Raw genomic sequence first — 922746 nt, 5'->3', positions numbered from 1 at the left:
CGTGATGTTCGAAGCCTGGGCACCCTTGGGGCCCTGGGTCACGTCATAACTGACGCGCTGGCCTTCCTGCAGGCTGCGGAAGCCCTTGGAGTTGATCGCGGAGAAGTGCGCGAAGACATCGGCGCTGCCGTCCTCCGGTGAGATGAAGCCAAATCCCTTGGCGTCGTTGAACCACTTGACGGTACCGTTCGGCATGGTGATGCGAGACCTTTGCAATAATTAATGGGTGGTGTACGGCGATGCGTACGCGCCGAGTATGCAAAGCTTATGCCCTGATGACAATCACCCGCGTGCAAGTTCGCCGATCAGCTCCGGCAATCCGGACGAGGCGGCATCGACGTTGGCCAACACCTCCGCCATGGTGATTTCCTGCGCGTCGCCACAGCCGGCCGCCCAGTTGGCCACGATCGCCAAACATGCATATTCCAGGCCTTTTTCGCGTGCAAGAGCCGCTTCGGGCATGCCGGTCATGCCGACCAGATCGCAGCCGTCGCGACGCATGCGAGCGATCTCTGCAATCGTTTCCAGTCGTGGTCCCTGGGTTGCGCCGTAACATCCGCCGGCGACCATCGTGACGCCGGTCACCTTGGCGGCGGCGATGACCTTGCTGCGGAACATCGGCGAATACGGATGGCCGAAATCCACGTGCTGCACCTCGCTGCCCGGCTCTTCGCAGAAGGTGGACACGCGGCCCCAGGTGTAATCGATCAGCTGATCCGGGCACGCCAGCACGCGCGGGCCGAACTGCTCGGTGATGCCGCCGACGGTGTTGAGCGCCAGCACCCGCGCAGCACCGATTTGCTGCAGCGCAGCGATGTTTGCGCGGTAATTCACCTTGTGCGGCGGCAGCGAATGGCCTTCGCCATGGCGCGCCAGGAATGCCACGCGGTGGCCCAGCAACATGCCCACGCGAATCGGGCCGGAGGGCGCGCCATACGGCGTTTCGATATCGTGCGTCTGCACCTGATCCAGCTGTGCGAGCTTGTAGACGCCGGTGCCGCCGATGACGGCCAATGCGATGGAAGTGGAGGACACAAGCAACCTCTGCAACGAAAGACAGGATGGTGACGCGCAGGCCTGCGCGCCGGGCTGCCCGCAGCGACGCGGGCAAACTGCGGCAGTTACTGCTTCATCGCGTAGATGGCGGGAATGCCGCGCAGCTGCTCGTTGACGTCCATGCCGAAGCCGAACACGTAACGGTCGGCCACTTCCACGCCGACATAGTCGGCGGCCACGCCAGGCACGCAGCGGTCGTGACGCTTGACGGTCAACACCGCCACGCGCACGTCGGTGGCGCCCTGCTCCAGGCACCACTGGCGCACGCCCTGCAGCGTGTAGCCCTCGTCGAGGATGTCGTCGACCAGGATCACTCGGCGACCGAACAGCGCAGTGGCCGGACGGTGCTTCCACACCAGCTCGCCGCCGGTGGTTTCGCCGCGGTAACGGGTGGCATGCAGGTAATCGAACTGCAGGTCCTGGCCGCGCGCGCCCAGCTCCAGCGCCAGTTGGCCGGAGAACGGCAACGCGCCATGCATGATGGTGAGATATACCGGCACTTCGCCGGCATAGTCGCGCGCGATCGCGTCGGCAATGCTGGCGACCGCCGCATCGATGGCGGGGCGGTCGACCAGCAGATCGGCTTGGGCCAGGGCCTGGGAAATGGTGAGCGTGGACATCAGGCAGTTGTTCCGAAAGAGGCGGAAAGGGGAGTAGTGAATGAGGCGTCGGAGCCGGCGAGCAGGCCATCCCAGCCCAGCTCGCCGCGGCCGATCAGACCGATCAATGCTGCGGTATTGAGGCTGCGGCCCTGCACGGCCTGCAGCGATTCGTCGACCAGTTCCGGGTGGCAGACCAGCACCACGTCGCAGCCGGCATCCAGGTGCGCATGCACCCGGCCGGCCACGCCGCCGGCGCTGAACGAGGCAGCCATGCCGATGTCGTCGGAGAACACAACGCCGCGAAAGCCCAGTTGCCCGCGCAGGATCTGCTCGATCCAGCGCTGCGAATAACCGGCCGGTTCCGGGGCGACCTGCGGGTAGACCACGTGCGCCATCATCACCGCGTCGGCACCGGCCTCGATGCCGGCCATAAACGGCAGCAGATCTTCGGCCAGCAGGACCTCCAGCGGGCGCGGGTCGCTGGCATGGTCGACGTGGGTGTCTTCCAGCACGGTGCCGTGGCCGGGGAAATGCTTGAGCGTGGCGGCCATGCCGGCACCGTGCAGCGCCTGCACATAGGCGCGGGTGAAGCTGGCCACGATCTGCGGATCATCGCTGAAGGCACGATCGCCGATGGCGCGGTTGCCACGGCCCAGATCCACCACCGGTGCGAAGCTCAGGTCCACGCCGCTGGCGCGCACTTCGCTGGCCATCAGCTGCGCATGCGCGCGCGCTGCGGCGAGCGCGGCCTCGGGGTCCTGCACGTATTGCGCGCCGAAGCTCTGCAGCGGCGCCAGGGCGCTGTAGCCGTCGCGAAAGCGCTGTACGCGCCCGCCTTCCTGGTCCACGCAGATCAGCACCGGGCGCGGTGCGGCCGCGCGGATGGACGCAGACAACTCGGCCACCTGCGTGCGCGAGGCGAAGTTGCGCTTGAACAGCACCACGCCGGCGACCGCGTCGTGCTGTAGCCAGTCGCGTTCCTGTGCGCTGAGTTCGGTACCGGCAACGCCGATCAGAAGCATGTTGGGGGACTCCCGGGCCAGGCGCCACGTTGGCGCAGCGCGGCATTGTCGCAGATGCGCGTTGCAGCGTCAGATCGCGCATTCAGGCAGGCCTATGTTTCAGGCCGTCTCGGCCCCGCCGCTGCGCTTCGGGTGCAGCTCAAAGCACCTCCAGATTCGCCCGCCAATGCGCGGCCTGCGCCTGCACCTGCTCCAGCACCTCCGGTGCCATGGCGTCGAGCTGCCGGTAGGGCAGCGCCAGGCGCTCGTTGGCGCCCAGCAGCGTGCGCTGCCGCGCCAGGAAATCCCAGTACAGCGCGTTGTACGGACAGGCCTGCGGGCCCACCCGCACCTTGCGCTGGTAGCGGCAGCCACCGCAGTAATCGCTCATGCGGTCGATATAGGCCGCGCCGCTGATATACGGCTTGCTGCCGAGCAGGCCGCCGTCGGCGAACTGGCTCATGCCGACCGTATTGGGCAGCTCCACCCACTCGAACGCATCGATGTAGATGCCCAGATACCAGCGGTGCAGGGCCTGCGGATCCAGGCCTGCCAGCAGCGCGAAATTGCCGATCACCATCAGCCGCTGGATATGGTGCGCATGCGCGTTGGCCAGCGAATTGCCGATCGCATCGGCCAGGCAGCGCATGCCGATCTGCCCGTCCCAGAACCAGTGCGGCAGTGGCGCATGCTGGTCGAGTCGATTGGACTGCGCATAGCCGGGCATCTGCGACCAATACACGCCGCGCACGTATTCGCGCCAACCCAGGATCTGGCGAATGAAGCCTTCCACCGATGCCAGCGGCGCATGCCCGTCATGCAGGGCCGCCTCCGCGCGCGCAATCACCTCGCGCGGATGCAGCAGCTTGATATTGAGCGCGAACGACAACAGCGAATGGAACAGCCGCGGGCTGCGCGTGCTCATCGCATCTTCGTAGCGACCAAAGTGCGGCAACGCATGCGTAACGAAGGCATCCAGGTGCCGCAAGGCTTCGTCGCGGTCCAGCGGCCACGGCAGTGCGTCGGCATTCGGCGCACCGAAGCTGCGCACCCCAGCCGCCTCGATGACACTCCACAGCGCGCGATGATCGTGCGCGGCGCGCCACTCCTGCGGTGCGGGCGGATTGCCAGGCCATGGCGCACGGTTGTCGTGATCGAAATTCCAGCGCCCGCCTTCCGGCTCGCCTGTGGCATCGAGCAGGATCCGGTGGCGACGGCGCATCTTTCGATAGAACACTTCCATGCGCCATTGGCCGCCAGCACGAAAACACCCGGCCACCTCATCGCGCTCGGTCAGGAAATGTTCGCTGTCGACCATGCGCGTGGCGAACGGCTGCCGCGCGCACCACTGCTGCAATGCTTCGTCCAGCCGCCACTCGTCCGGCGCCTGATACTCCAGCTGGCTGGCGCGGTAATGCGCGATCAGCGCGTCCAGATTGGCGGGAATCGATTGCCGATTGCTGGGATTCTCGATGGCCACGTAACGCACCCGATGACTGGCCTGCCGCAGACGCGCGGCAAACGCGCGCATCGCTGCGAAGATCGCCAGGATCTTCTGCGCGTGGTGCAACACGTAGTCGGTTTCCTCGCGCACTTCCATCAGCACGTAGACCACGTCCGCATCGGTGGCATCGAACCAGCTGTGTTGCGGATTGAGTTGATCGCCCAGGACCAGGCGCAGCGTGCGCGCAGCTGGCTGCGGGTGACGCTCGCCTGCGGTCGCGTCAAGATTGCTCATCTATGCCGGACGCGTGCACGCGCACAAAGCGTCGCAACGATCGAGGTCGCACGCGCGCGCGCACTGCATAGCGGCACATGGTCTGTCATGCCTGCGCGGCCCGTTTGCGTTGGCGAACGGCCTGGCGTGCAGACGCGCTCTGCATCGACACGCCAGCGCATATCTCCCGCCGCGCATGCCACCGCATCACTCCTGCCCGCTGCAGGCGGCATCGCCGGCACACACACGCGCAGCCAAGGCCACACCGCTTTGCCAGGCCCCTTCGACCTTGCCACCGGCCAACCAGTCGCCGCAGATGCCGATGCTCAGCGGCGCATCCCAGGCACAGCCGATCTGCAAGGCAGGCTCAGTGCTGGCCACCGTCCAGCGATAGGCATCGCAGGACTGCGGCAGGGGCAGGCCAAGCGCGGCCAAGGCGGGCAACACGCTGGCAATCACCGTTTCAGGCGTTGCGTCCAGATGCGCCCCACTCCAGTCGGCAGTGGCATGCAGCAGCCAGGTTTCCACGCCATCCCTGCCCGGCTTGCTGGCGTTGCGTGCCACCCAGCGCAACGGACCGGTGTTGACGAACAAGGCGTCGTACCCGGGGTCGACCGGCCTGTCGAAACGCAGCACCACCGCCCAGGCCGGTAGCATCCGTGCGTTGGCGGCCGTCGTCGCCAGCGTGGGCGCGCTGTCCGCCAGCAATGCAGCTGCAAGCGGTGCCGGTACCGCCAGCAATACGGTGTCGAAGCAGCAGTTGCGTGTCGTTCCGTCTTCTGCCACCTCCAGTTGCCAGGTGTCGCCACTGCGCTGCAGCGATCGCACAGAGGCGCCCAACCGAACATTCAGGGCCGCCGCCAGCGCACGCGCTGGTGCGGCCATGTCCGGCACCCCGACAAAGCGCGTCAACCCGCCCTGCGACGCACGCATGTCGGCACCATCCCAACTGGCGACGCGCGCAGGCCAGACCGCCGCAACGCCGCGCGCGATCCATGCCTCCACCACTGCGACAAACGCCGGGTCGCGGGCGGTGAAATACTGCGCGCCGTGATCGCACTGCCAGCCAGCGCCGCCACAGCTGCGCATACGTCCGCCGGGCATGTCACCCTGCTCGAACAACGTCACGGTCAATCCCGAAGCCTGCAGCCGTTGCGCGCAGGCAAGTCCTGCCAGCCCGGCGCCGATCACCGCAACCGTCCTCGATGGAGTGGGCCGCGTCATCTCGTCAGCGGCAGGCCGTTGCAACACGCCGCCGGCCGTTCACACCGCGCAGCCGTCCGGCCCGCAGGCATCGGGACCACCGATTGGCGCCGATTCGGCGGCCAGCTGCAACAGTGCCTGCGCAAAGCTCTCCGGCGGCTGCGCACCCTGGATCAGGCTGCGTCCATCGATGACGAAACTGGGCACCGCACGGATTCCCAGCGCAGCGGCCTGCGCCAGTTGCGCCTCGACGGCAACGACGCCTTCGTCGGAGTCCAGCAGCGCGCGCACGCGGGCCTCGTCCAGACCGCCAGCGGACCCGGCAGCCACCAGCGTTTCGGTGGCGCCAACGTTTTGGCCTTCGGCAAAATGCGCATGGAACAGCGCTTCGATCACGGCCTGGACATCGCCCTCGCGGCTGGCCAGCCAGATCAGCCGATGCGCGCGCAATGTGCTGACCTGCACCTGCCCACGCCCGAAATCGAACGGCAGGCCTTCGGCGCGCGCAGTGGCCTGGGTCTGCGTCAGCATCTGTTCCACGCGCGCAGCACCGCCGAACTTTTGCGCCAGCGCATCACGCAGCGGGGTCGGCTCCAGGCCAGCATCTGGGTCCAGCTGGAAGGCGTGGTAATGGATGTCCAGCGCCGGTGCCTGCACACCGAGCGCGGCCACCGCCTGCTCGAAACGGCGCTTGCCGATCCAGCACCAGGGGCAGACCACGTCAGACCAGATATCGATGCGCATGAGCGGGGATTGGAGATTCGTCATTGGGGATTCGCAAAGCATAAACCCAATACCAAGGCAGGGATTGGGGGGGGGCGCAACGCAATCAGCCCAGCTCCGACGCATCGCGTTAGCTTTTACGAATCCCGAATGCCCAATCCCGAATCCCGACCTACAAATCCCCGCTCCAGTGCTTGAACGGGTGCGAGGCCAGCGCCAGGTTGTAGTAGCGCACATCGTCGGTGACTTCGGCGCCGATCCAGTCGGGTTTGGCAAAGGCCTCGTCGGCATCGCCGAGTTCGATTTCGGCCACCACCAGCCCGGCGTTGTCGCCGAGGAATTCGTCCACTTCCCACACATGCCCCTGGTACTGGACCAGATGCCGACGCTTGTCGATCAGACCCCCGACACACAGCGCCAGCAGCGCACGCGCCTCGACCACAGGAATCGGATATTCGAACTCCTGCCGGGTATGCCCCACCTCACGTGATTTCAGATTGAGAAACGCGCTCTCGCCCTGGATGCGCACCCGCACCGATGCGTTCTGCGCACCGCTGCGCAGCGCCGCCTGGTCGTTGATATAGCCCTGCGCCATCGGGATCACCGCATGCGCGGCGCTGCGCCAACCGTCGCCAGTCACGAGAAATTTACGTTCGATTTCAATGCCCATGTCCACAAGTATGGCGGGACCTGCTGAAAAATGCTGGCCGACGCAGCCTCGCGACCTCTACACTCCGCCCCCCTCTCATTCAAGGACAGAACGCCATGACAGGCAGCCGATACTCCACCATGCATATTGCGGCGCTCACTGCCGCATTGGTGTGCGCAACTGCCACAGCCGGCGCTGCTGCAGCCACGGTCTCGCTAGCCCAGGCGCAACAAGCGCTGGATGCGGCCATCGCCGATGACATGGCAGCCGACCCGCAGACGCAGGGCGACGAGCTCATGTCCGCCATGTTTCGTCCGCGCTTGACCGCATTGACCGGCTGCCTGCCGGCTGTCGACGCCAAACCGGAGACGCTCGATTGCATCGTCACCGGCCAGGCCGGGCCCAGCGAAAGACACATGACGCTGCGGTTTGTCCCGAAAGGGAACGCGTGGGCGTTGCAGCACAGCGAGAAGGAAATGGAAGTCGCCGCGCCGGTACCCCCGCAGGATCGCGTGCAGGTGCTCCTGCGCGATGTCATCAGCCAGTTGCTTGTGCAGGAGAACGACGCGGCGATGCGCACGCGCATTCAAGACGCCGCGCGTACGGCGCAAGTCTCCGGTATCGAGCACTGCAAACTGGGCAGGGAGGCGCCAGTGGTCGAGTGCGACGTCATCGTTGAGGCCGAAGGCAAACGCGGCACGCGGCCGATGGCCTTCGCGTTGGTCGACGGGCAGTGGCAGAACGCCGTCGAAAAGAAAGACTAACAGCGGCTGACAAATTACTGCGCAATCGCGAAGCGGGCGACGGGTAACCGACGCCCGGAACATAAAGGCCTAGCGCTCAAACACCGCGATGCTTTCCACATGCGCAGTATGCGGAAACATATCCATCGCGCCGGCGGCCTTGAGCGTGAAGCCCTGCTCGTTGACCAGGTAGCCGGCGTCGCGTGCCAGCGAGCCGGGGTGGCAGCTCACATAGACGATGCGCTCGAATTTTTTCAGCGGCAACTGCTGCAGCACTTCCAGCGCGCCCGAGCGCGGCGGGTCCAGCAGCAGCTTGTCGAAGCCCTGCCGCATCCACGCCGCGTTGCGCTGGTCCTGGGTCAGGTCGGCCGCATGGAACTGCGCATTGGCCAGACCGTTGCGCTGCGCGTTGTCCCTGGCGCGCGCCACCAGCCCGGCATCGCCCTCCACGCCGACCACTTCGCGCACACCGCGCGCCAGCGGCAGGGTGAAATTGCCCAGCCCGCAGAACAGATCCAGCACGCGGTCGTCCGGCCCGGCGTCGAGTAGTGCCAGCGCATGCGCGATCATCTTCTGGTTGAGCGAGGCATTGACCTGGATGAAATCCAGCGGCCGGAATGCTAGCTCCACATCCCACTGCGGCAGGCGGAACGACAGCGGCACCTCCCGCGGCCATAGCGGATGCACGCTCTCCACGCCACCGGGCTGCAGGAAGATCGCAAAGCCCTGCGCCTGCGCGAACGCGGTCAGCGCCTGCAGGTCGCGCTCGCTGAGCGGCTGCAGATGGCGGATGGTCAACACCACCGCATCGTCGCCGGCAATGAATTCGATCTGCGGGATGTCGCGCTTGCCGTCCAGGCCTTCGACCAACGCCGCCAGCTGCGGAATCTTCTCGCCGATCTGCGGGATCACCGTGTGACAGACCGACAGATCGGCCACGAAACGCGGATCCAGCTCGCGAAAGCCCACCAGGGTCTTGTCCTTCTTTTCAACGCGACGGACCGAAAAGCGTCCCTTGCGCCGATAGCCCCAGTTATCGCCGACCAGTGCCGGCAGCACCGCCTGCGGTGTGACGTGGCCGATGCGCTCCAGGTTGTCCATCAGCACGCGCTGCTTGGCCACGATCTGCTGCGACTCGTCCAGATGCTGCAGCACGCAGCCGGCGCAGACGCCGAAATGCGGGCAGCGCGGGGTCACCCGCTGCGGCGATGCCTCCAGCACCTCCACCGTCCTGGCCTCGTCGAAATGCCGGCTGCGCGCGGTGGGTTCGGCCCGCACCAGCTCACCGGGCAAGGCGCCACTGATGAAGGTGACTTTGCCGCCCTCGCCGTCGCGGCGGGCCACGCCGCGCCCGTCGTGGCTGAGGTCGGTGATCGCGGTCTGGAACGGAGTACGGTCGAAGCGGTTTCGGGTTCTGGCCACGTGGCGACGAGCTGCGGGCAAAAAGGGTGCGTATTGTCGCAGATGCGATCGATCGCGACCGCTTCGCGCGATGGAACAATTGTCGCGCCCCGCAAACACAGGCACACTTCCGCTGCACGCGGCTGCTAGGACGCGGCATCGCTGACAAGGAGGCAGCATGAACATGGCGACACGCCAGGAACCCCAACCACGCCTCTTGCTGGTAGAGGACGACCCGATCAGCCGTGGCTTTCTGCAGGCGGTGCTAGAAGGTCTTCCCGCCCATGTGGATTGCGCAGACTCGCTGTCTTCGGCACTGGACCGCGCGCGCGCACGTCGCCACGACCTGTGGCTGATCGACGTCAATCTTCCCGATGGCACCGGCAGCGGCCTGCTGCGCGCTTTGCGCCTGCTGCACCCGGACGTGCCTGCGCTGGCCCACACCGCGGACACCAATATGGCGATGCAACGCAGCCTGCAGTCCGATGGCTTTCTGGAAATGCTGGTGAAGCCACTGACCTCCGAGCGGCTGCTGCAGGCGGTGCGTCGCGGACTGGCGCGCGGCCGCTACAGCGTGGCGCCGGTGGGCGTGGTCGACATCGCCGCCAGCGATTGGGACGAAGCGGCCGCGCTCAGCGCGCTCAACGGCCAGCAACACCATCTCAACGCGCTGCGTGAATTGTTCCTGGCCGAGTTGCCGGGCACCCGCGACGCGGTGGATTCGGCCTTGCAGGTCAGCGACGATCAGGCACTGCGCGGCCATCTGCATCGGCTGCAGGCCAGTTGCGGTTTTGTCGGCGCGGCGCGGCTTGCCGGCGCAGTGCGCCTGCTGCGCGGCGACCCGCATTCCAGCACGGCGCAGACCCAGTTCCATGCGGCGGTGGCTGCACTGCTGCACTGAAGGAGGACTTCAGCGATGTCCCTTGGCCCGGCGCAGCGTTGGCGATCGGAACAGGCGACATTGAGCGCCACGCATGATGATGGGTCCGCATGGAGCCCGACGCGCACCTGGCCACCGCTGCAAGACTAGTTGACCCGCCTTGCGACCCTCAACGCCGCCGCGCCAGATCTTCGAGCATCTCCCAGGATTTTAGCCCGCGCCCACTCAGATGATGCAGCAGCACGCTCCGCATGCTGCGACGCAGGCCCGGCATGTCGTCGGCTGCGGGCATGACATCCTGGCCCAACGCCAGTAGCGCCGCACCGGTGACGGTGTCGCGCCGGTCCTGTGCCATCGCCTCGCTCAGTACGCGCAGCGCGCCCTCCTGCGGATCGAGCCGGTAACGCGCCGCCGGGTCGATCGGCTGGCCGTCGCGGTCGTGCTGCAGATCGAACGCAAAGCCCAGGCCATCGAGCACATCGCGCTCGAACTGGCGCAGCCCCCAGGCCAGCGGCAGGCCGGATGCCAGATGCGCACGCGCCTGTGCATAGCAATCGAACAACTCGGGCACCGGGTCGTTACGCGGCGCCAGACGCAGCAGCAGTTCACTGATATAGAAACCGGCCAGCATTGATTCGCCCGCCAGGCGGGGGGCGGTATCCAGCGCCTCGACCTGACGCAGCTGAGCCAGTTCGCCGCGTTGCACAGCTGTGAACTGGATCAGTTGCAGTGGCTGCAGCGCGGCCCGCAAGGCCTGCTTGCGTGGCCCGTGCACCCCGCGCGCCAATAGCCCGACCCGACCATGCTGCTCGGTCAACACTTCCACCAGCAGGCTGGTCTCGCGCCAGGCCCGCACATGCAGGATGAAACCGCGTTCGTGTTCGATCAGCATGGTCTGTTATGCGGCAGGGGGCGCGATTGCAGGACACAAAGAGCGGCTACCGGCGATGACCGCCGTGAACCACTGCCGGCAGCGCACATGATCACAGCCGTCAATGGCAGCGGCCGCGATGGCCAGGCGCGATCCAGTCCATGGAGACATCGCTTGCATCGCAGCTCCACGCCGTTGCCGGTTTAGACGATCGCATCGACAGGCTGCCAGCACGCCAGCAGCGCTGCGCCGCCCCCGGCATCGACCAGGGCCTCACTCGTACCCGAACGCCTTCAACGCCGCTTCGTCGTCCGACCAGCCTTCGCGCACGCGCACCCAGGTCTCCAGGAATACCTTGGCACCGAACAGGCGCTCCATCTGCAGCCGCGCCTTGCCGCCGATGTCCTTCAGGCGGGTACCGCCCTTGCCGATCACGATCGCCTTCTGACCTTCGCGTTCGACCCAGATCACCGCGCCGATGCGCAGCAGCGCGCCATCTTCGGCAAAGCGTTCGATCTCCACCGTGGTGGCATACGGCAGTTCTTCGCCGAGCTGACGCATCAACTGCTCACGCACCAGTTCCCCGGCCAGAAAACGCTGGCTGCGATCGGTGATCTCGTCCTCGCCGAACATCGCTTCGGCCTCCGGTACCAGCTTGAGCAGGTCGCCGACCAGCGCCTCCAGACCCTTGCGCTTGAGCGCCGACACCGGATGCACCGCAGCGAACGTGCGCCCCTCGCTGACCTGGGCCAGGAACGGAAACAACGCGGTCTTGTCCTTGAGCCGGTCGACCTTGTTGACCACCAGCACCACCGGCACTCCGGCGTCGCTCAGGACCTTGAAGGCCAGGGTGTCTTCGTCGTCCCAGCGGCCGGCTTCGATCACCAGCACTGCCGCGTCCACGCCTTCCAGCGAGCCGCGCGCGGCGCGGTTCATCACCCGGTTCATGGCGCGCTTCTGCTCGCGATGCAGTCCGGGCGTGTCGACCAGCACCAGCTGCCCCTCGGGGAAAGTGGCAATGCCCAGCAACCGATGGCGCGTGGTCTGCGGCCGGTTGGACACGATGCTGACCTTGGCGCCGACCAGGGCATTGGTCAGGGTGGACTTGCCGACATTGGGCCGGCCGATCACCGCAACGCTGCCGCTACGGTGGGGGGAAGAGGTTTCGCTCACGTGTTGGAATCCAGTTGTGCGATGACAAGGGTGGCCGCCTGTTGCTCGGCGAGGCGACGCGAGCTGCCCTGGCCTTCGGCGCGGGCGACGGGCTGTTCCAGGATGCAGGCAACATGAAACCGCTTGGCATGTTCGTCGCCGCTTTCGCTGATCAGCGCGTAGGTGGGCAACGGCAGCTGCCGTGCCTGCAGCCATTCCTGCAGCCGGGTCTTGGGGTCTTTCTCTGCCTTGCCCACCGGCAGCGCCGCCAGCGAGGGCTCGAACCACGGCAGCACCACCGCGCGGCAGCTTTCGAAACCGCAGTCCAGATAGATCGCCGCGACGATCGCCTCGACCGCGTCGGCCAGGATCGAATCGCGTCGATGACCGCCGGATTTCAGTTCGCCCGGCCCCAGCGTCAGCCGCTCGCCCAGATTGAGGGTGCGGCCGATCACTGCCAATGCCCCTTCGCGTACGAGTTCGGCACGCGCGCGGGTCAATGCACCTTCGTCGGCCTTGGGCCAGCGCTGATACAGGGCCTCGGCGACCAGCAGGTTGACGATGCCGTCGCCGAGAAATTCCAGTCGTTCGTTATGCGGTGTCCCGGCGCTGCGGTGCCGCAGCGCCTGGGCGAGCAATCCCGGATCGGCAAACGCATGCCCGATCGGATCGCCGCGCTGGAAAGTCCTATTCGCCACCACGTCCCGTCATGTCCTGGGACGTCTCGAATTTACCGACGACATCCAGATTGCCGATCAATTCGCGGCGAACTTCGTAGTTGACCTTCATGCGCCAGCCACCGTCGACGCGTTCGAACTTGACGTCCTCTTTCTTGACGTTTTCCGAGTAGTTGATGTACAGCCGACGAAAGAACAGATCCTGCAACTTGGAGGGATCCATGTTGGCGCTGTCGGGTTCCTTGGCCAGGCCTTTCATGGCCGTACGCACCGAATAGTATTCCTGGTACATCGGAAACAGCTTCATTCCGATATACAGCGCGAACCCCACCACCGCCAGCACCACCACGAACGACGTCAACGTCATACCGCTTTGCTTGCGCTTCATTGTGCTTCCCCCGGCACGCTGTGCGTGCATTACTGGATTCCGGTCCCGATCCGCGACGGATCGAAACTCCCCTTGCAGAACCACCCTTCGCAATTGAGCCAGATCAGGAACGCCTTGCCGCGCAGGTTGGCTTCCGGCAGGAAGTGCGTCTGGGTCCAGAACCGGCTGTCTTCGCTGTTGTCGCGATTATCCCCCATCACGAAATAGCTGTCCGCCGGCACGGTCCAGTCGCCCTGCCCGGCCGGCATGTTGCGATCGACCCACTCCAGCACCGTGTGGGTGCGGCCCGGCAAATCCTCGACCAGCAGCGTGGTGCCGGTCATCTCGGCGCCCTTGCCCTTGCCGATGTATTCGCCCTTGACCGTGTAGCGCATCGGCTTGTCGTTGATGTACAGCGTATCGCCGTGGAAGCCGATCTTGTCGCCCGGCAGACCCACCACGCGCTTGATCCAGTTCTGGTCCGGCGCATGCGGCGGCTTGAACACCACCACGTCACCGCGCTTGGGCTCGCCGGTCGGGATGAACTTGGTATTGGTGATCGGCAGACGGAAACCGTAAGCGAACTTGTTGACCAGGATGAAATCGCCGATCAGCAGATTGGGCATCATCGAACTGGACGGAATCTTGTACGGCTCGGCCACAAAGCTGCGCAGGATCAACACCACTGCCAGCACCGGAAAGAAGGCGCGCGAGTAGTCGATGATGGCCGGCTCGCTGTCCAGCAGACCGGCGCGTGCCGCGCGGCGCTTGGCCAGGAACAGCTTGTCCAGCAGCCAGATGAAGCCGGTGCCCAGCGTCAACACAACCAGGGCAATTTCAAACCATTTCATTGATGTTCCTTTCGGAAAGGGAATCGAGAATCGAGAATGGGGAATCGGAACAGCAGGAGCGCTTGCGCCCTTACGATTCCCGATTCCCGATTTACCATTCCCAGCTACTTATCCATCTGCAAGACAGCCAGGAAGGCCTCCTGCGGAATCTCCACGCGGCCGACCTGCTTCATGCGCTTCTTGCCTTCCTTCTGCTTTTCGAGCAGCTTCTTCTTGCGCGAAACGTCGCCACCATAGCACTTGGCCAACACGTTCTTGCGCATCGCCTTGACCGTGGAGCGCGAGATGATTTGCGAGCCCACGGCGGCCTGGATCGCCACGTCGAACATCTGCCGCGGGATCAGATCCTTCATCTTTTCGCACAGTTCGCGGCCGCGCCGGTCGGCGTAGCTGCGGTGCACGATGATCGACAGCGCATCGACCTTGTCGCCATTGATCAGCGTATCCACACGCACGAACGGGCCGGCATCGAAACGCAGGAAGTGGTAATCCAGCGAGGCATAACCACGCGAGACCGACTTGAGCTTATCGAAGAAATCCAGCACCACTTCGGCCATCGGCAACTCGTAGCTGATCTGCACCTGGCTGCCCAGGTAGTTGATGCCGATCTGGGTGCCGCGCTTTTCCTCGCACAAGGTGATGATGTTGCCGACGTAATCGGGCGGGGTGAGGATGTTGGCGCGGATGATCGGCTCGCGGATCTCTTCCACGTTGTTGAGCGGCGGCAGCTTGGATGGATTGTCCATCGGGATGATGCTGCCGTCGGTCTTGAGCACCTCGTAGACCACGGTCGGCGCGGTCGAGATCAGGTTGAGGTTGTACTCGCGCTCCAGCCGCTCCTGCACGATCTCCATGTGCAGCATGCCCAGGAAGCCGCAGCGGAAGCCGAAGCCCATCGCTTCGGAGCTTTCCGGCTCGAAGCGCAGCGCCGCATCGTTCAGGCGCAGCTTGTCCAGCGCCTCGCGCAGATCCGGGTAATCCTCGGCATCGACCGGAAACAGGCCGGCGAACACGCGCGGCTGCATTTCCTGGAAACCGGGCAGCGCATGCGGCGCCGGGTCGGCCGCCAGGGTCAGCGTGTCGCCGACCGGTGCGCCATGCACGTCCTTGATCGAGGCGTTGATCCAGCCCACTTCGCCGGCGCCCAGCGCGGCGAGCTCCTTGCGCTTGGGCGTGAACACGCCGACCTTGTCGACCAGATGAGTACGGCCGGTGGACATCACCAGGATCTTGCTGCCCGGCTTGATCTCGCCCTGCATCACGCGCACCAGCGAGACCACGCCCAGGTAGTTGTCGAACCAGGAGTCGATGATCAGCGCCTGCAGCTTGTCGGTGTCGCGGGGCTTGGGCGGCGGAATCCGCTGCACGATCGCTTCCAGCACCAGATCGATGTTCAGACCGGTCTTGGCGCTGACCGCCACCGCGTCTTCGGCGTCAATGCCGATCACCGCTTCGATCTCGGCCTTGGCCCGCTCGATGTCGGCGGTCGGCAGGTCGATCTTGTTGAGCACCGGCACCACTTCCAGGCCCTGCTCCACCGCGGTGTAGCAGTTGGCGACCGACTGCGCTTCCACGCCCTGGGCCGCATCCACCACCAGTAGCGCGCCTTCGCAGGCGGCCAGTGAGCGGCTGACCTCGTAGGAGAAGTCCACATGCCCGGGGGTGTCGATGAAGTTCAGGTGGTAGACCTGCCCGTCCTTGGCCGTATACGGCAAGGACACCGACTGCGCCTTGATGGTGATGCCGCGTTCGCGCTCGATCGGGTTGGAGTCCAGGACCTGGGCCTCCATCTCGCGCGCCTGCAGGCCGCCGCACAGCTGGATGATCCGGTCGGCCAGGGTGGATTTACCGTGGTCGACGTGGGCGATGATGGAGAAGTTGCGGATATTCCGCATTGAATCAGAGGACATTGAGGTGGGCGCCGGCGGTGCCGTCGTCAGGGTAACGCAGCATTATCGCACGGTCGGCCCCTTTGGGGCCGGGGATTGGGGAATCGGGATTCGGGAATCGCAAAAGCCAGGCGGGCTATCGCCTCGCAGAGCCGCTCTTGCCATTCCCGATTCCCGATTCTCCATTCCCTCCGTTAGCCGCCGGCCTTCAGGGCCACATAGCTGGTCGCCTTGCCGTCGGTGACCAGCAGCATGACCACGTCGCCCTTCTTGTAGCTGGACAGGGCGCGGTTGAGGTCGGCGACGCTGCCGACCTTGGTGCGGCCGACGCGGGCGATGACCAGGCCCGGCGACAGCGGCGGTTGGGTGCTGCGTGCGGCCGCGCCGGTCACCGAGGCGATGCGCACGCCCTCGCCGGCTTCCAGGCCCAGGCGGCTGCGCTCGGCAGCGGTGAGATCGGCGACCTGCAGGCCGAGCAGTTCCACGCTGGCCGGAGCGCTGGGCTTGGCGTCATCGGCCGCGGTACGCGGGGCGGCGTTGCCGGCGGGGTTGTCCAGCGTCGTCAGGGTGACGGCCACCTTGCGCGGCTTGCCATCACGCAACACGTCCAGGTTGACCTTGGTGCCCGGCGCCATCAGGCCGATCATCGGCGGCAGATCGCTGGCGACATCGATCGGCTTGCCGTTGACGGCGCGGATCACATCGCCCACCTCGATTCCGGCCTTGGCGGCAGGGCTGCCGGGCGGAATGTCGTTGACCAGCGCGCCGCGCGTATCCGGCAGGCCCAGGCCCTGCGCCTTGAGCGAGTCGATCGGGCCGACCGCCACGCCCAGCATGCCGCGGCTCACATGGCCGGTGGCCTTGATCTGCTCGGCAGCGCTGAAGGCCAGGTCGATCGGGATCGCAAAACTGATCCCCATGTAGCCGCCCGAGGCGGAGAAGATCTGCGAATTGATGCCGACCACCTCGCCGCGCGTGTTGAGCAAGGGGCCGCCGGAGTTGCCCTGGTTGATCGCCACGTCGGTCTGGATGAAGGGCACGTAGCGCTGATCCGCATACGGATTGCTGCGCCCGGTGGCACTGACGATGCCGGCGGTGACAGAGTGATCCAGACCGAACGGCGAGCCGATCGCCACCACCCACTGGCCCGGCTTGAGCGTGTTGGAATCGCCCAGGCGTACCGTCGGCAGGCCCTTGGCCTCGATCTTGAGCAGCGCCACGTCGAACTGCTCGTCGCTGCCGACCACCTTGGCCTTGAACTCGCGGCGGTCGGTCAGCTTGACGGTGACCTCGCTGGCACCATCGACCACATGGTGATTGGTCAGCACATAGCCGTCGGCGGAAATGATGAAGCCCGAGCCCATCGACTTGCCGGCGATGCCGCCATCGTCATCGCCGCCCTGGCCCGGCCCCTGCCGCGGCCCGCCCGGCATCTGGAAATCCGGCCCGAAGAAGCGGCGGAAGAATTCCGGCATCTGCTCGTCGCCGGGCATCGCGCCGCCGTCCTGCCCACCCGGACCACCACGCCGCTGGCGCGCCATGGCGTCCTTGCGGGTGATGGTGGTTTCGATATTGACCACACCCGGGCCGACCTGCTCGACCAGATTGGTGAAGTCCGGCAAGCCGGCCACCAGCTGCGGAGCCGGGGTGGCGCTGCGGTTGGCGGCAATCGGGGCAACATCCTTGGCCGCGGGCGCGGACTGCTGCGCGCAGGCGGCCAGCGGCAGGGTCATGGCGATCAGGCCGAACATCTGGGTACGAATGCGGTGGTTCATCAGGTTGCCTCCGATGGCAGGGCGACAGGGGCCAAAGCCCCTGCCTCTGCAGGGGTCCGGCACGATAACGGGAGGGAGGGCGCCGAACGGATGAAGATCGGCGGCGGCATCAATCCTGCGGCGGCTGCACCGGCAGCGGCCGGTTGGGCGCAGGGCTGGCAACGCCCTGCGGCGCAGGCTCGAATGGATAGAACGCGGTGCCCTGTCCGCCTTGGCGGAAGCTGGCATTAAGCGGACTCTCACCGGCGCCGGACAGCGCCGCGCGCGGCCATGGGCGTGCCTGCAGGGTGGTATCCGGATGCGTGAACGGATTCGATGGCGCCGCCGCACTGGCCGTGGCCGTCGTCGCAGCGGGAGCAGCGGACGCCAGCATGCGGGTTGGCGCCTGCTGCTGACGCGAAGCGACGCTGCGGGCGACCTGCTGGTTGCGTGTGGCCGCGCCACGGCGCGTGGATGCCAGCGCGGCGGCCGGCACCGCTGCGGCCAGCGCAGCCACCTCGTCGGGAGCGGCCGGGCCGGGCTGGGCCGGAGCCTTCGGTGCTGCGGGCGTGGCTGGGGCCGCCTGCGTGGCCGCCGGCAGCTGCGCCGTCGTGGCGAACACCGGGACCTGCGCAGACGGCGGCACCGTTTCGGGCAGGCGCTCGCGCGCCATGAACAGGGCGATCGCCGCGACCGAAGCCGCGATCGCTGCGCCACCACCCCAGCGCCAGCGCGTGGCCGCGCGCGTGACTGGCTGCGCCTGCGGCACGGGCTCGTCGGCAATGGCGCTGCGCACGCGCGCGGCAAAATCCAGCGGTGCCGGCGCGCTGGCCGCGCCGCGCAGCACATCACCGCACAGCTGCCAACGCTCGTGGCAGCCGGCCAGTTCCTCGTCGTGGGCCAGGCGGCGCAGCAGGAAGCGCGACTCGTCGGCGCTCAATTCGCCATCCACCAGCGCAGACAGCTGCTGACGGTAGTGACGCTCGAACTTGTCGGTGGTGGACATGGCAGGGTTATGACTCATACACGGTGTCGCTCACGGGTAGCGCTTTCGGTCTCCAACAGAGGCCGCAGCTCGATGTCGATGGCCTCGCGCGCCCGGAAGATGCGCGAGCGCACCGTTCCGATCGGGCAATCCATCTTTCGCGCGATTTCGTCGTAGCTCAGCCCTTCCACCTCGCGCAGGGTGATGGCTGACCGAAGTTCTTCCGGCAGGGCTTGGACCGCACGCATCACCGTTTGTTCCAGTTCCTGTCGCATCAATTCGCGCTCCGGGGTGTCGGTATCGCGCAGGCGGGTGGCACCATCGAACTGTTCGGCATCGCTGATCTCGATATCGTCGGTGGGCGGACGGCGGTTGTGCGCAACCAGATGGTTCTTGGCAGTGTTGACGGCAATGCGGTGCAACCAGGTATAGAACTGCGAGTCGCCGCGGAAACTGTTGATCGCGCGGTAGGCGCGCACAAACGTATCCTGGGCCACGTCCTGGCACTCGCTCCAGTCGGCGATGTAGCGCCCGATCAACGCAACGATGCGGTGCTGGTATTTGCGCACCAGCACATCGAACGCTGCGCTCTCGCCGCGCTGCACGCGCCGGACCAGTTCCAGGTCCAGCTCCTGAGGTGTATCGACTTCGGCCATGTCGGGCCGCACTCCTGTCAGCCCACCGAAGTCGGGCAATGAGACAACCATTGAAAAGAAAAGTTCATACCGATCCGTACGATCGTCACGCATCAGACTAGCTGCACCGATGCGCCACTGGCGACGCCTCGCACGAGGCGCGCGCCGCCCTGCCGACAGGTATGGGTATTTGACGTGAAGGAAACAACCTCTGGATGATAACGACCTTTCCTTATATCTCCGGACGGCCAGACGCATGCTTCCAGGTTTCGACGGGCTCCGATTCAGCCATTGGCAGGCCGACCTGCGCGAGGACGGCGTGGTCGTGCTCAGCCTTGATCGCCAGGGCGCACCGGTCAACGCGTTTTCGCAGGAGGTGCTGCTCGAACTGGGCGCGCTGGTCGAACGCCTGGCGCTGGACCCGCCCAGGGGCGTGGTGCTGCGCTCGGGCAAGCCCAACGGCTTCATCGCCGGCGCCGACCTGAAGGAATTTCAGGAGTTCGACCGCAAGGGCACCGTCAACGATGCGATCCATCGCGGCCAGAGCGTCTTCCAGAAGCTGGCCGAACTGCCCTGCCCCACGGTCGCGGCGATCCATGGCTTCTGCATGGGCGGCGGCACCGAGATTGCGCTGGCGTGCCGGTATCGCGTGGCCTCCGACGATGCCAGCACCCGCATCGGCCTGCCGGAAACCAAGCTCGGCATCTTCCCCGGCTGGGGCGGCAGCGCCCGCTTGCCGCGCCTGATCGGTGCGCCGGCGGCGATGGACCTGATGCTGACCGGCCGCACCGTCGCGGCCAAGGCCGCACGCGCGATGGGCCTGGTCGACAAGGTCGCCGCGCCCGCGGTGCTGGTCGATGTCGCCGCCGCGCTGGCGCTTACCGGCAGCAAACGCCCGTTCAAGCAGCGCGCTACCGCGTGGGCCACCAATACCCTGCTCGCGCGCAAGCTGCTGGCGCCACAGATGCGCAAGCAGGTCGCACGCAAGGCGCGCAAGGAGCATTACCCGGCGCCCTACGCCTTGATCAACGTGTGGGAACGCGCCGGCGGCAGCGGCATCCAGGCGCGCCTGGCGGCAGAGCGCAAGGCGGTAGTCAAGCTCGCCAGCACGCCGACCGCACGCAACCTGATCCGCATCTTCTTTCTCACCGAGCGCCTCAAGGCGCTGGGCGGCAAGGATGCCGGCGCTGCGGCGCTGGCTCCGATCCGCCATGTGCATGTGGTCGGCGCCGGCGTGATGGGCGGCGATATCGCGGCCTGGGCGGCGTACAAGGGCTTCGAGGTGACGCTGCAGGATCGCGAGCAGCGCTTCATCGATACGGCGCTGGGCCGCGGCGGCGAGTTGTTCGCCAAGCGCGTCAAGGACGAGGCCAAGCGGCCGGCGGTGGCGGCGCGCCTGCGTGGCGACCTGGCCGGCGCGGGCGTGGCGCAGGCGGACCTGGTGATCGAAGCGATCATCGAGAACCCGCAGGCCAAGCGCGAGCTGTATCAGTCCATCGAGCCGCAGCTCAAGCCCGATGCATTGCTGACCACCAACACCTCGTCGATTCCGTTGACCGAGCTCCGCGGGCATATCCAGCGCCCGGCACAGTTTGCCGGCCTGCACTACTTCAATCCGGTCTCGATGATGCCGCTGGTGGAAATCGTGCAGCACGACGGGCTGGATCCGGCCAACGTCGCGCGCCTGGCGGCATTCTGCAAGGCGCTGGACAAGTTCCCGGTACCGGTGGCCGGCACGCCCGGCTTCCTGGTCAATCGCGTGCTGTTCCCGTACCTGCTCGAAGCGGCAACCGCCTATGCCGAAGGCGTACCGGGCCCGGTGCTGGACAAGACCGCAGTGAAGTTCGGCATGCCGATGGGGCCGATCGAACTGATCGACACGGTGGGGCTGGACGTTGCCGCCGGCGTGGGCGCGGAGCTCGCACCGTTTCTGCACCTGCCGATTCCGGCGGCGCTGGCCACCGTGGAGCCGGGCAAGCGCGGCAAGAAGGACGGCCAGGGCATGTACAAGTGGGAGAACGGGCGCGCGGTCAAGCCCGAGATCGCCAGCGGCTACGAGGCGCCGGCAGACCTGGAAGATCGCCTGATCCTGCCGCTGCTCAACGAAGCGGTCGCCTGCCTGCACGACGGCGTGGTGGCCGATGCGGACCTGCTCGACGCCGGCGTGATCTTCGGCACTGGCTTTGCCCCGTTCCGCGGCGGCCCGATCCAGCACATCCGCAGTGTCGGCGCCGACGCCTTGCTGGCACGTCTGCAGGCACTGCAGGCGCGCTATGGCGAGCGTTTCGCACCGCGCCCGGGCTGGGAGTCGCCGTTGCTGCGTGAACCGGTGGCGTGAGCGGTCGACGCTGTCTTCGACGTCGATCAGCCACGCAAGCGAGGGGCGATCGGCGACTGGGGTGATCTGCAGGTTGCAGCGCGGCGAGCCATCGACACACGCTTTCACAGGCAACAAAGAACAACGGCGAGCCAAGGCTCGCCGTTGTTTTTACCAACTTGCAACGTGCCTCAGAAACGCAGACCCACACTGGTAAAGAAGTAACGACCCGCTTGGTCGTAACCAGCGAGCGAGTTGCCGTTGAAGGTCAGGCTGCCGCCCACCAGCGGCGGCTCCTTGTCGGCGATGTTGTTGATGCCCAACGTCCAGGTGACGTAATCGCCCAACTGCATCGAACCGGACAGGTCGAAGTAGTTGTATGCCGACACCTTGTTGTCCTGGTTCACTAGGCGTACGTCGGTTGTGCCACGGGTGCCGTCGGTGTTCTGGTAATCCAGCTCACCGTTATAACGCCAGCGCAGACCGACGGTGTAGCGATCGAAGCTGTAGCGCGTGCTCAGCACATGCCGCCATTCGGCACTGTTGCAGGCCACGTTGACCACGCCCGCGCAGTCGTAGGTCACTTCCTGCACACCCGGAACCGGCTCGTACTCTTGCTTGATGGCGTAGCTGCCCATCATCGAGGCGGTCAGGCGCCCGGGGCCGACGCTCCAGGCATACGATGCGGTCAGATCCACGCCCTGGAAATGCAACGAACCAAAATTATCCTGGGAATTGAGGATCAGACCGGACACGTCCGGATCACTACCGCGGAACAGATCGCCCGTCGTGGCATTGCGGCGCACGCGGCTGCAGATATCCGCATTACCGGTCACGCCGCATGCGGTGAGGATGTTGGACGAGCCGATGCTGCGGATCGCGTCGTCGATCTTGATGTCGTAGTAATCCACGCTCAGATCGAGCCCCTTGATCGGGCTGGCAGCAAAACCGACGGTCCAGGTGTTGGCCGTTTCCGGCTGCAATGTCGTATTGCCGCCGCCGATTTCGTTGTACTGGCCGGCCGGGTTGGCTGCAACGCGGCCGTATTGCGCCGCAGTTACACCGGTGTTGGCGCACTGGGCCTGGGTAAAGACCGGATTGGCACCGGCACACGGATCGCTACCGCTCCACAGTCCGATCGTATTTTCGTTATACAGCTCGGTCACGTTCGGAGCGCGGATCGCACGGTTCCAGCCCGCGCGCAGGTGGTACTTGCCATCGACGAATGTTGCACCCAGACCGGCCTTGTAGGTACTCACGCCACCGGAGGTGTCGTAGTCCGAATAGCGATAGCCAAGCTGCATGTCGAGGTGATCCAGGCTACCGGCCTGCGCCACCAGCGGCACCGCGCCTTCGAGGAACAGTTCCTTGACGCCGATGTCGCCGGACACATTGGAGGTCGGTCCACCCAGGCCGGTGAAGTTGCCGGTCTGCATGTTGCTGTCGGCCACCCGCTTGAAGGTTTCGGTACGGGTCTCGACACCGCCGACCAGACTGATCGGGTTATCGCCGGCCCACGGCAGGCTGTAGCCGAAATTGCCGGTCACATAGGCGTTGAACACGCGCATGGAGGTTTCGTAGTTGACGATACCCACGCCCTGCAACGCCTCTGCCTCTGCTGCGGTGACACTGTCGGTCCACACGCTGTAGGGCACGCAACCATCGAACGAACCAGGCTGGCAGCCCAGTAGTGCATCGCGTACGCGCGTGGTCACGAAGTCGTTCCTGTTTTCCGACTTGGTGGTGCTGCGGTTGTAGGTGAACGAGGCGTCGTACGACCAGTTGTCGTTGATGTCGCCCTGGGCGCCGGTGGTGATGCTGAAACTGTTGGTATCCGAGTCGGTGATGCGCGGGCCGCCTTCGACGTTGCGCTTGGCTACGTAGACGGTGAACTCGTCGTCGGTGATGCCCACATCGTTGCACAGGCTACCGATCACCGAGGTGGCGCAGTTGACGTTGAGGTCGGTGAAAAACGCGCCCGACGGCGCGATCTGGGTCGAACTCTTGCGGTTGACGAACAGAGTTTCGAGATAGGGCTTGAAGTGCTCGTTGACCTCGTACTTGATGTTGGTGCCGGCCGTGTAGCGCGTATCCGGACGCTGGTAGTAATTCAACGGCGCGAAGTTGTAGAGATTCGGGGATGCGACCTGCGACCAGGTGCCGCCAGCTGAAGGCTGCACGTAGAACGCGCCAGCCGACGGAGCGACGACATAGAAGTTGGCCGGATCTGCGGTGGCAGAGCCGCCGCACGCCGTGCCGCGGTTGCTCAACGCGCATGCGGAGTAATCGCGCTGGCCCTGCAGCAGTGGATCGTTTTCGCGCCAGGTGGCCCATGCGGTGGCATGCCCCGCCTCACCGAAGCTGCCGCCGATGGCCAGGTCCACATTGCGCGAGATGCCGTCGAAACCGGAGTTTCCAGTCGGATAATCGTAACCGGCGTCGTCCATCAGGCCGCGCATCAAGGTGTTGCCGTTGTCGTGCTGGTAGGCGTTGTAGCCCATGTCGACACTGACACCTTCGAACTCGTCGTCGAGCACGAAATTGACCACGCCGGCGACGGCATCGGAGCCGTACACCGCCGAGGCGCCGCCGGTGAGGATATCCACGCGGCGCACCAGCGCTGCCGGAATGATGCTGATGTCCGGACTCTCGCCGATGCCTTTGGGAATGCGCCTGCCGTTGACCAGGGTCAAGGTGCGCTGCGCGCCCAATCCACGCAGATCGACGGTCGCATACCCCTGCGAGCCATTGTTGGCGAAGTTGTCGAAGCTCGCCGAGAGCTGCGGGTACTGGTTGATCAGATCTTCGACCTTGGTCGAGCCGGTGTACTGGAATTCTTCCTTGTTGATCTCTGCCACCGGACTGGAGGCAGTCATCGTCTGGCTCTTGATGCGCGTACCGGTGACACTGATCGCGTCCAGGCTCTTGAGTTCCGTCGAGGGCTGCTCCTGCGCGCTCACGGTTCCCGACAGGGCCAACGCCGCAGCGCCAACCGTGAGCGATACCCGGATGGCGTCGCGCAGCTTGGTGGTCTTCAATCTCATCTCTCTCTCCGAGAAGTTCGAACGGGTAAGCGCAACGCACCGCATCGGCATCTGAGGCAATGCCGGCACGTGCTGCGACGTCGTTGGCAAGCGCATCAAACTGCGCTTCCACACTGGCGAACGGCCGGACGAAAGAGCGCCCGAAAAAACGTTGCCAACCCGATGTTAAGACCACGTTGAGGAGAATTAAAGCGCCATTCAGAAATGCTCCGAATCGGTGCGGCGAATCCCCAAAAGAGTGCGGATGTCCCGGAAAAAGCGGCCCGATGGCGCTCTTTTCTCTCGTGGAGCCCGATTCCGCCTTTTTCGTTCGTTGGTCGCGAGCCAACCGCTCGCTCAGTTGCAAGAACTATTGGTCGGCCAGCGAAAAACTCTTACAACGCTTCGACGCCGGGCACGATCACGCCAGCTGCCTGAAGTCGCGTCAACACTGGCAGCAGTCCGTCCAGATGACGCCGAGAGCTATGCACCGAGCGTTGGTGGACATCGCCGCGCACCTGCGCTGCGCTCGCAGTCACGAACGGCACATGCTCCAGTTCGGTGATGGTGTCACTGCGCGTCAGCCCGCACCAGCTCAGCACCCGGGTGATCTGCTGGTCGGTATCGCGCACCAACTCCTCGTAGTGCACGTCAAGAATGCTGCCGGGCAGCACCGCATGCCAGTGCCGCATGGTCTGCTGGTAGGCCAGGTAATAATCCGCGAGCTCATCGAGCGCATACGAGAACGGATAGGCGTTGTAGAACAAGGTCTTGTACATCGCATAACAGGTGTCTAGCGGATCGCGCACCAGATGAATGATGCGTGCACGCGGCAGCGCGGCGGCAATCATGCCGCAATACAGGTAATTGACCGGCAGCTTGTCGATGAACACCGGATGGTCGTGCACCAGCTCACGGGCGCCGCGCAGATACTCCTGCCCAAGCGCCGCGAAATCGATCTGCAGCGATGCCTGGGCGGCGGTCAGTTCGGGATTGGTCGACAGTACGCCGGAGGTCGCACTGCCGAGCAACGCACCGAAATCCATCAGCTCCCCGGCCGAGCGTGCACCGCCGCGCTGGATCAGCAGGCGCTCCAGCAAGGTGGTGCCGGAGCGTGGCAAACCGACGATGAAGATCGCCCCCTCGCCCGCATGACCAGGTTGCAGTGCGCGCAAGGAAGCCGGGTCGTACGCCTCGCGCACCTGAGCGATATGCGCACACTCGGCAGCAACGTCGTATTGCATTGTCTTGCGCTTGCAGGCCGCTGCGGTGGTCAATGTCTCGAACGACTCCGCATGCTGGCCCAGGTCCTCTAGCTCCTTGCTCAAGGCGTACAGACCGGCCGCTCGGGCGGATGGTTCCGATAGCGTGGTCAAGCGGTGACGCAGATCGTCCAGATGGTTGTGCTGCCCGGTCTGGCGCCGGAGCGTGGCGCGCAGGTACAAGGCATCGCCCGTGCCGGGTGCCAGTTGCAATAGCCGCTCCAGGGTGCGCTCAGCCGCATCGAATTCACCGCCAAAGAACTGCATGGTGGCAAGGTCGTACAGCAAGCCGGGCTGTTCTCCCAGCAATGTCATCGCATGCCGATACGCGTCGCGGGCGGCCGCCACCTCGTGGCAGCCACTGTACAGCGCACCGATCCGCCACCATGCAGCGCCGTCGGCGGCCGCCAACGCCTGCGCCTGGCCGGCGACAAGCCGGGCCTCGCGTCGGCGACGCAGCTGCAGCAGCAAGCTACCGTACTTGATCAATAGCGGGAGCGATGACGTTGCAACCGCCGCGGCCTGTGCGATGCGGTCGGCTGCGGCCTGCGGATCGCCGTTGGCCAGCCGGGCTTCACTGGCAAGCTCCAGCAGATGCGCATTGCCAGGCTGCTCTGCGCAGGCGCGGTCCGCAAACACGGCTGCCTCGGCATAACGTCCCTGACGCAGCAGTTGATACCCGTTGTGCAACAGTGCGCGCAGCTGTCTCTCAGTCATTCGTTCTCTTCTGTTTGTTGCGATGCCGTCTGTGGCCTGGCTAGTCGATACGGCGGGCGCGTAGCGCCACACCGGCAGCGGTGACCAGCATGTAGCTTCCCATTGCGGCCTTGCGGATCACCACGACCTCGCCATCGGCCAGCGGCCCGCGGCTGGTCGCTTCCGTCAGCGCCCAACGCTGGCGACTGTCCAGCGACACGATGCGCGTACCGTCTGGCTGATACGCCACCGCGAGCACCTTCGCGGTGAGTTGCGCAGGTACTGATTGCTGCGCACCTGTCGCTGCCGAGGCCTGTTGGCTGCTGCGGCCGAATGCCCTGACTGCCCTGTCCGCCTCCGCCGCCCGCACCGCCTGCGTTGGCGGGAAGCTGGCGTCGTAGCAGGCCAGCCGCGGCAAGGGATCAAGCACTTCGGCGCAGCGATGCGTCGGCACGTCCTGCGCCGATGCCGCACAGGCGCAGCTCAACACCGTCAGCCCCCACACCACTCGCTTGTGCATGCGCGCATCTTCACTCGTCGATTGCAGCAGAGCATACAAGGCAAGCGGCGAACGCAGGAAAGACTGCTCATCACCGTCCGGCCACGGGGCGATTGAACGCACCGCTGGCGCCGCCTAAGCTGCAGGTCTCCCGCCCGCTGCAAGAATGCCTGGAAAACGCCTTGGACCCGTCCTTGCAGCACGCCGCACGCTTACTGCAACAAGGCCATCTGGCGCAGGCAATCGCCGCCTATCGCCGCATCCTGCAGGCGCAGCCCCGCTGCGCCGATGCCTGGTACAACCTGGGATATCTGCTGCGCCAGACCGGCGAGGCATCCGCCGCACTGGACGCTTATGCGCAGGCATTGCAGCACGGTGCCGCGCTGCCGGAACAGATCCACCTCAATCGCGCCGCGCTGCTGAGCGACCATCTACATCAGGAGGCGGCAGCGCTGAAGGAACTCGACCTGGCACTGCAGTGCCGGCCGGACTACGCCCCTGCCTTGCTCAATCTGGGTAACCTGCAGGAAGAGCTGGGCGCACGCGACCAGGCGGTCGCCGCCTATCGTCGGCTGCTCGCCAATCCTCCTGTCGATGCCCAGACACGGGCGCTGCAGCTGCAAGCCACCGCACGCCTGCTGCACCTGGATCCTCCAACCCATGCGCAGGACACACGCTTGCTCGCACTTGCGCAGGCAGGCTCGGCCACGGGGCAGGATCCTGCGTTGACGGCCACGCTGCTGCATGCAGTGGCCCATGCCTATGACCGCCTCGGCCTGCACAGCCAGGCATTCGCTGCGGCCAGTGCCGCCAACCGGCATGGCCATGCACATGCGCGGCGCTACGACCCGATCCGCACACAACAGCAGTTCGACAGCATCGCTGCGGTATTTGCCGATGCAAGCGACGCGCGCCCGTCACAGCCCATGGCCGCTGTCGACGACGCGGTACCGCCACTGTTTATCTGCGGCATGTTCCGCTCCGGCTCCACCTTGATCGAACAGGCCTTGTCGCGCCACTCGTGCATTGCCGCCGGGGGCGAACTGGATGCGCTGCCGCGACTGGTTGCACAGTCGCTGTCGCCATTCCCGCAAGCCGCGCAGCATCTGTCCTCGCACACGCTGGCGCAGCTGGCCGCGGCCTATCGTCAACGCGTGGCTGCGGCCGTCCCCCATCACGCGCAACTGCGCTACATCACCGACAAGCGCCCCGACAACTTTCTACTGATCGGGCTGATCAAGCAGCTGTTTCCGGCGGCCAGGATCGTGCACACACGTCGTCACCCGCTGGACAACGGGCTGTCGATCTTCATGCAGCAGCTCAATCCACAACGGTTTGACTATGCGGGCCGGCTGGAGGACATCGGGCATTTCTATGCCGCCTACCAGCGACTGATGGCGCATTGGCTGTCGCTGTATCCGGACGGTATCCACACGTTCGACTACGACGCCTTTGTCGCCGCGCCGGAGCCCAGCCTGCGCGCACTGCTGGACTTTTTGCAGTTGCCCTGGGAACCGGATTGCCTGGATTTCCACAAGGCGCCTGGAGCCGTCAGGACAGCCAGCTACTGGCAGGTGCGCCAGCCCCTGCATGGCGATGCGTCCGGACGCTGGAAGCCCTACGCGACCCAGCTCGCTCCGCTGCGCGACACACTTGCCCGGTTCGGCATCATGCCTGCGGACTGAAGCGGCCGACTACCGGCAAAACCTCATCCCGCACGGTGGTGCGCAATCGCCGTCTCCATGGCATTGACCATCTGCCGCTCCTCCTGGCTCAGCAACGGGTTCCAGACATCGAAGATCAGCACCGCACGCAGCTGCGCGCTCGCGTTGCGCGCCTCATGCTCGATCGAGTCGTCGAACACCAGCACCTTGCCGACCTCCCACTGCCGCCAGTCGTAACCGACCCGGAAGCTGCAGCCCTCGGGCACGATCAACGCAAGATGCGCCACCAGACGTGCGTTGGTCTCACCATGGTGCGGCGGAATGACCGTCTGCGGCGCAAGCACCGAAAACATCGCGTTGGGGCACACGCCGTCGATCTGCGCCGCATCGACCAATGCCAACGCGGCGGCGGTTGCTGGGCACTGCCGCAGATGTTCATCCACCGGCTGTCCATGTGCCCACAGCGGATAGGAACTCCATGCCGGCGAATGGTTGAGCTCCTTCCACTGATTGACCGGCTGGTCCTGCGCGTAGGCGATATACGGTGCAAAGCCGCCCTTGTCCTCGCGCATGACGGCGCGCAGTTCCTGCGCGATCGCCTCGGTCTGACGCTGTACTGCAGCGATCCAGGGGAACGCGTCCGGCGGGTGAAACGGCAGGGCTGGCAGTCGCGGGATGTACAAGCGGTTGGATTGGGAATGGAACGGGCGACTGCGCCCGCATGCGATCGCGGCCGCTTCCTCCCAGCGTCCTGCGAGCGCGGCGTTCACGGCGATGCCAGGAGCGTCCAGGACGGCGCGCAATTGCGCCTCCAGCTCAAGCGTGTCCTGCTCCACTGCCTGCGTGGCCAGGGCCAGCTTGCGACGCAACACCGCAGGCCACTGCGGCTCCGGCGGCGCGACCTTCAGCGCATCGCGATAGACACCGGCGGCGGCGCGCGGACGGCCACGCGCCTGCAGGAATGCGGCCTTTGCCAGCAGCCCGGGCAGGAAGTACGCATCCAGCGCCAACGCCGCGCTGATGGCCTGCCATTCGCCATCCACATCGCCTTGCGCCTGCTTCACCACCGCAATGGTCAGCACGATCATCGGATCGCCCGGGCTGCTTGCGCGTGCGCCTGCCAGGTACTCCAGCGCCGCCGTTGCATCGCCGCGCTGGTAGGCGTGCACGCCCAGGCTGTACAAGGCCTGCGGGTGCGTCGGTGCCAACTGGCGCACCTGTGTCCACAATTGCTCGGCCTGTTGCCATTGCCCGGCCGATGCTGCCGCGCCCGCCTCGGCGATCAGCGCGGCAATGCGTTCGTTGCGTTGTTCGATCTGTACCGCCATCGCGCCGCCGGCCTCGCAGTCTTCCCCGGCTCGATCATACGACCTGGGCGGCAGCTCGGCAGCAGGATGGCTCTCCCCTCGATCGGACACGCTGGCCTGGCTGGGTCCTGCTCCAGGCAATGCCATTCGACCGCCGATCAGACGGCGTGGTCCGCGTCAGTGCGAATGGCCGCCGTGCGAGTGCGCGTGACCACGGTGATCGTCATGCGCGGAGCCTTGCGCGGCCGGCGCCGCGCCACACGGCTCGGTGCCGCAGTCGCCACTCTCTACCTGCAAGGTGACGTGGGTGATCTCGAAACGCGCGTGCAGCAGCTCGGTGAGGGCGTCGCGCAGGCGGTCGCGGTCGGTGGTTTCGCTGACCACCACGTGGGCGGTGAGCGCGGGCGTGCTGGAGGCCAATGCCCAGACATGCAGGTCGTGCACGTCTTCGACGCCGGGGTAGCTGGTCAGCGCCTGCTGCACCTGCGGCAGATCGATGCCCTTGGGCACGCCTTCCAGCAGCACGTTGATCGCCTCGCGCAGCAGCACCCAGGTGCGCGGCAGCACCCACAGGCCGATCAGCACGGCCAGCACCGGGTCGATCCACTGCCAGCCGGTCCAGCGGATCAGCAACGCGCCGATGATTACCGCCACCGAGCCAAGCATGTCGCTCCAGACCTCCAGATAGGCCCCCTTGACGTTGAGGCTCTCGCCGCTGCCGGCGTGCAGCAGCTTCATGGCGATCAGATTGATCACCAGGCCGAAACCGGCGATCAGCAGCATGCCGCTGGAGGAAATATCTTGCGGTGCGCGGAAGCGCTGCGCGGCCTCCCAGAGAATGTAGGCGCCGACTGCGAACAACAGCGCGCCGTTCGCCAGCGCGCCGAGCGCTTCCAGCCGCACGTAACCATAGGTGCGGCGCGCATCGGCAGGACGACGGCTCAGGCGCACGGCAAGCAGGGCGATCATCAGGCCGACGGTGTCGGTGGCCATATGTGCGGCATCGGACAGCAGCGCCAGGCTGTTGGTGATGAACGCACCGATGACTTCCGCCAGCAGGAACGTGGCGGTGAGTCCCAGCGCCCACCACAGCGGTGTCTCGTGGCGGATGTCGCTGGGTGCGTGGTTGTGGTCGTGTCCCATGGATGCGGTGGCCTCGTGCAATGCGCGCACCTTAGGCGCACGCGATGGCGGAGACTATTACACCCGGGCGTGATGACATCACATCACGCGAGCGCGGCGCTGCACCTTGTTGCCCAGGCCGGATAGCGACTTGGAGCGGCCAACAGAACCTCTCAAACGCCGCAGCGATAGCGGCAACGTGTCGGCCACCCTCGCTTTCGTTCGCGGGTGGAGTGATGTCGTATTGGCAGTGACACTGCTCGGATAGAAAGAAGCTGATCAAACCCCACTTCATCGGACGGCTGCGCTGCATGCCCTGCTTGCCCCCTGCTTGCAACCATGCGTACCGACCATCGTGACTGGTCCTTGCCCGCCCACCGTCGCGGGACCTTACGCGGCATGGATGCCGCGTAAGAGCCTACACGGACGTACTTGCGGCATGTCCTGCGATGGTGGGCGGGCAAGGGGGCTCTGCAGCAAAACCACAGCGTCGAGTGCGCGGTGCCCTCACCGCTCGCGGGACACGCCGTGAATCCATCCGTGGAGGCTCGGTGGCGGCATCCATGCCGCCACACGGTCCCGCAATCGGCGAGGACCCCCGCACCAGACAGTTTGCTGGCTGTCTTACTGAAAACCATGCACACCGATCAACTCGACAGGTCCTTGCCCGCCCACCGTCGCGGGACCTTACGCGGCATGGATGCCGCGTAAGAGCCTACAAGGACGTACTTGCGGCGTGTCCTGCGAGGGTGGGCGGGCAAGGGCCCTGCAGCAAAACCACAGCGTCGAGTGCGCGGTGCCCTCACCGCATCAGACAGTTTGCTAGCTGTGTTATTGAAAAAAACATGCACACCGATCAACTCGACTGGTCCTTGCCCGCCCACCGTCGCGGGACCTTACGCGGCATGGATGCCGCGTAAGAGCCTACAGGGACGTACTTGCGGCGTGTCCTGCGAGGGTGGGCGGGCAAGGGCCTCGCAGCCAAGCCGCAGATCATCCGCTCTACAGTCAACATCCCCAGTTCGATCAACTCTCCAGACGGATGCGAAATGCCACTCCGGCTACGCCTCCTTGACGGTGGGCCTAAACGCTTTGTTAGCCGCTCTCAAACCTTGGCCACCAGCTTGATCACGCTGGAGAAATCCAGCGCACCGTTGCCGGCCTGGCTGTTGATCGCGTACAGATTGCGTGCCAGCTCGCCGAGCGGAATCGACACGCCCGCCTGCACTGCGGATTCGGCGACCAGCCCCAGGTCCTTGAGCATCAGATCGTTGCCGAAGCCGCCGCTGTAACCGCGCGATGCCGGCGCGCTGGGCAACACGCCCGGCCACGGATTGCACACTTCGGTGGCCCAGCTGCGCCCGGTGCTGACCGCCATCATCTGCGACAGCACCGCCGGGTCCAGCCCCTGCGCAACGCCGAGCGCCAGCGCCTCGCCGGTGGCGGCCATGATCACGCCCAGCGCCATGTTGTTGCACAGTTTGGCGACCTGGCCGGCGCCGTTGTCGCCGACGTGGAAGATGTTCTTGCCCATTGCCTGCAACACCGGCCGCGCGCGCTCCAATACCTGCGCGGCGCCGCCGACGATAAACGTCAGGCTGCCTGCCGCCGCACCCGCCGTCCCACCGGAGACCGGCGCATCCAGTATCGCCAGGCCACGCGCCTGGGCCTCGGCGGCGAGCTTGCGTGCGCTGGCGGGTGCGATGGTGCTGCAGTCGATCACCAGGGCACCTTCGGGAATCTGCGCCAGGATCCCGGCCTCGCCGAGGTACAGCGCTTCGACATGACGGCTGGCCGGCAGCATCGAGATCACGATCTCGGCGTTGGCTAGGGTGTCGTGTGCGGAGCTGGCGGCATGCGCGCCGGCAGCGACTGCCGCGTCCAGCGCAGCGGGTACCAGATCGAACACCCGCAGCTGGTGCCCGGCCTTGCTCAGGTTGGCGGCCATCGGCCCGCCCATATTGCCCAGGCCGATAAAAGCGATCTTGCTCATGGTGTGGTTTTCCAGGGTTGGGCGGCCATCACCGACTGGCGCGGCCGTTGAATGGTGTGCCCGGCCGCAGCGCAGCGCGGCAAACGGGCGCAGTGGCGTCCCTCGGTCCTGCAATGCAGATGCGGCTCATTGTCCGCATCCGCCAAGACCGTTCGCAGCGGCGTGTCAGCGACTCAACCTGCGCCAAGATCGGCAAGCGGATGCCGTGCAGGCGGCCAGGGCAATTGCAGGAATGCAGCCGCCCATTGCGCATCGGCCTGTTCGAGCGCGGCAGGCTGCCACTGCGGCGTGCGGTCCTTGTCGATCAACAGCGCGCGAATGCCTTCGGCGAAGTCGCCATGCGCGGCGGCATGCAGCGCCACCACGTACTCGGTGCGAAAGGTGTCTGCCAGCGTGCCGGTGCCCGGGTGACGTTGCAGCTCCCAGGCCAGGCGCGCCGAGCCGGGGGCGCCGGCTGCCAGCGTGGCACGCGCGGCCTGCAGCCAGGCATCTTCGCTTTGCAGTGCCAGGATTGCGGCGACCACCTCCTGCAGCGTCTGGCCTGCCACCAATTGCGCGATCAGCGCCGCATGCACCTGCAGCGGGCCCGGCTCCAGCGGTTGCGCAATCCCGTGCAGGAACGCACCGAGCTGGGCGCGATCCTCATCGGCATCGCCTGTCCAGGCATGCGCGTCCAGGGCGTCCAGCACTGCCGCGTACTGCGCATGTTCCAGGCGGACATCCGCAAGCCCGGCATAGATGGCATCGCTGGCATCCAGCGGCGCGCCGGTCAGTGCCAGAAACAATCCGGCGCCGTGCGGCACGCGGCGCAACAACCAACTGCCACCCACGTCGGGAAACAGGCCGACACTGATCTCCGGCATCGCCAGCCGCGAGCGCTCGGTGACCACACGATGGCTGGCGCCGGACATCAAGCCGATGCCGCCGCCCATGACGATGCCGTGGCCCCAGCACAGCAGCGGCTTCGGGTAGGTGTGGATGCGATGATCGAGCCGATATTCCTCTTCGAAGAACGCAGCGGCGTGCGCATTGCCCTGCGGTTGCGCGCGACGTTGCTGCGCATCCGGCACCGCCTCGCGATGCGCGCGCATGCTCTGGTACAGACCATGCAGATCGCCACCCGCGCAAAACGCCTTCTCGCCGGCACCACGCAGCACCACGCAGACAATCCGCGCATCTTCGGCCCAGATGCGCAGCTGTGCATCCAGCAGGCGCGTCATCTGCAAGGACAGGCCGTTGAGCGTCCTGGGCGAATTCAAGGTGGCGATACCGATGCGATGCCCGTCGGCGCAATCGCGTTGTTCGAACAGCACCGGGGCTTCTTCGGGGAGGCTCACATCCAGCATCAGCCATTGCTCCACTGCGGTGCGCGCTTCTCGAGAAAGGCCGCCACTCCCTCGGCCTGATCGGCCTGCTCGAACAGGTCGACGAAGGCTTCGCGCTCTGCCACCAGCGCGGCGGCATGCGTGCCGTGGCGGGTGGACTGCACCAGGCGCTTGCACGCTGCGACGCTGGCCGGACTTTGCTTGCCGGCGCGCTGTGCCCAGGCGATGGCCAGCGCGCGCGACTCGCCCGTGCCCACCACCTCTTCCACCAGGCCGATGCGGTGCGCGGTGGCGGCATCCAGACGCTCACCGAGCAGGATCATGCGCTTGGCCCAGCCCTCGCCGACCAGGCGCGGCAGGTTCTGGGTGCCGCCGGCGCACGGCAACAAGCCGACGCTGGCTTCCGGCAAGGCCAGTTGTGCGTGTTGTTCGGCAATGCGCAGGTCGCAGGCCAGCGCGCACTCCAGACCGCCGCCCATCGCATAGCCATTGATGGCGGCGATCGACACGCCGCGAAACGCACTCAAGGCCTCGAAGGCTTCGCCGAAGCGACGCGCAGCCTCCCGTGCAGCAGCCTTGTCGCCGTCGGCAAACTGCTTGAGATCGGCGCCGGCACTGAAGAACTTCTCGCCGTCGCCAGTGATCACCAGCGCGTAGATGCTGCGGTCCGCATCCAGCGCGCGGACCAGATCGCGCAAGGCCGCAAGGCTGTGCACGGTCCAGGTGTTGGCCGGCGGATTGCGCAGGGTGACGATGGCGACATGGCCGTCGCGTTCGACATGTAAACCGGTATGTGTGCGTGTTGCCCAATCGCTCATCGCAATTCCTCCTCGCCGTTGAGCAGGTGGCGCGCAATGATCATGCGCATCACTTCGTTGGTGCCTTCCAGGATGCGGTGCACGCGGCTATCGCGCAGCAGGCGCTCGATCGGATATTCGCGGATATAGCCGTAGCCGCCGTGGATCTGCAAGGCATCGTCGCAGATCGCAAAGCCGGCGTCGGTGGCGAAGCGCTTGGCCATCGCGCACCACACGGTGGCATCGTGGCTGCCGGCATCGAGCTTGCGCGCAGCTGTGTGCACCATCTGCCGCGCGGCCACCAGTTGCGTGGCCATGTCAGCCAGTTTGAACTGCAGCGCCTGGAAATCGGCCAGCTTCTTGCCGAACTGCCGGCGCTCGCCCATGTAGCGACGCGCGGCATCCAGCGCGCCTTGTGCCGCTCCCAACGAGCAGGCGGCAATATTGATGCGGCCGCCGTCCAGCGCCTTCATCGCCATCTTGAAACCTTCGCCCTCCTTGCCCAGCAGATTGCCGGCCGGTATGCGCACGTTCTCGAAGCTCACCCCGCGCGTGGGCTGGCTGTTCCAGCCCATCTTCTCTTCCTTGCGGCCGTAGCTGATGCCGGGCGCATCGGCGGGTACCACGAAGGCGCTGATGCCGCGCGCGCCATCGTCGCCGGTGCGGGCCATCACCACCAGCACATCGGTGGCGCCCGCGCCGGAAATGAAGGCCTTGCTGCCGTTGAGCAGGTAGCTGTCGCCGTCGCGCTGTGCACGCGTCTTGAGCGAGGCCGCGTCCGAGCCGGCACCCGGCTCGGTGAGGCAGTACGAACCCAGCTTGGCGCCGCTGGTCATCGCCTCGCCCCACTGCGCGCGCACCGCGTCGTTGCCGTAGCTGGCGATCAACCAGGTGGCCATGTTGTGGATGCTGATGAACGCCGAGGTGGATGGATCGACCGTGGCGAGTTCCTCGAACACCACCGCGGCATCGAGCCGGCGCATGCCCAGGCCGCCCACGCCCTCATCGGTGTACAGCCCGCAGAACCCCAGTTCGGCCGCCTTGGCGATCGCCTCGCGCGGGAAGTGGCTTTCCGCATCCCAATGCGCGGCGTGCGGTGCGAGTTCCTTGTCGGCAAAGTCGCGCGCCGCAGCGCGGAACGCCTCCTGCTCGTCATTCAAATCGGCCGTATTGGCGTGTAGCTGGATGGCTGCATTCATGGCGATCGTGTCACTTGAGGGAGATGGTGGTGTTGACGCCGTGGCCCAGCGTTTCGTCGTCGAACCAGCGCGCGGTCACGGTCTTGGTCTGGGTGTAGAACATCACCACCTGCTTGCCGTACGGGCCCAGGTCGCCGAGCTTGGAGGCCCGCGATCCGGTGAACGAGAACAGCGGCACCGGCACCGGGATCGGCACGTTGATGCCGACCTGGCCCACGTCGATGTCTTCCTGAAAACGCCGCGCCGCCGCACCGGACTGGGTGAACAAGGCGGTGCCATTGCCATTGGGGTTGGCATTGACCAGGGCGATGGCCTCGTCCAGCGTGGCCGCCTCCAGGATCACCAGCACCGGACCGAAGATTTCCTCGTCGTAGATGCGCATGCCCGGCCTCACGCCGGAGAAGATCGTCGGGCCGACGAAGTTGCCCTGCTCGAAGCCTGGCACGCTGGGCGCGCGCCCATCCAGTTCCAGTGTGGCGCCCTGTTCGACACCGGAGGCGATCAAGCCTTCCACACGCTCGCGCGCCGCGCAGGAGATCAGCGGCCCGACCTCGGTGCCCGGCGCAGTGCCCGCGCCCAGGGTCAGGCCCTTGGCCTTGGCCACCAGCGCCGGAATCCATTGCCGCGCCTCACCCACCAGCACCAGCGTGGATGCCGCCATGCAGCGCTGGCCGGCCGCACCGAAGGCGGCGCCGACCATCGCATTGAGCGTCTGCTCCTGATTGGCGTCCGGCAGCACCACGGCATGATTTTTCGCACCCATCATGCATTGCACGCGCTTGCCGGCCAGCGAGGCGCGCCGATAGACGTGCGTGCCGACCCTGGTCGACCCGACAAACGACAGCGCCTTGATGTCCGGGTGGTCGCACAACGCGTTGACCACGTCTTCGCCGCCGTGCACGACATTGAGCACGCCCTTGGGAATGCCCGCCTCCAGCGCCAGTTCCACCAGCCGCATGGTCACCATCGGGTCCTGCTCGGACGGCTTGAGCACGAAGGTGTTGCCGGTGGCGATGGCCATCGGAAACATCCACAACGGAATCATCGCCGGGAAGTTGAACGGGGTGATGCCCGCGCACACGCCCAGCGGCTGCAGCAGGCTATAGGTGTCCACACCGTTGGCGACGTTGTTGGCCAGCTCGCCCAGCTGCAGGTTGCCGATCGCCGCAGCGTGTTCCACCACCTCCAGCCCGCGGAACACATCGCCTTCGGCATCGGCCAGGGTCTTGCCCTGCTCGGCGCTGAGCAGCGCGGCCAGCTCGGGCATGTGCTCGCGGATCAGCTGCTGGTACTTGAGGAAGATGCGCGCACGCGTGCCGATCGGGGTCTTGCGCCAGCTCACGAAGGCCTGGCTGGCAGCCGCCACCGCCGCGGCCACTTCGCCGGTGGTGGCGAACGGCACCTGTGCCAGCACCGACTGATCGGCCGGGTTGACCACGTCCTGCCAATGGGTGCTGGCGGAGGTGACGAACTGGCCGTCGATCAACAGGGAAACGCGCGGGACGGAATCACTCATTGCAGGGTCGCTCGCAGTAGGTCGCTACAGATGCTTCGCATTGTTCGCACCGCGACTTGGCATTCCCAGCCCAATACTGCTTAATCACGCTAAGCTGCCGCCACTATTTTGCGAATCTTGCAAATGCCCCAGTCGCCCCTCCCGCTCCGTCACCAGCTCGGCCTGCGCCTGCAGCGACTGCGCCAGCGCCACGGCCTGACCCAGGCGGAGCTGGCGCGCCGGCTCGGGCTGTCGCCGAGCTACCTCAACCAGATCGAGCGCAACCAGCGCCCCCTGACCCTGGCAATCCAGCAGCGGCTCAAGGCCGCGCTGGGCGATCTGGACGGCCTGCTCGACCTGGACGACCCCGCCGCGCTGGTCGAGCCGCTGGACGAATCGCTGCGCAGCCTGGGCCACAGCCTCTCGGCCGCCGAGCTGCGCGTGCTCACCGGCAACCTGCCGCAGGTGGCCCAGGCCTTGCTGGACCTGCACCGCGCTCACCAGCACCTGCTCGAGCGCACCGCCGCACTGGAAATACAGATCGGCGCCGACCACGCCGCACTGCCCTCGCTGTCGCCGGGCGAGCAGGTGCGCGATTACTTCAACCGCGCACACAACTATCTGCCGGAACTGGATGAGCGCGCCGAGGCGCTGTATGCCGAACTCGGCCTGACCTCGGACAACCTGCCGCTGCGGCTGCGCCAACGCCTGGCCGATCGCCACGGCCTGCTGGTGCAGGATGCGCCCGAGCTGCACAGCGACAAGCGCAGCGTGGATACGCAGGCGCGCGTGCTGTGGCTGCCCGCGCATCTGCGCCCTGGCCAGCAGGCCTTCCAGATGGCCGCGCAACTGGCCTTGCTGGAATGCGCGCCCTTGCTCGACGCACGCATCGCCGATGCCGGCTTCGAAGATGCCGAGCGTATCGCGTTGTCACGGATCGGGCTGTCGAACTATTTCGCCGGCGCGCTGGTGATGCCGTATGGCCAATTCCTGCGCAGCGCCCAGCGCTCGCGCTACGACATCGAATGGCTGGCCGATCGCTTCGGCGTCGGCTTCGAGGCGGTCTGCCACCGGCTCAGCACCTTGCAGCGGCGCGGTGCGGCCGGGCTGCCGATCTTCTTCATGCGGGTCGATCGTGCCGGCAACGTGTCCAAACGCCACTCGGCCACCGACTTCCACTTCTCGCATGTCGGCGGCGCCTGCCCGCTGTGGATCGTCTACGAAGCCTTCAACCAGCCCGACCGCATCCTGACCCAGATCGCACGCATGCCCGATGGCCGGCGCTACTTCTGGCTGGCGCGCCAGGTCAGCAGCGGCGCGCCGGGCTATGGCCGCCCGCGCAAGACCTTTGCGTTGGCGATGGGCTGTGACCTGCGCCATGCCGATCAACTGGTGTATGCGCGCGGCTGGGACCTGGACGCAGTGGACGATGCGGTGCCGATCGGCCCCGGCTGCCTGACTTGCGAACGCAACGACTGCGTGCAGCGCGCCTTTCCGGCACTGCCCCGATTATCTGCCAACTCGCGCTAGGCCGAGGCCCGGGTCCTTCGCATCGACCAGGCAACCGTGGTCCGCGGTACAGGCGACCCACGCCGCAACTGTGACCAGGCAGACGGTACCGCTGCACTGCAGCATTCCAACGCGAGATAGCTCCCGCAAAATGCTTCATTGGAATGGAATGGCTTGCGCTTCTACCCTGAAGCGGACACATGCAGGACAGGGGGACGTCAAGGCGATCGACCATCGTCGCAGCGTCACGCAAACGATCAACCAGCTCCACACCGCAGCAACCGCCATGCCCGCGTTGGACACGCCAACGCGCAGCCGCGCCACAGCGCCGCACCAGCGGCCACTATTTCATTCGGTAACTTTGTCCTGGGAGGGATCAAACGATGCCCGTTCACCACACCGGCCACCCGGCCAGCCGGCGCCTGCGCCGCACGCCCGTGCGCGACGTCCTCTGCACCACCATCGCCTGCGTGCTGGCCACCGCGTTCAGTGCGCAGGCACAGGACAGCGCGCCTGCCGCGCCGCCGGCCACTGACGCCACCACCAGTGCTGCGCCGCCGGTCACGCTCGACAACATCACCGTGATCGGCCAGCGCGCCAGCCTGAACCAGGCGGTGCAGGCCAAACAGATGTCCGATCACGTCATGGAAGTGATCTCTGCCGACAACATGGGGCAGATGCCCAACGTCACCGTCGCCGAAGCGCTGGTGCGCCTGCCCGGCGTCAACGGCACCCGCGACCGCGGCAACGAGAGCCTGGCCACCGTGCGCGGCCTTGGCCCGCGCATGACCATGGGCACCGTCAACGGGCGCGAAATCGCCTCCTCCGAGCCCAATCGTGCAGTGCGTTGGGAAGTGTTTCCCACCGAGATCGTCTCCACCGTCAAGGTCTACAAGACCCAGTCGGCGGACTTGGTCGCCGGCGGCCTTGCCGCGACGGTGGACATCTCCACCATCAGCCCGCTGGACTACACCGGCCCGGGCTTTGTCGGCACCGCCGGCCCGGTGTTCTACGACCACGCCAAGGACGTGGACGGCTATTCCCCGTGGGGCAGCCGCTTCGGTGCCAGCTGGGTGCACCACATCAACGACAACCTCGCGGTTGCGCTGGGTGCCACCTACCAGAAGCAGAAGAACTCCAACTCCTCGATCGGCAGCTGGGGCTATACCGATGCCACCACCTCGCGCGATGTGGATGGCGACGGCCGCGTGGACCCGACCCCGTTCGGCGCGGCCGACCAGCTCAAGCTCACCGAGCAGACCCGCACCGGTGCGATGGGCACGGTGCAATGGCGATCGGGCAACTTCGAATTGAAGTTCGACGGCCTGTATTCGCGTATCGAAATCGACGAGGACCAGTTGCAGAACTGGTTCAACGGCCTGGCCTACAGCACCTTCTCGACCGGCGCCAATCCATACACCACGCCGGGCTCGTCCTACACCATCGTCGATGGCGACGTGGTGGCCGGCACGCTGGCCAACTCGAACCTGCAGGTCGACCATGTGGTCAGCCACTACAACGAGGTCAAGACGCTCACCGCCGGCGGCCTCAACGCCAAGTGGAGCGGCGATGTGTGGACGCTGGGCAGCGACCTGTCGTTCTCGCAGGCCAAGCGTGACAACACCTGGCAGGCGGTGCGCTTCGGCAGCAACCCGGACACCGTCTCGTTCGATTTCCGCCGCAGCGTCACCCCCACCATCAGCACCAGCTCGGACACGCCCGAGTGGGGCATTGCCGGCCAGACCGAGCCGCAGGGGCTGCGCGACAAGATCGCCGCGCTGGCGCTCAACGCCAGCCGCCCGGTCGATGCCGCGGCGTTCACCTCACTGGAATTCGGCGCACGCGCCGCGCGCCGCGAGAAGCAGAACCGCCGCTTCATCAGCAACCAGTCCGGCTACGACCAGCCGATCTCGGCGTACCAGGGCCTGATCTATCCGGTCACCATGCCGGACTTGAACGTGCCCACGCTGACCGGCGGCAACATGGATGCCATCGCCCAGATCGGCTTCGGCGGATTCGACCCGGCCACGCTCGACGAACAGTTGCTCGACCACTGGAACGTCAAGGAAGACGTGCGCGAAGCCTTCGCCAAAGCGGTGTTCAGCTCGCAGCTGTTCGGCACCGATGTCACCGGCAATATCGGCGTGCGCCTGGTCAAGACCAAGACCACCAGCGACGGCTTCGATTCGGTCGGCACCACCGTGCAGGCCAGCAGCGACGGCAAGGACTACACCGACGTATTGCCCAGCGCCACCGTCAACTTCCTGATCGACGATCAACGCATCCTGCGTTTTGCGGTGGCCAAGGTCATCGCACGTCCGCCGCTGGACGAGTTGCGCACCGGCCGGCGCCTGGATGACCCCAACGTCACCGTCGGCCAGCTCACCGGCAGCGGCGGCAACCCGCAACTGGATCCGTTCAAGGCCACCCAGGTCGACCTGTCCTACGAGTGGTACTTCCACAAGGAAGCGCTGGCGGCGATTGCGGTGTATCGCAAGGAAGTGGATTCCAGCATCGGCTACCGCACCGACCGTGAGGTGATCAACGGCCTGGATTACCTGGTCAGCGCGCCGTTCAATGGCGGCGGTGGGCATATCAACGGAGTGGAACTCACCTTCCAGACGCCGTTCTACTTCATCCCGCACATGGAAAACTTCGGCGTCTACTCCAACTTCTCGCTGGTCGATTCCAACCTCAAGGAATTCTCGCCGGAAGACAACCCGCTGCCGCTGAGCGGGCTGGCACGCAAGACCGGCACCTTCGACCTGTGGTACAGCAACGGCAGCTTCGAAGCGCGCGTGGGTTACAAGTACCACAGCCCCTACACCGTGGTGTACGGCTGGAATGCGGCGCGGCTGGCACGGCTGCAGAGCGAAGGCACGGTGGATCTGAGCCTGAACTGGCAGTACAGCAAGCAGCTCGGTTTCCGCTTCCAGGCCGGCAACCTTACCAACGAACCGCTGCGCGCCTACACCGACAACAAGCCTAACCGTCTAGCCAATCAGGACGACGGCGGCTATCAGGTGTTCGGCCGTCGCTACTCGCTGGAAGCGACCTACAAGTTCTAAAGCACCGCTGACACCGCTGCTGCACGCCTGCTCCACCACTGCGGGCGGTGTGCGCAATCGCCTACGTCACTGACGTTGTGATTGCGCGCATCGCCCGCACGATGGCACCGCCGCATGCGACGGGCTGTCACCCGCTCCGCGTTTCATTTGTCGAGGAATTGCATGCGCTCCACACGCCGCCTCTGGACGCCCGCGCTGCTCGCGCTGGCCATCTCCACCTTCGCACACGCCGCCCCGGCCCCCGCCACGCTGTATCTGGGCGCGGACCTGTCCTACGTCAACGAGATGGAGGAATGCGGCGTGCAATACCGCGAGAACGGCGTAGTCAAGGACCCGTTCGAACTGTTCCATGCGCATGGCGCCAATCTGGTGCGCGTGCGGTTGTGGAACGATGCCCGCTGGACCCGCTACAGCGACCTGTCCGACGTCAAGAAGACCATCGCACGCGCACGCGCGCAAGGCATGCAGGTGCTGCTGGACCTGCACTATTCCGACGACTGGGCCGACGGCGAAAAACAGCTGATTCCCAAGGCCTGGGCCAGCATCACCGATACCGATGAACTGGCACGCACGCTGTACGGCTTCACCTATGACACGCTCAGCGCGCTCGACCGTGCCGGCCTGATGCCGGAGCTGGTGCAGGTCGGCAACGAAAGCAATTCCGATCTGATGGACAGCAAGCCGTGGGACAAAAAGCGCCCCATCGACTGGCAGCGCAACGCCAAGCTGTTCAACGCCGGCATCAAGGCGGTACGCGACATCGGCGCACGCTCTACGATCAAGCCGCGGGTGATGCTGCATATCGCCCAGCCGGAGAATGTGGAACCGTGGTTTGCCGACGCGACCAAGGCCGGCGTCACCGACTACGATCTGATCGGCATCAGCTACTACCGCAAGTGGTCGACCCAATCGATGGCCGAGCTGGGCAAGACCATCAAGCGCCTGCGCGGCCGCTTTGATGCCGATGTGGTGGTGGTGGAAACCGCCTATCCGTGGACGCTGGACTCCGGCGACACCTCGCACAATCTGCTCGGCCAAGACTCGCTGATTCCCGGCTACCCGGCCACGCCGCAGGGTCAGTTCCGCTACATGGTCGATCTCACCCAGCTGGTGATCGATACCGGCGGCGCCGGCGTCGTGTACTGGGAGCCGGCGTGGACCAGCAGCAGTTGCAAGACCCGCTGGGGTACCGGCTCGTCGTGGGAAAACGCCAGCTTCTTCGACTTCAAGCACGCCAATGAAGTGCTGCCGGCGATCGACTTCATGCGCCACCCGTATACCGGCGTACCTGCAACGACAAGCAAGCCTGCTGCGGGCACACAAGGCAACGCTGCGGATACCGACAAGAGGACCCAGCCATGACCGGCATCAATCGCCGCGAACTGCTGCGCGGCATGCTCGCCAGCGGTGTGAGCGCCGCACTTCCGGTCGGTACGGCCGGTGCGTTGCTGCCCAGCATTGCCGCTGCAGCACCAGCTGCAGGTAATACCGCCACGCCGCTTGTCGCGCTCGGCGATGCAGCCCTGGCACCACGCGAACGGCTGCTGTTCGACTTCGGCTGGCGCTTCCATCTGGGCCATGCCAGCGACCCGTCGCGCGACTTCGAGTTCGGCACCTTCCAGCGCAGCTTCGCCAAGGCCGGCAAGGACACCGCCACCGCCACGCAACTCGGCTTCGACGACAGTGGCTGGGAACTGCTGGATCTGCCGCACGACTGGGCCGTCACCCTGCCCTTCCGGCAGGAACCGATCTCGGCCACCATCACTGAGGAAGATCCGGCCGCCGCGCACGGCTACAAGCCACTGGGCACGAGCTTTCCGGAGACCAGCGTGGGCTGGTATCGCCGCGTGCTGCAGATTCCCGCAGGCGATCTGGGCAAGCGCATCAGCCTGGTGTTCGACGGCGTGTTCCGCGACTGCATCGTGTTCTGCAATGGCCACATCGTCGGGCGTAATGCCAGCGGCTATTGCGGGTTCGAGGTCGACCTCAGCGACGTGCTCGACTACGGCAAGCCCAACCTGATCGCGGTGCGCGTGGATGCCACGCTGGGCGAAGGCTGGTTCTACGAAGGCGCCGGCATCTATCGCCATCTGTGGTTGCACAAGACCGACCCGCTGCATCTGCCGCAGGACGGCGTGTTCGTGCGCAGCACGCTGCAAGGCACCACCGCCACCGCGCAGCTGTCCACCGAGGTGCGCAACGACAGCAGCACCCCGCGCCAGTGCACGGTGCAGGCGCGCGTGACCGCGCCGGATGGACGCGTCGTCGCACAGGCAGCCAGCGCCGCGGTCACTGTTGCACCCGGCCAGGTGCACCTCGTCGAACAGACCCTGCCGCTCGGCGAAGCGGCGCTATGGTCGATCGACACCCCGCAGCTCTACCGCCTGACCACCAGCGTGCACAGCGACGGCAAGGCGGTCGATGCGCTGGTCACGCCGTTCGGCGTGCGCACGGCCGTCTTCGATGCACAACGCGGCTTCCTGTTGAACGGCACGCCGCTCAAGCTGCACGGCACCAACAATCACCAGGACCACGCCGGCGTCGGCACCGCCATCCCCGACAGCCTGCACGAATGGCGCCTGCGCCAGCTCAAGTCGATGGGCTGCAACGCGTACCGCAGCTCGCACAATCCGGCCACGCCCGAACTGCTCGCGCTGTGCGATCGGCTCGGCATGTTCGTGATCGAGGAAACCCGCCGCATGTCCACCGACCCCGAAGCCATGGGTGAACTGGAGACGATGGTGCGGCGCGGGCGCAATCATCCCAGCGTGATCCTGTGGTCGCTCGGCAACGAAGAACCGCAGCAAGTCACCGAGCGCGGCGCGCGCATCGTCAGCCGCATGCAGCAACGCGTGCGCCAGCTCGATCCCACCCGCCCCACCACCTTCGCCATGGACAAGGGCTTTGGCGATGGCGTTGGCCAGGTCGTGGATGTGGTTGGTTTCAACTACCGCACCAGCCAGATGGACGGCTTCCACGCGCAATATCCGCACATTCCGATCTACGGCAGCGAAACCGGCAGCACCGTGTCGGTGCGCGGCAACTACCGGCGCGACGACGCGCGCGGCTACACCCGCGCCTACGACACCGACCACCCATGGTGGGCCAGCACCGCCGAAGCCTGGTGGAGCTATGTCGCGCAGCGCCCGTATATCGCTGGCGGCTTCATCTGGACTGGCTTCGATTACCGCGGCGAACCCACGCCCTACAACCGCTGGCCGAATGTCGCCTCGCAGTTCGGCGTGCTCGACAGCTGCGGGTTTCCCAAGGACAACTACTGGTACTACCGCGCGCAATGGACCAGCGAACCGGTGCTGCATCTGTTCCCGCACTGGAACTGGGACGGCCTGCTGCAGCCCGATGACAAGGGCCGCATCCAGGTCTGGTGCCACAGCAATCTCGAAGCGGTGGAACTGCTGGTCAACGGCGTCAGCCAGGGCCTGCAGCAGGTGCCGGCCTACGGCCATGTCGAATGGCGCGTGGCCTACGCACCGGGCGTGATCGAGGCACGCGGCTATCGCGGCGGCAACTTGGTGCTCAGCGAACGCCGCGAGACGGCCGGCAAGCCGGCAGCGATCCGCCTGAGCTGCGACCGCAATGCAGTGCGCGCGGATGCCGAAGACGTGGCGGTGGTCAAGGTGGAGATCGTCGATGCGCAGGGCCGCCTGGTACCGACCGCCGACAGCCTGGTGCAGTTCGCGCTGCGCGGGCCTGCGCGGTTGATCGGCGTGGGCAACGGCGACCCCGCCAGCCATGAGGACGACAAGGCGCCGCAACGCAAGGCCTTCAATGGACTGTGTGCGGCCCTACTGCAGAGCACGCGCAGCGCCGGCAGCATCGTCTTGCAGGCCACCGCACCCGGCCTCGCCGCTGCCACCCTGCGCCTGGATGCCGACAAGGCCAAACCGCGCGCATCGGTGGCCTGACGCAGGCCGTAGCAGCGGCTGCAGTGATTATCAGGAACCATGTCAGCACCAACCCACCGCAGGGCTGGGAGCCATGACTGGCTCCCGGCACAGTCAGTCGCCTGCGCCCGCGTGCGCAGGCGACATGCAGTGGCGACACCCGCCCGGCCCACCGCCGCTAGGTCGCGCGACTGGATTGCTGGCGGGCCGGTTCACGCATCCGTGCTCCCTGCATCCGGCGCACGCGGAAAGTAGCGGCTGAGCTTTTCTTCCCACGCCTGGAACTGCTCAAGCGTGTAGGCATCCATCGGCCGCGGATCGGTGGCGACCGCCTTTTTCTGTGCCACATACGCGATGCGCTGGGACGACAGCTCGTCCCACGCCTTGCGCAGCATCACCGGATCGGGATGCGAGACCATCATCGCTTCCAGCAGCGTGGCCTGCGCCACGCGTGCGGCCAGCAGGTCGCTGAGCGCCTCGGTCACGGCCTGCATCCACTCTTGCTGTTTCTGTTCCATACCCAACCGAATCGCTTGCCTCGTGCGCCGCCACCATAGCGCGCCATCCGGAACGGCAGTGTGCAAGCACGGTTCAAGATTCAGGTCACCGCGTGATGCGAACACCTGATTGCTCTCTCGATCGCTTCGCCTGAGCCATCTCATGCCCGCGACACTGCATCACCGCAACGATGTGCTCCCGCGCGGCGCGTGGCGGCGCGGGAGCGCAAGCCTCATCGCAAGCGCGAGAACGCACCGATACCCGCGATCGCCAACCGGTCGGCGGGCACCGCCGTCTCCGCGAACGACAGCCGCAGGTAGCGGATCTGGCGGACCTCGGGGAAATTCAGGCGCTGGGTCGAGAGCGCATAGGCGATATTGGACAGCTCGCCAGCACCAGCCGGCTGCCAGTGCTGACCATCTTCGCTGGTTTCAGCGCGATAGCCTTTAGGCGGCGCCGCACCGTTCATCACCGTGCGCGAGGGCGTGAGGCTGAAACCGGCAACCTGACGCAGCGCACCGAGGTCGATGGTCGCCTGTACGGGATGGCCCGGCGTGGGAGCGGGCGTGATCCAGATCGTGCTGGCATCGTCGTCGAGCAACGTGTCCGCCCCTGGCGCGCTGGCCTCGACGATTCGCCAGCCGGCGGTGGACAGCACGTCTGGCGCGTTCGCGATCGGCCGCGCGACCGGCACGGGCGCAACGGCGCGGAACAGCGCGAATTCGCTGATCGCCGGGCACACCGGCGCCTCCAGCACGACCAGGCGCACCCGGCGTGCGGCGACCGGGCGCTCCAGCCGCACGATGCGCTGTGCACCGATGCACTGCGCTTCGGCCAGCCGCCGCCATTGCCCATCGACCTCGGCTTCGACCGCGAAGCGGGTGACGCGCACACCCAGCGGCAGATACTCGCGCAGCCGGATCAGGTCGAAGCTGTGCACCGCCGACAACTCCAGCGTCAGCGTCGGCGTGGTGACCTCGTTCGGCGTGGACCAGTAGCTGTCCGGCTGGCGGTCGAGGACGCGCGCCGGCTCGAACCCGGGGCCACGCGATGCGCTGGCACTGGCCCTGGCACCCTTGGCCAGATCGATGGCGAAGCTTGCGCGGATCGCGTCGCCAAAACTCTGCAGCACCGCCACATCGTGGTCGGGGATGCGGCCGCGTCGGTCGGGCGGAAGATTGAGGTTCATGTTGGTGCCGCGCGCGACCGAGGTGTCGAAATAGCGCACCAGGTTCTCCGGGCTGCGCACCTTGCCGTCTTCATCGGCATGGTAAAACCAACCAGGGCGGATCGAGGTGTTGGTTTCGGCCGGCCACCACAGCGCCCCGCCGCGCACACCGGAATTGCCGTTTTCCTGGGTATACGGGGCATTGGGCATGGTTGGCCAGCTCGGATCACCGGCGATACCGTCCTCGTTGCCGCCCCAGCGGATATCGGCGCCGAGCGGGTCGAAGGTGCAGGCCATCGGCTGGTGCCGATGCACCAGCTCGATCATCCGTGGCCAGTTGTAGTAAGCGGGCGCATCGATCTTGCGCGATTCGCGCGCTCCACCGTAGTAGCCGTCGCCGCCATTGGCGCCGTCGAACCAGAACTCGAACAGGTCGCCATAGCCTGTACAGAGTTCGACGATCTGCTTGCGGAAATAGTCGAGATAGCCGGGACGCCCATACTCGGCATGATTGCGATCCCACGGGGACAGGTAGATGCCGAACGCCAGGCCAGCGCGTCGACACGCCGCTGCCATTTCGCCGACGATGTCACCGTTGCCGTTCTTGTAGGGCGAGTTCCGGATGCAATGCTCGGTCAAGCGCGTCGGCCAAAGACAAAACCCATCGTGATGCTTGGCCGTGAAAATGAGCCCTTTCAGATTGCCGGCCTTGGCAGCAGCAACAATTTGATCGGCTGAAAAATCGCTGGGATCGAATTTGCGCGGATCCTCGTCGCCGTAGCCCCATTCCTTGTCGGTGAAGGTGTTCATCGCAAAATGCACGAAGGCGTATTGCTCCCACCGATGCCAGCGCAGCTGTCGCGCACTGGGCACCGCACCCCACGGCGCGGGGCTGCTGGCGCGTGGCGTTTGCGCGATGCGAGCTGCCGAGGCACTGAAGCTGGCGGCGGCCAGCACACCCGTGGCAAGAAAGGTACGACGATCGATCATTAGCGCCTCCGACTTTGCACAAGTTTCGATCTTAGCTTTTCCCAAGGCGAAAGAGTCCCAAAACAACAGGCGGTTGGTGCAATGCACCGCACACACGCGGGCCTTTGCGCGGCGAGCGCCGAACAGCGTGTCAAGCAAGCCGGGCATGCGTCGTTTGACAGCTGATGGCCGCGCCGCACGCTGCGTTGTTGGGGCTCGCATGGCTGCATCTTGCGTACGCGAAGCGCGTTCCGCGAACAGAACGGACAATGGCTGGCCGACGACAACCAACAAGCACCGCACGACAGCGTCGGCGTGCCAACACCTGCCAAGTTTTGGCATCAACATTGACCGTAGAGGTCTCATCTTGGCTGGTACTGACTTGCGGCAAGTCCACAGGTCATGACGTAGCGGCACGTGCTCGGGCTGACCGAGCCACACGCTCAGGGATCAGGACACCCAGCCGGCAGCCGTGCGCACTAGCGACGCTGTCGCGGAGTCATCTGCGACAGCGGCGGTATGCGTTGAGCGATCCGGCAATGGACGTTTGAAGGCCCCGGCCCGATGGCCAATCGCCCACTTGGACCCAGGGCCGGCACGCTCTCGACCGCCAGCGCAAGGATTTGTCGGTGGGTGGGCTTAAACTTGAGCCTGCGCCGACGTGAGGCGGCTCCTGGTTCCGTCGCAACATCCTGCGCCATTCCAACGCTTCGTCCGTTTCGTCGCAACATCGATTGATCTCGTTTGGAGGGTCGTCGCAACAGCCTCGCAACAAATCACCGTTACTCGCCGCTGGCGACCCTGATTGACCGCCACATCCCGGAAGAACATTTCTTGCAAAGCACTGACACAAAAGAAAAAACCAAGAACACCAACGGGGCTGTAGAGCACACCCCGCTGATGAAGCAATTCTTCGCCGCCAAGTCGGACTACCCCGACCTGCTGCTGTTCTTCCGCATGGGCGATTTCTACGAGCTGTTCTACGACGATGCGCGCAAGGCTGCGCGGCTGCTCGACATCACCCTGACCCAGCGCGGCAGCTCCGGCGGTGCGCCGATCCCCATGGCCGGCGTGCCGGTGCATGCCTACGAGGGCTATCTGGCGCGGCTGGTGGCGTTGGGCGAGTCGGTGGCGATCTGCGAGCAGATCGGCGACCCGGCGCTGGCCAAGGGCCTGGTCGAGCGCAAGGTGGTGCGCGTCGTCACCCCCGGCACGGTCACCGACGAGGCGCTGCTGGACGAGCGCCGCGACACCTTGCTGATGGCGATCTCGCGCAGCAAGCAAGGCTACGGCCTGGCCTGGGCCGATCTGGCCGGCGGGCGTTTTCTGGTCAACGAAGTGGACAGCGTGGACGCGCTGGAAGCGGAGATCGCACGCCTGGAACCGGCCGAGCTGCTGGTGCCCGACGAAGACAACTGGCCGGAGTTCCTGCGCGGCCGCGTCGGCGTGCGGCGGCGGCCACCGTGGTTGTTCGACGCCGACAGCGGCCGGCGCCAGCTGCTGGCGTTTTTCAAGTTGCACGACCTGTCCGGCTTCGGCATCGACGACAAGCCCTGCGCTACCGCCGCCGCTGGCGCGCTGCTGGGCTATGTCGAAGAGACCCAGAAACAGCGGCTGCCGCATCTGACCTCCATCGCGATGGAAGTGGCCAGCGAGGCGATCTCGATGAACGCGGCCACGCGCCGGCATCTGGAGCTGGACACGCGCGTCGATGGCGACACCCGCAACACCTTGCTCGGGGTGCTGGACAGCACGGTCACGCCGATGGGCGGGCGCCTGCTGCGGCGTTGGCTGCACCGCCCGCTGCGCCTGCGCGAGGTGCTGGTGCAGCGCCACCACGCGGTCGGCACCCTGATCGACAGCGGCGCCGATGCCGACGTGCGCGAGGCCTTCCGCGCGCTGGGCGATCTGGAACGCATCCTCACCCGCGTGGCGCTGCGCTCGGCGCGCCCGCGCGATTTTTCCACCTTGCGCGATGGCCTGGCGCTGTTGCCGAAGGTACGTACGATCCTCGCACCACTGGATTCGCCGCGCCTGCAGACGCTGCATGCCGAACTCGGCGAGCACGATGCCACCGCGCACCTGTTGATCAGCGCGGTGGCGGAACAACCGCCGCTCAAGCTCAGCGACGGTGGCGTGATCGCCACCGGCTACGACGCCGATCTGGATGAGTTGCGCCGCCTGTCCACCAATGCCGATCAATTCCTGATCGACCTGGAACAGCGCGAACGCGCCAGCAGCGGCATCGCCACGCTCAAGGTCGGCTACAACCGCGTGCATGGCTATTACATCGAGATCAGCAAGGGCCAGGCCGAGAAGGCCCCGCTGCACTACAGCCGCCGGCAGACCCTGACCAACGCCGAGCGCTACATCACCGAAGAACTCAAGAGCTTCGAGGACAAGGTGCTGTCGGCGCGCGAGCGCTCGTTGTCGCGGGAAAAACTACTGTACGAAGGCCTGCTCGATGCACTCGGCAGCGAGCTGGAAGGTCTCAAGCGTTGCGCGAGTGCATTGAGCGAACTGGATGTGCTGGCCGCCTTCGCCGAGCGCGCGCAGGCGCTGGACTGGGCGCAGCCGGAACTGGACAGCGCCCCCTGCCTGCGCATCGAACGCGGCCGCCACCCGGTGGTGGAAGCGGTGCGCGACCAGCCATTCGAACCCAACGATCTGGAGCTGCATGCCGACCGCCGCATGCTGGTCATCACCGGCCCGAACATGGGCGGCAAATCGACCTACATGCGCCAGAACGCCCTGATCGTGCTGCTGGCGCATATCGGCAGCTATGTGCCGGCCAGCCGCGCGGTGATCGGACCGATCGACCGCATCCTCACCCGCATCGGCGCGGGCGACGATCTGGCGCGCGGGCAATCCACCTTCATGGTGGAAATGGCCGAGACCAGCTACATCCTGCATCACGCCACGCCGCAATCGCTGGTGCTGATGGACGAGATCGGCCGCGGCACCTCCACCTACGACGGCCTGGCACTGGCCGACGCCGTCGCACGCCATCTGGCGCATACCAACCGCTGCTACACGCTGTTTGCCACGCATTACTTCGAGCTCACCGCACTGGCCGACGAGTCGCATGCCGGCGGTGCCAGCGGCATCGCCAACGTGCATCTGGACGCGGTCGAACACGGCGAGCGCCTGGTGTTCATGCATGCGGTCAAGGACGGCCCGGCCAATCGCAGCTTCGGCCTGCAGGTCGCCGCACTCGCCGGATTGCCCAAGGCCGCGGTGACCCAGGCGCGTCATCGTCTGGCCGAACTGGAACAACGCGGCGGCGAAAGCCATGTCGCACAGATGGCGCCGGCCGCATTGGACGCCCCGCAACAGTTCGGCCTGTTCACCGCGCCCTCGTCCGCTGCGCAGGAAGCGCTGCAGGCGCTGGACCCGGACGAACTCACGCCCAAGCAGGCGCTGGAAGCCTTGTATCGGTTGAAGGCGTTGCTTTGAGTGCGGGGATTCGGGATTCGGGATTCGGGATTCGGGAATCGGGAATCGGGAATCGGGAATCGTAAGAGCGTAGTTGCCTGGCTCTAATGCTTTGCGGGGTTGGTCAACCCGTTGCCGTGCTGTTGTCGGATGAAGTGGCTTGACTGCCACTGTGCGGCATCGCTGCCCTCGTCCTGCAGTGCGACGCGTGCCGTGTTGCTCTGCTGGCGCGACGGGCGCACGCTGCGGCAACGTTTTGTCGAACCGGAGACACCCATGACCACGTCCGCCTCGTTGACCGATCAACTCGCCGCGCAGTTGCAAGGCCCGCAGTTGCAGCAGCTCGCCAGCCGGCTCGGCATTGCGCCCGAGCAGGCGCAATCGGCGGTGCAGACCGCGCTGCCGCTGTTGATGGGCGCCCTGGGCCGTAACAGCCAGCAGGCCGGCGGCACCGATGCGTTGCTGGGTGCCTTGCAGCGCGATCATGCCGGCAGCCCGGACATCGGCAGCCTGTTCGGTGCGCTGCTGGGCGGCTCGGCCAGCGGTGCGCAAGGCAATGGCGCTGGTATCGTGGGGCATCTTTTCGGCGACAGGGCGCCGCAGGCTGCCGCTGGTCTGGGCCAGGCCACCGGGCTGGAAACCGGCAAGGCCAATCAACTGCTGCAGTTGCTGGCACCCATCGTGATGGCGTATCTGGCCAAGCGCTTCCTCGGCGGCAATGCCGCTGCCAGCAGCCAGCTCGGCCCGGCCCTGGCGCAGGAACAGCAGCGCGCCAGCAGCGACACCGGGATCAACGGCTTGCTGGGCAGCGTGCTGGATCAGGACGGCGACGGAAAGCTTGGACTGGGCGATGTCATGAAGCTCGGCGGCAGCCTGTTCGGCAAGCGCTGAGATCGCAGGCACAGGTCGGTTCGGCACCGGCGTGCCGTCCATAGCGTCTCGCTATCGATATGGTTGAATAATTCGAATTCCCCAACCGATCGATGCTGCTTATCGTGTGCGCACGCCACCACGATGAGTCCGCCTGATGCGTCTGTCTGCCAGTCACAGTCTGCATATCGACCTATACCGGCGCCTGCAGGCAGGCGCTAGCATCGGCACACCCGGCGACCATTCTCGATAACCCCATGGCCGCATCTGCGCCTTCGATCGATGACCACCGCTGACGCATTGCCCACCTTTTCGATTCCACCAGCACGTGTCCGCAGTTTCGGCACACAGCTCCCCAAGTGCTCACGCACACAGGTATTGCCATGACAACCGAAGCAAAGTGCCCTTTCAATCACGCCGTCGTCGGTACCGGAACCACCAACCGCGATTGGTGGCCCAAGCAGTTGCGCGTGGACCTGCTCAGCCAGCATTCGAGCAAGTCCAACCCGCTGGGCCAGACCTTCAATTATGCCGAGGCGTTCAAGCGCATCGATCTGGCCGCGCTCAAGCAGGAACTGCGTGCGCTGATGACCGACTCGCAGGACTGGTGGCCGGCCGACTTCGGCCATTACGGTCCGCTGTTCGTGCGCATGGCCTGGCATAGCGCCGGCACCTACCGCATCGGCGACGGGCGTGGCGGCGGCGGTCGCGGTCAGCAGCGCTTCGCACCGCTCAACAGCTGGCCGGACAATGTCAGCCTGGACAAGGCGCGCCGCCTGCTGTGGCCGATCAAGCAGAAGTACGGCCAGGCGATCTCCTGGGCCGACCTGATGATCCTCACCGGCAACGTCGCGCTGGAAAGCATGGGCTTCAAGACCTTCGGCTTTGCCGGTGGCCGCGAAGATACCTGGGAACCGGATCAGGAGCTGTACTGGGGCCGCGAAACCAAGTGGCTGGGTGGCGACGAGCGCTATTCGCGTGGTTCGCCCGGCGTGGACGAAGCGCACGGCGTGCTGGTGAAGGACGACGACAGCGAAGTGCCGCACACCCGCGATCTGGAGAACCCGCTGGCCGCCGTGCAGATGGGCCTGATCTACGTCAATCCGGAAGGCCCGGACGGCAAGCCCGACCCGGTCGCCGCCGCGCGCGACATCCGCGACACCTTCGCACGCATGGCGATGAACGACGAAGAGACCGTGGCGCTGATCGCCGGCGGCCACACCTTCGGCAAGACCCACGGCGCCGGCCCGGCCGACAACGTCGGTGCCGAGCCGGAAGCCGGCGAGCTGGAAAGCCAGGGCCTGGGTTGGCACAACCGCTACGGCAGCGGCAAGGGCGCCGACACCATCACCAGCGGCCTCGAAGTCACCTGGACCACCACTCCGGCGCAGTGGAGCAATGACTTCTTCGACCATCTGTTCAAGTTCGAGTGGGAACTGAGCAAGAGCCCGGCCGGCGCGCACCAGTGGGTGGCCAAGAATGCCGACGCCATCATTCCCGACGCCCACGATGCAGCGAAGAAGCATCGGCCGACCATGCTGACCACCGATCTGGCGCTGCGTTTCGACCCAGCCTATGAGGCCATCTCGCGTCGCTTCCACGAACACCCCGACCAGTTCGCCGACGCCTTCGCCCGCGCCTGGTTCAAGCTCACCCATCGCGACATGGGCCCGCGCTCGCGTTACCTGGGAACCGAAGTGCCGAGCGAAGAATTGCTGTGGCAGGACCCGGTGCCGGCCGTCGACCACCCGCTGGTCGATGCGCAGGACGCCGCCGCCCTCAAGCAGACCATCCTCGATTCCGGCCTGAGCGTGGCGCAGCTGGTGTCCACCGCGTGGGCGTCGGCATCGACCTTCCGCGGCTCGGACAAGCGTGGCGGCGCCAACGGCGCACGTATCCGTCTGGCACCGCAGAAGGATTGGCAGGCCAACCAGCCCGAACAGCTTGCACAGGTGCTGGGCACGCTGGAGCGCATCCGGGCCGACTTCAACGGCGCGCAGTCGGGCGGCAAGCAGATCTCGCTGGCCGACCTGATCGTGCTGGCCGGTAATGCCGCGGTCGAACATGCCGCACAGGCCGCTGGTCACAGCGTCACCGTGCCGTTCGCACCCGGCCGCACCGATGCATCGCAGGAGCAGACCGATGTCGAATCGTTCGCCGTGCTGGAATCGGTGGCCGATGGCTTCCGCAACTACGCCAAGCAACGCTACGCAGTGCCCGCGGAGGCATTGCTGATCGACAAGGCACAGCTGCTGACGCTGACCGCGCCCGAGTTGACCGTGCTGGTCGGCGGCCTGCGCGTGCTCGGCGCCAATGTCGGCGACTCCAGCCATGGCGTATTCACCGCCCGCCCCGGCGTGCTGAGCAATGACTTCTTCGCCAACCTGCTCGACATGCGCACCGAGTGGAAAGCCACCTCCGAATCGAAGGAGGTCTACGAAGGCCGCGACCGCAGCACCGGTGAAGCCAAGTGGACCGGCACGCGCGTGGATCTGGTGTTCGGCTCCAACTCGATCCTGCGTGCGGTGGCCGAGGTCTATGCCAGTGCCGATGCACAGGAGAAGTTCGTCCAGGACTTCGTCGCCGCCTGGACCAAGGTGATGCAGCTGGATCGTTTCGATCTGGCGTGAGTTGCAAGGCGCACGCCCTCGTACGTGCGCTTCCAACTCTCTGTTGAACTGCACGTAAGAGATCGACTCGGCACTGAAGACGTCAGTGGAGCGGCGGGTCTGCGGTTTGGCTGCAAGGCCCTTGCCCGCCCACCATCGCGGGACACGCCGCAAGTACGTCCATGTAGGCTCTTACGCGGCATCCATGCCGCGTAAGGTCCCGCGACGGTGGGCGGGCAAGGACCCGTCGAGATGGTCGGTGTGCTTGGTTAAGAGCAGAGCATGACGTGCGCTGGTTGGATACTGTGCGGCTTGCACCAACACCGCCACCACTCGACCGCTAGCCAGCCGGCCAGGTCTTATGAGCGGTTCTCAAGCTTCCGATCGATGGTTCTGCACCGGCTACATCGCGCACCACAACAGAAAACGGCGCTTCCCCCGCGATGGAGAAGCGCCGTTTTTATTGATTGAATAACATGACGGTTGCCAAGGCGTTTCTTGTTTCCGTCAGTCGATTCGCAGCGAATAGCCCGCGCAGTGCTACAACGCGTCGATATCGCCCAGCGCGTTGATCAGCCGGCGTGCGCGCTTGTCAGGCTTGCCCTCGGGTGCGCGATAGCCGGTACGTTCGGCGGCGCGCTGCAGCCGCCATTGCGCCCGCGCTTCGCGTGAGGCATCGCTTTCCACGTACAGCGTCTGTGCGACCGGTGCCGGGCCGCGCACATCGCTCAGCGCGGCAACGGTGATTTCGAAGATCTCGCCGCCACGGTCGATGCGCAGCTGCTCGCCGCTGCGCAGCGTGCGCGAGGGCTTGGGCCGTTGGCCGGCGACGTCCACCTTGCCGTTGTCCACCGCCGTTTTGGCCAGGCTGCGCGTCTTGAAGAAGCGCGCCGCCCACAGCCAGACATCCAGCCTGACCGTCGTCGCTTGTTCCACCAGTTGAGTCATCGCGTTGTGCTTGCCGTCGGATCCAATGGGCTGCTGGCCGCTGCCGTGATCGCCGCTGCATCGGCGCGTCGCAACGGGCTGCGTTGAGCGGGAAATATCTGGGCAAGCTCGCCGGAACTCAAGCGTCGCTGCGGACCGAACCTGGCCTGCCGAGCGCGTCCTGGCTGAGCGGTACAGGCAGATCTGCACAGCTTGTGCCGTGCCTGGTGTCATCGCAACGCCTGACCGCCGCACGCCTCACACCTGCCAATGCTAGTGTTCGCAGCTTCCGCACCACGGCGCGCCTGCGATGCCCAAATCCGCTGTCCTGACCGAAGGCCCGATCGGCAAGAATCTGCTGCTGTTTGCGATGCCGATCCTTGCCGGGAACATCGCGCAATCGCTCAATGGCTCGATCAATGCGATCTGGGTGGGCCGCTACCTCGGCGAGGCGGCGCTGACTGCGGCGGCCAATGCCAACAGCATCATGTTCTTCCTGATCGGCTCGGTGTTCGGCATCGGCATGGCCTCGACCATCCTGATCGGCCAGGCGATGGGTGCGCGCGATATCGCGCAGGCGCGCAAGGTCATGGGCACCAGTGCCAGCTTCTTCGGCGGGCTGTCGGCGCTGATCGCGGTGCTGGGCTGGTTTCTGGCCCCGCATCTGTTGACCGCCATGGGCACGCCGCCTGCATCGCAGACATTGGCAGAGGAGTACCTGCGGGTGATCTTCCTGGCGATGCCGCTGATCTATGTGTTTGCGTTCCTGTCGGCGGCATTGCGCGGCACCGGCGATGCGCGCACGCCGTTCCGCTTCTTGCTGGTGTCGGTGGTGCTGGACATCGTGTTCAACCCGCTGCTGATCTTCGGCCTGGGTCCATTCCCGGCGCTGGGCATCGCCGGCGCGGCCTGGGCCACCTTGCTGGCGCAGGCGGTGGCACTGGGCGGTTTGCTGCTGTATCTGCGCAGCAAACGCCATGTGCTGTGGCTGGGCCGCGCCGATCTGCACCTGTTCCGCATCGCGCCGACCATCCTGCGCGCGCTCATCGTCAAAGGCGTGCCGATGGGCCTGCAGATGGTGCTGATTTCGCTGGCCATGATCGCGATGATGACGCTGGTCAACGGCTTCGGTACCGACACCGCAGCCGCCTACGGCGCCGCGTTGCAGCTGTGGACCTATGTGCAGATGCCGGCGATGGCGCTGGGCGCAGCGTGTTCAACGATGGCCGCGCAGAACGTGGGCGCGGGATTGTGGACACGCGTGGATGCGACCGCACGCACCGGCATCGCTGCCAACTTCCTGATGACCGGCGTGCTGATCGGGCTGCTGATCGTGTTCGATCGCTGGACACTGGCGCTGTTCCTGCCGACCGACAGCCCGACGCTGGAGGTTGCGCGGCATCTCAACCACATCGGGATCTGGTCGTTCCTGCTGTTCGGCGTGAGCTTTGTGGTTTCCGGCGTGGTGCGGGCCACCGGTGCGGTGATCCCGCCGCTGCTGATCCTGGCCTTCGGTCTGTGGGGCGTGCGCGTGCCGCTGGCAAACGCCTTGATTCCGCATCTGGGAGCCGACGGCATCTGGTGGAGCCTTCCGATCAGCTCGCTGTGTTCGATGCTGCTGTCGCTGGCGTATTACCGCTGGGGCGGCTGGCGCAAGGCACGCATGCTGACCACGCCAGCGCATCCTGCCGAACTGGCCGCGGCTGCCGAAGTGCCGGCGCATCCGGCCTCGCCAGTCGCTGATACCGCGCCAATCGCGGGCGCGCCGCAGCCCCGCCAGCGCTGACGTCTGCTGGCACCAGGCGGCACGCTGCCACACCGGCCGACATCACGCGCGAAAGCAGGATCCGGACGCTGCATTGAGTGATCGATACAGCGCGCAGGGATTTCTTGAGTGATCGCCCAGCCGACCGACGCCACCGCTCGCCGAGTCGCGACGAAAAGACATCCCGCCCCAATGAGCAGCAACCGCTTCCCTCACGTGCAAACCTATGAGCATCGCGCACGCACAACCGGCGAATCCCTAATCCCGATTCCCCAATCCCGATTCCCACAACGCAAACGGCCGCCCGAAGGCGGCCGTCTGGCAACAGCAGGACCAGCCTGCCAGTGACTTACTCAGCCTTGGCAGCAGCCTGGCGAGCGGCCTTGGCCTGTGCAGCGGCGGCCAGATCTTCCTTGATGCGGGCAGCCTTGCCTTCCAGACCACGCAGGTAGTACAGCTTGCCGGCGCGCACCTTACCGCGACGCTTCACTTCGACCGAGTCGATGATGGCGCTGTGGGTCTGGAACACGCGCTCGACGCCGAAGCCGTGCGAGATCTTGCGCACGGTGAACGCGGAGTTCAGGCCGGCGTTCTTGGTACCGATCACGACGCCCTCATAGGCCTGCACGCGCTCGCGGTTGCCTTCCTTCACCTTGACGTTCACCACGACGGTGTCGCCCTGGTTGAACTCGGGAAGCTTGCGCTGAATCTGGGCGGCTTCGAAGTCAGCCAGGATGGTCTTGTTGAGTTTGCTCATGATGGGCACCGCGTGTCTGGTGATATTGGACCGGCAGTCGCCGCACGGCGATTGCTCGAGGTTCGTAGGAGGGCCAGACGCAAGGCTGGCCAGCAAGCCGCGTATTGTACCCCAATCGATAATGCAAGAGCTAGGGGTGGAGCCCTTATTTCTTGTCGCCCGGGGCGAGTTCGCGGCGAAACTCGTCCAGCAGACGGCGATCGTTCTTGTCCAACCCGGCCTCATCGAGCAGGTCCGGGCGACGCAACCAGGTCCGGCCCAGCGACTGCTGCCGACGCCAGCGCGCAATTGCAGCGTGATTGCCCGAGCGCAAGACTTCCGGCACATCGCCCCAGTCATGGGTCGATGGATGGCTGTAGTGCGGGCAGTCGAGCAGGCCTTGCGGGCCTTCGAAACTGTCCTGCGCTGCGGATTCGGCGTCGTTCAACACGCCCTCCTGCAACCGCGTCACCACATCCACCAGCACCGCCGCGCCAAGCTCGCCACCGGACAACACGTAGTCGCCGATGGAGATTTCCATATCCACCGCCTGCGCCAGAAAGCGCTCGTCCACGCCTTCGTAGCGCCCGCACAGCAACACCATGCGTGGCAACTGCGCCAGCTCGCGAGCGAGCGGCTGGGTGAGCGGCCGCCCCTGCGGGCTGAGATAGATCACCGGCGCCGGACGCGCGTCTGCCGCTTGCACCGCATCCAGGCAGGCCCGCAACGGCTCGATCAACATCACCATGCCGGGCCCGCCACCGAACGGACGATCGTCCACCCGGCGGTAATTGCCCTGCGCATGCTCACGCGGATTCCAGCCCTGCAATTCCAGCAAGCCACGCTCCTGCGCCCGCCCGACCACGCCGAACGCCGCGCATTGCGCGATGAACTCGGGGAACAGGCTGATGACGTCGATGCGCACTGGGGAATCGGGAATCGGAAGTGGAGAATGGGTAACGCAAGAGCGGAGCGGCGCGATGCGCCATTCCGGTCAGAAATCCGGATCCCAGTCCACCACGATCAGGTTGGCTTCGAAGTCGACCGACTTGACGAAATCCGGCAGCACGAACGGCACCAGCCGCTCGCGATCGCCGCGCACCACCATCACGTCGTTGGAGCCGGTGGAGAACAGGTGCGACACCGTGCCGAGCTTGACGCCCTCGACGGTTTCCACCCGCAACTCTTCCAGATCCACCCAATAATATTCATCGGGCTTGGGCGGCGGCAGCACGCTGCGCGCGACGTAAATCTCGGTTCCGTGCATGGCTTCGACGGTGTCGCGGTCAGTGACGTCGGGGAACACCGCAATCAGATTCTTGCCCTGATCGCGCCCACGTACGCCGCTCACGACCGATTCCTGCCCCGAGGGCGTCCGCACGATCCACGGCTGATACCGGAAGATCGCACTACGCGGCTCGGTCCAGGATTCGAGCTTGAGCTCGCCCTTGACACCAAAAGCGCCGACAATCCTGCCTAACAGGATGCGGCGCTCGGTCGGCTTCATCTGCGTCGACTCTGGGCCAGGCGCTGGCGCCCGGCCCTCCAGGATCAGGCCGCAGCGGCCTGGGACTTGGATGCTTCACGATACAGGTTGCGCACCTTGTCGGTCAGCTGAGCGCCCTGGCCGACCCAATGGTCGACGCGAGCAACGTCCAGCACGACGCGCGGTTCTGCGCCCTGCGCAACCGGGTTGTAGTAACCCAGACGCTCGATGTTGCGGCCGTCGCGCGCGCTGCGCACGTCGGTCACGATGATGTGGTAGAACGGACGCTTCTTGGCGCCGCCGCGGGTCAGTCGAATCTTGACCATGGTGTCGTTTTCCTGAGTTGCCCAGTCGCCAGAATGGCGCGGTAAGCCGGCGATTATAGCGGGCTCCGGCGGCGAAGCCAAGTCACCCCGGAATCGCTCAGATCCCCTGCCAGGCCTGGGTCTGCAGGGCTTGTTCCAGCAATGGCAGCTGCGCGGCCTGCGCCGGCCACGACGCCGCGCCGGCTTGCACGATCGCCTGCTGGCCGCGCGCGTTGCAGCTGAAGGCGCCATCGAAGCTGCCCAGCTCGCTCAGCACGACCGGGCGAAACTCCTGCTGGATACCGAGCGTCTGCAGGCCGGCCTGCAGCAGACGCTGCTGGGTGCCGGGCAGCGCCGGCCCTTGCGGCCACACCACCCTGCCCTGCTGCCACACGCCCAGATTCCAGAAGGCGCCCTCCAGCAGATGCGCCTGCGCGTCGATCAGCAATGCATCGTCGTAACCGGCCGCCATGGCCTGGCGACGCAGATGCAGCAGCGCGAAGGTGCCGACATGCTTGTGCCGGGGTTGCTCGCGCACATGACGGACCGGCTGCACGCGCAACGCGGTAGCTGGCATCCGGGCTGCGGGCGCGATGGAGATCAGCACATCGAGCGCAACCTGGCGCAATGGATCGCGCAGGTCGAAATCTTGCGCAAACACGGTGATGCGCACGCTGGCGTCTTCGCAGTTCGCAGCCGACAACGCAGCGCGCAACTGGACGCGCAGGGATGCCTCCTCGATCGATGCACCGAACAGCGCAGCGCCGTCGTGTTGCAGTCGTTGCAGATGCAGGTCCAGCCCGCGTACCGCACCGCCGCGCACCTGCAGGGTGGTGAAGTGGCCGTAATTGACCAATGCAGCCGCGCCCAACTGCTGCGCTGTCGCCACTGCGCCGTTGCAGAAGATCAGCGGCACAACAACGCCTGTGCTTCAGCCCACCACTGGGTTAGCAATTGCGCGGCAGGCTGGGCAGGTGCCATCCAGGCCGATTGCCCGGCCCAGGCCTGCATGGCGTCCAGGCGGTTGTCGCGCGCGGCGGCCTGACGCATCGGTGCGGTCAGCGCGCGCTGCACCGGATACGGCGCCGGCACCGGCGCCTCGGCCGCAATGGCAGCACGCACATAGGGCGTGGCGAGCGCACGCCCCAGCCGGCCGGAAAATGCACGGGTCGGCTGGGTCTGTTCCGGCTCGGCCTGGGCCAGGGCGTCGGCCCAGGCGCTCGGCAGCGCCGCCTCGGGCGTGCGCAGCAGGCCGGTACCGATCTGCACGGCGCTCGCGCCCAGCGTCAGCGCTGCGGCAATGCCGCGCGCATCGGCGATGCCGCCTGCGGCGATCACCGGAAGATCCAGGTGATCGACCAATCGTGGCAACAAGGCGAACAACCCTGTCATCTGCCGCTCGGCGCGACCGGCATCGAATGCACCGCGATGCCCACCGGCCTCGGCGCCCTGCGCAACCACCGCATCGGCACCGGCCGCCTGGGCCGCACGCGCTTCGTCCAGCGTGGTGGCGCAGGCAAACCAGGCGATGCCAGCGCTTTTCAGCCGCGCAACCTGATCGGGCCGAAACACACCCATGATCGATGAGGCGACGGCGGGCCGTGCGGCGAGCAAGGCGTCGAACTGGGCATCGAAGTCGGCCGGTGTTGCGTCGCCCGCATCCTCAGGAACCGGCGGCCCCCACTGCGACACAAACGCACGCACGCGCGCCTCTGCCGCGGCGTCGCGCACAGGGGCCGGATCGGGAATCCACAGATTGACCTGGGCGGGCCCGGCGCTCGCGCCGCGAAACGCCGCCATCCACGCCACGATGTCCTGCGGTTGCGACAACACCGCACCCATCGCGCCCATGCCGCCAGCCTCAGCAACCGCCGCCGACAACGGCACCGGGCAGGCACCGGCCATGGGGCTGAGCAGGATGGGAAGGCCTAAACCAAAACGCTGCTGGAAGGCGTCGATCTGCGAAAACGAACCCATCGTGCACGGCCTGAAGTGATGACGCGTTATGCGCGAGTTCAACGCCACGCGTGCCTGTCGAAGGACTTACCGCGCGCGTCGCCGATTGAAACTCAACGGAACGGCATGCCGCCGCGGCCGCCCATGGCGCCCATCATGCCTTTCATGTTGCGCATCAGGCCCTTCATGCCACCGCCGGCCAGCTTGCCCATCATCTTTTCCATCTGCTGATACTGCTTCATCAGCTTGTTGACGTCGGCCGGCTGCATGCCGGAGCCGCGGGCGATGCGGGCGCGGCGCGAGCCGTTGAGCAGGGCCGGGTTGCGGCGCTCCTTCTTGGTCATCGAGTTGATGATCGCGATCATGCGCGGCACTTCCTTGCCGGTGACCTGCTGCTTGACGTTGTCCGGGATCTGGCCCATGCCCGGCAGCTTGTCCATCAGCCCATGGATGCCGCCCATGTTCTGCATCTGCTCGAGCTGTTCCTTCATGTCGTTGAGGTCGAACTTCTTGCCCTTGGCGACCTTGGCGGCGAGCTTGGCGGCCTTTTCCTGGTCGACGCTGTGCTCGACCTGTTCCACCAGCGACAGCACGTCGCCCATGTCCAGGATGCGGCTGGCGACGCGGTCGGGATGGAACACGTCCAGGCCGTCGGTCTTTTCGCCGGTACCGACGAACTTGATCGGCTTGCCGGTGATGTAGCGCACGCTCAGCGCTGCGCCGCCACGGGCGTCGCCGTCGGTCTTGGTCAGCACCACGCCGGTCAGCGGCAGCGCCTCACCGAAGGCCTTGGCGGTGTTGGCCGCGTCCTGGCCGGTCATCGCATCGACCACGAACAGGGTTTCGGTCGGGTTGACCGCGGCGTGCAGCGCCTTGATCTCCTCCATCATCGCCGCATCGATGGCCAGGCGGCCGGCGGTATCGACCAGCAGCACGTCGGCGAACGACTTGCGCGCATCGCTGATGGCGGCGCGCACGATGTCGACCGGCTTCTGCGAGGCGTCGGACGGGAAGAACAGCACGCCGACCTGCTCGGCCAGGGTCTTGAGCTGCTCGATCGCGGCCGGACGGTAGACGTCGGCCGAGACCACCATGACCTTCTTCTTGCGCTTTTCCTTCAGGTGCTTGGCGAGCTTGCCGACCGTGGTGGTCTTGCCCGCGCCCTGCAGGCCGGCCATCAGGATGATCGCCGGCGCCGGCACGTTGAGGTTGAGGTCGGTGGCGGCCGCGCCCATCACGGCGGTCAGCTCGTCGCGGACGATCTTGATCAGCGCCTGACCCGGGGTCAGCGACTTGAGCACTTCCTGACCGACCGCGCGCACCTTGATGCGCTCGATCAGTGCCTGCACCACCGGCAGCGCCACGTCGGCTTCGAGCAACGCGATGCGCACTTCACGGGTGGCTTCGCGGATGTTCTCCTCGGTCAGGCGGCCGCGGCCGCGCAGGCGCTCCATGGTGCCGGAGAGACGTTGGGTAAGGGACTCGAACATGCGCAAGGGACCGCGTGAGGGGAAACGGGCGTCGATTATAGCGGCACCGGCCAGCCGGCCGCCCCAGCGGCCGCCCACGGCCCTACCGGCGAAGCCAACCCGCAAGCAGCCTCACCAACGCGCAGCAATGCGCACGGCCAAAGCACGACAGCGCAGCAGCGCCAGGAACGGCGCCTGCAGTGCCAGCAGGTAGCCCCCCGCCCGCTCGCGCTCCGCTCCCAGCACGCCAGCCCACCTCCAGCCCCGCAGCTCGCAACTGCTTTTCCCGATTCCCGATTCCCGATTCCCAGCCCCCAATATGCGAAACTTCCACGATGACAATCGTTCTCATCGCGTTCGCCTTGTATCTGCTGGCCACGGCACTGCTCACCCGCTCGGTGCTGCGCGATGGCAACCAGGCGCCTGCCCGCTGGCTGATCCCGGCACTGGCGGCCGTGGCGCTGCACGCCGGGTACCACGTGCTGGTGGCGCTGCGCACCGCCGGCGGGCCGGACATGCATTTCTTCGCGGCGCTATCGCTATGCGGCCTGGGCATGGCCGCGCTGACGGCAGTGTTCGGCGCGCGCGGGCGCATGGCGGCGGTGGGCGTGGTGGTGTTCCCGCTTTCGGCAATCCTGCTGGCCTGCTATCACGCTTACGGCCACGAACCGAGCTCGGACCTGGGCTGGCGGCTGGAACTGCACGCGTGGATGGCACTGCTGGCCTATGCCACGTTGGGCATCGCCGCGTTGCTGGCGATCATGCTGTGGCTGCAGGAGCGCGCCCTGCGCCGCCGCGACTTCCACACCTGGCTACGCGCGCTGCCGCCGCTGACCGAGCTGGAGACGCTGCTGTTCCGCACGATCACCGTCGGCTTCGTGCTGTTGAGCCTGACCCTGCTGACCGGCCTGCTGTTCGTGCAGGACTTCCTGGCGCAGCGGCTGCTGCACAAGACCGTACTCAGCATCCTGTCGTGGATCGTGTTCGGTGCGCTGCTGATCGGCCGCTGGCGCAATGGCTGGCGCGGCACCAAGGCGGTGCACTGGACGCTGACCGCGATGGCGCTGCTGGTGTTGTCGTTCTTCGGCAGCAAGTTCGTGATCGAGCTGGTGTTGGGGCCGCGCTGATCGCGTTGGCTGCAGGCCCGTCCCGGCCCCACTGTCGTTGCGATACCCGCGCTCAGGCGTCCAGCGCAGCGCTCACCGCCGCCCACGGCTGATCCGGCCCCGGGCTGGCGAAGTGATAGGCGATGCGGCGGCGATACACCTGCCCGGGCCGCAGGATCGTCGACGGGAAGTTGGGGTGGTTGGGCGCGTCCGGGTAGTCCTGCGGCTCCAGGCAGACGCCGCGGCCGAGTCCGGGATGGTGGTCGTCCAGATGCTGGCCCTCGTAGAGTTGCACCGCCGGCGCGTCGCTGCTGATGCGCAGCGCCACGCCACTGTGCGGCGAGTACAACTCGGCAACGCAATCGGCTCCGGCGGCCAGCACCAGGCATTGGTCGTAGCCCTTGCCGAGTACCACCTGCGGGTGCGACGGATCGATCGTGTCGGCCAACGCCGCAGCATGGCGGAAATCGAACGGCGTGCCGGCGACGGAGGCGATCTCGCCGGTCGGGATCGATTCGGCATCCACCGGCAGATAGCGATCTGCCGGCACCCGCAGCACCTGCAGCGCGGCGCGCCGATGCGGGTCGCCGGATAGGTTGAAGTACGGGTGATGGGTGAGGTTCAACGCGGTGGCGGCATCGCAGTGCGCCTCGAAGTCCAGCTGCAGGCTGCGTCCGCGCAATTGCAGCCGCGCACGCACCTGCAGATTGCCGGGATAGCCTTCTTCGCCATCGGGCGAGTCGTAACCGAGCAGCACCTGGTCCGGCGCCTGCTCCAGCACGCTCCACACGCGCCGACCGAAGCCGCGCAGGCCGCCGTGCAACTGGTTGCGCCCTTCGTTGGCCGCCAGCGTGTGGGTGACCCCATCCAGCGTGTAGCGCGCGCCGGCGATGCGGTTGCCGAAGCGGCCGACCAGGATGTTGAGGCTGTCGCCATCGGCGGCGTAGGCCGGCAGATCCGGCAATGCCAGCAGCAGCGGCACCACTCCGTGCTCGGTGGTCAGCCGCAGCGCATGCAGGATGCCGCCGTAGGTGAGCACCTCCGCCTCCAGGCCGTCATCGCTGCGCAGCGTGAGCGCGTGGACTTCGACACCGTCTGGCAACTGCCCGAACACTCGCTGCATGGATCGTCCTGCCGATACTGGAAGCTGGCGAGCATAGCGGGGGAGCGCGGTCGCCGACCATGCCCCGGCGCACATCCTGGCGTGCGACGTGATGACCATGTCGGCGAGACCTGCGCCAGCCTCTGGCTGATTGATCGCGATGCAGCGACAAGCAGACATCGCAGGCACTAGGCTAGCGACGCGCCCGCCCCGCAGCGGCGTGCGCCCCCCTCGATCGATCAGCACAGGAGCGCCAAGCCGATGCAGTGGATTTCCCCCACTTTGCGAATCTCACCCGGACGGCTGTTGCAGGCTGTCGTTGCCGCGGCCCTGCTCGCCAGTGCGTTTGCCGCCCCTGCGGCCGAGGTCAAGGTGACCGGCACGCTGCGCGTTGACCAGCCCGGTGCGCAGGTGTCGCGGCAACTGTTTGGCCAGTTCGCCGAGCATCTGGGCACCGGCATCTACGGCGGGGTGTGGGTCGGCGAAGACTCGGCGATTCCCAATACGCGCGGCTATCGCAACGATGTGCTGGCCGCGTTGAAGGCGATTGCGGTGCCCAACATCCGCTGGCCCGGCGGCTGTTTTGCCGACGAATACCATTGGCGCGATGGCGTCGGTGCGCCGGCCAAGCGCCCGGTCAGCGTCAACACGCACTGGGGCGGCGTGGAAGAGTCCAACCGCTTCGGCACGCACGAGTTCATGGACTTCACCGAACTGCTCGGCACCCAGGCCTACATTGCCGGCAATGTGGGCAATGCGGCGCCGGACGAGATCGCGCAGTGGGCCGAATACATGACGGCGCCGACCCGCTCGAGCCTGGCCAACGAACGCCGCGCCAATGGCCGCGATGCACCGTGGCAGGTGCCTTACTTCGGCGTGGGCAACGAGCTGTGGGGCTGCGGCGGCAACATGCGCGTGGAATACGCGGCCGACGTCTATCGGCGCTACCAGACCTTCGTCAAGGCGCCGGCCAATCAGAAGATCCTCAAGATCGCGCCCGGCCCCAACAACGACGATTACCACTGGACCGAGGTGATGATGCGCGAGGCCGGCACGCTGATGGACGGCCTGAGCCTGCACTACTACACCGTGCCAGGTGGCTGGCCACCGCGCGCCTCCTCCACCGACTTCGACGAAGCCGCCTGGATCGACACGCTGTCGCGCACGCTGGTGATGGACGATCTGATCCGCAAACACAGCGCGATCATGGACCGCTACGACCCGGGCAGGAAGGTCGCGCTGGTGGTGGACGAATGGGGCACCTGGTACGCCGGTCTGCCGGATGCGAACCCGGGCTTCCTGCATCAACAGAACACGCTGCGCGATGCACTGGTGGCGTCGTTGAACATCGACATCTTCAGCGCGCATGCCGAGCGCGTGCGCATGGCCAATATCGCGCAGATGGTCAACGTGCTGCAGGCGATGATCCTCACCGACGGCGACAAGATGGTGCTGACGCCCACCTACCACGTGTTCGCGCTGTACAAGCCCTACCACGACGCCACCCAGCTGCCGTTGCAACTAAGTACACCCGAGTATCGCCATGGCGACGTCCACGTGCCCGCAGTGCACGGCTCGGCGGTCAAGGCCAGGGATGGACACGTCTATATCGCCCTGACCAATCTGGATGCGACGTCGGCCGCGAGCGTCAATGTGCAGGTGGATGGCCTGACGGCGCGCGGGGTGACCGGGCAGATTCTGACCGGGCCGGCGATCACTGCGCACAATACCTTTACGCAGCCGCGCACGGTGGAACCCAAAGCGTTCAAGGGGGCACGCATGCAAGGCAACGCAGTGACTATCGCGCTGCCGGCGCGCTCGGTTGTGATGCTCAAGCTGGAGTGAGCGATGGCGGCGGCAGCATCAACTGCCGCCTTAGTCGTTGGTCGAGAACGACGACTGCGCAAACTGCGTCTTCAGCGTCGTTCGCTCTCAAGCAACCCGGCGTCCATCAGGCATCAGCACGTCACGCCCGCGTGCGCCCTGTCGAACAGAGCACGGAACCAGGCGCCCTCCAGATGTCGAATACTGGCTACACCCCGGTTGCTGCGTGAGCCGGTGCCAGTGCAGGCTCGGCAGTACGCCATTGCATTGGAAGGCGTTCGAGCACGTGTTCCATGAAGGCGCGCACCTTCGGGGTGAAGTCGCGGCGATCGGCGACGCAGAGGTAGATCCGTAGCGGCTCCGGCAATGCCTGGGCGGTGCTGCCGAGATCGGAGACAAACAGCGGCTGCAGCTCGCCGCGCTGCAGGTAAGGCTGCACGACATAGGCGGCCAGCCGCGCGATGCCGCCGCCGGCCGCGGCCATGGTGGCGAGCGCGTCGATGTCGTCGCTGACCATCGCCTTGCCCAGCTCCGGCTGGAAGCGCACGCCATTGCGCACGAAATTCCACGGCAGGCAGCGCCCGTCGACCGGGTAACGCAGCAGCAGGCAATCGTGATACTTCAAGTCGTCCGCACCCTGCGGCGTCCCGCAGCGCGCCAGATACTCGGGCGCTGCGCAGACCACCAGCGGCACCTGGGCGATGCAGCGTGCGACCAGGCCATCTTCCAGCTGCGCCTCGATGCGCAGGCTGACATCCACGCTTTCCTGCGCGTGCTGCACCGCCCGGTCGGTGCACAGCAGCTCGATCTCCAGCTGCGAGTACTGCTGGCGCAGGGCCGGCAGCATCGGGGCGAGCACGTGCCGCGCAAAGGCTGCGGTGCTGGCCACCCGCAAGCGCCCCGCCGGCGCCTGCTGCGGCCCGACCACTGATTGGCGCGCGCGCTCCAGGTCGCGCTCCAGCTGCCGCACCTGCTCGAAGTACAGCGTGCCGCGCTCGGTCAGCGCCAGGCTGCGCGTGGTCCGGTGCAGCAGACGCACGCCCAGGTGCTGCTCCAGTCGCGCGATGTTCTGGCTGACCGCAGCCGCACTGATCCCCAGCAACTTGGCGCCTCCGGCAATGCTGCCGGCATCGACAGTGCTGACAAAGCTACGGATGGACTGAAGAATGTTCATTGGCTAGGCAAGTATTACCAAACGATTCGTAAGTTTTTCTTACGTAAGCCGCAAGGCTACGCGATCTACCCCGCCCGCGGTGGCGTCTCTACAGTGCTGCCCATCACGCCGATCCGCGGCAACCGAGGCCACTGCATGTCGTCATCTCCCCCCTCCTCCTCATTGCTGCGCCCGCGCTGGAAACTCGGCGTGCGCACCACCCCGTTTGTGTTCGCGTTCTATATGGCCACGATCATGGCCTTGCTGATGTGCTTGGTGATCACCGGCGCCAACACCGGCCTTGCCCCCGGCTACCTGTGGCGCGTGCTGGACGCTTACCGCATTGCGATGCCCACCGCGTTCTGCTGCGTGCTGGTGGTGCGACCGCTGGTGATACGGCTGGTGGCCTGGACGGTGCACGCCGGGCATTAAGTCAGGCGTATGCGGCATGCGCGAAACGCTGCCGCGGGCAATCGTGCCGATGCATCCGCAAGGCCATCGATGTGCCGCAGCACCTGGCTTGCCTGCCACGGTGGCATTCCGATGGCATTCCCAGCGCCGTAGCCACTCCAGAGCCTGCCAATGCGTGCATGCGTTGGCGCTCGAAGCATCTGTCGGCTTGAACGCATTGAGCTGGACGCCGCAGATGCGGTCGCGCCCGCAACGAAACATCCGCAGCCAGCTGCTGCCACGCAGCATCCGGCGCATGTAGTCTGCGACCGCCGTCATGCCAATGCTGGATGATTCCGGAATGAACACCACGGAACTGAAACGCGCCACACAATTGCTTTGACACTGAAGTAGCCGCTGCGCAGCGTCACTTCTACATGGACGTCGGTCCACTTTTTGGAGACGCACGCAATGAACACGCTACGCAGTGTCGCTGTGCAGTTCGCCCTGCTGTGCGCAGTGGCGATGACACCAGTCGCGCACGCGCAAACCCTGGTCTGGGAAGACAACTTCAATGGCCCCGGCATCGATGGCAACAAATGGACCTATGACGTCGGCAACGGCTGCCAGATCGGCCTGTGCGGCTGGGGCAACGGCGAGATGCAGTACTACACCAGCCGCGCCGAAAACGCGCGTATCGATAACGGCCGGCTGGTGATCGAAGCGCGACGCGAAGCGTTCCAGGGCATGCCGTTTACCTCGGCGCGTCTCAAGACCGAAGGCCGCATGCATTTCAAGTACGGCACGCTGGAGGCGCGCATCAAGACGCCGGTGGTGGGCAACGGGCTGTGGCCGGCGTACTGGATGCTGGGCACCATCGGCGTGTGGCCAGGTCGCGGCGAGATCGACCTGCTGGAAGCCGGCATGGCCGCGGCGATCGCCAATGGCACCGCCAATCGCCGTATCGGTGCCGCGGTGCACTGGGACTACAACGGCCAGCAGGCCGACTACGACACCAGCTACACCAGCCCGGTGGATCTGCATGCCGACTTCCATGTGTACCGCATGACCTGGGACCCGCAGTTCATCCGCGTGTCGATCGACGGCCAGCAATACTTCGAGTTTGCGATCTCCAATATCGAAGGCGCCTCGCTGCACGAATTCCATCAGCAGCAGTATCTGCTGCTCAATCTCGCCGTGGGCGGCACCTATACCGGCATCACCTCGCCTGCGGCGGTGACCGCGCCGTTGCCGGGCAGGATGGAGATCGATTACATCCGCCTGTATCAAAACCCCGGTTCGCAACTGTACGTGGGCGCGCAACACGCAGCGCCTGCGGGGCGATTCGGCGTGTTCACCGAGCAGGCCGATACCAGCGGGCGACTCAACTTCGGCCAGGATGCCGAGCTGTATCTGTGGAACAACCTCACCCCGATTGCGCAGGCGCCGTTCGAAGGCAGCAACGTGATGGCCTACCGCGCCAACGCCGGTGCCTGGTATGGCCTGGGCATCCAGACCGACTATCGCAACATGGCTGCCTATGCCGGCGGCGCGCTGAAGCTGCATCTGAAAACCACCACGCCATCGACCTTCAAGATCGGCATCAACACCAGCTTTGGCGACAGCTGGGTGGATTTTGCCGCGGGCGGCAATCAGTACGGCCTGGTGCGCGATGGCGCCTGGCACGAGGTGAGCATTCCCTTCAGTGCGTTCTACGACCTGGATCTGCAGGCGGTCAAACAGATGTTCATGCTGGTGGCCGATCCGCCGGCTACGCCAGTGGAGATTGCCATCGACAAGGTGTATTACCAGAGCCGTTGAGCGGCGCAGCCGCAGGATACTCGGTCACGGCCCGCGCGATTGCAGGCACGGCTTTCTGCAGCGCAGGACACATGCAGCCAACGCTCAGGCGTTGGTTGCCACGCCTTTCAACACATCGATCAGCTGACGCAGGCGATACGGCTTGGGCAGAAAATCCACCTGCGCCGGCAGCGGCGGTAATTGCGCCTTTGCAAACCCCGAGGCCAGGATCACCCGCGCCTGCGGTAGCAACTGCGCCACGTGTTCGCTCAGTTCGATGCCCGACATGCCGTTGGGCATGCGGATGTCGCTGAAGACCACATCATAGGGGCCGTTCTCGCGCAGCATGCGCAAGGCGCTATGGCCGTCGTCGGCGGTTTCGACGGTGATGCCTGCATCGCGCAGCGCCTCGCCGATCAGTTCGCGCAATTCCTGCTGATCTTCCACCATCAACAGACGCAGGGATTCAGTCATGCTCAGCCTCCTCGATGGCCGGGAGAAACAGGGTAAAGGTGGTGCCGCGGCCGGGAGCAGTATCCAACTCGACGAAACCACCGGATTGGGACGCAAAGCCGTATACCTGGCTCAATCCCAGGCCCGAGCCCTTGCCCACGTCCTTGGTGGTGAAAAATGGCTCACTGGCGCATTGCGCCACGTGTGCAGACATGCCGGGGCCATCATCGCGCACGGCAATGCTGACGTAATTGCGCGGCCGGCCATGCGGATCGGACGGCGCAACACGCTGCTGCACGGCCGTTTCCAGCACGATATTGCCGCCGCCAGGCATGGCATCGCAGCTGTTGAACACCAGATTGAGCAAGGCCGCTTCCAGTTGGCCGGGGTCCACGCGGATATCGGGCAGTTGCTCGGCAAACTCGAGCGACAAGGCAAGGCCGGCCGGGCAGGCACGCCGCAGCAGTTCCAGCGAGCGCGTCACCACCGCGTTGGCGCCATGGCGTTCGGGAATCAGCCGCTGCCCGCGAGCAAAGGCGAGCAGCTGGCGCGTCAGCAAGGTGCCGCGATCGACTGCCGTCTGCGCCGCTTCCACCAGCATGCGCGTGCGCGCATCGTCGCCGGCACGCAGCGCGATCAGGTCCAGGCTGGTCACCATCACGGTCAGCAGGTTATTGAAATCGTGCGCCATGCCGAGCGTGAGGCGGCCCAGCGCATCCACCTTCTGCGACTGCATCAGGGCGTGCTGCGCGTGCTGCAACAGCTGCTGCGCCTGGTGCCGCTGGTCGATGTCGCAGGTGACCTTGGCAAAGCCGACCAGCACGCCGAATTCCAGCACCGGCTCGATCGCCACGCTCGCCCAGAAACGGCTGCCGTCCTTGCGCACCCGCCAGCCTTCGGTGGCAAAGCGCCCCTCGCGTCCGGCGGTGTCCAGATTGCGGGCCGGCTCGCCGCCCTGCGCATCCTCTGGCAGATAGAAACGCGAAAAGTGCGAGCCAATGATCTCGGCGGCGGTGTAACCCTTGATGCGCTCGCCGCCGGGATTCCAGCTGCACACGTGGCCGCCCGTATCGAGCATGTAGATCGCATAATCGGACACGCTCTGCACCAACAGCTGGCACTGCCGGCTGTCGTGAGAAAGCGGCCCCGCACTGTCGACGGCCGTTTCCGCATCCATCACGCAACTTTCCCCCGAGAAAGCGCGCGACCATAGTGACGAGTGCGTGAAGGCTGCGTGCAAGCCGACCCGGCTGCAGAGCGTCAAAATCCCGGCGATTTGCGCGTGAAACTTATCGGCTACCATGACCGCCCTCCCCGTCCGGTCCGCGCCTTTATGCAGAACATCTCGACCACACGCGACCGCTGGGTGTGGGTGATCGCGGGGGCCCTGATGGCGGGAACGCTCGGCGTGGAATTGGTCACGCCGCTCGGCTATGCGGTGTGGCTGACCTATTTCGTCGCGGTGGGCGTGACGGTTTTCCAGAATCGCGTGCAGGTGCCTCTGGTGGTCGCCGCGCTCTCGTGCGTGCTGCTGGCCGTCGGTTTTCAGCTGGCGCCATCCAGTACCAGTTCCAGTTTTTCCTCGATCAACCGCAGCATCGGCGGGGTGTCGTTCCTGGCGATGGCGCTGGTGGTGATGCAGGCGATCCGCGCGCGCCGCCAGGCCGAACTGGCGCTGTGGCTGCAGCAGGCCGAAAACACCGTCGAAGCCAGTTTGCGCGGTGATCACAGCCCGGACGATCTGGCCAATGCCGCCGTGCGCGCGCTGTGCGACACGCTGGATGCGCAGGTCGGCGCGCTGTATCGCATCGAGGGCGAGCGCCTGCGTCTGACCGGCGGCGCCGCGCTGCCGGCCGATGCGTCCAAGACATTGCCGACCGATGCCGGCCAACTCGGCGAGGCCTTGCGTAGCGGCACGGTGCGCCGGGTGCGCGGTGTGGAGGCCGGACATCTGCAGATCGCCTCGGGCCTGGGCCGCAGCGCCTGCCAGGAACTGCTGCTGGCACCGGTCATCGCCGATGGGCGGGTGATCGGCATCCTGGAGCTGGGCCGCGCCGCTGCGCAGGGCACTGCCCGCACGCGCGAGGAAGAGCTCCTTACGCGCTGCGGCGAAAACATCGGCCTGGCCTTGCGCACGGCATTGCTGCGCGCGCAGCTGGTGGCCCTGCTGGAAGAAACCCAGCGCCAAAGCGAGGAACTGCAGACCCAGCAGGAAGAGCTGCGCGTGGCCAACGAGGAGCTGGAGGAACAAAGCCGCAGCCTGCAGCAATCGCAGAGCGATCTGGAACTGCAGCAAGCCGAGCTGGAACAGACCAATGTGCAGCTGGAAGAGCGCACCCAGGCGCTGGAAGCGCAGAAGCAGGCCTTGCTGATCGCGCAGAACCAGCTGGTGCGCAACAGCAACGAGCTGTCCACCGCCTCGCGCTACAAATCCGAGTTCCTGGCCAACATGTCGCACGAGCTGCGCACACCGCTCAACAGCGCGTTGATCCTGGCCAAGCTGCTGTCGGACAACAAGGACGGCACGCTCAGCCCCGAGCAGGTGAAATACGCGCAGGCGATTCTGTCGTCCAACAACGATCTGCTGGCGTTGATCAACGACATTCTCGACCTGTCCAAGATCGAAGCCGGGCATGTGGAACTGGCCGACGAGACCGTCGCCACCAGCTCGGTGCTGCAGCGCCTGCGCGAGACCTTCGAACCGCTGGCGCGCCAGAAAGGCCTGGCGTTGCAGCTGGCTGCCGAATCGGACGCACCGACGCAACTGGTCGTCGATAGCCAACGCCTGCAGCAGATTCTCAAGAACCTGCTGGCCAACGCGATCAAGTTCACCGAGCACGGCAGCGTCAGCCTGTCGATCCAGGCGCACACGCCGGGCCGGGTGCTGTTCAAGGTCAACGACACCGGCATCGGCATCGCGCACGAACAGACCGAGATCATCTTCGAAGCGTTCCGCCAGGCCGATGGCAGCACGCGCCGTCGCTATGGCGGCACCGGTTTGGGGCTGTCGATCTCGCGCGACCTGGCCCAGCGCATGGGCGGCAGCATCCGCGTGGACAGCCAGCCCGGACGCGGCAGCTGTTTCACGCTGGAATTGCCGATCGACGGCGCGCCGGCCGAGCTGGTCACCGCAGCACAGGCCAACGCGGGTGCGCTGGCGATCGGCGCCACGCCGTCGTCGCAATCCGCCAGTGGCACGGCCATGGCCTCGCGCCTTGATGGGCGCGCAACGGTTGCGTCCACGGGGATGCCGCTGCCGATTCCGGCAGCCGCCGCCCCGCCGCTGCAGCGCGCCGACGATGATCGCGACCAACGCACTCGTCCCGGCCGGCTGATCCTGGCGGTGGAAGACGAAGCACGCTTTGCGCAGGCGCTGGTCGACCTGGCGCACGAGCTGGACTTCGATTGCGTGGTGGCGCCCAGCGCCGAAGAAGCGCTGCGTCTGGCCGCCGAACTGCGTCCCAGCGGCATCCTGCTCGACATCGGCCTGCCGGATGCGTCCGGCCTGAGCGTGCTCGAACGCCTCAAGCGCGATCCGGCCACGCGCCATATTCCGGTGCATGTGGTGTCCGCGCTGGAGCGCAGCCAGATTGCGCTGGAACTGGGCGCGGTGGGCTATCTGATCAAGCCAGCCACGCGCGAGCTGCTGGCGGGCGCGATCCGTCAACTGGAAGACACCAATGCACGTGCGGTGCGCCGCCTGCTGATCGTCGAAGACGACAGTGCGCTGCGCGCGAATCTGCAATTGCTGCTGGCGCGCGATCAACTGGAGATCATCGCGGTGGGCAGCATTGCCGAGGCGATGCAGCAGCTGGCCGGCTCGACCTTCGACTGCATGGTCACCGATCTGGCGCTACCCGACGGCAGCGGCTACGACCTGCTCGAGCGCATGGCCGGCAACGACGCAGTCGCGTTTCCGCCGGTCATCGTCTACACCGGGCGCGCGCTCACCCGCGACGAGGAACAACGCCTGCGCCGCTATTCCAAGAGCATCATCATCAAGGGCGTGCGCTCACCCGAACGCCTGCTCGATGAGGTGACGCTGTTCCTGCACAGTGTGGAAGCCTCGCTGCCCAGCGACCAGCAACGCCTGCTGCGCGAAGCGCGCCGCCGCGACGCGGTGCTGGACGGCGCCACCGTGCTGCTGGCCGAGGACGACGTGCGCAACATCTTTGCGCTCTCCAGCGTGCTCGAGCCGCTCGGCGTGACGCTGCAGATCGCCCGCAACGGCCGCGAGGCGCTGGAACATCTGGCCAAGCATGAGGTGGACCTGGTGCTGATGGACATCATGATGCCGGAGATGGATGGCCTGACCGCGATGCGCCAGATCCGCGCCAACCGCCAGTGGCAGGATCTGCCGATCATCGCGCTGACCGCCAAGGCCATGGCCGACGATCGCGAACGTTGTCTGGAGGCCGGCGCCAACGACTACATCGCCAAGCCCATCGACGTGGACAAGCTGGTGTCGCTGTGCCGGGTGTGGTGCTCGCGGCAATGAACGCGGTGGAGCTGTTCGACCTGGAGCTGCGGGTGCTGCTGGAAGCGGTCTACCAGCGCTACCACTACGACTTCCGCGATTACGCGGTGTCGTCGCTGCGCCGGCGCATGCGCCACGCGATGGCACGCCTGGAGTGCACCCGCGTGGCCGATCTGCAGCACCGCCTGCTGCACGAACCGGACACCTTTGCGCAGGCGATGCAGTTCTTCACCGTGCAGGTGTCGGAGATGTTCCGCGACCCGGCCTACTTCCGCGTACTGCGCGAGCATGCGGTGCCGGTCTTGCGCACCTATCCATCGATCAAGCTGTGGGTGGCCGGCTGCAGCACCGGCGAGGAAGTCTGGTCGCTGGCGATCCTGCTGCACGAAGAAGGCCTGCTGGAAAAGGCGGTGATCTACGCCACCGACATCAATCCCGAAGCACTGGGCATGGCCGAGGCCGGCGCCTTCGGCATCGACCGCATCGCGCAGTTCAGCCGCAATTACCTGGATGCCGGCGGCCGCGGCTCGCTCTCGGATTACTACACCACCGCCTACGATGGCGCGGTGTTCGATCGCCGGTTGAAGCGCAATATCGTCTTCGCCGACCACAGCCTGGCCACCGATACGGTGTTCTCCGAAGTGCATCTGGTGTCGTGCCGCAATGTGCTGATCTATTTCAATCGCAGCCTGCAGGACCGTGCCGTGGGCCTGTTCCACGATGCATTGGTGCACCGCGGGTTCCTGGGCCTGGGCAGCAAGGAGTCGCTGCAGTTCGGTGCGCATGCGCAGGCGTTCGAAACCGTGGCGCGCGAGCAGCGCCTGTTCCGCAAGGCAGCGGCATGAACGAGATGCACGCGGAGGCCGCGCAGTTCGACGCGATGGTGATCGGTGCCTCGGCCGGCGGCGTCATGGCCTTGCAGGCGCTGTTGTCCAGCCTGCCTGCGGACTTGCCGATGCCGGTGCTGGTGGTATTGCACCTGCCGCGCGACCGCACCAGCCATCTTGCCGAGCTGATGGATGCACGCTGCGCCTTGCCGGTGCGCGAGGCCGAAGACAAGCAGCCGCTGCTTGCCGGCAGCGTGACCATCGCCCCGCCCGACTACCATCTGCTGGTGGAAACGCGCGACAGCCTGGCGTTGTCGATGGATGCACCGGTGCTGTTCTCGCGCCCGGCGATCGACCCGTTGTTCGAATCGGCGGCCGACGTCTTCGGGCAGCGCCTGCTGGCGATCCTGCTCACCGGCGCCAGCAGTGACGGCAGCGCCGGCGTGGCAGCCTTGCGCGCGGTCGGTGGCACTGCCTGGATCCAGCGCCCCGACGATGCCGCCTCACCGCTGATGCCCGCCTCCGCTCTCGCCTATGCTGGCGCCGATGCGGTGCTCACCCTGCAAGCGATCTGCAGCCGACTGGAAGCCTTTCACCCATGAATCTCACCGCGACCGGCCTGGCTGCGCACGGCAACGGCGACGAACCCGCCAAGCTGCTGATCGTCGACGACGTGCCGCAGAACCTGGTGGCGATGGAAGCGCTGCTGCAGCGTGACGGCCTCCAGGTGCTGTGCGCCGCGTCCGGCGCGCAGGCGCTGGAGCTGCTGCTCGAACACGATGTGGCGCTGGCGCTGCTGGATGTGCACATGCCGGAAATGGACGGCTTTTCGCTGGCCGAACTGATGCGCGGCTCGCAGCGCAGCCGGCACGTGCCGATCATTTTCCTGACCGCATCGCCGAACGATCCGATGCGCGCCTTCCAGGGCTACGAAACCGGCGCGGTGGATTTCCTGCACAAGCCGATCGAGCCGCACGTGATCCTGAGCAAGGTCAATGTGTTCATCGAGTTGTACCAGCAGCGGCGCCTGCTCAAGGCGCGCAACGCCTCGCTGGAACGCGCGCTCACGCTCAACGAAACCATGATGGCCGTGCTCACCCACGACCTGCGTACGCCGCTGTCGGTGATCCTGCTATGCGCCGACAAGCTCAGCCTGGATGTGGAGGCCGATGGCTCGGCCGCACGCACGCTTGATCACCTGGAAAACAGCGCGCGGCGGATGGCGCGGATGGTCGAGCAGCTGCTGGATTTCTCGCGCCTGCGCAGTGACGGGCTGTCGATGCAGTTCGGCCCCTGCAATCTGGGCGAAGTCACCCACAGTGTGGTCGGCGAAGTGGCGCAGGCCAATCCGCACACGCCGATCGACCTGCGGACCGAAGGCGATCTGGACGGCGATGGTGATGGCGATCGGCTGGCCCAGGTCGTGTCCAACCTGGTCGGCAACGCGGTGCTGCATGGCGGCAGCCAGCCGGTGCGGGTGCATCTGGACGGACGCGAACGCGACACGCTGCGGCTGTCGGTGCGCAATGTCGGGCGCATCCCGGACAGCCTGATGCCGCGCCTGTTCGAGCCGTTCAAGGCCAGCTTCCATACCAGCCAGGGCCTGGGGCTGGGCCTGTTCATCGCCGACCAATTCGTCAAGGCGCATGGCGGCACGCTGCAGGCACGCAACGAAAACGGCGACGTGGTGTTTGAAGCCGTGCTGCGGCGACACAATCTGGCCGCGTAATCGCGGCCAATAGGGCGACGAACATCACGCCGGGCGTTCGCCGCGGCGCCCGGCAAGGCGTGATGTTTGATCGAAGCCCATGCAATACCGATGCTGACGGCCTGTCGTAAGCCCAGCCCATCGCCACAACACAATCCCTCTGACGAACTCATCCAGGACGCGTCACGCAGATTGCCACGCATGCGATCCGACAAGGAAACCGGGCACGACAACGGTGTGCATCGTCATGCGAGCGCGACCAGTGCTCGCCATCCGGATGCACCGTATGCTCGCACTCCACGCGCGGGCGACATCCATCGCGGCGCCGCATTCCAGCTTGTTTCGGTCGCACCAGCATCTGTTCGTCATCATCAGGCGCACGCCGTGCGCCATGTCTGAGGAGGTGGTCATGTCGTATGTGGATGGGTTTGCGCTCGCGGTGCCCACGGCCAACAAGGCCGCGTTTCTGGAACATGCCCGCATGGGCGATGCCATCATCATCGAGTACGGCGCGCTGCGCGTGGTGGAGTGCTGGGGCGATGACGTCCAGCATGGACAACTGACCGACTTCCATCGCGCGGTCGATGCCGGCGACGACGAAACCGTGGTGTTTTCGTGGATCGAATGGCCGGACAAGGCGACCCGCGATGCGGGCATGCGCAAGATGATGGACGACCCGCGCATGGACCCGTCGGTCAACCCGATGCCGTTCGATGGCAAGCGCCTGATCTACGGCGGCTTCGTTCCGATCCTGAGCCTGGGGCAATCGGGCTGAGCACTGCAGCGCGCGTGCGCCAGCTTGTGGCATGAGCGCCGCACACCCGGTGTTGCGGAAGTGGCCGACGGCACCGGGTTTTTTGGCATCGGCCGTTACACTGGCCGCATGCAGCCGCGCTCGCCGCCCATGATGCGCGAGCGCAGCGACTGCATTGCCTGCCACCGGAGACCACCGCATGACCGACGCACCGCTCCTGATCGCCTGCCCGAGCTGCGCTGCGATGAACCGTGTCGCAGCTGCGCGTCTGCGCGATGCCCCCAACTGCGGCAGTTGCCACAAGCCCTTGTTCCTGGGCACGCCGGTGGCGCTGTCGGGCACCGATTTCGACAAGCATGCGCTGCGCAGCGCGCTGCCATTGGTGGTGGATTTCTGGGCGCCGTGGTGCGGGCCGTGCCTGAGCATGGCGCCACAGTTTGCCGCAGCCGCGGCAATGCTCGAACCGCAGGTCCGGCTGGCGAAGGTCGATACCGATCTGCATCCGGCGCTGGGCACGCGCTTCGGCATCCGCAGCATCCCGACCTTGCTGGTCATCCGCGGCGGCAGTGAGCTGGGCCGTCACTCCGGCGCGGTGAGCAGCGCGCAGATCGTCAGCTGGGTGCAGTCGGTGTTGCGCAGCCGTTGACACAAAAAAACCCGCTGCATGATGCACGCAGCGGGTCTGTTCTACGTTCTACGGTCGGCATCACTGCGGCACACGCGCAGTGATGCAGTCGATCGATCAAGCACCGGGAGCGGCTGACCAGAGCACCGTGCAGCCGCCCGCTACTTTTCAGTCGCTCTTACTGCCAGTTGACGTTGACCGACACACCCACCACGCGCGGCTCGTTGTACACCGCCGCCATGTAGTTTTCGATCACGCCCTTGACGTTCTTCTCGTTGGTGATGTTGCGTGCAAACGCCGCTACTTCCCACGCGCCATAGCCGCCGGTGTAGCCAAGCTTGAGGCCGCCTTCGAAATTGCCGTTGGCGCGGAACTCGGTGGAGTCGTACAGCACGAAGCTGGTTTCGCCCTGCTTGTTCCAGTCGGTGGAGACAAAGAAGGCGCCATCGTTGCCCACCGGGATGTCGTAGCGCGCGGCCAGGTTGAGGTTGTACTTGGGCGCGTTGGGCAACGGGTTTCCGTCGATCTGCGCAAAGGTGTTGGCACCGACGCGGATGGTCGGGTCGTTGACCGTGCACACCACCACGCCGTTGAGCGCACAGGCCTGCGCGTAGACGCGATCGTCGTGGATTTCGCTGTGCAGCAGGCTCAGGCCTGCGGTCAGCGACAGGTTGGAGATCGGGCGCCAGTCCAGATCCGCCTCCAGGCCGTAGGCCTTGGCCTTGTCGGCATTGAACAGCACGCCGTTGCCGTCCGAGTCGTTGCCGTTGAGCTGGATGTCGTCCACCGTATAGGTGAAGCCGCTGACGTTCAGACGCAGGCGGTTGTCGAACAGGCTGCTCTTGATGCCGGCTTCCCACGACAGGATGGTTTCCGAATCGGCGGTGGTGAAATCCGAATTGAACACCGCGCTGCGGCCCTGGATGGTCGGGCCGCGGAAACCGCGTGCCACGCGCGCATAGACGCTTAGCTCGGGATTGATTTCATACATCGCGCTGAGATCCCAGCTGGGCTGGGTGTCGGACATGCGCACGTCGCGACGGCCGCGATAGGTCACCGCACCGGCGGCGGTATCGGCGGTCTTGAGCAGGCGGGTCTCCTTGCTGTCCTTGGTCTGGCGCAGACCGGCAGTTAAGGTGAGTGCATCGGTAGCCTTATAGCTGAGCTGCCCGAACCCGGCCCAGGAGGTGTTGGTGTTGCGCAGGCGCACCCAGTTGTTGGGGTTGCGCGCGGCGGTCTGCAGGAAATACGCACGCTGATAGAAATCGGTGGTGTCGCGCCCGTCGAAGTAGAACGCGCCCACCTGCCATTGCAGTGCGTCGTCGCCTTCGCTGGCCAGACGCAGTTCCTGGGTGTACTGATCCAGGTCGCGGATCTGCCCCATCGACTGGCCGAAGCCGTTCGGCACGCCGTTGACCGGGTAGTTGGCCGCTGCGCCGCCATCGGTGTCGCCACGGCTATAGCCGGAGGTGGTTTCGTAGGCGGTGATGGAGGTCAGCGACACGCCGCCGAAATCGTAGATCGCCTTGATCGAGCCACCGTCGGTCTGATACGCCTGCGGGTTGTCGTGCGCCTCGTCGTAGGCCACGCGATCGCGCGGCACGTCGACCTTGTCGCTGCCGCGCGTGACCGCATTGCGCAGGAACAACGTGGAGGTGCCGTCGTAGTCACGCGTATGCACCGAGCCCAGCAGCGAGAACGCGTCGTTGGGCTTGAGCAGCAGCTGCAGGCGCGCATTGCGGTCGTTGTAGCCGCCCATCGCATCCTTGCGCGGCGTGCGCGTGCCATCGGCACTGCTGCCGGCGAAGGTGTTGTCCACCCAGTCGTCGCGGTGCTGGTACAGGGCCGACACGCGGAACGACAGCACGTCGTTGATCGGGCCGCCGAAGCCGCCGTCCAGCGACACCGTGTTGTAGCTGCCGTAACTGGCATCGACGCGGCCGGTATAGGTATCGCCGGGTTTGATGGTGTCGAACTTGACGATGCCGGCGGTGGTGTTGCGGCCGAACAAGGTGCCCTGCGGGCCGCGCAGCACTTCGACCTGGTCCACGTCATAGACCGGGTTGGACTTGAGCACCACGTGTTCCAGCACCACGTCGTCCTGGATGATGGACACCGGCTGCGAAGCGCCGAGGTAGAAGTCGATATTGCCCAGGCCACGGATATAGAAGCGCGGGAAGATGCGCCCGGTGGTGGTCTCGGCATAGAAGCCCGGCACGCGGCCGGACAGCGCCAGCAGCGTGTCGTCGCCACCGGCGGTGAACTCGCGCATCGCCGCGCCCTGCACCACGCCCACCGACACCGGCACTTCCTGCAGGTTCTGCTCGCGGTGTTCGGCAGTGACGGTGACCGTATCCAGCGCGGTCGGGCTGCCCTCGCCCTCGCCTTGGCGCGTCGGCGCCTGCTGCGCAGAGGCAGCGGCGGCCAGCGAGGCAAGCAGCAGGCCGGCGCAGGCACGCGCCAGCGGCGTGCGCTGCAAGGCGGCGCGACGGCGTGCGGGTGCGTGCGTGGTGGCGGACGTCAGGGACGCGGAAACAGACGAGTACAACGACATGCGAGATGATCCTTGGGTAGGTGACGCGAGGGGTGACACGGAGGCAAACGCGGCGATCAACATGATTGCGCGGCGATCAGGCGGGCACGGCCGGTACTTGGAATCGGCACGTCGCACTCGTACACGCCGGTTCCTCCCCCACCGTCCGCTCCCACCTGACAACCGCTCGCCACGTTTTGTTGACCATTCCAGCGTCCGTCGGCACCGGGCATGCCGGCCGACGACGCAAGGTGGCGCCGCGCGCACGATATGTCAGCAATGTTGCAGCTCTATGGCAAGCGTGCCGTTGCGCACATGGCCGCCGTTGCAGAGCCATGCCTCGGCGCACGCCAGGCATTTCGAAACGGCATGCCTGCGCTGGCTGCGTGCTGTCATGCTGGCGCCATGCGGACGCGCTCAGCGGAGAGGAACAGAGCTTGAAACGACTTGGATGGATGGCGGGCGTACTGGCCGCGGTGAGTTGTCAGCTGGCGCAGGCCGGCAGCGCGGTGATCAGCCGGATCGACTACCAGGGCGATGACGGCGGCCCGGTACCGACTGCCGCGCAGTACCGCAACCCGGTCGTGGCCGGGTTCCATCCGGACCCGTCGGCGATTCGCGTCGGCGACGACTTCTATCTGGTCAACTCCAGCTTCGGCTATTTCCCCGGCCTGCCGGTGTTCAAGAGCCGCGATCTGGTGAACTGGACGCAGATCGCCAACGCGATCGATCGCCCCGATCAAATCAAATACGGCAACGACGAACTCACCCGCGGCCTGTTCGCCGCCAGCATCAGTCACCACGACGGCACCTTCTACATCGCCAACACCTGTTTCTACTGCGATGGCGGCAATTTCCTGATCACCGCCAAGGACCCGGCCGGGCCCTGGTCGGACCCGATCTGGCTGGATGCCAAGGGCATCGACCCATCGCTGTTCTTCGACGACGACGGCAGCGCCTGGCTGGTCAACAACGATGTGCCCGCCGGCAAGCTGCGTTACGACGGACACCGCGCGATCTGGCTGCAGCGGCTGGATCTGACCAGCATGAAACTGGTCGGCACGCGCCAGGTGCTGGTGGATGCGGGCTTCCAGCCGGCCAGCAACCCCGAGCATATCGAAGGCCCGCACCTGTTCCGTCGCGATGGCTATTACTACCTGACCGCAGCCGAGGGCGGCACCGGCGAGCAGCATGCACAGATGATCTACCGCAGCCGCCAGATCGCCGGGCCCTACCAGCCCTGGAGCGGCAATCCGGTGCTGACCCAGCGCGATCTGGACCCCAGCCGCAGCGCGCCGATCACCTCCGCCGGCCACGCGCAACTGGTCGAATTGCAGGACGGCTCCTGGTGGGCGGTATTCCTGGCCACCCGCCCGTATCAAGGCAACCACTACACCCTGGGTCGCGAAACCTTCCTGCTGCCGGTGCAATGGCGCGACGGCTGGCCGGTGATACTGCCGCACGGCACGGCTGTGCCTGCGGTCGCCACGCGCCCGCCGCTGCCGGCAGGCACGCAGGACTCACCCACCAGCGGGCCGATGCAGTGGAGCGAGCATTTCCAGGACGCACGCGTGCCGATGCAATGGATGACCATCCATCCGCCAACGACGCCGTGGTATGTCACCGGCCCGCAGGGTCTGCGCATCACGCCCTCGAGCGTGGCGCTGGGCGATATCGGCCGCGGGCAGCCGGCGTATCTGGGCCACCGTCTGCAGCATCACCACGCCACGCTGGCGGCGACCGTCGATGGCAGCACGCTGGCAGCGGGCGAACAGGCCGGGCTGGCAATCGTCGCCAGGGAAACGCATTACCTGGCCGCACTGCTGGTGCGCGAGGATGCCGGCATGTCGGTGCTGCTGTCGCGCCGCGCCGGGACGCAGGAGCCAGGCAGCGGCACCGTGCTGGCGCGCGCGCCGCTGGCCGATGCAACCCAACCGGTCACGCTGCGCTTCGCCCTGGATGGCGCACGCGTGCATGTGGATTACGCGGTCGGCAGCGGTCAGTGGCAGACGCTGCTGGAACAGGGCGATGCCCGCTTGCTCAGCACCGACAGCGCCGGCGGTTTTCTGGGTGCCACGTTCGGCCCCTACGCGTACGCGCAGTGAGCGCACGCCCGCCAACGACACGCCGGCGCTGCCGGCTCACCGGACAGGCATCCAATGCAGCCAGGCGCGCGCAACACGGCGTGTTAGGCACAGGCGGCGCACACCTGAAACACACGTAGCTCGACATTGGACTGGACGCGGTCAACACCTGAGGCGTCGTCGCGGCACATCGTCATCGTCGCGCGGCAGACGCAGGCACCGACAGCTGGCGCCTATGCGCGTAAACCGTGTCAGGCGCGGGCGGCGATCACGCTGCTATCGAGCATCTGCCCGACCATGTTGAGCAGGTCGTTGAGGCTGAAAGGTTTGGGCAGCAGCGCCATGCCGTCGGCCAGGAATTCCTGGCGGGTGGCGGCGTTTTCGGCGTAGCCGGTGATGAACAGGATCGGCAGGCCGGGCCGCAGCGCGCGCGCAACGTCGGCCATGTCGCGCCCGTTCATGCCGGGCAGGCCGACGTCGGACACCACCAGATCGATCTCCACGCCGGCACGCAACTGATCCAGCGCGCCGTTGGCATCTTCGGCTTCGACCACGTGGTAGCCGGCATCGCTGAGCACCTCGCTCACCATCATGCGCACCACGTCGGTGTCGTCCACCAGCAGGATGCGCTCGCTACGTGTACGGGGCGAACTCGGTGCCGGTGCCGGCGGCACTGCGCTGGCGGTAAGCCCGCGCGGCAGCAGCAGGGCCACCGTGGTCCCGCGGCCCACGGTGCTGGTGATGCGGGCGGTGCCGCCCGACTGGCGCGCAAAGCCATAGGTCATCGACAAGCCCAGGCCGGTGCCCTCGCCGATCGGCTTGGTGGTGAAGAACGGCTCGAAGACCTGATTGAGGATGGCCGGCTCGATGCCGCTGCCGTTGTCGATCACGTTCACCGCCACGTAATCGCCATCGTCCAGTTCCGGATCGCCTTGCGCGGTATAGGCCGCGCTCTGGATGCGGATGGTGCCCCGGCCCTTCAACGCGTCGCGTGCGTTGATCACCAGGTTAAGCACCACGTTTTCGAGCTGATTGGCATCGGCCACCGCCACCAGCGGCGTGTCCGCCAGCTCCAGTTCCAGCACGATGTTCTCGCCGATCGAGCGGTGCAGCATGTCTTCCAGCGAACGCACGCGTGCATTGATGTCGAAGGCCTGCGCATCCAGCGATTGCTTGCGTGCAAAGGCCAGCATGCGCTGGGTCAGCGCGGCGGCGCGATGCGCCGAGCCGGTGGCGATCTCGGCCAGCCGCGGCACCCGCTCGATGCGGTTGGACTCGACCGCCAGCTGGATCATGTCCAGGCCGGAAATGATGCTGGTCAGCAGATTGTTGAAGTCGTGCGCGATGCCGCCGGTGAGCTTGCCCAGCGCTTCCATCTTCTGCGCCTGCAGCAACTGGATTTCGGTGCGCTGGCGCTCGGCGATCTGGTGGGCCAGCTCGGTGGTGGCGGTATCCAGTTCCTGGCGCTGCTCACGCTCGCGCAGGCGCTGTTCGGTGACATCCTCGACCAGCAGCAGGCCCAGATCTGGCTCGCGATACGGCGACACGCGCCACTCGGTTTCGCACACCTTGCCCTCGCGCAGGATCGACAAGGCGCCGCTCCAGCGCTCGCGCTGCGCAAGCGCGTCGGTCAGCGCCTGCACGGTGGCGGCCTGGTCCACGCCGGGCACGGCAAGCGCCTCGCCGGGCGTGACGGTGCCGATCAGGCGCTGAAACGCCGCATTGGCCTCATGCGTGTGCAGCCTGGCATCGACCACCGCAATCGGTGCGCTGATGTGCTCGAAGATCTCGCGGAAGCGTGCCTCGCTGATACGCAAGGCGTCTTCGGCCTGGCGCGCGCGCAACAGGGTGCGCAGCGTGGCGACCAGCACGCTGGGGTCGACCGGGTGAATCAGGTAGGCGTCGGCACCGGCCTCCAGGCCGGTGATCATGTCGCCGGTGGCGATCGATGCCGCCGACACGTGCACCACCGGCAGCAACGCGGTGCGCGGCTCGGCGCGTAGCGTGCGCACGATGTCAAAGCCGCTCATGTCCGGCAGATTGACGTCCAGCACCACCGCAGAGAATGCCTGCTCGGCCAGTTTGGCCAGGCCGTCGGTGCCGGTGCCGGCTTCGTCGACCACGAACTGGTGGTGTTCGAGCACGCGGCGTACCGAATAACGCGTCACCGCGTTGTCGTCGACCACCAGAATGTGCGGCTTACTGCCCAAGTGCATCCTCCGCTGCCAGCGTGACCGGCAGCACCACGAAAAATTCCGAGCCCTGCCCGACCACGCTGTTGATCCCCACCGTGCCGCCCAGCAACTCGGCGAACCGCTTGCAGATCGACAGCCCCAGACCGGTGCCGGTGAGGCGTTTCTGCAACGGCGAATCCACCTGTACAAAATCCTCGAACAAGGCGTCGTGAAGCTCGGCCGGAATGCCGATGCCGGTGTCCTGCACGCCGAAGCGCACATGGGTCTCGCCTTCCAGCTGCGCGAACACACGCACATGGCCTTGCGGGGTGAACTTGAGCGCGTTGGAAATGAAGTTGCGCAGGATCTGCGCCAGCTTCTTGTCGTCGGTGTACAGCATCGGAAGCACCGGCGGATCTTCGAAGATCAAGGTGGTGCTGCCGGCATCGGTGAGCGGGCGGAACATGCCGCGCAAGGCCGCAAACAGGTCCATCAGGTCGAACCAGCCCGGCGAGATGGTGATGCGCCCGGCCTCGATCTTGGCCAGATCCAGCAGGTCGTCGACCATCTCGGTGAGCTCGCGTGCCGAGGCGCTGACAAAGCGCACCTGCTTGGACTGCTCGGTAGTCAGCGGCCCGTCCATGCCGTCTTCCAGCAGCCGCGTAATGCTCAGGATCGAGCTGAGCGGGGTGCGGAACTCGTGGCTCATGTACGACAGGAAGCGGCTCTTGAGCTCGGACACGTCGCGCAGCTGTTCGGCCTGCTGATCCAGCTCGGCATACAGCGCCAGCACACCCTGGTTGGTCTCTTCCAGCTCTTCGCGCAGGGCCTGGTTCTGCCGCCGCAGCGCATCGAGTTCGGCCAGCGGATCGAGCGGCGGTGTCTCACCGGAAGCATTCATTGCAGGCCTCCCAGCCGCATGACAAATACGCCGCAATCGTCGCGGCCACGCGTGTAATCGCGCAACAGCACCGCCGCAATCAGACGCGGATGGCGCGACAGCAGTCCCGGGTGATCGCGCAGGTTCCAGCGCGATTGCAGGCCATCGCTGTGCATGACCAGCAGCTTGCCGGCGGCGTCCGGAAAATCGAACGGCTGCGCCTTGCGGAACTGCACCCCGACGATGCCCGGATGCGACGGCATGCCACGCACACCGTCCCCATCGCACAACGAGGCGACGATATTGCCGACACCGGCAAAGCGCACCCGGCCGGTGCTGCTGTCGAACTGCATCACCGCGGCTGCGCCGCCGCGGGTGCCGGACATGCCGGCATGCAGCTGCGCGATGCGCTCGCCGGGCTCGCCGCGGGCCGTGGCTGCAGCGCGCGTCCCGGCATCGGCAGCATCGGCGGCGCCCGGGCCGTGGCCCAGGCCATCGATCACGGTGACGGTCGCCCGCTGCTCGCCAATCGCCAGATGCCAGGCATCGCCGCACACCGTTTCGCTGTGCAGCGGCAGGCGGATGGCGCCGTACGGCAGGTCCAGCTCGGCGCGTTGCTGCGCAAACAGCCGTGCCATCACCACCGCGCCCTTGGCATCGGAATACGCGTCCAGCACCTGCGCCTGGCGCTGGATCGCGCCCAGCCCGGTGCCCGGCGTGCCGGCGGTGGAATAGCCATCGCGCAGGCCGTCCACGAGTGCGAACCCGGGGCCGCCGTCGATGGCACAGATCTCCACGCCCATGCCCTGGCGTGCGGCCACCGTGGACAACTGCAGCCAGCCGCCACGTCCATGCTTGACCATGTTGGTGGCAAGCTCGGTGGCCACCAGCGCCACGCGCCCGCCGGCAGCCTCATCGAACCCCAGCGTCTGTGCCAGCGCCGCCGCCTCGCGCCGTGCCTGCCCGACCTGGCTGGTTTCGTCGACGCGAAACGCGCGCGTGACCTCGCCGGCGAGCATCACTTCCATTTGGTGATGGTGATGCGCGTGCCCTTGCCGGCTGCAGTGTCCAGCACGAAATCATCCACCAGCCGACGGCTGCCGGACAGGCCCAGTCCCAGTCCGCTGCCGGAGGTCCAGCCATCGGTGAGCGCCAGATCCAGGTCAGGAATGCCGGGGCCTTCGTCGCGGAAGGTCAGCTGCACGCCCTTGCGGATGCCACTTTCCACCAGGGCCCAATCCATATCGCCGCCACCGCCGTAGATCACGGTGTTGCGGGCCAGCTCGCTGGCTGCGGTGACCAGCTTGGTCTGGTCGACCAGACGCAGGCCGCACTGCACCACCAGCTTGCGCACCGTCTGCCGGGCCAGCACCACATCCTGTTCGGTGCGCACCGGTTGCGAACCGGTGGTCATGAATCGCGATCGGGTTGCTGCAACAGGCGCATGCCGCGTTCGACATTGAGCGCGGTGCGCACCGATGGCAGGGTCAGGCCCAGCTCGACCAGCGTGATCGCCACGGCCGGCTGCATGCCGACCACCACGGTCCTGGCATCCATGATCGCCGCCAGCCCGGAGATGGTGCTGATCATGCGGCCGATGAAGGAGTCGACGATGTCCAGTGCGGAAATGTCGATCAGCACGCCGCGCGCGGAGGTGGCGCTGATCTTTTCCGACAGGTCTTCCTGCAGCGTCATCGCCAGTTGGTCATGCATGTCCACCTGGATGGTGACCAGCAGCAGGTCGCCCATCCGCAGGATCGGGATGCGCTCCATGTCAGCCTGCCTTGCTGACGGTCACGCCGATGCGCTTGAGCGCCAGCGCCAGTGCGTCGGACAGGTTGGCCTTGGTGACGATGCCCTGCAGGTCCAGCCCCAGGTGCACGATGGTCTGCGCGATCTGCGGGCGCACCCCGCTGATGATGGCGTCGGCGCCCATCAGGCGGATCGCAGTGACGGTCTTGAGCAGGTGCTGCGCGACCAGCGTGTCCACGGTGGGCACGCCGGTGATGTCGATGATGGCGATTTCCGAGCCGGTATCGACGATGCGCTGCAGCAGCGACTCCATCACCACCTGGGTGCGCTGCGAATCCAGCGTGCCGATCATCGGCAGTGCCAGCACGCCATCCCACAGTTTCACCACCGGGGTGGACAGCTCCAGCATTTCTTCCTGCTGGCGCACGATGATGTCTTCGCGGGTCTTCTGAAACGCCTTGACGGTGTACAGGCCCAGACGGTCAAGCAGCTCGGACAGCGCCCACAGCTGCTGGCCCAGTTCCTCAGGCGTATCGGCATACTCGCGCTGCACCAGCGCAAACAGCACCCGCTTGAGCGAGAAGATGAAGTTGGCGGTTTCCTGCGAATCGAAGCCACGGGTAGCGCGGTCGCGCGAGAGGTTTTCCAGGAAGCGACGCACCTCGCTCCAGTCGGCGCTATCCAGGCTGCTGCCGCCGTCCTTCAGGGAAGCGACCAACAGATGCAAAAAGTCCGCACTCTGGGTTTCGATGTCCTGCCGGGAAATCCGTCCATCGCTGCCCAGGCTGGAGCCCAGCCATGCAGCCAACAATGCACTTTCCTGGCCACGAATCGCATCGATCGAGCGCTGCTGCAATGCCACCATGAGATCACCCGCCGAGAGTAGAAGAGAGAAGGCTGGGCATGCGGGACGATGGCGCCCCCTATCTGGCGCGGCGCCCCCACGCCGAAGCGCAGCAGAATAAAGCAATTCAGTTTCGGCAACCAGCGACGAACCTGTAGCGGTCAGAGGAACGTGCAGACAGAGTTTGACATTGCGGCGCACGCGGTGAACGTGAGCGCGACCACGCCTGGAAAGATGCGATGACTGCCGTCCCGTTCCCTTGCCACGGGCGCGACGATTGCAGGCGCGACGGCAGCCGGTTGGCGTCCGCCGCCGGCTCGGCCGTGCATGCTGCGGCCGACCGCTGCGCAACGGTGGTCATGTGCTTTGCGGGCAGAACGCGCCTGACGCCGCACCATATCTGTCGGAACCGCGCATCCCATGGCAGCGGACGCGCCCGCTGCGCCGGCTGGCCCGCTCGTCCACAACCGGCACCGCATGCAACGCGCTGTGCCACCGGCAGGGTGTCTGCGCGGCGGCCGGGCGTGGTCTGATCGCAGCCTGCTTTTTCTCAGGTGGTCGCTCTCCATGTCATCGCTGTTCTCTCCGTATCAACTCAAGGACGTCACGCTGCGCAACCGCATCGCGGTTCCGCCCATGTGCCAGTACACCGCCGTCGACGGCCTCAGCAACGCGTGGCATCAGGTGCACTACGCTGGCATGGCGCGCGGCGGTGCGGGCCTGGTCATCGTCGAAGCCACCGGCGTATCACCGGAAGGACGCATCACCCCCGGGTGCCTGGGCCTGTGGAACGACGCCCAGGCCGAGGGACTGGCGCGCATCGCGGCATCGATCAGCGCTGCCGGCGCCGTGCCGGGCATCCAGATCGGCCACGCCGGCCGCAAGGCCAGTGCCAACCTGCCGTGGGAAGGCGACGACCACATCGCCGACGGCGACCCGCGCGGCTGGGACACCATCTCGCCCTCGGCCATCGCCTTCGGCGGCGGCCTGCCCAAAGTGCCGCGTGAGATGACGCTGGACGACATCGCCCGCGTGCGCGGCGATTTTGTCGCTGCCGCACAGCGCGCGCGCGATGCCGGCTTCCAGTGGCTGGAGCTGCATTTCGCCCACGGCTATCTGGCGCAGAGCTTCTTCTCGGTACACGCCAATCAACGCCAGGATCACTACGGCGGCACTGCCGACAACCGCGCGCGCTTCCTGCTGGAAACGCTGCAGGCTGTGCGTGCAGTCTGGCCGGAACAGCTGCCGCTTACCGCACGCTTTGGCGTGATCGAATTCGATGGCCGCGACGAAGAAACCCTGCAGGAAGCCATCGCACTGACGCGCAATTTCAAGCAAGGCGGCCTGGATCTGCTCAACGTCAGCATCGGCTTCAGCACTCCGACTGCGCAGATTCCGTGGGGACCGGCCTTGCTGGCGCCTTACGCCGAACGCGTCAGCCGCGAGGCGCAGCTGCCGGTTGCCTCGTCCTGGAACATCGACGATCCACTGGAAGCCGACCGCGTCGTCGCCGCCGGACAAATGGAGCTGGTGATGGTCGGCCGCGCGCACCTGGCCAACCCGCACTGGCCGTATGACGCCGCACTGGCCTTGGGCGAAGAACGCCCGTCGTGGGTGCTGCCGCCCTCGTACGCGCACTGGCTGGAGCGTTACGGCAAGCGCAGCTGATCAGACAGTCGCGATGCACTGTGAGATAGCTGTACATGCGAATGCTTAGGTCTGCTGCGAGCGCTTACACCGGGTTTCCAGGGATGGATTCACGGCGTGTCCCGACACTGGATGCGGCGCCGCGCCGCCGACCGACCCCGCACACCGATCGATCTTGCGCACGACATCTGGCGTTTCCACGCGAATGCTTCGGTCTGCTGCGGGCGCTTGCACGCGTACCGGCGTGGGACACGCCGCAAGTACGTCCTTGTAGGCTCTGGCGCGGCATCCATGCCGCTCAAGGTCCCACGCCGGCACCCGCGCAAGCACCACCGGTTGTTGTCGGTTGCTGAAAGAAATGCGGAGGGCCTGTTGGGCCGTAGGTGCTTCGGCATGTCGCCATCGCTGACGATGTGGCAGCGGATAGATGGCTTGCCGATTTGCATTGGCCACGGACTGCGCAGGCATCCGCACGTGCTTTGAAAGCATTGCTTGCCGGTCAGCGGCGGCAATGTTGGGAGCGCGGTGCCGCGTCCGGGGGCGGGACCGTGTGGCGACATGGATGTCGCCACCGAGCCTCCAGGGACGGATTCACGGCGTGTCCCGACACTGGACGCGGCGCCGCGCTGCCGACCGACTCCGCACACCGATCAATCTTGCGCACGACATCCACCGGTTCTAGGCGAATGCTTCGGTCTGCCGAGGGCGCTTGCCCGCGTACCGGCGTAGGACACGCCGCCAGTACGTCCATGTAGGCTCTGGCGCGGCATCCATGCCGCTCAAGGTCCCACGCCGGCACCCACGCAAGCACCACCGGTTGTTGTCGGTTGCGGAAAGAAATGCAAACAGCCAGATGGGCTGCACGTTCTTCCGAGCGTCACCATTCCTGACGACATACCAGCAGTTGGCATGCAACCACGCATGCCAATCCCGAATGCCCAATCCCCAATCCCGGCGGCGGCCGCGTCAGCAGCTAATGCGCGACGAGCTTGATCGCCGCCTACAGCCCGTAACGCTCCACTGCGTCCAAATGCGGGCGCGGGTCCTGATCGCAGGCCTCGGCCAGGCGCAGCCAGCACATCGGGTGTGCCCACTGCGCGGTTGTGGCCAGCAGGACGCGATGCAGTTCCAGCGGTGCCGCCGCTTCCGGCAGCGCCACGGTGAACAGCACGCCCGGCAGACCCGTGCTCGCATCTTCCGGGTCGAATGCCTCCGCGTGTTCCGGATCGACCACGCGATAGTCGTCGCGGCTATGCAGCCACAATTTCCAGCCACGCGCTTCGATGTCCTCGCGCAAGGCGTCGATCGCCTGCTCGCCGGGATGCACGCCATCCACCAGCCAGCTGCTGCCGTAACCACCCGCCTCCAGCACATGCACCTGCGCATAGGTCGGCACGAAACGCTCGCGCTCGGCCTCGTCGTCCGGCGGCGGGTACAGCAACTCCGCATCGAACACCACCCAGTCGCCGACATGCTGGCGCCGATGTGCCGGTGCATTTTCGACGATACGCGCGGTGACCGGGCCGGTGCGCCGCGCGTAGTACTCGGCAGCCTCGCCATCATCCACGCAACGCACGATCACCCAACCCCAGGTTTCTTCGACCACGCCGCTGGTGCTGCTCAGCTCCATGCCGAGCGCCAGCGCCGAGGTACGCACCGCGTCCCACTGCTGCGCCGCACTGGCCGCGGTCATGTGATCCCAATGCGCGGAGCGCGGTTCTTCCATCAACTCGGTCAGCTGTCGATACACCTCAGTGGCATCGGCGAAGCGGCCGGTATTGAGATACATGCGCCCCAGCAAGCCGCGCGCACCGTGCGAGCCGGGCGACAGTTCCAGCAACGCGGTGCAGGCCTGCTCCAGTGCCGGCCAATCGGCCAGCCGCTGGGCCAGCTGCGCCTCGCACCACAGCGCCGCCACCGGCACCAGCGGGCGATACAGCTGCGCCAGCCGGCGCAGGCCGGCCTCGTCGCCACGGCCCAGCAGCAAATTCATCAGCCGGAAGGTCGGGCTGGTTTCGCGATCGGCGTGCCGCTGCACGAAGGCCCACAGCAGCGCGATCGCCTCGTCGTCGGCCGCACACGCGCTCAATGCCGACGCCGTGGTGTCCACCAACTCGGCATCGTCGGGTCGCTCGGCCACTGCCTGCAGCAACCACTGAGCCTCGCGCTCGGGGTTACGCGCCACGTCTTCGCCCTGCGCATCCAGCCATGCCAGCAACTGCTCGGCGGGGACCGGCGCCGGCTCGCCCGCCGGTGCGGTTTCGATGCGCACGGCCAGACCGTCCAGCAGTTGCGTGGCGCCACGGTCCTGGCGCAACTTGGGCACGTGCGCTCGCCCAAGCGCCAGGTGCCGACGCGCAGTCCACACCGCGCCACGCTGCAAGGCCAGCCCGATCGCCATCTCGGCCGCCTCGATCAGGATGCGATGCGCACCCACCTGCGCGTAATGATCGAGCATCACCTGCAGGCGGCTGCCCAGATCCCAGGTGTTGCGCTCGGGCTGGCGCGACACCAGCACCACCACCGCACGTAACCAGTGCAGGCGATAACGCGGCGCGACCTCGCGCCACGGCAGAAACGCCTCCAGTGCCTCGTCGTCGCGATTCAACATCGCCAGGGCGCGGGCTTTCTGCAAACGCCGCGGCTGACTGCAGTTGGCCCACTCCGCCCCTTCGCGTGCGGCCTCGCGCTCGCGCTGCTCGATCAGTGCCAACGCATCTTCTGCGCGGCCCAGCGAGAGCAGGATCGAGATGCGCATGTCCGGCACGCCGTCGTAGATCTGCCCGCCATGCGCAACAATGGTCTGCGACTGCTGCTCCAGATAACTCAGCGCCGCCTCGCCGCGTCCGTCGTCGAGCAAGGCATCGGCTTTTTCGCAGCTCAGGCACTGGTAGCACGACCAGCTTGGATCGATGCGGCCCAGCGTTTCCTCGCAGACCTCGATGCGCTCTTCCACCCAGCCCGGACCATCGATGTTGGCGTAGCACGCGGCCAGATCCTGGGTCACGCACACCGACTGCGGGCACTCCACCGCATCGGGGCGGTGCGCGCGCTCGAACAGCGTCACCGCATCGCTCAGCGCACGCTCGCCTTCGCACAGGTTGCCGACCCGGTTGCGCATTTCCCAATGCCCGACGAACACCTCCAGCCACGGATTGGCCAGCGTCTTGCCCAGCGCACGCGCCTCGGGCAACAGCGCTTCGGCGCGCTCGATCTGCAAGTCGCAGATATGGTCGGTCAGGCGCGTCAGCAGCTGCGCATTCTGCGGCTGCCCGGCTTCGCCCAGATCGTCCTGCAGCTTCTCCACCCAGTTCCAGATTTCCATCGTGTTGCTCCTTCGATGCGGCGCTCAGCGTGCCAGCAATTGGGTCACGGCCTCGGCAAGATCGCCGAAGGCCCGGTTCAAATCCGATCCGCCCGATGCGTTGGCACCGGGCTGCGGCTGGGTGCGCCCCTGCGCCGACACGATCACCTTCAGTGAGCGCAGCAGCCGTGCCGCCACCGCCGCCTGCGGATTGCCGGCGCGTTGCGCCGCCAGCAGCGCCTGCAACGCCGGGTTGTCGAGATTCAGGTAGAGCCGCTGGGTCTGTCGTGCTTCGATCCCGGCCGTGAACTGCCGGGCCAGCCGCAGCGCAGCGGTGGACACGCGCTTGTCGTTCTCGTCCTGCTCCAGCCGGCGTTTCAGTTCGGCCTCGCGGTCGGGCACCACCACCAACGGCAATGCCTCGGGGCTGAAACGCGCCGGCACCAGCGCTTCGCCATCGCCCAGATGCTGTTCCAGCCAGGCCAGTTCGTCGGCCGGCAGCGTGTCCAGCTGGAACAACTGCCGGTTACCCTGCTCGGTGCCCAGCTCGACCAGGCGCACGCCCTTGGCCTGCGCCCAGCGGCGCAGGAACGGCACCACCGCATAGCGGTTTCCGTAGGCCACCGGCACGCCCATCGCGCGGAACAGCATTTCTTCGAAGCCGCTGTCGCTGTCCAGGATCACGTGCACCGCACCCCGCGCCGGCAACTGCTGCGCCGGCAGGTCGCCCTGCGAGGTCGGCACCCGCACGTGTTCCATCAGCAACTCGAACAGACGCTCGTCGCACAGCGCCGCGCCCAGCAACGCCTCGTTATGCCGCAACAGGATGCGCCGCCAGGCTTCCGGCTGCTGACGCGCCACATCGGCCAGGCCCTGCACCAGCGCCTCGGACAGTGCGTGCTGCACGGCCGCGTAGGTGGCATCGCGCTGCAGGTCTTCGCGGCTGGCGGTGGGCGTCAAGCGATTGGATTCGATCACGCCCCCGATAAAGCCCGCCCACGGCGGCAGCAGTTCGCGCGCGTTGTCGTCCAGCAGCATGCCGCGCAGGAACACCGACAGATTGCGATTGTCGCTGGTGCCATAGGTGGCCCCGTCCTGCACCCACAGCAGGCCGACCGCATCGCTGCCCTCCTCCGCGCGCACCGGCATGCAGCACAAGGGTTCGAAGTTGCGCTCGAAACGTGCGGCAAACTCGCGTTGGCGCCGCCAGGCCTGCACCGGATGCAACGGCACCGCGTCGTGCACGCGCCACGGTGGCGGCTCGGGGTTGATCGCCTGGGTGTCGGAGCCAATCCAGATCGGCTCGCGCAACAGCGCGCAATAGCGCGACAGGATCTCGCGCAGCCGTGCTTCCTGGGCCAACGACAGATAGTCCTGGTGCAGTTCCAGCACCACTTCCGTCCCGACCTGCGCACGCGCCGGGACCGGGCTCACCGTGTATTGCTCGGCATTGCTGGAGATATAGCAATGCCCCAGCGTCGGGCTCTGGTAGGAGGTGGTGCGCACGGTGACGCGGCGCGCCAGCACGAAGGCCGACAGAAAGCCCAGCCCGAACATGCCGATCAGGCCGCTGTCCTCATGCCCGCCCTGACGCAGGCCACGCGTATACCCCACGCCGACCGTGGCCAGGTAATCGTGGATTTCCTGCTGGGTCAGCCCGGCGCCGGTGTCGATGATGCGCACGATGCCCTGGGCAGCGTCGGCATGCACTTCGATGCGCGATTCGCCTTGCCAGTCGGGTTGTTCCAACCGGCGACGCAGGATCGAGTCGTGCGCGTTCTGCACCAGCTCGCGCAGCGCGACCACCGGTGTGGAATACAGATGCTTGCTGAGGACGGACATCAGCCCGTTGAGATCGACGCCTGCACGGCGGATCTGGGAGGCGTCCGTCGCCTCGGAGGTGTGATCTTGCATGATCGTTCGTCGTTTCCTTGGCGGCCACGCCCATCCTCGGACGCGCCTTCCTGGGTGGCAGTGCGAGCCGAACAGGATAGCCGCAAGCCACGCCATACGCACGCGCGTCACACTATGACTGCCTTCAGCGCCTGGCCAGCCGTTCGGTCGCCACTGCAGCACACCCTTTGGAAACGACGCGCCACGGCCTGCATCGACGCCCGGCCGTGGCGCGCAACGGCTTAGCGCTGCAGGGTTTCCATCGGCGCCTCATTGAAATGCTGGCGATAGCCCTTGGCCAGCGCCGAGCGGCTGCCCACGCCCCAGCGGCTGGCCGCCTGCAGCACGCTGCCGCAGCCGCCTTCGGCCAGCAGTTCGTCGCGAATGCTCTGCATCCGGTAACGACGCAGCACCTGGGTCGGCGACAGCCCGGTGGCGGACTTGAAGGCCTGCTGCAAGGCGCGCCCGGTGACACCGATCTGCGCAGCCACCTCGTTGATCGACAGATCCGAGCGGTGCGCATTGGTGATCATGTAGGCGTAGGCGCGCCGGTATTTGGCCGGCAGCCGCGCGGAGATGTCGTCGCTGACATGCGCCGGCGTGCCGCTTTCCAGCAGCCGCGGCGCCTGCACCTCGCTGCGCAGGCACTGCACCGCGCCCAGCGCATAGCGGTTGTACAGCAGCAATGCCTGCTCGGTCTTGCCCAACGCCTGGCTGATCTTGGCCTGGCAATACTCGAACTCCAGATTCCAGCGCGGCGCGTGGTGCCGGCCGGCACCGGCCAGGGCACGCTCTGCCAGATCGGCGCGCCCCACCGCCAATGCGGCAAGCGCCAGCTCCACCTGCGCATCCTGCCGGGCGCAGGGCGGGCAACCGGTGGCGGCGGCCGGCAGCGCATCGATCTGCGCATCGAAACCGAAGGTGTCGCCACCGGCGATGCGCAGCAGATTGCGCACGTGGCGCATGCGCTGTGCGAGCACCGGCATGCTCTCGGCCAGGTCGGCGATGCAGGCGCGCAGCTCGTTGGGCTCGAACGCGTGCGCCGCTTCCTCCTGGCGCAGCGTGGCCTGCCAGAACACGTGGTCGCTCATCCGGTCGGCGCGCCGGATGCGCAACTGCGCAATCATGTCCAGGCGCAGCGCATTGGCGATGCGCAGCCACTCGGTTGCGCCGCTGTCCAGGTCCGCCAGCACGTCGTTGGCACGCTCAAGGGTCTGCAGCGCCAGCGTGCTCTGGCCCAAGTGGAAGTGGGTCAGCGCCTTGCCCAGCAGACTCTCACCGCACAGGCAGGCCGGCGTCTCGCGGTCCATCGCCAGCTGTGCAAAGCAGTTCAATGCAGCGCTCAGGCGGCGCTGGCTCAGCATCAACCAGGCGGTATTGCGGCAGGACAGCAACCGCAGTTGGCGCTGATGTCCGCGCATCGCCTTCAAGGCGTGGCGGTAGGCATCTTCGGCCTCCTCCTGATATTCGAGGATCAACAAGGCATCGCCGCTGGCGCCGAGCAGGCCGACTTCATCGTCGGCGCCATCCGCGGCGGCCTGGCCATCACGGCGTTGTTGAAGATGTTGCAGACCTTGCGGCCAGGCACCAACCAGCATCCTGCTTGTATAGGTAGGAAGACGGTCTGCGTACGACAACGCAGAGATCGCCGCGAAGTAGGTTGAAAGGATCATGCCGGGCTCTCTCATAGGGGGATGAGCAAAAACAACAATGCGCCGGTCTGGCTGGCGCAACCGATTGTATGCAGCGGATCCAATGGAATTTCTCACTCGAAGGCACTAAGAAAATCAAAAAACCTCACTCTGTCTCCTGGCAACCCAGTTATGCGGCATGCAGATAAAGGGCACTTTTTGCATACCGCCGGCGCTGTCATGCATAGGACATTGCACGCCATGCGAAACCGTATTGAAGACAGGACTTCTGCCGGAGAGAATTCGCAAGGCAATCCAGAGGCCAAGCCTTGCATTGGCTTGACCGCTGTCCTGGCATGACGTGGCAATGGCTGCTGGCGCGGCGCTTCAGTAAATGAAAGATGCGCTTCAAACGATTGCCGCGCGGTTCCGTTGCATCGACGGATTGGCGACATATTCCATGTGCGCTGCAAGCGCATGCAAATCGCAATACCGTGGTATAGACCTGGACATGCGATGGAATGAACTCGGCGATCGCGCCTGTTGTTTCGCCGGATCGCCTGGCCTGCGCATTGCCCGATGTCGGAATTTTGTTAGTTACTCACGACGCATGCCCTGGATGTAAGAGCTGTGTTGCGCCTAAATGAGCGTACGTTAAAGCCGGCCTACCCAAAGCCGAAGAAAAGTACGCAGCAGTGAAACTTTCTGCCTCGGCAATGGTACATACCATTCGTCCGACCCCAGGTCGGATCCCCTGGCAGCCAAAGGCGATGGCGATGCACTTATCTATACACGTGGGTTTTGTATTGGCGCCTGCTGTCCGCAACAGGCATCCGACGTACGACTGGTACGTGTGCAGACACGGGAAGGCCGGCTGATGCACGGCAACCTTCCCGGCAAGCAAGGATCGGCTTTCCTGTTGACGCAGGACGCGCGTCTGGCATCGCAGGTCAACGCGAGCCTCGCACCGCTCGCCCCGAGTTTTGCGGTGTTTTCCGACGAACTCGAACTTCTGCGCTCGCTGCGGCATTCCCCTTGCGAGCTGTTGATCTTCGATGCAACCTGCGTTGCATCGGACGACAGCTCATTGCTGGCCTGGCAACGCTGCCACAGCGGCCATCCCACGCCGTTGATCGTGCTGGGGCGTTTTGACTGTGCCCACGACATCCTGGCCTGGTACCGCGCCGGCGCACACGATGTACTCGCCCTTCCCTTCAATTCCCACGAACTGCATGTGCGCGCAGCATTGGCGCTGTCGCCGGTGGCCGAGGCGTGCCCCGAGAGCCAGCAGCTGAGTGTGGGCCCCTACCAGCTGATCCGCGACGAAAATACCGTGTATCTGCACGGCAAGCCGATCGTGTTGACCGCACGCGAGTTCTCGATCGCTTGGCTGCTGTTTTCCAGCCCCGGTGTGTGTTTCCGCCGCTGCCAGTTGGCCAAGGCGGTGTGGGGTAGCCACACCGAGTTCACCGACCGCACGATGGAGCAGCACATCTACAAGCTGCGCAAGAAGCTGCAGCTGTGTAATCACAGCGGCGTGGTGCGCATCAGAACCGTGTATTCGCATGGGTACAAGCTGGAACTTGCCCTGCAGGACAAGGACGCACCGACGCCAGGCAAGGCCGTCAGCCCCAGCACCGCCCATCATGCTGCGGCTTGTTGAGCGATGCGGGCCTGCAGGAGCGAAGCGCAGCGATCGGCGGAGGCCTGCGCTTGCTACCTGCTATCGACGCCTGCATTGCAGTGCCTCGGCCGCTGCCATGCGTTGATCTGGCCAGGCATTAACTGACAGAGCTTGTTCGCTGGCGCCACGTTGAGTGGAAACGCACCCAATTAATAGTTCAATAATGTATTGAACATACGAATAGAGCCTTGGCGCATTGCCGGTCGACTGCTTCCTACACCCTGGCAGGACGTCCAAGTTTTTGCCGGCAGTTGAAGAACGCATCAATCGAGCCGAATCCGGCACTCAAACGCACGCGTGTTGTTGGTGAGCCTGCGCCAACCGTACATCTCCAGAAACGACAATGGCGCGGAGGAGACTCCGCGCCATTGTTCGATCAGGCCTTGCACCCGGTTACTGCTTGGGATTCTCGCCGTACTCGTTCGGGCCGGGCGTGCCTTCCAGGCACATGAAGACCAGCACGATGAAGCCGCCGACGTACGGCACCAGGCTGATCAGATAGAACCAGCCCGACTTGCCCTGGTCGTGCAAGCGACGCACGGTCACTGCAATGCTCGGCACAATCAATGCCAGCACCACGATCCCCATGACGGCAGCAACCAGCCATGCCAGTGCACCAGGACCGTTCTCGCCGCCCATCAGTGCAGCCGCAATGCCGAACAGGCCGCCCAACACCAGCAGGACGATCGCCTGCAGCAGCATGAACATCCAATATTCCTTGCGGCGCGAGCGGCCATTGAAGTCGGCGTAGCGCTTGAGTGGCAACAACATCCATTCCATCGTGTTTCTCCTGATAACGCGCAGTGAGCGCTGTCCGTGATCCGGTGCACAGTGCAACGGGCCGCGCATGTTGCCATAGCCGCCCTGCGCTGAAAACGTTTTCTTATCGGCTAATGGCAGATAGCGACCTGCTGGCCGACGGACGGTCAGCGGAGCTGGCGGCGGCCAGCCCGAAACTTCATTGATGTCATTCCGGCATGGCGCAGGCGGCCATACCGCCCACTGCGCGGGGGTGCGGGATCAGCTCATCGCGTGCAGAGCGACGCCTGTGCCGACGGTCGCTCCGCTACCGCGTCGGCATCACTCGGCCGCCGCTTCCAGTGCCTGGCTCAGCCGCTCCACCGCAACGATCTCCATGCCCTTGATGCTGGTGGTCTTGGGCGCGTTGGCCTTGGGCACGATCGCACGCTTGAAGCCGTGGGTTGCGGCCTCTTTCAGACGGTCCTCGCCGTTGGGCACCGGCCGGATCTCGCCGGACAGGCCCACTTCGCCAAAGGCGATGGTCTTCTCGGACAGCGGCCGGTCGCGCAGCGAGGACAACACCGCCAGCAGCACCGGCAGATCGGCGGCGGTTTCCTGCACACGGATGCCGCCGACCACGTTGACAAACACGTCCTGGTCGCCCACCACGATGCCGCCATGGCGGTGCAGCACCGCCAGCAGCATCGCCAGCCGGTTCTGCTCCAGACCCACCGCCACGCGCCGTGGATTGGACAGCGGCGAGGCGTCCACCAGCGCCTGCACCTCCACCATCAGCGGCCGGGTGCCTTCGCGGGTGACCATCACGCAGCTGCCCGGCTGCTGGGTGCTACCGCCGGACAGGAAGATCGCCGACGGGTTGGAGACCTCCTTAAGGCCCTTCTCGCCCATCGCAAACACGCCCAGCTCGTTGACCGCACCGAAGCGGTTCTTGAACGCGCGCAACAGCCGGAACCGGCTGCCGCTCTCGCCTTCGAAGTACAGCACCGCATCGACCATATGCTCGAGCACGCGCGGGCCGGCGATGCCGCCTTCCTTGGTCACATGGCCGACCAGGAACACGGCGGTGCCGGTCTCCTTGGCATAACGCACCAGCCGCGCCGCGCTCTCGCGTACCTGGCTGACCGAGCCCGGCGCCGCGGTCAGCGATTCGGTCCACAGCGTCTGTACCGAGTCGGCCACGATCAGCTTCGGCCGCGCCACGCTGGCATGCTGCAAGATGTTTTCGATGCCGGTTTCGGCCAGCGCGTTCAGGCCCTCCAACGGCAAATCCAGCCGCACTGCGCGCCCGGCCACCTGTGCCAGCGATTCCTCACCGGTGACGTACAGCACCGGCAGCGTGCTGGCCATGCTCGCCAGCGCCTGCAGCAACAGCGTCGACTTGCCAATGCCGGGGTCGCCACCGATCAACACCACCGCGCCTTCGACCAGGCCCCCGCCCAGCACCCGATCGAACTCGCCGATGCCGGTGGACACACGCGCCTGCTCGGACTGCTGCACGTCCTTGAGCGCGGTGATCTTGGGCGCCTCGGCCTTGCCGGCCCAGCCGCTACGCCGCGATGCCGCAGGCGAGGCCTTGCCGCCGGGCGTGGCACTTTCGAGCACGATCTCGCTGAGCGTGTTCCACACCCCGCACTCGGTGCATTGCCCCTGCCACTTGTTGTATTCGGCGCCGCACTCGCCGCAGACATAGGCCGTTTTCGCCTTCGCCATCGTCAGTTAACCAATCGCTTCTGGAGCGACAGGATAGTCGGCGTCGGTCTCAGGATGCGCGACGCTGGCTCGGGAATCGGGAATCGGGAATCGGGAATCGGGAATCGGGAATCGGCCAGGCTGCGGCGTTGCTGGAATGGATGCAACCGCGCATTCCTCCTGCTGCTGCGTTTTCACTCGGACATCGATGGCGCCGAGCGTTTGCCTGGCGCGATGTCTTTTGATCGGTCGGCATCGGTACCGACCAGAAACAGCGTCTGGAGCTGCATGATCGATCGCAATCGGCCATGCAGCCCCAAGGTCTTGCCATTGCCCGCTTCAACGGCTGCGAGCGGGCGGCTGCCACTCAGCGCGGCTTGTACAACTCGCTCAGGCGATCCGGCTTGCCGGGGATGCGTTCCAGATGCGGATACAGCAGGCCGCCGTGGTAATCGATGCGCACGGTGTCGTAGCGGTCAAGGCGCTTGACCAGCAGTTCGATCGGCGCGGTGGTGCCCTTGGCCGCCTTGATCGCGTCCTTGATCACCTCACTGCTGAAGGCGCGGCCGTTGACCGCCACGATGGTGTTGCCGGCGATCAGGCCGGCATTGAAGGCCGGGCCGTCCCACAGCACATCGCCGATATCGCCAGAGGCTTTCAGGGACACGCCAAGCGAATAGGTCAGGCTGGCGTCCTTGTCGTCGCTCTCGTCGGCCTTGGTGGCCAAGTTCGGCTCCTCGTTGTAGACCAGCTTCCAGCCGTTGGCTTCGATGCCACCGTTCAAGGAACCATGCCCGTCCATGCGGCTGCGCAACAGGCTCGCCCAGTCGTAGGGAGCCACGCCATTGAGCGTGGCAACGATGTCGTCGAAGGTGTACGGATTGACGTCCCAATCGCCGTTCTTCATGCCGAAGAAGGCCTTGCCGAAATCGTCGATGGAACGCTTGTTGTTGGTCAGCGCGCGCAGCTTGCTGTCCACTTCCAGCCACATCATCTGGCCGCCGGAGTAATAGTCTTCGGCCATCTGATAGCTACGGTAGGCCTTGGGCCGGCGCATCGACATGGTCGGGTCATTGGTGGTGTCCTGCACGGTGCGCCAGGCCATGCCGGGGCGACCGCGCTCGTAGTTCGCCGCCACGCCGGCCAGCATCTCGCGCGCCTGGTCCTGCGTCCACAGGCCCGAACGCGCAGCCATCACTTCGCCCCAGAACTGGGTCTGGCCTTCGTACAGCCACAGCAGGCTGTCGCCCATCGGCACGTTGAAGTTGGGCGTGGCCAGGTCGGCGCCACGGCGGTACTTGCCGTTCCAGGAATGGTTGAACTCGTGCGCGAGCAGATCGCGGCCGGTCCAGCTCTTGTCCCACTCGGTGAAGTAGGTCGGCACGCCGCTGTTTTCGCTGGAGCGATGGTGCTCCAGCCCGATGCCACCCAACTTCTTGGTCAGCGCCAGCAGGAATTCGTAGTGGTCGAAATGCCGCGCGCCGTAGAGCTTGTCCATCTGCTGCACCAGCGACGCATGCGCCTTGATCTGCTCGGGCTTGGCCTCCAGCGACTTGGCTTCGTCGGCGAACACGTTGAGGTAGACCGGCTGCTTGCCGCCGCTCAGCTCCACGCGCTTGTAGTACTTGCCGGCGAACATCGGCGAGTCGACCAGATCGTCGAAGTCGATCGGCTTGAAGGTCACCGTGTCGCCAACCCGGCGGTCGGTCTCCAGCGCCGTGGCATAGCTCCAGCCGGCTGGCAAGGTGACGCTGGCCTGGGCCTTGATGTTGCGTGCGAAGACGCCGGCCGGATACAGCGCCGTGGTGTTCCACTGCAGGTTGAGCATCTCCGGGGTCATCATCACCCGGCCCTGGTTGGGGGCTTGCGGCGAGAGGAACTTGAACTCGGCCACCAGCTCGCTGGCGCCCTGCGGCACGTCCACGGTGAAGGCATACACATCGAACTGGTCGCGCTTCCACGGCACCACCTTGCCATCGACCTTGATCACCAGACCGGCGAGCTTGTCGATCGGCCCGGTCGGCGAGTGATTGCCGGGAATCCACTGCGGATACAGCAGCGTCATCGGGCCCGGCCGGGCCGGCATGGTGGTTTTGACCTTGAAGATGCGATGGGCCAGATCGGTGGCATCGACGTCGATCTTCAAGGTGCCGTCGAACGGCACGTCCTGCGGCGCGGCAGTTTGTGCGGCCGCAGGCAACGACAGTGCCGCCAGCAACGACACGGACAACAAGGTGGGGATCTTCATCGCAACTCCGCAGGGACCTGGAACAGGCAAGCCCACGATGCTAAGCGCCTGCCCGCGCTTCCCCGTATGCCATAGGTCATGCTGCGCAGCGATTCACACACAAAAAAACCGCCGGTAACCCGGCGGCTTTTTGTCCAGCATGCTTCGATCCGGCGTGCCGTGATCCGGCACAGCGCCGCCTCAATGCATCATGTTGACGTTCATGTTGTGCAGCACCCACAGCGAACCGACGATCACGATGCCGATGATCAGCAGCGAGAACAGGCCCACCTGCACGTTGGAGCGCTGCTCGGGCGAGCGATCCATGTGCAGGAAGTACACCATGTGCACCAGCATCTGCACTGCGGCCATCAGCGAGATCACGATGACGGTGACGCCCTTGGAGAACGCCCCGCTCATCACCATCGCAAACGGGATGACGGTGAGGATCACGGCCATCACAAAGCCGATCAGGTAGGACTTCAGGCCGCCGGCATGTGCATCGGCAGCGGTTTCATGCGCGTGGTGATTGGCCATTACAGCGCTCCCAGCAGGTAGACGACGGTGAACACACCGATCCAGATGATGTCCAGGAAATGCCAGAACAGGCTCAGGCAGGCCAGACGCGTGCTGTTGCGCGGGGTCAGACCATTCTTGGAGATCTGGATCACCAGCACTGCCATCCACAACAGGCCAGAGGCCACGTGCAGGCCGTGCGTGCCCACCAGGGTGAAGAAGGCCGACAGGAACGCGCTGCGCCCCGGACCCGCCCCTTCATGGATCAGGTGGTTGAACTCCCACACTTCCATGCACAGGAAGCCGATACCCAGCAGTGCGGTGACGCCCAGCCAGGCGTACAGCCCGGTCATGCTGCGCTTGTGCGCGGAGATCATCGCAACGCCGAAGCTCAAGCTGCTGAACAACAGCAGGAAGGTTTCCACCAGCACGAACTTCAGGTCGAACAGCTCCTTGGCGGTCGGTCCGTCCACCGTGGCGCCCGAGAGCACCGCATAGGTGGCGAACAGGCCGGCGAACAACAGGCAGTCGCTCATCAGGTAGACCCAGAACCCGAAGACGGTGTTGCCACCGGCGTCGTGATGTTCGTGGTCGTCGTGGCCGCCCGCGTGGGCGGCGTGGTCAAGCGTGGTCGAGGAAGACATGGTCATACCACCTTCGCGGCCTGCGCCGCATGTTGCTGTTCGAGCAGGGCAAAGCGCGCGTTTTCGATGCGCTCCACTTCGTCGGCCGGCACCCAGTAATCGATGTCGTCATCGAAGGTGCGCGCAATGAAGCTGCCGATCATGCCGACCAGGCCGATGATGGCCAACCACCAGATGTGCCAGATCAGACCGAAGCCCATCAGCACACTGAAGGCACCGATATACACGCCTGCCCCGGTATTGCGCGGCATGTGGATCGCTTCGTACTTGGACGGACGCACCCAGCCCTTGCCGTTCTGCTTGTCGGCCCAGAACTGATCGCGGTCGTCGATGTGCGGCAGCACGGCGAAGTTGTAGAACGGCGGCGGCGAGGAGGTGGCCCACTCCAGCGTACGGCCATCCCACGGATCGCCCGTGTAGTCCATGTGCTCCTTGCGCTTCCACACGCTGTAACCGATCTGCACCAGGTTCAGGAAAATACCCAGGCCGATGATCGCAGCACCGGCCGCAGCGACGTACAGCCACGGCGCCCACTCGGGGTGGTTGTAGGTATTCATGCGACGGGTCATGCCCATGAAGCCGAGCACGTACAGCGGCATGAAGGCCACGAAGAAGCCGATGATCCAGCACCAGAACGAGGCCTTGCCGATCTTCTCGTTGAGCTTGAAGCCGAACGCCTTCGGAAACCAGTAGGTCAGGCCGGCCAGGTAGCCGAACACCACGCCGCCGATGATCACGTTATGGAAGTGCGCGATCAGGAACAGGCTGTTGTGCAGCACGAAGTCCACGGCCGGGATCGCCAGCATCACGCCGGTCATGCCGCCGATGGTGAAGGTGATGATGAAGCCGATCGTCCACAGCACCGGCGAGGTCATGTGCACACGACCGCGGAACATGGTGAACAGCCAGTTGAAGATCTTCACGCCGGTCGGGATCGAGATGATCATCGTCGTGATGCCGAAGAAGGCATTGACGTTGGCACCCGAGCCCATGGTGAAGAAGTGATGCAACCACACCACGAACGACAGCACGCCGATGCACGAGGTGGCGTAGACCATCGAGGTGTAGCCGAACAGGCGCTTGCGGCTGTAGGTCGCGATCAGCTCGGAGAAGATGCCGAACGCCGGCAGGATCAGGATATAGACTTCCGGGTGACCCCAGATCCAGATCAGGTTGACGTACATCATGGCGTTGCCGCCACCGTCGTTGGTGAAGAAATGCGTGCCCAGGTAACGGTCGGCACCCAGCAGCGCCAGCGCCACGGTCAGGATCGGGAATGCGGCGATGATCAGAATGTTGGTGATCAGCGCGGTCCAGGTGAAGATCGGCATGCGCATCAGAGTCATGCCCGGTGCGCGCATCCGCATGATCGTCACGAAGAAGTTGATGCCGGTCAACAGGGTGCCCAGGCCTGAGACCTGCAACGCCCAGATGTAGTAGTCGACACCTACGCCCGGACTGTATTCCAGCCCCGACAACGGCGGGTAGGCCAGCCAGCCGGTCTGCGCGAATTCGCCGACACCCAGCGAGATGTTGATCAGCGCCGCACCGGCCACGAACAGCCAGAAGCTCAGCGAGTTCAGGAACGGGAACGCCACGTCGCGTGCGCCGATCTGCAGCGGCACGATCAGGTTCAACAGGCCAGTCATGAACGGCATGGCCATGAAGAAGATCATGATCACGCCGTGCGCGGTGAAGATCTGGTCGTAGTGGTGCGGCGGCAGCACACCTTCGCCGCCGTTACCCGCCAGCGCCTGCTGGGTGCGCATCATCGCCGCATCGGCGAAGCCGCGCAGCAACATGACCAGCGCCACGATGATGTACATCACACCGATGCGCTTGTGATCCACCGAGGTGAACCACTCGTTCCACAGGTAGCCCCACAGCTTGTACTTGGTGATGGCGCCCGCGATGAGCAGGCCGAGCAGGCCGGCACCACCGAGTGCGACCATGATGATCGGCTCGTGGTACGGAACCGCCTCGATCGTAAGTTTGCCTAGCATCACTTGTCTCCAGAAGTGCACATGGCAACCGGCTCTGCAGCCGCTGCCTGATGGTCGCCATGGCCTTTGTTATGGCCCGGACCATTCATGTATTTGTCGACGAGCGAGCGGAACATGCCGTCCTGCACCGACGAGTAGTAGGTGACCGGATACTGTTCCTTGTCGTTGCGGTTGGCGGCCAGCACCTGGTACTCGGCAGCGTTCAACGCGGTCGGCGATGCCTTGACCTTGGCCACCCACGCATCGAAGCCGGCCTGATCGACCGCATGCGCCTTGAAGCTCATCTTCGAGAAGCCGTGACCGCTGTAGTTGGTCGACAGGCCGAAGTATTCGCCCGGCTCGTTGGCCACCAGGTGCAGCTTGGTTTCCATGCCGGCCATCGCGTAGATCATCGTGCCCAGGTGCGGGATGAAGAACGAGTTCATCACCGTATCGGAGGTGATCTTGAAGTTCAGCGGCGTATGCACCGGGAACGCGATCTCGTTGACCGTGGCGATGTTCTGGTCCGGGTAGATGAACATCCACTTCCAGTCCAGCGACACCGCTTCGATGGTGATCGGCTTGACGTCCGAATCCAGCGGCCGGTACGGGTCCAGCGCGTGCGAGGAGCGCCAGGTCAGCACCGCCAGCACCAGGATGATCACGCAGGGGATCGACCACACCACCACTTCGATGGCGGTGGAGTGCGACCAATCCGGCTCGTAGCGCGCCTTCGTGTTGGACGCGCGATATTTCCACGCGAACGCAATCGTCATCACGATCACCGGGATGACCACGATCAGCATCAGCACGACCGAGGTGATCAGCAGCTGCTTCTCGTCGTGGCCGATCTGGCCTTTCGGATTGAGAATGGCCGAGTTGCAGCCTGCCAACAGCAGGAACGGCAGCATCAGGCCTGGACGAAGTACACGCCCGAGATGTTTCAACGGAATCATCGGTCGATCCAAGTGCGAAGGAACGCCAGCCTCGTTCGTCGTATCCATGTGGACTCGTCCTGACGGCGCGCTTCCCGGGGGAAGGCGGCCACGCAGACCGAAGACACGAGTTAGCTCCCTGATTTTAGACTTTGCTGCACCTGCACGAAACCCATCGGCAATGATCTGTCGCAATTAATGCGCGCAAAACTGTGCGACATGTTGTCGCAGCGCTGCGCGGGGCGGCAAAGATGCGGTTGCGGCCATCGATTGCGGCCGGCGCGATGTGCCGCGTATATGGCGGCGCAGCGCCGGGCTGTACGTGCATCGGCCCAAAACGCAACTGGGCCGACCAATGGTCGACCCAGTACTGAAGCGATGGTGCCGGAAATAGGAATCGAACCTACGACCTACGCATTACGAATGCGCCGCTCTACCAACTGAGCTATTCCGGCGAGCCGTGAATTGTAGGAGCGGAGCCGGTGCCCGGTCAATCGCCGCCAGGCGGCGGACTATGCATCCGGGCCTCGAGCCCGGGGCCGAGGCCTTCGAACGATGGCCACCTGCAACTGCGAAACGCCCGGACCTGCCGCATGCACTCGACGCTGACTCAGCGGCCTGGAGCACCCACCATCAGCTGACCAGACGCAACCGCAGTTCCTTGGGCAGCGCGAACACCATCGATTCCGGCTCGCCTTCCAGCTCGGACACACCCTCGGCGCCCAGCTCGCGCAACCGCGCCAGCACGCCATCGACCAGCACCTGCGGTGCGGAGGCGCCGGCGGTCAGGCCGATGTGCTGCTTGCCGACGATCCAGGCCGGGTCGATCTCGCCGGCGTTGTCGATCAGGTAGGACTCCACCCCGTCGCGCCGGGCCAGCTCGCTGAGGCGATTGGAATTGGAGCTGTTGGGCGAACCGACCACCAGCACCAGATCGCATTGGCGCGCCAGATCGCGCACCGCATCCTGGCGGTTCTGGGTGGCGTAGCAGATGTCGTCGTGGCGCGGCCCCTGCATCGCCGGGTAGCGCGCACGCAGGGCCTCGATGATGCCCATGGTGTCGTCCACCGACAGCGTGGTCTGGGTGGTGTAGGCAAGGTTCTCCGGCTGGCGGATCTGCAGCGTGGCGACCTGTTCGATATCCTCGACCAGATAGATCGTGCCCGGGCCGCGTTCGCGGCTCCACTGCCCCATCGTGCCTTCCACTTCCGGATGCCCGGCGTGGCCGATCAGCACCACGTCGCGGCCGGCCCGGCAATGCCGCGCCACCTCGAAATGCACCTTGGTCACCAGCGGACAGGTCGCGTCGAACACCTTGAGCCCGCGGCGCTCGGCTTCCTGACGCACCGCCTGCGAGACGCCGTGCGCGCTGAAGATCACCGTGGCATTGTCGGGCACCTCGTCCAGTTCCTCGACGAAGACCGCGCCGCGCTGCTTGAGGTCGTCGACCACAAAACGGTTGTGCACCACTTCATGGCGCACATAGATCGGCGCGCCCAGCGTTTCGATCGCACGCTTGACGATCTCGATCGCGCGGTCGACACCGGCACAGAAACCACGGGGATTGGCGAGCAGGACATCCATGGCGAGCATTCTACGGGAATGGGGAATGGAGGATGGGACCGGGCGGCGCCGGTGCGCCACGACTTCAGCGTCGATTCCTACTTCCGAATCCCCGACTCGCGCTTGCCGGACTTGTCGAACAGACCGAATACCGCGATCCCGATGGCGCCGCCGACGATCGCCGAGTCGGCGATGTTGAACGACGGCCAGGTGTGGCTGCCGATGTACCACTGGATGAAATCGACCACGTGGCCGTGCATCAGGCGGTCGATCACGTTGCCGATCGCCCCGCCGATCACCAGCGCATACGGCAGCGCGCTGCGCCATTCGCTGCGTGCGGTGCGCGACAGCCAGAACGCCAGTAGCCCGCTGATGCCCATCGCCAGCGCGGTGAAGAACCACAACTGCCAGCCGCCGGCATCGCTCAGGAAGCTGAAGGCCGCGCCGGTATTGTAGGTGCGGTACCAGTTCCAGAAACCGTCGATCACCGGCACCGGGGTGTATTCGGGCAGGCTGGACAGCACCCAGGCCTTGCTCCACTGGTCCAGCCCGATCACGAGTGCCGACAGCAGCAACCAGATCAGGGCAGAGGGTTTGGGGCGTTGACTCATGTCGAAAGGTCGCAGTTGGTGGTGACTTCTCCGACGTCGGAGAAGATGCCTGGATGGCGATAAGTAAGGGCGGTGGCAGATGAAGCTGACGAAAGCTGGATGACAGGCAGGCAAGGATGGCATGGGCACCGGAGCCGGCTCCCCTGCCCCGCCGTGCCGCATGCGCCACGCTTCAGCAAGGGACTGCATGCAGCGCCGGGGCACTCGTCATCCGGCACCAGCGCCTGCCCATGATGCCGCGACAGAGGCACACGCCAGCCCGTACGGGGCCTCAATAACGCGCGGCAGGACCTGCCCGCCGCGCGCCTTCACGCAACCCCGTCAGAACCAGCGGCGTTGCTCGCCGGGGCCTTCGATATTGCTGACGCAGCGGCTGCACAGTTCCGGGTGACGCGGATCGCTGCCCACGCTGGCCTGGTGGTGCCAGCAACGCACGCACTTGGCCTTGCTGGTCGGCTGCGCGCTGACGAAGATGTCGTCGGTGCTGGCCGCAGTCACGGTCACGTCGCCACTGATGAACAGGAAGCGCAGTTCCTCGGCCAGCGGCTGCCAGCGCGCGGCGGTTTGCGCATCGGCGGCCACGGTGATCTCCGCTTCCAGCGCCGCGCCGATCGCCCCGTTGGCACGCATCGGCTCCAGCACCTTGGCCACCTGCTCGCGCAAGGCCAGCAGCCTGTCGACATCGGCACTGCTCAGCGCAGCATCGGCCGGCAACGGCGCCAGGCCGTCGTACCAGGTGGCGAACAACACGTTGTCGACCCGCTTGCCCGGCAGGTAGCCCCACAGTTCCTCGGCGGTAAAGCTCAGCACCGGCGCGATCCAGCGCACGAACGCCTCGGCCACGTGATACATCGCGCTCTGCGCCGAACGGCGGCCGCGTGCATCCTCGGCCATCGTGTACAGGCGGTCCTTGGTCACGTCCAGATACAGCGAGCCCAGGTCGACGCTGCAGAAATTCAGCAGGGCCTGCACGATTTCGGCAAAGTCGTAGCGCGCATACGCGGCAGCGATCTTTTCCTGCAATTCGTGCGCGCGGTGCACGATCCAGCGGTCCAGCAGCACCATGTCGTCCAGTGCCACCAGGTGCTGCAGCGGATCAAAGCCATGCAGGTTGCCGAGCAGGAAGCGCGCGGTATTGCGCAGGCGGCGATACGCATCGGCGTTGCGCTTGAGGATCTCCTGCGACAGCGACATCTCATTGCTGTAATCGGCCGAGGCGATCCACAGGCGCAGGATGTCCGCGCCCAGGGTCTTCATGATGTCCTGCGGCTCGATGCCGTTGCCCAGCGACTTGGACATCTTGCGCCCGTGCTCGTCCACGGTGAAGCCGTGGGTCAGGCACTGCTTGTACGGCGCCGCCTTGTCCATCGCCACGCCGGTCAGCAGCGAGGACTGGAACCAGCCACGGTGCTGGTCGGAGCCCTCCAGGTACAGGTCGGCCGGCTTGGGCAGGCCGCGGTCCACCAGCACCGCCTCGTGGGTCACGCCGGAGTCGAACCACACATCCAGGATGTCGGTGATCTTGTCGTAATCGGCGGTCTCATCGCCCAGCAGTTCGGCCGCATCCAGCGTGTACCACACGTCCACGCCGCCCAGTTCCACCCGGTCGGCGACCTGGCGCAGCAACTCGGTGCTGCGCGGATGCGGCTCGCCGGTTTCGCGATGCACGAACAAGGCGATCGGCACGCCCCAGGTGCGCTGGCGCGAGATGGTCCAGTCCGGACGTCCATCGACCATGCCGGCGATACGCGCCTGGCCCCAGGATGGATACCAGTGCACGTTGTCGATGGCCTTGAGCGCATCGGCGCGCAGGTTGGCCTGCTCCATCGAGATGAACCACTGCGGCGTGGCACGGAACGCGATCGGCGTCTTGTGGCGCCAGCAATGCGGATAGCTGTGCTCCATCTTGCTGGCCGCCAGCAACACGCCGGTGTCGCGCAGCGCTTCGATGATGATGTCGTTGGCCTTCCAGATGTGCAGCCCGGCCAGCACGGTGTCGCCCAGCGGCGGCGTCGACGGCAGGTACACGCCGCGCCCGTCCACCGGGTTGATCTGCGCAGCGCCGTAACGCTCGAGCAGGCCGTACTGCTTGGAGACCTGGTAGTCCTCCTGGCCATGGCCCGGTGCGGTATGCACCGCGCCGGTACCGTCCTCGGCCGACACATGGTCGCCCAGCAGCAGCGGAATCTCGCGCTCGGCATAGAACGGGTGGTTCAGCAGCATCTGCTCCAGCGCCGCGCCCTTGGCTTGGCCGTGCACGACCACCGTGTCCACGCCATAGCGCGACAGCGCCTTGCCGGCCAGAGCCTCGGCGATCACCAACCAGCGCGGCTGGCCGCGATCGGCCGGGCCTTCGACCAGCACGTAGTCCAGTTCCGCGCCCAGGCTCACCGCCAGCGACGCCGGCAGCGTCCACGGCGTGGTGGTCCAGATCGGTACCGCCACGCCCACGCCCGCCGGCAGGCTGGCGCCGAATGCGGCAGCAACAGCCGCCGGATCACGCGCCGGATAGGCGATGTCCACCGTCGGCGACACCTTGTCGGCGTATTCGATCTCGGCCTCGGCCAGCGCCGAGCCGCAATCGAAGCACCAGTGCACCGGCTTCACGCCACGGGTCAGGTGGCCATTGTCGACAACCTTGGCCAGCGCGCGGATCTCGTTGGCTTCGAAGCGGAAATCCAGCGTCTTGTACGGGTTGTCCCAATCGCCGATCACGCCCAGGCGCTTGAAATCGCGGCGCTGCAGATCGATCTGCTCGGTGGCGTATTCGCGGCACTTCTGGCGGAACTGCGCTGCGTCGAGCTTGACGCCGACCTTGCCGTACTTTTTCTCGATCGCGATCTCGATCGGCAGGCCGTGGCAATCCCAGCCCGGGATGTAGGGCGCATCGAAGCCAGCCAGGTACTTCGACTTGACGATGATGTCCTTGAGGATCTTGTTGACCGCATGGCCCAGATGGATCTGGCCATTGGCATACGGCGGGCCGTCGTGCAGCACGAACAGCGGGCGCCCTGCCGCATTGGCGCGCAGTTGCGCGTACAGCCCCTCGCGCTCCCAGCGGTCCAGCATCGCCGGCTCGCGCTTGGGCAGGTCGCCACGCATCGGGAATTCCGTCGCGGGCAGATGGAGAGTGGCTTTGTAGTCTTGGGTCACAGGTCTCTACCGTTGCGCTGGATTTTTTGATAAGTCCGCACATGGATGTGCGGGCTCTTGCGAGGGACTCGCATCATAGGCGGGCTGTTGCGAGGAACTCGCATGTGTTGCAGAAACTGCGTGCCTGTCCAGCACCGCACGCGCCTGCTCGGCATCACGATGCATCTGCACCGTCAGCGCGTCCAGGCCATCGAACTTCTCTTCGTCGCGCAGCTTGGCGACGAATTCGACCTCGATATGCCGGCCATACAGGTCGCCCTGGAAATCGAACAGATGCGCTTCCAGCAGCGGCTCCACGCCGGCCACGGTCGGGCGCGTGCCAAAGCTCGAGACCGACGGCCACGGTCGCTCGGCCACGCCATGCACCCAGGTCGCGTAAATGCCCGACAGCGCCGGCGTGCGCGGGAAACGCAGATTGGCAGTGGGGTAGCCCAGGGTGCGGCCAAGCTGTTTGCCGCGCACCACCCGCCCGCCGATGGCATACGGACGGCCAAGCAATTGCCCGGCGTGCGCGAACTCGCCCACGCCCAGCAGTTCGCGGATGCGCGTGGCCGAGATGCGCTCGCCGTGCAGGTGCACCGGCGCGATTTCGCCCGCTGCAAAGCCGTAGTGGTCACCAAGCGAGCGCAGCAGGCCGATATCGCCGCCACGCCGATGGCCGAAACGGAACTCCGGGCCGATCCAGACCTCTCTGGCACACAGCCGGCCAACCAGGGCCAGGCGCACGAAGTCTTCGGCACTCATCGCCGACAGGCGACCATCGAAACGGATCATGCCCACGCTGTCGGCACCGAAGCCGTGCAACCCTTCAATCTTGGCGCGGGCCAGGGTCAGCCGCGGTGGCGGCGCGGCCGGGGCGAAAAACTCGCGCGGCAGCGGCTCGAAGCTCACCGCCACCGCCGGCACCCCCAGCGCGCGCGCGCGCGCGACTGCGTGCTGCACCAATGCCCGATGCCCCAGGTGCAGGCCATCGAAGGCGCCGATGCAGACCACGCTTCCGTGCGGGAACAGCGTCCCGCCCTCGACGTCTCTAAACAGCCTGCTCATTCCTCGATCCAAACAGATGCCGGCCTGCCGGCCGACCCTCGTTGATGCATAACCCGCAAGTATAGCCGTGCCTGTCAATCCGCATGGGTGCGGCCCCCGGGCCTGTGCCGCCGCGTTCCGGAAGCGGGCACACGATTGCGCGCCTTCCCGGCCAGGGATTGGCCCCGCCCACCGTGCATGACGGCTGGCTCCGCACTTGCTCGGCCAGCTCGGCGGACGACTAGCCCTCGCGCAGATGCCGCGGCCGCAATCCCAGCGCCACTTGCGCCACCAGGTAGGTCGCCCCACCGCTGCCGACCAGCACCGCCAGCCAGCCGATGCGATCCCACTTATCCATCACGGTGAACGATGGCAGCCACCACAGCAGGCTCAACAGCACCGCCACCATCGCCGCGCATGCCAGCAGCAGGCGCAGCGCATAGCCAGCCCAACCCGGCCGGCGCTGGTACACGCCGGACTTGCCCAGCCAGTACCACAGCAAAGCCAGGTTGAGATAACTGGACAGCGCGCTGGCAATGCCCAGCGCCAGATGCAGGCCCGGCTGTTTGCCCAGCGCCTGCATCACGCCCTGCGCCTTGAGCTCGGGCGGCACCATGATCTGGTAGACCACTGCCAGCAACGCGAAGTTGAACACCATGTTGGCGATCAACGCCGCCACGCCGGCACGCACCGGGGTACGGGTGTCCTGGCGGGCGTAGAAGGCCGGCAGCAGCACCTTGAGCATGGCGTACGCCGGCAGGCCGAAGCTCAGGCCGTAGACCGACATCGCGGTCATGCGCGTATCGAAGGCGGTGAACTGGCGGTACTGGAACAAGGTCGCCACCAGCGGCTCGGCCAGCAGCAGCAAGCCGAGCATCGCCGGCATCGCGATCAGCAGCGTGGTGCGGAACCCCCAGTCCAGCGCGCCGGAGAACGCGCTGCGGTCGGTCTTGACGTGATGGCGCGCCAGCGCCGGCAGGATCACCGTGCCCAGCGCCACCCCGAACACGCCCAGCGGCAGTTCCAGGAACCGGTCGGCCAGCGACAGCCACGACTGCGAGCCGTCGGCCAGCCGCGCGGCGATCACCGTGTCCAGCATCAGGTTGATCTGCGCGATCGACGAACCGAACAGGGTCGGAATCATCAGGGTCAGCACCTTGCGCACATCCGGGTGCGTCCAGCCCCAGCGCGGCAGCGTCAGCAGGTCGATGCCCTTCAGGGCCGGCAGCTGAAACAGCAACTGCAGCGCCCCGGCCACCAGCACCGCCCAGCCCAGCGCCAGGATCGGCACGTTCAGCCGCGGCGCCAGCCACAGCGCGCCGGCGATCATGCACAGATTGAGGATCACCGGCGTCAGCGCCGGAATCGCAAACCGCTGGAAGCTGTTGAGCGCCCCGCCCGCCAGCGCGGTCAACGAGACGAATAACAGAAACGGAAACGTCAGCCGCAACAAGTCCACCAGCAAGCCGTATTTATCCGGATCGGTGGCCGCGCCATCGGAAAACACAGACGCCAGCTGCGGGGTGAAGATCAGCCCCAGCGCGGTGATCAGCAGCAGCATGCCACCGAGCGTGCCGGATACCCGCGACATCAGCTCGCGCAGGTCCGAGTGCGGACGGGTCTCCTTGACCTCGGTGAACACCGGCACGAAGGCGGTGGCGAACGAGCCCTCGGCGAACAGCCGACGCAGGAAATTGGGGATCCGGAACGCCACCCAGAACGCGTCGGTGACCGCATTGGCGCCGAAGGTGGTGGAGATCGCCTGGTCGCGGATCAGGCCCAACACCCGCGACACCATGGTCATACTGCTGAATGAGAGCAGGCCTCTCAACATGCCGGGCTTGCTCACGCTGCATCCCTCTTGACAACTGACTTGACGTACATAACTAAGCCCATCATACTTTCCCGCTTGCTTTTTCCACTACACCGATTTTTCAGGAACCCACCACCGTGGCCAATATCAAGTCCGCCAAGAAGCGCGCCAAGCAGACCGTCGTGCGCAATGAGCGCAACACGGGCCAGCGTTCGATGCTGCGCACCGCCGTCAAGAAGGTGATCAAGGCCCTTGACGCCAACGATGCTGCAGGCGCCGAAGCTGCTTTCGCCGTTGCTCAGCCCATTCTCGACCGTTTCAGCGCCCGTGGCCTGATTCACAAGAACAAGGCTGCGCGTCACAAGAGCCGTCTGACCGCTCGCATCAAGGCCATCAAGGCCGCGTAAGCGAGCCGTGTTGGCATCACCGCAGGCCTGGCTTGCGGTGGCATAGAAAAACCCGGCCTTGGCCGGGTTTTTTGTGTGCCTGCGCATGCGCTCAGCCGGCATTGCGTGCCTCGAGCTCGTCCTCGCGCTGCCGGTCGAAGAACGCCATGATGTCCTTCATGATCGGGAAGGTGCCATCGCGGCCCAGCGCCGAGACCAGATACCACGGCGCGGTCCAGCCAAGCTCGGCCACGATCGTCTCGGCCGCAGCGCGCGCCTCGTCCTCGAACATCAGGTCGGCCTTGTTGAGCACCAGCCAGCGCGGCTTCTTCAGCAACTCGGGATCGTGGCGCTCCAGCTCGCGCTCGATGGTGCGCACCTGATCCACCGGCGACGCCTCCACCCCACCATCCATCGGCGAAATGTCCACCAGATGCAGCAGCAGACGGGTGCGCTGCAGATGGCGCAGGAACTGCGTGCCCAGCCCGGCACCGTCGGCCGCGCCCTCGATCAGGCCCGGCACGTCGGCGATGACGAAGCTGCGATACGCCTCGACGCTGACCACGCCCAGATTCGGGTACAGGGTGGTGAACGGGTAATCGGCCACCTTCGGGGTTGCCGAGGACACCGCGCGGATCAGGGTGCTCTTGCCCGCATTGGGAAAGCCCAGCAGGCCAACATCGGCCAGCAGCTTCAGCTCCAGCTTGAGCAACCGCTCCTCGCCCTCTTCACCGGTGGTGGACTGGCGCGGCGCACGGTTGACCGAGCTCTTGAAATGCATGTTGCCCAGGCCGCCCTTGCCGCCCTTGGCCACCAGCAGGCGATCGCCATGCTGGGTCAGGTCGCCGATGACTTCGTCGGTCTGCACATTCATCACCACGGTGCCGACCGGCACCACGATGATGCGGTCTTCGCCGCCCTTGCCGTAGGCCTGGCGACCCATGCCGTTCTCGCCGCGCTGCGCCTTGAAGGTACGCTCATGCCGGAAGTCGACCAGCGTATTGACGTTCTCGTCGGCCACGATCCACACGCTGCCGCCATTACCGCCGTCGCCACCATCGGGCCCACCGAGCGGGATGAACTTCTCGCGGCGAAAGCCGACACAGCCATTGCCGCCATTGCCGGCACTGACCAGGATTTCTGCTTCGTCGACTAACTTCATGAGCTTGCAACCGGGAATTGGGAATGGGGAATAGGGAATCGGCCAAAGAAACCAGCCTGACCCTTGCCGGCGAGCGCACTCACCAGCAAGACAGCAAAGAGCGAGAAGAAACCAGGAGCCGGCTTTTCCGATTCCCGATTCCCTATTCCCCACTCCCGGCCGTCAAACGAAAAACCCCGCAAAAGCGGGGCTTTCCGTCTCGTCCGCCAGGCATGGATGCCTGACGGACTGGCCTGCATGGAGCGGGCGATTACGCCTCGGCAACCACGCTGACGGTACGACGCTTCTTCGCACCCTTGACCGAGAACTCCACCTTGCCGTCGACCAGCGCGAACAGGGTGTGGTCACGGCCGAGGCCGACGCCGGCGCCCGGATGGAACTGGGTGCCGCGCTGACGCACGATGATGTTGCCGGCATCGATGGCCTGGCCACCGAAGATCTTCACACCCAGGTACTTCGGGTTGGAATCGCGACCGTTGCGCGAGGAACCTACGCCTTTTTTATGTGCCATGACTGGTTCTCCTTACTTCTTATCGCCACCGGCGATGCCGGTGATCTCGATTTCGGTGTAGTACTGACGGTGTCCCTGACGCTTCATGTGGTGCTTGCGGCGACGGAACTTGATGATGCGCACCTTGTCGGCGCGGCCATGGGCCACGACCTTGGCGGTGACCGAGGCGCCCTTCAGCGCATCGCCCAGCTTGATGCCATCGCTATCGCCCAACATCAGGACGGTGTCGAACTTGATCTCGTTGCCAGCTTCGACTTCGAGCTTTTCCACGCGGAGCGTTTCGCCCTGCGCGACGCGGTATTGCTTACCGCCGGTTACCAGAACTGCGTACATGACCAGGTTTTCCTCTGTAGTTATTATGGTCGCACTGACGTGCCCTAGGGCAGACAGGAGCGGGATTGTACGGGCTGGCGGGGCTTGGGGTCAACCTGCCGGCCGCCGGAGCGCGGCCATGCCCGATCCACCCATGCAACGCATCATCCGGCCGCCACAGGCGCCCGGTCAGACTGGCATTTGGGGCAATTGCCCTCACCTAGGTCGGCGGGTAGGCTGATCGACTGCCACTCATTCCTGCTGAGCACGCTCGCACCACTGCCGGTTCGCCGGCCCGACATCGGATCCCCCATGGCGATGGATTTCATCCGCATCCGCGGCGCGCGGACGCACAACCTCAAGAACATCGACCTCGACCTGCCTCGCGACAAACTGATCGTGATCACCGGCCTGTCCGGCTCGGGCAAGTCGTCGTTGGCGTTCGACACCATCTATGCAGAAGGCCAGCGCCGCTACGTCGAGTCGCTGTCGGCGTATGCGCGCCAGTTCCTCAGCGTGATGGAAAAGCCGGACCTGGACCACATCGAAGGCCTGTCTCCGGCGATTTCGATCGAACAGAAATCGACCTCGCACAACCCGCGCTCCACGGTCGGCACGATCACCGAGATCTACGACTACCTGCGCCTGCTGTACGCGCGGGTCGGTCAGCCGCGCTGCCCGGACCACGGCTTCCCGCTGGAGGCGCAGACCGTCAGCCAGATGGTCGACCACATGCTCACGCAGGACCAGGAGCAGCGTTACATGCTGCTGGCGCCGGTGATCCGCGAACGCAAGGGCGAGCATGCGCAGGTGTTCGAGCAGCTGCGCGCGCAGGGCTTTGTGCGCGTGCGCGTGGATGGCGAGCTGTACGAGATTGACGCGGTGCCGCCGCTGGCGCTGCGCCAGAAGCACACCATCGAGGCGGTGATCGACCGCTTCCGTCCGCGCGAAGACATCAAGCAACGGCTGGCGGAAAGTTTCGAGACTGCGCTCAAGCTCGGCGAAGGCATGGTCGCGGTGCAGTCACTGGACGACCCGGCCGCGGCGCCGCACCTGTTCTCGTCCAAATACAGCTGCCCGGTCTGCGATTACTCGCTGCCGGAGCTGGAGCCGCGGCTGTTTTCGTTCAACGCACCGGTGGGCGCCTGCCCAAGCTGCGATGGCCTGGGCGTAGCCGAGTTCTTCGACCCGGATCGCGTCGTGGTGCATCCGGAGCTGTCGCTGTCGGCCGGCGCGGTGCGCGGCTGGGATCGGCGCAATGCCTATTATTTCCAGCTGATCGCCTCACTGGCCAAGCACTACAAGTTCGACGTGGACGCGGTGTGGAACACGCTGCCGGCCAAGGTGCGCCAGGCGGTGCTGTTCGGTAGCGGCGATGAGGTGATCAGTTTTACCTACTTCACCGATGCGGGCGGGCGCACCACCCGCAAACACCGTTTCGAGGGCATCCTGCCGAACCTGGAACGCCGCTACCGCGAAACTGAGTCTCCAGCCGTGCGCGAAGAGCTGACCAAGTACGTCAGCCAGCAGCCCTGCCCGGCCTGCAACGGCACGCGCCTGAATCGTGCCGCGCGCAACGTGTTCGTGGCCGACCGCCCGTTGCCCGAGCTGGTGGTGCTGCCGGTCAACGAGGCGCTGAGCTTTTTCCGCGGCTTGTCGCTGCCGGGCTGGCGTGGCGAGATCGCCAGCAAGATCGTCAAGGAGATCGGCGAGCGGCTGGGCTTCCTGGTCGATGTGGGCTTGGATTACCTGACCCTGGAACGCAAGGCCGATACCTTGTCCGGTGGCGAGGCGCAGCGCATCCGGCTGGCCAGCCAGATCGGCGCCGGCCTGGTCGGGGTGATGTATGTGCTGGACGAGCCGTCGATCGGCCTGCATCAGCGCGACAACGAACGCCTGCTCGGCACGCTGACGCGGCTGCGCGATCTGGGCAATACCGTGATCGTCGTCGAGCATGACGAAGACGCGATCCGCCTGGCCGATTACGTGCTGGACATCGGCCCCGGCGCCGGCGTGCACGGTGGCGAGATCTGCGCGCAAGGCTCGTTGCAGGACATCCTGGATGCACCCGGCTCGCTGACCGGCCAGTACCTGTCGGGCAAGCGCCGCATCGAGATTCCCAAGCAGCGCCACAAGCCCAACCCGAAGATGATGCTGCATCTGCGCGGGGCAACCGGCAACAACCTGAAGAATGTCGACCTGGATATTCCGGCCGGCTTGTTGACCTGCATCACCGGCGTGTCCGGCTCGGGCAAGTCCACGTTGATCAACGACACCTTGTTCTCGCTGGCGGCCAACGAGATCAACGGCGCCTCGCATCCGGTGGCCGCGCATCGCGAGGTGGAGAATCTGGATCTGTTCGACAAGGTCGTGGATATCGACCAGTCGCCGATCGGGCGCACCCCGCGTTCCAATCCGGCCACCTACACCGGCATGTTCACGCCGTTGCGCGAGTTGTTCGCGCAGGTGCCGGAAGCGCGTGCGCGCGGTTATTCGCCGGGCCGTTTCAGCTTCAACGTACGCGGCGGCCGCTGCGAAGCCTGCCAGGGCGATGGCCTGATCAAGGTGGAGATGCACTTCCTGCCCGACGTCTACGTGCCCTGCGATGTCTGCCACGGCAAGCGCTACAACCGCGAGACGCTGGAGATCCGCTACAAGGGCTTCAACATCAGCGACGTGCTGCAGATGACCGTCGAGGACGCGCTGCGGCTGTTCGAGCCGGTGCCGTCGATCGCACGCAAGCTGGAAACGCTGGTGGATGTGGGGCTGAGTTACATCAAGCTGGGCCAGAGCGCGACCACGCTGTCCGGCGGCGAGGCGCAACGCGTCAAGTTGTCCAAGGAGCTGTCGCGTCGCGATACCGGACGCACCCTGTACATCCTCGATGAGCCGACCACCGGCCTGCACTTCCACGACATCGAAGCGCTGCTCGGCGTGCTGCACAAGCTGCGCGACGAGGGCAACACGGTGGTGGTGATCGAACACAATCTGGACGTGATCAAGACCGCCGACTGGATCGTGGATCTGGGCCCGGAAGGCGGCCATCGCGGCGGCAGCATCCTGGTCTCCGGCACGCCGGAAGATGTGGCTGCGCACAAGGCGTCCTACACCGGGCAGTTCCTGGCCAAGATGCTGCCATCGGTGAAGGCGCGCGAGACCCGGCCGGCGGCGATGGCCAACAAGCCCGATGCGCGCCCGCCACGCAAGGTCAAACCGGAGAAGGTGGCGAAAGTCGCCAAGTCCGCCACCAAGAAAACCGCAAAGAAGAAGGCAAGCTGATGAGCGAAGAGCACAAGGTGTTGGCACGCATCCCGATCAGCGTGCGCTGGCGCGACATGGACAGCATGGGCCATGTCAACAACGCCAAGTACATTTCGTACCTGGAGGAAGCGCGCGTGCGCTGGATGCTGGGCGTTGAAGGCGTGGCGATGACCGACCGCATCGCGCCGGTGGTCGCGGCCACCAACGTCAACTACAAGCGCCCGCTGCTATGGCCGAACGACATCCTGGTGGAACTGTTCGTCGAGCGCCTGGGCAGCAGCAGCATCACCATCGGCCACCGCATCCTCGACCAGAAGGACGAGGGCGTGCTGTATTCCGATGGCAACGTGGTGGTGGTGTGGATCGATACGCAGACCGGCAAGAGCGCATCGCTGCCGGATGCGGTACGCGCCGCCAGCAGCTGAGATTTGCCAGTTGCGCGCTGGATCTCCAGCGCCATAAGACGACGGCGGCTCTTCCGGGAGCCGCCGTTGTTGTTTGCAGCGATCCTGTCATGCCGCTGCGCGATACCACCGACAGGCCGCGTGATCGAGACCGGACTGACACAGTGAAGTGGCGGCTGCCTGCCACCACGCATCGCGTTTGATCGGCAACATCGCGTAGTGGGCTCTGCAAGAACTGCAACCTGCACGGCTGCAGCCTCGCTCAGCCACGCACTGCGCGCGTTTACGAACCCGGCGCGCGCTTGCGCGCCTGCAGCGTGGTCTTGATCTCGCGGCCATCCTGCAAGGTAAAGGTCACCGGCACCTGCGCGCCTTCCTGCAGCGGCGCACGAGCTTCCATCAGCATCAGATGCAGCCCGCCCGGCGCAAGCGGCACCGACTTGCCGGCCGGCAACGCCAGCTCCGGCACCGCGCGCATGCGGCTGACGCCGTTGGTTTGCGTGGTCTCGTGGATGGACACATCGGCAAACGCACTGCTCTTGGCCGCGGTGACCTGCAACGGCTGCGCACAGCCATTGTGGAACTGCCCGAAGCCCGCTGCCATGCCCATGCCACCGGGTGGCGGAATGCGGATCCAGCCACCCTTGAACTCGGGCAGGCACTGCGCGCCAACGCCTGCACTTGCCAGCATCACCCATGCACCGAGCAGCACGCGTCCGCACATGCGCTGCCTGCTTCGACTGCCGTCTATCATGACCCAACCTCCAGGAGCCCCGAATGAGCATCCAGATCTTAGACCATGGCCGTCTTCGCGAAATCCGTCTGGCGCGCCCGCCGGTCAATGCACTGGACAGCGCGCTGTGCCAGGCCCTGAGCGTTGCGGTGCAGCAGGCCGGCGAGGAGACCGATGGCATCGTGCTGTCGGGCAGCGAGCGGATCTTTTCCGGTGGCATGGACGTGCCGCATCTGCTGGCACACGGCACCAACCGCGCCGCGTTGCTGGCCAGCTGGACGGCCTTCTTCGAGGCCGCGCAGGCGCTGGCCAACAGCCGCGTGCCGGTGGTCGCGGCCATTGGCGGGCATGCGCCGGCCGGCGGCTGCGTGCTGGCACTGTGCTGCGACTACCGGGTGATGGCGCGCAGCGCCGATACCGCCAAGCCTTATGCGATCGGCTTGAACGAGGTGCAGGTGGGCCTGGCCGCGCCTGAAGGCATCCAGCGCCTGTTGCGCCGCGTGGTCGGCGCGCACCGCGCCGAGCGCCTGCTGATCTCCGGGCAACTGCTGCCGGCCGAGCAGGCAGTCACGATCGGCCTGGTCGACGAACTGGTCGATGGCGAATTGGTCACCGCCCGCGCGGTGGCCTGGCTGCAGGACCTGCAGCAGCTGCCGCGCCAGCCGATGCTGACCACGCGCGCGATTGCCCGCGCCGATCTGCGCGCGGCGCTGGCGCCCGAGCTGATCCAGCTGGAGCGCTTCATCGACGGCTGGTACGCGCCGGATGCGCAGGCCGCCTTGCACGGCCTGGTGGCGCGGCTACAGAAGGCCTGACGCCGCTCCCGCACGGCGCGCAGGGGGCGGCCCGCTATAATCGCGGTCCGTCGCACGCCCAGGCCAGCCCCTTGTCCGCCACTGCCGAACCCGTCGTCTCCGAACTGATCAGCCTGCTGTCGCTGGAGCGCCTGGAAGACAACCTGTTCCGCGGCCAGAGCCGCGACATCGGCACCAAGTACGTGTTCGGCGGACAGGTGCTGGGCCAGGCGCTGGCCGCCGCGCAGGCCACCGTGGACAACGGCCGCCAGGCGCACTCCCTGCATGCCTATTTCCTGCGCGCCGGCAATATCGACCACCCGATCGTCTACGACGTCGACCGCACCCGAGATGGCGGCAGTTTTTCGGTGCGCCGGGTCACTGCGATCCAGCATGGCAAGGTGATCTTCTTCTGCGCGGCCTCGTTCCAGCAGCGCGAAGACGGCGCCGAACACCAGTCCGCGATGCCGGTGGTGCCGCCGCCCGAAGACATCGAACCCACCCCGCCGCTGGCGGCGGAGGTACTGGAGAAACTGCCTGCCAAGGTGCAGCGCTGGCTGTCGCGTGGCGGCCCGTTCGAGTTTCGCCATGTGTTTCCGCGCGACGAACTCAAGCCGCCCAAGCGCCCGCCGTTCCAGCAGATGTGGCTGCGCCTGAGCGACCCGGTCGGCGACGACGTCGGCCTGCACCAGGCCTTGCTGGCCTATGCCTCGGATTTCCAGCTGTTGGGCACCTCCACCTTTCCGCACGGCATCAGCTACTACACGCCGAATGTGCAGATGGCCTCGCTCGATCACGCCCTGTGGTTCCACCGCCCGTTCCGCACCGACGACTGGCTGCTGTATTCGCTCGACAGCCCCACCGCACAGGGCTCGCGCGGCCTGGCGCGCGGGCAGTTCTTCACCCGCGATGGCGTGCTGGTCGCCAGCACCACCCAGGAAGGCCTGATCCGCGTGGTGCCCGACGGCAGCGCGATCGCGGTGCCGGCAAACGACTCGCCATGTTGATCGCTGCACCGCGTTCGTCGCGCGCAGGCATGCTGATGGCCGCCTGCACTTTCCGGCCTGGATCAACGTCCTTGCTGCTCCTTTCTTTCAGCTCGAGCAAGCGCATTCGCAGCGCGCCCTGCTCGGCAATCGCTGGCACCCCTTAAGCATGCGCAAGATCTTCAGCAGTCAACGTATCGAAACCGCCGAAGGCGTGGCCGATCTCCTGCGCAACGCCGGTATCGACGTGCGCATGAGCAACGGCCGCTCCTACGAGAGCAAGCGCAGCGGCCAGTTCAGCTATCTCGAACAGGGCAACGCCCAGGCCTACCCCACGGTGTGGATCGTGCACGCCGACGACCAGCCGCGCGCCCGCGATCTGCTGCGCGACGCACGCCTGCTCGACACCACCCGCCGCGATCTGCCGAATGTGGAGTACACCTTCCGCGACGGTGAAAACGGCTCGAGCACCAATGCGCGCAGCTGGGCCTGGCGCATCCGGCTGGTGCTGCTGCTGGTGATCGGCGCGGTCGCCATGTTCGTGGTGCTGCGCCATCGCAATGCCCCGGATGCGGCCAGGCCAGTGGCACCGCCGGCCGCGCAGCCAGCGCCCGCCACCACCGCACCGCCAGCCGCAGAGGACGACGAAGTGCGTGTACGGATCCAGCCGGCGCGCTGAGCGCAGCCACCCGGCGCTGCGCCAGGCGCCACCGCCATCGCCTCGGTCACATCCGCTGCTCGCCTGCGTCATGCTGGGACCAGGACATGGATTGCGCCGATGCACACCGACACGCTGGACCTGATGTTGCAACGCGAACTGCCGGTCGCCGCCGCCGGCTGCCAGCAGGCCTACGGCCGCATCGTGCGCGCTTGCCAGAACACGGTGACTGCCATCGCGCTGGCGATCACCCGTGATATCGCCGCCAGCGAAGACATCGCCCAGGAAGCCTTCCTGCGCGCCTGGCAGCGGCTGGCGCAATTGCATCAGCCGGCCAGCTTCCTGCCGTGGCTGCGGCAGATCACCCGCAACCTGGCGCGCGACTGGCTGCGCGCCAACCGGCATCGCGCGCTCAGCGGCGAAGCGGCGGACCTGGCGATCGCGATGGCCGCCGACCCGGCCCCCTCCCCCGCCGACCAGTTGCTGCAGGTGGAAGAAGAGATCGCCGCGCTCGACATCATTTCTGCGTTGCCCGAAGAGAGCCGCGAGACGCTGCTGCTGTTTTATCGCGAAGGCCAGAGTTCGCGGCAGGTTGCCTCGCTGCTTGGCCTGAGCGATGCAGCCGTGCGCAAACGCCTGTCGCGGGCACGTGCCAGCGTGCGCGGCGAGCTGCTGCGCCGGTTCGGCGAGTTCGCCCGTGGCAGCGCGCCCAGTGTGGCCTTTGCCACTGCGGTGACCTCGGCAACCCTGCTGGCCGCGCCGGGGACGGCGAGCGCGGCCATCGTGCTGACGGGCATGGGGGGCGCGGGCAAATTAGGCGTGAGCGGGCTGACCGGCTCGGCATTGGGCGGGGGTGGCGCGGCCGGTGCGCTAAGCCTCTGGCTCGGCCTGCCGTCGCTGTTCGCCGCCGGCGCCGTGCTGGTTGCCGGCGTCGGCACGTACTGGTCGTGCTGGTATCTGCTGCGCTTTGCGCAGACCGCCGCCGAAGCAGCGGCGATTCGTCGTTTCCTGCACATCACCACGCTGACGTCGGTGCTGGTGGTGGGCAGCACGCTGCTGCTCAAACGCCTGGATGCCAGCGCATGGGCGTCGTTGCTGCTGCTGGGCGCAGGCATGGCGGTGCTCAACTACCAATCCATCCGGGTGCTGCCACGCGTCATGCGCCCGATGCTGGAACGCGATGCGCAACGACGCGGCACCACGCGGGCACCGCTGCTGTATCGCTGCATGTTCAGCCCGGCCGCGATGCTGGTGAGCACGGCGGCGGTCATGCTGCCCATCGTGCGGCACTACATGAAGCTGGGGATGCTCTGATCGCGGCGTGGCGCCATCGCCGCATGCGGCAAGTGCGACCACTCCAGTCAACAAAAACGGCCTCCTGCTTGCGCGGGAGGCCGTTGGTCGATCGGCGCCTTGTTGCGTGTTGCGGTTTACATGCTGCGTGTGACGCCAGTGCTGCCCCGGTCGCAGCACTGCGACCGGGTAAGCGACTGGATGAACTCAGTTGCCCGCGGCAGGCTTGGCCGGCATCGGACGCTTGCCGTGGTCGCCATGCTCGCCCTGACCCCAGCGGCCATGCTCGCCACGCTGCTTGGATGCGGCATCGAACTCGGCCTTGCTCAGCTTGCCGTCCTTGTCGGTATCGGCCTTGGCAAACCACGCGTCGCGATGCTGCTGCATGCGCAGCTCACGGTCGGCGCGATCGACAAAGCCGTCCTTGTTGATATCCATCTCATCGAAGCGCGCGGCGAACTTGGGGTCGGCCTTGGCTTCTTCGCGGCTGATGCGGCCGTCCTTGTTGGTGTCGAGCTTGCTCAGCCATTCGCCGCGTCCACCGCGGCCCGGGCCGCGATGATGCGGGCGCTCATCGCGCGACAGCTTGCCGTCCTTGTTGGTGTCCAGCGTGTCGAACTGTGCGGCCAGCCTGGGGTCGGCAGCGGCCTCGCTGCGATCGATCACGCCATCGCCGTTCTTGTCGAGTTTGGCAGGACGCGGCGCATCGCCGGCGGCAGGCGGAGCGGCGAACACCGCGCCGGTGGACAGGGCAGCCAGCACGGCCAGTGCGAGAAACGGTTTGCGAGACGTCATGAGAAACTCCTGGAATGTGGGAACCACACGCGGCACCTGCATGGGCCGCATCGCGTGGGTGGCGCATCCGGATCCACCGTGCGCTGCCACCAACACCCACATCAACGAGCCATCGGCGCGCGCGTTGACGCGGCAACCGGACGTATTCATCCGGCGGACAGTCGCCGCTGTTGCGACGCGCAGGCGCTATCCTGACGCCATGGCCATCCACGCCGACACCCATGACGACCTGCGCCTGTTCCAGACCGGCGAGCATGCCTGTGGCTACTGGTCCGAGCGCCGCGCGCGCGACCTGGTGCTGGATCCGCACGACCCGCGTCTGGGTGCGATCTATCCGCAGGCCTTGGCATGGGGATTCCGTCGCTCCGGCGATCTGGTCTACCGGCCGCACTGCGAACGTTGCCGCGCCTGCGTGCCGGTGCGCATCGCGGTGGATGCGTTCCGGCCCGATCGCAGCCAGCGCCGTTGCCTGGCGCGCAACCAGGACCTGGTGGTGCGCGTGGTCGCTGCCGAGCGCACCGACGAACAACTCGCGTTGTACCGGCAGTACCTCAAGCACCGCCATCCCGGCGGCGGCATGGACGAACACGGCGCCACCGAATTCGACCAGTTCCTGATCGGCGGCTGGTCGCATGGACGCTTCCTGGAAATCCGCGAACCGGCGGTGGCGCACGCGCCAGGGCGGCTGCTCGCCGTTGCGGTCACCGATGTCACCGAGCATGCGCTGTCGGCGGTCTATACGTTCTACGCACCGGATGCCACTGCGCGCAGTCTGGGCACCTTTGCGATCCTGCAGCAGATCCAGTGGGCGCAACGCGAGCGCCGCGCGCATGTGTATCTGGGCTACTGGATCGACGGCCATGCCAAGATGAACTACAAGCGCCGCTTCAGCGCGCTGGAGGCCTACGACGGCCGCCAATGGCGCGGGCTTCCTGCCGCTGCACCGGAAGTTTGAACCCCGCCGGGACGACATCGGGCTGTCGTCTTGCACATGCGAGAATGTGGCGATGATCAGACCTCTCTTACTGCTTGCGCTGACCGCGCTCTGCGCCGCCTGCGCCCATCAGGCGACCTCTCCGGACACAAGCGCCAAGGCAACTGCCGCCTCCGCGCCGGCCCAGCTACGCATCGCGACCTACAACACCTCGCTGTATTCGGATCAGGCCGGCGGCCTGGTGCGCGAACTGCAGGGCGACAGCGCGCATGCGCGCAAGATCGCCGCGGTGCTGCAGCGGGTGCGTCCGGATCTGGTGCTGCTCAACGAGTTCGACTTCGACCCCGAGCACCGCGCCGCCGATCTGTTCCAGCAACGCTATCTGCAGGTCGCCCAGCCGGGCGGCGGCGCAGCGTTGCGCTATCCGTATCGCTACCTGGCCCCGGTCAATACCGGCGTGCCGAGCGGCCTGGATCTGGACAACAACGGCAGCGTCGGTGGCGATGGCCGCACCCGCGGCAACGATGCCTGGGGTTACGGATTGCATCCCGGCCAGTACGGCATGCTGGTGCTGTCGCGCTACCCGATCGACACGCAGGCGGTGCGCAGTTTCCAGTTGCTGAAATGGAGCGCGCTGCCGGGTGCGCTGCGCCCGACCGACCCGTCCAGCAAACAATCGTTCTATCGCGACGCGATCTGGGCGCAGCTGCGGCTGTCGTCCAAATCGCATTGGGACGTGCCGGTGCGCACGCCGCTCGGTGTGGTGCACGCGCTGGTCTCGCACCCCACCCCGCCGGTGTTCGATGGCGCCGAGAAGCGCAACGTCGCCCGCAACCACGACGAGCTGCGGCTATGGCGCGAGTATCTGGACAATCCCAAGGACGCCAGCTGGCTGTGCGACGACCAAGGCCGCTGCGGCGGGCTGCCCGCCGATGCGCGCTTCGTCATTCTCGGCGACCTCAATAACGACCCGGTCGACGGCGCCGGCCGGCACGATGCGATCCGCGCCTTGATCACGCACCCGCGGGTGCTGCAGTACCCCACGCCGCAGAGTGCAGGCGGCCCGGAAAAAACTGCCGAGTACGCCGCGCAAGGCATTGCACATGCGGGCGACCCGCACCAGGTGACCGGCGACTTCGGGCCGCAGGCGGGCACGATGCGGCTGGACTACGTGCTGCCTTCGCGCCAGTTCACCTTGGTCGGCAGCGGCATCTTCTGGCCCGCCAGCGCCACGCCGGAAGCGGCGATTGCCGATGGCAGCGACCATCATGCGGTTTGGGTGGATGTGGCTGGGGGGCGGTGATTGGGAATTGGGGATTGGGGATTTGACGCGTCGGATGGTTGCTTGTGTCGTGGTGCGATTGCGGCTGGTTGCCGCAACCGCGCCATGACCCGCGCAGCGCTCAGTCCAGCTGGATCTGCACTGCCTCTGCGGCTACCCGCGCCTTCTCGCGCGCGGCGTCGATGCTGTCCGCGCGCGCCAGCGTGACGCCGACGCGGCGGTGACCGTCCACGCGCGGCTTGCCGAACAGGCGCAGCGCGGTATCCGGGTCGCGCAAGGCCTGCGCGACATTGTCGAAGACCGGCACGCCGTGACCATGCGCCAGCAGTGCGCACGAGGCCGACGGGCCGCTCTGACGGATCACGCCGCCGTTTTCCGCACCGACCGGCAGGCCGAGAATCGCGCGCGCGTGCAGGGCGAATTCGCTCAGCTCCTGCGAGACCAGCGTGACCAGGCCGGTGTCGTGCGGGCGCGGTGAGACCTCGCTGAACCAGACCTCGTCGCCCTTGACGAACAATTCCACTCCGAACAGGCCCAGACCGCCCAGGTCGTCGGTGATGGCCTGCGCAATCTGCTGCGAGCGCTGCAAGGCGGCCGCTGACATCGGCTGCGGCTGCCAGCTCTCGCGGTAGTCGCCGTCCTTCTGCCAATGCCCGATCGGGTCGCAGAACGAGGTGCCGCCGGCATGCCGCACGGTCAACAAGGTGATCTCGTAATCGAAGTCGATGAAGCCCTCGACGATGCAGCGGCCGGCACCGGCACGTCCGCCGGTCTGCGCGTAATCCCAGGCCGCCTCGATGTCCGCCTCGCTGCGCAAGGTGCTCTGGCCCTTGCCCGAGGACGACATCACCGGCTTGACCACGCACGGCAGGCCCACCGCGGCGATCGCCTCGCGATACTCGGCAGCCGTGTCGACGAAGCGATACGGCGAGGTCGGCAGGCCCAGTGTTTCGGCAGCCAGGCGACGGATGCCCTCGCGGTCCATGGTCAGGCGTGCGGCGCGCGCGGTCGGGATGACCCGCTGGCCCTGCTCGCGTTCCAGCGCGAGCAGCGTTTCGGTATGGATCGCCTCGATCTCCGGCACGATCAGATGCGGCTGCTCCCGGGCGATCAGCGCGCGCAGCGCCTGGGGATCGAGCATGTCCAGCACGTGCGAACGGTGCGCGACCTGCATTGCCGGCGCGTTGGCATAGCGATCGGCGGCGATCACTTCCACCCCGAAGCGCTGCAATTCGATCGCCACTTCCTTGCCCAGCTCGCCCGAGCCCAGCAACAACACGCGGGTAGCGGAAGGCGACAACGGCGTGCCGAGAGTAGTCATGAGCGCGGTCCAGATCGGGAGGGGGCCGCCATTCTAACGGGCCGTCACCACGGCCGCCGACCGCACGACTTGCATTAACTGATATCACTTTGATATCTTTTTTTCCACTCCCCAAGGACACCGACCTCATGAAAGAGAAGCCGATCAGCTCACTGCCGGGCATTCCGGTCATCCTCGCCGCTGGCGCCGCGTTCGCGGGCGCCGCCTGGTTCATTCTCACGACCCTGGCGGCCGGCAGCCCGACTCCAGCCGGGTTCCTGATTGCGCTGTTGGTGGTGGCGGCGGGCATCTTCATGCTGGCCGGCCTGTACACGCTGGAGCCGAACCAGGCGGCGGTGCTGAGCCTGTTCGGCAAGTACGTCGGCACGGTCAAGGACCCGGGCCTGCGCTGGAACAGCCCCTTCTATGCCAAGCGCCGGGTCAGCCAGCGCGTGCGCAACTTCGAGAGCGGCCGGCTCAAGGTCAACGAACTGGACGGCAGCCCGATCGAGATCGCCGCGGTCATCGTGTGGCAGGTGCTGGACGCTTCCGAGGCGGTCTACAACGTCGACGATTACGAAAGCTTCGTGCATATCCAGTCCGAAGCGGCGCTGCGCGCGATGGCCACCAGCTACCCGTACGACCAGCACGAAGACGATCAGATCTCGCTGCGCAGCCATCCGGCCGAAATCAGCGAACAGCTCAAGCGCCATCTGGACGAGCGCCTGACCCAGGCCGGCGTGGACGTGATCGAAGCGCGCATCAGCCACCTGGCCTACGCGCCGGAAATCGCCCAGGCCATGCTGCAACGCCAGCAGGCCAATGCGGTGATCGCCGCACGCACGCGCATCGTCGCCGGTGCGGTGGGCATGGTCGAAATGGCGCTGGCCGAGTTGCAGAAAAACGGCGTGGTGCAGTTGGACGAAGAGCGCAAGGCGCACATGGTCAGCAACCTGCTCACCGTGTTGTGTTCTGATCGCGGTACCCAACCGGTGGTCAACGCCGGCTCGCTGTATTGAGGTGATGCAATGAATGTCATGGTGCCGTTGGTCGTCGCGCTTTCCGGCTTGCCTGCATTGGCAATCGCCGCCTCCATCGGTGCGGACGACGACGACCGCGCGCGCGGCCTGGGGCTGCGCTGGGCCCTGATCAGTCTGGTCATCCTGATCGGTGCTGCCTGCCTGTATTGGGCCGGCGACAACCGTGCCGGCATCTACACGGTGGTGATCGGCATGCTCGTCGGCGTGAATATCTTGATCGTGTCGATGGTGATGCACCTGCGCCGCCACAGCGGCCGCCAGGAGCGCGAGTGAGCGAGAAGAAGGCCTACCCGCTGCGCATCAACGCCGACGTGCTGGCCGCCGCGCAGCGCTGGGCCGACGACGAACTGCGCAGCCTCAACGCGCAGATCGAATACGTACTGCGCGATGCGCTACGCAAGGCCGGGCGCCTGCCGAAGCCGCAGGGCGACAAGGACGCCGGTGCTTGAACAAGCACAGGCGTGAGTGATCGTCAGAACGGATCAGCTTCCGTTCGCATGCGTCCGCCCCGCCGCCGCTCAGCGGAGCATCTTTATCGCTGCAGGCAAGCGTTCGCGCCGCTACGGACTGGCAGCCCTCACGTGGCACCCGCTAAGCTGCGGCGATGCGCAATTCCCCACGCTTTCTGCTCAACACCTCCGTTATCGAACTGTGGCCGGCAGACCTGCTGCGTGCGCGCGGCAATGCGGATGCACGCGTGCTGGCGCAGGCCGACTGGCTGCTGCGGCGCAAGCGCGACGGACGCTACCTGGCCGCGCATCTGCCGCAGGGCGTGATGCCGTTGGTCCCGCGACTGGCGTACGAGCCGGGGCTGGACGAGGCACTGGCGCTGCTGGAACTGCCAGGCAGGCGTGCATTGGACCGGGCGAGTACGCTGCTGCCGGTCAGCGGCGTGCAGCAGCGGCTGGCGCAGCTGGAAATCGACGTGGAGGCGTATCCACGGCAGACCGGGCTGAGCCTGGTAGCCGAACCTGCTGCCCTGCACTTTGCCGGACGCGATCGTTTTGCGCGTCCGTTGTGGCTCAGCGCCGGCGCAAGCCGTGCATGGCGACAGATGCGGGCCGACGCTGCACGCGCAGGCGTGCTGCTGGATGCGTTGTCCGGCTATCGCAGCCACGATTACCAACTGGCGATCTTCGAACGCAAGCTGGCGCGCGGCCTGACGGTGCCGCAGATCCTGGCGGTCAACACCGCGCCCGGCTTCAGCGAACACCACAGCGGCGATGCACTGGATATCGGCACGCCCGGCGAGCCGCCGGTGGAAGAATCCTTCGAGACCACGCCGGCCTTCGCTTGGCTGCGCGACAACGCGGATCGCTTTGGCTACCGGCTGAGTTATCCGCGCGACAATCCCTACGGCATCATCTACGAGCCCTGGCACTGGCGTTGGTCGGCGGCGTAACGCGCGCGGCAAGCCGCGCGCACCGCACTGCAACGCCCTACTCCTGCGAGCGCGGCGTCGGCACCTTGGCTGCCACGCTGAAGTCGGCGATCTTCCACAGATAGAACGCCGCGTAGCTGCGGTATGGGCCCCAGCGTTCGCCACGGATGGCCAGTTCCTTCGGTGTCGGCATCTGTTCCTGCCTGTCCACGCGCTGGGCGCCCTTGCGCACGCCCAGGTCATCGATGGGCAGCAGATCCGGCCGGCCCAGGCGGAACATCAGCATCATCTCCACCGTCCAGCGGCCGATGCCGCGCACCGGGATCAGCGCCTGCACGATCGCTTCCTCGTCCATGAAGGCGAGCCTGCGCAGGGAGGGAATCTCGCCGTCGCGCTCGCGGCGCGCCAGATCGCGCAGCGCCAGCGACTTGTTGCCGGAGACGCCACACGCACGCAGTGCCGCGTCGTCGATGCGGCCGAGCGTGTCCGCATGCAGGCGCGGCGCACCGATGGCCGCTTCCACCCGCGCCACGATCGTCGATGCGGCCTTGCCGCTGAGTTGCTGGAACAGGATCGCGCGCGCCAACGCGTCCACCGGATCGAACGGCTTGCGCCAACCCGGCTGCGCGGTGATCGGGCCGATGCGCTTCATCCACGCGCCTAGCGCGCGATCGCGCCGGCTCAGGTACGCAAAGGCGGCCTCCACGTCGAATCCGCGGGCATGGCGCGGCATGCTCAGCGCCTCAACGCGCCGATCGCCAGCACCACCCAGCCCAGCATCAGGCTGGTGCCGCCGACCGGTGCCAGGCTGGTGGGCCAGTGCAGCAGCGCGCCGCCGACCAGGCTGCCGGCAAACAGCAGCGTACCGAGCAGCAGCAGATACAGGCCGACCCGGCCAAGTGCACGCGTTTCGGTAGCGCCGAGCACGGTCAGCACGGCACCGTGGCCAAACGCATACAGCGCTGCCAGCTGCAGCCGCGATTGCACCAGCGCATCGGCCACCCCGTGCGAGGCATAAGCCGACAGGCCCACCGCGATGGCGGCCAGCAGGCCGCCGCAAAACGCCAGCAGCGACGGATGTTTCTTGCGACGTTCGAGCAGGGACATAACGAAGTTTCCATTGCAGCGCCGTGGCGCAAAAAAAAACGCGCCGCAGGACTGCGGCGCGTTTTCGTCTGGATCAGATCATCGTGGTGAGACGATTACTTGATGGCCCAGTAGACGTCGTAGGTACCATCCTGCGTAAACGACTTGTCCACGCCGCCCTTCCACGACTCGTACGGACGCTCGGTCACGTCGTTGCCGTTGGTGGCAGCCCAGGCACGCAGGGAGCTACGCACTGCGTCCAGGCCGGCCATGTGGCCTGCGTAGGTCGCAAACGCGGAACGGTGTGCCTTGGTACGCTCGTACTTGACCGGTGCTTCCGACGGGATGTTGACCTTCAACTCCTCGCCCGCTGCAGCAACCGGGGTTGCATCCACAGGTGCGGCAGCCGCGGCGTCGTCCTTCTTGGCATCAGCCTTGGCGGTGTCGGCCTTGGCATCGGTCTTCGGCGCGCCACCGGCACGCTTGCGGACCGGCTGCACCACGTCGAACGCGTACTTGTCGGTAGCAAAGTCGGTGGTCACGATGCGGACCGGACCAGCAGCCTCGAGGCCGTTGGCGTCCATCACACGCTTGATCCACTCCTGGTTGTCCTTGATCGACTTCTTGATCGTCTCGTTGTCACGATCGATGTTACCCGCGGTGACGACCAACAGGTCCTCGGCCGGCACATCGACGAGCTTGAGATCGCTCAACACCGGCTTGCCGTCAAGCTGGGCGCGGTAGTCGAAATTCGGCACGGTGGCCAGTGCGGTCGTCAGACGCGACAGACCCAGCTTCAGGTCGTCGCCCACGTGGCGGCTGACATACAGACCGGCATAACGACCGAACAGGTTCCAGCCGTACTTGACGCTGTAGTCCTGGGTGATCTTGACGTTCTTGTTGTTCTTGCCGGTCGGCGCAAGGGTGAAGTTGGTGACTTTGTCGTAGCCCTTGGTGGGATCGTCGATCGAAATCTCAACACGCTCGTTCTTGACGCTGTTGGTGATCTCCCAGCTGCCGTCGCCGATGTAGCCTTCGGTGGAGCTGTATTCGACGCGTGCACCCTTGCCCTCGGTCGGGCCGACCAGCTTCAGCTGGATCTTCGGGTCACGCAGCACAAGCGGGTTCCAATCCTTGAAACGACGGAAGCTGTTCACGGTGTCGTAAACAATCGTCATCCTGCGGTTGGTCTCAACACTCTCGGACATCTGCCGCTCCGAGGGCAACACCAAGCCCACCACGACAAACAAGCCAGCCACGATCCCCAAGGCGATCAGGAACTCGATAATACGGGTCATTCAGGAGGTCTCCGGGGCCGATCCCACGGCCGGGTTGAGTGAAGCGAAGCCGCCATCCTAGCAGGCTTCGAGAAAGATGTTCAGTTGTGCGACGGGTAGCGCGGTCTTGCGGTGTCATCTACCGCGCAACCGCGCAGTCCATGACTGCGCAATCCCAACCTGCACAAGGGTTTGGGCAGATTGCGCGCAGCTATCATGCACATCGCGCGATGCCTGTGTGTGATGCGATTGCCGCCAGCGCGGTTTTCGTTCCTCCGGCAGCACGCTTGATCGGCGTGGAAACGACCAGACCACCCCACCACGCGCGTTGCCACGCGCGCGGCGTAGCGCGCGCAGCGCCGCGCGCCGGCAGCTGCACCAGCTGCGCTGCCGATCAGACCAATTGCAGCTCGAAGGCCTTCAGCACCGCGCGGGTGCGGTCGCGCACGCCGAGCTTGGACAGGATGTTGGAGACGTGATTCTTGATGGTGCCCTCGGCCACGCCCAGCGAGTTGGCGATCTCCTTGTTGGAGAAGCCGCTGGCCATCAGCCGCAGGATCTCGGTCTCGCGGTCGGTCAGCGGATCGGGCCGGTCCAGGCTGACGAACTCGTTGCGCATGTGCTCCAGGCCCGACAGCAGGCGCTGGGTCACCGCCGGCTGCACCAGCGAGCCGCCGTCGGCCACGGTGCGGATCGCGCCGACCAGCTGTTCCAGCGAGACGTCCTTGAGCAGGTAGCCCTTGGCGCCGGCCTTCAGCCCGGCCAGCACCAGTTGGTCGTCGTCGAAGGTGGTCAGGATGATGGTCGGCGGCAGCGTGCCGTTGCGCGAGAGCATCTGCAGCGCCTCCAGGCCGGACATCACCGGCATGCGCATGTCCATCAGCACCACGTCGGGCTGGACCTGCGGGATCTGCTCGACCGCCTGCTTGCCGTCCGAGGCCTCGGCCACCACCTCGATGCCGTTATCCAGCGCCAGCAGCGAGCGGATGCCCTGGCGTACCAGGGTTTGGTCGTCGACCAGGCACACACGGATCATCAGAACACTCCTTGAGTCACGGCCGCAGGCATCAGTGCCGGCGCGCCTGGAACGGAGATGCGCAGGCCGAAGCCGTCACCCCGCCGGGTTTGAATCTCGAGCTGGCCACCATACTGGTTCAGCCGCTCGCGCATGCCGCGCAGCCCGTTGCCGGGCGCCACCGTGTCGGCGCCGTGACCATCGTCGCGCGCGTCGATCAACACGGTGTCGGCATCGCGCCGCACCTGGATCCACAGGTTGCGCGCACCGGCATGGCGCACCGCATTGGTGATGATTTCCTGGGTACAGCGCAGCAGTACGTGGGCGCGCTCGGGGTCGTCCAGGGTCAGCGGCTGGGCGATGTCCAGATGGATGTCCAGCGACGGCACCTGGGTCACCAGCGGGCGCAGGGCCGCTTCCAGGTCGATCGCGCCGCTGTCGCGCAGGTGGCTGACCGCTTCGCGCACATCGGTGAGCAGCAGCTTGGCCAGCGTATGCGCCTGGCGCACGTGTTCCTGGGCCTGGCCGTCGGTGATGTGGCCGGCCACTTCCAGGTTCAGGCTCAGCGCGGTGAGGTGGTGGCCGAGCAGGTCGTGCAGCTCGCGCGAGATGCGGGTGCGCTCGTTGACGCGGGCGCTTTCGGCCAGCAGCGCGCGGGTGGCGCGCAGTTCGGCATTGAGCCGGCGCTGTTCTTCGCGGGCATCGGTCTGCTGGCGCGCGACCAGGCTGGTCACGAAGATGAACATCGAAAAGCCGCCGTACAGCAGCGACTGCATCAGCGCGGCGAACAGGGTGAAGTCCGGGCGCAGGTAATAGAACACCGGCAGCACCGCCAGCTGGCTGAGCACCAGCCAGGCCACGCCAATGCGCAGCGGCAGCAGCCAGGGGATGACCCCGGCCGCCACCATCATCAGGATGCTGCCCAGCCCGGTCCCGCTCAGATAGCTGACCGCCAGCGCGAAGATGGTCAGCAGCAGCAGGATCAGCCGGTCGTACCAATGCGCATGGCCGCCGCTGCTCAGACCGCGGGTCAGCCAGAAGTAGCTGGCACCGAAGCCGACGAAGAACGCCGACATCAGCAGGCCTTCGGCCACGCTGCGGTGGTCGCCCTCTTCGGCCGCCGGCCAGTAGGTGTACACCAGGGGCATGGCGATCATTGCCCAGGTGAACAGGCCGGCGAAGCGCAGGACGCGCGTATGACTGAGGTATCCCAACATGCAGGCATCTTAGGCGCTCGCCGGGCGGCTGCCCTCTTGCCGGAAGTCATGCATACGCGTGGCATGGCGCGCTGACTTGGCAGCAGGAGCTGCCGGCGTCGGCATGCTGCAGTCGGTTCTCATGCCTGGCTGGCAGCACACGGCGGGTCGCCGCTTCAGGCCACGCATGCAATAATCCGACGCAGATCCGATTTCGGGTCGAGAGCGTTACCCCACGGAGTCCCAATGTCGATCGTTATCCGCGACGTGCGCGAGCACGAGCTCGATTCCGTCCTGGCCCTGAACAACAATGCCGGACTGGCAATCCTGCCGCTGGATTCAACCAAGCTGCAACGTTTCTACGAGCAGGCCGAATACTTCCGCGTCGCCGAGCGCGACGGCAACCTGGCCGGGTTCCTGGTCGGGTTCGGCAGCGGCAGTGCGCATGACAGCAGCAATTTCGCCTGGTTCCGGGACCGTCACCCGGAATTCTTCTACATCGACCGCATCGTGGTCGCCAGCCGCCGTCGCGGCGGTGGCGTCGGGCGTGCGTTCTATGCCGATGTGCAGAGCTACACCGAGTTGCGCTACCCGCAACTGGCCTGCGAGGTGTTCCTGGACCATGGCGCCGATGCGGCGTTGCTGTTCCATGGCAGCTTCGGCTTCCGCGAGGTCGGCCAGAACACCATGGCCGATGTCGAGGTGCGCGCCAGCATGCTGATGAAAGACATGTGCAGCTATCCGTGGGTCAAGGAGACCTATGCCGGCAAGTTGCCCGACCACCTGCCGTGGGTCGGCCGGCCGCGTCATGCCGCCGCCACCGACAATCCGTCGACGGGGAGCTGAGGCGTGGCGAGCGTGAATGTGGATTTTGAACAGGCCGGCGAACTGAAGATCGGCCAGGTGGGCATTGCCAACCTGCGCGTGCGCACGCTGGATGTGCCGCGCCTGGTGCGCGAGATGCGCGAACGCGTGACCCGCGCGCCGAAGTTGTTTGGACGCGCGGCGGTGATCCTGGATTTCGGCGGCTTGTCGCAGGTACCGGACCTGGCCACCGCCAAGGCGCTGCTGGACGGCCTGCGCGATGCCGGCGTGTTGCCGGTGGCGCTGGCCTACGGCACCAGCGAGATCGACCTGCTCTCGCAGCAGCTCGGCGTGCCGCTGCTGGCCAAGTTCCGTGCGCAATACGAGCCGACCGCGGTGAGCCCGCCGCCGCCCCCGCCGCCGCCCCCGCCGCCACCGGCGCGTGCCGAACCCGCAGCGCCCGCGGCGCGGCCGGCGCCTGGGCGCATGCAACGCAACGCGGTGCGCTCGGGCCAGCAGCTGTATGCGGAGAACTGCGACCTGACTGTGCTCAGTACGGTCGGTGCCGGGGCGGAGGTCATCGCCGACGGCAGCATCCATATCTACGGTACCCTGCGTGGCCGCGCGTTGGCCGGCGCCCAGGGCAACCCTGACGCGCGCATCTTCTGCCGCGACTTCCACGCCGAACTGGTTGCCATCGCTGGCCACTACAAGGTGCTGGACGATGTTCCCATGGACCTGCGTGGCAAGGCCGTCCAGGTCTGGCTGGAGCAGGACCAGATCAAGATCGCTGCGCTGGACTGACGCAGCCCAACCACAGAAATATTCGGAGAAATCCTTTGGCTGAAATCATCGTAGTCACCTCCGGCAAGGGCGGCGTTGGCAAGACCACCACCAGCGCGAGCCTGGCCTGCGGGCTGGCACGGCGCGGCAAGAAGGTCGCCGTCATCGACTTCGACGTCGGTCTGCGCAACCTGGACCTGATCATGGGCTGCGAGCGGCGCGTGGTGTACGACTTCGTCAACGTCGTGCATGGCGAAGCCACGCTCAAGCAGTCGCTGATCAAGGACAAGCGCTTCGACAACCTGTACGTGCTGGCTGCCTCGCAGACCCGCGACAAGGACGCGCTAACCCAGGAAGGCGTGGAGAAGGTGCTCAAGGACCTGGCCGCCGACGGCTTCGACTACATCGTCTGCGATTCGCCGGCCGGCATCGAGAAAGGCGCGTTCCTGGCGATGTATTTCGCCGACCGCGCGGTGGTGGTGGTCAATCCGGAAGTCTCCTCGGTCCGCGACTCGGACCGCATCATCGGCCTGCTCGATTCCAAGACCCGCAAGGCCGAGCAAGGCCAGACCGTGCCGGCCTTCCTGCTGCTGACCCGCTACAGCCCGGGCCGCGTGGAAGGCGGCGAGATGCTCAGCATCACCGACGTGGAAGAAGTGCTGGGGCTGAAGGCCATCGGCGTGATTCCCGAATCCGGTGATGTGCTCAACGCTTCCAACAAGGGCGAGCCGGTGATCTTGGATGCCGAGTCCCCGGCCGGCCAGGCCTACGACGACGCGGTCGCCCGCATCATGGGCGAAGAGCGCCCGATGCGATTCATATCCGTGGAGAAGAAAGGCTTCTTCAGCAAGCTGTTCGGAGGGTAAGCATGGGCCTGCTCGATTTTCTCAAGAGCAAGAAGAACACCGCCGAGACGGCCAAGAACCGCCTGCAGATCATCATTGCGCAGGAGCGCAACCACCGCGGCGGGCCGGATTACCTGCCGCTGCTGCAGCGCGAATTGCTGGAAGTGATCAAGAAGTACGTCAACATCGACGCCGATGCGGTGCGGGTTGATCTGGTCAAGGATGGCGAGCATGACGTGCTCGATATTTCGGTCGCCTTGCCCGAAGACGGCGACAAGTAAGTGTCCCCTGCGGCACCGTGTTTGCACGGTGCCGCCTTGACGGCCCGAACCGACCGCGAGCCCTTGCGTGTGACCATCGATTCCTCCCCCAGCCCCGAGCCAGCCAGCGTGTTGTGCGTGGGCGATATCGGCCTGGACGCGCCAGCCGCCCTGCTCGCCCGCTATGGCCTGCGCCTGCATCGCGTGGAAGCCGGCGCGCCGATCCCCGGCAGTTTCTGGGGCGAACCGGAAGCCGGCATCATCGGCTGCGATGTCTATGTGCGTGACGACACGCCGGTGCATTCGCTGTTGCACGAGGCCGGGCACCTGATTGTCCTGCCGGCCGACAAGCGCGCGGCCGTGCATACCGACGCCACCGACTCGGTGGATGAGGAAGACGCCACCTGCTATCTGCAGATCCTGCTGGCCGAGCAATTGCCGGGCGTCGGTAGCGCGCGCCTGATGACCGACATGGACACCTGGGGCTACACCTACCGGCTGGGATCCACGCGCGCCTGGTTCGAGCAGGATGCGGAAAATGCGCGCAGCTGGCTGCTCGCGCGCAACCTGTTACCGCAGTAACGCCGCATCGCCCCTGCCTGATCGCCTGGCCGTGGCGTGCCTGCGGGCCGGCATGCACAGGCTGCCAGCATGCAGCCCCGGGATCGAGTCGGTGGCCACGCACTGCAGTGGCACTGCACTGCGTGGCACGAGCAGGCCACAGACGACGGGGTCGTCAGCATCCGCACAGCCCATGCCGAGTGCTTGCACGTAGAACATGCCGGCTGCCGTCTCCGTGCAGGTCGCGCGCATCGCCAGGCGCGGCGTGTCGTAGTACTACAGGTCGCGCCGCGCAGCAGCACTACGCCGCAGACATCTCCTCAACGCCACGCCGCGTAGGCTGCAGCGCATGCACAGCCTGTTTCTCAACACGGTGCTGCTGGGCGGCACCGCAGCCGATAAATTGTCGGCCGCACAGGCGGCCGGCTTCGATGCGGTCGAATTGTGGGAACAGGACCTGCAGCAGTTGGCGCGCTCGCCGGCGCAGGTGCGCGACGCCCTCCACCAACTCGGGCTTGGACTGACCGACTACCAGGTGTTGCGCGATGTCGACGGTGCCGCTGACGCGCAACGCGACCAGTGCCGCGCGCACGCGCTGCAGATGCTGGAAACCGCCGCCGCGTTGGGCGCGGGCGTGGTGCAGGCACCGGCCAACACGCGTGCCGACGTCGTGCCTGCACGGATCGTCGAGGATCTGCGCTGGCTCGGCCGTGCCGCGGCCGAGCACGGCCTGCGCATCGCCTACGAACCGATGGCGTGGAGCACGGTCAATCACACCCTGCCTGCGGCGTGGGCAAGCGTGCGTGCCAGCGGCGCGGACAACATCGACCTAGTGGTGGATGCCTACCATCTGTTCGCGCCAGGCCGCGGGCTGGACGATCTGGACGCCATCCCGGCCACGCGCATCGCCAATGTGCAGTTATGCGATGTGGCGCAGCCGGTGGCGCCAAGTGCGCTGGCCGCGGTGGCGCGGCATGCGCGCCTGCTGCCGGGCGAAGGCTGCTTTCCGCTGTCGGCGCTGTTGCGGCGCCTGGCCGGCATGGGCTACACAGGGCCGATCGGCATCGAGGTCTTCAACGATGTCCGCAAGGCCGCCGCTGCCCCGGCCACCGCGGCGGCGGCGATGGCCGCACTGCGCAGCTGCCTTGAGCGTGCCGGCGCTTAGCTGCGCTGCGCGCCGCTGAGATCCAGCGTCACCACCGTGCCCTGCCCCGCGCTGGAATCCAGGTGCAAATGCCAGCCCAGATGCTCGCAGAGCCTCCCGATCAGCTCCAGCCCGATGCCGTTGCCCTGGCGTGCGTTGTCGCGCGCCAGGCGCGCGTAGATCGCACTGATCTCCTCCGGCGTCATGCCGTGGCCCGGGTCGGCAATGCGCACCCCCCCTGGTGCCGATAGCGAGACGCGGATGATGCCGCGGTCGCTGTTCTCGATCGCGTTGCGCAACAGATTGCCGATGGCGGTCTGCACGATCGCCACCGGTGCAGTGAGACTGCATGGCGGAAGCGGGTCGGTGAGTACCTGCAGGTCCTTGTCGGCGAGCAGATGCGCGTGGTCGGCGACGATCTCCGGCAGCAACTGGTCCAGACGCAGCGTATCGCTGCTGCGCGTCAGCCGGCCGGGGTCCTTGGCCAGCACCAGCAACAAGGTGATCAACTGCTCCACCGCGGCGCTGGTCTGCGCGATGCGCTCCAGCTGGTGGCGCACCGCCGGCGGTGTGCCGGCTTGTTCCAGCGCCAGTTCGGCGGCGTTGCCGATCACTGCCAGCGGGGTGCGCAACTCGTGGCTGGCACTGTCGATGAAGGCGCGTTCGCGTTCGACGAACTGGCCGTTGCGATCGAGATAGTCGTTGAGCGCGTCGGCAATCACGTACAGCTCGGCGCTGCCCTGCGGGCCAACAGCAATGCGTTGTGCACGCCGCTCGGGACGCAGCGCGCCGATGTCGCGCGCCAGCTCCACCAGCGGGCGCACCAGCCGCGCCATCGCATAAGTGCCCATCAGCAAGGTGATGCCGATCAGCGCGACGCCTGCAGCCAGCATCCAGCGGGTAATGAACTGCTCCAGCGCTTCGAAGTCGGTGATATCCAGCACCAGCGCCAGGCGCCCGGCATGCGGCGTGTCGCGCACCATCACCGCGCTCTGGCGGCCGGCGATTTCCAGCTCGTCGTGCAGGCCGGGATGCAGCGTGCGCAGGACCGGCGGTACTGCCGCGCTGCCGTCGACGCGATACAGCCGCAGGGTGTCCGAGTCCTGCCAGCGGTAATCCGGATTCTGCGCACTGCGATCCAGGATGCTGTCCAGTTCCGAATTCAACAACGAGCGCCACACGCCGTGTTCTGCGCGCTCGTGCAGATACTGCGCGGTGCCGAACACCGCCAGCACCATCAGCAGCGTGTAGCCGAACAACCACACCAGCACGCGGCGGCCCAACGGGCGCTGCCTAAGCATCGCTGCACTCGCCCGCGGCCGGATCGCCGGCACCTTCCAGCGGCGCCAGGCGATAGCCCAGCCGCGGCAGGGTATGGATCAGTTTCTGCGCGAACGGGCCATCCACGCTGCGGCGCAACTCGTAGATATGCGAGCGCAGCATGTCGCCATCGGGCGGATCATCGCCCCATAGCGATTGCTCCAGTCGCTGGCGGGTGACCGCGGCGGGGCTGGCCTGCATCAGCACTTCCAGCAGCTTGCGGCAGGCCGGATACAGGTGCAGCACCTGGCCGGCGCGGGTGGCTTCCAGGGTGGACAGGTCCAGACGCAGATCGGCCACCTGCAGCAACTTGCCGCGTCGGCGCCCATGCGCACGCGCAAGCAGGGCCTCGATGCGGACCTCCAGTTCCGGCAGCGCAAACGGCTTGGTCAGATAGTCGTCGGCACCGGCCCGGAAGCCGGCGATCTTGTCGGGCAGCTCGTCGCGGGCGGTGAGCATGATCACCGGCAGCTCGGACTGGTGCTGCTCGCGCAGGCGGCGCAGAACTTCCGGGCCGTCCATGCGCGGCATCATCCAGTCCAGCACCAGCACGTCGTACTGCTGGGTGGTGGCCAGATGCAGGCCGGTGATGCCGTCGGGCGCTGCGTCCAGGGTGTGCCCGCGCGCTTCGAAATAGTCGAACAGGTTGGCAACCATGTTGCGGTTGTCTTCGATGACCAGCAGCCGCATGAGCGCGTTTCCAGGGCGGCCCGGCAGGGACGATGTGCGCATCCTAACCGAGCCTGGCCGAACACAGCCGCTCTGGATGGCTCCGACAAAATTCCGACCTGCTTGCCGGATAGTGTGGCGCCCCACCGATCGGGGCGTGCGCGTGTCGCCTGCCATCTCCGCCGCCACTTCCCGCCAGCGTGCGCTGCTTGCCGCCGTGTTGCTGATCATCGTCAGCCTGCTGGCCGGGCTGGGCCTGCGTCAGCCCAACCCACCGGACGAGCCGCGCTTTGTGCTGGCCGCACGCAGCATGGTTGCGACCGGTCAGTGGCTATTGCCGCACCGGGGCAGTGAGCTGTACGCCGAAAAGCCACCGGTCTTCATGTGGTTGCAGGCAGCCAGCTACGAGCTGGTGCCGTACTGGCCGGTCGCGTTCCTGCTGCCGTCGCTGCTGGCTGCGCTCGCCACGTTGTGGCTGACCTGGGACATCGCGCGGCGGTTATGGAACCGACGCGTGGCGCGGCATGCGGTACTGGCGTTGTTTGCGGTGCTGCAGTTCGGCCTGATGGCCAAGCGTGCGCAGATCGACATGGTGCTGGTGGCGCTGACCACGCTGTCGTTGTGGGGGATGCTGCGGCATCTACTGCGCGGGCCGGACTGGCGCGCATGGACGCTGGGATTGTTCGCCGCCGGCGTGGGCACGGTGACCAAGGGTGTGGGCTTTCTGCCCTTGCTGCTGTTGCTGCCGTGGATGGCGCTGCCGCGCAAGCACTGGAGCGTGCTGCCGGCACGCGCACAGGCCGGGCGCAGCTGGTTGCTGGTGCTGCCTGCGTTCCTGGCGGGGACCGCGGTGTGGCTTGGTCCGCTGGGCATCGCGTTGTGGCAAAGCAACGACCCGGCGCTGCATGCCTACGCGCATGAGTTGTTGTTCAAGCAGACCGGTACCCGTTATGCGCACGCCTGGCATCACCTCAAGCCGGCCTGGTACTACCTGCAGGTGATCGCCACGCTGTGGTTGCCCGGCTGCCTGGTGTTGCCCTGGTTGCTGCCGGCCTGGTGGCGACGGCTGCGGCGCGGCGACCCGCGCTATCTGTTGCTGCTTGCCTGGAGCGTGTTGGTGCTGGTGTTCTTCAGCGCCAGCCCGGGCAAGCGCGAGGTCTACATCTTTCCGATGCTGCCGGCCCTTTGCATCGCCGCTGCACCGCTTCTGGCCGGGCTGCTGCGCAAGCGTGGCGTCCGCGTATTGCTGACCGGCTACCTGCTGCTGCTCGCACTGGCCGCTCTCGCATTGGGCAGCGGTATCGCGCTGCATCTGCACTGGGCGGAAAACACCGCGCTTCAGCGCGGAATGGAGTTGGCCTCGCTGCGGTCGGTGGGTGTCTGGTTGATCGGGCTGGGCGTGGTCGGCCTGGCGGCAATTGCATGGTCGCGTGGCAAGCGCACCGGCACCGCGATGGTGGTGGTGACCGCCGCACTATGGAGCGTGTACGGCCTGGGCTTGATGCCCGCACTAGACCCCTACAGTTCTGCCGCTGGCTTGATGCAGCGCGTGGGACAGCGCATTGGCCCGGAGGCCGAGCTCGGCATGCTGGCCTGGCGCGAGCAGAACATGCTGCAGGCGGATCGACCGGTCACCGACTTCGGCTTCAAGGCAAGTTGGCAGCAGCAGTGGGCCAAGGCAGGTCCGTGGCTTGCACACGCACCTGAGCGTCGTTGGCTGTTCGTCCTCAAGCAGGCGGTACCGGCGTGCATCGATCCGGCGCAACGGATCGATATTGGCGAGTCCAACCGCAATCAATGGCAGTTGGTACCGGGCACGGCATGGCATGCCGGTTGCGTTGCAACCGCCTCCGACACCAACACTGGCGGTGGCGACAGCGAGACAGACTGAACGCCTGGTAGCGCGTTAACCGCCGGGCAACTCCGGTCCGACCGCTTTCCGACATGCCGCTTTCGAAGATGCCGGGCATAGACCACCGGCCGATGCTTCGATGACCACGCTTCCCGTATACGCACCTGCCCTTGCGCGCACAGCCACCGTTGCGCAAACCCGCTTTCTCATTCGGCATCTGTGGCTGCCGCTGGCCGGTGTGCTGGTACTCAGCGCGTTGTTGATGGGCGCCGGCGGCGACCAGTGGGTTGCCGATGCGCTATATCGGCTGGAAGGTGGGCAGTGGCTGCTCAAGGACCACTGGTTCACCAGCGGCGTGATTCACCGTGTCGGCAAATGGTTGAGTACCGCCGGCGCTGTCAGCGTGCTGGTGCTGGCGCTGGTTGCCTGGTACCGGCCGCGCTTGCGTGTGCTGCGCTGGCCGCTGACGTATCTGGCTGCATCGATCGCACTGTCGACCTCGCTGGTGTCCTTGCTCAAGTCGTGGACGGCGATGGATTGCCCATGGGATCTGAGCCGTTACGGCGGCACCCAGCAGATGATCGGGCTGTTCGAATCGCGCCACGGCATTGCTGCTTCCGGTTGTTTTCCTGCAGGCCACGCCAGCGCCGGTTATGCGTGGGTGGCGCTGTATTTCTGTGCGCTGGCACTCCGTCCTGCGTGGCGTGTTCCTGCATTGTGGCTGGGCATCGCGGCAGGCTTGTTATTCGGGATTGCGCAGCAATTACGCGGCGCGCATTTTCTGTCGCACGACCTATGGTCGCTGGCGGTGTGTTGGGGAACTGCACTTGCACTGTACTGCGTGATGCTGGCTCGACCGCATCGCGCCAATGTTGTGGTGTTGCAATCGGGGGATGCAGCATGAGTACCTATCTACCGCAGTCGCGTGGGCTCAAGCGCCTGCGCGCACTGAGCTGGACGACGCGACCGACGGTCTCGACCGAAACCTTGGTGTTGTTGTCGAGTCTGTTCTTCGCGCTGGTGTGCAACCAGCTGTTCTGGCACACGGCCATGGCCACGCATCCGGGCAGTCTCGGGTTTGCCATCTCCTTGATGGCCTTGCTGGTGGCCGTGCATGCGTTATTGCTGGGCCTGCTGGTGTGGCGCTGGAACGCCAAGCCGCTGCTGACGCTGCTGCTGTTCACCACCGCGCTGGCTGCGCACTACATGGACAGCTACAACGTCTACCTGGATGCAGACATGCTGCGCAACGTGCTGCATACCGACCACAAGGAATCGCGCGAACTGCTCACGCCCGGCTTGATCCTGCCGCTGCTGTGCTACTTCCTGATTCCGGCCACGCTGTTGTGGCGCACGCGCCTGCAAGCACGCAGCATCGGCAGATCATTGGCAATCCGCGCCGGCTTCTTGCTGGTGGTGGCAGTGGTCGGCGCGGCCGGCGCGATGCTGTCGTCGCAGGACGTCTCGGCGTTGATGCGCAATCACCGCGAGGTGCGTTACCTGGCCACGCCGATCAACTACATCGTGGCACTGCGGCAGAACCTCAAATCCGATTCGCCGATCAAGCATGCGCCCAAGCAACCGGTCGAACACGACGCCATGGCCACACCACGTGCACCGGGAAGCCGTCCGCGCCTGCTGCTGGTGGTGCTGGGCGAAACCGCACGTGCGCAGAACTGGGGCCTCAACGGCTATGCGCGCCAGACCACGCCCGAGCTGGCGCAGGCCGGGGTGATCAATTTCCCCGACATGCATTCCTGCGGCACCAGCACCGAGGTCTCGGTGCCGTGCATGTTCTCGCCATTCGGCCGCCGCGATTACAACGAGGACACGATCCGCGGTCACCAGTCGCTGCTACATGTGCTCGAACATGCCGGCATTTCCACGCTGTGGCGCGACAACCAGTCCGGCTGCAAGGGCGTCTGCGATGGCCTGGACATCCAGAAGCTGGACGATGCCACCACGCCAGGGCTGTGCGCCGATGGCCGCTGCATGGACGAGATCCTGCTGAGCGACCTGGCTGCGCAAGTGCGCGCAAAGCCCGGCGACCGCGTGGTGGTGCTGCATCAACTCGGCAGCCACGGGCCGAGTTACTTCGAGCGCTACCCGGCACAGTTCGAGCGCTTCAAACCGGTGTGCAAGACCGCCGACCTGGGTAGTTGCAGCCGCCAGAACATCGTCAACGCCTACGACAATTCCATCACCTATACCGATCACTTCCTCAACCAGGCCATCCATACGCTGCGCGGGCTGCAGGACTACGACACCGCGATGATCTACCTCTCCGATCATGGCGAATCATTGGGCGAAAAAGGCCTCTACCTGCATGGCGTGCCGTACGCGATCGCGCCCAAGGAGCAGACCCACGTGCCGATGGTGATGTGGTTCTCGCCGGAGTTCGCGCGCGACCGCGGCCTGGACGAAACCTGCCTGCGCCACCGTGCCGGCCAGTACACCGACCAGGACGCGCTGTTTCCGTCGGTGCTCGGTCTGATGCAGGTCAAGACCAGCGCCTATGCACGCGAGCGCGATCTATTCGCGCAATGCACGGGATAAACGCGGCTGAATTTTTTAAAGCATGGTTATCGAAGGCGTGCCCTAGCCGCTCGCGCCACACGCCGTGGATCCTTCCGTGGAGGCTCCTTGGCGGCATCCGTGCCGCCAAGGGTCCCGTAACCGGCAAGAGCACACCGCACCGGCAAGTTGGTCGGTGGCCACGTGAAAAGCTGCTTGTCGCTCGCCCTGCATCGGACATCGGGCCTGTGCACCAGCATCTAACAACGCGCATCAAACACTGAGCTTGGATGTGCACACCAACCATCCCAACTGGTCCTTGCCCGCCTACCGTCGCGGAACCTTACGCGGCATGGATGCCGCGTAAGAGCCTACAAGGATGTACTTGCGGCGTGTCCTGCGATGGTGGGCGGACAAGGGCCCCGCAGCCAAGCGGCAGATCAGCCGCTCTGCAACTGATGCATCGGCGTCACCCAATCCTTTGGAGCACGACACCAAAAGCAAGCTGGTGAAAAGCTGCTTGTCGCGCGTGTGTCGGACGTCGAGTATCGGACAACGCGCATTACGTACTGCTCTTACCGTGCACACCGACCATCTCCACTGGCCCTTGCCCGCTCACCGTCGCGGGACCTTACGCGGCATGGATGCCGCGTAAGAGCCTACACGGACGTACTTGCGGCGTGTCCTGCGATGGTGGGCGGACAAGGACCCTGCAGCCAAGCAGCAGATCAGCCGCTCCGCAGCTGATGCATCGGCGTCGCCCAATCCTTTGGAGCAAAACACCAAAAGCAAGCTCGTGAAAAGCTGCTTGTCGCGCGTGTATCGGAGGTCGAGTATCGAACAACGCGCATGACGCACTGCTCTTACCGTGCACACCGACCATCTCCACTGGTCCTTGCCCGCCTACCGTCGCGGGACCTTACGCGGCATGGATGCCGCGTAAGAGCCTACACGGACGTACTTGCGGCGTGTCCCGCGATGGTGGGCGGGCAAGGGCCCTGCAGCCAAGCGGCAGATCATCCGCTCTGCAACTGATCCGCCTGCACCGTTCCATCAACCCAATGCAACCGGTGCCCAGTCTTGAAGCAGCTGGCAGTACATGGCGGGCAAACAGGTAACGGCCGTGCCCGCTTGCGGTGAGCACGCCAATGTGGCACTTGCTCTGACGAGCACAGATGGATTTGCAGCCGTCCGAGTCGCGTACGCCGTGGCAGCGCTTGCGGTGGAACCCGACGCGCTCTAGCCTGCGTCGGACTTCACCGCAAGGACCACCCGTGAATCCTCGTTTGTTGTGGCTGGCACTGGCCGTGGCCACCGGCACCGTGTCGTTGTCGGCCTGCCGTCAGGATGCGGCGGCACCCGCCAAGCCCGCTGCCACCAAAACCGCGCCGGAGGAAAGCGCCGACCAGTTCGTCGCGCGCATCAGCGCCGAGTACAAGGCTGCATACCCGGAACTCACCGCCGCGCAATGGTTGTCCTCGACCTACATCAACGGCGACTCGCAGCTGCTGGCCGCCAAGGCCAACGAACGCTCGCTGGCGCAACTGGACCGCTGGATCGAACAATCCAAGCAGTATGCAGGCACCCCGATGTCGGCCGACAGCGCGCGTGCATTGCAACTGCTGAAATTGATGAGCGCCCTGCCCGCCCCACGCGACCCGGCCAAGCTGGCAGAGCTCACCCGGATCGCCGCCAAGATGGAAGGCGATTACGGTGCGGCCAGTTATTGCGTGGGCGATAGCGAACAACGCCGCTGCCGCCAGCTTGGCGAGCTGGAACAGGTGCTGGCCAGCAGCCGTGATTACGCCGAACAGCTGGATGCCTGGCAAGGCTGGCATGGCACTGCAGTCCCGATGCGCAAGGACTACCAGCGCTTTGTCGAGCTCGCCAACGAGGGCGCGCGCGGGCTGGGCTTTGCCGATGTCGGCGTGCTGTGGCGCAGCGGTTACGACATGCCGCCAGCGCAACTGGCCAGCGAAACCGACCGTCTCTGGGACCAGGTCAAGCCGCTGTACACACAGCTGCAGTGCTATGCGCGCGGCAAGCTCGATACGCAGTACGGCAAGGACAAGGGCGAGCTCGCCGGCGGCATGTTGCCCGCGCATCTGATGGGCAATATGTGGCAGCAGGACTGGAGCAATCTGTGGGACCTGCTGCAGCCATACCCGGGTGCCGGTGACCTGGACATCACCGCTGCGCTGGAAAAACAGTACCAGGGCAACCTGAGTGCGGTACTGGCACGCACCACCGGCACCGAAGGCGGCAGCGGCGCACGCTTCCAGGCCGAGCGCGAAGCGCAGCTGCGCACCGCAAAACAGATGACCGAGCGTGCGCAGGATTTCTACACCTCGCTCGGCATGCCCAAGCTTCCCGACACCTATTGGCAGCGTTCGCAGTTCATCAAACCGCTGGACCGCGACGTGGTCTGCCATGCCAGCGCATGGGACATGAACATGGGCGGCGAAGCGACGCAGAACATCGGTGCGGACGTGCGTACCAAGGTGTGCATCAAGCCGACCGAAGAGGATTTCACCACCATCTATCACGAGCTTGGGCACATCTATTACGACCTGGCCTACAACCCGCTGCCGCCACTGTTCCAGAATGGCGCCAACGACGGTTTCCACGAAGCGATCGGCGACACCATCGTGCTGGCGATGACACCCAAGTATCTGCAGTCGATTGGCATGGTCGGCGAACAGCAAACCAGCCGCGAGGCGCTGATCAATTCGCAGATGCGCATGGCGCTGAGCAAGGTTGCCTTCCTGCCGTTCGGGCTGATGATCGACCGCTGGCGCTGGGGCGTGTTCGACGGCTCGATCCCCCCCGAGCGTTACAACCAGGCCTGGTGGGAACTGAAAGCCAGGTATCAGGGCGTTGCACCGGCGAGCCCGCGCGGCGAAGAGTTCTTCGATGCCGGCGCCAAGTACCATGTGCCCGGCAACACGCCCTACACCCGGTATTTTCTTGCGCACATCCTGCAGTTCCAGTTCTACAAGGGCCTGTGCGAAGCCGCCGGCCATCAAGGCCCGTTGTACGAGTGCAGTTTCTACGGCAACAAGGACGCCGGGCAGAAGTTCTGGTCGATGCTGCAACGGGGTTCCAGCCAACCCTGGCAGACCACGCTGAAGGAACTCACCGGCAACGACCGCCTGGATGCCGGCCCGATGCTGGAATATTTCGCACCGATGAACGAGTGGCTGAAGCAGCAGAACCAGGGGAAATTGTGCGGCTGGCAGGCGAACGCACCCGCGGCCGCCAGCACTACGCCTGTGCCTGCCGTAACGCACTGACGCACGCGCTCCCTGCGGCATGCGGCGGCCCTCACCCTGGCCGCCGCATAACGTTGATTTGATAAACGCACAAAACGCCGGCGATATACTGCGCGCCCGCTGCACCGGCGCAGCATGCAGGATGCATCCAGTGAACAACACCTCCACCGGCCCGGACCCGCGCGACGCGGACCGCAACAAGCAGTTCATCGACGACGCAAACGACCGCGCATTCGACCCGATCTACAGCAGCAAGAGCAGCGACTACGCGCTGGAAGTGGGCGGCAGCAACATCGAGCTCAGCCTCGAAGATCAGACGGTCAAGTATTCCCATACCAGCGAGCAGAGCAGCGGCAGTCCGACGCAGCCGCTGGGCGAGAACAGCCTGCGCAGCAGCCGCTCGCTCGGCCTGGGCAAGCTCAGCGACGCCGAGGCGAAGACCACCACCTTCAACCTCGAGGCCGACGCCAACACCGGCCAGCAGCAAAGCCTGCAGACCAAGCTCGGCGACAGCAAGCTGAGCATCGAGACCAGCACCAGTGCCGGGCAGCGCATGCGTTACGCACTGACGCTGCCCGGTGCCGACCAGCCTGCAGAGGCTGCCACCCGCGTCAATCCGCTGCAGCCGGAGAGCCTGCCGATCGGCGCGCGCGCGGTGATGGATGCCCAGACCTACACCCAGCGCGACACCTCGGCGAGCCTGCAACACCTCACCATGCAAAGCGAGATCACCGAAGCCAGCGGCCGCAGCTACCTGATCGAGCGGGTGGATGAGCGCCACGTGCGTGTGGTGACCGGGCCCAACGCAGCCATCGAGGCAGTGAACGCCGTTGGCCTGAAGGTGGGACCGGCGCAGGCCCTGCTCGGGCGCGCCGACGCCCTGGGCCAGTCGCGTGTGGAGAGCGCGCAATTCGACCTGGCCGATCCACGCGCGCTCGCGGCCATGGGCGACTTTGTGCGCGAGGGCAAGATCGCACCGGGCGTGCCCGGCGTCGATGAGCTACAGACGGTGGAGCGGATCAGTTTCAGCTCGCAGCAGCGTCTGCAGCTGGAATTGGGCCCGCTCAGCGCCGATGTGGCCGGCAACCGGAATCAGGGCACCCAGGTGCGCATCAGCACACCGGGCCAGGACGGCTACACCGTGGTGCAGCAGCTGCAATACGGCGGCAACGTGCCGCTGACGATCGTGCGCCAGTACGACGGCAACGACACCGAGCGCGTGCAGGAACGCAGCTACCGCTTCGAGATCGATGGCGATGTTGCTGCGCCGGGGCTGCTGCAACGCCTGGGCGGGCGCAACGAGGCCAGCGAGGAAAAGGCGATTGCACAGAATCTCAACAGCGCACTGAGCGGCGACATGGCGGGCACCGGTGCGATTGCGCCAGGGCAGAAGACCACGCTGGCCTTCAGCGAGGCGCAGATGCAGGCGCTGATGCAGCAGACCCAGGCCAGCGTCGAAGCCGGCAGGATCGGCGGCAGCTCGCTGGCGGCGCTGGTCGGCGACCGCAACGCCGCACCGCAGTCACCCGAACGCTTCGTGATCGCGATGGCGCGCAATGTGGGCGGCGAGCCGTATCCGTTCGTCGAGCGGCTGCAGCGCATCGCCGACGGCGCCGATGGGACATACGACGGCCGGTTGCAGCGCATCGATGCCGAGGCGCTTCCGCGCCAGGCGGCTGCGGAAACCGCAGCGGCGGATCCGCGCAATCCGGCCAGTCCGGACCATGCGCTGCTGACCCAATGCACCGCAGCGGTAGAGCAGCTGGAAGCCGCGCGCGGCCGCGTACCCGATGCGGACAGTGAGCGCCTGGCAGCCGGCGCGCTGGTGGCCGCACGCGAGCACGGGCTGCAGCGCGTCGACCACGTGGTGCTCGGCCGCGACCCGGCACAGGGCTTCGTGGTCCAGGGAGCGCTGGATTCGCCGGCGCACCTGCGCGGACCCTTCGATGCCCAGGCCGCGCAGCAGACGCCGGTGGACCACAGCCTGCAGCGCGCGCAGGCTGTGGGCGCCGAGCAGGATCGCAACGCCGCCGCGCAGGAACAGGCGCAGCAGCAGGACGTCCAGCGACAGGCACCGGCGCGCTGATTCAGCGCACTGGCTGATCCGCAGCCAAGCGCTGGCGCAATTCAGCCCCGACACGGCCCATCCACGCGGAATGGGCCGTGTTCGGAGCCGGCCTCGCCGACACCGCTGCGTTATGACCTCAGTTGGTGCGCGCGGGCACCAGCTTCTGCGCGAACTCGATCCGGAACGCCTCGAAATCCCTGCCGTCGGCGGCCGCCTCGGCATGCGCCGCGTCCTTGAGCGCGTCCGAATAGGTCAGCCGTACCGGCGTGCCCTGGCGTTCGTGCAGCTCGGCCGCGCGCATGATCAGGGCCAGCACCTGGGCGGCGCTGGTGCTTTCGCCAGCAATGCGGCCGTCCATGCCCAGCACCCATTCGCCGTCGCGGCGGACGATGCCGGCCAGTAGCGTGCGTTGCTGGTCGCGCAGTTCGGCATGCGGCTCGATCGGCGAGACCGGCGCGGGATTGGCGGCGGCCTGGTTGCGCTGGCGCTCGGCGGCACGCTTGCGGGCATCGCGGCGCAGCTTGGAATCGGTGGACATGCAGGCTCCTGTGAGGTCAGAGATGGTCGGCCGGCTCCAGAGGCACTGCCTCCTCGGCCTGGCGGCGGCGCAGACGGCGGCCGCTGCGGCGTTCCCAGCGCCAGAATAGCCAGCCCAGCAGGAAAAAACCGGTCATGCCGATCGCCAGATGGCGCGGGTGTTCACTCAGCAGCGGCGACAGCACCCCGGCCACCAGCGTATTGGTCATCAGCTGGGTGAGGGCCTGCAGCGAGGAGGCCAGGCCGCGCTGATGCGGGTACATGTCCAGCACCGCCAGCGCCAGGATCGGGAAGATCAGCGCCATGCCCACACCGGCCAGGAAGATCGGCAGCACCGCCCAGGGCAGCGCGATCTGCGCCGCCGTCATGGTGTAGCCCAGGTTCGCCAGCGCCGCCACGCCGCAGCAGATGAAGCCGATGCGGATCTGCCGCACCGGGTCCATGCTGCCGGCCATGCGCCCGGACAGGAACGAACCCAGCGTCATGCCGCCGATGGTGGGAATGAACAGCCAGGCGAAGTCGCCCTCGCCCAGGTGCAGGTGGCGCATGATCAGCACCGGCGCCGAGGCGATGTACAGGAAGATGCCGGCGAAGTTGAACGCACCGGCCGCCGCCAGCCGCTGAAAACGCGGGTTGAAGCCGATCCGCACGTAGTCGTGCATCAGGCGGCGCAGCTGCAGCGGCGTGCGCGCCTCCGGCGGGTGGGTCTCCGGCAGCCAGGTCAGCGTGGCCACCAGCAGCACCAGCCCGAACGCCACCAGGAACCAGAAGATCAGCGGCCAGCCGGCACCGCTGAGCAGGATCCAGCCGCCGATGATCGGCGCGATCGCCGGGGCGATGCCGAAGATCATCGACACCTGGCTCATCAGCCGCTGCGCGTCCGCCCCCTGGAACAGGTCGCGGATCACCGCCCGCCCGACGATCATGCCCACCCCGGCCGACAGGCCCTGCAGCGCGCGGAACGCCAGCAGGGTGGGCAGGTCCTGCGACAGTGCGCAGCCCACCGAGCCGGCGATGAACAGCACCAGCCCGCCCAGGATCACCCGCTTGCGGCCCCAGGCATCGGACAGCGGGCCGTGCGCGATGCTCATCAGCCCGTAAGCGAGCAGATAGACGCTGATGGTCTGCTGGATCGCCACCTCGTCCGCCGCCAGGCTGCGGCTGAGCCGCGAGAACGCCGGGAAGATGGTGTCGATGGAAAACGGGCCGAACATCGCCAACCCGGCGAGCAGCAGCGCCATGCGACGGGTGGAAGGCGTGGTGGGGGTCATGCAGGGATCCGAACGTGGTGCATCGGGGGGACGCACGCCGGCGCCGCCCTGGGGGCGGCGTCGGGATGAGCACAAGGGCGTCGATGATAGGCGCTCGCCGTTGCAAGGTTAAGCAAACCCGAGTGCATGGCCTGCCGCCTGTGCTCCGGCGCGTGCGCACGCAGGCTATAATCAGCCGGCAACACGGTGGGAGAAGCGGCACTGCCGCTGCCGAAGGCGCAACAGCCCGTAATCGCTCAGGCCCGATACCATCCGCAGTACAACTCTGGAGAGACCGGCCGATGCCGGCGCCGAAGGGGCACGGAACGCAGGCAGGCCCAGCGCCATGCCGCGTTCTTAAACTCTCAGGCAAAAGGACAGAGGGGCGCGAGGAAGACTGTCGCTGCGACAGGAGGTGATGCGCTGCGCGCGTCACGCCGGTCCGGTGGTTGTCGACCATTCGTCTGCCCCCTGCCCCGGATGCCCGCCATGTCCCAGACCACGTCTTCCTTGCGCGACCTCGAACACCACAGTGCGTTCGTCGAACGCCATATCGGCCCCAACGACGCAGAAATCGCACAAATGCTGGAGGTGGTCGGCCACGCCTCGCTGGATGCGATGACCGATGCGATCGTGCCCGGCAACATCAAGTCGCCAGCGGCGCTGGCGCTGCCCGAGGCGATCACCGAAGAAGAGGCGCTGGCCAAGATCCGCGCCATCTCCAGCAAGAACCAGGTGCAGCGCAGCTTTATCGGCCAGGGCTATTACGGCACCCATACGCCGAAGGTGATCCTGCGCAACATCCTGGAAAACCCGGCCTGGTACACCGCCTACACGCCCTACCAGGCCGAGATTTCGCAGGGCCGGATGGAAGCGCTGATCAACTTCCAGACCCTGTGCGCCGACCTCACCGGCATGCAGATCGCCAACGCCTCGCTGCTGGACGAGGCCACTGCCGCGGCCGAAGCGATGACGCTGGCCAAGCGCTCGGCCAAGTCGAAGTCGGACACCTTCTTCGTGCATGACGCGGTGCACCCGCAGACGCTGGAACTGCTGCGCACCCGCGCCGAGCCGCTGGGCATCGTGCTGCGCGTCGGCACGCCTGAAGAGGCCTTGCAAGCCGAGTGCTTCGGCGTGCTGCTGCAGTATCCGGACAGCTTCGGTCATATCGGCGATCACGCCGCGCTGGCCGATGCGGTGCACGCGCAAGGCGGCCTGGTCGCGGTGGCCACCGACCTGCTGGCGCTGACCCTGATCGCCGCGCCCGGCGAATGGGGCGCCGATATCGTGGTCGGCAATTCGCAGCGCTTCGGCGTGCCGTTCGGCTTCGGCGGCCCGCATGCGGCATTCATGGCCTGCCGCGATGCCTACAAGCGCTCGATGCCGGGCCGCCTGATCGGCGTGTCGATCGATGCCGCCGGCAACCCGGCCTATCGCCTCACCCTGCAGACGCGCGAGCAACATATCCGCCGCGAGAAGGCCACCTCCAACATCTGCACCGCGCAGGTGCTGCTGGCCGTGATGGCCTCGATGTACGCGGTCTACCACGGCCCCGAGGGCCTGACCCGCATCGCGCGGCGCACGCATCGCCTTGCCGCGATCCTGGCCGCCGCCCTGCGCGGTGCCGGCGTCACCGTGGGCGAGCAGTTCTTCGACACCCTGCACGTCAAGGCGATCGATGCCGAGGCCATCCACGCCAAGGCCCGCGCCGCCGGCATCAACCTGCGCGCGATCGACAGCGAAGCGGTCGGCATCAGCCTGGATGAAACCAGCACGCGCGCCGATGTGGTTGCACTGGCCGCGTTGTTCGGCGCGCAGGCGGATGTGGACGCGCTCGATGCCGCCACCGCCGACGCCTTGCCGCACGGCCTGCGGCGCAGCAGCGCGTTCCTGACCCACCCGGTATTCAACACCCACCACAGCGAGCACGAACTGCTGCGCTACATGCGCTCGCTGGCCGACAAGGACCTGGCAATGGATCGCACCATGATCCCGCTGGGCAGTTGCACGATGAAGCTCAACGCCACCGCCGAGATGATCCCGGTGACCTGGCCCGAGTTCGGTGCAATCCATCCGCTGGCCCCGGCCGAGCAGTCGGCCGGCTACGCGCAGCTGATCGAGGAGCTGGAAGCGATGCTGGTCGAATGCACCGGCTACGACGCGGTCAGCCTGCAGCCCAACTCCGGCGCGCAGGGCGAGTACGCCGGCCTGCTGGCGATCCGTGCCTATCACCGCGCGCGCGGTGAAGCACATCGCGACATCTGCCTGATTCCCGAATCCGCCCACGGCACCAACCCGGCGTCGGCGCAGATGTGCGGCATGACCGTGGTCGTGACCAAGTGCGATGCCAACGGCAATGTCGATGTCGACGACATCCGCGCCAAGGCGGAAAAGTACTCCGAGCGTCTGGCCGCGTTGATGATCACCTACCCGTCCACCCACGGCGTGTTCGAAGAGGACGTGGTGGCGATCTGCGAAGCGGTGCATGCGCATGGCGGCCAGGTCTACACCGACGGCGCCAACATGAATGCCCTGGTCGGCGTGGCCAAGCCCGGCAAGTGGGGCTCGGACGTGTCGCACCTGAACCTGCACAAGACCTTCTGCATTCCGCATGGCGGCGGCGGCCCGGGTGTGGGCCCGTGCGCGGTGAAGTCGCATCTGGCGCCATACCTGCCTCGTGCCGGCATCCATGCCGGCGAAGGTCAAACTGCCGCCATCCATGGCGGCGGACTCAACTCCGAAAGCGGGAGTGAACACTCCTCGCGCATCGGCGGCATGGTCAGCGCGGCGGCCTACGGCTCGGCCTCGATCCTGCCGATCAGCTGGATGTACGTGACCATGATGGGCAGCGGCGGCCTGCGCAAGGCGACCCAGGTGGCCCTGCTCAATGCCAACTACATCGCCAAGCGCTTGGCGCCGCACTACAAGACGCTGTACACCGGCCGCAACGGCCTGGTGGCGCACGAGTGCATCCTCGACATCCGCCCGCTTGAAAAGACCAGCGGCATCGGTGCCGAAGACATCGCCAAGCGCCTGATCGACTTCGGCTTCCACGCGCCGACGCTGAGCTTCCCGGTCGCCGGCACCTTGATGGTGGAGCCGACCGAAAGCGAATCGCAGCACGAACTGGACCGCTTCATCGACGCGATGATCCAGATCCGCGAAGAGATCCGCGCCATCGAAGACGGCCGCCTGGACCGCGACGACAACCCGCTCAAGCACGCCCCGCACACCGCCACCCAGGTGTCGGCCAGCGAGTGGACCCACGCCTACCCGCGCGAACTGGCCGCCTTTCCGCTGCCCAGCCTCAAGCAGCAGAAGTACTGGCCGCCGGTGGCGCGCGTGGACAACGTCTACGGCGACAAGAACGTGATGTGCGCCTGCATCCCGGTGGATGCGTACAAGGACGACGTGGAGGCATAAGCGCCACCACCAGGTAAAAACGCGAAACCCAGCCGGTCACACGGCTGGGTTTTTTGTTGCCTTGCCGGGACAGGCCGGCACTGCAGCCGCCACAGGTTTTGCGTTTGTCACAGCCAGGGCGATAGCCCGCTCTTCATGGACAGCGGTGAAAGATTGCCCTCCGGCGCGTGCTGCGCTCATCGCACCGCACTCGACCAGGCGACAGCGATGCCATCTGCCCCTCGCAGGCGGATGCATCAACACTTCATGCAGGACGACTGCGCGAGTAGATACACATACGTCGTAGGCAGCGATACACGCTCACTCCCCAGCGACACGTGTACCCGGCCATCTCATGTTGGCGCCATACCAACCACACGTTTGCCTGCCCTACACGTGCGGTGGAGATGATGGCGGACGTCCTCACGCACACGGCAGACCTGCGCATGCTTCAGCTGAAACACTTCGGCATCCTCCTGCTGGCGGCCTGCACGCTGGCCGCGTGCGCGCCACGCCGCCCTGGCGAGGTGCCGGCGCTGGTGCACGCGGCCGATGCGCAGGCCGAGGTGGTGCAGACCGATGCCGGCGCAGTCCGCGGTGTTGCCGGCGCGCAGGGGCGGGTGTTCTTGGGCGTGCCGTTCGCCGCGCCGCCGGTGGGTGCATTGCGCTTTCGCGCGCCGCAGGCGGTGCCCGCCTGGAAGGGAGTCCGCGATGCCACCCAGGCCGGGCCGGCGTGCCTGCCGCGTTATCGCTTCGGGCAGAAGCAGGTGTCCGAGGATTGCCTCACCCTCAACGTCTATGCGCCACCTGGCCCTGCGCCGGCGCATCCGCGCGCAGTGATGGTGTGGATCTACGGTGGCGCGCTGGAGCTGGGCAGCAATGTCGACTACGACCTGAGTGCATTGGCGGCGCGGCAGAACGTCATCGTGGTGGCGCCCAATTACCGGCTGGGGGTGTTCGGTTTCTTCGCGCATCCGGCGCTGCGTGGCGAAGGCGAAGGCGCATATGCATTGCTCGATCAACAGGCTGCGTTGCGCTGGGTCAGGCGCAACATCGCCGCCTTCGGTGGCGATGCGCACAACGTCACCGTCTTCGGAGAATCGGCCGGTGCCTGGAGCATCTGCTATCAACTGGCCGCACCGGGCGCGGCCGGTCTGTTCCAACGCGCAATCCTGCAGAGCGGCAGTTGCCTGGCCAGCGATTCCAGCCTGTCGCGTGCCGAGGCCGAACGCGGCGGTGTGCGCGTGGCGCAGACGCTTGGCTGCGAGCGCGCAGGCGATGTTGCCGCGTGCCTGCGCGCGCTGCCCGCCGACACCGTGGCCGACGCAAAACCGCAGCGCCGTGGCCTGACCGGCAGCGATGCGTGGGCGCCGATGTCCGGCGGCGAGGTGTTGCCGTTGCCGCCCGCCAAGGCGATCGCCGACCTGCAACATGCGCAGGTGCCGGTGCTGATCGGCACCAACCGCAACGAAGGGCGGCTGTTTGCGCAGCTGCTGTCCTACATCGGCAAGCTCAACCTGCGCAGCGGTTATGAGGCACGCCTCACGCGCATGCATGCCGACCCTAGCGCGATCATGGCGCGCTACGCGGACGTTGCCGCGCAATCGCGCTGGGATGCGTTTGCCGACATCGTCACCGATGGCGGATTCGCCTGCCCGACACGCCGGCTGGGCCAGGCCTTGCGCAGCCGCGCACCGGTGTATGCGTACGAGTTCGACGACCCGCAGGCGCCTTACGGCCTGTTGCGCCTGCCGTTCTCGCATCCGTTGGGCGCGTATCACGCGTCCGAGCTGGTGTACCTGTTCCAGCGTCCGTGGGTGCTCAGTGGCGAGCCGGCGTTCACGCCGGCGCAGCAGGCCTTCGCCGATACGCTGCAGGATTACTGGGGCGCGTTTGCACGCACCGGCGATCCGAACGGGGCTGGCCGTCCGCAATGGCCGCGCTTCGATGGCGACGTTCCGTTGACGCTGTCGCCCGGCAGGATCGGCGCAACGCCCGACTTCGCGCAACGGCATCGCTGCACGTTCTGGGATGCACAGGCAACGCTGACGCCACCGCACGCGACCGCAACGCCGGCACAGTCACCCTCGCATTGATCGCATCATCAGGAGCCACCCATGTCCGTTTCCACCTCATCCCCCTGCCCCACGGTGCGCCTGCGCAACGGACGCAGCGTGCCGACACTCGGGCTCGGCTCGTGGAATCTGGGCCAGGGGCGACACCCGCCGCAGCAGGAGATCGATGCGCTGCAGACAGGCCAGCAGTTGGGCATGCGCCTGATCGACACCGCCGAGATGTATGGCAATGGCCGGTCGGAGCAATTGATCGGCCAGGCCATGGATAGCGCGCAGCGGCCTTATCTGGTGTCGAAGGTCTTGCCGAGCAATGCCAGCGCGCGCGGCATCGCGCGTGCCTGCGAGGCCAGCCTGCAGCGGCTTGGCGTGCGCACGCTGGATCTGTATCTGCTGCACTGGCGCGGCGGCAGCGATCTGCGCGAAGTGGTCGATGCCTTCGAGGCCTTGCGCGATGCCGGCAAGATCCGCGACTGGGGCGTATCGAATTTCGATGTGGAGGACATGCAGGAGCTGTGGGAGATCGAGGGCGGGCAGCATTGCCTGGTCAATCAGGTGCTGTATCACGCCGGTAGCCGCGGCATCGAGTTCGATCTGCTGCCGTGGTGCGCACAGCACGAGGTGACGGTGATGGCGTATTCGCCGCTGGGCAGCCGCGCATTGCTGGATCACCCGGTACTGCACGCGATCGGCGAGCGACGCGGCGTGGCCGCAACTGCGGTAGCGCTGGCATGGGCAATCCGCAGCGGCCAGGTCATTGCCATTCCCGAATCGGGAACGCCTGCACATGTGCGCGCGAATGCAGCGGCGTGCACGCTGCAACTGGACGCGCAGGACCTTGCCGAACTGGACCGTGCGTTCCCGCCACCGACGCGCAAGCAGCCGCTGGACCTTCTGTAGTCGGCATGTAACGGTCGCGTTCGCTGCATGCGTTTGCAGGCCGTGCATCGGTGTATTGCGTGACAGACGCATCGGGCAGCTGCGATCCAGCGCAAGCTTTTGGCTGCATGTGAGTATTCGTTCGCATGCAGACACGTGCACTTAACAGCGCCACTCCCAGGCTCAGTGGATCAGCCCGCATCTCAAGCCCGCCAGAGTGGAGTCCCATGCCCAAGTCCCCCAGCAAGTCCGCGCAACTTCCGTCCACCGCTGCTGTCAGCGCAACTCCCGAAACGTTGCGCGGCACGGGCGATGAATTGCATCAGAAGGCCGGCGGCACCCATCCGCAGCTGACCACCAACCAGGGCATTCCGGTTGGCGACAACCAGAACTCGCTGCGCGCAACGCCGCGCGGGCCGACGTTGCTGGAAGACTTCATCCTGCGCGAGAAGATCACCCACTTCGATCACGAGCGCATCCCCGAGCGCATCGTGCACGCACGTGGCAGTGCGGCGCATGGCTATTTCGAGCTGACCAAGTCGTTGAGCCAGTACACCACTGCCAAGATCTTCACCGAAGTCGGCGAAAAGACGCCGTTGTTCACGCGTTTTTCCACCGTTGCCGGTGGTGCCGGCTCGGTGGACACGCCGCGCGACGTGCGCGGGTTTGCGGTGAAGTTCTACACCAAGGAAGGCAACTGGGATCTGGTGGGCAACAACATCCCGGTATTCTTCATCCAGGACTCGATGAAGTTCCCGGACCTGATCCATGCGGTGAAAATGGAGCCGGACCGTGGTTTCCCGCAGGCTGCCAGTGCGCATGACACCTTTTGGGACTTCATCTCGTTGAGCCCCGAATCGATGCACATGATCATGTGGGCGATGAGCGACCGCACCATTCCGCGCTCGCTGCGCATGATCGAAGGCTTCGGCATCCACAGCTTCCGTTTCCTCAATGAAAAGGGCGACAGCACCTTCGTCAAGTTCCATTGGCGCCCCAAGCTCGGCCTGCAGTCCACGATCTGGGATGAGGCGGTGAAGATTGCCGGCGCCGACCAGGACTTCCATCGTCGCGATCTGTTCGAATCGATCCAGAACGGCGACTTCCCCGAGTGGGAGCTGGGCGTGCAGCTGTTCACCGAGGCGGAAGCCGATGCATTCCCGTTCGATCACCTGGATTCGACCAAGGTCATCCCGGAAGAACTGGTGCCGCTGCAGATCGTCGGCCGCATGGTGCTCGACCGCTGGCCGGACAACTTCTTCGCAGAGACCGAACAGGTGGCGTACTGCCCGGCCAACATCGTGCCCGGCATCGACTTCAGCAACGATCCGCTGCTGCAGGGCCGCCTGTTCTCGTATCTGGATACGCAACTGAGCCGCCTGGGCGGGCCGAACTTCCACCAGATCCCGGTCAATGCGCCCAAGTGCCCGTTCGCCAACAACCAGCGCGACGGCCATATGCAGATGGGCGTCCCCAAGGGCCGTGTCGCCTACGAACCCAGCTCGTTGCAGGCCGATGCACCGCGTGAGGCGCTGCGTGGATTCCCCAGCCATGCGACACCGGCCGAAGACGGCGCCAAGGGCCGCGTACGCGCAGCAAGTTTTGCCGATCACTACAGCCAGGCACGCATGTTCTTCCGCAGCCAGACCGCACCGGAACAGGCGCATATGGCATCGGCGCTGGTGTTCGAGTTGTCCAAGGTGGAAACCGCGCACGTGCGCGAAGCCATCGTCGGTCACCTGCGTCACATCGACCCGACACTGGCACAGCGTGTGGCCGATGGCATGGGCATGACCACGTTGCCGCCGGCACCGCCGGCTGCGGTCGCACCGACCGACATGCCGCTGTCGCCCGCCTTGCAGCTGATCGGCAAGATGAAGGACACCTTGCAGGGCCGCACGGTCGGCATCCTGATTCACGACGGCTCCGATGCAGCGACGATCAAGGCGGTGCGCAAGGCCGCCGAAGCCGCCGGTGCGACGGTTAAGATCGTCGCGCCGAAACTGGGTGGCGCCAAGCTCAGCGACGGCAAGCAGCTGGCTGCCGATGGTCAATTGGCCGGCACACCCTCGGTGGTGTTCGATGCGGTGGCGGTGGTGTTGTCGTCGGAAGCTGCCAAGGCGCTGACACGCGAATCGGCGGCGCTGGATTTCGTCAGCAATGCGTGGGCGCATCTGAAGGCAATCGCCTTCGACGATGGCGCGCAGCTGCTGCTGAAGGCCGGCAACGTCGGCAAGGACGCGGGCGTGATCGCGGCGGCAGATACCAAGGCATTCATCACTGCCGCCAAGACCCGCCAGTGGGCACGCGAACCGAAGGTGCGCATGCTGGCGTAACCGCATCCGCATGGGCTGCACAGGCTTGGGCGCGAACGACTTCTACGTCGTTCGCGCCCAAGTCGTTTATGCAGGCAGCAATTCATCCTCTACGGAAATCGGCGCACCCTCTGCGATGGCCAGTTTTCAACGACTTTTTTGGCAGCGTCTCATAAACGACGCTGCGACTTGGAAACCGGCTGTCTCTACGTTGTTGCGCTGTCGTGTCTTTGGGGTGTCAGCGCGCGCGGCCAGGTCGGCAGTAGAGCGGCGGGCTGCGGTTTGGCTGCAAGGCCCTTGCCCGCCCACCCTCGCAGGACACGCCGCAAGTACGTCCTTGTAGGCTCTTACGCGGCATCCATGCCGCGTAAGGTCCCGCGACGGTGAGCGCGCAAGGACCCGTTGAGAGGGTCGGTGTGCAAAGTCAAGAGCAGTGCACGATGCCCGTTGTTCGCTACTGGTGTGCCGGCGCAATGTCAGCCACACGTCGAGCGATAGGCAGCTTTTCATCCGGCCACCGACCAACTGTCTGGTGCGGTGCCCTCGCCGCTTGCGGGACCGTGTGGCGGCATGGATGCCGCCACCGAGCCTCCATGGACGGATTCACGGCGTGTCCCGCAAGCGGTGAGGGCGCCGCACACTCGACGAACCAGGCTTTTGACTGCATCTACCAAACAAGGATGCAACCCGGAATCCCGATGGATTCACGCAGTTCCCCGCAAGCATTACAGAGGAGCCGTGCTCGACCAACTCAGCTACTGAGCAGTCGTCTTGCTCAGGCGCGCTAAGCCGGTTCGGCAGGAAACTGCGCCGCGTTCGCCAGCGCGCGGTACTCGCGTGGCGTCATCCCGACCGCCAGCTTGAACTGCCGTGCGAAGGCGCTTTGATCGCTGAAACCGCAGGCATGCCCGATTTCGGTGAGGCTCTTGTTTCCGTGCAGCAGATGCATGGCCATCTGCAGGCGTAGCTTGGCCAGCACCTGTTGCGGGGTGAGTTGGAACACCTTGCGGAACGAGCGTTGCAACTTGGACATCGAAAACCCGGTGATCTCCACCAGCGCCTGCATGCGTACGTTCTGCGCGTAGTTGGCGTTGAGGTACGCCAGCGCAAGCCGCAGTTTTTCGTACTGCGATTCGTGCCCGTCCTGCGGCCCCAGATCGCGCGAGATGCCGATGATGCCCTGCACCTTGCCGTCGACCAGCAGCGGACGTTTGCAGGTCAGGCACCAGCCCGGTTCGCGGTTGGCGAATAGATGCAGTTCCAACAGGTTGTCGATCACTTCCCCGGCCAGCACCTGCTCGTCCTGATTGGCGTAGTTGGCGCCCAGCCCGCTGGGATAGACCTCGGCAACGCGCTTGCCGATCAATTCCTTGCGCGATTTCAGGCCCAGCCGCCGCAGCATGGTCTGGTTGACGTGGGTATAGCGGCCCTCGCGATCCTTGACGAAGAACAATACGTCCGGCACGGCATCGAACAACGCTTCCAGATCGGCAGGATCGATGCTCTTCATGGAGGTCATGCGGGACTGGACTCGGGATCAGGAAAGACGCAGCTGGCGCTGACGCGCGCCACCGACGCAGGCCGCAGCGCATGCAGCGCCATGATACGCCGCGCGCCTCAGACGCCAGCGCACTGCGCTCAACGCGGGTTGTCGGCCACCTTGGACGCGGCCGGCGCAGCCTTGCTGTCCACCGCCGCTGCGGTGGGGTTGCCGATGCGATCCAGCGGCACCTGCTGCGCGCGCCAGCCACTGACCACCGCCGCACCGGACTGCGAGCCGACCTGCACCTGCAGGCGTGCACTGCCGCCGGGCGCGATGAACTCGACGGCGCAATCGCCGGCGGCCATGCAGCTGTCGGCGGCGAGCGGATCCACCAGCTGCCAGCCCTGCTCCATCACTGCCTGCGCAAACGCGCGGTAGCCCATGCCGGACTTCAACGTGGCCGGCAGCGGCACGGCCGGATCGCTGGCCACCGCATCGGTGCCAGCCGCGGCAGTCGCAGACACGGGCGCGCGCGCAGGCACGGCGGCGGGCCGCGATGCGGCATTCAGGGCAGGACTACAGACGAGGGCGAGCGCCCACAATGAGGGGCGGAACAAGGTGCGCATGCAAACGGTCCTTGCGATCCTGGCAGGGAGCTGAGGAAGTTAAAGAATCGCTATTTTGACATGGCTTGCGTGCACTGCGGCACTGCTGGCTCATGCTGGCATTCAGCCAGATGCGGTAATCCAGGCCATCTCCAGTGCTGCAAGCGAGCTCATCCAGACGTCGGCGCTGTCAGCGCACAACGCGGCACCTGCGGACATCGTCTTGCGGGCGAAGCGCGACTGCGCAGACGTCGGGTTGAAGACCGGATCATTCCTTTCCATGGCCAGCACTGCGCAGAGTCGCCATCTCCGCAAGCCCGTTGCATCATTGCGGTTTGATCGTGGAGTACCCGATGCCCGACACCACCTCCCCCGCCTATGCGGTCGGCCAGCTCTGGCGCTGCCGCGGGCGTACCGCAACCGAGACGCCGCTGCTGCTGATCAACCAGATCGATGTGCATCCCCACGGCGGCCAGATCCTGCACGTGAGTATCAGCGACATCCAGGTACGTCACGCAGGATTGCCCGATGGGATCCTGGACGCGCTGCCGCACATCCCGGTGATCGCGCAGACCCTGGAGCGCAGCGCTGCCGAACATGTCGGCAATGCCGCGCCCAATCAGGATTACCTGCCGGGTTATGCAGAATGGAAGGCCGCCTTCGACGCCGGCAATGCCGGCTCGTTCGGCATCGCAGTGGCGGAGATCCTGCAGATCGTGGAAGGCCAGTTGGCCAAACGCGATCAGCTGCCGAACTGAGCAAACCGAACGACCCCTGCGACCCGCATCAAAGGCGAGGTCTCACGCGTCATCGCCGCACCAACCGGCACGCCGCTCCAGGCGGCGTGCCGGTCGCGACCTCACTGGCCGATATGCTGCTTCAGCCAGCTGTTGACGGTGTCGTGCCACAGCACGCTGTTGTCCGGCTTGAGCACCCAGTGGTTCTCGTCCGGGAAGTACAGGAACTTGGAATCGATGCCCTTGCGCTGCAGCGCGGTGAACGCGGCCAGGCCCTGTTCGACCGGGATGCGGAAATCCTGCTGGCCGTGGATGACCAGCATCGGCACCTTCCACTTGTCCACGTGCAGCACCGGGTTGAACTTCTCGTAGCCGGCCGGGTTCTGCCAGGGCGTGCCGCCGTTTTCCCATTCGCTGAACCACAGTTCCTCGGTGGCGTAGCCCATGGTGCGGTTGTCGAACACGCCGTCGTGGTCGACCAGGCACTTCCACGGCTGATTCCAGTTGCCGGCCATCCAATAGACCATGTAGCCGCCATAGCTGGCACCCAGCGCGCAGGCCTTGTCGCCGTTGAGGAAGCCGTACTGCTTCTGCGCGGCGGTCCAGCCCTTCTGCAGGTCTTCCAGCGGGCGGTCGCCCCAATGCTGGCTGATCGCATCGGTGAATTCCTGGCCGTAGCCGGTGGAGCCGTGGAAGTCGATCATCACCACCGCATAGCCCTGGCCGGCGTAAGTCTGCGGATTCCAGCGGTTGCTCCAGCCGTTGCCGAAGCTGCCCTGCGGCCCGCCGTGGATCAGGAATGCCACTGGGTAAGTCTTGCCTTCCTGGTAGTTGTACGGCTTGACCACATAGCCGTGCACGGTGTCGTTGTTCCAGCCCTTGAACTGGAACTGCTCGTAGTCGCCGAACTGCACCTCCGGCAGCAGCTCGCCGGCGCTCTGGGTGATCGCACGCAGACCCTGGCCCTGCACGTCGCTGACAAAGACCTGGTCGCCGCTCTTGAGCGAGTTGCGGGTGAACGCCAGCGTGTTGCCGGCCAGGGTCGGCGCATGCACGCTGCCCTCGCCCACCAGCTTGGTCGCCTGGCCGCTGGCGATGTCGATCTTGAACAACGGATGCTCGCCGAGGTCGTCGGCGCTGGTGTAGAGGCTGGCGCCATCGGCGCTCAAGACGATCTCGCCGGCCGAGCGGTCCCACTTGGGGGCGATCTCGCGGCTCTTGCCGCTGGCCACGTCCATCGCCATCAGGCCGAAGCGGTCGGCTTCGAAACCGGGGCGCTTCATCGCGCGGTAGTACAGCGTCCTGCCGTCGCTGCTGAACACCGGGCCGGCATCCCAGGCCGGGTTGGACGCGGTCAGATTGACCGGCGCGGCCTTGCCGGCCGCATCCAGGCGGTACAGGTCGAAGTTGGTCTGCCACGGCTCGTCGTTGCCGGTGGGCTTGACGCCGGCGCTTGCCTTCTTGCCGGTTTCCGGCCCATGCGGCTGCGGCACGCGCACGCTGGCCACCACACTGCCGCCGTCGGGCGACCAGGCGTAATCGTCGTTGCCGCCGAACGGCTTGGAGGGCGCATCGCCGGCCAGCGTGGCGCTGATCGCCGAGGCACCGGCCACGGCCTTGCCGCCGGCAGCCGGCAGGTCGGCGACGAACAAGGTGTTGCGGCGGCCATCGTTCCAGGTATCCCAATGCCGCACGAACAACTGGTCGTAGACCACGCCGCTGGCCTTGGCGCTCTTGAGGTTGGCGAGCTTGCTCTTGGTGCAACCCAGGTCCGAGCCGCAGTCCTGGAACACGCCGGCACTGAAGGCGATGCGCTTGCCGTCGGGCGAGAGCTTGTAGCTGTCCACATCCACCGCAAAGGCGGTCAACTGCTGCGGCGCGCCGCCGGCCAGCGGCTGCGCGTACAGCTGCTGCGTACCGGATTTACTGCTGAGGAAGTACACCGTCTTGCCGTCCGGCGACAGCGCCGGGCTGTTGACGTTCCAGCCGTCGGGAGTGAGCCGCCTGGGCGGCGCGGCATCGCGGGTACGCAGATTGCGCGTCCACAGGCCGGTGGCCGGCTTGCCGTTGCTGCTCTTGGCCTGCCGCTTGGCGAACACCAGCACGCTGCCGTCGGGGCTGAGCGTGGGCGAAGACACCCGGTCCAGCGCGACCATGTCGCGCACATCGAATCCGCGCGCAGCGGCAAGACTTGGCAAGGCGGTCAACAGACACAGGGGCAGCACGGCGTAACGAAGCTTCATCGAGAGTTCCTGCAACGGCAAAACGTCGATGGTAGGCGTTGCTGCGGCGCACGCGCAAAGGCACAAGGTCATGCACCCGCAGGCGCCGCACGTGGCCGCCCTGCAAGGCGCCGAATGCGCGCAGCGTGGCGCGCCGTGCGATAACGGCGCGCCACGCTGTGGGCATGCACTCAGAACGTGAGTTTGGCCTGCAGCCCGACCACCACTGCGTTGCGCGTGTGGGTATAGGCGTAGGTCCCGGGGTTGACGATGTATTGCAGGTCCGGGCGCAACATCAGCCACGGCGTGATCTGCGCGCTGTAGGCAAGCTCGTAGAGCTCTTCGGCAGCGCTCAGCCCGGCCAGTGGCGAATCGGCCGCCACGCCGGCATCGATCAGTTCTGCGCGGCGTGCATCGAGCAGCCGATGATTGATCCTGCCGGCCACATAGCCGAGTGCGATGCGGTCCTGCGTGCGTGTGCCGATGCCCTGGTACACCCCGCCAACCGAATACCACCGTGTCATCAGCGCACTGTCGTGGTCGCTGACCATGTACTGGGCGAATCCGGTCAGGCCGATGCTGGGGTCCGCTCCCGGGGTGAACAGTTTCTGTTCGACAAGCAGATAGGCGCCGTCGCGGCCGGTGCTGCGGCTGGTGTCCAGCCCACGCCTGGGTACCGACGAGGAATCGTAGTAGCCGCCGAACTTGTACACGCCCGGGTAGCGCGCGGCGGCCGGCTTCCAGGTAAATTCGAGCGGAAAGATCGCACCGGTGGTGCCGCTGGCGAACGGCTCGAACGCGTAGGTGTCGCGGGTACCGAAGCCCAGATTCGGGTTGACCTGAAACCAGCCGGCATGCAGGTTGAGCTGCGGGGTCAGCTGCTGCGCGCCTTCGATGCCCCAGCGCGCGGCCGGATAGTTGTACCAGCCGCTATTGGCCGAAAACGCCAGCGGATGCGCACAGAACGCGGCATTGACGAAGTTCACCAGCAACGTGTGCGAAGCGAACTGGTTGCCCATCGCATAGAAGCCCAGTTTCAGATACGTCCTGCCCTGGTTGAAGCTGCGGTCGTAGCTGAACTCGCTCAGGCGGGTGTACTGGCCTCCGTACACTTCCTGGATGGGGAAGCGATTGCCGACCAGGTCAGCGGAGGTGCTGCGGCCGCGGCGGTCGTTGATGGTGACATGCAGGCTGCCACCGCCCCAGCCGGCGAGCTTGGCCATGTCCAGATCCACGCCCACCCGCAGTTGTTGCGCATAGCGCGCGCTGGTGTTTTCGTAGCCGCCATCCACCACGCCAAACGTCTCGGACACGTAGTCGCCGCGGACGCTCACGCCTTGCTCGGCCCAGGCGGACCGGCGCCCACCCCAGTCGCCGGTCAACGTGGTGTCGCCCGCGGCGACTGCGGTGGCCGGCAGTGCCAGCAACAAGGCGTAGCCCAGCGCACTGCGGCGCGGGAGAAAAGACAGACGATGCATCGTGGTTCTCTGATCAGGGCAGCGTGCACGGCCATCGGTGGCGATGCATGGCGGTGTGCCAAAGCGCCGCTGCGGTAACGGGGGCGTTGGCCGGGATATGCGAGACACCCGGCCGTCGGGTTGCAGCCAACAACGGCTGACGCGAGTGCGCAGCCGTCAGGCGCGCGCGAGGTTTGTCCGCCGCTCCGTGACCACGCCGACGCAGCTGGCGACGTGGTCACCGGTGGGCGGTGTCAGTGCGCGTCAGGCAAGCTGTAGGCGATCACGTTATCGCCACGATCGGGCGACTGCCGCGCACCGCCGGCACTGATCACCACGTACTGCTTGCCGGTCTTGTGCGAGACGTAGGTCATCGGCCCGCCCTGACTGCCGACCGGCAAGCGGCCCTTCCAGAGTTCCTTGCCGGTGGCACTGTCGAACGCGCGCAGGTAGTAGTCCTGGGTGCCGGCAATGAACACGAGCCCGCCCTGGGTGGACAGCGTGCCGCCCAGCGTCGGCATGCCGATCGGGATCGGCAGATGCATCTTGATGCCGAACGGGCCGGTGTCCTGCACCGTCCCCACCGGCACCTGCCAGGCGATGCTGCGCGTCTTGAGGTCGATCGCGCTGAGCGTGCCATACGGCGGCGCCTGGCACGGAATGCCCAGCGCCGACAGGAAGCGGTTCTTGTTGACCGCATACGGCGTGCCCTTCAGCGGCACGGCGCCCATGCCGGTATTGACGGCCTCGCCACCACCGGCCGCCTCGACCTTGCGGGTGTCGGCAGGAATCATCTGCACCCACAAGCCCAGGCGCATGTCGTTGGCGAAGATGACGTCATGCACCGGGTCGGTCGACAGGCCTCCCCAGTTCATGCCGCCCAGCGAGCCGGGGAAACTCAGCGAGACATCGGTGCCCGGCGCGGTATACAGGCCTTCATAACGCATCTGCTTGAACGCGATGCGGCACAGCATCTGGTCGATCGCAGTGGCGCCCCACATGTCCGATTCGGTCAGGTGCTTGGTGCCGATCTGCGGCATGCCGACCGACAACGGCTGGGTTGGCGCGTACTGCTCGTGCGCAATATCCGAGCCCTTCACCGGTACTTCCCTGACCTCGGTCAGCGGCTTGCCGGTGGCGCGGTCGAGCACGTAGATCTGCCCGGCCTTGGTGCCGATGACCACCGCCGGGGTGTGGCTGCCGTCCGGGTTGGGGAAGTCGATCAGGCTGGGCTGCATCGGCAGGTCGAAATCCCACAGATCGTTGTGCACGGTCTGGTAGACCCACTTCTCCGCACCGGTGGTGGCATCCAGCGCCAGCACCGAGGCGCCGTAACGGTGATCGAGCGCGGTGCGCTCGGCGCCGTACAGATCGGTCGACGGCCCGCCCAGCGGCAGGAACACGGTGTTCATCGCCGCGTCGTAGGACATCGGTGCCCACACATTCGGCGTGCTGCGCACATAGCTGCTGCCGGCGGCCGGCGCCTGGCGATCGTGCGGATTGCCCGGGTCGAAGGCCCAGCGCTGCGCGCCGGTGACCACATCGAAGCCGCGCACCACGCCACCAGGCATGTCGGTCTGCACGTTGTCGGCCACGCGTCCGCCCACCACCACGGTGGTGCCGGCCACCAGTGGCGGCGAGGTCAGCTGGTAGAACGGATCCGGCGCAGCGCCCAGGCCGGCCTTGAGATCGACCTGACCGTTGTTGCCGAAGCCCTGGCAGAACGCACCAGTGTCCGCATCCACCGCGATCAGGCGGCCATCGATGGTGTTGGTGAACAGGCGGCGACGGCAGTTGGCGTCCTGCGCCACGGTTACCGCGGCGATCGGCGAGGGATTGGCCACGCTCGGCGTCGGCAACGCCGCGTCGGCGTCGAAGTAGCCCAGGCCACGGCAGCGCTGCCAGACCGACGAGGTCGCATTGATCTCGCGCCGCCACAGCTGCTTGCCGGTGCTGGCGTCGAGCGCAATCAGATTGTTGTGCGGCGTGCACAGGAACACCTTCTCGCCCACCTGCAGCGGGGTCAGCTGATCTTCGGCACCGTTGCCGTCGCTGTTGGCGATCTCGCCGGTGTGGTAGGTCCAGGCGACCTGCAGCCGGTCGACGTTGCTGCGGTTGATCTGGTCCAGCGCAGCGAAGCGGCTGCCGCCATCGGTATTGCCGTAGGCGGACCAGTTTTGTTGCACGCTTCCAGGCGGCACCGCCGTCATGCCCGGCCCCGCGTTGCCTGCGACCGGCGGATGCGGCACGAACATGCCGCCGATCCCGGCCACTACCGCCAGCGCCAGCACCGTCGCCACGCCATAGGCCGTACGCCCGGTCGGCAACGCCCGGCTGCGCCGCAGCGCTGGCCAGGCCAGTGCCACCAGCACGGCGAACCCCGCAGGCAGCATCAGCCGCGAGACCAGCGGCCAGAACTCCAGCCCCGCATCCCACAGCGCCCACACCAGCGTCAGCGCAAAGGCGACGCCGTACACCAGCGCACCGGCCGGCCGACGCAGCACGATCAAGACACCGGCCACGACGGTCGCCAGGCCCATCAGCAGGAAGTACCAGCTGCCGCCCAGGCTGGCCAACCTCGCGCCACCCAGCAGAAAGATCAGCCCCACCAGCGCGACCAGCATGCCCAGCACCAGCAGCAATGCCCGGCCGGGGACCGGCAACTTCGATTTCGTTTCCACGTTGCAACACCTCGATCAGGAGATTCCGCCCTGCACTGCGCCCGGCATTCCGATCTGGATGCTACAAGGTGCCCGCACGGCGGCCAGTAGAGGCAGCATCACTGCCCACTTTCTGTCACTCCCCTCCCCGGCCCGCGTACCTCTGGCGAGACCGGCACCGGCATGCCCGGCAGACTGACGACATAGTGTCGCACCGCACCGGGTATTTATTACATATCTGAAGCGGTTGCCTGCGGAACACTGCAGTCCGCACAGGCGCGGACCGCAGCGGCGTTTTGTGTGCGCAGCGCGCGCTGCGCACGTCAGAAGCGGTGCGACATGCCCACATACACCTGCGCGTCCGGGGTGCGGTCGTTGAGGCCGAAATTGGCGCCCACATCCAGCTGCAGCAGCGGATTGAGCAGATACGCAGCGGCGATGTCGGCCGAATACTGCTCGATGGTCTGCGCCGGATCGCGGTTGATCGAGGACCACACTTCCACCGCCATCGACAACTTTGCGGTGAGCGGATGCGCCAGATTGATCGCGTTGATCAGCGCAACATGCTTGCCGCTGCCATCGCTGTCGGCCAACCAATCCACCTCGGGCCCGAAGGTCAGCGAGAAGCTGTTGGGCAGCGCGAAATTGATCGGCAATGCGACGCCGCCTTCCCACTCGTCGTTGCCCAGGCCGGTGCGCGCGGTCGGTGCCTTGACGAACGGCAGCAACGCCACGCTAGCGGTATCGCTCTCGTAGAAACGCGCCTTCATGCGCAGAAAGATATCGCCGCCGCCGCTCAGGCTGCTGCGCGCACCGGTGGCACGGTCGGTGGTCTTGACCTGCAGCTGCGGGGCCCAGTTGAGTTGCAGATCAATGCGGTCGCTGACGCCGTATTTGAGCGTGGGGTTGGTGAAATACGCTGTTTCGACGCGGGTGCCGGGCTGGCTGTCGCGGGTGTAGCTGCCGATGTCGGTTTCCAGCTGCCAGGCGCCGGTTGGCACGGTACAGGTGGAATTGGCCTTGGTCGGGCGATCGGTACACAGCGCCGCGTCGGCGGCCTCCTGTGCCTGCGCCTGCAGCGCAAGGCTGCACAGCACACCGGCCAGGGCGATGCTCAACAAGGGGGCACGGCGTGCGCGGGTGGAACGGTGGGAGATAGCAGCAGTCAGCATTGCAGTGGTTTCCATGGCAAGACGCTGGCCAGATCGCGTGAACGGCCAGCAGTGGGAGGGGGAATGCGCGTGGATGTCGAACGACTGCATGGCCGCTGGAGGGCGGCGTGTTGCCAATCGATCTTATAGGCGTCGGCAGGTCCGAAAACGCCGTCGGTGACAAAAGCGGCCTCAACAGTGTGCGGATGTCGCACAGCGTGATGCGAGTCGCTTTTCCACACCCATCGCTTATGGGGTCAGGCGGTGCGATGAGCTGCGCCGTGGCGCGTCACCGGGATCGATCGAGGCATGCGGTCGCCGTGGTGCACCATCGGTGCGGGAGACGGCACGATACGGAGCAGCCGCATAAAGTCGCTATGCACGAGGACTGGGTGGGGCGTAAAGCCGGCGCAAAGGCGCTGCGGTAGTGCAGACGCGACGGCCTGAGCGTTGTGCGTGCATTGCGCGATCGGCAAACGCTTGATGCGGTGGCGCGGTGTAGCTGCGCTCGCCGTGTCAGCTGATTGACCAGATGCGCCAACGACGTTGCCCTGCACCGGCAATGCAGGTCCGCTCACGGTGGCAATGCACGAGCATGCAGGAATGTTCGAACTGGATATGCCGCTGTGCGGTCACGGCATCGATTCGGTGCACCATGCCTTGCCGGCATGCTGCTGCACTTGCGCGTTCGGCAGCAGGGCCGCATTCGAACCGCGTCTGCGGCAAGGCAATCAGAACAGCGGCAATCCGGTTTCAATGCCACAACGAAAAACGGACACGCATCCAGCGATGCGTGTCCGTCGAGAGGCAGCGCGCAGGCGCATGCCTTGGTGAAGCGTCACCCTCAGGCGGTCTGTTCGCCGCGCTTGCCGATGCGGTACAGCAGCCAGCCGACCAGGGCGAGGATCGCCAGGCCGAACCATTGGTTGAGCTGCAGGCTGGCCGGCAACGCCAGCACATCGGCGCGGCTGGACAGCACGATCGGCACCGCGATGGCGATCCCCATCAACGCCTCGCCGGTGATCAGGCCGGCGGCGAACAGCACGCCCGGGCGATGCACGCGGTCGCGGCCATCTTCGTCGTCGGCGCGGATCTTGTGGAAGCGCTCCACCAGGTGCGCGATCAGGCCGCCGATAAAGATCGGCACCATCAGCTCCAGCGGCAGATAGATACCAATCGCCGCCGCCAGCACCGGCACGCGGAAGCGCTTGCCGGTCTTCTTCAGCCATTCGTCCAGCGCGATGATCGCCGCGCCCACGCCGGCACCGATGGCAATCATCGACCACGGCAGCTGCCCGCCGAACAGGCCCTTGGCGACCGAGGCCATCAGCGTGGCCTGCGGTGCAGCGAGCGAGTTGGGGTGTTGCGGCGTGGCCGGGCCGATGCCGTAGGCCTGCGCCAGCAGGTTCAACACCGGCGCCATGATCAGTGCGCAGGAAAACGCGCCGATGCCCAGCATCAGCTGCTGCTTCCACGGCGTGGCGCCGACCAGATAGCCGGCCTTGAGATCCTGCAGATTGTCGCCGCCCACCGCTGCCGCGCAGCACACCACCGCGCCGATCATGATCGCCGCCACCGCACCCAACGGCGCCGCGCCGATGCCGACCGGCACCAGACCATCCTTGCCGAGCAACAGCACCAGCACCGCCGAGGCGAACAGGATGGTGGAAATGGTGATGCCCGAGACCGGGTTGTTGGACGAACCGATCAAGCCGGCCAGATAGCCGGACACCGACACGAACAGAAAGCCGGCCACGATCATGATGATGGTCATCGGGATCGACACGTGCCACTGCTGCACGATCGCCTGGTACAGGCCCAGCAGCGGCAAGGTGCACAGCACCAGCGCCGCCAGCATCCACTTCATCGGCAGATCGCGCTCGGTCTCGGCGACCACACCGCCACCACTCTTGCGCGCGGCGGCAAAGCCGCTCTTGACGCCGGACAACAGCGACTTGCGCAGCGAGAACAGCGTCCATACGCCGCCGATCAGCATCGCGCCGACACCCAGGTAACGGATCTTCGCGCCCCAGATGCCGAATGCCGCATCGGCCGCCGGCGCACCGACCAGGCTCTGCGCCAGGGCCGGGTCGCTGCCCATGAAGAACTGCTGATACAGCGGAATGGCGATATGCCAGGACAGGATCGACCCGGACAGCACCACGATGCCGACATTCAGGCCGACGATGTAGCCCACGCCCAGCAGCGCCGGCGACAGGTTGGTGCCCAGATAGCCGACCAGGCGGCTGCTGCCCAGGTACGTGGCCTGCGCCCAGGTGTCCGGGATCACCCGCAGGCCGCTGGCCGCACCCAGCTTGACCAGCGCGCCGATCGCACCGGACATCGCCAGGATCTTCAGGCCCGGGCCGGGGTTTTCACCGGCCTTGAGCACCTCGGCCGCCGCCTTGCCTTCGGGGAACGGCAGCGGGTCTTCGACGATCATCGAACGCCGCAACGGCACCGAGAACAGCACCCCGAGCAAGCCACCCATGCCGGCGATGCCGAGCACCCACCAGTATTTGAAGTCCGGCCAGTAGCCCATGATCACCAACGCGGGGATGGTGAAGATCACCCCGGCTGCGATCGACGAACCGGCCGAGGCACCGGTCTGGACGATGTTGTTTTCCAGGATGGTGCCGCCGCCGAGCAGGCGCAGCACGCCCATCGAGACGACCGCAGCCGGAATGGCGGTGGCGATGGTCAGGCCGGCAAACAGGCCGAGATAGGCGTTGGCGGCCGAAAGCACCACCGCCAGCACGATGGCCAGCACGACGGCGCGGAAGGTGAGCTGGCGCGGCTGCGCGTCATGGCTCATGGGCAGTTCCCCTGTGGCAAAAAATCCGGACCACGCTAGCGCCTACACAGGGTTCCGTCCAGCTGCGCCGCGGCGTGACACTGTGCCTGCTGTGGCGGCTGGAATGCCTGGGGATGTATCGACGGGGACAACAGGCGTGTACCAGCGTGTGTCGGCGACTGCATCGCGCATGCGGATCGCAAGCGCATGAGGTCAGACGGTGTGGAGGTGGCGGACACTGCTTCATGGGCATGCAGACGACCGGCACATGGCGTCAGGACGCGTCGATTCGTTTTTCGGCTCGTCGAGCAACAGAGGGACGATGAGCGACGCGCGCCGTGGCCGATAGGTGACAACGAGCGATGGACTCGTCATCACGTCCATCGCTCGTACCGGCGGTCGCCTGCCGCCCGTGCTGGCGGGACAGTGCGCTGATGAGGGGTCGCGGATGAGGCCGCGCGCCCCTAATGGCCGACTAGTCTGCTGCAGCGGCGGGCACGGGTTGCCTTAATCGCTATCGCCGTGATCACTGGACGCTGCCGTTTTTCCTGCACGTCAGGGATCTGCTGCCGGCGATGGTGCGTCAGCGGCTGCGCCGACGCTGGCGGCGTCGGCGCGGCTGTCCAATCAATGCAGCAGTTCGGCAAACGCGCGGTCGGCCTCGATCACGTCCGGCAATGCGGCGAACAAGGCATCCAGATCCACCGTGTCCATCAACGGACCGCGCACCGCCTCCAACGCCGCCGGAGTGGCGCCACCATGTGCACGCAGCGCGTCGGACACCTGCACCGCCTGGGCGACCAGCAGCGGCATCCGCGCACCTTCCGGAGCAGCGGCCGGGCGGACCTGATAGGCGATCGCTTCCTGGATGACGGCTGGCAGCTGCCAGCGACGTACCAGCTCGGCGCCGACTTCCGGGTAGCCGAAGCCCAACTGCAGGGTTTCTTCGGCGGCATGGCCAGCCGATGAGCTGTCGTGATTGATGCGGCTGGCGTAATCCGGCGCGCCGGACTGGATCAGCAGCTCGCCGATGTTGTGCATCATGCCGCAGGTAAAGGCGGTTTCCGGATCCACGCCGTGCTGGCGCGCCAGCAGGCGGCAGATGCCGGCCACCTCGAAACTGTGCCGCCAGAACGCCTTCAGATCGAAGCCCGGGCCGGCGCGGAACGCGCCGGTCATCGCCGAGGCCAGCACCAGGGTGCGCAGCGTGTTGAAGCCCAGCCGCATGGCCGCATCTTCCACGCTGGTGGAGTCGCGCAGGCCGTGGAAGCGCGCCGAATTGGCAAGCCGCAGCACTTTGGCGGCGATCACCGGATCGCGCTCGATGGTGTGCGCCAGCACATCGATGTTGGTTGCCGGATCGTCGAACCGGGCAATCAGGTCCTGCGCCACCTCGGGCACGGTGGGCAAGGTGTGCAACTGGTCGAACAACGCCTCCAACTTCATGATCGCCTCGTGGATGAAAGGTAAGCCAGCGCGGCCGCGCCGGCCTGCATGGTGTAGCACAGACCGGCCGGATGACGCTGCCCCGTCACGGCCGCTATTCACCCGCGCTTTTGCGTCGATCTGTACCGCGTGGCGTGCCGATGCTGTTGCACCGGGTTCGATCGCGAGTCTCAGCCGCGGCAACACGATTGCCGCCCCGCAGGCATTGGCATCGGATGCGCGTGCCTGATGGCCAGCGCGCCCACACACAAGCAGAAAGGCTCACGCTGATATGCGACGTGGATGCGTGTGCGCGTGCCGTAGCAGGCGCGCGTCCCGCACCGTTTCAATGAAAATCGCGCGAGGGCAGCTGCATTTCGCCGAGCAGGTCGCTGAGGTCGTGCAGATCGCCGGCGATGAGATGCTCCACGCCGTCCACGCGCTCCCAGCGGCCGCGGACGGCCAGCAGGCGCGATTCCAGCAACGCGCGGCGGCGGCGCAGCGCCAGGTGCGACCAGACGATGACGTTGATCATGCCGTGCTCGTCTTCCAGGGTGACGAAGATGGTGCCCTTGGCGGTGGCCGGGCGCTGGCGCTGGGTGACCAGGCCGGCGACGTGTACGCCGCTGCCATGACGGCGGCCCTGCAGTTCGCGCAGGCCGAGGATGCGCCGCTGCCGCATCTGCGGGCGCAGCAGCGCCATCGGATGCTGGCGCAGACTCAGGCCGACCGAGCGATAGTCGGCCAGGATCTCCTCGCCTGCGCGCGGTGCCGCAAACTCCACCGGGCGTTCCTGCGGGCTGCCCGGCAACAGCGGCCGACGCGCTTCCACGCCGGCCATCGCCCAGCGCGCGGCGTTGCGGTTGCCCACCATGCCCTGCAAGGCGCCGGCTTCGGCCAATGCCAGGCGCGCCTTTTCGTCGAGTGCGGCGCGCAGGCACAGATCGCCGATATCGGCGAAGGCCCGCTGCGCGCGTGCCGCGGCAATGCGGTTGGCCACCACTTCCGATAATCCAGCGACCTGGCGCATGCCCAGCCGGATCGCCGGTTGTTCGCCGGGGTCTTGGTCGCTGCGCCAGGGCCGGCCACCGACCAGCGTGTTGTCCCAGACGCTGTGCAGCACATCCACCGGCAATACCTCCACGCGCGCACGCTCGGGACTGCCGCGGCGTGCGTCCTGCACGATCTGACTGGCCGAGTAGAAGCCCATCGGCTGCGCATTGAGCAGCCCGCAGGCGAAGGCCGCCGGCTCGTGGCGCTTGAGCCAGCAGCTGGCGTAGACAAGCTTGGCGAACGAGGCGGCATGGCTCTGCGGGAAACCGTAGGAACCGAAGCCCTTGATCTGCTCGAAGATCTGGTCGATGAAGGTGGAGGCGTAGCCTTTGCCTTCCATCAGCGCGCGAATCCGGGTCCGATGCGATTCCATATCACCACCGCGACGCCAGGCCGCCATCGAGCGGCGTAATTTGTCGGCATCGTCCGGGTCGTAACCGGCGTGAATCACCAGCTCCATCACCTGTTCCTGGAATAGCGGAATCCCCAATGTCGGCCCGAGAATCTTCTCCACGCCTTCGGAGGGATAGCTGATCAGGCTCTTGTCTTTGCGGCGTTGCAGATACGGATGCACCATGTCGCCCTGGATCGGCCCGGGCCGCACGATCGCCACTTCAATGACCAGATCGTAGAACTCTGCAGGTTTGAGCCTCGGCAGCATCGCCATCTGCGCACGCGACTCGATCTGGAACACGCCAACCGTATCAGCGCGCTGGATCATCTTGTAGGTAGCCGCATCCTCATCCGGCAACGTCGCCAACTCGTACCTGCGACCCCGATGGCCACGCACCAGGTCCAGCGTCTTGCGGATGCAGGTCAGCATGCCCAGCGCCAGGCAATCGACCTTGAGCAGCTTCATGGTTTCCAGATCGTCCTTGTCCCACTGGATGATGGTGCGGTCGGCCATGGCGGCGTTTTCCACCGGCACCAGCAGCGACAGGGGTTCGTCGGAGATAACGAATCCGCCGACATGCTGCGACAGATGGCGCGGGTGATCGCGCAGTTGCTCCGTCACCGCAAGAATCTTGTTGATCAGTGGATTGGCCAGATCGAACCCGGCCTCTTCGATGCGCTGTTCCATCGGCGTTTCGCCATTGCCCCAGCCGTAGCAATTGGCCAGCAACGCGATCTGGTCCGGCGGCAGGCCGAAGGCCTTGGCCACATCGCGCACGGCACTTTTGCCGCGATAGCAGATCACGGTGGCAGCCAGCGCAGCACGTTCGCGGCCGTACTTGTTGTAGACATATTGCAGCACTTCTTCGCGCCGTTCGTGCTCGAAATCCACGTCGATGTCAGGTGGCTCGTTGCGCGCCTTGGATAAGAAACGCGAGATCAACAATCGTGTCTTGATTGGGTCCACGGAGGTGATGCCGAGTGCATAGCACACTGCGGAATTGGCAGACGACCCCCTCCCCTGGCAAAGAATCTTGCGTAACCGCGCAAAATTCACCACATCGCGCACAGTGAGGAAGAAAGCCTCGTATTTCAGCTCGGCGATCAGCTCCAATTCTTTTTCGATGTCATCGCGTATCTTTTCCGGCACACCATCCGGCCACCGCTCACGCATCCCCTCCTCAGTGAGCTGTCGCAGATAACTCGCCGGCGTATGCCCTTGCGGCACCAGTTCGCGCGGATAGGTGTATTCAAGCCTGGAGATATCGAAGCTGCAGCGCTGCGCCAGGTTCACCGCGGCCTGCAACAGCGCATCCGGATAGATATTGCCCAAGGCACGCCGCGTGCGCAGATGGCGCTCACCGTTGCGGAACAGGTGCGCGCCGCACTCGGCCAACGGCAAGCCGTGGCGGATGGCGGTCAGGGTGTCCTGCACGATGCGCTCGCGCCGCTGCGCCATATGCACATCGCCGCTGGCCAGAGCGGTCATGCCCAGTTGCTGCGCCAGCAGCTGCAGGGCAAGCAACCGGGCTGCATCGTCCTGTTCGCGATGCAGTTCCACCGCCAGGAATGCACGCTCGCCGAACAGCTGCTGCAGCCAGGCGCCCTGCTCGGCCTGCGGCTGCGCACCGGGCAACCACAGCGCGAACACGCCGGGTTCCACAGCGCGAAACTGTGCCTCCACCTCGGCACGCCCGAGCCGGTACGCGCCCTTGCCTGCCGCACGCCGCGCGGTAGTGATCAGCGCGCACAACTGCGGATAGCCGTGCGCGTTTTCCACCAGCAGCACGAAGCGGGTGCCATCGACCAGGGTGAATTCGCTGCCGACGATCAAGCGCACGCCGGTGGCGCGCGAGGCTTCCAGGCCGCGCACGATGCCGGCCAGCGAGCACTCGTCGGTGATCGCCAGGGCGCTGTAGCCGCAGTGGTGCGCGCGCATGAACAATTGTTCGGCACTGGAGGCGCCGCGCAGGAACGAAAAATCCGACAGGCAGTGCAGCTCGGCATAGGCAGGCAACCCGTCGGCGACCATGGCATGGGCGATATCGTCGTTTGCCGCGCGCAACCGCGCGGCGACCGTCCAGGCGCGCGGCATGCGCCCACCGGGCGTATCGCGGTCCACGCCGTCGACGGCGTCATCCCAGCTCATGCGCGCACCTCTTCAACATTGCGCTGCCGCCACACATGCGCTGCAGATCGGCACGTTGTGTTTGCTTCTTCGCTACGTGGCCTCGGGCGCGTGCGGCACCGCTGCGATGACCAGCCCCGCAGGCAACGCTCTGATGCTGCAAGGACACGCAACCGATCATGCGAACCACCCGTGCAGCATCCAGCCATCGACACGGCCAGGAGCGGCGAACGCCCACCCACGCCGGCCGCGTGCGGTTTCCACCACGTAGTAATCGCGGCGCGCCTCGTCGTCGTCCCACCAGCCGCTTTCCAGCCGCTCCGGGCCGGAGATGATGCGCAGCTGCGTCTCGTGCAGGGGCACCGGCTGCGGCAACAGCCAGGTCGGGCGCGGCGGACGCGGCGGCGCCGCAACGTCGCGCACCGCATCGCCAATGGCGCGCCGCCAGGCACGTTCCGGGCGCGGGTCGTCGGCCGGCAGCACGCGATACACCGCCTCATCGCCCAGCCGCGCGCGCAAGCGCTCGCGCAGCTGCGGCCACTCCACCGATTGCTGCGCACGTTGATCGAACAGATCGCGCATGGCCGGCACGAACGGTGGCAGCTGCCGCGCCAGCAGGCGCATCGCCACCACCGGGCGTGGAATCTCCACCCGCTCCAGCCGGTTACGCGCAAGCTCGAACAACAGCGTCGGCGCGCGCTCCGGCGTCAGCAAGCCGATCTCGACATCGGTGGCGCCTTCCTCGTGTTCCAGCCGCAGCAGGAACCGTTGCACACCGCCGTCGCGGATGGACAGGTAGGTGCACAGGTCGCCGATCAGGCGCCGCAGCGGGAACAGCAGCGCCGGATGCATTTCCACCTCGTAGCCGAGTTCCACACGCTGGTCGAAGTGGTCCGGTGGCGCGTAGCACTCCAGGGGGTCGTCGACCTGGCCGTAGAGGCGGTCCAGATGCTCGAGCAGGCCCGCGCCGAACCGCCGGCGCAGCCCATCGCGCGGCAACGCGCGCACCGCCGCCAGCGTGCGCACGCCCATGTGTTGCAGGCGCTCGCCGGCATCGCCCGGCAATGCGGCGCGGCGTACCGGCACCGTGTCCAGCGTGGTGTGCAAGGCCGGCAACTGCGTCACCACCATGCCATCGCGCAAACCGGCCAGCACGCGCGCGGCGCGCGGCGTAGGTGCCAGTGCAAGCCGGTGCCGGAAGCCCAAGGCCTGCAGTTCATCGCGCAGGCGGCGCTCGAAACGCGGCCATGGACCGAACAACCGAAAACTAGCACCTGCCTCCAGCACGATGGCACGCGACCATTGCTGGCTCACCAACGAACTGTGCCGGTACGCCCACGCCGCAAGAAACCGCTGCGTACGCGCCTCAGCCTGGGCCTCGTAATCGACGGTGCGTACATGGGACATCAGCGCATGCGCCGCCGACAGCCGCATGCCGGCTTTCAGGCCGGCGGCGGACGCCGCTGCATTGACCGAGTGCAGGCTGCGCAACTGCGCCGGCCCTTCCACCAACACCAGCGGTGCGTCCGGCTCTTCCAGACGCCGGAGGACGGCGTCCAGCGCCAGCTGCGGCAGCAAGATGCAGGCCCACAACATGCGCGCGCCTCAATGCGCCAGCCGCAACGGCTGCGACGGGACCTGCCCGCCGCGGCACTTGCGTACCTGCCAGGCATCGCGCTCGGGCAGAAATTCCAGCCGTAACGCCGCCGGCGATGCGTTGACCGCATGCTTGCGATCGCGCAACGCGAACGCGCAGCAGTTGCCGCTGTCGGCGGCGACCTGCAGCCGCCGCAATGCGCGTGCATCGCCGGTCTGCGGCCAGCCCAGCACCGCCGCGCATGCGCCACTGCGCAGGCATTGCTCGAACGCCCACAAGGCGTCGCGCGGCTCGGCCTGCACCACTTCCAGATGTTCCAGCACCACCCCGCCCGCCTGCCAGGCCGGCGCATAGGGAATGAACGGCGGCGCCACCAGCACCACACGGCTGCTAGCGCCGGTCATGCGCGCCAGCGTGGGCAACAACAATGCGATTTCGCCCACGCCGTGCGCGGGCAGCAGCAACTCGGTCAGTGCCCGCCGCGGCCAGCCGCCATCGGGCAGCAGCGCATCCAGTGCCGCATGCCCGGTGGATTCGCCGCCATGGGCGATGGCGGTGCCACGACCCGCGCGCCACACCGTGCGTGCGGCCAGCAGGGCGTCCAGCGGCAGCGCGACTGCCGCGTTGCCGTCCTGCCTGATGCGCGCGGGCTCCTGGCTCATCTCAACCCTGCCGGATCAGACCGCAGTACAGTCCTTCGATCGCGAAGTCGGCATCGGCCGCCACCACGATCGGCGCATGCGCGCGGTTGCGCGGCAACAGGCGGATACGTTCGGCACCGCGCTCCAGCCGCTTGATGGTGATTTCGCCATCCACCCGCGCCACCACGATCTGCCCATCGCGCGCCTCGCTGCTGCGATGCACGCCGACCAGATCGCCGTCCAGGATGCCGTCGTCGATCATCGAATCGCCTTGCACCTGCAGCAGATAGTCCGGACGCAAGGAGAACAGCGTGCGGTCCAGCCACAACTGCCGGTCCAGGCCGATATCCGCCCCGATCGGCACACCGGCCGCCACCCGGCCCAGCACCGGCAAGGCCAGCAAGGCATCGCGCGCGGCCCCGCCCGGCATGCGTATGCCGCGCTTCTGATTGGGCAGCAGCTCGATCAACCCGGCCTCGGCCAGCGCCTGCACGTGCTTTTGCGCGGCATTGCGCGAGGCGAACCCGAACGCCTGCGCAATCTCGGCCAGGCTGGGCGACACCCCTGCACGGGCCTGCTCCTGCAGGAAAGCCAGCACCGCCTGACGCTTGGGGGAGAGAGGTTCCATGGGAGTGCAGCGATCGGCCGGGACAAGGTGTACATTTGTACACCTATCAATCGCAGCAGGCGAGATTGGCCCATGCAGGTTGCTGAGCCGCTTCAGCCAGGACGGGCTTGTGATCGGCTGGAGACGGAGTTATAACTTACGTACTAACGAAGGCGTCGACCATGAAGCTCAAGATCACCTCCATCGGCAATTCCGCTGGCGTCATCCTGCCCAAGGAATTGCTCGCCCGCCTGCGGCTGGGCAAGGGCGACGAACTCTATGCACTGGAAACGCCCGACGGCATCAAGCTGACCGCGTTCGACCCGACCCTGGCCGCGCAGATGGATGTGGCCGAGCAGGTGATGCGCGAGGACCGTCAGGTGCTGAACAAGCTGGCCAAATGAACACGCGCATGGTCGTGTGGATCACGCGCGCGCTTGCCCTGGCCATCCACGAACGTCAATTGAGCGAACACGGTGGCGCTGCTGGCATCCGCGATGAGGCCTTGCTGGACTCGGCGCTGGCCCGTCCACAGCAACTGTTTTCTTATGGCGATCCTCCGCCCGATCTGGTGCAGTTGACTGCCAGCCTTGCCTACGGGCTGGCACGCAATCACCCGTTTGTGGATGGCAACAAGCGTACCGCCCATGTCTGCTACCGCGTTTTTCTCGTGCTCAATGGTGCCGAGCTCGTGGCCTCGCAGGAAGAGAAGTATGTCGCCATGATGGGATTGGCTGATGGCGCATGGAGCGAAGCAGAGTTTGCCCAATGGTTGCGTCCACGCGTGCGCTTGCGTGCTGATACGCATGTGCACGAACCCCGCGGGCATTACGGTTGATGCATTGCGTCGCCCCGCCGACGGATTATCGCGGGGCATCCGTAATTGCGCAGGATGACTAGATTCTCGTTCCCACAAAGTTGCGGCTGCACGGATGTTTCAACGCGCCGCCAGATTCAATGCTGCGTGGATTGCCGTTTTAGCAGAGAGGCCATCCATGGCCGTGCATCGCTGCTTTGCAGCTCACGCCGCAGACTGCGAGGGTTCTGAGTGGCTGCTAGTCCGCAATGCCCTCAGTCCTTCGCATACACCACCCCCAGCTTGTCGATCTCCTCACCCGCGCGGCCGGTGAAACCGGCGATATGCCAGCCGCTGGGAGCGGTCAGCGTGTAGCTCTCGCTGGTCGGGCTGCCCACCTGCACGCTGCGGCCTTTGTTGGTGCGCAGGCTCAGCGAGAACAGGCGGGTGCGGTCGTTGTACTTGCCCACGGTGAAGGTGGCCGAGGACAGCGTTTCGTTGGCACCCAGCGACAGTGTGGTCGCCTGCCCACCACTGCCGCCATGCGCGAGCAGCTTGCCGCTGTCCAGGATCACGCCGACGCCATCCAGGCGTGCACCGCCGCGCAGGGTCACGCCACTGAGCGGACGCACGCCGGGGTTGCCGGCCAGATCGTTGAACGGAATGCCATGCGGACCACCGAACTGGTCGCTGGTGCGCAATCGGTCGCCCACGGCCCATCCGAATTGCGCATGCAGCGGGTAGTGGTCGGACAGCGGCTTGCCGGCGCTGTCGTAGAAGCCGCCGCCATCGAGCTGGTAACGGTTGGCCACCAGGGTCAATTGCAGCGCGTCGCGGTACAGGATCTTGTCGACCACTTCGCAGCTATTGGTGGGCGGCGTGCCGCACAACAGCGGTGCGGCGCCGGCCGCCGGTGCTGCGCCCTTGATCAGTTCCACCCACGGATCGGTCAAACCGTTGGAGGCGATCAACTCGCGGATGTTGTCGTCGCTGCGGGTATAGCGCGTATTGGAATCCATCATCACCAGCACCGCATTGCCGGCCGACCAGGTCTGGATGAACTGCGAGAGCTGGCCGATATTGGCGCGACGTGCGGACAGGTCGCCCGCTTCGACCCCGGCGTTGGGGTGCGCGTTGTAGACGTCCAGCAACACGCCGTCGGCCAGGCGCACGCGCATGTAACTGAAACCCTTCGGGGTCAGGCAGTCGGTGCCGTTGCACTGGCTCCACTTGACCCGGGTGAAGTCGCTGAAGGGATAGTTGCTGAGCGTGTTGAGCCCGTCGCCGAACGCGGCACCGCCACTGGTGGCAGTGCGGTAGGGATGCGCGTCGCCAGCGTACAGCGTGGCGTGGTAGTTGAAGTCTTCCTGCACGTTGACCAGCCCGTAAGGCGCCAGTTTCGGTGCGAGCAGTGCGGTGTTGGTGGCCGGCGTTCCGCTGGACAGGCCTTCGGGCAGGCCGGCGACGTTGTAGGTCAACACGTCGAGTACGCCGACGTCCGTTTGCGCCTGGGCGATGCCTGCGCAGGCAAAACCGAGAGTGATTGCGAGACTGACGAGAGTACGTCGCTGGTGGAGCATAAATCGCCTCTTGCAGTGATGAGAAACAGCGGCTGGCACGGTGGCCAGGGAAACGGCGCCGATGCGCCGATGCAACCACGCGCGCCGACCGCGGCCGGCGCGCGCGGCGTCATTCGCTCAGGTAATGCGGGTCGATCGCGGCGTCGATCAATGTCGCCAAGGTTGATAGCGGGCAGTCGTACTCCGGGGTGGCGCTGCTGCAGCCGGGAATGAACACCGGCGATGACGGCGGCGGCGCCTGCAGTGTCAGTGCGCGGCGTTCGCGCAGTTGCGCCAGCGTCTGCGCGGTGTAGCGCAGGCGGATCACCCGCTGCCCATCGGCACGCCGCCAGCGCTCGAAGACCAAGGCGCCGCCAGGCACGGTCTGGTCGGGTTGGTAACCAGGCAATTGCCAATGCAGATCGAACATGCCGGCCAGCAAGGTCAGCGTGCCGTCGTGACCGGACAGCACCACCAGCCGTGCATCGCCACCGATCGGCGTGGCCTGCGGTGGATTGCGATTGCCACTGGTAACACTGCCTTGCTGCAGTGTCGCCAGCAGCCGCGCCGCCAGCGGCGTACTGGCCATGCGCGCCACCGTCGGCGCACGCAGGCGCAGCGCGAACTCGGCCTGATGCGGGGCGAACGCGCGCAGCAGACTGGCTTCGTCCACGCCTTGCCATCCCAACGCGGCAAAGTCCTGTCCGTCGGCCCAGCCCATCAACAGGCTTTCGCTGATGCCGGAGGCTGCCGGTGCCGGGCCTTGGACACCGGCGATACCGTCGTGGGCAGCGCCCATGCCTGCGGGCACCGCATCCAGGCGTTGCTTGCCGGCACCGGCCTGGGTCGGGCACGGCCGCTGCGCGCATTGCAGCAACAGTTGCTGCAAGCTGTCGATCGCATCGCGTTGCGCCGCATTCCAGGCGACCACATCGCCACCGACGCGGCCGGCAATGGCCGCGCGCATCAATGCCGCCGCAGCGGGTTGTCGCAATGCCGGCGCGCCGTCGAACAGTGGATCGGACGCGTCATCGGCGACGTGGTGCACCGTGTTCGTACACCCCGGGGTGAGCGTGCTTGCCAACGCACGCGCCGAAGCGATGGTGCGCTGGGTGCGATTGGCCCAGTAATAGACATTGGCGCAGCCATCGCCATCGAACAGACCCAGCGGCGTGTAACGGGCGCGGTAATAGGCACCGAATAATGCCTCCAGACGCGCACCGTTTGCGGTCAGGTGGCCGGCCGGCACATCGAAGCGTGGCCAGGGACGTGCGGAATAGCGACCCAGTTGCTCCGGGCTGGACATCGCCGCACGCACGCCGTGGCGCTTGAGGATGACGACTTTCTCAAGCGTCTCCGACGTGGCGGCGGCAGGCGCTACCGGCGTAGCCAGGCCGGCCACGATCAAGACAAAAAAACCGATACAGCTACGAAGCAGTAATGACATGAGTGGTCTCAACACGTGATGCAGCTGTTGCACACCGCGATACGCGGCGATGTGCGGCTGGCAACAGCGCCATAGCCGAAGCCATGGCCCTTGCAGATGGCGCCTTGCAGCAAGGCGCCCGGTGGCGGCATTGGCTGCCGCCAACAAACTGGATCGGCGATCACGACGGCTGCGCTCGTCGCAAGGCCTTCATGGCGGTATGTCACCCGCAAACACAGCACCCCCGATGCACATCGCACGTCGCTGACAACTGCTCGCCAGGTCTCCAGCCCTTGTCAAAAGCGCGCGCGCAACCCCAGCGACCAGGTGCGGCCGTAGTCGGTATAGCCGCCGAACAGGTGATCGCCAACGAACTGGCGCTGCACTTCGCCGGTGAGATTGATCGCGTTGACGAACACCGACAGCGTGTCGTTGACCTTGTAGGCGACATTGGCATCCAGGCTGCCGAACCGGTCGCTGTTGAGCGTGGCCACATTGGCGGTGCCCACCGCGTTGAGGATGTCGTCGCTCCAGCTGTAGCTGACGCGCGCCATCAACGGCCCCTTCTCGTAAAACAGCACGGCGTTGTAGGTGTTCCTGGCCACGCCTTCCAGGCTGTCGGTGAAGCTGCCGGTGCCGTCGTGATAGGTCGCCTTGCTGTCGGTCCAGGTGTAGTTGAGCTGCATGCCCAGGCCGTCCAGCGGCGACGGCAGGCCGTTGAAGACCTGCTGATACGCCACTTCCGCGCCTTGCACCATCGCCTTGCTGCCGTTGGTCTTGGACGACAGCAGATAGGTTTGGCCTTGGTAGACCAGGTTGGACATCTGGGTCTGGATGAAGCTGGAGATGTCCTTGTAGAACAAACCGCCAGTCAGTGCCGAGGTGCCGTCGATGTACCACTCGAAGGTCAGGTCGTACTGCCATGCCTCGAACGGCTGCAGCGCTGGGTTGCCGCCGCTGGCGGTGAGGCGTTCGCCACTGGAATTGAAGGTCAGCTTGGACGACAGATCGGTGAGATCCGGGCGCGTGATCACCTTGGCCGCGGAAGTCCGCAGCACCATGTCCTCGCGCACATCCCAGGCCGCGTTGAACGAAGGCAGCACATTGGTATAGCTGCGCTCGAAATGCACCGGCTGTGCGCTGCCGTTGACGTCGGCATGGCCGTCGGTGGCCTGCTCGGTGCGCACCACGCGCGCGCCGACATTACCGCGCAGTTCGCGGCCCGCCAGCTGGGTGGCGAAGTTGCTCATCGCGTACGCCGAGGCAATCTTTTCCTGCACCTCGTAGGAATTCTGCAGGTCGGCGCTGTTGGGCGTGTTGCTCAGATCGGCGCTGGTCGGCCAATTGCCCCAGAACGCGGATTCGATCGGCGCCAGCCATTGCCGCGGCAGTTTGCCGTTGGCGTCCGACAGCATGTCGCCCACCGGCAACGCGGTGAAATAGCTGCCCGGGAAACGTACCCCGGCAATGCTGTTGAGCAGCAGGTCGGCGCGATCGTAGGTGCGCGAGCGCTGGCGGTACTTGGCGCCCACCTTGAAGTCGCGAAAGAAGCTGCCGTCGAGTGTGCGCCTGGCATCGAACTGCAGCGCGTCTTCCTTGTCGCGCGCATCGATCTCGCGCCATTCCAGCCGGCGCCCTGCCACGGTGGCCGGGTTGCTCGGATCGAAGCCGTTGGTGAAGCTCCAGTCCGGTACGTTGTCGCCATCGGCTTGCGGCATGTCCACGCGCATCGACAGGTTGGTGCCGCTGCGCAGACGGGTGCGCCGGATCGGATCGGAGTCGTAGCTGTGCGCCTGCGAGTGGAACGCCACTGCGCCAAGCGTCCACTGGTCGCCGCTCCAGGTGCTGGACAGGCGTGCGCTGCGATTGTCGTCGGTGATGCCGGAGGTCTCGCGCGAGATCTGCACCTGGCCGTTGCGATAATCGAAGCCGGTGATACCGCCGTTTTGCACCCGCAGATTGCTCAGCTTGGCCAGGCTGTCGAAGCCCACGCCCATGCTGTATTCGTCGTAATGCACGGTCTGCCTGGCGTAGAGCAGATCCAGGTTGGTCTCCCACGCCTCGCTGGGCTTCCACTGCAGCGAGGCCGCCACGCCGGTGCGCTCGCGCTCTTCCAGTTCCAGCGTCGGGCGCAGGCCGGTGGGGACGTAGTTGGCGCCGGGCACGCCCGGCACGCCGTTGCGGTAATAGTCCCAGCTCACCTCGTTAACGCGGTCCTGGCGCAGCGTGCGTTGCGCATACGCACCCGAAATCAGCATGCCGAAAGTACCTTCGGCATTGACCCAGTTGAACAGCCCGGAGGCGCGCGGATCGTTGGCCTGGGTGCGCTGGGCCTGGCTGGATTCCAGCGATACGTTGGTCAGCGTCTTGCCCAGCTCCAGCGGGCGGAATGTACGCACGTTGACGATGCCGCCGATGGCGCCTTCGTCCAGGTCGGCGGTGGGGCTCTTGATCACGTCAAGCCCGGAGACCAGTTCGGCCGGCAGCGTGTCGTAGCGGAATTGCCGCCCGGTCTGGCCGGAGGTGCGCACGTTCTCATTGACCGCCATGGTCTGGCCGTTGAGCGTGGTGACCTGGAAATTCGGGCCCAGGCCGCGCACGCGCACGTACACGCCTTCGCCGCGGTCGCGCACGATCGACACGCCCGGCACGCGCTGCAGCGCCTCGGCCACGTTCTGTGCCGGCAGCTTGCCGATGTCTTCGGCGGCGATCACATCCACCACGCTGTCGGCGTAGCGCTTCTGGCGCAACGCGGCGCTGAGGCTGCCGGCGTAACTGCCGAGCACCTGGATGCTGTCCAGTTCCTGCACCGGCGCGTCTGCACGCGGCACCGGCGCCGTGGCGACCGCGGCCGTTGCCGGAACCGCTGGCGGCAGGCCGGGCGCCGGCTCGGCGGTTTCGATGGTCACCGTGGTCGCATCGAGATAGCGGTAGCGCAGGCCGGTACCGTCGAGCAATTGCTGCAGGGCCTGCTCGGGTGCGACGCCGGCCGCGGTGGCGCGGGTCTGCGGGTTGCCGGCCACGCCGGCGGCATAGACAAACTGCAGCCCGGTCTGGCGCGACAGCGCATTGAGCGCTCGCGCCAATGGCTGGGCCGGAATCGCCTCGACCGCGACGGTGGCAGCAGCCGTCTGGGCGCCAGCGTTACCGGCATGCAGGGCGAGAGCGATCGAAAGAAACAACGTACGGCGCATCGTGGAATCCAGTAGGGAAGGAAGCAATGCGCAACACCACCCGCCACGCGGGAATGCTGCGTTGTACCTGGACTACGAGCATCGACAGCGACGATCGGGCACCGTTTTTTGATGAATTTTCTGTGACATCTGCGCAGGCACCGAACGGTGCGGGCGCGACGCACTGCATCTGCATCGCGCTGCGCCTTGCATGCACGCGAGGACGTGAGGTCTTGTCGTGCGTGGACGCAGCCGCAGACGGCCATCGGTACGCACGCGGCGCAATGGCATCGGCAACCTCATCCACTGCGCGCAGGATCAATGCATGTGGGCCACGCGCGCGATGCGGCATGCGCACGCGCTGCACGCATCACGGCGTCGTGCAGCGCCGTGGCTATCGCGTCGCCGTTCCCTGCGCAGGCCGGCTGCTCACGCGCAGCATCCCCGGCGCGCTGACCACGCGCAGGTTCGGCTGGCCATCCAGGAAGGCACGCAGCGCGGCGAGATCGTCACCACGCAGATTGCCGGTGAGCCGCAGCGCACCGGCGGCAGCATCGTCGATCGACAAACGCGTGCGGTTGAGACGATTGAAGTCTTCGGCCACCGTGGCCAGCGGCGCGTCGCGGAACACGATGCGCCGCTGCCGCCAGGCATGCATGGCGGCCACCTCTTCGCTGGCCAGTTCGATCTTGCCGGTGGCCGCATCGATCCGTGCGCTCTGCCCTGCCCCCAGGTTGGCAAGCATCGGCTGCCCATCGCGCGCGTCGCGCCAGACATGGACACGGCCCTCGGCGACCTCGATGCGTGCCTGGTGTTGATACAGGGCAATATCGAAGGTGGTGCCGATATCCTCGACACGCAGATGGCCTGCATGCACCTGCAACGGGCGCCGGTCCGCTGCGACCACGAAGCTGGCCTGGCCACGCAGCAGCTGCAGGTTGCGGCTCCACGGCGTCATGGTGGCACGCACGCTGCTTTGCCCGTTCAAATGCACCACGCTGCGGTCGGCCAACTGCACGCTGCGCTGCTCGCCGTGCGCGGTGGCGTAGGTCTGGGTGCGTGGCCAGGCCCAGCCGGTCAGGATCGCCACCCCGCACAGCGTCGCGGCCAGGCCCATGCGCCAGCTGCGCATGCGTGCATTGGGTTGGCCTTCGCTGCGGCGCGGCCGGGCAGTTGATTGCTGTGCTGGCTGCCCTCGTGACCGCAGCGGCAGCGCAATCACGTTGGGCGGCGCGGCATCGGCGCTCTTGCGCCGGTCGGCAGCAAGCAGGGCATCCACGTCCAGGTCCATGCCACGTATGGCATCGCCCAGCTCGCCGGCCACACGCAGCACCGCCATGTATTCGCGCACATGCAACGGCGATGCGGTCAGCCATTGCAGAAAGCTGGCCTGTTGCGTCGCATCCAACGCCTGCATGCGTTGCAGCGCATGCCAGTGCGCGGCTTCCCCGACAACGCTGCGGCTCGGTAACACCGGCTTGCTCACCAGCTGTCCCCGCTGTCGGCAACCGCCCGTCTGCAGGCCGACAAGCCACGCACCACATGCTTCTTGACCATATGCGCAGACACCCCCATGCGCTCGGCGATCTGCTTGTAACTGAGCCCGTCGCGGTACTGCATCACCAATACCGCGCAGGTGCGCTCCGGCAACGTGGCCAGCAGGGCCTGCAGGCGTTGCTGGCGCTGCTGCCGGTGCGCAGCATCTTCCACGTCGTCACCTGCGGCCAGCAGCTGCGAAAACTGTTCCATCTCGTCGATGCGCAGTGGCGCCTGCTTGCGTCGCGCGGCCTGCTCGCGCGCCAGGTTCAGCGCCACCGTGTACAGATACGCCTCGGGATTGGCGATCGCCTCGCCTTGATCCTGATGCGCACGCAATAGCCGCAGATAGGTTTCCTGCACCAGGTCTTCGGCATCCTCGTTGGCGCCGCGACGCACGAAAAAGCCACGCAGCACCGATCCGTGCTGGGTGAACACCTGCGTCCAGGCGCGGGTGGCGTTGGCTTTCATGCGGGCGCGCTCCCCTGTGCGCTGGGCCGGCTAGCCTGGCCAATGCAGGTGACACCACGATGACGCACCGACGATGGCACCGGCCTGCGATCAAGCGATGTCATGCGCAGCAACGCCGCCATGTTCCGCGCATGACCACGCTCAGGCTTCACGCACGCGTGAAAGAGACCTCACTCACCTACACCACACCTTGACCACGCAGGCATCAAGGTGAGGATCCTCCTCTCAGCCATCGCCACGGGGTTCGCATGAATGCCACACCCGCCACTGCCACGCATCTGGCGCCGGCCACCACCACTGCTGCGCCGACCTACCCGGTCAACCTGCGCATCAATGGCCAGCCTTACCAATTGCAGCTCGAAGCCTGGGTCAGCCTGCTCGATCTATTGCGCGACCGGCTCGACCTCACCGGCACCAAGAAAGGTTGCGACCACGGCCAATGCGGTGCCTGCACGGTGCTGGTCGATGGGCGCCGCATCAATAGCTGCCTGACGCTTGCGGTCATGCAGGACGGCGCCGAGATCACCACCGTCGAAGGCCTGGCCGAGGGCGAACAGCTGCATCCGCTGCAGCGCGCTTTCATCGAGAACGATGCCTTCCAGTGCGGCTATTGCACGCCCGGGCAGTTGTGCTCGGCAGTGGGCCTGATCAATGAAGGCAAGGCGCACGACCGCGACCAGGTGCGCGAGTTGATGAGCGGCAATCTGTGCCGCTGTGGTGCCTACCCGCAGATCACCGATGCGGTGATGCAGGTCATGGGCAAGCCCAGCGACAGCAGCGAGAGCGCCGCCACACCGTGGACGCCAGGGACGGTGCCGGCATGATTCCGCTTACCTACACGCGCGCGGACAGCGTCGATGCGGCGCTGACTGCACTGTCGGTGCGCGGCAGCGACCCGCACCCGGTACCCGCCGAAGCCCCGGTGCGCCTGATCGCCGGCGGCACCAATCTCACCGACCTGATGAAACTGCAATTGATGCGGCCAGGCAGCCTGGTCGATATCAATCGCCTGCCGCTGGACAGCATCAGTGCGCTCCCCGAAGGCGGCCTGCGCCTGGGTGCGCTCGCACGCAATGCCGACACCGCTTATCACCCGGATGTGGAGACGCGGTACCCCTTGCTGAGCGCGGCGATCCTGGCCGGCGCCTCGCCACAGATCCGCAACATGGCCAGCAACGGCGGCAACCTGCTGCAGCGCACCCGCTGCCTGTACTTCTACGACCACGCCACCCCGTGCAACAAGCGCGCACCTGGCACCGGCTGCTCGGCGATCGGCGGGCTCACCACCTACAACGCCATCCTCGGCGCCAGCGCGCAGTGCATTGCCACGCACCCGTCGGACATGTGCGTCGCGCTGGCTGCGCTGGATGCGATGGTGCATGTGCAAGGCCCCAATGGCGAGCGCGACATCCCGTTCGCGCAGTTCCACCGCCTGCCCGGCGAGCATCCGGAGCTGGACAGCACCCTGGCCCCGGACGAGTTGATCGTGCATATCGACCTGCCCGATGCACAGCGCTTCGTCGCGCATAGCGCCTACCTGAAGATCCGCGAGCGCCTGTCGTATGCGTTCGCGCTGGTGTCGGTGGCGGCGGCATTGGACCTGGCCGACGACGGCAGCATCCGCGAGGTGCGCGTGGCCCTGGGCGGCGTGGCGCACAAGCCCTGGCGCAACCCCGACGCCGAAGCGCAGCTGGTGGGCAAACCGGCCACGGCCGAGAGCTTCGGCAGCCTGGCCGATGCCTTGCTACAGGGTGCGCAACCGCAAGGCAACAACGCCTTCAAGCTGCCGCTGGCACGCCGCGCGATCGTGCGTGCCCTGGACGTCGCCCGCGAGGGCACCATCGACAACCGCGGGCGAACCAGCGCGCTGGAGGAAGCGCCATGAACGCACGCAGCACCGACGTACCTGACAACGACCTGAGTCCGCCGGTTGCCGACAGCGGCACCGGCTATCGCCCCACCGGCACCGGCGTCACCCGCATCGACGGGCGTGCCAAGGTCACCGGCCAGGCACGTTATGCCGCCGAATGGCCGGTGGCGGATCTGGCCTATGGTGTGGTGGTCAACAGCAGCATCGCCAAGGGCGAGATCGTCGCCTTCCATCTTGATGCCGCGCGTGCGGTGCCGGGCGTGCTGGAGATCGTTACCCATGAAAACCGCCCGCATATGCGCGGCATGGATGTGTTCTACAAGGACATGACCGCACCGGCCGGTTCGCCGTTCCGGCCCCTGTACGACAACAAGATCCTGTACAGCGGCCAGCCGATCGCCCTGGTGGTGGCCGACACTTTTGAAGCGGCGCGCCACGCCGCCCACCTGGTGGAGGTGGAACTGCTGCAGGACCCGCACGACACCAACCTGATGACCAACCTGGACCGTGCGCACAAGCCAAAGGCCATGAAGGCCGGTTTCTCGCCGCCGCCCAAGGACAAGGGCGAGCCGGACACCGCCTTTGCCAATGCGGCTGTCCAGGTGCAGGCCGACTACTACAGCGGCGTGGAGCACCACAATCCGATGGAGCTGTTTGCCTCCACGGTGATCCGCGACGCCGATGGCCACTTCACCATCTACGACAAGACCCAGGGCTCGCAGAACAGCCGCTGGTATGTCTCGCATGTGTTCGGCCTGAGCAAGCGCAAGGTCACCGTACGCAATCCGTACGTGGGCGGTGCCTTCGGCTCCGGGCTGCGCCCGCAGTATCAGTTGCCGCTGGCAGTGATGGCTTCGATCCTACTGGACCGCTCGGTGCGCGTGGTGCTGACGCGGCAACAGATGTTCACCTTCGGCCATCGCCCGGAGACATTGCAGCGGCTCAAGCTCGGCGCCGACCGCGACGGCAGCTTGCGCGCGATCTGGCACGAGGCCATTGCCGAGACCTCGCGCATCGAGGATTACGTCGAAGTGGTGGTCAACTGGAGCGGGCAGCTGTATGCCTGCGACAACGTGCATCTGGGCTACAACCTGGTGAGCCTGGACCAGTTCAGCCCGATGGACATGCGCGCACCCGGTGCCGCACACGGCGTGCATGCGCTGGAAGTGGCGATGGACGAGCTGTCCTATGAGCTGGGCATGGACCCGCTGGCGCTGCGCCTGAAGAACTATGCCGAGGTCAACCCGGCCGACGACAAGCCCTACTCCACCAAGGCGCTGCGCGCGTGCTACCAGCAAGGTGCCGAACGCTTCGGCTGGGCGAAGCGCCCGCTGCAGCCGCGCGCACGCAAGGAAGGCAACGAGTGGGTCGGCTGGGGCATGGCCACCGGGCAATGGGATGCGATGCAGATGTTTGCGCGCGCGCATGCGGTGCTGCACGCCGACGGTCGGCTGGTGGTGAGCAGCGCAGCCAGCGATATCGGCACCGGGACCTATACGGTGATGGCGATGATCGCGGCCGAAGCACTGGGCCTGCCGCTGGAACAGGTCACCTTCCAGCTCGGCGATTCGACCCTGCCGGTCGCACCGATCGAAGGCGGCTCGTCGCATGTGACCACGGTGGGCTCGGCAGTGGATGGCGTGTGCGCGAAGCTGCGCGCACGGTTGCTGCGCCTGGCGCAGGCGTTGCCGAATTCGCGCTTTGGCAAGGCCAAGCTGGACGAGGTGGTGTTTGCCGATGGCACGCTGGCATTGCGCGCCGATGCCGGCACCACCATTGCCTTGACCGAATTGTTGCGTGCAGCAGAACTGGAACAGATCGAAGACAAGTTCCTGCTGCTGCCCAATGTGCTCAAGCAACGCAAGTACACCCGCGCCACCCATGGTGCGGTGTTTGTGGAAGTGCGGGTGGACGAAGAGCTTGGCACGGTCCGCGTCACCCGCGTGGTCAGCGCGGTTGCAGCCGGGCGCATTCTCAACCCGATCACCGCGCGCAGCCAGATCGTCGGCGGCGTGGTCTGGGGCATCGGCCAGGCGCTGCACGAACACACCCAGTCCGATCACCGCTTCGGTCGTTTCATGAATCACGATTTTGCGATGTATCACGTCTCGGCCAATGCCGACATCCACGACATCGATGTGATCTTCGCCGACGAGGACGACCGCATCGTCAGCAGCCTGGGTGCGAAAGGCGTGGGCGAAATCGGCCTGGTCGGTGTTTCGGCGGCGATCTGCAATGCGATCTTCCATGCCACCGGCAAACGCATCCGCAGCACCCCGATGACGCCGGACAAGGTGATGGCGGACTGAGGCCTGCACCGCAGGTACCCACGCCCCTCAGGTAGAGCGATCTGCCTCAGGCCGGACGCTGCAGCGTGCTGTCGCTGCAGCGTCCGCGGTGACCGCTGGCGCGACACTCAGATCAGCCACGTGTCGATAGTGCCGACCCAGCGTAGACGGCGCGTCCAGCTGATTGGAGGATCTGTCTTTCGGAGGAACCAGCGTCAGCGGCACGAAAGTGCCGCTGGCAGTGGACGCAGCGCCTCCAACAATCCATCCCATGCACTCAGGTGCGCGTGGCCGCCAGAAAATGCGCGCGGTCCTGCTGGGTGCGGCGGCGGATTTCCGCCAGTGCATCGTTCTCGGTCGCTTCCAGCATCGATTCGAACAGGCGCTGGAAATGGTTGCGCATGGCCGTGCGTGCCGCCACCGGGTCGCGTTGCTGCAGGGCCTGCAGGATGGCGGTGTGTTCGTCCACACGGGTGGCGCCGTCGTCGTGGCAGACCCGCGCATATACCTCGCGCACGCGCGGCAATTCGTTGCGCATGCGCCAGATCAGCTGCACGCAGTGCGCCACCACCGGGTTGCCGCTAATCCGCGCGATCGCCAGATGGAAGGCGCGGTCGTAGTCGGCAGCGGCCGCATCGCTGAGCCCCGGTGCGGACAGCGCCTGGATCATGCCGTTCAATTCATCCAGCTCCGCATCGGTGATGTGGCTGGCGGCCAATGCGGCCGCCTCTGCCTCGATCACCGCGCGCGCGGCAGTCAGCTCGAACGCGCTGACATCCGGCAGCGCGCCCTCGTCCGAGGCCAGGCGTGGCTTGACGTACACGCCCGAGCCGATCTTGATCACGATGCGGCCCTGCGCCTCCAGCGCGATCTCGGCCTCGCGCACGGTGACGCGACTGACGCCGAAGCGCTCGGCCAACTCGCGCTCGCCCGGCAGGCGCGAGCCGACCGGGAATTCGCCCGTGTCGATCAGCGCGCGGATCTTGGCGGCAACGGAGTGGTACAGGCGGTTTTCGGACATCGGCGACTCAAACCCTCGGGGTGATCGGCCCGGCACACGGGTGCCGGACAGGTGGGCGACGCTAGAACCGGTAGCGCACCCCCAAATAATAACGTCGCCCGTAAGTGTTGTACTCACGGAAGCTGCCGGGCACCGGCATGTCGGAGATCCGCGGCTCGTTGGTCAGGTTCGAAGCCTCCAGCGACACCGACAGCTGCGCATTGACGCGGTAGCTGGCACGCAGGTCCAGGGTGCCGCTGTCGCGTACGTAGCGGTTCTGCGCCGGGGCGCCGACGAACTTCTGGAAATACTCGGAGCGGTACTTGTAGATGGCCTGCAGGTCGACCGCGCCGATGGCGTAATACAGCTGGCCGGAGAACACGTGCCGCGACAGGCCGAAGATATTGGCCGGCGCGACGATGCCGCTGCTCACCAGGCCGGTTGCCGGGTCGATCTGGTCGCCCAGGCGCAGATCCTGGGTCTTGTAGTTGGAATCGGCGTAGTTGTAGCTCAGCTTGACGCCCAGGCCGTCGAACGGCGCCGGCAGGTAGGAGAAGCGATGGGTGCCGGTCAGCTCCAGCCCGGTGAGATCGCTCTTTTGCCGGGTGGTGACGTCCTGCACCACCGGCACCACCACCGCGGTGCCGTCGATGACGAAGCGCTCGTCCACCACCGTGGGCACCGCGCCACCGGTGAACTGCTTGTAGTACACCGCGGCGCTGAGCAGGGAGTCGGCATTGGGATACCACTCCAGCGACACGTCCGCATTGGACGACAGCAGCGGCTGCGTGCGCGGATTGCCGGTGGCGGTGATGCTGCCGATCGCCTCGCCGACGGTAGTGAATTCGGTCCCCGGTTCCAGGATGAAGGTGCGCCCGGCAGACAGTGCGACCAGATCCGGGCGCGCCATGGCCCGGTACAGCCCAAAGCGCAGCTGGGTCTGCTCGGTAAGGCCGATGTTGGCGTTGAAGCTGGGCAGGAACACGCGGTTGGACGCGCGCACCGTCTGCGCGGCGAAGCGCCCGGTTTCCACCAGCTGGATGGTGCCGTCCGGGTTGTCGACCACGTCCAGCTCGCCGCGCAACCCCACCGAGCTGACGTCGGTGCGCACCCAGCGCACGCCCAGGTTGCCGTCCAGCGGCAGCCCGAACAACGTGCTGGCGAATTCGCCCATCACATACAGCGCGCGGGTCTTTTCTTCCACGTCGGAGTCGGCGGTGCCGCGCGGGTCGGCATTGCGGCCGGTGTCGTCCACGCCGGTGATGGCGCTGAACAGACAGCGGCTATCGAAGGTGGCCCACTGCTGGATGGTGTTGCCGCTGGCACTGGAGAGGAAATCCTCCTGCGGGAACGGTTGCCGGCAGGCCAGGTTGGCGGCGCGGATCGTGGCCGGATCGGTGACATTGCGCTCGACGCGGTCGTCCAGGTCGCGGTAGGTCGCCTCGGACAGGCGCACGCCGCCCTTGATGGAGGTGAGCAGCCCGCTTTCCGGGGTGAAGGCGCCATCGAAGCGCCAGGCCCGGATGGTGTGCTCGCGGCGCAACTCGTCGCGGCGCGCGCGCGCAGCGGCACTGAAATTGTCCGGGTTGTTCAGGTCGAACGCGGGATCGACCACGATCCCCGGCACATCGCCGGCATAGGTGTAGGTGTAGTCCACGCGTTGCCCGTTGATCCCGGGCACGCGGTTGCCGTTGATGTCGGTGGCATTGGAGCGCAGCCGCATCAGGCGGTCGATTTCGCTGCGCTCGGTGCGCGAATACGACAGGTCAGTGGACAGCATCCAGGCCGCGTTCGGGCGCCATTCCACGCGTAGCCCGCCACCGCGGTACTGCTCGTCGCGCACCTTGTAGTCGGTGGAGGATTCCACCGTGCTGCTGCCGGTATGGCCGAGCAAGGCGCCGTTGTCGCCCACCTGGCGGTTGTTGAGGTTGCGCAGGGTCTCGGAGAAGTTCAGCTCGGCGCGGTCTTCGGTCACGGTGCGCTGCGAATCCTGGTAATCCAGGGCCACCTCCAGGCCGTCGAATGGCCGCCATTGCAGCGCGGCGAAGGCCGCGTCGCGTTGATCGTGCTCGCTGATCTGGCGGTACACGCGGCTGCCAGGCGCCAGGTAATACGGCGTCCCCGCCTGCACCTGCGCCGGGGTCACGGCGGTGCAGTTGCGGCTGGCGCCCACCACCTCGTTGGCGTTGCAGGCCGTCCAGGTGGAGCTGCTGCTCATCACCTCTTCCGGGTTGGTGCCTTCCAGCCGCTGCAGGCCGAGCGAGACCCCCAGCTTGCCGGCACCGCGCAGATCGAACTGGTCCAGGTAGCTGACGGTGCCGCGCCAGCCCACGCCATCGGCGTTGCGCAACTTGCTGTCGCCATCGGCATAGGTCGCCCGCCCGTCCAGTTGCACGCGGCGCTTGCCGAATTCCAGCGGCCGCACGGTCTGCATGTTGACCGTGCCGGCGATGCCGCCTTCGACGAAGTCGGCGCGCTGGGTCTTGTAGATCGCCACGGTGTTGATGAGTTCGGAAGGGAACTGGTTGAAGTTCACCGAGCGGTCGCCGCTGCCGTTGCTGGCCTCGCGCCCGTTGAAGGTGGCCGAGCCCAGAAACGGCCCCAGGCCACGGATGGAGATCTCCGACGCGCCGCCCTTTTCGCGATGCGTGGCCGCACCGGTGATGGTCTCTATCGCCTCGCCGATCGACAGCGCCGGCAGGTCGCCGATGTCCTCGGCCGACAGCACGTCGGCCACCACCGTCTGCTCGCGCTTGCTGTCGATGGACGACTGGATCGAGCTGCGGATGCCGGTGACCTTGACCTGGTCCAGCGTGGTGGGCGCTTGCTCCGGTGCCTGCTGGGCAGCATCGCTCTGCTGAGCCAGGGCTGCCTGCGCGCTTGTCAGTGCAACGGCACCCAGCAGCGCCTGGGCTAGCGCATTTCGAATAATTGGTCTAAGCGATTGGACTAGTTTCAGATACCGCACAATTCCTCCTCCCAAAGGATGCTCGAGACCGAGCGTGGTGGAGACTCTACGCGGATAACCGCCAAGTCAATCATTTCTGCGATTTATCGAACGAGCCAACTGACTAGGCCAGTTCTGTGGTCTTTTTTGTGCAATTGCAGCATGACATTGAGCCAATCACGGGCTTCAATACAGACCAACTGGACTATCGTTTTGGTTGACGATCCAGTTTGCACTGTTACCCTCGGCCACCACCGACGCGCCAGCGTCCAGGAGCATCCCGATGCGATCCCCCGTCTCCCTTGCCTGCCTGTTGCTGCTGTGCGCGTCCGCCTGGGTCGGCTCGGCCCAGGCCACCTCGTACCTGGTGCACGACCAGAGCGAGTACGCCGTGGCGGCGGCCGCGCTGCGTGCCGGCGATCGCATCGTGCTGGCCGATGGGCAGTGGCGGGATTTCGCCATCGTGCTGCGCGGGCAAGGCACTGCCGAGCAGCCGATCACCCTCACCGCGCAAACGCCGGGCAAGGTGATCATCAGCGGCACCTCCGACCTGCACATGGCCGGCACCTACCTGGTGGTGTCGGACCTGGTGTTCCGCGACGGCCATAGCCCGGGCGATGCGGTGCTGTCGTACCGCATCTCCAGCAAGGAGCGCGCGCGCCACAGCCGCATCACCGGGGTGGTGGTGGATGGCTTCAGCAAGCCCACCCGCAGCGACTCGGACAACTGGGTGGCGCTGTACGACAGCGACAACCGCTTCGACCACAACCAGCTGGTCGGCAAGACCAATGCCGGCCCCACCCTGGTGGTGGTGCGCGACGCCACCCAGGGCCTGGACAATCGTCATCGCATCGATCACAACTGGTTCGGGCCACGCCCCAACCTGGGCGCCAATGGCGGCGAGACGCTACGCATCGGCACCAGCAGCGATGCCGACAGCGCCTCCAACTCGGTGGTGGACAACAACTGGTTCGAGGGCTGCGACGGCGAGGTGGAGGTGGTCTCCAACAAGTCCGGCGGCAACACCTACCGTGGCAATGTGTTCAAGCAATCGCGCGGCGCGCTGGTGCTGCGGCATGGCGATGGCAACCTGGTCGAGCGCAATGTGTTCTTCGGCGACGGCAAGGCCAACACCGGCGGCATCCGCGTGATCAACCGCAAGCAGACCGTGCGCCACAACTACCTGGAAAACCTGGCCGGCGATGGCTATTCGTCGGCGCTGAGCATCATGTACGGGGTGCCCAACTCGCCTGCCAACCGCTACGTGCAGGTGGATCAGGCCCGCATCGAGCGCAACACCTTCGTGACCGTCAACCAGCTGTACTTCGGTGCCGGCATGGATGCCGAGCGCACCGCCGCGCCGATCAACAGCCGCTTTGCCGGCAACCTGATCGTCGCCGTCAGCGACCCGGTGCGCGTGCTGGGCGACCTCTCCGGTATTGCCTTCACCAGCAACCTGCAAAGCCCGCTGGCCTCCACCCGCCTGCCCGGCGGCGTCAACAGCCGCCAGGTGACGATGACCCGCGCCAGCACCGGCTTGCTGGTCGCCGACAACGCCACTGGCGTCGGCGCCGACCCGGCGCTGAGCTACATCGCGCGCACACAGGTGGGCGTGAGCTGGTACCCCAAGCAGGCAGCGCAGGCAGTCACCGACAGCGGCCGCCGCACCCGCGTCAGGCCAGGGCAGTCCAGCCTGACCGACGCCGTGGCGCAGGCCGGCCCCGGCGATCGCCTGCAACTGGACGCAGGCCGCTACCAGGTCGATGACATCCTCGACGTGGACCGGCCGCTGACGCTGGAAGGCCCGCAACGCGGCCGCGCGCGCATCCGCTTTTCGCAGCCGGCGCTGTTCCAGATCGCGCCCGGCGGCTCGCTCAGCCTGGCCCGGCTCGAGATCGATGGCCGCGCCGCACCCGCGCAGCCGGGCAATGCGGTGATCCGCACCGCTTCCGGCACAGCGGTGGCGCAGTACCAGCTCACCTTGCGCAACACGCACCTGCATCATCTGCACGCGCAACCCGGCTTCGATGTGATCGCACTCGGCAAGGGCAGCCTGGCCGACCATATCCTGCTGGACCGGCTGCTGGTCGAGGACGTCTCCGGCAGCGTGCTGTCCGCACACGCCGAGACCGACGACCGCGGCACCTACAACGTCGAACAGGTGACCGTGCAGCAGTCGCAGTTCCACCGCGTCGCCGGGCCGGTGCTGGACCTGTATCGCGGCGGCCGCGACGAAAGCACCTTCGGCCCGGTGCTGCAGGTGAGCGACTCGCACTTCACGCAGGTCGGCCGCAACGCGGGTGCGTCGCTGCGCCTGCACGGCGTGCAGCGCATTGCGCTGCGCAATAACCGCTTCGCCGACAGCGCCGCGATCCTGGCGCAGCACACCACCGGCACACCCCACCTCATCGCCAGCGGCAATCAGTTCGTCGGCACCCCGGCCTTGCACGCCGACGCAGCGGAGCCCCTGCTATGACCCGTTCCACCCGCCTGTTGCTGCTGGTCCTGGTCGGCGCCGGCAGCACCCTGCCCTGCAGCGCCGCCCCGTTACCCGCGGCCGAACAAGCAGCGCAGCCGCAACCGCGCGCCACCGACGCCGCGCCGGTGCTGGTCACCGCCCAGCAATGGCGCGAGATGGCCAGCGCTGGCGCCAGGCTGCCGGTGTTCACCCGCGAACAGGCACGCGCAGAAGCCAGCGTGCGCGCGGCGATACGCGCCGGGGTGGACGTGCCGGTGCCCAGCGATCCCGGCGGCGGCGCCAGCCACGAGCAGCACAAACGCAACTACCAAGCCATCCAGGCCGCCGGCGCGCTGTACCGGCTCACCGGCGATCGCGCCTATGCCGACTATGTGCGCGACGTGCTGCTGGCCTACGCGCGCCTGTATCCCACGCTGGGCGCACACCCGGCCGGGCGCGGCCAGGTGCCGGGGCGGCTGTTCTGGCAGTCCTTGAACGACTCGGTGTGGCTGGTCTACGCAAGCCAGGGCTACGACGCCATCCGCGACACGCTCAGCGCGCAGGACCGCGCCACCATCGACCGCGACGTGTTCGCGCGCATGGCGCACTTCCTGTGCGACGAAAGCGCCGACAACTTCGACAAGATCCACAACCACGCCACCTGGGCAGTGGCCGCGGTCGGCATGACCGGTTATGTGCTGCGCGATCAGGCGCTGGTGGACAAGGCACTGCGCGGCAGCAGGCGCGATGGCAAGGCCGGCTTCCTGGCGCAGGTGGACCAGTTGTTCTCGCCGGACGGCTACTACGCCGAAGGCCCGTACTACCAACGCTATGCCCTGGCGCCGTTCGTGCTGTTCGCCAACGCGATCGAGCGCAACCAGCCGCAGCAGCACATCTTCCAGCGCCGCGACGGCGTGCTGCTCAAGGCCGTAAATAGCCTGGTGCAGAGCAGCTACGGCGGTTATTTCTTCCCGATCAACGACGCCATCCTCGACAAGGGCCTGGACACCGAAGAACTGGTGGCCGGCATCGGCATCGCCTACGCGCAGACCCACGACGCGCAGCTGCTGTCCATCGCGCAACGCCAGCGCCGCGTGCTGCTCACCCCCGAAGGCCTGGCCGTGGCCACCGCGCTCGCGCAAGGCCGCGCCCAACCGTTCGCCTTCGGCAGCGTGTTGCTGCGCGATGGCGCACAGGGCGACCAGGGCGCGCTGGCGATCCTGCGCAGCGGCGGCGAAGACGGCCAGACGCTGGTGATGAAGAACACCTCGCAAGGCATGGGCCACGGCCACTTCGACAAGTTGAACTGGCTGTTCTACGACAACGGCCAGCGCGTGGTCACCGACTACGGCGCGGCGCGTTTCCTGAATGTGGAAGCCAAGGCCGGCGGCATCTATCTGCCGGAAAACACCAGCTGGGCCAAGCAGACCGTTGCGCACAACACGCTGGTGGTGAACGAGACCAGCCACTTCAACGGCGACTGGAAGGTGGGCGAGCAACACGCGCCGACGCAGCTGCTGTTCGCCAGCACTGCCGACACCCAGATCGTGTCGGCGCGCATGCAGCAGGCCTACGACGGGGTCAGCTTCACCCGCACCCAGGCGCTGCTGTCGCACCCGCAGCTGCGCCTGCCGGTGGTGGTCGACCTGCTGCGCGTCAACGCCAGTGCTCCGGCACGTTACGACCTGCCGCTGCACTTCAACGGGCAGATCATGCAGGTCGGCTTCAAGGCAGAGCGCGCACTGACGCAACGTCCGGTGCTGGGCAAGGCCAACGGCTATCAGCACCTGTGGGTGGACGCCTCCAGCGATGCGAGCACCGACACGCGCAGCCTGAGCTGGCTGCTCGCCGGCCGCTTCTACAGCTACCGCTTCGGCAGCAGCGCGCCGGCGCGTGCCCTGCTGGTGGAGAGCGGAGCCAACGACCCGAACTTCAACCTGCGCCGCGAACCGGCGCTGATCCAGCGCGTCGATGGGCAGGCCGATGTCAGCTTCTTCGGCGTGCTGGAACCGCATGGCGAATACAACGGCACCGCCGAATACGTGCGCGGCGCCAACAGCCGCATCCGCGCCATCGAGCGCGTGCGCGGCGACGATGCCGAGGTGATCGTGCTCACCCTGGTCGGCGGCCAGCGCATCGCGCTGGCGGTGGCCGACGACGCCGATGCACAACGCAGCCACCAGGTGCAGGCCGCCGGTCAGCGCTACAACTGGCGCGGCGGCTACGCGCGCTTCGATCGCACTGCAGGTGCGCAATGAGCACCGCCCGCACGCGCCCCGCAGGCAAGCGCTCGGCGGTGCGCTGGCTGATCGTGGCGCTGATCGCGGTGGCCACGGTGATCAACTACATCGACCGCAACGCGCTGGCGGTGATGTGGCCGGCGATCTCGCGCGACATCGGTGCCACCAAGGAAGACTACGCGCTGCTGGTCACCATCTTCATGCTGTTCTATGCCGCCGGGCAGTTCGTGTTCGGGCGGCTGTTCGACATCATCGGCACCCGGCTCGGCTTTGCCCTGTCCATCGCGGTGTGGTCGCTCTCCATCGCGCTGCATGCCCTCACCCATTCCATCACGGCGTTCTCGGTGGTGCGCGCGCTGCTGGGCATCAGCGAAGCCGGCGCCTGGCCGGGCGCGGTCAAGGCCAATGCGGAATGGTTTCCCGCGCGCGAGCGTGCGTTGGCGCAGGGCATCTTCAATGCCGGCGCCTCCATCGGCGCGATCGTCTCGGCACCGCTGATCGCGCTGCTGTTCCTGTCGTTCGGCTGGAAGGGCACGTTCGTGCTGATCGGCGTACTGGGCATGCTGTGGTTGCTGCCATGGCTGGTGATCTACCGCGCCGGGCCGGACCGGCATCCCTGGGTCGACGCGGCCGAGCGTGCGTTGATCCTGGATGCGCCCGACGCCGGCAGCGCGCCGCCGCCGGCCTACCTGCCCACGCTGCGCCAGCTGATGTCGCACCGGCAAAGCTGGGGGATCGTGCTGGCGCGGTTCTTCCTGGACCCGATCTGGTGGCTGTTCGTGTCGTGGCTGCCGATCTACCTGGCCGAGACCTTCCACTTCGACATCAAGCAGATCGGCGCATTCGCCTGGGTGCCGTTCGTCGGTGCGATGCTGGGCAGCCTGTGCGGCGGCTGGCTGTCCGGGCGCCTGATCGCGGCCGGCTGGAGCGTGGACCGAGCGCGCAAATGGACCATCACCCTGGGCGGGGCCATCATGGCGCCGGCGCTGCTGGGCGCCGTGCAGGCCGCTGACCCGCGCATGGCGGTGCTGACGATTGCCGCCGTGCTGTTCGGCTTCCAGATCGCCATCGGCAATATCCAGACCCTGCCCGGCGACCTGTTCGCCGGCAAATCGGTCGGCTCGCTGGCCGGCATCGGCGGCATGGCCGCGGTGGCCGGCACCTTGATCACCACCTGGCTGGTCCCGGTGATGACCGCAACCTCGTACGCACCGATGTTCATTCTGGTCGCCGCGCTGGTGCCGGCCTCGCTGGCCGCGCTGTGGCTGGTCACCGGCCGCATCCACCGACTCGACGCAGCGGGCACCTGAGCGTGCCCGCTGCCTACCCCGCTTTCCCCACACCAACAGGACACACCCGCATGCACTTCCACGACAAGGTCGCCATCGTCACCGGCGGTGGCCGCGATATCGGCCGCGCCATCTCGCTCAAGCTGGCCGCGGCCGGCGCCAAGGTCTGCATCAACTACGCCAACGACGACGCCAGCGCGCGCGACACCCTGGCACAGCTGCAGGCCGCCGGCGGCCAGGGCATCCTGCACCGTGCCGACGTCACCGATGCCACCGCCGTGGCCGGCCTGCTGACCGCCACGCGCACCGCCTTCGGCCAGCACATCGACGTGCTGATCAACGTGGCCGGCGGCATGCTGGCGCGCAAGCCACTGGCCGACATCGACGAGGCCTTCTTCCATCAGGTGATGGACCTCAACCTCAAATCGGTCTACCTGACCACCCAGGCGGTGGCGCCGCATATGCGCGAAGGCGGCGCGATCGTCAATTTCGCCTCGCTTGCCGGGCGCGATGGCGGCGGGCCGGGCGCGGCCATCTACGCCACCGCCAAGGCGGCGGTGATGACCTTCTCGCGCGCGATGGCCAAGGAACTGGGCCCGCGCGGCATCCGCGTCAACGCATTGTGCTGCGGCATGATCTCCACCCGCTTCCACGACGACTTCACCAAGCCGGAAGTGCGTGCCTTCGTCGCCAATGCCACCCCGCTGCGGCGCGAAGGCCGCCCGGAGGAAGCCGCCGATGCGGCGTTGTACCTGGCCTCGGATGCGGCCAGCTTCATCAATGGCGCCAACCTGGACGTCAACGGCGGCGTGTTCTTTTCCTGACCGACAAAGGAGTCCTGCGCATGCGCTGGCGATGGATGATGACTGCGACACTGAGTGTGGTGCTGGCAGGCCCAGCCACGGCGCACCCCGCGCCACGCTGGGTGCCGGCCTGGATCGCTTCGGCAACCCCGGACCGGCTCGACGGCGGTGCCGACACGCCGCTGCAATTTGCCGATGAAACGGTGCGCCAGGACATGCGCCTGGGCAGCGCGGCAGTGGCCCTGCGCGTGCGCATCAGCAACGAGCTGGGCACCGCACCGCTGACCATCGCTGCGGGCACCGCGCGCCTGCTCGGCGGCGGCGGCGGTGCGCAACCGCTGCGCTTTGACGGGCGCGCCAGCGTGACCGTGCCGCCCGGTGGCGTGCTGCTCAGCGACCCGGTGCCGCTGCGTGCACCGGCATTGGGCGAGGTGGCGGTCAGCCTGTATTTCCCCACGCCGGCGCGCCCGGCGGTACGCCGCACGGCGGTGCGGGTGGTCAAGGGCCAGGCCGAGGTGCCGGACAGCAAGGCGTTGGCGTATCGCCAGAACGTCATCTCCGCCCTTTACGTGCAACCACCGCATCCACGCCAGACGGTGGTGGTGGCGCTGGGCGATTCGATCACCGAAGGCGCCACCGCCACACGCGGCACCAATGGCGATTGGCCGGCCCTGCTGGCCAGGCGGCTGGAGCAGCGCTGCCCCGGCAGCGTGGTGGTGCTCAACGCCGGCATCAGCGGCAACAAGCTGCTCGACGACGGCCGCAGCCCCAGCGCGCTGGCGCGGCTGGATCGCGACGTGCTGGCACTGCCCGGCGTGGACCAGGTGATCCTGTTCGAAGGCATCAACGACATCCGCCACAGCGGTCCGCCGGATGCGATTGCCGGCCGCAATGCCGCCGACATGGTGCTGGGATATCGCCAGATCGTGACCCGGCTGCAGCAACACGGCATCGCCGTGATCGGCGCCACGCTGACCCCGTTCGGCAACTCCGACCGCTACGAACCGGTGGCGGCGGCCACGCGCCAGACGCTCAACGGCTTCATCCGCGACGGGCAGGCATTCGATGCGGTGATCGACTTCGACGCCGCGCTGCGCGACCCGGCCAGGCCGGAGTGGCTACCCGCCGCGCTGACCCGCGACTTCCTGCATCCCAACGATGCCGGTTACCAGCGCATGGCCGAATCGGTGGACCTGTCGTTGTTCTGCAAGGCCCGCTGAGCCGCCGGTCGCCACGCCACGGCGCGCATGCGCCAGGCTGGCTGCCGCGGTGGTGCGGCGGCACCGCCGGCATGCACGCCGGCCTGCCGGCGCGCTAGCGCTTTTTCAGGATGCTGATCTCCCCGGAGGTCTCCAGGATCGCCATGTCGATATCGGCATCGTCGCGGCAATCGGCCTTGCGTTTTGCCACTTCGAAATCGGCGTAGCTGACGTTGTGGCGGACCAGTTCCTTCCAGTAGATCTCACCGCCACGCGCCAGCAGCGCCGGGGTGCCCTGCACCCAGGTATCGATCCGCCGGCTGCGCGCGGTGGCCATGCCCACCAGCCAGTTCAACACCAGCAAGGTGGCCGCCAGGATCATGCCGCCCAGCAGCGAGACGTCCTTGCCGATCAACGAGTTCTGCACCGCGGTTCCCAGCAGCACGATGAGCAGCACGTCGAACGGCGTGGATTGGCCCAGCGCGCGCTTGCCGGTCATGCGCGTCAGCAGCAGGACCACGGTATAGACCGCTACCGCACGCAGCACGAACTCCCACCACGGCATGTCCAGGTGCATCATTTCGTAAAAGCGCACGCGTGTTTCCACGTCCAGCATCGTGTGTCCTGACCGCCGTTGATCGATGGCGCACGCTAGTGCGGAAACGGTGAAGGCGCTGTGCTGTCGCCGTCGTTGCCGAGACCGCCCGCCCGGCACCCATCGTGCAGCGCATCACGGCTTTTCGCTGGCGATCCGTTAGCGTCTGGCCTGGACAGACGGGGATGGCGGGCATGCGGAAAGGGATCACGCGTCGCGGGTTGCTGCTGGGCACCGCTTCGGCAGCAGTGTTGGCACAAGTGCCGGTGGGAGTTGCGCTGCCGCGTCGCGCGGCTGCGGCGCCGGCCTTTATCGATGCGTTGATCGCGCGCATGAGCGTGGAGGAAAAAGCCGGCCAGCTGACGCTGTCCGGTTCGGCGCAGCAGACCGATGCGGCCGCAGCGGCCAATCCGATCAATACCGTGCCCACGGCCGAGGGCCAGCTTGCCGCCGCGCGTGCCGGGCGGGTGGGCGGCATCTTCAATGGTTCCAATGTGCTGTGGCATCAGCAACTGCAGCAGGCCGCGCTGCAGAGCCGCCTGCAGATTCCGCTGCTGTTTGCCGCCGATGTGATCCACGGGTTCACCACGGTGTTTCCGGTGCCGCTGGCCGAGGCCGCCAGCTTCGAGCCGGCGCTGGCGCAACGCACCGCGCGGGCGGCCGCACTGGAGGCCAGTGCGGTCGGCATCGACTGGACCTTCGCGCCGATGGTGGATATCGCGCGCGATGCGCGCTGGGGGCGCGGCGTGGAAGGCAGCGGCGAAGACGTGCTGCTCGGCCGGCGTTTTGCGCAGGCCCGCGTGCGCGGCTTCCAGGGCGAGGGCCTGGATCATGCCGATGCACTTGCGGCCTGTCCCAAGCATTTCGCGGCCTATGGCGCCGCCGAGGCGGGGCTGGACTACAACACCGTCGACATCTCCGAGCGCAGCCTGCGCGAAGTCTATTTCCCACCGTTCCAGGCTGCCTTCGACGCCGGCGCAGTGACCACGATGGTGGCCTTCAACGAGATCGCCGGCATCCCTGCCACCGCCAATCGCTGGTTGCTGGGCGAGGTATTGCGCGGCGAGTGGGACTACCGTGGCCTGGTGGTGTCCGACTACACCGGCGATCTGGAATTGATCGGGCACGGGTTTGCCAGCGATGCGCGCGAGGCGACCAGGCTGGCGTTCCTGGCCGGTGTGGACATCAGCATGCAGAGCGGGCTGTACCTGCAGCATCTGCCGGCGCTGGTGGCCGCCGGCGAGGTGACGATGGCGCAGCTGGATGCCTCGGTGCGGCGCGTGCTGCAGTTCAAGGCCGAGCTTGGATTGTTCGACAATCCGTTCCTGCGCATCATGCCGGCACGCGCGCAGGCGCGGCAGCGGCGCCCGGACAGCCTGGCACTGGCGCGCGAGACGGCGCGCAAATCCATCGTGCTGCTCAAGAACGATGGCGAGCTGCTGCCACTGAAGACGCAGGGGCAACGCATCGCGCTGATCGGGCCGATGGCACGCAACTGGACCGACAGCGCCGGCCCATGGACGCTGTTCGGCGGCGACGACAGCGGCAACGACCTGGCCACCGCCGTGCGCGCGCGACTGGGCAACCCGGATAGCCTGCAGGTGGTGGAAGGCTGCGACTTCGAACATGGCCTGCCCGGCGGCGTGCAGGCGGCCGTCACCGCAGCGGCGTCCGCGGATGTGGCGGTGCTGGCGATCGGCGAGCCGATGCGCTACTCCGGCGAAGCGCAGTCGCGCAGCGAGATCGTCATCCCCGCCGTGCAGCAAGCGCTGCTGGCTGCGGTGGCAGCCACCGGCACCCCGGTGGTGGTGGTGCTCAGCAACGGCCGTGCGCTGGTGATCGATGGCCCGGTGCTCAAGGCGCCGGCGATCCTGGTCGGCTGGTTCCTGGGCTCGGCATCGGGCGCCGCGCTGGCGGACATCCTGTTCGGCGCGCACGGTCCGTCCGGGCGCCTGCCGGTGAGTTTTCCGCACACCGCCGGGCAGGTGCCCTATAGCTATGCACACAAGCCCAGCGGCCGTGCCGACCCGCGCCCGGATGCCTTGCAACCGTTCAAGACCCGCTACCGCACCGCGCCCAATGCCGCGTTGTTTCCGTTCGGACACGGCCTGACCTATGGCCGCATCGAATATGGCGAGCTGCGCTTGAGCGATGCACGCATGGCGGCGACCGGCAGCCTGCGCATCAGCGCGCGCATCGACAACCACGGCACGCGCGATGCCGAGGAAGTGGCGCAGCTCTACATCCGCGACCGCAGCGCCAGCATCACCCGCCCGGTGCGCGAGCTGAAGGACTTTCGCAAGCTGGCGGTACCGGCGGGCGGCAGCGCGGTGGTGGAGTTCGTGCTGCGCCGTGAGGACCTGCTGTTTATCGGCCAGGCATTGAAGCCGACGGTAGAGCCTGGCGTATTCGATCTCTGGGTGGCGCCCTCTGCAGAGGCCGAGGGCGTGTCTGCGAGTTTTGAATTGATGGGCTGAGCACCAGCCGCAATCGGAATGGCTCAGCTCAGGGGATGGATATGGGGCGTATCCCGCTCACGCAGAGGGCATCGCGCCCAGGTTGGCTCGGGAACACATCCCCATTGCGCTGACGCTCACGCTCTCGGTCGCCTTGAGAGGGGACTGGGTCTTGAAAGATTGGACGGTGCGTCTGCCTCGGTTTACAGCGGACGATCTGCGGGTTTGCTGCGGGGTCCTTGCCCGCCCACCATCGCAGGACACGCCGCAAGTACGTCCCTGTAGGCTCTTACGCGGCATCCATGCCGCGTAAGGTCCCGCGACGGTGGGCGGGCAAGGACCCGTCGAGTTGGTCGGTGTGCATGGTTAGGGGCAGTGATGCCGTGCCGTGCCCTGCAATGCGATGCGATGGAGACGCAGTGCGGTCTGATTAGCGTTCTTCGACGCGAGCAACTCGCTGCCATGCCGACATCGATTCACTCGTCATCGAAGGCGCGTCTGGGCAACACGTTGACGCAATCGCTACAACCTTCGAAAGGGTTGTCAGCCACGCTTAGTTCCCGCGCAACACCTCTGCAAGGAACGGCGCAGTGCGGCTGCCACGCTGCCGCGCAACCGCCTCCGGTGCACCTGCCGCCACGACAGCGCCACCCGCACCGCCTGCGCCCGGGCCCATGTCCAGCACCCAGTCGCTGCTGGCGGCCACGCGCATGTCGTGCTCGACCACGATCACCGTATTGCCGGCCTCCACCAGGCCTTGCAGCTGACGCATCAAGGTATCCACGTCGGCCGGATGCAGGCCGGTGGTCGGCTCGTCGAGCACGTACACGGTGTCGCGCCGCTGCGCACGTTGCAGCTCGGTGGCCAGCTTGATGCGCTGCGCCTCGCCGCCGGACAGCTCGGTGGCCGGCTGGCCGAGCCGCAGATAGCCCAGCCCCACTTCGCGCAACACCTGCAACGGGCGCAGCACGCTGGCGTCGTCGGCAAAGAAGCTGGCGGCCTGGTCCACCGTCATCGCCAACACCTGCGCGATGTTGTGACCCCGCAGCGCGATCTCCAGGGTCTTGGCGTTGTAGCGCGCGCCGTGGCAGCTGGGGCATGGCGCGTACACGCTGGGCATGAACAGCAATTCCACATGCACCGAGCCCTCGCCCTCGCAGGTGGCGCAGCGGCCCTTGGCGACGTTGAACGAAAACTGCCCCGGGTCGTAACGGCGGCGGCGCGCGGCCGGTGTGGCGGCGAACAACTTGCGCACCGGATCGAACAGGCCGGTGTAGGTGGCCAAGTTCGAACGTGGCGTGCGGCCGATCGGTTTTTGGTCCACCCGCACCAGGCGGCGCACCTGGTCGAGCCCGCCGACGATCGCACCACCCAGCGGCACCTGCGTGCCGCGCTCCAGCGGGTCCAGCGCTTCGTCTTCCTCTGCCTGGGTTTGTCCGAGATGGGCGGCCAGCAGTTCCACCAATGCCTGGCTCACCAGCGACGACTTGCCCGAGCCGGACACACCGGTCACGGTGGTAAACACCCCCAGCGGCAGGTCCACATCCAGCTCGCGCACATTGTTGCGGGTGATGCCGCGCAACTGCAGCCAACCGGTGGCCGCACGCGCATGGCTGTGCACCTGCGGTGGGGTGCCGAACAGGTAACGGCGCGTGGACGAGGCCTCCACTTGCTCCAGCCCCGCGGGCGGGCCGCTGTACAGCACCTGCCCGCCGTTCACGCCGGCAGCCGGGCCGACGTCGACGATCCAGTCGGCGTGGCGGATCACATCCACCTCGTGTTCGACCACGAATACCGAATTGCCGGCGGCCTTGAGCTGATCCAGCGCGCCCAGCAAGGCCTGCGCATCGGCCGGGTGCAGGCCCGCCGATGGCTCGTCCATCACATACACCACGCCGAACAACTGCGAACGAATCTGCGTGGCCAGCCGTAGCCGTTGCAGCTCGCCCGGCGACAGCGTCGGCGTGCTGCGCTCCAGGCTGAGATAGCCCAGGCCCAGCGCCTGCACCACCTCGATCCGCGCGCGCAGGTCGGCGGCGATGCGTTGCGCGGCAATCGCCTGCTCGGGATGCGTATCGGCCTGCTTGCGCCTGTCGTTGCGCTTGCCACCGGCACCTTCCGCAGCCGGGCGCAGCAGGTCGGCCACCTCGTCCAGCGGCCGCCGCGACAGCTCGCCGATGTCCAGGCCGGCGAAGGTCACCGACAGCGCCTCGCGGCGCAGCCGCTTGCCGTCGCACTGCGGGCACTGCGTGCTGATCAGGTACTGCGCCACGCGCTTTTTCATCTGCGCACTCTGCGTGGTGGCAAAGGTGTGCAGCACATAGCGCCGCGCGCTGGTGAAGGTGCCCATGTAGCTGGGCTCCTCCTTGCGGCGTAGCGCGCGCCTGGTCTCGTCCAGGTTGTAGCCGGCGTACACCGGCACCACCGGTTGCTCGTCGGTGTAGAGGATCCAGTCGCGGGTCTTCTTCGGCAGCTTGTGCCACGGCAGATCGACGTCGTGGCCCAGCGTGGTGAGGATGTCGCGCTGGTTCTGGCCATGCCAGGCACCGGGCCAGGCGGCAACCGCGCGATCGCGGATGCTCAGCGTGGGATCCAGCACCATGGTCGCCTCGGTCGCATCGTAGATGCGCCCCAGGCCATGGCAGGTGGGGCAGGCACCGGCCGGGGTATTGGGCGAAAAGCCGTCGGCGTAGATGATGTCCTGCCCCGGCGGATAGCTGCCCGCACGCGAATACAGCATGCGCAGGGAATTGGAGATGGTGGTGACGCTGCCCACCGACGAGCGCGCACTCGGCGCGCCGCGCGCCTGCTGCAAGGCCACCGCCGGCGGCAGGCCTTCGATGGAATCCACTTCCGGCACGCCGACCTGGTCGATCAGGCGCCGCGCATACGGCGAGATCGAATCCAGGTAACGCCGCTGCGCTTCGGCAAACACGGTACCGAACGCCAGCGACGACTTGCCCGAGCCGGACACCCCGGTGAACACCACCAGCGCATCACGCGGGATGTCCACGTCCACGTTCTTGAGGTTGTGCTCGCGCGCACCGCGCACGCGCACCAGGCCGGAGGAAGACGACGCTGCGCTGGACATGAGTGACACACCGACATTCGACAATGCGCCAGCCTACCGCGTGCCGCATACAGCCGGTGTCAGTGTTGACGGCGAGTCCTGCGGCGCTCCACTCAAGCAACTCGTTGAGCGCCCTGGAATGCATCGGTCGAAGGCGCGGCGCCCTCACCGCTCGCGGGCTATGCCGTAAACCCGTTCGTGGGGGCTAGATGGCGGCATCCATGCCACCACACGGTCCCGCAAGCGGCGAGGACACCGCACAAGACAGTTGCCGGCTGCTTTGTTGAAAACCATGCGCGCCGGCCAACTCAACTGGTCCTTGTCCGCCCACCGTCGCGGGACCTTACGCGGCATGGATGCCGCGTAAGAGCCTACATGGACGTACTTGCGGCGTGTCCTGCGAGGGTGGGCGGGCAAGGGCCCTGCAGCAAACCCACAGCGTCAAGAGCGCGGCGAGAACACCTCACCAGAAAGTCAGTCGGTTGCCTTATCGAAAACTACACACACACCGGCCATCTCGACAGGTCCTTGCCCGCCCACCGTCGCGGGACCTTACGCGGCATGGATGCCGCGTAAGCGCCTACAGGGACGTACTTGCGGCGTGTCCCGCGACGGTGGGCGGGCAAGGGCCCCGCAGCCAACTCACAAACCAGCCGCTCTACAACCCGATCACCCCAGCGCGTGCGCCGGCACCGGCTGCTCGCCGGTCTCCGCCAGCGCCTGCATGCGCGCCACCACACCACTGAACAGCCGTGCAGTCGCCGCGCCACGCGTGCGAAAGATCTCCTCCAGCTCGCCGTAGTACCACAGCGTGCCGGCGCGCCCGGCGGTGAACACGTTGAAGATGTCCTGGCCCACGTCCGGGTTTTCCAGGTCCTGCACGATGGTGCGCGCGTTATAGAGCTTGTCGCAGCCGGACACCAGCAAGGCGCGCTCGGGCGTGTTGCGCAGATGCTCCAGGTAGGCCAGCTTGCGCTCGCGCCAGTCGCGTTTGCGCGCGCTGGCGGTGTTGTCCACCTCGGCCTTGTCTTCGGCGGTGGCATCGGTGCACGCCATCACGATGTCGGCCACCGCATCGCCGAACTGCGCGCGGATCGAGGCCTCATGACCGCCGCCGCAGTCTTCCACCACATCGTGCAGCAGCCCGGCGATGGCCTGCTCTTCGTCGCCGCCGCATTCCAGCACCAACGTGGACACGCCCAGCAAGTGGCTCAGATACGGAATCTGCGTGCCCTTGCGTACCTGCCCGGCATGGGCGATGCGCGCGTAATCCACGGCCAGGGCGTAACGTTCGGTGAGAGCGGTCATGGGGCGTCCGATGCGGGGAATGGCGCATTATCGCCGAGCCCGGTGACGCCCCAGGTGAGGATGGCGCGAGGATGCGTGTGCAGACTCAATGACGCGCTGTTGCGGCCGATACCGCTAGGCTACCTCCACGCCGCACGATTGCTCAGCCATGCCCACGCTCCCCGTTTGCAACGCCTGCCGCGACGGCCAGGACTTTCCCACCGCCATCACCATGGCGTTCCAGCCGATCGTGGACGTGTCCACCCGCAGCATCTACGCCGGCGAAGCGCTGGTGCGCGGCGTCAACGGCGAATCGGCCGGCAGCATCCTGGCCGCCGTGGATGAGCGCAACCGCTACGCCTTCGACCAGGCCTGTCGCATCAAGGCGATCGAATGCGCCGCGCAGATTGCGCTGCCGGCCTTGCTGTCGATCAACTTCATGCCCAACGCGGTCTACAACCCAGAACACTGCCTGCGTGCCACGCTTTCGGCCACCGCGCAGTACGGCTGGCCGCTGGACGCCATCATCTTCGAGGTCAGCGAACAGGAACACCTGGCCGAGCCGGCGCATCTGCTCGACATCATGCGCACCTACCAGGCGCGCGGCCTGAAGACCGCCATCGACGACTTCGGCGCCGGCTATTCCGGCCTCGGCCTGCTGGCCGATTTCCAGCCGGACCTGCTCAAGCTGGACATCGCCCTGGTGCGCGGCATCGACGCCGACCGCAGCCGCCAGGCCATCGTCCGCCACACCACCCGCATGTGCGAGGAACTCGGCATCGCCGTCATTGCCGAAGGCATCGAACACCCGGACGAATACCGCACCCTGCGCGACATGGGCATCCACCTGCAGCAGGGCTATCTGTTCGCCCGCCCAACAATCGGCGAACTACCGCAGGTGCACTGGCCGGAGTAAGTGGGCGTGCATGTGCGCGCGAAGTGAGCGAACCGCCCAGCACAAAAATCCGCACCCGACCAAATCAAACAGCACGCAAGCCGCTTTCACGATTCCCCAATCCCGATTCCCGATTCCCAGCGGCGCCCAGCCCCATCCACACCCCGCCAACCAACCGCGCCGCCTCACACATACCGCGGTATCGGCCCCAGCTGCGGCGTCTGGTCCGGCAACTCCACTTCCACCTCGTCCACATAGCACCAGCCCCAGCCTTCGGGCGGGTCGTAGCCTTCGATGATGGGGTGGCTTGTGGCGTGGTAATGCGCCGTGGCGTGCTTGTGCGGCGAATCATCGCAGCACCCCACGTGGCCGCAACTGCGGCACAGGCGCAGATGCACCCAGGTGCTGTCGATGGCCAGGCAGTCTTCGCAGCCACGTGCGCTGGGCGTGACCTCGCTGATCTGCGCGGTATGTGTGCACTGGTCGCTCATGAGGTGGTGGACTCCTGTGAGGCACTGACAAGTTCGGATGCCGGCACCGGGTTGGCCTGGTGTGCCAGGTATTGATGGATCTGCGCGACGACCGCCGCGCCCTCGCCCACCGCCGCGGCCACGCGCTTGACCGAGCCGGCCCGCACATCGCCGATGGCGAACACGCCGGGGCGGTTGGTTTCGAGCGGCAGACAGGCCGGCACGCCATCGCCGCGTGCGTTGCCGGTGACGACGAAGCCACGCGTATCGGTCTCCACGCACTGCTGCAGCCAGCCGGTGTTGGGGTCGGCGCCGACGAACAGGAACAGGTGCCGCAATTCCACCCGAGTGGTCTGCCCATCGGCGCGCGTGCGCAATACCGCCGCCTGCAGGCCGCGCTCCGGGTCGCCTTCCAGCGCGGACACTTCGGTGCCGGTATGCAGCTGCACGTTCGGCAGCACGGCGATGCGGTCGATCAGGTATTGCGACATCGACGATTCCAGCCCTTCGCCGCGAATGATCAGGTGCAGTTCCTTCACCCGCGGTGCCAGAAACGCCACGGCCTGGCCGGCGGAATTGCCGCCGCCCACCAGCGCCACCACGCCGCCCTCGCACAGCCGCGCTTCCACCGGCGAGGCCCAGTACGACACGCCATGGCCTTCGAAACGCTCCAGCCCGTCGATCTCCGGGCGCCGGTAACGCGCCCCGGAGGCGACCACCACCGTGCTGGCCAGCAGCTGCTTGCCGTCGGCCAGATCCAGCTTCAGCGCACCATCGTCGCGCCCGCATTCCAGCGTGCCGGCCTCGATCGGAATCGCCAGCTCGGCACCGAATTTCAGCGCCTGGTTATAGGCGCGCCCGGCCAGCGCCTGGCCGGAAATGCCGGTCGGAAAGCCCAGATAGTTTTCGATGCGTGCCGAGGCGCCGGCCTGGCCGCCGATGGCGCGCTGGTCCAGCACCAGCACCGACAGGCCTTCGGAGGCCGCATACACCGCCGTCGCCAGACCGGCCGGGCCGGCGCCGACGATGGCCACGTCGTAGCGCTTGTCCGGGTCGATGTCCGGCGTCATGCCCAGGCAATGCGCCGCTTCGGCATCGCTGGGCTGACGCAGCACCCGCCCGCTCGGGCACACCATCACCGGCAGTTCCTGCTCCTGGATGCCAAAGCGCTGCACCAACGCGCGGCCTTCCTCGTCGGAGGCATCGATCACCGTGTTCGGGTAACCGTTACGGGTGAGAAAGCCCTGCAAACGGGTCAGATGCGGATCGTCCGGCTCGCCGATCAACACCGAGCCCGAGGCATCGCCTTCGATCAGGCCGACGCGGCGCAGGATCAACGCACGCATCACCACCTCGCCCACTTCGGCCGAGCTGATCATCAGCGCGCGCAGATGCGCGGTGTCGAACGGCAGCGCCAGGCAGCCCTGCGGCCCGGCACGCCCACCGGCGAGTGAGGCGCGCCCGGCCAGCTGACTGACCTCGCCGGTGAACTGGCCGGGCGTCTGCAAGGTGATCGGTTTTTCGTTGCCCAACCCGTCGCGCCGTACCACTTCGATGGCGCCTTCCAGCACCACCCACACCGGCGCGTGCGCATCGCCCACGTCGAAGACGAGCTCGCCTGCATCGAAACGCTGCGCCGGCCCGCTGGCAAACCGCCGCGTGATCGCCAATTGGCCCGAGTCCAGCTCGGGAAACATCTGATGGTGGCGGGTATCGGCCAGGGACATGGAGTGGCGACGCTGAGGGGGGAGTACATGCAAGCATGGCCAGCCGTGAGGGTGATGGCAATCACCCGAACGGGCCATGCCGGGCGCAACAGAGCGCGCATGCACGAGCAGCACGCGCGTGCATACCAGCGCGGTGTTTGCACAGGCAAGACACATCACGCGGCTGCCAGCGGTACCGCACGCTCACCAGCGGTGATCGGCAGAATCAGCCGCAACCGTACGCGCAGAAGGTGGCAGACGTAGCTGGCGCGCTGGCCGTCAAGCGAGCACGGCACTGGGCCCGCAGTTGGTACGCGGCACTCGTGTGATCCCGTCGCTCCTGTTGCCCGTGAGACTCCGGCTTGCTCCGCACCGTGCCGACGAAGCCACACCACGCCTTGTCAGCCACGCTACGCTTGTACCGGCTCCCAGTGCGGCCCGTGCTGGCCGGCGGCCATGCGCTCGGCCGGGCGCACCCGAAACACCACGCTGATGCGCTCGCCCACCGCACGCGCGGTCTTGGCGATGCCGTGCTCGTGGCTCAGTTGCGAGGCATGGCTCATCGCCAGCAGGCTGCCGGGCGCCAGCTCCACACCGATCGCACGCGTGTTGCCGTCCTTTGCGCGCAGCTGCATCCGCCGCGTCGCGCCCAGCGACACCAATGCGATCGGATACGGCGCCAGCAACGTCTGCAGCTTGTCGTGATGCATCGCCACGCTGTCGCGGCCATCGCGATACAGATTCAGGCCCGCCGCGTTGTACGGCGCAGGCAACACCGCCTGCACCGCATCGAGCAGCGCCTGCAGCGGCAGCCCGGGCGGCAGCGGTGCATCCAGCCGATACGAGGCCAGCAGGCGCGGCACCTCCACCACACGGTCGTACATCTCGCGGCGCTGGCTGCGCCAGTCGGTCGCCTGGCGCAACGCGGCAAAGCACTGCTGCGCCACGGCAGGCGCCAGCAGCTGCGGCCAGTAGCGCACGCCGCCCTGCGTATCGTGCAGCAGCTGCACGGGCACGGTGGGAGTATCGAACAGATCCATCGGGGTGATATGCGGACGGTTTGCGCGATTTCAGCAGCCCGGCGTTGCGATTGCCCATAGCCGAAGCCCCGCATTCGCACGCTCTCTCGCAGTTGCTGGCATTGCGCTCGTTCCGTGCAGAAAGGCGACCGATCTGCGCATCCGCTGCCTCCTGCGCGCAACGCCGGCAACCTCTCAAAGACAGGCACACGCATCACCGCCGCCCGCCGCGCACGGGTTAGCGAGCTCAACGATGCAGGCATGGATGTCATGCGATCAGGCCCGACAGCTGTGCTACGGTCCGGCGCTGCATCCGCCTGGAACCGTTCGCATGCAGCATCGCTCAATCGCCTTCTCTCCCCTGCGTTGGCTGGCGCTGCTTGCCGCCTGCATCAGCTTTGCCGGCAGCGCGGCGCCACGTGGGGACGACGCGGGTTTCAGCGCGGTCGACCCCTTGATCGGCACCGGTGGCGAAGGCCACACCTATCCCGGTGCCACGCTGCCGTTCGGCATGGTGCAGCTGAGCCCGGACACGCAGATCAAGCCGCGCAAGGAGGCCTATGGCTGGGCCGCCGGTTACCGGCATGGCGACACCACGATTGTCGGCTTCTCGCACACGCACTTTTCCGGCTCCGGGCATTCGGACCTGGGCGATGTGTTGCTGATGCCGCAGACCGGCCAGGTCAAACTCGAACGCGGCGACGCCTCCACGCCGGGTAGCGGCTACACCGCGCAGTTCGACCATGCCAGCGAGCAGGCGCAACCCGGCTATTACGCGGTGACCTTGAAAGACCGCAACATCCGCGCCGAACTCACCGCCAGTGCGCGCGTGGGTGTGCATCGCTACACCTTCCCCAAGGGCACGCCGGCGCATGTACTGGTGGACCTGCGCACCAGCCTGTACGACTACCCCGGCAAGGTGCAGTGGTCGAGGCTGCGCGTACGCGGCGATGGCACCGTGACCGGCTTTCGCGAAACCCGCGGCTGGGCACCCGGCCGCCAGCTGTACTTCGCCATGCGCTTTTCGCGCCCGCTCACCGCCACGCAATTGCACGACACCGAGCAGGACATCCCGTACCAGGGCTTTCCGCCGCCGGGCGAGAAGAACCCCGCGCAGCGCGCACAGATCGAAGGCCGGCAGCTGGTCGGCGTGTTCGACGTCGCCAACGACGGCACGCCGCTGGTGGTCAAGGTTGCGCTGTCGCCGGTCAGCGAGGCCGGCGCCATCGCCAATCTCGACGCGGAGGTGCCCGGTTTCGATTTCGACCGCGTGCGCGCCGATGCGCGCGCGCAGTGGACACAGGCGCTATCGGCGATCGATGCGCAAGGCACGCCGCAACAACGCACCCAGCTCTACACCGCGCTGTATCACACCCTGCTCGGCCCCACCCTGTTCATGGACAGCGATGGCCAGTACCGCGGGCCGGACAACGCCGTGCATCAGGCGCGTGGCTGGACCAACTATTCCACCTTCTCCCTCTGGGACACCTACCGCGCCCTGCATCCGCTGCTGACCCTGGTGCAGCCGCCACAACGCAGCAGCGACATGGTCAATTCCTTGCTCGCCTCGCGCCGCGAGAGCGCCTACGGCATCCTGCCCGTCTGGGCGTTCCACGGCCTGGAAACCTGGTGCATGATCGGCTACCACGCCGTGCCGGTGATTGCCGACGCCTACATGAAAGGCATCGGCGGCTTCGATGCCAACGAAGCGCTCGATGCCATGGTCGCCAGCGCCAACTACGGCCCCTACGACGGCATCGCGCAGTACCGCGAGCTGGGCTACGTGCCCATCGACGAAGAAGGCGAAGCCGCGTCCAAGACGCTGGAATACGCCTTCGACGACTGGACCATCGCGCGCATGGCCGACAAGCTCGGCAAGCCCGCCATCGCCGCAGAGTTCAGCAAGCGCGCCGGCAACTGGAAGCACGCCTTCGACCCGGCCACTGGCTACATGCGCGCGCGTACCCGTGCCGGCAACTTCCGCGAACCATTCGATCCATCCACTAGCGGCTACGGCAGCGACTACACCGAAGGCAATGCCTGGCAATACTCCTGGTATGTGCCACAGGACGTCGCCGGGCTTGCCGCCGCACATGGCGGCGACGACAAACTGCTCGCACGCCTGGATGCGGTGTTCGACGCCAAGGTCGACCCCAAGGTGTTCGCGCATATGGAAGACATCACCGGCCTGATCGGCTGGTACGCGCACGGCAACGAACCCAGCCACCATGTCGCCTATCTGTACGCCTACGCCGGCCAGCCCTGGCGCACCCAGGCGCGGCTGACCCAGATCATGGACACCCAGTATCACGCCGGCCCCGAAGGCCTGGCCGGCAACGACGATCTCGGCCAGATGTCGGCCTGGTACGTGTTCACCACGCTGGGCTTTTATCCGGTGGCACCGGGCAGCAACCAGTACATCATCGGCCGCCCGTTCCTGCCGCGCGCCACGCTCAAGCTGCCCAATGGCAAGCGCTTCAGCGTGATTGCCGATGGCCTGAGCAAGGCGCGCAGCTACGTCGGCAGCGTCACCCTCAACGGCCAGCCGCTGACCCGCGCCTACCTCACGCACGAAGAAATCCAGGCCGGCGGCGAGTTGCGCTTCCGCATGCAGGCCACGCCGAACACGCAATGGGCCACCGATCCGGCGCAGCGGCCGTATTCGATGTCGACGCAGACGCGCTGAGTCAGTAGTGGATGCCCATGCGTAGCCCGTAGGCATCACGCTCCACCACCGCCGGCAGGCTGCCGGCGGTGCCTGCGGCAATGCGCTGCGCGCTCCAGCAGGCCACCAGGGCATCCAGCACATCGTCCGGCTTGGCCAGCGCACGCGGCACGCGCTCCAGCAACGCGGCCACCTGCCTGGCGCCATAGCACTGGCCCAGCAAGGCGGCGCGCTGTTGGTGGCCTGCACTGCTCTTCTTGCCCGCCGCCAGGCCATGCCCGCCGGCGAGCACGGCGAACGACACCTCCGGGTGCACTTCGAACACGCGCTCCGCCCACGGCGGATCGGCGCGCAAGGCATCGTCCCAGGCGCGAATCTTCGACAGCAGCGCAAACGACTGCACGCCAAAGCCACGCTGCCCGTCGTGATCCAACACCCGATGCAACGCGGACGCTTCCACCTGCGTGGGTGCATGCAGCATGCCGCGCAATGGCGCGGCAAAGATGCTGCATGCGCGGCGCCCACCCACAAAGCGCCGCGCCTGCACATCCGCAGCGCGTGGCGCGTGCTCGCTTAGACCGATCGGGATATCCACGCCCAGCACAGCGACGTCCCCCAATGCGCTCGCCACCGCGGCCGCCGTGGGGTAGCCGGCAAACTGCAATCCATCGCCGGCCTGCCACACCGCCAGCCAGCCGCTGCCGGCGCCATCGATTCCTACACACTGCATTGCGGTCCTCCCGGTCGTGGCCTGCGTGCACGGCGCAGCAGCACCGCACGCACGCCATCTGCGTGGCGCGTTCACATCATGCACAACATTCGTTCACCCGCACGCATCGCCGCGGTTTCCAGACTGCTCCGCATCGGCCGCAGCACGCTGCGGCCCTGCCATCCCCCACTGCAGGAGCCAGCGCATGTCCAGCACAAAGAACCAGTACGAAATGCAGAACCCGCTCACCCAGTTTCCGCAGCCCAAGTTCCCCGAGCAGACCCAGGAAGCGCCGGGCACCATCCATGCATTGCAGCCCAAGGCCGACCATGGCGAGCAGAGCTACCAGGGCTTCGGCCGCCTGAAGGGCCGCAAGGCGCTGATCACCGGCGCCGACTCGGGCATCGGCCGCGCCACTGCAATCGCCTACGCGCGCGAAGGCGCGGACATCGTGCTGAACTACCTGCCGGAAGAAGAGCAGGACGCTGCGGAGGTGGTGAAGTTGATCGAGGCCGAAGGCCGCAAAGCCATCAGCATCCCCGGTGATCTCAAGGATGAGGCTTTTTGCAACCAGCTGGTCGCACGCGCGGTCAAGGAGCTCGGTGGGCTGGATCTGCTGGTCAACATCGCCGGCAAGCAGACCGCGATGAAAGACATCGCCGACATCACCACCGAGCAGTTCGACGCCACCTACAAGACCAACGTCTATGCGATGTTCTGGCTGTGCAAGGCGGCCATCCCGCACCTGCCGCCGGGCGCATCCATTATCAACACCGGCTCGATCCAGTCCTACCAGCCCTCGCCGACGCTGCTGGACTACGCGTCCACCAAGGCGGCCATCGTCAACTTCACCAAGGGCCTGGCTCAACAGGTCGCCGAGAAGGGCATCCGCGTCAACGCCGTCGCCCCCGGCCCGGTGTGGACCCCGTTGCAACCCAGCGGTGGCCAGCCGCCGGAAAAGATTCCCGAGTTCGGCTCGGAAACCCCGCTCAAGCGTGCCGGCCAGCCAGTGGAGATGGCGCCGCTGTATGTGATCCTGGCTTCGCAGGAATCCAGCTATGTCACCGGCGAAGTGTTTGGTGCCACCGGTGGCTTGCTGCTGTCCTGAGCAAACACAAAGCGAGCTTCCGCCGTAGCGCCACTAGAATCCTGCCGATCGCTGCACGCGCAGCGGTCCGCAGGGTTTTCTTCAATGGCGCTTTTGGTAGTGGCGGCAGTCTCGAATGCCGATGCATCAGCGAAACCGAACCGCAAGGTAGTTCGACCAGCTACACAAAGACGGCTTCGATCATGCGAGCCCCCCCTTCTCCCACCGGGACAAGGTGCCCGAAGGGCGGATGAGGGTACGCCCCCCACCAACGCTCCGCCCACGGCCTACGCTTATTGCGTGATCACCACCGTCTGGATCGCATGCGCGGGAATCTCCAATTCACTCGATGCATCGCCCACGTACAGGTTGTAACGGATCGCCACATCGCTGGCATTCATCACCACCGTGGCCAGGCTGCCATCGGTGTTGAGAAAGGACGTCGTTGCCAGATTGCTGCGGCTGCTGGCCGCACTCACCCGCCGCGCGCCGGGGCGGATGAACTTGGAAAAGTGGCCGATATACCAATAGCTCGGCGTGTAGATCACCTCACCGGTGCGCGTGTCGGCATGCACCGGCGCAAAGCAGTAATTGCCCACGTGGTTCGGCCCGCCGTGCTGGTCGAGCAGGATGTTCCAGTCGGTCCAGCCCACCGCACCATGATTGAGATCGTTGATGATGGCGGTGCCATAGCGCTCGCCATTGGGCCAGTACTGCAACTTTGCCGGGTCGAACTTTTCCACCGCCGCTTCGGTCAGCAGTAGCGGCTTGTCCGGGTACGCCTGTGCCACCGCCGCCACGTTCCCCACCATCGGCGCGAACCCGGCCCAGGTCTCGTACCAGTGGAAGCCCATGCCCCACGCGTATTTCGCCGCTTCCGGATCGTCGAAGATCACATGCGCGCGGTGCAGCATCATGTCGCGGTTATGGTCCCACACGATGATCTTGCGGTCGCCATAGCCGGCCTGCTCCATCGTCGGGCCGAGGTGGTTCTTCAAAAAGTCGCGCTCTTCCTCGGCGGAAAACACCATCGACTCCCAGGTCTGCACCGCCATCGGCTCATTCTGCAGGCTGATGCCCCAGATCGGGATGCCGGCCTTTTCGTAGGCCGCAATAAAGCGCGTGTAGTAGGTGGCCCAGGCCTGCGCATACGCGGGCAGCAACTTGCCGCCCTTGAGCATGTTGTTGCTGTCTTTCATGAAGGCCGGCGCGCTCCACGGGCTGGCGAATGTCGTCAACTTGCCGCCGGCCGCCGCAATGGCCTGACGCAGCATCGGGATGCGATAACGCTGATCGTGCCTGACCGAAAAGCTCTTCAGCGCCGCATCGCCTTCCTTGATATAGGTATAGCTGCCGCTGCTGAAATCCGAGCTGTGGATGGTGGTGCGCGCCAGCGTATAGCCGATGCCCTTTTGTGGGTCGTAGTAGGCAGTGAGCAAGGCGCGCTGCGCAGGCTTGGGCAGCCTGGCGAAGGTCTCGGCACTGGCATCGGTGATCGCCCCGCCGATGCCCAGCACCTCCTGGAAGCGCCGCTGCGGATTGACGAAGATGGAGTTCTCCTTCTCGGTCAACGCATGTCCTGCCCTGGGCGCATCAGCAGTACTGACGCGCATCTGCTGCGTTGCGCCCTGGGCAGAGGTGTAAACGCGTAGTGCACCGGCGGGTGCTGCTGGCGGAGCAGCAGCATCCGCAACTGCGGCATCCACCACTTTCGATGCGGGCTTAGATGCAGACGATGCCGTCGATGCCGGCACCGGAATCGGCGTTGCTGTTGCTGTTGCTGTTGCTGTTGCTGATGCCGATGCTGTTGCTGTTGTTGCTACAGAGGCCAACACCGTTTCAGTCGCAGCACCCCAAACCCCCAGAACCCCCACCATCGACCACGCAATCGTTCGCTTCACCGTGCACCCTCCCAGGTTGGTGACCAAGCCTAACCGACCAACGGGGCGCAACATCGCGCAACAAACGAGCGCAACCATGCACCCTTCCACCATCGGACACTCCCTTCTCCCCTCGGGAGAAGGTGGCCCAAAGGGCCGGATGCGGGTACGTCTGCCAAGAATGCAACCAACCCACTGCAATCAAGGCAACAACCTAAACCCCAACTGGAAAGACAGCCCCACGACTCCAGCAAACGCACCTTCACCCCAGCCCCTCTCCCGCTGGAGAGGGGCTTTGGGTCTGCGCGCGGCATCACCGCGACGAGCATTGATCAGCGGCGTGCCAACCGATTCAAAATCCCAGGCACTTCCAACCCAAGTTCGCGCGCCAAAAACCCCACCGGCCCAATCCGCTTGGCCAACTGCCTGCCCGCCGCCGCATGCACAAACACGCCCCATAACGTAGCGGTCAACGCATCGCAGCCGCGCGCGGCAAACCCGGCAATCAACCCGGCCAGCACATCGCCAGACCCGGAGGTGCCCAACCCGGACGCCCCCCCGCGATGCATCCACAGCGCACCATCCGGCCCGGCAATGAAACTGTCCGCGCCCTTGACGATCACCACGCTGCGCAGCTTCTGCGCAAACTTCAGCGCGTACGCGCCCGGCGCCGCTTCCACCGCCGCCTTGTCGTCGCCGGCCAGGGTCGCCATCTCGCCCGCATGCGGCGTCAATACGAATGGCCGCCCGATCGGCGCCCGCAGGCCACGCGACAACGCGCCGGCATCCAGCACCAAAGTGCACACCGCCTGCTCGGCGGCGCGCCTGACCATCGCCGTGGTGGTGGCCGACGACGCCATCCCCGGCCCGATCACTGCCGCATCGCAGGCCGCCATCGCCCCGTCCAGCGCGCGGTGCCCGCGCACGATCTCGCCCTGCCCGTTCTGCGCCAACCCCAGTACCAGCGCCTCCGGCACCGCCAAGGCCATGCCCGGCGCCACACTGGCGGCGGTGGCGATCTGCAGCTTGCCTGCACCGGTGCGCAGCGCCGCCTCGCCGGCCAGCAGCACCGCACCCGGCACGCGCATCGAGCCGCCCACGATCAACACGCGCCCGCGCTGCTCCTTGTCGCCACCCGGGGCCGGCAACGGCATCGCCCGCAAGGCGGCCGCAGTGAGCATGCGCACGCGCGGGGTGGCCATCAACGTGCCCCGGCCGGGCGGTCGGACTCGGTGGTCACCGGCTCGTCGGCCAGCTCTGGCGGCACGAACTTGGTCCGCAGCAACTCCAGCGATTGCCCATCGGCCGCAGCCGCGTATTCGGTGACACCGCAATTGGGCACATCGCCTTCGCGGTCGATACCCAGGATGGTGGCCTCGTCCATCCGCTCGATCAGGTAGCGGAAGCAATTGACGATCACCTGGTGCCCCACGATCAGCACGCGCGCGCCCACATGGTTGCGCTGCAGATCGCCCACCACCCCGCGCAGGCGAAAGATCACATCGCACCAGCTCTCGCCACCGGGCGGGCGAAAGTAGAACTTGCCCACCAGCTTGCGCTGCTCGGCCAGCTCCGGGAAGGTCGCAAGAATGCCGGCCGTGGTGTAGCGGTCGAGCACGCCGAATTCCTTCTCGCGCAAACGCTCGTCCACGCTGACCGACTCGGCCGGCTGCCCCAGCGCACGCGCCACCGCAGCGGCGGTCTGGCGCGCACGCACATAGGTGGAACTCAGGATCAGCGTCGGGCGCTCGTGCTCGGGCAAACCGGCCATCCACGCCCCCAACGCCTCGGCCTGGCGCTCGCCCAGCGCCGACAACGGCACATCCGCATCGCGGTGCTCCAAGTCGATCAAGGCCGAGCCGTTGGACTCGGCCACATCGCGCGCCACATTGCCCGCGCTTTGCCCATGCCGCACCACCCACAACCGCGCCGGCCACTGCGCCGAGACACCGGCTACCGCACTGTTCTCACTCACATGCTTCTCCTGCACAACGTCGACCTCACGTGTCGCACAGCCGCCGTGAAAACATGGTCGACCAGCGCATCTGTGACCGGTGTTTCAATACGCACGCGCATCCATGACTGATGGCACGGCAACAAGCGAACGCAACGGATGGGTAACGCCGCGCCGGTATACTGCAGCCCCCCGACACCCTGCTGCCCATGTCCAACGTCCTGTTGCTGCGCACGGCAAAAGAGCGCGAAGAACTGCTGCTGGAAGAGGTGCTGGACGCCACCGAGCAGTGCATCGACGTCATCGGCCTGAGCGCCACCAGCTTCGAGCTGATCGCCGAGCGCGCCAAGGTCAGCTGCGGCAGCCTGCTGCAACGTTTCGAAGACAAGGATGCGCTGGTGCGCGCATTGCTGGAGCGCAACTACATGCGCGCTATCCGCCAGATGTGGCTGGTGGAACGCCCGGCCAACGTGCATGTGGTGGATTTCATCGCCGGCCTGCTCGAAGAATGGCTGCTGCAGGAAATCAACATCAAGCGCACCCGCATCGACCTGGAACTGCACCTGGCCACCCTGCGCGACCCGGTGCTGGCCGCCTTCATGCGACGGCAGAGCGCATCGCTGATCGAACACCTCAGCGCCCTGCTCAAGCGCCTGCTGCGCGGCCACGCCGACCCGGCCAGCAGCGAACAGGAATTCCAGGCCCGCGTCTTCGCCGTCGCCGCCATGTGCGGCGGCCTGCACAGCGTGATGACCAGCGGCATGGAACTCAACCGCATGCATTTGCAGTTGATCCTGCGCGAGAGTTTGTCGGGGATTTTGAAGTCTGCGCCGGTGTGATCGGCCGCTTCATTCGCCGTAGTAAGTGGCAATTGCACAGCTGATGCTGTGCGCCTGTGCCGGCTACAGTATTTCGATCAGATAAGATCCAGCTTCATACCAAGGAAGGATGTCGCATGCGAAATCGAATCACACCCAAGGTGGCTATGCTGCTGACGCTGCTCCTGGCGTTTGCGTTTACCAGCGCTCCCGCACTGGCCACAAGTACGGTGGTCACCTTTCGAAGCGCTGACAACACCTACGAAGTCGAACTGTATGTCGGTGGTGGAAGCAAGGAAAACGACGGCATCGCCGGCGCCATGATCCGCTGGCCCGGCTATGCGCACGGGGACCTGCCCTTCACCGGCGTGAAGTACCACATGGATAAGGAACACACCCGCGCAGGCGCTAAATTCGTCAATCCAGGTGATCCTAAATATCCCCCATCTTTTACCGTCGAGATAAAGGGCAGAAGTGGCCGCCTGACCGTTGGCAAGCGCGTCATTCCAGGCAATGCGTCCTGGATCGTGGGTCCTTATGCCTACCCGTAGCGACTCGGCAAACAATAGACATCCATCGCAGGGACGAACGATGAAAACACACATGCGCAGTCTATGGACCAGTCTGATCTTGTTGATCGCCCTGCTGACAAGTACGTCCGCTGCCGCCACCGGCGATGTCCTGTCGTTTGAAACAGATACCGCCGGCTACAGCTTTCTGGTCTATAGCGGAGGCGACCCTGATGGCATCGGCGGCCTGGTCATGACCTGGCCGGACATTGCATCACGCGGGCTTCCATCGGAAAGCACGCAGTGGTACTTCAACCCAACTGCCAACCACATGCGCATCGTTTTCACCAACCCCGGACGCACCGACTTGCCGCCGTCGTTCACGCTTGAAATCAAGGGCAAACGAGGCACGCTCAAGTTCGACAAACGCACGATCAAAGGCAAAGCGTACTGGTATACCGGCTCATTGGCGGAATACTGATCGCCTTTCCCGGATAACAGCGCACTGCAGATACAGCTGGCCGACACTGAGGTGCCGCGTTCCAGCCGATCAGCGTTATCGGCAGCGATCACATCGCCATGGGCGGCGATTGTCAGCAACTGTTCCAGCGCATCCACCTGCTCCGCTTGACGCCGAAGGCAAACGCATCGCCTACATATCGGCCATTGCCTGTTTCCGTGTGCGCGGCAAGGCCATCGCTAGTCGGTTCTTGCAGCCTCCCCTGCGTCGGTAGCGTTGTCAGCAGCATCGGGCCCAAGGCGCGCGGGCCACTGCATCTGCGCCAGCGCCTGCGTTACCTGCTCGGCCAGCAGTTCAAGGCAGAACGCCATCTCGTCCATGCAGATGGCAGGCTGCCTGGCCTGCTCTTCCGCTGGTGTGCGCGGCTGCGCCAAACGCGCCAGAAAGCGCATATGGTCGCGTAGCTGCTGCAAGCGGTACTGCGCGCCTTCTGGCAGGTAGTAGCCTGGGTGTGACTGCACATCGCGTACAACGTCCGACATGGCCTGCTCCTCATTCCATGGAATCAGCCCGCCCGCCGCAAGGCGACGGACGGGAAGTCGGGAGGCTCGAAACCGCGAACAGCCGGCGGGCGTATTCCCCTTGCGAGTGTTGTATTAGCCGCCCTCCCGACGCAGAGCATCGCGTCGGTTGCACCAGCAAAGTTGCAGGCACAAAAAACCCACCGGTTTGTCGGAGGTGGGTACCGCTGTTCGGGGAGTTTCGAGGCTCCGTGCAGCAAGGTTGCTACCGAAAAATTCCTACGTCAAGTATGGATAACGAACGCCGCTGTGAGCTGGGAAACGCATACTTAGCCAGCGGCAACGAGGTTTCCCCGTCGGAGCTCAACCGACTCGCTGCCATCAGCCCGTGCCCAGCACACCGCAGATTCAATTGAACGAGAAAGCTGCCTGTGACTTCGTCACCGCACCGTTACCCGTCGGGACAAGTCCGTTATCGCGCATCCAACCAAGCCACTTACCTAAGATATCCGGCGCAAAGCGCTCCTTTGCCTCATGCCAGTTGCTGCGAAACTCGTTGATCAACCACTCGTCATTGGGATGAAGCCCCTCAGTAAGCGCGTCGTTCCAAACTGCATAGAGCGTTGCGACAGCCTCCAGATCGTCCGTCTTACGCCCCTCAAATAGCGCGATAAGACGATCCAACTCCTTCTGAGCAGAACCGAGTGCGGAAGCCGCTGCTTCGACAGAGCGACTGATGTTCGCACCAATGTGATAGGAGACCTTTTCCTGCCCCGATTTGAGCACCTCGATCGAGGTCGAATACAGCCCTTCTTGAGCGGCACGCTGCTCCACTCGGTAAATCGTCGTATCGAGCGGACCCGCAGCATGGCGACGATATCCATCCATCAGGCCCAAGCCCAGATGGGAATCCGCCAAGAACAGCAACTTCATATGTGCCACACGACCAAAGGTGCGTTGTGACGCGAGCTTTGAAATCAGGTAAGCACTAAAGTCAACAACCTCAGCGCCCGACTTGCTCTCACCATTCAAAGCCTGGCCTACAACCGCATTGGTTAATTGCCCATGCACTTGGATGGCTTCGCCGAAACGGGCCTTCAATTGGTCACAGAGAGCCATCAATTTTTCTATTTTGGCGACGATACGGTATTGTTCAGCGCGAGGGGGAAGTGCAACAAAGAAAAGAGCCTGCTTGGTGATACTCACCTGATTTCGCGTTGTCTGCCTCATAACCAGCCGCGCCTGATCACTCCATGACGGAGAAGAAAAGTACCAGTACAAAAATGATGGATTAATTGCGCCCTCATTTACTCTATAGAACGTAACCGAAGTCCCAAGAAGAAATTTATCATCAGGCCCCTCACGAGAAATTGCTGTCCGCCCTACAGTTGCATTGTGCGTGTACAAAACGTCGCCAATTCTACTCCAGCCTTTTGTAAGCTGCCCTGCCTTAGTGGGAGACAGTCGCGGGCAGTCGTCCCACAAAATGGAGCCATTCGCACTTATCTGCGCAGCAGTAAGAAACAAGACTCCCGCGCCACAGAAATCCTCCTTCCTTGGATAGAAACTGCCATGATTGCCATCCGCATAGTCTACAATATGACAGCTTTTGTATAGCTGATCGACACTTCTATATATCCATGACGCAGGAATTCTCGGCAAGTCTTTTTCTGCAAGCAGAGCCTTATCTTTAATAATCTGCTTGCCAGAACGGACACAATCTTTCGGCAGATCCACGCACTGCTGGTAATAAGCTCCTGCAGGCTCATCATCGGGGTCTTGCGACACTAACTTACCCATAACTGCCAGTTGCAGCAGGGCTTGCTTGAGGGCGTCGATGCTGGATTCGGTGTTGAACAGGGTGTGGAAGTGTTCGGCCAGGCGCTGCCAGCTTTGCGCAAAGTCTTCGGCGTCACTGGCATGAGTCAGGCTGTCCAGCAGCGCCTGTACCAGTTGGGCATGGGCGCTGTCAGCATCGGCCTGCCGGGCTTCCAGCCGGTCGCACAGGGCCATCAGTTCATCGACTTTGGCGACGATGCGGTGTTGTTCGGCTAGTGGAGGAGCGGCTACAACTAACTCATATGCCTCATTGCGATTCAGCCCAGGCTTGATCCCCTTCCCTAGATAGTCCAAGCCAAGGGTGTGAAATAGTTTAAATGCATAATCAAGCGAGAAAGCAGATGGTGGGATGCAATAGTAAGCGACATCTGTAACACAGCAACCCTTGGAAAGACAAAGATTCAGCGCGCCAGCTGACCCCTTCCGGCCAACAACAATACATGGCGAGTCCACGAAGCAAGTGCTGTGGGTGCCGACAATGCCATTTGAGCCATATACAGGGTATTCGCCAGTATTTGATCTCTTGTCAGCCGGCAGATTATCTCCGTATTCGAGAGAGAAAACCTCGCCGAAGCGCCTCCATGCCCAACCATTGGGTAGTTCGAACGGTCTCTCTTCCTCGTCAATCCCCGCCAGCGGCTTCTGCTTCTTGATCTTGCCCTCAGCCACTAACAGCGCCTTCTCCTCGGCAATCCGCTTCAGCAGTTCACTGGCCGGCTCATCGCTCGGATCTTGCGACACCAGCTTGCCGCGCACCGCCAGCTCCAGAATCAGCTCGCGCAGCTTCTTGATGCCATTGGGCGCGCCCGCCAGCAGCGGCAGGTTGCGGGTAAGCAGCGCCGTCATACCCGGCGCTCCAGCGCTTCGGCCAGCACCGCCTTGAGCTGGTCACGCAGCTCGCCAATCTCGCCTTGAAGGGAGGCGTAGTTACGCAGCAGCCTGTCCGGGTCGTGGCTGATCTGCTCGCCAACGTGGGGGTTCTTGCTGTCGAGGTTCCAGTTGCGGCGTTGCAGCTCTTCGAAGCTGACCTTCCAGGCAAATTCGTTTTCCTGCCGTGCGGCAAAGCCATTGGCCTCGCTGCCCCACCAGGCTTCCTCGATGGTGAACTCCTCGACGCGCATGGGCTTGGTCTTGGAGTAGCTTTTGTAACCAGCCGGGTACTGGTGCTCGTAGAACCACACGTCCTTGGTGGGCGTACCCTTGGTGAAGAACAGCAGATTGGTCTTGATGCCGGTGTAGGGGTTGAACACGCCGTTGGGCAGGCGAACGATGGTGTGCAGGTTGCACTCGGTCAGCAGCTTCTCCTTGATGCGGCTCTTGATGCCTTCGCCGAACAGGAAGCCATCGGGCAGCACCACGGCGGCGCGGCCACCGTCCTTGAGCAGGTGCATGATCAGCACGAGGAACAGGTCGGCGGTTTCGCGGGTGCGGAAGGCGGCGGGGAAGTTGCTTTCGATGCCGTCTTCTTCCATGCCGCCGAATGGTGGATTGGCGACGATGCAGTCGACCCGCTCACCCGGCCCCCAGCTGATCAGCGGGCGCGCCAGCGTGTTGTCGTGCTTGATCTGGCTGGGCACCTCGATGCCGTGCAGCACCATATTGGTGGTGGCCAGCAGGTGCGGCAGCGGCTTCTTCTCCACGCCGAAGATGCTGGCCTGCAGGACGGCTTCGTCCTCGGCGGTGCGCACATAGTGCTGGCGCTTGTGTTCAATGGCGCAGGTGAGAAAGCCGCCAGTGCCACAGGCCGGGTCCATCACCGTTTCATGCAGCTTGGGGTCGACCATGCGCACCATGAACTCGGTGACAGGGCGCGGCGTGTAGAACTCGCCTGCGTTGCCGGCGCTCTGCAGGTCGCGCAGCAGCTGCTCGTACATGTCGCCGAAGGCATGGCGCTCCTGCGCCTTGTTGAAGTCCACACCGCTCTGGATCTTGTTGAGCACCTGGCGGATCAGCTGCCCGGACTTCATGTAGTTGTAGGCGTCCTGGAACACATCGCGCACGACAAAGCCCAGCGGCTTGCTGTGGCGCGGCGTCAGATCGCGCAGCTCGGGAAACAGGTCGATATCGATGAAGTTCTTCAGCTCATCACCGGTGATCCCTTCCGGATTGGCTGCCCAGTTGCGCCAACGCAGCCGCTGCGGCAACGGCGAACGGTAGTCCTCGTGGATGAGCTCCCATTCCTGCTCACGGTCATCGAGGATCTTGAGGAACAACATCCACACCAGCTGGCCGATGCGCTGGGCGTCTCCGTCGACGCCGGAGTCCTTGCGCATGATGTCCTGGATGGATTTGATGGTACTGCTGATCGACATCGTGTTACCTGTTGAATGATGCAAGTGCGTCCAGCCGCGTGAAGATCAACTCCTCGCGCTGGCGGTTGTTGTTGGAAGTGGCCTGAACGGCATAGTTGAAGTCGCGGTGGCGCAGGAGTTCGGCGATCCCCTGTGCGATATCCAACTGCAATGCCGTGGACGCCTGCGCGACCTCATCGCACAGGCTGGCGCGGCCATCCACGACATTGAGGATGTCCTCGACATCCCGGCTGGCCAATGGATCACGGTTGCCGCGACCCCGGTAGGCCTCCAGCTTGGTGCCCAGAAAGTAGGCTGAAGCGACCACGCGGATCGTCACACCGGTCGGTAGTGCGTGATCGTACGCCTCACGGAGCGCATCGGCATACCAGCGATTGCTGAATCCGAGGACGGCAGCGTCATCGGGCATGAAATCGACGATCAGCTCGCTGGCATGTTGATCGCGCAAGCGGGTGCGGCAGACGACGTCGTCATTGGGCGAGGTGCGAAAGCCCTTACCGGCCAGTACCTGCTGCAGGCGGTACCAACTGCCCAAGCCCATGACGTGCACGATCAAATCGACGTCTTCGGTAAAGCGAACAGCTTCCCGGCTTACCGCGTCTGTCATCAGCAGACCGGTGGTGCAGCCGCCAACGAAGGCGACTTCCGGCAGCAGATCCGGCCCAAGCGCTTCGGCCACGCGTGCCAGCATGTGCTGCTGGATATCCCAGTTTCCAGGCGTGCCCATTACGGCACTTCCCGCAGGTATTGGGTCAGCACACTGCCGGCAAGCGCCGACTCACGCTCACGCCCCAGCCGGATCGCGTCCACCAGCGCCAGCATGGCGTACAGCTCCGCATCGCGACGTACGGCACGCGGCACGCTCTTGTAGAGCGGCTCCACGCGCTGGCCCTGCTCGCTACCGTAGCCGTCCTCCCAGACGTAGATGTGTTGGCCTGCGGACAACAGGCGATCGACCAGCACGGGAGCTGCGTGTGCCGTGGGAATGCCGCGGACAATCGGGCCCGGACGCGCCGGGAACACATACTTCAGCCCGTTCATCACAAAGCCCAGCAGGGCGCGCGTGTTGGCGCGCGGGATGCCACTGCCGCGCTCGGCCAGGACCAATCCCACGTCCGCGCAACGCCGGAGCGCCTGACTGACTTCCGATTTGCTGATGCCGGTGGATTCCTCAAGGCCACGCACGGAGAATGCGTCTTCGGCCAAACCGCTCGCCCCCCCATCCTCCTGAGCCGCCGACATGGCCCAGCCGCGCCAGTCATCGGGAATGCCGAACACTGCTTTCTCGCCGCCTACAGGGACCGATTGCTGGCGCTCAAGGCTGACCAGCTTCAGCAAGAGCAGGATGTCTTGACTTTTCATGAGTAACGGAAAGGTCCCGTCCCCTGTCCTGAAACAGAGGACAAGAATACTATGAAACGCACGTCAGGCAACGTCCGCACTGCTGTATAGCTGGCTTTCCAGGTCCAGGATGGCCCGTTGGTAATTCGTCTTGCCGCCAAAGGCCGCCACAAGTTCGACCGGTGCTCCAAGGGTACGAAACGGGTCAAGCTGCAGGATCCTGATGTCCTCGATGTGCTCCACCCCGGTGTCGGCGTACTTGTCCAACAAGCCTTCGAGTACCTGCCGCGCCTTGCCCTGATACCTGGCGAAGTAATTGCGCTTGCGCACACCTTCCGCCCGCTCCCTGCGCGACAGCGGCGGTTGATCGAATGCCACGTGGCAGATCAGGTCGAACGGATCGAGCGACTGGCCGAGCTTCTTCTCGACCTCGCCCGCTAGCTCTTCCCATAACACGCCCTGTGTGGCCAGCTCATCGATGATGGCCTTCTTCTGCTGCGCATCGCTCCAGCGCCGCAAGAAGTCATCAAGCGATGCGAACTGGCGCAGGACGCGCTCACGGGTGTAATCGCGCAGCGACTCGGTGATGAGCTTGCCATCGGATCCGTAATACAGGACGCGCTCGGCCACGACCGATACCGGCAATTTGTCGATGACGTATTTGATGCGCTTCGGCCCACCTTCACCTCCGGTGGTGACGTCATCACCGCCATCTGGAGGATCGCCGACCACACCGCCGTCGCCACCCTCGCCGCCCCCGATCTCAGGCGGTACCGGACTGTCATTGGGCGATGGGTTGTAGATCACCTCCGGGTCTCCATCGAATGATGGATCAGCGAACAGTTCGGTCGCCTTCTTGAAATCCATGATGGTGAACCAGTACTTGCCGTAGTCCTCATTGATGCGCCTCCCGCGACCGATGATCTGCTTGAACTCGGTCATCGACCTGATGTGCTGATCCAGCACGATGAGCTTGCAGGTTTGCGCGTCAACGCCGGTCGTCATCAGCTTGCTGGTGGTCGCGATGACGGGGTAGCGCATTTCCGGATTGATGAAATTGTCGAGCTCGGCCTTTCCCTCGTTGTCATCGCCGGTGATGCGCATGACGTACTTGCGATTTTCCGCAACACGCTGCGGATTGAGATTCACCAAGGCCTGGCGCATACGCTCGGCATGATCGATGTCGTCACAGAAAACAATGGTCTTCTGGAATGGACCGGTGGCAGTGAGGAATTCGGTGACTTTCTGCGCGACCAGATACGTCCGCGCTTCGACCACAAGCTGGCGATCCATATCCCGCAGGTTGTAGATACGATCTTCGATCAACTCGCCGTTCTTGTCGCGCATCCCTTTAGGTGGCCGCCAGCCCTGCAGATCGACATCGAAGTCGATGCGCACCACTTTGTACGGTGCCAGGAAGCCGTCATCGATGCCCTGCTTCAGCGTGTAGCTGTAGACGGGCTCTCCAAAGTAAGTACTGCTGGAGACTTCCTTGGTCTCCTTTGGCGTTGCGGTCAGGCCGATATGCGTGGCACCAGAGAAATACTCCAGGATCTCCCGCCACGCAGAATCCTCAGCCGCGCTGCCACGATGGCATTCATCGATGACGACAAGGTCAAAGAATTCCCGAGAGAACTGTTTGTAGATGTTCTTGACGTCCTCTACGCCGGTGACCGCCTGGTACAGGGACAGGTAGATTTCGTAGGACGTATCGATCTGGCGCTTGGTGATCTTGGTCATCGCCGTGCCGAACGGCTTGAAATCGTTGTTTTTTGTCTGATCGACCAAGATGTTGCGATCAGCCAGGAACAGGATGCGCTTCTTCTGGCGTGACTTCCAAAGCCGCCAGATGATCTGGAAAGCGGTATAGGTTTTGCCGGTTCCGGTGGCCATCACCAGCAGGATGCGGTTTTGACCATTGGCCACAGCTTCGATCGTTCGATTGATCGCATTGATCTGGTAGTAGTGCGGCGAGCGACTGCTGCCATCATCGTAGTACGGGGACTCGACCACCTGTCGCGCGTCCTCACCAAGCCCCTTCCAGAGGCAATAGCGACGCCACAGTTCCTCTGGCGAGGGAAACTGATCCAACGTCAGTTCGGATTCGATCTTGTCGCCGGTTGCGGTTCTATCGTGGAAAAGAAATCCATCGCCATTGCTTGAGAACACAAACGGAACATCCAGCGCATCTGCATACCCCAGCGCCTGCTGCATGCCGGAACCAACGGTATGCTTGTTGTCCTTTGCCTCGATCACGGCCAAAGGAAGATTGGCGCGGTGGTACAGCACGAAGTCGGCACGACGCGCCACCCCTCGGCTGTGCAGCTTGCCGCGAACGACGACACGCCCCTTGGTAAAAGCGAACTCTTCGCGCACCTGGAGATCCAGATCCCAGCCCGCAGCGACGATCGAAGGAATGATGAATTTCGTGCAGATATCGCGCTCGGTTAACGACGACTTGTCCATTCAATCCCCTGTGTCTCCACCTTCCCGCCATTAGCGATGCGCCCCAGGCACAGACGCCACTTATCGATTGACTCGCCGCCTAATGATAGTCGTCTTCACGCCAATGCCTGATCGCCAACGGTGACGACCTGATCGCTTGCAACCTCAAACAGCAGCACGTAGCCACTGGCACTGAAACCAATCATCAACTCGCACAAGAACGGGATCCGCCAGCCCCGCTTGCGGTAGCTCATACCATCGAAAGCCTTCTGCCCACTCTCACGCTGCCTATCCGCGCAGCGCCACCCGAAGCGCCTCCCCCGCCAAGCGCGCACTCGCCAGCAGACGCTCCAGGCTCTGCCCATGCCGGGCGCTGGCGGACAGCCCGGCCATGGTGGTGCTGACGAAATCCGCCAGCCGGTCTGCGTCGTGCGGGCACTGCTTGGCGATGTGGGAGCGAATCAACTCCTGGGCGGCGACATGAAAACCACAGGCCGCCTCGCGCGCCTGCGCGTCGTTGCTGCGCGTGCCTTCCAGCACCAGGCAGCCGGTGGCGGCGGGGTCTGCGGCGTAGCAGCGCGCGGCCTGCTCCAGTACGTCGGCCAGCGCGTCGGCCAGCGGGCGGGCGGTGTCCAGGATCTGGGGCAACGGGATGGCCCCGGTCTGCGCGTAGCGGTCGAGGATGCGCGCGTACAGGCCGGCCTTGCTGCCGAAGGCGGCGTAGAAACTGGGCGGATTGATGCCCAGTGCCTGGGTGAGGTCGGCCACGCTCAGTGCGTCGTAGCCGCGCGCATGAAACAGCTGCTGCGCGGTGGCGACCGCTTGATCCGGGTCGAATGCGCGCGGCCGGCCGCGCGCCCGGGGGGTTTCTGTAGTCATAGTTACAAAACTCTTGACGGCAGGCGATATCTATTATGTATTACTCGCTACATTAATTGCGAGGTGATGCATGTCAGCGTTCAAAGACAAGTCGGTATTGGTGCTTGGTGGCAGCCGGGGGATTGGGGCCGCCATCGTGCGGCGCTTCGTGGCCGAGGGCGCACGGGTGACGTTTACCTATGCCGGCTCTGCCGAGGCGGCGCAGCGCCTGGCCGGTGACACCGGCAGCACCGCGGTGCTGGCCGACAGCGCCGACCGCGATGCGGTCATCGACACGGTGCGCCGCAGCGGGCCGCTGGATGTGCTGGTGGTCAACTCCGGCATCGCGCTGTTCGGCGATGCGCTGGACCAGGATCCGGACGCGGTGGACCGGCTATTCCGCATCAACGTGCACGCGCCCTACCACGCCGCCGTGGAGGCCGCGCGGCAGATGCCGCCCGGCGGGCGGATCATCGTGATCGGCTCGGTCAACGGCGACCGCATGCCGCTGCCCGGCATGGCGTCCTACGCGCTGAGCAAATCCGCGCTGCAAGGGCTGGCGCGCGGGCTGGCCCGCGACTTCGGGCCGCGTGGCATCACCATCAACGTGGTGCAACCGGGCCCGATCGATACCGATGCCAACCCGGAAAACGGGCCGATGAAAGACCTGATGCACAGCTTCATGGCGATCAAACGCCACGGCCGCGCCGACGAAGTGGCCGGCATGGTGACCTGGCTGGCCGGCCCGGAAGCGAGCTTTGTCACCGGGGCGATGCATACGATCGATGGTGCGTTTGGGGCATGACGCGGCGACGTCTGCCTTGGCTACGGCGATGAGGGAACTGCGAACATCACGGCCCCGCAAAGCCCGCCTCACGTTGCGAGCGAACGGCCAGCACAAACACCGTGCCGATCTGCGCGACATGGCAGTACAGCGCCAGATTGCCGTGCGCGCCGTGACCGATCACCAGTTCGCACTTGTCGCCGCCGGCCGGCCGATCAGCGGATTGGTTTCCAGCACATCGATGGCCGCAATGATCTCGTGCAGGCGTGCTGCGACATGTGCGGCCTCATGGCGCTGGGGGTGGTCGAAGATCCGCTCTAGATCCGGTGCAACCTCCGGTGCCAGCGCGATACGCGCCATGCTACCGGGCTAGTTTGCGGGCCGTGGGACGCTTTGCCGGCTCGCCGGCCATGCGCTTTTCTAGATAGCCACGCATGTCGTCCCAGGTGATGGTCTTCCCGGACGCCACGATGCCGGCATAACGCTGCTCGGCAACCGCATCGAAATCGGCACGACGCTCGACCGATTCCGCCGTTTCGGCGATCGCTTCCAGGATGAAGCGATGTGACGTCGTGCCGCCCCGCTTCGCTGCTGCGGCAACGCGCATCTTGAGTTCGTCTGGAAGACGGATAGTTGTGAAGCCCGGCAAGACCGGGCTGTTTCCTGTGCTGCGATGACCGCAACGCTCAGCGCTTGCGCGCCTTCAACCATGCCTTGATCTGCGGCAGCGACGCCGCCCGCAGCTTCACCCGCGTCTGGATCGTGTTGATGGCGTTGTCTGCGGCCTGCCGCGAGGTGGGTGCGATGTACTGCCCGGCATAGGCCTTGATCCGGTCGGCGGTGGCAAGCTCGGCCGAGTCCATGCCCAGGCCGGGGTAGTAGCGGGCACGCGAGGTGGAGTCCACCAGGGTGTCCACCTGCGTGCGATGCGCCACCGCGAAGTCGAAGGCAAGCTCCGGGTGCCGGGAAGCGACCCGGTCGATCATGCTCGCACCGGTGGTGGCGCCCGGCTCGGCTGTCAACGCCAGTTCCAGCGCGCGCCTGGCCAGTGCCTCGTCGTTGGGCATGGAGAGGAAGTCGTAATAGGTGTCGCGCACCATCGACGAGGTTTCCTGCCTGGCCAAGGCATGCAAGGCGTCCCAGGTGGCGGCGTCGGCATTGTGCGCAACCGCGCCCAGCACGCTGTCGCGCAGTTCCGGCGACAGCGAGGCGGGGTTGGCCTGGAAGGCGGCAAAGCGCCGGCGTGCCTCGGCGATCACGGCGGCATCGCCCATGTCGCTGAGGGTGGCGATCAGGCGGGTACGCAACTGCTGGATCTGCGCCGAATCGCCATCGCGCTTGTCCCAGCCCAGCGTTGCGAATTCGGCCGCCAGGCGCGGCACGGCATAGGCACGCCACGTGGCGCGCGCAGCCGGGTCGCGCTCGAAGCTGCCGTCCACATCGTCATAGATGCTGGCCACCATGTCCCAGACATCGGGCGATGCGCCTGCCGCCACCTGGGCGGTGAGATCCAGCACGTCGGCCTGCGCCTGCACGCCGGCACCGGCCAGTGCGTTGGTGTCGTTCAACACGCCCACCTGGTCCACCACCGGTAGCGCGGCAAACCTGGTGGTCAGCGCCTTGAACTGCGCGGGCGCATACCAGGTGCGGAAGTAGCCCTTTTGCCCGGCATTGACCACCACCGGTGCGTCGCAGCCGGGCACCTGCACCTGGGCGGTGCCGTCTACCAGCACGCGCACTGGCGCGCCATTGCCGCTGCGCAGGACGACCGGCACATGCCAGCGCAACGGCTGCTTGTCGGGGCGGTCCAGCGTGAACTCGCCCTGCTCCAGCGTCACCGCGGTCTGGCCGCCGACGCAGCGGCTGCTGGCCTTGATCAACGGCACGCCCGGCTGCAGGGTGAAGTCGTGCGCCACCTGGGTGAATTGCTTGCCGGGGGCCACCGCGTCGATCTGCTGCCACAGCTGGTCGGTCACCGCGTTGCCGTACTGGTGTTGCTTGATGTAGCTGCGCACGCCGGTGCGCCAGTGGTCCGAGCCGACGTAGTCTTCCAGCATGGCAATCACCGCCTCGCCCTTCTGGTAGGTGATGGCGTCGAAGGCCTGGCTGGCCTGCTCCACGGTGGCCACGTGCTGCACCACCGGGTGGGTGGTTGCATACGCATCGCGCCGCATCGCCGCGCGGCTCTTCAGCGCCGGGCCGGTCTTGTCGATATCCCATTCCGGATGCAGTTTTGCCGTGGTACGCGCCTCCATCCAGTTGGCGAAGCCTTCGTTGAGCCACAGGTCGTCCCACCACGCCATGGTCACCAGGTTGCCGAACCACTGGTGCGCAATCTCATGCGCGGCCACGGTGAACACGCCTTGCTTGGTGTCGATGTTGGCCACCGCCGGATCCAGCAACAATGAGTATTCAAAGGTAAAGATCGCGCCCCAGTTTTCCATGGCGCTGAAGAACTGGCTGCGACCGGGCGCGGCGATGTTGTCCAGCTTGGGTAGCGGGTACGGGATGCCGAAGTAGGCGTTGTATTCGTGCAGCACGTCGCGGCCGGATTCAAGCGCGAACTGCGCCTGGTCCACCTTGCCCTTCTGCGCGATCACGCCGATTTCGGTGCCGTTGTCGGCGGTGACGGTGGCACGCTCGAAATCGCCCACGCTGACGAACAGCAGGTACGTGGACATCTTGGGCGAGGTCTGGAACGCGATGCGGGTGCGCCCGTTTGCGCCCGGCTTGGACGAGGCCACCGGCATGTTGCTCACTGCCATCTGCCCGGCCGGCGCATTGATCGCCAGGTCGAAGGTGGCCTTGAAGTTGGGCTCGTCCCAGGAGGGAATGAAGCGGCGCGCATCGGAGTTTTCGAACTGGGTGAACAACGCGCGGCGCGCACCTTGCGCGGTGGTGTAATCCAGCGCGAACAAGCCGTTGGCCTGCGTGTTGATCACGCCGCTGTAGTCGATGGACAGCACGTACTCGCCCACTGCCAGCGGCTTGTCGAACGCGAACGTGGCGGTCTGCGCCTCGGCATCGGTGCTGACCTTGGCAGCTTGCGGCTTGCCGCCTTTTTGCGTGAGCGTGCCGCGCGCCAAGCTCAGGTTAGCCGCCTGCAACACGATGCGGTCGGTGGCCTGCAGCACGCTGATATCGATGGCGACCTTGCCGTCGAACGTCATCTTGTCGGCATGCGGCGTGATCTCCACCGCGTAATGCATGGGCTTGGCCGTGCGCGGCAACTGGGTGGTGATGGACGAGGCGGCGGCGCTCGTCGGCGCGGGCGCGGCGGCGAGCACGGAGGCGGCCGGACTTGTACCGAGCAGGGCCAGTGCGATGGCGGTCACCAGGGGAAGACGCATGGGAAATTCTCGATGTGGGCGAAGTGGGCAGGCAAGCGGCGCCAGGCCGCGGATGATCCGCCGGAACAGTGCGCGCAGGCACCGCCGGAAGTCATGGCAAATCTCAGCAATCCTCAAATGCCAACGGCCCGGACAAGCCGGGCCGTTGGACGATGCCGCGTCTGGCGTCAGCCGATCAGGCGAACGGATCCTGCAGCACCATCGTGTGGTCACGATCCGGGCCGGTGGAGACGATCGAGATCGGGCAGCCGGCCAGTTCTTCCAGCGCGCGCAGGTAGGCACGCGCGGCCACCGGCAGCTTGTCCCACTCGGTGATGCCGTGGGTGTTTTCGGTCCAGCCCGGGAACTCCAGGTACACCGGGGTGCACTCTTCCCAGCCCTGCGCGTCCAGCGGGGCGTATTCGGTACGCTTGCCGCGGTATTCGTAGGCGATGCAGACCTTGAGCTTTTCCATGCCGTCGAGCACGTCGAGCTTGGTGATGCACAGCCCGGAGATGCCGTTGATGGCCACCGCACGCTTGAGCGCGACGATGTCCATCCAGCCGCAGCGGCGCGGGCGGCCGGTGGAGGCGCCGTACTCGGCACCGCGGTCGCGGATGCCCTGGCCCACTTCGTCGTCCAGCTCGGTCGGGAACGGGCCGCCGCCCACGCGCGTGGCATAGGCCTTGGCGATGCCCAGCACGTAGTCGATCGCATCGGCGCCCACGCCGGTGCCGGCCAGTGCGCCGCCGACGGTGGTGTTGGAGCTGGTGACGTACGGATAGGTGCCGTGGTCGATGTCCAGCAACGCGCCCTGCGCGCCTTCGAACAGCACGCGCTTACCCTGCTTGCGCAGGTCGTGCAGGATGCCGGCCACGTCCGACTTCATCGGCTGCACGTAGTCGCCGAAGGCCAGCGCTTCGTCGAAGGTCTTCTGGAAGTCCACCGCTTCCACGCCCAGGTACTTGGTCAGCACGAAGTTGTGGTAATCCAGCGCGGTGCGCAGCAGCTCTTCCAGCTGCGGCGGGTAATGCAGGTCGGCGATGCGGATACCGCGGCGGGCAACCTTGTCTTCGTACGCCGGGCCGATACCGCGGCCGGTGGTGCCGATGGCCTTGCCGCCGGCGGCCTTCTCGCGCGCCTGATCCAGGGCGATGTGGTACGGCATGATCAACGGCGCGGCCGGGGAGATCTTCAGGCGCGAGCGCACTTCCACGCCGGCACCTTCCAGCTCGCTGATTTCCTTGATCAGCGCGGCCGGGGAGATCACCACGCCATTGCCGATCAGGCACAGCGCGTCGTCGCGCAGGATGCCGGACGGAATCAGATGCAAGACGGTCTTCTTGCCGTTGATGACGAGCGTGTGGCCGGCATTGTGGCCACCCTGGAAGCGGACCACCGCACCGATCTCTTCGGTAAGCAGATCGACGATTTTGCCTTTGCCTTCATCGCCCCACTGGGCACCGAGCACGACAACTGACTGACCCATGACGGGTGAACTCCTGAGTTTTGCTGCGGCCATCGGGGCCGCGGGATGGGACCGGTTCACGGCTGGCGGCGCCGCCTGGTGCGCGGCTCCATCGGGGAGCGTTGCAGCGGCGCGTGAAGCCCTGACACGGAAAAAGCCGAACGAGGTGCCCTGTGTGAGCGTGCCCGGCCGGCTTTTGTGCATTATCCGGGTTTCCGGTGACGTGCACTACCCCTGGCGGACGGCGGACCGGGGGCTGGTCGGATTGCCGCTGGCCGTCGGTTGCGCGGTGCTCCGGGCGCTGCCGGTCCCTGGCAATCCCAAGCCCCCATCGCGGGTCGTAGGAGCGCACCCGGGCGCGACTGCTTCACCGGTAATGCCTGTCGCGCCCCGGTGCGCTCCTACGCTGCCCGTTGCGGTCGGAACCACCCACTCAGTGACGCACGATCCACAGCGCGATCGCGCCCAGCACCAGGGTCACACCGCCGATGGCACGCAGTTGGGCCGTGGGCAGGCTGAACAGTTGCTCGACCATCCGCTTCCAGGCGGCGGGCGCGGCGAACAGCAGCAGGCCTTCGATGACGGCGATCAGGCATAACGCGGACAGGAACTCGTGCATCAGCAACACCAAGACAACGTGGGAGTTGCAGTGTGCCCGGTTCGGCAGCCCGCCACGCCGCACCGTAGGAGCGCACCTGGGCGCGACGGGCATTGCCGGTAAAGCAGTCGCGCCCGGGTGCGCTCCTACATGGCGAGGTGGCGTGCCTCGCGAGATCTTCAGACCGCCCGACGCACGACCATTTGATCCACGAAAGGCACCGGATCGACACCCGGACACACCACACCTCGTAGGAGCGCACCTGGGCGCGACGGGCATTGCCGGTAAAGCAGTCGCGCCCGGGTGCGCTCCTACGAGGATGCCGGGGTTTGGTCACCTCTCAAAGCCAGATTGCGTCCCAGAACGGGTAATCACCTAAGCGACTGACCAGCCCGGCACGGAGGGGATTGGCGATGAGGTAGCGCGCGGCTGCGTGCAGGTCCTCGTCCTTGCGCAACGCGTGGTCGTGGTAGCTGCGGCTCCAGACCGGTGCGTGATGCTGGCGCTTATCGTTCACCGCGCGCGCTGCACACGCTTTCATGCATGAGACGGCGTTGGCCAACCCGGTGGTGCTTCCAAGCTGCAATAACCAATGCACATGATCCGGCATCAATACCCAGGCCAGCAGCCTGGCGTCGGAGGGCGTTGCCGTGGTGAACGCGCGGCAGGCCGCTGCGGCCAGCAGAACATCTGCGAACACAGGGCGACGCTGCCATGTCGTAGTGGTCAGCAGGTAAGCGCTGTTGGGCGAAGACTGCCTGCCACGGCGCAGCGCGCGATGCCCGGGAGTGTCGATGTTGGCCATGGCGCGATGCTGACGGCCTTGGACCACGCGAGATATCGGCGGTTGCCGCGTTCTGCGCTAGGGATCCATGTGGCGGCTGACTGTCAAAGGCAATCAGCGGGGTCGGCCGGCAAGGCCCGTCGCGCCCGGGTGCGCTCCTAACGGGTCGAGTCTGGCCAACACGACGGGAGAGGCGCTCCAGGCAGCTGCGGACTCCGGACATGACTATCATCACCATCGCAGTCCACGAACGCCATCGGCCCGATCCATCGGCCCACACGCGCCACGCGTAGGAGCGCACCTGGGCGCGACGGGCACTACCGGTAAAGCGGTCGCGCCCGGGTGCGCTCCTACGGTGGGGGGCGCGTCTGTCTGCCCGGCAGTGAGAGTCACATACGACAACGCCCGCGTTAGGCGGGCGTTGTCGTTTCAAGGCATAGCGATCAGCCAGCGATCAACGATCGCTTTTGAGGTATTGCAGGAACGGGTCGTTCTTGTCCAGCACCACCACGCCGTTGCCGTCGGTCATGGAGCCGCGATAGGCCTCCAGACTGCGGTAGAACGCGTAGAACGACGGATCCTTGGAGCCGGCCTGGCCGTAGATGCGGGCGGCGTCGGCATCGCCTTCGCCGCGCAGCTTCTGCGCATCGCGCTCGGCATCGGCCACGATCACGGTGGACTCGCGGTCGGCCTGGGCGCGGATGGTCAGGGCCTGTTCCTCGCCTTCGGCGCGCAGCTTGCTGGCTTCCTGCTTGCGCTGGGCGCGCATGCGCTCGTAGACGTCGGTGATCACCTGGCTGTCGGTCGGCAGGTCGATCTGCTTGATGCGCAGGTCGGTGATCTGCATGCCCAGGCCCTTGATCGCGCCGTTGATGCCCTTGAGCTGGTTGGCGATCAACTCGCTGCGGTCGCCGGAGACCAGCTGCTGCAGGGTGCGCGAGTTGATCTGGTTACGCAGCGAGTCGGTGATGATCGGGGCCAGGCGCGAATTGGCGACCGACTCCTCACCACCGGTGGCGCGATAGAACGCCCGCACATCGGAGATGTAGCCGATGGCGAAGAAGTCCACGCTGACGTCTTTCTGCTCGGCGGTGAAGTAGCGCGCCGGGGCGGTGTCCAGCACCTGGAAGCGGCGGTCGAACACGCGCACCGATTCCACCACCGGGATCTTGAAGTGCAGACCGGGCTTGAGGTCGGCACGCACCACGCGGCCCAGGTTGAGCACCATGGCGGTCTGGTCCTCGCGCACCACGAACACCGAGCCCATCAGGGTCAGCAACACGGCGACGATCAGGCCGATGACTAGCGAATTCTTCATTATTCGGTTCCCTCACGGCCGGTCGGGCGCGGGCCGCGCTCCGGATTGCGGATGCCCTCGCTGCCGCCACTGGTTTGCGGCGGATTCAACAGCACATCCTGCGGCACCATCGACGGCATGCTGCCGTTGCCCGCAGTGCCGCTGTTGCTGGCGGACTTGCTGGCGTCGGCCGGCAGCGGCACATAGATGACCTGGCGGCCATCGCTGCCGATCACCTTGCGGTTCTCCGACAGCACCTTCTGCACGGTTTCCAGCCACAGGCGCTTGCGCGTGACCTCGGGGGCGTTGGCGTACTGCTCCTGCAACAGCGTGAAGCGATCGGCGTCGCCCTCGGCCTTGGAGATCACCGCCTGCTTGTAGCCTTCGGCGCCGGTCCGGGTGCGCGCACCCTGGCCGCGTGCCTCGGGCACCACCTTGGCGGCGTAGGCCTGGGCCTCGTTGATCAGGCGCTCGCGCACCTGCTGGGCGCCGTTGACCTCGTCGAAGGCCGGCTTCACTTCTTCCGGCGGACGTGCGTCCGGCAGGGTCACACCGGTGACGGACAGCCCCGTGTTGTAGGCGTCCAGTGCCGCCTGCAGGCGATCCTTGGAGGCGATGGCCAGCGGGCCGCGATTGTTGAGCACGGTATTGAGGTCGGAACGACCAACCTGCTCACGCACGGCGCTTTGCGCGGCCTGCTCCAGCACCAGGTCGGCATTGCGCGAACCGAACAGGTACTTGCGCGGGTCGCTGATCTGGTACTGCACGTTGAGCGAGACGTTGACGATGTTCTCGTCGCGGGTCAGCACCGGCACCTGGTTGCTGAAGGTCTTGATCTCGGTGGCGTTGACCTTGCGCACCGACTCGACCGGCCAGGGCAGCTTGAAGTTCGGGCCGGGCTGCAGGATGCGCGAGAACTGGCCGAAGCGCAGCACCACGCCACGCTGCTGCTCGCCGATGAGCTGGAAGCTGGAGAACAGCACCATCAGCACCACCGCGACCAGAATCCAGCGCCCCACGCCGCCATCGAACAGCTCCTTCAACGGGGCGGGCAGATTGCCCCAGCCACCACCGTTGCCACCACCGCGCGGGCCCCAGGACCTGCGACGGTTGGGGTCCGGGCCGTCTCCGCCCTTGTTGCCGGGTGTGTTCCAGGCCATGCACGCTCCATGATCGAGGGGCTGTGCGGGCCAGTCCCGCAGTGCCGCCGTGTTGTGTGATTCGATGATTCTACTAGATGGGGCAGACCGACCGTTTTGAAAGGCCCCGATTGACGCATCCCGGTTTAGCCGGCGGGGTGGATCGGGCGGCGACGCATCGGGCGACGGCAGGGCCCGGTCCGGTCCAGGCGCGTGTCGACGCGCTCCCCGGGGCCGGAAAGGCGCGCGTGTGCTGACCTTGGCGTTCGGAGTCAGGCAAGGCCGGAGGGTGAACGCCCTTCGATGCGTTGCTGCCGGTGGCCGCGTGATGCGCGCGCGCGGCGCCAACCGGTCTACCGATTCCACGCTGCGCGAAGCTGGATCAAGCATGCCTTCTTCGATCGCACCAGCCGCGGTCAGCGCCGGCTTGTCGCACTGCGGAGCGAAACCGCGCCCCGGTCGCACCTCGTCGGCGCGCTTAGACGGTCGGCGGTTCGTCTTTCTGGTTGAACACGCGCTCCATCACTTCCAGCAACTCGTCTTCGGAGAACGGCTTGGTGATGTAGGCGCGTGCGCCCTGGCGCATGCCCCACATGCGATCGGTGTCCTGGTCCTTGGTGGTCACCAGGATCACCGGGATGTGCTGGGTGGTCGGCTCGCGCTTGAGCGTGCGCGTGGCCTGGAAGCCGTTGAGGTTGGGCATCACCACATCCATCAGCACCAGATCCGGCAACGAGGACTTGGCCGCTTCCACGCCGGCGGCACCATCGGTTGCGGTGATGGTTTCGTGCCCCAGCTTCTCGACGATGCGCTGAATCCCCAGCAGCTGCGACGGCGAGTCGTCGACGATCAGAATGCGTGCCATGTGTTTCCCCTAGTGTGCGCGGCGAGTGTAGTGCGCCGGCCGCGCTTTCGGTAGCTGGGCCAGGCGGTGCGACCGGCGATGCTGTTGCGAGGTGTTGATCCAGTGACGCGTTGCTGTTGTGCTGTGCAACGCGTACTACGGTGCACAGGGGGCAACTGGATTCAACAACGTTGCAGAAGGTCGTTCAACCCTGCATCGCGCGCATGCTGCCCCGCCCTCAATCCCTCACCACAGGAGAGGCAATTGCTCCCTTCTCCCGTCGGGAGAAGGTGGCGCATAGCGCCGGATGAGGGGACAGCGGCGATTCAACCGCGCAGATCGACGCTGACTGGCGCACCAGCTGCCTGCCGAACCCTCACCCATTTCCCGCTCAACCCACGCGGCCTACACCGATTCGCCGAACGCCTTAGCCAGGTTGCGGTAGGCCTTCTTCTGCGCATCGTCGGTGGGGGCCGGGGCCAGGATTTCCAGCTCCACGATCTGGTCGCCCGGCGTGGTACCCGGCAGGCCGCGGCCGCGCAGGCGCAGCTTGCGCCCGGCGTCCGAGTCGGCCGGCACCTTCAACTCCACCGACCCGCCCAGGGTCGGCACGCTGATGGTGGTGCCCAGTGCCGCCTGCCAGGGCATGACCTGCAGGGTGTACAGGATGTTGCGCCCGTCCACCTCGAACTGCGGGTGCGCGGCGTATTCGATCTCCAGCAGCAGGTTGCCGCCGCCGTTGCCCTGCCCGCTCAGGCGGATCACCTGGCCGGGCTGAACGCCCTTGGGCACGCGCACATCCAGCTGCTTGCCGTTGATGGTGATGCGCACGCTGTCGCCCGCATACACCGCTTCCAACGGCACCGCCAGCTTGGCGCGGGTATCCCCGCGCGCCTGCGGACCCGCGCCTGCACCAGGGCCGGCGCCCGGACCACGCGGACGGCCGCCGCGCTGGCCGGCAAACAGGCTTTCGAAGAAATCGCTGAAGCCGCCACCGGCGCCGCCGTTGCCGAACACTTCCTCGTAGTCGTAGCCCTGCCCACCGCCGTAGCTGGGCGGGGCCTGGAACTCGTCGCCCGGGCGGAAGCCCTGCGCCTTGAGCTGGTCGTAGGCCTTGCGCTTGGCCGGGTCGCGCAGCGCCTCGTAGGCTTCGTTGATTGCCTTGAACTTGTCTTCGGCGCCGGCCTCCTTGCTGACGTCGGGGTGGTACTTGCGCGCCAGCCGGCGGTAGGCGGTCTTGATCTCCGCATCGCCCGCGCTGGGCTCCACGCCCAGCGTTGCGTAGTAATCCTTGAATTCCATCTAATCACCTCTGAAAAAAACGGCCCGCAGCCGAGGCCACGAGCCAGTCATATCGCAGCCGGGCGGGCAACCGCACCTATTCTACGGTGCGGTTGCCGCCGGGAAGCGAAGCATGCCGCTCCGCTCCAGGTTTTGCTGCCTTACTGCACCGTATTGCCGGCCGGGTCCTGGCCGTTGCCGACCTGGATGCGGCGCGGGGTGGCCGCAGGGCGCTTGGGGATGCGGATTTCCAGCACACCGTTGTGCCCGGTCGCGGTGATGCCGTCGGGGTCGGCACTGTCGGGCAGCGCGAAGCGGCGGTGGAAGCTGCCGTAGCGGCGCTCGATGCGCGAGAAGCGCTCGGTCTCGGTGCTGGACTCGCCCTTGCGCTCGCCCTTGATCGACAAGATGCCCTTGTCCATCTGCACCTCGATCTGGCCGGGGTCGATGCCCGGCAGGTCGGCATACAGCACGAAGTGGTTGGCCTCTTCCTTGATGTCCACGCGCGGCACCCACTGCGCGGTCACCACCGCCGATTCGTCGGTGTCGCCGTTCTGCTCGAAGAAACGGTCGAACACGTGCTTGATCTCGTTTTGCAGCGCATGGGTGGGCCACTGGGGATAACGAACGATGTTCATTGCGAGCCTCCAAAAGGTTGGGTGAGGGGCCGGCTGCCGCGGCGCGCGCCGTTGCGCCGGCCATGTGCGTCAGATAGGCGTGCCGCTGCGGATTTCAAGCGCGTTGACGCGCTTTTCCCTCGCCCCTTTCTAGACTTCGTTCAGCCGCAGGAGCCCAGCCCCATGACCATCCACGTTGGTGACCGCATTCCCGAAGTCGTGCTCAAGCGCCTGCGCGAGGGCATCGAGGCGGTGGACACCCACAGCCTGTTCGCCGGCCGCAAGGTGCTGCTGTTCGCGGTGCCGGGCGCCTTCACCCCGACCTGCTCGGCCAAGCACCTGCCGGGCTATGTGGAGCACTTCGACGCATTCCGCAAACGCGGCATCGAGGTGCTGTGCACCGCGGTCAACGACCCGTTCGTGATGCAGGCCTGGGGCCGCAGCCAGCTGATCCCCGACGGCCTGCACCTGCTGCCCGACGGCAACGCCGAACTGGCCCGCGCTCTGGGCCTGGAGATCGACGCCAGCGGCTCGGGCATGGGCCTGCGCTCGCGCCGCTACGCACTGTATGCCGACGACGCCGTGGTCAAGGCCTTGTTCGTCGAAGAACCCGGCGAATTCAAGGTGTCCGCCGCCGATTACGTACTGCAGCACCTGCCCGATTGATGCATTGATTCCCCCCAACCACTCAGAAGGAAACCGGCCAGCCATGTCTAACCAGCCAGCCAAGCAACTCCCCGACGGCATCACCGATACCGCCACCTTGCGCAGCCGCGCACGCCAGAGCATCGAAGACGGTGCCATCACCGAGAGCTACCACGCCGACCGCGAGGCGGTGATCGAGCTGCTCAACACCGCACTGGCCACCGAATACGTGTGCACCCTGCGGTATTACCGCCACTACTTCATGGCCAAGGGCATGCTTGCCGATGCGGTCAAGGGCGAGTTCCTGGAGCATGCGCAGCAGGAACAGGCGCACGCACACAGGCTCGCCGAGCGCATCGTGCAGCTGGGCGGCGAACCGGACCTCAACCCGGACACGCTGACCAAGCGCTCGCATGCCGAATACAAGGAAGGCAGCGACCTGCGCGACATGGTCAAGGAAAACCTGATCGCCGAGCGCATCGCCATCGACAGCTACCGCGAGATGATCGATTTCATCGGCGACAAGGACACCACCACCAAGCGCATCCTGGAAGACATCCTGGCCCAGGAAGAAGAGCACGCCGACGAGTTCGCCGACCTGCTGGAAGGCTGGATCGGCGAGTGAACCGAGTGATTGCAATGCAGCGATGCGTTGCGAGCGATGATCGGTATCGACATTCACGGTGACGTTGAAAGTTGAAATCGACTCGATGATTTAAGCAAACAGGGCGCCTTGAGCGCCCTGTCTGTTTTCTGTGCCGCAGGATGGTGTGCGGTTGCCTGCGGCGGTAGGAGCGCACCCGGGCGCGACGTGGCATTCCCGCTAACGCCCCATCGCGCCCAGGTGCGCTCCTACGGGTGTGTGCACGCTGGCCGGGCGGAGCACCTGCCCAGTCAGCGCAATACGCGAAAGCGCAGCTGTGTCCAGGCACCGTCGCTGGCCATTGCGGTGAGCGTATGCGTGCCGACCTCGGCAAATTCGCGCTGAAATCCCTGGCGTCCGTTGGTCTGTGCGATCCAGCGGCCGTCCAGCAACCAGTCGATGCGCGCGTCGCTGCCCAGTGCACGCAGTTGCAGGCGCACCGGACGCGAGGTGGCGTTGGCACGCGCCAGCGTGGCGCGATCGCTCAGCCCGTCGATACGCAGCACACCGCCACCGGTCATGCGCCCATCGGGCAGACAGTCCGCCGCAAGTGGCGGCAGTTGCGCAGCATTGCGCTCGGCTGTACTGAGCCAGGGCGAGACCAATGCCGGCCAGCGCGCCACTGCATGCGGCACGCGCTCATGCGCCTGGCTGCACTCCTGCGACAGCCGCTGGCCACTACGCGCATCCACATCGAAATGCAGCTGCCCGCTTTGCCATAGCCGTGCGTCGCGCTCGGCAAAGGTGGGCGGCACTGCGCCATCGAGCACGTAGGCGTCGGCGCGGCGTGCGCATTGTGCCGGTGGCGTGCGATCGGCCGCGCCGCCGAGTGGCCAACAGATATCCAAGGCCTGCACGTTGGCGGGCATCGGCACCGGCGCGCTATCGCCGGCGCTGCGCGGCAAGGCGTCTATGACTTCGAACATCAGCGGCAGTGCGGTGACGGCGCCGTACTGGCCCGGCAGCGGCGTACCGTCCGGACGCCCCACCCACACCCCGACCGTGTAGCGACGCGTGCCGCCGATCGCCCAGGCATCGCGGTAGCCGTAGCTGGTGCCGGTCTTCCAGGCCACGCCTGGGCGCGTGGCGGTGTCGAAGGTGCCGCTGCCGTACCCGGGGCGCGGATTGCTTTGCAGGATCTCGCGCACGATCCAGGCCGCACCCGGCGACATCAGCCGGCGCTCGATGCGCGGATCGTCCGGCGTATAGCGCACGCGCCCGGCGATGCCGCCGCGATTGAGCGCCGCAAATGCACCGACCAGTTCCTGCAATTGCGCGCCTGTGCCACCCAGGATCAACGCCAGATTGGGCACGCTGCCGTGCGCAAAGCGCAGCTCGATCCCGGCATTGGACAGCCGCGCAGCAAACCGCGCCGGGCCGATCCGGTCGAGCAGGTCCACCGCCGGCACGTTCAGCGACAACCGCAACGCCGTCGCCGCACTCACCGGCCCATTGAAGGCCGCATCGAAATTGCCGGGCCGGTAGCTGCCAAAACTCTGCGGCGCATCCACCAACAGGCTTTCGGAGTGGATCAACCCATCGTCCAACGCCATGCCGTACAGGAACGGCTTGAGCGTGGAACCGGGCGAGCGCCAGGCCTGCACCATGTCCACATGCCCCAGCCGCTTGCGATCGCCGAAGCTGGCCGAGCCCACGTATGCGCGTGCTTCCATGGTGGTGTTGTCCACCACCAGCAATGCCGCAGAGGTGCGCTCGGGCAGCTGCGAAAAGTATGTCGTGACGCGTTCTTCCAGGGTGCGCTGCAGCTCCACATCCAGCGTGGTCACGATGCGTGCCGCGCGCGGTCGCGCGCTGTGCAACCGCTGCGCGAGCAGCGCCGCATGCAACGGCGGTTTGAGCGAGCGCGTCACCACCGGCTCGATCCGCGCATCGTCCACCTGCGCGCGCGACCACACGCCCAGCTCCACCATGCGATCGAGCACCTTGTCGCGCGCGCGTTGCGCGGCCTCGGGATGGCGATCCGGGCGCAGGCGGCTGGGCGATTGCGGCAACACCGCCAGCAACGCAGCTTCGGCCTGCGACAAGGCCTTGGCCGGCTTGCCCAGGTACGCCCAGCTGGCCGCTTCCACGCCTTCGATGGTGCCGCCATAGGGCGCGCGCTCCAGATACAGCGTCAGAATCTCGCGCTTGCTGAGGTGCGCTTCCAGCTGCAGCGCGCGCAACAGCTGCTTGGCCTTGCCCCACGGCGTGCGCGTATGCGGATCCAGGATGCGCGCCACCTGCATGGTCAGCGTCGAACCGCCGGAGACGATGCGCCCCTGCCCGATCCATTGCCCGCCGGCACGCAGCAGGCCCCACGGATTGACCCCGGGATGGCGCCAGAACCAGCGGTCCTCGTAATTGAGCAGCGCCTGAAGATACAGCGGCGACACACTCTGCGGGCTGGCCGGATAGCGCCACACCCCGTTGCGGTCGGCGAACGCGCGCAGCGGCGTGCCATCGCGTGCCACCACCAGCGTGGAGGTGTCCCGTGATTTGGGTAGTGGCAGTGGGAAGGCCAGGTCCAGCAGCAACACCGCAGACAACAGTGCCACGGCGCTCCAGCGTAGCCCCGTCAACCAGCGCCGGCCACGCCGAGCAACACCATCCTTGCCAGCGACGCGTTCCTGCGTCTGGTCGATCCTTGCCTGCGCGTGCTGCTGCTCATCCATCCTGCCAAGGATGCAGGGCAAAACGCATTTCGGCCACCATCGCGCGCGGCAAGCTGCGGCGTTGAACGATGAACGTGACTGCACGCTCCTGCTTGCGCGACGACAGGTGCGCTAGCCCACCACGTCCGCGTGCGGCGAGCGACGCGGCCTTACAAACAGCCGCAGCAGCCCCATCGCCAGGAATACCGCAGACAGGCGCAACGCAATGCCGAGCCAGCCGCTGGCCGCCGAATCGGAGACCGCAAAGACCGTCCAGGCCGCGTTGAGCGAGACATGCAACACCCAGCCGCTCCAGATCGTGTAGCCATCCTGCGCGTCCACGATGGCAAACAGCAGCGCACCGATACCGGTAATGGCGAAGATCAACAACGCCTCGCCACCTCCACCGCCGGCCCCGAGCCAATGCACACCGCCAAACACAACCGCCTGCACCAGCGCGGCGATTGCCGGACGCCAGGCCAGCGCACGGCAGGCAAAGACGAAGCCGAAACCACGAAACACGATTTCTTCCGCTAGCGGAAACAGCAGCGCCAACCAGAGCAGGCCAAGCAGATCGTCGGTGCCGACCGAGCTGGACTGCGTCCACAGCCCCAGCCAACACGGCAGTGTGGCCAGCAACGTCAGCGCCGGGCCGCGCAAGCCGTTCCAACGCAACCCCAGACGTGCCGCGAGCTCGCCTGGCATGCCAGGACGCAGCAACGCCGCTGCGACGAGCACGAGCACTACGCTGAGCAGATTGTCGAGAATCCCACCGCCGTAAGGCACCGGAATTTTCGGGATTGGAAAACCAAGGGCCTTGGCCACATCACGCACCTGCAGCGCGACCAGCAGCACCAACAACCAGACGACATGCGGCGTGAGTCGGCGCAGGGATGTATCGAGCGGCATGCAGACGTCCTTGCGTGCAAACGAACGCTGACTATAACGGCAACACCACCGACGCAGTTCTACGGATCACATTGCGCGGCGACATCCGCTCCCGTCGCAGGCCAGCTGCATGCGGTGATGCAACGCGACACTCACCGCTTCTCCAGCGACGCGCGATAGCGCAGCAAGGCTTCCGGCGCGTCGGTCTGGATGATGGAAATGCCATCGCGGTGCATGCGGCCCCAGACCTTGTCCGGATCGCGCTCGGCATCGGCGTCGCCGCCGTAGCCGGCGATGAAGCCTTCCCACAGCGAGTTGACCATCAGCCGCACGTTATGTGCCTTGCTCACTGCAACCAACGCCGGCAATTGCGCTGCTGTCATCTTGGGCAGCTCGATTGCGACCGGATGCGCGTTGCGTGTCTGCGCAGTGGCGATCGCGGCCAGGTCGGCAGTGCCATGGGCGTTGATCAGGATCGGGAAGAAATACACCTTGTCGAACGGCAGCATCGCCGCCAGGGGCGGCGTGGCGATGCCGGCTTCGGCCTTGACGATCACCTGGTGCTGCATGCCGGCACGGGCAACCGCATCGACCACCTGCACGTAGATCGCATCCTTGACGTCCAGGTTGAGCAGGATGTGGCCCTTGGACCTGGCCAGCATCTGCTCGAGCGTGACCACGCGTTGATCGGTCAGCGGTGCCTGCGCGCCACCTTCGTCGCTGCGCAGCCGCAATTTTTGCAGGTCGGCCAAGGTCAGCTCGGACAGCTTGCCGGTGCCGTCGGTGGTGCGGTCCACGGTGGCGTCGTGCAGCATCACCAGTGTGCCATCGGCGGCGCGCCGCACATCGGTCTCCATCACGTCGGCACCGATAGCGATGCAGCGATCCAGCGCGGCCAGCGAGTTCTCCGGTGCGCTGTCCTTGAAACCATGATCAGGCGCCGGCGCGTGGCAACCGCGATGGGCCACCACCACGATGCCGCCGTCAGGATTGGTCAGCCGGGCCTGGATTGCGGCCACGCCGGTGGGCGCCGCGCTCGCATGGGTGGCCAGTGCCGCGCACAGCATGGCCGCGGCGGTGGCGGCAGTACGTAAGGTCATCGAACAACTCCGCTTGAAGGGATTAACAGAACTATTGCGTGTCGGTCAGGTGAGCGCGGTCGGCACATGGCCTGGCATCTGCCACGTGCACATCTTGATTTCCACGCACCGCGCGCACTTGCCTGGGCTCGGCTCGTCATGCCAGCTTCGCCGCGCCTAGAACGTCGGCGTAAAGCGCAAGCCGAACCAATAAGTCGTGGGTACCGAATAACTGTCCTTGAGCAGGTTCTGCCCGGGGCCGGTCACGCTGGTGATGCGGCTGTGGGTGAGGTTGCTGACCTGGCCGATCAGGCTGAGCTGTTTACTGATCGCATAGGTCGCGGTGAAATCCAGCTGCGAACGCGGCGACCAATACAGGTCCTGCCAGTCGATATTGCTGACGATGGCACGCAAGGCCTTGCCCTGGCGATTGTAGGCCGCGCGCAGCTCCAGCCCGCCGCTGTTGTAGAACAGCGTGGCGTTGGCGGTGTAATCGGGCTGCCCGACCAGGTTGTCGAGCTTGCGCTCGCGCTGGCTCACATTGCTGCCGCTGCCAACGCTGTAGGGCACATCCAGGCTGCCATCGAGCACCGCAAAATTTGCACTAAAACCGACCCCACTCAGCCACGGCGCAATCGGCGCCAGGGTGTTGACGATGCCGTTGAACTCCACCCCGCGGATACGCGCCTTGGCGGCATTGGCCGGCGTGCTGATCAGCGCGTTGGCGTAAGTGGTGCCGTCGAACGTGAAGCTGTCGGTGCGCGAAAGCGTAAAGATCTCGTCCTGGATGCGCTTGTCGAACACGGCCGTGGACGCGAACGCGTCGAAATCGCCAGGCAGGCGCCATTCCAGCGACAGATCCAGGTTATTGGACACGCGCGGCTTGATGTCCGGGTTGCCGATGGTGACAGTGACGCCTTGCGCATTCGGGTTGCCGGCATCGGCCGTGTTGACGAAGCCGATCGAGGTGCGCGCCGCATACGCATCGTATGGCGGGCGGCCGAGCGTACGGCTTGCGCCGGCGCGCAGGTCCAGTGCACCGGTCAGGTGGTAGGTCATGATGGCCGAGGGCAGCAGATAGTGGTAATCGGCACTGGTCGGGTTATCGACATACACATAGCGGTTGGTCGCGGCATCCAGCTGCCGCTGTCGGCCGACCGTATCGAGCCTGGTGCTGTCGAAATGCAGGCCGCCTTGCACATTGAAACGCTCGCTGCGATAACTGACCAGGCCATAGCTGCCGAAGGTCTTTTCGGTATGGGTGAAGTTGTCCTGATTGCTGAAGGCCTGCTGGTCGGTGCTGTTGAACGCGCTCAGCGGCGTTGCAGCCAGCGCACGATTGGCCTTGTCAGGATCGATGGTGATCAGGTTCAGACCGGCGTAGCGCATCGGCGCCCGGCCGGTGCCCGCCACATCGGCCAGGCCGAATGCCGGCGCACTGGTATTAGGCTGATACTCGACGCGATAGATGTCGTAGGACGGCTTGTCGGTGGTGTACGACATGCCTGCGGCAAAGCCGATGCCCTGATCGCTCTCGCCCTGGTTGAAACCGTAATCCAGCCGGCCGGTGAGGATGCGATCGGCCGCGGTGCGTTTGTAGTCCGGGCGCCAGTACGACAGGCTGTAGTTGCCCAGATCGTTGTAGGCCTGCGGCGACACCCCGAAGTGCTGATCGAAGCCGGAGGTGTCGTAGTTGAATGCGTAGTTGGGCGTGGCATTGATGGTCACACCGCTGCCGGTCTGGCCCACCGGTACCGGTGCGGCGCGGGTGATGCCGGTGGCGTACTTGATCATGCGGATCGGCTCGTCGTAGGTCGCATCCGACCACGCGCCGCGCGCGGAGAATTGTTGCCGATCGGTGGGCCGCCAGATCGTGCCCAGCTGCGCGACCTTGGTGCGCGTGGTGACAATCTGGTTGGAGTAACCCACCTCGATGTCGCCGCCGGGATAGCTGCCGGAGCTGGCGGTCTGATTGAACACCTGGCCACGGTTGCGCGGGTCGATGATGACCTCGTTGCGCTCCATGTTGTCCTTGAAATAGTAGTAACCGGCCGTTGCATAGGCTTCCAGCGCGGCACTGGGATGCACTTCGAACTTGCCGGTGACGCCATAGCGGTCGCGCTGGTTCTGCACGTACCAGTACTTGTCCTGCTGCGGCACCGCCCAGCCATTGCCGAGATTGGCGCCGGTCTGCAGCACGCCGTTGTTGTCGTAGAACCCGTAGTGCACCGTGTCGGTGGTCATATGGGTTTCGGTGTAGCTGCTCAGCGTCTGGTAGTTGGCCGACAGGGTGACCCCGTACTGCTGCTCGCTGCCGAAGGTACGGCTGCCGGTGGCGTTCAAGCGGTAGCCGGGGTCGTCCTGGTCGCGCGGCTTGCCGACATCGTTGGCGTGGCCCAGCGCGGCTTCGGCACTGAAGAACGGCTTGCCGCCGTTTTCGAAAGCGCTGCGTGTCTTGAGGTTGATTGCGCCGCCGGTGGCATTGGGGTCCAGGTCGGGCGTGAAGGTCTTGACCACCTGCAACTCGCTGACCATCGATGCCGGCAGCAGGTCCAGACGCACGCCGCGGGTGATCGAGCCAAGCGTGCCGTTCGGCGTGCCGGGCGAGGCAATGGTCAGCCCGTCGATGGTGACGTTGTTGTAGGACGGGCCCAGGCCGCGCAGTACCGGTGTGGCGGCCTCGTCGCGCGGATGCTCGTTGTCGGTGGCCGGCAATACCGACAGACCGGGCACGCGGCGCAGCGCTTCGACGATGGTGCTGTCGGGCAAGGCGCGCACATCGGTGGCGCTGATCACATCGGTGATATTGGTCGCCGCGCGCTTGCTTTCCACCGCAGCGGCATTGGCACGGCGCACGCCGGTGACCTGCATGGCATCGAGGGTCTGCACGCCGGTTTTGGTGGGGGTGGCCGGTGCGTCGCTAGTGGATGCCTCGCCTTGTGCCGATGCAGGCAAGGTGGGCGATGCAGGCGAAGTGGACGATGCAGTGGATGCAGTGGATGCAGTGGATGCAGTGGATGCAGTGGATGCAGGGTCTATGGAATCAGCGGATGCATCTGCTGGCAATGGAGAACGTTGCCTTGCAGTCGCAACTTCGGCCTCGGGTGTGGTTGTCTCGTCGTTGTTAGCTGTAGCTGCGCTCGCTGATGCGCCCGCGGTCGCGGTCATGGCCGCAGCAGACATTTGAGCGGAGGCATCGGCTGCAATAGCTGCCCACTCGTGGGCGCATGCCTGCGGAGCTGGCGAACACGCCGCAATGGCAACGGCGAGAACGGATAAGTGCAAACGGTACGAATCGGAGCGCTGCATGGAATCCCGAGATCGCGCAGCAGAAACGCCGCGCCTGTGAGAAAGCACGCCACCGTAGCCAGCAAAAATGACCCTTGCGTGTCGCTGGCATCGCATCGAAAAGACAGTGCGCAGTGGTGTCGCCGCAAGCGAATCAGCGATTGTGCTGGCGTAGGAGCGCGCTTGCGCGCGACTGGGCTTTCCCGGTGATGCCCGATCGCGCGCAAGCGCGCTCCTACGGCAGCCAGATTGCATTCCAGAATGGACAATCGCCGACCCGCTCGACCAATCCGGCGCGCAGCGGGTTGGCGATGAAGATAGCGAGCCACAAGGCGCAGATCGTCTTCCCAACGATCCTTGCGTGTCGCTGGCATCGCATCGCCGTAAGCGAAGAAGCGCTGGCGTAGGAGCGCGCTTGCGCGCGATGAAGCTTTCCCGGTGACGCCCAATCGCGCGCAAGCGCGCTCCTACGGCAGCCAGATTGCATCCCAGAATGGATAGTCGCCGACCCGCTCGACCAGTCCGGCGCGCAGCGGGTTGGCGATCAGGTAGCGAGCCACGGTGCGCAGATCGTCGTCCTTGCGCAGGCCGCGGTCGTGGTAGGCCCGCGCCCAGACCACGTCGGGCGTCCTGCGTTGCTGGTTGACCGCACGCGTGCTTGCCGCCTTCATGCAGGACACGGTCCGCGCCAGCGGAGTGACATCGCCTAACTGCACCAGCCAGTGGACATGGTCCGGCATCAGCACCCAGGCAAGTAACGTGGCATCTTCTGGCAGCGCGGCGATGAACGCGCGGCACGCTGACGCGGCCAGCTGAAAATCGTCGAACACACGCCGCCGCTGGCAGGTTGTTACGGTGAGGAGATAGCAGCAACTGCCAGCGAGCGCCGGCCACGACGAAGCGCGCGATGTCCTGCGGAAATAGGGCTGATCATCGATGCATGATGGTCCAGCCACGCAAACGCTTGCATCGGAGTCGGACACTCGCTTCGGTGAGAAAAACCCCGAACGTAGGAGCGCGCTTGCGCGCGATGGGGCGTTACCGGAAAAGCCCCATCGCGCGCGAGCGCGCTCTTACCTTGTTGTCCTACGGCTGCACCACCGTCATCGTCGCTGGTGTGCTGCGCCCCACGCCGCGCAGCTCGGGGCGGTACATGTCTTCCACCAACGATGGCGGCACCGTGTAGGTGCCCGGGGTGACTGCGCGCACCAGGTAATACAACTGCGCCTTGCTGCCCGAGGACAGCGCCAGCGCGGCCACATAGCGGTCGTCGCGGAACTCTTCGTGCTTGACGTCGGCGGCGCTGGAACGCTCGCTGATGCCGATGCCGTCCACCACCACATCGGCCCACTGCTTGGCATCGCCGAGATTGAAGTTCTCGATCTCCAGGCCGGCCGGCAGCAGGTCGGTCAGCAGCGCGTCCGGCATGTCGCTGTTGGCGGTGATGGTGACGCGCACGATCAGCGCTTCGCCTTCCTTCAATGCACGCGGGGTCCACGGTTTGCCATCGGTGGTGTACCAGCTGCGCTCAACGCTGAGGTTGCGCGTGTCCGGCTCCGGTGCGCTGCGCGGGATGCCGGCCACTTCCAGGCTGGCGTACATCGGTGCCTCGCCCTGCGGTGCGAACTGCACGCCGCGCGCCAGGGCGGCGCTGTCGAAGCTGCGCCCGAACAGGCGTGCCGGCGCAATCTCCTGCGTCTCGCCGCCAACAGTCAAGTTGCCGGACACCTGCTTGCCCTGCCCGACCATCAAGGCCTTGCCCAAGCGCGCCAGCGCCACCTGCTCCTGCGTGCTCAGCCACAGCCAGCCGGTGGCGCGGCGTGCATCCAGCGCGCGGCCCAATGCCACTGCGCGGGTGTCGTACTCGGGCTTGGACAAGCCACGCTCGTGCAGCAGCGCCATCATCAAGGCATCGTCGCGGATCGCGCTGCCGTAATCGGCGAAGTACGGCGGACGCTCGCTGCTGTCCTTGGCAAAACCCGCCTTGATTGCCGCCTGCCCACGCTTGGTGTCGCCCTGCAGCGACAACGCCGCGCCCAGATGCACCAGCGACAAGCCGGTCAGCGCCTTGTCGCGCTGGTTGTCGTACAGCGCGCGCAGCGTGCCCAGCGGCGCGCGGTTGACGCGTGCCAGCACATAGCCGGACCAGGCCTGGTTGGCGAACTTCAGGCTATCGCGGCGGTCCTGCCCGTAGAACTCGTTGCCACCGGACAGCAGGTCCTCGCTGAGCCGATTGAGCGCCTTCTGCAGCACGTTGTCGGGCACCGCAAAACCGGCGTCCTTGGCGTCGAGCAGGAACTCGGCGATGTACGGGGTCAGGCCCGGATTGACGTAACCGTCGTCGCCCCACATCGAAAAATGCCCGCTGGCGATCTGCATCGAGGCCAGGCGACCGAATGCGCCTTCCATGCGCTCGCGGCGCTTGCCGGCCTCCAGCCCCTTGGTGCCCAGCGCCCTGGCGGTGGCATCGTCGAGCAAGAGTGCGGCGTAGCCCTTGCTGGTGGTCTGCTCGGCGCAGCCATACGGATACTCCAATGCACCCTGCAGGGCGCTGGCGAAGGGAATCGGCGGCAGCGGGCTGACCACCATGCGCGCGGTTACCGAGCCGGCCATCAGGCCATCGGCAAAGCCGCTGTCCAGGGTGATCGGCGCCAGCGGATCGAGCACGCGCGTCTGCGCACGCAACACCTGCGGCCAGCCGGCACGCACCGGCAGGTCGTAGCTGCGGTCGGCCTTGAAGCCGTTGCCGTCCACACGCACGCGCACCTTGGCCACGCTATAGCCTTCGGTGGCGCTCAGCGGGAAGCTCAGCGTCTGCTTGGCATCCACACCGAGCTTGACGCTGCGCGCGGCCTCGGCGATGGCCAGCGGGCCGATCCCGTCCACGCGCACATTGAACTCGCCCGGCTTGCCGGTGAAGTTCTGCACATCCAGCGTCACCGTGCTGCGGTCGCCCGGTGCCATCACGCGCGGCATGCTGGCCTCGGCCAGGATCGGGGCGCGCACCACGGTTTCCACCGCGTGGTTGCCGAACCGCGTATCCGAATACACCAACGCCGACACCCGCAGCGTACCGTTGAAATCCGGCACCGGCAGTTGCACGCGCGCATTGCCCTTGGCATCGAGCTTCACCGAGCCGGAGAACAGGTCCACGGTCTGCACGCGCGCGGTCGGGCGCTTGGCCTGCGGCAAGGCTTCCAGCGCCATGTCGCCGCCGAACTTGAGCTTGCCGCTGGCGCCTTCGAAGCTCTCGATCACGCGGCCATAGATGTCGTAGGCATCGGTGCCCAGACGACGCTGCGCGAAGAACTGCGCATTGGCATCGGGCACCGGGAAGCGGGTGATGTTGAGGATGCCCACATCCACCGCCGAGATGGTCACGTGCGCTGCCTTGCCGGCCAGCTCCGGCACGCTCACCGTCACCGGCAACGCCTGCTCGGGGCGCATCTGCTTGGGCGCGGCCAGGCCCACCGCCACGCGTCGCGCCTTGCGGTCCATCGGTACATACGCCACGCCCACCGCGCGCGCCGGGGTGATCTTGCTCGGCGCACTGCCGCCGCGGAACACCAGCGCGGTGACGTAGACATCGTGGCGTTCCCACGCGTCGGTCACCGGGATTTCGAAGCTGCTGCCCGGCTTGACGTCGATGTCCTGCACGTACAGCAGCTTGTCGCTTTCCACCAGCAGCACGCCCTTGCCGGCATGCGGCGGGGTCAGCGTGACGGTGAGCGTGTCGCCGGCGCGATAGGCGGTCTTGTCCAAGGCCAGCTTGACCTTGTCCGGGCGCGCGTCCAGGCCGCGGTTTTCGTCGTTCCAGCTCCAGCCGGCGCGGAACGGGTAGCGCGTGGTCAACCCGGTGGCCGGGTCGAACACGTCCAGGCGATACTCGCCCCACTCCACCGGGACCTCGAGCTTGGCGTTGCCGCCGGCGATGTCGAGCGTGCGCGTGTCCTTGTTCTCGAAGCGGCGGGTGAAGTCGTAATCCCAATGGTCGTCGGTGTAGTTCCAGTGGTAGTCGCGCAGCTCGCGCACCAACGTGGCCTTCAGACCCTTGGCCGGCTGCGGCTTGCCATCGGCATCCACGCGGGTAATTTCGAAGCGCGCGGTGCCGTTGGCATCGGTGCCGTCCTTGTCGTCGAACAGGGGGCGCACGCCGACCAGCGCCTTGGCCGGCCACAGCACGCGCTTGACGCTGCGGGTGACGGTGCGCCCGCCGGTCTCGTACACGCTGCCCGAGACCACCGCCGCAATCGTGCTGACCGGCTTGGCTTCGGCCGGCAGCGCGATGTCTTCGCGCAATACGCCATCGCTGCCGAACTCGGTGTCGATCACGTCCTTGGCGTCGCGCGGCAGCTCCAGCGTGGGGTCGCCGAAGAACCAGCCCGGCAAGGAATCGAGCGGATGCTGCTCGACGCTGACCGCAAGCTTGGCGGTGAAGCGGTTGCCGTCGGCCGGCGCGCCATACAGATACGCGGCATTGGCGACCAGCGTGAACGGCTGGCCGGGGCTCAGGGTCTTTTGGGTGCTGTCCAGATCCAGCTTCATGCGCTCGGGCAGGAACTCTTCCACGCGCACGGTCATGCCCTGCACGGCGTCCTTGCTGGCCGGATCGGTGCGGAATTCCACCTGCCAGCGGCCGGTCGGCGCATCGGCCGGAATCTGCTGGGTGAACTCGAAATAGCCCTGCTCGCCCGGCTGCAGCTTGGTCTCGCGGAAGGTCTTGCCGTCCGGCTGCTTGAGGCGCAGGAATACCGGCTGCGGCTTGGTAGGCTTGCCGTCGTTGTCGCGCAGGATCGCCGACACGCGCATGGTCTCGCCGGGGCGATACAGGTCGCGGCCGGCCCAGGCGAACACGTCGAACCAGGCGCTCTCGCGCCCGGCCACTGCGAATTCGCTCAGGTCCAGCGCCGGCTGGTTGAACGGCAGCACCGAGATATCGGTCTTGCTGCGCGCCACCAGCACGTGGCCGGCATCGAGCGTGTAGTTGAGCAGCGCATTGCCGTTGCCGTCGGTGGCGCCCTTGAGGAACAGCTCGCCCTTGGCATCGAGGACACGCACTTCCACGTTCTTGATCGGCTCGCCGCTCTGCAACGAGGCGGTGTGCACGAACAGCTTGTCCTTGTAGGCGCGCGTGTGCAGGCCGATGTCGCTGACGGTGAAGAACGCGGTATCGAAGCCATTGTCGAAACTGCCGGCACGCTTCATCACCGCAAAGTACAGGCCCGGCTCCTGCAGTTCCTTGATGTCCTGCGTAGGCAGGTAGGTCAGCACGCGCTCGTTCTGCTTGCCGCCGAGAATGAAACGATTGACGTAGACCGGGTCGGCCAGCTTGGACAACGGCTGCTTGTCGTTATATTCGCTCTCCAGCTCCCAGCTGCCGCGACGACCGCCGCGCTGGAACTGCTGGAAGAACGCCGGCAACGACTTCTCGCGCACGCGCAGGAACTCCACGTCCACTTCCGGCACGTTGACCGACACCACCGGCAGACCGCGGCTCTCGCGTGCCGGCAGCACGCTGCCTTGCGAAGCGAACCCGGCCACCGGCTTGAGCGCGCCGGTGTAGACCTTCTGCTTGAGTGGCTTGCCCAGGCGGCTGCCATCGGCGGCCAGCAGGTTGGCGTCGACCAGCACGGTGTAGTCCTTGGCCGCTTCCACGTACGGGTAGCGCAGCGTCTTGCCGTCGTCGGACAGCGTCCAGCTGCTGTCGCCGGTGCCGACCTTTTCCTCGAAACGCACCAGCGCATCGAAGTCCTGCGTGCCCACCAACGGCCGCGAGAATTCCAGCGCCAGCGACAGGCCGTCGCTGGTCTGGTCGGGATAGGCGCGCGCCAGCGCAAAACCCGTAATCGCCTGCTTGTCGGCCTTGATCGCCTCGCCGCTGGCGACAGGCAGCTGGCCGCTTTCGTTGCGCTTGCACGCCACCGCGCCGATCGCCACGCCCAGCAAGACCACCCACAGCAACATGCGCCGCGTACCCGACCGCTTCATCCCTGATTCCCGGCTATCCATTCGCACTACCCCATGACTGAGGACGCAAGTATAGCGATGCCGTTCACTTCACCGATGGCGGCATGGGGCGACGCAAGGACTTGCCGATGGGCGGCGATGACGCGCCACCGGGCCAGCGCTGCGATGGCACCGGCGCGCCCGACCAGTGGTGAGCGCAATGGTTTGACACCGGTCCATGGCAGGCCGCTGAGTTGCGGCTTGGCTGCAGGGCCCTTGCCCGCCCACCATCGCAGGACACGCCGCAAGTACGTCCATGTAGGCTCTTACGCGGCATCCATGCCGCGTAAGGTCCCGCGACGGTGGGCGGGCAAGGACCAGTCGAGATGGTCGGTGTGCAGGGGCGCAAACAGGGTATGGCGTGCATTGTTCGGAGGATGGTGCGTCGAACAACCGTTCCATCACAAGCAGAGCAACAAGCAGGCGTTCAACCAAGCAACCGACGCATTTTCTGGTGCGGTGTCCTCGCCGATTGCGGGACCGTGTGGCGGCATGGATGCCGCCACCGAGCCTACAAGGACGTACTCGCGGCGTGTCCCGCGAGCGGTGAGGGCACCGCGCACACGACCAACCAGGCTTTTGACTGCATCCCAAAGTGCGGCCAATAAAACCACTGCGCTCGCCACCAAGCGGGCGCTCACCACATTTTGACAGCCACTCCTAGCGCAACTGCAGCACCGTGCGCATGTACAGGTCGATCAACGCCGGCTTGTCCGCGCGCAGGCAGGCCTGCACGTTCGGCGTGCCTGCGCCTTCGCGGGTGTAGCCCTGCGCATCGACGTCCAGATGCAGCGGCGTGGTCGGGCACAGGTCGGGGCGCAGCAGCCAGGCCACCGGCACTGCGTCGAACAGGGTCGGCGTGGCGCTGGCCCAGGGCTGGTCGGTATTGCGCCACTGGTAATACAGCTGGGTGAGCGCATCGGTGAGCCCATCGCCATGTGCAAACAAGGCGATGCGCTCGGGTTCTTCCAGCGTGATCTGGGTGGCGTCCAAGGGCAGCAACACGATCGGCACGCCGGCCGCGAACACCTGCTGCGCCGCCGGCACATCGGCCAGGATGTTGTACTCCGGCGCTGGCGCGCTGGCCGGCCGATAGGCCGACTTGCCGTAGCCAACGCGTACCGAACCGCCCATCGCCACGATGCGCTTGAGCCTGGCAAAGCCGGCCGGGTCGCGCTGCTGCGCCACTGCGGCGTCGGTCATCGGCCCCAATACCAGCAAGGTCACCTTGCCAGGGTGCAGGCGCGCCTGCTGCAGGATCATCGCCGCCGCATCCGGCAGCTTGCCGGGCAACTGTCCCCTGGCGGCCCAGCGCGCCTGGCTGAAGGGGATCGCGCTGGTGGTACGTGCGCCCACGGCCAACGGAATCTCGCTGCGCCCAGCCTGTTGCAATAGGCGCTGCAGCAGTTGCGCACGCAAGCTGGTGTCGCCCCAGGCCGATGCGATGCCCAGCACATGCAGCTGCGGGCTACGCAGCAACAGCCCGAGCGCAAACGCATCGTCGATGTCGTCGCCGATGTCGGTGGAGACCACCAGCAACTCGGAGGACGTCGACGTCGATGTGGGCGTTGGCTGCGCTGCAGTGGCGGCAGGCGTCTGCGCCCATGCCACTGCCGACGCACACCACAGCCCCAGCATCCACCACATGTTTCGCCATCTCCGCTGCATGCATCCACTCCTGCGACCATAAAAAAACCGCCGGCATGTTGGCCGGCGGTTCGATAGTGCTACACCACGACGCCGATCAGAAGTTGGCGCGGAACTGCGCACCGACAATGCGCGGGTCGTTGATGAAGCCGGTGAGGTTGTTGAAGTCGATCGCACCGGTCACGCGGATCTGGTTGGTGCAGTTGCGGCAGAACACCGACAACTCGTACGCACCCGCGCCCCAGTTGTAGCCGATCTTGGCGCCGCCCTCGACCAGCGGCTGGCCGGTGAACTCCTTGGAGTCGTACAGGAAGAAGTTCACTTCGCTGCGGTAGGACCAGTCGGTGTAGAAGAACAGCTCGCCGTCGTTGCCCATCGGGATGCCGTAACGCAGGGTGGCGTTGGCCATCCACTTGGCAGCCTGCGGCAGGTCGTTGCCGTCGATAATGGCATTGCCGGCCGCATTGAGCGGGTCGGTCACGGTGCAGGTGCGGCACACGCCCACCGACAGGGTCGGGTCGTCGATGCGGGTCCAGTTGTAGGCGCCGCCGGCGGTGACGCGCAGGTTCTGGGTGAGCAGCGCTTCGAAGTCGAACTCGGCGCCGCGCGCCTTGGTCTTGTCGGCGTTGAGCAGGCGCACGTCGTTGGAGACGCCACCCACTGCGGTGAGCTGCTGGTTCTTGACGCGGAAATCGTAGATGTCAAAGCTCAGACGCGCGCGGTTGTCGAACAGGTCGGACTTGATGCCGATCTCGAACGAATCCACCGTTTCCGGCTCGGCCACGGTCAGCGGCGCGGTGCCCGAGGGCACGCCGAAGCTGGCGCCGCGGAAGCCACGTGCGGCACGGGCGTACACGTTGACGTCGTCGTTGATGGCGAAGGTGGCCGCCAGATCGCCGGTGACCTTGGAATTGTCAGTCTCGCCGCTGGACGGCTCGACCAGCGTGACGCGGTCCAGCGCCAGCACGTCGAAGGTCTTTTTGTCGTAGGTGTAGCGGATGCCGGCGCGCAAGTTCAGGCGATCGGTGGCCGCATAGTTCAACGAACCGAACGCCGCCCACGAGGTATTGCGCTGGCGGGTCAGCTGGTAGCTGGCCAGATCGCCGCCGCTGAAGGTGTTGTAGGTGTAGTTTTCGCCTTCCACATCGTCGTGGAAGTAGTACAGGCCGGCCTGCCAGTTGAGCGGGCCTTCGTATTGCGATTCGGCACGCAGTTCCTGGCTGTACTGGTCCAGGCTCTTGATGCCGCCGGCGGTTTCCACCGGGAACGGAATCACGCCCGGGCCGGACGGCGGTGCGAACACCGCGCCGAAGCCGCCGTCGATATCGCCGCGGCTGTAGTACTTGCCGATGCCTTCGTAGGCAGTGATCGAGTGCAGCGCGATGTCGCCCAGGTCCCAGGTCAGGTTGGCGCTGCCGCCGTAGGTCTGCAGTTCCTGGTTGTTGGCTCCATCGATGAAGGACTTCTCTTCGTCGAAGCCGTCCACCAGTTGGTTGGTGCCGGGCTGGATGATGTTGGCGCGGAACAAGCGTGCGGTGCCGTCCAGGTGACGCGCATGCGCGTTGAACAAGGCGCTGAAATCGTCGCTGGCCTGGTACAGCAGCTGCAGGCGCACGGCCGAATCGGTATAGCCTTCCAGATCGCGGCCATCGCGGTTTTCCACCCAGTCGTCGCGGCGCTGGCCCAGCGTGGACAGACGCGCCGCCCAATGGTCGCCCATGGCGATGCTCAGACCGCTTTCCAGGGTCATGGTGCCGTAGGTGCCGTAGGACAGGCTGGCGTAGCCGTCATTGGCGCCGATGGCCGGCTTGACCGAGTTGAACTTGACCACGCCGGCCGGCGTGTTGCGGCCGAACAGCGTGCCCTGCGGGCCGCGCAGCACTTCCAGGCCTTCCAGATCGAAGATCGGGAAACCCTTCAGGAATGCGTTTTCCTGCACCACGTCGTCATAGATCAGCGACACCGGCTGCGAGGCATAGGTGTTGAAGTCGGTGTTGCCGTAGCCGCGGATGTACACGCGCGGGAACACACGGCCGTTGGACGATTCGATGTTGAGGCTGGGCGCCTTGCCCGCGAGCACGCGGATATCCGAGCCGCTGGTGGAGATGGCATCCAGGAATTCCGGACGCAGCACCGATGCCGAGACCGGCACGTCCTTGGAATCTTCCGAGCGGCGCTCGACCGTGACCTTGACCGCGTCCAGGCGCACGACACCGTCGTCGCCGGGCGCCTGCTGGGCAGCGGCATGGAGCGGGAGAAGGGAAGCAACGGCAACGGCGAGCGCGCTGATCTTGAGCGACCGGCTGGCGGACATGGGAAGACTCCGAATTCGGTTGGCGGAGCGGCCTGATCTGCATGCCGCGTTGCAACAGAATTAACACGATTTACACAAATTTGGCAGAGCGCGTGCGAAAAAGTTTTCCGAATTCGAAAAGGCGTTCGAATTAATGCAACACGCGCATGCAATTTGTGCGTTGGGGCCTGCCCGGTCTCAGCGGGCGATCAGCCGCCACCGGCGGCATCGACCGGCACCCGCACCCAGCCTTCCATCAGCACCCGCGCACTGCGGCTCATCAGTGCCTTGGTCACCTGCCACTGGCCGTCCACCAGCTGCGCCTCGGCACCGACGCGCAGGGTTCCGGAGGGATGTCCGAAGCGCACCGCAGAACGCGCCGCGCCGCCCGCTGCCAGATTGACCAGGGTGCCGGGCACCGCGGCCGCGGTGCCGATTGCCACCGCGGCGGTGCCCATCATGGCGTGATGCAACTTGCCCATCGACATCGCGCGCACCAGCAGATCGAGTTCGGCAGCGTGCACCGGTTTGCCGCTGGAGGCGGTGTAATCGGCCGGCGGCGCCACGAACGCCACCTTCGGCGTGTGCTGCCGCGTCGCTGCGTCTTCCACCTTCGCAATCAAGCCCATCCGCACCGCGCCGTGCGCACGCAGGGTCTCGAACATCGTCAATGCACGCGGGTCGCCATTGATCGCTTCCTGCAGCTCGGTACCGGTATAGCCCAGGTCGCGCGCGTTGACGAAGATGGTCGGGATGCCGGCATTGATCAGCGTCGCGGCGATCGTGCCAAGGCCGGGAATCTCCAGCTGATCGATCAGCTGGCCGGTGGGGAACATCGCACCGCCCTCGCCTTCGGCATCGTCGGCTGGATCAAGAAATTCCAGCTGCACTTCGGCGGCAGGAAAGGTCACCCCATCCAGTTCGAAGTCGCCGGTTTCCTGCACCTGGCCATCGGTCATCGGTACATGCGCCACGATGGTCTTGCCGATATTGGCCTGCCAGATCCGCACCGTCGCCACGCCGTCGCGCGGCACCCGCGCGGCATCGACCAGGCCATTGGCGATCGCAAACGGCCCCACCGCCGCCGACAGGTTGCCGCAGTTGCCGCTCCAGTCCACGAACGCGCTGTCGATGGACACCTGCCCGAACAGATAGTCCACATCATGCCCGGCACGCGCACTGGCCGAAACGATCACGCTCTTGCTGGTGCTGGAGGTCGCCCCACCCATGCCATCGATCTGCTTGCCATACGGATCGGGGCTGCCGACCACCCGCAGCAACAACGCATCCCGCGCAGGTCCGGGCTGCTGCGCGGCGGCGGGCAGATCCTGCAGGCGAAAGAACACGCCCTTGCTGGTGCCACCACGCATGTAGGTGGCCGGGATGCGGAGTTGGGGGAGAGGGGTCATGGGAGGGCCGGGATTGGGGATTGGGGATTGGGTGGCAGACCCACGGCAAGGGCCATGGACGCTAGTGCGCTTGCGGTGCTGATGTCGTTTTCAACAAATCTCGATTCCCGACTTCCGATTCCCGGCTCTCAAGAAAATCCTGCGCAAACCGCTGCAGCACGCCGCCCGCCTCGTAGATGGACACTTCCTCGGCGGTGTCCAGGCGGCAGGTGACCGGCACCTGCACCTGTTCGCCGTTGCGCCGATGGATCGACAGCGTCAGCGTGGCGCCCGGCGTGCGCTCGCCGCCCACATCGAAGGTTTCGCTGCCATCGATGCCCAGCGTCTTGCGATCGGTGCCCGGCTTGAACTCCAGCGGCAATACGCCCATGCCGATCAGGTTGGTGCGGTGAATCCGCTCGAAGCCTTCGGCCACGATCACCTCCACCCCAGCCAGACGCACGCCCTTGGCGGCCCAGTCGCGTGAGGAGCCCTGCCCGTAATCGGCACCGGCAATGATGATCAGCGGCTGCTTGCGCATCATGTAGGTTTCGATCGCCTCCCACATGCGCAGCACCTGCCCTTCCGGTTCCAGCCGCGCCAGCGAACCGGCGGTGACCTGCCCATCGACCACCGCCATTTCGTTGACCAGCTTGGGGTTGGCGAAAGTGGCGCGCTGCGCGGTGAGGTGATCGCCGCGATGGGTGGCGTAGGAATTGAAGTCTTCCTCCGGCACGCCCATCTGCGCCAGGTATTCGCCTGCCGCGCTGCCAGCCAGGATCGCATTGGACGGCGACAGATGGTCGGTGGTGATGTTGTCGCCCAGCACCGCCAACGGGCGCAGGCCCTGCAAACTGCGTGCACCGGCAAGCGCGCCTTCCCAGTACGGCGGGCGCCGGATGTAGGTGCTGGCCGGCCGCCAGTCGTACAACGGGCTCACCTGGATGCCCTGCCCCACGCTGCGCTTGAACATCGGGTCGTAGACGCTGCGGAAGTGCTCCGGCTTGACGCTGCGCGCCACCACCGCATCGATCTCCGCATCGCTCGGCCATAGATCCTTGAGCGTCACTGCAACGCCATCGGCATCGATGCCCAGCACATCCTTTTCGATATCGAAGCGCACCGTGCCGGCGATGGCATAGGCAATCACCAACGGCGGCGATGCCAGAAACGCCTGCTTCGCATACGGATGGATGCGCCCGTCGAAATTGCGGTTACCCGACAACACCGCGGTGGCATACAGATCGCGGTCGATGATCTCCTGCTGGATCGCAGGGTCCAGCGCACCGCTCATGCCATTACAGGTGGTGCAGGCAAACGCGACGATGCCGAAACCCAGTTGTTCCAGCTCGCCCAGCAACCCGGCCTCTTCCAGGTACAACTGCACCGCCTTGGAGCCCGGCGCCAGCGAACTTTTCACCCAGGGTTTGCGCGTCAATCCGCGTGCGTTCGCATTGCGCGCCAGCAAGCCCGCGGCAATGACATTGCGTGGGTTGGAGGTATTGGTGCATGAGGTGATTGCCGCGATGATCACCGCGCCATCGGGCATCTGGCCCGGCACGGCATCCCAGACGCCGGCAATGCCGTGCTCGGCCAGCTCACTGGTGGCCACGCGCTTGTGCGGATTGGACGGCCCGGCCATGTTGCGCACCACGTTCGACAGATCGAACTGCAGCACACGCTCGTATTGCGCAGTGACCAGGTCATCCGCCCACAGGCCGGTCTGGAGCGCGTAGGTCTTCACTAAGGCAACCTGAGCGTCCTCGCGCCCGGTCAGGCGCAAGTAATCCAGCGTCTGCTGATCGATATAGAACATTGCCGCAGTGGCGCCGAATTCCGGCGTCATGTTGGAGATGGTCGCGCGATCGCCGATGGTCAGCGCGCTGGCGCCGGCCCCGTAGAACTCCAGATAGGCACCGACCACACGTTGCTGCCGCAGGAACTCGGTCAGGGCCAGCACGATGTCGGTGGCGGTAATGCCAGGCGCCGGCCGGTCCAGCAGTTCCACACCGATGATGTCGGGCAGGCGCATCCACGAGGCGCGCCCCAGCATCACGTTTTCCGCTTCCAGCCCGCCCACGCCCACTGCGATCACACCCAGCGCATCCACATGCGGGGTGTGGCTGTCGGTGCCTACGCAGGTATCCGGGAACGCTACGCCATCGAGCGTGTAGATCACCGGCGACATCTTCTCCAGATTGATCTGATGCATGATCCCGTTGCCCGGCGGAATCACTTCCATGTTTTCGAATGCGCGCTTGGTCCACTCGATGAAGTGGAAGCGGTCGGCGTTGCGCCGATCTTCCACGCTGCGATTCTTGGCGAAGGCCTGCTTGTCGAAACCGGCGTATTCCACCGCCAGCGAGTGATCGACGATCAACTGCACCGGCACCACCGGGTTGACCTGCGCCGGGTCGCCACCCTGCTCGGCGATCGCATCGCGCAGCCCGGCCAGGTCGACCAGCGCGGTCTGCCCCAGAATGTCGTGACAGACCACACGTGCCGGAAACCACGGGAAATCCAGGTCGCGCTTGCGCTCGATCAGCTGGCGCAGGTAGGCCTCCAGCATCTGCGGTTCGGCGCGCCGCACCAGATTCTCTGCGTGCACACGTGCGGTGTACGGCAGCGTTGCATAGGCGCCGGGTTGCAGCGCATCCACGGCGGCGCGTGCATCGAAGTAGTCCAACGAGGTGCCCGGCAAGGGCTTGCGGTACTGGCTGTTCATGGCTGGCGATATCGAAGCGGGCGGGGGTATTTCGGGAATCGGGAATCGGGAATCGGGAATCGGATCCAGGATTTCAGGCGTGTGGGGGGACTGCCATCTCGTTGCGGTTGCCATCGTCTGATCGCCTTCGTTGGATGAAGGCGATCGTGGTGGATTAATCCAACCGCTGGCGCGTCCTCAGGAACGCTGATCCAGCGGTACGAAGACCTGATCTTCCGGGCCGGTGTAATTGGCCGAGGGACGAATGATCTTGCCGTCCATGCGCTGCTCGATGATGTGCGCGCTCCACCCGGCAGTGCGCGCCAGCACGAACAGCGGCGTAAACATCGCCGTCGGCACGCCCATCATGTGGTAGCTCACCGCACTGAACCAATCCAGGTTCGGGAACATCTTCTTGATGTCCCACATCACCGTCTCCAGGCGCTCGGCGATGTCGTACATCTTGCGGCTGCCCTGCTCGTCAGAGAGTTCGCGCGCCACGTCCTTGATCACCTTGTTGCGCGGATCGGACACGGTGTAGACCGGGTGCCCGAAGCCGATCACCACTTCCTTGCGTTCCACACGCGCCTTGATGTCAGCCTCGGCCTCGTCCGGGGTGTCGTAGCGCTTCTGCACCTCGAAGGCCACCTCGTTGGCGCCACCATGCTTGGGGCCGCGCAACGCGCCGATGCCGCCGGCGATGGCGCTGTACATGTCGCTGCCGGTGCCGGCGATCACCCGGCTTGCAAACGTGGACGCATTGAACTCGTGTTCGGCGTACAGGATCAGGCTGGTGTGCATCGCACGCACCCACGAGTCCTTCGGCGCAAACCCGTGCAGCAGATGCAGGAAGTGCCCGCCGATCGAGTCGTCGTCGGTTTCCACCTCGATGCGCTTGCCGTTGTGGCTGTAGTGATACCAGTACAGCAGCATCGAGCCCAGCGAGGCCATCAGCTTGTCGGCGATATCGCGCGCGCCTGGATGATTGTGATCGTCCTTCTCCGGCTGCAGGCAACCCAGCACCGACACGCCAGTGCGCATCACATCCATCGGATGCGCCGACGGCGGCAGCTGCTCCAGTGCGGTTTTCACTGCCGCCGGCACGCCGCGCAGCGAACGCAGCTTGGCCTTGTAGCCGCGCAGTTCGCCGTTGTTGGGCAGCTTGCCGTGCACCAGCAGATAGGCAATTTCCTCGAACTCGCTGGTGGTGGCCAGATCCAGGATGTCGTAGCCGCGGTAATGCAGATCGTTGCCGCTGCGGCCCACCGTGCACAGCGCGGTGTTGCCTGCAGCAGTGCCGGACAGTGCGACGGATTTCTTCGGCTTGAAGCCGGAATTGACGGTGTCGTTCATGCGATGCGCTCCCAAACGGTGTCGTGTTGCGGTGTCACGGAAGAAGTGGCCAAACCTGCACGCAGCAAGGCGCGATCATGCGCCTTTGCGTGCAAACAAGGCGTCCAGGCGCTGCTCGTAGCCGTGGTAGCCGATGCGCTCGTACAGCTCTTCGCGCGTCTGCATGGTGTCCAGCACGGCCTGCTGATGACCATCGCGCCGGATCGCGGTGTAGACCGCCTCGGCCGCCTTGTTGGCCGCGCGAAATGCCGACAGCGGAAACAGCTGGATCGCCACACCGGCCTGCGCAAGCTGGTCGCGCGTGAACAGCGGCGTCTTGCCGAACTCGGTGATATTGGCCAGCACCGGCACGCCCACTGCATCGACAAACCGCTTGTAGGTGTCCAGGTCGTACGCGGCTTCGGCAAAGATGCCGTCGGCACCGGCTTCCACGCAGGCGATCGCACGTTCGATCGCCGCATCCACGCCTTCCATCTGAATCGCATCGGTGCGCGCAATCAGGAAGAACGCCGGATCGGTCTTGGCATCGGCTGCCGCCTTGACCCGGTCGACCATTTCGGCCTGGCTGACGATCTCCTTGCCCGGACGATGCCCGCAACGCTTGGCGCCGACCTGGTCCTCGATATGGCAGCCGGCTGCACCCGCCTTGATCAGCGACTTGATGGTGCGCTCGATATTGAACGCGCTCGGCCCAAAGCCGGTGTCCACGTCCACCAGCAGCGGCAGCTCGCAGACATCGGTGATGCGGCGCACGTCGATCAGCACGTCTTCCAGCGTATTGATGCCCAGATCCGGCAGCCCCAGCGAACCGGCCGCCACACCACCGCCAGACAGGTAGATGGCCTGGTAGCCGGCACGCTGCGCCAGCAGCGCATGGTTGGCATTGATCGCGCCGATCACCTGCAGCGGCGATTCGGCAGCCAGCGCCGCGCGGAAGCGCATGCCGGCGGAAGCGGTGGGTGAGGACGTCATGGCGATTCCAGGGTTGGGATGCAGGACAAGGCGCAAATGGCATGCCAACCCCAAGCCATTGATTCGATTGGGCCAGAACGGAACAAATGTTGCAAAGCTGCAACGCAACGCGCAGCATGCAACATCTTTGCAACGCGGCACCAATGATGCGCAGCCCCAGGTTTACCGAGCCGATGGAGACCGCTCCACCGGTCATCTGGACCGTCAGCGTCTCTCGCCTGACCGGCCTGCTGGCCGACGTCATCCCCGAGTTCGACCAGCGCGCGCGCATCGAGCAGGTCAATCTCGGCTTTGCCGAGGCAGTGGAGGTCATCGGCCAGCGCCTGCGCCGCGAGCGCTGCGACGTACTGGTCGCCGGCGGCTCCAATGCCGCCTATCTGCGCAGCCGGCTCGCACTGCCACTGGCGCCGATCCAGGCCACCGGGTTCGATCTGATGGAAGCGCTGGCGCGCGCACGTCGCATCGCACCGCGCATCGGCGTGGTCACCCATGCCACCGATGTGCCCTCGTTCCGCGCCTTCCAGGACAGCTTCGACCTCGACATCGAGCACCGCCGCTTCGTCACCGCTGAAGACACGCGCGACTGCATTGCCGACCTGCGCGCCAGCGGCATCCAGGTCATCGTCGGCACCGGCATGGCGATCGATTTCGCCGAGCAGGCCGGCCTGCCCGGCGTGCTGCTGTATTCGGCAGATTCGGTGCGCCTGGCGCTCGAACGCGCCATCGCGTTGGGTACCGCACCCGGCAACGAGCGTGGCGCCAGCCGCACCGCCACGCACCGGGTGCGGCGCACCGACGCATTGCTTGGCGAAGACGCCGCAATCGCGCATGTGCGCGAGCTGGTGCTGCTGTACGCCCCGCATCCGGGCACCGTATTGATCAGCGGCGAGACCGGCACCGGCAAGGAACTGGTCGCACGCCAGCTGCATGCCGGCAGTAGACGACGCGGCCGTTTCGTCGCCATCAACTGCGGCGCCATCAGCGAATCACTGCTGGAAGCGGAATTGTTCGGCTACAGCGACGGCGCCTTTACCGGTGCACGCCGCGGCGGCCATGTCGGCCTGATCGAAGCCGCGCAGGACGGTACGCTGTTTCTCGATGAAATCGGCGAACTGCCGATGCCGCTGCAGACACGCCTGTTGCGCGTGCTGGAAGAGCGCGAAGTGCTGCGTGTCGGCGCCACACTGCCGGTCGCCGTCGACGTACGCGTCATCGCCGCCAGCTTGCAGCCATTGCAGGCCCTGGTCGAACAGGGGCGCTTCCGCCGCGACCTTTTTTATCGCCTGGCAGCGTTACGCATCGCCCTGCCGCCGCTACGTGATCGCCCCCACGAGATCGCACTGTTGCTGGCACATTACTTCCAGCAACTCGGCGCGCTGCCGTCGCCATTGTCTCCAGCAGCGCTGCAGCGGCTGCAACAGCACACCTGGCCGGGCAACGTGCGCGAACTACGCAACCTGGTCGAACGCCTGTGCATCCACTGGAAGGCCCAACCGCACGACAGCCTGGACCTCGGTCAATTGGAACGCTGGGCACCCGAGCTGTTCGACATGCGCATTGGCGACAGCGTGGCGGCACCCGAACACAGCGATCTTGCAACCTCGCGCATGCAACTCACTGCCGCAGCGGTCCGCGCAGCGCTCGATCGCGCAAACGGCAATCGCGCCCTCGCCGCCCAGGCACTCGGCGTCTCGCGCACCACCTTGTGGCGCTGGATGCAGGCGCACGCGTCGGCATCACCTGCTTGAGATGCAGCTGCGGGCCCTGGCATCGCCTGCCCGGGCCGCAAGCGCAGACGCTGGTCGCGGGTCTTCAGCACGCAAGATTGGCGATCGGCGGCGACCGGTCATGCGACACGATCACACGACAGGGTCAGCGCGACGTTGGTGATCTGACCCCGCCGCACACGCAGCGCCGCCACCCAGCACTCGCCCAGTGAGCGAGCGCAGCGATCACTTGACCCGCGTGTATTCGGTATCGCCCGTGCTCAGGTGCCCGGTCGCCTGGTCGATCGCGTAGTTGACGGTGCCATCGGCGTTGGACACCTGCAGCACACCCTTGTTCAAGATCGCCGGATGATTCCTGGTCTTGACGCCACCGCCCAGCAGCTCCGGGGTGGTGTCGCGAATGATGAAGCTCTCGCCATTGTGCTCGATGCTGAGCACGTTCTTCTCCGACTTCATGTTGACCCACTTGCCCACGTACTGCTCGCCCACGTCACGGGCACAGCCCGCCAGCAGCATCATTGCAACCAGAGCACTTCCAAGCAGCGCCTTCATCGCCACTCCTTCTTCAACGCGGGGGATTGCAGGATGGCGATTCGTTCCCGAGCCTGCAACAAGCAGGCACAACCGGATGAACGCGGCTGTCAGCGACTTGAACAAACCACTGAATTAACAGGCTCTGCACTCGACTCGCACGGATGTCGGCGACAACGACGATTCGACGGCATCGGCCACGTCCATACCGGCACTTCAACCGAACCAGGTGCCCAGGCTTTGGCAGGACACTGCAGCACAACAAAAAAGCCGGCCCATGGCCGGCTCTTCTTCTCGCGCTGAAACCCTTGCTGCTGTTGGGTTTCGATGGTGGGCGGTACAAGGTTCGAACTTGTGACCCTTGCCGTGTGAAGGCAATGCTCTACCGCTGAGCTAACCGCCCGATGACGCGAGCCGCACATTATAGGGCAGCTGCGGCGCTCGTCAACAGGTTCATCCACTGCAATGATGATGCAATCGAAAACGCCGCGTTCCGGTGACCGGGCGCGGCATTCGCGCTAGCTGGCAGCGATGACGCAGCGTTCGGTTCGGCGCCGTTTAAACGCCCGATACGCAGCTTCGATGGCCCGCGTCCAACACGGCTGCGATCACGCGCACCCGCCTCCACCGCATCGCCTCACATCGTATGCGTCGGCTTGTCCGAGGTCGTCAGGCCCGCCAGCAACATCTCGATCTTGTTGCGCACGCCCTCGCCTTCCGGGCCGTCCGGGAACTGCACGCCGATGCCGGCGGCGCGGTTGCCCTGCGCGCCGGCCGGGGTGGTCCAGACCACCTTGCCGGCCACCGGCAGGCGCTCGCTGGAGTCCGGCAGGGTCAGCAGCAGGAAGACTTCGTCGCCGAGCATGTAGCGCTTGGGCGTGGGTACGAAGATACCGCCGCCTTTCACGAACGGCATGTAGGCGCTGTAGAGCGCGGGCTTGTCCTTCAACGCCAGCGACAAGATGCCCTGGCGTGCATTCATTGCACTCATCGAGTTCCCCTAGAACGTGCCGGACGCTCTCCCTCGCGCCAGGCCAGCAACAATTCCGTCACCGCCAGATCGGCGCGGACGGTGGTACGCAGCAGGTCGCGGGTGCGATTGGCGGCGTCGAACCAGGTCGCCAGCTTGTGCAACCGCGATGGATCGGTCAAGCCGGCCGATGCCTGTGCCAGCGCAAGGTCTGCCGCGTGGCGCAGACGCTGGTCGGCCTGGCCGTCGTTGGTCCAGCGCTGCGCAATATCCACTGCGCTGGCGCGCCCGGCGGCGATCTGCTCCAGGTCCTGCGCCACCGCGCGGCGCACCGCCAGGCCATCCTCGCGCAGCCACTGCGCCGCAAGCCCCGGATGACCGCGTGCGGCATTCAGCGCTTCCTGTGCAGCCCGCTCGTCGACACCTTGCGACAGCAGCCAGGCCAGCGCCTCGTGCGCGGGCGGCAGCTTGAATTCCAGACGCTGGCAGCGGCTGCGGATGGTCGCCGGCAGGCGCGCCGGCTGCGCGCTGATTAACCACAGGTAGCGCCCCGGCGAGGGTTCTTCCAGCGTCTTGAGCAAGGCGTTGCAGGCGGCGCGATTGATCGCATCGGCCGGGTCGACGATCACGATCTGGGCAATGCCGTATTGCGGGGTCAGCGAGAGCTTTTGCGAAATCTCGCGTACCTGCTCGATCACGATCTCGGTGCGCAGCTTGTCGCCGGTGCGGTTGGGAATGAACGAGATCAGCTGCAGGTCCGGGTGGGTTCCAGCGGCGATCAGCTGCCGGCTGCGCTGCGCCAGCGCCGGGTCCGGCGAGCTGGCCAGCACGTGCTCGGCCAGCGCCAGCGCCACCGCACGCTTGCCCAGGCCATCCGGGCCGCAGATCAGCAGGCCGTGTCCGAGCCGGCCGGCGTCCAGTGCCGCCAGCGTCTGGTCGTAGGCGCGCTGCTGCCAGGGTGAAAACGCAGTGGTCATGGAGTGGGCTCCGGTTGCGGCAGGCGACGGCGCTGCAGGTAACGCGCCACCGCGGCATTGTGTTCGGCCAGGGTGGCCGAGAACGCATGCGCGCCGGTGCCATCGCCGACCGCCACGAAGTACAGGGCATTCCCCGGTGCCGGGCGCACCGCCGCCAGCAAGGCCTCACGGCCGGGCATGGCGATCGGCGTCGGGGTCAGGCCGGTACGCGTGTAGGTGTTGTACGGCGTATCGGTGGTCAGGTCGCGGCGGCGGATATTGCCGTCGTAACTGCTGCCGATGCCGTAGATCACGGTGGGGTCGGTCTGCAGCTTCATGCCCAGCTGCAGGCGGCGCAGGAACACGCCGGCAATCAACGGGCGCTCCGAGCCCAGCGCGGTTTCCTTTTCGATGATGGAGGCCAGGATCAACGCCTGTTCCGGCGAGCCGAGCGGCAGATCGGGCGCGCGCTGCTCCCAGGCCTGCGCCAGCGCCTTGTCCATGGCCAGGTGGGCACGCTTGAGCACGTCCAGATCGCTGTCGCCGCGCTGGTAGAGATAGGTTTCCGGCAGGAAGCGTCCTTCCGGGTGCTGGTTGGCGAACCCCAGCCGCGCCATCAACGCCGCATCGTCCAGCGCAGCGATGGATTGCTGCAGCGGCGTGGCGGTGGCGATCGCGGCACGCAGCTGGCGGAAGTTCCAGCCTTCCACGATGGTGAAGCGGTACTGGATCACCCGGCCCTGGCGCATGCGTTCGAGCAGCTCGCGCGGTGACAGCGCCGGCGCCAGCGCGTATTCGCCCACCTTGAGTTTGCCGGCCGCATCGACCTGGCGCGCGAGCAACTGCCATTCCAGGTCGGCACCCTGCGCCACGCCGGCGGCGCGCAACTTGCGCAACGTGGCCTTGAGCGAATCGCCGGGCGCGATCACCACGCTGGGCGCGCTCGCGCTCACCGGTGTCCCGGCAAAGTGCAGGTAATGCCGCCACGCCACCAGCCCCGCAATCGCCAGCAGCGCCACGAGCAACAGGGCCGTGCCCAGCACAGCCAGACATCCACGTTTGCCAGTCACCGCCACACGCACCTCGTCATTGCCCCAGCGCCGCGCAGGATACCGCGCGCCGGTGATGTCCCGTTGAAGCGCTCATGCCTGGTCGAAGGCGCGCAGCACGCCGCGCGCCTTGGCGCGGGTCTCGTCCAGTTCGCGCTGCGGGTCCGAATCCACCACGATCCCGGCGCCGGTGCGGAAATGCACCTGCTCCCCGGCCACCTCGGCAGTGCGTATCAGGATGTTCAGATCCATGTCGCCGTCGCGATTGAGCCAGCCGAATGCGCCGGTGTAGGCGCCCCGCGCGGTGCGTTCGAGCTCGGCGATGATCTGCATGCAGCGCACCTTCGGGCAACCGGTGATGGTGCCGCCGGGAAACACTGCGGCGATCACCTCGCCCGGAGTGACGTCGGCGCGCAGACGGCCGCGTACATTGCTGACGATGTGGTGCACGTGCGCGTAGCTTTCCACGCCCATCAGCTCGTCCACCTCCACCGTGCCCGGCGCGCAGATGCGTCCCAGGTCGTTGCGCTCCAGGTCGATCAGCATGACGTGCTCGGCGCGCTCCTTCGGATGACCGACCAGCTCGCGGATGCGTGCGGCATCGTCGTCGCCAACAAAGCGCGCGCGGGTACCGGCGATCGGGCGCGTCTGCACCACATCGCCCTGCACCGACACCAGCCGCTCCGGCGAGGAACTCACCACCGCGCGTCCTGCCGCGACGAACAGGCCGGCAAACGGGGCGGGATTGGCCGCGCGCAGGCGCGCATGCAACGCCGCCGGATCGACCGCCGCGGCGAACCTCGCATGCCAGGCGCGCGAGATATTGGCCTGGAACACATCGCCTGCGCGCAGATAATCGAGCACGCGCTCCACTGCATCGGTGAAGCGCTCCGGCGCGTCCTCATCGACAGCCTCCGGCCCGACCCAGCCGGGCAATGGTGGCAATGCGGCGCAGGCGGCGATGTCCTCGACGATGCGGGTCAGCAGATCCTCGCGGCCCGGCTCGGCCAGCGCGATGCAGCGGCCTTGTACCCGGTCGCGCAGCACCGCGGCAGGCGCGCGCAAGGCCAGTGCACTCGGCAGGCCATCGCTGCGCGTGGGCAGCTGCAGAATCGGTTCGACCTGCGCGGCCAGTTCGTAATCCAGCAATACCGCCCAGCCACCGCGAAACGGCCAGGGGCTGGTCGCATCGTGCGGCAGGCGCTCGGCCTGCCAGGCCGCATCCAGCGCGTGCAGAAAGCCGCCGTCCAGCACGCGCCCCTCGCCGTCGCGCGTGCGCCCATCGGCGTCCAGCCGCAGGCGTGCGCCGTCTGCCAGCAGCAGCACATCCCAGCGCCCGTGCGCGGTGCCGGAGGCGGTGGATTCGAGCAGTGCCGGATACCGCTGCGGCGCCAGCCGATGCAGCGCCAGCAGGTCGATGTCGGCGTGCAGGGGTCTGGTGAGCGTCATCGGCCGGTTGGGCGTGGGGTGCTAAGAGGCGCCGCCCTGCGAGGGAGGCAGGGCACACATGAAGAGAAGGATCAGCTCGCGGAGCGACGTTCGGCCGCGTACACGCGCCCTGCCCGACCGCCGTAACCTGCCTGCGGCGTGTACCGCGAAGCATTGTTCGCGGTACGCCAGCACCGGGATGTCAGACGCGCTTGAACACCAGCGTGCCGTTGGTGCCGCCGAAGCCGAAGCCGTTGGACATCACCGCATCCACCTGCACCTCGCGCGCCACGTTCGGCACGTAATCCAGGTCGCAGCCTTCGCTGGGCTCTTCCAGATTGATGGTCGGCGGAATGATGCCGGTATGCAGCGCCATCACCGAGAAGATCGCTTCCACGCCGCCGGCCGCGCCGAGCAGGTGGCCGGTCATCGACTTGGTCGAGCTGACCATGGTCTTGTAGGCGTGGTCGCCCAGCGCGCGCTTCATCGCCAGGGTTTCGGCAAGATCGCCCAGCGGCGTGGAGGTGCCGTGCGCGTTGAGGTAACCGATCTGCTCGGGATTGAGCTTGGCATCGCGCATCGCTGCGGCCATGCTGCGCGCCGCGCCCTCACCGTCTTCGCTGGGTGCGGTCATGTGGAACGCATCGGAGCTGGCGCCGAAGCCGACCAGTTCTGCATAGATGCGCGCGCCACGCGCCTTGGCGTGTTCGTACTCTTCCAGCACCAGCACGCCGGCACCGTCACCCAGCACGAAGCCATCGCGCTGCTTGTCCCACGGACGCGAGGCGCCGGTCGGGTCGTCGTTGCGGGTGGACATGGCCTTCATCGCGCAGAAGCCGCCCACCGAACTCGGCGAGGAGCCGCGCTCGGCGCCGCCGGCCAGCATCACATCGGCGTCGCCGTGCTGGATCATGCGCATCGCGGTGCCGATCGAATGGTTGGAAGTGGCGCAGGCCGACACGGCGGAGAAGGTCGGGCCTTTCAGGCCCTTGATCAGGCTGACCTGGCCCGGCAGCATGTTGATGATGGTGCTGGGCACATAGAACGGCGAAATCTTGCGCGCGCCGCCCTCGTGGAATTTGATGGTCTGCTCTTCGATACCGAGCAGCCCGCCGATGCCGGAGCCGAGAATGGCGCCAACGCGTTCGGCATTGCTTTCGTCGATTTCCAGGCCGGAGTCGTCCAGCGCCATGAACGAGGCGCCGACACCGTAATGGATGAACGAATCCATCTTCTTGACGTCCTTGGCGGACACAAAAAGCGTGGGGTCGAAATTCTTGATCTCGCCGGCGATCTTGGTGGTGAACTGCGAGGCATCGATCTGCGTGATCGGGCCGATGCCTGAGCGCCCGTGGATGATTCCATCCCAGCTGGTGGCCAGATCATTGCCTAGCGGCGACACCATGCCCATGCCGGTAACGACAACACGACGACTCATTGCAGATCTCCTCACCACGGAACGGACGGTGCTTGCGGTTTGCGGATGACGCTTGAAAAACACAGGGCCGCATCAGCGGCCCCATGGAATGTCTGACGCAGCAGCGGCTTGACGCACGCCACCGCCGTCAGGAACAACGCATCAGCTCTTGACGTGAGCCTTGACGTAGTCGATCGCCTGCTGGACCGAGGTGATCTTCTCAGCCTCTTCGTCCGGGATCTCGCACTCGAACTCTTCTTCCAGCGCCATCACCAGCTCGACGGTGTCCAGCGAGTCGGCACCCAGGTCATCGACGAACGATGCGCTGGTGGTGACTTCCTCTTCCTTGACGCCGAGTTGCTCGACGACGATTTTCTTGACGCGTTCTTCGATGGTGCTCATTGGGGATATCGCTCCAGATGGAGTAGTGGTGGTACGAAAAAAACGCCATCGGGCTGCGATGGCCGCGTTGGATAGTGTAGTGGAAGCGACCGAGCCTTGCATTGCATCACAAGTCCCGGCCGATCAGCCACTTAGCGCCTCCCGGCGCCGCACGCTCACGGCATGTACATGCCGCCGTTGACGTGCAGGGTCTCACCGGTGATGTAACCGGCGCTCGGGCCGGCCAGGAACGCCACCGCGTTGGCGATGTCTTCCGGCGCGCCCAGATGCCCGAGCGCGATCTGCTGCAGCAGGGCGGCCTTGGCCTCCTCGGGCAGCGCCTTGGTCATGTCGGTATCGATGAAGCCGGGCGCCACCACATTCACGGTGACCCCGCGCGAGCCGATTTCCTTGGCCAGCGACTTGGAGAACGCGATGATGCCGGCCTTGGCCGCAGCGTAGTTGGTCTGGCCGGGGTTGCCGGTCACGCCCACCACCGAGGCGATGTTGACGATGCGGCCCTTGCGCGCCTTCATCATGCCGCGCATCACTGCCTTGGAGGTGCGGAACACGCTGGTCAGGTTGGTGTCGATGATCGCCTGCCAGTCGTCGTCCTTCATCCGCATCAACAGGTTGTCGCGGGTGATGCCGGCGTTGTTGACCAGGATCGAGATCGCGCCGAACTCCTTGCCAATCGCATCGATCAGGCCATCGACCGCCGCAGCGTCGGTGACGTTGAGCTCGCGGCCGTGGCCGCCCTGAGCAGCCAGGCGCGCGCCGATCGCCGCAGCGCCGGAGGCCGAGGTCGCGGTGCCGATCACGGTGGCGCCCTGGGCGGCCAGCGTGTCGGCGATGGCCGCGCCGATGCCGCGACTGGCACCGGTAACGAGGGCGATCTCGCCCTGCAGAGGCTTGCTCATGAATGCTGTTCCTCGAGTGGGGAGCCCGCGGCCGCAGCCGCGAACGATGAGGGCTGCCGGCAGCGCCGGCAGGTACGTCGAATCAGTGTGTCCACGCCTCGAGCGCGCCGGCGTAATCGGCAGGCGTGGCCAGCGGACGGGCGTCCAGGCTCTTGTCGATGCGCTTGATCAGCCCGCTCAGCACCTTGCCGGGGCCGCATTCGGCGACCCGGGTGATGCCCTGGGCGGCCAGTGCCTGCACGCAGCCGGTCCACTGCACCGGCAGGTACAGCTGCTCGGCCAGCGCCTGGCGGATCGCATCGCTGCCGGTGTGCACGCGTGCATCGACGTTCTGCACCACCGGAATCTGCGGCGCGTGCCAGCTCAGTCCGGCCATCGCTTCGGCGAGCTGGTTGGCGGCATCGCGCATCAACGGGGTATGCGAGGGCACGCTCACCGCCAGCTTGACCGCCTTGCGCACGCCACGCTCGGCCAGCAGGGCCAGCGCGCGATCCACCGCCGCCGCATCGCCGCCGATCACGATCTGACCGGGCGAGTTGAAATTGGCCGGCACCACCACCTGGCTGTCGGCCGCCTCGGCACAGACCTCCAGCACCAGCGCATCCTCGGCGCCCAGCACCGCCGCCATCGCACCGACACCGGCCGGCGCGGCGGCCTGCATGAACTGGCCGCGCAGCCGCACCAGGTGCGCACCGTCGTGCAGCGACAGCGCGCCGGCAGCGACCAGCGCGGTGTATTCGCCCAGGCTGTGCCCGGCCAGGACCGCCGGGCGCTGCCCGCGCTGCGCATTCCACAGCCGCCACACCGCCACGCCGGCGGCCAGCAAGGCCGGCTGGGTGTACTCGGTGCGGTTGAGCATCTCTTCCGGGCCGCCCTGGGACAGCGCCCACAGGTCGACGCCGGCGCCTTCGGAGGCTTCGGCGAAGGTTTCGCGGATCTGCGGATGCAGCTCGGACAGTTCGGCCAGCATGCCCAGGGACTGCGAGCCCTGGCCGGGGAACACGAAGGCGAGAGTGGATTCGGTCACGCGTTGCTGCCTACAAAAATCGAGCCGGGATGATACGTGCGAAATCGCCCCGGCGTCTGTACTGCCGCGTATGCAAGGCCCGTCCGACGCGACCGCCGGCACACTTACAGCAAGGCGTTGAGCAGGTCCATTTCGCCATCGGCGAGCCAGTCCACGCACATCACCAGTACCAGCACCACGGCCAGGGAGGTTGCCGCGTGGATGGCCAGGATGGCGCGCGCCAGCGCCCCGGCCGAGCGCCCCAGGCGACCGGTGAGCTGCGCAAACCGCTGCAGGCGCCCGGTCACCACATGCGCATGCGCCGCCACCGCCGGGCCGGCCGCATCGAAGGCGCCCGTCATCAACCGCTGCAGCACCTCGCGGCGGCCGCGGTAGTACTTGGCCACGCCGTAGCCGAACACCAGCCAGTCGCGCGCCTGGGCCTGCGCCAGGTCCATCACTTCCAGCGGGTCTTCTTCGAAATCGATGAAGCCGACCGCCTGCCCGTCGAAGGTCATGTTGCGCGGAAGCGGCTGGCCGAAATACGCACCATCGCGATGGGCAGCGGCAATGGCGGCCACTGCCAGCGCGATCAGGCGGTCGCGCTCGGGCGCGTCGGCCTCGCGCAGGCAGCTGGCAAAGGAACGGCCGTTGTCGCTGAGCACCAGGGCTGCCTGCCCGCAACCGACCACGCGCGGCACATTCACCGCCTGCGCCTGCAGTTCGCCGAGCCGGCGCGCTTCCAGATCGCGCGCGGCATCGCCGCCACGGTGCGGCGGTGGACGCAAGGCGTCCAGGCCCCAGCGGCGGGCAACGAAGTTGAGTGCTCCGAGCGAGACCGCCCGGCTGTCGCGGCGGTACTGCTTCAGCCAGACACGCTGTCCGGCGATGACGATGGGTTCTGCCATAACGGGTCCGTCCCTGACGCTGTCAGGCATCGCCGGCGGACGCGGCGCTGCCTGCGGAACTCAGTAGCGCAGCAGCGCCGAGCCCCAGGTAAATCCACCACCGAACGCTTCCAGCAGCAGCAATTGACCCCGCTGCACGCGGCCGGAGCGTACCGCTTCGTCCAGTGCCAGCGGCACCGAGGCTGAGGAGGTATTGCCGTGGCGATCCACGGTGACGACCACCTGCTCCATCGGCAGATCCAGCCGCTTGGCGGTGGCTTCGATGATGCGCAGGTTGGCCTGGTGCGGGATCAGCCAGTCCAGGTCGTGCTTGTCGTAGCCATTGGCGGCCAGGGTCTCGTCGACCACCGAATCCAGCGCCTTGACCGCGTACTTGAACACGTCATTGCCCTTCATCAGCAACGCGCCGCCGCCGTTCTTGCCTTCGCCGAAGCCCACCGACACGCCGACCGGATCCCACAACAGCTCTTTCTTGCTGCCATCGGCATGCAGATGGGTGCTGAGGATGCCGGTGTCTTCGTCGGCCTTGAGCACGACCGCGCCAGCGCCATCGCCGAACAGCACGCAGGTGGTGCGGTCGGTCCAGTCGACGATACGGGTCAGGGTTTCTGCGCCCACCACCAGCACGGTCTTGGCATCGCCGCTGCGCACGAACTTGTCGGCCACGCTGAGCGCGTAGACAAAGCCCGAGCAGGCGGCGTTGACGTCCATCGCGCCGCACCCGACGTTGCCCAGCCGCGCCTGCAACAGGCAGGCAGTGGACGGGAAGATCAGGTCCGGAGTGGTGGTGCCGACGACGATCAGGTCGAGCTCGTCGGCGGTGACGCCGGCCGCTTCCATCGCCTTCAGCGAGGCGAAATACGCCAGGTCGCTGGTGGTCTGGTCGTCGGCGACGATGTGACGCTCACGGATACCAGTGCGCGAGAAGATCCATTCATCGCTGGTGTCGACGATCTTGGACATGTCGTCGTTGGTCAACACCTTTTCGGGCAAATAGCTACCCGTGCCCGCGATTCTGGAATAGATCCGCTTGCTCATACTGTTCCCTATTGCAAGAGCCGCGGTGGTCGGCGGCTCCGGAAGAAGCGAGGGTCACCCGGCAGCGTCGAACGCGCCGGGTGCCACGAATCAATCTTCTTGGACGGCCGACGACTTGGTCGCAATCACCTTCTTGCCGCGGTAGTAACCGTCAGCGGTGATGTGGTGGCGCAGATGGATCTCGCCGCTGGTCGGATCAGTCGACAGCTGCTTGGCGGTCAGGGCATCGTGCGAACGACGCTGGCCGCGACGCGACGGGGTAACTCGGGATTTCTGCACAGCCATGGGATTGCTCCAACTTAAGTTCGATAACTTGTCTGTCGAGTCGAACAGGACGCTTTACGCCCGCGCCGACCTGTCTTTCCGCCCTTCACAGCGGCGGTTACTGTTTTTTGAACGCTGCCAGCGCCGCGAACGGACTGGCCTTGTCTTGCTCTTCCTGGGTCGGAACCCACTCGGCCTCGACGGCCTCGCTGCCCGGCGCCATCGGCACCACCGGTATCGACAACACCAGTTCGTCCTCGACCAGATCCGCGGCCCGCAGCATGCCATCTTCCGGCACCAGCAAGGCCTCGTACTCGGCCGGCAACGCAGCTTCGTCGGCTTCGTCACGGATCAAACCAAGACGCTGTCTGATTTGCACCGGATACAGAAAACGCTGCAGGCTGCGCTGGCAGGCCAGCGGAAGCTCGACATCGACACTGAGTTCGACATAGGCGACCTTCAGCAGGTCGTCATGATCGAACTGGAGCGAATAGGCACACTCGCCCTCGGTATCGACCAAGCTCCCTTGCAGGCGGGTCATCGCAGAGAGCGGGATGCGGCCATCGAAGCGCCTGCGCGCTGCGACCATCCGCCAAGCATCCAGCATTTCGGGTACGTTCGCGGACATAAGCCGCAGAATGTTAAAGATCCGCCGACGCCCTGTCAAATACCCCTATTCACGCGCCTCGCAAGGCGCCAAGGCTGGCAGACTCCCCTGTCCGTCCTGCCCAGCGCCCCATGATGCCACGCCTGATTCTTGCCTCCACCTCTGTCTATCGGCGCGAGTTGCTCGGCCGGCTGCGCCTGGACTTCACCACCGCCCGGCCGGAGGTCGACGAGCAGGCGCAGCCTGGGGAGCGCCCGGACGCGCTGGCCAGCCGGCTGGCTGCCGAAAAGGCAGCGGCCGTGGCTGCGCAGGCGCCCGACGCCTGGGTGATCGGTTCGGACCAGGTCGCCGACCTGGATGGCCAGGCCCTGGGCAAACCGGGCACGCTGGAGCGGGCGCATGCGCAGCTGACCGCGATGTCCGGCCGCGTGGTGCGCTTCCATACGGCAGTGAGCCTGGTCGGCCCTGGCCGCACCGCGCACGCGCTGGACCTGACCGAAGTGCAGCTGCGCCCGCTGACGCCCGCCGAAATCGACCGCTACCTGGCCGCCGAGCCAGCGCTGGATTGCGCCGGCAGCTTCAAGTGCGAGGGTTTCGGGATCAGCCTGTTCGACGCCATTCGCTCGCAGGACCCCACCGCCCTGGTCGGTCTGCCGCTGATCGCGCTGGCCCGGCTGCTGCGGCAGGCGGGGTTCGAGATCCCGTAAGAATTGCAGTGCGGCCAGGAGTGAAGGCCGCGCACGCACGGAAAAGATCGGGCACGAGCAAAACTCCCCAATCCCCAATCCCTGCACCAGGCACGCAGCCCTAATCGGGCCGAGTCAACTCACAGAACTGATACGGATAATCGGCCTGCCCCACGCGCGAGGACAGCGTGCGGCAACGCGCAGGGTCCAGCGTCAGCCCGTACGCGGCCAGGCGCTGCTGCGCGGCCTCGCGCACCGCACGGTCGGCGGCGGCGACGTCCAGCGCCCTGCCCTTGGCAACGTGGAGTACGCAGCGGCCCGGCTGCGATGCATCCAGTTCGGCACGCAGACCATGTGCGATCAACCAGCGCAGGCGCGTGCATTGCGGTTGCACGCTCCAGCCCAGCTGCTGCGCCCAGCGATTCATCCGGTCGATCCGCAGCTGCTGCTTGTCGCGCGCCGCGCCCAGCATGGCGTAGAGCTGCGGCCGCTCGGCAATCAGCGTGCGCACGCGCTGCCGGTACTGGTCGGTCTCGGCGATATTCGTCGCCACACCGATGTAACGCGCCTGCTGCGGAAGCAGCGGCACCCGCCAGGATTGCGGCTCGTCGCCGACCAGCAACACCGTGGAGGCGGCAGGTTCGCCCATCATTGGTTGCTGCACCTGGAAGCTGTCGCGTGCCCAGGCTTCATGCCCCCAATCCTTCCAACCGACCACCGCGACCAGGGCGCATAGCCCGATCAACCAGGCCGCCTTGCGATCGGCGCGTGTGGCAAATGCGTGCCGGCACACGATCCAGAGCAGCAACGGCGCAAGCAGCTCCAGCACCACCAGATAGCGATGGATGCTGAAAATGGCCTGCCACAGCGCGTACGCAACGCCGAAGAACACCAGCAGGACCACGGCCGAGCGATCCAGCCCGACCTGTCGCACGGGCCGACGCAGCAACCCGCGCCCTGCAGCGACCAGCGTCACCGCATACAGCACCGCCCAACCGGCCTGCACCAGACCGAGATCGCCGATGCGCTGCGGCTTGAAGGTAAACAGCAGCGGCCAGATCAGCTGCTCGCCGAGACTGCGCGGCAACCACCGCACATCGGCGATCGACACCGGCTGCGCCAGCGGCGATTTGAAGACTCCGTTGAACTGCGGAAACAGCGGATTGCCCAGGTGCTGCCAGACCTGCCAATACCAGGGCCCGGCCACCAGCACCACCACCAGCGCCGCAACGCCGGAAAGCACGCCAAGGCCCAGCACGCGCGAACGCAGCCGCCCGCCATCGCACAGGACCGCCGGCACCAGCGCCAACGCGTAGAGCGCATTGGTGAGCTTGAGCGAGACGGCCAGGCCGATCAGTGCGCCGGCGATGGCCCATCGATGCACCGCATGCGCGCCCTGCCGCGCCTGCGCCTGCGCCGACAACACCAGCGCCAGCGCCGCCAGCACCGGGATCGCGCTGGCGGTATCGCCCATGGTGCCGCCAAGCCCGGACAGAAACACCGCGCTGCACATGCCGGCCACTGCAAGCAGCGGCGCCCATTGCGCGCGCCGCGTTTGCCCGGCCAGCACGCGCCATGCCACTGCCGCCACCGGAACGAACACCAGCGCATGCAAGCCGCCCAGCAGCAGCCCGGCCACCGGCCCGGGAAGCTGCAGCATCAGCCAGGCATGCAGCACATCAAGCAACGGGCTGAAGTAACTCTGCATCTGCGCCGGGGCCAGATCCACGCCCAGCCGGTCGTGTGCCCAGGCGTCGCCGATGTAGAGGTGGTAGTTGCGCAGGTCCCAGTTGGCATCCTGGCCCAGCCCAAGCGAGAGCAGCGCGCCCAGCAGCACGACCGCCGTCACCGCCGCGGCGATCTGGCGTGGCGAATGAAAGCCGAAATGGCGATCGGCCCAGCCCAACAGCCGCTGTCGCCGGCCCACCGGCGTCGATGTCGCGATGGACGCCATCAGCGGGTAGCTCCAGGCGCACGCGGCGCCACAACAGTGGCGACACCCGGCTCGGCCAGATACGCCAGATGCTTGGCCTCGACGCGCCCACGCGTGACCGTGTCCAGGATCAGCCCGCACGCCAGCAACAGGAAACCCAGCAGCATCAGCGCCACGCACAGGATGGCCGTGGGGAACCGCGGCACCAGCCCGGTCTGGAAATAGGTTTCGAACAACGGAATCGCCAGCACGATCGACAACGTGGCGCTAAGCACAAAGCCGATGGAGAAGAACAACAACGGCCGCTCGGCCTTGAACAACTTGGCGATGGTGGTGAGGATGCGCCAGCCATCGCGCCAGGTATTCAACTTGCTTTGCGAGCCCTCCGGGCGCACGCCGTAGGCGGTTTCGACCTCGGCCACCGGCATGCGCAACTGCAATGCGTGCACGGCCAGTTCGGTTTCGGTTTCGAATCCCTGCGCATGCGCAGCGAAGGATTTGACGTAGCGCCGCGAGAACACCCGATAGCCGGACAGCATGTCGTCGAAACTGCGTCCGAACAGCAGCCCCGCGCACCGCGTCAGCAACACGTTGCCGACGCGATGACCGGGCCGATACGCGGCCTGCTGCTGATCGCGGCGCGCGCCGACCACCATGTCCAGGCCTTCGTCGATCAACTTGCGCACCAGCGCCGGTGCGGCGGCCGCGTCGTAAGTTGCATCGCCATCGACCAGCACATAGATGTCCGCTTCCACATCGGCAAATCCACGCCGCACCACATTGCCCTTGCCCTGCAGCGCCACGCGGCACACCTGCGCGCCGGCCGCCGCAGCGATCGTCGCGGTGGCGTCGCTGGAATTGTTGTCCAGCACATGGACTGCCGCGCCCGGCAAGGCAGCGGCAAACGCAGCGACCACCGAGGCGACCGTCGCCGCCTCGTTATGGCAGGGCACCAGCACGGCGATTCGGATCCCGGGCACAGGCACGGGAGGGACAACAGTCATGGCGTCGGTCATTGCGTGATCTAAGGTGCGGAAACGGTGATGGGCTGTTCCCACCAGTCTTCGACGCTGCCGTCGTGGCCATGCAGGCGCAGTCCCAGCCAATGCGTGCCCGGCGGCAGCGCATGCGTGTCGAAGGTGGCGTTGAAACCGACGTTGGGGTGCTGCGGGTCGGTGGAGATCTTCCAGTACGGGCGCACATCCAGCGGCGTGCCGTACTCGGCCTGCGCGACCGGGCGCCCGTCCAGCAGCAGCTCTACCTGCGACAGTCCGACGCCGTCCTTGAATGCCCAGCCGCGCACCTGCACCTGTCCGGCCACGCGCACGTCCGGCAGCGGCGTGTCGATCCAGGCCATCGCCGGGGCGATGCACGGCCCGGGCTGGCGTTGCGCCGGCAGCGCGAACAGCAGGAAGCGCTGGTAGCCGTGATCGGTGGACACCACGGTGGGCGGCGGGAGCGGCCCGACCATCTCGCAGATGTCGTGATAGCGCTTCAACAGGTCGCGATAACGCTGATCGCTGGGCGAGAGCACCAGCAGCCGCGGCCCGGCGCGCGTGCCGTCGCTGAGCAGTCCCCACTGCTGCAACTGCGCGCTGCGCCCGTGCTTGTCGTTCAACTCCGCGCGCAGCACCTCCACGTTGGCATCGTGCAGTTGAAAGCCCAGCTCGGCACCGACCTTGAAGTTTTCCGCCAGCACGCGCGTGCCCGGCGGCATCTGCGCAAGCCGGAGCTTGACCGCGCGCGCCAGGTCCTTCCACCCGGCGAAGTTGCGCGGATAGTATTTTTCGCCGGCCGCATGCGCGCGAATCGACGGCACCGACACGGCCAGGTAATAGCCGTACGCACCCAGGGTGCCGAGCAGCGCAATCGCCCAGGCCGCGCGACGCAGCGTATGCGGCCAACGCATCAGGATCACCGGCACCGCCACCAGCAAGGCCAGGTAGCCCGGCAGCGGCCAGTGGAAGCTGATCCGCTCGGCATCGCTGAAGAAGCCGAGCACGAAGATCGCCACGGTCGAAATCCCGCCCAGCAGGCCGAAATACCGCCACTGCGCACGCGAACCGCCACCGGCGCGCGTGCCGGCCAAGCCGACCTTGAGCATCGCCCAGGCCAGCAGCGGGGTCACCAGCACCGCCTGTATCAGCAAGAACCACAGCCCGGTGATCTGAAAGCGCCATGGATGCCGGTCGACCAGCTGGAAGCGCAGCCCGGCCTCGTCATGCTCGGTATTCCAGAACAGCAGCGGCAGCCAGCTCACCGCGCCCACCGTCAGCGCCATCCAGATGCGCGGGTCGCGCATGACCGCGCGCCCCTGCGGAATGCACAGCAGCGCGATGCAGCCCACCCCGATCACCCCGGCAAAACGGTAATGACTGAGCGCGCCGATCACCAGGCCGATGGCGAGCTCGAGCGCACTGGTGGCATCGACCTCGCGCAGCAGCCGCGCGCCGGCATCCATGCACAGCACCGCCGCCAGCGCCATCGGCACATCCGGCACCGCCAGGATGCCGAGCGTGGCCGACAACGGCATCAGCAAGGTCAGGCTACCGGCCTGCCAGCCCAGCGTGGAGCCGAACCAGCGCGTGGCGATATGCGCGATCAACCAGGGAATCAGCGCGGCAATGGCCAGAAACGGCAGGCGCAGGGCCAGCAGATGATGCCCGCCCAGTTCCACGCCCAGCCGCGCCAACCAGGCGGTCATGCCCGGCAGATCCGAATACGCGGCGGCCAGATGCTGGCCTTCCTGCCAGTAGAACGCCTCGTCGACGAACAGCGGCAGCCGCGCGGCGATCAACAGCTTGACGGCCGTCGCCAGTGTCCACAGGATCACGAAGGTGCGATGTGCGCGTTGGTCCCCTTGCATTGCCCTGTGCACTCTTCTTCCACCTACGGAATTGTGATGTCGACACCGCTGCGTTCCACGGAAATGCTAACCGATGCGCTGCGCCAATCGCTGCGGCGCGCACAAGACCAGGTCAATTCGCTGCTGCTGGGCAAGGCGCAGGAAGTGCGCCTGGCATTCGTGGCACTGCTGTCCGGCGGACATCTGCTGATCGAAGACCTGCCCGGCCTGGGCAAGACCACCCTCGCCCACGCGATGGCCTCCAGCCTGGGGCTGGGCTTCCAGCGCGTGCAGTTCACCTCCGACCTGCTGCCGGCAGACGTGCTGGGCGTGTCGGTCTACGACGCCGCCTCGCGCCAGTTCCAGTTCCATCCCGGCCCGGTGTTCACCAACGTACTGCTGGCCGACGAAATCAATCGCGCCCCGCCGCGTACGCAAAGCTCGCTGCTGGAGGCCATGGCCGAACAGCAGGTCACGCTCGACGGCGTCACCCATGCGTTGCCGGAGCCGTTCTTCGTGATCGCCACGCAGAACCCGGTCGATCTGTCCGGCACCTTTCCGCTACCGGATTCGCAACTGGATCGCTTCCTGCTGCGGCTCAGCCTGGGCTACCCCAGCGCCGACGCCGAGCGCGCGTTGCTGTCGGGCGTGGATCGGCGCGAGCTGATCGCCCAGGCCGCACCGCAGCTCAGCGACGCCGACGTGGTGGCGCTGCGCACGGTGGTGGGCCAGATCCATACCAGCGATGCGCTGATCGGCTATGTGCAGGCCTTGCTGCTGCGCAGCCGCCAGCACGCCGGGGTGCGCGTGGGGCTGTCGCCGCGTGCCGGCATCGCGCTGCTGCGCGCGGCCAAGGCCTACGCGCTGCTGCTCGGCCGCGAGCACGTGCTGCCGGAAGACGTGCAGGCCTTGTTCGTGGCGGTGGCCGGGCACCGGCTGGTGCCGGAGGCCGAGTCCTCGTCCGGGCCGGCATTGGCCAAGGCGCTGCTGCACAGCGTGCCGGTGGACTGACCCAGGTGCGTGCGCACGTGCGCGGCATTGGCCGCCGACTCAGCCTGCTGGCACGCCCGCGGGGCGCGGAGGCCTTGCCGATCGTGCTGGATCGGCGGCGCATCTACGTGCTGCCGACGCGCTTCGGGCTGTTCGTCACCGCCTTGCTGCTGGCGATGCTGCTGGGCGCATTGAACTACAACAACAACCCGGCCCTGCTGCTGGCGCTGTTGCTGGCCACTGCCGGGATTGCCAGCAGCATCATGGCGCACCTGCAGTTGTCGGCACTGCGCGTCGAGGCGGTGTCGGCCGAACCGGTGGTCGCCGGCGAACCGTTGCGCATGCGGGTGTCGCTGGCACGTCGCGACAGCCGCGCACGGCGTGGGCTGCGCCTGGATCACCTGGACAGCAGCGGCTTCTGTGCGTTGCTCGAGCACGACATGGCCGAGGTCGACCTGGCGGTGCCCACCGAACGGCGCGGCTGGCAGGACATCGAACGCATCCGCCTGTCCAGCACCCAGCCGCTGGGGCTGGTGCGCGCCTGGTCGTGGGTCTGGCCGGAGACACCGCTGCTGGCCTATCCCAGGCCCGAGGAACAGGGGCCGGCATTGCCCGAGGGCGCCGGTTCGCCCAACCAGACCCGCCTGCACCCGCAAGGCGAGGAGCTGCACCAACTGCGCCCGTATCGCGCCGGCGATGCGCCACGCACGATTTCCTGGAAGCACTCGGCACGCCGCGACAGCCTGCTGGTGCGCGAATACGAGCAGCCGCTGGGCATCGAAGTCACGCTGGACTGGCGCACGCTCAATGCGCTGCCGTACGAGCGCCGCATCGCGCGGCTTGCCCGCTGGGTCAACCTGGCCGAGCGCGACGGGCGGCGCTACCGCTTGTTGTTGCCGGGCCAACCGCCGCTGGGGCCTGCACAAGGTCCGGCCCACCATCACCTGTGTCTGCGCGCCCTGGCCCTGCTTCCCCATGACTGAGCCGTCCGTCCCGATCACCCAGGCCAGCCGCGCCTGGGTGCTGGTCACCAGCTGGCTGGCACTGGCGCCGTTGCTGTTGCAGCTGCCCGGCCTGCTCGCCGGCACCATTGCCGTGGCCGCCGTGCTGGTCGGCGTGCTGAGCTGGCGCGGCACCTTGATGGCACCGGTGCGGCTGTTGCTGGTGGTGGCGATGCTGGGCGCGGTGTACTGGCAGATCGGCATGCGCTTCGGCCGCGACACCGGCTGCGCGGTGCTGGCCGCGATGCTGGCGATCAAGGCCTCCGAGCTGCGCACCTTGCGCGATGCGCGCAGCCTGCTCGGCTTTGCGTTGTTCGCCCCGTTTGCGGCGTTTCTGCTCGACCAGGGGCCGGCGACGATGGGGCTGGCGCTGCTGGCGGTGGTGAGCGCGCTGCTGAGCATGCAGCGGCTGGCCGACGAGGAACACCGCACCGCCACGCCTGCGCTGCGGATGCAGTTGCGCGGCATCGGCAAGCTGGTGGCCATCGGCGTGCCGCTGGCCCTGGCCACGTTCTGGCTGCTGCCGCGCCTGAGCTCGCCGCTGTGGGGCGTGCCCGAGCGCGCGCTGTCGCGGCCGGGCCTGTCGGACAACATGTCGCCGGGCGAATGGATCGACCTGATGGCCGACGACAGCCCGGCGCTGCGCGTGCAGTTCACCGGCAAGGCGCCGCCGCCGCAGCAACGCTACTGGCGCGGGCCGGTGATGTGGGACTTCGATGGCCGGACCTGGCAGCGCGCGCGCTGGACCGGCCGCGGCCAACCCGCCTCGGTCACCGCCGGGCCGCAGCGCTATCGCTATCGCCTGGACTACGAGCCCACCGATCGTCGCCAGCTGGTGTCGCTGGACCTGCCCACGCAGGCGGTGGCCAATGCCGAGCTGTCGCCCGACTACGAACTGTTCGCGCAGCGGCCATTGAGTGCGTTGACCCGCTGGGAGCTGCAATCGGCACCACCGGCACGTTTCGACACCGACCTGCCGGACCAGTTGCGCAAGCGCGCCCTCGCCCTGCCGCCGGGCTTCAATCCACGTACGCTCGCGCTGGCACGGCAATGGCGCGCGGAAGCCGGCAGCAACGACGATGCCGTGGTGCAGCGCGCGCTGCAGTGGATCACCCGCGAATTTGCCTACACCCTGGATACCCCACTGCTCGGCCGCAACAGCGTCGACGAATTCCTGTTCCAGCAAAAGGCCGGGTTCTGCGAGCACTTCAGCTCTTCGTTCGTGGTGCTGATGCGCGCGGCCGGCATCCCCGCGCGCGTGGTCACCGGGTATGCCGGCGGCACCTACAACGGCTTTGGCAATTACTGGGTGGTGCGGCGCATGGATGCGCATGCCTGGACTGAAGTCTGGCTGGCCGGGCGCGGCTGGGTGCGGGTGGACCCCACCGCGGCGGTGGCGCCGGAACGCATCTACGACACGCTGGAAGACCGCGTGCAGGTCGGCGCGGGCAACAATTTCGCCCAACTCGGCATGTGGGCCAGCCTGGGCCAGGTCAGCGACCTGCTGCGCCGCGGCTGGAACGATCTGGTGCTGTCCTTCGATGCCGACCGCCAGCAACGGCTGCTGCAACCCTTCGGCATCGATCGCCTGGACAGCTCGCAGCTGGCCGCCATCTTCGGCGTGTTTGCGGTCAGCGCGCTGGCATGGATGGGCTGGCTGCTGGCGCGCGGCGAGCGTGAGCGCGACCCGCTGCTGCGCGCCTGGCATCGCCTGGGTCGCCGCTACGACAAGCTCGGCCTGGCCCGCGAACCGCACGAACCGGCCATCGCCTGGGCGCAACGTGTCGCCCGTTCACACCCGAATCCGGCATTGTTGGCACTCAGCCAACGTTTCGCTGCCGCGCGCTACGCTGGCGCTGATTCGGACAGCGCCTCACTCCTCAAAGATCTGCAGCAGCATCGCCCGCGAACCGGAGCTTCCTCATGAGTACCCGCTTTCTTCTTCCCATTGTCGCCGCGCTCGGGCTCGCCGCCTGCGCCACCGCGCCCAAGCCGCTGCAGGGTCAGTTCCCTACGGTCAGTCCGAGCGATTCCACCGCCAGCGCCCAGGTCGGCACGTCGGTGCGCTGGGGCGGCAAGATCATCCAGACCAAGCCCGGGCAGGGCCAGACCTGCTTCGAGCTGATCTCGCGTCCGCTCAACGCCAGCGGCCGTCCGGACCGCAACGCCGTGGACGCCAGCGATGGCCGCTTCCTGGCTTGCCGCTCGGGCTTCTACGACCCGGCCGTGTTCGAGCCCGGCCGCGAAGTGACCTTCATCGGCAAGATCGAAGGCTACGAAACCACCAAGATCGGCGAGTACGACTACAAGCTGCCCAAGGTGAATGCCGACGTGGTCTACCTGTGGCCGGTCGTGCGCGAGGTGGATGTGGTGCCGGCCTACCCGTACGGCCCGTGGGGCGACCCGTGGGGTCCGCGCTGGGGCGGTGGCTGGGGCTGGGGCCGCGGCTGGTGGTAATCGACCGCTGAGTCAGTGACACGCAAAAACGCCGCTCGCAGGGAGCGGCGTTTTTGTTTATGCGATACGGCTGCTGGAACAGGCGCTGATGCGCTCGATCAAGCAACCAAGTCAGGGCGTGCCGAACCGTCCCAGCGGCGCGCCGGCCAGCAGATGCAGATGGATATGGAACACCGTCTGGCCGGCATGCTCGCGGCAGTTCATCACGATGCGATAGCCGTCCTGCGCCAGTCCCTGCTCGCGTGCATACGACGCTGCAGCGAGTGCGAGCCTGCCCACCAACAGCGCCTGCTCCGGCGGCACGTCGTCCAGCGTGGGAATCGCATGCTGCTTGGGAATAAATAGCACATGCACCGGCGCCTGCGGTGCGATGTCCTGAAAGCCCAGCACCTCGTCGTCTTCATAGACGATGTTGGCCGGAATTTCGCGACGAATGATCTTGCCGAAGATGGTGTCGGTCATGGGTGGGGAATCGGGAGTCGGGAGTGGGGAATCGCAAGAGCTTACCGCGCGCGCCACTGCTTTTCGCCTCTCCGATTCCCGATTCCCCAATCCCGATTCCCCGCCCTCAAAGCACCTCACCCCGGGTGCCAAAGGCATGCGACAAGGTGCCGCGATCGACGTATTCCAGCTCGCCGCCCAACGGCATGCCCTGCGCGAGCCGGCTCGGGCGCACCGCATGCTGGCGGGCAAGCTGCGCCAGGTAATGCGCGGTCGCCTCGCCTTCCACGGTGGCATTGGTGGCGATGATCATTTCGGTGACCTCACCGGTGGCCAGACGCTCGCCGAGCCGGTCCAGGCCCAGCTCGCGCGGGCCGATGCCGTCCAGCGGCGACAGCCGGCCCTGCAGGATGAAGTACAGCCCGCGGTAGCCGGTGGCATGTTCGATCGCCAGGCGATCGGCCGGCGATTCCACCACGCACAGCTGCTGCCGGTCGCGGCTGCTGCTGGCACAGATCGCGCAGATCTCCGCCTCGGTGAAGTCGCGGCATTGCACGCAATGGCCGACCTTTTCCACCGCATTGGCCAGCGCCGCAGCCAGGCGGCGGCCACCCTCGCGCTCGCGTTCGAGCACGTGGTAGGCCATGCGCTGGGCCGATTTCTGGCCCACACCCGGCAATACCCGGAAGGCCTCGATCAGTTGTTCGAGAAGAGAGGACATTGGGTGGCCGGGATTGGGAATTGAAGATTCGGGATTCGCAAATGCAGAAGCGGATCTCGCTTCCAGCCAATCCCCAATCCCGACTCCCGAATCCCCTCGCTCAGAACGGCAACTTCATGCCCGGCGGCAGCTGCATGCCGGCGGTGGCCGAGCCCATGCGGTCCTTGGATTCGGCGTCGATCTTGTTGGAGGCGTCGTTGAAGGCGGCGGCGATCAAGTCCTCGGCCATTTCCTGGTCGGAGAGGATGCTCGGGTCGATGCGGACCTTGCGGCACTCCTTGGCGCCGGTCAGCGTCACGCTGACCATACCGCCGCCGGCGGTGCCGGTGACTTCCAGCTTGGCCAGTTCTTCCTGGGCGCGCTGCAGGTTTTCCTGCATCTTCTGCGCCTGCTGCATCAATTGGGCAATGTTCCCACGCATGTGTCGTTACTCGTCGTAAGGGCGGATGGAATCGGGAACGACCCGCGCGCCTTGCTGCTGAATCAGCTGCTGCACATTCGGATCGTTCATGAAGGCTGTTTCGGCCGCGCTCTGGCGCTCGCCTTTCTGGCGACTGGCCCGCTCGTGCAGGGTCTCGACATCGGCGTTGCCGGTCTCGATGACGATGCGCGGCGTATTTCCCAACTCGGGCGCGAGTGCCTGCGCAAGGTTGGCGATGGAACGCTCGGAATTGAGATATTCGAAGCCCGGCGCCAGCGCCAGGCGCAGCACGCCGTCGCGATGGCCGATGAAGGCGGCATTGGCGGCGAGCTGACGCGAGGGACCGTTCAAGCCGCTGCGGGTGACCAGATCCAGCCATTGCTCGGCGTCGGCGATGTGGCCGTTGTCGAGCAGGGGCGATGGATCGGTTGTCTGTGCCGGTGCCGGTGCCGGTGCCGGTGCCGATACGGAGGGTGCGGCAACCGATGGCATCGACATCACCGCCGCTGCAGGCGCAGGTACTTCAGCCGCTGCGGCAACTGCCACCGCCGCTTCGGGCGCGACCGCAGCCGGCAACGCCGCAGCGGCTGCTGCGGGTGGCGCCATTGCCGCTTCCGGCGCCAGCACGGGCGTCGGCGCAGCGACGGGGGCAGTGTTGGCGCGCACCGGCGCATCGTCCATCGCCCAGGGCGGCGTGTCGTCGCTGCGCGTGGGAGCTGTCGATGGGCGGCTATCGGTCGACGCTTGCGCAGCGGGCAGCACCACGACAGGCGCGGGCGCAGCAGCGACCGGCGCCGGCGCGGCGACCGCAGCCACGGCAGCAGGCGCGGCGGCCTCCAGGTCGGCCAGTTTCGCCACCGCTGCGGGTGCTGGTGCGGCTGCCACCGGCGCGGCGGCCTGCACGCCAGTTGCCGTAGAACGCGCATGCCCCCCGGCACTGGCACCACGTCCATCGTCACTGCCGCCAGCCGGCACTGCCGCCGCTGGGCGGAAGGCCAGCATGCGCAGCACCGCCATCTCGAAACCGGCGCGCGGACTCGGCGCCAGATACAGATCGCGACGGCCGTTGAGCGCCATCTGGTACCACAGCTGCACCACTTCCGGCCGCAGCTGCGCGGCATAGGCAGTCGGGTCGATGCCATCGCCGACGAATGCCACCGACGGCACCAACTGCTGCACCTGGATGCGGTGCAAGGCCTCGGCCAGCGCCTCCAGCACGCCGCTCCAGTCGGGCGAGAACTCGGCCAGCGCGGCGACCACCTGCATCAGGCGCGCGCCATCGCCGTCGACCAGCGACTGCAGCATCGCGCCGACCTGGGTGCGATCGACCGTGCCGAGCATGGTGCGCACCACGTCCTCGCGCAGCGCACCGCCGGCATAGGCAATGGCCTGGTCGAGCAGCGACAGGCCGTCGCGCAGCGAGCCGTCGGCGGCCTTGGACAGCTGCACGATCGCCGACGGATCCGATTCGATCTGCTCGGCAGCCAGGATCCGGGTCATCTGGCCCTGGATCTGGTCCTCGTCCAGCCGCTTGAGGTTGAACTGCAGGCAGCGCGACAGCACGGTCACCGGCAGCTTCTGCGGGTCGGTGGTGGCCAGCAGGAACTTCACGTGCTCGGGCGGCTCTTCCAGCGTCTTCAGCAGCGCATTGAACGCAGCCTTGGAGAGCATGTGCACTTCGTCGATCAGATAGACCTTGAACTTGCCGCGCGAGGGCATGTACTGGGCGTTCTCGATCACCTCGCGCACATCGTCCACCCCGGTATTGGACGCGGCGTCGATTTCCAGCAGGTCGATGTAGCGGCCGGCGTCGATATCCAGGCAGGCCGGGCACTGGCCGCACGGATCGGCACTGGTGCCGGTCTCGCAGTTCAGCGATTTGGCGAAAATGCGCGCAATCGTGGTCTTACCCACGCCGCGGGTGCCGGTGAACAGGAATGCGTGGTGCACACGCCCACTGTCGAGCGCGTTACTGAGCGCGCGGACCACGTGTTCCTGGCCTACGAGTTCGGCAAAACGCTTCGGGCGCCACTTGCGGGCGAGAACAAGATAAGACATCGGGCAACCAGCTTCCTCTGAACCGATATTGTGCCATGGCGCGTCAAGTTGATCGTTCAGCGGCCGTGGTGCCCCGGCGTTGCCACCCACCGGAGGACTGCCGGACAGCGTCGATGGCCGGCCAACCACCTGCGCTGGCACCGTCATGCCGGACCGGCAGATCCTTTACCTTGTTAATGGCGCCCGCGGCGGCTAGAATCCCGCTCCTGCCGACGACCCGGTCGCACGGCAGGTACGGAGAGGTGTCCGAGTGGTTGAAGGAGCACGCCTGGAAAGTGTGTAAGCGTCTAAACCGCGCTTCGGGGGTTCGAATCCCCCTCTCTCCGCCAGTTTCATGATCCTGCAATGCGATTGCATGGATCCAGGGTCACGCCAGTGACCCACGTCTTATGGTGGCCCCGTCGGTCCCTCGCGACGCTAGATCGAAAATCCCGCCAGGGCCGGAAGGCAGCAACGGTATCGATTGATGCGGGCGCCGAGGTCAACCGGCGGGGACACCACCCCAACCCAGACTGATGGCGCATCGACAGATGCCGCACGCACTCGCCGCGCAATGCAGACGGTGTGCAAGCACCACTGCGACTCGGCACTTTGCGCCCATGCTCAAAGCTGGCCAGTTATTTGCAGCGGCCGTGGCGACGGCTCGGAAATATGCGCAGCGTCAGGCACTTTCCGGCGCGGTCAACCGGCGGAACACCAACCTGATCTTTTGATGTTCCCGCAGCGCGTGACCTGCGAGCGCACTACTGCGTCTGCGATTCCGGATGCAGCCAGCCGGCATCGCCTTCCAGGTAATGCTCGTGCTTCCAGATCGGCACGCGTGCCTTGACCTCGTCGATGATGAAGCGGCAGGCATCGAATGCGGCGCCGCGATGCGCCGCACTGACGCCGACCCATACCGCCATGTCGCCGATACGCAGCTCGCCCACGCGGTGCACGCAGTAGGCATTGACGATGGCAAACCGACCCATTGCCTCGTCGAGCACGCGCTGGCCTTCGGCCTGCGCCAGTGCGGCGTAGGCCTCATAGCGCAGCCCGGCCACGCTGCGGCCCTCATTGTGATTGCGTACCCAGCCTTCGAAACTGGCGAATGCGCCGGCATGCGGGTGCTCCAGCGCAGCGCGCAAGCTGTCGACCGGCAAAGGCACGTCGGAAAGCGCAAAGAGGGCGGAAGTCTGCTCGCTCATGCTCAACCTCCCGACACCGGCGGAATAAACACGATTTCACTGCCATCGCGCACGCCGTCCTCCCAGCGCGCGAACGCGCCATCCACCGCCACGCGCAGCTGCGCCGGCGTCCAGCGCAGGCCATGGCGCGTATCGAGTTCGGCATATAGCGCGCGCAGGTCCTGCGCCTGCGAGTGCACCTGCTCGCTGGCAATGCCCGCTGCCTCACGCAGGCTGGCGAAATACAGCACCGTCACTGTCGTGCTCATTGGTTTGCTCCGATATCGCGCTTGCCACCGCGCTTGGACACCAACCTGGTCGGACCGATGCTCATGCTGTGCGACAACGCCTTGCACATGTCGTAGACCGTCAGGGCCGCCACGCTGGCGCCGGTGAGCGCTTCCATTTCCACACCGGTGCGATGCACGCAGCGCACCGTGCAACGGATGTCCAGCAGCTGCTCGCCCGCCCAGTCGATCTCGAACCGGCAGGCATCGATCGGCAACGGGTGGCAGAACGGAATCAAGTCGTGCGTGCGTTTGACCGCCATGGTGCCGGCGATCACCGCGGTCTCCACGATGCCGCCCTTGGCGCTGCGCAAGCCGTTGGCACGCAACTGTGCGGCAACGGCGGCCGGGAAACGCACCCGGCTTTGCGCGGTAGCGCTGCGCGCGGTGACCGCCTTGTCCGAGACATCCACCATCGTGGGCAGTCCGGAATCGTCCAGATGGGTCAGGCGTGCGGAACGGGATTTTGCAGGCATGGGAAACGACACGATGACAGGCGCTCAGGATGCGACATTCTCGGTGAACGGGGCGCCTGGATGGAACAGCAGTGCCTTACCCGCCGATCAGGAACATCTCCACTGGCTTGCCACGGCGCGGTGTCGATGCGCGCACCTCGCTGTAGCGGTCGCCACGCACGCTCCAGCGCGCACGTAGATGCTCGGACAATCCATGCTCGCCCTCGGCCAGGGCCGGCTTGAGGTCATGGCCCTGGCTGGCGAACAGGCAGGTGTACAACTGCCCATCGGCCGACACGCGTGCGCGCTGGCAGTCGCCGCAGAACGGCACGCTGACCGAACTGACAAAACCCACCTCGCCGGCGCCATCGGCAAATGCATGCCGCTGCGCCACTTCGCCGGTGTAATTGGCATCCAGCGGCAGCAATGGCCAGCGCGCGTGGATGCGTGCGTGCAGTTGCGCGGAGGTCACAACCGCGTCGGCGGTCCAGCCGTTGCAACTGCCCACATCCATGAACTCGATGAAGCGCAGCACATGGCCGCTGCCACGGAAGTGCTCCACCAGGGGCAGCACCTGATCTTCGTTGACGCCACGCTGCACCACGCAGTTGATCTTCAGGCGCTGGAAGCCGGCCTGCTCGGCAGCGGCGATACCGGCCAGCACCTGCGCGATCTCGCCGCGGTTGCCGCTCATGCGTCTGAACAGCTCCGGATCCAGCGCATCCATGCTCACCGTGATGCGGCGCAGCCCGGCCTGGCGCAGCGCCACCGCCTGACGCGCGAGCAAGGTGCCGTTGGTAGTCAGCGCCAGATCCTCGATGCCCTCGATCGTGGTCAGGCGCGCAATCAGGCTGGGCAGATCACGGCGCAACAGCGGCTCGCCACCGGTCAGGCGTACCTTGGTGACGCCGACCGAGACGAAGGCACGCACCAGCGTTTCCAGCTGATCGAAGCTCAGGCGCTGCTGCGCATCGAATCCGTAATCGTCGGGCACGCGATCGGCCGGCATGCAGTAACCGCAGCGGAAATTGCAGGCCTCGATGACCGACAGGCGCAGGTCGCGCAGCGGCCGGCCATAGCGGTCCTGCATCGGCGCGGCGGTCAGGTTCGGCAACAGCAGGGCGCCCATCAGGGCACCATGGCGGCAGTCGGCTCCGCCAGCGGCAGATGTTGACCAGGCACGGCCACGCGATGGCCGCGTGCGCGGAGCACGTCGCCGTCGGCGTCGCTGGCGTAGTGGTACAGCAGCATGCGGCTCAACAGGTCCTGCGGGTATTCCCGCTCCAAATCGTCCACCCCAGTATGCGACGGGTTGCCGTGAACGCCGCAGTCATGCGCGATGAGCTCGCTGTCATCGGCATACCGGGCCAGCATTTCCGGGATCGGCCGGGTGTCGCCGCTCCAGACCAGCGCCCCCTTCAGCCGCAGCCCATAGGCGGTCTCCGGCCAGTGGTGGCGCGCCGGGAACACTTCCAGCCGCACCCCGTCGTGCCAGAACGCGTCGCCGACCGGCACCAGCTGGAAGGCATCCCAGAAGTTCGCGCCGCCCTCGGCCAGCACGTTGGGGTAGTCGGCGACCCGCCGCTGCAGCAACGGCACCACCGGCGCCGGCACGTACAGGCGCGTGCGGCCGCGGCGTTGGGAGAAATAGCTGTCCACGAACAGCCGTTCCAGCCCGCCGACGTGGTCCAGGTGCACATGGGTAATGAAGACCGCCTGCGGCAGATGACCGTACTGGGCCTGGTAGACAGTCAGCCCTTCGCTGCCGCAATCGATGGTCAGCCACGGCGCGCCGGCGCGCTCGATGGTGGCCATCGGCGAACCGAGCGCCACCGCCGACGCATTGCCGACCCCTTGCACCCGCAACGCCCAGTTCATCAGTAGCCCCGGCCCCAGGCCAGTTCGTACGCGCGGTGCAGGCGTTCGTAATCCTTGTCGACCTCTTCGCGGCTGCGGTTGCCGCGCAATTTCAGCAGCGAGCGATGCAGGCGCTTGAGATTGCGTTCGCGCCAGCGCGTGGCCGGAATGCGCAACACGCCGCGGTCGAAATCGATCAACCAGCCATGCCCGCCGGCATCGAACAGGATGTTGTGCGCGTTGAGATCGGCATGATCCAGACCGGCGCGATGAAAGCGCGCGATCAGCCGCCCGGTTTCTTCCCACGGCGCACCGCGCCCGGCGACCTGCGCATGCTCGGCGAGCGAGCGCACGTTCTCCAGGCGTTCCATCAACAATGCAGCGCGATAGCTCAGCCCCTCGCGCAAGTAACAGGCCGCCAACGGTCGTGGCACCGGCAACTTGCGCTTGAGCAGTTCGCGCATCAGCCGGAACTCGGCAAAGCTGCGCGTGCGCCCGGCGCCCTTCCACAGATAGTGATCGCGGCTCACGCGCGCGGCCATGCCGCCGCGCAGGTACTGCCGCAACACGCTGTGACCGAACGGCGCATCCACGAACCACGCCCCACCCCGCCCGCCTTCGTCGACCGGCCGCGCCCTGTCGCCCCAGCGTTGCGGCGAAAACAGCCCGGCATCGGCTTGCCGCAGCCGTTCGCGGTCGAACAGAATGGCGCCATAGCCGCGGCCTTCGCGGTACGGCGCCAGCGCTTCAGTGGCGTCGAAAGAAACCATCTATCGAGTCTAACAACACCATGGCTTCTACGCCCGCCTCGTTATGCCTGCTGCGCCTGTCCGCCCTGGGTGACGTCACCCATGTGGTGCCGCTGGTGCGCACCCTGCAGGCGGGATTTCCGGCAAACCAGCTGCATTGGATCATCGACAAGGCCGGGCTGAAATTGCTCGACGGCCTGCCTGGCGTGCAGTTCCATGCCTACGACAAGCGCACCGGCGTGGCCGGCATGCGCGCGCTCCGCCGCTCACTGGCGCCATTGGGTCGCTTCGATGCGCTGCTGCAGATGCAGGTGGCCTTGCGCGCCAACGTGCTGTCGGCCTTCGTGCCGGCGCGGCGGCGGATCGGCTATGACCGCAGCCGTTCCAAGGACCTGCACGGCCTGTTCGTCAACGAGCGCATCGCCGACCGCCCCGGCATCCACGTACTCGACGCCATCGGCAGCTTCGCGCAGCCGCTCGGCCTGACCCAGACCCAGGTGCGCTGGGACTTGCCGGTCCCCGACGAGGCGCATCGCTGGGCACGCGCACAATGGGACGACGATGGCCGCCCGGTGCTGATGATTTCGCCGTGCTCCAGCCACGCACGCCGCAACTGGTATCCCGACCGCCATGCCGCGCTGGCCGACCATGCCGCAGCGCAAGGCTGGCGGGTCGTGCTGTGCGGTGGCCGCAGCGAGCTGGAACGCAGCACCGCCGATGCCATCGTCGCGGCCGCGCGCACGCCGGTGCTGGACCTGGTGGGCAAGGACACGCTCAAACAACTTCCCGCCCTGCTCGCCCGCGCCGATCTGGTGGTCACCCCCGATTCCGGACCGATGCACATCGCCAACGCGATGGGCACCAAGGTGCTGGGCCTGCATGCGGCCAGCAACCCGCTGCGCAGCGGCCCTTACTCGGACGTGCGCTATTGCGTAGACCGTTACGACGCGGCCGCCCGCAAATACCTGGGCAAGCCGGCCGACCAGCTGAAATGGGGCACCAAGATCGAGTTCGACCAGGTGATGGCGCTGATCACCGTGGACGATGCGATCGCCGCATTCGAGCGTTATCGCAGCGATCATCCGCGCTGAGAATCGGCGTCGGATGATCGCTCGAACAGGCGTTCAATCGCTGCGCAGCTGCGCGCTGCGCCGCGATGCAGACGCCCAGGACAGCCGGGAAACAAGAGCCAAACACCGCCGGCTCACGCGCGCGGCAGCCAATCACCGCGGTGCCGGCCGACTCGAAGTGTGGCGGCGCACCAGAAAGCGCCGCCCACTCACTGACCACCACGCGTATCGGTTACGTAGACCTGCAGTCAGCGGCTCTCAGACACCGTTAGCGCGATAGTCCTGATACGACTTCTCTTCCACGTACGACGAACCCAGCGCCAGGTTGATCTCTTTCTTGATGCGCGCGCGTTCGTCGTTTTCGATATAGACGCTGCGCGCCAGCTGCACGAAGCCGTCGTCGAAGGTCTGCGCCTGCTCCTTGAGCCGGATGTCGTCCTCGATCACCCATAGCCGCTCGTTGACGGCCTTGAGCGCAGCACGCAGACGCACGATGTCGTGGCCGGCGGCCGGATGCGCCATCCAGCTGGTCTCCAGCGCGGACAGCTCGCTGCGCACATTGGCCAGCTTGACGGGGTCGCTCATGCGCTCGGACTTGATCTGCAGGATCGCGATCTTGTCGAGCAGCTCACCAAAGGACACGGGCACCAGGATCTCGGACATGACAGGCCTCCAACGGATATCGGGCGGATTGTAGCCAGCGCAGCAGCGCGCGGCGGCGACACATAAACAAAAGCCCCCTTGCGGGGGCTGATGCGAATCTGGCGGAGAGGGGGGGATTCACTCGGCACTTCGTGCCTTCGCCCTGCGGGCGGCTTCGCCGTGCAGACAGCGCTGCTGTCTGTCGAACCCGGGGCTTCTCACCCCCCCAATGCCGCCGGCGAAACTCACGCGGCACTGGCACAACTACTCGCCTCAATCTGGCGGAGAGGGGGGGATTCGAACCCCCGAGGCGCTATAAACGCCTGCCTGATTTCGAGTCAGGTACATTCAACCGCTCTGCCACCTCTCCAGATGGTCCCCAGTGTCCTGGGGCCGTGCATCATACGGGCACCGGCGCCAAGCCACAAGCGGCCCGGGCCGGCATCGCCGGCACGATCGAAGGTCCGGGCGTGAACCCGCCCTGCGGCATCGGCAATCGGCGTGTTGCTGCGGGCCGGCCGCGCCGCGATGATGGTCACGCACCTCCTCCATTGGCGACCCGCCCCCATGCTCGAATTCGGACACCTTACCCATGTCGGCCTGCGCCGTGACCTCAACGAGGACACGTACTACGGCGACAGCGAGCTGGGGCTGTGGCTGGTGGCCGATGGCATGGGTGGGCATGCCTGCGGCGAAGTGGCCAGCGCCCTGGCACGCGAAACCATCGTGCGCGAGGTGCGCGCCGGCACCCCGCTGGCCCAGGCGGTACGCATCGCCGACGAAGAGATCATCAAGACCTCGCGCCGCTGCAACGACACCTTGCCGATGGGCACCACCGTCGTCGCTGCGCGCGTGCTGGGCCAGCGCTTCGAAGTGGCATGGGTCGGCGACAGCCGTGCCTACCTGTGGCGCGACGGACGGCTGGCGCAGCTGAGCCAGGACCATAGTTATGTGCAGGAACTCATCGCCCAGGGCACGCTGACCAGCGAGCAGGCGCGCGCGCATCCGCATCGCAACGTGGTGACCCAGGCGCTGGGCGTCACCGATCCAGTCCACCTCAATGTCGCCACCATGCAGGGCGAACTCAAATCCGGCATGCAGCTGCTGCTGTGCAGCGACGGCCTCACCGAAGAAGTCGACGATGCCGCGATCGCCGCGACCCTGTCGCAAGCCGATTGCAGCGCACAGGAATGTGTCGAATGCCTGGTCGCCGCCGCACTCGATGGCGGTGGATCGGACAACATCACCGCGATCCTGGTGCGCAGCTACTGAAAGCGGCCAACAAGACCTAGCGAGCGCCCGGCTGGCGGTGAGCGCAAGGGTGTTGTTGGCCCGCATCTGGTTGAAGGCAGACAAGCGCCTGGTCGGTCGAGGGTGCGTTGTCCTCACCGCCTGCGGACCACGCCGTCAATCTAGCCCTGAAGACTCGCTGGCAGCATCCAGGCCAGGCCGCCCAGGGGCCCGGAACCGGCAAGAGCGCTGCACCAGAGCAGGAGTCGGCTACCTGGTTGAACACCATGCACACCGACAATCTCGACTGGTCCTTGCCCGCCCACCGTCGCGGGACCTTACGCGGCATGGATGCCGCGTAAGAGCCTACAAGGACGTACTCGCGGCGTGTCCTGCGATGGTGGGCGGGCAAGGGCCCTGCAGCCAGGCCACAGATCACCGGCCTGCAGCCAAGAGCAAGCTCATCGCGCTCCGCGATAGATCGGATCGAAGTAGCTGTTAGCCGCGCCAAGCGCGGACATCGAACCCGCACGGAAGCCATCATGTGCGCACTACTCGCGCCCAGAATCGCCAGGCTTCAGCGGCGCACTGCACTCCCACCACATCGCCGCCCCGCGCGACAGCCGGACACCCGTTGCCGACAGCAGCACTACCCGGCAGCAGCCACCTCTTCAACCGGCGCATCCCACAACGCGCGCCCGGCCTTCTTGCGCAGGTGCGCCAGGCGCGCCTCGTGCGCCTGCGACTCCGACGCGGTTACCACCACCCGTGCGCGCGGCAACAGCAGCGCCGGATCGAAGGTGATCATGCCCTCGCCATGCTCGCTGCGCTGGCCGGTATCGGCGCTGGCAAAGCCGATCTCTTCCTGGCCCGAGGTCAGCGCGATGTACACATCGGCCAGGATCTGCGCATCGAGCAAGGCGCCATGCAACTGGCGATGCGAGTTGTCCACGCCCAGCCGCTTGCACAAGGCATCCAGCGAGTTGCGCTGCCCCGGATAGCGCTCGCGCGCCATCATCAGGGTATCCACCACGGTGGCGCGCTCGACGATACGGCCGTAGTTGTCGCCCAGCAGCGACAGCTCGTTGTCCAGGAAGCCCAGATCGAACGCGGCGTTGTGGATGATCAGCTCCGCGCCGTCGATGTAGGCCAGGAACTCCTCGACCACATCGGCAAACAGCGGCTTGTCGGCCAGGAACTCCAGGGTCAATCCGGTCACTTCCTGCGCACCGGGTTCGAAATCGCAATCGGGCTTCAGGTAGCGATGGAAATTGTTGCCGCTCGGGCGCCGCTCCAGCAGCTCCACTGCTCCGATTTCGACGACGCGGTTGCCCTTGCGCCATTCCAGGCCGGTGGTTTCGGTATCGAGAATGATCTGACGCATGAATCCTCTTGCTGATTGCTTACGCGGTTGCGCTGCCACCGCGCTGGGCGATGGCCTGATTGCGGGCGAGCACGTCGACGCGCTCGTTGTCCGGGTCGCCATTGTGGCCTTTCACCCAACGCCAATCGATGCTGTGGCGTTGCGTGGCCGCATGCAGCCGCTCCCACAGTTCACGGTTCTTGACCGGGTCGCCGCCGGCGGTTTTCCAACCGCGGCGCACCCAGCCGGACATCCACTCGGTGATGCCCTGGCGCACGTATTGCGAGTCGGTATGCAGCACGATCTGGCATGGCTCGGTGAGCGTTTCCAGCGCCATGATTGCCGCCATCAACTCCATGCGGTTGTTGGTGGATGTGGCTTCGCCGCCGGACAATTCCTTCTCGCGGCCGTTGTAACGCAACAGGGCCGCCCAACCACCCGGCCCGGGATTGCCGAGGCAGGAGCCGTCGGTATGCACTTCAATGGATTTCATCAGCTTCTGGTGTTTGGAAAGTGGTCGGTCGTCAGATCGTGGCTACAGGCTGCGGCCAGCGCGAGGGCATCGCGATCGGGGTCGGCCCGATCGAAGCGGCGGCGCGCTTTTCCACTTCGAGCAGATACACCGCGCGCCAGGGTGCGCGATCGGTGCCGGTAACGCCACGCCCGGTGCGCCAGATCGGCCCCAGGTAGCGCTCGGTCTCCACGCATTGCAGCCCCGCACGCTGCGCCAACAGCCGCCAGCGATCCGGCCGCAACGCCACCGGACCGCGCCGCGCCCAGCGAAAGCGATACGGGCTCAGCGGATTGAGCGTGAACAGCCAAAGCCGGCCGCCCGGCATCAGCAACCGCTCGCATTCGGCAAGGAATTCCGCCGCGCCGCCCACCACCGCATGCTGCACCACGATGGCCTGCAGGCTTTCGGTCGGCAACGGAAACGGCATGGCGCAGCGCGCATCGCCCGCAAAGCGGCCAGCGTTGCGAGTAAGCCGCAGCCCGCGCCCTTGCAGCAGCTCGCGCGGCGGCAGCTCGGGCGTCGGCGTCAGCCACAGCCAGGGCTGCGACGGACGCGTTTGCAACGCCGCTAGCGCCAATTTGCGTTCCAGCAGGAGCAGGCTGCGCCCTGCACCTGTTTCAAACCAGGATGAGACGCCAGCTTGACGGGAGAATGGCGTGGCAGGCATGGTCCCAATTCTATGCGACTGACCGCCCTGCCCGCATTCGACGACAACTACATCTGGGCGCTGGTCGCCAGCGATGGCCGTGCAGTCATCGTAGATCCGGGCCAGGCCGAGCCGGTGTTCGCCGCCGCAGAGCGCGAAGGCTTCAGCCCCAGCGCCGTCCTGCTGACCCACCACCATGCCGACCACATTGGCGGCGTGGCAGCGCTGCAGCAGCGTTGGCCGGACCTTGCGCTGTACGGTCCGGCCGACGAACGCATCCCTGCAGACGCTCACCGCGTGGGTCAGGGCGACCGCTTGAGCCTGCTCGGCAGCAGCTTCGATGTGCTGGAAGTGCCCGGCCATACCCGCAGCCATATCGCCTTCGTCACCGACCGCCATCTGTTCAGCGGTGATACCCTGTTCAGCCTAGGCTGTGGGCGGATGTTCGAAGGTACCGCTCCTCAGATGTTCGACGCGTTGCAGCGCCTGGCCTCCCTGCCTGGCGAAACGCTCGTGTGTTGCGGCCATGAATACACCTTGGCCAATGCGGCCTTTGCGCTGCACGTCGATCCCACCAACGCTGCCTTGCAGCGCCGTCAACAGGAAGCCCAGGCCATGCGTTATGCAGCCCGTCCTACCCTGCCGATTTCGCTCAAGAGTGAACTGGCCACCAATCCGTTCTTACGCACCGGCAGTCCCGAAATCCGCGCTGCGGTGGCATCGCGCGCAGGCGGGGCAATTTCCTCTGAAGTTGACGTTTTCGCCGAACTTCGGCGCTGGAAAGACGAATTTCGCGCATGAGGCGCCTGCTTCTAGCAGTGCTGACCGCGTCGGCGGTCATCGCACCCGCAGCCGCATCGTCCAACGACGCAAGCCGCCCCAAACCCGCAGAGAGCCCGATCACCCAGACCGCCACGCCCGAGGTGCGCAACGGCCGGGAGATCTTTTCGTCGTTCCTGGACGGTCGCGCCGATCCTGGCTGCGACAGCGAGCATAGCGATACGCGCTGGGAACAACATTTCTCGCGCGCGCCGGCCCGCCTGGCGGACGACGCACAGGATGTCTTGCCGCTGTTTGGCTACGTGGTCGATGAACTACGCGAAGCCGACAGGCCGACCGAATTCGCACTGATTCCGTTCGTCGAAAGCGGTTATCGCCCGGGCGCCCGCAACGGCAGCGGCCCCGCCGGCCTCTGGCAGTTCATCGCCACCACTGCGCGCAACCATCATGTGCCGGTTGGCGCGCAATACGACGGCCGCCTCTCGGCAGTGGACTCCACCACTGCGGCGGTGCGTTATCTCAAGACGCTGTATGGCATGTTCGGCGGCGATTGGCGCCTAGCGCTGATGGCCTACAACGCGGGCGAGTATCGCGTGCTGCAGGCCATGCGTACGGCCGGCATGAACGCGCAGAACGCTCGCCCATCCGAATTGCCCGGCATGTCCAAGGTCACCTATGAGTACGTGGAAAAGCTGCACGCGCTCGCCTGTGTGCTAGACCATGCGCAGCAGCAAGGCAATCTGCTGACCTCGCTCGACCGCCCGGTACCGGTACTCACCGAACATGCATTGCCGGCCGGCACCAGCCTCAACGCCTTTGCCGGACAACGCGACATCGAGCCGCAGCTGCTGGCCCGGCTGAATCCGGCGCTAGCCAGCGCCCGCGCCGCGCCGCGCGGCGTGCACGTGCTCGCCCCGATCGCACCTGCGCAGCCAGGTGCGACAGGCGCCGTGGTCGCATCTGCCGACGCGGGCAGCATTGCCGACAACAACGCTGCCGCTCCCACGGTCGTTGCCGCCGCGGCGACGAAGGCATCCAGGCCACAAGCGCGCACCACGCATACGGTGCGCAACGGCGAATCCGCCTGGGCCATCGCACGCCGCTATGGCGTGACCGTCACGACACTGCTGACCAGCAATGGCCTGGACAAGCGCGCCGTGCTGAAGCCCGGCATGGTGTTGTCGTTCGAAGACACACCCTGACGCAAGCCGCCTGTCTTCGGCGCTGTTCCGGCGCCGCTGACACTACAGCTGCATGCTTTTCGTCGACCTTGCACGGGGAGTTGATCACCGCGCCGCGCAGGCGACGGTCGGATGCGAAGAGAGCGCCTGAAACTTACCTTTGCCTGCGCCGCTGCAGCGATGCCATACGGAATTGGAAACCTATGTGGAGTCGGGAACGGACGTACTCGCAGCCGATTAACCCGCTATCGCTGCAAGCCGACCGACATCGCAGTTGATTGAGCGCGCCTGCAGCATCTGCCGCCAACCGACATGCAGCCACCCGTAGGCGCATCAAACGCGCAACCCGACGCTGGCTTTTCTGACCTGGCAGATTGGCCCGGCAAATCGGCACGTTTGAATGACGCACGTCTTCGCACACGCACGCCTGCAATCCTGACGCGCGAAATTCGCAACGCCGGCAGACCTGTCTCGAACCGATGGCAATGCGCATGACGTCAGATCAGTTGCGGCGGGCCATCACAGCCTGTGCCAGTTGCTGCGGGCATCCAGTGCCTGGTCCACGCGACCACAGACTCGCCGCAGCGCCACCGACCGGACACTCCGCACGAAACGCTGGCACCCGCCCACGGCATCGGCCAAGAAAAAGCCCGGTTCCCCGGGCTCTTTCTCCACCAGTCGAACAGCAGCGGTTACAGCTGCGCCTCTTCGATCTGGATCTTGTAGCGCTTGCGCATTTCCTTGACGTACGCCTGCGCCGCGTTGTTGCCGTCAATCTGGCTCAGCTGCTCGCGCAGCATGGTCTGCTGCTCGGCCGGCATCTGCTTCAGGTCGCCCGGTGTCGCCTTGCTGATAACGAACACCGCAAAGCGCCCGCCATCCAGCTCCACCTTACCCACCGACGGCTTGCCGTCGGTCGGACGCGGCGCGCTGAAGATGGCGCGGTTTGCCGCCGGGGTCGGAATCGGCGCGGTACGCGGCAAGCCCGGGATCGGCTGCACCTGCAACTTCTCGCTGGCGGCCAGCGCCTGCAGGGTCTCGCCTTTCTGTACACGTGCCAGCAATGCGTCGGCAGCCGCCGCGGCGGCCTTCTCGGTGCGGTCCGCGCGGACGGCGGCGATTACCTTCTCGCGCACCTTGTCCATCGGCAGGGCCGCCTCGGCGGTGTGGTTGGTCACACGCAACACCACGCTGTGGTTCGGCCCGATGGTGATCGGATCGCTCACCGTGCCGTCCTGCACCAGCGTTTCGGAGAATGCCGAACGCAGCACCGCCGGATTGGCCGCGATACCGCTGGCATCAGCGCGCGAGAACGGGCCCAGCGTCTGCACCGGCAGACCGACCTGCTTGGCTGCCGGCTCCAGCGCGGTGGGATTCTTGTAGACCTGATCCACCAGCTTGCCGCTCACATCCGTAAACGCCTTGTCGGCATCGGCCTTGAGCTGCTCGGCGGCGAGCTGATCGCGCACCTGCTCGAACGACTTGCCCTGGCCGCCCTTGACCTCGCGCAGCTGGATCACGTGGTAACCGAACTCGCTCTTGATCGGGCCGACCACCTCGCCAGCCTTCATCGAGAACAAGGCATCTTCGAACGGCTTGACCATCGTGCCCTTCTCCACCCAGCCAAGATCGCCACCGGCGCCCTGGGAACCGGGGTCCTGCGAATTGGCCTTGGCCAACGCGGCGAAATCGGCGCCCGGCTGCTTGGCTTCCGCAGCCAGCTTGGCTGCTTTTTCCTCGGCGGCTTTCTGCGCGGCAGGATCGCTACCGGCGGTGATCAGGATGTGCGATGCCAGACGCTGGTCCGGCTCAACAAAACGCGCCTTCTCTTCGTCATAGCGCTTGCGCAGCGTCGCCTCGTCAGCGGCGGTTGCCGGCGGCAACTTGGCGGCATCGAGTTCGACATACTCGATCGTCACCGTCTCCGGCTGACGGAAATCCTGGGTATGCCCGTCGTACCACTGCTTGATCTGTGCATCGCTGACCGGCGCGGTATCGGCGGCCGGTGGCGGCAGCATGGCCAGCTGCACGTCGCGCGTTTCGCCCATCAGCTTGAGCAAGCGCTCGAACTCTGCCTTGGTCGCAAAGCCCGACTCGGCGATCGCCTGCGGAATCACTGACTGCTGCAAGCTGTCGCGCACCAACGCATCGAACTGCGCCGGCGTGCGCGGCGGCGTGCCCTGCGCAAGTGCAGCGCGGTACTGGTCGGGGCTGAATTTGCCGTCGACTTGGAACGCCTGAATGCCGGCGATGTAATCGCGCACCGTCGCATCGCCGATCACGATGCCGGCATCTTCGGCACCCAGACGCACGACTTGCTCATCGACCAACTGGTCGAGTACCTGCAATTTGTTTTCGCGCGATTCGAACGTGCGCGGATCGAAATTCTCGCCCTGGCGCTGCCGTTCCTGCATGCGCGCCTGCTCGAAGCGGGCGCGGAAATCCTGGGTACTGATTTCATGGTGCTGCCACAGCAGCGAGACCGGCCACCACGACGGTGCCGATTTCCACCATGTCGGTGGCGCCTGCACCTTGGCCACGTTATTGGCGCCAATGCCGCCGAGGTAGCTGTTGTCGATGACGAACAGGAACGGAATCATCAGCAACCCCAGGATGGCGGTAGCGATCCAGCCTGACGTCTTGTCGCGAAGTTTCTGCAGCATTGGCAAATCACGGCCTGTGGGCGAGCCGCGCAGTGTAACGCGCCTGACGCCGGGCACCCAGCCCAATCCCGCACCGTACCGGATCCGGCATGGCTTTCGGCGCGCAATTACCGCGATAGCGGCCAAAAAAAAGCCCCCGGCACGGAGCCGAGGGCTTTGCATAACTGGCGGAGCGGACGGGACTCGAACCCGCGACCTCCGGCGTGACAGGCCAGCATTCTAACCAGCTGAACTACCGCTCCGCTTTAAACTTGGACTGCTGCTTCCCCACCATTTCCGCAATGCGAATGCGGTGGAGAAAACGAAGCCCCCAATCGCTCAGGGGCTTCGGTATAACTGGCGGAGCGGACGGGACTCGAACCCGCGACCTCCGGCGTGACAGGCCAGCATTCTAACCAGCTGAACTACCGCTCCGCGCTTGAAACATTTGCCTGGTGCTTAATGGTGGGTGCTGAGGGTTTCGAACCCCCGACCCTCTCCGTGTAAGGGAGACGCTCTACCGCTGAGCTAAGCACCCTAGCGAGTCGATTAGTTTACTGCATCCTTCAGGGCTTTGCCAGCCTTGAATGCAGGATTCTTCGAAGCAGCGATCTTGATGCTGTCGCCGGTCTTCGGATTGCGGCCGGTACGCTCAGCGCGCGCGCGGACCTGGAAGGTGCCAAAGCCAACGAGGGTGACGGCATCGCCCTTCTTCAGCGCCTTGGTGATTTCGCTCACAACCGCGTCAACAGCACGGCCGGCCTCAGCCTTGGAGATGTCAGCGGCAGCGGCAACGCCATCGATCAATTCGGTTTTATTCATTCTTGAAACTCCCTTTGCGGCAGATGCCGCGGAATCGACAATCGGCGCTCTTGCCGTTAGCGAAGAACCCGACACAAGTGGTATCGCGTGACGCATCACAATTTGCCGCGCCCACGAGTCGTGCATTTATACCAGCGCCCCCAACCGCACGCAAGCCAAAACCCAATAACGACGCGGGTTTTGGCTTGTTTTGCCTGGGTTTAGACAAGCGGTTTTAGTGCTTGACGCGGGTACCCGGAGTAGTGCGCGACTTGCCGCGAACCGCAACCCGCGAAGCCGTCTTGCGGGCCTTTTCCTTACCCGCCTTCTTCGGTGCCAACGGACGTTCCAACGCAAGATCCAGCACTTCGTCGATCCACTTGACCGGCACGATCTTCAGATCGCGCGTCACGTTGGCCGGGATGTCGGCAAGATCCTTGCGATTCTCGTCGGGGATCAGCACGGTGCGGATGCCACCGCGCAACGCTGCCAGCAACTTCTCCTTCAGGCCCCCGATCGCCGAGACGCGACCACGCAAGGTGATCTCGCCGGTCATCGCCACATCGGCGCGAATCGGCACCTTGGTCAACACCGACACCAGCGAGGTCACCATCGCGATACCGGCACTCGGGCCATCCTTCGGTGTCGCGCCGTCGGGCACGTGCACGTGCACGTCCTGCTTCTGCAGGAAATCCACATCGATGCCGAGTCGCTCGGCGCGCGAACGCACCACCGACAAGGCGGCCGACGCCGATTCCTTCATGACGTTGCCGAGCTGACCGGTCAGGATCAGGTTGCCCTTGCCAGGCACCAGCGTGGACTCGACCTGCAGCAGCTCGCCGCCGACTTCGGTCCAGGCCAGGCCGGTCACCAGGCCGATTTCGTTTTCTTCTTCGGCACGGCCGAAATCGAAGCGACGCACGCCCAGATACTTGTCGAGGTTCTTCGCGTTGACCGTGACCAGCGCCTTGGGCTTGCCCTTCTTGGCGACCACCTTCTTGGCGTCCGGCTGCGGGCCGGCAAGCGCGATTTCCTTGACCACCTTGCGGCAGATCTTGGCGACTTCGCGCTCGAGGTTACGCACGCCCGATTCGCGCGTGTAGTAGCGCACGATGTCCTGGATCGCATCGCTCCCGATCTCGATCTCTTCCGGCTTCAGGCCATTGGCCTTGATCTGCTTGGGCACCAGGTAACGCATGGCGATGTTGAGCTTCTCATCCTCGGTGTAGCCGGGGATGCGGATGACTTCCATGCGATCCAGCAACGGACCGGGAATGTTGAGCGAGTTGGAGGTGGCGACGAACATCACCTCCGACAGGTCCAGGTCCACTTCCAGATAATGGTCGTTGAAGGAGTTGTTCTGCTCGGGGTCGAGCACCTCCAGCAGCGCCGAGGACGGGTCGCCGCGGAAGTCCATCGACATCTTGTCGATCTCGTCCAACAGGAACAGCGGATTCTTGCTGCCGACCTTGTTGAGGTTCTGCACCAGGCGGCCGGGCATCGAGCCGACATAGGTCCGGCGATGGCCACGGATCTCGGCCTCGTCGCGGATGCCGCCCAGGCTCATGCGCACGAACTTGCGGTTGGTCGCCTTGGCGATCGACTGCCCGAGCGAGGTCTTGCCCACGCCCGGCGGCCCGACCAGGCACAGGATCGGCCCCTTCATCTGCTTTACGCGCGACTGCACGGCCAGATACTCGAGGATGCGTTCCTTGACCTTGTCCAGGCCGTAGTGATCGGCGTCCAGGGTGTCCTCTGCGACCTTCAGGTCCTTGCGGACCTTGGTGCGCTTCTTCCACGGCACGCCCAGCAGCCAGTCCAGATAGTTGCGCACCACGGCCGCCTCGGCGGACATCGGCGACATCTGCTTGAGCTTGTTGAGCTCGGCCTTGGCCTTGGTCTCGACCGGCTTGGGCATGCCCGCCTCGGCGATCTTGCGCGCCAGCTCCTCCAGCTCGCCCGGCGCATCGTCTAGATCGCCCAGCTCCTTCTGGATCGCCTTCATCTGCTCGTTGAGGTAGTACTCGCGCTGGCTCTTTTCCATCTGCGACTTGACGCGGCCGCGGATGCGCTTTTCCAGCTGCTGTACGTCGATCTCGCCGTCCACCAGCCCGACCAGCAGCTCCAGCCGCTCGCCGATCTCGGTGATTTCCAGCAGGCGCTGCTTGTCGGCCAGGCGCACGCCAATGTGCGCGGCGATGGTGTCGGCCAGGCGGCCCGGCTCGTCGATGCCGGCCAGGGTCTGCAGCAGCTCCGGCGGCAGCTTGCGGTTGGTCTTGACGTACTGCTCGAATAGCGACATCAGCGAACGCGCGATGGCTTCCACTTCGCGCGGCTCACGCGCGTCGCTGGCTTCGATCTCGATGCCCTGGCCCTGCAGCGCGCCATCCAGCTCGACGACCTTGTCGACGGTGACCCGCGACAGACCTTCAACCAGCACCTTGATGGTGCCGTCGGGCAGCTTGAGCAGCTGCAGCACCTGCGCGAGCGTGCCGACGGTATAGAGGTCGCTGGCGGTCGGGTCGTCGGTTTCGGCCGACTTCTGCGCAACCAGCAGGATGCGCTTGTCCGCCTCCATGGCTTTTTCCAGCGCGCGCATCGACTTGTCACGGCCGACGAACAGCGGAATCACCATGTGCGGAAACACCACCACGTCGCGCAGCGGCAACACCGGCAGATCGAGAACTTCTGGTTGGGACTGGGCCATGGGGCGCTCCGCAGGAATGGGGGTTTTGGGGCGTAAAAAAAGCCGATGGCCCCGTTATGGGGCCATCGGCGAGGTGTTGCAAGTAGCGTTCGGAAACCCTTTATCCGCGAGCGAGGCCGGGGCCCGGCGCAGCGGCATCCAGGCCTCAGTCGCCGGACGCGGCCTTGGCCGGCGCCGGTTGCGCCTGGTAGATCAGGTACGGCTCGGATTTGTGCTCGATCACCGACTCGTCCACCACCACCTTGCTGACATTTTCCTGCGAGGGAAGCTCGTACATCGTGTCCAGCAGCACCGATTCGACGATGGTGCGCAGACCACGCGCGCCGGTCTTGCGCTTGAGCGCCTTCTTGGCGATCGCCGACAGCGCATCGGGGCGGAACTCCAGCTCCACGCCTTCCATATCGAACAGCTTCTTGAACTGCTTGGTGATGGCGTTCTTGGGCTCGGTCAGGATCTTGATCAGCGCCGGCTCGTCCAGTTCCTCGAGCGTGGCGACCACCGGCAGGCGGCCGACGAACTCGGGGATCAGGCCGAACTTGATCAGATCTTCCGGCTCAACCTCGGCCAGGATCTTGCCGACTTCCTGCTTGCGCTCACTGCTCTTGACCTTGGCACCGAAGCCGATGCCGCCGGCATCGTTGGAACGCTGCTGGATCACCTTGTCCAGCCCGGCGAACGCGCCGCCGCAGATGAACAGGATGTTCTTGGTGTCGACCTGCAGGAATTCCTGCTGCGGATGCTTGCGACCGCCCTGCGGCGGCACCGAGGCCACCGTGCCTTCGATCAGCTTCAGCAGCGCCTGCTGCACGCCTTCGCCGGACACGTCGCGGGTGATCGACGGGTTCTCGCTCTTGCGCGAGATCTTGTCGATTTCGTCGATGTAGACGATGCCCTGCTGGGCCTTCTCGACGTCGTAATCGCACTTCTGCAGCAGCTTCTGGATGATGTTTTCCACGTCTTCGCCGACATAGCCGGCTTCGGTCAGCGTGGTGGCATCGGCGATCGTGAACGGCACATTGAGCAGGCGCGCCAGCGTTTCGGCCAGCAGCGTCTTGCCCGAGCCGGTCGGACCGACCAGCAGGATGTTGGATTTCGCCAGCTCGACGTCATCGTTCTTGCTGCGGCTCTCGATACGCTTGTAGTGGTTGTACACCGCCACGGCGAGCGTGCGCTTGGCGCGCAACTGCCCGATCACGTATTGATCCAGCACCTCGAGAATCTCGCGTGGCTTGGGCAGACTGGAGCGTGCCGACTGCGCCTTCTCTTCGAGTTCCTCGCGGATGATGTCGTTGCACAGCTCAACGCACTCATCGCAGATGAATACGCTGGGACCGGCAATCAGCTTGCGGACTTCATGCTGACTCTTACCGCAGAACGAGCAGTAGAGAATCTTGTTGCTGTCGCCGGAACGACCTTGGCGGTCTTCGCTCATGCTTCTGTTACCCAGTTACCCCACCCGATGCACGGGGGTTCGATTTCGAGAATAGCACAGGGTCGGGAGGACATTCGCCCAGCCCGACCCTGCCGGTTTTTCCTGCAATTTCAGCAATCTGGCGATCAAGACGGCTGGATCGACTCTTCCGGACGGCGTTCCAGCACCTGGTCGACCAGGCCATAGGCCTGCGCATCGACCGCACTCTTGAAGTTGTCGCGCTCGGTATCGCGCGCAATCGTCTCCAGGGATTGGCCGGTGTGCTTGGCCAGGATCTCGTTCAGACGCGAACGCAGGGTCAGGATCTCACGCGCATGGATGTCGATATCGGTGGCCTGGCCCTGGAAGCCGCCCAGCGGCTGGTGGATCATCACGCGCGAGTTCGGCAGCGCATAGCGCTTGCCGGCCGCACCCGATGCCAGCAACAGCGCGCCCATCGAGGCGGCCTGGCCGACGCAGATGGTGCTCACGTCCGGCTTGATGTACTGCATGGTGTCGTAGATCGCCATGCCGGCGGTGACCACGCCGCCCGGCGAATTGATGTAGATGCTGATGTCCTTTTCCGGGTTGTCCGCTTCCAGGAACAGCAGCTGGGCCACGATCACGTTGGCCATGTGGTCGTCGATCGGACCGACCAGGAAGATCAGACGCTCCTTCAGCAGACGCGAGTAGATGTCATACGCACGCTCGCCGCGGCTGGTCTGTTCGACCACCATCGGCACCAGGTTCAGGGCTTTGGTCACAATGCTCATCAGTCTTCCTGTAATGGCAGCGGCTTGCGCCGATGCCCGGGTTTGACATCCGCATCCCAGCCATCGGGATGCGGGTTGGTGTCACGCGGTCGCTTACCTTAGACCCGAATGGCGTCCTGGAACGACAGCGACTGCTCGGTGTGCTGGGCGCGCTCGGCGATCCAGTCGATCACCTGCTCTTCCATGACACGGCTCTGCAGTCCACTCATCAGTTGGGGGTCGTTGCGGTACATCTCAATGACCTGTTCCGGCTCTTCGTAGGTCGAGGCGATCAGACGCAGCGTTTCGCTGACGCGCTTGGATTCCAGGCGCAGCTCGTTGCGACGGGCCACCTCGCCCACCAGCAGACCGACCAGCACGCGCTTGGCAGCCGCGTCCATGAAACCCTGGTGGGCATCGGCCGGAATCTCGCCCGGGTTGCGGCCGCTGCGGCGGACCTGCTCGACCTGCTGCGCCAGCATCGAACGGGCTTCGTTCTCGACCAGGCGCGGCGGCATTTCCACGTGCGCATAGGCGGCGATCAGCTGCTCGCCCACTTCGCGACGCAGGCGGTTCATCAACGCGCCCTTGAGCTCGCGCTCCAGGTTGGTGCGGATGTCGGCGCGGAACTGCTCGGCATCGCCACTCTTCACGCCGAAGCTCTTGATGAACTCCTTGTCCACCACCGGCAACACCGGCTCGGAGACCTCGACCGCCTTGACGTGCACCTGCACGGTCTTGCCGGCCAGCTGCGGCACGCGCCATTCGGCCGGGAAGTCGATGGTCAGGGTCTTGTCTTCGCCCTTGGCCAGGCCTTCCAGGCCCTTTTCGATCTGGTCGAACATCACGCCCGAGCCCAGCACGCTGCTGCCGGTCTCCACGCCTTCGGCGGGCAGACGCTCGTCGCCGGCCTGCGACCAGGTCTCCAGCGCCACCAGGTCACCGACCTGCGCGCCGCGCTCGACCGGGTTCCAGGTGCGGCGCTGCAGACGCAGGTTCTCGATCATCTGATCGATGTCGGCATCGGTCACGTCGGCGGTATGACGCACCACCGACAGCTTGGCCACATCGATATCGCCGAAATCCGGCACCACCTCGAAGGTGGCGACGAAGTCGAAATCGCTCTCGCCCTGGTCGATACGCGGGTTGCCGGCCAGACGCAGCGAATGCTCGCGCACCGCCGAATCGAAGGTCTCACGCAGCAGGCCTTCCATCGCCTCGGCACGCACCTGCTGACCAAAGCGCTGCTCGATGACCTTGGTGGGCACCTTGCCCGGGCGGAAACCCTTGATACGCGTGGTCCGCGCAAGTTCGCGCAGGCGGCCACCGACATGCGTCTCCAGGCGCTCCTGCGGCAGGGTGAAGGTCAGGCGGCGTTCCAGATTGCCGGTGGATTCGATCGATGCTTGCATGTTGACTCCTGCCACCGACTGCACAAGCGTCGGCACGAGATGGAAGATGCGGGTTGACGGATGGCGAGAAAGCCGCCGAGCCTTGTAGTTTCGCCGATAACGGCGGCCGCTGCCAGCGGAATACGCGTCACCGCGCCGCGCAATGGAAAGACCCCAGGCCTGCGGCGAGAAGCGGCCGGAACACGCACGGCCGCACTGCATTGGTGCGAAAGGGGGGACTCGAACCCCCACGCCTTGCGGCGTCAGAACCTAAATCTGGTGCGTCTACCAATTCCGCCACTTTCGCGATGCTGTTCCTGCCCGGCCATTGTTGCAGGGATGCCGGGAAAGAAAAAGCATCGCGGGAGCAACAACGCCGCTGAATGTCGCCCACGGCTTGCATCCTGCGCGCCTGGACGAACAGCGCAAGCGCGGCTGACCCTGAGTCCGACGCGCCGACGATAAACACATTCATCATGTAACTCGGCGCGCACTGGCGTACCTTGCTTCCGCCCGCTAGCGCTGGGTAAAGCTGGCATTCGCTAAAATTCCGTTAACACCAGTGAGAGGCAGTCATCGCGATGAGAGATCGCTATCGGCAGATCGTGGCCCTGTCCCGCGACTGCATCAAGGAGATCGACCTCGACGGGCGGATTACGGCCATCAACATCAATGGCCTGACCGAACTGCGCGCCAGCCACCAAGATCAGCTGATCGCGCGGCCCTGGCGCGACCTGTGGCCGCCGGAAGCGGCCGAGCTGGTGGATGCGGCCATCGCCGGCTCCCGCGCCGGTTCGATCCAGGAATTCGAGGCCGCCAGCGTGAACTTCGCCGGCGTGCGCCAGATCTGGCAGGTCGTCACCAGCCCGCTGTTCGATGCGCTTGGCAAGGTGGAAGCGATCCTGGCGGTGAGCAGGAACATCTCCGACCGCCGGGCACTGGAGACCGCCTTTCGCACACTGGATTCAACCCTGACCGCAGAGCGCGCATTTTCCAGTGGTGTGCTGCGACTGGCGCAAGCGCGCGAACATTCGCTGTCGAGCGAACTGCACAGCCTGCGCGACCTGCAAGAGCGCATCGAAGGCGATCTGGACATTGCGCGCGCCGCGCAGAGCGCCGCCGAAAAGATTTCCGAGCAGGCGCAAAAGGGCGAGGCGGTGGGACAACTGCTGGCCGGCGTGGTGCACGATTTGAACAACGTGCTGCAGGCGGCAACCTCGGCCATCGAGCTGGTGGTACAGCGCGCCAGGATCGATGCGCACGACACCAAGCTGTTGAGCGTGGCCGATGCGGCGCTTCAACATGGCTCGGTCATGGCACAGCGCCTGGTCGGGTTTTCGCGGCAGTATCCGTACAGCCCGGAATCGGTGGACCTGGCTGCCTTGACCGAACAGCTCGGCCCCTTGCTCGAACAGGTGATCGGCGCGGATCTGCAATTGCAGCTGCGCACCGCCGAAGGTGGATGCTGCGCAATGGTCGACCGCCACACGGTGGAACGCGCCATCTTGAACCTGGTGATCAACTCCCGCGATGCCTGCCAGGGTGGCGGCGTCATTCGCGTGGAGACCGGCGACGCCGTGGTCGCTGAAGAACAGGCCAACCTGGCCAGGCCGGCCGGGCACTACGTCACCATCGCCGTGGCCGACAACGGGCATGGCATGGATGCGCACGTGCAGGCGCACCTGTTCGAAGCGTATTTCACCACCAAGGATGCCGACAAAGGCGCGGGCCTGGGGTTGGCGCAGGTGTACAGCGCGGTCCGTCAGGCAGGTGGCTTTGTGGAAGTGACATCGGCGCCCGGCCAGGGCGCGTGCTTTACGCTGGCGTTCCCACGCATGCAGCAGAGCGCGGTGCCGGCGCCCGCCGCATCGCCGTAAGCGACCACGGCTGCAGTTGCCCGTCGCCGATCAGGCGTAGCGCACCGCATCGAGGTCGTAAGCGCCATCCAGTGCAGCAAAGAACCTCTTGCTGCGCATGCTGATGGACGTTGCCTGGCGGCCCGTCACCCGGCGCGAGGCGACACTGCCAGGCGCGACCACATCAGCCAGACAAACACGGCGCAGGCGCCACCTGCCGCCAGCCCACATTGCAGCAGCGTCAGCATCACTGCGCGATCAGACATCATCGACCAGCCGCCGATGACCGCCAGCAGCAGCACGATCACCCCGGCCGAGAGCAGACCGCTCAACGCACCGATGCCAACGTGGACCAGCAGGTTGGGGCGGCGCCCGCGATACCACCAGGCGCAGATGCGCGCGCACAGCCATCCCGCCGCGGCGCAGGCAATCACCGGCAACACCAGGCCGTAGGACCAGGCAACGATCAACAACGCGGTCTGTAGGTCGAAACGGGTCAATCGCGCCAGGCCCAGCAGCCCGCCGAGCGGAGGACCGACGATCGCGAAGACGCCAACCTGGCCCAGGATCGAATGCCGCAATGCTCCGGACACCTCAGACCTCATGTGCGCTCGCTCGGCCGGGCGGCGGCGACCGGTGGCGATTGCGCACCTGACGTAGGCCAGACATCGCGCCGGGCCGAGATCGACACTACGTCGCCGCGGCCGCCGACCGAGACGACAGCGAAGCTGCAATCGATTCCCTGCGTCATCTTCTCCTCAGCACAAAAAGAAAAGCACCTAGGCGGATGCCTAAGTGCTTTTATTTGGTGGGCCGTCAAGGATTCGAACCTTGGACCTATTGATTAAGAGTCAACTGCTCTACCAACTGAGCTAACGGCCCTGAAACTGGTCGCACATTGTATGCGCGTTTTTGCTTCGTTGCAACACCCCGCGATGCATCGGGTCCAACTTTTCCTGCAATCAGTGGGGTGGCTGAGGGGACTCGAACCCCCGACATCTGGAATCACAATCCAGTACTCTAACCAGCTGAGCTACAGCCACCACTGAAACCTACTTCCTACCGCACCGCCGATGGCGCGCCCGACAGGACTCGAACCTGTAACCGCCGGCTTAGAAGGCCGGTGCTCTATCCGGTTGAGCTACGGGCGCCCGGACCGAACTTCGCATTCCCACGCCGTCAAGAGCTCGGAATGGTCGGGGTAGAGGGATTCGAACCCCCGACATCCTGCTCCCAAAGCAGGCGCGCTACCAGACTGCGCTATACCCCGGCGGGACCTTTCAATCCCGAAGGCTGGAAAGGTCGGCTATTTTGGGAATGATTGGCCTTGCTGTCAATCACTCTGTGTAAATCGGACGATCCGGTATCCTCGCGGCATCGCTCGCCAAGTCGGCAGGCATCTACATTTCATGGAGAACACGCATGCGTAGCGGCAATCCCGCCCTTCGGGAATCCACCTTCCTCGACCTCGGTTCCGGCTCGGTAGTCACCCGCGATGGTCAGGCGATGACGCTCAACGGCACCGTCAACAAGACCGGCCTGCTGTTGCTGATGGCGGTGGTCACCGCCGCTTTCGCCTGGTCGCAGTCGATCGGGGCCGATGGCGCTCCGTTGCCTGCCGCGCGGCTGTACATGATCGCCGGCGCGATCGGCGGGCTGGTGTTCGCGCTGGCGACCAGCTTCAAGCCGACCTGGGCCCCGGTCACTGCGCCGCTGTACGCACTGGTGGAAGGCTTCTTCCTGGGCTCGATCTCGGCAGTTTACGAGGCGCGTTTCAACGGCATCGTGTTCCAGGCGGTCCTGCTGACCTTCGGCACCATGTTCGCGCTGCTGTTTGCCTATCGCAGCGGCATGATCAAGGCCACCGAGAACTTCAAGCTGGGCGTGGTGGCAGCCACCGGCGGCATTGCGCTGGTGTATCTGGCGACCATCGTGCTGGGCCTGTTCGGCGTGCGCATCCCCTTCATCCACGACTCCGGCCTGATCGGCATCGGCTTCAGCCTGTTCGTGGTGGTGGTGGCTGCACTGAACCTGGTGCTGGACTTCGACTTCATCGAAAGCGGTGTCGAACAGGGCGCCCCAAAGCACATGGAGTGGTATGGCGCGTTCGGCCTGATGGTGACGCTGGTGTGGCTGTACATCGAGTTCCTGCGCTTGCTGTCGAAGTTGCAGTCGCGGAATTGAGCGGGGAATCGAGCGTCGGGATTGGGGATTCGTAAGAGCGATTCCCCCAAATCCCTGGACTCAACGCAAAAAAAAGGGCGCCTGGGCGCCCTTTTTTTTTGCTATCGCCGTGTCGCTCAGAGGCGGCTGGCGATGGCCTTGGCGAAGCCCATGGTGTTGCCGGTGCCGCCCAGGTCGGGGGTCAGCGAATCCTTGGCTTCCAGGGTGGCCACGATCGCTTCGCGCAGGCGCTCGGCGTTCTGCGGCTGACCGATGTGGTCCAGCATCTGCGCGGCACCCAGCAGCAGCGCGCACGGGTTGGCCTTGCCCTGCCCTGCGATGTCCGGCGCCGAGCCGTGCACGGCCTCGAAGATCGCCGCGTCCACACCGATGTTGGCGCCCGGGGCCAGGCCCAGGCCGCCGACCAGACCGGCGCACAGGTCGGAGATGATGTCGCCGAACAAGTTGGTGGTCACGATGATGTCGAACTGCTCAGGACGCATCACCAGCTGCATGCAGGTGTTGTCGACGATCATTTCCTGGAATTCGATTTCCGGGTACTGCGTGGCCACATCGCGCGCCACCTTCAGGAACAGGCCCGAGGTCGACTTGATGATGTTGGCCTTGTGCACCGCGGTGACCTTCTTGCGGCCGGTGGCGCGCGCCAGGTCGAAGGCGTAGCGCACGATGCGCTCGGAGCCCTTGCGGGTGACGCGGGCGCCGGAGAACGCGGTCTCGCCGTCCTCGGACACGGTCTGGCCTTCGCTCAGGTAGGCGCCTTCGGTGTTCTCACGCACCGTGATCAGGTCCACGCCATCGGCGAAACGCGACTTGGTGTTGGGGAACGACTTGGCCGGACGCACGTTGGCGTACAGGTCGAACTTGCGACGCATGGCGACGTTGATCGAGCTGAAGCCCTCGCCGACCGGGGTGGTCAGCGGGCTTTTCAGGGCCACCTTGTTCTTGGTGATCGAGGCCAGGGTGGACTCGGGCAGCAGATCGCCGTGCTTTTCCAGCGCGACCAGGCCAGCGTCGGCGTACTCGTAGGTCAGGCCAGCCTGCAGCGCGTCGAGCACGAACAGCGTGGCATCCATGATCTCCGGGCCGATACCGTCGCCGCGGATGACCGTGATTGTCTGCGTCATAACGTTGGGTTTCCGAACTTGAAGGGGGGAGCGCCAGCCGCAATACCCGGCAGAGCGGCGCAAGGAGGTTTCACAGGCAATTATGCCCGATGCCGGTGAAGGCGCCCAAACCGACCTTGGTCTAAGAGCCCCCGGATGCGCACGACGGCCATTCGGTGCAGCAAACGGCGGCAGAAACGGCCGCGTGTACCACCGCATGCGGGAACAACTTCAGTGCAGATGCCCAGAAAGCACCTGCTCCCAGCCAGCGGGCGGTGCCGAAATCGGACCGCGCCAAGGCAACGCCGCCAACAGCAGGCGGCACACTCCCTCGCCCGCCGTTACGAATCCCGACTCACCACTCCCCCACTCCCGCACCAATCACCCGTGCGCGTGCTGCTCCGGTGCCGGGGCGCCGCCTTCGAGCTGGTCCAGGAAGTCCACCGCGCGCCGCAGATGGGGGATGACGATGGAGCCGCCGACCACCAGGCCGACCGAGAAGGTTTCGAAGAATTCCTCGCGGGTCACACCAGCCTCCTTGCACTGGGCGACGTGGTAGCTGATGCAGTCGTCGCAGCGCAGTACCATCGAGGCGACCAGGCCGAGCAGTTCCTTGGTCTTCACGTCCAGCGCGCCCGCCTGGTAGGTCTGGGTGTCCAGCGCGAAGAATCGGCGCACCACCTGGTTGGGCTCGGCCAGGATGCGCTGGTTCATGCGCTGGCGGAATTCGGTGAACTCGCGCAGCCGGTCGTCGCTGCCGCCGCCGGTCTCGCTCATGCCTGGCCGCCTGTGTTGCCGGCCAGCAAGGGCTCGAGCTTGCCGGCCCGGTGCATCGCCATCATGTCGTCGTAGCCGCCCACATGGACGTCACCGACAAAGATCTGCGGCACGCTGGTGCGCTTGGCCAGCGCGACCATCTTGTTGCGCTCGGCCGGGTCCAGGTCGATGCGCACCTCGGTCCAGGTCCGGCCCTTGCTCTTGAGGAAGTTCTTGGCCGCCACGCAGTACGGGCAGATCGCGGAGGAATACAGGGTGATCTGCGGGCCGCTGGCCGCATCCTGCACGTTGGTATCTTGGCTCACGGGAAACTCCGTGGTTGGTCTGAGGTCTGACAATGGTACCGGGCGACTGGAATTTCCATGTCGTCACCGCAACACTGTGGATTAACCGATGATTCACGCCATCGCGCCGTGCTGCCCGCATGCTCCGCGCACCACCTGGGAGTTCCACTTGCGCCTGCTACCGCTCGCCACCGCCCTCACGCTGGCCGTTGCCATCGGGGTGGCACCCGCGCAGGAAAACCGCCTGCCCGACATCGGCTCGTCTGCCGGCGAGCTGCTGACCCCGGCGCGCCAGGCCGAGTACGGCAAGATGATGCTGGCCGAGTTGCGCAATTACGACTACGTGCTGGACGACCCGCTGATCACCGACTGGCTGCAGACCATGGGCACCCGGCTCGGCGCCAACAGCGACCAGCCGCAGCAGCCGTTTACGTTTTTCATGCTGCGCGACCGCCAGATCAACGCCTTCGCCACGCTGGGCGGCTATATCGCGGTCAATGCCGGGCTGGTGTTGACCGCCGAGCGCGAGGACGAGGTGGCCGCGGTGCTGTCGCACGAAATCGCCCACGTCACCCAGCAGCATGTGCTGCGCGGGGTGGAACGGGCACAGCGCGACCAGATCCCGATCCTGCTCGGCATGCTGGCGGCGGTGGTCGCCGCGCAACAGGCCGGCGGCAATTCCAAGGGCGATGCCACCATGGCCGGCATCACCAGTGCGATGGGGCTGATGCAGCAGCGCCAGATCGACTACACCCGCTCCAACGAATCCGAGGCCGACCGGCTGGGCATCCGCACGCTGGTGCGCAGCGGCTACGACGTGGATGCGATGGCCGGCTTCTTCGAGCGCATGTCGGTGGCGATGCGCGCCAACGAGGGCGGCTACAGCGCGCCGGACTTTCTGCAGACCCACCCGGTCACGGTCACCCGCATCAGCGAGGCCAAGGCGCGCGCCGAGCAGATGAAGAAGAACACCGTGGTGCTGACCACCTCGGTGCCGGGCGGCACACGCCAGGAACGGGTGGACCCGGCCGACCCGTCGCTGTCAGAACCGCTGAGCCGCAACGGCAACGCGCTGCTGCCATATGCGCTGCGGCTGCCGGTGGATGCGCTGAGTCGCAGTGGCGACCAGCAGAACTTCGACTGGGCCAAGGAACGCCTGCGCGTGCTCAGCGCCACCACGCCGGATGCGGCCATCCGCGAATACGAGACCCTGCGCCGCAGTGCCAAGCACGGCCTGACCGACGCGCAGCGCTACGGGCTGGCGCTGGCACGCCTGCGCAACAGCGGCGGCCGGCCCGGTGAGCCGGTGGCCGAACTGACCAGCCTGCTGGAGGCGCACCCCGACAACCTGTGGCTGACGCTGGGGCTGAGCGAGGCGCAGGCGCGGGTGGGCCAGCGCGAGGTGGCCAATGCGCGTTTCGACGCGCTGCTCAAGCAACTGCCGAACAACCGCGCGGTGGCGCTGACCTATGCCGGCGCGCTCAACGAGCAGGCCAGCAAGGAGTCCGGCCAGCGCGCGCGCCAGGTGCTGGAGCCACTCCTGCATCGCAGCAGCGAAGATCCCCTGTTGCAGCAGACCTATGCACGCGCCTGCGAGCTGTCCGGCGACCATCTGCGCGCCAGCGAGGCCTATGCCGAAGCTGCGTACTTGAACGGACGCCCGGAACAGGCGCTGATCCAGCTGGAAGCGCTGAAGAAGAAAGATCTCGACTATGTGACACGGGCGCGGGTGGATGCACGCATCGCGGCGATCACGCCGACCGTGCTGGAACTGCGCCGGCAAGGCATCCGCGACCCGGATCTGTCGACGCGCTAGCGCATGTGACGGTTGGCGCAGCGGTCATTCGGGCGCGTGCCGACGGGTTCAGCACCGCGCCTGCCAGTGGCACAGGCCGCTTTGACCACGGCGGCAGCCCTCAGGCATGTCACATTAGAGTCACAAAACCGTAGTCTACTGGCGATCAACCTAAAGCCAGACGGTAAGCCCCGCGTGCAAAAACGCATTCTGATCGTCGATGACGAACCCGCGATTCGCGACATGGTGGCGTTCGCGCTGCGCAAAGGCGAGTTCGAACCCATCCATGCCGGCGATGCCCGCGAGGCGCAGACCGCCATCGCCGACCGCGTGCCGGACCTGATCCTGCTGGACTGGATGTTGCCAGGCACCAGCGGGCTGGATCTGGCACGGCGCTGGCGCAAGGAACAGCTGACCCGCGAGATTCCGATCATCATGCTGACCGCGCGCGGCGAAGAGAACGACCGCGTCGGTGGCCTGGAAGCCGGGGTCGACGATTACGTGGTCAAGCCGTTCTCGGCGCGCGAGTTGCTGGCGCGCATCCGCGCGGTGATGCGCCGCACCCGCGAGGACGACGAGGACGGCAGCGTGGCCGTGGGCCGCCTGCGCATCGACGGCGCCGCGCACCGGGTGTTCGCCGGCGATGCGCCGGTGCCGATCGGCCCGACCGAATACCGCCTGCTGCACTTTTTCATGACACATCCCGAGCGCGTGTATACCCGCACCCAGCTGCTGGATCATGTCTGGGGCGGCAGCGTGTATGTGGAAGAGCGCACCATCGACGTGCACATCCGCCGCCTGCGCAAGACGCTGGAACCGTTCGGCCTGGAAAACATGGTGCAGACCGTGCGTGGCTCGGGCTACCGTTTCTCTTCGGCAACCTAATGCTTGCCGCACAGCCGGTCGGCCCTGCCGCTGGGCTGGCTCGCACGCCCACCTGACGCTCCGTGGTAACGCCTTCCATGCCTCAACATATCCGTTCCGCCTGGCTCAAGACGCTCGGCACTCTCGCGCTGTTGCTGGGCGCTGCCGTGCTGGTCGGCGTGCTGATCGAGCATGTGTGGATGGCGTTGACGCTGACCGCGCTGGGGGTGCTGGCCTGGCATTACTGGCGATTGCGCCAGGTGCTGCAGCGCCTGACCGCGCGCCAGCGTGCCGAGCCCGCCGCCGGGATCGGCGCCTGGAACGAGCTGGATCGCCTGCTCTATCGCAGCCAGGCCGAAATGCGCGGGCGCAAGCGTCGCCTGATCGAGATGCTGCGCACCTACCGCGCCGCCGCGCAGGCACTGCCGGATGCGGTGGTGGTGGTGGATCGCAACAGCCAGCGCGTGCAGTGGTTCAACCGGGCCGCGGGCGGACTGCTGGGGCTGCATCATCCGGGCGATATGGGCGTGTCGGTGGTGGAGCGGTTGCAGCCGTTGCCGCTGGCGCACTGGCTGGCGGCCGGCCGCAATGCCGAGCCCATGCTCGACGCCGCCTCGCCGGTGGATCCGGACCTGCGCCTGAACCTGCGCCTGATCCCCTATTCCGACGATTACTGGCTGCTGGTGGCGCGCGATGTCAGCAAGCTGCTGCGGCTGGAGCAGGTGCGCCGCGACTTCGTGGCCAACGTCTCGCACGAGTTGCGTACGCCATTGACGGTGGTGCATGGCTACCTGGACATGCTCGACCCGGAAGACTTTCCCGATTCGGGCCCGATGCTGGCCGAGATGCGCAAGCAGTCGCAGCGCATGGCGCAACTGGTCGAAGACCTGCTGACGCTGTCGCGGCTGGAATCGCAGGAAGAACTCGGCGAGGAACACGTGGCGATGGCGCCGATGCTGTCGACGCTGCGGCGCGAGGCCGAAGCGCACAGCCAGGGCCGCCACACCGTGGAAGTGTTCGACGAGGCCGGCGTGGACCTGCTCGGCTCCAACAAGGAACTGCATAGCGCCTTCTCCAACCTGGTCACCAATGCGGTGCGCTACACGCCCGGCGGCGGCACGGTGACGATCCGCTTCGTGCGCGAGGGCGATGGCGCGGCCCTGGCGGTGCGCGACACCGGCTACGGTATTCCCGCCTCGCATCTGCCGCGCATCACCGAGCGCTTCTACCGCGTCTCCAGCAGCCGCTCGCGCGAGAGCGGCGGCACCGGACTGGGGCTGTCGATCGTCAAGCACATCCTGGGACTGCACCAGGCGCGTCTGGAAATCGAAAGCGAAGTCGGACGCGGGAGCGAATTCTCATGCCATTTTGTCGCTGCGCGCGTCGTGCAGCGCGATCAGTCCCTGACACTGTCACGTTCGGCGTGATATGTAAGAGGTGCGCGCCGCAACGCGGTGCGATGCACGCGCGCACGACGCGCTGCATTGCCTGCGCTGCACCTGCTGCGCTGTCACGCCGCACACCATCTCCGTCTTGATGACCGATTCCAATGGGCCACGCCAAAGAACTGCACGACGTCACACCTTCCGAGGACATCGCCACCGATCCGTTGCGCGATCCGGCGCTGTACATCAACCGGGAACTGTCGCAGCTGGACTTCAATTTCCGGGTGCTGGCACAGGCGTTGGACGAGCAGGTGCCATTGCTGGAACGGCTGCGGTTCCTGTGCATTTCCTGCACCAATCTGGATGAATTCTTCGAGATCCGCGCCGCCACCGTGCGGCACGCGCAGGAGTTCGGCCTGCCGCCAGCGCCGGATGGCCTGAGCCCGACCGCCATCCTCAACGCGGTGCACGACCGCGCCGCCAAGCTGGTCGAACAGCAGTACCACGCGTGGAATGAAGTGCTGCGCCCGGCGATGGAAGATGCCGGCGTGGCTGTGCTCAGCCGCACGGCCTGGACCTCGCGCCAGAAGCGCTGGCTACGAGCGTACTTCCGCAACGAGATCATGCCGGTGCTGTCGCCGCTCGGTCTGGACCCGGCGCATCCGTTTCCGAAGATCCTCAACAAGACCTTGAACATCGTGGTGGTGCTGGAGGGCCAGGACGCGTTCGGGCGCGCCGGTCATCTGGCCATCGTGCGTGCGCCGCGCTCGTTGCCGCGCATCATCCAGTTGCCGGCGAGCCTGTCGCCGGAGGGCACGCAGAGCTTCGTGTTCCTGTCCTCGGTGCTGTCCGAGTTCGTCGACGAGCTGTTCCCCGGCATGCAGGTCAAGGGCTCGTATCAGTTCCGTGTCACCCGCAACTCCGAGCTGGTGGTGGACGAGGAAGAAGTCGAGAACCTGGCGCTGGCCTTGCGCGACGAGCTGGTCACCCGCGGCTATCGCCCGGCGGTGCGCCTGGAGATCGCGCACGACTGCCCGGCGCCGATCATGCGCACCCTGCTGCAGAACTTCGGCCTGAACGAAAACGCGGTGTACCGCATTGTCGGGCCGGTCAACCTGAGCCGCGTCACCCAGGTCTACGATCTGGTCCAGCGCCCCGAACTGAAGTATCCGTTGTTCAACCCGCGCACCCTGCGCGACAACGACGGCATCTTCGAGATTGTCAGCAAGGGCGATGTGCTGCTGCATCACCCCTTCGATGCATTCACTGCGGTGCTTGACGTGATCCGCCAGGCCGCGGTCGACCCGAACGTGCTGGCGATCAAGCAGACGCTGTACCGCACCGGCAAGGACTCGCTGATCGTCGATGCGTTGATCCTGGCCGCGCGCAACGGCAAGGACGTCACCGTGGTGGTGGAGCTGCGCGCGCGCTTCGACGAAGAGGCCAACCTGGGCCTGGCCGACAAGCTGCAGGAAGCCGGCGTGCAGGTGGTGTACGGCGTGGTCGGCTTCAAGACGCACGCCAAGATGCTGCTGATCGTGCGCCGCGAGGGACGCAAGCTCAAACGCTATGTGCACCTGGGCACCGGCAACTACCACAGTGGCACCGCACGCCTGTATACCGACATCAGCCTGATCACCGCGGATGTGGAAATCGGCAATGACGTGCACATGCTGTTCCAGCAATTGTCCGGGCTGGCCCCGCGCATGAAGCTGGAGCAGTTGCTGCAGTCGCCCTTCACCCTGCACGCCGGCGTGTTGAAGCGGATCGAGCGCGAAACGCGGCTGGCCCGCAACGGCCGCCCGGGCCGCATCATCGCCAAGATGAATGCCCTCAACGAGCCGCAAGTCGTGCGTGCGCTCTACACCGCCTCGCAAGCCGGTGTGCAGATCGACCTGATCGTGCGCGGTGCCTGCACGCTGCGCCCGGGCGTGCCCGGCGTGTCCGACAATATCCGCGTGCGCTCGATCGTGGGGCGTTTTCTGGAACATAGCCGCGTGTACTGGTTTGGCAACGATGGCGCGGCAGAGTTGTATTGCGCCAGCGCCGATTGGCTGGAGCGCAACCTGCTGCGGCGCGTGGAGACCTGCTTCCCGATCCTGGACCCGGATCTGGCCAAGCGCGTCTACCGCGAAGTGCTGCAGAACTACCTGGACGACAACGTCAACGCCTGGGAACTGGATGCTGACGGCGTCTATCACAAGCGCATCCCGGGCCCTGGCGAGCCTGCCCATTCGGCGCAGATGACCTTGCTCGAACGGATCTGAAAGCGGCGCGGGCTTGGCCCCTCACGGGGCCAACAGCCCATCGGCTACCATGCGCCCATGCCAATGCCCTCCCCCACGATCCCGCCCCTGCGCGATGGCGATTTCCTCGCCGCCATCGACTTAGGATCCAACAGCTTCCACATGGTCATTGCGCGCTACCTGATGGGTCAGCTGCGCGTGGTCGATCGCCTGCGCGAAACCGTGCGCATGGCCGACGGCCTGGATGGCAAGGGTGGCATCTCCAACGAAGCGCGCCAGCGCGCGCTCGAATGCCTGGCGCGGTTTGGCCAGCGCATCCGGGAAGTGCCGTCGTTACGCGTACGCGCGCTGGCCACCAACACGGTGCGTCAGCTGCGCTCGCCGCAGGCGTTCCTGATGCCGGCCGAAACCGCGCTCGGGCATGCGATCGAAGTGGTCAGCGGACGCGAGGAAGCGCGCCTGATCTATCTCGGCGTTGCGCATGCGCAACCGCCCAAGCCCGATCAACGCCGGCTGGTGATCGACATCGGCGGCGGCTCGACCGAGTTCATCATCGGCCGCGGGTTCCAGACCCTGGAACGCGAATCGCTGCAGGCCGGCTGCATCGCCAGCACGCGCCGCTTCTTTCCCGGCGGCAAGCTGTCGAAGAAGAAATGGAAGGATGCGCTGACCGAGATCGGCGCCGAGTTCCAGCAGTTCGCCAATCAGTACAAGGCGCTGGGCTGGCACGAGGCGATCGGCTCGTCCGGCACGCACAAGGCCATCGGCGAGATCTGTGCGGCGATGAAGCTCACCAAGGGCGCAATCACCGCCGAGGCGCTGCCGGCGCTGCGCGATGAACTGCTCAAGGCCAAGCGCATCGAAGACATCCAGTTGCCCGGCCTGGCCGCCGAACGCCGGCCGATCATCGCTGGCGGCATCCTGGTGCTGGAAGCGGCGTTCCAGGCCCTGGGGCTGGAGAAGCTGATGGTCAGCAAGGCGGCGATGCGCGAAGGCATCCTCTACGACATGCTCGGCCGCGGCGGCGAGAACGACCCGCGCGACAGCTCGGTGGCCTCGCTGGTGCAACGCTACGGCATCGACGAAGTGCAGGCGCAGCGCGTGGAAGCCACGGCCTGCCGCCTGTTCGACCAGGTCTGCGAATCCTGGCAGCTGGATGGCGACGACGCGCAGGTGTTGCGCCGCGCTGCGCGCCTGCACGAGTTGGGCCTGATCATCGCGCACAGCCAGTACCACGTGCACGGCAGCTACATCCTGGAGCACTCGGACATCGCCGGTTTCTCGCGCCAGGAGCAGCAGGTGCTGGCATCGCTGGTGCGCACGCACCGGCGCAACGTGCCCAAGACCGCGTTCGATGCACTGCCGGACCGCCTGTTGCTGCCGACCCGGCGCAAGGCCGCGCTGCTGCGGCTGGCGGTGCTGCTGCATCGCGCACACGAATCGGACCCGATTCCGACCCTGGAACTCACCGCCGATGACACCCGCCTGTCATTGATCCTGTCGCAAAGCTGGATCGATTCGCGCCCGCTGCTGCGCGCCGACCTGATCGGCGAAGTCGAAAGCATGGCCGGGCTGGGGATCGCGTTCAAACCGTTTGTGACCTGAGGCCTGCGGCCTCAGGCGGGAATCGGGATTCGGGATTCGTTGACCGCGGCACGTAATGTATTGCGTGTTCGCCCAGATGCGCAAAGGCCGCTTTTGCGAATCTCCAATCCCGAATTCCTAATCCCGTCGCACTTGTCACCGCCGCGACTTATCCGCGCAACATCCATGCCATCGCCCTCCCGGAAGCTAGCGAAAACCGGAGAACGGGCATGCGCTACGCGATCGTTACCGAAACCTATCCCCCCGAAGTCAACGGTGTTGCGCTGACCGTGCACGGGCTGGAAACCGGCCTGCGCGCACGCGGACACCAGGTGGATGTGGTGCGTCCACGGCAGAGCGGCGATACCGATGCGGCCCCCGCCCTGCTGGTGCGCGGCGCGTCGCTGCCGCGCTACCCGGGACTGAAATTCGGGTTGCCGGCAACCCAGCGCCTCGTTCGTCATTGGCAAATCACGCAACCGGATGCGGTCTATGTGGCCACGGAAGGCCCCCTGGGCTGGTCGGCGATGCGTGCCGCACGCCGGCTCGGCATTCCGGTCGCCACCGGCTTCCATACCCGCTTTGACGAGTACCTGCCCGACTACGGTGCCGCCTGGCTGCAGGGCACTGCGCTGCGCTGGATGCGCCGCTTCCACAATCAGGCCGAGGCTACCCTGGTACCCACGCGCGAGCTGCAGCAGTTCCTGCGCGACGGCGGCTTCCAGCGCGTGCAGTTGCTGGCACGCGCGGTGGACAGCCAGCAGTTCGATCCGGCCCGGCGCGATCCGGCCTTGCGTGCCGAATGGGGCATCGAGGGCGAAGGCTTTGCCGCGATCTATGTCGGACGCATCGCCAACGAAAAGAACCTGCCGTTGGCGATTCGCGCGTTCCGCAAGCTGCAGCAGATCCGCCCGAAGGCGCGCTTTGTCTGGGTGGGCGATGGCCCGGCACGCGAAAAGATCGCGCACGAAAATCCGGACTTCATCTTCTGCGGCATCCAGCGCGGCGAGGCGCTGGCGCGCCACTTCGCCAGCGGCGATCTGTTCCTGTTCCCCAGTCGCAGCGAGACCTTCGGCAACGTGACCCTGGAGGCGATGGCCAGCGGCGTGGCCACCGTGGCCTTCGACTACGGCGCCGCACGGGAGTATCTGCGCAGCGGCCACAGCGGTGCGGCAGTGGAGAACGACGAGGCGTTCATCCAGGCGGCCGTCGCACTCACCGACGACGATGCGCTGCGCCAGCGCCTGGGTGCGGCGGCCGCACAGGCGATGAAGAAACTGCATCCGGACAACGTGGTCTCCGACTTCGAGGCCTTGCTGATGGGCATCACTGCGGCACGGGGGCGTTATGTCGGCAACGCGGCTTGAACTTCTGCGCGGTCACGAAGCGCGCTGGTGCCGGCGCGCCAACCACTGGTGCCGGCGCCACCCGGTGCGGCGCGCATTCGCCACCATCAGCAGGCTCGGCGATGGGGTGTTCTGGTACAGCCTGATGGGCTTGCTGGTGCTGCTCGACGGCATGGACGGCGTGCGTGCATCTGCGCACATGGCCGCCACCGGCGTGCTCGCGCTGACCTTGTACAAATCACTCAAGCGCTGGACGCGTCGGCCACGCCCGTACGCGGCCGACGTGCGCATCCGCGCCTGGGTGGCGCCGCTGGACGAGTTCAGTTTTCCGTCCGGACACACCTTGCACGCCGTGTCCTTCAGCATCGTGGCACTGGCCTACTACCCGTGGCTGGCGCCCCTGCTGGTGCCGTTCTCGGCCGGCGTGGCGCTGTCGCGCGTGGTGCTGGGCCTGCACTATCCCAGCGATGTACTCGCTGCCACCGCGATCGGCGTAGTGCTGGCCAGCCTGTCGCTGTGGGGATTGCCGGTGTTGCTCGGCTGAGGATTGAGCGCTGTCATCGCGGCATCTGCCCGACCAGGCCGGTGATCCTCTCGTTGCCGCAGCCAGCCGTTCACCCGGCACTCGCTCCGCGATGCAACGCTCCACCGATTCCCGATTCCCGATTCCCGTCCCGCGCTCCCGCCGTACAATGGCGCGATGACGACCCTGTTCATTTCCGACCTGCATCTGGATCCGGCCCGGCCGGCGATCACCGAGCTGTTTCTGGACTTCCTGCGCACGCAGGTGCCCGGTAGCGACGCGCTCTACATCCTCGGCGATCTGTTCGAAGCCTGGATCGGCGATGACACGCCTTCGACCGCTGCCGATGCGGTGGCCGTGGCGCTGCATGCGGTGGCCGATAGCGGCGTGCCGGTGTTCTTCATGCCGGGCAACCGCGACTTCCTGGTTGGCGAGGCGTACGCACAACGTGCGGGCTTCCGCATCCTGCCCGACCCCACCGTGGTCGATTTGTACGGACACCCGACCTTGCTGATGCATGGCGATCTGCTGTGCACCGACGACACCGCCTACCAGGCGTTCCGTGCGCAGACGCGCGATCCGGTCTTTCAGGCCCAGTTCCTGGCGCAGCCGCTGGCCGCGCGGGTGGCCTTCGCGCAGCAGGCACGCGCTGCCAGCCAGGCGCGTCATGCAGAACTCAAGCAGGGCGACCAATCGCGCTTCGAGACCGTCACCGATGTCACCCCGGCCGAGGTGGAGGCCACCTTCGTGCGGTATGGCCTGGACCGCCTGATCCATGGTCACACCCATCGCCCTGCAATCCACACCCTGCAGGCCGGTGGCCAGACCTGCACGCGCATCGTGCTGGGCGACTGGTACGAACAAGGCTCGGTATTGCATGTGGATGCCGACGGCGTGTCGCTGGAGCAGTTGCCGCTTTAACGTGGCTGACAGCAGCTAGCGAGCGGCCAGCTCGACGCAGGCAGCTCACCCGGAACTCGTTTGCAAGCGACAGATCGCGATGGGCACAGGCGGAGCCATCTACAGGTGAGCGTCTTGCTTCGATATCAGGCCTGCGCATGCTCGGCGTGCTGCTCACCCGTGCTGGAATTCAACTTGACGCGCTGGCGGCACGCCTGATCGCGCCAGCCTGCTGGTACGCAACCGCACGGTCCATGCAGTCTCCAGACGCATCACTGCATGCTGCGCGCATGCTCGGCGTAGTCGACAAAGTCGGCGTTGACTATGTCGTACCAGAGCACCGTGCCATCGGCCTGCACGCGGAAACGATCGCGCACCGGGTTGGTCTGCGGATCGCCGGGGCACTCGTCGCCATGCCGCTCGCGCACTGCGAAGTCGAACGCATCCGCTGCGGGCTCGGCGTCGTCTTCGTCGACGATGCTGATGCAGTTGTCCGGATAGAAATGGTCGTTCTGCAGGCGGGTTTCCAGCACATCCAGCGCGCGGGCGCGGGCATCGTTGCCGGTCGTGGCTGCCGGCGCGGACACCGCCGGTTTGGGTGGCGCAGGGGCCGGGTCGGCAGGTTGCTGTTTGCAGCCGGCAACTGCCAGCGCGACCAGGCACAGCGCCGCATAACGCAGGGACTTGGACATGGGTGCTCCGCTCCGCAGGACACGCCGGCAGCTGCCGGCAGTGCCTCTAGTCTGCGCGATCACTGCGCCTGCGAGTAGCGGCAAAGGCCCGGCACCTGCGTGCCGGGCCCGACGACGGAACGATCGGCTTGGTCCTCAGCGGAAGCCGGCGATGGTGGCCTTGGTGTTGACCAGCACGCGCTGATTGTCGGCGGTGCTGGCATTGCCCATGGGCACGCCGTTGTAGCTGATGTTGGGGTTGGACCAGTAGTTCAGGCGCGGGCAGCTGCTGCTGCAGTCGTAGGCCATGATGGTGCGCCAGCTGTTGCCGTAGCGATAACCGTGCCCGTACGCATACGGCGAGGTGCTGGGGTCGTTGGTGGCGTCGTGCCGGGCGCTCTGCAGATGGCCGATTTCGTGCGCGAAGCTGTAATAGCCGGTGGCGCAATCCCAGTACACCGAGGCAAACGCGGTCGCTGCGGTGGAGCCGATGCCCGATGCCAGGCCGCAGTAGCTGCTGTTGTTCAATACGATCACGCCCACATCGGCGGTGTAGGTGTTGCGGCTGGTGTGGATGCTGTCCATGTAACCGTCGTTGGTCACGCGGAAGCGCTGCAGGTCGGTAGTGAAATTGCCGGTTTCGCTATAGCTGGTGGTCTCGTAACGCGCCAGCTGCAAGGTGATGCCGACATTGCTGTTGATGTAGCCCTGGTTGGCCTCGGCCACTGCCAGTTGCACCAGCGACTGCATGTTGCCGCCGTAGGCGGCCACCGCCTGATTGGTGGCCACCACCAGCACGCGGATGGTCGCCGGGCTGCCCGACGATGCGGCGGCCGCGGTGACGCGCCCGTCGCTGGGCATGTCGATCTTCGGCAGCAGGCTGTATTCGGCCGGGTGTTCCTGCGGCAGGCGGCTTTCTTCCACCTGCACCAGCACATGGCGGCCATCGGCGAGCGGACGCAGCCGAAACAGCTTGCCGGCGTAACGGATGGTGCCGGTGACCGTATCGCCGCTGCGCACCAGGATGGCCGAGTTCAGCGGATCCACACCCGACAGCGTGCGGGCACGGGTGCCGGCGCGCGGGCCGAGGTTGCCGTACCACACGCTATTGCCGCCTTCCAGCGCATCGACCTTGGCCTGGGTGGCGGTGACGGTCTGGCCATCCAGCTGCAATTCCAGCAGCTTTTCCGAAGCGGTGACGGCACCGGCGTCGAGCTGGACCACCTGCGCGTTGGCGGTGGACGGTGCGCTGAGCAGGCGCTGCAACGAGGGTTCGGCAGTGGCGGTGGCGCTTGCGCTGCGGCTCAGCGCAGGGCCGGATTGATACAGCGGCTTGCCGGCAGCGGCGGCCGAACCGGCCAGACACATGGCGATCAGACCCACCGTGGTGCACATCGACTTCGACTTCATCGTCTCTCTCTCCTTAGACATGGAAGTAACGGATGTGAAACACCGGGCCCCTGCCCCCGGGACGCCATTAAGGCGCGCCGGGCCGTGCCGATTGCAAGTTGTTACAAAAGAAAATTACAGTTTTGTGATGTCTGCCGTTGAATGGATGCGATTCCGGCAGTTGTGCGGGAGGACCCAGCGCACAGTCCGGTGATCGAAGGCGCGTTACCGCGCAGGTGGCCTGTCCCGTTTGGCGGTAGCCGGCGCGGGCACGACGTCATGACGAAGGGATGCGATGCGCATCGCCCCGGTGCGCTGCGATCGTTCTGCCACGCAATGCGCTCGGTACTTCATGAGCGAGGCTGCAAACGCACATCAACCAGCGTGGCGTCGGTGCGAGCCAACTCGATATCTGCTCCGCAAATGGCGATCGACAGATCGCGCACTGCAGCCCGCCCACGCATTCACCACCGGCGGCTCAGCCGGCCTGCTCCACCAGATCGGCCAGTTCGTCCTCATCGAAGCCGGCAAGCAGCCGCGCCTGCAGATTGAACGGCCCATGCAGGTAACCGCCGGCGTACTCGTGCAGCAGCGCCTTGAAGCGCGCGCGCGGCTCGATGCCGGCCTGCGCGCAATACCAGCGGTACCAGCGCGAGCCGGCCGCCACATGCGCCACCTCTTCGCGCAGGATGGTGTCCAGCACCTCGGCAGTGGCGGTATCGCCGAGCGAGCGCAGCTTGACGATCATCGCCGGTGTCACATCCAGCCCGCGCGCTTCCAGCACGCGCGGCACCAGCGCCATACGTGCCAGGCCGTCATGCGCGGTTTTCTCGCACATTTCCCACAGGCCGTTGTGCGCGGCGAAGTCGCCGTAGTCGTGGTCGTGCGCATGCAATCGCGCGCGCAGCAGCATGAAGTGGCGCGATTCGTCGTCGGCCACGCCAACCCAGTCGGCATAGAACTCCGCCGGCAACCCGCGGAAGCGATACACCGCATCCCAAGCCAGGTCGATGGCGTTGAGCTCGATATGCGCGATGGCGTGGATAAAGGCGGCGCGGCCTTCCGGGTTGCCCAGCCCACGCCGCGGCACCTCGCGCGGATGCACCAGCACCGGCCTTGCAGGTCGGCCAGGCATGCGGATCGGCTCCGGGGGCGCCGCCTGCGGCGGTGGCAACGGCAACGTGCCGGCACGGAACGCGGCCGCATGTCGCTGCGTCAACGCGACCTTCTCCAGCGGATCGGCCGCTTGCAGGCAGGCGTATGCGGCTTGCAGAAGATCCATCGTGTCCATCACTCCGTCGTTGCGGTAGCCGCTAAATCGACAACTGGCGCTTCGATCTGCAGCGGCGATCGAGACCCCACGCAGCCGTCGCAGGTGCGGTCTGCGAACAACCAGCGGCTGGCGCCACTACCGAACCAGCGCGGCGCACCCGCCTGTCGATCGGCAGTAGCCAAATCGCGCGATCGCCACGCAGGTACTCCTGCGTGGCACAGCGGCTCTAGGCCATGTCTGGGTAGTGCCGAGCTGCAGCGCTACCGCACAGCCTCACGCGCGGCGACGCTTCTTGGCATCGTCCGAGCGCAATTGCTGGATGCGTTCGAAATAGCCCGGTTCGATGCCGGTGATGTACTCGCCGTTGAAGCACGAGGAATCGAACTGCTGGATGTCGGGGTTGCCTTCGCGCACGGCCACTTCCAGGTCTTCCAGATCCTGATAGATCAGCCAGTCGCAGCCCAAAAATTCCTGGATTTCCAGCTCGCTGCGGCCATGCGCGATCAGTTCCTCGGCGGCCGGCATGTCGATGCCGTAGATATTGGGGTAACGCACCGGCGGCGCGGCCGAGGCCAGATACACCTTGCGTGCACCGGCATCGCGCGCCATCTGCACGATCTGCCGGCTGGTGGTGCCGCGCACGATCGAATCGTCGACCAGCAGCACCACGCGGTTGCGGAACTCCAGGTGGATCGGATTGAGCTTGCGCCGCACCGATTTCTGCCGCTCGCCCTGCCCCGGCATGATGAAGGTCCGGCCCACGTAGCGATTCTTGACGAATCCCTCGCGGTACTTCACCCCGAGCACGTTGGACATCTCCAGCGCCACATCGCGCGAGGTGTCCGGGATCGGAATGATGGTGTCGATATCGTGGTCCGGGCGCAGCCGCAGGATCTTCTCGCCCAGCTTCAGGCCCATGCGCATGCGCGCCTTGTGCACCGAGATGTTGTCGATCATCGAGTCGGGACGCGCGAAGTACACGTACTCGAAGATGCACGGCGCGTTGACGGTCGGCGCGGCGCAGACTTCCGAAAACAGCTCGCCGCGCGCGGTGATCACCATCGCCTCGCCGGGGCGCACGTCGCGCACGCGCTGGTAGCCGAGGATGTCCAGCGCAGCCGATTCGGAGGAGACGATGTATTCGGTGCCTTCGGCGTGTTCGCGCTTACCCAGCACCAGCGGACGGATGCCGTGCGGGTCGCGGAAGGCCACCAGGCCCAGGCCCAGCACCACGCTGACCACCGCATAGCCGCCCTTGCAACGGCGGTGCACGCCGGCCACCGCGCGGATCGCCGCCTCGGGGGTGAGCATGCGCTGCGCGTCCAGCTCGTAGGCGAACACGTTCAGCAGCACTTCGCTGTCCGAATCGGTGTTGATGTTGCGGCGGTCGGCTTCGAACACCTGCTGGCGCAAGGCCTCGGTGTTGATCAGGTTGCCGTTGTGCGCCAGCGCGATGCCGTAGGGCGAGTTGACGTAGAACGGCTGCGCCTCGTCCATGCCTTCCGAGCCTGCGGTCGGGTAGCGGCAATGCGCGATGCCGACCCGGCCTTCCAGCACCGCCATCTTCTTTTCGTCGAAGACGTCGCGTACCAGCCCGTTGGCCTTTTGCACGCGCAGGCGCGTGCCGTCTGCGGTGGCGATGCCTGCGGCGTCCTGCCCACGATGCTGCAGGACGGTCAGGCCGTCATAGAGCTGCCCGGCGACGTTCTGGTTGCCGACAATACCGACGATGCCACACATGGTGCGCGTTCTCCGCTACGGCTTGCGCCGTTACTGTGAAGGGGGCCGTGCCTGGCCTTGGGACTCGACCCGAGCCGGGTCGCTTTCTCCGCCGCGAACCTGCGCCGGATCGATATTGGCCGGCATCGCCTGCGCCGGATCGCGTCCGTCGCTGGCGGCTTTACCGGGTTGCCCGAGCGCACGCGTGATGGTGTCGCTCAGACCGGACCCGGACAGCGCCTTGCCCAGGTCCGTATTATCGCCTGCCGAGGGCAACTTCCCCAACTCCGTTGGCAAGTTGCCGAGTTCCATTGATGGCATGTCCATCGACGGCATCCGCCAGGCCGGCAGTTGCGCCCGCATCCAGCTCGCGCCCGGCGACAGCATCGGCATCAGCATCGACTGGCGCCAGGACGGCTCGCGCGGCAGCGGCGTGAAGCTCATCAGCAGCACCAGCACGCTGGCCAGAAAACCGCCGCGCACCAGACCCAGGCCGAACCCGAGCATGCGGTCCATCCCGCCCAGGCGCACCGCATCCACCCCGGCACGGATCACCATGCCGATCACCGCCACGGTGATCAGCACGCCAACGAACACCATTGCGTAGCCGCCGAACGATTCGGTAGCCGATGGATGCTTGCCGTCGGCGATCCAGCGCGCGGCCGGGCCGCCGAACTGGAACGTCGCCCAGCCAGCCAGCAACCACGACAGCGTGCCGACCACGATGGCGACAAATCCGCGCAGCAGGCCCAACAGGGCCGACACCAGGATGATGACGCCCAGCACCATGTCGATCATTGCCCACTTCTCCGCGCGGCGCGCGCGCCGCTGGTCCAACCTGGCTCGGTGTTCATTGCGCTCCCCTCCATGGGTGTGAGGCGATCAGGAAATCCGCTCGCCGCTGGCGATACAACGCAAGCGGCGATCAGGCGGGCTGCGGACGAGCCGCACTGCACGTAGCGAACCAACCGGCATGCCGATCTCCACCATGCACCGCGCCCGCCCGATGGAGGCGCAATGGTTTACGGATGCGGACGCACCATGCCGGAAATGCCGACCTTGGCCGCCACCTGCGCACGCAACTGTTCGGCATCGCCACGGTTGGCCACCGGGCCGACCCGCACGCGGTTGAGCGCGCCCTTGTCGGTCCGCACCTGTTCGACGAAGGCACTGAAACCGGCGGCGCGCACGCGATCGCGCAAGGCGTCGGCGTCTTCGGCGCGCCCGAAGGCGCCCAGCTGCACCGCAAAGCCGACCGAACTGGCCGCAGGCGCTGCCGGCGCGGCGACGGCCGGCTTGGCGGGCTCGGGCTTGGCCGGCTCCGTTTTCGCCACCTCCGGCTTGGCCGGAGCGGGCTTGGGCGCTTCGGCCGGCTTGGGCGCGGCGACCACCGGCTTGGCCGGCTCCGGCGGCAGGCTTTCGGTCTTGGTCGGTGCGGCGGTGCTGGCGGCGGCCACGCTGCTGCTGGGTTTTGCGGCCGGCGCCGGCGCCGGCGTCGGTGTACTGGCTGCAGGCGCTGGCGCGGCGGCATTGGCATCCAGCGTCACCACCTGGGCGTTGACGTCGCTGCGCACCTTCACTGCCTGCAGGCGCGCCGATTCGGCCTGCGCCTGGTCGACATACGGCCCCACGCGCACGCGCCAGGCCGGCCGGCCGTTGATCTGGGTCTTTTCGCTGAAGCCGGGCAGCTGCGCCTGCTTGAGCCGCGCCAGCACCGCGTCGGCATCGGCGCTGGTGGCGTAGGCGCCGAAGTTGACCGCGTAGTTGCCGGCCGCCAGCTCAGGCGCCGACGGCGCGCTGGACGGGTTGGCCAGATCGGCCGCATCCGGGTTGTCCTGCATCGCAGCCGGCGCCGTGGCGGCGCCGCGCATGCCCAGTGCGCCACCGGCCGGCGCATCGCCCGGGGTGACCAGCGGCAATTCGCGGGTTTCGAACTCGCCATTGGCCGGTGCGGCAGGCGCCTCCAGCGGCACATCGGCCACGCCGCTCGACGGCGCAGGGCCCTTGACCAGCATCGGCAGGAAGATCACGGCAAGCGCCACCAGAACGATGGCGCCAATCAGTCGCTGTTTCAGAGCAGTATCCACGTAATGAGACGAGAGGCGGCGTGGCGGGGTGCCGCGGCGATTATAAGGCCGCAGCCGGGCTACCGACCCGGGTGGACTGAACGAAGTGCGTTTAGGGCGTCGGCAACGGTATGAAACGAGCCGAATACCAGCACCCGATCGCCCGGTGAGGCCTGCGCGAGCACCGCGCGCAGTGCGCCCGCCACATCGCCATGGCAGGCCGCCTGCGCTGCGGCACTGCCCTGCAGACGGGCCTGCAAGGCCTGCGCCGACTGCCCTCGCGCACCGTCCAGCCCCGCCAGGGCCCAATGGTCGACCTGCGCGGCCACCGCCTCCACCACGCCCAGCACATCCTTGTCCGCCAATGCGGCGTAGATCGCATGGGTGCTGCCGGTGTGCGCCTGCGCGCCCAGCGCATCGGCCAGCGCGCGCGCGGCCTGCGGGTTGTGGCCGACATCCAGCAGCACCTGCACGCCATCGATGTCGCTGCGCTGCAGCCGCCCGGCCACCCGTGCATTGGCAATGCCCTGTGCCCAGGCGGCATCGGGCAGTTCCACCGGCAAGGCCTGCAACGCGGCGATCGCCGCGGCGGCGTTGGCCAGTTGCACCGGCGCCTGCAAGGCCGGCATCGGCAGCTCCAGGGTCACCGCGACATCGCGCCAGCGCCACTGCGGCGCGTCCGAGTGCTGCGCCTCGATCGGCTCGAAGAAATAATCGCTGCCGGCGCGGATCGCATTGGCGCCCAGTTGGTAGGCCCGCCGCAACACGCTCGATGGCGGGTCGATTTCGCCCAGCACCACCGGCTTCCAGGCGCGGATGATGCCGGCCTTCTCGGTGCCGATCGCCTCGCGGTCTTCGCCCAGCCAATCGGTGTGGTCGATATCCACGGTGGTGATCACCGCCACATCCGAATCAATGATGTTGACCGCGTCCAGGCGCCCGCCCAGGCCGATTTCCAGCACCGCCAGGTCCAGCCCGGAGCGCTGCAGCAGCCACAGCGCCGCCAGCGTGCCGTATTCGAAATACGTCAGTGCGGTCTGGCCACGCGCCGCTTCGACGGCGGCAAAGGCGTCCACTAGTTGCGCGTCGCCGGCCTCGTTGCCGTTGATGCGCACGCGCTCGTTGTAGCGCAGCAGATGCGGCGAGGTGTAGCTGCCCACCTTCCAGCCGGCGGCCTGCGCGATCGCCTCGATAAAGGCCACGGTGGACCCCTTGCCATTGGTGCCGCCGACCACGATGACGTGCCTGGCCGGCGCGGCAAGCTGCAACCGCGCAGCGACCTCGCGCACGCGCTCCAGGCCCATGGCGATGTTCTGCGGATGCTGCTGCTCGATGTAGGCGAGCCAGTCGGAGAGGGAGTCGGTTGCGTTCACGGTCAGGGCTGCGCGAGAAGAACCGCATTATCGCCGTTTGACGGCGCGCAACGCACATCACCAGGCATGCCGGCAGATCGCGCGCCGTCGCATGGGCCGACAGGGAGCGCACAACTTGGTGACCAACTGAGGCAGCGCTGTCGCCCGCAGTCAAGGAACATCGGAAATGGAAGCAATGCGCATGCCCAACACGGAGCGTTGACCGCGCAACAGCACCGAGACGCGCTGCTCGGGATGACGCCGATACTGCGCTTCGTCAATGCACAGATGGCCCGGAAAACGATGCGCGAGCGGCCCGCCACTCAATCGGTATTTACACGCCCGCGCGCTAGGCATGGATGCGGTCTGCATGACATGCGTTTCTTCGAAATCGACGCCGGCGATGCGGGTGTAGATCCAGGGCCCACCTCTGGCCAGCACCAGCCAGCACAGCAATCCCAAGAGCGGCGGCGCCAGGCAGAGCGCCAGCACGGTGTTGAACAGCTGCTTGCCAACGACCGCCTTCCACCCGCCGATGCGATAGGCCGGCGCGACGATCGATACCGTCAGACCGCTTCCCAGCAGCACCATCGGCGCTATCCAGGCCCGACCGGACAGGAAAGGCGCAGGAATGAAGTCGGAGAACGCTCCCAGCGCCAACAGGCCGGACACGCTGCCCAAAACTGCGTAGCGAAGCGCCCTGGGCCACCTGGCAATTGTGCCGATATCACAGGCCACGGTCTCATCCAGCGTCCGTGCCGGGCGTTGTCTTACAGCGCCCGATGCTTGGCTTCACCAAAAAACGGCGTGTGGTGCGCGCAGTCGTTGAGCCGCACCACTTCCAGGTGATCCACGTCCTCGCCTTCGAGCAGGTTGAGCGTGGTCGGTGCCTGGCGGAAGGTCCACAGCCGGGACAGCGGCAGGCCCAGGATCTTGCACAGGATCACGCGGTTGACCGCATCGTGCGCGACCACCAGCAAGGTGTCGGCCGCGCCCAGGCCTTCGGCCGCGCGCGCCAGGCCGCGCCAGCTGCGGTCCAGCACCTGCCGCAGGGACTCGCCGCCGGGCATCAGCACGGTATCGGGCTCGTCGCGCCAGGCGCGCAGACGTGCCGGATCCTTGTCGTTGATCTCGCTGGCCAGCAGGCCTTCCCATTCGCCGTGGGCGATTTCCTGCAGGTCTGCATCGGTCTGCAGCAGGTTTTCGCGGTTGCTGCCCAGCGCCAGCCTGGCGGTGGCCTGCGCACGCGACAGCGGCGATGCCACCGCGCGGGTGATCTCCAACGATTGCAGACGCGCGCCGAGGGCGGCGGCCTGGCCTTCGCCGACCGGCGACAGCGGGATATCGATCTGGCCCTGGTAACGGCCTTCGGCGTTCCACGGCGTCTCGCCGTGACGGGCAAGCAGGATGCGCATGCGCGAGAGATTCCTTGGGGAAGGGGCCGGCTCGCCGCAGCGAAACGGGAGCGCATGATAACCCCTCACGCTGCGGCGCCGGCCGCCCGCGTCAGCGCATGTCGAGTTCCTGCAACAGCTGCGGTGCCGGAGCGACTTCCGGCATGACCCATGGCAAATACCGGCTATCCACGGCGATCGTGCGGGTCATCGCCGGATCGAAGATCCCGTTGCGGCTCACCGACGCCCGGTTGCCGTCGAAGGCCAGGCCGACCCGCCTCATCACCGGCGCGCCCTGGTACGGCTCAGGCCCGCCCGAATGCCGGATCGCTGCGGCTGGGCCTGCCGGTTTCCAGATGCCCGGCCAGACGGCGGCGGAATGCCGCGCCCGGCTGTTCCAGCACCACGTCGTACCAGTGATCACTGGCAGCAAGCGCCAGACGCACGGTCTGGCGCTGACCTGCGGCCAGGTGCAGCGAGCGCGCGGTCGGGTCTGCATAGTCCAGCGCGCGCAGCTGCAGCGTGCACGGCTGCTGCCCGGCATTGCCGATGTCCAGCACCAGCACCTCGCCGTCCTGCCGCGCCTCCAACCATGGCGCAGCCGATTGCGTCCCGGACGCAGCGAGGTCGCCGGCGAATTCGCGCAGGAAGCCATTGGGTCCATGCACGCTCAGCGCATAGCCGCCGTTGTGCGCAGCGCCGACCGGCACATCGTCGAGCCGGGTGCCGGGCAACACGGTGTAGTACCACGGGCCGCCACTCGCAGCGCTGGTGTAGACATTGAACGCGGCCGCCGCAGCGCCGCTGTTGACGAACTGCAGCTGCACACCGCCGTCGCCCTGCTCGCGCGCATGCACCTGCAAGGCATACGGCAACGCGCGCGCCGGACGTTGTCCCGGCTCCTGCCGCGGCATGCTGGCCTGGGCCGGCGGCGCCGGTAGCGGCTTGTTGCGCACCGCGGCGGTGCGCGCGCGGTAGTCGTCGACCGACGGCAACGCGCTCAGTGCCGAGTCGTCCGGCTTGCGGAAATCGAACACGCTGGTCAGATCGCCGCTCACCGCGCGACGCCACGGGCTGATGTTGGGTTCGGCCACACCGAAGCGGCGTTCCAGCAAGCGCAGCACCGAGGTGTGATCGAACACCTGCGAATTGACCCAGCCGCCGCGCGTCCAGGGCGAGATCACCAGCATCGGCACGCGGATGCCCAGCCCCATCGGCACACCCTCGTAGACCTCCCCGCGCGTATCGACATTGCTGCGTCCCATGCGCGCATCCAAAGCCGGCAGCGCTGCGGGAACGTGATCGAAGAAGCCGTCGTTCTCGTCGTAGTTGATGATCAACGCGGTCTTCGCCCACACCTGCGGGTTGGCGGTGAGCGCGTCGATCAGGCGCGCCACCAGCGATTCGCCGTAGGCCGGCGGCGCTTCCGGATGCTCGCAGTACGCGGTGGGCGGCACGATCCAGGACACCTGCGGCAAGCGATCGGCCTGCACGTCAGCGGCGATTGCGGCGATCAGGTGCTCGGCCTGCGTGGTGGCGGCATTGTCTGCAGTGGACCCGGGCACGCAGGCACGTGCGCGTCGATAGCGTTCGTCGCCGGGGTGCAGATCGCGGTAGTGCGAAAAATACGCCAGCGAGTTGCAGCCGAAGTTGTCGTACTCCTGGTACACGCGCCAGTCCACGCCTGCGGCCTGCAGGCGCTGCGCATAGGTGGTCCAGTCCATTGCCGCATAACCGGGCTTGTCGCGCGCCATGTCGGCGGTCCAGTTGCCGTCGTCGGCATTGGTCACCGCCTGCGCGCCGAGATTGCCCACGCTCGGGCCGCTGGTGCCGGTGAACAGGTACATGCGATTGGGATTGGTCGGCCCGTGCAGCGAACAGAAATAGCCATCGCAAATGGTGAACGCATCGGCCAGGGCGTGGTAGTACGGGATGTCGTGACGCTGGAAATATCCCATCGTCAATTCGCCCTTGTACGGCACCCAGGCGTCGTACTCGGCCCAGCGCGCCGGGTCCTGCCCGTGGCCGGCTTTCCACGAGTGATCCAGGCTCTTGATCAACGGCGCGCAGGTGCTTTGCGAATCGAACGCGAACGGCAGCAGGCGACGACCATCGGCGGCCGGCTGGCTCCATACCGGGTGACCGTCGCGCAGCTGCAACGGGCGCGGATCGCCGAAGCCGCGCACGCCGCGCAGCGCACCGAAGTAATGATCGAAGGAGCGGTTTTCCTGCATCAGGATCACCACGTGTTCGATGTCGCGCAGCGTGCCGGTGCGCGAGTTGGCCGGCAGCGCGAGTGCGCGGCCGATCGAGGACGGCATGGCGCCGGCGGCGGTCAGCGCGGCGACGCGCTTGAGGAAATCGCGGCGCGAAGAGGAGGACGTCATGGCTACGGAACCTGCAGGAAATACGTGTACGTCGCCGCACAGTGCGGCTGGGTACGACACGTATAGCGGGCAAGCACGACAGTTTTGCGACAGCCACCGTCATCAATGTTTCATACGTCGTTGACACCCTGCGTCGCGAAACGCCGGTCCTGCACCGCGCGTTGCCCTCAGCCGTGCTCGAACAGGATTCCCCCATGACTTCCGCTCGCCGTTTTCATGTCACTCCGCTGGCACTTGCCCTGGCCGCGCTGCTCCCCGCCATCGCCTCTGCTGCCACACCGGCGGCCGATCCGATTGCCGGTGCAGATGCAGATGCGCCGGTAGCCGATGCCCCGGCCAGCGTGGCCGATGCCGCCACCAACGCCACCCAGCTGGATGCGATCAACGTGGTGTCGCAAGGCAGCACCCGCCAGGTCCAGCGCATCAGCCGGCAGGACATCGAGCAGCTGACCCCGGGCAGCAGCGCCTTCAAGGCAGTGGAAAAACTGCCGGGCGTGCAGTTCCAGTCGGCCGATCCGTTTGGCACCTACGAGTGGTCCACGCAGGTCACCCTGCACGGCTTCGATCAGAGCCGGCTGGGTTACACGCTCGATGGCATTCCGCTCGGCAACATGAGCTACGGCGTCACCAACGGCCTGCACATCACCCGCGCCATCATTTCGGAAAACCTCGGCTCGGTGGAAATCGCGCAAGGCGCCGGTGCGCTGGGCACTGCGTCCAACACCAACCTTGGCGGCACCATGCAGTTTTACTCGGCCGACCCGCAGAGCACGCCGGGCCTGCGCCTGGTGCAGACGGTCGGTAGCGATGCCACGCGCCGCACCTTCGTGCGCGGCGACACCGGCGATCGCAACGGCTTGTCGGCATACCTGTCCTATGCCAATGCCAGCACCGACAAATGGAAGGGCTTCGGCGACCAGCAGTCCGAGCAGGCCAACCTCAAGACCGTCTACCAGTGGGGCGACGGCAACCGTCTGAGCCTGTTCGTGGATACCTCGCGGCGCAAGGAATACGACTACATGGACCTGTCGTTGACCAGCCAGCGCGCACTGGGCTGGGACTACGACTACCTGCAGCCGGATTGGGCCACCGCCGTGCAGATGGCGCGTGCGTATCAGAACACCGGCGCCACCAGCGGCGTGGCCAACGGCTATCCGCAATCGCTGGCCGGGCTGCCCGACGATTACAGCTGGCTCGATGCCAGCTACTACGCGGGTGGCGGCCTGCGCCGCGACAACCTGGCCGGGCTGTCGGGCACGTTCGTGTTCGGCGGCGCCACCCTGGATGCCACCGGCTACTACCACGGCAATCGTGGCGAAGGTCAGTGGGTGACGCCGTATGTACGCACCTCTGCGCAGGTGCCGCTGTCGATGCGCACCACCGACTACGGCCTGGATCGTTTCGGCGGCACCAGCGCATTGAAATGGTCGTGGGGCAACCACGATCTGGAAGTGGGCCTGTGGGCGGAAAACGCACGCACCACGCAGCAGCGCAACTACTTCGCGCTCGGCAATGAAGGCTATACCTCGCTGTACAACGTGTATGAAGCGCAGACCCCGTTCCGTCGCGATTTCCTGCAGCGCTACACCACCCAGACCCGCATGCTGTACCTGCAGGACACCGTGCGCCTGCTCGACGATCGGCTGACCCTCAACTACGGCGCAAAGGCGCTCAGCACCACCACGCGCGCGCAATCGCTGGTGCCGACCACCGCGCTGGCACAGGGTCGCATTCGCGCCGAAGACAACTTCCTGCCGCAGGTCGGCGTGAACTACAAGCTGGACGAGCGCCAGGACCTGTACGCCTCCTACAGCAAGAACATCGCCGCGTTCGGCTTCACTCCGTTCGGCACCTCGCAGGCGGCCTTTGACCGCAGCCGTTCCACGCTGGAACCGGAGGAATCACAGACCGTGCAGGTGGGTTACCGCGTGCAGGATGCGCAGTTCCAGCTGTCGGCCGATGCCTACTTCACCAAGTTCTCCAACCGCTTGTTGACCACCTCGCCGTGTACCGCCGTGCAGACCTGCGCGGCGATCCTGAGCAACGTCGGCGCCGTGCATAGCGCGGGTGCCGATCTGGCCTTGATGTGGCGCCCGGTGGAGGGCCTGAGCTGGTTGAACTCGCTGTCGTGGAACCGCTCGCGTTATCAGGACGACTACCTCAACAACGGCGTGGTCGCCACCTCCGGCAAGGACGTGGTCGGCATCCCCGCGTTGATGTTCTCCTCCAGCGCCAGCTACCAGCTCGGCAACCTGCGCCTGGATCTGGACGGCAAGTACGTCGACAAGCGCTACATCACCTTCCTCAACGATTCGCAGGTGCCTTCGTACTGGCTGTTCAATGCCGGCGCGCGCTACGACTTCGGTCGCGTGGGCGGGGTGGCCGATGTGGCGTTGGCGCTCAACATCACCAACCTCACCGACAAGCGCTATTTTGCCAGCACCGGCACCAACGGCTATGTCGCCTCCGATCCGGATGGCTACAACCAGACCATGGTGGTCGGCGCACCGCGGCAGTATTTCATGAGTCTGGATGTGAAGTTCTGAGTCGCCGCCGCTGTAGCCCTCTCCTTCGGTCCTAGAAGGCATGGCTTGCGCGCCATCGGCGCGCGTGGCTGGGAGCGCCCGGCCCGCATGTGCGGGCTGAGGCGCGGAGCAGGGACTTCTAGGGTGAGGGTAGCGCCAATGATTCACCCTGGCGACGCGTGGCGACGCGCTTGCCATCGCAGGCGGCGACAGATCTCTGAGGCGCCCCTTCATCCGGCGCTTTGCGCCACATTCGCCTCGTAAAGAGGCCGATGTCCCGACGGCAGAAGCAAGATCAAAGCCCCTCTCTCTCCGGGAGAGGGGTTGGGGTGAGGGTACGCTGCGAAGCACCCGGCGCGTTACTGATGAAGGCGCGTGGCGACGCGTTTGTCATTGCATGTACTGGTAAATCTCTGGGGCCCCCATCATCCGCCCCTGCGGGGCACCTTCTCCCGAGGGGAGAAGCGCGGCACCGGCCCTACCCCGCCATGAACCGGGTCAGCCGACATCACTCACTTCCCGCACCGCCGCATGGCCCCGACCTCGCGCCGCATATAATCGCCGTCTTACTTTCACTCAGCAGGTCCCGCCAGATGGCGCAGACGATGAAGGCGCTGGTCAAGCGCGAAGCAAACAAGGGCATCTGGCTGGAACAGGTCGCCATCCCCAGCCCCGGCCCCAACGAGGTGTTGATCAAGCTGGAAAAGACCGCAATCTGCGGCACCGACCTGCATATCTACCTGTGGGACGAGTGGAGCCAGCGCACCATCAAGCCCGGCCTGACCATCGGCCATGAGTTCGTCGGCCGCGTGGCCGAGCTCGGTTCGGCAGTGACCGGCTACCAGGTCGGCCAGCGCGTGTCGGCCGAAGGCCACATCGTCTGCGGGCATTGCCGCAACTGCCGTGGCGGCCGCCCGCACCTGTGCCCCAACACGGTCGGCATCGGCGTCAATGTCAACGGCGCCTTTGCGGAGTACATGGTGATGCCGGCCAGCAACCTGTGGCCAATCCCCGACCAGATTCCCTCGGAGCTGGCCGCGTTCTTCGACCCTTACGGCAACGCCGCGCACTGCGCGCTGGAGTTCGACGTGATCGGCGAGGACGTGCTGATCACCGGCGCCGGCCCGATCGGCATCATTGCCGCCGGCATCTGCAAGCACATCGGTGCGCGCAACGTGGTGGTCACCGACGTCAACGACTTCCGCCTCAAGCTGGCGGCCGACATGGGCGCCACGCGCGTGGTCAACGTGTCCAAGACCTCGCTCAAGGACGTCATGGCCGACCTGCACATGGAAGGCTTCGACGTGGGCCTGGAAATGAGCGGCAACCCGCGTGCCTTCAACGACATGCTCGACTGCATGTACCACGGCGGCAAGATCGCCATGCTCGGCATCATGCCGCGCGGCGCCGGTTGCGACTGGGACAAGATCATCTTCAAGGGCCTCACCGTGCAGGGCATCTACGGCCGCAAGATGTACGAGACCTGGTACAAGATGACGCAACTGGTGTTGTCGGGTTTCCCGCTGCACAAGGTACTGACCCACCAATTGCCGATCGACGACTTCCAGAAGGGCTTCGACCTGATGGAAGAAGGCAAGGCCGGCAAGGTCGTGTTGAGCTGGAACTGATCGGCCAATACGCTTCAACGCAAAAGGCGCCGCGAGGCGCCTTTTGCATGTCCGTTTTCAGAGCGCAGGCAACGCAGCAGGCAAAGCTTAGTGGGTCGAGGGCGCGGCGGCCTCAATGCACCAAAAAGTTGGTCGGTGGTCAGGTAAAAAACACGCTTGTTGCTAGGCGTTGAGACGCTGAGAGGTCCATAGATTGCTTGTTGGAAGTCCACCCGTTGCTCAGCGCGCGACGGGAAAATTGTCGGATGCAAGGTGATCCGGACGATGCACGAGATGGCCTGCTTGCAACCACGCACCGACCATCTCGACTGGTCCTTGCCCGCCTACCGTCGCGGGACCTTACGCGGCATGGATGCCGCGTAAGGTCCTACAAGGACGTACTTGCGGCGTGTCCCGCGATGGTGGGCGGGCAAGGGCCCTGCAGCAAAGCCGCAGATCATCCGCTCCACGATTGAGCTATCGCATGGGCGACTGCTTCAACGACCGACCATCTCGACTGGTCCTTGCCCGCCCACCGTCGCGGGACCTTACGCGGCATGGATGCCGCGTAAGAGCCTACATGGACGTACTTGCGGCGTGTCCCGCGATGGTGGGCGGGCAAGGGCCCTGCAGCAAAGCCGCAGATCAACCGCTCCACGATTGAGCTATCACATGGGCGACTGCTTCAACGACCGACCATCTCAACTGGCCCTTGTCCGCCTACCGTCGCGGGACCTTACGCGGCATGGACGCCGCGTAAGAGCCTACAGGGACGTACTTGCGGCGTGTCCCGCGACGGTGGGCGGGCAAGAGCCCTGCAGCAAAGGCCGCAGCTCAACCGCTCTACGATTGAGCTATCGCATGGGCGACTGCTGCAAAAGACCGACCATCTCAACTGGTCCTTGTCCGCTTACCGTCGCGGGACCTTACGCGGCATGGATGCCGCGTAAGAGCCTACAGGGATGTACTTGCGGCGTGTCCCGCGATGGTGGGCGGGCAAGGGCCCTGCAGCCAGGCAGCAGATCAGCCGCTCCGCAAGTGATCTATCCGCACAATGCATCACTCAAAGACAAAACAGCGAGATTTGATTCCTAGTGTCGTTCAACTTCAGGCACTGAAGAACCCAGGCATCAACTCTTGCCGCCTCACCACTATCACTGCACAGCCGAGTCATTAAAGCCGCTGTTCAAGCGATTGCCATCACGGCATTACGGCCAGGTAACCGTGGCAGTCGCGACCAGATGGTTCTGCGAATTCTGCCGACCGAAGCCGAATTCCGCCGCCTCGCTGGTGTCGTAATAGCCAACGCTCAGGCCCAGCGGACCGAAGGCCTTGCCGACATTCACGCCGAAGTCGTTGTAGTCGTGATCCACCTGACTCAGCGACGAGGTATAGACGCTGTGCCCCGCATGCGCGCCGAAGGTGAAGTCGTAGGGCAGCGACCAGTTGGCATCCAGCGCGTAGTAGTAGCCATCGGTCTTGGTGCCGTAGAGATCGTTGGTGTAGGCAACGGTGAGGCTATAGGTTTTCAGGAACGTGGTCTTGGTGATCAACTCGGCGTAATTGGACGCGCCTGCTCCCAGATACTGGTAGCGATTGACCATCACATCGAAATTGAAATTGGTGCCCAGATCGGTGTTGTAGCCGACAAAGCCATCCACTTCCCAATCCGGATCGCCGGCACCGTAGTCGACATTGGACGTCCAGGTGCCGATGTACAGGCCAAACGGCGTCTTGTAGGTGAGTCCGGCCTGGAAGGCGGGCTCTTCATTGGTCTGCGAAATACCGCGGAACAGATAGTCGCTGGTCACCGCGAAAGTGCCGCTGAAGGGAGAAGCGGCGGCTTCTTCGTCCTGCGCTTGTGCCAACGGCACCACACCGAGCAACAGCAACGACAGACAACACGCGAGCGAGGGCGGCTTCATGGACATCTCCTGGAACGATGGGCGGTCGGATTGCGCAAGGCGGGCCTGCCATGACTTATTAGTCCAACTGTCATTGCAGCGCAACATACAAGTCGCGCTCGCTTGACCCAGCGCACACGCTTGAGCGCAGACGACGCTGATCAGCGTTCTGTCTCATCGACCGCCCGCGCGGAATCTTGATGGGCCGGGAGTGGAGATTGGGGATTCGGGATTGGCAGGATTCGCTTCGCTTTTGCGAATCCCCAATCCCGAATCCCGAATCCCGAATCCCGAATCCCGAATCCCGAATCCAGGCTTAGATCAGACCGGAAACACCCCGTAATGCCGCGCGGCCAGCCGCAGCTGCTGCCCGGGCTGAAAGCTCCCCGCTGATGCCGGCAGCTCTACTTCCACCTCGTTGCCTGCCGGCTCCAGCGTTGCACGCAGGCGCAGACGCGCCCCGCTACGCTGCGACCAGGCCACCGTGGCCGGCCAGCCAGCGTCGTCCGGCACCAGATCTTCCGGCCGCACGTAAACCTCGACCGGGCCGGCCGCCAGCGCGGCATTGGCTGCCGGCAAGGCATGCCCGGCAACCTGGATCTGGCCTTGCGCCAGCACACCGGGGATGCGGTTCACCGCTCCCACGAAGGAGTACACGAACGGCGAGGCCGGCTTGTCGTAGATCATCGCCGGCGTGTCGAGCTGCTCGATGCGGCCACGGTTGAGGATCGCCACCCGGTCGGCCAGCTCCAGCGCTTCTTCCTGATCGTGGGTGACGAACACCGTGGTCAGGCCGGTCCGTTCGTGCAGCTCGCGCAGCCAGCGGCGCAGATCGCGGCGCACCTGCGCATCCAGCGCACCGAACGGCTCGTCCAGCAGCAGCACGCGCGGCTCGATCGCCAACGCACGCGCCAAGGCCACACGCTGCCGCTGGCCACCGGACAGCTGGGTGGGATAGCGCTGCTCCAGGCCCTGCAACTGCACCAGCGCCAGCAGCTCCTCCACCCGTGCGCGGATACGCGCTTCGGCCCAGCGCTCGTTGCCGCGCCGCACCCGCAGGCCGAACGCGATGTTCTCGAACACGTCCATATGCTTGAACAGCGCGTAGTGCTGGAACACGAAGCCGACCCGGCGCGACTGCACGCTCATGCGGGTGGCGTCTTCGTCGCCGAACAGCACCTGCCCGCCATCGGCATGCTCCAGCCCGGCCATGATCCGCAGCAGGGTGGTCTTGCCCGAACCGGACGGCCCCAGCAAGGCCAGCAACTCGCCCTGACGCACGTCCAGGGTGATGTCGTCCAGCGCGGTGAACGTATCGAACTGCTTGCGCAGGCGGTGGATGCGGATGCCCATGTTCACCTCAATGTCGGTGGTTGGCGGCGAGCGAATCGCCGTGCCGCCATTCCAGGTACGTCTTCAGCGCCAGCGTCAGCAGCGCGGTCAGTGCGAGCAACGAGGCACACGCAAACGCGGCGCTATAGGCGTATTCGTTGTAGAGAATTTCAACATGCAGGGGCAGCGTGTTGGTACGCCCGCGGATATGCCCGGATACCACCGACACCGCGCCAAATTCGCCCATCGCACGCGCCGCGCACAGCAACACGCCGTACAGCAGGCCCCAGCGGATGTTCGGCAGGGTCACCCGCCAGAACATCTGCCAACCGTTGGCGCCCAGGCTCAATGCGGCCAGTTCTTCATCGCTGCCCTGCTGTTCCATCAGCGGCATCAACTCGCGCGCGATGAACGGGAACGTGACGAAGGTCGTTGCCAGCACGATGCCGGGCAACGCAAACACGATGCGCGGCAACTGGATCAGCAACTCGCCAAAAAACGGCAACTGCAGCCGCCAGCCTTCGTCGATCAACGGCCATGCCCAGCCGCTGCGGCCGAAGATCAGCACGAAGATCAGGCCAGCCACCACCGGCGACACCGAGAACGGCAGGTCGATCAGGCTGATCAGCAAGCGCTTGCCGGCGAATTGGTGCTTGCTGACCGCCCACGCCGCCGCCACGCCGAACACCAGGTTCAGCGGCAGCACGATGGCAGTGACGATCAGGGTCAGCTTGATCGCCGACAACGCGTCCGGATCGACGATCGCACGCAGAAAGGTCTCCCAGCCGCCGCGCAGCGCCTCGGCAAACACCAGCACCAGCGGCAGCAGCAGGAACGCCAGCAGGAACAGCAGCGCCCCCGCAATCATCAACCACTGCACCCAACGCGGCTCGTTGGTGGCCGAGTCGGTGATGCGGCGGGCCTGTTCGGTCATCTGGCGGGTGTGCAACATGGCAGGCAGCGGCGAAACAGCATCGTTCATGCAGTCCTCCGTTGATAGCGCAGCAGGCGTGCCTGCAGCGTATTGACCACCAGCAGGATCACGAACGACAGCAGCAGCATCGCCGCGGCAATCGCGGTGGCGCCGGCATAGTCGAATTCCTCCAGCCGGATGGTGATCAGCAGCGGCGCGATCTCGGTCGAATTGGGCAGGTTGCCGGCGATGAAGATCACCGAGCCGTACTCACCCACGCCCCGCGCGAAGGCCAGCGCAAACCCGGTCAGGACCGCCGGCCAGAGCCCGGGCAGCACCACCCGCCACACCGTCTGCCAGCGCGATGCGCCCAGCGTGGCCGCGGCCGCTTCCAGCTCCCGCTCGCTCTCGGCCAGCACCGGCTGCACCACCCGCACCACGAACGGCAACCCGACGAACACCAGCGCCAGCACGATGCCAAGCTGGGTGTAGGCCACCTTGATGCCGATCGCCTCCAGCCAGCGCCCGACCCAACCGTTTCCGCCGTACAACGCGGTCAGCGCGATGCCGGCCACTGCGGTCGGCAATGCGAACGGCAAGTCGATCACCGCATCGAACAGGCGCTTGCCCGGAAAGTTGTAGCGCACGAACACCCAGGCCACCCAGGTGCCCATCACCGCATTGAAGGCGCCGGCCGCGAAAGCGGTGCCGAAGCTCACCCGCAGCGCCGACAGCACGCGCGGCTCGCTCCACACCCGCCACAGGCCGTCCCAGCCCAGCCCGCTGGTCTTGATGAAGATGCCCAGCAGCGGGATCAGCACGATCAATCCCAGCCAGGTCAGCGTGATTCCAAGACTCAAGCCCAGCCCCGGCATCACGCGTCGGCGCGGTGACGGCGCTGGGTGGGGTGCAACCGACATCTGCATCGCCTACTTTTTTGCCTGGATCTGATCGAACACGCCACCGTCGGCGAAGTGTTCCTGCTGCGCCTTGTCCCACGACCCGAACGCTTCCTGGATGGTCACCAGCTTGATGTCCGGGAACCGTGCCAGGTCGGCAGGGTCGGCAAATTCCGGATGGCGCGGCCGATAGAAATGCTTGGCCGCCAGCTTCTGCCCTTCCGGCGCATACAGGTAACGCAGATAGGCCTCGGCCACCTCGCGGGTGCCGTGCTTGTCGACGTTCTTGTCGACCAGCGCCACCGACGGCTCGGCCAGGATCGACAGCTTGGGCACCACGATCTCGAACTTGTCCTTGCCCAATTCTTCGCGCGCCAGCAGCGCCTCGTTTTCCCAGGCCAGCAGCACATCCCCAATGCCACGCTGCACGAACGTGGTGGTGGCGCCGCGCGCACCGGTATCGAGCACCGGCACGTTGCGGAACAACGCCTGCATGTAGCGCAAGATGCGCTCGCGGTCGCCCTTGAAGATATGGTCGGCGTAGGCCCAGGCGGCCAGGTAATTCCAGCGCGCGCCACCGGAGGTCTTGGGGTTGGGCGTCACCACCGCCACGCCGGAGCGCAGCAGGTCCGGCCAATCGTGGATGTTCTTCGGGTTGCCCTTGCGCACCAGGAATACGATGGTCGAGGTGTACGGCGCGCTGTTGTCGGGCAGGCGCTTTTCCCAGTCGCTGTCGATCAGCTTGGCCTTTTCGGCGATCGCATCGACGTCGTAGGCCAGCGCCAAAGTGACCACATCGGCCTCGATGCCGTCGATCACCGCCCGCGCCTGTTTGCCCGAGCCGCCATGCGAGGTCTCCACCGTGACGGTGTCCTGCGGATGCTGCTGCTTCCAGTTCGCGGCGAAGGCACTGTTGTAGTCGCGGTAGAACTCGCGAGTGGGGTCGTAACTGACATTGAGCAGGCCGATATCGCGCGCGCCTGCCGGGCCGGCCAGGACCAGCAGGCTGCACAACACGGTCGATACAAGACGAAAGCGGGGGTGGGTCACAGCAATCTCCAAACCGTTGGGGCGCAGCTGAACAGCAAGCATGCCATGCTGCGCAGCGGCACGCAGGCGGTGAAATGACATCAAGGCCGCACCTTATGCCGATTTTGCATGACGTAGTGGTATGCCACCGTGATCGTTAAAATCATGCGTCTCTTGCCACTGCGACCGCCATGACCAACGCTCCCGCTACGCTGACTGCCCATTACGCCGCCGAACTGGAAACCATCCAGTCCCAGGGCCTGTTCAAGTCCGAGCGCATCATCACCGGCCCGCAGTCGGCGCGGATCACCCTGGCCGATGGCCGCAGCGTGCTCAACTTCTGCGCCAACAACTATCTGGGCCTGGCCGACCACCCGGACATCATCCAGGCCGCCAAGGACGCGCTGGACACGCACGGCTTCGGCATGGCCTCGGTGCGCTTCATCTGTGGCACCCAGGATCTGCACAAGCAGCTCGAGCGCACCATCGCTGATTTCTTCGGCACGGAGGACACCATCCTCTACGCCGCCTGTTTCGATGCCAACGGCGGCCTGTTCGAACCGCTGCTCGGCGAAGCGGACGCGATCATTTCCGACGCGCTCAACCACGCCTCCATCATCGATGGCGTGCGCCTGTGCAAGGCCAAGCGCTTCCGCTATGCCAACTGCGACATGGCCGATCTGGAAGCGCAGCTGCAGGCCGCAGATGCGGCCGGCTGCAAGACCAAGCTGATCACCAGCGACGGCGTGTTCTCGATGGATGGCTTCATCGCCCCGCTGGACGAGATCACCGCCCTCGCCCGCAAATACAACGCGCTGGTGCATATCGACGAATGCCATGCCACCGGCTTTCTCGGCGCCAGCGGCCGCGGCTCGGCCGAAGTTAAGGGCGTGCTGGACCGGATCGACATCATCACCGGCACGCTGGGCAAGGCGATGGGCGGCGCACTGGGCGGCTTCACCACCGCCAAGCGCGAAGTCATCGAACTGCTGCGCCAGCGCTCGCGCCCATACCTGTTTTCCAACTCGCTGCCGCCGCATGTGGTGGCCGCCGGCATCAAGGCCTTCGAGATGCTGGAAGCCGCCGGCGAGCTGCGCACGCAACTGGTCGACAACACCCGCTACTTCCGCGAGCGCATGACCGCTGCCGGCTTCGACCTCAAGCCCGGCGTGCACCCGATCAGCCCGGTAATGCTCTACGACGCGCCGCTGGCGCAAAAATTCGCCGAGCGGTTGCTGGAAGAAGGCATCTACGCGATCGGCTTTTTCTTCCCGGTAGTGCCCAAGGGCCAGGCGCGTATCCGCACCCAAATCAGCGCCGCGCACACCCGCGAGCAGCTGGATCAAGCGATCGACGCGTTCATCAAGATCGGCCGCGAACTGGACGTCATCCAGCACTGATGCGCTCGGTGCTGCGCCAACGGCTGCTGCTGGCGGCGCAGACCGATACCCAGGCGCAGCTGTTGGATGGCAACTGGGAAACCCGCTGCCTGCATTGCCGTCGGCGCCTGCAACTGCGCGCCGATGGCGAACCGCTCGGGCACATCACGCTGGAACATGTGGTCCCGCAGGCCTGGTTCGGCCGTCGCGCGGCGGCGGCCCTGTGTGCGCTGGTCGGCGACGATGCGAATGCAGCGCGCAATCTCGCCCTGGCCTGTGCCGGCTGCAATCATGCCAAGGGCCGACGCCACGATGCTAACGGTGCCGGCGACGCCCGCGCCGTCGAAGTGGTCGGTGCCTTGCTCAGCGCGCGTCTGGCGCGCTGGCGGGAGCCGCCGTCAGCGCGCTGACTTCCGCTGGGCTGAGCATCCGCCACGCCCCCTTGCCCAGCTCGCCCATCGCCAGCGAGCCGATCGCCACCCGCACCAGTCGCAGCACGCCGATCTCCACCGCAGCCAACAAGCGGCGGATCTGCCGATTGCGGCCTTCGTCCAGCACGATCTCCAGCCACGCATTGCGCTCGCCTTCGCGCAGCACGCCGACCCGCTTGGCGCGCAGCAGCACGCCCTCGCCGTCCGGATCAGGATCGACCACGCCGGCCTGCAGTTGCGCCAGTTGCGCAGCGCTCGGACGGCAATCGATCTGCACGTGATAGGTCTTGTCCGGCCCGGTCATCGGGTCGGTCACCATGGCTGCCCATTGCGGATCGTTGCTGAAGAGCAGCAGGCCTTCGCTGGCCTTGTCCAAGCGCCCGACCGGGGCGATCCACGGCAAGCCGGCACCATCGAAGCAGCGATACACCGTGTCCCTGCCCTGCTCGTCGCGCGCGGTGGTGACCACGCCACGCGGCTTGTTGAGCATCAGATAGCAACGCGCCGGGCCGGCCAATGGCTGTCCGTCGACATGGATGGTGGAGTGCTGATCGGCGCGGATCGGATATTCGGGATCGCGTATTACGCGCGCGGCCACGCTGACCCGCCCGTCGGCGACCCAGCGCGCCGCTTCGGTACGCGAACACACGCCCAGTTTGGACAGCACGCGCGCCAGCCCGTGGCGTGGCGCGGTGGTCGTACCGGAGGCGCGCGATGCGCCCGCCGGACCACGCGTGCGCTGCCGGGACGTCGCCGGCGCAGGCCGCCGGGTCATGCCGTCCCGACCGCGCTGCTTACTTGTTTTCGACCGACTTGGCGTCGGCCGCAGGCGTTGCCGTTGCGGCAGCAGCCGGAGCCGGTGCAGCCACCGGGCGTGCCTTGACCACACGCACCCCGCGCGCCTTCATCCAGGCATCGAATTCTTCGGCGGTCATGCGCTTGCCGTTCTGGCTCATGTCAAAGCGCCACGGCGTGTTGTCGAACGCGGTGGTGGCCTTGTAGGCGGCCGGATCGTTTGGATTGACGGTGCCGCCGGGCGGAATGACCTTGGCCAGATCCTGGCAGCCTTCCACGCGCAGACGCAGCAGCACGCGGTCTACCGACTGCTCGGTGGTGTAAGGCTGTGCCAGCACGCCGGTGGGCATGCCCAGCTGCACGCTACGGGTATAGAACTCGGCAGCCGCCGGCGCGATGACGGTGGCGGGCAACGGCAGCGGCTGGGACACCGTGCTGCCGGCGCAGTTCGGAGCGGCGTAGGCGGCGGGAATCAAGGCGAGACAGAGCAATCCAGCCGTAGCGGTACGCAGCATCGGGTTCTTCCAATTATGAGTGTGGTGTTGACGCGGCGAGTGTAGGCAGCGATGAACGCCGTTTCAACCGGAAGCGTGCCTGGATGGCAACGCAGACAGGATTTGGCCGCCTAGGGCAGGTTTTGCGGCCCCACAAAGACAAAACCCGGCGCAAGGCCGGGTTTTGTATGCAACAGCTAGCGGTCCAATTAGTTCTGGACGTTCAGCTCGGTACGACGGTTCTTCGCACGGCCTTCCGGATTGTCGGAACCATCCGGGTTGGCGTTCGGCGCAATCGGACGGCTCTCGCCGTAGCCGATCGGACCAACCAGACGCGACGCATCAACGCCGTTCTTGGTCAGGTAGTCGTACACGGTGGTCGCACGACGCTCGGACAGCTTCTGGTTGTACTCGTCGGTACCCTTCGAGTCGGTGTGACCAGCAACCTCAACCTTCAGGTCGGGGTAACGCTTCAGGATCTCGGTCGCTTCGCTCAGGATCGAGACGGCGTCCGGACGCAGGGTCGACTTGTTGAAGTCGAAGTTCACGCCCTTCAGATCGATCGACACAGGCACCGGGCAACCGTCCGGACCGATGGTCTGGCCAGGCTGCGAAGCCGGGCACTTATCGTCGCAGTTGTTGACGCCGTCACCGTCGTCATCCAGGTCTGCGCAGCTCGGGGCAACCGGAGCCGGAGCCGGCGGCGGAGCGGTCGACGGAGCCGGTCCCAACGGGATCACGACGCCAACCGAAGCCAGCACGTCGCCGAACCAGTCTTCCTGCGGAGCAGCAACGCTCTGGTCGTTGAAATCAGCGCGGTAGGCCAACTCGGCACGCACGGCGACGCGCTTGTCGAAGGTGGTCTGCAGACCGACACCAGCCTTGGCGGCAAAGTTGCCGTCCTTCTGCTGGCCCGGCGAAACCGGGTTCGGGGTCGCGTCGAATTCTTCTTCCGAACGCTGGTAGCCCAGACCGAACAGCAGGTAGGGGTTCCAGCCGCGGCCTTCCTGGATGAAGTGGCGACGCAGGTCGAACGAGATGCCGTACTGGCTCCAGTTCTGATCCTGGTTGGCATCGAAGTTCGGGTTCTGATAGTTCAGCTCGCCGTCGATCGACCAGTTCGGGCTAACGAACTTGCCCAGACCCAGGGTGACGAACGGGGCATCATTGGTCAGACGATCGCTGTCCTGGAAGTTGAAGCCAGCGCTACCGGTCAGGTACCAACGGTCATCGAACTCCTGCGCGGAAGCAGCCTGGGCAACCGCCAGACCGCCGAGCAACGCGGCAGTGAGAATTTTCTTGTTCATGTGTATACAGCTCCTTCTTTGGGAGATAAAACCGATAGAGGCGTTGTTCTTGGTAAAGATGCTCGTCACATCCAGAGCCATCGGGGCGCAGATTAAGCCGGCTTCAGTGAAGATCGCGTTAACGGTCATATAACATGTGAAAGCAATCACCAGAGCCGGCGATCCCCTTCAATACTACGTATACAGTTTCATGAAGGGAAGGACCGCGCACTCAGTTTGCACATCTGACTCGCATGAACCGCAGCCCAATTAAGCCAGTTGAATACGCTGGCGGATCCACCTTGACGGCGGGCTGCGCAGTGATGCGAAAACCACATTGGTGAACGCCAGGCCCCGTCCGAGCTGAATTGTGGGGCCGGTGGTTGCAGCGCGACGGCTTCACAACGCACCCTGAACTCCCCACATGGAGCGACCCGATGAAAGCTGTCGTCATCACCCGTCATCTTCCAATCGACGATCCCACCGCACTGCTTGACATGGAACTTCCGGCCCCGTCGGCCCCTTCGGGGTATGACTTATTGGTGCGTGTTGAGGCGATCTCGGTCAATCCGGTCGACACCAAGGTGCGCGCACCCAAGCCGCAGACGCTGGATGCGCCGAAGATCCTGGGCTACGACGCGGCCGGCGTCGTCGAAGCGGTAGGCCCCGAGGTCACCGCGTTCGCAGTCGGCGACGAGGTGTATTACGCGGGCGACATCGGCCGACCGGGCAGCAATGCGCGATATCAGCTGGTCGATGCGCGCATCGCCGGTTGCAAGCCCACCTCGCTCAGCTTCGCCCAGGCCGCGGCCCTGCCGCTGACCACGTTGACCGCCTGGGAGCTGCTGTTCCAGCGCATGCCGTTCTCTTTCGACGGCGCGCGCAATCGCGGCAAGCACGTGCTGATCATCGGTGGCGCGGGCGGCGTGGGCTCGATCGCGATCCAGCTGGCGCGGCATGCCGGCTTCAGCGTGATCGCCACCGCCTCGCGGCCGGAGACCATCGAATGGGTGCGACAGATGGGCGCCCAGCATGTGATCGACCATCACCAGCCGCTGCAGCCGCAGTTGCAGGCCTTGGGAATGCAGAGCGTGGACGCCGCACTCAACCTGGCCGACACCGACCGCTACTGGGAGCAACTGGGCGAGATCCTGGCACCGCAGGGGCATGTGGGCTTGATCGTGGAGCCGCGCGGCCCGCTGTCGATCGGCGACCCTTACAAATCCAAGTGCATCGGTATCCATTGGGAGCTGATGTTCACCCGTGCCCGCTACGCAACCGAGGACATGGTCGAGCAGCACCGCATCCTCAACCGCGCCGCCAGCCTGATCGATGCGGGCGAATTGCGCACCACCCATACCGAAACGCTGTCGCCGATCAATGCGCAGCAGTTACGCGAGGCGCATCGACGGCTGGAAAGCGGCAGCACGATCGGCAAGCTGGTGCTGGCGGGTTGGTGATCGGCATTAGTGCTTGAGTGCGGCTGCTGCATGGGGCCTGGGCGTGTTGGCTTGCGCATAACCTGTTGGCTTGCACATAAGTCAGGGAAGCAAGGCCGCAGCTCACGCGCTTGAATCAGCGGCAAAGCGGGACTGGCCTCCTGATCGTGCGGCCCGCGTTGCTGCTGTGGCGTCGGCGTAATCGCCTTGCGTGCGCCGAAATGCACGCAAGGCGATCTGTTCCGCGACAGGAACGCGGATGTGGATCGGCTCTGTTCTATTAGAGAGTCGCAACTGCGATCACGGCGACCAGCGTGGCCTTTAGTACGTAACCGCCAAGCGGACGCAACTGATCGGGATATTGGCGAGCGCCGGATCGCACGTCAGCCATCCAAGGCCGTCTCGTTTGTTGTTTGCCCAGCTGGGCGCTCTGATACAGATAGAGGTGGAGCGCCCCAGCTGATGCGTGACCAGTTGCGGATACCCTCCGCCCTGCCCTCGTCCCAAGCTGCCGACAGCACCGGCCGCGCGTCAAGACTTGCCGCCAGGCTCGTTTGCCTGCATCGTGCGCACTCCGTACGCCAGCGTATCCACACCATGTCGCCCGCCACCGGCCCGTCCGTCTCGTCCTACCCGCACCTGTTCGCACCGCTCGATCTGGGCTTCACGCAACTGCGCAACCGCGTCCTGATGGGCTCGATGCACACCGGTCTGGAAGACCGGGCGCGCGATTTCCCCAAACTGGCCGCGTATTTCGCCGAGCGCGCTGCCGGCGGGGTCGGCTTGATCGTCACCGGCGGCTTTTCGCCGAATGTGGTGGGCTGGCTCAAGCCGTTCGGCGGCAAGCTGTCGTGGCCGTGGGAGGTGCGCCCGCATCGTCAGGTCACCCGGGCGGTGCATGCGCACGGCGCCAAGATCTGCCTGCAGCTGCTGCATGCCGGGCGCTACGCCTATCACCCGCTGTCGGTGGCGCCGTCCAGACTCAAGGCGCCGATCAACCCGTTCACTCCTCGCGCGCTATCGGCACGTGCGGTGGATCGTCAGATCGCTGCCTACGCGCGTGCGGCGCGACTGGCGCGCGACGCCGGCTACGACGGTGTGGAGGTGATGGGATCGGAAGGCTATCTGATCAACGAATTCACCGCTGCGCGCACAAACCAGCGCAGCGATGCCTGGGGTGGCGATGCGGCCAAGCGCATGCGCTTTGCGGTGGAGATCGTGCGACGCATTCGCGAGGCCTGCGGGCCGGACTTCATCATCATCTACCGGCTGTCGCTGGTGGACCTGGTCGAAGGCGGCAACCAGTGGCAGGACATCCTGACGCAGGCACAGGCGATCGAAGCGGCCGGCGCGACCATCATCAATTCCGGTATCGGCTGGCACGAGGCACGCATCCCGACCATCGCCACCTCGGTACCGCGCGCGGCATTTGCCGGTGTGACCGCCAAGCTCAAGCCGCACCTGCGTATTCCGGTGGTGGCGACCAACCGCATCAACATGCCCGAAGTGGCCGAACGCATCCTCGCCGACGGCGCGGCCGACATGGTGTCGCTGGCGCGCCCGCTGCTGGCCGACCCGCAGTGGGCCAACAAGGCCCGCACCGGCCAGTCGCACGCCATCAATACCTGCATCGCCTGCAATCAGGCCTGCCTGGATCATGTGTTCGACAACAAGCTGGCGAGCTGCCTGGTCAACCCGCGCGCAGCGCACGAAACCGAACTGATCTACGCACCGACACCCAATCCCAGGCGCATTGCGGTGGTCGGTGCCGGCCCGGCCGGCCTGGCTTGTGCGACGGTGGCCGCCGAGCGCGGTCACCACGTCACCTTGTTCGATGCAGGCGATGCAATCGGCGGGCAATTCAACGTCGCCAGGCGCATCCCAGGCAAGGAAGAATTCAACGAGACGCTGCGCTACTTCGGCCACCGCATCGACGCGACCGGGGTGCAGCTGCGCCTGAATACTCGGGTAGAAGCGGCAGACCTGAAAGACTTCGACGAGATCGTGCTGGCCACCGGCATCGAGCCGCGCAAGGTGGACTTCCCCGGCGCCGATCACCCGATGGTCGTGAGCTATCTGGACGTGGTGCTGGGCCGCCATGTGGCTGCCGACAAGGTCGCGATCATCGGGGCCGGCGGGATCGGCTTTGATGTCGGCGAATTTCTCGTGCACACAGGGCCATCGCCGTCGCTGGACCCTGCACGCTGGATGGCCGAATGGGGCGTGGACCCCAGCTTCGAGGCAGCTGGCGCGTTGGCCAGGCCACAGCCCGAGCGCCCTGCCCGCCAGGTCTGGCTGCTGCAGCGCAGCCCCGGCAAACCCGGCGCGCGCTTGGGCAAGACCACTGGCTGGATCCACCGCGCTACGCTCAAGGCCAAGGGCGTGAAGATGCTGGGCGGCGTGGAATATTTGGGCGTGGACGACGCCGGGCTACGGATCCGCGTGGAAGGCGCCGAACAATTGCTCGATGTCGGCACGGTGGTGATCTGCGCCGGGCAGGAACCGCGCCGCGACCTGCTGGCCGCGCTGCAGGCCAACGGACAGCAACCGCATCTGATTGGGGGTGCGGATGTCGCCGCCGAACTGGATGCCAAGCGTGCGATCAATCAGGCCTGCCGACTGGCGGCGAAGTTGTAACACGCGCTGCTGCAAAGCGCTGAACGCCGCAGTAGTCTGCTCGCGGCGCCCGCATGAACCTCCGTGCGAGTGTCGTCTTAGCCGGAGTGGCGCAGCATAAACGCCGATGGTGGCGGTGGTAGAGCGATGACCGGTCTGTCCGTCCGATGTCGGCGCAGGCGTCCATGTCGGCGCCCGATGCGCCGGATCGGTGCGCACCCCAACGCTGCCATCGATCACACCCCCGATAACGCGAACGCCGCTGATCGGCGCAGCGCGGTACATTCTTTTTCCTGTCGCGCAGCTCGGCTATAAACCGCACATGCCCTCGACGCTGACTGCATCGCTGCCTCCCACCCTGCCGCCGGCAGCGTTGCGGGCCTACGTTGCGGCGCATTTCGGCAAAAGCCTGCTGTGGTACACCGGCGAGTTGCTGCTGATTTTTGCGTTGACCGAATACGTCGGATTGAGCGCGGTGGCTGCCGGCGTGTCGGTTGCCGGCGGATTGGTCGTCAGTGCGGTGATGGGCATGCTTGCAGCGCGACGCTGGAGCGCCGGCGTCAGCCTGGCCTGGGCCGGCCGCTCGCAATGGCGCGGCATCGCCTTGGCAGCGATCGCCCTGGCGCTGCTGTTCGTGACACCATCACTTCCCGCCGATGTCCACCTGATCAGCGTATTGCTGCTCAGCCTGCCCTTCCGGGCCGCCTATGCGGTCGGTGACGTCGCACAGAACACCTTGCTGGGATTGGGCCACTGGCCCTGGCGTGGCGCGCGCGGCGTCAGTGCGCTGCGTCTGATCGGTAGCGGGCTGGCCGCACTCCTGGTCAGCGCCGCGATCGGCCTGGTTCTGAAGGCCGGCACACCTGCCGCCGCATCAACTGCGTTGATGGTGGTCGCGCTGGTCAGCAGCATCGCACTGCTGTCGTCATGGTGGTTACGCAACGCACTGCAGCCTTATACGCACACGGCTGCCGCCACCGCATCTCCGCCGCTAGCTGCCTCTTATTGGCGGCGCGATCAGTTGCTGCCCTTGGCGGTCATCGCCGCACTGGCCTTGGCATTGCCGACATTCACCAAATTGGCGCCGTATCTGGCGCAGTCGCGTACCGGCTCGGCCGGCTGGGGCAGCGCGGTATTGATTGCATATGCATTGGGCAGCGTTTGCATACAGCCCCTGGCAGCGCGTTGGCCGACCGTGGCAATGCGTCGATTGGGCCTGAGTGGAGCCGCGTTGTCCGTACTGGGATTGCTCTTCGCCATCGCCACGTCTCGACATTACGTGCTGGATGCCAGCCTGGCCTTCGGCATGGGGTTGGCGGCCGGTAGTGCCGGGCAATGGGTGTGGGCACGCCATGCAGAACTTGCTTCGCGCCATGGTCCCGCACAGCAGGCGCGCGAAAGTGCCGCACTCACCGCGACAGCCCAACTCGCGCTGGCAGCCGGCAGTGGCGTGATCGGACTGCTGCTGGGCACATCCGACTATCACACGGGAAACGATGCGCATCTGGCGTGGGCGATGGCCTTGGGGCCGATGCTCTGCGGCATGTTGTGCGTGCTGATCGCCTGGATCGGCAGTGCATTTGCAATGCCTGAAAAACGCAGACCTGTTGCATCAATGCCGTCGAGTCAGGTCTGACAATCTCGATCAGGCACGACGGTTTTCAATACTTGTGCATAAGGGTCTGCGCTGACTGCAATTGTGGTCTTCGGCAATCGTCACGCATGTCTGCATGCCTGCATGTCTGCATGTCTGCATGTCTGCATGAAATTATTTCGCACCGTGTCGAACTTGATGCGGGTGATTCAAGACGCCTGACACGTTCGAACATGTGCTCTGCGCATAAGCAAAAGCGGCAGCAAGCGCGCAATGCGATTGCCGCATGGCCAACGCAGATGTGCCACTGATACCGTCGAAAGAATCGTGATCGATGATTTTGACGATCTCGGCTGCATATCGTCGCGCGGCCACTACAAGCCATCTAAAATGCCGCTGACGCATTTGTGCGCGATGCATATGCAAGCTTGGCGCGCGACTTGGCGATGGGATGCGAGGGTTAATCACGTCGTGGCGCTTCGTGCCCACTCGTCACAATCAACGCGCATCGAGCAACTTGGACGCCTCTTCTAGTGATTACAACACCGCGTTCTAAGATGCACATGCGAGCGTTCGATGCATGATCCGGGCAGCATCAAGCACCACGCAGAAAGTTCCTTTATGCACCCCGCGTTCGCATCTCGATGTATCCCCGCTGCGGTAGAAAACCGCAGTACGCAAGCACATCCATCAGTGACGATGATGTGTAGCGCAGCCTGCCAATGACGCTACATGCGTAGCTCACGCGCAACGCATTGCGTATCTCGAACGACCGCGCAGACGCTCAACACTGCGCGCGCACCGTGTCGATATCGGTTACAGCACCGCTGTCGCCACCGCGATGCGACGCACACAACGAATGCATCGCACTGTTGTCGTTGAGCGAAGCGGTAGATGCAGCAAGCGATCACACGCGTCAACCCCGCCTATTCAGCCGCGATTCTGTGATCGACGCCTACCTTGCGCCAACTTTTTGACCCACCGCATTTGGTGGGCACCTCCGGTAGATCTTCTTTCGCCGGAGACCGGGCGACCCGTGGCAGGTCGCCTCCCCATGACGCCAAGCCCTCTGTACTGGTGCATCCACCTTGGATGCTCTGCGGATCGGCCCATACGGAGCAAGGAGTTATATGAAACTGGTTTGGATACTTTGGCTGTCGCAGTTGTTGCCGCAGCCGGCTGCAGATTCGTTGTGCTTGAGCACCACCGTGTACCTGGAAGCGCGTGATCAGACCTTGCGCGGTCAGCAAGCCGTCGCGGAAGTTGCGTTGCGTCGGCTGGACAGCGGTTTGTGGGGCGACTCGATGTGTCAGGTGGTCACTGCACGCAAGCAGTTCGCGCCCACCATCGTGGCTCCGGGAACGCAGCTGAAAAACGATGATGCCTGGAACAAGGCGCTGGATGTGGCACTGGCTGCAGAGCGCAACTGGGCGCTGCCGGTGGGTCAACGCAAGGAAATCGTGCCGGGCGCCAGTCACTTTGCCGCAAGCGCGATCGCAAGCCCGAGCTGGCGTAATGCCTATCAGGTGGCCACCATCGGCGACCACACGTTCTATCGCGTACAGAAGCTGCGCCCGCGCACCGCATCCTGACGCTGCCCACGCACTCACGCGTTGCCGCTAAGCTTGCGTCTTCGTTCTTGTGCGGAAATTCTCATGAAGCTGTACACCAAGCCGGGCGCGTGTTCGCTGGCAGATCACATCGTGCTGCGCTGGTCGGGGCTACCCTTCGATCTGCAGGTGGTCGACGCCGCCACGATGAAGTCCCCCGAGTATCTGCGCCTCAACCCGGCCGGTGCCGTGCCGCTGCTGCTTGTTGACGACTGGGCACTGACCCAGAACGCCGCCATCCTCAACTACATCGCCGACATCGCGCCGCTCACCGGCTTGTCCGGCGATGGCACCGCGCGCAGCCGTGCGGAGATCAATCGCTGGATCGCCTTCGCCAATGCCGACGTGCATCCGGCCTTCAAGCCGATCTTCGGCAGCACCGCCTATCTGCAGGACGACGCGCTGATCGCGCGCAGCCATGACGACGCACGCAGCAAGCTGCGCAGCTTGTACGAACGTGTCGACGCGCATCTGCAGGGGCGCAACTGGCTGGCAGGCGACACCCACACCGGCGCCGATGCGTACCTGTTCGTGACGCTGCGATGGGCGCAGAAGGTGGGCGTGGACCTGAGCGGCCTGAGCGCAGTGGATGCATTCGTGCAGCGCATGCTGGACGATGCGGATGTGCAGGCCGCATTGCAGGCCGAAGGCCTGGCCTGAGCCGAGGGTAGCGCGCGAAGGGATCGGTGCAGCGGCCATGCGTCTCGCACCGGCTCTACAACATCGATGGGCATGCCTGTGGCTTTTCCGCGCCGCAGCCCGCCGCATCTCACGCACTGCATCGCACAAGCGCCACACGAAAAAAACGCCGGGCATTGCCCGGCGTTTTCGTTACAACAGCGAGGCGGGAAACTCAGCCCAGCAGATGCGACACGCCGCTGCGCTCTTCTTCCAGCTCGGCCAGGGTCTTGTCGATGTACTTCTGGCTGAAGTCGTCGATCGGCAGATCCTTGACCAAGGTGTACTCGCCGTTGGCGGTGGTCACCGGGAAGCCGAAGATCACGCCTTCCGGAATGCCGTAGGAGCCGTCGGACGGCACGCCCATCGTCACCCACTTGCCGTTGCTGCCCAGCACCCAGTCACGCACGTGATCGATGGCGGCGTTGGCGGCCGACGCAGCCGAGGACAGGCCGCGCGCTTCGATGATTGCCGCGCCGCGCTTGCCCACGGTCGGGATGAAGGTCGATGCGTTCCATTCCTGGTCGTTGATCGCATCGCCGATGGACGCGCCATCGGCGGTGGCGAAACGGTAGTCCGGGTACATGGTCGGGCTATGGTTGCCCCACACCACCAGCTTCTCGATGCCGCCGACCGGCTTGCCAAGCTTCTGCGACAGCTGGCTGAGCGCACGGTTGTGGTCCAGACGCAGCATGGCGGTGAAGTTCTTCGGGTTCAGATCCGGCGCCGACTTCATCGCGATGTAGGCATTGGTGTTGGCCGGGTTGCCGACCACCAGCACCTTGACGTCACGCTTGGCGACCTTGTTCAACGCCGCGCCCTGCGCGGTGAAGATCTTGGCGTTTTCCAGCAGCAGGTCCTTGCGCTCCATGCCCGGGCCGCGCGGACGCGCACCGACCAGCAGGGCGACGTCGATGTCCTTGAACGCCACTTCGGCGTCGTCGGTGCCGACCACGCCGGCCAGCAGCGGGAATGCGCAGTCTTCCAGCTCCATGATCACGCCCTTGAGCGCGGCCTGGGCCTTTTCATTGGACAGTTCCAGCAATTGCAGGATCACCGGCTGATCCTTGCCCAGCATTTCGCCGGAAGCGATGCGGAACAGCAGGGCATAGCCAATCTGGCCGGCAGCGCCGGTCACGGCAACACGAACAGGTGCTTTCATGGGGAGTTTCCTCTGCTAAAAAACATGGGTGGAGGTGCACGCTGGCGTGGCGCAAGGCCTGGCGGCGCGCAGTGACAGACGAACGGCCGCACAAGGCGGCCGTTCGGGGAAAGACATCAGGCGGCGAGGATCTTGTTCCACTCCGCGACGCGGTCGGCCTTGGCGGCCAGCACGGCGTCGGTATCGCCTTCAATCGTCACCTTGTTGATCACATCGCCCTGGGCGACGGCATCGACCACGTCCAGGCCCTGGGTGACCTTGCCGAACACGGTGTGCTTGCCGTCCAGCCACGGGGTGGCGGTGTGGGTGATGAAGAACTGGCTGCCGTTGGTGTTGGGGCCGGCATTGGCCATGGACAGCACGCCGCGCTCGTGGCCGACGCCGTTGTTGGCTTCATCCTCGAAACGATAGCCCGGGCCGCCGCGGCCGGAGCCTTCCGGGCAGCCGCCCTGGATCATGAAGTCGGCAATGACGCGGTGGAAGCTCAGGCCGTCGTAGAAGCCGCGCTGGACCAGGTTGACGAAGTTGGCAACGGTCAGCGGGGCCTTGTCGGCGAACAGCTCGACCACGATCGGGCCGCGGGTGGTGTCGAAATGGGCAATCAGGGACATGGAAATCCTTGCAGGTTTCAGGGTGTATGACAGCCCATTAGAATACACCCGGCCGTGCAGGCGGCCGTGCAGGTTGGACCATCGTCGGGGGTATCCGGGCTAGCTGAATGGGCGTTTTGGACCGCTTGGCGGCCGAACGCAACGGCACGGCAACGAAACCGCTATAATGTCGGGCTTACCTCATCTCAAGACTGGCGCCAGACAGGGGCCCTTTCCGCATGTCTATCGAAAAACTCCGCAATATCGCCATCGTCGCGCACGTTGACCATGGCAAGACCACCCTCGTCGACTGCCTGCTGAAGCAGTCCGGCACCCTGTCCGAACGCACCGTGCTGGCTGAGCGCGTGATGGACAGCAACGATCAGGAAAAGGAGCGTGGCATCACGATCCTGGCCAAGAACACGGCCATCACCTGGAACGGCAACCGCATCAACATCGTCGACACCCCGGGACACGCCGACTTCGGTGGCGAGGTCGAGCGCGTGCTGTCGATGGTGGACTCGGTGCTGATCCTGGTCGACGCGATGGACGGCCCGATGCCGCAGACCCGCTTCGTGACCCAGAAGGCGTTCGCGATGGGCTTCAAGCCGATCGTGGTGGTCAACAAGATCGACCGTCCCGGCGCACGCCCGGACTGGGTCATCGACCAGGTGTTCGACCTGTTCGACAAGCTCGGCGCAACCGACGAGCAGCTGGACTTCCCGATCGTCTACACCTCCGCCCTGAACGGCTACGCCAGCCTGGATTCGAGCGTGCGCGACGGCGACATGACCCCGCTGTACGAAGCGATCATGCAGCACGTGTCGGCACCGGACGTGGATCCGGACGGCCCGTTCCAGATGCGCATCAGCCAGCTGGACTACAACAACTTCGTCGGCGTGATCGGCATCGGCCGCATCCAGCGCGGCGTGCTGAAGAAGAACATGCCGGTCAGCGTGATCGACCGCGAAGGCAAGAAGCGCCAGGGCAAGGTGCTGCAGGTGCTGGGCTTCCTCGGCCTGGAGCGCATCGAGCAGGACACCGCCGAGGCCGGCGACATCGTCGCCATCTCCGGCGTGGCCGAGCTGACCATTTCCGACACCGTGTGCGCGCTCGACGCCCCGGAAGCGCTGCCGGCGCTGACCGTGGACGAGCCCACCATCTCGATGACCTTCCAGGTCAACAACTCGCCGTTCGCCGGCAACAAGGACCTGTCCGGCGGCAAGTTCCTGACCAGCCGCCAGCTGCGCGACCGTCTGGACCGCGAGAAGGTGCACAACGTGGCACTGAAGGTCGAGGAAGGCTCCGACGCCGACAAGTTCCTGGTTTCCGGCCGTGGCGAACTGCACCTGTCGGTGCTGATCGAGAACATGCGTCGTGAAGGCTACGAGCTGGCCGTGTCGCGTCCGGAAGTCATCATCAAGGAAATCGACGGCAAGCAGATGGAGCCGATCGAACAGCTGGTGGTGGACATCGAAGAACAGCACCAGGGCGGCGTGATGGAAAAGCTGGGCACCCGCAAGGGCCAGCTGAAGAACATGGAGCCGGACGGCAAGGGCCGCGTGCGCCTGGACTACATGATCCCGGCGCGTGGCCTGATCGGCTTCCAGAACGAGTTCCGCACCCTGACCCAGGGCTCGGGCCTGCTGTTCCATGTTTTCGACCACTACGGCCCCAAGGAACAGGGCGCGATCGCCAAGCGCCAGAACGGCGTGATGATTGCCAACGCTGCGGGCGCCACCCCGGCCTATGCGCTGGGGCCGTTGGAAGAGCGTGGCCGTCTGTTCGCTGCTGAAGGCGACAACGTGTACGAAGGTCAGCTGGTCGGTATCCACTCCAAGGACAACGACCTGACCGTCAACGCGATCAAGACCAAGCCGCTGACCAACATGCGCGCCTCGGGCAAGGACGATGCGATCAAGCTGACCCCGGCGATCAAGTACACGCTGGAGCAGGCACTGGACTTCATCGAGGACGACGAGCTGGTGGAAGTCACCCCGAAGGAAATCCGCCTGCGCAAGAAGTTCCTCACCGAAAGCGACCGCAAGCGCGCTGGCCGTTCCGGCTAAGCACGGGACGTCCATCTCCGTGAGCAACACGCCCTACAGCCCGGATCCGCGTGCGCATCCGGGGCTGCATGTGATCGCCTTGCTAGAGGCGGTCAAGGGGACGCTTGCGCTGTTGGCGGCGACGGGCCTGGAAATTCTGGGCCCGCTCCCGCTGCAGGACGCGGTCAGCACGCTGATCCGCCGCTTCAACCTGGATCCCGACCACGGCGCACTGCCGTCGTTGCTCAAGACCATCAGTCCCGACGCCGTCCATCTGGCTGCTGCCGCAATGCTGGCCTATGGCCTGCTGCACGTGGTGGAAGCCTGGGGTCTGTGGCGTGCCAAGGCCTGGGCGTCACTGCTGGGCTGCCTGTCGGCGGCCATCTACCTGCCTTTCGATATCTACGCCATCGTCCGCCATCCCGGCTGGACCGCCTGGGGCGTGCTGGCGATCAATCTGCTTGTGGTCGGCGTGCTGGCACGCGATCTGATCAAGCGCCGGCGCCGCTGACGCGCTCCTGCCCGTGTGCGGGCATGTCATACACGTTGTCACCCCGACGCAGCGCCGTTAGCCTGCGAACAGTCCCCGGGGAACACCGCCAATGCGATCCACCACCTTGTCCTTCGCGCTGCTGCTTGCGCTGTGCGGCTGTGCGCATACCGAAAGCCTGACCCCGGCCGGTGCCAACGCAGCCACTGCCAGGCAAGACGATCTGATCGACGCCGATATCGTCGGCCTGCAGGCACGCATGGCGTCAGGGAAGATCAGCAGTCTGGATCTGACCCGCGCGTATCTGCAGCGTATCGCCACCATCGATCGCGCCGGGCCCACTCTCAATGCGGTGATCGAACTCAACCCGCGAGCCGAAGCCGACGCACGTGCATTGGACGCCGAACGCCGCGCCAGTCATGTGCGCGGGCCCCTGCATGGCATTCCGGTGCTGCTCAAGGACAACATCGATGCGCTGCCGATGGTCAACAGCGCCGGCTCGCTGGCACTGGCCGATTTCAGGCCCGGCCGCGATGCGTTCCTGGTGCAGCGCCTGCGCGCCGCTGGCGCGGTGATCCTGGGCAAGACCAACCTGAGCGAGTGGGCCAACTTCCGCTCCACCAAGTCCAGCTCCGGCTGGAGCGCACGCGGCGGGCTGACCCGCAATCCGTACGCCTTGGATCGCAATCCCTGCGGCTCCAGTGCCGGCACCGGCGCGGCGATCGCGGCCAGCCTGGCCACGGTCGGCATCGGCACCGAAACCGACGGCAGCATCACCTGCCCGGCCTCGGTGAACGGCCTGGTCGGACTCAAGCCGACCGTGGGCCTGGTCAGCCGCGACGGCATTATTCCGATCTCGGCCAGCCAGGACACCGCCGGCCCGATGACGCGCAGCGTCGCCGATGCGGCCGCCGTGCTGCAGGCGATCGCTGCGCCCGACCCGCAGGATCCAGCGGCGCGCACTGCACCGACGTCCACACCGGACTATCTGGCGCATCTCAGGCCCGATGGCCTGCGCGGCGCCCGCCTGGGCCTGCTGCGCAATCCCTTGCGCGAAGATCCGGCCATTGCCGCCGCGCTGGAGCGCGCCGTGCAGACGCTGCGCGCCGCCGGCGCCACCGTGATCGAAACCAGCCTGGCAACCGAGGGCCAGTGGGACGCTGCCGAGCAAACGGTCTTGTTGGTCGAGTTCAAGGCCGGCCTGAACGCGTATCTGCGCAGCCACGCCGCGCCAGTGTCGAGCCTGGAGCAATTGATTGCCTTCAATCGCAAGCATGCGCAGCGCGAGATGCCCTACTTCGGACAGGAGCTGTTCGAGCAGGCGCAGGCCGCGGCCGGACTGGACGATGCCGCGTATCTCACGGCCCGCGCCACTGCCAAACGGCTGGCCGGGCCGGACGGCATCGACGCCGCGCTGCAGGCCAATCGCCTGGATGCGCTGATCGTGCCGACCACCGGTGCTGCCTGGGTCACCGACCTGGTCAAGGGCGATACCTTTCCCGGAGCCGGCTACGGTGCGGCCGCGGTGGCCGGTTATCCCGGCCTGAGCGTGCCGATGGGGCAGACCCAGGGCCTGCCGCTGGGCTTGTTGTTCATGGGCAGTGCCTGGAGCGAGCCGCGCCTGATCGAACTGGCCTACGCCTATGAACAACGCAGCAAGGCGCGTGTTGCGCCCCGCTACGCGCCGACTGCGCCCAGCGCATCGGCGGCCGCGCCTGCAGCTACACCGTAGTCGCAGGCTCGCCGTCTTCGGCACCTGGCGAGCGCACGCTCTCCTGGGCGATCGGCGCGGCGGCACGTAGGGGTGGCTTTTCCTGCGCGGCGATTTCGGCGCGGATCCTGGGCAGTGCGTACGGGTGCTCGCGGGTCAGGAAGTCGATCATGCGCTCGCGGCTGATGCAGCGCAGATCGAACGCATCGCCGGAATTGCGCGCGCTCACCAGCAGGCGTACCTGGATCGTGCTCTCGCTGGTTTCGGTCACCTGGGTCACGCACACGCGTCCATCCCACAGCGGCTCGCTCTTGCAGATGCGCTCCAGCTCGGCACGCACCGCCGCGATCGGGGTGCGGTAGTCCAGCCACAGGAATGCGGTACCGAGCAGATCGGCACTGCTGCGTGTCCAGTTCTGGAACGGGTGCTCGATCCACCAGGTCAACGGCACCACCATGCGCCGCTCGTCCCAGATCCGCACCACCACATACGAGCTGCCGATTTCCTCGATGCGGCCCCACTCGCCCTCCACGATCACCACATCGTCCAGCCGGATCGGCTGGGTCAGGGCGATCTGCAGACCGGCGATCAGGTTGCCGAACACCGGCTTGGCCGCGATACCGGCTACCAGGCCGATAATGCCGGCCGAGGCCAGCAGCGTCTTGCCGATCTGGCGTACCTGCGGAAAGGTCAGCAGCACCACCGAGATGCCGAGCAGGATCACCGCGCCCATCACCACCCGGCTCAGCACGCGTGTCTGGGTCTGGATGCGCCGTGCGGTGAGGTTGTCGGACACCTCGATCGGGTTGCTGCGCAGGATCGCCATCTCGCCGGCGGCGACGGCGCGCACCAACAGCCAGGTCACGCAGCCGACGATGCCGACGTGCAGCAGATGCTGCATCGCTGCCAGCCCCTTGCCGGATAGCGGCGTCGCTTCGGTGGCGACGCCCAGAAACAGCAGCGGCAGGATGAAGGCAGCCGGCAGCGTGACCACGCGGATGATGCGTGCGCGGCGATAGTCGCGGCCCTGCATGCGGCGAAACAGCCACAGCATCAACGACCAGGTGACGATGCCCGCCAGCAGCGCGGCACCAAGCGGGATTGCGTATTCGCGGATGACGTTCCAATCGGCAGTCAAACCGTTCCTCCTATGGGGGGAAAGAGGGATGGCTGCAGCATCATGCCGCACGCGGCATGAGCATCACGTCATGCGTACGGTGACATCACGCGCCCAGCGGTTGCGACGCCACCTGCTGTTGCTTGCGCACGATCGCCATTGCGATTTCCAGCGACTGCTCGTAGTTCAGGCGCGGGTCCACGCTGGAGCGATAGGCGCGTTCCAGGTCGCGCTCGGTCAGCTCGCGCGCACCACCGGTGCATTCGGTGACGTCTTCGCCGGTCAGTTCCAGATGCACCCCGCCTAGACGCGTCCCGGCGGCCGCATGCAGATCGAACGACAACTCGACCTCGCTGCGGATATTGTCGAAACGCCGTGTTTTATAGCCATTTCCGGTGCTTTCGGTGTTGCCGTGCATCGCATCGCACACCCACAACACTCGACGCCCATCGCGCTTGACCGCCTCCAGCAACGGCGGCAACTTCTCGGCGATCTGCGCCGCGCCCATGCGATGGATGAAGCTCAGGCGGCCGGGTTCGTCTTCGGGATTGAGCACGTCGATCAGACGCAACAGCTGATCCGGCTGAACCGACGGCCCTACCTTGATCGCGATCGGATTACGCACGCCACGCAGGTATTCCACATGCGCGCCATCCAGCGCGGCGGTACGCATGCCGATCCACGGGTAATGCGTGCTCAGGTTGAACCAGCCCCACTGGCGCGGCACCTGCCGGGTCAGGCCTTCCTCGTACGGCAGCAACAGCGCCTCGTGCGAGGTGTAGAAGTCGATGCGGTTGAGATTGTAGACCTCCGCGCCGGACAGGGTCTCCATGAAGCGCACCGCGTCGCCGATCGATGCCACCATCTTCTGGTAGTCCGCCGCCAGTGGCGAATACCCCACCCAGTCCAGATTCCAGTATTCGGGATGGTGCAGGTCGGCAAAGCCGCCGTCGATCAGAGCGCGCACGAAATTCATCGTCATCGCCGAGCGCGAATGCGCGGTGATCATGCGCTGCGGATCCGGCACGCGCGCCGCTTCGGTGAAGGCTGGCGCGTTGATCACATCGCCGCGGTAGCTCGGCAAGGTCACCCCGTCGCGGGTTTCGGTATCGGCCGAGCGCGGCTTGGCGTACTGCCCGGCAAAGCGCCCTACCCGCACCACCGGCAGGTGCAGGCCATGCACCAGCACCAGGCTCATTTGCAGCAGCACCTTCAGGCGATTGGAGATCGTGCCCGATTCGCAATCGCTGAAATTCTCGGCGCAATCGCCGCCCTGCAGCAGGAAGCGCTTGCCTTCCTGCGCCTCCGCCAGCTGGCGCTTGAGCGCGAAGATTTCCCAGGAGGTCACCAGCGGCGGCAGCTGCCGCAACTCGCCCAGCGTGTGTTCCAACGCAACGGCGTCCGGGTAGACCGGCATCTGCAACGCCGGACGCTGCCGCCAGCTCTGCGGCGACCACTGGTCTGCCTGGTTGACGGACGAATGAGGGGAAGCGGACATCGTGAACTCCAGAAATCTCAGGCGCCGGCCAGCGCCGGAACGAAACGATCAGAACAGTTTGCGCGGACCACGCTGCTTGAAGCCGGCATACAGCGCCCACAGCGCCAGGCCCACAAACCACAGCATGCTCCACATCGGCATGCTCAGGCCCAGAAAGCGCCAATCGATATTGCCGCAGTCGCCGGTGCCGGTCAGCACGGTGCGGAACACTTCGAACGGCCCCATCGTCTCGCTCAGGAAGCTCAACGGCGGCCCGCACGAGGACATCATGTCCTTGGGCCGGATCTGCACCCAGACATGCCGCGCCGCGATACCCATGCCGACGCCGGCAGCGATGAAGCTCAGCACGCCATAGAGCTTGCGCGTGCCCGCTGCGCGCGGCCCATGCAAGGCGCCCAGCAGAAACAACACCGCCAGCGCCGCAAACGCGATCCGCTGGAAGATGCATAGTGGGCAAGGCTCCAGCCCAAGATGCAGCTGTACATAGATCGCATAGGCAAGCAGTCCTGCGCAGGCAAGAAAGCCAAGCAAAAACTGCGCCCGGAAACCCCAACGAAATGGATTCATCGCTACCGCTTGCCTAGGATCGAATGCCCGATTATCAGCCATCGCTGCCGCGGTGACCACGGATGGCTGCATCGGGCAGGTCGTCTGGCAGCAGGCCCGGCGCAGCCATGCAGGTCGACAGTCATGCGCCACCCTGCAGACCGGCGATGCAGCCCGGAAACAGTCACTCTTGCAGCGGCGCCCTTGATCATGGTTGAGCCATGCACGTCGCCGCGCTGCCGCTGAAATACCGATACCAAGATCGACCGCCATGGTTCGGGACCGGCCATAAAAAAGCCCGGCGCTAGCCGGGCTTTTCGAGAATCTTTGCGAAGAGCGAACCGATTACTCAGCCACTTCCTCGGCGACGACCGGACGGTCGACCAGCTCGACATACGCCATCGGCGCATTGTCACCGGCACGGAAGCCGGCCTTCAGGATGCGCAGGTAGCCGCCGGGACGGGTCGCGTAACGCGGGCCCAGCTCGACGAACAGCTTGCCCACTGCTTCCTTGTCGCGCAGGCGAGCGAACGCCAGACGACGATTGGCAACGCCATCGACCTTGCCGATGGTGATCAGCGGCTCGGCGACGCGACGCAGTTCCTTGGCCTTCGGCAAGGTGGTCTTGATCAGCTCGTGCTTGAACAGCGACGCGGCCATATTGCGGAACATGGCTTCGCGGTGCGCGCTGGTGCGGTTGAATTTACGACCGGATTTCTGGTGACGCATGAGTGTGATTTCCTAAGGAATGTTGAGACTGCTTGAGAGACGCTGTCGCCATCCTGGCGCTGTTGAATGGACTGCGGTTGGTCCGAGCCGGCCGTCCTTTGACCGGATGTCACCGCGGGCTTTGGCCCGTCGATGTAAAAAAACAGCATGGGCGCCCGAAGACGCCCATGCGGTGATGCATTAACCAAGCATGCCGTGCTGGGCGACACCGGCCGGCGGCCAGTTCTCCAGCTTCATGCCCAGTGCAAGGCCGCGCTGTGCTAGCACTTCCTTGATTTCGGTCAGCGACTTCTTGCCAAGATTCGGGGTCTTGAGCAACTCCACTTCGGTCTTCTGGATCAGATCGCCGATGTAGTAGATGCTCTCGGCCTTCAGGCAGTTGGCCGAACGCACGGTCAGCTCAAGGTCGTCGATCGGGCGCAGCAGCACCGGATCCACGCCGCTGGCAGCCGGCTTGGCCGCACCGCGATCGCGGTGGGTGAAATCGCCGAACACCGACAGCTGATCGCTGAGGATGTCGGCGGCGGTGCGCACGGCTTCCTCGGCATCGATCGTGCCGTTGGTTTCGATATCGATCACCAGCTTGTCGAGGTCGGTGCGCTGTTCAACGCGCGCAGCTTCCACGGCATAGGCAACGCGACGCACCGGCGAGAACGACGCATCCAGCATCAGACGACCGATGGTGCGGGTCTCTTCGTCCGGACGACGACGCGCGGCAGCCGGTTGATAGCCGAAACCACGCTCGATCTTCAGGCGCATGTTCAGCGCCGTGTCCTTGGTCAGGTGGCAGATCACGTGGTCGCCGTTGATGATCTCAACGTTGTGATCGGTCCTGATGTCGGCCGCAGTGACCGTGCCCGGACCCTGCTTGGACAACGACAGCGTCGCGCTGTCGCCACTATGCATACGAATCGCCACGTCTTTCAGGTTGAGCAGGACGTCAAGCACGTCTTCCTGCAGCCCTTCGACCGTGGTGTACTCGTGCAGCACGCCGTCGATCTCGACCTCGGTGATCGCAAAACCCGGGATCGACGACAACAGCACACGACGCAGGGCATTGCCCAGCGTGTGCCCGTAACCGCGCTCCAAGGGCTCGATCACGACCTTTGCGCGATTGTCGGTAAGACGTTCGATCTGCGGACCACGGGGGCGCAGAACCTGGTTGGCGGTAACCGTCATGTTGCGGGGTCTCCTGCGAACCTCCGGCGGTGCCGGAGGCTCTCCAATGTGAATTACTTCGAATACAACTCGACGATCAGCGCTTCGTTGATATCCGAAGGCAGGTCAGCGCGATCCGGAACGGCCTTGAACACGCCGCTGAACTTCTTCGAATCGACTTCGACCCACGACGGCGTCATGTCGTGCTGCTCAGCCACGGTCAGGGCTTCCTGCACGCGGAGCTGCTTCTGTGCCTTTTCCGACAGCGTGATCGCATCGCCAGCCTTAATCTGGTACGAAGCCAGATTCACCGACTTGCCATTGACCAGCACGCCACGGTGCGACACCAGCTGGCGCGCGGCCGGACGGGTGACGGCAAAGCCCATGCGGTAGCAGACGTTGTCCAGACGGGTTTCCAGCAACTGCAGCAGGTTCTCGCCGGTGTTGCCCTTCTTGGTCGAGGCCTTTTTGTAGTAGTTGCGGAACTGACGTTCCAACAAACCGTAGATGCGCTTGACCTTCTGCTTTTCACGCAGCTGGGTAGCGTAGTCGGAGAGCTTGCCTTTGCGAGCTGCGCCGTGTTGGCCGGGCTTCTGCTCAAGCTTGCACTTGGAGTCCAGCGCACGCGCCGGGCTCTTGAGGGAAAGGTCGGCGCCTTCGCGGCGGGCGAGCTTACAGGTAGGACCGATATAACGAGCCATTTCTTATCGCTCCCTTTAGACGCGACGCTTCTTCGGCGGACGGCACCCGTTGTGCGGGATTGGCGTCACGTCGATGATGTTGGTGATCTTGTAGCCCACGTTGTTCAACGAACGCACGGCCGACTCACGGCCCGGACCCGGACCCTTGATACGTACTTCCAGCGACTTCACGCCGTAGTCGAGCGCAGCGCGGCCAGCCTTTTCGGCGGCAACCTGAGCAGCGAACGGGGTCGACTTACGCGAACCACGGAAACCGGCGCCGCCGGACGTAGCCCACGACAGTGCATTGCCCTGGCGATCGGTGATGGTGACGATGGTGTTGTTGAACGAAGCGTGGACGTGAGCGACGCCGTCAGTGATGACGCGCTTGATCTTCTTCTTCGTTTTCTTTTCTGCTGGCTTTGCCATGATCTATCCCTTACTTCCTGATCGCCTTGCGCGGACCCTTACGGGTGCGGGCGTTGGTACGGGTGCGCTGACCACGCAGCGGGAGACCACGGCGATGACGCAGACCGCGATAGCAGCCCAGGTCCATCAGTCGCTTGATCGCGATACCGATTTCGCGGCGCAGGTCGCCTTCGACGACATACTTGCCGACCTCGGCGCGCAGGCGCTCGATTTCGGGTTCGGACAGATCACGAATCTTCGTGGTCGAGGTAACGCCTGCGGATTCGCAGAGCTTCTTCGAACGGGTACGGCCGATGCCGTAGATGCTTTGCAACCCGACCCAGACGTGCTTCTGGGCTGGCAGGTTGACGCCTGCAATACGCGCCATGACGCGATTCTCCAACTGAGTGATGGCCCGACAGCGCCCAGGCGCCATCCGGCAGGATGGATCAAAAGTGAACTCGGAATTGTAGCAAGGCCTCGGATTGCTTTGAAGCCCGTGGAACCAAAAGTTCCATGGACCCGGCGTGGGGAGTGTGCCCTCGCTCCGGCGCCGGACGATGTTGATCCAGAAAACTTCTCCGAATCGCCTGTACTACTCCCGCACAGGACCACCTCGTCACACCCGCGCGCGAGACGTCGCGCGAGCCGCCCTTCTGATCGGAAGATCGTGGCCCGGGAACCAGGCCGTCTTCACGCAATGAAGATCTAGTGTACCACTTAACTGCGCGCCAGACCGCCGCGCGAGCCACCCTTGAGGTTGGCCTTCTTCAGCAGACTCTCATACTGATGCGACATCAGATGGGCCTGGATCTGCGCGATGAAGTCCATCACTACCACCACGGCGATCAGCAACGACGTACCACCGAAGTGGAACGAGGTGCCCAGCTGGGTGCGCATGATTTCCGGCAGCAGGCAGACGATCACCAGGTACAACGAACCCGCTGCGGTCAGACGGGTCAGCACGCCGTCCACATAGTCAGCTGTCGCCTTGCCCGGGCGGATACCCGGAATCAGTGCGCCCGACTTCTTGAGGTTGTCAGCGGTTTCCTGCGAGTTGAACACCAGCGCGGTGTAGAAGAACGCGAAACCGATGATCAGCGCAGCAAACACCAGCATGTGCACCGGCTCGCCGGGCCCAAGCGCATTAGCGATCTTCTGCAGCCACGAACCCACGCCACTGCCCGATGCCGCCTGACCCGACCACATCGACAGCGTGGCCGGGAAGGCCAGGATGCTGGAGGCGAAGATCGGCGGAATCACGCCTGCCATGTTGAGCTTCAGCGGCAGGAACGAGGTCTGGTTCATGTACGCATTGCGACCGCCCTGGCGGCGCGCGTAATTGACCGTGATACGTCGCTGCCCGCGCTCGACAAACACCACAAACAGCGTGAACGCCAGAATGGTGATGACGATCAGCAGCAGCGAAATGAAGCTCAGATTGCCTTCGCGGAAGGCCTCGACGGTCTGGATCGCCGCCGACGGGAGACCTGCAACGATGCCGGCAAAGATGATCAGCGACACGCCGTTACCGATGCCACGCTCGGTGACCTGCTCGCCCACCCACATCAGGAAGATGGTGCCGGCGGTCAGTGCAATCACTGCGGTGAGCACAAAGCCCATACCCGGCGCGTACACCACCGGAGCGCCACCAGGCGCGGTCTGGTTCTGCAGTGCCAGCGCGATACTGCCGCCCTGCACCACCGCCAGCAACACCGCACCGATGCGCGAATACTGGGTGATCTTGCGTCGGCCGGATTCGCCTTCCTTCTGCATCGCCTTGAGGGCGGGAAAGATGTGCGTGGCCAACTGGATCACGATCGATGCCGAGATATACGGCATCACATTCAACGCAAAAATACTGAAACGGTGCAGGGCGCCGCCCGAGAACATGTTGAACATGTCCACGATGCCGCCGCCCTGCGCCTGCATCAACGAAAGCATGGCATCGGGATTCACGCCCGGCACCGGCACATAGCAGCCGATGCGATAGACGATCAATGCCCCGAGGACGAACAGTAGCCGCTGGCGAAGTTCCGTGAACTTGCCGAGCCCGCCACCGAGGTTACCAATGCCAGCCTGCGCCATCTGCCGATTACTCCTCTACGCTGCCGCCGGCAGCTTCGATTGCTGCCTTGGCGCCCGCACTTGCGGCGACACCCTTCAGCACGAACTTCTTGCTCAGCTCGCCCTTCAGCACGATCTTCGCCTTCTTGGCGCGGCTCGGGACCAGATTGGCCGCACGCAGCGCTGCGAAGTCGATCTCACCGGCTTCCAGCTTGTCCAGCTGGTAGGACAACACTTCGGCACTGTCACGCGCCATCTTGGAACGGAAGCCGATCTTCGGCAGACGGCGCTGCATCGGCGTCTGGCCGCCTTCGAAGCCGGCCTTGATCTTGCCGCCGCCCTTGCGAGCGAACGAACCCTTGTGGCCGCGGCCGCAGGTCTTGCCAAGGCCGGAGCCGATGCCACGACCGACGCGGGTGCGCTCGGTACGGGCGCCGTCGGCGGGCTTGAGGTCATTGAGATGCAAAGTCATGGGATTAGTCCTCAACCTTGACGAGGTAGTGAACGGTATTGATCAGACCGCGAACCTGCGGGCTGTCCTTCAGTTCACGCACATCGTTGAGCTTATTCAGGCCCAACGCACGCACCGACAGGCGGTGACGCGACTGGGTTCCACGCAGGCCACGCACCAGGCGCACCTTCACGGTCTTGTTGGTGTCCTTAGCCATGGTTGAGCTCCTCCACCTTCTTGCCGCGCTTGGCCGCAACACGGGCCGGCGACTGCACTTCCGACAGACCCTTCAGGGTTGCACGGACCAGGTTGATCGGATTACGCGAACCAACCGCCTTGGCCAGCACGTTCTTGACGCCGACCGCTTCCAGCACAGCGCGCATGGCGCCGCCGGCGATGACGCCCGTACCTTCTGACGCCGGCTGCATGTAGACGCGTGCTGCGCCATGGCCGGACTTGACGGCATGCCACAAGGTACCGTTGTTCAGATCGACAGTGGCCAGGTTCTTGCGCGCCTGCTCCATCGACTTCTGGATAGCGACCGGCACTTCGCGCGCCTTGCCATAACCGAAACCGACCTTGCCCAGACCATCGCCGACCACGGTCAGCGCGGTGAAGGTGAACTGGCGACCGCCCTTGACCGTCTTGCTGACGCGATTGACCGCGACCAGCTTTTCGATCATGCCATCGTCGACTTTCTCTTCGCGGTTACGGTCGCGATCACGACCCCGCGGTGCACGTTCTTCTGCCATCTTGATTCCTTGATTGATTGAGTATGTACGGCTCGAAGCCGCTTATGGTTGTGGAGTCACGCTGTGTTCCCGGCACCGTTGCAAAAGAACGGGACGGTCCGGCATCTCACCTGCCGGCGGTAACGCGGATGCGACCGATGGCCACATCCGCAGCAGTGCTTAGAACTGCAGGCCGCCTTCGCGAGCTGCGTCGGCCAGCGCCTTGATACGGCCATGGTAGCGGTAGCCCGAGCGATCGAATGCGACCTTCTCGATGCCCGCAGCCTTGGCGCGCTCGGCGATCAGCTTGCCGACCTTGACGGCCGCATCGCTGTTCTTGCCGTTCTTCAGGCCTTCCTTGACGTCGGCCTGCAGGGTGTTCGCCGCAGCGATCACCTTGGAGCCGTCGGCGGTGAAGACCTGCGCATACAGGTGCTGGCCGGTGCGCAGCACCGACAGGCGAGCGACGCCCAGTTCACGGATGTGCGAACGGGTGGACTTGGCGCGACGCAGACGGGCGATGTTCTTGTTGATGCTCATGATATTTATCCTACGGAAGCTGAAGGGAAAGCGTGCTCCTACCAAAAGTCCGCACAGGGATGTGCGGGCTCTTGCGAGGGACTCGCCATTAAGCCTTCTTGGCTTCCTTGCGAATGATGACTTCACCGGCGTACTTCACACCCTTGCCCTTATAGGGCTCCGGCGGACGGAAACCGCGAATCTTGGCGGCAACTTCGCCGACGCGCTGCTTGTCGGCGCCCTGGACCACGATTTCGGTCTGGGTCGGGGTCGACAGCGTGATGCCTTCCGGCGCCACGAACACCAGCGGATGCGAGAAACCGAGCGACAGGCTCAGGTCCTTGCCCTGCATGGCGGCACGGTAACCGACGCCGACCAGCTCGAGCTTGCGCTCAAAGCCCTCGGACACACCCTTGACCATGTTGGCCAGGATGGCGCGCACGGTGCCGGTGATGGCGATCTGCGACGGTTCGTTGGCCGACAGCGTGGCAACGTCGCCGTCGATGGCGATTTCGACGCCAACCGGCTTCGGCAGGGTCAGGGTGCCCTTCGGGCCCTTGACGCTGACCAGCTCGGGCTGGACCTTGAGTTCAACACCCTTCGGAAGGGAAACAGGCTTCTTGGCTACACGGGACATGATCGATTCCTTCCCTTAGGCCACGAAGCACAGGACTTCACCACCAACGCCGGCTTCGCGAGCCTGCGCATCGGTCATGATGCCCTTCGACGTGGAGATGATGGCGATACCCAGGCCGCCAAGGACCTTGGGCAGCTCGGTCTTGCCGCGGTACTGGCGCAGACCCGAGCGCGAGAAACGCTTCAGGGTCTCGATGACCGGACGGCCTTCGAAATACTTCAGCACGATTTCCAGCTCCGACTTGTTGTTCTCGGTTGCTGTCACGCGCAGGTCGGTGATGTAACCCTCGTCCTTCAGGACCTGGGCGATCGCGACCTTGATCTTGGACGACGGCAATTTCACCGTCTGCTTACCAACCGCGGCCGCATTCTTGATGCGTACCAGCAGGTCGGCGATGGGATCAGTCATGCTCATATGAGTACCTTTGAGTGCACCGATATCCGCTTTCGCGAAAATCTTGTGTTTTCCTGGGGATGGGCCAGGACCCTTTACGCCATGCCAGGCCCATGCGGGCAAGACAGAAGCGGAAGTATACGACAAAAGAGCCCGACTTGCGTCGGACTCCCTTGTTGAACAGAACCATCCTGTTCAAGCCGGCCGCGAACGGCCGGCAATGCTGTTACCAGCTTGCCTTGCGCAGGCCCGGAACGTCGCCGTTCATCGTGGCCTTGCGCAGCATGTTGCGACCCAGACCGAACTTGCGGTAGACACCGCGCGGACGACCGGACAACTCGCAACGGTTGCGGTGGCGGCTCGGCGACGAATCGCGCGGCAGCTTCTGCAACTTGGTCGACGCGTCGATCTTCTCTTCGTAGGACGCATCCTGACTGGAGAGGATCTTCTTCAGCGCATCACGCTTGCCGGCGAATTTCTTCGCCAGCTTTGCACGCTTGATGTCGCGGTGGATCATGGAGGTCTTTGCCATTTCGGATGTCCTCGACGGTCAGTTACGGAACGGGAACTTGAACGCTGCCAGCAGCGCCTTCGCTTCCGCATCCGTCTTGGCGGTGGTGGTGATGGCGATATCCATACCGCGAATCGCGTCGACGGCGTCGAAGTCGATTTCCGGGAAGATGATCTGTTCCTTCACACCCATGTTGAAGTTGCCACGACCGTCAAAGGAGCGACCCGAAACACCACGGAAGTCGCGCACGCGCGGCAGCGAGATGTTGATCAGACGATCCAGAAACTCGTACATCTTGGCGCGACGCAAGGTGGTCTTGCAGCCGATCGGCCAACCGTCACGAATCTTGAACGATGCGACCGAAACGCGCGACTTGGTGACCACCGGCTTCTGACCGGAGATCTTGGACATGTCGGCGACCGCATTTTCCAGAATCTTCTTGTTGGTAGCCGCCTCGCCCACGCCCATGTTGAGCGTGACCTTGACCAGCTTCGGCACTTCCATCGGATTGGTGTAGCCGAATTCCTTCATCAGGGCCGGCACCACGTTTTCCTTGTAAAACTTTTCGAGACGAGTGTTCATGATCGCATTCCTCAGGCGTCGAGCGCCTCACCGCTGGAGCGGAACACACGCAATTTGCGTCCATCCTCCAGCACCTTGAAGCCAACGCGCTCGCCCTTGCCCGTTGCCGGGTTGACGATATTGACGTTGGAGATATGGATCGACGCTTCACGCTCGACCACGCCGCCGGCGACACCCGCCTGCGGGTTCGGCTTGGTGTGGCGCTTGATGACGTTGGCGTTGGAGACGATCACGCGATCGCCATCCACACGTACAACTTCACCCTGCTTACCCTTGTCCTTGCCGGTGTTGATGACGACCTGGTCGCCCTTCTTGATACGGTTAGCCATGTATATGTCCTCCGCTCACAGCACTTCGGGAGCGAGCGAGACGATCTTCATGAACTTCTCGGAACGCAGCTCGCGCGTCACCGGCCCGAAGATGCGGGTCCCGATCGGCTCCTGCTTATTGTTCAACAGCACAGCGGCGTTGCCATCGAAGCGGATCAGCGAACCGTCGGGACGGCGCACACCCTTGCGGGTACGCACCACGACGGCGTCGTAGACTTCGCCCTTCTTGACCTTGCCACGCGGAATGGCGTCCTTGACGGTCACCTTGATGATGTCGCCAATGTGTGCGTAGCGGCGCTTGGAGCCGCCCAGCACCTTGATGCACATCACTTCCTTGGCACCCGAATTGTCGGCGACATCGAGGTAGCTCTGCATCTGGATCATGATTCAGATCTCCCTTATTCGGCCGAACGGGTGACGATTTCGACCACCCGCCAGTTCTTGGTCTTGGACATTGGAGCAATCTCGGTCACACGCACGACGTCGCCTTCGTTGCAGGCATTGTCGGCGTCGTGTGCGTGGAGCTTGGACGAGCGCTTGATGTACTTACCGTACAACGGGTGCTTGACCTGGCGCTCCACCAACACGGTGACCGTCTTGTCCATCTTGTTGCTGACGACACGGCCTTCGACCGTGCGCAGCGCTTGCTTTTCGTTGTTGTCGCTCATCGCGGCCGTCCTTACTTGGTGCTGCCGAGCAGGTACTTGACGCGAGCAATCTCGCGGCGCACCCGGCGGGTATCGTGGGTCTTCGGCAGCTGGCCGGTGACCTGCTGCATACGGAGCGAGAACTGCTCCTTACGCAGATCGGTCAGGTGGGCCTTCAGTTCGTCAGCCGACTTCTCGCGGAGTTGTTTGATATCCATCAGCGCACCGTCCGGGTCACGAAAGTGGTGGTCACCGACAATTTCGCGGCGGCAAGGCGGAACGCCTCACGTGCGATATCTTCGGGAATACCCTCGATTTCATAGATCATGCGGCCCGGCTGAATCTGCGCGACCCAGTACTCCACGTTGCCCTTACCGGAGCCCATGCGGACTTCGATCGGCTTCTTGGTGATCGGCTTGTCGGGGAACACACGAATCCACATCTTGCCGCCCTTCTTGACGTGGCGGCTGATCGTACGACGTGCTGCTTCAATCTGACGCGCGGTCAGCTGACCGTGCGCGGTTGCCTTGAGGCCGTACTCGCCGAAGCTGACGGCGTTTCCGCTCCATGCCAGGCCGTCGTTACGGCCCTTGTGCATCTTGCGATATTTGGTTCGCTTGGGTTGCAACATTGCCGTTACCTCGCTTCACGAGCCGGGCGCGAAGGACGGTCACCACGGTCGCCGCGATCGTTACGATCGTTGCGCGGGCTGTCGTCCTGCTTCTCCTGGCCAACCTGGGAGAAGTCGAAGACCTCACCCTTATAGATCCAGACCTTGATGCCGATGATGCCGTACGTCGTGGACGCCTCGGCAAAACCGTAATCGATGTCGGCACGTAGCGTGTGCAGCGGCACGCGGCCTTCGCGGTACCACTCCGAACGGGCAATTTCTGCACCGTTGAGGCGGCCAGCCACGTTGACCTTGATGCCCAGGGCACCCAAGCGCATCGCGTTGCCGACCGAGCGCTTCATTGCGCGGCGGAACATGATGCGACGCTCAAGCTGCTGCGCGATCGACTCGGCGACCAGCTGCGCATCCAGCTCCGGCTTGCGCACCTCGGTGACGTTGATGTGGGCAGGAACACCCATCATCGCGCTCACTTCCTTACGCAGCTTTTCGATGTCCTCGCCACGCTTGCCGATCACCACGCCCGGACGGGCGGTGTGGATCGTCACGCGGGCGGTTTTGGCAGGGCGCTCGATCAAGATCTTGCTGATACCTGCCTGCGCGAGCTTCTTGCGCAGCATTTCACGCACTTTCAGGTCGGCTGCCAGGTAGGCGGCGAAGTCGGCCTTGCTTGCGTACCACTTGGAATTCCAGTCCTTGGCGATGCCAAGGCGAATTCCAGTCGGATGAACTTTATGACCCATGGTCTTTTCCTTTCCGCTTACTTGGCGGCGCCAACAATCACAGTGATGTGACTGGTGCGCTTGAGGATGCGGGTACCGCGGCCTTTCGCCCGCGCCATGAAACGCTTCAGGGAGGGACCTTCATCAACCATGATGGTCTTGACCTTCAGCTCGTCGACATCCGCGCCCTGATTGTTCTCGGCATTGGCAATAGCCGACTCCACAACCTTTTTGATCAGGTGCGCAGCCTTCTTGTCCGAGAACTTCAGCAGATTGACCGCACGTTCGGCGGACAGTCCACGCACCTGGTCAGCGACCAGGCGGGCCTTCTGCGGGGAGATGCGCGCGGTGCGCAGGATTGCTTTCGCTTCCATCGTCATCTCTCCTTACCTGCTCGACTTCTTGTCGCCACCGTGACCCTTGAAGGTCCGGGTGACGGCAAATTCGCCGAGCTTGTGGCCGACCATATTCTCGTTGACGAGCACCGGAATGTGGTTCTTGCCGTTATGCACGGCGATGGTGATGCCTACCATTTCCGGCAGGATCATCGAACGGCGCGACCAGGTCTTGATCGGCTTCTTGCTACCCGCAGCGGACTCCACCTTCTTTGCAAGGTGGTGATCGACGAACGGGCCCTTCTTAAGTGAACGTGCCATGGTCGATTAGCCCCTACGATCGCGGACGATGAATTGCTGGGTGCGCTTGTTCTTGCGCGTCTTGTAACCCTTGGTCGGAACACCCCACGGGGTGACCGGATGCGGATTACCCTGGCCAGCCTTGGCCTCACCACCACCGTGCGGGTGATCGACCGGGTTCATGGCCGCACCGCGAACGGTCGGGCGAACACCGCGCCAGCGCTTGGCGCCAGCCTTGCCCAGCTTCTCGAGGTTGTGCTCGTCGTTGCCGACTTCGCCGATGGTGGCGCGGCACTCGACCGGCACCTTGCGCATTTCGCCCGAGCGCAGACGCAGCGTGGCATAGATGCCTTCGCGAGCGACCAGCTGGACGGCTGCACCGGCAGCACGTGCGATCTGAGCGCCCTTACCCGGCTTCAGCTCGATACCGTGGACCGTCGTACCGACCGGGATGTTGCGCAGCGGCAGCGTGTTGCCGGTCTTGATCGGTGCGTTGGCACCGGCAATGACCTGATCGCCAGCCTTCAAGCCCTTGGGGGCGATGATGTAGCGACGCTCGCCGTCGACGTAGCACAGCAGGGCGATATGAGCGGTACGGTTCGGATCGTATTCGATCCGCTCCACACGCGCCGGAATGCCTTCCTTGTTGCGCTTGAAGTCGATGATGCGGTAGTGCTGCTTGTGGCCACCACCGACGTGACGCACGGTGATGCGGCCATGGTGGTTACGACCACCGGACTTGCTCTGCGAGTCGAGCAGCGCCGCGTGCGGTGCGCCCTTGTGCAGATCGGGAGTAACCACGCGCACGGCGGAACGACGGCCGGGAGAGGTGGGTTTGAACTTCATCAATGGCATGGGATGGACCTCAGGCCTTGGCCGTTACGTCGATGGACTGACCATCAACCAGGCGGACGTACGCCTTGCGCCAATTGCCACGGCTGCCAGCACGGTTACGGAAGGACTTGCTCTTGCCCTTGACGTTGACCACGTTGACCGCTTTGACCTTGACGTCGAACAGCTGCTCAACCGCGGCCTTTACATCGGCCTTGGTGGCTTCGTTCGAAACTTCGAAGACATACTGGTTGGAGATTTCCTGCAGGCGCGCGGTCTTTTCGGAGACTCGCGGAGCACGCAGCACGCTGAAGATTTTTTCGTTGCTGCTCATGCCAGCCACTCCTCGACCTTCTTGACCGCATCGGCGGTGATCACGACCGTATCGGCCCCGACCAGAGCGACCGGATCCAGACCCTGCACATCACGCACCTGCACATACGGCAGATTGCGGGCGGACAGATACAGGTGCTCGGACGCTTCCTCGGTGACGATCAGCGGGCGCTTGCCCACGTCCAGCCCCTTCAGCTTCTCGATCAGACCCTGGGTCTTGGTGGTTTCGACGTCGAACGCATCGACGATCATCAGGCGACCCTGGCGGTTAAGCTCAGAGAAGATCGCGCAGATGGCCGCACGGTACATCTTGCGGTTGACTTTCTGTTCGAAGCTGCGCGGCTTGGCCGCGAAGGTCACGCCGCCGCCGACGAAGATCGGAGCCGTCAGCGCGCCATGACGCGCACCGCCGCCCTTCTGCTTCTTCGACTTCTTGGTCGTGCCCGCAACTTCCGAACGCGTCTTCTGAGCCTTGGTACCAGCGCGGCCGGCATTGCGATAAGCGACGACGACCTGGTGAACCAGATCTTCGCTGAATTCGCGACCGAACACGGCATCGGAGACCGAGACCTTGTTGTTGCTACCCGTGATAACGAGTTCCATCGTCATCTCTCCTTATGCCTTGCTCGCCGGACGGACGATCACGTCGCCACCAGCTGCGCCAGGCACGGCGCCGCGGATAGCAATCAGACCACGCTCGACGTCGACCTTTACCACTTCCAGGTTCTGCGTGCTTTGCTGCACGGCGCCCATGTGGCCCGACATCTTCTTACCCGGAAAAACGCGACCCGGGGTCTGGCGCTGACCCAACGAACCCGGCGCGCGATGCGACAGCGAGTTACCGTGAGTTGCATCGCCCATACGGAAGTTGTAGCGCTTGATGGTGCCCTGGAAACCCTTACCCTTGGTGACGCCCTGGACGTCGACCTTCTGGCCGACCTCGAAGATGTCCGCCTTGATTTCGCCGCCGACGGCGAAATCGCCGAGCTGCGCGTCTTCAACGCGGAATTCCCACAGGCCGCGACCCGCTTCCACCTTCGCCTTGGCGAAGTGGCCAGCAGCCGGCTTGTTGACCAGCGCGGCACGACGGGTACCAACGGTAATCTGCACAGCGCTGTAGCCGTCAGCTTCGACGGTCTTGATCTGCGCGATGCGGTTTGGAGTTGCTTCGATCAGCGTGACCGGTACCGAGCGGCCGTCTTCAGTGAAGACGCGGCTCATACCAGCCTTGCGGCCTACGAAGCCCAACGAATATTTCTTCGTCATGGTCGTAGTCCTCAGGTCAACTTGATCTGAACGTCGACGCCAGCCGCGAGTTCGAGCTTCATCAGCGCGTCCACGGTCTTGTCGTTCGGGTCGACGATATCGAGCACACGCTTGTGCGTGCGGGTTTCGTACTGGTCACGCGCATCCTTGTCGGCATGCGGGGATACGAGGATGGTGTAACGTTCGATCTTGGTCGGCAACGGGATCGGGCCACGCACTTGCGCGCCGGTCCGCTTAGCCGTTTCGACGATCTCGCTGGCCGAACGGTCGATCAAACGATGATCGAACGCCTTCAACCGAATCCGGATCTTTTGTTCCGACATGACGGAAGCTTCCTTCGTTAAAAGAGCGACGGGCAAGGCCTCTGGGATACCTGCCCCGATATTCCTGACGTAGATGAAATCGCCATGCATCCTGCTGGCGAGGGCATTTCCTCCGCCCAAAAACTGAGGCAGACCGGTAAACCGGCCTGCCCAGACGGAAAAGTATAATGCGCAACAAGAGCACGGTCAACAACATGTGAGTTGTTGAGTGCTCCATGCAACGCGACCTTCCCGGTCTGGCGAACACGAGCGGCATCCTGCCGTTCTTTTCGCTGTAACTCAGCGCCCTACCCAGGGACACCGAGCCGCGCATTATAGCGATGGACTTTTACGGGTGCAAGCACCCTGGCCCGTCAATCCGCCCTCGTGTGCATGCCCGCCCGACCTGGCACACAAAAAAAAGGGCCGGCTTGCGCCGACCCTCTCTTTTGCAGATCCAGCGACTGAACGCCGCCGGGCTGCAGGACTTACTTGATGATCTTGGCAACCACACCGGCGCCGACGGTACGACCGCCTTCACGGATGGCGAAGCGCAGACCTTCGTCCATCGCAACCGGGTTGATCAAAGTCACGACCATCTTCACGTTGTCGCCCGGCATCACCATCTCCACGCCTTCCGGCAGCTGGCAAGCGCCAGTGATGTCGGTGGTGCGGAAGTAGAACTGCGGACGGTAGCCCTTGAAGAACGGGGTATGACGGCCACCCTCGTCCTTGGACAGCACGTAGACTTCAGCTTCGAACTCGGTGTGCGGCTTGATCGAACCCGGCTTGCACAACACCTGGCCGCGCTCGACGTCGTCACGCTTGGTGCCGCGCAGCAGCAGACCGGCGTTGTCGCCTGCCTGACCCTGGTCGAGCAGCTTGCGGAACATTTCCACGCCGGTGACGGTGGTCTTCTGGGTGTCGCGGATACCGACGATTTCGATTTCGTCGCCAACCTTGATGATGCCGCGCTCGATACGACCGGTCACCACGGTGCCGCGGCCGGAGATCGAGAACACGTCTTCGACCGGCATCAGGAACGGACGGTCGACGTCGCGGGTCGGCTCCGGGATGAAGGTGTCGAGCGCGTCGACCAGCTTCAGGATCGCCGGCACGCCGATGTCGCTCTGATCGCCATCCAGCGCAAGACGCGCCGAACCATGGATGATCGGGGTGTCATCGCCCGGGAAGTCGTACTTGCTGAGCAGTTCGCGCACTTCCATTTCGACCAGCTCGAGCAGCTCGGCGTCGTCGACCATGTCGGCCTTGTTCAGGAAAACGACGATGTGCGGCACACCGACCTGACGCGAGAGCAGGATGTGCTCACGGGTCTGCGGCATCGGGCCGTCAGCAGCCGAACACACCAGAATCGCGCCGTCCATCTGCGCCGCACCGGTGATCATGTTCTTGACGTAGTCGGCGTGGCCGGGGCAATCGACGTGCGCGTAGTGACGGTTCGGGGATTCGTATTCGACGTGGGCGGTCGAAATCGTGATGCCGCGCGCCTTCTCTTCCGGCGCCGCGTCGATCGCGTCATACGCCTTGAACTCGCCACCGAAACGCTCAGCACCGATCTTGGTCAGCGCGGCTGTCAACGTGGTCTTGCCATGGTCAACGTGACCGATGGTGCCGACGTTCACGTGCGGCTTGGTGCGCTCAAATTTAGCTTTTGCCATGACTAACTACCTCTAATTGAAAAATTTGTGAGAAGCGGCTGAGCGAACTCAGCCCTTCTTGGTGACGGCGTCGGCGATGTTGGCCGGTGCCTCTTCGTAGTGGTCGAATTCCATCGAGAACGTCGCGCGACCCTGGCTCATCGAGCGCAGCGAGGTCGCATAGCCGAACATTTCACCCAGCGGAATCATCGCATTGATGATCTTGCCCGACGGGCTATCGTCCTGACCCTGCAGCACGCCACGACGACGGCTCACGTCGCCCATCACGTCACCCAGGTAATCCTCCGGGCTGACGATTTCGACCTTCATGATCGGCTCCAGCAACACCGGGCTGGCTTTCGCAAAGCCCTGCTTGAACGCCATCGACGCAGCCAGCTTGAACGCCATTTCCGAGGAGTCGACGTCGTGGTACGAGCCGAACACCAGCTTGACCTTCACGCCCACCACCGGGAAGCCGGCGATCGGACCACTGGTGATCGTCTCGCGCAGACCCTTCTCGACCGAGGGGATGAATTCCTTCGGGATGATGCCGCCGGTGATGTCGTTGATGAAGAGGAAATCGTCCTTGACGTTGTCGCTCTTGCGATCGTCTTCGGTCATCGGCGACAGCTCGATCACCACGTGACCGTACTGACCCTTACCACCGGACTGCTTGGCGTGCTTGTAGTCGGACTTGACGTCGGACTTGCGGATGGTTTCGCGGTAGGCCACCTGCGGCTTGCCGACGTTGGCCTCGACATTGAACTCGCGACGCATACGGTCGACGATGATGTCCAGGTGCAACTCGCCCATGCCCGAGATGATGGTCTGGCCGGATTCCTCGTCGGTCTTGACGCGGAACGAGGGATCTTCCTGCGCCAGACGGCCCAGGGCCATGCCCATCTTTTCCTGGTCCGACTTGGTCTTGGGCTCCACCGCCATCGAGATCACCGGCTCCGGGAACACCATGCGCTCCAGGGTGATGACCTTGTCCTGCGCACACAGCGTGTCGCCGGTGGTGACGTCCTTCAGACCCACGGCAGCGGCGATGTCACCAGCGCGCACTTCCTTGATCTCTTCGCGATTGTTGGAATGCATCTGCAGGATGCGGCCCACGCGCTCTTTCTTCGACTTGACCGGGTTGTAGACCTGGTCGCCGGAGTTCAACGTGCCCGAGTAGACACGGAAGAACGTCAGCGAGCCCACGAACGGGTCGGTCATGATCTTGAACGCCAACGCCGAGAACGGCGCGGTATCGGTGGCCGGACGGGTGTCTTCCTTCTCGTCCTCATCGATACCCTGGACCGGCGGACGGTCGGCCGGCGACGGCAACAGGTGCACGACGCCGTCAAGCATGGCCTGCACGCCCTTGTTCTTGAACGCCGAGCCGCAGAACACCGGCACGATCTCGACCTTCAGGGTGCGCTCGCGCAGACCCACCAGGATCTCTTCTTCGCTCAGGTCGCCTTCGTTGAGGTACTTGTCCATCAGGTCTTCGCTGGCTTCTGCAGCCGCCTCGACCATGAACGAACGCGCCTCGGTTGCGATCTCGACCAGATCGGCCGGGATATCGCGGTATTCGAAGGTGGTGCCCTGCGATGCGGTATCCCAATGGATCGCCTTCATCTTGAGCAGGTCGACCACGCCCTCGAAGCCGTCTTCGGCGCCGATCGGCACCTGCATCGGCACGGCGTAGGCACCCAGACGGGCCTTCAGCTGCTCGACGACCTTGTCGAAGTTGGCACCGGTACGGTCCATCTTGTTGACGAAGGCCATGCGCGGCACGGAGTACTTGTTGGCCTGACGCCACACGGTCTCGGACTGCGGCTGCACGCCACCGACGGCGCACAGCACGAACACCGCACCGTCGAGCACGCGCAAGGAGCGCTCCACTTCGATGGTGAAGTCGACGTGCCCGGGGGTGTCGATGATGTTGAAGCGGTGCTGCGGCATGGACTTGTCCATGCCCGACCAGAACGCGGTGGTCGCAGCGGAGGTGATGGTGATACCACGCTCCTGCTCCTGCTCCATCCAGTCCATCACTGCAGCGCCGTCATGGACTTCGCCGATCTTGTGACTGACACCGGTGTAGAACAGGATGCGCTCGGAGGTGGTGGTCTTGCCGGCATCGATGTGGGCCATGATGCCGAAGTTGCGGTAACGCTCGATAGGGGTGGTGCGGGCCACGGGGAGCCTCTCAATTTCTTGGATTTCGGATGGCCGAACGCCGCCTTTCGGCGGCCTTCGGATTGGATGCGACGCGTAACGCGTCGCAAACAGCACTCAGATGGTGCTGAAGGGCCCCGTTACCAAGGCCCACGAGGTCACCAGCGGTAATGTGCGAACGCCTTGTTCGCCTCCGCCATACGGTGCGTCTCTTCGCGCTTCTTGATCGCGCCGCCACGGCTTTCCGAGGCGTCCAACAGTTCTGCAGCCAGCTTGCGCGGCATGGTGTTCTCGCCACGCTTGCGCGCGGAATCGATCAACCAGCGCATTGCCAGCGCCATGCGACGGGAGGAGCGCACTTCGACGGGCACCTGATAGGTAGCACCACCGACGCGACGCGATTTAACTTCGACAGCCGGGGCCACGTTGTCCAGTGCTTTCTGCACCAGCTCGACGGCATTCGGATTCTTTTCGCCAATGACGTCCATCGCGCCATAGACAATTTTCTCAGCAACCGACTTCTTGCCACTTTGCATCACCATATTGATGAAGCGGGCAATGGTTTCGCTGCCATGCTTTGGATCAGGCAGGACGGTGCGCTGCGGAGTAGAACCTTTACGGGACATTGGAGTGTTTCCTTAGCTCTTCGGGCGCTTGGCGCCGTACTTGGAACGACCTTGACGGCGCTTTGCGACGCCGGCGGCGTCCAGCGAACCACGGACGGTGTGATAACGCACACCGGGAAGATCCTTGACGCGGCCACCACGAATCAGGACCACGGAGTGCTCCTGCAGGTTGTGGCCTTCACCACCGATGTAGCTGATGACCTCTTCCTGATTCGTCAGGCGCACTTTGGCAACCTTACGCAGGGCCGAGTTCGGCTTCTTCGGGGTAGTGGTGTAGACGCGTGTGCAGACGCCACGGCGCTGCGGACACTTGTCCAGTGCCGGGGAGGCACTCTTGTAGGTGGTCGCTTGCCGAGGCTTGCGGACCAGCTGATTGATCGTCGTCATCAGTTGATTCTTCTGATTGAGAGGCCGAGACGGCCTTGCACGAAAACAAAGGCAGGCCGAAAAACGGCCCGCCGAGACAGGGAAGTATAGCTGGCAGGACGAAACTCCGTCAACTTCACGGAATTCTAACCCTGCTGGCCCATCCAGGGCCGGAAAACGGAGGGCCTCCTGCCCTCCTTTTCGCTTGGCTTACGGCGGTCTTGCGACCTCCGTCGGAGCGCTTACTCCTCGTCCGCGCCAGCGTCGGCCACGGCTGCGACCGGCTCGGCTACCGTCGGCTTGCCCGACAGCGTTTCCATTTCCGAGTCGGTCAGACCCGACGACTTGCGACGTCCGGCGTGATATGCCAGACCGGTACCGGCCGGGATCAGACGACCCACGATCACGTTTTCCTTCAAACCGCGCAGGTTGTCGCGGGTGCCGCGCACGGCAGCCTCGGTCAACACGCGGGTGGTCTCCTGGAACGAGGCCGCCGAGATGAACGACTCGGTGGCCAGCGAGGCCTTGGTGATACCCAGCAGCACCGGATCGTACTTGGCCGGCAGTTCGTTGCGCTTGACCAGGCGGGCATTTTCCTCGATGACGCGCTGGCGCTCGACCTGCTCGCCGTTGAGGAACTTGCTGGTGCCTTGGTCGGTGATCTCGACCTTGCGCAGCATCTGGCGAGTGATCACCTCGATGTGCTTGTCGTTGATCTTCACACCCTGCAGGCGGTACACGTCCTGGATTTCCTTGACCAGATACGCGGCCAGCGGCTCGACACCCAGCAGACGCAGGATGTCCTGCGGGCTCGGCTCGCCGTCCACCACGGTCTCGCCCTTGGTCACATGCTCGCCTTCGAACACGATGATCTGGCGGTACTTCGGGATCAGCTCTTCGTGTTCCGACCCATCGGTGTCCTTGATGATCAGGCGCTGCTTGCCCTTGGTGTCCTTACCGAAGCTGATGATGCCCGAGCGCTCGGCCAGGATCGCGGGATCCTTCGGCTTGCGTGCTTCGAACAGGTCGGCAACGCGCGGCAGACCACCGGTGATGTCGCGGGTCTTGGACGCTTCCTGCGGGATCTTGGCAACCACGTCGCCCACGCCGACGGCAGCGCCGTCCTGCAGGTTGACAATGGAGCGCGGCGGCAACAGGTACTGGGCCGGCAGATCCGTATTCGGGATCGTCAGGTCGTTGCCCTTGCCATCGACGATGCGCACGATCGGGCGCAGTTCCTTGGCATGTGCACCGCGACGCTTCGGGTCGGTGATTTCGCGCGAGGCCAGACCGGTCAGTTCGTCGGTCTTCTCGATGACGGTGACGCCGTCGACGAAGTCGATGAAGCGGATGAAACCAGCCACTTCCGACACGATCGGGTGGTTATGCGGATCCCAGTTCGCCACGCCCTGCCCGGCCTTGACCGCATCACCGTCCTTGGCAGTGATGGTGGCGCCATACGGCAGCTTGTAACGCTCGCGCTCGCGGCCATGGCCGTCGAGCACGGACAGTTCGCCCGACCGCGAGACCGCAACCAACGCGCCGCTGGCATGTGCCACCGACTTGAGGTTGTTGAACTTCACCGAACCGGTGGTCTTGACGGTGATGTTGTCCACCGCCGCCGCACGCGATGCCGCACCACCGATGTGGAACGTACGCATGGTCAGCTGGGTACCCGGCTCACCGATCGACTGGGCGGCGATGACGCCGACCGCTTCACCGATGTTGACCTGGTGACCACGTGCGAGATCGCGACCGTAGCAGCGTGCGCACACGCCGAACGAGGACTCGCAGCTGATGGTCGAACGCACCTTCACCGACTGCACGCTGGCGTCTTCCAGCTTGGCAACCCAGGCTTCGTCCAGCAGCGTGTTGCGGGTGACGATCGGCTCTTCGTCGTTGCCCGGCAGGTACACGTCCTCGGCCACCACACGGCCCAGCACGCGCTCCTTCAACGGCTCCACCACGTCGCCGCCTTCCACGATCGGGGTCATGATCAACCCTTCGGTGGTGCCGCAATCGACTTCGGTGATCACCACGTCCTGCGCCACGTCGACCAGACGACGGGTCAGATAACCCGAGTTCGCGGTCTTGAGCGCGGTATCGGCCAGACCCTTACGGGCACCGTGGGTGGAGTTGAAGTACTCCTGCACGTTCAGGCCTTCGCGGAAGTTCGCCTTGATCGGCGTCTCGATGATCGAGCCATCCGGACGCGCCATCAGGCCGCGCATACCGGCCAGCTGACGGATCTGCGCCTGGCTACCACGCGCACCGGAGTCGGCCATGATGTACAGCGAGTTCATCGACTTCTGGTCGATGGTCTCGCCCTTGGCGTTTTCGACCTTTTCGGTACCGATGGTGTCCATCATCGCCTTGGCGATGCGCTCGCTGGTACGCGACCAGATGTCCACGACCTTGTTGTAGCGCTCGCCGGCGGTGACCAGACCGGACTGGTACTGCTCCTGGATTTCCAGCACTTCGGCCTCGGCCTCGGTGAGGATGCCCTTCTTCTCGTCCGGGATCAGCATGTCGTCGATGCCGATCGACACGCCTGCGCGGGTTGCGTAGGCATAGCCGGTGTACATCAGCTTGTCGGCGAACACGACGGTGTCCTTCAAGCCCAGCAGACGGTAGCTGGAGTTGATCAGACGCGAGATGTTCTTCTTGGTCATCTCGGTGTTGGCCAGCTGGAACGGCAGGCCTTCGGGCAGGATTTCGCTCAGCAGCGCACGACCGACCGTGGTGTCCACGATCGAGGTGCCGCTGCTGCGCTTGCCGTCGGCTTCCACGTCCACCTGGGTGATGCGGACCTTGACCTTGGCGTGCAGTTCCACCACGCGGTTGTCGTAGGCGCGCTTCACTTCGCTGGTGTTGGCGAACACCATACCCTCGCCCTTCTTGTTCTCCAGGGCGCGGCTCATGTAGTACAGGCCCAACACCACGTCCTGCGACGGCACGATGATCGGCTCGCCGTTGGCCGGCGACAGGATGTTGTTGGTGGACATCATCAACGCACGCGCTTCCAGCTGGGCTTCCAGCGAGAGCGGCACGTGGACGGCCATCTGGTCACCGTCGAAGTCGGCGTTGAATGCAGTACAGACCAGCGGATGCAGCTGGATGGCCTTGCCTTCGATCAACACCGGCTCGAACGCCTGGATGCCCAGACGGTGCAGGGTCGGCGCACGGTTCAGCAGCACCGGATGCTCGCGGATCACTTCTTCCAGGATGTCCCAGACTTCGGCTTCTTCGCGCTCGACCAGCTTCTTTGCCGCCTTGATGGTGGTGGCCAGGCCGCGACGCTGCAGCTTGGCGAACACGAACGGCTTGAACAGCTCCAGCGCCATCTTCTTCGGCAGGCCGCACTGGTGCAGCTTGAGGTACGGACCGACGGTGATGACCGAACGACCGGAGTAGTCCACGCGCTTGCCGAGCAGGTTCTGACGGAACCGGCCCTGCTTGCCCTTGATCATGTCGGCCAGCGACTTCAGCGGACGCTTGTTGGTGCCGGTGATTGCACGGCCGCGACGGCCGTTGTCCAGCAGCGCATCGACCGATTCCTGCAGCATGCGCTTCTCGTTGCGCACGATGATGTCCGGCGCATTGAGCTCGAGCAGACGACGCAGACGGTTGTTGCGGTTGATCACGCGGCGGTACAGATCGTTCAGATCCGAGGTCGCGAAGCGGCCGCCATCCAGCGGCACCAGCGGACGCAGATCCGGCGGCAGCACCGGCAGCACGGTCATGACCATCCACTCCGGACGGTTGCCCGACTCCAGGAAGGCCTCGATCAGCTTGATGCGCTTGGTGAGGCGCTTGAGCTTGGTTTCCGAACCGGTGCTGGCGATTTCCTCGCGCAGGCGGGTCATTTCCGACTGCAGGTCGATCGTGCGCAGCAATTCGTACACGGCCTCGGCGCCCATGGCGGCGTCGAAGTCGTCGTTGTACTCCTGGCGTGCGGTCAGGTACTGCTCTTCGGTCAGCAGCTGGCGGCGCTCGAGCGGGGTCAGGCCCGGCTCGGTGACCACATAGGCTTCGAAGTACAGCACGCGCTCGATGTCACGCAGGGTCATGTCCAGCATCAGGCCGATGCGCGAGGGCAGCGACTTGAGGAACCAGATGTGCGCGACCGGCGAGGCCAGGTCGATATGACCCATGCGCTCGCGACGCACCTTGGCCAGGGTGACTTCGGTGCCGCACTTTTCGCAGACCACGCCGCGGTGCTTCATGCGCTTGTACTTGCCGCACAGGCACTCGTAGTCCTTGATCGGTCCGAAGATGGCGGCGCAGAACAGGCCGTCACGCTCGGGCTTGAAGGTACGGTAGTTGATGGTTTCGGGCTTCTTCACTTCGCCGTAGGACCACGAACGGATCAGGTCAGGCGATGCCAGCGCGATCTTGATCGCGTCGAAATCCAGCGTCTGGCGCTGTTGATTGAAGAGGTTGAGCAGGTCTTTCATTTGATATCTCCGGGTCGGAGGAATTTCGTAGCTGAGATGAAACCGAGGGCCTTACGTTCCGGATCCCGGCACCGCATCGCGGCGCCGGGATCCGGCTCGATCACTCTTCCAGTTCCATGTTGATCGCCAGCGAGCGGATTTCCTTCACCAACACGTTGAAGGATTCCGGCATGCCCGCGACCATCTCGTGCTCACCATCGACGATGTTCTTGTACATCTGGTTGCGGCCCTGCACGTCGTCGGACTTCACCGTCAGCATTTCCTGCAGGGTGTAGGCCGCGCCGTAGGCTTCCAGCGCCCAGACTTCCATCTCACCGAAGCGCTGACCACCGAACTGCGCCTTGCCGCCCAGCGGCTGCTGGGTGACGAGCGAGTACGGACCGGTCGAGCGTGCATGCATCTTGTCGTCGACCAGGTGGTTCAACTTCAGGTAGTGCATGTAGCCGACCGTGGTCTTGCGATCGAACGCTTCGCCGGTACGACCGTCGTACAACTGGGTCTGACCGCTCTGCGGCAGTTCGGCCAGTTCCAGCATGCGCTTGATTTCCGCTTCGCTGGCGCCGTCGAACACCGGGGTGGCCATCGGCACGCCATCGATCAGGTTCTTGCCCAGGTTGAGCAATTCCTCATCGCTGAACTGCGACAGGTCCACACGCTGTGCATTGATCGCGCTGTCGTGGTTGTAGATGTCGTCCAGGAACTTGCGCAGCTCGCTGACCGCCGCCTGGGCTTCCAGCATGCGCTGGATCTTGCGACCCAGGCCCTTGGCGGCCCAGCCCAGATGCACTTCCAGAATCTGGCCGATGTTCATACGCGACGGCACGCCGAGCGGGTTCAGCACGATGTCGACCGGCTCGCCGGTGGCCATGTACGGCATATCCTCGACCGGCACAACGTTGGAGACCACACCCTTGTTGCCGTGGCGGCCTGCCATCTTGTCGCCCGGCTGGATGCGGCGCTTCACTGCCAGGAACACCTTGACCATCTTCAGCACGCCCGGTGCGAGGTCGTCGCCCTGGGTGATCTTGCCGCGCTTGTCGGCGAAGCGTGCTTCGAATTCCTTCTCGTGCGCCTGGATCTGCTTCTGCGCACGCTCGATGGCGTCGGCAGCGTCTTCGTCCTTCATGCGCAGCTGGAACCAGTCGGACTTCTTCAGGCCGTCCAGATACGCGTCAGTGACGTTGTCGCCCTTCTTCAGGTTCGGACCACCGTTGGCGACCTTGCCCACGATCTGCGAACGCAGACGTGCGTAGATGGCCGCTTCCAGGATACGGAACTGGTCGTCGAAGTCCTTCTTGACGCGCTTGATTTCGGACTCTTCGATCTGACGCGCACGCTTGTCCTTCTCGATGCCGTCGCGGGTGAAGACCTGCACGTCGATGACGGTGCCGTCCATGCCCGGGGGCACGCGCAGTGAGCTGTCCTTCACATCGGACGCCTTCTCACCGAAGATCGCACGCAGCAGCTTTTCTTCCGGAGTCAGCTGGCTCTCGCCCTTCGGCGTGACCTTGCCGACCATGATGTCGCCGGCGCGCACTTCCGCACCGATGTACACCACGCCGCTCTCGTCCAGACGGTTCAGGGCCTGCTCGGACACGTTCGGGATGTCGGCGGAAATTTCCTCCGGCCCCAGCTTGGTGTCGCGCGCAACGCAGGTCAGTTCTTCGATGTGGATCGTGGTGTAACGATCTTCTTCCACCACGCGCTCGGAGAGCAGGATGGAGTCTTCGAAGTTGTAGCCGTTCCACGGCATGAACGCGATCAGCATGTTCTGACCCAGCGCCAGCTCACCGATGTCGGTGGACGGGCCGTCGGCCAGCACGTCGCCGCGCGCGATCACGTCGCCCACATTCACCAGCGGACGCTGGTTGATGCAGGTGTTCTGGTTGGAGCGGGTGTACTTGATCAGGTTGTAGATATCCACGCCGGCATCGGTGCCGCCGCCGATTTCTGCCTCGTTGACCTTGACCACGATGCGGGCCGCGTCGATCTGCTCGATCACGCCACCACGCAAGGCATTGACGGTCACGCCCGAGTCGCGCGCAACCGCACGCTCGATACCGGTACCGACCAACGGCTTCTGCGAACGCAGCGTCGGCACGGCCTGGCGCTGCATGTTGGCGCCCATCAATGCGCGGTTGGCGTCGTCGTGCTCCAGGAACGGCACCAGCGCCGCGGCGACCGACACGGTCTGCATCGGCGAGACGTCCATGAAGTGCACTTCCGCCGGCGGCTTCAGCAGCGACTCGCCCTGGAACCGGCACGGCACGAACTGCTCGGTGAGCATGTTCTTGGCGTCGGTCAGTGCGTTCGCCTGGGCGATCACGTACTCGTTTTCCTCGATCGCCGACAGGTACTCGACGTCGTCAGAGACCTTGCCGTCCAGCACCTTGCGGTACGGCGTCTCGAGGAAGCCGTACTGGTTGGTGCGGGCGAACACGGCCAGCGAGTTGATCAGACCGATGTTCGGGCCTTCCGGGGTTTCGATGGTGCAGACGCGGCCGTAATGGGTCGGGTGCACGTCGCGCACTTCGAAGCCGGCGCGCTCGCGGGTCAGACCGCCCGGGCCCAGTGCGGAGACGCGACGCTTGTGCGTCACTTCCGACAGCGGGTTGTTCTGATCCATGAACTGCGACAGCTGCGAGGAGCCGAAGAATTCCTTGATCGCCGCAGCCACCGGCTTGGCGTTGATCAGTTCCTGCGGAGTCAGACCCTCGGACTCGGCCATCGACAGGCGCTCCTTGACCGCGCGCTCGACGCGGACCAGGCCCACGCGGAACACGTTCTCGGCCATTTCGCCGACCGAACGCACGCGACGGTTGCCCAGGTGATCGATGTCATCGACCACGCCGCGACCGTTGCGGATCTCGGTGAGCACCTTGATCACTTCCAGGATGTCGGAGGTGTCGGTGTGCTCGGCGACCAGACGCTTGGATTCTTCGTCGTTGCGCTCGGCAAAGTACTTCTTGTCGTACAGCACCGACTCACCCAGCACGTCCTTGCGGCCGACGCGACGGTTGAACTTCATGCGGCCGACGGTGGACAGGTCGTAGCGCTCGAAGGTGAAGAACAGGTTGTGGAACAGGTTCTGTGCGGCTTCCTTGGTCGGCGGCTCGCCCGGACGCATCATGCGGTAGATCTCGACCAGCGCTTCGAGCTGGGTCTTGGTCGGATCGATCCGCAGGGTGTTGGACAGGTACGGACCACGGTCCAGATCGTTCACCCACAGGGTGCCGACCGCATCGACGCCGGCCTTGCGGAACGCTGCCAGCTGATCTTCGGTGATCTCGTCGTTGGCATTGGCCAGCAGTTCGCCGGTGGAGCCATCGACCACGTCGTGCGACAGGATGCGGGTGAGCAGGTAGTCGTCCGGCACGGCCAGCGCGGCAACGCCGGCGGCTTCGAGCTGCTTGACGTGACGGGCAGTGATGCGCTTGCCCGCTTCCACGATGACCTTGTCGCCATCGGCCAGGTCGAAGTTCAGCGTTTCGCCACGCAGACGCTCCGGCACCAGCTCCAGCTGCACGCCTTCGTCCGGATTGATATGGAACGTATTGATCTCGAAGAACTCAGCCAGCATCTCTTCGTTGCTGTAGCCAAGCGCGCGCAGCAGGATCGACACCGGCAGCTTGCGGCGACGGTCGATACGGGTGAACAGCGCGTCCTTCGGGTCGAACTCGAAGTCCAGCCAGGAACCGCGGTACGGAATGATGCGGGCGCTGTACAGCAGCTTGCCCGAGCTGTGGGTCTTGCCACGGTCGTGGTCGAAGAACACACCCGGCGAACGGTGCAGCTGCGAGACGATGACGCGCTCGGTGCCGTTGACGATGAAGGTGCCGTTGTCGGTCATCAGCGGGATTTCGCCCAGATAGACCTCCTGCTCCTTCACGTACTTGATGGCCTTGGTCGACGACTCGCGGTCGTAGATCACCAGGCGCACGGTCACGCGCAGCGGCGCGCCATAGCTCATGCCACGCTGACGGCATTCACGCTCGTCAAACACCGGCTGACCCAGCTTATAGCCCACGTATTCCAGCGCGGCATTGCCGCTGTAGCTGGAAATCGGGAACACCGACTTCAGTGCCGCGTGCAGACCGAGGTCCTTACGCTTGTTCGGCTCCACGTCTTCCTGCAGGAATTCGCGGTAGGAATCGACCTGGATGGCAAGCAGGAACGGCACTTCGAGAATCGAGCGCTGCTTGCCGAAGTCCTTGCGGATACGCTTTTTTTCGGTGAACGAATAAGACGTCATGAGTCTTCACCCTAGGCTGCGGGGGCCGCGTCGCGGCGGCCCTGAAATAACAAAATTGTCAGTTGGAAGTCGCTGGTATTGCCGGCACCAGCACGCCTTCTCCCGCTACTTCCAACTACCAACTCGGTGAGGCCGGGAATCGGGAATGGAGAAATGGGAATCGGATGAGCACGCGATGTTGCATTTGCGACTCCCCAATCCCGATTCTCGATTCCCGCCCGAAACGGCCAAAGGCCGGGAGCTTTACGCTCCCAGCCTTCAGTGCATCACCATGAAACGCTGGCGATGCAAGATGCTGCTTACTTGACTTCGACCTTGGCGCCGGCTTCGGTCAGTTCCTTCTTGATCTTCTCGGCTTCGTCCTTGGTGGCGCCTTCCTTCAGGATGCCGCCGGCTTCGGTCAGATCCTTGGCTTCCTTCAGGCCCAGGCCGGTCACGGCGCGAACGGCCTTAATGACGCCGACCTTGTTGGCGCCGCAATCAACCAGCACCACGTTGAATTCGGTCTGCTCTTCGACCACGGCGGCCGGGCCAGCTGCAGCGGCAGCGACCGGAGCGGCGGCGGAGACGCCGAACTTTTCTTCGATGGCCTTGACCAGCTCCATCACTTCCATCAGGGACTTCTCGGCGATGGCGTCGACGATCTGTTCGTTGGTAAGGGACATTGTGATTACCTTTAAATGATTTTCTGGATTGGGGTTCTAGCGAACGCTAGGACATCAAGCTTCGGCAGTCTCGGCGACCGGCGCGGCGGCTTCGTCGCCACCACCCTGCTTGTCGCCCACGGCCTTGACGGCACGGGCAAACATGGCAGCCGGTTCGGACAGCACGCGGGCCAGCATGGCCAGGGCCTGATCGCGGGTCGGCAGCGAAGCCAACACGTCGACGTGGCCAGCCGGGAACAGTTCCCCGCCGATGGACACGACCTTGGCCTGCAACTTGTCGTTGCCCTTGGCGAATTCCTTGATCAGGCGACCGGCAGCGCCGGGCTCCTCCATCGAAAACGCATACAGCAAAGGACCGACCAGCTTGTCAGCGACGACAGCGAAATCAGTACCTTCAACGGCGCGCGCAGCCAGGGTGTTCTTGACAACTTTCAAGAACACGCCGGTTTCGCGGGCCTGCTTGCGCATCGCGGTCATCTGGGAGACCGTGATGCCAGCGTATTCGGCGGCGATCAAGGAGTGAGCCTTGGCGGCGATGTCTGCCAGCTCGGCGACTACTTCTTGCTTCTGAGACAGATTGAGAGCCATTGCACTCCTCCGTTAAAGCCGGGATTGGTGATTGGTGATGGGTGATTCGTCGAAAGCCGTGAAGCAGCCCCTGCAAATCCCCAATGCCGAATCCCAAATCCCCGCTTCAAACTACTCCGCTCGCGGCTCCTGCCGGTTGCGGTCCAGGGCAGCCTCCTTCCTGGAAGCCGGGAACATCGACCGATGTTCCTTTGGTGGCCGTTCTAGACCTGGAGTGGGCTCGATCCGGGATGTCCCAGACGCGCGTAAACCAGAAAGCTCCAGAAGGGCGACACCATCTACGCCGGCCGGCTCTTGCGAACCTGATTAAGCGATCCCGCTACATCGACGGCGACTCCCTGCCAGTGCGAGCATCCATGCCCGTCGTCGATCTGCGCTGACCGCGCCTGCGGTCTTTGACGGCTACCGCCGGACATGCCGGCGATCGCCTTCAAAATGTCCGTTACCCCAAAGGAGGGAACGGACTCCCAGCACACGGTGACCCGGGCCGGAAAAACAATGCTGTACTACATCGACGGGTCAGGCCCATGACAGGCCCGACCCCTCAACTCACTTCAGCGCAAGGCTGGACTGGTCGACGGTCACACCAGGACCCATCGTCGAGCTGACCGACACCTTCTGCAGGTAGGTACCCTTCGAGGTGGCCGGCTTGGCCTTGATCAGATCCAGCAGCAGCGCCTGCAGGTTCGACTTCAGCGCTTCGTCATCGAAGCTGGCCTTGCCGATGGTGCAGTGGATGATGCCAGCCTTGTCGGTGCGGTAACGCACCTGACCCGACTTGGCATTCTTGACCGCTTCGCCCGGGTTGGCCGACACGGTGCCGACCTTCGGGTTCGGCATCAGGCCGCGCGGGCCCAGCAGGGTGCCGAGCTTACCGACGACGCGCATCGCGTCCGGGGTGGCGATGACCACGTCGTAGCTCAGATCGCCGGCCTGCATTTTCTCGGCCAGGTCGTCCATGCCCACCGCCTCGGCACCAGCGGCCAGGGCTTCGTCAGCCTTGGCACCGGCCGGTGCGAACACGGCAACGCGCACGCTCTTGCCCGTACCGGCCGGCAGTACGGTCGAACCGCGCACCTGCTGGTCGGACTTCTTGGCGTCCACGCCCAGGCGCACGGCAACGTCGATCGACTCGACGAACTTGGCCTTGGTCACGGTCTTCAGGATCTTGATTGCGTCTTCGAAGGCATAGGTCTTGCCCGGAACGACAGCGGCCGCAATGGCCTTAACGCGCTTGCTCTGTGCCATGTCTTAGCCCTCCACCGTCAAACCCATGCTGCGGGCAGAACCCGCAATCGTACGCACTGCCGCTTCCAGCTCGGCCGCCGTCAAATCGGCTTCCTTGACCTTGGCGATCTCTTCCAGCTGCTTGCGCGTCACCTTGCCCACCTTGTCGGTGTTAGGGCGCTTGGAACCGGAAGTCACGCCTGCAGCCTTCTTGAGCAGCACGCTGGCCGGGGTGCTCTTGGTGATGAAGGTGAAGGTACGATCGGAGTACGCGGTGATGACCACCGGCGTCGGCAGACCCGGCTCCAGCTTGGAGGTCGCTGCGTTGAACGCCTTGCAGAATTCCATGATGTTCAGACCGCGCTGACCCAGGGCAGGGCCGACCGGCGGCGCAGGATTGGCCTGACCGGCCTTGACCTGCAACTTGATGTAAGCAGTTATCTTCTTTGCCATTTCGATACTCTCCGGGTGCTAGCGCCTTGACTGCAGGCTCCCCATCGGACCGGGAAATCACGTGTCCCGGCTTCACGTTTCTGACCACACGCAGATGGCTGCCATGCGGCAGCCATTGGTTCCCGGCGGTTCGCCAGGTCAGCGAGCCGCGCACTATAACAGCATTCAAGGCGGGCGCCTAGACGGCGCCCGACCGGCGTCAGCCCTTCTCGACCTGGCCGAACTCGAGCTCGACCGGCGTGGAGCGACCGAAGATGAGCACGGCAACCCGCAGCCTGCTCTTCTCGTAATTGACCTCTTCCACCACACCGTTGAAGTCGTTGAACGGACCATCGGTGACGCGCACCATCTGACCCGGCTCGAACAGCACCTTCGGACGCGGCTTCTCAACGCCGTCCTGCACACGCTGCAGGATCGCATCAGCCTCTTCGTCGCGAATCGGCAACGGACGGTCAGCGGTGCCGCCAATGAAGCCCATCACCTTGGAAGTCTCCTTCACCAGGTGCCAGCTCTCATTGTCGATGCGCGGAATACCGGCCTCTTCGTGGGTCTCGATCTGCACCAGCACGTAGCCGGGGAAGAACTTGCGCTCGGACCGGCGCTTCTGGCCGGCGCGCATCTCGATGACTTCTTCGGTCGGCACCAACACGTCGCCGAAACGATCTTCCATCTCGGTACGGGCAATACGGTCGCGCAATGCCTGCGCAACGGATTTTTCGAAGCCTGAATAGGCGTGAACGACATACCAACGCTTCACTGCTTGATTCTCCTCAACGAGCCAGGAACCACTGCGTGAGCTTCTGGATGACGAAGTCGAAGCCGCCCAACAGCAAACTCAGAATGATCACAACAACAATCACGACCCAGGTCGTGCGAATGGCTTCCTGGCGCGTCGGCCAGACCACCTTGCGCAACTCGAACCTGGATTCGGACATGAATTCACGGGTCTCCCGGCCTTTGCCGGTTCCCAAAAATACGAATGCGCCCGCCACCAACCCCACGATCACGGCCAGCGCACGCAACTGCGGCGTCCAGGCCCCGAACTGGGTGGCGCGCTCAGGCGCAGAAAACCAGAACCACACAAACAACCCCGCGATCACCAGGAGCGCGGAGATGACGTATTTCACGATATCAGCGCTGGCAGCAGACGCGCTTTTGGAAGGCTCGATTTTGCTATTCATCCGGCTCTAGTTACCGATCTGACCCGAATCGCTGGGCCGGAAAGAGGAGTGGCACGCCAGGAGGGACTCGAACCCCCAACCTGCGGTTTTGGAGACCGCTGCTCTGCCAATTGAGCTACTGGCGTATGTACTCGTTTACCGCAAACCCTAAGACAACGAAGGCGGACCGCGGTTCAGCCGGCCCGCCATTCGTTTGAATCCAGCCGCCGCGAGGCGACTGGACGCAGGCACTTACTTGATGATCTTGGCAACCACGCCGGCGCCGACGGTACGACCGCCTTCACGGATGGCGAAGCGCAGACCTTCGTCCATCGCGACCGGGTTGATCAGGGTCACGACCATCTTCACGTTGTCGCCCGGCATCACCATCTCCACGCCTTCCGGCAGCTGGCAAGCGCCAGTGATGTCGGTGGTGCGGAAGTAGAACTGCGGACGGTAGCCCTTGAAGAACGGCGTATGACGGCCACCCTCGTCCTTCGACAGCACGTAGACTTCGGCTTCGAACTCGGTGTGCGGCTTGATCGAACCCGGCTTGCACAGCACCTGGCCGCGCTCGACGTCGTCACGCTTGGTGCCGCGCAGCAGCAGACCGGCGTTGTCGCCTGCCTGACCCTGGTCGAGCAGCTTGCGGAACATTTCCACACCGGTGACGGTGGTCTTCTGGGTGTCACGGATACCGACGATTTCGATTTCGTCGCCGACCTTGATGATGCCGCGCTCGATACGACCAGTCACCACGGTGCCGCGGCCGGAGATCGAGAACACGTCTTCGACCGGCATCAGGAACGGACGGTCGACGTCGCGGGTCGGCTCCGGGATGAAGGTGTCGAGCGCGTCGACCAGCTTCAGGATCGCCGGCACGCCGATGTCGCTCTGATCGCCATCCAGCGCAAGACGCGCCGAACCATGGATGATCGGGGTGTCATCGCCCGGGAAGTCGTACTTGCTGAGCAGTTCGCGCACTTCCATTTCGACCAGCTCGAGCAGCTCGGCGTCGTCGACCATGTCGGCCTTGTTCAGGAAAACGACGATGTGCGGCACACCGACCTGACGCGAGAGCAGGATGTGCTCACGGGTCTGCGGCATCGGGCCGTCAGCAGCCGAACACACCAGAATCGCGCCGTCCATCTGCGCCGCACCGGTGATCATGTTCTTGACGTAGTCGGCGTGGCCGGGGCAATCGACGTGCGCGTAGTGACGGTTCGGGGATTCGTATTCGACGTGGGCGGTCGAAATCGTGATGCCGCGCGCCTTCTCTTCCGGCGCCGCGTCGATCGCGTCATACGCCTTGAACTCGCCACCGAAACGCTCAGCACCGATCTTGGTCAGCGCGGCTGTCAACGTGGTCTTGCCATGGTCAACGTGACCGATGGTGCCGACGTTCACGTGCGGCTTGGTGCGCTCAAATTTAGCTTTTGCCATGGGTGCGTGTCTCGGTAATCGTTTGGAGTTAAAGACGATTGAGTAGTGGTGCTCACGAAAGGAATCGAACCTTCGACCTCCTCCTTACCAAGGAGGTGCTCTACCGACTGAGCTACGTGAGCGAGTTTTGCATTATGCCATGCATTTGCGTTCAATGGAGCGGGAGACGGGAATCGAACCCGCACCATCAGCTTGGAAGGCTGAGGTTCTACCGTTGAACTACTCCCGCGCCGGGAACCGCATGCCACAACGTGAAACTGGTGGAGGGAGGTGGATTCGAACCACCGAAGGCGTAAGCCAGCAGATTTACAGTCTGCCCCCGTTGGCCGCTTGGGTATCCCTCCAGCTTTTACTACCGGACCGGTGCGCGATGAGGCGAATTCGGTTCGGGGTGAAGCAGCCCGTTATTTTGTTGTGGGACGCATGCAGTGTCAACAAAAATTTTGAGCAAATCGTCAGCGCCGAAGACGCGCGGCCATCGGGGTCGCGCGCAACCGGTCAGACGTTGAAGCGGAAGTGCAGCACGTCGCCTTCCTGCACGCGGTATTCCTTGCCTTCCAGACGCAGACGCCCCGCATCGCGCGCGCCGGCTTCGCCGCGGTGCTTGATGAAGTCGTCGAAGCCGATCGTCTCGGCGCGAATGAAGCCCTTCTCGAAATCGGTATGGATCACTGCTGCCGCCTGCGGCGCGGTCGAGCCAGCCCTGACCGTCCACGCACGCACTTCCTTGACGCCGGCAGTGAAGTAGGTCTGCAGGCCAAGCAACTTGTAGGCGGCACGGATGACGCGATTCAGACCCGGCTCGTCCAGACCCAGATCGGCCAGGAAGGTGTCGCGGTCCTCGTCGTCGAGCTGCGACAGCTCTTCCTCGATCGCTGCCGAGACCGGCACCACTTCGGCGCCTTCGGCCAACGCATGCCGACGCACCGCGTCCAGGTGCGGATTGTTCTCGAAACCGTCCTCAAGCACGTTGGCGATGTACATCACCGGCTTGAGCGTCAACAGGAACAGATCGCGCACCAGCGCCTTTTCGTCATCGTCCAGGCCGGCTGCACGCCCTGCCTTGCCATCGGCCAGCGCAGCCTGCAATTTGGCCAGCACCGGCTTGCGCGCCGCGGCATCCTTGTCGCCGCCCTTGGCGCTGCGCTCGGCACGGTTGAGCGCCTTTTCCACGCTGTCCAGATCGGCCAGCGCCAGTTCGGTATCGATGGTTTCGATATCGCTGATCGGGTCAACCTTGTTGTTCACATGGATGACATCGTCGTTCTCGAAGCAGCGCACCACGTGGGTGATCGCATCGACTTCGCGGATATGCGCCAGAAACTTGTTGCCCAGCCCTTCGCCGCTGGCCGCACCCGCCACTAGGCCGGCGATATCGACGAACTCGACCGCGGTCGGAATCAGCTTCTGCGGCTTGACGATCTCAGCCAGTTGATTGAGGCGCGGATCCGGCACCGGCACGATGCCGACGTTCGGCTCGATGGTGCAGAACGGGAAATTGGCCGCAGCGATGCCCGCCTTGGTCAGCGCATTGAACAGGGTCGACTTGCCGACGTTGGGCAGGCCGACGATGCCGCATTTGATACCCATAGGTTTTCCAGTGAATGGAGAATCGGGAATCGAGAATGGCAAGAGCAACGCTCCTCCCATTCCCGATTCCCCATTCTCTATTTTTCCGTATGCAGGCGCTTCATCGCCTCGTTGAAATTACCCTCCAGTGCCAGCGGCAGGACATCGATGGCTGCGTCCACTGCAGTGCCGATTGCCGCGTCGTCGTCGCGCCCTGCCCGTCCCAGCACCCAGGGCACCACGCGGTCCTTGTGGCCGGGATGGCCGATGCCGATCCGCAAGCGATGGAATTTACCGTGTCCCAGCAGGCGAATGGTGTCGCGCAAGCCGTTCTGGCCGCCGTGGCCGCCATCGAACTTGAGCCGCGCGATGCCCGGCGCAAGATCCAGTTCGTCGTGTGCAACGAGCAGTTGCTCCGGCTCGATCTTCCAGAACCGCAACGCGGCGGTGATCGATTTGCCGCTGAGATTCATGAAGGTGGCCGGCTTGAGCAGCCAGACCGACTGCCCGGCGATCTCGACCTTGGCGGTCTCGCCGAACAACTTGGCGTCCAGCCCCCAACGCACGCCATGGCGCTCGACGAGGGCATCGACGAAACGAAACCCGGCGTTGTGCCGGGTTTGCGCGTGTTCCGGACCGGGATTCCCGAGTCCGACAATCAGGCGGAGTGCAGACATGCCAGTGACCGCAGCCGATCCCGCGCAGTGCGAGGGATCGGCCGACGGCTTACTTGGTCTCGGCGCCTTCGCTGCCTTCTTCACCGGCAGCGTCTTCTTCCTCGATCCGCACGTGCTTGGCAGCAACCACTGCCACGTCGTGCTCCTTGCCCAGCTTCAGCTCCGGAATTTCCACACCGGCCGGCAGCTTGATCTCGGACAGGTGGATCACGTTGCCCACTTCCAGGGCACCCAGGTCCACTTCGATGAACTCCGGCAGATCCTTCGGCAGGCAGACGACCTGAACTTCGTTGAGTTCATGGGTGACGACCACTTCGCTGGACTTACCGGCCGGCGAGGCCGCTTCGTTGATGAAGTGCAGCGGCACGGCGGCGCTGAGCTTCTCGTTGGCGCTGACGCGCTGGAAGTCGATGTGGATGATCAGCTGCTTGAACGGATGGCGCTGCATGTCACGCAGCAGCACCTGCTGCACGTCGCCATTGAGGTTCAGGTCGAGGATCGACGAGTAGAACCACTCGTTCTGCTGGGCAAGCCAGATCTGCTCGTGGTTGAGCTGGATGCTGACCGGCTCGAGTTCGCCACCGTAAACGATGGCCGGAATGACGCCAGCGTGACGTAGGCGGCGGCTCGCACCCTTCCCCTCGTTCGCGCGGCGCTCGACCTTGATTTCGTGAGTCTTTGCCATGTTGTTTCACTACCTAGATTGGAATACCGCCTCGCGGCGATGAAGCGTCTCACCCGCGACCAGGCGAGACGTGGTACCGGCACCCGGAACTCCGGGCACCGAATGCGGCATCAGTCGACGTAGAGCGAACTCACCGACTCGCCGAAGGCGATGCGGCGAATGGTCTCGGCCAGCAGTTCGGCCACGCTCAGCTGACGAATCTTGGCGCAGGTGCGCGCAGCTTCGTTCAGCGGAATCGTGTCGGTGACCACCAGCTCGTCGAGCTGCGAATTGTTGATGTTGTCCACTGCCGGGCCGGACAGCACCGGGTGGGTGATGTAGGCCACCACCTTGAGCGCGCCGCGCTGCTTCAGCGCTGCGGCGGCGGCACACAGGGTACCGGCGGTATCGACCAGATCGTCGACCAGCACGCAGGTCTTGCCCTGCACATCGCCGATGATGTTCATCACCGTGGCGACGTTGGCGCGCGGACGGCGCTTGTCGATGATGGCCAGATCCGCATCGTCCAGACGCTTGGCGACGGCGCGCGCGCGCACCACACCGCCCACATCCGGCGATACCACGATCAGGTTGTCGGTGCCGTAGGCACGCCAGATGTCGGCTAGCAGCAGCGGCGAGGCATAGACATTATCGACCGGCACATCGAAGAAGCCCTGGATCTGGTCGGCATGCAGATCGACCGTCAACACGCGGTCGGCCTCCATCGCGCAGATCATCTTGGCAGCGACCTTGGCAGTGATCGGCACGCGCGAGGAGCGCATGCGGCGGTCCTGGCGCGAGTAGCCGAAGTACGGGATGACCGCGGTCACCGACGCGGCGCTGGCGCGCTTGAGCGCGTCGATCAGCACCAGCAGCTCCATCAGGTTCTCTGCGCTTGGCGCGCAGGTCGGCTGGATCACGAACACTTCCTGCCGGCGCACGCTTTCTTCGATCTCGACCTGCACCTCGCCATCGGAGAAGCGCGTGACCAGCGCCTTGCCCATGCGGACGCCGAGCTCCTTGCAGATGCTCAGGGCAAGCGGTTTGTTGGCATTGCCGGAGAACACCAGCAGGTTACGTTGGTCTTGCATGGGATCTCTCGGGCGGCGGCAAAGAGCGTGCGGGCGATGATGGAGCTGGACAAAGCCGACCAAATGCCGGGCTTTTCGTTGAATCTCCGCACATGGATGTGCGGGCTGTTGCAGGAGACCTGCATATACGGCTGTTGCAGAGGGACCTGCATGTACAACTGGTGCAGGGAGACCTGCATCAACAACTGGCAGGGGCGGTAGGATTCGAACCTACGAATGCCAGGATCAAAACCTGGTGCCTTGGGCCTCTTGGCGACGCCCCTGCATCAAACCTGTCTCGCATCCAGCGCGTCGAGCAGTGGCGAGTGCGCTGCACCTTCCACGACCCACGCCCTCAGGCTGTCCGGCAACTGCACCATGGCCTGCTCTGCAGCAGCGCGCGTGGCGAATTCGACGAAACACCCGCTCCCTGACCCGGTCAAACGCGGCGTCCCGATCCTGGACAGCGCCTGGAACACTGCCTCAATGGCGGGTTCACGGCGCCGCAGAACCGGCTCGAACGCATTGTCGAGCAGAGAACCCGAAGCGAAGTCCGCTATTTTCACGGGCGCGGCATCCCGCGTCAATTCCCGTGATTGAAATAAGACCGGGGTGGGCACGTGAATTCCCGGATCGACCAGCACGTAGAACGCCGCCGGGAGACCGATTGGGGTCAGTTGCTCGCCGACACCCTCGGCCCAGGCATTGTGACCGCGCACGAACACCGGCACGTCGGCGCCCAGTCGTAGCCCCAACTCGGCCAGCGTCTGGACCGGCAAGCCCAGGCCCCACAAGGCGTTCAGCGCGACCAGCACGGTGGCGGCATCCGACGATCCGCCGCCGAAGCCGCCGCCGGCGGGGATGCGCTTGTCGACCCGGATGTCGGCGCCGGCCTGCGTGCCCGCGCTGGATTGCAGCAGGCGCGCGGCCCGGATGACCAGGTCATCGTTTTCCGCCACGCCGGGCAGGCTGTCGCCGATGCGCCGGATCAGGCCGTCGTTGCGCAAACCAAGATGAATGGTGTCCCCCCAGTCCAGCAGCCGGAACACGGTCTGCAGCAGGTGGTAGCCATCGGCGCGGCGCCCGACGATCTGCAGGAACAGGTTGAGCTTGGCCGGCGCAGGCCAGGCCGACCAGCCCGTCTCCAGCGCGGACATCAGGGCGATACCGTCCACTGATCGACCAGCAGACGCACCTTGGCCTCGCCATTGCGGGCTTCGATGCGCTGCGGCAGCTCGGGCTGGCCGGCGCCGGCCGGCGCCCAGGCGAGAAAGTCGATCGTCCAGCCATCCTGCTGCACGGTACGCGGCCGCCCGGCCGCATCCAGATCCGCGCGTTCGGCACCGGCGTCGGCGATGCGCAGCGCGCGCACCCAGTCCGGCATCTGGTTGACCGGGATGGTCCAGCCGGTCGCTTCCAGCAGCACCTGCTCGGCATCCGGACCGCTGCGCGGGCCGCCGTCCAGCCCTTCCAGGCGTCCGCCGCCGCTGGCGGTGTCGCCGGTGAGCACCCAGCTCTGCCGGGTCACCGGCGCGCTGAGCTGCACGCGGTATTTCGCACCGTCCTGCTGCCAGTCGATGCGGCCGCTACCGCCGTTGCTGCCCTTGCTGATCGCCACCCGGCCCTGGAACGACCAGGCCGGATGCGCCTGCAGCCAGGTCTGGCGTGCGGCTTCGGCCTGACGCGCACCCTCGGAAACCTGTTCGACCACTGCGGCACCGCCGCCCTGCCCTCGCGGCACGCTGACGCAGGCCGACAGCCCGACCAGCACCAGCCCGCTCAGGGCCAGTGTTCGGATCGCCCCGCTCATAGCCCGAATTTTTCCACGGCGCGTTGCAGCGCGCGGTTGTCCGGATCCAGACGCCGCGCCTCATCGAAGTAGCGCCGCGCCTCATCCTGCTTGCCGCTGACCCACAGCACCTCGCCCACGTGCGCGGCGATTTCCGGGTCCTTGACCAGGGCCCAGGCGCGGCGCAGTTGCACCAGGGCTTCCTTGGTGCGGCCCATGCGATACAGCACCCAGCCGTAGCTGTCGACGATGGCCGGGTTATCCGGGTCGGCGGTGCGGGCGCGGTCGATCAGCGCCAGCGCTTCCTTGTAGCGGGTGGTGCGGTCGGCCAGGGTGTAGCCCAGCGCGTTCAGCGCCGCCACGTTTTCCGGTTCGGCCACCAGGATCTTGCGCAGATCGGCCTCGGCACGCGCGACATCGTCACGGCGCTCCCAGGCCAGGCCGCGGGCGTACAGCAGCGCGCCGTCGTCCGGATAGGCGGCCAGGCCGCGTTCGAAGGCATCCAGTTCGCCCGCTGCGTCGTCGGCGCGCTGGTGCAGCTCGGCTTCGAGCACGTAGGCGTCGCGACGCGCGTCGTCGTCGGCGCTGGCATCGCTCTGCAATGCGCGCGCTTCGGCGAGCGCCTCGGGCTTGCGGCCCAGCTCGTACAGGGCGCTGGCGGCGCGCAGGCGCGCCTCGCTCAGCTGCGGGCCGCCGGGCACGCCGCGATACCACTCCACCGCCTCGTCGTAGCGCTTGAGGAATTCGGCGATCTTGCCGAGCAGCAGGCGGCGGTCCGGGTCAGGCTTGGTGGCGTTGCTCTTGAGCTCGCCGTACAGCGCCTCCAGCGCGCTGCGATCTTTTTCCTTGGCCAGCATGGAGGCACGCAGCCCGTATGTCTGGGTGTCCTGCGGCCCGGTCGACAACACCCGCGCGGCGGCTTCAGTCTGCCCCATGGCGTCGTAGGCAAAGGCCAGCGCGCCACGCAGCTCGGAATCCTTGACTGCCTGCGGCTCGACATTCTTCAACAGTGCCAGCGCTTCGTCGTTCTTGCCTTCCTGCTGCAGCTGGGTGGCGTGCAACAAGGCCACGCGCGGCTCTTCGGGGAAGCGGCGCACCACTTCGTCGACGATGCGCTTGGCCAGCGCCGGGCGCTCCATGCGCAGGGCAAGCCGGCCGAATTCCTGCCAGGCTTCGATCTGATTGGGGATGGCGCCGGCCTTGACCAGGTCTTCGAGCACGTCGGCCGAGGCTTCCGGCTCGCGCCCGCCATTGGCCAGGGCGATCAGGGCGAAGCGCCAGCCGCGCGGGTCTGGCTCCTTGAGCAGGCCGAGCAGGTCACGGCGGGCGGTACGCAAGTCGTTGCGGCGCAAGGCCAGTGAGGCCTCGGTACTGCGCATGGACATCGACGAGGGTGCGCGGGCACGCCACAGCGCCAGGGCCTCGATCGCACGCGGGTCGTCGTTGGCCAGCATGGCGATGCGGGCAGCGCGTTCGGCCAGCCCGGCATCGCCAGCCTCGGCCTTGGCGGCGTCCAGGTAGGCGCGGGCGGCATCGTCCAACTGCCCGGCCTGCAAGGCGAATTCGCCGGCGAGCACCGGCTCCAGCGAGGTGGTGCCGGCGCGACCGGGCGGTGGCGCAGGCGGTGCTTTCTTGGGTGCTGCAGTGGCACTGGTGGAGACTGCGACCAGCAAAAGAACACACAGGATGCGAATCGGTACAGGCATCGGGGGCAACCGGGCCGTAAAATGGGGCCCTGAATGGCCGCCAGCTTATCGCAAGCAACTGAACAATGACGTTGTGGGTGCTCGGACTGAATCACCAGACCGCACCTGTGGACCTGCGCGAACGCGCGGCGTTCGCAGGTGACGCGTTGCCGCGCGCGCTCGAATCCCTGCGCGCGTTGCCGCAGGTACGCGAGGCCGCGCTGCTGTCCACCTGCAACCGCACCGAGCTGTATGCGATGTCCGACGACCCGCACAGCCTGGTGAGCTGGCTGGAGACCCATGCGCCGGGCTTGAGCGGCTACCTGTATCAACATCAGGAGGAAGCGGCGGTGCGCCACCTGTTCCGCGTCGCCACCGGGCTGGACTCGATGGTGCTGGGCGAGCCGCAGATCCTGGGCCAGGTGAAGGACGCCTGGGCAGTGGCGCGTGCACACGGCGCACTGGGCAGCGGGCTGGACCGCCTGTTCCAGCAGACCTTCTCGGTCGCCAAGCGGGCGCGCACCGATACCCGCGTCGGTGCCAATCCGGTGTCAGTGGCCTCCACTGCGGTGCGACTGGCGCAGGAATCCTTTGCGCGGCTCAACGAATCCACCGTGCTGCTGATCGGCGCGGGCGAAACCATCGAGCTGGCGGCCAAGCATCTGAGCGAAGGCCGCGTGCGCCGCTTGTTGATCGCCAATCGCACGCTTGCGCATGCGCAGACGCTGGCCAGCCAGCACGGCGGTTACGCCCTGCCGCTGACCGATCTGGACCGCCATCTGGCCGAAGCCGACGTGGTGTTCTCGGCCACCGCCGCGCGCGAGCCGATTGTGACGCGGGTGCAGGTGGAACAGGCGCTGCGCGCTCGCAAGCGCAAGCCGATGCTGCTGTTCGACCTGGCGGTACCGCGCGATATCGAAGCCTCGGTGGCCGAACTCGGCGACGCCTACCTGTACACGGTGGACGACCTGGAACGCGCGGTGGAAGACAACCGCCGCGGCCGCCGTGAAGCCGCCGACCAGGCCGAAGCCATCATCGACCTGCAGGTGGCTCGCTATGTCGAGACCTTGCAGGCCAACGCGCGCCAGGCGCCGCTGAAGCGCTTGCGCGCGTTCGGCGATAGCACCCGCGACGAACTGCTGGCCAAGGCGCGCCAGCAATTGCACAACGGCAAGCCGGCCGACGAAGTACTGGAACAGCTGGCGCATGCGCTGACCAACCGGCTGCTGCATCCGCCCACTGCCGCGCTGCGCGATGCCGCGCTCAACAACGACCTGGAATTGACCAGCGCGGCCGACCGGCTGTTCCCGGAAAAACCGGGTTACCAACATCCCCCTGTAGCCACCCCGATCGTGAGGACCGATGACGCCGACCCTGCGCCGTAAGCTCGAAGCGCTGGCCGAGCGCCGCGAAGAACTGCAGCACCTGCTCTCCGACCCCGATGTGGTCAACAACAACGATAAGTTCCGCACGCTGTCGCGCGAACTGTCGCAGCTGGAGCCGGTGGCCGTGGCCCTGGAAGACGAAGCGCGCGCCAAGGCCGACCTCAGCGCGGCAGAAGCGATGCGCAACGATCCGGAAATGCGCGAGCTGGCCGAAGAGGAGATCGCCGCCGCACAGGCGCGCCTGGAAGAACTGGATGCGCAACTGGCCTTGCTGCTGGTGCCGCGCGACCCGCGCGATGACGGCAACCTGTTCCTGGAAGTGCGCGCCGGCACCGGCGGCGACGAGGCGGCGATCTTTGCCGGCGACCTGTTCCGCATGTATGCGCGTTATGCCGAGCGCCAGGGCTGGAAGGTGGAAATCGAATCCGACAGCCCCGGCGAGCACGGCGGCTACAAGGAAGTGGTGGCACGGGTGGTCGGACGCGGCGCGTATTCGCGGCTGAAGTTCGAATCCGGCACCCACCGCGTGCAGCGCGTGCCGGCGACCGAGTCGCAGGGCCGCATCCACACCTCGGCGGCGACGGTGGCAATCATTCCCGAAGCCGACGATGTGGAAGAGATCGTGATCAACCCGGCCGACCTGAAAGTGGACACCTTCCGCTCGTCCGGTGCCGGCGGCCAGCACGTCAACAAGACCGAGTCGGCGATCCGCATCACCCATGTGCCCAGCGGCGTGGTGGTGGAATGCCAGACCGAGCGCAGCCAGCATGCCAACCGCGACAAGGCGATGAAGCGGCTGAAGGCGCAATTGGTGGAAGCCGAACGCAGCAAGGCGGCCGCCGCCGAAGCGCAGACGCGCAAGTTGCAGGTCGGCAGCGGCGACCGCAGCCAGCGTATCCGCACCTACAGCTTCCCGCAGGGCCGCATCACCGACCATCGCGTGGAGGGCCTGACGCTGTACGACCTGCCCAACATCATCGAAGGCGATCTGGATGCACTGATCGCACGACTGCTGCACGAGCATCAGGCCGACGAACTGGCACGGTTGAGCGACAGCCCGTGAGTGCGCAGGTGCCGCGCGAGCTGCTGCAGCTGCGCGAGGCGGTGCGACGCCAGCCGGGCGATTTCATCGCCTGGCTGATGCTGGCCGACGCCGAACTCGGCATGGGCGCGATCGCTGCAGGCGAGGCCGCGGTGCAACGCGCGCTTGCACTGCAGCCGGGCCATCCGGAAGCGGTGGCGCGGCTTGGCCGGGTGCGCTGGACACAGCAACGGCATGCCGACGCGGCAGCGTTGTTGCAGCAGGCATCGGACCTGGTGCCGCAGCATCCGGGCATCGCGTTGTGGCTGGGGCATGCATTGGAAGATGCAGGCCAGGCCGAAGCGGCCGCAGCCGCGTATACGCGTGCGCATCAGTTGCTGCCCGACGAGCCATATATCGCTGCGCAACTGCTCAACTGGCGACGCCGCCTGTGCGATTGGCGCGAGCTGGATGCGCTTGCTGCGCAGGTGCGCAGCGCCGTGGCGCAGGGCGCTGCTGCGGTGGAACCGTTCGCCTTCCTGAGCGAGGACGCCAGCGCTGCCGAACAGCTGGCGTGTGCACAGACGCGCGCGCAGGCAGTCGCTGCGATGTTGCGCCCGCTACCGCCGACTGCCGTGCGCAGCCAGGGCGGGTTGCGGGTCGGCTTCGTTTCCAACGGGTTTGGTGCGCATCCCACCGGCTTGCTGACGGTCGCGTTGTTCGAAGCGCTGAAGCGCCGGCAGCCGGCGCTGCAACTGCATCTGTTCGCCACCAGCCATGACGACCGCAGCGAGATCCGCGTGCGCCTGGCGAAGGCCACCACGCTGCACGATGTCACCGAGTTCGGGCACCTGGCCACCGCGCAGCACATCCGCGACCAGGGCATCGATCTGCTGTTCGACCTGCGCGGCTGGGGCGGTGGCGGGCGCCCGGAAGTGTTCGCACTGCGGCCGGCGCCGCTGCAGCTCAACTGGCTGGCGTATCCGGGCACGTCGGGCGCACCGTGGATGGACTGTGTGCTGGGCGATGCGTTTGCGCTGCCGCCGGCGCTGGAGCCGTTCTACCGCGAGCGCGTGCTGCGCCTGAACGGTGCGTTTCAGCCGTCGGATACCTCGCGCGTGGTCGCCGAGCCGCCGTCGCGGGCGCAATGCGGCCTGCCCGAGCATGGCGTGGTGCTGTGCTGCTTCAACAACAGCTACAAGCTCAATCCACACAGCATGGCGCGCATGCTGGCGGTGTTGCGTGCGGTGCCGGGCAGCGTGCTGTGGCTGCTGTCCGGACCGGGCCAGGCCGACGCACGCCTGCGTGCAGTGGCGCAGACGCAAGGCGTGGCTGCGCAGCGCCTGGTGTTCATGCCGAAGCTGCCGCACGCCCAATATCTGGCGCGCTACCGGCATGCGGACCTGTTCCTGGATACGCATCCATACAACGCGCATACCACCGCATCGGATGCCTTATGGGCCGGTTGCCCGGTGTTGACGACGCCCGGCGAGACATTTGCCGCGCGCGTGGCCGGCAGCCTGAATCATCATCTGGGGCTGGATGAGATGAATGTGGCCGATGACGCTGCGTTCGTGGCCAAGGCGGTGGCGTTGGCAAGTGACCCAGCGGCATTGAGTGCGTTGCGTGCACGGGTGGCGGAGCGTCGGCGCGAGTCGGGCGTGTTCGATATGGATGGGTTTGCCGACGGGTTCGCGGACCTGATGCAAGCACTCGCGCGCCAACATGGTTGGTCAGGTAACTAGCGGGCTGCTTGCCTTTCCAAGGTAGATGGCTGTCTTCCGCCGCACCCGCACCCCAAGGCACGCGCGCCCAGCTGTGCCTCCTCGCCCCTGCGGGAGAGGTGCTTCAAAGCGTCACTGAGTTTCTTCGAGACCTTTTCAGGTCATGGAAACAACGTGCAGAGCGGCAGCGTGGCCGGGGATTGGCGGAGAGCGGCACACGGATGTGCCGCGGCGGCGAGTCAGACAGGATGTCTGCCGAGCCGAGGAGCCGATCCCCGGCCGCGCTGCCGCCCTCACCGAAGCGAGTACCGACAGGCATCTTGCTTCGCCGTACCCTCACCCCACCCCCTCCTCCCGGCGGGAGAGGGGCGTCCAATCTTGCGGCGTGGGCGCTCGGCGGCACGCACACCAGGGGCGCGCAAGCTGTGCCTTCTCGCCCGCAGGGAGAGCGACTTGTCGATTTGCCACAAACTGTCAGTTGCTCATTGCCAGTGTCAGCGAACCCCGCTGGCAATCAATGTTGTGCGGCTTCACGCCGTGGTGCTGTACCCGGTCGTTCCGGCTCGCTAGGCTTGGGGCATGCCTTCCAATCTCGACTTCATTCCCTTGCACCTGTGCGTGCTGACGGTGTCCGACAGCCGCACGCTGGCCGATGATCGCTCCGGCGACTACCTGGTCGATGCCCTCACTCTCGACGGTCACGTGCTGCATGAGCGCGCCCTGTGTCCGGACGATCGCTACCGCATGCGCGCGATCGTCTCTGCGTGGATCGCCGATGCGCAGGTCGACGGCATCCTGATCACTGGCGGCACCGGCTTTACCGGCCGTGACAGCACGCCGGAGGCGATCACGCCGCTGCTGGACAAGACCATGCCCGGTTTCGGCGAATTGTTCCGCGCGGTCAGTGTCGACGAAATCGGCACCTCATCGCTGCAGTCGCGCGCGTTTGCGGGGCTGGCCAATCACAGTTTCGTGTTCTGCCTGCCCGGCTCCACCTCGGCCTGCCGCACGGCCTGGGAAAAGATCGTGCGTGCGCAGCTGGATGCGCGGACCAAGCCCTGCAATCTGGCGACACTGCGTCCACGTCTGGGCGAATAGCCTGCGCGCTCCATCGCTGTTGGAACGCGCATGTCGCACCTGAAACGCAAGGCCTACAAGAAGTTGCTGGCACCGCTGCAGCTGGAACTGGTCAACATGGCGCGCTGGCTGCGGCATACCAACCAGCGCGCGCTGGTACTGGTGGAAGGCCGCGACACCGCCGGCAAGGGCGGTGTGATCCAGGCCATCGCCAGCCATCTGAACCCGCGCCAGTGCCGGGTGGTGGCGTTGCCGACACCCAACGACCGCGAAAGCACGCAATGGTATTTCCAGCGCTATGTGGCGCACCTGCCGGCGGCCGGCGAGTTGGTGCTGATGGATCGCAGCTGGTACAACCGCGCCGGCGTGGAACGGGTGATGGGCTATTGCACCGACGCGCAGTACGACGCGTTTCTGGAGCAGGCGCCGCGCTTCGAACAACTGCTGGTCGACGACGGCATCCTGCTGTTCAAGTACTGGCTGTGCGTGGATCAGGCCGAGCAGGAACAGCGCTTTGCCGAACGCCAGGAAGATCCGCTCAAGGGCTGGAAACTGTCGCCGGTGGATCTGCAGTCACGCAGCAAGTACGAGGACTACACCGCCGCGCGTGAGCGCATGCTTGAGGTGACGCATACGCCGGACGCGCCGTGGACGCTGGTGGATTTCAACGACCAGAAGCGCGGCCGGTTGAGCCTGATCCGCAATCTGCTGGATCGGCTCCCGGACACCGCGGTGCCCGATGACACGCTGCAGCTGCCGCCACTGGAAGGCAAGCCACACAAGGAACGTTACGGCGTGCTGGAACCGATCGACGATTACGCCGGCCAGTCCTGAGAGATCTCGTCGCTGGCCGCGGTGGCGCGCGGCAAGGGGTACAGGCCGGCCTGGCGTTCGGCCTGCTCGGCCTGAAGCACCAACTGGCTCAGGCGCTGGCTGAACAGCTGCATGAAACCGCGATGCAGCGGGCGCATCGCTTCGATGTAATCGACGTCGTCGGCCTGCGCACCCAGCGGGCTGCAGGACGACAGCAGCACTTCGTCCAGGCGTAGCGCGCTGTCGGGCAGACGCACCAGCGCGGCGCGGCGCAACCAGTCGCGCATGCCCTGACGGTACTCGGCGGCCAGGATGTAGGCCACTTCGACCTGATCCAGGTCCACATCGGGATTCCACGCCAGCACCTGGATGACCTGGGAGCGCTCGTCCAGCATGCGGCTCTCGGCAACCAGCCCGTGCAATTGCTGCAGCAGACGCCATTGGACGCCGGCCGCCTCGCGCTGCGGGGCCGGCATGGTCTCGATCGCCAGCGCCAGGCGGCGTGCGAACAGCGCCGGCACCTCGGCCAGAACGATCGGGCCGGCATCGGCGCCGAGCAGGAAACGTTCGGTGCGCAGCGTGGCGGTGTCGGGCAGGTAGCCGTCCTGCAGCGGGCGCATCACGCCGTGGTCGAGCAGCGACAGCACCACATCCAGCCAGTAGCGACGCTCCTGTTGCAGCGCGCGGTTGGCGGTGGCGTTCTGCCAGGCCGGACGGAGATCGTCCAGACGCGAGATGCAGGCCTGGGCATCCAGGGTGTCCCAGGGCGCGCGGGTGGCGTCGTTGGGATCGAAATTCTCCACGCTGAGCATGCCGCCGCCGAAACGGTGCCAGGCTGCGCCGCGCTGGCTGCCGGCGGGATCCGGCCTGGAGGCCGACAGCGGCACCGCGGGGGCCGGGCGTAACAGCGCCGCGTAGGCGTCGGCCCAGGAGTCGGGCAGACGCGCCGACAGCGGATAGCTGGCAGTGGACGCGCCCAGGCCGTGGCGCGCGAGCTTCAGGCTCCACAGCACCGCAGCGATCACGATGCCGCCGAAGATCCAGGCCAGCAGCCAGCTGGTGGCCGCCTGCCCTGGCTGCAGCACGCGGGTCTGCGGCTGCAGAAACAGCAGCCAGCCGCTGCCCGACAGGACGCCCAAATACAGCCATGGCGCCAGCTGCGCCAGGCGACGGTTGCGGGCAGGCAGTTCGTGCCCGTCGGTGTGATCTTGAGATGGAGCGGCCATACATTCCCCCTGCACGCCTGATCGCGCTGACAAGGTTATCGGCGACGCATCGCAAGTCTGTTGGCCTGCCCGGCTGGCAGCGACTCAGCCAGTTACAAATTCTTCAGTCGGCGGCGGCGCGCAGGGCGTGCGGGTCACCGCGGCCACGCTGGCCGCCGGCGGACCTTGCCATAACCAGGTTTCCAGCACGTCCAGCGCGGCGTCGGGCCCGGCAGCAACCACTTCCACGCTGCCGTCGGGCTGGTTGCGTGCATGCCCACGCAGGCCCAGCGCAACAGCGCGCTCGCGGGTGGAGGCGCGGAACCACACGCCCTGCACCACGCCGGTGACGATAAAGCGCGCCGCCTGCATCAGCCGACCTTGCCGGTGATGCCCACCGCCGTCTCGATGTCGCGTGCGGTCACCGGGCCGAGGAACTGCTTGGCCACCTTGCCGTCTGGCCCGATCAGATACGTCATCGGCAAGCCGCGCGGCGTGGCGAAGTCCTGCGGCGGCTGGTAGGGGTCGAGGATGGCGATCGGGTACGACACCGGGTGGTCCTTCAGGAACGCCTGCATGTCGGCGCTGCTGATGTCTTCATAGGCCAGGCCCACCACTTCGATGGTGTCGCGCATGGTGTGCAGCGCCGACAGCTCGGGCATTTCCTTCAGGCATGGCGCGCACCAGGTGGCCCAGAAATTGACCACCACCCACTTGCCGCGATGCGCGGCCAGGTCATAGGCCTCGCCGGTCACGGTCGGCAGCGACAGCTTGGGCATCTCGGCGGTCTGCTGCACCACCGAGGTGTCGGTTGGGCTGGCCGGGTCGGCGGGGGCGGCCGGCTTTTGCGGTGTCTGTGCGGTGGTCGCCGGCGCTGCACCGCCGGCGGCGGGCGTGCCCTCGCCGGTGGGTTTGCAGGCGGTCAGCAACACCAGCGGCAACAGCAGCGCACAGGCGCCGCGCACAAGGCGCACGGTCATGGGAGGTCTCCGGGAAGGTGGGTGTAGAGGTCGCCGACCGGTTGCGCCAGCACACTGCGCAAGGGTTGGCGCAGTTGTTCCAGCGCAGCGGCAGCGGCCTGGCCGTAGGCATCGTCGCGGCACGGCAGGGGGCGGTCTTCGATCGGCACGCGCAGCTGGCAGCTTTCGTAGAGTTCGGCCAGCGGCACCACGTCCAGGTCGCGCGCCAGCAGCCATTGGCCGCGCTCATCGCGGCGCAGCAGGCGGATGCGTTTGAGTTCGCACAGCAATTCCTGCATCAGCGTGTCGGTGAGCATCGGCTCCAGCGCCAGGATGCGGTCTTCGTCCAGCCCGTTGCCGTGGATGCGCGCCTGGCGGAAGCGGCCGAGCAGGCGCAGCAGGCCATAGATCTCGAAGCCCGGCGGCAGCCGCATCGCTTCGGGCTGGTAACGGAATGCCGCCATCGAAGAGGCCAGCGAAGCGCCCAGCAGCACCGAGACCCAACTCAGGTAGATCCACAACAGCAGGATCGGCAGCGCCGACAGCGCGCCGTAAATACGCTGATAGGTCTGGAAATTGCCCAGATAGAAGCCGAAGCCCCATTTGACGATTTCCATCAGGATCACCGCCAGCAACGCACCCGGCAGCGCATGCCGCAGGCGCACCCCATGCTGCGGCACCACCCGGTAGATCAGCACGATGCAGACGAATTCCACCGCCATCGGCGCTAGCCTCCAGGCGAATTCGGCCAGCCACTGGCCTTCGGTGGTGCGGAACAGCGGCAGCGCGAACACGTAGGCGGCCATCGCCATTGAGGCGGCGGCCAGCATCGTACCCAGGGTCAGCACCGTCCAGTAGATCAGGAAGCGTGTCACCTTCGGGCGTGCGGCGGCCACCCGCCAGATGCTGTTGAAGGTCTGCTCGATGCTGTGCAGGGTGATCAGCAGCGAGGCCACCAGCGCGACCATACCAGCCACAGTGAACTTGCCCAGATCCTCCAGCGAACGATTGAGGTAGTTCTGCACCGAGCGCGCCGCGCCGGGCACGAAGTTGTTGAAGATGAAGTCGGTCAGCGCGTCCTTCCACTCGTTGAAGGCCGGGAACGCCGACAGCACCCCGAACACCACGATCGCCAGCGGCACCAGCGCGAACACCGTGGTGTAAGCGAGCGAGGCGGCCGCCTGGAACAGGCGGTCGTCGAGAAAACGGCGCCACAGGAAGCGCCCGAAGCTGACCGTCCGCGCGCGGTCGCGCAGCCGTTCTTTCCATTGGTGGATTTTGTTCACACGCGACATCGCGCAAGGGTACCCGATGCGCCGTCATCGCGGCCTTGCCGCAACTGCGGCGTGCAGGCAGGCGGTGGCTTGGCCGATACTGCGGCAACTCACACAGGCGGTAGATGCGCGATGGCGGAGATTCTGGTGCTGTATTACAGCCGTGGCGGTTCGGTGGCGCGGCTGGCGCGGCAGATCGCGCGCGGCATCGGCGAAGTGCCGGGCATGGGCGCGCGGCTGCGCACGGTACCGCCCGTGGCGGCGGTGACCCAGACCAGCGCCCCGCCGGTGCCGGACGAGGGCGCGCCGTATGTGGACAAGGCCGATCTGGCCGAATGCAGCGGTTTGCTGCTGGGCAGCCCGACCCGCTTCGGCAACATGGCCGCGCCGATGAAGCATTTCCTCGACGGCCTGGGCGCCGAGTGGGCCAGCGGCATCCTGGCCGGCAAGCCGGCAGGCGTGTTCACCTCCACCGCCTCGATGCACGGCGGCCAGGAATCCACCTTGCTGTCGATGCACCTGCCGCTGCTGCACCACGGCTGCCTGATCGTCGGCATCCCGTTCACCGAGCCGGCGCTCAGCCATACCACCAGCGGCGGCACGCCGTATGGCGCCAGCCATGTCTCCGGCGCCGGCGGCGACCCGCAACCGAGCGAGGACGAAGCGCTGCTGGCGCGTGCGCTGGGTCGCCGGGTGGCCGATATCGCCCGGCGCCTGGCCAGCCCATGAGCGTGCGTGCCACGCACTGGCTGTTGACTGCCGCGCTGATCGCGCTGACGGTGCTGTTCGTGAGCTGGTTTCACGACGACCGCCACCGCACCGCGGCGCTGCTGGTGTTCGCACTGCCGCCGGCGCTGATGGCCGCGCTGGCGCTGCGCAGCGCACGTGCGCGTTTCTGGGCCGGCGTGTTCGCGCTGGGCTGGTTCAGTCACGGCGTGATGGCGGCCTGGAGCCAGCCGCAGGCGCGTGGGCTGGCCTGGCTGGAAGTGCTGCTGGCCCTGCTGGTGGTGGCATTGGTGGGCGGCCCCGGCATGGCGGCGCGCTTCGGCCGCAAGCGCCCTCCACGTTGACCCGCTTGGGCAGCACCCGCGCCGGGGTCGTATCATGACGGCCCTCGCGCGGCCTGCACCGCGCCCGTTTGAAGGACCCGCAGCAATGGAAGACCTCCTGATCGTCACCACCGGTGGCACGATCGACAAGATCTACTTCGACGACAAATCGGACTACCAGATCGGCGACCCGCAGATCGGCCAGATCCTCAAGGAGCTGGGCGTGACCTTCCGCTTCTCGGTGATTCCGATCATCCGCAAGGATTCGCTGCACATCACCGACGCCGACCGCGAACTGGTGCGCGCCACCATCGCCGCCCAGCCGACACGCCACGTGCTGATCACCCACGGCACCGACTCGATGGTGGAAACCGGCAAGGTGCTGCAGTCGATCGCCGACAAGACCATCGTGATGACCGGCGCGCTCAATCCGGCGCGCTTTCGCGGCTCGGATGCCGAGTTCAACATCGGCTGCGCGGTCGGCGCGGTGCAGTCGCTGCCGGCCGGCGTGTACATCGCCATGAACGGGCGCATCTGGAATCCGGAAAAGGTGCGCAAGAACGTCGCCGCCAACCGCTTCGAATCGCTCTGACGCCATGAGCAAGGCCACCCGCGCGACCAGGGCATTGGATGCCGCCGGCGTGGCCTATGTGCTGCACTCCTACGCTTACCAGGCCGATGCCGACGCGAAAGGCGTGCAGGCGGCAAATGCCCTGGGACTGGCGCCGCACACGGTACTGAAAACATTGATGGCCTGGGTCGACGACCAGGCGGTGTGCGTGGTGATCCCGTGCGATCGCCGGGTGTCGCTGAAGAAGCTGGCCAGTGCCTGCAACGGCAAGTCGGCGCGCATGATGGAGGTGGCCGATGCCGAGCGTCGCACCGGCTACAAGGTCGGCGGCATCAGCCCGCTGGGGCAGCAACGCCAGGCCCCGGTCCTGATCGAAGCCAGCGCGCTGGATGCCCCGTCGCTGTGGATCAACGCCGGGCAACGCGGCTTGCTGCTGGAGTTACCGGGCGACGGCATCGTTGCCGCATTGCAGGCGCGGCCCTGCAGTGTTTGCGACTAGCCGCGGCGACACACCGCGCGGCGTGCGTGTCGGCTGGCGCCAGCCGGCATCTGGAAAATCCAAAAGTGGCTCTTGCTTGCGGCAGCAGTCACGCGCGTCCGCTGCGGCGTGAGGCATCGCCAGCGCCATATGGCCGATGCAAGATCACGCCCCAAGGAAGACCGAAGTCCTGCCCCCCACCGGCGCAGGACTCCGCGCACGCTCAGTACGTAGCCACCAGCGTGACCGCCGAGAACGCCAGCGTGGCCTTGAGCCGCACGTAGTACACCCCTGGCGCGGGCGCGCTCAGCGTGCAGCTGTCGGCATTGCCCACCACCGCAGTGCGGCAGTTGTAGGCGGTATCGCTCGGCAATGCACCGGCACGCAGCGACAGATCGGCATTGCCGCTGCCACCGCTGAGCACCACCCGCAGGCTGCGCGTGCCCGCGGGCACATTTACCTGGTAATACAGCGAGCCACCGGTGGCTGCGGCCAGGCCGTTGCGTGCTGCATTGCTGGTCAGGGTGGTCGAGGCGATCACCGCGGCCACCGCACCATCGGCGTTGACCAGCCCTGCCCCGCACCCCTGCGGACACGCCACCGGCAATGCACGCGCAGTGCTCTTGAGCATCGCTTCGACGCTGGCCGCGCTGAGCGGATTGAGCGCCACCGACTGCATCAACGCCACCACGCCGGCCACGTGCGGCGCCGCCATCGAGGTGCCGCTGTAGACCGCGTAACTGGGACTGCCCGCCGCCGTGCTGCCGCTGTTGAGCGTGGACAGAATCGCCTGCCCGGGCGCGGCGATATCCACGCCCTGGCCGAAGTTGGAAAAGCTGGCCTTGGCCCCGGCCGAGGTGGTCGCCGCCACCGCGATCACGTTCGGACAATTGGCCGGCACGCTCTGGGAGACGTCGATATTACTGTTGCCGGCAGCCACCACCACGCTGGTCCCGCGTGACACCGCGCTGGCAATCGCATTGCTCAAGGTGGTCGAACAGGAACCGATGCCGCCCAGCGACAGATTGATCACCCTGGCCGGGGTGGGGTTGGCCGGCACACCGGACACCGCGCCGCCGGAGGCCCACACGATCGCATCGGCGATGTCGGACAGATAGCCGCCGCAACGGCCCAGCACGCGCACCGGCAGCACCTTGGCATTGAATGCCACGCCCGCGGTACCGGCACCATTGTTGGCGGCGGCCGCGACGATGCCGGCCACATGGGTGCCGTGCCAGCTTGAGCTGGACGCGCTCGCACCGCTGCCGCATTCGTTGGCCGCGGCCCAGTCGCCCGGATCGGTGGCGTCGGTGTCGCGCGCATTGCCGTCGCGGGCGATGAAGGCATCGCTGATGAAGTCATAGCCGGCCAGCACATTGGACGACAGCTCCGGATGCGCGGTCACGCCGGTATCGATCACTGCCACCACCGCGCCCTTGCCGGTGGCCTTGTCCCAGGCCGGCCGCACGTTGATGCCGGCGCTGGTGGTCCCCAGCGCCCATTGCTCGGACAGGCGGCTGTCGTTGGGCACCAGCATCGGGCGCAGCAGCATGTCCACTTCCACCCGCTTGACCGCCGGGTCGGCCGCCAGACGACGCATCAGGGTTTCCGCATCGACCCGGTCCAGCGCGCGGTCGGCCACCAGCAATTGCGGCCCGACTCCAAGCCAGCGCGACGACGACAGGCCGAGCGCCCGTCCGCGCCGCGCCGGCACCGCGCGGGCGATCTCGCGTAACGAGCCACTCAGACGCCCACGGTCGCCGGCGCTGCTGTCCTTGTAGCTGACGATGAAACGCTGATGGGCGGACGCCGACCCCAGCCCCTGCAGGCTGACGTCGCCAGCGAATGCAGGCGCCGTGCCGCATAGCAGTGCACAGGCCAGCGCGACATGGCGCAGCCCCTTGAACGGTAAATAACGCATGGATCGACCCCTCCCCGGGATGTCGTGGTGCAAACGAGGGCACATCTGTGCCGCCCTTGCATCGTGGTGAGGCGCGCCGACTGGCGTCGCTGCCCACCTGCCCACGCTATCGACCGGGTATGGACGGACCTGAGCCGGGGTCGCTGGCCAGGCGTGGCGAACCACCGGGTTGGTTAAGGTGGCCGGTTGAAGTCAGATGCCGGCGGCGACCAGGACCGCGCCGTCCTACTCTCCAGCGCCGCCCCCAAAACGCCATTGCCCCGCACTCTGGCGGGGCAATGGGTATCGAGCGTGCTGCAGACACACCGCATCACGCAGACCGCAGCGCTGCCAACGGCTCAGCCGCTGGCAGCGCAAGGCGTCTTACGGGGTCTGGCTGACCGCGCCGGCCGCGTTGACGATGCCGGCACCGCAGCCGCCCGAGCAGGCGCCCGGCAGCGGACGCGCGGTGTTCTTCAACAAAGTTTCCACCGCCGCCGGGGTCAGCGGACGGCTGGCCGCCGACTGCACCAGCGCCACCACGCCGGCCACGTGCGGGGCCGCCATCGAGGTACCGTTGTAGGAGGCGTAGCTGGCGCTGCCCGGGGTGGTGGTGCCGCTGTTGAGCGTGGACAGGATCGCCGAGCCCGGGCCGGAGACGTCGATGGTGCTGCCGAAGTTGGAGAAGCTCGAACGCGCACCGGCCGAGGTGATCGACGCCACCGAAATCACGTTGGCACAGCTGGCCGGGGTGAAGTTGGCCACGTTGGCATTGCTGTTGCCGGCCGCCACCACCACCGTGGTGCCGCGCGACACGGCGCCGTTGATGGCGTTCTGGTAGGTGCTCGAGCAGGTGCCGTTGCCGCCCAGCGACATGTTGATCACTTCGGCCGGATTGGCATTGGCCGGCACGCCTGAGACGGTGCCGCCGGATGCCCACACGATTGCGTCGGCAATGTCGGAGGTGGTGCCGCCGCACAGGCCCAGCGCACGCACCGGCACGATGCGCGCATTGAACGCGGTTCCGGCCACACCGGTGCTGTTGTTGGTGACCGCAGCGATGGTGCCGGCCACGTGGGTGCCGTGCCAGCTGGAGTTGGCCGCTGCCACGCCGGAGCCGCATTGGTTGGCTGCGCGCCAGTCGCCCTGGTCGGCCGGGTTGTTATCGCGGCCATTATTGTCGCGCGCACGCGCCGCGTCGCTGATGAAGTCGTAGCCCGGCAGCACGTTGGCGTTGAGGTCCGGGTGGCTGGTGATGCCGGTGTCGATCACCGCCACCACCACGCCGGTGCCGGTGGCGGTATCCCAGGCCGGACGCACGTTGATGCTCGAGGCGGTGGTGCCGAAGCCCCACTGCTCGGACAGACGGGTGTCGTTAGGGGTCAGCGTCGGGTACATGATCTGATCGACTTCCACGTACTCCACGCTCGGGTCGGCGGCGATGCGGCGCATCAGCGTCTCGGCCTCGGCACGGTCCAGGCCACGGTCGGTCTTGAGCACCTCCGACCCCAGCGCGGTGCGACGCACGTGATTCAGGCCCAGCGCACGGCCGGCGCGTGCCGGCACGGCGGTGGCAACCGAATTGAGCGATGCGCGCAGCGAGGTCGGGCTCACCGCGGCGCTGGAACCGTCCCTGTACTTGACGATGAAGCGGTCCAGGGTGGGCTGCGAATCCAGCCCGGAAAGATTGACCTGACCGGCAAACGCCGGCACTGCCAGCAGCGAGGTCAGCGCGGACACACCCAGGACCACCAGCGCGCGCGTGGGCGCACGACGTTGCGACACATTGGACATCGATCGTTCCTTATTTGAGAGGGTGCCGCAGTTGCGGCGAGATGGCCGAACCGGCTCCACGTGCTGCGGATCGGGTCAGGCAGTGCACGGGCGCGGGCGCCCGGCGAGACGACTGACCGATGTCCATTCCGGTCGAGCGGCAACACACCGCCGGCGCCTGCCGATGCGGCAGACGTGGGCGAGACGTCACTGATGGGATGAAGCGGATCTGCTGCAGCGGATCGGCACTGCCTGGCCGGGGCCAGGCAGTGCCGACGTGCCTCAGTAGCTGGCGCGCAAGGTCACGCCGGAGAACGTGCTGTACGCCTTGACGCGCACGTAGTAAGTGCCAGACGGCGCGCTGATGCTGCAGGTCTCGGCATTGCCGCTGCGGTACGGACGGCAGGTGTAGGTGGTGTCGGTCGGCGCACTGCCGGCACGCACGTACAGGTCTGCATCGCCGCTGCCGCCGCTGATCGCCACGGTCAGCGTGCCGCTACCGGCCGGCACTGCGATGGTGTAGTTCAGCTCCGCACCCGTGGCCGCGCCCAGTCCGGTGACCGGCGTGCCGTTGGTCAGGGTGTTGCCGGTGCCGCCACCGCCGCCGCCATTGCTGCCACTGATGGCGGCAGTCACCGCCGCATCGGCATTGACGATGCCGGCGCCGCAGCCGCCCGAGCACGCGCCCGGCAACGCACGTGCGGTGTTCTTCAACAGGGTTTCCACGGCAGCCGGGGTGAGTGCGCTCGGCGCGACCGACTGCACCAGCGCGACCACGCCGGCCACATGCGGCGCCGCCATCGAGGTGCCGTTGTAGGACGCGTAGCTGGCGCTGCCCGGGGTGGTGGTGCCGCTGTTGAGCGTGGACAGGATCGCCGAGCCCGGCGCCGACACGTCGATCCCGGTGCCGAAGTTGGAATAGCTGGCCTTGGCGCCGGCCGAGGTGGTGGCTGCCACCGCGATCACGTTGGCGCAGTTGGCCGGCAGCGAACCGGACACGTTGGCAGAATCGTTGCCTGCCGCCACCACCACCGTGGTGCCGCGCGAGACCGCACCGCTGATCGCATTCTGCATGGTGGTCGAGCAGGTACCGCCGCCGCCGAGCGACATGTTGATCACTTCGGCCGGATTGGCGTTGGCGGGAATGCCGCTGACGCTGCCGCCGGAGGCCCAGATGATGGCGTCGGCGATATCCGACAGCGAGCCGCCGCACTTGCCGAGTACGCGCACCGGCACGACCTTGGCGTTGTAGGCCGTGCCCGCCACGCCGGTGGTGTTGTTGGTCACCGCGGCCACCGTGCCGGCCACGTGGGTGCCGTGCCAGCTGGAATTGGCGGCGGGAATGCCGGTGCCGCACTCATTGGCAGCGTACCAGTCGCCTTCGTCGACAGGATTGCTGTCGCGCCCGTTGCCATCGCGCGCCGTGGTGGCATCGCTGATGAAGTCGTAGCCCGGCAGGATGTTGGCGTTGAGATCGGCATGGGTGGTGATGCCGGTGTCGATCACCGCCACCACCACATTGGCGCCGGTGGCCTTGTCCCAGGCCGGACGGATATTGAGGCCGGCATTGGTGGTGCCGAAGGCCCACTGCTCGGACAGGCGGGTGTCGTTCGGGGTCAGCGTGGCGTGCAGGATCTGGTCGACTTCCACGCTCTGCACGTTGGGGTCGGAGGCCAGCTGGCGCATCAGGGTCTCGGCTTCGGCGCGGTCGAGTGCGCGGTCGGCCTTGACCAGCTCCGGTCCCAGCGCCAGGCGGCGCACCGAGTTCAGGCCCAGCGCCTTGCCGGCCTTGGCCGGAACAGCGCGCGCGGCGGTGCGCAGCGAGGTGCTCAGCGCGGTTGGACTGGCCAGCGCGGTGCTGCCGTCCTTGTAGGTCACGATGAATTTCTGGTGGGTTTGGGCGGTGGCCAGGCCATCCAGATACACCTCGCCGGCAAAGGCCGGGGTTGCCAGCAACAACGAGGTCAGCGCAGCTGCGCTCAGGATGGTCAGTGCGCGGGGGCACTTGCGGAAAGACTCGTTCGACATCGAATTCCCTTCTAGATCAAAGAGAACCGCCGGAGCGGTGGTAGCCGGTGCCGCCTTCCATAGGTCAGCACCGAGGTCCCGGACCGATCCCCTGTTATCGATCCGTTCAGCGAACCTACCGCACTACAACCAGACTGGACAATAAGAAGTTCGCACTTTCCATAAATTAAATATCAGATTTGTGACACCGTACGGCACCGTTCAGTCAGTTGACGACACATTCGGACATGAATTGCCACATACCTGCTGCGCTGCGCCCAAAAAAAAGGCCCCTGCGCGACCGCGCAGAGGCCTTTTTTGACGCGATGTCTTGGCTCAGGACAGACGCACCAGCCAACCGTGGCGGTCCGGGACGCGCCCGTACTGGATGTCGGTTAGCTCCTGGCGCAGCGACATGGTCACCTCGCCGGCCGGGGCGGACAGGTCGCCGACCGCAAAGCCCTCGCCCTTCAGCTCGCCGATCGGGGTGACCACGGCAGCGGTACCGCAGGCGAACACCTCTGTGATCTCGCCCGACGCCACTCCCTGCTTCCACTCGTCGATGGCGACCTTGCGTTCGATCACCTGCATGCCGCGATCGCGGGCCAGTTGCAGGATGCTGTCGCGGGTGATGCCTTCCAGGATGCTGCCGGACAGTTCCGGCGTCACCAGCGTGCCGTCCTTGTAGACCAGGAACACGTTCATGCCGCCCAGCTCTTCGATGTACTTGCCTTCCACCGGGTCCAGGAACAGCACCTGCGAGCAGCCCTGCGCATAGGCCTTCTGCTGCGGCAGCAGCGAAGCGGCGTAGTTGCCGCCGCACTTGGCTGCGCCGGTGCCGCCCTTGGCCGCACGTGCGTACTCGGTGGACAACCAGATCGACACCGGCGCCACGCCCTTGGCGAAATACGGACCGGCGGGACTTGCAATGACGTAGTACGAGGCCTTGTGCGCCGCACGCACGCCCAGGAATGCCTCGTCGGCGATCATGAACGGGCGGAAATACAGGCTGGTTTCCGGGGCCGACGGCACCCAGCTCGCATCCACCGCCACCAGCTGGCGCAGCGATTCGACGAACAGGTCCACCGGCAGTTCCGGCAGCGCCAGCCGGCGCGCCGAGCGCTGTAGCCGCTCGCCATTGGCCTGCGGGCGGAAGGTCCAGATCGAGCCGTCGGCATGCCGGTAGGCCTTGATGCCTTCGAAGATCTCCTGGCCGTAATGCAGCACCGAAGCGGCCGGATCCAGTTGCAGCGGGCCATATGCGCGTACCTGCGCGTCATGCCAACCGAGCTCGTTGGTCCAGGAAATGGCGACCATGTGGTCGGTGAAATGCAGCCCGAAGCCGGGCGCGGCCAGGATCACGGACAGCTCGTCGGCACTGCGCGGCGACGGGGAACGGGTGGAAGCGAAGGACACGGACACCGGAAGATTCCTGTATGGCAGGCGAAAGGACGCGGCGCCACCTCTTGGACATGGCGCCTGACGATCAGAGCATGCCGGTCTCGAGACGGGCTGCTTCGGACATCATATGCCGGCCCCACGGCGGGTCGAAGACCAGCTCGACGTCGGCTTCGGCAATGGTCGGGATCATCTCGACCTTGCTGCGCACGTCGTCGACCAGGATCTCGCCCATGCCGCAACCGGGCGCGGTGAGGGTCATCTTGACGTCCACCCGGCGCTGATCGTCTTCCTCGCGATGGCTGACCACCGCCTCGTAGACCAAGCCCAGATCGACAATGTTGAACGGGATCTCGGGGTCGAAACAGGTGCGCAGCTGCTGCCACACCAGTGCCTCCACCTCTTCGTCGCTGGCATCGGCGGGTAGTTCCAGCCCCGGCGGGGCCTCCTTGCCGATCGCATCGCCATCCTTGCCGGCAATGCGGAACAGGTTGCCTTCGACAAAGACCGTGTAGCTGCCACCCAGCGCCTGGGTGATATAGCCGTAACTGCCTGCGGGCAGGGTCACCGAATCGCCCTGCGGCACCATGACGGCATCGCAATCGCGTTCGAACTGGACGGGTTCGCTGCTACGGGAGTACATGGGCTGGATATGGGGCCGCGGCGGATGCGCGCAAGTCCGCCATTCTAGCCGACCACGGCAAGGCCGCTGTCGTTGCGGGATGGAGCCAGCGACGACGCTGCATTCCATCGGCGCGTCCATCACCGCGCAAAGTACATCGCGCGCTTTATCATGTGCGCACTGTCAGGAGCTCCAATGCCGCCTACCACCGCGTCCGCCAGAACCGCCCACTGGCTCTGGCCCCCGCTCCTGCTGCTGGGATGCGTCACCGCCCTGATTGCCTGGATGCTGATCGCGCTCGCGCTGGGCAACCAGGCCGGCTGGATGGCGGTGCTGGTGGCGCTGGAAATCGTCTGGATGCTGCGCCTGGGCACGCTGGGCGCCGGTCCCTTGCGCATCGGCATCGCGGTCGTGGCGACCGCGCTGATCATCGTCGGCGCCAACTGGGGCATCGCCTCGGCGCAGCTGGGCAACGCACTGGGCCTCGACCCGTGGACCTCGGCACAGAAGATGGGCACCGGGCTGGCCTGGACCCTGCTGCAACTGGCCAACAACGGCTTCGACCTGCTGTGCTATGCCGCCGCGCTGGTCCTGGCGTGGTGGGCGGCGCGCTGAGTCGGACGCGTTCGCAATGGCTGCCACTAGGCATCCGTTGAAGCTGATGCTTCATCTGCACAGCGCAAGCCACGCCGCTCCTGCTTAGCGCTGGCGCTTTATATTCCTGACGCAGCGATATTCGGGGAGCTCTGCGGCTTGGCTGTGGGGCCCTCGACGCTGTGAGTTTGCTGCAGGGCCCTTGCCCGCCCACCCTCGCAGGACACGCCGCAAGTACGTCCATGTAGGCTCTTACGCTGCATCCATGCCGCGTAAGGTCCCGCGACGATGGGCCGGCAAGGACCAAGCGAGATGGTCGGTGCGCTGGTGCAAGCAATGCATGGTGTGCGTTGTCCAGATCACCGTGCGTTCCATCGGCTTCCCAAGCGCAAGCCGAGTAACCGGCAGCGGCTCAACAAAGCAATCTACAAACTTTTCAGCGTCCCACTGCAAAACGCAACCTAAAGCAGTTGTGCAACTGACCACCGACCAACTTCCTGGTGCGGTGTTCTTGCCGATTGCGGGCCCCTTGGCGGCATGGATGCCGCCAAGGGGCCTCCATGGACGGATTCACGGCGTGTCCCGCAAGCGGTAAGGGCACCGCGCACTCGACTAGCTGAGCGTTTGACTGTCACTAAGCACTGCTGTGACTCAAAAGCTCGGCGGCTTGTTTCGGGCTGGCTGATAAGACTGGCCGGATGGTGCGGATAGAGCGTTCGTGAACCAGCCGATCTGCGGCTCAGCTGCAAGGAACTGGCAGCGAGAACACCGCCCCCTCGACCAAGCAGCTTCGCAAATTCATCCGCCTAGTCAGCCGCACAACCTCTCAGTGCCCGCCCCCGTCCAGCGCCTTCAGCTCGCTGACCAGCGCGCCGGCCGCTTCCGCGCCATCGCCGTACAGCATGCGGGTGTTGTCGGCGTAGAACAGCGCATTCTCGATCCCGGCAAAGCCGGTGCCCTTGCCGCGCTTGATCACTACCGTGTTCTTCGAATTGACCACGTCCAGGATCGGCATGCCGTAGATCGGGCTGGCCGGATCGGTCCTGGCCACCGGGTTGACCACGTCGTTGGCGCCGATCACCAGCGACACGTCGGTGCTGGCGAACTCGGGGTTGATGTCGTCCATGTCGGCGATCAGGTCGTAGGGCACGCCGGCTTCGGCCAGCAGCACGTTCATGTGCCCGGGCATGCGCCCGGCAACCGGGTGGATTGCGAACTTCACCTTGACCCCGCGCGCGATCAGCCGCTGCGCCAGCTCCCAGATCTTGTGCTGCGCCTGTGCCACCGCCATGCCGTAGCCGGGCACGATCACCACCCGCTCGGCAAACGCCATCATCGCCGCCACATCACCTGCCTCGATGGGCTTCTGCGCGCCGGCGATCTCCTGCGCCTGCCCGCCGCCACCGAAGTTGGAAAACAGCACCCCGCTGATCGGCCGGTTCATCGCCTTGGCCATCAGGCGCGTCAGCAGGATGCCGGCCGCGCCGACCATCATGCCGGCGATGATCAGCGACTCGTTGCCCAGCACATAGCCTTCGAAAGCCACCGCCAGGCCGGTGAATGCGTTGTACAGCGAGATCACCACCGGCATGTCGGCACCGCCGATCGGCAGCGTCATCAACACGCCAAGCGCCAGCGCCGCCACGAAGAAGGCGATGATCGCCAGCGGCTGCAGGCTGCTGGCCGCCCAGATGCCGAGCGCCAGCACCGCCAATGCCACCAGCAGATTGAAGGCCTGCTGGCCCGCGAAGGTCACCCGACGGTCGAGCCGGCCATCCAGCTTGGCCCAGGCCACGATCGACCCGGACAGCGACACCGCGCCGATCGCCGAGCCGACCACCGCCAGCACCACCGTGGTGGTGTCCGGCCGCCGCGCCGCCAGTTCGGCGATCGCCTGGGCGCTCCAGTGGGTGGTGTCGCGGTTGGCGAAGAAGGCAAAGCGCAGCAACTCCACCGCCCCGATCGCCGCCGCCGAGCCGCCGCCCATGCCGTTGTACAAGGCCACCATCTGCGGCATGTCGGTGATGGCGACCTTCCTGGCCGACCACCACGCCACGCCGGTACCGATCACCAGCGCGGCCAGGATGAGCGGCACGTTATGCAGCTCGGGCAGGAAGAATGTCGCCACCGTGGCGATCAGCATGCCCAGCCCGGCCCAGCGGATGCCGCTGCGCGCGGTCAGCGGCGACGCCATGCGCTGCAGCCCGAGCAGGAACAAGGTCGCCGCGACCAGATAGCTGGACTTCACCAGCCATGCCAGCAGCTCGGCGGTGGAGACGTTCATGGCGCGTCCCCGCCCGACGGCTTCTTGCTGGACTTGAACATGTCCAGCATCCGCTCGGTCACCACGTAACCACCGGCCGCGTTGCCCGCACCCAGCACCACTGCGACAAATCCCAGCGCCTTTTCCAGCGTGGTATCGGCATGCCCCAGCACCACCATCGCGCCGATCAGCACGATGCCGTGAATGAAGTTGGAGCCGGACATCAGCGGGGTATGCAGGATCACCGGCACCCGCGAGATGATCACGTGGCCGGCGATGGCCGCCAGCATGAAGATGTACAGCGCTACGAATCCGTCGCTCATCGTCGTTCGCTCCACTGGCCGGTGCGGCCCGCCGATCATACCCAGGCCGTGCGCGCCCGGGCGCGTGTCAACCGAATCGGCACTCGCCCGTTGACGTCGTATCGTCTCCGCGGAAGCTACGCTGTGCTGGTGGGAACCCCTTTCGATCCGCAACCTGCCGCACCGGCCGCCACCGCGCCGGTTTCGCTGGACGCCTTCCTGGCCGGCATCGGCCCGCGTGCGTTCCGCTTTGCCGAGGCCGGCCTGCGTCACCGCGAAGATGCGCTGGACGCCGTGCAGGACGCCATGGTGAAGCTGCTCGGCTATCGCGAGCGCCCGGCCACCGAATGGACGCCGTTGTTCTGGAGCATCCTGCGCAGCCGCATCATCGACCTGCAGCGCCGGCGCAGCTTTCGCCTGAAGTTCTGGGCGCCGGCCGAACGCGCCGACGACGAAGGCACCATCGACTGGGCCGACCCCGGCACCGGCCCGGTGGACGAACAACAGCATCAGCAGGCCTACCAACGGCTGGTCGAGGCCTTGCGCAACCTGCCGGCGCGCCAGCGCGAAGCGTTCACGCTGCGCGTGCTGGAAGACCTGGACGTGGCCACCACCGCCAAGGCGATGGGCTGCTCGGAAGGCTCGGTCAAAACCCATCTGTCGCGTGCGCGCGACGCGTTGCAAAAACAGTTCGAGGATTTCCTGTGAACCGCTCCCACGACCCGGCCCAGCTGGATGCGCACCTGCGCCAGCTGCACGCCTCCGCACTGACCAGCCTGCCGCCGCAGACCCTGGCGCGCCTGCGCCAGGCCCGTCACGCGACCGCTCCCACGCGCCCCCGGCGCGGCTACTGGTTGCTGGCGACCGCGTGTTCCGGCCTGCTGGCGGTCGGCATCGGCCTGCAGCTGCGTCCGGGCGAGAGCACCTCGCCGGACCGCGCTCCGACCCAGGTGGTCGCCGGCACCACCACCGATACCGACGACATGCTGACCCAGAACCCGGACCTGTACGTCTGGCTGGGGTCCGATACCGCCCTGGCCATGGAATAAGCACGATGACCCGCACCACCCGCCTGTTGTTGACCCTGCTGCTGTGCGCCGCGCCCTGCGCGTCCCTGCTGGCCCAGGCCCATTCCCCCGGACCGCCGGGACCGCCGCCGCCGGATGGCCCCGGCCCGCGAGGACCCGGACCGCGCGAGGCAGACACGCCGATGCCCGAGTGGGACAAGCTCACCCAGCAGCAGCGGCAGGTGCTGATCGATGCGCTGCGCGAACGCTGGAACGATGTGCCGGAAGAACGCCCGCGCATGTACCGCCATGCGCGCCGCTGGCTGGACATGACTCCGGAGCAGCGCAAACAGGCCAAGGCCGGCATGGACCGCTTCCGCAACATGAGCCCGGAGCAACGCCGCGAGGCCAAGGCCTTGTTCGAACGCATGCGCACGCTCAACCAGCAACAACGCAATGAGCTGCAGCAACGCTGGCAGAAGATGAGCCCGGCCGAGCGCAGCACCTGGCTGCGCGAGCATCCGCCCACCGACGATTGACGGAAGCGCTGCCGCGGCGAGTGCGACCCGCCAGCGCACGCGCGCATCCCGGTCACAGGCGGACATGCGCGCGGCCACCGTAGGAGCGCGCTAGCGCGCGATGGAGCATTACAGATAAAGCGCCATCGCGCGACGCAGCGTTACCGATAAAACGCCATCGCGCGCCAGCGCGCTCCTACCCGCCAACACGCAAGGCGCATGGGCTCGGCGGGGCTACGCAGTCGCTGGCGCCGACCAGCGTGTCTTGGCCAGCAGTTCGTCGTCCCAGTCGAACGACAACGCGCCATCCTTGATCAGCAATGCGGCGAACGCATAGACATTACGCGCGAACATCTCACTGGCGTGCACCGCGCCCTGGCTGGCCAGATTGAGCGGGCCGGCGATCACCACGCCGTCGCGCTCATAGGTGTCGCCGGGCCGGGTAGCGGCGCAATTGCCGCCGGTTTCCGCGGCCAGATCGACGATCACGCTGCCGGCGCGCATGCCGTGCAGCATCTCCATGCTCAGGATCTTGGGCGCCGGCCGGCCGGGCACGGCGGCGGTGCAGACCACCACGTCCACGCTCTTGAGGTGTTCGGCCAGCCGGCGTTGCTGTTCGGCGCGTTCGTCGTCGGTGAGCTGGCGCGCATAACCGCCCTCGCCGGCCGCGCTCACGCCCAGATCCAGGAAGCGCGCGCCCAGCGAGGCGATCTGCTCGCGCGTTTCCGGGCGCACGTCGAAGCCTTCGACCTGCGCGCCCAGCCGTTTGGCGGTGGCGATCGCCTGCAGCCCGGCCACGCCCGCACCGATCACCAGCACCTTGCACGGGCGCATGGTGCCGGCGGCGGTGGTCAGCATCGGAAAGAAACGCGGCGCCAGCTGCGCGGCGATCAACACGGCCTTGTAGCCGGCCATGCCGGCCTGCGAACTCAAGACGTCCATCGATTGCGCACGTGTGGTGCGCGGCAGGCGCTCCAGCGGAAACGCGACTAGCGCACCGGTGGCAATCGCCTGCGCACGTGCCGGGTCGGCGTCCGGCGCCAGCATGCCGATCAGCACGGTGTGGGGCCTGCATTGCTGCAGCAGCTCGGTGGGCGGTGCCTGCACGCTCAGCAGCACCTCGGCCTGGGCCAGTGTGTCTGCAGTGGCGAGCTGCGCCCCGGCCTGCAGATACGCCGCGTCGGCCATGCTGCTGGCACAGCCGGCGCCTGGCTCGATCCACACGCTGGCGCCGAGCGCGACCAGTTTCCTGACCGTTTCCGGCGTGGCGGCGACACGGCGCTCGCCTGCCGCGTGTTCTTTCAGCACCAGCACCTGCACAGCCATGGCTTGCTCCGCTCGCGCGCCTGTCGTCGCGGCGATGCTAGCAGAGCGCGGCAGCCACGCTCAGGGCGTCAGCAAGGCCGGCAGCATCGGGGCGAGCAACTGCTCGGGCGGTGCCAGCGCCACCGCTTCGGTGCGGTGGTCGATGGCCAGACATGCATAGCCATGTGCCGCGCTCCAGGCCAGCAACACCCGTTGATGCAGCAGGTGCGCATCCGGCGCACTGCCATGCCGGGCCAGCCAGGCCGCATTTAAGGCATCGCGCAGGCAGGCCATTGCCGCATCGGTGGCCGCCAGCAGGCGCGTCAGGCTGCGTTGCTGCGGCTCCAGGCTCTGCATCAGGCGAAACTGCTGCGGGTAGGCGATGGCGAACCGGATATAGCCCAGGCCGCCACCCAGCAGTGGGTCGACCTCGCGCTGGGCCTGCACGATCCACTCGACCATGCGTTCGTACCCGTCTGCAACCAGTTCCACCACCAAACCTTCCAGCGAGCCGAAGTGATGTGCCGGTGCGGCGTGCGAAACGCCCGCACGGCGGGCGCACTCGCGCAGGCTCAGCCCGCGCGGACCCGATTCGCCGACGATCTCCCAGGCCGCGCGGCGCAGGGCCGCGGGCAGATCGCCGTGGTGATACGTCGCTGACCTGGGCGCGTGGGACATGGCGGCTTCGCAAATCGGGATGTCATTGGAGCAGGGAATCTTGACGCTGACAAGATTGGCGGTGCAGACTCGCCCCGCATCTTGCCAGCGTCAAGATTTGGCGGCGGATGCAGCCCTTCCCCCAGCGAGTGTTCCCATGGCTAAGGCATCCTCCCGCTGGCGCATGCGCCTGACCCGCACGCTGTTCGGGTTGGCCAGCCGCCTGGCCCCCGGCCCGACCGGCCGCCTGCTGGCGCGCCGCTTCGTGACGCCGGATGCGGCATCACGCCGGCATGCCGCATCCACCCTGGCCACGCTGTCCGACGTGGGCCGCGACAGCCTGTCCATCGATGGCATTGAGATCGCGGTGTATGTCTGGGGCGACCCGGCGCAGCAACCGTATGTGCTGCTCTCCCACGGCTGGTCCAGCTATGGCCTGCGCTTTGCCGCCTGGGTGCCACGGCTGCAGGCGCTGGGCTATGCGGTGGTGGCCTTCGACCAGGCCGGGCACGGCTTGAGCGGTGGGCGCATCAGCTACATGCCGCACTTTGTCGAGGTGCTGCGGCGGATCGGGCGGCGCTTCGGCCGGCCGGCGGCCTTCATCGGCCACTCGCTGGGTTCGGCATCGGTCGTGTTCGCCGATGAAGCGGCCTGGCAGCCGGAGCGCTACGTGCTGATCGCGCCATTGCTGGCGCCGGCCGACGCCGCGCACCGCCAGTTCCGCGCCTTCGGCATCGCGGCCAAGACCTTCGTTCCGTTCGAGAACCTGCTGCACACCATCACCGGCAAACGCTTTGCCGATTTCGATGCGTCCCCGCATCTGCCGCGTTTCCAGCGCCCGGCCCTGATCATCCACGACCGCCGCGACCGCGAGACACCCTGGGACGAAGGCGAGCGTTTTGCGGCGCTGTGGCCGCAGGCGCAATTGCTGACCACCGAAGGCCTGGGCCACAACCGCATGGTCGACCATGCCTCGGTCATCGAAGCGGCGCTGGACTTTATCGGCCCGGCGCGCGCCTGACCGTACCGCGATGCGGCAAGCGCATCGCGCGGCACCCGCTAGTGCACGGTGCTGTTGTGCAACGGATCCAGGCGGTCGATGACACCCTGCATAGCGCTGTCGAAAGCGCCGTCATTGATGTGCTCGCGCAGCCGGCCCAGGCGCACCATCACCGCCAGTTCTTCCGGCGAGGCGACGCAGAAGCGCACGCCGCGGCGATTGACGAACAGCAGCCGCTGCGAGATCGGGCTCACCCACGACAACTTGCCCGCCTGCACCTTGCCGTCCTTGTCGACAAAATCCAGCCAGGTGCCGATATCCATCGCGCGGAAACGCTCGGCATCGGCACTGTCGATGCTCTGCGCCACCGCCTCGGCACCCAGCACCACGCTGACGCTCTCGGCAGCCGGCGGCGGCAGGTTGACCTGCGGCAGCTCCGGCAACGCTTTTTCCAGCTCCGGGCGCGCTTCGGCAATGGCCTGCAGGGTGTCGTGCAATGCGGTGATCGCCACCACCACCGCATCGCCATGCAGGCCGACGCTGGCAAACACGCGGTGCAATGCCGGCTGCCAGACCTGCAGCCACGGCTTGCCGACGATGTGGCGACGCGCCTCGGCCAGTTCTTCCAGCACGCCATCGGCCAGGGCCAGTGCCTCGACGGTGCCCGGGCCTTCGTCGCCGTCGCGCAGGATCGCCATGGTCAGATGGTGCAGCCACGGCTGACGCAGGAAATCCTCCACGGCCCTGGGCAGCGGCGTGCCGGCCTGCGTGCGCTGCTCCAGCTCCGACAGCGCGCGGCTGCGTGCCAGCTCGAGCTTTTCCTGGCCGCGCTGGGTTTCGGTGGCGCGCCGCTCGGCGATTTCCACCCGGCGCCGGTGCTGCGACAGGAAATCGCGGAATTCCTCTTCCAGGGTCAGGAAGATCGCCAGGTTCTCGTTGAATTCGGCCACCAGGCGGTCGACGATTTCCTCGACCTTGCCCATCAGCACGCGCTCGGCAGCGCTGTCGCCGTTGTTGCCTTCGCAGGCCTCGGCCAGCGAATTGAGCAGGCGCCGCGCGGGGTGGGTCTTCTGCACGAACATCTTGCGGTCCAGCAGCGCGACCTTGACGAAGGGCACCACCAGCCGGCCGATCATTTCACGCGAGCGGTTTTCCAGATCGCGTTCGTCCAGCATCACGTCGAACAGCATGCCGACCAGATCGATCGCATCCTCGTCCATCGGGTCCAGGCGCGCGGTCGCCGGGTCCACGCCCAGCCGGGTGGCGCTGGACAGCACTTCGTTCTTCAGCCGCTGCGCCAGCGACTCGGTGTCGTCGCCGATGGCTGCCTGCAGCGTCGCGCTCGGCGTGGCCTGCAGCAGCGACAGCACCGACATCATCTCGCGCTGGCTCAGCGGGCGTTGCTGGCCCACCGCCACCGATGCGGCAGAGGCAGTGTTGTCGCGCACGCTGCGGGTCTGCTGCAGCAATTCGTGCAGCGCCTCCAGCAACATGCCCTGGCTGCCGCCGGGGTGATCGGCCTCGCCCCCATCCATGCCGCCGGCAGCGCCGCCACCAGCCTGGCCACGCTGGGCGGCGGCCTGCATGCGGCCGCGGCTATGCGCCCAGCGGTCCAGGAAGCGGTTGGCCCAGGCCGGTGCGTACTGGTCACCCTGGTCGTCGCCGCCCATGTCGGCAGCCGCGCCCTGGGCTTCGGCCTGGGCACGCTCCTCGGGCGTGTCGCCACGCGGTTGCACGCGCGGCGGCGGGCGCTTGGGCTGGGAGATTTCCGGCATGACGCCGGCCTTGGCCAGCGTCTCGTCCAAGCGCGCATACAACTTGCCGATCGGCTCGGCCAGGTCGCGCTCGCACAGCTTGATCAGCACCAGGCGCACTTCCGGCGCCAGGTCGCAGGTGGCGAAGGCTTCGTGGATCGCCACGCCCAGATGTTCCGGACCGAGCGGGTTGGTGTCGGCCACCAGCTCCAGGCCACCGGCGATCCAGCCCAGTCGGCGGTCCACCCGCGCCAGCACCTGCTTGAAGTCGCGCAGCAGCACGGTGGCCAGGTTGCGCACCGCCAGCCGCGATTCGAGCACGTGTTCGGGCACCAGACTCAGCGGGCCGGTGCCGATGTCGCCTGCCAGGACCACCTCGGCCGACAAGGGCTCGCCCAGCAGCAACGCCTGCCAGCCGTCGTCCAGCTGCTGGCGGAACTGCGTGGCCACTTCGTCGCGCTTGCGGCGCAACTCGCGCATGCCATCAAGAAACAGCAACTGCGATGTTCCCGCGGATTCGGCGCGATCGAACAGCACATCGTCAAAGTGTGCGACTGCAGCTGCAAAAACCTGCGCGAGTGCGGGCACGAACACGGCGTACGCCTGTTCGAGCAAGCGTTGGTCACGGCCCGGATGTCCCAACGGACTGGGCTGAAAAGTCATGCGCAAAGGCTCCCCGCCCCTGCAGGCGTGAAAATATTCAAACGAAAGGAAACAGACGCGGCCCCAAATTCCGCCACCGCATGGTAGGCGTTTCGCTCGTTTGTTAAGTGTGACGCAATTCGCACTTTAGTCGTGACCGCCCAGGGTTTGCGTGTCAGTCGGACATCCTAGCGTGCATCGCTGCGGTGGCGCTTGCCAGCGCGTATTAACCGCCTGCGGGGGTTAAGCCTTCAGCATGTGCGGCCGGTCCAGCGCATCGACGACACCCTGCATCGCGCTGTAGAACGCGTCCTCGTCGCGGTGCAGACGCAGGCGGTCCAGCCACACCATCATCGCCAGCTCCTCCGGCGAGGACACGCACAGCCGCCCGCCGCGCCGGTTGACGAACATCAGCCGCCCGGAAATCGGGCTGATCCAGGACAACCTGCCGGCCTGCACACGGCCGTGCCGGTCGACGAACTCCAGGCAGGTGCCGAGCGCCATGCCGCGGAAGAAATCGGCGGTGACACGATCGAATTCCACCTGCGCGGTGGCATCCAGCATCGGCGTCAGCGGCTCGCCGACCTGCTCGGCCGGACCGGGGCTCGGGCGCAGCGCGCTCAAGGTCGGCGCAAACAGGGCCGGATCCGGCGCTCCCGCAGCCGGCAACGATGGCGTGGACAGCAGCGCGCGCTGCAGTTCCTGCAGGGCCAGCTCGGCGTCGCGTTGCGCCAGGCCGGCCAGCGCAAAAGCCTGCAGCAGCTGCGCACGCTGCGGCTCCAGCGCAGTGTCACCAGGCGCAGCACCCAGTTGCGCCAACACCGCATCGCCCAGGGCCAGGGCGGCTTCCAACGCCGGGCCGGCGCCGTCGCCACGCAACGCCGCCTGTTGCACATACGGCTGCCAGACGCGGCCGAGGAAGTGCTCGACCAGCGGCGGCAGCGGCCCGCGCGCCAAGCGCTCTGCCAGCGCCTGCGCGGCAATGCTGCGTGCGGCTTCGCGGCGTTCTTCGGCGCGCTGCAATTCACTGGCGCGGCGCTCGGCGATTTCCACCCGGCGCCGATACTGTTCGTAACTGGCGCCGAACTCGGCCTCCAGCGTCAGAAACAGCCCCGGATGCTCGTCGAAGTCGCGCACCACCGTGTCGATCACCGCCTGCACCTGGCCGAGCAAGGCCTGCTCTGCCGCGGTTTCGCCGGCATTGCCATCGCAGGCGTCGACCAACAGGTTGAGCAGGCGGCGCGCCGGATGGCCGTCGCGCACGAACAGGTGGCCGTCCAGCATCGCCAGCTTGGCCATCGGCACCAGCAATTGGCCGAGCAGACTGCGCTGCGTATCGGACAGATGGCTCTGCAGCAGGATCGCGGCGAACAACAAGGCCACCAGATCCAGCGCGTCCTCGTCGTCGGGGTTGAGGCAGGTGGTGGCCGGATCCACGCCAAGCGCGGCGGCGGCGCGCCTGACCTGCTGCCGCAGGCCAGGCGCCAGGCTCGAATCGTTGCCGTCGATGGCATCGAAGCCGGCCGCAGGCATGGTCTGCAGCAGCGACAGCGCCGACACCACCTCGCGCGGCGACAACAGGCGCTGCCCGGCAGGTGCGGGCGTGTCGCCATCGGGTTCGCGCTGGCGGCGGGCATGCTGCAGCAAATGGTGCAGGCCGGCCGGCAACAGCTCGCGGCCGCTGCGCAGATGCACGTCGATCGCCTCGACGCCGGCCAACGCGCCCTGCCCGCCCGACCAGTCGGCGAAGAAGCGCGCGATCCAGTCCGGCGTCTCGGCGGCCTGCTCGCCAGCGCCTTCGTCCTGGCGCGGAATGCCGCGCCGCCGGCTGCGCGGCTGCGGCAACTCGCGCAAGCGCGCCACCTGCGCCAGCGCCTGTTCCAGCGCGCCGTAGCGCTGGCCGACGCGTTCCATCAGGTGCTGCTCGCAGACCTTGATCACCGCCAGATGCGCCTTGGGCGCCAGCGTCACCCCCTGAAAGGCCTCGTACAGGGCCACGCCCAGATGCTCCGGCCCGAACGGATTGCTGTCGCCGTCGATACGCAGCCCGCCGGCAATGAAGCCGAGATAGCGATTGAGCCGCATCAGCTCCGTGCGCCACTGGTGCTGCAGCGCGCCGGCCAGGTTGCGCACCGCCAGGCGCACCTCCAGGTCCTGCTCGGGCAGCAGGGTCAGCCCGGCCGCACCACGTCCCAGGCTGCGATCGGCCGACAACGGCCGCCCGGATTCCAGCCCCTGCCAGGCCTTGGCCAGATGCCCGCGAAAACGCGCGGTGATCGGCTCGCGCTGCTGCCGCACCGCCTGGATGGCTTCCAGGAAGTCGTTCTGGGCCGGGCCGGCATCGGCCGCCAGCCGGAACAGCGCCTCGGCCAAGGTGTCCTGGAATTGGACAAAGGCCTCGGCCAGCGGCACCAGCACGATCTCGCGGACCTGATCGAGCAACTGCGGATTGCGGCTGGGGAGCACGGGGGTAGATACGAACTGGGTCATCGGGCGGCGCACAGGACGAACATGGAAGGGATGTCACGACCGAGCCGGCATCGGCCCGCCACCCATGATGCGGCGGGCGTTGGGAAGGGCCCGTCTATAATTGCCCGCATCCTCGCCTCGACCCGGAATTATGCACGCACCATATTCGCTCCAGGCGCTGGACGCGCGCCGCTCGGTCCCCTCCAAACAGCTGGGCGAACCCGGCCCGGATGAAGACACCCTGCTGCGCATGCTCACCTCGGCAGTGCGCGTGCCCGACCACGGCAAGCTGGTGCCGTTCCGCTTCTTGCGCATCAGCGGCGATGCCCGCCAGGCACTGGGCGATTTCCTGGCCGAGCGCAGCCTGGCCGCCGATCCGCTGACGCCGCCCGCCGCGGTCGAAAAAGACCGCAACCGTTTCAACGATGCGCCACTGGTGATCGTGGTGATCGCCGCGCTGCGCCCCGGGCACAAGGTGCCCGAGCAGGAACAGCTGCTCACCGCCGGCTGCGTGTGTTTTGCGTTGCTGCAGGCTGCGCAGGCGCATGGCTTCGGCGCGCAGTGGTTGACCGCGTGGATGGCCTACGACCCGGCGGTGACCGGCTATCTGGGCCTGGCGCAGAGCGAGCGCATCGCCGGTTTCATCCATATCGGCACCCCGCGCCTGCAGGTGCCAGAGCGCGAGCGCCCGGATCCGCGTGCGCTGCTGCGCGACTGGACCCCGTGACCACGCACGCCCCCATGCTTGCAGGCGCGCCGGCGTCGATCAGCCGCCCGACCCCGCTGTATCTGGTCGATGCCAGCCTGTACGTGTTCCGCGCCTGGCATTCGATCCCGGACGAATTCCAGGATGCGCAAGGCTGGCCGACCAACGCCGTGCACGGCTTTGCGCGTTTCCTGCTCGACCTGCTCGAACGCGAGGATCCGCAGCACATCACCATCGCCTTCGACGAGGCGCTGGACAGCTGTTTTCGGCATGCGCTCTACCCGGCCTACAAGGGCAATCGCACTCCGGCACCGGATGCGTTGCGGCGTCAGTTCGCGCATTGCAAGGCGCTGTGCGCAGCATTGGGCCTGAGCGTGCTGGCGCACCGCGACTACGAGGCCGACGACCTGATCGGCAGCGCCTTGCACAGCGTGCGTGCGCACGGCCTGCGCGGGGTGATCGTGTCGGCCGACAAGGACCTGTCGCAGCTGCTGCTCGAGCACGACGAGCAATGGGATTACGCGCGCAACCTGCGTTGGGGCATGGACGGGGTCAAGGCGCGCCACGGCGTGCACGCCCATCAGATCGCCGATTACCTGGCGTTGTGCGGCGATGCGATCGACAACATTCCCGGCGTCACCGGCATCGGCGCCAAATCGGCGGCGGTCCTGCTGGCGCATTTCGGCAGCCTGGATGCCTTGCTGGAACGTATCGACGAGATCCCGTTCCTGCGCCTGCGCGGCGCGGCGCAGATGGCCGCGCGCCTGCGCGAGCAACGCGAGCACGCGCTGCTGTGGCGTCAGCTCACCACCATTGCGCTCGACGCGCCGCTGGCGCTGACCGATGCCGGTTTCACGCGCGCGCAAGCCGATACCGACATGCTGGGCGGCTTGTGCGAGAGCCTGCGCTTCGGCCCGCTCACCCGGCGCCGGTTGCTGGCCGCCTGCGGCGGCGCGCCGGCACCGCGCACTCCCGTTTCCCTGGAACAAGGCCTGCATCCATGAACCGACACGACACCCCGCCCACCGTGGTCTACGAAGGCAAGTACCAGCGCATGGTCGTGCGCGGCACCTGGGAATATTCCGAACGCGTGCACGCCGGCGGCCTGGCCGCGATCATCGTGGCAGTGACCCCGGACGATGCGATGTTATTCGTCGAACAGTTCCGCGTGCCGCTACAGGCCCGCACCATCGAAATGCCGGCCGGCCTGGTCGGCGACGTGCATGCCGACGAGTCGATCGAGCTGTCGGCCATTCGCGAACTGGAAGAAGAAACCGGCTGGACCGCCGAGCACGCCGAAGTGCTGATGATCGGCCCGACCTCAGCCGGCGCCAGCAGCGAGAAGATCGCCTTCGTGCGCGCCACCGGGCTGCGCAAGGTCGGCGCCGGCGGCGGCGATGCCAGCGAAGACATCACCGTGCACGAAATCCCGCGCACGCAGGTCGGCGCCTGGCTGGTGCAGAAAATGGCCGAGGGCTATCAGATGGATCCCAAGCTGTGGGCCGGGCTATATCTGGTCGATCACGCACTGGACGGCACCCCGCGTGGCTGAAGCGACCGCTGCCCGCCTGCTCGGTGCCGACGATCCCGCACCGTTCAGCGTGCACAACCCGCAGGCCGCCTCGCCATGGCTGCTGATCGCCGACCACGCCGGTCAGCGCGTGCCGGCGCGGCTGGCCAATCTGGGCTTGCCGCAGCAGGAGCTGGACCGCCATATCGGCTGGGATATCGGCATTGCCGAGGTCACCCGCCTGCTGGCCGATGCGCTGGATGCGGTTGCCATCGCGCAGACCTATTCGCGCTTGGTGATCGACTGCAATCGCCCGCATGCTTCGGCCACGCTGATGCCCGAGGTCAGCGACGGCACCTCGATTCCGAGCAACCTGCAGCTATCAGCCGACGATCGGCAGCAGCGCATCGATGCGATCTTTGCGCCGTACCACGCGCGCATTGCGGCGGAACTGGATGCACGCGCACAGCGCGGGCAACCCACCGTGCTGGTGTCGATGCACAGCTTCACGCCGATCATGGCCGGCAATGCACGGCCCTGGCATGCCGGCGTGCTGTACAACCGCGACACGCGGCTGGCGCACCGCCTGCTGCAGGCCTTGCGCAACGAGCGGGATCTGGTGGTCGGCGACAACCAGCCCTACGCGGTCAGCGACACCAGCGACTATGCGATTCCGGTCTATGGCGAAGGCCGCGGACTGCTGCATGTGGAACTGGAACTGCGCCAGGACCTGATTGCCGATGCCGCCGGGCAACAGGCGTGGGCGCAGCGCCTGGCACGCATCCTGCCGCCGCTGGCGCAGGCACTGCTGCCGCACTGACTCCAGCAGTCACCGTAAGAGCGCGCTTGCGCGCGATGGGGCGTTATCGGTAATGCTTCATCGCGCGCGAGCGCGCTCCTACGGGGCATGCGGCGGCCGCGCTGATCCGCAGCCTCGGTGACGACGGTTGCCTCGTAGGAGCGCACCCGGGCGCGACAGGCCGTCCCGTTACCCTACGTCGCGCCCGGGTGCGCTCCTACCGCTGGCGCGCGAGCGCTGCTGCAGCTTCCCGTGCACGCTCGCGGTTGCGCTCAGGCGAACCCGTCGGTCGCGCGCACCAGCGCATCGACGTTTTCCGGCTCGAATGCCGAATGACCGGCGGCCGGGCTTACCTGCAGCTGCGCCTTCGGCCAGACCTTGTGCAGGTCCCAGGCGCTTTGCATCGGGCACACCACGTCGTAACGCCCCTGCACGATCACGCCGGGGATGTCGGCGATGCGGTGCGCGTCGCGCAGCAGCTGGTCTTCGACCTCGAAGAAACCGCCGTTGACGAAGTAGTGGTTCTCGATGCGCGCGAACGCCAGTGCGAAGTGCGCGTCCTCGTGTCCGGTGACGAAGTCGGCGTCCACATGCAGGAAGCTGGTGGCACCTTCCCACACGCTCCACGCCTTGGCCGCGGCCAGACGCGTGGCTTCGTCGTCGCTGGTCAGGCGGCGATGGAAGGCGGAGATCAGATCGGCGCGCTCCACCACTGGAATCGCGTTGACGTAATGCTCCCAGGCATCCGGGAACAACCGGCTGGCGCCCTGCTGATAGAACCATTCCAGCTCGAAACGGCGCAGCAGGAAGATGCCGCGCAGCACCAGCTCGGTGACCTGCTGCGGATGGGTCTGCGCATAGGCCAGCGCCAGGGTCGAGCCCCAGCTGCCACCGAACACCTGCCAGCGTGCGATGCCCAGTTGTTCGCGCAGGCGCTCGATGTCGGCGACCAGGTCCCAGGTGGTGTTGTTCACCAGATCGGCATGCGGGGTGGAACGGCCTGCGCCGCGCTGGTCGAACAGCACGATGCGGTACTTGGCCGGGTCATGGAAGCGCCGCATCTTGTCATTGCAACCGCCGCCGGGGCCGCCGTGCAGCATCACCACCGGCTTGCCCTGCGGATTGCCGCACTGCTCGAAATACAGGGTGTGGCGGTCGTCGACCTGGAGGGTGCCGTGGTCGTACGGCGTGATCTCGGGATAGAGCGTGCGCATGCGTCGGTCCTGCGGGAAACCGCTAGTGTATCGGCACCCGGTCTGCACACGCGGGCGCCCCATGCGATCGAGCAAGGGCGGGGCACGGCGAAGCGCGAGGAGTGGAGCGACGGAGCAAGACTCCTGCACGCAGCGCCGGACGGGCGCGGTCGGTGCCCGGAATCGGCATGTCCTGTTTCAGCTCCGAGCGCGCTGTCCCCCCTCCACCTGGCGACCGCTCCGTGGCCCGCCGCGCTAGCCCGCAGCGGGCGACCAGCGCCCCGACGTCACCCGGTCACGCTGCTCCAGGTCCTGATGCGTGGCCACCGCATCGAAGCCACGCGCCTGCAGCAGCCCGGCCACCGCCGCGCCCTGGTCCCAGCCGTGTTCGAGCAGCAGCCAGCCGCCCGGCAGCAGATGCGCAGGCGCATCGGTGACGATCAGGCGGATGTCGTCCAGGCCATCGGGGCCGGAAGCCAGCGCACTGGCCGGCTCGTAGCGCAGGTCGCCTTCGCCCAGGTGCGGATCCTGCGCGGCGATATACGGCGGGTTGCTGGCGATCAGGTCGAAACGCTCGCCGGCCAGCGGCGCGAACCAGCTGCCCTGCCGGCATTCGACATTGCGCAAGCGGTGGCTGTCGGCATTGCGCCGGGCAACCGCCAGCGCCGCCGCGCTGGCATCGGTGGCGATCACCAGTGCCTGCGGCCGCTCGCTGGCGATGGCCAGCGCGATCGCGCCGCTGCCGGTACCCAGATCGGCAACGCGGCGGCCTGGCCGGGCGTCCAAGCGCTCAAGTGCCAGCTCGACCAGCACCTCGGTGTCGGCGCGCGGGATCAGCGTGGCGGTGGAGACCGCCAGATCCAGCGTCCAGAACCCCCGCGTGCCGGTCAGGTAGGCCACCGGTTCGCCGGCCTGGCGCCGCTGCACCAATGCCGCGAACGCCTGCGCGACAGACGGCTCGACCGGATCGCGGCCATGCGCGAACAGCCAGGCGCGGTCGCGGCCCAGCGCGTGCAGCAGCAGCGGCTCGGCATCACTGCGCTCGATCCGTTCGACCGCGCGCCGCAGCAACTGCTCGGCGGCAAGACCGGCTGGGTCCTCACTCATACGGATCATTCACTCATGCGCAACATCGGCTGACCATTATCGGAGATGGAATCGGCCCCTGCAGCGGCAGACGCCGTCTGCAAACTTGATAGCCACAGCCTATCTATACAATTCCATCAATCGATTTGAGAAATCTATCGATCCTACCTACCATGGCGACTGTTCCATCCCCCGCCCCCTTCATCGCACGAGGAAACTCAATGTCTCTTATCAACACTCAGGTCCAGCCGTTCAAGGCGAATGCGTACCACAACGGCAACTTCATCGAAGTCACCGAGGCCAGCCTGAAGGGCAAGTGGTCAGTGCTGATCTTCATGCCGGCCGCCTTCACCTTCAACTGCCCGACCGAAGTGGAAGACGCCGCCGACAACTATGCCGCGTTCCAGAAGGCAGGCGCCGAGGTCTACATCGTCACCACCGATACGCACTTCTCGCACAAGGTGTGGCACGAAACCTCGCCGGCCGTGGGCAAGGCGCAGTTCCCACTGATCGGCGACCCGACCCACAAGCTGACCCGCGCGTTCGGCGTGCACATCGAAGAAGAAGGCCTGGCCCTGCGCGGCACCTTCATCATCAATCCGGAAGGCGTGATCAAGACCCTCGAGATCCACGACAACGCGATCGCCCGCGACGTCACCGAGACGCTGCGCAAGCTGACCGCTGCCCAGTTCGTCGCCAACAACCCTGGCCAGGTCTGCCCGGCCAAGTGGAAGGAAGGCGCCAAGACCCTGGCTCCGTCGCTGGACCTGGTCGGCAAGATCTAAACCGACTGACACCTCCGGCCTGTGGTTGAGGCCGGAGCATCTCCGGCCCAGTACTGGGCCGGGGGTGAACCGGAGCCGGTGCCGGGCTGCCCGCCAGCCATCGCCAGCACGCATTCCCGACATCGCGCCGGCTGCGGTTCATCCCCTCCTCCCCGGCGACCTGCCTCAGCGCAGTGACGCCATGCCCTCCCCTTGCCCATTCCCAGGAGTTCTCCATGTTGGATGCCAACCTCAAGACCCAGCTGACCGCCTACCTGGAACGGGTTACCCGTCCGATCCAGATCAATGCCTCGATCGACGAAAGCGCCGGCTCGCGCGAAATGCTCGACCTGCTCGAGGATCTGGTGCTGCTGTCGGACAAGATCAGCCTGGACATCCACCGCGATGACAACCAGCGCAAGCCCTCGTTCGCGCTGACCACGCCGGGCCAGGACATCTCGCTGCGCTTTGCCGGCCTGCCGATGGGCCACGAGTTCACCTCGCTGGTGCTGGCGCTGCTGCAGGTGGGCGGCCACCCGTCCAAGGCCGCCGCCGAGCTGATCGAGCAGGTGCAGCACCTGGACGGCGACTACCAGTTCGAAACCTATTTCTCGCTGTCGTGCCAAAACTGCCCGGACGTGGTGCAGGCGCTGAATCTTGCCGCCGTGCTCAACCCGCGCATCAAGCACGTGGCCATCGACGGCGCGTGGTTCCAGGACGAGGTCGAAACCCGCCAGATCATGTCGGTGCCCACCGTCTACTTGAACGGCGAGCTGTTCGACCAGGGCCGCATGACGCTGGAGCAGATCGTCGCCAAGCTCGACACCAACGCGGCCAAGCGCGACGCCGCCAAGATCGCCGCCAAAGACGCCTTCGAGGTGCTGGTGGTCGGCGGTGGCCCTGCCGGTTCGGCAGCGGCCGTCTACGCCGCACGCAAGGGCATCCGCACCGGCGTGGCCGCCGAGCGTTTCGGTGGCCAGGTGCTGGACACCATGTCGATCGAAAACTTCATCTCGGTGCCGGAAACCGAAGGCCCGAAGATGGCCGCCGCGCTCGAGCAGCATGTGCGCCAGTACGACGTGGACATCATGAACCTGCAGCGCGCCGAGCAGCTGATTCCGGCCGGTGCCGATGGCCTGATCGAGATCAAGCTCGCCAATGGCGCCTCGCTCAAGAGCAAGACCGTGATCCTGTCCACCGGCGCGCGCTGGAGGCAGATGAACGTGCCGGGCGAAGACCAGTACAAGAACAAGGGCGTGGCCTACTGCCCGCATTGCGATGGCCCGCTGTTCAAGGGCAAGCGCGTGGCGGTGATCGGCGGCGGCAATTCGGGCGTCGAGGCGGCGATCGACCTGGCCGGTATCGTGGCGCATGTCACGCTGGTGGAGTTCGACGACAAGCTGCGTGCCGACGAAGTGCTGCAACGCAAGCTGCGCAGCCTGCACAACGTGCGCATCATCACCAGCGCGCAGACGACCGAAGTGCTGGGCGATGGCCAGAAGGTCACCGGCCTGGTCTACAAGGACCGCACCGGCGGCGACATCCAGCACGTGGATCTGGAAGGCGTGTTCGTGCAGATCGGCCTGCTGCCCAACACCGAATTCCTCAAGGGCTCGGTGGCGTTGTCGCCACGCGGCGAGATCATCGTCGACGACCGTGGCCAGACCAATGTTCCGGGCGTATTCGCTGCCGGCGACGCCACCACGGTGCCGTACAAGCAGATCGTGATCGCGATGGGCGAAGGTTCCAAGGCTGCGTTGAGCGCGTTCGATTACCTGATCCGCTCCAGTGCACCGGTCAGCGCGGATAACGTCGCCCAGGCAGCATAAGCGCACTCAAGCCAGCGCCCGGCCAGCCCGGGCGCTAAGCTCCAGTCGTACCCCGTCACCGCAATGAGGGCTGCTGCACATGAATCTGCGTGACCTGAAATATCTGGTCGCCCTGGCCGACCACAAGCATTTCGGCCGTGCTGCGACGGCCTGCTTCGTCAGTCAACCGACGCTGTCCACACAGATCAAGAAACTCGAAGACGAGCTCGGCGTGCCGTTGGTGGAACGTGCGCCGCGCAAGGTGATGCTGACCCCGGCCGGCCGCGAAGCGGCGATGCGCGCGCGCGGCATCGTGGCCGAAGTGGAACAGATGAAGGAAGCCGCGCGGCGCAGCCAGGATCCGGAAGCCGGCACCGTGCGGCTGGGCATCTTTCCCACCCTGGCGCCGTATCTGTTGCCGCATGTGGTGCCGCGGATCCGCGAGCGGTTCCCGCGCCTGGAACTGCTGCTGATCGAGGAAAAAAGCGATCAGCTGGTGCACCAGCTGCGCGAAGGCCGTCTGGATGCGGCGCTGCTCGCACTGCCATTGCAGGATGAGCAGCTGCATGCCGAATTCCTGTTCGAGGAACCCTTCGTGCTGGCCGTGCCGGAAGGCCATCCGCTGTCGCGCCACGACAGCATGACGCTGGACGATCTGTCCGAGCAGCGGCTGTTGTTGCTGGAAGACGGCCACTGCCTGCGCGAACAGGCGCTGGATGTCTGTCATCTTGCCGGCGCCCTGGAAAAATCCGAATTCCAGGCCACCAGCCTGGAGACGCTGCGCCAGATGGTGGCTGCCAATGTCGGTGTGACCTTGCTGCCGCTGCTGGCGGTCAAGCCGCCGGTCGCGCGCTCGGAGAACATTCGCCTGATCCGTTTCCGCGAAGACAAGCAACCCAGCCGCCGCATCGCCATGGCCTGGCGACGCAGCTCGGCCATGACCGCGTTCCTGGAGCAGCTGGCGCAGCTGTTCAAGGAGCTGCCGGAGAGCCTGTTCACGCTGGACCAGCCGGCGACTGGCCCTAAGGCGGTTGCGGCCTGAGGATTCGGGATTCGGGATTCGGGATTCGGGAATCGGGAATCGGGAATCGGGAATCGGGAATCGGGAATCGGGAAATCGTTTCATGGCTGCGGTTGCTTGACGTGATTTTTTTCACCTGTTCTCGGACATAAGCGACGCGCAAGCGTCGTTTTTTGTTTGGTGGGTGGTTACGACGTGATGTCTCTGGACGCACGTGGCGGTTGCGGCGTCATTGGCACGTGGTGGACTCCCACGAGGCACGTCAAGTCAGTCGCTGGGTGATGGCAGATGGCACGCGCCTGGGCGCTGCAGCGCTGCCTGCCTGATGCGCTGGCCACGGCCCGTCACTCGCGGTGCCGCGCCGGCCTCGCCCGATACCTGCCGTGCACTGCGCCATCTCGCCATGCATTGCGATCGGGCAGCGGCGCCCTCATCTGGGCAGTGAGGCTTGCCATGTTGGCGGGCCGTCATCGTCAAGGAGATTGCCATGACTTCGCAGCACCACAGCGGCTTGCCGCCGTCCATCCTGATTTCCAGCCATGACCTCGCCCGGCTCGAGGCTCTGCTCGATTCCCCCGCTTTCAACAAGCACCCGGCCGCCACTGCGCTGAGTGACGAACTGGGCCGTGCACGCGTCGTGCCGCCCGACCAGATTCCCGGCGATGTCGTCACCATGCACTCCCGCATCGATTGCGAAGATGAGCTGCATGGCGAACGACATACGCTCACCCTTGTGTATCCGCACGAAGCCGATGTGCAGCACGGCCGCATCTCGGTGCTGGCGCCGGTTGGCAGTGCGCTGCTCGGCCTGTCGGTCGGTCAGAGCATCGACTGGCTCACGCCCGACGGGCGCGACCTGCGTCTGCGTGTCAGCGCCGTGCACGATCAACATGCATTGGCCGGCGCCTGACTTCCCACGCCAGGCGCGCTACCGTAGCGCGCTGCGTCCTATCCACGACCCGTTCCACGATTCGAGAGAACCCGCATGACTGCTCCCTCCAAGCTTGCCCAGTTGCGTGACCTGTCTGTCGTCGTTGCCGACACCGGCGACTACGACGCCATCAAGCGCCTGAAGCCGGTCGACTGCACCACCAATCCCACCCTGGTCAAAAAGGCATTGGATCTGCCGGTGTATGCCGACCTGATCGAGCGCGAACTGGCCTGGGGCCGCGAACACGGCGGCGAAGACCGCACCAACACCGTCAACGAAGTGGCCGACCGCCTCACTATCGGCGTCGGCGTCAGGCTGGCCGAGCTGGTCCCGGGCCGTGTCTCCACCGAGGTCGATGCCGACCTGGCGCACGACACCGAGGCGACCATCGCCAAGGCGCGCAAGTTCATCGCGATGTACGCCGAGCGTGGCGTGTCCAAGGACAAGATCCTGATCAAGATCGCGGCCACCTGGGAAGGCATCGAGGCCGCGCGCCAGCTGCAGCGCGAAGGCATCGACTGCAATCTGACCCTGATCTTCAACCGCTCGCAGGCGCTGGCCTGTGCGGAAGCCGGCGTGTTCCTGATCTCGCCGTTCGTCGGCCGGATCCTGGACTACTACGTCGCCCAGGGGCAGACCCCGGCCAGCATCGACGAAGACCCGGGCGTGGTGTTCGTGCGCACGGTCTACAACGAGTTCAAGCAGCGCGGCTCGTCCACCGTGGTGATGGGCGCCTCGTTCCGCTCCACCGCGCAGATCGAGGCCCTGGCCGGTTGCGACCGGCTGACCATCTCGCCGGAGCTGCTGGAAAAGCTCGACGCCGAATATGGCGAACTGCCGCGCAAGCTCTCGCCTGCGCAGGCCGATAACGCGCAGATCACCCCGATCGACAGCGACAGCTTCGCCACCGATCTGGCGGCCGACCCGATGGCCACCGAAAAGCTGGCCAGCGGCATCGATGCCTTCGCCAAGGATCTGCAGGCACTGCGCAAGACCATCACCGACAAGCTCGCCGGCTGATTGCAGCGCGCGGTTCGCAGTGCCAACGCCTGCAGCCTGGTGGCTGTGGGCGTTTTGGTTTTTGCAGTCTGGCTGCGCAACGACGCGTAAGGCAAGGCCCTCGCGACGCTGGCATTGGAAACTGCGGCCGGCCTCGGGCTGCCTTACCTCCTAGGCAACGTTGAGCTTGTGGGCGCATTGACGCCTGCACAGCCGCCACCGAGCTGCCATGCGCGCGTTTTGGCCTGATCGGCGCGCGGTTCGGCGTCGTTCTCCACACGTCGCTTACACCCGCGCAACCCGCACTGCCTAGAATCCGGGTTCCTCAACTGGCGTAGCGGACAATGGCAAACATTGCAGTGGTGATGGTCGACGGCGTGGCCGATTGGGAAATTGGCGTTGTCCTGCCGGCGGCGCGCGAATGGTTCGGCGACCAGGTCGCCATCGCCAGCATCGATGGTCAGCCGGTGCAGTCGATCGGCGGGCTGCGCATCACCCCGGACTTTGCTCTCTCCGATCTAGCGCCGCTGGACGCCGATCTCTGGATCCTGCCCGGCAGCGAGCGTTGGCAGGCAGGCGAAATTCCCGGCCTGAGTGGCCTGCTGGTCGAGCGCGTGCAGCACCAGCGCCCGGTCGCGGCGATCTGCGGCGCCACCATCGCCCTGGCCTACGCCGGCCTGCTCGACCAGCGCGCGCATACCAGCAACGCGCTGGCCTTCCTGCAGGAACACGTGGTGCCGTATGCCGGTGCTGCGCAATACCGGCACGAAAAGGTGGTGACCGCCGATGGCGTGATCACCGCACCCGGCACCAGCCCGGTCGGCTTCGCGCTTGCCTGCATGCGACTGCTGCATCCGGAGCGCACCGACATGCTGGCCCAGCTGCGCGGCATGTTCGCCGGCGAGTTCGTCTGATCCGGCGGATTCCGGCACGCCTGGCGCATTGGCTGCACTGACTGGATGCGGTGGGTCGCCGCACCGATCCATCGCACCGCTTGGCTGTCGGGATTGACCACAATGATGCGCCGGGCCGGTTCGCCTCTCAGCTACACGCGGCGGTGCCGGCGCGTGGTGCGCACGCCGCAAAAAAGATGGCCACGTCGTCTCCGACGTAGCCATTCAAGTTGCCTGGCATGCACTCCCATGCGCTGCCTGATCGTGATAACGCTGCCGGTCACTGTTGGCCATCGGCACGCCGCCACGATCACGTGGATGACAGCGCTTCAATCCGGCCCGCCTTTCCGTCAGGCATCCAGCCCGATCGGGCAGCTCACTCCCGTTCCGCCAAGCCCGCAATAACCATTGGGATGCTTGGCGAGATATTGCTGGTGATCGTCTTCGGCGTAGTAGAACGCGGGCGCCGGGAAACGGATCTCCGTGGTGATCGCGCCATACCCCGCGGCGTCCAGTTGCTGCTGGTACGCATCGCGGCTGGCAAGCGCGGCGTCGTATTGCGCCTGTGTCGTGCAATAGATCGCCGAGCGGTATTGCGTGCCGACGTCGTTGCCCTGCTGCATGCCCTGGGTGGGGTCGTGACTTTCCCAGAACGTGCGCAGCAACTGTGCGAACGACACCGACGCTTCGTCGTACACCACCAACACCGCTTCGGTATGGCCGGTCTGCCCGGAACACACTTCGCCGTAGGTGGCATTGGGTGTCTCGCCGCCGGCGTAACCCACCGCCGTGGTGTACACCCCTGGCAGGTTCCAGAACTTGCGTTCTGCACCCCAGAAGCAGCCGAGCCCGAACTGCACCTGGGCCAGGCCGGTAAATTCCCCACGCAACGGATGGCCGTTGATCAGGTGGGTGTTGTGGAGCGGTAGTGCCTGCTCGCGTCCGGGTAAGGCCTCGCCCGGACGTGGCATGCGTTGTTTGAAAGCGCCGATTCCCAGCATGGTGCAACTCCGCAATCGTGAGGATTGCCTGCTGGATGGCGCCGGCCGTCGCGGCTTTCAAGCCACTACGGCCAATGCGGCGTTACTTCCTGGTCACCGAGGCGGTGGTGGTGTCCGCTTCCGGCATCGCCGAGCTGTGGTGATTGATGATCAGCCACCTGCCGTCGCGCTTCTCGTACACGAAGGTGTAGCGCGCCTGCACGTCGGTCTTCTTGCCGTCCTTGTCGGTCAGCGTGAAGGTGTAGACGCCGGCATCCACCGCGCTGTCGTCATCGAGCACACGCACGGTGCGGTAGTTGACGACGCCCTGCGGCTTCTTGGTCAGGAACATCTCAAAGTACTTTTCGATCTGCTCGCGCGAGGCGCGGACCTCGTTGGACACGGTCGGCAGCAGCACACCGTCCGGGGCATACAGATCGGCCACTTTGTCCGGATTGCCGGTAGCCAGTGCCGCGTTCCAGGTGTCGAACAGCGCGGCGACTTCGCGTTCTTCGCCGCCGGCCGGCAACGTGGCCTTGTCGGTGTAGTGCATCACGCCGCCAGCCAGCGCCGGGGTGGCAGCCAGAGCCAGAACCAGAGAGAACAGAGTGCGACGCATGGGAAATCTCCGTGTGGTTGATGGGGTTGCCGCATCGGGCAAGCTCAGTATCGAAACCAAGCGGCCCCAACAATTCTGCCGACTGGCATATACTCAAATATGCTGATCGGCCTAGAGCGAACTCATGGAAACCCCTACCAATGCTGGCGATTGGCGCCTGACGCTACGCCGCGAAGCATCCGACAGCGCACGCTGGCAGGCGCTCTGGGAGGTCGCGGTGGCGCTGCGTCAGGCACAGACACCGGAACAGGCCTGCGACGCGGTACTGGGCCGGGTGCTGCTGTTGCTGGGCCTGGAACATGGCGCGGTGCTGGCACAGCGTGGGCCGCGCGCGCAGGTGCTGGCCAGCCGCGGCCGCGCATTGCCGCCCGGTGCCAGCGCAGCCGGCGACAGCCATGAAGCGGCCTGGCTGATGCCACCGCGCCCGGCCGATATCCGCGAGGCCAAGGTGCCGATCCATGCGCTGGGCAGCACCCTGGGCATGCTGTGCGTGGCCTGGAACGACAATCGTCCCGCCCCCGGCAACGACGATGTGCAGGCGCTGCAGGCCTTCGCATTGCTGTTGCCGGCGATGGTGGCCGAACCGGCCAAACCGCTCGCCACGCGTCGGCGCAAGCCGGTGCAGGACGACCGCCTCACCGCGCTCAGCAAACGCGAGAAACAGGTGCTGTCCCTGCTGCCGCGCGGCCTCACCAATGCGACGCTGGCAGCTGAACTGGGGATTTCTCCCGGCACGGTCAAAGTGCATGTGGAGCGAATCCTGCAGAAACTTGAGGTAAAAGATCGCACCCAGGCCGCGGTGTACGCGGTCCAAGCCGGACTCGCGCTATGAATGCAATGGCGGTGCGTTGGAACGATTGGCCGATCACCCGTAAGAGCCTGGCGGTGGTGACCCTGCCGCTGCTGCTGCTGGCGGTGGCCCTGATGGCGATCTACAGCGTGGAGCGGCAGAACATCGCCGCCGAAAACGATGTGCGGCAGACGCTGGAAGTGTTGAGCGATCTGTACGAAGCACACGCACTATTGGCCGAAACCGCGGCCGGCGTGCGCGGGTATCGGCTGGTGCGCCGCGATGAATTCCTTACCCCGTACCGCGATGCCGAGCCGCGCCTGCAACGGGTGGCCGAGCGGCTGTCGCAACGCATCACCGACCCGGGGCAGGCGCAGCGGTTTGCGCGCATCAAACCGTTATTTGCGGAAAAAATGCAGGGGTGGCGCCGGTTGCTGGCACCGGATCTGAGCCGCGAAGAAGAGATCCGCCAGCTGTGGGACGGCAAGTACAAGCTCGACATCCTGCGTGCCGAACTGCGCGAACTGCGCAATTACGAAACCGCGCAATTGCAGGTACGTACCGCCAAGGCGCAGGCACTGCGCCAGCGCAATCTCATCATCACTTTAAGTGCGGCGATGCTGGGCGGCCTGGGCGCGGTGTTTGCGGTGGCGTGGTTCGCCTCGGCGCTTTCCGGGCGCCTGCGCACGCTGGCCGCCAATGCCGACCGGCTGGGCGAAGGCTTGCCGCTGGCACCGCAACCGCGCGCCGGCGATGAGCTGGGCCAGGTCGGCCAGCGCCTGGCGCAGGCCAGCGAACTGCTCGCCGCACGTGCGGCCGAAGCGCAACTGGCACGGCGCGAGGCAGAAACCGCCAACCGCGCAAAGACCGAATTCCTGTCGCGCAGCAGCCATGAATTGCGCACGCCACTCAATGCGATCCTGGGCTATGCGCAGGTGCTGGAGATGGATCTGCCCGAGCCCGGGCATCGCCGTCATCTGCAGCATATTCTGGGCGCCGGCCGGCACCTGCTGGGGCTGATCACCGAGCTGCTGGACATCGCGCGGATCGAAGCCGACCAACTGGATCTGAGCCCGGAGCCGATCTCGGTGCGCGCGGCCGTGCACGAGGCGCTGGGCCTGATCGCGCCGGACGCGGACAAGCACGGCATCGCGTTGCAGCCGGCCGCCATCGACGGGCCGTGGACGGTGCGCGCCGATGCGCAGCGGCTGCGCCAGGTGCTGCTCAACCTGCTGTCGAACGCGGTCAAGTTCAATCGTACCGGCGGCCAGGTGCAGGTGAGCGCGCAGCCGGATGGCGAGCAGGTGCGCATCACGGTCGCCGACCAGGGCGCGGGCCTGACGCCGGCGCAGATCGAGCGGCTGTTCACGCCATTCGAGCGGCTGGGTGCCGAGCGCTCGGCGGTGGAAGGCACCGGCTTGGGCCTGGCACTGAGCAAGCGGCTGATCGAGGCGATGGGCGGGCGCATCGGCGTGGACAGCAGCCGCGATGGCGCGCGTTTCTGGATCTCGCTGCCGCAGGGCGAACCGCAACGCAGCGAGCCGGCGCGCGCCATCGTGCCGCCGAGTAATGCGGGCACGGGCGTGTGCCGGCTGCTAAGCATCGAAGACAACCCGTCCAACCAGGCCCTGATCCGCACCCTCAGCGAACGCCGCCCGCAATGGCAGCTGCTGGAAGCGGCCAGCCTGGCGCAGGCGCGCGCGCTGCTGCAGCACGGCGTGCCGGATCTGATCCTGCTGGACCTGCATCTGAGCGACGGCAACGGCGAAGAACTGCTGCGCGAGCTGCAGGCGCAGCCGGCCACGGCCGGCGTGCCGGTGGTCGTGATCAGTGCCGATGCCACCACCGCCACCCTGGCGCGCGTCGGCAATCAGGGCGGGCGCGCGTATCTGACCAAGCCGCTCGATGTGGCGGAATTCTTCACTGTGATCGACGGACTGCTGGCATGACACGCGACGAAATCCTGGGTTCCCGCATCCTCATCGTCGACGACGAGCCGGCCAATGTGCGGCTGCTCGAAGACCTGCTGCAGCGCGAAGGCTTCCAGCAGGTCATCGCCACCACCGACCCATTGCGGGTGATGGGGCTGGTGTCGGCATTCGCGCCGGACCTGATCCTGCTGGATCTGAAGATGCCGGAACTGGACGGCTATGCACTGCTGGAACAACTGGCGCGGCTGTCCGATCCTGGCCACTTCCTGCCGGTGATCGTGCTCACCGCCGACCCCAGCCGCAGCGCGCGCCATCGCGCCCTGGGCCTGGGCGCCAAGGACTTTTTGACCAAGCCGCTGGATACCTTCGAGGTCGCGCTGCGGGTCTGGAACGTGGCCGAAACCACCGTGCTGTTCAAGCGCCTGCGGGCGCTGGCCGCACCGGATGCGGCGCCGCCAGGGTGGCGCCAGCCGGAATGACGCGCGCACATCGTAGGAGCGCACCCGGGCGCGACCGGAGCTTTGCCGATAACACCAGCGTAGGAGCGCACCCGGGCGCGACGTAGCGTTTATCGGCACAGCCTCGTCGCGCCCGAGTGCGCTCCTACGACTTGCGCTGCGCTACAGCGCGCGGGTGACCTCGCCGCACAGGCCGATCTCTGCCAGTACCGCCTGTGCCTGGCTCAGGTGCAGGTCGGCCACGCAGACCTGCAGCACGCCGAAAGCAGGCAGTTCCCCGGCACCGCCCAAGAGCGACTCGCCAAACACGAAGGCGGTGATACCGGCATCCTCCAGCGCGTGCTTGGCCAGATGCGCGTCGATGATGTGACTGGCGCGATACGCGATCTGCATGTCAGCCGCGCTCCAGGCGTTCGCGCGCGGCATCCTGCTTCCACTCGCGCAGTGCCGGCAGCGCATCCAGTGCGGCCAGGTAATCGCCGGCAGCCTCGAACAACGGCACGCCGTAGCTGGCAAAACGCAGCGCGACCGGGGCGAACATCGCATCGACGATGCCGAAGTCGCCGCACAGGAACTGCCCGGCATGGCCATGCTCGGCGCGCAGGCTGGCCCATAGCGCCTGGATGCGGGTGATGTCGCGCTCGGCAGCCGCGTCCCAGCGGGCCGGGCCAGGCGCGCGGGCCAGGTTCATCGGCAGCTGGGTGCGCAAGTCCACAAAGCCCGAGTGCATTTCCGCCGCCGCGGCGCGGGCCTGCGCCCGCACCGACAGCTCGGCCGGCCAGCCGCGGCCATCCAGCCAGCGTTCGTTGACGTATTCGCAGATCGCCAGCGAATCCCAGACATGCAAGGTGCCGTCCCACAGCACCGGCACCTTGCGGGTGGGCGAATAACCGGCGATGCGGGCCTGGAATTGCGGCGTATCCAGCGGCAGCGCGATCTCTTCGAACGGTACCTGGAAATGCCGCAGCAGCAGCCACGGGCGCAGCGACCAGGAGGACAGGGTCTTGTCGCCGATCACCAGGCGGGGCAAAGGCATGCGTGGGGCACTCCGAAGGATCGCCGCAGCGTACGCGCCGGCGGCGGTGCCGGCCAGCCCGTCGTGCCGCCGGCCGATGGCACCCGGCCTGGCTGCAGTCAGCCCGTGCAGCCCCAGGCAGCAAGGCGCTTGCGCGCAGGATCACCGCGCACAGGCCACACGCGATGTATTGCCCCCGACACGCCGCCTACCCCTAACCGGTGCCACCGCCTAAACTTGCGGTTTACCTATTGCTGATGCGCGCATGTCCGAGACCCTAGCCACCGACGCCACCGCCCCGGCGGAGAAGAAAGACTTCATCCGCCAGATCGTCCGCGAGGATCTGGCCAGCGGCAAGCACACGGTCATCCGCACCCGCTTCCCGCCCGAGCCCAACGGCTATCTGCATATCGGCCACGCCAAGGCGATCTGCCTGGATTTCGGACTGGCCTCCGAGTTCGGCGGGCTGTGCAATCTGCGCCTGGACGACACCAACCCGGCCAAGGAAGACCCCGAGTTCGTGGTCGCCATCCAGGACGACGTGCGCTGGCTGGGGTTCGAGTGGGCGCAGCTGCGCCACGCATCGGATTATTTCGAGGTGTATTACCTGGCCGCGGAAAAACTGATCCGCGACGGCCATGCCTTCGTCTGCGACCTGTCCGCCGAGCAGGTGCGCGAATACCGCGGCACGCTGACCGAGCCCGGCCGCAATTCGCCGTTCCGTGAGCGCAGCGTCGAGGAAAACCTGGACCTGTTCCGGCGTATGCGTGCCGGCGAATTCCCCGATGGCGCACGCACCCTGCGCGCCAGGATCGACATGGCCAGCGGCAACATCAACCTGCGCGACCCGGCGCTGTACCGCATCAAGCATGTCGAGCATCAGAACACCGGCAATGCGTGGCCGATCTACCCGATGTACGACTTCGCGCATTCGCTGGGCGATGCGGTGGAAGGCATCACCCATTCGCTGTGCACGCTGGAATTCGAAGACCACCGCCCGCTCTACGACTGGTGCGTGGACAAGGTGGACCTGGCCGTGCATCCGGAGCTGCTGCAGCCGCTGCTGGACAAGGGCCTGCCGCGCGAGGCCGCCAAGCCGCGCCAGATCGAGTTCTCGCGCCTGAACATCAACTACACGGTGATGAGCAAGCGCAAGCTCACCGCGCTGGTGGAAGAACAGCTGGTGGATGGCTGGGACGACCCGCGCATGTACACGCTGCAGGGCCTGCGCCGGCGCGGCTATACGCCGGCGGCGATGCGCCTGTTCGTGGACCGGGTGGGGATCAGCAAGCAGAACTCGCTGATCGATTTCTCGGTGCTGGAAGGCTGCCTGCGCGAGGATCTGGATGCGGCCGCGGCGCGCCGCATGGCGGTGGTCGACCCGCTCAAGCTGGTGCTGACCAATCTGCCGGAAGGCCACAGCGAGACGCTGAGCTTCTCCAACCATCCCAAGGACGAATCCTTCGGCACGCGCGAGGTGCCGTTCGCGCGCGAGCTGTGGATCGAGCGCGAGGATTTTGCCGAAGTCCCGCCCAAGGGCTGGAAGCGCCTGGTGCCCGGCGGCGAGATCCGCCTGCGCGGCGCCGGCATTGCGCGCGTGGACGAGGTGATCAAGAACGACGCAGGCGAGATCGTCGAGCTGCGTGGCTGGCTGGACCCGGAGTCGCGTCCGGGCATGGAAGGCGCCAACCGCAAGGTCAAGGGCACCATCCATTGGGTCAGCGCCGCGCATGCGGTGGAAGCGGAAATCCGCCTGTACGACCGCCTGTTCTCGGTGGAAAAGCCCGATGACGAGTCCGAAGGCAAGACCTACCGCGACTATCTCAACCCCGAGTCCAAGCGCAGCGTGCGCGGCTATGTGGAGCCGAGCGCGGCACAGGCTGCACCCGAGCAGTCGTTCCAGTTCGAGCGTACCGGCTACTTCGTTGCCGATCGCCGCGACCATAGCCCTGCCACGCCGGTGTTCAATCGCAGCGTGACCCTGCGCGACACCTGGGCCAAGTGAGTCCGAACCGCGCCGGGTGCCAGCCATCCGGCGCGGGAACGGCGGCAGGCAGCCGCAGCGAGGCCTGCGGCGATCGACGTGCCGATGGTGGTCACCGCGCGTGATCCAGCCAGCGGGGACGACGCCTCAGAGCGGTATCTTCTGAGTTGATGAGCAAGCGCAATGGAGACTGCGTGCCGCACTTCGTTGCATGCTGCATGGCATGAAGGAGCAGCACGATGCGTGAGCGCTTGATGGTGGGTGTTGCCTGCGGCATCGGCGCAGGTGCGTTATGGGGACTGGTGTTTCTGGCGCCGCAGTTGCTGGCGGCGTTCACTCCGTTGCAACTGGCCGTTGCCCGTTACCTGTCGTATGGCGCGGTCGCAGCCCTGGTGCTGGCACCGCGCGCGCGCCAGACCGCTGCGCGGCTGGGGCGCGCCGAATGGTGGGCGCTGGTGCGTCTGAGCCTGTTGGGCAACCTAATCTATTACGTGCTGCTCGGCAGCGCGGTGCAGTGGGCCGGCAGCGCGGCGACCGCATTGATCATCGGCCTGCTGCCGGTGGTGGTCACCGTGATCGGCACGCGGGCCGCAGGCGCGGTGCAACTGCGACGCCTGGCCGCGCCCTGCGTGTTGTGCGTCATCGGCGTGGCGCTGGTCGCCCTGGACACCTTGCAACATGATGCCGCTCACTACGCCAGCGATCGCACCACCCGCATCGCCGGCCTGCTCTGCGCAGTCGGTGCACTGGTGTCGTGGTCGGCCTACTCCATCGGCAATGCGCGCTGGCTGCGGCGGCGCCCGGACCTGTCCGGTGGCGATTGGTCGCTGCTGACCGGTGTGGTCACCGGCGCATTGGCGCTGTTGTTGGCGCCGGCCGCACTGATCGGCAGCGCGCCACATGCGCCGATCGACTGGGCCAGTTTCTGGGGCATCTCGCTGTTGCTGGGCATCCTGGCCTCGGTGATCGGCAACGCCTTGTGGAACCGGGCCAGCCGGGTGCTGCCGCTGACGCTGGTTGGCCAGATGATCGTATTCGAGACGGTCTTTGCGTTGCTATACGGCTTTGCCTGGGAAATGCGCCTGCCCACGCCACTGGAGCTGGCCGCGATCGCCTGCCTGCTGATCGGCGTGCTGTGGTGCGCAGCACTGCATGCGGAAGCGAAATGACGCCGGCACCTGATGCACGCAGCGGACTAGATTGCAGGCTGTGTCCGCCAGCAACGCCGCCATGTGCCTCCCACAACCATGTCCACGCCCGCCCGCAAACACGCTGCGCAGCGCGGTGTTTTCGCTGTCGTTCGGCCTTGCGGCCTGCTCGCCGCAGCCACCCGTCTCGAACGCGGTGACCCCGGCCGAGGTGTTCTGCACGCTTCTTCCGGGCCGGCCAGATAACGATCTGCCCAGCGACCGCCGCGACGAAAGCATGCAGTAACTGGACCTTGCCACGCGCTGCCACCCGGCGCTGCGCAGACAGCGTTGACTGCGGTGAAACTGCAGACGTGTTGCGGTCACACGTCGCGCCCCGGCCAGCGTCATCAGCCGCAACGCGCGCAGGGCCCCGATCCCCGGGGTTTCCGTAGCTGATCCAGCGCGCGCTACATTCCGCGCATCCGGGGCTTACCATGGCCGCTCACCTGTCCTGATCGGAGCGGCCGCATGTCCCGTCTTTTGTCCCGGTGTCTGAGCACGCTGTTGCTGCTGGCCTGCCTGGTGTCGATCGGCTGCGTGGCCGCACCACCGGCCGATACCGCCGCGCCGCCTCCGGCGACCGGCTCGGCAAGCGGCCCGGCCACCGGCAAACCGGTCACCGTGACCACCACCTGCCGCACCGACGCCGATTGCACGGTGAAGAACGTCGGCAACTGCTGCGGCGCCTTCCCGGCCTGCGTCAACGTCAACAGTGCCACTGACCCCAAAGGCGTGATTGCGCAGTGCCAGGCCAGCGGCATGATGAGCGTATGCGGCTTCCGCGAGATCAGCGCCTGCCAGTGCGTGGCCGGGCAATGTGCCGCAAAGGACGCCCAGGCCGATACACTGCGCCCCGCTCCCCCCTCTACAGAAATGGTCCACTGATGCTTTACGCGCAAGTCCACCTCACGCTGCCCGACTGGATCCACGCGCATGTCGACGACAGCCGCGCCTATCCCAGCGACGAGGACAAGGTGGCGCTGGCAATCGAACTGTCGCGGATGAATGTGCAGGAGCGCAGCGGCGGCCCGTTCGGTGCGGTCGTGTTCGGCCCGGATCACCGCATCGTCGCCGCGGCGGTGAACCGCGTGGTGCCGCAGACCACCTCGCTGGCGCATGCCGAAAACATGGCCTACATGCTCGCGCAGCAGCGCCTGCAGACGCCGCGCCTGAACGATGTGCTGTCGCCGGTAACGCTGGCCACCTCCGCGCAGCCGTGCTGCCAGTGCTACGGCGCCACGGTGTGGGCCGGCATCGACCGCCTGCTGATCGGCGCACGCGCCGAAGACGTGATGGCGCTGACCGAATTCGACGAAGGCCCGCTGCCTACCGACTGGGTGGGCGAGCTCACCCGCCGCGGCATCGAGGTGGTGCGCGACGTGCATCGCGACCAGGCCTGCGCGGTACTGCGCAACTATGGCGAGGGCGGCGGTGACCATTATTGATCTGCCCCGCAGCGATCGCGCACGCCAGGCACTGCGATGAGCGGCCTACTGTGTTACTGCCGCCAGGGCTTCGAGCCGGAGCTGGCCGCCGAGTTGAGCGCGCGCGCCGCATTCGTCGGCATCGCCGGCTATGCGCGTACCCAGCGCAACGACGGCTATGTGCTGTTCGTCTGCGATGAGGCCGCACAACTGGCTGCCAGGCTGCACTGGCGCGAGCTGATCTTCGCGCGGCAGAAGCTGGTGGTGATTGCCGAACTCAAGGGCATCGACCCCAAGGACCGCATCACGCCGATCCTGGCCGCCCTGGAAGGCCAGCCGCGTTTCGGCGATCTGTGGGTGGAACACCCGGATTCGGACGCGGGCAAGCCGCTGGCAGGGCTGGCACGCAGCTTCGGCAACGCCTTGCGCCCGGCCTTGCGCAAGGCCGGCCTGCTCACCGACAAGCCGCAACCGCGCCTGGCACGGCTGCATATCTGTTTTCTCGATGGCGACCACGCCTTGCTGGCGGTGGCCGACAGTGCCGACAGCGCGCCCTGGCCTCTGGGTATTCCACGTTTGAAGCTGTTGCCGGAGGCGCCATCGCGCTCGGCGCTCAAACTCGACGAAGCCCTGCTCACCCTGCTCGCACCGGACGAACGCGAAGCGCTGGTCAAGCCCGGCATGCGCGCCGCCGACCTGGGCGCAGCCCCCGGCGGCTGGACCTGGGTGCTCACCCGCCAGCACGTGCATGTCACCAGCGTCGACAACGGCCCGCTACGCGAGCATGTGCTGGAGACCGGCCTGGTCGAGCATCTGCGCGCCGACGGTTTTCATTGGAAGCCTGCGCAGGCACTGGACTGGATGGTCTGCGACATGGTCGAGCAACCGCGCCGCGTGGCCGAACGCATGGCCACCTGGATCCGCGAAGGCTGGTGCCGCAACACCATCTTCAACCTCAAGCTGCCGATGAAAAAGCGCTGGGACGAGACCCGCCTGTGCCTGGACCTGTTCGAGCAGCAGGCCGAGAAATCGCTGATCGTGCGTGCCAAGCAGCTGTATCACGATCGTGAGGAGATCACGGTGTTGGCGATGCGGGATTAGGAGCTGGGATTCGGGAATCGGGATTGGGGAATCGTAAGAGCTGGGATTCGGGAATCGGGAATCGTAAAAGCGCGGATTGGTGGCGTTGTTATTGCGGTGGGTGCTGGCGGGTATCGCGGGAGCTGGTGTGGTGATTCACCTGCGCCAGTCGCACTGATGGCAATCCGGCGTGATTGCTGGGTAGCCGCTTTTTGGTAGTCGACTGCACGGCCCTTGGGGACTCCATCGTGGCAGGCTGGTGCGCGCCAGCCTGCTCGTTTCGCTTCGGCGGGAAGCTCCGTTGATTGACGAAGCTTAGGCGCGATCAGAGCACGATTCGCTTGCTGCCCTCGCGGGCCGAGCGGTAGATCGCATCGACGATGCGGATGTCGCGCAGGCCTTCTTCGCCCGGCGCACGCAGCGGAGTGCCATTGATGATCGCGAGCGCGTCCTCGTCCATCTGCAGTGCCTGCTGGTGCGGCACCTTGGCGTCGAACACGCGCCCGTCGCTGGCCTTGCCGGTCACGCCCTGGTAGCTCTGGAACGGCGACAACTCATACCAGCCGCGCTCGCATTCGGCACGCAGCACATTCATGTTGTTCCCGAAGCTGGTCTTGCACTCGGCACGCACCGCGTTCGGGAATTCCAGGGTGAAGTCCATATGCTCGTCGACTTCGTCGAACAGTTCGGGGCGATCGGTCCAGCGCTTGGCGGTCACGGCCAACGGCTCGCTGCCCACCGTGTAGCGCGCGGCATTGAGCGGATACACGCCCATGTCGTACATCGCCCCCCCGCCGAACTGGGAGCGCAAGCGCCACGGACGATCGGCCTTGGTCGCATCGTGATAGCCGTTGTACCCGGCCTCGGCGCGCACACGCTGCATCGCGCCGAACGGTTTCTCGCTGGCCATCGCGATCAGGCGACGCGTGTTGGGTTCGTGCTGCATGCGGTAACCGATCGTCAGCGCCACCTTGTTGCGCTTGCACGCCGCGATCATCGCCTCGCATTCGCCGGCATGCATCGCCATCGGCTTTTCGCACCAGACGTGCTTGCCGGCCGCCGCCGCGCGCAGCGTCAGCGGCGCATGCAGATGGGTCGGCGTGACGATGTAGACCACGTCGATGTCGTCGTTGTCGGCGATCCGGTCGAAGTTCTCGTAGTTGTAGACATTGCGATCGGCGATGCCGTACTTGGCCTGCCACTGCGGAATCTTCGCGGGCGTGCCGGTGACGATACCGGCCAGCTTGCAATGCTTGGTCAATGCCAGGCCCGGCGCGAGCTGTTCGCTGGCATAACTGCCCAGGCCGGCCAATGCCACGTTGAGCGGTTTGCCCGGCTTTTTCTTCGGCAATGCCCAGCCGGGCGCAGCAAGCAGGATGCCAGCACCGCCGAACGCGGCGAGCAAACGGCGACGTGTGATCGATTCCACGGACATGCAAACCTCCTTGGCAAGATTGAGAGCGGCTGACACCATCGCGTGCGTTCGTCAGCGACGACAACACACTCGCACCGGAGTGTCAGTGGGTACATGCCGCACCGCGCCCAATCACACTGCCCGCAGGTGGGCGCAGTGCTGCTGTTGGTCGCTCGACGGCCAATGCTGCCCGGGCACCTTACTTGATCGTGCGTGATCACCGCCATGGCCGCTGCGCACGTTCTGGCACACTGGCAACGATCCCATCTGGAGCATGCCGCATGACCGCTGTCGTCCGCCGCCGTTTCCTGCCATTGGCGTTGCTGTTGTCCAGCTCGCTGGCGATCGCTGCCGATGCGCCGTTCGTTGCGCGCGACCTGATCGGCGATGGCGCCTTCACCCACAATGCCGAAGGTCCTGCAGCCGGACCGGATGGCGCGCTCTATGCGGTGAATCTGGGCAAGGACGGCACCATCGCACGCATTGCCCTGCACGCCGATGGCAGCGCCAAGGCAGAGGTCTTCGTGAACTTGCCCGAGGGCAGCACCGGCAATGGCATCCGCTTCCGCGACGGGACGATGTACGTGGCCGATTTCACCGGCCACAAGATCCTGCAGGTGAACCTGCAGACGCGCGCGGCCAGCACCTTCGCCTCGCTGCCCGACGCCGACGGCCCCAACGATCTGGCGATTGCGCCCGATGGCAGCTTCTATGCAAGCGACCCGAACTGGAAGGACAACAGCGGCCGCCTGTGGCACATCAGCCGCGATGGCGTCGTCGCGTTGATGGAATCGGGCATGACCACGCCCAACGGGTTGGACGTCAGCCCCGACGGCAAGCATCTCTACGTCAACGAAAGCATGTCGCGCAAGGTGTGGGTGTACGACCGCGTCGATGGCGGCCTGCGCAACAAACGCCTGCTGATCAGCTTCCCGGATTTCGGCATGGATGGCATGCGTTGCGATGCCGACGGCAACCTCTATATCGCCCGCTACGATGCCGGGCAGATCGCGGTGGTCTCGCCGCAGGGCAAGTTGCTGCGCACGGTCGCGTTGAAGGGCCGCAAGGCCAGCAACGTCGCGTTCGGCGGCACCGATGGCAAACAGGTGTTCGTCACCGTGCAGGATCGTGGCGCAGTTGAAACGTTCAGGTCCGATCGTCCGGGCCGCGAAACCGGACGCTGAAACTGCTGCGCGCGTCGCAACGGTTCTCAGGTCGCGCAACAGCGTCCTGGCATCCTGCAGGTCACCCGTGGAGGACTCCCCATGCAACCGATCGAACTCAAGGACGCGGCTGCCTTCGGCAACGAATTCCTGCGCCTGACCCTGCTGCAGGGATTCCAATCGCTGACCAAGCGCGATCTGGAATTGCTGATCTTCGTGCTGCTCGAACGCGACGGCGCCATCTCGCGCAACAGCTCCAACGCGATGGTCGCGCTGCAGCTGCGGGTGACCTCGGCCAAGGTCAAGGCGTTGCGTCGCGACGGCTATGCGCGCTGGCGCTCGCTGGTGCCCGAAGAAGGCGACGCGGCAATGCAGCGCATCGTCGCCAACGTGCTCACCGAAGACAACCTGCGCTCCGGTGCCAAGCACGTCAGCGAGCGTAGCCGCAAGGAAGGCTTTCTGGCGGTGCGCATCGAACACCCGGATGACGCGCAGCAATTCGAACAGGCCATCCTGGATGTGGGTGCCTTGCCGGTGTACGAGCGCAATCGCGAAGTGGTCGCGGTGCGCTTCGACACGCTGCTGAAAGTCGCCGAGCGCTGGGGCTATCTGCAGCCGGATCCGCAGGCCACCGTGCGCGAGCTGCAAAAGCTCACACCCACCGCCGAAGAAGTGGCGGACCTGTTGAAGAAGGACATCGCGCAGGTGCGTTGGGAAGACGTACGGCGCGCGCTCAACAGCCTGGGCGCCAAGGCCGTGGCCAGCACTGCCGAGGGAGGTCTGAAGGGCCTGTTGAAGATCGTGTTTCCATTCATCCCCGGCTGAGCCGCTGCCCCGGGTGCAGCGTACGAGGTTGCGGCACGGCCATTGGCTCCGGATCCCATCCCGGTTGCCGATGCCGCATCGCGCACGCCGCACCGTCAGCTAGTGCATGCAGGCACTGTCGTCAGACATCGAGCGCACGTTGCCCACCTCAGGACGCCCGACAGCCTCTATGCTTGCGGGCTGTTCCACATCAGGGGGATCTGATGACCACCGTTCGTACCGTTTCGTTTTCCGTATTGCTGCTGCTCGGCGGCCACGCGCTCGCGCAACAGGCGCCGACGCCGGCCAGCAGCATGCCGCTGATCGATGTGCCCAACGTGATTCGCACCCAGCCGCTGTCCAGCGGCGAGGTCACCCATCAGGCCCAGCTGGAGCGCCCGCGCGGCGAGTCCAGCGTGATCGTGCGCTCGATCCAGCCCAACAGCGTGGTCGGCAGCTACCGCATCGACTTCCAGGCCATGGATACCGACGGCGACGGCAGCATCAGTCGCGCCGAGGCTCAGGCCAACCCGGCACTGGCCGATGAATTCGACGCGCTCGACACCCAGCACAGCGGCCACCTGAGCCGCGAACAGCTGGCCGGCTGGCTGATCCAGTAAGTCATTCGGCAGCATCGCAAACAGGGCCGCGCGCGTCCGCGCTACGCAGGCGCGCACGGCCCTTCGTGTGTGACCGCCACAACCTCTTGCAGTGCCCGCTTCGGTCGGCTAGATTGTATTTAACGGATACAATTTGGATGGATCGATGAGCGCTCGCCTGGCCCTTGCCGCAGACCTTGGCTATCAATTGCAACTGGCGACCCTGGCCTCCAGCCATGCCGCGCGCCAGGAACTGGCCGAACTGCATCTGACCCCGGCGCGCGTCACCGCCTTGATCCACATCCGCGACCAGCCCGGCTGCGACCAGACCGAACTGGGCAACCGCCTGCTGGTCAATCGCGCTGCCGGCATGAAGATCGCCAACGCACTGGCCGAGCAGGGCCTGATCGAGCGCCTGGCCGGCCGCGACCGACGCAGCAAGGGCCTGTACCTCACCCCGCTTGGCGAGCGCACGCTCGGCACCGCCCAGGGCTGCCTGGCGCGGGCGGTCGCGCGCACCTGCACCGGCCTGCAGGCCAGCGAGCAGCAGACCTTGCTGCGCTTGCTCTGCAAGTTGAACGCCAGCGCCACGTTGGAACGGGCAAACGTGCCGGACGCCGCGCTCGCCGAAGAACTGTGACTTCCACTCTGTACCGACTCGAAGGAGACGCCGCTTGAACGAGCATGACGTGGTATCGGTCCGCATCGAAAACCGCATTGCCTGGGTGAAGTTCGCACGCCCCGACAAACGCAATGCGATGAGCCCGGCGCTCAACCGCCGCATGATGGACGTGCTGGACGAGCTGGAATTCGACGACAACGTCGGCGTGCTGGTGCTCGGTGGCGAAGGCACCGCCTGGTCGGCCGGCATGGACCTGAAGGAATATTTCCGCGAGACCGAGGCGCAGGGCCTGCGCGGCGTGCGTCGCTCGCAGCGCGAATCCTACGGCTGGTTCCGCCGCCTGCGCTGGTACCAGAAACCCACCATCGCGATGGTCAACGGCTGGTGCTTCGGCGGCGGCTTCGGGCCGTTGTTCGCCTGCGATCTGGCGATCGCCGCCGACGAGGCGCAGTTCGGCCTGTCGGAAATCAACTGGGGCATCCTGCCCGGCGGCGGCGTCACCAAGGTCGCGGTGGAACTGCTGTCTATGCGCGATGCGATGTGGATGACGCTGACCGGCGAAATGGTCGACGGCAAAAAGGCCGCCGAATGGCGCCTGGTCAACGAAAGCGTGCCGCTGGAACGGCTGGAAGCACGCACCCGCGAAGTGGCCCAGTTACTGCTCAAGAAGAATCCGGTCGCGCTGAAGTATGCAAAGGACGCAGTGCGCCGCGTCGGCACCATGACCTACGACGAAGCCGAAGATTACCTGGTGCGCATGCAGGAAGCGGCCAATTCGTTCGACAACAACGCCCGCAAGGAAGGCATCCGTCAGTTCATCGACGAGAAGAGCTACAAGCCTGGCCTGGGCGAATACGACCTGACCAAAAACAGCGCCTGAGCACGTCCTACGGCGCCTGAAGCGATGCGTGCAGCACGCGCATCGCTGGCGCTGCCAGTGGTTTTCTGCACCGAGGAGGGAGTATGGAAGCCTTGTCCGCAACCCTGCGCGGGATCGCCGCGCGTGGGCCGTTGGGCTTGTTCATCGACGGCCAATGGCGCGCAAGCAGCGGCGATCGCGACGTCGATGTGATTGCCCCACACACCGAACAACGCCTGCTGCGCTACACGGAGCCCTCGCCGGCGGACACCGAGGCGGCCATCGCCGCCGCGCGTGCCGCGTTCGACAGCGGCCCCTGGCCGCAGCTATCGCCGCAAGAGCGTGGCGTCGTGCTCAAGCGCGTGGCCGCACAGTTGCGTGCGCGCCTGCCGGAGCTGGCCGAAGCCTGGACCGGACAGGTCGGCGCCACCATCGGCTTCAGTCGCCGCGCCTCGCAGCAGGCACCCGGCCTGTTCGACTATTACGGCGATCTGATCGCAACCCACCCATTCGTGGAGCCGCGTGCACGTGCCAACGGCGGCCGCGTGCATATCGTGCAGGAGCCGGTAGGCGTGGTCGCCACGATCACTCCCTGGAACGCACCGCTGGTGTTGCTCTGCTACAAGGTCGCTGCGGCCCTGGCGGCCGGTTGCACGGTGGTGGCCAAACCCTCACCGGAAACGCCGATCGACGCCTACATCCTAGCCGAATGCATCAGCGCCGCCGGCGTACCCGATGGCGTGTTCAATCTGCTGCCGGGCGGTCGCGAGGTCGGCGAACAGCTGATCCGCCATCCGCAGGTGGACAAGGTGAGTTTCACCGGTTCCACCCAGGCCGGGCGGCTGATCGGGGTGGCCTGCGCCGAGCGCCTGGCGCGGGTCGGGCTGGAGCTGGGCGGCAAGTCGGCTGCGATCGTGCTGGATGATGCAGACACCGCCAAGCTGCTGCCCAGCCTGGTGCCCTACTCGATGCCGATCACCGGCCAGGTGTGCTTCGCGCTCACCCGCGTGCTGGTGCCGGCGCAGCGGCGCGACCAGATCCTGCAGGCGTACTGCGCGGCTGTGGGCGCGCTCAAGCTGGGCGACCCGTTCGCAGCCGAGACCGGCATGGGCCCGTTGGCGCTTGGCCGCCAGCTCGAGCGCGTGCAGTCCTACATCGCACAAGGCAGCGCCGAGGGCGCACGCCTGGTCATGGGCGGCGGCCGGCCAAAGCATCTGCCGCGCGGTTTCTTCATCGAGCCGACGGTGTTTGCCGAGGTGACGCCGGACATGACCATCGCCCGCGAAGAGATCTTCGGCCCGGTGGTGAGCTTCATCGATTACCACGACGAGGCCGACCTGATCGCCAAGGTCAATGCCAGCGACTTCGGCCTGCACGGCACGGTCTACAGCGAGGATCCCGATCGCGCCTACCGCATCGCCCGCCGCGTGCGCAGTGGTAGTCATTCGATCAATGGCATGTGGGTGGACTTCGACATGCCGTTCGGCGGGGTCAAACATTCCGGGATCGGCCGCGAAGGCGGCATCGAAGGGCTGCACGCTTTCCTAGAAACCAAAACCATCTACCTCAATTAGGCCCTTCAGCTCACCGACCGCGCAACCACCAGAGCGCGGTCGCAACGCGATGCGACAGGCACTGCCTTGTCCATCGGTTCCTGCGGTGTGTTCGCACTTTCTGGCGAACGTTCGCCAGGTGTTTTCGCACACGCGTCAACCTTCAGCCGCAGCCGTCGCACTCACGCCAGTCACTCCCCCAATCTGCATTCGGAAGACAGCGCCATGACCATGCCGACCGACTCGATCTCCTTCCACGCCCGCCTCACCCCACACCGGCTTGCCGCCCGCGACCTGCTGCAGGACCGGCAATGGACGTACGCAGAACTGGATGTCTTGATCGGCCGTCTGGCCGCCTTGCTACAAGCGCGCGGCTGCATCGATGGCGAACGGCTCGCCGTGCTGGCGCGCAATTCGGTCTGGCAGGTGGCGCTGCATTTTGCCTGTGGACGCGTCGGCGCGATTTACGTGCCGCTGAACTGGCGGCTGAGCACGGCCGAACTGGATGCATTGCTGCAGCGCGCCGAGCCACGCCTGCTGTTGGGCGACGACGTTGCTGCAGGGCGCACCGATGTCGCCTCGCTGGCCGACTTCGTCGACGCGGCGAACACGCTCGAGCCGGCGGACACCGGATCGATTCCCCCCGAACGCATCAGCCTGATCCTGTTTACCTCGGGCACCTCCGGCCAGCCCAAAGGCGTGATGCTGAGCGAGCAGAACCTGCAGCAGGTGGCGCACAACTTCGGCGTCACCACGCGCGTGGATGCCGGCAGCAGTTTCCTGTGCGAAGCGCCGATGTTCCACATCATCGGCCTGGCCACCAACGTGCGCCCGGTGCTGGCGGTGGGCGGCTCGATCCAGGTCTCCAACGGCTTCGAACCCAGGCGCACGCTGGGCTGGCTGAGCGACCAGTCGCTGGGCATCACCCATTACGTCGGCGTGCCGCAGATGATGCAGGCCTTCCGCAGCCAGCCCGGTTTCGACGCGGCGTCGCTGCGGCATCTCACCGCGCTGGTCAGCGGCGGCGCGCCGCATGCCAGCGATGACCTGCTCGGCTGGCTGGACGACGGTGTGCCGATGGTCAGCGGCTTCGGCATGAGCGAGGCCGGCACGGTGTTCGGCATGTCGGTGGACTGCGCGGTGATCCGCGACAAGCTGGGCGCGGTCGGCATCTCGACCCCTGCAGTGCAGACGCGCGTGGTCGATGGCGATGGCAACGACTGCCCGGTCGGCATGCCCGGCGAGCTGTTGTTGCGCGGCGCCAACCTCAGCCCCGGCTACTGGCGCGACCCGCAGGCAAGCGCCGCTGCGCTCGACGAGCACGGCTGGTTCCGCACCGGCGACATCGTGCGACGCGATGCCGACGGGTTCTTCTGGGTCGTCGATCGCAAGAAGGACATGTTCATTTCCGGCGGCGAGAACGTGTATCCGGCCGAGATCGAAGCGCTGCTTGCCGATCACCCGCAGGTACGCGAATGCGCAGTGGTGGGGATCGCCGACCCGCAGTGGGGAGAGGTGGGCTACCTAGCGATCGTGCCGGCCGACGAGACGCCGGATCTGGAGCAGATCCGCGCCTATCTGATCGAACGACTGGCCAAGTACAAGGTGCCCAAGCACCTGCGCGTGGTCGAGGCGCTGCCGCGGACCGCGACCGGCAAGCTGCAGAAGGCGCGCCTGAAAGATGCGCTGGCCACCGAAGCGTGATGCGCCCGGATGTGGATTACGCCGCGAGCAGCCGGCAGTGACCCGCAGGTTGCTGCCCCGCCACAACAGCGACACGGCAGCGGCCGATGCCAGACAGCACAACGGGCAGCCTGAGCTGCCCGTTGTGTGCATGCCGCACTCCAGCGCCATCGCGACACGGCAGCGGCTTGCGCCGCGCATGCGCGCTCAATCGATCACGCGGACTCGCCCAGCAACAGGTTGTCCTCGCTGATCTGGTCGTCCACCCACACCGCCCCCTGTTCGGCCATGACCGCCAACTGGTGTTCCAGTTCGCGCATCAACAGGCGCACGCCGGGCTTGTGGATGGCACTGCCATCGCGATAGATCACCCCGCCTGCGCGCGCCTGCGACGGCTGCTGCAGCTGGAAGGCGTGCAGCTCGCCGCGTGCGATATCCCCGGCCACCATCATGCTCGGCATCACCGCGATGCTGTCGGTGCCGAGCAGGATCTCGCGGGTAAAGCTGGCCGAACTGGAACGCAGCTGATCGCGCGTGGCCAGCCCGTGCTCGCGCATCACCTGCGCCACGTCGCGCTCGACGTGCTGGCTCAGTGTCGGCAGCACCTGGCGATACGCAGCGGCTTCGGCAATGCGCACCTGGCCGTTGGCAAACAGGGGGTGATCGCTGCGCGCCACCAGCGCGATCGGATCCTGGTACAGCACCTTGCGGATCAACGCGTCGTAGCGGGCCAGCGGATACAGCCGGCCCACCACCAGGTCGATCTCGTTGCCGGCCAGCTTGGGCAGCAGTTCGTCGGTGCGCCCATGCAGCAGGCGTACCCGCAGCGTGGGTTCGGCGCGATACAAGGCGGCCAGCACGGCCGGCAACAGGCCGCTGGCAGCGACCGGCAACGCGCCCACGGTGATGGTGAGCGCATCGTCCTGCAGCAGCCCCTCGAAGGTGTCCTGCGCGCGGCGCAACTGGCCGAGCACGACATGCGCGGTCTGTACCAGCACCTCGCCCATCGCATTGGGGCGCACGCCGCGCGAATGGCGCTCGAACAGCGGCGCGCCGACGATCTCTTCGATCTCCTGCAGGGCACGCGTCAATGCGGGCTGGGTGACGTTCAAGACGCGTGAGGCGCGGAGCAGGCTTTTCTGCCGGTCCAGCGCCTCGATGACACGTAGATGCCGGACCTTGATGCGGTGTTCGAAGAACACGGAGGACATGGTCATGGGGGTAGACCTTACGTTGGGAAGTCGGGGAATGCGGCGGGACGGCACTTGGCCGCCGCCTGCAGCTCAGCGTGCATCGGGTACACGCCGGGTCTGCATGAAGTCTTCGAAGGATTCGCCACGCATGATGGCGTAGACCTGCAGATTGGTCATGCGCACCACGCGGGCGAATTTTTCGATGACGAAGAAATTGGCGCCGTACTGCACCAGGCCGAGCCAGTCGCGTGCACGGATCAGCGCCTTTTCATGCTCGGTGAGGCCGGCTTCCTGCATCAGGGTTTCGGAATCTTCCAGAAAGCGGTCGCGCCATGGGGCGCGGATCATATGCCAGAAGAATCGGTTGATGCGCAACGCGCGGTTGCTGGTGCGCAGATCGAACAGGTAAGTGCCGCCGATCTGGTCCATGCCCTGTACTTGCGGATTCATCGGCCGGCCCTCATGCAGCATTCGCGGTAGACGTGGCGTGCGCGAGCAATTGCGCCGAAGACGGCGCGTCAGCGGCTTCGACGCCCGGCTCGTACAACACTACCGTCATCGCAGTGGTGGTCATCAGGTAGTAGTTCTGATGCAGCTTGCGGATCGGCCCGCCCAGCGCGCCACGCATCGCCAGCCACATGATCTGCTCCACGCTCTCGGCGCCGCCCAGGCGCACGTAATCGGTGTGGGTGAGATCGGTCAGCGTTTCCGGCGCATGCTGGAAGCGGTCCAGAAATTCCATGTCCCAGTCGGTGTTGTTGAAACCAGTGCGCTCGCCGTGGATCTGATGCGACAGCCCGCCGGTGCCCACTACCACCACCCTAAGATCTTCCGGATAGGATTCGATCGCCCGCCGCACCGCCTGGCCCAGGCGGTAGCAGCGGCGCGCGGTCGGCAGCGGGTACTGCAGCACGTTGATCGCGATCGGCACCACCGTGCCCGGCCAGTCCGGCACGTGCGGCCACAGCAACGGCAGCGGCGCCGCGCAGCCATGGTCGATCGGCTTGTCCTGAAAGACCGTCAGATCGAACTCGTCGTTGACCAGACACTCGGCGATATGCGCCTGCAATTGCACATCGCCGCGGATCGGCGGCAGGTTGCGCAGCCCTGCGCCTTCGTCGGCCACCGGGAAGCGCTCGCCGATGCCCAGGGCGAAGGTCGGATACAGGTCGAAGAAGAACGTCGTGCAATGGTCGTTGTAGAAGAACACCAGCACGTCTGCCTGCTGTTCGGCCAACCAGGCAGCCACCGGTGTGTAGCCGTCGAACAACGGCTTCCACAATGGATCCTGCTGTTTGCCCTTGTCGTAGGCCACCCCGATGGTGGGAACGTGCGAGGTTCCGATGCCGCCGATGATGCTTGCCATGCTGCACTCCTGCGATGCACGCCGGCCACCGCTGCTGGCCGATTGCGCATCATTGATTGAGTCGAAATCCGTCCCGCCTTGGGATCCCAACAACGCCGACCAGCCACTCCGGACCGCCAAAACGGTATCCTTGGGATCCAAAGTGCCACCAAGCGCTCTCATCTGCAAGGTTTTTATACCGGTTTTGCGAGTTTTCCCCTTCGAAGGAACGTGCGCTGCAGTACGGCGCGAGAGAATGGAGCCAATGGCGAACAACCACCGATTGCAAGCGGTCCAGCAGCTACGCGAACTGATCCTGTGCGGCACCTTCGCCCCCGGTGAGCGCATCACCGAGGCCGCGCTGGCCGAGCGACTGGCCATCTCGCGCACCCCCATCCGTCAGGCCCTGCCGGCGCTGTGCCAGGAAGGCCTTCTTGTGCAGGCCGGCAACCGCGGCTATGCGGTGCGACGTTTCAGCCAGCAGGAGAGCCTGGACGCCCTGGCGGTGCGTGCCCTGATGGAAGGCATGGCCGCACGCGCCGTCGCCGAACAGGGCGCCTCGGCTGCGTTGCTGGCCACGCTGCATGCCTGTCTGGGCGAAGGCGACCGGATCCTGGCCACGCGCAGCCTGGATGCCGACGACGAGCAGGCCTATGGCGCGATGAATGCCCGCTTCCACCGCGCCATCGTGGTGGCCGCCAACAAGCCGATCCTGACCGAGACCGTGGACCGGTGCACCGTGGTGCCCTTCGTCAGCCCGGTCAATGTGGTGTTCGGCCAACGCTCACCCACCCTGGCCTACGACGATCTGTACTACGGACACCGGCAGCACGGCGCCATCGTCTCGGCCATCGAACAACGCGATGGCGCGCGTGCCGAGCTGTTGTTCCGCGAGCACGCCAATACCCAGCGCCACAGCATGGGCATCTGACGCGCGCACGGGTTTGGCGCGGACAGAGTGCACTGGCTAGGCCTGGCCTGGCGCAGCAGCCTGCACAGCTCAAAACTCGAACGTAGGACTACCCAGCCTTGCGCTGCATGCAGCGTTGCCTGCAGCAGCGTGCTGCTTTCGTCTGCGCCGCAGCACGCACGCAGACGCGCAGGGGTGCATGCTGCGGATACGTGCGGATTTCCACGCCAGAGAGTCCACGCTAGAGGGAATGCACGAACATCAGGTTGACGCTGGTGCCGGCCACCGAATTCTTCACCTCTACCGGCAGATAGACATTGAAATTCAGCAGGTTGTTGGCATCCAGCCGCCAGGACAACCCTGGCCCGAGATAAAACTGCATGCGTTTGCTGTCGGGTACACGCTGCCCGTTGGTGCGGTTGTCCTTCAGCTGCTGCAGGTAGTACCCGTTGATGCCCAGGCGCAGTTGCTCGCTGACCTTCACCGAGCTGGCCAGGTTGGCCCACAGCACATTGCCGGCCTGACCATTGCGAAAACGGAATCCCGGGATCGGCGGTACGCCGCCGGCGCGATCGGTGCGGAAATTGTAGAGATAGTTCAGCCGCATGCTGATCTCCCAGTTGTCGCTGGGTTGCACGGTGAACGCCCAATGCGGCGCCACCGACCAGAATCCGGTGCTCTGGTTGATCGCGACATCGCGATCGAACTTGCCCACCGGAGCAAACGCATCGATCGCAAACCGCTGGAAGAACAGGATTCGCCCGTTGCGCATTACCGGGTCGATCTGCAGCGCCGGGCCGAAGGAGATGTCGCCCATCCCGAACCCGTTGCCGCGCAACTGCACAGGGCTGTCTGCGGCGAAGGACATGTCGTAGTTGACCAGCGGCACGATCGCATTGAGGCTCAGCGACGCGCGCTTCCACCGATAGGGCGTGACGTAGATCAGCTGAGTCAGCAGGACGCTGACACCAACCTTGGGGTCGCGGAAGGCGGCCGAATCGTCGCCGCGCGCGTCCTTGATCGCATCGAAGTCGTAGTGGCGCAGATACTCGATCACCGTCCAGCCCGGCGTCGAGGAGCCGAAGCCATCGAGAAAACTCGTCCCGCCAAGGTTGATGCCCTGCGGCGGTGCAGCGGTTTCCGGCACCGCTTGTGCGGATGCCGCAACGGGCACGCCGGCGCCAAGCAGTGTCAGCAAGGTCAGGACGCGGCGCCGGTACGACGGTAACCGTGGCGGTGCAACGGCACAGCAGGCAGATGAGCTCACGCGTTCCACTAGGCGATTCTCCAATGCGATGGATGGATGACTGCGGCGCGACGTGGGGGAGGAAAGCGGTGCTGCGGTACGCGGCGGCGGCGACTGCGCCGTCCGTGCGTCGTTGGATGGGTTCGAGGCAGCGATCAGTCAGCGCCGATGCGCATCAGCAAGGCGCCAAGCCGCTGCTTGAACAACCAGCGCCCCTGCTCCTGCACCAGCACGTCGTCGAAACTGCCGAGCAACGCTGGCGATTGGGTCGTCCAGGGCGGCGCTGTCGAGGTGTCTGCAGCGGTGTAGAGCAGGACCTTGCTGTGCGCATGCGCCAGGGTCGGCGACTGGATGCTGACCAGGGTGTTGAGCATCAGGTGACAGGTGGTACGCGGCGGGCGGGCGCGGAACGATTGCAGAATCGCCTCGCGTCCATGCACCGGCAGCTCCGGCGCACTGGGGCGGGCGAACACGCCGTCGGCAGTGAACAATGCGGCGAGGCCGTCGTGATCGTGACGATCGTTGAGCAGTGCGAATTGGCGAATCACCTGCTCGCAGGCAATGATGATCGATGCATCGTCGGACATGCAGCCTCCTCGGGTCGTTGCTGAAGAACCGACACGCCTGGTCAGCGACAGCAGCGCACGCGCCGCCAGCCAGACCGGGCCGCCATCACGCGTCCTGCAGCCAGTCGCGCATTGCTGCACTGACGGCCGCGGGCGCTTCCAGCGGCGCCATATGCCCGCTGTTTTCGAAGACCACCAGCCGTGCGTGCAGGATCTGCTGCGCCATCTGCTGGTGCTGGGCCAGGGGGCTCCAGACGTCCTGCCGACCCACGCCCAGCAAGGTCGGGCAGCGGATCTGCGCCAGCACCGGCGCGGCATCGGGGCGCTCCAGCAAGGCTTCGATCTGGCCGGCGTAGTCCTGCACGCTGTGCCGCTGCACCATCGCGATCAGTGGGTTCATCAGCCCGGCATCGGCGTGCCGATCCGGATGCAGCATCGGCGGCAGCCATTGCCGTGCCAGCGCCTGCATGCCTTGGGTGTGCGCAAGCCGCACCAGCGCCGCGCGCTGCTCACGCTCGCCGTCGCGGCGTGGCGCGATGCCGGTGTCCAGCAAGGCCAGGCGCTGCACCCGTTGCGGCGCCTGGCGCATGATCTCCAGCGCCACCCGCCCGCCCATCGAATGGCCGGCCACTGCGAACTGCGGCGGAGCGACGGCCAGTACGTGTGCCGCCATCTGCACGATGCTGTCGAAGCCGGCGAAGTCCAGCACCTGCACCTCGGCCAGATCGCTCAGCGCCGCGCGTTGCGGCTGCCAGATGCTGGCGTCGCAGAGCAGGCCGCAGAGCAGCAGCAGGCCGGGCTTGGACGAACGGGTTGTGGAAGATGACATGGCTCGACTGTAGCCACGCCGGCTTCGCCCGTCGTATGGAACATGCTGCCCGCGTTATAAGCGAATCAACATACCAAGACATGGCCGACGCCGTACGCGTCGGCCGTCAGGCGATCACGCGCTGCCGGAGGCGCGCTTCCACAGCACATCGACCAGCGGCGGCAACGTGCCGGCCAGCCCGAGCACCGACCCGCGCAACAGGGTCAGGTGCATGTCGTCGTTGGAGAACACCGTGTTGATCGCATCGAAGCCATAGGCGGCCACGGTGTTCTCGCTGCGCCGGGTACGCGCCCAGCGCTGCAGCCGATGCGGGGCAGCCCAGTCCGCACGCTTTGCCAGCGCATTGCGCACTTCATCGCGCAACGCAGCGACATCGCGCAGGCCCAGATTGACGCCCTGCCCGGCCAGCGGATGCACCACGTGCGCGGCATCGCCCAAGGTCAGCACGCGGCCACTGACGTATTGCTCCACCAGTTGCCGTTGCAGCGGAAACGCCGTGCGCGCGGAGACCACCCGCACCTGCCCCAACCGCGCCGCAAAGGCCTGGGTCAGCTCGCGCGAGAAGTCGGCATCGTCCAGCGCCAGCACGCGCGCGGCCTCGTCATCCGGCAAGGTCCAGACGATCGAACTGCGGCCATCGGCGAACGGCAGGAATGCCAGCGGGCCGGTGGTCAGGAAACGCTGCCAGGCAGTGGCCTGATGCGGCTGCTCGGTCTCCACGAAGGCGACCACGCCGCGCTGCGCGTAGGCATGCCGCGACACCGGCAGACCGGCGAGCTCGCGCAGGGTCGATGCGGCGCCGTCGGCAGCGATGGCGAGCGCCGCTTCCAGGCGGCTGCCATCGTCCAGGCGCAGGCGCACGCTATGTGCATCCTGCTCCAGCTCGACCACGCGTGCCGGGCAATGCACCTCGATGCCGGCCGCGTGCACGGCGGCCCACAGGCGATCGACCAGCACCGCGTGTTCGATGATCCAGCCGAGTTGTTCGCGGCCCAGGGTGTCGGCATCGAAGCTCAGCTCGCCGCCACCGGCCGCATCCCAGACCCGCATGCGCCGGTACGGCTGCACGCGGGCAGCGCGCACCAAGGACCATACGCCCAGGCTGTCGAGCAATGCGGCATTGTCGGCGGCGAAGGCATAGACGCGTAAATCGGACTGGTCGGCCCGCCAGCGCGCGGGCTCGCGGCCCTCGATCAGGGCCACGCTCAGGCCGGCATCGGCCAGCGCCAGCGCGCAGGCAGCACCAACCACGCCACCGCCGACGATCAAGGCATCGCGGCTACCACGGCGACTCATGCGACGCCCCTGCACAACTGCGGCACATCACCCCGGAAACCCATCGCCCCGCCGACCAGCATCGACTGCAGCGGCGCCGCCTGCGAGGTGGCGAGCAGGCCGAGGCTGCGCAACGGCCGCAGCAACGGCGCCGGATTGCCGGTGAGCCGCGCCAGACCGCTGGAAAACCCGATGGTCTGCTCGCGGTCCACGCGTCGGCGTGCCAGATACTCTGCCAACAACGCACCCGCGCCGGCATCGCTGCGATCGTGCTCGATCAGTTCGGCCAGCGTCAGTGCATCGCGCAAGCCGAGGTTGAAGCCTTGCGCGCCAATCGGATGCAGCGTCTGCGCGGCGTTGCCCAGCAGCACCACGCGCTCGGCGACTAGCTCGTTGGCCAGCACCTGCACCAGCGGGTAAGCGCTGCGCTCGCCGCTGGCGACAAAGCGCCCGGCGCGCCATCCGGCCGCCCGCTGCAACCGGGCCAGCCAGCTGGTCTCGTCGAGTGCGGCCACCGCCTCGGCCTCGGCGCGCGCCACGCAGTGGATCGCGCCGTAATGGCGGTCGCCGCGCGGCAGCAGCGCAGTCGGCCCGTGTTCGCCGAAGCGCTCCCAGGCGGTGCCATCCGGTGGGCGGGAGGCACGCACCCGCGCCACGAACAAGGTCTGCAGGAAGTCGTGCGCATCGCTGCCGATATGCAGCAGCTCGCGCACTGCGCTATGGGTGCCGTCGGCGCCGACCACCAGCCGGGCCTGCAGGCGTTGCTCGCCATCGGCGGTGGCAATCCGCAGCGCACGCAGACCGTCCTGCACCGGCTCGACCCCGATGCAGCGTGCCGGGCGATAGCGGCGCAGCCGAATCAGCTCGTCCAGGCGTGCCTGCAAGGCCTCACCGAAATCGCGCGCCACCACCACCTGGCCGAAGCTGTCGCGGCCGTAATCGGCCGCGTCCAGCTGCACACGGCCGAAGTCGCCGGCCCGGCTGACGTGGATGCGCCGGATCGGCCCAGGGGCGCTGCGCAGCTTGGCCATCACCCCCAGCACGCTCAGCGCATTGACGGTGGCGGCGGCAAAACTCAGGTTGCGCTGGTCGAACACCGCTGGCGGCGTGCCGGCCGGGGTGGCTTCCACCAGCCCGACATCCAGGCCGATGCGGTCCAGCGCAATCGCCAGGCTGGAGCCGACCAGGCCGCCGCCGACGATCAGAACGTCATGTGGATGTGTCATTGCCACATGATAAGCCTTCGCCCATGACCCGTTGCCGCGAGCGGGTGGGACAGCTTGCCGCGCCCTAGCTGGTCTGGCGCGGCCGGCTGATCGCGCAGGGAGCGCTGCCCGACCCTTGCGGGTGCAGGGCGCATCCGGGCACCCACCGATTTGCGTCCGCCGTGTTCGGCAACGGGGGCGCTATGCGGTCGCTTGCGCCAGGCGGGCCACCGCAAGGCCGCCGATGGCGCGGGCGCGCCGGGTTCCACGCTACACTCGCCAGCCTGTGATCCGGCCACCTCCGCGCATGACTCCTCGCTCGCACGACACCCTGGTTTTGAGTCTGCTTGCCGTCCTGATGGCGGCCACGCGGATCAATCACTTCGCGCCGATCCCGGACGCGTCCTGGGCGGTGTTCTTCATCGGCGGCTTCCATCTGGCCGAGCGCACCAGGCTGGCGTTCCCGCTGCTGATGCTGCTGGCAGTGGCGGTGGATTGGCTGGTGATCACCAGCCAGGGCCTGAGCTTCTGGCAGCACTACTGCGTGTCGCCGGCGTACTGGTGCCTGATCCCGGCGTATTTCGCGCTGTGGGCCGGGGGCATGTGGCTGCGTCGGCAGTACCACGGCGCGCAGTGGAGCGCGCTGGCCCGGCTGGCGCCGGCGCTGCTGCTCTCGGTGGCGCTGTGCCAGTTGATCGCCCAGGGCAGCTTCTACTGGATCAGTGCCAGCGTGGCCGAGCCGACCGTGGCCGGCTGCTTCAAGAACTACACCGACTGGCTGGGACCGTATCTGCGCAGCGCCGCGCTGTATGTCGCTGCGGCTGCGGCGATCCAGGTGGCCGCCGAGCGCCTGACCAGCGCACCCGGCCAGACCCAGGCCGGCTGAGATGGGCAACCGGCTCTCGCGTATCTATACGCGCACCGGCGACGACGGCAGCACCGGGCTGGGCGACGGCAGCCGTACCGGCAAGGACGCGCTGCGGGTCAACGCCTACGGCACCGTGGACGAGGCCAATTCGGCCATCGGCGTGCTGCTGGCCGCACCCGGCGTGCCGGAACCGATCGCCGGGCTGCTGACCACCATCCAGCACCAGTTGTTCGATCTGGGCGGCGAGTTGTGCATCCCCGGCCATGCCGCCATCGATAGCGCCGATATCGATGCGCTGGAGCGCCAGCTGGACCTTTTCAACGACACGCTGCCCCCGCTGAAGGAGTTCATCCTGCCGGCCGGGGGCGAGGCCGCTGCGCGCTGCCACCTGGCCCGCACCATCGTGCGCCGGGCCGAGCGCGAGACCGTTGCACTATCGCGCCAGGAGAGCGTGCGCAGCGAGGCGATCGGCTACCTGAACCGGCTGTCCGACCTGCTGTTCGTGCTGGCGCGCGTGCTGGCGCGCGCCGATGGCCAGCAGGAAGTACTGTGGCGGCACGACCGCCGGCGCGGCTGAGCTGCACATGGCACGGCGGACAGGCTAGATTTGCCCCATGTTGGTCTTTACCCACCCCGCCTGCCTCGGTCACGACGCCGGCCCCGAGCATCCCGAGAGCCCCGCCCGCCTGGAAGCAGTGGTGGGGGCCCTGCGCGACGCGTTCCCGGACCTGGACTGGCGCGAGGCACCGCTGGCCAAGCTCGGCGACCTGTGCCGGGTGCACGAGCGCGAACAGGTCGACGCGGTGCTGGAAACCGCCTTCGAAGGCCACCATCGGCTCGACGTGGACACCGTGATGTCGCCCGGCTCGCGCGCGGCAGCATTGCGCGCGGCAGGTGCCGGCATCGCCGCGGTGGACGCGGTGATGCAGGACGCCACCCGCACCGCCTTCTGCGCCGTACGCCCACCCGGGCACCACGCCACCGCGCAGGTGTCGATGGGTTTTTGCCTGTTCAACAACATTGCCGTGGCCGCCGCGCACGCGCGCGACCGGCATGGGCTGGAACGCATCAGCATCGTGGATTTCGACGTCCACCACGGCAACGGCACGCAGGCGATCTTCGAGCGCGACCCGAGCGTGCAGTATCTCAGCACCCACCAGTCCGGGCTTTATCCGCACTCGGGCAGCGTTTACGAGCGCGGCATCGGCAACATTCACAACCTGCTGCTGCAACCAGGCAGCGACGGGCTGCGCTTCCGCAACGTGTGGGAAGACGAGATGCTGCCGCTGGTGGATGCCTTCCGCCCGCAGCTGATCCTGATCTCGGCCGGCTTCGATGCGCATCTGCGCGATCCGCTGGCCGATCTGATGCTCGATGCCGACGACTTCGCCTGGCTGACCGGCGCGCTGCGCACCCTGGCCGAGCGGCATGCCCGTGGCCGGGTGGTATCCATGCTGGAAGGCGGCTACGACCTGCAGGCCTTGCGCGAAAGCAGCGTGGCGCACGTGGCCGCGCTGCGTTGAACCCTACCGGCGCCTTGCTTGCGCCCCCATCGCGATGAACCTCGCCCTCCCGACCAGGGAGCTCTTCATTGCCCCTATGCGGGGTATGCGGCAAGCTAGTCGCCATTTTATTGGTTGAATCACGCGTGCGCCGAGTTCTCCGCCTGCTGCCCCTGCCTTTGAGCATCGCCATCTGCCTCCCGGCCATGGCTGCCGACAAGCCGTTGAACTGGGGACTGTGCCCGGCCGTGGATCCGCTGCCAGGCTTCGACGGCGCGCCCGCCGCAGACGCCAAGGCCGCCGAAATGCGCCAGCAGTTGCCGACCGATATCGAAGGCGACCAGCTGTCCGGCACCAGCACCACCCCACAGTACCAGGGCAACGTGGCGCTCAAGCGCGGCGACCAGTTCCTGGGCGCCGACAACCTGCGCATGGACACCGAGACCGGCAACTACATCGCCGAAGGCCATGTCCGCTACCAAGACACCTCCTTCCGCATGGTCGCCGACCGTGCCGAGGGCAATCAGGACACCGACGCCCACAAGGTCACCAACATCCAGTACCAACTGGTGGACCGGCGCGGCAACGGCGCGGCCGAATCGGTGGACCTGCAGGGCCAGGTCGGGCAGATGCACCGCTCGACCTACACCACCTGCGACCCCTCGCAGCCGATCTGGCGCGTGCGTGCGCCGGAGATCGACGTCGACAACGAGGAAGGCTTCGGCACCGCCCGCAACGCCGTACTGCAGATCGGCAAGGTGCCGGTGCTGTATTTCCCCTGGTTCAAGTTCCCGATCGATGACCGTCGCCAGACCGGCCTGCTGTTCCCGCAGTTCGGCCTGTCCGGCCGCAATGGCTTCGACTACCTGCAACCGATCTACCTGAACCTGGCGCCGAACTACGACGCGACCCTGTTGCCGCGCTACATGAGCAAGCGCGGTTTCATGTTCGGTACCGAGTTCCGCTACCTGTACGAAGGCGGTCGCGGCGAGATCACCGGCAACTATCTGCCCAACGACAAGTTGCGCGACAAGGACCGCGGCAGCGTCTTCTACAGCGGCTACCACAACGTCAACAAGTACTGGCAGGCGCGTGCCAGCATCTCCTGGGTCAGCGACACCCGCTATGTGGAAGACTTCACCAGCCGCCTGAACGGCATGGGCTCGGCCTCCAGCCTGCAGAGTACCGTGGGCATCTACGGTACCGGCGAAACCTGGACCGCCGGCCTGATGGCCGATCGCTGGCAGCTGACCGACTACACGCTGGACGAGCAGGCGCTGCCCTACAACCGCCAGCCGCGCGCCTATTTCACCTGGGACAAGCCATTCGGCATCTTCGAGGCCGGCGTGTACGCCGAAGCGGTGCGCTTCAACCACGACGACTCTTACTTTGTCAGGCCTCCAACCGACGGGAACACCAACGGTGACGACGGCGATGATTACGTGCGCACCAACATCCGCAACAAGGAATACGGCAGCGGTTCGCGCTTTGACATCAAGCCCTATATCTCGATGCCGCTGTCCGGCGCAGCCTGGTTCTTCACTCCGACCGTGGCATGGCGCTACACCGCGTATCAGCTGGATTCGACGCTGGCCAACACCGCGCCGCTGACCGGTGACCGTTCCCCCTCACGCAGCCTGCCGATCGCCTCGCTGGATGCCGGTTTGTATTTCGACCGCGAGACCTCGGTATTCGGCACCAACTATCTCAATACGTTGGAACCGCGCATGTACTACCTGTACGTGCCGTACCGTGACCAAGACGATCTGCCGGTCTTTGATACCCGCCCGTTCACCTTCAGCTATGGCCAGTTGTTCCGCGACTCGCGCTACACCGGCGCCGACCGTCAGAACGATGCCAACCAGCTGACTCTGGCAGTGACCTCGCGCTGGCTGCGCCAGGACGATGGCCGCGAGAAACTGTCGCTGAGTGCGGGGCAGATCCTGTACTTCAACGACTCGCTGGTCACCATCAACAACAGCACCAACACTGCCACTGGCGGCAGCGAGCAGCCGATCGAGCAGGGCAAGTCTGCCTGGGTGGCCGACGCCAACTACATGATCAACGATCGCTGGTCGATGGGCGCCACCTATCAGTGGAACCCCAACTCGCGCAAGGAAGATCTGGCCAGCCTGCGTACGCGCTACCTGCTCAACAACGACGGAATCATCAATCTGGCGTATCGCTACCGTCGCAACCTGATCGATGACAGCGACCAGCTCAAGCAGGCCGACTTCTCCTTCCTGTACCCGATCAACCCCAGCTGGAGTGCGGTCGGCCGTTATTACTACTCGCTGCTGGACCGCAAGCCACTGGAAATCATCGGTGGCGTGCAGTGGGACAGCTGCTGCCTGGCGGTGCGCGCGCTGGTGCGCCGGTTCGTGCGCAACCGCAATGGCGAGATGGACAACTCCATCCAGGTGGAGTTCGTGCTGAAGGGCCTGAGCTCGTTCGGGCAGAACACGGACCGCACTTTGCGCCGTGCTATTCTCGGCTATTACCGCGACGACCTGTACCTGGTCCCGCCCAGCAATACCACGACTAATCCGGACGATTACGATCCGAACTTGATTCCATGACCAAGCCTTTCTCTGTTGTTCTTGCCTCGCTGCTGGTACTCACCAGCACGCTCTCGCCGTTGGCCTCGGCACAGCAATCCCAGCCGCTGGATCGCATTGCCGCCATCGTCGACGAAGACGTGGTGCTGCAGAGCGAGCTCGATCGCGCCGTACGCAACGTCAAGTCGCAGTACGCGGGCCGGGAAAACCAGCTGCCGCCGGACGATGTCCTGCAGCGCCAGGTGCTGGAGCGTCTGGTCCTGGTCAAATTGCAGGTCGGTCGTGCCGATGGCAGCGGTATCCGCGTCAGCGACGAGGAACTCAACCGGGCAATTGCCAGCATCGCCCAGCAGAACGGCACCACTGTCGATGGCCTGCGCCAGAAACTGGCGGCCGACGGCATGGGCTATGGCGATTTCCGCGCTTCGGTACGCGACGAAATCATCGTGCAGCGCCTGCGTCAGAGCTTTGCACAGAGCCGCATCAGCGTGAGCGAAGGTGAAGTGGACACTGCGCTGGCGCAGCAGGCCACCACCGGCAGCCAATACCACCTGGCGCACATCCTGGTTGGTTTGCCGGAAGGTGCGACGGCCGACCAGATCGCCACTGGCCAGAAAAAGGTCGATGGCGTGAAGGCATTGATCGACAAGGGCGAGCTGGACTTCTCGGCGGCCGCAGTGCGGTATTCCGACAGCCCGAACGCGCTGGAAGGCGGCGATCTGGGCTGGCGCAGCCTGGACGAGATCCCCAACGCATTCGCCCAGCTGATCCGCGACATGCAGCCCGGTCAGGTCGCCGGTCCGCTGCGCGGCCCGAGCGGTTTCCAGTTGCTCAAGCTGGTGGAAATGCGCGACGCCAATGCCGGCGGCGAAAAGAAGCTGGTCACCGAATACAACGCACGCCATATCCTGGTGCGCATCAACGACAGCCAGACCGAGGCGCAAGCCAAGGCCAAGATCGACACGCTGCGTGCCCGCATCACCGGCGGCGCCGACTTCCAGGCTACCGCGAAGGAGTCGTCCGAAGACACCAATAGCCGTGGCCAGGGTGGCGATCTGGGCTGGTTCCCGGCCGATGCGTTCGGCCCGGACTTCGGCAAGCAGGTCGAAGGGCTGGCCGATGGCGCAGTATCCGAGCCGTTCCGCACCCAGGCGGGTTGGCACATCGTGCAGCGCGTGGGCAGCCGTCAGACCGACGTCAGTGCCGAAAGCCAGCGTGCGCAGATCCGTGAAACGATCGGCCGCCGCAAGCTGGAAGAAGAGTACAACCGCTATCTGCAGGAGCTGCGCGGCGAAGCGTATGTGAGCTTCCGCACCGGCGACCGCGCCGATGGCGATGCCACCGCCGCTCCGGTCAAGCCGGCCGACCCTGCGGCGCCTGCCGCACCGACGCCGCCGCCGGCACAGCCGACGCGCTGATTCGATGCTCCCGTCGCTCGCGCTGGTGCCAGGCGAGCCGGCCGGGATCGGGCCGGAACTGTGCGTCCGGCTTGCCCAGCGGCCGCGCTCGGATGCCCACCTGATCGCCTACGCCGATCCGGACACTCTGCACAGCGCCGCAAAGGCGCTGTCTTTGTCTGTACGGCTGCTCGATCCGGACCAGCGCGCCCGCGCGCCCGGCGACCTGCCGCTGCATCCGATCCGCCAGGCCGTGCCGACCCGTTTCGGCACCGCGGACCCCGCCAATGCGGCGGCGGTCATTGCCGGCCTGCGTGGCGCTGCCGGCGACTGCCTGTCCGGCAAGTTGCAGGGCATCGTCACCGGCCCGGTGCACAAGGCGGTGGTCAATGCCGGCGGCATTCCCTACACCGGCACCACCGAGCTGCTGGCCGAACAGGCGGGCTGCCCGGTGGTGATGATGCTGGCCAATGCCATCGTGCGTGTCGCCCTGGTGACCACCCATTTGCCGCTGCGCGCAGTGGCCGATGCGATCACTGCCGACGCGGTGACGCGCTGCCTGCGCATCACCGACGCCGCGATGCGACGTGACTTCGGCCTGGAACGCCCGCGCATCGCGGTGCTTGGCCTCAACCCGCATGCCGGCGAAGACGGGCATCTGGGCCGCGAGGAGCTGGACATCATCATCCCGGTACTGGAGCAGCTACGCGGCGACGGCATGCAATTGATCGGCCCGCTGCCGGCTGATACCGCATTTTTGCCGCAAAAGCTCAGCGGCTTCGATGCGGTGGTGGCGATGTATCACGACCAGGGCCTGCCGGTGCTCAAGTACAGCGGCTTCGAGCAGGCGGTCAACATCACGCTCGGCCTGCCCTATCCGCGCGTGGCGGTCGATCACGGCACCGCGCTGGAGTTGGCCGGGCGCGGTATCGCCGACCCGTCCAGCCTGATGGCGGCGATCGAGCTGTGCGCGCGCCTGGCGGCACGCGGCTGAGCGGGACCTGATTGCCCGATCGACGGGGCGCAGCGTGCACGCAGCCCGTCTGGCGTGCCGGCGATGCGCAGAACCGGCACCGCGTGCAGGCGCTGCCACGTTAAACTGCGCACATGAATCATTCTTTCAGCGCACCGGCCAAGAAGTCGCTTGGCCAGCACTTTCTTGCCGACCGGTATTACATCGACCGCATCGTGCAGGCAGTGGACCCGCGCGCCGGCCAGCACCTGGTCGAAATCGGCCCTGGTCAGGGCGCGATCACCTTTCCGCTGCTGCGCAAGCACGGCGCACTGACCGTGATCGAATTCGACCGCGACCTGATCGCACCACTGACCGACGCGGCCGCACCGATCGGCGCGCTGAGCATCATCCATCGCGATGTGCTCAGTGTGGATTTCACTGCACTGGCTGATGGCACGCCGATCCGGCTGGTCGGTAACCTGCCCTACAACATCTCCTCGCCAATCCTGTTCCATGCGCTGGACCATGCCGCAGCGGTGGCCGACATGCACTTCATGCTGCAAAAGGAAGTGGTCGACCGCATGGCCGCCGGCCCCGGCAGCAAGGTGTACGGGCGCTTGAGCGTGATGCTGCAGGCGTATTGCGAGGTCACCGCGCTGTTCGTGGTGCCGCCGGGCGCGTTCCGGCCGCCGCCGAAGGTGGACTCGGCGGTGGTACGGCTGGTGCCGCGCGATCCGGCCACGGTGCTGATCAGGGATCGGCGGCGCTTTGCCGACGTGGTGCGCGCCGGCTTTGGCCAGCGTCGCAAGACCCTGCGCAATGCCTTGTCCAACGTCTGCGAGCCTGCCCATTTCGAGGCCGCGCAGGTGCGCCCGGATGCACGCGCCGAACAACTCGAGGTCGCGGATTTCATCCGCCTGGCCAATGTCGAGCCGGCTTGAGCGCCGCTCCCACACGGTTTTATTTAGACTTTCCGCATGCACGATGATCCGCGCTACCGGGTCGAGGTCGAGGTGTCGCCCCGCTTCCTCGCCCACCAATCGACCCCTGACGAAGGCCGCTATGCCTTCGCCTACAGCATCCGCATCCAGAACGCGGGGGCCGTGCCTGCGCGCCTGATCGCGCGCCACTGGCAGATCACCGACGCCAACGGACGCACCGAACGGGTGGATGGCGAAGGCGTGGTCGGCGAACAGCCCTGGCTGCGTCCCGGCGAGGCATTCAGTTACACCTCCGGCGTGCTGCTGGAGACCGAGCAGGGACAGATGCAAGGTCATTACGACATGGTGGCCGACGATGGCACCGAATTCACCGCCCCGATCGCCGCCTTCGTGCTGAGCGTACCCAGGACGCTGCACTGATGGATGCTGGACTGATGGAGCGCACGCGATGAGCGTCTGGGCAATTGGCGACCTGCAGGGGTGTTACGACATCACCCAGCGCCTGCTGGAAAAAATCAACTTCGACCCCGCGCAGGACACGCTGTGGTTCTGTGGCGACCTGGTCAACCGCGGCGGTCAATCGCTGGAAACGCTGCGCCTGGTGCATTCGCTGCGCGCGCATAGCGTGGTGGTGCTGGGCAACCATGACCTGTCGCTGCTGGCGATCGGCGCGCGTTCGGAAGAGGAACAACGCAAGGTCAACCCGGATCTGCTGCGCATCGTGCTGGCCGAAGACCGCGACCTGCTGCTCGACTGGCTGCGGATGCAGAAGCTGGCGCACGTGGACCGCGAACTGGGCTGGATGATGATCCATGCCGGGCTGGCGCCGAAATGGACCACGCAGATGGCCGAGAAACATGCGCGCGAGGTCGAGCAGCAACTGCAGGGCGGCGGCTATCGCAAACTGCTGCGCAACATGTACGGCGATCAGCCGGGCTGGTCGCCGGGCCTGAGTGGGTACGACCGCAGCCGCGCAATCATCAACCTGTTCACGCGCATGCGCTATTGCACCCCGCGTGGGCGCATTGCCACCGACGACAAGGGCACGCCGGGTACCCAGGCGCAGGGCCTGTATCCCTGGTTCGAAGTGCCGGGCCGAGTCGAGCGCGATCTGAAGATCGTCTGTGGGCATTGGTCCGCACTCGGGCTGACCATCACTCAGGGCGTGCACGCCATCGATACCGGTGCGGTATGGGGCGGCAAACTCACCGCCTTGCAGCTGGATACCGACGAACTGCGCGTGGTGCAGGTGCCGGGAATCCCGATCACGCAGCCGCCGAAGACCGCACAGCGCAGCCGGCCACCGCGCCGTAGGCAACGCCAGCGTGGCGGTGGCGGAGACAATGCGAACGGGAGCGCCGGTTCGCCCGCTCCCAGTGCTGCTCCGCCCGCTCCCGCTGCGGACTAGTTAACGGGCGTGATCGGCGCACTGGTTGCAGAATGCCGGGGTGATGCCTCGGCGATTGCGATTCAGCCTGATCGTGCATCCGCTACGCGACTGGCACGCTTGCACATTGGGCCTTTCGGCACGCGAGCGCATCGATTTGCATCGCCGTCTCGAAACCGCGGACTGCATGCCCTCGGCAGCACCGTCGTGCATGCGCGGCTAAGTGAGCTCAGCGCCGCTGATAGTCCACGTAATCGAATGCAAAGGCATGCCGCGCATCGGGCGCATGCGGCTCGCGTTGCACCGGCTCCCACACGGCCGGGTCGATCGGCGGAAAGTAGGTGTCGGCCCGTTCCACGATGGTGTCCACTTCGGTGACGGCCAGCAGGTCTGCACGCTCCATGCTCAGGCGATAGACCTCACCGCCACCGATCACGCACAGCTCCTGTGCACCGGCCGCCTCGGCCTGCGCAACCGCCTCATCGAGCGACGCCACCGCTTGCATGTCTGCGAACGGCACCTGCCCCGAACGCGTCAGCACCAGATTCACTCGCCCCGGCAAGGCACGCCCCAGCGACTGCGCGGTCTTGCGCCCCATCAAGATCGGCTTGCCCAAGGTCAGTGCCTTGAAGCGCTTGAGATCGTCAGGCAACTTCCACGGCAATTCGTTGTCGCGGCCGATGGCGTTGTTGCGGTCGAAGGCGACGATCAGGGTCAGTTTCATCGGTCCGGATACAGCGTGTCGTAGATTTTCATCGCGGCGTGCCGGCCCATCATTCCAAGGCAGAAAGCCACAAGGTACAACACGGCAATCACCGCCAGCGCCGCCGAAGACTGCTCGCCGAAGATGTTCGTCAGCTGCAGGGGTTCGCCCTTGTACAAGGCAATACCGAAAAAGCCGATCGGTGCGATGAGCAGGATGCTCGTGAGATTCACCAACAGGCTGGCCTGCATTGCCATCAGCGAATCAGCCAGTTTTTCCCGTGCCTTGATCGAATGCTTGGCCATCACAATGCTGTCGTCTCAAGTGGATGCCGGCGGACCATGCCGCAACTCGCTCGTCATACCGCCACCGGCGCCTTGATCGCCGGATGCGGGTCGTACCCCTCGATGGCGATGTCCTCGAAGCGGAACGCGAACAGGTCGGTCACCGCGGGATTCAGGCGCAGGCGCGGCAGCGCGCGTGGCGTGCGGGTCAGCTGCTCGCGTGCCTGCTCGAAGTGATTCGAGTACAGGTGCGCATCGCCCAGCGTATGCACGAAATCGCCCACGCCCAGGCCGGTGGCCTGCGCCACCATATGCGTCAGCAGTGCATAGCTGGCGATATTGAACGGCACGCCGAGAAAGATGTCGCCGCTGCGCTGATACAGCTGGCAGCTGAGCTTGCCGTTCACCACATAGAACTGGAACAGGCTGTGGCACGGCATCAAGGCCATCTGCGGCAGCTCGCCGACATTCCAGGCGCTGATCACCAGCCGGCGCGAATCCGGGTTGCGCTTGATCTCGTCCACCAGCCATTGCATCTGGTCGATCTCGACGCCGTCCGGGCCGGTCCAGCGCCGCCACTGCTTGCCGTACACCGGGCCGAGATCGCCGTTGTCGTCTGCCCACTCGTCCCAGATGCGGACCTGGTGGTCCTTGAGGTAGCCGATGTTGGTGTCGCCCTGCAGGAACCACAGTAGCTCGTGGATGATCGAGCGCAGGTGCAGCTTCTTGGTGGTGACCAGCGGAAAGCCATCGTTGAGGTCGAAGCGCATCTGCCAGCCGAACACGCTGCGCGTGCCGGTACCGGTGCGATCGGACTTCTCGGCGCCGTGTTCCAGCACATGCTGCAGCAGGTCCAGATAGGGCTTCACTTGGCCGCCTCCGCGCCCGCAGTCTGCACCAGCACCGGCTGCAACACCGGCGCGCGGCGCGACATCGCCAGCAACATCAGGCCGCCGATGATCAACGGCAGGCTCAGGATCTGCCCCATCGTCAGCCAGTTGAAGGCCAGGTAGCCGATCGGTGCATCCGGCACGCGCACGAATTCCACGATGAAGCGGAACACGCCGTACAGCAGCGCGAACATCCCCGACACCGCATAGCGTGCGCGCGGTTTCATCGAGAAGGTCCACAGCACCACGAACATCACCACGCCTTCCAGCGCCGCCTCGTAGAGCTGCGAAGGATGGCGCGCGAACTGGTTCAACGCACCGGCGGCGTACTGCGCCTGGAGTTCTGCCGGCAACCTGCCGGCCAGTTCCGGTGCAAGCGGGAAGATCACGCCCCAGCCGGCATCGGTGAACTTGCCCCACAACTCGCCGCCGACGAAATTGCCGAGCCTCCCGAAGCCCAGGCCCAGCGGCACCAGCGGCGCCACGAAATCCATCACGTCGAAGAAGTGCAGCCGGTGCTTGCGCGCCCACAGCCCGCAGGCGATCAGCACGCCCAGCAGGCCGCCGTGGAAGCTCATGCCGCCCTGCCACACCTTGAACAGGATCAACGGGTTGGCCAGCAGGCTGTCGAACGCATAGAACAGCATGTAGCCGATGCGCCCGCCCAGCACCACGCCGAGCATGCCGTAGAACAGCAGGTCGGAAAATCCGTCCATGTCCACACCCGGCAGGCGGCCGCGCAGGATGCGCGAGCGTCCCAGTGCCCAGGCAGAGAAGAACGCGGCCAGGTACATCAACCCGTACCAGTGCACCTGCACCGGTCCAAGCGAGAAGGCGATGGGGTCGATGGCGTGCAGATAGATCATGCGGACCGCGGATCACGAAAAAGCGAGGCGTCTATTCTGACACCTCGCACGCGTTCAGCCTAAGAGCTGGGGACGATCGGGCAGCTCATCTTCATGCTGGGAGCCGGCAGCGGCAGGAAAATGCTCGGTCAACAGCTCGGTTACCGCCTCGATCCCGGCTAGCACCGCCGCCTCGTGCTCGCCCTCGCGCAGGAACTGCTGCATGCGCCGGCACACCTCGGCCCACTGCGCTTCCGGCACCCGGCTGCGCAGCCCACGGTCGGCGACCACTTCGATGGCGTGGTCGGCCAGCAGCAGATACAGCAGCACCCCGTTATTGGCCTCGGTGTCCCAGGTGCGCAATTGCGCGAAGGCCTGCTCGGCACGCTGGCGCGCGGTGTGCCCGCGCCATAGCGCGTCCAGCGGCAGGTCGGCTTCCACCGCCACCATGACCTGGCCGGTATGGGTGCGCTCGCTGGCGGCAACCGCCGCGGCGATCGCGTCCATACAGCTGGCCGGGAAACTGCGCTGCGCCGAGGGCGCGAAGACATGCCTGAGCCACCGCATTACCAGCTCCCCGAGGCGCCACCGCCTCCCGATGATCCGCCACCACCACCCCAGCCGCCGCCACCAAAACCGCCGCGGCCACCGCCTCCAAAGCCACCGAATCCACCACCACCCCAGCCACCGCCGCCGACAAAGCGCCCCGGCGAACCGGACGCCAGGCCGGCCAGCAGCCCGATCACCGCAGCGCCGGCGCTGGCAAACAGCAGCGAGGTAAACAGCAGGGCGGCGCCACCGGCGGCGATGCCGGTCAGCAACGCGCGCAGCGGCCGTGGCAAAGCACCGAGAATGCCGCGCGCCACCATCGCGACCACAAAACCGATGAACAAGGCCATGATCCAGCCGCCGCCACCCGAGCCATTGCCCGCGCCGCCATCGGCGTGCCCGCTGACCGGCGCCGGCAGGGCCTCGCCCTCGATCAGACCGGCCAGCGTCGCAGTCGCCGCACTGATGCCGCCGGCGTAGTCGCCCTCACGGAAGCGCGGCGCCAGATACTCCTGGATGATGCGGTTGGCCGTGATGTCGGGGATCGCACCTTCCAGGCCATAGCCCGGCTGGATTCGCACCCGGCGATCGTCCTTGGCCACCAGCAGCAACACACCGTCGTCCACGCCCTTGCGGCCGATCTTCCACTGGTCGAACACGCGCTGGGTGTACTGCTCGATCGGCTCCGGCTGCGTGGTCGGCACGATCAGGACCTGCAACTGCGCGCCCTTGCGCTGCTGCAAGACCAGCGCCTGCTGCTCGAGTTGCTGGACCTGCGTGGCGTCCAGTGTGCCGGTGGTATCGACTACGGGCGAGCGCAGTGGCGGAATGGCTGCCAGATCCTGCGCCAGGAGCGAGGCCGGCAACAGCAACAGCGCCAACATCCAGAACACCCGCGTGTAGTTCTTCCGCATTCGCAACTCCTGGCTGATTAGCACTGACACTTCATCGGCACTACCTGGCTGATCCTTCTCCCTGCGGGAGAAGCTGCCCCGAAGGGGCGGATGAGGATGCGAGCGAAGCCTCCTACAGTTGAATAGCATGAGGACTTCGTCCCGTACCCGCCCCCGCACCGCGCCCCAGCCCTCGCTAGCAGCGTGGGCGCTCAAAGGCACGTGCGCCAGCGGCGCGCAAGCCGTGCCTTATCGCCCCCAAGGCAGAGAGGCTTGATGTGCCGCTCCTGAAAGTTGGCATTGATCCAACTGGCGATCGATGGGTTGCCATCGCAAACCTAACGATTGCCTCGACATGCCGTGCGGCACATTGCGCAGTATTTGGTACTGCGCAAATTGCATATGCTTACTGCGCGGGCTGCGGTTGCTGCGCAGGCGGCTGCTGCGGCGCCTGCTGATTGCCGAAATCCACCTGCGGTGCGCGCGAAATCTGCGCTTCGTTTTCGACGCTGAAATTGGGCTTGGGCTGATAGCCGAAGATCTTGGCGGTGATCACCTGCGGGAACGAACGGATGTAGGTGTTGTATTCCTGCACCGTCTGGATGTAGCGACCGCGCGCCACGGTGATGCGGTTTTCGGTGCCTTCCAGCTGCACCTGCAGATCGCGGAACGACTGGTCGGATTTCAGCTGCGGATAGTTTTCGCTGACCACCAACAGGCGCGACAGTGCGCTGCCGAGTTCGCCCTGCGCCTGCTGGAACTGCTTGAGCGAGGCTTCGTCGTCGGCATTGACCTGGATCTGCCCGACCCGCGAGCGCGCATTGGTCACTTCGGTCAGCACCTGGCGCTCCTGCTGGGCATAGCCCTGCACGGTGCGCACCAGATTGGGAATCAGGTCGGCGCGACGCTGATATTGATTCAGCACCTCCGACCAACCTGCCTTGACCCCTTCTTCCTTCTGCTGGATCGCGTTGTAGCCGCAACCGGACAGCGAGACGGTCAGGATCAGCAACACCAGGGCGCGAATCAGGACGGGCATGCAGGCGATTCCGTTGAAAGAGAGCCGCAGCATGCCATGCGGCGAGTCAAGCCGGCATGCACGCGTGCGCCTGGCAGGCGATTCGGCCAGGCACGATGACGCCCGGCCATCGGCAGAAGCAGTCGCTGCATGCTGCGGTGACAGATTGATACGTCGGCTGGCGCGATCCGGTGCCTCTCATCGCAACGAAGGTCTCCATGCATCCGCCAATCCAGTCGCCTACAGAAGCCGAATGATGGCTGCGCGTCGCAGCCAGCGCTATTCAGAACAAGCGCGGCAGCAGGATCAGTCCCCAGCACAGCAGCACATTGATCAGCAGCAGGAACACCGCCGCCGAGCCCATGTCCTTGGCACGGCCGGCCAGCACGTGGTGCTCGGGGCCGTAGCGTTCGATCACCGCCTCGATCGCCGAGTTCAGCAATTCGGCGGCCAGCACGATCAGCAACGGCGCGATCAGCGCAATGCGTTCCAGGCCGGACTGGCCGAGCCATAGCCCCAGCGGCAGCAGCACTGCCGCCAGGCACACCTCCAGCCGAAACGAGGATTCGTGCAGCCATGCCGCGCGCAGACCCTGCCATGACCAGACCGCCGCCTTGAGCATGCGGCGCGGACCGCGCGGCACGTGTCCCAGTTGATCGGCCATGCGTCAGTGCTTCCGGCCGCAAGGGCGTGTCTGGGGACGGCTCGAACGCATGGCGTGGTCACTGCTGAGGAAAGTGCGAATCTTGCACCGTCGTGCAGCGCGCCGCCAGGGCGTGACCAGGTGCCGCAACAGCTGGCGTTGGGCCTGCAAGGTCGTCAGATGCTGCCGCATGGCGCAATCTTTTCCACATTGTCGGTATAGGCCCGGCGGCACGCTCTGCGAGCAACCCATGACAGGCGCTGGACGCCTAACGGTTTGCCCTGGGCTTCCAGCCTGTCGCACCATGGTGGTCCGCTTCACTGTCGCAGGTTCTTTCGCATGACCAAACATCCCTTGCGCACGCTGCTGTGCGCGCTTGCCTTGTTGTCCGGCCACGTCCACGCCGCCGCCCCGCACACCACGCCACAGATACCGGCACAGGTGTCCAACGCCGCCTGGGAAGACGACATGCGGCGCTTTTCCGACAGCGATGCGCAACAACCGCCGCCCAAGCACGGCATCGTCTTCGTCGGCAGTTCGTCGATCCGTTTCTGGGACACGCTGGCCCAGGATTTCCCCGGCATGCCGGTGATCAATCGCGGCTTCGGCGGTTCGGAAGTGCGCGACAGCACCTGGTACGCCGACCGCATCGTGATCCCGTATACGCCGCGCCAAGTGGTGCTGTATGCCGGCGACAACGATCTCAACAGCGGCCGCACGCCACAGCAGGTGCGCGACGACGTGCTGGCATTCGTGCAGCGCATCCGCCGCGACCTGCCCACCGCGCGCATCAGCTATCTGTCGATCAAACCCAGCCCGTCGCGCGCGCATCTGCTGCCTTCGATCATCACCGCCAACCGCCTGATCAAGGACGCACTCGCGCCGCTGCCGCACGTGGACTACGTGGACGTCTACACGCCGATGCTCGACGCCGACGGCAAACCGCGCGCCGAGCTGTTTCGCCAGGACATGCTGCACATGACCGCCGATGGCTATGCCATCTGGCGCAAGGCGGTGGCTCCGGTACTGAAGCAGAAGTAGCGCCCTGCAGGTCGATCTGGCGAGGCACTCGCCAGATCGGTCCATTGATCGATTGCGGCAAGCGATCCCGCAGATGCAGCTGGCCTCTACGGTGGATCGCCACAGCGCGCGATCAATGCCGCGCAGTCGAAAACACCATCATCGCAACCGCAAACGGCGCCCCAGACGCATACAGCGCGTCTGCCTCGTTAGCAGACGGTTCCAAACCAGCCAAACCTTATCGATCAGTGCTGCGGGCGCTCCCCCGCGGCAACGGATGACGACAGACCGCGCGAGCCAAGACTATCGTTAACTCAGGCCACCACCACCGCAACCGAGGTACCGACACCGGACTCGCTATGCAGCTCGATCCGCCAGCCGAAGCGATCGCACAGCCGGCGCACGATCGACAGGCCCAGACCGGTGCCCTGCGGGCGCGTGGGATCGGCGCGGAAGAAGGGCTCGAACGCGCGCGCGCGCGCTTCCTCGCTCATGCCGATGCCGGTATCGCGCACGATGATGCGGTCCTGGGTGACTTCCACTTCGATGCTCCCGGTGTCGGTGTAGGCGCAGGCATTGCGCAGCAGGTTGCTGAGCACCACGCGCATCACCCGCGGCGGGGCGAACATCTGCAGGCTGCGGTCGCCGACCATCGTCAGGGACACCGGCTTGTCGCCCAGCAGTTCGCGGGCGCTGTCGACTTCCTCGCTGGCCAGTTCGGCGGCATCGAAGGTTTCGCTTTGCGGGTCGATCTCGGCCTCGCGCGCCAGGATCAGGAAGGCGTCGATCACCGCTTCCATGTCGCGGCCGGCACGCTGGATCCGGCGCAGGCTGCGCTGGGTGCGTTGCGACAGTTCGTCGTCGGCCAGTGCCATGTCGCTGGCCACCCGAATCACCGTCAACGGTGTGCGCAGTTCATGGCTGGCATCGCGGGTGAAATTGCGCTCGCGTGCGACATGGTCGCTGACCTTCTGCCCCAGCGCATGCAGCGCGGCGGCCAATTGCCGGGTTTCACCCTGCAGGTCGGCAGGCAGCCGCTCCGGCGCCAGTTCGTCGACATCGGGATTGCGTGGATCCCACTGCGACACGCGCCGCGCCAGCCAGCTGATCGGCGAGACCAGCCGCTTGGAAATCCGGTAGGTCACCCAGAACACGCCATAGATCGCCAGCAGCACCAGCATCGCCGGCACCACCCCGAACCAGAGTGTCAGGTGCGCCGCACGCGAGCGTGGGAACACCAGGTACAAGCGCCCTTCCGGGCGTTGGTCGACATACACCAGGGCGTCGGCGGCGGCCACTTCGCTGAAGCCCGGCGACAGCCGCTGCAAGGCCGCTGGCGCAGGGTCCCGGCCTTCGCCGGCGGGCGAAAAATAGCCCTGGATGTTGCGTGTATTCGGCGGCGGATTGTTCGGCGCGCTCTTGTGCAGGTGCCAGAAATGCACCGCCTCGTCGGCAAGCACGGTGCGCACCAGGCTGTACTTGATCACAAAGGACAGTAAGTAGCCGCCCAGCACGATCGCCAGGCTCGCCAGGGCGACCTGCAGCAGGAAGGCGAGACGTATTTTTCGTGGAAGCCCGTGCGGCATTGCTGCATCCAGGGGAGAGCGCCGGATTATAGGCAACGCTTCCGTAAGCCCGTCGTGCAGCCAGACGGCAGCACGCGGAAGCGACAGGCGCGTGGGCGCCTAGAGGAGGTGACCGGCCGCCAGAACGGCGGCCGGCCGGTGACATCAGGCCATCGGCTGGGCGATGTCGGCGATGCGATAGCCGGCGCTCTGCACGGTGTGCAGCAGCGGACGGTCGAACGGCTTGTCGATGATCTTGCGCAGGTTGTACAGATGGCTGCGCAGGGTGTCCGAATCCGGCAACCCGTTGCCCCAGATCTCGCGCTCGATTTCCTGGCGGGTGACCACCCGCGGCGACTCGCGCATCAGGATGGTGAGCAGGCGCAGGCCGATCGGCGAGAGCTGCAGCTCGGTGCCGGCCCGGGTGGCGCGCATGCTGACCGGATCGAGCACCAGGTCGGCGACCTTGAGCACTTCCGAGCCGACCTGGCGGCGCTCGCGGCGGATCAGGGCACGCAGACGCGCTTCCAGCTCCTGGATCGCGAACGGCTTGGTCAGGTAGTCGTCGGCACCGAAACCCAGGCCGGTGAGCTTGTCGTCCAGCGTGTCGCGGGCGGTCAGCATCAGCACCGGGGTGGACTTGCGTGCGTCGTTACGCAGGCGGCGACACACTTCGATGCCGTCCAGACGTGGCAGCATGAGATCCAGCACGACCACGTCGTAGCTGTTCTCGGCGGCCAGACGGTAACCGTCGAGTCCGTCCTGCGCGTAGTCGACCTCGAAGCCACGACCTTCCAGGTACTCGCCGATCATTTCAGAGATATTGCGGTTGTCTTCGACGACCAGCACGAGGCCGGACGTTTCCTTGGTCTGACGCATGGACTTTCCTCGGTCTTCAGCTTTGTGAAACATGCCGGATCGGCAGTGGAAAGGGCGTGAAGACCAACTAACGTTCTGTGACGGCGCGCGGTGGCCGCCGGTTGTCAGCGCCCGAGCAACGGACGCAGCGCTGGCCACACCGTTTCCAGCACCCTGGGCTGGGCAGCGGCAGTGGGATGCAGGCCGTCCGCTTGCATCAGGCCTGGCTGCAGCGCAACCTTTTCCAGGAAAAACGGCACCAGCGCGGTCTTGTACTGCCTGGACAGGTCGGCGTAGCTCGCCTTCAGGCGCTCACGGTAGGCGGGGCCGTAGTTTGGCGGCACATCGATGCCCAGCAGCAGCACCTTCGCGCCGGCCTGCTGGCTGAGCTGGATCATCTTTTCCAGGTTGCCCTTGAGCTGGGCCGGGGTCAGGCCGCGCAGCGCATCGTTGCCGCCCAGTTCGATCACCACCACGCCGGGGCGGTGCTTCTGTAGCAGGCCGGGCAGCCGCGTCAACGCACCGGAGGTGGTTTCGCCGCTGATGCTGGCATTGACGACCGCCGGTGGCGTCGCCATGTCACGCTTGAGGCGTTGGTCCAGCAAGGTGACCCAGCCGGACTGTACCGGGATGTTGTGCGCAGCGCTCAGGCTGTCGCCGACCACCAGGATCGGTGCGGCCGCCACCGGACTTTTGGCAGAGGCAATTCCCGGCGCAAGCAGGGACAGTGTCAGCAGCCACAGGACCAGCGCGCCATATCGCAGTGTTCTTTCACGCATTCGGAGATTCCTCATCGACAGTCTGGCCCCCCGCTCCAGCACCCGCACCGCCATCGACGTCCGCGAGGTCGGCAAGTCCGTCAGCGGACCGGAGGGAACACTCCACATCCTCGACAACATCAGCTTGACGGTCAGTGAAGGCGACAGTATCGCCATCGTCGGCGCGTCCGGCTCGGGCAAGACCACCCTGCTCGGCCTGCTGGCCGGACTGGACCTGCCCAGCCGCGGCAGCATCGCGCTCTCCGGCCAGCAGCTGGGCCAGTTGGACGAAGAGGCGCGCGCCGCCTTGCGCGCGCGCGAGGTCGGCTTCGTGTTCCAGAGCTTCCACCTGCTGCCGGCACTCACCGCCGAAGAAAACATCGCGCTGCCGCTGGAACTGGCCGACCGCGAAGACCCGGCGCGGGTGCGCGAGGTGCTGGAGGCGGTGGGCCTGAGCGCGCGTGCGCGCCACTACCCGCGCCAGCTGTCCGGCGGCGAGCAGCAACGTGTGGCGCTGGCACGCGCCTTCGTGGCCAAGCCGCGCATCCTGTTTGCCGACGAGCCCACCGGCAGCCTGGACCAGGCCACCGGCGCGCAGATCAGCGACCTGTTGTTTGCGCTCAATGCCACCAGCGATACCACCCTGGTGCTGGTGACCCACGACATGACGCTGGCGCAGCGCTGCAACCACATCTACCGCATCGACAGCGGCCGCCTGCACGCCCAGCCCGGTTCGGCCGCATGAACGTGCTGCGCCAAGCCGCGCGCGCGGTACGCCGCGAATTCCTGGCCGGCGACCTGCTGACCGTGTTCGCCGCGCTGGTGCTGGGCGTGGCGGTGATGACGGCCGTCGGCACGCTGGTCGATCGGGTGACCCTGGCGTTGACCTCCAGCGCGGCCGAAGTGCTCGGTGGCGATCTGGGCGTGACCGGCCGCCAGGAGATCCCGGCCGACTTCGCCGCGGAAGCGCAGCGACGTGGCTTGCAGAGCACGCGCATGGTCAGCTTCCCCAGCGTGCTGTTCCATGGCGACGCCAGCCAGATGGCCAATATCCGCGGGGTCGGCGCGGGCTACCCGCTGCGTGGGCAATTGCTGGTGTCCGCGGACAGTGCCGGCATGCAGGGCAAGCCTACGGGTGCACCGCCGCCAGGCCAGGCCTATGCCGACCCGCGTCTGCTGGAGGCCCTGGGCCTGCGCGTGGGCGAACAGCTGGAATTCGGCGCCGGCCATCTCACCATCACCGGCGTGCTGCGTGCCGAACCGGATGCCTCCGGCGAGCTGATGCAGCTGTCGCCGCCGCTGCTGGTCAATCGCGCCGATATTGATGGTGCCGGCCTGCTCGGCCCGGGCAGCCGCGCCTCGTACCGGCTGATGTTCTCCGGCGCGCCCGATGCCATCGCCGACTTGCGCGCCTGGCTGAAACCGCGCGCCAGCGAATACCGCCTGGTCGGCATCGAGGACACCCAGCGCGGCATGCGCGCGGCGTTCGACCGTGCGGGCCGTTTCCTGGCCTTGTCGGCGTTGCTGGCGGTGCTGTTGTCCGGTGTGGCCACTGCATTGGCGGCCAACCGCTTTGCAATGCGGCGTATCGACACGGTGGCGGTGTTGCGCTGCCTGGGCGCACGCCAGCGCGACATCCTGGCGATGCTGTCGCTGCAACTGCTGCTCACCGCGATTCCGGCCTGCCTGGTCGGGATCGGGCTGGGCATGCTGGCGCAGGAAGGCCTGGTGCAGGCGCTGGGCAGCCTGATCCCGAACCGGCTGCCGTTGCCGCAGGCCACCCCTGCCCTGGCCGGTGCCGGCATCGGCCTGGTGCTGTTGTTGGGCTTCGGCCTGCCGCCGTTGCTGCGGCTGCGCAACGTGCCGCCGATGCGCGTGCTCAACCGCAGCTTTGCCGCGGTGCCGCCGAGTTCCTTGCTGGTCTACGCCGCGGCATTGGCTGCCACGTTGGCGCTGACCGTGTACGCGACCGGCAACCTGGTGCTGGCCGGCTGGGTGCTGGGTGGCCTGGCCGCATTGGCGCTGGTGGCGATGGCGCTGGGACTGGGCCTGCTGGCCTTGCTGCGGCCGATCCAGCACCGCCTGCGCGGCGCCTGGAAACTCGGCCTGGCCTCGCTGACGCGGCGCCGCGGGCTGAGCGTGGTGCAGCTGGTCGGGCTGTCGCTGTCGTTGTGCGCGCTGCTATTGCTGGCGGTGGTCGGCCCCGGCCTGCTCGGGCAATGGCGCGATCGGCTGCCGGCGGACACGCCCAACTATTTCCTGATGAATATCCAGCCCGAGCAGACCGAACCGGTGCTGCAGACGCTGCGCGGCCTGAGTGTACAGGATGCGGCCGTGGAGCCGTTTTCGACCGGGCGCCTGGTGGCGATCAACGACAAGCCACCGCTGCGCGGCGATCGCGATCCGGCCGACGATGGCGACGGCGACAACCGGCCGGTCAATTTCTCCTGGCGGCATGCATTTCCGCCGGCAAACACCTTGCTGGAAGGCAAGTTCTGGGCGGCCGACAGCACCGCGCCGGAGGCCTCGGTGGAAGAAGGCTGGGCGCAGCGGTATCAGCTCAAACTCGGCGACCGCATCACCTTGCTGCTGGGCGAGCAGCAGCGCAGCTTCACCGTCACCAGCATCCGCAAGGCCGACTGGGACTCGTTCCGGGTCAATTTCTTCCTGCTGCTCAACCAGGGCTTGGTCGGCGATGCGCCGTACAACCTGATTTCCAGCTTCCACCTGCCGCCCGGCAATGCACCCAAGCTGGCATCGCTGAGCCGCGACTACCCCAACATTTCGGTGCTGGACATCGATGCGATCCTCGGCCGCGTGCGCGAGGTGATCGACCAGGTGGCGCAGGCGGTGCAGCTGGTGATGGGTTTCAGCCTGCTGGCCGGCGTGCTGGTGCTGCTGGCGGCCTTGCAGGCCACCGCCGGCGAGCGTCGCTATGACAGCGCGGTGCTGCGCACGCTGGGCGCGCGTCGCGGCCAGTTGCGTGGCGCGGTGCTGGTGGAGTTCGGCGCGCTCGGCCTGCTGGCGGCGACGCTGGCGGTGACCGCCGCCGCGGTGATCGGTGCGGTGGTCGGGCAGAAAGCGTTCGAGATCGCGTTGACGCCGGACTGGCCGCGCCTGCTGCTCGGCGGTGCGTTTGGCCTTGCGCTGAGCCTGCTGGCCGGCTGGTCGGGCACGCGACGCATCCTGTCCACGCCGCCGGCGTTGGCACTGCGGACCGACTAAGGCCGGGTCGGTTGAACCCGCAAACGGGCGGCGCGCAGGCGGCGCCCGTTCGCGTTCCGTTTCACCGCTGCATATACCGGCAGCGCATAAGCACCTTGCCAATCGTACGTTCGCAGCGGCGACCGGACTGCCTACAGTGATGTGTCCGGCCGCCGGCCCAGGCGGCCATCCGTTGCCGTCGAGGTGCCACCGTCATGGCCAGCGTCACTTCCGCTGCGTGTGCGCAGCCGCCGCGCGATGCGGTTTCCCCACAGCACTCTTGCAGTGTCCGGATCGTGCCGTTCGACGCCCCGCTGGGCGCCGAAGTGATCGGCCTGGATCTGTCACAGCCACTGGATGCAGACACCTTCGCGCGCATCCATCAGGCGCATCTGGACTACCACGTGCTGGTGTTCCGCGAGCAACGCATCACGCCGGCGCAGCAGGTCGCTTTCAGCCGGCGCTTCGGCCCGTTGCAGATCCATGTGCTGCGCAACTTCCAGTTGCAAGGACATCCGGAAGTGCTGGTGGTGTCCAACATCAAGGAGAACGGCGAGCCGATCGGTCTGGGCGATGCCGGCCACTACTGGCACTCGGACCTGTCGTACAAGGACACCCCCAGCCTGGGATCGTTGTTGCATGCGCAGGAACTGCCCAGCGAAGGCGGCGACACCTTGTTCGCCAACCAGCACCTGGCCTGGCAGACCCTACCCGACGCGCTCAAGCACGCGGTGCAGGACCTGCGCGCAGAACACAGCTATCTGGCCAAGTACGAAGAACTGCGTGCGCGCAATCCGTGGCGCCCGGCGCTGACGCCGGAGCAGATTGCCGAAGTGAAGCCGGTGCAGCATCCGATCGTGCGCACCCATCCGGAAACCGGCCAGAAAGCGCTGTTTGTCAGCGAGCATTTCACCACCCGCATCGTCGGCTTGCCCGACGACGAAAGTGCTGCACTGCTGCAAGCGCTGTTCGCACATAGCACCGGCGATGCGCTGGTGTATCGGCATCGCTGGCAGCCGCACGACATGGTGTTCTGGGACAACCGTTCGGTGATGCATCTGGCGGCCGGCACGCCCGATCACCTGCGTCGTCGGCTCAACCGCACCACCATCGAAGGCGATGCGCCGTTCTAGCCAAGGTGCTGCCTCGCGCGCGTTCCGCAGCACGTAATACGCTGGGAAATGCGCCTTCTTCCTCCCCCCTCGACTGGAGCGCCGCATGCGTTTGACCGTCACCTCTCACGCACGTCCGCAGCGCCGACGTTTTTCCCGACATGTCGCGCTGCTGCTCCTGGCTGCATTGCCGTTGCTGCACAGCGCGCATGCGCAGGCCGAAGGAAAGCTGCGCATCGCCAAACAGTTCGGCATCGTCTATCTGTTGCTGGACGTGGCACAGGATCAGAAGCTGATCGAGCAGCAGGGCAAGGCGGCCGGCGTGGACATCGACGTGCAGTTCCTGCAGTTGTCAGGTGGCGCCGCCGTCAACGATGCCCTGCTGACCGGTTCGATCGATATCGCCGGTGCCGGTGTCGGGCCGTTGTTCACCATCTGGGACCGCACGCATGGCCGCCAGAACGTGCGCGGCGTGGCGTCGCTGGGCAACTTCCCGTACTACCTGATCAGCAACAATCCGCGCATCAAAAGCATCGGCGATTTCACCCCGCAGGACCGCATCGCGGTGCCGGCCACCGGTGTGTCGGTGCAGTCGCGTTTCCTGCAGCACGCCTCCCAGCAACGCTGGGGCGACAAGGGCACCCACCAGCTGGATCCGCTGCAGGTCGCCTTGCCGCACCCGGACGCGGCCGCCGCGATCATCCGTGGCCGCACCGAGATCACCGCGCATTTCGCCAGCCCGCCATTCCAGGAGCAGGAGCTGGCACGCAACCCGGCCGCGCACATCGTGACCAGCTCCTACGAGATCGAAGGCGGCCCTTCCTCGGCCACCGTGCTGTATGCCACCGAGAAATTCCGCCGCGACAATCCCAAGACCTATCGCGCCTTCGTCGCGGCGCTGGATCAGGCCGCACGCTTCGTCACCGCGCATCCGGAGCAGGCGGCGGATATCTTCCTGCGTCGCAATGGCTCGAGCATCGATCGCGCGCTGGTGCTGCAGATCCTCAAGGACCCGAAAGTGCAGTTCACCGTGGTGCCGCAGAACACGCTGGGGCTGGGCAAGTTCATGCAGCACAGCGGCGCGATCAAGCAGACCCCGAGCAAGCTGAGCGACTACTTCTTCGACGATCCGCTGATTGCGGGCGGGAGCTGAGCGATGAGTCCGTCCACACCATTGCTGCAGGTCGATCACGTCAGCCTGGAATACGCCTCGGCGCAACGCGTGGTGCGCGCCACCCATCGCGTGCGTTTCGATGTGCATGAAGCCGACCGCTTCGTGCTGCTGGGGCCCTCGGGTTGCGGTAAATCCACCCTGCTCAAGGCGGTGGCCGGCTTCGTCACCCCGCGCGAGGGGCAGATCCGTCTGGATGGCAACGCGGTCACCGGGCCGGGGCCGGACCGGGTGGTGGTGTTCCAGGAATTCGACCAGCTGGCGCCCTGGAAGACGGTGCGCGAGAACGTGGTGTTCGGCCTGCGCGCAGCCCGCAAGCTGTCGCGTGCCGAGGCGCGCGAACGTGCCGACGACAGCCTGGCGCAGGTCGGGCTGAGCGCGTTTGCCCAGGCCTACCCGCACACCTTGTCCGGCGGCATGAAGCAACGCGTGGCGATTGCGCGCGCGCTGGCGATGCGCCCACGCGTGTTGCTGATGGACGAGCCGTTCGCCGCACTCGATGCGCTGACGCGTTCGCGCATGCAGGAGCAGGTGCTGGAGCTGTGGGAGCAATCGCGCTTCACCTTGTTGTTCGTCACCCATTCGATCGAGGAGGCGTTGGTGGTCGGCAATCGCGTGCTGCTGTTGTCGCCGCATCCGGGCCAGGTGCGCGCCGAGCTCAACGCACATGCATTCGGCCCACACAGCGCCGGCAGCGTGGCGTTCCAGCAGACTGCGCAGCGCATTCATCGGCTGCTGTTCGACCTGCCCGACGATGTCCTGGATGATGCCAAGGTGGCGCCGCTGCGTCGCCCGGCCGAGCGCCAACGCGAGGCGCTGCCATGAGCCGCAGTACCGCCACCGCGCTGCCGCCACTGCCACCGGTGCGGGCCGAGTACGAAGTTGCCCTGCAGCCGCTGGACCCGGCATTGGTTGCAGCCGCCGCGCCACGGCGCTGGCAGGCACCGCCGTGGCTGCGCAAGGCGCTGGTGCTGGCGGTGCTGGTCGCGGTGTGGGAGATCGCCGCACGCGTGGTCGGCGACGATCTGATGCTGCCCAGCCCGCTGCAGACCGCGCGCGCGTTCTACGACGGGCTGCTGTCCGGCGAGTTGCTGCGCCGCGTGGGCGCTTCGCTGCGCGTGCTGGCGCAGGGCTATGCACTCGGCGTGGTGCTGGCCTTCGTGCTGACCGCGCTGGCCGCTTCCACGCGCTGGGGCCGCGACGTGCTCGGCACGCTGACCGCCATGTTCAATCCGCTGCCGGCGATCGCGCTGCTGCCGCTGGCCTTGTTGTGGTTCGGCCTGGGCACTGGCAGCCTGGTGTTCGTGCTGGTGCATTCAGTGCTGTGGCCGCTGGCGCTGACCACCTACGCCGGTTTCCAGGCGGTGCCGGAAACCCTGCGCATGGCCGGGCGCAATTACGGATTGCGTGGGCCGCGCTACGTGGCGCAGCTGCTGATTCCCGCCGCGCTGCCGGCGATCCTGTCCGGGCTGAAGATCGGCTGGGCCTTCGCCTGGCGCACCCTGATCGCCGCCGAGCTGGTGTTCGGCGCCACCTCCGGCCAGGGCGGTCTGGGCTGGTACATCTTCCAGAACCGCAACGAGCTGTATACCGACCGCGTGTTCGCCGGCCTGGCGATGGTGATCGTGTTGGGCCTGCTGGTGGAGGGCGTGGTGTTCCAAGCCATCGAGCGGCTGACCGTGCGCCGCTGGGGCATGCAGCGCTAAGGGGTGATCGCGGGAGCCACGGGCGCAGCGATGCGTGGCCAGGCGTTTTGCCTGGCCACGCTGCAGATGAACGTGTTGCGCCGGCCACCAACGCCCTGAACCCGCGTGCCGGGCTCATCGGCACGGTCGCGTGCGCTTAACGGGGCTGGCTTATGCTGCCGGCCCCTTTGCTGCCGTCTGCCGCCATGCCTACCGCCCCCTTCACTGCCTATCTGTATCCGGTGCTGTTGCTGATCGCCAGCAACGTGTTCATGACCTTTGCCTGGTACGGGCATCTGAAGTACAAGAGCACGCCGCTGATGATCGCGATCCTGGTCAGCTGGGGCATCGCGTTCTTCGAATACTGCCTGCAGGTACCGGGCAACCGCCTGGGCAGCGCGGTGTACTCGGCGCCGCAGCTCAAGGGCATGCAGGAAGTGATCACGCTGCTGGTATTCGCCGGCTTCTCGACCTTCTACCTGGGCCAGTCATTGAAGTGGAATCACTGGGCCGCATTCGGCTTGATCCTGGTCGCGGCATTCCTGATGTTCAAGGAATAACCATCAAGCGCCATCTCGCTGGTAGGAGCGCACCAGGGCGCGACCTCGCAGGAGCGTCCCGCAGCGCGAGGGGAGTTTTCGGGAATGCCACGTCGCGCCCTGGTGCGCTCCTACGGCATACGGATCCCTAGTTCGCTGGTTCGACCCACTGCGCGAATACCGCGTCCAGCTGCGCGCCCTTGATCCGCTTGCCGTTCTGCACCGCCTCGGCCTGCTGGAACATCGGCATGATCATCGCCATGCCGTCCGGCTTGCTGGGCGCCTTCCAGCCGTCTCGGTGGTAGGAGCGCACCCGGGCGCGACCTCGCGTGAGCGTCCTGCGGCGCGATGGGCGTTTTCGGGAATGCCACGTCGCGCCCGGGTGCGCTCCTACGGCATGCGGGTGCCTAGTTCGCCGGTTCGACCCACTGCGCGAATACCGCGTCCAGCTGTGCGTCCTTGACCCGCTTGCCGTTCTGCACCGCCTCGGCCTGCTGGAACATCGGCATGATCATCGCCATGCCGTCCGGCTTGGTCTTCAGATGCAGGCCGGGTGGCGTATCGAGGAACCTGGCCCAGCGCGTGCGCACCTTGGCCCAGTAGCCCTGGGTGCCCTTCCAGTACGCATAGGCCGGGGCGAAATCGACCTCGGTGGTCTTGCGGTAATCGTTGAAGCCGAACTCGCGCGCGATTGCTTCCTGGCTGCCGTCGGGCTTGCGCAGCACCTTGGTGTTGAACTGTTCGTGGGTCCAGCCATTGGGCGTGAGCGTGTGGCGATTGATCACCGCGAGCGCGTTGTAGTCGCTGCGCTTGGTGTACTCGCGGCGCGGCAACGGGCGCCAGCTCAGGTCGCTGGTCCAGGTGGGATGGCCGTCGGCATAGTCCCAGCGACCGGTGCCGCAATAACGCGGCGCGTCGCTGACCTCGTAGACGCACTGGGTCCAGGCGCCGGCGGTCACTGCCGGCGGCAGCGCGTGCACCGTCCAGGTCTGATCGGCGCTGAATTCGAAACGCTGCGGCGCCTCGTAGATCCAGTCCTGCCGCCAATGCTTGGTCACGTGCCGGCTCTTTTCGTCGACCAGCAGATGCTGCAGCACGAGCTTGCGCGGTGAATCCTCCACCACGATCACCACTTCGCTGGCGCCGCTGCGCATGGCCGATGCACGCTCGTAACCGGGCTTGAGCAACACCGTCTCGTCAAAGGCAAAGTCCACCGCGTATTCGCCCTGCATCGCCAGGATGCTCTGCCGATCGCGCTGGACGTCGGCGGCGGCAATCAACGGCAACAGGCTCAGCGTCAGTGCGATACAACGGGAAAACGTTCGGCTCATCGGAACTCTCGGGAGTGGTTGGAGACGTCAGCGGCGCAGGCGCACCAGCGACGTGGTCATGTCGGAAGGGTTGTTGTTGCTGGATGTGGCGGAGGCCGTGCGCAAGGCGGCAGCGCGCGCGCAGCAGCAATCGTCCACCGCCACGCGGCCGTCGATGCCCTCTTCGCGCGCCAGGCGTGCGGCAACTTCCGCACCCAGCGCCGACACGGTTGCCAGGCTGGCGACAAACGGTTGCTCGCGGGCGGCGGCGGCCTGCAGGCGCAGCGCGCTCAAGCGCCACGCCTCCCCACGCATGCGCCCGGCCAGACGACGCCACAGCCGCTCGCCGACACCCAGCTCATGGGTTTCCATCGGCAACGGCGGCAGCCGCGAGACCAGGCGATCCCAGATCAGGAAATCGCTGTCAGGCAGCAGGCAGATCCGCCAGCAGCACTGCCCCTCGGCATCGAAGAACCAGATGCTCTCGCGCACGCCATCGCTGTCGACCTGCCGGCACGCCGCCGCCCCCACCGCGTGCTGCCAGCCATCCAGTTCGTTGCCCAATGCCGGCCGGTACAGGCATAGCACCGTGCCCAACGCCGCCAACTGCTGCGGCCGCGGCAACGCAGCGTGGGTGGCACGTGCATGCGACAACGACGGCAGCGGGCGGGCGATGGGCATGGCCGCTACCAGCTCACCGCCAGACTGACCGAGGCGGTGCGCCCGGCGCCGGTGAAGCGATCGATCACCGTGCTGCTGGCCAGCGTGCCGTTGGGCAGCGCATTCCAGTCCACATAGCGGCGGTCGGCCAGATTGAAGATGCCGGCAGTGACCTTGGCACCGGGTGCGAACTCCCAATGCCCCAACAGGTCCAGCGTGGCGTAGCCGGCCGGGGTGTAATAGCTGTCCAGCTGCGGGCGACGCTTGCGCGCGACGAAGGTGCCGATCAGCTCCGCGCCCCAGGCATCGCTGTCGAAGGCCACGCCGAGCGTGCCACGCAGCGGGTCGACCGAGTTGAGCGGGGTGTCGTCGGTGAGATTGTCGCCTTCCGCATACGCCACGGCGCTGTTGAGCGACCAACCCTGCCAGCCGGCCAGTGCACCCAGATCGATTCCGCCGCGCGCTTCGGCACCCTTGATCACCACATCGTCCACGTTGCGCGACTGGAACAGCATCAGCCCTTCGGCATTGAAGCCGGCCGGCGCATACGATTCGATGAAGTTGCGATAGTCGGTGTAGTACACGCTGACGCCCAGATAGCCGACTGCATCATTGAAACGCAGCCCGAGTTCGCCACCGCGGCTGGTCTCCGATTTCAGGTCCGGATTGGCGATGGCGGTGTAGCGCGCCTGCAGATTGGTGAAGCCGATATTGACGTCGTTGTATGGCGGCGCGCGGAAGCCGTGCGCGTAATTGGCATACGCCGACCAGGCGTCCGAAAACCGCCACACCGCACCGAACTTGGGAGACACCTGCGTTTCATCGATGGTCTCGGCGGCAACGCCGGGATTGTCTTCGCGGAAGATGTCGTCCACCTGCGGCGACAGCCGGAAATAATCCACGCGCACGCCCGGCGTCAGCGACAGCTTTCCATCGAACAGGCGGATCTCGTCCTGCGCATACAGCCCGAGCTTGGTGGTCTCGCTCTTGGGGAAATCGCGCACCGGGAACACGTCCTGACCGACGCGATTGGTGATCGCGCCATTGGCCAGATTGACCGAGTAGCCATCGCGCTTGGCGCGGGTGTCGGTCCAGGTGCCGTCCAGGCCGTAGGTGATGTCGTGGCTGAGCGTGCCGGTGTCGATGGCTTTGTGTGCATTGACCAGCAGGCCGTACACGCGCTGATCGAAGTTGTGTTCGTTATGACGGCGCGTGTTGTTGCCACGCAGCTCGTCGGTGCGCTGCAGGCTCTCGCTGTCCTGGCGATACAGCTGCCACTGCAGATCGTCGGCCAGCGCCCAATCCAGTGCATCCAGTTCGTGGCGCAGCGAAACGCGCGCGCGGGTCTGATGGTCGCGTCCGTCCTGTGACAGGATGCGCTGCGATGGCGTGGTCACACGCGGGTCGATGCCGGTCAATGCCTCGATGCTGCCGTAGTCTTCGTTGCCTTCCACGGTGAGCTTGAAACGCTGCTGCGCGCTGGGCGCGTACACCAGCTTGGCCAGCACGCTGCGGCCATCGATGCGCTGCGGGTTGGCCGCAGTACGGGTGAAATCGCGGCTGCGGTTGTCGCCCTGGTTCTGTGCTTCCTGGCCCTGGCGATGACTGACCGCCACCATGCCGCTCCAGCGCTCGCCGCCGAACGCGCCGGTGGCGCCGGCGAACAGGCCGTTCCAGTCGCCTTCGTAGCCGAACTTCAGGCCGACATAGCTGTGCTTGTCGGCACTCAGGTAATCGGATGGATCCTTGGTGACGAAGGCCACCACGCCGCCCAGCGCGTCGGAGCCGTACAGCGAGCTGGCCGGCCCGCGCACTACTTCGACGCGCTTGAGCGTTTCCAGATCGACGAAGTTGCGGTTGGTGTTGAGGTAGCTGCCGAAGCTGAAGGTGTCCGACACCGGGACGTTGTCGACCAGGATCGCCACGCGGTTGCCGTCCAGCCCGCGGATGCGGATGCCGTTGGCGCCGGTGAAGCGGCCGCTGCTGCTGGTCACCGACACGCCGGGCGTGTAGCGGAACAGATCCTTGAGCTCGCGCACCAGTTGGTTGTCCAGTTGCTCGCGATCGATCACATCCACCGTGCTCGGCACATCGACCAGGGCACGCTGGGTGCGCGTGGCGGTCACCTGCAACCGGTCGAAGTCGCGGACCTCACGCGCGGCATCACCACTGGCGGCGAGGTCGGCAGCGTGGGCACTCAACGGAAGAGCGGGCAGCGCAAGCGACAGCGCGACCACCAGCGGATGCAGGCGAATCATCGGGAACCTTTGAAGGGAAGTTCCCGGCAGCGTGTGCTGCAGACTAGGCCGCGACCGGCCGCCGGGGGAGAGCGTGGGGTGCGCGGACGGCGGCGGCAACGCCCGCGGCAGGCAACCCGATCCCCTGCGCCAATGCGCGGAATCGGAGGGTGGAACTTACTTGGTCAGGATGAGCTTGTCGTTGCTGGTATGGCGCAGGCGATAGACGCGGTCGCCATGCTGGATCAGCACTTCGCGACGGCCTTTGAGCAGCGCCTCGCTGCTGATGAGGTCTTCTGCAGGGACGGCGCGCGGAGCAGCGCGGTCGCGCAGGTTGACCGGTTCGGAGCGGAGCAGCACGGGATGAGCGGTCATGATCTGGATCTCCAGTCGGTTGGCCAGACAAATAATAACCATTCTCATTTAATGATCAAGAGCCATTCTCATCTTCTCGACACGACCTTTGCATGGGTTGAGCGATTTCGATTCACCATGTCTATTGAAAGGATCTAGCCACCGGTTCCACCGGCGGTTTTTACGCACGGTGATCGTTGGCCTTGCTGATTACATCGCAGGTGGAAGGCACGCACTGGCAAGCGAAAGCGCGACTGGCATGACGCACCTTGCCCCGCAGTGGTTGTCTGACGTGCACGACCGGTCAGATGCGGCTTCTGCTTGTTTTGAAGCGCCCGACGAAAAAGCGTCGCAGCCAACCGTCCCGCACTTGCACCCACCGCATGGGGCATTCCTCAGCGCGTCGCCGCCTCCACCCGTGCCCAACCGTCGGCATCGACCTGGGTCAGGGTCTCCAGCGCGCCGAGATTTTCTTCCAGTTGCGCGACCCGGCTGGCCCCCAGGATCACCGTGGACACGTGCGGGTTGCGCAGGCACCAGGCGATGGCCAGGCGTGCGGGCGACTGCCCCAGCTCGGCGGCCAACGCACAGAACGCACGGGCACGTTCCAGGCGGCGCGCTTCCGGTGCACCCAGCACTTCGTCCTGCAGCCATTGATTGCCCGGCTGGCCGAGGCGGCTGTCTGCGTCCACGCCGGCGTTGTACTTACCGGTCAGCAGGCCCGAGGCCAGCGGCGACCAGATCGTGGTGCCCAGCCCGCCCTCGCACAGCGGTGCGTATTCGCGCTCCAGCCGGTCGCGGTGCAGCAGGTTGTACTGCGGCTGCTCCATCGCCGGAGCGTGCAGGTGTTCCTGCTCGGCGATGCTGATGGCCTCGCGCAACTGCTCGGCGCTCCATTCGGAGGTGCCCCAGTACAACACTTTGCCCTGGCGGATCAGGGCATCCATGCTGCGCACGGTTTCGCGGATCGGCGTGTCCGGATCGGGCCGGTGGCAGAAGTACAGGTCCAGATAGTCCACGCGCAGGCGCTTGAGCGCGGCATGGCAGGCGTCGGTGACATGCTTGCGCGAGAGTCCGCGCTGGGTCGGACGCGGGCTGTCCACCGCGCCGAAGAACACCTTGCTCGACACGCAGTAACCATCGCGCGGCAGGCGCAGGTCGGCGATCACATCGCCCATCACCTCTTCGGCGCGGCCGCGTGCGTAGACCTCGGCGTTGTCGAAGAAATTGATGCCGTTGTCCCAGGCGGCGGCAATCAGGTTGCGCGCTTCGCTGCGCCCGATCTGCTTGCCGAAGGTGACCCAGGCCCCGAACGACAGGGCCGACAGCTGCAGCCCGGTGGACCCCAGACGACGGTATTGCATTGGCAGACTCCAGCAACCTCCGCGGCGCCCTGCCCCGGATCGGCGTGCGCAGTGTAGGACGTGGTGCTTCCGGGGCGACAGGGTTGCGCGGCATCGATGCCGCTCAAGATCCCATGCCCGCAAGCACCACCGGTTGTTGTCGGTTGCTGAAAGAAATGCGGAGGGCCTGGTGGTCTGCAAGTCTTTCGGAGCGTCACCATCGCTGGCGACATGCCAGTAGATGGATGGCTTACTGATCACATCGGCCACGGAGTCCGCAGACATCAACACGTGCTTGACGCATTGCTTGCCGATCAGCAGCAGCAATGCTGGGAGCGTGGTGCCGCGTCCGGGGGCGGGACCGTGTGGCGGCATGGATGCCGCCACCGAGCCTCCAGGGACGGATTCACGGCGTGTCCCGACACCGGATGCGGCGCCGCGCTGCCAACCAGCCTCGCGTACGTGGTCTGCCAGTTTGATGTGAATGCTTCGGCTTGCTGCGGGCGCTTGCACGCGTACCGGCGTGGGACACGCCGCAAGTACGTCCATGTAGGCTCTGGCGCGGCATCCATGCCGCTCAAGGTCCCTCGCCGATACGCGCGCAAGCACCACCGGTTTTCGTCGACGGCTGATTGGAAAAGCGGCGTCCGGTCGGGTGACCGTGCTTCGGGGCGCGGTCTTTGCGGGCGACGCACGGGCAGCGGATCGACGCCCCCGCCCCATGACCTTGCGCAAGCGCGGCTCGCTCGCCCGCGCGCAGGCAACTGCCCGCGCCCGCCCTGGCTCGCCTGCAGGCCAACGAGCGGGCCCTGAATGCTGCTCGCCTTGCCCACGGTCACCCCCTGCTCTAGGCTTCTCGTTTTGCCGTCAGCAGCCCCGGGGATTGGAATGGTCGAAGGTTTGGGAAGGATCGGTTTCGGCCTGTTCGGTCTGGCGGTGCTTATCGGCATCACCTGGCTGTTTTCGAGCAACCGCCGCGCAATCGACTGGAGGCTGGTCGCCACCGGTCTGGCGCTGCAGATTTCGTTCGCCGCGCTGGTGCTGCTGGTGCCGGGCGGACGCGACATGTTCGACTCGCTGGGCAAGGGCTTCGTCAAGGTGCTGAGCTTCGTCAATGAGGGGTCCACCTTCATTTTCGGCAACCTGATGAACATCGACAGCTATGGCTTCATCTTCGCGTTCCAGGTGCTGCCCACCATCATCTTCTTCTCGGCGCTGATGGGCGTGCTCTACCACCTGGGCGTAATGCAGGTGGTGGTCCGCGCGATGGCGTGGGCAATCACCAAGGTGATGCGCGTGTCCGGTGCGGAAACCACCAGCGTGTGCGCCAGCGTGTTCATCGGCCAGACCGAAGCGCCGCTGACGGTGCGTCCGTACATCCCCAAGATGACCCAGTCCGAGCTGCTGACGATGATGATCGGCGGCATGGCGCATATCGCCGGCGGCGTGCTGGCCGCCTATGTCGGCATGCTCGGTGGCAGCGACCCCGCGCAGCAGGCGTTCTATGCCAAGCATCTGCTCGCCGCCAGCATCATGGCCGCGCCCGCCACCCTGGTGGTGGCCAAGCTGCTGGTGCCGGAAACCGGCACCCCGCTGACCCGCGGCACGGTCAAGATGGAAGTGGAAAAGACCACCAGCAACGTCATCGATGCGGCGGCCGCAGGCGCCGGCGATGGCTTGCGCCTGGCGCTGAACATCGGCGCGATGCTGCTGGCCTTCATTGCGCTGATCGCCTTGATCAACGCACCGCTGACCTGGCTGGGCGAGATCACCGGCGCCGCCGCACTGCTGGGCCGGCCGACCAACCTGTCGACGATCTTCGGCTACGTGCTGGCGCCGATCGCCTGGGTGATCGGCACCCCGTGGGTGGACGCGACCACGGTCGGTTCGCTGATCGGGCAGAAGGTGGTGATCAACGAGTTCGTCGCCTACAGCGAGCTGTCGCGTATCGTGAAGGGCGAAGTGCCGGGCGTGGGCCTGAGCGCGGAAGGTCGGCTGATCGCCACGTATGCGCTGTGCGGCTTTGCCAACTTCAGCTCGATTGCGATCCAGATCGGTGGCATCGGCGGGCTGGCACCGGAACGCCGTCACGATCTGGCCAAGTTCGGCCTGCGCGCAGTGCTGGGCGGTTCGATCGCCACGTTCATGACCGCTACCATTGCCGGCGTGCTCTCGCATTTCGGTTGAGGCGGCGCGGGTTCATCGGTGTGACGGTCTAATCGCCGCACGCCACGTTTCATTCAGTCATTCAAGTCAAGGGTATTTATGAGTTCGGTCGTCGTTGTCGGGTCCTTCAATGTCGATCACGTGTGGCGCTGTGATGTCCTGCCTGCGCCGGGTGCCACCATCGCCGGTCGCTACAGCACCGGCCCGGGTGGCAAGGGCTTCAACCAGGCGGTCGCGGCCGCACGTGCCGGCGCCAGGACGCACTTCCTGTGCGCGCTGGGCGACGATGCCGGCGGCGCGCTGGCGCGCTCGCTGGCTGCGCACGACGGCTTTGCGTTGATCGCCGAGCCCAGCAATGAGCCGACCGGTACCGGCGGCATCTATGTCGACGCGCACGGCCGCAACACCATCGTGATCGGTGCCGGCGCCAACTCGGTGCTGAGTGCAGCGTTTGTGGACAACCAGCGCGCGCTGGTGGCCTCGTCCGGCGTGCTGCTGGCGCAGCTGGAGTCGCCGGCGGAGACCATCGAGTCGGCGCTGGCGCTGGCACGCGAATGCGGCGTGCTGACCGTGCTCAACGCCGCACCGGCCAACGCGCCGACCTCGATCAGCCTGCTCAAGCTGTCGGACGTGCTGACGCCCAACGAAACCGAATTTGCGGCCCTGCTCGGCCGCCATGTCGGCGAACGCATCAATGCCGACGATGTGGCGGCGCTGGATGGCAACACGCTGCATTCGCTATGCCGCAAGCTGCTGCCGGGCGGTACCGTGGTGGTGACGCTGGGATCGGTGGGCGCCTTCATCTCGCATGCGGAAGAACAGCTGCGTGGCGACACGGCCGCGCATTACCGCGTGGGCGCGGAAAGCGCGCAGACGGTGGACACCACCGGCGCCGGCGACGCCTTCAACGGCGCGCTGGTGGCCTCGCTGGCGCAGGCGCCCACTGCCAGCTTCATCACCCACGTGCGTTTTGCCACCCGCTACGCCGCGCGCTCCACCGAAGTGGAAGGCGCCGCCACCTCGATGCCGCGCATGGTGCCCGAACCGGCCGTGTGATCCGCACGCTTCAAGCAAACAACGAAGGCGACCGCAGCGATGCGGTCGCCTTTTGCGTTCAGGGCGTCGGCATCCCCATGAGACTGTTTTGATCCGCGAACGGCATGCTGAGGCCTGCCCATCGACGGACGCTGCGAACCCGGCTGCGCCGGAGCTTCGATCTTCTTCATCGGATAGCAATCTGGGCGGCGGTACCTGGCGTGATGCCGCGTCGGGCACCCGTACCCTCATCCGGCGCTGACGCGACACCGTCTCCCGACGGGAGAAGGAAGAAAAGCCCCTCTCCCGTCGGGAGAGCGGTTGGGGTGAGGGTACGGTCAACCAATATTCTCGCCGCTGCCCTCTTTTACTTGGTCGCACGACCCGCACAGCAAACGCGAAGGCCCGAAGGCCGGAACTGCTCTCCCGATTCCCGATTCCCGATTCCCCAATCCCCACCCAGCTACAATGCCACCATGCAGATCGGCCCCTACTCCATCGACCCGAAAGTGATCCTGGCCCCGATGGCCGGCGTCACCGACAAGCCGTTCCGGCTGCTGTGCAAGCGGCTGGGCGCCGGGCTGGCGGTGTCGGAGATGACCATCTCCGATCCACGCTTCTGGGGCACGCGCAAATCGCTGCACCGCATGGATCATGCCGGCGAGCCGGATCCGGTCAGCGTGCAGATTGCCGGCACCGAGCCGCAGCAACTGGCCGAGGCGGCGCGCTACAACGTCGACCACGGTGCGCAGCTGATCGACATCAACATGGGCTGCCCGGCCAAGAAGGTCTGCAATGCCTGGGCCGGCTCGGCGCTGATGCGCGACGAGGACCTGGTGGCACGCATCCTCAGCGCGGTAGTGCAGGCGGTGGATGTGCCGGTGACCCTGAAGATCCGCACCGGGTGGGACTGCGATCACCGCAACGGCCCGACCATCGCGCGCATCGCGCAGGACTGCGGGATCGCCGCGCTGGCCGTGCACGGGCGCACCCGCGACCAGCATTACACCGGCACTGCCGAGTACGCCACGATTGCGCAGATCAAGGCGGCGCTGCAGATTCCGGTGATCGCCAATGGCGATATCGACTCGCCGCAGAAGGCGGCGCAGGTGCTGCGCGAGACCGGCGTGGATGCGGTGATGATCGGGCGTGCCGCGCAGGGGCGCCCGTGGATCTTCGGCGAGGTGGCGCATTATCTGTCCACCGGCGAGCTGTTGCCGCCGCCGTCGTTGGCGTTCGTGCGCGACACCCTGCTCGGCCATCTGGAAGCGCTGCATGCGTTCTACGGGCAGCCGCAGGGCGTGCGCATCGCGCGCAAGCATCTGGGCTGGTACGCCAAGGATCACCCGCAGAGCGCCGACTTCCGTGCAGTGGTCAATCGCGCCGAAACGCCGGAAGCGCAGCTGGAACTGACCCGCGCGTATTTCGACGCCTTGATCGCCGGTGTGCCGCCAGCGCTGTCGGTTGCCGCCTGAGTTTTCCTGCGTTGTTGGAGCTGCAGTCATGACCGCACCGAGCGACACCCCGACCTATCTGCATGGGTTTTCGTCCACCGAACAGGCACGCCTGCTCAAACAGGCGCGCCTGCTGGAAGCCACGCTGTTCAACCAGATCGACTACAGCGGCGCACGCCGGCTGCTGGAAGTGGGCAGCGGCGTGGGCGCGCAGACCGAAATCCTGCTGCGCCGCTTTCCCGACCTGCATGTCACCAGCGTGGATCTGAGCGAGGCGCAGTTGGGCGCGGCACGCGCCAATCTGGAACGGCTGGCATGGTGCCGCGAGCGCTACACGCTGCAACAGGCCGATGCCAGCGATCTGCCGTTCGAGGCGCGTCAGTTCGATGCGGCGTTCCTGTGCTGGGTGCTGGAGCATGTGCCCTCGCCTGCGCGCGTGCTCAACGAGGTGCGGCGTGTGCTGCTGCCGGGCTCGCCGGTGTATGTCACCGAGGTGATGAACGCTTCGTTCCTGCTGCATCCGTATTCGCCCAACCTGTGGCGCTACTGGATGGCCTTCAACGATTTCCAGCACGACCAGGGCGGCGACCCGTTCGTCGGCGCCAAGCTGGGCAACCTGCTGCTGGCCGGCGGCTTTCGCGATGTGCACACCGAGATCAAGACGCTGCATCTGGACAACCGCGAGCCAGGCCGGCGCAAGACCATGATCGGGTTCTGGGAAGAAGTGCTGCTGTCGGCAGCCGACCAGTTGCGCGAGGCCGGTGCGGTGAACGCAGACACCGTGGACGGCATGCGCCGCGAACTGGCGCAGGTGCACAGCGACCCGAACGCGGTGTTCTTCTACTCGTTCGTGCAGGCGCGCGCGACAGTGTATTGAGCGGGTCAACCGCACGGGCTTACTACTACGCGTTGCCGGGCATCCCCGCCAAGCAAGCCTACCGAGCGGCCGGTGCCGGCGTGGTGGCGTGTTCCAGGTCGCCGGTCAGTACCGTGCCGGTGGGCTCGTGCCAGATACGGCGCCACATCTGCGCCAGCACTTCGCCGATTTGATCGCGCGCCACCGGCGCGCGGTAGGCGGCCTGGATCTGTCGCGGCGTAATCGGCTGCCACTGCCCGTCTTGACGGTGGGCCACCACGAAGTTGAAGTTGTAGTCCGGCTCCAGACCCATGCGCAGATCGCTGAGCATCAGCTCGTCATCGACCAGGCGTGCGCGCATGAAGCCGCGATTGAACCAGGTCAACCGGCGCACCGCGTCGAAACCGGCCACCTCGCCCAGGGCCTGGGTGTTGCTGGAATAACCGCGAAACTGCATCGGGCCCTTGTCGGCCACCAGCGAGCGTTCGCCGATCACATAGCCGTTGGGCGTCATCGCCACCACGCGCCACAGCAAGGTGTTGAGCGGCATCGGCACCGAGAAGCGCGGCGCATCCTTCAAGCCGAGCGCGGCCAGCGCACGGTCCGCTTCCTGGTCGACCAGGTGCTTGGCCAGCAACGACCAGCCCAGATAGGCGGAGCTGAGCGCCAGCCCGATCACCAGCGCGTGCTGCGCGAGCGGCCGCGCGCGCGCAAACCATGCCACCGCGCAGGCCAGCAACAGCCATAGCGTGTAGGCCGGGTCGATGATGAAGACGCTCGACCACATTGCCGGATGCGGCTGCAGCGGCCACCACAGCTGGGTACCGTAGACGGTGAAGGCATCCAGCAGCGGATGCGTGATCAAGGCCAGCTGGATCGCCCAGAACCAGCGCTTGGGCGCAGTGGCCACGCGCCCGTTGCCGTAACGGCGAAACAGCCACCAGATCAGCCAGCCCAGCAACGGCAGCACGAACAACGAATGGCTGGCGCTGCGATGCACCGTCATCAGCGTGACCGGATCGTCGGTCAGCGGCAGCAATACCAGCGCATCGAGATCGGGCAAGGTGCCCAGCGCGGCGCCGGCCAACAGGGCGGCACGGCGCTGTCCGGCCGGTGCGATGGCGGCAGCGACGGCGCCACCAAGAACGATCTGGGTCAATGAATCCATCGGCCGATGCTAGCAGGACGGGCATCGTCCAGTGCCATCGCGTGCGTTCTGGCCGGCCGGCAGTCAGCCGGCAGCCGCAGTGCTCGCATCGCGCTGCGGCTCGCGGTCGAAAACGACGCTGCAGCCGCCGTCCGCAGTCCTTGCACCAGGACAGCGAACGCTGCACGCCGCGCACGTCCGGTGGCAGTTGCCGGCAGCTGCGGTCTGCCGGCAACTGCCGCACCTGGCGGCATCAAGCCGCGCGCTGCTGCGCGGCATGAGGTTGCGGCGCCAGTTCGGCCAGCACGTCGCCGTGATGGTTGACCAGTTGCAGTGCGCCGGACTGCGTCTCGCGCAGCGCCGTCAGGCTCTCCACCCAGTCGCCGGTGTTGGCGTAGAGATGGCCGGCCTGCATGCGCAGTGCGGCGCGATGGATGTGCCCACAGACGATGCCGTCCAGATCGCGGCGCACCACATCGGCCAGGCCGGCCGCCACGAAGCGGCCGATATAGCGCTCGGCCGCACCGCTACGGCGCTTGAGAAACTCGGCCAGCGACCAGTAGCGCATGCCCAGGCGCCGCCGCAGACGATTGGTCAGCTGATTGCCGGTGAGGATGCGGTAGTAGAGCCAGTCGCCGAATCGTTCCTGCAAGCCGCCGAAATGGGTTTGCGCGTCGTAGTCGTCGCCATGGGTGACCAGCAGCCGGCGGCCGTCCAGCAAGGTGTGGACGCTGCGTCGGCGCACCTGCATGGCCGGCATCACCAGACCGCAGAAGCGGCGGATGGCACGGTCGTGGTTGCCGGGCACGTAGATGATCTCGGTACCGCGCCTGGCCTGCGCATGCAGGGCGGCGATCACCTGCTGATGCGCCGCATCCCAGACCGCGCGCCGCTGCGACATCCACCACAGGTCGATGATGTCGCCGACCAGATACAGGGTCTGGCAACGCTGGCGGCCGAGGAACGCGGCGATCTCGGCGGCATGGCAGTGCCGCGAGCCCAGGTGCAGGTCGGACAGGAACAGGGCGCGGACGGGAGGGTGCAATGTGGACACGTGCATGCGGACATCTCCAGGGCAAAAAATGTCGGCCGCGATCGGGCGCTGTGCAGGCAGGCGGCGTGCGCCGCCCGCAGGCATCGGCAGCGCGCTGACACAGATGCGCCCGCAGCAAGCCGCGGCGGAGCACTGCAATCGGACACCCGCATCCCGGCTCGTGGTCGCCATGGCAGCCATGCGCCCTCGCCCCGGCACGCTGTCCAGCGACATCGCGCATTCCCCTCCAGCGGCGTGGCTGCACGCAGCCATGCCGCCAGGCACGCGCGCATGCTGACCGGTCAGTACGACCATTGCATGGCAAGCTGAAGACACCCGGATGACCGTGCAAACCCCGCCACGACACGGGTTTAACGCCACAGCGGGCTGTTCAGGCGCACAATGCACAGGGTTGTCGGACGGTGTATCATCCGCACCCATCTTTTCATCCGAATCAAGGGATATAAGCCTGATGTCCAGCTACCTGTTCACCTCCGAATCGGTCTCCGAAGGCCATCCGGACAAGATCGCCGACCAGATCTCCGACGCAGTGCTGGATGCCATCCTGGCCCAGGACAAGCGCGCCCGCGTGGCATGCGAGACGATGGTCAAGACGGGCGTGGCGATCGTTGCCGGCGAAGTGACCACCAGTGCCTGGATCGACCTGGAAGCGCTGACCCGCAAGGTCATTCTGGACATCGGCTACAACAGCTCCGACGTCGGCTTCGACGGCGAGACCTGTGGCGTGCTCAACCTGATCGGCAAGCAGTCGCCGGACATCAACCAGGGCGTGGATCGCAAGAACCCGGAGCAGCAGGGCGCCGGCGACCAGGGCCTGATGTTCGGCTACGCGACCAACGAGACCGACAGCCACATGCCGGCCGCGATCCACCTGGCGCACCGCCTGGTCGAGCAGCAGGCCAAGATCCGCAAGAAGAAGAACTCGGCGCTGTCCTGGCTGCGTCCGGACGCCAAGTCGCAGGTCACCCTGCGCTACGAAGACGGCGTTGCGACCGCGATCGACGCGGTGGTGCTGTCGACCCAGCACGATCCGGGCATCAAGCAGAAGGATCTGGTCGAAGCCGTGCGCGAGGAAATCCTCAAGCCGGTGCTGCCGGCCAAGTGGCTGCACAAGGGCACCAAGTTCCACATCAACCCGACCGGCAAGTTCGTGATCGGCGGGCCGGTGGGCGATTGCGGCCTGACCGGACGCAAGATCATCGTCGACACCTACGGCGGCTGGGCGCGTCACGGTGGCGGTGCGTTCTCCGGCAAGGATCCGTCCAAGGTCGATCGCTCGGCAGCCTACGCCGCGCGCTATGTGGCCAAGAACGTGGTGGCTGCCGGCCTGGCCGACCGTTGCGAAGTGCAGGTCTCCTACGCCATCGGCGTGGCCGAGCCGACCTCGATTTCGGTCACCACCTTCGGCACCGGCAAGATCGCCGACGAGCAGATCGAAAAGCTGATCCGCAAGCACTTCGACCTGCGTCCGTTCGGCATCATCCAGATGCTCGACCTGATCCACCCGATGTATCAGCAGACCGCGTCCTACGGCCACTTCGGCCGCAAGCCGAAGGACTTCTCCTACACCGATGCAACCGGCGCGCAGCACACCGCCACCGCGTTCTCGTGGGAAAAGACCGACCGCGCCGACGCCCTGCGCGCCGACGCCAAGCTGAAGTAAGCCAACCGCTCCTGCGGGAGTGAAACTGGCAAGAAGTGCAGATGGGCCGCAGATGCGGCCCATCTGCGTTTTGGCGGAATGCGTACCGTCATCGAGGCTTGCGTGGGAAGCATCGCCTGCCGATCAGCAGTGGCAATGTTGGAAGCGCGGGGCCGCGTCCGGGGGCGGGACCGTGTGGCGGCATGGATGTCGCCACCGAGCCTCCAGGGATGGATTTACGGCGTGTCCCGACACCGGATGCGCCGCCGCGCTGCCGACCGACTCCGCACATCGATCGATCTTGCGCACAACATCTGGCGTTTTCATGCATCTGCTTCGGTTTGCTGCGGGCGCTTGCACGCGTACCGGTGTGGGACACGCCGCAAGTACGTCCATGTAGGCTCTGGCGCGGCATCCATGCCGCTCAAGGTCCCACGCCGGCACCCGCGCAAGCACCACCGATCATTGCCGGCAACTGAAAGAAAAGCGGCGGCTGGTTAACTGATCGTGGTCTAGATCTTGTTCCATCGCCACTACCTAAAGACGAAGTGTTGAGGTGATCTCGACGACCTGACCGGCCTAATCCGCAGGCGCCACGTCTGCTTGAAAACATTGCTTGCCGATCAGCAGCAGCAATGCTGGGAGCGTGGTGTCGCGTCCGGGGGCGGGACCGTGTGGCGGCATGGATGCCGCCACCGAGCCTCCAGGGATAGATTCACGGCGTGTCCCGACACCGGGTGCGCCGCCACGCTGCCGACCGACTCCGTACACCGATCGATCTTGCGCACGACGCTACCTGCTCCATGCAGATGCTTCGGTGAGCTGAAGTTGCTTGCATATCGCAGCCCCGGCATTGCGTTCAAGGCTCGCGTTGCAACTGTTGCTCCAACGCCTGAGCGAACGCCTCCAACGGGCACGCCATCCGTTGCTCGCCCGTGCATAGACCCAAGGCCAGTTCCTGCTGCAACGGCGGGTGCGCTAGATCCAATGGCGCCAGCGTTCGCAGTTGATCCAGCGATTGCGCCAGATACCGCGCACGCACCACCTGCTGCCCATTCGGTTCGCGCCATAGCTCCAGCAGCAATGCACCACCCGGCGGCGGATCGTCGGCACCGTAGCCGGGGAGATGAAAGTGCACGCCCAGCAAACCGCTCAACGCAGCGATATGCGTATCGCTGCCAACGAAGACCGAGACCTTTGGCGCCTGCACATCGCCGAAGCGCTGCAGCACTTCGCGCGCCAGCGGTGCGCCCGAACGTGAGGCCATGTAATGCGGGCGCGCGTAGATGTCGAACAACAAGGCGTGCAGGCGCGATACCTGCGCCAGCCGCTCGGGTGTGGCGCGGCCCCAGCCCACCTGCGACAGCGGCAGGCCTTCGGCGTCTTGCAGCAGCAACACCTCGCCGGTGCCGGAGGTCAGGTCGATCGGCCCACCCAGGGCCAGGCCGCGCCCGTTGGCCGACGGTGCCAGCGTGGACGGCATCTGCGCGAAGTCGCAGGGCGTGCGCGTGCAACCCAGGATCTGCTGCATTGCCTGCAACTCGGCTGCGTGCCCTAGCAGCAATGCGGCAGGGCCACCGGTTTGCCTTTCGATCGCCGCAACCGCCGCCGTGCCATCGAACGGCACCGCGCCGGCTTCGATCGGGCGGAACAACGGATCGTTGCTGCCGGCCTGGCGATGTCCGGCGACGATCCCGCAGCCTGGTGCCAGTGCCTCGGCCAGCAAGGCGCCGCTGTCGATGGTGCGCTGATCGGTATTGGCCCAGACCGACACGCTGCCTGCTGCCGGGCAGCCGCTACGCGGCAACACGCCCTGCTGCGCCAGCCATTGACGCAGATAGTCACCGCTCAACTGCACGCCGATGCGCCCATGCGGCGTCAGCAGGCTGGCCGGTGTGGACCATTGCGGCCACGGCGCGTCTGCATAGTGCGCTGCGGCAGCTTCGCCCTGCAGCGGTGCGCGCACGCCGTGCCGGAAGACAGCCACCACGCGTTCCAGCTGCGCGGTCTGCGCGATTGCGGGCGGCCCGGACGGACGCGGCGTGCAGCCGATCAGCAGCAGCGCGCCGAGTGCGAGTGCCGGCATCCGCCATCGCGGCCGCAGCGCTGCCGTCGAACGTTGCCTGACGCCTGCGTGCAACGGCGCGACGATCCTGCACGACGGCAACGACGCGATCCCCATCGCGTCGTTGCCGTCATCACTTGCGGGCGCCTGTTCACCACCCTGCCCCGTTTTCTTCGCTTGCCTGAAACCCATACCTGTCGGTCATCCCGTTGGTCATCGCGGAATTTACCGGGCCAATGTGCAAGGCAGACGACACCTGGCGGAACTTACCCAACATGTCCGAGAAGCCGCCACACGGCGATAACTGCTCCGAAGCAGTTGCACGGTTGCGGTACCAAGAGCGGCCAACACAAGAAAGCTGGCGGTCGTCAGGTGGGTGCGGAGGGCGCGCTCAGAATCGAAATGTACGAGTGGTCCATTCCGCTTCCGAGAACCGGCCACACCCGCATGGCGGCGACGCAATCGGTATGTTGGCCGCTCTAAGTGCGGTATCAGTCTTGTCCACCGCAACTCGTTGCATGGTGGTCGCCTTGAGTAGATCCCCGCGCACCCACCGTCAGGACGCACTGCACGAGGCAGCGGCGCACTGACATGAGATGGGCCGGCATCTGCCCATCGACAAATCTGCCCGAACCGCCTGCGCAGCGCGCCAGCTGTCGGGGATCGTCATGGTCCTGCGACTGTATGCGTGCAGATCGGCCCGCACTCAGGTGCGCAGGAAGATTTCCACGCGTCGGTTGAGTTGTCGCCCGCCGGGGTTGTCCTGCCCATCCAGCGTATTGGGTGCCACCGGTTGGGATTCGCCATAGCCTTTAGCGCCGGCCGACTGCGCGGCACCGCGGGTGCGTAATGCGGCCAGCACCGCCTCGGCGCGGCGCTCGGACAGCGCCTGGTTATAGGCGTCGCTGCCCTTGGCATCGGTATGCCCGCGAACCTCCATGTCCTTGGCGCTGACCTTGCCGAGTGCGGCCGCCAGCACGTCGAGCACGCGCGCGGCATCGGGGCGGATTTCGGCCTTGTCGAAGTCGAACAGGATGCGCTCGTTCAAGGTGATCAGATAGCCGCACGGTGCGCCGGGAAGTGCGAACTTCTGCAGCAGCGGAAAGCGCCCGGCCGGCGGCACCTTCGGCAGCGGCGGCATGCGCACTTCGCGCGGCGGGGTACCGACGGTGCCGGTGCCATTGCCGCGGTTTTGCACCAGCCCGTCCGGGCCGTTCCAGGTTCCCGAGCCGTCGGCGTTGATGGTGATCAGACCGCGCGGGCCGTTCCAGGTGCCGCTGCCATCGCCGTGGTTGTCGACCAAGCCGCTCTTGTCGCTGTTCCAGGTGCCTGCCCCCTTGCCATCCAGACTGATCAGGCCGGCCGAGCCGTTGTAGGTACCGGCACCGCTGGCCTGGACCTGGATGATCGCGTCGTCGCCACCGGCGCCGCTGGCGTTGATGGTGCCGCTGCCGTCGGCATTGACGCGGATCAGGCCGCCGTCGAAATTCGCAGTACCGCTGCCATCGGCCTTGAGGTCGAACAGCCCGCCGTCGCCGTTGCGCAGCAGATTGCCGTTGGCATCGACGCTGGTGATACCGGCGTCGTTGATCAGGCTGCCGCCATCGCCGCAGCGTGCCGGCGTCACGCTGACGCCTTCGATCGGGTCGAGAATGTCCTGCAGCGAGGCTTCCAGTGCGCGCTGCGCCGGGGTCACGCCGGCAATCTCCGGCACCACGATCGACGGGATGGCCGGGAAGTCGGGCACCGCTTCATCGGCGACCGGTGGCGATGCGGACGGAGGCGCTGCGGTCTGCGCTGCCGGCGGCGTGGCGCCCGCAGGGTCGGCGGCCTCGCGTTGACCTTCGCCGCGGCCGCAACCGGCCAGCAGCAAAGGCACCCAGATCACTGCCGACAGCGTCTTGCGCATTGCGTCTTCCCTGGTTTGAGCGTGTTCGAGAACCGCCTGATAGCACGGGCCAGGTAAACAACGCGCTAAACGCGGCCAACGCAACGACTGAGCGCCCGTCAGGCAGTGCGGTCGTTGCCCGGTATCGGCATGCTCGTGCACTCCACCTCCTGCGCGTCGTCCCCACCCACCGGATGACCGCGTGTTGCCCAGGTTTGCCGGCCTAGGCGTGAGCGATCACAACACCGGGACGCGTACCGGACATGGTGCGCATTGGCAGCGGACAAACTCCACACCCCGCGGTGCGTGACTAGCAGCCACGCCTTCCAGCGATGGTGCAGCGCACTCAGAACGTCGCAGGCGTCGCAGCCGGGCGCGCGGCCTGCGTCTGGTTTGTGTCTGCCGCTTCTGCTTGCAGCTGCTCGTGCAGGATGCGGCGGATTTCCAGAATCGCCTGCGGGGTTTCCTGCACGCTATGCCAGGAGGTCACCACCAGCTCCGACTCGGCACCGTCCAGATGCGCGCTGCGATACGGCACCAGGCCATCGTCGGAATCGGCCAGCGGCACCTGCGGTTTTTCGCGTCCGACAATGGTGTGGTAATGCACCTGCGGGGAGATCGGCAGGTCCATGCTGGCGCGTACGAACGGGTCGGTATCGCGCAGGTTGTCGATGCTGGTCGGCGGCAGCAGGCGCCGCTTGCGTCGCGGGTCGTCGCCCTGCGCGCGCCGCTCGCTGCTGGCTAGGTCCTGAAACACATCGCCGAAGCGATCCAGCAAGGCGATCGGCAAACGCACCAGGCGGCCGACGAAGCGCCCGAGCCCACCTTCGGCCAGGGGCGTGCCGCGGTGCGGCGCGGCGATGAAGATGGCGCGGTCGACCTGCGGCATTGGCGAAAAATGCAGCAACGGCGACAACTTCGCGCGCACGCGTGCGCCGCGCTCGCCGTCCAGCCGGTAGTTTTCCAGCAGGGAATTCCACAGGCGCTCGCCCGACGAAGACACCAGCAGGCGCCCGATCACCCCGCCCATGCTGTGGCCGATCAACACCATGTCGCGCGATGCGATCGCCGTGCCGGACGGATCGAAGTGCTGCAAGCTGCGTTCCACCAGCGCCTGGATTTCGGCGCGGTTGACCGCCACCGGCGCATTGGTGGGGTAGTACACCTGCCAGATCTGGTAGCGCTGGCGCAGCGCTTCATCGCCCATCACTTCGTTGGCGACATTGACCCAGGCTTCCGGGCTGCTGGCAAGGCCATGCAGCATCAGCAGCACGCGTCGGTCCGGGTCGTAGGGCTGCATCAGATACAGATGCGGGCGGTCGATGCCGCGCGCGCTGCCCAGCATCGAGCGCAGGGACTGCGCGGCAAACCCTGACCTGGCCAGCCACAGGCCATACGCGGCGGTGAAGTTGGCTGCCAGCGGCACGCGCTGGCCATGCAGTACCACTTCGTTCTGGCGATACGGATCGTAAGGCACCACGGTGACGGCACGACCGCGCAGCACCGCATCCAGCGTATCGCCCTCGAAGCGCAGCAGCAGCGTTGCCGGTGCATACGGCATCTCGCTGAAGGTGGGCAGCGGACGCTCAGGTGTCGCGACAGCGGCAGCAGATTGTTGCAAGGCCAGCCCGGCAGGGTCGCCGACCACCTGCGGGTCCACCTCGGCCACCAGTTCGGCGCCGAAGCCGTCGCGTCGATACGTGCTGCGCAGCCCATCGAAGCGCAATGCCGAGGCGGCGAAGATCGCGCGCGGCGTGTTGCCGCCGCCCGGCAACCGATATGCAGACATGTCGATACCCACCTGCCAGCGGCCTATGCTGGTGGGTTCGCGCTCGCTCTGGCCGGTCTGCTGCGCGCGTGCGAACAGGCGTTCGATCACCTGCTGCACGGCGTAGTTGTAGTAGTCGCGCACCTGCGTCTGGCGATTTTCAAACGCACGCGCACTGGGCGCCCGATCAGTGAAAAACAGATACGCGTACGCATGCCGCGCGGCCTCCAACCAGGCGTCGACTGCGGCATCGTTCATGGTTGTCGGGTCGCGCCCGCCCAGCGCAATCGCATGTGCGGTCCATAGCTCGGCCTGCGTTGCCAGCCGGCGCTCATCGCCGATGCCTGCGACGGTGGCGAGTTGCTGCAGGCAGGGCAGCGGGTCGCTGCGGCAGGCCTTGGGTTGCAGACCGGCCACCTGCACCGTCTCGCCGCTGGCCTGGCTCAACGCGCCGGTGCTGAGCACATCGCCACGCGTGCGCGCGATGAAGTCGCCGCTGCTGTGCGATTGCACCGTGACCATGGCGCAGCCGCTCAGCCACAGGCTCGCCAGTACGCCCGCCAGCACTGCAGCGGTACGACATCCACGCAGGCAAGCCTTCACCGCGGTGCGCTCGCGGTTGCCCCAGGCGCCGGTGCCTGCGGCATGCCGGCGCGGATGCGCTCGGAGAAATCGGCCGCCTTGTCGGCGGCGATCGCGCGTGCGGTGAAATGCCCACGCTGCTTCAGTGTCGCGAAGTCGTAGCCAGGCATCAGCCCATCGTGATCGTAGGCGTATTCGTCGGCGTAGCCGGACAGCAGCAGGCGATGATCCAGCGGCAACGTGGGCTGCAATTGCCGCGCCAACGCAAACACGATCGTGGTGCAGTTGCTGGTGAGCGTGTTGTAGAACGCCGGCGCGCGATTCAAGTCGTTGGCCAGGCCCACGTAGCCCATGAACATGCGGCGCAGCCCGGCCTTGGGAATCGCCAGCCGATACAGATACATGTCCTCGCCGCGCACATTGGTGCGCACGCGCAGGATGTCGCGCTCGTCGGCGGCGACCAGGGTCTCTTCGAAACTGCGGAAAAACCCGCCCAATGCCGAGAACGACTCGTCGCGCTCCTTGCGGATTTCCAGCGAGAACACCACGTGCGAACCGTCGTCGAAACCGAACGACACCAGGGTGTGCGCGATCGCCGGGCCCATCCAGTACGACAGCGCCAGATCGGCACTGACCAGACGGTCCAGATCGTACTGGCGGGTTTCCCAGCGCGGCTGGTAGTCGGTTTCGCTATGCCAGTCGAAATTGCGCACGTTGTGCAGCGTGACGATGTTGCCGTGCACCTCCGGCTGCAGGCGCTGGGCGACATCGTCGGCCCAGTCGCGGTCCTGGCTGGGCTGCATCATCCACCACGACACCGCCAGCACCGCAAATGCCGCACTGAAGATGCCCACCAAGGCCCAGTTCTCGCGGCCACGGCGCAGGCCCCACAACGCCGCGATTGCCATCGCGCACCACGAGCCCACCCACGCCACGCGCACGAACGCATTGCCGGTCAGTGCGAAATAGATCGCCAGCCCGCCCCAGAGCGCGGCCAGCACCAGGGCCACCCGCAGCGCCCAGCGCCCGATGCGCGAACGCGTGGCCGGTTTCATCGGGTGCCGCCTTCCGGCACCTGCATGCCCAATGCATGCATCAACAGATCGGCCGAACGATGGGCGAGGCGTTTGCGTTCGGATTCGTCATTGCCGCGCAGGCAGCTGCCCAGCATGTCGATCACCAGCAGCAGCTGTTCGTCGTCGACATCGGCGCGGCACAGGCCGGCATCGCGGGCGCGATGCACGAATGGCAGGAAGATGCTCACCACGCGCCGGTCGGCGGTTTCCACCGCCGGGTGCGCGCGTTCGATGGAACGCCAGAAATCCACCAGCGGCGCGGACTGGGCGATGTGCTCGGCCACGTCGTGCAGCAGCACGGCCAGTCCGTCCGGGCGCTCGGCCAGATCGGCGGCCAGCCGCTCCAGGCCGTCCAGGCCGCGGGTCATCAGCGCGGTCATCAGCGCGAGCCGGTCGGGGAAATTGCGGTACAGCGTGGCGCGGCCAAGGCCGGCACGCTCGACCACCAGCTCCAGCGGGGCATTGACGCCGTGTTCGCTGAACACTTCGTCGGCGGCATCGAGTATCTGCCGGCGGCGCAGCGCGGCATCAGGGCGGGAAGTCGTCATCACGGCATTATCGGACAGATTTGTCCGGTTACGCCAGAGTCCGCTTGACGATTCCGCGCCCTCTCCGACCAACGGTCGGATCAGCCGGTGTTCTGCACGCCTTGCGAGACGCCGTTGACGCAGGCGACCAGCGCGCGCAACAGCTCGTCGTCTTCGCCATCGGTGGCACGCCAGCGTTGCAGCAGGTCCACCTGCAGCACGCTGATCGGGTCGATGTAGGGGTTGCGCAGGCGGATCGACAAGGCCAGCCGCGGGTCGTGCTGCAGCAGCGACTGCTGGCCGGTCAACGCCTTCACCCAGCCCTTGGTCAGCGCCAGCTCGGCGCCGATGCCCGGGAAGAACCGCTGGTGCAGGTCGCCCGACAGCCGCGAGAACAGCTCGGCAATGGTGAGGTCGCCCTTGGACAGCACCATCGCCACGTCGTCGAGAAAGGTGCGGAAGAACGGCCAGTCCTGCGCCATCTCGCGCAAGGTGTCTTCGTGCCCGGCATCCACTGCCGCCTGCAGGCCGCTGCCCACGCCGTACCAGCCCGGGATCACCGCACGCGCCTGGCTCCAGGCAAACACCCACGGAATCGCGCGCAGGTTGGACAAGGCCGCGTCCTGGCCGAGCCGGCGCGACGGGCGCGAGCCCAGCGTCATGCGTTCGATCACGTCGATCGGCGTGGCGCGGCGGAAGTACTGCATGAAATCCGGCGCGCCGACAAAGGCGCGATACGCCACGGTGCTGCGTTCGGCGACCAGGTCCATCACCGGCCGCCAGCGATCCTCGCGCGGCTCGGGCGCACGCGGACGCAGGCTGGACAGCAGCACCGCGCCGGTCATCTGTTCCAGCGAGCGCAGCGCCAGTGCACGGATGCCGTACTTGCGATGGATCACCTCGCCCTGCTCGGTCACGCGCAGCCGGCCATCGACACTGCCGCGCGGTGCGGCATCCAGCGCGCGGCTGGTCTTGCCGCCGCCACGTGCGATCGAGCCGCCGCGGCCGTGGAAGAAGGTCAGCCGCACGCCCAGCTCGGCGGCGGCTTCGAGCAGTTCCACCTGCGCGCGCTGCAACCCCCAGCGCGAGGCGGTGATGCCGCCGTCCTTGCCGCTGTCCGAATACCCCAGCATCACCATCTGCGTATCGCCGCGCGCAGCCAGGTGCTGGCGGTAGACCGGATCGGCCAGCAGATCCTGCACGGTGCCGGTGCCGCCGCGCAGATCGTCCACGGTTTCGAACAGCGGCACGATATCCAGCGGCACCGCGCCGGCGTCGTCGACCAGGCCGCCGCGCCGCGCCAGCGCCAGCACGGTGAGCACGTCGGCGCGGTTGTGCGCCATCGAGATGATGTAGCTACCCAGCGCATCGGCGCCGTGGCGGCTGCGCGCATCGGCAAGCGCGGCAAACACCGCATCTAGCCGCGCGTTGCCTTCGTCGGCTACGCGCGGCAGCACCTGCTCGCCGGAGGCATAGGGGCCGAGCAAGGCAGCGCGCTGCTTGGCGTCCTGGTTGTCCCAATCGGCCTGGCCCAATGCATCGGCCACCGCACGCGCATGCACGCTCGATTCCTGGCGCACATCCAGACGTGCCAGATGAAAGCCGAAGGTACGCACACGCCACAACAGGCGGCGCACCGCGAACCAACCGGCGTGCAGGCCCTTGTTGGCCTGCAGGCTGTCCAGGATCAATTGCAGGTCGTGTTCCAGCTCGGACGGGCTGGTGTAGGCACCCTCGGCATCGTCCAGCGTGGCCTGCAGGCGCGCGCGCATCAGATCGTTGAGCAGCCGGTACGGCATGTCGCCGTGGCGCGGACGTGAGCGTGCGGCGTCCTCCGGCAACAGCGCGCGGTAGCGCTGCAGTTGCTCGCTCAATGCCGGGCTCACCGCCACCAGCGTGGTCGACTGGCTGAGCAGGCTGGCCAGTTGCCAGAGTTCCTTCTGATAACGGTCCAGCACCGCACGCCGTTGCGCATCCAGCGTGCCGGCGATGGTGACGGCATCCACGTTGGGGTTGCCGTCCATGTCGCCGCCGACCCAGGTGCCAAAGCGCAGCAGCCGCGGCAGGGTCGGTACGCTGCCGTAGGTTTCTTCGATGGCGTGTTCGAGAGTTTCGTACATCACCGGGACCACGCGATACAGCACCTGGGTGAGATAGAAGCCCACATGCTCGCGCTCGTCTTCCACGGTGGGGCGCACCGGCGAGGAGTCGGCGGTCTGCCAGGACGCGGTCAAGGCCATGCGGAAGCGCGCCGCGTCGGTGGCGCGCTCGTTGGGCGTGCGCATGCCATCCAGGTTGTCGACCAGGCTGGCGACCATCAGCTGCTCTTTTTCCAGCAGCGCGCGGCGCACCGCTTCGGTGGGATGCGCGGTGAACACCGGCTCCACGTCGATTCGCGGCAACCACTCGCTGAGTTCGTCCAGCGTCACGCCCTGCGCCTTGAGCCGGCGCAAGGCATCGTGCAACCCGTCCGGCTGCGGCGTGTCGGTGCCGCTGCGCTGGTATTCGCGGCGGCGGCGGATGCGGTGCACGCGCTCGGCGATGTTGACCACCTGGAAATAGGTGCTGAAGGCGCGCACCAGCGACTCGGCCTCACGCGGCTCGCGCCCGGCCAGCTGCTCGCTCAGCGTCGACGGCGGGGCATCGCTCTCGCGGCGCGCAATCGCCGTGGTGCGGACGCGTTCGATCTCATCGAGGAATTCCGCAGAGACCTGCTCGGCGAGCAGGTCACCGACCAGTGCACCGAGCCGACGCACATCGTCGCGCAAGGCAAGATCGGGGGTAGCGAACACAAGACTGCTGCGGTACTCGTTCATCGGAAACGCACACCCTCTCAAGCGCAAAGTCGTCGAAGACTAACCCAAAAGGATTAGATGATCGCGACCGGCACGACGGTTTCAACACCAACCATCGTGTGCTGGCGCACGTGGCGATGAATCTCGTAGGAGCGCGCTGGCGCGCGATGGGGCTTTCCCGGTCATGCCCCATCGCGGGCAGGTCCGCTGCTACGCGAGGTGGCTGTTCTGGTCATGCTGCGTCGCGCCCGGGTGCGCTCCTACCGGTGATCGCGGCAATCGTGTGGACGGCGCAGCGAATCTTCCCGGGACGCGAGGCGGACGCATTCGCCGTAGGAGCGCACCCGGGCGCGACGAGGCGTTATCGATAAAGCCCCATCGCGCGCAAGCGCGCTCCTACCGGTGCCAGCGCACCATCGATCAACGCGTGCGCGTAGCGCCGGTCTCCTTCAGCGGCTCGCCGAGATTGGTCTTCAACCACTGCTCGCTCTCGGCCAGCATCTGCAGGATCGACTGCCGCGCGCGGTACGCATGCGATTCGTTGGGCAGCAGCACCAGCCGCGCGTTACCGCCCAGGCCCTTGATCGCGGCGAACATGCGCTCGCTCTGGATCGGGAAGGTGCCGGTGTTGTTGTCGTCCTGGCCATGGATCAACAGCAGCGGATCCTTGATCTTGTCGGCGTAGTTGAACGGCGACATCGCCTGATACACCGATTGCGCCTGCCAGTAGTTGCGCTCCTCGGCCTGGAATCCGAACGGGGTGAGCGTGCGGTTGTAGGCCCCGCTGCGCGCGATGCCGGCCTTGAACAGCCGCGTGTGCGCGAGCAGGTTGGCGGTCATGAAGGCGCCGTAGGAATGCCCGCCGATGGCGATGTGCTCGCGGTCGGTGATCCCGCGCCGCACCACTTCGTCCACCGCGGCCTGCGCATCGGCGACCAGCTGCGGCACATAGGTGTCGTTGGGTTCGGCATCGCCTTCGCCGACGATCGGCATGGTCGGGTTGTTGAGCACCACATAGCCGATCGCCAGAAACGCCTGCGGCCCCCAGTAGCTGATCGCATTGAAGCGATAAGGCGAGTCGGTGACCTGGCTGGCGGTGTCGGCACTCTTGAACTCGCCCGGATAGGCCCACATCAGCAGCGGCCGCGGTCCGTCGCGCTTGGAGTCATAGCCCGGCGGCAGCAGCAGCGTGGCGGTGAGGTCCACACCATCGGCGCGCTTGTAGCGGATCTGCTCCTTCTGCACGCCACGCAACTGCGGCAGCGGATGGGCGAAATGCGTCAACGCACGCGGCGCAGGCGCTGCATCACCCAGCGCCTGCACGACATAGTTGGCCGGCTCCTCGGGCGACTCGCGGCTGAGCAGCAACTGCGTGCCCTGCGCATCCAGCAATGCCAGCGGTGCGGAATAGCTCGGCGCCTGCGAATGGAACAGGCGCGTGGCACGCTTGCTCTGCAGATCGAAGCGATCCACGAACGGACGGTCGCCTTCCGGCGAGGCGCCCTTGCCGAGCAGGAACAGGCTGTTGCCATCGGCGCCGGTCTGCAGCAGGGTGCGGCCCTTGCCGTCGGCCACGGTCGCCGGCGTGCCGGGATCGTTGTAACGGTCCTGCGAGGAGCGGTCCCAGAGCAATTCGGGCGCGCGCTGCGGCTGGTCCGGTGCAATGCGCCACTGCTTGGTGCGGCGGGTCTTCCACCAGCTTTCGCTGAGGATGGCCAGATCGCCGCGGCCCCACTGGATGCCTTCGAAGCGGCTGCCCAGTTGCGCCAGCGTGACCGGCGCACGCGTAAATGGCGCAGCCTGCATCAGCACCGCATCACGGATCTTGCTCTCGCGTGCCGGGTCGCCGCCGTCCTGCGCCTCGGCCCAGACCAGCGTGGCCGGCGCATCAACGCGCCAGGCGATGTCGCGCACGCCCGCGGGCACGGCATCGTTGCCGGTCGGCAGGCCTTCCACCAATGGCAGCCTGGCGATCTGGCGTACCAGCTTGCCCTGCAGGTCCAGCACTTCGATACGGCGCGCGAAGTTGTCCACCGGCACCAGATACGAGAACGGCCGCTCGCTGCGTTCGCTCAGGATGTAACGGCCATCCGGCGACACCGACAGATTGAGATAGATGCCGGGCGTGGCGATCGGGCGCACCTGCCCGCTCACGCTGACGATGATGGGCTGGCCGGTGGCGTAATACTCGAACACGCGCGCATCGGCCTCGTTACGCAGCAGGTCCTGATAGGTCGGCAGCGAGCGCACGCCGGCAGCGGCGCTGGTCTGCTGGATCGCCGGGCCGTCGGGCACCGCATCGCGGGTGGGCGGCGCGCCCTGCCCGGCCACTTGCTGCAGCAGCAGACCGCTACCATCGGGCAACCAGCGCAGATCGTCGTTGACGCTGGTGTTCAAACCGGCCACCAGACGCCGCGCCTGCCCGGCCGCCACGTCCACCAGCCACAGCTCGTTGGCACCGCTGGCCGCGTCCTCGCGGCGGAACGCCAGGTAGCGCTGATCCGGCGACCAGCTCAACGTGGCCAGCGACAGTGGTGACGGCAGCCCGGCGATCTGCCGCTCGCTGCCGTCGGCCACCGACAGCAGCCACAGCTTGTCGGCAAAGGAGAACCGGCTGCTGGCGAAGGTTTTGGGATGGATGCGCAGGCCGGCCAGCTTGAGTTCGGGCTGGGCCACCTCGGCGATGTCAGGCAACGCCGGCAACTGCACCATCGCGCCCAGGTCGCGTTTGGGCGACAGGTGCAGCAGCGGCGCGCGCGGGGCATCCACCACTGCCTGCAGCGCCTTGGAGGGCAGTTGGTAGCCAGTGCTTGCCGCAGCGGCAGGCGGGCCAGCCGGCGCGACGGCTGCGGCCGCAGCCAGTGGTGCGCTCAGCGCCAGTACGCCTGCCAGGGCCCATCGCTGTTGCCGCCTGCCGTGCCGTGCATCGGGTGTCGCCTGCATTGTCCATCCCCAGTGTCGATCGACTCCGGACCATAGCAGCCACACGCTCCCCCGCTCCCCTGCCGTTGGTTGGGGCGCGTGCCACTTCAAGCCGGCCAATTCATGCCGGAGGGGGTTGCTGCCGATATAATCAACGCTCTCGTCGAGGGGCGCTGCGACCGGTATGGCGGACTGATCCGCCAACTGCATGAAAAGTGCAGGAAATACGGCCAGGCTCGACAAGCATTCATCGTTCAACGGCGCCCCGCATTGCAGACATTGGTCTGCTTACCGGAGCTATTGCATGAACGCTGTCACGAAAATCGCCCCACATGACGATTACAAGATCGCCGACCTCTCCCTGGCCGATTGGGGCCGCAAGGAGCTGGACATCGCCGAGCACGAGATGCCGGGCCTGATGTCGATCCGCCGCAAGCATGCGCAGACCAAGCCGCTGAAGGATGTACGCATCACCGGCTCGCTGCACATGACCATCCAGACCGCGGTGCTGATCGAAACGCTCAAGGACATCGGCGCCAACGTACGCTGGGCCTCGTGCAACATCTTCTCCACCCAGGACCACGCGGCCGCCGCGATCGCCGCCTCCGGCACGCCGGTGTTCGCCTGGAAGGGCGAGACGCTGGAAGAGTATTGGGATTGCACCCTGGACGCGCTGACCTTCACCCTGCCCGACGGCACCCAGACCGGCCCGGAGCTGGTGGTGGACGACGGCGGCGACGTCACCCTGCTGATCCACAAGGGCTATGAGCTCGAAAATGGCAGCACCTGGGTCGACGAGCCGGCCTCCTCGCACGAGGAAGGCGTGATCAAGGCGCTGCTCAAGCGCGTGGCCGTCGAGCGTCCGGGTTACTGGACCCGCGTGGTCAAGGACTGGAAGGGCGTCTCCGAAGAGACCACCACCGGCGTGCACCGCCTGTACCAGATCGCCGAAGCCGGCAAGCTGCTGATCCCGGCCATCAACGTCAACGACTCGGTCACCAAGAGCAAGTTCGACAACCTGTACGGCTGCCGCGAGTCGCTGGCCGATGGCCTCAAGCGCGCGATGGACGTGATGCTGGCCGGTAAGGTCGCGGTGGTCTGCGGCTACGGCGACGTCGGCAAGGGCAGCGCTGCCTCGCTGCGTGCCTACGGTGCCCGCGTGATCGTCACCGAGATCGACCCGATCTGCGCCCTGCAGGCGTCGATGGAAGGCTTCGAGGTCAACACCATCGAATCCACCTTGGGCCGCGGCGACATCTACGTCACCACCACCGGCAACAAGGACATCATCACCGTCGAGCACCTGCAGGCGATGAAGGATCAGGCCATCGTCTGCAACATCGGCCACTTCGACAACGAGATCCAGGTCGATGCGCTGAACGCACTCAAGGGCGTGGAAAAGATCAACATCAAGCCGCAGGTCGACAAGTACGTGTTCGGCAACGGCAATGCGATCTTCCTGCTGGCCGACGGCCGCCTGGTCAACCTGGGCTGCGCCACCGGCCACCCGAGCTTCGTGATGTCCAACTCGTTCGCCAACCAGACCCTGGCGCAGATCGACCTGTGGGAAAAGCGCGACAGCTACGAGAAGAAGGTCTACATCCTGCCCAAGCACCTGGACGAAGAAGTCGCGCGTCTGCACCTGGAGAAGATCGGCGTCAAGCTGACCACCCTGACCAAGGACCAGGCCGACTACCTCGGCGTGGACGTGGCCGGCCCGTACAAGCCGGATCATTACCGCTACTGATCAACCGGGCGGCCGATTGCCCGGATGTCACCGCTTGAACAGAACGGGCGCCGCAAGGCGCCCGTTTTTTTTGCAGGATGCTGGATGGCGCCACGTGCAAGCGGACCCACATAGCGACCAATCTGCGTTCGTGCCATGCGGCATCGACATGCATCGCATGGATGCAACGCCTCGAGCAAGACACCATGGAATCCAGCACGCCAGACAGCGTTGCCGTCGGCATGGCAGCTGTTGCCGTGTACGATACTCGCGCAAGGCTTGCGGCTTACCTGCGTGGCAACAAGACTGGTCAACCACTACGTAACACCCATCGTCAAAAGGAACCAACATGGGCGGCTTCAGCATCTGGCACTGGATCATCGTTCTTTTCTTCTTCTGCAGCATCGCTGCCGTGATCAGCCTGATCGTCTGGGTCGCAAAGCGCGCGTCGCCCAAATCGACTGTGGCAACGACAGGGTCAGCAGCGCCAAAGAGCGCTCAAGCCAGACTGCTGGAGCTGGACACGCTGAGGTCGCAGCAGTTGATCACGGACGCGGAATACCAACAGCGCCGCAGCCATATCCTCAGCGAGATCTGAGCAGCGGCTGCAACGCATGAACCATGTTTCCGCTGTCCTGGATCAACATGTCCATGTGATCTGCGACAGTGCCATGCGCCAGCGATTGCTGACGCGTGGCACTTCGATGCAAGACCGCATCAGTCTGAGCTTCAAGAGCCCTGAAGAACTTTCCGAAATCCTCAGCCTGCTGCAGTCACTGCAGATTCCCTTTGCCGACGCACCTGCGGGTTGGCCGCCGGCGGCCGTCTTTGCGCAGCTCAGGGATCAGGGACTGGTACAAGGCGCGATCACTACCGTCGTATGGGTCGCCCCGGACATGCCCGTGCTCGGCGTCGGCTAGCACGCATCAGCGCCAGGGTTGCCGGCAGCTCGCCAGGTGCAATCCACGCAAGGCTGCGCTTGAGAATGTCGGCTGCTGCACATACGCCTGCGGCTAATAACTTTCCAAATTCCGCTGACCACTATGGCGCTGCAACGCTTGCGCCCAGTCATGGCGTGCGTTGGTGATTCCTTACCGCATTCGCACTTTCAAGAGAATTTGTCATGAACAAACGCATGCTCACGTTGGCGCTCTCGGCGCTGGCATTGACGGCCGCACCCGATGTCTTTGCGCAGTCCGCATCCGGTGACGGTGCGGGTTGGTTCGTCAACGGCGGCGTCGGCCGCACCTCGCTCAAGAGCGGGCCCTACGATGGCAGCGCTACCGGCTACAACATTGCCGCCGGGTATCGCTGGAACGTGCTGTTTCCGTGGTTATCGATTGGCCTGGAAGCTGGCTACAACGATCTTGGCAATATCCAGGCGAAAAACCTGTTCAACGGTGATGCCGTCGTGGAAGACGAAAGCCAGCTGCATGGCTGGACCGTTGGCCTGAATCAACGCTTCGCACTGGGCGACAGGTGGTACGCCAGCATGCGCGGCGGGCTGTATGGCTGGAAGGGCCAGGGCCTGCGCAATGACACTGTGTCCGACCGCTCCGACCTGGACAAGCTGTCGTGGTATGCAGGCGCCGGCGTGGGCTACAACCTGGGCGAGCACTTCAGCATCGGCGCCAACTACGACCATTACAACGCCAAGAAATTCGATGTCGATCTGAGCACCGACATGGCATCGGTGAATGCCGAGTACCGGTTCTGACAGCCATCAGCATGTCGAGCTGCGGCGAGTCCGAAACAGCAGACGCAGCTCGACTCTGCAGCCATACGAGCAACCACGTGTCACGCTCGACGAAAGGATGCGCCGATGGCGGCGAAGCGGCACCGCGCCGCCGCCACGCCGGAGTTCAAGAGCAGCGCTGCTTTCCCTAGCACGGGAAAATCCCACGATACGAAGCGAGCCATCTACCTGCTACGGCCGCCAGTTCGCATTGCGTTCCCAGAACGCCACGCTGCGCCGGTAGGCATCGCGGTCCAGTGCCACACCGGAGCCGCCCTCTTCCACGCCCAGTGCATTGCGCAGCATGGTGATGGGCGCCATCGGAATTTCTTCCGGCTCGGTGGTGTAGAGGCAACCGACCACGCCCCAGTCGGCGTCGATCGGCGCGCCCTCCTTGGCCAGCTGATCGCGGCTATACAGGATCGGCAGCAGATACGTCGCCACCGGTGGCTCCACACCTTCGAACCAGCGCACCAGCACCGGCAATTCCTGCGTGCTGCGTGCCTCGTAGCCGGAGCGCAGCTGGTGGCGGTTGTCGTCGGTGATCGGCGCAGTGAGGCAGCGCGTCGAGGTCCAGTTGCGGTGCACATGCAGCTGACAAAACGGCGCATAGCCTTCGATCACACGCACCGGCGCCTCTTCATTGAGCCGCTGGATGAACTGCTCGGGCGTGCAATCCTGGATGGCGTTGCGACGACCATCGCGGGGAAACAGACGGGTGCGGGCAAACGGTGTGAGAACGATGGACATGACGGTGGTGGGTGGCAAAGAACGCCAGGGTAGCCTGCAGCCCTGCCATGCGGCCACTTACCAGATCAGATCGTCCGGCACCTTGAACTGGCTGTAATAATCGTCGTCGCTGTCCGGCGCCGATGGCGTGCTGCTACGGCCATGATCCAGCACCACAGCGTCCGCATCGCGGCTGTAGACCTTGTCGGCGGCGGCGCGCGGAATCAGCTCGAAGCCATCGCCATGCCGCACGATCACCAGCGCCCCGCTGGCCAGCTGGCTGCGCAGCGTGGGATTGACCAGCACGCTGCGGATGACGCTGCCGTCGTTGAAGCGGTAGTCGATCTCGCCATCGCGCTTGACCTTGTTGGTCTCCACGATCTGCCGGACCTGGGCCAGCACTTCCTGCCGCCGCAGCTGCAGCTTGCGTTCTTCGGCCAGCGCGCGATCGCGCTCGGCGCGCTCGGCCTGTAGCCGCGCCGCGTCCACCTTGTCGACCTCGGCCGGTGCCACGGCCGCGCCCTTGGCATGACGCTGCTTGTTCTGCTCGCGCGCGACCTTGTCCACCTGGGCCTTCTTGACCAGGCCGGCCTTGAGCAGTTGTTCTTGCAGCGGATTGCGCATGGGAGGGGAGCCGGTGAATGTGCGCCCAGTTTACCGCGCCCCGCGCCACCCAGCCTGACTGCCCAAGCCCGCCCCGGCTGCAGCACCGCGCAGTGCCGCGGTACCGCGATTCACCGGCACCGCGCAAAGCGCGACCTGCATCGGGGTTTTTGCAGGTACTCGCATTGAATACGTATGCACAACAGCGATGTTGCGCCGCGATGCACGCTTAGCATCACCGCGCGCTGCACGCCGTGCGCGCGCTTTCCGGAACAGGGGCCGGAGGCCTTGATGCGGGTATCGCGCAACATGCGTGTGCTCGCGCTTACCGACTGGAGATCCATCCGATGCGCGATACGCACACTCCACCCCCACCCTCACGGCTTCAACGCAGCTCGCGGCTGCTGCTCGCCGCGCTGGTGCTGCTGCTGACCACCGCCAATGTGCAGGCCGATGTGATCCTGCATGCCTTCAATTGGCCGTATGCCACCGTGGAAGCACGCGCCAAGCAGATTGCCGATTCCGGCTATCGCAAGGTGTTGGTCGCTCCCGCCTATCGCTCGCAAGGCAGCGCGTGGTGGGCACGCTACCAGCCGCAGGATCTGCGCGTGATCGATGGCCCGCTGGGCGACACCGCCGCGTTCTCGCGCATGGTACAGGCGCTGGCCAATAACGGCGTGGAAACCTATGCCGATGTGGTGCTCAACCACATGGCCAACGAGGCGGCGACACGTTCGGATCTCAACTACCCCGGCAGCGCCGTGCTCGCGCAATACGCTGCGAATCCAGGCCGTTACGACACCTTGCGTCTGTTCGGCACCTTGCAATCGAATTTCCTGAGCGCCAGCGATTTCGGTCCGGCCCAGTGCATCACCAACTACAACGACGCCTACCAGGTGCGCACCTATCGCATCTGCGGTGGCGGCAGCGATCCGGGCCTGCCCGACCTGGTCGGCAACGATTGGGTGGTGCAGCAGCAGCGCGCCTATCTGCAAGCGCTGAAGGGCCTGGGTGTGACCGGCTTCCGTGTCGATGCGGCCAAGCATATGAGCTTTGACCATCTCAATCGGGTCTTCGATGCGGGCATTCGTTCCGGCGTGTATGTATTCGGCGAAGTGATCACCGGCGGCGGCAGCGGCAATGGCGATTACGACCAGTTCCTGGCGCCGTACCTGCAGTCCACGCCGCATGCGGCCTATGACTTCCCGTTGTTCAACGCGGTACGCAATGCATTCGCCATTGGCGCCAGCCTGCAGCAGCTGGTGGATCCCGCGTCCACCGGACAGGCGTTGCCGGGCAATCGCGCGGTGACCTTCGCCGTCACCCACGACATCCCCAACAATGCCGGCTTCCGCTACGCCATCCTCGACCCCGTCGACGAGACGCTGGCATACGCGTATCTGATCGGCCGCAACGGCGGCATGCCGATGGTCTACACCGACAACAACGAAAGCGGCGACAACCGCTGGGTCAACGCCTATCTGCGCGACGACCTGCGCCGCATGATCGGCTTCCACAACGGCGTGCAAGGCAGCGACATGCAGGTGCTGTCGTCCAGCTCCTGCCATGTGCTGTTCCGGCGCGGCAGCCTGGGCATCGTCGGCATCAACAAGTGCGGCAATCCGGTCACCACCACCGTGGCGATGAATGGCAGCGTGCTGTACTGGAATGCGGATTATGTGGATGCACTGGGCTCGGGCAGCGTGGTGCGCATTTCCAGCGGCTCCTACACCTTCACGCTGCCGGCGCGCGGTGCACGCATGTGGCGCCGCTGAGCTGTCTGGCCAGCACGAGGCGTCCGCAGCGTGGTTGAAGCCCGATCGTAAAGACACCCGGCCTTTGACACAAAAAACACCGGCTTATCGCCGGTGTTGTGGATGCTGCAACAGGTTGGATGGTGCGACCGGCTACCAGGCGAACGGCGCGGTGACCTTGCGCGCGCCGAGCATGAACGCATCGGCCACATGCACGAACGGGGTGACATCCACCTCCGATTCGCCGGCGCGCACCAGCTGCACGAAACGCCGGTACAAGCCGTCGTATTCGCCGGCGGCTTCCACTGGCTGCGGCTGGCCATCGATACTGAGCCTGGCACCGCCCTCACTGAGCATGAGTAGGCCATCGGTGGTGTCCACTTCGATATCCCAGCGCTGATGGCCGGTCTGCAGAAAATCCAGTTCCGCCGTCACCGGCACCCCTGCGGTATCGACAAAACCGAGCCTGGCGTACAGCGGTGCCTGGCGATTTTCCGGCGTGTGCAGCTCCGCTTCGCGCAGCGCGAAGGGGCGCGGCAGCAGATGCGTGACGATGGACAGCGCATTGATGCCGGGGTCGAACACGCCCATGCCGCCCGGCTCCAGGATCCAGTCCTGGCCCGGGTGCCAATGGCGAATGTCTTCCTTCCAGGTGATGTGCGCGCGCAGGATCTGCTTGTCGGCCAGCCACGCCCGCGCAGGCTCCACGGCAGCGGCGCAGCGCGAATGCCAGCTGGTGAACAGGCTGCGTTGCGCACGCTGCGCCAACGCGCGCAGATCGTCGATCTCGGCCAGGGTGGCGGCCGGGGGTTTTTCCAGGAACACATGGCGCCCGGCGGCCAGCGCGGCCTGTGCCTGCGCGTGCCGCCCGACCGGTGGCGTGCACAGCGCCACCGCTTCAATCTGCGGATGCGCCGCGAAGGCCTCTTCCAGGCTGTGGTAGGCCGGCACTCCATCGACCGTACCATGCCGGCTCACCGTGGCCACCAGCTGCACATCGGCACGCGCGGCGATGGTGGGCACGTGCTGGTCGCGGGCGATCTTGCCGATGCCGACAAGGGCAATGCGCAATGCGTCTGGATGCTTCATCGAAACCTTCGGGCTGATAGAGACGTGGCGGGACCCGCGCGATCGCCCGTTTCGGGCACATGCACGGAGACTGGTGCAGCGGCGCGCTGCAGCAGCGCACGCAACGGCGCAGTGTAAGGTCAGGCTGCGGTTCGCTGCGAGACATCGCTCCTGCTTGTTTTGCTATACCTGCGCCGCCCGGTGGCCGTGCAAAGGCAGCCATCGCTGGGTTGTTATGGCGGCACCACTGCTAATGTGTCGGCCGGCGTGCCGCAACCAGCTGAAGACGGCGTATCTCAGGATCAAAAAGCGCACGCGGCCCGGCCAATCCTGCCGACACGTCAATTGACGCGTGGGCGGGCATGGACCACGATCGCCGCCGGCACGCGGATCTACTGCCCCTTTGAAGGATCACACCGATGTTGCATCACCTTTCGCTGGGCGTCCGCACGATCGAGGCGTCGGCCGCCTTCTACGACGCCGTACTTGCCGCACTCGGTTATGTACGGGTGTGGTCCGACCTGGAGCCGGGCACGCTCGATCAGGCGGTCGGTTACGGTCGGCCTGGCGGCGATGACAGCCTGGCGTTGAAGCAGCGCCAGGCTGCGCAATGCGCGCCGGGGGCCGGCTTCCATCTGGCGTTCGCCGCCAGCGATGCGTCGGCGGTCGATGCCTTCCATCTGGCCGCGCTGCAGCACGGCGGCAGCTGCAACGGCGCGCCCGGCCTGCGGCCGGACTACGGCGACGGTTACTACGCTGCGTTCGTCATCGATCCCGACGGGCACCACCTCGAAGCGGTGGTCAACACGACGGTCTGAGCGCGGGCGCTTGTCTACAGTTGCGCGGCTGCATTTGTGCGAGGCTTGAGCACGAGACTGATCTGCAGAATGCGCTCCGGCGCCATTGGCGCACTGGCGCTGACCACTGGCAACCGCGCAGAGGCCGGCAGATTCACGTCTCCGCGCACGCGATGCACGCGCTGCGCACCGCCATGGTGGATGCAAGCAATGCCACGCCCAGAAACTTCCGCGTCGCCACCTGTCTGACCTGAGTTCGCAGGACAGACAGTTGGCCACATGCGCTCACATCTCCAGCACGACCTTGCCCAGGTGGCTGCCCTGCTCCAGATAGCGGTGCGCTGCAGCGGCTTCGTTGAGCGGGAAGCGCTTGTCGAGCAGCACGCGCAACTTGCCCTGCGCGATCCACGGCCACACCACGCGCTCCACTTCCGCGGCCAGTCGCGCCTTTTCGTCGGCACTGCGCGGGCGCAGCGTCGAGCCGGTGAGGATGGCCTGCTTGCGCATCAGCAGCGGGATCGGCACCTCGATGGTCGAGCCGGCCTGCGAGGCGATGTAGACGATGCGCCCGCGTGGGTTGAGCGCCTCCAGGGTGTCGGCGAATACCGCAGCGCCCACCATGTCCAGCGACACATCCACCCCGCCGTGCGCCTTGGCCACATCGACGAACGATTCGGTGGTGGAATCGATCGCTACATCGGCACCCAGTTCGCGCGCCTGCGCCGCCTTGCCCGCCGAACGCGCGGTCGCCAGCACATGTGCACCGGCGGCCTTGGCCATCTGGATCGCAGTCACACCGATCCCGGAAGTGGCGCCGTGCAGCAGCAGCCATTCCCCGGCCGCCAGCCGGCCGTGCTCGAACAGGTTGGTGTACGCGGTAAAGATGGTTTCCGGCAGCGCCGCGGCATGCGCCAGATCCATGCCCGGCGGAATCGGCAGCACATGCCGCGCGTCGACCGCTGCGTACTGTGCGTATCCGCCACCGCCCAGCAGTGCACACACCCGATCGCCCACCTTCCAGCGACCGGCCGGCTCCACGATCTCGCCGGCGATTTCCAGCCCGAGCGTCTGCGGCGCGCCGGGCGGCGGCGGATAGTGGCCGGCACGCTGCAGCAGATCGGGACGATTGATCCCGGCCGCATGCACGCGGATCAGCACCTGCCCCGGCGCAGGACGCGGGCGCGGCTGCTCGCTGGCGTACAGCGCATCCGCATCGCCCTTGCCATCGCGGATGGCGATTGCAGTCATCGTGGTATCGCTCATGCGCAGCACTCCGTAGAAAGTGCGCCCAGTGTAGAGCCGCCTGCGTCAACGTCCGGCGCAAGCCCGGTCGCGACATGGCACGCAAGCGCGGCGCAACCACTGTCTCCACAACTCACGGCAGGCAATGACGCGATGGCCGGCATCACGCGTGAAACCAGTGCTGCAACAGAAGCGGTTCACCTGGTCGATGCGAGGCTTCACTCGCCGCCGCGCGGCAAGCGCCTGCAGGTCCCCGCAGATCGCGCCGTCCTTCCGCTGACAGCACGCGAGGTAACCGAATGCAGGGCACCCGCAACCAAATATGCATTCATCGCGATGAAGCGATATTATGCCAGTACGATCTGCCGGACCCGCCGCGATGACGCATCTCAGTTTCGAGTTCTACCCGCCCAAGACCGACGACCAGCGCGCCCAGCTGGACCGCACGGCGGCCAGGTTGAAGGGCTATGCGCCGGAGTACGTGTCGTGCACCTTCGGTGCCGGCGGCTCCACGCTCAGCTACACCTCCGAGACGGTGCGTCACCTCAAGCAGAAGCACGGTTTCGAAGCCGCCCCGCACCTGTCCTGCGTCGGCGGCAGCCGCCAGGAGATCCGCGAGCTGCTCAAGTTGTATCGCGCGATCGGCTGTACCCGCATCGTCGCGCTGCGCGGCGATCTGCCCTCGGGCATGGGCCATCCCGGCGACCTGCGTTACGCCTCGGACCTGATCGCCTTCATTCGCGCCGAACACGGCGATGCGTTCCGGATCGAGGTGGGTGCGTATCCGGAAACCCATCCGCAGGCGACCGACGCGCTGAGCGATCTGCGTTACTTCAAGGCCAAGGTGGATGCCGGCGCCGATGCCGCAATCACCCAGTATTTCTACAACGCCGACGCGTACTTTCATTTCCGCGACGCCGTGCAGCGCATGGGCGTGGAGATCCCGATCATCCCCGGCATCATGCCGATCTCCAATTTCTCGCAGTTGCGGCGCTTTTCCGAGCAGTGCGGTGCAGAAATTCCGCGCTGGATCAGCAAGAAGATGCAGTCCTACGGCGACGATGCCGATGCGGTGCGCGCCTTCGGTGCGGAAGTGGTCGCCACCGTGTGCGAGCGCCTGATCGCCGGTGGCGCGCCTGCCCTGCACTTCTACACGCTCAACCTGGCCAAGCCGACCACGCAGGTGCTGCAGCTGCTCGGGCGCTGAGCCAGCCGCTCGCAGCCATGCCCTCGGCAGGCGTATCTATGCGGGCACATCATCAGCAAGCGCGCGCGTGATGCGCAAACGCCGTGCAAGCTGCCACGGTCCCGGCGCGTTGCTCGCCGGCTCACGCAGGCCCCGTTACGCTGCGCCGATGCCTCGCCTCCTGCTGCCATTGTTACTGCTGTTCTGCCTGTGCCCGGCCACGCGCGTGCAGGCGCAGGAGATCCGTCGCTGCGTGACAGCGGACGGGCAGACCATGTTCACCGACCGCCGCTGCGAAGATGTCGGCGCTGCGGCGCGCGCGCCGCCGGCCACGCGCACGCAGGGCAACACCGGCCTGTATCGCTACGGCTGCCCGCGCCGGCTGAGCGAGCTGGTGTCGTTGCTGCAACTGGCGGTGGACAGCCGCGACGTCAATCGGCTCTCCAGCCTCTACCTGTGGAGCGGCCAGTCCGACGCCGCTGCCAACCAAGTGCTGAGCCGGCTGGAAGCGATCGTGCAACGCCCATTGCTGGACATCGTGCCGATGTACCCGCAACGCGATCCGCCAACCTGGGAAGCCGATGCCGGCACGGCAGCGGCTCCATCCCTGGACGGCAGCGCCATCGACGCCCCACTCCCGGCACCGCCAAGCCGCCCGCGCCCCTGGGGCCTGCGCCTGGAACAGAACCTCGCCAGCGGTGCGCCCGCAAGCAGCGTGTTGCGGCTGCGCCGGCAGTACAACTGCTTCTGGGTGACGTTTTAGCGCAGCGCCCGGCGTAAGCGGATTGCAGCGGCCAAGTACATGCGACGGCGCATTGCCCCGGCAATCGGTGATGGTGACGATGGTGGTGTGGGCTGCGAGGCAGTGAGCGTATCGGCTCAGAGACCCCGAACCTCATGCCTCATAGGTAACGCTTGCAGGCTATGCGACAAGCCGGCCCATGATCTGCGTGACCGCCTGCTGCGGGCTCAGCACGGCGCTGTCGATCACCCAGTGCGGCTCGGTCCAGGCCACGTAATCATGCGCGAGCACGGAGGCCCACCCCGGCACGCGCAATCCGACCACGTCGCTTTGCCGCGATTCCACGCGCTGCCGATGCACGTTGCGATCGCTGCACACTACCTCGATCTCCAGCAAACGGCTCCGTGTGCGACGCGCTACATCGCGCCACGCTTCACGGGTGACCGGCAACGGGTTCACGCAATCGGCAACCACCACGTGACCCTGCTGCAGATTGGCCTCGGCAAGTGCGTAGGCGGTCATGTAGCCGGCTGCTCCGACGTCGTTGGCGAGTGCACCACTTTCGCGTAGTGACTGCTCGATCGTATCGATACGCAAATAAAACCCAGTGCATTGCGTCAGTAGCGCCCGGGCAATGGAACTCTTGCCGACGCCCGGCAATCCGCCGAACACCACCAGGATCGCTGACTGCAGGGTCACTGCGGCCACAGCGCGCGAATCGCCGCGATGCCTTGCGCGCCATGCGAACGGGCTTCGCGCAGGTCGTCGACCTGCATGCCACCGAGTGCGTAGATCGGCAAGGAGACCTGCTCGCGCAGGCGTTCGAACCCATCCCATCCCAAGGGTGTCGCACCCGGATGCGACGCGGTCGCCTGCACCGGGCCCAGCACCGCAAAATCGCAGCCAAGACGCTGTGCGTGGCGCAGATCTTCCAACCCGTGACAGGAGGCGGCGACCAGCTGCTCGGCCGGCAACGGGCGCTGCTGCAGGCTGGCCAGTTGCTCCGAACCCAGGTGCACGCCGATGCCGAGTTCGCTGGCCAGTGCGATGTCGCGGTTGAGCAGCAGTTGCGCGCGCGCACGGCCGCGCAGGCGCATCACCTGCTGCAGCAAGGCTTGCCAGCGCGCCGGTTCGGCCTGCAGCGCACGCAACTGGATGCGCGTGATGCCGTCCTGCAGCGCACGCTCCAGACCTTCCAGCCACAGCGCGTCATCGTCCGGCTCGGGCGTGATCAGATAGCGGTCGGGCTGGCGCAGCACACCGACCACCGGCACATCGGCCGGCGGCATCGAATACCGGGCCAGCTTGTCGGCGGCCACCCAGGTCATCGCCTGGCCTTCGCGGCCGCGCGGGCTGCCTTTCCATGCGGTGATGTGGCGCACTTCCAGGCGCAGCCGCTTGTCCGGGTACAACTGCGGCACGTCCATCAGCCACTCGCCGACCTGCGCCTCGATACCGAGCTCTTCGTTGAGTTCACGCACCAGTGCCTGTTCAGAGGTTTCGCCAGGTTCGCGCTTGCCGCCCGGAAACTCCCACAGGCCGGGCATGTCGCGGGTTTCGGTACGGCGGGTCAGCAGGATGCGGCCGCGGGCGTCGGTGATCACGCCGGCAACGACGTGGATGGATCTTAGAGAATCAGGCATGGCACAAGAGTGCCGCGAGTGAGACGTTCAGTGCAATCGCTTGAGGGCGGGGAATGGAGATTTGGGAATCGGGAATCGGTTGAAGCACGCACCATGCCCGCCTTTGCAATTCCCTATTCCCTATTCCCGATTCACGCCTACAGCGGATGCCCGATGCGCCAGAGCACGCCGCTGGGATCGTGCAAGGTGAAATCGCGTGCGCCCCATGGACGATCTTCCGGCGCGCTGCAGCTCACCCCGAACTGCGCGCCCAGGCCGGTGTCGTGCACGTGCTGCCACCAGCTGTCGGCATCGTCCACCCACAGGTGCAGCATCAGGTTCTCGGCCAGTTCGCGCAGATAGAAATCCTGCAGCAGGAATGCGCAATGCGTGCCATGCCGGAAGCAGGTCACATTGCCTACCTCGTCCTCCTGCACGAAGCCCAGCGCGCGATAGAACCGCTGCGACACCGCGTAGTCGCGTGCAGGCACAAACACCTTCAATTGCTGGCTGGACAGCAGCGCCATGACCGCACTCCACGCAGGATGTGCATCGAGCATACGCCCCGCAGTGGCACCGGCGGAGACGCCTGCATGCGGCAGGCGCCGTTGGCGCCGCGAGAGATGGACAGCGTGTGGCTGGCCTGCCCTGCCGAGGCCCACCGCAAGACAGCTCGCCGGACGCTTCCAGCGTCTATGCCGTTGGTGTCCCGTCGTTGCCTGGCAACGATGCAGGCAATGCCGTTGGCGGGGAGCTGGACAAGGGTGAGAGGTCCCGGCGGGGCATTGCACCCAGCCTCCGACACTCCATGCCCTGCACATCAGCAGCTCCACCGGTTCCCATCCGTAAGCAGAGCCCCCTTGGTAAGGGAGCGCGCCAAAGGCGCGGGAATCGGAAGCAAGGACCGTGCACCAGGCATCCGCGTAGCGGATGCCTGGTGCGCAGCCCGCTTCGCGGGCTGCGCCACGGTCAACTCAGCTCAGCTGAGTTGACCGTGGCAGTGCTTGTACTTCTTGCCGCTGCCGCAGGGGCACGGATCGTTACGGCCCACCTTGGGCTCGTCGCGGGTCACCTGCGACACCGGCACCGGGGCGTTGCCGCCCTGCATCTGTTCCACTTCCTCGTCGGCACCGTAGCCGCCGGCGTCCTGATGCTGGAACTGCGAGGCCATCAAGCGCGCCTGCGCCTGCAGACGCTCCTGCTCTTCCAGCTCGGCCACTTCCTCTTCGCTGCGGATGCGCACGCGCGCCAGCAGGTTGATCACTTCGCGCTTGACGTTCTCCAGCATCTCCGAGAACAGCTCGAAGGCTTCCTTCTTGTATTCCTGCTTGGGCTGCTTCTGCGCATACCCGCGCAGATAGATGCCCTGGCGCAGGTAATCCATCTTGGCCAGATGCTCCTTCCAGCCCTGGTCGAGCACGGTCAGCATCACGTGCTTCTCCAATGCGCGCATGGTGTCGTTGCCCACCGCCGCTTCCTTCTCGGCAAAGTGCGCATCCACCGCTGCCTGCACCTTGGCCGCAATCTGCTCGGCGTCCAGTTCTTCCTGCGTGCGTGCCATCTCGCTCAGCGCCAGCGGCATGCCCAGTTCCGATTCCAGCGTGGCTTCCAGACCCTTCAGGTCCCACTGCTCATCGACCGAGTTGGGCGGCACGAAGCGTGCGACCAGGTCGTAGATCACATCGCCACGGATGCCGTCGACGTTGTCCTTGACCGATTCGGCATCCAGCAATTCGTCGCGCTGGGCGTAGATCACCTTGCGCTGGTCGTTGTTGACGTCGTCGAAGTCCAGCAGGTTCTTGCGGATGTCGAAGTTGTGCGCTTCCACCTTGCGCTGCGCCTTTTCGATCTGCCGGCTGACCAGACGGTCTTCGATGACGTCGTCTTCCTTCATGCCCATCATGCGCATCGCCTTCTGGACCCAGTCCGAGGCGAAGATGCGCATCAGGTTGTCTTCCAGCGAGAGATAGAAGCGCGACGAACCCGGGTCGCCCTGACGACCGGCACGGCCACGCAGCTGGTTGTCGATACGGCGCGACTCGTGCCGCTCGGTACCGATGATGTGCAGGCCGCCGGCCGCCTTGACCGCATCGTGACGACGCTGCCATTCGGTCTTGGCCGCAAGGCGCTGCTCGTCGCTGATGTCGTCGCCCATGGCATGCAGCTCGGTTTCCAGCGAACCGCCCAGCACGATGTCGGTACCGCGACCGGCCATGTTGGTGGCGATGGTCACTGCGCCCGGCTGGCCGGCGTTGGCCACGATGGTGGCTTCGCGCTCGTGCTGCTTGGCGTTGAGCACTTCGTGCTTGACCCCGGCCTTGCGCAGGTGCTCGGACAGCATCTCCGAGGTCTCGATCGAGGTGGTACCCACTAGCACCGGCTGGCCGCGCTTGGCGCAGTCTTCGATGTCGGCCAGCACCGCGTTGAACTTGCCCTTGCGGTTGAGGAACACCTGGTCCGGATGGTCCTTGCGCACGGTCGGGCGGTTGGTCGGGATCACCACCACTTCCAGACCGTAGATGCTCTGGAATTCGTAGGCTTCGGTGTCGGCCGTACCGGTCATGCCGGACAGCTTCTTGTACATGCGGAACAGGTTCTGGAAGGTGATGCTGGCCAGCGTCTGGTTCTCACGCTGCACCGGCACGCCTTCCTTGGCCTCGACCGCCTGGTGCAGGCCATCGGACCAGCGCCGCCCGCTCAACGTGCGGCCGGTGAATTCGTCGACGATCACCACCTCGCCATCGCGCACGATGTAGTCCACGTCGCGCTGATAGATCGCATGCGCGCGCAGCGCGGCATTGAGGTGATGCACCACGCTCAGGTTCTGCGCGGCGTACAGGCCGTCCTCGGCATTTTCGAGAATGCCGGCCTGCATCAGCAGTTCTTCGGCGTGGCCCATGCCCGCCTCGGACAGATGCACCTGCTTGCCCTTCTCGTCAATCCAGAAGTCGCCCTCGCCCTCTTCGCTTTCCTGCTTGGTCAGCTGCGGCACGATGCGGTTGACGCGGATGTACAGCTCCGGCGACTCGTCGGCCGGGCCGGAGATGATCAGCGGGGTACGCGCCTCGTCGATCAGGATCGAGTCGACTTCGTCGACGATCGCGTAATGCAGGTTGCGCTGGTAGCGGTCGGCCTTGGACAGCGCCATATTGTCGCGCAGGTAATCGAAACCGAACTCGTTGTTGGTGCCGTAGGTGATGTCGCTGCCGTAGGCCTCGCGCTTGTCGCTATGCGGCATGCCCGGATACACCACGCCCACGCTCAGGCCCAGCCAGTTGTACAGCTTGCCCATCTGCGCGGCGTCGCGGCGCGCCAGGTAGTCGTTGACCGTGACCACATGCACACCCTCGCCCTGCAGCGCGTTGAGGTACACCGGCAGCGTGGCGACCAGGGTCTTGCCTTCACCGGTGCGCATCTCGGCGATCTTGCCCAGGTGCAGCACCATGCCGCCGATCAGCTGCACGTCGTAATGGCGCATGCCGAGCACGCGGCGGCTGGCCTCGCGGCACACCGCAAAGGCTTCGGGAAGAATCTTGTCCAGGGACTCGCCGGCGGCAAGTCGCTGCTTGAACTCCGGGGTCTTGGCTTGCAGCTCGGCGTCGGAGAGCTTCTCGATCGTCGGCTCCAGCGCATTGATCTGGGTGACGAGGCGGTTGAGCTGGCGCAGCTGGCGTTCGTTACGACTGCCAAAGACACGGGTAAGCAGACTGTTGATCATTGAAGAAACCGGTTGAAAAGGAACGGTTTGACCGACGCCGGTCCCCAAGACCCGGCCGCCGTAAACGAAACAGGGCGCACTGCGCCCTGTCGATGGCAACACCCTATTGTAGCTTGGGGCGGGCCTTCACGAATCAAGCGCCGCCCGCGCCGTCGTCAACCGCGCCCGCGGCGGCCTACCGGCGTGTTGGTATCGCCCAGGAACTTGCGCGGATTGACCACCCGCCCGTCCGCCCACACCTCGAAATGCACGTGGGCGCCGGTGGAGCGCCCGCTGGATCCGGCCCGGGCCACCTGCTGGCCGGCGCGGACCAGGTCGCCCACCTTCACCACCAGGCGCGAGTTGTGCGCGTAGCGGGTCACATAGCCGTTGCCGTGGTCCACTTCCACCACGTTGCCGTAGCCGCCGCGCACGCCGGCATAGCTGACCACGCCGTCGGCGACCGACATCACCGGGTCGCCCACGTTGGCGTGGAAGTCCACGCCCTTGTGGAAGGCCGAACCACCATCGAACGGATCGGCGCGGCCGCCGAAGCCGGAGGTGATGTAGGTGTTGCGGATCGGCATCCGCGAGGGCACCGAATTCTGCTCGAGCTGATGATCGAACATCAGCGCGGCCAGCACGTTCAGTTGCTGGCCGGAGGCGGAGAACTGCTGTTCGACCTGCCCCAGCGTCTGCTTGAGCGACTCAACCGGCATGTCGCTGACCGGCTCATCGCCGCCACCGACGCCGACCGGGGCGTCGAAGTCGAACTCGCCGTCCTTCAGCTTGCCCATTTCGGTCAGCCGCTCGCCCAATGCATTGAGACGGGTGGCCTGCGCCTGCAGCTCGCCCATGCGCGCAGCCAGTGCGTTGACCTGCGCCTGCGAGGCGCGCTGCGCCTGGGCCAGCTCGGCCTGCTGCCGGGCAACCTTGGCCTGCAACGCGGAATTGGTCACCATGCCGGTGGCGGTGCTGGCACCGATGCCGATCAACATGCCCAGCCCAAGCACGGCGCCGAGGACTACCATCGGTCGATCCGCGGCAAAGCCCTGGAACTGGCGGGCCAACCGCTGCGCCCGGGTTTCGCGAGATTTGATTACAACTTTCTTCAACGCCATATGAGTGTCATGTCCAAGCCCAAGTCCAACGCACGCAACCCTTCCGTCCCACAACCGGCCATCGAGGCCGCGTTGGGTGAAAAGGCTGGCGACCCCTTGCGCCGAGCGTTGTGGCTCGATGCGCTGGACCGGCAGTTGCGCCCCCTGTTACCGCCTCATCTGGCCACCCGTTGCCGGCTGGCCAATGTCAGAGACGAACAGCTCGTTTTTCTGGTTGATTCACCTGTCTGGCATGCCAAGTTGCGACTTGCCGAGACCCAATTACTGGATGCCGCCCGATCCATCGGACTGAAGGCCACCGCAGTGACCATCAAGACCACCACCACCCCGCTGCATTCCCCAATGCAGCAGAATCGCGAGCGTCCGCGCCCCGTCTCGGAGGCCACGCACAGAGGCCTGCGCAATGCGCTGGCCTCCCTGCAGGATGTTCCACCCACCAAACGGTGAGCACCGCGCCGCTGGTGCGAAGCGGCCGCCGCAGCGTGAAAGAATTGCGAAGACCGCGCACGACCCGACGCATCCTAGCGGGCCTCAGCCACGCAGGAGTTAGAGAAGTCTTAAATAAAAGTTAAGAACGGGCCTGTAATCCGACGCAGTTCACACTTCGAACGCCAACTGCGGCATTCCCCGACATCAGGCGTAGACGGGGCTGGCGTAGGTGACCGGCGGTTGCACGGTGCCTTCCGGGAAGCTGACCCATTCCCAGGCGGCCTGATCCGCCAGCAGTGCACGTACCAGCTTGTTGTTGAGCGCGTGGCCGGACTTGAAGCCTTCGTAGGCGCCCAGAATGGCGCCGCCGGCCAGGTACAGGTCGCCGATGGCGTCCAGGATCTTGTGCCGCACGAATTCGTTGGTGTAGCGCAGGCCGTCCTCGTTGAGGACACGGAACTCGTCCAGCACGATGGCGTTGTCCATCGAACCGCCCAGGCCCAGATTGCGCTCGCGCATGTATTCAAGGTCGCGCATGAAACCGAAGGTGCGGGCGCGCGAGATTTCCTTGACGTAGGCCGAGGTGGAGAACTCGATTTCCTGGCGCGACTGCTTGGCCGGGATCATCGGATGATTGAATTCGATGGTGAAGCCGAGCTTGTAGCCCTCGTACGGCTCGAAGCGCGCGATCTTGTCGCCCTCACGCACTTCCACCGTCTGCTTGATGCGGATGAAGCGCTTGGCCTTGTTCTGCTCGACGATGCCTGCCGACTGCAGCAGAAACACGAACGGGCCGGACGAACCGTCCATGATCGGCAACTCGGCCGAGGACAGTTCGACGATGACATTGTCCACACCCAGGCCGGCCAGTGCCGACATCAGGTGCTCGACGGTCTGGATCTTGGCGCCGTTGCAGGTCAGGCCGGTGCACAGCGTGGTCTCGGTGACCAGTTCGGCATCGGCAGGGACTTCGACGATTGGCTCCAGGTCCACACGCCGGAACACCACGCCATGATCGACCGGAGCCGGTCGTAGCGTCATGTACACCTTGTCGCCGCTATGCAGGCCGACGCCGGTGGCGCGAATGGTGTTCTTGAGAGTGCGTTGCTGGGTCATATGCGAAGTCTGGATGAACAATGCAGACAGACGCTGAACCGGCTGTCTAATCCGTAGAGATTATCTGAATTTTAACAAGTCGCGCGTGACGGGAACTGTAATCCCCGAGTCACGCCACTGCAAAAGCTGCCGGATCGTGGCCGACCCGGCAGAAAGGACATGGCACTGCACCCCCGGGGCGAACCCCGGGGCGGAACGGACCGCGCCGCCGTAACGACGCAGCCGACGATCCTCAGTCGGCCTGGCGGCGCAGGAACGCCGGGATATCCAGGTAGTCGTTGGGCAGGTCTGCGGCCGGCGCAGCCGAACCGCCGCCGTTGTTGCTGCCGCTGCCGACCGAGTCGCTGCTCGGACGACGCAGGCCCAGGCCCATGCTGCCGCCGACGGCCTTGGACACCGCATCGCCGCCGCTGGTATCGAAATCGCCGAACTCCGGCTGGCCGGTGGTGGCATTGCGCACCAGCTTGATCGGCGCGCGCTGGTCCGGACGCTGGGTCTGGCGGGCAACCGCACGGTTCAGGCCAGTGGCCACCACGGTGACGCGCACTTCGTCCTGCATGTCCGGGTCAAGCACGGTGCCGACGACCACGGTCGCATCTTCCGAGGCGAACGCCTCGATGGTGCGGCCGATCTCGTCGAACTCGGACATGGTGAAGTCCGGGCCGGCGGTGATGTTGACCAGGATGCCGTTGGCACCGGCCAGGTTGACGTCGTCCAGCAGCGGGTTCTGGATGGCGGCTTCGGCAGCGGCCTGCGCGCGATCGTCGCCGCGTGCCGAGCCGGTGCCCATCATGGCCAGGCCCATTTCCGACATAACGGTGCGCACGTCGGCGAAGTCGACGTTGATCAGACCCGGACGCACGATCAGATCGGCGATGCCCTGCACGGCGCCCTGCAGCACGTCGTTGGCGGCGCGGAAGGCCTGGATCATGGTGGCGTTGCGGCCGAGCACGGTGATCAGCTTTTCATTGGGGATGGTGATCAGCGAGTCGCAATGCTGGCTCAGTTCCTCGATGCCCTTGAGCGCGACCTGCATGCGGCGACGGCCTTCGAACGGGAACGGCTTGGTGACCACGGCCACGGTCAGGATGCCCATTTCCTTGGCCAGCTGTGCCACCACCGGCGCTGCGCCGGTGCCGGTGCCACCGCCCATGCCGGCGGTGATGAACACCATATCCGCACCCTGCAGCGCGTCCATGATGCGCTCGCGGTCTTCCAGCGCGGCCTGGCGGCCGACTTCCGGATTGGCGCCCGCGCCCAGGCCCTTGGTGACGTTGGTGCCGAGCTGCAGCTGCAGCTTGGCGCCACAGTTCTTGATCGCCTGCGAGTCGGTGTTGGCGGTGATGAACTCCACGCCATCGACATTGGTGTTGACCATGTGCGCAACCGCGTTGCCGCCGCCGCCGCCCACGCCAACGACCTTGATTACCGCGTTGGGAGCCATCTTTTCGATCAGTTCAAAATGTGCCATGTCAGTGTCCTCTTTAGATGCCGTGAATGGGGAATCGGGAATGGGGAATCGGATTGCTCCGTTCGCCAGCCCAACACCCGCATGTCGGCGAATGTTGTTGTTTGAATGCCGGGAATGGGAAGTTGGGAATGGGGAATCGCAACAGCGAATCACCTCCACGCCAACCACTGCTTCCTCGACGGAACCGCAAAAAAACTACGCTCTGCCCGCTCTCACCGCTCTCCACTCAAATCTGCCGCAACCGCTTTGCCTTTGCTTCAACTAATTCTCGAATCCCGATTCCCGATTCTTCAGAATTCCCCGCGATACCAGTTCTTCAATTTCTTGAACAAGCTCCCGGCGCGGCCGGTCGGGATCGACGGGCGGCGTGGGTGTTCGATCTGGCTGCCCATCAGCAGCAGGCCCACGCCGGAGGCGTGCACCGGGTTGCCGACGACTTCGCCCAGGCCGGTGACGTGCTGGGGAATGCCCACGCGCACCGGCATCTGCAACATTTCTTCGGCCAGTTCGACCACGCCTTCCATCTTCGACGCACCGCCGGTGAGCACCATGCCGGCGCGCACCATTTCCTCGAAACCGGAACGGCGCAGTTCGGCCTGCACCATTTCGAAGATTTCCTCGTAACGGCCCTGCACCGCCTGCGCGAGCGCATGTCGCGGCATGCGGCGCGGCGGGCGATCGCCGACCGACGGCACCTGGATGCTTTCTTCGGCGGTGGCCAGCTGCGCCAGCGCACAGGCGTAGCGCACCTTGATCTGCTCGGCTTCCGGGGTGGGCGTGCGCAGCATGTGCGCGATGTCGTTGGTGACGTGGTCGCCGGCGATCGGCAGCGAGGCGGTGTGGCAGATCGCGCCCTGCACGTAGACCGCAAGGTCGGTGGTGCCGGCGCCGATGTCCACCAGCACCACGCCCAGTTCGCGCTCGTCGGCGGTCAGGACCGCCACGCTGGAGGCCAACGACGACAGCACCAGATCGTCCACCTGCAGGCCGCACTTCTGCACGCACTTGGTGATGTTGGCCGCAGCCGACTGCGCGCACACCACCAGATGCGCGTGCACCTCCAGGCGCACGCCGGTCATGCCGACCGGATTGCGGATGCCTTCCTGCGAATCGTCCAGCACGTACTCGCGCGGGATCGCATGCAGGATGCGCTGGTCGGCAGGAATGGCCACGGCCTTGGCCGCATCCAGCACGCGCTCCAGATCGCTCCAGGTCACTTCGCCGTCGCGGATCGGCACGATGCCGGGCGAGTTCTTGCACTGCACGTGGTTGCCGGAAATCGACGCGTACACCGAGCGGATCTCGCAGCCGGCCATCAGCTCGGCCTCTTCCACCGCGCGCTGGATCGACTGCACGGTGGATTCGATGTCCACCACCACGCCGCGCTTGAGACCGCGCGATTCATGCGAACCGATGCCGATCACTTCGATCGGATTGCCGGGCGAGTACTCGCCGACCAGCGCGACGACCTTGGAGGTGCCGATGTCCAGTCCAACGATGAGGGATTTGTCGCCTTTGCGGTTCATGTCTTAAAGCCGGGAATAGGGAATAGCGAATGGGGAATGGTCAACAGCGGTGCACGGAGGCGAGGAGAATTGAGGACAAGTGCGTGAGGCGCAGCGGGCGACGCCGGCTTGGGTTTCTTATCCATTCCCGATTCCCCACTCTCCATTCGTCGTTCGACTGTGAAGCCGTTGGTGTAGCGCAGGTCGGCGCGCGCGATCGGGCGTTGCGGGTCGGCCAGTTGCGGCAGCACGCGGGCGAAGCGCTGCAGGCGCGCGCGCGCATCGTCGCGGCCGATCACGATCTGAACGCCGTTGCTCAGGCCCAGCGACCAGCTGCCGCGCGCGTCCATTTCCAGCCGCTCCACATCCAGCCCGGTCGGCGCGAACAGCGCGCGCGATTCGTTGTACAGCGCCACCACGTCCTGGGTCTTGCTGTCGGGGCCACCGAGTTGCGGCAACTTGAAATCCTTCAACAACGGCGGGGTGCGGAACAGCCGGCCCTGCTCGGACAACATGCGGTCGGTGCCCCAGCGCGCGAACGGCTTGTGCTCGGTGACGTGCACTTCCAGCACGTCCGGCCAGCGCTTGCGCACCTGCGCACTTTCCACCCACGGCAGGCGCGCGATGGCGTCCTGCGCGTTCTGCAACTTCACCGCGAAAAAGCCCGCGCGCGCATATGGCAGGACCACCGCGCGCAACTCTTCGGCCGGCACCCGCTTGAAGTCGCCCGACACCCGCAAGCGCGCCAACGGCCAACGCTCGGCACCGACCCAGCCATTGAGCACGGCCACCACCGGCAACGCGACCAGCGCCACCGCGAGCAACCACGCCAGGATGCGCAGGGTGGCGTTCATACGCGCGCTCCGCGCGCGGGAATGGGGAATCGGGAATGGGGAATCGTCAACAGCGGCGCACTGCCGGCTGTCGCTTTTGCGATTCCCCATTCCCGATTCCCCATTCCCAGCGTCATAGCGTCTGCTCCAGCACGCGCCAGACCAGTTCTTCGAAATCGATGCCGAGCTGGCGCGCGGCCTTGGGCACCAGCGAGTGGCTGGTCATGCCGGGGGCGGTGTTGACCTCCAGCAGATACAGCTGGCCGCTGGCGCGGTCGCGCATCACGTCGACGCGGCCCCAGCCGCGGGCGCCGGCGGCACGGAAGGCGTCCAGGGCGAGCTGGCGCAGTTGCGTCTCGGCATCGCCGTCCAGGCCCGGGCATAGGTACTGGGTGTCGTCGGCCAGATACTTGGCGTTGTAGTCGTACCACTGGCCCTTGGGCACGATGCGGATCGACGGCAGCGCGACCTCGCCGAGCACGGCCACGGTGAGTTCGTCGCCTTCGATCAGCTGCTCCATCAGCAGCGCGCCGTCGTAGCGCGCCGCCAGTACCACGGCTTGTTCGAGCTGGGCCTGGTCGAACACGCGGCTGATGCCGACGCTGGAGCCTTCGTTGGCTGGCTTGACGATCACCGGCAAGCCGATCTGCCGCGCGGCGGCATGGATGTCGTCGGCGCTGGCACCGGCGGCCAGGCGCGCATAGCGCGGCGTGGACAGGCCCAGTGACAGCCACACCTGCTTGGTGCGGATCTTGTCCATGCTCAACGCCGAGCCCAGCACGTTGGAGCCGGTGTACGGCACCTTGAAGGCTTCCATCAGGCCTTGCACGATGCCGTCTTCGCCGCCGCCGTTATGGCCGTGCAGCACGTTGAAGACGCGATCGAAGCGTTTTTCGACCAGGGCCTGCGCCAGGGCCGGAATGCCATCGACCGGCTGCGCGTCGACACCGCGCGCGCGCAGTGCGTCGAGCACGTTGCTGCCGGAGTTCAACGACACTTCGCGCTCGGACGAGGTACCGCCGAGCAGCACGGCGACGCGGCCGAACGCGGCCGGATCGCTGGTACGTGCGTTGGGAATCACCGCGCTCATGCGCTCGCTCCGGTGAAACCGTTGTTGATGATGTGCTGCGCGACATAGCCGATATCGCCGGCGCCCATCATCAGCAGCAGATCGCCGTCCTGCAGCACGTCCGGCAGCACTTCGGCCAGGCCGGAAATCTGCCCGACCACCACCGGCTCGCTGCGGCCGCGCGCACGGATCGCACGCGCCAGCGCGCGCGCATCGGCGCCCGGAATCGGCGCTTCGCCGGCCGGGTAGACCTCGCTCAGCACCAGCGCGTCGACGGTGCTCAGCACCGCGGCGAAGGCATCGAACTGGTCGCGGGTACGGCTGTAGCGATGCGGCTGGAATGCCACCACCAGGCGCTTGTCCGGCCAGCCGCCACGGGCGGCGGCGAACACCGCTTCCAGCTCGCGCGGATGGTGGCCGTAATCGTCGACCACGCGCACGCGCGCACCGGTGCTGGTGGTGACTTCGCCCAGGTCGTTGAAGCGGCGGCCGATGCCGGCGAAGTTTTCCAGCGCACGCGCGATGGTCTCCGGCGCCACGCCCAACTGCCAGCCGATCGCAGCGGCCGCCAGTGCGTTGAGCACGTTGTGGCGGCCCGGCAAGGCCAGCGTCACCGGGGTGGTGGTGCCTTCGGGCAGACGCAGCGTGAAGCGCATGCGCGGTCCGTCCTGCACCACGTCTTCGGCGCGTACGTCGGCGTTTTCGCTCATGCCGTAGCTCATCACGTGGCGCGGCGTCTTGCCGGCCAGCGCGGCCACTTCCGGGTCGTCGATGCAGAGCAACGCCAGGCCGTAGAACGGCAGGCGCTGCAGGAACTCGGCGAAGGCGGCCTGGATGCGTGCGAAATCGTTGCCGTAGTTTTCCAGGTGATCCGAATCGATGTTGGTGATCACCGCCATCAGCGGATTCAGGCGCAGGAAGCTGCCGTCGCTCTCGTCGGCCTCGGCCACCAGCCACTGGCCGCCGCCGAGCTTGGCGTTGGCGCCCGCGGCCAGCAACTGCCCGCCGATGACGAAGGTCGGATCCAGCCCGCCCTCGCTCAGCACCGCTGCGGCCAGGCTGGTGGTGGTGGTCTTGCCATGCGTGCCGGCCACTGCGATGCCGCGACGGAACCGCATCAGCTCGGCCAGCATCGCCGCACGCGGCATGATCGGAATGCGCTGGCTGCGCGCTTCCATCAGCTCGGGGTTGTCCTCGCGGATCGCGCTGGACACCACCACGCAATCGGTGCCGAGCACGTTGGCCGCCGAATGCCCGCGCATCACCCGCGCACCCAGCTTGGCCAGCCGCCGCGTCGCCACGTTATCGGAGTTGTCCGAGCCGGAGACTTCGTAGCCCAGCGTCAGCATCACCTCGGCAATGCCGCTCATGCCGGTGCCACCGATACCGACGAAATGCACGCGCGGAAACGCCCGTACCAGATCGCCACTGTCCTGCAGACGGCGGATCACGCGGCACCTCCGGTGGAGGTGCGAATCGGGAATCGGGAATCGGGAATCGTGTAAAGCGAGGCACCGGCGGCGTTGAGCGCCTGACCGGTGCGCGTGTTTTCTTGCATCACTGTCTGTTCCTGCAATTGTTCTGAGCTCTGCCCATTCCCCATTCCCGATTCACCACTCCCGGCTTCCTGCAGAATGATGTCGGCGATGCGTTCGGCGGCGTCCGGCTTGGCCAGGGTGCGGGCGGCCTGCGCCATCGCCAGGCGGCGGGCGGGGTCGGCGAGCAGGGTCTGCAAGACCTGCTGCAGGCGCGCGGCCAGGGTGTCGTCCTGCTTGAGCAGCACGGCGGCGTCGGCGCCGACCAGGTATTCGGCATTGCGGGTCTGGTGGTCGTCCACCGCGGCGGCGAAGGGCACCAGCACGCTGCCGATGCCGGCGGCGCACAGTTCGGCCAGCGTGGAGGCACCGGCGCGGCACACGACCAGGTCGGCCCAGGCGTAGGCGGCGGCCATGTCGGCGATGAAGGGCTCGACGCTGGCGTTGACGCCCGCCTGCGCGTACGCGGCCTCGGCTTCGGCGCGCAGCTTTTCACCGCACTGGTGGCGCACGTCCACATCCGGGTGACCGAGCGCGGCCAGTGCCGCCGGCACGGCCTGGTTCAATGCGCGTGCGCCCTGGCTGCCACCGAGCACCAGCACGCGTACGGCATTGCCACGGCCGAGCAGACGCGTGGCCGGCGCGGGAAGCGCTGCGATTTCCGCACGCACCGGATTGCCCACCGCTTCTTCGCCGGCGAAGCTGCCCGGGAAACCGGTCAGCACGCGGCGCGCAAACCGCGACAACACCTTGTTGGTCATGCCGGGCGCGCGGTTCTGTTCGTGCACCAGCAACGGCACGCCGAGCAGCCGCGCTGCCAGGCCGCCCGGGCCGGCCGCAAAGCCGCCGAAACTGATCACTGCACGCGGCTGGCGCTTGCGCAGCACGAAGCCGGCCGTGCGCACTGCGCGCATCACCCGCACCGGTGCACCGAGCAATTTCACCAGGCCCTTGCCGCGCAGGCCGCTGATGGCCAGCGTGTCGAGTTGAATATCGTGCTGCGGCACCAGCCGGGTTTCCATTGCGCTGTCGGCGCCCAGCCAGGTCACCGGCACGCCACGCGCGCGCAGCACCTTGGCCACGGCCAGACCCGGGAAGATATGCCCGCCGGTGCCGCCAGCCAGAATCATCACCGGTCGGATCCCCGCACCTGGATATGCAGGCGTTTGCGCGGGATTCGCATGAGTGCTCATGCAATCCTCCCGAAGGTCGGTTCCACACGTGGCTGCATGCGGCTGGTGCCGCGCAGGAACTCGGACGCATGCGCAGACGTGGCCGAGACTGCAGCAACCGGTGCCGGCGCGGGTGCGGCGGCAACCGGCTCGCGCTGCGGTTTGCGCGCGGGCGCGTAGGCCGGCGTGGCCGACTCGACCACCGGTTCGGCCGGCTCGGCCGACGGTGCGCCCGCACCCTGCGGCGACAACTTGCTGCGCAGGCGCTCGGCACGATCCATTTCGTAGGACACGCGCAGCAGCAGGCCCATCGCCACGCAGGTCATCAGCACCGACGAACCGCCGGAGGAAATCAGCGGCAGGGTCAGGCCCTTGGTCGGCAGGATGCCCAGGTTCACGCCTACCGAGACGAAGCTCTGCAGGCTGATCCACAAGCCGATGCCGAAGGCGATGTAGCCGGAGAAGTGACGCTTCATTTCCACGCAGCGCATGCCCAGCCAGAACGCGCGGCCGACCAGCAGCGCGTATAGCGAGATCACCCCGCACACGCCGACAAAGCCGAGTTCTTCGGCGATGACCGAGAAGATGAAGTCGGTATGCGCTTCGGGCAGGTAGTTGAGCTTCTGCACCGAGGCGCCCAGGCCCACGCCGGTCCACTGGCCGCGGCCGACCGCCATCAAGGCGTTGGACAGCTGATAGCCGGAGCCGAGCTGGTCGGCCCACGGGTCCAGGAACGAGGTGATGCGACGCAGCCGGTACGGCTCCAGGATCGCGATGAAGGCGAACACCGGCAGGCCGAACACGATCGGCATCGACATGCGCGGCAGGTTCACCCCGCCCAGCACCAGCATGCCGGCGGTGATCGCCAGCAGCAGCGTGGACGAGCCGAAGTCCGGCTGCATCAGCAGCAGGCCGACCAGTGCGATCGCCACGCCCAGCGGCTTGAGCATCGCCGGCCAGGTCGCATTGACCTCATCGCGGAAGCGCACCAGATAGCTGGATAGCCACACGATGTAGAGCACCTTGACCGCTTCGACGGTCTGGAATTTCGACACGCCCAGGTTGATCCAGCGCTTGGCGCCGTTGACGCTGCTGCCCAGGCCGGGCACGAACACCACCATCAGCAGGCCGAAGCAGGCCAGCAGCAACACCTGGTTGTACTGCTCGATGGTCTTGAGCTCGGTGCGCATCGCCCAGAACGCCAGACCCACGCCGATGCCCAGGAACAGCAGATGGCGGGTCAGGTAATAGAACGGATTGTCGGACAGCTCGATCGAGCTGGATGCCACCATCACCACGCCCAGCGAGGCGAGCGTGGCCGCGGCCCCGAGCAGCCACGGGTCGTAGCGGCCGCCGATGGCGTCCAGTCGCGTGGCCTGGCGGGACATGTCGTTCATCAGCGCACCTTCAACGTGGCAAGGCCGATCAGCACCAGCACCACCGAAATGATCCAGAAGCGCACGATCACGCGCGGCTCCGGCCAGCCCTTGAGTTCGAAGTGGTGATGGATCGGCGCCATGCGGAACACGCGCTTGCCGGTCAGCTTGAAGCTGGCGACCTGGATCATCACCGACAGCGTTTCGATCACGAACACCCCGCCCATGATCACCAGCACCAGCTCCTGGCGCACGATCACCGCGATGGTGCCGAGCACCGCGCCCAGCGACAGCGCGCCGATATCGCCCATGAACACCATGGCCGGATAGGTGTTGAACCACAGAAAGCCCAGGCCTGCGCCGGCGATCGCCGAGCAGATGATGATCAGCTCGCCGGCCCCGGGAATCAGCGGGATCTTCAGGTATTCGGCAAACACCACGTTGCCCGAGGCGTAGGCGAACACGCCCAGCGCACAGGCCACCAGCACGGTCGGCATGATCGCCAGACCATCCAGGCCGTCGGTCAGGTTGACCGCGTTGGAGAAGCCGACGATCCAGAAATAGGCGATCACCACAAAGCTCACGCCGGCCAGCGGCAGCGCGATCGACTTGAACATCGGGATGTAGAAGGTGATCGCCGCCGGCACATCGGCGGTGTAGTACAGGAACAGGCCCGCGGCCAGGCCGAAGATCGACTGCAGCAGATACTTCCAGCGCGACTTCAGGCCGTTGGGATCGCGGCGCACGATCTTGATCCAGTCGTCGTACCAGCCGATCGCACCGAAACAGACCATCACCGCCAGCACCAACCATACGTAACGGTTGCGCAGGTCGCCCCACAGCAGCACCGACAAGGTCACCGTCAGCAGGATCAGCGAGCCGCCCATGGTCGGGGTGCCGGCCTTGGAGAAATGCGTCTGCGGGCCGTCCTGGCGGATCGGCTGGCCGCCCTTGAACTGGGCCAGCTTGCGGATCACCGCCGGGCCCATCCACAACGACAGGAACAGCGCGGTCAGCGCGGCCAGGATGCCGCGGAAGGTCAGATAGTTGAACAGCCCGAACAGGCTCTCCAGTTGCTGCAGCCAACGCGCCAGCTCAAGCAGCATGGGATGCGTCCTCCGCCGGGGCGAGCAGCGCGGCGACGATGCGGTCCATGGCGCTGCCACGGGAGCCTTTCACCAGCAGCGTGGGCGGGGTTTGCGCCGTGGTGGCGGCAGTCTGCGCCGCCGCACCGGTGTGTTCGTACATCGAAGAAGATTCCTGCGTTTGGGTCGGCGAAACGGCGAGCTGCGCCAGATCCGCCTGCAAGGCCGCGATCAACGCGGCATGGGTGGCGAACACGCGGCCGCCCTCGCCGAACGCCTGTGCGGCGGCGGCACTGAGCTCGCCCAGCGCGTACAGGCGCTGCAGCTTGGCCGCGCGCGCGCGACGGCCGGCGGCGGCATGCAGGGCGGCGCCTTCCGGGCCGAGTTCGCGCATGTCGCCGAGCACCAGCCAGCCTTCGCCAGGCGCAGCGGCCAGGGTGTCGATGGCGGCATCCAGCGAGCCGGGGTTGGCGTTGTAGCTGTCGTCGATCAGCACCGCGCCACTGGGCAGGGTGTGGGTGATCTGGCGACCGGCCACCGGGCGCACCTGCGCCAGACCGGCGGCGATGATCGGCAAGGCGATGCCCGCACCCAAGGCCAGGCCGGCCGCGGCCAGCGCGTTGAGCACGTTGTGGCGGCCCGGCAACGGCAGCGCGATCTGCGCCTGACCTTGCGGGGTCACCAGGGTGAATTGCGCGCCACTGGCCTGCAGCCGCAAGCCATGCGCGGTGATATCGGCACTGGCCTGCAGGCCGTAGCGCAACACGCGGCGGCCCTGCACCGGCTGCGCATGCAATTGCTGCTCGAACCAGGCACCGAATGCATCGTCGGCATTGATCACCGCCACGCCATCGGCCGGCAATGCGGCGTAGATGGCGCCCTTGGTGCGGGCGACGCCGAGCAGGCTGCCCAGGCGTTCCAGATGGGCGGGGGCGATGTTGTTGACCAGGGCCACGTGCGGCTGCGCGATCTCGGTGAGATAGGCGATATCGCCCGGCTTGCCGGCGCCCATTTCGTAGATCGCCAGGTCCGCATCGTCCGGCGCCGCGATCACCGCCAGCGGCAGGCCGATCTCGTTGTTGCGGTTGCCCGGCGTGGCGTACACGGTGGTGCCGTCGACACGCCCGGCCTCGGTCAGGATGGCCAGCAGCAGCGCCTTGACGCTGGTCTTGCCGTTGGAGCCGGTCAAGGCGATCACCCGCGTGGCGCGGTCGCGCTGCATGCCGGCGGCGATACGCGCCAGCGCCAGTTCGGTATTTTCCACCAGCACCTGCGGCACGCTCAGCGCCGGCAGCAGGCGATCGACCAGCACACCGCTGGCGCCGTGCGCCACCGCGTCTGCGGCAAAGTCGTGCCCGTCGAAACGCTCGCCGCGCAGCGCCACGTACAGGCTGCCGTTGGCCAGCGTGCGGGTGTCGTTGCCGACGGTGTCGATGATGGCGTCGTCGCCATGCAGCTCACCACCGGCCCAGTGGGCGATCAACGACAGCGGCGTGAGCTTCATGCGCGCACTCCCAGCACGGTACGCGGCAACAGGGCCTGCGCCGCCACGATGGCGTCGTCGAAGGCATGCCGCACGCCGGCGACTTCCTGGTATGGCTCGTGGCCCTTGCCGGCGATCAGCACGATGTCGGAGGCACTGGCCATGCTGATGGCCTGATGGATCGCGGCGGCGCGGTCACGCTGTACGATGGCCGCATCCGGGCGCGCGAAGCCGCGCAGGATATCGGCCACGATCACATCGCCATCTTCGCCACGCGGGTTGTCGTCGGTGACGATCGCCACGTCGGCATTGACCTCGACAATGGCCGCCATCTGCGGGCGCTTGCCGGTGTCGCGCTCGCCGCCGCAGCCGAACACGCAGATCAGCCGGTCCTGTGCATGCGAGCGCAGGCTGGCCAATGCCTGTTCCAGCGCGTCGGGCGTGTGTGCGTAGTCGACGACCACCAGCGGTGCGCCATGCGCGCCACCGAGGCGATTCATGCGGCCGTGGATCGGCTGCAACCGACCGAGCACTTCGGCGATCTGCGCCGGCGCGATCTCCAGCGCAAACAACGCACCGGCCACGGCCAGCAGGTTGTCCACGTTGAAGCGACCCAGCAGCGGCGAGTGCACCGGATGCACCTGGCCGTCGAGATGCAGCGCGAAATTGATGCCGTTGTGATCCAGCTGCAGTGCCTGCGCACGCACGCTTGCCTGGGCCTGCGCGCGCGAACTCACGCCGATCGCGCGCAGCGCAGGGTCGAGCGAAGCCAGCAGCGTGCGGCCGAAGTCATCGTCCAGGTTCACTACCGCCGCCTTCAATCCGGCGCGCGTGAACAGCCTGGCCTTGGCCGCACCGTACTGCGCCATGTCGCCGTGGTAATCGAGATGGTCGCGGGTGAGATTGGTGAACACCGCCACGTCGAAATGCACCGCATCCACGCGGCCCTGGTCCAGCGCATGCGAGCTGACTTCCATCGCCACCGCCTGCGCGCCCGCGTCGTGCAACTGCGCCAGCAAGGCATGCGTCTGCAGCACCAGCGGCGTGGTGAAACCGGTCGGCACGGCGCTGCCGTACAGGCCGACACCCAGGGTGCCGAGCGTGCCGGCAGGGGTGCCAAGCAGCGTCAGGGCCTGCGCCAGCAATTGCACGGTAGAGGTCTTGCCGTTGGTGCCGGTGACGCCGACCATGCGCATCGCCCGCGAGGGCTGGCCGTGGAACTGATCGGCCATCGCGCCCAGGCGCGCACGCAGGCCCGGCACCGCGATCGCGTCGGCCGGTGCCGGCAGATCGGCCGGCGCCGGCGGCTCGAACAACACCGCCGCCGCGCCATTGGCGCGCGCCTGGTCAACGAAGCCCAGGCCATGCGCACCGAAACCGGCGATCGCCACGAAGGCATCGCCCGCACGCACCGCACGGCTGTCCATCACCAGGCCCGACACCTGCACTTCGTGCGCAAGCGGCACGTCCGGCAACAACTGCGACAGCGGCATGCTGCGGCTCACTGGCGGCTCTCCTGCAACGGTGCAGGCTGGGAGGGTGCGGGCAATGCAGCCGGCGCGAGTGCGGTGGGAATACCCGCAGACACTTCATCCACCGGGTCCGGTACCAACGCCGGATCCAGATCGGCCGGCTGCGGCTTGACCACCGGCTGCCCGGTCTTGCCGGCCGCCTGCGCGGCCAGCCACGACTGGATGTCGTCCGGCGGCACGTCCATCAGCCGCAGCGCGCCTTCCATTACCTTGTGGAACACCGGCGCCGACACCAGGCCGCCGTAATACACCTTGCCCTGCGGATCGTTGATCACGATGACGGTGGCAAAGCGCGGCCGCGTGGCCGGTACCAGGCCGGCAAACAGCGCGTTGTAATGCCCGCGCTCGTACCCGTTGGCGCCGTTCTTGCGCGCGGTACCGGTCTTGCCGGCGACGTGATAGCCCAGGATCGCCGCGCCCTTGGCGCCGCCCTGGGTGACCACGGTTTCCATCATGTCGATGACCTGGCGCGCCACTTCCGGAGTGACCACCTGGCGGGTTTCGTTGTGCTGGCCGCGCACGAAGGTCGGCGGGGTCAACTTGCCGCCGTTGCCCAGCGTGGCGTAGGCCTGCGCGATCTGCAGCGGCGTCACCGACAGGCCGTAGCCGTAGGACATCGTGGTCTTGGACGGGCCGCTCCAGCGCGCCGGCTGCAGCACCACGCCGGCCGATTCGCCGGGAAAACCGCTATGCGGGGCAGCGCCGTAACCGAAGTTGCGGATCGACTGATAGAAGGTCTGGTCCGGCACCTTGGCGGCGATCTTGGCCGCGCCGATGTTGGAGCTGCGGGTGATCACGCCGGTGACGTTGAGCACGCCGTTGTTGCGCGGCACATCGCGGATGGTGAAGCGCCCCACCGACATGTAGCCGGGGTTGGTGTCGATGACGGTGTCCTTGGTCACCACACCGGCGGTCAGCGCGGTGGCCACGGTCAGCGGCTTCATCGTCGAGCCCGGCTCGACCAGATCGGTGACCGCACGGTTGCGGCGCGCCGACGGGTTGATGCCGGTGACCGCGTTGGGGTTATAGGTGGGCAGGTTGACCATCGCCAGCACTTCGCCGGTGGCAACATCCATCACCACCATCGAACCGCCGGCCGCATTGTTTTCGACCAGCGCGTTGCGCAGCTCCTTGTAGGCCAGGAACTGGATGCGGCGGTCGATGCTCAGCGTCAGGTCCTTGCCCGGCTGCGCCGGACGTACCAGATCCACGCTCTCCACGATCGCGCCGCGCGCATCGCGCACCACCTTCTTGGAGCCCGGCTTGCCGCGCAGCCATTCGTCGAAGGCAAGCTCCAGGCCTTCCTGGCCGCGGTCGTCGATATTGGTGAAGCCCAGCACGTGGGCCATCGCCTCGCCTTGCGGATAGAAGCGACGGAACTCGCGCTGCGAGAACACACCGGGGATCTTCAGGTCGACGATCGCATGCGCCTTGTCCGGGTTGATCCGGCGCTGCAGGTACATGAATTCCTTGCCGGCCTTCTGCGCCAGCTTGGCGTTCAACTCGTCCAGCGGCTGGCCGAGCGCCTTGGCCAGCTCGGGGATGCGGTCCGGATTGCGCAGCAGTTCCTGCGGATTGACCCAGATCGATTCCACCGGCGTGGACACCGCCAGCGGCTCGCCGTTGCGGTCGGTGATCATGCCGCGCGAGGTGGCGATCGGCAGTTCGCGCAGGTAGCGCGCTTCGCCCTGGCGCTGGTAGAAATCGCGGTTGACCAGCTGCACGAACGCCGCCCGGCCGATCAGCGTCACCGAGCACAGGCCCAGCGCGATGCCGACCAGCGTCAGGCGGCCACGCAGGTTGAAGTTGCTGCGCGCGCGGTTGCGGCCGGCCTTCATTCCGCACCTCCGTGTGCGCCACCCTGCGGGCGGCTACGCCGTGCACAACGGCTGTCCTGCCGTTCGGTCACCTGCCGTCTGCTCATGGGCGCACCACCACGATGTCGTTGGTCTCCGGGAACTTCATCCCGATGCGCGCACGCGCAACCTGATCCACGCGATTGCTTTCCGCCCAGGTGGCCTGCTCCAGCTGCAGCCGGCCGAATTCGATATTCAATTCATCGCGCGTGTGCTCGAGCTTGGACAACTGCACGAACAGCTTGCGATGCATGTGGCGCATGTACACGACCCCGATCGCCGAGGCGATGCTGCAGGCAAGCAGCACGATGAGCAGCAGACGGCTCATGCAGCGTCTCCGTTCGGAGACGCCGGGAATCGGGATTCGGGATTCGGGATTCGTGAAGCAGCGGCACTGTTGCCTTTGCCCATTCCCGATTCCCCATTCCCCATTCCCAGCTTTTCAGCCACCCGCAACACCGCGCTGCGGGCGCGCGGGTTGACGCTCAGTTCGGCGTCGTCGGCCTTGATGGCGCCGCTGATCAGTTGCAGGGTCGGCACGAACGGCTGCGCTTCGGGCAGGCGGCGGTTGCTCGGCGGGGCCTTGGCGTAGCGGGCCATGAACTGCTTGACGATGCGGTCTTCCAGCGAGTGGAAGCTGATCACCGCCAGGCGGCCGCCGGGCTTGAGCGCGCCCAGGGCGGCATCCAGGCCGGCTTCCAGATCGTCCAGCTCGCGGTTGATGTAGATGCGGATCGCCTGAAAGCTGCGCGTGGCCGGATGGGTCTTGCTGTCGCCGCGCGGCATCACCGAGGCGATCAGCTCGGCCAGTTGCGCGGTGCGCAGCAGCGGCTGTTCGGCGCGGCGGGCCACGATGGCGCGCGCGATGCGGCGGCTCTGGCGCTCTTCGCCATAGGTCCACAGCACGTCGGCGATCTCGCGGTCGCTGGCATGCGCCAGCCACTCGGCCGCGCTCTGGCCGGCGTCAGGATCCATGCGCATGTCCAGCGGGCCGTCCTTGCCGAAACTGAAACCGCGCCCGGCCACGTCCAGCTGCGGCGAGGACACGCCCAGATCCAGCAGGATGCCATCGACGGTTGCCGCAGCGACCACTTGGCCGAGACCGGCGAAGCTGCCGCGATGGATGGACACGCGCGCATCGTCACCGAACGACTGTTCGGCCACGGCAATCGCGTCGGGGTCTTTGTCCATCACCAGCAGTCGACCTCCCGGGCCAAGATGTTGCAGCACGCCACGGGCGTGTCCGCCACGTCCGAACGTGCCATCGAGATAGGTTCCGTTTTCGATCACCTGCAGGCCGTCCAGAACCTGCGTGTACAGCACCGGCACATGGGCCGCCGGTGGCTGCGACACCGGGTGACCGGGCTGCGCTTCACCGCGCATCCGGGCACCCCGGCTCACAACCTGAGATCGAGCAATTCATCGCCCAGATCCCCGTCAGACAATGTCTGCTGGATCAGTGCGCGATGTGCCTGCTCGCTCCAGAGTTCGAATTTGTCGCCCATGCCCAGCAGCACGGCCTTCTTCTCGATGCCGACCGCATTGCGGTGGCTGGCCGGGATGCTCAGACGGCCATTGGCGTCCAGCTCCAGCACTGCGGAAGAACCCACCAGTTTCTGCTGCAGCGTGCGGACCACGCGCTGGGTATTGGGCTTGGACATCACATCGTCACGCACCCGCTCCCACTCCTTTTCCGCATACAGCCACAGGCATCCGGCTTCGAACGGGTTGTAGGTGAGCACCAGGCGATTGCCGCTCACGCGCGTGACCAGGTCGCGGTATGCGGTTGGCACCGCCATACGCCCCTTGTCGTCCACCGTGATGGCAGTCTCGCCCTGAAACACCGAATACAACCTCGAATACCCGCTGGGGGATCATTGAACCACGAAAAACCACAAAACACCTGGTTTTCCCTCCGTTGCCCACCTTAGCAGCGCGTCAAAGGTTGTCAACAACTTTGAAGGTCACAAATCGCCAGTTGCATCAATGAGTTGCAGCACTCTTTAGAGACTTGTTCAAAGGTTATCCACAAGTTGCTGTTTCATCTCAGATTTTGAGATTGAACAAAAATTCAGGGGCGTGAAGGCCATGTAAACCCGACCGCAGTCTCACTTCACACTGCGCCAGCTGCACATGGGCATTGCGCAAACAGGCGACAATCAGACCTATGTGCCTGGTCGCTCTTGCCTGGAAAACCCACCCGCATTGGCGCCTGCTGCTGGCGGGCAACCGCGATGAATTCCACGACCGGCCGACCGCTGCGCTGGCGCGCTGGCCGGCACCCGCCGACGGCGTGCTGGCGGGCCGCGACCTGCGCTCGGGCGGCAGTTGGGTGGGGTTGGGCGGCGACGGCCGCGCCGCGGTGGTGACCAATGTGCGCGACCCGCTCGCCACTGCGTCCGGCCGCTCGCGCGGACATCTCATCGCCGACTACCTGGCCGGCAGCCTGGACGCGGCCGTGTACGCCGGCGACCTGGCAGCGGCTGCGCACGAATTCCCGCCATTCAATCTATTGCTGTGCGACGCCGAGCGCTGCGAACACCTCAGCAACCACCCGCCGTTGGCACGCACGCTGGCGCCGGGCATCCACGGCATGTCCAACGGCCCGCTGGATGCGCACTGGCCCAAGACCGCCGCGCTGACTGCAGTCCTGCGCGACTGGTGTGCCGCCGGCAGCGACGACCTGCAACCGCTGTGGACCGCCCTGGGCAACCCCGCCATCGCGCCCGACGCCGCCCTGCCCCACACCGGCGTGGACCTGCCCACCGAACGCCTGCTCTCGGCCGCCTTCATCAACGGCTCCAGCTACGGCACCCGCGCCAGCACCATCGTCGCGGTGGACCACCAGGGCAGCGGCTTCATCCACGAACGCCGCTTCGGCCCCGCCGGGATCTTCCAGGGCGAAAGGCGGCTGGACATCGTCGGGACGCGTCGACAATGACCGCAGCAAGCAGCGCACAGTGATCGCAGCCAAGGCAAGGCGCCTCAGCAAACCACCCAAGTGCAAGCCCCCCTTGCGTCAAGGGGGCGCGGCGACAGCCGCGGGGATTTGGCATGCCTAGGAGCGGGGCCCGCGTTTTGTACTGCCAAAGGCGGTACGAAGCGTGGGTGTCTTCTTAGGGCGAACGCCCGAAAGAAGGTGGCGGAGCCGGCCGGTAAGCCGGGTTCTGTCGTGGACAGTCATTCGTCTAGGCGCTACGTCACCGCAGCGCTCAAGCAACCTACCCGGATCCAGCGCGGGCCACGCCAATGGATCCCTATTTGGTCTTGCTCCAGGTGGGGTTTGCCGTGCCGGTCCGTTACCGGACTCGCGGTGCGCTCTTACCGCACCATTTCACCCTTACCGGCCCCTCGCCACCCCTCTGCTGCCTCCGAACGCACTTGGCGATGCTTGTGCATCGCCGACACGTTTCAGTGGCGGCAGAGGGGTGACGAGGGACGTAGGCGGTATCTTTCTGTTGCACTTTCCGTCGGCTTGCGCCGCCCAGGCGTTACCTGGCACCTTGCCCTATGGAGCCCGGACTTTCCTCGGCACTCTTGCGAGTGACGCGACTGTCTGGCCGACTCCGCCGGGGCGCACTATACGCTATCGCCACCTTTCAGAACGGCGCCGCGAGCCGGCCCCGCCATCGCCGGCAGGCCCGCAATTGCCGGTAGGAGCGCACCCGGGCGCGAGAGGCCCTACCGAGAAAAATCCCAGTGCACGTCAACCTGCTCCTGCAACAACACACCTAGCCGCCATACAAGGCCTTGCGCGGCGCACCGGTCAACTCGGCGGCTAGCTTGGCGGCAGTGGACGGCGGCAGGTGTTCGGCGAGCTTGGCGTAGACGCGGCGGCCTTCGGCCAGTTGGCCTTCGGCGGCGTCGGCGGCGCCCTGCACCATCACCACGAACTCGCCCTTGCGCTGGTTGTCGTCGGCTTCGACCCTGGCCTGCAGCTCGGCCAGGGTGCCGTCGAGCACGGTTTCGAACAGCTTGGTCAGCTCGCGGGCGATCACCGCCGGGCGCTCGTCGCCGAAGGCCCCGCGCAGGTCGGCCAGCGACTCGACGATGCGGTGCGAGGACTCGTAGAACACCAGGGTGCGGGTCTCCCCGGCCAGGTGCGCCAGGCGCTCGCGGCGGGCGGCGCTCTTGGCCGGCAGAAAGCCCTCGAAGCCGAAACGGTCGCTGGGCAGGCCGGCCACGCTGAGCGCAGCGATGGCGGCGCAGGCACCCGGCACCGGGCTGACCCGGATCCCGGCCGCGCGGGCGGCGCGCACCAGCTTGAAGCCGGGGTCGCTGACCAGCGGGGTGCCGGCGTCGCTGACGATGGCCAGCGACTCGCCCTCGCGCAGGCGCGCGACGATGCGCTCGGACATGGCTTCTTCGTTGTGGTCGTGCAGGGCCAGCAACGGGCGGTCGATGCCGAAATGGCCGAGCAGCTGGCGGGTATGGCGGGTGTCTTCGGCGCAGATCGCGGCCACGCCACGCAGCACCTCCTGCGCACGCGGCGACAGGTCGGCCAGGTTGCCGATCGGCGTGGCGACCACGTGCAGGGTTCCGGGGGAGGTCATCAACGGTATTCCGTAGGGCAAAGGGTAGAATCGTAGCGTTTTTAACGGTCCGCCCCGGCGGGCCCCGTCCAATGGATCTGAAATGAACAAGCGTGTTGCAAGGATCTCCGCCCTGTCGCTGATGGTGATGCTGGCCGCCGGCTGCGCCACCAGCAGCGTGACCCAGACCGCCTCGCCGACCCAGAGCGCGGCGCTGGCGTTGCTGGACCAGGGCAAGCCGCGCGAGGCGGCGCAGCAACTGGAAGCCGAGGCGGCCAGCGCCAGCGGTGCGCAGCGCAGCCGCCTGCTGGCCGCGTCTGCATTCGGCTGGCACGACGCCGGCGATGACGCACGTGCGCGCACGCTGCTGGCGCAGGTGACCCCGCGCCATCTCAGCGGCGAAGACCGCGCCCGCTTCGCGCTATTGACCGGCGAGCTGGCGGTGATCGACAAGCAGGCCGCGCAGGCGCTGCAGGCCCTGGGCGACAGCCCGCAAGGCCTGCCGCAGCCGCTGCAGACCCGCTGGCTGCTGGCACGCGCCGCCGCACTGGAAGGCACCGGCGACCTGTTCGGGGCCGCCGCCGACCGCGCACGCGCCGACGCCAGCCTGACCGGCACCCCGCGCAGCGAGAACCAGCGCGCGATCGTGCGCCTGCTCGCCGCACTCGACGATGCCACGCTGAAGGGCCGCACCGCGGCGCTGCCGGCGGGCGACCCGCTGTACAACTTTGCCGGCCGCGCCTTGATCAGCCGCGGGCTGGCGCTGCCGCGCGCCTTCGATCGCGACGCGCAATGGGGCTTTGACACCAGCAAGCGCCCGCCGGCCGAACGCGACGGCTATCGCCCGCCGGTCAAGCTGGGCGTGCTGCTGCCGCTCAGCGGCAGCCTGGCGACCGCCTCGGCGCCGGTGCGCGACGGCCTGCTGGCCGGTTACTACGCCGAAACCCGCCGCCGCCCGGAACTGCGCTTCTTCGACACCGCCGGCACTGCCGCCGGCGCCAATGCCGCCTACGACAAGGCGGTGAGCGCCGGGGTCGATTACGTGGTCGGCCCGTTGGGTCGCGACGAGGTCAGCGCGGTGTTCGCACGCGGCCAGCTGGCAGTGCCGGTGCTGGCGCTCAACCGCCCCACCGACAACAAGGCACCACCCAGCGGCAGCGCCGGCTTCTCGCTGGCGCCGGAAGACGACGGCATCATGGCCGCCGAATACCTGCTCTCGCGCGAGCGCCGCAACGTGCTGATCGTCGGCACCAGCGACGACAACGGCAAGCGCACCATCAAGGCCTTCCGCGACCGCTTCAGCGAACGCGGCGGCAGCGTCGCCGGCAGCATCAGCGTGGCCGAGGTACCGGGCGACATCGGTGCGCAGCTGCGCAACTACGGGACTGCCGATGCGGTGTTCCTGGCGGTGCGCGGCAACACCGCGCGCGCGCTCGCGCCGCAACTGGCCTTGAGCGGATTCGCCGGCAAGTCGCGCGTGGGCACCTCGCAGCTGGTGGCCGGCACCGGCAAGGTCGAAGACGATCTGGCCCTGGACGGCATCATCTACCCGAGCGAGACATGGACCGCGCTGGGCGTGTCCGGGCTGCCGGCCTCCACCCAGGTCGCCAGCACGCTGCCCAGCGCACGCGGACCCGGCGCGCGCCTGTTCGCGTTCGGCTACGACGCCTGGAAGATCAGCGCATATCTGGAAAAACTCGCCACCGGCACCGACGGCGGCCTGCGCGGCGCCACCGGCACGCTGCATCTGGATGGCTTTGGCAACGTGCTGCGCACCCCGGCTTGGTCCACCTTCAACGGTGGCCGCCCGGTGCCGATCGCCGACGGCCGTTGACGCCATGCCGGCAGCGCGCCAGCAGCGGGGTGCGGCGGCGGAGGCGGCCGCACGCGCGCTGCTGGAGCAGGCCGGGTTGCGGCTGGTGGTGGGCAATGCCAACTACCGCGGCGGCGAACTGGATCTGGTGATGCGCGACGGCCAGGCGCTGGTGTTCGTGGAAGTGCGTTATCGCCGCGACAACCGCTTCGGCGGCGGCGCGGCATCGGTGGATGCGCGCAAGCGTCGCAAGCTGGTGCTGGCCGCGCAATTGTTCCTTGCCCATCACCCAGCACTGGCGACCTTGCCGTGCCGCTTCGATGTGGTGGAAGCCAGCGGCGAGCCGCCGGTGCTGAACTGGATCCGCGACGCCTTCCGCGCCGACGATTGCTGACGACGACCCACGCGCGATGCCCACCATCATCACCCATGCCGCGGTGCCGCTGGCGCTCTGGTGCGCCAGTGAACGCGGCCGCCTGTCGCCGCGCCTACTCGGTGCCGGCATCGTCGCGGCGATGTTGCCCGATGCCGATGTGCTGGCGTTCGCGTTGCATGTTCCGTATGCGGATGCGTTCGGCCATCGCGGTGCCAGCCACTCGTTGTTGTTCGCCGGGCTGATCGCGCTGCTGGGTGGTGCTGCGCATCGCCTGTTGCGTGCGGACGCACTGCAGGCAGCAGCGTTCTTGTTCGTCTGCGCCGCATCGCACCCGCTGCTGGATGCGATGACCTCCGGCGGACTTGGCGTTGCCCTGACCTGGCCATGGAGCGAGGCGCGCTGGTTCGCGCCATGGCGGCCGATTCGCGTGTCGCCCTTCGCCAACGGTTTCTTCAATGCGCGCGGCCTTGCCACGCTGCTCTCCGAGCTGCGCTGGGTCTGGCTGCCGCTCACCGTCGCGGTGCTGGGATGGAAATGCATCCAGCGCGCGGCACCACAGGATCACACTTCATGACCGATGTGCTTCCCACTGCCCTGGCCGCGTTGCTGGCCGCGCGGCTTGGCCCCGATGGCTGGTTGACCGGCGACGACGCGCGGCGCCGCTATGGCGAGGACGATTCGCGCCGCTGGGCGTTGCCCGCCGCCGTCGCCTTGCCGGGCGATACCGAGGATGTGGTGGCGATCGTGCAGGCCTGCCGCGCGCATGGCGTGCCGATCGTGGCACGCGGCGCCGGCACCGGCACCACCGGTGCGGCGGTGCCGTTTTCCGGCGGCGTGGTGGTGTCGATGGCACGCATGGATCGCATCCTTGCGCTGCGTCCGGCCGATCGCTGCGCCATCGTGCAACCGGGCCTGCTCAACGGCCAATTGCAGCAGGCCTTGCAGCCGCATGGCCTGTTCTGGCCGCCGGATCCGTCCAGCGCGGACATCTGCAGCGTCGGCGGCAACCTGGCCACCAATGCCGGCGGCCCGCGCGCGGTGAAATACGGCGCCACCCGCGACAACGTGCTCGGCCTGGTCGCTGTGACCGGCACCGGCGAGGTGATCCGCTGCGGCGGCGCGTACACGAAAAATTCCACCGGCTACGACCTGACGCATCTGCTGGTCGGCAGCGAAGGCACCCTGGCGATCATCGTCGAAGCGACCTTGAAGCTGACGCCGCGCGCGGTCGCGCAAGCCGGCGTGCGCGCGCTGTATCGCGATGCGGCCAGCGCCGCGGCGGCGGTGTCGCGCATCATGGCGCAACCGACCACGCCGACGATGCTGGAATTCATGGATGCCAGTGCAATCGCATTACTGCGCCGCAACGACAGCGATGTGCCCGAGGCCGGCGCGATGCTGCTGATCGAAGCCGATGGCGATCACGACACCCTGCCCTACGCATTGCAGGCCTTGCATGATGCCGCCGATGGCGAGGGCGTGGTGAGCCTGGACGTGGCCGCCGATGGCAGCGCGCGCGACAGGTTGTGGGCCGCGCGGCGTGCGCTGTCGCCGGCATTGCGCACGATCAAACCGGGCAAGATTAACGAGGACGTGGTGGTGCCGGTCTCGCGCATCCCCGAACTGGTGGCCGGCGTGGAAGCGCTTGCGGCCGAATTCGCGTTGCCGATCGTCGCCTTTGGCCATGCCGGCAACGGCAACCTGCACGTCAACATCATGTACGACCCGGCCGATGCCGACGAGGACACGCGCGCGCATGCCGCATTGCCGCGTCTGTTCGCACTGGTGCTGTCGCTGGAAGGCACGCTCTCCGGCGAGCATGGCATCGGCGTGGCCAAGCGCGATTTCATGGCCCAGGCCTTCAGCGCACCAACGCTGGCGGCGATGCGCGCGATCAAGGCCGCACTGGATCCGGACGGGATTCTCAACCCGGGCAAGGTGTTGCCACCCGTTGAGTGACCCGCTTGCAGCGTTGCAGCTGGATTGCCGAACGTGATCCGGTGAACGCTGCGTTGGCCTGGCTCGTTTCCGCGGTCGGAGAGCGCAGTGCGCCGATGGCACGATCATCGGCGTCGAAGTCGAAGTCGAAGTCGAAGTCGAAGTCGAAGTCGAGAGAGTGTCTCCCGCAGCAACGATGAACTGCGGATCAGTACCGCCGCAACTCAACGCAACTGCGCATCCAGCCAATCCAGCACGCGCTGTTGCGCATCCACGCCATGCTCGGTTTCGTAAAACCAGTGCGGGCCACGCGGATAGGTCACCTGCTCGACCGCTGTGCCCTGCAGTTTCAGCGCGCGGTACAACATGTCGCCTTGCGATGGCGGTACGCGTCGGTCGGCCTGCCCATGCAGGATCAGCACCGGCACCTGCACCTTGTCGGCGTAGCGTATCGGCGAGTGTGCGTCGTATTCGACACGGTTGCGCACCGGGTCGCCGAAATAGCCTGGCAGGTAATCGGGCACATCGGTGGTCAACGCCATGGCGCCGATATCGACCACGCCTGCACCGACGATGGCGGTCCTGAAGCGCGATGACTGCGTCACCGCCCATGCAGACAGATACCCGCCATAGCTCCAGCCGCCGATGGCCAGACGCGCAGGATCGATCACGCCTTCGCGTTCGAGTTGGTCCACGCCGTCGAGCACATCCTGAAAATCCGCACCGCCCCAGTCGTGGCGCGCCAGCTCGGTAAACGCCGCACCCTGCCCTTCGGAGCCGCGCGGGTTGGGTAACAGCACCGCGTAACCATGGGTGGACAGCAGTTGCGCCCAGTCATGCCAGGACCCCAACCAGCCGGACGCCCAGGCAGCTCCCGGTCCCCCGTGGATCTGCACCAAGGTCGGCAACGGCGTTCCCGCCTTCCAGCCGGGCGGCGTGACCAACACGCCCGCGATCGATCGCCCATCGCGCGATGAAGTCCAGTTCAATTCGCGCAGCTGGCCATGCGCCCAGGTGGCGACCTGTGGATTGGCGTTACTGCGCTGCGCGAGCTGACCAGCGCGTAACGTCCAGACCTCGGCAGGCTGGTCATCACGCAGACCGAGATAGGCGATATCGCCATTGCGCGCAACGGTGAATGCCTGGTACGGAATCTGCGGCCGGGCAAGCGGCTTCCAGCGCCCGCTGTCGGCATCGATGCGCAGAAAGGCGCCACGTACGCCTTGCAACCCTTCGCCGATCAAGCTGCTGTCGTTTTGCCAACGCGCCAGCCACAAGGTGCCGGGCCAGTCCTGTGCCAGCACCACACGCCGCTGACTGCGCAGCTGCTGCACCACCAGATGCGCCACCATGCCGTGCTCGCCAAGTTGCCCGTACAGCAGCCGGCTGCCATCCGGTGACCATTGCAATGGCAATGCCGAGGCATGCGGCTCCAGCACCGCACCAAGCACGCCGTCCTGCGGCGACAACAGCTGCACGCGCGATGCGTACCAGTAGTCGTTGAGCGTGGTGCCGTCGGACACGCGCAGTGCCAGTTGCCGGCCGTCCGGTGACCAGGCGAGGTCGTGCACCTGCAGGCCGGGCGGTGTCAGCACACGCGTCTGGCCGCTCTGCAGATCACGCACCCACACCCGTGAAAACCGGGTTGGCCGCTCGATCTGCACGGCATCGCGCTTTGCGTCCGCATCGGCCGTTGCCTGCGCGGTGGGCGGATCCAGCGCCAGGTACGCGATCTGGCGCGCATCGGGCGACAGCGAGAACTCACTGACCTCGCCAGCCGAACGCGTCAGCAGCTGCGGTACCGCCCCTCCCATCTGTTGCCAGACCTGAGCTGGCGCCAGTTGCTCGCGGGTGGCGTCGTCCGGCAACGGCCGCGTCGACAGGAAGAGCAGCCTTCGGCCATCCGCAGACCAGCGTGGATGCTGGTCGTTGGCCTCATCGGTTGAGGGCATCGACACCGCGACAGCGGTACCGCGTGCGGGTATCTGCCAGATCTTGCTGAGCGGCAGCTTGCCTTGCGCCTGCGGGATGGCGACGGTGTAGGCGATGCGGCGACCATCCGGACTGATCTGGGGGTCGCCCAAGCTGCGCAGCTGCATGATCTGCGCAGGCGTCGGCACGGTCTGTGCAAACGCGCAGCCGCTCAACAACAGCCAAGCCGACAACAGCCACAGCACACCGAACCGATACCGCATGTCACCCACCTCTTCCAAATGCCGACGCATGCTGCGCCGCGCATGTTGGCATGCCATTAGCGGCGGCGTGAAAGCACCTGCAACGCGTTCCAGACCATGTCCTTGGCCCGCGCCTGGTCTCGTTCCAGGGCATCCCCATCAGGGCGAGACCCTCGCCGCATTGCACCCACGTGCTTGCGGGCTCCTGCATCGCGCGACCGAATGCTCACCCGGCTTTGCACTGTTCGGGACAACCGGATCTCGCTCAAGCTGTCCGCGCCGTCGCCACAAAACAGCTGCGCTGCGCCGGTCAGCGCGTTACCCCGATAAAGCGCAAACCCACGCCCGGCTCGGTGACGATGTAGTGCGGGTCGGCGGCATCGTCGTGCAGTTTCTGGCGCAGCTTGCCGACCAGGATGCGCAGGTAATGGGTGTCTTCCTCGTGGGTGGGGCCCCACACCTCGCGCAGCAGTTGCGGCTGGGTGACTACGCGGCCGGCGTGCTTGAGCAGCAGCGCGAGCAAGGCGTATTCCTTGCGGCTCAACGGCACCGCCTCGCCATCGAGGGTGACCTCGCGCAGGCCCAGGTGGATGTGCAGGCGGCCGTCGTCGAACACGCTCTCTTCCACCGTGCTGCCGGCGCCGGCCTGGCGCAGCAGCGCGCGGATGCGCGCCATCAGTTCCTGCACGCCGAACGGCTTGGTGACGTAGTCGTTGGCGCCGGCATCGAGCGCGGCGACCTTTTCGGTTTCGCCGGCACGCACGGTGAGCATGATCACCGGCACGTTCGACCACTGGCGGATCTCGCGCAGCACCTCGTGGCCGTCGCGATCGGGCAGGCCGATGTCCAGCACCACCAGTTCGGCGCCCTGCCCGGCCAGCGTGGCCAGGCCTTCTTCGGCGGTGCCGGCCTGCAGCACGCGGTAGCCCTGCGCACGCAGGCTGATGTCGAGAAAGCGGCGGATCTGCGGCTCGTCGTCGACGATCAGCACACGGGCAGGCGGGATGGCAGTGGGGTCAGTCGGCATCGGGGCGAGGTGGCGCGGCGGGAACGAGCAACGGCAGCGTAATGCGGATCGTGGTGCCGTGACCATCGGCACCGGCCAGCGCCTCCACGCTGCCGCCATGCGCGCCGATCATGCCCTGGCAGATGGTCAGGCCCAGCCCGGTGCCGTGACGGCCGCGGTCGCCACGCTCCACGCTGTAGAACATGTCGAAAATGCGCGCGCGCTCGTCCTCGGGAATGCCGGGGCCCTGGTCGCCGATATCGATCTGCAGGGCGCCGGCCTGCAGCCGTGCCTGCACGGTGACGGCCACACCGGCTGGCGAAAATTTCGCCGCATTCTCCAGCACGTTGAAGATGGCTTGTTCCACCAGTGCCGGGTGCACCCAGATCGCCGGCAGGTCGGCGGCCAGATCCAGTTGCAGGCGCACCGCCGGCTGGTAGCGCTGCAGCCGCCGCGTGGCCGAGCCGATCAGCTCGTCCACGCCGATCCAGTCGCGCTTCAAGGTCAGCCCGGTGTGGCCGAGCCGGGTCATGTCGAGCAGGTTCTGGATATAGCGATCCAGCCGCTCGCCTTCGAGCTGGATGGTGTCGAGCAGGCTGTGGCGGTCCTGTGCGTCCATTGCATCGCCGTAGCTGGCCAGGCTGCTGGCCGAGCCGATCATCGAGGCCAACGGCGAGCGCAGATCGTGCGAGACCGAGGACAGCAAGGCCGAGCGCAGGCGCTCGGTTTCGCCACTGACGCGCGCGCCTTCCAGATCGGCGACCAGGCGCGTGCGCAGCGCCGCCTGGCCGATGTCCTCCACCATCGCTTCGGCCAGCCGACGCTCCTCCAGGCCGGGCCGCTGCACGCTCTGACGAAAGCGCAGCGCCGCCACCCCCAGGCTGCCGCGTTCGTGCCGCACCGGCAGGCACCACCACTGCGCACCGGCCAGCGTATCGGTGAAGCGGCCAGCCGGCTGACCGTGGCGCTGGGTCCAGTCCGCCGCGCTGCGATCGAGTGCACCGAAGCTGGCCGGTGCATCGCTTTCGCGCTGCTCCAGACGCAACCAGGCCTCTGCATCCAGGGCCGTGGCCAGCGCGCGACGGCCGGCTTCCAGCACCTGCCCCAGGTCGGCGGCGGTGCTGAGCTCGCGGGCCAGCGTCTGCAGCGCATTGGCATGCGCATTGGCGGCGCGCAAGGCCAGCACCTGGCTGCGCAGGCGCGAGGCCAGGCGGCCGGCGACCAGGGCAGCGATCAGGAACAGGCATACCGTCACCACGCCCTGGCGCGCGCTGATGTGCAGGGTGAAGCGCGGTTCGATGAAGAAGAAGTTGTAGGCGACAAAACTCAGCAGCGCGGCGATCACCGCGGCGGCCATGCGCGTGCGCGAGGCCACCAGCACCACCGCGACGATGAACACCATCGACAGGTCGTCGATGTCGGTCCAGCGCTGGATCACCCATGCCACCGCGACCGCGGCAGCGGCCGCGATCGCCGCAAACGCCAGGTCGTAACGCTGCAGCCACTGGCGCGGATTGCGCCAACGCTGGCGCGCACGTGCGCGCGCATCGGCGGAGCTGACGATGACCAGTTCGTAATGCGCGCCACGCTGCAGCAATTGCTGGGTCAGCGTGCGGTTGAACATGCGCGCCAGCGGGCGCTCGCGCGTGCGCCCCAGCACCAGCGTGGACACGCCGTTTTGCGCGGCGAAATCCAGCAACGCCTCGGCGACGTTGGCGCCGTGCAGCAGCGCGGTATCGCCCCCCAGGCGGCGTGTCAGTGCGAAGGCGCGGTCGATCTCCAGCTGCCAGGCGGCGTCGGCCACGGTGCGCGTCTGCACGGTGACCACCGTCCACGGGGCATCGCGTCGTTCGGACAACCGCCGCGCCACCCGCACCAGATAATCCGAGCTGCCACGCCCATCGATGGCCACCACCACGCGGCGACGCAAGGCGGCAGTGCCCGGCAAACCGCGTGCGGCCTGGGTGTCGCGCAGATCGCTGTCGACACGGTCGGCCGCGGTCTGCATCGCCAGCTCGCGCAGCGCGGTGAGGTTGGAGGGCGAGAAAAACGCCTGCAAGGCCTGCGTCGCCTGCTCGGGCAGATACACCTTGCCCTGCTGCAGGCGCTCGATCAGTTCGCGCGGTGGCAGGTCCACCAGCACGATGTCGCGCAGGCGGTCGAACACCGCATCGGGCACGGTTTCGGACACGCGCACGCCGGTGATGCGCAGCACGATGTCGTTGAGGCTTTCCAGGTGCTGGATGTTGACCGTGGTGTAGACATCGATGCCGGCATCGAGCAGTTCCACGATGTCCTGCCAGCGCCGCTCGTGCCGGCTGCCCGGCACGTTGCGATGGGCCAGCTCGTCGATCAGCGCCAGCTTCGGCTTGCGCGCCAGCAACGCGTCCAGGTCGAGTTCTTCCAGCTCCCGGCCCTGGTAGTTGATGCGGGTGCGCGGCAGCAGCGGCAGGCCATCCAGCAGTGCCGCGGTTTCGCTGCGGCCATGGGTTTCCACCACCCCGGCCACCACGTCCATGCCCTGGCGCAGGCGCTCGCGCGCCCGCGACAGCATGGCGTAGGTCTTGCCAACTCCGGGCGCTGCGCCCAGAAACACGGTCAGGCGCCCGCCATGTTCGCGCTGCAGTTCGCCGATCAGCGCGTCGGCTTGTTGGGTGCGGGCGTCAATCATGGAGGCCGGGATTAGGGAAGCGGGATTGGGGATTGGTGCAGCCTACCGCGAGCTGACAGCTCTAGTGCTGTTGCTTTAGCCCATTCCCGATTCCCGACTCCCCATTCCCCGCGCGATCCAGCGCCAAATTCAGTGCCAGCACATTCACCCGCGGCTGCCCGAGCAGGCCGAACTGTGGCTGTTCGGTGGCGGCCCTTACCAGCGCGGCCACGCGCTGTTCCGGCCAGCCGCGCGCGGCGGCGACGCGGCGTACCTGGACCTGGGCGCCGGCCGGGCTCAGGTGTGGATCCAGGCCACTGCCGGACTGGGTGATCAGCTCGGCGGGGACCGCCTCCGGTGCGATGCCGTCGCGTGCAGCCACCTCGGCGCGCGTGGCGGCGATGCGGGTTTGCAGGTCGGGATTGGAACGCGCCTGATTACTGCCGGCCGCAGCGGTCGGGTCGTACTTGGCCGCCGAGGGGCGTGGCTGGAAATAGCGCGCATTGGCAAACGGCTGCGCCATCAGGGCCGAGCCAACCACACGCGCGTCGTCGCGCAGCAACGAGCCATGCGCCTGCTCGGGGAACAGCGCGCCGGTGATGCCGGTGGCGACCAGCGAATAGCTCAGGCCCAGGCCCAGCAGGATGAACAACGCCAGCATCACCGCCCCGCGCAGGGCGCCGTCGTCACGCAACGGCTGCGCCGTGGACGGACCGGTTTTCGAAGAAATCGTCATGACTCAGTTCCCCAAAGTGGCGACAAGCGCCAGGTCGATCAACTTGATGGCAGCAAACGGCAGCAACACGCCACCCACGCCGTACATCAGCATGTTCCGGCGCAGCAGGGCCGTGGCGCTGAACGGGCGAAAGCGCACGCCGCGCAACGCCAGCGGAATCAATGCCGGGATGATCAGCGCATTGAAGATCAACGCCGCCAGCACCGCATGCCGCGGGTTGGACAACTGCATCACGTTGAGCGCGGCCATCGACGGAATCGCCGCGGCAAACAGCGCCGGCAGGATCGCGAAGTACTTGGACACATCGTTGGCCAGCGAGAACGTGGTCAACGCACCGCGCGTGATCAGCTGCTGCTTGCCCACTTCGACCACTGCCAGCAGTTTGGCCGGATCCGAATCCAGATCGACCATGTTGCCGGCCTCCTTGGCCGCCTGCGTGCCGGAGTTCATCGCCAGGCCCACGTCGGCCTGGGCAAGCGCCGGCGCATCGTTGGTGCCGTCGCCGACCATTGCCACCAGCCGCCCGCCGGCCTGCTCGGCGCGGATGCGCGCCAGCTTGTCTTCCGGGCGCGCCTGGGCGATGTAGTCGTCCACGCCGGCTTCGGCGGCAATCGCGGCGGCCGTAAGCGGGTTGTCGCCGGTGATCATCACCGTCTTGATGCCCATCGCACGCAGCTGCGCAAACTTTTCCTTGATGCCTTGCTTGACCACATCGCTCAGCTCGACCACGCCCAGCACATGCCGGCCTTCGGCCACCACCAGCGGGGTGGCGCCGCCACGCGCGACTTCTTCGATGCGGCCGTTCAACTCCGGCGACACCGTGGCGCCCTGCGCCTGCACATAGGCCACGATCGCATCGCCGGCACCCTTGCGGATGCTGCGCCCGGCCAGATCCACGCCGGACATGCGGGTCTGCGCGGTGAAGCCGATGAAATGCGCGCCCTCCGGCTCGACCGCCACCGCGCCCTGCTGGCGTGCCAGCTTCACGATGGACTTGCCTTCCGGTGTCGGGTCGGCCAGCGAGGCCAGCATTGCCGCATCGCGCAGCTGCGTACGGTCGATGCCGGCCAGCGGATGGAACGCGGTGGCCTGCCGGTCGCCGTAGGTGATGGTGCCGGTCTTGTCGAGCAACAGCACGTCCACGTCGCCGGCCACTTCCACCGCCTTGCCGGATTTGGCCAGCACATTGGCAGACAGCGCGCGGTTCATGCCGGCAATGCCGATCGCCGGCAACAGCCCGCCGATGGTGGTCGGGATCAGGCACACCAGCAGCGCGATCAGCAACAGCGGATCCAGCGTGACGCCGACAAAACCCGCAATCGCCGGCAGCGAGGCCACCACGATCAGGAAGGTCAGTGTCATCGCCGCCAGCAACAAGGTCAGCGCAATTTCGTTCGGCGTCTTCTGCCGGTTGGCGCCTTCCACCAAGGCGATCATGCGGTCCAGGAAACTATGCCCCGGCTCGGCGGTGACCTTGAACACGATCTCGTCGGAGAGCACGCGCGTTCCGCCGATCACGCCACTGCGATCGGTGCCGGCCTCGCGCAGTACCGGTGCCGATTCGCCGGTGACCGCCGCTTCGTTGATGGTTGCAACGCCGCGCACGATCTCGCCATCGGCCGGGACGAATTCGCCTTCGGACACCATCACGTAGTCGCCCGGGCGCAGCTCCGCCGCCGGCACGCGGGTCTCGCGGCCGCCAAGTGCGGTTTCCACCCGGCGGGCGACCAGATCCTTGCGTGCACGGCGCAGCGATGCGGCCTGCCCACGCCCGCGCGCTTCGGCGATGGCCTCGGCGAAATTGCCGAACAGTACGGTGACGAACAGGATCGCCGTCACCGCCCAGCCGAATCCGGCATTGCCATACCCGCTGGCGGTGATCACCGCCGCCAGCAGCGTGCCACCCATCACCACCGCCATCACCGGGCTGCGCAGCAGATGCCGCGGCGCCAACTTGAGGAAGGCCGCGCGCATTGCCGCCACCAGCACGGTGGCGTCGAACAACGCCGCGTCACCGCGCGCGCGTTTTTCAGTCGTATCGATCGTAGACATTGCTCAAACTCTCAGGACGCCGCCAGGGCGAGGTGTTCAGCGATAGGACCCAGCACCAGTGCCGGCATGAACTGCAGCACGGTGAGCACCAGCACGATCGCCATCAGGGTCAGCGCGAAGGTTGGCGTTTCGACCTGCAGGCTGCCGGCCGATTCCGGCGCGCGCCGCTTCACTGCCATGCGCGCGGCCACCATCAGCGGCAGGATCAGCGCGGGATAGCGGCCCAATGCCAGCACCGCCGAGCAACTCAGGTTCCACCAGTACGTCGCATCGCCCAGGCCTTCGAAACCCGAGCCGTTGTTGGCAAAGGCCGAGGTGTACTCGTAGAACACCTGGCTGATGCCGTGAAAGCCGGGATTGGAATTGGCGGTAAATGCCGGCACCGCCAGCGCCACTGCGGTGAAGCCCAGCACCACCAACGGCTGCAGCAGGATCAGCAGCGCAAGCAACTGCACCTCGCGCGCTTCGATCTTGCGGCCGAACAACTCCGGCGTGCGCCCGGTCATCAAACCGGCCAGGAACACGCTCAGCAGCAGATACACCACGAACTGCTGCAGGCCGCAGCCGATGCCGCCCCAGATCGCGTTGATCAGCATGTCCACCAGCGTGACCAGACCGCTCAACGGCGCCAGCGAATCGTGCATCGCATTGACCGAGCCGTTGGAGGTCTGCGTGGTCAAGGCCGCCCACAACGCAGACGCATCTGCGCCGACACGCACCTCCTTGCCTTCCATCAAGGCAGCCGAGCCGGCGCTGGCCGAATACGCTTCGGACCACAGCAACAGCGCGGTGGATGCGACCGACATCGTCAGCATGGTGCCGAACACCAGCGCGGTGAGGCGCTTGCGCCCGGTCAGATAGCCGACCATGAACACCACGCTCATCGGCAACAGCACCAGCGCCAACGTCTCCAGCAGGTTGCTCAGCGGCGTGGGATTTTCCAGCGCCACCGAACTGTTGGGGCCGTACCAGCCGCCACCGTTGGTGCCGAGCTGCTTGACCGCGACCATCGCCGCAACCGGCCCGACCGGAATGGTCTGCTTGGACATGCCGGCGCTGCTGTCCAGCGGTGCGGCGGTGGCCGCACCCTGCAGCGTGGAGGGCACGCCCTGCCAGCCGAGCAGCACGGTCCACAGCAGGCACAGCGGCAGCAACACACGCACGCTGGCGCGGATCACATCCGCCCAGTAATTGCCGACGTCTGCCTCCGGCAATGCCTCCAATCCGGTAGCCGACTGCTGCCGCCCCGGGCGCGGCATGACCTCCGGCTCCTCCAGCTTAGCCACCCGTGGCTTGGCGCTGGCCGTCGCATTGAATGCCGGCGAGGCATCGAACACAGTTGCGACCGCCCGCCCACCGAACAATGCGCGCAAGGTTGCCACCGCCAATGCCAGGCCCATCATCGGCGTCACCACCTGCAGGCCGACGATGCCGGTCATCTGCGCCAGATACGACAACTGCGCCTGGCCCGAGTAGTGCTGCTGATTGGTGTTGGTGACGAACGACACCATGGTGTGCAGCGCGGTGTCCCAGCGCATGTTCGGGATGGCGTCCGGGTTGAACGGCAGCCACCCCTGGGTCATGAACACTGCCCAGGTGAGCAGGCCGACAACCAGGTTGCTGAGCAGGAACGCCACCGCATACCCACGCCACGACATGCCCTGCTGCGGGCGGGTGCCGAGCAACGCATACAACGGCCGTTCGATCCAGCCGAACAGTGCGTCGCCACGCATCGGGGCGCCGCGCATCACCGCTGCCAGGTAGCGGCCCAGGGGCCAGGCCAGCACGATGGCCAGCGCGTAGACAAGGAGAGTTTCAATCATTGGAGCGCACTCGCATCAGAAGTCTTCGGGGCGCAGGACCACGTACAACAGGTACGCGGCGGCAACGAGTACGGCCACGCCGCACAACAGGGACAACCAGGCAGGCATGTCGGCTACTCCCCGAGACGCGCGCAATGCGGCGCGATGGATGCGAGATGCGACGGCGCATGCAGCGTCTGCAGGCCGACAAGGCAAAGCGCTGCGGCACCGCGCGCGTAGCGGCGATGGAGCAGACAGGTCAAGGGATGCATCGGGATCGTCCACGGCGGAACCGCTCCGCCAACCTGCGCAGTGTCTTCCCGGGCTGCGTAAAGTCGCTATGGACCTGCGACAGCCCCCGCGTAAATTCCGCATAAATGCTGTGTGGCGACGGTCTGCAGGCACGTCTCCACGCTATGCAGTCGTTTCCGGGCAACTTCGGCCTCCAGTCCCAACTCAGGACGACCAGGTTTTGAGTCAGGGCGTTATGAGGTTGGAGCAGAGCCTCGTTGGTCGAGGGCGCGGTGCCCTCACCACTTCCGGGACACGCCGTGAATCCGTCCATGGAGGCTCCTTGGCGGCATCCATGCCGCCAAGGGTCCCGGAACCGGCAAGGGCACCGCACCAGGATTTGCTGAGGTTGCTTTATCGAAAGCCTGCTGATTGCTCGGCTCGTCTTGGCAACTGATTGGCCATGCTGCAAACACTGCATGCCACGCCCTGCTTACCCGTGCGCACCGACCATCTGGACTGGTCCTTGCCCGCTCACCGTCGCGGGACCTTACGCGGCATGGATGCCGCGTAAGAGCCTACATGGACGTACTTGCGGCGTGTCCTGCGATGGTGGGCGGGCAAGGGCCCTGCAGCCAAGCTCACAGCGTCGAGGGCGCGGCGAAGACACCGCACCCGTTACCGGCTGTTTTGAAAAACCATGCACACCGACCATCTGGACTGGTCCTTGCCCGCCCACCGTCGCGGGACCTTACGCGGCATGGATGCCGCGTAAGAGCCTACAGGGACGTACTTGCGGCGTGTCCCGCGATGGTGGGCGGGCAAGGACCCTGCAGCGGAGCCGCAGATCAGCCGCTCTACAACTGATCTAGCCGCGCGACCTCATCCCTAATACACAAGGACACAAAGACAACCGGGATTCCGAGTCGCAGCCTCGCTCACCAGATGCCGTCAAAACCTGGCGAGGCGAGCACACAGCGCCCTCCCCGCTCGCGGAACAGCCCGTGACTCCGCACCTGGAGGCTCCCACGTGTCCACACCTGTCGACGGAGCGCTCACCGCCGCTGCACTAACGTACCGGAGTCATCCATCAGAGTCCTTGCACATGCCTGTCAGCTACTCGATCAGCCTGCCCGACCCCAAGCTCGCCCGCGGCGGCGATGCGAGCGTGAGCTTTAGTGCCCATGGTGCCGAGGCCTTTGCCGAACAGTTGCAGGCTGCCTTGCGTGATCCGGCCTGGTTCGATCGCTGGCGCCAGCTGCAGGCCGACCCGGACGCGGTGGACCCCAGCCTGGGCGTGACCGATCCGTCGGCCACGGTTACCGGCAAGCAGGGCGATCTGCGTGTGGACCTGGTCGCCACTACCAGCATCCCCGGCGACCTGCTCAAGCAACGCATGCAGGCCCTGGCCGGGCACCACTGGGAACTGCGCGACGTACGTTGAGTTCCACGGCCGCCGCGTGCACGACGCGGCGGCAACGTCGCTCAGGCCGGTGCGTTGTCTGCCACACGCCGCGGCCAGCGCCATTTCAGATTCACCGCCAGCGTGCCCACCACGATCAGCGCCAGGCCCAGCCACTGCACCGGTACCAATGCGTGGCCGTAGAGCAGATAGTCCAGCAGTAGCGTCACCAGCGGATAAACGAACGCCAGCACCGCAATCGTGGCCACATGCAGATGGCGATAGGACGAATAGAACAGCACATAGACGATGCCGCTGTGGATCACGCCCAGGCCCACCAACCACAGCCAGTGCAGGCCCGGATGCAACGCCGCACTGCTGGAAAACCCGGCCAGCAGGAACGTGCCGACCCAGCATTGCACCGTCACCACCGCCAGCGGCCGCTCGCGGCTGATGCGGCGCGACATCAGCAGCGACGCACCGCATAGCAACGCCGCCAACAGCGTGAGCGCGATGCCGATCAGATAGCCACGGTCGGCCGCCTGCCACAACCGCGCCGGATTTGCGGAGCAGGCCACGCCGACGAATGCCAGCAACGCCCAGCCCAGATCGGCACGCCGCGTGCGCTCGCCCTGCAACAACGCGGCCAGCAGCAACATCACGAACGGAAACACATGGTAGACCATAGTCGCCACGCCGATCGACGAGCGCGCCATGCCGGCGAACAACGCCACCCAATTCAACACCAGCAGCACACCGCTGACGATGGCATCGCGCAACAGCGCACGCTCGCGCCACAGCCCTCGTAGCTGTCCACCGACCAAGCCACATCCGCTAAGAAACAGCGCCCCGAACAGGCAGCGATAGAACACCGCCGTCACCGGATCCTGCCCGCTTTCGCGGACGAACACGCCGACCGAACCGATCAGGACTTCGGCAACCAGCAATTGCCAGACCGCCCGTCGCCCGGCGCCGGTCGATGTCGCTTGCACGGGCAATGGAATACTCATAGCGCAATGGTTCCCTGCAGATACTGGACAGCACTGCCACGCACGTAGACATGCTGCGGCTCGACCCGGCACTGCAGTTCGCCGCCACGCGCGGATGCCTGCAGCGCGGTGAGCTGCGTCTTGCCCAGCCGCTGCGCCCACAGCGGCGCAAGCGCGGCATGAATCGATCCGGTGACCGGATCTTCGCTGCCGCCGTTGGACGGCCAGAAATAGCGGGAGACAAAATCATGCTCAAGGCCTGGTGCGGTGACCGCCACATCGCGCGGCGCCAGCGCCAGCATCCGGCCCAGATCCGGCGTCACCGCACGCACCTGTGCTTGGTCGGCGTAGACAGCGATATACGCCTGCGCATTCGCATAGACAGCTTGGGGCGCGATCGATAACGACTCAGACAACGCGTGCGGCACCACTTGCAGCAGCGACGGCTCCTGGTTGGGGAAGCGCAGCTCGAAGCTGCGCTCGTCCACCCTGGCAACGGCGATCTCACCGACAGCCGGCGCACGCAAGCGCAGCGGAAACGCCGCCAGCTGGTGCGTCGCGATCACGAACGCGCTGGCCAAGGTCGCATGCCCGCAGAAGCCGACCTCCTTGAGCGGAGAAAACCAGCGGATGTCGAATACGCCACTGTCGTCGCGGACGAAGAAAGCGGTCTCCGAAAGGTTGTGTTCGCTGGCGATGGCCTGCATCACCGGCTCCGGCAACCAGGCCTGCAACGGCACCACGGCTGCCGGATTGCCCCTGAAACGCACCGTGGTGAACGCATCGACGATAAACACAGGAAGCAGCACGGCCAACCTCACAAAAGGGAACCCATACCTGGCGTACTCACCGGGCACGGCCAGTCTGCAACGTGCTACCCGACCATCACAGATTCAGATACGCTGCAAATTGACCAATACAGATGGAAGGCGCCCGCAGATGTTGCTGTACGAATCGCTGGCCACGCAGCTGCGGCAGCAGATAGAAGGCGGCACCTTGCGTGCCGGCGAGCGCCTGCCCTCGATCCGGCAACTGGCCGCCAACCATGGCATCAGCACTGCCACCGCCGTGCAAGCCTGCCTGCAACTGGAACGCGAGGGGCGCGTGCAGGCGCGCCCGCGTTCGGGCTACTTCGTGCGCAGCACGACGCCTGCGTTGCCGGCCGCAGCACCCGTCACACGTCGGCGCAAGCCGGGCATGGTCGACAACCCCGCCTTGCAGCGCGTGCTCGACACCTTGGCGCGTACCGACCTGGTGCCGCTACACACTGCCACCCCCGCGCCTGCGCTATTGCCCACCGCACAACTGGCCGCGGCCCTGTCGCGGCAGCTGCGTCGCCAGCGCTCGGCGGCGTTGGATTACGCACCGCCGCAAGGCCAACCCGCACTGCGCCGGCAGATCGCACAACGTTATGCACACTGCGCAACCACCGTCGACGCGGAAGAAGTGGTGATCACCGCCGGCGCGATGGAGGCGATCAGCCTGGCGCTGCGCACGCTCACCGCACCAGGCGATGTGGTGCTGGTGGAAACGCCCACGTATCACGGCATCCTGCAGGCGGTGGCGGCACTGCGCCTGAAGGTGCTGGAGGTACCCAACCGTCCCGGCCAGGGTATCGATGTCGCGCGTCTGGATACGCTGCTGCAGCGCACGCCGGTGCGTGCGGCAGTGCTGATTCCCAACTTCAACAATCCCAGCGGTAGCCTCACGCCCGACAGCGCCAAGCGCGCATTGCTCGACAGCTGCGCACGCCATGGCACCGTGGTGATCGAGGACGATATTTATGGCGAACTGGATTGGTCGGGGCAACGTCCACGTCCGCTGCGCCACTTCGATACCCATGCCAACGTGATCACCTGCGGCTCGTTCTCCAAGGTGCTCTCGCCCGGCCTGCGGGTGGGTTGGTTGCTGGGTGGCGACTGGACCGACGCCCTGGTGCGCGCCAAGTACTTTTCCACCGTCGGCAGCGCCAGCCTGCCGCAACTGGCACTGGCCGACTACCTGGCGCAACACGATCTGGAACGGCATCTGCGCAAGCTGCGCCGCACCCTGGCCGACAACGGGCAGCGGCTGCGCGATGCCATCGTGCGGCATTGGCCGGAAGGCACGCGCGTGGGCGACCCGGCAGGTGGGTTATCACTATGGCTGCAGTTGCCCGACGGCGGTAGCGGCCAGGCCGTGTTCGAGGCCGCGCTGGCAGAACGCATCGGCACCTCGCCCGGTCATCTGTACTCCAGCCGTGGCGACTACGCAGATCACCTGCGGCTGACCTGCGGCCAGCCATGGAGCGACACGCTGGAGCGCGCGATGCGCCGATTGGGCAAGCTTGCGGCGCAGGTGGCGCGTTAGCCGTTCTTGGTTTGTGGCAATGGCTATAGCCGACAAGATAATGATGTGACGCAGCTGGTCGACGCAGACTTTGGATGCGAAAAGGCCGCTTGCGCGCCTTACAAGGAAGTCTGCAGGGCATTGTGTTGAAGCCTGCCTGTTGAATGCGCTGTATTGAAAAGCTGACAGGACGCCGTTATCCAAACAACGGCACGCCATGCTCTGCTTGCACCAGCGCACCGACCATCTCGCCTGGTCCTTGCCCGCCCACCGTCGCGGGACCTTACGCGGCATGGATGCCGCGTAAGAGCCTACACGGACGTACTTGCGGCGTGTCCCGCGATGATGGGCGGGCAAGGGCCCTGCAGCCACGCCGCAGATCGGCCGCTCTACAAGCCCATCTGCCCGCTCCACCGGGCTTCACCCGTACCCTCATCCGCCCCTGCGGGGCACCTTCTCCCGAGGGGAGAAGGGAGGTCAATTCGAGGCTTTATTCATGCCACGGCCCACGCAACACGGCAGCGCGGCAATGCAAGATAACCCAATGCGCGCCACCATCCACCATCGCATACCACGCATCTACTGCGCACTCGACCAGCCGATCAACCACGCAATGCCGCGGCATGGTGCGCGATGTGTTCGCCGATAAAGCTGGCGATGAAGTAGTAGCTATGGTCGTAACCGGGCTGCAGCCGCACCGTGACCGGATAACCGGCGGCCTTGGCAGCCTGTTCAAACAGCGACGTCTTCAGCTGGTTCTCGAGGAATTCGTCGCCATCGCCCTGATCGATCAACAGCGGCAGGCGTTCCTGCGCCTGTGCGATCAACGCAGTGGCGTCGTACGCTTGCCACGCTGCGCGGTCCTGACCCAGATACTGGCCGAATGCCTTCTCGCCCCACGGCACCTGGCTGGGCGCCACGATCGGCGAGAGTGCCGACACGCTGCGATAGCGGCCCGGATTCTTCAACGCGATGGTCAAGGCGCCATGGCCGCCCATCGAGTGGCCGCTGATCGCGCGCGCGCCGGTGGTGGCGAAGTTCGCTTCGATCAACGCCGGCAATTCGTTCACCACATAGTCGTACATGCGGTAATGCGCCGCCCACGGCTGCTCGGTGGCATCTACATAGAAGCCGGCGCCCTTGCCGATGTCGTAGCCATCCGCGTCGGCCACATCGTCGCCACGCGGGCTGGTGTCGGGCGCGACGAGGATCACGCCATGCTCGGCCGCATACCGCTGCGCGCCGGCCTTGCTGATGAAGTTCTGTTCGCTGCAGGTCAGCCCGCTCAGCCAGTACAGCACCGGCAACGGACCATCGGCGGCCTGTGGCGGCAGATAGACGCCGACCTGCATGCTGCAGTTCAAGCTCTGCGACTGATGCCGGTAGACATCTTGCCAGCCGCCGAAACAGGCATGGTGTTCGATACGTTCCATGAGATTCCTTCGATAAAAACCTGCGGCCGGCACGAGCGCCGGCCGCGGGGTTGGACGATCAGTGCAGCAAACCTTTCTTGCGTGCCACGTTGGCGGCCAGCGCATCCATCAATCCCGGCGACAGGCAGTCGTACGGGGTCAGTCCGAGCTCGTTGAGGCGCGCACGCACGCCGTCCATGTCCGCCGGCGGCGTGCCGGTTTCGATGATGGAGGATACGAACGCCGCAAAGCCCGGCGGCGACCAGCCCGACTGCTGCGACAACTCGGTATGGATGAAGTCCAGCCCGTAAAACGCGTGCCCCTTGTCTTCGATGCGACCGAACATATGTACGCCGCAGCCGGTGCACGCATGCCGCTGGATCGCCGCGCTTTCGTCGACGACCTTGAGCTTCTCCGCATGCGCGGTCACCGTGACCTTGTCGCGCGGCACCACCGCAATCACCGAAAAGGTCGCGCCTTCCGGCTTCCAGCATTTACTGCAGCCGCAGGCGTGGTTGTGCGCGGTCTGCGCAGCCACGTCCACGGTCACCTTGTCGCTGGCGCAGTGACATTCAAGGGTTCCGCCCTGAAAGCTTTCTGCACCGCCACGCGCTACACCACTGTCTACCGAAGGATGAATCGAGACGCTGGTCATCATGCCCCTCCCGGAGTATCGGGTACCACGTGCGCGGAAGCGGCCGCGCGCCGCTCCTGGCCGTACGGTCAGAAATGGATCACGGTGCGGATCGACTTGCCTTCGTGCATCAGGTGGAAGGCCTCGTTGATCTCTTCCAGCGGCATGGTGTGGGTGATGAAGGGATCGAGATCGATCTCGCCCTTCATCGATTGTTCCACCATGCCCGGCAACTGGGTCCGTCCCTTGACGCCGCCGAAGGCCGAACCGCGCCACACGCGGCCGGTCACCAGCTGGAACGGACGGGTGCTGATTTCCTGGCCGGCGCCGGCCACGCCGATGATGACGCTCTCGCCCCAGCCCTTGTGGCAACACTCCAGCGCCGAACGCATCACGTTCACGTTGCCGATGCACTCGAAGCTGAAGTCCACGCCGCCATCGGTCAGCTCGACGATGACCTCCTGGATCGGCTTGTCGTAGTCCTTGGGGTTGATGCAATCGGTGGCGCCCATGCTGCGCGCCAGATCGAACTTGCCAGGGTTGGTGTCGATGGCCAGGATGCGCCCGGCCTTGGCCTGCACCGCGCCCTGGATCACCGCCAGCCCGATGCCGCCCAGGCCGAACACTGCCACGCTTTCGCCCGGCTTGACCTTGGCGGTGTTGTGCACCGCGCCGATGCCGGTGGTGACGCCGCAACCGAGCAGGCAGACCTTTTCCAGCGGCGCTTCCGGGTTCACCACCGCCAGCGAGATCTCCGGCACCACGGTGTACTCGCTGAAGGTGCTGCAGCCCATGTAGTGGTAGATCGGCTCGCCGTTGTAGGAGAAGCGCGTGGTGCCGTCGGGCATCAGGCCCTTGCCCTGGGTGGCGCGCACGGCCTGGCACAGGTTGGTCTTGCCCGACAGGCAGAACTTGCACTTGCGGCATTCGGCCGTGTACAGCGGGATCACGTGGTCGCCGACCTTGACGCTGGTGACGCCCTCGCCGACCTGCTCGACGATGCCGCCGCCCTCGTGGCCCAGCACGGACGGGAAGATGCCTTCCGGGTCGTCGCCGGACAGCGTGAACGCGTCGGTGTGGCACACACCGGTGTGGGTGATGCGGACCAGCACTTCGCCAGCCTGTGGCGGTGCGACGTCGATCTCGACGATTTCCAGCGGCTTGCCGGGTCCGAATGCAACTGCTGCACGGGATTTCATGTGGTGGCGCTCCTGACGATGGGGTTCAAGGACGGGCACGGCAGGCGCCGGCCCGGTGGGAGTTCATTTGAGATAGGACCGGACCAGCCCGAGCAGCTCCTGCACCCGCTCGGCGCGCTGCGCGTCAGAGGCGGCGGCGTGGCCGAAGTCTTCGCGGATATGCGCTTCGAGCACCTGCGACATCAGCCCGTTGACGGCACCCCGGATCGCGGCGATCTGCTGCAGCACAGGCGCACAGTCTGCGCCCGCCTCCAGCGCGCGCTCAAGCGCGTCGCACTGCCCGCGCAGGCGCCGTACGCGTGCTAGCGCCCGCTTTTTCTCCTGCGGCGAATGCGGCATGACGGCTCCGGCTAAATACTGGGGGGCAGTATATGGATTCGCCCGAAAAAATCCATGCCCGCGAGGAAGTTCGCTCAACCAGCGCCGAAGACGGCTGCGGCATGGATCGGCGCCCAGCTGCAACAACATCCGCGCCAGCCATGGCGCTGACCGTCCATCCAGGCGCCTGCCGCTCGTCGACCCGTGCTGCTGCGCTGCTGCGGATTACGCGTGCCGGCCGCCGCTGGCGTCGCACTGCAGCACGCCACTGGCAGGCGTGTGCAGGCGCAGCACGCATATTCAGCTGTCGTCGCTTTCTAAACGCATGCTCTCCGACACCGGCAGCTCGATGGTGCAGCGCACGCCGTCCGGCCCCAGTACGTAGGTCGTCTCGGCCTGCAGCTGATACGGCAGCGCGCGTTCGATCAGCTCGCGCCCATAGCCGGAGCCTTGTGCCGCTTCGCCAGGCGCCGGCATGTGCACACCGGTCTCGCTCCACTCGATGCGCAGGCGCGTGCCCTTGGCGGTACCCAGCAGGCGCCAGCGCACCCGCAACTGGCCGCCGGCCTGCGCAAGCGCGCCGTACTTGTTGGCATTGGTCGCCAGCTCGTGCAGGGCCAGCGCAAAGGTCTGCACGGTGCTGGAGCGCAGACGCACGCCAGCGGGGCCGTCCAGTGTCACGCGGTCGCCTTGGCCTTGCGCATCGATCGCACCCATGGCCGACAGCTCGACCCGGATCAATTCATCGAACAGGATGCGATCGCCTTCGTTCAGGCGCGACAGCAGGCCCTGCACGCGCGCCAGGGCATCCAGGCGATCGTTGTAGATCAGCGCCAACTCGGCGATGGTCTTGCTGCTGCGCTGCGTGCGATTGAAGACCACACGCACCACACCCATCAAATTACGCGTGCGGTGCTGCAGCTCGGCCAGCAACACTTGCTGGCGATCTTCCCACTGCCGTCGCCGGGTCACGTCCTGGCCGATCTTGAGATAGCCCAGCGGCTCGGCACTGCCATCGCGCAACGGCCGCGTCGCGCCCTCGATGAACACGTGCCGGCCATCCTTGCATTGATGCCAGCGCACATTCGGCGCGCCGCCGGTGTAATGCGCCTGCTCGATCTCGCGCTGCGGCACGCCGGTCAGCCGATCTTCGGCAACGAAGGTCATGGCGATGTGCTGGCCGATCGCCTCTTCCGCGGTCCAGCCGAATACCGCCTCCGCACCCGGCGGCCAGGTCTGGATGTGTCCGCGCGTGTCGGTGGTAAAGATTGCGTAGTCGAGCGCGCTCTCCAGGATCACCCGGTAGCGCTCCTCGCTTTCGAGCAGCGCTCCCTGTGCACGCGCACGCTCCAGCGCCGCCCAGGTGCGCTCGGCAGTTTCCTCTGCCAGACGGATCTCGGCGGCATTCCAGTTGCGCGCGCTGCGTTGATTGACCACGAAGGTGGCCACCAGCCGGCCGCCCTTGATCAGCGGCACCACGATCAGCGCAGCGATCTGGTTGCCCAGGTAGGCCGCGCGCTGATCATCGGGCAAGGCAGGATCGGTGGCGGCATCGCGCACCACCCAGGTCTGCGCGTCGAGCAGCCAGGGCATCGGCCAGTCGGTCAACGCAAAGCGACGCGCATGACTGGTTTCATCGGGCTGATGCCAGTCACGCTCGACCACGTACTGTTGCGCCCTGGCATCCACTTCCACGTAGTAGGCGCGGCCGGCGTTCAGATGCTCGCCCAGCACGCGTGCGGCCTCGCCCTGGATTGCGGCCGGATCGGGCAGTGGCCGCAGGGCGTCGGAGAGTTTCAGCAGGAAGGCATTGCGGTCCTGCACTTCGCGTAGCGCCGCTTCGGTGAGCTTGCGGTCGGTGATGTCGAGCACGAACTCGAAGCCGGTGCCGTCGGGCAAGCGCTTGGACGCAAACAGGGCCCAGCGCCGGGTTCCGTCCTTGCACAGGTATTCGCGCTCATACGGTGTGGCACTGCCCTTGGTCCTGAGTTCCTCGAACGCCCGCTCGCACAGGTCCCTGGCTTCGGGTGGGGTCAGCGCCTGCCAGGAGAGCGTGCCCGCTTCCACGTCGGCACGGCTGTAGCCGCTCATTTTCAGGAAGGTGTCGTTGGCATCGGTGAGGCGGCCGCCCATGTCGAAGTAGGTCGCACCGACGGTTTCGATCGTCAATGCGGTGCGGAAGCGTTCTTCGCTGGCACGCAGCCGCGCGTCGGCGCGTTTCTTGTCGGAGATGTCGCGGAAGTACACCGACATGCCGCCATCGTTGGTGGGATAGATGCTGATATCCACCCAGCACCCCAATGCCGGCGACAAGGCTTCCAGCCTGACCACCTGACGTGTCTGCGACGCCTGCACATGCGCCTGATACGGAAGTGACCCGATCGAGTCGGGAAACTGCTCCCACAGCAGGTTTCCCAGCAGTTGGTCGCGAGCACGCCCCCACAGCAGCTCGGCTTTCTGATTGATGTAGGTGAAGCGCCCCTGCGCGTCGACGCCATAGAAGGCATCGGAAATACTTTCGAGGATGTCGCGATTGCGCTCGGCAAGCGCGCCCACTTCCGTCTGCACCTGGCGCTGCACCGTGACGTCCTGCACCACCGCAACGCCACCGGTCACACGGTCCTCTTCGCGCAGCGCCACCGCAGTGATGCGCAACCAGCGCTGCGCGTTACGAGGATCAATGAAATCCACCGGCACGGTCGTGTCTTCGCCGCGCAGCGCGCGAGCGCAGGGAAATTCCTGGATCGCGACCACCTGCCCCTGCTGATCGACACCGGCCCGCGGTTGCTCCTGCACTGATTCGCGCGAAGGAACCCGCTCTGCCAATTGGTCACGCAATTGTGGATTGCGGTAGGTGAAACGGCCTTGCGTATCGAACAGGCCAATTCCGATCGGAACCTGATCGAGCACATAGGTCAGCCGCGCCTCGCTCTCGCGTAGATGTTCCTCGGCCTGCTTGCGCGCGGTGACATCGGCGCCGGCACCGAACCACTCGGTGATGCGCCCATCCGCATCCAGTGCCGGTACCGCCTTGGTCGCCATCCACGCAATGCTGCCGTCGGCGCGTCGCACCCGATGCTCGAACACGATCGCGCTGCGCGCGCGGATGCCTGCATCGATCCTGCTCCGCACCAGCGCCTGATCCTCTGCAGGGATGTAATCCATGATCCAGGAACGGCTGGTCGCCATCGCATCGGCAGCGCGTTCGCCGGCGGTCAGCTGGTGCATCTCGTCCCAGTCGGCGCTCATACGGTAATGCACTTCGGAACTCGCCGCCGACAGCGCGGCAAGCCGCGATTCGCTGGTACGCAGCGCCAGCTCGGCACGGTGGCGCTCGATGTAGTCGGCAGCCGTCCATGCGAGCAGTTCGAGCAATCTGAGTTCATGCTCCGCAGGCCGATACGGCACGGTGAACTGGGTCCCGAGCAATCCCAGCAGGCCACCGGCACGATTGAACAACGGAGTGAACTGGGCAGCACGGATGCCGCTGCACAGCGCTGCCTCGTAATCGGGGGTTCCCTTCAACGGGGTAAAGGTTTCGATGTCCTCGATCACCAACTGCCGGCGTTCGCGCCGCACGGTGTCGCAGGTCGCCTGAAAGCCGTCCTTCAGGAACTGCTGCACGAATGCACTGCGTTCGTCATGTCCGCGATAGACACGCAGCTCCATCTCGCTGTTGTGGGCGCTGACCAGTTGCACGCAGCCGCAATCGGTACGCGCGAAGGCACAGGCAAGCGCGGTGATTTCCTGCAGCGCGATGCGGGCATCGGCCTGTGCCGCCAGGCTGACCTGTAGTGCATGCAGGCGACGCATGCCGGAAAGCTCGTCCCGCAGCGCCGCGTTGTCCTGCATGGTGTCGTCGGGCACGGCACTCATCGTGTCCGGCTCTTGCCTGCGCGCATCGTCATCGATCATTCGTACCGGGTGAGCCCACACAGTGGGCAATCGATGGCGAAGAGCTTGTCAGTAGCGTGCTCGACACTGCCGAGTGTCGTCGGGTGCCTGGTGTACGGATAGGACCCGGCTGAAGCATCACGGAGGGAAATCGCTTCAGTCGGCCTCGCGACTGCCTGGCGGTTGTCAGAGGATCCAGGTAGAGGCCGCCAAGCGCGGCCAGCGTCCGCTTCGTCCGGATCCAGCAATGCGTCGCGCACGGCGACCGCCGCTCCTGCGCAACTCACTCCAGCTGCAGCGTCGCCGCCAGCAGCTGGAACCGACGGGCGGCGTGATCAGCACGATCAGCCATGCCGCGGCGGTGGCGCAAAACCTTCGGCCTCCAGGCATTGCGACAGTGCTGGCGGTGGCGGGCCGAGGGGCGGCGCGTCAGGCGCAGGCAACGCGATGCCTTGCGCGGTGGCACAGGCCTGCAACGCGGCGTCGAAGTCGGGATCATGGGGTGGCGGACCATGTGGTTCGCCAGGCCCGTGCGGGCCATCAGGCGCCGGGCCGTCGCGCCAGGGCCCGCCGGGCATCGGCGTTGGCCAGCTCACGCCTTTGCTGGCCAGACAGCGCTCAAACGCACTGTGGTCCATGCCCTGCGTAGGCGCATCGGGATGCGGCGTGGCCGCAGCTGGCGGGGGCGATGCCATCCCTTGCTGTTGAGCGCAGGCCTGCATCGCGGCCAGATCGCTCGCACTCGGTGGTGGTGGTGGCGGACCACGCTGCGCCTGCGGTGGCGCGGGCGGCGGTGGCCCGCCGGAAGGCGCGCCGCAGAAACTGGCGCAGCCGCCCAGGCCCAGCACTGCTAGCAATGCACTGATGGCAACGGCTGTGGAGCGTGTCTGGACCATCGTCGATCTCCCTGGCTGGATGGCGCATGCGCGTACCGCACGCACATGGCAATGGCGGGCGATACCCGCTTGGTCAGGCAGAGCGTTGCATCGTGATATGTCGTGCATTTGCCGCTGCGCGCCGATCGCTGGCGTGCGCCGTCATGCAGCGTGCAAGACCTGGGACCACGCCAGCACCGTGCTATATCCAACACGCCGGAGCGTTGTCAGAGCGGTGACCCGGCTAAGCCAGGGGCTAACGCATCAGTTCTCGACGACCGCCTGGGCCACGTCTGTGGCGACGTCCGCCGCATCTGCCGGCAACGACGCCAGCACCGCATTGCGAAAGCGCGCGGCGAATGCGGCATCGTTGGCCTGGTAGAACGCCCGCGCGTTGGCCGACAGCTGATCCAGCTGCGCCTGCGGCAAGGCCAGCGCGGTTTCCACGGCCTGCGCAATGCCGGCCGCATCCACGTAGTAATACGACGCCAGACGCCGCTGGCGCACCTCGGCCACCGGAATCAGCAGCCCGTGCTCAGGCCTGACCAGTTCGTTCATCGGCTCACCGTCGGTGGCCAGCGTCACCGCGCCCACGCTCAGCGCTTCCATCAGGTAATGCCCGAAGCCTTCGGCCTCGGATGGGCATAGATGGAACAGGTGCGCATTTTGCAGGCGGCGCAGTTCGGCGTCGTCGAGATAACGGACGCGGTGGTCGATGTTCGGCGCCACCACCGGCTTGCCGGCCGTGCGCGGATTCTGCACCACCGTCAGCAGCGGCCATTCCGGATGCCGCTGCCAGGTCTCCAGCAGCACGCGGGTCCCCTTGGCGGTACTGCGCCCGGCCAGATGGAAGAACGCACGTTGACGCGGAACCTGTGCGTCGTGGCGATCCGGGCTGGTGAAGCCGATGAACCGCGTGGTGCAGCCCAGACTGCGGAAAATCCGCTCCGCGTGATGGGTTTTGCACAGAACCGCGTCGAACTGCGGCAGCCGCGGCAGCCACTTGGGCAGCAACCATTCCGGATTGGGCACCAGCAGGTTGGTCTGGCCCAGCGGCAGGCAGCGCGCATACACGCGCTCGGAAAAGATCTGCACCGGCACCCGCCCGAACAGCGCGCGACTGGCCCACAGACGGGCTTCGCGTGCGGTGTCGTGCAGCCGCTGACTGGTGAAGCCCACTTCCTGCACCGGTACGCCGCCGGCACGCAGCGTCTGCGCCATCAGCACCATGTCCCGGGTCAGGCCCACGCCGTTGTCGCGGCTGATCACCCGCATCATCGGAAATGCCTTGTCATGCGTACACTCGCCATTGCTACGGCACAGTGTCGATGGCCCGGTTTCCTGCGCGATGTCCCGTTCTGTCATGTTGCGTCACACGTGTGCCAAAGGTTGACAAATTCAATCATTATGATGCGTGCTCCAGCCCTGCAACTGCGAGCACCATGTATCCGGTAGCCACCACCCTGCGCGGGCCAAGTGCCGCGCCACCGACGATGATCTCCATGGACATGCAACAACCCTGCGTTCTTGTGGTCGACGACGACCCGGACCTGCGCAAGCTGATCGGCGAGTTCCTCAGCGCCCACGGTTACCAGGTGGACGTTGCCGAAAACGTGGCGGAGATGCGCAAGAGCATCGCCCAGCGCCGCCCGGACCTCATCGTACTCGACGTGATGATGCCCGGAGAAGACGGCCTGAGCGCGGCGCGGGCGCTGGCCAGCGAGCGCGGTTCACCTGCGGTCATCATGCTCAGCGCGCTGGGCAACGACACCGATCGCATCATCGGCCTGGAAGTGGGCGCCGACGATTACCTGGCAAAACCCTGCAATCCGCGCGAACTGCTGGCGCGGGTACGCGCCCTGCTGCGCCGCAGCCAGGCCAGCAGCGAGCAGGCCGACCACCGTGGCAATGTCTACGAGTTCGCCGGTTGGCGGCTGGACGTGGTGCGGCGCGACCTGCGTGACCCCACCGGCATCTTCATCAACCTGTCCGACGGCGAGTTCGCGCTGCTGCGTACCTTCGTCGAGCATCCGCAGCGGGTGCTCAGCCGCGACCAGTTGCTGGACTACGCCCGTGGCCGCGACACCGACGTCTACGACCGCGCCATCGACAGCCAGATCAGCCGCCTGCGCCGCAAGATCAACGAGCGCGTACATACCGAGTTGATCCGCACCGTGCGCAACGAGGGCTACATGCTGCTGCCGGGCGTTTCGCGTCTGTGAGTAAACCGGCACGTCGCGGGCTGTCGATCTTTGCCCGTACCTTCGTGCTGCTGGCGGTGGCACTGCTCACCGCCCAGGCGGTCGGCATCGCCCTGCTGGTGATGCGCACCCCGGTCTACGAGCCGCCGGTGCATCCGCCGGAAGTGGTGGCACTGCTGTCCACGCGCATGCCGGCCGGCACCCAGACCCTGACGGTGCACGAATCGGCCCAGGCCCCGCTGCCGCCGGCAGGCCAGGTGCGCGACGGGTTCGCCGAAATGCTGCTGGCCCATTGGCTGGATGTCTCCGAGCAGCGCGTGCGCTTCTACCGCAGCGCCGACGATCGCCAGGGCCCGCGCATCGGCATGTCTCCACCGCCGCGCATGCCCGGCCAACCGCAGGCATTCGGGGCCGATGATGGCGATGCCGGTCACGCCGGCGATCGCCACGAGGCCTTGCAGCGTTCGCCGCCGGCGCCAGGCGACTGGCCGCGCGATCGCCACCCCGGTGCCCTGCCCTTCGGCAATGGGCTGCGTCCGGACGACAGCCCCGGCGCCTGGGAAAGCGAGCGCCTGACCCCCGGCGTGCCCTTGCTGGACGGCTTCACCGCCGCGCTACAGCAGCCCGATGGCCGCTGGCGCACGGTCGAGTCGCCACCGCGGCGACTGTCGGCCGAGTTCAAGACCCATGTGGTACTGCTGTTCCTGGCCGGCCTGCTGGCCAACGTGCCGCTGGCGTGGTGGTTCTCGCGTGCACTGTCGGCGCCGATCAAGCGCTTTGCCGAAGCCGCCGACCGGCTGGGCCGCAACCCGGATGCTGCCGCATTGCAACGCAGCGGCCCGCCGGAGATCGTGCGCGCGGCCGATTCGTTCAATGCGATGCAGGCCCGCCTGAACCGCCTGATCAACGAACGCACCCACATGGTGGCGGCGATCGCGCACGACCTGCGCACGCCGCTGGCGCGCCTGTCTTTCCGCCTGGACGGCCTGCAGCCGCCGTTGCGCGACAAGGCGCTGGCCGACATCGACGAGATGAAGGCGATGATTTCCGCCGCGCTGGATTTCATCCAGAACGATCGCCACCGCGGCAAACGCGCGCCGCTGGATCTGCGCCTGCTGGTGGAAAGCGTGGTCGACAACGCCACCGACATCGGCGCCGATGCCGAACTGCTGCCCGGCCAGGCGATCACCCTGGATGGCGACCCGCTGGCCTTGCGGCGCGCAGTGATGAACCTGCTGGAGAACGCGCTGAAATACGGCAAGCGCGCGCGCCTGCAGCTGCAGCGCGATGGCGAAGACGGTGTGCTGTGGATCGATGACGACGGCCCCGGCATCGACCCGACCCAGCGCGAACAGCTGCTATTGCCGTTCGTGCGCGGCGAGTCCTCGCGCAATCGCGACACCGGCGGCATCGGGCTGGGCTTGTCGGTGGCGCACAGCATCGTGCTGGCGCATGGCGGCGACCTGCGCCTGGACAACCGTGCAACAGGTGGCGGCCTGCGGGTGACGGTGCGCCTGCCGTGCATGCCGGAGCGGCGCTAGGGCCTAGGGCCGCGCTGGAGTACGTTCTCTCGCCCAAGCTCGGCGGTGCAGGCCGGCGCGCACCCGAGAGTTCACGCCTGCAAGCAACGATCCGCGCGATCGATCAGCCGCGCGCGACGACTGCTGCGATCAGCAAGCGCTCAGTACGCAAACTCGCGGAACACGCGATCGATGTCGCCCTTCCATGCACCGTGATACAGCGCCAGCTTGCGCTCGGCCGCGGTGACACCGCTCTCGGCGATCTCGGCGATCACGTCCACAAAGCCGGTTTCGTCCTGACCATCGGCATTCAGGCGCGCACGCCGACGCAGGCCCTCGCGGGCGATCTTGACCGCTTCCACCGCCAAATCGCGCACCGTCCCATTGCGGAACGGCAGGCCGAGTGCATGCTTGGGCACGCCATCGCGCAGCGCGTGGCGCTCGGTGGTGCTGAAATCCTTGACCAGATCCCAGGCCGCATCCAGCGCGGTGTCGTCGTACAGCAACCCCACCCAGAACGCCGACAGCGCGCACAGGCGGTCCCACGGGCCGGCGTCGGCGCCGCGCATTTCCAGATACTTCTTGAGGCGCACTTCCGGGAACGCGGTGGTCATGTGGTCCGACCAGTCGCGCAGCGTCGGCAACGCGCCCGGCAGTGCCGGCAACCTGCCTTGCATGAAATCGCGGAAGCTCTGCCCACTGGCATCGACATAGACGCCGTCGCGGTAGGAGAAATACATCGGCACATCGAGCAGATAATCGACATAGCGCTCGTAGCCGAAGCCGTCTTCGAACACGAAATCCAGCATGCCGGTGCGGTCGGCGTCGGTATCGGTCCAGATGTGCGAGCGGTAGCTGAGGTAGCCGTTCGGCTTGCCTTCGGTGAACGGCGAATCGGCGAACAACGCGGTGGCGATCGGCTGCAACGCCAGCGACACACGGAACTTCTTCACCATGTCCGCTTCGGTGGCGTAATCCAGGTTGACTTGCACCGTGCAGGTGCGGGTCATCATGTCCAGGCCGAGCGAGCCGACCTTGGGCATGTAGTTCTTCATGATCTGGTAGCGGCCCTTGGGCATCCACGGCATTTCATCGCGGCGCCACTTGGGCTGGAAGCCCATGCCCAGGAACCCCAGCTGCAACTCACCGGCCACCTGCGCCACTTCGTCCAGATGGGTGCCGGTTTCCACGCAGGTGTGATGCAGGGTTTCCACTGCCGCACCCGACAGTTCCAACTGGCCGGCCGGCTCCAGCGTCACCGAGGCGCCGTCGCGCAGCAGCGCGATGGTGTGGCCGTTTTCCTGCACCGGCTCCCAGCCGAAGCGGGTCAACCCGGTCAGCAGCGCCTGGATGCCGCGCTCGCCTTCGAACGTGGGCGCGCGCAGGTCGTCGAGCTGGAAGCCGAACTTTTCGTGCTCGGTGCCGATCCGCCAGTCAGCGCTGGGCTTCTCGCCGGAGGCCAGCACCTGGACCAGCTCCGCGCGTTCGGTGATCGGCGTTTCGGCAACGTGGCTGGGACTCGACAAGGGCAGGCTCGCAGGAAAATTTAGGGGAACGATGTGGGGGTCCTCCCCAGCCACCGCAAGGCCCGCACTATAACCGCAGGGCATGGAAAGAATTGCTGCCATCGGCCGGGCCTGAGATTTCCATCCATGCGCACGGCGTGGCCGCGGCAGCCGAGGCCGGGCGTGACGGAGGCGCAGTGGGTCGCAACCGTCCAGGCTGAAACTGGACACCCGCAACTTCCCGCACGCGCGGATCCACGGCGTCTGATCGTCCTCAGCCACGCAGCCGCGATCCTGTAGCATCGCCCGGCCATGACCGTTGCGCCCACACCCACCGACGCCCTGCTCGCGCAGATGGCCAGCCTGCTGCACTGCGAGCGCGCCGAGGGGTTTGCCTGCGTGAGTGCGCGGCGCGAACACGGGGCGCGCTCGGTGGATCTGACCCAGGCGCAGTTCGCGATGGTGCTGCAGGGCCGCAAGCAGGTGCGCAGCGCGACCCAATCGCTGCAGTTCGTGCCGGGCGACCTGTTCCTGGTGACGCGCCGTTGCCGGATCGATGTGATCAACACGCCCGACCCGCAGACCGGGCTCTACCTCAGCGTGGTGGTTCCCCTCTGCGAAGAGGCGCTGGCCGCTGCACGCGCGTTGTGGAACGAGCCGCTGCCCGAGGCCGGCGCCGACATCGCGCAGCTGCCGGCGATCGATTTCGCGCTGACGCTGCGGCAATGGCGCGATGCGCTGCAACACGGCCTGTATACCGAAGCACGCCTGGCGCTGGCCGCACTGGTCGTCACCCTCTGCCGCCGCGGCCACGGCGGCCTGTTGCTGCCGCCGGCGCCAAGCGTTGCCGAGCAGGTGCGTACGCTGATCACCGCGCAACCGCAGCGGGCGTGGCGCTCGCGCGATATCGAAGACAGTCTGGGCATCAGCGGCGCCACCTTGCGCCGGCATCTGGCTGCCGAACACCGCTCGCTGCGCGAATTGATCACCGACGCGCGGCTGGCGCACGCCATGGCCTTGCTCTACAGCACGCGCTGGCCGCTCAAGACCGTGGCCGCGCGGGCCGGCTATCGCTCTACCCGCAGCTTCAGTCAGCGCTTCCAGCAGCGCTACGGGCTGGATCCGGCCAGCATCGGCAATAGCCGCTAGATCGCCGACGCGAGCGCTTCGCGCAGCGCAATGAGCGAACCGCGCAGGTCGCCGCGGCCAGCATGGCGACACCGCGGCGCTTGCCGCCTGTCCTGGAGCTGCCCATGTCTGTTTTTTCCGCGCTGCGTCCGCTGGCGCTGCTGTTGCTCGCCGCAAGCGCCACGCTGGCGCACGCCGCTGCGCCCGCATCCACCCACGCACAGGTCCCCGGCTTCTACCTGCAGCGCATCGGCACGCTGCGCGTCACCGCCTTGTTCGACGGCAGCGTGGCGTTGACGCGGCAACAGCTGTCCAATGTGGCCCCGGCAGAGCGCGACCGCCTGCTCGCGCAGGGCTACGTGCCTGAAGACGGCAAGGGGCTGCAGACGGCAGTCAACGCCTACCTGATCCAGGACGGCCGCCACCTCAGCCTGGTCGATACCGGCACCGCGCAGTGCCTGGGGCCCGGCCTCGGTCAGGTGCTGAGCAACCTGCGTGCCGCCGGTTACGACCCCGCCCAGGTCGACGATGTGCTGCTCACCCACGCGCATCCGGACCACCTGTGCGGCCTGCTCGATGCGCAGGGCAGGCCGGCCTTTCCCAACGCCACGGTGTGGCTGTCCGAGGCCGATGCCGCGTACTGGCTGGACCCGGCCTCGGAGGCCGGCGCCGCGCCGATGCTGCAGTTCGCCTTCCCGCTGGCACGCGCGGCGGTGGCGCCGTATCAGGCCCAGGGTCGGCTGCGCCGCTTCCAGCCCGGTAGGAGCGCATTGCCAGCCGGCATCACCGCGCTGGACAGCCAGGGCCACACGCCCGGCCACGTCTCCTATCGCTTCGACGGCGGCACCGGCAACACCGTGCTGGTATGGGGCGATGTGCTGCACTACCACGCGGTGCAGTTTGCCCGGCCGGACGCCTCGTTCGAGGCCGACAGCGACCGCAGCAAGGCGATCGCCTCACGGCGTCGTCTGCTGGCGCAGGCCGCCGCCGGCCGCTGGTGGGTGGCCGGCGCGCATCTGCCGTTCCCGGGTCTGGGTCATGTGCGCCGCGAGGGCAAGGCGTTCGCCTGGGTGCCGACCGAATTCGGCGCCGTGCCGCAATGAAAACGGCGAGCCCTGGCTCGCCGTCCTGATGGTCTGAAGGCCAGGCGCCATGCGCCAGGCCCGCCTCGGCTCACTCCGCGGCGGGCGCCGCGACGTCCAGACCCAGCCAGCCGCCGACGATGCCGCGCAACTCGTCCACGCCCTGGCGCGACTCGCCGGAGTAGGTCTGCACGGTCACGCTGTCGCCGAAGCGCGAGGTCACTTCCTTCTTGACCTTCTGCAGCGTCTGCATCTGCTGGCCACGGCCGAGCTTGTCGGCCTTGGTCAGCAAACCATGCGCGGGCAGGCCGCGCTCGGCCGCATAGCCGAGCATCTGCAGGTCGTAATCCTTGAGCGGATGGCGGATGTCCATCACCACCACCAGCCCGCGCAAGGCTTCGCGGGTGCGGAAATAGCGGTCGATGAAGGCCTGCCAGTGCGCCTGCAGGTCCTGCGGCACCTTGGCGTAGCCGTAACCGGGCAGATCCACCAGATAGCGCTCGGGCTGGATCTGGAAGAACACCAACTGCTGGGTGCGGCCGGGGGTCTTGGACACCCGGGCCAGTGCGTTCTGGCGGGTCAGCGCGTTGAGCGCGCTGGATTTTCCGGCGTTGGAGCGGCCGGCGAAGGCGACCTCGTAGCCGCCATCGTCGGGCAATTGCCGGGCGTTGTGGGCGGACAGGTGGTAGCGGGCTTGTTCGATAAGGAGCGACATCTCCCTAGGATCGCACGTTCGGGGCCTGACGGTTTTGCTGCACTGTTCGTTGACCCTGGCGCAAAGGCGTGTCGATAATCGAAGCACGCCTGCCACAGCCAGCACCCAACGCGCGCGGGCCGGGTCCATACGGAGCTTTAGCTGATGCGCCATGCTCGTGTGCTAGTCCTCGCCGCCCTCGCCGTGCCGGTCATCGCCGCCGTGGCGTTTGCGCAGTCGGCGGTCACGCCGATCCCCGATCCGCCGCCGGTGCGCATTGCCCCGCTGGAGGTGGACCTGTCCAAGACCACCTGGGGCGATGCCAAGGCCGGCCAGACCAAGGCCGCCGCCTGCGCGGCCTGCCATGGCCCGGACGGCAATCCGGCGGTGGCCATGTACCCGCGCATCGCCGGCCAGACCGAGCGCTACGTGGCGCACCAGGTCGCCTTGATCGCCAGCGGCGAGCGCAATACCGGCATGTCGGCGGTGATGGTGCCGTTCGTCAAGGACCTCACCGCGCAGGACATGCGCGACCTGGGCGCCTACTTCGCCACGCAGAAAACCGCTGCCGGGGTGGCCGACGATGCGGTGGTCAACGAGGGTCCGTACCAGGGCCTGAAGTTCTACCAAGTCGGCGAAAAGCTCTATCGCAGCGGCGATGTCGCGCGCGGCGTGCCGGCCTGCATGGCCTGCCATGGCCCGTCCGGCAGCGGCAATCCCGGCCCGGCGTATCCGCGCCTGGGCGGCCAGCATGCCGAGTACGTGGCGCGACGCCTGAAGGAATACCAGGCCGGCACCACCCAGGAGCGCAACCCGGCGCTGTTCAATATCATGGCGCAGGTGGCGCACCCGCTGACCGAGCAGGAGATCCAGGCGCTGGCCAGCTATCTGCAGGGTCTGCACGACCGCGCCGACGATGCCGCCGCCGCGCAACTGCCCGCAGCAACGCCCGCACGCTCATGAGCTGACCGCCGCAACCGCCACACCGTGTCACGACGCCGGTCCCGCGACCGGCGTCGTCGTTTCCCGCCCTCCCTCTTCCCACCCCCACGGAGCCTGCATGAATCTGTTTTCCCGCCTGTCCCTGCTGTTGTTGCTGTTAATGCCGCTGGCGGCCTGTGCCGCCGACAAGAACGCCCCGCCGGTCGAAGGCGACGACTACATCGTCATCGACGGCGGCCAGCCGTACGCGCCGCTGGCCGGCAAGGTGGAAGTGGTCGAGGTGTTCGGCTACACCTGCCCGCACTGCGCGCACTTCGAGCCGACCCTGGAGGCCTGGGTGGCCAAGCAGCCGTCGTATGTGCGCTTCACCCCGGTGCCGGCGGCCTTCGGCGGGTTCTGGGATGCCTTCGCGCGTGCCTACTTCGCCGCCGACATCCTGGGCGTGGCCAAGCGCAGCCATCGCGCCATGTTCGAGGCGATCCACGAAAAGCAGACCGTGCCGACCCAGAACGTCGCCCCGGAGGAACTGGCCGCCTTCTACGCCGGCTACGGTGTGCCGCAGCAGCGCTTCATCGAGACCTACAAGAGCCAGGCGGTCGACGCCAGGCTCGATGCCGCGCGCGAATTCGCCAAGCGCAGCAAGCTGCCCGGCACCCCGGCGATCATCGTCAACGGGCGCTATCTGATCGGCGCGCGCAACTACCCGGACATGCTGCATGTGGCCGACTACCTGATCGCCCGCGAACACGCTGCGCCTGCCAAGCGCTGAACCGCGTAACCGCCACCGACGGCCGCCCGTGGCATCATGCGCCCCGCGGCCGTCCGGCCCTTTCCTCGCCCCACGCTGGAGATCCAATCCGATGAAGACCCGCTTCGCCCTGACGCTGATGGCGCTGCTGCCGATCCTGGTCGCCTGCAAGGCCCAGGACGGCTCGTCCGATACCGCACCTGCCGCCACCACGCCGGCGGCCGAAACGGCGCCTGCTCCGGCCGCTGCCACGCCGGCCGCCGACCCCGCCGCACCGCCTGCAGTTGGCGAGAGCGCCAGCACCCCGCCGGCCGCCGCCCCCAGCGCCGCACCGCGCGCGCCGAACGGCCCCGAACCGGTCGCCGGCACCGACTATCTGGATATCGAAGGCGGCCAGCCGTACCAGCAGGCCGCCGGCAAGATCGAAGTGGCCGAGGTCTTCGGCTATGTCTGCCCCGCCTGCAACGCGTTCCAGCCGCTGATCGGGCCGTGGAAGGCCGGCTTGCCGTCGGACGTGCACTTTGTCTACGTGCCGGCGATGTTCGGCGGCCCGTGGGACGACTACGGCCGTGCGTTCTACGCCGCCGAAACCCTGGGCGTGCAGGAAAAGACCCACGAAGCGCTGTACAAGGCCATCCACACCGAGCAGACCCTCAAGGGTGAGCGCGGCAAGGATTCGGTGCAGGACATCGCCGCGTTCTACGCCAAGTACGGCGTGGACCAGAAGACCTTCATCGACACCATGAGCAGCTTCGGCGTGTCGGCCAAGACCAACCGCGCCAAGCAGTTCGCCACCCGCAGCAAGCTCACCGGCACCCCGTCGTTGATCGTCAACGGCAAGTACCTGGTCAAGGGCCAGAGCTTCCCGGACATGCTGCGCATTGCCGATCACCTGATTGCGCGCGAACGCGCCACGCTGGCCAAGTGATCCTGTCGATCGCCGCCCTGTGAACGCTTCGGATTCGCGCACCCTGCGGGTGCTGACGGCCAATATCCAGGCCGGCTCCAGCACCCGCCGCTACAGCGATTACGTCACCCGCAGCTGGTCGCATGCGTTGCCGCTGGGCAGCAAGCGCACCAGCCTGGACAGCATTGCCAAGCTGGCCGGCGAGCGCGACATCGTCGGCCTGCAGGAGGCCGACCCGGGCAGCCTGCGCTCGGGTTTCACCAACCAGACCCACTATCTGGCCGAGCGCGCCGGCTTCCATTACTGGAGCCACCAGCCCAACCGCCGCATGGGCGGTGTCGCCTCCAGCGCGAATGGTTTGCTCAGCAAGCTGGAACCGCTGGAAGTGCAGGACCACGCCCTGCCCGGCCGGATCGGCGGGCGCGGCATCCTGCTGGCCAAGTTCGGGCAGGGGCGCGAAGGCCTGGCGGTGGCGGTGGCGCATCTGTCGCTGGGCGCCAATTCGCGCATGGCGCAGCTGGCCTTCATCGCCGAATTGTTGTCCGAGCATCCCAACGCGATGTTGATGGGCGATTTCAACTGCATGGCCGACCGGCCGGAAATGCAGGCGCTGTACCGGCACACGCGGCTGCAGCCGCCGAGCTGCGAAGTGCATACGTTCCCTAGCTGGCGTCCGGACCGGGCGATCGACCATATCCTGGTCAGCGACAGCCTCACCATCGAGCATATTGAAGCGATTCCCGCAGCGTTCTCCGACCATCTTGCGGTGGGCATGGATATCCGCGTGCCGCTGCAGCTGCTGCGCTAGCCACCCCGCAAAGTGACTACGGGTTCGCACTGGCGGACTCGACCGATGACACCCCCTCGACACCGCCTGTGCGATAACGCAGGCGGTTTTTCGTTGGGAGCACAGCACGTGATACGCGTCATATGAGTGTGTCGGCATGAGTGCGGTTGAGCCGCAGCTGTTGCCGGTGCGCACCCTGCGCCCGGTGTTCGTGCTGGCGGCCACGGTGGTGTGTACGTTTGCGTTGTTGGTGTCGTTGTTTCCGCTTGAAGCGGGCCGCGTGCTGCTGGACGCACAGACCTGGGCCTCGCGCAATGTCGGCTGGTACTACCTGCTGGCGATGACGGTGTATCTGGTGTTCGTGCTTGGCGTGGCCTTGTCCAGCTACGGCAACATCAAGCTCGGCGCCGATCACGACGAGCCGGAATTCAGCTATCTGTCCTGGGCCGGCATGTTGTTCGCCGCAGGCATCAGCATCACGCTGTTCTTCTTCTGCGTCTCCGAACCGCTCACCCATTACCTGCAACCGCCGCAAGGCGGCACCGGCAGCGGTGAAGCCTCTGCACGTCAGGCGATGCAGTTGCTGTTCCTGCATTGGGGACTGCATGGCTGGGGCGTGTTCGCGCTGGCAGCGATGGCGCTGGCGTATTTCGCATTTCGCCACAACCTGCCGCTGGCCCTGCGCTCGGCGCTGTATCCGCTGATCGGCAAGCGCATCAACGGGCCGATCGGCTATACCGTGGATGCGCTGGGCATCGTGGCCACCGTGTTCGGCCTGGGCGCGGACATGGGCTTTGGCGTGCTGCATCTCAACGCCGGCCTGAGTACCTTGATGGATGTGCCGCACACCCATTGGGTGCAGGTCGCGCTGATCGTGGCGATGATGGGCGCGGCAATCGTGGTGGCGGTGTCCGGCGTCGAGAAAGGCGTGCGCTGGATGTCGGACATCAACATGCTGCTGGCGATCGCGCTGCTGCTGTTCATGCTGTTCGCCGGCCCCACGCAGTATCTGCTCAACGCGCTGATCCAGAACCTGGGCGACTACCTGGGCAGTGTGGTCAACAAGAGTTTCGATGTGTACGCCTACGGCGGCCGCAGCGACTGGCTCGGCAACTGGACGGTGTTCTACTGGGCGTGGTGGATCGGCTGGGCGCCATTCGTGGGCCTGTTCATCGCGCGTATTTCGCGCGGCCGCACCATTCGCGAGTTCGTGCTCGGCGTGTTGCTGATACCGCTCGGTTTCACCCTGGCCTGGCTGTCGATCTTCGGCAACAGCGCGCTGGACCAGTTGCTGCATCACGGCCAGGGCGCGCTGGCGCAACAGGCCATCGATGCGCCGCAGACGGTGCTGTATTCGCTGTTGCAGAGTTATCCATGGAGCCGCACGGTGATCACGGTGACGGTGGCGATCAGCTTCGTGTTCTTCGTGACCTCTGCCGATTCCGGCACGGTGGTGCTGTCCACGCTGTCCTCGCACGGCGGCGAGCCGCACGACGATGGCCCGCGCTGGTTGCGCGTGTTCTGGGGCGTGCTCACCGCGGTGGTGACCGGCGGCCTGTTGCTGGCCGGCAGCATGGACGCATTGAAATCGGCCGTGGTGCTGGCCTCGCTGCCGTTCTCTGCGGTGTTGCTGCTGATGGCCTGGGGCTTGTCGCGCGCGCTCAGCGAAGAATCGCAACGCAAGCGTGCGCAGCTCTACAGCCCCAGCCCGCTGATCGGGCAATCGCGGCATCACCGCGGCTGGCGTCAGCGCCTGGGCCAGGCGATGCATTTCCCGGCGCGCGATGAGGTCTATCGCTTCATGCACGACCAGGTGCGCCCGGCGATCGAAGCGGTCACCGCGCAACTGCAGGAAGAAGGCTGGCAGGTCAGCAGCCGGCTGGACGACGACGACATGGAAATCAGCGTCGACCACGGCGAGCAGCAGGGCTTCCGCTACCAGGTGGTGATGCGCGGCTACCTGACGCCTTCTTTCGCCGCGCAACGCCTGCGCAACCAACGCTATTACCGCGCCGAAGTGTATCTGTACGAAGGCAGCCAGGATTACGACCTGGTCGGTTACAGCCGCGAGCAGATCATCAACGACATCATCGATCAATACGAGCGTCACCTGCAGTTCCTGCATCTCACTCGCTGAGGTGCCGCCGCTGCCGCGTGCGCCCCACAGGAGGTTTGTCATGCCACGTTTTCCCGACCAGTTGCTGTATATCGGCGGCCGCTATGTTCCCGCCCGCGGCGGCCACACCTTCGAGGTGGTCAACCCCGCCACCGGCGAAGTGCTAGCCAATGTGCACAACGCCGGTGCCGACGACCTGGATGCCGCGGTCGACAGCGCCACGGCCGGCCAGCAGCAATGGGCGGCACTGACCGCGGTGGAGCGCTCGCGCATCCTGCTGCGTGCGGTGGCGCTGCTGCGCGAGCGCAACGACGCGCTGGCAGAGCTGGAAACGCTCAACACCGGCAAGCCGCTGAGCGAAACCCGCAGCGTGGACATCGTCACCGGCGCGGACGTGCTGGAGTACTACGCCGGGGTGGCGCAGGCGCTGCAGGGCGCACAGGTACCGTTGCGCGAAGGCAGCTTCTTCTACACACGGCACGAGCCGCTCGGCGTGGTCGGCGCGATCGGCGCATGGAATTACCCGATCCAGATTGCGCTGTGGAAGGCCGCGCCCGCGTTGGCGGCCGGCAACGCAATGATCTTCAAGCCCAGCGAAGTGACACCACTGACCGCACTCAAGCTGGCCGAACTCTTCACCGAGGCCGGCCTGCCCGATGGCGTGTTCAACGTGCTGCCCGGCGACGGCGCCGGCGTGGGCACCGCGCTCACCGAACACCCGCAGATCGAAAAGATTAGCTTCACCGGCGGCACCGCGACCGGGCGCAAGGTGATGGCCAGTGCCTCGAGTTCGTCGCTGAAAGACGTGACCATGGAACTGGGCGGCAAGTCGCCCCTGATCGTCTGCGCCGACGCCGACCTGGATCTGGCCGCCGACATCGCGATGATGGCCAACTTCTACAGCTCCGGGCAGGTCTGCACCAACGGCACGCGCGTGTTCGTGCCGCGCGCGCTGCGCAATGCCTTCGAGGCGCGGCTGCTGGCACGCGTGCAACGCATCCACATCGGCGACCCGCTGGACGCGCGCACCACCTTCGGCCCGCTGGTTAGCGCCGCGCACATGCAGCGCGTGCTGGACTACATCGAACAGGGCAAGGCCGAGGGTGCGCGCCTGCTGTGCGGTGGTGAACGTCTGCGCGATGGCGCGCTGGCACAGGGCTGCTATGTCGCACCGACCATCTTCAGCGACTGCACCGATGTGATGACGATCGTGCGCGAGGAGATCTTCGGCCCGGTGCTGAGCCTGCTCACCTACGACGACGAAGACGAAGCGATCGCGCGCGCCAATGCCACCACCTACGGCCTGGCCGCAGGTGTGGTGACGCCCGACCTGGCGCGCGCGCATCGCCTGATCCATCGCCTGCAGGCGGGCATCTGCTGGATCAACACCTGGGGCGAGTCGCCGGCAGCGATGCCGGTGGGCGGCTACAAGCAATCCGGCGTGGGTCGCGAAAACGGCCTGGCCACGCTGCAGGCTTATACCCGCACCAAATCCATCCAGGTCGAACTGGAACGCTACGCGTCGGTGTTTTGACCGGCCGACGCCACCTGGCAGGCCGTCGCCGGCGATACCGGCGAGCTGCGCGAGCTGAAGCCTGTAGACCGCGCCGCCATTTCGAACAAGAACAGCCGCCCACCGCGCAATCGTCTTGAAAGCCGCTTCACACCGGCACCGCAACAAGGAGAACCCTATGCAACGCGAATACGACTACATCATCATCGGCGCCGGCTCGGCAGGTAACGTGCTGGCCGCGCGTTTGACCGAAGATCCGGGCGTCAGCGTGTTGCTGCTGGAAGCCGGTGGGCCGGATTATCGGCTGGACTTCCGCACCCAGATGCCAGCGGCACTGGCGTTTCCGTTACAGGGCCGTCGCTACAACTGGGCCTACGAGACCGAGCCGGAGCCGCATATGGACAACCGGCGCATGGAATGCGGGCGCGGCAAGGGATTGGGCGGCTCGTCGTTGATCAACGGCATGTGCTACATCCGCGGCAATGCACTGGATTTCGACCATTGGGCCAAGCGGCCGGGCCTGGAAGACTGGAGCTACCGCGACGTGTTGCCGTACTTCCGCAAGGCCGAGACACGCGATATCGGGGCAAACGATTATCACGGCGGCGAAGGCCCGGTCAGCGTGGCCACGCCGAAGAACGACAACAACGTGCTGTTCCATGCCATGGTCGACGCCGGCGTGCAGGCCGGGTACCCGCGCACCGACGATCTCAACGGCTACCAGCAGGAAGGCTTCGGGCCGATGGACCGCACGGTGACGCCGCAGGGCCGCCGCGCAAGCACCGCGCGCGGCTATCTGGACATGGCGCGTCCGCGCGACGGCCTGCACATCGTTACCCATGCCACCACCGACCGCATCCTGTTTGCCGGCAAGCGCGCGATCGGCGTGCATTACCTGGTCGGCAATAGCAGCGAGGGCATCGACGCGCATGCACGCCGCGAAGTGCTGGTGTGTGCTGGCGCGATTGCCTCGCCGCAGCTGCTGCAACGCTCCGGTGTCGGCGCACCGGATCTGCTGCGCGCACTCGACGTGCAGCTGGTGCACGACCTGCCCGGCGTCGGCCAGAACCTGCAGGACCACCTGGAGGTCTACATCCAGTACGCCTGCACCAAGCCGGTGTCGTTGTATCCGGCGCTGCAATGGTGGAATCAACCAGCCATCGGTGCGCAGTGGTTGTTCGCCGGCACCGGCACCGGTGCCAGCAACCAGTTCGAGGCCGGCGGCTTCATCCGCACGCGCGAAGAATTCGACTGGCCCAATATTCAGTATCACTTCCTGCCGGTGGCGATCAATTACAACGGCAGCAATGCAGTGAAGGAACACGGCTTCCAGGCGCATGTGGGCTCGATGCGCACCCCCAGCCGCGGGCGCGTACATGCCAAGTCGCGCGACCCGCGCCAGCATCCGTCGATCCTGTTCAACTACCAGTCCACCGATCAGGACTGGCAGGAATTTCGCGATGCGATCCGCATCACCCGCGAGATCATCGCCCAGCCCGCACTGGACGCCTACCGCGGCCGCGAAATCAGCCCGAGCGCGGACTGCAAGACCGATGCCGAGCTGGACGCGTTCGTGCGCGCACGCGCAGAGACGGCGTATCACCCGTCCTGCTCCTGCGCGATGGGCACCGATGATATGGCGGTGGTCGACGGACAGGGCCGCGTACACGGCATGGAGGGCCTACGGGTGATCGATGCCTCGATCATGCCGCGCATCATCACCGGCAACCTCAACGCCACCACCATCATGATCGCCGAGAAGATCGCCGACCGCATGCGTGGCCGCACGCCACTGCCGCGCAGCACCGCCGACTACTACGTGGCCGGCGATGCGCCTGTGCGCGGGTGATGCTAGAAAACGCAGTGCGCTACCCTGGGGCGAGTGCGCGGTGCCCTCAGCGCTAGCAGGATACGCCGCAAGTACGTCCTTGTAGGCTCGGCGGCGGTATCCATGCCGCCACACGGTCCCGCAATCGGTGAGCACACCGCACCAGAAAATTTGCAGCGTATTTGCTGAAATCCCGTCTTCTGATCTGGTTACGTTACGAAGCTGATCGGATGCGCCATTACCGAACAACGCACGCCATGCATTGCTTGCAACCATGCACACCGACCATCTTCGATGGTCCTTGCCCGCTCACCGTCGCGGGACCTTACGCGGCATGGATGCCGCGTAAGAGCCTACACGGACGTACTTGCGGCGTGTCCCGCGATGGTGGGCGGGCAAGGGCCCTGCAGCGAAGTTACAGTTCAACCGCTCTGCAATTGATCTATCCGCACTCTCCAGTCAATTCAAGACAACCGAGATTTCGAGTAGTAGCGTCCTGATATGCAGTCAAACGCTAGCTAGTCGGGTGCGCGGCGCCCTCACCGCTCGCGGGACACGCCGCAAGTACGTCCTTGTAGGCTCGGTGGCGGCATCCATGCCGCCACACGGTCCCGCAATCGGTGAGCACACCGCACCAGAAAATTTGCATATTGCTTGCTAAAAGAGCGTCTTCTGATCTGGTTGCGTTGCGAAGCTGATCGGATGCGCCATTACCGAGCAACGCACGTCATGCACTGCTTGCAACCATGCACACCGACCATCTTCGATGGTCCTTGCCCGCTCACCGTCGCGGGACCTTACGCGGCATGGATGCCGCGTAAGAGCCTACAGGGATGTACTTGCGGCGTGTCCCGCGAGGGTGGGCGGGCAAGGGCCTTGTGGCGAACCAGCAGATCGCATGCTCTGCCGGTGCTACATCCACACCGTAGACTAAAACTTCAAATCCACCCGCGCATACCAGAAGCGTCCACCGGGGATGTCGTAGGTGGAGGCGTCGTAGCCATTGAGGGAGCACGACAGGCAGAGCGGCGGATCCTTGTCGAAGACGTTGTTCAAGCCGGCCGTGAGCTGCAGCCCCTTGAGCCAATCGACGCGATAACCCAGCTGTGCATCGTGGTAGGTGATCGCATCCAGGCGACTGGTGCCTGTGGCAGGATCGGAACACACCGCAAATTCCACCGCATCGCCGCATTGTTCGGTGAGTTTGGAGATGTGGCGCGCCGTCCACGATGCGGTCCAGTTGCCCAGCGACCAGTCCAGTACCGCGTTGCTGGTCCATTCGGGGATCGCGCTGTCCACCACTTCGATGCCCGGCCCCTGCGGCTGGCGCTGCCCTGCCGCACCGAGTGCCTCGTAGCGGCCCACAAAGGTGTTCTGCCAAGACAATTTGAAACGGCCAAGCGCCGTCTCTGGCAAGGTCCAGAACAGGTCTACATCCCAACCGTCGGTCTTGATCGAACCCAGATTGGTCAACCGGTTGTTGAACGCATTGATGCCGCCGGTGGAGGCGCGCCCGATGCCATTGCAATACAGCGCGTCCAGTGTATCCACGCACAGATCCAGCTGGGTTTGCGCATTGATCGCCTGGATCGCGCCATCGACATGATGGCGGTAGAAGGTCATTTCCAGATCGAGGCGATCGGACCAGCTGGCATTGCTGGCAAAGCCAGGACTGAACACGAAGCCGGCACTGAAGCTGCGCGAACGCTCCGGATCCAGTTGCTCGTTGCCGCCCGTGGTGACCGAGATCTGCTGGTTGGCCTGTTGATAGCCGGCCGGCACACCGAGCGACGCACAATTCGCGGCGCTACCGCGCGGCGAGGTGCCGCCCAGCCCGATCGAGCATGGATCGGACAACTGCAGATCGGCGCGCGCGGCCGAACCAAACAGCTCGCCGATGGTCGGCGCACGGAAGCCTTCTGCATAACTGGTGCGCAGCACCAGCTCATCGGTGACCTGCCAACGTAAGCCGTATTTTGGCGTGAACTCGCCACCGAAAGTGGAGTAATCCGAATAACGGCCGGCGATATTCAAGTCGAGTTTGTCGCCCAACGACGAATTGGCGAAGATCGGGATATTGAGTTCGAGATAGGCCTCGTTGACGTCGTAGCTGCCTGACGTCGGCAACGATGGCACACCGTTGTAGCGCCCCGCCACGGTGAGCGGGTCGGGTTGGTAGTACCCTTCGTATTTGCGGTATTCGTAGCCGGTGGCGAACGACACCGCACCACCGGGCAACTGGAACAGCTCGCTGCTCAGATTGGCGGTGAACAGGCTCAACTCGTTCTGGCTGCGGTCGCGCACCACCGGCTGGATCCAGCGCAACATCTCCGGCGTGATGCTGCCGGCACCGCTGAAGATATCCAGTGGCACGCAGCCGGCCACCGCCGCGCACGCGGCCGGATCGCCCAGGCCAAGGTTGATGTTGTAGAGGTTGTAGCTGCCGTAGTTGGTCTGTTCGGCCTTGTTCTTGCTGTACATGCCGTTGATGTCCCAGAACCAGGTGCGCGCCGCACCTTCGAAGGTGCCCACCAGACCGGTGCCGAAGTATTGCGTGTCGACCTGCTGCTCGAAACGGCGCGCCCCGCCTTCCACCGGGCGGCGACCGAGCTGGATCAGGTTGGTGGCCGAGTTCAACTCGAAGCCGAACGGATTGAACGGATTGAGCGCGGAAATCACGATGTTGTCGGCCAGCGGATTGCCGGTGCCGGCATCGGGGCCGAGAAAGATCGGCTCGGGCGCGGCCTGGTTGGTCGACTCGCGCCGGTTGCCCAGCGCCTTGACGTACCACTGCACGTCGTCGTTGAAGTAATAGCGGAATTGCGCGAACACGCCCTTGCGCTCGGACGGTGTCAGCAACAGGTTCTGTTCGGCAAAATTGTAGCGGTCTGCGGTGCCGAAGCAGTGATAGTCATCGCTGCGCGTGCAACCGGCGCTGCCATCGTATTGCGGCGTGCCGACGCCGGCATTGGGCGTGAGGTTCTGGCGCACGCCGGTATTGGGGTCGACGAACTGGAAGCGACCATCGGGCGTCGCCGAGCTGGCAAAGGTCAGCCCGGTGCCCGGGATCGGGAAGCGGGCCTGCGCACGGTCGCGTGCGTAGATCGGATCCTGCTTGACGTAACTGGCGCCCAGAAACAGGCTGAAATCCTCGCCGCTGGTGCCCCAGGCCAGGTCCATGCCCTGGTTGGCGCCGTCGCCCTTGCCGTACTGCCCGTAGTTGAGCGTGACCTGCGCACCGTCGAAGCTGCGCCGGGTAATGATGTTGACCACGCCGGCGATCGCATCCGAGCCGTACAACGACGAGGCGCCGTCTTCGAGCACCTCGATGCGCTCCACGATCGCCAACGGAATGGTGTTCAGATCGGTCGACGAGCCCACGCCGGAGGCCGAAGACTCGTTGACCCAGCGGATGCCATCGACCAGCACCAGCACGCGCTTGGAGCCGAGATGGCGCAGATCCACCTGCGCCGAGCCGGCGCCCACACCGCCGCCATCGGGTGGAAAGCCGAAGTTGCCCGACGAGTTGAACTTGGCGTTGAGCGCCGAACCCGATGCGGTGAGTTCCTGCAGCACCTCGCCGATCGAGGTCAGGCCGGTGCGTTCGATGTCAGCGCGGTTGAGCGTCTGGATCGGCACCTGGCCCTGCAATTCTGCGGTCTTGATGCGGGTGCCGGTGACCTGCACGCTGTCGAGCGTGCGCGTACTCGGGGTGGCCTCGGGCTGTTGCGCCCAGGCGAGTGTGGGAATCAGACACAACGACAACTGCACGGCCAGGCATGACCGAGGGGAGCCAATCAGACGCTTCATCCTTTCTCTCTCCAGAAGGACTTGCTAAGTGTCCGCACGCCCCCGTGCCCTGCGGTCCGCCCCAACTTTTAAACGAAACCTTAACGCCCCGCAAGCCAACCATGCAGGCAGTGAGAGACGCTTCGCACTGCGCGCCGGGCCGCAGACCACGAGCGCGCGCCAACGGGACGCGTCTGCACCTTGCGGCGCATGTCGCTGCCGACAACGCTGGCGGGCGTCGATCCTGCACGTATTCACTCAGGTGCGCAGGCGCGCTTCGGTATCATCGCGAAATGACTTATGCCACCCGTCTTGCCACTGTTTTCGTCGGCCTGCTGTGCCTTGGCAGCACCACGCTGCATGCCCAAAGCCTCGACCCGCAACTGACCGCCATGCGCGATGCCATCGCCGCCGCAGAGCGCGGCCAGTCCGATGCCGGTCAGCTCGGTGCCCTGAGCCGTCACCCGCTCTATGGCTGGCTGGAATTTGCCACGCTCAAGCGCAACATCGACAACGTCTCCAACACGCAGGCGCAGGGATTTTTGCAGCGTTATGCAGGCCAGCCGGTGGCCGAAAGCTTCCGCAGCACCTGGTTGCCGGCAGTGGCGCGTCGTCAGGACTGGACCACGTTGCTGACCAACTGGAAACCCACCGACAACGTCGGCCTGCGCTGTGCGCAGCTGACCGCGCGACAGGCAACCGGCAAGCTGGATGCGCAGTGGAGCCGCGATGCGTTGACGTTATGGCGCACCGGCAAGGGCCTGCCCGATGCCTGCGATCCGGTGGTCGCCGGGCTGGAGTCGCGCGGCGAGCTCACTCCGGCGCTGCGCTGGGAGCGCGTGGAGGCGGCCGCCGATGCACAACTGCCTGCGGTAATGCGCACGGGCGCACGCGGTCTGCCGGCAGCCGATCTGGCCCTGGCCAACGACTACGCCGCGTTTCTGGACAAGGTGCATCCGCGTGCATCGAGCTGGCCCAGGACCGAGCGCAGCCGACGCATCGCGGTCGATGGCCTGGCCAAGCTGGCCAAGAGCGACCCGGATGCGGCCGAGCAGCAGCTGCCGCAGCTGGCCAGCGCGCTCGGCTTCAGCGAGGCGCAGCGCGGCCAGGTGCTGTACCAGATCGCGCTGTGGACGGTGGCGTCGTACCTACCTGATTCGGCGCGTCGCCTCAATGCAGTGCCCGATGCCTCGTACGACGAGCGCCTGCACGAATGGCGCGCGCGCGAGGCGATGTCGCGTGGCGACTGGCCAGCGGCATTGGCGGCGATCCGCAAGATGCCCGCCACCCAACGCAGCGATTCGCGCTGGCAATATTTCGAGGCGCGCCTGGCCGAGAAGACCGGCGCGGCCGCGGCCGCGCAGCCGCTGTATCGCGCAGCCGCGCAATCGCCGACCTTCCACGGCTTCCTGGCCGCCGATCGTCTGCAGCAGCCATACCGGCTGTGCCCGTGGGAGCCCAAGGACACCCCGCAGGCCAAGGCCGCCGTCGCGCGCGATCCAGCATTGATCCGCGCCATCGCGTTGTTCCAGATCGACCGCCCCGGTTGGGCCGTGGCCGAGTGGAACGATGCCGCGAGCCGCTTCGACGACACCCAGCGCCGGCTGGCGGTGCAGGTGGCCAGCGAGAATGGCTGGTTCGATCGCGCAGTGTTCGCGCTTGGCAAGCAGCCGGACGAACAACGCCTGTATGCATTGCGCTTTCCGCTGCATCACGACGACAGCATTCGCCGCGAAGCGGCCAAGAACGCGATCGACCCGGCCTGGGTGGCAGCAGAGATCCGTGCCGAAAGCATCTTCAATCCACGCGCACGCTCGCCTGCCAACGCGATGGGCCTGATGCAGGTATTGCCGGGCACCGGCACGGCCGTGGCCAAGGGCATCGCCCTGCCCGGTTATGCGGGCGCCACCAGCCTGTATGAGCCGGACACCAACATCGCCATCGGCACCGCCTACCTGCGTCAGTTGCTCAATACCTACGGCCTGCCCTACCTCACCATCGCCGCCTACAACGCCGGCCCGGGGCCGACCGGGCGCTGGCAATCGCAACGGCCCAACTTCGAGCCGGACTTCTGGATCGAGACCATCAGCTACAAGGAAACCCGTGAGTACGTCGCGCGCGTGCTGGCTTTCAGCGTGATCTACGACTGGCGGCTCAATGGCGACATGCTGCCGCTGAGCGATCGCCTGATGGGCAAGCTGGTGGACAAGCGCCTGAAACCGGTGTGCACGCCAGGCCAGGCGACCACTAACGCGGCGCAGGACTGAGCTCCCAGTCAGCCGCCGAACATGGCGGCTGGATGAGGCGGTCGTGCTTGTGCGGTTGCAGGGGTTGTCTTGGCCTGGGGCGCAAGCTAGGCGATGCCGCTCTGGTACTCGCCTTTCGTTCGCTCCTAAGCTTCGGGCTTTGAGGCTTCAGACTCTGAAGCTCTGAAGCTCTGAAGCTCCGAGGCTCTGAGGCTCTGAGGCTCTGAGGCTCTGAGGCTCTGGGGCACTGGGGCACTGGGGCTAACCAAGCTTTCCCGACGTTGCGTTGTTTCGGTGCATCGAAAGCTCGGGTCGGCGAGTGCGCGGTGCCCTCACCGCTTGCGGGACACGCCGTGAATCCGTCCGTGGAGACTCGGTGGCGGCATCCATGCCGCCACACGGTCCCGCAACCGGCAAGGACACCGCACCAGAAAGTTGGTCGGCGGCTTCTTGAAAGCGTGTTGCCCGACCTGCCTTGGGCAGATGGGGGATTTGTAGCTTGCTTGCTGAAAGCCTGCCTGCTGCCCAGGTTGCGATGAGAGGCTGGTCGGACACACCGTGATTCGAACAATGCACGTCCTGCCCTGCTTGCCCGAGCACACCGACCATCTCGACAGGTCCTTGCCCGCCCACCGTCGCGGGACCTTACGCGGCATGGATGCCGCGTAAGAGCCTACATGGACGTACTTGCGGCGTGTCCTGCGATGGTGGGCGGGCAAGGGCCCTGCAGTAAAGCCACACATCACCCCGCTCTCCAGCGGATCTATCCGCAAAGCCGTAGATCGTCCACCGCGCCTTGCGGCGTGTCCTGCGATGGTGGGCGGACGAGGCCCCCGCAGCAAAACCACACATCACCAGCCCTACAGCGGATCTATCCGCAAAGCCGCAGATCAGTCGCCCTACGACACACGCACCGCATCGGGCATCATGTCGCGATGAAGATCTATCTTGTTGGCGGCGCAGTCCGCGATGCCCTGCTTGGCCAGCCCGCTGGCGACCGCGACTGGGTGGTGGTCGGTGCCGATCAGGCGCAGATGGAACGCCTGGGCTTCAAACCGGTGGGGAAGGATTTCCCGGTGTTCCTGCATCCGCGCAGCGGCGAGGAGTATGCGTTGGCGCGTACCGAGCGCAAGTCCGGGCGCGGCTATCGCGGCTTCGTGGTGGATGCCGATCCTTCGGTGACGCTGGAAGAGGATCTGCTGCGCCGCGACTTCACCATCAATGCGATCGCACGCGACGAGGACACTGGCGAGTTGTTCGATCCGTATGGCGGCGCGCGCGATCTGCAGGCGCGCGTGCTGCGGCACGTGGGGCCGGCCTTTGTCGAAGATCCCGTGCGCGTATTGCGCGCTGCCCGCTTCATGGCACGCCTGGCACCGCTTGGTTTCACTGTCGCGCCCGAGACCGCAGCACTGATGCGCGAGATGGCCGCCAGCGGCGAGCTGGACAGCCTGGTGCCCGAACGTGTGTGGCAGGAATTGCGCCGCGTGCTGGAGAGTGCGCAGCCGTCGGCATTCCTGCGCACGCTGCACGATACCGATGCGCTGCGCGTCATCCTGCCCGAGATCGATGCACTGTATGGCGTGCCGCAACGTGCCGAGTTTCATCCCGAGGTGGATACCGGCATTCACCAGGAAATGGTCAGCGACATGGCCGCGCGACTGGCGCCCGGCGACGCGCTGGTGGGCTTTGCCGCATTGACCCACGACCTGGGCAAGGCACTCACACCAGCGGAAGAATGGCCGCGCCACATCATGCACGAACAGCGCGGCGTTGCCCCGCTGCAGACATTGTGCGAGCGACTCAAGGTGCCACAGGATTATCGCCAGCTCGCCATCATCGCCTGCCGCGAACACTTGAACGTACATCGCCTGGCCGAGCTGCGCGACCGCACAGTGCACGAGCTGCTGGTGCGCTGCGACGCGTTTCGCCGCCCCGAGCGCATCGCGCAACTCGCGCTGGTCTGCGAAGCCGACAAGCGTGGCCGGCTGGGCAGCGAAGACGCCGCGTACCCACAGGGCGAACAACTCAAACGCCTGCATGCCGCTGCGCTGGCCATCAATGCGCGCGACCTGGCTGCAGAAGGCCTGCAAGGCCCGCAGATCGGCGAGGCATTGGCGAAGGCGCGGATTGCGGCGATTGCGGCCGCAAGAAAGCCCGGCACATAGCCGATGCATCGCGCATACCGTTGTCTAAACGCAACGGGGATGTAATCGCGCCAAGCAAAGCGTTGCCGCTCAGATCCGGACTAGCGAAAGATCCCCGGGTCGAAATTGCAACCGCGAGTCGCCGTCATTGCAATAAGGCGGCTGCCCGAGAGCAGCCGCCGGCCGACGTCACAGCTTGAAATTCAGGCTCAGCATGAAAGAGCGGCCGTTCTTGTAGATGTAGTACGGCTGGTTCTTGTTGCCGATGTAGCTGAAGTAGGTTTCGTCCAGCAGATTGGTAGCTTCCAGCGCCACGCGCAGGCGCTCGGTGGCCTGGTAGCCGAACGAGGCATCGACCTGGGTGAATGCATCGGTCATCTGCTGGCCGTTGAGGCGGCCGATCTGGGTGAAGTATTCCGAGCGCCAGCCCAGATTCACCCGCGCGCTCCATTTGCCCTGCTCGTAGTACGGGCTGATGTTGTAGGCGTTGCGCGAGTTGTACGGCAGGCTGTAATCGCCGTCGGTCTTGGAATCGGAATAGGTGTAGTTGGCCACCACGCCGAACCCGTTGCCGAAGTTGTGCTGCAGGTTGAGCGCAACGCCGCGCACCTTGGCGTCGCCGGCGTTGGTCGGCACGGAGGTCTGATAGGTGCTCGAGCCGCCGGTGGCGTTGTTGAAGAACACCCGGTCTTCCACGGTGGTCAGGATGTAGTTGGAGATATCGCGCGAGAAGAACTCGCCGCTGAGCAGGCTGCTGTCGGAGAAGTACCACTCCAGCGATGCGCCCAGGTTGGTGGACTCGTACGGACTCAATCCAGGATTGCCCGTGGACGCGGTGAGCGTGGTGTCGTCGGTGGCCACGTACGGGGTCATGTTGGTGTAGCGCGGCCGTGCGATCACCTTGGAGGCAGCAAAGCGCAGCATCAGATCATCGCGCAGGTCGTAGGCGATGTTGAAGGACGGCAACCACTTGCCGTAGCTGTTGAGGAAGTTGACCGGCGTATAGCCGCCACCGGGCGCGTAGCTGAAACCATCGGTGGAATCGCGGGTGTGCACGTAACGCACGCCGACGTTGCCGCGATAGCGCTCGCCGGAAAAATTGCCCTGCAGGAACCAGGCGCGGTTCTGTTCTTCGATGCTGTAGTTACCGGCGTAGCTGATCGGCAAGCCGTCATTGCCTTCAAGGCCACCGATGTACTGGCTGATGGCGCCGCTGTTGATGGTCGACCAGCGCTGCATGTCGGCGCTGGTCGACAAGCCGTCCAGATAGCCCGATGGCGTGGTGCCCGGCGAGAACGCGGCCAGCGTGCTGCCGTCGTTCGGGGTCCAGGTGCGGCTGTAGGAGGACTGCCCGGTGGCATGATTGGTCAGCTTGATGCCGGTGAGGATCTGGGTGAACGGCCCCCACTCCACCGCATGGTCGAAGTCCAGCTGCAGGTAGCGTTCCTTGTCGTACTGCGGGCTGTGGCTGGCCGAGGCGTTGTTGAGCTGCATCGCCGCTGCGTTGGTGGGGTCGGTGCTGTAGTCCATCGCGGTGCGGCGCCCGTCGATGTTATAGCTGTAACCGGCGAGGTTGCGGAACTGGATGCCGTAGATACGCTCGGCACCGCCCTGTGAACTGGTGTAGCCCACTTGGCTAGACGCATTCCAACCATCGCCATGCCAGTCGGCGCGTAGATGGATGCTGCCGGTGCTGACCTCGCTGTTGCGCAGGTAGCCGTCCAGGTAGGTGTTGGACTGGTCGCCGAACGTACCCGAGGTCGCCACGCCATTCTCGAAGCCCAGCGCCTGCGCATCGCCGGGGGTGGAACCCCAGTAGCCGTAGCGGCTCTGGTTGTAGTTGTCGAAACTCTCCTTGACGTACAAACCGGTCAGGTTGAGCTCGAAATCGGCATCCGGCTTCCACTGCAGCGCCGCACTGACGCCGTCGCGCTTGCGCGTCTGCTGGAACAACGCGGTGTTGATCGAGGTCGGAAACACGCCGGTGTTGTTGCCGACCACGGCCGCCGGAAACCCTGCGCCTTGCACGTTGTCGTAGCCGAAGATTTCCACGCCATCGCGGCGCAACACGCGCTGCGAATGCATCACCGAGGTGAGCACACCAAGCGTTTCATCCTGGTTCTTCCAGCTGTACAGCGCCGAGGCATTCGGCTTGCCCTCCTCGGAACGATCGTTATAGCCGTAGCTCACCGTGCCGGTCAGGGTGTTGCGCTCAAGATCCAGCGGCTTGCGCGTGTGCACGATCACGGTGCCGCCGATCGAGCCCTCGTCGATGCGTGCCTCCGGTGTCTTGTAGACCTCCATCAGGCCGACCACTTCCGGCGCCAGCGTGCTGTAGTTGAACGAGCGGCTGTCCGGGTCGTTGGGATCGCCGCCCCAACTGGTGGAGGCAATGGTCTGGCCGTTGAGCAGCACGCGATTGAGTGCCGGATCGGTGCCGAGAATGCTGACCTTCTCGCCTTCGCCGAACTGGCGATCCACGGTGATGCCGGACAGGCGCGACAGCGACTCGGCAACGTTGGTGTCGGGGAATTTGCCGATGTCTTCGGCGCTGATCGCATCGACGATCGCATCGGCATTGCGCTTGACGTTGAGTGCCTTGCCGAGGCTGGCCTGATAGCCGACGACCTTGACCTCGTCCAGCGTGGATACCGAGGGATTGGTTTGCGCGGGCGCCTGTTCCTGTGGGGCTGCAGCCTGCTCCTGCGCACCTGCAGGCAACGCGGCAATACCTGCCAGGGCGGCGCCACCGATCAACAGAGTGCGGACTGCAGTACTCAACGGCGTGCGCCGCAGCGGGTGTGCATGACAGAACAGGTGACGGGACAACTCGAACACACGGGAAGACGGCATTGCGTAGACCTCTTGACGGATGTCAGGTGGCAACCATGTGGTTGCACGACAACGCGCGATGCGCGTGACATACCCGCACTCCGTCCCCTGTGCCGGATGCGAGCAGCGTCCCGCATCACCGTAGCGGCGTGCGGGTCAGCCCCAGTCCGACTAGCAGCCGGACGACAACGCTTTCAAGATTTCAGAAGTGGCTCCTGCTCGCTGACAACGTTATCAGCGAAGGTGCCTTTCGCAGCCGGGGCTGTCAACTCGCTGCCACAAATGCCCAATTTCATGCCTGAAACCGCACCGACAATGCAGATATTGGAATGACAGCGTGATCGCGATCGCATTCATTTGCTTCGATGAGCAGACCACTGCGCGTAGCGGCCTGATGCCATAAGGCTGCGCAGCCGGATGTTGCGATGCAGAGTGTGTTGCAGGCTTTGATGTGGTGGATGGTGTACGCAGCGCATTGCCAAACTACCGCGATTGCATTGCTGACGTGCTGCAAGTGCATGCGGCTGCAGTCATCGTCGAGCGTCTACTGCAACGGAAAGCGCGTCGGTCGCAACGCGTGTTGCGTGACACCGGAAGCGCCCGAGTTCTTTTTGGCCGCTCCATCATTCGACACTGATTTCTTTCCGGAACTTGGCGAAAGCACGCCCTGCACTCGCGCGCACACGATCATGCTGCAGCGTACCGACGATGGCGGTTTACCGCAGACAAGACCGCAAACAAGGCTTCAAGCGCATCGCGCCGCACGAACGGGTTCGTGCGGCGGCGCGCGGACTTACTCGCGCTGCCCGGCGACCCAGGTGGCAAGTACCTGCACGTCTGCATCCACCAGCACCAGATCGGCCTGATAGCCGGGTGCAATGCGGCCCAGGCGCTGGCCCAGGCCGATGCATTGCGCCGGATAGGTGGACGCCATGCGCGCGGCTTCGGCCAGATCCACGCCCAGCCACTGCACGCTGTTGCGCACGGCCGTGGCCATGTCCAGCGCCGAGCCGGCCAGTGCGCCGTCGGCATTGCGTACCACGCCGTCCACGGCGGTGATGGTTTCGCCGTACAGGTCGAAACTGGGGCCGTCGGCACCGACCATCGGCATGGCGTCGGTGACCAGCAACAGCTTGCCGCGCGGTTTGGCGGCCAGCGCCACGCGCAGGCTGGCCGGGTGCACGTGCACGCCATCGACGATGATGCCGCACCACACATCGGGGTCTTCCAATGCGGCACCGACCGCGCTGGGCTCGCGCCCGGCCAGCTGCGACATCGCGTTGTACAGATGGGTGAAACCACTGACGCCGGCGGCGATGCCGTCGCGCGCCTGCTCGTAGCTGGCCGCGGTGTGGCCGGCAAACACGATCGCGCCGCCGGCGACGAAGGCGCGGATGTCGTCCAGCGGTACGCGCTCGGGTGCGAGCGTGATCAGGGTGACGCCGTTGTCCAGCGAGTTATCGACGGCAATCTCGTGCGCGTCGGGCAGGCGGAACTTGTGCGCGTCGTGCGTGCCCTTGCGGGCCGGGCTCAGGTACGGGCCTTCCAGATGGATGCCGAGCACGCCGGGCACGCCTTGCGCGATGGCCTGGCGCGTGGCGTCGATCGCCTCGGCCATCACCTCGGCGGTGTCGCTGATCAGCGTCGGCAGCATGCCGGTGGTGCCGTAGCGGCGATGCGCCGCCGCGATCGTGGCCAGGGCCTGCGGGTCGCGCGCATTGTTGAACAACACGCCGCCACCGCCGTTGACCTGGATGTCGATGAAGCCGGGCAGCAAGGTGGCGCCGCCCAGATCCACGCGCGTATGCGCCTGCGCAACGCGCGCATCGTCGGCCGCCACCACCGCCTGGATCTGCGTCCCGGCCAGCAGGACCACCAGCCCATCCTGCAAGCCATCGTCGGTGAGCACGCGTGCATTGCACAACGCTTGAATCGGGGAAGCATCCATGTTCAAACGGTTTCCGTGACCTTGTTCAAGTGCGGCGGCAGATCGGGATTGTTGCCACGCTGCAGGGCCAGCGCGTTGATCGCGCGGTAGAAGCTCTGCACGGTCAGCAGCGGCGCGCTGGCCGGATGCGCAGCATCCACGAGCGGCAGGTCGCCGTCGGGGGCGGCCAGCCACACCTGCGCGCCACGCGCGCTGAATTCTGCGGCGAGCGCACGCGTGCCGGCGCCGGTTTCGTCGGGCTGGGCGAACACCAGCACCGGAAAGCCCGGCCCCACCAGCGCCATCGGGCCGTGCTTGACCTCGGCCGAGCTGTACGCCTCGGCATGCAGGCCACAGGTTTCCTTGAACTTCAGCGCCGCTTCCTGCGCCGCGCCCAGGCCCAGGCCGCGACCGAGCACGAACAGGTTGTGTGCCGGCACCAGGCCGGCAGTGAGCGCGGACCAGTCGGCCTGCCAGGCGGCGCGCAACTGCTGCGGCAGTGCCTCCACCGCCGCGAGCAGGGCCGGGTCGTTCTTCCACACAGCGCCCAGGTGCAGCAGCGCAGCCAGCGAGGCGAGATAACTCTTGGTGGCGGCAACGCTTTTTTCCGGGCCTGCGCCCAGCGGAATCACCACCTCGGCCAACTGCGCCAGCGGCGAATCCTCGACGTTGACCAGCGCCACCACGCGCGCGCCGGCCGCCTTGGCGGCCTCGGCATTGCGCAGCAGGTCCGGGCTCTTGCCCGATTGCGAAATCACGATGTACAGCGCGCCGCGCAACTGCAGCGGCGATGCGTAGACCGAGCCCACCGACGGCGATGCAGAGGCGGTCACGATGCCCAGTTGTGTTTCGAACAGATACTTGGCGTAGGTCGCTGCGTGATCGGAACTGCCGCGTGCGCAGGTCACCACGAACGGCGGCGGCGTATCGCGCAGCGACTGCGCGAGGGCGGCGACGGTGTCGGCATTGCGGGCGAACTGTGCGGCGACCACGTCGGCGGTCTGGGCCGCCTCGCGGAACATCAAGGTCTCGGTTTCGGTGGGAAGGCTCATCGTGCTCAGGCGGATTCGGGAGGAAGGGATTTGGCAGACGGCGTCTGCGCCGGTGCAGTGGAACCGCGCACCACCAGCTGCGGCACGAAGCCGCGGTTCTGCAATTGCGCGGGCTGGTCGTCGTAGGCATCGCTGCGCAGCTGGCTGATCAACAGGCGTGCGGCATGCCGCGCGATGTCGTCGGTGGCCTGCTTGGCGGTGGTCAGCGCCGGCCAGGACTGGCGCGAGAAAGGGCTGTCCTCGAAGCCGGCGATCGACAATTGATACGGCACGTTCATGCCGGTGGACTTGGCCGCGGCCAGCACGCCCGCGGCGATTTCATCGTTGCTGCCGAAGATGGCGGTGGGCGGCTCGCGCAACGACAGCAGCCGGCGCGCGCCTCGGAAGCCGTCGTCGAAGGTGTAATCGCCGGGAATCACCAGGTGCTTGTCCAGGGTGATGCCGTAGTCCTTCAACGCGGCCTCGTAACCGGCGTAGCGCTCGCCGCTGGAGCGGTGCTGCGGGCCACCCCACAGGAACCCGATGCGTTGATGGCCCAACTGGACCAGATGCTCGGTGATCTCGTAGGCGGCAGCGCGGTCGTCGATATAGACGCAGGGGCCGTCGCCCGGATCGTCGGTGGCGGCGATGATGCGCACGCTCTTGATGCCGCGCGCAGCCAGGCCGGCCATCAGCTCGGGGCGCTCGGACATCGGTGCGGTCAGCACCACGCCGGCCAGCCGTGAGCGCTGCACCCATTCGGCCAGTTCTTCGGCCAGCAATGGCGAGGTGGAATCGCAGGGATGGATCTGCAGGCCGAAGCCGGTTTCGCGGCAGGCGGCCAGCACGCCGTTCTGGATGCCGATGATGTGATACGGGTTGGGATTGTCGTACACCAGGCCGATCACGAACGGCGTGCCGCTGCGCAGGTTGCGCGCGGACGGATCCGGTTCGTAGTCGAGATCGGCGATGGCGCGCAGCACGCGCGCGCGCGTGGCCTGCATCACCGACGGTTCGTTGTTGATCACGCGCGACACGGTCTTCAACGAGACCTTGGCGCGCTCGGCGACATCTTTGATGGTGGGCCTGCGCATGGGTGTGCCTTGTTCGTCGGAACGCATCATGCTGCCTGGTTCACTTGGCCTGGGCCGGCAGGCCCACACGGTAACCGCGCAGCGAATAGAACAGGATGTAGAGATAGCACGGCACCATCAGCGCAGCGAACACGACCTGGAAGTCGTAGTGCTGTTTGAGAATGGCGAACAGCTGCGGAATGATCGCGCCGCCGGCAATGCCCATGACCAGCAAGGCCGACCCGATCTCGGTGAAGCGACCGAGCCCGCGGATGGCCAGCGGAAAGATCGCCGGCCACATCATCGCGTTGGCAAAACCGAGCGCGGCCACGAAGCCCACCGACACATAGCCGTGGGTCAGCAGCGCGCCCAGCGAAAACAGCACGCCCAGCAGCGCCGACACGCTCAGGTAGCGCGCCTGCGAGATCACACCCGGAATCAACGCCAGGCCGACGATGTAGCCAACCAGCATCGCGCCCAGCGTGTAGGAGGTGAAGATCTTGGTGCTGTCCAGCGGCAGATTGAAGCCGTGGCCGTAGGTGCCGATCGCATCGCCGGCCATCACTTCCACGCCCACGTAGACGAACAGGCACAACACGCCCAGCCACAGGTGCGGGAACTGGAAGATGCTGGACTTCTGCACGCCAACCGCACTGCCGGGCGTTGCATTGGCCTCGGAGGCCCGCAGCTCCGGCAGCGGCGAGAACAGCACACCGATCGCCAGCAACAGCAGCACGCCGGACATCACCAGATACGGTGCGTGGATCTTGGCGGCAAAGGCCGTGAGCAACTGCTGCTTGGTCGCCGCATCGGCGCTGGCCACCTGCGCGGACAGATCGCCGATGCCGTGCAGCACCAGCGAGCCGATCAGGATCGGCGCCAGGATGCCGGCGATCTTGTTGCAGATGCCCATCAGCGCGATCCGCCGCGCCGCGCTCTCGATCGGCCCGAGGATGCTGATGTACGGGTTGATCGCGGTCTGCAGCAGCGCCAGGCCGCTGCCGATCACGAACAGGCCGCCCAAGGCGCCCGGATACCAGCGCTGGGTGGCGAACTGGCCGAAGCCGGCCGCGCCCACCGCCATCACCACCAGGCTCAGCGCCAGCCCCTTCTTCATGCCGGTGCGCTTGAGGATCCACGACGCCGGCAGCGCCAGGAAGAAGTACGACAGGTAGAACACCATCAGCACCAGGAAGGCATTGACCTCGTTGAGGTCGAACGCCAGCCGCACGAAGGTGATCAGCGGCCCGTTGATCCAGGTGAAGAAGCCGATGATGAAGAACAGCACGCCGACGATGGCGATCGAGACAACGGGATTTGCGGGCCTGGCGGTAGTCATGGATCGGCTGGCTCTTGAGTTGTCGGTTGGGGGGCGCCGCGCTGGATCAGCGACGCAGTTCGGCGACGAAATCGTAGAAATCGTTGTGGCAATAGGTGTCGGTCAATTCGATCGCGCTGCCGTCGCGCGCATAGCCCACGCGCACCACATGCAGGATCGCCTCGCCGGTCTTCATGCGCAGGTGTTCGGCCAGCCGCGCGGGTAGATTGATCGCGCGGAAGTACTGCAGCGCGCGCACCACCGGAGTGCCCTGCGCGTCCAGGTAGCTGTAGAGCGAATCGCCGATCTGCTCCGGGTCGGCGACGATGCGCTGCGGCAACACCGCATGCTCGTAGGCCATGACCCGGTCGTCGGCGCTGCGCAGGCGGGTCAGCGAGGCCACCGCCGCATCCGGCGACAGGCCCAGCCGCAGGATCTCTTCGCCATGCGCCGGGCGCAGCCGCCGCTCCAGCCAGCGCGTGCCGGGCTCGTAGCCCTTGATGCGCAGCGTCTCGCTGAAACTGGTCAGGCCGCTGAGCTGGTGCTGGATCTGCGTGGTGACGAAGGTGCCGGCGCCCTGCCGGCGCGAGACCAAACCCTGTTCGACCAGCACGTCCACGGCCTGGCGCAGGGTCACCCGCGAGATCTGCAGCCGCTCGCACAGCTGGCGCTCGGCCGGCAGCGCCTCGCCGGCCTTCCACTGCGCGCTGCGGATCTGCTCGTCCAGCTTGCTCGCCAGTTGCAGATACAGTGGCGTCGGCGCGGAGGCATCCAGCGTCAGCGCGTCCATCCGGGGGTCGGAGTCCGTCCTGGCTTCGGTTTTCGGTTTGGCCATTGCATGTCCTCCGGACCGACTTGGATTCGTTAGGTCCAATATAGTACCAATTTGCCCAGCGCGCATTAGCGGCTGTGGATTATTGGGAGCGGTGACGGGCCCTGGCTGACCCAGGCATCCAACGCGCTAGTCATGGGCGGGTATGCATGCCGATCAGCAGGCCGGTGCCGGGCTGCGTCACCCGTTGCCGGGTCGGGCAATCACAAACGCAGATACCAGCGCCGCCGATCCATCCACCAGCCCACGCACCAACACAGCAGCGTGTAGCTCAGCGCGCACAGCAGCGACCCAAGCGGGCCCGGCGCAATGGTCTGGAACACGCGGATGCCGGCCCAGGCGTACAGGTCCAGCCCGGAGCTGCCGGCCGGGAGCAGCCGCAGCACCACCACGAACAGTTCGGAGAACAGGTAGATCGCCAGCGGGTTGCGCCCCAGCACGGTGAAGAAGCCGCTGCCGCCGCTGCCGCCGCTCCAGCCGCGCAACTCCAGCAGGTAGACCAGGACGCCCAGCGCCAGCAGATCCAGGCCTACCGTGCAGGCGACGAACGATCCGCTCCAGAGCTTCTTCGACAGCGGCCAGGCCGGGTGCCAGAGCAATGCCAGCAGCACCAGCCCCGCGCCCGCTAGCAACAGGCTGCGCGTGGCGGCACCGGTCTTACCGTGCCGCTGCAGGAAGCGCCCGCCCAGATAGCCGGCCAGCACGTTGACCGTGGCCGACAGCGTGCCAAGCAGGCCCTCGGGGTCGAAGCCGCCATCCTTGCGATACAGGTGCGCGCGCCCGTACAGCCACAGATCCAGCCGGGTGCCGGCGTTACCCGTCTTGCTCAGCTCCGCACCGGGCTGGCCAAAGACGTACAGCAATGCCCAGTAGCCCAGCAGCAGCGCGACGCAAACCGGCGCGATAGCGCGTGGCGGCAGATAGCGCACCAGCAGCGCTGCGAGCAGATAGCACAGGCCGATCCGCTGCAGCACGCCGGTCAGGCGGAGTTGATCGACCGCAGTGAACGCCCATCCACCATCGGGCTGCGGGTGGAAGAACGGAAACCAGTACATCAGCACGCCGCACATCACGATCAGCGCGGCGCGCTTGCCCACGCGGGCGAGGAACTGCCGGTGCGGCGTGCCGGTGGCCAGCGCAAAACTCATCGCGCTGCCGACGGCGAACAGGAACGAGGGAAACACCAGATCGGCAAGCGTGAAGCCGAACCAGGCCGCGTGGGTCAACTGCGCATATGGCTGCGCGCCGGGCCCGGCGGTGTTGACCAGGATCATCAGGAAGATGGTCAGGCCGCGGAACACGTCCAGCGACAGGAAGCGTTCGCGCCCGGGTGCTGCGGTTGCAGTGCCAGCTGCAGCGGGGAGTGTCTGTGCGCTCATTGCAGTTCCTTGCCCAGCGACTGCAGGCGGAGGCGGCGCGCAGACGTGCTGCCCGTGACGAGCGTCATTGCATCGGCGCTGAAGCGCTCATGCATGGCCGCGATGTGCGATACGCGTCTGCTCATTGGGCAGTACCTTGCTTGGTGCTGCGAATGGCACCGTGCGCCATGCCGTGCACGTCGCCTTGGGCAACGCCTTGCGTTGCATCGCGCGTACTGCCTTGCACATTGCGTTGCATGGCGCTTTGCAAACCCTCTTGCGCGTCCACCTGCGCCAGCAAGCTGCGCAACAGTGTCAGTGGGTCGCGGGGTGGCTGCCGCTTCGGCACTTCGTCTTGCGCGGCCCATTGGCGCTCCCACGCGGCAAGCTGCGCGTTGACTGTCGCTGCGTCGAACGGTGTGCCCGCCTTGCGTGCGGCGCGGTATGCACCGAGAAAGCGTGTCCAGCGCTGCAGATAGAAATCCGCGTACATGCCCTGCCATGCCTTGGATGCGTAATCGGCCAGATTGCCGTCGCCGCCCCAGATGCTGACCTGCGCACGCGCATTGCCGACATAGGCACGCCGCAGTGCGGCATCGTTGCCGGCGGCCGCGGCGGCCTGGCCGGTCCAGTCGGCCAGGGTTTCGTGCTGGCCGCCGACCAACGCATCCAGCCCCTGCACCAGTTGCGTGGTGCGTGCCAGCAGCGCATCGCCGCGTGCGAAGTCGCCGGCGTCGTAGGCCTGCACCACCGCCTGCAATTGACGGTCGGCATGCAGGCTCAGGTAGTGCCGTGCGTCTTCGATCAGGTCGTAGCGGTACAGCGGTGCGTCGGCATAGCGGTCGGCCTGCTGCAGCAACGCATCGATGGCGCGGCGCAGGCGTTGCGGGTCGCCGGGGCGGTCATCGAAGCCAATGATGTCGGCGGTCGGCCGCTTGAACAGCAGATACGCGCCGGCGCGCTTGTTCCACCAGCGCGGCGACCAGTAGCGGGTCTGGTAGATGCCCGCTTCCAGATCCGACCAGGCCTGCAGCAAGGCCGCATCGCTGCGGCCGTAGCGCGCGCGGGTGTATTGCGTGAGCCATTGTGACCAGGATTGCTGCGGCCCCTCCCAGGCCAGCGCGTAGAGATAGTCGTAGACCACCGAGTTGCTGTGCAGCCCTTCCGGAAACACGCCAAAGCCGCGCAGATTGCGTTTGTCCGGATCGGCCAGCAAGGCCTGCAGATCGTTTCGATAAAACGTGAAGTCGCCGTACAACGGGTTGCTGGCGCCGTAGTTGTGCACGTAGCCATAGATCCACTGCTTGTTGTCGAAGGCCTGCGCTGCCCTCCAGGTGCCGGGATAGCGGTCGTTGCCGATGTCCAGCACCATCAAGCGCGCGTCGGGCACCTTGCCGAGAAACGCGGCGATCGCCTGCGGTTGCCAGAACTCGCGGTCGGCACCGAACAGCCAGCCCTGCATCACCCAGGTGGCCTGCGGATTGACCTGCGCGATGGAGCGATACAAGGCCTGCCCGTACTCGGCCAGGCGTGCATCGCGTTGCGCCGCCGGCACGGCCTTGGCACGTGCCGCATCGGAGTTGGCGATGCTGTCGCCGTACTTGGCGGCGGCCACGTCGCTGCCGTCGTCGGCCACCGGCGGCAGCATCTCGTTGAAGGCGTCGGCCAGATAGAACTCGCCTGCACCATAGGCCTGCGTGTACAGCTCCAGGAACCGGCGCGCGACCTGGGCGAACAACGGATCGCGCGGATCCAGCCAGTAAGTTTCGTGGAAGCCTTCCCAGGCGCGCATGCGATAGATGCGCGCGTTCGGATGCGCCTGCGCGAATGCCTTGGGCACGTAGCCGGCAAACGCAGGCAGCACCGGTTGCATGCCCAGCTCGCGCATGCGGGTGAGGATCTGCGTCTGCAGCACGCGCTTGCTGTCGATCCATTGCTGCGGCAACGGTGCGCGATAGCCTTCGATATTGCCCATGCGCTGCCAAGGGGTGAAGGCGGGGCCGGAGAAATACTCCGCCAGCGCGTCATCGCCCACGTCGAACTCGCGCCACAGCGCCTGCCAGATCGCCTCCTGCCCTTCCATCGCCAGCGGCATGTCGATGCCGTGCAGCGCCATCCAGTCGATCTCGCGCTGCCAGCGCGGCCAGTCCCAGAACGGCGTGGTGTAGCCGTAGGTGCAGGTGTTGAGATAGGCGCGATGGGCAAACGGCGTGCGCACCTGGCCGCTGCTGTAGGCCGGCCATTGCGCCGGCAGCGCCACGCGGTCGCCTTCCCAGCTCATCGAGGCTGCACCGGCCTGGCCTAGATAGGCGTAGGCGCCACGCGTCAAGGCCACCTGCGAGGAGCCGGCAATGCGCACCGTGTCGCCGCCGGCATCGATGCGATACCAGTCCGCGCCGTCGCCGCGCGGCGCCACGCGCATCTCGAACTGGGTGGCGCGTGCGCCAATCAGGCGTTGCAGCACCGCCTGAGCGGGCGGTGCGGCCAGCACGGTGAGGGGAATGGCGAGCAATGCGCCCAGCACTGCGCCGGCGAACAGCCGCGCGGGCGAGGACGGGAAAAACGATGAGGTAATCATGGCGAGTTCCGATACTGCACGGTGACGACGTCGTGGAATCCAAACGGTTGATCCGCAGCGACCTGCAGGATCACCGCCAGCGTGCGCGCGCCGGTCGCGGGTGCAAGCGCCAACTTGATCGGTGTGCCGGCCGCCGCCTGCGTCACTGCACGGCCATCCAGAAACACCTGCGCCGGCCCGCTGAGGCGGCCCAGGTCGAGCATGCCGCCGTGGGCCTGCACGCCCTGCCACGGCGTGAACTGGGTGCGGTACAACACGTAGCCGGCGCGTTCGGGCGCGGTTTCCAGGGTGCCGGGCAACGTGTTGCTCCAGCTGTTGTTGTCGTTGGGGCGGCGCGAGAGATCCGGTGCCGGCGGCTGCGCGAAGGCAGCGGTGTGGCGCCAGCTCTCGACCACCATCACCGGCGCCACGATCGGCACCGTGGCTGGCAGCGGCACCGCCACGCGCGCGATCTCGATCACCGCATCGCGCACGCCTGCGCTGCGCGCCTGCAGCCGTAACGCGCCTGCGCCACGCCCGGCCTGCACGATCGCCTGCGCCAGCCCGTTGAACAGGGCCACCTGCATGCCCTGATCGGCGGCGTGTGCATTCGGGTCGCCATTGCCGACCCCCAGCAAGCGGCCGCCGCTGATCTGCAGCGTCAGCATTGCATTGCAATCGGGCACGTGGCGACCTTGCGCATCCACCGCTTCCAACGTCACCGGCTGCGCATCGCGGCCATCGCCGCGCAGCTGGGGACGGTCGGGCGTGAGCCGCAGCGCGACAGGCGCGCCGGTGGTTTCCACCCGCGTACGTGCCACCTCGCGGCCGTCGCGCCAGGCCACTGCTTCGAGCACGCCCGGCGCATAGTCCACCTGCCACTGATTCATCTGCGCGCGATCCACCGCCTGTTTGCCCAGCGAGCGGCCATTGAGCCACAGCTCCACCTGCATGGCATTGCAGAACGCCATCACCTTGATCGGCTGGCCTTCGCGGCCGGGCCAGTTCCAGTGCGGCAACAGGTGCAGCACCGGCGCATCGTCGATCCACAGCGCGCGGCGCAACCAGTAGGCCCCCTTGGCAAATCCGCATTGATCCATGATGCCGAAGAACGCGCCCACCGACGGCCATTCGAACGGCGTGGGTTCGCCGCGATAATCGAAGCCGGTCCACACGAAACCGCCGGCGACGAACGGACGTTCGGCAATCAGCTGCCAGGCACGGCGGTGGGTATTGCCCCAGTCCGCGGCCAGGCTGTCGTCTTCGGCCACCACGTGCGCGTCCAGGTCGGTGAACCACGCGCCGCGGGTCTGGAACGCGCTGGTGTCCTCGCTGGACAGCATCGGCGTGCGCGGCCGCGCCGCATGCACGCGGTCGTAGTTGAACTGGCGATAGTTGAAGCCGAGCACGTCCACCACATCGGCCGCGCCACGGGTGGCGAACATGCCGTCGTTCATGCCGGCGGTGATCGGGCGGCTGTCGTCGAGCGCGCGCACGGCGCTGGCTGCGCGCGCCATGATCGCATAACCGGTGGCGGTGCCCTGCAGCGGCTCCTCGTTGAGCAGCGACCACAGGAACACGCTGGGATGGTTGCGCTGGCGCCGCACCATGTTCTGCAGCAGCGCCACATATTCGGGTGCGGGATTGAACAGCCTGTTCTCGGCCATCACCAGCATGCCGAGCCGGTCGCAGGCCTGCAGCAGTTCCGGTGCCACCGCGTGATGCAGGCGGATGGCATTGCAGCCCATCGATTTCAGGCGCTGCAGGCGAAACGCGTGCAAGGCATCGGGCAGCGCCACCCCGACGCCGGCATGGTCCTGATGCAGGCATACGCCCTTGATCTTGAGCGGGCGGCCATTGAGGAAGAAGCCGTGGTCGGCATCGAAGCGCAGGCTGCGAAAGCCGATCTCGCACTCGGCACGGTCGCTGCGGCCGTCCGCGCCACGCACGCTGGCCTGCACGCGGTACAGCACCGGCGTGTCCACGCTCCAGCGCTGCGGCTGCGGCACCGACATGCTGATGGCCGCCTGCGCGGTACCGAATGCAGCCACGCGCAGTTGCGTCTCGCCACTCGCCACGACAACACCGTCTGGGTCGCGCAGCGCCACATCCACCCACGCCTCGGCAGGCTGTTCGCCGCTGTTGGCCAGGTCCAGCTGCACCGGCAGCTGCCAGAGATCGCCCGGGCCTTCGCGCGGCACCGCCGCCAGGCCATCGCCGGCGATATGCAAGGGCGCACGCAGCACCAGCCAGGTGTGCCGGTAGATGCCGCCGCCTTCGTACCACCAGCCATCCATCGCCTCGGCATCGACGCGGATGGCGATGCTGTTCAAGGCATTGCCGTAGCGCGCGACCGGCGTGAGATCGATGACCAGCCCGTTGTAGCCGCTCCAGCTGCGCGCCATCAGCATGCCGTTGACCCACACGGTGGCATGGCTGGCGATGCCGTCCAGACGCAACTCTACCGCCTGGCCGCGCACGGATTCGTCCAGCCGCAGCGTGCGCCGGTACCAGGCAATGCCGCGCGGGCGATAGCCCTGCGCGATGTTGGCGTCGGCACGCACCATCTGCTCCACCACAAAATCGTGCGGCAGTTGCAGCTGTCGCCAGCCGGTGTCGTCGTAGTCCGGCGCCGCTGCACCCCAGGCGCGGCCGGCCTTGGCGTTGTCGTAGGTATCGTCCTGCGCCAGCAGGCGTGGCGGCGGCAGATCACCGGCATGGAAGCGCCAGCCCTCGTCCAGGTCCAGCCACTGGCCGGCGTCATCGGTGCCCGCTGGCGGTGGCGCGGGACCGCGCTTGCCGCCATCGCCCGCACGTGTCGCTACAGCGTTCGCCGCGCCCGGCAGCAGCGCCGGCACGCCGAGCAGCGACGAGGCGCAGACGCTGCCGGCAAGGAACTCACGCCTGCGCATGATGGCGCCCGCCAGCCTGCACCGCAGGCGCGCTACGTGACGCACGCGGCGCGCGCGCGGCCACTGCATGGCGCGCGTCCATCACACCTGCGGCATTGCCTGCGCTGCTGGCTGCCACCCGCAGCGATGCCTGACGGCGCAGCGCTCGCTGGCCCGGCATCACAGCATGTCCCACTGCATCGACAGGTAGTAGCTGCGGCCGGTGACGCCGGTCATCTGCCAGCGGCTGGCGATGTCCTTGTAGGCCTCCTCGGTGCGGTTGGTGAGATTCAGGCCACCGAGCTGGAAGCTCAGCCTGTCGTTGACCTGGTAGCCGAGCACTGCATCCAGCTGGGTGCGCGCCTTCATGGTGTGGCCTTCGCGCGCGAAGAAGCTGTCGCTGCTGTCCTGTTCGTACTCGCTGCGATGGTTGAGCGAGACGCGGGCCGAGTAATGCGCGCTCTCCCAGTACGCGGTGGCGTTCCAGGTCTGCTCGGACAGGTTGCGGATCTGGAAATCGGTATCGCGCTGCGGAATCACCCGGGTGAAGTTGGTGGTCACCCCGAAGCCGTCGATCGGCAGCCAGGCATCCAACGATTGCGTCCAGCCCAGCTCGTAACCGCGGATCTTGACCTTGCTCGGGTCGTTGGTGGTGGCGGTGATCTCGTAGATATCGCTGCCGCTGTCCACGCAGTCGCCAGCCGCGTTGCTGGACAGCGCGGTGCCGTTGAAGGCGGCCGGGCAGACGATGCTGTTGAAGGTGCCGTTCTTGATGTTCTTCCAGAAGCCGGCCACGGTCAGCGCGCCACCGTTGCCGTAGTACCACTCCAGGCTCAGGTCGGCCTGGTCGGCGGTCAGTGCCTTCAGATCGGTCTGGCCCTGGGTGACGACATAGGTGGTGGTGCCGCCGGTATTGGTGCCGGCGGAGATGGTCGAGGCGATGGCGGTGTTGCTGTCCAGGATCGGCCGCACCAGTACCTTGGCGGCGGCAAAGCGCAGCAGCAGGTCGTCGCGCATGTCCAGCACCAGATTCAGGCTGGGCAGCCAGTTGGAATACTCGTACGGCGCGCGCGCGGTGCCGATCACCACATTGGCGTCGTCGCTGGCGGCCTGCGCCTGGGTCAGGTAGGTGTCGGTGGTGCGCTTGGTGTTTTCGTAGCGTAGGCCGAGGTTGCCGCGCAGGCGCATGCTGCCGATGTCGGTATCGATGCGCGCCATCGCATAGGCCGAGGAAATGTCGTTCTCGATGCTGTAGCTGCTCTGCGGTGCGAACAGCACCGGCACGCTGATGCCAGCGGCGGCCAGCGAGCGCGCGTAGGCCGCGATGTCCGGGGTGACCCAGCTGTCCTGCGAGGCCAGCTGCCCGTCGAGGAAGTTGCTGACCGTGCTGTTGGCGGCCGACAGCTCCGGGAACATGTCGAAGCCCGACACCGCACCGGTCCTGAGCAGGTACAGGAAGTCACGCCGGCGCACGTCGCGCTCGAAGGTTTCGCGGCGGTACTTGGCACCGAAGCGCACCGCATTCAACGCACCCAGCTCCAGATACCGTTCGGCATCCAGCTGCAGCGACCATTCCTTGTTGCTGAGCGACTGGATGGAACCGTTGGGATATTCGCTACGTACCAGATTGCGCTTGTCCCAGGCGCTTGCATCGGTGGCGTCGGCATCGGTGGTCAGCGAGATCGCGTCGGGATTGGAGGTATCCAGCAGCGTCGCCGAAGGGATCCGGCCCAGGATCGCGGCACGTTCGTTCTCGTCGGTCTTGCCCTGGGTGTAATTGGCCGCGCCACTGAGCGTCCAGGCCTCGCCCTTCCACTTGAAGTCGTAGGTGAGCAACTGCGTGGACAGGTCGTGTTGCTCGATCTGGCGGTTGTTCTCCAGCCAGTAGTCCGATGCCGACACCTGCGTGGCGGTCAACCCGTTGGTCTGCAGCACCGTCAGCGGGCTGCGCTCGAACGAGTACACCAGCTGGTTCATGTCGTTGGCGGTCTTGTCCTGCGAATACAGCGCAGTGAGGTTCATCTCCAGCTGGTCGTTGGGCTTCCATTGCAGGCCGCCATTGAACATCTTGCGCGTGGTCTCGCGCTCGATCGAGCGATAGCGCGGACGACGCGGGATGTACAAGGTGCCGGCGTCGGTGTCCTGCGTATACCAGCGGTCGATCCACAGATAATCGGCGCGGTCCTTGAGCTTTTGGTAGCCGGCACTGAGGAACACGCCCAGATCGCCACCGCCGAACTTGAACTGGTCGATATAGGTCAGCACGCCCTTGGGCGTGGGCGAGCCACCGGCGAACTCTGCATATTGGGTCTTGGCCGAGAACAGCAGCTTGGTCTGCTGGTAGTCCAGCGGTTTGGTGGTGTTGATGTTGACCGTGCCGGACAGGCCACCGGCATCCATGTCCGCCGACGGCGACTTGATCACCTCGATCCCGGCGGCCACTTCCGGCTGGATGATGTCGTAGCGGAACCCGTCGGTGAAGTCGGCGCTCTTGATCACCTGGCCGTTGATGGTGGTGGCCGAGTACTGCGGGCCCAGACCACGCACGCTGATGGTGGAGCCGCGCCCGTTGATGGTGGAGATCTGCACGCCGGGGATGCGCTGGATCGCCTCGGCGATGTTCTCGGCAGGAAACTTGCCGATGTCCTGTGCGGAGATGCCATCGGTCATGCGCACGTCGTCGCGCTTGTTGTCCATCGCGGTGATCAGGCTCTTCTGGTAGGAGCTGGTGACCTTGACGGTATCGAGCTGGGAGATCTGCGCCGATGCCGGCGGCGGCGATTGTTGCGTCTGCGCACTGGCACCGCAGGCAAGCAGCGACAGCGCGATGGCGACGGACAGCGAGGAGGGCGAACAACAACGCAACGAGGCACGCGGGACAGGTGACATGGGAGATCCTGAGGTGGAATGGCTGGACGACGACGCGGCTGGCATTCCGATCGATCAGCAAAGACAGATCACGACGCTGGGCAACCCACCCACACGCGCACAGGCCACCAGTTCCGGACGTGCGGAACCGCCTGCGATCTGTTGTCTGCGAGCACCCCGTACGGCCCCCCGTGGGTGCCGATGCCGCCTCCCTCCCAGGACGGACATCGCATGCCATTGCTGATCAACGGCCCTGACTGGCAAATACCAATTCAGTGGATTTGATTCTTATGGTCTTTAAAAGATCCTGTCAACAGTCACTGTCGAAAGTGTTTGACTGGCGGCTGCGAACGCGCCTGAGCCCCGCTTTTCAAGACCTTCGACGGTGCGCAGAGGATCATTCGGGTGCGTGGCGGGCATCGTTGTCACAGGACCAGTCGCTGACCAATCCCTAGTAACCAGACCAATTCCGGTGGGTCCGGAATGTGTGGGCCGCAGTGCACGCGTTGCGGGCTGGATCACAGTCGGCCGCCGCACGCTCCCGCGTGATCGGGGCCGCGTGTCTGCCCTATCAACGCGGCCCATCGACTGCTGCAATGACTGTCCGCGGCGCAGCAGCGACAACGTTGTCAAGGGTCAATGAACTTCGCCACCGCAGCGGCCACGATGAAGACACCAGCCACCAGGCATGCACGCTAATGGTGCAGACGAAAGATTTCTCGCCGCGCCGCGCGTAACAGCAGTCCTAGCGCAATTGCCCCTGGTCGATGCGCAACAAGCTGCGCTCCGGGGTGGCGGCAAAGCCCAGCAACTGCAGGCCCACGCCCAACACTTCGTCCTGCCCCGGATCGATGCGTGACTGCAATTGCCAACGCCCATCGCGCCACACTTGCAGCTGTGCATCGGCCTGCACGCCGGCAGGCAACGGTGCATCGGGCAGCAGACTCAGCACGGCGCTGTCATCCACGCACCGCGGCTGCCCGGACAAGCGCAGCGGCGGCAGACCGGGCAGCTCGCCCGCCCCGCTCGCCAGCAGTTGCAGGCCGACCCGGCCACCTGCCTGCACGCAGCCGGTGGCATCGAACAGCAGATCCACCTGCTGCAGCTCCACCGCCAGATCGATCAAGGCCATGCCCGCCGGCTGGCGCAACAGCAGCTGGCCCTGCGCATCGCCGATACCGTGTTGCGCGCCATCCACCAGCAGCAGTTGCAGGTGCGGGGCCTGCAGGTGCACCTGGCGCTGTCCACGCAACAGCGGCCAGATGCGCGGCCGCACCATGACATCGCCAAAGGCGATGCCTTGCCATTGCACCTGCCGCAAGGTGCCGGCCCATACCGGCCCCTCCACGTCCAGCGCCGAGAACGGCAGCCCCTCGCGTGGCAACACCAGGCGCAAGGGCAGCCATGCCAGCAGCGCAACGCCCACCATCAACAGGAAGACCAGGATCCAACGCAGGCGCGTCACGGTGCAGGCTCCGCAAACCCGCAGCGTACCCGCAGTTGGCCCTGGTCGCGCACGATGCTCAGCTGCGTCGGCGCCACGCCATGCGCCTGGCGCAACCGCTCCAGCCAGCCGAACAAGCTGGCGGCGCTGACCGCATCGATCTGCACGTCCACCCCGCCCGCTGCGTTGCGCTGCTGGGCGGTGATGCCGATGCCGGCATCGCGTGCGCTGCTTGCGATGAGCTCGCTCAGTGCCGCCGTACCAGGTGCAGCCGTACGCCTGCTCGCCGCTGCCTGCGCAGATGCATCCAGCATCAGCTGCGCCGCAGCGCCATAGCGCGCCTGCGCCTGGCCACGCCAGTGCCGCAACGGGGTGTAGAGCGCATACCAGGCGACGAACGCGGCCACGGCGGCGCACATCACACCCAGCACCAGCCGCTCGCGCGGCGCACGTGCCTGCCACCACCGCATGCCGCGTTGCATAGGTGCAGTCATCGCAATGGCTCCAGCACGAACGGCGTCCGCAGGCGATCGTCCTCGCCCTGGCTGCTGCCGGGCTGCAGTTGCCACCCCTCCCCGGCCAGCCGCGTGGACAGCTGTTGCAGGCTGGCGCCATCGGCGTGCAGCAGGGTGCCGCGCAGCGGCTGTGTGGCGTGATAGTCGAGCCGATCCAGCTCCACCGCCGGAATGGCATCGACCGCTGCGAACAAGTCGCCGAGCTGCAGGGCCAGGCGATCGGCCGCCGCTCCCGTGTGCCGGCGTGCCTGCAGCGCGGCCGGCACCGCCGCCGCATCGCGCACGCCCAACTGCGCGGCGGCGCGCGATTGCAGCAGGCGCGCGCCAACTTCGTAGCGCAGTGTCTGCGCCAGCAGCAGCACCAGCGGCGACAGCAACACCAGTGCGGCCAGCGCCGCAAGACGGCGCGTAGTGACCGTGTGCGCAGCGGCCGGCCTTGCAGCGAATGCGTGCTGCAGCAGGTTGATCGGTGCGCGCGTGGCGCCTTGCGCAAGGCAGGCAATGGCGTGCGCGGTGTCCTGCGCTGGCGGCTGTGCTGGCGCGCGCGCGCCCAGCATGCGCGCAGCCTCCGGCTCCAGGCTGCAGGCCAGACCTGCGCCACGGATCAGCCAGCGACCATCCCAGTCCACCACTGCCGCCGCAGCGTCCGCGCCGGGCTCCAGCAACAGGCAATCGGGCACCACCGCATCGGGGACGACGCCCAGCTGCGCTGCGCGCGCCAACCACTGCTGCATCGTTGCGCCATCCACCGCAGCGACCAGGCGCGTGCCATCGGCCTCGCTGCGATCGGCGATCACCACATGCAGCGCCGGCGTCTCCACAGCCAGATGTTCGGCCAGTTGCAGGCGCGCGGCCGCGACCGACTGCGCGATGCTGCTGCCGGGCAGGCTCAGCCAGCGCAGATGCACATCCACGCCCGGCACCACCAGCACGGTGCGTGCGGACGGTTCATACGGCGCGCTGGCCACACGCTGCGACAGCACCTGGCCATGCGCGTCCACACGCACGGTGATCGCGTGCGCGGTGGCATCGGCGGGCAGCAACAGCAAGGTAGTACTCATTCGTCGGAACTCCATTGGCGCGCCACCAGCCGCACGCGCCCGGCAGGATCCTGCTGCAGCAAGGCGTCCAGCACGACTTGCGCGCCGGCATGGTCGACCTGGCTGTAGAGGGAAAAATAACGGGTGCGTAATTCGATCTGTTCCAGCGCTGCATTGGAAAGCTCGGCTTGGATCAGCGCAGGCAGGCTCAGGAAAGTTTTGACGTCGCGCCATCCTCCGGCCGGCCGCGCGGCGATGACGCGGCGCGCGGCCGGCAATTCCAAAGCGCCCTCGGTCAGCGCCACCAGCACCGGCGCATCCTGCAGACGCAACGTATTGATGTTGACCGGCGACAGCCGCGCCTCCGGCAGTGCGCACACATGCGGCCGCAACTGCGCGATCACCTGCGGCGTGTAGCCGGTGATGGCGCGCAGCTCGCTGACGCCCGCCAGCAGGGTCGCCCCGCTGCGCAACGGCACTGCCGATTGCAGGTAGCGATCGTCTTCGGCGCCCTGCGCGCCGGGCTGGCTGTCGCTGTCGATCCAGTCCACCAGCGCATCGGTCAGCGCCTGCGCCTGTTGCGGTGCGATGCCCAGCACCTCCAGCAAGGCGCGGTACTGCGCTGCGCCGTCGTCGCTGCGCTGCCACTGCTCGGGCGCACCGGCAACCACGCTGTTGAGATTGAAGCAGCCGCCGCGGTCGCGCAGCCGCACGCTCACTGCACCGTCGTCCAGCGGGAAGGTCACCGGTTGATCGTTCCAGCCACCCTCCAGCGTGGTACGCATCGGGTCGCGCCTGGCCAGTGCCTGCAGGCGTTGCCGGGCGAGGGTTTCGGTGCCCAGCGCATACCACTGCGCCTGCGTCATCGCCTCGCCGTTGCCGCTGCGGCGCAGGCCAAAGCGCAGATCGTCCAGCACTGCGACCATCAGCAACGTCATCACCGCCACCAGCAACAGCACCGTCAGCAGTGCAACGCCACGTTGCTGCCTGCATGCGTTCAAGGTCTTCATCCGCGTCCCTCCGGCAGCAGGAACAACTGGCGCACGCGGCCCCATTGCTCCAGGTCCAGCTCCAGCGAGATCGCATCCGGCAGTGCGTCGAGCCCGCCGCTCCAGCCATCGCTCCATTGCGCGCGATAATGGAACCCGACCACCGCCGAGCGCACCCCACGCAACACCACCTGCGGTGGACCGGCGACTGCACCGTCGAGTGCGGGGCGTGCACTGCGCTCCAGGCGTCCATCGACCACGCGGTATTCCACGTATTGCAGCGACGCGCGAGGCGCGTGATCCGGATTGCTCCAGCCGCGTCGTACAAAACCGAACAGCGGCCCCGGCACACCGGGCGGGCTTGCGACGAACGCGGTGCGTGCAGCGCCGCCCTCCCTGTTGCGCGTGCGCCGCACTGCGGCCTGCTGCAGGTCGCTGCGCAGCAGGCCATGTGCAAGCTGGAACTCGCGAACCTGCAGCAAACGTGCGCGCACCGCATCGCGCTGGTCGATGCTCTGGCGCATCACCACCACCGCCGCGACCGCCACCAGCGCGAACACCGCCAGGGCGACCAACAGCTCGATCAAGGTAAAGCCCGCGCTGCCACGGCTGCCCGCTGCGCTGCGACGTACACGCATCATTCGGCGCTCCGCAGGACGCTGAGGCTGGCGATCTCCTGCGCCTGCGCTGCGACGCGCACCTGCACCTGGATGCGCACGATGCCCGCACCATCGGCCGGCATCGACTTTCGCTGCCAGTCCCAGGTGCGGCCACCTAAGGTCTCTTGCCCATTCGCCGGCGCCAGTGCTGCGGCCGTGGGCGCGAGCATCGCTTCGATCGCCTGATTCTCCGCGACCACCGCAGCCAACGCGCGCTCTTCCAGCACCACGGCGGTACGCGTGCTTTCACCGGACAAGTTCAATAAACCCACTACGGCCATGCCGAAGATCGCCAGCGCGACCATCAGTTCGAGCAGCGAGAATCCGGCGCTTGTACGCCGATTACCGTAGTGGTGCATCGACCCGTACCACGCCGGCGGCATCCACCACGACCTGCACCTGCTGTTGACCGTCGGCCAGCGCAATGCGTTGCGGCGTGGCCGCACCGGTGGGATCGAAACGCACGCTCAGTTGCGTGCCGCCGACCGGCAACGCGGTCTGCACACCAGCCGGCCAACGCATGGCGACGAAGGGTTTTTCGTCCAGCGGCACCCAGCGTTGTTGCGCCTGACGTCGGAATGCATAACCACCTGCATCGACGGTCACCTCGACCATGCGCAGGCTCAGGATCGCTTCGTCGCGTGCATGCAGCAAGGCGCTCGCCAACGTATCGGCCTGATCGTGCAGATCGCGCCGCGTATCCGGCAAGGTCATCACCACCAGGGTGCTGGCAAGCGCGGTGATCACCAGCACCGCGAGCAGCTCGAGCAAGGTGAAACCACGCATGCCCGCATGCGGCGAGCCTGCGGTCACGTGCATCACGCTGGCCGGTTGCGCAAACATTTCGGCAACTCAGCGCCAGTTGCCGATATCGGCATTGTCGGCGTCGCCGCCTTCGGCTCCATCGGCGCCGAACGAGTACACATCGAAGCCACCACTGCGGCCCGGGCGACGGTACTGATACGCATGCCCCCACGGATCTTCCGGCAGGCGGCGGATATAGCCGCCCTGGCGATAGCGCTCGGGCCGGGTCAATCCGCTCGGTGCATTGAGCAGTGCCTGCAACCCTTGTTCGGTACTCGGGTAGCTGAGGTTGTCCAGCCGATAGGTTTCCAACGCCTGTTCCAGCACCGCCACGTCGGCGCGCGCTTTCTCCACCATGGCGCGGTCCTGGCTGGGCATCACGTTGATCATCACCACCGTGGCCAACAGGCCGATGATGACAATCACCACCATCAACTCGACCAGGGTGAAGCCGCGCATGCGCCCGCGCGATGTGAGCGAGCCGATGCGTGCGCGAGGATGGATGGACTGCATGAGGATCTCCAGGGATAGGCGGCCGCGCTCAACCAAGCGCGAGGGTGTTGAATTGCAGGATGGGCAGCAGGATCGACAGCACGATCACCGCCACCACCCCTCCGAGCAGCACGATGATGGCCGGCTCCAGCAGGCTCATCGCCGCGGTGGTGAACGACGCGAACTCGCGCTCCAGATAATCGGCGGCGCGCTCCAGCATCGGCGCCAGCCGCCCGCTGTTTTCGCCGCTGGAGGCCATATACAGCAGCGTCGGTGGAAACACGCCGGCGCGCTTCATCGCCGCGGCCAGGCTGCCGCCTTCGCGGATTGCCGTGACCATGTTGTCGGTGGCCAGCCGCAAGGCGCGGTTGTCGACGGTGCGCGCGGCGATCATCAGGCCTTCCATCAGCGGCAGCCCGCTGTTGACCATGATCGCCAGCGTGCGCGCCATGCGTGCGGCGTGCAGGTCGCGGATCAACCGGCCGAGCAAGGGCGCGCGCAGCACCGCACGGTCGGCCGCCAGGCGCAGCTGCGGGCGCCTGAGCAGGCGCAGCGCTGCGATCACCGCAATGACCAGTGCCACCAGCAACGGAATGCCTGCATGCAACAGGAAGTTAGACACGCCGATCACCGCGCGCGTCAGCCATGGCAACGCGCGGCCCATCGAATCGAACTGGTCCACCACCTTGGGCACCACGAAGGTCATCAGCACGATGACCACCGCACCGGCGGTCAGGGCCAGCGCCGCCGGATACACCAACGCAGACTGCAGCTTGCTGCGCACCTGCGCCTGCCGCTCCAGCAGGTCGGCCAGGCGCTCCAGCACCTGCGGCAGCGCCCCGGCACTTTCGCCCGCGGCCACCATCGCGCGGTACAGCGGCGGAAACGCAGTGCCCTGGCGCGCCATCGCATCGGACAGGCGGAAGCCTTCGACCACCAGCCCATGCGTCTGGCTGGTGATCCGGCGCACGCCGCGCCGCTCGGATTGCGTGCCGATGGTGCGCAGCGCTTCTTCCAGCGGCGCGGTTTCCACCAGCGTGGCAAGTTGCCGGGTGAACAGCACCAGATCCTTGCCGCTGAAACGCGCCGGACGCACGCTGCTGGCCGCCACCGCCGCCTCCACGCGTACCGGCACCCACTGCCGCTGCTCCAGTTGCACACGCGCATTCTGTGCGTTGTCTGCAGTGATCACGCCCTGGCGGCTGTGCCCATGCAGGTCGAGCACGGTGTAGTCAAACCGTGGCATGCGCATCGTCCTGCTGGCGGGTCACCCGCAGCGCTTCTTCCAGCGTGGTGAGGCCTTGCAGCACAGCGGCGCGCGCGGCATCGCCCAGGCGCGCTGCGCGTGCGAAGGCCGCTGCAGCCAGGGCATCCTCGTCGGCGTTGTCGCCGATCAGGCGGCGCATCGCATCGTCCACCGCGATGGCTTCGTAGATGCCCACGCGCCCGGCATAACCGCTGTGGTGGCAGGCCGCGCAGCCCACGGCGGCGTAGATGGTTGCATCGTCGGGCGCCTGCAACATCTGCCGCGTGCTGGCATCCAGCGGGTGCGGTGCGCGGCACTGCCTGCACAGGCGACGGACCAGGCGCTGCGCCAGAATCAGCCGCAGGCTCGATGCGAGCAGGAATGGCTCGATGCCCATGTCGCGCAGCCGCGTGACTGCGCCCACCGCATCGTTGGTGTGCACGGTGGAGAGCACCAGGTGGCCGGTGAGGCTGGCCTGCACGGCGATCTGTGCGGTCTCGGCGTCGCGGATCTCGCCGATCATCACCACGTCCGGATCCTGGCGCAGGATCGCGCGCAAGCCGGCCGCGAAGGTCATGCCGACACGTGCGTTGACCTGGGTCTGGCCGACGCCGTCGATGGCGTATTCCACCGGGTCCTCCACCGTGAGGATGTTGCGCGAGCCATCGTTGAGCAGGCTCAGCGCCGCATACAGCGTGGTGGTCTTGCCCGAGCCGGTCGGCCCGGTCACCAGCACGATGCCGTTGGGCACCTGCAGGGCGCGCTGCACGGTGTGCATCACCGCCGGTGGCATGCCCAACTGGGCCAGCGACAAGGTGCCCTGCTCCTTGTCCAGGATGCGCAGCACCACCCGCTCGCTGCTGCGCGTCGGCAGCGTGGACACGCGCACGTCCAGCGCCTTGGCGCCCATCACCAGCGACACGCGGCCATCCTGCGGGATGCGTTTTTCGGCAATATCCAGCCGCGCCATCACCTTGACCCGCGACACCAGCAACGGCGCGATGCGTCCGGGCAAGGTGGCCGCCTCGCGCATCACCCCATCCACGCGCAGGCGCACGCGCAGCCGCGATTCGTAGGACTCCAGATGTACGTCCGAGGCGCCCAAGCGCGCGGCCTCGGCGATGATGCCGTTGATCAGGCGAATGATCGGCGCATCGTCCTGGCTGTCGAGCAGATCGGCGGTGGGGATGTCGTCGATCAACGAATCCAGGCTGCCGTGCAGGTCCAGCGCCTCCACCTGCACGCCCTGCTCCATGCCGGCATCGGCGTAGATCTCCGACACATGCCGGTCGAACACCGACGGCGCCAGCGTGCGTACCTGCAACGGCATGCCCAGCGCACGCCGCAGCTCGATCAGCGCCTGCACATCGCCGCCTTCGCGCAGGCCGATCTGCGCGGCGCTGTCGCTGCCCAGCAGCACCACGCCGTGGCGCTTGGCGAACGCGTAGGAAATGCTGGCGCGCGCGGTGTTCATGGCATCAGCGCTGCGCGGGACGCGCGCCGGGCGCAGGCGTTGTTGCCGGCGCAGGCACGGCCGACGATGGCGCGGCCGGCAGCTGCGGCGGCTGCGCGCGCAGGTAGTCGCGCACCAATGCATCGAGCGCGGCTTCCGGGTCGCCATCGGCCAACTGGCGATCGCGCAGATAGGTGTAGCGCGGCGCGGTCATGCGCTGCGCATCGGCCGCGTCGCGGATGATGGTCGGGCGGATGAACACCATCAGATTGGTCTTGTCGCGATTGCGCGACTTGTGCCGGAACAGCGCGCCCAGCCCGGGCACATCGCCCAGCAGCGGCACCTTCTCCACGGTCTGCCGGTCGTTCTGGTCGAGCAGGCCGCCAAGCGCGACGATGGCGCCGTTTTCCACCACCACGCGGGTTTCGATCTGGCGCTTGTTGAACACCAGCTCCGACGACTGCGCGCTGACCGGCCCGGCAATCGCCGAGACTTCCTGCTTGATCGCCAGGGTGATGCCGCCGGCAGTATTGATCTGCGGGCGCACTTCCAGCTCCACGCCCACGTCCTGGCGCTGGATGGTACGGAACGGGTTGTCGTTGGCCGCGCCCAGCACTTCGCCGGTGGTGATCGGCACCTCCTGCCCGACCAGGATGCGCGCCTGCTCGTTGTCCAGGGTCATGATCGACGGGGTCGACAACAGGTTGGAATCAGTGTCGCTCTTGACCGCATCGATGATCATGCCGAACACCGCATCGTTGCTTTGCCCGGCCAGCCCGATCAGGCCGCCGCTCAGGCCCAGCAGCGATTGCGCGGCCACATTGCGCGCCTGTTCCAGCACCGAATCGTCTTCGCCGTTGTTGCTGCGCGTGCCGGCCGCCGCTGCGGCCAATGGCACGATGCCCGGCGAGGCGCCACTGTACTGCGTGGCGATCAACGGCACCGTGCCATTGCGCCCGGCCAACAACAGCTGCACACCCAGACGCTTGGCGGCGGTGTCGGAGATCTCCACCACGATCGCTTCGACCAGCACCTGCTCGCGATGCACGTCCAGCTGACGGATCACATCCATCAAGGCACGCTGGGTTTCCGGGTCGGCATTGATGATCAAGGCGTTGGAGCCGGGGTAGCGCACGATCACCGGGCGCTTGCCGGCGGCCGGTGTGATCACCTGCGTCTGTGCAGCGCCCGCAGCAGCGGCGGCCACATCCACCGCGTTGGAGCGCGTGTCCTGCCCGGGCTGCGCCTCGTTGCCCGGGGTCTGCCCGACCAGCTGCTGCAACACCGGCAGCAATTGCTCGGCGCTGGCGTGCTGCAGCCGCACCACGCTGACATCGCCGCGGCGTTCGGCACGCCCGTCCAGATCCACCGCGGTGCGTACCACCCGCTGCACCAATGCAGGGTCGCCGCGCACGATCAGCGAATTGCTGCTTTCCACCGGCAGCACCGACAGCACGTTGCTGCGCTCGCCCGCCTGCCCGAACAGCGAGGTCAGCGTGCGCGCCAGTTCCTGCGCAGAGCTATTGCGCAAGCTCACCGTGTCGATCGCCGCGCGGTCGGTGTCGATCTGCGCGACCAGGCCGCGCACCCGACGCAGATTGTCGGCGTAGTCGGCAATCAACAGGCTGTTGCCCTGCGGCATCGCCATGATCACGCCGCCGCGCCCGATCAAGGGCTTGAGGATCTCCGCGGCGCTGCGCGCGTCCACGCGTTGTAGGGTGAACACCTGCGTGGCAAATCCCAGGTTGCCGTTGGCGGCGCTGGCCGGCTGCTGTGCAGCGGTATCGTCGGGAATGATGCGGTAGGTCGACGGCCCGCTGGACACCGCGATCAAGCCATTGGCACGCAAGACCGCCAGCAGCATGCCGAGCAGATCCTGTTCCGACATCGCCTGCGCACGCGCCACGTTGACTGTGCCCTGCACGCGCGTGTCCACGATGAAGGTGATGCCGGTGGCACGCGACACATCCTGGATGAAGGCGCGCAGGTCCACATCCTGCAGGCGCACGGCCGGCGCGTCGGCGGCATGCAGCGACAGCATCGGCACCGCCGGCAGGGCGAGCAACAACGTGGCCGAAAGCAGCCATCTGGGGCGGGCAGCAGTCATTGCGGGCGCTTCAAGGTCATGGTGTGGGTCTGGCCGTCACGGCGGTAGGTCAGCGTGGCCGCCTGGCCATCGCGTAGTTCGTCCTGCAGCTCGCGCAGGTGTTCGGCATCGAGCGTGCGGCCATTGAGTTGGGTGAGCACATCGCCCGGCGCCAGGCCAGCCTGGCGCAGCAGTGCACCATCGCCGCGCGGCATCACGGTGAAGCCACTGCCGTCTTCGCTTGCACGCAGGCCGGCGGTGGTGAGCAGTTGTTGCGGGTCAACGGCCGCCGCCGTGGCCGTGCCAGCCGCAATGCCGACATTCGACGTCACCGCAGGTGCGCCGCCCACTGCTGCAGTCGTGGTCGCTGCTGGCGATGTGGCCGCCGCTGACGCGGTGGATTCCACCAAGGCCAGACGTCGCACGCCGCTACCGGTACGCAGCAGCACGTGATCGCTCGCGATCGCCTGCACCGTCACGCCAGGCACAACGATATCGCCGATGCGATACGCACCTTGCTTGCCATCGCCACTGCTCAAGAACGCGGCTGCCTGCGTGCCACCTGCACGTACGCCATGCAATACGACGCCGTCGCTGCTGCTCTCGGGCACGCTGCGATAGAACACATCGCGGCGCAATGCGGGCACATCCGCACCAGCTGCCGTCGCTGCCTCGGCAGTGCCCAACGGCCCGATCGGGGCGATCACCGCCCACACCACGCGCGCGCACTGCAACGCGAGCAAGGCCAGCAGCACGCAGGCCAGTGCGCTGCGGCCGCGCGCCGACATCAGGGGTTTCAAGGAGGGCAAAGCGCGCTGCAAAGCGGACATCCGTCTCAGGATTGCGGTCGGATGACAGAATGCGGCAGCAATGTGTCAGTTCGAAGAAAGTGATGACACAGGCCGACACACGGCGACACAGACCCAGATGCAAACACCCGCCATGCGAGGCAGGGCGGGCGTTTGCGATACCGGCAGCGGGCGTCGGATCAGAAGCGCGCTGTCACACTCAGGTCATACGTCACGCCGGGCTGGTACTCGTACAGGTCCACCCGATTGCTGCCCAGGCTCTGATATTCCTGGTACTTGGTCTTGAGCAGGTTGCGTGCGGCAAAGTTCAACGACAGCGTATTGCCCGACCACACCAGGCCCTTCTTGATCACCAGATCCAGCGAGGTGCCGGGCTTGTCGATGTAATCCGGTTGCCCCGGCCGGCCACGCGCGGACACCCGCTCGCCGACATAGTTGGCGATCAAGGTGGCCTGGCTGTGGGTGCTCTCGCTTTCCACACCGATCTGCAGGTTGGCGATGTCATCGGACTGCCCCTGCAAGGCCGAGCCATCGCGGATGAACAAGGTCGCCTGCACCGGCGCGGTGAAGCCGAACGGCTGCACGGTGTCGCCATCGCTGGCACTCACCTCCGACTTGGTGCGCGTGTAGTTGCCGGACACGAACACCCGCTTGTCGCCCCACCAGTCGGCCGCGATCGGCAGGTCCAGATATTTCTTGGCCTCCAGCTCGATGCCGTACAAGGTGGCCTCGGGTGCATTGATGAAGCTCTGCACGATGCCGCCGCCGGGTGCATCGTTGACGATGGCTTCGATCGGCTTGTCGATGCTCTTGTAGAACGCGCCGACGGTGAAATACTCGCCCGGCTCGAAGAACCACTCGTACCGCGCATCCAGGTTGACCAGCTCGCTATCGACCAGGAACGGATTGCCGAAGAACTGGCGGTCGATGTCCGGGTCCAGATACTGCTGCGGCGCCATCTCGCGGAACTGCGGGCGCGCGATGGTCTTGGATGCACCAAAGCGCAGCTGCTGGTTCTCGGCAAAGTTCCAGGTCACCGTGGCCGATGGCAGCGCGTAGCTGTTCTCCAGCGGTGCCACGCTGTCCTGGCGCACGCCAGTGAAGATGTCGTACGGATGCACCGCCTGCGTGGCGTCTTCGTAACGCACACCGACGGTGGCGCGCAGGGTCGGCACGATCTCGCCCTCGGCCTGCAGATAGGCCGCCTTGACCTTCAGCGTCGCATCGTACGCGGCCGCACCGAAGCTGCCGGTGGTCTCGCGCAGGCGCAGCAGATCGTTGCTGAGGTTGTAATCGGAGATCAGGTAATCCACACGCTGGAACTGGTTGTAGAACGGCAGCGGGCCGTCCAGCGCCAGGAAGCGGAACTCGCGGCTCCACGCGCTGCGATCGTTGTCCAGATAGGCCAGACCGCCCTTGACGGTGAAGTCGTGCTCGATCGGCAAACGCCAGGTCACATCCACGCCGCCGCTGGCCACCTTGTCGTCGACCTTGCTGAAGCGGGTGTAGTTCTGCACGCGCGAGGCATCGTGCGCCCAGTAGCCATCGAGCAATTCGTAGCGAATGCCGGTCTCGTACGGCACATCGCGGCTGGCATTGGCCACCGCTGCGCGCCATTCGATCTTGAGATCGTCGTACTCGCCGAACGCGTGCGTGCCGCGCAGCTGGTTGTTGATCAGCTGGCGCTCGTACCACTCGGTGTTGTCGTCGCGCACATCGAAACCGGCCAGCTCATCGCGGCCGGCACGGCTGCGCGCCACCTTCAATGCATCGTGCACATACAAGGTGGTCCAGCTGATGGTGTGGCGGCCGTACTCCCAGCCCAGGCCCAGCATGCCGTTGGTGCGCACGTTGTTGCGGGTGGTGGCGAAGTCGTAGTTGGAATTGAACTCGACCGTATCGCCGACAAAGATGCCGTCCTGCTGCCTGCCGGTACGCGTGCGCCACTCGTTGTCGTAGCTGGCCACCGCGATGATGCCCAGCTTGGCCTCGCCCACGTCCATGCTGTAACCGGCACTGCCGCCGACATTGACGTCCGGGGCGATGCTGTCCTTTTCCTGCAGCACATACAGGTTGGCGTCGTTCAAGCTGCGGCCGATACGGCGGATGTCCTCGCGCGAGAAACTGCCCAGATCCACGCGCCGGCCGCTCTGGATCGCATCGCGCAACGCGGCAGGCTGCTTGCGGGTGCCGTCGTCGTAGCCCCATTCGTCATCGCCGGAGCCGTAATAGGTCAGGCCTTTTTCGCCGGTGCTGACGCTGTTGACGCCGCCACCCACGGTCAGCGACAGGAAGGGTTTTTCCGGCACTGCCATTGATTGCAGATCGATCACGCCACCGCCGAATTCGCCCGGATAATCGGCCGAATAGGTTTTCTGCACGGTCACGCTGGCCAGCACATCGCTGGGGAACAGATCCAGCGGCACCACGCGCTGCATCGGCTCGGGGCTGGGTAACGGCGAGCCGTTGAACAGTGCCGACGAATAACGCTCGCCCAGGCCGCGCACATACACGTACTTGCCGCGCGACAGGCTCAGCCCGGTGACACGCGTCAGCGCCACCGCCGCGCTGCTGTCGCCGGTGCGCTCCATGTCCTCACGGGTGACGAACGATGCCACCTCTGAGGTCTGCAGCATCGGTTCGGGAATGTACTCGCCGCGCACCACGACCTGGTCGAGTTGCTTGGGCGCACTGGTGGCGGTGCTGCTACTGCCGCTGCTGGCGCCGGCATCGGTGGTGGTCGACTGCGCCAGCGCAGCGCCGGAAAACAGCAAGGTGGAAATGGAAAGAGACAGGCCCGTCCGCGAGAGACGGGCGACAGCGGAGGTTCGCATCGTGGGAGCCCTGGCAACTGAAAGATGAAGCTGGACGCATCACCAGGCGACCTGATGGCCGCCTGGTGATGCTGTGCCTCAGCAGGGACGATCGGCGGTCAGGCCACAGGTCCAGCCCTGCCACCAGGTGTCGTTGGCATCGCGCACGCCACCGATGTAGTTCACCTGCTGGAAGAAGCTGCTCACCCCGTTCAAGCCCTGGAAGGCCGGCACGGCGTTTTCGTTGGCGCCATTGACGAAGGTGTTCTGCAACGTGGACACACCGTTGGCGACGTTGTTGGTGCCGGCCGCGAACTGGGTGGCCGCACGCGCGTCGCTGCCGAAAGCCGTCGGGCAGGCGAAGAACACCGAGTTGAAGGTCCCGAGCGTGTCGGCATCGGCCAGGTTGAAGCACACCAAGCCATCACCGCTGCCACCGGCCGGACGCGTGACGACCGAGTTGTAGAACGCGGCCTGCGTGCCCTGGTTGAGCATGATCGCCGCACCGGCGCGCGCATTGCCCACGTAGGTGAAGTTGGCCACCTTCGGACGCGAATACGGCTGACGGCGCAGGCTGCTCCACTCGTTCATGCGGTCGCCGCCACCGGCGCGCTGCACCACGATGCCGAATTGCAGGGCGCCGTTCCAGCCGGCGTCGGTATCCAGCGAATCGTCGTCGGCGCCGGTGATCACGATGTGGCTGCCGTTGACGGTGCCACCGAACCATTCGATACCGTCGTCGGAGCTATTGTGGATCTGCACATGATCCAGGCGCGTGCCGCTGCCCACGCCGGCCAGGGTGATGCCCTGCAACTCGTTGTTGGGCGAAATTTCGAAGCCCGAATACATCACCCGCAGGTAGCGCATGGAGCCGCTGTTGTCGGTGGCGCTGTTGCCACCGTAGAACGCGTTGGTGCCTTCCACCTGCGCCTGGCATTCCGGCGTACCGGAGACCGTGGTGCCCGGGCAGTTGTTGATGGCCGCACGGCCCAGCACCACGATGCCGCCCCACAAGCCGATGGTGTTGGCGCTGACCTGGCCCTCCAGCGCCTGGCGCGCGGTGAACACGATCGGGGCGGTGGCGCTGCCTTCGGCAAAGATCTGCGAACCGCGGTTGACCACGATGTAGTCGCTACCCGCCGAACCGAACAGGGTCACGCCCGGCTCGATGGTCAGGATGCCCTGCGTGCTGCCGGCGGCCGGTGCGATGGCGTTGCCGCCGCGGTCGGTGCCCACGTTGACGCGTCCGCTGATCGAATACGCCGTGCCCGCACGTGCCGGCACCACCAGGTTGCCGTTGATGGTGTCCGGCAGCTGGCAGGCGCGAAGCGTGTTGTTGGCGATGGTGCCGACGTTGGAGAAACCGGTCGGGCAATCGGCGGCCGGGCCGGTCGGTGCCGGAGCGGGCGTCGGTGCAGGCGTGGGCGCCGGGGTCGGCGCGGGAGCCGGCGTCGGTGCCGGCGGAAATGCGCCCTCGCCGGGCGAGGCGACACGATCGGCACCACCACCGCAGGCTGACAAGGCCAGCGCGGTACCAAAGGTCATGAGAAGTGTCTTGCTGCTATTGCGAACGGACATGCGGCTGATCTCCAGGTCAAAAAAGGTCCGGTATGAAGAGGAGTCGTCAAGAATTGGTTGCGTTCCGCTCACTGCAGTGGCGAGCACGTTCAAGATCCCCGTCACTTTTATAGGGGCTGTCTGTGTCATTTGTCTTACGACGACACAATTGACACATGTCTGCCACACATTGACATGCACTGTAGAGGGATGACGTCGACCCCCATTCCCGCTGCCCTGGGCGACTGGATCATTGCGCAGGCAATGGCCGGCCAGCCGCCCGAACAAGCGCTACAGCCGCTCCTGGATCAGGGCTGGAACGAACAAGACGCCATCGACGCAGTCGAGGCCCTGCTGCGCGACCACATCCAGCAGCACGCGCAGACGCATGGGCTGCCGGTGCCGGTGCGCGTGCCGGCAGTGCTGCAGCACAACGATGCCTCGTTGCTGGATCTGGGCGATCGCCAGGTGCGCGTGCTGGTCAGCCTGTTGCTGCCGCGCGTGGTGGTGCTGGGCGATTTTTTGTCCGATGCCGAGTGCGAGGCATTGATCGCACTGGCGCAGCCACGCCTGGCGCGTTCGCGCACGGTGGACAACGACAACGGCGCGCAGATCGTGCATGCCGCGCGCACCAGCCACAGCATGTGCCTGCAGCTGGGCCAGGATGCGCTGTGCCAACGCATCGAAGCACGCATCGCCCGCCTGCTCGACTGGCCCGTGGACCACGGTGAGGGACTGCAGGTGTTGCGCTATGCCACCGGCGCCGAGTATCAGCCGCACTACGATTACTTCGACCCCGCGGCCGCCGGCACGCCGGTGTTGCTGCAGGCGGGCGGCCAACGCGTCGCATCGCTGGTGATGTATCTCAACACGCCCGAACGCGGCGGCGCCACGCGCTTTCCCGATGCGCACCTGGACGTCGCTGCGGTGAAGGGCAATGCGGTGTTCTTCAGCTACGACCGCCCGCATCCAATGACACGCAGCCTGCATGCCGGCGCACCGGTCCTGGCCGGCGAAAAGTGGGTGGCGACCAAATGGCTACGCGAACGCGCGGTACGCATGCCCGGCTGAGAGCGAAGATTGAAAGCTACGCAGTCGCTGTGGACGAGCATCGCGCACTGCTGTCAACGTTGCACACCGACCATCGCCACCGGTCCTTGCAGCAAACTCACAGCGTCAAGAACACTGCACCAGAGAGTTTGTTGGCTGTTTTTTTTGAGAGCCATGCACACCGATCATCTCGACTGGTCCTTGCCTACTCACAGTCGCGGGACCTTACGCGGCATGGATGCCCCGTAAGAGCCTACATGGACGTGCTTGCGGCGTGTCCTGCGATGGTGGGCGGGCAAGGACCCTGCAGCAAACTCACAGCGTCAAGAACACTGCACCAGAGATTTTGTTGGCTGTTTTTATTGAGAGCCATGCACACCGACCATCTCGACTGGTCCTCACCCTCTCACCGTCGCGGGACCTTACGCGGCATGGATGCCGCGTAAGAGCCTACACGGACGTACTTGCGGCGTGTCCTGCGATGGTGGGCGGGCAAGGACCCTGCAAAAAAGTCGCAGACCAGCCGCTTTACAACAGATCTACCCGCGCGACCCAAACATGCGCTTGTCCATCCCCAACATCACCAACCGCAGTGGCGTCCACGCCAGGCACAGGCCGGCGAGGATGCCCAACGTGTCGGCCAGCGCATCGTACGGATCCGCGCTGCGGTTGGTGGTCAGTGCGCCTTGCGCGATCTCGATGCCGATCCCCAGCAGCACCAATCCGAACGCCGCAGACAACAGCGCGCGGCGGGTGGCGAACAGCTGCACCGCCCCCCAGCACAACAGCGCGAACGTCAAAAAATGCTCGGCCTTGTCGCTGTTGGACGGCAATTCCGGAAACTCTGGCGGCGGCCCCATGCATACCGCAATCACCACCAGGATTGCGGTGATCCACAGGCCGACCCACAACCGAGGCCGCTGGAATGGACGCAGCGCCGGACTCACAGCCGCCATGTGAGATCGCCCGCCAGAAATGCCGGCGCAAAATCGACGTCGCGCGCAAAACCCATCACCTGGAAGCGCTCGCCCATTTCGCTGGGCAAGGTCAGCCGCTTGATCTGCTCACGCAGCCGCATACGCCCTACCTCGTCGGTGCGCGTGTCGGCCTGCGCCAGCAACGCATCCAGGCCGTTGCCGAGAAGAAAGCTCGCTTGCGTGCAGTAGCCGGCCAGTTCGAAACCGGCTCCGGTGCCGGCTTCGGCCAACGCGGTGAAGTCCACCGACGCAGTCAGATCCTGCAGGCCCGGCCAGCGATACAAGTCCTCATGCATGCGATGGCGATAGAACGCGCGCAGGGTGCCGTCCTCGCGCTGCGCACGATAGAACTCGCCACGCGGGTAACCGTAATCGACGAACAACATCGCGCCGCGCTTCAGACCGCCGGCCACCGCCTGGATCCAGTAGGGCAACTGCGGCAGCAGCTCGGAGCGATAACCATCGGCGAAGGGCTGCTCCAGATAACGTTCCAGATGCCGCACCGCCGCGCCCAGCAAGGCATCGGCCGGCTGCTCGCCGCGCGCGAATTGCTGCTGCGCATCCAGCACCACGGTTTCTTCATACACCTCGCCATCGCGCAGCGTGAAGCGCGGCGTGGGCAATGCGTCGATCACTTCGTTGGCGAACAGCACCCCGTCCCAATCGTCCGGGAACGGCCCGTCCAGCCACTCCACCAGATCGAAGACCGGCGGGATCAGGCTGCGTCCAAGCCGCTCGCGCTGACGCTCGCGCAGGTCGGCGCTGGGCTCCAGGATCGCGTAACGCTCCGGCAGCGCATCCAGCTCGAGCAGGCGCTTGAGCGTGACTTCGGCAAATGCACCGCTGCCGCCGCCCACTTCCAGCACGCGCGCCTGCGGCCCGAGCTGCTGCAGCACCGGTGCCAGCGCACCGGACACGGTGGCCGCGAACAACGGCCCCAGCTCCGGTGCGGTGACGAAATCGCCAGCCTCGCCGAACTTGCTGGAGCCGGCGCTGTAATAGCCCAGACCCGGCGCGTACAACGCCAGCTCCATGAAACGCGAGAACGGAATCGCACCACCACCGGCGGCGATCTCGGCGCGCAGATGCGCGGCCAGCCGGTCGCTATGCGCCAGGGCGTCCGGATCGGGAGTAGGAAGGTCGGCGTGCATGCGGGCACCGGTTGCGGGGACAATGCACAGGATAGCCGAGCCCTTTGCAACGCCGAGCGAGTACGCCATGACAGACAGTTCCAAGGTGGTGTTGATCACCGGTGCAGGTCGCCGGATTGGCGCGCAGATCGCCACCACGCTGCATGCGGCGGGCTACCGCGTTGCCCTGCATGCGCACCGCTCCGGCGAGGCGCTCGGCGCGCGCGTAGCGGAGCTCTGCGCCCTGCGCGCCGGCAGCGCGCAGGCCTTGCACGCCGACCTGCGCTTGCCGGAGGCGCCGGCGCAGCTGGTCGCCGACTGCATCGCCGCGTTCGGCCGCCTGGATGGCGTGGTCAACAATGCCTCCGCGTTCTACCCCACCGCGCTCGGCGCAGCGACAGCCGCGCAATGGGACGAGTTGTTCGCAGTCAATGCACGCGCGCCGTTCTTCATCGCCCAGGCTGCCGCCGCGCAGCTACGCCATCATCGCGGTGCCATCGTCAACATCACCGACCTGCACGCGCAGCAGCCGATGCGCAATCACCCGCTGTACGGCGCGTCCAAGAGTGCGCTGGAAATGCTGACCCGCTCGCTCGCGCTGGAACTGGCACCGGAGGTGCGCGTCAACGCGGTCGCGCCCGGCGCGATCCTGTGGCCGGAAGAAGGCAAATCAACAGCGGCCAAGCAGGCGCTGCTCGCACGCACGCCGCTGGCCCGCATCGGCACGCCCGAGGAAATCGCCGAGGCGGTGCGCTGGATGCTGGACGACGCGGGCTTCGTCACCGGCCACACCCTGCATGTGGACGGCGGCCGCCAGCTCAGTTGAGCTGCAACGGCGCTAGCGCGCCACATCCAGCGCCGGGGCCGCGTCCAGCGCCACCGTCGTGAACGCGATGCTGTGCTGCGGATGCGCCTGCCACAGCGCGGCCAGGGTCTGCCCGCTCAGCGGATCGACAAAATCGGGCGCGATATCGGCCAGCGGCTTCAACACGAAGGCATGCTTGAGCTCGGGCCGCGGGATGCGCAGATGCCCGGGGCCTTCGATGATGCAATCGCCGAAGAACACCACATCCACATCCAGGGTACGGTCGCTGAAACGCGGGCCGCTGCGATCGCGGCCGTGCGCATCTTCCAGCGCATGCAGCCAGTGGTCCAGCGCAACCAGGTCCATGTCCGTGTCCAGCGCCACGGCGTTGTTGACGAAGTCCGGCCCATCGAAGCCCACCGCCGGCGTGCGATACGCCGGCGAGACGGCAAGTTGGCCGAAGCGTGCGCGCAAGGCGTCGACGGCCAGGCGCAGGTAATGGGTCGGCTGGACGTTGCTGCCGAGGCTGAGAAGCACGGTGGTCATGCGTTATTCGCGCATGCGGCCAGCGTGGGCGTCAACTGTTGCAATCGTGCCGCACCTGAGCCTGCCCGCCTGCAGCGCGCCAGACCCTGGCCTCAGGCCACTTCCAGGGCATGCGCCACGGCGCGGAACACCCGGCGCATTTCCAGTGGTTTGCGCAGCACATGCACCGGGATATCCGGCGGGAAGTGCGAACGTTGCAGTGGCGCGCCGACATCCTCGAGCACGATCGCCGGGCCGTGGTAGCCCAGCTCCTGCATGCTCAACAACACGCTCACCGCCGAGAGCTGGATGATGTCGCTGTCGATGATCACCAGGTCCGGCATCGCGTGCTGCTGCACCAGTTGCAGCGCCGCCGCACCATCGGTGGCCAGCTGCGGTTGATAACCCTGGCTGGACAAGGCATTGCCCAGCAGCGACAGACGCGTGGCCTCGCCATCCACCAGCAGGATGCGCTGCCCGTGCCCCAATGCCAGCGGCGGCTCGGTGTCGGCAATCGTCACCGCGGCCGCACGCATCGGCACGATCATGTCGAACCGGGTGCCCTCGCCCAGGCGACTGTCGACCACGATGCTGCCGCCGTAGCTTTCGACGATGCGCTTGCAGGAAATCAGCCCCAGGCCGGTGCCATCGGCCTTGGTGGTGAAGAACGGACTGAACAGGCGTGCGCGGGTGTCCTCGCTCATGCCCACGCCGGTGTCGGCCACGCTCATGCGCACACGCGTGCCGTCGTGGCGATCGGCCGACAGGGTCAGCATCCCGCCGCCCGGCATCGCCTGGATCGCGTTCAAGCCCAGGTTGAGCAGGCACTGCTGCAACTCGGTGTAGTTGGCCTCGATGGTCAGATCCAGCGGGATCGTGTCCATCTGCAGGCGCACGCCGTCGGGCAGGCTGCTCTTGAGCAACATCTGCACGGCCTGGAACAGGCTGGCGATCGACACCTGCTCGCGCGGCTTGTTGGAGCCACGCACGAACGAAAGCATCGACTCGGCCATCTCATGCCCGCGCCGGCCGCACTCGGCCACCACGTTGGCCAGCTGGCGCAGCTGCGGATCATCGGTGCGTCCGGCCAGCAGGTCGGGCACGATCAGCAACGGCTGCAGGATGTTGCGCAGGTCGTGGCTCAACCCGGCCGCCAGCATCGCCAGGCTTTCCAGCCGCTGCGCGCGCATCAGCTCGCTCTCCACGCGCTGGCGTTCCAGGTCGGCGCGCGCCTCGCGGATCGCGCGGATCACCGCGCTCGGCAGGCGGGTCGGGTTGTGCTTGATGATGTAGTCGTTGGCGCCGTCCTGCAGCGCCTTGACCGCGGTCTCCTCACCCATGGTGCCGGAGACAAAAATGAAGGGCGTGGCGCCGTTCTGGCGCACCAGGCGCAGCGCCTGATGGCCGGAAAAACCGGGCATGCTCAGATCCGACAGCACGATGTCCGGCTGGAATTCATCCAGTGCGGCACGCAGCGACGGCTCGCTGTCCACCCGCTCGAACGCCGCATCCAGCCCGGCATCGAGCAGTTGATCGGACAGCAGCTCGGCGTCTTCCGGTGAATCTTCCACCAGAAGGATCTTCAGCTGCTCCAGTTTGCCCCCCTCTTGCAGCATGGGTCAGTCCAGCTCCGGTGCCTGATTGATGACCGCCCAGAAGGTGCCGAGCGTCTTGACTGCGTTGAAGAACTGATCCACGTCCACCGGCTTGACCACATAGGCATTCACGCCCAGGTCCCAGCTGCGGGCCAGGTCGCTCTCTTCGCGCGAGGACGACAGGATCACCACCGGCAGGCGCTTGAGCGACTCCTCGCTGCGGATCTGCTTGAGCACTTCCAGCCCGTCCAGGCGCGGCATCTTGATGTCCAGCAGCAACACCGCCGGCAGGCCTTCCTCGCGATCGGCGAAGATGCCCCGACGCAACAGATAGTCCATGGTCTCCACGCCGTCCTCGACGTGCACGATGGGATTGGCCAGGCGGGCTTCGCGCAGGGCGTCGACGGCCATTTCCGCATCGGCCGGGCTGTCTTCTGCCAGAAGAATGGTACGGATGGCGGTCATACATTGAACTCTTGGTTGGGCGCTTCAAGCGCAGGTGGAAGCACAAAATAGAACGTGGCGCCTTCGTCGACCGCGCCTTCGGCCCAGACCCGGCCGCCGTGGCGCGTCAGCACGCGCCGCACGCTGGCCAGGCCGATACCGGTCCCGGGATATTCGCTGGCCTTGTGCAGGCGCTGGAACACGCCGAACAACTTGGCGCTGTATTCCATGTCGAAGCCGGCGCCGTTGTCGCGCACGCTGAACTGGTGGCCGCCGTCGGCCATCGGCGTATAGGTGACCTCGATCCTGGCCACCTCGCGCTTGGTGCTGTATTTCACCGCATTGCCGAGCAGGTTCATCCACAGCTGGCGCATCATGTTCTCGTCGGCCACCAGCACCGGCAACGGCGCGATATGCCAGTCCACACGGTGGCCGGTGTTCTCGCTCTGCACGTTGGAATCCAGGATCGCGCGGGTTTCCGACACCAGCGACTGCATGTCCACCGCCTGCAACCGCAGCGCGCTGCGGCCCAGGCGCGAGTACACCAGCAGATCGTCGATCAGCGACGCCATGCGCCGCGCCGAGCTGCTGATCACTTCCATGTAGTGACGCGATTTTTCGTCCGCCGCATCGCCCAGGTGGCGCGCCAACTTGTCGGAGAATCCGGCCACATGGCGCAGCGGCGCGCGCAGGTCGTGCGAGACCGAATAACTGAAGGCTTCCAGTTCACGATTGACCTCCGACACCTGCTCCACCTTGCCTTCCATCTGCCGGTTGAGCTCCTGGATGCGCAGCTGCGAGGCCTTCTGCAGGCTGATGTCGCTGACCGTCATCAGCACCACGTCTTCGTCGCTGGTATCCGGCAGCGGCATGCGCCGCGCGTTGATCAACATGGTGCGCAGCACGCCATCGGCGGCGCGCTGCTCGTGTTCGTAGTCCCACAACTCGCGGCCGCGCAGCAACACGTCGGCCAGCCGCTGATGGATCTGCGCATCGCGCCAGACGCCATCGCCCACGTCCTCTAGCGGCATCGATTCGTTGCCGCGCTCGTCCAGCCCGTACAACTCGGCAAACGCCGGGTTGTGCAGCAGGATGCGCTGGCCGGAATCCAGCAGCACGATCGGCTCGCGCACGGTCTGCAGCACCGACGACGCGCGGCCGTTGGCGCGCAGGTATTCCTGTTCGGCCGCCAGGCGGCGACGGATCTGCCGCTGCAGCAACCAGGTCACCGTGCCCAGCAGCAGCAACTGCACCACCAGCGTGCCCCAGCTCAACACCGCGTAATGCGTGCGTTCGGTGTCGGCGCGCGCACTGCGCAACTCCAGCAGCTTGCCCTCGGCGTCCTGCAACTCGTCGATCAGCACGCGGATCGGGTTGTTCAGGGTCATGTCGTTGATCAGCAGACGGATCTGCTCCGGCGCGGTGGTCACCGCAATCCGCTCGGCCAGCAACAGGCGCCGTTCGATGGTGCTCTGGATGCGCCCCATCCGCACCTGCTGTGCGGGGTTGTCCTTGGTCAGCACGATCAGCCGCTGCACCGCGGCCAGCGACTCGCGCCGGCCGCGCCGCATGCGCTCCAGCAGGGCCGGGCGCTGCACGCCGTGCGAGCGCATCAAGGCTGCCGATTCGGTGTCGCGCATCGCCGCTTCCAGGCGCTGGGCGGTCTCCTGCACTTCCTGGCTATGCGATACCCACACCGCGGCCTGGTTGGCGTTGTGCGCCATCTGCTGCAGCAGCAACGACGGCACCACCACAATCAGGAACACGGCAACTGCCAGTAACGGCAGGCGCCAGCGATCCCATCTGTCTTCTTGGACCGTTGTCTGCATTGCTAGGTCGGTATCCGCTCGCTGCCAGGGCCCCGAAGGCAAGTCGGCATTGTCTCCGATCAGGCCCAGGATGAGATTAACGATTCAGCCTGATCACTCCCACGGCGACATAGCTGAATGGGCATATCATAAGTGCAGTAAACGTGAAAATGGTGCGAGCGCTTCACCGCCTGTCGGCTTGCCTGAGGCCGCGCACCGGCAACAAAAAAGGCGCACTCCATGGAGTGCGCCTTGTGCTCGGTTCAGCCGCCTCGCCTCGGCTGCCCCGGCATTCGCTACCGCTGCAATTACATCTTTGCAGCAACGACCTTCAGGCCGGTGGACTTGACGCTCTTGACGCCTTCGATGCCCTTGGCAACTGCCACGGCCTTGTCGTGCTCGGCCTTGGTAGCAACCGTGCCGGTCAGGGTGACGATGCCGTTCTTGGTCTCGACCTTGACGTCGGTGCCCGACACGTTGTCGGTGGCCAGCAGATCGGCCTTCACCTTGGTGGTGATCCAGGTGTCGGTCACCGGCTTCTTGGATTCGTTGATGTTGTCGGCAGCGTGGTCCTTGTGCGCGGCGTGCTCCTGTGGCGCAGCGAATGCCTGCGAGGCACCCAGCGTCAGACCGAGCGACAGTGCCAGAGCCAGCAACTTGCGTGCATGTGTGATGTTCTTCATCGGATGTACCCTCCTGTGAATGTGGCGGCAGTCTGCAGTGGCGCTCGTCGTGCACACGTGACTGCCGGATGCAGGGGTTGTGAACCCGGCGCACACGGGTGGGTGCAATACCATGCAGGCCTCCTCCGTCGTTGCGATGAACCGTTTTCAATGCCTAAACCGTTCAATCTGGCCGTCGTCGGCTATGGCTATGTCGGCCGCACCTTCCATGCCCCGCTGATCGCCGGCACCCCGGGCCTGGCCCTGCACAGCGTGGTGTCGTCCAAGCCGCAGCAGGTACAGGCCGACTTTCCCGATGTCGCCGTGCTGGCCGATTTGGAAACGGCACTGGCCGATCCGGCGCTGGACGCGGTGGTGCTGGCCACCCCCAACCAGACCCACGCACCCTACGCGTTGCAGGCCCTGGCCGCCGGCAAGCACGTGCTGGTGGACAAACCCTTTGCGCTGGACGCCGCGCAGGCGCGCGAGGTGGTGGCTGCTGCCGCCGCGGCCGGGCGCATTGTCAGCGTGTTCCAGAACCGGCGCTGGGATGCGGACTTTCTCACCGTGCGCCGGCTGATCGACGAAGGCCAGTTGGGCGAGGTGGTGGAATTCCATTCGCACTTCGACCGCTTCCGGCCGCAGGTGCGCGACCGCTGGCGCGAAAGCGACATCCCCGGCGCCGGTCTCTGGTACGACCTGGGGCCACATCTGCTCGATCAGGCGCTGCAGTTGTTCGGCACGCCGCAGGCGATCGGCGCGGACCTGCAGCGCCAGCGCAGCCAGGCGCGCAGCGATGACTATTTCCACGTCACCCTGCGTTACCCGCGGCTGCGCGTGATCCTGCATGCCGGCTCGCTGGTGGCCGACAGCGGCCTGCGCTTTGCCGTGCACGGCACCCGTGGCAGCTACCTCAAGCACGGGCTGGATACCCAGGAAGACCAGCTGCGCGCCGGACGCCGCCCCGGTACCGCCGGTTGGGGCGTGGACCCGCTTCCGGGCACGCTGACCCGCGTCGACGACGAAGGCCGCGTGCACACCCACCAACCCGATACCACGCCGGGCGACTACCGCCAGTGCTACGCCGCATTTCGCGATGCCCTGGCAGGTGCCGGCCCGGCACCGGTCAGCGGTGCCGACGCGGTGCAGGTGATGGAACTGCTGGAACTGGCGCAACGCAGCGCCGCCTCGGGCCAGGTGCAATGGCTGGAAGGCGCAAGCACGGCGTCGCGCGGCTGATGCACGGCCGGGCGCCGATATAGGCGCCCAGCTGATATTCGGCATCGGCAATGGCGCGCCCGCGCCCTGCGGTGCCACGTCCGGGCACCGCGTCAATGCACACTGCCATCAGTCAGCGCGCACGCCGGCAGTCGCCAGACACAGACGCGGTGGAACAGACCTGCACTGCGCGCCCGACATGCAGGCGCGCAGGCATCGGCGCGATCGCTCAGACGTCCTTGCTGCCGATCGTCGGCGCGGCTTCCGTGGTGGTCTTGACCGCATGACCACCGAACTGGTTGCGCATTGCGGCCAGCAGCTTGTCGGTGAACGAATCCTTGTCGCGCGAACGCAGCCGCTCCATCAGTGACAAAGTGATGATCGGCGCCGACACTTCCAGGTCGATCGCTTCGGCCACCGTCCAGCGCCCTTCGCCCGAATCGGCCACGAACGGTGCGATACCGGCCATGGTCGGATTGTGCGCCAGCGCATCGGCGGTGAGATCCAGCAACCACGAACGCACCACGCTGCCATCGCGCCAGATCTCGGCGACCTGGTGCAGATCCAGCGCAAAGTCGGTCTTGTGCTGCATCAACGCAAAGCCCTCGGCATAGGCCTGCATCATTCCGTATTCGATACCGTTGTGGACCATCTTGGTGAAGTGGCCGGCGCCGCTCGGGCCGACGCGGCCCCAGCCCTTGTCCGCTGCCGGCGCCAGCGTGGCCAGGACCGGATGCAGCGTGGTCACCGCCGCTTCGTCGCCGCCGACCATCAGGCTGTAGCCTTCCTGCAGGCCCCAGACGCCGCCGCTGGTGCCGCAATCGACAAAGGCGATCCCACTGGCATGCAGCAGCGCGGCGCGGCGTTGCGAATCCTTGTAGTACGAATTGCCGCCATCGATGACGATGTCGCCGGCCTGCAACAGCGGCAGCAGCTGCGCCAGGGTGTCGTCGACGATCTTGCCCGCCGGCACCATCAACCACACCACGCGCGGGCTCGGCAGCGCGGACACCAGCGCGGCCAGCGCATCGGCAGTGACAATGCCCTTGGCCTGCGCACTGCTACGCGCGGCTTCGCCCGGATCGTAGCCATGCACGCGGTGTCCGCCGTGCACCAGGCGCTCGGCCATGTTGGCGCCCATGCGGCCCAAACCCACCATACCCAGTTCCATAATCGCTCCTCATGATCTGATCAGTGCAGGGTGCCACGCCCGGCGTACGCTGGCGTGGCGGAATTCTCAATGGATTGTTCCGCCGCGGTGCCGGCGCCGCACTGTTGCAGCTGCCAGTCGATCCAACGCCAGTACAAGGTGCTGCGCAGATTGTGCAGGGTCAGGTCGATGGCATACGGCGTGCGCGGATTGCGATCGAGCAGGCGCGCCACGTGGTACCCGATCGGCTTGATGCCCTTGGGATGCACGTACACCAGAAAGCCCTGGTAGAACGGGTCATCCAACAGACTTTGCAGTGTTTGCAGGCGTGCCTGCTGCTGCGGATCGAGCGTGGCGCGCAGCGCAGCATCGCGCTCGTACAGCAGCCGCTCGAAACGACGTTTGCCCGGCCCGCGCAGCTCCCTGGCCAGCTCCCAGATCTGCCGGTTAAGCGCGTCGTAATGCGCAAAGCCGCCGTGCTGCGCCAGCGCCTGCGCCGCCGCATCGCTGACGTCCACCACCACGAAGTTTTCGGCCTGGTTGTGGATGTCGTCCAGAAACGACTTGTCGAACACATGCGCGATAAACCCCGGCGCGCCGACAAATGCCTGCCGCCCCAGCTGCGCGGTCCTGGCCGCCTTGCCGTCGGCGAAGAACTCGCCGGCATGCGCGCCCAGCAGGATGCTGTCGGTGTCGTGCAGGGTCAGAAACGTTCCGATCGACAACTCGCCCGAGGTGAACACCTGATCGAATCCGGCATCGCCATACAACTCGCGCTGGGTGGCCAGCTGGGCCACCTGCCGCCCCACCCCGCATTCGGAACGCACCTGGCCGCGATAGAACGCATCCAGCGCCTGCGCATTGCTGCCGCGCGGTTGATAGCCGCGCCCGAAACTGCGAAAGCCGCTCCAGCCCTGCGAGGCCGCGCCACGCCAGCCGAATCCGATCCAGCCCAGCTGCAGCGCCGAAAACCGATAGCCCGGGTTGTCCTGCAGTTGCGTGGTGGCACGCCGCGTCGCCGCACCGAGTTCGAACGCGTACGCGCATTGGGTGGCGCTATCGTCCAGCAAGGCCTCGAGCGCAGCGCCGCGTTGCTGCGCGTTCCAGCTGGCCGGCAGCGTCAGCTGCAGATCGCCGGCCGCACGCGCCTGCGCAAGCGAGCCGCGCGTACACGGCTCGCCACGCTGGATCACCGGCGCACTTACCGCAGCGCTGCGAATATCCCAGCCCAGTCGCCGCAGCAAGGCATCGACGCAGTCCACAGACGCCTTGCGCGCGGTCTCGCTCGGCGTGGCTGCGGCGGCCTGCAAAAACTGCACACCGAGCAATGCGGCCGCGCATAGACACACGGCAACGCGGGAGCGCGATTTGGGCCGCGCAGATGCGGATGCAGACGCACGCTGCCTCAATCCCGTCCACAGCCGCAGGCGGGGCTTCTGGAACGCACTCATCGGTACAATGTGATGTAGATCGGCAGCAAGGTGCTGCATCCTCAGACGTAGAAAGCCCCGGCAGGACCGGGGCTCGCAGGATTCACTGCATCAGGTTCAGCGGCGTTCGCAGACGCGCTCGACCTGACGGTTACCGTTGGCTTGCTGCCGGTTGCCCTGGATGGTGCGGCCCGCTGCACCGCCGGCAACTGCGCCGGCCACGGTTGCCAGCTTCTTGCCGTTGCCGCCGCCGACCTGGTTGCCGAGCAGGCCACCGATGGCCGCGCCGGCAACTGTGCCGCCGATACGATTGGGATCGGTCGAGTTCTTCTGCACTTCGACATTGCGGCAGCGCACGCGCGTGCCATCGCCGAACTTGCGGCCTTCATCTGCCTCGGTATAGCGCTGCTGATGCGAGCGCGTTTGCGCCTGCGCCAGGGTGCTCGTCGCCATCAACGCGATCAGGGACATACCCACAAGGGAATTGCGCATCTTCATCGTCTGTCTCCATCTCGCCCCTTGGCGAGTCATGGTTCCACTTTCGCCACTTGGTCGAGAACGCAACGTGAAGCGTATAACCGGCTATTCAGGCTTTGGAGCAGAGCCTGAATCGCTCCGTCACGGCTGGGTTGCTGGCTCGGTTTGCGGCACCTGGGCTGGTGTCGGCGGCGGGTCCTGCGCCTCTACCGGCAACGGCGCCACTGGCGGCTGTTCGACAGGTGTTGCAGCAGGTTGCGGCGCAGCTGTTGCTGGCGTGGCGGGAGCAGTGGCCGCCTCGCTGGCCTGAGCGGCCGCAGGCACCGGAGCCGGTGCTTGTGATATCGCATGCGCCGGAGGCGGCGGTGGCGGAGCAGCAGTTGCAGGTGCAGGCACCGCTTCGGTCACCTTGGGCAGATACGAATTCAGACGGTCGAAGAAGCGTTTGTAGAAGGCCGCGTCCTGCACCGTGGTGCTGGACACGCGCACCAGCGAATCGCCGCTGCTGCCGACCGGCAACGACAACGAACCAAGCACGCCGACACCGACGCTGGCCGAGGTCGAACTCTTCTTCAGCGCGTAACGGTCCTGCAATGCGCTGACGAACACCTGCGCCTTGCCGCCGTCCTGCGTGGCGCAGGAAATGCGCAGATTGAGTTGTTCGCTCTGGTCGGCTTCCTTGAGCTGGAAGTTCTTGCTGCCTTCCACCGCAGCGGCATCGGCACGCGTCACCGCATAGCCCTGGCTCAACAACACCCGGCGCGCGGCCTCGCAGGCCTGCGGCGAGGTGGACGCCACACTGCGCGAATAGGTGTCGTCGGAATTGAACGACTCACGCATCAGCATCGTGTCGCCCTTGCTGCCACCACAACCAGCCAGGGTTGCCAGCGCGCCAAGCAGGGCACCGCGCGCAATCAGGGAAGAACAAGACATGGAGACATTCCGGCATCCAAAACCGGCACAGAGCATAGCCGCAACCGGTGTGCGCGCGGCGTCGCGTGGCCGATCAGGGCAACGGCGGTTCATCCGCTGGCAGTTGCAGGTCCAGCTGCAGGCGGCTGCCGTCTGCGCCGATGCGCTCGGCGCGCAGATAGTGGTGCGTACGCACCGCCGCCAACGCGACCGGCGCCCGGCATGGCTCGCCCCACAGGCTCAAGGCGAATCCCTGCGCCTGCAGCCAGACGGTAAGACGGTCCCAGAGCGGCTGCTCGGCCTGCAGGATCAGGTCCAGATCCGCCGGCCCCTCCGGCACCGACTCGGGCGCCTGCAGCCAGCGCGCGTAGCTGCCGTGCACCTCCACCGGCAGGCCGTCCGCGCGTAGCGCCTGCAGCAGCAGCGCTGCCTGCTGCAGGTCCAACTGCGCACGGCAGTGCTGGAAGATCAGCGCGTACTCGTGGCTGCGATTGCTGTGCGTGCCTGCAGGCGCCAGAGCCGCGCCAGGACGCCGGTAGCACAGCACCCGCTCCTCGCGCAGGGTGAACAGACTGGCAAGGATCCGCCCCAGATCCCACGCCTGCGGGATCACCCGCCCGCCGACGACGACGTTTTCCACCATCGCCACGCCGAAGCCATCCGCTCGCATCCGCTTGCGCAGGGCGTGCAATACCGCCCGCATCCCGGACAGGTAGCCCGCGTAATCGGCACTGGCATACAACTGCCCCGGCAATGCCGCACCGCGCCAGTGGCAACCGAAATACGGCACGTTGGTCAGGCACAGATCGACCGCCGCGGCGGGCGCGGTGTCGACCAGCGTGCCGACCACGACCGGCGCCTGCACGCCATGCCGCTGCAGGCGCGTACGTGCCAGTTGCGCACGTGCGGCATCGATCTCCATGCCATGCGCGCCACGCCCTTCCAGCGCCGCCGCCAGCAGCGTGCTGCCGAATCCACAGAACGGGTCGAACACCTGCGCGCCCGGCACGCTGAAGTGCCGCACGAACGGGCGCATTTGATTCACCCAGCCGCAGTCGCGCCCACCAAGCGGATCGGCTGCGCGCAGATCCTCGGGCAATGCCCAGGACGGCTCATCCGGCGCCGGCGTCCACCAGCTGCGCTGGTCGAGCTCATCCATCGCCCGGCTCCCACAGCACATCGGCATCCGGGTCCCAGCCCGCGCACAGGCGGCCATTGGCGAAGAACACCAGCTTGTAGAGGTCGCCGGTGGCGTGGCGTGCGTGCATGGCCGCGTAGTCGGCGCTTTCGAACACCACTTCCAGGCCGTCCTCGCTGCGCATGCGCAGATTCCAGAAGTAGTACCCCTCGGTCATGCCGTCGGCTTGCCAATGCGACCACCACGGCTGCTGCATGCAGTCCGCCAACAGGCTTTCCATGCCAATGCGATGCTGCGCGATGTAGCGCCAGGTGCCATTGCTGCGGTACGCATCGTCCAGACGCGACAACTCGCGAAAGATCACCTGCGTGGCGCCACAGCGGCGCGCCCACGCGATGTACTGCGCCACGCCATCGGCACAGTCCACGCCGCCCCGCTGCACGATGCAGACCAGCCGCACCGGCACGCGCGCTGCGATGCGTTGCGCCGTCCGCGCGAAAATGGCCGCATCGGCAATGGGCTCGTCGGGTCGAAAGCGCATGATCGCGTCGTTGCCGGCCTGCAGCGGGTGGTGACGCGACAGCTCGATCCACGACAGGCCGAAGTCGACCAGGGCATCGAGCAACTGCGCTCCTCGCGCGCGCGCCAGGCCGGCGCCATTGCTGTACAGCACGCGCTGCTCCACGCACGGGCCGTCGGGCGTCGTCGCCAGGGTTTGCAGCAAGGCCTGCAACCAGTCCGGGTCGTCGGTCATCTCCAGGCCGGACAAGGAATACGACAACGGCACCCCGTGCAGCAGCTGCAACGCAGCGCGCAACTGCGCAAAGTAGTCCGGCCCTGGCCGCAACATCGCTGCCGCCGGGCCACCACGGTGTTGACGCAGATTTTCCGAACAGAAGCCGCAGCGCGCCGAACATGGCCGTACCGAGGCATACGGGGTCAAGGTGATCGGCAACGCTGCCCGATACGCACGCTCGCCGATGCGCAGTGCATGCCATCGGCTGCTTTCGCCCTGCTGCGGCACGCGCCGCCGCAGGCTGGGCGCGGCGGCGCGCAACCCGGCCAACAGCGGCGATGCAGACAGCAACGAGTCCTCATCGAGGGAGGCGTGCATACCGTCAGCCGCGCGGCGAACGTCAGCGACGCGCGGCATCGGCACGTGCGCGCACCTGCTCCAGCGTCCACTCCTGCTGCATGACGCCGTTCTCCCACACCGTCACCAGCGCATCTTCGCTGTCGGCATGCGCGTCCACTTCATCCAGCAACGCGCTGCGATAGCTGCCATCGGCACAGTCACGCAGCAGCGTCAATCGACCGCGCTTGCTCTGCTTGCCCTTGTCGGTGATCGGGTCCTTGTAGACATCGATCCATTGCCCGTCCACGCGCACGGCCGAGCACTTCAACGCAAACTTCTGGGTGTCGCGATCAACCTTCTGCAACAGCGCACCGCCCATGCCGAAGGCGACGTTGTCGGCGGCATAGCCGGCAGCAGTGATGCGTTCGAGAATCGCGCGCAGCGACTGCGGATTGATGCCATCGCCCTGGATCACCCGCACATGGTTGAGCACCTTGTAGCCCTTGCCGTTGACCTGATGGCCGAACGCCTCGTCCAGCAGCAGCAGGCATTGCTCGACCACATCCACCGGGTCGCCCGAATCCGGACGGATCACCACCGTCGCACCGGAGGCAATCACCTCCTCGCGCAAGGTGGTGCCCCAATGCTCGCGGATCGCGCGGTAGATGTCGTAGCTGTCCGAGACCACCGCCACCAGCGAACCGGGGCGCGCGAACTGCGCCAGCATGTTGCGGTACGCATCGGCCTCGCGCTCGCGGCCCCAGCTGGTGATGGTGCTGTGCTCGGCAGCGGGAATCGAATAGCCGGCTACCGGCGTGTGGTAATGCGCACGCGCCAGCAGCAACGCCGACAAGGTATCGGTGCCGAGGAAGTTCACCAGATGCGCGGCACCGCCCAGCGCGGCCGAGCCAAGGCTGGACACCCCACGCGCACCAAAGTCATGCAGCTTGAACGGCAACTGCCCTTCCGGCTCGTCGCTGGTGCGCTGCAGGTAATCGCGCACCACCTGCTTCACCTGCCAGCTCACCGTCGCCACCGTCACCGGGTACCACACGCGCAACAGCAGCGTTTCCAGGTACGACGGCACCCAGAACGCCTTGGGATCGGTGGATTCGATCGTCATCAACACATTGTGCGTGGGCACGACCGTGCCTTCGGGCACGGCACGGATGCGGATCGGCAGTTGCCCGCCGAGACGATCGACGATGTCGCGCCAGCCGGCTTCGTTGAACGGCTCGCCATGTGCGGCCAGCAAGGCCTTTGCATCGTCGATGTCGGCATGCGTCACCGGCCGGTTGATGGCCTCTTTCAGGATCGACTGCAGGCCGAAGAACACGGTCTGGTCGTAGACACCACCGCGTGATTCGACATAGAAAAACGCCGCATCGGTGCCGGGTGGATACTGCAGCCAATGGCTGGCCTTGTAGCTGTCGGTGTTGAGCAGCAGGTTATCGAGGTAATGCATGACGGAAGCTCCTTCGCGTCGAATGAACCAGCGGTCTGTCCGCCGGCGGGAGGCTACGGTTCAAGCCGATCCTGGATTGCGCGCGGACGCCTTGGGTGGATGACGGCACGCAATCCTTGTCGGCCTCAGCCGCGACCCAGGAAGAATTCGAGGATATGCAGATGATCTTCGTACAGCCGCGGGCCCATCGCCATCACTTCGGCAAGCGGGATCCAGCGCGCCTTGTCGGCATCGTCGCCACCGCGCACCGCGGGCAACTCACCGGCCGGAAATTCGAAATGGAATGCATGGGTGATGGTGCGCCCACGCAGGCTGCGCTCGGGGTGGTCGAACACCTGGCGCCCGCGCAACGATCCCTTGAGCACCGGCACCGGCACTTTCAGCCGTGTTTCCTCGCGCAGCTCGCGCAGGCAGCCGTCCAGCAGCCCTTCGTCCTGGCCGACGAAACCGCCGGGCAATGCCCACAAGCCCTTGCCCGGCTCGGCGCGACGACGCACCAGCAGCACGTGGCCAGAGTGCACCACCACCGCATCGGTGGTGACGAAGGTCGGCGGATACGGCGCATCCTTCCAGGCGGCGCGATATTGCTCGATGAAACGGTATTCGGCCACCAGCTGCGCGTAGCTCGGCGAGTTGCGCCGGAACGCTTCCAGCATGTCGTACACCGGCGCCGGCACATTACCGCGCAGCATCAGCAACCCACCGTGGAAGCCGATCTCGCCGGCCTCGAACAGATAGCGGCGCAACTCGGTGGCCGACAGCGTGGCGGTATGTTGCACATCTTCCAGCGGCCACTGCGGAAACTCGCGCAAGTAGTAGCTGCTGGCGTCCTTGTCCATGCCGATCAGGCCGATGCGTGCATCGAGCGTGCCGCCATCGGCCTGCACGGCCTCGGCGACCTGGCGCTGCACCTCGGCAATCCACAGGCTTTCGTTGTACAGATGGTCGCGCAACGGGCGCAGGATCAGCCGCTGGCTCTCGCCCGGCAACGCGGACTCGATCATCACCGCACGTTCGGCGACGGTCCACGGATTACGAATGGTGCGGGGCGTGTCGGCAGAGCCGATCAACACGATGAGCTTGTTCGCCTTGCCCAGCGCGTGGCGGGCGACGGCGGCGTGGCCGTTATGAAAGGGCTCGAAACGCCCGATAAACACGAAATAGTCGTACTGCGGTGCCATGAGAATCCCTCACGGTTAAGTAGGCAGCCAGCGGTCTATCCGATGGCTTGGTGCAAATGCTACGCCGATGCGCGACGACGTCAAGCGGGCGCGGTATGTCGATGACATTTCGGTCATGCATGCCGATTAGACTCGCCGATTGGTCCTTGAGGAATCCGCCTGCATGTCACGCCTGTCCGTTCGCGCCATCTCACGTTCCCTGTTCGCTGCACTCGCGCTGCTGTGCATTGCCTTGCCTGCGTTGGCGGCACCTGCGCCCGCACCCTTGCGGGTGATGTCGTTCAATGTGCGCGTGCCGGTGGATACCGATGGCGACAAGCGCTGGAGCGTGCGCCGCACGGCGATGGCGGCATTGGTCGGACAAGCGCACCCGGATGTCTTCGGCACGCAGGAATTGGTGCAGGAGCAGGCGCAATATCTGGCTGCGCAATTGCCTGATTACCGCTGGTTCGGCAAGGGCCGCCGCGGCGACGACAGCGACGAGCACATGGGCGTGTTCTACGACAGCCGCGCGTTGTCGGTGGTGGAATCGGGCGACTTCTGGCTGTCGGAAACGCCACAGGTCCCCGGCAGCAGCAGTTGGAACACCGACCTGCCGCGCATGGTGACCTGGGCCCTGTTCGAGCGTCGCAGCGACAAGCGCCGCTTCTATCTGCTCAACACGCACTTCGCCCACCGCGACCAGGACGAGGCCGCCCGAGAGCACAGCGCGCGCCTGATCCTGTCGCGCATCGCGGCGCTGCCGGCAAACATTCCGGTGGTGCTGACCGGCGACTTCAACAGCGATCCTGACCAGGGCACCTACCGCGTCCTCACCGCCTCGCTTGGCGATGCACGCGCCCGTGCCCCCGAACCGCAAGGCCCGGAAAAAACCTTCCAGGACTTCACCACGCAGCCGACCCGTCGTATCGACTGGATCCTGTTCCGCGGCCTGACACCAACACGCTTTTCCACGCTGGATCAGCGTCCCGGCGGTGTATTGCCGTCCGATCATTATCCGGTGCTGGCCGAATTCGCCTGGCCGCGTTGAGCGCGCCGGCGACGTGATGCTGTCCCGATGCCGGCCGCTCTGACGCTACGCAGCTCAGTCGCGTTGCAGCCAATCCACCAGCGCTTGCAGCATGGCCGACGGCGCAGGCTCGCAACGCAGCACGATCGAAAGTTGCCGCGGTGCCCAGGCTGCATCCAGGGGCACCGTGGCCAGTTGATCGCGCACGCATGACCGCTGCACTGCGGCGTGCGGGAGAATCGCCACGCCCATGCCTTGTGCGAGCATGCGGCACAACACGTCGATGCCTTGTACCTTTGCACGCATGCGCACCTGCACGCCGGCGCGGTTCATCTGCACGCGCAGATGCCGTTGCAAGGCGCTGTCGGCGGCCAGTCCCAGCGTGTCCATTCCCGCGAGCTCGCTCAATTGCAGCGTCGCGGCACCGGCCAGTGGATGCGCTGCAGCCATCACCAGCACCAGTCGATCCTCACGGAACGGCAGCACCTGCAGCCCACTGAGATCGGCATGACCCGCGACCACGGCGATGTCGGCGCGTTCCTCGCGCACCGCATCGGCAGCTTCGTCGCTGCCCTGCTCGGTCAATGCCAGCTCCAGCTGCGGATGTGCGATGAGAAAATCCGCCAACCGTTCGGGCAGCCATGCCGACAGCGCCGCGGTATTGGCCGCCAGCCGCAGCGTCACCTGGCCACCGCCACCGTAGCCGCCCAGCTCCAGCTGCAGCGCGTCTGCCTGCCGCTGCAATTGCCGTGCGTGCCGCAGCAACACGCCACCGGCCGGAGTCAGGCTAACGCCGCGGCGCCCGCGTTCCAGCAGTACGGCGCCCACCTGCAGCTCCAGCGCACGAATCCGCGCACTGGCAGCGGCCAGCGACAACGCCGCGCGTTGCGCACCGGCAGTAATGCTGCCGGTCTCGACCGCCGCGATGAACAACCGTAAATCGACAAATTCCAGATGCATGAGCGCTCCACAAGCACGTGTACGTCAATCGACGTGCACTCGTCGCCGACAAGACAGGTCAGCCAAGCCAAGGGCCTCTGCACGCGCGGCATCCCTCCTTAGCCTTCGGCGCTGCCGAAGCCTGCATCAAACAATCACGCATTGTCTGCCGCGGAACAAGCCCGGATCCTTGGCTGCATGGAGACATTGCACACCCACTGGCATCTGATCGCAGGCGTTTTTTTATTGGCTGGCTGGGTCAAGGGCGTGGCCGGGATGGGCTTGCCGACCGTTGCGATGGGGCTGCTGGGTCTGTGGCTGACGCCTGCCGAGGCAGCGACCTTACTGGCTCTGCCTTCGCTTGTGACGAATGTGCAGCAAGCCTGGGGGCCGGACACGGCGACCCTGTTGCGACGTCTGTGGCCATTGCTGGCCGCCGTGACGCTGGGCACCTGGCTGAGTGCTGGGGTGCTAACAGGCGCCGACCCCAGCCTGGTCCGCGCCGGGTTGGGCGCGCTGCTGGCGCTGTACGCCTTGCTTGGGCTGGCCCGTCGGCACTGGACGATGCAGGCACGTCACGAACCGTGGGCAGGGCCACTGGCCGGGCTGGCCACCGGTCTGTTGAGTGGCGCCACCGGCGTATTCGTGCTGCCATCACTGCCCTACCTCACCGCCCTGCAACTCCCGCCCGAGCTGTTGATCCGCTCCCTGGGCTGGTGTTTCGGCGTGGCGACGCTGGCGCTGGCCAGTGCCCTGGCCTGGCACGGCGCGCTACCCCGCGCGGCGATCGCTCCGTCGTTGTGGGCACTGCTACCCACCGCCATCGGCATGTGGCTGGGTGCCTGGGTGCGCAACCGCATTTCTGCCGAGACGTTTCGGCGCTTCTTTTTCACCACCTTGCTGGTGCTCGGCCTGCAAGGCATCTGGCAGGCCTTGGCGTAAGCCACGTCGGGCGCAATGGAGCGCCGCACGGCCCACAGGTATGGCAGCCGGCAATCGATCATCAGTCAAACCCGCTCGCGCAGTAGTGCCGGACATGAAAGGGTCGCCCAATAAAAACGCCACCGCGATGCGGTGGCGTTTTGCATTGCAAGCTGATCTTGTCGCCAGCTGTTCGGCAGACGATCAGTCGGCCCAACGTCCCGGCGCGGTCGACTGCGGCAGCACCTGCGCCGACAGCGGCTGGTCCTGCGACAGCAGGCCCAGCGCATCGGCGAGGATGGCGGCCGATTCGTGCAGCAACGGATCCGGGCGCTTTTCTGCGGCCTTCTCACGCGCGGTGTCCTTGACGATATCGCGCTCGTTGCCGGTCAGGCCGTCATCGCTGTCTTCGGCAAGCGGGTCCAGCGGCAGCCCCAGCTGCTTGCGCACCTGCTGGCGATCCTTGCGCTGCTGATCCTGCTTCTGACGCTCGGCAACGCGCTCGGCTTCGTTCAACGAAATGTACTTCTTGGCCTTCTCATCGCGGAACTGCTTGACGTCCTCTTCCCACCACTGGAATTCCTTGTCGGTGGCAATGCGTGCGGTATGCAGGCCCTGCAATTTGGGCAGCAGCGGCGCGAAGTTGCCGTACTGGGTGTGCGGTGCGGCGGCAATGCGCGTCCACGGCAGCGCGTTGTCGTAGGTGCTCTCGCCGAACTCGGTGGCATCCACGCTGGCCGGGAATGCGATGTCCGGCACCACGCCCTTGTGCTGGGTGCTGGAGCCGCTGACGCGGAAGAACTGCGCGATCGTCAGCTTGACCTGCCCATAGCGCTGCCCTTCCGCCGCCGGCCAGCGGTCCAGGTCGACGATGTTCTGCACCGTGCCCTTGCCGAAGCTGGTTTCACCGATCACCAGGCCGCGACCGTAGTCCTGGATGGCACCGGCAAAGATCTCCGAGGCGGATGCCGAGCCGCGGTTGATCAGCACGCCCAGCGGACCATCCCAGGCCACCTTGGGATTGCTGTCGCCATTGACGGTGACCCGGCCGCCGGATTCGCGCACCTGCACCACCGGGCCCTGCTCGATGAACAGGCCGGTGAGCTCGATCGCCTCGTCCAGCGAACCGCCGCCGTTGTTACGCAGGTCCAGCACCACGCCGTCAACCTTGTCGGTCTTAAAGCCGGCCAGCAGTTTGGCGACGTCACGCGTTGCCGATGCATAGTCGGTCGCGTTACGACGACGGCCTTCGAAATCCTGATAGAAGCCCGGCAGCTTGATGATGCCGATGCGGCGCTCCGGCTCGCTGCCCTTGGCCGGCAGGGTGATGGTCTCGCCCTTGGCGGCCTGCTCGGCCAGGCGCACCTTCTGCCGGGTCAGCGTCACGGTGCGGTGCTTGCCGTCGATGCCCGACTCGGCGGGGATGTATTCCAGGCGCACCTGGGTGTCCTTGCTGCCGCGGATCTTGGCGACCACATCGTCGATGCGCCAGCCGATCACATCTTCGATCGCGCCATTCTTGGCTTGGCCCACGCCGACGATACGATCGCCCGGCTTGAGCGTGCCATCCACCGCCGCCGGACCGCCCGGGATGACCTCACGGATCACCACCATGTCGTCCTGCTTCTGCAGCTGCGCGCCGATGCCTTCCAGCGACAACGACATCTGCTGATTGAAGGTTTCTGCGGTGCGCGGGGTGAAGTAATCGGTGTGCGGATCGACCGCATTGGTGTAGGCGTTGACGAAGAACTGGAACACGTCCTCGCCCTTCAACTGCTTGACCGAATCGGCCAGCGAGACATAACGCTTATCCAGCGTCTTGCGAATGTCGTCAGGCTTCTTGCCGGCCAGCTTGAGGCGCAGCCAATCGTTCATCACCGACTGCCGCCACAGCACGTCCAGCTGCTTGTCGTCTGCCGCCCACGGCACGTCCTTGCGGTCGTACTCGAACTTGTCGCTGCCGGAAAAATCGAAGTCCTGCTTGAGCAGGTCGCGCGCGTACTTGACGCGCTGATCGACGCGCTTCTTGTAGACCGAAAACACCTGGAACGCCGGCTCCAGATTGCCGCCACGCAGCGCATCGCCAACGCCCGTCTGCAACGGCGCAAAGCTATCGATGTCGGCCTGGGTAAAGAACTGTTTGCTGCCGTCCAGGGTTTCCAGATAGCGCTTGAAGACGTCCTTGGACATCGCCTCGTCCAGCGTGCGCGGACGGTAGGCATAGCGGCTGTCGGAGAGCAGACCGTAGACCAGCTTGGTCGCGGTGGCCTGGTCGGGCGTGGCTGCCGCCGGCAACGCCGTGTCGGCGCGTGCGAGCAAGGCCATCGGAGTGGTCAACACCAGCGCCAGCAGGCCGGCCTTCATGGACGCAGAAACGTTGTAGGTCATCGAATGGCTCTCGGCACAGGGCCGACGAAAGAAAGGCGGTGAACGGATCAGACAGCATGACAGTGCCGAAAGTTGCTGGCGTTGTCATCCACTGGCTGAATCAGCCTAGCGCCGGGCCTGTAGCGGATTGTGAACGCGACCGTACCCTGCCAGCCAAGAGCAGCGGCCGGAGACACCACGACCCCGCGGTGTGCGGGGTCGTGTGAGTCGTTCTAGCTCGAAATCATCGGAGCTACGCGAGGGCGGTCGCGGGCAGTTCGCGAAGACACGCACTCGGCGTGCGGCCGGCTGCGGCATCAGATGACACAGCACCGGCAGCCGCGCCCGCCTGAGCGTAGGCGTTATCGGCTGGCTTAAGCAGCGACGCCCGCGCCGGCGGCCTGACGATCGGCGTGATACGAGGAGCGCACCATCGGCCCGGAGGCGACGTGGCTGAAGCCCAACGCATTGCCGTAGTCCTCCAGCGCCTTGTATTCCTCCGGCGTCCAGTAGCGCATCACCGGATGGTGGTGCGGCGTCGGCTGCAGGTACTGGCCGATGGTGATCATGTCCACATCGTGCGCGCGCAGGTCGCGCAAGGTGGCCTGCACCTGCTCCATCGTCTCGCCCAGGCCGAGCATGATGCCGGACTTGGTGGCGATGGACGGATGCTGCGCCTTGAAACGCTGCAGCAGGGTCAGCGACCACTGGTAGTCAGCACCCGGACGCACGTTCGGATATAGGTCCGGCACGGTTTCGATGTTGTGGTTAAACACGTCCGGCGGGCTGAGCGCCAGGATCTCCAGTGCGCGGTCCATGCGGCCCTTGCCGCGGAAATCCGGGGTCAGGATCTCGATACGGGTCTTGGGTGAGCTGACCCGGATGGCCGAAATGCAGTCGACGAAATGCTGGGCACCGCCGTCGCGCAGGTCGTCGCGATCCACGCTGGTCACCACCACGTACTTCAGGCCCATGTCGGCCACGGTGGTGGCCAGGCTGGCCGGTTCGTTTGCATCCGGCGGCTTGGGCCGGCCGTGCGCCACATCGCAGAACGAGCAGCGCCGCGTGCACACCTCGCCCAGGATCATGAAGGTCGCGGTGCCGTGGCTGAAGCACTCGTGGATGTTCGGGCAGCTGGCTTCCTCGCAGACCGTGACCAGGCGGTTTTCGCGCAGCTTGGCCTTGAGGTTCTGCACTGCATTGCCGGACGGAATCCGCACCCGGATCCAAGACGGCTTGCGCAGCACCGGCGCATCGACGAACTGCACCGGCGAGCGGTTGATCTTGTCGCCACCGATCTGCTTGACGCCGGTCTGCAGCGGCGCAGGTGCGGCGGTGTCGCCGGAGACGACCTGCAAGGGGATGGAACGGGCGATAGGCTGGGTCATGGCAATAACGGGCGCTCAGGCCGGAAGCGAAAGGTCGGGCAACGCGGAGACAGGCTGCAAGACGAGACCGAACTGGCGCGCCAGCTGATCGAGCAGCACCGCCTTGACGGCGTCCATCCCGGAGGGGCCGCCCAAGTCTAGCACCGAGGTCACCTGCAGGCCCTGGTAGCCACAGGGGTTGATGCGGTGGAACGGCTCCAGGTCCATCGCCACATTGAACGACAGGCCGTGGAAGGTGCAGCCGCGCCGCACCCGGATCCCAAGCGCGGCGATCTTTGCGCCGCCCACGTACACGCCCGGCGCGCCTTCGCGGCGCTCGGCGAGGATGTTCCATTCGTCCAACGTGTCGATCAGCGCCTGCTCGATCTTGCACACGTAATCGCGCACGCCGATCTTGAGCCGACGCAGGTCCAGCAGCGGATAGACCACCAGCTGGCCGGGGCCGTGATAGGTGACCTGGCCGCCGCGATCGACCTGCAGCACCGGAATCTCGCCCGGCGCCAGCACATGCTCGGGCTTGCCGGCCTGGCCCAGCGTAAACACCGGCGCATGCTCTACCACCCACACTTCGTCGGCGGTGGCCTCATCACGCGCATCGGTGAAACGCTGCATCGCACGCCACACCGGGGCGTACTCCTGTCGACCGAGGTCGCGCAACTGCGCCGGCAGCACGGGAACGGGGCTTTCCACTGCCTGGACCGCTACAGCGTCCACTTCACTTCCGGGTGATCGCGCAGCGCCTGGTGCGCAGCGTCGAACTGCTCGCGGCTCTCGGCGCGGAAGCCGATCTTGACCGAGACATATTTGCCGCTGGACGAATGCTTCCAGCTGATGCTTTCCTCCAGCAGCTCCACACCGGTGGCGGCGAGCAGGCGCGGAAGTTCGCTTTCCAGCCCGCGCTCGGCCGCGCCCATGGCGCTGAGCTCGAAGGTACCGGGAAACTGGAAGCCGTGATCGGGGTTGTCGGTGCTGATTTCCATACGCCCATTATCGGGACGATGGCGGACAAACCCAAGCCCGCACCGGTCGAACGGATGGGCGCGTCACGGCCGGGGAGCCGGGCGGGCGGCCCCCAACTTTCAGCAAGAATCTGTCATTACAGTCCCGGACCAAACACAGCTACGCGCCGGTGATGGTTCTACACGGCAGGGCGCCGGCAGAAAATGCCTTCTGCTCCTGCGCACATTCACGCGGCGCAGCAGCGGCCGCAGGCACCTTTGCTGAACATCGTCCTTTCCTACCTTTCCAGGCCCTCCATGCTTCGACCGCGCGCGTTGTCCGCTGCCCTGCTGCTCTCTCTTTCCGGGCTGTCGATGCCGGCCCTGGCTGCCGACCAGTGCGACTCCAGCAGAATGAGCCGGACGCCGCCGGCGGTGAACTTCCGGGTCGACAACGACCTGTTCGGCGGTGAGGATCAGGATCAGGGCTATTCCAACGGCGCGGTGCTGACGCTGGTGTCGCCCAACCTGGTCGACTACACCGACGACCCCTGCCTGCCGCGCACCGCGCGCTGGGTCAACGGCTATCTGGAGCGTCTGCATCCGGGCGAGTTCGACCAGCAGAACATGGTGTTCTCGATCGGCCAGGCGATTTTCACTCCCACCGATCCCACCCGCCGCGATGTGATCCCGGACGATCGCCCGTATGCGGGCATCCTGCTGGCGAGCTTCGGCTACAACGCGCGCAACGATGCGCATCTGCGCACTACCCAGCTGCAGGTCGGCGTGGTCGGCCCGTGGGCATTTGCGCAGGAAGCGCAGGATGCGATCCACGATGTGCTGGGCGACGAAAAATTCCAGGGCTGGGACAACCAGCTGCACAACGAGCCGCTGATCAACCTGGTGCACGAGCGCATGCGCCGCTGGCCGGGGGATGCGGCAGTCAATGCAGACGGCTTCGGCTGGGATTTCATTTCGCATTGGGGCGGCGCGGTCGGCAACATGGCAACGCATCTGAATGCCGGTGGCGAGGTGCGCTTCGGCTGGAAGCTGCCGGACGACTTCGGCAGCACCCCGACCCGCCCGGCCGGCGAGAACACCGCCCCCAGCCGGCTCGGACGCGCCAGCGGCTGGTCGGGCCATCTGTTCCTGACCACCGATGCGCGCTGGGTGCTGCGCGACATCACCCTGGACGGCAACACCTTCCGCAACAGCCACAGCGTGGACAAGCGCCCGTTCGTGGGCGATGTCGGCTACGGCCTGGCGGTGATGTACGGCCGCTGGAAGTTCGCCATCGCCCGCTACCACCGCACCCGCGAATTCGACACCCAGCGCGAAACGCCGGTGTATGGCAGTTTCACGATCAGTCGGATGCTTTGAGGGCTGGGATTGGGGAGTCGGGATTGGGGATTCGCAACAGCGGGCTGCTAGTGCTTCGCTGCTGCTCTCGCCTTTGCCAATCCCGAATCTCCAATTCCCAATCCCCGCAAAGAAAAAGCCGGCTTTCGCCGGCTTTTTCTTTGGATCACTCCGATTCCCACCACATCCAGAACGCATCCCAGAGGCGCTTGAAGAAGCCGCCCTCTTCGACTGCGTTGATGGCGACCAGCGGAGCCTGGGCGATGATCTTGCCGTCCAGGCTGACCTTGACGGTGCCGATCTGCTGGCCCTGCTTGATCGGGGCCTGCAGGTTCTTGGCCACTTCCATGCTGGGCTTGAGGTCGTTGTAGCGGCCGCGCTGCAGGCTGACCAGCAATGGCTGGGCCACGCCCAGCTGCACTTCGTCCTGCTGGCCCTTCCAGACCTTTTGCTTGGTCACGACCTTGCCGGGCGCGTACAGGCTGTGGGTTTCGAAGAAGCGGAAGCCCCAGTTGAGCAGGGCCAGGCTGTCGTCGGCGCGCTGGCGCTCGGACGAATCGCCCATCACCACCGCCACCAGGCGCTGGTCGCCGCGCTTGGCCGAGCTCAGCAGGCAGTAGCCGGCCTCGGAGGTGTGGCCGGTCTTGATGCCGTCCACTGCCGGGTCGCGCCACAACAGCAGGTTGCGGTTGTTCTGCTTGATGCTGCCAACCTGGAATTCCTTGATCTTGTTGTAGGCATAGGTCTCCGGGTAATCGCGCACCATCGCGCGGCCCAGCATCGCCAGGTCGTAGGCGGTGGAATGGTGACCTTCGGCGCTGAGGCCGTGCGCGTTGACGAAGTAGGAGTCCTTCATGCCGATCTTGGCGGCGTAGCTGTTCATCAGCGAGGCGAAGGCTTCTTCGCTGCCGGCCACATGCTCGGCCAGTGCGATCGCGGCATCGTTGCCGGACTGGATCGCCATGCCCTTTTCCATGTCTTCCAGACGCGCGGTCTGGTTGACCGGGAAGCCGCTGTAGCTGCCGTCGGTGCCGGCACCGCCCTCGCGCCAGGCGCGCTCGCTCATCATGACCTGGTCGTCGCGCTTGACCTTGCCATTCTTGATTTCGGCCGCGACCACGTAGGACGTCATCACCTTGGTGATGCTGGCCGGCGCCAGCTGCTGGTGGATGTTTTCACCGGCCAGCACCTGCCCGGTGGCGTAATCCATCAGGATCCAGGACTTGGACACGGCCGGCGCGGGTGCGGGCGGAACCGGGACGGCGGCCGGCGCAGCGGCAACGGCAGGCGTCGGCTGCGGCGCAGGGGTCTGCGCGCAGACCAGGCCAAAGGCAAACGTGGCCACCGCAGCGGCGGCGAAGCGGAATTTCATTGAAGAACGACTCCTGACGGGCCCGAAGGCTGGGTAATGCGAAATTGTAAGGCGCCACGGCGATCAGGGCGACGCGCGCGATGCTGCGCGCGCCTGCGCAGTTCAGCGATGGCGGCAGACGACGCGCCGAACGTGGCTGACGCACTGGGCGATCGAGCAAGCTGCATGGGGCGCGTCGTGATCGCCGCTACCCGACGCTAGCTGTCGATAGCGGGCGCCGGGCTACCTGCCGACGCCTTGGCTGCCGGATCGATCGTGGCTAGTTGGCGACGATCTGCGGGCGCCCGAAGCCCAGGCCGGCGATGCGCTGCGCGATTTCCGAGGCATTGGCGTGATCGCGCGCGTTGACGCGCAGCCGCCACAAGGTGCGACCGCCGCTGACGATGTCGCTGACACTGGCACCGGCGATCCCGGCCGAGGCAAGCTGCGACAGCGCGCGGTTGGCGTTTTCGCGGCTGGCGAAACTGGCCACCTGCAACAGGATGTCGCCCAGTGCCGCCTCGGCCACGCTCGGCGCTTTGGCCGGTACCGGTTCGCTCCTGAGCGGACGTGCCGGCGCGCTGTCGGCAGGCTTGATCGCCGCCACCGCGACCGGGGCGGCTGGCGCGACCGCGACCGGGACAGCCGAGGCAGGCCGCGGCGCGGCGGCAGCCGGCTTGCCGGTGGCCACGCGCACGCCCTGCGACTTCATCCAGGCATCGAAGTTGTCGGCGTTGCCGGGCTGGCGCGAATCGGCCACGCGGTAGCGCCAACGCTCGCCCGCGGGAATCGCAGCGGCCCCTGCACTGCCTGCCGCTGCGGCGACCACCGGAGCGGCGGCAATGGCGGCCACTGCGCGCGGGGCGGCGGCCGGCCCGGTGCGGGTGGGCAGACGCTGCACCAACCCATCGATCTGGCTGGCGCCGGCGGCCGGCCGTGCGGCGGCCACCGCAGTGCGGACCGGCGCGCTGCCGCTGCGGCGCTTGGCCAGCAGATTGCCGTTGTCGGCTTCGGTCAGGCCGCGTACCTCGACGTTGCCGGTGCCCTTGCCGGTGATGCCCAGCTTGACCGCAGCGGCGTAGCTCAGATCGATCACGCGGCCATCGTGGAACGGGCCGCGGTCGTTGACGCGCACCACCACCGAGTCGCCGGTGTCGGTGTTGGTCACCAGGGCGAAGCTGGGCAACGGCAAGGTCTTGTGGGCGGCGGTGAAGGCGTACATGTCGTAAACCTCCTTGTTGGAGGTCAGCCGGCCGTGGAATTTGCTGCCGTAATACGAGGCGGTCCCACGTTCGACATAGTCGCCGGGGTTGTCCATCACCACGTAGCGCTTGCCCAGCACCTCATACGGCGAGCGGTTGCCCACCGCCGAGCGAGGCTCGTTGGTGACCAGCGGTTCGGGGATGCAGGCCACATTGGGCACGTGGTCCGGCGTGGTGTCCTTGACGCCGGGCTTGTAAAGGCCGCCGGCGGTGTAGTCGCCGCGCGTGGACGGGTCTTCTTTGGCGGGTGCGTACGGCGAGGTCGAGGGGCAACCGGTGGCCACATACGCCGGCCCCTTGCCATCGACCTTGACGCCCTTGATCGCGCCGCTGCCGCCGGTGCCGGCGCTTTTCTTCGGTGCACTGCTACAGGCCGCCAGGCCGAGCATCAGCGCCATCGGGATCAGCCACTTGGGGCCTGTCGTGCTGTTCATGCCGGGGGTAACTCCTTGCCGGCGATGGCCTCGGACAGCTGGAACACGGCCATCGCGTACATCTTGGAAATGTTGTAACGGGTGATCGCGTAAAAATTCTGGAAGCCCAGCCAGTACTGCTTGCCGTTGGCATCGTCCAGGGTGATCGGAGTGGCGGTGCTGCCGGCCACCACCGGGGCATTCGGGTGATAGCCGCGCGCGGACAGGTCGGCCAGCGTGTACACAGGCGACCAGTCGGTGGGATTGAATTCCTCGTGGCCGGCGGCCAGCGTGGCCGGCACCGCGACCTGGCCACCGCGCACCCAACCGCCCTTCTTGACGAAGTAGTTGGCGACCGAGGCAAACACGTCGTTGTGGTCGGTGAACAGGTCGCGCTTGCCGTCGGCATCGCCGTCGACGGCGAACTGGCGGTAGCTGGACGGCATGAACTGGCCCATGCCCATCGCGCCGGCATAGCTGCCGATCAGCGTGGTGACATCGAGCTGCTCTTCCTTGCCGAGCGCGAACAGCTGGCCGAGTTCATCGCGGAAGAACAGCTCGCGACGCACTTCGCGTTCGAGCTTGGCCGGGTCGCCGCTGCGCGGGTAGCGGAACGCCAGCGTGTACAGCGCGTCCAGCACGCGGTACTTGCCGGCGTTGCTGCCGTAACTGGTCTCCACCCCAATGATGGCCACGATCACCTGCGCCGGCACGCCGGTGGCCGCTTCGACCTTGCTCAGCTCGGCACGATGCTCGGCCAGGAACTTGCGGCCGCCATCGATCCGCGCCTGGGTGATGAACATCGGGCGGTATTCGTTCCACGGTTTGACCCGCTCGGCCGGGCGCGACATCGCGGTGACGATGGCGTCCTTGAACTGCGCCTGCGCCAGCACTGCTTCGATCTGTGCGGCGTCGATGCCGTACTTGGCGGCGGTGTCGCGCACGAAGTTGGCGCGGGCGATCTCGAACGGCACCGGGGTCAGGTCCACCGGCGGCAGCGCGGGCGCTTCGGCAGCGGCACTGACGGGCGCGACCGGGGCGCTCGGTGGCTTGGCCGGGGGCGCACTGGCGGCCGGCGGCGGGGTCGGAGGGCTGGGCTGGGTCGCGCAGGCGACAAGGCCGAGGGTGAGCAGGCAGGTCAGAGTGCGTCGAATCATCGGCCGAGGGTAACAGAGAACAGATGAACTTCTGGCAATAAGACCATGAAAGGAAAGAGCTTTAGTTTGCCGCTTTGGGCGGCAGGGGATTTGGGAGGGGGAATGGGGAATGGGGAATGGGGAATGGGGATTCGGGATTCGGGAATCGGGATTCGGGAATCGGGAGGTGCGTGGCTCGTGTGCCGACTGGGGTTGTCTGGTGGACCGTGGCAAGGCGCTGGCGGGGCTTGCGTTTCGTGGGCCTGCTTCTGGTTTGTTCCTCTGATGGTATTAGCGGCCGACTTGGGTCCCTTGAGGTCGATCCGGCCGTCAGGCGCGGCCGGAGTGGCCGCGCCTGGTTGATCACAGGGCCGGGAAACGTGGCGCAGTGGAGCAAGTGGGCACGTTGCCGCTGAGTTGCACGCTGGATGTGGTGACGTTGCTGCCGGTCGGGGTAAGCGCGCTGTTGCTCAGCCCGATCTGCGCATCGCTGGCGGAGACCGCGGTATTGCCGGTGGCCACATTGGCCAGCGTCAGGTCCAGCGGCGTCTGCGCATCGAAGCCTTTCAGGATCCAGCCCTTGCCCTTGAGGCCGACATCGCCGGTGGTACGCAGGCCGTTGACGACGATCCCGGCGAAGCTGGGCTTGGTGCCGCTGCCGCCCACCGAATAGAACGGGTTGATCACCAGCGGGCTGGTCACCCCGTACAGGCAGGTATTGCGATAGGTGACCAGGCTGACCGGGCCGCCCTTGGCAAGGCTGGTCTTGATGCGCAGCCCGGTGTTGTCGGTACTGCGGTTGCCGGCATCGTCGGTGGCGGTGATGGCGTTATTGTCGACCAGCACGTTGTTGACCCCGGACATCACTTCGCTGCCGATCGAGATGCCGTGGGTGCCGTAGCAGCGGTTGTCGCGCACGCTGATGTTGCCGGACTTGGACGCAATGGTCTTGATCGCCACGCAGTCGTCGCCGCCCATTACATCGTTGTCGACCAGGCTGGCGTTGACCACGCTGTCCAGGTCCAGGCCATCGGTATTGGGGCTGGTCGCCGGCGACTTCACCCGCACGCCCCAGATGGTCAGGCCATCGACGATATGCGCGAAGAAATGGAAGTACGCCGCATTGATCAGATTGACGTTGTAGAGGGTGAACGTGTTTGAGTTCTGCACCTTGACCAGGTCCGGGCTGTTCTGCACCTGGCCGGCAGCCTTGGCGTTTTCGCCGAACTCCCACCAAGTGGTGCTCTTGCCGAGCATGGGCAGGTCGCCGCGCCCGTCGATCGTGCCCTGACGCCCGCCGGTGCGTACGCCCATCACGCCCGACCTGGTGCCCTTGACGCTGATCAGCGGCAGGCAGCCGCCGCTCTTGGCGCCTGCGACACCGCAACCGCTGCCGTATTCGGCCGGATTGCGCGAGCCGTACAGGGTCACGCCCTGATCGACGACCAGGGTGACGCCGGTGGGAATGGTCAGCGGGCCGCTGAGAAACGCGTTGCCGGTACCGGCCTTGAGCAGCACGCTGCCGTTCTTGCCGGTGCAGGCAGTCAGCGCGGCCTGGATGGCTTTGGTGTCGGGCGGCGCGCTTTCCAGCGCGGCGTCGAACAGCCGCCCGCTCGGCGTGTAGCTGGCACTTACCGGCTGGCAGGTGGCGGGAATCGCCGGCTCGGAGACCGCGCGCGTATCGCCGGTGGCAAGGTTGATGGCGCCGGCGTGTGCGGCGAACGTAAGACAGACACCGCCGATCGCAGCGGTTAGCAGTTTCATGGAAGAGGTCACCTGGAAGAGGAATGGCGCGTGCCTGCAACTGCAACGCGACCCGGCCGCGCGCAGGACGGCGGCGCATCGGACTCTACGGAGCGACGCGCCTATTCACAGAAGGCGAGCGAATCCGATACCGCATGCGCGAAGCGGCCCCGCGCCGGGATGTCGTCATTGCAACGCAGCGCGCAGAACCGCGCGCGCCTTGCGCAGCGTCAGCTGCGTGTCATGCGCCTGTCGCAAGCGGCGTGCTGCGCCTGGCCAGGTGATTGGCTCTTTCGACACGGGTGAGTGCCTGTCAGCGTCGGCTGCAGAACGTGCCGGCTCAGTAGCCGTGCACCGGGCGGTGCGCCTTGACCGCCATCACCAGGCCCAGCCCGGCCAGCAGCGACACCGCCGAGGTACCGCCGTAACTCATCAGCGGCATCGGCACGCCCACCACCGGCAGCAGCCCGGAAATCATGCCGCCGTTGACCAGCACGTAGACGAAGAAGGCCAGGCCGGTGGCACCGGCGACCAGGCGCGAATAGGTGTCGCGCGCCTGCGAGGCGATCCACAGGCAGCGCGCGATCACGATCAGGTACAGGCTGAGCACGGTTGCCACCCCGATCCAGCCGAACTCCTCGCTGAGCACCGAAAATGCAAAGTCGGTGGTCTGTTCGGGAATGAAGTTCAGATGCGACTGCGAGCCCAGCCCCCAACCCTTGCCGTCGAAACCGCCCGAGCCAATCGCGATCTTGGACTGGATGATGTTCCAGCCGGCGCCCAGCGCATCGTTTTCCGGGTTGAGGAACATCATGATGCGGTCCTTCTGGTACGGCCGCAGCAGCCAGAACCAGGCCACCGGCGCGGCCGCCGAGACGCCGCCCACGCCCACCGCCACCCACCACCACGGCAGGCCGGCCAGCAGCAGCACGAACACGCCACTGGCGGCGATCAGCACGCCGGTGCCGAAGTCCGGCTGCAGCATGATCAGCGCGGTCGGCACGCCAATGATCACGCCGGTCACCAGCACGGTGGAGATGCGCGGCGGCAACGGCATGCGGTGCAGATACCAGGCGGCCATCATCGGCAGGCTGATCTTGAGCAGTTCGGCCGGCTGCAGGTAGAACAGTTTCAGGTCCAGCCACTGGCGTCCGTACTTGCCGGTGCCCAGCGCGAACACCGCCAGCAGCGGCAGCATCGACAGGCCGTACACCCACGGCGTCCAGGCGCGCAGGCGCAGCACCGACATGCGCGAAATCCCCCACATCGCGGCCAGGCCGATGACGAAGCGCACGGCTTGCGCCATCACCAGGTGATCGCCGTTGGCGGCGCCGCCCGCGCTCTTGAGCACCGACAGGCCGATCACCATCAGCGCACCCAGCGCCAGGCACAGCATCCAGTCCAGGCTGCGCGTGAAGCGCGCAACCATGTCCACCAGCCAGCGCAGGATGTCACTCAATGGTCGGTCTCCTGGACCGCATCGGGCACGTCCGGCACCACCGGCTGCGCCGGCGTGTTGGGGTCCAACGCCACCGCGGTCTGGCCGATCACCACCGGCAGCTCGTCCAGCGTGGCCGCGGCCGCATCGCCGGCCTGGCGCGCATCGGTGGCGCCGGCTTCGAACTGGTTGACGCCCACCGCGGTCATGCCGAGCTCGCTGTCCAGCGGCTCCAGGCCGGCGGGCAGCTTGCCGAGCAACCAGGCGTCAAAGATCTTGCGTGCGATCGGCGCTGCCGAGCTGGTACCGAAACCACCGCCCTCCACCGCCACCGCCACTGCGATGACCGGGTTGTCGGCCGGCGCGAAGCCGACGAACAGGCCACGGTGGCGCAGATGCAGCGGCAGGCTGCGCGGGTCCACCGCGGCCACGCCCTTGCGGCTGACCACCTGCGCGGTGCCGGTCTTGCCGGCCATCTGATACGGCGCGCCCGGCGTGATCGCATAGCCGGTGCCGCCGGGGCGCATGGTGTCCATCATGCCCTCGCGCACCACCTGCAGGTGCGCCGCGCTCGGGCTGATCGGCTTGCCCGGCGGCTGGATCATCGGCTGCCAGGGGTGATCGAAGCCGGTGCGCTGCTCCAGCACCAGGTGCGGGCGCAGCAGCAGCCCGCTGGCGATCGCCGACACCCCGCGCACCAGTTGCAGCGGGGTCACCTTCCAGTCGCCCTGGCCGATGGCGATGTTGACGGTGTCGCCGGGATACCAGCGCTCCTTGCGGGTCTTGTACTTGTAGGCCGGCGACGGCAGGATGCCGCCGATCTCGCCGAGCAGGTCCACCCCGGTCGGCTGGCCGAAGCCATAGTCGCCCAGGTAGTGGTCGAAGCGCTCGATGCCCATGTCCACCGCCAGCCGGTAGTAATAGGTATTGACCGACTGGGCGATGGACTTGCGCAGATCGGTCCAGCCATGGCCGCCGCGGTGCGAGTCGCCCCAGCCGCGGCTGACCCCGGGCAGGTAGAACATGCCGGTGGACAGCACCCGGTCTTCCGGCCGGCGCAGGCCGCTGTCCAGGCCGGCCAGCGCGATCAGCGGCTTGAGCGTAGAGCCCGGCGCCACGCCGCCCAGCACCAGCCGGTTGAACTGCGGCCGCGACGGGTTGTCGTTGAGCATCTTGAAGTCGGTATGCGAGATGCCGTTGACGAACAGGTTGGGGTCGTAGCTGGGCAGGCTGACCATGCCCAGGATCTCGCCGGTGCGCGGGTCCATCGCAATCGCCGCGCCCTCGTGCTCGCCGAACGCGGCCACCATCGCGCGCTGCAGGTCGGCATCCACCGACAGCCGCAGGTCCGCGCCCGACTGCGGCGCGACCCGGCCGACGGTGCGGATGGCCCGCCCCTGCACGTTGGTTTCGACCTGCTCGTAACCGACCTGGCCGCGCAGGTCCTGCTCGTAATAGCGCTCCAGCCCGGACTTGCCCATGTGGGTGAGCGCGGCATTGCCCTCGCCCAGCACCGCCAGGTCCTTCTCGTCGATACGGCCGACGTAGCCGATGATGTGCGCGAACAGCGGCCCGTACGGGTAGCGCCGGGTCAGGTAGGGCTCCAGCTCCACCCCGGGAAAGCGCCAGCGCTCCACCGCGAAGCGCGCCATTTCCTCATCGCTCATGCGCAGCTTGAGGGTGAGCGGCAGGAAGCTGCGGCGCGCGCGCCGCTCGCGGTTGAAGCGCTCCAGATCCTCCGGCGCGATCGGGATCACCTTGCCCAACGCGGCCAGCATGGCGTCCATGTCGGCGACCTTGTCCGGGGTCACGTCCAGGCGGAAGGCCGGCACGTTCTCGGCCAGCAGCCGGCCGGTGCGGTCGTAGATCATGCCGCGCCCGGGCACCACCGGCTTGGGCTTGATGCGGTTGGCTTCCGAGCGCGTGGCATAGACCTCGTGGTCGAGCACCTGCAGCTTGAAATACCAGCCGCCCAGGCCAACCAGGCAGATCACCACCATCACAAAGCCCAGCACCGCACGCCGGCGGAACTGCTCGGCCTCCGCGTGCGGGTTCTTGGGATGACGGCGCCCGTGCATGGCTTACTTCTTGCTCCGCTTGCCCAGCCGCACCGCATCCAGCAACACGAACAGCGGCGGCCATAGCGCCATGCCCAGCAGCGGCGCCCACCAGTAGCTCCACGGCAGGGTCGGCTCGCCCACCGCCAGATGCACGGCCGAGGAGACGATGCGGTCGTTGAGCAGCAGCCCGCCGATCGCCAACGCCTGCTGCGAGACCGGGAAGAAGCGCATCCGCGCGCGGAAGCGCTGCAGGATGAAGGTCATGATCACCAGCCGCAGCGCCTGCTCGCCGAGCAGCCCGCCATACAGCAGGTCGGCCAGCACGCCGGCCACGAAGGCGATGCCCAGCCCGACCCGGTCCGGCTCCTCGATCACCCAGTACGCCAGCACCAGCGCCAGCCAGTACGGACGCAGCGGCTGCACCACGATCGGCAGCGGCAGCAGGCCCAGCACCAGCGCAATGACGATGCTCGCCGGCAGGATCCAGGTGTTGCGCATGCGGGTCATTGGTCCGTCTCCTGCGGAGCCGGACGGGATTGGGGAGTAGGGATTGGGGATTGGCTGGAAGCAGCGCCCTGTGGTGGGGACGAACCGGAATCGGGATTCGGGCCGTTGGATGCGGTCGATGCGGGACGGCGGGCGGGCGTGCTGGCCGGGCGGCCGGACGCTGGCGCACTGGACGGCAGCGCGCCGGGCGCGGCAGGTGTCGCTGCGGACCGTGCAGGCGCCGAGGTACCGGTGCCCGATGCCGCGGCGGCCGTCGGGCGCGCGGTATCAGTCGCTGCGCTGGAAACACCGCCCGCAGGCGTGCGCGGTGTCGCAGTCACCGGCGCGCCGGCCGCCGCCGCGACGCCGTTGCTGTTGCCGTTACCAATCCCAACTCCCGAATCCCCAATCCCGGCCCCAGGCACCACCCGCAGCGGCTTGCCAGCGCGCAGCAGCAGCACATCGCGGCCGCGATCGAGCTTGGCTGCCGGGGTCAGTTCGCCGACCAGGAAGGCGTGGGTGTCGTCTGGATGCAGTTCGGAGACCTTGCCGACCGGGAAACCGGCCGGGAAGCGGCCACCGAGGCCGGAGGTGACGATTTCGTCGCCCACCTGCACGCCGGCACTGAGCGGGATGTCGCGCAGTTCCAGCCGGTCGCCGCGGCCGTAGACGATCAGGCGCACGCCGTTGCGCGCCACGCTGACCGGCACCGCGTGGTCGGGGTCGGTCAGCAGCAGCACGGTCGAATGCAGCGGGGTCACTTCGATCACCTGGCCCATCAGCCCGCCGGCGTCGATCACCGCCTGGCCCAGCAGCACGCCATCGCGGCTGCCGGCGTCCAGCAGCAGGCGTTGCCGGGTCGGGTCCAGGTCGATATCCAGGATCGGCGCCAGCTGCACGTCCAGCCCGCGGCGCTCGGCGACGTTGAGCAGTTCGCGCAGCTGCGCATTGTCCAGCGCGGCGGTCTGCAGCCGGGTCAGCCGCGCATTGGCCACCAGCAACTGATTGCGCAGGGTGCGGGTTTCTTCCACCAGTTGCGCGTGGGTGGCGGCGTTATCGCGCACCTGCGAGCCGATCCGCCCCGGCAACCCGGCCACCGCCCAGATCGGCTGGATCAGCAGGTTGGCCTGCAGACGCACCTGGCTCAGCCAGCCCCCCCGGCTATCGAGCGCGATCAGCACGATCGCCAGCACCAGATAGACCAGCAGCCGCAGCGTGGAGGTGACTTCGCCCGGACGGGAGGCGACGGGAGGACCGGCGTAGGAGGGCACTGTCAGGGCCGGGATTGGGGATTCGGAATTGGGGATTCGGGGAGCGGTTGACTGCCCCCGATACGGATGCGGCTAAAACGTGAACTAGCGGAACTGCGGAGCAGTCCTACCGGGCCGTGGGCAGGAACCGCTTTTGCGAATCCCGACTGCCGACTCCCCAATCCCGAACGCTTCACTCCGGCGCGAAGAACTCGTTGCCGTGCATGTCCACCAGCTCCAGCGCGCGACCGCCGCCGCGGGCCACGCAGGTGAGCGGGTCGTCGGCGACCTGTACGTGCAGGCCGGTTTCTTCGGAGATCAGGCGGTCCAGGTCGCGCAGCAGTGCGCCACCGCCGGTGAGCACGATGCCGCGCTCGGCCACGTCGGCACACAGTTCCGGCGGGGTCTGTTCCAGCGCCAGCTTGACCGCCGAGATGATGCCCGACAGCGGCTCGTGCAATGCCTCGAGCACTTCGTTGGAGTTGATCTTGATCATCTTCGGCACGCCTTCGGCAAGATTGCGGCCGGAGATTTCCATCTCCTGCACCTCGTCCTGCGGGTAGGCGCAGCCGATCTGCAGCTTGATGCGCTCAGCGGTGGCTTCGCCGATCAGCATGCCGTGGTTGCGGCGCACGTAGTTGGTGATCGACTCGTCGAAGCGGTCGCCGCCCACGCGCACCGACTGCGAGTAGACGATGCCGTTGAGCGAGATGACCGCCACTTCGGTGGTGCCGCCGCCGATGTCGATGACCATCGAACCGCGCGCCTCGGTCACCGGCATGCCGGCACCGATCGCCGCGGCCATGGGTTCCTCGATCAGATACACATCGCGCGCACCGGCTTCTTCCGCCGATTCCTTGATGGCGCGGCGCTCGACCTGGGTGGAACCGGCCGGCACGCATACCAGCACGCGCGGGCTCGGGCGCAGGAAGCGCGACTTGTGCACCTTCTTGATGAAGTGCTTCAGCATTGCCTCGGTGTAGGTGAAGTCGGCGATGACGCCGTCCTTCATCGGGCGGATCGTGGTGATGTGGCCCGGGGTGCGGCCGAGCATCTGCTTGGCCTCGGCGCCGACGGCGGCCACCGAGCGCGTGCCGCCGATTGCGCGGTCCTGACGCACCGCCACCACCGAAGGTTCGTTCAGCACGATGCCCTGCCCGCGTACGTAGATCAGCGTATTGGCCGTGCCCAGGTCGATGGACAGGTCGTTGGAGAACATGCCGCGGAGTTTCTTGAACATCGAGGGAGTTGTTCCTGGGTAAGTCGCGTGCCCGCCGCCAGACTGGCGAAATTTTGGGCAGAAAACGAAGTCCACTAGCCTAGCAATCCCCCCCGGTGCGGGCAAGGAAAAATCGGCCGTTGCGGCGTCGTTTTCATGTGCCGGTCACGCCGGGCATGGCATGCGGTTGTGGCCCTGATCGGTCACAGCCGTTACCCTTTGCGCCGCGGCGCGCGCGCCGTCCCGCTGCCATGCCCGGCAACTGGCGGGTAATTCCCAACGCAAAGGCCTGACTCGATGTCCGCACTGATCTGTGGTTCCCTCGCCTACGACACCATCATGGTGTTTCCGGACCAGTTCAAGAACCACATCCTGCCGGACAAGGTGCACATCCTGAATGTGTCGTTCCTGGTCCCGCGCATGCGCCGCGAGTTCGGCGGTTGCGCCGGCAATATCGCCTACAACCTGCATCTGCTCGGCGGCGCGCCGATCCCGATGGGCACCGTGGGCCAGGACTTCGGCCCGTATCGCGAACATTTCGAAACGCTGGGGATCGACCTGTCGCGGGTGAAGATCATCGACGACCTGTTCACCCCGCAGGCCTTCATCACCACCGACCACGACAATAACCAGATCACCGCGTTCCATCCGGGCGCGATGATGCGCAGCTACGAGAACCACGTGAAGGATGTGCCGGGCGTGACCCTGGGCCTGGTCGGCCCGGACGGGCGCGAGGGCATGATCCAGAATGCGGAAGAGTTCGCTGCCGCCGGCATCCCCTTCATCTTCGATCCCGGCCAGGCGATGCCCTTGTTCAACGGCCCGGAACTGCGCCAGTTCATCGAGCAGGCCCAGTACGTGGTGGTCAACGACTACGAATCCAACCTGCTGCAGGAACGCACCGGCTGGGACGAGAAGGACATCGTCTCGCGCGTGCAGGCCTACATCACCACGCAGGGCCCCAAGGGCGCGCTGGTGCATACGCCAGAAAAGACCTACGACATCCCGCCGGCGCACGAGCGCCGCGTGGTCGACCCGACCGGCTGCGGCGACGCCTTCCGCGCCGGCCTGATCTACGGCATCCAGGGCGGCTACGACTGGCTGACGATCGGACGGATGGGCAACCTGATGGGCGCGCTGAAGGTGGAGCACCCGGGCACGCAGAACCAGCGGTTCGACTTTGCCGAGTTCAACGACCAGTTCAAGCAGCAGTTCGGCTACGCGCTCTGACGCGCACCGCCGCTGATCAGCGCTTTTACCCGTTCCCCCTCGGGAAAAGGTGCCCCACAGGGGCGGATGAGGATACGAGCGAAGCCCCGTGCAGGTTGAACAGCACAACGCTTCGCACCGTCCCCTCACCCCAACCACTCTCCCGCAGGAGAGGGGCGCGTCGGCACCGCAATTGCTGCAATGCAGTTTGAGCATCAGCCCGATCTGTGCCTCTACTGACGTTTCGCGCCCACTGAGGAACGCTGGCCCATGTCCGAGCCAAGCGTTGTCGCCGCCACGTCCATCGCCCTGCCGGAGATCGAGCCGGATGCGCTCCGGCAGATCCGCCGGTTGCGCGACATTGCGCCGCTTGCCGCACCACTGTCGCGCTCGTGGCGGCGCTGCCTGGACGATTACGCGTTGTTGCCCGAGGCAGCCCCCGAGCCGCTGGTGCACGATGCGCTGCACGTGCGCGAGCGCCAGCAACGTCTGGGCGATGTGCTGCGCATTGCCAAGGTGGAGATGGAAAACCTCTACGAGCAGATCGCCGGCAGCGGCTACGCCGTGATCTTTGCCGATGCCGAGGCGACCGTGCTGCACAGCGTGCACGACCCCACCCTGCTGCGCGAATTCCGCCAGGCCGGTCTGTTCTGCGGCGCCAGCTGGGCCGAGTGCCATCAGGGCACCAACGGCCTGGGTACCTGCGCGGCCGAGCGCACCGCAGTGAGCGTGCACCGCGGCGAACATTACCTGACCCGCCATCTACCGCTGTCGTGCAGCGGCGCGCCCATCCTGGACCCGCATGGCGGGCTGCTGGCGGTGCTGGATGCGTCCACTCCCAATGCGCAGGACGGCAAGCAGATCCAGCGCCACACCGTGGCCCTGGTGAGCATGTCGGCGGCGCAGATCTCGCGCTCGCATTTCCTCAACCAGTTCGGCCATGCGTTCATCCTGCGCTTCCATAGCCGGCCCGAGTTCGCCGGCCTGCTGCACGAGGCACTGATCGCGATCGATACCGATGGCCGCGTGCTGGCAGTCAACGAGGCGGTGCTGGAGCAACTGGGCAAGATCGATCGCAGCCAGCTGGTGGGCCGCAACATTGCGCAGGTGATGCAGCTGGATTTCGACACCCTCGAGCACCGCGCCGGCAGCGATGCCGGCACCTTGTGGTCGATCCGCTGCGCCTGCCATGGGCGACGGTTCTACGCACTGGTGCGCCCGCCGCGCGCGCGCGCTGCGCTGCCGGCGGTGGGTGGGCCGGCACAGCTGGCACCGGATACCGAGCTGCAACCCGGTGAGCATGTCGGCTCGGATTCGCGCATGCGCCACAACCTGGCCAATGCCTTGAAGCTGGCTGCGCATCGCGTGTCGATTCTGCTGCGCGGCGATACCGGTACCGGCAAGGAGGAATTTGCCAAGGCGGTGCACCGCGGCTCGCCGTGGGCCGGCGGCGCGTTCGTGGCGATCAACTGCGCGGCGATTCCCGAGGCGTTGATCGAGAGCGAATTGTTCGGATATGCGCGCGGTGCGTTCACCGATGCCGCGCGCGAAGGCCGCCATGGCAAATTGCTGCAGGCCAGCGGCGGCACCCTATTTCTTGATGAAATCGGAGACATGCCGCTGCCCTTGCAGAGCCGCCTGCTACGCGTGCTCGAAGAACAATGCGTCACCCCGCTGGGCAGCGAACGCGCGGTACCGCTGGAGCTGCACGTGATCAGTGCCAGCCATCGCGATCTGGCGCAGCGGGTGGCGGCCGGCGAGTTTCGCGAGGATTTGTATTACCGGCTCAATGGCGTGGTGCTGCACCTGCCACCGCTGCGCGAGCGCAGCGACAAGGCCGAGTTGATCCGCACCCTGCTGCGCGAGGAAAACAGCGAGCACAGCGTGCGCATCAGCGAAGAAGCGATGCACAAACTGCTGAGCTACGCATGGCCGGGCAACCTGCGCCAGTTGCGCAATGTGCTGCGCACGGCGGCGGTATTGTGCAGCGACGGCGTGATCCGCCTGCCCAACCTGCCGCAGGAAATCGTCGATGCCGGCAGCGCACCGTGCCTGGTCGATGGCCGCGCGGTGGCCGCCGACGACATGCCCGGCCGCGTCGCACTCGACCAGGCCGAACGCCTGGTGCTGCAGCAACAACTCGAACGCCACCGCTGGAATGTCAGCCGCACCGCCGATGCCCTGGGCATCAGTCGCAATACGCTGTATCGCAAGCTGCGCAAGCATGGCCTGGATACCGGGTGATTGAGGGGCAGGGATTTGGGATTCGGAATTGGGGAATTGAGGGGCAGGGATTCGGGATTCGGAATTGGGGATTCGTTAGAGCCCATGCTGGTTCTTGGCGCTGGTATTTGGAGCGATTTATCAAGAGCACTTCTTGACCATCAGGTGGGTGCCGCTGTTGTTTGGTGCGGCATGCACCACTTGTGGATGCCGCGATTGTGGAGCGGATGATTTGGAGCTTGGTTGCAGGGCCCTTGCCCGCCCACCATCGCAGGACACGCCGCAAGTACGTCCTTGTAGGCTCTTACGCGGCATCCATGCCGCGTAAGAGCCCGCGACGGTGGGCGGGCAAGGACCGATCTAGCTGGTCGGTGTGCACGGTAGGAGCAGTGATTGATGCGCGTTGTTCGATCATGACGTGCCGGCTCAACACCTGATGCACAACGCGCTACAAGCAGCTTTCACGCGACCACCGATTCACTCTCTGGTGTGGTGGCATCGCCGATTGCGGGACCGTGTGGCGGCATGGATGCCGCCACCGAGCCCCAGGGATGGGTTCACGGCGTGTCCCGCGAGCCGTGAGGGCACCGCGCCCTCGGCCAGCGCAGCTCGGTACCATCCAGATAACGCTGCGGGTGACTGGCGATTGCACCTTGCGCCTTGCGAATCCCTAATCTCCAATCCCGAATCCCCAGCCTCATAACGCCCAGCGTATGCCGATCAGATACTGCCGCGGCACACCTGGTGCGAGAAACCGCGCCGGGCCGGTTTCCACTGGCGCATCCTGCGGACGCGCGAGTTCGCCATCGGGGAACACGTCTTCGGCCACGGCCGCGTAGGTCGCGTAGCGGCGGTTGAAGACGTTGTCGATGCGGGCGAACAGCGACAGCCGCTCGCCCAGTTGCCAACGGGCCTGCAGATCCACCAGCGCGTAGCCGGCGGTGCCGATGTCGATGCGCTCGGGTGCGGGCTCGCCGTCTTCGGCATTGTCGACCTGGCCATCCTCGTTGCCGCTGGCCACGCGCCCGGCCACCGCACGCACCCCAGCACCCAGAGTCAGCGCATCGTGCTGCCATTCCACGCCGAGCTTGAGGTTGTGGCGCGGCGATGCGGCGATGCGCAGGCCTGGCCGCAAGGCGATCACGCGCTCGCCGGACAGCAGCTCGCCATCGCTGCGGTAGGTCGCATCCAGGAAGCTGTAGCCGGCCGACCATTGCCAGTCGCCGCTGCGCAGGCGCAGCGCCAGATCCGCGCCCTGGTAGCGGGTGCGGCCGACATTGTCGAAGTAACCCAGTTGGGTGTCCGGTGCACGCAGGAACAGGATGTCGTCGCGATTGTCGGCGCGGTACACCGACAGGCTGGCGTTGCTGTCGGCCGACGGCGCCCAGCGCGCGCCGAGCTCGTACGTGCGCGAAACGATCTGCTCCAGACGCGGGTCGGCCTGCAGGCCGGTCGGCAAGCGGCATGGCTGGGTGGGATCGGCGCAGCCCAATTCGATCGCGGTCGGTGCGCGGCTGTTTTGCGCGACCGAGCCATACAGCGTCAGCCCCGAATCGAGCCGATGGGTCAACCCTAACGATGGATTGGCCTTGGCATAGACGAAGCGCTCGCGTGGGCGGTCGCCGTCTTCGGCGGTGGAAAGGATGTTGTCCACCACCACGCGATTCCAGCGCACTGCGGCGGTGAGATGGGTGGCATCGTCCAGCGCCCAGGTGTCGGCGACGAACACGCCCAGCGTTTTGGTGCTGCCGCGCACGCCGGAAAAGAACGCGCGCTCGGCATCCGGATCGGCAGCGACCGAGCGGTCCGGTTGCACCCAGCCGTCGCGGGCGAATTGCCGATAGCGCACATGGCCGCGATCGAAGGTGACGCCGGTGCTGAGCGCATGCGCACCCCACTGGCTGCTCAGGTTGACTGCCAGGCCTTGCGCCTCCTGGCGCATCTGGGTGGTGTTGAGCGCGCCGGTGGGCAATGCATCGGCATCGGCGCGCGCGACATCGCAATCGGCATCCAGCGCGCTGCCATCGGCGGCATAACCTGAGGCGCATTCTTCGACAAATTCTTCGTAGTCCTCGCCGATATCGCCATTGACGGTGTCGCGGCGGCCCACGCGCGCGTAGGCCAGTGCATGCAATGCGGTGTCCGCATCGAAGCGATGGTCCAGTTGCGCGGTGAACAGCGTATTGCGATTGCGGGTGAGATCGGGCGAGGTGTACACCGCGCGGCGGTCGGCGCGATACAGGCCGGGCTCGGGGCCATCGTCGGTGTAGCGCGTATCCGGCAGCAGGCCATTGCCGATCAGGCGGCTGCGCCCGTGCAGCACCGACAGGCTCCAATCGGTCTGCTCGCCCTGCTTGCCGACCTTGCCGAACACGGTTCCCAGACGGCCCTCGGAGGCATCGCGCCAGCCGTTCTCGTCGAAACCGGTGACCGCGACGAAGCCATGCCAGCCGTCCTGGCTGGCGAGCCCGTAACTGGCATCCAGTCGCTTGCGCGCACCGCTGCCGATGCTCAGCTCGCCCTGCACTCCCGGTGAGGTGAGGCCCGACGCGGTAGACAGCACCACCGCGCCACCGAGCGTGTTCGGCCCGAACAAGGGATTGGAACCGGGCATCAGGGTCACCGCGTTGATTGCCGACTCGGGCAGCATGTCCCAGCTGACGATATCGGCGAACGGTTCGTTGAAACGCACGCCATCCAGATACACCGACACGCCTTGCGAGGCGCCGGGCAAGGCGGAGGCACGAAACCCGTGGAAGGTGAGGTCGTTCTGGAACGCGCTGCCCTGCACATCGTTGCCATCCACGCCGACGAAGCTCCGCTGCAGCAGATCGCCGAGGTTGTTGCTGCGCGCGCGCGACAGCTCGCTGTTGGTGGCCGATTGCACCATGTACGGCAGCTGTGCCGCATCGATGGTGGTGCCGGGGATCGGCGTGGCGGTGACCTCGATGCGTTCCAGCCAGGTCACCTGCGGCGCCTCGGCCGCCACTGCCAGCGCGCTGCTTGCGAGCAAGGCGCTGACGCAGGCGCCTGCCAGTGCGTGATGGTGCAACTTCGCTGTGCTGCGTGTGCCTGCTGCCATCTGCGTCTCCCTCAATAGAGCACGATCGATTTGATGCCGCGCGCCGCACGCAAGTCCGCCAGCGCCTGATTGATGTCATCCAGCGCCAGTGTGCGGGTGATCAACGGCGCCAGCCGGATGTCGCCGTGCAGATAGCGCGCGACATAGCCGGGCAATTCGCTACGCCCTTTCACTCCGCCGAAGGCGCTGCCGCGCCACACCCGCCCGGTCACCAGTTGAAACGGGCGCGTGCTGATTTCCTGCGCGTCGTCGGCCACGCCAAGGATGACGCTCTCGCCCCAGCCCTTGTGGCAGCACTCCAGCGCCGCGCGCATCGCGCCGACATCGCCCACGCATTCGAAGCTGTGGTCGGCGCCGCCATCGGTGAGGTCCACGATCACCTGCTGGATTGGTGCGCCGTAGTCGCGCGGATCCAGGCAATCGGTGGCGCCCAAGGCGCGCGCCAGCGCGAACTTGGCCGGGTCGATATCCACCGCGATGATGCGCCCGGCCTGCGCCAGCACCGCGCCCTGCACCACCGACAAGCCGATGCCGCCCAGGCCGAACACCGCCACGCAGTCGCCGGGCCGCACATGCGTGCTGTTGAGCACCGCACCGACGCCGGTGGTGACCGTGCAGCCGAGCAGGCAGACCTGATCCAGCGCTGCCTCCGGCTGGATCCGCGCGACCGCGATCTCCGGCACCACGGTGTATTCGGAAAACGTGCTGATGCCCATGTGGTGCAGGATTGGCCGGCCGTGCAGCGAGAACCGGCTGCTGCCATCGGGCATCAGCCCGCGCTCCTGGCTGCTGCGGATCGCCTGGCACAGGTTGGTGCGGCCGGAGCGGCAGAACTTGCACACGCCGCATTCGGGCATGTACAGCGGGATGACGTGATCGCCGGGCTGCACGCTGGTGACGCCGATGCCGACCGCCTCGACGATGCCCGCGCCTTCCTGCCCCAGGATCACCGGGAAGCTGCTTGCTTGCCCATGCGCCAATGCATGCGCATCGCCATGGCAGATGCCGGTGGCGACCAGGCGCACCAGCACCTCGCCGGGCCGCGGCGGCTGCAGGTCCACCTCTTCGATGGTCAGCGGCTGGTGCGGACCCCATGCCACCGCAGCGCGTGTCTTCATCCGGCCTCCCTGGCGCGCTGCGGCATGCCCGCCGCTCAGCGCGCGATGACCACGCCCCACGGCAGTTCGCCGACGGGGATCTGTTTGATCTCGCGCAACGCGACGGTGTCGATCACGCTGACCGTGTTCGAGCGCCCGTTGGCGACATACAGCTTGTCGCCGGCCGGGGTCAGTGCCGGATTCCACGGCCGCAGCCCCACCGCGATTTCGGCGAGACTGAGCGCACTGTTGGTATCGATCACGCTGAGCGTGCCGGCACCGCCGTTGGACGCATACAGCCGCGTGCCGTCGGCCGACAACGCCACGCCCGCCGTGCGCACGCCGGCCGGCAGGCTGGCGCGGCGTTGGCGCGTCTGCAGGTCGATCACGTCGACCACGTTGGCGGTTTCCTGCGCGATGTAGACGCTGTGCCCGTCGGGCGCGAACGCCATGCCGCGCGGATGGCCGCTGGTGGCGACCACGCCACGCGAGCGACCGGTGGCCAGCTCGATCATGTCCATGTCGTTGGAGCCCTCGTTGCTGGTGAGCAGCCACTGCCCGTCCGGCGTGTAGGCGCAGTGCTCGGGCGCCTGCCCGCGCGTGGCGATCACCTGTTGCACGCTGAACTGTGCCGCATCGATCAACATCACCTGGTTCTGGCCTTCCACGCACACCGCAAACTGCTTGCCGTCCGGCGACAGCGCAATGCCTTCGGCGTTCTCGCCGATCTCCACGCTGCGCAGCACCGCGTCCTTGTCGGTATCGAGTTCGATCAGGCGGTGATGCTCGGCATCGATCAGGTACAGATGCCCCTGCGGGCCCGGCAATACCTGCTGCAGGCGCTTGCCCAGCTGCCCCTGTGCGCTGAGCGTACGCACCACCGTGTCGGTGTGCGTATCGATCACCGATACCGTGCCGCTGCGCTGGTTGGGCACATAGGCAAATGCCGGCGGCGTTGCGGGCACCGGTGCCGCGGCCTTCGTTGCGGGCATCGCTGCCGCCGGCGCCGCGTTGGACGCCGGCAGCTCCGCATCGCGCCGGCAACCGGCCAAGGCCAGCAGCGCGCCCAGCGCAGTTGCCGCAAGCAGGCACCGCCAACCGGTTGGCGCTGGCCTCATTGCGCCTTGCCCGCGGTCTTGTTGATCGAATGGATGAAGGCGAGCAGTTTTTCGGTGTCGCCCGGCTTTAGCACCGGCGCGAACGGCGGCATCTGCCCGACCACCTTTTCATGCCCGACCCGCGTCTTGCCGTGGGTGATCATCGCGGCGGTGCCTTCGCTGATCAGCGTGCGCAAGGTGTCGTCGTCGCTGCCATACACCCAGATGTCGTTGGTCAACGGCGGGCACATGCCGCCGCCACCGGTGCCGCCATGGCAGGCATTGCAGCCGGCGGAGAAATAGATCTTCTTGCCCTCGGCGATCAGCTCGGGCGTGACCTTGACCTCCGGCCCCTTCGGGATCGGCACCACGGTGGCCGGCGCTGCGGGCGGCGTGGCCGGATCCGGCGCAGGCCCGGCGGCCGGGTTGGGCACCGCGGCGCTCGCCGCTGCAGGTGCAGCAGTACCGGTGGCCGGCGCCGGCGGACTGACAGCCGGTGCGGTGGCCGCCTCAGGCGCGGGCGCGGGCGGCGGTGCGTCCTTGCCGCAGGCGGCCAGCACGACGCTGAGCATCACCGCGCACAGCGGTGCGCGCATGGAACGATCGAAACAACCCACGGTGGACTTGCGCATGAACGAACCTTTCTGATCGGAGGGAGCACCGCGCACCCCGTGCGCGCGGCGGGTGACGCAGTCATTGCCGGGAGGGGCGCCTGGCCTCGGTAAGCAGCGTGGCCAGCGCGTTATCGCCGCGTGCCTGCGCTAATGCAGCGGCGGTCTTGCCGTCGCGATTGCGTGCGGCAGGGTCGGCGCCGGCCGCCAGCAGGCGCTTGGCCGCCGCGTCGCGCCCGGCCGCGGCGGCCAGCATCAATGCGGTGACGCCGGCCTGGTTGGCGTGGCCGACGTCGGCACCGCCGGCCAGTACCGCATCGAGAATCGCCGGGTCGTCGCGCGCCACCGCGAACATCACCGGCGTGAAGCCGGTGGCATTGGCACGCCGCACATCCGCGCCCGCCTTGAGCAAGGCCTGCACCACGCCGACATCGGCGTAGGACACCGCCAGGTCCAGCGCGCTCCAGCCATCGCTGGAGACGGTGTCCACCGGCGCGCGCTTGCCGAGCAACCTGGTCACGCTGCCGGCATCGTTGGCCCAGGCCGCCTTCATCAAGGCGGTCCAGCCGCTGCCATCGCGCGCATCCAGGCGTGCGCCGGCATCGAGCAGCAGGCCGACCAGATCCGGTTCCTGGTTGCGGATGGCCTGATGCAACGGCGGCTCGCCGAGCAGGTTGGGACGGTTGGCATCGGCGCCATGCCGCAACAGCCACGCCGCACGCACCGCGTCGCCGGCATCCAGTGCATGCGCCAGTTCCTGGTTCGGGTCGGCACCGTCGGCGATGCGCAGTTGCAACTGCGCCAGCTCCTGCGAGGACGCAGCCGGGCTTGGCGCCTTGGACACCGGCATCGGCGTCGCATACGGCCCGTGCGCGGCCAGATCGCCGGCTACCACGCAGTCGCCACAGCGCACCAGCGGCACGTGATAGCTGCGCAGGATCTCGGCGATCTTTGCTGAACTCTGTTGCATGGCCGTGTTCAACGCATCGCGCAGGTCCGCGTTCTTGCGCGACACCGCCCACGCCATCGAATACTCCAGCACCGCATCGTCGATGGTATTGAGCGGCACCATGCCCAGGCCGCTGCGTTGCGCGTAGTAACCGGCCACCGGGCCCCAGGATTCGGCCGCATCCAGTTCATTGGCGGCGACGCGCTCGACCAGCTTGCCGGGATGTTCTTCCGGCGCCGTGGCCGAGTCGTAGAACAGGTATTGCACCTGGCCGCTGATGCCGTGCTCGTACAGGGCCTGGCGTGCGGGCGAGCTCTGGAACACGCCCAGCCGCAGTGTTTTCAGCGCCGGATCGTCCAGCGATGTCGGCACCAGATCCAGGCCCTTGCGCGTCACCAGCACATAGGCCGAGCGATACAGCGGGCGCGTGGTCAGGCCCTGCTCGAAATCGCTGTTGAGGTCCATCAACACATCGCAGCGGCCGGCAGTGATCGTGCTGCGTGCCAGCCCGCGTTGGTAATAGGTGCGCCACTCGTATTCCAGGCGCCGGCCCATCGCATCGGCCACGACCTGCGCAATCTTGTTCTGAAAGCCTTCGCCGGCCTTGTTGGACAGCGGCATGTTGCCCGGGTCGGCGCAGACCCGCAGCACGTGCGGATCGGGCGCTGGCGGTGGAGCACTGGCCGTGGCCGGTGCCGCAGTGGAGGCCGCCGTCGCGGACGCCGCAGCGGAAGCAGAAGCGCGAGCCGTCGGTGAGGACGGCTCGCGAGTGCAGCCTGCGGCGACGAGTCCGAGGCTGCAAAGCACAAGCAGCTGACGCAGCTGCCGGTGCATGCCACGCGCACCGGCAGCGAACTGCCGGTGCGCGCGACCAACGCCTTGCGTGGAACTCATCGTGCGGTCTTCGCGGCGGCATTGGCGGTGCCGCCTGCAGCCGCAGTGGCGGTGGCGGTGGCGCTGGCGGTCACGGTCTTGCCGGCGCCATCGATCCGGAAGCTATGCACCATGCCGCCGAGCGGGATCTTGTCGAAGCCGGCACCGAATGCCAGCCCCGCAGCCCCCAGCGCGCCATACGGATCTGACGGATCCAGACCTGCAGCCACCGGCAGGCCGATCCAGCCACCGATGCCGGAGAACACCGCCACGTACTGGTGCCCATTGGCCTTGTAGGCGATCGGGTTGCCGATGATGCCGGAGGGCAGTTTCATCTCCCACAGCTTCTTGCCGGTGTCCTTGTCCACCGCACGGAACCAGCCATCCAGCGTGCCGTAGAACACCAGCCCGCCGTCGGTGACCAGGGTGCCGCTCCACACCGGGAACTTCTCCTTGATCTCCCACTTGGACTTGCCTTCCACCACGTCGAAGGCCTTGACGATGCCCAGTGCACCCGGCTCGTTGGGCTTCATCATCACGTTGGCGAACACGTACGGCAGGCCCATCATGGTGTTGCCGCGTTCCTGCGGTTCCAGCTCCATATGCCAGTTGTTGGTGCCGCAGAAGAACACCGCTGAATTGGCCGGATCCACCGAGCACGGCTGCTGGTCCTTGCCACCCATCGCCGACGGGAAGGCCTGCACCTTCTTGCCTCGCTCCAGCGGCGAATGCGCGGCCACCTTGACCGGGCGGCCGGTCTTCATGTCGATGCGTTCGGCCCAGTTGGCTGGCACGAACTTGTGTGCGCGCAGCAGCGTGCCATCGCGGCGATCGAGCACGTAGGCAAAGCCGTTGCGGTCGAACTGCACCACGGACGGAACTTCCTTGCCGTCGATGGTCAGATCGACCAGGATCGGCTCGTTGATGCCGTCGTAGTCCCACTGGTCGAACGGCGTCTTCTGGTAGCCCCACACCGCTTCGCCGGTATCGATCTTGCGCGCGAACAGGGTCATCGACCACTTGTTGTCATGCTCGCCGTTGTTGCATTCCTCCTGCGAGGTCTTGCCGCAGCGATACGACGGGCTCCACAGGCCGGGATTGCCGGTGCCGTAGTAGAGCAGCTTCAACTTCGGGTCGTAGCTGTACCAGCCCCAGGCCGCACCGCCACCACGCTTCCATTCGTCGCTGGGAAAGGTCTTGACGCCCAGATCGCCGAGCTGGCCATGCTGCGGGTTGGCCTTGTTGAAATCCGCACCCAGGCAGATCGATTTGTCAGTCCCGGCCGCATCGCAAGACCAGGCCTGCTTGCCATCGGCCAAGTTGTAGGCAGCGACACGTCCAAGCACGCCGAACTCGTTGCCGCTGATGCCGGCCACCACCTTGCCGTCGGCGATGATCGGCGCCATGGTGATGGTTTCGCCCTTGTCCGGGTGCGCGAGTTTCTGCTTCCACACTTCCTTGCCGGTCTTGGCATCGAGTGCAATCACATCGCCGCTCAGGCTGCCGAACACCAGCTTGCCATCGGCATAGGAGGCGCCGCGGTTGACTGTATCGCAGCACGCCACCGCCACCGAGCGTTCGTCCTGCTGAGGGGTGTACTTCCACAACACCTTGCCGCCGTCGTCCTGCGCAGCCAGGTCGATGGCGAACACGTTGTTCGGATACGCGCTGACCATGTACATGACGCTGCCGATCACCAGCGGCTGGCCTTCGTGGCCGCGCGTGGCATCAGTCTTCATTTCCCACGACATCTTCAGGTTCTTGACGTTGTCGCGATTGATCTCGGCCAGCGGGCTGTGCCGGGTGAGCGCGAAGTCGCGCCCGATGCCGCCCCAGTTATCCGGGTTGCTGGCATTGGTGGTGAACTCGCTGTCGGTATCGACCACGGCGGCGGCCGTCGGCGCGGCGGGTTTGGCGGCCGGTGCGGGCGTTGTCGTTTCCGTGGCTGCGTCTTTCTTGCAGCCGGCCAACGCGGCGCTCAGCGCAAGCATGAGCAGCACACGGCTGCGCAGGCTGCGACAGGAAGATTGATGCATATGCGTCTACCCCTCTCGATTGAACAACCAGTCGGTTGAAACATTCCGCAGCGCAGGCGTTGCACCCGCCAGTTGCACCGCGGACGTCGGAAACGTCGAGAGGGAAAGAGCAAACGCCATGCCAGCGCACTGGTGCGACGCACCATGTTGGAGCAGCAGGGTTTGCTGTGATGGCAGTCGCTTGCGCAAGGCGCACTGTCACGGTTCTGGCACAGTTTGCGCCGGGCGTGCTGTGACATGGATGGTGCAGCGGGTGTGGGACTGCCTGTCAGCTGGTGCTGCGCACCTTGCACGCTTGAGTCGACATAGCTCACTGTGGCTCGCGCAAGGCAACACCTCACCTCACCGAAGGCCAGCTACGTCGTCGACTGGGGTGCTGCCGCGTTTCCCTTCTCCCATCGGGAGAAGGTGCCCGAAGGGCGGATGAGGGTACGGCGCAGACAGCCGTGTGCTGTCCGGCTTGCTGATGACGCGTTGCAAGATTCAGCAGCGTCCACGCCCTTTCGAGCGCATGTCACCCTTCCAATGCGATGACGGTGTCCTGATTGTCATCGTCATCGTCATCCAGCGACACGCGGCCAGCCACGCATCGCACTCCATGCTTTGCGCGCGCCTGGCCTACTCGCCAAACCTCACGCTAGCGGCTCCACTGCGCCAGCAACTGCGTGCAATCCTGCAACCGCCAGTCGGCAAGGCCGGGCCATGGATCGCCGGGTGTGTTGACCAGCACGGTGCAGGCACCGGCTGCACGGCCACAGGCCAGGTCGTTGTGGTGATCGCCGACCATGACCAGTGCTGTGCCATCCACCGCCCAGCGTTGCGCGAAGTACTGCAGGCCATCGGGTGCGGGTTTGGGGGCGGCTTCATCGCGGCCGACGATGTCGTCCCAGGCGAATGCATCGTGCAGGCCGATCGCCTGCAATGTCACCTGCGCCAATGCGCGCGCATTGCGGGTGAGCATGCCGAGCCGGCATCCGGCTGTCTGCAACGCACGCACCAGGGCCACTGCACCGGGTGCGGGCTGTGCGGCCTGTGCGAGTTCACGCTCGTGCTCAAGCAACCAGGCGTGTTTGGCTGCGGCCTGCTCGGCCGGCAGTGATGCCAGGTGGTGCAGGATGTCCGCCTCGGGCGGGATCTCCAACGCGCGTCGGATCAACGCGAAATCGTGCACCGCTTCGGTCAGCGTGCCGTCCATGTCGAACACCCAATGGCGGTAGCTGGACAACACGGGCGAGATCTGTGTGATGGCCATGGCGTCCATACGTGAGGAGACTCCAGAGATGGTTGAGGCAACGCCGCAAGCCGTCAGGGAACGCACATCGCGCACTCACCCGAATGGACCGGCACCTCATGACGATGCCGTACGCCGACTGCGCAGCTGGTGCCGTGCAAGGGCGGTGCGCCTACTTCCAGCCCGGCATCTGGGTGGTGTCCAGGCCACCCACGTCGAACTCTGCCGTGCGCTTGCCGCCGGCCTTGACCGGGAACGCGATGCTGATGCGCTTGGCATTGCGCACCAGCTTCCACAGCGCCTTGTCGTCGTCGATGAACATCGCGATCGCTTCATCGGTGTCGGGGCGGTGCGCGGCCATCGGGCGTGGTGCGCCACCATCGGCCGAGACCTGCACCTTGCAACCGCCATAGCAATTGAAGTCGCCGGCCTTGAGCACGAGATAGCTGTGACGCTTCCACTGCGGGTGATCGCGGAACACCAGGCTCACCGGCTTGGGGCCGCTGCCGTCGACATCCACGCGGCTCTTGGCATCGATCATCGCCGAGCGCTGCGTGCCGCCCTTGGCCGGCACCTGCGAGTACTGCCACAACGCCTGCATGCGGCGCAGTTCGCGCGCCTGGTCGCCCTTGGCCTTGATGTCGGCATAACCGGGTTCGATGCGTGTGGCCGCAGCGGTACCGGCGTAGCCTTCCAGCAGTGCGGCGCCATGCGCACGCGCCATGTCCCAGTTACCGGCCTTCACCGCCTCGTCGTATTGCTTGGCGAGTGCGTCGGCCTGTTGTTGCTTGGCCTGCGCCTGCGCGCTTGCCTGCGCCTGACGCTGCGCCTCTCGGTCGGTACAGCCACTCACTGCAGCGACGCACAAGGCCGCGCTCAGCAGATACTTCATCGTCGACTCCGGAAGGCATGAAAGGCAGCGGCAACGATACCAGCCTGCCCACGACAGCCGCGATAAAACTGCGGCACGCCGTAGGAGCGCACCCGGGCGCGATAGAGCATTCCCGGTAAAGCCACGTCGCGCCCGGGTGCGCTCCTACGACGGCGATTGCAGGGCACGGTGCTAGAGCAAGGGCACGGTGCCACCTGCACGATGCAGCAATGAAAGCGGCGGAGGGCGTCTGCAACGCCCTCCCCTGCCATTACGGCTGCGGCTGCGCCGGCGGTGCCGCCTTGGCCTTGGCGATCATCTCGGCCACCGATGCGGTGGTGATCGGGTGGTAGCTGGGCCTGGCCTTTTCGAAGGCCTGCTCGGCGAAGGCGATGCCGTCCGGGGTCTTCAACAACTCGGCGTAGATCGGCAGCACTAGCTTGCGGCGGCCGACGCGTTCGATGAACTCGCCTGCAGCGGGGCGCGCATCGGTGTAACCGCTGCGGATCGCCAGCGGATACCAACGCATGGCGATTTCGCCGTTCGGGGTGCCGGTGAAGTGATAGGCCTCATCCAGCTGCTTGAGCTGCTCGGGCTTGAGCGTGGCGCCCATGCCGCTGAGAAAATGCACCCATTCCTGCGTGCCCCACTCGCCGGTGACCTGCTTGCTCGGCAGCGTGCCGCTGCCGCTCCAGGCAATGCGCGCGGTGTCCACGATCGAGAAGCTGCGCGAGCGTGCCTTGGCGGCGAAGGCCGGGATGCCCGGCTGCTTCAGCCACGCATCCACCTCGGCCGCGCTGACCGTGTTGGGATGCTTGTCCAGCAGGTTCTTGTTGAGGTAATCGACGAACTGGTCGGTGGTGGCGCTCTGGAACGCATGATCGTCGAACCAGCCGCGCAGGAACGGGTCGAACACCTCGCGGCCGAAGCGCTGCTCCAGGAACTGCAGGAACCACGCGCCCTTGACGTAGGCCACCTGGCTCAGGGCTTCGTCGGGGTCGCGCTCGGCCAGCGGCGGCAGCGCCAGCGCCTGGTCGGCCGGCGCCATGCCCTTCACTTCGGCCAGCAGGTCGCCCTGGTCGATCTCGCGCTCCATCTCGGCCATCTCCACGCCATACAGCGCCTCGGTGATGCGGGCCTGCACGTAGGTGGTGAAGCCTTCGTTGAGCCAGATGTCCTTCCAGCTGGCATTGGTCACCAGGTTGCCGGACCAGCTATGCGCCAGTTCGTGCGCGACCAGCGAGACCAGCGACTTGTCGCCGACGATCACGGTGGGCGTGGCGAAGGTCAGGCGCGGATTCTCCATGCCGCCGAACGGGAACGACGGCGGCAGCACCAGCATGTCGTAACGGCCCCAGCGATACGGGCCATACAGTTTTTCGGCCGCACCGATCATCTTTTCGGTGTCTTCGAATTCCTTGGCGGCCTTGTCGGCCATGGCCGGCTCGGCCCAGACGCCCGAGCGCGCGGAAATCGGCTTGAACACCACATCGCCGGCGGCGATCGCCAGCAGATAGGACGGAATCGGCTCGGGCATCTTGAAGCTGTAGTCGCCGTCGCGCGCGGCCTTGGGGTCGTTGTCGGCGCTCATCAGCACCATCACGTCCGGGCGCGAGGTTACGTGCGCGCTGTAGGTGAAGCGCACGCTCGGGGTGTCCTGCAACGGCACCCAGCTGCGCGCGTGGATCGCCTGCGACTGGCTGAACATGAAAGGCAATTGCTTGCCTTCGGTCATCGACGGCTCCAGCCACTGCAGGCCGGAGGCAGTCGGCGTGGTGTGATAGGTGATCACGACCTTGGCAGGCTGGTTCGGCGCCTCGATGGTGAGCTTGCTGCCGAAGGTCTTGTCGGCCGGCGCCAGCGCGAACTGCAGCGGCGCCAGCGTGCCCTTGCCGTCGTCGGCCTGCACCTGCGCAATGCTCAGCTCGCGCGTGTCCAGCACCAGCTGCTTGGCGGCCTTGTCCTTCCATTCCAGCGTGTAGGTGGCGGTGCCGCCGATCTGCTTGGCGTCGAAATCCAGCTTCAGATCCAGCGCCAGATCCTTGATGACCACCAGCTGCGGCTGGGCGTAGGAGCTTTCGTCGTGGTTGCGGGCGTCTGCTTTCACGGGGGCCTTGGCAGTGGTGGCCGGCGCAGCGGTGCTGGCGGCCGGCGGCGTGGACTCGTTGGAACAGCCGGCCAGCGCAATGGACACGGCCAGGGACAGCGACAGGAACGGGAAGCGCATCGACGGCACCGCAGCGAGGGAATTGGGCATTTTAACGCCCCGGGCCGTTGCCTGCCCGTGCGGCTGATGGCGAGCGCTTGCCGGCTGCTCAACCTGCGCCGGCTGGGACACCGTGCATGTCGCTGGCCGCATCGGCGCGAACCTTACGCAGCAACGGCGTTAATGGCGTAACTCAGGTTACCCGTGCCTAGCGTGCTTCGGCCTGCGGCCCGGCCGCCAGCCGATTGCCGGATCGCCTAGACCACCGGATGGCTGCGCGGGCTGTCATGCCCGTCGCGTACCAGACGCCGGCCGCCGGAAAACTTGGCGCGATACATCGCCGCATCGGCGCGGCGATACAGCTCGGTGGCATCCAGGCCACGCTCACACACCGCGCTGCCGGCGCTCACATGCAGCGGCGCCTCGTCGGCATCCTCGCGTTCGAGCATCGACAGCCATTGATTGAGCTTGAGCGTGGCGTCGTCCTCGCTGGCATGCACGCCGATCAGGAACTCGTCGCCGCCCCAGCGCCCGATCCAGTCCTGCGCGCCCAGCCAGCCGTAGGCAGATTCCACCAGCCTTACCAGCACGCGATCGCCGGCCAGATGGCCGAAGCGGTCGTTGATCGGCTTGAGGTTGTCCATGTCCAGTACGAACAGCACGAACGGCCAGCCTTCGCGCTGCGCAGCGGTGACCGAATCGCGCATCGCCTGTTCGCAGCCGCGCCGGTTCAAGGCCTCGGTCAGCGGGTCGAACAAGGCGTGCTTCTTGAGATCGCGCATGCCGGCATCGATGCCGCGCAGGCTGCGATTGATTCCGCGCAGCAACCGCCCCAGTTCGTCGTCGCCATGTTCGGGCAGGCTGGGCAGACGTTGATCGGCGTAATACGCATCCAGCGCGTCGGCGGCGATGCGCAGCGGTGCGAGCAGGCGATACAGGGCCGACAGGGTCGCCGCGGTGCCAGCCAGCGTGGCCAGCAGCGCCACGATCACCACCGACCACAGCGGGCGCCCGCTCAACTCGCTTTGCGCGGCCAGCCAGGCGATCAATAACAGCAACGGCAGGTGGATGCCGACAAAGGTCACCGCCAGCAGCTTGGCGCTGAAGGAGCGGGGAAACACGCGCGACAACCCTGCGTACAAGCGCATCCACGTCTCCGGCAAAAGAGCGCCTAGTGTCGCCGACCGTTGGTGGAGCCAACGCGACGGGAGTCTCAAAAGTTTGTCGGCAAACGCACCTGCGCACAGTGCAATCGTGCGGCAAGCGAACACGAGCATGGCGTGCTCGTGCGATGCCGACGCGCGGTGTCCGGCGCATGCTGCGCGCCGGACCGGACGCTCAGATCACGCTGGGTCGGATCCGGGTCAGATCTTGTAGCCGGAGTGGATCGCCACGATGCCGCCGGTCAGGTTCTTGTAGTGGCAACGCGCAAATCCGGCCTCGCCCATCATGCCCTTGAGCGATTCCTGCGGCGGGTGCTTGCGGATGCTTTCTGCCAGGTACTGGTAGCTGTCGGCATCGCGTGCGAACAGCTGGCCCAGCCTGGGCAGGATCTTGAACGAGTGGAAGTCGTAGATCGGCTTGAACCAGTCGGCGGTGACCTCGGAAAATTCCAGCACGCGCGCCTGCCCGCCCACCTTCAACACGCGATACATCTCGCGCAGCGCGGCATCCTTGTCGGTGACATTGCGCAGGCCGAAGGAAATGGTCACCAGATCGAAGCTCTGATCCGGGAACGGCAGCGCCTCGGCATTGCATTGCACGTAATCGAAGCCGGCCACCAGACCGCGGTTGGTCAGCCGGTCACGGCCAACCGACAGCATGCCGGCGTTGATGTCGCCCAGCACCACCGCGCCCTCGTTGCCGACGCGCTCCTTGAGCAGCACGGCGATGTCGCCGGTACCGCCGGCCAGGTCCAGCACGCGGTCGCCCGGCTTCACCTGCGCGGTCGCCACGAAGTAGCGTTTCCATGCGCGGTGCACGCCCAGACTCATCAGATCGTTCATCAGGTCGTAGTTGCGCGCGACCGAGGTGAACACTTCGCCGACCAGCTTCTGCTTGTCCTTGGCAGCGACGTCGCGGAAGCCGAAATGGGTGGTACCGGAGGTATAGGGGGATTCGCTCATGGGCGGATTATCGCACTGCTGACGCCGCCATGACCGCAACCGGACCACAATCGCTGCCTTCCCTGCGACCGGCCCTGCGAGCCCTGCGTGCACGACAAGTACGTCCAGCGCGACTGGCAGCCCCACGAGAAGCCCACCCTGCCCGGGTCGGCCTCCACCCCCCTGCACTCCACCCGGCGCCGCATTCAGTACGGGCTGGTGGGCGTGGTGGTGGCGCTGACCGGCGGGCTGAGCAATGCGCTGGTCACCGCCAACCTGACCTATCTGCAGGGCACGCTGGGCGCCTACGCCACCGAAATGGCATGGCTGCCGGCCGCCTACGTGATGACCAACATGTCGGCCAACCTGCTGCTGGTGAAGTTCCGCCAGCAGTTCGGGCTGCGGCGCTTCACCGAGATCTTCCTGGCGCTGTATGCGGTCATCGCCTTCGCGCATCTGTTCGTGCACAGCCTGAGCTCGGCGATCACCGTGCGTGCTGCGCACGGATTGGTGGGCGCCGCGCTCAGCTCGCTGGGTCTGTATTACGTGATCCAGGCGTTCCCGGCCAGGTACCGGCTCAAGGCAGTGGTGACCGGGCTGGGGGTGACCCAGCTGGCGTTGCCATTGGCGCGGGTGTTCTCCACCGATCTGCTGGAATTTGCGCAGTGGCAGGGCCTGTACCTGTTCGAACTGGGCCTGGCGGTGTTCGCGCTGGCCTGCGTGCTGGCGCTCAAGCTGCCGCCCAGCGACCGCTATCGGGTGTTCGAGCCGCTGGATTTCCTCACCTTCAGCCTGTTCGCGGCCGGTTCGGCCGGGCTGGCGGCGGTGCTGTCGCTGGGGCGGCTGCTGTGGTGGACCAGCACGCCGTGGCTGGGCGTGATGCTGGCGGCCTCCATCGTGCTGCTGTGCACGGCGGCGTGGATCGAGCACAACCGCCGCAACCCGATGATCAACACGCGCTGGCTGGCCAGCGGCGACATGCTGCGGCTGGGCCTGGCGATCCTGCTGATCCGGCTGGTGCTGTCCGAGCAGAGCACCGGCGCGATCGGCTTCTTCCAGACCCTGGGGCTGGCCAACACGCAGCTGCAGACCCTGTTCGCGCTGATGTTGCTGGGCGCAGTGGTCGGCGTTGCCGCCAGCGCGTGGCTGATCAATCCGGCGCGGGTGGCCGAACATCTGATCATTGCGGTGGCGGCGATCTGCATCGGCTGTTTCATGGATGCCGATGCCACCAGCCTCACCCGCCCGGAGCAGATGTACGTCAGCCAGTTCCTGCTCGCGTTTGGCAGCACCTTCTTCATCGGCCCGGCGATGGTGGCCGGGCTGGGCCGGGTCATCGCGCAGCCGGGCAACCTGATCAGCTTCATCGTGCTGTTCGGCATGGCACAGAACATGGGCGGCCTGCTCGGCAGCGCGCTGCTCGGCACCGTGCAGGTCGTGCGCGAGAAACACCATTCCAGCCAGCTGGTCGAACATCTGGCATTGACCGACCCGCAAGTGGCCGCGCGCGTGCAGGCCTATGCCGCGCTGTACGGCCGCAGCATCGGCGACCCGGCGCTGCGCCAGGCCCAGGGCGTGCGTGCCCTGGGTAGCGTAGCCACGCGCGAAGCCAATGTGCTCGCCTATAACGACGTGTTCCTGTTGATCGGCTGCATCGCCATCGCCACCGGGCTGTGGATCCTGTCCGTACTGGTGTGGCGGCGTTATCTGCGCCCACCCGCTTCGTCCCCCTCTCCTGCTTCCACCGCGCGCCCATGAATACACCTGCAGCTTCAACCTCTCCCGCCGATCTGCAACGTCGCAGGCGGCGCCGCATCGGTGGCGTGATCGGCTTCGGCGGGCTGGCCCTGCTCGGCGTCGCACTGGTGCTGTATGCATGGCGGTTGCCGCCGTTCGTCAGCGCCGTCGAGCGCACCGAAAACGCGATGGTGCACGGCCAGATCACGGTGATCGCGCCGCAGGTCAGCGGCTATGTCACCGAGGTGCCGGTGCAGGACTTCGCCCACGTCAAACACGGTCAGTTGCTGGCCAGGATCGACGACCGCATCTATGCCCAGCAGCTCGAACAGGCCAGGGCGCAGCTGCAGACCGCGCAGGCCAACCTGTCCAACTGGGACCAGCAGCGGCATAGCGCCGATGCCACCATCGCCGAACAACGCGCCGCACTGAGCAGCAATCAGGCCCAGCGCGACCGCACCCGCTCGGCGTATGCGCGCGCGCAGCAGCTGGCCGAGCAGAAACTGGTATCCGAACAGGATCGCGACACCGCCTTCGCCGCACGTGCGCAGGCCGATGCCGGCGTGGCGCAGGCGCGTGCCGCCGTGCAGGCCGCCGAGGAGAACGCACGCAGTGTCACCGTCAATCGCGCCGCGTTGGAAGCGGCGGTGGCCAACGCGCAGGCGGCCGTGCAACTGGCGCAGATCAATCTGGACAACACCCGCATCCTGGCCCCGCGCGATGGCCAGCTCGGCCAGCTCGGCGTGCGCCAGGGCGCCTACGTCACCAATGGCACGCAGCTGATGTCGCTGGTGCCGGACACGCTATGGATCGTGGCCAATTTCAAGGAAACCCAGATGGCCAAGATCCGCATCGGGCAGCGCGCCAGCTTCACCGTGGATGCGCTGGACAATGCGCGCCTGCACGGCCGTGTGCAGGAAATCTCCCCGGCCGCCGGCTCGGAATTCAGCGTATTGCCGGCCGACAACGCCACCGGCAACTTCGTCAAGATCGCCCAGCGCATTCCGCTGCGCATCAGCGTCGATCCGGACCAGGCGCTGGCACCGCGGCTGCGCCCGGGCATGTCGGTGGTGGTGGCGATCGACACCGACAGCGCGGTCGACTGACGCGACACAGCCGCTATCATGCGGTGATGTCGTCCCTGTCCCCATCCTCGCTGCACTGGCAATGCCTGCGCTTCGACCAACTGAGCACCACGCAGTTGTACACGCTGCTGCGGCTGCGCTCGGATGTGTTCGTGGTGGAGCAGCAGTGCGCGTATCCGGAGCTGGATGGCAAGGACAGCCTGCCGGGTGTGCTGCATCTGCTCGGTAGTACCGACGACGGTGCGTTGGCCGCCTATCTGCGCGTGCTACCGCCCGGTGTGAGTTACCCCGAGCCGAGCATCGGCCGGGTAGTGATTGCCGCCACGCAGCGCGGCCACGGCTTCGCACACGCATTACTGCGGGAAGGCTTGCGGCTGGTGCACCGGCAGTGGCCCGCCAGCGCCGTGCAACTCGGCGCGCAGGCGCACCTGCAGGCGTCCTACGCCGCACACGGTTTCACGCCCTCGTCCGCACCGTATCTGGAAGACGGCATTCCCCACATCGACATGCTGCGTCGCGCCGACGCCGCCACCCAGGAGCCTGCATGATCACCACCCCCGACTACCGCGCACTGCTCGACACCGCCATTGCCGAAGCCCGCCAGGGCCTGGCCGAAGGCGGCATCCCGATTGGCGCGGCGCTGTACCACAACGACGGACGTCTGCTCGGTTGCGGTCACAACCGGCGCGTGCAGGAAAACGATCCCTCCGTGCATGGCGAAACCGATGCCTTCCGCAAGGCCGGCCGGCAGCGTCGCTACAAGGACACCATCATGGTCACCACGCTCGCGCCGTGCTGGTACTGCAGCGGGCTGGTGCGCCAGTTCAATATCGGCACCGTGGTGGTCGGCGAGTCGGTCACCTTCCAGGGCGGCGTGGCCTGGCTGCGCGAGCACGGCGTCACTGTCATCGACCTGCAGAGCCAGGAATGCATCGACCTGCTGGGCGGCTATATCTCGGCCAACCCCGACGTGTGGAACGAGGATATCGGCGAGGACTGAGCGGTTTGGCTGCAGCAGTTTGGCTGCTGCGGTTTGGCTGCAGAGCGGTTGATCTGCGGCTTGGCTGCGAGGCCCTTGCCCGCCCACCCTCGCAGGACACGCCGCAAGTACGTCCTTGTAGGCTCTTACGCGGCATCCATGCCGCGTAAGGTCCCGCGACGGTGGGCGGGCAAGGACCAAGTCGAGATGGTCGGTGTGCTTGCTTAAGAGCAGTAAGGGCAGTGCGTGATGCACGTGGTTGAACCTGATGCGCCGGCTCGAAGTCCGACACACGTTTCGGCAAACAGCTTTTCACGCGGCCATCGACCAACTCGCTGGTGCGGTGCCCTCGCCGATTGCGGGACCGTGTGGCGGCATGGATGCCGCCACCGAGCCCCCAGGGACGGGTTCACGGCGTGTCCCGCGAGCGGTGAGGGCACCGCGCCCTCGACAGACTCAGCGTTTGACTGCATCCGGGCAGATGCGGCTAACAACACCGCCAGGCCAGCGCGGTCGGAATCGGCATGTCCAACGCGTACACGCCGATTCTGGTTGCATCCACACCGACCTGATGACCGTTGGCACCGGCACGCAGGTGCACTGCGATCAGAGGATGTAGCGGCTCAGGTCCGGGTCCTGCACCAGTTCGCCGAGCTGCGCATCGACATAGGCCGCATCGACCGTGACGCTCTGGCCGTCGCGATCCGGCGCCTCATAACTCAGCACATCGAGCAGGCGCTCCAGCACCGTGTGCAGGCGGCGCGCACCGATGTTTTCCTGTCGCTCGTTGACCTGCGCAGCGATCTCGGCCAGGCGCTCCACCGCATCGGCGCCGAAGGTCAGGCGCACGCCCTCGGTCTGCAGCAGGGCTTCGTACTGCTTGATCAACGCCGCCTTGGGCTCGGTGAGGATGCGCACGAAATCGGCCTTGGTCAGCGCGGTCAATTCGACACGGATCGGGAAACGGCCCTGCAATTCGGGAATCAGATCGCTGGGCTTGGCCAGATGGAACGCGCCGGAGGCGATGAACAGGATATGGTCGGTCTTGACCGTGCCGTACTTGGTCGACACGTTGGAGCCTTCCACCAGCGGCAACAGATCGCGCTGCACGCCTTCGCGACTGACATCGCCGCCATTGGAGCCGGCTTCGCCACGCTTGGCGACCTTGTCGATTTCATCGATGAACACGATGCCGTGCTGCTCGCAGGCTTCGATCGCCGCGGCACGTACGTCGTCTTCGTTGACCAGCTTGCCGGCTTCTTCTTCGATCAGCAGCGGGCGCGCGGCCTTGATGGTGAGCTTGCGCTTCTGCGACTTGCCGCTGCCCAGGTTGGAGAACATCTGCCGCAGCTGCTGGCCCATTTCCTCCATGCCCGGCGGGGTCATGATGTCCATGCTGGCGTTGACCGCCACTTCCAGCTCAATCTCGCGCTCGTCCAGCTCGCCATTGCGCAGCATGCGGCGGAACTTGATGCGGGTGTCATTGTCCTGCGCCGACGGCTCGTTGCGCGCCGCTTCCGGATCGAACCCGATCCCGGCCGCACGGCGCGGCAGCAGCGCATCCAGGAGACGGTCTTCGGCGCGTTCTTCGGCCTGGTTGCGCACGCGCACCTTGGCCTGTTCGCGATACAGCTTGACCGAGGTGTCGGCCAGGTCGCGAATGATCTGTTCCACGTCCTTGCCGACATAGCCGACCTCGGTAAAGCGCGTGGCTTCGACCTTGACGAACGGCGCATTGGCCAGGGTGGCCAGGCGCCGCGCGATCTCGGTCTTGCCGACGCCGGTCGGGCCGATCATCAGGATGTTCTTGGGCATCACCTCGTTGCGCAGCTCTTCGGGCAGCTGCATGCGGCGCCAACGATTACGCAGCGCGATGGCAACCGCACGCTTGGCATCGTGCTGGCCAACGATATGACGGTCGAGCTCCTGCACGATTTCGCGCGGAGTCATGGTTGAAGTGTCGGAATTTGGCATTGGGGATTGGGGATTTGTAAAAGCGGAGTAGGAACGATCGATGCGTGTCCGGGCGCAGGGAAAGGAGTGCTTTTGCGAATCCCCAATCCCAAATCCCGATTCACAGCTCTTCGACCACCACATTGCGATTGGTATAAATGCAGATATCACCGGCGATGTTGATCGCTTCGGTAGCGATGGTCTTGGCATCGAGTTCGGTGTGCGCCAGCAGCGCGCGGGCAGCCGACAGGGCGTAGGAACCGCCCGAACCGATGGCGATGATGCCGTCTTCCGGTTCGATCACATCGCCGGTCCCGCTGATGATCAACGAGGTTTCCTTATCGGCGACCGCAAGCAGCGCTTCGAGCTTGCCCAGGCGGCGCTCGGTGCGCCAATCCTTGGCCAGCTCCACGGCGGCACGGGTCAGTTGCCCATGTTTGTCGAGCTTGGCTTCGAACAGCTCGAACAGGGTGAACGCATCGGCGGCGGCGCCGGCAAAACCGGCCAGCACCTGCCCCTCGCGGCCGAGCCGGCGCACCTTGCGCGCATTGCCCTTCATGACGGTGTGGCCGAGGGTAACCTGGCCATCGCCGGCAACGGCGACATGCCCACCACGCCGAACCGAGATGATGGTGGTGGCGTGAACGATGTTGGGGTTCTGGCTGGGGTCCATGGGTCCTCCGGGGGTTTCCAATGAGGTGGGGACGCCCCTGCCGGGTTCAAGCATGCTGCGCGCATGTGGCGCGGGCGGCTGATGCAGCGCGCTCAGACGGCAGACAGCATGCGTCTGCGCTACCGGCACGCAGGGATTGAGCAGCCGCACACGAGAACGATTGGGAGCGTGGTGTGCGCTTCGGGGTGAGCTGCGTGATCGTCGCCGGCGCCGGGAAGCTGCCGCGCAAACCTGTCACTGCAGTACGCGGCCGTCATATGCGCATCACTGCAACAAACGCTCCGGCCCGAGTAACCACGCAGGCCCGCGCATGGATGCGCGTACAAGCGCCGATGCCTGCGCTCCAGCCCCTCTCCCAATGGCAGAGGGGCTCAAGAGCGGCGATTCGCGCGTGGCGGTACTTCAGAGAAGTGTTTAACCGCTAAGCGCAACACACGCCGCACCACTCACTCAGCAGCTTTCTTGCGCCTGGCCCGCGGATGCGCGGCGTCATAGACCTTGGCCAGGTGCTGGAAATCCAGATGCGTATAGATCTGCGTGGTGGCGATATCCGAATGGCCGAGCAATTCCTGCACGCCGCGCAGGTCGCCGGAGGATTCGAGGATGTGGCTGGCAAAGCTGTGCCGCAGCATATGCGGATGCACATCCTTGAACATGCCCTGGCGCACCGCCAGTTGCTTGATGCGGATCTGCACTGCACGTTGCGAAATCGCACCGCCGGCGCGGCCGGGGAATACATGCGTGTCGGCCCGCCCGCCGCTGTCGCGCAGCCAGTCGCGCAGCGCGCCGATCGCATGCGAGCCCACCGGCACCAGGCGCTGCTTGCCGCCCTTGCCGAGCACCATCACCAACCCGCTGTCCAGATCCAGGTCGCGCCAGCGCAGCGCGCAGAGCTCGCTCAGGCGCAGCCCGGACGAATAGAACAGCTCCAGCAAGGCGCGATCGCGCAGGCCCAGCGGCGCGTCGGTCGGCACCTCGACCAGACGCACCGCTTCATCGGCATCCAGTACCTGCGGCAATTTACGTGGCGCCTTGGGTGCACGCAGCGCCGCCGCCGGACTTGCGGCAATGCGGCCATGCTTGAGCAACCAGGCGTAGTAACTGCGGCATGCCGACAGGCGACGCTGTAGGCTCTTGGGCGACAACCCGCGCCGGTGCTCGGCCGCAACGAACTGCCGCAACTGTGCGCTATCGAGCTGCGCCACATCGTCGATGGCCTGTTCGCCGGCCCAGCCCAGCAATGCGGCAAGATCGCGCTGGTAGGCATCCAGCGTATGCGCAGACACCTGCCGCTCGACCTGCAGATATCCCAGGAAATCGTCGACCGACGCCACCTCAGACTCCCCGCTGCCGCGCCGTCGGTGCGGCCATCCAGCGCAGGCTGCACGCGTCGGCGCACCCTGCATTGCGCATCATGTGTCGAAGCGCTGTAAGGCCACGCCCAGGGACTCCCCCATCATGCGCAGGAACAAGGTGCCCATGCCGGGATAGAAACGGTTGGCGTCGCTGCTGCCGACTGCAATCAGGCCGATGCCGGGCAACGGCAGCAGCGCGGTGGATTGCACGTTGGCAGCCTGGTCGGCGTACAGCAGCGCGTGTTTTTCCGTCTGCAGGCGGCCGCAAATCGGCTCGCCGTCGCTCAGGCAATCGCGGAACGGGGCAAGTCGTGCATCGTCGGCGGCGATGACCTGCAGCCAGTCGGCCTCCAGGCCGGCGACCGGCTTGAGCAACACCAGCCGCACCAGTTCGCCATTGAAATCTTCCGCCAGCGAGGCGGCCATCGCCTTGAGCGTGTCGGCCGCGCTGGTCTGGCGCATCAGCGCCAGGGTCAGTTGATGCGTGCGTACCGCCAGGCGCTCGTTGTCCTGCGCATTGTGGCCAAGCTCGTGCAGGCGCCGCGACAGCTCGCGGTTCTTGTCGCGCAGCACTTCCAGCTGATAGGTGGCCAGCGAGGCGGTGGGGCCGTCGTCGCGCGGCACCAGCAGACTCACCGCCAGATCCGGGAACTGCTTGAGGAAGGTCGGGTGGCGCCGCAACCAGGTTGCCACTTCGTGCGCGCTGAATTTGTCCGTGTTCTCGCTCATCAGTTCCACTCTCCATCGAAGACGAACACGGCCGGGCCTGACATGACGACGTCCTGTTGTTCGCCGGCCCAACGGATGCGCAGCTCGCCGCCAGGCAAGGACACCTGCACGTCGCGCTCAACACGGCCGCGCTGCATCAGCACCACCGCCGCCGCGCATGCACCGCTGCCGCAGGCCAGGGTTTCGCCGACGCCGCGCTCGAACACGCGCAGGCGCACATGCGTCGGGTCGACCACCTGCACAAAGCCGACGTTGACCGAATCGGGGAACGCGGCGTTCTGCTGCAACAAGGCGCCGACGCGCTCCACTGGCGCTGCGTCCACCCGCCCCACTTCCACCACGGCATGCGGGTTGCCCATCGACACCGCGCCGAAGCGCACGGTTTCGCCATGCACAGGTAACGCGTATTCCTCGCGCGCGTGCGCAAAGCCGGCCAGCGGGATCTGCGTGGGCTCGAACTGCGGCACGCCCATTGCCACCGCATAGGTGCCGGCATCCAGACGCTGCACGCGGTGGGAGGTGAACGGGCTATCGATAACGAAGTCATCGTCCTGCGCGGTGCCGTCGCGCACCAGCCAGGCCGCCACACAGCGCGCGCCGTTGCCGCACTGGCGCGCGGCCGAGCCGTCGGAATTCCAGATGCCGTAGGCGGCCACCGCCTCGCTGCTGCGCGGGGTTTCGATGGTCAGGATCTGGTCGCAGCCCACCCCGAAATGGCGGTCGGCCAGGCGTGCGGCCAGCGCCGCATCCGGCGGCGGCGTGCCGTCGCGCAGGTCCAGCACCACGAAATCGTTGCCGGCGCCATGCATTTTGGTGAAACGCAGACGCCCGCTGCGGCCGTCAGCGCTCATTGCCGCTGCTAGCGGGCTGGTCGGTGGTGGGCGCGGGCTGCGTATCGGTGTTCACCGGCGCAGGCGCAGGCGAGGACTCATCCAGCGGTTGCGGCGCGTCCGGCGGCTGCAGCACGGGCTGGGCTTCCACCGGCACCGGCTTCTGCGGCATTACCAGCGGGCCCTTGTTGCCGCAGGCGGCAAGCAGGACAAAGGTCGCACCAACCAGTGCGAGACGAACAGACGGTCGGGACATGATGCTCATGGCCGAAGTATAGCCAGAACACCCTGACTGCCGTGCGCTCAGTGCGCGCTGGGCAACGCGCGCGGTGGCGGCTCGGGGCGCAGCCATAGCCAGATCGCCACCACCGCCATGCTGCCGATCGACAGGCATTTGACCCAGAACACCGGCACGCACCACAGCATGATGCCGGCGCAGACGGTCATGGTGAGCGTGGCCATCCACTTGGCCTTGCGGCTGACCGCGCGATAGGTCTGCCACTCGACGATCGCCGGGCCGAAGCGCGGGTGCGAGAGCAGCCAGTTATGCAGGCGCTCGGAGCCGTGCGAGGCCGCCCAGGCAGAAATGAGGATGAACACGGTCGTCGGCAGGCCGGGCACGAAGATACCGACGATGCCGGTCGCCAGGCTGGCGTAGGCCAGCAACCACCAGGCCCAGCGGAATCGAGTCGGTCGCGTCATGGGTAAATGATACGGCCAGCGGGCGCCGAGATGGTCCGGGCATGCCCTTCTCCCACCGGAAGAAGGGGGCCCGAAGGGCGGATGGGGTATGTCTGCACGCAGGGCTGGGAGAGTCCCGCCCTTACCAATCTCCAATCCCGACTCCCCAATCCCCGCCCCTCAACTACTTGACCCCGAGCTGATCCAGCACAAACGCATACGACTCGGCGAGTTCGCGGTAACGGCGGAAGCGGCCGGACTTGCCGCCGTGGCCGGCTTCCATATTGGTGCGGAACACGATCGACTGGGTGCCGGTGTTGTCGTCGCGCAGCTTGGCCACCCACTTGGCCGGCTCCCAGTACTGCACCTGCGAATCCCACAGGCCGGTGCCGACGAACAGGGCCGGGTAGGCCTGCCTGGTCACGTTGTCGTACGGGGAGTAGGACAGCATGTAGTCGTAATAGGCCTTCTTTTCAGGGTTGCCCCACTCGTCGTATTCGTTGGTGGTGAGCGGGATGCTGGCATCGAGCATGGTGGTGACCACGTCGACGAACGGCACCTGCGCGACCATCACGCGGTAGTCCTGCGGCGCCATATTGGCCACCGCACCCATCAGCAACCCACCGGCGCTACCGCCGGAGGCGGCAACGCGATCCTTGGCGGCATAGCCCTGTTCCACCAGCCCGCGGGTGACGTCGATGAAGTCGGTGAAGGTGTTCTTCTTGTGCAGCAGCTTGCCGTCGTCGTACCACTGGCGGCCCATTTCCTGGCCGCCGCGGATGTGTGCGATGGCATACACCACGCCACGGTCCAGCAGGCTGATCGCCGGCAGGTTGAACGCCGGGTCCATCGACATGCCATAGCTGCCGTAGGCGTACTGGAACAGCGCCGCAGTGCCGTCCTTCTTGAAGCCGCGCTTGTACACCAGCGACACCGGCACCTTGACGCCATCGCGCGCAGTTACCCAGACGCGCTCGGTGACGTACTTGCCGGCGTCGTAACCGATCACCGGCTGCTGCTTGAGCAGCTTGCGCTCGCCGGTCCGCGTGTTGAGCTCATAGGTGGTGGCCGGCGTGGTCAACGAGGTGTAGCTGTAGCGCAACCACTCGGTGTCCGGCTCGGAATTGACTGCCAGACCCATCGAATACGCAGGCTCGTCGGCCTTGACGTACTCATGACTGCCATCACCCTTGAGCAGGCGTACGCGCTCCAGGCCACCGGAGCGCTCTTCGATCGCGGTAAACCCGTCGAACAGCTCGAAGTTCTCGATATAGACCTTGTCATCGTGCGCCACCCAATCGGTCCACTGCTTGCGCGTGGTCGCATCGGTGGGTGCGGTCACCAGCTTGAAATTCTTGGCGCCATCGGCATTGGTGCGGATCACCCAACGTCCATCGAAATGCTCGGGGTGATATTCGACATCGCGCTCGCGCTTGGCCAGCAGGGTGAACCGCTCGGGATTGTCGGCCGGCGCATAACGCGTCTCCGACGACACCGTGCTTTCCACGCCGATGGTGATGTACTTGTCGTCGCGGGTACGGCCGATGCCCATGTAGAAGCTGTCGTCCTTCTCCTCGTAAACCAGCACGTCGTCCTTGGAGGGCGTGCCCAGCACGTGTTTCTTCACCCGCACGGTGAGCAGCGTTTCCGGATCGTTCTCGACATAGAACAGGGTCTTGTTGTCGTCGGCCCAGACCACGTTGGCCGACACGCCTTCCACCGTATCGGGGTAGATCTCGCCGGTGTCCAGATTCTTGAAACGGATCGTGTACTGGCGACGGCCCACCGCATCGTCGGCCCAGGCCAGGATGCGATTGTCCTGGCTTACTTCCGCATCGCCGACGCTGAAGTAGCCCTTGCCCTGCGCCATCTGGTTGACGTCGAGCAGGATCTGTTCCGGCGCGTCCATGCTGCCCTTGCGGCGCGCCTGGATCGGGTAGTCCTTGCCGGCCTCGAAGCGCGTGTAGTACCAGTAGCCGCGCTCGCGATACGGCACGCTGGCGTCATCCTGCTTGATGCGCCCGACGATCTCGGTATACAGCGTATCTTCCAGCGGCTTGAGCGGCGCCATCACCGTGTCGGTGTAGGCGTTCTCGGCGTTGAGATAGGCCAGCATCGCCTTGTCCTCACGCTTGTCGTCGCGCAGCCAGTAGTAGTCGTCGTTGCGGGTGGCGCCGAACGGGGCCTTGACCACATGCGGACGCTTGGCCACGTCCGGCGGCGACGGGAGAGCTGCGATGGCGGAAGGAACAGATGTGGTCATCAGGCTGGCGATCAGAAAGGTGAGGACAGGCTTCATCAGATTGGGGTCCGTTGGATGAACGCAATGCCATCCCAGCGCCCGAGTGTGGAAGAGGCTGGCCGGGAGCGTCATGTGCCCGAGGTCATGCTGCTCTATCCTCTTCGGCATGGACTCCCTACATTCGCACGCTCCCCGCTACAGCCGCCGCAGCCAGGACATCGCCCCGTTTCATGTGATGGCGCTATTGGCGCGCGCCAATGCGCTGGAACAGGCCGGCCACGATGTGATCCACCTGGAGATCGGCGAACCGGATTTCACCACCGCCGCACCGATCGTCGCGGCCGGACAGGCCGCACTGGCGGCCGGACACACCCGCTACACCGCCGCCCGCGGCCTGCCCGCGCTGCGCGCCGCCATCGCCGGGTTTTACGCGCAGCGGTACGGCTGCGCTATCGATCCGGAACGCATCCTGGTCACCCCGGGCGGCTCCGGCGCATTGCTGCTGGCCAGCAGCCTGTTGGTCGACCCGGACAAACACTGGCTGCTCGCCGACCCCGGCTATCCGTGCAACCGGCATTTCCTGCGCCTGGTCGAGGGCGCCGCGCAGCTGGTGCCGGTCGGCGCAGACACCGATTACCAACTGACGCCAGGCCTGGTCGACGCCTGCTGGAACGCCGACAGCGTCGGCGCACTGGTCGCCTCGCCGGCAAACCCCACCGGCAGCGTGCTGTCGCGCGCGCAACTGGCCGGCTTGTCGCAGGCGCTGCATGCACGCGGCGGCCACCTGGTGGTGGACGAGATCTACCACGGCCTGACCTACGGCATGGATGCGCACAGCGTGCTGGAAGTGGACGACAGCGCCTTCGTGCTGAACAGTTTTTCCAAGTACTTCGGCATGACCGGCTGGCGCCTGGGCTGGCTGGTCGCCCCGCCCGCAGCGGTGCCGGAGCTGGAGAAACTCGCGCAGAATCTTTACATCAGTGCCTCCACGATCGCCCAGCACGCCGCGCTGGCCTGCTTCACGCCCGACAGCATCGCCATCTTCGAAGCCCGCCGCGCCGAGTTCCAGCAACGCCGCGATTACCTGCTGCCCGCGCTGCGCGCACTGGGCTTGAACATCGCCGTCGAACCGCAAGGTGCGTTCTATCTGTATGCCGATATCAGCGCATTCTCGGACGATGCCCAGGCCTTCTGCGCGCATTTCCTGGAGACCGAGCATGTCGCCTTCACCCCCGGCATCGACTTCGGACACCACCGCGCCAACCAGCACGTCCGCATCGCCTATACGCAAAGCCTGCCACGCCTCGAGCAGGCGGTGGAGCGGATTGCACGTGGCTTGCAACGTCTTTGATCGAACCAGCGCCAGTGCGCACGGCGCATCTCTTCGATCAGCGCCTCGCTGTGGCCATAGGTTCACTGCATCTGGAATGCATCTCTTCTACGTGCGCACGTACCCTCATCCGCCCTTCGGGCACCTTCTCCCGACGAGAAAAGGAAACGGCCAGGTGTCGCGGCGCTCCTGATCAACCGCAACGCGCGTCAGCACTCACCTCTGCGCGGCGCAGCCATTCAGATCGAAGAATTGCCGTGCAATGTCCAATCGCTGCTCGGGCCCGGCCCGGTACCACACCGCTTCGCGCAGGTCGGGCAACAGAAAGTGCGCTGGCGCCGGTGCGCCCAGACGCGGCACCTCGCTCAAGACGCGATAGTCCGCATCTGTACCGATATAGCTGACATCGCCCAACGGGCGCGGCCCGCCGTCGGCGTCTGGCGGATGCCAGCCCGGCGCAGTGACGTCGGTCGTCGAGGCAATGTGCTGACTGCCGTCACTGCCACCATTCCATGGCAGAAACCATGCATCCCGGCCGGAGCTTGTGGAGTGCACGCGCAACGCCAAATGTGATGGCCACTGTGGGCCGCTGGCGACCTGATGGAATTCGGCACGCATGTCGGGGTGGTCACGCAGCACATAGTGCGCATCCTGAGCAGCACAGCCGCTCAATGCCAAGGCAACCATCAGCGCCAGCATCGACCACTCTCCGACTAGGTCAATCAATCGCAAAACATCCAAAACAATACGGGCGCGCCGACCATTGCCGGCGCGCCCGTATCGGCGCATCAACTCAATCCGCCAACCGCTCCCACAGGAAGCTGTAGGCCAGCGCCGCCATGTGCGCGGCCTGGGCGTTGTTGGCCGCACCGCCGTGGCCGCCTTCGATGTTCTCGTAGTAGGTCACGTCCTTGCCGGCCTCGATCATCTTGGCGGCCATCTTGCGTGCGTGGCCCGGATGCACGCGGTCGTCCCGCGTGGAGGTCAGGAAGATCACCGGCGGATAGGTCTTGCCCGGGTCGAACAGGTGATACGGCGAGAAGGTCTGGATGAACTTCCAGTCGTCGGTGTCCGGGTTGCCGTACTCGGCCATCCACGAGGCGCCGGCCAGCAGATGGCTGTAGCGCTTCATGTCCAGCAGCGGCACCTGCACCACCACCGCGCCGAACAGCTCCGGATACTGGGTCAGCATGTTGCCGGTCATCAGCCCGCCATTGCTGCCGCCCTGCACGCCCAGATGCCTGGTCGAGGTGATCTTGCGCGCGACCAGGTCCTTGGCCACCGCAGCCATGTCTTCATAGGCCTTGTGGCGGTTCTGCTTGAGCGCGGCCTGGTGCCAGCGCGGGCCGTATTCGCCGCCGCCGCGGATGTTGGCCACCACGTAGACGCCGCCCTTTTCCAGCCAGGCGCGGCCCAGTCCGCCGGAATAATTGGGCGTCATCGAAATCTCGAAACCACCATAGCCGTACAGCAGGGTCGGCGCGCTGCCATCGAGCTTCAACGCCTTGGGGCGCACCAGGAAATACGGCACGCGGGTACCGTCCTTGCTGGTGGCAAAGTGCTGCTCGATGCTGTCCTTGCCGGCATCGAAGAACGCCGGCATGGCCTTGAGCGGCTGCGGCGCGGTGCCCACCTCCACCCACGACAAGGTGGTCGGGGTCAGGTAGTCGGTAACGGTCAACCACAGCGCGTCGCTGTCGTCGCTGTCCACCGCGCTGACGTCGACGGTGCCGAACGCCGGCGCACCGACGAAGGCGCTCTTCTTCCAGCCATCCTGCCCAGGCGTGATCACGCTCAGGCGGTTCTTGACGTCTTCCAGCACGTTCAACACCAGGTGCGAACGCGTCCAGGCGATACCTGCCAGCGAGGTGCTGTCGGTGGGCTCGAACAGCACATCGAAGCTGCGCTTGCCGGCCATGAAGTCGTCAAAGCGCGTCGCCAGCAGCGAGCCGGCCTTGTAGGTCTTGCCGGCCACGGTCCAGGGTTCGCGCAGTTCCAGGGTCAGCCATTGCCGCTTGACCGACTTGCTGGCCGAGTTGGGTGCATCCACCTTCACCAGCTTGCCGTCGGCGCCCTTGAGATACAGCTCCTCGTTGTAGAAGGCCAGCGTGCGGCTGACGAAATCGCGCTCGAATCCGGGCGTGTCGTCGTGCATCGCGGCGATGTACATGTCGGTCGGCTTGCCCTCGTACACCACCGTGGCGGCGCTGAGCGGAGTGCCGCGCTTCCACTGCTTGGCGATGCGCGGATAGCCGGAGCTGGTCATCGTGCCGGCACCGAAATCGGTGAACACGTAGACGGTGTCCTGGTCGATCCAGCCCAGCCCGCCCTTGGATTCGGGGCGGAAGAAGCCGTCCTTGACCCACTGCTTGCCAGCCAGGTCGAACTCGCGGGTGACATCGGCATCGGCGCCGCCGCGCGACAGCGCGATCAGGCAGCGCTGGTAATCCGGGCGCAGGCAGTCGGCGCCGTGCCACACCCAGTTCTCGCCTTCGGCCTTGTTGAGCGCATCCAGGTCCAGCACCGTTTCCCACTTGGGCGCCGGCTTGCGGTATTCGTCCAGCGTGGTGCGCCGCCACAGGCCGCGCTCGTGCTGCTTGTCCTTCCAGAAGTTGTAGTAGTACTCGCCGATCTTCTGCACGCCGGGAATCTTCGCGTCCGAATCCAGCACTTCGCGGATGCTGGTTTCCATCTGCTTGAAGGCCGGCGTGGCCGCCAGGCGCGCCTCGGTCTTGGCGTTCTGGGCCTTGACCCAGTCCAGCGACTTGGCGCCGGAGACATCTTCCAGCCAGGCGTAGGGATCGTTGGACACGGCGGTTTCCTCTGCAGAGACGGCGCCAGCGGTGATCAGACCGGCAACCAGGCAGATCGAGGCGAGTTTGGACATGAATGTTTCCGGGAGAACGAACGCCGGGAACGTAGCATAGCCCTCCGCCGCCCGACCCTGCCGAAGGTCAGGCCGCGCGCGCCTGTGTCGCCGCACGCGAAGTGCTGCGTCGGCGTTGCGCCTGCGGCCCGCGCCGACGTGGCGTGCCGCGCCGCGCACCTGGCCGCACCAAGGCCGGCAATGCGAACCGGTGCAGGCTCCACCAGGCCAGCATCGGCATGCCGACCAGCCACAGCGGCAGCCAGCCGATCCACTCGCTATGGCCGCGCGCGGCCGGCCAGACCAGCACCAGGGCCAGGCCGGCCAGGGCGATCTGCCGGACCGGGCGCAGCACGCGCGGGTCGGGACGTTCGGAACGACGAGAAGGACGAATCGACATGGCGGCACTCCGTGGCAGGAAGGATCAGGACAGGCCGGCAGGATTGCCTGCGCCCATCTCACCGACTGCGACCTGGCGGCGAAAACCGGAGAGGCCGCCTTGCCGGGTGCCGGCGCCGCAGCGCGATAACCACCGCCAGGCCACCAACGGCGCCCTCTTGCGCGCCCCGACCCGGGCGCCCGGTTGCCGCGTTTGAGGCAGCCGCGTGCGCCAGACCCGACCGTTGACGCGAACTTGCCCCCTGCATGCGGTAGTGTGCTGCTCCAACTGCCCCTTTGTGATGTTGCGATGCGCCTGACCGTTACGATCGCCCTCGCTTTTCTGTTCGTCCTCGGCCTGCCCGTGGCATCCGCCAAGGACGCGCCTGCCAGCGAGCCGGCGGTCGATCTGTCCAAGATCATGGGCACCTGGTACGTGATCGCACGCATGCCCAACCCGGTCGAGCGCGGCCACGTCACCAGCCGCGACGAGTACACCCTGGTCGAAGACGGCAAGGTGGCGGTGCGCTATCTCTACCGCGAGGGCTTTGGCGAGCCGGAGAAAGAGGTCAACGCGCGCGCCTCGGTGGATGCAGAGAGCGGCAACCGCGACTGGCGGGTATGGTTCTACAAGGTCATCCCGGTCAAGCAGCGCATCCTGGAAATCGCACCGGACGGTTCGTGGATGCTGATCTCCTACCCCGGCCGCGACCTGGCCTGGATCTTCGCGCGCAAGCCGGACATGAGCCGCGACCAGTACCGCAAGCTGGTCGACAAGATGCGCGATGACTATTCCATCTACACCGACAAGCTTAAGCGCGTGCCTCAGCTGCGAGAGCAGGTCGATCGTTTGGGGTTTGAAGTGCCCAACAAGCGCTGAACTTGGCGGATGGGCCGGTCGGTTGCCCGGCCGGATTCAGTTGTCACAGGCGTCAGCCAATTGGTGCTTGGGTCGATAAGATCCGGTGCAATGCGTCGCTATCGACCTTGGTACGTCAACTTCAATTGCACGCTCCCGGCGCGGTTGCAGCAGGAACTGCGCTGCAACGCGCGTTACCACCATTGGCGGCATTGACGCGCGCTACGCTGTATTAGCGGCTACTTCGGATACGCGCACGCAGCTGTCGCACGACAGCTTGCTCCAGGCACCACGCCCCCGCCACGCTCAGTCGTAGTTGCTCAAGGCCAGCGACAGCAGCGCCTTGGCCTGCTCGCGCAGCGAGACCGGCTCGACGATTTCCGCGTCCGAGCCGTAATGCAGCACGTCCATCAACAATTCGCGCGAGTTGCTGTACGGCACCTTGAGTTCGTAACGGCCATCGGCCAGAAAGCGGCCCTGCTGCTTGGAATGCCAGTGCTCGTCGGCGACCCAGCGCGCGGCCTTGGCACTGAACACGATGGTCGCCCAGCCCTTGGGCGCGCCGGAAAAAATGCCGTAGCTGGCCGCCAGCTGCTCGTCCAGCTCGCTGTCGGGCACATCGCGCGGCACGCTCTCGAGCAGGCGTGCGTGATTGATGCGGTCCACCGCAAAGCTGCGCACGCCATCGCGGCCGTGATCCCAGGCATCCAGGTACCAGTTATCGCGGTAGTGGGTGATGCGCTGCGGGGACACGGTGCGCTTGGTCGATTCGTCGGTGGAACGGGCGCGATAGTCGAAGCTCAGCTGCTTGCGCTCCAGCACGCCGGAGGCCACGGTGCGGAAGCTGGCTTCGTCCAGCTTGCGGCCGCGGTGCGGAATCACCCGCACCCGGTCCACCGGCCATTGCGACACACCGGCCTGAGCGGCCAGTAGCCCTTCGATGCGTTGCTGCAGCGGCGCCAGCATCGAGGACAACACCCCGCCACCGGTGCGCGCCAGCAGTTGCTGGGAGGCCAGCAGCGCGTGCAGTTCTTCCGAACTCAGCCACAGGCCGGGCAGTTCGAAGCGGTCGCTTTCGCCGGAGAGATAACGGAACCCCGATTCGCCGTCGCCTTCCACCGGCGCCATCAGCGCATCGCGCAGAAACGCCAGGTCGCGGTACACGGTTGCGCGGGAGCAGCTCAGCTCATCCTGCAGCCGCGCCACCGTGACCGGGTAGCGTGCCGATTTGAGCAAGCGATGCAGGGAGTTGATGCGTTCGTAGCGGTCCATGCGTCGATTATGTCCGAGTCTTTGCGTGGCAGGGTGAGCGTCGCTGTAAACCGGCAATCATGCCTGGGTCGGCGCCGCGACTGTGCGCGTGCGGCTAGGCCGCTGGCCTGCGGCACGCGCAGGTCGGGCCTGCTTGCGAGGTGCCAGTCGCTGGCGTTGCGCAAGCCAACGCCCGAACCCCTTCTGAAGCGCAGCATTCACTTGCTCATGACGCAGCCGCTCAGTCCGTTATCATGAAATCGCTTCCACCCTCTTTCGCCCCCTGTCCTCCAAAGCGAGCCGCCCATGTCCCGCCGTGCCCCGTTGTCTGCCCTGCTGCCGCTGTTGTTGATCACGCCCACCGTCTGGGCCCAGGCAGTCGCACCGGCCCCGGTGGACCCGGCCGCCGCCGTGATGCCGTCGCCGTGGGGCGGGAGCAGTGGCGAGCTCGGCTATGCCGCTGCCCATGGCAACAGCACCACCGACAGCCTCAACGGCCGGATCCGCCTGCGCTATACCGACGGCGACTGGATCCACAGCCTGGATGCCACCGCGCTGCGCTCCAGTTCCGAATACACCAATACCAACGACGACGGCAGCACCTCGCGCGAGCGCCAGACCACCGCCGAGCGCTACACCGGCAGCGCCGGCAGCGCGCTGCAGTTGGGCGAGCATCGCCAGCTCACCGCCACCGGCCGTTACGAACACGACGACTTTGCCACCTACGACCGCCTGGCCACCTTCGGTATCGGTTACGGCACGCGCCTGATCGATGCCGAGCGCTTCTACCTGGATGCGCAGATCGGCCCGGGTATCCGGCGTGCGCACAACAGCGACGAAGACCGCAACGAGACCGGGCTGATCGGGCGCGGGTTGTTCGACCTCAAGTACACCGTCACCGACAACACCGACCTGATCAACACGCTGCTGGTGGAATCGGGCGAATACAACACCTACGCGCAGAACGATTTCGGCGTGCAGGTCAGCATGAACTCGCACTTCGCGCTCAAGGCCGCCTGGCAGATGCGCCACAACAGCGAGGTCAGCGACGGCGACAAGAAGACCGACACCCTGACCACGGTCAACCTGGTCTATACGTTTAAGTAAACACCCGCAAATGTAGGAGCGGCCCTGGCCGCAAAGGGCGTTCCCGGTAGAGCCTCTCGCGGCCAGGGCCGCTCCTACGAAGAGCGCAGCTTGCTGGACAGGCCCTGCGCGACGTGGTGGTCAATCGGGTCCATACGTTCGACTACGCAACCGCAATCTGTAGGAGCGGCCCTGGCCGCGAGGGCTTTCCCGATAACGCCTCTCGCGGCCAGGTCCGCTCCTACGAAGAGCGGCGCTGCGTGAGGGCGGGCATTGCGGGCTTGGCGGCGAGGTCTGAGTTGCACCTGGCTCGGCGTCGATGCCGGCCGCGTTACGGGCTGACGCGACGGCGCGTTACAGCTCGGCCAGCAGTTGCGCGGCGCCCTTGTCGAACAGGCCTTGCGCGACCAGGCGGCCGAGGGCCTCGGTGTCGTCGGCGCTGCCGTGCGCCTCGGCGTGGATCAGGCGTCCATCGCTGGCGCTGCCGACCATGCCCTGCAAGAACAGCCCCTGCCCTTCCCAACGCGCGAACGCCGCCACCGGCACATGGCAGCTGCCGTGCAGCGCGCGGTTCATCGCCCGCTCCGCTTCCACGCAGGCGCGCGTGCGGCCGGCGTCCAGAACCGCCAACAGGCCGTGGATGCGCGCATCGTCGCCACGGCATTCCACCGCCACCGCACCCTGGGCCGGTGCCGGCAACCAGTCCGGGACGTCCAGACGCGCGGTGATGCGCGCATCCAGGCCCAGCCGCTGCAGGCCGGCGCAGGCCAGCACGATGGCGTCGTAACCGCCGTTGTCGAGTTTGGCCAGGCGGGTGTTGACGTTGCCGCGCAGGTCGATCAATTCCAGATCCGGGCGGGCCGCGCGCAGTTGCGCCTGACGCCGCAAGGAGGAGGTGCCCACGCGGGCGCCCAGCGGCAGCGCCTGCAGGCTGGCATAGAGATTGGACACCAAGGCATCGGCGGCATCGCCGCGCTCCATGATCGCCGGCAGCACGAAGGGCGCGTCCAGCTCCATCGGCACATCCTTGAGCGAATGCACAGCGCAATCGGCCTCGCCGCGCAGCATCGCCAGCTCCAGCTCCTTCAGGAACAGGCCCTTGCCGCCGATCGCGGCCAGCGAACGGTCTAGCACCTCGTCGCCGCGGGTGCTCATCGGCACCAGCGCGACCTCCAGCCCGGGGTGGTGCTGGCGCAGCGCGGCGGCGACGTGTTCGCTCTGCCAGAGGGCGAGCGGGCTCTTACGGGTAGCGATGCGGAGCGTGGTCATCGGGCCATTATCACGGACCGGGCGCGTAACTCCTACCTGGGGCGCACGCCGGCGCCCGCAGCACATTGCCGCGACCGAGCAACGCACCTCACCACACGTGACAGGTCACGCCCTAACGCAATTGCTCGCGCAGGCTGGCCACGCAGCGGCGGCTCACTTCCAGCGGGTGCGGCACGTTGCGCAGCACCGCGTGCACCTGGCCATCGCCGCTGCGGCGCAGTTCCACCAGCTCGGCGCGCGCGACCAGGCAATTGCGGTGGATGCGCACCAGGCGGTCGGCGAATTCGTCTTCCAGCGATTTGAGCGACTCTTCGATCAGGTCCTCGCCGCGGGCGTGGTGAACGATGACGTACTTTTCCTCGGCCTGCAGGTAGCGGATGTCGCCGATGGCGATCAGCCGCAGGCTGCCACGCAGGCGTGCGCACAGGTGCGTGCGCAACGGCGGCGGCGTGGCGCTGGGGGCGCGCCCGGCCAGGAAGGTGGCCACCTTTTCCAGTGCGGCGGCCAGGCGTTCGGGGCGCACCGGTTTCATCAGGTAGTCCAGCGCGGCGGCATCGAAGGCCGACAATGCGTGCTGGTCGTAGGCGGTGCAGAACACCACCGCCGGTTGCGGCTGGCTCTGGCGCAGCAGGCGCGCGGTTTCCAGGCCGTCGACGCCGGGCATGGCGATGTCCAGCAACACCAGGTCCGGATGCAGGTGATGGCACTGCTGCAGCACCTGCTGGCCGTTTTCGGCCTCGCCGATCACTTCGACATGCGGATGTTCGCCCAGCAGCAGGCGCAGGCGCTCGCGCGCCAGCGGCTCGTCATCGGCGATCAGCACCCGCACTTGCGTGGCCGTCATGGACATCCCCCTTCGCTGCAGCGACTCCCCCGTCACGACAGCGGCAATGTGATCTCACAGGCATAGTAGCCCTCGGCCCAGCTGGCCGCCATCCGTGCCCCGGCACCGAACTGGAACGCCAGCCGGTGCGAGATGCTGGCCTGGGCGTGCCCGGCCCCGGCCACCAGCGGCAACTGGGTGCCCGGCTGCGGGGCCGGATTGACGATACGGATCTGCAACTGGTTGCCGCGCTGGCGCAGCGACAGGTACAGCGTGCCGCCCTCGGGCATGCGCGAGACGCCGTGCAGCACGGCGTTTTCCACCAGCGGCTGCAGCACCAGGCGCGGCATCGGCAGCTCCCACGGCAACGGCTCCTGCCGGTGCCAGCGCACCTGCAGGCGCTCGCCCAGGCGCAGCGATTCGATCGCCAGGTAGCGTTCGGCCAGTTCGCATTCGGCACGCAGGCTGGACATGCCTTCGCCGGCACCGAGCGCGGCGCGGAACAGATCCGACAGGTCCAGCACGGCCTGCTCGGCCACCACCGGGTCGCGGCGCAGCAGGCTGGCGATAAGATTCATACTGTTGAACAGGAAATGCGGGCGGATGCGTGCCTGCAAGGCATCGGCCTGGGCACGCGCATTGGCCTGCACCTGCGCTTCCCAGCGGTCGCTGACGTAGAAGTAGCGCAGTGCCAGCGCGGTGATCAGCACCACCGTCGCCGCGCTGCCCAGGGTGAAACGCCAGAAGCCGACCAGGGGACCGAGCGGCGCCTGGTCGAGCGCCGCATACAGGGCGTGCACGATTCCGGCGCCGAGCATCGCCACCACCGCGGCGATCGACAGCGCGGCCAGCCCGCCCACCCGTGGCGGCAGCCGCGACAACGCCGGCCGCAGTACGCACAGCAGCACGCTGACCGCCAGCGCCAGCCACAGCGCCAGGCCGCTGGCAGAGACAAAGCGCGACAAGGTGATGCTGCGCGCCGCGCCGGCGTCGGGCACCAGGGTCACTACCAGCACCACCAGTTCGGCCAGTCCCAGCATGGCGCCCAACCGCGGCAGCCGGCACAGGTCCGGCATCCAGGCGGTCTGGGGCGCGTGCTGAGCCATGGCCTCAGGCGGCGGTGAAGCGCGCCTGCATCCAGGTGCGCAAGGCCTCGATTTCTTCCAGGCAGACCTGGTGGCCCATCGGGTAGGTGTGCCAGTCCAGTTCGAAACCGAGCGTGCGCAGGGTCTGCATGCTGGCCTGGCCGGCACCGAACGGCACCACCGGATCGGCGGTGCCGTGGGCCATGAACACAGGTTGGCGGGCAGCGGCCGGCTGCAGCTGGCTGGCGGCCGCTGCCGGCTCGGGCAGGTAGGTGGACAGGGCGATCAACCCGGCCAGCGGTACGCTGCGCTGCAGCCCGACCGCCAGGGTCACCGCGCCGCCTTGCGAGAACCCGGCCAGCAGCATGCGCTCGGGGGCGATGCCGCGGGATTGCTCATGAGCGATCAATGCCTCGACCTGGATCACCGATTCGGCGATGCCAGCCTTGTCAGCACGCGTAGCGAAATCCATGCCGACGATGTCGTACCAGCCGCGCATGCGCACACCGTTGTTGATGGTGATCGGGCGGATCGGCGCATGCGGAAACACGAAGCGCAGCGCCGGCCAGTCCGGGCGCACCAGTTCCGGCACCATCGGGGCGAAGTCGCTGCCATCGGCGCCCAGGCCGTGCAGCCACAGTACGGTCCATTGCGGGTTCGGTCCGGTCTCGCGTTCGATCACTTCCAGCATCATCCAGCTCCGCTTGCGGGCTGGGCATTATGCATGTCGCCATCGGCCAGGCCGATCACGGACCGGCCGAGCCAGATGCGTCGACCGGTCTCGGCGCCCGTCGTGGGCGCTTTGCTTGGCGTGACAGACGCGGAGGTCGCAACGTGCACCGATCCCGCCATGCGCCGCTCGCACGCTCAGATCAGCGACGGCTCCAGCGCGGCGGCGCGGCGCAGCTCGGCTGCACGCACCAGCACCTTGGGCGGATCGAGCTCTTCGGGAATGCAGAAGATGCCGGCGCGGCGCAGCCCCAGGCCAGTGCGGCGCAACGAGGTCAATGCCACCACAGGGATCGACACCGCCATGCCCACGATCACCGGCGCCATCCAGGCCGCCAGCGATGGCGACACCGTATAGGCCACCGCGCCCATGAACAGGCCGAACACGGTCAGCCCGCCGTAGCTGCGCAACAGCGCCGGCCACGACAGCTTGCCGTCGTCGCGCACCTGCGCATCCCAACCCGAATCCTTGCCGGCCAGTACCTCGAACACGCCGCGTGACTGCAGGTACATCACCACCGGCGCCATCAGCGCCGCCAGCACGGTTTCCAGCAGGATGCTCAGCAGCGCGCGGATGGCACCGCCGCAGGCGCGCAACTCGCGCGGGTTGAGCAGCAGTGCGATGTAGCCTAGAAGCTTGGGCGCCAGCAGCACGAACATGGTGCAGACGAAGATCCAGATCGCGTTGCCCTGGCTGCTGCCATGCCAGTAACGGGCGGGCGAGAACGGCAGGTCGCCGGCCAGATCGATTCCGCCGCCGGCCAGCGGAATGCCGATGCCGATCAGCATCAGCAGGCCCCACATCGGCGCGGTGAAGTAATGCCCGATGCCGATCAGCATGTGCATGCGGCTGATCCAGTGCAGGCCCTTGGCGCCGACCACCTTGGCGTGCTGCAGGTTGCCCTGGCACCAGCGGCGGTCGCGGATCAGCAGGTCGGTCAGCGTGGGCGGGCCTTCCTCATAGCTGCCCTGCAGGTAGGGCACCATGTGCATGGCCCAGCCGCCACGCCGCATCAGCGCCGCCTCGACGAAGTCGTGGCTGAGCACATGCCCGCCGAACGGCTTGCGCCCGCGTAGCGACGGCAGGCCGGCGTGGTCGGCGAAGGCCTGGGTGCGGATGATGGCGTTATGGCCCCAGTAGTTGCTCTCGGCGCCATGCCACCAGGCCACGCCAAAGGCGATGATCGGCCCGTACACGCGCCCGCCGAACTGCTGCATGCGGGCGAACAGGGTCTGCCCGTTGACCACCGCCGGCAGGGTCTGGATCAGGCCCACGTCCGGATTGTTCTCCATGCCGGCGACCAGCCGCACGATGGTGTCGCCGGTCATCACGCTGTCGGCGTCCAGGATCAGCATCTGCGGGTAGTTGCCGCCGAAACGGCGCACCCAGTCGGCGACATTGCCGGCCTTGCGCGCGGCATTGTCGGCGCGGCGGCGGTAAAAGATGCGCCCGTGCCCGTCGACGCGGTCGCACAGCTCGTTGTACACCAGCTCTTCGGCACGGCCGATGTGTTCGCGGGTGGTATCGCTGAGCACGAAGAAGTCGAAATGCTCCAGCTGGCCGGTTTCGGCCACCGATTCGTAGATCGCCTGCAGGCCGGCCAGCAGCCGGCGCGGATCTTCGTTATAGGTGGGCATCAGCAACGCGGTGCGCGTGTGCAGGGTCGGAAGCGGCGCTTCCGGGTCGATGCCGAGCTTGCGTCCGGCGCGCGCCACCACGGTGACGAAACCAGCCACCGCGCTGGCGAAGGACATCGCGATCCAGGCGAACAGCAGCACGAACAGGCCGAGCAGGCAGCCTTCCAGCACGCTGAGGCCATCGGGCCACAGCACGCTGAGCATCACCCACACCGCCACGGCGGTAGTGGCGAAGGTGCCGCCGATCAGATAGAAACGCCGCAAGCCGATGCCGACCGGCGCGGTGCGCTGATGCGGCACCTGCAGACGGCCTTCGCGCAGGGATTGCTCGGGCATGGCCAGCGGCGCTTCCGGTGGCAGCGTGGGCTGACCGGCGTCGAGGGCGGAAACGGGGGGAAGATCGGTTGGTGCGGGGGAAAGAGTCACAGTGCCGTCCATCAAGGCTGCCCGCCGCACGATCGCGGCAGTGTGGGCTGAAGCGGGAGATCCCTCCCCGCTACGCGTGGCGACGTCACCGCATGCACCGCAGTGCGGGCGAGCCCGGCAGTGCGGGACCACGTCGCAGAATCAGCAGCTCTAAGACCACTCCGATGCACAAGCTCTCCTGGCTGCGACGATGACGTCGCGGCTCATCTTAAAGAATCGACCGTTAAAGGAAACGAAGGCCGCGCTGCAGTCTTCGCCCCACCCGACGAGGACCGCGCGGCAGACTACGCCGCAGCGACCGAACGCTACCCCAACAGATTGCAGCCTGGCACGCGTGCTGTCACGGCCGGCAAACCGCACTGTCATGTCAGACAACTGCAAGTGATGTGCCAGGACCTGCAATCGGTTGCAGCGCCAGCTTGTTGGCGCGCGCGATCACGGCGGTGGGGCTGAGCGGATCCGAGGCATTCTGCCGCGCGTCATGGTGTATCGGAATAAGCGATGTCGGGCCTGGCCCACGTCGGCGCAGTGCACGAAGGCTGCGTTGCGCCTGTAATCGCCGGCAAGGACACCGCACCAGGGAGTGGTCGGTGGCCAGGTGAAAAGCTGTTGGTCGAGCGATGGACATCGGACGTTGAGCCGCGTCGTTAAATGCATCGTGCATTGCTTGCACCATGCCCACCGGCCATCTCCGATGGTCCTTGCCCGCCTACCGTCGCGGGACCTTACGCGGCATGGATGCCGCGTAAGAACCTACACTGACGTACTTGCGGCGTGTCCTGCGATGGTGGGCGGCAAGGGCCCTGCAGCCAAGCGCCAGATCAGCCGCTCTGGCGCCCTCCCTGTCCGGAGGCGGCACATGCGCACATCGCACATGCCGCATCGAACAACAGCAGCGCCGCCTGACGGAAGCGCTGCCGCTGTATCGGCCGATGTTACTTGCGCGCAGCCTCGCTGGCGTCACGGGTGGCGCGGAACTCCGAATCGGAGCTCCAGTTCGGCCACTGGCGCGAATCGGCCAGCTGCTGGCCCAGCGCGTACAGCACGCCCAGATCGCGCGCGGCACCGGCGAAGGTCCAGTCCGGCTTCCACTCGTCGCCCTGCTGGTGATAGCGCTTGGCGGTGTAGTCGTCGGAGGCGGCCTTGCCCGCGGCCACCCCGCCCACTTCCCAGTCCTGCCCGGCCGCATACGACAGCGCCGGCACGCCACGCTTGGCGAAGGAGAAATGGTCCGAGCGGAAGAAGTACCCCGCCTGCGGCTTGGGATCGGGCGTGTAGCGCAGCTTCCACTGGCCGGCGACAGTCTTGAGCTGATCGAGCAATTCGAGTTTTGCGGTGCCGTAGATGCCGAAATCGCGCGATGGCACGAACGGGCTCATGCCGTCCATGTTGATCACCGCCACGGTGGTGTCCAGCGGATACAGCGGCTTGGAGGCGTAGAACTCCGAGCCCAGCAAGCCCTTCTCCTCGGCGGTGACCGCCAGGAACACCACCGAGCGCTGCGGCTTGGGGCCGGCGGCAAAGCCGCGCGCCAGCTCCAGCAGTGCGGCGGTGCCGCTGGCGTTGTCCAGCGCGCCGTTGAAGATGGTGTCGCCGCGTGCGTCCGGCTTGCCGACGCCGATGTGGTCCCAATGCGCGCTGTAGATCAGCGTTTCATCCGGATGCGTGCTGCCTTGCAGCCGCGCGACCACGTTGTGCGAGGTGATCACGTCGGATTTGACCTGGTAGCTGGCGCTCAGCCCCTGGCCCTTGAGTTCCACCGGCTTGAAGCCGCGCGTCTGCGCCTGCTTCTTCAAGGCGTCGAAATCCAGCCCGGCCTGCTTGAACAGGTCGGCGGCCAGGTCGCGCTGGATCCAGCCTTCCAGGGTGGGATGCGCGGCACGCGGGTTGTCGCGCACCACGTCGAACATGGTGTTGGTGTTGGAGCTGGCCACGGTGTCCCAGCCGTAGGAGGCGGGCGCGGTTTCGTGCACCACCAGCACGCCGAGCGCGCCCTGGCGGGCGCCTTCTTCGTATTTGTAGGTCCAGCGGCCGTAGTAGGTCATGCCGGCGCCGTCGAAGGCGCCCTTGCCGGTTTCGAAATCCGGGTCGTTGATCAGCACCACCGCGATCTTGCCCTTCAGGTCCACGCCCTTGAAGTCGTCCCAGTCGCGCTCCGGCGCCTTGACGCCGTAGCCGACGAACACCAGCGGCGCGTTGGCGATGTCGACCTTGGACGAGCCATCCAGCGCGGCGCGGATGGCGATCTGCTTGCCCTGGGTCAGCGCCTGCGGCTTGCCGGCGTGCTGCAGGGCGATGGTCGGCGTGCCGACGATATCGGCGCGGCGCAGCGGCACCGCCTGGGTCCAGGCGCGCTTGCCGTCGGTCAGGTCGCCGCCCGGTTGCAGGCCGGCGTCGGCGAACTGCTTGCTCAGGTAGGCAATGGTCTTTTCCTCGCCGGCGGTGGCCGGGCCGCGGCCTTCATAGGCATCGGAGGACAGCTCCTTGACGTCGCGCGAGATGCGCGCGCCATCGAAGCTCGGCGTCGCCGCCATCAGTGCGGTCGAGACCGCCATCGCCAGCATTCCCATTGCAACGCGTTTGGTAACAACTCGCTTCACTGCAGCACCCAGGTAGTGTCCGAACAGCCCTGGAGTGTAGCTACTGCGGCGTCTGATCGGGTGTGCACGGTAGCGAGCGATGCATGCCGTCGCGCTGGCGACATGCATCGGCAGCGACGCAGCATTGATCGATAGGGCCAGCTAGCGATGCGGCGCGGCGCAGCACATCGCGCTGCCACCTGGCACGGCATCCACCTTGCGCCTCATGGCGCTGGATGCCGTCAAACAGCTAAAGGCTGCGGCGGTCTATGCCGCAGCACCGCCGCCGAACGCCACTGCCGCTCAGAACAGATCGACGCTGCCGACCTGCTGGGTGACCTGCTGCATCCTTCCGCTGGCCACCAGTTCGGCGTACACCTCGGTGCGATTGCGGCCGTGCTGCTTTGCCCAGTACAGCGCCTTGTCGGCTTCGTCGAGCAACTGGCTGATCAACTGGCCGTCGGTGAGCTCGACGATGCCGGTGCTGAGCGTGACCTTGCCGACCTGCGGAAACACCTGCTCGGCCACCGCCACGCGGAAGCGCTCGAACAGGCTCACCGCGATGTCGCGGTCCACGCCGCGCAACACGATCACGAACTCCTCGCCGCCGAAGCGGAACAGCAGATCGTCCTGGCGGAAGCAGCGCTGCATCAACTGCGCAACCAGCAACAGCACCTCGTCGCCGTACAGGTGGCCGAAGCTGTCGTTGACGCGCTTGAAGTGATCGATGTCCACGATCCCCAGCCACACGCCTTCGCTGGCCGCTGCATCCGCACCACCGGCGAACAGGCGCAGGATCACATCGTCAAAGGTCTTGCGGTTGCGCAGGCCGGTCAACGCATCGCGCTGGGCATCGTCGAGCAGGCTGCGGTAATTCTGGAAAAAACGCGCAAAGCCCTGCAGCATCACCTGTTCGGCGGCGCCGGGTGCGCGCGAGCCGCCCACGCGCAGGCAGGTGCGGATGCCGCGTGCTTCCATCATCGGGTACACCAGCAGCGCGCGGCCGTCCTGCTGCAACTGCACCACATCGCCCGGCCCGTGCAGGTCGGCCAGTTGCCCGCGCATCTGCGCGTCGTGGATGTCGGCCACCGTCAGCGACAGCCGGCCATCCTCGCGCAGCCGCGTTTCGGCCATGGTGCGGCCGTCCGGCGCGATGCGCAGCAACGACAATTCCTCGGACGCGCAGACCTCGCGCATGGTGCGCAGCAGACTCAGGTCGAGCAGATCGGCATCGCGGATGGCGGTCAGGTCCACCATGCGTTCCAGCAACGGTGCCGTGGTCATTGCCGCACCATCCCGCGGGCAGACGCAGGCCCGCAGCGCCGGTCACGGCACGCGGGCACACCTCTCGGGCTGGAAGGCACTGGCATCACGACGGGTTACCGGCAATCTCGATGCCGGTTCATCGGCGCTGCACGCGCGAACTTGAGTCCGCCGGCTGGCCGGCGCAGCGCACGGCCAGCCGGCGTACACGGATGTGCAGGCGCGCGACCGGCCGGTACACCAGCGCGCTTACGGCAGTGCGGACTCCAGCGCATCGTCGCCCAGCGCGTGTGCCTGCATCAGGCGCCGGCTGCCGGCATTCAGACCTTTGACCTGGACGTCCAACCCATGATGGCGCAGCCGCTGCACCACCTTGTCCAGCGCCGCCACTGCGGTGATGTCCCAGAAATGCGCGCGGCCGACGTCGATCACCACCGCGCGGCCGGGCACCTGGCGCGCGTCGAAGGCGTCGATGAACACGTCGGCCGAGGCGAAGAACACCTGACCGCGCACGTGGTAGGTGCGCACGCCATCGTCGCCGTCGCTGTGCGTGATCTGCAGCAGCCCGGCCACCTTGAAGGTGAAGAACACCCCGCTCAGTACCACGCCCACCGCCACCCCCGCGGCCAGGTTGCGGGTGACCAGGGTCACCGCCACGGTGGCCAACATCACCACACTGGAGGTGCGCGGATGGGTAACCACGGTGCGCAGCGAACGCCAGTCGAAGGTCTCGGCCGAGACCATCACCATGATCGCCACCAGCGCGATCACCGGTACCTGCGAGACCCACGGCTTGAGCAGCACCATCAGGATCAGCAGGAACACCCCGGCGAACAGGGTGGAGAGACGGCCGCGCCCGCCGTATTTCACGTTGCCCACGGTCTGCCCGATCATGCCGCAGCCGGCGATGCCGCCGAACAGGCTGGCAGCGGTGTTGGCCAGACCCAGCCCGGTGCACTCGCGGTTCTTGTTGCTCGGGGTGTCGGTAAGTTCGTCGACCACGCGTGCGGTCATCAGCGATTCGAGCAGCCCCACCATCGCGATGGCCAGCGCCGGCAGGGCGATGATGCGCAAGGTCTCCAGCGTCAGCGGCACCGCCGGCCATTGCAGGACCGGCAGCGCATTGGGCAGCTTGCCCAAGTCGGCCACCGTCTCCAGCGGCAGGTGCAGTGCCGAGCCCAGCACCGTCAGCACCAGGATGCACAGCAGCGGCGAAGGGATTGCCGACACGCCCGGCAGCGGCAGCCGCGGCAGGCCGTAGATGATGAGCAGGCCCAACGCCAACATGCCCCAGGTGGCCAAGTTGGCGTGCTGCAGATGCGGCAGCTGCGCGGCGAAGATCAGCACCGCCAGCGCATTGACGAAGCCGGTGCGCACCGAACTGCTGACAAAGCGCATCAGCACGCCCAGCCGCAACAGACCGAACAGGATCTGCACCGCACCGGCCAGCAGCCCGGCCGCCAGCAGATAAGGCAAGCCGTGCGCGGCCACCAGCGGTGCGGCCACCAGGGCAACCGACCCGGCCGCAGCGGAAATCATCGCCGGGCGGCCGCCGAAGAACGCGATGACAATCCCGATCACGAACGACGCGAACAACCCCACTTGCGGGTCGACGCCGGCCACGAACGCAAAGGCGATCACTTCGGGAATCAGCGCAAAGGTAGCGACCGCACCGGCCATCAGTTCGCGCGCAGGCGAGGCGCGCCATTGCGCCAGTTCGGCACGCAGAAAGGACATTGGAAGACACTCCGGGGACAGAAAGGACAGCCTGCGGACAGGCGACAGCGGCGATAGTGTGCGCGAAAGCGACCCGGCCCGCAGCCTGCGTGTGACCGGTGCGGCAATGCGCCTTTCTGTGGTCCGGATCACGCCAAACAATGTAGCCGCGGACCAAGATGCCCCCCTCACCGGGTTCGGGTGTCGAGCCGGGTTCGCTAGGGAGATCACCATGTCCATCTTCAGGACCGCCAGTACGCTCGCACTGGCCACCGCGCTGGCGCTCGCCGCCGCACCGGCCTTCAGCTACTCCATCAGCAACAACAAGATTGTCGACGACAGCGGCAAGGTGGTGCAGCTCAAGGGCGTCAACGTGTTCGGCTTCGAGACCGGCAACCATGTCATGCACGGTCTATGGGCACGCAACTGGAAGGACATGATCAACCAGATGCAGGGCCTGGGCTTCAACGCCGTGCGTCTGCCGTTCTGCCCGGCCACCCTGCGCAGCAGCACGATGCCGACCAGCATCGATTACAGCCTCAATGCCGATCTGCAGGGCCTGAGCTCGCTGCAGATCCTGGACAAGGTGATCAACGAATTCAACGCGCGCGGCATGTATGTGCTGCTGGATCACCACACCCCCGATTGCGCCGCCATCTCCGAGCTCTGGTACACCGGCTCGTATTCCGAAGCGCAGTGGCTGGACGATCTGCGCTTTGTCGCCAACCGCTACAAGAACGTGCCCAGCGTGATCGGCCTGGACCTGAAGAACGAACCGCACGGTGCCGCCACCTGGGGCACCGGCAACGCGGCCACCGACTGGAACAAGGCCGCCGAGCGCGGCTCGGCCGCAGTGCTGGCGGTGGCACCGAAATGGATCATCGCGGTGGAAGGCATTACCGACAATCCGGTCTGCTCCACCAACGGCGGCATCTTCTGGGGCGGCAACCTGCAGCCGCTGGCCTGCACCCCGCTGAACATTCCGGCCAACCGGCTGCTGCTGGCGCCGCATGTGTACGGGCCGGACGTGTACGCGCAGGCGTACTTCAACGACAGCAATTTCCCCAACAACATGCCGGCGATCTGGGACCGCCACTTCGGCCAGTTCGCTGGCACCTATGCGCTGCTGCTGGGCGAATTCGGCGGCAAGTACGGGGAAGGCGACGCACGCGACAAGGTCTGGCAGGACGCGCTGGTGAAGTACCTGCGCAGCAAGGGCATCAACGAGGGCTTCTACTGGTCGTGGAATCCCAACAGCGGCGACACCGGCGGCATCCTGCGCGACGACTGGACCAGCGTGCGCGAAGACAAGATGGCGCTGCTGCGGACGCTGTGGGGCACGGTGAGCAGCACCACGCCGACTCCGACTCCCACACCTACTCCCACGCCAACTCCGACACCGACACCGACACCCAGCGGCAGCTTCAGCACCAAGGTGAGCGTGGACAGCCAGTGGAACGGTGGCTACTGCAATCGCGTGCAGGTCACCAACACCGGCACCGCCAGCGGCACCTGGGCGATCTCGCTGCCGGTCACCGGCACCGTCAACAACGCCTGGAACGTCACCTGGTCGCAGAGCGGCAGCACGCTCAAGGCCAGCGGGGTGGACTTCAACCGCACCCTGGCCGCCGGTGCGACGGCCGAATTCGGCTTCTGCGCGGCAGGCTGATGCAATAAGGCGGGCACGCAGTGCGTGTCCGCCATTACCTTGCACACTGCCGACGGTCTGCAAGTCACCAATGTCGCGTCACCCATCGATCGCTGGATCGATACCCATGACCTCGTAGGAGCGCCCCCGGGCGCGATGAAGCGTTATCGATAACGCCCCATCGCGCCCGGGGGCGCTCCTACATTGCATCCGTCGCAAGCGGACGCTGCCGCAATTAGCATTCAACCCGCATGTGAATCAGCCGCTATTCATGACATAGCGCCCTGCGCGCGTTCTGGATGCCGTCCCATGCCTGTTGTCTCCCTGTTGCGTCGTCACGTTGCCAATCTCCCGCTCACTCGCAAGTTCGTCCTGTTGTGCAGCTTGCTGACGGTGGGCGTGATCCTGCTGGCAGTGGCCGCGGCCCGCCTGCAATACCTGGACCTGATCGAGGCGCGCAAGCTCAGCGTCAAGACCGAGGTGGAGATGGGCCTGACCGTGATGCAGCACTACGCAGACAAGGCCAAGGCCGGCGAGCTGACGGTCGAACAGGCCAAGGAAGCTGCGCGCACCACGCTGGCCGACATGCGCACCAACGACGGGGTGGATTACTTCTTCATCGTCGACCCGCAGATGCGCATCCTGATGCATCCCAAGCGCGCCGTCGGCACCGACATGAGCGACTACAAGAGCGATGCCGGGCAGTACGTCTATCGCGACATCAAGACGGCGATCGAGCGCGGCAACGGCTTCAGTTATTACAACGCGCCCAAGCCGGGCAAGCAGGAGCAGCTGCCCAAGATCAGCTATGCCAAGACCTTTCCGGCCTGGAACTGGGTATTGGTGATGGGCGTGTACGCCGAGGACATCCAGGTGCAGGCCTGGGGCTTCACCCGCACCTTGACCTTGATCGGCGGCGCCTTGGTGGCGATGGTGATCGGCCTGTGCTGGTTGATCGCCTCGGCGATGGCGGCACCGCTGCGGGCAGCATCGCGCACTGCAGAGGCGATCGCCTCGGGCCGCTTCGACAACGATATCCGGGTTGAATCGCGCGACGAAACCGGCCAGCTGATGCACAGCATGCAGCAGATGCAGACCCAGTTGCAGCGCTTCAACGGCGAAATGCAGACCATGATCCGCCTGCAGCAGGGCGAGAACATCGCGCACCGCATTCCGGAGGATTTCCCCGGCGATTACGGCACCCTGGCGCATGGCGTGAACACGGTGGTGTTCGAGCATCTGGATGCCATCAACGAGGCGATGGACCTGATGGGCGAGTACGGCCGCGGCGATCTGCGCCGCGACATGCGTCGCCTGCCTGGCCAGCGCGCGGCGCTGCACGAAGCGCTGGACACGGTGAAGAGCAACCTGTCGGCGATCAACAGCGATATCGCGCGCCTGGCCGATGCGGCCGCACGCGGCGATTTCTCCGCACGTGGCGAGCAGGCGCGCTACCAGTTCGCATTCGCCGAAATGGTGCAGGCATTGAACCGCCTGATGCAGCAGGCCGATGCAGGCCTGGACGATGTCGGCCGCATCATGGCCGCGATTGCCGATGGCGATCTGTCGCAGCGGGTGGAATCGCATTACGAGGGCGCATTCGGCCGCCTGGCCAATGCGGCCAACCGCACGGCGATCCAGCTGACCACCATCGTGCAGGGCATCCAGCACTCGGCCGAGATGATCAACACCGCCGCCGGCGAGATCGCCAGCGGCAATGCCGACCTGTCCACACGCACCGAGCACCAGGCGGCGAACCTGGAAGAAACCGCCGCCTCGATGGAAGAACTCACCTCCACCGTGCGTCAGAACGCCGACAACGCGCGCCAGGCCAATCAACTGGTCAAGGGCACCGGCGAAGTGGCCGAAAGCGGCGGCCGCGTGGTGCAGGAAGTGGTCAGCACCATGCAGGCAATCACGCAATCGTCGGCGCGGATTTCCGACATCATCGGAGTGATCGACGGCATTGCGTTCCAAACCAACATCCTGGCCTTGAACGCGGCGGTGGAAGCGGCACGCGCCGGCGAGCAGGGCCGCGGATTTGCGGTGGTGGCCACCGAAGTGCGCGCGCTGGCACAGCGTTCGGCCGGCGCGGCCAAAGAGATCAAGCAGCTGATCTCCGATTCGGTGGAAAAAGTGGCGCAGGGCTCGGACCTGGTGCAACAGGCCGGCAGCACGATGACCGAGGTGGTCAGCTCGGTGCAGCGGGTGACCGACATCATGGCCGAGATCACCGCCGCCAGCACCGAGCAAAGCGCCGGTATCGAGCAGGTCAGCACCACGGTGATGCAGCTGGACGAAATGACCCAGCAGAACGCAGCGCTGGTGGAAGAAGCCACCGCTGCGGCACGCAGCATGGAAGACCAGGCGGCGGATCTGACCCGCGCAGTGGCAGTGTTCCGGTTGGTACCCCAGCAGACTGCCCTGACGCAACGGCGTTCGGTGGTGCAGGCGGCTTGATGGATGCGGAGCCCCTCTATCTGCGGGGCGAGAAGACACCGCTTACGCACCACTGGCGCGCGTGGCGCAAATGCGGGCTGGGGGCGCGAAGCGGCGGTCCGGGGAAGGATGCCCTGAAGCCGCATCTGCATCAGAACAAGCGCGTCATCGGATCAAAAGAGGCTGATCAGACCGCAGTTCATCGGACAACCGTGCAAGGCACACGGCTCGCAACCATGCACACCGACCATCTCGATGGGTCCTTGCCCGCCCACCGTCGCGGGACCTTACGCGGCATGGATGCCGCGAAAGAGCCTACAAGGACGTACTTGCGGCTTGTCCTGCGATGGTGTGCGGGCAAGGGCCTTGCAGCGAAGTCACAGATCCGTCGCTCTGCAACTGAGCTATTCGTATTGCAAGTCGGTCGAAGCGCAACGCATAGAGCCACCAAGATTTCGCCCCGTTGAGGCGTGATTCGATGCCAAGTCAAACGCTCGGTGAGTCGAACGCGCGATGCCCTCACCGCTCGCGGGACACGCCGTGAATCCGTCCATGGAGGCTCCTTGGCGGCATCCATGCCGCCAAGGGTCCCGCAATCGGCAAGGACACCGCGCCAGAGAGTTGGTCGGCTGCTTTCTTGAAAAGCTCGCCAACTTGCGCTGGGAACATGACCCGACGCGCAATTATCCGAACAGTGCTTACAGCACATCGCTTGTGTCATGCGCACCGACCATCTCGATGGGTCCTTGCCCGCCTACCGTCGCGGGACCTTACGCGGCATGGATGCCGCGTAAGAGCCTACAAGGACGTACTTGCGGCGTGTCCTGCGAGGGTGGGTGGGCAAGGGCCTTGCAGCCGAGCCGCAGATCATCGCTCTGCAATCGATGCATCCATTCCCTGCATCACCTCTCCAGACGACCGAGATAATGGGTCTCAACATCGCGGGTGGTGACCATCATCGATGCGATTGACGCGGTTTTATGGGTAGGACGCACCCTCATCCGCCCTGCGGGCACCTTCTCCCGGTGGGAGAAGGGAGTGCTCTGATTGACGCGGGGTTATGGGTAAGTCGTAGCCTCGCTTGCCCTGCGGGTGCCTTCTCCTGTTGGGAGAAGGGCGTGTTGCTGCATGCGCTGCGTCAGCGCGTGGCGTCGCGGCCGGCGGTGTCGTTGCCGTGGCGGGCGCGTTTGACGGCGTACATCGCTTCGTCTGCCGCGTGCATCAGGCTGGCGGCGTCGGCCTGCTGGCCGTGTTGCCAGGCGACGCCGATGCTGGACCGGATTGGCAGATGTTGCTCACCGAACACCGCACCCGCTGCCGATGCGGCGCGAATCCGGTCTGCCACGGCTGCGCATTCGGTCTGCGGATCCTGCAGGTTGTCCAGCAACACCACGAATTCGTCGCCGGCCAGGCGTGCCACCAGATAGCGGCCTTCGGCCGCCTGCTGCAGGCAGCGGCCGAAGGCGACCAGTACCGCGTCGCCGGCGCGGTGGCCGTGGACGTCGTTGATGCGTTTGAAGCCGTCCAGATCCAGGAACATCACCGCGACCGCACACTGCTGCTGTTGCGCCTGGGTCACCGCAACCTGCAGCGCCTCGGACCAGGCGTGGCGATTGGGCAGGCCGGTCAAAGCGTCGCGGGTCGCGCGCTCATGCATCAGCCGATGCAGGGTCTTGTGCGCGGTGACATCCTGCGCCATCAGGAAGAATCCCTGCGCCTGCGTCGCCGTGCCCTGCATTTCCGGCACCAGGGTGATTTCCACATCGCGCGGTGTCGCGCCACCACGCAGAACGTGTTCGAAGTGGGCCCGCTGCCCGGCGCTCACCTGCTCCAGCGCAGCGCGCGCCTCCGCACCGAGGTCCTCGCCCAGCACCTGGGTGATCGCGCAGCCGACCAGACTGGCCGGCTCTACGCCGAGCCAGTCGCGATGCGCCTGGTTGGCGAACAGGCAGCGCTGCGCGGCATCGTAGTGCCCCACCAGGGTGGGGGTGGCGTCGCTGATCGCGCGCAGCCGCGCTTCGCTTTCGGCCAGGCGTTCGGCGGCGACATGGCGTTCGGTGACGTCCTGGATCTGCGAGACGAAATGCACCGGCGCGCCGCTGCTGTCGCGCACCAGCGACACCGACAGCTGCGCCCAGATCACCGCACCCTGCTGGCTGATGTAGCGCTTGGCCAGGCTGTAACTGTCGCGTTTGCCGTCGATCAGTTCCTGCACCAGGCGCAGGTCCATGTCCAGATCGTCCGGATGAGTGATGGTCTGGAAAGTGGTGCGCAACAGCTGCTCGCGCGGATATCCCAGGATGCTGCACAGCGACGGGTTGACGTCGCGCCAGTCGCCATCCAGCGAGACGATCGCCATGCCCTGCGGGGCGGTTTCGAATGCACCGCGGAAGTGCTCGGCCGCCAGCTGCGCGGCGGCCTGCGCCTGCAGCTCGGCGGTGACGTCGATGGCCATTGCCAGGTAGCCGGACACCCCCTGCTGCGCGTCGTGGATGATGTTGAAGCACAGCCGTACGCGCCGCAGCCCGCCGTCCTTGCGCACCAGGGTCCAGAGTTCTTCTTCGAGCAGGTCGCCTGCGGCAGCGGCGGCCAGCTTGAGATACGACGGCGGCGACAACGCCAGCGTGGCCATGTGCCGCTCCAGCTCGGCCGGCAGATGGAACTGCGCCGGGCAGCTGCCCAGCACCTCGTCCGCCGTGTAGCCGAGCAGGCGCTCGGCGCCGGGATTGAACAATTTGATGCGCCCGTTCGGATCGAACGCGATGATCGCCACATCCTGCGACGCGTCGACCAGCGACTGCAGGCGTGCGCGCTCGCCTGCCAGCGCAGCCGAGGCATCGCGCAGCTGGGTGATGTCGTGCATCACGCATACCGCGCCCAATGCCGCGCCCTGATCGCTGACCACCGGGTCTGCATTGCACAGCACGCTGCGTGCCGGCTGGCCGGTGGCGCGGATCACCATCTCGGCATTGCGCACATGCTCGCCGGCCCAGGCGCGCACCAGCGGGATGGCCTCGGTGGGCAGCAGCGCACTGCCGTCGGCGTTGTAGAGATCGAAGTGCTGCGCCCATTGCGTCGGCGGCAACAGGCGCGGATCGGTGCCGTGCCATTGCCGGGCGGCGTGGTTGAATTCATGCAGCAGCCCGTCGCTGTCGCAGGACACCACGCCGTCGGGCATGGCCTCCAGCAAGCGGCTCAGGGTCTGCCGCTGCGCTTGCGCGGCCAGCCGGTCGCGACGCGCCTCCAGTTGACTGACAGCCTGGCGCGCCAGACGGATCAGGCCTTGCTTCTGGTTCTCGTCGAGCACGCGCGAGCGGGTGCTGAGCGTGCACAAGGTGCCGTAGGCATAGCCTTCGCGGCCGACCAGCGGCACGCCCACATACGAGCGGATGCCCGGCGCGGCAGTGACCAGCGGGTTGAGCGCAAAGCGCGGGTCGGCCTCGGCGTCGGGGATCTCCAGCAGCTCGGTCCCCATCACCGCATACGAGCAGAACGACGCGCTGCGCGGGGTGCCTTCCAGATCGGTGCCGCAACGCGCCTTGAACCACTGGCGGTCGGCGTCCAGCAGCGACACCAGCGCCATCGGGGCGCCGGTAATGTTGGCGGCCAGCCAGGCGATGTCGTCGAATTCGGCCTCCGGCTCGGTATCCAGCACCCCCAACCGACGCACCGCCTCCACACGCAGGGCGTCGTCGGCAGGAATCGGCACGGGCGGCAACAGGAGGGTCATGGCGTGATCGGCGGGCAACGTCTGGGCAAGGTAGGTCGCCCCAGGTAACGGCGAGGCGATGATCAACTTGAGTGCGTGCGGCCGGGCCTGCTTGCTGATGGTCAGCGTGCCGGTGCCGAGCCCGCCCCCCGATCTGCCGGCATCGGGATGTTGGAAGGCGCCAAACACGACCGGGCACGTGCCGGGCCTGCGCAATCGATCGTCCCACCGGGCGTGATGCACACCGGCCATCTGTACCCGCCACGCCGTCACGCCCGTGCCGGATGGGAACCACTTGCGACGCGCTGGGGGGACATGTTGCGGTTGCTGCGCCCTGACCAGCGCCGGCCCGGGCGTCCCGTCGCGCGCCGTCCTGCCGGCAGCCGCACCTGCCCCCCTGCCGGACAGCATTTGCGACGCCGACAGGCAGCCACTACCCTCGGCCGATTGTCCTGTTCTGGAGTGTCACATGCTGCGTCCGCTGTCCCTGTTGATCGCCGGTGTGCTCGGCGTCGCTGCCGGTACCGTTGCTCCCGCCGTCGCTGCCGCCCCGGCCAGCCTGTCCAAGCCCGCGGCCAGCAGTGCTATTCCCGAAATCGGCTACACCCGCTTCACCCTGCCCAACGGCCTGACCGTGGTGGTGCACGAGGACCACAAGGCGCCGGTGGTGGCGGTGAGCATCTGGTACCACATCGGTTCCGGCGACGAGCCGGCCGGCAAGACCGGCTTTGCGCACCTGTTCGAGCACCTGATGTTCTCCGGCTCGGAGAACAACAAGGGCAGCTTCTTCGCGCCGCTGGAAAAGGTCGGCACCACCGACATGAACGGCACCACCTGGTTCGACCGCACCAACTATTTCGAGACCGTGCCGACCACTGCGCTGGACACCGCGCTGTGGCTGGAATCGGACCGCATGGGCCACCTGCTCGGCGCGATCGGCCAGGAAGAACTCGACACCCAGCGCGGCGTGGTGCAGAACGAGAAGCGCCAGGGCGAGAACCGCCCCTACGGCCGCGTGGACCAGAACATCCTGTCCAACCTGTTCCCGGCCAACCACCCGTACCAACACGACACCATCGGCTCGATGGAGGATCTGGACGCGGCCTCGCTGGCCGACGTCAAACAGTGGTTCAACGACAACTATGGCGCCGCCAACACCACCCTGGTGCTGGCCGGCGACATCACTGTGGCGCAGGCGCGTGCCAAGGCGCTGCAGTATTTCGGCGACATCCCGTCCGGCAAGCCGGTGGCGCGCCAGCAGCCGTGGGTGACCCCGCTGGCCGCGCAGAAGCGTGGCGTGCAGCACGACCACGTCTCGCAGCCGCGCATCTACCGCACCTGGGCTGCGCCGCAGCTGGGCAGCGATGCGGCGATCCAGCTGGACCTGGCCACCACCGTGCTCGGCGGCGGCAAGACCTCGCGGCTGTATCAGCGCCTGGTCTACCAGGACAATCTGGTCGATGACGTATCAGCAGCGATCCAGCCGTTCGCGCTGTCCAGCCAGGTGCAGATCCAGGCCGACGTGAAGGACGGCGTGGACCCGGCCAAGGTCGAGGCGATCATCGACGAGGAGCTCAAGAAGTTCATCGCCCAGGGCCCGACCGCCGACGAGCTGCAGCGCGCGCAGGTGGCCTACCGCGCCGGCTTCGTGCGCGGGCTGGAAAAGGTCGGCGGCTTCGGTGGCAAGGCGGTGATCCTGGCCGAGGGCCAGGTCTACCGCGGCGACCCGGGCGCCTACAAGCAGGATCTGCAGCGCGGCCAGGCCGCCACCGTGGACAGCGTCAAGCAGACCGCCGCCACCTGGTTCGGCAAGGGCGACTATCTGCTCACCGTGTTGCCGGCCGGCAAGGATTTCGACCCCGCCGCCGAAGACAAGGCAGTGGTCGCACGTGGCGAAGAACCCGGCAAGCCGGCGCCCAGGCTGCCGGCCGCCGGCAAGTACAAAACCACCGCCTCCACGCTGGACCGCAGCAAGGGCGTGCCGCAGACCAGCCAGTTCCCCGACCTGAGCTTCCCGCAGCTGCAGCGCGGCAAGTTGAAGAACGGCGTCGAGGTGATCCTGGCCGAGCGCCACACCATCCCGGTCACCCAGGTGGAACTGCTGTTCGATGCCGGGTATGCGGCCGACCAGGGCAACAAGCTCGGGACCGCCAGCTTCAGCGCCGCGCTGATGAACGAGAGCACCGCCGCGCTGGATTCGGTGGAAGTGGCGCAGCGTCGCCAGCGCCTGGGCGCGATCACGGCAGTCGGCTGCGATCTGGACAGCTGCAGCGCCTCGCTGGATGCGCTCAACGACCAGCTGCAGCCGTCGCTGCAGCTGTTCTCCGACATCGTGCGCAACCCGGCCTTCAAGGCTGCCGACATCGAGCGCATCCGCGGCCAGTGGCTGGCCGGCATTGCGCAGGAAAAGACCCAGCCCAACAGCCTGGCGCTGCGTGCGCTGCCGCCGTTGCTGTTCGGCCAGAACCACCCCTACGGCATCCCGCTCACCGGCAGCGGCACCGAGGCGACGATCAAGAGCCTCAACGCCCAGGACCTGCAGGCCTTCCACCGCCAGTGGCTGCGTCCGGACAACCTGCGCATCCTGGTGGCCGGCGACACCACGCTGGCGCAGATCATCCCGCAGCTCGATGCCGCCTTCGGTGACTGGAAGGCACCTGCCACGCCGTTGCCGAAGAAGAACCTGGTCCAGGTCGCCGCGCAGCCCAAGCCGCGCGTGTACCTGATCAACCGCCCGGATGCGCCGCAGTCGGTGATTCTGGCTGGCCTGCTCGCACCGTCCACCAAGGCGCCGGACAACCTGGCGATCGGCGTGGCCAATGGCGCCTTCGGCGGCACCTTCACCTCGCGCCTGAACATGAACCTGCGCGAGAACAAGCGCTGGGCCTACGGCGCCGGCACCCGCATGCTGGATGCGCAGGGCCAGCGGCCGTACATGTTCTCCGCGCCGGTGCAGACCGACAAGACCGCCGAGTCGGCCAACGAGATCCTCAAGGAAGCCACCGCGATCATCGGCGACAAGCCGCTGACCACCGACGAGATCGAGAAGATCAAGAACCAGCGCATCCGCGCCCTGCCCGGCAGCTTCGAAACCACCGGCGCGGTGCTGGGTGCGATCGAAGGCATCGTGCAGTTCGACCGCCCCGATGATTACGTGCAGACGCTCAAGCCGCGCCTGGAAGCGATCGACCAACCGGCCGCGCAGAAGGCCATCAAGGAAATCATCGCGCCCAACGCGATGACCTGGGTGATCGTGGGCGACCTGAAGAAGATCGAAGCCCCGGTGCGTGCGCTCAAGCTGGGTGAGGTGCAGGTGCTGGACGTGGACGGCAAGCCGGTCAAGCGCTGAGGCTGGTCAGTCGCACACCGACGGCGCGGCTTTCGAGCCGCGCCGTTTCCATATGCGCGGTACGCAATGGTGCGTGTGCGTATGAGTCCCCGGTTCCTGCGTGCAATGCGCAGGCATCGCACTCGGGTTTGAAATCTCGCGCCGGCGCTTCAGTCCGCCGGTTGCATGTCCCCTAGCCTGCGCAGCGCGGCGGGGATGCGGATCTGAATCCGCCCTGCAGGCCGTGCTCGGGCGCATGGCAAATCCACGCCGCGTTATCGGCGGTGCCGGTATCGTTACATCTTTCTCGCTCGCGCTTGCCTGGCTTATTCGATGAAGCAAATGCCCCTGGCTGACGAAGCCTCCCGCCAACAGGTCCTGGACGGCTATCGCATCGTCGACAGCCTGCCCGAGGACACCTACCAGGACGTGGTGCAGGTGGCGGCCTCGCTGTGCAACACACCAATCGCACTGATGTCGCTGGTCGATCGCGACCGCCAATGGTTCAAGGCCCAGCTCGGCCTGGGCATGCAGCAGACCGACCGCAGCCAGGCCGTGTGCGATCACGCCATCCGCAGCCCCGAGCAATTGATGGAAGTGCGCGACCTCACCCAGGACAGCCGCTTTGCCGATGTCTCTGTGGTCACCGGCGAGACCGGCGCGCGCTTCTATGCCGGCATGCCGCTGGTTACCTCCGATGGCGTGGCGTTGGGCACCGTCTGCGTGCTCGACACCGAGCCGCGCACGCTCACCGACATTCAACGCACCGGGCTGCAGGCATTGGCACGCGTCACCATGCGCCTGCTGGACGAGCGCAAGCGCGAGTTGCAGCTTGAGCGCGAGGCGATCCTGCAGCCGGTGGCACCGGTTGCCGCCCCGGCGGCCGCCGACACCGGCTATTACCTGGTGATCCTGGAAGTACAGGAACTGGCTGCGCTGGCCGAAAAACAGAGCGAGCGGCTCCTGGGCCGCGCCTTGCAACAGCTCGACCAGGCCCTGGCCGCGCAGGCGCAAGCCAACGGCGACAGTGTGGACCGCGTGACCGACAGCGCCGAATTCATCGCCGTACTGCGCGATCCCAATGCCGAACAGAAGCTGCAGCGCTTGCGCGATATCGCCCAGCAGCAGCATGCGCACGGGCTGACGGTGCTGATCGGCCAAGCGCAAGCAACCCGTGGCGACGAGCCGATCGGGCAGGTGTTCCTGCGCGCGGAAGTCGCGCTGAGTGTCGAGAAAGACCGCTATCGGCAGAGTCTGGCGCAGGACGGGCTCAGCGCCTGATGTAGCGCGGGGCGACAGTACCGGCTGCCGGCTGATCCGCCGTTTCATAGACCTGCCCTCACAACTCCCGCTGCGCGCCTCCAGCCGCGCTTGCGTCGCGGGCGCTCCAGGGCACACGCGCCCTTGCTGCGAAAGCCGCGCCTTCTCGCCCCGGCCGGAGGGGAGTCTATTCGCGATATCTGACGAAGACTGCCTTACTTCTTCAAGTCCTGTCGGGACGCTTCCCTTTTCCCACCGGGAGAAGATGGCGCGCAGCGCCGCTCGTCCACTTCCACTTCGCGCGGCGACCAGGTGATTGAGCGGTGTGGGTGAGTCGGGTGCAGAGCTGCGGATCTGCGGCTTGGCTGCAGGGCCCTTGCCCGCCCACCATCGCGGGACACGCCGCAAGTACGTCCGTGTAGGCTCTTACGCGGCATCCATGCCGCGTAAGGTCCCGCGACGGTGGGCAGGCAAGGACCAGTCGAAATGGTCGGTGCGCATGGTTACAAGCAGGGCATGACGCGGCGTCTGGATGACGGCGCATCCGATCAGTTGCCAACGCCAGGTTTGGCTGCAGGGCCCTTGCCCACCCACCATCGCAGGACACGCCGCAAGTACGTCCTTGTAGGCTCTTACGCTGCATCCATGCCGCGTAAGGTCCCGCGACGGTAGGCGGACAAGGACCAGTCGGGATGGTCGGTGTGCACGGTAAGAGCAGTGCTTGATCCGCGTTGTTCGGATCGTCGTGCGGCCAAAAATCTTCACCATCGCAAGCCGAGCAACAATCAGGTTTTCACCTGGCCGCCGACCAACTTTCTAATGCGGTGTCCTTGCCGGTTGCGGGACCCTTGGCGGCATGGATGCCGCCGAGGAGCCTCCACGGACGGTTTCACGGCGTGTCCCGCAAGCGGTGAGGGCACCGCGCATCCGGCTCACTCGCCGTCACGCGTCAACGCTGCAAATGTGGCCGGTACGTTGCCGCCATCGAGACAGTTTTAGAGAGGGGTTGCCCGCCACTGCTGGTCAGCTGCACCCAAACGCATTCACTGCACCACTCACCCGATCGCACACTGCTTCAACTGGCGGTCCGCGTACCACAGCGCGCGGCGGGCCAGATCGTAGGCGCTGTCGGCCTGGCGCGGCAGCATCTGTGCGGCCATCACCGGGTCGGCGCCGTTGTTCAAGGCGTGCTCGGCACGCTCCAGATCGCCCAGGTGCGTGCGCACTGGCGACAACAGGGATTTGCGCTTGGACGCATCGCAACGCGCGCTGCGCTGTTCCAGCGCGGCCAGCGCCTCGCGGATGCGGCGGCTGGCTTCGCCCTTGAGATCGGGCGGCGTCTCGTGCGCGATCGGCGCGGCCTTATAGGCATCGCCGGTCGCCTCGCTGCCCACCTCGGCCTGATTGCCCGCCAGCGCGGGGTTGAAGCGCACATCCGGCGGTGGTCGCGCCTTCGCCACCTGCGTCTGCGGCCCGTTGAGCATGTCGTTGAACTTCTTCATGCCGCGATTCATTTCCTGCATCGCCACATCGCCCAGCGTGCCGTCGCTCTTCCAGTCCTTGGCAAAGCGCGTGTCCTGGTACTGCACCGGATTGACCCGTTCCATCACGTTGCGCGCCTTGGCCTGCGCGCGTTCGTCGGCCATGCCCGGCGGCACCGCGGCGCCGGCCTGCGCCATCGGGTCGACCTGCGCATCGCGCGGCATGCGCAAGCGGCCTTCGCGGGTGTAGAGCTGGGCCGCCATCGATTCGCCAGCGGGCGCGTTGGCGGCGGCCACCTGCCGCTGCGGCGGTGGGGTACGTGTCGGCGGTGGCGCACTGCGCGCGGATGAGGCCGCGGCCGGCGCCGCGCGCGGTGTGGAATCGCGCTGCTGCGGCGGTGTCACCGGCGCTGGCAGCGTCAACTGCGGCCGCGGCACGAAATACACCTGCAAACTGTCGTCGTGTCGCACCGTGTCGCGCGGTGGCGGCATATACAGCAACAGACAGGCAAGAAAGAACAGCATGGCGCCCGTGCATGCGACAGCGGCGACATGCGGGACAAGCGTTTCCTTCCTGCGGGTAATCACAATGCGGGAGACCGATAAGATGAGAGATGCGCACGCCGCACCGTGAACCCGGTGCAGGACGCGCAAATCTAGCGGGCGTGGCGTTTACGCGCGTTTGAAATTCGTTGTCTGGGCCGCAGGCGCCAGCCGCCATTCACATTAGCGAGCGTGGCGGCCGACGCCCGCTGCTTGCCGACAGGCGCTTCCCCTGCCCCGGCGGTATGAATCCTGCGTGCCATGCCGGCGCTCGGTCGCCCTACAGCGGTTGATGCCGGCTGCCCAGGATGCGCAGGTACCTCAGCCATCCTCCGAGCGGTACAGCCGCTGGCAGACCTCGCAGAAAAACGCCCGCCGCCCGGCCTTGCCCAGGTGCTTTCGATACTGCAGCGGCGCGCCGTCGCGCGGGCAGCTGGTTTTGGTATGCACCTGATAATGCTTTTTCAGCACGAAGGCCTTTTTCCAGGTGTAGAAGTCGAAGCTATAGTCGCGCGCCTGGGTAACCAGCTCGCCGAGCTTGCGCGCCGGCAATGCGCCCACCGTGCTTTCCGGATGCACACGTATGCGATGCAGCACTTCGTTCTTGATGATGTTGCCGACGCCGGCAAAGATGGTCTGGTCCAGCAATGCATCGGCGGCCAACATGCCGGGTGCGGCGCGCAACTTGCGCCGTGCCTGCGCGCCATCCCAGAGCGGGTTCATGACATCCGCCGTCCAGTCGTAGACCTCATCCAGCGGGCGCTCGATGAACTGCACCGAGCAGGCGTAAAAATTCAACCGCTGACCTTTGGAAAACTCCAGGCGCAGACGCGGCACCGCATTCGGCTTGTCCTCGTCGATGCGATAACTGCCGAACAACAGAAAGTGGATGCGCACGCTGAACTGCGCGCACTCGATCAGGAAGTGCTTGCCCCAGCTGCGTAACGCCAGCACCTTTTGCTGCTCCAGCCGCGCGATGTCCTGCTTGCTGTTGCCGGACACGCGCAGGATCTTGCGACCGACAAATGCTTTGGTCTGCTCGCGCAGGATGACAAGGGAAGGACCTTCTGGCATGCGCCCAGTATCGAAGTCGTCGGTGAGTCGGCCGTGAGCGCAGTGCACACGCAACGCTGACATGCGCGCATGCATTGCTGCCCACCCCTCTTGCGTACACCTCATGAAGGCTCGTTCATCCATCGCCGTGCCGCGCGTGCGCTGTGGCTGCGCAGGCTGGTCGATCCCGGCCGCCGACCGCGCCGCATTCGGCGATGGTGCCAGCGTCCTGCAGCGCTATGCCACACGTTTTGATGCAGTGGAGATCAACTCCTCGTTCCATCGTCCGCACCGTGCCAGTACCTACGCACGCTGGGCCGATAGCGTGCCGGAGGATTTCCGCTTTTCGGTCAAGCTGCCGCGCAGCATCAGCCACGATGCACGCCTGCAGGGTACTGGTGCATTGCTGGATGCCTTCCTCGCCCAAGCCGGTGCACTGGGTACGCGACTGGGCTGCTTGCTGCTGCAACTGCCGCCCAGCGCTGTGTTCGATGCGCCGGTGGCGGCCAGGTTTTTCGCCATGCTGCGGCGGCGCTGGGACGGCGGCGTGGTCTGCGAACCGCGCCATGCCAGCTGGTTTCTCCCGCAGGCACAGGCGCTGCTGGCACGCCACCGCATCGCACGCTGCGCCGCCGATCCGGCGCCGGTGCCGGACGCCGCCACACCGGGTGCGACAGCCGGCCCGCAGTACTGGCGCTGGCATGGCGCACCGCGCATCTACTACAGCAGCTACGACGACAGTGCGCTGCAGACACTGGCCGACGCGGTGCTCAACGCAGCGCAGGACGCGACGCATCCGCAGGCAGAATGCTGGGTGATCTTCGACAACACTGCCGCCGGGCTGGCGGTGCCCAACGCGCTGCAGCTGCAGCGTTTGTTGCAGACCGCTCTGCCGCGCCAAGGCTGACGCATAAGGACAGCAAGCCGCCTGGCTTTGTTCGGCGTGCCGCCGGTGCGTCCACGCCGCTGCAATCGGTCAGGCGAGCAAGGCCGAGCTGCCGCCGGCCAGTCCCCGCGCGCGCCGGCCGCCGTGCACTGGCAGTGCCGCCCGCCGTTCGCCACGTGCCGCCCGCCGCGGGCTGTGGCGCGCATCTTGCAGCGATGTCGGCAATCCGACGCGGTCCGCACGTGGCTCAAGCTGCCTCGATCCGGGCCGATAGGCCTGAATCGGCAACGCAACCCGCGCAACCACCTGCAGCACCGCGTCGGATCACCTTGCTGAATCCAGTCGTCTCCGTGCGAAGCCTGTCGGCCTGCCGACACCGTCGTCCGGCCCCGCCCGCCACTTCGGTCGTTTACCATGCCGCACGTCACTGCCCGTTCTGGAGATGCCATGAGTTCTGCCGCGCCCCCGTGCTGCACGTCGCTGCTTGGCCTGTCGCTGAGCATGTTCGTGGCGCCCTGCACGCTGACCGCCGCGCCCATGGACACTCCGGTCGTCAACGCACCGGCGGCCACACCGCCCACGCCCGACCTGGCCTACCCGGAGCTGTTCCAGGCGGTGCAGAGCGGCGAGCTGTTCGACGACCAGAAGCACTTCGTCGACTTCCTGCCGCTGCGCGACCCGGCGCTGATCAACGCCGACTATCTGGCGCAGCACGATCACCCCGGCTTTGACCTGCGCAAGTTCGTGGACGCCAATTTCGAAGAGTCGCCGCCGGTGCAGACCGACGCGATCCGCCAGGACACCGCGCTGCGCGAACACATCGACGAGCTGTGGCCCAAGCTGGTGCGCAGCCAGACCCACGTGCCGCCATACAGCAGCCTGCTGGCGCTGCCGCATCCTTACGTGGTGCCGGGCGGGCGCTTCCGCGAGGTGTATTACTGGGATTCCTACTTCACCATGCTCGGCCTGGTGAAGAGCGGCGAGACCACGCTCAGCCGCCAGATGCTGGACAACTTCGCCTACCTGATCGACACCTACGGGCATATCCCCAACGGCAATCGCAGCTACTACCTGAGCCGCTCGCAGCCGCCGTTCTTCTCCTACATGGTGGAACTGCAGGCCGGCGTGGAAGGCGAAGCGGTCTACCAGCGCTACCTGCCGCAGCTGCAGAAGGAATACGCCTACTGGATGCAGGGCAGCGAAGACCTGCAGCCCGGCCAGGCCGCGCGCCATGTGGTGCGTCTGGCCGACGGCAGCCTGCTCAACCGCTACTGGGACGAGCGCGACACCCCGCGCCCGGAAGCCTGGCTGCACGACACCCGCACCGCCGCCGAGGCCGGCGACCGCCCGGCCGCCGAGGTCTACCGCGACCTTCGCGCCGGTGCCGAGAGCGGCTGGGACTACACCAGCCGCTGGCTGGCCGATGGACAGAACCTGCGCACCATCCGCACCACCGCCATCGTGCCGATCGACCTGAACAGCCTGCTGTATCACCTGGAGCGCACCCTGGCCCAGGCCTGTGCGCAGCCGGGTGCCGAGTGCACGCAGGACTACGCGGCGCTGGCACTGCGCCGCAAGCAGGCCATCGATGCGCACCTGTGGAATGCGGCCGGTTACTACGCCGACTACGACTGGCAGACCCGCAAGCTCAGCGACCAGGTCACCGCCGCGGCGCTGTATCCGCTGTTCACCGGCCTGGCGACCGACGCGCATGCCAAACGCACCGCCAGCACCGTGCGTGCGCGCCTGCTGCGCCCCGGTGGCCTGGCCACCACCGCAGTGAAGACCGGCCAGCAGTGGGACGAGCCCAATGGCTGGGCACCGCTGCAATGGGTGGCGGTGGACGGCCTGCGCCGTTACGGCGAAGACGCGCTGGCGCGCACCATCGGCGAGCGCTTCCTCACCCAGGTGCAGGCGCTGTTCGCGCGCGAGCACAAGCTGGTCGAAAAATACGGCCTGGAAGCCGATGCCGCCGGCGGTGGCGGCGGCGAATACGCGCTACAGGATGGCTTCGGCTGGACCAACGGCGTCACCTTGATGCTGTTGAACCTGTATCCGGACACCGCGACCAAGCCGGCGCCGGTCAAACGCGTGCGCAAGCCCGAAGCGGCCACGCGCTGAGTGTGCGCCAGCGGCTGCCGGGCACTGCTCGGCAGCGCTGGCTGCCTCGCGGCTCTGGCAGTCGGCAACACCGGCGGATCGCTGCACCCCCATCGTCTGATCGCTGCGCCAGTGCAGCGCGCAGCAGCGTGTTCGATTGGTTGCTGCTACTGCACCACCGGCCATGCACTGCCGTCGTAACCCAGCCGGTTGATGCCCAGGCGCGCGTCGCCGCGGTCGTCGTAGTAGTGGTAGACCAGGATGTCGCCGTCGCCATCGCGGAACACCGATTGCCCGCCCGGCCCATGCATGCTGCCCAACCCGGACTGGATCACCGTGCCGCCGCCGTTGCGCATGTCCACACCGGCGCGATCCAGGTACGGCCCGGTCACCGAGCGCGCACGCCCCACCGCAATCTTGTAGGTGCTGCTGGCGCCCTTGCAGCACGCATCGAACGACACGAACAGGTAGTACCAGCCATTGGCCTGCTGGATGAAAGGCGCCTCCACCGCGCCCGGGGACGGCCGGCTCGCCAGGCTGTAGCGCGTCGTGTTGCCGGACAGCTGCTTGCCGGTGCCGGGATCGAGTTGGATCAGCTTGATCCCCGACCAGAACGAGCCAAACGCCAACCACCATTTGCCATTGCCATCCACCACCAGATTGCCGTCGATGGCGTTGTAGTCGTCGCTGCTCTTGGAGGTGTAGACGATACCTTGATCCTTCCACGAGCCAGGCTTGCCGGTGCTGCTGCTGGCAAGCGCAATCGCCGAGGTGTTGGTGGCGAACTTGGAGGCGGTGTAATACATCAGATACTTGCCACCGTGGAAGGACACATCCGGCGCCCATAGCTGGTTGTCCGGGTTGTAGCTGCGCACCCAGCTCGGCATGCTGCTGAAGATCGCGCCCGCATTGCTGAACTTGGTGCGGTCGGTACTGGTGACCACGCCGGTGGTGGCATAGATGTAGTAACGCCCATCGCTCAGCTTGAGCATCGACGGATCGTGCACGATGGTGTCGCCGCTGACCACACCCGGCCCCACTGCCGCTTGCGCGGGTGCGCTATACAAGCCAGTGGCAGCAGTGGCCAGCGCCAACAGCGACGCGATCGCGCCACCACGCAGCGACATTCCAGACCAGCTACTTTCCATTCGACTGCCACCAACAACGCGCATCGCCCCACTCCTTGAACAACGTAAAGACGTTTTCTATAGGAGCAATCTAGCCCGGCTAGCAATGCCACGAATCCGACGCTGATCTCAGAAGCACGGTGCAGGCGAGTTGGCACTGCGTTTTGCGACGCGCCTTCGTAACGGAGCGTGCGATGCAGCCGAGTGCTGGGCGTGAGTCTGTGGATCGAATCTCGATCGCAGCGAGGTAATGCACCGGTGCCTGCACCCCGCATGCGTCACCGATACGCTATGTCATCATCAACGCAACGCTGTACGCGTCATTCCACCCGCACGCGTAGATCCCGATTGGCGACGGCCTCATTGCCGCTGTAATCACGCGCGGTTATGCGGAGTACGTAGTCGCCCGGCGGCAGCGCGCCGGCCTGCCACTGCCCATTGCCGATGCGACCATCACGCACCATGTTGGTGACCAGATAGCGGAAGCGCGTCACCGCGCTGCCATGCACGGTGATGCCGCTGTCGGGCGCGTAAGCGGTGAGCACCGCAGCCGGATCGGCCGGCATGCGATCGAACACGATCATCATGCGTGGCTCCGCTTCGCCGGCCAGCGGCACGCCTTGCGCATCCAACACCTGATACCCCAGCGCATACAGCCCCAGGCGACGACGCGGCAGATTGCGATCCACCTGGTCCCAGGCCTCCACCACGATCTGCACCGCAGTCCCGAGCGGTACGTTAACCCTGCCGCTGGTCATCGGCAGGGCTTGGCCAGCTGAGTCGAGCAGACTCACCCGGTCAATATGCGGCGCTACATGGTCGGCATAACCGACAAAGCCCATTTGCACCGCATTGCGTTCGAAGCCGTTGGCACCTGCGGTCAGATGCACATGCGCCATGCCATTGAGCGTACCCAGCGCATCTCCGGCACGGAAACGCGTGCCGCGCAGCACACGCATGCGATCGGGCTTGCCATCCATATCCGTCACCAAATGGAAGCGCTGCGGATCCAGCGGCATCCCTTGTGCGGTGCGGCCCACGCGCATATGGGTGTAGCCGATCGTGTCCAGTGCGAACCATTCGCCCAATTACCCCACCCCCCAGGTCGGGTACGGGCTGGAAACTTTGGCATCGGCAATGGCGTACACGGTTTGGCCGACATCGCCACGGATATCCAGGCCCGCATGCAGATGATCGCGGCTGAGACCCTGGTAGTTGCCACGCACCTCGCCAAGCGTGCCGACCACCTCATGCCACCCGGCCTGCGGCTGCAACGGCCAGCGGCCCTGGGTGACGGGCAACGGCTGCGTGGCAGCCGGCCCGACTACGGGCGCGGCGTTCGCGTTCGCCGCAGTGGCCGGCACCAGCCGATGCACGCGTGCGCTGCCGGCATCGCTGACATACACCGCACCTTGCGCATCCACCGCGATCCCCGCCGGGCGCGACATGCGTTGCATCACGTCCTCGCCGCTCATTGTCACCACATGCCCGGCACGCGTCACCTGCAGCACGCGCCCGCTTGCATCGCCCACGTACAGCACGCCGTCGTGGGTGAGCGCAAGAGTCATCGGGCGATGCAACAGCGGGCTGAGGTCGGCAGGATCGCCACCGATCAAGGTGCTGACGCTGCCATCCGGTGCAATGCGGCGAATCGCGTCGTTACGCATGTCGGCCACCCACACCACACCGTGCGCATCCACCTTGAGGTCGGTCGGCGTATCGAAGCGCGCCTGATCGCCAACACCATCGGCCATGCCCGGCAAGGCGCCGCCGGCCAGGGTGCTTACCTGCCCATCTGGCGCGATCACGCGGATGCGATCGTTGTAGGTATCGGCGACATACACGCGCCCTTCTGCATCCACCGCCACGCCGATCGGGCCATTGAAGCGTGCCTGCGCAGCGGCACCGTCGCGAAAACCGGCACTGCCATCGCCAGCGAGCGTGGTCACCACGCCTTGTGGCGTGCGTTTGCGGATCGCATGGTTGCCGGTGTCGGCGATGTAGAGATTGCCGGCCGTATCGAAGGCGATACCCGATGGCGTATTGAATTCCGCCGCCGCGTCAACGCCGTCGCCGAATCCTTCCTGCCCACCGGCCACAGTCTGCACGCTGCCGTTGTCGAGCAGCCTGCGAATGCGGTTGTTGTCGCCGCCATCGGCGATGTATAGCGCGCCGTGCGGACCGATCGCCAGTCCGTAGGGATCGGCAAACCGTGCATCGGCAGCACGGCCATCCACTGCGCCACGCACACCGCTGCCGGCCACCCACTGCAACTGCGCCTTCCAGCCCAGCGGCGTCGCCGTGGGACCTTGTGCTTGCGGCAGCGCATCGGGTGCCGGCGCAGACCACCAGCTCGCCAGCAAGGCCGCCGCGCCTGCCAGAAGAACTGCGCAGATCCATAGCGCGTATCGTTTTGTCATGCCGGTCGCGGGTGTCGGAGGACTCGCACTTTAAGCGCTTCTTGCGGGTTGCAGCGACTGGCGGGCAGTGGTGCGTGAAGCACAAGACGCACTGCGCTACTACCACAACGCCGGCACCCACTGCCCACGTGCGCTTGCGCGTGCTACTGGCGCACAGGCCTGCCGCGTATCATGCGCACTCTTTCACCCTCCAGGACGGACCCATGGCCGTACGCACGCTCAACGAATTTCTCGCCCATTCCAAGGAAAAGGACGTCAGCCCCGATCCGTTCGAACTGGAAAACCCGCACCTGCTGGAAGTGCGCCTCGACGGCATGGTGTGGTCCAAGGCCGGCGCCATGGTCGCGCGCACCGGCAACGTCAAGTTCACCCGCGAGGGGCTGCTGGAACAGGGTCTGGGCAATCTGCTGAAGAAGGCGGTCAGCGGCGAAGGCATGCAGTTGATGAAGGCCGAAGGTCAGGGCCGGGTATATCTGGCCGACCTCGGCAAGCTGGTGACCTTGCTGCGTTTGAATGGCGAAGCGATCTTCGTCAACGGCAACGACGTGCTGGCGTTCGAATCCGGCGTCGAGCACAAGATCACGATGATGCGTAAGGTGGCCGGCATGCTGTCCGGCGGCCTGTTCAACGTGCGCCTGAGCGGCCACGGCATCGTGGCGATCACTTCGCACTACGAGCCGCTGACCCTGCCGGTCACCGCCGCCAGCGGCCCGGTGTTCACCGACCCCAATGCCACCGTGGCCTGGTCGGGCGCGCTGTCCCCGGAGTTGGTCACCGACGTGTCGATCGGCACGCTGTTCGGCCGCGGCTCGGGCGAAAGCCTGCAGATGCGCTTTGCCGGCGAAGGCTGGGTGGTGGTGCAGCCGTATGAAGAGGCCAGCTTCCAGGCCAAGGGCTGATCCAGGCCGCCCGGCAGCAATCAACAATGCGCATCGCCTGGTTGCACGCTACGCAGCGGGGCAGTTTTCCAGTCACGGCGCAGTGCGCAGTGACAGCTGCGCATCCCAGCCCACCCTGTAGGAGCGCCCCTGGGCGCGAGGGAGTTCCCGGTAAAGCCGCGTCGTCCCGGTAATGCCGCATCGCGCCCAGGTGCGCTCCTACGGGGTTTCCTGCAGTCTGCCGCGCGCTGCACAGCTACCGCGCTGCCCTAGCCTGGCATTGCGTAGTCACGCCACCGGCGGTCACGCCACCGTAGGCAAAGGATGATTGCGTTGACGGCACCTCGTAGGAGCGCCCCCGGGCGCGAGGGCCTTCCCGGTAACGCCGCATCGCGCCCTGGTGCGCTCCTACGGGGTTTCCTGCAGTCTGCCGCGCGCTGCACAGCTACCGGGCTGCCCTAGCCTGGCATTGCGTAGTCACGCCACCGTAGGCAACAGATGATTGCGTTGACGGCACTCTGTAGGAGCGCCCCTGGGCGCGAGGGCCTTCCCGGTAACGCCGCATCGCGCCCAGGGGCGCTCCTACGGGTTTCCTGCAGTCTGCCGCGCGCTGCGCGGCTACCGAGCTGCCCTAGCCTGGCATTGCGTAGTCACGCAACCGTAGGCAACGGATGTTTGCGCTGACGGCACCTCGTAGGAGCGCCCCCGGGCGCGAGGGCCTTCCCGGTAACGCCGCATCGCGCCCTGGTGCGCTCCTACGGGTTTCCGGCTCTGATGCATCACACCCAGCCGCGCTTGCGGAACCATGCCAACGGCACCAGCATGCTCAGCACGATCACGCCCAACGCCCAGTAATACGCGTCGTGCCACTTGAGCTCGGGCATGTAGGCGAAGTTCATGCCCCAGATGCCGACCAGCACGGTGGGCGGAATGCCGACCACCGACGCCACCGCCATCACCTTCATCACGTTGTTCTGGTCCATGTTGATCATGCCCAGCACGCTGTCGAGCAGGAACTCGATGCGGTCGTCCATGTGCTGCTGGAACTCGCTCAAGGTGGTCAGGTCCTTGTGCAGCAAGCCGATGCGTTTGGCCGCATCGGCACCGAACCAGTCCGGTGCGGCGCCATCCAGATAGGTGACCAGGCGCAGCAGGCCTTGCCCGGCATTGTGCAGCCCGCCCAGACGCCGGCCCATGCCCCCGACCTGATGCAGCATGCGCTCCAGGTCCTTGGTTTTGTGCGGGTTGTCGAACACCTGCCGGGTGGTGTCGGTGACCTCGGCTTCCAGTGATTCCAGCCGGTCTGCCAGGCGCCCCACCAACTGGTCGAAGATGCGCAGCAGCAGATCGTCGGCACTATGGCAGGGCTCATGCGCAAGACGCGCGGCCACCGCATCCAGCGAACCCATGTGCTGCTCGCGCAGGGTCACCAGCATGGTCGGCGACAACGCAAAGCCCAGCGGCGCAGTCGGGCCATCGTCATCCTGAAAGCGCGGCACGTTGAGAAACAGCACCTCGCCCTGGCGCCGCACCCGGCTGGAGAATTCGATCTCGCCGATGGCCGCGCGATCCGGCAGCGCAAAGCCCACCTTGTCTGCGGCCTGCGCCAGTTCCTGCGCGCTGGCCTGGCACAGGTCGACCCAGCAACCTTGCGTGTGCTGCGTTCCGGCAATCGGGTGCGTCGTGATCATGCGATGGGCCGTGGCAATGGATGGCGGCGAGCATCCCGTTCCACCCGATCCGCGTCAACGTCGCGCGTAAAACGCGCTTAGCTGCCAGTGGCCTTTATCGCAGCGCCGTGCAGCCACAAACGTCAAGGCCCCGCGGTGCGGGGCCTTGATGAGGTCTTCGTTGGATGTCTTTGCTGATACGCGCGCTCAGCCGCTGCGCGTCTGCTGCCGCTTCACCGCATAACCGATCGCCAGGATCAGGAACCACACCGGGCTGGCCAGCAAGGCCTGGCGTGTGTCGGCCTGCAAGGTCAGCAGCACGATGACGAAGGCGAAGAATGCCAGGCACACGTAGCACATCAATACGCCACCGGGCATCTTGAACGCCGAGGCCGCATGCTGCTCGGGCCGCTTGCGCCGGTACGCGATGTAGGCGCACAGGATCAGCGACCACACGAACATGAAGAGCACCGCCGACAACGTGGTGACCAGCGTGAACGCAGTGACCAGGTTGGGGATCAGGTACACCAGCATCGCGCCCAGCAACAGGCATAGGCAGGAGAACAGCAGGCCACGTGCCGGCACCGCTGCACGCGAGAGCTTGGCAAAGCCCTTGGGCGCATGCTGCTCCTCGGCCAGGCCGTAGAGCATGCGGCTGGTGGAGAAGATGCCGCTGTTGGCCGACGAGGTGGCCGAGGTCAGCACCACGAAGTTGATCAGGCTCGCGGCCGCCGGCACGCCGGCCAGCACGAACAGCTCCACGAACGGGCTCTTGTCGGCCACCACCTGCCGCCACGGCGTCACCGCCATGATCGCGATCAGCGCCAGCACGTAGAAAATCAAAATGCGCACCGGGATCGAGTTGATCGCCTTGGGCAGGTTGCGGCGCGGGTCGGCAGTTTCTGCGGCGGTGGTGCCGACCAGCTCGATGCCGACGAAGGCGAACACCGCGATCTGGAACCCGGCAAAGAAGCCGCCAATGCCCATCGGGAACATGCCGCCGTCATTCCACAAGTTCGACAGCGAGGCCACATTGCCCGACGGCGAACGGAAGCCCCAGGCCACCAGCCCGGCGCCGGTGAGGATCAAGGCGCAGATGGCGATGATCTTGATCAGCGCGAACCAGAACTCCATCTCGCCGAACAACCTGACCGTCACCAGGTTCAGGCTCAGCAGCAATAGCACGCACAGGATGGCCGGGATCCACGGCGCCAAGCCGGGAAACCAGAACTGCGCATAGGCGGCAATCGCGATGACGTCGGCGATGGCGGTGATGATCCAGCAGAACCAGTACGTCCACCCGCAGAAGAACCCGGCCCACGGCCCGAGCAGGTCGGTGGAGAAGTCGATGAAGGACTTGTACTCCAGGTTGGACAGCAGCAGCTCGCCCATCGCGCGCATCACGAAGAACAGCATCGCGCCGATGATCAGATAGACGAACAGGATCGACGGGCCAGCCAGGCTGATCGTCTTGCCCGAGCCCATGAACAGCCCGGTGCCGATCGCGCCACCGATGGCGATCAGCTGCAGGTGGCGATTGGAGAGACTGCGTTGCAGATGATCGGGCGCGGACGGATCGGACATGGGGCACGGCACCGGCAAGTGAACAAGCCGTCAAAAATACGAGATCGCGGCAGCGCGCACCAGCGGTTTGCGCTGCGGCGCCGGGTAGGCCGCAGCGTGCGCCGGCGAAGGGTGATTGGCTTGGCCCATCGTGGTGCGCCGCTTATCTTCGCGTCCACCGCTGCGTTCATTGAGGAACGACAGCCATCGGGGATGCGCGCAACGCATCGCCGGAGCAGTCATCGCCCTGCCTGGCACTGGTGCGTTGCAACGCTGTCCACTCGCGCTGCGCACGCACATGCCACGCACATGCACTGCAAGCGCACGAGCACAGCCTTTCGACCACGTCCACGCCATGCCTGCCGTTACGTCGGTCACCAGCGCAACGCAGCATGGTCACCGCTGGCCGGCGATGCATCAGCGCACACCGCCGACAACGGCGGCGCGGCATCCCGCACAAACCGCGATCCCCATTCCAGTGCGGCTGCTTGCCTGCCGCAGCCCCCACACTCCTGCCCGCTTCCTTGACCCGGCGCACGGACCGCAGATGACGATCGCTGGTCTCCTGCGCAGGCCATTCCTCAGGACACTCCCATGCGCGCGCATACGCATCTACTGCTTGGCCTGGCCTTGCTGACTCCCGTGACCGCACTGGCCGTGCAGGTCGACGCACGCGGACACCTCACCGATGCGCGCGGCCAGGCGCTGCAGGTACGCGGCGTGACCTGGCCCGGCTTCGATCGCGCAGCGCTTGTGGCCACCGGACTGCGCAGCAATACGCTGCAGCAACTGCTGGATCAGATGCAGGGGTCGGACATCAATACCGTGCGCGTGCCGATCTGCGCGGCAACCCTGCAGGCCAGGCCGGTGGCCGCCGCCGAGTTAGCCGGCGACCCCGCGCTGGCTGGCCTCACGTCCCTGCAACTGCTCGATGCCGTGGTGCGCGCCAGCACCCAACGCGGCATGCAGGTACTGCTCGCCTTTGCCGATGGCGGCTGCGATGACGCGGCGCCGCAGTTAGGCACGCAGCACGACGCCTGGATGGAGGGCCTGGGCCTGCTCGCGCGCCGCTACGGCAGCACCGCGGGCGTGCTCGGGATCGACCTGGGCAGCAGCGGCTACCGCAATGCCAACTGGGCGGGCAATGCGGCAGACGCCGACTGGAACCGCATCGCTGCGCGGGCGGCGGCGGCAGTGCTGAAGCAGGCGCCGGCCTGGGTGATCGGAGTGGAGGGCGTGGGCAACGACGCGCTCTGCAGCGACTCCGCACGCAAGGCCGCCGGCAGCAATCTGCAGCCGCTCGCCTGCGTGCCGCTGCGCATTCCGGCCGCACATCTGCTGCTGATGCCGAAGCTGGCCGGGCCGGATCGCGACGCGGCGGACGCATTTGCAGCGGCCGACTTTCCGCGCAGCCTGCCGGCGAGCTGGCAGCGCGACTTCGGACAATTCTCGGCCGATCACGCGGTGCTGCCGGTCAGCCTGGGCGGCGGCCTGGGCGATGGCGATCCACGCGACCGGGCATGGCAACACGCACTGAGCGGGTATCTGAGCAACACCGGCATGCACAGTGCCGTGCTCGGCAGTTGGGAGGTGGGCAATGCCAACAACGGTGGCCTGCTCGCCAGTGATGGGAGTCCGCGTGCCGACAAGCTGCAGGTCCTGCATCAGGCCTGGGGGCTGACGAGCGCCAGCGCCGCCCCGCCATCGGCAAAGACGGCCGCTGCCGCGGATGCCAGCAAGGCCACTGGCTGGAACAGCACCTTCACCGGCACCGCGACCTACACCAGCTCCGGCTATTCCGGCGGGGCGGTGCTGCTGGATCCGATTCCGAGCAATGCCTTCATCACTGCACTCAACCCGACCCAGATGAACTTCGGCGGGGTCAGGGCTGCACTGGCTGGCGCCTATCTGGAAGTGACCGGACCCAAGGGCAAGACCGTCGTCTACGTCACCGACCTGTACCCGGAGGGCGCATCGGGCGGCCTGGATCTATCGCCAAACGCGTTCGCTGCCATCGGCGACACCGTGCAGGGGCGCATCCCGATCAGCTGGAAGATCGTGCGCGCGCCGACCACCGGCAACGTGCAATACCGCATCAAGGAAGGCAGCTCGCGCTGGTGGGCCGCGATCCAGGTGCGCAATCACGCATACCCGGTCGTCAAGTTCGAAGTGAAACAAGGCAACAACTGGAAGAGCCTGCAGAAGATGGACTACAACCACTTTCTCGGCGAGCAGCTCGGCAACCAGCCCTTGTCCATTCGCATCACCGATATCCGCGGCAAGGCCATCCTGGATACGATCCCCGCGCTACCCGAAGATGGCAACAAGCCGGTGTACTTCGAACCCGGGCATGTGCAGTTTCCTTGACGAGGGCATCGCGCCCTCGACCATCCGGTCTGGCAACCTCCAGGCGGTGCTGAAAGAATCTCAGTGCCGGCCGCGCATACCCGGTGGCTACTCAAGTGCTTGGTTAACCGCTCTTGCCCACCCGCATCAACCACCCGCAAGCCCGCCACCGACGCGGCCAGGCAACGCCTGATCGTCGTCTTCTTCCAGATTGCCCACCTCCTCGCGCAAGCCGCCCTGCTGCGGGGTCTGTTCTTCCAGCGGGATCTGGTCTTCATTGGTATCCGGATCGGGCGTGCCGTGTGCCGACAGCCCGGCAATGGCGGTGGTCATCGGACGCGCAGTGCGTGGATTGAGCTGCATGGGGTGACTCCGATCGGTTCGAATGAAGCATCGACAGTGCGCATCGCAGCGCTACCGCACCGTGATCCCGGGCAGGATCGTGCTGACATGCCGTTGACGTCGACCACGTCGTACCGGCCGCGACTATCATGGCCGCAACTTTCCGAGGCCACGTCATGCGCCATCGCATCTGCCTTGCGTTCCTGCTCAGCTGCGGCCTTGCGCACGCAGCCGCGCCCGAGCCTGCCTCACGCCTGGATGCGGTGCTGCAATCCGGCGTGCTGCGGGTCTGCACCACCGGCGACTATCGCCCCTACTCGCTGTTGCGTGCCGACGGGCAGTTCGAGGGCAGCGATATCGCCCTGGTGCAGTCACTGGCCGGCAGTCTGGACGCGCGCGTGGCGTTCGTCCGCACCAGTTGGCCGCAACTGATGACCGACCTGCTCGCCGACCGCTGCGATATCGCGGTCGGCGGCATTTCGGTCACCTTGCAACGGCAGCGCCAGGCCAATTTCAGTGCGGTGCTGGATGTGGACGGCAAGATTCCGCTGGTGCGCTGCGCCGACCAGGCGCGTTACCGCAGCCTCGCGCAACTCAATCGCCCCGAGGTGCGCGTGATCGAACCGCCCGGCGGCACCAACGAGGCCTTCGCGCGCCAACAATTGCCGCGCGCGCACCTGCGCCTGTTCGCCGACAACACCACCATCTTCCAGGAGCTGCTGCAGCAGCGCGCGGACGTGATGATCACCGACGCCTCCGAAGCGCTCCACCAGCAGGCACGCCTGCCCGGCCTGTGCGCAATCGCACCGGAGCAGCCGCTGCAATACGGCGAAAAAGCCTTCCTGCTACCGCGCAACGACCAGCCCTGGAAAGCGTACGTCGACCAGTGGCTGCACCTGAGCAAGGCCAGCGGCGAGTACGCGCGTATCGTTGAAACCTGGCGCGCACCGCGCAAGGAATCCACTGCGCCGTAGCGGGAATCGGGAATCGGGAATCGGGAATCGGGAATCGGGAATCGGGAATCGTAATAGCATCCAGCGCAGCGCAGCAGTTCGAAGCAGCGCGGTTCCGATTCCCCATTCCCGACTCCCCCTTCCCGCGGCGCACAGCGCCGCCCTCAAACAATCTTCGTCCGCCGCCACCACCGCGACACCTGCTCCTCGCGGATCAGCGTGAACAGGCCCGCGCCCAGAATCAGGGCGATGCCGACCGCCATCGGCCAGTCCAGGTGGTCGTGAAACAGCAGGTAGCCGAAGGCGATCGCCCACAGCATCTGGCTGTATTGCGTTGGCGCAACCACGCTCACCGGCGCCATGCGCGTGGCGTACATCAAACAGATCGCCGCCAGGCCGGCAAGCAGGCCGTAGCCGGCCAACAGCCCCCACTGATACAGCGTGGGCCAGACAAACGTCGGCAACATCATGATCCCGCCCATCACCAACGGGCCGATCACCCCGGCGCCGTACAAGGTCAGGCGTTTTTCGCTATGCCCGGCCATGCGCAGCGTGATGACCGAGATCGCACCGACCAGGCCACACACGATCGCGGCCACATGCCCGTGGGTGAGATGGCGAAAGCCCGGGCGCAGCACGATCAACACGCCGATGAAGCCGACGATCACCGCCGACCAGCGCCGCCAGTGCACTTCTTCCTTGAGAAACACCACCGACAGCACGGTGACGAAGATCGGCATCAGGAAGATCAGCGCAAACGCCTCGGCCATCGGCAAGGTGGTGAACGCAATCACCGAGGTCAGATTGCCGATGGCACCGGTGAGCGCACGCAACAGCCACAGGCTGGGTTGCTTGGCCATCACCAGTTCGCGCAACCGGTCGTCCGGCTTCTTCAAAAATGGCACAGCCACCAGCATCAGCAGTGCACCGAGAAACAGCACTTCGTAGACCGGCAGCGTGCCTTCCAGCAGCTTCACGAACGCATCGCTGATCGAATAGGCTGCATAACAGGCAAACCCCAACAACACACCCTTCAGCATTGCCGATCCTCCACGGTTGGCGCCAATCGGACAACATGTCGACGGGGGCAGTGCGCAGTATGCGGTGCGGCGTGCGCCAGAGGAATCGGCGCATGCATCCGGGCACGACGGCTCATGCATCACCACCGGCACGCCATTGCAGACGACCCGCCGCTCCACGTCGCTGCAGATATCGCCGCTGCACTGCCGCGCCACCGTGCCGACGGTGCGCTGGATGCGCATGCGCGATGGGGTCGGTTACGATGCCAGTCCATCCCTCGCACCCGCAGCGCGCGTGACGCGCGCCCACCAGACCAGCGACTCGTGCCCCACTACTCCGGCCCACTACTCATTTCCTCCGATGCCCAGGCGCTGCTTGCCGCGCGCGGCAGTGGTCTGACCCAATGGACCGGCTCGCTGGACCTGGGCCGCAGTACCGGCACCGCGCAGCTGGATGCGCAGACCTGGCAGTGGCGCGGCAGGGGCTACCCGTATCCGGGCAAGTTCAAGGAGCGCACGCTGTACTTCTGGGACGGTGATGATTTCGCCCCGATCTCGCGTTTCAGCGGTGCGCTGATCAAGCTCGTTCCCACCGAATGGGGTGCGCCCACCTTCGAGATCGATGGCATCAAGATGCTGCCGTCGGCGCAGCTGTCGCCGTTCGACGATGCGCGCCGCAAGGTGGCGCTGGTCGACCCGCGCGGCAAGATCGTGCTGGATACCTGCGGTGGGCTGGGCTACTTCGCCGCCTGCTGCCTGGAGGCCGGGGTGGCGCAGCTGCACTCGTTCGAAAAGAATGCCGACGTACTGTGGTTGCGCACGCTCAATCCCTGGTCGCCGGACCCGGACGATGCCGCCTACGGCGGACGCCTGCAGCTGACCCACGCCGATATCTCGCAGTACATCACCACGCTGGCAGACGATTCGGTCGATGCCATCCTGCACGACCCGCCGCGCTTCGGCATTGCCGGCGAGCTGTATTCGCAGCTGTTCTACGACCAGCTGGCGCGGGTGTTGCGTCGTGGCGGGCGCCTATTCCATTACACCGGTGCGCCCAACCGGCTCACCAGCGGGCGCGATGTGCCCAACGAAGTGAGCAAACGCCTGAGCAAGGCCGGCTTCAGCACGCAACTGGCGCTGGATGGTGTGCTGGCGACGCTGCCGGCGCGGCGCTGATTGCAGGATGTTTGCCGCAACCGAAAACGTGTAGCCAGTCGCCGCCAGCTGGAGGTTAGCGCTGCACGCCAAGCCGCAATGCAGCAGGCAGATGCCGACCCGGGCGCTGGCCGCCTCCGTCTGCCTGGAGTGCAGCCGGTGTGCCAGCCACGCCTGACCAGCAAACGGATCTGCGATACTGCAGCGCCCACGACAAGGACGTTGCATGCGCATCCGCTTTCCGACCTGGTTGCTCGCCGCGCTGTTGGTGATGACCGGCGCACACGCGCAGACCGCGCCGCAGACGTCGCCGCCGCCGCAGCCCATGTCCGAAGTCACCACCCGCCATCCGGTGACCACCGCGGTCCTTGCCGGGCGTACGATTCGCCTGGGCGAACACGCCGGCAAGTGCGCAATCCTGCGCGATGACGAAGTGCTCCCGCTGGGCATCGGCGCACCGTGCTACTTCAGCATCAATCGCGAACACGGCGCCCAGGTGCACCACTTCCACGGCAGCGACATCGTGCTGGTGCAACACGCCCACCCCACCTCTGCGCCGGACTGGGATATCAAGCTGTATGGGGCGATCTGCGCGTTCGAAGCGCAGGCCGTGCGCGAAGTCGATGGCGTGCTGGAACCCGGCAGCGTCGCCACTTCCTGGCACTGCGACCCGACCATGGGAGCCGATCAGAAGCAGTTCGTCTACAGCTATGACACCTGGCCCAAGCGCGAGACGCAGCCGCCATCACGCAAGCAAAAGCAAAAGCAGACACAGCCCTGATGGCCGCATGATGCGCAGGCATCGATCGGCGCAAACGGTTGCCACGGCCTTGTGACCCGACGGCTGATCAACACCGTGTACCAAACAGCGGCTTGCCGCACGCCTGCGCAGCCGCGTCGTCGTCGACAGCACGGCACCGCAGTTGCGCATGCTGTGCAACCACCGCGCAGGTCATCGCCTGCCGCGTCGGTACGTCGTCCAGGCAACGTAGGTGAACCAGGCGATGAGCGCCAACGGCACACTGGTCAGCAACGCATCCCAGCAGACGGCGATCCAGAACCGCTGCGGGTCTGCATCCGCGTAGAAGATTCTGGTCGGCCGGCCGCGGATGACGCTGATATAGCGCCCCGTGACGATCGCCTCCAGCACCAGCCACAGCCGCATGCAGCAGGCGATCGCCACGACAACGGCTCCCCCGCCAATGATCCATTCGTGGATCCGGGATGCTGCGGGAGCTGGCGCAGGTGGCGGTGATTTGGGCCGCTTCTTTTTCACGCAGGCATCGGTTCGATGGTGGCGGCGCAGTTTACGCGCAGCGCAACCGGCCGAGGCCATCCATCGCACGCATGCAGCACCTGGTGGTCGCGCAACGAGCGCATGACACGCACCTGCCGGCTGCACGCGGCCGCTATACTGATGGCGCAGCGCACTCGCTCAGAGTGAATGGAATGCTCCACGCTGCATTCGTCTCAGGGAAGATGGCCAGCAACAGTGCAACATGGATTGTCCGGGCGCTTCCTTGGGGTTTTTGCCGTCTTCGCCATGCAGTGGCAACAACGGCCTCGTACCAAGGATCTTTCGCTTTGAAGACGTTCACCACCTTCCTGCTTGTCTCTCTCAGTCTGCTGCTGGCTTCCTGCGGTGGCGGTACCACCACCGGCGCCTCCAAGCTCTCCTCCAGCGACTACCTGCTGCACAACATTTCGGTCTGGAATGGCGCGGTCACCATCATCGACCCGTGGGTGTCGGGTGATCGCGGGCAGAGCCTGGTGGCCGATGCCGTCGCGCACAAGCCGCTGGACAGCTACAAGACCGCACTGGGCAGCCAGCGCAAGGCACTGGCCGCCAACGCGCAGGCCAATACCGCCGTGGCCTCGGGCGTGCCCGACAACGCCAAGGACCTGGACGGCAAGCTGACGGCCTACCTCAAGAGTGCCGACGCGATGATGGCCGCGCTCGAACGCGTGGCCGCCCTGCCCAACGGCTACGGCAACGCCGAGCTGGCGCCGTTGGCCAAGGATCTGGAAACCGTGTCCGCCCAGCTCAACACCAATATGGAAGCGCTGAATACCGCGCAGCGCGCGTATTCCAAGCAGCACAAGATTGCGATGCAGGAAGTCAGCCAGTAAGCAGCGCAGCCGCGATTTTTCCTGCAGGCCGGCATGGTCTGCAGGGGAAATCGCAACACGCCGCTCAGTTGCTCAGACCGAACATCAACGAGCGATGCGTTGCCACGCCGGCCATTGCGCCGCTGGCAACCGCAAAGGCGATCGATGCCGCCGGGTTGGCCACATCGCCGCAGGCAGCGATACCCGGCACCGAAGTGGCCTGCATGGCATCCACCGCGATATGACGGCCCAGCGGCCCATCGCTGGTACTGCAGCCCAGCGATGCGACCAAGGCACTGAGTTCGGTCTGGGTGGTGATGAACAAGCCATCCAACGCGCAGACCTGCCCATCGCGTAACACCAGCTCCAGCACGTCGCCGTCGCCTTGCAGCGCCGCCACTGCGCCGCCCACCACGTGCACGCCACGTGCCTGCAAGTGCGCGTGCTGTGCCTCTTCCAGCACCACCGCGTCGTTCAAGAACAGCTGTGTTGCACCCCAGTCCGGCAGCATGGCCGCCTGATGCACCGCAAAGGCGGAGGTGGCGAGCACGCCGATGCGCCCCTGGCCCAGCTCATAGCCGTGACAGTACGGGCAGACGAACACCTGCGTTCCCCAGCGCTGCGCCAGGCCGGCCAGCGCCGGCAGACGATCGACCACCCCCATCGCCAAAACAACGCGACGCGCGGTATGCGTGGAGCCATCGGCCAGCGTCACCTCGAAGGCTTCCGCCTCGCCGCGTAGCTGTATCACCTGGCCGTCGGCCCATTGCACGCTCGGATAGGCCAGCAGCTGCGCATGTCCGGTCTCGGCAATCTGCGCAGGTGATGCACCGTCGCGGCTGAGAAACCCGTGCGAGGTGGTGGCAAAGCGATTGCGGCGCTGGCCGCTATCGATCACCAGGATCGTACGCCGGGCACGCGCCAGCTGTAGCCCGGCCGACCGTCCGGCATAGCTGCCGCCAATGATGATCACGTCGTGCTGCATGTCCGCTCTCGGTTGAAATCCGCCTTATGTACTTTTCGATGTTACATTAAACGACCGGCGATTCAACCGCGCTGTGCAGACGTGGTTACCTGCTCGATGGCTGACGGATTGCGTGTGCGACCGAGGGTTGATGCGCTGCCCGCTGTCACGCTTGCCGTGATCGGCTTCTGTTCGCGTCATCGCCTGAGAGCAGTGGGCAGTGCGGCGTGGCGATGCTGCGCGGGTGCGCACATACACGCCACGCCAGGAGCCGACAGCGTCCTGGCGATTGCGCCTGGCTAAGCGCGCCCTGTCTGCGATCGATGCCGACCAGCTGCCGCAAAGCACATGCGTACGCGACGCACGGGACTGCAAGCACAGGCACACCGCGCGCCTGCCATCCCGGCTGCACGCCATGTACAACGGCGCATGCAACAGCTGGTGTGCGTCAGCGCCTGCGTCTGCCTGTCGGCAGACCGGCAGGCAGCGAGGCTGCCGTGCACAGTGCATCGAACTCGTCCGCCAGCGTTGCCAGCGTCACCGTGCCCAGGCGCTGCAGCAACACGGTTTGTGCCTCGGCCAGCGCGTCGGCGATGGCCGCGTTGACCACGCGCTCCACGCCACATTGCGGGTTGGGGTGATCGGCGCCGATCGCAAACAGATGCGGGCCGCCCACTGCACGGTGCACGTCCAGCAATGTCACCTGGGTCAGGTCGCACGCGATATGCCAGCCACCGTTGTGGCCCTTGCTCGACTGCACGTAGCCGGCAGCACGCAAGCCGGCCATGGTCCGACGCACCACCACCGCATTGGTCGACAGCATGCCGGCGATCTGCTCGGAGGTCATCGGCTGCTGGCTTCTGGCCATGTGCAACAGCACATGCAGCATGCGGGAAAGACGGCTATCGGTTCGCATGCGGTCTCGGTTCGCTCAATCGACGGAAGGCAACGTGGCAGCGCCACCGCACGATTGTGCCGCAGCCCCGCGCAGATGTCGCAGCCAGCGCCGCGCAGCCGCGCATGCAGCAGTCAAACCACTGCCCATTGATCGCGCCCGGCGGTCTTGGCGGCGTACAGCGCAAGATCGGCCTGCCCCAGCAGCACATCCAGACCGCTCCCCGCAGTGACGCTCACCGCGCCCATGCAGAAGCGCACCGGCTGGTCGGCGGGCAGGCCGGCGATCTCGATCGCGGCCACCGCGTTGCGCAGCCGTGCGAACACCGCCGGAATCTCCTCTGCGCTGCAGCCCGGCAGCACCAGCAGGAACTCTTCCCCGCCCAGCCGGCCCAGCCGATCCTGCGTGCGCAGCGCCAGCCTGGAGGCGCTGGCAAGTGCCTTGAGCACGGCATCGCCGGCGGCGTGGCCATGCATGTCGTTGATCAGCTTGAAGTGGTCCAGATCGATCAATGCCAGCATGCACGGGACCTGCGAGCGCACCGCCTGCTCGACCTGCTGCTGCGCCTCGGCGCGAATGGCGCGGCGATTGGGCAGGCCGGTGAGTTCGTCGCGCATCGCCAGCCGCGAGAGTTGCCGCCGATGGCGCGCACCGAAGGCCAGCACCACCAGCGCGCCCAGCAACAGCAGGCAGGCCGCGCAGAGCGCAATCCACAAGGCGCGTTGCCCGGCTTCGCGGGCCTGCAACGCCAGTTGCGCGGTCTCGCTGCGGCGGCGCAGCTCGGCGGTTTCCGCGCCACGGCGTGCATCTTCATAACGCGCCTGCAGGCGCAGCATCACGGTGTCACGCTGGCGATCCAGGCTCTGCGCGCGCAGCGTGTTGGCGCGCTGCAGTTCCTGGTAGGCCTCGGCATGCCGCCCCTCCGCTGCCAGTGCCTGGGCAATGGCATCGAGCAGTCGCGCGCGCCGCACCAACGGCAGATTGGGATCGTCCGCTGCCCGGGCCGCGATGATCTCCATGCCGAGGCTGCCGGACTTGAGCGCGGTCAATGCCCGCAACAACACCGCATGGCAGGCGGCCACGCGGCCGACATTGCCCTGGCGTTGCATCAACGGCAGCGCCTCGCGCGCCATTGCCAGTGCCGCGGTGGCATCGCCGGCGTCGATCAGCACCTCGCTGGCGCTGGTCAATGCCGCGGCCACGCCGGCCTGATCGCCCAGCTCGCGGCTGAGCGCCAGCGCGCGCCTGAAATGCAGCAGCGACGCGTCCGGCTGCTGCGCTGCCAGCGAGGTGCCGTATTCGTATTCGATCAGGCTGCGCTGGAAGCGTGCCGGCTGGCCGCGCAGGCGCGCCAGGGCGCGCTGCAGATAGTCCTCGGCATCGTTGTCTTCCGCCGAACGGCCACCCACCCGGCTGGCCAGAGAGCCGAGCTGGGTCAAGGCATCCAGCTCCAGGCTCAAGTTGTGTTCGCGCACTGCACACTGGTAGCTGGCCTGCGCCGCGTTCCAGGCCTCGTCGCTGCTGCCGGAGGCGAGCATGCTCCACATGTCGACCGCTTCGATCTCGCACAGCAGATCGTTGCGCCCCAGCGCGCGCGCTTGCTGACGCAGCGCTTCCAGCCGCGCCAGCATGCCGCGGTTGGGGCTCTCGCGCACATCGCTGAGCGCCTGCACGATCGCCAGCCACAGCTGCGCCTGCGCCGCGTTGCCGCGCACCCGTTCCAGCAGCGCATGCGCCTGGGCCAGGGCTGTCTGGCGGCGCTCGGTCTCTTCCAGCGAAATCAGCACCCGCGCCTGCGCGAGCGAAGCCCAGAACTGCGCATCGGCGTCGCCATCGCTGCGGGCACGCTCGAACGCAGCCTGGGCGGCCTGCAAGGCGGCCCTGGGGTCGTCGATCGCGGCGGTCTCGATGCTCTTCCACGGCTGCGGCTGCGCCCACAGCGCCGCGCTGAACAGCATTGCAGCCATCCCCATGACCATGCGCCGCCAGCGTGGCGTCGCACTGCTCATCGACACCTCACGGCAACGATGAGCCACACCGCATGGCTGCCGTGCACAGCAAGCGCCGCCCGGCCCGCATCGGGTTTGCTGGTTGCTGCGGCACTCGAGCTCTCCCATGGTTGGCTGGCGGTGGAATCGGGGCGATGTCGGCGTCTGAATGACGCCACTTCGATGCAAAAACACGCGGTCATGATGACCGGCGAACACGGCAGGTCATGTGATCGCCACGCTATGCCTCAAGATCGTTAGCGGCCTGCGTGCAGCGGGCTTGAATCGGCCGGCAGATCGCATGACCGCGGCCTGCGGCCGTGCCCCTTGGCAAGCGCTGCGGCCCTGCGGGCGACCCGCGCCGTCGCGGCTGCTGCACATCGCCGCATGCAACCACCCCGCGACAGCCACGTAAACTGCGGCACGGCACCTGCTGCCGCCCCCCGGATCCTGGAGACGCCGTGACATTCCGCCTGCCCCGCCTGCTCACGCTGCTCGCCGTCGCCTTGCTGTCGGCCTGCGCCACCCAGGCGCCGCGTGCGCCACAGCGCTCCCCGGACGCGGTCAAGGCCGACATCGCGCGGCGCCTCCCGGCCACGCTGGGCGATCGCAACGGCTGGGCCGACGATGTCTACGTGGCGCTGTCCTCGCAGGGGCTGGACACCAGCGCCGAGCACATCTGCGCGGTGCTGGCGGTGACCGAGCAGGAGTCGACCTACCAGGCCAACCCGGTGGTACCCAATCTCGGCAAGATTTCGCGCGCCGAGATCGACCGCCGCGCCAGCGCGCATCACATTCCCGGCTTCATGGTCGATGCCGCCCTGCGTATCGACTCGCCCGACGGCCGCAGCTATGCCACGCGCATCGCGAGCGCGCGCACCGAGCAGGAGCTGAGCCGCATCTTCGAAGACTTCACCGGCAGCGTGCCGCTGGGCGCGCGTTTATTCGACGGGCTCAACCCGGTGCATACCGCCGGGCCGATGCAGGTCAGCATCGCGTTTGCCGAGCAGCATGCCGAGCGCTACCCGTATCCGCCCGGTGACTCGATCCGCCACGAGGTGTTCAGCCGTCGCGGCGGGCTGTGGTTCGGCACCAGGCACCTGCTCGGGTATCCAGCCAGTTACGACGCCCTGCTGTACCGCTTTGCCGACTTCAATGCCGGCTGGTACGCCAGCCGCAATGCCGCCTTCCAGGCGGCGCTGAGCAAGGCCAGCGGCATCGCGCTGACCCTGGACGGCGACCTGCTGACACCCGGCGCCGGCCTGGATGCACCCGGCGGCACCGAGCGCGCCGCACGCGCCCTGGGCAGCCAGCTGGCGATGAGCGACCGGCAGCTACGCCGCGCCCTGGAATCCGGCAATTCAGCCGATTTCGAAGACACCGCGCTGTATCGCCAGGTATTCGCGCTGGCCGAGCGCAGTGCCGGCAAGCCGCTGCCGCGCGCGGTGCTGCCCGGCATCACGCTGGAAAGCCCCAAGATCACCCGCACCCTCACCACCGCCTGGTTCGCGCAACGGGTGAACGAGCGCTGGAAGCGCTGCATGGGCAAGTAAGCGACTGGCTTGCCGCGCTGCGAGCACTGCCTGCGCTGCGCACCGCCATCTCATTCCCCGCTCAGGCGACTGGTCAGCACATCGCCGACAACAGGGCCATGTTCCACCTTGCCATCGCTACCGCGTTGATAGTTGATGCCGACCCGACACGCGGCAGGGTGCATCTCCCAGACCCAGCCATACAGGGCGCGCCCGGTGTCTGGCGGCGAGCGCAGCGGCATGTTCATGCGCAGCCCATCGTCCTGGCCTCGGTCCAGTGTGCACATGACGGTGCCGGCGCCGTCGTCTTCAGCGTCGGGGTCGACGTCGTCCACATGGGTAATGGTGGCGATGATCGCTTCGGCAGTCACCCGTTGCTGTAACGCGCGTGGAAGATCGGCAAGCGGGGGCGCAGCGCGTCCACCGGATGGCTCCTCGACAAATGCATCGCCCAACCTCACCTTGCGAAAGTAGTACTCGCTGCGGCCCAGCGTTTTCGCGCCATCCATGGCCGTTGCCATGTCTGCCAGCTCGTCGGCGCGCAGCAGGAACATGTCGGTACCCGAGCGCATGACCACCAGCTGCGCATCGTTGGCATCGCTACCACTGGAGTCGCTGCGCAACCGAATATCGAGCGTCACGTGTTCGTCGCCAATCTCGGTCTGCGTTACCTCGTAGCGGCCCGCATACGCACGCACATCGGTGCGTGCAAGGCTGCGATGATCGATTTTCCAAAACAGCAGGCGATACTGCCCATTGGGCTCGATCGCCAGCATGCGATGCCAATCGATATACGACGAAAGGTACACGCCGTGCAGGTCGTTGCTGCACTGTGGCTCGTTGAAGAGGCCCTCGAACATAGAGCGCTGCGCTGCGGGCAATGCCTCGCCATTGGTCGTAGGTGCATCGGCGACGGTTGCAGGGCCGTCGACAGCATCGCCAAGTCGGCTGTGCAGCGCCAACGCATCGACCTTGTTGACCCGCAACATCTGCATCGAAAACATCATCTGATCGATCTCGTAGACCTCGCCCGCAGCCAGTGCGCCGCACTCTTTGCGCGCGGTGGCGAGCAGGGCCGATGGGATCAGGGAGTCGCAGAATTCCGCCTCGCACAGGGACTGGTTGAAGAAGTCGTCCAGGCTCCAGCTCAGGTCAGCGGCGGCTTTGGAGACCGGGTCCAGGTAGACCACGTCTTCGTCGGTGGCGGTCAGCTTGCGGTAGTACAGCAGCGCGCCGAAGGGGGTGAGCGCGATCGGAATACGCCGCACCGCATCGGGTGGCGAGACGATCCAGCGATCCAGCACCGGTTGCCATTGCCGGGGGTCGATCAGCGCGAGTTGCATGTCGCCATAGTGCCCCAGTCCTTTTTGGCGCCAGAGTTCAAGCAGGCTGGCAGGCAGCACCGGCGCATAGGCGGCAATCAGATCCGCCGGGGCAGGTTGCGTCTTGCGCGGCGGGTGCGCCTTGATGAAGGGGGACAGTGCCAAGCGGCGGAACCATGACATCAGACGGCCTCCAGTCAACGTTGCGTGCATTCAGTAAACCCAAATCGTGCCCAATGGCCCTGTGTGGACGCCGGGAAGCGTAGTTCATGCCGGGATATTCCCGCAGTCAGTGGCTGGCCGATCACCGGCGCGCGTGCGCTCCACGGGTGTGATCTGCCTCGATGGGCATCGCGCTCGACGAACCTCATCGGTCACGCTGTGGCGGTGCCGGACCGGCCGATGCGCTCGGCAACCGCTCCATCACAGGTCCGCCCCGCTTCGGTCGCCGAAACGCGTGCGGCCCGCCCCAGTCGACAATGGCGCGAACACGACTTCTGGCAGAGGCGCCCGGCCCCTCTGGCGGGTAGCATCGGACGGTCGCGCCGACCGCGTTGCGCGCTCCTTTCGTCCCGGAGAGTCTTTCATGCCCACCCCCTTGCCGTTGCGGCAGCTGTTCGTCGCCATCGCCCTGGCCACCCTGCCGGCACTGGCCAGCGCACAGACGCCTGCCGTCACCGAGGCCGACTACGCCCGCGCCGAGCGCCTCACCAGCTATCTGGCGCAACCGCTGGTCGATCACCAAGCCACCCGCATCGACTGGCTGGACGCCACCCACGTGGTCTATGTCGACCACGATGCCAAGGGCAACCAGCTGTTGCAGCTGGACACCGCCACCGGCAAGAGCGCGCCGATCTTCAAGCAGTCCGCGCTGGTCGCCTCGCTCAATACGCTGCTGAAGACCGGCGACAAGCCGCTCAAGGCCGACACCTTCGCCCCGGTGGTCAAGCGCACCGCCGATGGCCGCTACCGCCTCAACGTGCGCGACACCGCCGTGGTCTGCGATGCGCGTGCGCGCTGCAGCAAGCTGTATGCAAAGGACATGGCCGAGCCGGGCGTGCTGTCGCCGGACAAGCGCAGCGAAGCCTTCATCCGCAACTGGAGCCTGTGGGTGCGCGATCTCGCCAGCGGCCAGGAGACCCAGCTCACCCGTGACGGCGTGGAAAACTTCGGCTATGCCACCGACAACGCCGGCTGGCAGCACAGCGACAACGCCATCGTTGCGTGGTCGCCGGACTCGCGCAAGATCGCCACCTTCCAGCAGGACCAGCGCAAGACCGGCGACATGTACCTGGTCAGCACCAAGCTCGGGCATCCGGAACTGCAGTCGTGGAAATACCCGCTGGCCGGCGACAAGGACGTGACCATGATCGAGCGCGTGGTCATCGACGTGCCCACGCGCAGCGTGCTGCGGCTGAAACTGCCGCCCGACCAGCACCGCTCCACCCTGTGCGATGACGTGAGCTGCTCGCCGGGCCTGTGGGACGATGTGAAGTGGGCGCCGGACGGCAAGACGCTGGCCTTCGTGTCCACCTCGCGCTTCCACAAGCAGGCCTGGTTGCGCATTGCCGATGTCGCCACCGGCGACGTGCGCACCGCCTTCGACGAAACCGCCAAGACCTATTACGAAAGCGGCCAGGTCGCCGCCAACTGGGCGTACCTGCCCGGCAGCAACGAGGCGGTGTGGTTTTCCGAGCGCAGCGATTGGGGCCAGCTGTATCTCTACGACCTGGCCACCGGCAAGCCCAAGCGCGCGATCACCACCGGCGAGGGCAACGTCACCGAACTGCTGCGCGTGGACCCGGTGACGCGCACCGCGTGGTTCGTCGGCGTCGGCCGCAGCCCGGGCGTGGACCCGTACTACCAGCAGCTGTGGAAGGTGAGCCTGGACGGTGGTGAGCCGGTGCTGCTCACGCCAGAAGTCGCCGATCACAGCATTGCGCTGGCGCCCGATGGCGCCCGCTTTGTCGATACCTACTCCACCTCGGTCACTCCACCGGTCACGCTGCTGCGCGATGCCGGCGACGGACGCACGGTCAGCACGATCGCCACTGCCGACATCAGCCGCCTCAAGGCGGCCGGCTGGGTGCCGCCGGAGCCGATCACGGTCAAGGCGCGCGATGGCAAGACCACGCTGTACGGCCTGATGTTCAAGCCCAGCAACTTCGACCCGGCGCGCAAGTACCCGATCATCGATTACGTCTATCCCGGCCCGCAGACCGGTTCGGTCCGCGGCCGCAGTTTCCTTGCCGGCCATGGCGACAATCAATCGCTGGCGGAGCTGGGTTTCATCGTGGTCGCCATCGACGGCATGGGCACACCGTGGCGCTCCAAGACCTTCCACGACACTTGGTACGCCAACATGGGCGACAACACCCTGCCCGACCAGGTGGCCGGTCTGAAGGAACTCGGCCAGCGCTATCCATGGATCGACCTGGGCCGCGTCGGTATCTGGGGCCACTCCGGCGGCGGCAATGCATCCACCGCCGCGATGCTGCGCTACCCGGACTTCTTCAAGGTGGCCTGGTCGGAAAGCGGCAACCACGACAACCGCGGCTACGAGGACGACTGGGCCGAGAAGTATCACGGCGAGCACATCGTCAACAAGGACGGCAGCTCCAACTACGACGATCAGGCCAACGCCACCCACGCCAGCAAACTCAAGGGCAAGCTGATGCTGGTGCACGGCACCCTGGACGACAACGTGCCGCCATATCTCACCCTGCTGGTGGCCGATGCCCTGATCAAGGCCAACAAGACCTTCGACATGCTGATGCTGCCCAACGCCAAGCACGGCTACGGCGAGCTCACCCCGTATGTCAGCCGCCGCCGCTGGGACTACTTCGTGCAACACCTGCTCGGCGCCACGCCACCGGCCGACTACCAGATGAAGCCGATGCCCAAGAACTGAGCGACGTGCACGGCACCTCTCCTTAGAACGCCAATGCAGCAGCGTGCAGACAACGAACCGCCACACGCGCCGCTCGTTGTGGCGCCAGCCGTACGTACTGGCGCTGTACGCTTCCACAGCGCTGGAACCTGCTGATGACGACTGCGCTGTGCACCGGCAAGCGGAACATCGCTGGCCGCCGACGCGCTTCAGATGGCGGGCTGACGGAAGAGTGTGGACATCCACACGCCTCCGCCAGCCCGGCCACATGCTCACCAGTCCATGGCGACCCGATGCACGTGGCTCGGCAATGCAGCCACCTCATCCAACCATGCAATGCCGATCGTCAGGCAGTGGCGGGGTCGGGAATCGTCGCGGTGGCGGGCGTTGCCTGGTTGTACTTGATCGAGGCGATTGTATTGCACAGTCCCACCAAGGTCTGCCAATCCTGGTTGGCGGAATTCAGATTGGACTGAAGCTGTGGCAGGTTCAAATTGGTGACGTTTCCGTTGCAGTTGGTCAAGTCCGTCACCACGGTATTCAACTCGGACTCAAGCTCTTGCCAGACCTGCAACACCAGGGAAATCTGCGTGCTGGCAGCCTGCGAAAGCGCGATCAATCCATTGACCTGGTCATTCAGCACCGCCAGGCTCGCCGCCTGCTGGGTCACAGCATTCATATTGCTGTTGTCGGCCTCTACCTGGCTCTTCAACGCCTGAATCTTGTTAGATGCGATGACCATCGTCGTGATCAGTGCTGCGGCAGCGACGATCCCGAATGCCAAGCCGATCCCAAACGAAAAAATTGCAATCACCGCGCCAGTAAAGAAGGCGACACCTGCCGCAATCGCAGATGCCGTCTCGACGGTTTGCCAATGGCTGATCTCCGACTGCAGCGACGCGATATCGGCCTTGAACGCAGCGATCTTGGCCTGATCCACCTCCTGCTCCTTGGTCGAGTCAACGACTGCCTGCGCCAGCACTGCCGCATCGGAGGTCAGGTTATTGCTGAATGTAGTGATGGACTGCTGGACATTCACCGCACTCTGCGTATAGGACGTGATTTGGGAAATCATGCTGCCGAACTGAGACTTCAGCGCAGCAATCGCAGCGGCATTGGTCGGATCGTTTTGCAGCACCGCCACCAGGGAATTGATGGTGGACATGCTGACATTGAAGGAAATGCCATAGCCCGCAATCGAGTTGGGGATACTGACGAGATTGGTCGCAATCGGATACCAGCCATTGGCGTGAATCTGTGCATCGCTGAACGCTGTCTGGAACGTGCTGTACCACGTGGGCGAAGGCGAGATCGTTGGCAACTGCGTATTGCCGATGCCCAAGACATAGGCCATGACCGCATTATTGGCATTGAATGCGTTTGCAAGTTGCTGATCGATGGGCAAGGGATCGTTGGAGACGGCAGCCAATACACGCGAGGTACCGATCGCACTCGCGATGCTGGTCACCTGCGGGGCCGAACTCAGAGCAAAGGGAAAAAACGGCTTCTTCTGCGCTTGCATGGATCGTCTCCTGATGCTGTCAACCAATGAATCGAGGAATGTCACCGCCAGATCCGGACCGCTGGTTCTCGGATCCAGACGTTCTGTTTACGTCACCTGCGTGTGGTCCAATGGATCCGTTCGCCTTAGGTCCATGCCGGACTGCGACCACCGATGCCCGAACCCGGACGCGTTGGACGCTCCATCAACGCTTGCCATTGAACACAGCGACTGCCGGCCTGCTGCCACAACGGGACAGCACCGATGATCGATGCTCTCGAGAACGCTGCCGTGCTATCTGCGAAAGCACCGAGTGCCCGAGAACCCCAGCATCCCCGAACCGATGCGCACCAACCCGTCGATTTGTCTCAGCCGGCACATCGTCCGGCAGGTGCAGGCTCTACCACGCCGATCGCCAGTGGCGCCCATACACAGCGGATGCGCTGGTCGATCACCTCAACTGCAATGGCGATCACGCCGCATCGGGGTTCGCCCCGACGCGCTCAGCCGACAGTTCGCGTCGGCACACCCAACAGACCGATACGCCGGAACCACATTTCCAGCGGCACCGTCACCAGTGGCGGCAACGCGGCCAGCAGGCTCAGCGCCCACGCCCACCACGGCCAGCGCAAGCGCAGCGCGGCAAGCACGCTGACCGCCACATAGAACAGGAAGGCCGCGCCATGCAGGCGCCCGAACAGCCACACCACAAGCTCGGTGGTGTGCGTGCCGTACTTGAGCAACATGCCGAGCAACAACCCGGCCCAGGTCAGCCCCTCGATAAAGGCGGCCACCGCAAACAGCCGGCCGATCGGCGACAACGCAGAAAAAGCACGCATGCAGCACTCCAGACGGACAGGGATTGCCGCGACGCGATGGCGGCGGCGACGCCCGCTGGCAGTTGCATTCTACAGAGCGCATCGCGCATCGGCAGCCGGCCCGCGTTCCTGGCGATAATGGTAGCCCTTGCACCACCTGCCGGCCTCCCATGCGCACCCTCTTCTTGCTCGCCGTGCTTGCACTGGCACTGCTGCCCACCACCTCCATCGCCGTACAGCTGCAGGACGGCGACTTGCTGTTCGTCACCGCCGCCCGCACCGGCCTGAGCGGCGCCATCGACGATGCCACCGCCAGGCAGGATGCCCCCAGCTTCGATCATGTGGCACTGCTCGCCCATGACGCTACCGGACAGGTGCTGCTGCACGCAGACGAACAAGGCTCGCGGCAGCAGCCGCTGCAGGCATTCGTCGAAGAAGCCAACGCCAAGCATCGGCAGATCCATGTGTACCGGCTGACGGAAGAACAGCGCAATGCGATCCCCGGCGCCATCGCGCAGGCACGGCGCATGCTCGGCAAGCCTTACAACCAGACCTACGTGCAGGACGACAACAGCTACTACTGCTCGGACTTCATCGAACGCGCGTTCCGCGCACGGCACGTCTTCGCCCTGCAACCGATGAACTTCAAGAACCTGCAGACCGGCAAGATCTCGCAGTACTGGACCGACTTTTACCGCAGCAAGGGCATGGACGTGCCACAAGGCCTGCCCGGCACCAACCCGAACGATATGGCGGCCGCTCCCGTGCTGGCGTATGTCGGCCGTTTGAATTGATGCGCGGGAATGCCGCGCGTGGTCAGGAGAGCATGTTGAACAAGGCATTGCCGGCAGGGCTGCTCGCTTTGTCACTGGTTGGCTGCATCAATGCACCACCCGCATCGCAGGAAAAGGCGGCTGTGCCGCAGCAAACACCGGCACCTGCCAAAGCGGCCATGGCCACCGCGCTAGCTGGGCAACGCGGCGAAGGCCAGCCGTACGAGATTGTCGACAGCCAGGTTTGGGATGTCCCGGATCCGGCATCAGGCCGTCGCTATCAGGTCGTTGTCGGCTTGCCGGCCGGCTACGCCGACCACCCGGAGCGTCGCTATCCGGTTCTTTACGTCACCGATAGCGACTATGCGTTCCCGGTGGTGCGGCAGATCGCGCGCCGCTTGAACGGCGACGGACCGGCGATCAAGGACTTCATCCTGGTCGGGCTGTCCTACGCGGTGGGCGACGAGCCAATGCCCAGCCGGCGGCGCGATTACACCCCGACGCTGGAAAATGGCGGCACCGCACCTCCCAATGCAACCCACGGTGGCAGTACGGCCTACGCGTCCTACCTGCGCCAGCAGGTGCTGCCCTTCATTGCCGGCCGCTACCGAACCGACGAAGGCAGGCGCCTGTTTCTCGGGCATTCCTACGGTGGCCTGCTCGGCACCCAGATCCTGTTGAGCACACCGCAGATGTTTTCCGGCTATCTGCTTGGCAGCCCCTCGTATTGGTACGGCGAGCACGCCACGGCCGCGCAGGAAAAGCGCTTCGCCGCGGTACACACCGATGCGCCGGCGCGGGTCTACATGTACGTCGGCGAGTACGAGCAGGTGCGCTACAACAAGCAGTACGACATGGTGATCGATGCCAGGAACCTGGTGCAGACGCTGCGCGCGAGACAGTATCCGTCGCTGCAGCTGGAGCTGGAGGTGCTCAACGACGAAGATCACCTGAGTGTCGCACCGCGCGGCATCACCCATGGGCTGAAGTTCCTGTTGGGCACCAAGGCACCCTGAGTGCAATGCCGCGCGCCTGATTGCGCGGCGCAAGCCGATACATCCCCGGCAGCGCATCGCAAGCACATCCAGTGCTGGGGGCACCGCCAATGCACGGCATGCACAAGCTCTTGCCAAGGCCCATACATGCGCCGTCCTAGTGTGTGCACATCCATACAGCGTGCCGCACGCAGCGCATTCCGCCTGCGATTGTTGAGTACATGCAGAGGTGTACATGGCTTTGATTCATTCCATCCTGATGGGCGCCGTCGCCGGCATGCGCTCGATGACGCCGCTGGCGGCGGTCACCAATGCTGCGCGTACCGGCAAGCTTCCTGCCGACAACGGCGCACCGCCGCTGCTGGCCAATCCGCTGGCGTCGGCCGGCATGCTCGCGCTTGCCGGCGGCGAGCTGGCAGGCGACAAGATGAAAACCGCGCCCGACCGCATCGTGCTGCCTGGCATGATCGCGCGCATCGCCACCGGCGTGATCGTCGGCGCGGCCCTGGCTCCGCGCCATCAGCGCGGCGTCGCCGCACTGCTGGGCGCGTCCACCGCAGTGGCGGCCGCCTACCTCACCTTCAACCTGCGCATGCGTGCGATCGACCGCTACGGCCAGACCAGCACCGGCGTGGTCGAAGACGCGATCACGGTAGGCGCGGCGACGTTGATCATGCGCGATGCGGCCAAGCACTAGCGCGACGTCCCTCACCTAAGCCTGTCGCCCACTGCAACCACAGGGCGTGCTATGGCGACGGCTGTTCCACCGTCGCCATAGCGAAGCGATAACCCGGTGCGCGGTCGCGCTGCGGCAGCCGCAGCGGCGCAAGTCTCACAGCCTACGCAGGCCGGTAGATCGCACAGAGCTTGTTGCCGTCCGGGTCGCGCACGTAGGCCAGCCAGACCGGCCCAATGCGACTCTCACGCACGCCCGGTGGATCTTCGATGGACACCCCACCTGCCGCCACCGCAGCGTCGTGGAATGCCTGCACCTGCTCGGGCGAGCCGCAGCTGAAGCCCACGGTGGCGCCGTTGCCGCTGGTCGCGGGCGCATCGTTGATCGGCTCGCTGACAACGAACGTGCTGCCGGCATGGCGATAGAACAGGCGCACATGGCCCGAGCCGGCAGGATTGACCAGTGGTTCGGCGGCACCCAGGACGCCGCCGAGCACCGCATCGTAAAACTGCCTGGATCGCGCGATATCGTTCGATCCCACCATCACATGATTCAGCACACATCACCCCTGTTCGTATCGAAGGCGCACAGCTTAGGGCAGCACGTGGATATCCGGCAGCATTCGGCGAATAGCTGCATCAGCCGCCACGCCCGTGCGGCGCCTGCAGATCCAGCACCGGCCCCAGCGGCACGATGCCGGTGGGGTTGATCATGTCGTGACTCTGGTAGTAATGATGCTTGATGTGCTGGAAATTCACCGTGTCTGCAATACCCGGCATCTGATACAGCTCACGCAGGTAGCCGGACAACTGCGGATAGTCGGCAATGCGCCGCAGGTTGCACTTGAAATGGCCGACATACACCGCGTCGAAACGCACCAGCGTGGTGAACAGCCGCCAGTCCGCTTCGGTGAGCCGGTCGCCGCACAGGTAGCGCTGCTGGCCCAGGCGCGCATCCAGCCAATCCAGGCTCTCGAATAGCGGCACCACCGCCTCTTCGTACGCAGCTTGCGTGGTGGCAAAGCCCGCCTTGTACACGCCATTGTTGACGGTGTCGTACACGCGCGCATTGATCGCATCGATCTGCTCGCGCAGCGGCGCCGGATAGAAATCGCCGGGCGCAGCACCAACCGCGTCGAAGGCGCTATTGAACATGCGGATGATGTCGGCCGACTCGTTGCTGACCACCGTGTTGCGCTCGCGATCCCACAGCACCGGCACGGTCACGCGCCCGGAATACTGCGGATCCGCCTTCAGATAGACCTCGTACAGATGCTGCGCCTGGTGGAGCGCATCGCCTACCACGCCCGGCCCTGGCGCAAACGTCCAGCCCTGCTTGCCCATCAGCCAGTGCACCACCGACACGTCGATCATCGACTCCAGACCTTTCAGGCGCCGGAAGATCAATGTGCGATGCGCCCACGGGCAGGCCAGCGACACATACAGGTGATAGCGCCCGGGAGCGGCCTGAAAGCCACCGTCCCCATGCGGGCCGGGGCTGCCATCGCGCGTCACCCAATTGCGGAACTGCGATTGCGAGCGTTCGAAACGCCCACCGCTCTTGTCGGTGTCGTACCAACTGTCCTGCCACTTGCCATCGACCAACAGGCCCATGCTGCCTTCTCCGCTACCGCAATAGGCCGCAACCCTAGCCCAGCCGGTTTGGAGAGTGCGTGAGCGGCCGTGGTGGCGTGAGCGGACGCGAGCAGCCAGCAGCGTTTGCAGACCGAAGACCCACCGCTGCAAGGCAACAGGAACCCCGCGTTGCCGTCGGCCGGCAGCGCGCGCTACCTGGCAATCACCGACGTGCCGGAAGGCACCATGTAGCAGGCCTGCGCCTTCTTGCAGGCATCGGCATTGAGCTCGGCGATCTGGCTGGCCCGCTGCCGCACCCTGGGCACCGGAGTCATCACCGCTTCCACTGCCTTGGCACGCCATTGGCATCAACACCTCGGGATCGGCGAAAATAGCCGCGGTCCGGACGCTCCGGCCTGCGGCGGCAGCGGTCCAGGCCAGCGTGGCCGCTGGCGGCCATCCATCACGTCCACCGCGCCGCCCCGCTGCATGCGCTCCGCCTTCTGTCGCTCTTTTTTCGGATCCATCTTGAACACCAACGCCCCACCCCCGCCCGCCGACGACCTGCCCCTGACCGACCGCCTGCGCGCGGCGCTGGACCTGCTGGAGGCCATCGAGGCCGACCGCAGCGTGCTCGACACGCTGCCCGAGGCCGACCGCGTGCGGCTGCATCAGGTGGTGGCCAGGGTCTATCACCCCGAGCCCAAGGCGCGGCGGCAGCTGCTCAAGCAGCGCGAGCGCGAGCGGCATCAGGAGAAGGTGCGCAAGGCCGAAGCGCTGCTCGAGCAGCGCGGCATCCGCGCACTGCGGCGCAAACCGGTGTTCAGCACGCCAAACTTTTTCCCGCCGCATGCCGCCGGTCTGCACGACGCGCACAACGGCCAGAATGCCACTGCCGCACCGGAGCCCACGCATTCGCCGGAGTTGCGTCACTGCTACGTCTGCAAGCAGAAGTTCACCCAGCTGCATCATTTCTATGACCAGATGTGCCCGGCCTGCGCCGAGCTGAACTACTTCAAGCGCACCGAAACTGCCGACCTGCGCGGACGCGTGGCGCTGCTGACCGGCGGACGGGTCAAGATCGGCTACCAGGCCGGCTTGAAGCTGCTGCGCGCCGGCGCGGAACTGATCGTCACCACGCGCTTTCCGCGCGACTCGGCCGCGAGGTACGCGCAGGAGCCGGACTTCAACGAATGGGGCCATCGCCTGCAGGTGTTCGGCCTGGATCTGCGCCACACCCCCAGCGTGGAGGCGTTCTGCAGCCAGCTGCTGGCCACCCGCGACCGGCTGGACTTCATCATCAACAACGCCTGCCAGACGGTGCGCCGCCCGCCGCAGTTCTACGCGCACATGATGGCCGGCGAAACCGCCGCGCTGCATGAGTTGCCGGAAACCGTACGCAATCTGGTCGGCCATTACGAAGGCCTGCGCACGCCCGAACTGCTGCGCGATGCCTCGGCAATGGCGCTACCGGCGGTGCATGGCCGCGGCCTGGACGGCGCCGACGGCCTCACCCGCGCCGCCGAGCTGTCGCAGGTGGCGTTGCTGGACGATGAGCTGGTCGGCCAGCAGCATCTGTTCCCGGACGGACGGCTGGATCAGGACCTGCAGCAGGTGGATCTGCGCGGGCGCAACTCCTGGCGCCTGCTGATGGACGAAGTGCCCTCGGTGGAACTGCTGGAAACCCAGCTGGTCAACGCCATCGCGCCCTTCATCATCAACGCGCGGCTGAAACCGCTGATGCTGCGCACGCCCGAGCGCGACAAGCACATCGTCAACGTCTCGGCGATGGAAGGGCAGTTCTACCGCAACTTCAAGACCACCCGGCATCCGCATACCAACATGGCCAAGGCCGCGTTGAACATGATGACTCGCACCTCGGCGGCCGATTACCAGAACGACGGCATCCACATGAACAGCGTCGACACCGGCTGGGTCACCGACGAGGATCCGGCGGACATCGCCGCACTCAAGGTCCAGCAGGAACGCTTCCACCCGCCGCTGGACATCGTCGACGGCGCCGCGCGCATCGTCGACCCCATCATCCACGGCGCCAACACCGGCGAGCATGTGTGGGGGCAGTTCCTCAAGGACTATGCGCCGACGGATTGGTAAGGGCTCTCAATCGGCAGGTGCCTGCACCGGCGCCTGCTGCAAATGTTGCCGCCACGTGCATAACGGCCGAGCTCCCTTGTCGCCCCATTGACTGCACCGCCGCTAGCGTCACGGTCAATCAACCGAGACGCCCACATGACAGAGCACGGTAAGCCCAACCCGATCATCGACACCCTCTCCAACGTCATCGGCGCCATCCGTGCCGACGACGACATGCACGACCTGGCCCAGGCCCACGATGCGCTAGAGCCCAAGGCCATCGAGAAGCTGACGCCGGCCGAAGCCCGGCAGCAGCCGACCATTGCGGATGCGGTCAACAAGCTCCTGCACGACCAGGGCAAGTCCGCCGACCCGGAGGCGCTGGTGCCCGGCGTCAAGCGCACCTCCCACACGCTGGAAACGCCCGCCGGCAATCTCCCGGCCTTCGTCTATACCCCGCAAGGTGGCACCGCACTGCCGGTCATCGTCTATTTCCACGGCGGTGGCTGGGTGATCGCCAATGCCGAGGTCTATGACGGCGGCGCGCGCGGGCTCGCCAAGGAAACCGGCGCCATCGTGGTTTCGGTCGACTATCGCCAGGCGCCCGAGCACAAGTTCCCCGCCGCCTGGGACGACGCGCTGGCCGCCTACGAATGGGTGCTGGCAAACGCGGCAAGCATCGGCGGCAACCCGCAGCGTGTCGCCCTCGCAGGCGAGAGCGCCGGCGGCAACCTCGCCATCGCCACGGCCGTAGCCGCACGCGACAAGGGGCTGCCGGCACCGACGCATATCCTGGCGGTGTACCCGGTCGGCCAGACCGGCAGCCTGCACACCGAGTCCTACATCGAAAACGCCATCGCCAAGCCCCTCAACAAGGCCATGATCGAATGGTTCGTGGGGCACCTGATCCGCAGCGACGCCGACAAGGCAGACACCCGTCTGGACCTGGTCAACGCCAACCTGAGCGGCCTGGCACCGGTGACGATCATCAACGCCACCATCGACCCGCTACGCAGCGATGGCGCCAAGCTGGAAGATGCGCTGAAGGACGCCAATGTACCGGTCGAGCGTGAGGTCTACACCGGCGTGACGCACGAGTTCTTCGGCTGCGCCGCCGTCGTTGCTAAGGCGAAGGCCGCACAGGAGTACGCAGGCAAGCGGCTGCGCGAGTCTTTCCGCTAAACAAGGCACAGCGTCTGGCACGACGGGCGTGCCACGCAACAACAGGAACAGATAATGTCCACGCGAGGGCCGCCCTGGCATACCAGGCGGCCCTCTTTTTTGATCCCAGTTTGTGCGTTATCAAAACTATTACTGTCGGGACAGGGTATTGACTCCAAGCCTGCCTCGTGGGCAGCACGATGCGACAGGCCTGTGACTGAAAAGGACTACCGCAGCAACTCCTGCCGCAGCCATTGCATGTACGATCCGGCCAGGGGAGGAGTCGCGGTCAGACAAGGAGTTCGCCATGCATGGGATCCACTCCAAACGTACCATCGCCTATACGCAGGTCAGGCGCGCCCTGCAATCCGGCCGCTATCGACCCGGTCAGCGCATCGATCCGACAACGCTGGCTGCCGAGTTCAAGGTTAGCCCCACGCCGGTACGCCTTGCGTTGCATCGCCTGGTCGGCGAAGGCCTGGTCATCGATCACGCACGCTATGGCTTGCAGGTGCCGCTGCTCACCGAAGTCGCGCTGCGGGATCTTTACGACTGGATGGACCGCCTGCTGCGGATGGCCTGCGATATCGGCGTTGCATCGACACCGCACGCCGCTGGCGAGTTGGAGACCACCACCGCACCTACGGACGTGGTCAAGCAGACCTGGAAGCTCTTCGACGCCATCGCCCATGCCACTGCGCATTGGTCGCTGCATCATGCCGTCAGGCAGACCAACGACCGGTTGGCACCGGTGCGACGTGCCAAACATGGCCTGCTCGACTCTCTCGAGGAAGAACTGGCAGAGCTCACGCTGCACTGGCAGCAGCGCGACCTTGCCGCGTTGCAGACAGCGTTGCATGCCTATCACGTACGCCGTATCCAGGCCGTGCCGCGCATCGTGGCGGCGATGAATGAGCGCATCAATCAGGCTTCCAGCTTCGACGACTGAGTGTCGTCAGCGCAGCACATTGCGGGACCTGCATGCTGTGCTTGCGAGCTGCCTGTGACGTGCGCCTGATGTGGCGTGAAAGGTGCGATGCGACGCCACCGGCCAGATTTGCGCGGTCATCTTCGATGACGGTCACACAGTGCATTTAATTATGACGGTGTTACGACTTAATCATTTGAAAATCAATACACCCGTTTCCTAAAGTGTCTGTGTCATGGATCCCCATGACACAACCAGGAGACAGCGATGAACATCAATGACACCACCTACAGCGATGCATCCAGCGAGATCACGGTGCTTGGCGTTGCCAGCACCGACACCAAAGGCGGCCCGCTCGCTGGCGAAGAAATCGGCGGCTTCAACGTGCCTGGCATTTCCGAAGAGTGAACCCGAGGCGTGCCTGAGCGCACGCCTCTCCCACCAGGAGTAGAGACCATGGATACCAGCAACAACGACGCGCACACCACGACGTTTGGTCAGGATCTCATCGTGCTTGGGATCGCAAGCCTGGACACACAGGGCGGGCCACTGGCAGGCGAAGAAATGGGTGGCAGCACCACGCTGGGCATCAGCCAGGACTAGGCGCAGCCAACGCGCGGCGGTCGCCACTCGGCTGTACATGCCGATGAGCAACTTCCCGGGCCACGGGGCGCACTGCAACGGTGCGCCCCTTCTCTCAAGGACAGCGCCATGCACCGCTACACATTGCGCAACGACCTAACGTTCTGCCGCATCGGCGAGCGCCTGGTATTCCTGGATGTCGGCAACGACCGCTATTTCCGCCTGCCCCAGGCACCGGAGCACTCCCTGCTCGCCTACCTGGCACATGACCCGGTGTCGGACCTGGAGATCAACGACCTTGTCGAACGGGGCTTGCTGGTGGAGCGTTCGCAAGCGACCGCCGGCCCGCAGCTTCCCGTCATGCCTGTTGCGCGTAGCGCGATGGAAATGCCTGTACCGGCGCGACGACCACAGCTGCTTGAAAAGCTCGAGGTGCTGGCACTTGTGCTGTCCACACGCCTGGCATTGAAGCGCAACCCGCTTGGCAGGGTACTTGGCAGCCTCTCCGCTGGAGCACAGGGCCAGGGGATGCAGCAACGCTCGCTCGCCGGACTCGAGCAACGGCTCACCGATGCAGCGTCCGTTTTCCGGCGCGCACGCGTGTGGGTGCCGGTCGAGATGCGCTGCCTGCTCGATTCAGTCGCATTGGCAAAATTCCTGCGTAGGCGCCAGCTTGACGCCCAGCTTGTCTTCGGGGTCGCACTCGATCCGTTTTCGGCCCATTGCTGGGTACAGACGGGCGATCTGGTCCTGAACGACACGGTCGGCAACGTCCACGCGCATACCCCCATCCGGGTGGTGTGATGTACCGCTACATCGCCTTGTTCAACCATGCGCAAGCACACCGCGATGGCGACCGCGCCGGTATCGATGCGTCGTTGCGCCAGATCGGGTTACAGCTACGGCAACGCGCTGGGCACATCGACCTGTATGCATCAGACGACACGCCCGTGCTCGACCTGCCTGGTGGTGGCGCACTGATCGGCCATGTCTTTTCGCAGCGCGACAACGCCCCCTTGCTGGACGGCGCATCGCTGCATGCGTTGTCCGCAGCACAGCGGACGCGGCACCTGATCGAGACGCACTGGGGCGAGTACCTGCTGTTGCATGCACCGCGCGCGGACCCGAGCGCCATCACCGTCATGCGCGAGCCTTCCGGCGGCGTGGCATGCGTTTACGCGCTACAGCATGGCTTCATCACTTCAGATATTTCGATCGCCACGCATGCCGGTGTGTACACGCGTGAGATCGACTGGGACTCCATCGCCCATCATCTGTACTACCCGCACCTCAAGACCGAGCGCACCGGGCTTGTCGGCGTACGCGAATTGCTGCCGGGCAGCCAGCTGTGTCTGCAGTCCAACCACAGCAGTGTCGAGCAAGTCTGGAACCCCTGGGATTTCGTCGCAGCCTCTCGGCGCCGGCACGACCCACTCGACGCACAGGCACAGCTGCGTCAGGCGGTCGCTTCCAGCGTCACGTGTTGGGCGCGGACCGATGCGTCCGTGCTGCTGGAACTCTCTGGCGGCCTGGACTCCTCCATCCTGGCCGCATGCCTGAAAGACACCGCCGCTCGCGTGGCGTGCTGCAATCTGGTCACGCCGGTGCCTGGCGCCGACGAGCGGCACTATGCCCGGCAGATGAGCGATCTGTTGAGCACCGAGCTGATCGTGCGCACGCTGGGGCTCGACGCTGCACCGGTCGATTTCGCACCGCCGGCACATGCGGTCGCGCCCAGCACCTGGTTTCTGCAGCATGCCTCCAATGCGCTGAAAGAAGCGATCGGCACGCAGCTGGCTATCACCAGCTTCTTTTCCGGCGGCGGTGGCGACACCGTGTTCTGCAACACCAGAACCGCCGCGCCCGCCGCAGACGCCTTCCGTGCAGGCGGCCTGCGCGCCGGCTTCAGCGCAATCCATGCACTTGCCGAACTGCACCAGTGCACGCTCTGGAAAGCAGGCAGGTTGACGATCAAGAAACTCCTCGCCAAGGCCGGACCGCCACGCAAGCCGGAGCGATCGTTCCTGCCAAGCATGCAGGCTGCGCTTCCACTGCAATCGCATCCCTGGTTCGATGCCCCACCCGACAGCCTGCCCGGCGACCGCGAACGTATCGTCGATCTGGCCGGCACCCAGGTGTTCCGCGATGGGCTGGCACGCAGTGCGTCGTGGCACCTGCGCATGCCGCTGCTGTCGCAACCGGTGGTGGAGGCCTGCCTGACAGTGCCGAGCTGGATGTGGATCGCTGGCGGCCGCAATCGCGCCGTCGCACGCGATGCGTTTGCGGATGTGCTGCCTGCGCAGATCCTGCATCGCCGCAGCAAAGGCACCTTCATGAACTACTCCGGCGCGGTCTATCGTCGGGGCAGGCAGCAGATCCGCGATTATCTGCTGCAGGGTCGGCTTGCAGGCCAGGGGCTGCTGGACGCCGATGCCCTGCGCCACCATTTCGACCACACAGTGGCCGACGGCGACCACAGCGTCATGCGCATCTTCGACCTGTGCGCGGTCGAGAACTGGGTCCGTCATCAGCGCTGAGGTTGCCTGCGCTGCGTAGATGCGTGTCGCCCGCCTGCCAACGTGCCACGCGGAAGTTGCACCACACACGCTAGTCGCCACGCGCCGGCAGTGCCGCCTTGATTGCACGCCAGCGCGCATACTGCGCGGCCTTTTCCGGCGCAGCGTCCTGGTAGTCCTGCAACCAGAAGCGGAACCAATCGACGTTGCGCGCATATACGGCCAACTTGTGCTGCGGCTGGAACTTCTGGTGCGGCTCGTTCGCAAACACGTACAACTCGGCGCGTTGCGCACGCAGCAGGGGAATCAGGTAATCCAGCGCGTACAGATACTCCTGCTCGGAGTGCTGGAACAGGATGGGCGCGCGAATCCGCTCCAGCTTGAACGCCGGCGACAACACTTTCCATCGCTCGGGTGTCTGCTCCGGTGCACCCAGGCCCCACATGTCGCGCAGCCCCTTGAGGAAGGGCTCGCCCTTCATGCTGCCGAACAGGTAGTACGATGGCGACACCACCGGGTTGGCTACCGAAGCGGCGGCCAGCAGGTTCGACTCGGTGGCCGTCCACAGGGTCACCGCACCGCCGAAGCTCAGCCCGCCCATGCCCACCCGCGTGCGATCGATGCCGGCCTGTGACGACAACAACGCCACCGCGCTTTCCACCGCCGCCAGCCCTTCGCCGTGCCGTTCCACCGCATCCATGGTGTAGCCGGGCAGCTGATTGATGCACAGCGCTGCGATGCCTACCTGCGCCAACGCGGCGAGCGGCCACTCATCGCCCACGCCACCGCGTACGAAGCCAGGGCAGCTGTAGTAGGTGACGAACAACGGCGGCTTGCCCGCGCCGGTACCGTGTGCCGCGAAGAACTGCCCGCTGTATCGCCGCCCGCGTGCATCGTTCCACTGCAACAGCCGTGCAGGCGTCGCACGCGCCATGTCCGCTGCAAGCTCCGCATTTGGATCGAACAGCACCTGCCGCGTGCCATCGTCCAGGCCGATACGTTCCAGACGCGGCGGGCGATCGGCTTCGGCTGTCACGCACACCAGCGCAACGGCCGAGGCACCGCAGCGTGCCGCCGGGTCACGTCCGCCATTGATCAAACCGCGCCCCTGCACCACCAACCGCACCTGCCCGGTGGCCGGATTCCAGCGCTGGATGGATTGCGCCAGGCCCAGTGCAGGATCGGTGATGGTGAAGAGCAGCTCCGCACTCCCCGGGCGCCACTGCACTGCACTGATTGCCTTGTCCACGCAGGCCGCCGCGGTGCAGCGCACGGCCTTGCGGGCGTGTGCACCGGGCAAGACGGACAGCGCCACCTGCGGACGGAATAGCTGGCCCTTGCCATCACCCACACGCGACAGCACCGCAACCGCCCCACCGGGCGCAGGCACGGACTGCCACACGTCACCGTCGACACCGTGCGTACTGATGGGCGATTCCTCCGCAGGCAACGGCACATCCGCGAGTGGCCGCGTGGTTGCCGTGGCCAGGTCCAGCGCCAGCCAGTGCTCCGGCACATCGGCCGACAACCCGGTGCGATCGAACCACACCGTGCCGAAACGCTGCGTTGCCAGGCGTCCTTGCACATTGCCCGAGCGGAACAGGCCCTGCCCGAGCGGCACCGTCTCGTCGATCCGGATGCCTTGCGCATACTCGTCCTGTTCGGCCGCCATGACCTGTGCGCGCGTGGCACCGACGCGGTAACGCAGCACCCGCCCATCCGCGTCCAGCGAAAACTCCTGCACGTCGGCCGCATCGTGGGTTACCGCTTGCGCGCCGGAACCGTCAGCCGCCGCGCGCCACACCGCAATCACGTCATCGATCAACGCGCGGTAGTACAGCCAGCGGCCATCCGGCGACCACAGCACCTTTGCAGGCAAGGACCCGCCTGCCGAATCGCGCAAGGGCACGCCGCCATCGGCGACGCGTCTGGGTGCAGCGTCCTGCAGGCCCTGCACGTACCAGACGCTGTCGTAGGTATTGCGCTGCACCGCTGCCTGCTCGGTGCGAAAGGCCACGCTGCGGCCATCCGGCGACAGCGTGGGGCTGCCGATATCCACCACCTCCAGCAATCGCTGGGGCGATACCGTTTGCGCATGGCCCACGCACGCACCTGCCGCCATCAGCACGCCTGCAAGCAGCAGGCGCCATGGTTTGTGATTCCTCACACACACACTCCTCTCAGCAACGCTCAAGGACCATCGCTAGTACATCGGCTGCAGCAGGCAGCCCACGCATCACCAGTGCTTGGACACCGACACGCTCACGAAGCGACCAATCGCCGAATAGTTGGTTGAGTCGTACGGCGCCACGTACAGCGGCGAGGTCACCCGATACAACGGCGGATCGCGATCGAAGGCGTTGTCCACCGACGCGCCGAATTCCAGCCCCGCCCACGCATCGCGGCGTGCGCCGGTGGCGTAGCGCAACGCCATATCGAATGTGGTGAACGATGCCGACTCCACCCCGTCGGCGCGGTTGCGCACCCCGCCGCGGTAGTTACCGAACAGCGAGGCAGTGAGCCCGCCCTGCTTCCATACCGCGCCCACGCGGCTACTCAGCTTGGGCGGGTTGAACAGCGTGCCGGACAGATCGAACGTCGGTTGCGCGGGCAACGTCTGCTGCGTGCTGTCCAGCCAGCTCGCCGAGCCACGCAAGGTCAGCGTGCCGCGCGCCAACGCCACCTGGTAGCTACCGCTCAGGTCCAGACCCTCGATGTCCTGCTGCGCCACGTTGGCGTACTGCGTGTAGATGATTGCCGCCACCCGGCTAGGGTCGTAGGCGACGCCGGCAAAGTTGGAGAACCGGCTGGCGAGCGCGATCACATCGGCCTGCGCCTGCGGCGTCGGCGTGCGGTCCACGAAGGGCGCGTAGATCGGATTGCGCAACGCCTGGCTGGCATTGGCGATCGGCTGCAACACGCGGTTGCTGTAGTCCACCCCGAACCAGGTCAGCTCCGCCTCCAGGCCATCCAGCGCCTCGGGGTGCCAGGCCAGCGAGACCGAGCGGGTGATGGCGCGCTCCGGCTGCAGATCCTGGTTGCCGCCATCGGCCACCAGCACCGTCGTCCCGGCGGGAAAGCCCACCCCGCCGAACGCGCCCGGCTGGAACAGCCACGCCTCCTGCGCGTAGTTGCGCTCGAACAGCGTGGGCGCCTTGAACGACTTGCCCCATGAGGCCTTGAGCGTCACATCGCTGCCAGGCGCATACAGCACACCGAACTTGGGCGTCGTCACCCCGCCGAAGCTGCTGTAGTCCTCCCCGCGCACCGCCGCTGTCAGCGTCAGTCGCTGCACACCGGGCAGGCCCTGTGCCGGGCCCACCACCGGCAGGTGCAGCTCAGCATAGGCAAAGCGCGCGCTTTCGCTGCCGTCGATCGTCTCCACGCCACTGACGTGGTTAACGTTACGGAACGTGTTGCTGCGATACCCCACCCCGGTGGCCAGGCGCGCATCGCCTGCCGGCAGCGCGAATAGCGGCCCTTCGGCACCCAGCTCGTAACTGCGGCTGTCGTTGCAGTAGCACAGGTCGGTCACGCTCATCGCACCGCTGGCCAGCGCCGTTTCCTGGCGGTATTGATCGTGCTTGCTGTTGCCGTCGGTGGCGCCCAATGTCAGCGTCCAGTCGTTGGGCAACCACACCGCAAGGCTCGGTGACAGCAGCAGGCTGGTGGTGGTCGGAGTGACCCGGCTATTGCGGCCACTGACGGCGTAAAAGTGCAGTTGGTCGCGTTCAGTGCGTAACGCATCCAGGCGCAATTCGGCATTGTCGCCCAGCGCCTGGTAGGCACTCAGCAGCCCGCTGCGCAGGTCGCTGCCCGGATACAGCGTGGACGGGTCGGTGAGTTGAGTGGTGTAACTACGCTGACGGCTATAGATGGGGTCTGCGGACACGTCCTGATAGGTCGCGATCACTCCACCACTGCGCCAGGTGGTGCCGGCCGTAACGCTGTATTGCCGCGAGGTGAGCCCGCCTTGCGTGGCCCGCCCGAAGCGCGTGCCAACGCTCACCCCATCGTAGTCGCGCTTGAGGATCACATTACCGACGCCACCCACCGCGTCCGACCCATAGATTGCCGACGCACCGTCGGCCACGATCTCCAGCCGCTCCACTGCCTCCACCGGGATCGCGCCGAGGTCCACCGCCTGGGTGAATCCACCATAGGCCAGCCGGCGCCCATTGAGCAGGGTAAGCGTGGCATCGGCGCCCAGCCCGCGCAGGTTGAGGCTCGCACCACCGGTCATGTTCTGGTTCGCATTGCCGGCCCCGGCCAGATTGCCGCTCAGCACGCCCGGGTTCTGCCCGCCGGAGAAGTTCTGCGGCACGCTGCGGATCACCTCGCCCAGATCGCTGAAATCCTCTTCCTGGATACGCGCCGCGCTGATCGAAATCACCGGCGATGGAACTGCACCGCCCTTGATGCGCGTGCCGGTGACTTCGATGGACTCCAACTCGGTCGCGGCGGTTTGCGCCGGCACGGCCGCCGCAATCGCAGCCTCCGGCGAGCCGGGCCTGGGCGGCTCGCCTGCGTTCGGTGCCACGGCTGGCGGCGTTTTCTGCGCCGCTGCAGGAGGTTGCGTCGCCCCCTGCGCTGTCGCTGCGCGTGCCCCCACTGCACCTGCCGCCCCGCTCGCCACGGCTAGCAGGGCGATGGAAATGGCGTTGCGTAACGTGCGTGTCTTCATGCTGCGTCCTTTGGCTTGCCTGGGTTGGCCCGCCGACGGCGCACTCCGGGGCGACCCGGCGCGCATCGCCAGCTGAGCAAGATCGGTCCTGCACCCGACTGCTGAAACGCGGGCACCGCAACGCGGCGAGCAGCGACCAGTATCACTAACTGTTTGATTTTCGAGCAATCATTGCGCACGCAAAATGGCTCCGGTACCCATCCGGGCCCGACACGTCATCGCTGTGTATGCGATTGCCCTTTCCCCACTACCCGCTACGCGTCCGCTACGCCCGCATCGCCATCACCAGAGCATGCCGGCTGTGGCTACGTGCACAGGCGCATCACCGCGCTGCGCATCCGCTGCCACCGCTGGGGTTTGCACGCGTTGCACAGCCGTGCGTTCCTGCGCCGCAAGGTTGTGCAGCGACAGCAGCGAGACCACCGCCAAGGCCAGTCTGCTGCGTGCATGATCAAAACCGACACCGCTCCCCGATACTGCCCGTCGTGCTTGCATGTGCATCCTTCGCGTCCTGGGCGCGGCACCATCGCCATTGCGTCCCCCGACAACAAGTGATGTTGCGCAAGCGCAATGCCCTACCAGCAACGTGTGCAATATGCAGGCAGCGCTGCAACAGAGCGCACATTCAACGGTTTCCGCAACACGCAGTGCGGTTTGCTGAGTGCCGAGTGTTGAGTGCGCGCTACTGCATCGGCAGGTGATGCACCGCATAGCCGATCGCGGCAACCAGCATCGCTGCCAGCAACAGCCAGGGCCAGCGACGACGCCGGGCAGAGGCCGGCGTCAGCAGTTCCAGATCGCGTGCAGTGGCGGCCTGCAACTCCGGATCATCCAACACTGCCGACGCGTGTTCGTCCACGTCGAGCAACTGCTGGTAGGCCGCACGGTGGCGCGGATCGGCAGCCAGCCACGCCTCGCGCGCAGCGCGCTCGGCAGCAGTCTCGCTGCCGCGTCGAACGAGATAGGCGGCCGCCTGCGCGTGGATGCGCCCGGACTCTGCACGCATGGCTGGTGACTCCCGACGGGCCGTCTGCTGCGGCCTCGCGCACGATGCTACCAGCATCTTCCGGCGGCGCCAGCCAGCCGCCTTGCAGCCCGGTTACGGCGGCAATTCCCCCACTGCCGCGCGACATGCCAGCAACGCACGGCTGATGTGCTTCTCCACCATCTTGGTGGAAATCCCCATCTTCGCGGCGATCTGCGGATAGGTGAGCCCGTCGAACCGGCTGAGCTTGAACGCAAGCCGGCACTTTGGCGGCAGCTCGAGCAGGGTGCGCTTGAGCAACACATCGAGCGTCTGGCGTGCATCGGCAATCTCGTCCACGCCGGCCTCGTCGGCGCTGATCGGCGCAACCTGATCCAGCGACACGTGCTGCGCCGCCAGCCGCCGCTGACGCGAGCGCCGCTGCTCGATCACCAGGTTGTGCGCGATGCGGTACATCAGCAGCCGGCGGTCGCCGATGTTGGGCGCATCGCGGTACACCATCATCCGCGAGAAGGTCTCCTGCGCCAGATCTGCAGCGGTCTCGGCATCGCGCGTACGGCGGCGCAGGTACACCAACAACTCGGCATGCAGTGCGGCCAGTGCCTGGTCGAACTCGGCGCGGAGACGGTCCCTCTCGGCGAGCGACGGCTGCCCGCGCGCCATGGGCGGCCCGTCACGCGAGCTCATCGTGGTCGCCGCGCCTTCGGCCAAGTGCCGCTGCCCACCAACTTCCCCACGCATCTTGCGACACGACGCACCAGCGCAACGCGCGCGCGAGGGTCATGCAAGTGGATCTGAACATGAGCAGTGCAGCCGAAAGATGGAGAGTGGGTGGTGGGCGCCGCACCCCGAACCGCAGCCCCACCTCTTCCTCTATGACGGCAAGCGATGCTAACCCCCTACGTCTTGCGCGTTAGTCAGCCTCGGTCGAGATCACCACGCACTCCACCCCTGGTCGCAAGCGCGTCCTGCCCGCGGCATCGCACGGTTACAACGATTTTCCCCTCGCACTCCATGCGACAGCAAAGCGGAATGCTGCAGCAGTTGCGAACAATGGATACGCGGCTTGCTGCGAAGCGTGCACCAGGCCAATGCATGTGCTCACCTGACGGCTGGCGCGTGCGTGCATGCAACGTCGACCACTACTCAGCTTCTGTGTGCCGCCTTTTGAAACTCGACGGGCCCATGAGCGCCCGGATACTTCTTCTTGATCAAGATGCGATCGGACGGCGTGACACAGCTGTCCTGCAGCGAACCGGGCACATGTGCCTCATCAACGAAGAACTCTTCGTAAGGCAAGGGCAGCACGGACGTCTCCTTGCCGCGATCGAATTTCAGCAACAGCCTGTCATCACGCTCGAAGCACAGCCGCTTCCACGCGAAATCGGTCAGCCCGCCGGCTTCGACCACAGCCGAATCCTTGCCGGCCAGCAGCGCCACAACATGCATGGAAAACCGCTCCTCGGAAATCGGCGGCTCGATCTTGGCGCATCCCGCAAAGGTGGCAACTACAAGTGCAGCCGATGCGGAAAAGTAACAAGGGAAGATAGCAAATCGCATATGACGCGGCTCCTTCCAGCGGTAGAGCGATGGTCTACCAGAAGTGGCCAGCCTCCGCATCATTGCAAAGGTGGCAACTCCCTATTCCACTAAACGCTAGCCCTACCCACATAACGGACGCACGAATGCAGGGTGCTGTGGAGCCGTTGAGGTTCTGATCAGGCAATTACAGGAGATTTGAGTAGTCGCCGATCTGATTGCATATCTGTGACGGCGGGTTACCCACCTTGACGACTCTCCGTAGCCCCTTCTCATATTTCTCTTTCGGTGCAACCACACGGTAGACGAGATAGAACCCTTGCCGAGTTTCCCAAAGACCAAACGTCGACATCTCTGAAAATCGGAAAATTTCTCCATTAGATTGAATAACGTCAAAGCTACATTCGGCGTATGCACCGAAGCCACAGCTGGCATCCAGGTAGCGCAGCCCGCCTCGCCCATCCAGATCAAAGTGATAAGAGCGGCCGTTCTCGTCTTCGAAAATCTGCGGTGTCACTCGCAGCGCCTGAGTTGTGTTTGCGCTCTCCCAGTCCAAGACCTCCGCACACAGCGATGAGCCGGACGGCTTGTCCACACCAATCTGAGCGAATATCCAGGTGCAACCCGTTGTAGCGAGGAACCAGAACACGACATTAGTCAGTGAATTTTTCACGGGCACCTCTCAGCCTCCGTCGCATTCAGTGACAGCCAATACCGACGACATGGAATGTCTCAGCGCGCTATTGATGGTCCTGTCTGAGTAACAGCTTGCTGCGACTGCTCCAGCGCCTGCTGCTGTTCGCGCGCCTGGGCCTGAGTCTGGTTGATTGCCTGCAGGCGATCGAACGACTGCTTCTCTGGTGCCTGCACGGCGTCCACCGTCGGCATGTGCGCGCGCTGGTGTGCCGGGTCGTTGAGGGCGCCCTGGACGACAAAGACCTTCTCGCCGCCGGCCAGCTGACCTGTTGGATTGTTGAGCACAACATGATCCACCCGCGACAACCCTTCCTCTTTTGCCAGCGCAAGCAGGCTGGCAGTCATGCGCTGGCTTGCCCCGTCCCACTCTTTGCCGTGCTGGGCGTCGAGCTGCATCACACCACTTTTGATCTGCTGATACAGCGTGTGGTCCGCATGGCCTGGCTGTGAGGGCAACAACGGGGTCTTCGGTGGTGTCAAGGGTGATTCAGGGCCAAGTCCACCCTGCTTCACATCAGAAGAAGCGATATCACTAACGGCTCCGGGCTCCGGCCGCCCTTGTTTAAGCTTCCAGGGGACAATGTGTTTGTCGTAGTAATCGCCATAATATTGCTCGTATGTCTTACTTGGCCCAACCGAAGGTTGTTCCGTCTTGAATATCTGGGCGATCTGATTCAACGCCGCATTGCGAGTGATGCGGCCTGCCATTTGTTGATCGGCAATTGCTTCGTACTGCTGCGGCCTATTTCCGCTACCAGCAATACCAATATCTGGCCCTTGATTATTAAAAATCTCACGCCGAACCAGTGCGTTACTGAGCGTTGCTGCAGCTTCGCCGCGGAGCATGTTACTCACATAAGCTTGTTTGGACGAATAATCAGGAGGCTCGGCGAACCGATGATGACCAATCTCATGCGAGAGCGATGCGGCGAGTCGCCCGCCCTTGCCGATCGCATTCCGGTCAATCACGATCTCCTTGTCAGGCACTATGTAAGTGCCCCCGCCTGCATTACCCCACACAACGCCTATGCCATCACGCTTGAGCTGAGATAAGCCTGCTTGTAGCGTAGGTGACTGAGCAAGAAACGGAGTAAGTGCGGGGTCTTTCAGCGGTGAGGTGGGCGGTGCGCCGGCAGATGATGCACCCACCTGCTTAGGTTGCGGAATTTTTGATTCTTCATTGCCTTCCATCGCATTTCCTTTGCTTGAGCAACTAAGCCTTTAGTCACATTTTATTGATCGAGATATAACTTAGGTGCGCCTGGTCTTCAGTCAGACCAAAAGTGACTTTTGTACGGTCAACCGTCATCACCCAATATGCTCTCGAATCGGGTGCATCCGGACGTGGTGGATAGGGCATAGCATCTGCCCAGGGGGCATGCACAAAGGTTGGACCAGGTGGAGAAAAATCGATCAGCAACTTTCCACGCGATGGATCATCTGTTGCATTACTGAATTCAACGCGCTGCAATTTCTCACCTGCCAGTACACCACTCTCGCTGACACGCAACTCTCTTTCCTCGTCTAACTGGGGTGGTCCGAGTTGAGTGTGAAGTTGAGCACTGATGGCAGCGCTATCTTGGAAGTCAGTTGCGATCAAACGATCTACGTCTTGCTTGAGGCGTTCCGTCACGTCTTTGCTCCTGGTTTCAACGGAGGGCTTTGCAGCCGCTACGGCTGATTGATTGCGTGGAGTGCTGGGGGCACATCCCGCATGAAAGGTGCATAGTGCCAGCAGTGCAATTGGTAACAACGTTACCTGAGGGAAGGCATTACGTCCTTGGTTAACTTGCCGGCCATGGGATTTCCCAAGGTGAAGGGCCATCTCTCTGATCCTGCGCTAAGAGTGTCGCTGAAATTTAACACGTCAATGACCTCAAATCAGGCGGCGGCAGCAATTACTCCACGTAGTTCTGCGTTCGCAAGATCGGCTAGCGGCGGACGGATCCAGCTGAATGCGGCGGGCGGCGCTCACCGACGCGCCCTAAGCTGCTTTGCAGGCACCTCCACCGGCGGCAACACCTCCATCAGCAGCTGCCCTTCGCTCGCGGTGATGCGCAGCTTGGTGCCGATGGCAAAGCCCAGTTGTTCCAGCCATAGGCCGCTGAGGCGGACGTGGGGCACGTGCTGGTCGCCGGCGTGGTTGTGGGCACCGGGGTAATGGGTGTAGCTGACAGTGCATTGGCGCGGGCGGCGGGCGCGGCGGGGTGCACGTAGCGTGCCGGGGCCTTGCGGGGAGGCGTCCGGGTCGGGCGGCAGCATCGGTGGCAGCTTGGTGCGGTCGGGTTCCACAACAACCCACTGCACCCGCTTGGGTGGCGCGGGGCGCGTACGCGTGCGGGTGGGCCGTGCGCTAGCAGATGCCGTGGGTGGGCGGCGGCGTGTCATGGCGCCTCCGGGTGGTGGTCGGTGATGGATGCGGCAACGCGCTGCTGCAACGCCACGGCCCTGCGTGCGAATCGGCGGCGCGAGGTGTGCGGTAATACAACGAGCTGGCGACTCAGCGGATGCGCGAGATGCTCGCTCGCCTGCTCAACAACTGCGCGTGCGGCCAGCCGGCGCAGCACCTCGCCCACATCACACCGCAGGTAGTGAGCGGAAGCTGGCGACAGATCAACCGGCACAGATGCCGGCCTGGATGGTGCGGTAGACATGGCAACGCCCTCCTGGAACAACCCAAGAACCGCCGCCAACGGCGACGGGATGTCGGGAGGTTCGAAACCGCACAGAGCCGGCGGGCATATTCCCCTTGCGGGTGTTGTATTAGCCGCCCTCCCGACGCAGGCATCGCATCGGCTTGTACCTGCAGGATGCAGGCACAAAAAACCCACCGGTTTGACGGAGGTGGGTACCGCTCTGTGAGGAGTTTCGACGCTCCTTGGGCCTAGATTGCGAGTGCAGCGTGTGCGTGTCAATAGCAACTGAGGAGGATGTTTGACGCGTCTGTGTAGCGTGCTGGCGCACCACCGGCAGCTGAGGAATACTGACGATCACAGCCATTCGTTGGCTGCGCGATCCCCGAGGGAAGCCAGGTGAGTTCAATGGATGAAGTAGCAACGGAACACAGCGCCGACATTGATGGAGAAGCGATCAAGCTCACAGACCCGAGCTTTCCATCGCTCTCTTCAGCAATGGCCCATTACGCACAGGTGACCGAGCAGAGCCGCGCCGGCCCAGTCGAGCGCTGGAGCTTGGCGATTGGCCTGATCGGTGCCGGCATCGGAATCTTGTCCGGTGCTCTGTTGGACGGCAAAACTGGCAGCTGTTTAGCTGTCTTCGGACTTGTGACTGAGCTGACAGGCTTCCTGATTTCGGCAGCGCTAACCGTCAAGCGCGAATGGCCGGGGTTCCGTCGCCCCTATGCGGATCACGCAGAGCTGATGGAGCGGGAGTTCCATCAGTATCAATCGATCGTTGCGTCGCTTCGAAGATTTCCGCTGGAACAACGCCGCCGGCGCGAGGCATTCATGCGTGACCGTCGCACCAACATGCACGACCGCCTGGGCCTGTTCACCGGTGGCATGGAGAAGCTTGGCTTCATGCCTGTCCTGCTTGCCCTCTATTTGCAGTTGAAAGACTGGCGTTTTGGCGACTGGACGGTACTGAGCAAGATCACCCTAATCCAGGGCGTGCTGGCCTTCACGCTACTGTTTGCCTTTGCGATGTCATGGCACCTCATTCGCCTACGTATACGCGTGCAGTCTTACGAGCAATTGTTGGCTGAGGCTAATCGTCAAGACAGCGCCCCCAACAAGTAGATGACCGGCAAGCGCTGCAGCTCGAGCCGTGGCGTAGTAATGAGCCCAAACTGCCATGGAGACATTGCATATCTACTGGCTTATTGTTAACACCCAAGCGTGGCTGTGAGCGAGTTTTAATATCCTGACTTCTAGCTTGCCGAGGTAGCAGGTGCTAACGTACCTCGTCAGATCCCATGCTGGGCATGAACGTGGATATGAAAAGTAGACTGATGTTTGCTACGGGGCTACTCGCACTCTCAACCTTGGCTGCTTGTGCAGGAGGAAACATGCGCTCTGATTACAAGAAGAATGATGTTCAGCCGGTCAAGATCGAAAAATCAGGCGATTCACTTCAAATCACGTACCACATGCCTGCAGAAAGCCTGTTTTATTCTCCTGGTATTGATTTCGTAAATGAGGGCGGCGTATTGCGTATCGCCATCCGCAGATGCGGCATCAAAGAGAAGTGTGATGCCATGGCGAAGGCTGCCTTGCCACCCGCTGAGCCTTGGACACCGAAGGTCACCGTACCGTACGGGGGCGAAAAGGTCGTACTGGTCTACGCAGACACCGAAGAGACGTTGACTCCATAATTCCAGTCAAGGAGCGATGCAATGGGCACCGAACCGGCTAATGAGCGCGTTGTGCTTGGAATACACAGCAATGGTGGACAGGGCGACCTGACTGACGGCCATGCCTGGATTACGGTCAAACGAGGCGATTCGCCTACGGAATACTATGGATTGTGGCCCGACAACCATCCGATGGTGAAGGATAACGGGGCTGGCACCGACATCCGTTCCGGAATGGAAAAGGGACAGCGTTCTGATGCCGACCGCTACTACGAACTCTCACCGGCTCAAGCCAAAGCCCTCGATCAAGCGCTTCGCGAGAATGTCACCTGGGAACTAAATAACAACTGTTCCTCGTGGGCCAGCGAAACGGTGTGCCGCGTCACCGGAAAGCAGGTCGATGCGGGAACATGGTTACCAACCGTGGAAACACCGAATGCGTTGATCGACACCATTCGCGAGCTGGAGTCTCGGCATCCTACGTCCCCGTCCACGCCTGAAGCGAATGAGCCTGCGCGCGAGGGACGATCAAGTAACTCACTTGGGCAAAATGACTCATCGCAAGAACGTAGCAACCCTCGGACCAAGACAATGACTGATCCAGAGCATGCTGGAAATCGTCTTTTCGCTGGACTACGAGAAGGGTTGCCTCAGCACATCTCCGATGAACGGGTCGCCTTCGCTGCTCAGCGTGCGCACGAAGCCGGAATAAATGACATGTCCAAGGTGGGACGGGTCATTGAGCGGGAAGGCGACGTGTTCGTCGTAGGAACGACTCCTGGATTCCGCGCATCGGTACTTGCGGGCGAGCAACCTCCCACCCTCGAACATTCCAGTACAGTGCTAGCCCAACATGCTGCCGCACAGCCTTCAATGGAACCCAATGCTCAGGCCGTTAGTCCCCGAATGGTTTAGCGAATTTCTAGAACCAACCAGGTGCGTGCACGCTTGGACGACGGCCCGGCGGCGGGTCCCTGGTCCGATTATCCAGCCAATCTTGGCCAGCGTGTGCACTCTGCACTGACGCCCCATACCTGTTGACTTGCTTGGCAATGGACCGATTGAGCGATTCAACGCCTACTGCGCCTTGGTCGATGAACCCCTGTCGGACGAATTGCTCGCCAGCATCCGCCTTCATCTACAGCAGCAGCGAGCTCTGGACCAGGCAGCCTTCCGCACGACTGTCGTTGCCAAAACCCGCCCATTTGCGGGCGTCAGGCCCGCTCATCGGCCACGCAAACCGAACACCGCCGACTGATAAGTTAACCTGCCCCTGTTATTTCCTATTTATTTCTTGACCCCAATTGCAGCGACACCAAAGGTAAGGACTACCAGCGCAACGCCAGCTAAGATCATCAAGGACGCAGCAGCAGAAAATTTGATAATCCTCCCCTTTTTCCTAAAGTTGCTCTCGAAGTACTTAAAATAGCGCATCCCCGATAGGATCAACCAAAATAAGGACATTGAAAGCAAGAAAATAGCCATCACAGCCTGAACAGATGGTGCTACAGCCAACGAAACAAAGGGCTGAAGCACAGCACCTATTTTCATTGCCCATAACTTTCGCACTTGCTGCGGCCATCACGGCCGTAGTTACAAGATTTCGTCCCAACTCAAGCGTCGCTTCTACAAAACTACCTTGTTTTACAAGCTGATCATCTTTTTGCAATTTCAACAGAAACCCTGCTCATCGCCACCTCCATCACTTTAAGCTAGCGCCCCATAATAATTAAAGGACTGGACATATGGACGCCATCAATCAAGTAAGTCAACCTGACCCCGTTACTCCATTGGCGTCATCGTTGTAGACCTTTCCAGGCCCTGACATCAGGCCGTGCTCGATGGGCGCAAACCGGAAGCTGGTTTGTTCCTTCGCGTGCGTGACTGTGTAGTACATGTGCCCTGCCGCTGATGTTCCACCGTCAAGAAGCGGTGTCCCCGGCGCGGCAACGTAGAAAGTGACAGCGTATTTATCGTCCATGAGGTGTTCCTACTTTGATTTGTGCCGGTAAGCGACGAGCAACTCGGATTTGATCGATGCCAACTGCGGCGGATGGCCAAGCAGCCTGATGCTCAGCTGATACCTGCCAGGCTGAATTCCTTGCGCCCATGCGAAGGCAAGCTGCGTGTAGCGACGCTCTGGATATTCCAGACCCGCAGATTGAAGGGATGAGCCATCCACATCGTCCAGCCACACGCCTGGAACACGCCCGTCTGCACTCACAGCGATGGTCCGAGCGGGGACGCCTGCCTGCGATTCAACACGCACCAATGGCATGTTGATTGCGCCGCTTGGTTCAAGCCGTTTCAGAACAAGCTCAGCCTGCAGGCCGGATCTGCGGAGCGCTTGAGCAGCTTCAAGTGACTTCAGAGCATCCTCGTCACCGACGCGGATACCCAGGAAAAGTGTGCCAGTCGCGCTCTTGCCGGGAGGCTGCACGTTGAATTCGACCACCATCGGACTGGTCATCGCCGCCAACTGCAGCGGTCGTACGATGGGGACCTGCCCATCAGCCGCAACGCGCGTTGGCACGTCCTGCGTTTGGGTTGTCTGTGCCTGGCAACCTGTCAGCAGCGAGATGCCTGAGCAAACCAGAACGCATAGCAGTAGTTGCCAGTATCGTTGCATGTGTATCCCTTCACTTTAAACAAGACTAGCAAGCCGCGCGTCTATGGCTCTGCTTATTTATACACCGCTAACAGCGGTCAGGTTTACTTCCTACGCGAATTTCAGGCTGCGGACTTATGTTTCAGGGTGTCCTCGCTATCAGCACCAATGCCTTGCTGCGCCCCTTGCCAGGTGGCCAGACTCCCGCGTATCGACGTTCCCAGTATCCCGCAGCACATCGTGCAGCGCGGGAACGACCGCTTGCCGTGTTTTCTGGATGATGGCGACCGATTGCGCTACCTGCACCTGCTGCATGAGGCACTGCACGCCACGGACTGCCAGCTGCATGCCTATGTGTTGATGAACAACCATGTGCACTTGCTTGCAACGCCACCTGCAATAGGACGGATGGTGCAGCTGATGCAGCGGACTGGGCGTAACTACGTGGCGCTATCAATGGCCGCCACGGCCGCACCGGTACGCTATGGGAAAGGTGCTACAAAGCTTGTCTCGTAGACAGTGCTGACTACGTTCTTCGCTGCTATCGCTACATTGAGCTCAATCCGGTGCGTGCTCGCCTGACCGATAACCCGGCAGCGTATCGTTGGTCCAGCTGCCCAGCCAACCTAGGCCAGCGCAAACACTCCCGCACTGACACCACGTCCCTGTTGGCTTGCGCTTGGCAGCGACCCGATCGAGCGATCCAACGCCTACCGTGCCCTGCTCGATGAAGCCCTCTCCGACGACCTGATCGCCAACATTCGTCTTCATCTACAGCAGCAGCGAGCCTTTGGCCACGACGCCTTCCGCGCAATGGTCGAAGTCAAGACCCACAGCTTTGCGGGTATTAGGCCCGCTCATCGGCCACGCAAACCGAACACCGCCGACTGATAAGTTAACCTGAGCCCGTTATTTCGAGTGATAAGTCAACCTGACCCCGTTAATTCAGATTCGCTAAAAATTATATCCTAGATACAATAACTTTCATCCCAACTGTGAACTTGGATGCTAGGTGGTCATCCACGGGTAGATCTGTGTCACCCGTGGCATGCCAAACACCTACGGAAGGACTGACTATCGCAGCCATTAAACTGGCAGCAACAAAGATTTTTGGACCAAATGGAAGAATAACTAGATTTGAAGAGCTAGAATGATCGAGGGCCAATAGCGACAACCTGGATAGTAGCTCGGCCGGAGCATCAACTCGATACCTGAATAGCCTGGAATTTCGATCCGCCTGCTCAACTAGCTGCCGATTGTTTGCCATGACTTCAGTGTCGTACTGATCGATTGGAGATTCAGGGAAGAACACCCAATTATCAACCGCATCGAAATACTCATGAGCACCTTCGGCTTTAGCGGCTTCGTAGCCTAGCCCGAGAATCAAAGCAGTGGACGCAGACGGATCACTCGGCCACCCAGCGAAGCGCGGAGATAGCGGGCTGATAAATTCGTTGCGAATGGAGGTTGCAGGCGGCGGTGTAAAGTTAGCTATGACATATCCAACTGTCAGTTGAATTTCACGGGCACCTTGGCAAGAGGAAAATAATGCGTCAAAGAATCCGGCCATATCACGCCGCGTCATGCAACTAATATCAACAAAAAGTCTCAGTGGATCCTTGTCAGCAAATGAAGACATTAGCACTGAAAGTTGCTGAGGCATTGTATCTGCCTCGACAATCTCGGCCATTGGCAGTCTTCGACGCACCTCAGCCGACAGATCCGCATGTGCAAGAGTTTCATTTCGCCTTATTAAGACCCACACTTTTGCCTTAGAGCCGATAAACCTGTCAGGAATGGCCCAAGCGCGACTCTCGCCTGTGACCGCCAAGATATTTAGATCATTTAGCTCAAAATTTCCCGGCACCACATCTTCCGCTCTTGCTATAAAGTATCTATTCACAACAACTTCCCTTGCCTCGGCGACGAATCGAGATTAATGCGCGAATCAGACGGAGCCTGGCTCTCCCCAGGGCTAGCAAAGCTTACGTCAAACAGCTCCCCCCCCTTGATGGCACCACTTAGCGAGCGCTCTTTGGTACTGCGCAAAGGCAACTGATACCTCGGCGCTAAACGATAGCTAATCCTAACTCGCGCATCGACCAAGGACGGAGCACCGTGCGCTTGCCCAAGGGGCGCAGCAACACCGCTTCGCATGATAACGAGCGCGCCGAGATCAATGCACAGCTTGATGTAGTCCCCGTAGCGATGCAGGGCTTTTGGGTCCAGCTTAAACGACAACGCCGGATCGCCGCTAAAAGCCTTTCTATAGAGGGTAGACTCCAACTCCTCCCCCAGCGCATCTATAAAATTCATTAGCGTCCAATTCTGAGCAAGCGAAGATACACCAGTAGGATAAACTGTGAGCTTCGATACAAACTGATTGGTATAATCTTGCAGAGCAGCGGACTGTACACCCTGGCTTCTGAAATCGCTTCCTGAGAGGCTGGAGCTCGCACGAAGCAGGTCAACGAGTGTGAGAGTCCACCGTGGATTTCCCTCGGCTAGATCCAAGAGATTTGGATAGCCAAAGTATGCCTCTCCGCTTTTCCTACCACCCTTCCGTTTTGAAGCACCATCGCTGAATCTCTCAACTTCTCGGTCCCTCAGGTAGACCAAGGGAGTGATCTTCCTAACGTAAGTTCCTACGCCTGAAGCATCCGAGATGGGGGGGTTGCAAGGGTCGACCTTACGACGATCCATTTCCTCGCGGAACGACTCATCCTTCCCATATAGACTAACAAATGCTTCAATGCGAGCTCGACGCATCGACTCCGTCTGATCTCCAATTCGATCATCATCATCGCCACCAAGCCGGCTTAATCCAAGCAATCGACTTAAATCTTCCCCACCACCATTTCTAGCCAGCGCCTTAACAAAAAGTTTCTCTGAAAATGCTCGCGCGTCCTTGCTCTTCTCGTACCACAGCGGAATAGCACGATAATCATTTTCAGGACTTGGGGCCCCATTATCTCCAGAGAACATCAGATCTGTACCTGTCGGGCTGAGCGCGAGCTTGAATTTGATCGACGGATCAGTTGAACGGAGAGCCTGCACCACTCCATGAAGAATTTCGGATGGAACAATCTCCAGCTCGTCTAGTAGAATTGCCCACCGTTGCTCGGGGCGACCCAGTACGCTGTTGACCGTCTGTATGGCCAGTACAATATTGTCAAGCCAGGTCGACGACATGAATCGATTAACTGACAGTATGTCAGACCATGTACAGCCGCTTTCTGACATCGCGGCTAAATGACCTATTTCTTGCTGCCTCGCTCTCAGCGCGGATTTCAAGCCCAGGAAAGACGGAACTCCGATTTTCAAAAACCATGTCGAAGCCAATTGCGAAACTACGTCAACTTCCTGATTTCGCTCAAGCGGAAAGAATACGTTCGGAAGAAATTCCTGGTATTTTTCCCAGCCTCTGACGCAGGCCTCAATTGCTCCAACTAGAGCGATACTTGTCGCAATTGAGAAAGCGGCCTCCATGTAGTACTTCCTCACCTGTGCTGGCAACGCGCTAAGACGCGCCTCAAGCTGCCTCGCCCATCTAACGTCGGCGGGCACGAACACTCCAATGAATTTTATTGGATCTTCGTTATGCGCTGTGGCCCAGGCCGCGTAAGAGTCAGGGGTCAGCATTCGAAGCAACGTGGTTTTCCCGCTTCCCCTAGGCCCCTCTAGAACACAATGTGAATCGCTTAGCAGCATTTCAAAGGCAGCTGGCGCTATAAACCCCTCAGCTACATCAGCGTCTTTCAAATCACGTGCATTAAATACGCTCGCGCCTCCAAAATTCTCCTTCCCGCTCATTTTATCCTCCCAAATGCAATGTCCGCGGGAAAGCTATGGTCTTCCAGCCAGGTAAACTCCCCCCCGAGTGCCTCTACGAGAGATCTAAGCATCTCCAGCTGGCCGGGCATTATGTACCGGAGCTCAGGAAGAGCGTCTACGAGCTCAGCCCACTTAAGGTAGGGCTCGGCTGCTGTGCTTATTTTAGTTGATATGTTATGAGCTAACTGATGAAGATCGACAGGGGGGAATGAGAACCCCGATCCACTCGGAACGCCATGCGAGGTTTTTTCCGCAACAACCCAGTGGTGATCAATCCAAGAGAGAGAGGTGACCGTTCCCTTAAGAGTCGGCATGGCTCCCTGCGGAATCTCTATGTCAATCATGTAAGCCTGCTGCCTAGTGTAGACAGCAGCTACCGATCTCGCGAGATCTGCCCCGAGACTCCCCGCGGCAAAAACTATTGGCTGGAAGCCTGCGCCTTGCGCCATGACTACGCGACCATCATGTTTATGTCCATGCACAACAAGCCAGGGACGGCAGGATTTGTTCAGTATATTTATTAACTCGGGGCCGTTGTACATTGGAATTCTCCCGAGATCATAGTTTGGCGACTCATGACTTATTGGCGGGTGATGCAGAACAGCAATAAAAATCTTAGCACCACAATCAGCGATCTTTTGCTTAATCTCCGAGCCGAGCCGCCTAATTGCAGAATCACCTATCCTACCGCGCTCGAATTCGTTCTCTCTGGTGGTTGGGTGAAAGTGACTTGAATTAATCAACAACAAGAGAAGATCTCCGTCATCGATAAATTCATATCCTTTGCCCCAGTAGACCATGTCCCGATCCACTCCATTCCAAATAGAGCTTGGGTATCCGTCAAGGTCCTGCAATACGCCTATAGGATCAATTGCGGCCTCTACATTGCCCGCTCGATCATGGACCTCGTCGAAGACTCTTGAGCTTACCTCATGATTTCCAGTTGCAGTTATGAGATGGCGTGCACTCACTGCTTCCTTTAATTCGTTCAATCGCCCCCAGCCCTCGCGAAGGGCTTCGGCAGAAGCTTTGTCCGTGATATCCCCCGGACAGATGATGTAGTCTGCTTTGATTTGTGCGTCTTGCACATACCTAATCAGAGATTCCATCGGATCATACTGCGCCTGCCCTCGACTGGTCACCTCGGGCCGTATCTGCGAGTTTTCATGTTTTCGGTAGTGCAGGTCAGAAACAACGACAAACTTTATGGAACTGGACATCATGCCCCCCCTAATAGTTCCTAACGAGAATCTCCGCAGCAGGCTTCCTTCCCTTCACAAAGCCACTGACATTACGAGGAACCTGAAGCGCGAATATGTTCCAATCCGAAAGAGCTGCGCGCACTGTTTCCGTATCTGCATAGGACATAAGAATTTTCGCACCTCGGCGCGACGCGCGCCTAAGCGCAGAATCCAGCCTATCAATATCATTCTCCAGAAATGATCCTTTTCCATACTCGCCACGATCCCGCGCGCCTCTTCCCGCATATGGAGGATCGAGATAGATAAAATCTCCCCTCCCTCCCATTGACACAATTTCTTCAAAATCGTCGCAGTGAATATCGGCCATCTTAAGCCGATCAGCAAGGGCTGCCAGCTCGCTCTCCGAGGGCATGCCGGGCACGCGGCTTCCCCTGGGAACGTTAAAATTTCCCTGGCGATTCGTCCGATATACGCCGTTAAAGCAAAGCCTATTGAGATACAAAAATCTCGCCGCCCGATCTTCAGTCGCCATATCCAGGGGATTAAGTGAGCGCACTTTGTAGTAAGTGTCCTCCTCCAATCCCCAAGCACTTGCCAGGCGAGCAACCATCCGAGGGCGCCATCGGACCATTTTGTAGAAGTGTATCAACTCAGGATTTATGTCTCCAACTATCGCGCGCGTCGGCGGCAGGCTCAGCCATAACGATAGAGATCCACAAAAGGGCTCGATGTATCGAGAAAATTTACTTGGCATATGGGAGTGGAGCTCAGGCAAGAGCTTCCGCTTGCTCCCGGCCCATCTTATTGGCGAATTTATCGAATCGAAGTTCTGCATCTTCTCGCACCTTCCGCAACCGTAGGCTACTTCAGATCGCGCCAGGGTGGCACAAATAATGAGGCCCCCTATGTGGGGGCCTCTTGATGATGATAGCTAGTCAATCAAACCCCTACAGGATTCGCCTTCTCAGGATCAATCTTGTATTGCTTGATCGCCCGGGCCACATCCTTGCCCGTCATCTTGCCATCCTTCGCCAGCGCGGCAATCGCTGCATGCGCGATGTAGTAACGGTCGACCTCGAAGAACCGGCGCAGGTTTGCACGCGTATCCGAACGACCGAACCCATCCGTGCCGAGCACGGTGTAGGTCATCGGGACGAAGGCGCGGATCTGGTCGGCGAAGGCGCGTACGTAGTCGGTTGCGGCGATGGCCGGGCCCTGGCGGCCTTCCAGCAGCTGGGTGACGTAGGGCTTGCGCTGTTCGGCCTCCGGGTGCAGGCGGTTCCAGCGTTCCACGGCGTAACCGTCGCGGCGCACTTCGTTGAGGCTGGGGCAGGACCAGATGTCGGCGGTGACGCCGAAGTCCTTGTCCAGCAGCTCGGCCGCGGCAATGGCCTCGCGCAGGATGGTGCCGCTGCCCAGCAGCTGCACCCGCAGCTCGCCCTTCTTGGGCTTGCCGGCGTCCTTGAGCAGGTACATGCCCTTGATGATGCCCTCGGCTGCGCCGTCCGGCATGCCGGGGTGGGCGTAGTTCTCGTTCATCAGGGTGATGTAGTAGTACTCGTCGATCTGGTCTTCCATCATCGCCTTCATGCCGTGCTGCATGATGACGGTGACTTCGAAGCCGAAGGTCGGGTCGTAGCTACGCACGTTCGGGATGGAGCCGGCAATGACCTGGCTGAAGCCGTCTTCGTGCTGCAGACCTTCGCCATTGAGCGTGGTGCGGCCGGCGGTGCCGCCGAGCAGGAAGCCCCGCGTGCGCATGTCCGCTGCCTGCCAGGCGATGTCGCCCACGCGCTGGAAGCCGAACATGGAGTAGTAGATGTAGAACGGCAGCATCGGCACGTCGGACACCGAGTAGCTGGTGCCGGCGGCCATCCACGAGGCGATGGCGCCAGGCTCGCTGATGCCCTGCTGCAGCACCTGGCCGGTCTGGTCTTCGCGGTAGTACATCAGCTGGTCGGCGTCGACCGGCTTGTACTTCTGGCCGAACGGGGCATAGATGCCGATCTGGCGGAACATGCCTTCCATACCGAAGGTGCGCGCCTCGTCGGCCACGATCGGCACGATGCGCGGGCCCAGTTCCTTGTCGCGCAGGGCGATGTTGAGGCTCTGCACGAAGGACATGGTGGTGGAATAGCTGCGCTCGCCGCTGTCCTTGAGCAGGCGCTCGAACTTGTCGAGCGTGGGCGCGACGAACGACTTGCTGGCCTTGGGACGGCGCGAAGGCAGGAAGCCGCCCAGCACGTTGCGGCGCTCCTTGAGGTACTGCACTTCCGGGGAATCTTCGCCGGGGTGGTAGAACGGCACCTGGCCGTCTTCCAGCTGGGCGTCGGTCACCGGGATGTTGAAGCGGTCGCGGAAGTGCTTGACCGCCGCGTCGTCCAGCTTCTTGGTCTGGTGGGTGGGGTTGAGCGCCTCACCGGCCGAACCCATGCCGTAGCCCTTGACCGTCTTGGCCAGGATCACGGTGGGCATGCCCTTGGTGTTCACGGCCTGGTGGTAGGCGGCGTACACCTTGTGCGGGTCGTGGCCGCCACGGTTCAGGCGCCAGATGTCGTCGTCGGACAGGCCGGCGACCATGGCCGCGGTCTCCGGGTACTTGCCGAAGAAGTTGGCGCGCGTGTAGGCGCCGCCGAAGGCCTTGCAGTTCTGGTATTCGCCGTCGACGGTTTCCATCATCAGCTTGCGCAGCACACCGTCGGTGTCCTTGGCCAGCAGGGCGTCCCAGTAGCCGCCCCAGAGCAGCTTGATGACGTTCCAGCCGCCGCCACGGAACACGCCTTCCAGCTCCTGGATGATCTTGCCGTTGCCGCGCACCGGGCCGTCCAGGCGCTGCAGGTTGCAGTTGACCACGAAGATCAGGTTGTCCAGGCCTTCGCGGCCGGCCAGCGCGATGGCGCCGAGGGTTTCCGGCTCGTCGCTCTCGCCGTCGCCGATGAAGCACCACACCTTGCGGTCGGACTTCTCGATCAGGCCGCGGTTTTCCAGGTAGCGCATGAACTGCGCCTGGTAGATGGCGGCCAGCGGGCCCAGGCCCATCGACACAGTGGGGGTCTGCCAGAACTCGGGCATCAGCCACGGGTGCGGGTAGGAGGAGATGCCCTGGCCGTCCACTTCCATGCGGAAGTTGTCCAGCTGGGCTTCGCTGATACGGCCTTCCAGGAAGGCGCGGGCGTAGACGCCCGGGGCGCTATGGCCCTGGATGAACAGCAGATCGCCCGGGTGCTGGTCGCTGGGCGCGCGCCAGAAGTGGTTGAAGCCCACGTCGTACAGCGTGGCGCTGGAGGCGAACGAGGCGATGTGGCCGCCCAGGTCGCCCGGCTTGCGGTTGGCCCGCACGACGGTGGCCATGGCGTTCCAGCGGATGATCGAGCGGATCTTCCACTCCAGCGCGGAGTCGCCGGGGTTCTTGGCCTCGTTGGCCGGTGCGATGGTGTTGACGTACTCGGTGGTGGGCGAGAACGGCAGGTAAGCGCCGGCGCGGCGGGTCTGTTCGACCATGCCTTCCAGCAGCTGATGGGCGCGCTCCGGGCCTTCGACGTCGATGACGGCCTTGATCGATTCGAGCCACTCCTGCGTCTCAAGCGGGTTCGGATCGTTGTGCAGCACTTCGTTCAACCAGTTCATTAGCGCTCCCGGGGGGACACACCCCGCGGGTGTGTCGACATCGTGAATTCGTGAACCCCCAAGTGTACCGCACGCACCTGTTGCCATTCCTCGCTACGGGTGCGTATGGAATGGGACGGTGTCGTGCGCGGGTGGGGTACCGATGCCGGCTGGGACGACGATCCGGTGCAGCGGGCGCTGCCGGTATACGACCAAAGGATAAGGGCCACCGGCCGGAATGGACCGACGCGCATACCCGTAGGAGCGCACCCGGGCGCGAGAGGCGTTACCGGCAAAGCCCGGTCGCGCCAGGCATGGGGGGGGGCGCCTGGCGCCCTGTAGGAGCGCACCTGGGCGCGAGGGGCGTTACCGGTAAAGCCCGTCGCGCCCGGGTGCGCTCCTACGGTGGTTAGGGGGTGGTCAGAACGCTTGTAGCGCTTCGGTCAGCTGGCCGTTGTTGTTGACCGCGCCCATGGTGTAGCCCTGCCAGCCGGGGTAGGCGTTGGGTTCCCAGTAGAAGATGCCGAGCACGCGCGATCCGATGGCGCTGCTGCGGCTGAGCAGGTTGGTGAGCATGGCGCGGGTGGTGGCGGCCTGCTGCCAGTCCATGCCGACCTCGGCCACGATCACGTCGCTGCCGTAGCGGGAGATCATGTCGCGCATGTTGGTGTCCAGGCGGTTGTTGTAGTCCTGCCAGCTGCCGACCGGCGGGTAATGCGACATGCCGATGACGTCCCACTTGCCGCCGGCCGAGCGCAGGTTGTCGAAGAACCAGCGGAAGTTGGCGTTGTCGTAGCCGTTGGCCAGGTGCACGATGACCTTGGCGTTGGGGTACACCGCCTTGGTGGCGTTGTAGCCGCTGTTGATGAACTGGCCCAGCGTGGCGAAGTTGGGCGTCTTGCCCTCGTTCCACAGCATGCCGCTGTTGATCTCGTTGCCCACCTGCACCCAGCTGACGGTGATGCCATTGTCCTTGAGGTATTTGAGGATGCCCTGGGTGTGGCTGTAGACATCGGTATTGAGCTGGGCGACGGAGTGGCCCGCCCAGGCGGACGGCTTGGTCTGCTTGCCGGGGTCGGCCCAGCTGTCGCTGTAGTGGAAGTCGATCATGATGCGCATGCCCTGTGCAGCGGCGCGCTTGGCCTTGTCCAGGGTGTCACGGCCATCGTTCCAGCCGCCGGACGGGTTGACCCACACGCGCAGGCGGATGGCGTTGCCGCCCACATCCTTGAACAGCTTGATGAAGTCGGTGGTGTTGCCGGCCGCATCGCGAAACACCTGCGGCGGGTTGGCCGCGGCCTGCTGGTTGAGCCAGCTGACATCGGCGCCCTTGGCGATGCCCTGCGCGCCGGCGCCGGCGCTGAGGCCACCCAGCAACAGCACCAGCAGCAAACGGTGGTACCCCTTGCGAAAAACGTGCATGAACCCTCTCCCTTGATCGATGGATGTCGCGCCACGTGGCGCCCTGCCTGATCCCCCTGAACTCGCCGCGTACCTGTGGCGATGCGGCGCTGCCCGCGGCGGCCAGACACGCCGCGAAACGGTGGCGATTGCAGCACGGCGGCGCAATGCGGTCGCGCTCGCTATAGCTGCTGCGTGGTTGCGGCATATCTCGCGGCGGCAAACACCTTGCGCCAGCGAACTGGCGATATTTTCGCCAGCGCATTGTTGTGCGGGTGCAACAGAAAACCGGTGCGATAGTGCGCAGCGGGTCTGCGATTGGACATCGGTCGCTGAGGTGACAGGCGTGGTCGACTGTTACGGCAGCACAAGCAGACCTGGGCTCGATGCGATGCGACGCGACGCGATGACGCGCTACCAGCTTCCCGGCACCGGGGCGCGTTGCTGGAAGCACATACCATCGTCGTACGCACGCCGCTCACCGCTCACCGCTCACCGCGCGCAGCGGCTGCGGCTGTGACTGCGGCTGCGTGGCTGTGGCTGTGGCTGTGGCTGTGGCTGTGGCTGTGGCTGATTCTGAAACGACACCCCTGGCTCGATCACCGTCACCGGCGCTCCGCGGCAAGCTGAGATTCCAGCTCGACAGCAGCAGTCCGACGGGTGAAGACTGCCCGCCTTCCTGCTGCCCTGCCCGCTCGGCGCACTCGACAAGCTCGCGTCCGTAGATGGGCAGCGGCCGAACGAAAAACGCCGAACAAGCCGGCGTTTTTCTGTGCACCATGCGATGGCGGCAGTTGGCGGATCGAAGCGCCGCCGCGTCAGCCCTGCGGGTCGGGCGCAGTCACCGCATCAAGCGCGACTACCAGCCCATAGCGAGCGGCCGTCAGATGGTGCGGCTGGCGCGCCCGCCACCGCAGTGCAGGCGTGGTCCATGCCGATTCCGGACAACGGCTGCGCCCACCTGAAGGCTGCGCAGCCGTTTTGTCGGCTGCCCAACGCCACGCATGCATAACGCACTCAGCCCAGCGCGCGTGCGCTCTGCTGTTGTTGCTGGGTCTGGGTTTGCTGCTGCTCCAGCGCCACCGACTGGCGTGCGGCATTGTCGACCACGCGCTGGCTGCTCTGCTCCAGCGGGGTGTTCATCGCGGTCATGGTTTCCACGCTGACACGCAGCTGCGCGGGGTCGTCCACGCGGCCCTGCACGGCGAAGGTGCGTGCGGCATCGGGGCTCATCATCACCGCGTCGATGCGCTGGCCGCCAGCGGCGTGCATTTCCGAGGCGAGCGAGCCGGACAACTGGGCGCTTTGCTGGTCGGACGCGCGCCCTGCACGTGCGTCCTGTGCGTGCACGCCACGCTGCGCGTCCTGGAACAGGGCGTTGCCCACATGCCCCGGCTGATCGATACGCAGCGAGGTGTGCTCGTTGCCGTGCTCGCGCGCGTCGCGCTTGGCAGGCTCGCCCGGAGCGAGCGGGCCGCGGATGGCATCGATGGCGTCCTGGCCGAGCCCGCGACCGCTGCGGCTAATGACGGTGATGCCGGCGCGGATCTGATCCAGATCGGTGCGGTACTCGTTGATCATGCGCTTGTTCGTTTCCGCAAGCGTGCGCGCACCTGGATCGCTGAGGACGGAACCTTCCTTCAAGAAATTGTCGAGTTTGTGCGCGCCTAACGAGGTTCCTGCAGCGAGCACCGGAGAATCCGGAATCAGAAAGTTCGCTCTGCTATTGCTGTAACCGGCGTGACCGAGCGTACTGATCTCATCCGGCTTTGCGTAGATGCGCACCTGGCCGAAATGCGGCGACGCTGCACTCACCGGGTCGGATGCCATCACATGGTTCACCATGTTGTTACCGCCCTCCGGGATCCGATAGGACAGGCTGGCCGCACCATACGAATTGAAGGTCTCGCCCTTGAGGTCGTAGTGATGTGCGGAGATCTGCGCGAGCGCACCACCGAGCGAATGACCCGTCATCGTCACTTCCGGTTGGTGCCCGGTCCGGTTGCCGTAGTCCTTTGCGTAGTCGAGTGCATGCTTGGTCAGCGCCAGCGCATCGTCGGCTTGCGGGTTGTGACGGCTGCGCACCATTGATGCATCGGTCAGGATGTCATCGATCTTGCCCTCGGTGCCGCGATGCGCGACAACGATCTCACCAGTGCTTTCACGGCGATAGATCGTGCCCTGATAGCCGGTAGCCTTGTTGTCGACATGCTCCAGGATGGCGTACTTCTCGTTTCCGACCGGAACCAATTCCTCATGACCCGGCGCACGCCGTCCAACCGCGTGATTCTTATACGTATCCTCGGACAAGTCGGCGTAGTGCTGCGATGGGACGGTCATGGCGCAACTTCCTTGGCAGCCAATGTGATGGTGAAGAGATTGTCGCGAATTTCCGGCTTGAACTTGTCCGGGCTCAGCTCACCGGTGTCCGGAAAGCTCTTGGACTCCGAGCGCGGATACCCTTCCTTCCAGTAGTACTTCGTCTGCGGCTGCTGCGCAGTCACCGTCTTGCCTTCGATAAACGACAGGAAGCGGGTCTCTTCCTCTGCACCGGTGGCCTTCAGCAGCACGCTGGCACCGCTGAATTCCCAATGGCAGACGCCGCGACCGTAATAGTCCTCGTCCTGCATCAGGTCCAGATAGACGGTGCCGCGGTACTCGGTGTCGGAGATCTTCTTGAGTGCGAAGTCTTCCTGGCTGGTGATGCGCCCGGCGGTGCCGGTTTCGGGCTGGATCTTGCCGCATTCGGCTTCGTTGCTGACGTCGTACTGCGCCGCGCCCTGCACCAGGCCGAAGGCGCCGGGCGCCTTGTCCAGCGTCAGCGTGACCTCGTAGGCCTTGCGCGGGTTGGGATTCAACTTGGCAAGGCCGCGGCCACCGGCCTCGACGTCGGCTACTGCGGCGGCCTCGGTTGCGGGGGATTGGGTCTGGGTCATGCTGGTCTCCGGGGCGTTACAGGCCGTAAGCAAAAGGGCCAGCAGGCTCGGGGTCAGAATCTGGCGCAAGGCCGGCCTCCATGGCGATAGGGGGAGTCAATCTAGTTTGCTTGACCCGCTGGGGTCAATTTACGGCAGCTGAGGATGAGGCGGCCGTGAGCCGGTTGCCGGCGGCCGCAAAACTGCCATGATCGGGGCCATCCGCCGCCACGGAAGCGCGCCATCGCCACGGGCCCCACATCGCCAGCCGACAGCGTGGCCGTCACCCCGCGGGTGCACTGGCGGCACAGCCTGCGCATGCGCGTGTTGCTGGCCGCCACCGCGGTGCTGGTGGTGTTGCTGGCGTTGCTGGGCACGGTGTTCTACCTGGGCGCACGCGCCGAGCTGGTGGAGGCGGCGCGCACCGAGGTGGATGGCCTGACCGAGCAGACCGCGAGCAGCCTGGCGGCGATGCTGGACTCGGTGCAGGTGAGCGGCCGCACGCTGGCGGCCAGCAGCAGCGCGGTGGGGCTGCAGCCGTTCAATCTGCGCGCGCTGTTGCTGGCCACGCTCAGCGGTGACCCGGATATCGGTGCGGCGCGGTTGATCATCGAGCCGCGCACGCAGAAGGCGCGCGACACCGGGTTTGTCTGGTACGTGCATCGCGACGGCACGCGCGTGCTGGAGAAATCGGTGCAGGACCTGGGCTACGACTACCGCGCGATGCCGTGGTATCTGCGCACCCAGCGCGAAGGCCGCGCGTGGTGGTCCGAGCCGTACCTCAACGCCAATGGCGGCAATGCGCTGTACACCAGCTACAACCTGCCGTTGCGCCGGCCGGGCGATGCGGTGGATGCCGCGCCGGTGGGGATGGTCAGCGTGGACCTGCCGCTGCAGCACCTGCGCGAGATCATCGACCAGCTGCCGCGCGACAACGGCATCCAGCCGATGCTGCTGTCGCCCGAAGGCATGCTGGTGTTCAGCCCCGACCCGGCGCTCAACCTGCGTTACACGCTGGAGCGTTACGTGGCGCATTCGCGACCGGATCTGGCACCGTTGCAGCGCGCGGTGGCGGCGGGCCAGCCGATCTCGTTCGCGCACACCGCGCCGGATGGCGAGCACTTTTTGACCCACAGCGCGGCGGTGGGGCGCAGCGGCTGGACCTTCGTGCTGTCCGCCTCGGAAGGCTATGTGCTGGCGGGCCTGAACTGGCTGGCCGCGTGGGTGGCGCTGGCGGCGTTGCTGGGCGCGGTGGTGTGGTGGTGGCTGATGGGGCGGATCACGCGCAAGCTGACGCGCCCGATCGAGGAATTGACCGATACCGCCGAGCACTTTCGCCGTGGCGAATTCGCATACCCGCTGCAGCACATCGAACGCCGCGACGAGGTGGGCGTGATGGCGCGTGCGTTCGACAGCGCGCGCGATGCGATCCGCGACCACATCGCGCAGATCGGCGAGATGACCGCCGCGCGCGAGCGCATGCACAGCGAGCTGCAGATTGCGCGCGAGATCCAGCAGGCGATGCTGCCCTCCGGGCGCACCTTCGACCGCGCCAGTTCGCATCTGGAAACCTGCGCCTGGCTGGAGCCGGCCAAGGCGGTGGGCGGCGACTTCTACCACTTCGTCGAGACCGAGCCGGGGCTGCTGTGGTTTGTGGTGGGCGATGTGTCCGACAAGGGCGTGCCGGCCGCCCTGTTCATGGCGCGCGCGGTGAGCGTGCTGGAAATCGCCGCGCGCCGGCATACGCGCCCGGACAGCATCCTGATCGCCGCCTCCACGCGGCTGGCCGAAAACAACGACACCTGCATGTTCGCCACGGTGCTATGCGGGGTGATCAACGTGGTGAGCGGCGACTACTGGCTGGCCAGTGCCGGCCATGAGCCGCCGGTGCTGATCGATATCGACGGCAGCGCGCGGCCGTTGCCGCTGGACACCGGCGCGCCGCTGGGGATCGAGCCGCAGGTGGCCTACCCGGTGCTGCAGGGCCGCATGAGCGCCGGGCAGACGCTGCTGGGCTATACCGACGGGGTGACCGAGGCGATGGACGAGCAAGGGGCCAGCTATGGGCTGGAGCGCCTGCTCGGCGCCTTGCGGCCACGCCGCAGCGCGGCGGCGCAGTGCAAGGCGGTGATCGCCAACATCGCCCACTTCACCGGCCAGGCCGACCCGTACGACGACATCACCCTGCTGGCGATCCGGCTGCGCCAGGAGCATGCTGGGCGGGTCGCAGACGCTGGCCGGGACGCACCCGGAAAGGCAACGACCTGATGAAGCTCGACCTGGCCATCGCACCCTCGCTGGCCCAGCTGGCCGGCGCCAACGACGCGCTGGAACACTCGCTCACGCTGGAAGGCCTGCACGCCGAGCGCATCGGCCAGGTGCGGCTGATCGTGGAAGAGCTCGGCTGCAATGCGCTCACCCATGGCCAGTGCGCCGAGCAACCGCTGCGCCTGCAACTGCAGCTGGACCCGCAGGCGCTGGTGCTGGAGATGCACGACCCCGGCAGTGCGTTCGACCCCACCACCGCCGCGATGCCGGACCTGAGTGCCGAGCTCGACGAGCGCGCGATCGGCGGGCTGGGGCTGTTCCTGGTGCATCAGTTCGCCGATCACATCGACTACCGCCGCGATGGTGCATACAACGTGGTGCGCGTCACCCTGCTCCACCCGTACGCCCCCGTCCCCGAGGCACTGTCATGACCACGCTCGCCATTCAGATCGACCCGCCGCAGGACACCCGTCAACGCGTCATCCTGACCGGGCGCCTGGACACCCACACCTACCAGGATCTGGACGCGGCGCTGTCGCCGCTGCTGGGCACCCTGATCACCACGCTGGTGCTGGACCTGACCGCGCTGGAATACATCTCCAGCGCCGGCATCCGCTGCATCTTCAAGGCGCGCAAGGCGCTGGCCACGCGCCAGGGCAAGGTGCTGGTGACCAACCCGCAGCCGCAGATCCGCAAGGTCTTCGACATGGTCAAGGCGGTGCCGCTGAGCGATGTCTTCGCCTCCACCGAAGAGCTGGATGCCTACCTGGCGGCGATGCAGCGCAAGGTCATCGAACAGCATGCGCAAGGCGATACGCCGATCGTGCCGCATTTCGCCGAGGCCTGAGCGCGGCCAGCGCCGCACCGCGAACAGGCGCCGGCTGGATGTAGACGGCGCGCTCGGCAGAAGGACACGCGTGGTACATGCCGACCCCGGCATCGGACGTGCGCCTGCCTGGCGATGCGCGCAGTGGTTGTGCCGATCGCGTTGCGGTGTCACCTCGCCTGTGCGCACATTGGTGGCGTGTCTGCGTACGGCGCGTGTGCAGCAATGGTTAGGCTATGACGCCCTGATCCCCGCGTTGCGATGCCCAAGCTGATCATCTTCGATTTCGACGGCACCCTGGCCGACTCTTTCGGTTTCTTTCTGAGCACGCAGCGCGTACTGGCCCAGCGGCACGGCTTCCGCGCTGCGCAAGCGCATGAAGTGGACGCCGCACGCCGCCTGAGCACCCGCCAGCTGCTCAAGCAATCGGGCCTGAGCAGCTGGCGCATCCCGCTGGTGGCTGCCGACTTCATCCGCCTGATGCGCGCCGCCCCACCGATGGCCTTGTTCGACGGCATTGCCGAGGTGCTGCAGGCCCTGCACGCCCGCGGCACCCGCCTAGCCCTGGTGTCGTCCAACTCGGTGGAGAATGTGCAGCGCGCGCTGGGCGAGGAGCTGAGCGCGAAGTTCGCAGTGATCGACGGTGGTGCGCATCTGCTGGGCAAGCAGCGCGCCTTGCGTCGCGTGTTGCGCAGCACCGGGCATACCGCAGCGCAGGCGGTGTACGTGGGCGACCAGGTCGCCGACTGGGAGGCGGCGCAAGTGGTGGGTCTGCCGTTTGCTGCGGTGGCCTGGGGCTATGCGCATCCGGAGGCGTTTGCGGCATTGGCGGGGGCGCAGTTGATCGAACGCGTGGATGACTTGCTTGCGTTGGGCGGGGAGTAGGCGGCGGGGATTGGAGATTTGCAGGAGCAAGAAGCTTCCCGGTGCTGCGTGCGCACCTACCCTCATCCGCCCTTCGGGCACCTTCTCCCGATGGGAGAAGGGATGTGCGATCTCGGTGCGCGTGGTGATGCGCCCGGACAGCGCCGACTTCTAGACCCCACCCACCCTCGGTAATGGCGCCGGCACGTTCAACATGCCGCCCGCTGCCACGTACGCCGCCAGGGCCTGGCCCTGGCTCAGCAGATGCCCGTGCATCGTGCGCTCTGCGCCTTCGGCGTCACCGCGGCGTACGCATGCCATCAGCTCGCGGTGCTCGGCCAGCGACTGCGCCATGCGCCCGGGCGTCAACAGCTGCCGGCCGCGGTGCATCTTGAGGATGCGGTGCAGATCGTGGGTGACGCGGATCAACCACGGATTGCCGGCGTACTGCTGCACGGTCTCGTGGATCAGGTAATTGTTGCGGTAGTACTCGGCCAGGTCGCCAGCGGTGGCGGCGGCTTCCATTGCCGCGTGCAGCTCTTCCAGGCGTTGCACGCCGGCCACGTCGATGCGCTTGACCGCATCGTGGGCGCAGCGGCCTTCCAGCATCGCCATCACCGGGAACAACTGGTTGAGGTCTTCCAGCGTCAGCCGCGTGACCCGGCTGCCGCGGCCGGCGTCCAGCTGCACCAGGCCTTCGGCGGCGAGCAGCTTGAGGCTCTCGCGCAGCGGGGTGCGGCTGATGCCGAGTTCCTCGGCCAGCGCCGGCTCGTCGATCCATTCGCCCGGCGGCAGCGCGTAGTCATAGATCTTCTGGCGCAGGCGCTCGGCCACTTCCTCGTACAGCGGTACGCGCTTCTTGGCGTTGCGCGAATCAGGGGCGAGGGTCATGGCAGGCGGGTCGTCGATGCTGGCGTGGGGGCGCCCATTCTACCGGGGCGCCCCAATGCCCTGCCGGACGCGGGCCGGATCACAGCCAGCCCGGCACCACGAACAGCAGCCAGGCCACCAGCGGCCCCAGCAACACCACCAGCCCGCTGTAGACCAGGAAGCGGCGGAACAGCGCGTCGCGCTCTTCCTTGGCGGCCGAGGCCACCACCAACGCACCGTTGGTGGAGAACGGGCTGACATCGACGATGGTGGACGACACCGCCAGCGCGCAGATCACCCCGGCCGCACCGAGCTGGCCCTGCATCAGGAACGGCACCGCCAGCGGGATGGTGGCGCCCAGCACCGCCGCCGACGAGGCGAATGCGGAAACGATGCCGCCGACGTAGCAGACCAGCAGCGCCCCCAGCAACGGCATGCCGATATGCGACACGCCGGTGCCGATGTAGTCCACCGCACCGGCCTTTTCCAGCACCGCCACATAGGTGACCACGCCGCTGATCAACAGCACCGTGGACCAGCTGATGCCGTCCACTGCGCCCTTCTGCGCGCTGGGCGAGATCAGCGCCAATGCCACCGCCACGGTGATCGAGACCAGGCCGACGTTGAGGTTGTAGACCAGCGCGGCGACGCCCAGGCCGAGCAGGCCGACCAGCGTGATCACCCGATCGCGCGTGATGGCGACCGCCTCCAGCGCCAGCGGATTGGTCGACAAGGTGCCGCCACCGGCAGCCACCAGCGAACCATGCCCTTCGATCGCGAACGGGCGCTTGGAAGCCTGGTCGTCGGCCACCGCCACATACTGCGCATCGGCCAGCGACACCTCCTGACGGCGCATCAGCTTGAGCCCGCCGAAGGCGCAGAAGCAGATGATCGCCATCATCAGGTTGAAGCCAAGGCTGGTGAGGAACACCGCCATTTCGGTGACGTCCAGCCCGGCCTTTTCCACCACCTTGTTGGTGATGCCGCCATACACGCTGATCGGCGAAAAGCCGCCGCCCTGCGCGCCATGGATCACCAGCAGGCCCATCATCAAGGGATTGATGCGGTACTGCTTGGCAAAGCGCAGCGCCACCGGGCCGATGATGGCCACCGCCGCCGGCCCGAGCGCACCGAAGGCGGTGAGCAGGCCGGTGATGACGAACATCACCCAGGGAATGGCGACGATGCGCCCGCGCACCGCGCGCACCGCCCAGTGCACCAGCAGATCGATGGTGCCGTTCTTCTGCGCGATGGCGAACAGATAGGTGATGCCGACCAGGGTCAGGAACAGGTCGCCCGGAAAGCCGGCCAGCACCTCCTTGCCGTCCAGACCCACCCACACGCCACCGATGATGAAGGCCAGCGCGAAGGCCACCGCGCCCATGTTGATGGGCAATGCGGTGGCGACGATGAACATGATCACCAAGCCAAGAATCGTTGCAATTTGCGGGGTCATGCGCCCTCCCAGACACCTGATACGCGTACAGCACGGATGGCCACCCGCCACCCAAGGGTCACGCCGTGTGCAGCACCTGCTCGACCGTCATGCCGCACGCTCGCATGCGGCGTTGACCCACTCGACCACCCCGTGGGTGCTCTGAAATTCGTCGACCGATCGCGCTTCGCAGTCCGGCACGCGCTCGCGCGCCATGCGCGCCAATGCGCTGCCTGGCCCCAGTTCGAGAAACACCCGCGCGCCGCGTTCGGCAGCCTGCACCAGCACCTCGGACCAGCGCACGGTCTGCGCGATCTGTGCGGCCAGCGTGTCCACCACCAGGGCCTGCGTGGTGACGGCACGCGCATCGATGCCGGCCAGCACACGCAGCCTGGGCGCCTGCACGGCCGCATTGTTCAATTCGACGGCGAAGGCGTCGGCAGCCGCCCGCAACCACGGCGTATGCGCCGGCACGCTCACCGGCAACGGCGTGACGCGTGCGCCCTGCGCCTGCGCTGCATCGCCCAGTGCCTGCAGCGCCGCCTGCGGGCCACCGAGCACGGCGTGGTCGTCGCCATTGACGATGGCGATGGCCGCGCCATGCGTCCGGCACAGCGCCTCCAGCGTGCGCAGCGGCAGGCCGAGCACCGCCATCAAGCCGGCATGTTGCGGGCTGGCCGCGTCCATCAGGCGCGCGCGGGTGGCAGCCAGCTGCAAGCAGGTGGCGATCTCCATGCTGCCGGCCACCGCATGCGCGGCCAGCTCGCCGACGCTGTAGCCCAGCACCAGCACCGGCGTGGGCAGCTGCGCACGCAGCACCTGCCAGTGCGCCAAGGTGCCGGCGCAGACCAGCGGCTGTGCGATGGCATTGGTGTAGCGGGAGTTGTCTGCCGCCAGCGTTTGCGCCGAGGCGCCAAGCACCTCGCTCGCGGCAGCGATTACCTCGGCCGCGGCAGGCGCATCGGCAACCCGCGCGAACATCGCGGCGTGCTGCCCACCCTGGCCGGGACAGAGCACGGCCAGGCTCATGCGATGGCCTGCTTGCAGAACATGCTGTGCCTTGTGCGAGCGTGGCCCTCATTCGCGCTGCGGGCATTTTGTTCCGTGACCAGGACAAGCAGGCCGTTCACTGAGACAGTGCGACGGGCCGCGCCGCCACACGCCTGCGTGGACGTTGCCCTCGCAGCTGCCAGTGCTCGACACAGGCTCATGCCGTCTCCTGACAGTGCAGGAACCAGGCACAGGCCAGCAGATCGGCGCTGCCGCCTGGGCTCAGGCGACGTGCGACGAATTGCCTGCCGATGGTGTGCAAGCATTCGCGCCACTGCGGATGCGCGATGCCACCATCGGCCAGAAACGCGTGCGCCTGCGCCTTTGCGTAAGCCAGCCCGTCTTGCCCGCCGCGGTGCAGCAGGTTGAGATCGTCGACCTCGGCAACCAGGTGCATCAAGGTCTGCGCCAGTGCGGCCTCGCGCGTGGCGCCGCGGTTCAGTGCGCTACGCAGAGACGGCAGTGCGATCTCGCGCAGCAATGGATACCCGACCGCGGCCTGTTCGCGCACGCCACTGATCCGGAACGCCGCGCGCACGCGCTGGCCATTGCTGCGTGGATCTAGCGGCGCGGCCTGCAATGCATCGCGCCAGACCTGCACCGCGCTGCAGACTGCTTCGCCGGCAGGGGCATGCCCATGCACGGCACGCAAGCGCGCCGCCTGCGCAGTGAGCAGGCCCAGGCTGAAGATCGCACCGCGGTGGGTATTGATGCCGCCGGTGGCGCGCAGCATCGCCGCTTCGGCCGCGATGCCGAGCTGGCGCAATTGCTCGAACGGCGCGTTGTCGATACCGGCCTGTGCAATCGCGACGAAGTAGCAGCGCAGGGCGAACAGGCTGCGCAGGAATGTCGACGCGTCCATATCGGCATGGCTGCCGCTGTCGAACGGCGTGACCAGGCCGGGCTTTGGCGCGCAGCCGAGTTCCGCATGCAGGGCGGCGACCGCCAGCCGACCCAGCCGATGCGCCAGTGCGCTGGCAGTGCCGGCTTCAGGATGCAATGCGTCTTGCCGGGCTGCACTGTCTTGCAGCTCGCCATGCGTGCATGCAGTGCGCGATGACGCATGCACGCGGTTCGAACCAGCGCCTGCGCGCGCGAGGCGCAGTAGCGGCTGCGGCGGTACGTCGTGCGCCGCTGCCGGTGTCGGTGCGAGCGTCGATTCACGATCGGCACACACCTGGCGCGTCGATTGGCTGGCAGCATCAACCAGGGATGGTGCGATGCCCGTTTGTTTGGCTCCTGTCACTGGCCGCTGCCGCCCCACCGCGTTGCAAGGCGTCACGGAGCGCCTGGCATCGGCAGTGCGTTCGACCAGCGTGCTCATGCCGCGCTCCACACCGGAAACAGCGCGCTGCGCGGCAGCAAGCGGCAGCTGTTGGGGGACTTCACCAAGACCTGTTGCGCGCTGCCGGCGTACTCGCGCCAGTTCACCGCGGTGTCGTCGGGCAGCAGCAGTTCGCCGTCTGCGCGCAGCCCGTGGCGCTGTTCCCAGCGCTGTAGCACTGTCACCACGGCCTGCGCCTGCTCGGGTGTGGTGATGGACCACAACAGGTCCAGATCCGATTGCGCGTGCACATACGCAAGCCCGGTCAGGGCCTGCCATGCGAAGCTGCCGAAGACGCGCGGCTGCAGCGCGTTGGCATTGCACTGGGTCAGCAAGGCCTGCAGTGCAGGCTGCATCGCGGCGGGTGCGGCTGCGATCACCGCGTCCAGCGCCAATGGCGCGGTGCTGCGCGCAACCTCGTCCAGGCCGGCGCTCAATGCCAGGCGCTGCTTGCCTTCGTCTGGCGGCAACGGCACGCCCAGCCGCAGGCTGCCGGGTGCCTCGCTACCATCGCCACGCGCCACCACTGCCGGCAGACCAGCGGCAAACCACTGCTGCAGCCGTGGCTGCGCACCCGGCGTCAGCGCCTGCCAGCGCACGTCGGGATGCAGCCACACCAGTGCGTGGCGGCCGGGCATGCTCAGCCCTCGCCCGCGGCCACGGCGGCAGCGACATCGCGCGCCAGGGTGCGCCCGCCACGCTGCGCGCCAAGTGCCCGGCGTTGATCGCCATCGCTGGGCGCGGACAGGGCATCGCGCAGCGCCTGCGCCAGATCGCCATCCCAGAGCGACTCCACCGCGCCCATGCGCACGTAGTTCTCCACGCCAGGCGCAAACACCGGCGAGCTCTTGCTCAGCGCCTGCAAGGTGTCCACGCTCTGCTTGGTGACGCGCGCCATCGCGCGCAGATCCATCACGCGGATCTGCGCATCCGGCAATGCGTGGATATGGTCGGCCATCAGACCGAACGACAGAAAGCCGCCGCTGACCGATTCGCCATACACCAGCGTGACCAGCCGCGCGCCGCGCTTGCGTGCCAGATCCAGCGTGCATGCCAGATGCGCGAAATAGCCGTTGATGCCGAGTAGTTCGTCGCGGCGCGCTAGCCGTTGCCCTGCGGTATCGGCCAGCATCACGATCGGCCGCTGCGGATGCGCGCGCGTGCTCGCCAACACGGTCGCCGCCAGTGCCAGCGCGTGGTCCACACCGACTTCCAGCTTGTTGGCGGTACCGATCACGGTGACCTCGCCCGCGGCCGTGGTGGCACTGCCGGTGAGCACATCGTCGTTGCGGGCGATGGCGTGGCCGAGCGGAAACAGCTGGTCCAGCAGTTGGCTCAGTTCCATGGCGTGCTCCGGTCGGCGGTGGCGGCGAGGAAGGCGTCGGTGTCCAGCAGCGGCAGGCGCTGCGCCTCGACAATGCCCTGCCGCTGCCAGATCTCCAGGCCGTCGCGGCAATCGCCGTAGGCGGCGATACGCGCGGACAACTGCTGCTGTGCAAGTTCCAGCGCCTGCAATGCGGCCTCGCCTTCCGGCTCGGCCAGCGTGTCCAGCGCCTGCACGGCGGCATCGGCGAATGCGGCGATGCGGTCGGCCACCAGCGTCTGCGCCTCGCCCAGCAGATAGCGGTGCTTGCCGCCGGTGACGCGCCACACCAGGGCACGGTCGCGCGCGTCGAACTCCTCCACACCGCGCACGGTTTCGATCACGTCCGGGCCGGACAGCGACAGGCGGCCTTCTTCGGACATGATCACCGCGCTGCAGCAGCGCGCCACGATGCCCATGCCGCCGAAGGCGCCGTTGCCGCTGCCGATCAAGGCCAGCACCGGCACGCCGGCGGCGCGCGTGTTCAAGGTGGCGCGCATGATTTCGGAGATGGCGATCAGGCCGGCGTTGGCTTCGTGCAGACGCACGCCGCCGGTGTCGAGCAGCAACAGCACTGCCGCCGGTTGCGTGGCGGCGGCGCGTTCGAGCAGGCCGGTGAGCTTGGCACCGTGCACCTCGCCGACGCCGCCGCCCATGAAGGCGCCTTGCTGCGCGGCGATCAGCACGTTACGCCCACGCAGCGTGCCTTCGCCGACGACGATGCCGTCATCGAAGGCGCCGGGCGTGTCCAGCTGGGCCAGATGCGGGCTGATCAGGCGACGGCGCGGACCGACGAATTCGCGGAAGCTGCCGGCATCCAGCACGCCATCGATACGCTCGCGCGCATCGGCCTCGTAGTAGCTGCGCTCGGCCATGGGAATGGTGGTGCTCATACGTATCTCCCAACGACATGCGTAGGAGCGCACCTGGGCGCGACTGAAGCGTTACCGGGAACGCCCGTCGCGCCCTGGTGCGCTCCTACAGCATCGCTGCGGTATGCCGGTTCGTTGTGGCTGCGCTCGGCACTATCGACAATGGTGCTCCCAACGACGCGCGTAGGAGCGCACCCAGGCGCGACTGAAGCGTTACCAGGAAAGCCCGTCGCGCCCTGGTGCGCTCCTACGGGGTGAGAGGGATAGCTCATGCGGCGGCTCCCTGCAGGACGTCCAGCGCCTGCTCCAGGCGCAGGCTCACCACCGCCGGCGTGGCGCCGACATCGTTGATGCTGATGCGCACATCGCGCAGCGGATGGCGCGCGGCGAAATCGTCCAGCACCGCCTGCCAGATGGTGCCGAACCCGCGCGCGGCGGTGAGGATCTCGATCTCCATCGCGCCGTCCAGCGGCACGCGCTCGACCAGCACTTCCAGGTTGCCGGAGGCGACCACGCCGACCAGCGCATGGTCCAGCCCGGCGCGTGCGCCATGCTGACCATCGAAGCGATACCGCAGGGTTTCCATGCTGTGCCCCTACCAGTTGCGAAAACGTTTCGGCGGGTCGTACAACCCACCGGACCAGCGCACCAGGTCCTTGACCGTGCGCGCGGCGAGCAGGTCGCGCGTGGCATCGCGTGGACGGATGCCCAAGTCTTCCGGCCGCTTGATGACGCCGCGATCGCGCAGGTTTTCCACCGCGCGTTTGTCGCGGCCCAGGCCGACGGCGGTGTAACCGGACACGCCACGGATGGCCTGCTCGCGCTCTTCGGCGCTGCGGCACAGCAACAGGTTGGCGATGCCTTCTTCGGTCAGCACGTGGCTGACGTCGTCGCCGTAGATCATCACCGGCGGCAGCGGCATGTTGGCGCGCTCGGCCAGCTCCCAGGCATCGAGCCTGTCGACGAAGGCCGGCGCCATGTGTTCGCGGAAGGTTTCCACCATCTGCACCACCAGCTTGCGTCCGCGCGGCATCTCGCCGGGGCGCGCCGCCTCGCGCCCGGCCTTGAGCCAGGCGTCGCTGGCGTGCCGGCGGCCGCGCGCATCCGAACCCATGTTGGGCGCGCCGCCGAAACCGGCGATGCGGTCGCGCGTGGCGGTGGAGCTGTTGCCCTGCAGATCGATCTGCAGGGTGGAGCCGATGAACATGTCGCAGGCATACAAGCCGGCGGTCTGCGACAACGCACGATTGGAGCGCATGCTGCCGTCGGCGCCGGTAAAGAAGATGTCCGGGCGTGCGGCGATGTAGGCCTCCATGCCCAGTTCCGAACCGAACGAATGCACCGAGTGCACGAAACCCGATTCGATCGCCGGGATCAGCGCCGGATGCGGATTGAGCGCCCAGTGCCGGCAGATCTTGCCCTTCAGCCCCAGCGATTCGGCATAGGTGGGCAGCAGCAATTCGATCGCGGCGGTGTCGAAGCCGATGCCGTGATTGAGCCGGTCCACGCCGTATTCGGCGTAGATGCCCTTGATCGCCATCATCGCCATCAGCACCTGGATCTCGGAGATCTGCGCCGGGTCGCGGGTGAACAGCGGTTCGATGTAGTTTGGCCTGGGCGCCTGGGTGACGAAGTCCACCCAGTCGGCCGGGATGTCCACGCGCGGCAGCGTGTCCACGATCTCGTTGACCTGCGCAATCACGATGCCGCCCTTGAACGCGGTGGCCTCCACGATCACCGGGGTGTCTTCGGTATTCGGGCCGGTGTAGAGATTGCCGTGGCGGTCGGCGGCCTGCGCGGTGACCAGCGCGATGCGCGGGGTCAGGTCGATGAAATAGCGGCCGAACAATTCCAGGTAGGTGTGGATGGCGCCGATCTCGATGCGGCCCTCGCCGACCAGCCCGGCCAGGCGCGCGGCCTGCGGGCCGGAGAACGAGAAGTCCAGCCGCTTGGCGATGCCGCGCTCGAATACGTCCAGATGCGCGGGCAGCGACAACACCGATTGCACCATGTGCAGGTCGTGTACGCGCGCCGGGTCCACCTCGGTGAGGCAGCGCGCCAGGAAGTCGGCCTGCTTCTGGTTGTTGCCTTCCAGGCAGACGCGGTCGCCGGGTTCGATCACCGCCTCCAGCAGCGCCACCACGTCGTCGGCGGCCACCACGCGCCCCTGCGGCGCCAGGGCTGCGGCGCGCTGCAGGCGCTGGCGCCGGCTTTCGGCCTGGGTGTCCCACTGTCGACTCATGCGTCTGCCTCACCGGGCCAAGCCCGTAATGTCGAAGTAATTACATCGTAATTATGGAGATCGACTGTGTCTAGCCGCGTTGCAGCATGGTCGGCAGGGATGACCAGGCCGGTCAGCCGGGCGACAGGCAGGTGCTTGCAGGCCAGCACGCTTCGATATATCTTTTCGCCATACTTCGATATATCGAATGACAATGCGCTCCCGCCACGACGACCTGCCGAGTGAGCTCGATCCATCCGCGGCGCCCAGTGCGACGCGCCGCGGCGGCGCCGGGCGCGCACGGCCGCTGGAACATGGCGACCTGCGCTTGCTGCTGCTGGCGCTGATCGAGCAACAGCCGCGCCATGGCTACGAGTTGATGCGGCAGATCACTGCGCTGTTCAAAGGCCTGTACACGCCCAGTGCGGGCGCCATCTATCCGGCGCTGGCGCAGCTTGAAGCCGATGGCTGGGTGCAGACCGCGCTGGACGAAGGACGCAAGCGCTACCAGGTCACAACCTCCGGCCGCACGCATGCGGCGCAGCACCGCGACGCACTGGATGCGGCGCTGGCCCGCACCCACCGCCGCGCGCGCGAGCTGATCAAGGCACAGACCCCGGCGCCGATTCGCGAGGCCATCCACCGCATCAAGCACGGCCTGTTTGCGCGGCACGGGCAATGGACGGATGCAGAAACCACACGCATTGCCGCGCTACTCAACGCCGCCGCTGACGGCATGGAGCGCGACGACGGCTGAGTACGCCCATCGCTGTGGTCCGAAGCCAACCGATACCGGTTTGAATGCGACTTGCGGCAGTGACGCGTCATCGCGGTGTTTGCGTTACGCGGCGTCAGTGGCATGCATGCATTGCTGTCCCTGCGCTGTTCTGCGATTTGATCAGTGTGTCGCTGCACGAAATCGACCTTGCTTGGTTGGCAGATGCACGCGGCTTCGCCCGTACCCGCATCCGCCCCTGCGGGGGCACCTTCTCCCGACGGGAGAAGGATGAGCAACACCCGCTTTTTTTCGCCACTTGGCTGGCCAGATCGTCATATCACCGTTTGCAGTCACTCCCCCGCCGCGCATCTGCGCGCCACATCCAGGAATCGCACTACATGGCCATCCACACCCACACCCAACTCCGCCGCGATCCGCGCCTGCGCTCCGTGCAGGTGGTGCGCTGCGAATCGCTGACGCCGCAGATGCGTCGCATCGTGTTTGGCGGCAGCGAGCTTGCCGGCTTTCAGAGCGAGGCACCGGACGATCACGTCAAGCTGTTCTTCCCCAATGCCGATGGCGCCTTCGTGCTGCCGACGATGACGCCGGACGGCCCGCGCTATGCCGAAGGCGCGCTGCCCTCGCCCGGCCGCGATTACACCCCGCGCGCATTCGATCCGCAAAGCGGCGAGCTGAGCATCGACTTCGTGCTGCACGGCGACGGCGTGGCCTCCAGCTGGGCGGCGCAGGCACAGCCCGGCGACACGCTGAAGATCGGCGGTCCGCGCGGCTCGTTCCTGGTTGCCGACGACTACGACCACTACGTGCTGATCGGCGATGAAACCGCGCTGCCTGCGATCGGCCGCTGGCTGGAAGCGATGCCCGCCGACATGCATGCAGAGGTCTTTATCGAAATTGCCGATGCGGCCGAGCGCCAGGAACTGCTCAGCGCCGCCGAGGTGGAGGTGTACTGGCTGGAACGCAACGGCTTCGATGCCGCCAGCAGCACGTTGCTGGAAGACAGCCTGCGCGATTACGAGCCGCACGACGGCGACACGTTCTACTGGATCGGTACCGAATCCATGCGCGCGCGTGCGATGCGCAAGTTTCTCGAAGAGCACATGGGCGTGGACAAGGACTCGGTACGCGCGAAGGGCTACTGGAAGGCGAACCCTGCTGCGGAGTGAGGCGTTGGCGTGCGCATCGTGGCGGGGCGGAGGGTGGAGCTCTCGCGGCCTGGGCCGCTCCTACAAAAGCCGGGGGGTTGTGGGTGCAGGTGCGCTTGTTTGGGCCTGCGGCTGTGGTCAAGCGCTCAAGCAAAAGCCCGCCGATCGGCGGGCTTTTGCGTTCCGCACATCGGTGCGATCGCTCGCACCGATGCATCGACTGCGCTGCGACTTACTTGGCAGCAGCAGCGTCACCGGCCTTGGCCTGCAGGGCTTCGGTGGTGATGCGGATCTTCACTTCGTCGCTGACGTTCGGGGCGTACTGGCCCACGCCGAAGTCGGTGCGCTTGATGGTGGTGGTGGCGTCGAAACCGGCTGCCGGCACCTTCTTCATCGGGTGCTCGCCGGCACCGTTGAGGGTGACGTCCAGCACGACCGGCTTGGTCTGATCCTTGATGGTCAGATCGCCGGTGACGGTCAGCTTGTTGGGGCCGGCCGCTTCGACCTTGGTGCTCTTGAAGGTGGCGGTCGGGAACTTGGCCGCGTCGAAGAAGTCACCGCTCTTCAGGTGCTCGTCGAACTTGGCGGTGAAGCTGTTCAGGCCCGACAGCGGCAGGGTGACCTGCACGGTGGACTTGGTCACGTCGGCCGCGTCGTACACCAGGGTGCCGTCGACATTGCCGAAATGCGCGCTCGGGTTGGAGAAGCCGAAGTGGCTCCACTGCGCGATCACGTCGGTGTGGCTCGGATCCAGCGTGTAGGTGCCGGAGGCCACTTCCACGGCCGGGGCGGTCGAGGCGGCCGGCGCAGCAGCCGGGGCCGGGGTGGTGGCAGCGGCATCGGCCGGTGTGGTGGCGGCCGGGGTTTCGGCAGCAGGTGCGGCGGCGTTGTCGGCCGGCTTGGAGCAGGCGGCGATGGCCAGGGTCAGGGCGAGCGGCAGCAACAGTTTGTGGGTGGTCTTCATTGAAACTCCTTGAGATGAGGGACCGCATTGGATCAACGCGGATGGAACAGACGCAGACGGACGAGGACTGCAGGAAAATCGAAACGGGCGCCCGGGGCGGGTTGCACAAGGCGCGGTCGTCAGGTGGTGCGGGTGGCGCGCCCCGAAGCCGGAGTGTACGTGGCTCCTGCCTGCCGGAGCGCCGGCTGCGCCCGCCCGACGGTGCGCGCAGCCGCGGCGCCAGCCGCTGTTACTCGATGCGTGCGGCTTCGTCGAAGCTCAGCCGCGGCAGCCGCGGGAACAGCCCGGCCGGATCGCCGTAGCCCAGATTGACCAGGAAGTTGGACTTGATCGGCGTGCCGGCGAAGAACGCCGCATCCACCTTGTCATTGTCGAAGCCGGACATCGGGCCGGCATCCAGACCCAGCGCACGTGCGGCCAGGATCAGGTAGGCGCCCTGCAGCGAGCTGTTACGGAACGCGCCGGACACGCGCATCTCGCGCGAGCCTTCGAACCAGCTCTTGGCGTCGGCATGCGGGAACAAATACGGCAGCTTTTCGTGGAACTCCTCGTCGGAGCCGATGATCACCGTCACCGGCGCGGCCAGGGTCTTGGTGGCATTGGCCTCGGACAGTGCCGGCTTGAGCTTCTGCTTGCCCTCCGGCGTGGTCACGAACACGAAACGCGCCGGCGACCCGTTGGCGGCGGTCGGGCCCCACTTCAGCAGATCGTAGAGCTCGCGCAGCTGCGCCTCGCTGACCGGCTTGTCGAGAAAGGCGTTTTGCGTGCGGGCGGTGCGAAACAGCTGATCCAGCGCGGCAGCGTCGAGCAAGTCGGACATGGAGACTCCGGGAAGCAAGGGAATGGGCGACAGTAGGGTGCAGCACCGGCGCCAGCGTGAAGACCCGCAGTGTAGAGTGACGCGATTGCGGCAACACACGCTCAATCTGAAACAAATCTATGTCGGATCTGAAACGATGGCGCTGACCTGGGCGGTCAGCGACGGCCGCGCCGGCAATGCACGCCAGGCCGAGGCCTTGGCGCAGGCGCTGCACTCCGCACCGGTCACGGCGCTGCATCTGCAGGCCCGCGCGCCATGGCGTTGGGCCGCACCGCGCCTGTTGCCGGGCGCGCAGGCGGCGTTTGGATCCGGCTTTGCCCGGCAATTGCAGCAGCCGCCGGCGCTGGCGATCGGCTGCGGGCGCCAGGCCGCGCTGGCCACCCGGCTGCTGCGCACGCGCGGCAGCCGGGTGGTGCAGCTGCTGGATCCGCGCCTGGACCCGCGCCACTGGGATCTGCTGGTCGTGCCCGAGCACGATGCGCTGCGTGGCGCCAACGTGCTCACCCTGCTCGGCAGCCTGCACCCGGTGGACGATGCCTGGCTGGCCGCCGGGCGCGCCGCCTTCGCTGCGCTCGGCGTGCAGCCCGGCCCGCGCCTGGCGCTGTTGATCGGCGGCCCCACCACGCAGCTGCCCTGGACCACCGAAGCGCTTGCGGCACTGTGCACGCACCTGCGCGCGCAGGTGCTCGCCGCCGGCGGCAGCCTGCTGGTCACCACCTCACGACGCACCCCGCCCGAGGCGATCGCAACGCTGCGCAAGGTGCATGCAGGCCTGCCAGGCCTGCTGTGGTGCGACGAGCGTGACGGGCCCAACCCGTACGCCGGCCTGCTGGGCTGGGCCGATGCGATCGTGGCCAGTGCCGACTCGGTCAACCTGCTCTCCGAAGCCTGCGCCACGCGGGTACCGGTGGCAGCGGCGTTTGCCGGACAGGCACAAGGCCGGGTGGCGACATATGTGCGGGCACTGCAGGCGCGTGACCGTCTGTGCGATGCCGGCGATGTTTTCGCAACGCCGCCGCAGCTGCATCCATTGCGCGAAACCCAGCGCATCGCCGCACTGGTGCGTGCGCGCCTGCACGTATGATGGTGCCGCCGCCGATGCCACCGGGCAGACACAAAGACGCTGCACTCCCCATGCAACTTGCACACAAACCGCGCGGTTGGCCTGCAACGGCGCTGTTGCTCGTCTCCTTGACGTGCGCACTCCCCGCCATCGCGGCGCCGGTGTGCACCCCGCACTATCCGACCCCCGCCACGCTGGCGGCGATGTTCGACATGGCCAGGTCCACCCAGCAGGCGCTGGACGCAGTGGACGGTGCGCAGGTCGTGCTGCTGGCACGCGGCGGTCAGGATCTGAGCCGCTATGGCTTGAAACACAGCCATCTGGCCTTCGCGCTGCGCGAGGACGACGGCACCTGGCGGGTGAAGCACCTGCTCAATCACTGCAAGTCGGACAACTCCGCGCTGTATCACGAAGGTCTGAGCAACTTCATCGGCGAAAGTGCCCTCACTGCCGATCTGCGCGTCGGCGTGCCGGCACCGGCGCTGCAGCAGCAACTGCGCACGTTGCTGCAGGATCCGGCCACGCTGGCACATGCGCTGCACGAGGCGCGCTACAGCATGATCGCCTACCCGTTCTCCACCGATTATCAGAATTCCAACCAGTGGGTGCTCGAAGTACTGGCGGCGGCATTGGCGGCGACCAATGCAGCAGATGCGACAGCTGCACCGGTGAGCGATCGACGCAGCGCGCAAGCCTGGCTCAAGCGCAATGGCTACCAACCTACCCGCCTGCATCTGGATCTGAGCAAGCGCATTGGCGCCCGTTTCTTCGTCGCCAATGCCGCAGTGACCGACCATCCCGCCAGCGAGCGCATCTCCGGCAACTATTCGGTGATCACGGTCGAGTCGGTGTTCGATTTCCTGCAGCAGCAACAGATGCTGCAGCAGGACCAGTCCATTCCCCACAGCGTTGCCACGCACGGAGCATCTCCATGAATATCCCTCTTCGATCTGCCGGCCTTGGGCTGCTGCTGGCCATCTCGTTCGGCCAGCCGATGCAGGCCCATGCGGGCCTGACCACGATCACCCGTGGCGATGCCTCGGCGATGTCGGCGATCCTGGTGATCTCCGCGCCGTACTTCGTGTCGTTGGCGCTGGGCCATAGTGCCATCGCAGGCTCGGAAGCACTCAGCGACGCATCGCACAAGGCCTCGGCCGGGCCATTGCCGCCGATGCGGGTGAAGTCGGTGGAAAAAAAGACTGACGGCGGCTGCCAGGTGCAGTTGCAGGATCCGGCAAACGCCGAGAACACCGCGCTGCTGCGCTGGCCGGCTCGCCAGGGCGACCCGACTGCGGGCTTTCGCGTTGGCGAGACGGTGACCTTCCAGCCGAGCCCGGCTGGTGCAGGCTGGACGGTGCAATCGCCACAAGGGCAGGCGCTGGCATTCGTGCCGACCGCGGAATCTGCCGCGCAGAACAGCAGCACCACCTGGTGATGCAGGGAAGCGGCTTGCAGACGCTGTCGGCCAGGATGGCGCGTCACTGACGCACCGTTTGCGGACATGATGCTGCGTGCCGTGCGCGCAGGGGCATCTTCCACTGTCTGCCGAACTGCCTGCGTGATGGTTTGTTGATCACCGACGCGTACGGCCACGTGCTGTTGCGGAGCCTTGGCGCGCCGATGCGTGGCACGCATGTACGCACGCAGGTAATTGCCAGCGCGCTGATCGCGCCGTAATCGGTAACGCTATAGGCGCAGATTGACCTGGTGACCCGCCGGTATGCGCTCGAACGGCAGCGCGGCGCTCACGCATCACGCGGTTGCGCGAGCACGAGTGATCCGCAGCGCGTCACTCAACAATGCTGGCGGCCATACGTTGACCAGCACGCTGGTTGCACCAACGGCACGCCGTCGTGTCGTGCATGCGCATTAGCGCACTGGCCCGCATACGCCAACGCGCGGATAATCCGCGCTGTTCTGTCACTACCGCACCGTCATGTCCAGCACCGCGCCGACGCCGTTCGCCCCACTCACCGCGCGCGCATTGGCGTGGGCGGTCCTGGCCATGGGCGCGGTGGTGCTGTTGTCCAACATCCTGGTGCAGTACCCGATCAACGATTGGCTGACCTGGGGCGCGTTCTCGTATCCGCTGGCGTTTCTGGTGAGTAACCTGATCAATCGCCGCTTCGGCCCGCGCGCGGCGCGCAAGGTCGCCTGGTGCGGGTTTGCGCTAGCGGTGGTGTTGTCGCTCTGGCTGGCCACCCCGCGCATCGCGGCGGCCTCGTGCACCGCCTTCATCGCTGCACAGCTGCTGGATATCAGCGTGTTCGACCGGCTGCGCAGTGGCAATTGGTGGCGTGCACCGATCGTGGCCACCACCTGCAGCGCCACGCTGGATACGACGATCTTCTGGAGCATCGCCTTTGCTGGCGCTGGACTGCCATGGATCAGCTGGGCGGCCGGCGACCTGGCGGTGAAGCTGGGCATGGGCGTGTTCCTGCTCGGCCCGTTCCGCGCACTGCTGTGGCGCAGTGCGCCGCGACCGCAGGGCTGACCGGCTCGCCTACGCACCGGCAATCAGGCCAACACCAGGCGCGGTGCAGGGACGCCATTCCAACGCACCCGCGCTTCTGCCGACCCGGCCTGTGCGCTGCACGCGTCTCACCTTGCAACGCCAGCTACCGGTCACTCAAGGCGGTAGCGTTGCCACGTCCTTGCCGAGCGGAAACTCCAGCCCTTGCGCGTGCGCGGTAGTGAAGATGCTGTGCCGTGCCTGCTCGATGGCAGGCGTTGGCGGGATCAGCCGCGGCCGGCGATCCAGAGTGCAACTCAGGCCCGCTTCCACCAAAGTGGCATGCGCCTGGTGCAGCGGTGCGGCACGCTCGGCCGGCAGCCATTGCACCTGCACTAATGCATCGATCAAGGCGGGCGTGGCGCAGGCCAGCAGCAACTCAGGGTGCTGTGCAGCCTGGCCGAGCACGCCGGCCTGCAGGACGAATTCCAGATCGACCAGGCCGCCGGCGCCCTGCTTGAGATCCAGCCGCCCCGCATCGCTGCGATCCAGTTCGCTGCGCATGCGCGCGCGCATCTTGCGCACGTCCTCGTGCAGCACGGCGGTATCGCGTACGCGTGTCAGCGTGTCGGCACGCACCTGCGCGAAGGCCGCGCACAGCGCCGCATCGCCGGCCACCGCACGCGCACGCACCAGCGCCTGATGCTCCCAGGTCCAGGCGCGCTCGCGCTGGTAGTCGCGGTAACTGGCCAGCGATGACACCAACGCGCCCTTGCCGCCATCCGGGCGCAGCCGCACGTCGATCTCGTAGAGACGGCCGGCGCCGGTTTCCGCGGCCAGCAAGGTCATCACCTTCTGCGCCAGCCGCGCAAACCAGCGCCCGGCTTCCAGCGCTCGCTTGCCATCGGAGGCTTCCACCTCGCGTGGATGGTCGTAGAGAAACACCAGATCCAGGTCCGAGCCGAAGCCCAGCTCCAGGCCGCCCAGGCTGCCGTAGCCGATGATGGCAAACGCCCCGCCCGGCACCTGCCCGTGCGCGGCGATCAGTTCGCGGCGCGCCAGCTGCAGCACCGTCTGCACCACCGCTTCGGCCAGCCAGGCCAGTTGCTGGGTGCTGTCCACCGCCTGCTGGCGGCCATCGAGCGTGGCCAGCGCAATGCGGAAGCTCAAGGCGAGCCGGCGCTCGTTGAGTTCGCGCAGCGCCGCTTCGGTGTCCTCGATCTGCAAGGTGTCCAGGCATGCAGCGTGCAACGCGTCGCGGTCGGGCAACGGACCGCTGATGCGGGTGTCGAGCAATTCGTCCAGCAACAGCGGATGCGCAGCCAGGCGTTCGGCCAGCAAGGCACTTCGCGAGAGCACATCGACCAGGCGTGCGAGCGCGCTGGGTTGTTCGTCCAGCAAGGCCAGGTAACTGGTGCGGCGCAAGGTGGATTGCAGCAGGCCGAGCATGCGGCGCACGGCGGCGTCCGGCTGGCTGGCGCGGGTGGCCGCATGCAGCAGCGCCGGCATGACGCGGTCCAGCCGCGCGCTTGCGGTATCGGAGAGCGCACGCACGCCGGAGGACTGCGCAAAATCGGCCAGCACCTGATGCGCGCCGGCTGGATCGTGCAATCCGATGCCGGCCAGCGGCGCGGCATCGCCTTCCGGCAAGGCGCGCCAGTAGTCGGCAAGCGCGTCGGGGGCGGTGGCGCGCACGCGCGGTGCCAGCAGCTCGGCGAATTCGGCGGCAACGCGCGCGCGTTGCGGGGCGAGTGCCTGCAGCAGTGCCGGCCAATCCGCATAACCCAGGCCCAGCGCGATGCGCTCGCGATCCAGCGGCGCCTGCGGCAAGGCATGGGTCTGTGCATCGCGCAACATCTGCAGACGATTTTCGAGCCGGCGCAAGAAGCGATACGCCTCGGTCAATGCATGCCCGTTGTCCGCATCGATCTGGCCTGCCTCCACCAGCGCCTGCAGGGCAGGCAGCAGGCGACGCTCGCGCAGGCTCGGCTCGCGCCCACCGCGAATCAGCTGCAGCGATTGCGCCAGGAACTCGATCTCGCGAATGCCGCCCGGCCCGCGCTTGATGTCGTCCAGACGATCGTGGCGGGCGACTTCGGCAGTGATCGCCGCCTTCATCTCGCGCAGGCCGTCCAGTGCGGTGAAGTCCAGATAGCGCCGGTAGACGAAGGGGCGCAGCGTCTTGAGCCAGGCTTCGCCGGCATCGATATCGCCGGCCACCGCGCGCGCCTTGAGCCAGGCATAGCGCTCCCAGTCGCGTCCTTCGCGCTGGAAGTACTGGTCCATGCCGGTGAACGACAAGGCCACCCGCCCGGCCGTGCCGAACGGGCGCAGACGCAGATCCACGCGATGGCTGAATCCATCGGCCGTGGTCTCGTCGAGCAGCTTGGCCAGCTGCTGGCCAAGCCGCGCAAAATATTCCTCCGCTGCCAACGGGCGGGCACCATCGGACTGGCCGCCCTGCGGATACGCATAGACCAGATCCACATCCGAGGAAAAATTCAGCTCGCCACCACCGAGCTTGCCCAGCCCGAACACCACCAGCCGCTGCACGCTGCCGTCTTCGGCAATCACCTGGCCGTGGCGGTTGCGGAATTGCTGCTCCAACGCCTGCAGCCCACATTGCAGGCAGGTTTCGGCCAGGCGGGTGGCACCGGCCAGGGTGGCATCGACGCTGGCCAGATCGAGCACATCGCGCCAGACCAGGCGCGTGGATTCGGCACTGCGGTAGCGTCGCAACTGCGCCGGCCAGGCCTGGGGCTGCGCGGGGTCGAGCACCGGCAGTGGCAACGGCGGTGGATCCGGCTGCGCCAGGTGCTGCAGCAATGCCGGCTGACGCGCCAAGGTATCGAGCGCAAACTCGCTGGCAAGCGCAACCTGTTCGAGCTGCCGAGCGAAGTCATCGCCCGGCCAGGGCTGGTCGGCCGGCACGGCATGACGGACACGCGCCACGGCCCGCTCGATCAGGGCGGTGAGCGCAGGAGACACGGATGAGGTAGGCAGCGACATGCGCCGATTCTGGCATCCCTGCGCGATGGCGGCACGTGCATGCGGGCGATGCAGCAGTGTCTAGAGGCAGCAATACGACTACTGGGTTCATCACCGCGCTGCGTGTGGTCCCATCAACATGCGGTCATGTGGGCGGGCGTGATGTCCGTACTGGTTGCGGGCTCCTTGGCGGCTTGTTCGACGTCTCGTTTTTTTTTGGGCGTTGTGTCTGAAGGGGACTCAGCAGTGTGGATAGATCAGTTGCGGAGCGGTTGATCTGTGACTTGCTGCAGGGCCCTTGCCCGCCCACCATCGCGGGACACGCCGCAAGTACGTCCGTGTAGGCTCTTACGCGGCATCCATGCCGCGTAAGGTCCCGCGACGGTGGGCGGGCAAGGACCTGTCGAGAGGGTCGGTGTGCATGGTTGCAAGCGGTGCATGCGGTTCACGACGTGCGCTGGTTGGATCACTCGGCATTCGCCCAACTTTCATCATTTCTCCATCGCAAGCCGAGCGGCAGGCAAGCCTCCAACACGCAACCTGAAAATGCCACGTCTGCGACGCAGTCCGAGTCACACGCTTTCAGGAAAGCAGCCGACCAACTGTCTGGTGCGGTGGCCTCGCCGGTTGCGGGACCGTGTGGCGGCATGGATGCCGCCACCGAGCCCCCAGGGACGGGTTCACGGCGTGTCCCGCAAGCGGTGAGGCCACCGTGCACTCGACTCACCGAGTTTTTGATTCAAGCATCCGATCGCGGCTGAACAAGCCCACCTTTCTCGGTCTCGACTGCCTTGTGCCTTGTGTACTGGGGCTTGGGAAGTGCAGATGGATCAGTTGTAGAGCGGCGGCTCTGCAGCCTGGCTGCAGAGCCCTTGCCCGCCCACCATCGCGGGACACGCCGCAAGTACCTCCGTGTAGGCTCTTACGCGGCATCCATGCCGCGTAAGGTCCCGCGACGGTGGGCGGGCAAGGACCAGTCAAGCTAGTCGGTGTGTGTGGCCTTCAAACAACAGCAAACTACAGCACGCGCCAGCCCACCACCCCGCATGCGACGCAGCCCAGCAGCACTGCCAGCCACGCACTCCAGCGCGGCGCGTACGCCAGGCCCAGCGCTACCCACAGCGCGGCCACGCTGACAAACCCCAGCCACAACAAGGTGCCCACCGTTCCGCCCCAAGCGATCACGCACAGCATCAGCGCGGCGATCAACAGAAAGACAGCCATCGCACGCAGCAACCATCGCTGCATGATCGGCGCAGTGCGGCGGCCGGTGAGCTGCTCGTAGTGGCGATGCATCGCCACGGCCAGGGCCATCATCGCGGCATGGCAGAGCGCGGTGTCCAGCAGCGCGGTGATCAGGCCATCCATGGCGGATGTCCCAGCAACCAGCTCGCGCCGCCCAGCGCAGCGATACCCACGCCCAGCCAGCCCCACATGCGCAATGCACTGCGCGCACGAAACATCCACAGCACGACGACGGTGTAGATGGCGAAACTCAGCAAGGTCGTGCTCAGCACCGAAACCGCAGGCGACACGCCGGCAAACCGCGACAGCAGCTGCGCCAGCACGCTGCAACCGGTGGAGGTCAGCGTATAGCCGCCGACGCTGGCAGCGAGCACGCGACCGGCAACCGACCAGCGGTAGCGCGTCACCGACGCGGTGCTAGAAGCAGGCTTCACAACACATCCATCGCGGCAGCGGCACCACGCCTGGCGCGTGTCGGCACCGGTCGCACGGCGCTGCGGTGCGCCCGATATGCCGCGTAAGCAAATGCAACGCCGAAGACGAGCGAGACCAGCTCGACCCCGGCGCGCTGCAGGTCGCCCGCAGCCAGGTACACGCCCAGATGCTGCCCGGTGGTGACCGCATTGAGCAGGGGCAAGCCGACACACAGCAGCGCCGTCATCGCCAGTTGCTCCACCCATGCACGCGCGGGCGGGCGCAGCAGTGCATGCAGTAGCGTGGCTGCCCATACCCACAGGAATGCGTGGATTTCGATCTGGCTGCGCCCGGCCTGCGCGATCGGCACCAGGCGGTTGGCATAAAAATACGCAATGCTCGCCAAGGCGGTTCCCGCAAGCGCGGCGACATTGAGCGCTTCCACCACCCGATAGATGCCGGCGGTGGCCGCGCCGAACTCCTGCTCGCTACGCCGACGCCGCTTGATCGAAAACAGCAAGGTGCCGGTGGCCATCATCAAGGTGCCGGCCAGGCCGCAGATGAAATACAGCCATTTGCTGGTCCAGCCGCCGAACCCGGCCACGTGCAGGGTCTTGATGACTTCTTCCACATCCTGCGCGTGCAGGTCCGTGCGTGCGGCATCCGCATGCCGCTCCAGCAGCGCGCCGCTGTTCGCGTCGAACACCACGCTGTTGGCCGGATTGAGCAGGCGCCGCGAGCTACCGGTCGCGGCCACGCGCGCGATCACGCGCAGCTTGCTGCCGGGTTGATCGGGCCGCTCGATCACCAGCGTTTGCGCAGGCGTAGCGTTGAGCGAGTCTGCTCGCTGCACCAGCTCCGGCAGATAGGCGGGCACGTTGTTGACTGCTGCTTTGTCTGCGCTGGCCGCAGGCATTGCCGGCGACAGAGCATCGGCGTAACGCGTGTAGGCGTCTTCGTCGCTGCCGTACAGCGCGTGCAACGGCGCGGGCATGTAGCTGGTGTAGAAATACGCCAGGCCGGTGTAGACGATCATCAGCAGGAAGGGCAGCGTCAGCACCGCCGTGGCGTTGTGCGCGTCCAGCCACGAGCGCTGGCCCTTGCCCGGGCGGAAGGTGAAGAAATCCAGAAAGATCCGCTTGTGCACGATCACCCCGGATACCAGCGCGATCAGCCCGCACAGCGACATCCAGCCCACCAGCCAATAGCCGGGAATGCCGCCATGCAAGGTGTAGTGGAAGCTCATGAAATGCCGGCCGCCTTCGGTCTGCCGGCCCCACGGAGACGGCAGCAGCTCGCCACTCCCGGGGTCCAGCGCTGCCTGATCCTGGCCCTCCGGTGTCCGCCAGAACAGCGTGAGCGCCTCACCCGGATGCGCGGGCAAGGTGATCCGCCACAGGCGTGCCTGTGGCGCAAGCTGATGCAGCTGCGCCAGTGCACGCGGTACCAGCGCTGCTTCCGACAGGACCGTCTGCGTGCTCGCACTCGGCAAGGCCGGTGTGCCCTGCATCCAGTTGGTGATCGGATCGCGAAACACACTGAGCGTGCCGGTCAGGAAGATCGCGCACAGCAACCAGCCACAGCTCAGGCCGCACCAGGTGTGCAGCCAGGCCATGCTTTGGCGAAAGCCTTCTTTCATCCGGCACGCGCCATGCGCCACCGCAGCGCTGGTGCGCGCATCACAGCGCGCCGCGCAGGGTCACCATCACGTTGCGCGGTTCGCCGTAATAGCGCCCGTTAACGAAGCTCGACAAGGTGTTGTAGTAGTGCTTGTCGAACACGTTGTTGAGATTGACCGCCAACGACCATTGCCGGTTGACCTGGTACCGCGCCAATGCATTCCAGACCGCACGCCCCTGGATCGGCGCGGTGGCAGTGCCGATCTGCCGATACGCCGCGCTCTGCGCGCTGACACCGCCACCAACGGTGACGTCCTGCAGCACGCCCGGTAGACGGTAGGTGGTCCATACCCGCAGCAAATGCTTGGGCGTGTAGCTGTTGAAGGTCTGGCCCTGGCTGCTGACATCCTGCAGGTAGGTGGTGCGGTTGAAGGTGTAACCGGCAAACACGTTCCAGTCGCGCAGCACCTCGCCGCTGACTTCGGCATCGAACCCGCGGCTGCGCACCTTGCCGCTGTCGATGTAGCAGAAATCGTTGTTGCGGCAGGTGGGGCTGGTGGTCAGGTCGGCCTGGGCGCGGTTCTTCTGCTCGATCTGGAACAGCGCAAACGCGCTGTTGATGCGCCCGTCCAGCCACTCACCCTTGATGCCAAGCTCGTAGTTGGCACCCGTCATCGGCTTGAGCATCTCGCCGGCTTCGGTCTGCGCGTTCTGCGGCTGGAAGATGTCCGCATAACTGGCGTAGGCCGACCAGGTCGGGCTCAAGGCGTACAACAGGCCGGCATACGGCGTGACCTGCCCTGTCTCGCGGGTGTGCTCGATCGATTGCGACGGCGACAGCCCGGTGGTGGTGGTGTTCCACAGGGTGTCGTGCCAGCTCACGCGGGTGCCGACGATGGCCCTCAACGGATCAGTCAGCTGCCAGCGCAGTGCGCCGTACAAGCCGAATTCGCGCGAAGTGCCATGCCGGGCCTCGCGTGCATTGGCGAAGATTTCCGCATCGCTGATCGCCCGCACATTGCGCTGCAGATTGAACACGTTGAAGGTCTGGAAGTTGTTCTTGTTGCCGTAGACCGTATCCACGGTGGTTTCGGCGAAGTTGCTGCCGATCACCAACTCGTGCCTGCGCCCCAGTGCATTGAACTGCCCGATCACATTGGCGTCGAAGCCGAAAGCGTCCGCATCGGAAATAGTGCGCGCGGCCAGCAGCGCGCCGGTGCCGTTGGCCGGATTGATCGCGCGGCTGGAGCTGGCATATTTCAGATTGTGCAGCTCGCGCACCTGCACCGCACTGAGCTTGAACACCCAGTCGGCATTGAAGCGATGGTCCAGGTCCAGATACAACCCGCGATTGGACGAGGACTGCCGGTTCCATGCCGCACCCAGATTGGTCTGGCGCGGCAGGCCGATATCGCGGCCATCGCTGAAACTGGGCAGACCGCCGAAGAACGGCCGGCCTTCCACCTGTTCGTAGCTCACGCCCAGGCTGAGCTGGGTCTGCGGCGAGAACGTGTAGTCGAGCGTGCCGTAATAGGTGGGCGTGCGGCGCGTGACCCCATCGACGAACGAGCGCTGCTCCTGGTAGTCGATCACCCCGCGCGCGCGCAATGCGCCATCGGCGCTGAGGTTGGCGCTGCCATCGATCAGCGCGCCGTAGCGATCCCAGCTGCCGCCCTGCACCATCACGCTGACGCCTGGCACATCCAGCGCACGCTTGCGCACCAGGTTCACCGCACCGCCGGGGTTGCCCGCACCCTGCAGCAGGCCGGCCGCGCCGCGCAACACTTCGGCGCGATCGTAGATGCCCATGTTGGCGCTGTAGTTGCTTGCCCGGCCATACATGCCGCGATTGAGCGGCACGCCGTCGTACTGCACCGTGGTGATGTCGAACCCGCGCGAATAGATGTACTTGCCGCCCTGCGGGCTCTGCACGATGGTGATGCCGGTGGTGCTGGCCAGCGCGTCGTAGACCGAGGTGATGTTCTGCTCGTCCATCAACTGACGGGTGACCACGCTGATCGACTGCGGGATGTCCTTGAGCGACTGCTCGCCGCGGCCGATGCTGACCGCGCGCGCGGTATAGCTGCCGGTTCCGCTGGTGGTCGCACTGCGGTTGGCCTGCGCGGTCACTTTGATGGTGGGCAGCAGCCACGCGTCCACCTCGATATTGTTCGCGCTCAGCTGCGGCGCGGCGCGCAGTACGTAGCCGCCGGTCTGCAACGGCACGGCCTGCAAGCCGCTGCCCGCCAGCAGCGCGGCCAGGGCGGCCGATGCGGTGTAGCTGCCATCCAGCCCGGCAGTGGTCTTGCCGTCGGTCTGCGCGGCGGTGAAGCTCAGCAACAGGTTGGCCGAACCGGCCAGTTCACGCAGCGCCGGCGCCAACGGGCCGGCGGGGATGCGATAAGCCTGGCGTGCATCCTGCGTGGCAGGCGCGGTCTGGGCGATGGCATCGGGCATGCCCGCACACACGCCCAGGCTGCAGAGCGCAACCGCCACGGCGGTGCCGAGCGGCCGCTGCACGGCCTGCACCAGGGCGTTGCGCTGCAACGACGAAGAAGAAAGTTGGCCGCGGCGGCGGGCAGTGATCGACATGCTGTTCCCACAAAGGTTTGGTGTCGCACTGACACCGTCATTGGGGAGGTGCCACAACTGCGGCGATCGGGCAGCCCGGATGCAAAATTTTTTTCGGCGACGTGCCGGCTGGCAGCGCCTCAGCTCTGCCCGGCCGCCTGCACCGTCACCCAGTAACGGCTGCGCCGGCTCACTCGCACCGGTAGCACGCTGGGCAGCATTGCCAGGATGCGGTCGGTGTCGTCCAGCGGGAACACGCCGGAGACGCGCAGGCTGCCCACCTGCGGGTCGCAGCGCAACAGCCCGGCGCGATAACGGTCGAGTTCGGCGATGAAGGCATCCAGGCGCCACTCGTCGGCGATCAGCTGCCCGCGCACCCAGGCCGCGGCCTGTGCATCGACCGGCGCGATGGCGCCGAGCGCCTCGGCAGTAAACCGACACTGCTCCCCCGCATGCACGCGCCCGACGGCCTGCGCGGCCGCACGTGGCCGCACCTCCACCGCGCTTTCCAGCACGCTCAGCCGGGTGTCGTGTTCGTCCTGGCGCACGCAAAAGCGCGTGCCCAATGCATGGATATCGCCCTGCGCGGTGCGCACCAGCAGCGGCCGCGCATCGTGGCCCGCGCCCAGCGCGTGCGCGGTGGCCACCATGATCTCGCCGGCCAGCAACTGCAGCAGCCGCTGCTGCGCGTCGAACCGCACGTCGATGGCGCTGCGCGTGTTGAGGGTGATGCGGCTGCCGTCCTGCAACTGCACCTCGCGGCGCTGGCCGGTCGTGGTGGCGTAATCGGCGGTGGCGCGCTGCCAGCGTTCGGTGCGCGAGGCCAGCACGCCGGTGGCCCCGGCCACCCCGCCCCAGAGCAGCAGGTTCAGCGCCTTGCGCCGGCCAGGTGATGCCTGGCCGTTGCTGCCCGCATACGGCGACAGGCTGCGATAGGCCGCCTGCGGGGTCAGCGTCTTCAGCCGCCCGGTTACCGCCTCGATATGCGCCCACGCCCGCGCGTGGTCCGGATGCGCATCGCGCCACTGTTGCCAGCGCTGCAGCTGCGCCTGGCTCGCAGTGCCGGACATCAGCACCGTCAGCCACTGCGCGGCCTGGTCGGCGACCTCGGCGCTGATCGGTTGCCCGCCGGCCAGCGGCGCGCGCTGGCCGGCAGCGGTGCGCGCACGAGGTGAGGCGGCGTCAGCCATCCGTGCAGCTCACGCCGACAGGGCGAACAGACAATGCCGGTTGGCACGCGTGAGGTATTGCTTGACCGAGCTGCTGGACACGCCCAGCCGCTGCGCGATCTGCGCGTAGCTCAGCTCCTGCAGATGCGCCAGCAAAAAGGCTTCCTTCACCTTGGGCGGCAGGCCATCCAGCGCCTGGTCCACCTGCTGCACCGCTTCCAGCGCCAGCAGTTGCAGCTCCGGCGACGGCGCCAATTCCTCCGGCAGCGCAGCCAGCAGTTCCAGGTAGCTGGTTTCCAGCAACTTGCGCCGCTGCCGGTGCGCCATCAGCCGGCGCGCGATGGTGGCCAGGAACGGGCGCGGCTCGCGGATCTCGTCGGCGGCACCCGCGCTGATCACGCTGATGAAGGTGTCCTGCGCCAGGTCGGCAGCCACGAACGCATCGCCCAGCTTGCGCCGCAGCCAGCCCTGCAGCCAGCCATGGTGGTCGGTGTACAGGCGCTCCACCTGCTGATGAAGCGCACCTTGCGTAACCGACACGATGACCTCCTGGACGGCTGGACCCAGGCGGCAAGGCGCCCGGCGATAAATGAGAATTGATCTCATTCTAGCGGAAGCCGGCCACATATGCAGGCGCGGCCGCTGGCCCCCCCCATCACGCGGATCGAAAACATGTAGGCGGTTGATGCTCAAAGCGACCCGGCAGTGGCCCGACCAAGCCTTCAATATCTGGGCGTTTCGCGCGCTGCGCGGAGGCCAAGTGGCTTGGCTGGCCAAGCTTCAGGCAATAAAAAAGCCCGCTTGCAGCGAACTGCCAGCGGACTTTGCTCCCTCCCCCACGTCGGGATGCAGGATCATAGTGCGCGCCCCGAACGCCACTTGCACGCTGCACTGCAAAACAACACCAGGCAGTACAGAACTGGCGCTTTTTCCTTCACACCGCACTGGCGCGCGGCAGCCTCAGCGCAGCAGATCGGGCTGGGCCTGGTACCACTCCGGTGCACGCAGCAGATGCCATTCCGGGGTCTGGCCGCGCAACCCTACCGCTGCGCTCAACATGCCCCAGCGCGCGAGCAGACTGCCGCTGCGTTGGCTGCCCTGCAAACGCAGGCGCGCATCCACCTGGAAGCGTTGGTTGCGCGCCTGCAAGCGATCGACGATGACGGTGTCGCCCTGCCAATGCACGCGCCCGGTCACCTGCGCCTGGCCTGCATCCACCAGCCGCAGCATCCAGTTCGGAATCGAACGGTCGCGCGCGTACAGCGCCATCAGGAACGCCAGATCGCGCACCTGGATGCGCACGCGACCATCCACACCAACCGGCTGGTGCCATTGCATGCGGGTGTCTTCCAGCACGATGCGCGCCCACCAGCCATCGCGGCGCTGACCATCCGGCCCGGTGAATCCGATATTGCGTAGCTGGATGGTGCTGGCGTCGAGGCGAAAGTTTTCCGCACGCAGATCGCCGCGCTGCAAGCGCAGATCCGCATCCACATCGCCACGCAGTGCCAGGCCGGCAAACTGCAGCCGCGCCGCACGTGCACCGATACGCAGACCGCCCTTGCCGATACGCCCACCGGGTTCGATCTGCAGATCGCCACTGAGCACACCGTTGCCGCCATCGAAGCGCAATTGCTGCTGCGGCAGATAGCGGTTGTAGGCACGCAGATCCGGCACGCGCGCATTGGCGAACACCAGATGCGCACGCGTGGCGTCGCGCAGCGTGGCCAGGTTGCGTGCATCGGCGCGCGTCTGCAGATCCAGACGCAGATCGCGGCCCTGCACGAACGGGCGCGTGGGCGCATCGCTGTGTGCAATGGAGAACTGCTGCATCTGCAAGGCAAGTGCCGGCAGCAGCTGTCCGTTCGCATCGGCGCTGACACGCAGGTCGGCACTGGCCTGCCCATCGATCGCATGCCCCATCACGCCGACATGCGCACGCACGTGCGGCACCTGCAGACGGCTGCCGGCACCGAGCTGGCCGCGATCGATGCGCAGATCCGCATCCACTAGCCCGTCGCCTTCCAGTGTCAGCCAGTCCACGTCCGGGAACAGCGCCGGAATCCAGCTCAGCGAGGACAGCTGCCAGTGCAGGCGCGCATGCCCGGAGGTGCGCGGCAGCAGGCTGCGCATCGATTGCAGCGGCAGCTGCCGGCCCTGCACGCGCAGATCCGCATCCAGGGTCAGCCCGGCATCGGCCGGCTCGGGCATGCTCACCTGCACGCGCATGTCCTGATCCACCTGCAGTTGCGCTGCAAGCTCGCCCAGCAGGGCGGCCGGCGTGCGCGTGCTGTCGTGCAGGGGAGCGCGCCATTGCAGTTGGCTGCCGGGTTGCAAGGCGCCACGTACCCAGCGCAACTGCCCATCCGCACGCCCCGTGCCGGCGCGTGTGGCGAGCGTGTGGCGCCCCTGCGCATTGCGTACGACATCCAGTGCCGCAGTGTCGCCATGCACGCTCACCTGCGCATCGGCAAGCTGCAGCATGGCCAGCCCACGTGCCTGCTCCGGCGCATGCCGCGCGATGCTGGCTTCGATACGCAGCTGGCCGTTGCGCAGCACTTCGCTGTCACCCCAGCGCATGCGTGCGTTGTCGAAGCTCGCCCGCGAGGGAAACACTTCCATCGGCCCGCCGCGCAACTGCTTGAACAGGCCGAGCTGCAGCTGACCATCGCCTTCGATCCGCAGCTGACGCAGCGTCACTGCCTGCACCTGATCGGCGACGATGCGGTCGAACTGCAGGGTCCAGGCCGGAGCGGTCGATGCGGGACCTGCGGGTGCGCCAGCGGTATTGGCGACCCCAGAGGATGGCGGCACGCGGGCGGCTGCGCCGGTCGTCCGTGCGGGCGGCTGCGTGCTCGCCGCGACGTCCGGGGTGCGTGTGGGTAGCTTGTCCTGCGTGGTCGTTGGCGGCGGCATACCGGCTGCGTCAGCCGGCGTTGCGGCAGCGGCCTGCGTGTTCGGCGCTGTCGCCGGTGCTTGCGTCGCCACGGTACCGGCTGTGGGCACAGCCGCCTGCGTGCCGCCGCGCACCCCGTGCGCATGCAGCTCCGGCACCAGCAACTGCCGATGCAGCAACGGCAATAGCCGCACCTGCCCGCTCATGCGCTGCGCGCTGACGTTCCAGCGGGTGCGTGTGGAGCGGCCTTGCAACTCCACCTTCCACAGCGTCAGCCGGCCCGGCCACCAGGTCACTGCCGGGCCCCAGTGCATGGTGAACCGGTCCGGCTTGCGATTGAGCGCGGCCGGCCCGAGTGGCGTGTTGAGCAACAGGTTGCCGAGCAGCAGATAGCTTGCGTACACCACCAGTAACGCCAGCAACGGCCAACGCACCGGGCGGGGCAAGGTCTGCCAGCGGGCGCGAACAGGCATCGTCATGACGGCAGGCTCCTGAAGACCGCGCACGCGGCGTGGTGCAGTGTGCCAAGGAAACCGTGAGCGCGGTGCGCAGCGGCGATTGCGGCTGGGCACCGGCAGGTGCCGGGTGTGCATTGGATGTCCTACACGCCCGGCAGTGCGCGCAGTGCCTCATCGAAGACGGCAAGGCTGGCCGCATTACGCAAGCCTCAGACAACGAGCCGCTTACTTCGCCTTCGACACCGCCGGCAACAATCCCGGCCGCGCGTCGTACCATTCGCGCGCGCCGGCCAGATGCCACTGGCGCTGCTTGCCATCGAGTTCGATCCCGGCGCCCAGCACGCCCCAGCGCAGATACAGATCGCCGCGCCGCTGCTCGTCGTTCAAGGCCAGCCTTGCACGCAGCGACAGCCGCGCATTCTCCGCATGCAGGTCGTCGATCAGCAACTGCTGCTTGCGCCAACGTACCCTGCCGGTGGCGTCGAACTCGCCCGAATCCAGCAAGCCCAGTACCCAGCGCGGATAGTCGGCGCGTTGCGCAAACACCGACAGCAGCGGCGCGACATCGCGCATGCGGATCGCCGCATCGGCATCCACCTGGAACGGTGCGTTGGCCTGGATGGTGCCGGCACCGACCTGCATCTGCCCCCACCAGTTGGCGTCGCTGCTGTCGTCGCCCACACGCATATTGCGCAGGCGTACGCGCGTGCCGCTGAGGTCAAAAAACTTGTTCTTGAAATCGGCACGCTGCAGCTGCGCCTGCAATTCGGCATCGCCACGCATCTGCACGCCGGCCAGCGCCAGATGCGCGCCCTGCCCGCGCAGGTTGGCGTGACCGCTGCCCACATCGCCAGCGGCATTGAGCGCCACATCGCCGGTCAGGCTGCCGCTGCCGCCGAGCAGGCGCACGTTCTTGCCGGGCAGGTAACGGTTGTAGACGGTGAGATCGGGAACGCGCGCATCGCTGAAACGCAGCTGCGCCTTGAGCGTGTCGCGCAGGCGCGCCAGTTCGGCATCGCCATGCATGGCCAGCTGCAGATCACGGCCGTCCAGCAGGACCTGCCTGGGCGCATCGCGCGGTGCGGCCTTGAAGGTGGGGATGCTCACCTCCAGGTGCGCCTGCGGCGTGGCGGCATCGTCGATGCGTCCATGCGCCTTGGCGATACCGGCCAGCCGCGTATCGAACACCTGCGCCACCGCCTCAACACGCGGAATCTCCAGGCTGCTGCCGCTGGCGAGCCGCCCCTGCGCCAAGCGCAGATCGGCCTCGACCAGGCCGCCGCCTGCGAGCTGGAACCAGGGCTTGCGCACGAACAGCTCGGCGATCCAGTTCAGCGATTCGAACTGCCAGCGCCCACGCACCTGCCCGGACAGGCGCGGCAGCACCTGCGCAGGATCCTGGAAGGGAATGCTGCGCCCGGCGATGCGCAGATCGGCCTGCAGCTCGCTGCCCGTCTTCTCGTCGCGCGGCAGGCGTGCCTGCACACGGATGTCGCGCGCCACGTCCAGCTGCAGCGCCAGCATGCCGCGCTCGGTCGCGCCGACGCCGGCCATCAACGGCAGACGCCAGACCGCATGGCTGCCTTCCTGCAGGGTGCCGCGATCCAGCGTGATGTCGGCCTCCACCCGCGCCGCAGACGGCCCGCTACGGATGTCCACATGCGGCGCGCCGGTGTCGATCTTCAACGCCACGGTCGCCGCCTTCAGCTGCAGGCGTGCGTGGGTAATGCCGAGCTTGCGCAGGCCCGGCGCCTGGTCGCGGTAATGGCGCGGAAACTGGAATTGCGCATCCAGCTGCGCGCCATTGAACACCTGCACCCCGTCATAGCTGACCACCGCATCGCGAAAGCCCGCTTCGGAGGGAAACAGCTCCGACGGGCCGCCCTTGAGCTGCTTGAGGAAGCCGACGCTGCCGTGGCCCTGCCCGGCGATCAGCAATTTGCCCAGGCGCGCACTGCGGATGCTGTTGCTGGTGATCGCATCGAAGCGCAGCGTCCAGCCCTGATCGCCGCGCGGCGGTGGCGGAATGGGCGTGTCGGAGGTTTCCACTTCCGCTTCCAGGCCGGTGGCATGCAGCCAGGGCAGGCGCACCTCGCGCCGCAACAGCGGCAGCAAGGCCACGCGCGCATTGGCGCGGTCGGCGTGAAACACGTACACGGTGCGGTTGGCCTGCCCGCGCATGCGCACGTTCCAGGCCATCACCTGCCCCGGAAACACGGTCAGTGCCGGGCCGGTCTGCATGGTGAATTTATGCGGCTGCCGATTGGTGACGGCATCGAACAACGGCGTGTTGAGAAACAGGTTGCCGGCCAGCAGATACAGCGCATACAGCGCCACCAGCACGACCACTGCGATACGCCATGGCCGGGGCCAGCGCTGGAAGCGGTCGCGAAGAGAGGACATGGGCGCAGGCAGAAGTCGAGTCTGCCGCCACTATCGCGGTTGCGCTGGCGGCGAGGCGTGAACATGGCCGGTAGCGCATCACCGCATCCGCTGCACGGCAGCTGGGGACGCGTTGACGATTAGTGCCACAGCGCAGCAGCGCACAGGGCTTGCCGGCCTGCGCTCACCAGGCGACCGCCGGCCTGCCAGCGGCGACGCCAACGCCAGGCTGCAGATGCGGCAACGAAAGCGGACGCAGCGTCGATGTGTTGCCCCATCCGACCTGCCACGCAACAGTCCGCTTCGCACGCAGTTGCGGCCATCCGCACCATTGCATTGCACCATGGTCGCAGCGCGGCCAACGCATGCAGCGGCGATAATGGCAGTCCCCTGTCCCGCTGTGCCGCCCATGTCCGACGAACGCATCCTGTACGCGCCGCTGCGCGAGCGCCTGGTTTCTGCCGAGGCCGCTGCCGCATTGATCCAGCCCGGCGAGACCGTGGCGATGAGCGGCTTCACCGGCTCCGGTTACCCCAAGGCGGTGCCGATGGCGTTGGCGCAGCGCATCGAAGCGGCGCATCTGCAGGGCCAGCCATTCCAGATCAAGCTGATGACCGGCGCGTCCACCGCGCCGGAACTGGACGGCGCACTGGCCAAGGCCGACGGCATCGCCATGCGCATGCCGTTCCAGTCCGACCCGGACGCGCGCCAACGCATCAACGCCGGCACGCTGGACTATATCGACATCCATCTCAGCCACGTCGCCCAGCACGTGTGGTTCGGCTTTTACGGGCAGATCGACACCGCCGTGGTGGAAGTCTCGGCAATCCGCGCCGACGGCAGCCTGGTGCCGTCCACCTCGATCGGCAACAACAAGACCTGGCTGGACCTGGCCAGCAAGGTGATCATCGAAGTCAACGACTGGCAGCCGGCCGGCCTGGATGGCATGCACGACGTGTACTACGGCACTGCGCTGCCGCCGCAGCGCAAGCCGATCCCGTTGATCCACGGCGACGACCGCATCGGCGAACCCAGCCTGCGCTGCGACCCGGACAAGATCGTGGCAGTGGTACGCACGCATGGCCCGGACCGCAACAGCCCGTTCGCTGCCGCCGACGACAGCAGCGAACGCATCGCCGAGCACTTGATCGCGTTCCTGCGCCACGAAGTGGACAAGGGCCGGTTGCCGGCCAGCCTGCTGCCGCTGCAATCGGGCGTGGGCAATATTCCCAATGCGGTGCTGGCGGGGCTTGCACGCAGTGGCTTCCGCGACCTGGAAGCGTTCACCGAAGTGATCCAGGACGGCATGCTCGCGCTGCTGCGCGATGGCGTGCTGCGCTACGCCTCGTGCACCGGTTTTGCGCTCAGCCCGGAGGGCAACGAGGAGTTCAAGCGCAATATCGATTTCTACCGGCAGCGCATCATCATGCGCACGCAGGAGATTTCCAATCATCCGGAGCTGGTGCGCCGGCTCGGCTGCATCGGCATGAACGGCATGATCGAGGCCGACCTGTACGGCAACGTCAATTCCACCCACGTGATGGGCAGCCGCATCATGAACGGCATCGGCGGTTCCGGCGACTTTGCGCGCAACGGCTTCCTGTCGATCTTCCTGAGCCCCAGCATCGCCAAGGCCGGCAGCATCTCGTCGATCGTGCCGATGGTTAGCCATGTCGATCACACCGAACACGATGTCTCGGTGATCGTCACCGAACAAGGCCTGGCCGATCTGCGCGGCCTCACACCCAAGCAACGCGCACGCCAGTTGCTCGATCACTGCGTACACCCGCGCTACCGCGATGCGCTGGAAGATTATGTGGCGCGCGCCAATCGCGACAGCTATGGCAAGCACACCCCGCATCTGCTGACCGAGGCGCTGTCGTGGCATCAGCGCTGGTTGGAGACGGGGGATATGTTGGGGTGAGCGGGATTCGGGAATCGGCGGTTTTAGCGCAGCGTGGCGGCGTTGCTAGAGGGATCTGAGCACGGCCGTCATGCCAGTGTTTAACGCTTCGCGAACTTCATTGCTGGCGCCGACATGCTGCGACATCGCGATGTCACGGATGTGGCGGATAACGTTCCTGCCCGCTCGCATTCGGCGGCAGGACGGCTCTCTCCCCTCCTGCCGCTGGGCGCGACGGGTCACCACTGGGTGGTGTCCAATCCGTCGGGCCGGCTCCCTGCGCCGGCCCGGCGTTCTCGTTCTGGAGCGGCCATCAGCACGCGCACGCTTGTGGTCATTGCCAGGCTGCTCAAGAGCGGCTTATCCCTTCTCCCGGCGGGAGAAGATGGCGCGCAGCGCCGGATGAGGGTACGCGCGAAGCCTCGTGTTCTCACCCCACCGCCTCGCCGATCACGCAGCTTCGGCAACCCGCCTTGCGCGACGTGCGCGCACCGCTGTCGCCAGGCGCTCAAGCACCTGCACCGAGGCGTCCCACCCCAGGCAGCCATCGGTGATGCTCTGGCCGTAGGTCAGTGCGCAGCCCGGCACCAGTTCCTGGCGTCCGCCGACCAGGTGGCTTTCCACCATGACGCCGACGATGCGGGTCTCGCCGCCTTCCAGTTGCGTGGCGATGTCATCGATGACCTTGGGCTGGTTCTCGGGATTCTTGCCGCTGTTGGCGTGGCTGGCGTCGATCATCAGGCGCGCCGGCAAGCCAGACGTGTTGAGCACCTGGCTTGCCGCTTCCACATTGGCCGCGTCGAAGTTGGGCTGCTTGCCGCCGCGCAGGATCACGTGGCAATCCGGGTTGCCTGCGGTCGCGGCCACCGCAGTGTGGCCGTCCTTGGTCACGGCCAGGAAATGATGCGGGTGCGAGGCCGCACCCACCGCGTCCACCGCAATCTTGACGTCGCCGCCGGTGCCGTTCTTGAAGCCCACCGGGCACGACAGGCCCGAGGCCATTTCGCGATGCACCTGGCTTTCGGTGGTGCGTGCGCCGATCGCGCCCCAGGCCACCAGGTCGGCGATGTACTGCGGCGAGATGATGTCGAGGAATTCCACACCGGCCGGCAGGCCGAGGTTGTTGATGTCGCGCAGCAGACCGCGCGCCACCCGCAGGCCCTTGTTGATCTGGAAGCTGCCATCCAGATCCGGATCGTTGATCAGGCCCTTCCAGCCGATGGTGGTGCGTGGCTTTTCGAAGTACACCCGCATCACGATCTCCAGCGCGTCGCCGAACTGCTCGCGCAGCGGGCGCAGGCGGTGCGCGTAGTCCATCGCCGCGACCGGATCGTGGATCGAGCAGGGCCCGATCACCACCGCCAGGCGGTCGTCACGGCCATGCAGGATCTCGTGCAGCGCGGCACGCGAATTGGTCACGGTCTCGGAGGCGCGCTCGTCGCAGGGCAGCAGCGACAGCAGCTGCGAGGGCGGGGCAAGGGCTTCGATCTTGCGGATACGCAGGTCATCGGTCACAGGCGGCATAACAGTGTCTCGGTGGGCGGTGTTGCATCAGGGAGCCAGGCGCGGCGGCAACAAAAAAGCCGCCAGTGTGCGCTGGCGGCTTTTCGGGAATGCTGCTGAAGATTTCTTCAGGGTGAGCGCAATCCGTCCTCCGCCAGCGGCATCGGAAAACCGTAGTACCAAAAGTAAAACTGGCTGCGGGGTGCGTTCATTGAGTGCATTGATACCACGCACGTTTGGCCGTTGCCACTGTTTCATCGGCAACGGAACGTTGCAGCGGTGCTCCCGCAGGGTGCCTGCAAGCCGCATGTGTCGCGCCGACCACCGCGGCACACGACAAGCTGCGCGAACCGATACGCGGCATTACCACGCGCGCGTTGGCAGGCCGGGATCGAGCACGGCTTGCCTGCGCAGGTGGCATCGACGATGCATCGCACGCCACGGCGCTATGCCGTGACGTGCGATGCGGCCAGCACCTTCAATCAGAACGTAAACACATATTCCGCCGCCACTTCGCGGCCGATCGGGTTGAACAAGGTGGTGTTGTAGAAGCCGTAACCGTAGAAGCGCTCCTTGTTCTCGTAGCCCACTTCGTTGAACACGTTGTTGACGTAGAAGTTGACCTTGGCGTGGTCGGTGATCCTGTAGCCGGTGCTGAGGTTCCAGTAGATCGCCGGGCCGACGCGGCCGAAGTAGCGCTTGCTGCTCTCGCCCAGATGCACGTTGGCGGTGTCGGTGACCACGCATGCGTCCGAGGCACTGGGTTGGTAGCCGTCGTCGAAGCGCTCGCAGGTGCCCCAGTTGACCGCGCGCATGGAGCCGAGCCGGCGGAAGTACACCGTCCAGTCCCAGGCGCCGCCGTTGTCCCAATGCACGCTGCCCCGCACACGGCTGCGCACGCGTTCGTCGCGGCGGTTTTCATCGCTGTCGGTGCGGTAGATCTGCTCGCGATAGGCCAGCAGGTTGTTGTAGTCCAGCGACAACTGGAAGTTGCCCCAACCCGCGGTGGCAAGCCGGTATTTCAGCGAGGCATCGATGCCCGAGGTTTCCATCTGCGCCAGGTTGATCGGGCCACGCTCGATGCTGGCGATGGTGCCGTCGGCGTTGCGCAGCACGCGCGAGGTGATGGTGTCGCAGTAGCCGGCGCCGCCGGGATTGTTCCAGGCGCCGCCGCTGATGGTGGTGCCGGTGCGGCAGCCGGCTTCGGCCGACAGGATCTCGTCGCGGTCCAGATCCTTGATCATTTCCTCCAGCTCGATGCGGTAGTAATCCACGCTCAGCGACAGGCCCTGCACGATGTCCCACACCACCCCGCCAGTGAACGAGCGGCCGGTTTCCGAGCGCAGATCCGGCGTGCCGCGACGGTTCACGTCCACGGTGTAGTAGATGTTGCTGTTCTCGTCGTTGCAGCCGCCGGTGAGATACGCGCCGGTGGCGATGCAGCGGTACTGGTCGATCACGGTCTGGTTGGTGGAGCTGGGTTCGCCGAGCACGTAATGCATGTCCGGCGCGCGGAAGCTGGTGGCCAGCGTGCTGCGCAACAACAGGCTCTCGACCGGGCGCCATTCCAGACCCGCGCTCCAGGTGGTGTCGCTTTGGGTGCCGACATCGGTCGGAATCGCCGCCGAAGAACGGTAACTGCCGTAGCGATCGTAGCGGCCGGCGACATTGGCGCTCAGCGTCGACAGCAGCGGAATCTGGAATTCCAGCCCGGCCGAACTGCGCATGCGCTCGCCGCCGCCACTGTCCACCACATCGACCGGATAGCACTCGTTGGCGCAGGGGTCGGGCGACAGCTGGTAGCCCTGCTTGGCGACTTCGGCCACGGTGGCGAAGCGGATCGGCCCGGCCCAGCCCTGCACCAGATCGCCGCTCAGGCTGAAGCTGGCCTGGTTCACCCACGAATACGCTGAGTTATGCGATTTGGCGACCAGGTCGTCGTACTCGCTCGAGGACAGCGGCGCATACAGGCGCGCCTGGTTGATCGCATAGATCGGCGTGCCGTCGGCGGCGGTGCCGGTGGGGCTGCCGAGGAAATAATCGGTGGCGCGGGCGGTGTCCACGGTGCGTACGTATTCGTCCACTGTGTAGCGCGAGCGGCCCACGCTCAGCTCCCAGTCGAAGCGGTCGGCCCACACGCCACGCAAGCCGGCGCTCAGGTCCCAGGACTGCTCCTTGTTGTAGTTGGCCAGCCGGTCCCAACCACCGGCCTCGCGCCGGGTGAGCTGCCGGATCGCATACAGCGAGCGGCCGGTGTCGGCGTCCTGGAACGGACCCAGATACACGTACGGCGGGTCGTAGGTCCAACGGCCGATGCTGCGGTTGGCCGACAGCGTGGCCCAGGCTTCGGTGTGCTCGCCGAACTTCCAGGTGCCGTAGAGATACGCCGAGTAGTCCTCGCTGCCGGTGACCAGCCCCCAGTCGCCGTAATCGCGCGCCACGCCGCAGTAGTCGCCGGCGTTGGTGACCGCCCCGGTGTTCTGGTTGTAGCTCAGCCGCTGCCCGTCGATGAACTCGCCGCCGAAGCGCGCGCAGGTGCCGGCGGGCGGTGCGAGGCGTTCGTTGGTGTTGGCATCGACCAGGCTCAGGCCGGTGAACGGGTTGAAGCCATAGCGGCGGTTCTGCCCGGTCCAGTTGGAATAGGCCATGTCGTCGGAATCGTCCATCTCGGGGCGATCGCGCCCGCTCAACGGATCGCGCCGGGTGGCCTGCAGCGCGTAGGTCAGGCTCCAGTTTTCGCCGGTGCGCCCGCCGGCCCAGGACACGTCGAAGCTGTCGCGGCCGCCTTCGGTGGCAGTGCCGCCGCGCAGCCGCACCTGGTCGCCCTGGTAATCGCGTTTGAGGATCACGTTGACCACGCCGGCCACCGCGTCCGAGCCGTAGATCGCCGAGGCGCCGCCGGTCAGGATGTCGATGCGCTCCACCGCCGCGGACGGGATGTTGCTGTAGTTGGAAAAGTTGCTCTCGCCGCCGTACGGCAGCGGGTAGTCAGCCACGCGGTGGCCGTTGACCAGCAGCAGGGTGCGGCCCGGCCCCAGGTCGCGCAAGTTGATCGGCGAGGCGTTGGGCGTATGCGAGCCCCATTGCGTATCGGCCTCCACCGAGCCCTGCTGGTTCATGCTGTTGAGCACATCGTAGACGGTGGCAAAGCCCTCCTGCTGGATCTGCTGCGCGGAGATGGTGACCACCGGTTGCGCGCCTTCGACCTGCGCGCGCTTGATGCGCGAGCCAGTGACGCTGACCGCGTCCAGGGTGGAGGTGGTGCGCGGTTGCTCCGGCTCGGCCTGCTGGGCCGCCACCGACGGTACGATGACGGCGGTCAGGGCGAGGGACAAGGAAATCGACAAGGCAAGGCGATGACTGCGGCAGTTCATAAGATCCCCGGGAGAGGCCGGCATGGCCGGCGTGGCGTTCCACTGCAACGACGCCTGCGAGCGATGCACCGCATCGCCGCCCCCTGTCCGATGGCCCCCCGACCGTTCGGCGCAAGCGCCTGCCCAGCGACGCTAGGTTGGCGCTGACATCGATGTCAACACACTGTCATGCAAGTGTGATGGGGTCCACAATCCACACGATGGCACGCACGTCGACACGGTTGGGGCCGCGAACCGATTGCGCGAACCGGTGGCATCTGCGCCGCGTAGGAGCGCACCCGGGCGCGATTGGGCGTTCCCGGTGAAGCCCCTTCGCGCCCTGGGGCGCTCCTACGGGGTCATGGGGTCTGCGTGGCCATGCAAGCGCCGAGTTCGACACGGTTGGGGCCGCGAACCGATTGCGCAAGCCAATGGCATCGGCGCTGCGTAGGAGCGCACCCGGGCGCGATTGGGCGTTCCCGGTGAAGCTCATTCGCGCCCTGGGGCGCTCCTACGGGGTCATGGGGTCTGCGTGGTCATGCACGCATGGGTTCGACACGGTTGGGGCGCGGGCCGATGATTGCGTCAGGCGATCGATGCGTAGGAGCGCACCCGGGCGCGACTGGGGCATTCCCGGTGAAGCCCTTTCGCGCCCAGGGGCGCTCCTACGGGTCATGATGGGGTCTGCGTGGCCACGCACGACCTCTTGCGGCATCCAGCTCATCGCCCACAAAAAACCCCGCCTTTCGGCGGGGTCCTTTTTTGCTGCAACAGCCGAGTGGCGTGGATCAGAAATCCATGCCGCCCATGCCGCCCATGCCACCGCCGGCCGGCATCGCCGGCTCGTCCTTCTTCGGTGCATCGGCCACCATGGCTTCGGTGGTGATCATCAGGCCGGCGATCGAGGCTGCGTTCTGCAGCGCCGAGCGGGTGACCTTGGTCGGATCCAGGATGCCGAACTCGACCATGTCGCCGAACTCGCCGTTGGCCGCGTTGTAGCCGTAGTTGCCGGTGCCTTCCTTGACCTTGTTCAGGATCACGGACGGCTCTTCGCCGGCATTGGCCACGATCTCGCGCAGCGGGGCTTCCATCGCACGCAGGGCGATCTGGATGCCGTGGGTCTGGTCTTCGTTGGCACCGGTCAGGTTACCGACGGCCACCAGCGCACGCACCAGGGCCACACCGCCGCCCGGGACCACGCCTTCTTCGACGGCTGCACGGGTGGCGTGCAGGGCGTCTTCGACGCGGGCCTTCTTTTCCTTCATTTCGATTTCGGTCGACGCGCCGACCTTGATCACTGCAACGCCACCGGCCAGCTTGGCCACGCGCTCCTGCAGCTTCTCGCGGTCGTAATCGGACGAGGTGTCTTCGATCTGGGTCTTGATCTGGCCAACGCGGGCTTCGATCGTGGCCGAGTCGCCGGCGCCGTCGATGATGGTGGTGTTCTCCTTGGAAACCTGCACCTTCTTGGCGCGGCCCAGGTCCTTGATCGTGGCCTTCTCCAGCGCCAGACCCACTTCCTCGGAGATCACGGTGCCGCCGGTCAGCACGGCCATGTCTTCCAGCATCGCCTTGCGACGGTCGCCGAAGCCCGGTGCCTTGACGGCCACGACCTTGACGATGCCACGGATGGTGTTGACCACCAGGGTGGCCAGCGCTTCGCCTTCGACTTCTTCAGCGACGATCAGCAACGGCTTGCCGGCCTTGGCCACGCCTTCCAGCACGGGCAGCAGGTCGCGCACGTTGGAGATCTTCTTGTCGTGCAGCAGGATGAACGGGTCGTCCAGGTCGGCCGACTGGCTCTGCTGGTTGTTGATGAAGTACGGGGAGAGGTAGCCGCGATCGAACTGCATGCCCTCGACCACGTCCAGCTCGTTTTCCAGGCCCGAGCCTTCTTCAACGGTGATCACGCCTTCCTTGCCGACCTTCTGCATCGCTTCGGCGATGATGTTGCCGATCGATTCGTCCGAGTTGGCCGAGATGGTGCCGACCTGGGCAATCGCCTTGTCGTCGGTGGTGGGCTTGGAGATGTTCTTCAGCTCGATGACGGCAGCCTTGACGGCCTGGTCGATACCGCGCTTGAGGTCCATCGGGTTCATGCCGGCGGCTACAGCCTTGGCACCTTCGCGGATCAGGGCCTGGGCCAGCACGGTGGCGGTGGTGGTGCCGTCGCCGGCGTTGTCGTTGGTCTTGGAAGCGACTTCCTTGACCATCTGCGCGCCCATGTTCTCGAACTTGTCAGCCAGTTCGATTTCCTTGGCGACGGAAACGCCGTCCTTGGTGATGGTCGGCGCGCCGAAGCTCTTCTCGAGCACGACGTTGCGGCCCTTCGGGCCCAGGGTGGCCTTGACGGCATTGGCAAGCACGTTGACGCCACGAACCATGCGGGTACGTGCGTCTTCACCGAAACGAATGTCTTTAGCAGCCATTTGTATGTAACTCCGGAAATGGGGAATAGGGAATGGGGAATCGGCAGATCAACAGCGTGAATCGGGGCGGGGTGGGATGGCGAAGTGGGTTAGCCGCTTTGCCCATTCCCGATTCCCAACTCCCGATTCCCGGCGCATAGCGCCTGATCAGCCGATGACGGCCAGGATGTCGTCTTCGCGCAGCACCTTGTACTCGACGCCTTCGGACTTGTAGCTGCTGCCGGCGTACTGGCCGTAGATGACCTTGTCGCCGACCTTGACCACCGGCGCGCGCAGGCTGCCGTTGTCCAGGGGCTTGCCGGCGCCGATGGCGACGACTTCACCCTTGGTGGACTTTTCCTTGGCGGAGTCCGGGATCACGATGCCGCCGGCGGAAACTTCGTCGGCTTCGATCGGCTTGACTACAACGCGGTCGTGAAGCGGCTTGATGCTCATAGAGAAAGACCCTCTTAAGTGATTGATTGGTCTGGAAATTATCGGCGATGTTAGCACTCGTATGTGACGACTGCCAGCACAGCGCGCGGAAAAAACCCGACAGAGCGGGTGCGGGCCAGAGATTGTGCTGTGTGGCCAGCTTTCAAGGGCTGGGGGCAAAAAATTTTCGCCGGGCAGTTCCGTGCCAGGGCCACGACGCGGCCGATACGACCTGGCGCGCATTGCCCCGCTGGCAACGGTCAGCCGGGTGGGAACCGGGCTGCGCAATCGCCAGCTGCGCCTGAGACCAGCTACCGAGCCACTGGCACGCCGGACGGTGCGCACCGAGCAGTCGCCGGAGCAGCCGCTCTAAAAATGGAACCAGGTTCCACCGATTGTCATGCGCACGTTTTACAGTCGGCCACGCATTCCCCGATCACAAGGAGCTGTCGATGAGGTTGCCGTCCCCCGCCCGTGTTTTCCCCTTGCGCTGGTCCCCCAGCTGCACGCTTCCCCTGGCCTGTGCGCTCGCGCTGGCCGTCCCCACCGCCCACGCGGCGGTGTTCATCAACGAACTGCATTACGACGACGCAGGCGCCTCCGGCGACAGCGGCGAAGGGGTGGAAGTAGTGGCCACCGCCGGCGAATCGCTGAGCGGCTACCGCATCTATCTGTACAACGGCAGCACACCGGGCGCAGCCACGGTCTACGCCAATACGGCGATGCCGGCCGGCAGCCTGGTCAGCTGCGGCAGCCAGGTGCGCGTGGCCACGGTGGGCTACGCCAGCAACGGCGTGCAGAACGGGCCCAACGACGGCGTGGCGCTGGTCGACCCCAATGGGCAGCTGGTGCAGTTCCTCAGTTACGAAGGCGCCATCACCGGCAGCGGCGGGCCCGCCGCCGGCATCACCAGCCAGAACCTGCCGGTCAGCGAGAGCAACAGCAGCGCGGTCGGCAGTTCGCTGCAACTGACCGGCACCGGCAGCAGCGCGGCCAACTTCAGCTGGGCCGGCTCGTCGGCGCAGACCTTTGGCGCGTGCAACCGCGGCCAGAGCTTCAACGGCAGCGGCGGTGGCGGCGAGACCGGCGCCGCACCGACGATCACCAGCACCACCCCGACCCAGGGCGCGACCGGCTTTCCCGCCGCCGGCGACCTGAGCGTGAGCTTCAGCGAGGCGGTGACGCTGAGCAGCGGCGCCTTCGCACTGAGCTGCGCCAGCTCCGGCACGGTGGCGCTGAGCTACCCGACCAGCGGCACCCGCTTCAGCCTGTCCACCAACACCGCCTTGGTCGGCGGCGAGCGTTGCACCCTGGCGATCACCGCCAGCGCCATCCGCGATGCCAGCGGGCTGAGCCCGGCCGCCAACCAGTCGATCGCCTTCACCGTGGCCACCGCCAGCGGCGGCGGCACCGGTTATTACTCGCGGGTCAACACCGCCAATGCCAGCCAGCTGCGCTGTTCGCTACATACGGTGATCAAGGGCCACACGGTCTATCCGTACAGCGGCTCGGGCACCAGCACCTGGACCATCCTGGAAATGGCCGATGAGGATCCCAACAACAGCGGCCGGATCCTGGACGCCTACCGCAACCGCAGCTACGCCAAGGGCAGCGACCGTGCCGGCACCGGGAGCGGGCTGACCTACAACCGCGAGCACACCTGGCCCAACTCGCTGGGCTTCGGTAGCGCCAGCGGCGACAAGGGGCTGCCATATGCGCCCTATACCGATACCCACATGCTGTATCTGACCGACACCGCCTTCAACGCCGACCGCGGCAACAAGCCCTATGCGGCCTGCACCAGCAGCTGCGGCGAGCGGGTCACCGAGGTCAACGACGGCAGTGGCGGCGGCAGCGGGCGCTATCCTGGCAATTCCAACTGGGTACGCACCCCGGATGGCAACGGGGGCACCTTCGAGGTGTGGGGCAAGCGCAAGGGCGACATGGCGCGTGCGGTGATGTACATGGCGATCCGCTATGAAGGCGGCACCGACGCGGCCACCGGGCAGTCCGAGCCGGACCTGGAACTCACCGACGACCGCAGCAAGATCGTGCAGACCTCGGCTTCGCCGGCCTACATGGGCCTGTTGTCCACGCTGCTGGCCTGGCACCAGGCCGACCCGCCGGACGATGCCGAGCGGGCGCGCAACCAGGTGATCTTCAGCTTCCAGGGCAACCGCAACCCGTTCGTGGATCACCCCGAATGGGCGACCTCGAGCCTGTTCACCTCGGCCAAGCCGGCCAGCTGCCAGCTGGCCAATTGATCCGGCCCGGCCCGGCGCCCCAGGCGCCGGGCCGTGAGACGGCCTGCAGCGGCAATCCACATCCCCGCACTACGCCCGCTTACTCCGGTGTAGTGCCATCGCACTCTCGCATGGTCGGCCACCAAGGCGCAGGCATCGCTGCCCTGCCGCCAGGCCCAGCGAACTTAATGCCCTGTTCCGGAATCTGCGGTCGATCCCCCGCAGACAGGGGATTACACTGCGCGGTCACATGAGCGCCTCTTCCCTCCATCTGTTGTTCAGCACCTGCCCGGATGCCGACAGCGCCGAGCGCATTGCGCGCGTGCTGCTGGACGAGCGCCTGGCCGCCTGCGTCACCCAGTTGCCCGGCGTGCAGTCGCTGTACCGCTGGAACGGGGCGATCGAGCGCAGCCAGGAAGTCCAGCTGTTGATCAAGACCTGGGAAGACCGCCTGCCGGACGCCATCGCGCGGCTGCAGGCGCTGCATCCGTATGAACTGCCGGAGGCGATCGCGGTCCAAGCCAGCGCCGGGCTGCCGGCGTATCTCGATTGGGTCCGGGCCGAAACCCGCAAGGAATCCTGACGTCCATGAAGTCTCTGTCCCGCTGGATCGCCCGCTGCGCATTGCTGGCCGTACCCTTGCTCGCAGCGCCGCTGGCGCTGGTGGCGCCCCTGCCCGCGCAGGCCGCGGTCACCGAGGCCGACCTGCTGCCGGTGGATCAGGCCTTCACCCTGAGCGCCACCGCCGACAGCCGCGACAGCATCGCGCTGCGCTGGAAGATTGCGCCGGGCTATTACCTGTATCGCCACCGCATCAGCGTCAAATCCGGGCAAGGCTTTGCCGCCGGCGAGCTGGCGCTGCCGGAAGGCGAGAGCAAGCACGACGAGTTCTTCGGCCAGGTGCAGACCTACCGCAAGCAGTTGCAGGCCAGGCTGGCCGGCAAGGCCGATGCCGGGTTGCAGACCGCCGTGCTGCAGGTGCAATACCAGGGCTGCGCCGACGCCGGCGTGTGCTACCCGCCGCAACGCCGCGAGCTGCGCGTGCGCCTGCCCGATGCCTCGGCTCCCGCCGCGACGTCCGCCACCCCTCGCGAAAACCTGGGCGCACTGGTGCCGCGCGCACCGGCAGGCCCGCGGCTGTTCGGCAGCACCGGCCAGGCCGCCGGCGTGGACGCACTGCCGCTGCCGGCCGAGCAGGCCTTCACCTTCGAAGCCATCGTCGGCGACGGCAACAGCCTGCTGCTGCGCTTCACCCCCGCGCCCGGCTATTACATCTACCGCGACCGCACCTCGCTGGCGCTGGAAGGCGCCGGCGGCGTGCGTCCCGGGCTGCCGCGCTGGCCGCAGGGCAAGGCGCACCGCGATGAGCACTTCGGCGACGTGGTGGTGTATTTCGACCAGGCCGAAGTCACCTTGCCGCTGCTGCGCGAGCACGCCGAACCGGTCAAGGCGACCCTGGTGGCGACCTTCCAGGGCTGCCAGACCGACGGCATCTGCTACCCGCCGATGACCCGTCGGGTGGCGCTGGAGTTGCCCGCCGGCACGGTGTCGCCGCAGAACCAGGCGCAGGCGGCGCCGCTGATGATCTCGCCGCTGCCGGCCGGGCAGCTGCCTGCGGAACCGGCGCCGGCACCGACGCCCGCGGCGACTGCAGCGCCAGCCGCAGATGCCTCGGCCGACAATCCGCAGCGCACCCAGCCGCCGCACACCGACAAGGGCTTGCTGGCGATGCTGGTGCTGGCCCTGCTCGGTGGGCTGGTGTTGAACCTGATGCCCTGCGTGCTGCCGATCCTGTCGCTGAAGGTGCTGGGCCTGGCCCACAGCGGCGAGAGCCGCAGCCACGCGCGCAGCCATGCGATCTGGTATTCGCTGGGCGTGCTGGTGTCGTTTGCGGCGATCGGCGCGCTGGTGATCGGCCTGCGCGCGGCCGGGCAGGCGGCCGGCTGGGGCTTCCAGCTGCAGCAGCCGTGGTTCGTCGCGGCGCTGGCCTATCTGATGTTCGCGGTGGGGCTGAGCCTGTCGGGCGTGTTCACGCTGGGCAGCAATCTGGGCGGCATCGGCCAGTCGCTGGCAGCGCGCAATGGCCCGCTGGGCGATTTCTTCACCGGCGTGCTGGCCTGCGTGGTGGCCAGCCCCTGCATCGCCCCGTTCATGGGCACCGCACTGGCGTATGCCTTCACCGCCCCGGCGCTGCTGGCGATGCTGGTGTTCCTGGCGCTGGGCCTGGGCCTGGCGCTGCCGTTCCTGCTGATCGGCTTCATCCCCTCGCTGGCGCGGCGCCTGCCCACGCCCGGCGCGTGGATGGAAACGCTCAAGCAGGTGCTGGCGTTCCCGATGTATCTCACTGCGATCTGGCTGCTGTGGGTGCTGGGCAAGCAGCGCGGCGTGGACGCGCTGGCGCTGATGCTGGTCGGCGCCACCCTGCTGGCGCTGGGCCTGTTCTGCTTCGAGCGCAGCCGCTGGAAGAGCCATCGCATCGGCATGGGCCTGGCCGCGGTGATGCTGGTGCTGGCGATCGTGCCGGTGGTCGGGGTCACCCGCCTGCGCCTGCCGGCCGCCACTGCCGCCGAGGGCGTGGTGGCGTTCTCGCCGCAGTTGCTGGACCGGCTGCGCGCCGACAACCGTGTGGTGTTCGTCAACATGACCGCCGACTGGTGCGTGACCTGCAAGGCCAACGAGAAGAACGTGCTGAGCAGCGCCGACTTCCGCGACGCGCTGCGCCGCGTCGACGCGGTCTACATGAAAGGCGACTGGACCAACGTCGACCCCAGGATCAGCGCCTTCCTCGACCAGCACCAGGCCGTCGGCGTGCCGCTGTACGTGGTCTACGGCCCGGGCGCACCGCCGGCGGTGCTGCCGACCGTGCTGACCAACGCGATCACCGAGGATGCGTTGCTGCGCGCGGCTAGGTGAGCCGGTCGGTCAGACCCGCGGGCCGGCGCGCCGGCTCGAACGGCGGCCTGATGCATGGACGGCATGGGTCGATGATGAAGGGATCGAGCGCCGATCGGCGCTGAAGTGGCTGGATGCCGGCGAACACCAGCCGACGCTGCCGAGCACGCCACTCGACAGCACGACAGATAGCAGCAGGGGCCGGGGACGCACGGCAGCGAACACACCACTTCCGCGAATGGACGCGCTGCACTACGCCCCATGGTGATTCAGCAGATGGTCGGCATGCGATCGACCGACCGGGAAGACTGGGCGCCTGCCGCGAAACCGCAGCCCCACAGGGCCTGGCACACCAACGCGGCAGCGTGCCACCACGAAATTAAAACAATCGTTTAAAACAGACCTAACTTCGTCTATCTGGACAGCATCGGCGACATCGCGCAGACTTCCGGCCTTTCCGCTCTCCCGGATGTCATGGCCCACCTGCTGCTGTTGCACGGCCCCAACCTCAACCTGCTCGGCACCCGCGAGCCGGATGTCTACGGGCGCACCACGCTGGCGCAGATCGATGCGGCTCTGGTGGACCGTGCGCAGGCCGCCGGGCATACGCTGGCCTGTTTGCAGTCCAATGCCGAGCACGTGCTGGTGGAGCGCATCCACGCCGCGCGCGAGGACGGCACCGCCTACATCCTGATCAACCCGGCCGCCTTCACCCATACTTCGGTGGCGCTGCGCGACGCGCTGCTGGGCGTGGGCTTGCCGTTCGTGGAAATCCATCTGTCCAACCCGCATGCGCGCGAGCCGTTCCGTCACCACAGCTATCTCAGCGACAAGGCCGATGGCGTGATCTGCGGCTTTGGCGCCGACAGTTACCGGCTGGCGCTGGAAGCGGTGATCGCGCGGCTGGAACGCGACGCATGACATCCCGATCACCCACGCCGGCGTCCGCGCCGACGGCCTGACCCCCTTCCGCCGGCAGCCGCCGGCAACCTCCACCGATTCACCTCATGAGGCCCTTATGGATCTCCGCAAAATCAAGAAACTGATCGACCTGCTCGAAGAATCCAATCTCGCCGAAATCGAGATCAAGGAAGGCGAAGAAAGCGTGCGTCTGGCGCGCGTGCCCAAGGGCACGACCGTGATGAGCGCGCCGGTGCAGCAGTACGCACCTGCCCCGCCCGCGCAGGCCCCGGCCGCCCCCAGCATGCCGATGCAGTCGCCCACCGAGGCTTCCACCGGCGGCGCCAAGCAGGCTGCCGCCCTGCCGGAAGGCCACGTGCTGCGCGCGCCGATGGTCGGCACCTTCTACACCTCGCCCTCGCCGGACAAGCCGGCCTTCGTCACCGTCGGCCAGCAGGTCAAGGCCGGCGAAACGCTGGCGATCATCGAGGCGATGAAGATGTTCAACCCGATCGAAGCCGACGTCTCCGGCACCATCGTGGCCATCCTCGGCGAAACCGGCCAGCCAGTGGAATTCGATCAGCCGTTGTTTGTGATTGGCTGAGAGCCGGGAATCGGGAGTGGAGAATCGGGAATCGGCAAAGCGGCCTCATGAACGCCTGGAGGCCTGGCGCGATTCCATGGAACTTGTGGAAATGATCTATCGGTTCACCGAGGTCTTTCCCGAGCAGGAACGCTACGGTCTGACGGCGCAACTGCGCCGTGCGGCCATCAGCGTTCCATCGAATATCGCCGAAGGTGCGGCGCGACGTTCAACTCCCGATTACGCGCGGTTTCTCTCGATTGCGCGTGGCTCGCTCTCCGAACTGGATACACAGGTCCAGATCGCCGTACGACTGGGCTATAGCAACACCGAAGACGAAGACATCGTCAGCCAGCAGGTCGACCAGGTCTTCGCCAAGCTCACCGCATTGATGAATGCCTTACGCAGACGTGGAGCCGCACCATGATGCCCGCTTCTCCCCATTCCCCATTCTCGACTCCCTATTCCCATGCTCGATAAAGTCGTCATCGCCAACCGAGGTGAAATCGCGCTGCGCATCCTGCGCGCGTGCCACACGCTCGGCATCCGCACGGTCGCGGTGCATTCCACGGTCGACCGCAACCTCAAGCACGTGGCCATGGCCGACGAGTCGGTGTGTATCGGCCCGGCCGCCTCCAGCGACAGTTACCTCAACATCCCGGCATTGATCGCCGCGGCCGAGGTGACCGATGCGCAGGCCATCCATCCCGGCTACGGCTTCCTGTCGGAAAACGCCGACTTTGCCGAGCGCGTGGAAGAATCCGGCTTCATCTTCATCGGCCCCAAGGCCGACACCATCCGCCTGATGGGCGACAAGGTGGAGGCGATCCGCGCGATGAAGGCCGCCGGCGTGCCGTGCGTGCCCGGTTCGGGCGGTCCGCTGGGCGACGACATCGTCGCCAACACCAAGGTGGCGCGCGAGATCGGCTACCCGGTGATCATCAAGGCCGCCGGTGGCGGCGGCGGGCGCGGCATGCGCGTGGTGCATTCGGAGGCCGCGTTGAAGGCCGCCATCGAAACCACCAAGTCCGAAGCCAAGGCCGCCTTCAGCAACGATCAGGTCTACATGGAGAAGTTCCTGGAAAATCCGCGCCACGTGGAAATCCAGGTGCTGGCCGACGGCCAGGGCGGTGCGATCCATCTGGGCGAACGCGATTGCTCGATGCAGCGCCGCCACCAGAAGGTGGTGGAAGAAGCGCCGGCCCCGGGCATCACCGAAGAACTGCGCAACGAAATCGGCAAGGTCTGCGTGGATGCCTGCATCCGCATCGGCTATCGCGGCGCGGGCACCTTCGAGTTCCTGTTCGAAGACGGGCGTTTCTACTTCATCGAAATGAACACGCGCATCCAGGTGGAGCACCCGGTCACCGAGCGCATCACCGGCATCGACCTGGTCTGCGAGCAGTTGCGCATCGCCGCCGGCCGCAAGCTGACCATCAAGCAGAGCGACATCGTGCTGCGCGGGCATGCGATCGAGTGCCGCATCAATGCCGAGGACCCGGAAACCTTCATGCCCAATCCGGGCCTGATCACCGCGTTCCATCCGCCCGGCGGCCCGGGCGTGCGTGTGGATACGCACATCTACGCCGGCTACAAGGTGCCGCCGAACTACGACTCGATGATCGGCAAGCTGATCGTGCATGGCCCCGATCGCGAGACCGCGATTGCGCGCATGCGCGTGGCGCTGAGCGAGATGGTGGTGGACGGCATCAAGACCAACATCCCGCTGCAGCAGCGCATCATGCGCGACAAGGGCTTCCAGGCCGGTGGGCAGAACATCCACTATCTGGAAAAGCGCCTGGCCGAGCGCAAGAACAAGTCGATCGCGCTGGTCTGATCGCACCGGCCAGTGCACCGCGCAACAAGCCCGGGAAACCGGGCTTGTTGCGTTGTTGCCCGGGCATTGCGGCGGCAGTGCCTCAGGCAGGCCAGCCGACCTATGCGTAGGAGCGCACCCGGGCGCGACCGCGCTTTATCGGTGGAACCTCGTCGCGCCCAGGTGCGCTCCTACGGGATCCTGGGTGCTACCGGATCCGCGGTGCCGGCTGCTGGCTGCCCGGCACCGGCACGATGCCGCTGGAGGAGGCCGGGTCGACCACGGTCATGGTTTCGGTGGAGCCATCCGGCCACACCACCTGGAAGGTGGAGCCGGCCGGCAATGTCGAAAACGGCATCGCGCTGCTGGCGCGGTAGACCGCGGCCACCTGGCTGGCGCCATGCCGTCGCTGCTGTTCGTCGGCGGCGACCGTGGTCGACTTGACCGACAGCGGCTGGTAGCGGTGATCGGCGGTGTCGATCATCACGATGCCCACGGCCGCAGCCGAATACGCCACGAACAATGCGACCCAGAACCAGAACTTGGCGCCATGCGCCAGGCGACGGTAATTCATGACTGCGCTCCCGGCTCGGAGACCAAGCTATCGACCATCTCATCCACTCTGTCTGCTCCCTGCCGCGGCACCGCGGCATCGAATACGAACGACACGAAATCCTGTGCGCTGTTGCGCGAGCAGATGCCCGCGTTGGCGCAATAACTGGTGACCAGGGTGCTGTCAGCGCTGCAATCCAGCCCCAGCCGGCATGCAGCCACCTGCCAGGCCAGCTCGGCGAACTGATCGCCGGCCACGTAGCCGTCGAGGCTGTCATCGCCACTGGCGCGCGCACCCATCGCCGGCGCCAGCGCCAGATAGGCCTCCGGGTCGCGCGAGGCCAGCACGCGCTGCACCAGCGCGCGCTTGTAGCTGGGCGAGCGCTGCAGCGGCTCGCCCAGCGCCAGCAACGCCGCCTCGGCAGCCAGATTGCCCGCACGCGCGGCCGCCTGCCGTTGCTGCGCCACCAGCCGCGGGCCCAGGCCGTCGCCGGGCGCAAAGCCGGCGCAGCGTTGCGCCACGCGCGTGCGCGCCGCGTGCATCGCCACCACGCCGGGCGTGTGTTGCGCGGCGATCCAGGCGCTGTCGGCGGCGTAACCGGCCGGGCTGGACGCATACGGCGCGCAGTAATCGTAGACGCGGCTCAGGCGCCACCCCGCCTGCGCATTGCCGGCGCGCACCTGCTGCTGCAATTGCTGCGCATAGCGGTACAGGTCCGGCTGCGCGTCCACCGCATCGCGGAACGGCAGCTGCAGGGCAGTGCCGCGTTCGGCGGGCGCGTGCGCCACCGCTGCCGGCGCGCCGGCACGGGCATTGCTTGCCACCGCCGGCGGCGCGGCGGTGGGCGAATCGCCCGCTTGCGCGCGCACATGCCACCAGGCCGCCGCCGCGAGCGCGACGGGAGCCAGCAACAGCCAGAGATGGCGGGCACGAGCAAGCGGCATGGACAGCGGCGACCCTGCTGCGGAAAGCCCCGCAGCGACGGCGCGGAGTCTAGCACCCGCATCCGCGCACGCTGGCGCGCAAGCGGACGCTGCCGATGCAAACGGCGGACGGTGCATTGCATGAGGACGGTGATCTGCGCGGGTGTGGCGTGGGTGGCGCGCAGCGGGCGTTTGGTTGCCGGCGCGCCCGCGTGCTGCGCCGGCAGCGGCCGCCGCCACTGCGCTGCATGCGCTGAGTGCACCGATCAGGCGACGGCATCCGCCGTATCGCGCACGCGGTGCGTCTGCCTATCCGGCCCCCGTCGCGCAGGAGCCCGCCGGCATGAATGGTCTACGATGCACGCTTTCGAATTGCCCGACCGCCACGATGCCGTTTCTTGAACTGACCCTGCCCTGCTCCGACGCCACCCAGCCCCGTTACCAGAATGCGCTGGACGACATCGGCGCGCTGGCGGTGACGCTGCTCGACGCCAATGCCGATACCAGCAACGAGCGCGCCATTCTCGAGCCCGGCGTCGGCGAAACGCCGCTGTGGAACACCATGGTGCTGAACGCGCTGTTCGACGGCGACAGCGATGCGCTGGTGCTGCTCGCCGCGCTGGAAGCGTTCGACCCCGGGCTGGACTGGAGCCAGGTCGCGTTCCGCACGGTCGACGACAGCGACTGGGAACGCGCCTGGATGGATCAGTTCAAACCGATGCAGTTCGGCGCGCGCACCTTCATCGTGCCGTGGAATCACGCGCTGCCCGAGGCCGCGCAAGCGCCCGACGCCGCGGTGATCCGTCTGGATCCGGGCCTGGCGTTCGGCTCGGGCACGCACCAGACCACCGCGCTATGCCTGCGCTGGCTGGACAGCCTGGCCGGCAGCGGCGAGCTGCAGGGCCGCAGCGTGCTGGATTTCGGCTGCGGCTCGGGCATTCTCGCCGTCGCCGCGCTGAAGCTGGGCGCGGCCAGCGCGGTGGGCGTGGACAACGATCCGCAGGCGCTGCTGGCCACTGCCGACAATGCCGAGCGCAATGCCTTGCAGGCGCAGCTGGCGGTGTACCTGCCGCAGGATGAGCCGGTGCAGACCTATCCGGTGGTGGTCGCGAACATCCTGGCCTCGGCGCTGGATGCGCTGGCCGACACCTTGTCCGCACGCGTGGCACCGGGCGGGCGGATTGCGCTGTCGGGCATCCTGCATGGTCAGGAAGACGAGCTGCTGCAGCGCTACGCGCCCTGGTTCGAGCAACTGCGTTGCGAACGCGACGAAGACTGGATGCGCATCGACGGCGTACGCCGCCACTGACACCGCCTCGGGTCAGCGGTGTGGCCGGCCGGCGCGGATCTGCGCGGTGGTCACCGCATCGGCCACGCTGATGGCGCGCAGGCGGGTCACCGCCTGCCAGCCGGCACGCCGCAGCGCCGCGTTGCGCCACGGCCCGGCCTGCCGGGCCAGCTGCACGCGCAGGCCCAACTCGGCCAGCAGCAACGCCGCCCAGGCCGGCAGCGACCACGTCCGCGGGCCCAGACTGGCCAGGCCGCCGGCCAGCGCCAGCAAACCCACACTGAGCGCCAGCAGCCGCCAGTGCCGCTGGCGCAGCGCCCACCACCGCGGCGCCAGCCCGGCCGACCACTGCGTGCCGTCGGCCACTGCGGTCCACGCGTCCTGGCGCTGCCAGACCTGGTAACACGGCGCGCCCCGAAAGCGAGTGATCGCCGGATCCAGCGGCGAATGTGCCGGCCATGCGGCTGGTGGTGGCGTGGTGGAACGGGCAGATTTGGGAGCGGCTGGCTCGACCATGGATGTCCTCCTTGAGTTCGCTGTGATCCCGTCATCATTGACACCCGGACAGTATCGCAAACATATGGGCATATGAAAGGTATACGAACTATCCCTGATTGCTGCTAGGGCTATATCTCCCGGCCCGTTCCCCACTCACGGTGCCGTGTGAGCAAGTTGTACGAACGCGTCCGCGAAGCCCGCGCCCTGACCAAGCTGACCCAGGAAGGCCTGGCCGGCGAGCTGGGCGTGACCCGTAGCGCGGTGGCGCAGTGGGAGATGGCCGAAGGCACCGCGCCCTCGGTGGACAACCTGATAGGCCTGGCCAGGCGCAGCGGCATGGCGTTCGAATACCTGGCCACCGGCCGCGGCGAGCGCACCTTCGGCCCACCGGTGCCGACGATCGCCGAAGAACCCGCGCAGTACCGCCATCTGGACGAGCAGCAACGCGTGCTGCTGAACCGCTTCGACACGTTGGCGCCGCGCCAGCGCAGCGGCCTGCTCGATCTGTTGCTGGCCGAGGGCAAGACGCGGCGTCGGCGTTGAGTTGGGGATTCGGGATTCGGGATTCGGGAATCGGGAATCGGGAATCGGGAATCGGGGGCAGGCTGCTTGGGGCTTCGTTTGTAAGGCAAGCTCGGAGTGGTAGCTGGCTCAGTCGGATTTGGATGACGTGGCGCCGGTCGTTGCGTTTGCTTATTGGTTGGAATGCTGCCTTTGCTGGAATGTGGCTTAGGGCTGCGGCCGGTTCGAGCTGCGGCAGGGTTGTCACAGCGGCGCGACGGTTGGCCAGTCAACGGGATGCGTACCCTGCAGTCGATGGAAGCGGCATCTGCGCTTGCGGCTGCGTGCCGCACGCAGGACGCGCCCGGGTTCGCCCATTGGCGTGCGCGTGGTTGAATAGGGTTCTTCCCGCTGCACGCCTGCCGATGTCCGAGACCCCGCCACCGCGCCGCCCCCTGGCCACGTTCCTGCGTGCGACGCCGGCTGCCCCGTCGCTGATCCCGACCCCGGTGGTGCCTGCGGCCGACGCGCCGCTGCACGCGCCGCCGGTGCCGGCCGGCGCACTGGTGCCGGCACCATTGGCCGAGCCGGTGGCCGCACCGGTGGCGCCGCTCGTTCCGCCACCGTCTGCGCCACCGGCGGCCGCGCCGCGCGGCGATTCGGTGCCGGTGGACGTCGTGCTGCCACCCGGCGATGCCGACCAGACCGCGGCAGATGCCGCTGAGCCGGACCGGTTGGCGTGGACCACGGCGACCACGCGCCAACTGCCCGGCGATCCTGCCGAAGACACAGCGGCCGGCCGCAGCGACACCCACGCCGGCCTCGCCGGCATTGCCGCTGCACAGTCGGCCGCCGTGCATCCGCGCGACGTAGCGGCCGCCGGCGTGGCAGGCACAGACCGGCAGCGTGAGCACGGCACCGCGTCCGCCCCCGCTTCCGACCTGGCCGCCCCGCCAGCACCCGGCACCGCTCCGGACACGGACGCCGAGCCCAGCGGCAACGACGCGGGCGCTGCCGACGCAGCGGCGCCCGCCCAGTTCCAGCCACTGCCGGCCCAGCCCGCGCCTGCGTTCGCACGCCGCGGGCTGAGCCGGCCACGGCTGCGCGCCAGCGGCCGCCAGTGGGCGTTGCTGCTCGGGCTGGTCGGCCTGCTGGCCTTGCAGATCGTCATCGCCGACCGCGCGCAGCTGGCGGCTGATGCGCGCTGGCGCCCGCTGGTCAGCGCCGCCTGTGCAGTGGCGCGCTGCACCCTGCCGGCCTGGCGCGAGCCGGCCGCGCTGACCTTGCTCAATCGCGAGGTGCGGCCGCTGCCCGGGGTGCCGGGCGTGCTGCAGATCCAGGCCAGCTTTCGCAACGAGGCACGCTGGGCGCAGGCCTGGCCATGGCTGCAGCTGTCGCTGTCCGACGCCGACGGGCGGGTGATCGGCACGCGTGTGCTGGCGCCGCAGGAGTATCTGGGCCAGCCGCCGGCGGCGCAGGACACGCTCGCGCCGGGCCAGGCGGTGCAGGTGGCGTTTCGCGTGCGCGAACCGGCCGCGAGCACGGCGGCCTTCAGTTTCGACTTCCGCTGAGCGGACCCGACCTGCGCCCACCGCCACACGGGCGTGGCGAGCGGGGAGGTCACGCGCTAGACTCACTCCCCCTCGCCGGCCACGCGTCCCGGCTTCGTGACACTGGGAAACCTCCTTTGAACGCAGCCCCCTCTCGTCCTGACACCAGTCGTGGCGCCCCGAAGTCGCCGCTGCGCGAACACGTGGCCCAGTCCGTCCGCCGTTACCTGCGCGACCTGGACGGCAGCGACGCCGACGACGTGTACGAAATCGTGCTGCGCGAGATGGAGATCCCGTTGTTCGTGGAAGTGCTCAACCACTGCGAAGGCAACCAAAGCCGCGCGGCGGCGATGCTGGGCATTCACCGCGCTACGCTGCGCAAGAAGCTGAAAGAGTACGGGCTGACGTAAGCCGGGATTGGGGAATCGGGATTGGGGAATCGTTAGAGCGTTGGGGTGTGCTGCGGGCTGGTAATGCGCTGCGCTGGCACGCTTGGTGATGACGCGGCTGATGGACGATCTCGTTGCGCGTTGTGGAAT

Annotated in this window: 761 protein-coding genes, 17 tRNA genes, 4 other RNA genes, 6 pseudogenes and 2 riboswitches (1 of these 790 only partly in view); of the genes and pseudogenes, 268 read left to right on the top strand and 520 right to left on the bottom strand. The window is 66.0% G+C overall.

Annotated features, from left to right (window positions below):
- The 8 genes from cspE to KHN93_RS06815 all read right to left on the bottom strand — a co-directional run.
- Positions 1-195: the 5' portion of a transcription antiterminator/RNA stability regulator CspE gene (gene cspE, locus KHN93_RS06850; protein ID WP_003488188.1), read on the bottom strand. 12 nt of this gene lie to the left of the window's left edge; only the first 195 of its 207 coding nucleotides appear in the window; its start codon is at positions 193-195; the stop codon falls past the left edge of the window.
- Positions 196-282: 87 nt separating this feature from the next.
- Positions 283-1035, bottom strand: coding sequence for an S-methyl-5'-thioinosine phosphorylase (locus tag KHN93_RS06845; RefSeq protein WP_039809937.1), 753 nt, complete (start codon positions 1033-1035; stop codon positions 283-285).
- Between the two features lie 86 nt (positions 1036-1121).
- Positions 1122-1676, bottom strand: a complete 555-nt coding sequence (locus KHN93_RS06840; protein ID WP_016903731.1) for a hypoxanthine-guanine phosphoribosyltransferase — start codon at positions 1674-1676, stop codon at positions 1122-1124.
- Positions 1676-2680, bottom strand: coding sequence for a beta-N-acetylhexosaminidase (gene nagZ, locus KHN93_RS06835; RefSeq protein WP_104560983.1), 1005 nt, complete (start codon positions 2678-2680; stop codon positions 1676-1678). The genes KHN93_RS06840 and nagZ overlap by 1 nt, the downstream gene beginning before the upstream one ends.
- A 139-nt stretch (positions 2681-2819) precedes the next feature.
- Positions 2820-4397, bottom strand: a complete 1578-nt coding sequence (locus KHN93_RS06830; protein ID WP_212579307.1) for a cryptochrome/photolyase family protein — start codon at positions 4395-4397, stop codon at positions 2820-2822.
- A gap of 186 nt (positions 4398-4583) precedes the next feature.
- Complete coding sequence (locus tag KHN93_RS06825; RefSeq protein ID WP_415917061.1) at positions 4584-5624, bottom strand: NAD(P)/FAD-dependent oxidoreductase; 1041 nt, start codon at positions 5622-5624, stop codon at positions 4584-4586.
- A 15-nt stretch (positions 5625-5639) separates the two neighbouring features.
- A complete protein-coding gene (locus KHN93_RS06820; protein ID WP_104594876.1) occupies positions 5640-6323 on the bottom strand; it encodes a DsbA family oxidoreductase in 684 nt (227 codons plus the stop codon).
- 151 nt (positions 6324-6474) lie between these two features.
- On the bottom strand, positions 6475-6972 hold the full coding sequence (locus KHN93_RS06815; protein ID WP_024938027.1) for a CYTH domain-containing protein: 498 nt from the start codon (positions 6970-6972) through the stop codon (positions 6475-6477).
- Between the two features lie 95 nt (positions 6973-7067).
- Here KHN93_RS06815 and KHN93_RS06810 point away from each other — a divergent pair, with 95 nt between their 5' ends.
- On the top strand, positions 7068-7715 hold the full coding sequence (locus KHN93_RS06810; RefSeq protein WP_039528422.1) for a hypothetical protein: 648 nt from the start codon (positions 7068-7070) through the stop codon (positions 7713-7715).
- Between the two features lie 69 nt (positions 7716-7784).
- Here the strand turns inward: KHN93_RS06810 and rlmD are convergent, their stop codons facing one another.
- Positions 7785-9116: a 23S rRNA (uracil(1939)-C(5))-methyltransferase RlmD gene (gene rlmD / locus KHN93_RS06805; protein WP_212579306.1), complete on the bottom strand. Its 1332-nt coding sequence runs from the start codon at positions 9114-9116 to the stop codon at positions 7785-7787.
- A 157-nt stretch (positions 9117-9273) separates the two neighbouring features.
- On the opposite strand from rlmD, the gene KHN93_RS06800 reads away from it, so the two are divergent.
- Positions 9274-9996, top strand: coding sequence for a response regulator (locus KHN93_RS06800; protein ID WP_039511488.1), 723 nt, complete (start codon positions 9274-9276; stop codon positions 9994-9996).
- 148 nt (positions 9997-10144) lie between these two features.
- Here KHN93_RS06800 and recO read toward each other — a convergent pair whose 3' ends face one another.
- The 9 genes from recO to rpoE form a co-directional block, all read right to left on the bottom strand.
- Positions 10145-10867, bottom strand: coding sequence for a DNA repair protein RecO (recO, locus tag KHN93_RS06795; RefSeq protein ID WP_104594878.1), 723 nt, complete (start codon positions 10865-10867; stop codon positions 10145-10147).
- Positions 10868-11119: 252 nt separating this feature from the next.
- Positions 11120-12019 (bottom strand): GTPase Era, encoded by a 900-nt coding sequence (era, locus tag KHN93_RS06790; protein WP_024938032.1) that lies wholly within the window; start codon positions 12017-12019, stop codon positions 11120-11122.
- Complete coding sequence (gene rnc, locus KHN93_RS06785) at positions 12016-12696, bottom strand: ribonuclease III (RefSeq protein ID WP_212579305.1); 681 nt, start codon at positions 12694-12696, stop codon at positions 12016-12018. The genes era and rnc overlap by 4 nt, the downstream gene beginning before the upstream one ends.
- On the bottom strand, positions 12686-13093 hold the full coding sequence (locus KHN93_RS06780) for a DUF4845 domain-containing protein (RefSeq protein ID WP_104594879.1): 408 nt from the start codon (positions 13091-13093) through the stop codon (positions 12686-12688). Before KHN93_RS06780 ends, rnc begins: the two co-directional genes overlap by 11 nt.
- Entirely contained in the window at positions 13093-13893 is an 801-nt protein-coding gene (lepB, locus tag KHN93_RS06775; RefSeq protein WP_011036465.1) for a signal peptidase I, read from the bottom strand. Before lepB ends, KHN93_RS06780 begins: the two co-directional genes overlap by 1 nt.
- A 104-nt stretch (positions 13894-13997) precedes the next feature.
- A complete protein-coding gene (gene lepA, locus KHN93_RS06770; protein ID WP_024938035.1) occupies positions 13998-15788 on the bottom strand; it encodes a translation elongation factor 4 in 1791 nt (596 codons plus the stop codon).
- 188 nt (positions 15789-15976) lie between these two features.
- Entirely contained in the window at positions 15977-17557 is a 1581-nt protein-coding gene (locus KHN93_RS06765; protein ID WP_212579304.1) for a DegQ family serine endoprotease, read from the bottom strand.
- Positions 17558-17666: 109 nt separating this feature from the next.
- Positions 17667-18560 carry a sigma-E factor negative regulatory protein gene (locus tag KHN93_RS06760; RefSeq protein WP_212579303.1) on the bottom strand — a complete coding sequence of 298 codons (894 nt, stop codon included), beginning with the start codon at positions 18558-18560 and terminating at the stop codon, positions 17667-17669.
- Positions 18557-19177 carry an RNA polymerase sigma factor RpoE gene (gene rpoE / locus KHN93_RS06755; RefSeq protein ID WP_016903799.1) on the bottom strand — a complete coding sequence of 207 codons (621 nt, stop codon included), beginning with the start codon at positions 19175-19177 and terminating at the stop codon, positions 18557-18559. The genes KHN93_RS06760 and rpoE overlap by 4 nt, the downstream gene beginning before the upstream one ends.
- A 235-nt stretch (positions 19178-19412) precedes the next feature.
- Between rpoE and KHN93_RS06750 the strand changes: the two genes are divergently transcribed.
- Entirely contained in the window at positions 19413-21494 is a 2082-nt protein-coding gene (locus tag KHN93_RS06750) for a 3-hydroxyacyl-CoA dehydrogenase NAD-binding domain-containing protein (RefSeq protein ID WP_104560967.1), read from the top strand.
- A gap of 170 nt (positions 21495-21664) precedes the next feature.
- Here the strand turns inward: KHN93_RS06750 and KHN93_RS06745 are convergent, their stop codons facing one another.
- From KHN93_RS06745 to KHN93_RS06735, 3 genes are all read right to left on the bottom strand, one after another.
- The gene (locus KHN93_RS06745; RefSeq protein ID WP_212579302.1) at positions 21665-24517 is read right to left on the bottom strand and encodes a TonB-dependent receptor; all 2853 of its coding nucleotides are present in this window, start codon (positions 24515-24517) and stop codon (positions 21665-21667) included.
- Between the two features lie 374 nt (positions 24518-24891).
- Positions 24892-26475, bottom strand: coding sequence for a tetratricopeptide repeat-containing sulfotransferase family protein (locus KHN93_RS06740; RefSeq protein WP_104594882.1), 1584 nt, complete (start codon positions 26473-26475; stop codon positions 24892-24894).
- Positions 26476-26515: 40 nt separating this feature from the next.
- Positions 26516-26974: a hypothetical protein gene (locus KHN93_RS06735; protein ID WP_104561028.1), complete on the bottom strand. Its 459-nt coding sequence runs from the start codon at positions 26972-26974 to the stop codon at positions 26516-26518.
- A 161-nt stretch (positions 26975-27135) separates the two neighbouring features.
- Here KHN93_RS06735 and KHN93_RS06730 point away from each other — a divergent pair, with 161 nt between their 5' ends.
- Positions 27136-28638, top strand: a complete 1503-nt coding sequence (locus KHN93_RS06730) for a tetratricopeptide repeat-containing sulfotransferase family protein (RefSeq protein ID WP_104561026.1) — start codon at positions 27136-27138, stop codon at positions 28636-28638.
- A 23-nt stretch (positions 28639-28661) separates the two neighbouring features.
- On the opposite strand, the gene KHN93_RS06725 is transcribed toward KHN93_RS06730, so the two are convergent.
- The 7 genes from KHN93_RS06725 to KHN93_RS06695 form a co-directional block, all read right to left on the bottom strand.
- On the bottom strand, positions 28662-29945 hold the full coding sequence (locus tag KHN93_RS06725; RefSeq protein WP_104560961.1) for an aspartyl/asparaginyl beta-hydroxylase domain-containing protein: 1284 nt from the start codon (positions 29943-29945) through the stop codon (positions 28662-28664).
- Between the two features lie 156 nt (positions 29946-30101).
- Positions 30102-31067: a cation diffusion facilitator family transporter gene (locus KHN93_RS06720; protein WP_104560959.1), complete on the bottom strand. Its 966-nt coding sequence runs from the start codon at positions 31065-31067 to the stop codon at positions 30102-30104.
- Positions 31068-32151: 1084 nt separating this feature from the next.
- A complete protein-coding gene (mmsB, locus tag KHN93_RS06715) occupies positions 32152-33054 on the bottom strand; it encodes a 3-hydroxyisobutyrate dehydrogenase (RefSeq protein WP_181141940.1) in 903 nt (300 codons plus the stop codon).
- Between the two features lie 158 nt (positions 33055-33212).
- The gene (locus KHN93_RS06710; RefSeq protein WP_181141939.1) at positions 33213-34400 is read right to left on the bottom strand and encodes an enoyl-CoA hydratase/isomerase family protein; all 1188 of its coding nucleotides are present in this window, start codon (positions 34398-34400) and stop codon (positions 33213-33215) included.
- Complete coding sequence (locus tag KHN93_RS06705; protein ID WP_016903185.1) at positions 34385-35182, bottom strand: enoyl-CoA hydratase; 798 nt, start codon at positions 35180-35182, stop codon at positions 34385-34387. Before KHN93_RS06705 ends, KHN93_RS06710 begins: the two co-directional genes overlap by 16 nt.
- Positions 35179-36360, bottom strand: a complete 1182-nt coding sequence (locus tag KHN93_RS06700) for an acyl-CoA dehydrogenase family protein (RefSeq protein WP_039520097.1) — start codon at positions 36358-36360, stop codon at positions 35179-35181. Before KHN93_RS06700 ends, KHN93_RS06705 begins: the two co-directional genes overlap by 4 nt.
- A 10-nt stretch (positions 36361-36370) precedes the next feature.
- A complete protein-coding gene (locus tag KHN93_RS06695; RefSeq protein WP_104560953.1) occupies positions 36371-37876 on the bottom strand; it encodes a CoA-acylating methylmalonate-semialdehyde dehydrogenase in 1506 nt (501 codons plus the stop codon).
- A gap of 123 nt (positions 37877-37999) precedes the next feature.
- Here KHN93_RS06695 and KHN93_RS06690 point away from each other — a divergent pair, with 123 nt between their 5' ends.
- The 4 genes from KHN93_RS06690 (at position 38000) to galA (KHN93_RS06675) (ending at position 46358) form a co-directional block, all read left to right on the top strand.
- Positions 38000-39385, top strand: coding sequence for a helix-turn-helix domain-containing protein (locus tag KHN93_RS06690; RefSeq protein WP_104560951.1), 1386 nt, complete (start codon positions 38000-38002; stop codon positions 39383-39385).
- Positions 39386-39747: 362 nt separating this feature from the next.
- Entirely contained in the window at positions 39748-42432 is a 2685-nt protein-coding gene (locus tag KHN93_RS06685) for a TonB-dependent receptor (RefSeq protein WP_104560949.1), read from the top strand.
- 162 nt (positions 42433-42594) lie between these two features.
- Positions 42595-43794: a glycoside hydrolase family 53 protein gene (locus KHN93_RS06680; RefSeq protein ID WP_104560947.1), complete on the top strand. Its 1200-nt coding sequence runs from the start codon at positions 42595-42597 to the stop codon at positions 43792-43794.
- On the top strand, positions 43791-46358 hold the full coding sequence (gene galA, locus KHN93_RS06675; RefSeq protein WP_104560945.1) for a beta-galactosidase GalA: 2568 nt from the start codon (positions 43791-43793) through the stop codon (positions 46356-46358). The genes KHN93_RS06680 and galA (KHN93_RS06675) overlap by 4 nt, the downstream gene beginning before the upstream one ends.
- 191 nt (positions 46359-46549) lie before the next feature.
- On the opposite strand, the pseudogene KHN93_RS06670 reads toward galA (KHN93_RS06675), so the two are convergent.
- Both KHN93_RS06670 and KHN93_RS06665 read right to left on the bottom strand, forming a co-directional pair.
- Positions 46550-46902: pseudogene (locus KHN93_RS06670) on the bottom strand (hypothetical protein).
- Between the two features lie 165 nt (positions 46903-47067).
- Positions 47068-48993: an alpha-L-fucosidase gene (locus KHN93_RS06665; protein ID WP_212579610.1), complete on the bottom strand. Its 1926-nt coding sequence runs from the start codon at positions 48991-48993 to the stop codon at positions 47068-47070.
- An 879-nt stretch (positions 48994-49872) separates the two neighbouring features.
- Between KHN93_RS06665 and mutS the strand changes: the two genes are divergently transcribed.
- The 3 genes from mutS (at position 49873) to katG (ending at position 55907) form a co-directional block, all read left to right on the top strand.
- Positions 49873-52428: a DNA mismatch repair protein MutS gene (gene mutS / locus KHN93_RS06660; RefSeq protein ID WP_425600174.1), complete on the top strand. Its 2556-nt coding sequence runs from the start codon at positions 49873-49875 to the stop codon at positions 52426-52428.
- Between the two features lie 255 nt (positions 52429-52683).
- Positions 52684-53298 carry a DUF937 domain-containing protein gene (locus tag KHN93_RS06655; RefSeq protein ID WP_212579300.1) on the top strand — a complete coding sequence of 205 codons (615 nt, stop codon included), beginning with the start codon at positions 52684-52686 and terminating at the stop codon, positions 53296-53298.
- Between the two features lie 362 nt (positions 53299-53660).
- Positions 53661-55907, top strand: coding sequence for a catalase/peroxidase HPI (katG, locus tag KHN93_RS06650; protein ID WP_212579299.1), 2247 nt, complete (start codon positions 53661-53663; stop codon positions 55905-55907).
- A gap of 519 nt (positions 55908-56426) precedes the next feature.
- Here katG and KHN93_RS06645 read toward each other — a convergent pair.
- The gene (locus KHN93_RS06645; RefSeq protein WP_016903197.1) at positions 56427-56834 is read right to left on the bottom strand and encodes an RNA-binding S4 domain-containing protein; all 408 of its coding nucleotides are present in this window, start codon (positions 56832-56834) and stop codon (positions 56427-56429) included.
- Between the two features lie 289 nt (positions 56835-57123).
- Between KHN93_RS06645 and KHN93_RS06640 the strand changes: the two genes are divergently transcribed.
- On the top strand, positions 57124-58599 hold the full coding sequence (locus tag KHN93_RS06640) for an MATE family efflux transporter (RefSeq protein ID WP_212579298.1): 1476 nt from the start codon (positions 57124-57126) through the stop codon (positions 58597-58599).
- A gap of 328 nt (positions 58600-58927) precedes the next feature.
- Here KHN93_RS06640 and rplS read toward each other — a convergent pair whose 3' ends face one another.
- The 7 genes from rplS to ffh all read right to left on the bottom strand — a co-directional run bounded on the left by rplS (position 58928) and on the right by ffh (position 64551).
- Positions 58928-59335 carry a 50S ribosomal protein L19 gene (gene rplS / locus KHN93_RS06635; protein ID WP_005989873.1) on the bottom strand — a complete coding sequence of 136 codons (408 nt, stop codon included), beginning with the start codon at positions 59333-59335 and terminating at the stop codon, positions 58928-58930.
- A gap of 145 nt (positions 59336-59480) precedes the next feature.
- A complete protein-coding gene (gene trmD / locus KHN93_RS06630) occupies positions 59481-60239 on the bottom strand; it encodes a tRNA (guanosine(37)-N1)-methyltransferase TrmD (RefSeq protein WP_212579297.1) in 759 nt (252 codons plus the stop codon).
- 69 nt (positions 60240-60308) lie between these two features.
- Positions 60309-60821 (bottom strand): ribosome maturation factor RimM, encoded by a 513-nt coding sequence (gene rimM, locus KHN93_RS06625; protein ID WP_065048726.1) that lies wholly within the window; start codon positions 60819-60821, stop codon positions 60309-60311.
- A gap of 44 nt (positions 60822-60865) precedes the next feature.
- Positions 60866-61126 (bottom strand): 30S ribosomal protein S16, encoded by a 261-nt coding sequence (gene rpsP, locus KHN93_RS06620; RefSeq protein ID WP_011036396.1) that lies wholly within the window; start codon positions 61124-61126, stop codon positions 60866-60868.
- 97 nt (positions 61127-61223) lie between these two features.
- Positions 61224-62021 carry an aminotransferase class IV family protein gene (locus KHN93_RS06615; protein WP_104560935.1) on the bottom strand — a complete coding sequence of 266 codons (798 nt, stop codon included), beginning with the start codon at positions 62019-62021 and terminating at the stop codon, positions 61224-61226.
- Positions 62012-63082, bottom strand: a complete 1071-nt coding sequence (locus KHN93_RS06610) for an NAD(P)H-dependent flavin oxidoreductase (protein WP_065048724.1) — start codon at positions 63080-63082, stop codon at positions 62012-62014. The genes KHN93_RS06615 and KHN93_RS06610 overlap by 10 nt, the downstream gene beginning before the upstream one ends.
- 92 nt (positions 63083-63174) lie before the next feature.
- Complete coding sequence (gene ffh / locus KHN93_RS06605) at positions 63175-64551, bottom strand: signal recognition particle protein (RefSeq protein WP_016901489.1); 1377 nt, start codon at positions 64549-64551, stop codon at positions 63175-63177.
- Between the two features lie 314 nt (positions 64552-64865).
- On the opposite strand from ffh, the gene KHN93_RS06600 reads away from it, so the two are divergent.
- On the top strand, positions 64866-65657 hold the full coding sequence (locus KHN93_RS06600; RefSeq protein WP_016901491.1) for a cytochrome C assembly family protein: 792 nt from the start codon (positions 64866-64868) through the stop codon (positions 65655-65657).
- A 52-nt stretch (positions 65658-65709) separates the two neighbouring features.
- Here the strand turns inward: KHN93_RS06600 and KHN93_RS06595 are convergent, their stop codons facing one another.
- The gene (locus tag KHN93_RS06595; RefSeq protein ID WP_102581766.1) at positions 65710-66759 is read right to left on the bottom strand and encodes an aldose epimerase family protein; all 1050 of its coding nucleotides are present in this window, start codon (positions 66757-66759) and stop codon (positions 65710-65712) included.
- A 240-nt stretch (positions 66760-66999) separates the two neighbouring features.
- On the opposite strand from KHN93_RS06595, the gene KHN93_RS06590 reads away from it, so the two are divergent.
- Positions 67000-68583 (top strand): alpha-N-arabinofuranosidase, encoded by a 1584-nt coding sequence (locus tag KHN93_RS06590; RefSeq protein WP_181141983.1) that lies wholly within the window; start codon positions 67000-67002, stop codon positions 68581-68583.
- A gap of 187 nt (positions 68584-68770) precedes the next feature.
- On the opposite strand, the gene KHN93_RS06585 is transcribed toward KHN93_RS06590, so the two are convergent.
- Positions 68771-69736 (bottom strand): LysR family transcriptional regulator, encoded by a 966-nt coding sequence (locus KHN93_RS06585; RefSeq protein WP_104561647.1) that lies wholly within the window; start codon positions 69734-69736, stop codon positions 68771-68773.
- A 135-nt stretch (positions 69737-69871) separates the two neighbouring features.
- Here KHN93_RS06585 and KHN93_RS06580 point away from each other — a divergent pair, with 135 nt between their 5' ends.
- A complete protein-coding gene (locus KHN93_RS06580; RefSeq protein WP_047128339.1) occupies positions 69872-70147 on the top strand; it encodes a DUF2798 domain-containing protein in 276 nt (91 codons plus the stop codon).
- 429 nt (positions 70148-70576) lie between these two features.
- Positions 70577-71926, top strand: a complete 1350-nt coding sequence (locus KHN93_RS06575) for a glycoside hydrolase family 16 protein (RefSeq protein ID WP_212579296.1) — start codon at positions 70577-70579, stop codon at positions 71924-71926.
- Positions 71927-72010: 84 nt separating this feature from the next.
- Here the strand turns inward: KHN93_RS06575 and KHN93_RS06570 are convergent, their stop codons facing one another.
- Positions 72011-72379, bottom strand: a complete 369-nt coding sequence (locus KHN93_RS06570; protein WP_024938072.1) for a response regulator — start codon at positions 72377-72379, stop codon at positions 72011-72013.
- Complete coding sequence (locus KHN93_RS06565; protein ID WP_212579295.1) at positions 72372-73535, bottom strand: PAS domain-containing sensor histidine kinase; 1164 nt, start codon at positions 73533-73535, stop codon at positions 72372-72374. Before KHN93_RS06565 ends, KHN93_RS06570 begins: the two co-directional genes overlap by 8 nt.
- A gap of 156 nt (positions 73536-73691) precedes the next feature.
- Between KHN93_RS06565 and KHN93_RS06560 the strand changes: the two genes are divergently transcribed.
- The 6 genes from KHN93_RS06560 to trxC all read left to right on the top strand — a co-directional run bounded on the left by KHN93_RS06560 (position 73692) and on the right by trxC (position 80770).
- Positions 73692-76856, top strand: coding sequence for a response regulator (locus KHN93_RS06560; RefSeq protein ID WP_104561655.1), 3165 nt, complete (start codon positions 73692-73694; stop codon positions 76854-76856).
- The gene (locus KHN93_RS06555; protein ID WP_172454412.1) at positions 76829-77680 is read left to right on the top strand and encodes a CheR family methyltransferase; all 852 of its coding nucleotides are present in this window, start codon (positions 76829-76831) and stop codon (positions 77678-77680) included. Before KHN93_RS06560 ends, KHN93_RS06555 begins: the two co-directional genes overlap by 28 nt.
- A 5-nt stretch (positions 77681-77685) precedes the next feature.
- The gene (locus KHN93_RS06550) at positions 77686-78264 is read left to right on the top strand and encodes a chemotaxis protein CheB (RefSeq protein ID WP_212579609.1); all 579 of its coding nucleotides are present in this window, start codon (positions 77686-77688) and stop codon (positions 78262-78264) included.
- A complete protein-coding gene (locus KHN93_RS06545) occupies positions 78261-79391 on the top strand; it encodes a hybrid sensor histidine kinase/response regulator (RefSeq protein ID WP_212579294.1) in 1131 nt (376 codons plus the stop codon). The genes KHN93_RS06550 and KHN93_RS06545 overlap by 4 nt, the downstream gene beginning before the upstream one ends.
- A gap of 388 nt (positions 79392-79779) precedes the next feature.
- Positions 79780-80145: a DUF1428 domain-containing protein gene (locus KHN93_RS06540; RefSeq protein ID WP_039522643.1), complete on the top strand. Its 366-nt coding sequence runs from the start codon at positions 79780-79782 to the stop codon at positions 80143-80145.
- A gap of 178 nt (positions 80146-80323) precedes the next feature.
- Positions 80324-80770 carry a thioredoxin TrxC gene (gene trxC, locus KHN93_RS06535; protein ID WP_184231187.1) on the top strand — a complete coding sequence of 149 codons (447 nt, stop codon included), beginning with the start codon at positions 80324-80326 and terminating at the stop codon, positions 80768-80770.
- Between the two features lie 157 nt (positions 80771-80927).
- On the opposite strand, the gene KHN93_RS06530 is transcribed toward trxC, so the two are convergent.
- Positions 80928-83303, bottom strand: a complete 2376-nt coding sequence (locus KHN93_RS06530; RefSeq protein ID WP_039520026.1) for a TonB-dependent receptor — start codon at positions 83301-83303, stop codon at positions 80928-80930.
- A 108-nt stretch (positions 83304-83411) separates the two neighbouring features.
- Between KHN93_RS06530 and KHN93_RS06525 the strand changes: the two genes are divergently transcribed.
- Both KHN93_RS06525 and KHN93_RS06520 read left to right on the top strand, forming a co-directional pair.
- Positions 83412-83488, top strand: a non-coding RNA gene (locus KHN93_RS06525) — sX9 sRNA.
- A gap of 249 nt (positions 83489-83737) precedes the next feature.
- Complete coding sequence (locus tag KHN93_RS06520; protein ID WP_212579608.1) at positions 83738-85387, top strand: glycoside hydrolase family 43 protein; 1650 nt, start codon at positions 83738-83740, stop codon at positions 85385-85387.
- Positions 85388-85617: 230 nt separating this feature from the next.
- On the opposite strand, the gene KHN93_RS06515 is transcribed toward KHN93_RS06520, so the two are convergent.
- From KHN93_RS06515 to KHN93_RS06490, 6 genes are read right to left on the bottom strand one after another with little or no spacing between them, the layout of a single operon-like run.
- Entirely contained in the window at positions 85618-87576 is a 1959-nt protein-coding gene (locus KHN93_RS06515) for a response regulator (protein WP_172837908.1), read from the bottom strand.
- Positions 87566-88441, bottom strand: coding sequence for a sensor histidine kinase (locus tag KHN93_RS06510; RefSeq protein WP_065049798.1), 876 nt, complete (start codon positions 88439-88441; stop codon positions 87566-87568). Before KHN93_RS06510 ends, KHN93_RS06515 begins: the two co-directional genes overlap by 11 nt.
- Entirely contained in the window at positions 88438-89448 is a 1011-nt protein-coding gene (locus tag KHN93_RS06505) for an ATP-binding protein (RefSeq protein WP_104627391.1), read from the bottom strand. Before KHN93_RS06505 ends, KHN93_RS06510 begins: the two co-directional genes overlap by 4 nt.
- A complete protein-coding gene (locus KHN93_RS06500; protein ID WP_016901512.1) occupies positions 89439-89834 on the bottom strand; it encodes an ATP-binding protein in 396 nt (131 codons plus the stop codon). The genes KHN93_RS06505 and KHN93_RS06500 overlap by 10 nt, the downstream gene beginning before the upstream one ends.
- Entirely contained in the window at positions 89831-90193 is a 363-nt protein-coding gene (locus tag KHN93_RS06495; RefSeq protein WP_016901513.1) for an STAS domain-containing protein, read from the bottom strand. The genes KHN93_RS06500 and KHN93_RS06495 overlap by 4 nt, the downstream gene beginning before the upstream one ends.
- A 1-nt stretch (position 90194) precedes the next feature.
- Positions 90195-91037 (bottom strand): STAS domain-containing protein, encoded by an 843-nt coding sequence (locus KHN93_RS06490; RefSeq protein ID WP_039528520.1) that lies wholly within the window; start codon positions 91035-91037, stop codon positions 90195-90197.
- A gap of 546 nt (positions 91038-91583) precedes the next feature.
- Between KHN93_RS06490 and KHN93_RS06485 the strand changes: the two genes are divergently transcribed.
- A complete protein-coding gene (locus KHN93_RS06485) occupies positions 91584-92684 on the top strand; it encodes an NADH:flavin oxidoreductase/NADH oxidase (protein WP_104627389.1) in 1101 nt (366 codons plus the stop codon).
- A gap of 979 nt (positions 92685-93663) precedes the next feature.
- On the opposite strand, the gene KHN93_RS06480 is transcribed toward KHN93_RS06485, so the two are convergent.
- From KHN93_RS06480 to KHN93_RS06470, 3 genes are all read right to left on the bottom strand, one after another.
- Positions 93664-95988, bottom strand: coding sequence for a tetratricopeptide repeat protein (locus KHN93_RS06480; RefSeq protein WP_212579293.1), 2325 nt, complete (start codon positions 95986-95988; stop codon positions 93664-93666).
- Positions 95989-96012: 24 nt separating this feature from the next.
- Positions 96013-97881 carry an ATP-binding protein gene (locus tag KHN93_RS06475; RefSeq protein WP_212579292.1) on the bottom strand — a complete coding sequence of 623 codons (1869 nt, stop codon included), beginning with the start codon at positions 97879-97881 and terminating at the stop codon, positions 96013-96015.
- 221 nt (positions 97882-98102) lie between these two features.
- Positions 98103-99458: a helix-turn-helix transcriptional regulator gene (locus KHN93_RS06470; RefSeq protein ID WP_212579607.1), complete on the bottom strand. Its 1356-nt coding sequence runs from the start codon at positions 99456-99458 to the stop codon at positions 98103-98105.
- 910 nt (positions 99459-100368) lie between these two features.
- Here KHN93_RS06470 and KHN93_RS06465 point away from each other — a divergent pair.
- On the top strand, positions 100369-101154 hold the full coding sequence (locus KHN93_RS06465; protein WP_039522641.1) for a winged helix-turn-helix domain-containing protein: 786 nt from the start codon (positions 100369-100371) through the stop codon (positions 101152-101154).
- A gap of 414 nt (positions 101155-101568) precedes the next feature.
- Here KHN93_RS06465 and KHN93_RS06460 read toward each other — a convergent pair whose 3' ends face one another.
- The 13 genes from KHN93_RS06460 to murJ form a co-directional block, all read right to left on the bottom strand.
- Complete coding sequence (locus KHN93_RS06460; RefSeq protein WP_016901521.1) at positions 101569-101955, bottom strand: DUF805 domain-containing protein; 387 nt, start codon at positions 101953-101955, stop codon at positions 101569-101571.
- Between the two features lie 300 nt (positions 101956-102255).
- A complete protein-coding gene (gene radA, locus KHN93_RS06455; protein WP_016901522.1) occupies positions 102256-103647 on the bottom strand; it encodes a DNA repair protein RadA in 1392 nt (463 codons plus the stop codon).
- Positions 103648-103993: 346 nt separating this feature from the next.
- Positions 103994-105874 carry a M61 family metallopeptidase gene (locus KHN93_RS06450; RefSeq protein WP_161961170.1) on the bottom strand — a complete coding sequence of 627 codons (1881 nt, stop codon included), beginning with the start codon at positions 105872-105874 and terminating at the stop codon, positions 103994-103996.
- A 180-nt stretch (positions 105875-106054) separates the two neighbouring features.
- Positions 106055-106390 (bottom strand): cytochrome o ubiquinol oxidase subunit IV, encoded by a 336-nt coding sequence (gene cyoD / locus KHN93_RS06445; protein ID WP_006450195.1) that lies wholly within the window; start codon positions 106388-106390, stop codon positions 106055-106057.
- On the bottom strand, positions 106390-107019 hold the full coding sequence (cyoC, locus tag KHN93_RS06440) for a cytochrome o ubiquinol oxidase subunit III (RefSeq protein ID WP_006450194.1): 630 nt from the start codon (positions 107017-107019) through the stop codon (positions 106390-106392). The genes cyoD and cyoC overlap by 1 nt, the downstream gene beginning before the upstream one ends.
- Complete coding sequence (gene cyoB / locus KHN93_RS06435) at positions 107016-109016, bottom strand: cytochrome o ubiquinol oxidase subunit I (RefSeq protein ID WP_016901525.1); 2001 nt, start codon at positions 109014-109016, stop codon at positions 107016-107018. Before cyoB ends, cyoC begins: the two co-directional genes overlap by 4 nt.
- A complete protein-coding gene (gene cyoA, locus KHN93_RS06430) occupies positions 109016-109951 on the bottom strand; it encodes a ubiquinol oxidase subunit II (protein WP_024940071.1) in 936 nt (311 codons plus the stop codon). Before cyoA ends, cyoB begins: the two co-directional genes overlap by 1 nt.
- Positions 109952-110309: 358 nt before the next feature.
- Positions 110310-110385, bottom strand: a tRNA-Thr gene (locus KHN93_RS06425).
- 178 nt (positions 110386-110563) lie between these two features.
- Entirely contained in the window at positions 110564-111514 is a 951-nt protein-coding gene (ispH, locus tag KHN93_RS06420) for a 4-hydroxy-3-methylbut-2-enyl diphosphate reductase (RefSeq protein WP_104563214.1), read from the bottom strand.
- A gap of 77 nt (positions 111515-111591) precedes the next feature.
- Entirely contained in the window at positions 111592-112104 is a 513-nt protein-coding gene (gene lspA / locus KHN93_RS06415) for a signal peptidase II (RefSeq protein ID WP_211914960.1), read from the bottom strand.
- Positions 112105-112425: 321 nt separating this feature from the next.
- Entirely contained in the window at positions 112426-115257 is a 2832-nt protein-coding gene (ileS, locus tag KHN93_RS06410; protein ID WP_212579291.1) for an isoleucine--tRNA ligase, read from the bottom strand.
- A gap of 6 nt (positions 115258-115263) precedes the next feature.
- A complete protein-coding gene (locus KHN93_RS06405; protein ID WP_212579290.1) occupies positions 115264-116304 on the bottom strand; it encodes a bifunctional riboflavin kinase/FAD synthetase in 1041 nt (346 codons plus the stop codon).
- A gap of 220 nt (positions 116305-116524) precedes the next feature.
- Positions 116525-118117: a murein biosynthesis integral membrane protein MurJ gene (gene murJ / locus KHN93_RS06400; protein ID WP_212579289.1), complete on the bottom strand. Its 1593-nt coding sequence runs from the start codon at positions 118115-118117 to the stop codon at positions 116525-116527.
- Positions 118118-118233: 116 nt separating this feature from the next.
- On the opposite strand from murJ, the gene rpsT reads away from it, so the two are divergent.
- Complete coding sequence (gene rpsT, locus KHN93_RS06395; RefSeq protein WP_002807888.1) at positions 118234-118503, top strand: 30S ribosomal protein S20; 270 nt, start codon at positions 118234-118236, stop codon at positions 118501-118503.
- Positions 118504-118594: 91 nt separating this feature from the next.
- Here the strand turns inward: rpsT and obgE are convergent, their stop codons facing one another.
- From obgE to rplU, 3 genes are all read right to left on the bottom strand, one after another.
- Positions 118595-119644: a GTPase ObgE gene (gene obgE / locus KHN93_RS06390; protein WP_016901714.1), complete on the bottom strand. Its 1050-nt coding sequence runs from the start codon at positions 119642-119644 to the stop codon at positions 118595-118597.
- Between the two features lie 250 nt (positions 119645-119894).
- Positions 119895-120155 (bottom strand): 50S ribosomal protein L27, encoded by a 261-nt coding sequence (rpmA, locus tag KHN93_RS06385; RefSeq protein ID WP_010365804.1) that lies wholly within the window; start codon positions 120153-120155, stop codon positions 119895-119897.
- Positions 120156-120167: 12 nt separating this feature from the next.
- Positions 120168-120488 (bottom strand): 50S ribosomal protein L21, encoded by a 321-nt coding sequence (gene rplU / locus KHN93_RS06380; RefSeq protein WP_016901712.1) that lies wholly within the window; start codon positions 120486-120488, stop codon positions 120168-120170.
- Positions 120489-120779: 291 nt separating this feature from the next.
- Between rplU and uvrA the strand changes: the two genes are divergently transcribed.
- Both uvrA and KHN93_RS06370 read left to right on the top strand, forming a co-directional pair.
- Positions 120780-123746: an excinuclease ABC subunit UvrA gene (gene uvrA / locus KHN93_RS06375; protein WP_016901711.1), complete on the top strand. Its 2967-nt coding sequence runs from the start codon at positions 120780-120782 to the stop codon at positions 123744-123746.
- Positions 123746-124153, top strand: coding sequence for an acyl-CoA thioesterase (locus KHN93_RS06370; RefSeq protein ID WP_039519984.1), 408 nt, complete (start codon positions 123746-123748; stop codon positions 124151-124153). The genes uvrA and KHN93_RS06370 overlap by 1 nt, the downstream gene beginning before the upstream one ends.
- 262 nt (positions 124154-124415) lie before the next feature.
- Here KHN93_RS06370 and KHN93_RS06365 read toward each other — a convergent pair whose 3' ends face one another.
- Entirely contained in the window at positions 124416-124856 is a 441-nt protein-coding gene (locus KHN93_RS06365; protein WP_115510722.1) for a copper chaperone PCu(A)C, read from the bottom strand.
- Positions 124857-124909: 53 nt separating this feature from the next.
- Between KHN93_RS06365 and KHN93_RS06360 the strand changes: the two genes are divergently transcribed.
- From KHN93_RS06360 to KHN93_RS06345, 4 genes are all read left to right on the top strand, one after another.
- Positions 124910-125680 (top strand): enoyl-CoA hydratase/isomerase family protein, encoded by a 771-nt coding sequence (locus KHN93_RS06360; RefSeq protein ID WP_039510285.1) that lies wholly within the window; start codon positions 124910-124912, stop codon positions 125678-125680.
- Positions 125681-125751: 71 nt separating this feature from the next.
- Positions 125752-126666 (top strand): acyl-CoA thioesterase II, encoded by a 915-nt coding sequence (gene tesB / locus KHN93_RS06355; protein WP_016901707.1) that lies wholly within the window; start codon positions 125752-125754, stop codon positions 126664-126666.
- 148 nt (positions 126667-126814) lie between these two features.
- Positions 126815-127324, top strand: coding sequence for a putative signal transducing protein (locus tag KHN93_RS06350; RefSeq protein ID WP_016901706.1), 510 nt, complete (start codon positions 126815-126817; stop codon positions 127322-127324).
- A gap of 99 nt (positions 127325-127423) precedes the next feature.
- The gene (locus KHN93_RS06345) at positions 127424-128617 is read left to right on the top strand and encodes an RNA polymerase sigma factor (RefSeq protein ID WP_126962273.1); all 1194 of its coding nucleotides are present in this window, start codon (positions 127424-127426) and stop codon (positions 128615-128617) included.
- 186 nt (positions 128618-128803) lie between these two features.
- On the opposite strand, the gene KHN93_RS06340 is transcribed toward KHN93_RS06345, so the two are convergent.
- Positions 128804-129541 (bottom strand): EF-hand domain-containing protein, encoded by a 738-nt coding sequence (locus KHN93_RS06340; RefSeq protein ID WP_386142348.1) that lies wholly within the window; start codon positions 129539-129541, stop codon positions 128804-128806.
- On the opposite strand from KHN93_RS06340, the gene KHN93_RS06335 reads away from it, so the two are divergent.
- Positions 129432-130346 (top strand): arginyltransferase, encoded by a 915-nt coding sequence (locus KHN93_RS06335; RefSeq protein WP_164741742.1) that lies wholly within the window; start codon positions 129432-129434, stop codon positions 130344-130346. The genes KHN93_RS06340 and KHN93_RS06335 overlap by 110 nt on opposite strands.
- 52 nt (positions 130347-130398) lie before the next feature.
- A complete protein-coding gene (locus tag KHN93_RS06330; RefSeq protein WP_228608728.1) occupies positions 130399-131628 on the top strand; it encodes an endonuclease/exonuclease/phosphatase family protein in 1230 nt (409 codons plus the stop codon).
- A 100-nt stretch (positions 131629-131728) separates the two neighbouring features.
- Here the strand turns inward: KHN93_RS06330 and purT are convergent, their stop codons facing one another.
- Positions 131729-132928 (bottom strand): formate-dependent phosphoribosylglycinamide formyltransferase, encoded by a 1200-nt coding sequence (gene purT / locus KHN93_RS06325; protein ID WP_126962267.1) that lies wholly within the window; start codon positions 132926-132928, stop codon positions 131729-131731.
- 128 nt (positions 132929-133056) lie between these two features.
- Here purT and KHN93_RS06320 point away from each other — a divergent pair, with 128 nt between their 5' ends.
- The 4 genes from KHN93_RS06320 to KHN93_RS06305 all read left to right on the top strand — a co-directional run bounded on the left by KHN93_RS06320 (position 133057) and on the right by KHN93_RS06305 (position 135349).
- Entirely contained in the window at positions 133057-133926 is an 870-nt protein-coding gene (locus KHN93_RS06320) for an SPFH domain-containing protein (RefSeq protein ID WP_016901700.1), read from the top strand.
- A gap of 9 nt (positions 133927-133935) precedes the next feature.
- Entirely contained in the window at positions 133936-134220 is a 285-nt protein-coding gene (locus KHN93_RS06315; RefSeq protein ID WP_126962265.1) for a hypothetical protein, read from the top strand.
- A complete protein-coding gene (locus KHN93_RS06310) occupies positions 134217-134396 on the top strand; it encodes a type II toxin-antitoxin system antitoxin (protein ID WP_047128318.1) in 180 nt (59 codons plus the stop codon). The genes KHN93_RS06315 and KHN93_RS06310 overlap by 4 nt, the downstream gene beginning before the upstream one ends.
- Before the next feature lie 155 nt (positions 134397-134551).
- Positions 134552-135349, top strand: coding sequence for a M15 family metallopeptidase (locus KHN93_RS06305; RefSeq protein ID WP_212579288.1), 798 nt, complete (start codon positions 134552-134554; stop codon positions 135347-135349).
- Positions 135350-135386: 37 nt separating this feature from the next.
- On the opposite strand, the gene KHN93_RS06300 is transcribed toward KHN93_RS06305, so the two are convergent.
- The 5 genes from KHN93_RS06300 to KHN93_RS06280 all read right to left on the bottom strand — a co-directional run bounded on the left by KHN93_RS06300 (position 135387) and on the right by KHN93_RS06280 (position 139923).
- Complete coding sequence (locus tag KHN93_RS06300; RefSeq protein WP_212579287.1) at positions 135387-136061, bottom strand: DNA-3-methyladenine glycosylase family protein; 675 nt, start codon at positions 136059-136061, stop codon at positions 135387-135389.
- A gap of 2 nt (positions 136062-136063) precedes the next feature.
- Positions 136064-136435 (bottom strand): DUF423 domain-containing protein, encoded by a 372-nt coding sequence (locus KHN93_RS06295; RefSeq protein WP_126962259.1) that lies wholly within the window; start codon positions 136433-136435, stop codon positions 136064-136066.
- A gap of 95 nt (positions 136436-136530) precedes the next feature.
- The gene (locus tag KHN93_RS06290) at positions 136531-137712 is read right to left on the bottom strand and encodes a polyketide cyclase (protein WP_039519954.1); all 1182 of its coding nucleotides are present in this window, start codon (positions 137710-137712) and stop codon (positions 136531-136533) included.
- A gap of 373 nt (positions 137713-138085) precedes the next feature.
- A complete protein-coding gene (locus KHN93_RS06285) occupies positions 138086-138727 on the bottom strand; it encodes a response regulator (protein WP_016901693.1) in 642 nt (213 codons plus the stop codon).
- Positions 138727-139923, bottom strand: a complete 1197-nt coding sequence (locus tag KHN93_RS06280; protein ID WP_016901692.1) for a sensor histidine kinase — start codon at positions 139921-139923, stop codon at positions 138727-138729. Before KHN93_RS06280 ends, KHN93_RS06285 begins: the two co-directional genes overlap by 1 nt.
- A 225-nt stretch (positions 139924-140148) precedes the next feature.
- Here KHN93_RS06280 and KHN93_RS06275 point away from each other — a divergent pair, with 225 nt between their 5' ends.
- The 6 genes from KHN93_RS06275 to KHN93_RS06250 all read left to right on the top strand — a co-directional run bounded on the left by KHN93_RS06275 (position 140149) and on the right by KHN93_RS06250 (position 144320).
- The gene (locus KHN93_RS06275; protein ID WP_016901691.1) at positions 140149-140748 is read left to right on the top strand and encodes a GNAT family N-acetyltransferase; all 600 of its coding nucleotides are present in this window, start codon (positions 140149-140151) and stop codon (positions 140746-140748) included.
- 3 nt (positions 140749-140751) lie between these two features.
- On the top strand, positions 140752-141510 hold the full coding sequence (gene minC, locus KHN93_RS06270; RefSeq protein ID WP_212579286.1) for a septum site-determining protein MinC: 759 nt from the start codon (positions 140752-140754) through the stop codon (positions 141508-141510).
- 35 nt (positions 141511-141545) lie between these two features.
- Entirely contained in the window at positions 141546-142355 is an 810-nt protein-coding gene (minD, locus tag KHN93_RS06265; RefSeq protein WP_016901689.1) for a septum site-determining protein MinD, read from the top strand.
- A gap of 2 nt (positions 142356-142357) precedes the next feature.
- Positions 142358-142615: a cell division topological specificity factor MinE gene (minE, locus tag KHN93_RS06260; protein ID WP_005994583.1), complete on the top strand. Its 258-nt coding sequence runs from the start codon at positions 142358-142360 to the stop codon at positions 142613-142615.
- A 69-nt stretch (positions 142616-142684) separates the two neighbouring features.
- On the top strand, positions 142685-143176 hold the full coding sequence (locus KHN93_RS06255; protein ID WP_167707947.1) for a hypothetical protein: 492 nt from the start codon (positions 142685-142687) through the stop codon (positions 143174-143176).
- 328 nt (positions 143177-143504) lie between these two features.
- The gene (locus tag KHN93_RS06250) at positions 143505-144320 is read left to right on the top strand and encodes a sugar phosphate isomerase/epimerase family protein (protein WP_212579285.1); all 816 of its coding nucleotides are present in this window, start codon (positions 143505-143507) and stop codon (positions 144318-144320) included.
- On the opposite strand, the gene KHN93_RS06245 is transcribed toward KHN93_RS06250, so the two are convergent.
- Entirely contained in the window at positions 144317-145600 is a 1284-nt protein-coding gene (locus KHN93_RS06245; protein WP_212579284.1) for a sensor histidine kinase, read from the bottom strand. The genes KHN93_RS06250 and KHN93_RS06245 overlap by 4 nt on opposite strands.
- Positions 145593-146309 carry a response regulator transcription factor gene (locus KHN93_RS06240; RefSeq protein ID WP_016901685.1) on the bottom strand — a complete coding sequence of 239 codons (717 nt, stop codon included), beginning with the start codon at positions 146307-146309 and terminating at the stop codon, positions 145593-145595. The genes KHN93_RS06245 and KHN93_RS06240 overlap by 8 nt, the downstream gene beginning before the upstream one ends.
- A 136-nt stretch (positions 146310-146445) precedes the next feature.
- On the opposite strand from KHN93_RS06240, the gene KHN93_RS06235 reads away from it, so the two are divergent.
- The 5 genes from KHN93_RS06235 (at position 146446) to KHN93_RS06215 (ending at position 156012) form a co-directional block, all read left to right on the top strand.
- Complete coding sequence (locus tag KHN93_RS06235) at positions 146446-148179, top strand: ArnT family glycosyltransferase (RefSeq protein ID WP_212579283.1); 1734 nt, start codon at positions 146446-146448, stop codon at positions 148177-148179.
- A gap of 100 nt (positions 148180-148279) precedes the next feature.
- Positions 148280-149044 (top strand): phosphatase PAP2 family protein, encoded by a 765-nt coding sequence (locus KHN93_RS06230; RefSeq protein ID WP_065049273.1) that lies wholly within the window; start codon positions 148280-148282, stop codon positions 149042-149044.
- A complete protein-coding gene (locus KHN93_RS06225; protein WP_065049271.1) occupies positions 149041-150696 on the top strand; it encodes a phosphoethanolamine transferase in 1656 nt (551 codons plus the stop codon). The genes KHN93_RS06230 and KHN93_RS06225 overlap by 4 nt, the downstream gene beginning before the upstream one ends.
- 1232 nt (positions 150697-151928) lie before the next feature.
- A complete protein-coding gene (locus KHN93_RS06220; protein WP_212579282.1) occupies positions 151929-153947 on the top strand; it encodes a M2 family metallopeptidase in 2019 nt (672 codons plus the stop codon).
- Between the two features lie 130 nt (positions 153948-154077).
- Entirely contained in the window at positions 154078-156012 is a 1935-nt protein-coding gene (locus KHN93_RS06215; RefSeq protein ID WP_212579281.1) for an XVIPCD domain-containing protein, read from the top strand.
- Positions 156013-156130: 118 nt separating this feature from the next.
- Here the strand turns inward: KHN93_RS06215 and KHN93_RS06210 are convergent, their stop codons facing one another.
- The gene (locus tag KHN93_RS06210; protein WP_016901679.1) at positions 156131-156532 is read right to left on the bottom strand and encodes a hypothetical protein; all 402 of its coding nucleotides are present in this window, start codon (positions 156530-156532) and stop codon (positions 156131-156133) included.
- Positions 156533-156548: 16 nt separating this feature from the next.
- On the bottom strand, positions 156549-157802 hold the full coding sequence (locus KHN93_RS06205; protein ID WP_212579280.1) for a multidrug effflux MFS transporter: 1254 nt from the start codon (positions 157800-157802) through the stop codon (positions 156549-156551).
- A gap of 255 nt (positions 157803-158057) precedes the next feature.
- Positions 158058-158172, top strand: a riboswitch (glycine riboswitch).
- Between the two features lie 98 nt (positions 158173-158270).
- On the opposite strand from KHN93_RS06205, the gene gcvP reads away from it, so the two are divergent.
- The 4 genes from gcvP to KHN93_RS06185 all read left to right on the top strand — a co-directional run bounded on the left by gcvP (position 158271) and on the right by KHN93_RS06185 (position 166470).
- The gene (gene gcvP, locus KHN93_RS06200; RefSeq protein WP_212579279.1) at positions 158271-161204 is read left to right on the top strand and encodes an aminomethyl-transferring glycine dehydrogenase; all 2934 of its coding nucleotides are present in this window, start codon (positions 158271-158273) and stop codon (positions 161202-161204) included.
- A gap of 425 nt (positions 161205-161629) precedes the next feature.
- Positions 161630-163279 (top strand): carboxylesterase/lipase family protein, encoded by a 1650-nt coding sequence (locus tag KHN93_RS06195; RefSeq protein ID WP_212579278.1) that lies wholly within the window; start codon positions 161630-161632, stop codon positions 163277-163279.
- Between the two features lie 21 nt (positions 163280-163300).
- A complete protein-coding gene (locus tag KHN93_RS06190; protein WP_065049263.1) occupies positions 163301-164155 on the top strand; it encodes an aldo/keto reductase in 855 nt (284 codons plus the stop codon).
- A 206-nt stretch (positions 164156-164361) separates the two neighbouring features.
- Positions 164362-166470 carry a catalase gene (locus KHN93_RS06185; protein WP_046342001.1) on the top strand — a complete coding sequence of 703 codons (2109 nt, stop codon included), beginning with the start codon at positions 164362-164364 and terminating at the stop codon, positions 166468-166470.
- A 763-nt stretch (positions 166471-167233) separates the two neighbouring features.
- On the opposite strand, the gene KHN93_RS06180 is transcribed toward KHN93_RS06185, so the two are convergent.
- Positions 167234-167959: an AraC family transcriptional regulator gene (locus KHN93_RS06180; protein ID WP_024939479.1), complete on the bottom strand. Its 726-nt coding sequence runs from the start codon at positions 167957-167959 to the stop codon at positions 167234-167236.
- Between the two features lie 128 nt (positions 167960-168087).
- Positions 168088-168558, bottom strand: a complete 471-nt coding sequence (locus tag KHN93_RS06175) for a hypothetical protein (protein WP_065049261.1) — start codon at positions 168556-168558, stop codon at positions 168088-168090.
- Between the two features lie 332 nt (positions 168559-168890).
- Here KHN93_RS06175 and KHN93_RS06170 point away from each other — a divergent pair, with 332 nt between their 5' ends.
- On the top strand, positions 168891-169295 hold the full coding sequence (locus KHN93_RS06170) for a hypothetical protein (RefSeq protein ID WP_184231211.1): 405 nt from the start codon (positions 168891-168893) through the stop codon (positions 169293-169295).
- 101 nt (positions 169296-169396) lie between these two features.
- On the opposite strand, the gene KHN93_RS06165 is transcribed toward KHN93_RS06170, so the two are convergent.
- The 10 genes from KHN93_RS06165 to lexA form a co-directional block, all read right to left on the bottom strand.
- A complete protein-coding gene (locus tag KHN93_RS06165; RefSeq protein WP_212579277.1) occupies positions 169397-171517 on the bottom strand; it encodes an alpha/beta hydrolase family protein in 2121 nt (706 codons plus the stop codon).
- Positions 171518-171687: 170 nt separating this feature from the next.
- Positions 171688-172974 (bottom strand): carbohydrate porin, encoded by a 1287-nt coding sequence (locus tag KHN93_RS06160; protein WP_212579276.1) that lies wholly within the window; start codon positions 172972-172974, stop codon positions 171688-171690.
- A 233-nt stretch (positions 172975-173207) separates the two neighbouring features.
- Positions 173208-175634, bottom strand: coding sequence for a glucose/quinate/shikimate family membrane-bound PQQ-dependent dehydrogenase (locus KHN93_RS06155; protein ID WP_244812211.1), 2427 nt, complete (start codon positions 175632-175634; stop codon positions 173208-173210).
- Positions 175635-175936: 302 nt separating this feature from the next.
- Positions 175937-176785, bottom strand: coding sequence for a transporter (locus KHN93_RS06150; RefSeq protein WP_047126660.1), 849 nt, complete (start codon positions 176783-176785; stop codon positions 175937-175939).
- A gap of 823 nt (positions 176786-177608) precedes the next feature.
- Positions 177609-179579: an OPT family oligopeptide transporter gene (locus KHN93_RS06145; protein ID WP_212579275.1), complete on the bottom strand. Its 1971-nt coding sequence runs from the start codon at positions 179577-179579 to the stop codon at positions 177609-177611.
- Between the two features lie 606 nt (positions 179580-180185).
- Positions 180186-181004 (bottom strand): HDOD domain-containing protein, encoded by an 819-nt coding sequence (locus tag KHN93_RS06140; protein ID WP_054590888.1) that lies wholly within the window; start codon positions 181002-181004, stop codon positions 180186-180188.
- Positions 181005-181329: 325 nt separating this feature from the next.
- The gene (locus tag KHN93_RS06135; protein ID WP_212579274.1) at positions 181330-184578 is read right to left on the bottom strand and encodes an error-prone DNA polymerase; all 3249 of its coding nucleotides are present in this window, start codon (positions 184576-184578) and stop codon (positions 181330-181332) included.
- Positions 184579-184734: 156 nt separating this feature from the next.
- Positions 184735-186153, bottom strand: coding sequence for a Y-family DNA polymerase (locus tag KHN93_RS06130; RefSeq protein WP_212579273.1), 1419 nt, complete (start codon positions 186151-186153; stop codon positions 184735-184737).
- Positions 186154-186162: 9 nt separating this feature from the next.
- Positions 186163-186816, bottom strand: a complete 654-nt coding sequence (gene imuA / locus KHN93_RS06125) for a translesion DNA synthesis-associated protein ImuA (protein WP_024938648.1) — start codon at positions 186814-186816, stop codon at positions 186163-186165.
- Position 186817: 1 nt separating this feature from the next.
- Positions 186818-187423 (bottom strand): transcriptional repressor LexA, encoded by a 606-nt coding sequence (lexA, locus tag KHN93_RS06120; protein ID WP_039523995.1) that lies wholly within the window; start codon positions 187421-187423, stop codon positions 186818-186820.
- Between the two features lie 161 nt (positions 187424-187584).
- Between lexA and KHN93_RS06115 the strand changes: the two genes are divergently transcribed.
- Together KHN93_RS06115 and KHN93_RS06110 are read left to right on the top strand one after the other, a co-directional pair.
- Complete coding sequence (locus tag KHN93_RS06115; RefSeq protein WP_016849390.1) at positions 187585-187806, top strand: AbrB/MazE/SpoVT family DNA-binding domain-containing protein; 222 nt, start codon at positions 187585-187587, stop codon at positions 187804-187806.
- 8 nt (positions 187807-187814) lie between these two features.
- Entirely contained in the window at positions 187815-188240 is a 426-nt protein-coding gene (locus KHN93_RS06110; RefSeq protein ID WP_039524099.1) for a type II toxin-antitoxin system death-on-curing family toxin, read from the top strand.
- A 233-nt stretch (positions 188241-188473) separates the two neighbouring features.
- On the opposite strand, the gene KHN93_RS06105 is transcribed toward KHN93_RS06110, so the two are convergent.
- The 5 genes from KHN93_RS06105 to KHN93_RS06085 form a co-directional block, all read right to left on the bottom strand.
- Positions 188474-189778, bottom strand: a complete 1305-nt coding sequence (locus tag KHN93_RS06105) for a jacalin-like lectin (protein WP_127159569.1) — start codon at positions 189776-189778, stop codon at positions 188474-188476.
- A gap of 109 nt (positions 189779-189887) precedes the next feature.
- Complete coding sequence (locus KHN93_RS06100) at positions 189888-191204, bottom strand: histidine-type phosphatase (RefSeq protein ID WP_166765044.1); 1317 nt, start codon at positions 191202-191204, stop codon at positions 189888-189890.
- Positions 191205-191479: 275 nt separating this feature from the next.
- Positions 191480-194377, bottom strand: a complete 2898-nt coding sequence (locus KHN93_RS06095) for a TonB-dependent receptor (protein WP_212579272.1) — start codon at positions 194375-194377, stop codon at positions 191480-191482.
- A 373-nt stretch (positions 194378-194750) separates the two neighbouring features.
- Entirely contained in the window at positions 194751-195773 is a 1023-nt protein-coding gene (locus KHN93_RS06090; protein WP_244812243.1) for a FecR family protein, read from the bottom strand.
- Between the two features lie 65 nt (positions 195774-195838).
- Positions 195839-196363, bottom strand: coding sequence for an RNA polymerase sigma factor (locus tag KHN93_RS06085; protein ID WP_024938642.1), 525 nt, complete (start codon positions 196361-196363; stop codon positions 195839-195841).
- 248 nt (positions 196364-196611) lie between these two features.
- Here KHN93_RS06085 and KHN93_RS06080 point away from each other — a divergent pair, with 248 nt between their 5' ends.
- From KHN93_RS06080 to KHN93_RS06070, 3 genes are read left to right on the top strand one after another with little or no spacing between them, the layout of a single operon-like run.
- Positions 196612-197187 carry a (2Fe-2S)-binding protein gene (locus KHN93_RS06080; RefSeq protein ID WP_104543600.1) on the top strand — a complete coding sequence of 192 codons (576 nt, stop codon included), beginning with the start codon at positions 196612-196614 and terminating at the stop codon, positions 197185-197187.
- The gene (locus KHN93_RS06075; protein WP_212579270.1) at positions 197160-198248 is read left to right on the top strand and encodes an FAD binding domain-containing protein; all 1089 of its coding nucleotides are present in this window, start codon (positions 197160-197162) and stop codon (positions 198246-198248) included. The genes KHN93_RS06080 and KHN93_RS06075 overlap by 28 nt, the downstream gene beginning before the upstream one ends.
- Positions 198245-200542, top strand: a complete 2298-nt coding sequence (locus KHN93_RS06070) for a xanthine dehydrogenase family protein molybdopterin-binding subunit (RefSeq protein WP_212579269.1) — start codon at positions 198245-198247, stop codon at positions 200540-200542. The genes KHN93_RS06075 and KHN93_RS06070 overlap by 4 nt, the downstream gene beginning before the upstream one ends.
- Before the next feature lie 256 nt (positions 200543-200798).
- Here KHN93_RS06070 and KHN93_RS06065 read toward each other — a convergent pair whose 3' ends face one another.
- The gene (locus tag KHN93_RS06065; protein WP_024938638.1) at positions 200799-201542 is read right to left on the bottom strand and encodes a FadR/GntR family transcriptional regulator; all 744 of its coding nucleotides are present in this window, start codon (positions 201540-201542) and stop codon (positions 200799-200801) included.
- 61 nt (positions 201543-201603) lie between these two features.
- Positions 201604-204480 carry a TonB-dependent receptor gene (locus KHN93_RS06060; RefSeq protein ID WP_212579605.1) on the bottom strand — a complete coding sequence of 959 codons (2877 nt, stop codon included), beginning with the start codon at positions 204478-204480 and terminating at the stop codon, positions 201604-201606.
- Between the two features lie 271 nt (positions 204481-204751).
- Here KHN93_RS06060 and KHN93_RS06055 point away from each other — a divergent pair, with 271 nt between their 5' ends.
- The 5 genes from KHN93_RS06055 to KHN93_RS06035 are packed head-to-tail and all read left to right on the top strand — an operon-like array spanning position 204752 to position 212478.
- Positions 204752-206944 (top strand): polysaccharide lyase 6 family protein, encoded by a 2193-nt coding sequence (locus KHN93_RS06055; RefSeq protein ID WP_244812209.1) that lies wholly within the window; start codon positions 204752-204754, stop codon positions 206942-206944.
- Positions 206941-209184 carry an oligoalginate lyase gene (locus KHN93_RS06050; RefSeq protein WP_104543596.1) on the top strand — a complete coding sequence of 748 codons (2244 nt, stop codon included), beginning with the start codon at positions 206941-206943 and terminating at the stop codon, positions 209182-209184. The genes KHN93_RS06055 and KHN93_RS06050 overlap by 4 nt, the downstream gene beginning before the upstream one ends.
- A complete protein-coding gene (locus KHN93_RS06045) occupies positions 209181-210476 on the top strand; it encodes an MFS transporter (protein ID WP_104543594.1) in 1296 nt (431 codons plus the stop codon). The genes KHN93_RS06050 and KHN93_RS06045 overlap by 4 nt, the downstream gene beginning before the upstream one ends.
- Positions 210477-210526: 50 nt before the next feature.
- Positions 210527-211279 (top strand): SDR family NAD(P)-dependent oxidoreductase, encoded by a 753-nt coding sequence (locus KHN93_RS06040; RefSeq protein WP_024938633.1) that lies wholly within the window; start codon positions 210527-210529, stop codon positions 211277-211279.
- 35 nt (positions 211280-211314) lie between these two features.
- Positions 211315-212478: an SGNH/GDSL hydrolase family protein gene (locus KHN93_RS06035; protein ID WP_212579604.1), complete on the top strand. Its 1164-nt coding sequence runs from the start codon at positions 211315-211317 to the stop codon at positions 212476-212478.
- 94 nt (positions 212479-212572) lie between these two features.
- On the opposite strand, the gene KHN93_RS06030 is transcribed toward KHN93_RS06035, so the two are convergent.
- Positions 212573-213073 carry a DUF421 domain-containing protein gene (locus KHN93_RS06030; protein WP_016904665.1) on the bottom strand — a complete coding sequence of 167 codons (501 nt, stop codon included), beginning with the start codon at positions 213071-213073 and terminating at the stop codon, positions 212573-212575.
- Positions 213074-213246: 173 nt separating this feature from the next.
- Between KHN93_RS06030 and KHN93_RS06025 the strand changes: the two genes are divergently transcribed.
- Positions 213247-215529 (top strand): glycoside hydrolase family 3 N-terminal domain-containing protein, encoded by a 2283-nt coding sequence (locus tag KHN93_RS06025; RefSeq protein ID WP_212579268.1) that lies wholly within the window; start codon positions 213247-213249, stop codon positions 215527-215529.
- 532 nt (positions 215530-216061) lie between these two features.
- Here the strand turns inward: KHN93_RS06025 and KHN93_RS06020 are convergent.
- On the bottom strand, positions 216062-218599 hold the full coding sequence (locus KHN93_RS06020; RefSeq protein ID WP_212579267.1) for an excinuclease ABC subunit UvrA: 2538 nt from the start codon (positions 218597-218599) through the stop codon (positions 216062-216064).
- A 648-nt stretch (positions 218600-219247) separates the two neighbouring features.
- Positions 219248-219886, bottom strand: a complete 639-nt coding sequence (locus tag KHN93_RS06015; protein ID WP_016904210.1) for an HD domain-containing protein — start codon at positions 219884-219886, stop codon at positions 219248-219250.
- A gap of 148 nt (positions 219887-220034) precedes the next feature.
- Between KHN93_RS06015 and KHN93_RS06010 the strand changes: the two genes are divergently transcribed.
- Positions 220035-220781, top strand: a complete 747-nt coding sequence (locus KHN93_RS06010; protein ID WP_024938629.1) for an EAL domain-containing protein — start codon at positions 220035-220037, stop codon at positions 220779-220781.
- 164 nt (positions 220782-220945) lie between these two features.
- Here KHN93_RS06010 and KHN93_RS06005 read toward each other — a convergent pair whose 3' ends face one another.
- The 3 genes from KHN93_RS06005 to KHN93_RS05995 all read right to left on the bottom strand — a co-directional run bounded on the left by KHN93_RS06005 (position 220946) and on the right by KHN93_RS05995 (position 223976).
- The gene (locus KHN93_RS06005; protein ID WP_016904212.1) at positions 220946-221251 is read right to left on the bottom strand and encodes a UBP-type zinc finger domain-containing protein; all 306 of its coding nucleotides are present in this window, start codon (positions 221249-221251) and stop codon (positions 220946-220948) included.
- Positions 221248-222957, bottom strand: coding sequence for an FAD-dependent oxidoreductase (locus KHN93_RS06000; RefSeq protein ID WP_212579266.1), 1710 nt, complete (start codon positions 222955-222957; stop codon positions 221248-221250). The genes KHN93_RS06005 and KHN93_RS06000 overlap by 4 nt, the downstream gene beginning before the upstream one ends.
- A gap of 389 nt (positions 222958-223346) precedes the next feature.
- Complete coding sequence (locus KHN93_RS05995; protein WP_166765077.1) at positions 223347-223976, bottom strand: alpha-ketoglutarate-dependent dioxygenase AlkB family protein; 630 nt, start codon at positions 223974-223976, stop codon at positions 223347-223349.
- Between the two features lie 310 nt (positions 223977-224286).
- On the opposite strand from KHN93_RS05995, the gene KHN93_RS05990 reads away from it, so the two are divergent.
- Entirely contained in the window at positions 224287-226641 is a 2355-nt protein-coding gene (locus KHN93_RS05990) for a GH92 family glycosyl hydrolase (RefSeq protein ID WP_212579265.1), read from the top strand.
- A gap of 1 nt (position 226642) precedes the next feature.
- Here KHN93_RS05990 and KHN93_RS05985 read toward each other — a convergent pair whose 3' ends face one another.
- Entirely contained in the window at positions 226643-227350 is a 708-nt protein-coding gene (locus KHN93_RS05985) for a DUF429 domain-containing protein (protein WP_047128285.1), read from the bottom strand.
- A 184-nt stretch (positions 227351-227534) separates the two neighbouring features.
- On the opposite strand from KHN93_RS05985, the gene KHN93_RS05980 reads away from it, so the two are divergent.
- A complete protein-coding gene (locus KHN93_RS05980) occupies positions 227535-228437 on the top strand; it encodes an SDR family oxidoreductase (protein WP_039565280.1) in 903 nt (300 codons plus the stop codon).
- 272 nt (positions 228438-228709) lie between these two features.
- On the opposite strand, the gene KHN93_RS05975 is transcribed toward KHN93_RS05980, so the two are convergent.
- From KHN93_RS05975 to KHN93_RS05965, 3 genes are all read right to left on the bottom strand, one after another.
- A complete protein-coding gene (locus KHN93_RS05975; protein ID WP_212579264.1) occupies positions 228710-230029 on the bottom strand; it encodes a glycoside hydrolase family 30 protein in 1320 nt (439 codons plus the stop codon).
- 599 nt (positions 230030-230628) lie between these two features.
- Positions 230629-231498: an NAD(P)H-hydrate dehydratase gene (locus KHN93_RS05970; protein ID WP_212579263.1), complete on the bottom strand. Its 870-nt coding sequence runs from the start codon at positions 231496-231498 to the stop codon at positions 230629-230631.
- Positions 231498-232286, bottom strand: coding sequence for a histidine phosphatase family protein (locus tag KHN93_RS05965; RefSeq protein WP_026064525.1), 789 nt, complete (start codon positions 232284-232286; stop codon positions 231498-231500). The genes KHN93_RS05970 and KHN93_RS05965 overlap by 1 nt, the downstream gene beginning before the upstream one ends.
- A 173-nt stretch (positions 232287-232459) precedes the next feature.
- Here KHN93_RS05965 and KHN93_RS05960 point away from each other — a divergent pair, with 173 nt between their 5' ends.
- The 3 genes from KHN93_RS05960 to KHN93_RS05950 all read left to right on the top strand — a co-directional run bounded on the left by KHN93_RS05960 (position 232460) and on the right by KHN93_RS05950 (position 234058).
- The gene (locus KHN93_RS05960; RefSeq protein ID WP_005920554.1) at positions 232460-233089 is read left to right on the top strand and encodes a TetR/AcrR family transcriptional regulator; all 630 of its coding nucleotides are present in this window, start codon (positions 232460-232462) and stop codon (positions 233087-233089) included.
- 116 nt (positions 233090-233205) lie between these two features.
- Positions 233206-233619: a hypothetical protein gene (locus tag KHN93_RS05955; RefSeq protein WP_144410704.1), complete on the top strand. Its 414-nt coding sequence runs from the start codon at positions 233206-233208 to the stop codon at positions 233617-233619.
- Between the two features lie 40 nt (positions 233620-233659).
- Positions 233660-234058 (top strand): hypothetical protein, encoded by a 399-nt coding sequence (locus KHN93_RS05950; protein ID WP_212579262.1) that lies wholly within the window; start codon positions 233660-233662, stop codon positions 234056-234058.
- Positions 234059-234276: 218 nt separating this feature from the next.
- Here KHN93_RS05950 and KHN93_RS05945 read toward each other — a convergent pair whose 3' ends face one another.
- The 8 genes and pseudogenes from KHN93_RS05945 to KHN93_RS05910 all read right to left on the bottom strand — a co-directional run bounded on the left by KHN93_RS05945 (position 234277) and on the right by KHN93_RS05910 (position 243374).
- Positions 234277-234579: an XAC0095 family protein gene (locus KHN93_RS05945; RefSeq protein WP_212579261.1), complete on the bottom strand. Its 303-nt coding sequence runs from the start codon at positions 234577-234579 to the stop codon at positions 234277-234279.
- A 387-nt stretch (positions 234580-234966) separates the two neighbouring features.
- The gene (locus KHN93_RS05940) at positions 234967-237243 is read right to left on the bottom strand and encodes a restriction endonuclease subunit S (RefSeq protein ID WP_212579260.1); all 2277 of its coding nucleotides are present in this window, start codon (positions 237241-237243) and stop codon (positions 234967-234969) included.
- Positions 237240-238709, bottom strand: a complete 1470-nt coding sequence (locus KHN93_RS05935) for a type I restriction-modification system subunit M (protein WP_212579259.1) — start codon at positions 238707-238709, stop codon at positions 237240-237242. The genes KHN93_RS05940 and KHN93_RS05935 overlap by 4 nt, the downstream gene beginning before the upstream one ends.
- A gap of 4 nt (positions 238710-238713) precedes the next feature.
- Positions 238714-239436, bottom strand: a complete 723-nt coding sequence (locus tag KHN93_RS05930; RefSeq protein ID WP_212579258.1) for a nucleotidyl transferase AbiEii/AbiGii toxin family protein — start codon at positions 239434-239436, stop codon at positions 238714-238716.
- Entirely contained in the window at positions 239436-240071 is a 636-nt protein-coding gene (locus KHN93_RS05925; protein ID WP_039523948.1) for a helix-turn-helix domain-containing protein, read from the bottom strand. The genes KHN93_RS05930 and KHN93_RS05925 overlap by 1 nt, the downstream gene beginning before the upstream one ends.
- Positions 240072-240134: 63 nt before the next feature.
- Positions 240135-242516, bottom strand: a complete 2382-nt coding sequence (hsdR, locus tag KHN93_RS05920; protein ID WP_212579257.1) for an EcoAI/FtnUII family type I restriction enzme subunit R — start codon at positions 242514-242516, stop codon at positions 240135-240137.
- A gap of 79 nt (positions 242517-242595) precedes the next feature.
- Positions 242596-242749, bottom strand: a pseudogene (locus tag KHN93_RS05915) (type II toxin-antitoxin system RelE/ParE family toxin); the annotation flags it as partial.
- A gap of 34 nt (positions 242750-242783) precedes the next feature.
- Positions 242784-243374 carry a TetR/AcrR family transcriptional regulator gene (locus KHN93_RS05910; protein WP_047128276.1) on the bottom strand — a complete coding sequence of 197 codons (591 nt, stop codon included), beginning with the start codon at positions 243372-243374 and terminating at the stop codon, positions 242784-242786.
- Positions 243375-243444: 70 nt separating this feature from the next.
- On the opposite strand from KHN93_RS05910, the gene bdcA reads away from it, so the two are divergent.
- Positions 243445-244158 (top strand): SDR family oxidoreductase, encoded by a 714-nt coding sequence (gene bdcA, locus KHN93_RS05905; RefSeq protein WP_212579256.1) that lies wholly within the window; start codon positions 243445-243447, stop codon positions 244156-244158.
- A 159-nt stretch (positions 244159-244317) separates the two neighbouring features.
- Here the strand turns inward: bdcA and KHN93_RS21765 are convergent, their stop codons facing one another.
- From KHN93_RS21765 to KHN93_RS05850, 11 genes are all read right to left on the bottom strand, one after another.
- Positions 244318-244497: a hypothetical protein gene (locus tag KHN93_RS21765; protein ID WP_425512715.1), complete on the bottom strand. Its 180-nt coding sequence runs from the start codon at positions 244495-244497 to the stop codon at positions 244318-244320.
- A gap of 1 nt (position 244498) precedes the next feature.
- Complete coding sequence (locus KHN93_RS05895) at positions 244499-244786, bottom strand: ribbon-helix-helix protein, CopG family (RefSeq protein ID WP_146092576.1); 288 nt, start codon at positions 244784-244786, stop codon at positions 244499-244501.
- Positions 244787-244823: 37 nt separating this feature from the next.
- Positions 244824-247487 (bottom strand): M1 family metallopeptidase, encoded by a 2664-nt coding sequence (locus tag KHN93_RS05890; RefSeq protein WP_212579255.1) that lies wholly within the window; start codon positions 247485-247487, stop codon positions 244824-244826.
- Between the two features lie 175 nt (positions 247488-247662).
- A complete protein-coding gene (locus KHN93_RS05885; protein ID WP_024938603.1) occupies positions 247663-248955 on the bottom strand; it encodes an adenylosuccinate synthase in 1293 nt (430 codons plus the stop codon).
- A gap of 412 nt (positions 248956-249367) precedes the next feature.
- Entirely contained in the window at positions 249368-249553 is a 186-nt protein-coding gene (locus tag KHN93_RS05880) for a DUF2065 domain-containing protein (RefSeq protein ID WP_039407247.1), read from the bottom strand.
- A gap of 319 nt (positions 249554-249872) precedes the next feature.
- On the bottom strand, positions 249873-250337 hold the full coding sequence (locus tag KHN93_RS05875) for an REP-associated tyrosine transposase (protein ID WP_104560745.1): 465 nt from the start codon (positions 250335-250337) through the stop codon (positions 249873-249875).
- 433 nt (positions 250338-250770) lie between these two features.
- Positions 250771-251634 carry a protease modulator HflC gene (gene hflC, locus KHN93_RS05870; protein ID WP_016903921.1) on the bottom strand — a complete coding sequence of 288 codons (864 nt, stop codon included), beginning with the start codon at positions 251632-251634 and terminating at the stop codon, positions 250771-250773.
- A complete protein-coding gene (gene hflK, locus KHN93_RS05865; RefSeq protein WP_024938600.1) occupies positions 251634-252773 on the bottom strand; it encodes an FtsH protease activity modulator HflK in 1140 nt (379 codons plus the stop codon). Before hflK ends, hflC begins: the two co-directional genes overlap by 1 nt.
- Before the next feature lie 457 nt (positions 252774-253230).
- A complete protein-coding gene (pilH, locus tag KHN93_RS05860) occupies positions 253231-253617 on the bottom strand; it encodes a twitching motility response regulator PilH (RefSeq protein WP_024938599.1) in 387 nt (128 codons plus the stop codon).
- 384 nt (positions 253618-254001) lie between these two features.
- On the bottom strand, positions 254002-254898 hold the full coding sequence (locus KHN93_RS05855; protein WP_054590856.1) for a DnaJ C-terminal domain-containing protein: 897 nt from the start codon (positions 254896-254898) through the stop codon (positions 254002-254004).
- 140 nt (positions 254899-255038) lie between these two features.
- Complete coding sequence (locus tag KHN93_RS05850; RefSeq protein WP_016903925.1) at positions 255039-255515, bottom strand: Hsp20/alpha crystallin family protein; 477 nt, start codon at positions 255513-255515, stop codon at positions 255039-255041.
- A gap of 162 nt (positions 255516-255677) precedes the next feature.
- On the opposite strand from KHN93_RS05850, the gene KHN93_RS05845 reads away from it, so the two are divergent.
- A complete protein-coding gene (locus KHN93_RS05845; RefSeq protein WP_016903926.1) occupies positions 255678-256160 on the top strand; it encodes a peroxiredoxin in 483 nt (160 codons plus the stop codon).
- A 43-nt stretch (positions 256161-256203) separates the two neighbouring features.
- A complete protein-coding gene (locus KHN93_RS05840; RefSeq protein WP_024938597.1) occupies positions 256204-256764 on the top strand; it encodes a ferritin-like domain-containing protein in 561 nt (186 codons plus the stop codon).
- Positions 256765-257033: 269 nt separating this feature from the next.
- Here the strand turns inward: KHN93_RS05840 and pbpC are convergent, their stop codons facing one another.
- From pbpC to KHN93_RS05820, 4 genes are all read right to left on the bottom strand, one after another.
- Positions 257034-259454: a penicillin-binding protein 1C gene (gene pbpC / locus KHN93_RS05835; protein WP_104560739.1), complete on the bottom strand. Its 2421-nt coding sequence runs from the start codon at positions 259452-259454 to the stop codon at positions 257034-257036.
- 111 nt (positions 259455-259565) lie between these two features.
- On the bottom strand, positions 259566-260342 hold the full coding sequence (locus KHN93_RS05830) for a CPBP family glutamic-type intramembrane protease (RefSeq protein ID WP_181105639.1): 777 nt from the start codon (positions 260340-260342) through the stop codon (positions 259566-259568).
- A gap of 131 nt (positions 260343-260473) precedes the next feature.
- Entirely contained in the window at positions 260474-261421 is a 948-nt protein-coding gene (locus tag KHN93_RS05825; RefSeq protein ID WP_181141921.1) for a glycerophosphodiester phosphodiesterase family protein, read from the bottom strand.
- Positions 261422-261577: 156 nt separating this feature from the next.
- Positions 261578-264583: a TonB-dependent receptor gene (locus KHN93_RS05820; protein ID WP_425600173.1), complete on the bottom strand. Its 3006-nt coding sequence runs from the start codon at positions 264581-264583 to the stop codon at positions 261578-261580.
- Positions 264584-264897: 314 nt separating this feature from the next.
- On the opposite strand from KHN93_RS05820, the gene KHN93_RS05815 reads away from it, so the two are divergent.
- Entirely contained in the window at positions 264898-265095 is a 198-nt protein-coding gene (locus KHN93_RS05815; RefSeq protein WP_164737090.1) for a hypothetical protein, read from the top strand.
- 60 nt (positions 265096-265155) lie between these two features.
- Here the strand turns inward: KHN93_RS05815 and KHN93_RS05810 are convergent, their stop codons facing one another.
- On the bottom strand, positions 265156-265671 hold the full coding sequence (locus KHN93_RS05810) for an REP-associated tyrosine transposase (RefSeq protein WP_244812208.1): 516 nt from the start codon (positions 265669-265671) through the stop codon (positions 265156-265158).
- 103 nt (positions 265672-265774) lie between these two features.
- Positions 265775-270676 (bottom strand): alpha-2-macroglobulin family protein, encoded by a 4902-nt coding sequence (locus KHN93_RS05805; protein WP_181141920.1) that lies wholly within the window; start codon positions 270674-270676, stop codon positions 265775-265777.
- A 444-nt stretch (positions 270677-271120) separates the two neighbouring features.
- Here KHN93_RS05805 and KHN93_RS21760 point away from each other — a divergent pair.
- Positions 271121-271302 (top strand): annotated as a pseudogene (locus tag KHN93_RS21760) (hypothetical protein); the annotation flags it as partial.
- Between the two features lie 52 nt (positions 271303-271354).
- Here KHN93_RS21760 and KHN93_RS05800 read toward each other — a convergent pair.
- The 6 genes from KHN93_RS05800 to prpB form a co-directional block, all read right to left on the bottom strand.
- Positions 271355-272332 carry a nucleoside hydrolase gene (locus KHN93_RS05800; protein ID WP_104560814.1) on the bottom strand — a complete coding sequence of 326 codons (978 nt, stop codon included), beginning with the start codon at positions 272330-272332 and terminating at the stop codon, positions 271355-271357.
- Between the two features lie 106 nt (positions 272333-272438).
- The gene (locus tag KHN93_RS05795; protein ID WP_039523923.1) at positions 272439-274655 is read right to left on the bottom strand and encodes a TonB-dependent receptor; all 2217 of its coding nucleotides are present in this window, start codon (positions 274653-274655) and stop codon (positions 272439-272441) included.
- 188 nt (positions 274656-274843) lie between these two features.
- Positions 274844-276043 carry a 2-methylaconitate cis-trans isomerase PrpF gene (prpF, locus tag KHN93_RS05790; protein ID WP_212579253.1) on the bottom strand — a complete coding sequence of 400 codons (1200 nt, stop codon included), beginning with the start codon at positions 276041-276043 and terminating at the stop codon, positions 274844-274846.
- A gap of 61 nt (positions 276044-276104) precedes the next feature.
- The gene (gene acnD / locus KHN93_RS05785; protein ID WP_212579252.1) at positions 276105-278747 is read right to left on the bottom strand and encodes a Fe/S-dependent 2-methylisocitrate dehydratase AcnD; all 2643 of its coding nucleotides are present in this window, start codon (positions 278745-278747) and stop codon (positions 276105-276107) included.
- A gap of 177 nt (positions 278748-278924) precedes the next feature.
- The gene (gene prpC / locus KHN93_RS05780) at positions 278925-280079 is read right to left on the bottom strand and encodes a bifunctional 2-methylcitrate synthase/citrate synthase (protein ID WP_104573943.1); all 1155 of its coding nucleotides are present in this window, start codon (positions 280077-280079) and stop codon (positions 278925-278927) included.
- Between the two features lie 75 nt (positions 280080-280154).
- A complete protein-coding gene (gene prpB, locus KHN93_RS05775; protein ID WP_212579251.1) occupies positions 280155-281051 on the bottom strand; it encodes a methylisocitrate lyase in 897 nt (298 codons plus the stop codon).
- 143 nt (positions 281052-281194) lie between these two features.
- Here prpB and prpR point away from each other — a divergent pair, with 143 nt between their 5' ends.
- Positions 281195-282799: a propionate catabolism operon regulatory protein PrpR gene (gene prpR / locus KHN93_RS05770; RefSeq protein ID WP_425600172.1), complete on the top strand. Its 1605-nt coding sequence runs from the start codon at positions 281195-281197 to the stop codon at positions 282797-282799.
- Between the two features lie 204 nt (positions 282800-283003).
- Here prpR and KHN93_RS05765 read toward each other — a convergent pair whose 3' ends face one another.
- From KHN93_RS05765 to KHN93_RS05700, 14 genes are all read right to left on the bottom strand, one after another.
- On the bottom strand, positions 283004-283330 hold the full coding sequence (locus tag KHN93_RS05765; RefSeq protein WP_039523911.1) for a hypothetical protein: 327 nt from the start codon (positions 283328-283330) through the stop codon (positions 283004-283006).
- 307 nt (positions 283331-283637) lie between these two features.
- Positions 283638-283712: transfer RNA gene (locus KHN93_RS05760), tRNA-Val, on the bottom strand.
- 234 nt (positions 283713-283946) lie between these two features.
- Entirely contained in the window at positions 283947-284300 is a 354-nt protein-coding gene (locus KHN93_RS05755; RefSeq protein WP_024938459.1) for a PilZ domain-containing protein, read from the bottom strand.
- Positions 284297-285256 (bottom strand): DNA polymerase III subunit delta', encoded by a 960-nt coding sequence (locus tag KHN93_RS05750; protein ID WP_212579249.1) that lies wholly within the window; start codon positions 285254-285256, stop codon positions 284297-284299. Before KHN93_RS05750 ends, KHN93_RS05755 begins: the two co-directional genes overlap by 4 nt.
- Positions 285253-286317 carry an endolytic transglycosylase MltG gene (gene mltG, locus KHN93_RS05745; protein ID WP_212579248.1) on the bottom strand — a complete coding sequence of 355 codons (1065 nt, stop codon included), beginning with the start codon at positions 286315-286317 and terminating at the stop codon, positions 285253-285255. Before mltG ends, KHN93_RS05750 begins: the two co-directional genes overlap by 4 nt.
- Positions 286318-286377: 60 nt before the next feature.
- Positions 286378-287733: an aminodeoxychorismate synthase component I gene (locus KHN93_RS05740; RefSeq protein WP_047125845.1), complete on the bottom strand. Its 1356-nt coding sequence runs from the start codon at positions 287731-287733 to the stop codon at positions 286378-286380.
- Between the two features lie 181 nt (positions 287734-287914).
- A complete protein-coding gene (gene fabF / locus KHN93_RS05735) occupies positions 287915-289150 on the bottom strand; it encodes a beta-ketoacyl-ACP synthase II (RefSeq protein ID WP_024938455.1) in 1236 nt (411 codons plus the stop codon).
- Positions 289151-289291: 141 nt separating this feature from the next.
- Positions 289292-289531, bottom strand: coding sequence for an acyl carrier protein (gene acpP, locus KHN93_RS05730; RefSeq protein WP_002814322.1), 240 nt, complete (start codon positions 289529-289531; stop codon positions 289292-289294).
- 155 nt (positions 289532-289686) lie between these two features.
- Positions 289687-290430, bottom strand: coding sequence for a 3-oxoacyl-ACP reductase FabG (fabG, locus tag KHN93_RS05725; protein ID WP_016902515.1), 744 nt, complete (start codon positions 290428-290430; stop codon positions 289687-289689).
- A gap of 82 nt (positions 290431-290512) precedes the next feature.
- The gene (gene fabD, locus KHN93_RS05720) at positions 290513-291457 is read right to left on the bottom strand and encodes an ACP S-malonyltransferase (protein WP_212579247.1); all 945 of its coding nucleotides are present in this window, start codon (positions 291455-291457) and stop codon (positions 290513-290515) included.
- Positions 291458-291561: 104 nt separating this feature from the next.
- Positions 291562-292344 (bottom strand): BUD32 family EKC/KEOPS complex subunit, encoded by a 783-nt coding sequence (locus tag KHN93_RS05715; protein ID WP_016902517.1) that lies wholly within the window; start codon positions 292342-292344, stop codon positions 291562-291564.
- Positions 292345-292404: 60 nt separating this feature from the next.
- Positions 292405-293382: a beta-ketoacyl-ACP synthase III gene (locus KHN93_RS05710; RefSeq protein ID WP_024938452.1), complete on the bottom strand. Its 978-nt coding sequence runs from the start codon at positions 293380-293382 to the stop codon at positions 292405-292407.
- 90 nt (positions 293383-293472) lie between these two features.
- Positions 293473-293667: a 50S ribosomal protein L32 gene (rpmF, locus tag KHN93_RS05705; protein WP_003483870.1), complete on the bottom strand. Its 195-nt coding sequence runs from the start codon at positions 293665-293667 to the stop codon at positions 293473-293475.
- A gap of 97 nt (positions 293668-293764) precedes the next feature.
- Entirely contained in the window at positions 293765-294274 is a 510-nt protein-coding gene (locus tag KHN93_RS05700) for a YceD family protein (RefSeq protein ID WP_212579246.1), read from the bottom strand.
- 110 nt (positions 294275-294384) lie between these two features.
- On the opposite strand from KHN93_RS05700, the gene KHN93_RS05695 reads away from it, so the two are divergent.
- Positions 294385-294960: a Maf family protein gene (locus tag KHN93_RS05695; RefSeq protein WP_047125849.1), complete on the top strand. Its 576-nt coding sequence runs from the start codon at positions 294385-294387 to the stop codon at positions 294958-294960.
- Between the two features lie 100 nt (positions 294961-295060).
- Here KHN93_RS05695 and KHN93_RS05690 read toward each other — a convergent pair whose 3' ends face one another.
- The 3 genes from KHN93_RS05690 to KHN93_RS05680 are packed head-to-tail and all read right to left on the bottom strand — an operon-like array spanning position 295061 to position 299738.
- Positions 295061-296893, bottom strand: coding sequence for a hypothetical protein (locus KHN93_RS05690; RefSeq protein WP_212579245.1), 1833 nt, complete (start codon positions 296891-296893; stop codon positions 295061-295063).
- A complete protein-coding gene (locus KHN93_RS05685) occupies positions 296893-297888 on the bottom strand; it encodes a glycosyltransferase (protein ID WP_212579244.1) in 996 nt (331 codons plus the stop codon). The genes KHN93_RS05690 and KHN93_RS05685 overlap by 1 nt, the downstream gene beginning before the upstream one ends.
- Before the next feature lie 8 nt (positions 297889-297896).
- The gene (locus tag KHN93_RS05680) at positions 297897-299738 is read right to left on the bottom strand and encodes a glycosyltransferase family 39 protein (protein ID WP_039523897.1); all 1842 of its coding nucleotides are present in this window, start codon (positions 299736-299738) and stop codon (positions 297897-297899) included.
- A gap of 36 nt (positions 299739-299774) precedes the next feature.
- Between KHN93_RS05680 and KHN93_RS05675 the strand changes: the two genes are divergently transcribed.
- Genes KHN93_RS05675 through KHN93_RS05660 form a run of 4 tightly spaced genes read left to right on the top strand, consistent with a single transcriptional unit; the run spans position 299775 to position 304165 of the window.
- Positions 299775-300728: an AAA family ATPase gene (locus KHN93_RS05675; protein WP_016902524.1), complete on the top strand. Its 954-nt coding sequence runs from the start codon at positions 299775-299777 to the stop codon at positions 300726-300728.
- A gap of 5 nt (positions 300729-300733) precedes the next feature.
- On the top strand, positions 300734-301690 hold the full coding sequence (locus KHN93_RS05670; protein ID WP_016902525.1) for a DUF58 domain-containing protein: 957 nt from the start codon (positions 300734-300736) through the stop codon (positions 301688-301690).
- On the top strand, positions 301683-303635 hold the full coding sequence (locus tag KHN93_RS05665) for a transglutaminase TgpA family protein (protein ID WP_047125852.1): 1953 nt from the start codon (positions 301683-301685) through the stop codon (positions 303633-303635). Before KHN93_RS05670 ends, KHN93_RS05665 begins: the two co-directional genes overlap by 8 nt.
- Positions 303632-304165: a Slp family lipoprotein gene (locus KHN93_RS05660; protein WP_016902527.1), complete on the top strand. Its 534-nt coding sequence runs from the start codon at positions 303632-303634 to the stop codon at positions 304163-304165. The genes KHN93_RS05665 and KHN93_RS05660 overlap by 4 nt, the downstream gene beginning before the upstream one ends.
- A 111-nt stretch (positions 304166-304276) precedes the next feature.
- Here the strand turns inward: KHN93_RS05660 and KHN93_RS05655 are convergent, their stop codons facing one another.
- The 4 genes from KHN93_RS05655 to dnaX form a co-directional block, all read right to left on the bottom strand.
- The gene (locus KHN93_RS05655; protein WP_016902528.1) at positions 304277-304627 is read right to left on the bottom strand and encodes a histidine triad nucleotide-binding protein; all 351 of its coding nucleotides are present in this window, start codon (positions 304625-304627) and stop codon (positions 304277-304279) included.
- A 106-nt stretch (positions 304628-304733) separates the two neighbouring features.
- Positions 304734-305327: a recombination mediator RecR gene (gene recR / locus KHN93_RS05650; protein WP_016902529.1), complete on the bottom strand. Its 594-nt coding sequence runs from the start codon at positions 305325-305327 to the stop codon at positions 304734-304736.
- 100 nt (positions 305328-305427) lie between these two features.
- Positions 305428-305748, bottom strand: coding sequence for a YbaB/EbfC family nucleoid-associated protein (locus tag KHN93_RS05645; RefSeq protein WP_005913896.1), 321 nt, complete (start codon positions 305746-305748; stop codon positions 305428-305430).
- 6 nt (positions 305749-305754) lie between these two features.
- On the bottom strand, positions 305755-307806 hold the full coding sequence (gene dnaX / locus KHN93_RS05640) for a DNA polymerase III subunit gamma/tau (protein ID WP_212579243.1): 2052 nt from the start codon (positions 307804-307806) through the stop codon (positions 305755-305757).
- A 236-nt stretch (positions 307807-308042) separates the two neighbouring features.
- Here dnaX and KHN93_RS05635 point away from each other — a divergent pair.
- Positions 308043-308135, top strand: a tRNA-Ser gene (locus KHN93_RS05635).
- A gap of 69 nt (positions 308136-308204) precedes the next feature.
- An RNA gene (gene ffs / locus KHN93_RS05630) (signal recognition particle sRNA small type) lies at positions 308205-308301 on the top strand.
- 248 nt (positions 308302-308549) lie between these two features.
- On the opposite strand, the gene KHN93_RS05625 is transcribed toward ffs, so the two are convergent.
- The 6 genes from KHN93_RS05625 to KHN93_RS05600 all read right to left on the bottom strand — a co-directional run bounded on the left by KHN93_RS05625 (position 308550) and on the right by KHN93_RS05600 (position 312341).
- Positions 308550-308999, bottom strand: coding sequence for a molybdenum cofactor biosynthesis protein MoaE (locus KHN93_RS05625; protein WP_047128245.1), 450 nt, complete (start codon positions 308997-308999; stop codon positions 308550-308552).
- Entirely contained in the window at positions 308996-309241 is a 246-nt protein-coding gene (locus tag KHN93_RS05620; protein ID WP_016902532.1) for a MoaD/ThiS family protein, read from the bottom strand. Before KHN93_RS05620 ends, KHN93_RS05625 begins: the two co-directional genes overlap by 4 nt.
- Positions 309238-309735: a cyclic pyranopterin monophosphate synthase MoaC gene (gene moaC, locus KHN93_RS05615; RefSeq protein WP_039523889.1), complete on the bottom strand. Its 498-nt coding sequence runs from the start codon at positions 309733-309735 to the stop codon at positions 309238-309240. The genes KHN93_RS05620 and moaC overlap by 4 nt, the downstream gene beginning before the upstream one ends.
- Positions 309736-309811: 76 nt before the next feature.
- Complete coding sequence (gene moaA / locus KHN93_RS05610; protein ID WP_016902534.1) at positions 309812-310843, bottom strand: GTP 3',8-cyclase MoaA; 1032 nt, start codon at positions 310841-310843, stop codon at positions 309812-309814.
- Complete coding sequence (locus tag KHN93_RS05605; protein ID WP_212579242.1) at positions 310843-311592, bottom strand: MBL fold metallo-hydrolase; 750 nt, start codon at positions 311590-311592, stop codon at positions 310843-310845. Before KHN93_RS05605 ends, moaA begins: the two co-directional genes overlap by 1 nt.
- On the bottom strand, positions 311592-312341 hold the full coding sequence (locus tag KHN93_RS05600; RefSeq protein WP_046341930.1) for a 3-deoxy-D-manno-octulosonic acid kinase: 750 nt from the start codon (positions 312339-312341) through the stop codon (positions 311592-311594). Before KHN93_RS05600 ends, KHN93_RS05605 begins: the two co-directional genes overlap by 1 nt.
- Positions 312342-312361: 20 nt before the next feature.
- Between KHN93_RS05600 and KHN93_RS05595 the strand changes: the two genes are divergently transcribed.
- Complete coding sequence (locus tag KHN93_RS05595) at positions 312362-313411, top strand: glycosyltransferase family 9 protein (protein WP_104560260.1); 1050 nt, start codon at positions 312362-312364, stop codon at positions 313409-313411.
- Between the two features lie 237 nt (positions 313412-313648).
- Here KHN93_RS05595 and KHN93_RS05590 read toward each other — a convergent pair whose 3' ends face one another.
- Both KHN93_RS05590 and KHN93_RS05585 read right to left on the bottom strand, forming a co-directional pair.
- The gene (locus tag KHN93_RS05590; protein ID WP_016902538.1) at positions 313649-314053 is read right to left on the bottom strand and encodes a DUF6165 family protein; all 405 of its coding nucleotides are present in this window, start codon (positions 314051-314053) and stop codon (positions 313649-313651) included.
- A gap of 258 nt (positions 314054-314311) precedes the next feature.
- Positions 314312-314402, bottom strand: a tRNA-Ser gene (locus KHN93_RS05585).
- Positions 314403-314599: 197 nt separating this feature from the next.
- Here KHN93_RS05585 and KHN93_RS05580 point away from each other — a divergent pair.
- Positions 314600-315304 (top strand): PP2C family protein-serine/threonine phosphatase, encoded by a 705-nt coding sequence (locus KHN93_RS05580; RefSeq protein WP_024938430.1) that lies wholly within the window; start codon positions 314600-314602, stop codon positions 315302-315304.
- A gap of 607 nt (positions 315305-315911) precedes the next feature.
- Here the strand turns inward: KHN93_RS05580 and dnaQ are convergent.
- From dnaQ to KHN93_RS05565, 3 genes are read right to left on the bottom strand one after another with little or no spacing between them, the layout of a single operon-like run.
- Positions 315912-316646 (bottom strand): DNA polymerase III subunit epsilon, encoded by a 735-nt coding sequence (dnaQ, locus tag KHN93_RS05575; protein WP_039523879.1) that lies wholly within the window; start codon positions 316644-316646, stop codon positions 315912-315914.
- Positions 316647-316665: 19 nt separating this feature from the next.
- Complete coding sequence (gene rnhA / locus KHN93_RS05570) at positions 316666-317118, bottom strand: ribonuclease HI (protein WP_024938428.1); 453 nt, start codon at positions 317116-317118, stop codon at positions 316666-316668.
- A gap of 31 nt (positions 317119-317149) precedes the next feature.
- A complete protein-coding gene (locus tag KHN93_RS05565) occupies positions 317150-317806 on the bottom strand; it encodes a hypothetical protein (RefSeq protein WP_047130391.1) in 657 nt (218 codons plus the stop codon).
- Between the two features lie 12 nt (positions 317807-317818).
- Between KHN93_RS05565 and gloB the strand changes: the two genes are divergently transcribed.
- On the top strand, positions 317819-318586 hold the full coding sequence (gloB, locus tag KHN93_RS05560; protein WP_104560258.1) for a hydroxyacylglutathione hydrolase: 768 nt from the start codon (positions 317819-317821) through the stop codon (positions 318584-318586).
- Positions 318583-319767, top strand: a complete 1185-nt coding sequence (locus tag KHN93_RS05555; RefSeq protein ID WP_212579241.1) for a lytic transglycosylase domain-containing protein — start codon at positions 318583-318585, stop codon at positions 319765-319767. Before gloB ends, KHN93_RS05555 begins: the two co-directional genes overlap by 4 nt.
- 671 nt (positions 319768-320438) lie before the next feature.
- On the opposite strand, the gene KHN93_RS05550 is transcribed toward KHN93_RS05555, so the two are convergent.
- The 10 genes from KHN93_RS05550 to KHN93_RS05505 all read right to left on the bottom strand — a co-directional run bounded on the left by KHN93_RS05550 (position 320439) and on the right by KHN93_RS05505 (position 329757).
- Positions 320439-322409, bottom strand: coding sequence for a peptidyl-prolyl cis-trans isomerase (locus KHN93_RS05550; RefSeq protein ID WP_212579240.1), 1971 nt, complete (start codon positions 322407-322409; stop codon positions 320439-320441).
- Between the two features lie 165 nt (positions 322410-322574).
- Positions 322575-322651, bottom strand: a tRNA-Asp gene (locus KHN93_RS05545).
- A 95-nt stretch (positions 322652-322746) separates the two neighbouring features.
- A tRNA-Asp gene (locus KHN93_RS05540) sits at positions 322747-322823 on the bottom strand.
- A 28-nt stretch (positions 322824-322851) separates the two neighbouring features.
- Positions 322852-322926 (bottom strand) — tRNA-Val (locus tag KHN93_RS05535).
- Positions 322927-322937: 11 nt separating this feature from the next.
- Positions 322938-323210 (bottom strand): HU family DNA-binding protein, encoded by a 273-nt coding sequence (locus tag KHN93_RS05530; RefSeq protein ID WP_024938423.1) that lies wholly within the window; start codon positions 323208-323210, stop codon positions 322938-322940.
- Between the two features lie 214 nt (positions 323211-323424).
- Positions 323425-325896 carry an endopeptidase La gene (gene lon / locus KHN93_RS05525; RefSeq protein ID WP_016904733.1) on the bottom strand — a complete coding sequence of 824 codons (2472 nt, stop codon included), beginning with the start codon at positions 325894-325896 and terminating at the stop codon, positions 323425-323427.
- 145 nt (positions 325897-326041) lie between these two features.
- Positions 326042-327328 (bottom strand): ATP-dependent Clp protease ATP-binding subunit ClpX, encoded by a 1287-nt coding sequence (clpX, locus tag KHN93_RS05520; protein ID WP_003483788.1) that lies wholly within the window; start codon positions 327326-327328, stop codon positions 326042-326044.
- Positions 327329-327453: 125 nt separating this feature from the next.
- Positions 327454-328080, bottom strand: coding sequence for an ATP-dependent Clp endopeptidase proteolytic subunit ClpP (clpP, locus tag KHN93_RS05515; protein ID WP_002806026.1), 627 nt, complete (start codon positions 328078-328080; stop codon positions 327454-327456).
- Between the two features lie 98 nt (positions 328081-328178).
- The gene (gene tig, locus KHN93_RS05510; protein WP_039524079.1) at positions 328179-329471 is read right to left on the bottom strand and encodes a trigger factor; all 1293 of its coding nucleotides are present in this window, start codon (positions 329469-329471) and stop codon (positions 328179-328181) included.
- Positions 329472-329672: 201 nt separating this feature from the next.
- Positions 329673-329757 (bottom strand) — tRNA-Leu (locus KHN93_RS05505).
- A gap of 274 nt (positions 329758-330031) precedes the next feature.
- Between KHN93_RS05505 and KHN93_RS05500 the strand changes: the two genes are divergently transcribed.
- The gene (locus KHN93_RS05500; RefSeq protein WP_212579239.1) at positions 330032-331327 is read left to right on the top strand and encodes a PAS domain-containing sensor histidine kinase; all 1296 of its coding nucleotides are present in this window, start codon (positions 330032-330034) and stop codon (positions 331325-331327) included.
- A gap of 125 nt (positions 331328-331452) precedes the next feature.
- Here KHN93_RS05500 and KHN93_RS05495 read toward each other — a convergent pair whose 3' ends face one another.
- From KHN93_RS05495 to KHN93_RS05475, 5 genes are all read right to left on the bottom strand, one after another.
- Positions 331453-331911 carry a hypothetical protein gene (locus tag KHN93_RS05495; RefSeq protein WP_244812207.1) on the bottom strand — a complete coding sequence of 153 codons (459 nt, stop codon included), beginning with the start codon at positions 331909-331911 and terminating at the stop codon, positions 331453-331455.
- A gap of 201 nt (positions 331912-332112) precedes the next feature.
- Positions 332113-332188: transfer RNA gene (locus tag KHN93_RS05490), tRNA-Lys, on the bottom strand.
- Positions 332189-332272: 84 nt separating this feature from the next.
- Positions 332273-332349: transfer RNA gene (locus KHN93_RS05485), tRNA-His, on the bottom strand.
- A gap of 31 nt (positions 332350-332380) precedes the next feature.
- Positions 332381-332457 (bottom strand) — tRNA-Arg (locus tag KHN93_RS05480).
- A gap of 42 nt (positions 332458-332499) precedes the next feature.
- Positions 332500-332576 (bottom strand) — tRNA-Pro (locus tag KHN93_RS05475).
- A 152-nt stretch (positions 332577-332728) separates the two neighbouring features.
- Between KHN93_RS05475 and KHN93_RS05470 the strand changes: the two genes are divergently transcribed.
- On the top strand, positions 332729-333490 hold the full coding sequence (locus tag KHN93_RS05470) for a Bax inhibitor-1/YccA family protein (protein WP_039523860.1): 762 nt from the start codon (positions 332729-332731) through the stop codon (positions 333488-333490).
- 116 nt (positions 333491-333606) lie between these two features.
- Here KHN93_RS05470 and KHN93_RS05465 read toward each other — a convergent pair whose 3' ends face one another.
- The 3 genes from KHN93_RS05465 to grxC all read right to left on the bottom strand — a co-directional run bounded on the left by KHN93_RS05465 (position 333607) and on the right by grxC (position 335675).
- Positions 333607-334614 carry an isocitrate dehydrogenase gene (locus KHN93_RS05465; RefSeq protein ID WP_005998180.1) on the bottom strand — a complete coding sequence of 336 codons (1008 nt, stop codon included), beginning with the start codon at positions 334612-334614 and terminating at the stop codon, positions 333607-333609.
- A 360-nt stretch (positions 334615-334974) separates the two neighbouring features.
- Positions 334975-335370, bottom strand: a complete 396-nt coding sequence (locus tag KHN93_RS05460) for a carboxymuconolactone decarboxylase family protein (protein WP_039523858.1) — start codon at positions 335368-335370, stop codon at positions 334975-334977.
- Complete coding sequence (grxC, locus tag KHN93_RS05455; RefSeq protein WP_016902239.1) at positions 335367-335675, bottom strand: glutaredoxin 3; 309 nt, start codon at positions 335673-335675, stop codon at positions 335367-335369. Before grxC ends, KHN93_RS05460 begins: the two co-directional genes overlap by 4 nt.
- A gap of 148 nt (positions 335676-335823) precedes the next feature.
- Between grxC and KHN93_RS05450 the strand changes: the two genes are divergently transcribed.
- The 8 genes from KHN93_RS05450 (at position 335824) to lpxH (ending at position 346318) form a co-directional block, all read left to right on the top strand.
- Positions 335824-337470: a M48 family metalloprotease gene (locus KHN93_RS05450; RefSeq protein WP_039524077.1), complete on the top strand. Its 1647-nt coding sequence runs from the start codon at positions 335824-335826 to the stop codon at positions 337468-337470.
- Between the two features lie 174 nt (positions 337471-337644).
- Positions 337645-338334: a phosphate regulon transcriptional regulator PhoB gene (gene phoB, locus KHN93_RS05445; protein WP_002806631.1), complete on the top strand. Its 690-nt coding sequence runs from the start codon at positions 337645-337647 to the stop codon at positions 338332-338334.
- Positions 338335-338411: 77 nt separating this feature from the next.
- Positions 338412-339740, top strand: coding sequence for a phosphate regulon sensor histidine kinase PhoR (phoR, locus tag KHN93_RS05440; RefSeq protein ID WP_212579238.1), 1329 nt, complete (start codon positions 338412-338414; stop codon positions 339738-339740).
- A gap of 122 nt (positions 339741-339862) precedes the next feature.
- Positions 339863-341965, top strand: coding sequence for a polyphosphate kinase 1 (ppk1, locus tag KHN93_RS05435; RefSeq protein ID WP_039510626.1), 2103 nt, complete (start codon positions 339863-339865; stop codon positions 341963-341965).
- 63 nt (positions 341966-342028) lie between these two features.
- Complete coding sequence (gene ppx / locus KHN93_RS05430) at positions 342029-343549, top strand: exopolyphosphatase (protein WP_026064255.1); 1521 nt, start codon at positions 342029-342031, stop codon at positions 343547-343549.
- Positions 343550-343758: 209 nt separating this feature from the next.
- Positions 343759-344895: a glycosyltransferase family 4 protein gene (locus KHN93_RS05425; RefSeq protein ID WP_212579237.1), complete on the top strand. Its 1137-nt coding sequence runs from the start codon at positions 343759-343761 to the stop codon at positions 344893-344895.
- Positions 344876-345418 carry a phosphatase PAP2 family protein gene (locus KHN93_RS05420; protein WP_016902233.1) on the top strand — a complete coding sequence of 181 codons (543 nt, stop codon included), beginning with the start codon at positions 344876-344878 and terminating at the stop codon, positions 345416-345418. Before KHN93_RS05425 ends, KHN93_RS05420 begins: the two co-directional genes overlap by 20 nt.
- A 156-nt stretch (positions 345419-345574) precedes the next feature.
- The gene (gene lpxH, locus KHN93_RS05415) at positions 345575-346318 is read left to right on the top strand and encodes a UDP-2,3-diacylglucosamine diphosphatase (RefSeq protein WP_016902232.1); all 744 of its coding nucleotides are present in this window, start codon (positions 345575-345577) and stop codon (positions 346316-346318) included.
- A 251-nt stretch (positions 346319-346569) separates the two neighbouring features.
- Here lpxH and KHN93_RS05410 read toward each other — a convergent pair whose 3' ends face one another.
- The 11 genes and pseudogenes from KHN93_RS05410 to KHN93_RS05360 all read right to left on the bottom strand — a co-directional run bounded on the left by KHN93_RS05410 (position 346570) and on the right by KHN93_RS05360 (position 358548).
- Positions 346570-346989, bottom strand: coding sequence for a hypothetical protein (locus KHN93_RS05410; RefSeq protein ID WP_166768011.1), 420 nt, complete (start codon positions 346987-346989; stop codon positions 346570-346572).
- Positions 346990-347124: 135 nt separating this feature from the next.
- Positions 347125-348378: a zinc-dependent metalloprotease gene (locus KHN93_RS05405; protein ID WP_167704692.1), complete on the bottom strand. Its 1254-nt coding sequence runs from the start codon at positions 348376-348378 to the stop codon at positions 347125-347127.
- A 457-nt stretch (positions 348379-348835) separates the two neighbouring features.
- Positions 348836-349639 (bottom strand): ferritin-like domain-containing protein, encoded by an 804-nt coding sequence (locus KHN93_RS05400; protein WP_425600171.1) that lies wholly within the window; start codon positions 349637-349639, stop codon positions 348836-348838.
- 264 nt (positions 349640-349903) lie between these two features.
- Positions 349904-351370 (bottom strand): amidophosphoribosyltransferase, encoded by a 1467-nt coding sequence (gene purF / locus KHN93_RS05395; RefSeq protein ID WP_016902228.1) that lies wholly within the window; start codon positions 351368-351370, stop codon positions 349904-349906.
- 30 nt (positions 351371-351400) lie between these two features.
- Entirely contained in the window at positions 351401-352147 is a 747-nt protein-coding gene (locus tag KHN93_RS05390) for a CvpA family protein (protein WP_016902227.1), read from the bottom strand.
- Between the two features lie 224 nt (positions 352148-352371).
- Positions 352372-353436 (bottom strand): SPOR domain-containing protein, encoded by a 1065-nt coding sequence (locus KHN93_RS05385; protein ID WP_212579235.1) that lies wholly within the window; start codon positions 353434-353436, stop codon positions 352372-352374.
- Positions 353437-353495: 59 nt separating this feature from the next.
- Positions 353496-354788 carry a bifunctional tetrahydrofolate synthase/dihydrofolate synthase gene (folC, locus tag KHN93_RS05380; RefSeq protein ID WP_212579234.1) on the bottom strand — a complete coding sequence of 431 codons (1293 nt, stop codon included), beginning with the start codon at positions 354786-354788 and terminating at the stop codon, positions 353496-353498.
- A 150-nt stretch (positions 354789-354938) separates the two neighbouring features.
- Positions 354939-355448, bottom strand: coding sequence for a hypothetical protein (locus KHN93_RS05375; protein ID WP_238150289.1), 510 nt, complete (start codon positions 355446-355448; stop codon positions 354939-354941).
- 89 nt (positions 355449-355537) lie between these two features.
- Positions 355538-356182, bottom strand: a complete 645-nt coding sequence (locus tag KHN93_RS05370) for a histidine phosphatase family protein (protein WP_104647091.1) — start codon at positions 356180-356182, stop codon at positions 355538-355540.
- A gap of 91 nt (positions 356183-356273) precedes the next feature.
- Positions 356274-356456: pseudogene (locus tag KHN93_RS05365) on the bottom strand (S46 family peptidase); the annotation flags it as partial.
- Between the two features lie 10 nt (positions 356457-356466).
- Complete coding sequence (locus KHN93_RS05360) at positions 356467-358548, bottom strand: phosphocholine-specific phospholipase C (protein ID WP_212579232.1); 2082 nt, start codon at positions 358546-358548, stop codon at positions 356467-356469.
- A gap of 194 nt (positions 358549-358742) precedes the next feature.
- On the opposite strand from KHN93_RS05360, the gene KHN93_RS05355 reads away from it, so the two are divergent.
- Both KHN93_RS05355 and tdh read left to right on the top strand, forming a co-directional pair.
- Complete coding sequence (locus tag KHN93_RS05355) at positions 358743-361094, top strand: TonB-dependent receptor (protein ID WP_212579231.1); 2352 nt, start codon at positions 358743-358745, stop codon at positions 361092-361094.
- Positions 361095-361666: 572 nt separating this feature from the next.
- Positions 361667-362701, top strand: a complete 1035-nt coding sequence (gene tdh / locus KHN93_RS05350; RefSeq protein WP_016902219.1) for an L-threonine 3-dehydrogenase — start codon at positions 361667-361669, stop codon at positions 362699-362701.
- A 1187-nt stretch (positions 362702-363888) separates the two neighbouring features.
- Here the strand turns inward: tdh and KHN93_RS05345 are convergent.
- The 5 genes from KHN93_RS05345 to KHN93_RS05325 form a co-directional block, all read right to left on the bottom strand.
- The gene (locus KHN93_RS05345) at positions 363889-364605 is read right to left on the bottom strand and encodes a TorF family putative porin (protein ID WP_212579230.1); all 717 of its coding nucleotides are present in this window, start codon (positions 364603-364605) and stop codon (positions 363889-363891) included.
- A 300-nt stretch (positions 364606-364905) separates the two neighbouring features.
- Positions 364906-365937 (bottom strand): sulfate/molybdate ABC transporter ATP-binding protein, encoded by a 1032-nt coding sequence (locus KHN93_RS05340; protein ID WP_016902217.1) that lies wholly within the window; start codon positions 365935-365937, stop codon positions 364906-364908.
- Between the two features lie 7 nt (positions 365938-365944).
- Positions 365945-366898, bottom strand: coding sequence for a sulfate ABC transporter permease subunit CysW (gene cysW / locus KHN93_RS05335; protein ID WP_047128230.1), 954 nt, complete (start codon positions 366896-366898; stop codon positions 365945-365947).
- Positions 366895-367755, bottom strand: a complete 861-nt coding sequence (gene cysT, locus KHN93_RS05330) for a sulfate ABC transporter permease subunit CysT (protein WP_024938546.1) — start codon at positions 367753-367755, stop codon at positions 366895-366897. The genes cysW and cysT overlap by 4 nt, the downstream gene beginning before the upstream one ends.
- A gap of 3 nt (positions 367756-367758) precedes the next feature.
- Positions 367759-368859 carry a sulfate ABC transporter substrate-binding protein gene (locus KHN93_RS05325; protein ID WP_024938547.1) on the bottom strand — a complete coding sequence of 367 codons (1101 nt, stop codon included), beginning with the start codon at positions 368857-368859 and terminating at the stop codon, positions 367759-367761.
- 89 nt (positions 368860-368948) lie between these two features.
- Here KHN93_RS05325 and kbl point away from each other — a divergent pair, with 89 nt between their 5' ends.
- Together kbl and KHN93_RS05315 are read left to right on the top strand one after the other, a co-directional pair.
- Positions 368949-370157: a glycine C-acetyltransferase gene (kbl, locus tag KHN93_RS05320; protein WP_212579229.1), complete on the top strand. Its 1209-nt coding sequence runs from the start codon at positions 368949-368951 to the stop codon at positions 370155-370157.
- Positions 370157-370546, top strand: a complete 390-nt coding sequence (locus KHN93_RS05315; RefSeq protein WP_212579228.1) for an HNH endonuclease — start codon at positions 370157-370159, stop codon at positions 370544-370546. Before kbl ends, KHN93_RS05315 begins: the two co-directional genes overlap by 1 nt.
- Here KHN93_RS05315 and KHN93_RS05310 read toward each other — a convergent pair.
- The 3 genes from KHN93_RS05310 to KHN93_RS05300 form a co-directional block, all read right to left on the bottom strand.
- Entirely contained in the window at positions 370500-371342 is an 843-nt protein-coding gene (locus tag KHN93_RS05310) for a pseudouridine synthase (RefSeq protein ID WP_212579227.1), read from the bottom strand. The two genes, KHN93_RS05315 and KHN93_RS05310, sit on opposite strands and share 47 nt — an antisense overlap.
- 19 nt (positions 371343-371361) lie before the next feature.
- Positions 371362-371877, bottom strand: coding sequence for a hypothetical protein (locus KHN93_RS05305; RefSeq protein ID WP_024938551.1), 516 nt, complete (start codon positions 371875-371877; stop codon positions 371362-371364).
- Between the two features lie 188 nt (positions 371878-372065).
- Positions 372066-373163, bottom strand: a complete 1098-nt coding sequence (locus KHN93_RS05300) for an OmpA family protein (protein WP_016904179.1) — start codon at positions 373161-373163, stop codon at positions 372066-372068.
- A gap of 416 nt (positions 373164-373579) precedes the next feature.
- Here KHN93_RS05300 and KHN93_RS05295 point away from each other — a divergent pair, with 416 nt between their 5' ends.
- The 5 genes from KHN93_RS05295 (at position 373580) to KHN93_RS05275 (ending at position 381061) form a co-directional block, all read left to right on the top strand.
- Complete coding sequence (locus tag KHN93_RS05295) at positions 373580-374602, top strand: zinc-binding alcohol dehydrogenase family protein (protein WP_212579226.1); 1023 nt, start codon at positions 373580-373582, stop codon at positions 374600-374602.
- A 576-nt stretch (positions 374603-375178) separates the two neighbouring features.
- The gene (locus tag KHN93_RS05290) at positions 375179-377218 is read left to right on the top strand and encodes an NADPH-dependent 2,4-dienoyl-CoA reductase (RefSeq protein WP_212579225.1); all 2040 of its coding nucleotides are present in this window, start codon (positions 375179-375181) and stop codon (positions 377216-377218) included.
- Positions 377219-377519: 301 nt separating this feature from the next.
- Positions 377520-378833 (top strand): MFS transporter, encoded by a 1314-nt coding sequence (locus KHN93_RS05285; RefSeq protein ID WP_047125906.1) that lies wholly within the window; start codon positions 377520-377522, stop codon positions 378831-378833.
- 1088 nt (positions 378834-379921) lie between these two features.
- Positions 379922-380383, top strand: coding sequence for a cell wall hydrolase (locus KHN93_RS05280; protein WP_016905076.1), 462 nt, complete (start codon positions 379922-379924; stop codon positions 380381-380383).
- Positions 380384-380446: 63 nt separating this feature from the next.
- Positions 380447-381061 carry a glutathione S-transferase family protein gene (locus tag KHN93_RS05275; RefSeq protein ID WP_104570321.1) on the top strand — a complete coding sequence of 205 codons (615 nt, stop codon included), beginning with the start codon at positions 380447-380449 and terminating at the stop codon, positions 381059-381061.
- 193 nt (positions 381062-381254) lie between these two features.
- On the opposite strand, the gene KHN93_RS05270 is transcribed toward KHN93_RS05275, so the two are convergent.
- Together KHN93_RS05270 and KHN93_RS05265 are read right to left on the bottom strand one after the other, a co-directional pair.
- On the bottom strand, positions 381255-382241 hold the full coding sequence (locus KHN93_RS05270) for a malate dehydrogenase (protein WP_024938556.1): 987 nt from the start codon (positions 382239-382241) through the stop codon (positions 381255-381257).
- Between the two features lie 116 nt (positions 382242-382357).
- A complete protein-coding gene (locus tag KHN93_RS05265; RefSeq protein ID WP_016904578.1) occupies positions 382358-382852 on the bottom strand; it encodes a peptidylprolyl isomerase in 495 nt (164 codons plus the stop codon).
- A 218-nt stretch (positions 382853-383070) separates the two neighbouring features.
- Here KHN93_RS05265 and typA point away from each other — a divergent pair, with 218 nt between their 5' ends.
- The 3 genes from typA (at position 383071) to KHN93_RS05250 (ending at position 387101) form a co-directional block, all read left to right on the top strand.
- Positions 383071-384900 carry a translational GTPase TypA gene (gene typA, locus KHN93_RS05260; RefSeq protein ID WP_016904579.1) on the top strand — a complete coding sequence of 610 codons (1830 nt, stop codon included), beginning with the start codon at positions 383071-383073 and terminating at the stop codon, positions 384898-384900.
- Positions 384901-384970: 70 nt separating this feature from the next.
- Positions 384971-385390 (top strand): DUF2127 domain-containing protein, encoded by a 420-nt coding sequence (locus KHN93_RS05255; protein ID WP_175430059.1) that lies wholly within the window; start codon positions 384971-384973, stop codon positions 385388-385390.
- A gap of 106 nt (positions 385391-385496) precedes the next feature.
- Complete coding sequence (locus KHN93_RS05250; protein WP_181141888.1) at positions 385497-387101, top strand: amidase; 1605 nt, start codon at positions 385497-385499, stop codon at positions 387099-387101.
- Here KHN93_RS05250 and KHN93_RS05245 read toward each other — a convergent pair.
- From KHN93_RS05245 to KHN93_RS04975, 55 genes are all read right to left on the bottom strand, one after another.
- Positions 387091-388218, bottom strand: a complete 1128-nt coding sequence (locus KHN93_RS05245) for a mechanosensitive ion channel family protein (protein ID WP_047128220.1) — start codon at positions 388216-388218, stop codon at positions 387091-387093. The two genes, KHN93_RS05250 and KHN93_RS05245, sit on opposite strands and share 11 nt — an antisense overlap.
- A gap of 85 nt (positions 388219-388303) precedes the next feature.
- Entirely contained in the window at positions 388304-389695 is a 1392-nt protein-coding gene (locus KHN93_RS05240) for a class II 3-deoxy-7-phosphoheptulonate synthase (protein ID WP_039530484.1), read from the bottom strand.
- A gap of 48 nt (positions 389696-389743) precedes the next feature.
- A complete protein-coding gene (locus KHN93_RS05235; protein ID WP_039523787.1) occupies positions 389744-390262 on the bottom strand; it encodes a disulfide bond formation protein B in 519 nt (172 codons plus the stop codon).
- 324 nt (positions 390263-390586) lie between these two features.
- Positions 390587-390970, bottom strand: a complete 384-nt coding sequence (gene rplQ, locus KHN93_RS05230; protein ID WP_003486665.1) for a 50S ribosomal protein L17 — start codon at positions 390968-390970, stop codon at positions 390587-390589.
- 180 nt (positions 390971-391150) lie between these two features.
- Entirely contained in the window at positions 391151-392149 is a 999-nt protein-coding gene (locus KHN93_RS05225; RefSeq protein ID WP_002811635.1) for a DNA-directed RNA polymerase subunit alpha, read from the bottom strand.
- A gap of 53 nt (positions 392150-392202) precedes the next feature.
- Positions 392203-392829: a 30S ribosomal protein S4 gene (rpsD, locus tag KHN93_RS05220; RefSeq protein WP_002811641.1), complete on the bottom strand. Its 627-nt coding sequence runs from the start codon at positions 392827-392829 to the stop codon at positions 392203-392205.
- A 15-nt stretch (positions 392830-392844) separates the two neighbouring features.
- Positions 392845-393237, bottom strand: coding sequence for a 30S ribosomal protein S11 (rpsK, locus tag KHN93_RS05215; protein WP_003486671.1), 393 nt, complete (start codon positions 393235-393237; stop codon positions 392845-392847).
- A 10-nt stretch (positions 393238-393247) separates the two neighbouring features.
- On the bottom strand, positions 393248-393604 hold the full coding sequence (gene rpsM, locus KHN93_RS05210) for a 30S ribosomal protein S13 (RefSeq protein ID WP_003486672.1): 357 nt from the start codon (positions 393602-393604) through the stop codon (positions 393248-393250).
- A gap of 332 nt (positions 393605-393936) precedes the next feature.
- Positions 393937-395304: a preprotein translocase subunit SecY gene (gene secY, locus KHN93_RS05205; RefSeq protein WP_016900648.1), complete on the bottom strand. Its 1368-nt coding sequence runs from the start codon at positions 395302-395304 to the stop codon at positions 393937-393939.
- Positions 395305-395311: 7 nt separating this feature from the next.
- Positions 395312-395755 carry a 50S ribosomal protein L15 gene (gene rplO / locus KHN93_RS05200; RefSeq protein WP_016900650.1) on the bottom strand — a complete coding sequence of 148 codons (444 nt, stop codon included), beginning with the start codon at positions 395753-395755 and terminating at the stop codon, positions 395312-395314.
- A gap of 4 nt (positions 395756-395759) precedes the next feature.
- Entirely contained in the window at positions 395760-395951 is a 192-nt protein-coding gene (rpmD, locus tag KHN93_RS05195) for a 50S ribosomal protein L30 (RefSeq protein ID WP_024938563.1), read from the bottom strand.
- Positions 395944-396486, bottom strand: coding sequence for a 30S ribosomal protein S5 (gene rpsE, locus KHN93_RS05190; RefSeq protein ID WP_003486682.1), 543 nt, complete (start codon positions 396484-396486; stop codon positions 395944-395946). Before rpsE ends, rpmD begins: the two co-directional genes overlap by 8 nt.
- A 159-nt stretch (positions 396487-396645) precedes the next feature.
- The gene (rplR, locus tag KHN93_RS05185; RefSeq protein WP_016900655.1) at positions 396646-397005 is read right to left on the bottom strand and encodes a 50S ribosomal protein L18; all 360 of its coding nucleotides are present in this window, start codon (positions 397003-397005) and stop codon (positions 396646-396648) included.
- Positions 397006-397093: 88 nt separating this feature from the next.
- Entirely contained in the window at positions 397094-397621 is a 528-nt protein-coding gene (rplF, locus tag KHN93_RS05180; RefSeq protein WP_016900656.1) for a 50S ribosomal protein L6, read from the bottom strand.
- Between the two features lie 15 nt (positions 397622-397636).
- On the bottom strand, positions 397637-398035 hold the full coding sequence (gene rpsH, locus KHN93_RS05175; protein WP_010371096.1) for a 30S ribosomal protein S8: 399 nt from the start codon (positions 398033-398035) through the stop codon (positions 397637-397639).
- Between the two features lie 205 nt (positions 398036-398240).
- Positions 398241-398546, bottom strand: coding sequence for a 30S ribosomal protein S14 (gene rpsN, locus KHN93_RS05170; protein WP_005917137.1), 306 nt, complete (start codon positions 398544-398546; stop codon positions 398241-398243).
- An 18-nt stretch (positions 398547-398564) separates the two neighbouring features.
- A complete protein-coding gene (rplE, locus tag KHN93_RS05165; protein ID WP_010371090.1) occupies positions 398565-399107 on the bottom strand; it encodes a 50S ribosomal protein L5 in 543 nt (180 codons plus the stop codon).
- A gap of 11 nt (positions 399108-399118) precedes the next feature.
- Positions 399119-399436, bottom strand: coding sequence for a 50S ribosomal protein L24 (gene rplX / locus KHN93_RS05160; protein ID WP_003486696.1), 318 nt, complete (start codon positions 399434-399436; stop codon positions 399119-399121).
- Positions 399437-399451: 15 nt separating this feature from the next.
- A complete protein-coding gene (gene rplN, locus KHN93_RS05155) occupies positions 399452-399820 on the bottom strand; it encodes a 50S ribosomal protein L14 (protein WP_003486699.1) in 369 nt (122 codons plus the stop codon).
- Between the two features lie 14 nt (positions 399821-399834).
- Entirely contained in the window at positions 399835-400104 is a 270-nt protein-coding gene (rpsQ, locus tag KHN93_RS05150; RefSeq protein ID WP_016900663.1) for a 30S ribosomal protein S17, read from the bottom strand.
- Positions 400105-400115: 11 nt separating this feature from the next.
- A complete protein-coding gene (gene rpmC / locus KHN93_RS05145) occupies positions 400116-400301 on the bottom strand; it encodes a 50S ribosomal protein L29 (RefSeq protein ID WP_006450638.1) in 186 nt (61 codons plus the stop codon).
- The gene (rplP, locus tag KHN93_RS05140) at positions 400301-400714 is read right to left on the bottom strand and encodes a 50S ribosomal protein L16 (RefSeq protein ID WP_011036127.1); all 414 of its coding nucleotides are present in this window, start codon (positions 400712-400714) and stop codon (positions 400301-400303) included. The genes rpmC and rplP overlap by 1 nt, the downstream gene beginning before the upstream one ends.
- Positions 400715-400719: 5 nt before the next feature.
- Positions 400720-401454: a 30S ribosomal protein S3 gene (gene rpsC, locus KHN93_RS05135; protein ID WP_024938565.1), complete on the bottom strand. Its 735-nt coding sequence runs from the start codon at positions 401452-401454 to the stop codon at positions 400720-400722.
- 17 nt (positions 401455-401471) lie between these two features.
- Positions 401472-401807, bottom strand: coding sequence for a 50S ribosomal protein L22 (gene rplV, locus KHN93_RS05130; RefSeq protein WP_002811686.1), 336 nt, complete (start codon positions 401805-401807; stop codon positions 401472-401474).
- A 12-nt stretch (positions 401808-401819) separates the two neighbouring features.
- Positions 401820-402089: a 30S ribosomal protein S19 gene (gene rpsS / locus KHN93_RS05125; RefSeq protein WP_005993369.1), complete on the bottom strand. Its 270-nt coding sequence runs from the start codon at positions 402087-402089 to the stop codon at positions 401820-401822.
- A 6-nt stretch (positions 402090-402095) separates the two neighbouring features.
- The gene (gene rplB, locus KHN93_RS05120; RefSeq protein ID WP_003486715.1) at positions 402096-402923 is read right to left on the bottom strand and encodes a 50S ribosomal protein L2; all 828 of its coding nucleotides are present in this window, start codon (positions 402921-402923) and stop codon (positions 402096-402098) included.
- A 10-nt stretch (positions 402924-402933) separates the two neighbouring features.
- Positions 402934-403233: a 50S ribosomal protein L23 gene (rplW, locus tag KHN93_RS05115; protein ID WP_002811694.1), complete on the bottom strand. Its 300-nt coding sequence runs from the start codon at positions 403231-403233 to the stop codon at positions 402934-402936.
- Entirely contained in the window at positions 403230-403835 is a 606-nt protein-coding gene (gene rplD, locus KHN93_RS05110; protein ID WP_016900669.1) for a 50S ribosomal protein L4, read from the bottom strand. The genes rplW and rplD overlap by 4 nt, the downstream gene beginning before the upstream one ends.
- Before the next feature lie 12 nt (positions 403836-403847).
- Positions 403848-404498 (bottom strand): 50S ribosomal protein L3, encoded by a 651-nt coding sequence (rplC, locus tag KHN93_RS05105; RefSeq protein WP_047125911.1) that lies wholly within the window; start codon positions 404496-404498, stop codon positions 403848-403850.
- An 11-nt stretch (positions 404499-404509) separates the two neighbouring features.
- Positions 404510-404821 (bottom strand): 30S ribosomal protein S10, encoded by a 312-nt coding sequence (gene rpsJ / locus KHN93_RS05100; protein ID WP_003486723.1) that lies wholly within the window; start codon positions 404819-404821, stop codon positions 404510-404512.
- 467 nt (positions 404822-405288) lie between these two features.
- The gene (gene tuf, locus KHN93_RS05095) at positions 405289-406479 is read right to left on the bottom strand and encodes an elongation factor Tu (protein WP_024938571.1); all 1191 of its coding nucleotides are present in this window, start codon (positions 406477-406479) and stop codon (positions 405289-405291) included.
- Between the two features lie 48 nt (positions 406480-406527).
- Positions 406528-408645, bottom strand: coding sequence for an elongation factor G (gene fusA / locus KHN93_RS05090; RefSeq protein WP_024938568.1), 2118 nt, complete (start codon positions 408643-408645; stop codon positions 406528-406530).
- Between the two features lie 137 nt (positions 408646-408782).
- Positions 408783-409250 (bottom strand): 30S ribosomal protein S7, encoded by a 468-nt coding sequence (rpsG, locus tag KHN93_RS05085; protein ID WP_005993356.1) that lies wholly within the window; start codon positions 409248-409250, stop codon positions 408783-408785.
- Positions 409251-409262: 12 nt separating this feature from the next.
- Positions 409263-409637, bottom strand: a complete 375-nt coding sequence (rpsL, locus tag KHN93_RS05080) for a 30S ribosomal protein S12 (RefSeq protein ID WP_002811712.1) — start codon at positions 409635-409637, stop codon at positions 409263-409265.
- Between the two features lie 221 nt (positions 409638-409858).
- Positions 409859-414073, bottom strand: a complete 4215-nt coding sequence (gene rpoC / locus KHN93_RS05075) for a DNA-directed RNA polymerase subunit beta' (RefSeq protein WP_039524480.1) — start codon at positions 414071-414073, stop codon at positions 409859-409861.
- A gap of 100 nt (positions 414074-414173) precedes the next feature.
- Positions 414174-418325 (bottom strand): DNA-directed RNA polymerase subunit beta, encoded by a 4152-nt coding sequence (gene rpoB, locus KHN93_RS05070; protein ID WP_016900677.1) that lies wholly within the window; start codon positions 418323-418325, stop codon positions 414174-414176.
- A 299-nt stretch (positions 418326-418624) separates the two neighbouring features.
- Positions 418625-418990 (bottom strand): 50S ribosomal protein L7/L12, encoded by a 366-nt coding sequence (gene rplL / locus KHN93_RS05065; RefSeq protein ID WP_016900679.1) that lies wholly within the window; start codon positions 418988-418990, stop codon positions 418625-418627.
- 54 nt (positions 418991-419044) lie between these two features.
- A complete protein-coding gene (gene rplJ, locus KHN93_RS05060; protein ID WP_016900680.1) occupies positions 419045-419578 on the bottom strand; it encodes a 50S ribosomal protein L10 in 534 nt (177 codons plus the stop codon).
- Between the two features lie 549 nt (positions 419579-420127).
- Positions 420128-420826 carry a 50S ribosomal protein L1 gene (gene rplA / locus KHN93_RS05055; RefSeq protein WP_016900681.1) on the bottom strand — a complete coding sequence of 233 codons (699 nt, stop codon included), beginning with the start codon at positions 420824-420826 and terminating at the stop codon, positions 420128-420130.
- Between the two features lie 3 nt (positions 420827-420829).
- Positions 420830-421258 (bottom strand): 50S ribosomal protein L11, encoded by a 429-nt coding sequence (rplK, locus tag KHN93_RS05050; RefSeq protein ID WP_016900682.1) that lies wholly within the window; start codon positions 421256-421258, stop codon positions 420830-420832.
- A gap of 199 nt (positions 421259-421457) precedes the next feature.
- Positions 421458-422015: a transcription termination/antitermination protein NusG gene (gene nusG, locus KHN93_RS05045; protein WP_016900683.1), complete on the bottom strand. Its 558-nt coding sequence runs from the start codon at positions 422013-422015 to the stop codon at positions 421458-421460.
- Between the two features lie 13 nt (positions 422016-422028).
- The gene (gene secE / locus KHN93_RS05040; RefSeq protein WP_016900684.1) at positions 422029-422439 is read right to left on the bottom strand and encodes a preprotein translocase subunit SecE; all 411 of its coding nucleotides are present in this window, start codon (positions 422437-422439) and stop codon (positions 422029-422031) included.
- A gap of 49 nt (positions 422440-422488) precedes the next feature.
- Positions 422489-422564, bottom strand: a tRNA-Trp gene (locus KHN93_RS05035).
- Between the two features lie 106 nt (positions 422565-422670).
- Positions 422671-423861: an elongation factor Tu gene (gene tuf, locus KHN93_RS05030; RefSeq protein WP_024938571.1), complete on the bottom strand. Its 1191-nt coding sequence runs from the start codon at positions 423859-423861 to the stop codon at positions 422671-422673.
- A gap of 46 nt (positions 423862-423907) precedes the next feature.
- Positions 423908-423983, bottom strand: a tRNA-Thr gene (locus KHN93_RS05025).
- A gap of 33 nt (positions 423984-424016) precedes the next feature.
- Positions 424017-424090, bottom strand: a tRNA-Gly gene (locus KHN93_RS05020).
- Between the two features lie 29 nt (positions 424091-424119).
- Positions 424120-424205: transfer RNA gene (locus tag KHN93_RS05015), tRNA-Tyr, on the bottom strand.
- Between the two features lie 154 nt (positions 424206-424359).
- Complete coding sequence (ychF, locus tag KHN93_RS05010) at positions 424360-425451, bottom strand: redox-regulated ATPase YchF (RefSeq protein WP_016900686.1); 1092 nt, start codon at positions 425449-425451, stop codon at positions 424360-424362.
- Positions 425452-425528: 77 nt separating this feature from the next.
- A complete protein-coding gene (gene pth / locus KHN93_RS05005) occupies positions 425529-426107 on the bottom strand; it encodes an aminoacyl-tRNA hydrolase (RefSeq protein WP_039530489.1) in 579 nt (192 codons plus the stop codon).
- Between the two features lie 49 nt (positions 426108-426156).
- Complete coding sequence (locus tag KHN93_RS05000; RefSeq protein ID WP_016900688.1) at positions 426157-426792, bottom strand: 50S ribosomal protein L25/general stress protein Ctc; 636 nt, start codon at positions 426790-426792, stop codon at positions 426157-426159.
- Positions 426793-426902: 110 nt separating this feature from the next.
- Positions 426903-427862 (bottom strand): ribose-phosphate diphosphokinase, encoded by a 960-nt coding sequence (locus tag KHN93_RS04995; protein ID WP_002811729.1) that lies wholly within the window; start codon positions 427860-427862, stop codon positions 426903-426905.
- 186 nt (positions 427863-428048) lie between these two features.
- A tRNA-Gln gene (locus tag KHN93_RS04990) sits at positions 428049-428125 on the bottom strand.
- A 3-nt stretch (positions 428126-428128) separates the two neighbouring features.
- The gene (ispE, locus tag KHN93_RS04985; protein WP_104560237.1) at positions 428129-429016 is read right to left on the bottom strand and encodes a 4-(cytidine 5'-diphospho)-2-C-methyl-D-erythritol kinase; all 888 of its coding nucleotides are present in this window, start codon (positions 429014-429016) and stop codon (positions 428129-428131) included.
- Positions 428998-429651 (bottom strand): lipoprotein insertase outer membrane protein LolB, encoded by a 654-nt coding sequence (gene lolB / locus KHN93_RS04980; RefSeq protein ID WP_212579224.1) that lies wholly within the window; start codon positions 429649-429651, stop codon positions 428998-429000. Before lolB ends, ispE begins: the two co-directional genes overlap by 19 nt.
- Positions 429648-431336: a tetratricopeptide repeat protein gene (locus KHN93_RS04975; RefSeq protein WP_166764125.1), complete on the bottom strand. Its 1689-nt coding sequence runs from the start codon at positions 431334-431336 to the stop codon at positions 429648-429650. Before KHN93_RS04975 ends, lolB begins: the two co-directional genes overlap by 4 nt.
- 65 nt (positions 431337-431401) lie before the next feature.
- Here KHN93_RS04975 and hemA point away from each other — a divergent pair, with 65 nt between their 5' ends.
- From hemA to ppk2, 5 genes are all read left to right on the top strand, one after another.
- The gene (gene hemA, locus KHN93_RS04970) at positions 431402-432700 is read left to right on the top strand and encodes a glutamyl-tRNA reductase (protein WP_039810738.1); all 1299 of its coding nucleotides are present in this window, start codon (positions 431402-431404) and stop codon (positions 432698-432700) included.
- Positions 432678-433763 (top strand): peptide chain release factor 1, encoded by a 1086-nt coding sequence (prfA, locus tag KHN93_RS04965; RefSeq protein ID WP_039530499.1) that lies wholly within the window; start codon positions 432678-432680, stop codon positions 433761-433763. Before hemA ends, prfA begins: the two co-directional genes overlap by 23 nt.
- A complete protein-coding gene (locus KHN93_RS04960; RefSeq protein ID WP_212579223.1) occupies positions 433760-435466 on the top strand; it encodes an O-linked N-acetylglucosamine transferase, SPINDLY family protein in 1707 nt (568 codons plus the stop codon). Before prfA ends, KHN93_RS04960 begins: the two co-directional genes overlap by 4 nt.
- Positions 435467-436024: 558 nt before the next feature.
- The gene (gene moaB, locus KHN93_RS04955; RefSeq protein ID WP_047125918.1) at positions 436025-436543 is read left to right on the top strand and encodes a molybdenum cofactor biosynthesis protein B; all 519 of its coding nucleotides are present in this window, start codon (positions 436025-436027) and stop codon (positions 436541-436543) included.
- A gap of 30 nt (positions 436544-436573) precedes the next feature.
- Positions 436574-437356, top strand: a complete 783-nt coding sequence (gene ppk2, locus KHN93_RS04950) for a polyphosphate kinase 2 (protein ID WP_212579222.1) — start codon at positions 436574-436576, stop codon at positions 437354-437356.
- Here ppk2 and KHN93_RS04945 read toward each other — a convergent pair.
- The 4 genes from KHN93_RS04945 to KHN93_RS04930 form a co-directional block, all read right to left on the bottom strand.
- Positions 437338-438561, bottom strand: coding sequence for a hypothetical protein (locus KHN93_RS04945; RefSeq protein WP_104647072.1), 1224 nt, complete (start codon positions 438559-438561; stop codon positions 437338-437340). The two genes, ppk2 and KHN93_RS04945, sit on opposite strands and share 19 nt — an antisense overlap.
- Positions 438562-438645: 84 nt before the next feature.
- Positions 438646-438912, bottom strand: a complete 267-nt coding sequence (locus KHN93_RS04940; protein ID WP_212579221.1) for an acylphosphatase — start codon at positions 438910-438912, stop codon at positions 438646-438648.
- Positions 438912-439520, bottom strand: a complete 609-nt coding sequence (locus tag KHN93_RS04935; protein WP_212579220.1) for a TlpA family protein disulfide reductase — start codon at positions 439518-439520, stop codon at positions 438912-438914. Before KHN93_RS04935 ends, KHN93_RS04940 begins: the two co-directional genes overlap by 1 nt.
- On the bottom strand, positions 439517-440794 hold the full coding sequence (locus KHN93_RS04930; protein ID WP_104560230.1) for a YihY family inner membrane protein: 1278 nt from the start codon (positions 440792-440794) through the stop codon (positions 439517-439519). The genes KHN93_RS04935 and KHN93_RS04930 overlap by 4 nt, the downstream gene beginning before the upstream one ends.
- A gap of 51 nt (positions 440795-440845) precedes the next feature.
- On the opposite strand from KHN93_RS04930, the gene wrbA reads away from it, so the two are divergent.
- The 4 genes from wrbA to ybaK all read left to right on the top strand — a co-directional run bounded on the left by wrbA (position 440846) and on the right by ybaK (position 442892).
- Positions 440846-441502 (top strand): NAD(P)H:quinone oxidoreductase, encoded by a 657-nt coding sequence (gene wrbA, locus KHN93_RS04925; protein WP_172454310.1) that lies wholly within the window; start codon positions 440846-440848, stop codon positions 441500-441502.
- Entirely contained in the window at positions 441499-441843 is a 345-nt protein-coding gene (locus tag KHN93_RS04920) for a DUF2069 domain-containing protein (RefSeq protein ID WP_047128204.1), read from the top strand. The genes wrbA and KHN93_RS04920 overlap by 4 nt, the downstream gene beginning before the upstream one ends.
- Before the next feature lie 85 nt (positions 441844-441928).
- Positions 441929-442414: an asparaginase domain-containing protein gene (locus KHN93_RS04915; RefSeq protein WP_016900703.1), complete on the top strand. Its 486-nt coding sequence runs from the start codon at positions 441929-441931 to the stop codon at positions 442412-442414.
- Between the two features lie 4 nt (positions 442415-442418).
- Positions 442419-442892: a Cys-tRNA(Pro) deacylase gene (gene ybaK / locus KHN93_RS04910; RefSeq protein WP_212579219.1), complete on the top strand. Its 474-nt coding sequence runs from the start codon at positions 442419-442421 to the stop codon at positions 442890-442892.
- 202 nt (positions 442893-443094) lie between these two features.
- Here the strand turns inward: ybaK and KHN93_RS04905 are convergent, their stop codons facing one another.
- From KHN93_RS04905 to sufT, 5 genes are all read right to left on the bottom strand, one after another.
- On the bottom strand, positions 443095-444792 hold the full coding sequence (locus KHN93_RS04905) for a S8 family peptidase (protein ID WP_212579218.1): 1698 nt from the start codon (positions 444790-444792) through the stop codon (positions 443095-443097).
- Between the two features lie 363 nt (positions 444793-445155).
- Entirely contained in the window at positions 445156-446565 is a 1410-nt protein-coding gene (locus tag KHN93_RS04900) for a S8 family peptidase (protein WP_212579217.1), read from the bottom strand.
- A gap of 261 nt (positions 446566-446826) precedes the next feature.
- Entirely contained in the window at positions 446827-448572 is a 1746-nt protein-coding gene (locus KHN93_RS04895) for a S8 family peptidase (protein WP_212579216.1), read from the bottom strand.
- 315 nt (positions 448573-448887) lie between these two features.
- Complete coding sequence (locus KHN93_RS04890; RefSeq protein WP_212579215.1) at positions 448888-449973, bottom strand: branched-chain amino acid aminotransferase; 1086 nt, start codon at positions 449971-449973, stop codon at positions 448888-448890.
- 64 nt (positions 449974-450037) lie between these two features.
- Entirely contained in the window at positions 450038-450592 is a 555-nt protein-coding gene (gene sufT, locus KHN93_RS04885) for a putative Fe-S cluster assembly protein SufT (protein ID WP_016900709.1), read from the bottom strand.
- Between the two features lie 174 nt (positions 450593-450766).
- Between sufT and KHN93_RS04880 the strand changes: the two genes are divergently transcribed.
- Positions 450767-451186, top strand: coding sequence for a hypothetical protein (locus tag KHN93_RS04880; RefSeq protein ID WP_102254755.1), 420 nt, complete (start codon positions 450767-450769; stop codon positions 451184-451186).
- 805 nt (positions 451187-451991) lie between these two features.
- Here KHN93_RS04880 and KHN93_RS04875 read toward each other — a convergent pair.
- Together KHN93_RS04875 and KHN93_RS04870 are read right to left on the bottom strand one after the other, a co-directional pair.
- Entirely contained in the window at positions 451992-453449 is a 1458-nt protein-coding gene (locus tag KHN93_RS04875) for an NAD(P)(+) transhydrogenase (Re/Si-specific) subunit beta (protein ID WP_212579214.1), read from the bottom strand.
- Complete coding sequence (locus tag KHN93_RS04870; protein WP_024940817.1) at positions 453446-453751, bottom strand: NAD(P) transhydrogenase subunit alpha part 2; 306 nt, start codon at positions 453749-453751, stop codon at positions 453446-453448. Before KHN93_RS04870 ends, KHN93_RS04875 begins: the two co-directional genes overlap by 4 nt.
- A 123-nt stretch (positions 453752-453874) precedes the next feature.
- Between KHN93_RS04870 and KHN93_RS04865 the strand changes: the two genes are divergently transcribed.
- From KHN93_RS04865 to KHN93_RS04855, 3 genes are read left to right on the top strand one after another with little or no spacing between them, the layout of a single operon-like run.
- Positions 453875-454438, top strand: coding sequence for an RNA polymerase sigma factor (locus tag KHN93_RS04865; protein WP_016900713.1), 564 nt, complete (start codon positions 453875-453877; stop codon positions 454436-454438).
- A complete protein-coding gene (locus tag KHN93_RS04860) occupies positions 454435-454779 on the top strand; it encodes a hypothetical protein (protein WP_212579213.1) in 345 nt (114 codons plus the stop codon). Before KHN93_RS04865 ends, KHN93_RS04860 begins: the two co-directional genes overlap by 4 nt.
- 5 nt (positions 454780-454784) lie before the next feature.
- A complete protein-coding gene (locus tag KHN93_RS04855) occupies positions 454785-455276 on the top strand; it encodes a DUF3106 domain-containing protein (RefSeq protein WP_039810786.1) in 492 nt (163 codons plus the stop codon).
- Positions 455277-455489: 213 nt separating this feature from the next.
- On the opposite strand, the gene KHN93_RS04850 is transcribed toward KHN93_RS04855, so the two are convergent.
- Both KHN93_RS04850 and KHN93_RS04845 read right to left on the bottom strand, forming a co-directional pair.
- Positions 455490-456581 (bottom strand): NAD(P) transhydrogenase subunit alpha, encoded by a 1092-nt coding sequence (locus KHN93_RS04850; protein WP_212579212.1) that lies wholly within the window; start codon positions 456579-456581, stop codon positions 455490-455492.
- A 60-nt stretch (positions 456582-456641) separates the two neighbouring features.
- A complete protein-coding gene (locus KHN93_RS04845) occupies positions 456642-457238 on the bottom strand; it encodes a TetR/AcrR family transcriptional regulator (protein WP_212579211.1) in 597 nt (198 codons plus the stop codon).
- A 136-nt stretch (positions 457239-457374) separates the two neighbouring features.
- Between KHN93_RS04845 and KHN93_RS04840 the strand changes: the two genes are divergently transcribed.
- A complete protein-coding gene (locus KHN93_RS04840) occupies positions 457375-458238 on the top strand; it encodes an alpha/beta hydrolase (RefSeq protein WP_212579210.1) in 864 nt (287 codons plus the stop codon).
- A 38-nt stretch (positions 458239-458276) separates the two neighbouring features.
- On the opposite strand, the gene KHN93_RS04835 is transcribed toward KHN93_RS04840, so the two are convergent.
- Together KHN93_RS04835 and KHN93_RS04830 are read right to left on the bottom strand one after the other, a co-directional pair.
- Positions 458277-460634 (bottom strand): DUF1631 domain-containing protein, encoded by a 2358-nt coding sequence (locus KHN93_RS04835; RefSeq protein ID WP_212579209.1) that lies wholly within the window; start codon positions 460632-460634, stop codon positions 458277-458279.
- Between the two features lie 222 nt (positions 460635-460856).
- A complete protein-coding gene (locus tag KHN93_RS04830) occupies positions 460857-463103 on the bottom strand; it encodes a DUF1631 domain-containing protein (RefSeq protein ID WP_212579208.1) in 2247 nt (748 codons plus the stop codon).
- A gap of 130 nt (positions 463104-463233) precedes the next feature.
- Here KHN93_RS04830 and KHN93_RS04825 point away from each other — a divergent pair, with 130 nt between their 5' ends.
- From KHN93_RS04825 to KHN93_RS04810, 4 genes are read left to right on the top strand one after another with little or no spacing between them, the layout of a single operon-like run.
- Positions 463234-463809 carry a nitroreductase family protein gene (locus KHN93_RS04825; RefSeq protein ID WP_212579207.1) on the top strand — a complete coding sequence of 192 codons (576 nt, stop codon included), beginning with the start codon at positions 463234-463236 and terminating at the stop codon, positions 463807-463809.
- A gap of 14 nt (positions 463810-463823) precedes the next feature.
- Entirely contained in the window at positions 463824-464792 is a 969-nt protein-coding gene (locus KHN93_RS04820; RefSeq protein WP_212579602.1) for a 5'-3' exonuclease, read from the top strand.
- Complete coding sequence (locus KHN93_RS04815) at positions 464789-465340, top strand: NUDIX hydrolase (RefSeq protein WP_024940626.1); 552 nt, start codon at positions 464789-464791, stop codon at positions 465338-465340. Before KHN93_RS04820 ends, KHN93_RS04815 begins: the two co-directional genes overlap by 4 nt.
- On the top strand, positions 465333-466118 hold the full coding sequence (locus KHN93_RS04810) for an N-formylglutamate amidohydrolase (RefSeq protein WP_212579206.1): 786 nt from the start codon (positions 465333-465335) through the stop codon (positions 466116-466118). Before KHN93_RS04815 ends, KHN93_RS04810 begins: the two co-directional genes overlap by 8 nt.
- 251 nt (positions 466119-466369) lie before the next feature.
- On the opposite strand, the gene pip is transcribed toward KHN93_RS04810, so the two are convergent.
- Both pip and prmC read right to left on the bottom strand, forming a co-directional pair.
- Positions 466370-467311, bottom strand: a complete 942-nt coding sequence (gene pip / locus KHN93_RS04805; protein WP_212579205.1) for a prolyl aminopeptidase — start codon at positions 467309-467311, stop codon at positions 466370-466372.
- Between the two features lie 234 nt (positions 467312-467545).
- On the bottom strand, positions 467546-468397 hold the full coding sequence (gene prmC, locus KHN93_RS04800; RefSeq protein ID WP_115510498.1) for a peptide chain release factor N(5)-glutamine methyltransferase: 852 nt from the start codon (positions 468395-468397) through the stop codon (positions 467546-467548).
- 200 nt (positions 468398-468597) lie between these two features.
- Between prmC and ahpC the strand changes: the two genes are divergently transcribed.
- The 6 genes from ahpC to KHN93_RS04770 all read left to right on the top strand — a co-directional run bounded on the left by ahpC (position 468598) and on the right by KHN93_RS04770 (position 474813).
- Positions 468598-469161 carry an alkyl hydroperoxide reductase subunit C gene (ahpC, locus tag KHN93_RS04795; protein ID WP_039523700.1) on the top strand — a complete coding sequence of 188 codons (564 nt, stop codon included), beginning with the start codon at positions 468598-468600 and terminating at the stop codon, positions 469159-469161.
- A gap of 215 nt (positions 469162-469376) precedes the next feature.
- Complete coding sequence (ahpF, locus tag KHN93_RS04790; protein ID WP_024940622.1) at positions 469377-470969, top strand: alkyl hydroperoxide reductase subunit F; 1593 nt, start codon at positions 469377-469379, stop codon at positions 470967-470969.
- Positions 470970-471048: 79 nt separating this feature from the next.
- Positions 471049-471990: a LysR substrate-binding domain-containing protein gene (locus tag KHN93_RS04785; protein ID WP_024940621.1), complete on the top strand. Its 942-nt coding sequence runs from the start codon at positions 471049-471051 to the stop codon at positions 471988-471990.
- Between the two features lie 466 nt (positions 471991-472456).
- Positions 472457-472879, top strand: a complete 423-nt coding sequence (gene rnk, locus KHN93_RS04780) for a nucleoside diphosphate kinase regulator (protein WP_212579204.1) — start codon at positions 472457-472459, stop codon at positions 472877-472879.
- A 75-nt stretch (positions 472880-472954) separates the two neighbouring features.
- Complete coding sequence (tal, locus tag KHN93_RS04775) at positions 472955-473920, top strand: transaldolase (protein ID WP_212579203.1); 966 nt, start codon at positions 472955-472957, stop codon at positions 473918-473920.
- Between the two features lie 323 nt (positions 473921-474243).
- Positions 474244-474813 carry a type 1 glutamine amidotransferase family protein gene (locus KHN93_RS04770; RefSeq protein WP_016900730.1) on the top strand — a complete coding sequence of 190 codons (570 nt, stop codon included), beginning with the start codon at positions 474244-474246 and terminating at the stop codon, positions 474811-474813.
- Positions 474814-475142: 329 nt separating this feature from the next.
- Here the strand turns inward: KHN93_RS04770 and msrA are convergent, their stop codons facing one another.
- The gene (msrA, locus tag KHN93_RS04765) at positions 475143-475793 is read right to left on the bottom strand and encodes a peptide-methionine (S)-S-oxide reductase MsrA (RefSeq protein ID WP_039530550.1); all 651 of its coding nucleotides are present in this window, start codon (positions 475791-475793) and stop codon (positions 475143-475145) included.
- An 82-nt stretch (positions 475794-475875) separates the two neighbouring features.
- Positions 475876-476391 (bottom strand): SgcJ/EcaC family oxidoreductase, encoded by a 516-nt coding sequence (locus KHN93_RS04760; protein WP_212579202.1) that lies wholly within the window; start codon positions 476389-476391, stop codon positions 475876-475878.
- A 124-nt stretch (positions 476392-476515) separates the two neighbouring features.
- Between KHN93_RS04760 and KHN93_RS04755 the strand changes: the two genes are divergently transcribed.
- Genes KHN93_RS04755 through KHN93_RS04745 form a run of 3 tightly spaced genes read left to right on the top strand, consistent with a single transcriptional unit; the run spans position 476516 to position 479591 of the window.
- The gene (locus tag KHN93_RS04755; RefSeq protein WP_212579201.1) at positions 476516-477223 is read left to right on the top strand and encodes a helix-turn-helix transcriptional regulator; all 708 of its coding nucleotides are present in this window, start codon (positions 476516-476518) and stop codon (positions 477221-477223) included.
- Positions 477220-479130 carry an ATP-binding protein gene (locus KHN93_RS04750; RefSeq protein WP_212579200.1) on the top strand — a complete coding sequence of 637 codons (1911 nt, stop codon included), beginning with the start codon at positions 477220-477222 and terminating at the stop codon, positions 479128-479130. Before KHN93_RS04755 ends, KHN93_RS04750 begins: the two co-directional genes overlap by 4 nt.
- On the top strand, positions 479127-479591 hold the full coding sequence (locus KHN93_RS04745) for a response regulator (RefSeq protein ID WP_024938256.1): 465 nt from the start codon (positions 479127-479129) through the stop codon (positions 479589-479591). The genes KHN93_RS04750 and KHN93_RS04745 overlap by 4 nt, the downstream gene beginning before the upstream one ends.
- Before the next feature lie 141 nt (positions 479592-479732).
- Here KHN93_RS04745 and KHN93_RS04740 read toward each other — a convergent pair whose 3' ends face one another.
- The gene (locus KHN93_RS04740; RefSeq protein WP_016900736.1) at positions 479733-479963 is read right to left on the bottom strand and encodes a putative signal transducing protein; all 231 of its coding nucleotides are present in this window, start codon (positions 479961-479963) and stop codon (positions 479733-479735) included.
- 1 nt (position 479964) lies between these two features.
- A complete protein-coding gene (locus tag KHN93_RS04735) occupies positions 479965-480606 on the bottom strand; it encodes a glutathione S-transferase family protein (protein WP_039514244.1) in 642 nt (213 codons plus the stop codon).
- A 244-nt stretch (positions 480607-480850) separates the two neighbouring features.
- On the opposite strand from KHN93_RS04735, the gene KHN93_RS04730 reads away from it, so the two are divergent.
- From KHN93_RS04730 to rlmM, 6 genes are all read left to right on the top strand, one after another.
- The gene (locus KHN93_RS04730; RefSeq protein ID WP_212579199.1) at positions 480851-482590 is read left to right on the top strand and encodes a glutamine--tRNA ligase/YqeY domain fusion protein; all 1740 of its coding nucleotides are present in this window, start codon (positions 480851-480853) and stop codon (positions 482588-482590) included.
- 218 nt (positions 482591-482808) lie between these two features.
- The gene (locus tag KHN93_RS04725; protein ID WP_212579198.1) at positions 482809-483738 is read left to right on the top strand and encodes a DMT family transporter; all 930 of its coding nucleotides are present in this window, start codon (positions 482809-482811) and stop codon (positions 483736-483738) included.
- Between the two features lie 40 nt (positions 483739-483778).
- Positions 483779-484003 (top strand): hypothetical protein, encoded by a 225-nt coding sequence (locus KHN93_RS04720; RefSeq protein ID WP_212579197.1) that lies wholly within the window; start codon positions 483779-483781, stop codon positions 484001-484003.
- A gap of 224 nt (positions 484004-484227) precedes the next feature.
- A complete protein-coding gene (locus KHN93_RS04715) occupies positions 484228-484644 on the top strand; it encodes a hypothetical protein (RefSeq protein WP_212579196.1) in 417 nt (138 codons plus the stop codon).
- On the top strand, positions 484644-485204 hold the full coding sequence (locus tag KHN93_RS04710) for a nucleoside deaminase (protein WP_212579195.1): 561 nt from the start codon (positions 484644-484646) through the stop codon (positions 485202-485204). Before KHN93_RS04715 ends, KHN93_RS04710 begins: the two co-directional genes overlap by 1 nt.
- Before the next feature lie 36 nt (positions 485205-485240).
- On the top strand, positions 485241-486284 hold the full coding sequence (gene rlmM / locus KHN93_RS04705; protein ID WP_024938262.1) for a 23S rRNA (cytidine(2498)-2'-O)-methyltransferase RlmM: 1044 nt from the start codon (positions 485241-485243) through the stop codon (positions 486282-486284).
- Between the two features lie 304 nt (positions 486285-486588).
- On the opposite strand, the gene KHN93_RS04700 is transcribed toward rlmM, so the two are convergent.
- The gene (locus KHN93_RS04700) at positions 486589-487698 is read right to left on the bottom strand and encodes a Gfo/Idh/MocA family protein (RefSeq protein WP_047124658.1); all 1110 of its coding nucleotides are present in this window, start codon (positions 487696-487698) and stop codon (positions 486589-486591) included.
- 260 nt (positions 487699-487958) lie between these two features.
- Between KHN93_RS04700 and KHN93_RS04695 the strand changes: the two genes are divergently transcribed.
- The 7 genes from KHN93_RS04695 to KHN93_RS04665 all read left to right on the top strand — a co-directional run bounded on the left by KHN93_RS04695 (position 487959) and on the right by KHN93_RS04665 (position 494981).
- Complete coding sequence (locus tag KHN93_RS04695; RefSeq protein ID WP_104560211.1) at positions 487959-488861, top strand: SMP-30/gluconolactonase/LRE family protein; 903 nt, start codon at positions 487959-487961, stop codon at positions 488859-488861.
- A gap of 81 nt (positions 488862-488942) precedes the next feature.
- Positions 488943-489665, top strand: coding sequence for a hypothetical protein (locus KHN93_RS04690; RefSeq protein WP_016900745.1), 723 nt, complete (start codon positions 488943-488945; stop codon positions 489663-489665).
- A gap of 203 nt (positions 489666-489868) precedes the next feature.
- Complete coding sequence (locus KHN93_RS04685; RefSeq protein WP_039530569.1) at positions 489869-490264, top strand: EF-hand domain-containing protein; 396 nt, start codon at positions 489869-489871, stop codon at positions 490262-490264.
- 145 nt (positions 490265-490409) lie between these two features.
- Complete coding sequence (locus tag KHN93_RS04680; protein WP_024938266.1) at positions 490410-490883, top strand: MarR family winged helix-turn-helix transcriptional regulator; 474 nt, start codon at positions 490410-490412, stop codon at positions 490881-490883.
- A 34-nt stretch (positions 490884-490917) separates the two neighbouring features.
- A complete protein-coding gene (locus KHN93_RS04675) occupies positions 490918-491745 on the top strand; it encodes a p-hydroxycinnamoyl CoA hydratase/lyase (RefSeq protein ID WP_016900748.1) in 828 nt (275 codons plus the stop codon).
- 83 nt (positions 491746-491828) lie between these two features.
- Positions 491829-493298: an aldehyde dehydrogenase gene (locus KHN93_RS04670; RefSeq protein ID WP_104560210.1), complete on the top strand. Its 1470-nt coding sequence runs from the start codon at positions 491829-491831 to the stop codon at positions 493296-493298.
- A gap of 204 nt (positions 493299-493502) precedes the next feature.
- The gene (locus KHN93_RS04665) at positions 493503-494981 is read left to right on the top strand and encodes an AMP-binding protein (RefSeq protein WP_104560209.1); all 1479 of its coding nucleotides are present in this window, start codon (positions 493503-493505) and stop codon (positions 494979-494981) included.
- A gap of 194 nt (positions 494982-495175) precedes the next feature.
- On the opposite strand, the gene KHN93_RS04660 is transcribed toward KHN93_RS04665, so the two are convergent.
- The 3 genes from KHN93_RS04660 to KHN93_RS04650 all read right to left on the bottom strand — a co-directional run bounded on the left by KHN93_RS04660 (position 495176) and on the right by KHN93_RS04650 (position 497519).
- The gene (locus KHN93_RS04660; RefSeq protein WP_104560208.1) at positions 495176-496177 is read right to left on the bottom strand and encodes a LysR substrate-binding domain-containing protein; all 1002 of its coding nucleotides are present in this window, start codon (positions 496175-496177) and stop codon (positions 495176-495178) included.
- 66 nt (positions 496178-496243) lie between these two features.
- Entirely contained in the window at positions 496244-496603 is a 360-nt protein-coding gene (locus KHN93_RS04655) for a protocatechuate 3,4-dioxygenase (protein ID WP_039523676.1), read from the bottom strand.
- Between the two features lie 10 nt (positions 496604-496613).
- Positions 496614-497519, bottom strand: a complete 906-nt coding sequence (locus tag KHN93_RS04650; RefSeq protein ID WP_024938270.1) for a gallate dioxygenase — start codon at positions 497517-497519, stop codon at positions 496614-496616.
- Between the two features lie 235 nt (positions 497520-497754).
- On the opposite strand from KHN93_RS04650, the gene KHN93_RS04645 reads away from it, so the two are divergent.
- Positions 497755-498429 (top strand): GntR family transcriptional regulator, encoded by a 675-nt coding sequence (locus tag KHN93_RS04645; protein ID WP_039530577.1) that lies wholly within the window; start codon positions 497755-497757, stop codon positions 498427-498429.
- Between the two features lie 220 nt (positions 498430-498649).
- On the opposite strand, the gene KHN93_RS04640 is transcribed toward KHN93_RS04645, so the two are convergent.
- The 5 genes from KHN93_RS04640 to ubiH form a co-directional block, all read right to left on the bottom strand.
- A complete protein-coding gene (locus KHN93_RS04640; protein ID WP_212579194.1) occupies positions 498650-499684 on the bottom strand; it encodes a SphA family protein in 1035 nt (344 codons plus the stop codon).
- Between the two features lie 125 nt (positions 499685-499809).
- On the bottom strand, positions 499810-500241 hold the full coding sequence (locus KHN93_RS04635; RefSeq protein WP_104560206.1) for a nuclear transport factor 2 family protein: 432 nt from the start codon (positions 500239-500241) through the stop codon (positions 499810-499812).
- Positions 500242-500326: 85 nt separating this feature from the next.
- Entirely contained in the window at positions 500327-501049 is a 723-nt protein-coding gene (locus KHN93_RS04630; protein ID WP_104560205.1) for an alpha/beta fold hydrolase, read from the bottom strand.
- A 114-nt stretch (positions 501050-501163) separates the two neighbouring features.
- A complete protein-coding gene (locus tag KHN93_RS04625; RefSeq protein ID WP_104560204.1) occupies positions 501164-502345 on the bottom strand; it encodes a UbiH/UbiF family hydroxylase in 1182 nt (393 codons plus the stop codon).
- Positions 502342-503550: a 2-octaprenyl-6-methoxyphenyl hydroxylase gene (gene ubiH / locus KHN93_RS04620; RefSeq protein WP_104560203.1), complete on the bottom strand. Its 1209-nt coding sequence runs from the start codon at positions 503548-503550 to the stop codon at positions 502342-502344. Before ubiH ends, KHN93_RS04625 begins: the two co-directional genes overlap by 4 nt.
- 286 nt (positions 503551-503836) lie before the next feature.
- On the opposite strand from ubiH, the gene KHN93_RS04615 reads away from it, so the two are divergent.
- The 9 genes from KHN93_RS04615 to KHN93_RS04575 all read left to right on the top strand — a co-directional run bounded on the left by KHN93_RS04615 (position 503837) and on the right by KHN93_RS04575 (position 513158).
- Positions 503837-504415: a hypothetical protein gene (locus KHN93_RS04615; RefSeq protein ID WP_104560202.1), complete on the top strand. Its 579-nt coding sequence runs from the start codon at positions 503837-503839 to the stop codon at positions 504413-504415.
- A gap of 1 nt (position 504416) precedes the next feature.
- The gene (locus KHN93_RS04610) at positions 504417-504974 is read left to right on the top strand and encodes a cob(I)yrinic acid a,c-diamide adenosyltransferase (RefSeq protein ID WP_054591368.1); all 558 of its coding nucleotides are present in this window, start codon (positions 504417-504419) and stop codon (positions 504972-504974) included.
- Positions 504975-505011: 37 nt separating this feature from the next.
- A complete protein-coding gene (locus KHN93_RS04605) occupies positions 505012-505920 on the top strand; it encodes a histone deacetylase family protein (protein ID WP_039515448.1) in 909 nt (302 codons plus the stop codon).
- A gap of 125 nt (positions 505921-506045) precedes the next feature.
- Positions 506046-508478 carry an LPS-assembly protein LptD gene (gene lptD / locus KHN93_RS04600; RefSeq protein ID WP_104560201.1) on the top strand — a complete coding sequence of 811 codons (2433 nt, stop codon included), beginning with the start codon at positions 506046-506048 and terminating at the stop codon, positions 508476-508478.
- On the top strand, positions 508475-509875 hold the full coding sequence (locus KHN93_RS04595; protein WP_104560200.1) for a peptidylprolyl isomerase: 1401 nt from the start codon (positions 508475-508477) through the stop codon (positions 509873-509875). Before lptD ends, KHN93_RS04595 begins: the two co-directional genes overlap by 4 nt.
- A 4-nt stretch (positions 509876-509879) precedes the next feature.
- Entirely contained in the window at positions 509880-510848 is a 969-nt protein-coding gene (pdxA, locus tag KHN93_RS04590; RefSeq protein WP_104560199.1) for a 4-hydroxythreonine-4-phosphate dehydrogenase PdxA, read from the top strand.
- A 113-nt stretch (positions 510849-510961) separates the two neighbouring features.
- Positions 510962-511750 carry a 16S rRNA (adenine(1518)-N(6)/adenine(1519)-N(6))-dimethyltransferase RsmA gene (gene rsmA, locus KHN93_RS04585; RefSeq protein ID WP_047124649.1) on the top strand — a complete coding sequence of 263 codons (789 nt, stop codon included), beginning with the start codon at positions 510962-510964 and terminating at the stop codon, positions 511748-511750.
- A 36-nt stretch (positions 511751-511786) separates the two neighbouring features.
- The gene (apaG, locus tag KHN93_RS04580; RefSeq protein ID WP_039523655.1) at positions 511787-512170 is read left to right on the top strand and encodes a Co2+/Mg2+ efflux protein ApaG; all 384 of its coding nucleotides are present in this window, start codon (positions 511787-511789) and stop codon (positions 512168-512170) included.
- 28 nt (positions 512171-512198) lie between these two features.
- A complete protein-coding gene (locus KHN93_RS04575) occupies positions 512199-513158 on the top strand; it encodes a symmetrical bis(5'-nucleosyl)-tetraphosphatase (RefSeq protein WP_104560198.1) in 960 nt (319 codons plus the stop codon).
- A 208-nt stretch (positions 513159-513366) separates the two neighbouring features.
- Here KHN93_RS04575 and KHN93_RS04570 read toward each other — a convergent pair whose 3' ends face one another.
- The 8 genes from KHN93_RS04570 to KHN93_RS04535 form a co-directional block, all read right to left on the bottom strand.
- Complete coding sequence (locus KHN93_RS04570; protein WP_104560197.1) at positions 513367-513861, bottom strand: dihydrofolate reductase; 495 nt, start codon at positions 513859-513861, stop codon at positions 513367-513369.
- Complete coding sequence (locus tag KHN93_RS04565) at positions 513858-514145, bottom strand: hypothetical protein (protein WP_104560196.1); 288 nt, start codon at positions 514143-514145, stop codon at positions 513858-513860. The genes KHN93_RS04570 and KHN93_RS04565 overlap by 4 nt, the downstream gene beginning before the upstream one ends.
- A 53-nt stretch (positions 514146-514198) precedes the next feature.
- Complete coding sequence (locus KHN93_RS04560) at positions 514199-514993, bottom strand: thymidylate synthase (RefSeq protein ID WP_104560195.1); 795 nt, start codon at positions 514991-514993, stop codon at positions 514199-514201.
- Positions 514990-515880 carry a prolipoprotein diacylglyceryl transferase gene (gene lgt / locus KHN93_RS04555; protein WP_104560194.1) on the bottom strand — a complete coding sequence of 297 codons (891 nt, stop codon included), beginning with the start codon at positions 515878-515880 and terminating at the stop codon, positions 514990-514992. Before lgt ends, KHN93_RS04560 begins: the two co-directional genes overlap by 4 nt.
- 54 nt (positions 515881-515934) lie before the next feature.
- Complete coding sequence (locus tag KHN93_RS04550; protein ID WP_104538476.1) at positions 515935-516426, bottom strand: TPM domain-containing protein; 492 nt, start codon at positions 516424-516426, stop codon at positions 515935-515937.
- A complete protein-coding gene (locus KHN93_RS04545) occupies positions 516426-517322 on the bottom strand; it encodes a TPM domain-containing protein (RefSeq protein WP_212579193.1) in 897 nt (298 codons plus the stop codon). The genes KHN93_RS04550 and KHN93_RS04545 overlap by 1 nt, the downstream gene beginning before the upstream one ends.
- Before the next feature lie 385 nt (positions 517323-517707).
- Positions 517708-518340 (bottom strand): LemA family protein, encoded by a 633-nt coding sequence (locus KHN93_RS04540; RefSeq protein WP_104561940.1) that lies wholly within the window; start codon positions 518338-518340, stop codon positions 517708-517710.
- 262 nt (positions 518341-518602) lie between these two features.
- Positions 518603-518983, bottom strand: a complete 381-nt coding sequence (locus KHN93_RS04535; protein WP_039523638.1) for a diacylglycerol kinase — start codon at positions 518981-518983, stop codon at positions 518603-518605.
- Between the two features lie 318 nt (positions 518984-519301).
- On the opposite strand from KHN93_RS04535, the gene KHN93_RS04530 reads away from it, so the two are divergent.
- Positions 519302-520003, top strand: coding sequence for an SGNH/GDSL hydrolase family protein (locus tag KHN93_RS04530; protein WP_212579192.1), 702 nt, complete (start codon positions 519302-519304; stop codon positions 520001-520003).
- A gap of 293 nt (positions 520004-520296) precedes the next feature.
- Here the strand turns inward: KHN93_RS04530 and KHN93_RS04525 are convergent, their stop codons facing one another.
- The 3 genes from KHN93_RS04525 to KHN93_RS04515 all read right to left on the bottom strand — a co-directional run bounded on the left by KHN93_RS04525 (position 520297) and on the right by KHN93_RS04515 (position 523199).
- Positions 520297-521568, bottom strand: coding sequence for a sensor histidine kinase (locus tag KHN93_RS04525; RefSeq protein ID WP_104561944.1), 1272 nt, complete (start codon positions 521566-521568; stop codon positions 520297-520299).
- A 144-nt stretch (positions 521569-521712) separates the two neighbouring features.
- Entirely contained in the window at positions 521713-522426 is a 714-nt protein-coding gene (locus KHN93_RS04520) for a response regulator transcription factor (protein WP_002811889.1), read from the bottom strand.
- 104 nt (positions 522427-522530) lie between these two features.
- Positions 522531-523199, bottom strand: coding sequence for an arylesterase (locus tag KHN93_RS04515; protein WP_180969788.1), 669 nt, complete (start codon positions 523197-523199; stop codon positions 522531-522533).
- Positions 523200-523308: 109 nt separating this feature from the next.
- Here KHN93_RS04515 and KHN93_RS04510 point away from each other — a divergent pair, with 109 nt between their 5' ends.
- From KHN93_RS04510 to KHN93_RS04480, 7 genes are all read left to right on the top strand, one after another.
- On the top strand, positions 523309-523908 hold the full coding sequence (locus KHN93_RS04510) for an ABC transporter ATP-binding protein (RefSeq protein WP_212579191.1): 600 nt from the start codon (positions 523309-523311) through the stop codon (positions 523906-523908).
- A complete protein-coding gene (locus KHN93_RS04505; protein ID WP_212579190.1) occupies positions 523905-526388 on the top strand; it encodes an ABC transporter permease in 2484 nt (827 codons plus the stop codon). Before KHN93_RS04510 ends, KHN93_RS04505 begins: the two co-directional genes overlap by 4 nt.
- Positions 526389-526582: 194 nt before the next feature.
- Positions 526583-527500 (top strand): TauD/TfdA dioxygenase family protein, encoded by a 918-nt coding sequence (locus KHN93_RS04500; protein WP_104561948.1) that lies wholly within the window; start codon positions 526583-526585, stop codon positions 527498-527500.
- Positions 527501-527585: 85 nt separating this feature from the next.
- The gene (locus tag KHN93_RS04495) at positions 527586-528632 is read left to right on the top strand and encodes an ABC transporter substrate-binding protein (RefSeq protein ID WP_104561950.1); all 1047 of its coding nucleotides are present in this window, start codon (positions 527586-527588) and stop codon (positions 528630-528632) included.
- A gap of 3 nt (positions 528633-528635) precedes the next feature.
- The gene (locus KHN93_RS04490; RefSeq protein WP_047125982.1) at positions 528636-529475 is read left to right on the top strand and encodes an ABC transporter ATP-binding protein; all 840 of its coding nucleotides are present in this window, start codon (positions 528636-528638) and stop codon (positions 529473-529475) included.
- Positions 529472-530356: an ABC transporter permease gene (locus KHN93_RS04485; protein ID WP_104561952.1), complete on the top strand. Its 885-nt coding sequence runs from the start codon at positions 529472-529474 to the stop codon at positions 530354-530356. Before KHN93_RS04490 ends, KHN93_RS04485 begins: the two co-directional genes overlap by 4 nt.
- 185 nt (positions 530357-530541) lie before the next feature.
- Positions 530542-530895 (top strand): DMT family protein, encoded by a 354-nt coding sequence (locus KHN93_RS04480; RefSeq protein ID WP_024938302.1) that lies wholly within the window; start codon positions 530542-530544, stop codon positions 530893-530895.
- Positions 530896-531022: 127 nt separating this feature from the next.
- On the opposite strand, the pseudogene KHN93_RS04475 reads toward KHN93_RS04480, so the two are convergent.
- The 6 genes and pseudogenes from KHN93_RS04475 to KHN93_RS04450 form a co-directional block, all read right to left on the bottom strand.
- Positions 531023-531151, bottom strand: a pseudogene (locus tag KHN93_RS04475) (DUF6607 family protein); the annotation flags it as partial.
- Between the two features lie 130 nt (positions 531152-531281).
- Positions 531282-532205 carry a DUF6607 family protein gene (locus tag KHN93_RS04470; RefSeq protein WP_212579189.1) on the bottom strand — a complete coding sequence of 308 codons (924 nt, stop codon included), beginning with the start codon at positions 532203-532205 and terminating at the stop codon, positions 531282-531284.
- A 27-nt stretch (positions 532206-532232) separates the two neighbouring features.
- A complete protein-coding gene (locus tag KHN93_RS04465) occupies positions 532233-532865 on the bottom strand; it encodes a ChuX/HutX family heme-like substrate-binding protein (RefSeq protein WP_104561956.1) in 633 nt (210 codons plus the stop codon).
- A 5-nt stretch (positions 532866-532870) separates the two neighbouring features.
- Positions 532871-535102, bottom strand: coding sequence for a TonB-dependent hemoglobin/transferrin/lactoferrin family receptor (locus KHN93_RS04460; protein ID WP_104561958.1), 2232 nt, complete (start codon positions 535100-535102; stop codon positions 532871-532873).
- A gap of 156 nt (positions 535103-535258) precedes the next feature.
- On the bottom strand, positions 535259-535498 hold the full coding sequence (gene hemP / locus KHN93_RS04455) for a hemin uptake protein HemP (RefSeq protein ID WP_024938306.1): 240 nt from the start codon (positions 535496-535498) through the stop codon (positions 535259-535261).
- Between the two features lie 332 nt (positions 535499-535830).
- Entirely contained in the window at positions 535831-536799 is a 969-nt protein-coding gene (locus tag KHN93_RS04450) for a potassium channel beta subunit family protein (RefSeq protein WP_047128154.1), read from the bottom strand.
- An 867-nt stretch (positions 536800-537666) separates the two neighbouring features.
- On the opposite strand from KHN93_RS04450, the gene KHN93_RS04445 reads away from it, so the two are divergent.
- The 4 genes from KHN93_RS04445 (at position 537667) to KHN93_RS04430 (ending at position 542310) form a co-directional block, all read left to right on the top strand.
- Positions 537667-538965 carry a NupC/NupG family nucleoside CNT transporter gene (locus KHN93_RS04445; protein ID WP_212579188.1) on the top strand — a complete coding sequence of 433 codons (1299 nt, stop codon included), beginning with the start codon at positions 537667-537669 and terminating at the stop codon, positions 538963-538965.
- 78 nt (positions 538966-539043) lie between these two features.
- A complete protein-coding gene (locus tag KHN93_RS04440; protein WP_039523617.1) occupies positions 539044-540000 on the top strand; it encodes a ribokinase in 957 nt (318 codons plus the stop codon).
- A gap of 455 nt (positions 540001-540455) precedes the next feature.
- Positions 540456-541454 (top strand): tRNA dihydrouridine synthase DusB, encoded by a 999-nt coding sequence (gene dusB / locus KHN93_RS04435; protein WP_016903835.1) that lies wholly within the window; start codon positions 540456-540458, stop codon positions 541452-541454.
- Between the two features lie 28 nt (positions 541455-541482).
- The gene (locus KHN93_RS04430; protein ID WP_047128151.1) at positions 541483-542310 is read left to right on the top strand and encodes a class I SAM-dependent methyltransferase; all 828 of its coding nucleotides are present in this window, start codon (positions 541483-541485) and stop codon (positions 542308-542310) included.
- A gap of 58 nt (positions 542311-542368) precedes the next feature.
- On the opposite strand, the gene KHN93_RS04425 is transcribed toward KHN93_RS04430, so the two are convergent.
- Both KHN93_RS04425 and KHN93_RS04420 read right to left on the bottom strand, forming a co-directional pair.
- Positions 542369-543457 carry a metal-dependent hydrolase gene (locus KHN93_RS04425; RefSeq protein ID WP_039523615.1) on the bottom strand — a complete coding sequence of 363 codons (1089 nt, stop codon included), beginning with the start codon at positions 543455-543457 and terminating at the stop codon, positions 542369-542371.
- Between the two features lie 232 nt (positions 543458-543689).
- Positions 543690-544496, bottom strand: coding sequence for a UDP-2,3-diacylglucosamine diphosphatase (locus KHN93_RS04420; RefSeq protein ID WP_039524069.1), 807 nt, complete (start codon positions 544494-544496; stop codon positions 543690-543692).
- 445 nt (positions 544497-544941) lie between these two features.
- Between KHN93_RS04420 and metK the strand changes: the two genes are divergently transcribed.
- Positions 544942-546153 (top strand): methionine adenosyltransferase, encoded by a 1212-nt coding sequence (metK, locus tag KHN93_RS04415; protein ID WP_024938312.1) that lies wholly within the window; start codon positions 544942-544944, stop codon positions 546151-546153.
- A gap of 838 nt (positions 546154-546991) precedes the next feature.
- Here metK and KHN93_RS04410 read toward each other — a convergent pair.
- From KHN93_RS04410 to KHN93_RS04375, 8 genes are all read right to left on the bottom strand, one after another.
- A complete protein-coding gene (locus KHN93_RS04410; protein WP_244812206.1) occupies positions 546992-548389 on the bottom strand; it encodes a histidine-type phosphatase in 1398 nt (465 codons plus the stop codon).
- A gap of 150 nt (positions 548390-548539) precedes the next feature.
- A non-coding RNA gene (locus tag KHN93_RS04405) (sX9 sRNA) lies at positions 548540-548616 on the bottom strand.
- A gap of 287 nt (positions 548617-548903) precedes the next feature.
- Entirely contained in the window at positions 548904-550106 is a 1203-nt protein-coding gene (locus KHN93_RS04400) for an OmpA family protein (RefSeq protein ID WP_212579186.1), read from the bottom strand.
- A 325-nt stretch (positions 550107-550431) separates the two neighbouring features.
- A complete protein-coding gene (locus KHN93_RS04395) occupies positions 550432-552375 on the bottom strand; it encodes an esterase/lipase family protein (protein ID WP_244812242.1) in 1944 nt (647 codons plus the stop codon).
- A gap of 77 nt (positions 552376-552452) precedes the next feature.
- Complete coding sequence (locus KHN93_RS04390) at positions 552453-553490, bottom strand: Lnb N-terminal periplasmic domain-containing protein (protein ID WP_212579184.1); 1038 nt, start codon at positions 553488-553490, stop codon at positions 552453-552455.
- Positions 553487-554059, bottom strand: a complete 573-nt coding sequence (locus KHN93_RS04385) for a TetR/AcrR family transcriptional regulator (protein WP_016902213.1) — start codon at positions 554057-554059, stop codon at positions 553487-553489. Before KHN93_RS04385 ends, KHN93_RS04390 begins: the two co-directional genes overlap by 4 nt.
- Before the next feature lie 80 nt (positions 554060-554139).
- On the bottom strand, positions 554140-556854 hold the full coding sequence (gene ppc, locus KHN93_RS04380; protein WP_104570385.1) for a phosphoenolpyruvate carboxylase: 2715 nt from the start codon (positions 556852-556854) through the stop codon (positions 554140-554142).
- Between the two features lie 399 nt (positions 556855-557253).
- Positions 557254-559725: a S9 family peptidase gene (locus KHN93_RS04375; protein ID WP_212579601.1), complete on the bottom strand. Its 2472-nt coding sequence runs from the start codon at positions 559723-559725 to the stop codon at positions 557254-557256.
- 189 nt (positions 559726-559914) lie between these two features.
- Positions 559915-560028, top strand: a riboswitch (S-adenosyl-L-homocysteine riboswitch).
- Between the two features lie 31 nt (positions 560029-560059).
- Here KHN93_RS04375 and ahcY point away from each other — a divergent pair.
- From ahcY to KHN93_RS04355, 4 genes are all read left to right on the top strand, one after another.
- On the top strand, positions 560060-561502 hold the full coding sequence (gene ahcY, locus KHN93_RS04370) for an adenosylhomocysteinase (protein WP_065048092.1): 1443 nt from the start codon (positions 560060-560062) through the stop codon (positions 561500-561502).
- Positions 561503-561830: 328 nt separating this feature from the next.
- Complete coding sequence (locus KHN93_RS04365; RefSeq protein WP_104596333.1) at positions 561831-562079, top strand: SHOCT domain-containing protein; 249 nt, start codon at positions 561831-561833, stop codon at positions 562077-562079.
- Between the two features lie 16 nt (positions 562080-562095).
- Positions 562096-562401, top strand: coding sequence for a hypothetical protein (locus KHN93_RS04360; RefSeq protein ID WP_104570388.1), 306 nt, complete (start codon positions 562096-562098; stop codon positions 562399-562401).
- 203 nt (positions 562402-562604) lie between these two features.
- Positions 562605-563198 carry a porin family protein gene (locus KHN93_RS04355; RefSeq protein WP_039530662.1) on the top strand — a complete coding sequence of 198 codons (594 nt, stop codon included), beginning with the start codon at positions 562605-562607 and terminating at the stop codon, positions 563196-563198.
- Between the two features lie 210 nt (positions 563199-563408).
- Here the strand turns inward: KHN93_RS04355 and KHN93_RS04350 are convergent, their stop codons facing one another.
- Positions 563409-563966 (bottom strand): DUF3228 family protein, encoded by a 558-nt coding sequence (locus KHN93_RS04350; RefSeq protein WP_047128141.1) that lies wholly within the window; start codon positions 563964-563966, stop codon positions 563409-563411.
- Positions 563967-564023: 57 nt separating this feature from the next.
- Positions 564024-564569, bottom strand: coding sequence for a DUF2058 domain-containing protein (locus tag KHN93_RS04345; protein WP_104555930.1), 546 nt, complete (start codon positions 564567-564569; stop codon positions 564024-564026).
- Between the two features lie 383 nt (positions 564570-564952).
- On the opposite strand from KHN93_RS04345, the gene KHN93_RS04340 reads away from it, so the two are divergent.
- A complete protein-coding gene (locus KHN93_RS04340; RefSeq protein ID WP_212579600.1) occupies positions 564953-566323 on the top strand; it encodes an alpha-amylase family protein in 1371 nt (456 codons plus the stop codon).
- Between the two features lie 132 nt (positions 566324-566455).
- On the opposite strand, the gene KHN93_RS04335 is transcribed toward KHN93_RS04340, so the two are convergent.
- Positions 566456-567391: a Gfo/Idh/MocA family protein gene (locus tag KHN93_RS04335; protein ID WP_039523575.1), complete on the bottom strand. Its 936-nt coding sequence runs from the start codon at positions 567389-567391 to the stop codon at positions 566456-566458.
- A 398-nt stretch (positions 567392-567789) separates the two neighbouring features.
- Between KHN93_RS04335 and KHN93_RS04330 the strand changes: the two genes are divergently transcribed.
- Positions 567790-568188 (top strand): VOC family protein, encoded by a 399-nt coding sequence (locus KHN93_RS04330; protein ID WP_065048102.1) that lies wholly within the window; start codon positions 567790-567792, stop codon positions 568186-568188.
- Positions 568189-568452: 264 nt separating this feature from the next.
- Here the strand turns inward: KHN93_RS04330 and KHN93_RS04325 are convergent, their stop codons facing one another.
- Entirely contained in the window at positions 568453-569430 is a 978-nt protein-coding gene (locus KHN93_RS04325) for an NAD(P)H-quinone oxidoreductase (protein ID WP_104543330.1), read from the bottom strand.
- A gap of 358 nt (positions 569431-569788) precedes the next feature.
- Between KHN93_RS04325 and metF the strand changes: the two genes are divergently transcribed.
- Together metF and KHN93_RS04315 are read left to right on the top strand one after the other, a co-directional pair.
- Positions 569789-570616, top strand: a complete 828-nt coding sequence (metF, locus tag KHN93_RS04320; protein ID WP_024938327.1) for a methylenetetrahydrofolate reductase [NAD(P)H] — start codon at positions 569789-569791, stop codon at positions 570614-570616.
- A gap of 70 nt (positions 570617-570686) precedes the next feature.
- Entirely contained in the window at positions 570687-571358 is a 672-nt protein-coding gene (locus tag KHN93_RS04315) for a hypothetical protein (protein ID WP_102583929.1), read from the top strand.
- A 159-nt stretch (positions 571359-571517) separates the two neighbouring features.
- Here KHN93_RS04315 and KHN93_RS04310 read toward each other — a convergent pair whose 3' ends face one another.
- From KHN93_RS04310 to KHN93_RS04290, 5 genes are all read right to left on the bottom strand, one after another.
- Positions 571518-572045 carry a P-loop nucleotide/nucleoside kinase family protein gene (locus KHN93_RS04310; RefSeq protein WP_425600168.1) on the bottom strand — a complete coding sequence of 176 codons (528 nt, stop codon included), beginning with the start codon at positions 572043-572045 and terminating at the stop codon, positions 571518-571520.
- Positions 572033-572980 carry a Nudix family hydrolase gene (locus KHN93_RS04305; protein WP_212579183.1) on the bottom strand — a complete coding sequence of 316 codons (948 nt, stop codon included), beginning with the start codon at positions 572978-572980 and terminating at the stop codon, positions 572033-572035. The genes KHN93_RS04310 and KHN93_RS04305 overlap by 13 nt, the downstream gene beginning before the upstream one ends.
- 137 nt (positions 572981-573117) lie before the next feature.
- Positions 573118-573486 (bottom strand): VOC family protein, encoded by a 369-nt coding sequence (locus KHN93_RS04300; RefSeq protein WP_016902193.1) that lies wholly within the window; start codon positions 573484-573486, stop codon positions 573118-573120.
- A 452-nt stretch (positions 573487-573938) separates the two neighbouring features.
- Positions 573939-576677, bottom strand: coding sequence for a preprotein translocase subunit SecA (gene secA, locus KHN93_RS04295; protein ID WP_039523566.1), 2739 nt, complete (start codon positions 576675-576677; stop codon positions 573939-573941).
- 155 nt (positions 576678-576832) lie between these two features.
- Positions 576833-577777, bottom strand: a complete 945-nt coding sequence (locus KHN93_RS04290) for a M23 family metallopeptidase (RefSeq protein WP_024938331.1) — start codon at positions 577775-577777, stop codon at positions 576833-576835.
- Here KHN93_RS04290 and KHN93_RS04285 point away from each other — a divergent pair, their 5' ends adjacent.
- Positions 577778-578224 (top strand): DciA family protein, encoded by a 447-nt coding sequence (locus KHN93_RS04285; protein ID WP_212579182.1) that lies wholly within the window; start codon positions 577778-577780, stop codon positions 578222-578224.
- A 186-nt stretch (positions 578225-578410) separates the two neighbouring features.
- Here KHN93_RS04285 and lpxC read toward each other — a convergent pair whose 3' ends face one another.
- The 15 genes from lpxC to mraZ all read right to left on the bottom strand — a co-directional run bounded on the left by lpxC (position 578411) and on the right by mraZ (position 596092).
- Positions 578411-579322 carry a UDP-3-O-acyl-N-acetylglucosamine deacetylase gene (gene lpxC / locus KHN93_RS04280; RefSeq protein ID WP_016902189.1) on the bottom strand — a complete coding sequence of 304 codons (912 nt, stop codon included), beginning with the start codon at positions 579320-579322 and terminating at the stop codon, positions 578411-578413.
- Positions 579323-579554: 232 nt separating this feature from the next.
- Positions 579555-580793: a cell division protein FtsZ gene (ftsZ, locus tag KHN93_RS04275; RefSeq protein ID WP_016902188.1), complete on the bottom strand. Its 1239-nt coding sequence runs from the start codon at positions 580791-580793 to the stop codon at positions 579555-579557.
- 290 nt (positions 580794-581083) lie between these two features.
- Complete coding sequence (gene ftsA, locus KHN93_RS04270) at positions 581084-582319, bottom strand: cell division protein FtsA (protein WP_003485272.1); 1236 nt, start codon at positions 582317-582319, stop codon at positions 581084-581086.
- Complete coding sequence (locus tag KHN93_RS04265) at positions 582316-583152, bottom strand: cell division protein FtsQ/DivIB (RefSeq protein WP_047126005.1); 837 nt, start codon at positions 583150-583152, stop codon at positions 582316-582318. The genes ftsA and KHN93_RS04265 overlap by 4 nt, the downstream gene beginning before the upstream one ends.
- A 112-nt stretch (positions 583153-583264) precedes the next feature.
- On the bottom strand, positions 583265-584221 hold the full coding sequence (locus tag KHN93_RS04260) for a D-alanine--D-alanine ligase (protein WP_047128132.1): 957 nt from the start codon (positions 584219-584221) through the stop codon (positions 583265-583267).
- The gene (gene murC / locus KHN93_RS04255) at positions 584218-585651 is read right to left on the bottom strand and encodes a UDP-N-acetylmuramate--L-alanine ligase (protein ID WP_016902185.1); all 1434 of its coding nucleotides are present in this window, start codon (positions 585649-585651) and stop codon (positions 584218-584220) included. The genes KHN93_RS04260 and murC overlap by 4 nt, the downstream gene beginning before the upstream one ends.
- The gene (gene murG / locus KHN93_RS04250; RefSeq protein WP_104560697.1) at positions 585648-586928 is read right to left on the bottom strand and encodes an undecaprenyldiphospho-muramoylpentapeptide beta-N-acetylglucosaminyltransferase; all 1281 of its coding nucleotides are present in this window, start codon (positions 586926-586928) and stop codon (positions 585648-585650) included. Before murG ends, murC begins: the two co-directional genes overlap by 4 nt.
- A complete protein-coding gene (gene ftsW, locus KHN93_RS04245; protein ID WP_104560695.1) occupies positions 586925-588304 on the bottom strand; it encodes a putative lipid II flippase FtsW in 1380 nt (459 codons plus the stop codon). The genes murG and ftsW overlap by 4 nt, the downstream gene beginning before the upstream one ends.
- Entirely contained in the window at positions 588304-589389 is a 1086-nt protein-coding gene (gene mraY / locus KHN93_RS04240) for a phospho-N-acetylmuramoyl-pentapeptide-transferase (protein WP_016903082.1), read from the bottom strand. Before mraY ends, ftsW begins: the two co-directional genes overlap by 1 nt.
- Entirely contained in the window at positions 589379-590872 is a 1494-nt protein-coding gene (locus KHN93_RS04235) for a UDP-N-acetylmuramoyl-tripeptide--D-alanyl-D-alanine ligase (protein WP_104560693.1), read from the bottom strand. The genes mraY and KHN93_RS04235 overlap by 11 nt, the downstream gene beginning before the upstream one ends.
- On the bottom strand, positions 590869-592344 hold the full coding sequence (locus KHN93_RS04230) for a UDP-N-acetylmuramoyl-L-alanyl-D-glutamate--2,6-diaminopimelate ligase (RefSeq protein WP_181141919.1): 1476 nt from the start codon (positions 592342-592344) through the stop codon (positions 590869-590871). The genes KHN93_RS04235 and KHN93_RS04230 overlap by 4 nt, the downstream gene beginning before the upstream one ends.
- 8 nt (positions 592345-592352) lie before the next feature.
- Positions 592353-594221, bottom strand: a complete 1869-nt coding sequence (locus tag KHN93_RS04225; protein WP_104560690.1) for a peptidoglycan D,D-transpeptidase FtsI family protein — start codon at positions 594219-594221, stop codon at positions 592353-592355.
- An 82-nt stretch (positions 594222-594303) separates the two neighbouring features.
- Positions 594304-594567 carry a cell division protein FtsL gene (gene ftsL / locus KHN93_RS04220; protein WP_005991913.1) on the bottom strand — a complete coding sequence of 88 codons (264 nt, stop codon included), beginning with the start codon at positions 594565-594567 and terminating at the stop codon, positions 594304-594306.
- Positions 594564-595622: a 16S rRNA (cytosine(1402)-N(4))-methyltransferase RsmH gene (gene rsmH, locus KHN93_RS04215; RefSeq protein WP_212579598.1), complete on the bottom strand. Its 1059-nt coding sequence runs from the start codon at positions 595620-595622 to the stop codon at positions 594564-594566. Before rsmH ends, ftsL begins: the two co-directional genes overlap by 4 nt.
- Positions 595623-595636: 14 nt before the next feature.
- Complete coding sequence (gene mraZ / locus KHN93_RS04210) at positions 595637-596092, bottom strand: division/cell wall cluster transcriptional repressor MraZ (protein ID WP_016903087.1); 456 nt, start codon at positions 596090-596092, stop codon at positions 595637-595639.
- Positions 596093-596406: 314 nt separating this feature from the next.
- Here mraZ and KHN93_RS04205 point away from each other — a divergent pair, with 314 nt between their 5' ends.
- Entirely contained in the window at positions 596407-597180 is a 774-nt protein-coding gene (locus KHN93_RS04205; protein WP_212579181.1) for an NRDE family protein, read from the top strand.
- A 199-nt stretch (positions 597181-597379) separates the two neighbouring features.
- On the opposite strand, the gene rnpB is transcribed toward KHN93_RS04205, so the two are convergent.
- Both rnpB and rsmI read right to left on the bottom strand, forming a co-directional pair.
- Positions 597380-597807, bottom strand: an RNA gene (gene rnpB / locus KHN93_RS04200) — RNase P RNA component class A.
- A 163-nt stretch (positions 597808-597970) separates the two neighbouring features.
- Complete coding sequence (rsmI, locus tag KHN93_RS04195; RefSeq protein WP_039523544.1) at positions 597971-598792, bottom strand: 16S rRNA (cytidine(1402)-2'-O)-methyltransferase; 822 nt, start codon at positions 598790-598792, stop codon at positions 597971-597973.
- A gap of 82 nt (positions 598793-598874) precedes the next feature.
- Between rsmI and KHN93_RS04190 the strand changes: the two genes are divergently transcribed.
- Genes KHN93_RS04190 through KHN93_RS04175 form a run of 4 tightly spaced genes read left to right on the top strand, consistent with a single transcriptional unit; the run spans position 598875 to position 602919 of the window.
- The gene (locus KHN93_RS04190) at positions 598875-600605 is read left to right on the top strand and encodes a penicillin-binding protein activator (protein WP_225880083.1); all 1731 of its coding nucleotides are present in this window, start codon (positions 598875-598877) and stop codon (positions 600603-600605) included.
- A 4-nt stretch (positions 600606-600609) separates the two neighbouring features.
- Positions 600610-600978 carry a YraN family protein gene (locus tag KHN93_RS04185; protein WP_184353374.1) on the top strand — a complete coding sequence of 123 codons (369 nt, stop codon included), beginning with the start codon at positions 600610-600612 and terminating at the stop codon, positions 600976-600978.
- Positions 600979-600994: 16 nt separating this feature from the next.
- Positions 600995-601534, top strand: a complete 540-nt coding sequence (locus KHN93_RS04180) for a metal-dependent hydrolase (protein WP_104560688.1) — start codon at positions 600995-600997, stop codon at positions 601532-601534.
- Entirely contained in the window at positions 601531-602919 is a 1389-nt protein-coding gene (locus KHN93_RS04175) for an FAD-binding oxidoreductase (protein ID WP_184353373.1), read from the top strand. The genes KHN93_RS04180 and KHN93_RS04175 overlap by 4 nt, the downstream gene beginning before the upstream one ends.
- Before the next feature lie 203 nt (positions 602920-603122).
- Here KHN93_RS04175 and KHN93_RS04170 read toward each other — a convergent pair whose 3' ends face one another.
- From KHN93_RS04170 to KHN93_RS04140, 7 genes are all read right to left on the bottom strand, one after another.
- Complete coding sequence (locus KHN93_RS04170) at positions 603123-605093, bottom strand: alpha/beta hydrolase family protein (protein ID WP_212579180.1); 1971 nt, start codon at positions 605091-605093, stop codon at positions 603123-603125.
- 289 nt (positions 605094-605382) lie between these two features.
- Positions 605383-606099, bottom strand: coding sequence for a response regulator (locus tag KHN93_RS04165; protein ID WP_016903095.1), 717 nt, complete (start codon positions 606097-606099; stop codon positions 605383-605385).
- On the bottom strand, positions 606089-608749 hold the full coding sequence (locus KHN93_RS04160; RefSeq protein ID WP_039523533.1) for a sensor histidine kinase: 2661 nt from the start codon (positions 608747-608749) through the stop codon (positions 606089-606091). The genes KHN93_RS04165 and KHN93_RS04160 overlap by 11 nt, the downstream gene beginning before the upstream one ends.
- A gap of 61 nt (positions 608750-608810) precedes the next feature.
- On the bottom strand, positions 608811-609464 hold the full coding sequence (gene kdpC / locus KHN93_RS04155; protein WP_212579179.1) for a potassium-transporting ATPase subunit KdpC: 654 nt from the start codon (positions 609462-609464) through the stop codon (positions 608811-608813).
- Between the two features lie 3 nt (positions 609465-609467).
- Entirely contained in the window at positions 609468-611516 is a 2049-nt protein-coding gene (gene kdpB, locus KHN93_RS04150) for a potassium-transporting ATPase subunit KdpB (protein ID WP_184353370.1), read from the bottom strand.
- 11 nt (positions 611517-611527) lie between these two features.
- Positions 611528-613339 carry a potassium-transporting ATPase subunit KdpA gene (gene kdpA, locus KHN93_RS04145; RefSeq protein WP_212579178.1) on the bottom strand — a complete coding sequence of 604 codons (1812 nt, stop codon included), beginning with the start codon at positions 613337-613339 and terminating at the stop codon, positions 611528-611530.
- 15 nt (positions 613340-613354) lie between these two features.
- Positions 613355-613447, bottom strand: coding sequence for a potassium-transporting ATPase subunit F (locus KHN93_RS04140; protein WP_006452907.1), 93 nt, complete (start codon positions 613445-613447; stop codon positions 613355-613357).
- Positions 613448-614654: 1207 nt separating this feature from the next.
- Between KHN93_RS04140 and KHN93_RS04135 the strand changes: the two genes are divergently transcribed.
- Positions 614655-614993, top strand: a complete 339-nt coding sequence (locus KHN93_RS04135) for a hypothetical protein (RefSeq protein ID WP_039509881.1) — start codon at positions 614655-614657, stop codon at positions 614991-614993.
- 41 nt (positions 614994-615034) lie between these two features.
- On the opposite strand, the gene KHN93_RS04130 is transcribed toward KHN93_RS04135, so the two are convergent.
- Together KHN93_RS04130 and KHN93_RS04125 are read right to left on the bottom strand one after the other, a co-directional pair.
- The gene (locus KHN93_RS04130) at positions 615035-615961 is read right to left on the bottom strand and encodes a DMT family transporter (protein ID WP_212579177.1); all 927 of its coding nucleotides are present in this window, start codon (positions 615959-615961) and stop codon (positions 615035-615037) included.
- On the bottom strand, positions 615958-616749 hold the full coding sequence (locus KHN93_RS04125) for a PhzF family phenazine biosynthesis protein (RefSeq protein ID WP_212579176.1): 792 nt from the start codon (positions 616747-616749) through the stop codon (positions 615958-615960). The genes KHN93_RS04130 and KHN93_RS04125 overlap by 4 nt, the downstream gene beginning before the upstream one ends.
- Positions 616750-616879: 130 nt before the next feature.
- On the opposite strand from KHN93_RS04125, the gene KHN93_RS04120 reads away from it, so the two are divergent.
- Positions 616880-618289, top strand: coding sequence for an aminotransferase-like domain-containing protein (locus KHN93_RS04120; protein ID WP_184353214.1), 1410 nt, complete (start codon positions 616880-616882; stop codon positions 618287-618289).
- A gap of 581 nt (positions 618290-618870) precedes the next feature.
- Here KHN93_RS04120 and fghA read toward each other — a convergent pair.
- The 6 genes from fghA to KHN93_RS04090 all read right to left on the bottom strand — a co-directional run bounded on the left by fghA (position 618871) and on the right by KHN93_RS04090 (position 627965).
- Positions 618871-619701 carry an S-formylglutathione hydrolase gene (gene fghA / locus KHN93_RS04115; RefSeq protein ID WP_167704758.1) on the bottom strand — a complete coding sequence of 277 codons (831 nt, stop codon included), beginning with the start codon at positions 619699-619701 and terminating at the stop codon, positions 618871-618873.
- A 58-nt stretch (positions 619702-619759) separates the two neighbouring features.
- The gene (gene gfa, locus KHN93_RS04110) at positions 619760-620335 is read right to left on the bottom strand and encodes an S-(hydroxymethyl)glutathione synthase (protein WP_026064350.1); all 576 of its coding nucleotides are present in this window, start codon (positions 620333-620335) and stop codon (positions 619760-619762) included.
- A 68-nt stretch (positions 620336-620403) separates the two neighbouring features.
- Complete coding sequence (locus KHN93_RS04105; protein WP_016902625.1) at positions 620404-621513, bottom strand: S-(hydroxymethyl)glutathione dehydrogenase/class III alcohol dehydrogenase; 1110 nt, start codon at positions 621511-621513, stop codon at positions 620404-620406.
- 63 nt (positions 621514-621576) lie between these two features.
- On the bottom strand, positions 621577-621852 hold the full coding sequence (gene frmR, locus KHN93_RS04100; RefSeq protein ID WP_016902624.1) for a formaldehyde-responsive transcriptional repressor FrmR: 276 nt from the start codon (positions 621850-621852) through the stop codon (positions 621577-621579).
- Between the two features lie 279 nt (positions 621853-622131).
- Positions 622132-625707 (bottom strand): PAS domain-containing sensor histidine kinase, encoded by a 3576-nt coding sequence (locus KHN93_RS04095; protein ID WP_244812204.1) that lies wholly within the window; start codon positions 625705-625707, stop codon positions 622132-622134.
- A 1157-nt stretch (positions 625708-626864) separates the two neighbouring features.
- On the bottom strand, positions 626865-627965 hold the full coding sequence (locus tag KHN93_RS04090) for a glycosyltransferase (protein ID WP_212579174.1): 1101 nt from the start codon (positions 627963-627965) through the stop codon (positions 626865-626867).
- A gap of 137 nt (positions 627966-628102) precedes the next feature.
- Between KHN93_RS04090 and KHN93_RS04085 the strand changes: the two genes are divergently transcribed.
- Both KHN93_RS04085 and KHN93_RS04080 read left to right on the top strand, forming a co-directional pair.
- Positions 628103-628822 carry a response regulator gene (locus KHN93_RS04085; RefSeq protein ID WP_087962308.1) on the top strand — a complete coding sequence of 240 codons (720 nt, stop codon included), beginning with the start codon at positions 628103-628105 and terminating at the stop codon, positions 628820-628822.
- Positions 628819-630342: an ATP-binding protein gene (locus KHN93_RS04080; RefSeq protein ID WP_212579173.1), complete on the top strand. Its 1524-nt coding sequence runs from the start codon at positions 628819-628821 to the stop codon at positions 630340-630342. Before KHN93_RS04085 ends, KHN93_RS04080 begins: the two co-directional genes overlap by 4 nt.
- 140 nt (positions 630343-630482) lie before the next feature.
- Here the strand turns inward: KHN93_RS04080 and KHN93_RS04075 are convergent, their stop codons facing one another.
- Positions 630483-631847: a glutamate--cysteine ligase gene (locus KHN93_RS04075; protein ID WP_024939451.1), complete on the bottom strand. Its 1365-nt coding sequence runs from the start codon at positions 631845-631847 to the stop codon at positions 630483-630485.
- A gap of 291 nt (positions 631848-632138) precedes the next feature.
- On the opposite strand from KHN93_RS04075, the gene KHN93_RS04070 reads away from it, so the two are divergent.
- Together KHN93_RS04070 and KHN93_RS04065 are read left to right on the top strand one after the other, a co-directional pair.
- Positions 632139-632975 carry a helix-turn-helix transcriptional regulator gene (locus KHN93_RS04070; protein ID WP_024939452.1) on the top strand — a complete coding sequence of 279 codons (837 nt, stop codon included), beginning with the start codon at positions 632139-632141 and terminating at the stop codon, positions 632973-632975.
- Positions 632976-633079: 104 nt separating this feature from the next.
- Complete coding sequence (locus KHN93_RS04065; protein ID WP_212579172.1) at positions 633080-634057, top strand: MBL fold metallo-hydrolase; 978 nt, start codon at positions 633080-633082, stop codon at positions 634055-634057.
- Positions 634058-634127: 70 nt separating this feature from the next.
- Here the strand turns inward: KHN93_RS04065 and yihA are convergent, their stop codons facing one another.
- Positions 634128-634751 carry a ribosome biogenesis GTP-binding protein YihA/YsxC gene (gene yihA, locus KHN93_RS04060; RefSeq protein WP_024939454.1) on the bottom strand — a complete coding sequence of 208 codons (624 nt, stop codon included), beginning with the start codon at positions 634749-634751 and terminating at the stop codon, positions 634128-634130.
- Positions 634752-634895: 144 nt separating this feature from the next.
- On the opposite strand from yihA, the gene KHN93_RS04055 reads away from it, so the two are divergent.
- The 7 genes from KHN93_RS04055 to betA all read left to right on the top strand — a co-directional run bounded on the left by KHN93_RS04055 (position 634896) and on the right by betA (position 643592).
- Positions 634896-635693 (top strand): c-type cytochrome, encoded by a 798-nt coding sequence (locus tag KHN93_RS04055; RefSeq protein ID WP_181141917.1) that lies wholly within the window; start codon positions 634896-634898, stop codon positions 635691-635693.
- Positions 635694-635790: 97 nt separating this feature from the next.
- Positions 635791-636441: a thiol:disulfide interchange protein DsbA/DsbL gene (locus tag KHN93_RS04050; RefSeq protein ID WP_104560663.1), complete on the top strand. Its 651-nt coding sequence runs from the start codon at positions 635791-635793 to the stop codon at positions 636439-636441.
- 91 nt (positions 636442-636532) lie between these two features.
- Positions 636533-637348 (top strand): thiol:disulfide interchange protein DsbA/DsbL, encoded by an 816-nt coding sequence (locus KHN93_RS04045; RefSeq protein ID WP_016902612.1) that lies wholly within the window; start codon positions 636533-636535, stop codon positions 637346-637348.
- Between the two features lie 49 nt (positions 637349-637397).
- The gene (locus KHN93_RS04040; protein ID WP_024940789.1) at positions 637398-638135 is read left to right on the top strand and encodes an endonuclease/exonuclease/phosphatase family protein; all 738 of its coding nucleotides are present in this window, start codon (positions 637398-637400) and stop codon (positions 638133-638135) included.
- A 136-nt stretch (positions 638136-638271) separates the two neighbouring features.
- Positions 638272-640251, top strand: coding sequence for a choline BCCT transporter BetT (gene betT / locus KHN93_RS04035; RefSeq protein WP_016902610.1), 1980 nt, complete (start codon positions 638272-638274; stop codon positions 640249-640251).
- 40 nt (positions 640252-640291) lie between these two features.
- On the top strand, positions 640292-641764 hold the full coding sequence (gene betB, locus KHN93_RS04030) for a betaine-aldehyde dehydrogenase (RefSeq protein ID WP_104624446.1): 1473 nt from the start codon (positions 640292-640294) through the stop codon (positions 641762-641764).
- Positions 641765-641921: 157 nt separating this feature from the next.
- Positions 641922-643592, top strand: a complete 1671-nt coding sequence (gene betA / locus KHN93_RS04025) for a choline dehydrogenase (RefSeq protein ID WP_039512248.1) — start codon at positions 641922-641924, stop codon at positions 643590-643592.
- A 909-nt stretch (positions 643593-644501) separates the two neighbouring features.
- Here the strand turns inward: betA and KHN93_RS04020 are convergent.
- Positions 644502-647381 carry a TonB-dependent receptor gene (locus tag KHN93_RS04020; RefSeq protein ID WP_104560661.1) on the bottom strand — a complete coding sequence of 960 codons (2880 nt, stop codon included), beginning with the start codon at positions 647379-647381 and terminating at the stop codon, positions 644502-644504.
- Positions 647382-647653: 272 nt separating this feature from the next.
- Here KHN93_RS04020 and KHN93_RS04015 point away from each other — a divergent pair, with 272 nt between their 5' ends.
- Together KHN93_RS04015 and KHN93_RS04010 are read left to right on the top strand one after the other, a co-directional pair.
- Positions 647654-649627: a transglycosylase SLT domain-containing protein gene (locus tag KHN93_RS04015; protein ID WP_212579171.1), complete on the top strand. Its 1974-nt coding sequence runs from the start codon at positions 647654-647656 to the stop codon at positions 649625-649627.
- Positions 649628-650541: 914 nt separating this feature from the next.
- Complete coding sequence (locus tag KHN93_RS04010) at positions 650542-651774, top strand: multifunctional CCA addition/repair protein (RefSeq protein ID WP_104560657.1); 1233 nt, start codon at positions 650542-650544, stop codon at positions 651772-651774.
- A gap of 168 nt (positions 651775-651942) precedes the next feature.
- Here KHN93_RS04010 and KHN93_RS04005 read toward each other — a convergent pair whose 3' ends face one another.
- The 24 genes from KHN93_RS04005 to KHN93_RS03890 all read right to left on the bottom strand — a co-directional run bounded on the left by KHN93_RS04005 (position 651943) and on the right by KHN93_RS03890 (position 686368).
- A complete protein-coding gene (locus KHN93_RS04005; RefSeq protein WP_181141916.1) occupies positions 651943-654606 on the bottom strand; it encodes a TonB-dependent receptor in 2664 nt (887 codons plus the stop codon).
- A gap of 772 nt (positions 654607-655378) precedes the next feature.
- Positions 655379-656533, bottom strand: coding sequence for an N-acetylglucosamine-6-phosphate deacetylase (nagA, locus tag KHN93_RS04000; RefSeq protein WP_212579170.1), 1155 nt, complete (start codon positions 656531-656533; stop codon positions 655379-655381).
- A 2-nt stretch (positions 656534-656535) separates the two neighbouring features.
- Positions 656536-657564 carry an SIS domain-containing protein gene (locus KHN93_RS03995; protein ID WP_212579169.1) on the bottom strand — a complete coding sequence of 343 codons (1029 nt, stop codon included), beginning with the start codon at positions 657562-657564 and terminating at the stop codon, positions 656536-656538.
- A gap of 5 nt (positions 657565-657569) precedes the next feature.
- The gene (locus tag KHN93_RS03990; RefSeq protein ID WP_024940298.1) at positions 657570-658637 is read right to left on the bottom strand and encodes a LacI family DNA-binding transcriptional regulator; all 1068 of its coding nucleotides are present in this window, start codon (positions 658635-658637) and stop codon (positions 657570-657572) included.
- 40 nt (positions 658638-658677) lie between these two features.
- Entirely contained in the window at positions 658678-659955 is a 1278-nt protein-coding gene (locus tag KHN93_RS03985; RefSeq protein WP_039523493.1) for a sugar MFS transporter, read from the bottom strand.
- A gap of 46 nt (positions 659956-660001) precedes the next feature.
- Positions 660002-660724, bottom strand: coding sequence for a GntR family transcriptional regulator (locus tag KHN93_RS03980; RefSeq protein ID WP_181141918.1), 723 nt, complete (start codon positions 660722-660724; stop codon positions 660002-660004).
- Between the two features lie 245 nt (positions 660725-660969).
- The gene (locus tag KHN93_RS03975) at positions 660970-662145 is read right to left on the bottom strand and encodes an acyltransferase family protein (RefSeq protein WP_104560651.1); all 1176 of its coding nucleotides are present in this window, start codon (positions 662143-662145) and stop codon (positions 660970-660972) included.
- A 121-nt stretch (positions 662146-662266) separates the two neighbouring features.
- On the bottom strand, positions 662267-664702 hold the full coding sequence (locus tag KHN93_RS03970) for an alpha-N-acetylglucosaminidase (protein ID WP_104560649.1): 2436 nt from the start codon (positions 664700-664702) through the stop codon (positions 662267-662269).
- Positions 664699-667593 carry a beta-galactosidase GalA gene (gene galA / locus KHN93_RS03965; RefSeq protein ID WP_104595485.1) on the bottom strand — a complete coding sequence of 965 codons (2895 nt, stop codon included), beginning with the start codon at positions 667591-667593 and terminating at the stop codon, positions 664699-664701. Before galA (KHN93_RS03965) ends, KHN93_RS03970 begins: the two co-directional genes overlap by 4 nt.
- A 159-nt stretch (positions 667594-667752) precedes the next feature.
- Positions 667753-670461, bottom strand: coding sequence for a TonB-dependent receptor (locus tag KHN93_RS03960; RefSeq protein WP_104595486.1), 2709 nt, complete (start codon positions 670459-670461; stop codon positions 667753-667755).
- A gap of 724 nt (positions 670462-671185) precedes the next feature.
- Positions 671186-671869, bottom strand: a complete 684-nt coding sequence (gene gspN / locus KHN93_RS03955) for a type II secretion system protein N (protein WP_425600179.1) — start codon at positions 671867-671869, stop codon at positions 671186-671188.
- 32 nt (positions 671870-671901) lie between these two features.
- The gene (gene gspM / locus KHN93_RS03950) at positions 671902-672378 is read right to left on the bottom strand and encodes a type II secretion system protein GspM (protein ID WP_212579168.1); all 477 of its coding nucleotides are present in this window, start codon (positions 672376-672378) and stop codon (positions 671902-671904) included.
- Positions 672375-673460: a type II secretion system protein GspL gene (gene gspL, locus KHN93_RS03945; protein WP_104595488.1), complete on the bottom strand. Its 1086-nt coding sequence runs from the start codon at positions 673458-673460 to the stop codon at positions 672375-672377. The genes gspM and gspL overlap by 4 nt, the downstream gene beginning before the upstream one ends.
- Positions 673457-674449 carry a type II secretion system minor pseudopilin GspK gene (gene gspK, locus KHN93_RS03940; protein WP_212579167.1) on the bottom strand — a complete coding sequence of 331 codons (993 nt, stop codon included), beginning with the start codon at positions 674447-674449 and terminating at the stop codon, positions 673457-673459. The genes gspL and gspK overlap by 4 nt, the downstream gene beginning before the upstream one ends.
- Complete coding sequence (gene gspJ, locus KHN93_RS03935) at positions 674446-675069, bottom strand: type II secretion system minor pseudopilin GspJ (RefSeq protein ID WP_212579166.1); 624 nt, start codon at positions 675067-675069, stop codon at positions 674446-674448. The genes gspK and gspJ overlap by 4 nt, the downstream gene beginning before the upstream one ends.
- A complete protein-coding gene (gspI, locus tag KHN93_RS03930) occupies positions 675066-675446 on the bottom strand; it encodes a type II secretion system minor pseudopilin GspI (RefSeq protein ID WP_104595491.1) in 381 nt (126 codons plus the stop codon). Before gspI ends, gspJ begins: the two co-directional genes overlap by 4 nt.
- Positions 675430-675873 (bottom strand): GspH/FimT family pseudopilin, encoded by a 444-nt coding sequence (locus tag KHN93_RS03925; protein ID WP_104595583.1) that lies wholly within the window; start codon positions 675871-675873, stop codon positions 675430-675432. The genes gspI and KHN93_RS03925 overlap by 17 nt, the downstream gene beginning before the upstream one ends.
- Positions 675874-675939: 66 nt before the next feature.
- Positions 675940-676404, bottom strand: coding sequence for a type II secretion system major pseudopilin GspG (gene gspG, locus KHN93_RS03920; RefSeq protein WP_104595492.1), 465 nt, complete (start codon positions 676402-676404; stop codon positions 675940-675942).
- Positions 676405-676432: 28 nt separating this feature from the next.
- Positions 676433-677629 carry a type II secretion system inner membrane protein GspF gene (gene gspF / locus KHN93_RS03915; protein ID WP_104595584.1) on the bottom strand — a complete coding sequence of 399 codons (1197 nt, stop codon included), beginning with the start codon at positions 677627-677629 and terminating at the stop codon, positions 676433-676435.
- The gene (gene gspE, locus KHN93_RS03910; RefSeq protein WP_486684697.1) at positions 677616-679103 is read right to left on the bottom strand and encodes a type II secretion system ATPase GspE; all 1488 of its coding nucleotides are present in this window, start codon (positions 679101-679103) and stop codon (positions 677616-677618) included. The genes gspF and gspE overlap by 14 nt, the downstream gene beginning before the upstream one ends.
- Positions 679104-679107: 4 nt before the next feature.
- Positions 679108-681189 (bottom strand): type II secretion system secretin GspD, encoded by a 2082-nt coding sequence (gene gspD, locus KHN93_RS03905; protein ID WP_212579165.1) that lies wholly within the window; start codon positions 681187-681189, stop codon positions 679108-679110.
- Positions 681186-681998 (bottom strand): type II secretion system protein N, encoded by an 813-nt coding sequence (locus tag KHN93_RS03900; RefSeq protein ID WP_212579164.1) that lies wholly within the window; start codon positions 681996-681998, stop codon positions 681186-681188. Before KHN93_RS03900 ends, gspD begins: the two co-directional genes overlap by 4 nt.
- 158 nt (positions 681999-682156) lie before the next feature.
- Positions 682157-684811, bottom strand: a complete 2655-nt coding sequence (locus KHN93_RS03895; protein ID WP_212579163.1) for a TonB-dependent receptor domain-containing protein — start codon at positions 684809-684811, stop codon at positions 682157-682159.
- A gap of 78 nt (positions 684812-684889) precedes the next feature.
- Positions 684890-686368 (bottom strand): hypothetical protein, encoded by a 1479-nt coding sequence (locus KHN93_RS03890; protein WP_167704779.1) that lies wholly within the window; start codon positions 686366-686368, stop codon positions 684890-684892.
- Positions 686369-686557: 189 nt separating this feature from the next.
- Between KHN93_RS03890 and KHN93_RS03885 the strand changes: the two genes are divergently transcribed.
- A complete protein-coding gene (locus KHN93_RS03885; RefSeq protein WP_102254829.1) occupies positions 686558-687418 on the top strand; it encodes a 2OG-Fe(II) oxygenase in 861 nt (286 codons plus the stop codon).
- A gap of 518 nt (positions 687419-687936) precedes the next feature.
- Here KHN93_RS03885 and KHN93_RS03880 read toward each other — a convergent pair.
- Both KHN93_RS03880 and KHN93_RS03875 read right to left on the bottom strand, forming a co-directional pair.
- Positions 687937-688353, bottom strand: coding sequence for a VanZ family protein (locus KHN93_RS03880; protein WP_104560625.1), 417 nt, complete (start codon positions 688351-688353; stop codon positions 687937-687939).
- Entirely contained in the window at positions 688341-689594 is a 1254-nt protein-coding gene (locus tag KHN93_RS03875) for a class I SAM-dependent methyltransferase (protein WP_212579162.1), read from the bottom strand. Before KHN93_RS03875 ends, KHN93_RS03880 begins: the two co-directional genes overlap by 13 nt.
- Here KHN93_RS03875 and KHN93_RS03870 point away from each other — a divergent pair.
- Positions 689593-690330: a pteridine reductase gene (locus KHN93_RS03870; RefSeq protein WP_212579161.1), complete on the top strand. Its 738-nt coding sequence runs from the start codon at positions 689593-689595 to the stop codon at positions 690328-690330. The two genes, KHN93_RS03875 and KHN93_RS03870, sit on opposite strands and share 2 nt — an antisense overlap.
- Before the next feature lie 12 nt (positions 690331-690342).
- On the opposite strand, the gene folK is transcribed toward KHN93_RS03870, so the two are convergent.
- The 5 genes from folK to KHN93_RS03845 form a co-directional block, all read right to left on the bottom strand.
- Entirely contained in the window at positions 690343-690855 is a 513-nt protein-coding gene (folK, locus tag KHN93_RS03865; RefSeq protein WP_212579160.1) for a 2-amino-4-hydroxy-6-hydroxymethyldihydropteridine diphosphokinase, read from the bottom strand.
- Between the two features lie 92 nt (positions 690856-690947).
- Positions 690948-692450 carry a hybrid sensor histidine kinase/response regulator gene (locus KHN93_RS03860; RefSeq protein ID WP_039523449.1) on the bottom strand — a complete coding sequence of 501 codons (1503 nt, stop codon included), beginning with the start codon at positions 692448-692450 and terminating at the stop codon, positions 690948-690950.
- A gap of 3 nt (positions 692451-692453) precedes the next feature.
- On the bottom strand, positions 692454-692894 hold the full coding sequence (locus KHN93_RS03855) for a response regulator (RefSeq protein ID WP_016900854.1): 441 nt from the start codon (positions 692892-692894) through the stop codon (positions 692454-692456).
- Positions 692891-694702: a sensor histidine kinase gene (locus KHN93_RS03850; protein ID WP_104571559.1), complete on the bottom strand. Its 1812-nt coding sequence runs from the start codon at positions 694700-694702 to the stop codon at positions 692891-692893. The genes KHN93_RS03855 and KHN93_RS03850 overlap by 4 nt, the downstream gene beginning before the upstream one ends.
- 287 nt (positions 694703-694989) lie before the next feature.
- Complete coding sequence (locus KHN93_RS03845) at positions 694990-695364, bottom strand: BON domain-containing protein (RefSeq protein ID WP_016900852.1); 375 nt, start codon at positions 695362-695364, stop codon at positions 694990-694992.
- Positions 695365-695514: 150 nt separating this feature from the next.
- Here KHN93_RS03845 and KHN93_RS03840 point away from each other — a divergent pair, with 150 nt between their 5' ends.
- A complete protein-coding gene (locus KHN93_RS03840) occupies positions 695515-696582 on the top strand; it encodes an oxidoreductase (RefSeq protein WP_167707739.1) in 1068 nt (355 codons plus the stop codon).
- 208 nt (positions 696583-696790) lie between these two features.
- Here KHN93_RS03840 and gnd read toward each other — a convergent pair whose 3' ends face one another.
- The 8 genes from gnd to KHN93_RS03800 form a co-directional block, all read right to left on the bottom strand.
- The gene (gnd, locus tag KHN93_RS03835) at positions 696791-697732 is read right to left on the bottom strand and encodes a phosphogluconate dehydrogenase (NAD(+)-dependent, decarboxylating) (RefSeq protein ID WP_104560615.1); all 942 of its coding nucleotides are present in this window, start codon (positions 697730-697732) and stop codon (positions 696791-696793) included.
- A gap of 20 nt (positions 697733-697752) precedes the next feature.
- Entirely contained in the window at positions 697753-699039 is a 1287-nt protein-coding gene (locus tag KHN93_RS03830) for a hypothetical protein (protein ID WP_104560613.1), read from the bottom strand.
- A gap of 219 nt (positions 699040-699258) precedes the next feature.
- Positions 699259-699639: a glycine zipper 2TM domain-containing protein gene (locus tag KHN93_RS03825; protein ID WP_026063982.1), complete on the bottom strand. Its 381-nt coding sequence runs from the start codon at positions 699637-699639 to the stop codon at positions 699259-699261.
- Between the two features lie 120 nt (positions 699640-699759).
- Positions 699760-700551 carry a DUF2242 domain-containing protein gene (locus KHN93_RS03820; protein WP_167707737.1) on the bottom strand — a complete coding sequence of 264 codons (792 nt, stop codon included), beginning with the start codon at positions 700549-700551 and terminating at the stop codon, positions 699760-699762.
- 73 nt (positions 700552-700624) lie between these two features.
- Complete coding sequence (locus KHN93_RS03815) at positions 700625-701689, bottom strand: DNA methyltransferase (RefSeq protein ID WP_104560609.1); 1065 nt, start codon at positions 701687-701689, stop codon at positions 700625-700627.
- Positions 701682-702782, bottom strand: coding sequence for a radical SAM family protein (locus KHN93_RS03810; RefSeq protein ID WP_104560607.1), 1101 nt, complete (start codon positions 702780-702782; stop codon positions 701682-701684). The genes KHN93_RS03815 and KHN93_RS03810 overlap by 8 nt, the downstream gene beginning before the upstream one ends.
- A 22-nt stretch (positions 702783-702804) precedes the next feature.
- The gene (locus KHN93_RS03805; protein WP_104560605.1) at positions 702805-704208 is read right to left on the bottom strand and encodes a nicotinate phosphoribosyltransferase; all 1404 of its coding nucleotides are present in this window, start codon (positions 704206-704208) and stop codon (positions 702805-702807) included.
- Between the two features lie 125 nt (positions 704209-704333).
- Complete coding sequence (locus KHN93_RS03800; protein WP_104560603.1) at positions 704334-705389, bottom strand: bifunctional nicotinamide-nucleotide adenylyltransferase/Nudix hydroxylase; 1056 nt, start codon at positions 705387-705389, stop codon at positions 704334-704336.
- A 163-nt stretch (positions 705390-705552) separates the two neighbouring features.
- Here KHN93_RS03800 and KHN93_RS03795 point away from each other — a divergent pair, with 163 nt between their 5' ends.
- Entirely contained in the window at positions 705553-706419 is an 867-nt protein-coding gene (locus KHN93_RS03795; RefSeq protein WP_104560601.1) for an endonuclease/exonuclease/phosphatase family protein, read from the top strand.
- A gap of 54 nt (positions 706420-706473) precedes the next feature.
- Here KHN93_RS03795 and KHN93_RS03790 read toward each other — a convergent pair whose 3' ends face one another.
- A complete protein-coding gene (locus KHN93_RS03790) occupies positions 706474-707358 on the bottom strand; it encodes a LysR substrate-binding domain-containing protein (protein WP_212579159.1) in 885 nt (294 codons plus the stop codon).
- A gap of 177 nt (positions 707359-707535) precedes the next feature.
- On the opposite strand from KHN93_RS03790, the gene KHN93_RS03785 reads away from it, so the two are divergent.
- Positions 707536-708279 (top strand): sulfite exporter TauE/SafE family protein, encoded by a 744-nt coding sequence (locus tag KHN93_RS03785; RefSeq protein ID WP_212579158.1) that lies wholly within the window; start codon positions 707536-707538, stop codon positions 708277-708279.
- A 183-nt stretch (positions 708280-708462) separates the two neighbouring features.
- Here KHN93_RS03785 and KHN93_RS03780 read toward each other — a convergent pair whose 3' ends face one another.
- The 4 genes from KHN93_RS03780 to KHN93_RS03765 all read right to left on the bottom strand — a co-directional run bounded on the left by KHN93_RS03780 (position 708463) and on the right by KHN93_RS03765 (position 712993).
- Entirely contained in the window at positions 708463-710622 is a 2160-nt protein-coding gene (locus tag KHN93_RS03780; RefSeq protein ID WP_016900835.1) for a carboxy terminal-processing peptidase, read from the bottom strand.
- Between the two features lie 377 nt (positions 710623-710999).
- Positions 711000-712013, bottom strand: a complete 1014-nt coding sequence (gene lipA / locus KHN93_RS03775; RefSeq protein WP_024939683.1) for a lipoyl synthase — start codon at positions 712011-712013, stop codon at positions 711000-711002.
- 15 nt (positions 712014-712028) lie between these two features.
- Positions 712029-712727 carry a lipoyl(octanoyl) transferase LipB gene (gene lipB, locus KHN93_RS03770; RefSeq protein ID WP_104560593.1) on the bottom strand — a complete coding sequence of 233 codons (699 nt, stop codon included), beginning with the start codon at positions 712725-712727 and terminating at the stop codon, positions 712029-712031.
- On the bottom strand, positions 712715-712993 hold the full coding sequence (locus KHN93_RS03765; RefSeq protein WP_016900827.1) for a YbeD family protein: 279 nt from the start codon (positions 712991-712993) through the stop codon (positions 712715-712717). Before KHN93_RS03765 ends, lipB begins: the two co-directional genes overlap by 13 nt.
- A 276-nt stretch (positions 712994-713269) precedes the next feature.
- Between KHN93_RS03765 and KHN93_RS03760 the strand changes: the two genes are divergently transcribed.
- Positions 713270-714331, top strand: a complete 1062-nt coding sequence (locus KHN93_RS03760; RefSeq protein WP_039514940.1) for a lipid A deacylase LpxR family protein — start codon at positions 713270-713272, stop codon at positions 714329-714331.
- A gap of 145 nt (positions 714332-714476) precedes the next feature.
- Here KHN93_RS03760 and KHN93_RS03755 read toward each other — a convergent pair whose 3' ends face one another.
- The 9 genes from KHN93_RS03755 to KHN93_RS03715 form a co-directional block, all read right to left on the bottom strand.
- Complete coding sequence (locus KHN93_RS03755; RefSeq protein WP_016900824.1) at positions 714477-715682, bottom strand: D-alanyl-D-alanine carboxypeptidase family protein; 1206 nt, start codon at positions 715680-715682, stop codon at positions 714477-714479.
- Positions 715683-715941: 259 nt separating this feature from the next.
- Positions 715942-717357, bottom strand: a complete 1416-nt coding sequence (locus KHN93_RS03750) for a septal ring lytic transglycosylase RlpA family protein (protein WP_104560591.1) — start codon at positions 717355-717357, stop codon at positions 715942-715944.
- A complete protein-coding gene (gene mltB / locus KHN93_RS03745) occupies positions 717354-718493 on the bottom strand; it encodes a lytic murein transglycosylase B (RefSeq protein WP_104560589.1) in 1140 nt (379 codons plus the stop codon). The genes KHN93_RS03750 and mltB overlap by 4 nt, the downstream gene beginning before the upstream one ends.
- A 342-nt stretch (positions 718494-718835) precedes the next feature.
- Positions 718836-720236 (bottom strand): glycoside hydrolase family 28 protein, encoded by a 1401-nt coding sequence (locus tag KHN93_RS03740; protein WP_212579157.1) that lies wholly within the window; start codon positions 720234-720236, stop codon positions 718836-718838.
- A 319-nt stretch (positions 720237-720555) separates the two neighbouring features.
- Positions 720556-721674, bottom strand: coding sequence for a rod shape-determining protein RodA (rodA, locus tag KHN93_RS03735; RefSeq protein ID WP_039523409.1), 1119 nt, complete (start codon positions 721672-721674; stop codon positions 720556-720558).
- The gene (mrdA, locus tag KHN93_RS03730) at positions 721671-723731 is read right to left on the bottom strand and encodes a penicillin-binding protein 2 (RefSeq protein WP_212579156.1); all 2061 of its coding nucleotides are present in this window, start codon (positions 723729-723731) and stop codon (positions 721671-721673) included. The genes rodA and mrdA overlap by 4 nt, the downstream gene beginning before the upstream one ends.
- A 3-nt stretch (positions 723732-723734) precedes the next feature.
- Positions 723735-724220: a rod shape-determining protein MreD gene (gene mreD, locus KHN93_RS03725; RefSeq protein ID WP_039514914.1), complete on the bottom strand. Its 486-nt coding sequence runs from the start codon at positions 724218-724220 to the stop codon at positions 723735-723737.
- The gene (gene mreC, locus KHN93_RS03720) at positions 724217-725470 is read right to left on the bottom strand and encodes a rod shape-determining protein MreC (protein ID WP_104561886.1); all 1254 of its coding nucleotides are present in this window, start codon (positions 725468-725470) and stop codon (positions 724217-724219) included. The genes mreD and mreC overlap by 4 nt, the downstream gene beginning before the upstream one ends.
- 172 nt (positions 725471-725642) lie before the next feature.
- The gene (locus tag KHN93_RS03715; protein WP_006452025.1) at positions 725643-726689 is read right to left on the bottom strand and encodes a rod shape-determining protein; all 1047 of its coding nucleotides are present in this window, start codon (positions 726687-726689) and stop codon (positions 725643-725645) included.
- Between the two features lie 276 nt (positions 726690-726965).
- On the opposite strand from KHN93_RS03715, the gene KHN93_RS03710 reads away from it, so the two are divergent.
- Together KHN93_RS03710 and KHN93_RS03705 are read left to right on the top strand one after the other, a co-directional pair.
- Positions 726966-727898, top strand: a complete 933-nt coding sequence (locus KHN93_RS03710; RefSeq protein WP_003482735.1) for a carbohydrate kinase family protein — start codon at positions 726966-726968, stop codon at positions 727896-727898.
- 249 nt (positions 727899-728147) lie between these two features.
- Positions 728148-730121 (top strand): sigma-54-dependent Fis family transcriptional regulator, encoded by a 1974-nt coding sequence (locus KHN93_RS03705; protein ID WP_047126072.1) that lies wholly within the window; start codon positions 728148-728150, stop codon positions 730119-730121.
- Positions 730122-730797: 676 nt separating this feature from the next.
- On the opposite strand, the gene KHN93_RS03700 is transcribed toward KHN93_RS03705, so the two are convergent.
- From KHN93_RS03700 to ubiE, 11 genes are all read right to left on the bottom strand, one after another.
- On the bottom strand, positions 730798-733182 hold the full coding sequence (locus KHN93_RS03700) for a TonB-dependent receptor (protein ID WP_212579155.1): 2385 nt from the start codon (positions 733180-733182) through the stop codon (positions 730798-730800).
- A gap of 11 nt (positions 733183-733193) precedes the next feature.
- Positions 733194-734300 (bottom strand): S-(hydroxymethyl)glutathione dehydrogenase/class III alcohol dehydrogenase, encoded by a 1107-nt coding sequence (locus KHN93_RS03695; RefSeq protein WP_104591080.1) that lies wholly within the window; start codon positions 734298-734300, stop codon positions 733194-733196.
- A gap of 35 nt (positions 734301-734335) precedes the next feature.
- Complete coding sequence (locus KHN93_RS03690; RefSeq protein ID WP_104561880.1) at positions 734336-735397, bottom strand: beta-propeller fold lactonase family protein; 1062 nt, start codon at positions 735395-735397, stop codon at positions 734336-734338.
- A complete protein-coding gene (locus tag KHN93_RS03685) occupies positions 735394-736044 on the bottom strand; it encodes a c-type cytochrome (RefSeq protein ID WP_181142002.1) in 651 nt (216 codons plus the stop codon). Before KHN93_RS03685 ends, KHN93_RS03690 begins: the two co-directional genes overlap by 4 nt.
- A gap of 25 nt (positions 736045-736069) precedes the next feature.
- A complete protein-coding gene (locus KHN93_RS03680) occupies positions 736070-737830 on the bottom strand; it encodes a quinoprotein dehydrogenase-associated putative ABC transporter substrate-binding protein (RefSeq protein ID WP_104561878.1) in 1761 nt (586 codons plus the stop codon).
- On the bottom strand, positions 737827-739845 hold the full coding sequence (locus tag KHN93_RS03675) for a methanol/ethanol family PQQ-dependent dehydrogenase (RefSeq protein WP_342344387.1): 2019 nt from the start codon (positions 739843-739845) through the stop codon (positions 737827-737829). The genes KHN93_RS03680 and KHN93_RS03675 overlap by 4 nt, the downstream gene beginning before the upstream one ends.
- Positions 739846-740482: 637 nt before the next feature.
- On the bottom strand, positions 740483-741106 hold the full coding sequence (locus KHN93_RS03670; protein ID WP_212579153.1) for an HAD family hydrolase: 624 nt from the start codon (positions 741104-741106) through the stop codon (positions 740483-740485).
- Positions 741107-741248: 142 nt separating this feature from the next.
- Positions 741249-741968 carry a hypothetical protein gene (locus KHN93_RS03665; RefSeq protein ID WP_212579152.1) on the bottom strand — a complete coding sequence of 240 codons (720 nt, stop codon included), beginning with the start codon at positions 741966-741968 and terminating at the stop codon, positions 741249-741251.
- A gap of 250 nt (positions 741969-742218) precedes the next feature.
- Positions 742219-744174: a M1 family metallopeptidase gene (locus KHN93_RS03660; protein ID WP_212579595.1), complete on the bottom strand. Its 1956-nt coding sequence runs from the start codon at positions 744172-744174 to the stop codon at positions 742219-742221.
- A gap of 236 nt (positions 744175-744410) precedes the next feature.
- Positions 744411-745301 carry a GGDEF domain-containing protein gene (locus KHN93_RS03655; RefSeq protein ID WP_024940237.1) on the bottom strand — a complete coding sequence of 297 codons (891 nt, stop codon included), beginning with the start codon at positions 745299-745301 and terminating at the stop codon, positions 744411-744413.
- 216 nt (positions 745302-745517) lie between these two features.
- A complete protein-coding gene (gene ubiE / locus KHN93_RS03650; RefSeq protein WP_016903622.1) occupies positions 745518-746279 on the bottom strand; it encodes a bifunctional demethylmenaquinone methyltransferase/2-methoxy-6-polyprenyl-1,4-benzoquinol methylase UbiE in 762 nt (253 codons plus the stop codon).
- A gap of 87 nt (positions 746280-746366) precedes the next feature.
- Between ubiE and KHN93_RS03645 the strand changes: the two genes are divergently transcribed.
- Genes KHN93_RS03645 through KHN93_RS03630 form a run of 4 tightly spaced genes read left to right on the top strand, consistent with a single transcriptional unit; the run spans position 746367 to position 750080 of the window.
- Entirely contained in the window at positions 746367-748016 is a 1650-nt protein-coding gene (locus KHN93_RS03645) for an MFS transporter (RefSeq protein WP_212579151.1), read from the top strand.
- Entirely contained in the window at positions 748013-749101 is a 1089-nt protein-coding gene (locus KHN93_RS03640) for an HlyD family secretion protein (RefSeq protein ID WP_039523380.1), read from the top strand. The genes KHN93_RS03645 and KHN93_RS03640 overlap by 4 nt, the downstream gene beginning before the upstream one ends.
- Before the next feature lie 26 nt (positions 749102-749127).
- Positions 749128-749628 carry a GNAT family N-acetyltransferase gene (locus tag KHN93_RS03635; RefSeq protein WP_212579150.1) on the top strand — a complete coding sequence of 167 codons (501 nt, stop codon included), beginning with the start codon at positions 749128-749130 and terminating at the stop codon, positions 749626-749628.
- The gene (locus KHN93_RS03630; RefSeq protein ID WP_024940233.1) at positions 749625-750080 is read left to right on the top strand and encodes a nucleoside deaminase; all 456 of its coding nucleotides are present in this window, start codon (positions 749625-749627) and stop codon (positions 750078-750080) included. The genes KHN93_RS03635 and KHN93_RS03630 overlap by 4 nt, the downstream gene beginning before the upstream one ends.
- 585 nt (positions 750081-750665) lie before the next feature.
- Here the strand turns inward: KHN93_RS03630 and hslU are convergent.
- From hslU to KHN93_RS03590, 8 genes are all read right to left on the bottom strand, one after another.
- Complete coding sequence (gene hslU, locus KHN93_RS03625; RefSeq protein WP_039523373.1) at positions 750666-752033, bottom strand: ATP-dependent protease ATPase subunit HslU; 1368 nt, start codon at positions 752031-752033, stop codon at positions 750666-750668.
- Between the two features lie 100 nt (positions 752034-752133).
- Complete coding sequence (gene hslV / locus KHN93_RS03620; RefSeq protein WP_005997221.1) at positions 752134-752685, bottom strand: ATP-dependent protease subunit HslV; 552 nt, start codon at positions 752683-752685, stop codon at positions 752134-752136.
- A 446-nt stretch (positions 752686-753131) separates the two neighbouring features.
- Entirely contained in the window at positions 753132-754019 is an 888-nt protein-coding gene (gene xerC / locus KHN93_RS03615) for a tyrosine recombinase XerC (RefSeq protein ID WP_212579149.1), read from the bottom strand.
- Between the two features lie 78 nt (positions 754020-754097).
- The gene (locus KHN93_RS03610; RefSeq protein ID WP_167708387.1) at positions 754098-754769 is read right to left on the bottom strand and encodes a DUF484 family protein; all 672 of its coding nucleotides are present in this window, start codon (positions 754767-754769) and stop codon (positions 754098-754100) included.
- A complete protein-coding gene (dapF, locus tag KHN93_RS03605) occupies positions 754769-755620 on the bottom strand; it encodes a diaminopimelate epimerase (protein ID WP_212579148.1) in 852 nt (283 codons plus the stop codon). Before dapF ends, KHN93_RS03610 begins: the two co-directional genes overlap by 1 nt.
- Positions 755610-755864, bottom strand: coding sequence for an LPS translocon maturation chaperone LptM (gene lptM / locus KHN93_RS03600; protein ID WP_016903632.1), 255 nt, complete (start codon positions 755862-755864; stop codon positions 755610-755612). Before lptM ends, dapF begins: the two co-directional genes overlap by 11 nt.
- A 38-nt stretch (positions 755865-755902) precedes the next feature.
- The gene (locus KHN93_RS03595) at positions 755903-756301 is read right to left on the bottom strand and encodes a YbaN family protein (protein ID WP_026064608.1); all 399 of its coding nucleotides are present in this window, start codon (positions 756299-756301) and stop codon (positions 755903-755905) included.
- A gap of 163 nt (positions 756302-756464) precedes the next feature.
- Positions 756465-758579: a S9 family peptidase gene (locus KHN93_RS03590; protein WP_065049615.1), complete on the bottom strand. Its 2115-nt coding sequence runs from the start codon at positions 758577-758579 to the stop codon at positions 756465-756467.
- A 109-nt stretch (positions 758580-758688) separates the two neighbouring features.
- Between KHN93_RS03590 and KHN93_RS03585 the strand changes: the two genes are divergently transcribed.
- Positions 758689-759873, top strand: coding sequence for a pyridoxal phosphate-dependent aminotransferase (locus tag KHN93_RS03585; RefSeq protein ID WP_024940225.1), 1185 nt, complete (start codon positions 758689-758691; stop codon positions 759871-759873).
- A 195-nt stretch (positions 759874-760068) separates the two neighbouring features.
- Here the strand turns inward: KHN93_RS03585 and KHN93_RS21535 are convergent, their stop codons facing one another.
- From KHN93_RS21535 to KHN93_RS03570, 3 genes are all read right to left on the bottom strand, one after another.
- Positions 760069-760641, bottom strand: coding sequence for a hypothetical protein (locus tag KHN93_RS21535; RefSeq protein WP_244812202.1), 573 nt, complete (start codon positions 760639-760641; stop codon positions 760069-760071).
- Between the two features lie 4 nt (positions 760642-760645).
- Positions 760646-762739 (bottom strand): prolyl oligopeptidase family serine peptidase, encoded by a 2094-nt coding sequence (locus KHN93_RS03575; RefSeq protein WP_102580421.1) that lies wholly within the window; start codon positions 762737-762739, stop codon positions 760646-760648.
- Between the two features lie 67 nt (positions 762740-762806).
- Complete coding sequence (locus tag KHN93_RS03570; RefSeq protein WP_104556058.1) at positions 762807-763118, bottom strand: hypothetical protein; 312 nt, start codon at positions 763116-763118, stop codon at positions 762807-762809.
- A gap of 288 nt (positions 763119-763406) precedes the next feature.
- On the opposite strand from KHN93_RS03570, the gene KHN93_RS03565 reads away from it, so the two are divergent.
- Entirely contained in the window at positions 763407-763976 is a 570-nt protein-coding gene (locus tag KHN93_RS03565) for a lipocalin family protein (RefSeq protein ID WP_104561860.1), read from the top strand.
- A 285-nt stretch (positions 763977-764261) separates the two neighbouring features.
- Here the strand turns inward: KHN93_RS03565 and KHN93_RS03560 are convergent, their stop codons facing one another.
- A complete protein-coding gene (locus KHN93_RS03560; RefSeq protein ID WP_024940221.1) occupies positions 764262-765227 on the bottom strand; it encodes a helix-turn-helix transcriptional regulator in 966 nt (321 codons plus the stop codon).
- A gap of 285 nt (positions 765228-765512) precedes the next feature.
- Between KHN93_RS03560 and KHN93_RS03555 the strand changes: the two genes are divergently transcribed.
- Positions 765513-766313 carry a DUF481 domain-containing protein gene (locus tag KHN93_RS03555; RefSeq protein ID WP_016903804.1) on the top strand — a complete coding sequence of 267 codons (801 nt, stop codon included), beginning with the start codon at positions 765513-765515 and terminating at the stop codon, positions 766311-766313.
- A gap of 333 nt (positions 766314-766646) precedes the next feature.
- Here the strand turns inward: KHN93_RS03555 and hemC are convergent, their stop codons facing one another.
- The 8 genes from hemC to KHN93_RS03515 all read right to left on the bottom strand — a co-directional run bounded on the left by hemC (position 766647) and on the right by KHN93_RS03515 (position 777841).
- Positions 766647-767561, bottom strand: coding sequence for a hydroxymethylbilane synthase (gene hemC, locus KHN93_RS03550; RefSeq protein ID WP_102583376.1), 915 nt, complete (start codon positions 767559-767561; stop codon positions 766647-766649).
- 112 nt (positions 767562-767673) lie between these two features.
- The gene (locus tag KHN93_RS03545) at positions 767674-768405 is read right to left on the bottom strand and encodes a LytR/AlgR family response regulator transcription factor (RefSeq protein WP_016903806.1); all 732 of its coding nucleotides are present in this window, start codon (positions 768403-768405) and stop codon (positions 767674-767676) included.
- A gap of 32 nt (positions 768406-768437) precedes the next feature.
- Positions 768438-769490, bottom strand: coding sequence for a sensor histidine kinase (locus KHN93_RS03540; protein ID WP_024937790.1), 1053 nt, complete (start codon positions 769488-769490; stop codon positions 768438-768440).
- 4 nt (positions 769491-769494) lie between these two features.
- Positions 769495-770163, bottom strand: coding sequence for an alpha/beta hydrolase (locus KHN93_RS03535; protein WP_212579147.1), 669 nt, complete (start codon positions 770161-770163; stop codon positions 769495-769497).
- A 173-nt stretch (positions 770164-770336) separates the two neighbouring features.
- A complete protein-coding gene (mdoH, locus tag KHN93_RS03530; RefSeq protein WP_167704806.1) occupies positions 770337-772274 on the bottom strand; it encodes a glucans biosynthesis glucosyltransferase MdoH in 1938 nt (645 codons plus the stop codon).
- A gap of 923 nt (positions 772275-773197) precedes the next feature.
- Complete coding sequence (locus KHN93_RS03525) at positions 773198-774826, bottom strand: M28 family metallopeptidase (RefSeq protein ID WP_212579594.1); 1629 nt, start codon at positions 774824-774826, stop codon at positions 773198-773200.
- A gap of 318 nt (positions 774827-775144) precedes the next feature.
- Positions 775145-776125 carry a GGDEF domain-containing protein gene (locus KHN93_RS03520; RefSeq protein WP_212579146.1) on the bottom strand — a complete coding sequence of 327 codons (981 nt, stop codon included), beginning with the start codon at positions 776123-776125 and terminating at the stop codon, positions 775145-775147.
- Between the two features lie 228 nt (positions 776126-776353).
- Entirely contained in the window at positions 776354-777841 is a 1488-nt protein-coding gene (locus tag KHN93_RS03515) for a SulP family inorganic anion transporter (RefSeq protein ID WP_065032137.1), read from the bottom strand.
- 211 nt (positions 777842-778052) lie between these two features.
- Here KHN93_RS03515 and KHN93_RS03510 point away from each other — a divergent pair, with 211 nt between their 5' ends.
- Both KHN93_RS03510 and KHN93_RS03505 read left to right on the top strand, forming a co-directional pair.
- Positions 778053-779489: a glycoside hydrolase family 5 protein gene (locus tag KHN93_RS03510; protein WP_065032138.1), complete on the top strand. Its 1437-nt coding sequence runs from the start codon at positions 778053-778055 to the stop codon at positions 779487-779489.
- A 306-nt stretch (positions 779490-779795) separates the two neighbouring features.
- On the top strand, positions 779796-781928 hold the full coding sequence (locus tag KHN93_RS03505; protein ID WP_181142003.1) for a methyl-accepting chemotaxis protein: 2133 nt from the start codon (positions 779796-779798) through the stop codon (positions 781926-781928).
- 1117 nt (positions 781929-783045) lie between these two features.
- Here KHN93_RS03505 and KHN93_RS03500 read toward each other — a convergent pair.
- Complete coding sequence (locus KHN93_RS03500) at positions 783046-785742, bottom strand: PAS domain S-box protein (protein WP_244812241.1); 2697 nt, start codon at positions 785740-785742, stop codon at positions 783046-783048.
- A 343-nt stretch (positions 785743-786085) separates the two neighbouring features.
- On the opposite strand from KHN93_RS03500, the gene KHN93_RS03495 reads away from it, so the two are divergent.
- Together KHN93_RS03495 and KHN93_RS03490 are read left to right on the top strand one after the other, a co-directional pair.
- Positions 786086-788965, top strand: a complete 2880-nt coding sequence (locus tag KHN93_RS03495; protein WP_212579145.1) for a M16 family metallopeptidase — start codon at positions 786086-786088, stop codon at positions 788963-788965.
- A gap of 312 nt (positions 788966-789277) precedes the next feature.
- Entirely contained in the window at positions 789278-790225 is a 948-nt protein-coding gene (locus tag KHN93_RS03490; RefSeq protein ID WP_024937799.1) for a GAF domain-containing protein, read from the top strand.
- 1034 nt (positions 790226-791259) lie between these two features.
- Here KHN93_RS03490 and KHN93_RS03485 read toward each other — a convergent pair.
- Positions 791260-792273, bottom strand: coding sequence for a hypothetical protein (locus KHN93_RS03485; RefSeq protein WP_212579144.1), 1014 nt, complete (start codon positions 792271-792273; stop codon positions 791260-791262).
- A 276-nt stretch (positions 792274-792549) separates the two neighbouring features.
- Positions 792550-793302, bottom strand: coding sequence for a DNA-formamidopyrimidine glycosylase family protein (locus tag KHN93_RS03480; RefSeq protein WP_212579143.1), 753 nt, complete (start codon positions 793300-793302; stop codon positions 792550-792552).
- A 103-nt stretch (positions 793303-793405) separates the two neighbouring features.
- Between KHN93_RS03480 and KHN93_RS03475 the strand changes: the two genes are divergently transcribed.
- Entirely contained in the window at positions 793406-794188 is a 783-nt protein-coding gene (locus tag KHN93_RS03475; protein WP_211922025.1) for a DUF72 domain-containing protein, read from the top strand.
- A gap of 426 nt (positions 794189-794614) precedes the next feature.
- Positions 794615-796288 carry an alpha,alpha-trehalase TreA gene (gene treA / locus KHN93_RS03470; protein ID WP_102583366.1) on the top strand — a complete coding sequence of 558 codons (1674 nt, stop codon included), beginning with the start codon at positions 794615-794617 and terminating at the stop codon, positions 796286-796288.
- Between the two features lie 146 nt (positions 796289-796434).
- Here treA and KHN93_RS03465 read toward each other — a convergent pair whose 3' ends face one another.
- From KHN93_RS03465 to KHN93_RS21525, 3 genes are all read right to left on the bottom strand, one after another.
- Positions 796435-797394: an arabinan endo-1,5-alpha-L-arabinosidase gene (locus KHN93_RS03465; protein ID WP_039531025.1), complete on the bottom strand. Its 960-nt coding sequence runs from the start codon at positions 797392-797394 to the stop codon at positions 796435-796437.
- Between the two features lie 320 nt (positions 797395-797714).
- Positions 797715-798482 (bottom strand): hypothetical protein, encoded by a 768-nt coding sequence (locus KHN93_RS21530; protein ID WP_244812260.1) that lies wholly within the window; start codon positions 798480-798482, stop codon positions 797715-797717.
- The gene (locus KHN93_RS21525) at positions 798483-799814 is read right to left on the bottom strand and encodes an NHL repeat-containing protein (RefSeq protein WP_244812201.1); all 1332 of its coding nucleotides are present in this window, start codon (positions 799812-799814) and stop codon (positions 798483-798485) included.
- Positions 799815-800017: 203 nt separating this feature from the next.
- On the opposite strand from KHN93_RS21525, the gene KHN93_RS03455 reads away from it, so the two are divergent.
- The gene (locus tag KHN93_RS03455) at positions 800018-800713 is read left to right on the top strand and encodes an AIM24 family protein (RefSeq protein ID WP_104561784.1); all 696 of its coding nucleotides are present in this window, start codon (positions 800018-800020) and stop codon (positions 800711-800713) included.
- Between the two features lie 758 nt (positions 800714-801471).
- Here KHN93_RS03455 and KHN93_RS03450 read toward each other — a convergent pair.
- Both KHN93_RS03450 and cycA read right to left on the bottom strand, forming a co-directional pair.
- A complete protein-coding gene (locus tag KHN93_RS03450) occupies positions 801472-802383 on the bottom strand; it encodes a CorA family divalent cation transporter (protein WP_039523317.1) in 912 nt (303 codons plus the stop codon).
- A gap of 186 nt (positions 802384-802569) precedes the next feature.
- Positions 802570-803946 (bottom strand): D-serine/D-alanine/glycine transporter, encoded by a 1377-nt coding sequence (gene cycA, locus KHN93_RS03445; RefSeq protein WP_039523314.1) that lies wholly within the window; start codon positions 803944-803946, stop codon positions 802570-802572.
- A 573-nt stretch (positions 803947-804519) separates the two neighbouring features.
- Here cycA and KHN93_RS03440 point away from each other — a divergent pair.
- A complete protein-coding gene (locus KHN93_RS03440; protein WP_211922023.1) occupies positions 804520-806292 on the top strand; it encodes an expansin EXLX1 family cellulose-binding protein in 1773 nt (590 codons plus the stop codon).
- 126 nt (positions 806293-806418) lie between these two features.
- Here KHN93_RS03440 and KHN93_RS03435 read toward each other — a convergent pair whose 3' ends face one another.
- Positions 806419-806634, bottom strand: coding sequence for a hypothetical protein (locus KHN93_RS03435; RefSeq protein ID WP_104623442.1), 216 nt, complete (start codon positions 806632-806634; stop codon positions 806419-806421).
- A gap of 155 nt (positions 806635-806789) precedes the next feature.
- Here KHN93_RS03435 and KHN93_RS03430 point away from each other — a divergent pair, with 155 nt between their 5' ends.
- Entirely contained in the window at positions 806790-807587 is a 798-nt protein-coding gene (locus KHN93_RS03430) for a transporter substrate-binding domain-containing protein (RefSeq protein WP_211922021.1), read from the top strand.
- 143 nt (positions 807588-807730) lie between these two features.
- On the opposite strand, the gene KHN93_RS03425 is transcribed toward KHN93_RS03430, so the two are convergent.
- Positions 807731-808606 carry a DMT family transporter gene (locus tag KHN93_RS03425; RefSeq protein ID WP_016902964.1) on the bottom strand — a complete coding sequence of 292 codons (876 nt, stop codon included), beginning with the start codon at positions 808604-808606 and terminating at the stop codon, positions 807731-807733.
- A gap of 252 nt (positions 808607-808858) precedes the next feature.
- Between KHN93_RS03425 and KHN93_RS03420 the strand changes: the two genes are divergently transcribed.
- Together KHN93_RS03420 and KHN93_RS03415 are read left to right on the top strand one after the other, a co-directional pair.
- Complete coding sequence (locus tag KHN93_RS03420; protein ID WP_308409815.1) at positions 808859-809761, top strand: class I SAM-dependent methyltransferase; 903 nt, start codon at positions 808859-808861, stop codon at positions 809759-809761.
- A 205-nt stretch (positions 809762-809966) separates the two neighbouring features.
- Positions 809967-810521 (top strand): hypothetical protein, encoded by a 555-nt coding sequence (locus KHN93_RS03415; RefSeq protein WP_244812200.1) that lies wholly within the window; start codon positions 809967-809969, stop codon positions 810519-810521.
- A 171-nt stretch (positions 810522-810692) separates the two neighbouring features.
- Here KHN93_RS03415 and KHN93_RS03410 read toward each other — a convergent pair whose 3' ends face one another.
- Positions 810693-811016, bottom strand: a complete 324-nt coding sequence (locus tag KHN93_RS03410; RefSeq protein ID WP_230584020.1) for a hypothetical protein — start codon at positions 811014-811016, stop codon at positions 810693-810695.
- 308 nt (positions 811017-811324) lie between these two features.
- On the opposite strand from KHN93_RS03410, the gene KHN93_RS03405 reads away from it, so the two are divergent.
- Complete coding sequence (locus tag KHN93_RS03405) at positions 811325-811870, top strand: hypothetical protein (RefSeq protein WP_211922019.1); 546 nt, start codon at positions 811325-811327, stop codon at positions 811868-811870.
- A gap of 64 nt (positions 811871-811934) precedes the next feature.
- On the opposite strand, the gene KHN93_RS03400 is transcribed toward KHN93_RS03405, so the two are convergent.
- From KHN93_RS03400 to KHN93_RS03390, 3 genes are all read right to left on the bottom strand, one after another.
- Positions 811935-812834, bottom strand: a complete 900-nt coding sequence (locus KHN93_RS03400) for an NAD(P)/FAD-dependent oxidoreductase (RefSeq protein ID WP_211922017.1) — start codon at positions 812832-812834, stop codon at positions 811935-811937.
- 427 nt (positions 812835-813261) lie between these two features.
- Positions 813262-813729: an Rrf2 family transcriptional regulator gene (locus KHN93_RS03395; RefSeq protein ID WP_039523292.1), complete on the bottom strand. Its 468-nt coding sequence runs from the start codon at positions 813727-813729 to the stop codon at positions 813262-813264.
- A 113-nt stretch (positions 813730-813842) separates the two neighbouring features.
- Positions 813843-815717, bottom strand: a complete 1875-nt coding sequence (locus tag KHN93_RS03390) for a GGDEF domain-containing protein (RefSeq protein ID WP_211922014.1) — start codon at positions 815715-815717, stop codon at positions 813843-813845.
- A 440-nt stretch (positions 815718-816157) separates the two neighbouring features.
- On the opposite strand from KHN93_RS03390, the gene KHN93_RS03385 reads away from it, so the two are divergent.
- A complete protein-coding gene (locus KHN93_RS03385; RefSeq protein WP_211922012.1) occupies positions 816158-817249 on the top strand; it encodes a DUF1615 domain-containing protein in 1092 nt (363 codons plus the stop codon).
- A 50-nt stretch (positions 817250-817299) separates the two neighbouring features.
- On the opposite strand, the gene KHN93_RS03380 is transcribed toward KHN93_RS03385, so the two are convergent.
- Positions 817300-818733: a GAD-like domain-containing protein gene (locus KHN93_RS03380; protein WP_211922010.1), complete on the bottom strand. Its 1434-nt coding sequence runs from the start codon at positions 818731-818733 to the stop codon at positions 817300-817302.
- Positions 818734-819136: 403 nt separating this feature from the next.
- On the opposite strand from KHN93_RS03380, the gene KHN93_RS03375 reads away from it, so the two are divergent.
- The gene (locus tag KHN93_RS03375; protein ID WP_211922008.1) at positions 819137-821461 is read left to right on the top strand and encodes a S9 family peptidase; all 2325 of its coding nucleotides are present in this window, start codon (positions 819137-819139) and stop codon (positions 821459-821461) included.
- Positions 821462-821786: 325 nt separating this feature from the next.
- Here the strand turns inward: KHN93_RS03375 and KHN93_RS03370 are convergent, their stop codons facing one another.
- Both KHN93_RS03370 and KHN93_RS03365 read right to left on the bottom strand, forming a co-directional pair.
- Entirely contained in the window at positions 821787-822962 is a 1176-nt protein-coding gene (locus KHN93_RS03370) for an HBL/NHE enterotoxin family protein (protein ID WP_104623450.1), read from the bottom strand.
- 482 nt (positions 822963-823444) lie between these two features.
- The gene (locus tag KHN93_RS03365) at positions 823445-823780 is read right to left on the bottom strand and encodes a DUF3817 domain-containing protein (protein ID WP_211922007.1); all 336 of its coding nucleotides are present in this window, start codon (positions 823778-823780) and stop codon (positions 823445-823447) included.
- Positions 823781-823929: 149 nt separating this feature from the next.
- Here KHN93_RS03365 and KHN93_RS03360 point away from each other — a divergent pair, with 149 nt between their 5' ends.
- The 3 genes from KHN93_RS03360 to KHN93_RS03350 all read left to right on the top strand — a co-directional run bounded on the left by KHN93_RS03360 (position 823930) and on the right by KHN93_RS03350 (position 826224).
- On the top strand, positions 823930-824553 hold the full coding sequence (locus tag KHN93_RS03360) for a YiiX/YebB-like N1pC/P60 family cysteine hydrolase (RefSeq protein WP_046345605.1): 624 nt from the start codon (positions 823930-823932) through the stop codon (positions 824551-824553).
- Between the two features lie 32 nt (positions 824554-824585).
- Complete coding sequence (locus KHN93_RS03355; protein ID WP_211922005.1) at positions 824586-825548, top strand: alpha/beta hydrolase; 963 nt, start codon at positions 824586-824588, stop codon at positions 825546-825548.
- Between the two features lie 214 nt (positions 825549-825762).
- Entirely contained in the window at positions 825763-826224 is a 462-nt protein-coding gene (locus KHN93_RS03350; RefSeq protein ID WP_024937826.1) for a membrane protein, read from the top strand.
- 142 nt (positions 826225-826366) lie between these two features.
- Here KHN93_RS03350 and KHN93_RS03345 read toward each other — a convergent pair whose 3' ends face one another.
- The 3 genes and pseudogenes from KHN93_RS03345 to KHN93_RS03335 all read right to left on the bottom strand — a co-directional run.
- Positions 826367-826762 carry a VOC family protein gene (locus KHN93_RS03345; RefSeq protein WP_039523268.1) on the bottom strand — a complete coding sequence of 132 codons (396 nt, stop codon included), beginning with the start codon at positions 826760-826762 and terminating at the stop codon, positions 826367-826369.
- A gap of 79 nt (positions 826763-826841) precedes the next feature.
- Entirely contained in the window at positions 826842-827816 is a 975-nt protein-coding gene (locus KHN93_RS03340; RefSeq protein ID WP_039513158.1) for a glutathione S-transferase family protein, read from the bottom strand.
- Positions 827817-827989: 173 nt separating this feature from the next.
- Positions 827990-828082, bottom strand: a pseudogene (locus tag KHN93_RS03335) (SPFH domain-containing protein); the annotation flags it as partial.
- 223 nt (positions 828083-828305) lie between these two features.
- On the opposite strand from KHN93_RS03335, the gene KHN93_RS03330 reads away from it, so the two are divergent.
- The 7 genes from KHN93_RS03330 (at position 828306) to KHN93_RS03300 (ending at position 835079) form a co-directional block, all read left to right on the top strand.
- The gene (locus KHN93_RS03330) at positions 828306-829892 is read left to right on the top strand and encodes an SDR family NAD(P)-dependent oxidoreductase (RefSeq protein WP_115043063.1); all 1587 of its coding nucleotides are present in this window, start codon (positions 828306-828308) and stop codon (positions 829890-829892) included.
- Positions 829893-830027: 135 nt separating this feature from the next.
- A complete protein-coding gene (locus tag KHN93_RS03325; RefSeq protein WP_211922003.1) occupies positions 830028-831053 on the top strand; it encodes an alpha/beta hydrolase in 1026 nt (341 codons plus the stop codon).
- A gap of 286 nt (positions 831054-831339) precedes the next feature.
- Positions 831340-831981: a GntR family transcriptional regulator gene (locus KHN93_RS03320; protein WP_211922001.1), complete on the top strand. Its 642-nt coding sequence runs from the start codon at positions 831340-831342 to the stop codon at positions 831979-831981.
- Positions 831982-832227: 246 nt separating this feature from the next.
- Positions 832228-832368, top strand: coding sequence for a lasso peptide xanthomonin 1 (locus KHN93_RS03315; RefSeq protein WP_104538648.1), 141 nt, complete (start codon positions 832228-832230; stop codon positions 832366-832368).
- Between the two features lie 48 nt (positions 832369-832416).
- A complete protein-coding gene (locus tag KHN93_RS03310; protein WP_016903880.1) occupies positions 832417-832563 on the top strand; it encodes a benenodin family lasso peptide in 147 nt (48 codons plus the stop codon).
- A gap of 108 nt (positions 832564-832671) precedes the next feature.
- The gene (locus tag KHN93_RS03305) at positions 832672-833346 is read left to right on the top strand and encodes a lasso peptide biosynthesis B2 protein (protein ID WP_211921999.1); all 675 of its coding nucleotides are present in this window, start codon (positions 832672-832674) and stop codon (positions 833344-833346) included.
- Positions 833346-835079: a lasso peptide isopeptide bond-forming cyclase gene (locus KHN93_RS03300; protein WP_211921997.1), complete on the top strand. Its 1734-nt coding sequence runs from the start codon at positions 833346-833348 to the stop codon at positions 835077-835079. The genes KHN93_RS03305 and KHN93_RS03300 overlap by 1 nt, the downstream gene beginning before the upstream one ends.
- A 70-nt stretch (positions 835080-835149) precedes the next feature.
- Here the strand turns inward: KHN93_RS03300 and KHN93_RS03295 are convergent, their stop codons facing one another.
- The 10 genes from KHN93_RS03295 to KHN93_RS21520 all read right to left on the bottom strand — a co-directional run bounded on the left by KHN93_RS03295 (position 835150) and on the right by KHN93_RS21520 (position 845616).
- Entirely contained in the window at positions 835150-837225 is a 2076-nt protein-coding gene (locus KHN93_RS03295; RefSeq protein ID WP_244812199.1) for an Atxe2 family lasso peptide isopeptidase, read from the bottom strand.
- A 69-nt stretch (positions 837226-837294) separates the two neighbouring features.
- Positions 837295-839742 (bottom strand): TonB-dependent receptor plug domain-containing protein, encoded by a 2448-nt coding sequence (locus tag KHN93_RS03290; RefSeq protein WP_211921993.1) that lies wholly within the window; start codon positions 839740-839742, stop codon positions 837295-837297.
- A 682-nt stretch (positions 839743-840424) separates the two neighbouring features.
- Positions 840425-840748, bottom strand: a complete 324-nt coding sequence (locus KHN93_RS03285) for a DUF4880 domain-containing protein (RefSeq protein WP_211921991.1) — start codon at positions 840746-840748, stop codon at positions 840425-840427.
- Between the two features lie 93 nt (positions 840749-840841).
- Positions 840842-841414, bottom strand: a complete 573-nt coding sequence (locus KHN93_RS03280; protein ID WP_244812198.1) for an RNA polymerase sigma factor — start codon at positions 841412-841414, stop codon at positions 840842-840844.
- A 459-nt stretch (positions 841415-841873) separates the two neighbouring features.
- Positions 841874-842287, bottom strand: coding sequence for a hypothetical protein (locus tag KHN93_RS03275; RefSeq protein ID WP_104644928.1), 414 nt, complete (start codon positions 842285-842287; stop codon positions 841874-841876).
- Between the two features lie 166 nt (positions 842288-842453).
- Positions 842454-842939, bottom strand: a complete 486-nt coding sequence (locus KHN93_RS03270) for a hypothetical protein (protein ID WP_244812197.1) — start codon at positions 842937-842939, stop codon at positions 842454-842456.
- Positions 842940-842998: 59 nt separating this feature from the next.
- Positions 842999-844153: an XVIPCD domain-containing protein gene (locus KHN93_RS03265; RefSeq protein ID WP_244812196.1), complete on the bottom strand. Its 1155-nt coding sequence runs from the start codon at positions 844151-844153 to the stop codon at positions 842999-843001.
- A 34-nt stretch (positions 844154-844187) separates the two neighbouring features.
- Positions 844188-844787 (bottom strand): hypothetical protein, encoded by a 600-nt coding sequence (locus tag KHN93_RS03260; protein WP_221235732.1) that lies wholly within the window; start codon positions 844785-844787, stop codon positions 844188-844190.
- A 146-nt stretch (positions 844788-844933) separates the two neighbouring features.
- Positions 844934-845350 carry a SymE family type I addiction module toxin gene (locus KHN93_RS03255; protein ID WP_211921988.1) on the bottom strand — a complete coding sequence of 139 codons (417 nt, stop codon included), beginning with the start codon at positions 845348-845350 and terminating at the stop codon, positions 844934-844936.
- The gene (locus KHN93_RS21520; protein WP_244812195.1) at positions 845347-845616 is read right to left on the bottom strand and encodes a hypothetical protein; all 270 of its coding nucleotides are present in this window, start codon (positions 845614-845616) and stop codon (positions 845347-845349) included. Before KHN93_RS21520 ends, KHN93_RS03255 begins: the two co-directional genes overlap by 4 nt.
- A 387-nt stretch (positions 845617-846003) precedes the next feature.
- Between KHN93_RS21520 and KHN93_RS03245 the strand changes: the two genes are divergently transcribed.
- The 3 genes from KHN93_RS03245 to KHN93_RS03235 all read left to right on the top strand — a co-directional run bounded on the left by KHN93_RS03245 (position 846004) and on the right by KHN93_RS03235 (position 848189).
- Positions 846004-846720 (top strand): hypothetical protein, encoded by a 717-nt coding sequence (locus KHN93_RS03245; RefSeq protein ID WP_244812194.1) that lies wholly within the window; start codon positions 846004-846006, stop codon positions 846718-846720.
- Positions 846721-846989: 269 nt separating this feature from the next.
- Positions 846990-847295, top strand: a complete 306-nt coding sequence (locus tag KHN93_RS03240) for a hypothetical protein (RefSeq protein WP_029218856.1) — start codon at positions 846990-846992, stop codon at positions 847293-847295.
- A gap of 21 nt (positions 847296-847316) precedes the next feature.
- Entirely contained in the window at positions 847317-848189 is an 873-nt protein-coding gene (locus tag KHN93_RS03235; RefSeq protein ID WP_211921982.1) for a hypothetical protein, read from the top strand.
- A gap of 505 nt (positions 848190-848694) precedes the next feature.
- Here KHN93_RS03235 and KHN93_RS03230 read toward each other — a convergent pair.
- The 3 genes from KHN93_RS03230 to KHN93_RS03220 form a co-directional block, all read right to left on the bottom strand.
- A complete protein-coding gene (locus KHN93_RS03230) occupies positions 848695-848949 on the bottom strand; it encodes a hypothetical protein (RefSeq protein WP_211921980.1) in 255 nt (84 codons plus the stop codon).
- Between the two features lie 93 nt (positions 848950-849042).
- Entirely contained in the window at positions 849043-849255 is a 213-nt protein-coding gene (locus KHN93_RS03225; RefSeq protein ID WP_211921978.1) for a hypothetical protein, read from the bottom strand.
- A 9-nt stretch (positions 849256-849264) separates the two neighbouring features.
- Positions 849265-849903 (bottom strand): hypothetical protein, encoded by a 639-nt coding sequence (locus tag KHN93_RS03220; RefSeq protein ID WP_211921976.1) that lies wholly within the window; start codon positions 849901-849903, stop codon positions 849265-849267.
- A 147-nt stretch (positions 849904-850050) separates the two neighbouring features.
- Here KHN93_RS03220 and KHN93_RS21515 point away from each other — a divergent pair, with 147 nt between their 5' ends.
- On the top strand, positions 850051-850398 hold the full coding sequence (locus tag KHN93_RS21515; protein ID WP_244812240.1) for a transposase: 348 nt from the start codon (positions 850051-850053) through the stop codon (positions 850396-850398).
- Positions 850399-850843: 445 nt separating this feature from the next.
- Here the strand turns inward: KHN93_RS21515 and KHN93_RS03210 are convergent, their stop codons facing one another.
- The 8 genes from KHN93_RS03210 to KHN93_RS03175 all read right to left on the bottom strand — a co-directional run bounded on the left by KHN93_RS03210 (position 850844) and on the right by KHN93_RS03175 (position 862861).
- Positions 850844-851785, bottom strand: a complete 942-nt coding sequence (locus tag KHN93_RS03210; RefSeq protein WP_211921974.1) for a hypothetical protein — start codon at positions 851783-851785, stop codon at positions 850844-850846.
- The gene (locus tag KHN93_RS03205) at positions 851782-853695 is read right to left on the bottom strand and encodes an ORC-CDC6 family AAA ATPase (RefSeq protein WP_425600167.1); all 1914 of its coding nucleotides are present in this window, start codon (positions 853693-853695) and stop codon (positions 851782-851784) included. The genes KHN93_RS03210 and KHN93_RS03205 overlap by 4 nt, the downstream gene beginning before the upstream one ends.
- Positions 853692-854936 carry a metallophosphoesterase family protein gene (locus tag KHN93_RS03200; protein WP_211921969.1) on the bottom strand — a complete coding sequence of 415 codons (1245 nt, stop codon included), beginning with the start codon at positions 854934-854936 and terminating at the stop codon, positions 853692-853694. Before KHN93_RS03200 ends, KHN93_RS03205 begins: the two co-directional genes overlap by 4 nt.
- Before the next feature lie 10 nt (positions 854937-854946).
- A complete protein-coding gene (locus KHN93_RS03195) occupies positions 854947-855672 on the bottom strand; it encodes a DNA adenine methylase (protein ID WP_244812239.1) in 726 nt (241 codons plus the stop codon).
- Positions 855673-855857: 185 nt separating this feature from the next.
- Entirely contained in the window at positions 855858-858545 is a 2688-nt protein-coding gene (aceE, locus tag KHN93_RS03190) for a pyruvate dehydrogenase (acetyl-transferring), homodimeric type (protein ID WP_024937855.1), read from the bottom strand.
- A 399-nt stretch (positions 858546-858944) separates the two neighbouring features.
- Complete coding sequence (locus tag KHN93_RS03185) at positions 858945-859946, bottom strand: arabinogalactan endo-1,4-beta-galactosidase (protein WP_211921965.1); 1002 nt, start codon at positions 859944-859946, stop codon at positions 858945-858947.
- 996 nt (positions 859947-860942) lie between these two features.
- Positions 860943-862265: an XVIPCD domain-containing protein gene (locus KHN93_RS03180; protein WP_211921963.1), complete on the bottom strand. Its 1323-nt coding sequence runs from the start codon at positions 862263-862265 to the stop codon at positions 860943-860945.
- A complete protein-coding gene (locus KHN93_RS03175) occupies positions 862262-862861 on the bottom strand; it encodes a hypothetical protein (protein ID WP_065048411.1) in 600 nt (199 codons plus the stop codon). The genes KHN93_RS03180 and KHN93_RS03175 overlap by 4 nt, the downstream gene beginning before the upstream one ends.
- A 297-nt stretch (positions 862862-863158) precedes the next feature.
- On the opposite strand from KHN93_RS03175, the gene KHN93_RS03170 reads away from it, so the two are divergent.
- The 4 genes from KHN93_RS03170 to KHN93_RS03155 all read left to right on the top strand — a co-directional run bounded on the left by KHN93_RS03170 (position 863159) and on the right by KHN93_RS03155 (position 866819).
- Positions 863159-865108 (top strand): SpoIIE family protein phosphatase, encoded by a 1950-nt coding sequence (locus tag KHN93_RS03170; RefSeq protein ID WP_244812238.1) that lies wholly within the window; start codon positions 863159-863161, stop codon positions 865106-865108.
- Positions 865108-865539: an ATP-binding protein gene (locus KHN93_RS03165; RefSeq protein ID WP_005923812.1), complete on the top strand. Its 432-nt coding sequence runs from the start codon at positions 865108-865110 to the stop codon at positions 865537-865539. Before KHN93_RS03170 ends, KHN93_RS03165 begins: the two co-directional genes overlap by 1 nt.
- The gene (locus tag KHN93_RS03160; protein ID WP_005923815.1) at positions 865536-865955 is read left to right on the top strand and encodes an STAS domain-containing protein; all 420 of its coding nucleotides are present in this window, start codon (positions 865536-865538) and stop codon (positions 865953-865955) included. The genes KHN93_RS03165 and KHN93_RS03160 overlap by 4 nt, the downstream gene beginning before the upstream one ends.
- 240 nt (positions 865956-866195) lie before the next feature.
- Positions 866196-866819 (top strand): HAD-IA family hydrolase, encoded by a 624-nt coding sequence (locus KHN93_RS03155; RefSeq protein ID WP_211921961.1) that lies wholly within the window; start codon positions 866196-866198, stop codon positions 866817-866819.
- Between the two features lie 150 nt (positions 866820-866969).
- Here KHN93_RS03155 and KHN93_RS03150 read toward each other — a convergent pair whose 3' ends face one another.
- From KHN93_RS03150 to mdcA, 9 genes are all read right to left on the bottom strand, one after another.
- The gene (locus KHN93_RS03150) at positions 866970-867689 is read right to left on the bottom strand and encodes a GntR family transcriptional regulator (RefSeq protein WP_065032179.1); all 720 of its coding nucleotides are present in this window, start codon (positions 867687-867689) and stop codon (positions 866970-866972) included.
- Between the two features lie 79 nt (positions 867690-867768).
- Positions 867769-869124: an SLC13 family permease gene (locus KHN93_RS03145; protein ID WP_039523211.1), complete on the bottom strand. Its 1356-nt coding sequence runs from the start codon at positions 869122-869124 to the stop codon at positions 867769-867771.
- An 87-nt stretch (positions 869125-869211) separates the two neighbouring features.
- Positions 869212-870132: a malonate decarboxylase subunit epsilon gene (mdcH, locus tag KHN93_RS03140; protein WP_104601134.1), complete on the bottom strand. Its 921-nt coding sequence runs from the start codon at positions 870130-870132 to the stop codon at positions 869212-869214.
- Between the two features lie 178 nt (positions 870133-870310).
- The gene (mdcB, locus tag KHN93_RS03135) at positions 870311-871153 is read right to left on the bottom strand and encodes a triphosphoribosyl-dephospho-CoA synthase MdcB (protein WP_211921959.1); all 843 of its coding nucleotides are present in this window, start codon (positions 871151-871153) and stop codon (positions 870311-870313) included.
- A 320-nt stretch (positions 871154-871473) separates the two neighbouring features.
- Complete coding sequence (mdcG, locus tag KHN93_RS03130) at positions 871474-872115, bottom strand: malonate decarboxylase holo-[acyl-carrier-protein] synthase (protein WP_211921956.1); 642 nt, start codon at positions 872113-872115, stop codon at positions 871474-871476.
- A gap of 2 nt (positions 872116-872117) precedes the next feature.
- Entirely contained in the window at positions 872118-872822 is a 705-nt protein-coding gene (gene mdcE / locus KHN93_RS03125) for a biotin-independent malonate decarboxylase subunit gamma (protein ID WP_211921954.1), read from the bottom strand.
- Positions 872813-873715: a biotin-independent malonate decarboxylase subunit beta gene (locus KHN93_RS03120; protein WP_212579589.1), complete on the bottom strand. Its 903-nt coding sequence runs from the start codon at positions 873713-873715 to the stop codon at positions 872813-872815. The genes mdcE and KHN93_RS03120 overlap by 10 nt, the downstream gene beginning before the upstream one ends.
- A 265-nt stretch (positions 873716-873980) precedes the next feature.
- Positions 873981-874298 (bottom strand): malonate decarboxylase acyl carrier protein, encoded by a 318-nt coding sequence (gene mdcC, locus KHN93_RS03115; protein ID WP_016902872.1) that lies wholly within the window; start codon positions 874296-874298, stop codon positions 873981-873983.
- Between the two features lie 9 nt (positions 874299-874307).
- Complete coding sequence (gene mdcA / locus KHN93_RS03110; RefSeq protein WP_024937871.1) at positions 874308-875954, bottom strand: malonate decarboxylase subunit alpha; 1647 nt, start codon at positions 875952-875954, stop codon at positions 874308-874310.
- Between the two features lie 193 nt (positions 875955-876147).
- Here mdcA and KHN93_RS03105 point away from each other — a divergent pair, with 193 nt between their 5' ends.
- Both KHN93_RS03105 and KHN93_RS03100 read left to right on the top strand, forming a co-directional pair.
- Positions 876148-876690 carry a PadR family transcriptional regulator gene (locus KHN93_RS03105; RefSeq protein ID WP_102583299.1) on the top strand — a complete coding sequence of 181 codons (543 nt, stop codon included), beginning with the start codon at positions 876148-876150 and terminating at the stop codon, positions 876688-876690.
- A 359-nt stretch (positions 876691-877049) separates the two neighbouring features.
- On the top strand, positions 877050-877838 hold the full coding sequence (locus KHN93_RS03100) for a siderophore-interacting protein (protein ID WP_046345572.1): 789 nt from the start codon (positions 877050-877052) through the stop codon (positions 877836-877838).
- Between the two features lie 211 nt (positions 877839-878049).
- On the opposite strand, the gene KHN93_RS03095 is transcribed toward KHN93_RS03100, so the two are convergent.
- Together KHN93_RS03095 and KHN93_RS03090 are read right to left on the bottom strand one after the other, a co-directional pair.
- Positions 878050-878781: a YceI family protein gene (locus KHN93_RS03095; protein WP_102583300.1), complete on the bottom strand. Its 732-nt coding sequence runs from the start codon at positions 878779-878781 to the stop codon at positions 878050-878052.
- A gap of 229 nt (positions 878782-879010) precedes the next feature.
- Positions 879011-879601: a malonic semialdehyde reductase gene (locus KHN93_RS03090; protein ID WP_039523198.1), complete on the bottom strand. Its 591-nt coding sequence runs from the start codon at positions 879599-879601 to the stop codon at positions 879011-879013.
- A gap of 136 nt (positions 879602-879737) precedes the next feature.
- Here KHN93_RS03090 and KHN93_RS03085 point away from each other — a divergent pair, with 136 nt between their 5' ends.
- The 4 genes from KHN93_RS03085 (at position 879738) to KHN93_RS03070 (ending at position 883158) form a co-directional block, all read left to right on the top strand.
- On the top strand, positions 879738-880685 hold the full coding sequence (locus KHN93_RS03085) for a mitochondrial fission ELM1 family protein (RefSeq protein WP_039531169.1): 948 nt from the start codon (positions 879738-879740) through the stop codon (positions 880683-880685).
- A gap of 50 nt (positions 880686-880735) precedes the next feature.
- A complete protein-coding gene (locus KHN93_RS03080) occupies positions 880736-881599 on the top strand; it encodes a DUF2145 domain-containing protein (protein ID WP_039531172.1) in 864 nt (287 codons plus the stop codon).
- A complete protein-coding gene (locus KHN93_RS03075) occupies positions 881596-882099 on the top strand; it encodes a hypothetical protein (RefSeq protein WP_211921952.1) in 504 nt (167 codons plus the stop codon). The genes KHN93_RS03080 and KHN93_RS03075 overlap by 4 nt, the downstream gene beginning before the upstream one ends.
- Before the next feature lie 501 nt (positions 882100-882600).
- Positions 882601-883158: a VUT family protein gene (locus KHN93_RS03070; RefSeq protein ID WP_024937878.1), complete on the top strand. Its 558-nt coding sequence runs from the start codon at positions 882601-882603 to the stop codon at positions 883156-883158.
- Positions 883159-883293: 135 nt separating this feature from the next.
- Here KHN93_RS03070 and glnE read toward each other — a convergent pair whose 3' ends face one another.
- From glnE to KHN93_RS03025, 9 genes are all read right to left on the bottom strand, one after another.
- Entirely contained in the window at positions 883294-886125 is a 2832-nt protein-coding gene (gene glnE, locus KHN93_RS03065) for a bifunctional [glutamate--ammonia ligase]-adenylyl-L-tyrosine phosphorylase/[glutamate--ammonia-ligase] adenylyltransferase (protein WP_211921950.1), read from the bottom strand.
- 996 nt (positions 886126-887121) lie between these two features.
- Positions 887122-887472 carry a DUF3325 domain-containing protein gene (locus KHN93_RS03060; RefSeq protein WP_211921949.1) on the bottom strand — a complete coding sequence of 117 codons (351 nt, stop codon included), beginning with the start codon at positions 887470-887472 and terminating at the stop codon, positions 887122-887124.
- Positions 887460-887783, bottom strand: a complete 324-nt coding sequence (locus tag KHN93_RS03055; RefSeq protein WP_211921947.1) for a hypothetical protein — start codon at positions 887781-887783, stop codon at positions 887460-887462. Before KHN93_RS03055 ends, KHN93_RS03060 begins: the two co-directional genes overlap by 13 nt.
- On the bottom strand, positions 887780-889378 hold the full coding sequence (locus tag KHN93_RS03050) for a PepSY-associated TM helix domain-containing protein (RefSeq protein WP_244812193.1): 1599 nt from the start codon (positions 889376-889378) through the stop codon (positions 887780-887782). The genes KHN93_RS03055 and KHN93_RS03050 overlap by 4 nt, the downstream gene beginning before the upstream one ends.
- 64 nt (positions 889379-889442) lie before the next feature.
- Positions 889443-891974 carry a TonB-dependent siderophore receptor gene (locus KHN93_RS03045; RefSeq protein WP_211921943.1) on the bottom strand — a complete coding sequence of 844 codons (2532 nt, stop codon included), beginning with the start codon at positions 891972-891974 and terminating at the stop codon, positions 889443-889445.
- Positions 891975-892093: 119 nt separating this feature from the next.
- A complete protein-coding gene (locus KHN93_RS03040) occupies positions 892094-893143 on the bottom strand; it encodes a FecR domain-containing protein (RefSeq protein WP_211921941.1) in 1050 nt (349 codons plus the stop codon).
- A 9-nt stretch (positions 893144-893152) separates the two neighbouring features.
- Positions 893153-893662: a sigma-70 family RNA polymerase sigma factor gene (locus KHN93_RS03035; protein WP_016902856.1), complete on the bottom strand. Its 510-nt coding sequence runs from the start codon at positions 893660-893662 to the stop codon at positions 893153-893155.
- Positions 893663-894082: 420 nt separating this feature from the next.
- Positions 894083-896497, bottom strand: coding sequence for a hypothetical protein (locus KHN93_RS03030; protein ID WP_211921939.1), 2415 nt, complete (start codon positions 896495-896497; stop codon positions 894083-894085).
- A 204-nt stretch (positions 896498-896701) separates the two neighbouring features.
- On the bottom strand, positions 896702-898879 hold the full coding sequence (locus KHN93_RS03025) for a translocation/assembly module TamB domain-containing protein (protein WP_211921937.1): 2178 nt from the start codon (positions 898877-898879) through the stop codon (positions 896702-896704).
- A 388-nt stretch (positions 898880-899267) separates the two neighbouring features.
- On the opposite strand from KHN93_RS03025, the gene scpC reads away from it, so the two are divergent.
- Positions 899268-900782 carry a succinyl-CoA:acetate CoA-transferase ScpC gene (scpC, locus tag KHN93_RS03020; RefSeq protein WP_039523179.1) on the top strand — a complete coding sequence of 505 codons (1515 nt, stop codon included), beginning with the start codon at positions 899268-899270 and terminating at the stop codon, positions 900780-900782.
- Between the two features lie 429 nt (positions 900783-901211).
- Here the strand turns inward: scpC and KHN93_RS03015 are convergent, their stop codons facing one another.
- From KHN93_RS03015 to KHN93_RS02995, 5 genes are all read right to left on the bottom strand, one after another.
- Positions 901212-902285, bottom strand: a complete 1074-nt coding sequence (locus tag KHN93_RS03015; RefSeq protein WP_046345560.1) for a 3-deoxy-7-phosphoheptulonate synthase — start codon at positions 902283-902285, stop codon at positions 901212-901214.
- A gap of 27 nt (positions 902286-902312) precedes the next feature.
- Positions 902313-902522, bottom strand: a complete 210-nt coding sequence (locus KHN93_RS03010) for a hypothetical protein (RefSeq protein ID WP_126750501.1) — start codon at positions 902520-902522, stop codon at positions 902313-902315.
- 224 nt (positions 902523-902746) lie between these two features.
- Positions 902747-905638 (bottom strand): TonB-dependent receptor plug domain-containing protein, encoded by a 2892-nt coding sequence (locus KHN93_RS03005; RefSeq protein WP_244812192.1) that lies wholly within the window; start codon positions 905636-905638, stop codon positions 902747-902749.
- A gap of 767 nt (positions 905639-906405) precedes the next feature.
- Positions 906406-908046 (bottom strand): chaperonin GroEL, encoded by a 1641-nt coding sequence (groL, locus tag KHN93_RS03000; RefSeq protein ID WP_011035771.1) that lies wholly within the window; start codon positions 908044-908046, stop codon positions 906406-906408.
- 147 nt (positions 908047-908193) lie between these two features.
- Positions 908194-908481: a co-chaperone GroES gene (locus KHN93_RS02995; protein WP_003483210.1), complete on the bottom strand. Its 288-nt coding sequence runs from the start codon at positions 908479-908481 to the stop codon at positions 908194-908196.
- 431 nt (positions 908482-908912) lie between these two features.
- Between KHN93_RS02995 and KHN93_RS02990 the strand changes: the two genes are divergently transcribed.
- The 7 genes from KHN93_RS02990 (at position 908913) to accC (ending at position 916915) form a co-directional block, all read left to right on the top strand.
- Entirely contained in the window at positions 908913-910724 is a 1812-nt protein-coding gene (locus KHN93_RS02990; protein ID WP_211921935.1) for an endonuclease, read from the top strand.
- Positions 910725-910953: 229 nt separating this feature from the next.
- Positions 910954-911286 (top strand): divalent-cation tolerance protein CutA, encoded by a 333-nt coding sequence (cutA, locus tag KHN93_RS02985; RefSeq protein WP_024940554.1) that lies wholly within the window; start codon positions 910954-910956, stop codon positions 911284-911286.
- A gap of 5 nt (positions 911287-911291) precedes the next feature.
- Positions 911292-913616: a protein-disulfide reductase DsbD family protein gene (locus KHN93_RS02980; protein ID WP_047126171.1), complete on the top strand. Its 2325-nt coding sequence runs from the start codon at positions 911292-911294 to the stop codon at positions 913614-913616.
- 453 nt (positions 913617-914069) lie between these two features.
- The gene (gene aroQ / locus KHN93_RS02975) at positions 914070-914516 is read left to right on the top strand and encodes a type II 3-dehydroquinate dehydratase (RefSeq protein ID WP_024940552.1); all 447 of its coding nucleotides are present in this window, start codon (positions 914070-914072) and stop codon (positions 914514-914516) included.
- Between the two features lie 97 nt (positions 914517-914613).
- Complete coding sequence (gene accB, locus KHN93_RS02970; protein ID WP_016903367.1) at positions 914614-915099, top strand: acetyl-CoA carboxylase biotin carboxyl carrier protein; 486 nt, start codon at positions 914614-914616, stop codon at positions 915097-915099.
- A gap of 76 nt (positions 915100-915175) precedes the next feature.
- Positions 915176-915505, top strand: coding sequence for a four helix bundle protein (locus tag KHN93_RS02965; RefSeq protein WP_180324602.1), 330 nt, complete (start codon positions 915176-915178; stop codon positions 915503-915505).
- 42 nt (positions 915506-915547) lie between these two features.
- Positions 915548-916915 (top strand): acetyl-CoA carboxylase biotin carboxylase subunit, encoded by a 1368-nt coding sequence (gene accC, locus KHN93_RS02960; protein ID WP_016903366.1) that lies wholly within the window; start codon positions 915548-915550, stop codon positions 916913-916915.
- Between the two features lie 187 nt (positions 916916-917102).
- Here accC and KHN93_RS02955 read toward each other — a convergent pair whose 3' ends face one another.
- The gene (locus KHN93_RS02955; RefSeq protein ID WP_016903365.1) at positions 917103-917468 is read right to left on the bottom strand and encodes a hypothetical protein; all 366 of its coding nucleotides are present in this window, start codon (positions 917466-917468) and stop codon (positions 917103-917105) included.
- Positions 917465-918391, bottom strand: a complete 927-nt coding sequence (locus KHN93_RS02950) for a hypothetical protein (RefSeq protein ID WP_039531221.1) — start codon at positions 918389-918391, stop codon at positions 917465-917467. Before KHN93_RS02950 ends, KHN93_RS02955 begins: the two co-directional genes overlap by 4 nt.
- A 367-nt stretch (positions 918392-918758) precedes the next feature.
- On the opposite strand from KHN93_RS02950, the gene prmA reads away from it, so the two are divergent.
- Positions 918759-919679: a 50S ribosomal protein L11 methyltransferase gene (gene prmA, locus KHN93_RS02945; protein ID WP_065048446.1), complete on the top strand. Its 921-nt coding sequence runs from the start codon at positions 918759-918761 to the stop codon at positions 919677-919679.
- Positions 919680-919691: 12 nt separating this feature from the next.
- Here prmA and KHN93_RS02940 read toward each other — a convergent pair whose 3' ends face one another.
- The gene (locus tag KHN93_RS02940; RefSeq protein WP_211921933.1) at positions 919692-920174 is read right to left on the bottom strand and encodes a hypothetical protein; all 483 of its coding nucleotides are present in this window, start codon (positions 920172-920174) and stop codon (positions 919692-919694) included.
- 147 nt (positions 920175-920321) lie between these two features.
- On the opposite strand from KHN93_RS02940, the gene KHN93_RS02935 reads away from it, so the two are divergent.
- From KHN93_RS02935 to fis, 3 genes are all read left to right on the top strand, one after another.
- On the top strand, positions 920322-920699 hold the full coding sequence (locus KHN93_RS02935; RefSeq protein WP_039523154.1) for a helix-turn-helix transcriptional regulator: 378 nt from the start codon (positions 920322-920324) through the stop codon (positions 920697-920699).
- A 383-nt stretch (positions 920700-921082) separates the two neighbouring features.
- Positions 921083-922228 carry a DUF3426 domain-containing protein gene (locus KHN93_RS02930; protein ID WP_211921931.1) on the top strand — a complete coding sequence of 382 codons (1146 nt, stop codon included), beginning with the start codon at positions 921083-921085 and terminating at the stop codon, positions 922226-922228.
- A gap of 116 nt (positions 922229-922344) precedes the next feature.
- The gene (gene fis / locus KHN93_RS02925; protein WP_002804983.1) at positions 922345-922617 is read left to right on the top strand and encodes a DNA-binding transcriptional regulator Fis; all 273 of its coding nucleotides are present in this window, start codon (positions 922345-922347) and stop codon (positions 922615-922617) included.
- Positions 922618-922746: the final 129 nt, after the last annotated feature.

The organism is Xanthomonas arboricola pv. juglandis, assembly GCF_905367715.1.
GTDB lineage: Bacteria > Pseudomonadota > Gammaproteobacteria > Xanthomonadales > Xanthomonadaceae > Xanthomonas > Xanthomonas arboricola.
Note: the sequence above shows the minus strand (reverse complement) of the source record. Positions and strands in the feature narration are given on the sequence as shown.

What these genes read in the sequence shown, in the direction of transcription:
- KHN93_RS03340 (WP_039513158.1), bottom strand. Translation starts at nt 827,816, where the DNA reads ATGGGCCTGTTGGTCGATGGCAAGTGGCAGGACAGTTGGTACGACACC.
- KHN93_RS06305 (WP_212579288.1), top strand. Translation starts at nt 134,552, where the DNA reads ATGCGCAATTCCCCACGCTTTCTGCTCAACACCTCCGTTATCGAACTG.
- KHN93_RS03430 (WP_211922021.1), top strand. Translation starts at nt 806,790, where the DNA reads ATGCGCCATCGCATCTGCCTTGCGTTCCTGCTCAGCTGCGGCCTTGCG.
- KHN93_RS04065 (WP_212579172.1), top strand. Translation starts at nt 633,080, where the DNA reads ATGTCTGTTTTTTCCGCGCTGCGTCCGCTGGCGCTGCTGTTGCTCGCC.
- KHN93_RS04680 (WP_024938266.1), top strand. Translation starts at nt 490,410, where the DNA reads ATGAGCGCTCGCCTGGCCCTTGCCGCAGACCTTGGCTATCAATTGCAA.
- KHN93_RS06065 (WP_024938638.1), bottom strand. Translation starts at nt 201,542, where the DNA reads ATGTCCGAAAACCGCCTGTACCACTCCGTTGCCGCCAAGATCCGCGCG.
- KHN93_RS04090 (WP_212579174.1), bottom strand. Translation starts at nt 627,965, where the DNA reads ATGACAGAACGGGACATCGCGCAGGAAACCGGGCCATCGACACTGTGC.
- KHN93_RS06740 (WP_104594882.1), bottom strand. Translation starts at nt 26,475, where the DNA reads ATGACTGAGAGACAGCTGCGCGCACTGTTGCACAACGGGTATCAACTG.
- KHN93_RS05300 (WP_016904179.1), bottom strand. Translation starts at nt 373,163, where the DNA reads ATGAACAAGAAAATTCTCACTGCCGCGTTGCTCGGCGGTCTGGCGGTT.
- KHN93_RS04490 (WP_047125982.1), top strand. Translation starts at nt 528,636, where the DNA reads ATGAGTCCGTCCACACCATTGCTGCAGGTCGATCACGTCAGCCTGGAA.
- KHN93_RS03860 (WP_039523449.1), bottom strand. Translation starts at nt 692,450, where the DNA reads ATGCTGCAAGAGGGGGGCAAACTGGAGCAGCTGAAGATCCTTCTGGTG.
- KHN93_RS03970 (WP_104560649.1), bottom strand. Translation starts at nt 664,702, where the DNA reads ATGATTACCTCATCGTTTTTCCCGTCCTCGCCCGCGCGGCTGTTCGCC.
- KHN93_RS06575 (WP_212579296.1), top strand. Translation starts at nt 70,577, where the DNA reads ATGAACACGCTACGCAGTGTCGCTGTGCAGTTCGCCCTGCTGTGCGCA.
- KHN93_RS05600 (WP_046341930.1), bottom strand. Translation starts at nt 312,341, where the DNA reads ATGGTTTCTTTCGACGCCACTGAAGCGCTGGCGCCGTACCGCGAAGGC.
- KHN93_RS03310 (WP_016903880.1), top strand. Translation starts at nt 832,417, where the DNA reads ATGGATACCAGCAACAACGACGCGCACACCACGACGTTTGGTCAGGAT.
- KHN93_RS03225 (WP_211921978.1), bottom strand. Translation starts at nt 849,255, where the DNA reads ATGGACGATAAATACGCTGTCACTTTCTACGTTGCCGCGCCGGGGACA.
- KHN93_RS06210 (WP_016901679.1), bottom strand. Translation starts at nt 156,532, where the DNA reads ATGTCCACCGATTCCAAGCTGCGCCGCGATGCCCGCAAGCGTGCCGCC.
- KHN93_RS03715 (WP_006452025.1), bottom strand. Translation starts at nt 726,689, where the DNA reads ATGTTCAAGAAACTCCGCGGCATGTTCTCCAACGACCTGTCCATCGAC.
- KHN93_RS03275 (WP_104644928.1), bottom strand. Translation starts at nt 842,287, where the DNA reads ATGCGATTTGCTATCTTCCCTTGTTACTTTTCCGCATCGGCTGCACTT.
- KHN93_RS06135 (WP_212579274.1), bottom strand. Translation starts at nt 184,578, where the DNA reads ATGAGCTGGGATGACGCCGTCGACGGCGTGGACCGCGATACGCCCGGT.
- rpsE (WP_003486682.1), bottom strand. Translation starts at nt 396,486, where the DNA reads ATGGCAGAAGAACGTGCACCGCGGGGTCGTGATCGCGACCGTAACCGC.
- KHN93_RS06020 (WP_212579267.1), bottom strand. Translation starts at nt 218,599, where the DNA reads ATGTCCAGCGCAGCGTCGTCTTCCTCCGGCCTGGTGCGCGTGCGCGGT.
- KHN93_RS06460 (WP_016901521.1), bottom strand. Translation starts at nt 101,955, where the DNA reads ATGGAATGGATGTTGTTGCCACTCAAGCGCTACGCCGACTTCAATGGC.
- KHN93_RS05805 (WP_181141920.1), bottom strand. Translation starts at nt 270,676, where the DNA reads ATGAAGCGGTCGGGTACGCGGCGCATGTTGCTGTGGGTGGTCTTGCTG.
- obgE (WP_016901714.1), bottom strand. Translation starts at nt 119,644, where the DNA reads ATGAAGTTAGTCGACGAAGCAGAAATCCTGGTCAGTGCCGGCAATGGC.
- KHN93_RS04750 (WP_212579200.1), top strand. Translation starts at nt 477,220, where the DNA reads ATGAATGCAATGGCGGTGCGTTGGAACGATTGGCCGATCACCCGTAAG.
- KHN93_RS03760 (WP_039514940.1), top strand. Translation starts at nt 713,270, where the DNA reads ATGCTTCGACCGCGCGCGTTGTCCGCTGCCCTGCTGCTCTCTCTTTCC.
- rpmF (WP_003483870.1), bottom strand. Translation starts at nt 293,667, where the DNA reads ATGGCTGTGCAGAAATCCCGAGTTACCCCGTCGCGTCGCGGCCAGCGT.
- KHN93_RS04205 (WP_212579181.1), top strand. Translation starts at nt 596,407, where the DNA reads ATGTGCCTGGTCGCTCTTGCCTGGAAAACCCACCCGCATTGGCGCCTG.
- rnk (WP_212579204.1), top strand. Translation starts at nt 472,457, where the DNA reads ATGACTTCGCAGCACCACAGCGGCTTGCCGCCGTCCATCCTGATTTCC.
- KHN93_RS04850 (WP_212579212.1), bottom strand. Translation starts at nt 456,581, where the DNA reads ATGGCTGTGCAGGTGCTGGTGCTGAAAGAACACGCGGCAGGCGAGCGC.
- rplV (WP_002811686.1), bottom strand. Translation starts at nt 401,807, where the DNA reads ATGGAAGCGAAAGCAATCCTGCGCACCGCGCGCATCTCCCCGCAGAAG.
- KHN93_RS04855 (WP_039810786.1), top strand. Translation starts at nt 454,785, where the DNA reads ATGACCCGCACCACCCGCCTGTTGTTGACCCTGCTGCTGTGCGCCGCG.
- KHN93_RS03465 (WP_039531025.1), bottom strand. Translation starts at nt 797,394, where the DNA reads ATGTCGCTGCGTGGTGGCGCGATCGCGTCGCTGTTGGCGCTGGCCACT.
- KHN93_RS03195 (WP_244812239.1), bottom strand. Translation starts at nt 855,672, where the DNA reads ATGCCAAGTAAATTTTCTCGATACATCGAGCCCTTTTGTGGATCTCTA.
- aroQ (WP_024940552.1), top strand. Translation starts at nt 914,070, where the DNA reads ATGGCCCACCTGCTGCTGTTGCACGGCCCCAACCTCAACCTGCTCGGC.
- moaC (WP_039523889.1), bottom strand. Translation starts at nt 309,735, where the DNA reads ATGCCTGCAAAATCCCGTTCCGCACGCCTGACCCATCTGGACGATTCC.
- KHN93_RS05850 (WP_016903925.1), bottom strand. Translation starts at nt 255,515, where the DNA reads ATGAACATCGTTCGTTATCCCCAGTGGCCCACCCATGCGCTGCAAAAC.
- KHN93_RS04180 (WP_104560688.1), top strand. Translation starts at nt 600,995, where the DNA reads ATGCCCACCATCATCACCCATGCCGCGGTGCCGCTGGCGCTCTGGTGC.
- KHN93_RS03015 (WP_046345560.1), bottom strand. Translation starts at nt 902,285, where the DNA reads ATGCCGCCTGTGACCGATGACCTGCGTATCCGCAAGATCGAAGCCCTT.
- KHN93_RS06530 (WP_039520026.1), bottom strand. Translation starts at nt 83,303, where the DNA reads ATGTCGTTGTACTCGTCTGTTTCCGCGTCCCTGACGTCCGCCACCACG.
- hsdR (WP_212579257.1), bottom strand. Translation starts at nt 242,516, where the DNA reads ATGGACAAGTCGTCGTTAACCGAGCGCGATATCTGCACGAAATTCATC.
- KHN93_RS04170 (WP_212579180.1), bottom strand. Translation starts at nt 605,093, where the DNA reads ATGCGGTATCGGTTCGGTGTGCTGTGGCTGTTGTCGGCTTGGCTGTTG.
- KHN93_RS03850 (WP_104571559.1), bottom strand. Translation starts at nt 694,702, where the DNA reads ATGCAGACAACGGTCCAAGAAGACAGATGGGATCGCTGGCGCCTGCCG.
- rsmA (WP_047124649.1), top strand. Translation starts at nt 510,962, where the DNA reads ATGAATCATTCTTTCAGCGCACCGGCCAAGAAGTCGCTTGGCCAGCAC.
- KHN93_RS02955 (WP_016903365.1), bottom strand. Translation starts at nt 917,468, where the DNA reads ATGAATTACCGTCGCCTGGCGCATGGCGCCAAGTTCTGGTTCTGGGTC.
- cyoA (WP_024940071.1), bottom strand. Translation starts at nt 109,951, where the DNA reads ATGATTCCGTTGAAACATCTCGGGCGTGTACTTCGTCCAGGCCTGATG.
- KHN93_RS03315 (WP_104538648.1), top strand. Translation starts at nt 832,228, where the DNA reads ATGAACATCAATGACACCACCTACAGCGATGCATCCAGCGAGATCACG.
- KHN93_RS03105 (WP_102583299.1), top strand. Translation starts at nt 876,148, where the DNA reads ATGCGCTCCCGCCACGACGACCTGCCGAGTGAGCTCGATCCATCCGCG.
- rplD (WP_016900669.1), bottom strand. Translation starts at nt 403,835, where the DNA reads ATGGAACTCGTTATCACGGGTAGCAACAACAAGGTCTCGGTCTCCGAT.
- KHN93_RS03815 (WP_104560609.1), bottom strand. Translation starts at nt 701,689, where the DNA reads ATGGATGAGCTCGACCAGCGCAGCTGGTGGACGCCGGCGCCGGATGAG.
- KHN93_RS06830 (WP_212579307.1), bottom strand. Translation starts at nt 4,397, where the DNA reads ATGAGCAATCTTGACGCGACCGCAGGCGAGCGTCACCCGCAGCCAGCT.
- KHN93_RS03755 (WP_016900824.1), bottom strand. Translation starts at nt 715,682, where the DNA reads ATGAAATTCCGCTTCGCCGCCGCTGCGGTGGCCACGTTTGCCTTTGGC.
- KHN93_RS05000 (WP_016900688.1), bottom strand. Translation starts at nt 426,792, where the DNA reads ATGGCAAAGACTCACGAAATCAAGGTCGAGCGCCGCGCGAACGAGGGG.
- KHN93_RS05400 (WP_425600171.1), bottom strand. Translation starts at nt 349,639, where the DNA reads ATGGATCTTCTGCAAGCCGCATACGCCTGCCTGCAAGCGGCCGATCCG.
- KHN93_RS03675 (WP_342344387.1), bottom strand. Translation starts at nt 739,845, where the DNA reads ATGCATCAATCTTCCTGTCGCAGCCTGCGCAGCCGTGTGCTGCTCATG.
- moaB (WP_047125918.1), top strand. Translation starts at nt 436,025, where the DNA reads ATGCCTTCCAATCTCGACTTCATTCCCTTGCACCTGTGCGTGCTGACG.
- KHN93_RS03980 (WP_181141918.1), bottom strand. Translation starts at nt 660,724, where the DNA reads ATGGACGCGCTGACGCTGGATGCCTCCGCGCCGACGCCACTGTATCTG.
- KHN93_RS04300 (WP_016902193.1), bottom strand. Translation starts at nt 573,486, where the DNA reads ATGGCGCTGCTGTCCAGCCAGCAATTGAAGGTGTTTGTGCCTGCACGC.
- KHN93_RS03535 (WP_212579147.1), bottom strand. Translation starts at nt 770,163, where the DNA reads ATGATGCTGGAAGTGATCGAACGCGAGACCGGACCGAACCCGCAATGG.
- KHN93_RS21525 (WP_244812201.1), bottom strand. Translation starts at nt 799,814, where the DNA reads ATGACAAAACGATACGCGCTATGGATCTGCGCAGTTCTTCTGGCAGGC.
- KHN93_RS06290 (WP_039519954.1), bottom strand. Translation starts at nt 137,712, where the DNA reads ATGACCCGTATTATCGAGTTCCTGATCGCCTTGGGGATCGTGGCTGGC.
- fabG (WP_016902515.1), bottom strand. Translation starts at nt 290,430, where the DNA reads ATGAGCAAGCCTCTGCAGGGCGAGATCGCCCTCGTTACCGGTGCCAGT.
- KHN93_RS04995 (WP_002811729.1), bottom strand. Translation starts at nt 427,862, where the DNA reads ATGCAAGACCAACGTAACCTGCTGGTGTTCTCCGGCAATGCCAACAAA.
- KHN93_RS03390 (WP_211922014.1), bottom strand. Translation starts at nt 815,717, where the DNA reads ATGAGCAGTGCGACGCCACGCTGGCGGCGCATGGTCATGGGGATGGCT.
- KHN93_RS06165 (WP_212579277.1), bottom strand. Translation starts at nt 171,517, where the DNA reads ATGAAGCTTCGTTACGCCGTGCTGCCCCTGTGTCTGTTGACCGCCTTG.
- KHN93_RS04005 (WP_181141916.1), bottom strand. Translation starts at nt 654,606, where the DNA reads ATGCCGTCTTCCCGTGTGTTCGAGTTGTCCCGTCACCTGTTCTGTCAT.
- KHN93_RS03985 (WP_039523493.1), bottom strand. Translation starts at nt 659,955, where the DNA reads ATGACTACCGCCAGGCCCGCAAATCCCGTTGTCTCGATCGCCATCGTC.
- KHN93_RS05620 (WP_016902532.1), bottom strand. Translation starts at nt 309,241, where the DNA reads ATGAGCACGACAGTGACGGTGCTGTATTTCGCCAGCCTGCGTGAGGCA.
- tal (WP_212579203.1), top strand. Translation starts at nt 472,955, where the DNA reads ATGACTGCTCCCTCCAAGCTTGCCCAGTTGCGTGACCTGTCTGTCGTC.
- KHN93_RS03665 (WP_212579152.1), bottom strand. Translation starts at nt 741,968, where the DNA reads ATGAAGTATCTGCTGAGCGCGGCCTTGTGCGTCGCTGCAGTGAGTGGC.
- KHN93_RS04290 (WP_024938331.1), bottom strand. Translation starts at nt 577,777, where the DNA reads ATGGCGTTGAAGAAAGTTGTAATCAAATCTCGCGAAACCCGGGCGCAG.
- KHN93_RS03070 (WP_024937878.1), top strand. Translation starts at nt 882,601, where the DNA reads ATGTCCAGCACCGCGCCGACGCCGTTCGCCCCACTCACCGCGCGCGCA.
- KHN93_RS05265 (WP_016904578.1), bottom strand. Translation starts at nt 382,852, where the DNA reads ATGTCCCTGATTGCCCATTTCGACACCACCCGCGGCCCGATCGTGGTC.
- KHN93_RS04085 (WP_087962308.1), top strand. Translation starts at nt 628,103, where the DNA reads ATGGACATGCAACAACCCTGCGTTCTTGTGGTCGACGACGACCCGGAC.
- KHN93_RS05695 (WP_047125849.1), top strand. Translation starts at nt 294,385, where the DNA reads ATGATGCCACGCCTGATTCTTGCCTCCACCTCTGTCTATCGGCGCGAG.
- KHN93_RS06230 (WP_065049273.1), top strand. Translation starts at nt 148,280, where the DNA reads ATGACCACGCTTCCCGTATACGCACCTGCCCTTGCGCGCACAGCCACC.
- KHN93_RS06720 (WP_104560959.1), bottom strand. Translation starts at nt 31,067, where the DNA reads ATGGGACACGACCACAACCACGCACCCAGCGACATCCGCCACGAGACA.
- KHN93_RS03160 (WP_005923815.1), top strand. Translation starts at nt 865,536, where the DNA reads ATGACCACGCTCGCCATTCAGATCGACCCGCCGCAGGACACCCGTCAA.
- KHN93_RS04935 (WP_212579220.1), bottom strand. Translation starts at nt 439,520, where the DNA reads ATGACCGTGCGCCTTGTGCGCGGCGCCTGTGCGCTGCTGTTGCCGCTG.
- KHN93_RS06240 (WP_016901685.1), bottom strand. Translation starts at nt 146,309, where the DNA reads ATGCGGCTGCTGGTCATCGAAGACAACCGCAACATGGTTGCCAACCTG.
- KHN93_RS04905 (WP_212579218.1), bottom strand. Translation starts at nt 444,792, where the DNA reads ATGCGTTATTTACCGTTCAAGGGGCTGCGCCATGTCGCGCTGGCCTGT.
- KHN93_RS05660 (WP_016902527.1), top strand. Translation starts at nt 303,632, where the DNA reads ATGAGTACCCGCTTTCTTCTTCCCATTGTCGCCGCGCTCGGGCTCGCC.
- lolB (WP_212579224.1), bottom strand. Translation starts at nt 429,651, where the DNA reads ATGAGCGGGGCGATCCGAACACTGGCCCTGAGCGGGCTGGTGCTGGTC.
- KHN93_RS04670 (WP_104560210.1), top strand. Translation starts at nt 491,829, where the DNA reads ATGGAAGCCTTGTCCGCAACCCTGCGCGGGATCGCCGCGCGTGGGCCG.
- KHN93_RS05740 (WP_047125845.1), bottom strand. Translation starts at nt 287,733, where the DNA reads ATGACGCTCACCAGACCCCTGCACGCCGACATCGACCTGCTGGCGCTG.
- bdcA (WP_212579256.1), top strand. Translation starts at nt 243,445, where the DNA reads ATGTCAGCGTTCAAAGACAAGTCGGTATTGGTGCTTGGTGGCAGCCGG.
- KHN93_RS04755 (WP_212579201.1), top strand. Translation starts at nt 476,516, where the DNA reads ATGGAAACCCCTACCAATGCTGGCGATTGGCGCCTGACGCTACGCCGC.
- lexA (WP_039523995.1), bottom strand. Translation starts at nt 187,423, where the DNA reads ATGGAACCTCTCTCCCCCAAGCGTCAGGCGGTGCTGGCTTTCCTGCAG.
- KHN93_RS06115 (WP_016849390.1), top strand. Translation starts at nt 187,585, where the DNA reads ATGAAGCTCAAGATCACCTCCATCGGCAATTCCGCTGGCGTCATCCTG.
- KHN93_RS06340 (WP_386142348.1), bottom strand. Translation starts at nt 129,541, where the DNA reads ATGAATACGTCCGGTTGCCGCGTCAACGCGCGCGCCGATGGCTCGTTG.
- KHN93_RS06485 (WP_104627389.1), top strand. Translation starts at nt 91,584, where the DNA reads ATGTCATCGCTGTTCTCTCCGTATCAACTCAAGGACGTCACGCTGCGC.
- gcvP (WP_212579279.1), top strand. Translation starts at nt 158,271, where the DNA reads ATGTCCCAGACCACGTCTTCCTTGCGCGACCTCGAACACCACAGTGCG.
- KHN93_RS03240 (WP_029218856.1), top strand. Translation starts at nt 846,990, where the DNA reads ATGCGCTCTGATTACAAGAAGAATGATGTTCAGCCGGTCAAGATCGAA.
- KHN93_RS04015 (WP_212579171.1), top strand. Translation starts at nt 647,654, where the DNA reads ATGACTTATGCCACCCGTCTTGCCACTGTTTTCGTCGGCCTGCTGTGC.
- KHN93_RS03245 (WP_244812194.1), top strand. Translation starts at nt 846,004, where the DNA reads ATGGATGAAGTAGCAACGGAACACAGCGCCGACATTGATGGAGAAGCG.
- KHN93_RS03040 (WP_211921941.1), bottom strand. Translation starts at nt 893,143, where the DNA reads ATGGCTGACGCCGCCTCACCTCGTGCGCGCACCGCTGCCGGCCAGCGC.
- KHN93_RS04835 (WP_212579209.1), bottom strand. Translation starts at nt 460,634, where the DNA reads ATGACTTTTCAGCCCAGTCCGTTGGGACATCCGGGCCGTGACCAACGC.
- KHN93_RS05305 (WP_024938551.1), bottom strand. Translation starts at nt 371,877, where the DNA reads ATGCTGCGTACCGCTACGGCTGGATTGCTCTGTCTCGCCTTGATTCCC.
- KHN93_RS04395 (WP_244812242.1), bottom strand. Translation starts at nt 552,375, where the DNA reads ATGGTCACGGTGCAATCGCACAGCAGCGGCGACTTCATCGCGCGCACG.
- rpmC (WP_006450638.1), bottom strand. Translation starts at nt 400,301, where the DNA reads ATGGATATCAAACAACTCCGCGAGAAGTCGGCTGACGAACTGAAGGCC.
- rlmM (WP_024938262.1), top strand. Translation starts at nt 485,241, where the DNA reads ATGAGCGGCCTACTGTGTTACTGCCGCCAGGGCTTCGAGCCGGAGCTG.
- rpsC (WP_024938565.1), bottom strand. Translation starts at nt 401,454, where the DNA reads ATGGGTCATAAAGTTCATCCGACTGGAATTCGCCTTGGCATCGCCAAG.
- KHN93_RS04430 (WP_047128151.1), top strand. Translation starts at nt 541,483, where the DNA reads ATGACCGCACCGAGCGACACCCCGACCTATCTGCATGGGTTTTCGTCC.
- rsmH (WP_212579598.1), bottom strand. Translation starts at nt 595,622, where the DNA reads ATGCGCGGTGAAGCGCAGCCCGGTCACCCGGTGTCGCAGCCACCGGCG.
- KHN93_RS06360 (WP_039510285.1), top strand. Translation starts at nt 124,910, where the DNA reads ATGAGCATCCAGATCTTAGACCATGGCCGTCTTCGCGAAATCCGTCTG.
- KHN93_RS05955 (WP_144410704.1), top strand. Translation starts at nt 233,206, where the DNA reads ATGCGAAATCGAATCACACCCAAGGTGGCTATGCTGCTGACGCTGCTC.
- KHN93_RS03030 (WP_211921939.1), bottom strand. Translation starts at nt 896,497, where the DNA reads ATGACGATGCCTGTTCGCGCCCGCTGGCAGACCTTGCCCCGCCCGGTG.
- KHN93_RS04160 (WP_039523533.1), bottom strand. Translation starts at nt 608,749, where the DNA reads ATGATTGACGCCCGCACCCAACAAGCCGACGCGCTGATCGGCGAACTG.
- dusB (WP_016903835.1), top strand. Translation starts at nt 540,456, where the DNA reads ATGCAGATCGGCCCCTACTCCATCGACCCGAAAGTGATCCTGGCCCCG.
- KHN93_RS06680 (WP_104560947.1), top strand. Translation starts at nt 42,595, where the DNA reads ATGCGCTCCACACGCCGCCTCTGGACGCCCGCGCTGCTCGCGCTGGCC.
- yihA (WP_024939454.1), bottom strand. Translation starts at nt 634,751, where the DNA reads ATGTCGCTCCTTATCGAACAAGCCCGCTACCACCTGTCCGCCCACAAC.
- KHN93_RS03640 (WP_039523380.1), top strand. Translation starts at nt 748,013, where the DNA reads ATGAATACACCTGCAGCTTCAACCTCTCCCGCCGATCTGCAACGTCGC.
- KHN93_RS03575 (WP_102580421.1), bottom strand. Translation starts at nt 762,739, where the DNA reads ATGTCCAAACTCGCCTCGATCTGCCTGGTTGCCGGTCTGATCACCGCT.
- KHN93_RS04045 (WP_016902612.1), top strand. Translation starts at nt 636,533, where the DNA reads ATGAAGACCCGCTTCGCCCTGACGCTGATGGCGCTGCTGCCGATCCTG.
- KHN93_RS05390 (WP_016902227.1), bottom strand. Translation starts at nt 352,147, where the DNA reads ATGATCGACATGGTGCTGGGCGTCATCATCCTGGTGTCGGCCCTGTTG.
- KHN93_RS05645 (WP_005913896.1), bottom strand. Translation starts at nt 305,748, where the DNA reads ATGCGTGGGAACATTGCCCAATTGATGCAGCAGGCGCAGAAGATGCAG.
- KHN93_RS05875 (WP_104560745.1), bottom strand. Translation starts at nt 250,337, where the DNA reads ATGGCCAACATCGACACTCCCGGGCATCGCGCGCTGCGCCGTGGCAGG.
- rplW (WP_002811694.1), bottom strand. Translation starts at nt 403,233, where the DNA reads ATGAGCAGCAACGAAAAAATCTTCAGCGTGCTGCGTGCTCCGCGAGTC.
- KHN93_RS04355 (WP_039530662.1), top strand. Translation starts at nt 562,605, where the DNA reads ATGAACAAACGCATGCTCACGTTGGCGCTCTCGGCGCTGGCATTGACG.
- KHN93_RS06175 (WP_065049261.1), bottom strand. Translation starts at nt 168,558, where the DNA reads ATGCGCACCTTGTTCCGCCCCTCATTGTGGGCGCTCGCCCTCGTCTGT.
- KHN93_RS03660 (WP_212579595.1), bottom strand. Translation starts at nt 744,174, where the DNA reads ATGCGCTTCCCGTTCCTGTCGCTGTCCCTGGCCGTGTCCATTGCGCTG.
- KHN93_RS04840 (WP_212579210.1), top strand. Translation starts at nt 457,375, where the DNA reads ATGGCTAAGGCATCCTCCCGCTGGCGCATGCGCCTGACCCGCACGCTG.
- KHN93_RS04495 (WP_104561950.1), top strand. Translation starts at nt 527,586, where the DNA reads ATGCGTTTGACCGTCACCTCTCACGCACGTCCGCAGCGCCGACGTTTT.
- KHN93_RS05460 (WP_039523858.1), bottom strand. Translation starts at nt 335,370, where the DNA reads ATGAGCGAGACCGGCGGCGGCAGCGACGACCGGCTGCGCGAGTTCACC.
- KHN93_RS04880 (WP_102254755.1), top strand. Translation starts at nt 450,767, where the DNA reads ATGCCGCCTACCACCGCGTCCGCCAGAACCGCCCACTGGCTCTGGCCC.
- KHN93_RS05715 (WP_016902517.1), bottom strand. Translation starts at nt 292,344, where the DNA reads ATGGCAGAACCCATCGTCATCGCCGGACAGCGTGTCTGGCTGAAGCAG.
- KHN93_RS03740 (WP_212579157.1), bottom strand. Translation starts at nt 720,236, where the DNA reads ATGAAACTGCTAACCGCTGCGATCGGCGGTGTCTGTCTTACGTTCGCC.
- KHN93_RS04820 (WP_212579602.1), top strand. Translation starts at nt 463,824, where the DNA reads ATGCTTGCAGGCGCGCCGGCGTCGATCAGCCGCCCGACCCCGCTGTAT.
- KHN93_RS03355 (WP_211922005.1), top strand. Translation starts at nt 824,586, where the DNA reads ATGTTGAACAAGGCATTGCCGGCAGGGCTGCTCGCTTTGTCACTGGTT.
- KHN93_RS05675 (WP_016902524.1), top strand. Translation starts at nt 299,775, where the DNA reads ATGTCGACACCGCTGCGTTCCACGGAAATGCTAACCGATGCGCTGCGC.
- KHN93_RS06345 (WP_126962273.1), top strand. Translation starts at nt 127,424, where the DNA reads ATGCACACCGACACGCTGGACCTGATGTTGCAACGCGAACTGCCGGTC.
- frmR (WP_016902624.1), bottom strand. Translation starts at nt 621,852, where the DNA reads ATGCCGCATTCGCCGCAGGAGAAAAAGCGGGCGCTAGCACGCGTACGG.
- pth (WP_039530489.1), bottom strand. Translation starts at nt 426,107, where the DNA reads ATGTCTGCACTCCGCCTGATTGTCGGACTCGGGAATCCCGGTCCGGAA.
- KHN93_RS04230 (WP_181141919.1), bottom strand. Translation starts at nt 592,344, where the DNA reads ATGCCGCTGTCGCAGTTGTTGCCGGACGTGCCGCTTGCGCACGAAGTG.
- KHN93_RS03090 (WP_039523198.1), bottom strand. Translation starts at nt 879,601, where the DNA reads ATGTCCGACTTGCTCGACGCTGCCGCGCTGGATCAGCTGTTTCGCACC.
- pbpC (WP_104560739.1), bottom strand. Translation starts at nt 259,454, where the DNA reads ATGGATGAGCAGCAGCACGCGCAGGCAAGGATCGACCAGACGCAGGAA.
- KHN93_RS03495 (WP_212579145.1), top strand. Translation starts at nt 786,086, where the DNA reads ATGCTGCGTCCGCTGTCCCTGTTGATCGCCGGTGTGCTCGGCGTCGCT.
- KHN93_RS04725 (WP_212579198.1), top strand. Translation starts at nt 482,809, where the DNA reads ATGCGTGAGCGCTTGATGGTGGGTGTTGCCTGCGGCATCGGCGCAGGT.
- rplN (WP_003486699.1), bottom strand. Translation starts at nt 399,820, where the DNA reads ATGATCCAGATGCAGAGCTACCTCGATGTCGCCGACAATTCGGGTGCC.
- cyoD (WP_006450195.1), bottom strand. Translation starts at nt 106,390, where the DNA reads ATGGCCAATCACCACGCGCATGAAACCGCTGCCGATGCACATGCCGGC.
- KHN93_RS03170 (WP_244812238.1), top strand. Translation starts at nt 863,159, where the DNA reads ATGCGCGTGTTGCTGGCCGCCACCGCGGTGCTGGTGGTGTTGCTGGCG.
- treA (WP_102583366.1), top strand. Translation starts at nt 794,615, where the DNA reads ATGAGTTCTGCCGCGCCCCCGTGCTGCACGTCGCTGCTTGGCCTGTCG.
- KHN93_RS06540 (WP_039522643.1), top strand. Translation starts at nt 79,780, where the DNA reads ATGTCGTATGTGGATGGGTTTGCGCTCGCGGTGCCCACGGCCAACAAG.
- KHN93_RS03995 (WP_212579169.1), bottom strand. Translation starts at nt 657,564, where the DNA reads ATGAGCCTTCCCACCGAAACCGAGACCTTGATGTTCCGCGAGGCGGCC.
- KHN93_RS06110 (WP_039524099.1), top strand. Translation starts at nt 187,815, where the DNA reads ATGGTCGTGTGGATCACGCGCGCGCTTGCCCTGGCCATCCACGAACGT.
- KHN93_RS03415 (WP_244812200.1), top strand. Translation starts at nt 809,967, where the DNA reads ATGCGCATCCGCTTTCCGACCTGGTTGCTCGCCGCGCTGTTGGTGATG.
- KHN93_RS04575 (WP_104560198.1), top strand. Translation starts at nt 512,199, where the DNA reads ATGAGCGTCTGGGCAATTGGCGACCTGCAGGGGTGTTACGACATCACC.
- KHN93_RS06520 (WP_212579608.1), top strand. Translation starts at nt 83,738, where the DNA reads ATGGCGGGCGTACTGGCCGCGGTGAGTTGTCAGCTGGCGCAGGCCGGC.
- KHN93_RS06185 (WP_046342001.1), top strand. Translation starts at nt 164,362, where the DNA reads ATGCCCAAGTCCCCCAGCAAGTCCGCGCAACTTCCGTCCACCGCTGCT.
- KHN93_RS03990 (WP_024940298.1), bottom strand. Translation starts at nt 658,637, where the DNA reads ATGCGCAGGCCCACCATCAAAGATGTCGCCGAGCGCGCCAAGGTCTCG.
- galA (WP_104595485.1), bottom strand. Translation starts at nt 667,593, where the DNA reads ATGCGCAGGCGTGAGTTCCTTGCCGGCAGCGTCTGCGCCTCGTCGCTG.
- tuf (WP_024938571.1), bottom strand. Translation starts at nt 406,479, where the DNA reads ATGGCAAAAGCTAAATTTGAGCGCACCAAGCCGCACGTGAACGTCGGC.
- KHN93_RS04635 (WP_104560206.1), bottom strand. Translation starts at nt 500,241, where the DNA reads ATGTCCGACGATGCATCGATCATCATTGCCTGCGAGCAGGTGATTCGC.
- KHN93_RS06105 (WP_127159569.1), bottom strand. Translation starts at nt 189,778, where the DNA reads ATGCTCCACCAGCGACGTACTCTCGTCAGTCTCGCAATCACTCTCGGT.
- KHN93_RS05945 (WP_212579261.1), bottom strand. Translation starts at nt 234,579, where the DNA reads ATGTCGGACGTTGTACGCGATGTGCAGTCACACCCAGGCTACTACCTG.
- gnd (WP_104560615.1), bottom strand. Translation starts at nt 697,732, where the DNA reads ATGGAACTGGGTATGGTGGGTTTGGGCCGCATGGGCGCCAACATGGCC.
- gspN (WP_425600179.1), bottom strand. Translation starts at nt 671,869, where the DNA reads ATGGTGGGCGTTGCGCTGCTGGCATGGCTGCCCTTGCGCCTGGTGTTG.
- KHN93_RS05565 (WP_047130391.1), bottom strand. Translation starts at nt 317,806, where the DNA reads ATGCCTGCCACGCCATTCTCCCGTCAAGCTGGCGTCTCATCCTGGTTT.
- KHN93_RS04845 (WP_212579211.1), bottom strand. Translation starts at nt 457,238, where the DNA reads ATGTCCCACGCGCCCAGGTCAGCGACGTATCACCACGGCGATCTGCCC.
- rsmI (WP_039523544.1), bottom strand. Translation starts at nt 598,792, where the DNA reads ATGACCTCCCCCGGAACCCTGCACGTGGTCGCCACGCCGATCGGCAAC.
- KHN93_RS05825 (WP_181141921.1), bottom strand. Translation starts at nt 261,421, where the DNA reads ATGACCTTACGTACTGCCGCCACCGCCGCGGCCATGCTGTGCGCGGCA.
- rpsH (WP_010371096.1), bottom strand. Translation starts at nt 398,035, where the DNA reads ATGAGCATGACTGATCCCATCGCCGACCTGCTGGTACGCATCAAGAAT.
- KHN93_RS06475 (WP_212579292.1), bottom strand. Translation starts at nt 97,881, where the DNA reads ATGCAAGATCACACCTCCGAGGCGACGGACGCCTCCCAGATCCGCCGT.
- rplJ (WP_016900680.1), bottom strand. Translation starts at nt 419,578, where the DNA reads ATGGCTCTCAATCTGTCTCAGAAGCAAGAAGTAGTCGCCGAGCTGGCA.
- KHN93_RS03925 (WP_104595583.1), bottom strand. Translation starts at nt 675,873, where the DNA reads ATGCGTGGTTTCACCTTGCTCGAGCTGCTCGCGGTGCTGGTGATCACC.
- KHN93_RS05665 (WP_047125852.1), top strand. Translation starts at nt 301,683, where the DNA reads ATGACTGAGCCGTCCGTCCCGATCACCCAGGCCAGCCGCGCCTGGGTG.
- betB (WP_104624446.1), top strand. Translation starts at nt 640,292, where the DNA reads ATGCCACGTTTTCCCGACCAGTTGCTGTATATCGGCGGCCGCTATGTT.
- rpsJ (WP_003486723.1), bottom strand. Translation starts at nt 404,821, where the DNA reads ATGTCGGAACAAAAGATCCGGATTCGGTTGAAGGCGTTCGATCATCGT.
- tig (WP_039524079.1), bottom strand. Translation starts at nt 329,471, where the DNA reads ATGCAAGCATCGATCGAATCCACCGGCAATCTGGAACGCCGCCTGACC.
- KHN93_RS04410 (WP_244812206.1), bottom strand. Translation starts at nt 548,389, where the DNA reads ATGGGTTTCAGGCAAGCGAAGAAAACGGGGCAGGGTGGTGAACAGGCG.
- KHN93_RS04505 (WP_212579190.1), top strand. Translation starts at nt 523,905, where the DNA reads ATGAACGTGCTGCGCCAAGCCGCGCGCGCGGTACGCCGCGAATTCCTG.
- KHN93_RS03895 (WP_212579163.1), bottom strand. Translation starts at nt 684,811, where the DNA reads ATGCGAACCTCCGCTGTCGCCCGTCTCTCGCGGACGGGCCTGTCTCTT.
- ppx (WP_026064255.1), top strand. Translation starts at nt 342,029, where the DNA reads ATGCCCTCCCCCACGATCCCGCCCCTGCGCGATGGCGATTTCCTCGCC.
- KHN93_RS06690 (WP_104560951.1), top strand. Translation starts at nt 38,000, where the DNA reads ATGCCCCAGTCGCCCCTCCCGCTCCGTCACCAGCTCGGCCTGCGCCTG.
- KHN93_RS04225 (WP_104560690.1), bottom strand. Translation starts at nt 594,221, where the DNA reads ATGAAGGCCGGCCGCAACCGCGCGCGCAGCAACTTCAACCTGCGTGGC.
- KHN93_RS04315 (WP_102583929.1), top strand. Translation starts at nt 570,687, where the DNA reads ATGCGCAAACGCCGTGCAAGCTGCCACGGTCCCGGCGCGTTGCTCGCC.
- KHN93_RS04940 (WP_212579221.1), bottom strand. Translation starts at nt 438,912, where the DNA reads ATGCAGGCGGCGCGCTTTATCGTCACCGGCGTGGTGCAGGGCGTGTGG.
- KHN93_RS04360 (WP_104570388.1), top strand. Translation starts at nt 562,096, where the DNA reads ATGAACCATGTTTCCGCTGTCCTGGATCAACATGTCCATGTGATCTGC.
- dapF (WP_212579148.1), bottom strand. Translation starts at nt 755,620, where the DNA reads ATGAGCGCTGACGGCCGCAGCGGGCGTCTGCGTTTCACCAAAATGCAT.
- KHN93_RS04050 (WP_104560663.1), top strand. Translation starts at nt 635,791, where the DNA reads ATGAATCTGTTTTCCCGCCTGTCCCTGCTGTTGTTGCTGTTAATGCCG.
- KHN93_RS06025 (WP_212579268.1), top strand. Translation starts at nt 213,247, where the DNA reads ATGCGGAAAGGGATCACGCGTCGCGGGTTGCTGCTGGGCACCGCTTCG.
- KHN93_RS05420 (WP_016902233.1), top strand. Translation starts at nt 344,876, where the DNA reads ATGTCGGCAACGCGGCTTGAACTTCTGCGCGGTCACGAAGCGCGCTGG.
- rplC (WP_047125911.1), bottom strand. Translation starts at nt 404,498, where the DNA reads ATGACGAAGAAATATTCGTTGGGCTTCGTAGGCCGCAAGGCTGGTATG.
- KHN93_RS05885 (WP_024938603.1), bottom strand. Translation starts at nt 248,955, where the DNA reads ATGGGTCAGTCAGTTGTCGTGCTCGGTGCCCAGTGGGGCGATGAAGGC.
- minE (WP_005994583.1), top strand. Translation starts at nt 142,358, where the DNA reads ATGGGCCTGCTCGATTTTCTCAAGAGCAAGAAGAACACCGCCGAGACG.
- rplE (WP_010371090.1), bottom strand. Translation starts at nt 399,107, where the DNA reads ATGAACACTCGTCTCGAAAAGTTTTACAAGGAAAACGTGGTGCCGGCC.
- cyoC (WP_006450194.1), bottom strand. Translation starts at nt 107,019, where the DNA reads ATGACCATGTCTTCCTCGACCACGCTTGACCACGCCGCCCACGCGGGC.
- lgt (WP_104560194.1), bottom strand. Translation starts at nt 515,880, where the DNA reads ATGATCTATCTGCACGCCATCGACCCCATCGCCTTCTCGCTTGGACCG.
- ppc (WP_104570385.1), bottom strand. Translation starts at nt 556,854, where the DNA reads ATGAACGAGTACCGCAGCAGTCTTGTGTTCGCTACCCCCGATCTTGCC.
- KHN93_RS06500 (WP_016901512.1), bottom strand. Translation starts at nt 89,834, where the DNA reads ATGACCACCGGTTCGCAACCGGTGCGCACCGAACAGGATGTGGTGCTG.
- KHN93_RS05980 (WP_039565280.1), top strand. Translation starts at nt 227,535, where the DNA reads ATGTCCAGCACAAAGAACCAGTACGAAATGCAGAACCCGCTCACCCAG.
- KHN93_RS04190 (WP_225880083.1), top strand. Translation starts at nt 598,875, where the DNA reads ATGAACAAGCGTGTTGCAAGGATCTCCGCCCTGTCGCTGATGGTGATG.
- purF (WP_016902228.1), bottom strand. Translation starts at nt 351,370, where the DNA reads ATGTGTGGCATCGTCGGTATTGTCGGCAACCAGAACGTCGCCGGGCAG.
- KHN93_RS03525 (WP_212579594.1), bottom strand. Translation starts at nt 774,826, where the DNA reads ATGCTGGCGATGGCGGTCTCGACCGCACTGATGGCGGCGACGCCGAGC.
- KHN93_RS03520 (WP_212579146.1), bottom strand. Translation starts at nt 776,125, where the DNA reads ATGACCACGGCACCGTTGCTGGAACGCATGGTGGACCTGACCGCCATC.
- KHN93_RS06095 (WP_212579272.1), bottom strand. Translation starts at nt 194,377, where the DNA reads ATGCGCCGTACGTTGTTTCTTTCGATCGCTCTCGCCCTGCATGCCGGT.
- KHN93_RS04420 (WP_039524069.1), bottom strand. Translation starts at nt 544,496, where the DNA reads ATGCACGTGTCCACATTGCACCCTCCCGTCCGCGCCCTGTTCCTGTCC.
- typA (WP_016904579.1), top strand. Translation starts at nt 383,071, where the DNA reads ATGTCTATCGAAAAACTCCGCAATATCGCCATCGTCGCGCACGTTGAC.
- imuA (WP_024938648.1), bottom strand. Translation starts at nt 186,816, where the DNA reads ATGAGCCAGGAGCCCGCGCGCATCAGGCAGGACGGCAACGCGGCAGTC.
- ybaK (WP_212579219.1), top strand. Translation starts at nt 442,419, where the DNA reads ATGAGCAAGGCCACCCGCGCGACCAGGGCATTGGATGCCGCCGGCGTG.
- KHN93_RS04710 (WP_212579195.1), top strand. Translation starts at nt 484,644, where the DNA reads ATGCTTTACGCGCAAGTCCACCTCACGCTGCCCGACTGGATCCACGCG.
- cyoB (WP_016901525.1), bottom strand. Translation starts at nt 109,016, where the DNA reads ATGCTAGGCAAACTTACGATCGAGGCGGTTCCGTACCACGAGCCGATC.
- KHN93_RS04660 (WP_104560208.1), bottom strand. Translation starts at nt 496,177, where the DNA reads ATGACCATGTCCTCCGTGTTCTTCGAACACCGCATCAAGGTCCGGCAT.
- KHN93_RS04875 (WP_212579214.1), bottom strand. Translation starts at nt 453,449, where the DNA reads ATGAACGTCTCCACCGCCGAGCTGCTGGCATGGCTGGTGAAGTCCAGC.
- mrdA (WP_212579156.1), bottom strand. Translation starts at nt 723,731, where the DNA reads ATGCACGGGCGCCGTCATCCCAAGAACCCGCACGCGGAGGCCGAGCAG.
- murG (WP_104560697.1), bottom strand. Translation starts at nt 586,928, where the DNA reads ATGAGCACTCATGCGAATCCCGCGCAAACGCCTGCATATCCAGGTGCG.
- rplB (WP_003486715.1), bottom strand. Translation starts at nt 402,923, where the DNA reads ATGCCATTGATGAAGTTCAAACCCACCTCTCCCGGCCGTCGTTCCGCC.
- KHN93_RS03515 (WP_065032137.1), bottom strand. Translation starts at nt 777,841, where the DNA reads ATGTCCTTTCTGCGTGCCGAACTGGCGCAATGGCGCGCCTCGCCTGCG.
- ubiH (WP_104560203.1), bottom strand. Translation starts at nt 503,550, where the DNA reads ATGACACATCCACATGACGTTCTGATCGTCGGCGGCGGCCTGGTCGGC.
- acnD (WP_212579252.1), bottom strand. Translation starts at nt 278,747, where the DNA reads ATGAACAGCCAGTACCGCAAGCCCTTGCCGGGCACCTCGTTGGACTAC.
- KHN93_RS06640 (WP_212579298.1), top strand. Translation starts at nt 57,124, where the DNA reads ATGCCCAAATCCGCTGTCCTGACCGAAGGCCCGATCGGCAAGAATCTG.
- KHN93_RS06820 (WP_104594876.1), bottom strand. Translation starts at nt 6,323, where the DNA reads ATGCGCATCGATATCTGGTCTGACGTGGTCTGCCCCTGGTGCTGGATC.
- KHN93_RS04385 (WP_016902213.1), bottom strand. Translation starts at nt 554,059, where the DNA reads ATGACGACTTCCCGCCCTGATGCCGCGCTGCGCCGCCGGCAGATACTC.
- KHN93_RS05555 (WP_212579241.1), top strand. Translation starts at nt 318,583, where the DNA reads ATGAGGCGCCTGCTTCTAGCAGTGCTGACCGCGTCGGCGGTCATCGCA.
- KHN93_RS04520 (WP_002811889.1), bottom strand. Translation starts at nt 522,426, where the DNA reads ATGCGTCAGACCAAGGAAACGTCCGGCCTCGTGCTGGTCGTCGAAGAC.
- KHN93_RS05685 (WP_212579244.1), bottom strand. Translation starts at nt 297,888, where the DNA reads ATGACCGACGCCATGACTGTTGTCCCTCCCGTGCCTGTGCCCGGGATC.
- moaA (WP_016902534.1), bottom strand. Translation starts at nt 310,843, where the DNA reads ATGGGCGCCCTGCTGTTGCCGAACCTGACCGCCGCGCCGATGCAGGAC.
- KHN93_RS06100 (WP_166765044.1), bottom strand. Translation starts at nt 191,204, where the DNA reads ATGTCATTACTGCTTCGTAGCTGTATCGGTTTTTTTGTCTTGATCGTG.
- rpsN (WP_005917137.1), bottom strand. Translation starts at nt 398,546, where the DNA reads ATGGCAAAGACCTCCATGATCCACCGCGACATCAAGCGTGCAAAGCTG.
- dnaX (WP_212579243.1), bottom strand. Translation starts at nt 307,806, where the DNA reads ATGTCTTATCTTGTTCTCGCCCGCAAGTGGCGCCCGAAGCGTTTTGCC.
- KHN93_RS03095 (WP_102583300.1), bottom strand. Translation starts at nt 878,781, where the DNA reads ATGAAGACCACCCACAAACTGTTGCTGCCGCTCGCCCTGACCCTGGCC.
- clpX (WP_003483788.1), bottom strand. Translation starts at nt 327,328, where the DNA reads ATGAGCGAAGACCGCCAAGGTCGTTCCGGCGACAGCAACAAGATTCTC.
- KHN93_RS03150 (WP_065032179.1), bottom strand. Translation starts at nt 867,689, where the DNA reads ATGACCCTCGCCCCTGATTCGCGCAACGCCAAGAAGCGCGTACCGCTG.
- KHN93_RS05425 (WP_212579237.1), top strand. Translation starts at nt 343,759, where the DNA reads ATGCGCTACGCGATCGTTACCGAAACCTATCCCCCCGAAGTCAACGGT.
- mutS (WP_425600174.1), top strand. Translation starts at nt 49,873, where the DNA reads ATGAAGCAATTCTTCGCCGCCAAGTCGGACTACCCCGACCTGCTGCTG.
- KHN93_RS05940 (WP_212579260.1), bottom strand. Translation starts at nt 237,243, where the DNA reads ATGACGGCGCTGCTTACCCGCAACCTGCCGCTGCTGGCGGGCGCGCCC.
- KHN93_RS06760 (WP_212579303.1), bottom strand. Translation starts at nt 18,560, where the DNA reads ATGAGTCATAACCCTGCCATGTCCACCACCGACAAGTTCGAGCGTCAC.
- KHN93_RS05465 (WP_005998180.1), bottom strand. Translation starts at nt 334,614, where the DNA reads ATGACGCAGACAATCACGGTCATCCGCGGCGACGGTATCGGCCCGGAG.
- KHN93_RS04265 (WP_047126005.1), bottom strand. Translation starts at nt 583,152, where the DNA reads ATGAACGCCACCCTGCGCATCCTGGCGTGGTTGCTCGCGGTGGCGCTG.
- KHN93_RS03205 (WP_425600167.1), bottom strand. Translation starts at nt 853,695, where the DNA reads ATGAGCGGGAAGGAGAATTTTGGAGGCGCGAGCGTATTTAATGCACGT.
- KHN93_RS04760 (WP_212579202.1), bottom strand. Translation starts at nt 476,391, where the DNA reads ATGCGTCGCACTCTGTTCTCTCTGGTTCTGGCTCTGGCTGCCACCCCG.
- KHN93_RS04665 (WP_104560209.1), top strand. Translation starts at nt 493,503, where the DNA reads ATGACCATGCCGACCGACTCGATCTCCTTCCACGCCCGCCTCACCCCA.
- pdxA (WP_104560199.1), top strand. Translation starts at nt 509,880, where the DNA reads ATGCTCCCGTCGCTCGCGCTGGTGCCAGGCGAGCCGGCCGGGATCGGG.
- KHN93_RS03795 (WP_104560601.1), top strand. Translation starts at nt 705,553, where the DNA reads ATGTCACGCCTGTCCGTTCGCGCCATCTCACGTTCCCTGTTCGCTGCA.
- KHN93_RS04915 (WP_016900703.1), top strand. Translation starts at nt 441,929, where the DNA reads ATGGAAGACCTCCTGATCGTCACCACCGGTGGCACGATCGACAAGATC.
- secA (WP_039523566.1), bottom strand. Translation starts at nt 576,677, where the DNA reads ATGATCAACAGTCTGCTTACCCGTGTCTTTGGCAGTCGTAACGAACGC.
- KHN93_RS06295 (WP_126962259.1), bottom strand. Translation starts at nt 136,435, where the DNA reads ATGTCCCTGCTCGAACGTCGCAAGAAACATCCGTCGCTGCTGGCGTTT.
- kbl (WP_212579229.1), top strand. Translation starts at nt 368,949, where the DNA reads ATGACCAACGCTCCCGCTACGCTGACTGCCCATTACGCCGCCGAACTG.
- KHN93_RS03475 (WP_211922025.1), top strand. Translation starts at nt 793,406, where the DNA reads ATGAAGGCTCGTTCATCCATCGCCGTGCCGCGCGTGCGCTGTGGCTGC.
- KHN93_RS05345 (WP_212579230.1), bottom strand. Translation starts at nt 364,605, where the DNA reads ATGAAGCCGCCCTCGCTCGCGTGTTGTCTGTCGTTGCTGTTGCTCGGT.
- KHN93_RS06405 (WP_212579290.1), bottom strand. Translation starts at nt 116,304, where the DNA reads ATGAGCAGGCTGTTTAGAGACGTCGAGGGCGGGACGCTGTTCCCGCAC.
- KHN93_RS06510 (WP_065049798.1), bottom strand. Translation starts at nt 88,441, where the DNA reads ATGAATGCTTCCGGTGAGACACCGCCGCTCGATCCGCTGGCCGAACTC.
- mdcG (WP_211921956.1), bottom strand. Translation starts at nt 872,115, where the DNA reads ATGCCCGGCCGCCACGCACTGGTGTGGCTGCATCCCGACGTGCGCTGG.
- KHN93_RS04825 (WP_212579207.1), top strand. Translation starts at nt 463,234, where the DNA reads ATGCACGCACCATATTCGCTCCAGGCGCTGGACGCGCGCCGCTCGGTC.
- hslV (WP_005997221.1), bottom strand. Translation starts at nt 752,685, where the DNA reads ATGGACCCCAGCCAGAACCCCAACATCGTTCACGCCACCACCATCATC.
- KHN93_RS02990 (WP_211921935.1), top strand. Translation starts at nt 908,913, where the DNA reads ATGAGGTTGCCGTCCCCCGCCCGTGTTTTCCCCTTGCGCTGGTCCCCC.
- KHN93_RS05530 (WP_024938423.1), bottom strand. Translation starts at nt 323,210, where the DNA reads ATGAATAAAACCGAATTGATCGATGGCGTTGCCGCTGCCGCTGACATC.
- KHN93_RS05605 (WP_212579242.1), bottom strand. Translation starts at nt 311,592, where the DNA reads ATGAACTGGGCGTTGCGGGTGCAAGGGGTCGGCAATGCGTCGGCGGTG.
- mdcH (WP_104601134.1), bottom strand. Translation starts at nt 870,132, where the DNA reads ATGAGCCTGGCCGTGCTCTGTCCCGGCCAGGGTGGGCAGCACGCCGCG.
- KHN93_RS06800 (WP_039511488.1), top strand. Translation starts at nt 9,274, where the DNA reads ATGAACATGGCGACACGCCAGGAACCCCAACCACGCCTCTTGCTGGTA.
- KHN93_RS04615 (WP_104560202.1), top strand. Translation starts at nt 503,837, where the DNA reads ATGACTCCTCGCTCGCACGACACCCTGGTTTTGAGTCTGCTTGCCGTC.
- KHN93_RS05295 (WP_212579226.1), top strand. Translation starts at nt 373,580, where the DNA reads ATGAAAGCTGTCGTCATCACCCGTCATCTTCCAATCGACGATCCCACC.
- KHN93_RS03610 (WP_167708387.1), bottom strand. Translation starts at nt 754,769, where the DNA reads ATGAGCGAGAACACGGACAAATTCAGCGCGCACGAAGTGGCAACCTGG.
- KHN93_RS02950 (WP_039531221.1), bottom strand. Translation starts at nt 918,391, where the DNA reads ATGCCGCTTGCTCGTGCCCGCCATCTCTGGCTGTTGCTGGCTCCCGTC.
- KHN93_RS05830 (WP_181105639.1), bottom strand. Translation starts at nt 260,342, where the DNA reads ATGCCGCTCGATACATCCCTGCGCCGACTCACGCCGCATGTCGTCTGG.
- rpsK (WP_003486671.1), bottom strand. Translation starts at nt 393,237, where the DNA reads ATGGCAAAGCCAGCAGAAAAGAAAACGAAGAAGAAGATCAAGCGCGTC.
- KHN93_RS04465 (WP_104561956.1), bottom strand. Translation starts at nt 532,865, where the DNA reads ATGCCCATCGCCCGCCCGCTGCCGTCGTTGTCGCATGCACGTGCCACC.
- KHN93_RS06335 (WP_164741742.1), top strand. Translation starts at nt 129,432, where the DNA reads ATGGGCCGCATCGCGTGGGTGGCGCATCCGGATCCACCGTGCGCTGCC.
- KHN93_RS05750 (WP_212579249.1), bottom strand. Translation starts at nt 285,256, where the DNA reads ATGACCACTGCGTTTTCACCCTGGCAGCAGCGCGCCTACGACCAGACG.
- KHN93_RS03280 (WP_244812198.1), bottom strand. Translation starts at nt 841,414, where the DNA reads ATGAGCTCGCGTGACGGGCCGCCCATGGCGCGCGGGCAGCCGTCGCTC.
- KHN93_RS03765 (WP_016900827.1), bottom strand. Translation starts at nt 712,993, where the DNA reads ATGGAAATCAGCACCGACAACCCCGATCACGGCTTCCAGTTTCCCGGT.
- KHN93_RS03585 (WP_024940225.1), top strand. Translation starts at nt 758,689, where the DNA reads ATGGACTCCCTACATTCGCACGCTCCCCGCTACAGCCGCCGCAGCCAG.
- gspD (WP_212579165.1), bottom strand. Translation starts at nt 681,189, where the DNA reads ATGACTGCTGCCCGCCCCAGATGGCTGCTTTCGGCCACGTTGTTGCTC.
- KHN93_RS06655 (WP_212579300.1), top strand. Translation starts at nt 52,684, where the DNA reads ATGACCACGTCCGCCTCGTTGACCGATCAACTCGCCGCGCAGTTGCAA.
- mreD (WP_039514914.1), bottom strand. Translation starts at nt 724,220, where the DNA reads ATGACCCGCATGCGCAACACCTGGATCCTGCCGGCGAGCATCGTCATT.
- KHN93_RS03165 (WP_005923812.1), top strand. Translation starts at nt 865,108, where the DNA reads ATGAAGCTCGACCTGGCCATCGCACCCTCGCTGGCCCAGCTGGCCGGC.
- KHN93_RS04770 (WP_016900730.1), top strand. Translation starts at nt 474,244, where the DNA reads ATGGCAAACATTGCAGTGGTGATGGTCGACGGCGTGGCCGATTGGGAA.
- mdcA (WP_024937871.1), bottom strand. Translation starts at nt 875,954, where the DNA reads ATGAGTCGACAGTGGGACACCCAGGCCGAAAGCCGGCGCCAGCGCCTG.
- KHN93_RS04010 (WP_104560657.1), top strand. Translation starts at nt 650,542, where the DNA reads ATGAAGATCTATCTTGTTGGCGGCGCAGTCCGCGATGCCCTGCTTGGC.
- KHN93_RS06285 (WP_016901693.1), bottom strand. Translation starts at nt 138,727, where the DNA reads ATGATCCGTGTGTGCCTGGTCGACGACCAAACCCTGGTACGCCAGGGC.
- KHN93_RS03680 (WP_104561878.1), bottom strand. Translation starts at nt 737,830, where the DNA reads ATGAGTTCCACGCAAGGCGTTGGTCGCGCGCACCGGCAGTTCGCTGCC.
- KHN93_RS06300 (WP_212579287.1), bottom strand. Translation starts at nt 136,061, where the DNA reads ATGCCGCGCCATGCCCGCGGATTCGACGTGGAGGCCGCCTTTGCGTAC.
- KHN93_RS06685 (WP_104560949.1), top strand. Translation starts at nt 39,748, where the DNA reads ATGCCCGTTCACCACACCGGCCACCCGGCCAGCCGGCGCCTGCGCCGC.
- rplL (WP_016900679.1), bottom strand. Translation starts at nt 418,990, where the DNA reads ATGTCCCTTACCAACGAACAGATCGTCGACGCCATCGCCGAGAAGTCC.
- dnaQ (WP_039523879.1), bottom strand. Translation starts at nt 316,646, where the DNA reads ATGCGTCAGATCATTCTCGATACCGAAACCACCGGCCTGGAATGGCGC.
- recR (WP_016902529.1), bottom strand. Translation starts at nt 305,327, where the DNA reads ATGTCCTCTCTTCTCGAACAACTGATCGAGGCCTTCCGGGTATTGCCG.
- KHN93_RS06320 (WP_016901700.1), top strand. Translation starts at nt 133,057, where the DNA reads ATGAAAGAGAAGCCGATCAGCTCACTGCCGGGCATTCCGGTCATCCTC.
- KHN93_RS04740 (WP_016900736.1), bottom strand. Translation starts at nt 479,963, where the DNA reads ATGCAGATCGCGTATCGCGCCAGTCACATCATCGACGCGCATCTGGCC.
- KHN93_RS04305 (WP_212579183.1), bottom strand. Translation starts at nt 572,980, where the DNA reads ATGCCTGATTCTCTAAGATCCATCCACGTCGTTGCCGGCGTGATCACC.
- msrA (WP_039530550.1), bottom strand. Translation starts at nt 475,793, where the DNA reads ATGCTGGGAATCGGCGCTTTCAAACAACGCATGCCACGTCCGGGCGAG.
- KHN93_RS05795 (WP_039523923.1), bottom strand. Translation starts at nt 274,655, where the DNA reads ATGTCCGCCAGCCGGTCGCTCAAGATCAGCGCGCTCGCCGTTGCCGTT.
- KHN93_RS05500 (WP_212579239.1), top strand. Translation starts at nt 330,032, where the DNA reads ATGAGAGATCGCTATCGGCAGATCGTGGCCCTGTCCCGCGACTGCATC.
- KHN93_RS05690 (WP_212579245.1), bottom strand. Translation starts at nt 296,893, where the DNA reads ATGGCGTCCATCGCGACATCGACGCCGGTGGGCCGGCGACAGCGGCTG.
- KHN93_RS04020 (WP_104560661.1), bottom strand. Translation starts at nt 647,381, where the DNA reads ATGAAGCGTCTGATTGGCTCCCCTCGGTCATGCCTGGCCGTGCAGTTG.
- KHN93_RS03700 (WP_212579155.1), bottom strand. Translation starts at nt 733,182, where the DNA reads ATGGCAGCAGGCACACGCAGCACAGCGAAGTTGCACCATCACGCACTG.
- KHN93_RS03810 (WP_104560607.1), bottom strand. Translation starts at nt 702,782, where the DNA reads ATGCACGCCTCCCTCGATGAGGACTCGTTGCTGTCTGCATCGCCGCTG.
- KHN93_RS03155 (WP_211921961.1), top strand. Translation starts at nt 866,196, where the DNA reads ATGCCCAAGCTGATCATCTTCGATTTCGACGGCACCCTGGCCGACTCT.
- rnhA (WP_024938428.1), bottom strand. Translation starts at nt 317,118, where the DNA reads ATGAAATCCATTGAAGTGCATACCGACGGCTCCTGCCTCGGCAATCCC.
- hflC (WP_016903921.1), bottom strand. Translation starts at nt 251,634, where the DNA reads ATGAAGAATTCGCTAGTCATCGGCCTGATCGTCGCCGTGTTGCTGACC.
- KHN93_RS06015 (WP_016904210.1), bottom strand. Translation starts at nt 219,886, where the DNA reads ATGACCGCTCTCACCGAACGTTACGCCCTGGCCGTGGATTACGCGCGC.
- KHN93_RS05910 (WP_047128276.1), bottom strand. Translation starts at nt 243,374, where the DNA reads ATGACTACAGAAACCCCCCGGGCGCGCGGCCGGCCGCGCGCATTCGAC.
- accB (WP_016903367.1), top strand. Translation starts at nt 914,614, where the DNA reads ATGGATCTCCGCAAAATCAAGAAACTGATCGACCTGCTCGAAGAATCC.
- KHN93_RS05700 (WP_212579246.1), bottom strand. Translation starts at nt 294,274, where the DNA reads ATGTCCGCGAACGTACCCGAAATGCTGGATGCTTGGCGGATGGTCGCA.
- KHN93_RS06370 (WP_039519984.1), top strand. Translation starts at nt 123,746, where the DNA reads ATGAGCGAAGAGCACAAGGTGTTGGCACGCATCCCGATCAGCGTGCGC.
- hemP (WP_024938306.1), bottom strand. Translation starts at nt 535,498, where the DNA reads ATGGTTATTATTTGTCTGGCCAACCGACTGGAGATCCAGATCATGACC.
- uvrA (WP_016901711.1), top strand. Translation starts at nt 120,780, where the DNA reads ATGGCGATGGATTTCATCCGCATCCGCGGCGCGCGGACGCACAACCTC.
- KHN93_RS06090 (WP_244812243.1), bottom strand. Translation starts at nt 195,773, where the DNA reads ATGCAGGCGTTGGATGCGACGCAACAGGCCAGCTTTCTGCAATGGCTG.
- KHN93_RS21520 (WP_244812195.1), bottom strand. Translation starts at nt 845,616, where the DNA reads ATGTCTACCGCACCATCCAGGCCGGCATCTGTGCCGGTTGATCTGTCG.
- KHN93_RS05550 (WP_212579240.1), bottom strand. Translation starts at nt 322,409, where the DNA reads ATGCTGCAGAAACTTCGCGACAAGACGTCAGGCTGGATCGCTACCGCC.
- KHN93_RS04425 (WP_039523615.1), bottom strand. Translation starts at nt 543,457, where the DNA reads ATGGATTCATTGACCCAGATCGTTCTTGGTGGCGCCGTCGCTGCCGCC.
- KHN93_RS04135 (WP_039509881.1), top strand. Translation starts at nt 614,655, where the DNA reads ATGCCTGTCAGCTACTCGATCAGCCTGCCCGACCCCAAGCTCGCCCGC.
- KHN93_RS06130 (WP_212579273.1), bottom strand. Translation starts at nt 186,153, where the DNA reads ATGTTGTGGGCCTGCATCTTGCTGCCGCAGCTGGCGCTGGACGCCGTC.
- KHN93_RS03805 (WP_104560605.1), bottom strand. Translation starts at nt 704,208, where the DNA reads ATGCATTACCTCGATAACCTGCTGCTCAACACCGACAGCTACAAGGCC.
- KHN93_RS06190 (WP_065049263.1), top strand. Translation starts at nt 163,301, where the DNA reads ATGTCCGTTTCCACCTCATCCCCCTGCCCCACGGTGCGCCTGCGCAAC.
- galA (WP_104560945.1), top strand. Translation starts at nt 43,791, where the DNA reads ATGACCGGCATCAATCGCCGCGAACTGCTGCGCGGCATGCTCGCCAGC.
- KHN93_RS06450 (WP_161961170.1), bottom strand. Translation starts at nt 105,874, where the DNA reads ATGAAGATCCCCACCTTGTTGTCCGTGTCGTTGCTGGCGGCACTGTCG.
- KHN93_RS03480 (WP_212579143.1), bottom strand. Translation starts at nt 793,302, where the DNA reads ATGCCAGAAGGTCCTTCCCTTGTCATCCTGCGCGAGCAGACCAAAGCA.
- KHN93_RS03045 (WP_211921943.1), bottom strand. Translation starts at nt 891,974, where the DNA reads ATGTCGATCACTGCCCGCCGCCGCGGCCAACTTTCTTCTTCGTCGTTG.
- rplR (WP_016900655.1), bottom strand. Translation starts at nt 397,005, where the DNA reads ATGAGCATCAACAAGAACATCGCCCGTCTGCGTCGCGCCAAGTCCACC.
- KHN93_RS05710 (WP_024938452.1), bottom strand. Translation starts at nt 293,382, where the DNA reads ATGAGCAAGCGGATCTATTCCAGAATCGCGGGCACGGGTAGCTATTTG.
- KHN93_RS21765 (WP_425512715.1), bottom strand. Translation starts at nt 244,497, where the DNA reads ATGGCGCGTATCGCGCTGGCACCGGAGGTTGCACCGGATCTAGAGCGG.
- KHN93_RS03395 (WP_039523292.1), bottom strand. Translation starts at nt 813,729, where the DNA reads ATGCGAACCGATAGCCGTCTTTCCCGCATGCTGCATGTGCTGTTGCAC.
- KHN93_RS04895 (WP_212579216.1), bottom strand. Translation starts at nt 448,572, where the DNA reads ATGTCGAACGAGTCTTTCCGCAAGTGCCCCCGCGCACTGACCATCCTG.
- KHN93_RS02940 (WP_211921933.1), bottom strand. Translation starts at nt 920,174, where the DNA reads ATGGTCGAGCCAGCCGCTCCCAAATCTGCCCGTTCCACCACGCCACCA.
- KHN93_RS05595 (WP_104560260.1), top strand. Translation starts at nt 312,362, where the DNA reads ATGGCTTCTACGCCCGCCTCGTTATGCCTGCTGCGCCTGTCCGCCCTG.
- secY (WP_016900648.1), bottom strand. Translation starts at nt 395,304, where the DNA reads ATGGCGCAGGCTGGCATTGGTAACCTCGGTGGCGGGCTCGGCAAGTTC.
- KHN93_RS04525 (WP_104561944.1), bottom strand. Translation starts at nt 521,568, where the DNA reads ATGCCGCACGGGCTTCCACGAAAAATACGTCTCGCCTTCCTGCTGCAG.
- KHN93_RS06365 (WP_115510722.1), bottom strand. Translation starts at nt 124,856, where the DNA reads ATGTGCGGACGCGTGCTGCTCGGTGCATGGGTGATGCTGGCAAGTGCA.
- rpsD (WP_002811641.1), bottom strand. Translation starts at nt 392,829, where the DNA reads ATGGCTCGTTATATCGGTCCTACCTGTAAGCTCGCCCGCCGCGAAGGC.
- KHN93_RS06010 (WP_024938629.1), top strand. Translation starts at nt 220,035, where the DNA reads ATGCCCACGCTCCCCGTTTGCAACGCCTGCCGCGACGGCCAGGACTTT.
- apaG (WP_039523655.1), top strand. Translation starts at nt 511,787, where the DNA reads ATGCACGATGATCCGCGCTACCGGGTCGAGGTCGAGGTGTCGCCCCGC.
- folK (WP_212579160.1), bottom strand. Translation starts at nt 690,855, where the DNA reads ATGACCACCGTGCTTCTCAGCCTCGGCAGCAACGTCCAGCCGACCCAT.
- KHN93_RS06080 (WP_104543600.1), top strand. Translation starts at nt 196,612, where the DNA reads ATGAATGCCACACCCGCCACTGCCACGCATCTGGCGCCGGCCACCACC.
- KHN93_RS03630 (WP_024940233.1), top strand. Translation starts at nt 749,625, where the DNA reads ATGATCACCACCCCCGACTACCGCGCACTGCTCGACACCGCCATTGCC.
- ahpC (WP_039523700.1), top strand. Translation starts at nt 468,598, where the DNA reads ATGTCTCTTATCAACACTCAGGTCCAGCCGTTCAAGGCGAATGCGTAC.
- KHN93_RS02995 (WP_003483210.1), bottom strand. Translation starts at nt 908,481, where the DNA reads ATGAGCATCAAGCCGCTTCACGACCGCGTTGTAGTCAAGCCGATCGAA.
- KHN93_RS06570 (WP_024938072.1), bottom strand. Translation starts at nt 72,379, where the DNA reads ATGACTGAATCCCTGCGTCTGTTGATGGTGGAAGATCAGCAGGAATTG.
- KHN93_RS03960 (WP_104595486.1), bottom strand. Translation starts at nt 670,461, where the DNA reads ATGTCACCTGTCCCGCGTGCCTCGTTGCGTTGTTGTTCGCCCTCCTCG.
- recO (WP_104594878.1), bottom strand. Translation starts at nt 10,867, where the DNA reads ATGCTGATCGAACACGAACGCGGTTTCATCCTGCATGTGCGGGCCTGG.
- gspE (WP_486684697.1), bottom strand. Translation starts at nt 679,103, where the DNA reads ATGAACACCGCGCGCGCCAGCATTTCCTACGCGTTCGCCAAGCGCCAC.
- prfA (WP_039530499.1), top strand. Translation starts at nt 432,678, where the DNA reads ATGACGCCGACCCTGCGCCGTAAGCTCGAAGCGCTGGCCGAGCGCCGC.
- KHN93_RS06035 (WP_212579604.1), top strand. Translation starts at nt 211,315, where the DNA reads ATGATGACTGCGACACTGAGTGTGGTGCTGGCAGGCCCAGCCACGGCG.
- KHN93_RS06070 (WP_212579269.1), top strand. Translation starts at nt 198,245, where the DNA reads ATGAACGCACGCAGCACCGACGTACCTGACAACGACCTGAGTCCGCCG.
- KHN93_RS03145 (WP_039523211.1), bottom strand. Translation starts at nt 869,124, where the DNA reads ATGACCCCGCAAATTGCAACGATTCTTGGCTTGGTGATCATGTTCATC.
- rimM (WP_065048726.1), bottom strand. Translation starts at nt 60,821, where the DNA reads ATGAAGCCGACCGAGCGCCGCATCCTGTTAGGCAGGATTGTCGGCGCT.
- KHN93_RS05800 (WP_104560814.1), bottom strand. Translation starts at nt 272,332, where the DNA reads ATGCTGGGGCTGTGGTGTGCGTCGGCAGTGGCATGGGCGCAGACGCCT.
- KHN93_RS04785 (WP_024940621.1), top strand. Translation starts at nt 471,049, where the DNA reads ATGAATCTGCGTGACCTGAAATATCTGGTCGCCCTGGCCGACCACAAG.
- KHN93_RS03785 (WP_212579158.1), top strand. Translation starts at nt 707,536, where the DNA reads ATGGAGACATTGCACACCCACTGGCATCTGATCGCAGGCGTTTTTTTA.
- KHN93_RS03555 (WP_016903804.1), top strand. Translation starts at nt 765,513, where the DNA reads ATGTCCCGCCGTGCCCCGTTGTCTGCCCTGCTGCCGCTGTTGTTGATC.
- KHN93_RS03025 (WP_211921937.1), bottom strand. Translation starts at nt 898,879, where the DNA reads ATGTCCTCTCTTCGCGACCGCTTCCAGCGCTGGCCCCGGCCATGGCGT.
- lpxH (WP_016902232.1), top strand. Translation starts at nt 345,575, where the DNA reads ATGACGACCCTGTTCATTTCCGACCTGCATCTGGATCCGGCCCGGCCG.
- KHN93_RS05890 (WP_212579255.1), bottom strand. Translation starts at nt 247,487, where the DNA reads ATGCGTCTTCCCCTGGTGACCGCCATCGCACTGGCCCTGCTCGGTACA.
- KHN93_RS04870 (WP_024940817.1), bottom strand. Translation starts at nt 453,751, where the DNA reads ATGAGCGACGGATTCGTAGCGCTGTACATCTTCATGCTGGCGGCCATC.
- KHN93_RS05240 (WP_039530484.1), bottom strand. Translation starts at nt 389,695, where the DNA reads ATGTCCGCTTCCCCTCATTCGTCCGTCAACCAGGCAGACCAGTGGTCG.
- lipA (WP_024939683.1), bottom strand. Translation starts at nt 712,013, where the DNA reads ATGACCCAGCCTATCGCCCGTTCCATCCCCTTGCAGGTCGTCTCCGGC.
- KHN93_RS05975 (WP_212579264.1), bottom strand. Translation starts at nt 230,029, where the DNA reads ATGCGCGTCAGTACTGCTGATGCGCCCAGGGCAGGACATGCGTTGACC.
- radA (WP_016901522.1), bottom strand. Translation starts at nt 103,647, where the DNA reads ATGGCGAAGGCGAAAACGGCCTATGTCTGCGGCGAGTGCGGCGCCGAA.
- ispH (WP_104563214.1), bottom strand. Translation starts at nt 111,514, where the DNA reads ATGGATGTCCTGCTCGCCAATCCCCGTGGTTTCTGTGCCGGTGTCGAC.
- ppk1 (WP_039510626.1), top strand. Translation starts at nt 339,863, where the DNA reads ATGGGCCACGCCAAAGAACTGCACGACGTCACACCTTCCGAGGACATC.
- groL (WP_011035771.1), bottom strand. Translation starts at nt 908,046, where the DNA reads ATGGCTGCTAAAGACATTCGTTTCGGTGAAGACGCACGTACCCGCATG.
- prmA (WP_065048446.1), top strand. Translation starts at nt 918,759, where the DNA reads ATGCCGTTTCTTGAACTGACCCTGCCCTGCTCCGACGCCACCCAGCCC.
- rplQ (WP_003486665.1), bottom strand. Translation starts at nt 390,970, where the DNA reads ATGCGTCACCAGAAATCCGGTCGTAAATTCAACCGCACCAGCGCGCAC.
- gspL (WP_104595488.1), bottom strand. Translation starts at nt 673,460, where the DNA reads ATGAGTACTACCTTGCTGTTGCTGCCCGCCGATGCCACCGCGCACGCG.
- KHN93_RS03100 (WP_046345572.1), top strand. Translation starts at nt 877,050, where the DNA reads ATGGCCATCCACACCCACACCCAACTCCGCCGCGATCCGCGCCTGCGC.
- KHN93_RS03320 (WP_211922001.1), top strand. Translation starts at nt 831,340, where the DNA reads ATGCATGGGATCCACTCCAAACGTACCATCGCCTATACGCAGGTCAGG.
- KHN93_RS03365 (WP_211922007.1), bottom strand. Translation starts at nt 823,780, where the DNA reads ATGCGTGCTTTTTCTGCGTTGTCGCCGATCGGCCGGCTGTTTGCGGTG.
- KHN93_RS04390 (WP_212579184.1), bottom strand. Translation starts at nt 553,490, where the DNA reads ATGAAACCGGCCACGCGTTCGCGCATCGGGCGCTGGGCGCTGCGGGTG.
- mraY (WP_016903082.1), bottom strand. Translation starts at nt 589,389, where the DNA reads ATGCTGCTTGAGCTGGCGCGTTGGCTGCAGCAACTGGAGAGCCTGTTC.
- rplF (WP_016900656.1), bottom strand. Translation starts at nt 397,621, where the DNA reads ATGTCCCGTGTAGCCAAGAAGCCTGTTTCCCTTCCGAAGGGTGTTGAA.
- KHN93_RS06565 (WP_212579295.1), bottom strand. Translation starts at nt 73,535, where the DNA reads ATGGATGCGGAAACGGCCGTCGACAGTGCGGGGCCGCTTTCTCACGAC.
- KHN93_RS04685 (WP_039530569.1), top strand. Translation starts at nt 489,869, where the DNA reads ATGACCACCGTTCGTACCGTTTCGTTTTCCGTATTGCTGCTGCTCGGC.
- KHN93_RS04260 (WP_047128132.1), bottom strand. Translation starts at nt 584,221, where the DNA reads ATGAGCGCGGTGATTCCCAACGCACGTACCAGCGATCCGGCCGCGTTC.
- KHN93_RS03360 (WP_046345605.1), top strand. Translation starts at nt 823,930, where the DNA reads ATGCGCACCCTCTTCTTGCTCGCCGTGCTTGCACTGGCACTGCTGCCC.
- prmC (WP_115510498.1), bottom strand. Translation starts at nt 468,397, where the DNA reads ATGAGTGAGGACCCAGCCGGTCTTGCCGCCGAGCAGTTGCTGCGGCGC.
- glnE (WP_211921950.1), bottom strand. Translation starts at nt 886,125, where the DNA reads ATGTCGCTGCCTACCTCATCCGTGTCTCCTGCGCTCACCGCCCTGATC.
- prpB (WP_212579251.1), bottom strand. Translation starts at nt 281,051, where the DNA reads ATGACGTCCTCACCCACCGCTTCCGCCGGCATGCGCTTCCGCGCGGCG.
- KHN93_RS03440 (WP_211922023.1), top strand. Translation starts at nt 804,520, where the DNA reads ATGCGCGCGCATACGCATCTACTGCTTGGCCTGGCCTTGCTGACTCCC.
- KHN93_RS03900 (WP_212579164.1), bottom strand. Translation starts at nt 681,998, where the DNA reads ATGTCCGCTTTGCAGCGCGCTTTGCCCTCCTTGAAACCCCTGATGTCG.
- KHN93_RS03290 (WP_211921993.1), bottom strand. Translation starts at nt 839,742, where the DNA reads ATGAAGACACGCACGTTACGCAACGCCATTTCCATCGCCCTGCTAGCC.
- KHN93_RS03875 (WP_212579162.1), bottom strand. Translation starts at nt 689,594, where the DNA reads ATGGCGTACTCGCTCGGCGTTGCAAAGGGCTCGGCTATCCTGTGCATT.
- rpsS (WP_005993369.1), bottom strand. Translation starts at nt 402,089, where the DNA reads ATGGCACGTTCACTTAAGAAGGGCCCGTTCGTCGATCACCACCTTGCA.
- KHN93_RS03790 (WP_212579159.1), bottom strand. Translation starts at nt 707,358, where the DNA reads ATGCATCTGGAATTTGTCGATTTACGGTTGTTCATCGCGGCGGTCGAG.
- hslU (WP_039523373.1), bottom strand. Translation starts at nt 752,033, where the DNA reads ATGCCAAATTCCGACACTTCAACCATGACTCCGCGCGAAATCGTGCAG.
- lepB (WP_011036465.1), bottom strand. Translation starts at nt 13,893, where the DNA reads ATGAAATGGTTTGAAATTGCCCTGGTTGTGTTGACGCTGGGCACCGGC.
- KHN93_RS03185 (WP_211921965.1), bottom strand. Translation starts at nt 859,946, where the DNA reads ATGCACGTTTTTCGCAAGGGGTACCACCGTTTGCTGCTGGTGCTGTTG.
- KHN93_RS06705 (WP_016903185.1), bottom strand. Translation starts at nt 35,182, where the DNA reads ATGAGCGATTGGGCAACACGCACACATACCGGTTTACATGTCGAACGC.
- KHN93_RS04975 (WP_166764125.1), bottom strand. Translation starts at nt 431,336, where the DNA reads ATGCCTGTACCGATTCGCATCCTGTGTGTTCTTTTGCTGGTCGCAGTC.
- KHN93_RS04500 (WP_104561948.1), top strand. Translation starts at nt 526,583, where the DNA reads ATGGCCAGCGTCACTTCCGCTGCGTGTGCGCAGCCGCCGCGCGATGCG.
- gspI (WP_104595491.1), bottom strand. Translation starts at nt 675,446, where the DNA reads ATGCACCACTACGGTAATCGGCGTACAAGCGCCGGATTCTCGCTGCTC.
- KHN93_RS05930 (WP_212579258.1), bottom strand. Translation starts at nt 239,436, where the DNA reads ATGGGCACGCCTGGAAACTGGGATATCCAGCAGCACATGCTGGCACGC.
- lon (WP_016904733.1), bottom strand. Translation starts at nt 325,896, where the DNA reads ATGGCCCAGTCCCAACCAGAAGTTCTCGATCTGCCGGTGTTGCCGCTG.
- cutA (WP_024940554.1), top strand. Translation starts at nt 910,954, where the DNA reads ATGAGCGCCTCTTCCCTCCATCTGTTGTTCAGCACCTGCCCGGATGCC.
- nagZ (WP_104560983.1), bottom strand. Translation starts at nt 2,680, where the DNA reads ATGCTTCTGATCGGCGTTGCCGGTACCGAACTCAGCGCACAGGAACGC.
- KHN93_RS05280 (WP_016905076.1), top strand. Translation starts at nt 379,922, where the DNA reads ATGAAACTGGTTTGGATACTTTGGCTGTCGCAGTTGTTGCCGCAGCCG.
- KHN93_RS05655 (WP_016902528.1), bottom strand. Translation starts at nt 304,627, where the DNA reads ATGACCGACACCATCTTCGGCAAGATCATTCGTCGCGAAATTCCGGCC.
- rpsG (WP_005993356.1), bottom strand. Translation starts at nt 409,250, where the DNA reads ATGTCCCGTAAAGGTTCTACTCCGCAGCGCACCGTCCTGCCTGATCCA.
- metK (WP_024938312.1), top strand. Translation starts at nt 544,942, where the DNA reads ATGTCCAGCTACCTGTTCACCTCCGAATCGGTCTCCGAAGGCCATCCG.
- KHN93_RS05985 (WP_047128285.1), bottom strand. Translation starts at nt 227,350, where the DNA reads ATGCAGTGTGTAGGAATCGATGGCGCCGGCAGCGGCTGGCTGGCGGTG.
- rpsM (WP_003486672.1), bottom strand. Translation starts at nt 393,604, where the DNA reads ATGGCGCGTATTGCAGGCGTCAACCTGCCAGCCCAGAAGCACGTCTGG.
- KHN93_RS04945 (WP_104647072.1), bottom strand. Translation starts at nt 438,561, where the DNA reads ATGGCCGCTCCATCTCAAGATCACACCGACGGGCACGAACTGCCTGCC.
- KHN93_RS05495 (WP_244812207.1), bottom strand. Translation starts at nt 331,911, where the DNA reads ATGAGGTCTGAGGTGTCCGGAGCATTGCGGCATTCGATCCTGGGCCAG.
- ppk2 (WP_212579222.1), top strand. Translation starts at nt 436,574, where the DNA reads ATGTCGCACCTGAAACGCAAGGCCTACAAGAAGTTGCTGGCACCGCTG.
- KHN93_RS06750 (WP_104560967.1), top strand. Translation starts at nt 19,413, where the DNA reads ATGCTTCCAGGTTTCGACGGGCTCCGATTCAGCCATTGGCAGGCCGAC.
- KHN93_RS06700 (WP_039520097.1), bottom strand. Translation starts at nt 36,360, where the DNA reads ATGAATGCAGCCATCCAGCTACACGCCAATACGGCCGATTTGAATGAC.
- prpR (WP_425600172.1), top strand. Translation starts at nt 281,195, where the DNA reads ATGATGCGCAGCCCCAGGTTTACCGAGCCGATGGAGACCGCTCCACCG.
- KHN93_RS06350 (WP_016901706.1), top strand. Translation starts at nt 126,815, where the DNA reads ATGCGCAAGATCTTCAGCAGTCAACGTATCGAAACCGCCGAAGGCGTG.
- KHN93_RS05680 (WP_039523897.1), bottom strand. Translation starts at nt 299,738, where the DNA reads ATGCAAGGGGACCAACGCGCACATCGCACCTTCGTGATCCTGTGGACA.
- KHN93_RS04535 (WP_039523638.1), bottom strand. Translation starts at nt 518,983, where the DNA reads ATGGCCGATCAACTGGGACACGTGCCGCGCGGTCCGCGCCGCATGCTC.
- KHN93_RS04595 (WP_104560200.1), top strand. Translation starts at nt 508,475, where the DNA reads ATGACCAAGCCTTTCTCTGTTGTTCTTGCCTCGCTGCTGGTACTCACC.
- KHN93_RS04735 (WP_039514244.1), bottom strand. Translation starts at nt 480,606, where the DNA reads ATGCCTTTGCCCCGCCTGGTGATCGGCGACAAGACCCTGTCCTCCTGG.
- KHN93_RS05880 (WP_039407247.1), bottom strand. Translation starts at nt 249,553, where the DNA reads ATGCACGAGTTCCTGTCCGCGTTATGCCTGATCGCCGTCATCGAAGGC.
- KHN93_RS04285 (WP_212579182.1), top strand. Translation starts at nt 577,778, where the DNA reads ATGAGTGTCATGTCCAAGCCCAAGTCCAACGCACGCAACCCTTCCGTC.
- KHN93_RS04650 (WP_024938270.1), bottom strand. Translation starts at nt 497,519, where the DNA reads ATGGCAAGCATCATCGGCGGCATCGGAACCTCGCACGTTCCCACCATC.
- KHN93_RS06140 (WP_054590888.1), bottom strand. Translation starts at nt 181,004, where the DNA reads ATGAAGTTGGAGGCGTTGTTCGACCAGTTGCACACCTTGCCCACCGTG.
- KHN93_RS06725 (WP_104560961.1), bottom strand. Translation starts at nt 29,945, where the DNA reads ATGGCGGTACAGATCGAACAACGCAACGAACGCATTGCCGCGCTGATC.
- KHN93_RS06600 (WP_016901491.1), top strand. Translation starts at nt 64,866, where the DNA reads ATGACAATCGTTCTCATCGCGTTCGCCTTGTATCTGCTGGCCACGGCA.
- lptM (WP_016903632.1), bottom strand. Translation starts at nt 755,864, where the DNA reads ATGAGCATCATGTCCCGACCGTCTGTTCGTCTCGCACTGGTTGGTGCG.
- KHN93_RS03080 (WP_039531172.1), top strand. Translation starts at nt 880,736, where the DNA reads ATGCAACTTGCACACAAACCGCGCGGTTGGCCTGCAACGGCGCTGTTG.
- KHN93_RS05935 (WP_212579259.1), bottom strand. Translation starts at nt 238,709, where the DNA reads ATGTCGATCAGCAGTACCATCAAATCCATCCAGGACATCATGCGCAAG.
- KHN93_RS06280 (WP_016901692.1), bottom strand. Translation starts at nt 139,923, where the DNA reads ATGTTGGGATACCTCAGTCATACGCGCGTCCTGCGCTTCGCCGGCCTG.
- KHN93_RS06000 (WP_212579266.1), bottom strand. Translation starts at nt 222,957, where the DNA reads ATGTCCCTGGCCGATACCCGCCACCATCAGATGTTTCCCGAGCTGGAC.
- KHN93_RS05755 (WP_024938459.1), bottom strand. Translation starts at nt 284,300, where the DNA reads ATGAGTGCAATGAATGCACGCCAGGGCATCTTGTCGCTGGCGTTGAAG.
- KHN93_RS04120 (WP_184353214.1), top strand. Translation starts at nt 616,880, where the DNA reads ATGTTGCTGTACGAATCGCTGGCCACGCAGCTGCGGCAGCAGATAGAA.
- prpC (WP_104573943.1), bottom strand. Translation starts at nt 280,079, where the DNA reads ATGAACGACACCGTCAATTCCGGCTTCAAGCCGAAGAAATCCGTCGCA.
- KHN93_RS05855 (WP_054590856.1), bottom strand. Translation starts at nt 254,898, where the DNA reads ATGGAATTCAAGGATTACTACGCAACGCTGGGCGTGGAGCCCAGCGCG.
- rpmD (WP_024938563.1), bottom strand. Translation starts at nt 395,951, where the DNA reads ATGGCTAAGGACACCAACAAGACCGTGAAGGTGCGCCTGGTGCGTGGC.
- KHN93_RS03695 (WP_104591080.1), bottom strand. Translation starts at nt 734,300, where the DNA reads ATGAAGACACGCGCTGCGGTGGCATGGGGTCCGCACCAGCCGCTGACC.
- KHN93_RS03220 (WP_211921976.1), bottom strand. Translation starts at nt 849,903, where the DNA reads ATGCAACGATACTGGCAACTACTGCTATGCGTTCTGGTTTGCTCAGGC.
- KHN93_RS03300 (WP_211921997.1), top strand. Translation starts at nt 833,346, where the DNA reads ATGTACCGCTACATCGCCTTGTTCAACCATGCGCAAGCACACCGCGAT.
- rplU (WP_016901712.1), bottom strand. Translation starts at nt 120,488, where the DNA reads ATGTACGCAGTTCTGGTAACCGGCGGTAAGCAATACCGCGTCGCGCAG.
- nagA (WP_212579170.1), bottom strand. Translation starts at nt 656,533, where the DNA reads ATGGATGCTTCCCCGATTCAAGCGTTGTGCAATGCACGCGTGCTCACC.
- KHN93_RS03510 (WP_065032138.1), top strand. Translation starts at nt 778,053, where the DNA reads ATGTCCATCTTCAGGACCGCCAGTACGCTCGCACTGGCCACCGCGCTG.
- KHN93_RS03710 (WP_003482735.1), top strand. Translation starts at nt 726,966, where the DNA reads ATGTCCGCACTGATCTGTGGTTCCCTCGCCTACGACACCATCATGGTG.
- tuf (WP_024938571.1), bottom strand. Translation starts at nt 423,861, where the DNA reads ATGGCAAAAGCTAAATTTGAGCGCACCAAGCCGCACGTGAACGTCGGC.
- KHN93_RS03825 (WP_026063982.1), bottom strand. Translation starts at nt 699,639, where the DNA reads ATGAAGATGCGCAATTCCCTTGTGGGTATGTCCCTGATCGCGTTGATG.
- accC (WP_016903366.1), top strand. Translation starts at nt 915,548, where the DNA reads ATGCTCGATAAAGTCGTCATCGCCAACCGAGGTGAAATCGCGCTGCGC.
- KHN93_RS04480 (WP_024938302.1), top strand. Translation starts at nt 530,542, where the DNA reads ATGCCTACCGCCCCCTTCACTGCCTATCTGTATCCGGTGCTGTTGCTG.
- KHN93_RS05310 (WP_212579227.1), bottom strand. Translation starts at nt 371,342, where the DNA reads ATGACCCGGCGGCCTGCGCCGGCGACGTCCCGGCAGCGCACGCGTGGT.
- KHN93_RS04570 (WP_104560197.1), bottom strand. Translation starts at nt 513,861, where the DNA reads ATGAAACTGACCCTGATCGTCGCCTTCGACCGCAACAACGCCATCGGC.
- KHN93_RS04830 (WP_212579208.1), bottom strand. Translation starts at nt 463,103, where the DNA reads ATGACCCAGTTCGTATCTACCCCCGTGCTCCCCAGCCGCAATCCGCAG.
- KHN93_RS03800 (WP_104560603.1), bottom strand. Translation starts at nt 705,389, where the DNA reads ATGGCACCGCAGTACGACTATTTCGTGTTTATCGGGCGTTTCGAGCCC.
- KHN93_RS05315 (WP_212579228.1), top strand. Translation starts at nt 370,157, where the DNA reads ATGCGCTCGGTGCTGCGCCAACGGCTGCTGCTGGCGGCGCAGACCGAT.
- KHN93_RS06550 (WP_212579609.1), top strand. Translation starts at nt 77,686, where the DNA reads ATGCACGCGGAGGCCGCGCAGTTCGACGCGATGGTGATCGGTGCCTCG.
- KHN93_RS06590 (WP_181141983.1), top strand. Translation starts at nt 67,000, where the DNA reads ATGCAGTGGATTTCCCCCACTTTGCGAATCTCACCCGGACGGCTGTTG.
- KHN93_RS03780 (WP_016900835.1), bottom strand. Translation starts at nt 710,622, where the DNA reads ATGAAGGCCGGCCTGCTGGCGCTGGTGTTGACCACTCCGATGGCCTTG.
- KHN93_RS06145 (WP_212579275.1), bottom strand. Translation starts at nt 179,579, where the DNA reads ATGAGCCATGACGCGCAGCCGCGCCAGCTCACCTTCCGCGCCGTCGTG.
- katG (WP_212579299.1), top strand. Translation starts at nt 53,661, where the DNA reads ATGACAACCGAAGCAAAGTGCCCTTTCAATCACGCCGTCGTCGGTACC.
- KHN93_RS06205 (WP_212579280.1), bottom strand. Translation starts at nt 157,802, where the DNA reads ATGACCCCCACCACGCCTTCCACCCGTCGCATGGCGCTGCTGCTCGCC.
- rplS (WP_005989873.1), bottom strand. Translation starts at nt 59,335, where the DNA reads ATGAGCAAACTCAACAAGACCATCCTGGCTGACTTCGAAGCCGCCCAG.
- KHN93_RS03635 (WP_212579150.1), top strand. Translation starts at nt 749,128, where the DNA reads ATGTCGTCCCTGTCCCCATCCTCGCTGCACTGGCAATGCCTGCGCTTC.
- KHN93_RS03400 (WP_211922017.1), bottom strand. Translation starts at nt 812,834, where the DNA reads ATGCAGCACGACGTGATCATCATTGGCGGCAGCTATGCCGGACGGTCG.
- acpP (WP_002814322.1), bottom strand. Translation starts at nt 289,531, where the DNA reads ATGAGCACCATCGAAGAACGCGTCAAGAAAATCGTCGTCGAGCAACTC.
- KHN93_RS04325 (WP_104543330.1), bottom strand. Translation starts at nt 569,430, where the DNA reads ATGAGCGATACCACGATGACTGCAATCGCCATCCGCGATGGCAAGGGC.
- KHN93_RS05285 (WP_047125906.1), top strand. Translation starts at nt 377,520, where the DNA reads ATGCCCTCGACGCTGACTGCATCGCTGCCTCCCACCCTGCCGCCGGCA.
- hemA (WP_039810738.1), top strand. Translation starts at nt 431,402, where the DNA reads ATGACGTTGTGGGTGCTCGGACTGAATCACCAGACCGCACCTGTGGAC.
- KHN93_RS04745 (WP_024938256.1), top strand. Translation starts at nt 479,127, where the DNA reads ATGACACGCGACGAAATCCTGGGTTCCCGCATCCTCATCGTCGACGAC.
- KHN93_RS02965 (WP_180324602.1), top strand. Translation starts at nt 915,176, where the DNA reads ATGGAACTTGTGGAAATGATCTATCGGTTCACCGAGGTCTTTCCCGAG.
- KHN93_RS04400 (WP_212579186.1), bottom strand. Translation starts at nt 550,106, where the DNA reads ATGCGCAAGACGCTGTCGGCAGTGATCTGGGTGCCTTTGCTGCTGGCC.
- gloB (WP_104560258.1), top strand. Translation starts at nt 317,819, where the DNA reads ATGCGACTGACCGCCCTGCCCGCATTCGACGACAACTACATCTGGGCG.
- KHN93_RS05270 (WP_024938556.1), bottom strand. Translation starts at nt 382,241, where the DNA reads ATGAAAGCACCTGTTCGTGTTGCCGTGACCGGCGCTGCCGGCCAGATT.
- KHN93_RS03590 (WP_065049615.1), bottom strand. Translation starts at nt 758,579, where the DNA reads ATGAAGCCTGTCCTCACCTTTCTGATCGCCAGCCTGATGACCACATCT.
- KHN93_RS04185 (WP_184353374.1), top strand. Translation starts at nt 600,610, where the DNA reads ATGCCGGCAGCGCGCCAGCAGCGGGGTGCGGCGGCGGAGGCGGCCGCA.
- KHN93_RS03255 (WP_211921988.1), bottom strand. Translation starts at nt 845,350, where the DNA reads ATGACACGCCGCCGCCCACCCACGGCATCTGCTAGCGCACGGCCCACC.
- KHN93_RS04690 (WP_016900745.1), top strand. Translation starts at nt 488,943, where the DNA reads ATGCAACCGATCGAACTCAAGGACGCGGCTGCCTTCGGCAACGAATTC.
- KHN93_RS06170 (WP_184231211.1), top strand. Translation starts at nt 168,891, where the DNA reads ATGCCCGACACCACCTCCCCCGCCTATGCGGTCGGCCAGCTCTGGCGC.
- KHN93_RS05840 (WP_024938597.1), top strand. Translation starts at nt 256,204, where the DNA reads ATGTCTAACCAGCCAGCCAAGCAACTCCCCGACGGCATCACCGATACC.
- ftsW (WP_104560695.1), bottom strand. Translation starts at nt 588,304, where the DNA reads ATGAACGACATGTCCCGCCAGGCCACGCGACTGGACGCCATCGGCGGC.
- lepA (WP_024938035.1), bottom strand. Translation starts at nt 15,788, where the DNA reads ATGCGGAATATCCGCAACTTCTCCATCATCGCCCACGTCGACCACGGT.
- ubiE (WP_016903622.1), bottom strand. Translation starts at nt 746,279, where the DNA reads ATGAGCGAATCCCCCTATACCTCCGGTACCACCCATTTCGGCTTCCGC.
- pip (WP_212579205.1), bottom strand. Translation starts at nt 467,311, where the DNA reads ATGCGCACGCTCTATCCCGAGATCACGCCGTACGACCACGGCACCCTC.
- KHN93_RS02980 (WP_047126171.1), top strand. Translation starts at nt 911,292, where the DNA reads ATGAAGTCTCTGTCCCGCTGGATCGCCCGCTGCGCATTGCTGGCCGTA.
- mdoH (WP_167704806.1), bottom strand. Translation starts at nt 772,274, where the DNA reads ATGGACGGCACTGTGACTCTTTCCCCCGCACCAACCGATCTTCCCCCC.
- aceE (WP_024937855.1), bottom strand. Translation starts at nt 858,545, where the DNA reads ATGAACTGGTTGAACGAAGTGCTGCACAACGATCCGAACCCGCTTGAG.
- pilH (WP_024938599.1), bottom strand. Translation starts at nt 253,617, where the DNA reads ATGGCACGCATTCTGATCGTCGACGACTCGCCGTCGCAGCTGCTGGGG.
- KHN93_RS06470 (WP_212579607.1), bottom strand. Translation starts at nt 99,458, where the DNA reads ATGCTGGTTGGTGCCTGGCCGCAAGGTCTGCAACATCTTCAACAACGC.
- KHN93_RS06180 (WP_024939479.1), bottom strand. Translation starts at nt 167,959, where the DNA reads ATGAAGAGCATCGATCCTGCCGATCTGGAAGCGTTGTTCGATGCCGTG.
- KHN93_RS04365 (WP_104596333.1), top strand. Translation starts at nt 561,831, where the DNA reads ATGGGCGGCTTCAGCATCTGGCACTGGATCATCGTTCTTTTCTTCTTC.
- gspM (WP_212579168.1), bottom strand. Translation starts at nt 672,378, where the DNA reads ATGACTGCACCTATGCAACGCGGCATGCGGTGGTGGCAGGCACGTGCG.
- KHN93_RS06580 (WP_047128339.1), top strand. Translation starts at nt 69,872, where the DNA reads ATGTCGTCATCTCCCCCCTCCTCCTCATTGCTGCGCCCGCGCTGGAAA.
- KHN93_RS03435 (WP_104623442.1), bottom strand. Translation starts at nt 806,634, where the DNA reads ATGCAGCTCAATCCACGCACTGCGCGTCCGATGACCACCGCCATTGCC.
- KHN93_RS03595 (WP_026064608.1), bottom strand. Translation starts at nt 756,301, where the DNA reads ATGACGCGACCGACTCGATTCCGCTGGGCCTGGTGGTTGCTGGCCTAC.
- cysW (WP_047128230.1), bottom strand. Translation starts at nt 366,898, where the DNA reads ATGAACGATGCTGTTTCGCCGCTGCCTGCCATGTTGCACACCCGCCAG.
- KHN93_RS03305 (WP_211921999.1), top strand. Translation starts at nt 832,672, where the DNA reads ATGCACCGCTACACATTGCGCAACGACCTAACGTTCTGCCGCATCGGC.
- gfa (WP_026064350.1), bottom strand. Translation starts at nt 620,335, where the DNA reads ATGACCAGCGTCTCGATTCATCCTTCGGTAGACAGTGGTGTAGCGCGT.
- KHN93_RS04350 (WP_047128141.1), bottom strand. Translation starts at nt 563,966, where the DNA reads ATGTCCATCGTTCTCACACCGTTTGCCCGCACCCGTCTGTTTCCCCGC.
- KHN93_RS04460 (WP_104561958.1), bottom strand. Translation starts at nt 535,102, where the DNA reads ATGATTCGCCTGCATCCGCTGGTGGTCGCGCTGTCGCTTGCGCTGCCC.
- KHN93_RS03010 (WP_126750501.1), bottom strand. Translation starts at nt 902,522, where the DNA reads ATGAAACAGTGGCAACGGCCAAACGTGCGTGGTATCAATGCACTCAAT.
- KHN93_RS06745 (WP_212579302.1), bottom strand. Translation starts at nt 24,517, where the DNA reads ATGAGATTGAAGACCACCAAGCTGCGCGACGCCATCCGGGTATCGCTC.
- kdpB (WP_184353370.1), bottom strand. Translation starts at nt 611,516, where the DNA reads ATGTCTACGATCGATACGACTGAAAAACGCGCGCGCGGTGACGCGGCG.
- KHN93_RS04445 (WP_212579188.1), top strand. Translation starts at nt 537,667, where the DNA reads ATGGTCGAAGGTTTGGGAAGGATCGGTTTCGGCCTGTTCGGTCTGGCG.
- KHN93_RS06780 (WP_104594879.1), bottom strand. Translation starts at nt 13,093, where the DNA reads ATGCACGCACAGCGTGCCGGGGGAAGCACAATGAAGCGCAAGCAAAGC.
- KHN93_RS21515 (WP_244812240.1), top strand. Translation starts at nt 850,051, where the DNA reads ATGCCTTGCTGCGCCCCTTGCCAGGTGGCCAGACTCCCGCGTATCGAC.
- KHN93_RS04655 (WP_039523676.1), bottom strand. Translation starts at nt 496,603, where the DNA reads ATGAATCCGCAAGTACAGGGCATGGACCAGATCGGCGGCACTTACCTG.
- phoR (WP_212579238.1), top strand. Translation starts at nt 338,412, where the DNA reads ATGCCTCAACATATCCGTTCCGCCTGGCTCAAGACGCTCGGCACTCTC.
- KHN93_RS03265 (WP_244812196.1), bottom strand. Translation starts at nt 844,153, where the DNA reads ATGGAAGGCAATGAAGAATCAAAAATTCCGCAACCTAAGCAGGTGGGT.
- KHN93_RS06315 (WP_126962265.1), top strand. Translation starts at nt 133,936, where the DNA reads ATGAATGTCATGGTGCCGTTGGTCGTCGCGCTTTCCGGCTTGCCTGCA.
- KHN93_RS04130 (WP_212579177.1), bottom strand. Translation starts at nt 615,961, where the DNA reads ATGAGTATTCCATTGCCCGTGCAAGCGACATCGACCGGCGCCGGGCGA.
- KHN93_RS05925 (WP_039523948.1), bottom strand. Translation starts at nt 240,071, where the DNA reads ATGAAAAGTCAAGACATCCTGCTCTTGCTGAAGCTGGTCAGCCTTGAG.
- KHN93_RS04450 (WP_047128154.1), bottom strand. Translation starts at nt 536,799, where the DNA reads ATGCAATACCGTCGTCTGGGGTCCACCGGGCTGCAGCTGTCGGCCCTG.
- rplP (WP_011036127.1), bottom strand. Translation starts at nt 400,714, where the DNA reads ATGTTGCAACCCAAGCGAACCAAATATCGCAAGATGCACAAGGGCCGT.
- KHN93_RS04930 (WP_104560230.1), bottom strand. Translation starts at nt 440,794, where the DNA reads ATGTCGCGTGTGAACAAAATCCACCAATGGAAAGAACGGCTGCGCGAC.
- secE (WP_016900684.1), bottom strand. Translation starts at nt 422,439, where the DNA reads ATGAATAGCAAAATCGAGCCTTCCAAAAGCGCGTCTGCTGCCAGCGCT.
- rpsQ (WP_016900663.1), bottom strand. Translation starts at nt 400,104, where the DNA reads ATGAGCGACAACAACGAAAAGCAAGCGCTGCGCACGGTCGAAGGCCGT.
- KHN93_RS04335 (WP_039523575.1), bottom strand. Translation starts at nt 567,391, where the DNA reads ATGAAGCATCCAGACGCATTGCGCATTGCCCTTGTCGGCATCGGCAAG.
- sufT (WP_016900709.1), bottom strand. Translation starts at nt 450,592, where the DNA reads ATGTACTCCCGTAGCAGCGAACCCGTCCAGTTCGAACGCGATTGCGAT.
- KHN93_RS04140 (WP_006452907.1), bottom strand. Translation starts at nt 613,447, where the DNA reads ATGCCTGCCTGGTTGTCCCTGTTGTGCGGCGTGGCCGTACTCGTTGCC.
- KHN93_RS03750 (WP_104560591.1), bottom strand. Translation starts at nt 717,357, where the DNA reads ATGAACAGCACGACAGGCCCCAAGTGGCTGATCCCGATGGCGCTGATG.
- KHN93_RS03175 (WP_065048411.1), bottom strand. Translation starts at nt 862,861, where the DNA reads ATGACCCAGACCCAATCCCCCGCAACCGAGGCCGCCGCAGTAGCCGAC.
- KHN93_RS03565 (WP_104561860.1), top strand. Translation starts at nt 763,407, where the DNA reads ATGCGCCTGACCGTTACGATCGCCCTCGCTTTTCTGTTCGTCCTCGGC.
- KHN93_RS06275 (WP_016901691.1), top strand. Translation starts at nt 140,149, where the DNA reads ATGTCGATCGTTATCCGCGACGTGCGCGAGCACGAGCTCGATTCCGTC.
- KHN93_RS03855 (WP_016900854.1), bottom strand. Translation starts at nt 692,894, where the DNA reads ATGACCGCCATCCGTACCATTCTTCTGGCAGAAGACAGCCCGGCCGAT.
- KHN93_RS04815 (WP_024940626.1), top strand. Translation starts at nt 464,789, where the DNA reads ATGAACCGACACGACACCCCGCCCACCGTGGTCTACGAAGGCAAGTAC.
- KHN93_RS05970 (WP_212579263.1), bottom strand. Translation starts at nt 231,498, where the DNA reads ATGGCCACCCCGCGCGTGCGCATGCTCACTGCGGCCGCCTTGCGGGCG.
- KHN93_RS04610 (WP_054591368.1), top strand. Translation starts at nt 504,417, where the DNA reads ATGGGCAACCGGCTCTCGCGTATCTATACGCGCACCGGCGACGACGGC.
- KHN93_RS04330 (WP_065048102.1), top strand. Translation starts at nt 567,790, where the DNA reads ATGTTGCATCACCTTTCGCTGGGCGTCCGCACGATCGAGGCGTCGGCC.
- KHN93_RS05820 (WP_425600173.1), bottom strand. Translation starts at nt 264,583, where the DNA reads ATGTCTGCTGCGGCCATGACCGCGACCGCGGGCGCATCAGCGAGCGCA.
- ychF (WP_016900686.1), bottom strand. Translation starts at nt 425,451, where the DNA reads ATGGGTATCAAATGCGGCATCGTCGGCCTGCCCAACGTCGGCAAGTCG.
- betT (WP_016902610.1), top strand. Translation starts at nt 638,272, where the DNA reads ATGAGTGCGGTTGAGCCGCAGCTGTTGCCGGTGCGCACCCTGCGCCCG.
- rpsP (WP_011036396.1), bottom strand. Translation starts at nt 61,126, where the DNA reads ATGGTCAAGATTCGACTGACCCGCGGCGGCGCCAAGAAGCGTCCGTTC.
- KHN93_RS04605 (WP_039515448.1), top strand. Translation starts at nt 505,012, where the DNA reads ATGTTGGTCTTTACCCACCCCGCCTGCCTCGGTCACGACGCCGGCCCC.
- KHN93_RS04540 (WP_104561940.1), bottom strand. Translation starts at nt 518,340, where the DNA reads ATGCCCGTCCTGATTCGCGCCCTGGTGTTGCTGATCCTGACCGTCTCG.
- rpoC (WP_039524480.1), bottom strand. Translation starts at nt 414,073, where the DNA reads ATGAAAGACCTGCTCAACCTCTTCAATCAACAGCGCCAGACGCTGGAT.
- KHN93_RS06480 (WP_212579293.1), bottom strand. Translation starts at nt 95,988, where the DNA reads ATGGAAATCTGGAACTGGGTGGAGAAGCTGCAGGACGATCTGGGCGAA.
- KHN93_RS05470 (WP_039523860.1), top strand. Translation starts at nt 332,729, where the DNA reads ATGCGTAGCGGCAATCCCGCCCTTCGGGAATCCACCTTCCTCGACCTC.
- KHN93_RS04695 (WP_104560211.1), top strand. Translation starts at nt 487,959, where the DNA reads ATGACCGCTGTCGTCCGCCGCCGTTTCCTGCCATTGGCGTTGCTGTTG.
- hemC (WP_102583376.1), bottom strand. Translation starts at nt 767,561, where the DNA reads ATGACCACGCTCCGCATCGCTACCCGTAAGAGCCCGCTCGCCCTCTGG.
- KHN93_RS03285 (WP_211921991.1), bottom strand. Translation starts at nt 840,748, where the DNA reads ATGCGTGCAGAGTCCGGGCGCATCCACGCGCAGGCGGCCGCCTATCTC.
- ftsZ (WP_016902188.1), bottom strand. Translation starts at nt 580,793, where the DNA reads ATGGCACATTTTGAACTGATCGAAAAGATGGCTCCCAACGCGGTAATC.
- fghA (WP_167704758.1), bottom strand. Translation starts at nt 619,701, where the DNA reads ATGGAACGTATCGAACACCATGCCTGTTTCGGCGGCTGGCAAGATGTC.
- KHN93_RS03690 (WP_104561880.1), bottom strand. Translation starts at nt 735,397, where the DNA reads ATGAGGCCAGCGCCAACCGGTTGGCGGTGCCTGCTTGCGGCAACTGCG.
- KHN93_RS03050 (WP_244812193.1), bottom strand. Translation starts at nt 889,378, where the DNA reads ATGGCCTGGCTGCACACCTGGTGCGGCCTGAGCTGTGGCTGGTTGCTG.
- gspF (WP_104595584.1), bottom strand. Translation starts at nt 677,629, where the DNA reads ATGCCACGGTTTGACTACACCGTGCTCGACCTGCATGGGCACAGCCGC.
- KHN93_RS03180 (WP_211921963.1), bottom strand. Translation starts at nt 862,265, where the DNA reads ATGACCGTCCCATCGCAGCACTACGCCGACTTGTCCGAGGATACGTAT.
- cycA (WP_039523314.1), bottom strand. Translation starts at nt 803,946, where the DNA reads ATGTCCGATCCGTCCGCGCCCGATCATCTGCAACGCAGTCTCTCCAAT.
- KHN93_RS05950 (WP_212579262.1), top strand. Translation starts at nt 233,660, where the DNA reads ATGAAAACACACATGCGCAGTCTATGGACCAGTCTGATCTTGTTGATC.
- KHN93_RS06595 (WP_102581766.1), bottom strand. Translation starts at nt 66,759, where the DNA reads ATGCAGCGAGTGTTCGGGCAGTTGCCAGACGGTGTCGAAGTCCACGCG.
- KHN93_RS04625 (WP_104560204.1), bottom strand. Translation starts at nt 502,345, where the DNA reads ATGAGTCGCCGTGGTAGCCGCGATGCCTTGATCGTCGGCGGTGGCGTG.
- KHN93_RS05235 (WP_039523787.1), bottom strand. Translation starts at nt 390,262, where the DNA reads ATGAATCCATTTCGTTGGGGTTTCCGGGCGCAGTTTTTGCTTGGCTTT.
- KHN93_RS06055 (WP_244812209.1), top strand. Translation starts at nt 204,752, where the DNA reads ATGCGATCCCCCGTCTCCCTTGCCTGCCTGTTGCTGCTGTGCGCGTCC.
- KHN93_RS05340 (WP_016902217.1), bottom strand. Translation starts at nt 365,937, where the DNA reads ATGGGCATCCGCATCCACCGCCTGCGCAAGCAGTTCGATACGTTCACC.
- KHN93_RS03655 (WP_024940237.1), bottom strand. Translation starts at nt 745,301, where the DNA reads ATGCGCTTGTACGCAGGGTTGTCGCGCGTGTTTCCCCGCTCCTTCAGC.
- KHN93_RS06815 (WP_024938027.1), bottom strand. Translation starts at nt 6,972, where the DNA reads ATGGGCATTGAAATCGAACGTAAATTTCTCGTGACTGGCGACGGTTGG.
- KHN93_RS05225 (WP_002811635.1), bottom strand. Translation starts at nt 392,149, where the DNA reads ATGACGGTTACCGCCAACCAGGTTCTGCGCCCCCGTGGTCCGCAGATC.
- KHN93_RS05580 (WP_024938430.1), top strand. Translation starts at nt 314,600, where the DNA reads ATGCTCGAATTCGGACACCTTACCCATGTCGGCCTGCGCCGTGACCTC.
- KHN93_RS05990 (WP_212579265.1), top strand. Translation starts at nt 224,287, where the DNA reads ATGCAGCATCGCTCAATCGCCTTCTCTCCCCTGCGTTGGCTGGCGCTG.
- KHN93_RS03425 (WP_016902964.1), bottom strand. Translation starts at nt 808,606, where the DNA reads ATGCTGAAGGGTGTGTTGTTGGGGTTTGCCTGTTATGCAGCCTATTCG.
- KHN93_RS03975 (WP_104560651.1), bottom strand. Translation starts at nt 662,145, where the DNA reads ATGAGCGCACAGACACTCCCCGCTGCAGCTGGCACTGCAACCGCAGCA.
- KHN93_RS06085 (WP_024938642.1), bottom strand. Translation starts at nt 196,363, where the DNA reads ATGAAAGCCAACGCCACCCGCGCCTGGACGCAGGTGTTCACCCAGCAC.
- KHN93_RS06195 (WP_212579278.1), top strand. Translation starts at nt 161,630, where the DNA reads ATGCTTCAGCTGAAACACTTCGGCATCCTCCTGCTGGCGGCCTGCACG.
- KHN93_RS05370 (WP_104647091.1), bottom strand. Translation starts at nt 356,182, where the DNA reads ATGCGCATCCTGCTTGCCCGTCACGGCGAGACGCCGTGGAACGCCGAA.
- clpP (WP_002806026.1), bottom strand. Translation starts at nt 328,080, where the DNA reads ATGAGCATTGTGACCAAAGCCCTGAACCTGGTGCCGATGGTGGTCGAA.
- KHN93_RS04070 (WP_024939452.1), top strand. Translation starts at nt 632,139, where the DNA reads ATGACCGTTGCGCCCACACCCACCGACGCCCTGCTCGCGCAGATGGCC.
- KHN93_RS06665 (WP_212579610.1), bottom strand. Translation starts at nt 48,993, where the DNA reads ATGATCGATCGTCGTACCTTTCTTGCCACGGGTGTGCTGGCCGCCGCC.
- KHN93_RS03370 (WP_104623450.1), bottom strand. Translation starts at nt 822,962, where the DNA reads ATGCAAGCGCAGAAGAAGCCGTTTTTTCCCTTTGCTCTGAGTTCGGCC.
- KHN93_RS04105 (WP_016902625.1), bottom strand. Translation starts at nt 621,513, where the DNA reads ATGAAATCCCGTGCAGCAGTTGCATTCGGACCCGGCAAGCCGCTGGAA.
- KHN93_RS04565 (WP_104560196.1), bottom strand. Translation starts at nt 514,145, where the DNA reads ATGGCCAAGCATTCGATCAAGGCACGGGAAAAACTGGCTGATTCGCTG.
- rplX (WP_003486696.1), bottom strand. Translation starts at nt 399,436, where the DNA reads ATGGCTAACCGTATCAAGAAGGGCGACCAGGTCGTCATCAACACCGGC.
- KHN93_RS03450 (WP_039523317.1), bottom strand. Translation starts at nt 802,383, where the DNA reads ATGATCACGACGCACCCGATTGCCGGAACGCAGCACACGCAAGGTTGC.
- KHN93_RS03085 (WP_039531169.1), top strand. Translation starts at nt 879,738, where the DNA reads ATGGCGCTGACCTGGGCGGTCAGCGACGGCCGCGCCGGCAATGCACGC.
- KHN93_RS03060 (WP_211921949.1), bottom strand. Translation starts at nt 887,472, where the DNA reads ATGGATGGCCTGATCACCGCGCTGCTGGACACCGCGCTCTGCCATGCC.
- KHN93_RS05590 (WP_016902538.1), bottom strand. Translation starts at nt 314,053, where the DNA reads ATGTCCGAGATCCTGGTGCCCGTGTCCTTTGGTGAGCTGCTCGACAAG.
- KHN93_RS06250 (WP_212579285.1), top strand. Translation starts at nt 143,505, where the DNA reads ATGCACAGCCTGTTTCTCAACACGGTGCTGCTGGGCGGCACCGCAGCC.
- KHN93_RS03890 (WP_167704779.1), bottom strand. Translation starts at nt 686,368, where the DNA reads ATGTCCGTTCGCAATAGCAGCAAGACACTTCTCATGACCTTTGGTACC.
- KHN93_RS03880 (WP_104560625.1), bottom strand. Translation starts at nt 688,353, where the DNA reads ATGGCGGCTGTGAGTCCGGCGCTGCGTCCATTCCAGCGGCCTCGGTTG.
- KHN93_RS21535 (WP_244812202.1), bottom strand. Translation starts at nt 760,641, where the DNA reads ATGCGCCGATACGGGCGCGCCGGCAATGGTCGGCGCGCCCGTATTGTT.
- KHN93_RS06150 (WP_047126660.1), bottom strand. Translation starts at nt 176,785, where the DNA reads ATGCTGACTGCTGCTATCTCCCACCGTTCCACCCGCGCACGCCGTGCC.
- ftsL (WP_005991913.1), bottom strand. Translation starts at nt 594,567, where the DNA reads ATGAGCCGTCTGCTGCTCATCGTGCTGCTTGCCTGCAGCATCGCCTCG.
- KHN93_RS06585 (WP_104561647.1), bottom strand. Translation starts at nt 69,736, where the DNA reads ATGAACATTCTTCAGTCCATCCGTAGCTTTGTCAGCACTGTCGATGCC.
- KHN93_RS06245 (WP_212579284.1), bottom strand. Translation starts at nt 145,600, where the DNA reads ATGCTTAGGCAGCGCCCGTTGGGCCGCCGCGTGCTGGTGTGGTTGTTC.
- KHN93_RS06495 (WP_016901513.1), bottom strand. Translation starts at nt 90,193, where the DNA reads ATGGAGCGCATCCCGATCCTGCGGATGGGCGACCTGCTGCTGGTCACC.
- KHN93_RS06050 (WP_104543596.1), top strand. Translation starts at nt 206,941, where the DNA reads ATGACCCGTTCCACCCGCCTGTTGCTGCTGGTCCTGGTCGGCGCCGGC.
- KHN93_RS04485 (WP_104561952.1), top strand. Translation starts at nt 529,472, where the DNA reads ATGAGCCGCAGTACCGCCACCGCGCTGCCGCCACTGCCACCGGTGCGG.
- KHN93_RS03120 (WP_212579589.1), bottom strand. Translation starts at nt 873,715, where the DNA reads ATGGCCGAGCGCAGCTACTACGAGGCCGATGCGCGCGAGCGTATCGAT.
- KHN93_RS03455 (WP_104561784.1), top strand. Translation starts at nt 800,018, where the DNA reads ATGGCCGTACGCACGCTCAACGAATTTCTCGCCCATTCCAAGGAAAAG.
- KHN93_RS03570 (WP_104556058.1), bottom strand. Translation starts at nt 763,118, where the DNA reads ATGTCGATTCGTCCTTCTCGTCGTTCCGAACGTCCCGACCCGCGCGTG.
- KHN93_RS02930 (WP_211921931.1), top strand. Translation starts at nt 921,083, where the DNA reads ATGTCCGAGACCCCGCCACCGCGCCGCCCCCTGGCCACGTTCCTGCGT.
- murJ (WP_212579289.1), bottom strand. Translation starts at nt 118,117, where the DNA reads ATGTTGAGAGGCCTGCTCTCATTCAGCAGTATGACCATGGTGTCGCGG.
- KHN93_RS03075 (WP_211921952.1), top strand. Translation starts at nt 881,596, where the DNA reads ATGAATATCCCTCTTCGATCTGCCGGCCTTGGGCTGCTGCTGGCCATC.
- trxC (WP_184231187.1), top strand. Translation starts at nt 80,324, where the DNA reads ATGACCGACGCACCGCTCCTGATCGCCTGCCCGAGCTGCGCTGCGATG.
- KHN93_RS04345 (WP_104555930.1), bottom strand. Translation starts at nt 564,569, where the DNA reads ATGCGCAATCCGCTGCAAGAACAACTGCTCAAGGCCGGCCTGGTCAAG.
- KHN93_RS04175 (WP_184353373.1), top strand. Translation starts at nt 601,531, where the DNA reads ATGACCGATGTGCTTCCCACTGCCCTGGCCGCGTTGCTGGCCGCGCGG.
- KHN93_RS03325 (WP_211922003.1), top strand. Translation starts at nt 830,028, where the DNA reads ATGACAGAGCACGGTAAGCCCAACCCGATCATCGACACCCTCTCCAAC.
- rplA (WP_016900681.1), bottom strand. Translation starts at nt 420,826, where the DNA reads ATGGCACAGAGCAAGCGCGTTAAGGCCATTGCGGCCGCTGTCGTTCCG.
- KHN93_RS03005 (WP_244812192.1), bottom strand. Translation starts at nt 905,638, where the DNA reads ATGAACTGCCGCAGTCATCGCCTTGCCTTGTCGATTTCCTTGTCCCTC.
- KHN93_RS06225 (WP_065049271.1), top strand. Translation starts at nt 149,041, where the DNA reads ATGAGTACCTATCTACCGCAGTCGCGTGGGCTCAAGCGCCTGCGCGCA.
- KHN93_RS06330 (WP_228608728.1), top strand. Translation starts at nt 130,399, where the DNA reads ATGATCAGACCTCTCTTACTGCTTGCGCTGACCGCGCTCTGCGCCGCC.
- kdpC (WP_212579179.1), bottom strand. Translation starts at nt 609,464, where the DNA reads ATGACGATTTCTTCGAAAACCGGTCCGTCCACGGCGCAGCCGTTGCGT.
- KHN93_RS03235 (WP_211921982.1), top strand. Translation starts at nt 847,317, where the DNA reads ATGGGCACCGAACCGGCTAATGAGCGCGTTGTGCTTGGAATACACAGC.
- KHN93_RS04235 (WP_104560693.1), bottom strand. Translation starts at nt 590,872, where the DNA reads ATGAAGCTCACGCCGCTGTCGTTGATCGCCCACTGGGCCGGTGGTGAG.
- hflK (WP_024938600.1), bottom strand. Translation starts at nt 252,773, where the DNA reads ATGGCCTGGAACACACCCGGCAACAAGGGCGGAGACGGCCCGGACCCC.
- KHN93_RS04700 (WP_047124658.1), bottom strand. Translation starts at nt 487,698, where the DNA reads ATGTCCGTGGAATCGATCACACGTCGCCGTTTGCTCGCCGCGTTCGGC.
- KHN93_RS03200 (WP_211921969.1), bottom strand. Translation starts at nt 854,936, where the DNA reads ATGTCCAGTTCCATAAAGTTTGTCGTTGTTTCTGACCTGCACTACCGA.
- mdcE (WP_211921954.1), bottom strand. Translation starts at nt 872,822, where the DNA reads ATGGAACTGAGCCAACTGCTGGACCAGCTGTTTCCGCTCGGCCACGCC.
- scpC (WP_039523179.1), top strand. Translation starts at nt 899,268, where the DNA reads ATGTCCGACGAACGCATCCTGTACGCGCCGCTGCGCGAGCGCCTGGTT.
- KHN93_RS06695 (WP_104560953.1), bottom strand. Translation starts at nt 37,876, where the DNA reads ATGAGTGATTCCGTCCCGCGCGTTTCCCTGTTGATCGACGGCCAGTTC.
- KHN93_RS05290 (WP_212579225.1), top strand. Translation starts at nt 375,179, where the DNA reads ATGTCGCCCGCCACCGGCCCGTCCGTCTCGTCCTACCCGCACCTGTTC.
- KHN93_RS04055 (WP_181141917.1), top strand. Translation starts at nt 634,896, where the DNA reads ATGCGCCATGCTCGTGTGCTAGTCCTCGCCGCCCTCGCCGTGCCGGTC.
- fabF (WP_024938455.1), bottom strand. Translation starts at nt 289,150, where the DNA reads ATGAGTCGTCGTGTTGTCGTTACCGGCATGGGCATGGTGTCGCCGCTA.
- KHN93_RS05845 (WP_016903926.1), top strand. Translation starts at nt 255,678, where the DNA reads ATGACCATCCACGTTGGTGACCGCATTCCCGAAGTCGTGCTCAAGCGC.
- ahcY (WP_065048092.1), top strand. Translation starts at nt 560,060, where the DNA reads ATGAACGCTGTCACGAAAATCGCCCCACATGACGATTACAAGATCGCC.
- KHN93_RS06610 (WP_065048724.1), bottom strand. Translation starts at nt 63,082, where the DNA reads ATGGGTTCGTTTTCGCAGATCGACGCCTTCCAGCAGCGTTTTGGTTTA.
- KHN93_RS06030 (WP_016904665.1), bottom strand. Translation starts at nt 213,073, where the DNA reads ATGCTGGACGTGGAAACACGCGTGCGCTTTTACGAAATGATGCACCTG.
- KHN93_RS05405 (WP_167704692.1), bottom strand. Translation starts at nt 348,378, where the DNA reads ATGAAGTCGAAGTCGATGTGCACCACGGTGGGTCTGATCGCCATGTGT.
- KHN93_RS04440 (WP_039523617.1), top strand. Translation starts at nt 539,044, where the DNA reads ATGAGTTCGGTCGTCGTTGTCGGGTCCTTCAATGTCGATCACGTGTGG.
- KHN93_RS06840 (WP_016903731.1), bottom strand. Translation starts at nt 1,676, where the DNA reads ATGTCCACGCTCACCATTTCCCAGGCCCTGGCCCAAGCCGATCTGCTG.
- rpsL (WP_002811712.1), bottom strand. Translation starts at nt 409,637, where the DNA reads ATGACGACGATCAATCAGCTGGTCCGCAAGCCTCGGCAAGCGACCACC.
- KHN93_RS06160 (WP_212579276.1), bottom strand. Translation starts at nt 172,974, where the DNA reads ATGCATCGTCTGTCTTTTCTCCCGCGCCGCAGTGCGCTGGGCTACGCC.
- KHN93_RS03490 (WP_024937799.1), top strand. Translation starts at nt 789,278, where the DNA reads ATGAAGCAAATGCCCCTGGCTGACGAAGCCTCCCGCCAACAGGTCCTG.
- KHN93_RS03545 (WP_016903806.1), bottom strand. Translation starts at nt 768,405, where the DNA reads ATGACGGCCACGCAAGTGCGGGTGCTGATCGCCGATGACGAGCCGCTG.
- gspK (WP_212579167.1), bottom strand. Translation starts at nt 674,449, where the DNA reads ATGAAGACCTTGAACGCATGCAGGCAGCAACGTGGCGTTGCACTGCTG.
- rpoE (WP_016903799.1), bottom strand. Translation starts at nt 19,177, where the DNA reads ATGGCCGAAGTCGATACACCTCAGGAGCTGGACCTGGAACTGGTCCGG.
- rpoB (WP_016900677.1), bottom strand. Translation starts at nt 418,325, where the DNA reads ATGACGTCTTATTCGTTCACCGAAAAAAAGCGTATCCGCAAGGACTTC.
- KHN93_RS03375 (WP_211922008.1), top strand. Translation starts at nt 819,137, where the DNA reads ATGCCCACCCCCTTGCCGTTGCGGCAGCTGTTCGTCGCCATCGCCCTG.
- KHN93_RS05410 (WP_166768011.1), bottom strand. Translation starts at nt 346,989, where the DNA reads ATGTCCAAGTCCCTGCGTTATGCGGCGCTGTGCCTGGTCGCGCTGGCA.
- lspA (WP_211914960.1), bottom strand. Translation starts at nt 112,104, where the DNA reads ATGAGTCAACGCCCCAAACCCTCTGCCCTGATCTGGTTGCTGCTGTCG.
- KHN93_RS03705 (WP_047126072.1), top strand. Translation starts at nt 728,148, where the DNA reads ATGTCCGAGCCAAGCGTTGTCGCCGCCACGTCCATCGCCCTGCCGGAG.
- KHN93_RS04730 (WP_212579199.1), top strand. Translation starts at nt 480,851, where the DNA reads ATGTCCGAGACCCTAGCCACCGACGCCACCGCCCCGGCGGAGAAGAAA.
- KHN93_RS05355 (WP_212579231.1), top strand. Translation starts at nt 358,743, where the DNA reads ATGACTTCCGCTCGCCGTTTTCATGTCACTCCGCTGGCACTTGCCCTG.
- KHN93_RS05960 (WP_005920554.1), top strand. Translation starts at nt 232,460, where the DNA reads ATGTCCAACGTCCTGTTGCTGCGCACGGCAAAAGAGCGCGAAGAACTG.
- KHN93_RS03670 (WP_212579153.1), bottom strand. Translation starts at nt 741,106, where the DNA reads ATGGACGCCATGGCCATCACACAGATCTCGCCCGTGTTGTCCAGCTAC.
- KHN93_RS04920 (WP_047128204.1), top strand. Translation starts at nt 441,499, where the DNA reads ATGAGCGTGCGTGCCACGCACTGGCTGTTGACTGCCGCGCTGATCGCG.
- KHN93_RS06810 (WP_039528422.1), top strand. Translation starts at nt 7,068, where the DNA reads ATGACAGGCAGCCGATACTCCACCATGCATATTGCGGCGCTCACTGCC.
- metF (WP_024938327.1), top strand. Translation starts at nt 569,789, where the DNA reads ATGACGCATCTCAGTTTCGAGTTCTACCCGCCCAAGACCGACGACCAG.
- KHN93_RS04645 (WP_039530577.1), top strand. Translation starts at nt 497,755, where the DNA reads ATGGAGCCAATGGCGAACAACCACCGATTGCAAGCGGTCCAGCAGCTA.
- gspJ (WP_212579166.1), bottom strand. Translation starts at nt 675,069, where the DNA reads ATGATGCGTGTACGTCGCAGCGCAGCGGGCAGCCGTGGCAGCGCGGGC.
- KHN93_RS06005 (WP_016904212.1), bottom strand. Translation starts at nt 221,251, where the DNA reads ATGAGCGACCAGTGCACACATACCGCGCAGATCAGCGAGGTCACGCCC.
- ftsA (WP_003485272.1), bottom strand. Translation starts at nt 582,319, where the DNA reads ATGAACCGCAAAGGCGACAAATCCCTCATCGTTGGACTGGACATCGGC.
- purT (WP_126962267.1), bottom strand. Translation starts at nt 132,928, where the DNA reads ATGACTACTCTCGGCACGCCGTTGTCGCCTTCCGCTACCCGCGTGTTG.
- KHN93_RS05815 (WP_164737090.1), top strand. Translation starts at nt 264,898, where the DNA reads ATGCCCGATCGCGCGCAAGCGCGCTCCTACGGCAGCCAGATTGCATTC.
- KHN93_RS03560 (WP_024940221.1), bottom strand. Translation starts at nt 765,227, where the DNA reads ATGGACCGCTACGAACGCATCAACTCCCTGCATCGCTTGCTCAAATCG.
- KHN93_RS04715 (WP_212579196.1), top strand. Translation starts at nt 484,228, where the DNA reads ATGTCCCGTCTTTTGTCCCGGTGTCTGAGCACGCTGTTGCTGCTGGCC.
- rpmA (WP_010365804.1), bottom strand. Translation starts at nt 120,155, where the DNA reads ATGGCACATAAAAAAGGCGTAGGTTCCTCGCGCAACGGTCGCGATTCC.
- KHN93_RS04630 (WP_104560205.1), bottom strand. Translation starts at nt 501,049, where the DNA reads ATGTCATCTTCCACAACCCGTTCGTCCAAGCCCGGCCTGCTGCTGCTC.
- KHN93_RS03870 (WP_212579161.1), top strand. Translation starts at nt 689,593, where the DNA reads ATGACAGACAGTTCCAAGGTGGTGTTGATCACCGGTGCAGGTCGCCGG.
- KHN93_RS06545 (WP_212579294.1), top strand. Translation starts at nt 78,261, where the DNA reads ATGAATCTCACCGCGACCGGCCTGGCTGCGCACGGCAACGGCGACGAA.
- betA (WP_039512248.1), top strand. Translation starts at nt 641,922, where the DNA reads ATGCAACGCGAATACGACTACATCATCATCGGCGCCGGCTCGGCAGGT.
- KHN93_RS06040 (WP_024938633.1), top strand. Translation starts at nt 210,527, where the DNA reads ATGCACTTCCACGACAAGGTCGCCATCGTCACCGGCGGTGGCCGCGAT.
- mltB (WP_104560589.1), bottom strand. Translation starts at nt 718,493, where the DNA reads ATGATTCGACGCACTCTGACCTGCCTGCTCACCCTCGGCCTTGTCGCC.
- rplO (WP_016900650.1), bottom strand. Translation starts at nt 395,755, where the DNA reads ATGACTTTGCATCTCAATGACCTCAAGCCCGCCGACGGCGCCCGTACC.
- KHN93_RS03820 (WP_167707737.1), bottom strand. Translation starts at nt 700,551, where the DNA reads ATGTCTTGTTCTTCCCTGATTGCGCGCGGTGCCCTGCTTGGCGCGCTG.
- KHN93_RS05325 (WP_024938547.1), bottom strand. Translation starts at nt 368,859, where the DNA reads ATGTCATTTCACCGCCTGCGTGCCGCTGCGCAGCATGGCATGCTTGCT.
- KHN93_RS04470 (WP_212579189.1), bottom strand. Translation starts at nt 532,205, where the DNA reads ATGAGCCGAACGTTTTCCCGTTGTATCGCACTGACGCTGAGCCTGTTG.
- KHN93_RS03540 (WP_024937790.1), bottom strand. Translation starts at nt 769,490, where the DNA reads ATGGCTCAGCACGCGCCCCAGACCGCCTGGATGCCGGACCTGTGCCGG.
- prpF (WP_212579253.1), bottom strand. Translation starts at nt 276,043, where the DNA reads ATGACCCCTCTCCCCCAACTCCGCATCCCGGCCACCTACATGCGTGGT.
- KHN93_RS06465 (WP_039522641.1), top strand. Translation starts at nt 100,369, where the DNA reads ATGCACGGCAACCTTCCCGGCAAGCAAGGATCGGCTTTCCTGTTGACG.
- kdpA (WP_212579178.1), bottom strand. Translation starts at nt 613,339, where the DNA reads ATGATTGAAACTCTCCTTGTCTACGCGCTGGCCATCGTGCTGGCCTGG.
- KHN93_RS03845 (WP_016900852.1), bottom strand. Translation starts at nt 695,364, where the DNA reads ATGAAGAACATCACACATGCACGCAAGTTGCTGGCTCTGGCACTGTCG.
- KHN93_RS04095 (WP_244812204.1), bottom strand. Translation starts at nt 625,707, where the DNA reads ATGAGTGCCGTGCCCGACGACACCATGCAGGACAACGCGGCGCTGCGG.
- KHN93_RS04165 (WP_016903095.1), bottom strand. Translation starts at nt 606,099, where the DNA reads ATGCCGACTGACCCCACTGCCATCCCGCCTGCCCGTGTGCTGATCGTC.
- KHN93_RS03840 (WP_167707739.1), top strand. Translation starts at nt 695,515, where the DNA reads ATGCCTAAACCGTTCAATCTGGCCGTCGTCGGCTATGGCTATGTCGGC.
- KHN93_RS05360 (WP_212579232.1), bottom strand. Translation starts at nt 358,548, where the DNA reads ATGACGTCCTCCTCTTCGCGCCGCGATTTCCTCAAGCGCGTCGCCGCG.
- KHN93_RS04515 (WP_180969788.1), bottom strand. Translation starts at nt 523,199, where the DNA reads ATGAGGAATCTCCGAATGCGTGAAAGAACACTGCGATATGGCGCGCTG.
- ahpF (WP_024940622.1), top strand. Translation starts at nt 469,377, where the DNA reads ATGTTGGATGCCAACCTCAAGACCCAGCTGACCGCCTACCTGGAACGG.
- KHN93_RS05995 (WP_166765077.1), bottom strand. Translation starts at nt 223,976, where the DNA reads ATGGATCTGTTCGATACTCCCACCGTGCCCGTGCAGCTGCTGCACGAT.
- KHN93_RS04550 (WP_104538476.1), bottom strand. Translation starts at nt 516,426, where the DNA reads ATGCGGTGGCTCAGGCATGTCTTCGCGCCCTCGGCGCAGCGCAGTTTC.
- KHN93_RS06490 (WP_039528520.1), bottom strand. Translation starts at nt 91,037, where the DNA reads ATGGTGGCATTGCAGCAGCGCTCGATCGATGCGATTCGTGGCCAGGAA.
- KHN93_RS06735 (WP_104561028.1), bottom strand. Translation starts at nt 26,974, where the DNA reads ATGCACAAGCGAGTGGTGTGGGGGCTGACGGTGTTGAGCTGCGCCTGT.
- ffh (WP_016901489.1), bottom strand. Translation starts at nt 64,551, where the DNA reads ATGTTCGAGTCCCTTACCCAACGTCTCTCCGGCACCATGGAGCGCCTG.
- KHN93_RS06645 (WP_016903197.1), bottom strand. Translation starts at nt 56,834, where the DNA reads ATGACTCAACTGGTGGAACAAGCGACGACGGTCAGGCTGGATGTCTGG.
- mdcC (WP_016902872.1), bottom strand. Translation starts at nt 874,298, where the DNA reads ATGGAAACCCTGCGGTATCGCTTCGATGGTCAGCATGGCGCACGCGCC.
- KHN93_RS06045 (WP_104543594.1), top strand. Translation starts at nt 209,181, where the DNA reads ATGAGCACCGCCCGCACGCGCCCCGCAGGCAAGCGCTCGGCGGTGCGC.
- gspG (WP_104595492.1), bottom strand. Translation starts at nt 676,404, where the DNA reads ATGCAGTCCATCCATCCTCGCGCACGCATCGGCTCGCTCACATCGCGC.
- KHN93_RS04530 (WP_212579192.1), top strand. Translation starts at nt 519,302, where the DNA reads ATGACCAAACATCCCTTGCGCACGCTGCTGTGCGCGCTTGCCTTGTTG.
- KHN93_RS06765 (WP_212579304.1), bottom strand. Translation starts at nt 17,557, where the DNA reads ATGAACCACCGCATTCGTACCCAGATGTTCGGCCTGATCGCCATGACC.
- KHN93_RS04545 (WP_212579193.1), bottom strand. Translation starts at nt 517,322, where the DNA reads ATGCGGAAGAACTACACGCGGGTGTTCTGGATGTTGGCGCTGTTGCTG.
- tdh (WP_016902219.1), top strand. Translation starts at nt 361,667, where the DNA reads ATGGCGCAGACGATGAAGGCGCTGGTCAAGCGCGAAGCAAACAAGGGC.
- KHN93_RS05275 (WP_104570321.1), top strand. Translation starts at nt 380,447, where the DNA reads ATGAAGCTGTACACCAAGCCGGGCGCGTGTTCGCTGGCAGATCACATC.
- lpxC (WP_016902189.1), bottom strand. Translation starts at nt 579,322, where the DNA reads ATGACCCAGCAACGCACTCTCAAGAACACCATTCGCGCCACCGGCGTC.
- KHN93_RS06505 (WP_104627391.1), bottom strand. Translation starts at nt 89,448, where the DNA reads ATGGAAGTGATGCTCGCCGGCGAGGTCACGCGCGCGTTTCGCGTCGAC.
- KHN93_RS05765 (WP_039523911.1), bottom strand. Translation starts at nt 283,330, where the DNA reads ATGAAGGCGCTGCTTGGAAGTGCTCTGGTTGCAATGATGCTGCTGGCG.
- KHN93_RS03885 (WP_102254829.1), top strand. Translation starts at nt 686,558, where the DNA reads ATGACGTCGACCCCCATTCCCGCTGCCCTGGGCGACTGGATCATTGCG.
- KHN93_RS06560 (WP_104561655.1), top strand. Translation starts at nt 73,692, where the DNA reads ATGCAGAACATCTCGACCACACGCGACCGCTGGGTGTGGGTGATCGCG.
- KHN93_RS03380 (WP_211922010.1), bottom strand. Translation starts at nt 818,733, where the DNA reads ATGTCATGGTTCCGCCGCTTGGCACTGTCCCCCTTCATCAAGGCGCAC.
- KHN93_RS04900 (WP_212579217.1), bottom strand. Translation starts at nt 446,565, where the DNA reads ATGTCCAATGTGTCGCAACGTCGTGCGCCCACGCGCGCGCTGGTGGTC.
- cysT (WP_024938546.1), bottom strand. Translation starts at nt 367,755, where the DNA reads ATGCAGATGTCGGTTGCACCCCACCCAGCGCCGTCACCGCGCCGACGC.
- KHN93_RS03350 (WP_024937826.1), top strand. Translation starts at nt 825,763, where the DNA reads ATGGCTTTGATTCATTCCATCCTGATGGGCGCCGTCGCCGGCATGCGC.
- rplK (WP_016900682.1), bottom strand. Translation starts at nt 421,258, where the DNA reads ATGGCAAAGAAGATAACTGCTTACATCAAGTTGCAGGTCAAGGCCGGT.
- KHN93_RS03260 (WP_221235732.1), bottom strand. Translation starts at nt 844,787, where the DNA reads ATGGCCCTTCACCTTGGGAAATCCCATGGCCGGCAAGTTAACCAAGGA.